Genomic DNA, 922,746 nt, shown 5'->3' on the forward strand with positions numbered 1-922,746 from the left:
TTCGACAGCAGCGGATCGATGGCCGGGTACAAACCCTCACTGGCCCGCTTGCGAGACAGCACGATGGAGGCGGAGAGGTGGGAAAAGGTATGCACGGCGGCGGGATCGGTAAAGTCATCAGCCGGCACATAGACCGCCTGAATCGAGGTGATGGCGCCGGTATCGGTGTTGGCGATGCGCTCTTCCAGTTGCGACAGTTCGGTGCCCATGGTCGGCTGATACCCCAGGCGCGAGGGCATCTGGCCCATCAGCCCGGAAATCTCCATGCCCGCCTGGATAAAACGAAAAATGTTATCGACCAGCAGCAACACGTCACGGTGCTCGTCGTCGCGGAAATACTCGGCCATGGTCAAGGCCGCGTGGCCGACCCGAAAACGCGCGCCCGGAGGTTCGTTCATCTGTCCGAAGATCATCACCATGTTCTCCAGGACGCCTGCTGCCTTCATGTCGCGGTAGAGTTCCTCGCCTTCGCGGCAGCGCTCTCCGATGCCGCAAAAGATACTGACGCCTTCGGTCTGCCCCACCATGTTGTGAATCATCTCGGTCAACAGCACAGTCTTGCCGACGCCAGCCCCACCGAACAGCCCGGCCTTGCCACCACGCTCCAGCGGCATCAACACATCAATGACCTTGATCCCCGTTGCGAATACTTCGGTTTTGGTCGAGCGATTGGCCAGTGAAGGTGGCGCGCGATGGACGCTGCGCCAGCCAACCTGAGGCGCGGGCAGACGGTCGATGGCATTGCCAAAGACGTCGAACATGCGTGACAGAATTTCCTTGCCTACGGGGGCAAGCAAGGGCCCGCCGCTGTCCTCGACCCGCATGCCGCGAGCGAGACCTTGTGTCGGCGTCAGGGCGATGCCGCGTACACGATGAGCATCCAGTTGCTCCATCACTTCGATGATGATTTTGCCTTCGGCCCCAGTGTGCAGCAGGGAATGGATCGGAGGCAGATGGGCTTCGAAGCGTATATCAACGACGCTGCCACGCACCGAAGCAACCACGCCTGTATTCGATAAGCAGGCATTGCTTGTCATGCGAGCCCCTTATTTCCGTTGTCAGCCGAGTAGGGCACCGGGAAATCTCATTCTGAAAGGCTGCGCTGGGCATTTCTTGCCGCGTGCGCAATTCCCCAGATAACCCAGTAAGGGTCTATATTGGCCCCAATAAATCCAGGGTGCATAGACCCTGATCAAGGATCGGGCGAAAAATATCCACCGGGCACCCGGTGGATGTCGCTCAACGTTCGACCGGCTGGCGTTCGGTCAGGCTTGAATTCGGCCTCCCGACAGGCGGTAAAAAAACAAGAGTATTTTCGTTCAGGCTGCGATAAATGCGTGAATAAAGTATTGTTGTTCGCATCAGCACGATGTCAGAAGCCTGGGGTGTTCAGGCGTTGTTAAATGATCGAGGGTGTCATGGGTTACGAAAGCATAAAGTGGGACAAGCTGGGATTCGATTACATCAAGACAGATCTGCGCTATTTGTCTTACTGGCGCAACGGTGCCTGGCAGGAAGGCACCCTGACAGAAGACAACGTGTTGCACATCAGCGAAGGCTCGACAGCCCTTCACTACGGTCAGCAGTGCTTCGAAGGGCTCAAGGCGTATCGCTGCAAGGACGGGTCGATCAATCTGTTCCGCCCCGACCAGAACGCGCTACGCATGCAGCGCAGCTGTGCCAGGTTGCTGATGCCTCCTGTTCCTTCTGATGTCTTCATTGAAGCCTGCAAGCAAGTCGTGCGCGCCAACGAGCGCTTCATCCCCCCCTATGGCACAGGCGGAGCGCTATACCTGCGCCCCTTCATCATCGGGGTTGGCGATAACATTGGCGTGCGTACGGCACCGGAGTTCATTTTCTCGATCTTCTGCATGCCGGTGGGCGCCTACTTCAAAGGCGGCTTGAAACCGAACAACTTCGTGATTTCCAGCTATGACCGGGCTGCACCCAATGGTACCGGGGCCGCCAAAGTGGGCGGTAACTACGCCGCGAGCCTGATGCCCAATTCAGAAGCCAAGAAGCATAACTTCGCCGACTGCATTTACTTGGACCCCCTAACCCATTCGAAAATTGAAGAAGTGGGGTCTGCCAACTTCTTCGCTATTACGCGCAATGATGAGTTCGTGACACCGAAGTCACCTTCGGTACTCCCTGGTATTACTCGCTTGTCGTTGATCGAGCTGGCGCAAACTCGCCTGGGCCTGAAAGTCATCGAGGGCGATGTGTTTATCGACCGCCTTGATGAGTTCAAGGAAGCCGGCGCCTGCGGTACGGCTGCGGTGATTACACCGATTGGCGGCATTGAGTACCAAGGTAAGTTGCACGTGTTCTACAGTGAAGAAGAAGTAGGGCCCGTGACTCAGCGGCTCTATAACGAACTCACGGGCGTGCAAACAGGCGATATCGAAGCGCCTGAAGGCTGGATCGTGAAAGTCTGATAACAGCCCCCTGCATACACTGTATGGGCTCATCCACCCGCATGAAGGTGGATGAGCACCGGTATCTATCGCCGGACAGTGAGGTCTGCACAGGGTGACGTCATGTTATGGAACTCTCCCAAACACAGTGTTCCTGCAACGGGTCACCGGTTAAACCGTTCAACCAGCGCGCGCAAACCACGAGATGTACTTTCCAGTTCGTTGCCACGCATCACCGCTGCATGTGCATTGTTTGCTGTTGTCTCAACGGTCCCTGCAACATTATTGATTTGCCGGGCTATATCTTCAGCGACATGGGCCTGCTCTTCTGAAGCCGCTGCCATCTGGTGACTCATGCTGCTGATGCGCTCAACGGCTTCCCGGATTCCCTGAAGTGCCTGTTGTGCCTCAATGACTTGCAGGACACCGTGATCGGCCTCGTTGATGCCCATCCGGGCAATGCTGACAGCCTCATCGGCACCCTTTTTCAGGGTTTCAATGACGTGTTGAATTTGCTGGGTTGATTCGCGAGTTTTGCCGGCCAGTGCGCGGACCTCATCGGCCACTACTGCAAAGCCCCGACCTTGTTCACCGGCTCTGGCTGCTTCAATGGCGGCGTTGAGGGCAAGCAGGTTGGTTTGGTCGGCAATGGATTGAATCATCCCTGCAGCACTCATGATCTGCTGAGTTTCGTTGGCCAGGTTATCCACGGCGTTGCTGATGTTGGTTACAGTGCTTGCCAGCAGTTGAATGGCTTCTCTAGACGTCCCGGCCACTTCGCCAGCCCGTTGAGCCAGTTCATGTGCTGTTTGTGCTTCATGTGCAGTGTGTTGCACATGACCGGACACCTCGTTGATCGACGCGGCCATTTGAGTCATGGCAGCGGCCGTCATGTCAGTTTCGGCTCTTTGCTCAAGCAAAGCCTGTTCAGTCTGGCTGGAAAGCAGTGAGGAGTGTGCCGCCGCCTCAGACACCTGGGAAGCGAGATCGCTCAGGCGCGTGAGGGCGGTCTTGAGCCGGGCGTCTTCACTGATCAGTATCATCGCCAGCTGCGCCGACGGGCCATAGGCGTCGCTATAGGTGAGCGCACTCACCGGGTCTGTAAACGCGTCGGGTGCACTTTCAATGATGTGCTTTAGTTGGCGCCCGATCCGTTTATATGACCACACACCTACGATTAAAAATAACCCGGCGGTCGCGGCCTGGGCGACCGGATTGGGCAGGTAGTTAGTAGCGCCAATAGCGAGAACAGCCGCTATTGCGGGGAAAAGCATTTGCCCGGCAAAAGCAGCTAGGTGATGTTTTGTGGACACGGCATTTTTACCGGCACGCAAACGCTCGTACAGCCGATGTGCTCGGTCTATCTGCTGTCGGGTCGGCTTGACCCTGACGGACTCGTAGCCGACTAACTTGCCCTCTTCAAGAATGGGGGTTACGTACGCGCTGACCCAATAAAAATCTCCGTTCTTACAGCGATTTTTTACAACACCCATCCAGCTTTTTCCCGCTTTCAAATAACGCCACATCAGCGCAAAAACAGCAGGTGGCATGTCGGGGTGACGCACCAGGTTGTGAGGGCTGCCGATCAGCTCTTGTTGAGAGTAACCGCTTATCTGGGCGAACTCGCTGTTGCAATAGGTGATTTTTCCGCTGGTATCAGTCGCTGAAATCAGGCGTTGTTGAGCCGGAAATATTTGCTCGACAGCAGTGGTAGTACGGGCAGTTCGCAAGGTAAATATGTCCAGAAGAGTTAATGTTTAATGATGTAAAGCCATACGAGTTATGGGTTACTCCCTAACGATGGCTCATGCTAAATCAAGGGCGTAATGATAGTGCGGAGGCCTATTGATTTCAGGTGTGGGTGATAGCAGTTAGCCTCTACGCTTATCAACTATAAAACATGCGCGTGCAGTGAAGTGGTGTGGCTGCTATTCAGGGATAGCTTTATATGCCAAGGGCGGCAATTGCCGCTCCCTACACAGGGCGAAGTCAGGCCGCTAATCTGCTCCCGCGCTTCGAGCGAGCGCTTGGAGTCCTCCATCAAGGCGGCAGGGCTCGTTGGGGGAAGGCACAATCTGCCTTGATAAAAAGGTATACGCGGATTCTAGCCTGCTTTTTTGTGCCAGAGCGGTTATTTGTCAAATTGTCATACTTTTTGCTCTCACTGAGGCGCGGTGCGTTGAGCAGGCTTTCGAACCAAAGCGCCTATCACGCTTGGCCGCTCTGTTAGAATCGGTGCACTTGATATTCAGAGGTGCACAGATGAGCTCGCCGATTCGCCTTACCCAGTACAGTCACGGTGCAGGTTGCGGCTGCAAAATCTCTCCACAGGTGCTGGAGGTGATTCTGGCTGGCAGTGGTGCGCAGAACCTTGATCCAAAACTCTGGGTTGGCAATGCATCGCGCGACGACGCGGCGGTGTACGCCATCGATGAGGAGCGCGGTGTGGTGTCGACCACCGATTTCTTCATGCCTATCGTCGATGATCCATACGATTTCGGACGGATTGCCGCCACCAATGCCATCAGCGATATCTACGCCATGGGCGGTGATCCGTTGATGGCGATTGCAATTCTGGGTTGGCCGGTCAATGTGCTGGCGCCGGAAGTTGCCCGTGAAGTGATTCGCGGCGGGCGTGCAGCCTGTGATGCTGCCGGCATCCCGCTGGCGGGTGGGCATTCGATTGATACGCCGGAGCCTATTTTTGGTCTGGCAGTGACGGGATTGGTCGAGAAGCGATTCATGAAGCGCAATGACACCGCGACCGAAGGTTGCAAGCTCTATCTGACTAAGCCTTTGGGCATCGGTATTCTCACAACGGCCGAGAAAAAGGGTGTTTTGCGCGCAGAGGATCAAGGGGTGGCGCGCGACATGATGTGCGCATTGAACAAGCCCGGCAGCCGTTTCGGCAAGCTGGAGGGGGTCAAGGCGATGACCGATGTCACCGGTTTTGGCTTGCTTGGCCACCTGGTGGAGATGGCGGACGGTAGCCAACTGACAGCGCGCCTCGACTTTGCAGCCGTACCTCGATTGGCCAGTGTCGACTTCTATCTTGAGCAGGGCTGCGTCCCGGGTGGGACCCACCGTAATTTCGACAGTTACGGCGAGCGCATCACCGCGTTGACGCAAATGCAGAAGTTGCTGTTGTGCGATCCGCAAACCAGTGGCGGTCTTCTGGTTGCCGTCGAAGAGGGTGAGCAAGCGAACTTCCTTGCGCTGGCCTCTGAACTGGGGCTGGAGTTGTCTGTAATTGGCGAATTCGTGGGCCGACAGCGTCACGCGGTTGAGGTGTTCTGATGCGTCAAAACAGCACCGACTACCGCGACATTTTTCTCAACGACCGCCCCTTGATGGACGTTCGTGCGCCGGTCGAATTCGACAAAGGTGCTTTTCCCCTGGCGTGCAATCGGCCACTGATGAACGATCTGGAACGGGAGAAAGTGGGCACCTGCTATAAGCAGCAAGGGCAGCAGGCGGCCATTGAACTGGGCCATCAACTGGTGTCCGGCCAGACCAAACAAGCGCGCATCGAGGCCTGGGTGGACTTTGCCCATTCCCAACCTCAGGGCTACCTGTATTGCTTTCGGGGAGGATTACGCTCGCAACTGACCCAGCAATGGCTCAAGAGCGAGGCCGGGATCGAGTATCCACGGGTTATCGGTGGTTACAAGGCTCTGCGAACGTACCTGATCGACGTTACTGATAGCGCGGTGGCCGAGTGCGATTTTGTGCTGGTGGCCGGGCTGACAGGCTCCGGCAAGACCGAAGTATTGACGCAGTTGGCCAATGCCCTGGATTTAGAGGGGCTCGCGAATCACCGCGGCTCCAGTTTCGGCAAGCATGCGACGCCGCAACCGGTGCAGATCAGTTTCGAGAATGCCTTGGCGATCGACATTCTCAAAAAGCGTGCTGGAGGTATCAGTCAGTTCGTTCTCGAGGACGAGGGGCGTGTTGTCGGTAGCCGTGCGATCCCGCTGACATTGTTCCAGGGCATGCAGAAGTACCCGCTGGTCTGGCTTGAGGAGCGCTTCGAGGATCGGGTCGAGCGAATTCTTAAAGATTATGTGATCGATTTGTGCGCCGAGTTCATAGGTGTTCATGGCATCGAGCAGGGCTTTGGCGTCTTTGCTGCGCACCTGCGCCAGAGCTTGTCAGGCATCGTCAAACGTCTGGGCGGAGAGCGCTACCAGCGCCTGGCCTTGATCATGGACAGTGCACTGATCGAGCAGGAAAAGTCCGGTGCGGTCGATCTGCACCGGGACTGGATCATCGGGATGCTGAGTGAGTATTACGACCCCATGTATGCCTATCAGAGAGACAGCAAAGGGCCGCGTATCGAGTTTTCCGGCGATCATGCGGCGGTGCTTGAGTACCTGAGAGAGCGTGGCCGCCGACTCGACTGAGTACCGGGTTCGGCTGTGCGTCATCCGTTGATGACGTACAGACAGATCGACAGGGTCACCAGCGAGCCAAGGGTCGAGATCAGAATCGTGCTTGAAACCACGGATGCCTCGCGCCGGTAGTATTCGGCCAGCATGAACGGCCCGGTACCTGTGGGAAGCGCGCTGAGTAATAGCGCCGAATTGGCCCACAACGGCGGCAGGTGGAATACGCGGAACACCAGAAACCAAGTCAGCAGTGGATGCGCGATCAGCTTTATCAGTACCAGCATCGTTGCGCCTTGCCGTGGGCCTTGCTGTTTCTGGGCGAGGAACAGCCCGAGTGAGATCAGTGCACACGGTGTGGTTGCTGCGCCGAGCAGGCTCAAGAATTTTTCAAGTGCCCCGGGCAGCGGCACGCCGGTATAGGCCCAGCAGGCGCCCAGAATCGGCGAGACCACCAAGGGGTTTTTCGCCAGCGCGAGTAGCACCTTGAGCACGATGCGATGCACCCGACGCTCGCTCTGTAAACCGATCTCGATGCACACCAGCGCCAGCCCGAACAACACACAGACCACCAGCAAGGACGCAATCAGAGCCGGTTCAAGACCCTCTGGCCCCAGCACCATGATGCACAGCGGTATGCCGATATAGCCGGTATTGGCATAGGACGCGCTGAGTGCATCAATACTGGCATCGGCGAAGTGGCCACTCTTTTTCCAGCGAAGTAACAGGGTCAGCACGAACATCGCAAGCGTGCTGCCTGTAAACGCGAGCACAAAGCCTGGGTGCCAGATTTTCTCCCAGGTTGCGGTGGCAGTCGCCGTGAATAACAGCGCGGGCAGACACAGCCACACCACCATGCGGTTGATTTCCGAGGCCGCGTTCGGGCCCAGACGATGGGTGCGTCGGCATACAAAACCGATGAGGATCAGGGCGAAGATCGGCAGCAATACATTCAATACAGAAGACATCGACCCCGACCCCTTGAACCGCTAACAAGCCGGCAAGGTTAAAGTCGGAAATCGTTAGCGTCCAATCTTTATTGATGCGCTCGGGATCTGCAATCTCTCTGTATCAACGGTTTCAGGGCAGCAGAGCGGACCCTTGCCCGGCCACAAAGTCGCTATTCAACGAGAAGATCAACGCCTTCAACCCGCCTTCAGGGTGGATGTCGGCAAACTCGGGCGGGTTTTCCAGGCGCTGCTGAAAAATCAAGTCAGGCGCCTCGACAGCGGCGCTGTCGATTAAAAAGTCCGGGCCGATGGCGGGGTCATTGATACACGCCAGTACAAGACCTTGCGGGTTGAGCAAATCAGGCAGGCGGCGGAGGATTTTCTGGTAGTCCTTGGTCAGCACAAAGCTGCCTTTCTGAAACGAAGGCGGGTCGACGATGATCAGGTCGTAGGGGCCGTCTCTTTTTACTCTCGCCCAGGATTTGAAAAGGTCATGCCCTAAAAAACTCACGCGGCTCAAATCATGCTGGTTAAGGCGGTGATTATCTCGCCCTCGGCTCAAGGCGGCCTTGGCCATGTCGAGATTCACTACGTGCTCGGCGCCCCCGGCAATGGCGGCGACAGAAAAGCCACAGGTATACGCGAACAGATTCAGCACCCGTTTGCCGTGTGCCTGAGCTTGAACCCAGCGGCGACCATAGCGCATATCCAGGAACAGCCCGGTGTTCTGGTTTCTGCCAAAGTCCAGTTTGAAATGCAGACCGTTCTCGGTGACAACCCCATTATCAACGGTCTCCCCCAGCAACCATTCGGTTGTACTGTCTTGAAGGTAGCGGTGTTGCAATAACAGGGTATGCGCCTGGCTGTGCAGCCAGGCGGGAGACTGACTCAGGGCCAGAAGCATGTGCTTCATGGCAGCCAACTCGGCTTCATCCGGTTGCTTGTACAGCGACACCAATAGCACGCCCTGCAACCAGTCAACGGTCACTTCTTCAAGCCCCGGCCAGCGTAGCCCTCTGCCGTGAAACAGGCGGCGAGCTTCGTCAGGTACTGCACTTAAAGCGGAGATTAAATGCTGTTGCAAGATAGAGAGGGCTTCGGAATTCATTGCGGGCTATCAGTCATTCGAAAGCGCGCAGTTTAAGCGTAATCGCCGGGGGGTTGGTGGCGTTTATTTTGTTAGCCTAGGCAAAAGCCGCTCGAGTTTACTGAGCGGCACCACGCGAAATAATCGGGGGAAAGGATGAAAAGCGAAACAAACGACGTGGTAACGGTTCCGTATGAAACTGCTGCTTTCTATACCAGGACAGCTGTCGAGTGATCTTGATCAAAGCGTCAGGGCTGGTCCGAAACGACGCCAAAACCCAGAAGTGTCTGCTTAATCCTACGGATTTCACCTTGGCAGGTGGAGATCGCATCGCCCTCACGGGACCGTCGGGGTCGGGGAAAAGTGTATTTCTTCGTGCCCTGGCGCTGCTTGATCCGCTGGAGGAGGGCCGCGTTTTTTGGCGCGATAAACCGGTGTCGAGCTCCGGGATTCCGGCGTATCGCCGCCATGTCAGTTACATCGCTCAGCGCCCCGCAATGCTTGAGGGCACAGTTGAAGACAATCTGCGTTACCCCTTCAGCTTGAAGGTCTATCACGACCTTACCTTCGACCGCGCCGCCGCCTTGCGGTTGGCCGAGCAGGCGGGTAGGGGGGAGCGCTTTCTCGACCAGCAGGCCAGCGAACTGTCGGGGGGTGAAGCGCAAATTGCAGCGTTGATCAGGGTTCTGCAATTGCAGCCTGATGTGCTTCTGCTTGATGAACCCACCGCGTCACTGGATCCCGAATCATCTCGAGAAATCGAGTCACTGGTGGCGGCCTGGTTCAGTGGCGCCGCGCAAGATGATCGCGCCTACATCTGGATCTCCCACGATCAAGAGCAGGCTCAGCGCATGAGTGAGCGAAGGCTGACGATGCAGGCAGGCACATTGAGCGAGCACACGACCTGATGGACTATCAGAACTTATCGCTACTGGATATTGGAATTGCTTCCTCGTTGATCCTGATTAACGGCGTACTGTCCCTTGTCCTGAAGCTTGATCTGGAACGCAAACTGGTGTGGGCGGCGATCCGCACCGTTGTGCAGCTACTCGCCATTGGTTATGTCTTGGGTTGGGTGTTCAACTTCGCCCAATGGTATGTCGTGCTGCCGTTGATGGCCGGGATGACCTTGATTGCGGGGCTGTCGGCCTCAGGACGAGGCAAGCGGACGTATGCGGGGCAGCGTATCGACAGCATTGCGTCGATCTGGCTGAGTTCATGGCTGGTCACTGCCGTGGGGCTGTTCGCCGTTATTCGGATTCATCCCTGGTATGAGCCGCAGTATGCAATCCCCATTCTCGGGATGATTCTCGGCAACACCCTGACCGGGGTGTCGTTGGGTATTGAGCGGATGACTCAGGAATTGACGACCGGGCGCAACGTCGTGGAAATGAGTCTTGCCCTCGGCGCTACCCGCTGGGAGGCCGCACAAGGCCCGGCCCGCCAGGCGGTGCGTGCCGGGATGATCCCTACGCTTAATCAAATGACTGTGGTCGGGCTGGTCAGCCTGCCCGGGATGATGACGGGGCAGGTGCTGGCGGGGCAGTCGCCAATTCAGGCGGTGCGTTATCAAATCATCATAATGTTCCTGATCGCGGCGGCATCGGCGCTGGGAACGGTGTGTGCAGTACTGCTCACCTACCGGCGGCTGTTTTCAGCGGATCACCGGTTTTTGGCGTCGAGGCTGATGGTGCGCAAATAGTTGGCAATGACATTCCCTTGCGCACTCTGATTTGTCGGCGAGGCATCGCCGCCGTTGATCAGAGGTGCAATATCCGGGGCTACTTCTTGGTATTGTGCGTCACAATTTGTCACGTTTTCCCCTTTTTTAACGAGAAGCTGTAGCAATGCCTGAACCAATTCCCTTGAAGGACCACGAGAAAGAAACGCAACTGGTCAATAAGCGTTTGCTTGCGTGTGGTCTGCTCGTGGCCGTGTTGAGCTGCATTCTGGTGGGTAGAATGTATTTTCTGCAGGTAACCGAGTTTGCTTATCATTCGACGATTTCAGAGAACAATCGTGTGCATGTCCTTCCGATCCCGCCGGAAAGAGGCATGATTTACGACCGTAATGGTGTGGTGCTGGCGGACAATCGGCCCAGTTTCAACCTGATCATGACCCGCGAGCGGTCCGGGGACTGGAGCCAGGTGCTGGACTCCCTGATCAGTATTCTTCAGTTGCCTGAAGAAGACCGGATTTTGTTCGACAAGGATCTGAAGCAAGCCCGTCATCGCTTCGACCCTGTGACGTTGCTGTATGAGTTGACCGAAGAACAAATTGCCCTGGTCGCCGTCAATCAGTTTCGCCTGCCGGGGATCGACGTCGAGCCGCAGTTCGTTCGGCATTATCCGTTGGGCGCGCATTTTGCCCATTCCATTGGTTATGTGGGCAGGATCAACGAAAAAGAGTCCAAGCAACTGTCAGTGGATTATCGCGGCACTCAATCGATCGGCAAGACCGGTATCGAGCGCTTCTACGAGTCTGAACTGCATGGCCGGGTCGGTTATGAAGAGGTCGAAACCAATGCGCAAGGGCGGGTGTTGCGCGTGCTCAAGCACACGGACCCTATCCCCGGTAAAAGTATTGTCCTGAGCCTGGATATCGGTCTTCAGGAGGCGGCGGAAGATGCCCTGGGAGATCGGCGTGGTTCGGTGGTGGCGCTGGACCCGGAAACCGGCGAAGTACTGGCCATGGTCAGCAAACCCAGTTTCGATCCCAACCTGTTCGTCACCGGGATTAGCTTCAAGGAATACGCAGCGCTGCGTGACTCTGTCGACCGGCCCTTGTTCAACAGGGTGCTGCGCGGGTTGTATGCGCCCGGTTCGACGATCAAACCTGAGGTCGCGATTGCAGGGCTGGACAGCAGTGTTGTTACCGCGCAGACCCGGGTGTTCGACCCTGGCTACTTCCAACTGCCGGATTACGATCACAAATACCGAAACTGGAACCACAGCGGTGATGGTTGGGTGGACATGGATGCCGCCATCATGCGTTCCAACGACACCTATTTCTATACGCTGGCGCACAAGCTCGGCATTGATCGCATGCATGACTACATGACCATGTTTGGCCTGGGACAAAAAGTGTCGCTGGACATGTTTGAGGAGTCGGCGGGGCTAATGCCTTCCCGTGAGTGGAAGCGGGCCACGCGACGTCAGGTCTGGTTCCCGGGTGAAACCGTCATCTTGGGTATCGGGCAGGGGTATATGCAGGTGACACCGCTGCAACTGGCCCAGGCCACCGCGTTGATTGCCAACAAAGGCGTGTGGAATCGGCCTCATCTGGCGAAAACTATCGATGGTGTGTCACCGGTCGATGAACACCCGATGCCTAACATCGTGTTGCATGACTCCAGTGAGTGGGATCAGGTCAATCACGGTATGCAGATGGTGATGCATGACCCGCGTGGCATTGCTCGGGCTTCTGCCCTCGGCGCGCAATACCGGATTGCCGGTAAAAGCGGCACGGCCCAGGTGGTTGCGATCAAGCAGGGTGAGCGCTACAACCGTTTGAAAACCCTGGAGCGCAACCGCGACAACGCCTTGTTCGTTGGTTTCGCCCCGGCGGCACATCCGAAAATCGCGGTCTCGGTCATGATCGAGAACGGTGAAGCGGGCGGTCGCGTGGCGGGTCCTGTCGTGCGCCAGGTGATGGACGCCTGGTTGCTCGACAAAGAAGGCCACTTGAAGCCGCAATATGCGACGCCGGTCAAAGCGCCGGGTGAGCCGCACGTCTGATACGCCGCATCAAGCTCACGTTATGCGCGAACAAATGCGCTCCAACAGGACGCGCATTTGCCCGCGAAGCAGGCTGGTCAGATCCCGGTTTATGCCCGTAAACCGGGCGTTCAAGCTTCATCGTGCACCACTGTGAATCAATAAAAATCTTCCTGAAAATTTCTGCAAAAAAGTCGTTGTATCCGTCTGAATTTGAATGTTATGTTGATAACATATTGAAGATTAATGACCGTCTTCTAACATTTATGGCTGCGCCAAGGCGTTGAATCCGGCATGAACTCCACTGAAAAAAGCAGTTTTCTGGTGACGCTGGAACAGCGCTTCACTGGCCTGACGCCTACAGGGAAGCGTATCGCCGGTTACCTGTTGGCCAACCCTCAGAAGTTGCCCTTCGAAACAGCGGACAGCATCGCGCAGCAAACCGGAACCACGGGCATTTCGGTCGGACGCTTCTTGCGTTCGCTGGGCTACCGTAATCTGGACGACGTCAAACAAAGCTTGCGCGGTGACTCGGGTAATACCTGGCTGATCACCGACCGGCTTGGCGCCTTCCGTGAAGAAGCCACTCACGGCGATGCGCTGGATCGCTCGTTGAGCCGAGAACTGGACGCTATTCAGCACGTGTACGGCCTGGCCCGGAGCGAACAGTTTGCCCACATCGTCGAGCGTCTGTACGCCGCCGATGCGGTATTCATTGTCGGTATTCAGACCACTCGCGGCATTCTCAACGCGTTTCATAGCCACCTCGAATACATCCGGCCAAAGGTCTACTACGTCGATGGCCTGTCCGGGACTTATGCGGAGTCCCTGAACTCAAGTTTCGAGAATCCCTACGCGATCATTTCCGATTTCCGTACCTATTCCAGCGTGGCCCGCACATTCTGCGAGGTTGCCAGCAGCAACAATCTGCCCTTGGCATTGGTCACCGATTTCCACTGTGCGTGGGCCAGGGATTACCCCATGGACCTGTTGCAACTGAAGACCGACGTGGGTCAGTTTTGGGATTCCCTGGCACCGCTGACATGCCTTTTCAATCTGATGGTGTCGGCCGTGGCGGAAAAATACGGTGACCGTCTGGACGAGCGTCTGGCGAAAAATCGGCACCTGCAAGAGCTTTTTGGCCAGTTTGAATAGCGCTGCTCAGGGCTATCAAACCGGCAACATGATGACCAGCGTCTTACTTTTGATTGGAGTGTTTACGTGAACAGCAGCCTACTTGTCGAAGTCGATGCCCACGCGCTGCAGGTCGAAATCGATCTGATCTACGCTGGCGCCGATAACCTGGCTGGCACGCCGATTTATCAAGATCCACGCTGCTTGTTGCACCGCGACGCCGAACGCTGCCTGCGCATGGCCAGCCGTCTGGCGCGCCAGGCAGGGTTGAGCCTGCGCATCCTCGATGCCTACCGCCCGCCGTATGCCCAACTGTTGTTGTGGCAGGCGCTGCCTAACCCGGAATACGTGCGTGATCCAACACTCGGTTCGCACCATAGCCGTGGCGTGGCTGTCGATTTAACGTTGATCGACGCCGACGGCCAGCCGCTGGACATGGGCACCGGTTTCGATGACATGCGTGAGCAGTCTCACCAGTTTTTCGCCGACCTGCCTACCGCCGTGCAGCGCAACCGTTTGTTGCTGCTGGGGATCATGCTGAGCGCCGGGTTCCAGCCGATTGCCAGCGAATGGTGGCATTACGAATTGCCCGACGCCGAGAGCTATCCGTTGATTGACGACGGTTCGATCCGTCCGGCCAACCACTGACGGATAACCACTGAATAGATGACACCTGCTTGACTGTGACACAGCCTGACATGACCGGGACGACAATGAATCCCGGCGTAAATTCGGTGCAATCCTTTTCCAGAACAGGCAAGGATTGGCCGTTTTCGAACACTCATTGCGAGTGGTCGAGCTTTAACTGCCCGGTATAGCTTTAATAAAAAACCTGACGAACTTCCACATATCGAATGATCAAGGAACCGGCATGAATCTAATCTTCACCCCGCGCAAATTGGCCATGGCCTTGCTGTGTTCGGCTCTGGGTCTCGGTGCCTGGCAGTCGGCCAGCGCCGCCGTGCCGCAAGACACGCTGATGATCGGCAAACCCGCCGACCCGCAGACCCTCGACCCGGCCGTGACCATTGATAACAACGACTGGACCGTGACCTATCCGGCGTACCAGAAACTGGTGGCCTACAAGGTCGAGAACGGCAAGGGCAGCACCGAGGTGCAAGGTGATCTGGCCGCCAGCTGGACCACATCAGCCGACAGCTTGATCTGGGAATTCAAGATCAAAACCGGAAACCTGTTTGATGATGGCGCCGAAGTGGACGCCAACGCGGTAAAGTTTTCTTTCGACCGGTTGATGAAACTCAAGCAAGGCCCGTCCGGTGCGTTCCCCGACGACATGGTGGTGGCGGTGGTCGACCCGATGACCGTGCGCTTTACCCTGAAAGCACCGTATGCGCCGTTCCTCTATACCCTTGCGCATAACGGCGGGGCGATCATCAACCCGGATGTCGCCAAGAAGACCGACGACGTCAACGCATACCTGTCGACCCATACCGCGGGTTCTGGTGCCTTCCGACTGACCTCATGGCAGAAAGGCCAGTCCTTGACCATGGAGCAGAACACCTACTTTTCTGGCCCCAAGCCAACGCTGAAAAAAGTCGTGATCAAAATCATTGGTGAGGCGTCGGTACGCCGATTGCAACTGGAGCGTGGTGACCTCGACATCATTGAAGACATGCCCGAAGACCAGCTTGATGCGCTGGGCAAAAAAGCCGGCGTAGTGGTTCGCGACTATCCGTCGCTGCGGGTCACGTACCTGTACCTTAACAACAAAAAAGCACCGATGAGCAACCCGGATGCACGCCGGGCTATCGTCGATGCGCTGGATTATGACGGCATCATTAACGGCATTCTCAAGGGCAAAGCCAAACCCATGAACGGGCCGATCCCACAGGGCATGTGGGCGTACGATCCGGCGTTGCCGCCGATGAAGCAGGACGTAGCCAAGGCCAAGGCCGACCTGGCGAAAGTCCCGGAGAAAATCAGCAGCCTAAACTTCATGTATTCGGACAAGGACCCTAACTGGGAGCCTATCGGTTTGACCTTGCAGGCTGGCCTGGCACCGCTGGGGGTCAATCTCAAGTTGGAGAAGCTGGCCAACGCGACCCTGCGTGAGCGCCTGGGCACGGGTGATTTCGATATTGCCATCGGCTCCTGGAGCCCGGACTTCGCTGATCCCTACATGTTCATGAACTTTTGGTTCGACTCCAAGCTGCAAGGCCTGGCGGGCAATCGCTCGTTCTATGACAACCCGGTCGTCGATAAACTGATCCGAGAGGCCGCGTCGAACAACGACACCGCCAAGCGCACCGAGTTGTATCAGCAAGCGCAGAAAATTGTCCTTAACGACAGTGTCTACGCCTACCTGTACCAGAAGAGCTACACGCTGCCGATGCGTGACGCAGTCAAAGGTTACGTGTTCAACCCGATGCTTGAGCAAGTATTCAACATCGACACCATCACCAAGTAAGTCGTCGTTATCGCTCCAGCGACCCACCTGTAAAAGGTGGGTCGTTGCAGCGTTGTGCCCACGGCAGACGTTTATCGCTGCCGATCCGAAGCGTTACCGAGGTGCCTGATGGCCTTCCTGAATATGTTGCGCAAACGCCTGTTCGGCCTGTTGCTGGTCGTTGTGGGCGTTTCGTTGATCACCTTTGCGATTTCCCATCTGATCCCCGGCGATCCGGCCCGACTGATTGCTGGCGACCGTGCCAGCGATGCCATCGTCGCCAACATCCGTCATCAATTGGGGCTGGACCTGCCGCTGTATCAGCAATATGGCCGCTACATGCTTGACCTGTTGCAGGGCGACCTCGGCACTTCGATCCGCACCAGTCGACCGGTGCTCGAAGATTTGCAGGCGTATTTTCCGGCGACTCTGGAGCTGGCGTTGGCGGCCCTGACCCTGTCGATACTGATCGGAGTGCCATTGGGCGTGTTGTCTGCGGTATACCACAACCGGGCCATTGATCAGATTGCACGGACCCTGGCCGTCACCGGTATTTCAACGCCCGCGTTCTGGCTTGGACTGGGCTTGATCGTGCTGTTTTACGGACATTTGGGCTGGCTGCCCGGCAGCGGTCGTCTCGATGAAGGGCTTGAGCCGCCACCGACCTTTACCGGTTTCTACTTGATCGATTCACTACTGGCAGGCGATGGAGCGCTGTTCTCCAATGCTCTGCAGCATTTGATCCTGCCAGCTGTAACCCTGGGGTTTGTCAACCTGGGGGTGGTGGCGCGGCAGATACGCTCGGCGATGCTCGACCAGCTTGGTGAGGACTACATCCGCACTGCGCGCGCCTACGGCTTGTCGCGTTGGGCGGTAATTCTGCGCCATGCGCTGCCGAATGCGTTGATCCCGTCGGTGACGGTATTGGGTCTGACGCTGGGCGACCTGCTCTATGGTGCGGTGCTCACCGAAACGGTCTTCGCCTGGCCAGGCATGGGCGCTTATGTGGTCAAGTCGATTCAGTCCCTGGATTTTCCGGCAGTGATGGGCTTCGCGATTTGGGTGTCCTTCATTTATGTACTGCTCAACATGGCCATCGATCTGCTCTACCGCGTGATCGACCCCCGCATTGGCGAGGTCAACTGACATGTCTATTCCCGTTAACCCGCTGACCGTCGCGCCGCTTGCCCACCCCCCGCGCTGGAGGGAAAGGTTCGCCTACCTGGCCTACCAGATTCGTCGCAGCCCGCTGACCATGGCGGGCCTGGCGATCTCCCTGGTCGTCCTGCTGTGCATGGCGTTCGCGCCGTGGCTGGCGCCCCATGACCCCAACGCACTGGACCTGGTGCATCGCCTGGCACCGCCTTCCGCCGCGCACTGGTTCGGCACCGATGAAGTCGGCCGTGACCTGTTCAGTCGAGTGTTATACGGCAGTCAGCAATCGGTCGGTGTCGGCCTGTTCGTGGCCTTTTCCTCGTGTCTGATCGGCGGGTTGCTGGGCTGCATGTCCGGGGTCATTGGTGGGCGTTTTGACAGCCTGACCATGCGCCTGATGGACATCATGCTTTCGGTGCCGTCGCTGGTGTTGATCATGGCCCTGGCCGCCGCGTTGGGCCCGAGCCTGTTCAACGCCATGTTGGCGATCACTCTGGTGCGGATTCCGTTCTATGTGCGACTGGCCCGAGGGCAAGCGTTGAGCATCCGTCAGATGGGTTACGTCAAGGCCGCGCAGACCTTCGGTGCCGGGCGCTGGCACATCGTGCTCTGGCACGTGGCGCGCAATGCGATGCCGCCGTTGTTGGTGCAACTGAGCCTGGATATTGGCAGCGCGATCCTCATGGCTTCGGCCCTGGGTTTCATCGGACTCGGCGCGCAACAACCGACGGCGGAGTGGGGGGCAATGGTTGCCACGGGGCGTAACTACATCCTCGACCAATGGTGGTATTCGACGTTCCCCGGCCTGGCGATTTTGGTCACGGCGACCGGATTCAATCTGCTGGGCGACGGCGTACGGGACTTGCTCGATCCGCGTCAACAGGGGAAATGACCATGCAGACCTCTCCAGAAGTGAGCGCACACGTGCCGAACGCGAATACTCCGGTCCTGACCATCGACAATCTGAGCGTGGAGTTTCCCGCTTACCGCAGTACGGTCAAGGCCCTCAACGGCGTTTCGCTGCACGTCAATCCTGGCGAAATCGTCGGAGTGATCGGCGAGTCCGGTTCAGGTAAATCCGTCACCGCCATGCTCAGTCTGCGCCTGTTGCCCGAACGCAGTTACCACGTCAGTGGCGGCAGCCTGCACATTCTGGGTCGCGACATGCTCGCGGCCAAAGAAAAAGACCTGCTTAAAGTCCGTGGCCGTGACGTCGCGATGATTTTCCAGGAGCCGATGACTGCGCTTAACCCGACCCGCCGTATCGGTCGACAGATGCTTGATGTGATCATTCATCACCAGCACTTGAGCAAGGCCGATGCACGGGCCAAGGCCATTGCTCTATTGCGTGACATGCACATTGCCGACCCTGAGCAGGTGTTGGAAAGCTACCCCTTCGAGCTGTCGGGCGGCATGCGTCAGCGGGTGATGATCGCGTTGGCTTTTTCCTGCGATCCACAGCTGCTGATTGCCGACGAACCGACCACTGCGCTGGACGTCACTGTGCAGCGTCAGGTGCTGCTGCTGTTGCGGGAAAAAGCCCGAGAGCGTGGCACTGCAATCCTGTTGATCACCCATGATATGGCGCTGGTGTCGCAGTTCTGCGATCGGGTCTACGTGATGTATACCGGCGCCGTGGTGGAGCAGGGGGCGACTGGCGAGGTCATGGTCGATCCGCGCCATCCCTATACTCGCGGTTTGCTCAGCGGCCTGCCGGAGCAAGTGCAGCCGGGTGAAGACCTGATGACTATTCCTGGCCAGGTTCCGAATCTTGCCGCGTTGCCCGCAGGTTGTACGTTCCGCGACCGCTGTCAGTACGCGATGCCGGTCTGCAGCAAACGCCCGCCCTTGCAAGCCATTGACGCCGAAGGTCTGCGCAAGAGCGCTTGCTGGCTGACTGTACAGGAGCAAACATCATGATCAGCACTGCACGTAAACGACTGCCCAGCGACAATGCGGCGATTCTCGGCCTGAGCGATGTGCGGGTGCATTTCCCGGTGGGCAGCGATTGGCTGGGGCGTCCCAAGGGCATGGCTCATGCCTTGAACGGTATTGATCTGGACGTTCGTGCTGGTGAAACTCTCGGCGTGGTCGGTGAGTCCGGTTGTGGCAAAAGTACGTTGGCGCAACTGTTGATGGGGCTGATCAAACCCACCAGCGGGACGCTGGACTGGATCTATAACGACGCCCGCGAGCGCAGCAGTAATGTGCAGATCGTGTTCCAGGACCCGCAGTCGTCTCTCGATCCGCGTCTGCCGATCTGGAAAATCATCACCGAGCCGCTGTCCGTCCAGCGCGCCGTCCCGCGTCGAGAGATGCGCGATATCGCAGCCAAAGTTGCAGCTCAAGTGGGCATTCGCACCGAGTACATGGACCGCTTTGCCCACCAATTTTCCGGTGGGCAGCGGCAACGCATTGCCATCGCCCGAGCACTGTCGTCCAACCCGGACATCATCGTCCTCGACGAGCCGACCTCGGCACTGGACATTTCGGTGCAAGCGCAGATCCTCAACTTGCTGAGTGAACTGCAACGCAGTCGCGACCTGACCTACATCCTGATCTCGCACAACGTTTCCGTCGTCCGGCACATGGCCGACCGTGTGGCCGTGATGTACCTGGGGCAGATAGTCGAACTGGGCAGCGCCGCCGAAGTGCTTGATCACCCGAGGCACCCTTACACGCAATTGTTGCTGGACGCGGTGCCACGTCTTGGCGCGCCGATTGATAATGCCCAGGTCGCCGCCCCCACTGAACTGCCCGGCAACCGCAACCTGCCCACCGGCTGTTTCTTCCGCGACCGCTGCCCGCGTGCCACTGCTGGCTGTGACAAACCGCAGGCGTTGGTGGCGACGAAGGGTGAGGCAAGGGACCGCCTGGTGCGCTGTCACTTGGAGTCTGTGATGTTGTGATGTTGTGATCAGGAGGGAGGTTGGGTACGCGGCGGGTCGAAAAAACGGGTCTTCTTCAAGCAACGGCTTCCTTTTCAAGGCGTAAGTCCGTACAACGCTGCATCGCCATTCCCCTGTTCGCACTTGCGTTGCGAATATGCGGTTGTCATTCCTTGTAGTGGATTTGCTCGCATGATCAAAAGTCTGGGTTTCAGTAGGAAGATTCTGCTCGCCGCCACGTTAATTATTGTTGTCGCATTTACGAGTTTTATTGCCGTGAATGACTATCGGCAACGTCAAACCGTGCGTGCCAATGTTTTTCTTGAACTGCAACAGTTAGCCAGTCTCACTACGCATAACATCCAGACTTGGCTGGAAAGCCGCACTCAGTTGCTGCAATCGATGGCCCAGCAAATTGCCGTTGACGGCACATCCCCGGGTACGCTGCAACGGGTGGTCGGGCTGCCAGCTTACGTCGATAATTTTCAGCTGAGCTATTTTGGCGGTAATGATGGCGTGATGTTTTCCGTCCCGGCGGGCAACCGCGCTGCGGATTACGACCCACGCCTTCGCGGCTGGTACAAGGCGGCTGAAAGCGCCCGGACGACCATCGTGACGGAACCGTATATTGCTGCGTCTTCGGGCAAACTGGTGGTCACCCTGGCCACTCCCGTCAAACATGACAATCAGTTTGTCGGGGTGGCGGGCGCCGATATCGCGCTGGACAGCATCAGCAATACCATCAACGCTCTGAATTTTGGTGGTCACGGCTATGCATTCATCGTCAGCGGTGACGGCAAAATTCTGGTTCACCCGGACAGCAAGCTGGTCCTGAAAAACCTGAGCGATGCCTACCCGACCGGTACGCCAAAAATTGCTCCCGGGGTTACTGAAGTCGACTTGCCCGGCAAGTCGGAATTCATCTCCTTCACCCATGTCGACGGCCTTGCTTCGGCGAATTGGTACGTGGCGCTGGTACTTGATCAAGACGCGGCCTATTCGATGCTCAGTGAGTTCCGCACTTCGGCGCTGACCGCCATGGTGGTGGTCGTGGTCTTTATCATCGTGCTGTTGGGCCTGCTGATTCGTGTGCTCATGCAGCCGTTGCACCTGATGAGCCGAGCGATGCAGGACATCGCCGACGGTGAGGGTGATTTGACCAAGCGTCTGTCCATCCATTCTCAGGATGAGTTCGGCGCGTTGGCGCAGTCATTCAACCGTTTCGTTGAACGTATCCATGCGTCGATTCGAGAAGTGGCCAACACCGCCGCTCATCTCAGCGAGGTGGCTGCGCGGGTCGTGTGTGCTTCAAACTCGTCCATGCTCAACTCCGACGAGCAAGCCAACCGGACCAGCAGTGTTGCTGCGGCTATCAACGAACTGGGTGCGGCGGCCCAGGAAATCGCGCAAAACGCATCCTTGGCCTCGCAGCATTCCAGCGCTGCCAGCCACCTTGCCAGCGATGGTCAGAAGGTCGTGCAGCAGACTATCCAGGCGATGAATCTATTGTCGGAAAAAATCAGCTCGTCTTGCGTCAACATTGAGAGCCTCAACAGCAAGACCGTCAACATTGGCCAGATTCTTGAGGTGATCACCAGCATTTCGCAGCAGACCAATTTGCTCGCGCTCAATGCCGCCATTGAAGCGGCAAGGGCGGGCGAGGCAGGCCGAGGCTTCGCCGTGGTGGCCGATGAAGTGCGCAACCTTGCGCATCGCACCCAGGATTCGGCTCAGCAAGTGCAGAAAATGATCGAAGAGTTGCAGGTTGGCGCACGGGAAGCGGTAGTGACCATGACCGAAAGCCAGCGCCAGAGCGAAACCAGCGTCACCATCGCCAATCAGGCCGGAGATCGACTGAGTAGCGTGACTGGCCGCATAGGCGAAATCGACGGTATGAACCAGTCGGTTGCTACCGCGACCGAGGAGCAAACGGCCGTCGTCGAGTCGATCAATGTTGATATCACTCAAATCAACACCTTGAATCAGGATGGTGTAGGCAACCTGAAATCGACCCTTGAAGCCTGTGCCGACCTGGAGCACCAAGCCGCTACGTTGCAGCATCTGGTGGGGACGTTCCGCATCTGAGTCTGCGTTAGACGTCCCCGGCCTTCGCAGAGAGGGCCGAGGCGTCTACAAACCGTCAACCAATCGTTACCTTACTGTCATCCCCGGTTCATGGGCCTGAAACACCTTCTCTTTACTGTCAGTTGCACACAAACGCAGCCGTGCAAAGGCTGTTCAACCAGACAGAGAAGCCCATGAACGCAGCTATCCATGTCGACCGTCTGAACAAGACTTTTGCTCGCAAGGCTGCTTTGATTGATCTTGCGTTGTCTATACAACCCGGTGAAATGGTCGCGCTGATCGGCGCTTCAGGTTCGGGAAAATCCACGCTGTTGCGCCATATGGCGGGGCTCGCGCGTTGTGATCGCACCAACGGCGGCCGGGTGCAGGTGCTGGGCCGCGAAGTGCAGGCCTCAGGCCGCCTCAATGGCAACGTCCGCCAGCTGCGGGCCGATATCGGCTACATCTTCCAACAGTTCAATCTGGTCAATCGCCTCAGTGTGCTGGACAACGTGTTACTCGGTTGTCTGGGGCGCATGCCCGGCTGGCGCGGCAATCTGGGCCTGTTCAATACTCAGGAAAAACAGTGGGCGATGGAGTCCCTGGACCGCGTGGGTCTGGCCGATCTCGCCACTCAGCGCGCCTCGACCCTTTCAGGCGGTCAACAACAGCGCGTGGCGATTGCTCGTGCGTTGACCCAGCGGGCCGACGTTATTCTGGCCGATGAACCTATTGCGTCACTGGACCCTGAGTCCGCACGCAAGGTCATGGAAATCCTCGCCGATATCAATCGCCGTGACGGCAAGACCGTTGTCGTCACCCTGCATCAAGTGGATTACGCCGTGCGTTATTGCCAACGCGCCGTGGCCCTTAAAGCCGGGCGCATTCATTTTGATGGCGCCGCTGAAGCACTCAGCACTCAACTTCTCAACGACCTGTACGGTGCGGATCTGGACAGCAGTCTTCTGTTCTCCGACAAAACGCGTAGCGCCGAAAGACCGTTAAAACTGGCGCTTGCGCAGGCCTGATTTCGTTGCAGTTGCTCTAAAAAACAAACAACCAACGCCACCTTCAGGAATCCTTCCATGTTGAATCGTATGGGTCGTGTTTTCGCGTCTGCCGCCTTACTGGCCACCTGTTTCCTGAGCACCGCTCAGGCTGAAGAAAAAGTCATCAACTTCGGCCTTATGTCCACCGAGTCTTCGACCAATCTGCGAAGCGTCTGGCAGCCGTTCCTCGACGATATGTCGAAAAAAACCGGTCTTAAAGTCAACGCGACCTTCGCCTCCGACTATGCCGGATTGATTCAGGGTATGCGCTTCAATAAGGTCGATATCGCCTGGTTGGGCAACAAGGGCGCGATGGAAGCCGTGGACCGTTCCAACGGTGAAATCTTTGCCCAGACTGCCGCCGCCAATGGGGCCGCCGGTTACTGGAGCCTGTTGATCGTGCGCAAGGACAGTCCGATCAACTCGGTCGAAGACATGCTCAAAAACGCCAAGGACCTGACCTTCGGCAACGGTGATCCAAACTCCACCTCCGGTTACCTGGTGCCGGGCTACTACGTCTTCGCCAAGAACAATGTGAATGCCGCCACCGCCTTCAAACGTACGCTCAACTCCAGCCATGAAGTGAACGCCTTGAGCGTGGCCAAAGGTCAACTCGACGTTGCCACTTTTAACACTGAAAGCTGGGACCGTCTGGTCGTTACCCAACCGGACCAGGCCGCCATGCTCAAGGTCATCTGGAAGTCGCCATTGATCCCTGCCGATCCGATGGTCTGGAACAAAGGTCTGTCGGATGTCGACAAGGGAAAAATTCGCGAGTTCTTCGCCACCTACGGCGATACCGATCACGAGAAGGCTGTACTCAAAGAGATGCAGTTGGGCAAGTTCCTGCCGTCCTCCGACGATCAATTACTGCCGATCCGCCAGCTTGATCTGTTCAAGCAGCGCACCGAAGTCAATGCCAGCACCACCCTCGACGCCAAAGAAAAAGCCGAGCGACTGAAAGAGCTCGATGCGGGTCTGGCCAAGCTGCAAGAACGAATCACCAAGCTGGAAAAGAAGAGCACCTCCAGCGCCAGCGCCGGTTGACGCCTGCCGACGCGACGCCCCCGCGCGTCGCGTCATCGCAGCCTTTTATGGCTGCCCTATTTGAGAGCCGTTTATGACTTCCAATGCTGCACATGCTGAAGCCGTCGGCAAACGTACCTGGCCGCAATATGTGGGCTGGGGCCTGTTCCTCGCCATGCTGGCCTGGGCCTGGCATGGCGCTGAGATGAACCCGCTGGCGCTGTACCGCGATGCAGGGAACATGGCGACCTTCGCAGGTGACTTCTTCCCGCCAGATTTCCGCGAATGGCGCTCGTACCTCAAAGAAATGATTGTCACGGTGCAGATCGCACTGTGGGGCACGGTGCTGGCGATTGTCTGCTCGGTGCCGTTGGGGATTCTGTGCGCCGAGAACATCACCCCGTGGTGGATTCATCAGCCATTGCGCCGAGTCATGGACTCGTTCCGTTCGATCAACGAAATGGTGTTCGCGATGCTGTTTGTGGTCGCGGTCGGTCTGGGCCCGTTCGCTGGCGTTCTGGCGTTGTGGATCAGCACCACGGGGGTCCTCGCCAAGCTGTTTGCTGAAGCGGTCGAGGCCATTGATCCAGGCCCCGTCGAAGGCGTGCGCGCTACCGGCGCCAGTGCTCTGCAAGAAGTCATCTACGGGGTCATCCCGCAAGTCATGCCGCTATGGATTTCCTACGCCCTGTATCGCTTCGAGTCCAACGTACGCTCGGCCACGGTGGTCGGAATGGTCGGTGCCGGGGGGATTGGCGTGATCCTTTGGGAGAACATCCGGTCTTTCCAGTTCGTCCAGACCTGCGCCGTATTGCTGGTGATTATCGTCGTGGTGAGCGTGATCGACATCCTGTCGCAACGCCTGCGTAAACAGTTCATTTAACGGAGAGGGTGCCAAACGGCGCTTTTTTTAAACCATGCAGTTGTCTAGACAAATTGAACCCGTTTACCGCGAACTGGCGGACACTTTGCGCCGGGAGCTCGGCGATTATCGGGCCGGGGATTACCTGCCAGCGGAGATCCGCCTGGCCGCGCGATTTTCCGTCAACCGGCATACCGTGCGCCGCGCCATTGATGAGTTGGTGCTCGATGGCAGCGTGTTGCGTCGCCAGGGCCGTGGCACCCAGGTCCTGGAGCGTCCGCTGATCTATCCGCTGGTTGCAGAAAGCGCGTATAGCCAGTCGTTATCGGCGCTCGGGCATGGGGTTGAAGCCCGGCTGCTGCAGCGGCGTAGTTGCCTGGCCAACCGCGATGAGGCGAGGCACCTGGGACTGGCCGATCAGGCACCGCTGATTGAGCTGCAAACATTGCGCATGGTCGACGGTCAGCCCGTGAGCTTGATCCGCCACCGTTACTGCGCCAGCCGAACCGAGCTGCTGGCGCCTTATACCGGGGGCTCGCTGCGCCAGTTTTTCGCTGAGCGCGACCTGCCGTTGACCCGCACATTCAGCCTGATTGGCGCGCGCCTGCCGAGTCGTGAGGAGGCGGGTCTGTTGCTCATGCCCCGTCATTTGCCCGCGCTCAGCGTTTTTACCCTTTCCCGTGATTCGTCCGGCCAGCCGGTGGAGCTTGCGCAGTCCACCAGCCGCTCGGACCGTTTCCAATATCAGGTCATCACATGATGGAGATGCCGACGATGAGTTCCGCTCCTGTAGCCCCGCACGCAGCCCGACAACAGTGGATCGGCGTACTCGCCCGTGCCCACCGTGGCGAATTGAGTGGCCATGAAGCGGCCCTGCGTGACACCGAATATCAACTGATTCGCGCTCCGGAAATCGGCATGACCCTGGTCCGTGGGCGCATGGGCGGCACCGGTGCGCCGTTCAACGTCGGTGAGATGAGCGTGACCCGCTGTGTAGTGCGCCTGGCGGATGGGCGCACCGGTTACAGCTATCTGGCCGGGCGCGACAAGGCTCATGCCGAACTGGCCGCGTTGGCCGACGCGCATCTGCAAGGCCCGCAACAGGCGCGCTGGTTGAGTGAGTTGATCGAACCCCTGGCCTGCGCCCACGCCGCACGCCGCGCCGAAAAAGACGCTGAAACCGCAGCGACCAAGGTCGAGTTCTTTACCTTGGTCCGAGGAGAAGACTGATGAGTACAACCCTTTTGCAACCGGCATTTGCCGACCCGGTGCTGGACGCTCAGCGCAGCTTCCGTGCGGCGCTCAAGGCCCTGGCCGGGCCGGGTGTGGCCCAACCGCTGGAACAAGCTCCGCCGCTGGAAGGGCTGGCGCCAGCGAGCTACGCGCTGTGTCTGGCGCTGCTCGATGTCGACACGCCGCTGTGGCTGGCGCCAGCATTCGATACGCCGATGATTCGCGCCAATCTGGCCTTTCACTGTGGCTGCACGATGGTCAGCCGTCGTGAACAGGCACGTTTTGCGTTGCTTGATGGCAGCGAGCTTGGTGATTTACAGGGCTTCGATCCGGGCAATGACCGTTACCCCGATCAGTCCTGCACCTTGTTGATCCAGTTGGCTCAGCTCGATGGCGGGCATCCTCTGGCGTGGCGCGGCCCCGGCATCCAGCACGAAAATCGGGTCGCCTTGCCACTGTCTGACGGGTTCTGGAGCGAGCGCGACGCACACAACAATTTCCCCCGAGGGCTGGATGCGTTTTTTCTCGCCGGGCACAGCGTCATCGGTCTGCCGCGCAATACCCGCATCAGCCACGTGAATCCAACAACCCTGGCTGAGGAGTTTGCCTGATGTACGTAGCCGTAAAAGGTGGCGAGCAGGCCATCGACAATGCCCACCGTTTGTTGGCGAAAAAGCGCCGCGGTGACACCACGATTGCGGAGTTGGCAGTCGAGCAGATTCGTCAGCAACTGCCATTGGCCGTGGCCCGAGTGATGAGCGAGGGATCGCTGTACGACGAGCAGTTGGCCGCCCTAGCGATCAAGCAAGCCGCCGGGGATTTGATCGAGGCGATCTTCCTGCTGCGCGCCTATCGCACCACGCTCCCACGTTTCAGCGCCAGCCTGCCGATTGATACCTCGGTCATGCAACTGAGCCGACGCTTATCCGCAACCTTCAAGGATGTGCCGGGTGGGCAGCTGTTGGGCCCGACCTTCGACTACACCCATCGCTTGCTGGACTTCACATTGCTGGCTGAAGGCGAACATCCGGGACCGCACGTAGAGGAGGGCGCGACACTCGAACCTTGCCCGCGCGTCCTCGGTTTGTTGGCCAAGGAAGGCTTGATCAAAACTGAGAGTGACAGTGGCGAAGCCGTTGCCGACATCACACGTGATCCTCTGGAGTTCCCTTCCAGCCGTGCCCAGCGCTTGCAGGCCCTGGCCCGTGGCGATGAAGGATTTCTGCTGGCGCTGGGCTATTCCACCCAGCGCGGTTATGGACGCAATCACCCGTTCGCCGGGGAAATCCGCATCGGTGAAGTGGAGGTCTGGATCGAACCGGAAGAGCTCGGCTTTCCTATCGCCATCGGCACCCTCGAAGTGACCGAGTGCGAAATGGTTAATCAGTTCGTTGGCTCTGGCGCGGAACTCGCTCAGTTCACCCGAGGCTACGGTCTGGCGTTTGGGCATGCCGAGCGTAAAGCCATGGGCATGGCTTTGGTGGACCGCTCACTGCGGGCTGAGGAGTTCAACGAAGAAATCCAGTCGCCGGCGCAGCAGGAGGAGTTTGTCCTCAGCCATTGCGACAACGTCGAGGCGGCCGGTTTCGTATCGCACCTCAAGCTGCCGCACTACGTCGACTTCCAGTCCGAGCTGGAACTGATCCGCAAGCTGCGCAAGCCCGCAGCCGTGCAGGCCACTGTGCAGGAGAGTCAGCAATGAACAGCGTGACGCATGACCGTCCAGTGCGCGACGAGGCCTACAACTTCGCTTATCTCGATGAGCAAACTAAACGCATGATTCGGCGCGGCCTGCTCAAGGCCGTGGCGATTCCCGGTTATCAGGTGCCCTTTGGCGGTCGCGAAATGCCGCTGCCGTATGGTTGGGGCACGGGTGGCATGCAAATGACCGCAGCCATTCTTGGGGCTGATGACGTGCTCAAGGTCATCGATCAGGGCGCGGATGACACCACGAATGCGGTCTCGATTAGGCGATTTTTTGCCCGCACCGCTGGCATTGCGACCACCGAACGCACGCCGGAAGCAACGGTGATCCAGACCCGTCACCGGATCCCGGAAACCCCGCTGCACGCGGATCAGATCATGGTCTATCAGGTGCCAATCCCGGAGCCGCTGCGCTTTATCGAACCGTCGGAAACCGAGACCCGGACCATGCACGCGCTGAACGACTATGGGGTGATGCACGTGAAACTCTACGAGGACATCGCCACCTTCGGCCACATCGCCACCAGCTACGCCTACCCGGTGATGGTCGATGATCGCTATGTGATGGACCCGTCGCCGATTCCAAAATTCGACAACCCGAAGCTCGACATGAGCCCAGCGTTGATGCTGTTCGGCGCCGGTCGTGAAAAGCGCCTGTACGCCGTGCCGCCTTACACCCGGGTGGTGAGTCTGGATTTTGAAGATCACCCGTTTGCAATCCAGACGTGGGAAGAGTGCTGCGCGATCTGCGGCAGCCGCGACTCTTATCTGGATGAACTGATCCTCGACGACGCCGGCACCCAGAGCTTCGTCTGCTCGGACACCGACTATTGCGCCCAGCGCAGCAGCGAACAGGAGGCCGGTCAATGAACAACCCAGTGCAACACTCCCAGCGGTTGCGGGACCGGCAAGCCGACCGTGCGCAGCCGCTGCTCGAAGTACGGGGTCTGTCGCGTTTATACGGGCCGGAGAAAGGCTGTCAGGACGTGAGCTTCGACCTGTACCCCGGCGAAGTGTTGGGCATCGTCGGCGAGTCCGGCTCGGGCAAATCGACCTTGTTGTCCTTGCTCAGCGGCCGTTGCCCGCCCGACAGCGGTGCCGTCGCGTATCGACGTAAAGAGGGCGACTGGCTCGACCTCTACAGCGCCAGCGAAGCCGAACGCCGCACTTTGCTGCGCACCGAATGGGGGTTTGTGGAACAGAGTCCGCGCGATGGCCTGCGCATGGGCGTGTCGGCTGGCGCCAACATCGGTGAGCGACTGATGGCTCAAGGCGTACGTCACTATGGGCAATTGCGGGCCGCCGGAATCGACTGGCTGACCCAGGTGGAAATTGACCCGCTGCGCATTGACGACCTGCCGCGTACGTTTTCTGGCGGCATGCAACAACGCTTGCAGATCGCCCGCAACCTGGTTTCCGGTCCGCGCCTGGTATTCATGGACGAGCCGACAGGGGGGCTCGACGTCTCGGTCCAGGCGCGCTTGCTTGACCTGTTGCGTGGTCTGGTACGGGAGCTGGACCTGGCGGTGGTGATTGTCACCCATGACCTTGCCGTGGCGCGGTTGTTGGCCGACCGGCTGATGGTCATGCGGCGCTCCAACGTAGTGGAAGCCGGGCTGACCGATCAGATCCTTGATGACCCGCAGCATCCGTATTCGCAGCTGCTGGTGTCTTCGGTACTGCAACCGTGATCCGTCCATCCGCCGGGCGATCCCCGGCCGCCGTCGTCTTTTTGGGGTGTGCTTGATGAACAGGCTGATCGAGGTCCGCGACCTCTCGAAAACCTTTACGCTACATCAGCAGAACGGTGTGGTGCTCAACGTACTGGACGGCCTGAGCTTTACCGTCAATGCAGGCGAATGCCTGGTGCTGCATGGACAGTCCGGTGCGGGTAAAAGCACCTTACTGCGCACGCTGTACGGCAACTATCTACCGGCGGGTGGCAGCATTCGGGTGCAACATGAAGGTGGCTGGCTGGAACTGGTCGGGGCCCAACCGCGTGATGTGTTGGCCGTACGCCAGCAAACCCTCGGCTATGTCAGCCAGTTTCTGCGGGTGATCCCGCGTGTCGCCAGTCTGGACGTGGTCATGGAGCCGGCACTGGCGCGAGGCTGGTCGAAGACGTTGGCCAAGGCCCGCGCAGAAAACCTGCTGGCACGACTGAATATTCCGCAGCGCCTGTGGCAGCTGGCGCCCGGCACCTTCTCTGGCGGAGAGCAGCAGCGGGTGAACATCGCTCGCGGCTTCATGGTCGCCTGGCCCGTGATGCTGCTGGACGAACCCACGGCGTCACTGGATGACACCAATCGTCAGGTTGTACTCGAACTGATGAACGAAGCCAAAGCGGGAGGGGCTGCCTTGATCGGTATTTTTCACGACCGTGCTGCCCGTGAAGCGGTCGCCGACCGCCATCTCGACATGACCCCGAATGCTCCGACGGCAAAGGAATCACTGCCATGCTGACCGAACAGATCCTTAGCAACGCGCAACTGGTCACCGCCGACCGGGTTTTCAACGGTACGGTGGTGCTGCGTAACGGCCTGATCGTCGAGGTGGACGAGGGCAGCAGCAGGCTGCCTCAAGCACATGACCTGCAAGGCGATTACCTGCTGCCGGGTTTGATCGAACTGCACACCGATAACCTGGAAAAACACATGACGCCGCGCCCCGGTGTTGACTGGCCATCGACCTCGGCTGTACTCAGTCATGACGCGCAGATCGTGGCTGCGGGCATCACAACGGTGTTCGATGCGCTGTCCATCGGTGACGTAAACCCCAAGGGCAATCGCATGCAGAAATTGCCAGCGATGCTCGACGCCATCGCTACGGCCAATGCCGCTGGCCTGACCCGCGCCGAACACCGTCTGCACCTGCGTTGTGAACTGTGCCACCCGGACACCCTGAGCGTGTTCCGCGATCTGGTGGAGAATCCGCTGGTGCAACTGGTGTCGGTTATGGACCATTCGCCAGGTCAGCGTCAGTTCGCCCTGGAGTCCAAGTACCGCGAGTACTACATGGGTAAGTACCACCTGACGACGGTCGAGATGGACGCGTTCATCGTCACCCAGATGGCTAACTCCCGTGAGTTCAGTAGCCGTTACCGGCGCGCCATTGTCGAGGATTGCCTGGCACGCGGTCTGTCGGTGGCCAGCCACGATGATGCGACCCTGGCGCACGTCGAAGAATCGGCCAGCTACGGGATGACCATCGCTGAGTTCCCGACCACCCTGGAAGCAGCACGGGGCTCCCATCGTCTGGGCATGGGGGTGTTGATGGGCGCACCGAACATCGTGCGTGGCGGTTCGCACTCGGGCAATGTGGCGGCGGCCGACCTTGCTAAAGAAGGACTACTGGATATCCTCTCCAGCGATTATTATCCGGCCAGTCTGTTGCAGGCGGCATTTATGTTGGCTGCCCGGCACGAAGACCAGCGGCATAACGATTGTGATCTGCCTCAAGCCGTCGGCATGGTCAGTCGCGCCCCGGCCCAGGCCGCCGGGCTCAATGACCGGGGTGAGATCCGGGTCGGGCTGCGTGCCGACCTGATTCACGCTAGACGTCAGGACGGATTACCGGTGATTCAACAGGTTTGGCGACAAGCGAAGAGGGTGTTTTGATGGCGGGCAGGTTGATCTATCTCATCGGACCTTCAGGTTCGGGCAAGGACAGCCTGCTCGACGCTGCACGTGAGCCGTTAGCCGATCAGGGCTGCCGGATCGTGCGGCGGGTCATCACCCGTTCGGCTGAAGCGGTCGGTGAGGCGGCGCAAGCGGTCAGCATCGAGCAGTTCATGGCGATGCAAGACGAGGGAGCGTTCGCCTTGAGCTGGCAAGCCAATGGCTTGCACTACGGGATCCCAAAGGAAATCGACGAATGGCTGGAGGCCGGGCTGGATGTTTTGGTCAACGGCTCGCGTGCTTATCTGCCTCAAGTGCATCAACGCTATCCGAGGTTGCTCGCGCTGCTGTTAACGGTGGATCAGGCCGTGTTGCGTCAGCGTTTGCAGGCCCGTGGTCGTGAATCACTGCCGGAGATCGAAGCACGATTGGCGCGCAATGCCGATTTCGCTGCGGCCTTGATGGCAGCTGAGGATAAGGCGTTGTGGCTGCTGGATAACTCCGGCCCCATCGAACAGACCCTTGAGCGGCTGCTGCAACTGATAGGTAAAGAGCCCGCATGCACCTGACTTTGCTGGGCACCGGCGATGCGCGTCAGGTACCGGTCTACGGTTGCGACTGCCCGGCGTGCGCCGCTGCACGCTCGGACCAGCGTTTGCGCCGTCTACCGTGTAGCGCTCTGATTGAATGCGCCGGCCAACGCTGGCTGATCGACACGGGCCTGACCGACATTACCGAGCGTTTCCCGCCGCGCAGCTTTGACGGCATCCTGCAAACCCATTACCACGCGGACCACGCACAAGGCCTGCTGCATTTGCGTTGGGGCCAGGGATGGGTCATTCCGGTACATGGGCCGGTCGATCCAGAAGGCTTTTCCGACCTGTACAAACACCCGGGTATTCTCGACTTCAGTCGGCCCTTTGCTGCCTTTGAAACGCGGCAGTTCGGTGCCCTGAGCGTGACCGCGGTGCCGTTGATGCATTCAAAGCCCACGCTGGGCTACCTGCTTGAAGGTGAGGGGCGACGCATCGCTTACCTCACCGACACCGTCGGCCTGCCAGAGTCGACTCGCGATTTTCTGCAATGCCAGCCCCTCGATGTATTGGTGCTGGACTGCTCCATGCCCCCCCAAGCCCAGACACCCCGCAACCACAACGATCTCAACCTGGCGCTGGCTTGCATCGCCGACCTGCAGCCGCATCAAGCGGTGTTGACCCATATTGGCCACACGCTGGATGCCTGGTTGCTGGATGAGGCGCATCAACTGCCGGCAAGGGTGATCGTTGCGCATGATGGTATGGTGCTGTGACAAGGCAGTGGATTTCACCCGGCGCTGTGTTGCTGAGCGTTGTGATTCAGCGTGCGGCTGAAATTGATGATATTAGCCGCCTGTTCAATTGAGCCTTTCCCAATCCATCGAATCCTGCTTGGAGAAATACCGTGGCTAAAGCGTCTGCAACGATCGAAATTCCAGCGACTGCCGATCAAGTCTGGCAGCTGATAGGGGGGTTCAACTCATTGCCCGACTGGTTGCCGTTCATTGCCAAAAGCGAAGCGAGCGAGGGTGGGCGCGTGCGTCACCTGGAGACTGACGACGGCGCGGTGATTGTCGAACGACTCCAGACTTTCGATAACAAGGCGCGCACCTACACTTACTCCATTGATCAGGGGCCATTTCCGGTTACAGATTATCTGGCGAAGGTGCAGGTCCGGGAAGTGGCGGGCAAACAGGTGACTCAGGTCGAATGGTCGGGCAGCTTCACCCCGGCCGGCGTGACCGATGCAGAAGCCGTCGGGCTGTTCAGCGGTGTCTATAACGGTGGTCTTGAGGCACTCAAGGCTAACTTTCCAGGCTGAAGTTCATCGTGTCGTCATGTGTAAGATGGGCCGCTGACAAGTGTTCCTTCTTATACTCCAGGCTCTTTTCGATAAACCCTGGAGGCACCATGAAGTTGTATGGCTGGTTGGTATTGATGGGGGCAGTGTCGTGCGGCGTTGCCCAAGCCGCGTCGAAAGAAGTCTCGATGAATCTGGTGAGCGCTGACGGTCTGCCTCAGGCCATTGGCTCGGTTACGCTTAGCGAAACAGAATATGGGGTACTGTTCACGCCCAACCTGAAATCCTTGCCTGTTGGGGTACATGGTTTTCATGTGCATCAGAACAGCAGCTGTGAGGCCGCATTGAAAGACGGTAAAAAGTCTGCGGCAGAGGCGGCCGGAGGTCATTTCGATCCGCAGGGCACCAACAAACACCTTGGGCCATACGGTAAAGGTCACTTGGGTGATCTGCCTGCGATCTACGTAAATACCGATGGCACCGCGACCTATCCGGTGCTCGCGCCGCGGATCAAAAAGATTTCCGACATTGATGGCCATGCGTTGATGGTCCATGCCGGGGGCGACAACCATGCCGACACGCCAAAACCGCTGGGTGGTGGCGGTGGTCGCATGGCCTGTGGGGTCATCTGATTTTGGCCAGACAGGGCAAGGAAATTTTTACCGAAGGCTTGACTTGCCCTTTTCAATCAGTAACATAGACCACATTCCGCGATAGCTCAGTTGGTAGAGCAAATGACTGTTAATCATTGGGTCCCTGGTTCGAGTCCAGGTCGTGGAGCCACTTCCTTCAAGGTGCAAGTTTCAGGCCGTTGAGCGCTGGCTTGCACGCTTCTGATTAATCAAGGCACGCAGCTTGCATTGTCGCTGCTCCGGTGCCGCGATCATCATGCGGTTCGCTAGATTTTCAGCTCATTGCCCAAAAGCGCTACGTGGGCAAAGCTGGTCCTCCCAGTACCTTACCCAATCTTTTTCATCCCCTCCAGCTATCCCTCCAGCACCCTTTGCAACCTGTTTCTGCACGTTGTTTGTGTGCGTTTTCGTCTGAAAAAAGCCAAGTGTCAGCACGCGCGATGGCTGTGCATTATTTTTTACATTTCTGGTTAATCTTTAGTTCGTTGCTGTCGATACAGAAGCGATAGCCCAGAAAAGACTGAAGAACGCGGATGCTCCTCAAGGGAACGGAGGAATAACCGGTTTGCCCTCCAAAAAATAATGGCCATTTCGCGCTCTTTCGGAGAAAGGGAGCCCTTGGTCATGAAGACCCGAGCGGACACTAGACGCCATGAATAACAATTTGCGCTTCAGCCATAAAATTCTGCTGGCCGCTTCGCTGATCGTGATTACAACCTTCGCACTCTTTACCCTGTACAACGATTACTTGCAGCGCAATGCGATTCGCACCGATCTGAAGAACTACCTGCAAGAAATGGGTAGCGCCACTGCAGGCAACATTCAGACCTGGCTGAACGGGCGGACCCTGCTCATTGAAAACCTCTCGCAATCTGTTGCGCTTAATCCCGACGCAACGAACGTGGGCAATGTGCTCAACCAGAAAGCCCTCACTTCCAGCTTTATGAGCGTTTACCTCGGCGGTTCGGATGGCAGTTTTACTATACGGCCAGACAGCAAGATGCCGGACGGCTACGACCCACGCATACGGCCTTGGTATAAAGGTGCGCAAGGCAGCAACGTTTCGGCACTGACTGAACCCTATATTGATCTGGCAACTGGCGAGTTGGTGATTTCCATTGTTGATGCCGTGCAAAAGGCCGGTCAAAACCTTGGAGTAGTGGGTGGTGATTTGAGTCTGAAAACCATTGCCGACAGTATTAACGCGCTGGACTTCGACGGCATGGGTTATGCCTTTCTGGTCAGCTCCGACGGCAAAGTTCTGGTTCATCCAGACAAAGCCTTTGTGATGAAAACCCTCAAAGACATTTACCCGAAAGACACGCCACCGATCAGCGGCAATATCAGTGAAGTCCAGGTCGACGGTAAAACCCGTATCGTCACCTTCAGTCCTATCAAAGGCCTGTCCTCGGTTAGCTGGTACATCGGCCTGTCCGTGGATAAGGATAAAGCCTACGCAATGTTGAGCGAGTTCCGGGCCTCTGCGATTGTCGCGACCATCATCGCGGTCGTCATCATCATTGCGTTGCTTGGCATGCTGATCCGTTTTCTGATGCAGCCCCTGTATGTCATGACCCGCACCCTACAGGACATCGCCGATGGTGAGGGTGACCTGACCAAGCGCCTGACCATCCAGACTCAGGATGAGTTTGGCATTCTGGGTACCGCATTTAACCGTTTCGTTGAGCGAATTCACGGCTCTATCCGCGAAGTGTCCTCGGCCACTGAACACCTCAACGAGGTGGCAACGCGGGTGGTCTGCGCCTCCAACTCATCAATGCTCAACTCGGACGAACAAGCCAATCGTACCCACAGCGTCGCAGCTGCGATCAACGAATTGGGCGCGGCGGCGCAGGAGATCGCGCGCAATGCGGCGCAAGCTTCCCGTCAGGCCAGCGATGCGCGGCAATTGGCCGGGGAAGGTCAGCAGGTGGTCGATAAAAGCATTCAGTCGATGAATCAGTTGTCCGAGATGCTCAGCGCCTCCAGCAGTAATATCGAGTCGCTCAACAGCAAAACCGTGAACATCGGGCAGATTCTCGAAGTGATCACCAGCATTTCTCAACAAACCAACCTGCTGGCGCTCAATGCGGCCATTGAAGCAGCGCGGGCAGGGGAAGCCGGACGTGGATTTGCGGTGGTGGCTGACGAGGTCCGCAACCTGGCTCATCGCACTCAGGAATCGGCCCAACAGGTGCAGAAAATGATCGACGAGCTGCAAGTCGGTGCCCGTGAATCGGTCAGCACGATGGCTGAAAGCCAGCGCCATAGTCAGGACAGCGTCGTCGTTGCCAACCTTGCGGGGGAGCGTTTGAGCAGCGTGAACCAACGCATCGGCGAAATCGACGGTATGAACCAGTCGGTCGCTACCGCTACCGAAGAACAGACCGCCGTTGTCGAGGCGATCAACATGGATATCACCGAGATCAACACGCTCAATCAGGAGGGGGTGGAAAACCTTCAGACAACGTTGCGCGCCTGCTCTGATCTGGAGCAACAGGCGGGTCGCCTTAAACAGTTGGTGGGCAGTTTCCGGATATAGGCTTTAGTCCTGATGCTGATTGTCATCAGAGTGACCGCTGGCAGCGGGCCTCTGATGACCCATTTAACCACCTACCCGGGTTGGATCAGCTCCGTATACTCACGAAGGGATTCTCAATGGGCTGGGTGTAAGCCAGGTTGGCCATCGCTGGAGCGTCCGGCTCTGGAAAATCCACGGTTGCCCAATGGCGGGCTACCGAGCATCGTTGACTTTGTGCTGCCGTGAGCGACATTGAAACCAAAGCATCTTCAGGGCGTGGTTGCGTGATGGGCACTCTGGCCTAAGCTTCAGGTCAGTGCAGCCGGATGCGCCTTGAGCTTGAGGCCGCACGGATGCAATTCTCAACGAACGATGCGTGGTATCGAAAAAGGAGATGCGTATGCTCATCCGGTCACTGATCCTTGCCATGCTATTCGCTAGCGTCGGTCCGGTGCTGGCTGCCGACAGCGATGCCCCCTTGACTCAGGATCGCGGACGATCCCGTCCGTTGATCATCATCGCCCCCAGTGCCGTGGACCCAACGCTGGTTAACCTGAAAAAAGCCCTGGAAGAGCCTGCCAACCGCGCGGCCTTCGCCGAACGCAACATGGTGCTCTACACCGTGGTCAACACCATCGGCCAGCGCAACGGCAAGGACCTGGACGCGCAAACTACCATGGCGCTGATCCGCGAACTGAAGCTGGGCGCCAGCGCCCAGGCCAAGGTCATTCTGGTGGGCAAGGACGGCGAGAAGAAGATCGAACACTCCGGCCCCATCGATCCAAAGGAGATTTTCAGCACTATCGACCAGCTGCCCGCGCAAGAAAAAGAGACCTCGGCACCGCCACCGCCACCTGCGCCCGAGGCCACGTCAACTCGTACGGGCAAGACGGGCAAGCCTGATAAGCCGGGTAAACCCGGCGTGCCACCCAAGGCGCTGGATGATTGAAAGGGCGAGAGGGTGGACGTTTATCCAGGTAGTTCAACCTCCACCCTGATCGAAACGGTCAGATCGCTTCAATGTAGTGGGCAAAGCGGGAGGTCCCCAGGATGTGAGGCAGCAGCGAGCCAAGGCGGGTGTTGAAGGCATAAACCGGCAGACCGCTCACCCTCCTCTCTCAATGCCCTGAATGGCGGCACACTCGTGGTGCTGGGCGAACGCTTCAGTGATGCGCTGGGCCAGGAGCCAGGCGGCATTTCCCCAGAGAAACTTGTCCAGGTCTGTGCAGGGGTCTGCTTTTGGATCATCGGCTTGACTGACGTCGTTCAAATGCACGTCTTCAGTGAAGGTCGGCATCTCCGGCACCGGACAGTTCTGCGCATCGTAAGGCGAGCGGGCCAGATAGCGCGGCACCACCATGGCGACGTAGCGCGAATTCTCGCTGTCACGGAACGCCAGCCAGTCCATGCACTCGATGCTCTCGAATATCGTTGATAACTCGCGTGGCCGGTCCAGGTCGTCAAAACACCGAACGGACCGCCACCCAAGGAGCTATCTCGATGCTTGGGCACCCGCGGGAACAACAGGCTTTGGTCGAAATCGACGGCGCTTTCCAGGTCAAGGCGCAGCTCTTCCTTGGTCACGTCAAGCAGGCGCAACGTCAGCAAAGGCCCCGACTCTGTATTCATGATCCGTTGGTGCAGTCCGCGCCATGATGCTTCAAGGGCTTACAGCGGTTTACTGTGAAGAATCAGATTGATCTGGGCATGGACCTGGTCACTGGAAAGATCCTGCAACTCAGGGACCTGGCTCAGGATTTTCTCCGGGCTGAAATCGCTGAAATCGCTGAACGTGCTGAAGGTCAGCTCGATATTCAGGGGTTCTACACGTCCGGATAGCGCGCTTTGGACGGTGAACGTGATTCGTTTCTGGAGGCTGGAGGCTGCCGAGCAAGACACTTGTGTGGTTCCTCTTGCCTGTGCCGTTGTGGAAAGCGGGGCGGGCGAGTCAAAACTGACCTACAGTCTCTTGGCTGTTGGCATCTTGCCATTTGATCGAACGTGGCGCTGCAAGGTCTCTTGGCATTGGCACTGGATGAGAGCTGTAGAGTCGGGACTTTGGCAACTGCCCACGCAGCCTTCCCTTACCTTAAAACAAGAGAATTGGCCCATGAAGTTCCAACCCTTTGCCAGATCGCTCATTGCGACGGCATTCGTTATTGGTTCCATCGGTGTACACGCGGCTTCGCAAGCCCCTGTTGCCGCAGAGAACGGCATGGTAGTCACGGCCCAGCATCTGGCCAGCCACGTCGGTGTCGATGTCCTCAAGGACGGCGGCAACGCGGTCGATGCGGCGGTGGCGGTCGGTTATGCGCTGGCGGTGGTCTATCCTGCGGCAGGCAACCTTGGCGGCGGCGGTTTCATGACCATCCAGTTGGCCGATGGCCGCAAGACCTTCCTCGATTTTCGCGAGAAGGCACCCATGGCGGCCACTGCGAACATGTACCTCGATAAGGATGGCAACGTCATCCCGAACCTGAGCACAAAGGGATACCTGGCAGTCGGCATCCCGGGCACCGTGTCAGGCATGGAGCTGGCGTTAAAGAAATACGGCACGATGAAGCGTGCCACGGTCATCGCGCCGGCAATCAAGTACGCCGAGGACGGCTTCGTGCTTGAGCAGGGTGACGTCGACCTGCTTGAAACCGCCACCGACGAGTTCAAGAAAGATATGCACGACTCAGGTTCGATCTTCCTGAGCAAAGGCGAGCCGATGCAGGTTGGCCAGAAATTGGTGCAAAAGGATTTGGCCAAGACGCTACGGGAAATTGCCGCCAAGGGTACCGACGGCTTCTACAAGGGCTGGGTTGCCGAGTCCATCGTGGCTTCAAGCCAGGCGGGCAAGGGCATCATCACCCAGGCCGACCTTGATAAGTATAAGACCCGCGAACTAGCGCCTATCGAGTGCGACTACCGTGGGTATCACGTCGTCTCGGCTCCGCCGCCGAGTTCGGGCGGTGTCGTTATTTGCGAGATCATGAATATCCTTGATGGCTACCCAATGCAAAGCCTTGGTTTCCATTCGGCTCAGGGGCTGCACTACCAGATTGAGGCCATGCGGCACGCCTATGTCGACCGCAACAGCTATCTGGGCGATCCCGACTTTGTCAAAAATCCGCTGACTCACCTGCTGGATAAAAATTATGCGGCGAAGCTCCGTGCTTCTATCAATCCGCAAAAAGCCGGTATTTCTCGCGATATCAAGCCGGGGGTGGCTCCTCACGAGGGCAACAACACCACGCACTATTCGATCGTAGACAAGTGGGGCAACGCAGTCTCGGTGACGTACACACTGAACGATTGGTTTGGTGCGGGGGTCATGGCCAGCAAGACCGGGGTCATCCTCAACGACGAGATGGACGACTTCACCTCCAAGGTGGGCGTTCCCAATATGTATGGTCTTGTACAAGGTGAGGCGAATGCTATCGCTCCAGGGAAAACACCCCTGTCTTCAATGAGTCCGACGATCGTCACCAAGGACGGAAAAACCGTGATGGTCGTCGGCACCCCAGGTGGTAGCCGCATTATCACGGCGACATTGCTGACAATGCTCAATGTGATCGACTACGGCATGAACATTCGGGAAGCGGTCGATGCCCCACGATTCCATCAGCAGTGGTTGCCGGAAGAGACCAATCTTGAAGCGTTCGCTGTCAGCCCTGATACCCAGAAAATTCTCGAAGGTTGGGGGCAGCAGTTCACCGGTCCACAGCCGTTCAACCATGTTGCGGCGATTTTAGTCGGAGCGCCTTCGCTCGGCGGAAAACCCGTCGGCAAGAACCGTTTCTATGGCGCGAATGATCCGCGGCAGGGCTCGGGACTTTCACTGGGCTATTAATGAGTGATGCGAAGCCCTGTTTCAGGGTTTCGCTGACCGGTGCAAGTACATGCCCGCATCCGACGCCGCGAATCAATCACGATGCGCGGTTTCCGGCATAGGAGTCCGAACATGACCCCCTCACTGCGGTTCTTCCTGAGGTTTTTTTGAAACCTTGAGCGTCCGCATGTTGTCGTAATACTCAATGAGTCCATACAGTTTCCAATGGTTCACATCAGGAGGTTTAGTCATGAATGCCCTGACGATCGAAGGCTGGTGCAAAATCAGCGGCGAGCAAAAGTCCACCCCTGTGGGGGAGATCCATTTTTACGTCAGTGGACCCGTCCATTTGCTTCTAGAGCAAGCCGAAGAGCACTTACAGAAGACCCACGAGCCTGAAGTCATGGTCGATGTCGATATGAGCTCGATCGACTTGATCCTCCCGGAGGGATACGGCCCTCTCTCCGATTGCCAATTGCGCGTCTATTTGAGTGACCAACGCGGTCAGTTCCATTTGGTCGGGCATCGGGCGAGTGATGGCAGCTTAATCTATACCAACGCGGTGATGGTTGATCAGCTGGGTTAGCCGTTCACGGGTCAGCTAAGCAGGCATTCCCCTGCCATCAATGAACTGGAGCGTGACCGACCTCCTGAGACTGCGAGTTCGGTGTGCAGATAAAGGTTGAGGCGACGTAGTACCGCCGTTCCACGGGGCTCATGTTCTCGCGGAGCTTGTCGTTGGCGTAAGATTCCACCCGCAGAATCGTACCGTCAGGCTTGAGTGACTGAAACCTGTTCGGCGGTGGTCGCGATCAATAAGTGTCATCCGCCTCTAAGCAATACGCAGTTGCTCTTCGTCGCTGCCTCGGCAGATCTGGCGCTTGCGCTGGGTGAGGTAGATTCAAGGAAAGAGGATCAGCGGTCATACGCAAGGCTCGGGAGGCTGCTATTCCTTCCCATGGGAGCAGTCGTTTCAGGCCTGCCAGGGTGTGGCCCGGGAACAGACGCGTGGCCGTGGTCGCGGCGCCAGCCAGGTGCGTGAAGAGAAGAACAGGTGCCAATCCCTATCAGGAGGTGGCAGATGCTATTCATTGTCAGTTGGTCAATCAGTCCCGAACGTCGTAATAGCGCGATTGAGCGTTTTCTCAAAACAGGAGCCGTTCCACCCGCAGGCGTGACCATGCTGGGACGCTGGCATGCCATAGGTCGCATGACGGGCGTTGGCGTCGCAGAAACCAGTGATCTTGCGCTGATGCAGAAATGGGTGCTTGAGTGGAGTGACCTCATGAGTATGGAGATTCACCCGGCACTGACCGATGAACAGGCTGCTCCGCTACTGGCAGCAGCGGTCAGCAAGCACTAGTTTCCGTCGAGAAAGCGTTGATAAAAAAGGGACACCCATTAGCCTTGAGTTGAGACCGGCTAATGGGTGTCCCTGTTTCAGGGCACCAGGCGCTTACGCGATAACAGGGCTGATTAGTGCCTCAGGTCCGGCCGTTATTGCGCGTTAGGCAACGCAACCCCTTTTGGCCACAGCAGCCAGATCTCGCCCTGCTGTTTCATGTTGCCTGCCAACTCACCGGCCTCGGTGCCGGTGCCCCAGAACAGATCGGCGCGAACTTCGCCGGCGATGGCGCCCCCCGTGTCCTGAGCGGCGACGGGCCGTACCACCGCGCTGCCATCAGGGCGTGTGGTGGAGAGCCAGAGCAGGCTGCCCAAGGGGATGACCTTGCGGTCGATCGCCACGCTGTAACCCGCCGTCAGCGGCACGTTCAATGAGCCGCGCGGGCCTTCATTGCTGTCAGGTCGTCGGCTGAAGAATACGTAGCTAGGGTTGCTCGCCAGTAACTCCGGAACCCGATCCGGGTTGGCACGGGCCCAGTCGTGGATCCGGCCCATGGTCACGTCTTCTTTTTTGAGTTGACCCTGCTCGACCAGCCAGCGGCCCACCGGCTTGTAGGGATGGCCGTTCTGGTCGGCGTAACCAATGCGCAATTGCTGACCGTTATCCAGTTGGATGCGGCCAGACCCCTGGATCTGCAGGAACTGCAGGTCCATTGGGTCGCTCAGCCACGCTAGCACAGGGGCGTTCACACCTTGGCGTGCAATGGTGGCTGCATCGTCATAGGGCTTGAGTGTTCGGCCTTCGAGGCGACCGCGCAGGCGTTTGCCTTTGAGTTCGGGGTAGAGGCTGTCCAGCGCCACCACCACCAGATCGTCGGGAACGCCGTGGACCGGCACTGCAGTTTCCTCGGTACGTTCGAGGCTGCCCCGATAGATAGGCTCGTAATACCCGGTGATCAGTCCGTGCTTGCTGCGGTCGGCCGAACGCAGGGCGTACACCTGCAGCTGTGTCTTGAGAAAATCGCGAATCGCGGTGGTGGTGGGTGGCACCTGAGTGGCTGCGCTGCACGGGCCTTTCCAGACGGGATCACTGGCCAGTCGTGCGCACGCTGAATACCAGGCGTTGAAACCAGCCTGCAGGTCGCTATCGCTGACGGCGGGCAGATCGTCCCAGTTGCCGATGACATAGGTGGCTGCCGCAGGTGGTTCTGTCTTTTGGGCGCCGCCATCGCAACCCGCCAGCAGGGCGATGAGGGGAGCCGCGCAGAGTAAAAGCCTGCGCCAGTGAAAACGGTGGTTAATCACGCAATGTGTTCCAGATGGACGATTCGAGGGCCGTAGCTTGGTGAAACCTGCCACTGGCGTCAAATCCAGTAGCCGGGCCCAATGGTGATCCTCATGTTTACGAGCCGACCCCGGCTGACGCTCAGGCCTTGAAAAAGGCTGACGTGGCGTTCGTCAGTGGTTTTCATCTCGAAGAGTGGCTTGATCGCCTGATCAACGCCTCCGAGTATCAAGGCGAGTCAGTGGTCCTGTCCACGAGCTCAAGACCCGCAGCATGGAAGAGGATGGGAAGCACGTCACCGACCCTCATGCCTGGAACAGTGCGGCCGCAGTCGTTGGTTCCCGGTTGGAAGAGGACAATGTCTGTGCCGATCGGAATTGCGCGTTCCAGCCTATTGCGCTCATCTTCTGTTGTGTCGCCACTTGAACCCTGATTTACGACATTTACATTAAAACCTTCTGTTCTCAATCGCCGCTCCAGTTGCGATGAGTATGCTTGGTCCCGACTGACAATTTTCCCTGCGGTCTGGCTAGCTCCAAACGCGACGATTTGAATCGGCTTGGACGCCATCTCTTATCAAATGAATATTCGCCCTCGTAAGCGATTTGGCTTCAAATACCCGATTGAAGTGATTACTGAGGTGATGGGTATGTATCATGCTGCACCGTCTTCAATTCAATAACCGTGTTGCACTCAGCTCCTGCAACCGCCGTAATTGAATATTTCAAATTTTTGTGGTTTTAACCGAATAAGGTTTTTTTGATTTTCTTGTAATTGCCAAGGGGCTGACGTTCGGCGTTTGACGAACGGGTAGGGGCGGTAAACACCCCGCGGCTATTCAATCGCCCCTTTACACTTTTACGCGCCATCTATTACGGGCGTGGAGATAGGCCGTCAAATCGTTATAGCCCAACTGGTCAGCAATCTCTGCTCGAGATTCTCCCTGCAATTCAAGATGCAATTCCAGTTCTGCGCGAACCTGATCAAGCAACTGCCGGAACGTCGTGCCTTGCTCTTCCAAGCGTCTACGTAATGTGCGCGGTGTCTGGTGAAGGGTCTCTGCCAGGTTTTCCAGAGTCGGGGGTTCACCTCGCGACATTGCCCGTCGCGCCCCAGCCGCCACCTTGGCGGCCCAGCCGCTGAAATTTCGATACACTGCAATTCGCCGGTCCAGTTCCTGAGTCAGCAGTTCCAGCATACCGTTATGCCGAGTCAGCATCGGAAGACCCAGGCTACGCGAATCAAAGTAAAAACAGTTAGCCGGGCAGTCAAACTCAATACGCTCTCCGAACGATTGCGCGTATTGCTTGTAATACGACGGACGCGAATGGGTGAATTTTGCCAGCACGGGACAAACTTCCTGGCCAGTTCCGCGTTGCAGTAGGGTTATATACATGGCGCCGTAGTGCTCGGTGAGATAGCGCCTCAGTTCACCCGGTGCGTCGATGCCCAGCTCTAACCCGAAGCCGTTTTCGTCATTCACTAACCTGACACTGTCTGTGTCCGATGCCAGCGGTGCGTAACGAGCCCAGTACTGCATTGAAGAGGCAACGTCTGGACTGTACAGGCACAGATAAGCCAGTACGTGCCAGTCCTGAGGTGTGAACAGTGTGAACAGCTTCATGCCAATGGCGGGGTCAATACGCGCCGCCTCACGCCATAGCTGATCCAGCTCCACCAAGCTGTAATCTGCACCTTTATGCTGGGCGTGGCTGTCGAGAAAACGCTCCAACACCTGGCCGAGCCTGCCGCGATGAAAACGCTGGTTCGAGCGATTGGCCGGTTCTAGCTCAATTCTGTCCGTTTCACGCATTGGAGGCGCCGTACTCCTGGTTTCTAATTATTTGGCATTGCCCGCAAGGGCCTAAATCGAGAGTGCCATGAATACAACAATGCTCGCCAGCAACCCAACCTTTATCGTCGCCGGAATTTTCCTTGCCTTCGTGTTAATAGAGCTTGCCTGCGAATCGTTTCGCCAATCGTCAAGCAGCAAACGTGACGTGCTGATTGAGGTCATCGGGTCTAGCATAATGGTAGCCATCACGTTCCCTTTGGTGATGTGGCTAAGCGGTTTGATCTTAAATCAGCTTTTGCCAAATATGAAAGACGCGTTGGCCGGGATCCCGTGGATTGCCGGATTTGTGTTGTTTGTGCTGCTGGATGACATGACCCAGTATTGGTGGCACCGCCTGACTCACCGCGTCCCCGCGCTATATGCCCTGCATCGCGCTCACCACTCAGCACCTTACATGAGTATTCGCATCGTCTATCGTAATAACAGTTTTTACTATCTACTGATGCCGGGCATCTGGCTGTCCGGTATGCTAATTTATCTTGGTCTCGCACCGGTTTATTACGTTTATTTGATCTTGAAAATGACCGTGATTTTTGCGGCGCACAGCAGTGTCGCCTGGGACGATAAACTTTACCGCATTCCTGCTTTGCGGCCTCTTGTCTGGATAATGGAGCGCACCTTCTCTACGCCATCCACTCATTCTGCACATCACGGTTTGACGGCTGAGGATGGCGTCACGCATTACAAAGGTAATTTTGGCAATATGTTGTTTCTTTGGGATGTACTGTTCGGGACGGCAAAGATTACGCGCCGTCGTCCACCGGCTTATGGTATCGAGCACTTGTCGCCGATCAGTTGGAAAGAGGAATTATTCTGGCCAGTTGTTCGATCCCGCTGCGTGGCACCGACTGTGACTGCTGAGCAGAAGGTGGCACGATGAGTAGTCATATCGTTCTGCTGTCTGGATCGAATAGATCAGACAGTCAATCGGTCAAGGTCGCCAACTATCTGCGCGACCGATTAGAAAGACTCGAACTTTGCGAGTCAATAAACTTAATAGACTTAGCATCAAGCCGGCTACCACCCTGGCCGGAGAAAGACACTGATAACGTCTGGAGCAAACAGCAGTCAATTCTTAAAAAAGCAACAGCGCTGGTCGTCATCAGTCCGGAGTGGAACGGCATGGCTTGCCCAGCCTTAAAAAATTTCTTCCTTTACGCCGGTCTCGCCGAATTGGGACATAAGCCAGCGCTATTGGTGGGGGTTTCGGCCGGATTAGGGGGCGCCTATCCTATCGCTGAGTTACGTGGGTCCAGTTATAAAAATTGCCGGATCACCTACCTCCCGGAACAACTGATCGTCAGGCAAGTTGAAAGTATGCTGAACAATGGAGAACCTCAAGACGAAAATGACATTCGCCTTCGGGCGCGTGCCGATTGGGCTTTGCATATGCTGTGTTGCTACGATAAAACGTTGCAAACAGTGCGTAACGATATCGATATGTATCAGCCGGACTTCTCCAATGGTATGTAATTCATAAAAACCTCCACCCCAATACAATGCGCAGTCAATCAATTATATGGGGCGTAGCACTCAAACTATGCCCCTGAGGAGACACTGAATAATTCACCTGCTCGCACTTTTTACCGGCGTTCAGGTCACATACCCCCTCTTTGCGAAACAAAGAGGGGGGCGCTGGGTGGTCGCTTAAGGCGTAAACACTAACCCGCTCGATTGACCTGCATGGGTTGATTGATTAATCACTGATAGTCATATGCTGAATGGGTAGCTGGCTTCCAAGAAAATTCATTATCTCGCTAATGCGTTTTTCTCGATCTTTATTAAGTATGTCCCCGTCTTTTTGCTTGACGACTCTGTTGGTTGCGACACTTGCGATCTGCACTGACTCGAAAGCTTCCACGTTGACCATCGGCATGATTCCCTGAGGCCTTGGAATGCCCCAGCGCATTGCAACCTGAACAACCTGGATTCCACATACGCGAAAACCCAGGGCTTGGTAAATCGGAACCGTAGAGCTTGAAACCGAAGCTCCGCAGCCCCCAAGCAGCCTTCCAAGCTGTCTATGAAACCAGGGGCTATTCAGTAAGTTTTCGATTCTCGGGGAGATTGTTTATCAATACAACCCACTGACACCGATGCTAGAGCCTTGGAGTATCCCGTTCCGCAGCATGTCCTGATTGGCCATTCCCCACCCAACACGCTACCCTCGGCCCAATCACCATCCATCGACCGTCACAGTGAGTCACGGTCCGCATTGAATCAGGACGATGAACGACTATTCCTTCAAACTCGCGAACTACTGGCGCAATTCCTTGGCCGATGCCGAAAATGGCAACGGCGCCTTGTCCTCCAGCCAAGCCGAAAAACTCACCGCTTTACCCATTGAGGCCTTATTCGCAGGGTGTGTGCCGGCAGAGCAGGTGAGCCTGTTATTCGCCAACGAACCCGCCGAATTACCCTGCGTAGAAATCACCCTGCGGCCCTTGGTTTACAAGTCACGCCTGGAACACCGCAAAGCCCGCAACGGTCTGCCAGCGTTCATCACCCCGGTTATATGTCGAGTGTTAGTCGCCCACGATGGTCGTCTTTATCCGACATCGCAAACCCTGATGCCCCGCGACATTCTCGAACCGCTGGACCGCGACAATTTCGCCATCGGTGCCCAAGTCGATTTGGACGCGTTTTTGTCCGCCGAAGACGTGCCGCAGTTCGATTCATCCGCCGAGGGTGAAGAACTGACCGCAGACCAGCACCGCGACAAGTGGAATGCCTATCTGCAGTTCTGCATGAAAATGTTCCGCAAGGTCACCAGCGGCTGGGAGGGGGCAGAGGATGGCTTCGACCTGGTCAACTTCTGCTATTTGTTCAAGGAAGACAAAGCTGACGGCTTCAGCCGCAATATCGTCTGCCTCTACGACCACTTGCGCGACAGCAAGCCCGACGCACCCCTGTTCGACCGCTTCGCTCAGCGCGATTCTAGCCCTGACGAAGTTTGCTTGCCCGCCAATAGCCAGTTTGCCGCGCGACTTGGCCATGCCGGGAACGAATATGCCTTGGCGCCCGCCCAACGTGATGGCTTGGCTCATCTCCTCGTCGCTGATGCGGGGGATGTGCTGGCCGTCAACGGGCCGCCGGGTACTGGTAAAACCACCTTGCTGCTTTCGGTCGTCGCCTCGCTCTGGGCCAAGGCCGCAGTGGCCGGTGGCGAGCCGCCAGTGATCGTGGCCAGTTCCACCAACAACCAAGCCGTGACCAACATCATCAAAGCGTTCGGCAAGGACTTCTCAGAAGGGAGCGGCCCCTTTGCGGGGCGCTGGCTGCCCGATATCAAAAGCTTCGGCGCTTACTTTCCCAAGTCTTCGGCCGAAGCAGAAATGGCCCGCACCTACCAGACCAAAAGCTTTTTCACCGAGCTTGAGTCGCAGGCCTATCTGGACAAGGCGCAACAGGCCTACCTGGCCCGAGCCGTCATCGCCTTCCCCGATGATCTGAGCCCGAGCGTCCAAGGTGCGGTCAAGCAGCTCCAGGCCGCGATCCGCTCGCGACAGCAGCAACTCACTGATATTGAGCAGGCCTGGGCCAAACTGGTCGGCGCCCGCGAAGCCATCCAGGCACTGCTGAGCGATGATCCACAGGCAGGCATCGCGCGTATTGACGCGCAGCACCTCAATCAGGCCGAACAGCTTGCGAACGCGAAAGCACGTCTGAAGGATTTCAAACACTATCTGGCACACGAGCCGCTGATCTACACGCTGTTCGGCTGGTTTGGCCCGGTCGCTGGCAAACGTCTGCGCTTGGCGAAATTACACCTCGATGAGGCCAACACCGAACTGCAAAACGCCGCCAGTGTTTGCGAAATCGAAACCCGGTTGACGGCCGCCGTGGCTCAAGCCAGCAAGGCCCAGGAAGTACTCGAAGCCCAACTGCAGCAGGCCCGACAATTGCTGCAAGCCGAGCAACGTCAGGTATTGAATTGGCAAGCAGTGATTGCCGTTCTGCCGATTCCTACCGACAGGCCTGCTGCCCAGGTGACTCTCAACGACTGCGACAGCTGGGCGGACACTTCCCTGCGTTTCGAAATCTTCCTGCTGACTACCCATTATTGGGAAGGCCGTTGGCTGATGGAAGTCGCCGAAAGCCTGCCAGAAATTCTCATGAGCCGCGGCAAAAATGGTCGCAAGACCCTTGAGAAAAACTGGCGGCGGTGGATGAAGCTCACGCCCTGTGTGGTGGCCACCTTCTTCAGGCTGCCCAAGGAACTGCGCTGCAGGCGGCACGACGGTAACGGCTTCGTCGATGACTATGCGTTGAACTTCATTGATCTTCTGATCGTCGACGAAGCCGGCCAAGTTCTTCCTGAAGTCGCCGCGCCGTCGTTCGCGCTCGCCAAGCACGCGTTGGTGATAGGCGACACTCAGCAGATCGAACCCATCTGGTCGATTCCGGCTGCGGTCGATATCGGCAACCTGATAAGCGCCGGTCTGCTATCGCGCGACAAGGTCGATGACGACTATGCCGCCTTCTGCGATAGCGGCCGTAGCGCGGCCAATGGCAGCGTCATGGCCATCGCCCAGGCGACCAGTCGGTATCACTACGATCATGACCTCGCCCGAGGCATGTATCTGTATGAGCACCGTCGCTGCTACGACTCGATAATCGATTACTGCAATGCCCTTTGCTACAGGGGCAAGCTGCAACCGCGACGAGGGCGAAAACCGGAAGGTGGCTTGCCGGGGCTGGGCTACCTGCATATTGATGGAATGTGCCAGCAGAGCAATGGCGGTAGCCGTCATAACCTCTTGGAAGCGCAGACGATCGCTGCGTGGATTCAAGCAAATGGAGCCGAGCTGACAAAGCGCTACAAGAAGGATCTGTGGGAAATCCTCGGTGTGATCACGCCGTTCGGCGCACAGACGCAGGCGATCGTTCAGGCCTGCACAGCACGGGGCATCAAGACCGGTAAAGGCGATGGCGAGATGACTGTCGGCACGGTTCACTCATTCCAAGGCGCCGAGCGGCCGGTGGTGATCTTCTCGGCGGTCTATTCCAAACATGCCGATGGCGAATTTATCGACCGCAAGGACAGCATGCTGAACGTTGCCGTTTCTCGGGCCAAGGACAGTTTTCTGGTGTTTGGCGACATGGACCTGTTCAGCCAAGTGCCGAAAAGCAAGCCGCGTGGGCGTTTGACCCAGTTTCTGTTGGCGGATTCGGCGAACGAGCTGATTTTCGATTATCAACCCCGGGATGATTTACAAACGGCGCATACCGGATTGAGCCACCTGCATGAAGTTGAAGAGCATGATCGGTTTCTGATGCACACGCTGGAAACGGCTCGCCAGCAGGTTCAGATCGTAACGCCCTGGGTGAAATTGCGATGGATGCAGGAAAGCGGCGCGATGGACATCATGGGCAATACGGTGCAGCGCGGCGTCCAAGTGGTGGTGTATACCGACCTGCGATTCAACACGGGTATCAAACGCGCCAAGCCTGAGGGCGATCCCGAGAGAATTGCGGAATTCAAAGACGCGATTGCCGCGCTGAAAACGCGGGATGTTCAGGTGTGCGTGGTCAACAAGGTGCACAGCAAGATCGTTATGGCCGATGAGGAATTGCTGTGTATCGGCTCGTTCAATTGGCTGAGTGCGCAGCGCTATGGCGACTATGTGCACCATGAAACTTCCATGGTCTATCGCGGCCCTGATGTAAGCGACGAACTTGCAATCAACCGCACTAGCTTGGCGCAACGGGTGACGTCCGGCGGACTGTAAAAGCTGTACAGCCTTGGACTCAGAGGGTGTCGGGTCTTGCCGGTCGGCAGCATCGAGTGTCGTCAGGTAACGGTTGATGCTCGATTCAACTTCTTCCATTCTCGCTTCAATTTGGCGCTGGTGAAATTGCGGTCAGCGATTGCTGACTGCCGTTGGGCTTCTCGTTCCAGCCGCTGGCTCGACTGAATGCGGTTGAGATAACCGTAGATGTAGATCTTCAGCAGAATTGCAGGATGATAAGCAGGTCGGCCAGTGTCTGCCGGTATGTCGCCTTTAAATCCAAACCTGCCCAGGTCGAGTTCGTTGACAAAAACGTCGACTACGCGCACCGGATTGGTCTCGGTGACGTAATCGTCGAGACACTCCGGCAGCAGCGTCACCTGCGTCCGAGTCTCGCCCTCAATGAATCGCTTCATGATCGACCCCGATCAGATCTCGACGATCAAAAGGTTAGACAATCACTGGCGTTTTCACACAGCCTGGACCCGAAGCAGCCACCACTCTAGGGAAACTCTGAAAAAGGTTTCCAAATCTGGTGAAATACCCTCCATCACATGAGCTGAACGGTTGAGCCCCATGAAGCAGATTTCTTTCGCTGATGCTGAGTACGCAGGTAAACGTAAGCGGACCCGCCGTGAGATTTTCCTGAGCGAGATGGACAAGGTCGTGCCCTGGAAGGGGTTTATTGCGTTGATCGAACCGCATTATCCAAAGGGTGTTGGGGGACGTCCGGCGTATCCGTTGATGGCGATGTTGCGTGTGCACCTGATGCAGAACTGGTTCGGCTACAGCGATCCGGCCATGGAAGAATCGCTGTATGAGACAACGATTCTGCGCCAGTTTGCGGGTTTGAATCTGGAGCGCATTCCCGACGAAACCACGATCCTCAACTTCCGTCGCCTGCTGGAGAAAAACCATCTTGCCAGGGGCATCATGGAGGTCGTTAATGGCTATCTGGGCGACCGAGGCTTGATGCTTCGTCAAGGCACTATCGTTGACGCCACGATCATTCATGCGCCGACCTCGACCAAGAATAAAGAGGGTAAACGCGATCCCGAGATGCATCAGACCAAGAAAGGAAATCAATATTATTTCGGGATGAAAGCGCATATCGGGGTGGACGCTGATACGGGCCTGACCCATAGCGTGGTGGGCACGGCAGCCAACGTCGCGGACGTTACCCAAGTCGATCAGTTGTTGCACGGCGAAGAGAGCCATGTCTGCGGCGACGCGGGCTACACCGGGGTGGAAAAGCGGCCGGAACATGAGGGGCGCGAGATGATCTGGTCGATCTCCGCCAGGCCCAGCAGCCGTCGCAAACATGGTGAAAAAAGCGTCATTGGCCGTGCGTTGCGCAAGATCGAATATGCTAAATCGCAAACTCGCGCCAAGGTTGAGCACCCGTTTCGGGTCATCAAACGCCAATTTGGTTACACCAAAGTGCGGTTTCGCGGACTGGTAAAAAACACCGCGCAGTTGGTAACACTGTTTGCGTTGTCGAACCTGTGGATGGCGCGCCGACATTTGCTGGAGCCTGTAGGACAGGTGCGTCCGCAGTATGGAAATTAAGGGTTAATAAGCGCCTAAAACCGGCTTATTCATCGAAAAAAGTCGATATTTCAGAAATTTCAGCGAGGTATTCTCTTTTTGAGCGTCTGACGCCCGATTTTCTGTAAAAAGAAGGCCTTACTTCAGACCTTCCCTAGGAATATCCATGGAAGCAATCGGCATGTTCCCCGCATTGGGAGGGAAAAGGAGGTGGGAGAGCAGACTGCCACTTTACTCCATATGACATATTCCTAGATGGGCCAGGGCAGGCTGAGGCGCTAATGCTTAAGAAACCGCAAAAACTAATACCTGTGTCTCGGGACACCTTCACGCTCAGATCCGAAACTTAAGAAGATATGTCCATGGCTGTTTGATGGGAAAGAATACTTGAGAGGAAAAGTGCAGTGTAAAATGATAAGGCCTACCATCTAATAAAAACTAGAGTGATAGGCTCCTAACAGCTAGCAGTCTAATCCCATTTCAATAGATTGCCGGAGGGCTCGTTGCGTCGAGTATCTACTCGTATCAACTTGTCGTTGATAAAAAGCATATACTGATAGGCCCCACCGTTCGGACCGTAAACTAAAACATCTGTTTTCTGCGCCCCTTTTCGTGGCACTCCATTATTTCGCATAACAGGCCCATCACTATCCTGTGCGACAGGCTGGCCACACGTCTGTAGAACATTTTCAAGCGTGTCACCAGGATTAACCAGCCTCGTTCCGCAGCGAGTAGTCGCACTCGCTTCATTTAAGATAGAACATATCAGAAAAATTGCTGCTAATGGCTTGACTAACATACAGACCTTCTTGAAAAGCTGCGAGCATCATCCCGCCGCACTTAGAATCTTGAGATAATTATCAATAGAGTAGCTACCATCCCCGACAGATGTAACGGTGATTGTGGTGGTCGCAGCGGCGACCTCAATTCCACGCACCACAACGTTACCATTCGCTTCTGTATCAGAGAGCTGGCCGCCATTATATGAGACAACCAGATTAGTATTGCTTGAGTTCTGAATTATAGGTAGCAAGTAACTGAGCGGAGGGTACTGGGCTGTATTGACAGTGATTGTGGTTTGCATATCGGATGCTGCTACTGCCTGCTGAAGCTTGTCTCCGTTGACAGGATCGACTCCCAGTTGTCGGCCATTAAACTCTAGCGATAGCCTTTTTCCGGTTGTAAGTTGTCTAACCTGTGTAAGTTCGGCGGTAGTGAACGTATGGGCCGAAGCTATCGAGACGTCAGTGTTTACCCCAGCGACGCCAAGCGCTGCAAGGATGCCAGTGGGGTTAAGATCTAGTGCGTCAAGTGCCAGTGATGCTTTCCTGCTACCTACTGTGCTCAAAACTTGAGAAAGGGCTGAAACTGACAAAGAACCCCCGTTAGTAATCGATAATTCGAAATTGCTAGCCGTGAGTTTAGTCACGCAATCGATAATCGCTGCTGGGGTAGATAATTTTCCGTCAAGAGTAATGGTATATGGTTTACTGCCGATAGCCGCTATTACGTCGTTCACTCCTCCGGCCGTCAATGCATTAAGTCCAACAACTGTGCGTGACGTGCTAGGATCCGTAAACATATTAATTATAGCAACCGCACTAGCGGAGCTGGCTGTAGCGCAGTCTATTGAAATAGACCTTTCCTTGCCCGCCAACAAGGCGGCAACTTGTGGAAGCGTAGAAATAGGCAGGCTGTTAATGGAACTAATGTCAGCCTTGGTGGCAGGGCTGCAACCGCAGCACTTAGCAATGCGATTAGCTGAGCCGTGTTCGCGCTTAGACCAGAAATTTGAAGGGAAAGCTTTTTGGAACCGGCTGACATCAACAAGTTCTGGAGCTCAAGCTGAGGGAGCGCCTGGGGCATAGTCAAGGATATATTTGTATTGGTACCAGCTGCGGAAAAAATAGACAAGAAGTTATTGAATGAGATTGTATCTCCCACGCACATCATGTTTAGCTCTTTCATTTCTTACCTCCAGGTTGTCAGTTATCAGACTAGCCCCTCATCTGTGCCATTGCAAACGCTTTAGGTTCATTGGTCAGCCGCCAACCATAACGGCTTGTGTCCAATGCCTAATGCCTCTCGATTCTTATTGAATTTGTATTTGTCCTTCACTCCTGGAAGAGACGCTGCCAAGAGGTTAATCGCTAATGATTAATCCAGTTCACGCGGCAGGTAACTGACAAAAAGGTTATAACGCCTCAGAATTTATCGAAAAAAAAGTTCAAGCGCTTGCTTGGACTTTATTCACCGCGACTGGCTGTATTCGGCCGATTCTGTTGAAAAAGTCGGAATTTCAGGCTGGAAGAAGTCGAGGTTGGCCGTCACTTCAGAACCTATTCACCACGTTGAGTGGCTTTTCGGTTCTGCGTTGATCGTTGCAGCTTCGTTAGTGGGTTAATTTGAGGTTTTTTACTTACTCCGGGCGCACCTATCCCGTGGTTGGCGGCCCTTGAGAGGTCAGTTTGGCCAGTCTCCGCAGATTCTGTACCGCTGCTGCCAATGTAAATTCATCGTTCGCACCGCTCATGCCGCGTAGCCGCAATCGATCCAGTCTCAGGATTCGCTTGAGGTGAGCGAACAACATTTCGACTTTCTTGCGCTCATGGCGAGAACAAACGTATTGAGGCGTCGCGGCGATCCGCCGAGCAACATCACGCGCGGCTTCATGGATGCTACGGGCAATTTTCCGAACCGGAGTGTTCGGGCAGCAGCGCTCTTTCATCGAGCATTTCGCGCAGTCGGTTTGTCGTGATCGAAAGATGATGGTGTCGGCTTTCGTGACATGTGAGCGCTGGTTCTTGAAGGCTCGCCACTCGCTGCGCAGGGCGTGTCCGGTGGGGCAGCGATACTCCTGCGTTTCTTCATTCCATTGAAAATCGCTACTTGAGAGGCTGCCGTTCTTGCGCTCGGTTTTATCCCAAACCGGCACATGTGGCTCGATATCTTTTTCGTCCACCATCCAGGCCAACATCGGTGCGATTCCATAAGCGGTATCGCCGATGAGGCGATCCGGCTTGATATCGAACTGTTCCTCGACCCGCTCAATCATGATCTTGGTGCTTTCAACCTCAGCTGTTCGATGAGCCGGTGTTGGCTCCACATCCATGATCACACCATGCTCGACATCTATCAGGTAGTTCGTCGAGTACGCGAAGAACGCCGGGCCTCCTGGAGCGGCTGTCCAACGAGATAGTGGATCGGTCAGCGATAGGCGCTTGGGCAGTGTTTCTGCAAGGGCCTCTGCATCAAGCGCTTCAAGGTACTCACGTACGGCACGAGTGCTGAGCAACGGGTCACTCCAGTTGACCTCTTCATCGCCTGGTACGCCGCGCTGCCGACTGGCATCCGCCTTGATGACGCTGGCGTCCACGGCAAAGCCTTCACCCTTGACCAGACCTGCGTCCATGCAGCGACGCAGCACCTCGTTGAACAGCCTGCGAAACAGAGAGCTATCGCGGAAACGACCGTGCCTATTCTTGGAAAACGTAGAGTGATTTGGGACTTCGTCTTCGAGGCTCAAGCGGCAAAACCAGCGATATGCCAGGTTCAAATGAGCCTCTTCGCACAACCTGCGCTCGGAGCGAATACCGTAGCAGTAGCCCACGATCAGCAGGCGAATCATCAGTTCAGGATCAATCGAGGGACGCCCTATCGGGCTGTAAAAGTCGGCGAGGTAGTGGCGTAGATCGCTCAGATCGAGGCATCGATCAATATTGCGCAGGAGGTGATTTGATGGGATGTGATCTTCAATGTTGAACGAGTAAAACAGCCGCTCCTGTCCACTCGACAATTGTCCCATCATGCTGCGAATCCTCCCGCTGGCCGATGACCTTATTTTGCCGCAGGCCAGGCAGGAGATCTACTTTTTCAACAGAATCGGCCAAAAGCAGTCACTGAACAGCCTGTCAGCGAGTCCATAGCCCGCTACCCATGGACTGCTAACACTCGGCAATTTCGGCGGTTCGTCAGTTCATCCTGACGCGCTACAAAGGACAGATTGCCCCTGGGTTCTAGGCGCTAACGCCCGCTGGCTTGCCTGCAAGAGTCGTGTGTCAGGTGTTCGAGTGTTGCTGTCTGATCGGCAACGTAACTCGAAACGTAGTCCCCACGCCAAGCTCGCTGCTGACCGTAATGTCGCCACCGTGCTTTTTCACAATGCCGTAGGAGAGGGACAGGCCCAACCCTGTCCCTTGACCGACGGGTTTGGTGGTGAAGAAGGGGTCGAAAATTTTCTGCACGGTGTCGGGAGTCATTCCGGATCCAGTGTCGGCTACTTCGAGCCAGACGTGCTCTGCTTCCATCCCGCTGCGCAGGGTGATTTTCCCGCGCTGAGGGCCCATGGCCTGGGCAGCGTTGACCACCAGGTTCATGATCACCTGGTTGATCTGCGAGGGTAGGCATTCAATGTCGGGAAGGTCGGCGTATTCCTTGATGACGTCGGCCTTGTATTTGAGTTCGTTGGCGACAATGTTCAGGGTCGATTCGATGCCCTGCTGCAGGTTGGCCCATTGCCATTCCTGATTCGAGTCGACGCGGGAGAAGTCTTTGAGGTCTTTGACGATTTTTCCGACGCGGCTGATGCCTTCCTTGGACTCCTTGATCAGCAGCGGGATATCTTCCCTCAGGAAGTCCAGTTCCACGCGCTCGCGCATGGTTTTCAAGTGCTCAAGAATCTCGGTCGAGGCGATGCCCTCTTCTGAGCGCTGGTAGGCGTCGAGCATGTCCTGCAATTTGCTGAAGTAACCTTCAAGGGTGCCTAGGTTGGATGAGATAAAACCGATGGGGTTGTTGATTTCGTGAGCAACCCCTGCGGCCAGTTGCCCCAGGGACGCGAGTTTTTCGGATTGCACCAACTGGCTTTCCAGCTGTTCGCGTTCGTCGATTTCACGTTGCAGGGCTTCGCTCGCCTGTTTGAACTGGTGGGTCCGTTGCTCGACCAATTGCTCGAGCTTGCTCATCTGCACCGATGCGCGCTCGGTCATTTCCCATTTGGCGGTCAGGGTGTTGGCCAGTTGATGGACTTCGATGTTGTCGAAAGGTTTTTTCAGAATCAACAACCGGTCATAGCCATGCAGCCGTTCCAGTAATTCTTCCCAGGAGTAATCGGCGTAAGCCGTGCAGACCACCACCTGCAGGCGCGGGTCTTGCTCCCAGAGGTGTTCGATGGTTTCTACGCCGTCCCAGCCCTGGGCCATGCGCATGTCGACGAACGCCAAGGCATAGGGGCGATTGTCCTTGAGTGACTGGCACACCTTGGCCAGCCCCTCCTGGCCCTGGTAGGCCGAGTCGAGCTCAAACAGTGGAATCTCGATCTTGGCCGTTTGCCCGAACAGCGCCGCTTCCATCAGGTACAGGTCGGAGTTGTCGTCGACGGGAGGCAGGAGGATTTTGCGAAAGTCGTCATGAATGGTAGGGGTGTCGTCAATCAGCAGAATACGGCGGTTCGATAGACTGTTCATTGCTTATCCGTCGCGATTGTCAGGGGCATTTCAAGGGTGAACATCGCACCTTTACCGGGGCCATCACTGTAGGCACTCAAATGCCCATTCATCTCGATTGCGGCCAGCGCGCAACTGTGCAGGCCAAAGCCGTGGCCCTCTTTACGGGTGGTAAAGCCGTGGGCAAAGATTCGCGTCATGTTCTCTGGTGCGATGCCCTCACCTTCGTCTTTGACACTGATCTGCAAGATGGAATTATCGATGAATTTTACGCCCAGGGTCATTTTTCGAGCGCGGTCGTCCATGTTGGACATCGCGTATTTCGCGTTGCTGATCAGGTTGATCAGAATCAGCAGCAGCCGATGTTTATCGGCCATCACTGCAGGTACATCGATGAAGTCCTTGACCACCGTGACGTGGTGGCGGGTCAATGCGCCGGAGTTCATGCGCAGAGCATCTTCAAGCAAGTCGCTGATGTTCAGGGATTCAATCAGGTTGGACGCCCCAGCGTAGGACTGCTGGGTAGAGACGATATCCTTGATGTGATCAACACTTTTGGTCAGCTGCGCCAGCTCGTCGGTCATGCTTTCCTGCTCGGCGCCCAGCGCTTTGACCAGTTGGTTCAGGTAACCCGGTAACAGTTTTCCTTTCTCGTCGAGGGTGATGAAATCGCCCAGATCCTGCTCGTGCTCATTCATCATTTGCACTGCTTTACCGAGGCCGATTGACTTGCTGGAGCGCAGTTTTCGAGTAAGCAGATCGGCAGAGATGTTCACGCTGTTCAACACATTGCCGACGTTGTGCAGCACATTGGTCGCAATTTCCGCCATCCCGGCCAGGCGCGCGGTATCGAGCAATTCGCTCTGGGTGTCCTTCAGTTCATGGGTACGCTCTTCCACGCGTTGCTCAAGGCCTTCGTTGGCGGCATGCAGTGCTTTGTTGACACTGTTGATTTCGGCAAAGCTGCGCAGCAATCGGATGGCCAGATATAACAGCAGGAAGACCATCAATGCCGAGAAAATCAGCAGATACAGGTGGTACTGCTGACCAATTTTGACGGCCTGCTCCTGGTTGTTATTGAGAATGTTATTGATGTCCTCCAGTCGAGCGGCCACGGGAACGACGCCGATATGCTCCAGCAGATCGTTGACCACGGGTTGCTCGTGCAGAATCAGCTCCACATGTTTGAGCAGGATTTCCAGCGGAAGATGGAGTGGTTGCGGCAAACGACCTTTGTCCACACCCAACCGGTTCAGGCCGACCTGGATCTCGGCCGCTTTGTCGTCAGAGGTGATTTGAGAGAACTCCAGGCTGCCAAGTAGCAGGTCATAGATGTCCATTGAGGCGGCTTGCAGCACTGGGTCGCTTCTGTTGAGCGTGCCGAACTGCTTCTGGATATCGTCTTCGGCGATGGGCAGAAAGGCCAGTGAGTTACGCAATACGGCGTTATGCGATTTGAATTTTTCAACCAGCCGTGTTTTTTCGTCGACGGCAGCCAGATAGGCAGTACGACTGTCTTGCCAGAGGGCATCGGCATGTAGCACATGCCCGGACTGTATCGTATCGAACTGCCTCCAGAGGGTGTTGATTTTGGTCAGCGGCTCCACCAGCAAGTCGTAGTTTTGGCTGACGGAAACTCTTGCTTTGAGGATCTCTGTTTCCCAACGTGCATCCTGCTGTTTGATCTGACCAATCAGATCCCGTGACGCGATGTAGTTAGAGGTGTTATCGGCACTGGACCTGATATAGAGGAACACCAGAATAGATGCGAGTGCCAGCGTCATCGCGCCCAACAGCAGTGAGCTGAATCGATGAGACAGTTTCATAGGGGTTTGCCTCTGAGTTCACCGGTCAATGTCTTGAGAAACTCAATGATCAGAAGTTTGTCCTGTGCCGAAGGCGTGCGGCCCAGTTGATACGTGAACATCACGCTGACGGCCTCATCCAGCGTCTTGGCCGACCCATCATGAAAGTACGGGGCAGTGAGCGCTACGTTACGAAGGCTAGGAACTTTGAAGACGTTACGGTCGGCCTCATCCCTGGTTACCAGATAACGTCCCAGATCGCTCTCGGCCGGGTTGCCCCGCGCCTTGAAATAGTCGCTCATCACACCGAATTTCTGGTACATGTTGCCACCGATGTTGACGCCTTGATGGCAGGCGATACAGCCATATTGCTTGAAGCGCTGATACCCGTATTTTTCGTTAAGCGTCAGGATGTCGGTATTGCCCTTGAGGTAGAGGTCGAAGCGCGAGTCGGGCGTCAGCAGGGTGCGTTCATAGCTTGCTAACGCATTCTGCGCATTGGCTGCCGTGACCCCGTCCGGGTACGACCTGGTGAAGGCCGCGCGATAGTCAGGGTCTCTGGAGAGCGTGTCGATCAAGGCTTTCCAGGTGTTGCCCATCTCGACAGGACTTTGGACCACCTCCTCGATCTGTGCCTCCAGTGAGTCGGCCCGACCATTCCAGAACTGCTTGAAGTTAAGGCTCGCATTGAGCACGGTGGGTGTGTTGATGCCTAGCAGCGCGCCGTTAAAACCAGTGGAGAAAGGCTTGTCGTCGGCCCCACCTTTTTCCAGGTGATGACAACTGGCGCAGGACACGCTGTTATTGACTGACAGGCGTGCATCGTTGAATAACTGACGGCCTAGTTCGACCTGTACGGAATTGTTTATCACCACGTCAGGTAATGGCTTCAGCGGCTCGTCCAGTGGTGTAGCAGCTGCCAATTGGCATAGACCAAGCAGCAACGCGAAAGCAGTGGGCCATCCATGTAACTGCATCAATGATCCCCGGCTGCCGATAAATTTAATGGTGTCCCGGCCTGAAATACGCCAGCGGTCTCGTCCTGTCCGATTTATTCCAGTCGTGCCGCTTCCAATTGCTCACCACTCAATATTTTGGCGAATGCACGTGGCTCTACCGCTCGGCTGAAGAAATAGCCCTGGCCTTCTTCGCAGTGGTTGGTTTTCAGGAAATCAAGCTGATCCTGGGTTTCGATACCTTCGGCAATGATGTTCAGCTTGAGGCTTCTCCCCAGGCTGATAATGGCGCTGACCAACGCCGCGTCGTTGCTGTCGGTGCTCAGGTCGCGGACAAACGACTGATCGATTTTTAATACGTCGATGGGGAAACGACGCAGGTAACTCAAGCTGGAGTAGCCAGTTCCGAAGTCATCGATGGCCAAGCGGATGCCCATGTGCTTGATCGCTTGCAGTATCTGGATCGTCGACTCGGCATTTTGCATGAGCACGCTTTCGGTGATTTCCAGTTCCAGCAGCTCAGGGTTCATTCCGGTTTCTTCAAGTACGGTTCGAATCCCCTCGAGAAAACCCCTCTGGCGAAACTCAGTGGCAGAAATGTTCACCGACATACGAATCGGCGGTAATCCGGCCGCTTGCCACGCGCAGGTCTGGCGGCAGGCCTCGCGCAATACCCATTTGCTCAGCGGGACGATCAGGCCGCTGTCTTCGGCGACCGGGATGAACTCAGATGGGAAAAGCCAACCTTGCCCCGGTTTGAGCCAGCGGATCAGAGCCTCGGCGCCGACTACTTTTCCAGTTTTCAGGTTCAATTTTGGTTGGTAATGCAGGACAAACTCGTTGCGCTCCAACGCCAGTCGAATGCCTGACTCGATAGAGTGTTGCTCGCGGGCATGCTGGTTCATGGTGTTGGAAAAAAAGCAGAAGTTGTCCGGACCGCTGTCCTTGATGTTGCGCATGGCGGTTTCGGCTTTTTTGATCAGGGTGACGGCATCTTCACCGTCACCGGGGAAGATGCTGATGCCCAGGCTCGCGGTCACACTCAGGTCATGCCCGGCGACATAGCGAGGAACCTTGATGGTGGCCAACAACTTCTCCGCAATGCTTTTGGTTTGTTGGGGGTGATGGACATCGGACAGCACCAGGACAAATTCATCCGAGCCATAGCGAAACACCGAGTCGGACTCGCGTACGGTGTGGGCGAGGCATTGAGCGACAAGTTTAAGCACTTCATCGCCGATGGGATGCCCCAGCGCGTTATTGATCCGCTCAAAACGATCCAGGCCGATGAACATCACTGCCAATTGCGTATCATGGCGGCGGGACAGGGCAATCGCTTGAGTCAACCGATCACCCAGCAGCGTACTGTTGGGCAGCTCCGTCAACACATCGTACTGGAGCAGATGGGATACTTTCAGCAATTCCTGAACGCGCTCGGCGATGGTTTCCTCCAGGTTGCGCATTTTTGCCGCGGCATCCTGTGTCATTTGCCATTTGACCGTCAGCGCACTGGCCATCTGGCGGATTTCCAGGCTGTCGAACGGCTTTTTCAGAATCAGCAGTTGGTCGCTGAACGCAAGGCGCTCGGTCATCGCCTCCCACGAGTAATCGGAGTAGGCAGTGCACAGTGCGATTTGCAATTGCGGGTCGGCTTTCCACAGGTGCTCAATAGTCTCCAGACCATCCCAGCCGGGTGGCATGCGCATGTCGATGAAGGCCAGTGCGTAGGGCCGACCTTCTGCCAGTGCTTGCTTGACCCGTTCAAGGGCTTCTTGCCCCTGATAGGCGGAATCAAGCTCGAAATTTTTCCGAGTGACCTGTACTGTGCCGAAGAGCTCTTCCTCCGCTGCATCAAGGGACTCTTCGCTGTCCGGCTTCGGGCAGAGAATTTTACGAAAGTCCTGATGAATCGATGGCGTGTCATCAATGATAAGCACGCGGCGATTGGCGTGAGTGGTCGGGGTGCTCATTCAACGCTACCCGGCAGGTCTGCGATCAGATGAAAAATAAGCATACGGATTTCCCTTCCTGAAGGCGCGACAACGGTTACGTATACATTGGATCCCATTTTTCGGAGCATAGCCCTCGACGAGGCACTTCGCTGGGAAACCGTAGCTAATGTGCCATCAGTTTGTTAAAAATGCCTCAGCCCTTAGCCAAAAAAGCGAGGGAGCGAGGTTTTTATCATGAAAAACCCGAAAATGCCCTCAAATGAGTGATGTCAGGTAACGCTATGGATGAGCAATCCGCTTCTGTTTCGGCTTATAAACCCTGCGTGCTGGTGGTGGATGATGAAGAGTTCATTCTTAACAGTTTGCGCCGTCTGCTGCGCAGCCAGCCGTATGATTTGTTCTTTGCCGAAAGCGGTGAAAAAGCACTTGAGTTGATGGCCCACCAGCGTATCGATCTGGTGATGACCGATGCCCGCATGCCAAATATGGATGGCGCTACCTTGTTGGCGGAGATTCACCAGCGCTATCCAGGTACCACACGGATCCTGTTGACGGGATATGCCGACCTGGACACCATCGTCAAAGCGATCAATGAAGGAAAGATTCATCGCTACATCAGCAAACCCTGGAACGACGAGGAGTTGCAGCTGACCTTGCGGCAGGCCTTGGAACATCAGCATTCCGAGCGCGAGCGGCAACGCCTGGAGCGTCTGGCCCATGAGCAGAACGAGGCGTTGCAGGCGCTTAATGCCACCTTGGAAAAGCGGGTTGTCGCACGCATGTCCGAGCTGCAACAGACGGCGGACATGCTCGACCTGGCCTATGACGAGTTGAAGCACAGTTACGCGACCAGTACCGAGGTGTTCTCCCTGCTGGTCAATCAACGGTTGCCTAAAAGCAAGCAGACCAACCGGCAAATCATCGATTTGATTCGCACCTACTGCAAATCCCACCCCATGGACGAGGCGAGTAGCCGCGATCTGGCCATGGCGGCAGCGCTCTACAACATCGGCAAGTTGAGCTGGAGCGACAGCATGATGAGCGCGCCTGCCGACCTGTTGCACCATACGGATCGTGAGCGTTATCGCTGTTATCCGAAACAGAGCGAGTCGCTGTTGATGACGTTGGAGCCGATGCAGGACGCGGCCCAGTTGATTCTTCACCACCAAGAGCGTTGGGATGGCACGGGATTCCCCGACCACCTCAAAGGCGAGGCTATCCCGTTTGGTTCGCGCTTGCTGAAGCTGGCCGTGGACTTTATCGAGTTGCAGCGCGGGTTGATCCTCGAACGGCAAATGAACAGTGATGAAGCCCTGGTGTTTATCCGTAAGTACGCCGGCCGTCTGTATGACCCAGCGCTGGTGGAAGACTTCGTTCAGGTCTGTGCCGCCTACCTGAGCGATGTCACTCTGAACGATCCAACGGTCAAGGTGGTTGGCACCCGTGAACTGTTGAGGGGGATGGTGCTTGCACGCAACCTCAATGCCGACAATGGCATGCTCCTGCTCAATGCTGGCAAGGTAATCAGCATCGCGTTGGTCGACAAGTTGATCGCCTTTGAAGCTATGGAAGGCGCGAAGTACAGCATTTTCGTCAAAGTGCCGGACGAGCTGGCCGCCAACCGCGTCGTGAATGAGCCCGTGCCAGCCACTACGTGATGCGCAGGGGTGGCATGGCTGTGTGGTCAGGTTGCCCTGTTTATGTCGTCAGTTTTTTATGTCGTTAGAAACAGCATCTGCGGTGGTTCATGCATCAGAAAGTCCCGGTGCGAAATGTTCCAGGCATAGGCGCCTGCCAGGGTGAACACCAGCAGGTCATCAATCGCGAGGGCGGTGACTGTTTGCTGGCTTGCCAGCACATCTTTTGGCGTACACAGCTGGCCGACCAGGGTAACCTGCTGATTCTGCAACTGCGCGGGTTGCTGGCCCCGTATCACGACAAAAGGATGGTCATGCCCCTGGGCCGCCGGTGTCCGGAAGTGGTGGGTGCCACCCCGGCCAATGGCGAAGTACTGACCATGGCTGCGTTTGATGTCCAGGACTTGCATCACGTAGTAGCCGCAGGCCGCGCTGATAAAACGGCCGATCTCGAAGCGAATGCGCGTATCGCCCATGCCTTCTTCCGCGATCAATGCCTTGAGCCCTTGGCAGAATGTCGTCCAGTCGAACGAGTTCTGCGGGTCCTGGTAATTAATGCCCATGCCGCCTCCGACGTTGAGCAGGGGCAGCTGCAGACCGTGTTCGGCGCAGAGCTGGCTGAAGGTGCGACAGTAGCTGCGGATCAGTCTCAGGTGAGCGCCCACATCAAGCTGATGAGACAGCACATGAAAATGCAGGCCCTGCAGTTCCAGCCAGGGCTCATCACGCAACAGCTTCAGCGCTTCGTCCAATGCGTCTTCGTCCAGGCCGAAGGGGGTCGGTTTACCGCCCATCACCAGACGGCTATCGGGTGCTTCAGCCAGTTTCAGGTTCAGGCGCAGCAGGACCGGCGTCCGTTGGCGCCGTCTGGCAGCGATGCGCGCCAGGCTGCGTAACTCTGTCAGGCTCTCGACGTGAAAGGCCGAAATCCGGTAGTCCATGGCGATTTCCAGCTCACTGTCGAGTTTGCCGGGGCCGCCGAAAATCAGCAAATGCCCTGGGCATTGCTCATACAGCCAGCGCAACTCACCACCGGACGCGGCCTCGAAGCCGTCTACCAGCGGCGCCAGGGTTCGCAGGATCGGTGCTTCCGGGTTGGCCTTGGCGGCATAGAACAGCTCGCAGTTGGCGGGCAGCGTTTCACGCATGTTCCGAACGTGCTGCTCCAGCGCGACCAGATCATAGACGTAAGCACAGAGCGGTGTTTGCTGTTGCTCGCGCAATTGGCCGATGGCCTGGGTGACGCGTGTCGGCAAACTCATGAACGGGCCCTCGCGCGAGCAGTGAACAGCGGGCTGGGGAGGGCGGTGTAGCCTGCTTCGCGGTCGGCACGCATCATCAGCCGGGTCATGAAGTTTTCCTTGCTGGGCAGCGGTGCCCCTGCACATAACTCGCGCAGCTGCACGGGGTCATCCAGCACCGCTCGTTGTGCCTGCAACAGCGTGCCGATATGCATCCACAGTTGGTTTTCCAGCCCTGAATCGGCGTTGGCCAAATGGAAGATCGCTTCGCCCAGGTTGTTCACCAGCGCGCAGTAGGCGACGCGCTGCCAGGCCTTATCCTCGTTGTAGTACAGCGAGGCGCGGGTGCGCTCGTTGAGTTCGCTGAGTCGTTCCGGTGCCCAATGGCTGGCCACCAGCTTGGTGCCCTCCAGGTCGCGAATCCAGACCCGACAAGGCAAGCCGTCGGCGTCGAAACCCAGCAGGGTGTTCTGCAAGTGTGGCTCCAGCACCACGCCCTGACGGAACAGGCAATGCATTACCCCGCCGAGCAGTTGACGGGCATAGCCGTCGAGCCAGCGCAGGGTCGCCTCGGCCACGTCGATACGAAGACGCTCGGCACATTGCTGCACCAGGCTTTGACAAACGCTACGACCTTGCAGATCCCAGGTGAATAGCGCCATGGCCACTTGCGGTTGGTAGCGCTCGCGGGTGGCCTCATCCAGGTTCTGGCGGTAGAGGATGCCGAAGCATTCGGTGACTTCGCGGGCCTGCTCCTGGGTGCCAAGACTGCTCAGGTCCAGGGTGCTGGCGGCCGGTTCCGGCATCAGCAGAAAATCCGGAAGTGCGTGGGCCAGCTCGGCCATCACCGGTGCGAGCAAGCGGGTCAGGGCGACCGCGCTGTCCAGTTCGTACCAGGCGTTCTTGCGCACGCAATTGGTCAGCCGCACATGCATCGAAAATTTCAGGAAATAGGCAAGCTCGGGGTGATAGAGGGTGCGTACCGACGAGGTCGGGTACAGCGCCAGGCCTTGAGGGCCGAGGTACTCCAGCAGGCCACGCTGTTGTGCGCGACGGACCAGCGGGTCGGCCAGAATCCGCTCGACTTCCCACGGGTGGCAAGGGTACAGATCGTTTCGACCACACAGCTGATACAGGGTCTCTCGGGGATCGTCACCTTGATGCTGGATCAACGCCGGATCAACACGAAACCAGTGCAGCTCGAAGCACGCGCCGACTTCCGGCGAGCAGGCCAACAGGGCATTTTGCGAGATGCCTTCGCGGCTCTTGGGAGTTGGATGCAGGGCGTGCCCCCAAATCTGATGCTGTTCTGAAGCCAGCAGGCTGTCAGTCGGTTGATCGCGATCGGCGCGGGTATGCCGGAGAAAGGTCCGGGTGATCTGCAGGCTGTTATCGACCTGCTGCAACATCTCGCCCACACGGTCCGGCTGGCTCAGCGGCACGCACAGCAGACGCGCCAGTTCGGTCGCGTTCAACGGGTGCCAGCTGTGCCCATTGCCCTTGAAATAGGGGGCGCTGACAAAGCGGCAACGACCGAGCACACTCGCGCGGTCGACTCGCACCACCAGTCGCCCGCTGGGCAGCCGGATGCTGATGCACTGGCCATTGAGTTGACGCAGGCTCATGGGCAGATCCTGAGCACGATAGTCCAGGCTCGCCTCGTCGCGTGGCAGGGCGTATTCACGCAGATAACAATTGAGCAGGCATTCAATGGCGTGCCGTTGGGCTTCACCATCGAGAGCGCGTTCATGCAGGGAAGCGGTGGTCAGAGCAAGGGTCATGCTGGTATCTCCCGCGAGGTCATGAGTAGGGGGCGTGCCAAGGCCATCGCAGCAACGGCGGCCAGACAGGCAACGAGAAAAGGTGAGGTGATGCCGCAGGTCTGACTGACCAGCCCGGCGGTCACACCGGCAGCTGTGCCGGCCCATTTACCGCTGGCATCGAACCAGCCAAACATGCGCCCGGCACTGCCTTGGCGGCTGCGTTGGCTCAGGCAGCGATGCAAGCCGACAAAGCCCAGCAACATTCCTGCACCGCTGAGCAGGCGCAGGGCAAATAAAGGCTCGGCCTGGCTGCTCCAGAACTGCAGGGCATTGCTCACGGCCAGCAGCCCGAGGCCGGGCAGCAGCAAGTTGCTGGCATGCCGTTGGACCCAAGGCAGGGCGATGAGGTAAACCAGATGCGGCAGGCTGTAGAGGAGGCCGATCAGCGCGTCGTTGCCAATGCCCAGTGCTTCGCCGTAAGGGACGAAATAAGGGAAGGTGACGACCATGGCGAAGCTGAACAGGAATTGCACCAGCAGCAGACGTGGCATGTCCGTCGGCAGTTGGCTAAGTGGGCCGGCGGCTGTGGTCGCATTCGCCTGATGATGGGGTGTATCGGCGGGCAACGGCAGGATCATCACGAACGCCAGTAACGGTAACCAGGCCAGGTAGCGATACAGCTCCAGTCCCAACCCTTGCGCCGTCATAAGACCGAGCAGAATGGGGCCGCTGATCATGGCCAGGCGTGCCGAGTATTGAGTCCAGTTCAGGGCCCGAGACAGGTCGCCGTCCTTGAACTGGGTCGCCAGGTAGGCATTGGATGCGGCCATCGCCCCGCCAAAGGTGCCTTGAATGATCAAGGCCAGCACGAACATCGGCAGGTTGGTACTGAACCCGGCCAGGAGAAAGCCCGCAAACAGTCCGGCATGGGCACGCAGCAAGGACAGGCGACAGCCCCGTCTATCCGCCCAGCGACCCCAGAGTGGCGCCGTCAGAGCGGTACACAGGGTCGGCAGGACAAACAACACACCGATGCTCCAGCCCGGCGCATCCGGCGCCAGGTCGGCGAGGATGCGTGGCAGGTACAACGGAATGCCGAGGGCGGTGAAGGCCGATAGATAGTGGCCAAGCAATACACTGGCGATCAGTCTGCGTTGCACGGGTGCGCCTCCCGCAGGAAGTTTGCCGCGCTGTAGCCATAGAACTTGTTGATGTCCTGGGCGCCTGAGTATGCTTTGCTGAACAAGCTGCCGGCACTGAGCAGGTATTTCACCGGTAGTTTCGGGCTGTCCAGCAAAACGCGCTTGGCTTCAGTGCAGTCCAGGCCTTCGCCCTTTAGTTGCCCGATGCAATCGATCAGGCGCTGGCGCAAGGTGGCGTAGAGTGGCCCGCGGGGTGCCAGGTCGGCGGCAATGATCGCTTCCAGCACCGCGACGATGTTCAGTTGCAAGGTGATGGTGCAGAACATCTCGGCCAGTGGCTGGGCATCGTTGACGCGGATGCGCTCGTCACGCAAGTCTGCAGGACGCTGCGCAAGGTCGGGGCAGGCTGCGGCGAAGCGCTCGGGCCAGAGGCGTGCGGCGTCGTTGTCTTTCATCAGCAAACGCAGTGGGCGATCAGCCTCGAAGATCAGCACGGCGTTCTGCTGATTGGCTTCCAGCGCGATGCCATAACCCAGCCACAAGCGCAGGTGCACGTGCAGCAGCAGGTCCAGATAATCTTCGAGCCAGCGTTGCAGTGAGCCCTGGTAGAAGCGCTCGACCAGTTGCTCGACGAACAGTCGACCATCGGGCAACGGGCTGGCGAGGCCGGCGACCGGCACCAGTGTGGCGACGCCCAGTTCGCCGGGGTAGTGACGCGCAATATAGGCCAGGTGGCGGCTTTCATCGGCATGCCCGCCATGTTCCTCATCAACGTGCAGATAGCGCATGCCCAGCTGAGGATCGCGTTTAGCCAGTGCTTGCAGCGTGGTCTGAAACCAATGGCCGTCATACAGCGTGCTGGGTTTGATCAGGCGCAGGTTGCGGGCGCCCAGGGTGGTCACCAGCAACGGTAGTTTGATGTGCCAGTGCGGTCGCTCGACGCACATCACGGTACGCACCGACAGGGTCGGCTCAACGACCATAGCGCTGTGCGGTGCCTTGATCGTGCCTTCGGGTAACCCGTATTTTTCCAGCTCTAGCCACGTCAGCGGATGCACCGGTAGCAGGGTATGGCTGGTTTCGAGGCTCTGTTTCAGACCCAACTCGACAAAGCTCGGCCAATGTTTGGGCGGCGAACTGCTCAACGTCAGGGCCGCATTTGGCAGCGCCAGCCAATTGAGTTTGAAGCGCGGGGCGAACTCCGGGGCGTAGCGTTTGAGGGCTGTGCTGTCGAAGCCACTTTTGGCGCGGGCGGTAGGGTAATACGGATGGTCCAGGTAGCTGGCGAGTCGGTCGATACCGATCAGGCGTTGGTCCCAGGCGGGCTTGTCGAGGATGTCGCTCAGTTCGGTCGCGTGTTCTTGATAGGCTGCATGACACAGCGCGCGATGGTGCACGGCGCAGTCGGCTTCTTTGCGGTACGCGGCAAACAGCTCAAGGCTGGCGTCGTCCAGGCCGTTGCTCAACTGTTCGAGCCAGCGTGCGTAACCGTGCTCGATGCGGACGTGCCCGTCTTGCTGGCAGAGCCAGGCATGGCTGGACGTGCTCCAGGTCTGCAACGGGCCGCCTGGGTGAACCGGCAGCCAGAGTTCATCGGCGTCCAGGTGGGCGATGCGCAGCCAGTAAGGACTGACGGTTGCGGTCCAGTGTTCGTGCAGTTCGGTGGGCAGGTGCTGGACGATGCCTTGGCTGAGCAGCCCGCGAATATCTTCGCGCAGGCAGCAATCGATAATGCGTTGGCTGATGGCTGCGTGATCAGCATCCTGCGCCACAACGCTCATGCCATCACCCAGCGCAGATCGGCCAATGTGGCGGCGAAACGTGCGTCCAGACTGGCAGTATCCGGGGCGATCAGGCGCAGTACGCCCAGATAATCCTTATTCGAGTGACTCACGTGAATGTCGTCGCCAATCTCGCGCAGCGCACGGTAGTCGCTCCAGTGATTGTCCTGCTCGTAACGAAAACTGCTGGAAGCCTGCTGCAAGCGGCCAGGTGTGTCGGCGACCAGATAATGCACCAGCGCTTGCGCCAGGCCGGGCTGGGCATCTACCAGTGGTTCGCCAAGGTGCACGCCGAGGATGCGGTCGAACCAGCCTTGGGGCAGCAGGCGGTCGAGAAGGAACTCGCGGCCATCGCCGATACTGCGGTAGTTGATTTCCACCAGCACCGGTCCTTCGGCAGTGAGGATGAATTCGCTGTGGCACACGCCGAAGTTGATGCCAAAAGCAGCGACCTGAGCCAGCGCTCCCGCCCGATGGTTAACGCTCAATGAGCCGTTCCAGCGCGCAGCGAGTTCGACGAAGTGCGGGGGTGGCGACAGGCTGACATCAAAGCCGCCGATGGCTTGCAACCGCTGACCGTCGCCGAGAGTCTCGAGGGTAAACAGTGGGCCTTCCATGTAGGCCTCCAGCAACAACGCACGACCGGGTTGTTGCTGCCAGAACCGGGCGCAGTAATCGCTCAGCTCGTCGGCGTTGTGGCACAAGCGCACATCAAGGCTGTCCACGCCTTGGGTGGGTTTCACCACTAGCGGAAATACTGCATCGTCGGGCACCGCGCTGCCAGCGGTCAGCACATGAAACCAGGGGCCGGGCAAGCCCAGATCCTGCATGCGTTCACGCATGACCGCCTTGTTTTTTGCCCAGTGACACATCAGCCAGTCCTTGCCGGGCACGTTGAAGGTTTTCGCCACTAACGCAGTGGCGGTTTGCAGGTGATCGCTGTTGGAAAACACTGCTGCAGGGCGCAGGCCATGAGCGTTGATCAGTTCAATCACCGCAAGGGGATTGAACACGTCGCACTCGAGGATCAGTAAGTCCTGCGCGGGAAAGTCGGACGTGGCGAGCAGGCGCCGATGCTCCTGGGCATGGTCGCTGATCAGCACCACTGACAGTCCGCGCTTGCGGGCGGCGGGCAGAAAACCTTCGGTAACGGCGGCGTGGGTGACGTGGCTGAGGATGACGAGAGGACGGTGCATGACGAGTTTCCTGGGGGCAGCAGTCGCCCGTCCCAAGCAGGTGGGCGACTGGTTTTACAGGGGCGCGGGTGCGCAGTTAGAAGCGGTAATTTGCGCCGAGGGTGAGGGCGCGCTCCGGGGCCGGCTGGCGACCCCATGGGCTGGTGTCGATACCACGGAAGTAGTATTCGCGGTTGAGCAGGTTGCTGATGCCGACGGATGTGGTCAGCACACTTTTGTCGTCAAGCTTGAATTCGCGCTCAAGCGCCGTATTGAAGACCCAATAGGCCGGTAGCCTGCCAACCGATGCACTGGCGTTTTCCGCGCCGCTGTTGGCCGCATCGGTGTAGGCACTGCTGACGTAGAGGCCATCAAGGCTGTAGGTCCAGTGCTGGGCGAAGTGATAACGACCTTCGGCGTTGAACTGGTGTCTGGACGCGAAAGGCACTTCGTTGTCTTTGAAGTCACCGGCTCGCTGCTTGGCATCGAGGTAGGCGTAGCTGACATGCAGGTCCAGGTTCGGGGTCACCGACGGGGTCCAGAACAGTTCAGTCTCGATACCCTGATGGCGGGTGCTGCCCAGGTTCACGTAACGGTCGGTGGTGGCGTTGTACTCGATCTGATTATCGAAATCGATGCGGTACAGACCGACATCGACGCGCAAGCCTTGCCATGGCGTGTAGCGCACGCCGGTCTCGTAGTTCCAGGCGATTTCCGCGCCCACGTCGCCTTCCTTGACGATTTGGGTGATCTGCGGTGGACGCAATGAGCGCTGGGCGTTGGCGTACACGAACCAATCGTCGTTGGCCTGGAAACCCACGGTCAGGCCGGGCAACCATTCTTCGGCCAGGTTGCTGTGCTGAAAACCGGTGATCCCGTCGCTATAGTCCATTCGCGCGTTTTCGTAGCGAATGCCCGGGGTGATGGTCAGGCGCCGGTCGAACAGGCTGATGGCGTTGCTCAGGTAGGCGGCTTTGGCTTCGTCGTTGAAATGCCAGTCACGGAAGACGCTGGTCACGCCCGTGCCGAGGGCTTCGCGATCAACCCGGTAATCGATGTCTTCCTTGACGTAGCGGGCACCCAGCACCCAGGTTTGACCGACCTTGTCACCGTCGATGCTCATGCTCAGGCGCGGTTCGCTGCCCCAGACCTTGAAGTCACGCGGACCGTCCTGCTGGGTCACGGCGGTACCGTCCGGGGTGAACGGCAGGCCAACAACGAAGTTGCGGTAGCTTTTGTGGGCGAAGTTGGTCCAGCTGAACTCGACTGAATCGAAAGGGCCCATGGCGCCAAGCTGTTGCGTGTAAGTGCCCCAGACCCGGTCGGTATCGCCTTCGAAGCGGTCTAGGGGACGGGTCGACTGGCGCGGATCGTCCTTGTAGTCCTTGACACTCAGGGCGCCTGCCAGGTCCATATCGGCCGTGTAGTGCTGCACGCCAAAACTCAGTGAGCGGTCATCATCGATGTTCCATTGACCTCGCAGACGGTAGTTCTGGATGTCGGTATCGGAGTGCTCGCGGCCGTATTCGCCCTGAATGGTATTGACGTCCAGTTGCAGGCCGAAGTTGTCGGTCAGGTAGCCACCGGTCCCCAGGTAGGTGTCGAACAGTTGGCGCCCGCCGGCGGCGAAGGTGGTGCGCTCCTGAATAGTGGTCTGCATTTCATGGGGAATCGGCGCGCTGATGAAGTTGATCACGCCGCCGACATTGTTCGGGCCGTACTGCACTGCCGCGCCGCCGCGCACGATGTCGACGCGGTCGATTGTCGCCAGAGTCATCGGAAACAGCGACAACCCCGTCTGGCCATAGGGCGCCAAGGCCAGAGGAATACCATCGGACAAGGCCTGAATGCGCCCGCTTCGGCTCTCGTATAGACCGCGTACGGAAATCTGCGGCAAGGCGCCGGTGCCGGTCTCATCGAAAATCTTGACGCCGGGCACGCGCTGCAAGGCATCGTCAATCCCGCGGACACTGCCTTTCCTCAAGTCGGCGGCGTCGATCACGCTGCGGCTACCGGAGTAGGTCCGCACTTCCGGATCGCTGGCGGTACCGAGCACGTCACCCTTGATCACCATAGGGGCGAGCGAGTAATCGGCAGGCGGGTCGTTGGCCAGTACGGTTTGGCAGATGCTCAGAGAGAGCAGGCTGAAGGGAAATGCAAACAGATAGTTTGTTGTTTTCATCTGGACTTCGTTCAGGCTCAGTTGGGAAATTGAAGGCTGTTCAAGCGCGCTTTCAACGCGTTGTGCAGCAGGCCGCGGTCTTCGCCAGCGAGAAAGCTGCGAATCCCCCGGTCACGCCACCAGGCATGTTGTTCGGGCGAGCGTGGATTTGCGCAAAAGGGAACTTCAGCGGCGGCGCAGGCATCGGCCATGCCTTGTAGGGCTTGCCAGACACGCGGGTGCAATGGATCAGGACCCAGTTGCAAATCGAGGGCGAGATCGAGCGCGCCTTCGAGCACCATGCCAACGCCGGGCAGCGCGAGAATGTCGGGCAGGGCTCGAAGCCCTGCGGCGCTTTCGATCATCGGTACGATGGGGCGTTGGCGATTCGCCAGTTCGATATAGTCGGGCAATGACACATGGCCAAAACCAGTGATGCGACCGCCGCTGATTCCGCGCTTGCCCAGCGGTGGGAAATACACCGCTTCCAGGGCGCGGGCGACTTCGTCGGCGCTTTCGACACGCGGCAGAACGATGGCTTCGGCGCCTGCGTCCAGCGCACGGCCAATCAGTTTGACGTCGACTTCCGGGATACGCAGCCAGGCCGAAATCCCTGTTGCTTCGCAAGCGCGTATGCAATGCATCAGCTCATCGCCGGACCGCAGCAGGTGTTCCATATCGAGAATGACGAAGTGATAACCGGCGCTGGCAATCATTTCGCACAGCAGGGGGGAGGGGACTGAATTGAGTAAACCGTAGACGCTTTCGCCGCCATTGAGGCGAGAAAAAACGGGTGACTTCCTGATCACTGGGCATATTCCGTAATGTGAAACATATCGCCAATGATAATCGTTATCGTTTGTATGTAAAGCTCTTATTTATCTAGGCGGATGCCCAAGGCCTGATTCTAGATGGCTGAAATGCCCAGCCAGGCCCTCATAGCCCGTCTCGCAGCATTTGCAAATACTGAGGGCTGTCGGAGATAGAGTTGTGGTCTTTGCCGGGGATTACCTGCAGCGTGGCCACGCCGTTGGCGAAGTGTGTGCGGAGTTGCTCCGTGCTGGCGCGGGGTATGATTTCGTCTTGCCCGGCCGCGATCAGCAGTGTCGGCACGGTGATGAGTGGTGCGTAACGCCAGGATTCAAACGTGTCCCGCATAACCCATTTCACCGGGAACAAGGGCATCCTGCTTTGGGCCAGTTCCAAGAGGCTGTTATAGGGGGTAATCAGGATCAGTCGCGATGCCGGGCGTTCGCTGGCGAGGCGAATGGCGACGCCCGAACCCAGGCTGCGACCCACAATCGTAACGTGAGGGTGGACAGCGTGGACCTTGTCGAACAAAGCGAGGGCGTCACGGTTAATCGACTCCTCGGAGGGTGAACCGGTGCTGCCGCCGAAGCTGCGGTAGTGGAGCAGATAAAGGGCCTGGTCCGGGAACGCTTGCGAAAACTGCAACAGGTTCAGGGAAACATCCTCGGCATTGCCCCCGAAGTAAATCAGCGCATTGGGGCTGGCGCGTGGCCAGACCGATACCAACACCTTCGCATCCGGTTGCGAGAGCTCAAGAACAGTCGAGGGGCTACTCATGGCGCGAGGTTGCGGGAAATAGATAAGCGAGCGCTGGAACACGAACAGCAGCACACAGGCCAGTACGTACAAAACAGCGGCTAATGCCAGCAGTGAAATCAGGATTCGCGCGATGCGGCTAATCGTTGTCATGAGCGGCAATCACCCTATAGAGTCAACCGTTCTGCTGAGGTTAGTCGAGTGTCCGCACTTGGATGCCTGGAATGTTTTTTTCGTCGCTCTGTTCCTGCCGGAAACCCTTAACAAGGAGCTTGAAGTCTATGCCTGAACTCATCGAACCCCGCAGCGGCGGGAAAATCCTGGTCGATGCGCTGCTGCACAATGCTGTGGACACGGTCTATTGCGTGCCCGGCGAAAGCTATTTGCCGGTGCTCGACGCCCTGCACGATGCACACGCCATCCGCACCATCGTCACCCGCCATGAAGGCGCCGCCTCGAACATGGCCGACGCTTACGGCAAGCTGACGGGGCGGCCGGGCATCTGCTTTGTGACCCGTGGCCCTGGCGCCACCCATGCGAGCAATGGGGTGCACACGGCCAAACAGGACTCGACCCCGATGATTCTGTTCATTGGCCAGATCGAAAGTGGCTTCAAGGGCCGCGAGGCCTTTCAGGAAGTCGATTACACCCAGATGTTCGGCGGCCTGGCGAAATGGGTGACCGAGATCGATAGTCTGGAGCGTATTCCGGAAATCGTTGCGAAGGCGTTCAGCATTGCACTCTCCGGGCGCCCGGGGCCGGTGGTGATCAGCCTGCCGGAAGAAGTGCTGTTCGGCAGCGGTCTGTGTCTCGACGCGTCGCCGGTCCGCGTTGCCTGCGCAGCGCCGGACCCGGCCGCGATGATTGAGTTGCGCGAGCTGCTCCGTGCCGCTCGCAAGCCCTTGGTGGTGTTGGGTGGCACGGGTTGGGATGCCGAGGCTTCCCGGGCGATCAAGCATTTCGTTACGGTGAACAACCTGCCGGTGGCGGCGTCGTTCCGTCGCCAGGACCTGTTCGATAACCGTGATCCGCATTATGTCGGTCAGTTGGGCCTGGGCATTTCGCCCAAGCTTGCCGAGCGCCTGTGCACCACTGACCTGTTGTTGGTGATCGGTTCGCGCCTCAGCGAAACTGTGTCCAATGGCTACACGCTGATCAAAAGCCCGGTGCCGACGCAGCCATTGGTCCACGTGCACCCCGATCCGCAAGAGCTGGGGCGGGTGTATCAAGCCCGATTGCCGATTGTGTCTTCCCTGCGCGGTTTTGCTGCTGCACTGACGCAACTCGAGCCGCTTGCGGAGCAGCCGTGGACGTCCTGGACCGAAACTGCGCGGGCTGATTACGTGGAGCATTCAACGCCGCCCCAGGCTCACCCGCAACTGGTCGGCGTGGACATGGCGCGCGTGGTTGCACATTTGAACGATGTACTGCCCGATGACGCCGTGATCAGCAACGGCGCCGGTAACTACACCGTCTGGGTTCATCGTTTCTACCGCTATCGGCAACCGGGCACTCAGTTGGCGCCTACCAACGGCGCGATGGGGTACGGTTTTCCCGCCGCGATTGCCGCCAAGCTACGCAACCCCGAGCGCACCGTGGTCTGCTTTGCCGGCGACGGCTGCTTCATGATGTACCCGCAGGAGTTGGCGACCGCCATGCAGTTCGGTGCACCGCTGGTGGTCATCGTAGTCAACAACGCCATGCTGGGGACCATCCGTATGCACCAGGAACGCGAGTACCCCGGCCGGGTGTTGGCGACCGACCTGGTCAACCCTGACTTCGTGGCCTTCGCCAGATCCTTTGGTGCTTATGGTGAATTAGTCGAGCGCACCGAAGATTTTGCCGATGCGTTTCAGCGTGCCCGGCAGGCGGGCGTTCCTGCGTTGATTGAATTAAGTACGGACCCACGGCAGATATCGCCCCAGGTGCGCCTCTTTGACGGGCCACGAGAGCATTGAAATGATTAAGCTTTGGACCGTGTTGTTTATGTTGGCATCGACGGCTGCCCATGCCGACACAACACTGCACACCGACCTGCCGTTGAGTTACATCGAGCAGGCCGGTCCCGACTCACACAATAAACCGCTTATTATTTTTCTTCATGGCTCTGGGAGCAATGAAGAGGACCTGTTCGACATAAAAGATCAATTGCCCGCCGACTACACCTATCTGTCGGTGCGGGCACCGTTTGAGGTCGAGTCAGACAGCTATCAGTGGTTCAACAAAAAGGCGGGCGAGGGTGATTACGATGGCGAGACGGATGAGCTGAAGAGCAGCGCAGGGAAGATCGTTGATTTCATCGCCAAAGCCACCGGGAAATACCACACCCAGCCTGACAAGGTGTTTCTGGTTGGTTTTAGCCAAGGGGCGATCATGAGCTATGAAGTTGCCCTGCGCGATCCCGAGGTCGTGCGCGGGATCGCGGCATTGAGCGGGAAGATTCTGCCGGTGTTGAAGTCTGAATTGAAGCCTGCCGACAACCTCAAACAGGTGGCTATTTTTATCGGTCATGGCACCGCAGACCGAAAGCTTCCTTACGCGGGTGCAACCGACGCAGAGACGCTGCTGCAAAGCCTGTCCCTGACCCCGGAGTTTCATGCCTATCCAGGCATTGGCCACACGATCAGTCAGACCGAAATAGTGGACCTGAACAGTTGGTTGCAGCAGATCAATCAATGATGCCTGGAAGCGGAGCCTCACTCGCTTCACAGGCGCATCACCTTATTGACCACCGACGATTTGCTTGATCAGTTTATCGTGCCCAGCCTGGTCGTCCGCGCGGAATATGACCTGAACCACCGACATGTGAGTGCCCGACCCGGCCAGGAAAGTGGTGCTGAGGGTCCTGCCGCCGCCCATGGTGGCGGTGCTGTCGATCTGGCGCACGCCTAGACCTTTGAGGGTCAGTTTCTTCTCGCTGAGCTTCTTGAAATCAGGCAGTCCTGCACTCTGTTGTTTGAGAAAGCCGGCAACCGCGCCGTCGAGAAAATCAGCGTCATTGTCTTTCGCGTTCACCCCAGCCTGCAGAGGGTGTTCGACGGCGATGACCACGCTCTTCGTCGTTTTATTGACGTACATCGTTCCGGTCTCACCCGCAGTGCCGCTGGCTTCATCGCCTGCGGGCAATGGGTTGGCCACATAGCTGTCGGGAAGTTTGAATTCGAATTTTCCGCTGAGTGTCGATACTGTCTGCATCGCCGGTTTTTGTTTGGTCGGCGCAGTCGCCGCATAGCTGTTTATACCGCCCAGACTGGCCGCCATCGCCAGGATCAACACAGCGGCCTTTTTAACGAAAAAAGACATTTAATCTCTCCTGATTGATTGCGCGCAGCGCCTTGTGGGCGTCGAAATGAATGACGCCACCGCGCATTGATGGGCTGGTGAAGGTGCGAAAATACCCTGCGGAACTATTGCAGGGAAGTAAAAGCTGCCAGGAAGTAAAAGCACACGGCTATCCGAAGAACACACCGTTCAACGATCCCAATAGGGTGTCGGTCCAAACCGCTCGACAAAGAAATCGATCACTGTTCTGACTTTGACCGAGAGGCGTCGGCTGGTCGGCCACAGGGCCGCGATCTGTTGGGGTTCGAGACTGGTCGATACGTGAAACTCGCTCAGTACCGCTTGCAGCGTCCCTTTGTGCAGTGCCTCGCCAATCAGCCACGAGGGAAACATGACCAGGCCCATGCCGAGTTCGGCGGCCTGGGTCAGGGTTTCGGCGTGATTGCCGGTCAGTGGGCCTTTGACGGTGTAAGGCACCCAGTTGTCCTGGCCAAGGCGAAAGAACCAGCGCTGCTGGCCGGTCATGCCTTTGTAGGCCAGGCACTGATGCGCCGCCAGCTCATCCGGGTGCTGCGGTGTACCGTGGCGTGCCAGGTACGCCGGGCTGGCGGCAAGCCGATAGCGTTGCGGGGCGAGGATGCGCGCCTGCATGCTCGAGTCATTCAGGACGCCGATGCGGAACAGCAAGTCCGCGCCTTCCTGCAAAGGGTCAACGAATGTATCGGTCTGCTGCACGTCGAGTTGCAACTTCGGATAGCGGCGGCACAACTCGGCCAGCCCGGGCGCCAGATGCCGTTGGCCGAAGACCACCGGTGCATTGATCCGTACGAGACCGCTGGGTTCACTGTCCTGCTCCTGCAAGGCCCGCTCGGCTTCCTCCAGTTGCGCGAGTACCAGGCGGGCATGATGTTCGAGCAATCGCCCCGCCTCGGTCGGCGTAACGGCGCGCGTATGGCGATACAACAGTTGTTGTTGCAGCGCGTTTTCCATCACCTGGATTTGCCGCGAAATCGAGGAGGGCGCCACACCTTCACGGCGCGCAACTTCGGAAAAACTCCCTCGATCAAGCACGGCGACGAACAGGCGCAGCGCCTTGAATCCCAACTCGTTGAAGCCGTGCATGATTAATCCTGCTGTGCGGGTTGCGCAAAAGTACTTTGTGAATAGTCCCATTTTACGCAAAGGACGATCAACCCATACTTCGTGCCCTCGGCAAGGCCTTGGTCTTGCACCTCGATTTTTGTAGAAGGCGCACCTGATGCACGTCACACCGCTGGAAAACGCTGTACTTGAAGATCAGGACCGGCACGCCCGGCTGAAAAAGTTGCTGCTGCTGCCGCTGGTGATTCTCGCGGGCATGGGCCTGTCGGTCGAAGCCGGATTGCTCGGCCCATTGGGTGTGCAGGTCGGGCACTTGTGGGCAACCCTGAGTATCTTTGGTGTCGGTGCCGCCCTGCTGTTTTTGCTAACGCTGCTCAGTGGGCCGCAACAGGGGCCCGCGTTGTCTGAGTTGCCGCGCTGGCAATTGCTGGGTGGCTTCCTTGGGCCGATGTATGTGGTGGTGCTGACAGTGGCGACGCCCCACATCGGCATCGCGATGACCATGATTGCCATTCTGTCCGGCCAGGTGGGTAAAAGCGTGTTGATCGACCATTTCGGCTGGTTCGGTGCGGCCCGCAAGCGGGTCAATGTTGAACGCTGGGTGGCCCTGATACTGATTCTGGTGGCACTTATTCTGATTGCGCGAGGTTGATGATGAACGTGACTCTATTGTTGATTCTGGTGGTGGCTGCTGGCGCCGTTCTAAGCATTCAGGCCGCCATCAATGGTCGTCTTGGAGAGGCTGTGGGTGTATTGCGCAGCAGTTTGCTGACCTTCGTAGTGGGCGCGGTGATCACCGCACTGCTTATCCTGTTCTTCGAACCCGCGCATTCCATCAGCGTGCTGGATGTGCCGAAATGGCAGCTGGGCGGTGCCTTTTTCGGGGTGATCTACATGATGGTGATGGTCGGTGCCGTACCACGGGTGGGTACGGCTGTCGCGACCGTTGCGGTGATCGTCGGTCAACTGGGCATGGGCATGTTGATTGATAACTTTGGCTGGCTGGGCAATCCCGCCATCGAGTTGTCGGGCAGCCGTATCCTGGCAATGGTCTGCCTGGGACTTGCCTTGGTGTTCATGTACCGCAGCAGTGCGGCCGCGCCGGAATCCGCCGATAAAGCGCAATGAACTAAGTTGTTATTGGAGGGGGCCGTACAAAAACATATAAAACAATTGAAATACAGCGCGATAAGCTTTAAACAAAAGGATTGTTAGCACATCGATTACTACAAATAAGATGTGTACCGCCAGTTTCTGGCTCATGGAGCGCAGATGAGTTTCCGTCCTTTGACCGACACCTTGGGGCAATCAAATGATTGCGGCGATGTCGCCTCTCAAACTATCGGCAGCTCGGGCGGCGCCAGGGATGCGATTGAAACGCTGTTGGCGGCAGCTCAGAGCTGGAACCACACAACGTCATGGGTCGTGTACAGAGCCGGTGAGCAAATGCACCGGGTGGGGCAGGGCGATCCGCAGGTGCAATGGCCTGCCAGTATCGCCGATGACGCGTTCGATGCTTTTTGCGTCGCCTGGAAACTGCACCGTTGGCCAACGGGTAGTGGCGAAAGCGCACTGGGTTGGCTATTGGCGCCACTGGATGACGCCGCAAATCCTGCTTTGGCCGACTTTGCCCTGCGTCTGGGCCTTCAGGTGCAGACCGATACGCTGGCTCGGGCACAAATTACCCAACGTGTGCTGTATGAAATCACCTACCTGGCCAGCTCCACACGTGAGCGTTCGGTCTTTCTGGTCGGGGTTCACCGTTTACTCGCGACGCTGATCGACGCCGAGAATTTTTACCTCGCGCTCTACGATGCTCGCAGCGGCAAAATTACCTACCCCTATTACGTCGACATCATTGATGTTGATGCACTGGAAGCCGAGAACTACGAATTTCTCGATCCCACGCACGTGTCCTTGACCGGGCAGGTACTGACCAGCGGCCAGCCATTACTGATCGACGCCGCCGGTATCCGTACAGCCCAGGCGCAGGGTCGATTTTTTTGTGTAGGCCATCGGCCCGAGTTCTGGATGGGCGCGCCGCTTAAAAATGCATCGGATGATGTGTTCGGCATGTTGGCGATGCAGGTGTATGACGTTTCGCGCGTTTACAGTGCCGAGGACCGGGCGCTGTTCCTGGTCGTTGCGCGGCACGTGGCCATGGCGCTCGACCGGATTCTGCACCGTGCCGACCTAGAAGAAACGGTGTTGCGACGCACGCTGGAACTGTCGGAGCTCAACAATGCACTGCGTCAGGAAGTGGCGGACAGAGAGCGTGCTGAACACCTCCAAAGTGCGCTGTTTCAGATTGCCGAACTCTCGAGCCAATCCGGCGACATGGAGGAGCTTTTTCAGCGTCTGCACGGGATCGTGGGCGATCTGTTGTTTGCGAAAAACTTCTACATCGCGTTCTTCGACGACACGACCGCAGAGGTCACGTTTCCTTACTATGTCGATGAGCGACAGACGGCGCGACCATCGTCACGACGCGGTCAGCGTGGGTATACCGAATATGTGATATGCCAGCGCCGGCCGCGTCTGATTGATCGAGATGAAGCCTTGAGGCTGGAGAGACTCGGCGAAATCGAAATTATCAACGAGTCCACCCGATCTTATTCCTGGCTTGGCATCCCACTGTTCGATGGTGACGTGGTTCGTGGCGTGCTCGCGGTGCAGAGCTATACTCCTGAGGTGAGCTATTCACAGCGCGATCAAGAGTTGCTGTCCTTCGTGTCGCGTCATATCGACACTGCGTTGTCGCGTCGTAGCGCTGCCGAAGCGATCCACGCGGCCAACCTCAAGCTCGAAGCGAGGGTTCAGGATCGCACCCGCGCACTCGACCACGCCAATGCCAAGTTGCAACACGAGAACTCCCACGACGCCTTGACCGGTCTGCCAAACCGCGGCTATTTGCAGCAGCGCCTTGATGTGGCATGGATTCAGTTTGGCAACGACGGCCTGCCGCTCGCCGTGATGTTCATCGACCTTGACCGCTTCAAGATGGTCAACGACAGTCTCGGCCATCACTTTGGCGATCTGTTACTGATGCAGGCGGCTTATCGTTTGCGCAGCTGTCTGCGTGAGAGCGACCTGCTGGCGAGGCTCGGCGGCGACGAGTTTGCGGTGCTTGCGCCCGATGCACCACTCGATGCGGTGGTCGATATAGCCGAGCGGATTCTTGCTGCGTTCGACCTGCCGTTTTTTATCAATGGCCATGAAGTGTTTTCCTCCTGCAGCATCGGTATTGTCAGCGCTGACAGTCAATTTCACCATGAGCCGGCCGACCTGTTGCGCGATGCGGACATGGCGATGTATCGGGTCAAGAGTGGCGGTCGCGACAGCTATGCCGTGTTCAATCAAGAGGTGCGGCGCGAGGTGTCGGACCAGGTCGAGCAGGAAGGCGCACTGCGTAATGCACTTAAGCGCACTGACGAACTGGTGCCCTATTTCCAGCCTATCGTCTGCGTGAGAACTGGCGAGTTGGTCGCGTTAGAAGCGCTGATTCGCTGGCACCAGCCTGACGGCCGGGTAATTGCCCCAGGCCAGTTTCTACCCGCTGTAGAAGGCCTGCGCCTGATCGGACGACTCGACCTGTACATGCTGACCAGTATCGTCGTCATTCTGGCGCAGCCCGAACACGCCCACTGGCCGCCCGTACATGTGAACTGCTCCAGTTACAGCATGACCCGGCCGGAGCTCGCCAGTGAAGTGCTGACGCTGCTCGCCCGACACGGGGTCGCACCGTCGCGGATCTGCCTGGAACTGACCGAGGGCGCGCTGGTGGCCGAACCGGACATTGCGCGGCAGACCATGCAGCAACTGGCCGACAATGGTATGTCGGTGGTGCTTGATGACTTCGGCGCGGGGTTTTCGTCACTGAGCTATGTGCACCAGTACCGCTTCAGCGGCCTGAAAATCGACAAGTCATTCATTCTCGAACTCACCGCCAGCCCGCGCAGTCGCGCCATCGTCAGGGCCATCGTGCGTATGGCCGAATCACTCGGCCTCTCAGTGGTGGCCGAAGGCGTGGAAGACGTCGAGACCCTCGACCTCCTGCGCGAAATGGGGGCTGGTCAGGCTCAGGGTTATTACTTCGCCAAGCCCATGGCGCTGAACGAATTGATCCAGACCTCAAAGGCTCCAGGGACCTGGCGGCTGGGGTAAAGAGCAAAGCACTCGCGGGGATACCCCACGCGCGGGCCTGTTTGTCGGACAAAGTCCTCTGCCGAGAACGCCTTTAGCTTGATCGGTAACCTTGGCGTGCGCATGCGCTGGTGAGTCCCCCCTTAAACCCATCCGTCCGGGGCTGGCGTCAACTAAAATGACAGGTGACAGTCGGCGAGACATGTTTGGGAGGTTTCTGTGAGCAGTCGTTGGTGGCGCAATACAGTGCTGTTGATGTGGCTGCTCGGGGTGCCCGTGGGGGCGACTGCTGCAGACGGTTCGGTCAGGGTGTTGGCGGTGGATGATGTGATCGGCCCGGCCAGCGCCGAGTACGTGGTTAATGGTTTGGCCCGGGCTGCGGACGAGCAGGCTCAGTTAGTGGTGCTCACCATCGATACCCCTGGCGGGCTGCAAAGCTCGATGCGGGTGATTGTGCAAGCTATTCTCGCTAGTCCGGTGCCGGTGGCCAGTTATGTGTGGCCCAGCGGTGCCCGTGCGGCGAGTGCCGGCACGTATATCCTCTACGCCAGCCATATCGCGGCCATGGCACCGGGCACCCATCTGGGCGCCGCCACACCTATTCAGCTTGGCGTTCAGCCAGCGCCGTCAGAATCTCCCGCAACCGACACCGAGACGCGCAAGCAAATCAGCGATGCGTCAGCTTTTTTACGTGGGCTGGCTCAATTGCGCGGGCGTAACGCCGAATGGGCCGAGCAGGCGGTACGTGACGCTGTCAGCCTGACTGATTCTGAAGCCGCGAAACTTGATGTCATTGAGTACCGTGCCAAGGATTTGAGCGATCTGCTCGGGCAACTGGACGGCAAATTCCTGAACGTGGAAGGCCGGAATGTGCAGTTGCATACCGCGAATGCGACGGTGATTCACGACGATCCGGGCTGGCGCATCCGCGCCTTGGCGATCATCACCAATCCCAATGTAGCGCTGGTGCTGATGATGATCGGCGTGTTCGGTCTGATTTTCGAGTTTTTTAACCCTGGCTCGGCAGCTGGAGGTGTCATCGGTAGCATTTGTTTGCTGCTGGCGATGTATGCCTTGCAATTGTTGCCAGTGAGTTATGCCGGTGTCGGTCTGATCATGCTGGGGATGGCGCTGATGGTGGCCGAGGCGTTTCTGCCGAGTTTCGGGGTGATCGGTTTTGGCGGCATTGTTGCTTTCATCGGCGGCGCGACGATGTTGATGGACACCCAGGCCCCTGGATTCTCGGTGGCGTTGCCGTTGATCATCGCGATGGCAGCGGTCAGCGCCCTGTGCCTCATCGGTTTGGTCGGGGTGGCGCTCAAGTCCCGGCAGCGCCAGGTCGTCAGCGGTGACGCGGGCTTGGTCGGCAGTATGGTCACGATAACCGCATTGCAGGCGGATGACCCCTTGGGCGGTTGGGTGCAACTGCAAGGTGAAAACTGGCAGGTGTTGAGTCAAACACCGTTACGGCCCGGTCAACGGGTCCGGGTAGTGGCGCGTCGTGGCCTGCTGCTGGAGGTCACGGAGGTGCCGGATAAGCCTCAACAAGGAGACTGATCATGTTTGTGCAACTGGGTTTTGGCGCGCTGGTGTTGCTGTTGGTACTGCTGGCGCTTTCTACCTTTCGTATCCTGCGTGAGTATGAGCGAGGGGTGGTGTTTCAGCTGGGGCGATTCTGGCAGGTCAAGGGGCCGGGCTTGATCCTGCTGATTCCGATGGTTCAGCAGATGGTGCGGGTCGATCTGCGTACGGTGGTGCTGGATGTGCCGCCGCAGGACGTGATCACCCGGGACAACGTTTCGGTGAAGGTCAACGCAGTGCTGTATTTTCGGGTGCTTGATCCGCAACGGGCGATCATCCAGGTCGAAGACTTTCTCATGGCCACCAGCCAACTGGCGCAGACCACGCTACGGGCCGTGCTGGGCAAGCACGAGCTGGATGAGCTGCTGGCCGAGCGTGAGCGGCTCAATGTCGATGTTCAGAAGGTGCTCGACGCACAGACCGATTCCTGGGGGATCAAGGTGGCGAACGTCGAGATTAAACACGTCGACCTCAACGAGTCGATGATTCGTGCCATCGCCAAACAGGCAGAGGCTGAACGTGAGCGTCGGGCCAAGGTGATCCATGCCGAAGGCGAGTTGCAAGCCTCGGAGAAGTTGGCAGAAGCCGCTGAGGTGCTGGGCCGACAACCTGGCGCCATGCAACTGCGCTACATGCAGACCCTGAGTGTGATTGCCAACGACCGCACCTCGACGATTGTCTTCCCATTGCCCATTGAGTTGCTTAAGGGCATGGCCGACCTGTCGCCCAAGGTGTGAGGGCAAGATGTACACCTGATGCAACTTCCGACACGGCCTCAATGAGCATCAGGTGATGGCGAGGCGGGTGGCACGACCGTGTGTATCAGTGGCACCGTTGCGCCCTCCGCTTTGAACCCGCACAAGGGGGGGAAGGGCGATTGGGACGAAGATGTGTGGACGTGTTCGAGGGCTACGCCGTATTGCGTATTGTCTTTGTGGGCAGTCACTGAGTTTAACGGAGTGCGGGGTTATTGTTACCAAAACAGCACATAGTCTTTATCAGAATAGGCACTGTAAGTAAGCACCGTTGCCGCCTACCCTTCACCTCACTAACCATTGAAACCCGAACAGACACGTTGATCACTCACGCCTGCAAGATGAAATTGACGTGTCGTGAGTTCGGCTGCCTGTCGCACCTAAAGTGAGAGGGATGTAAAGATGAAAGCGTCACTGCTGTTTTTATTAGCCTGTGTGTCTGCAGTCAGCATGGCCGATGAAAAACATGAAGGGACTGCCCAGCAACAGCCTGCCGTTGAACACTACGACTATTCAATGAAACCGGACATTGCGAAGGTCCTGTCAATTTCCGATGCCCGAGGGGGCTGTGAAGCGGTTCCGGTGCAAATGAACTACCTGGACTCTGCTGGCAAGGCACATATCCTTGAATACTTGGTGATGGGTACCGGTTGCTCTAATGGTGGATAGGCCATCGTCGGGTGCGCTTTGATAAAAGCTATATGACCTGATTTATAAAAAAGGCTCTGTGATACAGAACCTTTTTTATCGGTATGTTTTTTGGTGTTCAGGTCGCTGATAGTTAGGCGGACAGTTCTGTCAGTCGTTGGCTGCACGCGTCATCAAACGCCACATAAAGACGCTCCGCGATCTGACTTTTAATGCACTTGCCGCTCTCCAGTCCCAGGACGAATCCTTCAGCTTTGCCCCCAGCGCGATTCAAATCATCGGCCGTACCTGCTTGGGTAATGGCGTCCAGCAGCTTCTCGGCGTCGGGTCCCACGCCTTTTGGTAACACGATCCCGTCGAGGCTCATTGTTCGACCCCTTGCTGTGGATGCCGGCCATCAAGTCGGCCTGAATGCATGCGGTGTTGGTCGGTCATGGTGATTCCTTAGCGTAATCGGGCCCTGCGTGAAACCACAGGCCGTGGCGATGGTAGGCCAGCGCCCGGCTAATGGCGAGCGATTGAGCGGGGTCAGCCGTCGCGGTACGCACCGTTGACGTGCAGACGGCTGCCGAGTCGATAGCGTGATGAGGGATGAACCAGGCGTACGTAAGTGACAACCTTGCCGCCGCACCAGGTTCGACGCATCAGCACCAGGCAGGGTTCGTTGGCGTCGATCTGCATGTATTTGCTTTCGTCGTTGCTGGGGTGACTGGCTTCTACGATGTGTTCCATTTCGTCAGGGTGGATCACCTGTAGCAGGTACCGGGACGCTTGCAGGTGTTCGCCGAATGTTTGCTGAATGAACTCGGGCGCCAGCTCGGGGTTGACGTACCGGTCCTCAAGTTGCACCGGCACGCCGTCTTCACAGTGCACGCACAACAGGTGAAACACCGAGGTGCCGGTGGACAACGCCAAGGCAGCGGCCACGGCCATTGAGGCGGCTTCGCGCCCCAGATGCAACACATGGCAGGAGTACCGGTGGCCACGGGCGGTGATTTCGTCAGCGATGTTGGTGATGCGCAGCAGGTTCGATTGCGGCTTGCTCTTGGCGACAAAGGTGCCGACCCCTGAGACCCTCACCAGATGGCCTTCCTCGGTCAGTTCGCGCAGTGCCCTATTGACGGTCATGCGCGACATGCTCAGTTCCTGCACCAGACGGTTTTCCGAAGGAATCAAATCGCCGGGCTTCCATTCGCCGGAGCGAAGTTTGCCTTGAACAAAGTCCTTCGCCCGCTGGTAAAGGGCCTGCGGTGCGGCTTTTATCATCAGGCGCTCCGCACGTGTTGTTGGGTGAGGACGCTTGCCAAGGCCTCAAGAAACAGGTCGTTATCCTCACGACTGCCGACGGATACTCGCAAATACCGGGTATGCCCGGCCTCACGCCAGGGTTTGATGATCACGCCCAGGTGTAACAGCGCCTGGTTGACGGTCTCGGCGGCAAGGGGTGTGGAGAAAAACAGGAAGTTGGCCATCGACGGCACACTGACGATGCCCAAACCCTGCAGCGCAGTGGCCATTCGTCTACGTTCGCCGGCGACATGTTCGAGGGCCGCGTGCAGGTGCTCATCATCGGCCAATGCCGCAACCGCCGCAGCCTGGGCCACGCGGTTGATATTGAAAGGCGTGCGCAGGCGATCAATCAGGTCTGCCAACACGGGATCACTGACGATACCGTACCTGATGCGCAGACCAGCCAGCGAGTAGGCTTTGGAAAAGGTGCGCAGCAAAATGAAAGGTTTAGCGCTGTCTTGGATCAGGCCCAGGCAGTCCGGGTACCCGGCTTCATGTTGCGCGTATTCGTAATAGGCTTCGTCGAGCACCAGCAAACAGTACGCAGGCAATGCCGCGAGCAATTGCTGCAGTTCATCGGCGTTTAGGGTGCTGCCGACCGGGTTGGACGGGCAGGAAAACATCAACAAGCGCGTACGCGGCGTCAGTGCAGCAATCATTGCCGCTACGTCGAAGGCGCCGTCGGCGGTCATCGGTACGCCCACAACCCGGGCGCCTGCGGCCATCGGATAGATGAAGTGCAGGCCGAAGGACGGCACCACAGTCACCACTTCATCGCCGCGGTCGAGAAACACTCGGCTGACGATACTCAGGAGATCCTCCGAGCCATTGCCGAACACCAATTGATTACCCGGCACCCCGAGCTTTTTCGAGAGGGCGGTGCGTAACGTCAGGGAGCTGGCGTCCGGGTATAGGGCAATTTCGCTGCACGCCTGGGCCATGGCGGCGGCCACGGCAGGTGCCGGGCCGAGCGGATTTTCATTGCTGCCGAGTTTGGCGACGCGGGTCAGGCCAAAGCGTTTGCGCACCGCCTCCGAGCTGAGGCCGGCGTTGTAGCTGGCAAGGTCGCGTACTTCGGCGCGAGCCAGCAGGTTCAAATCGGTCGTGTTCATGCCGGGTTCGCTTCTTTGCTGTCCTGCCAGAACGCATTGCGGTCCAGGTAGTTCTGCAAAAACTGCTGTAGGCGCGGGTGTTCGGCGTTATGAAATATCTCGTGCGGCGTGCCGCGCGCGACGACTTCCCCCTGATCGAGAAACACCACCGAATCGGCCACTTGCGCGGCGAAGCCCATTTCATGGGTGACCACGACCATGGTCATGCCTTCTTTGGCCAGGGTTTTCATGACGTGCAACACCTCGCCGACCAGCTCCGGGTCGAGGGCCGAGGTCGGCTCATCGAACAGCATGATGTGCGGCTCCATGGCCAGGGCTCGGGCAATCGCCACACGCTGTTGCTGACCACCGGAAAGTTGGGCTGGATAAGCATCCGCCTTGTGGGCGAGGCCAACTTTATCGAGCATCGCCATGGCCCGCTGCCGCGCATCGGCGGCAGACAGCTTACGCACGCGCAGCAACGCTTCACTGACGTTGCCCAGTGCGGTCATGTGCGGCCACAGGTTGAACTGCTGAAAGACCATGCCGACATTGCGCCGCACCAGATTGATCTGGGATTGCGCAGCGCGCTTGCGGCCTTTGCCGTTGTCTGGCACCCAGCCAAGCAGTTTTCCCTCAATATAAATCTCGCCTTCGTCGTACTCTTCGAGAAACGCCATGCTGCGCAGCAGGGTACTTTTACCCGAGCCTGAGGGGCCGATCAGACACACCACTTCAGAGTGCCGGACCTGCAAGTCGATACCCTTGAGTACGCGCAATGGACCGAAACTTTTACCGACGCAGTGCAGTTTCAGCATCGGCTCGCGGTTGTCGGAGAGTGCTTCGGGAGTTTTCATCGCTTCACCTGATTCTTGCAAGGCTGATAAGCGCGTGGGTGCCAGGCGCGGGTCTGTGGCGGGGCGGAGGGCATTGTTCATCGCGGTTGCTTCTGCATGAAACGCCCGACCCGCACTTCAAGCAGCATGCCCAACCGTGAGCACGCTTCCACCAGCAACAGGTAACCAATGCACAGCACCAGCAGGGTTTCGACAAAGGCGAAGGTTTCCGAGCCGATGCCGGTCAGGACCATGGTCAGTTCGGGGATGGTGATGATCGACAGCACGGCGGTTTCCTTGCACAGGATGGTCACCAGATTGACCAGTGCCGGGAGGATGATCACCAGCATTTGCGGAATCTGAATACGCGTGATGCATTGCAGGCGGCTGATGCCCAGGCAGTCGGCTGCTTCCAGTTGGCCGCGGGCCACGGATTCAAAGCCGGTACGGAAAATCTCGGCGAAATAGACACTGCCATAGATGCCCAGGCCGAGGATGCCGGCCGGGATGGGCTCCAGGCTGAGACCAAAAGACGGCCCGCCGTAATACACCAGAAACAGCTGGACCAGAAACGGCGTACTTCGAATCACCTCGATGAATACGCGCAGCGGCGTGCGAACCAGGGTGTTGCCGAACAGCTGCGCGACGGCGATCAGCATGCCCAGCATTAATCCAAGGACAACACCGGCAGACCAGGTGCCGAGGGTGACCATGAAACCCTGGCCGATGTCACCGAGGTGCTCGGTGATGATCCTGGGGTCGAAAATCATAGGGCTCGCTTCTTCAGATGGCGCTCCAGCAGGCCACCACAAAATGCCAGCGGAATGTTGATCAGGCAGTAGAAGCCAGCCAGCATCAGGTAATCCTGAACGAACATGTAGTCACTGGCCGCTATGTTCTGTGCGGTACGGGTCAGGTCGGCCAGACCCACTACGGATACCAGCGACGATGCCTTGATCAGCAGAATCATTTCATTGACCAGCGCCGGCAGGGTCAGGCGTACGGCTTGAGGCACGCGAATGCGCACCAGCATTTGTCCTGCGCTCATGCCCAGCAGGCCGGCGGCTTCCAGTTGCCCGCCGGGAATGGCGAGAAAACCACCGCGCATGATCTCGGCGATATAAGCCCCGGCCGCTAGCGACAGGCCGATCACTGCCGCCACCATGGGCGAGACGTTCGGCAGGCCGATGCGCGGCAGGAAGTAATAGATGAACAGCAATTGCACCAGCAGCGGAATGCCCCGGAACACGAATATATAGGCGCCACCCAGGCGTCTTAACAGCGGCACGGGTGACAGCCGCAAGCTGCCGACGATCACGCCGATGACAAAACCAAAAACCAGTGCCGCGACCGAAACCTCAAGGGTCACCAGCAAGCTGTTCAGCAGTAACGGCAGGTTTTGCAGCAGTAAAGGCCAATCGAACATCGTCGTGACTCCACCCTCGATGATCGCCGGCCCGGTTGAGCCGGCGATCCGTTGATTCAACCCGCTAAAGCTGTTTACCAGGTTGGGTCGAAGTCAGCTTTAGGCACGTCCATTTCGGCCCCCAGCCATTTTTTCTGCAGGCTGGCGAGGCGACCGTCTTCATGCATTTTCAGCATGGCGGCGTTGAGGGCGGCGATCAGGCTGTTGGCGTCGTCATCCTTGCGTCCCAGATAGGCGAAGTAAGATTTCTTGCCGAACGGTGGCATGACCACTTTGTACAAGTTTGATTTCTCGGCCGCGACGTAGGAAATGTTCGGCAGGGAGTTGGCGACTGCAACGATGCGCTTGGCAGCCAGGTCGGCATAGGCTTGGTTGTTATCGACGTACTCGCGGATCGTGACTTTCTCCGGCAGGGTCGCGGCGAAGGATTTGAGTTCTTCGAGCTGTGCCGATCCTTTGCCTGCGCCGACGGTTTTACCAGAGATGTCTTCAGGCTTTTTGATGGTCTCGTCTTTGGCGCCAATCATTAGCGCTACAGTCGCTTCGGCAATCGGCATCACGAAGTGGTAGCGCTCTTTGCGCGCCTTGGTGACGATAATGGGGCCAGCGACCACGTCGAATTTCTTCGCTTCCAGCCCTGGCAATACGCTCGGCCACGGCAGGTCGAGAAATTTGATTTTGACCCCCAGTTCTTTGCCCAGTTGTTCGAACAGTTCGGCGTTCAGGCCTTTCTGTTTACCGTTGTCGGTGAAGTCGAACGGTGCAAATTGCAGTTCGGTGCCCACCACCAGCTCACCGGCTTTTTTCACATCGGCCAGTTGATCGGCATGCGCCGCCAGGGGAGTAACGGCCAGGGCCATGGCGACGCACAGGCCGTTGAATGTCTTACTGAACAGAGAATCGAGTTGCATGGGGTAACTCCTTCATCAGATGCAGTGAACGCTGGTGGTTTGTGTCGGTTCTTGTATTGGCTGTGGTGTTGATTTTTATGATCGTTGCGTAAGGGTTATTGCCTATTGCCTATTGCCTATTGCTCAGTGCAGTTAGCGTGCCGTACCTGTATGTACAACCTGAGATGAGCTTCAGCCGAGTATTTTCCCCGGATTGAGAATGCCGTTGGGGTCATAGCAATCCTTGAGCTGCTGCATCGCCTGACGCGCTTCATGGCTGACCGAGTGATGAAGAAATTCACGCTTGAGCAGGCCGATGCCATGTTCAGCGGACACCGATCCGCCCAACTCTCCGACGGCGGTATAGACCAGTTCTTCAATCTCGAAAACAGGCGCTGGCTGTGGCAATGAATCGCAGTCCACGGTCAGGTGCAGGTTGCTATCGCCGATATGGCCGAAGTACACGCTACGGTTACCCGGCCAGCGTTGCTCAAGGCGCTGCCGACACAGCTCGGCGAAGTCGCCGATCTGGCCAATGGGTAAGCTTACGTCGAAATTCAACGGCGTCATGCGCAACGGAAATTCACCGGTCGCTTCGCGAATCTTCCACAGTGCGCGGGCTTGGGCCTGTGAGCTGGCCAGCACTGCATCCACCACTTCGCCAGCGTTGATGGCATCTTCCAGGGCCTGTTCCAACCGCTCGCGGGCGGCGGCGGATTCCAGCAGCACGTACAGTGGATAATCCCGCGACATCGGCGCTACCGGACTTTCCAGCCAGGAAACGCCCAAGCAGAAGAAGTCCTGCCACATCAGCTCATAGGCTTGCGGTGTGCCAACGCTGCGTTGCACTCGCCGCAGCAGGCTCACCGCGCTGGCGTAGTCGGGCAGGGCGCACAGCAGGGTCGTGGTTTCACCGGGTAATGGCGCGAGCTTCAAGATGGCGCGGGTGATTACCCCAAGGGTGCCTTCGCTGCCGATGAAGCACTGTTTCAGGTCATAACCGCAGTTGTTCTTGATCATCTTGTTCAGCAGATTGAGCACGCGGCCATCGGCCAAAACCACTTCCAGGCCGAGCACCAAGTCTCGGGTCATGCCATAGCGGATCACGGCATTGCCACCCGCGTTGGTCGCGATATTGCCGCCGATCTGGCATGAGCCTCGGGCACCCAGGTCCAGCGGAAATAGAAAGCCTGCGTCGAGCGCCGCGTGTTGAATTTCTTGCAGGGTGGTGCCTGCCCAGACACTGATGGTGGCGGCGGCGGGGTCGATTTCCTCGATGCCGTGCATCCGCTCCAGGGACAGGGCGATGTCGGTTTCCCGAGGCACCGCGCCGCCGGCCAGCCCGGTCATTCCCCCTTGAGGCACGATCGTTTGCCGCGCTGCGTTGCAAATACGCAAGGCGGCGGCGACGTCCTCAGTGCTCCTTGGCAGCAACACCGCCGCCGGACAGGCAGGTGCGTGGCCGGTCCAGTCGCTGTAGTGCCGTTGATTGATCGCGGCGCCCGTGACTACCGCCGCGTCACCCAATGCTGCGCGCAATTGCTCGAGGGTCTGTTGCAAATGAGGCATCGGCCTAGCTCACGGTAAGAGAAGAAAGAGGATTCAGGCGCAACCCGCGACTGTCGAGTTGGCTCAAGTCCGGTTGACCGAGCAACGACAGGGCCAGACGTAACTCTTGTGTCAGCAGATCAAGAGCATGCCCTGCACCGGCCTGGCCGCCGACGGCCACTCCATACAAGGTAGCGCGTCCCAGCAGAACCGCATCCGCAGCAATCGTTGGCAAGCCATATGCTCTTGTCTATACAGGTAAGGCAAGATGCAGGCCAATGCGTCGATTGCAAATCATGAGGGTCGTTCCTTCGCCTGTGTTTATAGAATCAAACAGGATTGCCGGGGTATTCCTGGCAGCTGCTGTCACCGAAAGTTGCACCCATTGAGGTCGTTCCGCCCACTGATGAGGCAAAGGGAAACCAGGTAATTGCTGATGACAAGGCGGCGTTGGTCGTTAGAAAAACAGGCGGTCAGCGTGAGCATGAGGGTTTGCGGAAAAGGACAATGTCGGCGGCACAGTAAATGCTTACACCTGTATATACCGCGCATTCCGCTGTTCGATTGATCCCTCCATTCCAGCCCGGTATAACCCCTGTAAACAGGAGCGAGCATGACCTCTAGCGCTAATCTGCCCTTGATCGATATGTCCGGTGTTCGTGAAGGTGACCAGGCGAGTATTCGCCGGGCCGGTGAGGCCATTCGCGTGGCCTGCAGCGAAACCGGCTTCTTCTACATCATCAATTACGGTGTGCCGCAGGAGGTGATTGATCGGGCGATGGCGGCGGCAGCGCAGTTCTTTGCCTACCCGGCCGAGGTCAAGCGGCAGGTGGCGGTGAATAAGCGGCACCGAGGCTGGCATGCGTTGGGCGGGGCGACCATGTATGAGGCGACCAAGCCTGATTTCAAGGAGTTCTTCAGCATCGGGCTGGAACTGCCTGAAGACGATCCGTGTGTGGTAGCTGGAGAGGCTTTACGCGGACCGAACCAATGGCCGGCATTTATGCCGGGGCTGCGCACTGCGCTGGCTGAGTATTACGTCGAAATCGGCAAGGCCGGGGCCGATCTGTTGAAAGCGGTGGCAGCGGGTCTGGGCATAGAACAGGATTTCTTCAACAGCAAGTACCACACACCGCTGCAACGGACTCAGATGGTGTATTACCCACCCCATCCGCCGATGGCCGAAGCCGATCAATTCGGGGTTGCACCGCACACGGATTACGGCTGCATTACGTTGCTGTATCAGGACAACAGCGGGGGCTTGCAGGTGCGTGAGCTGGGCTCTAACCGCTGGATCGATGCCACGCCGATCCCTGGCAGTCTGGTGGTCAACGTCGGCGACCTGCTGGCGCATTGGTCCAACAACCGTTTCCGCTCGACCTTGCATCGAGTGATCAATAAGTCAGGTCATGAACGCTATTCCATCGCGACCTTTTACGACCCGACCTACAGCGCGGTGGTCGATCCCTGTGATTTAGGTATCGATTCGGCATCGAGCCTGTACCCACCCGTCGCAGCGGGGGATTACATCCTCAAGCGGATTGATGATTCGATGGCGTATCGCAAAAAAGCGCAGTAAATCACGTGCCTTTGACGGGTGTCTGGCTTACATAAAAAAGGGGAGTCAGCTCACGCTGACTCCCCTTTGTCTACCGCCAACGACCGTCAGATCACCTGAACAATCGCCTTGGTCACGACGTCGATGTTGCTCTGGTTCAGTGCGGCAACGCAGATCCGGCCGGTGTCGAGGGCGTAGATGCCGAATTCATTGCGCAGGCGATGAACCTGTTCGGTGGTCAGTCCGGAGTAGGAGAACATGCCGCGTTGACGACCGACGAAGCTGAAGTCGTGATCGGTCTGGGCCGCCAGCTTCTCGACCATGGCCTTGCGCATGCCACGAATCCGCAGACGCATTTCGCCCAGTTCCTGCTCCCACATCTCGCGCAGCTCAGGGTTGTTGAGCACCGCAGCGACGATGGTTGCGCCGTGGGTTGGCGGGTTGGAGTAGTTGGTGCGGATTACGCGTTTGACCTGTGACAGAACCCGTGCGGTTTCGTCTTTCGATTCAGTGACGATCGACAACGCGCCAACGCGTTCGCCATACAGCGAGAACGATTTGGAGAACGAGCTGGAGGCGAAAAAGGTCAGGCCCGACTCGGCAAACAGGCGCACTGCGGCGGCGTCTTCTTCGATGCCGTCGCCGAAGCCTTGATACGCCATGTCCAGGAACGGCACGTGGCCTTTGGCTTTGAGCACGTCGAGGACATTTTTCCAGTCCTCAGGGCTCAGGTCGACACCTGTCGGGTTATGGCAGCAGGCGTGCAGGACCACGATCGAACCTGACGGCAGGTTCTGTAAATCTTCGAGCATGCCTGAACGGTTCACGTCATGGCTGGTCGCATCGTAATAACGGTAGTTCTGAACCGGGAAACCAGCGGTCTCGAACAGCGCACGGTGGTTTTCCCAGCTTGGATCGCTGATGGCCACGATCGCGTCGGGCTTGAGTTGCTTGAGGAAGTCGGCACCGATTTTCAATGCACCGGTACCGCCCACGGCCTGAACAGTCAGGGCGCGCCCGGAATCCAGCAACGGCGACTCGGCACCGAACAACAGTTTCTGCACGGCCAGGTCGTAAGCGGCGATGCCATCGATCGGCAAGTAACCGCGTGCGACGTGTTGAGCCACGCGAATGCTCTCAGCTTCGGCGACGGCACGCAGGAGTGGAATTCGCCCCTCTTCGTTGCAGTACACCCCGACCCCCAGGTTGACCTTAAAGGTACGGGTATCGGCATTGAATGCTTCGTTGAGGCCCAGGATTGGATCGCGTGGTGCCATTTCGACAGCGGAGAACAGGCTCATTTTTACGGCAGCTCTGAATGGAGGATTGAAGAGGTACAACGCTCCGGCCGAGTGCACTAGAGCGGTGCGCAAACGGGGACCTAGTATAGAGAGCATCGTTCAGCGCTGCGACAGGCTGAAGCGCGTTTTTCAGAGTTTTTTAGGGTTTTCCACGTTTATTTTTCGACCGTTAGTCAAATTGCAACCGCAATTGTTTTGGGCTTGTAGGATGGGTCGCTTGAAAGGTGATGTCTTTGACTCCATTTATAGTCTCTTCATGTCTTTTCCCGGCGGCATCGGTCGTTCGCGGTTTTCTCGTTTCAGCGCTGTTTTGCAGGCCGGAATGAACCCAGAGGTAGCGTATGTCTGAGTTTGAGCTCGTAACCCGTTTCCAGCCGGCCGGTGATCAGCCGGAAGCTATTCGCTTGATGGTCGAAGGGATCGAGGCCGGGCTGGCGCACCAGACATTGCTCGGCGTAACCGGTTCGGGCAAGACCTTCAGCATCGCCAACGTGATCGCGCAAGTGCAGCGTCCGACCCTGGTGCTGGCGCCGAACAAAACCTTGGCAGCGCAGTTGTATGGTGAGTTCAAGGCGTTCTTTCCGAACAACGCAGTCGAGTATTTCGTTTCTTACTACGATTACTACCAGCCAGAAGCATACGTGCCGTCGTCGGATACGTTTATCGAGAAGGATGCTTCGATCAATGACCACATCGAGCAGATGCGGTTGTCGGCGACCAAGGCGTTGCTGGAGCGCAAGGACGCGATCATCGTCACCACGGTGTCGTGCATCTACGGTTTGGGCAGCCCCGAGACGTATTTGAAGATGGTGCTGCACGTCGATCGTGGTGACAAACTCGATCAGCGCGAGCTGCTTCGGCGTCTGGCTGACTTGCAATACACTCGCAACGACGTGGACTTTGCTCGTGCGACGTTTCGCGTGCGCGGGGACGTGATCGACATCCACCCGGCTGAATCGGACTTCGAAGCGATCCGCATCGAGCTGTTCGACGACGAGGTCGAGAACATTTCGGCCTTCGACCCGCTGACGGGCGCAGTGATTCGCAAACTGCCACGCTTTACGTTCTATCCGAAGAGTCACTACGTAACGCCGCGCGAAACACTGCTGGATGCGATGGAAGGGATCAAGGTCGAGCTTCAGGAGCGGCTGGAGTACCTGCGCAGCAATAACAAGCTGGTGGAAGCGCAACGGCTGGAGCAGCGCACCCGCTTCGATCTGGAGATGATCCTGGAACTGGGCTACTGCAACGGTATCGAAAACTACTCACGCTACCTGTCTGGACGACCTTCCGGTGCGCCGCCGCCGACGTTGTATGACTACTTGCCGGCCGATGCATTGCTGGTGATCGACGAATCCCACGTCAGCGTGCCGCAGGTGGGCGCGATGTATAAGGGGGACCGCTCACGAAAGGAAACCCTGGTCGAGTATGGCTTCCGTCTGCCGTCGGCTCTGGATAACCGGCCGATGCGCTTCGATGAGTGGGAAAGCGTCAGTCCGCAGACGATTTTCGTCTCGGCCACCCCCGGCAACTATGAGGCGGAGCATGCCGGTCGAGTGATTGAGCAGTTGGTGCGACCTACTGGTCTGGTCGACCCGCAGATCGAGATTCGCCCGGCACTGACTCAGGTCGATGACCTGCTGTCAGAGATCGGCAAGCGTGTGGCCGTGGGGGAACGGGTATTGGTGACCACCTTGACCAAGCGCATGTCCGAAGACCTGACCGATTACCTGGCCGACCATGGTGTTCGGGTGCGTTACCTGCATTCGGATATCGAAACCGTGGAACGGGTCGAAATCATCCGCGATCTGCGTTTGGGTACGTTCGATGTACTCGTGGGCATCAACCTGCTGCGCGAAGGCCTGGACATGCCTGAGGTGTCGCTGGTGGCGATTCTCGACGCTGACAAGGAAGGCTTCCTGCGTTCAGAGCGCTCGCTGATTCAGACCATTGGCCGCGCCGCACGTAACCTCAATGGACGGGCGATTTTGTACGCCGACCGTATCACCGGCTCCATGGAGCGGGCGATTGGCGAAACCGACCGTCGGCGTGACAAGCAGATTGCCTACAACCTGGAACACGGCATCACCCCTAAAGGCGTGTTCAAGGACGTTGCCGACATCATGGAGGGCGCCGTCGTGCCGGGTTCGCGCAGCAAGAAGCGCAAAGGCATGGCCAAGGCCGCCGAAGAGAACGCCAAGTACGAAGCCGAATTGCGCACGCCGGGCGAGATCGGCAAGCGTATTCGTCAATTGGAAGAGAAGATGTACCAACTGGCCCGCGACCTCGAGTTCGAGGCCGCGGCACAGATGCGCGACGAGATCGGCAAGCTGCGTGAGCGGTTGTTGACGGTTTGATGTTGCCCCGGGTCAATGCAGGTGCTGGCACTCTTTAATGCGCCGCCCCGCCCTTGACGCCAACAGGCAGCGCTTTGGTCAGCAGCACGGCGATCATGCTTATCCCTAGTGCGATACCGACGAAATGGAAGGCGTCGTTGTAGGCCATGATGGATGCCTGCTGGTGCGTGATCTCACTGAGTCTGGCCAAGGCGGCTTGTTCGTTGCCCAGCTTGTCGGTGAGCAAGGCCATGCGCTCGGCGACTTGCGGGTTGCTCGGGACAATGGCTTCGCGCAAATAGTCGAAATAGGTCTTGGTCTTGGCATCAAGCAGGGTGGAGAGCAGGGCGATACCAACGGCGCCTCCCAGGTTTCGCAGGATGTTGAACAGGCTCGAGGCTGAGCCCGCGTCCTTCGGCTGGATATAGACGGTGGCGATCAACGAAATGGTAACCATGATCATCGGTTGGCCGAGGGCGCGCACGATCTGGATCTGATTGAGCTGCGGTCCTGCGAAGTCCAGGTTGAGTGCTCCGGACGCGAAGCTGGCAAACCCGAACAGCCCGAAACCGATGGCGCACAGGAGCTTCGGCGGTATCACTTTCATCAGTTGTGGCACCAGCGGGATCAAAAACAACTGCGGAATGCCCATCCACATGATCACTTCGCCGATCTGCTGCGCGTTGTAGCCTTGAATTTGCGCGAGGTACAGCGGCAACAGATAGATCGAACCGTACAAGCCCACACCCATCCCCACGCTGGAGATACTCGACAGGCCAAAATTGCGTTCTCCTAAAATACGCAGGTTGATCAGTGGCTCGGGTTTGGACAGTTGCAGAATCACGAAGGTGATCAGGCTGACCAGGGCGATGCTGCCCAGGCTGACAATCAGGTGGGATTCGAGCCAGTCCTTGCGATGACCTTCCTCCAGAAACACCTGCAGGCAGCCTAGGCCGACCCCCAGGGTAACGATGCCCGCGTAGTCGGTGCTTTTCAGCAGTTCCCAGTGCGAAGCTTTCTTTTCCAGGCCGTAGAGCAAGCCGGCGATCATCAGCAGGCCGGGCGGTATGTTGATGTAGAAAATGTACTGCCAGCCATAGTTCTCTGTCAGCCAGCCGCCCAGCGTCGGGCCGATCGAGGGCGCGAATGTCGCTGTCATCGCAAACAGGGCCATCCCTTTGGCACGATGATGCTCGGGCAGTTTGATCAGGGTCATGGTGAACGCCAGCGGGATCAGCGCGCCACCAGTGAAGCCCTGCAAGGCGCGGAACACGATCATGCTGTCCAGACTCCAGGCCATGGAGCAGAGCATGGAGGACAGCAGAAACCCGCCCGAAACCCAGACCGCCAGGCGTCGCGCTGAGAGCAACTGCACCAGCCAGGCGGTGAGCGGAATCATAATAATTTCCGCCACCAGGTACGAGGTGGAAATCCACGAGCCTTCTTCAAGGGTCGCCGACAGCGCGCCCTGAATGTCCTTGAGCGAAGAGTTGGTGATCTGGATGTCCAGCACCGCCATAAAAGCGCCCAGCATCACGCTCATGACCGCGATCCAGTCCCGTCGGCTTGGCTCGCCAGCGGGGCGGATCAGTTGATCACCGGCCACTGTCAGCGCCGTTTGCCTTGATGTTGACCTTGACTGTCACCGACATGCCGGGGCGGATTTTGCCGTGCAACGGGTTATCGGCGGCAAAGGTCAGCTTCACTGGAATACGCTGTACCACCTTGGTGAAGTTGCCGGTGGCGTTGTCCGGCGGCAGCAGGCTGAATTGCGCACCGGAGGCGGCGAACAGGCTTTCCACCCTGGCGTTGATGGGGGTGTCGGAATAGGCGTCGAAAATCAGTTCGGCTGCTTGTCCTGGCGCCATATGGCCGATCTGGGTTTCCTTGAAGTTGGCCTGAATCCAGATGTCTTCATCCGGCACGATAGACAGCAGGTACGCGCCGACCTGTACATATTGGCCGTTGCGCGCCCCGCGTTGGCCTATCATCCCGCTGAGTGGCGCACGAATCTCGCTGCGTTGCAGGTTGAGTTCAGCTTGGGCAAGGTCGGTGCGGGCATTGGCGATCTGCGCGTCGAGGCGTTTGATTTCCGCCGAAAGGGCGACCACCTGTTGCCGCTGGCCTTGTACTTCGGCCTGGGCCTTGGTGACCTGCGAACGTGCGATATGGCTGTCGGCAGACAGGGTGGTGACGCGCTCTTCGGAAATGTAGCCGGGTTTGCGCAAAGTCTCTGCGCGGTTTAAATCGATTTGTGTGCGTCCGAAGGTTGCTTGACTGGCTGCCACTTGGGCTTCGGCGGACGCAATCATGCTGGCTTGCTGGGTCAACTTGCTGTTTGCCTGAATCCGCTCGGCTTCACGGGTATCGAGCATGGCCTTCGCCCGGTCAACGGCCAGATGGAAGTCAGCGGCATCTAGCTTCACCAACAGTTGACCTTTTTCGACGTGCTGGTTGTCCTGGACCAGAACTTCGTCGACGCGCGCGGCGAGCTGGCTGGAAATTCGGGTGATTTCGCCCTGTACATAGGCGTTGTCGGTGGTTTCATAGAAGCGGCCCTTGAAGTACCACTGGGCAAAAAAGGCGAGGGCGATCAGTAGGGCAATCGTGAAGAAGATGTACAGGCGGCGTTTAAGTTGGGCGGGCATGGGCGTTCTAAATTATTTGAAATGTAAGCAAACTTATCAGTGTTTAATTCTGGCATATAGCCATACGCCAGAATAATGACTGCAGGTGATGTTTGGGTATTCATTTAGTCCGTTATGCCTTGTATCTACCTTCTATGGGGTATGCAGGCGCTCGGCCGTACGTTGATTACGCCCCTGCGCTGGAGCCATGGGGGGTGCGCCTGTTAAGATTCGACGCTTGTTCGACCTATTCGAGATCTTTCATGACCACCGTCCGCACCCGCATCGCGCCATCGCCCACTGGCGACCCCCACGTTGGCACTGCCTACATCGCATTGTTCAATTATTGCTTTGCCAAGCAACACGGTGGCGAGTTCATCCTGCGCATCGAAGACACTGACCAAGTGCGCTCGACACGTGAGTCTGAACAGCAGATTTTCGATGCGTTGCGCTGGTTGGGAATCGAGTGGAGCGAAGGCCCGGATGTCGGTGGTCCTCACGGCCCGTATCGGCAGAGCGAGCGGGGCGACATTTACCAGAAGTATTCCAAGCAGCTGGTCGAGATGGGCTACGCGTTCCCGTGCTTCTGCACTGCGGAAGAGCTCGATCAGATGCGTGCCGAACAGATGGCCCGGGGCGAAACCCCGCGCTACGACGGCCGTGCACTATTGCTGTCGAAGGAAGAGGTTCAGCGTCGACTGGACGCTGGCGAACCGCATGTAATCCGCATGAAAGTGCCAAGCGAAGGCGTTTGCGTGGTGCCGGACATGCTGCGTGGCGACGTCGAGATCCCGTGGGATCGCATGGACATGCAAGTGTTGATGAAGACCGATGGGTTGCCGACCTATTTTCTGGCCAACGTCGTCGACGACCATCTGATGGGTATCACCCATGTCCTGCGCGGCGAAGAGTGGCTGCCGTCGGCACCTAAACTGATCCTGCTGTACGAGTATTTCGGTTGGGATCAGCCAGAGCTGTGCTACATGCCGCTGCTGCGTAACCCGGACAAGAGCAAGCTGTCCAAGCGCAAGAACCCGACTTCGGTGACGTTCTACGAGCGTATGGGTTTCATGCCTGAAGCCATGCTCAACTACCTGGGTCGCATGGGCTGGTCGATGCCGGACGAGCGCGAGAAGTTCTCGCTGGAAGAAATGGTCGAGCATTTCGACCTGTCGCGGGTTTCCCTGGGCGGGCCGATTTTCGATATCGAGAAGCTGTCCTGGCTCAACGGCCAATGGCTGCGCGAGTTGCCGGTCGAAGAGTTTGCCCGTCGTGTGCAGAATTGGGCGCTGAACCCCGAGTACATGATGAAAATCGCTCCTCACGTTCAGGGGCGCGTAGAAACTTTCAGTCAGATTGCGCCGTTGGCCGGTTTCTTCTTCGCCGGTGGCTTGCAGCTGGATGCCAAACTGTTCGAACACAAAAAACTGTCGCCCGATCAGGTCCGGCAGTTGATGCAGTTGATTCTGTGGAAACTGGAGACTCTGCGCCAGTGGGAAAAAGATCCGATTACAGGCTGCATTCAGGCTGTGGTCGAGCACTTGGAGCTCAAACTGCGCGACGCCATGCCGCTGATGTTTGCTGCAATCACGGGGCAGGCCAGCTCGGTCTCGGTCCTCGATGCGATGGAAATCCTCGGTCCGGACCTGACACGCTTCCGTCTGCGTCAGGCCATCGACTTGCTTGGCGGCGTATCGAAGAAAGAAAACAAGGAATGGGAAAAGCTGTTGGGCGCCATTGCCTGACACGCTCACCAGGCGTTGTGGGTCATTGTGTCTGCCTGGAGTAGGGCGCACAGTGGCCGTTGCGCCCCCGGATTTACGGGGGTTGGACGGTAAGTGATTGTTATGCCGACGAAAAATATTGAAATTTGTTGAAAATATATTTGACAGGTTCCAAGGTCGCGCTTAATATGCGCCCCGTCCACAACGTGGGGCTATAGCTCAGCTGGGAGAGCGCTTGCATGGCATGCAAGAGGTCAACGGTTCGATCCCGTTTAGCTCCACCAAATTGTACAATTCAAGGCTTGGCCACGCAGGCCTTGAATCGATCAGGCTCAGTCTGATCACGTTGTATAGAAGGTTTTGCGTCCCCTTCGTCTAGTGGCCTAGGACACCGCCCTTTCACGGCGGTAACAGGGGTTCGAGTCCCCTAGGGGACGCCAGTATCAAGAAGCAGTGCCGCGAGGTATTGCTCCGCCGTGAGGCGAAAAATCCGGGGCTATAGCTCAGCTGGGAGAGCGCTTGCATGGCATGCAAGAGGTCAACGGTTCGATCCCGTTTAGCTCCACCAAATTGTACAGTTCAAGGCTTGGCCACGCAGGCCTTGAATCGATCAGGCTCAGTCTGATCACGTTGTATAGAAGGTTTTGCGTCCCCTTCGTCTAGTGGCCTAGGACACCGCCCTTTCACGGCGGTAACAGGGGTTCGAGTCCCCTAGGGGACGCCACGATTGCCCGTTCTACGGGACCAAGGGTCATTCAATTATTGAATGGCCCTTTTGTTTTTGTGCTGCGTTTTACCCCTCCTGCCGTATTTTCCGTCAACCCCTTCCTGCGCTGTATCGCATTCGTCCTGCCGACCGGCGGCATGACAATCTGCTTGCCAATAAATATTATGGATATAATATTATATACATAATATTTGGAGGCGAGCATGAACGATAAAAAGGCGCAAACCCGCGAGCGTATTCTTCAGGCCGCCAGCTCTGCTCTGATCCAGCAGGGTCCGGTTGAGCCGAGTGTCAGCAACGTGATGGGTGCTGCCGGCCTTACGGTGGGTGGTTTTTACGCGCACTTTGAAAGTAAGGATGCCTTGATGCTCGAGGCCTTCAGTCAATTGCTCGGCCAGCGCAGGGCGCTGATGGCGCAAATTGACGAGCACTTGGCTGGCGATGAGCGCCGAGCGCTGGTCGCTGCCTTCTATTTGTCGCGTAAGCATCGGGACGCTACGGAGCATGCCTGTCCGTTGCCATCAACCGTGGGTGAGCTGTCGCGTCTGCCTGACGGTTTTCGTGCGGTATTGGCCGAGCATGTGGAGTTGATGGTGGCGCAATTGGCGGACAGCCCTGAGGACGCCGACAAGGTCCTGGCGGACATGGCATTGATGACCGGTGGTCTGGCCTTGGCGCGCGCTTTAGGCCCTTGCGAATTATCTGACCGGGTGCTCCGGGCCGCAAAGTCGGCGGTACTGTGATCAACGCTGTTTGCAGTGCCAGAATTTAAAACACACAACGCAACGCAGTGGGTTTGCAGGAGAGAAGCGATGAGCAGGTTAGGCTGGATTCGCGGAGTCAATGGCACCTTGGGTCGGCTGGCACCCAGGTTGGTGGCAGCAAAAATGCATCTGGCGTTCACTACCCCGCAGCATCGATTGCCGTCTGACTGGGAGTTGCCAGTCCTGGCCCGTGCCGAGCGCGTGACCTTGCGCTTCGGTCTTTCCGCCTTGCGTTGGGGGGCGGGTCCTACGGTGTTGCTCATGCATGGCTGGGAAGGGCGCCCAACCCAATTCGCCAGTTTGATAGAGGCCTTGGTCACTGCGGGTTATACCGTCGTGGCGCTTGACGGTCCAGGCCATGGACAGTCCCCCGGTCATGAAGCTCATGTGGTGTTGTTTGCCAGGGCGCTGCTGGAAGCTTCGGCAGAGCTTCCGCCACTCAAAGCCGTAATTGGCCATTCCATGGGCGGCGCCAGCGTGCTGCTGGCGACTCAGATGGGCCTGCGCAGCGAAACCCTGGTGAGCATTGCCGCGCCGAGCCGTGTATTGGGGGTGCTGCGTGGTTTTGCGCATCGGGTTGGATTGCCACCTGTTGCGCGCTCTTCGTTCATCAGGCAGTTCGAACGCGAGGTGGGCATGGCGGCGTCTGCGCTGGATGTCAGCCGCTATGAGCTGAATGTGCCAGGCTTGATCGTGCATGCGGAGGATGACCTCATGGTTCCGGTGGACGAAGCGCAACGGATCCACGATGCCTGGTTTGACAGCCGCTTGTTGCGCCTCAAGCAGGGCGGACATCAGCGGGTGCTGGCCGATCCGAAGGTGATCGAGGGCGTGCTGGCGTTGCTGGCCGGCAGCGCACACCCGCAGCGCCAATCTGCCTGAGCTTCCGTTACACTGCTCGCGAGTTGCTCTCCACGTTGGGGCACACATCAAGGAGCGAGCATGAGCTGGGATCTGGCAACGCCATTCGTCATTGACCTGAGTGTGGTGGCTGAAGACATCGATGGGCTGGGTCATGCCAATAATGCGGTGTACGTGACTTGGCTGGAGCGTTGCGCATGGCGACATTCACAACGGCTTGGCCTGGATTTGAGCGAGTACCGTCGAATCGATCGGGCGATGGCGGTGGTCCGGCATGAAATCGACTACCTGGCCAGCGCCTACGAGGACGACGAGCTGCAATTGGCAACCTGGATCGTCGATTGGGATCAACGCCTGAAGATGACCCGCCGTTTTCAGCTCAAGCGGCCAAGTGACGGTCTGACGTTACTGCGCGCGCAAACCACCTTCGTCTGCATCGAACTGTCCAGCGGTAAACCCAAACGTATGCCTGCCGAGTTCATCGAAGGCTATGGTCCGGCGCTGGTCAACCCGCAAGCCTGACGCCAAACGGCGTATAAGCGTTTCCAATCCAGTGGACGCCCCGTAAACTGCCGGACTTTTTTTCGAGTGTGACCCATGCAAATTGCCTTGGCGCCCATGGAGGGGTTGGTCGACGACATCCTGCGCGATGTGCTGACTCAGGTTGGCGGCATCGATTGGTGTGTGACCGAATTCATTCGTGTGTCCGAGCGCCTGATGCCGGCCCACTACTTCTACAAATACGCCTCGGAGTTGCACCAGGGGGCGAAGACCGATGCGGGTGTGCCCTTACGCCTGCAATTGCTGGGTTCCGATCCTGTGTGCCTGGCCGAAAACGCAGCCTATGCCTGTGAGCTGGGTGCCCCCGTGCTGGACCTGAACTTCGGTTGTCCGGCCAAGACCGTCAATCGTTCCCGTGGCGGCGCGATCCTGCTCAAAGAGCCGGAGTTGCTGCACAGCATCGTCAACCATGTACGGCGCGCCGTGCCTGCGCATATCCCGGTGACGGCGAAAATGCGTCTGGGTTATGAAAGCCCGGAGGGCGCTCTCGATTGCGCCCGGGCACTGGCCGATGGTGGTGCGGAGCAGATTGTGGTCCATGCTCGGACCAAGGTCGATGGCTACAAACCGCCAGCGCACTGGGAATGGATCGCGCGTATCCAGGAAGTGGTCAAGGTCCCGGTCGTTGCCAACGGCGAAATCTGGACCGTTGACGACTGGCGACGCTGCCGGGAAATATGTGGCGCCCGAGACATCATGATCGGTCGCGGGTTGGTCGCGCGCCCTGATCTGGCCCGGCAAATTGCGGCTGCCGAGGCGGGCGAAGACGTGATCGAGATGACTTGGACGCAACTGCAGCCCTTCCTGCAAGATTTCTGGCAAAAGGCGTTGAACAAAATGACCCCGATTCAGGCCCCTGGCCGCTTGAAGCAATGGCTGGCGTTGCTGACCAAAAGCTACCCCGAGGCGACGGTGCTGTTTAATACCCTGCGGCGTGAGACCGATTGCGAGCGGATCGGACAGTTGATTGGATTTGTTCACAGCGAGGCGGCTTGAAATCATTCTGGCTCAAGAAAGGCGCCCTGATCGGCGCCTTTCTTGTTTATGGGCTTATGGCGGCCAAACTCATGGCTCTTGTTCCTGACTCAGCATCCCCATAAACCCCTCCAGCGGCAGCGCCTCGCTGAACAAATACCCTTGATATAAATGGCAGCCCAATTGTTCGAGAAACCTCAGTTGTTCCGGTTTTTCCACACCCTCGGCGATCACTGCCAGGTTCAGACTCTGGGCCATGGCCACGATGGCGCGGATGATTTCGGCGTCGTTGGGGTCAGTGGTTGCGTCGCGCACGAACGATTGATCGATTTTGAGCGCGTCCACCGGCAAGCGCTTGAGATAGGTGAGCGACGAGTAACCTGTGCCGAAATCATCCATCGCGAAGCTGACGCCCATTTTCTTCAAGCGACGCATTTTGGCGATGGTGTCGTCCAGGTTCTGGATCACGATGCCTTCGGTGATCTCCAGCTTGAGAAGCCGGCTGGGCAGGCGATGAACGCGCAGGCTACGTTCGACGCGCTCGACGAAGTCATTCTGGCGAAACTGCCGGGGACTGATGTTGACGCACATGCTGAAATCATCCGCGTCGATCAACGCTTCCCTTAATAGCTGCCCGCCGGCCTTGCACGCTTCATCAAGAATCCAGCTACCGACTTCCAGAATCATTCCGCTTTCTTCCAGCACCTGAATGAAGTGACTCGGTGCCATAGCGCCCAATTGCGGACGCTGCCAGCGCAGCAACGCTTCGGCACCGACGATGCGGTTGTCTCGTGCGTCCACCTGAGGCTGGTAGTGCAAGCTGAACTCGCCGCGGGGCAGGGCCAGGCGTAAATCGTTTTCCAGACTCAGGCGCTCACTGGCGGCTTTCTGCATGGTGCTGTGGAACAGTTGTGTGGTGTTACGCCCGGAATCCTTGGCCCGGTACAGGGCAATGTCCGCACGCTTGAGCAGGTCAGCCGGGGTTGAGCCATGATCGGGGATCAAGGCCACGCCAATGCTCGGTGTCACCTGCAGACGTTGACCGTCGAGGAACATCGGCTCTGCCAGTAACTCACGCAGGGTGTCAGCCAGGCCGCGTACCTGATGGGTGACTTCGGCCCGCGTGCCTTCCAGTCCGGTGATCAGGACCACGAATTCATCGCCGCCCAGACGCGCCACCGTATCCTCGGTGCGCACGCTGGCTTCCAGGCGTGCGGTGATGACCTTCAACACGCTGTCGCCGACCGGGTGACCGAGAGAGTCGTTGATGTGCTTGAAGTGGTCGAGGTCGAGAAACAATAGCGCGCCCCGCAGGTTATGACGTTTGAGCAGGGCAATCTGCTGGCTTAGACGATCCATCAGCAACGCGCGATTGGGCAGGTCGGTCAGCGGGTCGTGGTAGGCCAGGTGCTGAATCTGCGCCTGAGCGTTCTTCAATTGGCTGATGTCGCGGGCAGTCATCAGCAGGCACGGCGTTTCATTCAGGGTGATGGGCTCCACTGACACATCAACCGTCAGCATGTCTCCATTTTTATTGCGTGCCAGCATTTCCCGGTGATGGACGCGGCCTTGGTCCTGTAAATCACTGATTATCAGGCTGCGCTGCGCCGGTTCAGCCCAGATGCCCACGTCGTAGGCAGTGCGTCCTATCACCTCTTCGGAGCTGTAGCCGGTCAACCGGCAGAAACCGTCGTTGACCTCAAGGTAGCGACCCGAATCGCGCTCGGTGATGGTGATGGCGTCGGGGCTGGAGTGGAACGCTTTGGCAAACTTCTCTTCGCTGGCCTTGAGCGCCGCTTCGGCACGTTGCTGTTGGGTGATGTCGCGCAGGGTGGTAACAATGCACGGTTGTTCGTCGACCACGATCAAGCGGCTGGAGATGACGCAGGTCAGCAGTTCGCCTTCCTTGTTCTTCAGCAGCACCTCAAGATTGTCCAGGCCCTTGTCGCGGATGATTTGCTTGTTGCGTTGCTGGCGTTTTAACGGGTCCGCCCAAAAACTGATATCCGTAACGTTCAGGCCGATGATTTCATCGGCTTTCCAGCCAAATGTCTGGGTGAAACTGGGGTTGATCTCGACGAATTGGCCGGTCTCGAAATGGGTGACACATACCGGGTCAGGGCTGGCTTGAAACAGGCTGGCGAACTTCTCCTCTGAACTGCTCAGGCGTTGCTCGCGCTCGACCTGGTCGCTGATGTCCAGCAACGTACCGGCCATGCGCAGCGGTTCGCCGTTTGCATCACGGTAGAGCCGGGCGCGGCTTTCGAGAAAGCGCGAAGTGCCGTTCTCCAGCTGAATGCGGTAGGTGATCTGATAATTGCCCGCCGGGCCTTCGCGCAGGCTGCGATAGGCCTGACGCATGTGGTCTCGGTCTTTGCCGGGCACACCCTCGAAAAAGGCATCGAATGATTCGTGAAAAGGCTCCGGTGCCAGGCCGTGCAACTGCGCGGCTCGGGCTGACCCATACAACATGCCGGTGGGGATGTGCCAGTCCCACGTGCCCAGTTGCGCCGAATCCAGTGCCAGGTCCAGACGCTCCTGACTTTCTTTGAGGGCCAGTTCGGCACGCTTGTGTTCGGTGTTGTCCAGAAAAGTGCTGAGAAGATAGGCGCAGTTATCCAGCACGATCTTCTGTGCGCAGAGCGTGCCATCGTGAACCCGGCCATTGCTGGCGTGCAATTGCACCTCAAGGGTAACGGGTTTGGGTTCGCCCTTGACCATGTCGTGAACCTGTTGACGTTGTGCCGGAACAGCCCACAGCCCGATTTCCACGCTGGTACGGCCCAGAATATCTTTGATTGGCCAGCCCAGCAGGCTTTCGAAATGTCGATTGGCCTCACAGATAAGGCCGTCTTCCAGCCGGGTCAGAAGGACTACATTGGGACTGAGATTATACAGAGTCTCAAAGCGTTTTTCCGACTCGCTGGAGTCGGTGACCTGGTGAAACGCCGGGAGTAGGAGGCCGTCAGCTGTTTTGGGCATCGGTCAACAAGCCTTGAGAAAGTGGGCAAAGACGTTGATTGTTTTAAGCGCTTTTATGCTCGGAGATTACGTTATTTGCGCATCCAGTAATGCCATGAATGCTCGTGCGGCATTGGAGAGTGTCCTTTCAGTGTGCACAATGTAGCCTAGCTGGCGAGTGAGCTGAATGCCCGGCAAAGGGATGCGCGCTACTTGATCATCAAGCATGGTGCGTGGCAAGACGCTCCAGGCCAGGCCAATGGAGACCATCATTTTGATGGTCTCCATATAGTTGGTGCTCATGGCGATGTTCGGTTTCAGGCCTTGAGCTTCGCACAGGCGGCTGACGATGTGATGGGTGAATGTATTTTCTCCGGGAAACACCGCTGGATAGCGCGCTATATCCATCAGGCTTACAGCGCCGCTGTTGGCCAAGGGATGTTCTGGGGCTGCGACGAAATCCAGTGGGTCGTCCCAGACCACTACCGCCTTGACCAGCGTATGCGGTTGCGGAGCGAGGGTGATCACCGCCAGTTCGGCGCGCCCATGGAGGATTTCATCGTAGGCCACTTCCGAGTCGAGAAACTGGATGTCCAGCGCGACCTCGGGGTATCGCCGTGTGAACTCGCGCAATAAGGGAGGCAGGCGATGCAGGCCGATGTGGTGGCTGGTTGCCAGGGTCAGGCGTCCGCTGATCTCGCCGCTGAGGTTAGTCAATGCGCGGCGAGTGTCGTCCAGCACGCTAAGGATTTGATAGGCTCTGGGCAGCAGTGCCCGGCCAGCCTCGGTCAGGCTGACTTCACGACCCAGTCGGTCGAACAGCCGAACCTTGAGTTGCTGCTCCAGACCGGCAATTCGTTTACTGATCGCTGGCTGGGTCAGATGCAAGCGTTCCCCTGCCGCTGAGAAGCCTCCTGTCTCGGCAATGGCAATAAACGCGTTGAGATTGGCTAGATCCATTTTAGGATTCCAATTGGTTATCCAAAGCATAAAAAATATGAATTTGAGTTATTTAATCATACCCCATAGGATCTTCCTCACAAGCCAAAGGGTTATTGAGCCACGTCATCGATAACCGGCATAGAAACAAGCTGATGAGGAAACGTCTGATGGCCGGCAAAACGCTCTACGACAAGCTCTGGGATTCGCATTTGGTCAAACAGCGCGACGATGGTTCGGCGCTGATTTATATCGACCGTCACATCATTCACGAAGTGACCTCGCCGCAAGCCTTCGAGGGTCTGCGTCTGGCCGGGCGCAAGCCATGGCGGATCGATGCCAACATTGCCACTCCAGACCATAACGTGCCGACGACACCGGAGCGTAAAGGCGGGATTGAGGCCATCGTCGATCAAGTGTCTCGTCTGCAGGTGCAGACCCTTGACGACAACTGCGATGAATATGGCATTACCGAATTCAAGATGAATGACCCACGTCAGGGCATCGTTCACGTCATTGGCCCTGAGCAAGGCGCTACGTTGCCGGGTATGACCGTGGTCTGCGGCGATTCGCACACCTCGACTCACGGTGCGTTTGGCGCGTTGGCCCATGGCATCGGCACTTCCGAGGTCGAGCATGTGCTCGCTACGCAGTGCCTGGTCGCCCAGAAAATGAAAAACATGTTGGTGTCGGTCGAAGGCACATTGCCGTTTGGCGTCACGGCCAAAGACATCGTTCTTGCTGTTATCGGCAAGATCGGTACGGCGGGCGGCAATGGTCATGCTATCGAGTTCGCAGGCAGCGCGATTCGCGACCTGTCCGTCGAAGGGCGTATGACCATCTGCAACATGTCCATCGAAGCCGGCGCTCGCGTGGGCCTGGTGGCGACTGATGAAAAAACGGTCGCTTACGTGAAGGGTCGTCCGTTTGCCCCTAAAGGTGCGGAGTGGGACTTGGCTGTCGAAGCCTGGAAGGACCTGGTGTCCGATGCCGACGCCACCTTCGATACCGTGATCAAGCTCGATGCCGCTCAGATCAAGCCGCAAGTCAGTTGGGGCACTTCACCGGAAATGGTGTTGGCCGTCGATCAAAACGTGCCTGACCCGGCCAAAGAAACCGATCTGGTCAAGCGGGGTTCTATCGAGCGCGCGTTGAAGTACATGGGCTTGCATGCCAATCAGGCGATCACTGACATTCAGCTGGATCGTGTGTTTATCGGCTCCTGCACCAACTCGCGGATCGAAGACTTGCGTGCTGCGGCAGAGATCGCCAAAGGCCGCAAAGTTGCTTCCACCGTCAAACAGGCCATCGTGGTGCCAGGCTCGGGTCTGGTGAAGGCGCAGGCGGAAAAAGAAGGGCTGGACAAGATTTTCATCGAGGCCGGTTTTGAATGGCGTGAACCGGGCTGCTCGATGTGCCTGGCGATGAACCCGGACCGTTTGGAGTCCGGCGAGCATTGCGCGTCCACATCCAACCGTAACTTCGAAGGCCGTCAAGGCGCCGGTGGCCGTACTCACCTGGTCAGCCCTGCCATGGCGGCAGCGGCGGCGGTCAACGGTCGATTCGTCGACGTTCGTGACTTGATCCAACACTAAGGAGCCCAGCATGAAAGCATTTACTCAGCACACCGGCCTCGTCGCTCCTTTGGATCGTGCCAACGTCGACACTGATCAGATCATTCCCAAACAGTTTCTCAAATCGATCAAACGCACGGGCTTTGGTCCTAATCTGTTTGACGAGTGGCGCTATCTGGATGTGGGGCAACCTTATCAGGACAACTCCAAGCGTCCATTGAACAAGGATTTCGTGCTCAATAACGCGCGTTATCAAGGTGCCAGCGTGTTACTGGCTCGCGAGAATTTTGGCTGCGGTTCCAGCCGTGAACACGCGCCTTGGGCGCTGGAAGAATATGGCTTTCGCAGCATCATTGCGCCGAGCTATGCCGACATCTTCTTCAACAACAGCTTCAAGAACGGTCTGCTGCCGATCATCCTCAGCGATGCGGAGGTCGATGAGTTGTTCGAACAGGTCGAGGCCACGCCGGGTTATCAATTGAACGTTGATCTGGTGGCGCAGACCGTGACCCGTCCTGACGGCAAAGTCTTGAGCTTCGAGATCGATGCGTTCCGCAAGCACTGCCTGCTCAACGGCCTGGACGACATTGGTCTGACGCTGATGGATGGCGAGGCGATTGCCCGCTTCGAAAGCATGCATCGCGCCAGCCAGCCGTGGTTGTTTCGCGACTGATTGATAGACCGCGTCAAGCTGACCGCGGGCAAGCCCGCTTCTGCAGAATGCGTACTGTTCTTGTAGGAGCGGGCTTGCCCGCGATAGCGTCCCGACAGTCGAAGCCTATTAAGGAACTCCATGATGACCCACACCGCGCACACCCAAGTCGTCCAGCGTCAATTCGGTGAACAGGCAGCGGCCTATCTGAGCAGTGCTGTGCACGCTCAAGGCACCGAGTTCGCGTTGCTACAGGCCGAAGTGGCCGGGCGTGGCGATGCGCGAGTGCTGGATCTGGGCTGTGGCGCCGGTCATGTGAGTTTTAATGTGGCGTCGTCGGTGGGCGAGGTGGTGGCTTACGACCTGTCGCAGCAGATGCTCGATGTGGTCGCCAGCGCGGCGGTAGAGCGTGGACTGAGCAACGTGCAAACGGTCTGTGGGGCCGCCGAGCGCCTTCCGTTCGAGGACGGCGAGTTCGATTTTGTGTTCAGCCGTTACTCGGCGCATCACTGGAGCGATCTGGGCCTGGCCCTCCGTGAAGTGCGACGCGTGCTGAAACCGGGTGGCGTTGCGGCGTTTATCGACGTCATGTCGCCAGGCAGTCCGCTGTTCGATACGTATCTGCAAAGTGTTGAAGTGCTGCGCGACACCAGCCACGTCCGCGACTATTCTGCGGGTGAGTGGTTGCGCCATGTCAGCGAGGCCGGGTTATTCACCCGCAGTCACAGCCGTCAGCGCTTGCACTTGGAGTACAGTTCGTGGGTCGAGCGTATGCGCACGCCACAGGTGTTGCGTGTCGCGATTCGTGAGTTGCAGGAGGCAATGGGTGCAGAAGTGCGCGAGTATTTTGAGATCACTGACGACGGCTCCTTCAGCACCGATGTGCTGGTGTTGTGGGCAGAACGTTAGTCTTGTTGCTTCTATAAAAAGCAGTGATGGTTCTTTTTGCAGGCGCACGATCACGCGCCGTTTAAATGGATTGAGGAACGTATGAGCAAGCAGATTCTGATTCTCCCAGGTGATGGTATCGGTCCGGAAATCATGGCCGAAGCGGTCAAGGTGCTGGAGTTGGTCAATGACAAGTTTCAGTTGGGCTTCGTGCTCAGCCATGACCTGATCGGTGGCGCGGCCATCGACAAGTATGGCGTGCCTTTGGCCGATGAAACCCTGGCCCGCGCCCGCGCTGCCGATGCTGTGCTGCTCGGTGCCGTCGGTGGCCCGAAATGGGACACGCTGGACCGTGCAATTCGTCCGGAAAAAGGCCTGCTGAAGATTCGCTCCGAGCTGAAACTGTTCGGCAACCTGCGGCCAGCCATTCTGTATCCGCAATTGGCTGAAGCGTCCACCTTGAAACCGGAAGTGGTGTCGGGCCTGGACATCCTGATCGTTCGTGAGCTGACCGGCGGTATCTACTTCGGTACGCCACGGGGTATTCGTACCCTCGACAACGGCGAGCGCGAGGGTTACAACACTCTCCCGTACAGCGAGAGCGAAATCCGTCGTATCGCCCGTGTAGGCTTTGACATGGCCCGGCTTCGCAGCAAGAAACTGTGCTCGGTGGACAAAGCCAACGTCATGGAATCCAGCCAGCTCTGGCGTGAAGTGGTCGAACAGGTCGCCAAGGATTATCCTGATGTCGAGCTGAGCCACATGTACGTCGACAACGCGGCGATGCAACTGGTACGTGCACCCAAGCAGTTCGATGTGATCGTCACCGATAACCTGTTCGGCGATATTCTGTCAGACGAGGCTTCGATGCTCACCGGTTCTATCGGCATGCTGCCTTCGGCGTCGCTGGATGCCAACAGTAAGGGCATGTACGAACCCTGCCACGGCTCGGCTCCAGACATCGCAGGGCAGGGCATTGCCAACCCGCTGGCAACGATTCTGTCGGTCGCGATGATGCTGCGTTACAGCTTCAATCAGCTGGCTGCTGCTGAGGCGATCGAACGGGCTGTGAGCCTGGTACTGGATCAAGGTTTGCGTACCGGCGACATCTGGTCGATTGGTAACGCCAAAGTAGGTACCCAGGAAATGGGCGAGGCCGTAGTCGCCGCGCTGCTCAATCTGTAATATCTCGGGCCCGCTCTTATCGGAGCGGCCCACTTTTTCGTTAAAGGTGCAGTTGCGATGAAACGTGTAGGTCTGATCGGTTGGCGCGGTATGGTCGGTTCCGTGCTCATGCAGCGGATGCTGGAAGAGCAGGATTTTGATCTGATCGAGCCGGTGTTCTTCACCACGTCCAACGTCGGTGGCCAAGGCCCGGCCGTGGGCAAGGATATTGCGCCCCTGAAGGACGCTTACAGCATCGAAGAACTCAAAACCCTCGACGTGGTTCTGACCTGTCAGGGTGGCGACTACACCAATGAGGTCTTCCCGAAACTGCGCGAAGCCGGCTGGCAGGGGTACTGGATCGATGCCGCTTCCAGCCTGCGTATGCAGGATGACGCGGTAATCGTGCTGGACCCGGTAAACCGCAAGGTGATCGACCAGCAGCTCGATGCCGGGACCAAAAACTTCATTGGCGGCAACTGCACGGTCAGCCTGATGCTGATGGGCCTGGGCGGTTTGTTCGAAGCCGGTCTGGTGGAGTGGATGAACGTCATGACGTATCAGGCGGCCTCCGGTGCCGGCGCGCAGAACATGCGTGAACTGATCAAGCAGATGGGTGCTACTCACGCTGCCGTGGCCGACGACTTGGCCAACCCGGCCAGCGCGATCCTCGACATCGACCGCAAGGTTGCCGAAGCCATGCGCAGCGAAGCCTTCCCGACTGAGAACTTCGGCGTGCCATTGGCCGGCAGTTTGATTCCGTGGATCGACAAAGAGTTGCCGAACGGTCAGAGCCGTGAAGAGTGGAAAGGCCAGGCCGAGACCAACAAGATCCTGGGTCGCTTCAAGAACCCGATCCCGGTCGATGGTATCTGCGTGCGCATCGGCTCCATGCGTTGCCACAGCCAGGCGCTGACCATCAAGCTGAACAAGGATGTGCCAATCGCCGACATCGAAGGCATGATCAGCCAGCACAACCCATGGGTGAAGCTGGTACCGAACCACCGTGAAGCGAGCATTCAAGAGCTGAGCCCAACGGCGGTAACCGGGACAATGAGCATTCCGGTGGGACGTCTGCGCAAGCTGAACATGGGCTCGCAATACTTGGGCGCGTTCACTGTTGGCGACCAGTTGCTCTGGGGCGCCGCCGAACCGCTGCGTCGTATGTTGCGGATTCTGCTGGAACGTTAATGCGTTAGCTGTTTCAAAAAAAACCGCTTCTCGTTTGAGAAGCGGTTTTTTATTGCGCGTGTGAAAGCGTAGCGAGCGAATTCATTCGGGAAGGCGTGGTGCCAGGCTTGCCGCGGTCAAGCGGTCCTTGCTCCATCGCTTGCCAAGCGCGATGCCGCGCAGTTCGATGTGGCGATAGCTCAGCACCGAAACAGCCAGCACCGCCGCCACTTCAATGACCATCAGTAGATTGTCGAGTGCCATGCTGCCGGTATCGATATAGCGGATAACCACGCCAACGATTTCGCTGGGTAGGTCTATCAGCAGCGGCAGGTGGGTAAGCTTGGCGACAATCATCACCCCGATCGACATCGCGAAAATCACCGCTGCGTGGGTCATATAGATAGAAAACGACAGCATGCCAAGCCAGGTGAACAGAGATTTTCGCAGCAGCGTCGACACCCAGCCGGCTTCGAACGCAAACACCCAGATCGCCACGCAGAACAGCAGGCTCAGGAGAATATCCTGGGGCGTATCGCTGTAAATCATGATCAGGTAGATCACACCCAGAACCAGCACCTCAAGCGCGCTGCCAAGCAGTGGACTCAGGTGCAGGCTTTGCAGTTTTGCGTATACCCGGTAAGTAACGCCCCCCGCAAAAAAACAGCCCAGACCTTTCAGCGCATTGTCCGTTACCAGCGTGCTCTTGAAGTAGAGCGCGAGGAAAGCGAGTACCGCGATGGCTACGAAAACCTTGCGCGCCTGCGTCGGCAAGGCCAGGGCGATCAGGCCGAAGATCAGGTACAGGTAGTATTCGACGCTGATGCTCCACGACGGATAGTTGAACGACAGCGCGTTGAAACTCGGCCACCAGGACTGAATCAACAGCAGGTTCGGCACAATCTCGTCGGGCGCCCGGGCGCCGGTGAAGCTCGGGGCGTTGAAGGACATCCCGTAGCGCTCGACCACGACTTTCAATACTTCGAAGCCGATGAATACCGCCAGCATCACCACGTGCAGCGGGTACAGGCGGCAGGTGCGAGTGATCACGAAACGGCGCAACTGCTCGACCGAGCCCAACCGGTTCGCATAGGTGTGATAAAGCACAAAGCCGCTGAGGACGAAGAAGAACTCGACGAGGTAGTTAGCGTTCTTGAAAAACGTCAGTTCAGTAAAGCTGCGCAGCGCGTGGGAGTGATGCATCACCACCGCCAAGGCACACAGACCGCGAAAACTATCGAGCACCAGAAATCGCTTCATGGCAGTTGTCCTTGCAGATGAGAAGTGGGTCTGACGACTTTTTTGGCAACGCGGCAATGGCCGCACAAACGCAATGCGCACGGCATGACCACAACCCTGGAAACCTGTGCGCGACAAAGCGTCAACAGGCCAGAGACAGAGAACACACGGGGAGGGAACGGGCGAAGAATTTAAGGATAGTTACCACCCTCGGCGCAGGGGCCGATTGGAGGGTGGATCAACTTGGGGAATGCTTGGGCAGTATGCCGTATTTGGCAGAAATGATGCCAGTGCTGACGTGCTGCGTACAGGCGCGTTTGTCGGCACTTTATGTATGGCTTGTAATTCCCTATATATGGGATATGAATTTACATATTGAGACGATGCAGGCTTTGGGTCTATAGTCGTCGCGCACTCACTTATCTCGCAAAAAAATAAAACAGGTGAAGCGATGCACGCGCAATTGATCGCGCTCGATTGGGGGACAACCTCTCTGCGTGCCTATCGGCTCGGGGAACAGGGTCAGGTTCTGGAACAGCGCTCACTGAGCGCAGGCATCATGCAGTTGCCGACGGCCCCTCGGCTGATTGCCGGCGTGATGTGTGTCGATGGATTTGAGCTGGCGTTCGATCAGGCGTGTGGTGATTGGCTCGACGCCGAGCCCGGGACGCCTGTCATCGCCTGCGGCATGGTTGGCAGCGCCCAGGGATGGAGTGAAGCGGTGTACCGCGAAACCCCTGCGGATGTGGCGGGTCTCAGCGCAGCCCTGCAAACCGTACGCAGTGTCCGTGGGGTCGATGTACACATCGTTCCTGGCGTGCTGCAGCGTTCTGTGTTGCCCAATGTGATGCGCGGTGAAGAAACCCAGGTTATGGGTATTCTCGCCAGCTTGCCCGCCGAAAAAAATCACGACCCATTGTTGATCGGCCTGCCTGGCAGCCACTCGAAATGGGTGCAGGTCACCGATGGCTGCATCGTGCATTTCGACACGTTTATGACGGGCGAGGTCTATGCCGCCCTGAGTGCACACACCATCCTCGGTCGAACCCTGCAGCACAGCGAGGCGTTCGACGCCGAGGCATTTGATCGCGGTGTCGCTGTCGCAGGGTCTGCCGACGGTGCAGCCGGGCTGCTGTCGACGATATTCAGCTGTCGGACCCTTGGCTTGACCGGTGAACTCAGCGCCACCGCGCAGTCCGACTATCTGTCCGGTCTGTTGATCGGTCACGAATTGGTCGCGCTTGTCGCCTTGCAGCAGCGAGCCCGCGAACACCTCCCTCCCATCATCCTGATCGGCAATAGCCAGCTGTGCGCGCGTTATTCACGTGCGCTGGCCGCCTGCGGTTTCGCTCAGGTGACCGTGGCCGAACAGGCTACCGAACGCGGTTTATGGCAATTGGCGGTACAGGCCAACTTGCTCAAGCCCACTCTTGCAGAGGTCTGACATGCTCAAACAAACACTGGCTAAAAACGGCTTGATCGCGATCCTCCGTGGTCTGCGTCCTGAAGAGGCGGCGTCCATCGGTGAGGTGCTGTATCAAGCGGGTTTTCGCGTCATCGAAGTGCCGCTTAATTCACCTGAGCCTTACGACAGCATCCGTATTCTGCGCGCAACGTTGCCTGCCGATTGCCTGATCGGCGCCGGCACGGTGTTGACGCCTGAGCAAGTGGGGCGGGTCAAGGAGGCGGGCGGTCAAGTGATCGTCATGCCGCACAGCGACCCCAAGGTGCTGCGCGCAGCCAAAGCGGCGGGCTTGTACCTGTCGCCGGGTGTTGCCACGCCGACCGAGGCCTTCGCCGCACTGGCTGAGGGCGCGGACGTACTCAAGCTGTTTCCCGCCGAGCAAATGGGGCCCGCAGTGGTCAAGGCCTTCCTTGCTGTATTGCCAGCCGGTACCGCACTGATCCCGGTGGGCGGCATTACCCCGGACAACATGCAGGTCTTTATCGACGCCGGTGTGTGCGGTTTCGGACTTGGCTCCGGGTTGTTCAAACCGGGGATGAGCGCCGCTGAGGTTGCCGAGCGCGCCGATGCCTACGTATCTGCATGGAATCAATTGAGCTGAGCTGATCGGCGCCCTGAGCGTCGCCTCCAATAAGAGAGCGCACACATGAAAATCACCAAACTCACGACGTTTATTGTTCCGCCACGCTGGTTGTTCCTGAAAATCGAGACCGACCAAGGTGTGACCGGTTGGGGCGAGCCGGTGGTCGAAGGCCGTGCGCACACGGTCGCTGCGGCGGTGGATGAATTGTCCGATTACCTGATTGGCAAGGACCCGCGCAACATCGAGGACATCTGGACCGTGCTCTATCGCGGCGGTTTTTATCGGGGTGGGGCGGTGCACATGAGCGCCCTGGCCGGGATTGATCAGGCGTTGTGGGACATCAAGGGCAAGGCCCTGGGTGTGTCGGTCAGCGATTTGCTCGGCGGTCAGGTGCGCGACAAAATCCGAGTGTATTCCTGGATCGGCGGTGATCGCCCAGCCGACACCGCTCGCGCTGCCAAAGAGGCCGTGGACCGTGGTTTTACCGCCATCAAGATGAACGGCACCGAGGAGTTGCAGTTCCTCGACTCCTTCGAAAAAGTCGACCTGGCGCTGGCCAACGTCGCCGCCGTGCGGGATGCCGTCGGGCCTAACGTCGGCATTGGCGTCGACTTCCATGGCCGGGTGCACAAACCCATGGCCAAGGTGCTGATGAAGGAACTCGATCCGTACAAGTTGATGTTCATCGAAGAACCGGTGCTCAGCGAGAACTACGAAGCACTCAAGGAACTGGCGCCCCTGACCAGCACCCCGATTGCCTTGGGTGAGCGATTGTTTTCGCGCTGGGACTTCAAACGAGTCCTGAGCGAAGGCTATGTCGACATCATTCAGCCCGATGCCTCGCACGCAGGCGGGATCACCGAAACCCGCAAAATTGCCAACATGGCTGAAGCTTACGATGTCGCCCTCGCGCTGCATTGTCCGCTAGGGCCGATTGCCCTGGCTGCCTGTTTGCAACTGGATGCGGTTTGCTACAACGCGTTTATCCAGGAGCAGAGCCTGGGCATCCATTACAACGAAAGTAACGACCTGCTCGATTACATCAAAAACCCGGAAGTATTCGACTACGACAAAGGCTTCGTGAAGATCCCCAACGGCCCGGGCCTGGGCATCGAAATCAACGAAGAATACGTCAAGGAGCGCGCCGCCATCGGCCATCGCTGGCGTAACCCGATCTGGCGCCATGCCGATGGCAGTTTTGCCGAGTGGTGATTCAGTAATCCCCCGCTCCGTGTTGTCCTCAAATAATCATAATAAGAGGCACCCCATGCAACCTCAGACCTTCGCAGGAAAGGCGTCATTAGTGACGCCGAGCCGTAAGCGTTTTTTCATCATGGTGCTGTTGTTCATTACGGTAGTGATCAACTACCTGGATCGCGCCAACCTGTCGATTGCTGCACCGGCCCTGACCACGGAGCTGGGGATCGATCCGATTCATGTCGGTTTGATCTTTTCCGCTTTCGGCTGGACCTACGCCGCGATGCAGATCCCCGGCGGCTGGCTGGTGGACCGCGTACCGCCGCGGATTCTCTATGCCGTCGCGCTGTTGCTGTGGTCACTGGCGACCATCATGCTCGGCTTCGCGGCCAGTTTTATCGCGCTGTTTGTTCTGCGTATGGCAGTGGGCGCCCTGGAAGCGCCGGCTTATCCAATCAACAGCCGCGTGGTGACCACTTGGTTCCCGGAGCGTGAACGGGCGACAGCGATTGGGTTTTATACGTCCGGGCAATTTGTCGGGCTGGCGTTTCTGACGCCGGTTCTGGCTTGGTTGCAGGCGCAGTATGGCTGGCACATGGTCTTCGTCAGCACCGGTGCCGTGGGTGTCATCTGGGCACTGGTGTGGTTTTTTGTGTATCGCGAGCCGCGTGATTTCAACGGCGTCAATCAGGCGGAAATCGAGCTGATTCGCGACGGGGGCGGGCTGGTGGATATCCAGACCAGTACCGAGAAAAACAAACGCGGTTTCAGCTGGCCGGATCTGGGGATCGTCCTGAGCAAGCGCAAGCTCTGGGGCATCTATTTGGGCCAGTTCTGTCTGAACTCGACGCTGTGGTTCTTCCTGACCTGGTTCCCGACTTACCTGGTGAAGTACCGTGGCATGGACTTCATAAAGTCCGGTTTACTGGCTTCACTGCCGTTTCTTGCGGCATTCGTGGGTGTGCTCTGTTCGGGTTTCTTCTCCGATTGGCTGATCCGTCGCGGCAGCAGCGTGGGTTTTGCCCGCAAGTTGCCGATTATCGGCGGGCTGCTGATTTCGACCTCAATCATAGGCGCCAACTACGTCGAGTCGACACCGCTGGTGATCGCCTTTCTCGCGCTGGCGTTCTTCGGTAACGGGCTTGCATCGATCACCTGGTCGCTGGTGTCGACTCTGGCGCCAGCCCGATTGCTGGGATTGACCGGCGGCACCTTTAATTTCATCGGCAACCTGGCGGCGATCACCACACCCATCGTGATCGGTTTTCTGGCAACAGGGGATTCTTTTGCGCCCGCGATCACCTACGTAGCCGTGTTGGCGCTGGTAGGGGCGCTGTCGTACATTCTGTTGGTGGGGAAGGTCGAGCGCATCGAGTTGTAACCGAGGCAAGCTGGCGACAATAATGCCGTCAGCTTTCTGAATGAATAAGGCGTGATATGCAGCACGATTCACTCAACCCTGCGATAAGCAACGCCACCAAGGACGTCTCGCCAACCGGTACCCAAACCCTGTTGCGTGGGCTTGGTGTGGTTCAGGCCGTGGCCAGCGGTGCCCGTGACCTCAAGGAAATTGCCCGGGTTATCGGCACCACGCGCAGCACGACCCATCGCCTGGTCAGTTGTCTGGTGGAGGAGCGTTATCTGCGGGTTTTGCCACAGGTGGGTTACCTGCTCGGGCCCAAGCTGATCGAGCTGGGTTTTCAGGCCCGTGAGGAAGTGCCGCTGGCAATTTTGGCGCGTCCATACCTCGACGAGTTGTCAGCGCTGACCGGGGATACCGTGCACTTGGCGATTCGTGAGGGTGATGACGTGCTGTATCTGCACAAAAATCCAGGTCGCAATGGTCCCGAAATGCGCTCGCGGGTCGGTCATCGCATGCCGTTGGCGCGCACCGGGATTGGCAAGGCGTTGATGATTGATTGCACGCAGGACGAGTGGCAGCGTCTGTATCAGGTCAGTTTGCCAGTCGACGGAAAATCCATGGTGTGGCCGCAGCATCAGGAACAGTCCTGGGAACAGTTCCAGCAGCGAATGCAGGACTATGTCGCGGGGGGCTATGCGTTTGATCTGGAGGACAACGAACCGTCGATTCGCTGTGTCGCCGCGCCGGTACGTGATGCCAGCAACCGAATCGTTGCTGGCATCAGTATTGCCAGTACCGTGCCTTATATGCCCCTGGAGAAAATGGCCGAGCTGATCCCGCTGATCAAACAGACCGCAGCGCGACTCTCGGCCGAGTTAGGGGCCAAAGCCTGAATCAGGCTTTCAAGCTCGCCATATCGATGACGAAACGGTACTTCACGTCGCCCGCGACCACTCGAGTGAAGGCGTCGTTGATGTTGCGGATGTCGAGCATCTCGATGTCGCAGGTGATGCCATGCTCGGCGCAGAAGTCCAGGACTTCCTGGGTTTCCGCCATGCCACCGATCATCGAGCCTGCCAGCACGCGACGTTTCGTGACCAGGTTGGCCGAATGCACTGGAGGTTCCACCGGCTCGACCAGCCCCACCAGAATATGCACGCCATCGAAACGCAGGGTTTGCAGGTAGGGGTTGAGGTCGTGTTGCACCGGAATGGTGTCCAGCAGGAAGTCGAAATGGCCGGCTGCGGCTGCCATCTGTTTGGCATCGGTTGACACGATTACATGGTCGGCGCCCTGACGACGGCCTTCCTCTGCCTTGGCCTCGGAGCGGGTGAACAGGGTCACTTCGGCGCCCATGGCTTTGGCGAATTTGATACCCATGTGACCCAGACCGCCCATGCCGAGGATGCCGACCTTGTCGCCCGGTTTCACGTTGTAGTGCTTGAGTGGCGAGTACGTGGTGATCCCTGCGCAGAGAATTGGCGCCGCGCTGGCCAAGTCCAGTTTCTCTGGGATGCGCACGACGAAACGCTCGCTGACCACGATACTGTCAGAGTAACCACCCATGGTGATACTGCCGTCGACGCGGTCTTTCGACGCGTAAGTCTGGGTCGGTCCTTCCAGGCAATACTGCTCCAGGTCAGCGTTGCAGGCTTCGCATTGGCGGCAGGAATCGACCATGCAACCGACCCCGACCTTATCGCCGACTTTGTAGCGGCTGACGTCTGCGCCGACAGCGGTTACCTTGCCAACGATTTCGTGGCCTGGCATCAAGGGATAGACGGCGATCCCCCATTCGTTGCGCGCCTGGTGGATATCGGAGTGGCAGACGCCGCAGTAGAGAATCTCGATGGCCACGTCATCGGCCCGAGGGCTGCGGCGCTCGAAGTTCATGGGGGCGAGGGGAGCGGTGGCCGACTGGGCGGCGTAACCGATGGCTTTATACATAGTGAACCTCGCAAAACAATGGCTGGGTGATGCGAGCTATTGTCCTCGTGCACGGCATGGCCGGCCATGGTCATTCCTCCGGCTATCTTGCCTATTCCTCCGGCATCAGCGCTGATCGGCTATTTTTTTGGGCGGATCTGCGATGATGGCGCTATCTATTCCTCTTGCGAAGCTGGATTCCCATGTTGTTGACCCGCCACCTTGATGCCAATGCAACACTGGTCTCGTTGATCCAGCCGCTCGCCACTCGTCCGGGGTTTCTGCCGACGCTATTGCCTGAGGTGCAAATCGTTTCGGCTCGCAGCAATGTGGCGCGTTGCCCGCAGATTTACGAGCCAAGCCTGATGATCATTGCTCAAGGCAGCAAACTGGCCTACCTGGGGCCGCGCACTCTGGAATATGGCGCGGGGCGCTATCTGGTTCAGGCGTTGTCGATGCCCTTCGAGTGCGAAACCTTTGCCACACCCGAAGTGCCGTTGCTCGGCATCTCGATTGGCATTGACCGGATCATGCTGGGGGAGTTGGTGCTGGCCATGGGGCTAATGCCGGGGCGTGACACTCAACCCCAGACCCTGGAGTCCATGAGCTCCGCAGCGCTTGACGCGGGCATGCGCGAAAGTGTCGAGCGCTTGTTGCGCTGCCTGCATGATCCGATGGAGTGTCAGATCATGGGCCGCACGCGTTTGCGTGAGGTGCTGTATGCCGCGCTGCGTGGCCCTCAGGCGAGTGTGTTGCGGGCGCTGGTCGAGCAGCAAGGGCCGTTTGCCCGTGTTGCTGCATCGTTAAGCCATTTGCATGCGCATTATGCGGAACCGCTCAGCGTCGAGACCCTGGCTCGCTGCGCAAACATGAGTGCCTCGACCTTCCATGAGCACTTCAAGCGCGGCACCCTGTTGTCCCCGGTGCAGTATCTGAAGCGTCTACGACTGCTCAAGGCGCAGCGGATGTTGATCGCCGAAGGCATCGGTGTGGCGCAGGTTGCCCTGCGCGTGGGGTATCAAAGTACGTCGCAATTCAGTCGGGAATATAAGCGTTACTTCGAGCACAGCCCGGGGGATGAAGCGATGGGTGCTCATCCATAATGCTGATCGTTCAGGTGCAGGCAGGTGGTTTTTCGGACTCAACAAAAAGGCTCCCGAAGGAGCCTTGATGTTTGATCAGCCTTACATGTTCGGGTAAGTCGGACCGCCACTGCCTTCAGGCGCTACCCAGGTAATGTTCTGGGAAGGGTCTTTGATGTCGCAGGTTTTGCAGTGCACGCAGTTCTGCGCGTTGATCTGGAAGCGCTTCTCGCCGTCTTCCTTGGTCACCACTTCATACACGCCGGCAGGGCAGTAGCGCTGCGCCGGTTCGTCGTACAGCGGCAAGTTGGTGCCAATAGGGATGCTTGGATCGGCCAGTTTCAGGTGGCAGGGTTGTTCCTCTTCATGGTTGGTGTTGGAGAGAAATACCGAGCTGAGCTTGTCGAAGCTGAGCTTGCCATCGGGGCGTGGGTAATCGATCTTTTTCGAGTCGGCCGCGAGCTTCATGCACGCATAATCCGGCTTGGTGTCGTGCAGGGTGAACGGGATCTTGCCGCCGAAGAAGTTCTGATCGATGAAGTTGAACGCACCGCCGAGGATCGGACCGAACTTGTGCAGCGCCGGGCCGAAGTTACGGCTGGCGAACAGTTCATCGTAGAGCCAGCTGGCTTTGAAGGCCTCAACGTAGGTGTTCAGTTCGTCGCCGCCTTCCTTGCCAGCGAAGAGGGCATCAGCCACCGAATCAGCCGCGAGCATGCCGGATTTCATGGCGGTGTGGCTGCCCTTGATCTTGGCGAAGTTCAGGGTGCCGAGGTCGCAGCCGATCAGCGCGCCGCCCGGGAAGACCATTTTCGGCAGCGAATTCAAGCCGCCCTTGCAGATGGCGCGCGCGCCGTAGCTGATGCGCTTGCCGCCTTCGAGGTACTGTTTGATCACCGGGTGGTGCTTGAGGCGCTGGAATTCATCAAACGGTGACAGAAAGGCATTGGAGTAGGACAGATCAACGATCAGGCCGACCACCACCTGATTGTTTTCCAGGTGATAAAGGAAAGAGCCGCCAGTGTTCTCGGTGCCCATTACGTCCAATGGCCAGCCAGCGGTGTGGACCACCAGGCCTTGCTCGTGCTTGGCCGGGTCGACTTCCCAGATTTCTTTGAGGCCAATACCGTAATGCTGCGCATCGGCTTCGGTATCGAGGTTGAAGCGCTTGAGCAATTGTTTACCGATGTGGCCACGGCAACCTTCGGCGAACAGCGTGTACTTGCCGCGCAGTTCCATGCCAGGGGTGAAGTAACCCTCTTTAGGATGGCCTTCACGGTCAACGCCCAGATCGCCGGTAACGATCCCGCGTACCACGCCGTTCTCGTCGAACAGTGCTTCCTGGGCGGCAAAGCCCGGGTAGATTTCGACACCCAGGTTTTCAGCCTGCTGAGCCAGCCAGCGGCACAGATTGCCCAAGGAAATGATGTAGTTACCTTCGTTGTGCATGGTTTTAGGCACAAAGAGGTTGGGTACTTTAGTTGCGCTGTCGGCACTTTTGAGTACAAAGATATCGTCGCGCTTGACCGGGGTGTTCAGAGGCGCGCCGAGCTCTTTCCAGTTCGGAAACAATTCGTTCAGGGCGCGAGGTTCGAACACGGCACCGGATAAAATGTGCGCGCCCACTTCAGAGCCTTTTTCCACCACGCAGACGCTGATTTCCTTTCCGGCTTCGGCGGCCTTCTGCTTCAGTCGGCAAGCGGCGGAAAGACCCGCGGGGCCTGCGCCGACGATGACGACGTCGAATTCCATGTATTCGCGTTCCACAGGCTATCTCCTACTCAGGGCTCAACAGTTTTTTTTATATGAAGCAACTAGCGCGGGTCGCGAGTAACATTGACCGACCTGCGCGCCGCAAAGGCACGCATTATATCTGGACCATCGCTCAGGTCCAATACAAACGTTTGTTTGAATTTGCTGCAGGCCAGATAAATCAAAGACGCGCTACTCATATCTGACCGTTTTAGCGTATTGACCAGAAAAGACGTTCCGGTCAAGATACGGGCGGTTTTGCGCTCGCCGTAGGCTGACCGCTGGTTTCAAAGGGCACCTCTAAAAAGCGTTGTGAGCGCGGTGCAGTTGTTTTTAGAGGTGTCCTTTTTACCGACGCGTATCAATCGCCAGGTCCGCCCGGGCGATTTTCTTTTCACCGGAGAGTAACGAGGAATCCATGAAGGTTCTTGTAGCTGTCAAACGAGTGGTCGACTACAACGTCAAGGTTCGCGTCAAAGCGGACAACTCCGGCGTCGATCTCGCTAACGTCAAAATGTCGATGAACCCCTTCTGCGAAATCGCTGTAGAAGAAGCCGTCCGCCTGAAAGAAAAAGGCGTTGCGACCGAGATCGTCGTCGTTTCCATTGGTCCGACCACCGCTCAGGAGCAACTGCGTACTGCATTGGCTCTGGGTGCTGATCGCGCCATCCTCGTTGAGTGCGCCGACGAACTGAACTCCCTGGCCGTGGCCAAGTTGCTCAAGGCTGTGGTCGACAAAGAACAACCGCAGCTGGTGATCCTGGGTAAACAGGCCATCGACAGCGACAACAACCAGACCGGCCAGATGCTGGCTGCACTGAGCGGCTACGCTCAGGGCACCTTCGCCTCTAAAGTCGAAGTGTCTGGCGACAAAGTCAGCGTCACGCGTGAAGTCGACGCCGGCCTGCAGACGGTGTCCCTGAGCCTGCCCGCGATCGTGACCACAGACCTGCGTCTGAACGAGCCACGTTACGCCTCCTTGCCAAACATCATGAAAGCCAAGAAGAAGCCTCTTGAAGTGCTGACTCCGGACGCTTTGGGCGTTTCTACCGCCTCCACGACCAAAACCCTGAAAGTTGAAGCGCCGGCTACCCGCAGCGCAGGCATCAAGGTCAAGTCGGTGGCTGAACTGGTCGAGAAACTGAAAAACGAAGCGAAGGTAATCTAAATGACTATCTTGGTTATTGCTGAACATGAAAATGGTGTCGTTGCCCCGGCAACCCTGAACACCGTGGCTGCCGCTGTAAAAATCGGTGGTGATATTCACGTACTGGTGGCCGGTGCCAACGTCGGTGCAGTCGCCGAAGCAGCAGCGAAAATCGCCGGTGTTTCGAAGGTACTGGTCGCTGATAATGCGGCTTACGCTCATCAGTTGCCGGAAAACGTCGCGCCGCTGGTTGCCGAGCTGGGCAAGGCTTACAGCCACATCCTGGCTGCTGCTACGTCCAACGGCAAAAACATCCTGCCGCGTGTTGCTGCGCAGCTGGACGTTGACCAGATCTCCGAGATCATCGCCGTTGAAAGCGCTGACACCTTCAAGCGTCCGATCTATGCCGGTAACGCCATTGCGACAGTGCAGTCTTCGGCTGCGGTCAAAGTGATCACCGTGCGTGCCACCGGTTTTGATCCGGTGGCGGCTGAAGGCGGTTCGGCTTCTGTTGAAGCGGTCTCGGCTGCTCACGATGCTGGCAAGTCCACCTTCGTTAGCGAAGAACTGGCCAAGTCCGATCGTCCAGAACTGACGGCTGCCAAAATCGTCGTTTCCGGCGGTCGTGGCATGCAGAACGGCGAGAACTTCAAACACCTGTACGCCTTGGCCGACAAGCTGGGCGCTGCTGTGGGTGCTTCGCGCGCCGCAGTCGACGCAGGTTTCGTACCCAACGACATGCAGGTCGGTCAGACCGGCAAAATCGTTGCGCCACAACTGTACATTGCGGTCGGTATTTCCGGCGCGATCCAGCATTTGGCCGGTATGAAAGATTCCAAAGTGATCGTTGCGATCAACAAGGATGAAGAAGCGCCGATCTTCCAGGTGGCTGATTACGGCCTGGTGGCTGATTTGTTCGAAGCCGTTCCTGAGTTTGAGAAGCTGGTTTAATCCAGGCTCTTCACTTATAAAGAGAACCCGTTCATTTCGGGCTGTGTGAAATTGCGCTACGCCGCAGATTCCCACGGCCTTCGATGAGCGGGTTTTTTATTGGATTCGATTAAGGATTGACCTATGAGCAGGCCTCGGCTGCTATTGCCATCGCTTCTTTTAGGCGTGTTCATGTTGCCATCACTGAGTTTCGCCGCGGGCAAATGTGAGCGTCTGATCGTGACAGGCAGCCCTGATGCGCCGCCTTATTTATGGCGTGACCCCCAAGACCCGAAGCACCTGATGGGCGCCAATGCCGACCTGCTCAAACAAGCAGCTGAAGAGTTGGGCCTGAAAGTAGAGCTGCTGTATGCAGGTAAGCGCAGTCAGGCGTTGGAAGAAGTGCGCAGTGGGCGTATGGACCTGTTGGCCGACGCGCCGTTGAAGACGTCGGAACTTGAATCGCTTGATTACATTCATCCTTCGATCACCCAGAACGAAATCGTTGTCTGGACTCGACATGATCATGCGCAGCCCTTCAATGTGCTTGCCGATCTGCGCGATCACCCAGGCGCGGTATCGAACAAAATTCGCTTCACACAACCCTTTGAGGCGCTAGTCAGTGAGCATCTGAGACTTGAACGCACCGAGAATCTGACTCAGGCGTTTCAAAAATTGATTCTGGGGCAGGTTGAATATGTACTGGCGGGCCGTTACGCCGGTCTGGCGATGGCCCAGGCATTGGGGGTGTCTGCGGACCTGGTTGCGCAGCCTTTGCCACTGGATAAGCAGGGGCTGTACTTGGCGTTGTCATTCAATTCAGCCTGCAATGATCCTTGGTTACGCGGACAGCTGGCCAAAAAGATGACAGAATCGGCCGCCTCCGGCCTGTCAGGCGAGGCGGTGAAACGCAATCTGGAACTCTGGAAAGCGCAGTTGCTGCTGCCAGCCACCGCCCCAAACAAGTAGGAATGTTTTCGTGAGTATTCGAGCTTTATTCGCCGCCACAGCCTTTGCTGCTCTGGTCGGCTGTGCCAACGATCCGGCACCGATCGAACAGTTACGACTGACCGAGCAAGCAGTGGATCAAGCCAAGGCGGTGGGTGCCACCGAAGAAATCCCAGAGCTGACACTGGCCCAGTCGAAACTGATTCAGGCTCGCGCCGACATGGCCAACCAATCATTCAAAGAGGCTCGCATGCAGGCCGAGCAGTCGGAACTCGATGCGCGGCTCGCCGAAGCACGCGTCCTGACCCAGAAGAGTCAGGAGCAAATAATGCAGCTGAACACTCGCCTCAATCGTCTGCGTAAGCAAGTGGGAGACGTTCAGTGAGTCGCTCAGTGAATCGTATCCCTCGTATCATCAGTGCAGTCATGCTGCTGGGTTCGGCTGGCCTTTATGGTTGTGCAGGGCACCAGAACAGCGAGCGGGCAGTGCAGCAAGCCAGTGCCGACTTCCAGAAAGTCAGAGAAGATACCAACGTTCTGCGCGGCGCCCCCAAAGATGTTATTCGTGCCGGCGAATTGTTAGGGCGTGCCGAGCGTTTGTCCGGCTATTGGGGCAGTGGCGCAGACGTCAGCCATTACGCTTACCTTAGCGGCCGCTACAGCGAAATTGCTCGCGAGCATACTAACCTGATGCTCAATCAGGAACAGTTGGCCAAGTCGGAGCTAGACCGTCAGCGCCTGCAACTCGCGTTGCGTGAAGCCAAATTGTCCAGTGTGCAGCAGCAAGGCAAATGGCTGGAGGAGCAGATGGTTGCTCTGGCCACCATCCAGACTGATCGCGGTCTGGTCATGACCCTGGGCGACGTACTATTTGATACGGGGAACGCTGAGCTAAAAAGTTCGGCCAATCGCACGGTGCTCAAGTTGGTGCAATTTCTCCAGCTTAATCCCAAGCGCGTCGTGCGGATCGAAGGCTATACCGACAGCACAGGCGGCAAGCAGGAAAACCTTGAGCTTTCCAGGGATCGGGCGCAGTCGGTGGCTGATTTGCTGATGGATCTGGGTATTGACGAGAAGCGTCTTCAGGTCGAAGGCTATGGGGATGAATTCCCTGTCGAAGCGAACGCCTCGGAGCGTGGAAGGGCGCAGAATCGTCGGGTTGAAATCGTTTTCTCCGACGACAAAGGCCATTTGGGTGCAGCGCGCTAGGCGTTCTCGTTAAAGAAACCCGGTAACCGCAAGGTGCCGGGTTTTTTTTGAGAAAAATGGGGGCGAACAGGGGGTTTTTCGATGGAATTGTTTTATCACTGCTGAGGAGGGCTATCATTTCTAGAAACTGTCCCCGTACACTTCCCTACTGTTACGGTAGTCACCCGTCTTGAACACTCTATAAAAATAAGTTGTCAGCAGCATCGAGGGCCGTGTCATGACCAATCTTCTACTTTATCAACGCATTGCTCAGCAGCTGGCTGAGGATATTCGCCGGGGTGTCTATCAGCCCGGTGAGCGCGTGCCCTCTGTACGCAAAATGAGTTCGCAGCTCAATGTGAGTCATGCAACAGTGTTGCAGGCCTATGCAAACCTTGAAGATCAAGGTTTGATCCGGGCGCGGCCGCAGTCGGGTTATTACGTGCACCAGACACCGGCGTTGACTGCGCCCACCCCGGACATTGCTCGCGTAGAGCGTCCTGGTCTGGTCACCCGCAGTAGCATCATCCAGCAGGTTTTAGTCGAGTCACGCCGTGAAGGTGTATTTCCGTTAGGGGCTGCAGTGCCTCACGTAGACTATCTGCCAGTGCGGGCGTTGCATCAGCAACTGGCAAAAGTGACGCGTTTTCAGAGTCCGCGCGCTTTTAGCTATATGTTCAGTCCCGGTTTCGAGCCGTTGCGCCGTCAGGTTGCCATTCGCATGCGCGATGCCGGGGTGGTGGTCGATCCGTCCGAGGTGGTGATTACCCACGGTTGTGTCGATGCGTTGCAAATGTCCTTGCGGGTACTGACCAGGCCCGGTGATCTGATCGCGACTGAGTCGCCCACCTATTATGGTTTGTTGCAAATGGCCGACCTTCTGGGGCTCAAGGTCATCGAGATTCCGAGTGATCCTGCCACCGGCATCAGCCTTGAAGCGTTGCAGTTGGCGGCCAACCAGTGGTCGATCAAGGCGTTGGTGATGACGTCGCGTCTGAGTAATCCATTGGGAGGGACCGTGCCTGAAGAGCGACAGAAGCATCTGTTGCGACTCGCCTCGGATTTTGATATTCAGATTGTGGAAGACGACATTTATGGCGAGTTGATGTTTGAACTCGGGCGAACCAAAGCGTTGAAGGCCTTTGATCGGTTGGGTAGGGTGATTTATTGCTCGAGTTTTTCCAAGACCTTGGCGCCTGGTGTGCGTATCGGCTGGACGATTGCCGGAAAGTATCAAGCAGAAATCCAGCGATTACAGACATTCAGCACTCATTCGGCATGCAGCGTCACCCAAATGGGCGTTGCTGCTTATCTGGAAAATGGCGGTTATGACCGACATTTAAGGTTCATTCGCCTGGAGTACCGCAAAAATTTGAGCGCGTTCCAGTTGGCGGTGCAACAGTACTTCCCTGAAGGGACTCAAATGAGTCGGCCGACGGGAGGATTTATTCTGTGGGTGAGCTTGCCTGGGCGGGTTAACACTCAAGAGTTGCATGTGCGCGCCCTGGAGCAGGGAATCAGCATCGCGCCGGGGCTTATTTTTAGCAATACAGAACAGTTCAATCACTGTATTCGGCTCAACTGTGGTATCCCATGGAACCGCGAAGCGGAGCGCGCACTGATGACCTTGGGCATGCTCGCCAAGCAACTGTGTCAAGAAACGGCGCAAGCTTACTGAGGTATTACCCCGCAGGTGAGTACTGTGCTCGGCGCCTCTTTACTCGTCCGGTTTGAATCTGCTGGCTTGTCATGAACCCTTCAACAGGCCAGCATATGGCCCTCTGCCTTGCTGCCATTTATGTCTATGAATTTTCTTCGTTGTATCGGGTTGCTATTAATTGTACTGGCGAGTGCCTGTGGTCCTGAAAAACCTACTGCGCCGGTGCCCAAGGTCGTGTCTGGGGCGGCGTCAGGTATGCCAGTGGGCGCCGGGGGGGAGTCGGTCGTCGTGCCGCCTGCGCCAATCGCACCGCAGGTGCATATCCATGAGTTGAAACCTAACATTCCGGTGGTTCCGGTAGTGGTGACCTCCTCGGCCAGGGCGTCAGTACAAAAGACTGTCTCCAGCAAAGCCACATCCGAATCGCCCCCTGCCAAGCCTCGCGCACCAATGTCCAGCAAGACCAAGCCTGCGAGTGAAGTGGTGCGGCAAACTCGTCTCTCCCAGCCGAATCTGGACTTGAGTCTGCCGACAGATATGGTCAAGGAGATGGCACCCGTTGGTACGGTGGCGCCCATCGTTAACAAGTCTTTATTGCCACCCATGTTTGGCGAGAAAAAAACGGCTCCGGAAGGGCCTTTCCAGCTCAACGGCCGCTTACTGAATAACGCAATGAAGCTGCAAATGCGCGACGAAAATCGGCGGGAAGTCGAAGGTGCTGCCCTCGATTTCGAGTTCAAGCAGTAGCGCTAAAGAACAGTCTGCCGTCAGACTGATTTCAAACGGGCGTTTAAGCGGGTAATATCCTTCGACTTTAACCATTGCCGGTCGCGAGGATATTCGTTATGGACTGTCGTCCAGATTGCGGGGCCTGCTGCATTGCACCCTCCATCAGTTCGCCTATTCCTGGCATGCCCAATGGCAAGGCCGCAGGAGAACGTTGCCTGCATCTTTCTGTCGAATCGCTGTGTGCTTTGTTCGGCAGGCCTGATCGGCCTGCGGTGTGCAGTGCGTTTTCGGCGGATGAGGAGGTCTGCGGGTCGAACCAGGCGGAGGCTATTCGTCTGATTGGCTGGTGGGAGCAAGCGACCGCAGTGGCTTGATGGCCTTTACTTAAGCAGAACTGATTTCCCGCAAACCGGTTTACCAGAACTTCGACAACAAGGAATAAAACAATGGGTTCGCTGCATCGGATAGCTGTTGTGTGTGGTTTGACTGTATTGATGGCTGCTGCCGCTCAGGCTGAAGACTGGAAAGTTGCGAAGGATGAGGGGGGTATCAATATCTCCTTGAGCGAAGTGGCGGGCTCCAAGTACAAGGCTTATCGCGGTATCACTATAATCAAGGCAAGTGTGGCCAAGTTGCGCGGCCTGCAGGAAGATGTTGTGGGCGCTTGTACCTGGATTCATGAATGCAAGTCGCAGAAGTTGCTCAAGTCTGACGGCGTCAGGACGTGGACTTACGCTCAATTCAATACGCCTTGGCCTGTGACTCCGCGCGACTCAGTGTTGCTGGTGACTTCCGAGCAGGGCGCTGATGGCACCCTGACGCGCACGCTAAAGGGCGTGCCAACGTATATCCCCGAGGAAAAAGGCTTTGTGCGGGTTGCGCAAGTAGAAGGTCTCTGGAAGTTCGTTCCCAAAGGTGCCGATCAAACTGAAGTGACGTATCAGGTTCATACAGAGCCGGGTGGTAGCGTGCCGTCCTGGCTGGCCAACAAGTTTGTGGTGGACGCTCCTTTCAATACCTTGAAGGCGTTGAAAGAGAAGGCAGAGAAGTAATTGATTCTGATCGTCGGGGGGGGGGCAGCTTTCCCTGCGGTACAAAAAAGGGCTGCCAATGGCAGCCCTTTTTTATTCCCGATGGTTGAGGTCGAGAATGGTTTGCAGTCTTACTTACGATCTTCCAGCGGCACGATGTCGCGAGACACGTAGCCGGTGTACAGCTGGCGAGGACGGCCAATCTTGTACGGGCTTGAGAGCATTTCTTTCCAGTGCGAGATCCAGCCGACAGTCCGCGCCAAGGCGAAGATCACGGTGAACATGCTGGTCGGAATGCCGATAGCTTTCAGGATGATGCCCGAGTAGAAGTCTACGTTCGGGTACAGGGAGCGTTCGATGAAGTACGGGTCGGTCAGGGCGATCTCTTCGAGACGCATGGCCAGTTCCAGCTGCGGATCGTTGGTGATGCCCAGCTCTCTGAGTACTTCGTCGCAGGTCTGCTTCATCACGGTGGCGCGCGGATCGCGGTTTTTGTAAACCCGGTGACCGAAGCCCATCAACTTGAACGGATCGTTCTTGTCTTTGGCCTTGGCAATGAATTTGTCGATGTTCGAGACATCGCCAATTTCATCGAGCATAGCCAATACTGCTTCGTTGGCGCCGCCGTGTGCCGGACCCCAAAGGGCTGCGATGCCGGCAGCGATACAGGCGAACGGGTTGGCCCCTGAGGAGCCAGCCATGCGCACAGTAGAGGTCGACGCGTTCTGCTCGTGATCGGCGTGCAGGATAAAGATCTTATCCATTGCCTTGGCCAACACCGGGCTGATCGGTTTGATCTCGCAGGGGGTGTTGAACATCATGTGCAGGAAGTTTTCTGCGTAGTTCAGGTCGTTGCGCGGGTACATCATGGGTTGCCCCATGGAATATTTGTACACCATCGCTGCCAGAGTAGGCATTTTGGCAACCAGACGGATCGCGGAGATTTCACGATGCTGCGGGTTATTGATGTCCAGAGAGTCGTGATAGAACGCCGACAGGGCACCCACCACGCCGCACATAACGGCCATTGGGTGAGCGTCGCGACGGAAACCGTTGAAGAATGTCTTCAACTGTTCGTGCACCATCGTGTGGTTCTTCACGGTGATCACGAATTGGGCTTTCTGTTCAGTCGTTGGCAGTTCGCCGTTGAGCAACAGGTAGCAGGTTTCCAGGTAGTCCGATTGTGCAGCAAGCTGCTCGATCGGGTAACCGCGGTGCAACAGGATGCCTTTGTCACCGTCGATATAGGTAATCTTCGACTCGCAAGAGGCGGTCGACATGAAACCAGGGTCGAATGTGAAGTGGCCGGTGGCGGTTAGACCGCGAACGTCGATTACATCGGGACCCACGGTGCCGGTCAGAATTGGCAGCTCGACGGGGGCTGCGCCCTCGATGATCAACTGCGCTTTTTTGTCAGCCATGTGGCCTCCTATATATGCTTCAAATCATCAGACAGACCCCCCACGCAGGGCCCGCACCACTATAGTGAGATAAATCCTAAAGTCAATTTGCCTAAAGTCTTGCTGCTGGGGGCTTTGGGCGAGGTTTTTTCATGAAGATCCGAGCCGTTTACGCCTTTTATAAGTCGGGCGCAATTGCCTATTAGCGTGAAGTCTGCGCGTTGTCATTAGTGACCTAACTGTCTATACTCTGGCTCCGACCGCCGGGGGCTTTAGGGCCTGTTTCATAGGGGTCGTCACTCCCTGGGTGGTGGGTACCTGACCAGTGCACTTCCCAACAACTTTGCCCTGATTGTTAGGGGCTCTTCAAGTGTGAAAAAAAGCCGTGAATAGCCAACGACCTGTAAACCTCGACCTAAGGACCATCAAACTCCCAGTCACTGCTTACACGTCCATTCTTCACCGTATTTCCGGTGTCATCCTCTTTGTCGGCCTTGCCATCATGCTTTATGCATTGGGCAAATCGCTGGGCTCTGAGGAAGGTTTCGGGGAAGTGAAGGCGTGTTTGACCAGTGTGCTAGCCAAGCTAGTAATTTGGGGCCTGCTGTCCGCCTTGCTGTATCACTTGGTGGCAGGTATTCGCCACTTGATCATGGACATGGGCATCGGTGAAACGCTGGAAGGCGGCAAACTGGGCTCGAAAATCGTTCTCGCCGTCTCCGCGGTGCTGATCGTTCTGGCGGGAGTATGGATATGGTAACCAACGTCACTAACCTGTCGCGTTCGGGCCTCTATGACTGGATGGCGCAGCGCGTATCTGCGGTCGTGCTCGCGGCTTATTTCATATTCCTGATCGGGTACCTCGTCGCGAACCCTGGCCTGGGGTACGCCCAATGGCACGCGCTGTTCGCTAACAACGCGATGCGTATCTTCAGTCTGCTGGCCTTTGTTGCTCTGGGCGCTCACGCCTGGGTTGGCATGTGGACCATCGCAACCGATTACCTGACGCCGATGGCGCTGGGCAAGTCCGCGACTGCAGTACGTTTCCTCTTCCAGGCTGTCTGCGGCATCGCGATGTTCGCTTACTTCGTCTGGGGTGTGCAGATTCTTTGGGGTATCTGATTCATGGCTAACATTAATACGCTTTCTTTTGACGCTATCATCATTGGTGGCGGCGGCGCTGGCATGCGCGCAGCATTGCAGCTGGCCCAGGGCGGTCACAAGACCGCTGTAGTTACAAAGGTATTCCCGACTCGTTCCCATACCGTTTCTGCTCAGGGTGGCATTACCTGTGCCATCGCCTCCGCAGATCCAAACGATGACTGGCGCTGGCACATGTACGATACCGTCAAGGGCTCCGATTACATCGGTGACCAGGACGCTATCGAATACATGTGTTCCGTAGGCCCTGAAGCGGTCTTCGAACTTGAGCACATGGGTCTGCCGTTCTCCCGTACCGAGCAAGGCCGCATCTATCAGCGTCCATTTGGCGGTCAGTCAAAAGACTTTGGCAAGGGCGGTCAGGCTGCACGTACTTGCGCAGCTGCCGACCGTACCGGTCACGCGTTGTTGCACACTCTTTACCAAGCCAACCTGAAAGCCGGCACTGTATTCCTCAACGAATACTATGCAGTGGATCTGGTGAAAAACCAGGACGGCGTGTTCGTCGGTATCATCGCGATCTGCATCGAAACCGGTGAAACTTCGTACATCCGCGCAAACGCGACGGTACTGGCCACTGGCGGCGCTGGTCGCATCTACTCGTCGACCACCAACGCACTGATCAATACCGGTGACGGTATCGGCATGGCGCTGCGTGCAGGCGTGCCGGTTCAGGATATCGAGATGTGGCAGTTCCACCCAACCGGCATCGCCGGCGCAGGTGTACTGGTTACAGAAGGTTGCCGCGGTGAAGGTGGTTACCTGATCAACAAGCACGGCGAGCGTTTCATGGAGCGTTATGCTCCGAACGCCAAAGACCTTGCTGGTCGTGACGTGGTAGCACGCTCCATGGTTAAAGAGATCATCGCCGGTAACGGTTGTGGTCCGGATGGCGATCACGTAATGCTCAAGCTCGATCACCTGGGCGAAGAAGTGTTGCACAGCCGTCTGCCAGGTATCTGCGAATTGTCCAAGACATTCGCTCACGTCGATCCAGTGACCGATCCGGTTCCTGTGGTTCCGACGTGCCACTACATGATGGGTGGTGTTGCCACCAACATTCATGGTCAGGCAATCACCCAGAACGCTGCTGGCGTTGACACCATCATTCCAGGTCTGTTCGCTGTCGGCGAAGTGGCTTGTGTATCGGTGCACGGGGCTAACCGTCTGGGCGGTAACTCGTTGCTCGACCTGGTGGTCTTCGGCCGCGCAGCCGGTATCCATCTGGAACAAAGCCTGCGTGAAGGTGTTGAATACCGCCGCGCAACTGAAACCGATGTTGACTTCGCACTCGAGCGCCTTGCTGGCTTGAACGCGCGGACCACCGGTGAAGACGTCGCTTCGCTGCGTAAAGAACTGCAAAGCTGCATGCAGAACTACTTTGGTGTGTTCCGTACTGGCGAATACATGCAGAAGGGTATTGCTCAGTTGGCAGGCCTGCGCGAGCGCATCGCTAACGTCAAGATCAACGACAAGAGCCAAGCGTTCAACACGGCTCGGATCGAAGCTCTGGAACTGCAAAACCTGCTGGAAGTTGCCGAAGCTACCGCGATTGCCGCAGAAAATCGTAAAGAGTCCCGCGGCGCTCATGCCCGTGAAGACTTTGAAGATCGCGATGACGTGAACTGGCTGTGCCACACCCTGTATTTCCCGGGTGAAAAACGCGTAGCCAAGCGTGCCGTGAACTTCTCGCCGAAGACTGTTCCGACTTTCCAGCCCATGATCCGCACTTATTAAGGGTGGCCGATATGTTGCAAGTCAGTGTTTATCGCTACAACCCGGATCAGGACGCTGCACCGTTCATGCAGGAATTCAAGGTCAATACCAACGGTAAAGACTTGATGGTTCTGGACGTGCTGGCCCTGATCAAAGAGCAGGACGAGGGTTTCTCCTATCGTCGCTCTTGCCGTGAAGGCGTGTGTGGCTCAGACGGCATGAACATCAACGGTAAAAACGGCCTGGCATGTATCACGCCGCTGTCTGCCGTGGTCAAGGGCAACAAGCTGGTGGTCCGTCCACTGCCTGGTTTGCCGGTTATTCGTGACCTGGTCGTCGATATGAGCATCTTCTATAAGCAGTACGAGAAGGTGAAGCCTTACCTGCTGAACGACACGCCGGCTCCGGCCATCGAGCGTCTGCAGTCGCCAGAAGAACGCGAGAAGCTGGACGGTTTGTACGAGTGCATTCTGTGCGCTTGCTGCTCGACTTCCTGCCCGTCCTTCTGGTGGAACCCTGACAAGTTTCTCGGTCCAGCTGCACTGCTGCAAGCCTACCGTTTCCTGGCTGACAGCCGTGACACTCATACCCAGGAACGTCTGGCTTCGCTGGATGACCCGTTCAGCGTTTTCCGCTGCCGCGGGATCATGAACTGCGTGAACGTGTGTCCGAAGGGCCTGAACCCAACCAAGGCTATCGGTCACGTTCGCAGCATGCTGCTGCAAAGCGGCGTCTGATTTGACTGTTGTACTCGTAGCACCGCAACACCCGTAACTGATGTACCTGTACTAGCTGCGGCGCAGGCTTCAACCGGCGCCGTAGTTTTAACCTGAGCAGTAGCTCATAAAGCTGCGGCTCTTACTTTGAAGAAATGAGACCAGCAGGGGCATCCGGGCTGGTACCCGGACTATCTGCGTGAACCTTGGTGGCTTGTCTGAGTCGTTTCACATGGACTTTGTCAGGTTTACTGCGGTGTCTTCGCCGGTGGTGTCCCCTTACCGAGGGTGACCAAGCATGCAAGAAAGCGTGATGCAGCGCATGTGGAACAGTGCCCACCTTTCCGGTGGTAACGCTGCCTATGTGGAAGAGCTCTACGAGCTCTACCTGCACGACCCTAACGCTGTGCCAGAAGAATGGCGCACCTACTTTCAGAAGTTGCCAGCTGACGGCAGCACTGCCACCGATGTTTCGCACTCGACAATCCGCGATCACTTTGTGTTGCTGGCCAAAAACCAGCGCCGCGCCCAACCGGTTTCCGCCGGTAGCGTGAGCAGCGAACACGAGAAGAAGCAGGTTGAAGTTTTGCGACTGATCCAGGCTTATCGGATGCGGGGCCATCAGGGCGCCCAACTCGATCCGCTGGGATTGTGGCAACGTCCTGCGCCAGCCGACTTGTCGATCAATCATTACGGTCTGACGAACGCTGATCTTGATACAACCTTCCGCGCCGGGGATTTGTTCATCGGCAAAGAGGAAACTAGCCTACGCGAAATTCTCGAAGCGTTGCAGCAGACATATTGCCGCACCATTGGCTCTGAATTTACCCATATTGTCGATTCCGAGCAGCGTAACTGGTTTATGCAGCGCCTCGAAAGCGTGCGCGGGCGTCCAGCGTTCTCCGCTGACATCCAAAGCCACTTGCTCGAGCGCGTGACTGCCGCTGAAGGCCTGGAAAAATACCTGGGTACCAAATACCCCGGCACCAAGCGTTTCGGTCTGGAAGGCGGCGAAAGCCTGATCCCGATGCTGGATGAGTTGATCCAGCGTTCGGGCTCTTACGGCACCAAAGAAATCGTGATCGGCATGGCCCACCGGGGACGTCTGAACGTCCTGGTCAACACCTTCGGCAAGAACCCGCGCGATTTGTTCGACGAGTTCGAAGGCAAGAAAAAGGTCGAGCTCGGTTCCGGTGACGTTAAATATCACCAGGGCTTTTCGTCCAACGTGATGACAGCCGGTGGCGAAGTCCACTTGGCGATGGCATTCAACCCGTCTCACCTGGAGATCGTTTCTCCTGTGGTAGAAGGGTCGGTGCGTGCACGTCAGGATCGTCGTAACGATCCGACCGGTGACAAGGTTCTGCCAATTTCCATCCACGGTGACGCTGCGTTCGCAGGTCAAGGCGTGGTCCTGGAAACCTTCCAGATGTCGCAGACTCGCGGCTTCAAGACGGGCGGCACGGTCCATATCGTCATCAACAACCAGGTTGGCTTCACCATCAGCAACCCGGAAGACGCGCGCTCCACTGAGTACGCAACCGACGTTGCCAAGATGATTCAGGCGCCGATTCTCCATGTGAATGGTGATGACCCTGAAGCCGTCGTGTTTGTGACCCAGTTGGCCATCGACTACCGCATGCAGTTCAAGCGTGACGTGGTGATCGATCTGGTCTGCTACCGTCGTCGTGGCCACAACGAAGCTGACGAACCAAGCGGTACCCAGCCGTTGATGTACCAGCAGATTGCCAAACAGCGCACCACTCGCGAGCTGTATGCCGAGCGCCTGACCCTGGCTGGTATTCTCGACGACGCGCGCGTGCAGGCAAAAATCGACGACTATCGCAATGCGCTGGACGACGGTCTGCATGTAGTAAAAAGCCTTGTCAAAGAGCCGAACAAAGAACTGTTCGTCGATTGGCGTCCATATCTGGGCCATGCCTGGACTGCTCGTCACGACACCCGTTTCGACTTGAAGACCTTGCAAGAACTGTCCGCCAAACTGATGGAGCTGCCAGAAGGCTTCGTGGTTCAGCGCCAGGTGTCGAAGATCTACGAAGATCGTCAGAAAATGCAAGTTGGCGGCCTGCCGATCAACTGGGGTTACGCCGAAACCATGGCGTACGCGACCCTGGCATTCGAAGGTCATCCGATTCGCATGACCGGTCAGGACATCGGCCGCGGTACGTTCTCGCACCGCCATGCGACGCTGCATAACCAGAAAGATGGCGCTACCTACATTCCTCTGCAGAATCTGTACAAGGGTCAGCCACGTTTCGACCTGTACGACTCCCTGCTGTCGGAAGAAGCGGTATTGGCGTTCGAATACGGTTATTCGACCACCGAGCCTAATGCACTGGTTATCTGGGAAGCCCAGTTCGGCGACTTCGCCAACGGTGCCCAAGTGGTTATTGACCAGTTCATCACCAGTGGCGAGCACAAGTGGGGACGTCTGTGCGGTCTGACCATGCTGCTGCCGCACGGTTATGAAGGTCAGGGGCCAGAGCACTCGTCTGCGCGTCTGGAGCGTTACCTGCAATTGTGCGCCGAGCACAATATTCAGGTGTGCGTACCGACGACCCCGGCTCAGATCTACCACTTGTTGCGTCGTCAGGTCATTCGTCCGCTGCGTAAACCGCTGATTGTGCTGACGCCGAAGTCCCTGTTGCGCCACAAACTGGCAATTTCGACCCTGGAAGATCTGGCTGAAGGTTCGTTCCAGACTGTTATTCCAGAAGTCGACGTGCAGGATCCGGAAAAAGTAGGTCGCCTCGTGCTGTGTAGCGGCAAGGTCTACTACGACCTCCTGGAAAAACGCCGTGCCGAAGGTCGTGATGACATCGCCATCGTACGTATTGAGCAGCTGTACCCGTTCCCGGAAGACGACTTGATCGAAGTCCTGGGCCCGTACAAAAACCTCAAGCACATCGTCTGGTGTCAGGAAGAGCCAATGAACCAGGGCGCCTGGTACTGCAGCCAGCATCACATGCGTCGTATCATCAGCGGTCACAACAAGGCATTGGTCCTTGAGTACGCTGGTCGTGACGCCTCTGCGGCTCCTGCTTGTGGTTATGCATCAATGCACGCCGAGCAGCAGGCAAAACTGCTGCAAGATGCCTTCACTGTTTAACGCCTTCGTGCATTAGAAACCGAATTTAAGGAATTACAGATAATGGCTATCGAGATCAAAGCCCCCTCTTTCCCGGAATCAGTTGCCGATGGCACCATTTCCAAATGGCATAAACAGCCGGGCGAAGCGGTAAAGCGTGACGAGCTGCTGGTCGACATCGAGACTGACAAAGTTGTTCTCGAAGTGTTGGCTGAAGCTGACGGCGTGTTGGCATCGATCGTGAAGGGCGAGGGCGAGACTGTCCTGTCCAATGAACTGATCGCAACCCTGGATGCAGGCGCTACTGCCTCTGCTGCTCCAGTGGCTGCCGCTCCTGCTGCAACAGCCCAAGCAGCGGCGGCTCCAGCCGCTGCTGCTGGCGACGAAGATGCAATCGGTGCTCCAGCTGCGCGCAAGCTGGCTGAAGAAAACGGCATCAACCTGAACAACGTCAAAGGCACTGGTAAAGATGGTCGTGTGACCAAGGAAGACGTGGTCGCTGCGATTGAAGCGAAGAAATCCGCTCCGGCCGCTGCCCCTGCGCCTGCCAAAGTCGCTGCGGCTGCTCCAGTGTTCTCTGCCGGTGATCGGGTTGAGAAGCGCGTTCCTATGACCCGCCTGCGTGCCAAGGTTGCAGAACGTCTGGTTGATGCTCAGTCGAACATGGCGATGCTGACTACGTTCAACGAAGTCAACATGAAGCCGGTCATGGACCTGCGTTCGAAGTACAAGGACCTGTTCGAGAAGTCGCACAACGGCGTACGTCTGGGCTTCATGTCGTTCTTCGTGAAAGCGGCCACAGAAGCGCTGAAGCGCTACCCTGCGGTCAATGCCTCGATCGACGGCACTGACATCGTTTACCACGGCTACTCCGACGTCGGTGTTGCTGTGTCCAGCGACCGTGGTCTGGTTGTGCCGGTGCTGCGTAACGCCGAACTGATGAGCCTGGCTGAAATCGAAGGCGGCATTGCCAACTTCGGCAAGAAAGCCAAAGACGGCAAGCTGACCATGGACGACATGACTGGCGGTACCTTCACCATCTCCAACGGTGGTACCTTCGGTTCGTTGCTGTCGACCCCGATCGTCAACCCGCCACAAGCCGCTATTCTGGGTATGCACAAAATCCAGGAGCGTCCAATGGCGGTCAAGGGTGAGGTCGTGATCCTGCCGATGATGTATCTGGCACTCTCGTATGACCACCGTTTGATCGACGGTAAAGAAGCAGTTACCTTCCTGGTTACCATCAAGGACTTGCTGGAAGACCCGGCTCGTCTGCTGCTGGATATCTGATTTCGTCTGTCGGGCAGGGTCGCGGTTGATCGCGATGTCCTGCCTGATTGTTGAATGAACCAGCTTCGTCCCACGACGGTCCTCACAAGGGACCGTCCGGTTTGATTTGAAAAAGGAATGACTCATGACCCAGAAATTCGATTTGGTAGTGATTGGTGCTGGCCCTGGCGGCTATGTTGCCGCTATCAAGGCAGCGCAACTTGGTCTCAAGACTGCCTGCATCGAGAAATATCAGGACAAGGAGGGCAAACTGGCCCTTGGCGGTACTTGTCTGAACGTTGGCTGCATTCCTTCCAAGGCGCTGTTGGATAGCTCCTGGAAATTCTACGAAGCTAAAAACGGCTTCAAAGTCCACGGTATCTCGACGTCCGAAGTGACCATGGATGTACCCGCCATGGTTGGTCGTAAATCGGCCATCGTTAAAGGCCTGACTGGCGGCGTAGCCAGCCTGTTCAAAGCCAATGGCGTGATTTCCCTGCAGGGCCATGGCAAGCTGCTGGCCGGCAAGAAAGTCGAACTGACCCGCCCTGATGGCACGGTTGAAGTGATCGAAGCCGAAAACGTGATCCTCGCTTCTGGCTCGCGTCCAATCGACATTCCTCCTGCACCGGTCGATAACAACATTATCGTCGACTCCACCGGCGCCCTTGAATTCCAGCAAGTTCCGAAACGCCTGGGCGTGATCGGCGCTGGCGTGATCGGCCTTGAACTGGGTTCGGTCTGGGCTCGTCTGGGTGCACAAGTCACTGTCCTCGAAGCTCTGGAAAAATTCATTCCAGCGGCTGACGAGCAGGTTTCCAAAGAAGCCTTGAAGACCTTCACCAAACAAGGTCTGGACATCAAGCTTGGCGCACGCGTGACCGGTTCCAAGGTCAGCGGCGAAGAAGTTGTGGTGACCTACACTGACGCCACTGGCGAACAGACCATTACCTTCGACAAGCTGATTGTTGCTGTTGGCCGTCGTCCGGTGACTACTGAGTTGTTGGCTTCCGACAGCGGTGTGACCATCGACGAACGCGGCTTTATCTTCGTTGATGATCAGTGCGCTACCAGCGTTCCAGGCGTGTATGCCATTGGTGACGTGGTTCGTGGTCTGATGCTGGCGCACAAGGCCTCGGAAGAGGGCATCATGGTCGTTGAGCGTATCAAGGGCCACAAAGCCCAGATCAACTATGACCTGATTCCTTCGGTTATCTACACCCATCCGGAAATCGCATGGGTCGGTAAAACCGAGCAAACCTTGAAGGCTGAAGGCGTTGAAGTTAATGTTGGCACCTTTCCGTTTGCTGCCAGTGGCCGTGCCATGGCTGCAAACGATACCGGCGGCTTTGTAAAAGTTATCGCCGACGCCAGGACTGACCGCGTATTGGGCGTTCACGTTATTGGTCCAGGCGCAGCAGAGTTGGTACAGCAGGGCGCAATCGCTATGGAATTCGGCAGCAGTGCTGAAGATATCGGGATGATGGTTTTCTCTCACCCGACGTTGTCCGAAGCGTTGCATGAAGCAGCACTGGCAGTGAATGGTGGCGCCATCCACATCCAGAATAAAAAGAAACGTTAAGACAATAAGAAGCCACGACGGACTGCCCGTCGTGAGCCTTGCTAGCAAGTCTCACCGCGGAACGTCCGCCGGACTCAAGCTTATGGGCGCCTTCAGGAACGTACAGAGCATTGTTTCGGCACATTCCTGAGGTCATCCGAGGTAGCGGTCACAGGTGGTGCGGCACTTCTCGAAGTGCAGCACCGAATGCGCAGCACTAACGAAGACGGTAATAAGAATGAATCTTCACGAATATCAGGGTAAGCAGCTCTTCGCTGAATACGGCCTGCCAGTATCCAAAGGCTACGCAGCAGACACCCCGGAAGCAGCAGCAGAAGCTTGCGATAAAATTGGCGGGACCGAATGGGTCGTCAAAGCCCAGGTTCACGCGGGTGGTCGCGGTAAAGCGGGTGGCGTAAAGCTGGTTCGTAGCAAAGAAGAAGCCAAGGCTTTCGCTCAACAGTGGTTGGGCAAGCGTCTGGTGACTTATCAGACTGATGCCAATGGTCAGCCAGTCACCAAGATCCTGGTTGAAACCTGCACCGACATCGCCAAAGAGCTGTACCTGGGCGCTGTAGTGGATCGTTCGAGCCGTCGCATCGTGTTCATGGCTTCCACCGAAGGTGGTGTGGACATCGAGAAAATCGCTAACGACACCCCTGAGAAGATTCTTAAGGCCACTATCGATCCGCTGGTAGGCGCTCAGCCTTTCCAGGGCCGTGACCTGGCTTTCCAACTGGGCCTTAAAGGCGACCAGATCAAGCAGTTCACCAACATCTTCGTTGGCTTGGCCAAGCTGTTCCAGGACTACGACCTGGCTCTGCTGGAAGTGAACCCGCTGGTTATCAAGGCTGACGGCAACCTGCATTGCCTCGATGCCAAGATCAACATCGATCCTAACGCTGTTTACCGCCAGCCAAAGCTGAAAGCTTTCCACGATCCATCGCAAGATGATCCGCGCGAAGCTCACGCTGCCAAGTTCGAACTGAACTACGTGGCGCTGGAAGGTAACATCGGTTGCATGGTCAACGGTGCTGGCCTGGCCATGGGCACCATGGACATCGTCAATCTGCATGGCGGCAAACCAGCCAACTTCCTCGACGTTGGCGGTGGCGCTACCAAAGAACGCGTAACTGAAGCGTTCAAGATCATTCTGTCCGACAGCAATGTCGCTGCAGTGTTGGTCAACATCTTCGGCGGCATCGTTCGTTGCGACATGATTGCCGAAGGCATCATCGGCGCAGTGAAAGAAGTTGGCGTGAAAATCCCGGTTGTTGTTCGCCTTGAAGGTAACAACGCTGAACTGGGCGCTAAAGTACTGGCAGAAAGCGGTTTGAACATCATCGCGGCTACCAGCCTGACCGACGCTGCTCAACAAGTTGTCAAAGCTGCGGAGGGCAAGTAATGAGCGTCCTGATCAATAAAGACACCAAAGTCATCTGCCAGGGTTTCACTGGCGCACAAGGTACTTTCCACTCCGAGCAAGCCATTGCCTACGGCACCAAAATGGTTGGCGGCGTGACACCGGGCAAAGGCGGTACAGTTCACCTGGACCTGCCAGTGTTCAACACTGTGCGTGAAGCCGTAGAAGCCACTGGCGCTACCGCCAGCGTGATCTACGTTCCAGCACCGTTCTGCAAGGATTCCATCCTTGAAGCAGCATTCAGCGGTATCAAGCTGATCGTCTGCATCACTGAAGGCATCCCTACCCTGGACATGCTTGATGCCAAGGTCAAGTGCGACGAACTGGGTGTGGTCCTGATCGGGCCTAACTGCCCAGGCGTGATCACTCCAGGCGAATGCAAGATCGGCATCATGCCCGGTCACATTCACTTGCCAGGTAAAGTCGGTATCGTGTCGCGTTCCGGCACCCTGACTTACGAAGCTGTGAAGCAGACCACTGACGCCGGTTTCGGTCAGTCCACTTGCGTGGGCATCGGCGGTGACCCGATCCCGGGCGCAAGCTTCATCGACATCCTGAAGCTGTTCCAGGCAGACCCGAAGACTGAAGCGATCGTTATGATCGGTGAAATCGGCGGTTCGGCTGAAGAAGAAGCGGCTGCCTACATCAAGGCACACGTGACCAAACCGGTTGTTTCCTACATCGCTGGTGTGACTGCCCCTGCGGGCAAGCGCATGGGCCATGCTGGCGCAATCATCTCTGGCGGCAAAGGCACTGCAGACGAGAAATTCGCTGCGCTGCAAGACGCGGGTGTAAAAACCGTGCGTTCGCTGGCAGACATCGGTAAAGCCTTGGCTGAACTGACTGGTTGGGCTATCAAGTAAGCTTCTGCTGACCTGACAACGCAATCAACAAAGGCCACCTTCGGGTGGCCTTTGTGCTTTCTGGCATTTAACGACTGACAGGCGATCGCTGTCCTCACTGTCACAAATACGACATGGTAAGTCGTTAATGAGACAGTACGCCCTACAATAGTGCGTTCCATGGCCTGATTCGTTAGGCTACTTGCCATTTTGCGTACCCGGGTCCCATAAGGAGCCGTTTCGCTTTACGTGCCTGTCTTATAAGGACCAGCATCATTTCCCTAACCCTCCGGGAAATCCCCTCTAAATTCCGATTCAGTAGTGTGGTATTTCCGTAATGAAAGTGTTGAAAGGCCAGGACATTCTGGCACTTGGTTTTATGACGTTTGCCCTATTTGTCGGGGCTGGCAATATCATCTTCCCTCCCATCGTGGGTTTGCAGGCCGGGCCGCAGGTGTGGATGGCGGCGCTGGGCTTCCTGGTTACCGCAGTGGGTCTTCCGGTGGTCACGGTCATCGCTCTGGCCAAGGTCGGCGGCGCGATGGATGCGCTGAGCAGCCCGATTGGTAAAGTCGCTGGCGGTATTCTCGCGGCGGTCTGCTACCTCGCGGTGGGGCCGCTGTTCGCGACCCCACGCACGGCCACCGTGTCGTTCGAAGTGGGGCTGGCGCCATTGACAGGTAACAGCCCGCTGGCGCTGTTTTTGTATAGCCTGGTGTACTTCCTCGTCGTGTTCTGGGTGTCGCTGTACCCGGGTCGCTTACTCGACACCGTGGGTCGCTTCCTTGCCCCGCTAAAGATCTTCGCGCTGGCCGTACTGGGCATTGCTGCATTCGCTTTGCCCGCAGGTGACATAGGCGTTGCCGAGCCGGCCTATGTGGCTGCACCGTTCTCCCAAGGCTTTATCAATGGGTACCTGACTATGGATACCCTTGGGGCGCTGGTGTTTGGCATTGTGATCGTCAACGCTATCCGCTCGCGAGGCGTCGATTCGCCGCAGCTAATCACCCGGTACGCGATCATGGCCGGGCTGATCGCCGGCCTGGGTCTGGCGCTGGTCTATATCTGCCTGTTTCGCTTGGGGGCAGGCAGCCATGCGATAGCGGCAGGGGCGAGCAACGGTGCCTTCGTGCTGCACGCTTACGTGCAACACACCTTCGGTTCGCTGGGCAGTGGTTTTCTTGCGGTGCTGATCTCGTTGGCCTGCCTAGTGACGGCTGTCGGCCTGACCTGCGCCTGCGCCGAGTATTTCAGCAATATTTTGCCGCTGTCTTACAAAACGCTGGTGATCCTGCTGGCCGGTTTTTCGTTGCTGGTGTCCAATCTGGGGCTGACCAAGCTGATTCTATTCTCCATCCCGGTGCTGACAGCGATCTACCCGCCGTGCATCGTCTTGGTGGCGCTGAGCTTCTGCAAGGACTTCTGGCACTCACAAAGTCGCATCGTCGCACCAGTGATGTTGGTGTCGTTGTTGTTTGGCATCATCGACGCCTGCAAGGGTGCGGGTCTCGCCGATTGGCTGCCGACTCGACTGGCGCATTTGCCGTTGAGTGAGCAAGGCCTGGCGTGGCTGGTGCCAGCGGTGATCACGCTGGCCGGTGCAGTCATCTGCGACCGGCTGCTGGGCAAGCGCCGCGAAGCGCTGGCCTGAAGTCACTCGCTAACATTGCACGGGTGGATCGCGCTCTTCCTGTCGCATGCTGCAACACTCAAACAGCCCTGCATTTAATAGTGCGGGGCTTTTTTTGCACGCGTGATCAGTGTCTTTTTCCATGGGGTGTCGTCGAAGCACAGAGAATGCTCTTTACTGTTCTCAATCCTGCCCACGCGCTTCGGAATACTGCATGTCGTTCATTCAAGCCAATCTAATTCATCTCATGGCAGCACTCTGGTTCATCATCTGCTGGGGTGGTTATACCCGCTATGCCAGCCTGAAGGCCGCCGACACTGCTTGCCTGGCCAGCGTTTTGCACCTTTATCGGGAGGACTGGATGCGCCGAATGCTGCTGCGTGACAACCGTATCGCCGATGCCAGCGTGATCGGTAATCTGGAACGTAACGCCTCTTTTTTCGCGTCGAGCACCTTGATCATCCTTGCCGGCATTCTCACTGTGTTGGGCGCTTCCGAGCGGGCAGTATCGCTGTTGGCGGACATTCCCATGGTCCAGCAGGTTTCGCAGGGCATGTCAGAAATCAAACTGTTGTGCCTGGCATCCGTCTTCGTCTACGCCTTTTTTACATTCAGTTGGTGCATGCGTCAGTACAACTTCGCGGCGGTGCTGATCGGCTCTGCGCCCATGGTCGGTGAGCGTCATGTCAGCGAGTTGGAGCGCAAGTCGTTTGCCTTACGCGCTGCCCGGGTTATCTCCATGGCTGCCAACCAGTTCAACTTCGGGTTGCGCGCTTACTATTTCGGCATGACGATGCTCGCCTGGTTTGTCAGCCCCTGGTTATTCATGTTGATGAGCACAGGGGTGGTGCTGGTGTTGTACCGGCGGGAGTTTCATTCCGATGTGTTGCAAGTGATGGTCTACACCCAAACGGAGGCTCCGACTGCGGAGCCCATCAAGGAGACGACGGCGTTATGAGTATCCCTTTCTGGTGTTTGTTTATCAGCGCGGTGTTGATTTATGTGGCGCGGATTCCGGTCGGCAAAGCGATGAAAGAGCAGGGTGGTTACAACAACCATTTGCCGCGTGCCCAGCAGGCGCAATTGACCGGTTATGGCGCCCGCGCATTGGCGGCGCATCAGAACAGTTTCGAAGCGTTCGTGTTGTTTTCGGCGGGGGTGTTTGTCGCCCATACCACGCAGACCCAAGGCTTTTTAATTGATGGGATCGCCGTGGTTTTCGTGATTGCGCGTTTGATTTTTCTGGGAGCGTATCTGGCGGATATTCCAACCGTGCGCAGCCTGGCCTGGTTTGTCGGGCTGTTGTGTTCGTTGGGATTAATGCTCAGCCCGTTGCTGCGCTGAGACTAATGAAGCCCGCTACGAGCGGGCTTCATGGCCTGAAAACGTCTCAGCTTACTTGGTAGTGGTTGGTGCTGGGGCCTGGCCGTTGGCTTCTTTGGCGCGCTCTTGAGCGGCTTCAGCATTCTTCTGGGCAGCGTCCTGACTTTCTTTGGCGGCGTCGTTGACTTTGTCTTGGGCCTTGTTCATCGACTCTTGGGATTCTTGCGCTGCTTTGTTGGCATCTTGCTGTTTGTTCTCGCTGGCTTTATTGCACGCGGCGAGACCCAGAGTGGCAGAAAGCATCAGGACACAGGCTAAAGATTTACGCATGGGGTGTTTCTCCTTATCAAAGATATCTACTAGCCTTTCGAGCGCCGGCCCATAAATTTAGTTCCACCTGTCCTACAGATATATAAAGGTTGATGTTTTAGGCGCTTTACGCTGAGGCTATGCTGGCCTCCTATAAAAATAATCAGAGTCAGCGTTCAATGAGCGATAACCCCATTTTTGAGCGCGCGGTGCGCTTTATTTCGGTGCTCCGGCATTGCCAGGTTCTGGGCATGCGCGTGCACCGCGCAGATACCGAAGGCATGACCCTGATCCTCCCCTACAGTCCGCACATCGTTGGTGATCCGCAAACCGGCGTTATCCATGGCGGCGCGCTGACGTCGCTGATGGACACCGCCTGCGGGATTGCCACGCTTTGCGTGCTGCCGGAGTTTGAAGTGTGCCCGACTCTCGATCTGCGCATCGACTATATGCATCCCGCTGAACCACACAAAGACGTCTTTGGTTTTGCCCAGTGTTATCGGGTGACCACCGACGTTATGTTTATCCGGGGTTTTGCTTATCAGGCTGACCCGCAACAGCCGATTGCCCATGTGGTCGGGACGTTCATGCGCATGGGCAAGGGGGCTGCTGCAGGCAGTAAGGGGTTGGGCGGCTCGATCAATGGCGGTGCGTTATGACGATTGATTTCAAGGACCAGGTTCGCCAGGCTCGTGAACAGGGCAGCTATGAAAGATTGTTCGAGCTGATTCCCTACGCGAAACTGATCGGTATTGAATGTTCGCGTCAGGATGATGCGTTGCTGTTTCGCCTGCCTGCCAACAAGGACAATATCGGTAACCCCCTGTTACCGGCCCTTCACGGCGGCGTGATCGCAGGCTTCATGGAGTTGGCGGCAGCCATGCATTTGCTGGTTGCCACCGGATCGGGCTCAGTCCCCAAGATCATCGACTTCTCGGTCGACTACCTGCGTGCCGGTTATTTTCGGGACACCTATGCGCAGTGCCAGGTCTGGCGGCAGGGGCGACGGGTGGCCAATGTCGCTGTTACCGCCTGGCAGAGCACCTCGGCCGAGCCCGTTGCCACGGCGCGGGCGCATTTTAAAATCGAAGAATCATAGATCGACACGTATAAGCCCTTGAAAAATCGGACCCAGCCCCCATTTTGATGACATCCCGCCGCTGTGTATGCGGCTTGTGCCATCTGATTGGAGTTTGATAACCATGAGTGTGGAAACTCAAAAGGAAACCCTGGGCTTCCAGACCGAGGTAAAGCAACTGCTGCACCTCATGATCCATTCGCTGTATTCCAACAAGGAAATTTTCCTTCGCGAATTGATCTCGAACGCCTCTGACGCTGTCGACAAATTACGTTTCGAAGCGTTGTCCAAACCGGACTTGCTCGAAGGCGGCGCTGAGCTGAAAATCCGTGTGAGCTTCGACAAGGACGCGAAAACCGTCACGCTCGAAGACAACGGCATCGGCATGAGCCGTGAAGATGCGATTACCCACTTGGGCACTATCGCCAAGTCGGGCACTGCTGACTTCATGAAGAACCTGTCCGGCGATCAGAAGAAAGATTCGCACCTGATCGGCCAATTCGGTGTGGGCTTTTATTCAGCGTTCATCGTTGCCGACAAGGTTGAAGTGTTCAGCCGCCGTGCTGGCGTACCTGCCAGCGAAGGCGTGCATTGGGCGTCCAAGGGCGAAGGCGAGTTCGAAATCGCGACCCTTGAGAAAGCTGATCGTGGTACCCGTATCGTTCTGCACCTGAAAAGCGCTGAAGGTGAATTCGCCGACGGTTATCGTCTGCGCAACATCATCAAGAAGTACTCCGATCACATTGCTTTGCCGATCCAGTTGCCGAAAGAACAGGCCGCTGTCGAAGGTGAAGCTGCACCTGAGCTGGAATGGGAAACCGTCAACCGCGCCAGCGCACTCTGGACCCGTCCGCGCACTGAGGTGACGGACGAGGAATACCAGGAATTCTACAAACACGTCGCTCACGATTTCGAAAACCCACTGAGCTGGAGCCACAACAAGGTCGAAGGCAAGCTGGAATACAGCTCGTTGCTGTACGTTCCGGGCCGTGCGCCTTTCGACCTGTATCAGCGTGAAGCGCCGCGTGGGCTGAAGCTCTATGTCCAGCGCGTATTCGTCATGGACCAGGCTGAGTCGTTCTTGCCGTTGTACATGCGGTTCATCAAGGGCGTGGTCGATTCCAATGACCTGTCTTTGAACGTATCCCGTGAAATCCTGCAGAAAGACCCGATCATCGATTCGATGAAGTCGGCGCTGACCAAGCGCGTGCTGGACATGCTGGAAAAACTGGCGAAGAACGAGCCTGAGCAATACAAAGGCTTCTGGAAAAACTTCGGTCAGGTCATGAAAGAAGGCCCGGCAGAAGATTTCGCCAACAAAGAAAAAATTGCCGGCTTGCTGCGCTTTGCGTCGACCCATGAAGACGGCGGTGAGCAAGTTGTGGCGCTTGCTGAATATCTGGCGCGCGCCAAGGAAGGTCAGGACAAGATCTATTACCTGACTGGCGAAACTTACGCTCAGGTCAAGAACAGCCCGCACCTGGAAGTTTTCCGCAAGAAAGGCATCGAAGTGCTGCTGTTGACCGACCGTATCGATGAGTGGCTGATGAGCTACCTCAGCGACTTCGACGGCAAAGGTTTTGTCGACGTGGCCCGTGGTGACTTGGATCTGGGCAAGCTTGATTCCGAAGAGGACAAGAAAGCCCAGGAAGAAGTCGCCAAGGATAAAGAAGGCTTGATCGAACGGCTGAAAGTCGCTCTGGGCGACGCAGTCAGTGAAGTGCGGGTTTCCCACCGCCTGACCGACTCTCCTGCGATTCTGGCGATTGGCGAGCAGGACCTCGGTCTGCAGATGCGTCAGATTCTCGAGGCCAGTGGCCAGAAGGTTCCGGAGTCCAAGCCGATCTTCGAATTCAATCCGGCCCACCCATTGATTGCCAAACTTGATACTGAGCAGAGTGAAGAGCGATTCGGCGACCTGTCGCACATTCTCTTCGATCAGGCGGCCCTGGCCGCAGGTGATAGCTTGAAAGACCCAGCCGCTTATGTGCGCCGTCTGAACAAGCTCTTGGTAGAGTTGTCGGTTTAAACACCCGGTATGAAAATCCCGCCTCGGCGGGATTTTTTTTAGTCATTTTCTTTGGAGGTCAGCAATGAGCAACGTGACTGTTCGTTCAGTGGTTTATCAGATTGATGGCCAGCCCTACGAGAGCCGTTTGGTGTTTGATTCCGGTGACGCGTCCTCGCGTCCGGGTCTGGTGATGGCACCCAACTGGATGGGCGTTAGCCAAGGTGCGGAAAAAATCGCTCAGGCGGTGGCAGAGCAAGGTTATGTCGTGCTGGTGGCCGACCTGTATGGTCAGGGTACGCGCCCGAAAAATGGCGATGAGGCGGGCGCAGCGATGATGCCGCTTAAAAATGATCGGGCATTGCTGCGCAAGCGCATGCAGGCTGCGCTCGACGCGTTGAAGTCTCAGGTAGACGCGCCTGTAGACACCCTCAAGTTGGCGACTTTCGGGTTTTGTTTCGGCGGCTGCTGCTCGCTTGAGCTGGCCCGTACCGGTGCTGCATTGAAAGCGACGGTATCCTTCCACGGCACGCTGGATACACCCAGCCCGGCGGACGCAAAAAATATCCAGGGGGCGGTGTTGGTCATGCATGGCGCTTCCGATCCATTGGTGCCTAAAGAGCAACTGCCTGCGTTCGAAGCTGAAATGAACGCGGCGGGCGTGGACTGGCAATTGCTGAGCTACGGCGGTGCGGTGCACTCGTTCACCGATCCGGAAGCGAACACGCCGGGCATGATGATGTACGACGCCAAAACCGCGAAGCGAGCGTTTGCGTCGATGCACAATTTGTTGGATGAGGTGTTCAAAGGCTGATAACCGAGATCCTGTCGGGTCTATCGCGGCCTGCAAGCCCACTCATTCAATTTGTAGGAGCGGGCTTGTCCGCGATGGCGGAGTGTCAGGCACCCGGATTCAAACTAAGGCAACTCGATCCTCTCGCTTTCACCCGGCACCGTCGGCCAATCACCGACCGCCCAGCGCGCTCGTGCCTGATCGATCAGCGCCGGGTCGCTGGCCACAAAATTCCAGTTGATCCGTCGTGGTCCGTCCAGCGCGGCGCCGCCAATCAGCACGGCATGACATGCGCTGTCAGCGCATAACGTCACGCTTTCTCCGACCGGCAGCACGATCAAACTGCGCGCCTCTATCGGCTCGCCATCCAGTTGCGCGTCACCGCTGACCACATACAGCGCCCGCTCTTCGTGGTCAGCGGGGATCGTCAGCGCAGTGGCGGTTTGCAGGCTTACTTCGGCATATAACGTAGTCGACAGCACCGGTACCGGTGATGACAGGCAAAACCCGCTGCCAGCAATCATCCGAATACAGACGCCGAGGTTATCGCTAACCGGCAGTGTCTGTGCGGGATGATGGCTGTAATGCCCTGGGCCTTGTTCGTATGGTTTAGGTAACGCCAGCCAGACCTGCAGTCCATGCAAGCGTGAGCCGCTGCTGCGCAGCTTTTCCGGTGTGCGTTCGATGTGGGCAACGGCGCTACCGGCCGTCATCCAGCTTACATCACCGGGTAGGACCAACTGGTCGCTGCCAAGGCTGTCCTTGTGCAAGAGCTGGCCTTCGAACAGGTAAGTGAGGGTAGACAAGCCGATATGCGGATGTTGACGGATATTCATGCCGCTGCCAGCTGGGTAATCCGTTTCCAGCATGTGATCAAAAAAAACGAAAGGGCCGATACTGCGGCATTTGGCTGACGGCAGCGGGCGTAGAATCGGTTGGCCTTCGACATCTTCTGTGCGGGGCTTGATTACGATCATGAGCGTCATCTCGGCAAGCAGTGCGGGTCGATGCACAAAGCATAACCCGCGTTGATGTGTCCGGCGTTATTGGTCGAAGGCGCCTTCTGTCAGGTGAGTTTCGATGCTGACTTCAGTCGTGGTCATCAGCTTGTGTACCGGACAGCGATCTGCGATGCGATGCAGCAGGGTACGCTGCTCATCGCTCAGCATGCCCTCAAGGGTCAGTTCGACATGCAGATGATACTTGCCTTCCCGCTCCTGACTGCTGTCGCGTGTGACCTCGACAGTGACACCGGTCAGCGGGATTTCGTGTTTTTCGGCATACAGCTTGAGCGTCAATGCCTTGCACGCGCCCAGGGCTGCATCGAAATAATCATGAGGATCGGGCGCGGAGTCTTCGCCGCCGAGGCCTACAGGAAGATCGGTCAGCAGCTTATGTTTGTGATTGATTTCAATGCTGTGGCGATAGCCGTTGCCGGACAGCGTGTTGACAGTGATGGTCATGGAAAACCTCTCAGAGATGAAGCGGCACTTTGCGGTATGGAACTGGCGTATTACAGCAGAAGCAGCTGCTCTATCTCTTGTGCCGAGACAGGCTTGCTGAACAGATAGCCTTGCATTTCATCGCAGCCGTTTTCACGCAGGAAAACTTTCTGTTGTTCGGTTTCTACGCCCTCGGCGATCACCTTGAGGTTCAGTTTATGCCCCAATGAAATCACGGCCGTGGCGATGGCCCTGTCATTCTCGTTATCGGGAAGGTCACGCACGAAAGACTGGTCAATTTTCAGTCGGGCAATGGGGAAGCTTTTCAGTGCGGCGAGGCTTGAGTAGCCGGTGCCGAAGTCGTCGATCGAGAGGCTTATCCCCATCGCTTGCAGTTCCTTCATTTTGACAATGGCTTGCTTAAGGTCTTGCATGATCAAGCTTTCGGTCAGTTCCAGCTCTAGGTATCTGGGGTCCAGCCCGCTGTCCTGCAACGCGTGCTGCACCCGGCTGACCAAGTCCCTTTCGATGAATTGGCGTGCTGAAATATTGACTGACACGGTGATTGGGGGCATGCCTGCATCCTGCCAGGCTTTGTTCTGTTTGCAGGCTGTGTGGATCACCCAATCGCCAATGGGCACGATTAATCCGGTTTCTTCGGCTGGCGGAATAAACTTGATGGGGGAAACCATGCCGAGTGTGGGGTGCTGCCAGCGGATCAGTGCTTCCACGCCGATGACCTGACCTGAGTGTAAATCCACCTGGGGCTGATACAGCAACAGGAACTCCTCATGGTCAATTGCATTTCGAAGCCCGTCCTGCATGGCAAGCTTGCCCTTATGCTTGCTGTTCATCTCACTGGTGTAGAACTGGTAACTATTGCGGCCCAGCTCCTTAGCCCGATACATGGCGGCGTCTGCGTTTCTGAGCAGGGTCTCGGTGTCGGTTCCATCGGCAGGGTAGGTGGCCAGTCCCATACTGCAGGTGACATGGAGTGTGTGCCTGTTGAGCTGGATGGGTTGCAGGATGGCTTCCTGGATTTTCTGCAGGACCGGGGTGATACCGTCGGCGTCAGAGGGCTGATCGAACAGGATGATCACGAATTCGTCGCCGCCCAGTCGAACGACCGTGTCGGTGCGTCGCACGCATTGGACCATTCGGCTGGCGACGGTTTTCAGCAGCTCATCCCCGGCGCTGTGGCCCAGACTGTCATTGACCAGTTTGAATTTATCCAAGTCGATGAACACCACCGTTACCCGGCGAGCACAACGTTGAGCGTAAAGGATGGCCTGTTTGAGGCGGTCTTCCAGCAGCGTGCGATTCGGCAGTCCGGTCAATGCATCATGGTCTCCCATGTAGCGGATGCGGTTTTCCGTGTGTTTGCGCTCAATTGCGATTCCGGCGAGGTGTGTCGCTATGCCAATCAGCTGCATCTCGACCTTGACGGGGCTGCGGACCGTACGGGAATACAAGGCAAAGGTTCCCAGGACCTTTCGATCATGGGACAGGATGGGGGTCGACCAGCAGGCGCGTAGGCCGTAGGGCGCTGCGATTGATCGATAATCTTCCCACAACGGGTCGTCCTCAATGTCAGCAACAATCACCGGTTCCCGTCGATATACGGCAGTGCCACATGAACCGACCTTCGGGCCGATTGCAACCCCGTCGATGGCCTGGGTGTAGGTCTTCGGCAGGCTGGGTGCGGCCCCATGCAGGAGATGAGTTCCCTCTTCGTCCAGCAGGAGGATGGACACCATCATGTCGTTCATCTGCGATTCAACCAGATGGGCCAGACTGTCGAGGACCTCCTGGAGTTCGGTACTTTTCGCTATCAGCTCAAGGACGTGACCCTGGCCGGTGCGTACAACGGCCTCCTGCTGCAATTGTGAGTTTTGCAAGGCGAGCCGTTCTTTGACGGTGCTCAATTCGGCGGTTTTTCTTTCAAGCTGCTGGCGATCTTTCAGAAACTGATTCACGGCGCGTGCCATGTCGCCGATCTCGTCCTTCTCCTGCACCTCCATCACTAGCGACGTATCGTCGATACGCTCCTGCCGTAGCTGGCGGCTGATCTCATTCAGGCGCACGAGCACATGACGCCCCATGAATATGCGCGTCACAAACCATGCAAGTATCAGGCTGCCGCCCAGCATGATGAGGATCCATTGCTGGCTGCGATTAGAGGCCTCGACCAGATCCTGCACGGCTTCCCGGTAGTCTTGGGTGTACGCGGCGGATTGCTCGCGTGCGACCATCACCAAGGATTCTGCCTGGTTTTCCAGAGCGTCATGAAAGTGCTCTAGAACGTCGTGCTGGCTGATCAGTTTCAGGCGTAGGGAGAACGGATCTTGTGCATCAGGATCAATGGGGTCAGGTTGTTGTGATTGCAGGGTGGCGACATCGTTTCGCACTGCATCGGGTAATTCGCGTGTCGCGGCGGCTTTGCGCATGAACCGCGTACGCAGCAGCTCCACCGCATTGCGGTCACTCACGACGGGCAAGTTGTACAGCAGAACCGCCAGTTCCGGGCTGCCTTGAGTTTGGGTGCCGATCAAGCGACTGGTACGATCCTTCAGGGTGCGCTCGAAGTCGACTTCGGTTTGCAGCATGCCTTCGCGCAGTTGAGCCACGATATTGGCGGTATTGCGAAATAGTTGACTTGACTGATGCACGTCAAGTATCGCGACAGCATTGCTCGCGGTTGTCAGCTGAACCACCAGGCGATCAAGTGCCTCAAGCTGTTTAACCGTCTCTGCATAGCTTGAACGCAGGGTATCGAAAGAGGGGGTGGTCAGTAGTTGATCCGTCTGGCGTTCGATCAGCAGAGTGCTCTGCAGCATGTCCTGTCCAGCTTGCATGCGGACCAGTTGCTCTTTGGTCAGCTCTCGGGCGGCGTTGTTTGATGTACGCAGGGCGTAGACCGCCGTCGCGCCGCCCGCCAGGATCAACAGGGTCAGCGCTAGAAATGCAAGGATGAACTGAGCGCGTAGCGATTGCGGGAGTAGCTGGCGATACACGGCGGTGAGTCGGGACGTCACGTTCACGGTCAGCGGTTCCATAGGCGGCGGTACATAGTCCGGTAGCCATTGTCTGGGTCGTACTGGAACTTCTCCCCGCCATCGAAAGCGACGTTGTCGACATTGACCAGATGAACTGGCGCTACGAATCCGCTGACAGGGAGCCCTGCAAGGAGTCGGTTCAATTCATCCATCACCTGCCATCCGTGCAAATTCAGAGGCTCGGCCACTGTGACGGTCTGATAAGTTTTTGCCTGAATTCGCAAAAATGCGGAAGCGCTGCCATCTCCGGCAGACAGCAGATTGAGCCCATTGCTCGGTATCCCGGCGCTGGTCAACGTTGCAGTTGAGTAGTCGAAATATATATCGTTGATGGCCAGCATATACGTCCAGCGTTTGCCGTATCGCAGGAGCAGATCCCTTGTAATCGCGGGCATACGCTCGCCACTCTCGGAGATTGCGATGTCGCGCACTTCCAGCAGGGTGCACCCTTTGCAGGATTGGATGACGTCTTCCATGGCCTTGGCCTTGGCTGTGGCGATGCTGTACCTGGAGTCGGTCAGGATGACCACGCCAGCATGACCCATTGATTGCGCTACTGCCGCCAATGCAGTGAGGCGCGCGACCTCCACCGGGTCGGTGGTGACGTTCATGGCGACAGGCGTGCCGGCAATCGGCCCCGGTTGCGCGCCCGCGTGCCAGGCAACGACAGGCACGCCTTGGTTGGCAAAGGTTTTCAGTGCTGCATGGTTCTCGCGTGCATCGGAGCCGCACAGGATAAGGCCGTCGGGGTTTGCTGCCAGCGCATCGGCAAATGCTTTCGCGCGTCCGGCTGAAGATCCGCCGCCATCGAATATCTTGAGCGACCAGCCCATCACCGCTGCCGCCTCGCGTGCGCCTTGCGCAACACCGATAATTCCGCCATTGCGTAAATCTTCTGCCACAAAGGCAATGTTTTTTCCCCGAGGGGCGGGAGGGCCGGACTCGGGGCCGCTCCAGTGAGCTTTGAGGGTTGCCTTGGCAACGATCTGCTGTGCCTGGCTGACGAAGGCCGTGGCGTTTTTGACATCGTCTCTGGCCAGCGGACTTGGTGAATTTTGGGCATGCACGGGAACTGCAGCTAAAAAAAAGAAGGCTGTAATTGAAACTATACCGAGTAAGTAGGGCCTCTTCATTCGCTTGGGGTCGCTACCACGTGAGATGCCAGGCCTTGCGCCGACATTGCGATCATATTCGTCCATGGCATTCGGCTACGTAGGGAGGTGTCACAAGGTGCTGTGGGTGCGAAAAAAAGCGAAGAAAAACGGCACCCGAGGGTGCCGTTTTATATGCAGGTATTACTTACCCTGCCAGCGTTTCAGCACCAAGGTGGCATTGGTGCCACCGAAGCCGAAGCTGTTGCTCATGACCTGATCGACTTTTGCGTTTTCACGGGTCTTGAGCAGTATCGGCATGTCGGCGACAACCGGGTCCAGCTCTTCGATGTTGGCAGAGCCAGCAATGAAGTTGCCTTCCATCATCAGCATGCAATAGATCGCCTCGTGAACGCCGGCAGCGCCCAGAGAGTGACCCGACAAGCTTTTGGTCGAGCTGATAGCAGGCGCATTGGTGCCGAAGACTTCACGTACACCTTCCATCTCTTTCGCGTCGCCGACCGGAGTCGAAGTCCCGTGAGTGTTGATGTAGTCGATCGGGCCTTCAACAGTGGACAGCGCCATTTGCATGCAGCGAATAGCGCCTTCGCCGCTTGGGGCGACCATGTCGTAGCCATCTGACGTTGCACCGTAGCCGACGATTTCTGCGTAGATTTTCGCGCCACGAGCCAGAGCATGCTCCAGCTCTTCAACCACGACCATGCCACCGCCACCGGCAATGACGAAACCGTCACGTTTGGCATCGTAAGCGCGGGAGGCTTTCTCCGGCGTTTCGTTGTACTGGCTGGACAGAGCGCCCATCGCGTCGAACAGGAACGACTGGCTCCAGTGCTCCTCTTCACCGCCACCGGCGAAGACCACGTCCTGTTTACCCATCTGGATCTGTTCCATTGCGTTACCGATGCAGTGAGCACTGGTGGCGCAGGCAGACGCGATGGAGTAGTTCAGGCCCTTGATCTTGAACGGGGTGGCCAAACAGGCGGAGACGGTGCTGCTCATGGTCCGCGTGACGCGGTATGGGCCAACGCGCTTGACGCCTTTTTCGCGAAGGATGTCCAGCGCTTCCATCTGGTTAAGCGTCGACGCGCCGCCGCTGCCGGCAATCAGGCCTGTGCGCGGGTTGGACACCTGGTCTTCGGACAGCCCGGAGTCGACGATAGCGTCCTTCATGGCCAGGTAAGCGTAAGCCGCTGCATGGCCGACGAAGCGATAGATCTTGCGATCGATCAGCTCTTCGAGGTTGAGGTCAATGGAGCCGGAAACCTGGCTACGCAGACCCATTTCGGCATATTCCGGATTGAAACGGATGCCAGGGCGGCTTGCACGCAGATTAGCGGAAACGGTGTCTTTGTCATTGCCCAAGCAGGAAACAATGCCCAGACCAGTGATAACGACGCGGCGCATGCGGATACCCTTAGAAATTTTCAGTGGAAGTGAACAGGCCGACCCGAAGGCCTTCGGCACTGTAGATTTCGCGACCATCAACGCTCACGGTGCCGTCGGCAATTGCCAGGACCAGTTTGCCTTTCATGGTGCGTTTGATATGGATGTTGTAGGTGATTTTTTTTGCGGTCGGAAGAACCTGACCGTAAAACTTCACTTCGCCCGACCCCAAAGCTCGGCCGCGGCCAGGATTACCCTGCCAACCGAGATAGAAGCCGACGAGTTGCCACATGGCATCAAGGCCCAGGCAGCCTGGCATCACCGGGTCACCTTCGAAGTGACAGGCGAAGAACCACAGGTCCGGATTGATATCCAGCTCGGCGACCAATTCACCTTTACCGTACTTGCCACCCTCTGCGCTGATATGGGTAATGCGATCTACCATCAGCATGTTCGGGGCGGGCAGTTGCGCGTTACCTGGGCCGAACAGCTCACCGCGACTGCAGCGCAGCAGGTCTTCCCGGGTATAGGCGTTTTGTTGGGTCATGCGAGCTCCTCAATAATCCTGTGCGGCAGGGTAAGGCAAATTTTCCTGTCCGGCTGACGCGCCAGGTCTCTGCCGTCAGCCTACTCATAGACTATTGCGTTGTAGTGAAAGTCACAGCACAAGGGAAATGAAAGTACACTTGTGCACTGGAATTATTATCCAAGCAGCGTTTGCGAGCTGATCTGGTCACTAAGACTGCCGTAATTTAGCATTTATCGCCAGTCGCAGATGCTTGAAAGGGCAGCCAACGCTGAAGAACTTGCTGTAAATCAGTACGTTTGAAGGGTTTTGCGAGGTAATCGCTCATTCCCGCCTGTAAGCAGGCCTCCCGATCACCGTGCAATGCGTTGGCGGTCAGGGCGATGATGGGCACCTGAATGCAGTTTGTCAGTTGACGAATCTGCCGCGTCGCTTCGTAGCCGTCGATCACTGGCAGGCGACAATCCATGAGTATCGCCGCAAAATTTCCAGTCTGAGCCACGCTCACAGCCTGCGCCCCATCGCTGACCACGCTGACCTGGAAGCCCAGACTGCGCAGCATCGCCTCGACCACGGTCTGATTGACCGGGTTGTCCTCAACCAGCAGCACATGCTGATTTTTGCCGTTGCTGTTACCCGCGAGGAAGGTCGGTACCTGTTCAGGGGCTTTTTTCCTGTGCAGCGCCAGCGGAATCTCAAGGGTGAAGATTGATCCCATGCTTTCTTCGCTCCGTGCCCGCAGCGTTCCGCCCATCCGCTCGGCCAGGCTTCTGGCGATAGGCAAACCTAGCCCAGTACCGCCATACCGCCGGGAGATCGAGCTGTCCGCCTGTTCAAAGGCATTGAACATCAGTTCCAGGCGCTCGGCGGAGATGCCGATGCCGCTGTCGCATACCGTGCAGGTGAACCAGACCGACTCCTGATCCAGAGGCTGCCACCGGGTCTCGATCTGTACGCTACCCAGGTCAGTGAATTTCAATGCGTTGCCGATCAGATTGACCAGAATTTGCCGAATACGGGTCGGATCACCTTCGACCTCCAGGGTCTCCAGTCCCGGAGGGATATTCAGCTCCAGCGAGATGCCGCGTTGCTGGGCGTTATGGTGGAAAGCCTGGGCCGAGGTGCTGATTAGTTCAGCCAGATTGAACGGTATATGCTCCAGCGCCAGCGCTTCGCGCTCAATACGCGAGAAGTCGAGGATGTCGTTGATCACCCGCAGTAAATGCTCGGTTGATTCAGTCGCCAACGCAGCGTATTCAGTCTGCTCATCGGTCATTTGGGTGGTTTCCATCAACTGCAGCATCCCCAGTACACCGTTCATGGGCGTGCGCAGTTCGTGACTCATCATGGCCAAAAAGTTGGATTTGGCGCTGTTGGCGCGTTCGGCTTCTTCCCGGGTCTGAATCAGTTGGTCAATGGTCTGTTGCTGTTCGCGGCTGGCGCGTTCAAGTCCGTAGGCTAGGTTATTGATGTGTCGCGCCAAGTCACCCAGTTCGCTGTCGTCGGTCACCGGTAATGGCCTGTTGTAGTCACCTTGCTGGATTGCCTTGACCGCTTCACCCATGTCGCTGATCGGTTGCGACAGGCTCAGCGCCAGGCGACGGGCGAGGATATAGGTAAAAAGCAGAGTAAACAGTGCCAGAATCCCGGCCTTGAGCAGGATTTCTTGTTGGCGCTGACTGAATGCATCGTTGGACATGCCGACGATCACCCGGCCCAGGTAATCCTCATTCGACGAGCTGGCCGAGGGTGGCGGGGCTTGCAGGGCGTCATTCCCCAACGGGAGGCTCTGTAACCGGATAGGTGCCTGGAAGATCTCCACTTGAGTGGGTCGTGTGCCGTTTTCCTTCGGTTGCTCGACGTACATCAGCACGTGGTTGGCGTTGTCCTGCACTTCCAGAAAGCGCACGTGGGGCGTGGCCAGTGTAGCGCGCATCAGGCCTTCGAGAACGTCATCGTTGCCCACGATCACGCCATATTCCGACGCTGGAGCCAGCTGGTTGGCGATCAATTGACCGGTATGAGTCAATTCTTGACGCAAGTCCTGAATCCGCACGAAGGTGAAGAAGCTGATCAGCAGTAAGGTCAGTAGCAGCGCCGGTCCCAGACTGATGATTTGGGTGCGGGTGTTGATGCCCCAGTTCAGGCGGAAAGTCATCGGACGCTTTCTCCTGCCACCCGCGGTGGATCGCTCCCCGGCAGGCACGTGAGCTGCGCACACAGTTTTATGATCCATTGGTCATAAACACTGCTTATCCTTGACTGACAGGTCATCGCGAAACGCCATCAAAAGGGGGAGTCGGGCATGGTAACCGACGCTGCGGTAATTTCCATTGAACTTGTAGGGTGTTGATCGGCCTGAATTGAATCTCTTCAAGGCTGGTCGCGCAGGCTCTGCCCCGTATAATGCTGCCATCGCCAGATGTGATGGCTCTAAATGGATTGGTTATGACTCAACAGCAACCTATTGCGGTTCTTGGAGGCGGCAGCTTCGGTACTGCTGTGGCGAATCTGCTGGCAGAGAACGGTTATCCGGTCAGGCAGTGGATGCGCGACCCGGCTCAGGCCGAGGCGATCCGTGTCAACCGCGAGAACCCACGGTACCTCAAAGGCATCAAGGTTCACCCTGCGGTTGAGCCGGTCACGGACTTGTTGACCACACTGAACGGCAGCGAGTTGATTTTCGTCGCCTTGCCCTCCAGCGCCTTGCGTTCGGTGCTGGCGCCTCATGCTGACCTTTTGACCGGCAAGATGTTGGTGAGCCTGACCAAAGGCATTGAGGCGCACACCTTCAAGCTGATGAGCGAAATCCTCGAAGAAATCGCCCCGAATGCGCGCATCGGTGTGTTGTCCGGACCCAATCTGGCCCGAGAAATCGCCGAGCACGCGTTGACCGCCACGGTGGTGGCCAGTGCAGATGAAGACCTCTGCCAGCAGGTGCAGGCCGCGCTGCACGGTCGGACGTTTCGCGTGTATGCCAGCGCCGATCGGTTTGGTGTCGAGCTGGGCGGCGCGCTGAAGAATGTGTACGCAATTATCGCGGGCATGGCGGTTGCGTTGGGCATGGGCGAAAACACCAAGAGCATGCTGATCACCCGTGCCTTGGCGGAGATGACCCGGTTTGCCGTGAGTCAGGGCGCTAACCCGATGACGTTTCTCGGCTTGGCCGGGGTCGGCGATTTGATCGTGACCTGCTCATCGCCCAAGAGCCGTAACTATCAGGTGGGTTTCGCCCTTGGTCAGGGTTTGAGTCTTGAAGAGGCCGTCACCCGTTTGGGCGAAGTGGCGGAAGGGGTGAATACCCTGAAGGTGCTCAAGGCCAAATCGGATGAGTTGCAGGTGTATATGCCACTGGTCGCGGGCTTGCATGCGATTCTTTTCGAAGGCCGTACGCTCAATCAAGTCATCGAAGTGTTGATGCGTGCGGAGCCGAAAACCGATGTCGACTTTATTTCCACCAGTGGTTTTTAACCGCGCCACCCTTTAACTGAAGCCCTTAGAAATAGGTGAAGGTCTTGAACGAATCGAAACTCGAACAGAATGAGTCGGTCCTGCTGCGCATCCTGTGGATGCTGCTGTTCGTATTGATCTGGCAATTGGCACAAGTCGTGCTCGGCTGCGTGGTGTTGGTGCAGGTGGGCTACCGCCTGATCTACGGCGCTCCGAGTGGCAGCTTGATGAACTTTGGCGACAGCGTGAGTCAGTACCTGGCGCAGATCGGTCGTTTCGGCGCGTTCCACAGCGACCAGAAGCCCTGGCCTTTCGCCGATTGGCCTGCGCCGCGAGCGCCCGAAGGCGAGGCGCCGCATTGCGTTGCCCCTGCGCCGCATCCCGTCCGAGACGAGGAACCTAAACTGTGAAATTGTGGATTTTGCGCCACGGCGAAGCTCACTCCCATGCGCGCAGCGATGCCGAGCGCGAACTGACCGCTCACGGTCGCGAAGACGTGCTAAAAAGTGCAGCGCACCTGCTGGGCAAGCCGCTGAACCGGATCATCGCCAGCCCCTATGTGCGTGCACAGCAGACGGCTGAACTGGTCCATCAAGTCCTCGGGTTCAACGAGCCGATCGTGACCGTTCCCTGGTTGACTCCGGACAGCGACCCGCAAAAGGTTCTGAGCGAACTGGATCTGTATTCGACGGACGATGTGCTCCTGGTCGGCCATCAACCGCTGGTGGGAGCGCTGGTGGGATTGCTTGTCGACGGTCATTACCGGGAGGCCCAACCCATGAGCACCGCCAGCCTGGCTGAGCTCGAAGGGGATTTTCCGCTGGCGGGTCTGATGGAACTGTGCAGCATTCGGCATCCTTGATCCGGCCGCACAGACACCGATTGTTTGACCGAGCTGATCTCGGCACTCGACCGCACTGCACTTGATTTTGAAATTACTACCAAGCAAGTGCTTGGTCAGCTACGCTTCCCGGAAATAAAAAACCAGGAGCAAGTCGCATGTCTGGCGCTATTCGTTTGCCTCTCGACGTATTCTACGAACGCGAAGCCCGTCATCCGAACAAACGCTATATGGTCCAGCCATTGGCAGGCGGCCACGTGCAGACGTTGAGCTGGTCTGATGTCGGAGATCAGGCCCGGCGCGCGGCACACTGGCTGCGCCGACGTGAATTGCCCCAAGGCAGCCATATTGCGATCATTTCCAAGAACTGCGCCCACTGGATCATTGCCGACCTGGCGATCTGGATGGCTGGCCATGTATCGGTGCCGTTGTATCCCAATCTGACATCTGAATCCGTTGCTCAAGTGCTGGAGCATTCCGAAGCGGCACTGGTGTTTGTCGGCAAGCTCGATGATTGGGCGAGCATGGCTGGCGGCGTCAGGCCCGGCTTGCCTACTGTTGCCTTGCCTATTTGCCCGACGGCCGACTTCGACTTCAACTGGTCCGAGCTGCAGGCCTGTGCGCCGATTCAGGACAACCCGTCGCCCTCGTCAGAGCAATTGGCAACCATCATCTACACGTCCGGCACCACCGGGCTGCCCAAGGGCGTAATGCATACCTTCGGTGGTTTGGCGTTCGCCGCCAGCCACGGGGTCGGCCTATTCCAGTTAGGGGAGCAGGATCGGCTGCTGTCCTACTTGCCGTTATGCCACGTGGCAGAGCGGATGTTCGTCGAGATGGCGTCAATCTATACGGGGCAAACGGTGTTTTTCGCTGAGAGTCTGGACACCTTTCTGGTCGATCTCAAGCGCGCCCGGCCCACTGCAATGTTCGGTGTGCCCCGTATCTGGACCAAGTTCCAGATGGGGGTCTACGACAAGATGTCCGCCGCTCGCCTCGACGCGCTCCTGCGCTTGCCGATCATCGGCAAAATCGTGGGCCGCAGAGTGCTGGCCGGGTTGGGGCTGGATGCGCTGCGCATCGCATTGTCCGGCGCCGCACCTATCCCCGAGGCGTTGATGAACTGGTACCGGCGCTTGGGCCTGGAGGTGCTGGAGGTCTACGGCATGACTGAAAATTGCGGTTATTCGCACATCAGCCTGCCGGGTAAGCAGAAAATTGGCTGGATCGGCCAGCCCTGTCCTCAAGTCGAGGTCCGGATTGATCCGAGCGGCGAAGTACAGGTGCGCAGCGGAGCGACCATGCAGGGTTATTTCAAGGAACCGTTCAAGACTGCCGAAACCATCACCGAGGATGGCTTTTTGCGCACGGGGGACAAAGGCGAGCAGGACGCCGACGGTTATTTACGTCTGACAGGCCGCCTGAAAGAGATTTTCAAAACCAGTAAAGGCAAGTACGTCGCGCCGGCACCCATCGAAAACCGTCTGGCCGTGCACACTCGCATCGAACAAGTGTGTGTGGTCGGCGACGGTTTGAGTGCGCCGCTGGTGTTGTGCGTGTTATCCGCAACAGGTCTGCAAGATGCAGCCAGCGGCGCCCGTAGCGCATTGCATGAGAGCCTGGAAGTGCTGCTTGAAGAGGTCAATGCTGCTCTCGACAAACATGAGCGCTTGCGCAGGCTGATCGTCGTGAAAGATAGTTGGGCGGTCGAGAATGGTTTTCTTACGCCGACCTTGAAAATAAAACGTGCGGTCATCGAGTCGACCTATGGCGCCCGCTTCCAGGAATGGAGCGATCGGTCCGAGGTTGTGCTGTGGCAAGAGTGACCCATTTATGTCTGGCGTTCGTCATGCGAGCGCCACTTAAAAGGATTGAACATGAGCGTATGGCTTAAAACTCCCGATATAGACCAACTCAACGCGCTGCAGAAAAATACCATTGGTGAAGTGCTGGACATTCGTTTCGAGGCATTCGACGAGAGCTCTCTGACCGCGAGCATGGTCATCGACCACCGTACTCATCAACCCTACGGCCTGTTACACGGCGGGGCGTCGGTGGTACTGGCTGAAACCGTGGGCTCCATGGCCAGTTACTTGTGTATTGATCCCGGAAAATTCTTTTGCGTGGGGCTGGAGGTCAACGCAAACCACCTGCGTGGTTTGCGCAATGGTCGTGTCACCGCAGTCGCGCGGCCAGTGCATATCGGCCGCACCACTCACGTCTGGGACATCCGTCTGACCAGCGATGAAGGCAAGGTCAGCTGTGTTTCCCGTCTGACCATGGCTGTTGTACCGGTAGGTGAACAGCCGCCGGCGCGCTGATAGCAAACGGATCATCATTCTGGCTCAAGTGTCACCCTTCCTGGCAGTTACAGTCATTGCTGTGTCGACGATGGATGCGCACAATCGCCGTTGGTTTTTGTTTTTGGACGTATTGGCATGTCGCAACAGGTGTTTTTCGCTCACGCTAACGGGTTTCCGTCGGCTACGTATGGCAAATTGTTCGACGCACTGGCGCCGGATTATGCCGTCGCACATCTGGAGCAGCACGCTCACGATCCACGCTTCCCGGTGAACGACAACTGGCTGAATCTGGTCGACGAGCTGATTCATCACCTGCGCCAGCAACCTGAACCTGTATGGGGCGTAGGACACTCGTTGGGAGGTGTGCTGCACTTTCACGCAGCGTTGCGCTGTCCTGAGCTGTATCGCGGGGTGGTGATGCTCGATTCTCCGGTGCTGACGTGGGTTGACCAGTGGATGATTCGCGCCGCCAAACGCTTTGGTTTCATTGATCGCATCACCCCGGCCGGTCGCACCCTGGGCCGCCGGGAGGCCTTCGCTGACCTGAATGCTGCCCGCACGTATTTCGCCGGCAAGACCTTGTTTCGCGGCTTCGATCCCGAATGTTTAGAGGCCTACCTGCAGCATGGTTTGCAACAGGACGGCGATCAGTTGCGCCTGCGTTTCGACCCAGCGACTGAAATCAGCATTTACCGCAGCGTGCCTCACACGAGTCCCGGTCGGGCGCAGCAGTTGAAAGTGCCACTGGCGGTGGTGCGGGGGCTACGCAGTCGGGTGGTCATGCGTCACCACGCCCATTCGGTGAAACGTATGCCGCAAGGCGAATACCTGTCCATGCCCGGTGGGCATATGTTCCCGCTCGAACGTCCACAAGACACTGCAGCGCTGCTCAAGACCTTGTTCGCTCGCTGGGATGCGCGTTGCGCCGAGCAGGCGTGCGCATGAGCATGCCCGTCGAAGAAGTCCGCCTGAGCCTGCCGCATATTGAATTAGCCGCGCACCTGTTCGGGCCTGAAGACGGTCAGCCGGTGATCGCTTTGCATGGTTGGCTGGACAACGCCAACAGTTTTGCCCGCTTGGCACCGCAGCTCAAAGGCTTGCGTATCGTGGCTCTGGATCTGGCTGGGCATGGTCACTCCGATCATCGTCCGGTGGGTTCCGGTTATACCCTGTGGGACTATGTGCATGACGTGCTGCACGTCGCCGAGCAACTGGGCTGGAAGCGCTTTTCCCTGCTTGGGCATTCATTGGGTGCGATTATCTCGGTGGTGTTGGCGGGTGCGCTGCCTGAGCGTGTGACCCGTCTGGCACTGATCGATGGGGTTATCCCGCCAACCGGCGAAGCCAGTCATGCGGCCGAGCGGTTGGGCATGGCCCTGCAAGCACAACTGAACCTGTCGAATAAGCGCAAACCTGTCTACAGCGATCTGGAACGAGCCGTCGAGGCGCGGATGAAAGGGCTGGTTGCCGTCAGTCGTGAAGCGGCAGAACTGCTGGCTCAACGAGGGTTGATGCCAGTGCCGGGAGGGTACACCTGGCGCAGTGATAGCCGGCTGACGCTGGCCTCTCCTATGCGTTTGACTCGTGAGCAGGCCATGGCGTTCGTCAAACGTGTCAGTTGCCCAACCCATCTGGTGGTGGCTGGGCAGGGCATGTTGGTCCAGCACAGCGAACTGCTGTCACAGCTGACTTTCGAGACCACGACCTTGCCTGGCGGCCATCATTTGCATTTGAATGACGAGGAGGGCGCGCGCGCTGTTGCAGACTGTTTCAATCGCTTTTATGCCGTTCCTTGACTTGCAGCAGGCAACTGCCGAGGCTGGGCGGATTGAAATGGGAGATAACGTTGATGGACCTACCTATCGCTGGCACATGCAAGACGATTAACACTGCCCCAACTTTGGCGATCCGATGAGAACACGTATGCGCTTATCCCGTGTTCTTGGCGTGTCGATCTGCGGCTCGCTGCTCAGCGCGATAGCCTGCGCCGCCGACGTGCCTGGCAGCCACGATCTCGAGGGGGTGCCGCGTTTGGCAGATGCTGAAATCGTCGACTATCGGCCCGTCACGGAGCTGGAGCGAATCTACCCGTTGGGTTCGATCCGCAAGATCAGCGGCCAGTTACGCTTCGACGGCCAGATCGGCGCGCGGGGCAATGTCACCTCGGTGACCTACCAACTGCCTGCTGAACACACCTCTGATGAAGCCTTCACAGCCGCCCGTGAAGCCCTGCAGAAGCAGGGCGCCGAGCTGTTGTTCTGGTGCCAGGCCCGTGATTGTGGGGAAAGCAGTCTGTGGGCCAATGAAGTGTTTGGTAACTCTAAATTGTATGGTGCCGATGAGCAGCAAGCTTATTTGCTGTTGCGTCTGGCTGCGCCGAAAAACGATACGTTGGTGGCCTTGTACAGCATCACTCGCGGCAACCGTCGAGCGTACCTGCATGTCGAGCAGTTCAGCGCAGCAGCACCTTTGGGCGACGTGTTGCCGACCTCGGCAACCTTGTTGCGTCAACTCAAGAGTACCGGTGTGCTGAGTCTTCCCAAACTTACCGGTGAGCCGCAGGATGTTTGGGCGACCCTGCTCTCGCGTGGGCTCAACCTGGATGGCAACCTGCGCGTCACCGTGTCCGGGGCAGATGCCGAGGCCTGGCGTCAGGCATTGATTGCCAAGGGCGTACGTGCCGCGCGGATTGAGGCTGGCAGCGGCGAGAAGCCGGGGCTGTTCGTCGAACTTATTCGCTAGAATCACGCGCTCACCGGCCGAGTACTGGCGCTGCAGGGGTTCGCCGTTATGCTCTCATCATTCGTTTTTTCGAGATAACCCGATGCCCAATAATGATCGCCTGTTGGTGCAGCTCCTGCTCCTGGCGCTGTTCGGTGCCAGTTTCTGGGTGATGGCGCCATTCTGGTCGGCGCTGTTCTGGGGGGCGGTGCTGGCCTTCGCCAGTTGGCCGTTGATGCGCCTGGTAACGCGCTGGCTCAATGGCCGTGAAGCGTTGGCGGCGGGGCTGCTGACCTTGATCTGGATGCTGTTGGTGGCATTGCCGTTGGTGTGGCTAGGGTTCAACCTGGCGGACCACATCCGTGACGTGACGCTCTTCATCAAGGACGTGCAGGTCGACGGCCTGCCTGCGCCGCCTGCATGGCTGTCAGGCGTACCGCTCGTGGGCGAGCGGCTGGTGAGGTTCTGGAACACGATCGATGAGCAGGGCGCTGCGGCGATGGCCGCGATCAAGCCCTACTTGGGTCAAGTCGGCAACTGGCTGCTGGCTCGTAGCGCGCAGATCGGTGGCGGGATTCTCGACCTGACCTTGAGTCTGGTGTTCGTGTTCTTCTTCTATCGCGATGGTCCGAGACTGGCGGCATTCGTCTTGAGCCTGCTTGAACGCTTGATCGGCGAGCGTGCCAGTTACTATCTGGACCTGGTGGCGGGTACCGTGCAACGGGTGGTCAATGGCGTGATCGGCACCGCAGCGGCGCAGGCGGTTTTGGCGCTAATCGGCTTTCTGATAGCCGGCATTCCGGGTGCGCTGGTATTAAGCGTTGTCACGTTTCTGCTCAGTCTGGTGCCCATGGGCCCGCCGTTGGTATGGATTCCCGCCACTGCCTGGCTGGCCTGGAAGGGCGAATACGGCATGGCGATTTTTCTCGGCATCTGGGGCACGTTCATCATCAGTGGTGTTGATAACGTACTCAAACCCTACCTGATCAGTCGGGGTGGCAACCTGCCGTTGGTGATCGTTCTGCTTGGGGTGTTTGGCGGTCTGCTGGCATTTGGTTTCATCGGCCTGTTCATCGGCCCGACTTTGCTAGCGGTAGCGTACAGCCTGTTGATCGACTGGACTGCCTCGAAAGACAAAAGGCCTGATACGCCAAGTACCCCATAACCCGTGTTGCACAAGTCGTAACCAAACCCGCCGCGAAACACAGCCTTCGCGACGGGTTTGGTTATCAGGCTGCGACGTTCAGGTGTTTGCCAATGGGCTTGCTGCCGTCTGTTTCATAACGCTGGCTCAGCGCAGCGACCATCTTGCTCAACGCTTCGGCAGCGGCCGTTTTGGCGTTGGCGCTTTGCCCTGTGGTGTCAGTGCCCAGCGCAGAGGACAGTTCGTTGAGGCTGACACTGCCACTGCTGTCGGTATCGAGGTTACTGAACAGCGTGCTGGCATCAGACGTACTGGTACTGGCGGAAGAACCCGTTGTGCTGTTTGTGCTGCTATTGGTGCTGGCGGTGTCCAGCGCGCTGGTCAGTTCATCCTTACTGATACTGCCATCACCGTTAGTGTCCAGTTTGGCCAGCAATTCCTCCTGAAACTTCTTGCTGCTTGCGCTGGCCGTTGTGCTCGAGCTTGAGCTTGTATAGCTCGAATAACTGTTACTGACGCCACTGATCATCGGCTTGACTCCACAGGTTGTTTGGGCTGGTGGCAGTGCACCGGCTTATGAAGCCTCGGGGCGTCAAGTGTCAGGGGTATGTGGGCTTGGTGTCGAGGCTGACACGCACAGTCGCAGCGTCGGATTTTACAGGCGAGGCAGGTCAAGGACGACGGTCAGGCCGCCTCCCGGAGTTTCTTCCAGGTGCAGGTCGCCGCCCATGCGCCGGGCGGCTTCTCGGGCAATGGTCATGCCCATACCGATGCCGCCGGAGTTACGATTACGTGAGCCTTCGACGCGATAGAACGGTTCGAATACCGCCTCACGCAGGACTGCAGCGATCCCGGGCCCTTGATCGCTGATCCGCAGTTGCACCCGTTGTGGGTGATCCTGAATGTCGACATGCGCGTGCCCCGCATAGCGCAGGGCATTATCGATCAGGTTACCCAGGCATGAACCCAACGCCATTGGCTGCGCCATGAACGGTTTGCACTGACCGCTGCTGTGCACGTCATCGCCCTGATCCTGGGCGTTTTCGGTCAGGGATTCGACCAGTGCCTGCACATCGAAAAGCTGCAACGCCTCGCTATTACGCTGTTCGTGCAAGTAGGTCAGGGTGGCATCGAGCATGCCGATCATGTCGTCCAGGTCCTGGCTCATTTGCCCATGCAGCTTCGGTTCGTCGATCTGTTCGAGGCGCAGTTTCAGGCGCGACAGTGGCGTGCGCAGGTCATGAGACATGGCAGCGAGCATACGTCCGCGTTGCTGGACCTGTTCGCGGATGCGCTGCTGCATCAAGTTGAACGTCTGCGCCGCCTGACGCGCCTCACGTGGGCCGCTGACTTCCAACGGTTGGCTGTCGAGGTTCTCGCTCAAGCGTTCGGCCGCCTCACTCATGCGCTGGATCGGTCGGCTGAGGGCTTTTGCTCCGTACCAGGCGGCGGCGACCAAGGTGATTAATTGAAATATCAGCGGCACGACGGGGCCCCCGAACAAGGGCGGCCTTCCTGGTGGGCGCTGCATGGGGGGGTGTGAAGCGTCGAAGCCGGGAGGCGGCTGACCGAATGCGTCCGGCATAAGGGGAGGCGGCGGGGGTGGTCCGTAATGCATGAACCACATGAATGCCAGCACATGCGCCAACAGGATCGCGACCAACGCCCCGCCGAATAGACGGGCGAACAGTGTGTCGGCCGAGCGGATCAACCGATGTCCCTGGCGTCGAACAGATAACCTTCGCCGCGTACAGTTTTGATCAGTTGCGGTGCTCTCGGGTCATCTCCGAGCTTCTGTCGCAGGCGCGATACCAGTAAATCGATGCTGCGGTCGAAGGCTTCTATGGTCCGGCCGCGTGCTGCATCCAGCAATTGCTCACGATTGAGCACGCGCCGTGGGCGTTCAAGAAACACGCGCAGCAGGCGGAACTCGGCGTTGGACAGTGGCACCACCAAGCCATCGGGCGCGGTCAATTGGCGCATTACGCTGTTCAGGCGCCAGGCGTCGAAACGGATGGTGTTGCGCGGCTCGCTTCGGTCGTCGCGCACCCGGCGCAACACAGTCTGGATGCGTGCCACCAGCTCGCGGGGTTCGAAAGGCTTGGCCATGTAGTCGTCGGCACCCAGTTCCAGACCAATGATGCGGTCGGTGGGCTCGCAACGGGCGGTCAGCATCAAAATAGGAATGTCCGATGTACCGCGTAGCCAGCGGCACAGCGATAGGCCGTCTTCACCGGGCAGCATCAGATCCAGTACAACCACGTCGAAGGTCTCTTCGCCGAGCGCCTGGCGCATGGCGCTGCCATCGGTCACGCCGCGGCAGTGGATGTTGAAACGGGCCAGGTAATCGCAAAGAAGTTCGCGTATGGGCACATCGTCGTCAACGATCAGGGCGCGGGTATTCCAGCGGCGTTCATCGGTCGGAGCGTTGTCGATACTGATAGGGCTGACTGCTTGCATGGTACGACTGTCGCCTGAGGTGGCTGCCATCACTGGCCGCGATTGAAGAACAACGCTGCCCGCCATGCTACTTCGCTGGCGCGCGGGGCGGAAGGCTGTTGTGTCCGAGTGTCCGGCGGTTGTCTGGAATGTATCGGGTTGGATACAAAGCCTGACTGTTGTAGCGGTGATGGCATCTTCGCGAAGGATATCCCCCCGGTCCTCCTGAGGCCCCCCCTGTAAATCCCATTGTTTACGCTTTCTTTATGCCCATCCGGGTTCGTCGATCTCGTTCCTTTACACCCTCCCTGCGGACAATGGCTGACACGCGGCAGTTGCCGTACGACGGAGAATTTCCATGAGCGTTCTGGACGGGGTGTCACTGCTGTTGGCGGCAGGGCTGTTCATTTACTTACTGGTGGCGCTGTTACGCGCTAACCGGAATTAGGAGCAGCCATGCACAGTTATGACTATCTACTGATCCTGGCTTTTTTTGCGCTGGTGCTGCTGCCGGCGCCATGGCTAGGACGTTATTACTACCGGGTCATGGAAGGGGAACGAACTTTCTTGACCCCGGTATTGGGTCCGGTCGAGCGCGTCTGTTATCGCCTGTCCGGGGTTGATCCGCAGACCGAACAGAGTTGGAAAAACTACGCCTTGGCCTTGCTCGCCTTCAACCTGGCGGGTTTCGTCCTGTTGTTCGCGATTCTGCTGTTCCAGGGCGCTCTGCCGCTCAACCCGCAGCAACTACCGGGAATGGAGTGGTCGCTGGCGTTCAACACAGCAATGAGTTTTGTCACCAACACCAACTGGCAGAACTACAGCGGTGAAGCCTCGCTCAGCTACTTGAGTCAGATGGCTGGCCTGACTGTGCAGAACTTCGTCAGTGCCGCCACCGGCATCGCGGTGCTGATTGCATTTTGCCGTGGCATCAGCCGTCGTTCGACGCAAAATCTGGGTAACTTCTGGGCCGATATGACCCGCGCCACCCTTTACGGGCTGCTGCCGTTGTGTCTGGTGCTGGCCTTGTTTCTGGTCTGGCAGGGCGTTCCGCAAACCTTCGCTCATTACGTGGACGCGGTGACCCTGCAAGGCGCCAATCAGAGCATCCCGTTGGGGCCGGCGGCCAGCCAGATCGCGATCAAGCAACTGGGCACCAACGGTGGTGGTTTCTTCGGGGTCAACTCGGCGCATCCGTTCGAGAACCCGACAGCCTGGAGCAACCTGTTCGAGCTGGTATCAATCATTCTGATTCCGGTGGCGCTGGTGTTCACCTTCGGTAACTACGTCAAAGACATGCGTCAAAGCAAGGCCATCATGGCGTGCATGCTGACCCTGTTTCTGGTCGGTGGCGCGACGGCGATGTGGGCCGAGTATCAACCGAACCCGACCCTGAATATCGCGTCGGTCGAGCAAACCGCACCGATGGAAGGCAAGGAAAGCCGTTTCGGTACCACCGGCAGCGTGCTCTGGACCGCGACCACCACCGCTGCGTCCAATGGTTCGGTCAACGCGATGCACGATAGCCTCAACCCGCTGACCGGCATGGTGGCGCTGGTCAACATGATGGTCGGCGAAGTGATCTTCGGCGGGGTTGGCGCGGGTCTCTACGGCATGCTCCTCAATGTATTGATCGCGGTATTCCTTGCCGGTCTGATGATCGGACGCACCCCTGAGTACCTGGGCAAAAAGCTACAAGCCAGGGAAGTTCAGCTACTGGTCGCGACCTTGCTGGTGATGCCCGTTGGTGTGCTGGTATTCGGCGCTTTGGCCGCGAGCTTGCCGGGACCGATGGCGGCGGTCAGTAATCCGGGTCCACATGGTTTCAGTCAGTTGTTGTATGCCTACACCTCAGCCACCGCCAACAACGGTTCGGCGTTCGCCGGGTACAGCGCGAACACCTTGTTCCATAACTTGATGCTCAGCCTGTCGATGTTCCTCGGTCGCTTTGGTTACATTCTGCCGGTGCTGGCGCTGGCTGGCAGCCTGGCGGCGAAAAAGACCGCACCCTTGGGCCTGAATAGCTTCCCGACCCATGGCACGTTATTCGTCACCCTGTTGACGATGACCATTTTGTTGATTGGTGGCTTGAACTTCTTGCCGACATTGGCGCTGGGGCCGATTGCCGAACACCTGAGCATGGGCTTCTGAGGAACAGATCATGAATATGCCAACGCAAGTAACTAAAATCGCTGAAAAACAACCCGTGGCTGAACACACAGCGCATGCCAGCAAAAGTGTCACGCTATCGGCGTTATGGCGCCCGGCACTGGTGCAAGCGTTCGTCAAGCTTGATCCACGCCAGTTGCAGCGTGCGCCCGTCATGCTGGTGGTCGAACTGACTGCCATCTTGACGACCTTTCTGTGCCTGGTGCCTGATCCTCAGGTGCCGACCTCGGTAGCGGTGCAAATCGCTATCTGGTTGTGGTTCACCGTACTGTTCGCCAACTTTGCGGAAGCGCTGGCCGAAGGTCGTGGCAAGGCCCGCGCCGATAGCCTTAAGGCCGGTAGCGAAGGCCTCAAGGCACGGCTCAAGGATGATGGCGGAACCTTCCGCATGGTCGAAGCCAGCCGCCTGCGTAAAGGCGATGTGGTCCGCGTCGAAGTGGGCGAGATGATCCCCGGTGACGGGGAGGTCATCGAAGGTATAGCCGCCGTCAACGAGGCAGCGATTACGGGCGAATCCGCACCGGTGATTCGCGAGTCGGGCGGCGATCGTTCAGCGGTCACCGGCAATACCCGGCTGGTGTCCGACTGGTTGTTGGTGCGTATCACCGCCAACCCAGGCGAGTCCACTCTGGATCGAATGATTGCGCTGGTGGAAGGTGCCAAACGGCAGAAAACCCCCAACGAAATTGCGCTGGATATTCTGCTGATCGGCTTGACCCTGATCTTCTTGCTGGTGGTGGTGACGTTGCAGCCATTCGCCCACTTCGCAGGCGGTAGTTTACCGCTGGTGTTTTTGGTGGCGCTGCTGGTGACCTTGATTCCGACCACCATCGGTGGCTTGTTGTCGGCCATTGGTATTGCCGGGATGGACCGTCTGGTCAGGCTCAATGTCATCGCCAAATCCGGTCGTGCAGTGGAAGCCGCCGGAGACGTGCACGTGTTGCTGCTGGACAAGACCGGCACCATCACTTTCGGCAACCGCCGCTGCACCGCGATACACCCCGCGCCGGGTGTCAGCGCCAAGGAGCTGGGTGAGGGCGCGTTGTTGGCCTCGCTGGCGGATGATACGGCTGAAGGCAAGTCGATTGTCGAATACCTGCGTGAGCTGCACCCGATGGTCGAACCCAATGTCGCGACGCTGACACCGGTAGCGTTCAGCGCTGAAACCCGCTTGTCCGGGGTCGACTATCAAGGCCGGGTTTATCGTAAAGGCGCGGTGGATTCGCTGTTGGCGTTCATTGATGTCAAACGCACGGACCTGATGCCAGCGCTGGTCCGGGAAGTCGAAAAGATCGCCAAAACCGGGGGCACGCCGCTCCTGGTGTGCGTGGACGGCAAGTTGCTGGGCGTGATCCACCTCAAGGACGTTGTCAAACCAGGCATCCGTGAGCGGTTCGCCGAATTGCGCAAGCTGGGGATTCGCACGGTCATGGTGACAGGCGACAACCCATTGACCGCAGCCGCGATTGCCGCTGAAGCCGGGGTCGATGACGTTCTGGCCGAAGCGACCCCAGAGAAAAAGCTGGAGCGCATTCGTCTGGAGCAGAACGACGGTCGTTTGGTCGCAATGTGTGGCGACGGTGCCAACGATGCCCCTGCCTTGGCACAGGCTGACGTTGGCATGGCGATGAACGATGGCACTCAGGCGGCGCGTGAGGCGGCGAACATGGTCGACCTCGACAGCGACCCGACCAAACTGCTGGATGTGGTGCAGATCGGCAAAGAATTGCTGGTGACTCGCGGAGCCTTGACCACCTTTTCTATTGCCAACGACGTGGCCAAGTACTTCGCGATCCTGCCTGCGTTGTTCGCTTCGATCTACCCGCAGTTGGGGGTGCTCAATGTCATGCACCTGGCCAGTCCGCAGAGCGCCATTCTCTCGGCCATTGTCTTCAACGCGTTGATCATCGTGGTGCTGATCCCGCTGGCGCTGCGTGGCGTGCGTGTGCAGGCAGCCAGTGCGGCTCATCTGTTGCGCCGCAACTTGTTGATCTATGGCCTGGGCGGGATTGTTGTGCCGTTCGTGGGGATCAAGCTGATCGACATGTTGCTCACCGGGTTGCATCTGGTTTAAGCGAGTTACCTTCGCCGTGCTCGACAGGGGGCGGCGTTCACACTGAATGAGGATTCGATGATGTCGACTGTATTGCGTCCGGCCCTGAGCCTGATCGTTTTAATGACCTTGATCACCGGCGTGGCGTACCCGCTGGTGGTCACCGGGATTGCCCAAGTGGCGTTCCCTGTTCAAGCCAATGGCAGCCTGTTACGCGACACCCATGGTACCGTGCGTGGTTCTGAGCTGATCTCGCAGAATTTTACCGGTGATGGCTGGTTCCACTCACGTCCCTCTGCCGGGGCCTTTGCCACGGTATCGAGCAGTGCCAGCAACCTGTCGCCGAGCAACCCGGCGCTCGCCGCGCGGGTCGCGGCGGACGTCGCCAATGAGGTGGTTCCCGGGCAAGGCGCGGTACCTTTGGCCCTGCTGACGACCTCGGGCAGCGGCCTGGACCCACACTTGCCGCCCGAAGCCGTGGCCTATCAGGTAGCGCGCGTTGCCGCTGCGCGTAATCTGTCGACGACAACGGTGCAACGACTGGTGAATGAAAACACCTATCGGCCACTGATTGGCCCACCCGTGGTAAACGTGTTGACCTTGAATCAAACCTTGAATGAGTTACCTTCTGCGCAATTGTGATGCGAGAGCAACTATGAGTAACGCTGGTCGAGCCGATGCACTATTAGCCGATCTGCCCCGAGAAGGTCGCGGGCGGCTCAAGGTATTTCTCGGCGCCGCGCCGGGGGTGGGCAAAACTTACGCCATGCTCCAGGCGGCCCATGCGCAGTTGCACCAGGGCGTGCAGGTCGTGGCGGGCGTGGTGGAAACCCATGGCCGGGCCGAAACCGAAGCGTTGCTCAGCGGTTTGCCACAACAACCAATGGTGCGCTCGGAATACCGTGGCGTCACACTGGAAGAAATGGACCTGGATGGCCTGCTCAAGGCCGCACCGACACTGGTGCTGGTCGACGAACTGGCCCATAGCAATGCACCCGGCAGCCGCCACACCAAGCGTTGGCAAGACATTCAGGAATTGCTCGCGGCGGGGATCAATGTCTACACCACCGTTAACGTCCAGCATCTGGAAAGCCTCAATGATCAGGTGCGCGGTATCACCGGGGTGCAGGTCCGCGAAACCTTGCCCGACTGGGTGTTGCAGGAAGCCTATGAGCTGGTGCTGATCGACCTGCCTCCGCGTGAGCTGCTGGAGCGGTTGCGTGACGGCAAGGTTTATGTGCCGGAGCAGGCCAGGGCAGCCATTGATGCGTATTTCACCCAGACCAACCTGACGGCGTTGCGCGAGTTGGCGATGCAGACCGCAGCGGCTCAGGTCGATGATGATCTAGCCTTGGGTTACCGTCAGTTGGGTCAGGCCGCGCCCGCAGTACGCGGTCGATTGCTGGTGGGTATCGACGGTGATGCCCAGGCCGAGCGTCTGGTGCGACATGCCAGTCGGGTGGCGCAACGTCGGCATCTGCCCTGGAGTCTGGTGCATGTCGATAACGGCAAGGTCATCAATGAACAGGCCCGGATGCGCCTGCAAAACGCCCAACAGCTTGCAGAGCGCCTTGGCGGCGAAGTGGTGTTGCTGCGCGCGGGTGAAGTGGCAAAAACCCTGATCCAACATGCAGCCGAGCGGCGCGCAAGCCTGGTGCTGGTGGGTCAATCGCGTCTATGTTTGCGCAGACGGCTGTTTGGCGGTGGTCTGGCGGCACGCTTGCTGCGCGATGCCCATGGCCTTGAAATCAATGTGCTCGACAGTGAAGCTCAGCCAGATCAGCCGCGCTCGCATTCGACCCGCGCAGTCGTCTGGTTCGATTATGGTCTGGCATTGATTGCCACGGTTCTGGCCACTGCCTTGGCTTGGGGAGTGGCAAGTGTGCTGGCGCTGCCGAACATCTCTCTGGTATTCCTCGCGGCGGTGTTGCTGGTGGCGGTGCGCAGCAGTCTCGGTCCGGCACTGGCCTGTGCGGCGCTGTCGTTTCTGGCCTACGACTTTCTCTTCATTCCCCCTATATTCTCGTTCAGCATCCAGCGTGAAGAAGATGTGCTGACGCTGTTGTTTTTTCTGTTGATGGCAGCCTTGACCGGCAACCTGGCTGCTCGGCAGCGTCGGCAGTTGGAGGCCTTGCGCGACACTCAGGAGGAAACCAGCGAATTGCTCGACTTGTCGCGCAAACTCACGGCCGCCACTGATCGTCAGGCGGTATTGAGTGCTGCCGAGCAACATCTGAATGGCTGGAAAGAGCTACAGGTGTGCCTGCTCAATCGAGACGGGCATAACGGCTGGAAGGTCGAAGTCGGCAGCCCCTTACAGCTTTCTGAAACCGAACGTGCTGCAGCGGACTGGGCGTGGCAACACGATCAGCCCGCGGGGTTGGGTACGGGCACTTTACCGCTGGGTCGTTGGTGGTGGTGGCCGCTGTCGATGGAAGAGGGGCCCTTGGCATTGCTCGGTGTTTGCCCGCGTGAGGGGCAACCATTTACCGACCAGCGTCGGCGCCTGCTGACCGCGCTCAGCCAACCACTGGCGCAGGCGCTGGCTCGGGCGCAACTGGCTGAAGAGCTGGAGGCCGCACGTCTGCACGGTGAAACCGAACAGCTGCGCAGTGCTTTGCTAGCCTCGGTGTCCCACGACCTGCGCACCCCCTTGACCGCCATGCGCGGCGGTATCGACAGTTTGCTGGCCTTGGGCGAGGCGATTCCCCTGGAAGACCGCCGCGAGTTGCTTGAAGGCACTCGCGACGAGGCCGAGCGTCTGGATCGTTATATCCAGAACTTGCTGGACATGACGCGCCTGGGCCATGGCGCGTTGAAGCTGGCGCGGGACTGGGTGTCTCCCGGCGACATCGTCGGCAGCGCCCTCAATCGCTTGCGCACGGTGCTGGCGCCCTTGCAGGTCAGCACTCACGTGCCGGCGGATTTGCCGCTGCTTTTCGTGCACGCCGCGCTGATCGAGCAGGCGCTGGTCAACGTGCTGGAAAATGCCGCACGTTTTTCGCCGTCGCAGGGGCGTTTGCGGGTGGAGGCTGGCGCCAGTGACAACGAATTATTTTTCTCCGTGAGCGACGAAGGACCGGGGATTCCCGAAGCCGAACGGGCGAAGATTTTCGACATGTTCTACACCGCAGCGCGGGGTGACCGGGGCGGGCAGGGTACAGGTCTGGGCTTGGCGATCTGCCAAGGTATGGTGGGTGCCCATGGCGGAAGGATTACCGTCGCGGATGGCATCGACGGGCGAGGTACCTGTATCACCTTGCACCTACCCCTGCAGACTCAGCCTGAAGCAGAAATGGAGCACACGCGGTGATGGCGTCTTGGGTTACGCTTGTTGTCTATTGTGAAACGGCAAGGCAACCATGAGCCAGACCTCGACCATCCTGGTGATTGATGATGAGCCGCAGATCCGCAAGTTTCTGCGCATCAGCCTGGCCTCGCAAGGCTACAAAGTGCTTGAAGCCAGTACCGGTACCGAAGGCTTGAGCCAGGCTGCATTGAACAAGCCGGACCTGCTGGTGCTTGACCTCGGTCTGCCGGACATGGACGGCCAGGACGTGCTGCGGGCGTTTCGTGAATGGTCGACAGTGCCGGTACTGGTGCTGTCGGTACGCGCCAGTGAGGGACAGAAAGTCCAGGCGCTGGACAACGGCGCCAACGATTACGTGACTAAACCGTTCGGTATTCAAGAGTTTCTGGCGCGGGTCCGTGCGTTATTGCGTCAGGCGCCCAGCGGTGAGGCACAGGAAGCAGCGCTGATATTCGGGCCACTGACAGTGGATCTGGCCTATCGGCGGGTGTTGCTCGACGGTGTTGAAGTGGGGCTGACACGCAAGGAATACGCGGTGCTGGCGCAACTGGCCCGGTATCCAGGGCGAGTCATCACCCAGCAGCAGTTACTCAAGGATATCTGGGGTCCAACCCATACCGAAGACAGTCACTACCTGCGCATTGTCGTCGGCCATCTGCGCCAGAAACTGGTCGACGACCCGACCGATCCGCGCTTCATCGTGACTGAAGCCGGGGTGGGGTATCGGTTGCGGGAGCGTTAAATCTGCGGTGTCTGCAAGGACGCTTTCGCCAACACGGTCCATTTGATTCAACGATTGCGTTCTTGCTCATACCGATCCAGGGTGTCCCGAGCGATCTCGCGCCCTAACGCGATCAACTCCGGTGCTTTGTAGAACTCGAAGAACCGACACACGCGTTTGGGGACGTTGATCAGGATATCGGGCGGGTAACCGGCGATCTTGTACTGGGCCAGTGAGGTTTGCATGACCTCGAAACTCTGGTTGATCAGATCCAGCAAAGAAGCAGGGCCAACGTTGTCGATGATGAATGAGCCACTGGCGGACTTCGGTGCCGGTCCAGCAGCGGGCTCGGCCTCCGGGGCTGCGGCGGGTTGCTGAGCTTGAGGGTCGGCGGCTTCCAGCCAGGGGTTTGGAAGCGTCGCAGAACTGGATTTGAGGCTGTCCTGTTCGAGTCGCAATACATCAAGGTCCGTCGCCGGTTCGAGCTTGCGCCGGAACGGCAGGTGCGACCCCAACGAGTTGATCAGGTTGTCGAAGCGCTTCTTTACTGCCGGTGCCCGTTCGATCACGGGTAGCTGATAGTGCTTCTGGTTGGTCGAGTTGAGGTTGACCGCAACGATCAGGTCGCAGTGGCTCGAGACCACGGGCACGATGGGCAGCGGATTGAGCAGGCCGCCGTCGACCAGCATCCGATTGCCCTGCATGACTGGTGTGAACAGGCTAGGAATCGCTGCGGAAGCACGCATGGCCTGGTGCAGGCAGCCTTCCTGAAACCAGATTTCCTGCTGATTGGTCAGGTCGGTGGCGACGGCGGTATAAGGAATTCGCAGGTCTTCGATATTGATTTCACCAACGATGTCACGAATCTGGCCGAACACTTTTTCCCCGCGAATCGCCCCCAGGCGGAAGCTGACATCCACCAGGCGCAGTACGTCGAGGTAATCCAGGCTTTCGATCCATTCACGGTATTCCTTGAGTTTGCCGGCGGCGTAGATACCGCCGACCACCGCACCCATGGAGCAACCCGCTATGCAGGCGATGTCGTAACCGCGCCGTTCCAGCTCTTCAATCACCCCGATGTGCGCATAACCGCGTGCGCCACCAGACCCAAGCACCAGTGCTATTCGTTTGTTCATGTGTTTTTTCCTGCTAGCGGTAAGTCCACCATACGCCCGAAGCGATCAGTCTGGAACTGGGTTACCCTTGTCAGCGCTTGGCCTGCGGCACTTTTTACTGTCTGCACCGTCAAAGCCCGCACAATCGATTTTAATTTTTGAGGTAACACCGATGAAAGCCTGGATTTGCATACCATTGATTGCTTTGGTTCTCGCAGGTTGTGCCGGTAATAAAACCGCGTATCGCGACAGCTGCGCGACCCAGATCGACGCCGCCTGGCACGAGCTGGACTTGGCCAAGGCTGAAGGCTTTGCCGGTACCGTCAGCTACTCCAAGGCGCTTTCGCTGTTGACCGGGGCTAAAACTCAGCAGCAATTTGAAGCGTTCGAAGGCTGTGCCACTAAGGCCGAGAAAGCCCGTTTCTACATTCGTGAGTCTCGCGCCGGTCGCTAAACGACCTGCTAACCTGTCTACCAAAGCCATCGAGCGCTATCCGCACTCGGTGGCTTTTGTGTTTAGGGTCTGGTTAAACAGGCTGGGCTGACCGTAAAGTGGCCACACATCTGGCATTGATTGCAGCGTTACCGCCACGACAGTCGTCTGGAGAAGCTTTTCGATGGTCAGAAAACTCGATGCGTGCCTCAACGCCGTGAATGAAGTGGTGTTGGGCAAGGAAGCTCAGGTGCGTTTGGCCCTGACCTGTCTGTTGGGCGGTGGGCATTTGCTCATTGAGGATTTGCCGGGCATGGGCAAGACCACCCTTAGCCAAACCCTGGCCAAGGTTCTGGGGCTGAGCTTCCAGCGGATTCAGTTCACGTCCGACCTGTTGCCCGGTGACATCCTTGGAACGTCGGTCTTTGATCGGGAAACAGGGCAGTTTACCTTCCATCCAGGGCCAATTTTCGCCGAACTGGTGTTGGCAGATGAAATCAATCGGGCCACGCCCAAAAGCCAGAGTGCATTGCTCGAAGCCATGGAGGAGGGGCAGGTGACTATCGAGGGTGCGACGCGGCCGCTGCCCGACCCGTTTATCGTCATTGCCACCCAAAATCCTTTCAGCCAAGGGGGCACTTTCGCCTTGCCTGAGTCGCAACTGGATCGTTTTCTCATGCGTCTGTCTTTGGGGTATCCGGCCAAGGCCGCGGAGAAAGCCTTGTTGCAGGGCGAGCCCCGGCGTGATCTGTTGCCGCGCCTGCAAGCAATTCTCAACCATACTGAGTTGGCGGCCTTGCAAGCCGAAGCCCGGCAAGTGCGCGCCAGTGACGCGCTGGTCGACTATGTGCTGCGTCTGGTAGACGCCACCCGCAGCCAGCCACAGTTCGCTTGGGGCCTGTCGCCCCGGGCGAGTCTGGCGATTCTGGCGGCTGCGCGGGCCTGGGCCTTGTTGACAGGTCGTGACTATGTGATCCCTGAAGATGTTCAGGCGGTGCTGTCTTCAGTGATCAGTCACCGTTTACGCGAACGTTCCGACCCCACCGGGCATGGCGGCGGGGCGTTGGTTCAATGGTTATTGCGCGAGGTGCCGGTGCTTTGATCGAACAGCTCAAACCGTTTTGGCAGCGCTGGCTGGTGCGGCGGATTCCCCCAGCCTCGCGTATTGAACTGAACCACCGCCGAATCTTCATCATGCCCACCCGCGCCGGAGCGATTTTTGCGCTGGTGCTGATCCTGATGCTGTTGGTCGCGATCAACTACCAAAACAGCCTGGCCTACGGTTTGACCTTCCTCCTGCTGTCGGTGGCGGTGCTGGCCATTCTGCACACGTATCGTAACCTCAGCGGCCTGGTCCTCAGTTCAGGTGCCGCCCGCTCAGTGTTTGTTGGCGAGCCTCTCCTGCTGCGACTGCGCCTGGAAAGTGTCGGCCACCCGCATCAGGCGATTGCCGTGGGTTGGGATGTCAGTCAGTTGCAGGCATTCGATGTACCTGGCGCCGGGCGGGTCGATGTTGAGGTCGGCCTGCCTGCCGTCGCGCGCGGTTGGCTGCGCGCGCCCCGGCTGCGGGTGGAAAGCGGCTTCCCGTTGGGCATTTTTTGCGCCTGGAGCTGGCTGGATCTGCAACAGTCGGTATTGATCTATCCACGGCCCTTGCCCGGCGCCATGCCGTTGCTGGTAGGAGCGCAACCCCATGCCGACGATCTGGGCCAGATAACGCAAGGCCCCGGCGTCGATGATTATCAAGGCTTGAAAACGTATCAACCGGGCGATTCACGGCGGCGCCTCCACTGGAAAGCCTATTCCCGAGGACAAGGCCTGCTGATCAAGGATTTTACTGACGTCAGCGGTCATGACTTGTGTCTGGACTTCATGGCCTTGGGCGGAGATATCGAAGAGCGCTTGTCGCGCCTTTGCTATTGGGTGCTGGAGTTATCCCAGCGCCGTCAACCTTTTGCATTGCGCCTGCCCGGCTTCCTGCTGGCGCCAGGCAGTGGCGATGAGCACCGCGAGGCCTGCCTGCAAGCATTGGCTTTATTTGGTAGCCGTCCATGAGCCGGAACCTGCCGATTCCGCGCTCCAGCCTGATCTGGCTGTTGGTGGCGCAGGCATTGGTAATGGTTCCGTATTTGCCGCACCTGCCGATCTGGATGATTGGTTTGTGGGCTGGTTGCAGCCTTTGGCGGGTGCAGATCTTGCGCATGCGTGCCGAGTACCCAGGCACGCTGGTTAAATGCACGCTGTTGCTGGCGACCGCTGCCGGAGTGTTTTTCTCACGAGGCAGCCTGATCGGCCTGGATGCGGGTGCTGCGTTGCTGATGGCGGCCTTCATTCTAAAACTGCTCGAAATGCGCACTCGTCGCGATGCGCTGGTCCTGATTTTTCTTGGATTTTTTTGCGTGGTGGTGGGCTATCTGTTCGAGGACAGCCTGCTCTGGGCCGTCTTCACATTGCTCACGGTCAGCTCGCTGCTGGCGGCACTGATTGGCCTGCAACAGGCCGCGCTGGCGAGTAAACCGGTCAGCGCCCTGAAACTGGCGCTTAAGCTGTTGCTACAGGCCGTGCCGTTGATGGTGTTGCTGTTCCTGTTCTTCCCCCGCCTGGAACCGCTGTGGTCACTGCCGCAGCCCAGCAACAAAGGCATCACAGGCCTGTCCGACAGCATGGCGCCGGGTGATATCGCACAGCTGAGCAGGTCGGCGGCGTTGGTGTTTCGTGCCAGCTTCGAGGGGCCGATACCGGCGCATAATCAGCTGTACTGGCGCGGCCTGAGTCTGGAGCAGTTCGATGGTCGACGCTGGTCGCAGTCGGGCAGGGCGATGGTCAGTCAGGCGCCAGATTGGCAAAAGCGGGGGGACGAGATCACTTACAGCATCGTCATGGAGCCCAGCGGGCGCCCCTGGTTACTGGCGTTGGACATTGGCGAAACCCGCCTGGCGGACGTACGCCAGATGAACGATTTTCGCTTGCAGCGCCGGCACCCCATTGAGCAGACCTTGCTGTATGGCGTCAGCTCCTGGCCTAACGCGGTTCGCGAAACACAGCTGAGCGAAGGCGCCCGACGCCAAAATCTGCAACTGCCGCCTCGCGGCAATCCGCAGGCCCGGCAATGGGCTGCAGATTTGAGCCGCCGTCATCCGCATGCCGACACGTTGGTCGACGCGATGATGGCGCATTTCAGCGATGAGCCCTATCACTACACCCTGAAGCCGCCGGTGCTGGGTGCCGACAGCATCGATGACTTTCTCTTCAGCAGCCGCAGTGGTTTCTGCGGCCATTACGCGGGTGCAATGACCTTTGTCCTGCGCGCGGCAGGGATTCCGGCACGGGTAGTGGCCGGTTATCAAGGCGGTGAACTTAATCCGGACGGCCAATACCTGAGCGTGCGCCAGTTCGATGCCCACGCCTGGGTTGAATACTGGCAACCGGGAATAGGTTGGCGTAGCGTGGACCCCACTGCCGCCGTCGCCCCGCAACGGATCGAGCAGGGGCTGGAGCAGGCCTTGGCAGCGGATGAGCCGTTTCTCGAAAATTCGCCTTTTTCAACCCTACGTTACCGAAACTTGCCATGGCTCAATTCGCTGCGATTAAGTTGGGATAGTCTCAACTATGGCTGGCAGCGTTGGGTCCTGGGTTATCAGGGTCAGCAGCAAGTACTGGTGCTCAGTCGCTGGTTTTCAGGCTTCGACGGTGCGGCGTTTTTCGGCGGTGTTGCAGCGATCATAGGGCTACTGGCCTTGTGGTTGTTCAAACCCTGGCAGCGCGAAAGCGACCCGCAACTCCGATTGTTCAAGGCATTTGAGCGATTATTGGCGCGACACGGTGTGCATCGTCGGCAAGCAGAGGGTGCACATGATTTTTCCCGGAGGGCGGCCCTGCAGCTTCCGGCGCAAGCTGCGGCTATCCTGGCCTTCGTCATCGAATTCGAAGCCCAGCGTTATGCTGGCAAGACGCCGTCGTTGACACCATTGCGGCGACAATTGAAGCAATTGCGGCGAAGTCTGCCGTGGCGATTTTCAACAATAAAAGTCGAAGAGGAGCAATAGCATGTCTGAACGGGTGGATCGTCTTGTCGCTCAGGTGTTGGCCCTTGAGGTAAAACTCATGGCCTGTCATGCGCGGTTGACCGCCGAGACGGACAGTGAGGCGCTGCATGACCTGCGTATCACCGTACGGCGCTTACGCAGTCTGCTGCGACCATTGCGTGACCTGCCCGGCGTCGAGCAGCTTGAAGCTGCGGCCAAAGAGGTGGGGCAGCTGACCACGCCGCTGCGTGACAAGGAGGTGCTGGCTGCCTGGCTGCATCAACAGGGCATGATTCAGGCGGCGAAACAGCGTAGCGATTCATTGAGCGAAGCCTATGCCGCCGTCGCAACCTCTCCGGCACTGGCTCGACTGTTTAGCGTGCTGGAAGCATTCCCGCGTTTTGTTCGCGCGTCACAGCATCAGAAGTTATTGCGTGGCTTGCACACGCTTATCGAAAAGCGACTGAACAAGCAATGGAAGACGCTCAAGGCTGCGATGAATGATCCTGAACATGATCGCCATCGTCTGCGCCTGCTGATCAAGCGCGTACGCTACGGCGCCGAGGCATACCCGGACTTCAGCCATTCCAGCAAAAAAATCCAGGCCAGCCTGAAGGCTGCGCAAGGTGAATTGGGCACTTGGCACGACCATCTGCAATGGCTGACACGGGCCGAGCAAGAACACGATCTGGCACAGTGTGTGGTGGGTTGGCACTTGGGGATCGTGCGCGCCGAACGCAAAGCCGATGCGGCGCTGGAGCGTTTGGGTAAGGTATGTTTTGGTCGTTAGGTCGAATTCAGGCCGCAGTTTGGCGTAAATGTACCCTGCGCATTGGCACCGCGCTGGTTAAGATCCATGCAGCGTTTTTCTTCCGTTTACAGGCATGAGGTCTGCATGAGTTTTTCTGGCTTGGTTGACGCCGTACGTGATAATCCCTTGTCCGTGGTCATTCCCTCTGAATGGTCGCAAGGTCGCGCCTGTTTTGGCGGGTTGATGGCCGCGTTGCAGTTTGAGGCAATGCGCGCAAAGGTCCCGGCGGATCGGCCGATTCGCTCGTTGGCGATTACATTTGTCGGTCCTGCCGAGTCGGGTGTGCCAATCAGCTTCGACGTGGAAGTGTTGCGTGAAGGCAAGGCGGTCAGCCAAGTGCTGGGGCGTGCCTCTCAAAATGGTCAGGTCATGACCCTGGTTCAAGGCAGCTTCGGCGCGCCCCGTGAATCGACGATTGCAGTCCAGTCTTTGCCCGCACCCACCCTGAAACCGATGGAAGACTGTCAGGAGTTGCCCTTTATTAAGGGGGTAACGCCTGAGTACCTGCGCTTCATGGTCATGCGCTGGGGCCTGGGTGGTTTGCCTTTCAGCAATACACCGTCGATGGAAATCGGCGGGTATGTGCGTATGCGCGGTGAGGTCAAAGAGGAGCGCCTGACTGAAGCGCATCTATTGGCGTTGGTCGACACATGGCCGCCTGCGTTACTGCCGCATTTAAGCAAGCCTGCGCCCGGAAGCTCACTGACCTGGACCATCGAGTTCGTCCAGCCGCTGCCAGTGGTTAGCACGCTGGAGTGGTGTGTGTACCGGGCAGTGATCGAGCATGCCCGCGATGGCTACGGGCATACCGCTTCTGCATTGTGGTCGCCTCAGGGTGAGTTGATCGCGATCAGCCGGCAGACGGTCACTGTGTTTGGCTAGGTTTGTTTTAACCGCTGACATCAATGACGGTGGCGATGACGTTCTTTCCAGGCTCGCCACCAGCCGCCGCTGAGTACGAAGCGTGGAAAAGTCACGAACTGCTCGACCAGCAAACGCTGGAGCGCATCGTTGCGATCAGTGAACGGCTCTGGCGATTGCGCTTCAAGTGAATGGCCGTGGCGCTGAAAACCCAGCGCCGCGATCAGACCGATCACTCCGATGGCAATCGATGAGAAGCTTAGGCCGAGCAGCCCGTCAACGATCAGTAGCGCCGCAACAATGAACAGCGGCACGGCGATCAAATGCAACGCCAGATTGGTCGGGTGCCGATGGTTATCGGCATAACCGCGCCATTGCCACGTGCGGAGATTGGGAAGTCGCTTGCCCATGCTGCAGTCCTCTTCGAAACACTGTTCAGATGGTCGAAGAATAGGCTGCGCCCCGGTTGTTAGCGAATCAAACCTGACTATGAGGCTCATAGCGTGGGCGTGGGCTCTAAAGCTTGAGCTGGCCGATGGCGCGGTTCAGCTCGCCTGCCAGGGTGGCCAACTCGCCGCTGGTTGTGGCTGAGTCGACGGTCTGTTGCACGGTTTGTTCGGTCACATCGCGAATGCTTACCACCGCCCGGTTCATTTCTTCTGCCACTTGGCTTTGCTGCTGGGCTGCCACGGCGATCTGGGTATTGCTTTCGCGCATTTGTGCAACCGCGCCGGTGATAGCTTCTAGCGCTTCCCCGGCTTCCTTCGCCTGTTGCACGCAGTCATCAGCCTTGAACGAGCTTTCTTGCATAAAGTCCACCGCGTCACGGGTGCCAGCCTGTAAGGCGGAGACCATGCTGGTGATTTCATCCGTCGAGGTCTGCACCCGTTTGGCGAGGTTACGGACTTCGTCGGCGACTACCGCAAATCCACGGCCCATCTCGCCGGCACGCGCGGCTTCGATGGCTGCGTTGAGGGCCAGCAGGTTGGTTTGTTCGGCGATGCTGTGGATGACGTTAACCACACCGTTGATTTTCTGACTGTCCTGAGCCAGTTGCTGGATCATCTCTGCGGTCTGCTGCACCCCGTTGGAGAGCCCGGCGATTGACAGCTGTACACGATTGACCACTTCTCTACCGCTGCCAGCCAGTGTATCGGCGGCCTGCGACTGGTCCCGGGTAGCATTGGCGTGTTGAGAGATATGAAACACTGTGGCGGTCATTTCGTTGATCGCTGTTGCAACCTGGTCAGTCTCGCTCTGCTGACCGAGCATGCCGTGGCGTACCTCGCTCATGCCTGCCGCCAGACGTCCCGCACCTATGTCAAGCCGTGCCGCAGTCTGGGCAACGGTATTGACCACGCGTTGGTAGCCGGCTTGCATGGCATTGAATGCCTTGGCCATCTGGCCCACTTCATCTTCGCCGATCAGGGGCACGCGAGCAGACAGATCGCCGCTTTTTTCTACGTGCAGCATCACGTCCTTGAGGGTGTTGAGGTGGCTGAGCAGAAAGCGGATCAGCAACTGCGAGGCCCCCAGCATGGCCAGTGTCAGGATGAACACAGCGATGGCGTACTGGGCGAAGCGATCTGCCAGCACTTGCATCAGGCTTGGTGCGAAGGCCAGCACCGCGAGCTTCTGACCATCGGGTCGCGTGACCACCTGAGCACCGATCAGTGGATCGTCGCCTATCAGCGGCTGATGGCTTAACTCGACCCAGCCGTTGGCATTGCTCAACTCAGGCAATGGTTGCCCTTTCACGCTGGGGGCTTGACCCTGGGTATAGACCAGCAGATTGGCGCCGGAGGGCAGTGCTTGAGTGCCAGGCCAGGCACTGAGCAGGTGAGCCTGGGCCTGGGCTGAACCTTGCGCATCCTCCACCCGGGCTTGTTGCTCAAGCTGCAAGGCGTACTGCACCAACATCAGCGTGGTGATAAAAGCGACCGCGTTCACGGCCCAGAACTTGTACTTCAAAGAAATGTTGCTAAGCCAGGCGCCCATGAGAGGTCTTCTTTTTGATTCGCGGAAATGAATGTAGGCAAGGTGCCAGCATTGTGCCGCCAATCTTTAGACGAACATTTGATATGGGTCAAGCAAATACTAGGGCCCAGGAGGCCCGGGGCTATCGGTCAGCTTCGACGCTGTCCGGTTCTATCCATGTAGGCAAGGCAAAAAAGGTGCGGGCGCACGCGGTGGTATGGGCGGAAAGGTCTTCCAGGCTTTCGCCCCGATGCAACGCAACTTCACGCAGTACTTCAGGCAAGTAGGCGGGTTCGTTGCGTCCACTTTTCGGTTTGGGTCGCAGGCTGCGCGGGAGCAGGTAAGGGGCATCGCTTTCCAGCATCAACCGGCCACGGGGGATTTCCCGGACCAATGGGTGCAGATGAGTGCCGCGTCGTTCATCGCAAATCCAGCCGGTGATGCCTATGTGCAGGTCCAGGTCCAAATAGCTGAACAGTGCACGTTGCTCACCCGTGAAGCAGTGCACCACGGCAGCAGGCAGGCGGTCGCGATAATCGCGGAGGATCTCCAGCAGGCGCTGGTTGGCATCGCGTTCATGCAGGAATACCGGCAATTGCAGTTCTACGGCCAGGGCCAGATGTTCTTCGAGGACTTTTTCCTGCTGTGGACGCGGCGAGAAATCGCGGTTGAAATCCAGCCCGCATTCGCCGACGGCCCGTACTCGATCTTCTTTGAGCAACTCACGCAACTGGCGCTCGGTATCGGAGGTCCAATCGCTGGCTGCATGGGGATGAATCCCCGCCGTGGAGAACAACCGTTGCGCCGTTTCGTCCAATTGTTGACAGAGCTCAAGGGCCTGTTCGCTGCTCTCGACACTGGTCCCGGTCAACACCAGTTGGCATACGCCGGATTGGTAGGCGCGATCGAGTACGGCCTGCTGTTTATTGGCAAAGCTTGAGTTAGTCAGATTGACGCCGATGTCGATGAGTTGCATGGTACTACCTCAGGCCTAAGGCTGATGAGAATATCAGAGCTTTGCCGATATAAAAAAATCCAGTTAATACAGCTGGTTATAAAAAAATATTGAAGTGTTTTCACCACTGCGGTTCGCCGTCACTCCGCAGATATCACAGGCTTTGGACTTTTTGCGGCTTCTTTTTTGGCACGCATTCCCCTGGAGAACGGATGACGCGACCCTCATTGTTGATCGTGCTTTGTTTGTTGGCGTTGCTGCCATTTCCTGCGGCTGCGCGACTTGCCGGGCCGCCTGTGGTGGTGCACAAAAGCCAGGTACGCGATCTGGCGGCTATTCGTAGCAGTAAAGTGCTGCGGGTGCTGGTCAATCAGAGTCGTAACAGCTCCGGTGAAGTCCAGGGCGAGGCGATTGGGGGCGAATATCACCGGTTGCACGCCTTCGAGCAATACCTCAATGGCCATTCGCGTGACGGGCAACAACTCACGCTGCAAATCATCCCCAAATCCAAGGATCAATTGCTCGCGGCATTGCAACGCGGTGAAGGCGATCTGGTCGCGCCGGGAGAGCTGCTCAATACCAGCGCTGCACGGAATATCGATGCCAGTGACCCGATTGTCAGTCATGTGCCGCTGATCGTGGTCGGTATCAAGGGTGAGCGCGGTTTCAAGCACGTCGAGCAGCTGTCCGGACACACGCTGACACTGCCCACCGGCAGCGCGGCCGACGAGGCGGTCCATCAGCTCAACCAGAAGCTGGCATTGCGCAAACTGCCGCCGGTCAAGATCGAATGGGTTGATCCCAGCCTCGCCGTTGAAGATGTCCTGGAAATGGTCCAGGCCGGAATCTTTCACCTGACGGTTGTCGAACAGCCGATTGCCGAGCGCTGGGCCAAGGTCCTGCCCAAGCTGCGAGTGGATCGGACGTTGGTCTTGAGCACCCGTGGTGACATGAACTGGTACGTGCGCCGCGACGCATCAATGTTGCGTGCAAGTATTGACCGCTTTCTCAAGACCTACCGTGTTCCGGCGGATCAGGATGCGGCGTTTAAGCGGGCCTACCAACGTCTGTATCAGGTGCACAATCCTTTGGCTCGCGACGACCGTCAGCGGTTGGAAAAACTGCGGCCGATCCTGCAGCGCACGGCAGATGAGCAGGGCATGGATTGGCTGAACCTGGCCGCCCTGGCCTTCAAGGAGTCAGCGCTGGACCCCGCAGTGAAAGGGGGTAGCGGCGCAACGGGGTTGCTGCAAATCACCCCGTCGGCCGCGCAGCGAGTGGGCGTCGACAATATTCAAAGCCTGGACAGTAATGTCCAGGCCGGTGCCAAGTACCTGACCATGATCCGGCGCAAATTTTTTTCCAGCTCCCGCGTCAACGAACGTGAGCGTATGGCGTTCGTCCTGGCGGCTTACAACCTAGGGCCGGAGAGAGTGCAGAGCATGCGTACCGAGGCGCGGCGACGTGGGCTGAATCCGAATCAGTGGTTTTTTCAGGTCGAGCGAGTCGCCCTGGAGCAGGCGGGAGTGGGCGTCGTCAGCTATGTTAACAGCGTCAACAAGTATTACCTGGCGTTCGATCGAGAGCGGGAGGCTTTGGAGGCGCAGCCGCAGAAGGGCGAGACGAGAACGTTTACGTCACATAAATGATCTATGTTGTCGATGTTTATGCCGCTATTTTTAGGGTTTTAACATTTGCTGTTTTGATTATTATAGTGGCCAACACACTTCTCCTACAAAGGAATGAACGCGATGAGCACACTGATTAAAACCGTTTTCGCGACCCGTGCCGGTTACGGCTTGACTGTCCTGCGTATTTTTGTGGGCATCATTTTCATCGGCCACGGTGGACAGAAACTCTTCGGTCTGTTTGGCGGTTATGGCTTGGCGGGTACCGCGCAATACATGGAAAGCATTGGTCTGGCGCCAGGTTATCTGATGGCGATGCTGTCCGGCGGTTCCGAATTTTTCGGTGGTCTGGCGCTGGTCATTGGCCTGCTGGCGCGACCCGCTGCGGCTTTGTTGACGGTGCTGCTCGTGGTCGCGATTTTCTCGGTGCACATCGGTAATGGTTTGTTTATGGCCAACAATGGTTATGAGTTCGCTCTGGCACTGCTAGGAGGGGCGGTCGCCGTGTTGATCGAAGGTGCTGGCAAGTTGTCGGTGGACAAGGCCATCGCTGATTGAGCGATCACCGTGACGAACAAGGCTCGCAATGTGCGAGCCTTGTTTTTTTTGCGACCTATGCCGTCTTGACAGTTCACAGGCAGCTTCTCTAGGATGCTGCTCATGCGCCGATTTAAACAGCTACTTGCGGGGCGCCAGGTGAGGTTGAACCCTTACCGACTGAAGTCTTCACAGGCTTCGAAATACCGCTAAAGCGCTGGTTCGGTGTTGCCTCTCACCGCTGCCCAGCGGGATTTTTGAGGCTGAGATAAAACACGATGAGCTGTCCGCGTCCCCTGATACGACTGTCCCCCTTTACGTCCCCCCTGACTCGCCGCAATCCAAGGATTCTGCTGGGAGGTTCGCATCAGCCGACGCTGCTGCGTTATCTCGAAGGCTGGCCAAAACGCAACGGTAAGCCAGCGGCCTTTCTCATCGAGTTCATCGACCATTGTGAATCCCTGTCGCGCTTTGCCAACGACCGGTTTGACCTTGCGGTGGTCCAGTCGCCGAGTGCCGACGAGGCTGAAGACTTCATTAAACATCTGATCCGTGTTGCCCGGCAGGGGCTGATTACTCGCGGTTGAATGTTAGACGCTGCTGTTTGTCTTTTGACTTGAGGCATTCAAGTGATCAGAAGTATTCGATAGCAACAATGTAACTGATCTGCTCACCGACGGGCGTTTGAACTCGAACTTCGGTATCCAGCGCTCTACCAATCAGGGCGCGAGCCAGCGGTGAGTCGATACTGATCAGGTTTTGCTTCAGGTCCAATTCGTCGGGCCCCACAATTCGGTAACGGGCTTCTATGCCCTCTTCGTCTTCGACAGTGACCCATGCGCCAAAATAGACTTTGTTCTGATCGCTGGGGTGTTCGCTGACCACCTTCAAGCTTTCGAGACGCTTGGTCAAAAAACGTACCCGGCTATCGATCTCGCGCAGCATCTTTTTGCCGTAGGTGTATTCGGCATTTTCTGAACGATCACCTTGAGCCGCTGCTTCACTCACGGACTGCGTGACCTGAGGGCGGCGTACGTGCCAGAGTTCGTGCAGTTCGGCGCGCATCCGCGCTTCACCTTCGGGGGTGATCAGCGCGGTGCCAGCGGAGCGAGGAGGGCGGTAACGGCTCATGGTCTGTCGCCTGGCGATTAGGATGCGCCAAGTTTATCAGCCATCACGCAGCACCGTCAGTGGGCTGACATTCAAGGCTCTGCGGGTGCCGAACACTCCGGCGCCGCCGACCAGTAGGGCGCCGATGATGGGTAATAGCAGCAGCCAGACGTGGGGGTGCCATTGAAGGTCGAAAGCATAGCGGTACAGCGCAAAGCTCACCAGTTCGCAACCCAATGCAGCCAGCCCACCGCTGGCTGCGCCTAACAGGCCAAACTCGATGCGTCGCGCCTTGACCAGCAGTGCTCGCTCGGCACCGAGTGCGCGCAGCAGGGCGCCTTGGCGGATGCGTTCGTCGAGGGTTGCTTGCAGGCCGGAGAACAAAACCGCAAGCCCCGCCGCCAGCACGAACAGCAGCACGTACTCCACTGCGATCGTCACCTGAGCGAGAATGCTCCGAAGTTGCTCCAGCAGCGCTTCGACTTGAAGGATGGTCACCGCCGGGAAGGCGCGAGACAGCTCGACGATCTGTTGATCGTTCCCGGGTGCCAGGTAGAAGCTGGTCAGGTACGTGGTCGGCAAATCCTTGAGCGTACCGGGTTGGAAGATCATGAAGAAGTTGGGCTGGAAGTTGTCCCAATTCACTTCGCGCAGACTGGTGACCTCAGCTTCTCGGGTAGCCCCGCCGATGATGAAACTCATGCGGTCACCGAGTTTGAGCTTCAGGCTTGCTGCCAGTTTCGACTCTACAGACACCCCGGGAACTTGCTCGGCGGTGGTCGTTGCGCTGCTGTTCGTATTCGGCCACCAGTTTCCTGCGCTCAGGCGATTGCCCTGCGGCAGTTCGGCGGCCCACGTCAGACTGAGGTCTCGTTCAGTCGCGTTTTCGCCACGCGAGTCCTTGCTCACGATGTTGCGGACGGGCTCGCCATTAATGCTGATCAAACGTCCAGGCACGACGGGATAAAGCGGCGCAGCATGGGTGGAGAGGCTAGCCATCCGTTCGGTGAAGGTGTCTTTGTCAGCCGGGAGGATATTGAGCGCAAAATAATTCGGTGCATCTTTGGGTAGCTGATTCTGCCAGGTGTCGAGCAGTTCTCCGCGCAGCAGGGCGATCAGTCCCATGGACAACAGAATCAGTCCGAATGCCAGCGATTGCCCGGCGGCGGCCAAAGGATGGCGCAGCAGTTGGCCCAGACCCAGTCGCCACGGTAGCGACGCACCTGCCAGCAGACGGCGCAGGCTTTGCAGCGCGAGCAGCAGCAAGCCACCCAAAACGACAGCGGCAATGATCCCTCCGCCAAGCAGGGCAAAGGTCAACACCAGGTCGAGACTCAAGCGCCACATGATCAGGCCGAGCGCTAGCAGCGCGGTACCGTAGACCAGCCACGAACTGGGAGGAATGGGTAGCATGTCGCGGCGCAGTACACGCAGGGGTGGCACGCGACCCAGCGCGGCCAGGGGTGGCAACGCAAAGCCGGCGAGGGCGACGAGGCCGGTACCGATGCCCGCGATGGCCGGTAGCAGGCCTCCGGGCGGGACGGCGGCAGGCAGCAAATCGTGCAGCAGGGCGAACAGACCCAATTGTGCGAGCCAGCCCAGCAGCGCGCCGGTGACGCTGGCCAGCAGCCCAAGCATTGCGAGTTGCAGGCTGAATAAAACCAGTGCTTCTCTGCGTGACAGACCCAGGCAGCGCAGCAAGGCGCTGGCATCGAAGCGTCGTGTTGCAAAACGGGCGGCCGACAGGGCCACAGCCACACCGGACAGCAAGACTGCTACCAGGCTGGCCATGTTCAGGTAACGCTCGGCCTTGCCCAGCGCACCACCAATCTGCCGATTGCCGTCGCGAGCGTCCTGTATGCGTTGATTAGCGGCCAATCCCGGGGTGATTGCCTGACGGTAGGTTTCCAGAGACTCATGGTTGCCGCGCCAGAGCTCACGATAGCTGACCCGGCTGCCGGGCTGGACGACGCCTGTCGCGGCAAGGTCCGTCAGATTGATCATCACTCTGGGCGTCAGGCTGTAGAAGTTGCCGGCGCGGTCGGGTTCGTAGGTCAGTACCCGACTCAGTCGAAGGGTTTTCGAGCCGACGTCGATACTGTCGCCAACCTTTAGATTCAGTGCCGCAAACAATCGTGATTCGGCCCAGGCTTCACCCGGATTCGGTCGGCCACCGGATGCCTCTGCTTGATAGGGCGCCTCGGCGCTCTTTAGCTCGCCGCGCAAGGGGTAAGCAGTGTCCACCGCTTTGACGCTCGCGAGTTGAATGCCGTTGTCAGTAGCAATCACGCTGGAGAATTCGACCACCTGTGCGTGGTCCAGCTTTAACAGCTTGCCTGCTTCGATCTGCGTTGGTTGGGCGGGGCTGGTGCCTTCGAGAATCAGGTCCGCGCCGAGAAACTCGGTGGCGCGCAGCAGCATCGCCCCATTGAGGCGAGCGCCGAAGTAGCCGATGGCGGTGCTTGCTGCCACGGCAACCAGCAAGGCAAAAAACAACACCCGCAACTCTCCGGCGCGTGCGTCGCGCAGGAGTTGGCGAGTCGCAAGGCTCAGCAGACGAAGAAGCGGCAAGCGTGCCATCAAGGCTCCAGAGGGGTGACCAATCGGCCACCTTCAAGACGGATCATGCGCTGGCAGCGATGCGCCAGACGTTCGTCATGGGTGACTAGCACGAGTGTCGTGTGACGTTCTCTGTTCAGCTCGAACAGCAAATCGCTGATCCGTTCACCGGTGTTGCTGTCGAGGTTACCTGTGGGTTCATCGGCAAACAGCACGTCGGGATTGGCGGCAAAGGCCCGGGCAATGGCCACCCGTTGTTGCTCGCCACCGGAAAGCTGGCGTGGCGAATGCGTCAGGCGTTGGCCCAGCCCCACGCGTTCGAGCAAAATCCGGGCGCGCTCGCGGGCGTCCTTGCGGCCTTCGAGCTCCATGGGCAGCATGACGTTTTCCAGTGCATTGAGACTGTCGAGCAGTTGAAATGACTGGAAGACGAATCCGACATGCTCCGCACGGATACGCGCACGCTGATCTTCATCGAGATCGCTGAGGTTGCGTCCGGCCAGTGTGACTGCTCCGGCGCTGGGTAAGTCGAGTCCCGCCAGCAGGCCGAGGAGGGTGGATTTGCCCGATCCAGAGGCGCCGACGATGGCCAGACTGTCTCCTTTGTTCAGTTCCAGGGAGAGTTCGTGCAGGATAGTCAGGTCACCTTCGGTGCTGGGGACCACTTTGCTAAGGTTCCGAGCACTGAGAATACTTTCGCTCATGGAGAATCCGATGCGTGCGTGGTTTTTAAGTGCTGGCCTGGTTTTGCTGTTGCTGTCTCAAGGAGCTGCGGCGGGCACAGTGCTGATCGTTGGCGATAGTATCAGCGCTGCTTTCGGCCTGGATACCCGGCTGGGCTGGGTATCATTGCTGGAGCAGCGCCTGCAGAAGGAGGGTTTCACCGATAAGGTGGTCAATGCCTCGGTCAGTGGCGACACCAGTGCTGGAGGCCAGGCGCGGCTGCCAGCGCTGCTTGCAGAGCATAGACCGCAGTTGGTAATCCTGGAGTTGGGCGGTAATGACGGGCTGCGCGGACAGCAACCTGCGCAATTGCAACAAAATCTTGCGTCGATGATTCAGCAGTCGCAGAAGGCAGGGGCCAAGGTGCTGCTTTTGGGGATGCGTATTCCGCCCAATTATGGCGCCCGCTATACCCAGGCTTTCGAGGCGGTTTACAGCAATCTGGCAGAGCAGGAAAAAGTCCCGTTGGTGCCGTTTTTCCTTGAGGGTGTGGGCGGTATTCCCGAGTTGATGCAGGCCGATGGTCTACACCCGGCCGCCGCGGCACAGGGCAAGTTGCTGGAAAACGTCTGGCCGACGCTAAAACCGCTGCTTTGACGCTTTTCTAGCGGCGAACTTTGGGCTAAGGTGGCGCCCCGATTTGGAGCCCCCGATGCCGCGTCCCGCCTGGTCTTTATTTGCCTATCAACTGATCGAGCCTGATGAGCAACTCGACTTGTTCGCGTGCCAGGAAGTGCGGGTGCATTTGGTCGCGCGCCAGCTTGAGTTGGGTGGCTCGATCGACCGCACATTGTGTGGCACGTTGTTGCCAGCACAGCCTCGCTGGTCGGGTGTCAATTCGGCGAAGCTTCGTGATGAGCGTCTGTGTTCGCTGTGTCGGGCGATTCTCGAGGCGCAAAAGCGGGGTACGCGCCCTATTTGGCCAGAGCTTCGATTCAGTCAGTAAATCGTTAGCTGCCTCCCGATTTTATGGTCGGCGGTGTACAATTCCTTCACTTTACTTCCCGTCGCTTATCCCAAGGATTTTCCGGATGTTGTCGCGCATTCCTGCCGTCGCTCGCTGTCTGTCACTTGCTGCGCTCTGTGCGGCGGGCCCCGTCACTGCATTAGAGTTCCCTCTGCCCCCTCCGGGCGAAGATATTGTCGGTCAGGTTCAGACCGTAACCGCAAAATATGAAGATACCTTCGCCGACTTGGGGACCCGCTACGATTTGGGTTATCTGGAGATGATCGCAGCTAACCCCGGTGTCGATCCGTGGTTGCCGGGGGCGGGTACCCAAGTGGTATTACCAACGCGTTTCGTATTGCCGCCTGGTCCGCGTGAAGGCATCGTGATCAATCTGGCTGAGTACCGTCTTTACTATTACCCCAAAGGCTTGAACGTGGTTCACACCTATCCGTTGGGGATTGGTCGTGAAGGGTGGGGTTCACCTCTCGCGTTGACCAAAGTGACAGCAAAGACACCGAATCCGACCTGGACGCCGCCTGCTTCGATCAAGGCCGAACATGCGGCTGACAATGATCCGCTGCCTAGCGTCGTACCGGCCGGTCCCGACAATCCGTTGGGGCCGTTCAAATTCAGTCTCGGTTTGCCGGGTTACCTGATCCACGGTTCGAACAAGAAATTCGGCATTGGCATGCGTACCAGTCACGGCTGCTTCCGCATGTACAACAACAACGTGCTGGAGATGGCAGGTATGGTGCCGGTCGGTACGCCAGTGCGGATATTGAACGAACCCTACAAATTCGGCATCAGTGGCGGCAAGGTCTATCTGGAAGCGCATACGCCGTTGGACGACAAGGGCAATCCATCGGTCGTCGACAAGCACACTGCAGTGATCAATGCCTTGCTAAAGCGTGAGGATCTGGCCAACAACCTGCGCATGAACTGGGACGTGGTGCGGGATGTGGTGGCTGCAGAGGATGGCATGCCGATTGAGATCGCAGTGCCGAGCGGGTCGGTGGTGTCGAGCGAGCCGCTCAATATTCAGTAATCGCCTGCAAGCGAACCCGTCTGCCTTGCCTTGAATTCCAAGGCTGGGTAGGCGGGTTTTTTATTGTCTGGGGTAAAATGAAGGCAATAAAAAAGCCGATCCAGAACTGGATCGGCTTCTCAATAATCCCGAAAGATTATTACTTACGGCTTGCTTTATCCAACATACGCAGAGCGCGTTCGTTGGCTTCGTCAGCAGTTTGCTGAGCTTTTTGAGCAGCAGCCAGAGCTTCATCAGCCTTGCGATAGGCTTCATCAGCGCGTGCTTGGGAGCGAGCAGCTGCGTCTTCGGTAGCAGTCAGACGAGCTTCGGTTTCTTTGGAGACGCTGCTGCAACCAGTAGCCAGAATTGCGGCCAGAGCCAAAGCAGAGAATTTCAGAGCGTTGTTCATCGTGTTCACCTTCCAGGACTTTCTAATGAATAGTCATCTCTCGAAAGTGAGAAAATGACCGCGATACATACTACCCATTGTTTGTAGTAAGTAAACTGAGGAAGCGCAAGAAGCGGGCAAATTTCTTGTGTTTTAAACTGTTCCGAACAACTTCTCGGGGGTTTTGTATAAAAAATATCCAATCGCCGGCATCAACTTGGCGGCGCTCGCACTAAATCGGGCAGGGCTCAAGGACGCCCTTGACCGGGTAACGAAGAGAATAGACGATTCGTGGGCTAGTATATGGCACCTCCCCATCGGGCACATGTTCCGTGTTTGTCGTGAGTTTGCTTTTTTGCGCGGGTACAGGGGGGACTTTCTCATCGGAGATTCGTCTCAGTCGGCAGCCCACGGCAATGTTCACGTCAACGGTCAGAGCGACCGTCGGATTTTTCAGCGCCTCCTGTGCAACAGCTTGAGCAAATACCGAAATGACGCCTACTATTTGCAGGTGCTCGTGTGTAGGAGAATGGCAAAGCTGTTCTCGATGTCCAAAACAGGCACAGGGGTGGCGTAGAGGTTCCTTCGCCGGAAAAACATCGGTAAGGTAGGGGTCTAATTTCAAGACCCGCGAGGAGCAGTGATGAGCGAGGCGTTGTCCATCCACCATGACCATGTTGGCCATCAATTCGAGACCAATGTGGACGGCCATCGTGCCTATCTGACTTATATGGACCTAGGCAAGCAGACCCTGGATATCTATCGGACGTTTGTGCCCAATGCCCTGCGAGGCAGAGGTATCGCTGCTGCATTGACCGAACAGGCGCTCGCGTACGCCGATAGCATGGGCTACACGGTGATTCCGTCTTGCTCTTATGTTGAGCGGTACATGGAGCGTCACCAGCGACATGCGGTAAAAATCTGATCAGGATGCCGCCACGATAATAAAAAACGCCGAGCATTTGCTCGGCGTTTTTGTATCTGCAGTAATCAGTTGCGTTGGCGCTTGGGCAGCACATTCTTGAGTTTTGCGTGCATGCTGCGCAGGGTTTTCTCAGTGTTTTCCCAGTCGATGCAGGCATCGGTAACGGACACGCCGTATTGCAGCTCTTCAAGGTTTTTAGGGATCGACTGGCTGCCCCAGTTCAAGTTACTTTCAACCATCAGGCCAATGATTGACTGGTTGCCTTCGAGGATTTGGTTAGCAACGTTTTCCATCACCAGCGGTTGCAGGGCCGGGTCCTTGTTGGAGTTGGCGTGGCTGCAGTCGACCATGATGTTAGGGCGAATACCGGCCTTTTTCAGCGCCTGCTCGCATACGGCGACACTGACCGAATCGTAGTTAGGCTTGCCATTGCCGCCGCGCAATACCACATGACCGTAGGCGTTGCCTTTGGTGGTGACAATAGATACCCCGCCTTCCTGGTTGATGCCCAGGAAACGATGGGGGCTGGAGACCGACTGCAAGGCGTTGATGGCAACGGTCAGACCGCCGTCAGTGCCATTCTTGAAGCCAACGGCTGAAGACAGGCCAGAAGCCATCTCGCGGTGTGTTTGTGATTCAGTGGTGCGCGCGCCGATGGCCGACCAACTGATCAAGTCCTGCAAGTACTGTGGTGAGATCGGGTCAAGAGCTTCAGTGGCTGCTGGCAGGCCCATTTCAGCCAGATCAAGCAGCAGCTTGCGGCCAATGTGCAGGCCGTCCTGAATCTTGAACGAGTCATCCATATACGGGTCATTGATCAGGCCTTTCCAGCCCACGGTTGTGCGCGGTTTCTCGAAGTACACGCGCATCACCAGGTACATGCTGTCCGACACTTCAGCGGCAAGGGCCTTGAGGCGATTGGCGTATTCGTGAGCAGCTTTGATGTCATGGATCGAGCACGGCCCGATCACTATGAACAGGCGGTGATCCTTGCCATCGAGGATATTGCGTATCACTTCGCGGCCCTTGGTCACCGTGCGCAGAGCAGCTTCTGTGAGCGGGAGCTCGCGCTTGAGCTGATCCGGCGTGATCAGGGTTTCATTGGAAGCAACGTTGAGGTCGTCAATCGGTAAATCAGCCATCGTGTTACTCGTCAGGTCACGGGTGCTGGCCGCCAACGATCCCCGTGCGGCGGAGCCCAGCACGATTGAGCACAGCGGGGACCGGAACCTTAGCGCGTTATCCGGCTGTTCGACAATGGGCAAACGCGGCTTTAATCCCGGCGGCATGGCCTGATCGCTATCTTTGACGGACAGATGGGGTGTCTATAAAGGCCAGGCCGTACACGATTTAAAGAGGAATTTACAAGCAGGCCCGTCGAGACGGATAGTGTACGGCCATCTTCAGGAAGTCTTTTGTGAATGAATTGGAACTGACCGACTTCGATGTGGATCAGCGTTTGCTGACGTTGCCGGGCACCTCGCTGGTCATTTTTACCAGCATCGGATGTGCCAGCTGTCGTTGGGCCAGGCAAGTGTTGCCTAGCCTCGATCTGCCTGTCGAGCGTGTGTGCTGGATTGACGCTGCTGAAAATGGGGGCGTGGTTCAGCGTTATCAGGTGTTCCATCTGCCAGCGTTGTTTGTGGTGCGTGACGGTGAATTCTATGGGGCCTTGCATGCTCGGCTGACGTTGTCCGAGCTCAGCGCTGGCTTGAATCGGGTGTTGAGTGTTGATGCTGAAGAGTTGCCATGACGGGGAGTTGCGAGGGTGAGTAAAGCAAAACGGGTACGGATCGGAATTATAGGCACCGGTGCAATTGGCGGTTTTTACGGTTTGATGCTGGCACGTGCCGGCTTTGATGTGCATTTTCTGTTGCGCAGCGAGTTTGCCTCAGTTGCACACAATGGCCTGCATCTGGACAGTGCCGTTCATGGCGCTCTGACCTTGAATCCGGTGCAGGCTTATTCCTCGGCTGCGGATATGCCGCCTTGCGATTGGTTGCTGGTCGGTACTAAAACCACCAGTAATGCGGACCTTGCACCGATCATCACCCAGGCTGCAGCGCCTGGCGCTAAAGTGCTGTTGCTGCAAAATGGTCTGGGCGTCGAGGACGATCTGCAGCCATTGTTGCCAGCGTCGCTGCACCTGTTGGGTGGTTTGTGCTTTGTCTGTGTCCACCGAACTGCGCCGGGGGTTATCACGCATCAGGCGTTGGGTGCGGTAAATCTCGGGTACCACAGCGGTCCGGCAACTGACGCGGTGTCTCGGTTGAGCATCACCGAGGAGGGGGCTGAGCTGTTTCGCAAGGCCGGGCTGGAATCCCAGGCGACGCCCAGCTTGTCTCAGGCGCGCTGGCAGAAATTGGTGTGGAATGTTCCGTATAACGGTCTGTCCGTGCTGCTGAGGGCGAGCACCACACCATTAATGGGCGACGCGAATAGCCGCGAGTTGATTCAGGCAGTCATGAGCGAAGTGGTGCAGGGGGCTCGGGCATGTGGGCACGCCTTGCCCGAGGGGTATGCTGAACATCTGTTTGCCGTGACAGAAAAAATGCCGGATTACAGGCCGAGCATGTACCTTGATTTTCTGGAAAAGCGACCCTTGGAGTTGGATGCTATCTATGCCAAGCCATTGGCGGCAGCGCTGAAATCCGGGCATGACATGCCGAAAATTCGCGCGTTGTACCAAGCATTGGCCTTCATCGATACGCGTAACGGCTGATACAGCCAGGCAGGGTGATATATGGCTACGGGTCTAGGTAAAAAATTGGTCCTGGCGATTTCTTCGCGAGCTTTGTTCGATCTGCGCGAAAGCCATGCGGTGTACGAGGCTGATGGCGTGGCGGCGTATCGCCAATACCAGATCGAGCATGAGGAAGAGATCCTTGAGCAGGGCGATGCGTACCTGTTGGTGGAGAAACTCCTTAGCCTCAATGCCAGGCTTGAGGCGTCGCGGGTCGAAGTCATCCTGGTTTCGCGCAACAGCGCCGACACGGGGCTGCGGGTATTCAATTCGATTCAGCATTATGGCCTGGACATCACGCGTGCTGCCTTCGTCGGCGGACGCAGCCCTTATCCGTATCTGGCGGCGTTTGGCTGTCATTTGTTTCTCTCGACCCACGCCGAGGATGTACGCAGCGCGCTGGATGCCGGCTTTGCCGCGGCGACGATTCTGTCGGGCGGTGCACGCCGTGCAGCCAGCGCCGAATTGCGTATCGCGTTTGATGGCGACGCGGTGCTGTTTTCCGATGAGTCCGAGCGGGTCTATCAATCCGACGGGCTGGAGGCGTTTCAGGCCAGTGAGCGTGAGTCAGCGCGCGAGCCGTTACGTGGGGGGCCGTTCAAGCCCTTTCTTGCCGCGCTGAACCTGTTGCAGCGCGAGTTTCCCGAGGACGCTTGCCCAATCCGTACCGCACTGGTTACCGCGCGCTCTGCGCCCGCGCATGAGCGGGTGATTCGCACATTGCGAGAATGGAATATTCGTCTGGACGAGTCATTGTTTCTGGGTGGTCTGGAGAAATCGGCGTTTCTTGAAGCCTTCGCCGCCGATGTGTTTTTTGACGATCAGCCTGGGCATTGTGAAAAGGCGCGTGATGTCGTCGCAACGGGGCATGTGCCGCATGGCATCAGCAATGAAGTAAAGCCTTGAGCCTTTGTTTCCTCGTGAGATAGCGGCCGCCGCAGTCGTCAAGGCGCTGCTAAGCTGAGTCAATCTCCGCCACTATTGGCAATCGAGGAGGTCGTATGATTCGTTCAATGCTGTATGCCACTGACCTCGGTCTTTATGCGCCTTATGTCCTGCAACATGCCTTGGCGCTGGCGCGAACCTTCAATGCCGAGCTGAATGTGATTCATGCGGTTGAGCCGATAGGGTTGTTCGCCGAGTCTGTTTTGCAGAGCTATCTTGATGAGGATACGTTGAAAGAGTTGCACAACCAGGGCTTGAACACCGTCATGGAAACGATTGAACAGCGCGTTCTGAATGGCTTTCGAGATGAGTTAGGCGAAAGTCATCAGGATCTCGCGTTGATTCGCACGGTGCGGGTGATGCAGGGGGATCCTTCCAGTGTGATCCTCGAGCAAGCGCAAAAGCTGGCCGTCGATTTGTTGATCGTCGGCAGTCACAGCCATGGCACAGAAGGCGATACGCCGCTGGGCCGTACCGTCGCCAGGGTTCTGCAATTGTCGGAGGTTCCGGTCTACATGGTACCCATGCATCGAGGGCGCGAATAAGTCTATGTGTCGCTGAAATTGAGCGTGCCATTGCTCTGTAAAAGTGATAAAAAGTTCTAGATTTATCAGTCTAACCATTAATATAGTTATATACCGTCGCTGATGACCGTGGCGTCTACTGCTTTGAGGGATACATATGAAGCTTCAACAATTGCGCTACATCTGGGAAGTGGCGCACCACGACCTCAACGTTTCCGCTACGGCTCAGAGCCTGTATACCTCGCAGCCAGGGATCAGCAAGCAGATCCGCTTGCTTGAAGACGAGCTGGGCGTCGAAGTGTTTGCCCGTAGCGGCAAACACCTGACCCGGGTCACGCCGGCCGGTGAAAGAATCATTACTACCGCTGGCGAGATCCTGCGCAAAGTCGAGAGCATCAAGCAGATCGCCCAGGAGTTTTCCAACGAGAAGAAAGGCACGTTGTCGATTGCTACCACCCACACCCAGGCGCGTTATGCTCTGCCGCCAGTGATCAGCAGCTTCATCAAACAATACCCGGACGTCGCGCTGCACATGCATCAGGGCTCGCCGATGCAGATCGCCGAAATGGCGGCGGATGGTACTGTGGACTTCGCTATCGCGACTGAAGCGCTGGAGTTGTTCGGTGATCTGGTGATGATGCCGTGCTACCGCTGGAACCGTTGCGTCGTTGTGCCGCAAGGTCATCCGCTGACCAAGGTGCCAAAACTGACGTTGGAAGTACTGGCCGAATACCCCATCGTGACCTATGTCTTTGGTTTTACTGGCCGGTCAAAGCTGGACGAAGCGTTCAGCCACCGTGGCCTGACCCCGAAAGTGGTGTTTACTGCCGCCGATGCGGACGTGATAAAAACCTACGTCCGTCTGGGCCTGGGTGTCGGTATCGTGGCAAAAATGGCAGTAGACGCCAAGCTCGACAGCGATCTGGTGGTGCTTGATGCCAGCGAGCTGTTCGAAGCGAGCATCACCAAGATCGGTTTCCGTCGCGGTACCTTCCTGCGCGGTTTCATGTGCGACTTCATCGAGAAGTTCGCACCGCATCTGACCCGCGAAGTGATGGCAAAAGCCATCCAGTGTCACAACAAGCAAGAGCTCGAAGAATTGTTCGAGGGTGTCGAGTTGCCAGTTCACTGATTGCGATCAAGACGGTGTGCCTGGCACACCGCATCAAACCCTTCGCGAATAAATTGGCGAAGGCGGCGCAAGTCTTACACCTTGGCGATCAGATTTCCTGAGTGCAGTCCGCACTCTTTCTGCGTAGATTCTTCCCACCACCAACGGCCTTCGCGTTCGTGCTGGTTTGGCAGCACAGGACGCGTGCAAGGCTCGCAGCCGATGCTGATGAAGCCACGCTCATGCAAGGTGTTGTAAGGCAACTCCAGCATGCGGATATAACCCCAGATCTCTTCGCTGGTCATCTGCGCCAACGGGTTGAATTTGTACAGCGTGCGCTCAGGGGTGGAAAAGGCGTTGTCTATTTCCAGGGCGGCAACTTCGCTGCGGGTGCTAGGGCTCTGATCCCTGCGTTGACCGGTAGCCCAGGCTTTGACCTCTGCCAGTTTACGGCGCAACGGCTGGATTTTGCGGATACCGCAGCATTCGCCATGGCCATCCTTGTAGAAACTGAACAGTCCCTTTTCTTTGACGAAAGGTTCGAGCACGCGCTGATCCGGCGAAATCAGCTCGATATCAATTTTGTAATGCTCACGCGTCTGTTCGATGAACCGATAGGTTTCCGGGTGCAGACGACCGGTGTCGAGGCTGAACACTTTAACGTTTTTGTTCAGCTTCCAGGCCATGTCTACCAGCACTACATCTTCGGCACCGCTGAATGAGATCCATAACTCATCGCCGAAATGCTCGAAGGCCAGCTTCAGAATGTCCTGTGCAGATTTGTTTGCGTAAGTCGCTGCAAGTTCGGCGACGTTGAAGGGTTGGCTCATCAGGCGGCTTCCTAACAGGTATGGCGCTTCGCGCTCGTAATAGGTGTGATAGTAACAAAATCTTTTGGGTAATTGCCGGTTGGCGTCGGTGCTGCACTGCTGGAAATAATTGATCAGACGACCTAAAGTGCCGCTTCTTTTTTGAAGTCCCCTCTAGGAGTGTTCTGTGGAAATTGCCTGTCTCGACCTGGAAGGCGTGCTGGTCCCGGAGATCTGGATCGCCTTTGCTGAAAAAACCGGTATCGAATCGCTGAGGGCGACCACCCGGGATATTCCCGATTACGACGTACTGATGAAGCAGCGTCTGCGGATTCTCGATGAGCACGGCTTGAAGCTTTCCGATATTCAGGAGGTGATCGCGACCCTCAGCCCACTGGACGGCGCCATCGAATTCGTCAACTGGCTGCGCGAGCGTTTCCAGGTGGTGATTCTGTCGGACACCTTCTACGAGTTTTCACAGCCACTGATGCGGCAGCTGGGCTTCCCGACCTTGCTCTGCCATCGTCTGATCACCGACGAGACGGACCGTGTCGCCACCTATCAGCTGCGTCAGAAAGACCCGAAGCGTCAGTCGGTTTTGGCTTTCAAGAGTCTGTACTATCGCGTCATTGCAGCCGGTGATTCGTACAACGACACCACCATGCTCGGTGAAGCTGACGCGGGTATCCTCTTCCATGCGCCGGAAAACGTGATCCGCGAATTCCCGCAGTTTCCAGCGGTACACACCTTCGAGGACCTGAAGAAGGAATTCCTCAAGGCGTCGAGCCGTGAATTGAGTCTGTAAGGTTGAACCCGCAGCGCGTTGGCCGCAAAGGCCAGCGCGCTACGCTTAAAGAGCCTGCAACGTATCGAGCAGCACCCGCACCTTGGTGATTGACTCTTGGTATTCGGCTTCACACTCCGAGTCGGCGACAATGCCGCCACCGCCCCAGCATGAAACCCGTCCATCCTTGATCAGCAGGCTGCGAATGGCGATGGAGCTGTCCATCTCGCCGCGCACATCCAGATATATCAATGAGCCGCAGTACAGCGCCCGACGCGAGGGTTCCAGCTCGTCGATAATCTGCATCGCTCGAATTTTCGGCGCGCCAGTGATCGAGCCTCCGGGAAAGCTGCCAGCGATCAGGTCCAGCGAATCCTTATCCGCAGCCAGTTCCCCCGTCACGCTGCTCACCAGGTGATGCACGTTCGGGTAACTTTCCAGGCTGAACAGTTCCGGGACTGTCACCGAGCCAGTCTTGCAGCTACGGCCCAGATCATTTCGCAGCAAATCGACGATCATCAGGTTTTCTGCGCGGTCCTTGGGGCTGCTCAGTAACTCGGCGGCATAGGCGGCATCTTGCGTCGTGTCCTTGCTGCGAGGGCGGGTGCCTTTGATCGGGCGTGTTTCCACTTGGCGGTTACTGACCCGCACAAAACGCTCCGGGGACAGGCTCAGCACGGTGTTGTTATCAGGCAAGGTCATGTAGCCGGAAAAGGGCGTCGGGCACGCCCTGCGCAAGGCGCAGTAAGCCGCCCAAGGGTCACCTTGGCAATCGGCCTGGAAGCGCTGGGAAAAATTGACTTGATAACAGTCGCCGGACTGGATGTAGGCCTGAATGCGCATAAACGCGCGGCGGTAATCACGTTCAGTCAGGTCGGCTTTGAAGGCGCCGATCAGTTTGAAGGTCGCCGAATCGGCGGCAGACGCTTGTGAAAACAGCGTGAGCAGGCGCTGCCGTTCGCTGTCGGGTAATGTGGGATGGAATACCAATTGACTGGTGCCTTGCTGGTGATCACTGATCATCGCCCAGGCATAAACACCGAAGCGCGCATCAGGCAGTTGCAGATCATCGATGGCGTGGGCGGGCAGAGGCTCCAGACGCCGACCAAAATCGTAACTAAGGTAGCCGATCAGTCCTCCTGCAAATGGCAGCGGGTATTCTTCAGGCAGTTGCGCGGTGCCTAGTTGATCAAGACTCTGGCGCAGGCGTTGGAGGAAGTCGCTGCCGGTTTCGTCATGTTGGACCCATAACTGTTCAGTCGGCCAGGCGCTTAGTAGATCGAATCGCCCGCGTTCAGCGCTGGGTCTGCCGCTATCGAGCAGCACGGCCCCCGGTGCATGGCGAACCCTCGAGAAATACTCGGCGGGGTTGGGATGGTAGGGCAGAGGGTGTACAGAGCAGGTCGGCATTCGAAACAAATCAGTGTCGGCGTGAGGGCGAGGATTGTAATCCTCAGAGGGTTCGACTCCTAGCGGGAAGTCAGGAAACCACGGGGACATGCCCAAAAAGCTCTTGCACGAAACGCACCCTCTCTTCCGGGGTTTCCTGCTCGCCGTTAAGTGCCAACTGTTCAAGGCGAGCCTCGACGGCATGAGCCCGATGGGTCAAGCCGCAGTCATTGGCGATCTGGATATTCAGGCCGGGGCGGGCATTGAGTTCAAGAATCAGCGGGCCTTTCTCCTGGTCCAGGACCATGTCGACGCCGATGTAGCCCAGCCCGCACAACTCATAACAGCCAGCGGCGAGTTTCATGAAGCCGTCCCAGTTCGGCAATTGCACGCCGTCCACAGCGTTGGTGGTGTCCGGGTGTTTACTGATGATGGTGTTCAGCCAGGTGCCGCGTAAGGTCAGGCCAGTGGCGAGGTCGACCCCGACGCCGATAGCGCCCTGGTGCAGGTTGGCCTTGCCGCTGGATTGGCGTGTTGGCAAGCGCAGCATGGCCATGATCGGGTAGCCCATCAGCACGATGACGCGGATGTCGGGCACGCCTTCATAGCTGATGCTCTTGAAGATCTGGTCCGGCGTGACCCGGTATTCGATCAGCGCACGATCACGGTGCCCGCCCAGTGAATACAGACCGGTAAGGATGCTGGAGACTTGATGTTCGATTTCTTCGTGGCTGATGATTCTGCCCGAGACCGTGCGAAACCGGTCTTCGAAGCGGTCAGCGATCACCAGAATTCCGTCGCCACCCGCACCTTGCGCCGGCTTGATCACGAAGTCGTTGCGCCCGCCGATGATCTCGTCGAGCTTTTCGATTTCTTTTTCAGTGGAAATGACCCCGTACATCTCCGGCACATGGATACCGGCCAGGATCGCACGCTCTTTGGTGATGATTTTGTCATCGACGATCGGGTACAGGCTGCGCTTGTTGTACTTGAGTACGTAATCTGCGTTGCGCCGGTTGATACCCATGATGCCCTTGGCTTCCAGGGCCTTCCAGGTCTTCCAGAAGCCGATCATTTTGGCTCGTCCTTGAGGAACGCCTTGAAGCGCATCAGTTCGGTCAGGCGGTAGCCGCGATAACGTCCCATCGCCAGCATGAAGCCCACGAGAATCAGCAACACGGCGGGGAAGGTAAAGACGAAGTAAGTCAGTTCCGGCACGCTCATGATGAGGTGTGCCAGAGACGCTGCGAACAGGGTGCCAATGGCGACTTTCATCGCATGACCGCTGCCACGCTCTTCCCAGGTGATCGACAGCCGCTCGATGGTCATGGTCAGAATCACCATCGGGAACAGCGCCACTGACAAGCCACGTTCAAGGCCAAGCTTGTGGCTGAACAGGCTGATGGCCGCAATCAGTACCACGACGAAGGTCAGCACCACCGACAATCGCGGCAGCATTTGCAGCTTCAAATGCTCAAGATAGGAGCGTAATGACAGGCCGAGCGCGGTGATGATCGTGAACAGCACGATACCAAAGCCCAGCTGTGTCTCTCGGAACGCCAGGGCGATCAGCACCGGGGTAAAGGTGCCGAGGGTCTCCAGGCCAATCAGGTTACGCAGGATCAGGATCACCAGCACGCCAATCGGGATCATCACCATGATCATGAACGTCTGCTGGGTTTGTAGCGGCAGCCCGTAGAGCGAGTACCCAAGGAAGTGGTCGTCGGTGTTTGCGTCGGTCAGCTTGGCCAGGCGGATCGCGTTCATTTCACTGTTGTTGAGGGTGAAGTTCACCGTGGCTTTTTTTCCGCCTTCGACACTCACCAGGTTCTCATCGCCGATCCACCACGTCAGCCGATCTGTCGGCAGGCCTTGTTCGCCGTTGTCCGGGTTGAAGTACAACCAGTCTTTGCCGTTGAAACTGCGCAGCCACAACTCGGGGGTCTGAGGTTGATCGGTCGTCAGGCGTATGGTGTGCAGTTTTTCGACCGGTACGTGGGCAATGGACAGCAATAACTCAATGATTCTTGCCTTGTTCGAGGTCGACGTGTCACCCGCCAACAGCAGCTTTACGTTGTCGTCGCTGAGGTTGTTGACCCGCTTGATGGCTTCGGTAACAAAGGTTTCGATGTCCGCCGAGTGCTGGCGGATAGGTTCGAGCAGGGCTTCGGCGGCAATTTTTTCCGCGCCTTCAATGGCGATGCTGTCACGGAAAACCGAGCCTTTGATCTTGGGTTTATCGCCGCTGTAGCGTTTGGTCAGTACCAGGCGGTAGTAAAGTGTCTGGTTGCCGGTGGCGCGTCGGGCCGACCAGGTGACTTTGCGGTTGCCGTCGACGCGGTTGACGCTTACACCGTAATTGTTGGAGATGAAACTCTCGTTGAGGCTGACGTAGTCGTGGCTCAGGGGCGGTACGAACATCTGGATCTTGACTGGGTCTTTGGTGTTGGCGACGAACTCGACTTTGGCGTCGATGTTCCACAAGTCGTCCGTTTCATCCTCGGTCACTGGAATGCCGAGAACGAAAATCTGATACGCCGTGATCGCTATCCCCAGTGTCACCAGGACAGCAATCAGGATTTTCAGATGGAGGGTAATCGAGCGCATGGGTATTACTCTGCGGTATGAGCGTCGGTGGCACAGGCAGGTTTGCCCGCTGCGTATTTAAGACTCGGATCGACCAGCGCATCAAAGCGTTTGAGTGCTTCGGAACCTATCAAAAGCGGGTATTGGAATGCACTTCGGTCAGTCAAGTTCACTTCGATGCTGCGAATAGCAGTACCCATGCACACATCCAGGCTGATGACCGGGCGCGCGGTGTACTTTTTTTCATCGTCAGGGTCGTAATCGCCGGCGCGGCGCTTGATCTTGCTGACCCGTGCCAATGGTCGCTCGATCGGATGTGCGTGGGCATCGTCGATGGCCAGGTAGAAGCGCACCCAGGTTTCGCCATTGCGTTTGAAGCGCTTGATGTCGCGGGCGCTGAGGGAGGCGGTTTTGGCGCCGGTGTCGAGTTTTGCCGCGACTTGCAGATCGATGTCGGAGAGTGTGGCGTATTCGTTAAGGCCATACACAGTCTTGTCAGCCGCAGCACTTACACCGGGTAAAAGGAATAAACAGAATAATGTGGGGAAGGGCTTGAGTCTCATAAATCCTGGCGCGGTGAAAGGACTATCTTCGGGGCGAGGGCGGTTTTCACATAGCGCGCAAGCTTCCTCGTGCGCCTGACATACAGGTAGACGGGCATTGGTACCGGTTCCAGTCGACAGAGGCGCGCGGCATTCTAGCATGAAGGTTTTGCGCCGTGAGGATAGTAAGCAGCCTTCAAACGCTGTGGGAAACGTCCTTGTTGATGACGCGTCAAAAGCAGCGCTCATCAGGCAATTGTCGACAATGTTGTGTTTTTAATTGACTGATCTACCCTTTATGGCTAGCTTTTATCGGGCATATGTTGACAATGTGCTGCGTCTTATAGAAGTCACGAGTCTCATATGAGACGATTTTCAGGCCCTGCCCGAGAGCGTGTTACGACGTATTCAATGGACCATCGCGCAACGCCGTTTTGTACCCGTTGAGCTGCGTTAATCAATCCTCCTATTTATAGAGAGAGTCGAAAACACCATGAGTGCCAACGTTGATCTGAACAATCGTCCGGACTACGACAAGGTCTTGCAAGATATCGCTGACTACGTCCTGAACTTCGAGATCGAGTCCAGGGAAGTGCTGGACACTGCGCGCAACTGCCTGATGGATACCCTGGGCTGTGGCCTTTTGGCACTGAGATTCCCTGAGTGCACCAAGCATCTTGGCCCAATCGTCGAAGGGACTATTGTGCCGTTCGGTGCACGTGTTCCTGGTACCCGTTTCAGTCTTGACCCGGTAAAAGCGGCTTGGGACATTGGTTGCATTGTGCGCTGGCTTGATTACAACGACACATGGCTGGCCGCTGAGTGGGGTCACCCGTCCGATAACCTCGGCGGCATTCTCGCCGTGGCGGACCATCTGTCGCAAAAGCGCGTCGCCAACGGTGATGCTCCGTTGACCGTGCGTGCCGTGCTTGAATCGATGATCATGGCTCATGAAATCCAGGGTGTTATTGCGTTGGAGAACTCGTTCAATCGCGTCGGTCTTGACCACGTATTGTTGGTGAAAGTGGCATCGACGGCTGTCACCGCCAAGCTGATGGGTGCTAACCGCGAACAGCTGCTGGCTGCGCTGTCTCATGCGTTCGTTGATGGTCAGGCGTTGCGTACTTATCGTCATGCGCCGAATGCCGGCTCTCGTAAGTCCTGGGCTGCGGGCGACGCCTCAAGCCGTGGCGTGCGTCTGGCCGATATCGCCATGCGCGGCGAGATGGGTATTCCTGGCGTGCTGAGTGCGCCGCAGTGGGGCTTCTACGACGTATTGTTTAGCCACACCAACAAGGATCTGGCGCTCAAGCCAGAGGGCAAGCGTGAGTTCGCCCTCTCTCAGGCATACGGCACATATGTGATGGAGAATGTGCTGTTCAAAATAAGCTTTCCTGCTGAATTCCACGCGCAAACTGCGTGTGAAGCCGCTGTAACCCTGCATCCGCAGGTCAGGGATCGCCTGCACGAGATCGAGAAAATCGTCATCACGACCCACGAGTCGGCTATTCGGATCATTTCCAAGCAAGGCAAACTGGCCAACGCGGCAGATCGCGATCACTGCATTCAATACATGACGGCGGTGCCGCTGGCGTTTGGTAACCTGGTTGCCGAGCAGTACGAAGACGACTTCCACGCCGCTCATCCGATCATTGACGAGCTGCGCGAGAAGATGGTGATTGTGGAAGACGCGCGCTATACCCGTGAATACCTGGAGGCCGACAAGCGCTCCATCGCCAATGCGATTCAAGTGTTCTTCACGGATGGTTCCAGCACCGAACAGGTTGTGGTCGAGTACCCGATTGGTCACCGTCGTCGTCGCGTCGAAGGTATTCCGTTGCTCGAAGACAAGTTCAAGGCCAACCTGGCAACCAGATTCACCGCCCAGCGCACCAGCGAAATCTTCGCCCTGTGCAAGAATCAGGCGAAGCTGGAAGCTACGCCGGTCAACCGTTTTGTTGATTTGTTCGTGATTTGAAATGACGGCTGAAATCTGAAACTGTAGGGGCTGACTTGTCTGCGATAAGGGCCGAAGGTCCTTCGTGCGGTGGTTAATCCAGCCATTTGCGAGCGCTTCGGTCGGACGCGACCCGGACCGATTCGCAGACAAGGCAGCTCCTACAGGGTTCACGCATTACTTGAACCGTCGCTCGACGCCTTTTTCTACGAGGATTTTTGCTGAAATCTCTTCTACCGAAAAGTGCGTGGAGTTGATGTGCGGAATGTTTTCACGGCGGAGGAGGCTTTCTACTTCGCGGACTTCGAACTCGCACTGGGCATAGCTGGAGTAGCGGCTATTGGGTTTGCGTTCGTTGCGAATCGCCGTCAATCGATCCGGATCAATGGTCAGGCCGAACAGTTTGTTTCGATGCTGCTTGAGCGCAGCCGGTAATTGCAAATGCTCCATGTCGTCTTCGGTCAACGGGTAGTTGGCCGCACGAATGCCGAATTGCATGGCCATGTATAGACAAGTTGGCGTTTTGCCACAGCGCGAGACGCCCACCAGGATAAGGTCGGCTTTGTCGTAGTAGTGCGTACGGGCGCCGTCGTCATTGTCGAGCGCGAAGTTAACCGCCTCGATCCGCTCCATGTAGTTGGAGTTGTGCCCGATAGAGTGGGATTTACCGACTGAATACGAGGAGTGTGAACTAAGCTCCAGCTCCAGCGGGGCGAGAAAGGTTGAGAAGATATCGATCATGAAGCCGTTTGAGGTCGCCAGGATTTCGCGAATTTCCTGGTTGACGATGGTGTCGAAAATGATCGGTCGTAGTTCATCCTTATCGGCGGCGCTGTTGATTTGTTGTACCATAGCGCGCGCCTTTTCCACGTTATCGATGTACGGTCGCGTGAACTTATTGAACGTGATGTTTTCGAATTGCGCTAACAGGCTTTGGCCGAGTGTCTCGGCTGTGATGCCAGTGCCGTCGGAGATGAAGAAAGCAGATCGTTTCATTTGCGCCGTGGGCCTTAAGCTGGTGACGAATCTTGGATATGATAGGCCCGCTTGCGGACCTTGATGGCCAGCATTCTCACTTATTTTCCAGGTCCAGGCCACAAACGCTCGGAACCGCTCTTAATAGATGTTTCAGCGCCCTGAGCTTTTCCCAACACAGTTAGTGGAGAGATCACCTTGGTAGAGTACGTAGTTTCCCTCGATAAGCTCGGCGTCCATGATGTGGAGCACGTGGGGGGCAAGAACGCATCCCTCGGCGAGATGATCAGTAACCTCGCGGGCGCCGGTGTTTCGGTCCCCGGTGGCTTTGCCACTACGGCTCAAGCGTATCGTGATTTTCTTGAGTTGAGCGGTTTGAACGATCAGATCCATGCCGCCCTTGATGCGCTTGACGTCGATGATGTCAACGCTCTGGCCAAGACGGGTGCGCAAATCCGCGCCTGGATCATGGAGGCCGAGTTTCCCGAAAAACTCAACGCTGAAATTCGTACGGCGTTCGCCGAGCTGTCGGCCGGCAACCCGAACCTGGCTGTTGCCGTGCGTTCTTCGGCCACCGCTGAAGACTTGCCCGACGCATCGTTCGCCGGCCAGCAAGAAACCTTCCTTAATATTCGCGGTGTCGAAAACGTCATCCGCGCAGCAAAGGAAGTGTTCGCCTCGCTGTTCAATGACCGCGCTATTTCCTATCGTGTGCACCAAGGCTTCGATCACAAACTGGTCGCTCTGTCTGCAGGTGTGCAGCGCATGGTTCGCTCGGAAACCGGCACTGCCGGCGTGATGTTCACGCTGGATACCGAATCCGGTTTCCGTGACGTGGTGTTTATCACAGGCGCCTATGGCCTGGGTGAAACAGTGGTTCAGGGCGCGGTCAACCCTGACGAGTTCTACGTTCACAAAAATACCCTTGCAGCCGGTCGCCCAGCGATTCTGCGCCGCAACCTGGGCAGCAAAGCCATCAAAATGATTTACGGCGACGAAGCCAAGGCTGGTAGATCGGTCAAGGTTATCGACGTAGAGCCGGCTGATCGTGCGCGCTTCTGCCTGACCGACGCCGAAGTCAGCGAACTGGCCAAGCAGGCAATGATTATTGAGCAGCACTACAAGTGCCCGATGGACATCGAATGGGCCAAAGACGGTGATGATGGCAAGCTTTACATCGTTCAGGCCCGCCCTGAAACCGTGAAAAGCCGTACGTCGTCCAACGTCATGGAGCGCTACCTGCTCAAGGAAACCGGCACTGTGCTGGTGGAAGGTCGCGCTATCGGTCAGCGCATCGGCGCTGGCAAAGTACGGATCATCAAAGATGTATCCGAGATGGACAAAGTGCAGCCGGGCGATGTGTTGGTTTCCGACATGACCGACCCGGACTGGGAGCCGGTGATGAAGCGCGCCAGCGCCATCGTCACTAACCGTGGTGGACGTACCTGTCACGCGGCAATCATCGCTCGCGAGCTGGGTATCCCGGCCGTGGTCGGTTGCGGCAACGCCACCGAAGTGTTGCAAGAAGGGCAGGGCGTGACCGTTTCCTGTGCCGAAGGCGATACCGGCTACATTTTCGAGGGCGAACTGGGCTTCGACATCAAGAAGAACTCGGTCGATGCCATGCCTGATCTGCCGTTCAAGATCATGATGAACGTCGGTAACCCTGATCGCGCGTTCGATTTTGCCCAGTTGCCCAATGCCGGTGTCGGCCTGGCGCGTCTGGAGTTCATCATCAACCGGATGATCGGCGTGCACCCCAAGGCGCTGCTGAACTACGCCGGTCTGCCGCAAGACATCAAGGCCAGTGTCGACAAGCGTATCGCTGGCTACGACGATCCGGTCGGCTTCTACGTAGAGAAACTGGTTGAAGGTATCAGCACTTTGGCAGCGGCGTTCACGCCGAAAAAAGTCATCGTGCGCCTGTCAGACTTCAAGTCCAACGAATACGCCAACCTGATCGGCGGCAAGCTGTACGAGCCGGAAGAAGAAAACCCGATGCTGGGTTTCCGCGGTGCTTCGCGTTACATCAGCGAAAACTTCCGTGACTGTTTCGAGCTCGAATGCCGCGCCCTCAAGCGTGTGCGCAATGAGATGGGCCTGACCAACGTCGAAATCATGGTGCCGTTCGTGCGCACCCTGGGCGAAGCCAGTCAGGTCATCGATCTGCTCGCGGCCAACGGTCTGGTCCGTGGCGAGAACGGTTTGCGCATCATCATGATGTGCGAGTTGCCTTCCAACGCGATCCTGGCCGAGGAGTTCCTTGAATTCTTCGACGGCTTCTCGATTGGTTCCAACGACCTGACTCAGCTGACCCTGGGCCTGGATCGCGACTCAGGGATCATTGCTCACCTGTTCGACGAGCGTAACCCTGCTGTCAAAAAGCTCCTGTCGAACGCAATCCAGGCGTGCAACAAGGCTGGCAAGTACATCGGTATTTGCGGTCAGGGTCCTTCGGATCACCCTGATCTGGCCAAGTGGCTGATGGAGCAAGGCATCGAAAGTGTTTCATTGAACCCTGACTCCGTGCTGGAAACCTGGTTCTTCCTGGCGGAAGCTCAGGCGCCGGTCTGATGTGATGAGTGAGGCGTCGGCTTGCTTTGGCAGGTCGGCGCTTCGTCGCGTTTTCTTGGGCGGTTTTCTCAAAGAAACCGCCTTTTTTGTGCAAGAGCAATATGCAAAGCAGCAGCAATCTCTTTCCTGTGGCCTTGATCAGCGCCGAACGCCGTGGCGATCTGATTGAGGACGTGTACCGTTTGAAACCCGCCAACAGCCCGGACATCAGTGTCGAACTGGCCGTGACCCGTCTCGGACTAGCCGAACAGCCCGATACGCGGGGCATTCCAGTGGTCCTGCTACACGGTAGTTTCTCCAATCGACGCTTCTGGTATTCACCCAAAGGCATTGGCCTGGGCGCGTATCTGGCGCGCGCGGGTTTCGATGTGTGGATTCCGGAAATGCGCGGGCATGGTCTGTCTTCGCGCAATCAAGCTTACCGGCACAACCGTGTGGCCGATTACGCGCGCTATGACCTGCCGGCAATTGGCGCCTTTGTGCGAGAGCAAAGTGGGCAGCCCCCGCACTGGATTGGCCACTCGCTGGGCGGTATCACGCTCGCGGCGGCGCTTGGTGGGCATTACCTTGACTCGGAGGGCGTGGCCTCGGTTGCGCTGTTCGGCAGTCAGATCAGTCGTACGTATTGGCCGTTGAAGATCCCGCCAGTTGAGTGGGGCGGGCGCCTGTTGCTCAAGCGCTTCAGGCATATCTCCGGCTCGCGCTTGAAGCGAGGGCCCGAAGATGAGCCTATTGGGCTGGCATTGGAAAGCATGCGTTGGTATGGGCTTTTCCGTCGCTTTGGCGATGCCGAGCGAGATTGGTGGGCGGGGTTGAGCGAGGTCCGAGTGCCGGTGCTCGCGGTTGCCGCCACTGGGGATGATCAAGACCCCGTATGGGCTTGTCGTAAGCTGTACGAGCAGTTCGGTTCAGAGCGACGCCAGTTTGTCTGCCTCGGTCGTGATCAGGGCTTTGCCGAAGACTTTGGCCATGTCGAAATGCTCGTCAGCAGAGGCGCGCAAACGCAAGTATGGCCGTTAGTAGCGGGCTGGTTGCGGGATCCGTCTGTGCCTCTGACCGAGCAGTAACACCCACGGTTTGGCGATGAAGCGCTGATACAGAGCGGTCGGGCAGTTTCGCTAAAGTAGCGTTGCGGCTAAGCTATGACGCATTAAACTGTTTCAGCCATTTTCGCTTTCCGGGCCTGCATTTATGTTCGTGCCACTTGAGCGCCTGATCAATTTGAATGAAGGCTACCGGCGAACCTTCAAAGTCGCTGGGCGAGATATGTTGTTGATGGTCGTCGATAACCTGCCCCTGCTGCTCGAGGACAGCTGTCCGCATCAAGGCGCGCCCTTGCACAGCGGGACCCTTGTGGGTACGGTCTTGCGATGCAAGCGTCATGGTATTGAGTTCCAATTACCGAGCGGGCGTCCCTTGCAGGCGTCATGCCCGGGCCTGAAGTTTTTTACCCTGACCTATGAAGGTGATCGAATTGGTATCGATGTCTAGCTGCGCCAGCGTGCCCACGGCTTAACACAGGCATCTGCATGACGTTTTTCTAAAGAGCCATTGATTTGAAACGGTCAAATGTCTCGCAACACCTCAGATCCTCTTTTTTTAATGATAGGAGTTCACCCATGCATTACCTCACCCCCGATTTGTGCGATGCCTACCCGGAACTGGTGCAGGTCGTTGAGCCGATGTTCAGCAATTTTGGTGGCCGCGATTCCTTTGGTGGTGAAATCGTCACCATCAAGTGTTTCGAGGACAACTCGTTGGTCAAAGAGCAGGTCGATCTCGACGGTAAGGGTAAAGTGTTGGTAGTCGACGGCGGTGGCTCGCTGCGCAAGGCGTTGCTGGGTGACATGCTCGCCGAAAAAGCTTCAAGGAATGGCTGGGAAGGCCTGGTGATTTACGGTTGCATCCGCGACGTCGACGTCATCGCGCAAACCGATCTGGGCGTGCAGGCACTGGCCAGCCACCCAATGAAAACCGACAAGCGCGGTATCGGCGACCTTAACGTGGCGGTGACATTCGCGGGTGTGACCTTCCGTCCGGGCGAGTACGTATACGCTGACAATAATGGCGTGATCATCTCCCCAAGCCCTTTGAAGATGCCGGAATAAACAGGACACCCAATGTTCGACGAAGCAAACGCGCAATGGGGGCTGGTACATGCCTTGGTGCTGGATGGTAAAGGCGGGGCGCGTTTCATCGCTCGAACCGAACTGGATGACCTTCAAATGCAGCCAGACGAAAGTGTCTGGCTGCACTGGGATCGCGGTCATCCGCAAACCCAGACCTGGTTGCGCTCCTCTAGCGGGCTGAGCGAGTTCAGCTGTGACCTGCTGCTTGAAGAGAACACACGGCCGCGTTTGGTGCCATTGCCCAACGCCGAGTTGCTGCTGTTTCTGCGTGGGGTCAACCTCAATCCGGGTGCCGAGCCCGAGGATATGGTGTCGGTACGCATCTTTGCTGCGGCGCAACAGGTTATCTCTCTGCGTTTGCGTCCCTTGCGAGCCACCGATGAGCTGATCGAACACCTGAATCAAGGCAACGGTCCAAAAAACACCTCTGAATTGATCCTTTATCTCGCTCAATACCTCACGGATAAGGTCCAGACGCTGGTCAGTGAACTGTCGGAATTGGTCGACGAAGAGGAAGAAAAGATAGATGCCGACGAACGGTACGCTTCCGATCATGGTGACATGTTGCATATCCGTCGACGTGCTGCCGGTCTGCGCCGTTTTTTGGCGCCGCAACGCGAGATTTACGCGCAATTGACTCGCAACAAATTGCCTTGGTTTGCCCATGATGATGCGAGTTACTGGAATGAACTTAACAACAGTTTGATCCGCTACCTGGAAGAGCTGGAATTGACTCGTGAGCGTGTCGGCCTGGTCCTTGAGTCCGAGGACCGACGGATGCGCGAGGGCATGAACCGGGTGATGTATCGCTTCGGTATCATCACCGGTATTTTCCTGCCGATGAGCTTTCTGACCGGTTTGCTGGGCGTCAACGTGGGAGGCATGCCTGGTGCGAGCAATCCATACGGGTTTCTGATTGCTTGCTCGATAATGGCGGCAGTGGGGCTTGGCCAGTGGTGGTTGTTCCGTCGCTTGCGCTGGGTATAGAGATGAAGGCTTTTTGCTACTAAATGACCCATTTGTGACTCGGTCGATTCTTGTCGCGTCTTTCAGTGACATTGCGTGAGGTTACCTATGCACGATCCATTCGAACAATCACTGCGCGACATGCTCAACTCTTCATCCTCCAGTCGGGATGACGATGCTTGCTTGGGCCGTGTTTTGAAAACTGCCAACCGTCAGGTAGGTGCAGGGGATTTGTTCAGTTTGCTCGGCCGCTGGTCGCAAGCACTGATGATCGGCCTCAACAACGGTTCGGCGCATATAGCACCTGTTTCGCGTAGCACGCTTTCCTCTGCTCGCCCTGCTGATAAGGCTGATTGAACATGGAATTGAACCTCTGGACGCAGAGCCTTGTGACCGCCATGACTGTGTTGTGGACCAAAGTTGCAAACTTTATTCCGAACCTGTTCGGCGCCCTCATTGTGGTGCTGTTGGGCTTTGTTGTTGCCAAATTACTCGACACGCTGCTGTCTAAATTGCTCGCCAAGCTGGGTCTGGATCGCCTAATGGGCGGCACCGGGTTGACCAAGTTGATTGCGCGGGCGGGTGTTCAGGTACCGATTTCGACCCTGGTCGGCAAAATCGTCTATTGGTTCGTGTTACTGATTTTTCTTGTGTCAGCCGCTGAATCCCTTGGGTTGGAACGCGTATCTGCGACCCTGGACATGTTGGCCCTGTACCTGCCGAAGGTATTTGGCGCGGCATTGGTGCTGCTTGTGGGCGTACTGCTGGCGCAATTAGCCAATGGCCTGGTGCGTGGCGCGGCTGAAGGCGTAGGCCTCGACTATTCTGCTGGCCTTGGGCGCATCGCTCAAGGGCTGGTCATTATCATTAGTATTTCAGTCGCAATCAGCCAGTTAGAGGTCAAAACAGACCTGCTTAACCACGTGATTGTGATCGGTTTGATTACCGTTGGTCTGGCCGTTGCGTTGGCAATGGGGCTTGGAAGTCGTGAAATCGCCGGACAGATTCTGGCGGGAATTTATGTGCGGGAGTTGTATCAGGTTGGGCAACAAGTGCGTGTGGGCGAGGTCGAAGGGCAGATCGAAGAAATTGGCACGGTGAAAACAACCTTGCTGACCGATGAGGGAGAGTTGGTGTCATTGTCCAACCGAATCCTCCTCGAGCAGCGAGTGAGCAGCCGCTAACACGGCGAATCCTGCTAATGTATGCCGCCACCAAATTGCCGGAAACATCGGCAGTGGCGGACATTGACCTGACTGTCGGCACGACTTGTTTTGAATAAACCCCAATCGCTGTCCATGCGCTACGACCCCCGCGAACTCTCCGATGAGGAGTTGGTGGCGCGGGCGCACGTCGAGCTGTTTCATGTGACGCGCGCATACGAAGAGTTGATGCGGCGCTACCAAAGGACCCTTTTTAACGTGTGCGCGCGTTATTTAGGGAACGATCGCGATGCTGACGATGTCTGTCAGGAAGTGATGCTGAAAGTGTTGTACGGGCTGAAAAATTTCGAAGGTAAGTCGAAGTTCAAGACCTGGCTCTACAGCATCACTTACAACGAATGCATTACGCAGTACCGAAAGGAACGGCGGAAGCGTCGCTTGATGGACGCGTTGAGCCTGGACCCACTTGAGGAGGCGGCTGAAGAGAAGGCGCCTACTCCTGAAGAACGGGGCAGCCTTGATCGTTGGCTTGTGTATGTGAACCCGATTGATCGGGAGATTTTGGTGCTACGCTTTGTCGCAGAGCTGGAATTTCAGGAGATCGCGGATATTATGTACATGGGCTTGAGCGCCACAAAAATGCGCTATAAACGGGCTCTTGATAAACTACGTGAGAAATTTGCAGGCATGACTGAAACTTAAGTCGTGGCAAATATCTCTAACGTGCTGGTAAGTTCTGATAGACTTGCCGACGAGCTGTCCTTCAGTACGAAGGATCGCTTAACAATCACCAGATGGGGATTTAACGGATGAAACTGAAAAACACCTTGGGCATTGCCATTGGTTCTATTGTAGCCGTGACTTCGTTCGGCGTTCTGGCACAAGGCCAAGGCGCGGTCGAGGGTGAGCTGTTCTACCAGAAACACTTCAACCGTAGCGTCGACGACGTTGAGGATGGCTACAATCCTGGTGCTTCCATCGGCTACTTCCTGACCGATGACGTCGAAGTGATTTTGGGCTACGACAAAACCAATTACACGCGCTCGAACAACAACACCAACTGGCAGAAAATTCGCGGCGACGAAGCTTCTCTGACCGGTATGTACCACTTCGGTACTGTTGGTGACGCTATTCGTCCATACGTTTCCGGTGGTTTCGCTCACCAGAGCTTGACCAACGTGCAGGCTGATGGCCATTCGGGTCGTGACCAATCCACATTCGCTACAGTCGGTGGCGGTGCCAAGTGGTACATCACTGACAACTTGTACGCTCGTGCTGGCGTTGACGCTTCGTACAAACTGGACAACGGTAAGTGGGACTACGCTCCTACCATCGGTCTGGGTGTGAACTTCGGTGGTGGCTCCAAGCCAGCTCCGGCACCGGTTCCAGAGGCAGTTGCTGCAGAGCCAGCACCCGTTGCAGAACCAGCTGTTGCTGAGGTTGTACGTGTTGAGTTGGACGTGAAGTTCGACTTCAACAAAGCCGTTGTCAAGCCTAACAGCTACAGCGACATCAAGAACCTCGCTGACTTCATGAAGCAGTACCCACAGACCCGCACTACTGTTGAAGGTCACACTGACTCCGTCGGTCCTGACGCTTACAACCAAAAACTGTCTGAGAAGCGTGCAAGCGCTGTCAAACAGGTTCTGGTTAACCAGTACGGTGTTGGTGCTAACCGCGTGAATTCGGTTGGCTATGGCAAATCCCGCCCAGTTGCTGATAACGCAACTGACGCTGGCCGCGCTATCAACCGTCGCGTAGAAGCTCAAGTAGAAGCTCAAGCTAAGTAATTAGCCCCCGCTTCAAGAGAAGCCCGGCTTTGGCCGGGCTTTTCTTTGTCTGCGATTTGATGCTTTGATGCCTCGTTGTGTGCGGTAGGTCAGCCACAGTGCTTAAGGCTATTCGCCAACACATCGGCTCCCGCAGAGTTGTAGCCCCCCGCCACTTTTCCAATCACCAGAATCGCCGGGCTTTTCAGTTCGAAGGCGACGGCGTCCAGCTGCATGTCAGCCAGCGTGCTACGGCATTCGCGTTGATGGGGCAGTGAGGCGTTTTCGATCATGGCCACAGGCGTGTTCGCAGCCAAACCACCCGCGAGCAGGTTGTCGCGTATTTCTGACAGTTTGGCGACGCCCATGTAGACCACCAGTGTCGTGCCACTTTGTGCCAGCGCTGGCCAATTCAGGCTGCTGTCGTCCTGCGTGTGAGCGGTGACCAGGGTCACGCCACGACTGACGCCACGCAAAGTCAGAGATATACCGCACTGAGTTGCTCCGGCCAGTCCGGCAGTGATGCCGTTGACCAGTTCGACCTCAACCCCTTTCGCCCTCAGCCACTCGGCTTCTTCGCCACCGCGTCCGAAGATGCACGGGTCGCCACCTTTAAGTCGCACCACGCACTTGCCTTGTCGGACATAACGCAGCATGAGTCGATGGATGAAGGCCTGAGGTGTCGAGCGACAGCCGCCGCGCTTGCCGACGGCGATCATTCGAGCTGTAGGGCAGTGTTCCAGTATCGCAATATTGACCAGGTCGTCGATCAACACCACCTGGGCTTCGTGCAAGGCCCGCACGGCCTTGAGCGTAAGCAGTTCAGGGTCACCAGGGCCTGCGCCCACCAGCCAGACTTTTGCGCTCATGCTGCAGCCCTCATTAGCTAATTGCCATTGGCAGCGGGTTGGCCGCCAGCAGTCGTTTGATTTCCGGTACGCATGAGCCACATTGGCTACCGCAGCCCAGTTGTGTTTTCAGCTCAATCAGATCAAGTCCGCGACCAATCCCGGCTAGCACAGCGCTTTCGCTGACATTCATGCAGTTGCACAAGGTTTTGCTGTTGTGAGGCGTGGCCGCTGCGTTACCGGGTGGGGTGCTGATCGGCGCTAGAAGCCAGCGGCGCAGTTGTTCATCGGCGCGGCCTTCCAGCCACAGGTTCTGCAGCCAATGCTGGGCGATGGTTTCCCCAGCCAGGCGGATGGCGGTGATTCGGCCATTTTCGATGCGCACCCGCTTGCCAATAGAGCGGCGTGGGTCGTCATAGGACAGTACCGGGCCTTCATTCAGGCCAAGTAGCTGGTCGATCTGTGTGAGTAATTGATTGTCCGGCGCTTGGGTGCTGGCAGCGCGGATCAGCAGAGCAGGACGCTCGCGACCGGCCAGGCTGAGGCTGGCGTAGGCAAAGTTTTCGCACAGCGGGCGCAGGGCTTCAAGATGAGCTTGTACGTCGCCTTCGACCAGCGCAAACAGTTGCCACGGCAACGTCACTGCCTCAATGCGCACACCGGTGTGCTTGAGCTCCGGTTGCTTGGACAGTGGGTCGAACGCCGGTTGTGTGAGGACGTTAACGCCTCCCTTGAGAAAGCGATCACCCCAGTGCATCGGCAAAAACGCCTGGCCTGGTCGTACGCTGTCATCGCTGCTGACGGGCACGATCAAACTACCGCGACGACTTTTCAGACTTACCAGATCGCCCGCTTGCAGGCGATGGCGGCGCATCTCGTCAGGGTGCAAGCTCAATACGGCTTCGCTGACATGGCCGAACAACCGGGCAGCGGTGCCTGTACGGCTCATGCCGTGCCATTGATCGCGCAGGCGCCCTGTGTTCAGGGTCAGCGGGAAGCGCGCGTCACGCAGTTCCTTGGCGGCTCTGTAGGGTTCTGCAATGAAGTTGGCGCGGCCCGACTCGGTGGGGAAGATGCCGTCGCCATACAGGCGCGGTGTTCCTGTCCGGGCACCGGCTGGGAAGGGCCATTGTTGTGGGCCTTGTTGATCGAGCACGGCATAGCTGATGCCCGACAGATCCAGATCACGCTCGCGCGTCAGCTGTTTGTATTCATCGAACAGCGCTTGAGGTTGATCAAACGCGAACAGGCTGGGCGTGCCTGGACGTAGCCGTTGTTCCAGGCGTTGGGCGAAGTCCACGGTAATCGCCCAATCCGCGCGTGCCTGGCCGGGGGCCGGTATCGCCTGGCGCACGTGAGAGATGCGTCGTTCCGAGTTGGTGACCGTGCCTTCTTTTTCGCCCCAACTCGCCGCAGGCAACAGCAGGTCGGCAAAGCGGCAGGTTTCGGTGGTGCGAAAGGCTTCCTGCAGGACCACAAAGGGGCACCTGGTCAGCGCTTGCTGAATTTTCTGTTGATCGGGCAACGACTGCGCGGGGTTGGTGCAGGCAATCCAAAGGGCCTTGATCTTGCCCGCCTGCAATTGCTCGAACAACTCGATGGCGGTCAGGCCGGTAGAGTCGGGTAACGCATCGACCCCCCAATACGCGGCAACCTCTGCGCGATGCGTGGCGTTGGCCGCTTCGCGGTGGCCCGGCAGCAAATTGGACAAGCTGCCTGTTTCGCGGCCGCCCATGGCGTTGGGCTGACCGGTGAGAGAGAAGGGGCCTGCGCCGGTACGGCCGATTTGCCCGGTTGCCAAATGCAGGTTGATCAGTGCGCTGTTCTTGGCGCTACCCGAGGTGGACTGATTCAAACCCATGCACCACAGCGACAGAAAGCTCGGGGCGGTGCCAATCCATTGCGCGCAGGCGTGCAGTTGCTCCACGGGAATGCCGCAGATTTCGGCGACCATTTGCGGGGTGTAATCGCGCACCAGGGTTTTTAGCTCTGCATAGCCCTGGGTATGCTGATCGATAAAGCTGCGATCGATCCAGTCCTCCCAAAGCAGCAGGTGCAGGATGCCGTGAAACAGCGCGACATCGGTGCCGGGCTGGATCGCCAGGTGCAAGTCCGCCAGTTCGCAGGTGTCTGTGCGGCGCGGGTCGACCACGATTATTTTCATGTCCGGCCGCTGGCTTTTCGCTTCTTCCAGCCGACGGAAGAGCACCGGGTGGGCATAAGCCATGTTGCTGCCAACGATTAGCACGCAATCGCTGAGCTCAATGTCCTCGTAGCTACACGGTGGTGCGTCTGCACCCAGGCTGCGTTTGTAGCCGACCACTGCGGAAGACATGCACAGCCGCGAGTTGCTGTCGATATTGTTGGTGCCGACCAGTGCCCGGGCCAGTTTGTTGAACGCGTAATAGTCCTCGGTCAGCAGTTGCCCGGAGACGTAAAACGCAACGCTGTCCGGGCCGTGTTCGCGAATGGTGTCGGCGAACACGTTGGCCGCGTGGTCAAGCGCTGTGTCCCAATCGGTGACGCTGCGAGCCAAGGATTTACCCAGGCGCAGTTCCGGGTACAGCGCCCGAGCCGTCAAGTCGCCGGTCAGGTGCAGGCTTGAACCTTTGCTGCACAATTTGCCGAAGTTGGCCGGGTGCCGGGGATCGCCGCTGACGCCGAGAATGCGCTCGTTGTCATGTTCGATCAGCACGCCACAGCCGACTCCGCAATAACAGCAGGTCGACGCGGTGATCTGCGTTGTAGCGGCGGGTGGGCGCATTATGCTGCTTCCTTCAATGCCAGTTGCACGCGGCCGTTCTCTACCCGGGCCAAGTGTGTGTGTGCAGCCCACGTCAGGCGCTTGCGCTGCACCCGATTCCAGGTCGATCTGCCAGTTGTGCAGCGGGCACGCTACGCGCTTCCCATAGATCAACCCCTGAGACAATGGGCCGCCTTTGTGTGGGCAACGGTCGTCGAGGGCGAAGACTTCATCGTCGCTGGTGCGAAAGATGGCGATGTCCCCCTTGGGCCCTTCGATGATGCGCGAGCCCAGTGGGTTGATGTCTTCCAGAGCGCAGATATCGAGCCAGTTCATGCCAGCACCTCCACAGGGATGCGTTCGAATTCTTTCTTCAGCAGCGGTTGCTTGATGCGCTCTTTCCATGGGTCCTGCTCGAATGACAGTGAGAACTGCAATTTCGCGTTCAGGGCCCGGCGGTTATCGTGATCTTCCAGCACTGCTTTTTTGATGTGCTCCATGCCGACCCGCTGCAGGTAGTGCACGGTGCGCTCCAGGTAGAATGCTTCTTCGCGATACAGCTGCAGGAAGGCGCCGTTGTATTCGCGGACTTCTTCAGCGGTTTTCAGCTTGACGAAGAATTCGGCGACTTCGGTCTTGATCCCGCCGTTGCCACCGATGTACATCTCCCAGCCGGAGTCGACGCCGATGATGCCGACGTCCTTGATCCCGGCTTCCGAACAGTTGCGCGGGCATCCGGACACGGCCAGTTTGACCTTGTGCGGTGACCACATATTGAAAAGATCGTGCTCGAGTTCGATACCCAGTTGGGTCGAGTTCTGCGTGCCAAAGCGGCAGAACTCACTGCCGACACAGGTCTTCACCGTGCGGATCGATTTGCCGTAGGCATGCCCAGAAGGCATGTCGAGGTCTTTCCAGACACCCGGCAAATCCTGCTTCTTGATCCCCAACAGGTCGATACGCTGCCCGCCGGTGACCTTGACCATGGGCACGTTGTACTTGTCGGCGACATCGGCAATACGGCGCAGCTCGGACGGGTTGGTCACGCCGCCCCACATCCGCGGTACCACCGAATAAGTGCCGTCTTTCTGAATATTGGCGTGAGCGCGTTCGTTGATCAGGCGCGATTGCGGATCATCCCTTGCCTCGCCTGGCCAGGTGGAAATCAGGTAATAGTTCAGCGCTGGACGGCAGGTGGCGCAGCCGTTGGGGGTGCGCCAGTTCATGTAACTCATGGCGCCGGCGATGGTCAGCAGATGCTGATCGCGGATGGCCTTGCGGATTTGTCCATGGTTCAGGTCGCTGCAACCGCAGATGGCTTTTTCGCTCTTCGGTTTGACGTCCGCCGCGCCGCCCACGGTGTTGATCAGAATCTGCTCCACCAGACCGGCGCAAGAACCGCATGAGCTGGCTGCCTTGGTGTGCTTCTTCACGTCATCGACGCTGAACAGGCCATGTTCCTGAATCGCCTTGACGATGGTCCCTTTGCAGACCCCATTGCAGCCGCAGACTTCGGCACTGTCGGCCATGCTCATGGCTTTGTCCTGGCCCTGGTGGCCGACATCGCCCAAGGCGTTTTCGCCGAACATCAGGTGGTCGCGGATTTCATTGATCTGATGGTTTTCGCGGATTTGCCGGAAGTACCAGCCGCCGTCTGCGGTGTCGCCATACAGGCAGGCACCGACCAGGATGTCATCCTTGATCACCAGCTTTTTATAGACCCCGCCAATCGGGTCGGACAGGGTGATGGTTTCGGTGCCTTCGCCGCCCATGAAGTCGCCAGCGGAAAACAGGTCGACGCCGGTCACTTTCAACTTGGTCGAGGTCACCGAGCCTTGATAGCGCGCAAAGCCCAGTTGCGCCAGGTGGTTCGCGCAGACCTTGGCCTGTTCGAACAGCGGCGCCACCAGTCCGTAGGCAATACCTCGATGGCTGGCGCATTCGCCGATGGCATACACGCGCGGGTCGTAGGTTTGCAGGGTGTCGTTGACCAGAATCCCCCTGTTGCAGGGGATGCCAGCCTGTTCGGCCAATTCGGTGGCGGGGCGGATGCCGGCGGCCATGACCACCAGATCAGCAGGGATCACATCGCCGTTCTTGAATTGCACAGCTTTCACCCGGCCTTTGCCGTCATCGAGCAGTGCCTGGGTCTGTTCTTTCAGGCGGAACGTCAGGCCGCGTTTTTCCAATTCCATTTGCAGTAAATGCGCGGAAGTCTGGTCCAGTTGGCGTTCCAGCAGCCATTCGCCGATGTGCACCACGGTCACGTGCATGCCGCGCAGCTTGAGGCCATTGGCGGCCTCGAGGCCGAGCAGGCCGCCACCAATCACCACTGCGTGGGTGTGGGTCTTGGCGGTGTTGATCATGGTCTGGGTGTCGGCGATGTCGCGGTAGCCGATCACACCCTGCAGGTCATTGCCAGGGATTGGCAGGATAAAGGGGGTCGAGCCGGTCGCGATCAGCAAACGATCATAGTGGGCTTCGGTGCCGTCGTCGGCGATTACCAGGCGCTTGGCGCGATCTATTTTCACTACTTTACGGTTGAGCAGTAGCTGGATGTTGTTTTCCAGGTACCAGCTCAAATCGTTGAGCACGATTTCATCGAACGTTTGCTCGCCGGCCAATACTGGCGACAGCAGAATGCGGTTGTAATTGGGGTGTGGCTCTGCGCCGAACACGGTGATGTCGTACAGGTCGGCGCTCAGTTTGAGCAGCTCTTCGAGGGTGCGAACGCCGGCCATGCCGTTGCCAATCATCACCAGTTTGAGTTTTTTCATAGTGCCTCCGAGAGACCACGAGGGGCGTGCTCGACAAGTTCCGCGCAAACAAAAAAAGGCGTCCCGCTAGTCACCTAGCGAGGACGCCTTTGTCCAGTCCCGTTCTCTCGGGAAGTGCAGCTTTCGTCGTTGAAAGCGGCCACTTTATAAATTGCTTGATGAACCTAATGCAGTGGTTGTGCCAAGTCGGTGGGCGCCCATGATTACGGGGGTTTTCCAGGCGTTGTGCGGGGTTGATTGCACTCTTTTAACGCAGATTGCGCGCAAGTGGTGCGATCTTGGGTCGCCACCTCATCCACGCAAGATCCAGATAATCAGCAACAGATTCACCAGCAACGACGTCAGCGCCAGTGCTCGCCATACCTTCAGCGGCTCCCGTTCCAGCAGCGGTCTGGGCTTGACCTTGAGCGTGGTCAGTTCGGCCTGCTCCAGTTCCAATAACCACTCTTCGGCGGTCTCATAACGCTGGGTCGGGTCTGCGCTCAGCGCCCGGCTCAGGTTGCGCTCCAGCCAGTCCGGTACGTCCGGTCGATAGCGACTGGCTGGAACCGCCACGCCAAAGTGCGGGTGTTGAAACGCTTCGATTTCGCCATAGGGATAGTGCCCGGTGAGTAAGTAATACAGGGTCACTCCGGCGCTGTATAAGTCCTGTTGTCCACTGGGTGCTACGCCGTCAAAAGCTTCGGGGGCGATATAGCTGGGTGTGCCGGGTAAGTCATTGGCGGTATCGACTGACAAACCGGGGCAATACGCCAGGCCGAAATCCAGCACGCGCAGCTCGCCACCGTCATCGAGCAGCAGGTTCTCCGGCTTGATGTCGCGATGCACGATGTTGCGCCGATGCAGTAGACCCAGGGCGCGCAGCAAGCTTATGGCCATATCCTGCCATGGCGGCAACGGCAGTGGACCGTTTTCCTCGAACACCTGGGCCAGGGTCTGACCGGGGTATTCGCGCATCACGTAATACAAATGCTGACGTTCGGGGGCGGGATGTATTTCAGGGAAAAACCGTCCGGCCACGCGCCGCAAGAACCACTCTTCCAGTAGCAGGCTTTGTCCGGCATTACTTTCGGCATGACGACTTGCAGGCAGGGTTTTCAGTAGCCAGGGCTGTTGCTGCTGATCGCGGACCCGGTATAGCAGGGATTGCCGCGACTGCCCGAGTACCGTTTCCACCTGCCAGCCTTCGAACCGTTGGCCTGGCTTCAGCGCGGGAGGTATTGACCATTGCTGAAGCTGGATCAGGGTGTCGCCAAGGTTATCCTGCCCCAGCCCATCGACCTGAATCAGCAGGGCGCTGGCGTTGTCCTGACTGCCCGCCAGGTGCGCGGCGCTGACCAGGGTCTGCACCGCGTTATCGAGATTGTCCTGCTCACGCAGGATTGAGCTGATGCTGGCTTCGCTGAGCGTCGACCACACGCCATCACTGAGTATCAGCCAGCGTTCGCCCTCGCGCAGTTCGCCGTCGAGGTAGTCCATGACCACGTATTGATCGAGTCCCAGCGCGCGCTTGAGGACGTGTTGCATGTCCGGTTGTTCCCAGACGTGGTCCTCGCTGACGCGCAACAGTTGCCCCGCGTGCCAGCGGTAAACCCGGCAATCGCCGACGTGGGCCAGGGTGAAACGCCGGCCCCGTAAGACGATGGCACTCAAGGTAGTCAGCAGGCCATTGGCCTGCAGCCAGCGATTCTGTGCCAGCAACAGGCGGTCCAGCGACTGCGCGACACCCCAGGTTTCCGGGGTGGCGTAGTAATCCAGCGCCAGTGCCTGCAAGGTCGAGCGGGCCGCCAGCCCGCCGTCGGCACAATGGCTGACACCGTCGGCGAGGGCGAAGAGGTAGCCCTTGCTCGCCGCCAGTGCTGGCATCGGCGTCACCAAGCGACCCGCATCCTGATTTTCCGTGCGCGGACCGCTGGCGCTGAAATGGGCGAAGCTCAGTTGCAAGCTCATCGGAGAGGTTAAACCCGTGCCGCCGTCACCGCTGCCGAGCCCCATGTGGTTCTCCAGCGGCGTTTGACGTTATGCAGGCCGAACCAGGCCAACACACCGAGGCTGGCGAACAGCCACAAACCCATTTGGTAGTCGCCGGTGTTCTGCTTGATTGCACCCAGACCGGCTGCCAGGAGGAAGCCGCCCACGCCACCGGCCATGCCGATCAAGCCCGTCATGACACCGATTTCCTGACGAAAGCGCTGTGGCACCAGCTGAAACACTGCACCGTTGCCGGCACCCAGGCCAAGCATTGCCGAAACGAACAGGGCCAGGGCAGCCCAAGAGCTGGGCAGGTTAAACCCGACAGCCGCAATACCGATGGCCGCTACTGCGTACATCCCCGACAAGGTACGAATCCCGCCGAACCGGTCCGCCAGAGCACCGCCCAGTGGGCGCATCATGCTGCCACCGAACACACAGGCTGCGGTGTAGTAGCCTGCAGTCACCGGGCTCAGGCCGTATTGGTCGTTGAAATAGCCGGGCAGGGCGCTGGCCAGGCCAATGAAGCCACCGAAGGTCACTGCGTAGAAGAACATGAACCACCAGGTGTCACGGTCGCCCAAGGCTTTCATATAGTCAGCCATGGATTTGGTTTTGGCCCGTTGCGGCGAGTTGCGGGCCATCAATGTAAAAATGATCAGGACCAGGATCAGCGGAATCAGGGCGAAGCCGAACACGTTGGTCCAGCCAAAGGCCAGGGCCAGTGCGGGGGCGATCAGTGCAGCGAATACGGTGCCGGAGTTGCCTGCACCGGCAATGCCCATGGCCTTGCCCTGATGCTCTGCCGGGTACCATTGCGAGGCCAGCGGCAGGGCGACTGCAAACGCGGCGCCTGCCATACCGAGGAATACCCCGAGCAGCAAGGCTTGCTCATAGCTGTGGATGCCCAGCTGCCAGGCCGCCAACAATGCACCAATGACGATCACTTGGCCGATGATGCCTGCGGTCTTGGGCGACAGTTTGTCTGCGAGCAGACCCATGAGTACGCGTAGAAAAGCCCCGGCCAGAATCGGCGTCGCTACCATCAATCCGCGCTGCTGGGTGGTCAGGTGCAGGTCGCCGGCAATCTGTATGGCCATTGGGCCTAGCAGGTACCAGACCATGAAGCTCAGGTCGAAATACAGGAAGGCTGCGAACAGAGTCGGCTTATGGCCGGCTTTCCAGAAGCTTGTATTCATTGAACACCTCATCTGCAAAAAAGAGTGGTGGCCTGAGGCCCGAATGCAAAAAAAACGCCGCAACCCGATTCGCGTTTGCGAGAGGGGTATGCGACGTCTTTGTCGTAAGTGGGGCAACCGCCGTTGGCTACCTGTGTAATCTCTGAAGCAAAAGGCGGGCCATCATCAGGGGATTGCTCTCGCGCAGCGCGTGATAGCAGTCAATTCATCCCAGTAACTCACTCATGGCAATGATCTGCTCAGCCACCTGAATCAGCTTCTGCTGGCGGCTCATGGCTTGGCGGCGCATCAGGGTGTAGGCCTCTTCCTCTTTGCAGTCTTTCATTTTCATCAGCAGGCCTTTGGCCAATTCAATGCGTTTTCGCTCCACCAATTGCTGGTCGCGTGCCTGTAATTGGGCACGTAGCGCTTGATCGCTCTCAAAGCGGGCCATGGCCACGTCCAGAATCGGTTGCAGTCGTTGGGCATTGATACCTTCAACGATGTAGGCACTGACCCCGGATTTGATGGCTTGGCGCATGACGAGCGGGTCGTGCTCATCGGTGAACATCACGATAGGGCGCGGCAGATCGCGGCTGACCAGCACCACTTGCTCCATCACGTCTCGGCCGGGGGATTCGGTGTCGATCAAAATGACGTCGGGGCGCACGGCCTCTACCCGTGCAGGCAAGTCGATGGTCAGCCCGGACTCGTCGATCACCTCGAAACCGGCCTCGCTGAGTGCGGCCTTGAGACGTCCGACTTTTTTTGCCGTGTCATTTATCAGCAGGATACGCAGCATGTTCGCGACTTCCTTCAGCGACTGACACGGGTGGGGACGGCATCGGCCAGCGCGTGCAGCTTGAAGCTGTGTGCATAGGCCGTGGGGTCGCTACCGTCCCAGACTTTGCCATCAATCAGCTGGCTGCTGCGCATGGCAGACTCAGGGACTGCAACGCCGACAGTGGCCGCTGCCTCGCTATACAGCTTTAGTTGCTGCACTTGCGTGGCAATCCCAAGATAGTCAGGGTCTTCGCGCAGCAGGCCCCAGCGCCGGAACTGGGTCATGAACCACATGCCGTCGGACAGGTAAGGCATGTTGACTTCGCCTGCGCCATGAAAGCGCACAGCATGCAGGTCATGCCAGTGATTACCGAGACCGTCGGCATAATCCCCCATGAGGCGTGGTTCTATGCAGTCCACCGGCGTGTCGAGGTAATCGCTGCCGCTGAGCAATTGCGCGGTACTGCGTCGATTTTCATCGTTTTGTTCGATAAAACGGCTGGCTTCCAGCACTGCCATGACCAGCGCCCGTGCAGTGTTGGGGTACTGCTCGACAAACTCACGGGTGCAGCCGAGCACTTTTTCCGGGTGATCGGGCCAGATCGCCTGCGTCGTCGCCAAGGTAAAGCCAAGGCCCTGATTCACCGCGCTGGCGCACCAGGGTTCGCCGACACAGCAGCCGTCGATACGCCCGGCTTGCAGGTGCGCGACCATTTGTGGCGGCGGCACGACCACGCTGTTGACGTCGTTCAGCGGATGAATGCCCTGGCTCGCGAGCCAGTAATACAACCACATGGCATGTGTGCCTGTGGGGAAGGTCTGGGCAAACGTCAGTTTTGTACGGCTTTGGTGCACATACCGATCGAGTGCGTCAGGACTGGTCACGTTCGCGTCCTGCAACGCTTTGGATAAGTTGATGCTTTGCCCGTTCTGGTTCAGGCCCATCAGCACCGCCATGTCGGTGCTCACGGAGCCGCTGATTCCCAATTGCACCGCATAGATCAGCCCGTAAAGGCTATGAGCGGCGTCCAGTTCGCCACTCACCAGCTTGTCGCGCAGATTGGCCCAGGACGATTGGCGTTTCAGGTTCAGGGTCAAGCCATAGGGCTGAGCAAACCCTTGGGTGGCGGCAACCACCAGTGGTGCGCAGTCGGTCAGGGCCATGAAGCCCAGGTCGATGGTGTTTTTTTCCGGCGCGTCGCTGCCCGCGACCCAGGCTAGAGCGTTGTTCGGTAGTGTGTTCATGCCGATTTATTCATGGTCAAAGCGCCATCCATAAAAAAGCGTCGCGCAGTCGTTTGCAAATGCAAAGACGGTCGCGACGCCATTGTCCGATGCCTCGCTCCGCCGTTGGAACGAGTGTAGATAACGGTGGGATGTGCAAGGCATATGCCATCCTTGCGGCGACACATGACCTGTAGCATGCCTTCGGCATCATGGCGGAACTGAAAACGCACTGGTCTGGCTTGCCCTAGGGTGCTTATTGGCTGGCTAGGCTTCCACGCCGATGAATAGATCCAAGTCGTCAGGCAGGGGCTCATTGATCGCCGCCGCAATCTGGTGGGATTGGTCACCTGTTAGCAACCACTCGCCGTTTGGGCTTTTTGCAACGCTTTGCCACCCCATTACCTCTAGTACCGCCGGCTCAAACTGAGGCGGCACCTCTAGTTCATATTTCAGCGAAGTATCGTCGCTGTCGTCCGCCAAAAAACCTGTGATGCATAAGGGCAACCTATCAGCTCACATTACAGGTGAGTTGGAATATATGGTTTGCGTCGTAAAAGCGCTTACTAGCTAATAGTTCAATGCTCAATAGCTGCGTTTCGCTAAGGTTGTACCCCTCATCGCCTCGCTGTGGTGATGTCCAGCTCATTATTTCCGCCAATTGAGCTTCGCAACCATCCGGAAGCACAATTTCAAAATCTAGAAATTCGTTTTCTTTGTCAAATGCTTCGACGGTATATTTCATGGTTCTACCTCTCGTGTCCGGGATTGCTGGTAATGAATCGGGGGCGTCGTCATAGTCGTGGTCTTTGCTTTTGATTGGCTTTGCAAACACCACATACATCGACTTCAGGCCGGTGTTCGCTGGGAATACCAGAATACAGTCGTCGGTGGTGATGTCTTCGCCGGGAAGACCTTCAATCTGCGAGTCGGTGCCTTCCGGGATCGGGTGGACCAGGATAGTGCCCAGCCGTTCGCCGCTGTTGTCGAGACTAACCAGCGGCGGCATCTGCCCCAACTGTCCGCGTTGGGGCGTCCACAGAGTCGGGGACACACTTCAATGTTAACTTTTCGCTGCCCCGCGACGAGCGACCTCCCAACTGCAGCTTAGGCTTCAACCCCAATAAACAGCTTTAAATTAGTTGGGAGTGAATGTCCGATGATCGATGATATTTGCGCCACCTGCTCACTCGCGAGCAGCCATTCCCCTTCTGCCATCGCATTAATACTTCTATGAGCCAGGAGCTGTACGATTTGCTCATTAAATGAACCATCCAGATCAAGTTCAAATTTAAGCGAATCATCTTCGGCATTGTCAGGCAGGAATCCACTGATACATAGATACATAAAAGCTCCTATTTTTCTACTGTTTGACCGAGCTTTGATGTGGTTCGTCCGTAACCACCAGGCCGATACACCTTACCGAGCACCTTCAGGCTCAAACACTACAAGACAACTGAAAAATATAGTCCGGACTACTGAAGGTCTTGCCAGTCATGGTTTCAAGGCTGCTTATCTGCTCTGCCGATAGGTCGTATTCATATATCGCATCTTCTGGCTCACTCCAGGCCATTAGCTTCGCTAAGTTATCGAACTGGTCGGCAGGGATCTCAATACTGAAAGCCACTTCCTCGGTTTTCTTGTCGAATGCAAGAATCTCATGTTGCATTTTTCGAACTCCTCTCGAGATTATTTTGGTGTGGTCCGGCCTGGCTCGGCGTCCTTTGTGCGTTCTCCCGTGTCAGGGTTGAACTCTCCCAGATGCTTGCCTTGTTTGTCGTACAGCTCAACCCGGCCATTCTCATAATCCCACTCATAAATTCGCCCCTTGCGATCTTTCCAGCGTTTACGTTTATGTCCGCCACCTTTGACTGAGCTCTTCGAGGGACTGAGTACTGCATCCGGAAAAGCCGTCAGCCCTTTGGGTGCAGGGTGATAGCTGTGGTCGCCGCCGATAGGCCGAGCAAACACCACATATAGCGAGCTAAGACCCGTATCCGCCGGAAACACCAGAATACAGTCATCGGTGGTGATGTCTTCGCCGGGAAGGCCTTCAATCTGCGAGTCTGTGCCGTCCGGGATCGGGTGGACCAGGATAGTGCCCAACCGTCCGCCATTGTTGTCGGGATATACCAGCGGCGGCATTTGTTCCAGTCCGCTGCGCCGCGGGGTCCAGAGAATGGTGATGCCGTTGAGCTTGGTCTCCATGGCGGTTTTGTCGGCGTTCCACGTGGCCTGCACTGTGCGTACCGTGTCGTCACCGGCTGCGGTGGTGTGAATGCCGTAGACCTGTAGCGCGCCCTCGGCATCGCGGCGGAACTGGAAGCGCACACGCGTGGGCGCGTGAGTCATGTTGCGCAACTGATTGTCGGTGTAAAGTGTGCCGTCGCCCATTTTGGCCGGGAGCATCCCCAGTATGAAAATGCTGGCAGGGCCGCCCGCGCCGCGTATTGCCCAATTAAGCCCCCGCTGCATGATGCCGCCACCGGCCATTCGACCCAGCGCCAGATCGGCACCGAGGGCCGTTGCTATAGCGGTGTTGGCAGATGGAATAAGCATGGCACCCGCCACCATCACGTTGCCGAAGTTTGAGGTGGGCTCTGGGGCGGTACCGGCTGCAGTGCGGCACCATTTGCCAGAAATGCAGGACTTGGCAAAGACTAGGTCTGTACGTTTTTTGGGGGGCGGCCATCGATCTTCGGCGATGTAAATCCGCTCTGGCTCAGAGGGTTTATTCCAGGCTGCCCACGAGCCACCACCGTTGGGAAGATTCCGGCTGGGTGCCCAAGAACTGTCGAAAGGTTTTTTTGAGTTATCCTTGCTCATGACAAGTCCCTGTATCACTTTGTGTCGAGCCGGAGAGCTGTCGCTCAGCCTGGTTCCGGTCAATGTGACTTGGTAACCTGAAGTTTCAGACTCTCCAATGCGCTTGCCGTTTCAGAAAGGGCACAGGGCAAGCGCGCTGCAAGTTCGAACTCGCCTATGAGCCCTAGCCCGTCTATAATCGCTGCCCTGAATTCAGCCGCTCACGAGCCAATCCCGCCCATGTATAACCTGGCCCGCCAGTTATTGTTCAAACTCTCCCCCGAGACCTCCCATGACCTGTCGCTGGATCTGATCGGCGCGGGCGGGCGTTTGGGGCTCAATGGTTTGTTTACCAAGGCGCCTGCGCAGTTACCGGTAACGGTCATGGGCCTGAACTTCCCTAACCCGGTCGGGTTGGCCGCGGGGCTGGACAAAAATGGCACGGCGATCGATGGGTTTGCGCAGTTGGGCTTTGGTTTTGTCGAAGTCGGCACCGTGACCCCGCGCCCACAGCCGGGCAATCCGAAACCACGGATTTTCCGTCTGCCGCATGCCGAGGCAATCATCAACCGGATGGGTTTCAACAATCTGGGTGTCGATCACCTGATCAGCCGGGTACAGGCTGCCAAGTACCGCGGCATCCTCGGGATCAACATCGGCAAGAATTTCGATACCCCGGTAGAGCGCGCCGTGGACGACTACCTGATCTGTCTGGATAAGGTCTATGCCCATGCCAGCTACGTGACCGTGAATGTCAGTTCGCCGAACACTCCTGGCTTGCGCAGTCTGCAGTTCGGTGACTCGCTCAAGCAATTGCTCGAAGCCCTGCGCCTGCGTCAGGAGGACCTGGCGCAAAAACACGGCAGGCGCGTGCCGCTGGCCATCAAGATTGCGCCTGACATGACGGATGAAGAAATCGTGCAGGTCGCTGCTGCGCTGGTTGAATCAGGCATGGATGCGGTGATTGCGACCAACACCACGCTCAGTCGCAAAGGTGTTGAAGGGTTGCCCCATGCGGACGAAGCAGGTGGCCTGTCGGGCGCGCCGGTTCGTGAAAAGAGTACCCATACGGTCAGAGTACTGGCGGGTGAATTGGCCGGGCGGTTGCCGATCATTGCGGCGGGTGGGATCACAGAAGGCAAGCATGCGGCTGAGAAAATCGCTGCAGGTGCGAGTCTGGTGCAGATATATTCGGGCTTTATTTATAAAGGACCTGCGTTGATTCGCCAGTCGGTTGATGCAATAGCGGGGATGTCGTCCCGGCACAGCGCATAAAAAAGGGGTTCCTTGACGGAACCCCTTGGGCTTTAGCCCGCCGCCCGGGTGGGGCGTGCATGGTTTAGGTCATCTTTCAAAATTTTAAAAAAACTTGATCGGAATGTACCTGATTAGCCGACCGCGTGAAGTTCGTTGAGTCTGTGGATACCCGCAGTGCCGGTCATACCGTCCCAGTTGTCGCCGCGTCCTTCTCGCCAGCCATTGATCCAGGCTTGGCGTACCGACGGTAGAGTAAAGGGGCAAAGCTCACGGGATTTACCATGAACACCAAATTGATATCCGCGTAAAAATGCTCTTTCCAACGGATCACGCTTAAGTCTTCTCATAGGGTGTTGCCCTCGTTTGTTGACTGTAATGTCCCTGATGACCTCATGTTGAGGTCGGGCAGAATCTTCTGCCGTTGGTGCCCGCTGCCGGCGTCGCGGGCTTGGTGTTGTCACCGTTGCGGTGACAACCTGTGACGAGTTCTAACCAATGCGCTTAGCTCTGTGAATGATCGTTTTGTCATAAGAACGTAACTATTGGCGTGGTAATGCCATAAGCATGACACTCATTCGCAGGTTTTTTTTGCCACAGGCCCCCTGAGCCGAGGCTTTGAATGAAGGCCGATACGGTTTTTCAAACGCGAATGATGGCGGATTGCTTTCAGCCGTAAAACGACGAAGGGTCAGGATGTGACTTTTTATTACAGCGACCTTCAACCTAAATGGTCGATGATCGAACGATCAATTGTCTTTTGGCCACCAAGCTGATGGACTGACTGCTGCATCGACGCAACGCGCCGATGACGGTGGACCGGCACAATATGTGTGCCACGCAGGCGGTCTCCAAGAAAGGCGTCTGTTTAAAATCTGGTCGGGCAATGCGTTGCCCCGCCGCTTATCGCTTAAGGCCCTGGATTACCCATGTCGGACCGTTACGAACTCTTTCTTACCTGCCCCAAGGGCCTCGAAGGTTTGCTCGCTGAGGAAGCCACCGGGCTTGGCCTCGAGGAGACCCGCGAGCACACCTCGGCCATTCGTGGCATGGGCGACATGGAGACGGCCTATCGACTGTGCCTCTGGTCGCGCCTGGCCAACCGGGTGTTGCTGGTGCTCAAGCGGTTCCCGATGAAAGATGCCGAGGACCTGTATCACGGTGTACTCGATGTCGAATGGGAAGATCACCTGGACGCTGAAGGCAGTCTCGCGGTGGAGTTCAGCGGTAACGGTTCGGGGATCGACAACACCCACTTTGGTGCGCTGAAGGTCAAGGATGCGATCGTCGACAAGCTGCGTACCCCGTCGGGCCTGCGTCCTTCGGTCGATAAGCTCAACCCGGACTTGCGCGTTCACCTGCGCCTGGACCGCGGCGAGGCGATTCTGTCATTGGACCTGTCTGGACACAGTTTGCACCAACGTGGTTACCGCTTGCAGCAGGGTGCGGCGCCGTTGAAAGAAAACCTGGCGGCAGCGATTCTGGTGCGGGCCGGCTGGCCGCGCATCGCTGCTCAAGGCGGCGCGCTGACAGACCCGATGTGTGGCGTCGGCACCTTCCTGGTGGAAGGGGCGATGATGGCTGCGGATATCGCGCCAAACCTCAAGCGCGAACGCTGGGGTTTTTCGGCCTGGCTCGGGCACGTCCCTGCCTTGTGGAAGAAACTGCACGAAGAGGCGCAGGCGCGGGCCGATATCGGTCTGGCCAAGCCACCGCTGTGGATTCGCGGTTATGAAGCCGATCCACGCCTGATTCAGCCCGCTCGCAACAACATTGAACGCGCAGGCATGAGTGAGTGGGTCAAGGTCTATCAGGGCGAAGTCGCGACGTTTGAGCCACGTCCCGATCAGAACCAGAAAGGGTTGGTCATCTGTAACCCTCCTTACGGCGAACGTCTGGGTGATGAGGCGAGCTTGCTCTATCTCTACCAGAACCTCGGCGAACGTCTGCGTCAGGCATGCCTGAACTGGGAAGCGGCGGTGTTCACCGGCGCGCCGGATCTGGGCAAGCGCATGGGTATTCGCAGCCACAAGCAATATGCCTTCTGGAACGGCGCCTTGCCCTGCAAATTATTGCTGATCAAGGTTCAGCCGGATCAGTTCGTCACCGGCGAGCGCCGCACACCTGCGCAGCGTCAGATTGAGCGTGAGCAGGTCGAGGCGGATGTATCGGGTGAAGTCGAAGCGCCCGGCAAGTACGAAAAGTACAACAAGAACGGCAACCCTATTCGCAAACCTGAGCCGGTTATCGAGCAGGCGCGGTTGAGTGAAGGCGGGCAGATGTTTGCCAACCGCTTGCAGAAAAATCTCAAACTACTGGGCAAGTGGGTCCGTCGTGAAGGCATCGATTGCTATCGGGTCTACGATGCCGACATGCCCGAGTACGCATTGGCCATCGATCTGTACCACGATTGGGTTCATGTTCAGGAATACGCAGCGCCCAAGACTATCGATCCGGAAAAGGCGTCGGCCCGTCTGTTCGATGCGCTGGCAGCGATTCCCCAAGCATTGAATATCGACAAGAGCCGGGTGGTGATCAAGCGCCGTGAGCGCCAGAGCGGCACTAAGCAGTATGAACGCCAGAGCGCCCAAGGACAGTTCCTTGAGGTGAGCGAAGGCGGTGTCAAGCTGCTGGTGAACCTGACCGACTACCTGGATACCGGGCTTTTCCTCGATCACCGGCCGATGCGCATGCGCATTCAGCGTGAGGCCGCGGGCAAGCGCTTCCTGAACTTGTACGCCTACACGGGGACCGCGAGTGTGCATGCGGCAAAGGGTGGCGCACGCACAACCACCAGTGTGGATCTGTCCAAGACCTACCTGGATTGGGCTCGACGTAATCTGTCGCTCAACGGTTTCTCTGACAAGAACCGTCTGGAGCAGGGCGACGTCATGGCGTGGCTGGAAGCAAGTCGTGACGAGTACGACTTGATTTTCATCGACCCGCCGACGTTCTCCAATTCCAAACGTATGGAAGGGATCTTCGACGTGCAGCGCGATCAGGTGCAGTTGCTTGACTTGGCGATGGCGCGTCTGGCGCCGGGCGGTGTGTTGTACTTCTCCAACAATTTCCGCAAGTTCCAGCTCGATGAGAATCTTAGCGAGCGCTATGCGGTCGAAGAAATTACGGCGCAAACCGTTGACCCGGACTTTGCTCGCAACAGCAAGATTCACCGTGCATGGCGTATTACAGCCCGCTGAACCCGCGATACGCCCCCCCCCTGGCTTAATTAGTTAGGGGGGGAACTCAAGTGGGGCTAGGCAAGCTGGTGGCAAATGGCTATAACTGAGCCATGGCCACGGTTGCACCACAACGCTGGCGTATGAGTTCTGCTTATGTCGCCAAACAGCGTTCGGTCCAGAATTCTCGGCTTGATCCACGAAGACGCGCTTGCGCCGTCCGCAGCGATCCTGGCTTTTGCGGCAGGTGCTGTGCTGACCGCGATGCTCGTGTCGGCCAGCGCCGACATGCACCAACGCCGACTTGATCAGCGTTTCAATCTGTTGGCCAGCGAACGCTTCAGTCGTATTCAGGAACGTTTCGACGATCAAGTCCAGCGCCTGGATGGCCTTCGCCGTTTCTTCGTTTTCTCCGACCAGATCACTCAAGCTGAGTTCGATGGTTACGCGGCGCCTTTACTGGTGGTTACGCAGGCGTATTCCTGGGCGCCAAGGGTCCCTGGCGCAGAACGTTCGCAGTTTGAGACGCACGCGCGCGCACAGGGGCTGACCGATTTCACCGTTCGCGATCTGTCCCCGAGCGGTCAGCTAACGCCTGCTGTTGATCGCCCTGAGTACTTCCCAGTCCTGTATACCCAATCCAGAAGCACAGAGCCGCTGCCGCTGGGCTTTGATGTGATGTCTGAAAGTATTCGCCGAGCCACGCTTGAGCGTGCCGCGCAACGAGGCAGCATGGCCGTGTCGCCACGAATGGATCTGGTGGGGCTTGAGCCCGCGAATACCAGTGGTCTATTGCTGGTGGCACCCGTGCTGTTATCGGTAGTCGATGGCGGCGCGAAGAAACAGGCATTGTCTGGGTACGTGATGGCGGTGATCGGTCTGCGCATATTGATGTCCGAAGGGTTGCCCGCCCAGGATCGCGACAATCTGGCGTTGCAGCTGTTCGACCTTTCTTCGCCAGAGCAGCCCGAGCTGCTGTATCAGTCGGCAAACCAGGCGGTGGAAAGCAATCTGCGCATCAGTACGCTGTTGAGCATGGCAGACCGACGTTATCTGCTGGAACTTCGTCCATCCGCTGTTTTTATTGCTGCCAACCGGTCGTCGTCGACCAGCGTGATTGTGTTGGGGGGATTGCTGAGTCTGATCCTCAGCGTTTTGCTGTATAGCCTGGTCAATCAGCGTCAACGCGCCTTACTGCTGGTTGAGCGGCGTACGGCCGAATTGCGCAGCGTGCTAAACGCTGCGACTCAGGTGGCGATCATTGCGACTGATCTGCGCGGCGTCATCAGTACCTTCAACGTGGGTGCACAGCAGATGCTCGGCTACAGTGGCGATCAAGTGCTGGGGCAGTTCACGTTGGGGGATTTACACCTTGGCACCGAGCTTTCAGCTCATGGCGAGGCATTGAGCCAGCGTTATGGTTGCGAGGTGCCGACTGCCGAGGCGATGTTAGTCGAGGCGATGGAGGAGGGTGCCTATCCTGCACGGGAATGGACGCTGGTGCGTCGTGACGGCAGCTCGCTGGTGGTCAATATGCTGGTCACGGCGGTGCGCGATGAGCGTCAGCAATGGGTGGGTTATCTCGCAATCTGCGTTGATATCACTGAAGGCAAACGCGCCCATCAAGCGTTGGCTGCGCGCGATCAATTGCTGGAAAAGCTTAGCGCACAGGTGCCTGGAGGAATTTATCAATACCAATTGAACAGCGATGGCAGTTCCTTCTTTACCTACACCAACAGCGGTATGTGGCGGATCTACGAACTGCCTCATGATGTAAAGCAGCAAAGTGTAGAGGCCGTACTCGATCGGATCCATCCCATGGATTTGCAGCGAATCAAGAAGTCGATTTGCTATTCCGCCGAGCACCTGACGCCGTGGCGTGAGGAGTATCGCGTCGAGCTGCCACGCCAGGGCCAGCGCTGGTTGCATGGCGAGGCGATGCCTGAGCGATTACCCGACGGCGGGGTGCTGTGGCATGGCTTTATCTCCGATATTTCTGACTTGAAGCGTGTTGAGGATGAACTGCGCGCGCTATCAGTGACGGACGTGCTGACGGGCGTGTACAACCGTCGTTATTTTCAGGAGCGGCTCAAGGCCGAACTCTCTCGGGTTCATCGGCATGGCGGGGAGTTGTCGGTGATCATGCTCGACATCGATCACTTCAAGCGCATCAACGATCAATTCGGTCATGCGATGGGCGACCATGTGCTGCAAGGGCTTTGTCAGCGGATCAATCAGCGCTTAAGGCAAGATGATGTGTTCTGTCGGCTAGGTGGCGAGGAGTTCATGGTGTTGTGTCCCAACGCGACTGGGGAAAACGCACATGCGCTCGCACTCGAGTTATGGCAGGTACTGCGGGGGGAACCCATTGAGGGTGTGGGCGTGGTGACGGCGAGTTTCGGTGTTGCCAGCTGGCGTCCTGTTGAAGGCGGTGATTCGCTATTGCTACGGGCGGACTCGGGCGTTTATGCCGCCAAACAGGCTGGGCGTGATCGCGTCGAGCCAGAGTTGTCATGAGGTAAAACAGTTCTGTCGTGTGATACGCCACCTTCACGCAGGCAAGCCTGCGTGAAGGTGCGGGGGACGTCCGAGCGACGTGGTATCAGGATTACTGTTGCAGTGAAATGGCGGTGTTGACCAGCTTCGGTTGGCGATACAGATCGAGCAGGACTTCATCGAGCACCGAAGATGTGCCGCCTACGCGTGAGTCATTGAGGATCGCGACCACCGCCCAGGTATTGCCATTGATGTCGCGGCTGAAACCGGCAATTGCGCGGACGGTATTCAGGGTGCCGGTCTTGATGTGCGCTTCGCCCCTCATCTGCGTAGTTTTGAGGCGCTTGCGCATGGTGCCGTCCATGCCCGCCAGCGGCAGAGAACTCATGAATTCCGCTGCGTAGGGGCTGCGCCAGGCAGCCTGTAGCAAAGTCGCCATTTCACGCGCACTGACCCGCTCGGCGCGCGACAGCCCCGAGCCATTCTCCATCACCAGGTGCGGCGCAGTGATGCCCTTCTTCGCCAGCCATTGACGAACCACGCGTTGCGCGGCTTTGGCATCATCGCCGTCTGCTTCATTGCGGAACTTCGCGCCAAGGCTCAGGAACAATTGCTGAGCCATTGTGTTGTTGCTGAATTTATTGATGTCACGAATGATTTCTGCCAAATCCGGGGAAAACGCTTTGGCCAGCAGCTTGGCGTTGCCGGGCACGACATCGACCCGATCCTTGCCCAGAATGGTGCCGCCCAGTTCCTGCCAGATTGCGCGTACTGCGCCCGCCGCGTAAGTCGGATGGTCCAGTAGCGACAAATAGGTCTGCGAACTGCAGCCTTCGCCCAACTGACCGTTGACCACGACGGTAATGCTGCCATCAGCCTGGGTTACCGGGTTATAGCGCATGTCTCCGGTGCATTTGTTCGAGGCCAGCGCCTTGACCTGATTGTCGACATGAATGCTGGCAATCGGTGGCTCTACAGACACCAGCACTTTGCCGGAGTCGTTGCGCGCGACAAAGCGCAAGGCCTTGAGGTTAATCATCAGTGAGTCGGGCTTGACCAGAAACGGCTTGTTCTCATCATTGCCGTCGTCGTTGAACACCGGCAATTGCGGCTGGATGAAATGGCTGCGATCCAGGACCAGATCGCCAGTCACCTGTTGCACACCGTTGGCACGCAAGTCACGCATCAGAAGCCAGAGTTTTTCCATGTTGAGCTTGGGATCACCACCACCCTTGAGGTAGAGGTTGCCACGCAACACGCCATTGTTCAGGGTGCCGTCAGTGAAAAATTCGGTTTTCCATTGATGCGTAGGGCCGAGCATTTCCAGCGCCGCATAGGTGGTGACGAGCTTCATGGTCGACGCCGGGTTGACTGAGACATCGGCATTGAACACGGTCGGGGTGCCGGGACCGTTGAGCGGCAGCATCACCAGGGACAAGGCATTATTCTGCAGCTTGGCGGCTTTGAGGGCCTGTTGAACCTTGGGCGGTAGCGAGGTATTGACGGGGGCCGCAGTGACTGGCATCGCCAAGGGCAAAAAAAGGCCGGCGAAAAATAAGTGACGTAAAGATTTGATCATGTGAAATAAAACCCTGCTACTGAGGAGGGGGTAAATGGAGGGCATGGATGGATTCCCTCAATCATCGCAACGTCAACCGGAATGAAAACGGCGATTCAATACCCTGTTTCACCGACAGATGAATGGTCGGTACTTAAAAAGCTCGATATTGAGCGGCATTATGCCCCAAGCGCGGGTGACTTGCGCCGTGGCGTAGCCGTCCAATCGGCTATTTTTTACCATTGATGGGTTATTTTGCTGTGTCGGGCCCGACGGCACGCAAACATTGGCACGGAGGCGGGCATTTAATGGCCCAAACTGGTAAAGTGCCGCCCGTTATTACTTATGAGGATTGTTCCATGGCCACTAACCGTTCCCGCCGTCTGCGCAAAAAACTCTGCGTGGATGAATTCCAGGAGCTGGGTTTTGAGCTGAACCTGGACTTCAAACAAGACCTGGACGATCAGGCTATTGATGCCTTCCTCGACGCTTTCCTGACAGATGCCATGGAAGCCAACGGTTTGAACTATGTTGGCGGCGATGACTTCGGTCTGGTTTGCTTGAGCAAACGTGGTTCGGTCAACGAAGAGCAGCGTGTCAAGGTCGAAGCCTGGCTGAAAAGCCGCAGCGAACTGACAGAATTGACCGTCAGCCCTTTGATCGACGTGTGGTACCCGGAAAAGTCGATCAATCCGGTAGTGTGATGGTGTAAGAAGAAGCAGGCTCCAGAGCCTGCTTTTTTCGCCGAGTGCAACGCTCTGGCTGATGTCCTGTTTATCCCCGTGTACTCAATCCGGCTTTCTCCAAAATACTGCTTTTGTCGACGGCATCGATTTGTTGCGGCTGCAGAAAATCAGAGGCGTAGTGCTGATAGATATCCGTTTGGACAAACAACTGAAACAGCTCCGGGTCGATATGCGCATCGCGACACATTTGAGCCATGATCGTGAGTGCTTCGCTCAGGCTTTTGCCTTTTTTATACGGTCGATCAGCCGCTGTCAGGGCTTCGAAAATGTCGGCGATGGCCATCATTCGCGCTGCCAGACTCATTTCGTCGCGTTTCAATCGTTTCGGGTAACCCGTGCCGTCCATTTTTTCGTGATGGCCGCCAGCGATTTCGGCGACCCCCTGCAGATGGCTGGGGAAGGGTAGGCGGCTCAGCATCAGAATGGTCTGCACCATATGATGGTTGATGACGTAGCGCTCCTCACGAGTCAAGGTGCCTCGGGTGATGCTCAAGTTGTACAGTTCGCCTCGGTTGAATTTGTACTGCGGAACCTCAAGCTTGAAGCCCCAGCGGTTGTCGGCGGGGATATCTTCGGCTGCCGCCCGCTCGAACAAATGCTCAGGCCGATCCGCCAGCAGAGATTCGCTGACAGGCAAGTCCGGTGCCGGGTTTCGAGCCTGACGTTTGTTTTCTTCCCAGGACACGCCGATCCGGTCGTCCAGCGTACGCATCCAGGTCCGTGCAGCAATCGTTTGCAAATGTTCTAAATCTGAATCAGCCATGGCTTCGCTGCCCAGATTGCAGAGGGCGACAAACTTGAAGTCAGCATCCAGTTCGTTGAGTTGAACATTGCGGGCAGCGGCCAATGACACTTCGTCGCCGTCCTGCGCCTTGGCTTTCCAGTAGTCGACCCAGGCATCGCGTTTCAGCACTTCGAAGCGGGTGCGGACTTCATGGATGCGGTCGTACAAGGTTTCCAGCTTAGTGGCCTTGTCCACGACATACTCGGGCGTGGTGACCTTGCCGCAGTCGTGTAACCAGGCAGCAATATGCAAGGTCTCCCATTCGTCCTCGGTCGGCTGGTAATTGCGAAAAGCCGGTTGTTGGCTGGCCGCCGCCGCGCGAGCAAGCATGAACGTAAGTACTGGCACGCGCTGGCAGTGGCCGCCGGTGTAAGGGCTTTTGGCGTCGATGGCACCCGCGATAATCTGGATGAAAGCGTCCAGCAGCATTTTTTGTCTGGCTTGCAGGCGCTGGCTTTCGATGCATAGGGCCGCTGCGCCGGAGACTGCCTGGATAAATGCAATACGATCAGGGCTGAGCTTTTCAAGATCGGTCTCGGTGCCAGTATCCGCGTGTATGAGGGTGAGGACGCCGATGGTTTCCCCTCGCTGATTGCTCAAACGAATGCCCAACAGGTGTATCCGCGGCGCCTCCAGCGCGCTCATCAGGCTTTGTAAATCGAGTGCCTGATCAAAGCCAAGAGCGACCAGGCAGTGATCTTTTTTCATGGCGAGGTCCTGCAGCCATAAGGGCGTCTCACTTGCTTGCGGGTCGTGAGTGGCGATGCTGTATTGCTGCGGGTCGTGTTTGACGCCCTTGACGATCAGGCCCTTGGGTTCAAGGTGCCCGCTGTCACCGTCGAGCAAATAAATCAGCCCGGCCTGTGCCTGATTGATATTGACGGTTTCGAACAGAACACGCTCCAGCAGCGTCTCGAAGCGGGTTTCGGCCGACAGGCTGGCCGTGATCTCGAGAAAGCTGGCCAGTGTTTCCTTCATGCGGGCCATGGACAGTGAAAGTTGATCGACCTCCAGCACCCATGATCGGTGGCTGGTAGGATGTTTGAAATCGAAGCTGCGAATCGCATCCGCTTCGCTGACCAGTGCCCGCAAGGGTTTGACCATGATTCGTGACATCAGCCAGCCCAGTGGAAGGCACAGCAACAGCGTGGTCAATGTCACCAGAGCCCCTTCCCAGCGCAGGCGCAGGGCGTCGGCCAGCAATTCGTCTTCCGGCACTAACAGCGCCAACTTCAGCCCCTGCGGGCCTCCTTCCTGCAGGGTGCTTTGGGCCACGACCCAGGAGCGCTTTCCCACGCTCAAGTGGTTGTTGGCGTCAACACCGTTGTCGAACAGGCGAGCGAGGGCCGGGCTCAGGTCACGAGCTTTTGCCAGGTGAGCAGTGCCGCTTTCTACTATCAGTTTTGAGCTGTCGGGATAGGCCACGGCATTTCCGCTGGCATCGAAGAGCACAACTTCGGTGCTGGCGGTGACCTGATGCTTGGCCAGTGTCGAGGACAGGGACGCGAGTGTCAGGTCGGCAGCTATCACTGTGCCGTCGCTGCTGCGCCGGGCAAGTGTGGTGCCCACGTTGCGACTGGAGAAAAATACGTAGGGCGCCGTGGTGATCTGATCGGTGTCGCTGAGCGCACTCTTGAACCACACGCGTTGACGCGGATCGTAATGTTCGTTGAGGTTGTCGCGGTGGCTGATCAGGTGCAGTGAATCGTCGAAAAAAAGTGATTGAGAGCGCAGGCTGTCGTTGACGTGTTCAATGCTCCAAACCTGATAAGCCGCCTTGGCAGGCGCTTCGAAATAGCGTTTCAGGGTGTCGCTGCGCAAGGGCCGGACCATGAAGAAATCGCCGTTCGCATACCCGATATACAGCGACGCCAAATTTGGGTTGTCCCGCAACGATTGAGAAAACGGTTTGAGTAGCGGCAGCCGCTGCTCCAGCGCGCTGGACTGATTTGCATCGTAGACCGCCAGCAGGCTGAGCAGGCTGTGGATAGGCTGATAGGTGCGCTGTAAATCGACTTGCACATCCTGCGCAATGTTGCTGAAAAGCTTCTCACTGCTCGACAGGATTATCTGTGACGTTTGCAGGTAGTTGAAAATGCCCAGCACGACGCCTGTGAGCAGGAGCAATACGGTGAACATGACGCTGATATGCACATGCAGAGGGTAGCTGCGTTGATTGGGCCACGGATGACTGGGCATCGCAAATCTCTCCATAGTCGTGCGGTGCATTGCTTGTGACTCCAGCATAGCCAAGGCTTACTGGAGTTGCTGAGTGAGGAGGTGTTCTCTTTGCGACGTGATAAAGGAAAGATATCGAAGGCAGTGGACTCTGCAATCAGATGACTTCGCTCGATTAGTGGCTATTTGGCACCTTTCCCGCCGTTCAGTCCACACGTTTGCCCAAGGTCATTTCGTGCGGATCAAGTCCGCACATGCGGTAGAGCGCGAGCCCTGCTTTGTTGTGCGCAAATACATTCAACTCGATACGTTTGATCCCACGGGCGCGTGCCCAGCGCTCGACCTGTTCCAGTGTTTTTTTTCCGTGACCACACCGCCGTGCTTGAGGGTGGATCTCGAGGTCATAAATGAAGAGCTTCTTGATCCCGTAGGCTGAATCAATTCCGAACCAAAGCACACCAATGTCTTCACCTGATGAGGCTCTTAAGCTGAACAGGTGATGGTCGGAGGTGTTTAGCCCGTCTGGAAGCAACTCGTTAAAGCCCTCGGTAGCGTGCTCCAGCGCGAGGCTGGGCGTTAGCCCGTAAGTCTGCTCAATATCTTGTGCATAACCCGCAATCGAGTGAGCAGCGAAGGTCTTGAGTTGCGCCTCGCTCATTGTGATCAAATGCACCATTTGGTTTAAGCCTGCGTGATTGAGTGGGCTGCTGATGACTCATTTGCCGTCAACCTGTTGTGCGCGCAACGCGTGTTCAAGCTCGATCATGGCGGCGTCGATCGCCTGATGACGGGCTGTGATGACCTCGGCCGACGTTGCTTCGTTACAGGCATCTTCCAGTGCTTCGCAATGTTCGATCACTTCGCTGGCCTGGATGATTCGGGCTGCGCCTTTGATTTTGTGGGCCATGTCACTAAGGTGCTGCCGATTGCCATTTGCCATGGTCGCCGCGAGTTCCTTGCGGTCTTCCTGGCTGCTGAGAAGCAACTGAGCGAGCAAGCGTTGAATCATTTCCGGACGCCCACCGGTCAACATGTCCAAGCCGTCGACACTGAAGGCTGCAAAAATATTTTGTCGCGGACGCCGGGGCAGGGGATTTATTTTTGCCAGCTCCTCATGGAGTGCCGTCAGGCTAATGGGTTTGAACAGGCAGGCGTCCATCCCGGCATTTCGGCAGCGCAGGAACTCTTCGGGTTGCGCGTTGGCCGTGAACCCGAGAATGGTGCAGCGAGGGCGTGATTTTTCCTGCTCATGGGCGCGGATCGCGCGGGTCAAGTCATAGCCATTCATGACGGGCATGTTGCAGTCGGCAATGATTAGATCGAAATGGCCGTCCAACCAGATTTGCAAGCCAGCAGCGCCTTGTTCGGCGGCTTCATAGCGATAACCCAGAAACCCGAGTTGTTGGCACAGCAAGAGCCGGTTGGCGGGGTGATCGTCGACCACCAGGATATTCAATGGGGTACTGACATTGGGCCGGAGTTCAATAGGTTGCTCGATGATCTGGGTCTGATCCAACGTTGTCAGGGTCAACTCAACCTGGACGTGTGTGCCTTTCCCTGGCTGGCTGCTCAGGGTCAAGCGGCCCCCCATCATTTCACACAGACTGCGGCATATGACCAGACCCAGGCCCGCACCGCTTCGTGCCAGTTGGCCGGAGTTATCGGCTTGGGCAAAAGGCTCGAACAGCCGCAGCTGATCGTCATCGCTGATGCCGATGCCGCTGTCCTGGATCCCCATAGTCAAATGCAGTTGTTGCGAGTCAGAGGTGTCATCGATGCGCAGGCTGATCTTGATTTGGCCCTGCTCAGTGAACTTGATCGCATTGCTGATCAGGTTGGAAATAATCTGTTTGAAGCGCAGCGGGTCGAGCAGCACGTCGGCGTTGATGCGACTGTCGAAGTCCAGTAGCAAGGTCAGGCTCTTTTGGCGGGCCAGACCGTCGAAAACGCGCACCACCGACTCCACTAGCTCCCGCAGATTGGCCCGTTCGGGGCTCAGGCTGAGGCGACCGGATTCTATCCTGGCGATATCGAGAATATCCCCGATCAGCTCCAGCAGGTCTCTGGCCGAGTTGTAAGCGACCTCAATGGCTGGACGATCAAGATGTCCTTGGTCTGCACGCTTGAGAGCCAGTTCGAGCATCCCGATCACGGCGTTCATCGGTGTACGGATTTCGTGACTCATGGTCGCCAGAAACGTACTTTTGGCGCGGTTGGCATCATCGGCCAGGTCCTTGGCGGCATGTAGATCTTCGATCAGTTGGCGTCGCTCGCTGATGTCAATCCAGCCACCAATGATGCCTTGCACCTCCCCCAGCGAGTCCCGGAAGGGCAGGGTCCAGTGGTAAATGGTCAGGTAGCGATCGCCAATCTGCAGCGCGCGATCAAGAATCAGTGGTGTGCCGTCGGCCATTACCCGTTGGTAGTCGGCGGCATACTCCTGGGCCTCGAGCGTACTGCTCAATACGCCGTCCATGACACTTTTGCCGATGACGTCTTCGCGTCGGGTCGAGAAGGCCTCCAGGTAGCTGTCATTGCAGGTTTGCAGCAGGCCGTTACGGTCGCGAACATAAATGGGGTGAGGCGTGCCATTGAGCAGGACACGCATGAACTCGAACTGGTCATTCAAGGCGCGTTCTGCCGTTTCACGCTGTTTTATCTGGCGGCGCATGTAGGCGTTCCAGGCCAGCGAGCCTAGCAACAACAGTCCAGTGCCGAACACAATCTGATAAATCAGCTGATGGTAATTGCGCCAGTAACCCGTCCCTGGCGGGGCATAGGTTCGCCAACGATTGTTAATTACGGCCATGTCTTCCGGGGCGATGCTCAATAATGCTTTATCGAGGATCGAACTCAGCTCTGTGGCATTGCGAGCGGTTGCCATGGAGATACGCGCCTGATCGTCGCCGACAGTGTCACTCATCTGTAATTTGTCATCGAACAGCTGCGAGGACAGGAAATAGTTGGCGCTGGGTAGGGAGGTAATTGCGCTTTGAACCTGTCCCTGGGCCAGCATGTCCAGCGCCCGGAAGGGGTTGTCCGTCTCCACCAGGCTTATGTGTGGGTACTCGCGCTGAAGGTAGGGCATGGTCGGACTGCCACGGCTAACGGCCAAGCGCTTGCCCGCAAGCTGATCCAGGTGGGCCGGACTGGAAGGTTTTGTGCTGGTCACCAGAACAAAAGAGGTGTCCAGGTAAGGGCGGCTGAAGCTGAGTTGGCTTTCTCGCTCGTTACTGGGAATCATTGCGCCAATCAAATCGGCCTGTCCCTCAATGACCTGTTTCATCATTTCGGCCATGCCCTGAACGCGTTTGATCTCGAAATTCAGACCTGTGCGCAGTCGGACCAGCTCAAGCAGATCGGCTGTAATCCCGCGGAAGTTGCCGTTAGCGTCCAGAAACGTCAACGGCGCATACGCCTCGTTGATGACGACGCGCACCACCGGATGCCGGGTAATCCAGCGCTCTTCGCGCTGGGTCAATTGCAGCTTTTGATCGGTGAGCAGCACGTCGCTGCCAGCGCTCCAGCGTTTGGAAATGCTGACCCGTTCATCAATCGGGATTGCTTTCAGTGTCTTATTGACCACGTCGAGCAGTTGGGTGTCATCGCTGCGCATGGCGAAGCTGAAACCGTCAGCCTCATGTTTCCCGAAGTTGGCCATCTGCACGTTGCTCAGATAACGCTTGTTGATCAGGTAGTGGGTCGAAATGGTATCACCGAGGAATACGTCTGCCTGGTTGAATGCCACCGCGTTTATTGCACTTTGAAAGGAGGGGTACGTCTGCAAGATCGCGTTCGGGTAGAGCGCTTTGACCTCCTTCAGCGGCAGATAGTGGTAAACCATGCTCAAGCGCAAGCCGGCCAAGCCCTCGGTGAGTGGACGGTTTTCTCCCACGCGGGTTACAAGCACGGGCTGATCCACGGCATAGGGCACCGACAGGGTGATGTTCTTGCCCTCGGCCTCGAAACCATTGGCGCTGCCGAGAAGGTCGATCTGCCCCTCAGTCAGGGCTTGAATGGCCGCGTCCCGGGATTCGAAGCGCTGGACCTTGATCGGAGTGTCCAGCGCGTGAGCAAGAATGCCTGCGTAGTCGGCGGTAAATCCCTCGTAATCGTGCCCCGTGCCGGTCATGTCAAAAGGCGGGTAATCCGGGGCTGAAGTGCCCAGCCTCAATTCACGTTTGTTCTGCAGCCACTGCCATTGAGCCCGGTCCAGCCGGGTCTCCATATGGCTGGGGCTGGAACGACTGAGCAACGTGTAGTTTTGGGACGCAAGCTCAGCCGCCTGCACATTAATGCTCAAGCAAACACCTGCGCCTAGCCTTAAATAATCCATTAAACGCTTCGACATCCGATATCTCACACTAGCGCATTGCGTTTTGCCATCTCGATAAGTTCTACCAAGGTTTTTGCCCTAAGCTTCTGCATGAGCCGAGTCTTGTAGGTGCTGACAGTCTTATTGCTGAGAAACATGCCTTTGGCAATTTCTTTGTTGGTTCTGCCTTGAGCGAATAGTTGCAGCACCATCAGTTCGCGGTCATTGACCAGCTTGAATAGCTCGATTTCAGAAGGAGGCCCGTCTGCGCGAGAAGCAGGATTCAGGGCCTGGCTTGGAAAGTAATTGTAGCCGGATAATACGGCCCTCACCGAACTTAGTAGTTCACTCAGGTCTTCTTGTTTGCACACATAGCCTGCGGCCCCCGATTGCATGCAGCGGATGGCGAATAAATTGGGGGTCTGTGCAGTGAGTACCAGGATTTTGGACGGTAAGTTCATCGCGTTGAAGCGGGCCAGCACTTCCAGGCCGTCCAGCTTGGGAATGCTGATGTCGAGAATGATCAGGTCGGGCATGCATTCGCGGACCATTTGCATGGCATCCACACCGTTGTCCGTTTCGCCAACGACATCGTAATTTTCATTTTCCAACAGCATGCGTACCGCGAGGCGAATAACAGGGTGGTCGTCGACAATAAAAACCGAGTTCATAATTCAATTCCATACAAGCAGTGAAGAAAGCGCGCACCTTAGCTCAGATGTTCAGGCAGGCACATGAACCGATAGGGCTACCAAGTGGATATAGGAAAGTTCCTACAGGAATTAACGTATTGGCGTACGTAAATATCCAAATATCATCAGATGACGTTTAAAATAATGAATAATTCAACTGTGTAAATTTGCTATTAATGTACATGCTGTTTATAGCGTTTCGGAATTACCCTACAGTGAATGCAGGGTTTGCTTACACGGTAGAACTTGTTTTTTTGCTGGCTTCAAATGGATGTTTATTCGGTGTTTAAGCTTCTTCGCAAAAGCCGTTCGCGGCGAGCAATACAGTCAGGGCCTGGACATCCAATGGCTTGCTCAAACATCCCAGGAGCGGCAGTTGGCGCCTATCTGCAGTGCGTTCCAGCGCGTCCAATTGCTCTTGGCTCAAGCCACTGAGCACGACCGCCCGGCGAATCAGGCCTCGCTGGCTTGCCAGATCTATCAGCTCAAGGCCCAGGAGATCAGGCAGGCATTGATCGCATAGCAGTACGTCGAAGGGCTCTGTTGCTGTTTCCATAGCCGCCAGCGCTTCAGCAGCGGTCAGCACCGGGGTCAAACGGTAATAGCCTTGATTGTTCAGCAGTATCTGGGTGGCAATCAATTGGAAAGGATGATCTTCCACCAATAAAATGCGCAGATTATTTTTTGACATCAGGATCTTCCGGGCAAAAGCGACGGCGCCACATGCGCAAATCAAACCTGCGGGGCAGGTTCACGCTCACTCAAGAGAGCGCCCGACAGGGAACAGCCTGGATTTGAGCCGAAGGTGCCAAGTGGCCTCAGGTGGGTAGGTGTTCTCGCCGGCAATGGCCAAGAACCAGAGCCGAATTATTCGGTAGCCCGGTATCTCAAGCGATAGGGCTTTTCTGTTCTGAGCGTAGGCTCTCTCTTTAATTGCAACGTGGGCGGGCATACCGCAGATCTGCAGCCAGATGAGTGACCGGGCGTTCACTCATCTGGTCATTGGATTGCTGGTGTTAAACCGGGCTGGAGAGACCGGTCATTTCTCGGGCCATCTCGCTGGCATAGCTGTCGGTCATGCCAGCGATGAAATCGATCATGCGCAGGAACGAGGTGTGCAGAGGCCAGTGGGGATCGGGCGCGTTATTGCCGAGCAGGTCGAGAATGCGCCGGTGCTTGAACGAAGGGGTTCGCCCTCCGAATTGCTCCAGTGCCGCACCGCAGAACGCATTGAGCAGTACTTCCAGGGTGGTGTAAGCGCCGATCTCGTGCAGTGTCTTGCGTTTATCCTGAAAGATTTTCTTGCGAGCCATGTCCTTGGCATCGAGTACACAGCGCTTGGCGGGGCCATGCATGTGCTCCACCAGGTCGCCACTGAGGGTACCAGCCAGCAACGCATCTTGCTGTTCGACAAAAGCACGCGCGGCGGCGTTGGTCAGATGCTCGATGGCCTTCCCCCGCAAAATGGCCAGTTTGCGGCGGCGAGAATCGTTGGGCCCCAGCTGCCTATAGGTTTCCGGGAGGTCATCGCCCACCAGGCCCAAGAGCAGGGATTCCACCTCGGCGTATTCGAGCAGGTCCATTTCCAGACCGTCCTCAAGGTCGATCAGGGCATAGCAGATGTCATCGGCGGCCTCCATCAGGTACACCAGCGGATGGCGCGCCCAGCGCTGCTCTTCAAGCTGCGGCAAGCCGAGCTTGTGTGCGATCTGTTCAAGGATCGGCAGTTCGCTCTGGTAGCAGCCGAATTTGTGTTTCTTGTAGCCTAGCGAGTCGGCGTGGCGCGCGGTCCAGGGGTATTTCAGGTAGGTGCCGAGGGTTGCATAGGTCAGCCGGGTACCGCCTTCAAACTGGTGGTATTCAAGCTGCGTGAGCACCCGGAACCCTTGGGCATTGCCTTCGAAATTGAGAAAGTCGTTGCGCTCGACGTCGCTCATTGCATCCAGCCAGCCACGTCCGGCGGCCTGTAGAAACCAGTGGCGAATCGCATCTTCACCTGAATGCCCGAATGGTGGGTTGCCGATGTCATGAGCAAGGCACGCTGATTGGACGACCATTCCAAGATCGCTTGGCTCGCACCAGTCAGGCAGGGCGCTGCGAATGATTTCGCCGACCCGCATACCGAGCGAGCGGCCAACGCAGCTGACTTCCAATGAATGGGTCAGGCGAGTGTGGATGTGATCGTTGCTTGTGACCGGATGAACCTGGGTCTTGCGGCCCAGTCGACGGAACGCGCCGGAAAAAATAATGCGGTCATGATCTTTGTGGAAAGGACTGCGCCCCAGCTCTTCAGGGCTATAAATGGGTTTGCCAAGTCGTTCGCGGTTAAGCAGGGTTTGCCAATCCAAGGCGTTCACTCCGTCTATTGATTGCGTCTAGCTTCCCGGTTCAGTCGATAGGCTGCAAGGGCCTTGGTCGCAACGCCGTGATTACAAACCGGCGGCGTCGATATCGATCAACAGCAGGCACTGGCCGTTCTCGAAGAACTGTCCGGCAGTCAGGCAATATTGGTTACTGGTCACGTCGCGGTAAGTATTGGACAGGGTCAGGCGCCGTTCACCCCACCCCTCTGCCAGCAAGTGGTAGAAGTACGGGCGCCAGGACCAGTTGTGGCCCAGATAACTGGTATCAGCCTGCCAGACTCCATTGCGCCATTCAAAATTCGGTGTGAGCTGCGTGCCATGGCGATCGCATTGATAGATGCGCAATAGCCACGGATAGTCGTGCAGTTGAGGTATCTGGCTCAGGGGGGCTTGCCCTTCGGCCCAACTCTGTAGCAGGTTCATTAACGTGCTGAGTTGTAGGCGCAGGGTCATCAGGCGGGCGCGCTCGGCCACTTTTTGCAGCACGTAGCGGTCACGCAATTGAGCAAAATGCTGAACGAAAGCATCGCCGGCAAAGAACTCCAGTTCACCTTTGGCGAACAAAAAACCCTGAACATAGCGTGAGCCACACTCCAGGGCGAAATGCAGTTCGGCTTCGGTCTCCACCCCTTCGGCGATAATCGAGCAGCCGGTCTTCTCGGCCATTTGCGCCAGTGCCTTGACCACATCACTGCTGTGGCCGCCCCGGGCGGCGGCCTGAAACAAGCGCATGTCCAGTTTCAAAATGTCTGGTTGCAGCGCCAGTACCCGGTCCAGTTGTGAATAGCCGGCCCCAAAGTCATCGATAGCAATGCGCGCACCCGCTTCCCGATAGCGCGCCACAACATCGGCCAAACGTTGGCTGTTGCCGCCCAGCTCAGTGATTTCGAAGACGATGCGCTGTGGTGCCACGCCATGGCTCTGCAGCTGCTTGAGGCTGGGCAATGGTTGACCCGGTCGCAGGCGATTGATCCAGCGTGGGGAAATATTCAGACTTAGAAACCAGTCGTTGGGCACTTCATGCAGGCGGCTCAAGGCATTGTCGCGGATCGCCCGGTCTAGACGGCGCAGGATGGCAGGAGACATCTTGGGATCAGCAAACAGGGGGCCAACGGATAAAAGGCGACCATCGCTCTGGCGTAGGCGACCTAAGGCTTCAACGCCGGCAATGCGACCAGTAGCGGTGTCGATGAACGGCTGAAAGCAGGCAAGCGGTTGCCCGTCGATCACGGAGCCTCCTTAGTAGATCTTGGAATTGTTTGCCGTGCAGGCAGAGCCTGTCACCCCACGGAGGACCATGAGGTGGCAGGCGCTGGAGTGCTTAGCAAGAATGCAGCCAGATGGGGCAACTCAGCGTTTAGGCGGGGAACCTTGTAACGCGAGCTTTATCAGCGGGAGTAGGCTTGCGCCCAGCTTTGCGAGGCGCGTAACACCACCGACGCCGCCACCTTTGGCTCCTTTGCCACTGAGGAAGCCCAGCAGGGTGACGATGCCAATGCCCCACAGAGGCGCGTGTTTAATGCCCAGCGTGCCTTGCCAATCCTGCGTCATATTGCGTACGCGGCGTATCGGCTCCAGCAGTTGACTCGATTCGTGACGAATCTCCTGGCGATGCATTTCCATGCGCAAGCGAATCAACGCCTTGCGCAGTTCTCGCCGGGAGGCTGTGTGCGACAGTTCAGGCAGGTTCATGGCATCAGTCGCTCGCGATCATTGGCCAACTCTTGGAGCGTGGCATTGAACGGTGACGATTCGTCGAAGATCGCCGCTTTCAAACGCAAACCGCAGAACACCGCAGCCAGGGCATAGAAAACACAGAGACCAATGATGCCGGCCAAGCGATAACTATCCCATACGACGATCAGCAATAAAGCGGATAACCCGATCAGCAGCAGCAGTGTAAAAACCAGCGCCAGCCCGGCGAATAGCAGCAGGCTCAATGTGCGTGATTTTTGCTCCTGCAGTTCGATGCCGAACAATTCCACGTGACTGTGTAGCAGGCCCAGAAAAGCGGCACCCAAGCGCCGCGGTGACGAGTGTTGGTCCGCCGATGACGAACCTGATTCCGTGCCCATAGCCGTCAGCGCCTTGTAGCCAGAAGACCCAGGAGGAAACCGACGCCAGCGGCGATACCCACTGACTGCCATGGATTGCTCTGAACATAATCTTCGGTGGCCGTTACCGCCGCTTTACCACGTACGCGCAGGGACTCTTCTGTCAGGCGCAGTGTTTCCCTTGCCTTTAACAGGCTGTCGTTAATCTGCCCCCGTAATTCATCGGCCTGATCGCCAGCCAACGTGGCGGTGTGCGCGAGAAGCTTTTCCGTGTCGCTGACCAAAGTTTGAAAATCAGCCATTAATATTTCCTGAGCGCTCTGCGCGGTTTTGCTAGCCATGGTTATCTCCGTCTAGTGGCTTAATGGTATTTCGAGTCTAAGGGATTACGGAAGGTTCATTCCAATTCACACCCGTATTAAATCGATCAGCTGGTACAGGTTTTGCATCCAGATGGTGCGCCATGGAGGGCGATGCGCTGAATAAGAGCGAAGACAATGGCAAATGTGCCCAGATCTTACGCTTACATCATAAAACTTGAGAAAAAGCTCAAGCGACAATTTTTCCTCAAAAGTAGGCTGCTCCAAATCGGGTCACGCATTGCGCCTATCTGCCAATGCATGGCGCCAGTTCGGTGCACGACGAGGATCATTTGACCCGCTTTGGTGCTTTTTGACGAATTGCAGGCCTGCCCTCCATGGAAAATTTACAAAGCGCTGTGGACTCTTTGGTCCAAAGCTCAAATACCTTGTTTATCTTGACCGGTGCGGTGATGGTGCTGGCCATGCACGCCGGTTTTGCCTTTCTTGAAGTCGGCACGGTCCGGCACAAGAATCAGGTCAATGCGTTGTCGAAGATTCTCAGCGATTTTGCTGTATCGACACTGGCGTACTTCTTTATAGGCTATTGGATTTCTTACGGGGTAAACTTTTTACAACCCGCGTCCGTGATCAGTGCAAATCATGGGTATCAGCTGGTGAAGTTTTTCTTCCTGCTGACCTTTGCCGCAGCGATTCCGGCGATTATTTCTGGCGGTATTGCCGAGCGTGCCCGGTTCGCGCCTCAGTTGTGTGCAACCGTATTAATTGTCGCCTTTGTCTACCCGTTCTTCGAGGGCATCGTCTGGAATGGCAACTTTGGCCTGCAGTCCTGGTTGTTGGAGCGTTTTGGTGCCAGCTTTCATGACTTCGCCGGCTCCGTCGTGGTTCATGCCATGGGCGGCTGGCTGGCGTTAGCGGCCGTGTTGTTGCTAGGGGCGCGCAATGGACGATACCGGGAAGGGCGGTTGGTTGCCTATCCACCCTCGAGCATTCCGTTCCTGGCGCTGGGTTCGTGGATCCTGATCGTTGGCTGGTTCGGCTTTAACGTCATGAGTGCCCAGACCTTGCAAGGTGTTAGCGGGTTGGTGGCGGTCAACTCATTGATGGCAATGGTCGGTGGCACGGTTGCCGCGTTGATTGTGGGACGTAACGACCCCGGCTTTCTGCACAACGGTCCGTTGGCTGGCCTGGTGGCGATCTGTGCCGGGTCGGACCTGATGCATCCGGTAGGGGCCTTGATCACGGGCGTTATCGCCGGAGCGCTGTTTGTCTGGTGCTTTACTGCGGCCCAGGTGCGCTGGAAAATCGATGATGTGTTAGGCGTCTGGCCTCTGCATGGGTTGTGCGGCCTCTGGGGTGGGATCGCGTGTGGTGTCTTTGGTCAAACAGCGCTGGGTGGGCTGGGCGGGGTCAGCCTCATCAGCCAATTGATCGGCTCCGGGCTGGGTGTGGTTGTGGCCCTGCTTGGCGGGTTCCTGGTATACGGCACACTCAAAATGATCATTGGCTTGCGATTGACTCAGGAGCAGGAGTACTACGGCGCCGACCTGTCGATCCACAAAATCGGTTCAGTCAGTCAGGACTGAGGCTGCGGATTCGGGCTCGACGCGGTTATCCGCGTCGGCCTAAAATGCTACCACTCTCAATTCTCTACACGCCATGCTGAAGGTGTCTTCATGCCTCCTGAATGCCAATTGCTAGGCACCCTTGGGTGTCATCTGTGTGAAGTCGCCGAAGCCGAACTGCTGCCATTGGTCGAGCATGGTTTGCTGGTCGAACTGGTCGATATTGGAGAGAGCGCTGCGCTGGTGGACGATTACGGTCTGCGCATTCCCGTGCTGCGGCGCGTGGACACTGGCGCCGAGCTGGACTGGCCGTTCGATGCAGAGCAAGTGGTGGTGTTCCTTCAGTGATGCGCACGACAAAAATACCCGATCAAAAATATTTCGCTCAAGACATCACCAACTGGCTATGTAACTGAGTTCCATGGGTCAAGTTGTCAGCCAGCGGGCAGCGACGTTCAACCTCGTGCAAAAACGCCAGTTTTTCCTCAGTGCTTAGATCCGCGTCAATGTCTACCAGTATTCGCAATGCCTGAAATCCCGGTCGAACAGAAAGATCCCGTCCGAGTAATCCCGCAGGGTCATAATCAGCTTGAATTTCAAAGCGCATACCGCGCAGTTCAATTTTGCGCTGATGCGCGAGAAAGCGGCCAATCGTGCCAAAGCATCCGGCAACCGCGGCGAGAATCAATTCAAGTGGCGTAGGCCCGGTATCTTGTCCGGCCGCGTGCTTGGGCTGATCCATGATGACGCGGTGTTCACCGCACGTCACGTCGATTGCAAAGCCTGAGCCGAGGGTGCCGTGGGCGCTAATAGTTTTCAGGGTCATGTCCGTGTTGCTCCTTTGCTCAATTCGTTCGGCGGTTTTCTAGCGCTGAGAACAATAAGATACCGGCCAGCATGGCCCCCATGAATACGATGATTTGCCAGTGCCCAGTGAGCAAAATCGCCACTGCGGGCCCGGGGCAAATACCAGCGATGCCCCAGCCGACCCCGAACAATAGGCTACCTCCGATCAGTCGGGAATCCAGTTCACGTTTGACCGGTATCTGCATGGGTGCACCCAGCAGGGACTGCTTCTGTTTGCGGGCCCAGTTCAGTGGCAGGATCGCAACTGCGATAGCGCCGGTCATGACAAGCCCTAGAGAGGGATCCCAGGCACCGGCCAAGTCGAGAAAACCTAACACCTTGGCGGGGTTTGCCATGCCTGCCAGCAGCACGCCAAGTCCGAAGATCAGTCCAGAGAAAAAAGCAGTCAACTTGATCATATTCAAGCCCCCAACACATGACGAGCTACGTACACCGTGGTAAAGCCTGCCGCCATAAAACACAACGTTGCCATGATGGAGCGAGGGGATAGGCGCGAGATGCCGCACACGCCGTGACCACTGGTGCAGCCGGAGCCGTAACGTGTGCCGACGCCTACTAGCAGGCCGGCTAACACCAGCCCGAACCAGCCTGTCTGAAACTGGATTACCGGCAAGGCGGCAAACAGCCCCCACAGCAGGGGTGCCAGCAGCAAGCCCAGAAGAAACATCGCCTTCTCGCCCCAGCCATCACTGCCCCACTGGAGTACGCTACCGAGCAATCCGCTTATTCCGGCAATACGGCCATTGGCGAGAACAAAGAAGCTGGCCGCCAGCCCAATCAGTGCTCCTCCTGCCAGTGCCGACCAGGGAGTGAAGTTAAACCAGTCAATGCTCATGTCGCGTTTCCTGCACGGAATAGTGGGTAAAAAGTCTGGGTGGCGGCAGGCGCTGCCGGACTGCTGATGTTTAATCGGTCTGCTTGCCATGGCAAAGCGTCTAGACCTGTCGTTCCACGGGTGTTAGGGGGCTTCAAAGGCGATCATGATAAAAGCGCTCAATTAAGACAAAAACAATATATTTTTTTATATAGTACTTGGCAAGTGCTGTTATTGCTTTGGAGAGGATCAGCGGACGAAGCAGGAGCGATAAGCGCATAAAGCAGAGTTGGCAGGCCTCGCCGGGACATAATCAACCAACGGGCAATGTTCCGTCCGACGAAGGGAGACCAGCGCTTTGCTCACATAATGGCCAGATAGGCTATGAGTAACGCTCCCAGAATCGCGGTGGTGATATTGATCCCCGGACCAGCGTTGACGCTGTAACCGTTCGGGATCTCAACAGGTTTGAGCGTCTTAACCACCTTTCGATGCTGTCAGGGTGTCCGCGCGGCGCACGGGATGACCGCGGAGTGAAGGTGAGCCATCAGGAGGCTTTTTCGGCACAAAATTGTTGATACAGAGTATTGATGACTGCCAGTGCAGCGGGACTACTGATGCGATAGAACACCTGCTTTCCGTCACGACGGGTCTCCACCAGTCCTTCGCGGCGAAGCACCGCCAGCTGTTGTGAAAGAGTCGGTTGCTGTATCCCTAGCAGTGACTCCAGATCGCTGACATTGCGCTCACCTTGGGATAATTGGCATAGCAGCATCAAGCGATCCTGATTGGCCAAGGCCTTTAGAAGCTGGCTGGCAGCATCGGCATTGGCGCGCAGTTGCTGGATGTCTAGTTCAGGTATATGAGCGTTCATTGTGCCTTCTCAGTTAATGCGTATACACTATATATTGTTGTATATTGTCGTGCAATTTGTTAATCATCAGGCACTGTGGGGACGGCCGCTCCTGCACCTGAATCAGAGAGCAATACTCCGAGCCGAAGGTGCAAATGCTCAATAGTTGCCTGAGCGGATAAGTTAGGCTATGGCGGTTCGTCTATATATTTTTAAATGGGTTGAGAGGCTGCAATCCTTCATGTTCATACGCTAGCAGTTAGTTAAACTTCGGCAATCCGATAGCAAATCAAAAAAGGACAATCGATGACTATCCACGTTCTTCCATTGCAAGATCAAGCGGCCCCGGAAGGCATCTGTTTCGGGTGCGGAAGCGCACACCCAAGCGGTCTCCACATAAAAAGCCACTGGGATGCCGACGGAGTTCATGTTGTGTGCAAACACACTCCGGCCCCTGAATTTACTGGCTGGCCAGAGTTGGTTTACGGTGGTTTCATTGCAATGTTAGTAGACTGCCACTCGAACTGGACTGCGATGGCCTATCACTATCGTGCGGAAGGGCGGGAGCCTGGAACATTACCTCGCATTGATTGCGTGACTGGGCAGTTGAACCTCACCTACCGTAAGCCTACACCGATGGGTGTCGAGCTCACCTTGAAGGCATGGGTTGAAGGAGAGGTAGGGCGCAAGTCACGGATTATTTGCGAGGTTTGGGCAGGTGATGTTTTGACGGTAATCGGCGACTCTGTCTTTGTCAGGGTCAGCACTGAGAAACTAAGGGCCGAAGCACAAGCGGTAATCTGAGTCGCCGTACGAGAAGCCGTAGGTGCGGTGTGAGTAGGTGGCGGATTTGCAATCCGTCACCTACTCGATCAGCTAAATAGCTTTTACAAACAAGGCGACTGCAACCACGCCGGACACAATGGCAAACCCTCTTTGTAAATGAGGCCCCGACAGCTTGGCGGCGACCAGACGTCCGCTGATCATGCCTACTAATGCGCCAATGGAAAACGGAAAAGCAATTGCCCATTGCAAGTGTCCAGCCGCCGCGCTTGCGGCAACTCCGGAGATTGAAACCAGTGCAATAACGGCTAGAGACGTTGCCAGGACTGACTGTGCTGTCAAATCGGTATATCGCTGGAGCGCCGGCACCATGACAAAGCCGCCGCCGACACCCAGCAAGCCAGAAAGTCCACCCGCGACAATGCCAGAAACTGTGAGCGCCCAGGCACAAGGAGCCGTCCAGTTTAGCTTGCCTCGGCTCGCGTCCAATAGGCAGGGCGGTGGCTTGTTCTTGACGTCTGTCTTTGACTCGACGGAAGCAGGCAATGATCGTTGAAACACTCGAAATGCAACGTACATCAGCACAAAAGCAAAGACGATCGTCAGCGGGCGGTTAGGTGTGCGTTGTGCCAGCCAAAGGCCAAATGGGGAGCACACGATCCCCGCTCCAGCGATCAAGAGCGCCGCTTTATAACGTACGGTGCCGTTTTTTAGCCCCATCACAGCACCCAAGGTTGCCGCCAATCCAACAGCGAGCAAACCGATAGGCCCGGCTTCGGCCATGCTCAATCCAACGCCAAAAACGAGTAATGGAACGGCAAGTATTCCACCGCCTGCGCCAGTGAGAGCAAGAATGACACCAACAGTAAATCCGAGCAGCAAGACTATAAGCATTTCAGTCTCCTTGCTTTCAGTTCTGCCAACTGATGGGGCACAATCTGCTCCGATACCGACAGTCCTTGTACGAGGTGGCGAATGTACATAGGTGTCTCCGTTAAAAATATTGTTGTTATGGGTATTTTTGCGGGCGACGTCAGGCGACATTGAGCGGTATTTTCAGATAGCGTGTGCCGTTTGCTTCGGGCTCAGGAAAATGTCCAGCCCGCATGTTTACCTGAACCGATGGCAGGATTAGCGTCGGCATTTCCATTGATGCATCACGCTTGGTGCGCATCGCTACAAACGCCTCCTCACTGATGCCGTTACGGACATGAACGTTGTGCGCGCGCTGGTCAGCAACGGTGCTGATGAATTGCACTTCACGACCACCAGGTTGATAGTCGTGACACATGTACAGCAAGGTATTGGCCGGCAGACTCAGCACCTTGTTAATTGACTGAAATAGCGTGCGCGCATCACCGCCGGGGAAGTCACAACGTGCGGTACCGTAGTCGGGCATGAACAGGGTATCGCCGACGAATGCTGCCGTTTCCTCACCATCGCTGACCACATACGTCATGCAAGCCGGCGTGTGGCCTGGCGTATGCAGTGTTCGGCATTGCAGCGTGCCAATGGCGAACGACTCGTCATTCGTGAACAGGTGATCGAACTGACTACCGTCACGGGCCATGTCGCTACCTGTGTTGAACAAAGCTCCGAAGACCTCCTGCACAGTCGCTATCTGGCTGCCGATACCTATCTTGCCGCCGAGTTTTTCCTTCAGGTACGGCGCTGCCGTCAGGTGGTCCGCATGAACATGGGTCTCGAGGATCCAGTCGACCTTCGCATTGAGTTCGGCCACTCTCGCAATTAACTTGTCGGCAGACATCGTGGCGGTGTGGCCTGATTTAGGATCGTAATCAAGCACGCTGTCTACCAAGGCGCAGTGGCGGGTGGTTAGATCCAGCACAAGATAGCTGACGGTGCTGGTAGCAGGATCGAAGAATCCTTCAACCTGAAGTTTTGCGGTCATGATCTGTCTCCTTAGGGGCTCTTATTCGAGTCGCTCGCACCAAGGGCTGACAGCTGCAATAAAGCTGCCAACTAAAATTACTGCTTAAAATAAATTTATCTAATTGATTTTATTAGGTTATATATTTTTTTTGATGGGCTGGTTTCGTATTCAAAAGCAAGAAGGAACTGCCATTGGCAGTGTTTGTTGACATAGGTGGCAGTGCCACAACAGTATGGGCGAATTCTCAGGAGCCATGATGACCAGCAGCCTGCCCCCTCCAAACGGCCCACACCGGGACCAAGTGCAATCACTTGTCTCGTTTCTTGAGCACGAAGCAGACCCTATGATCGTGCTCGATCCCGAATACAACATCCTGGCTGCCAACACCGCGTACCAGCGTCAGTTCGGCAGTGTCGACAAGCCTTTTATCGGCCACAAGTGCTATCAGATTTCACACCATTACGATGTCCCTTGTGATCAGGCTGGCGAGCATTGCCCGATGAAAAAAGCCCAGGAGCTGCGCGCTCCAGACCGGGTTTTGCATATCCACCACACACCGCGCGGTCCTGAGCATGTCGAAGTCGAATTACGCCCGATTCTAGACGCAAAGGGTGTCATCACCGCTTATGTGGAACGCCTCAAGCTGGTTCGCAGCGCATCAGCGCGGCCCAGTAACGAGGGGCTGGTCGGCTCATCGCCTGCCTTCAACCTTGCCCTGTCGGAGTTGCAGCGGGTGGCCCCCTCAATGTTGCCGGTACTGTTGCTGGGAGAGTCCGGCACAGGTAAGGAACTGTTCGCCCGCGCGGTACATGAAACCAGCGAGCGGGCCGCTGGGCCATTTGTGGTAGTCGATTGCTCGGGGCTGACCGAAACGCTATTCGAGAGTGAGCTGTTCGGGCATGAAAAGGGAGCGTTCACTGGTGCCACCACGCGCAAGCCGGGCTTAGTCGAGACGGCGCAGGGCGGCTCGTTGTTTCTCGATGAGATAGGCGACGTTCCGCTGGCGATGCAGGTGAAACTGCTGCGCCTGATCGAGTCAGGCACTTATCGCCGTGTCGGCAGCGTCGAGACCTTGCACGCGAATTTCAGGTTGATTGCGGCGACCCACAAGCCACTCGAAAAAATGATGGAAAAGGGTGAGTTCCGGCAGGACCTGTACTACCGCATCAGTGCTTTTCCGATTCAGTTGCCGCCATTGCGCCACCGGATCGAAGACATTGGCTTGCTTGCCAATTCAATTCTGCAACGGGTAGTCCCCGGCAAGCGCAGGCTGACTATAGAGGTCGATGCCTTGACGCAATTGCAGCGGTTTGCCTGGCCGGGCAATGTCCGCGAGTTACGCAATGTTCTGGAGAGAGCCAGTCTGTTCGCCGACGACGGTGTAATCCGCTGCGTACATTTGCCTGCAGCGCCAGCGTCGATATCTCCTCAGGTCTCTATCCAGTCTCCTTTCGAGGGCGGCGCGCTGGTACACGTACTGGCCACGTTCAAAGGTACCCGCAGCGAACTGGCCAAGCACATGGGCATTAGCGAACGTACTTTGTATAGACGACTGAAAGAACAAGGACTCGCCTGACCACATGTCAGCCTATGACTGCCAATCACTGCCGCCATGGCAGATTGGCAGCATATTTACCAGTCAAGGCATCTGCCGTCTTCGTGCTTAAATATTTAAGTGCTTGTTATTAAACAATAAAAATCACATTTCCCCTCTTGGCATGGCGTGTGCTAACTGCATAGTCATGACCAATTCCGACAAACGATTGCGGCGCCATCTGCTAATAGCAGTGCTAATCAAGCTGATGGTGCTGACAGTGCTTTGGTGGCTGTTCATCCGAGATTCGCGCGTTAGCGTCGACTCGAACACCATCGGCGACAGGTTCGGCGTACCTACCTCGACTCAAGGGGCAAGCAAGTGATTTCAGAACATCTGGTGGATTTGTCACGGCTGCAGTTTGCAGCCACCGCGCTGTACCACTTTCTCTTTGTACCTCTCACCGTTGGCATGGTGTGGCTGCTGGTCATTATGGAAAGCGTCTATGTGATGACGGGTAATGTCATCTGGAAAGATATGACGCGTTTCTGGGGCAAGCTGTTCGGTATCAACTTCGCCCTGGGCGTGACCACGGGTATCACACTCGAGTTTCAGTTCGGTACCAACTGGGCGTATTACTCGCATTACGTCGGCGACATCTTCGGTGCCCCACTGGCGATCGAGGGCATGATGGCGTTCTTCCTCGAATCAACAATGATTGGCCTGTTCTTCTTCGGTTGGGACCGATTAAAAAAGGAGCACCATTTTCTGGTCACGCTGCTGATGGCCATTGGTACCAACCTTTCAGCGCTGTGGATCCTGATTGCCAATGGCTGGATGCAAAATCCGGTGGGTTCTGAATTCAGCTATCTCACCATGCGCATGGAAATGGTCGACTTCTGGGCTGTGGTTTTCAATCCAGTAGCACAGGCCAAGTTTGTGCACACCGTCTCGGCCGGTTACGTCACCGGTTCGATGTTTGTGCTGTCGATTTCGAGTTGGTATTTGCTCAAGAATCGAGATGTCGAGTTTGCAAAGCGAAGCTTTCGGGTTGCGGCAGCCTTTGGCTTGGCGTCAGTGCTGAGTGTCATCGTCTTGGGTGACGAGTCTGGCTACACGGTGGGCGAGGCCCAGCAGACCAAAATGGCAGCCATGGAGGCCATGTGGGAAACGAAACCTGCACCCGCCGGCCTGACATTGGTGGCCAGCATCAACGAAGCCGAATCGAAGAATAACTGGGAAGTTGAAGTGCCGTGGCTGATGGGCCTGATCGGCACCCGGTCAGTCAGCAAGCAAATTCCTGGTATCCATGAGATCAAGGAGAAAAACCGGGCCCGTATCCTGCGCGGCATTACCGCAGTCAATGCGCTGGAAACGTTGCGCAAGCATCGCGGTGATCCCGCTGCGCTACAGGTGTTCGAAGAATATAAGGCAGACCTCGGTTTCGGCCTGCTGCTTAAAAAGTATGTCGAGGATGTCAATCAGGCCACACCGGCCATCATAGATAAAGCCGTCAACGATACCGTGCCACGTGTGACACCTATGTTTTGGGCATTTCGGATCATGGTAAGTCTCGGCTTTGCGATGCTGCTGCTCTTTGGGCTGGCGTTCTGGAGCACATTGAAGTCGACTTGCACACGACGCCGCTGGTTATTGCGTTTGGCTCTCTGCATGCTGCCTGCGCCTTGGATCTCCTGCGAACTTGGCTGGTTCGTGGCCGAATACGGCCGTCAGCCCTGGACTATCTATGGTGTGCTGCCAACCCACATGAGCGTATCCACGCTCGGCGTCAACAACCTGTACGGCTCGCTAGCAGGATTCATCGTCTTCTACACCGCGCTGTTGGTGGTTGAGATGTTCTTGATGGTCAAGTTCGCACGTCAAGGTCCAGGCAGTCTCGGAACTGGCCGTTATGCCTACGACGCTAATTTGAAGGAAAGCCACCATGCTTGATTATTTCACCCTGAAAATTATCTGGTGGGCGCTGGTCGGCGTACTGCTAATCGGTTTCGCAATCATGGACGGCCACGATATGGGGGTCGGCACCTTGCTGCCTTTCGTTGGCCGCAATGATATGGAGCGGCGCGTCGTTATAAACACCGTCGGTCCTCATTGGGATGGGAATCAGGTCTGGTTCATCACCGCTGGCGGCGCATTGTTCGCAGCATGGCCTGTGGTCTATGCGACGGCGTTCAGCGGATTCTACTGGGCGATGATCCTGGTTCTCTGGGCGTTGTTCTTCCGCCCGGTGGGCTTCGATTATCGCAGCAAGATCCACAATCCAACCTGGCGCAGCACTTGGGATTGGGGACTTTTTGTGGGGGGGACAGTTCCTCCACTGGTGTTCGGGATCGCGTTCGGCAACTTGCTGCAAGGCGTACCGTTCCAGTTCAATGACTATCTGGTGTCAACCTACACAGGCAGCTTCTGGCAGTTGCTAAATCCCTTCGCACTACTGACGGGCGTCGTCAGCAGCGCAATGATAACTCTGCAGGGCGGAAGCTATCTGGCACACCGCACTGAAGGTGTCATCCAGTCCAGAGCCATCAAGGGCTCGGTTGGGGCGGCAATCGTGTTGGTGTGCTCGTTCGTAATCGCCGGGATCTGGCTGCAATCGATTGATGGCTATCGCATTACGTCGGTGATTGACACCGCTGGACTACCCGACATCCTCGGCAAGTCTGTAGTGCGCGAAGCAGGTGCCTGGATGGCAAATTACAGCCGTTACCCTTTGCTGTGGCTGTTGCCTGCGATGGGATTGGCTGGCGCGGCGGGCGCGGCCATGTTGCTGATGGCGCGCCGTACACTCTCAGCATTTGTGGCGTCATCGCTTGCTGTTGTCAGTGTCATCGGCACTGCGGGTGTATCGATGTTTCCGTTCATTATGCCGTCGTCGTCAATGCCGGCTGCGAGCCTGACAGTTTGGGACAGCGTTTCAAGCCATCTTAGCCTTGCCATCATGTTCTGGGCCGCGCTGATCTTCATGCCGCTGATTGTTCTTTATACCTCATGGGCGTACCGCGTCATGCGGGGCAAGGTGACCATCGCGCATATCAAAGCCAACGACCATTCAGCCTACTAGTGCCAGCAAAGGAGTAAAAATTATGTGGTATTTCGCCTGGATGCTGGGGGTCGGCTTTGCATTGTTGCTGGCTATATTGAATGCGATGTGGGGCGAGAACGAAGCTGGCCGAGCCATGATCGACAGTGACGAGGCAGAGTCATGATGGCCCGCGTCGCTAACGCCTCGCCGACCTCACGCATACATTTGCTGAGTTTGGTTATCGCTGTGGCGATCATGCTCGCTTGCACGCTATATCCCCCACTGATAGCAGCCCCCGATGGGAAAGCTGACCATGCTCTCGCTACCGCGCTGTTCGCAGCCATGAGCGTTGCCTTTGTGAAAGGTGTGGGTTTTGTTCCGCGCATGCCCGTCTGGCGTTGGCTGTTTTCAGGCTGGACCTGTCTTGCGGCGCTTGCGCTCGCCAGTTGGATGAAGTTCCTACATTGAGTGCTGATGACATGACTGAACTATTGAGCGCCCAGCACAAGAACAATGCCAGTGCTTATCTCCAGTTAGGGGGTGAGGCGGGTATCCATGCACTGGTCGACCGGTTTTACGAACTGATGGAGGTGCTATCCGAGGCACGAAGAGTGCGCGGGATGCACCCGCCGAGTCTCACCGGCAGCGCGGACAGTCTATTTAAGTTCCTGAGTGGCTGGCTTGGCGGCCCGCCACTATTTCAACAGGAGCGTGGTCACCCGCGTTTGCGTATGCGACACGCGCCCTTTGCGGTCAGTATTGTCGAGCGCGACGAATGGATGCTGTGCATGCGCCAGGCGATCAACGAGCAGGTGGATGACTCAGCCCTGAATGCGAAGCTGCAACGTATGTTTTCAGAAATGGCCGACCACATGATTAACACCGATGTGAGCAGTACAGGTGTTGCGGCGTCGGGCTGAACGTCCGGCGTGCCGAAATCCGCGCCTCCGAAGGTTTCGATACAATGGATGGGTACCACTCGACCAAGTCGTTGTAATTCTTTAGGCGTCTTGCTTGTAACAGATTGAATAACCCTCCCGTGCAGTCCCGTGCGTAGAGGGTTATCCAATATGGTTATGCTAAGCAAGAAAACATTGACTTCTCCCAACTGGAATCTTCCAAAACATCATGATTAAAACTGCCCATGATCTGGTAGCCGACGCTAAAGCACGTATCGAAGAAGTGGCCATCGAAGACGTTGATCAGGCTATCCAGGATGCGGATGTACTTATCGATGTGCGTGAAGCTGACGAGTATGCTGCCGGCCATCTCGCTGGCGCGATACACGCGTCGCGCGGCATGCTGGAGTTCAAACTGACCAACGATTCCAAGCTCAGTTCGCGGGACCTTAAGATTGTGCTGTACTGCAAAACGAGCGGTCGTGCAGCGCTCGCCGCCGCATCGCTGCATGACATGGGCTACCTGCATGTCAAATCAATCACAGGTGGATTCGACGCCTGGGTTAGTGCAGAAAAGCCGATCGTGGGTCCACATTTACCCATCTTCGAGTAGCACCTTGGGTTCTATGGACGATCCAGTAAGATTCTGTGTGCAGCACGTCTGGCTCGAAGGTGGATCGTCCATTGATGGGGAAGGGCGCAATGCCCTCAGCGGGTAGGCGTGGCGACAAAACGCTGTATTTATCGCGGTGCTGCCAGACATTGGTCCATCGAACTGGCTGGGTAGCAGGACCTGCCCAGTACTAACGGGTAGACGTTAAAAAAGCGGCAGCGGTAAGTAACGTTATGCCCGAATATAGAACCAACCTTCTGATTGCATTTTGACAAGCTCAGAAACGGCACCTTGCGCCAACACTCTCAGTGGCGCCGACACGCAACGATCAAGATTTTTCAGCGTGTTTGGACATACCCAGGTTATCGCGTCCGTTTCACTATTTGGATCATCAAGGGTCGCCGCAACAGCCTTTGAATTGACTATGATCCTGACGTTTGCCTGAGGAGCATCTTTCAATAGGTTCACTGCATTGTTGCGGGCGCGTGCCAAAGCATCGGGAGTCGGAGCATGCAGCACAACATGAAGGTTATCGATTTCGCTGAGATCCATTATTCAAGGCCTTCAAGGTCGATTAATGTGGTGGATAACGCCTCTTTTCAGAGGCGTCAACGGGATATAGTGAGTGCTGCATGACATTTTTCAATAGAAAGCTGTATGGGGCCATGCGCCCAAAGCAGGGGTGAGCATCGAAATCTAAATGGCGATCGGGTTGGAAACTACTTTGTCCCCTGACCTATCAAGACGCCATCTACTTTCTGGCCATAAAGATTAACCCCATCATTGGCATGAAATTTCACCCTCGTTTGCTCGATCGAACCGTCGATGATCCTTGGGTCTTGGGGGCGCTCGTGACTATTCATATAGGCTGCAACATGCCAAGCCTCCTCTGTGGAAAGTGTTCCACCCTTGCCCAGAGGCATATTCGCTTTGATGAAGCCGGCAGCAGTATTGATTCGATGCATCCCAGCTCCCCAGTTGAACGAGTCCTTGCCCCATAATGGCGGGAGTACGTAGTCCGAGCTAGCCTTCTGTCCTTGGCCTTCATCGCCGTGACATAGGGCGCATTGCTCAACATAAATTGTTTTGCCCTTAGCTAAATCGAAACCTCCAGCGGGCTGGGGAATCTCGGGATAGGAGCGTCCCGGTAGCTCTTTGCCGGTGGGCGCTCCAGTCGCCAGCCAGTATGAGTATGCCGTCAACGCTGCTATCACCGCGTTGTCAGCTGGAGGCGGTTTACCATTCATGCTGAACTGAAAGCACCCTTGTAGACGCTCAGCATACGTATTGACCTTGTCGTTCTTTTTTCGATAAGCCGGGTACATCGTGTAAGCAGCCCAAAGGGGCGCCGAGTTGGCTTTTCGACCCTGCTCAAGATGGCAATTTGTACAGTTCAATCCGTTACCGACGAACTCAGGCGCATTCGCTTTAGTGTCGACAAATATCGCATGGCCTTGCAGCACCAAGCGACCGTAAGCATTATCGGGCAGAGTATCCTCGGCTGGGGGCACAAAGGACGGTGCTGATTTTTGAGTGCCGTCGAGGATGTTGGCCTCAGAAGTCGAGACCACCGTTTCTGCTGCGTAAGTTGACGACATTATGCTGAGGCTGATGAATGCTGTAATTGTTAACTTCATGATCCGGCCTCTATTTACTGAGTTCAGCAAAATATTTTGACACTGCTTCAACCTCGTCATCGGTCAATGAGCGAGCGATATGGCCCATGAGGTCATTCGGATCATTGTTTCGGGTACCCTGTCGCCAGGCATTGAGTTGTGAGGTCAGGTACTGCGTTGACTGGCCTGATAGCGGAGGGACGAGGCCTCCTACCCCGACGCCACTGGGACCATGACAAGCCACGCACTCAGGGATATTTCTGTCCCAAGCGCCTCTCAAGGCAAGGACCTCGCCAGATCCTTGTGCTGTGTGCGCGCGATTTACGTGTGTAACTTCCGGGCTTGGCATTTTGGCTAGCATGGCGGCGATGACTTTTGATTCGTCATGGCTCAATGCTTTGGCAATTGGATACATGATGGCATTTGCCCTGGATCCAGAGCTGAAATCCGAAATCTGCTTTGCCAAATATTCAGCAGGTAGGCCCGCTAGCCTTGGGAAACCTGGCGCAGGCATCCCAAGGCCGTCTGCGCCATGGCAGGCTGAACAGGCGATGACTCCAGGGTGAGAGCCACCTCGGGTAAATATTTCTTGCGCGTCCGCAGCAAACCCTGGGCTAACGAGCATGCTGCCCAGACCAACTAATGCCCATCGAGAAATTTCCATCAGTAGCCTCATTATTATTGGCTTTTCATCAGGTGCCTCTTTTCCATGCCCATCCATCGTAGCGAGTAGAGCAGAAATAATCCCTTGGTCCCTGTATCAACAGCGAATTGTTCGCAGCCCCGGCATTCACCCAATATTCCAAGGGCCGGTGCGCATTTTTGAGTTCGTAGACAGTCAGAGAGCCTAGAAAGCATCGCGGTTTAGGCGTTCTCGATGGCCCCTCACCGCGGTGGCAGGCATGCATCACCTACGGTTAGCCAGGGTGTCCGTCACGCCTAAATGGGGGCATGGGCAGCGAAGTGCGCAGCCGCTGTTACACCACGCGCCGGGATGAGCGGGTGCCATTAGGTTCTGCCCAGCCTTTGCGCGATAATGCGCAGCCAGCCAGTCAAGGCGTTCCGAGATTTGAGCCTACCCATGTCCGAGCCCGTTTTTTCTCCCGCGCAGAGCCAAGCAAGCACCCTGTACCTGCCAGCAGGGCCATGGGCAACGGTTCTCGATTGTCTGTGCGCGCATTTTTCCGCCATTAGCCGGGAGCAATGGCTGGACCGAATAGCCAGGGGACGGGTTCTGGATGCGGAGGGTGTGGCCATAGCTGTCGAGTTGCCTTACCGGGAAGGCTTGCGTGTCCACTACTTTCGCGAGGTTCCGAACGAAACGCCGATACCGGTGCTAGAGACGATCCTGTATGCGGACGAGCATCTGGTGGTGGCGGACAAACCGCATTTTTTACCGGTCACTCCTGCCGGTGAGTACGTCGAGCAGACCTTGCTCCGACGCTTGATCCGTCGTCTGGATAATCCGGACCTGGTACCACTGCACCGAATTGACCGGCACACGGCAGGCTTGGTGTTGTTCTCGGCAAACAAGGAGAGTCGTTCGGCGTATCAGTCGCTGTTTCCTACGCGTCAGATCGACAAGCGCTATGAGGCCATTGCCCGTGCGTTGCCCGAAGTGCAATTCCCTCGTGTGCATAAAAGCCGGCTGGTCGCGGGCGAACCCTTCTTTCGGATGCAGGAAGGGCCAGGTATCAGCAACACAGAAACGCGCATCGAAGTCAGTGAACGCAATGGCGAATATTGGCGGTACGGCTTGTACCCCGTGACGGGCAAAAAACACCAGTTAAGGGTGCACATGGCGGCTCTGGGCGCGGCGATCTGCAATGATCCGTTTTATCCTGACGTGCTCAAAGATGCGGTGGATGACTATACTCAGCCGCTGAAGCTGTTAGCTCAGGGTCTGCGTTTCATTGACCCGCTGTCCGGGGAAGACAGGCAATTCGAGACGCAACTGGCGCTCGACTGGTAGGTTGTTTCTCGCGATGGATGAATGTGCTCCGCATACAAAAAACCCGCGCAGGGCGGGCTTTTGAACAAAATCGCAAGCGATGTTGTGAAGGATCAGAGATCCTTAACCGTACTCACCTGGTCTTTGTTGACGCGAGTTTCTTTGCCATCAAGCTGTTTGAATTCGTAGAAACCCGATTCTTCATCATACTTGGGCGTATCAACAGCCTGGATTTCGCGCCCGTCGTTGAGAGTGATGACTGTGGGCGAAGCACAGCCGGCGAGACTTGCGAGGCTCAGAGCCAGCAGGAAGGCGGCGGGTAAGGTCCGTTGAGTCATGGTGTGTCTCCGTCAGGGAATGCTTTGATTATTGAGGTTGAGACGTATACATCATCCGCAAGTTCCATGGACAGTAGTGGCTTGTCGCAATCGCTGACTCAGATCAACGAAGGGTGAGTGAAAAGGGGGCTGTGATATAACAACAGGCTGTTCCCCCTCTCTTTGGATTGAGCCTATGAAAGCGAAGGCTGAAACACCTTTCGTGCCATTGAATATTGCCGTATTGACCGTCAGCGACACCCGTACCTTTGAAACCGATACGTCTGGGCAAGTCTTCGTTGACCGCTTGACCGCCGCAGGTCATAGCCTGATCGAGCGCGTGCTGCTCAAGGACGATCTGTACAAAATCCGTGCTCAGGTTGCCACCTGGATTGCCGACGATGACGTGCAGGTTGTACTGATCACTGGCGGCACAGGTTTTACCGGTCGCGACAGTACACCTGAAGCGGTGATCTGCTTGCTGGACAAGCAGGTCGATGGGTTTGGTGAGCTGTTCCGGCAGATTTCCGTGGCGGATATTGGTACCTCTACCGTGCAGTCCCGCGCGCTGGCGGGTATGGCCAACGGCACATTGGTCTGCTGCCTGCCGGGTTCGACCAATGCCTGTCGTACCGGTTGGGACGGTATTCTTGCCGAACAGCTGGATTCACGTCACCGTCCGTGTAACTTCGTCGCCCACCTCAAGCAGGCCGAGCCCTGCGAAACCCGCGGATAAACTGATATGAGCCGCACTAAAGCGCGATCGTTGATGCCTGTAGAAGTGGCGCTGGCGCGCTTGTTGGAGATGGCCGAGGCGACGCCGATCCTTGAGCGTGAGCGGGTCGTACTGGCCGATGCGCAAGGTCGGGTTCTGGCCGAGGAGTTGATTGCAACCCTGGATCTGCCGCCTTGGCCCAATAGCGCCATGGACGGTTACGCCTTGTGTCTGGCGGACTGGAAGGGTGAGCCAATGGAGGTCAGTCAGCGCATATTTGCCGGGCAAGCGCCCGAACCATTGACGCCTGGAACCTGTGCCCGGATCTTCACCGGCGCGCCCGTGCCGGCGGGCGCCGATTGCGTAGAAATGCAGGAAAACGCCGAGGTACTCGTCGATCAGCGGGTGCGCTTCATTGAGCCGATGAGAGTCGGGCAAAACATTCGTCCCCAGGGCCAGGAAACAACGATTGGCGAGCAAGTATTGGCCGTCGGTACGCGTATGGGGCCCATTGAACTGGGCCTGACAGCATCGTTGGGCCTGGCCGGGCTTAATGTCGTGCGGCGCGTGCGTGTTGCTGTGTTGTCCACCGGCGATGAGTTGATCGAGCCGGGCCAACCGCTGGGCCCTGGGCAGATTTACAACAGCAATCGGGTGTTGCTGTGCAGTTGGTTACAGCGGTTGGGCTGCGAGGTGTACGACGCCGGGATTTTGCCAGACGATCTGGAAAAAACCCGTAACGCGTTGGGCGCTCTGGGGCACGTCGATTTAATTCTTTCCACCGGTGGTGTATCGGTGGGCGAGGCAGATTTTCTCGGACATGCCCTGCGCGAGGACGGCGAGTTGTCATTGTGGAAGCTGGCGATCAAGCCTGGGAAGCCGCTGACGTTTGGCCATTTTCGTGGTGTGCCGGTGATTGGTTTGCCGGGCAATCCAGCCTCTACTCTGGTGACCTTCGCATTACTCGCCCGGCCCTATCTGTTGCGCCGTCAGGGCGTCGCCGATGTCGCGCCGCTGCAGTTTCCGGTGCCTGCCGGTTTCACCTGGAACAAGGCCGGAGACCGCCGCGAATATCTGCGCGGGCGATTCGAACAAGGCCGCGCCGTGCTCTACAGCAACCAGAGCTCGGGCGTCCTGCGCAGCGCAGCGTGGGCCGAAGGCCTGATTGAAGTGCGCGAAGGGACCACGGTCGCCGAAGGTGACTGGCTGAACTTCATTCCTTTAAGTGAGGTGCTGGGCTAACGACCGGACTCATGTGGTGGGTGCGGTTATAAACCTGGCGCTTACATCTCAACGTCGATCCAATCGTTTTGGTCGCCGTGGCTTATGGCCGCCCGGTGATCGAGCCGGGGCCGTTATTTGGACGGCGTTGATTCAGGCGTTCGTTATCGTAATAGGCGGTCTTGCGCCGCGTGATTAAATACGCTGTCCTGAATGCGGGTGCGCAAGGCTGGAATATTGCCCAATGGTCCTTTCAGAACAATCAGCGCGTCCCGCAGGGCCATGAGGTTTTCCAGGCCAAAAGCCTTGGTTGTGTGGGGGGCAGCGACAGGTAGCGACAGGTCGATAGCAGTCGCAGTGTTCGGGTTCATATAGATCAGCTCTTATAGTTATTCAGTGGAGGTGGTATTTGTTAGTTGCCAGGCGCAATGCTGCAAACGAATTTTTACAGTTTCGGGTGTCGGGGTAAATAGCTTGGCGGGGTGAATGTTGCGGAAAATCGTGTAGGGTATTTCTACAGTTTTAAATTTTATGTAGGAAGTTTATATATGGCCGCTGAAACTATCCTGAATATAGATGGGTTTGTCTAACAATCGAGCAAGTCCGAAGAGAAGGCTCCTTCAGGCTTGTTCGATGGGGTGTGTTCCAGGTTTGATTAGCTGAGTTGAGCGCCTGAATATTGTCAGTCTTTGGCGGACTCTTCCTCCAGACGGTCGGCTTCAAACAATTGCTCCAGTTCCGTTCTCGCTTCTCGGGCGGTTTGCAGGACTTTGGCGTCATCGTCATACACCAAATGTTGGGCATTCAGCACTTGTTCATCGTGACGCTTGAAACGACTGACCCGGGCATCGGCCTGAGCCTGGCTCAGACCCAGCCCCACCAACGTACGCCTGCTCATCTCCAGGCTGGAGTAGAACGTTTCACGTACCGCCTGAGCACCTACGTCCATCAGCCGGTGCACATGTTGACGGTTGCGTGCCCGGGCGATGATTTTTATGTGCGGATAAAGCTTGCGCACCAACTCGGCAGTCTTGATGTTGGTGTCCGGGTCATCAGTGGCGATGATGAAAAACTCTGCCTGATCAACCTTGGCCGCACGCAAAATTTCCGGGCGTAGTGGATTGCCGTAGAACACCGGCAGATGGCCGGAGCTGCGGGAAAACTCAATGGACTCCACGGCGTTATCCAATGCCACGAAGGAGATTTTTTGTGCCCGCAGAATCCGCGCAACGATTTGCCCCATACGGCCCATACCCGCGATGACCACCCTGGGCGAATCGCTGGCGATATCGCGGTACTCGTCCGGCACGATCTGCGGCGTGACTTTGGGTTTGAGCAGTCGCGAAATCAGGAGTAACAGCAGCGGCGTCATGGCCATGGACAGGGTGATGGTCAGCACCAGAATGTCGTACAGCCGCGCTTCGAACAGCCCTTGGTCGCGGCCGATCTTGAACACCACGAAGGCAAATTCACCACCCGCTGCCAGCACGACGCCCAAGCGCAAGGCGCTGTGCTGGTCCAGGCCGCCGACCAGACGGCCGATGCCAAACAGCAAGGGCAGTTTGATTAGAATCAGCAGCACTGTCAGCCCCAGCACGGTCAGCGGTGCGCTGGCCAGCAGGCCAATATTGGTACCCATGCCGACGCTGATAAAAAACAGCCCGAGCAGCAATCCTTTGAAGGGCTCGATTTGTGATTCCAGTTCGTGGCGATATTCGGAGTCAGCCAATAGCAGGCCTGCCAGAAACGCCCCCATGGCCATCGATAGCCCCGCCAGGTCCATCAGCCAGGCTGTGCCGATCACCACCAACAATGCAGTCGCGGTCGAGACTTCCTGTAGACCGGTCTTGGCTACGATCCGAAATACCGGGCGCAGCAGATAGCGCCCGCCGATCACCACAATAGCGATGCTGCCCACCACCCGTAGACCATGAGTCAGGTGGTCTGAGGTGCTGGCGTTATGATCCACCCCCGCTAGAAACGGCACCATGGCAATCAATGGGATCGCGGCGATGTCCTGGAACAACAATACGGCGAAGGCCAGCCGTCCGTGTGGACTGTTAAGCTCCTTGCGCTCGGCCAGACTTTGCAGGCCGAAGGCGGTGGACGACAGTGCTAAACCCAGCCCCAACACAACCGCACTGTTAAACGACTGATCGAAGGCGAGCAGGGCGACGCTGCCGATAGCCACCCCGGTGAGCAGTACTTGGGCAAGCCCAACACCAAACACGGCCTTGCGCATCACCCACAAACGTCGCGGCGACAACTCGAGGCCGATGATGAACAACAGCAGCACCACGCCCAATTCGGAAATATGGCTGACACTTTGCGGGTTGCCGATCAGGCCCAGCACTGAAGGGCCGATGATCACCCCGGCAAACAGATACCCGAGCACTGCGCCTAGTTGCAGGCGCTTGGCCAAGGGTACGGTCAATACTGCGGCCAGCAGAAATACGACTGCGGCCTGCAGTAGATTGCCTTCGTTGGGCATAGTGAACTCCTTGATGTATCGCTGTTCGATCACTGCTAAAGCGCGAGAGCGGAAGCTTGGCGGCAACCGTCTTGAATAGGGCGGCATTAAAACATGTGATGTTTATCTCATTGGCGTTCATTTTGTTCTGATCAGGGTCACAGGATCAGTGTCGAAGCCTCTATCGGGTAACCCGGCGGCCAGTACCGGGGATTTGTATGCCAGGCTGCCGTCTGCGAGTCATCAGCGGTACCATGGGCCCGGAGTTGCGCAGAGCAAATGATTTCTACAGGTATTCAGGAAGCCGTAATGACTAACAAACAGCGTTTGACGTATTCGATTCTGATCGCCCTGGTGGTGCTTGGGATCATGTTGGGCTTGTCACACTTGCAGAACATCGGCGTGATCACCGAGAAGACCTTTCAGTACATTGCCATCTCGGTCGCGGTGTTGGTGGTGATCATCAACGGGTTCATGCGGCGCAAGGTCAAGCCCTGATGACAAGGTGACGCTCAGGCTTGCTCAATCCCTGCTTGAGCAAGCGTGCGGGATCAATGAAGAACGCCATTACCTCCCTCAAAAAAAATATACCGGAGCTTAAAATGTCTGCATCCAGCGATACCGCGGCCCACGTCGAGACGCAAAACATTTCTTTTCCTGAGTTGGTCGAGTTGCTGCGTCAGGTCTTCCTGCGCAACGGCACCTCGCCGGAAGTGGCAAGTGTGTTGGCTGAAAACTGTGCCAGCGCTGAGCGTGACGGTTCCCATAGTCACGGAATTTTCAGAATTCCCGGTTACCTTTCGTCCCTGGCCAGCGGCTGGGTCGACGGCAAAGCGGTGCCAAAAGTCGAGGATGTCGGCGCGGCATTTATTAGGGTCGATGCGGCTAACGGCTTCGCTCAACCGGCATTGGCGGCTGCCAGACCGTTGCTGGTAGAGAAAGCCAAGAGCGCGGGGATTGCCATTCTGGCGATTCGCAGCTCGCACCATTTCGCGGCGCTGTGGCCCGATGTCGAGCCGTTCGCTCGTGAGGGGCTGGTGGCGTTGAGCGTGGTCAACAGCATGACGTGCGTGGTGCCCCATGGTGCACAGCGACCGCTTTTCGGCACCAATCCAATTGCATTTGCCGCACCCAGGGCGGGTGGTGACCCGATTGTGTTCGATCTGGCCACCAGTGCTATTGCCAACGGTGACGTGCAGATCGCTGCTCGCAAGGGCGCGATGTTGCCGCCGGGCATGGGTGTGGACCGCGCCGGGCTGCCGACCGAGGATCCCAAGGCGATCCTTGATGGTGGTGCGTTGCTGCCCTTTGGTGGCTATAAGGGCTCAGCCTTGTCGATGATGGTCGAATTGCTCGCCGCAGGGCTCACGGGCGGTAATTTTTCGTTCGAGTTCGACTGGTCAAAGCATCCCGGTGCACAGACCCCCTGGACGGGTCAGTTGTTTATCGTCATTGATCCGAACAAGGGTTCCGGGCAGAACTTTGCCGAGCGCAGTGAGGAACTGGTCCGGCGGATGCATGACGTCGGTCAGGAGCGCATGCCCGGTGACCGCCGCTACCTGCAGCGCGCCAAGGCGCTGGTCCATGGCATCGATATTCCCGTGGCTGAACTGGCGCGATTGCGAGAGTTGGCCGGGGTATAGGGTTAAACCCTAAACCTGCAGCAGGCTTGCTTGTAGAGGCTCGCGTCAGATACACCGCGCGAGTCCATTATCAGGCGAGTCTGTTATGGGCACCGAATAAAGTCCGGCTCTAGTTGCAGGCCTGCAGGATGATGGTTACCGCAGAGGAAGGGGTATCAGCGACCGTTGGTGTCATCTTGAATGGCTGTAACTTTTGTAGTCTTGACACGTAGATATGAAGAGCAACTCTTTTTTTCTAAAGTCTGTAATGCCCTCATTTAGAGCCAGTATCTAGCGGGCCACTTCACGACAAATACGCCCCGTTAACGCGTAGCGATCAGCGTTGTTCAATCCCCGATCTGACCCCTCGAAACCCCGGTTATAAAGGGGCGCAGCCCCAATGGGCGTGACGATTACCCTTGTTGTCAGGAACCATGGTGTGGCGCTGCCAAGCGTCCGCGAGGAATGAGTTCGTGCAGACATCCTCATGGAAAGGTTAACGATTTAGGGATTTATATATTCCAAAAGAAGATAAAAAAATAATAATTCATTCTTATAAAGAATAAATAAAATCCTTTAAATTGCCGCCACTCAACGCCGCAACTGCTCTAGGACGGCCGTTAGCCCTGAATTAGCACTGCCGATCGGAGACAACGATGCGCAATAAAACTTACCTCACGCTGGTCATGGCCCTTGGTGTCGCACAGCAAGCGCATGCCGCTGGTTTCATTGAGGACAGCAAAGCCTCACTTGACCTGCGTAACTTTTACTTCAACCAAGACACGCGTAATGCAAAGGCACCTTCTGACCGTGAGTGGGGCCAGGGCTTCATTCTTAATTACCAGTCAGGTTTCACTCAGGGACCGATAGGGGTTGGTTTGGATGTGCTGGGCTTGTATGGCCTGCGGTTAGACGCCGCAGGGCGCGTGGGTAAGAAGGAAGAGGATCACACCCCGGGAAGTGTATTTCCTTTGGACAGCAACGGAGAAGCGGTTAATGATTATGGCCGGCTGGGGGCCACCGCTAAGTTTCGTGTTTCCCAGACTCAGCTAAAGGTCGGCACGTTGCTCCCGAAACTGCCTGTTTTGACGTACAACGACGGCCGCTTATTGCCGGAAACCTTTGAGGGGTGGCAAGTAGAATCAAAAGAGTTTGAGCATTTAAACTTTATCGTGGGTGATATAAAACAGGTGGCTGATCGTAACTCCTCAAATACCCAGGGGATGTCGATTGCGGGCGCAAACAACCCGGACACCGGGAAATTCAGTAATCAGTTCTATTACGGTGGGGTTGATTATCAAGCCACTCCGCAATTGCAACTGCAATACTACTATGGCGGCTTGAAAGATTTTTATCAGCAGCACTTTCTTGGGTTGGTTCACCAGTGGCAACTGCCCGTCGGTCAGCTGAAAACAGACTTGCGTTATTTCTATAGCACCTCAGACGGTGAAAATGCCAGCGCTTCGGGCCGTGATCAAGGTTATGTCAGTGCGGGCTATTATGGTCAAGGTATTGGCAAGGGCGAAGTAGATAACCGTCTATGGAGCAGCCTGTTCACGTATAGCCTGCAAGGCCACTCTATCAGTGTTGGCTATCAGCAAACGAGCGGGCGTAGTGACTTCCCTCATATTAACCAGGACCAGGGTCGCTCTCCTTACTTGATCACCAATTCGCAGGTTCTGCGCTTCGTCAATGCAGGCGAAGACACGACAATGGCCGCGTATGCCTACGACTTTTCAACCCTCGGCTTACCGGGTTATACCTACTGGAATGGTCAGCATATTCAAGCGCTCAACAAGCAGAATAGCGAATGGGAGCATGACTTCCGTATCGACTATGTGATCCCTCAAGGTAGCCTCAAGGGACTGGGTTTTACGTGGCGCAGTGCGGTGCTTCGAGGCAACGATGTGGCCGACAAAGACGAAAACCGCTTTATCGTCAGCTACAGCATTCCTTTTATATAAGGCATTGTCTTCGGCTTCGACGCCGCCTTGTCCAGCCACTTCGACAGGACAAGGCGGGCTCGTGCTAAATTCGCAGGACTGTTCAAAAAACGTCAACAATTGACGAGGGCCATGATGGATCAGGTCAAGGCGATGAAAATCTTCGTGCGTATCTATGAGCGCAGCAGCTTCACGTTGGCTGCTGAAGACTTGACCCTGCCGCGTGCGACGCTGACCCACAGCCTCAACCAACTGGAAGCCTGGCTCGGCACGCGCTTGCTGGAGCGCAGCACGCGCAGGGTCAAACCTACCCTTGACGGTGAGGCCTACTACGCGCGATGCATCCATTTACTGGCGGAACTGGAAGATGCCGAACATGCGTTCCGCAGCGTCGCGCCCAAAGGCATGCTGCGGATCAACCTGCACGGCACGTTGGCCAGGTACTTCGTGGTGCCAGCCTTGCCGGACTTCATGGCGCGTTATCCTGATATTCAACTGACCCTGAGCGAAGCTGATCGATTGGTGGACCTGGTTCAGGAGGGCGTGGATTGCGTGGTGCGGGCCGGCAACCTCAGCGATTCATCGTTGGTCGGCCGTCGTATCGCGATGCTGGAGCAGGTGACCTGTGCAAGCCCGGCGTACCTGCGCAAATACGGGGTGCCGAAACAGGTGAGGGACCTTGCGACTCACACGGGCGTGAACTATGTCTCCAGAACCACCGGCAAACCTTACCCCTTCGAGTTTATGGTTGATGGGCAATGCCAGGAGGTCCTGCTCGAGGGTCGCGTCGCGGTGTTTGGCGCTGAAATCTACGCCGCGTCGGCGGTTGCCGGCATTGGCATCATTCAGGTGCCGCGCTATCGGGTTGCTCAGCAACTGTCCGAAGATGTGTTGCGTGAAGTGTTGCCTCAATGCCCGCCGCCACCGATGCCCGTGTCGGTCCTGTATCCGCACAACCGCCACATGTCCCCGCGAGTTAGGGTGTTCGTCGATTGGGTGAGCGAGTGTTTTGCCGAGGCGGCGCGGGGGCTCGCCCGGCATGGGTATGACCAGTAGCTCCAGGGGTGAATGCACTGCATCGTGTCACAGGCGCCGTAACTCGCCATGAACCTGTGCAAACGACGGCCTTGCCAGTACGTCGGGATGCGTGCATCGGCTTTTCAGGTTAAGTAGCCACTCGGCAGGTGCTGGATCGCAACGCGTCAGCAATTCACCCAGCAGGATCCCGAAAGCCCTGACTTCAACGCGTTCCAGTGCCTGTGCTTGAGCGGTGTTGGCTGTCGGATAAAACGACGCTGCGCCAAAATCGCCGAGCAGGCAATCGCCGTCCTCGTCCCACAAGATATTGTGCCCGTACAGGTCGCCATGGCAGATACCGCCTGCATGCAGATGCTCGGCAACCGAGGCGATGCCGCAGGCCAGGCGCAGGGCGACGTCCAGCGAAAACCGGGTGCCTGAGGCATAGATGTCTCGGGTGCAGGAGTCCAGGCTGGGCGGGCCAGCGAGGTTGCTGAAGCTGGGGGCGATCAATTGCATCACCAGACCAACCTGTGCCTGTGGGTGTTCAGCGATCTGCCCCTGGACTTCGATCAGCTGTGGGTGAGCCCCCGCAGCAATGCAGGCAGACATTTCGTTGAGCGGGGAGCCGTCACTGGTGATGCTGCCCTTGTAGAGCTTGATCGCCACAGGCGTGGATTGGTTCTCCTGACGTTGCCACAGGGCTTGTTGGATCACCCCGGAAGCGCCTTCGCCCAGTTGCTGTTGTACCTGCAGATGCTCCCACGGGATCTGGCGGATGGGCGTTTCAGCGGGACTTACGGTCAGCGGGTTTCCGGCGTAGGCCAGCCAGGCAAGCGTGGGCAGTTTCAACAACCAGTCGGGCAATTCAGTCAGGCGGTTGGCCGCAATACGCACCAGTTCAAGTTGCGTGCAGGTCGCCAGACTCTCAGGCAACTTCTGCAAGCGATTACCCGCCAGCATCAATTTTTGCAAGGCACTGCAGGCGCCAAGTGCGTCGGGCAGGGCCTCAATGCAGTTGTCCGTCAGGATTAGCCAGCGCAACAAGGGCGGCAGTGCCTGAGCAGGAACGTAGCGGATCTGATTGGCCTTGAACCCGACGATTTGCAACTGCAGGCACTGACCTATACTGGCTGGCAGCTCGGTGAACCTGTTTTCCGAGCAGAACAACACGCGCAGGTGTTTCAGACGGTGCAGATCTTCCGGCAGGCGGCTCAACGCATTGCCGGTCAGATTGAGCACCTCCAGCGAGTCCGCGAGGTCGAAAATTTCCGCAGGAAACTCGGTCAGCCCGCAGGACAGATCAAGCCGTGTGATGCCCGCAAGCTTGCCAGCGCGCAGACGCTCAAGGGTATGAGTTTGATTGTCGATCGTCATCATTAATCCTGCCGCGCGAGGCAGATGTCGATTAATCGATGCATGCGTTCCAGGCTCGGTGGTGCTTCCGCGTAGAGGATGCGATACACCATTGGCGCAACGATGGCGTCCATCAATTCTTCGGCCGGTGGAGCAGTCTCACCTCGGGCGAGCGCGCGCCCGATGATGATTTGTAATTGGTCACGAACGATGGCAGAGCATTTTCCAGAGCAGGTTGCCGCGCTACTGGCCACGACGTCACGCATCAGTTCCCGCCCCGGGGCTGAACTCATTTCGTCCAGGTATTGCTCGGTCCACGTTTGCAGGTCTTCGCGCAGGTTGCCGCAATTGACCGGGATGTCCGGACGCAAACGTTCCACCGCTGCGTCTGCAAGCAGCGTGGTCAGGTCACCCCAGCGTCGGTAAATGGTTGAGGGCGTGACACCAGCACGGGCAGCAATCAGTGGGACGCTGAGGGCTGCACGATCGTGCTCGAGCAACAGGTCACGGATAGCCGCGTGGATCGATTCTTGAACACGGGCGCTGCGGCCTCCCGTGCGAATACCTTCTTTAATAGCCATGCGGCAGACCTTAACACAAAGAATTTGCTTTAAGCGGGATCGCGTTGCACACTCGAAAAAGCTAAATTATTGCTTTAACGGTTTGCTTTATCGGAGAGTGTACTCATGTCTCATCCTTTGCAGAACCCGGACCCGACCGTTCGTAGTCGTGGAGCACTGGGGTTTCTTGCCGTCACGGTGTTGTGCTTTTTTGCTGCGTCCAGCGCGCCCACCCCTCTTTATCACCTGTATCAGCAAAGCTTGGGCTTCTCGTCGGCGATACTGACCCTGATTTTTGCAGTGTATGCCCTGAGTTTACTGGGGGCCTTGTTGTTGGTCGGCTCATTGTCCGACTACTTGGGCAGACGCCCGGTCATTTTTGCCGCGCTGGTGCTTGAGATTTTGTCGATGGTATTGTTTATCGCCGCCACCGATGTGACCTGGCTAATCATTGCACGGGTGCTGCAAGGTTTCGCCACGGGCATGGCTGCCAGCGCATTGGGCGCTGCCTTGCTTGATTGTGATCAGACACAGGGGCCGTTGATCAACAGTGTCGCACCGATGCTGGGCATGGCCGCGGGCGCGCTGGGCACCAGTGTTCTGGTGACGTTCGCGCCCTTGCCGCTGTTGATGGCGTTTGTCGTGCTATTGATCGCTTTTGTGTTGCAGGCTCTGTACCTGTGGCGTCTGCCGGAAACGGTCAGCCCACAACCGGGTGTCTGGGCGTCGCTAAAGCTTTCGTTGCACGTACCACCTCAGGCGAGACGCACGCTGTGGCTGGTGCTGCCAGTGGATATAGCGGCTTGGGCGTTGGGCGGATTCTATCTGTCGCTGAGCCCATCATTATTAACCGCAGCAACCGGCTCGACGTCGGTTCTCAATGGCGGGCTGGCCGTGGCGGCATTAACCCTAAGTGGCGCGGTGGCGATTCTGAACCTGCGCAAACGTACACCCCGCCTGGCCTTGTTCGTGGGTGCCAGCTTTATGGGCGTAGGCGTCGCGGTGATTCTGGCGGCCGTCAACAGCGGTTGGCTATGGCTGTTTTTCGTAGGGACGGTGGTTGCCGGGTGCGGGTTCGGCGCCGGGTTCCTTGGGGCCATGCGCTTATTATTGCCACTGGCTCACGCCCATGAACGCGCCGGGCTGATGTCGACATTTTATGTGCTCAGTTACCTGGCATTTTGTGTACCTGCATTGGTTGCCGGGCTCTCGGCACACAGCTTCGGGCTGATCGCGACCACCAACGTCTATGGCCTGGTGGTCATCGCCTTGGCATTGCTGGCTCTCCTGGGTGTGCTGACCCAGCGTTCTGCCAATGCCCGTGCGATGGCTCAGGGCTAAAGCGGCCGACAAAAGTCGTAGCTGTTTTTCTCTGTGCATCTGCTACGTTCATGGGTGTAAGTCTTTCTCGCCAAGCCCTCAATAAGAACAAGCACAGGGACACCGATGAGCCAGCAACAGAAGCATTATCAGCAGCATTACGACCATTCCATCGCCGATCCCGAGGCCTTCTGGGCGCTACAGGCGCGCAACGTGGCGTGGTATCAGGCACCTCGACAGACTCTGCAAACCCTGGCTGACGGCACGCATCGCTGGTTCGCCGACGGTCAGCTCAATAGCAGCTATCTGGCACTCGATTATCAGATCGAGCAGGGCCGTGGCGAGCAGACGGCACTGATCTACGACTCGCCCGTCAGCCACAGCAAGGTGCGCTACAGCTACAACGAACTGCGTGACGAAGTGGCGCGGTTGGCGGGTTTGCTCCGCCAATTGGGCGTGGAGAAGGGCGACGGCGTAATCATCTATATGCCGATGGTCCCGCAGGCGGCCATGGCGATGCTGGCCTGCGCCCGACTCGGCGCAATCCACTCCGTGGTGTTCGGCGGTTTTGCAGCCCATGAACTGGCACTGCGCATCGACGATTCCAAACCCAAGCTGCTGCTGACGGCTTCGTGCGGGTTGGAGTTCGACCGGGTTATTGAATACAAACCCTTGGTGGACAAAGCCCTGGAACTGGCTCGCCATCAGCCGAGCCATGTTCTGGTGCTGCAACGCCCACAGGTTCAGGCGCAGTTGCAGAAGGGCCGCGACCTGGACTGGAACGCAGCCTTGGTCGGTGTGCAACCGGTCGATCCGGTGCCCGTCGCCAGCACCGACCCGCTATACATCATGTACACCTCGGGCACCACCGGCCGGCCCAAAGGTATCGTTCGCGAAAACGGCGGCAACGCAGTCGCGCTGACCTTCACCATGAGCCATATCTACGGGATGCAGCCGGGCGATGTCTGGTGGGGCATCTCCGATGTTGGCTGGGTGGTAGGCCACACCCTGATTGTCTACGGACCGCTGATGTGCGGTTGCACCACTATCCTGTATGAGGGCAAGCCGATCCGTACGCCAGATGCCGGCGCGTATTGGCGGGTGATCGAAGAATATAAGGTCAACGCGTTGTTCTGTGCTCCCACTGCCATGCGCGCGATTCGCAAGGAAGATCCTGACGGCGAGTTGATCAAGAACCGCGACCTGAGTTCGTTGCGACAGTTGTTTTTGGCGGGGGAAAAACTTGACTCCAGCACGCATCACTGGCTGGAACAGCTGACTGGCAAGCCAGTACTCGATCATTGGTGGCAGACCGAAACCGGTTGGCCGGTGACTGCACCGTGCGTAGGTCTTGAAGGTCACAGCCCGGCCCCTGGTTCAAGCAACCGTGCGGTGCCGGGTTACAACGTGAAGGTGGTGGATGAGGAGGGCCGGTTGCTCGCGCCTGGTCAGCAAGGTTCTATCGTCATCGCCTTGCCATTGCCGCCTGGGTGCAGCCAGACGCTATGGAATGACCATACACGCTACTTGGAAGCTTATCTGCAGACGTTTCCCGGCTATTACCACACGGGTGATGGGGGGTATGTGGACGAAAATGGTTTCGTGTACATCATGGGCCGCACGGATGATGTGATTAACGTCGCGGGTCATAGGCTGTCCACCGGGGAGATGGAAGACCTGGTCAGCCAACATCCCGCCGTGGCCGAGTGTGCGGTGATCGGCGTGCATGACGAGATCAAGGGGCAGGTGCCGCTGGGCATGATCGTGCTCAAGGACGGCGTCAGCGAAAGTGCCGAGCAGTTGCGTAGCGAAATGGTGGCGTTGGTGCGCGAGAGAATCGGTGCGCTGGCGTGCTTGCAGCGTGTGGTCGTGGTCAAGCGCCTGCCCAAAACCCGCTCCGGCAAAATACTGCGCGGTGTTCTACGAAAAATCGCCGACGGCGAGGACTTCACTCCGCCGTCGACGATTGATGATCCAGCGATTCTCGGGGAGATTGCTGCTGCGTTGAAAGCAACATAAACCCCAAGAGCGGATTTGCCTGAAGGGGCCGTTGACTCAGCGCGGGACCGAGACCATTTCCGACACGGTGGTCAGGACATCCTTGGCCAGTTGTTTCGAGCGTTTGCCGGACCAGCCGGTGACGACGTCAGGCGCGTCATCGTTGTCCTTGAACGGCATTTCCAGGGTCAATGCCAGGCATTGGAAACGCTCGCCGACGCTGTTGCAGGCCAGGTTCATGTTGGCTTGGCCGGGGTTGCTGCGCGGGTAACCGTAGCGGGTCTGGAAATCCTGGGTGATTTCGCTCAAGCGGCGGCGGAAGTGTTCTTCCAGTTGCTGCTGGTGCGGGGTGTAGCCGGGATTGCCTTCACACGCGGCGGCAAACACGTAGGGGATTTCTTCATCGCCGTGGATATCGAGGAACAGATCTACGCCGTATTTCTCCATCTGCTGCTGGACGAAAAACACTTCCGGGCTCAACTCCCGGCTGGAATCCTGCCAGGCCCGATTCAGGTCTTTACCCTTGGCGTTGGTGCGCAGATGACCGTGGAATGAGCCGTCAGGGTTCATGTGCGGCACCAGGTACAGATCGGCGGCAGCCAGCAGTTGCGCCATGACCGGGTCGTGTTTTTCCTGCAAGCGTTCGATCAGGCCTTCCATGAACCATTCGGCCATGTGTTCGCCCGGGTGTTGCTGGGCGATGATCCAGACCTTGCGCTTGCCGACAGCACCGTCGCCTTTGCGCAACAGTTGGATGTCGCGACCTTCGACGCTTTTGCCGATGGCAATCAGCTCGGTGCCGGCTTTGTTGATAGCCTGTTCGATCAGCCAGTCATGACGTGCGCGGCTATAGGGTTCAAAGTAGGCGAAATACACCTGCGACTCGGTTGGCGCAAGGCTGAAATTCAGGGCCGTGCCGTCGAATGTTGTCGGTACACGAAACCAGTGTTCATGATCGTAAGAGGCCACGGCCTGGTAACCGTTCCAGGCGCGGTTGTAGCTGGACTGGCTGGCGTTGGTCAGGCTGAAGGCGTGTTTTTGGCCCACGTCCAAGTGTTCGACCTTGAAGTGAAACCACTGAAGATGGGGGCTGTTCGTGTCGGGACGGATCGCCAGTCTTACGTTAGAAGGGTTGCTGGCGTCGAGTACTTCAATATTGCCGCTGTCGAAATCAGCGCTGATTTTGAGAGGGGTCTGAGTCACGGTTATTTCCTGTACGGCGGTACCAATTCGTGCCGGTACTGTACACCCATCGGAAAGAAACAAAAAAAAGACCCGGCAAAAAGCCGGGTCAAAACCGTGATTAGCCTGATGAGGAGATAACCCGGAAGCCGACCTGAGGCTTCTGGGTTATCGGGTTGATCTTGCGATCAACGGCGCTAATAATAACAATTATCATTCGCATGTCAAAGTTTATTTTGCTTCATCCAGTTCCACCAGTGCCGTGCCTTCGCTGACCATCTCGCCTTCGACGCAATACAGCGCCTTGACTACTCCAGCATGGGGTGCGCGGATGCTGTGCTCCATCTTCATGGCCTCCAGCACCACCAACTGCGCACCCGCGTCGACGCTTTGACCGACCTCGACCAGCACCCGCACGATGCTGCCGTTCATTGGAGCGGTCAGGCCGCCCTGATGGCTGTGGCTGGCTTCAATCTCGGCAATCGGATCGAGGCGTTTGATGGTGTGCAGCTCGCCTTGCCAATGCAGATATAAGGTATCGCCCCGGCGGATCGCCAGATGCTGACGGCGCACGCCATCGTGTTCAATCAGCAGTTGCTCGCCCCTCAGCTCGGCCAGCGAGGCGTTGCTGTTGCGCAGCTGGATCACCTGCTTCTGGCCATTGCAGATCAAGTGCAGGTCGATTTCTGTCGGCAGCCCGGCACGCAGACCGTTGTGGCTGGCCCACGGTGAATAAAGGTCGTCCTGACGAACCGTGGCTGGCTGGCTTTGGCTGAAGGCCTCGCCAGCGGCTTGCCAGAACTCTGCCGATAATTCTCCGGCGGGTGGCAGCAACTGTTCCTGATAGCGTGGAATAAATCCGGTATCAAGTTCCGCCGCTGCGAACGCAGGATGAGCGACGATGCGGCGCAGGAACGCCAGGTTGGTTTTCAGCCCGCCGATGGCGAACTCATCAAGCATGGCCAGCAAACGCAGACGTGCCTGCTCACGGTTCTCGCCCCAGGCGATCAGTTTGCCGAGCATCGGGTCGTAGAACGGCGACACGCTGTCACCCTCGGCTACGCCGCTGTCCACGCGTCGACCGGGGCCGGCAGCAGGTTCGCGGTAGATGTCCAGCGTGCCGGTGGCCGGCAAGAAATCGTTGGCGGGGTCTTCGGCGTACAGCCGCACTTCGATGGCATGGCCAATCAGCGGTACCTGCGCTTGAGTAATTGGCAACGCCTCGCCTTGGGCCACGCGAATTTGCCAGGCCACCAGGTCCAGCCCGGTGATCGCTTCGGTGACCGGGTGTTCGACTTGCAGGCGAGTATTCATCTCCATAAAGAAGAATTCGCCGCGAGAGTCCAGCAGAAACTCCACCGTGCCTGCGCCGACATAACCAATGGCTTGAGCAGCACGCACCGCCGATTCACCCATGGCACGGCGCAGCTCTGGGCTGAGACCGGGGGCAGGGGCTTCTTCGACGACTTTTTGATGGCGGCGCTGAATCGAGCAGTCGCGCTCATTAAGGTACAGGCAGTTGCCGTGCTGATCGGCAAACACTTGGATTTCGACGTGACGCGGCTTGAGCAGGTATTTCTCCACCAGCATCCGCGAGTCACCGAACGATGACTGTGCTTCACGCTGAGCCGAGGCCAGCGCTTCGGCCATTTCACTGACCTGTTCCACCACCTTCATGCCTTTGCCGCCACCGCCTGCCGTGGCTTTGAGCAACACCGGGTAACCGATGCGTTCAGCGGCTGCGCTGAAGGTTGCGACGTCTTGTGCTTCGCCGTGATAACCCGGTACCAGAGGTACGCCCGCGTCTTCCATCAGGGCCTTGGCGGCGGATTTGCTGCCCATGGCGTCGATGGCAGAGGCGGGTGGACCGAGGAAAACCAATCCAGCGTTTTCGATGGCGCGGGCAAACCCTGCGTTTTCAGATAAAAAGCCATAACCAGGATGAATCGCCTGGGCGCCGCTGGCCTTGGCCGCAGCGATCAATTTGTCGATCAGCAAGTAGCTGTCGGCCGCCTTGCTCCCACCCAGATCCACTCGGATGTCAGCCTCGCGGCTGTGTCGAGCATCGCGATCGGTGGCGCTGTGCACGGCAACTGTGGTCAGCCCAAGCGCCTTGGCGGTGCGCATGATGCGGCACGCAATTTCGCCCCGGTTGGCGACCAGAATTCGGGTCAGCAGTGGTGTAGGGGTCTGCGAGGCGCTCATGGGCGCGGCTCCTTTTTATTGGATTGAGCGGCGTCAGCCTGCTCGGACTGCCAGGCCGGTGCGCGTTTTTCCAGAAAGGCGCGCAAGCCTTCCTGGCCTTCAGGACTGACGCGGATACGGGCAATGGCGTTTTCGCAATAACGACGCAGGGCAGGGGTCAGTGCACCGTTACCTACTTCACGCAGCAGGTCTTTACTCGCACGCATTGCTTGTGGGCTGTTGAGCAGCAAGGTGTTGATCCACTGATCGATCTGCTGCTCGAACTCGGCGGCTGGGTAACACTCGGCAAGCAAACCGATTTCCCGTGCGCGCAGGCCACTGAAGCGCTCGGCCGTCAGGGCGTAACGACGCGCCGCACGCTCACCGATGGCTTGCACCACGAAGGGGCTGATCACCGCCGGGGCCAGGCCGATGCGCACTTCCGACAGGCAAAACTGCGCATCTTCGGTACCGATGGCCATGTCACAGCAACTGATCAGACCCAATGCGCCGCCATAGGCCGCGCCTTGCACGACCGCCAAAGTGGGGATCTTCAATTTGGCCAGGTTGTACATCAACTCGGCCAGTTCGCGGGCATCGTCGAGGTTGGTGTTGTAATCCAGGTTCGCCGATTGCTGCATCCAGGCCAGGTCGGCTCCAGCGCTAAAGTGCTTGCCCCGGCCACGGATCACCATGAAGCGCAGACGGGTGTCGGCTTGCACATCATCCAGGGCGATGATCAGCTCGCGAATCATTTGGGCGTTGAAAGCGTTGTTCTTGTCCGCGCGGTTCAGCCAGAGCGTGGCGAACCCCCGGGGATCTGTGTGCAATTCAACTGTGTGTAAATCGGTCATGTTCACTCCGTGGGTGCGGCCCGGTTACATCCGGAACACACCGAATGTGCTTGGCTCGATAGGCGCATTCAGCGATGCGGACAAGGCCAGGGCAAGGATGTCCCGGGTTTGCGCGGGGTCGATTACACCGTCGTCCCACAAACGGGCGCTGGAGTAATAAGGATGACCCTGGTGCTCATACTGATCGAGAATCGGTTGCTTGATCTCGGCTTCCTGCTCAGCGCTGAACGTGTGACCGCTGCGTTCGGCTTGCTCGCGCTTGACCTGCACCAGCACGCCAGCAGCTTGTTCGCCACCCATTACGCCGATCCGGGCGTTGGGCCACATCCAGAGAAAACGCGGGTCGTAGGCGCGGCCGCACATGCCGTAGTTACCGGCGCCGAAACTGCCGCCAATGATGACCGTGAACTTCGGCACCTTGGCGCAGGCTACGGCGGTGACCAGCTTGGCGCCGTGCTTGGCGATGCCGCCAGCTTCGTACTTCTGGCCGACCATGAACCCGGTGATGTTCTGCAGAAACAACAACGGGATGCCGCGCTGACAGGCCAGCTCGATGAAGTGCGCGCCTTTTTGCGCCGATTCAGCGAACAGGATGCCGTTATTGGCCAGGATCGCGATGGGATAGCCGTGCAGATGGGCAAAGCCGCAGACCAGCGTGGTCCCGAACAAGGCCTTGAATTCATCGAACACGGAGCCGTCCACCAGGCGCGCAACCACTTCGCGCACATCGAAGGGTTGCTTCGCGTCAGCCGGGATCACCCCGTACAACTCGTCGGCGCCATACAGCGGGGCAATGGGGGTCAGGGCGTTGAGTTCACCCTGTTTACGCCAGTTGAGGTTGGCGATGCTGCGTCGGGCCAAGGCCAGGGCATGTTCATCACTTTCGGCGTAATGGTCGGCAACCCCAGAGATCTTGCAGTGCACATCGGCACCGCCCAGGTCCTCGGCGCTCACCACTTCACCGGTCGCGGCTTTCACCAACGGTGGGCCAGCGAGGAAAATCGTCGCCTGTTGGCGAACCATGATTGCTTCATCGGCCATGGCCGGCACGTAAGCACCGCCCGCGGTGCACGAGCCCATGACCACGGCGATCTGCGGGATGCCCACGGCGCTCATGTTCGCTTGGTTGAAGAAAATCCGCCCGAAGTGCTCGCGGTCCGGGAACACTTCATCCTGACGCGGCAGGTTGGCGCCACCGGAATCGACCAGATAGATGCACGGCAAGCGATTTTGCTGAGCGATTGTTTGCGCTCGCAGGTGTTTTTTCACCGTCAGCGGATAGTAAGAGCCGCCTTTTACTGTGGCGTCGTTGGCGACGATCATGCATTCGACGCCCTCGACCCGGCCAATGCCGACGATCAAACCTGCCGCGGGTACGTCTTCGCCATACACCTCGTAAGCCGTCAACTGGCCGATTTCAAGGAAAGGCGAACCGGCATCGAGCAAACGGTTGATCCGTTCGCGGGGCAGCAGTTTGCCGCGCGACGTGTGGCGCTCTTGGGCTTTAGGCCCGCCGCCCTGATGAACCTGGGCGAGCAACTTTCGCAAGCCTTTGACGTGTTCCAGCATCGCTGCGCCGTTGAGTGCGAATTCGGGCGAGCGCGTGTTGATTTGGGTGTGCAGGATGGCCATGAGGCACTCCAAAAGATCAAATAGGCTCAGCGCGTTTCGTTGAACAGCTCGCGACCGATCAGCATGCGGCGGATTTCACTGGTGCCCGCGCCGATCTCATACAGCTTGGCGTCACGCAACAGGCGTCCGGCCGGAAACTCATTGATATAGCCGTTGCCGCCGAGGATCTGGATGGTGTCCAGAGCCATTTGTGTGGCGCGTTCTGCGCTGTACAAGATCACCCCGGCAGCATCCTTGCGCGTGGTTTCGCCGCGCTCACAGGCTTGAGCCACGGCATACAGGTACGCGCGGCTGGCATTGAGTTGGGTGTACATGTCGGCGACCTTGCCTTGAATCAGCTGGAATTCGCCGATGCTCTGGCCGAACTGTTTACGGTCGTGAATGTAGGGCACCACCACGTCCATACAGGCCTGCATGATCCCGGTAGGGCCACCCGAAAGCACGACGCGCTCGTAGTCGAGGCCGCTCATCAAGACTTTGACGCCGCTGTTCAGCACACCGAGCAGGTTCTCTTCCGGCACTTCGACGTCATCGAAAAACAGCTCGCAGGTGTTAGAGCCACGCATGCCGAGCTTGTCGAATTTGTTGCTGCGGGAAAATCCTTTCCAGTCGCGCTCGACGATGAAAGCGCTGATGCCATGAGCGCCTTTTTCCAGGTCAGTCTTGGCGTAGATCACATACGTGTTGGCATCCGGGCCGTTGGTGATCCAGGTTTTACTGCCATTGAGAACGTAATGATCGCCGCGCTTGTCGGCGCGCAGTTTCATCGACACCACATCGGAACCGGCATTGGGTTCGCTCATGGCTAAGGCACCCACATGCTCGCCACTGATCAGCTTGGGCAGGTATTTGGCTTTCTGCTCGGGGTTGCCGTTGCGGTTGATCTGGTTCACGCACAGATTGGAGTGAGCGCCGTAGGAGAGGGCGACTGAAGCCGAGCCACGGCTGATTTCTTCCATCGCCACAACGTGAGCCAGGTAGCCCATGCCCGCGCCGCCGTATTCCTCAGAGACCGTGATGCCGAGCAAACCCATGTCACCGAACTTGCGCCACATGTCAGCAGGGAACAGATTGTCTTTATCGATTTGCGCCGCACGGGGCGAAATTTCTGCCGCGACAAAGGCCTGAACCTGGTCGCGCAGCATGTCGATGGTTTCGCCGAGGGCGAAGTTCAGGCTCGGGTAGCTCATGCTTTTTACCTTTCCTATTATTGTTGGGTGCAAACCCTGGGTTGGGGTCTTGAAAATAATGAGTGCTATGGTGAATGCTGTATTCACCTTTACGTTAACGTAAACCTGTCGGGCTTTGCCTGTCAACATCCGTTCATAGGCATGACCTTTACGTTAACGTCAATTTGCGCCAAAGTAGACGTGTTCGAAGAGTAAGGCCTCTATGATGGCTGTGTCTGGCGAAACGACGATACGGCTGTGATCCCAAAACAAACATAAAAAGGGACGGTCCATGATTCAACCTAGCTATTCTCGCGGTCGGCAGGACAAAGCGCTGTTGGCGCAGACCATCGGTCAGGCATTTGACGAGACTGTCGCCAAATTCCCTCTTAGCGAGGCATTGGTCGTGCGCCATCAGCAACTGCGCTATAGCTGGGCGCAGTTGGGCGAAGCGGTAGACCTGCATGCGCGGGCGCTGATGGCGCTGGGCTTGCGGACGGGCGACCGCCTGGGGGTTTGGGCCCCGAACTGCGCGCAGTGGTGCATTACCCAGTTCGCCAGCGCGAAACTGGGCGTGATTCTGGTCAATGTCAATCCCGCCTATCGCACCAGTGAGCTGGAGTACGTGCTCAAGCAGTCTGGCTGTCAGTGGTTGATTTGCGCCGGAGCGTTCAAGACCTCGAACTACCACGCCATGTGTGCCACGCTGGTTCCTGAATTGTGCGACTACCCGGCAGGACAGCTGCGCAGTGAGTCCCTGCCGGAGTTGCGTGGGGTGATTAGCCTCGACGAGCAGCCGCCAGCAGGCTTTCTTCCATGGAGCGCGTTGGCGTCTTTGGCAGTCGAGGTCAGTGTCGAGCAACTGAACGAGCGACAGCGCTGTCTGCAATTCGATCACCCCGTGAATATCCAGTACACCTCTGGCACCACCGGTTTCCCCAAAGGTGCGACCCTCAGCCACTACAACATCCTCAATAACGGTTACATGGTCGGTGAAAGCCTTGGCTTGAGCGCGACTGACCGCGTCGTGATCCCGGTGCCGCTGTATCACTGCTTCGGTATGGTCATGGGCAACCTGGGTTGTATGACCCATGGCGCAACGATGATCTACCCAAATGACGGTTTCGACCCTTTGCTCACCCTCCGCGTTGTGGCTGAGGAGCGAGCCACTGCGCTGTATGGCGTGCCAACCATGTTCATCGCCATGCTCGATCATCCGCAACTCAAGGCATTTGACCTGTCCAGCCTGCGCACCGGGATTATGGCTGGCGCGACCTGCCCGATAGAAGTCATGCGCAAAGTGATCAGCGAGATGCACATGAAGGAGGTGCAGATCGCCTATGGCATGACTGAAACCAGTCCGGTGTCGCTGCAGACCGGGCCTGAGGATGGCATTGAGCTGCGGGTAACGACCGTGGGCCGCACTCAGCCGCAACTCGAGAACAAAATCATCGACGAAACCGGTTGTGTCGTCCCGCGCGGCCAGATAGGCGAGTTATGCACCCGTGGTTACAGTGTGATGCTCGGCTATTGGAATAACCCGCAAGGCACCGCCGAGGCGCTGGATCAAGCGGGCTGGATGCACACCGGCGACCTGGCGTCGATGGACGACAATGGTTACGTGTGCATCGCCGGGCGCAACAAGGACATGATCATCCGTGGCGGCGAGAACGTGTATCCCCGCGAGCTGGAGGAGTTCTTTTTCACCCATCCCGCAGTGGCGGACGTCCAGGTGATCGGCATCCCGGATACCAGGTATGGCGAAGAGATCGTCGCCTGGATAAAGCTGCACCCGGGGCACGTCGTCAGTGCGCTCGAATTGCAAGGCTGGTGCAAAGACCGGATCGCCCATTACAAAACCCCGCGCCATTTCAAATTCGTCGACGAATTCCCCATGACCGTAACGGGCAAGGTTCAGAAATTTCGCATGCGGGAAATCAGTGTCGAGGAATTGCTGAAGGCGGTTGAGTAGGGGCTTGATGGGGTTTGGCAAACGCCAGATAGCACGAAGGGGAGCCTGGGCTCCCCTTCAAGGTTTTATGCATGCTCTTTTTTTATTGTTTTAGGGTGGCCTGTTGTTGTTTTTGGCGACCGTTCCCTTTTACCGCTGTTTTAGTCGATCCCATTCAGGATCAAGAGCAAACGTATTTTTTTGAGCGCTGACTCGCTTTCATCACCTGCGTGATCCAACCAGTTCGGGAGCTACCTGAGGTAGTTTTATTGTTCTCTGCCCGGTCGCGGGGTCGAAACCCCTGAAAAGCTATCCACTCCAAAAAAATCTATTAGCTGCGTCTCTGTCCGTGTTGTTCTTGTTATGTCAGAGCCGATACGTATTGTTTTTATTGGGTACTGCATTATTTTTTATTTTTGTTGTACGGAACCTATAGCAGAAGCCGTGCCAACTTAATCAAGTCCTTTAAAATCAATGGCTTGAAAAAATACCTGCCAAAGTCGCCGAGAAAAATTATCAGTAATTGTTTCCGTGTTACCCGTTTCCTCCCCACCTTTTATTGGCGCGGTAACACTCCGGTCGCCAAACGCGCCTTCGCGACCCGTGAACCGGTAGGGCGCCCCAGCACGTCACAGATCCGCTGACCGGCTGCAATCAAGCGATCCATATCGATGCCGGTATCAATCCCCAGACCGTTGAGCATGTACAGCACATCTTCGGTCGCGACGTTACCGCTGGCGCCTTTGGCATAGGGGCAACCGCCGAGCCCAGCGATAGAACTGTCGAACACCTGAATCCCCTCAAGCAGGCTGGCGTAGATATTGGCCAGCGCTTGCCCATAGGTGTCATGGAAATGGCCCGCCAGTTTGCCCCGCGGGATCTGCCCGGCGACAACGTCGAACAAGGTGCGAGTCGCGCCCGGTGTACCGGTGCCGATAGTGTCGCCCAAGGACACCTCATAACAGCCCATGGCGAACAGTTCGTTGGCGACCGAGGCCACCTGCTGTGGTGCGACCTGGCCTTCGTATGGACAGCCGAGCACACAGGAGACATACCCGCGCACACGGATGCCGTGCAGGCGGGCGGCCTCCATGATCGGGACGAAACGCTCCAGGCTTTCGCTGATCGAACAATTGATGTTGCGCTGGGAGAACGCTTCGGACGCGGCGGCGAATACCGCGACTTCTGTCACGCCAGCGGCGAGGGCGTCTTCAAACCCCCTGAAGTTGGGCGCCAGCGCCGCATAGGTCACGTCGGGCTTGCGCTGGATCTGAGCGAAGACTTCAGCGGATCCGGCCATTTGTGGGACCCATTTGGGCGAGACAAAACTGCCGACTTCGATATAACTCAGGCCTGCGGCGGTCAGTCCATCGACCAACCGCACCTTGTCCGCGACGCTAATGGGCTGGGCTTCATTTTGCAGACCGTCGCGAGGGCCGACTTCCACCAGGCGAACATGTTGAGGCAGGGGCATGGCATCACCTTATATTTATTTGAGGTTTACTCAGTAACATCATGATCTGTAACTGTTCTTTCAAGTGCAGCCAGGCAACGCTCTTCAGCAGTGTCCAGCTCCAGCTGCATTTGCTGGATGTCCAGCAGTTGCTGTTCAAGCTGAGTACGACGGTCACTGATTTTACCGAGCATGGTATTCAACTGTTTTCGATTGTCGCCGCGAGGGTCGTACAGCTCGATCAGTTCCCGGCATTCTGCCAGGGAGAAGCCGATGCGCTTGCCACGCAGAATGAGTTTCAGACTCACCTTGTCGCGGCCTGAGTAGACACGCTCAAGGCCCCGCCGCTCGGGAGCGAGCAGGCCTTGTTCCTCGTAGAAGCGAATAGCGCGGGTGGTAATGTCGAGCTCGCGGGCGAGGTCGGAAATGCTGTAGGTCTGACTGCTCATGAAGGGACTCACGGTTAAACGTGTGGCTAACCTACGGCGTGCTTGACGTATACGTCAAGCTGCCTGCCGCGCCTTCATTCACTTTTGCTGCCTCATCCATGCGCAAATCACGACCATTTAACCTAGAAATGACTTTAAGTTATTAAAATTAACACTTGATAATCAATTACTTGGGATTGATATCTAAAGCTTTATCTAGCTTCTTTTCTTGCGCTGTCACCAGTTGGCAGAGTTCGATTATCTGCTCCCGCATCCAGCGGTTAGCCGGGTCCTGATCAGTGCTTTCGTGCCAGTAAAGGTGGGTTTCCACCGGTGGCACATCGTTGACCGGCAAATTGACATAGTGCAGATCATGGCGTCTGGCGAAGCGCTCCGGCACGGTCATGACCATATCGGTCTGTTGTAGCACTTGCGAAGCCATCAAGTAGTGCTGCGAGCGCAGGGCGATTTTGCGCTGAATGCCCATCTTGCCCAGTGCCAGGTCAACATGTCCCAGGCCGCTGCGGCGGCTGGAAATGTGGATGTGCGTCAGGGACAGGTAGTCTTCCAGGCTGAATTTTTCTTTGGTCGCCAAGGGATGCCCCTTGCGCATGGCACACACGTATTTGTCTTCCATGAGCTTGACGTGACGCACTTGCGGGTCGGTATTGAGGGGCGCATCGACGGCGAAGTCCAGCCGCCCGGCTGCCAGCTCCTTGGTGGTCTCGCGACGCTTGGACAAAAAGCTCTCGATAATCACCGCCGGGGCCAGTCGACGCAGACGTTGAAACAACGCAGGGAGGATCACCGCTTCGGTCAAGTCGGTCATGCTGATGCGGTAGGTCTTGTTTGCCTGCAACGGATTGAAAATCCGGCTTTCCTGCACCGAGACGCGCAGCAATGTCAGGGCGTTGCGCACCGGCCCGATGATGTTCTGGGCCATGGGCGTGGGCACCATGCCTTGCGCGGTCCGTACGAAAAGTGGGTCGTTGAAGGTCTCCCGCAGGCGGGCCAGAGCGTTCGAGACCGCAGGCTGGGTGATGCCGACAATCTGTCCGGCACGGGTCAGATTGGCTTCGGTATAGATGGCATCAAAGACAATAAAGAGGTTGAGGTCGACCTTGCTCAGATTCATTCCATTGCGCTCTCATGTTGTTTTTATTGAGACGTTACGAAGGCCGATCATATATCGGTTATGAATGTTTATACACGTTGAGAATAGGTTAGATAAATTTTCATCGCTGATCTAGCATCCAATTCATGCACTCACCCACCTCCTTCAGAAGGTAGCTGCTCATGGATTTCGCGTACTCCCCAAAGGTTCAGGAACTGCGTGAGCGCGTCACTGCGTTCATGGATGCTTATGTCTACCCGGCAGAGCCTGTGTTCGAACGTCAGGTCGCCGAGGGCGATCGCTGGCAGCCCACTGCGATCATGGAAGAGCTCAAACTCAAGGCCAAGGCTGAGGGGTTGTGGAACCTGTTCCTGCCAGAGTCGAAGCTCGGTGCGGGCCTGACCAACCTCGAGTACGCTCCGTTGGCTGAAATCATGGGCCGTTCGTTGCTAGGGCCAGAGCCGTTCAACTGTTCGGCGCCAGACACCGGCAACATGGAAGTGCTGGTGCGCTATGCCAACGAAGCCCAGAAGCAGCAGTGGCTTGAACCGATGTTGCGCGGCGAAATTCGTTCAGCGTTCGCCATGACCGAGCCGGACGTCGCGTCCTCCGATGCCACCAACATGGCCGCCCGCGCTGAACGTGACGGTGACGAATGGGTGATCAACGGCCGTAAGTGGTGGACCTCTGGCGCCTGCGACCCGCGTTGCAAAATCATGATTTTCATGGGCCTGAGCAATCCCGAAGGTCCGCGCCATCAGCAACACTCAATGATTCTGGTGCCGACCGATGCCCCTGGGGTGAAAATCGTCCGCTCGCTGCCAGTATTTGGCTACGACGATGCCCCCCACGGTCATGCTGAAGTGCTGTTTGAGAACGTTCGCGTGCCTTACGAGAACGTCCTGTTGGGTGAGGGGCGCGGCTTTGAAATCGCTCAAGGTCGACTCGGGCCTGGACGGATTCACCACTGCATGCGCTCTATCGGCATGGCTGAACGGGCATTGGAACTGATGTGCAAGCGTTCGATCAGCCGCACTGCATTCGGTCGTCCGTTGGCGCGACTGGGCGGTAACATCGACAAAATTGCTGATTCGCGGATGGAAATCGACATGGCGCGCCTGCTGACACTAAAGGCTGCGTACATGATGGACACCGTCGGCAACAAAGTCGCGAAAAGCGAAATCGCCCAGATCAAGGTCGTGGCGCCGAACGTGGCATTGCGCGTGATTGACCGGGCGATCCAGATGCACGGCGGCGCTGGGGTTTCCAACGATTTCCCGTTGGCCTACATGTACGCAATGCAGCGCACGTTGCGCCTGGCCGACGGCCCGGATGAAGTGCACCGCGCGGCGATAGGCAAGTTCGAGATCGGTAAGTATATGCCGAAGGAAATGCTGCGCAGCGAGCATCACTGACCGCGAGTAGCGGTGGGGGGCGGATTTATTCGCCTCCCACCCAGATACTCAATACACCCAAACCTCTACCCGCCGATTTTTGATCCGGCCTTCATCGGCGTTGTTGGCCGCCACCGGCATCTCATCACCCAAACCGCGAATGTCGCGCAAGACCACGCCCGCCTTGACCAGCTCTCGCCGCACCGCCATGGCCCGGAGTTTGGACAATAACGCTGCCCGCGCTGGATCGCTCTTGGCATCGCCAAACCCTACCAGCGTGACGTGGCCGTTCAATTTGTCGTGTGTCTTGAGGTAGTCAACGACCCGCTGCAGGTCGAGTTGCGCCTTGTTATCCAGGGTCGCACTGCCTTGGGCAAAGCGAAAATTCACCGACAGACGCTGTGCTTGCTTGACGATGGCTTGATAGTCCGCAGGCAGCCCTGCTGAGGCCTGGACCTTGATCGCCTGTACCGTCTGGGCGATGAAGCCGCTGTTGGCAACGATGGCCTGGCCTTTGCTGCTTTGTGCGAACTGCACCAGTGCTTCGGCCCATGGTTGGAGGCCCTGAGGTGGCAGGTAGAAATACAGGCGCCGCGACAGAGGGTAATCCTCGGTGGCAATCAGGCTGACGGTCGGCAGCATCGGTTTCGAATCGCCATCGGCAATCGCGACAGCGTGGGCCCTGCGCACGTAAGGCAAACCGATAAAGCCAATGCCTCCACGGTCCTGGCTGACTTCATCAGACAGCTGCTCACTGGATTCGAATCGCTTGGTGTTGTGCGCCAGGGTTTTGCCGTACTTGAGCAGTACCAGCTCATTGAACGTGTCGAAGGTGCCGGAGTGATCATCGCGGGCATACAGGTGAATCGCGCCACCGGTACCGCCGAGATCTTCCCAGTCGTGGACTTCACCCGAGAATATTTGCGCGAGTTGTTCAGTGTTCAACTGATGCAAGGGATTGGCCGGATGGAGGATCACCGCCACGCCGTCGATGGCAATGACTTGTTCGGCCTTGCGGCTTTTCAGGTCGCCCAGCGAGGCCAGGTTCGCCAGTTCGCTGTCCTTGATCGGCCGTGAGGAGGCTGCCAGGTCGGCCTTGTCGGCCTTCAATGCAGTGAACCCCGTCCCAGAACCGTGGGCCGCCACCTCGATTAGTACCGTGCGTCCGGCAGGCGTCTGGCCGAGCACACGTTGTTCGTTCTCATGGGCGCCCGCTTCGATACGCACATTTTGCAGACCTTGGGCGTGCAGCAAGCCTTCGACCAGCGCTGGGCCCAACGCGGCGCCAATGGTATTGGAGCCTTGGATGCGTAACGCCGGGATGCCTTCGGCAGGGATCGGCAGTGCCGCGAAAACCACACCGGGCAGGGTGCTGCAGATAAAACCGAATAGCCAGGCTGCGCGGTGTCGGGCAGTACCAGTGAACAGAGCGCGCAGCATGTGCGGCACCTTATAGAGACAGAAAGTGCCGGGAGATTAAGTCAGAATGATTGCTGAAATATGACAGTCATGCCTAAAAGGGCGTCTGCGGGGCCGGTTCTAGCTCAACTCCAGCCAGATCGGCGCATGGTCAGACGGTTTCTCCATGGCGCGCAGGTCGTAGTCCACGCCAGCGGCCTTGATGCGTGACTGCAATCCATGGGAGGCCATAATCACGTCGATCCGCAAACCGCGCTTGGGCTCATCTTCGAAGCCCCGGCTGCGGTAGTCGAACCAGCTGAAGCGGTCTATCACCTCGGGATGAAGATGACGGAAGCTGTCTATCAGGCCCCAGTTTTTCAGGCGCGCCATCCACTCGCGCTCTTCAGGCAAGAAACTGCATTTGCCAGTCCTGAGCCAGCGTTTGGCGTTATCCAGGCCGATGCCGATGTCGCAGTCTTCCGGGGAAATATTCACGTCGCCCATCACCACCAATGGCTGATCGTTTTTGAACTGGCTTTCCAGCAACAGCTGGAGGTCGTTGTAGAAACGCTCCTTGGCCGGGAATTTGGTCGGATGGTCGCGGCTTTCACCCTGCGGGAAGTAGCCGTTCATGATGGTCACAGGCTCGCCCTTTGTGTCGGCGAACGTGCCCCAGATAAAGCGCTTTTGGGATTCTTCGTCATCGGTGTCGAAACCCTTGTGCAGGGTGAGTGGCGCCTGGCGCGAGAGCAGAGCGACACCGTAGTGGCCTTTTTGCCCGTGGAAGTGCACGTGATACCCCAAGGCTTCGATTTCAGCGTGGGGGAATTGCTCGTCCGAGACTTTGGTTTCCTGCAGGCCGATCACGTCCGGCTGATGTTTCTCAATCAGCGCCGCCAACTGATGAGGTCTGGCGCGCAGGCCGTTAATGTTGAACGAGACGATTTTCATGGGCGGCAATCCTGGCAAACAAAAAAGCGATGCTAGCTGACCTGTCGACTCACGGCCAGCGTGGCGGATTGTCTGATCCAATGCTAGGGTCGGGTAGCAGAGTCGAAAATGTCGGAACTGTAATGCGTACCTGTTACTCGAAGCTTTCGCATCACAAACGCTGTCGTTCGAGCAGCGCTGTACCTATGAGGTCAACCGAATGCCTGAAACTTCAACAGCCGTGGCTGAAGTCCGCCAGCTGGACAGTGGTTACTCCCGCGAGGCGCGCTCGCTGCTGTATCACGCCTATCGCCACGAACCGAGCTTCGCTTACTTGTTTGAGTCGGACAGGCCGGGCTATGAGCATCGGGTCAGGGCCACCGTGCGTGAACTGGTCAAACAGCACTTCTTGCAGGACCTGCCAGCGCTGGGGTTGTTCGTCGAGGATCGGCTGGTGGGCATCGCTCTGATTGCCCCACCGCAACGCCGTCTCGATATTACCGAAAGCTGGGCATGGCGTTTGCGCATGGTCCTCAGTGCAGGGTTGCGCTGTACCCAGCGCTATCTGGAGTATCACCAGGCGGTGCTGGCCTGCCTGCCTTCTGACGCTGTGCACGTTTTGCCATTGCTGGGGGTCCACCCACAATTTCAGGGTCGTCACTTTGGTGAGCAGTTGCTCACGGCGCTGCATCAATGGTGCGCCGTCGATGAAACTTCACAGGGCGTGGTGCTCGACACGGGCAATCCGCGATATCTGGAGTTTTATAAGCGACAGGGCTATGAGGAAATCGGTGAGATTGCTGTAGGACCAATCCGGGAACATGTGTTTTTCCACCCCAATCCTCAGGTATTGCTCAAAGCCCAGGCATAAAGTCCCAGGCTTTCGCTGTCAGACGCGCTCCAGTACGACTCGCCGCGCGTGATAGCATCCGCCGCTATGAAGTTTTCCGGTAGATTCACCAGCGGTTTGGTTCTGCTGTTTATTGTCCAGTTCAGCACTTTTTCGGTGTTCGCGGCGGCGCAACTGGATATCAGGATCGAACCCTCCAACGACGCACTTAAAGCCAATATCGAAGGGTATGTGGGCAGCCTTGGCGAGCGCGATGAAGAGGCCCTGCAACGTTTCAGTCTGGGGGCTGAAGAGCAGGCGCAAAAAGCGGCGCAAGCCTTGGGCTATTACCAGGCGCAGATCGACAGCACAGTAAAAACCGGCAAGGACCTGCGACTGGTGATCAACGTGGTGCCTGGCGAGCCGGTGCATCTGCGCAGTGTCACCGTACGGATTGACGGCCCAGCCGCCTCGCTCAAGGCGTTTCGAGTGCCGAAAAGCGACAGGTTGAAAACGGGCGCTGTACTCAATCATGGCTACTACGAAGACGCCAAGCGCCTGATCCAGAATCAGGCATCGCGCTATGGCTTTTTTAGTGGGCACTTCAGCAGCCAGCGCCTGAGTATCGACCCAAAGGCCGGTGTTGCCGATATAGAGCTGATTTATGAGAGTGGCCCGCGCTACGTGCTAGGTAAAGTCAGCTTCAGCGGCGATGCGCCATTTGATGACGACTTGATGCAACGCATGGTGCCATTCAAAGCCTACACCCCTTATGACTCGGAACTGATCGCTGAACTCAATCAGGCCTTGCAGTCGAGCGGCTATTTCGAGGGCGTGCGGGTGGACGCGGCGCCCACGGCAGCAGTGGATCAGGTGATTCCGGTGGCGGTCCAGCTACAAACCCGCAAGCCCCGCACGATGGGGCTCGGCCTTGGCTTTTCCACCGACGTCGGTGTGCGCGGCAAGGCTAACTGGACGCGCCACTGGGTCAATCCTCAGGGGCACAGCTATGGTGCCGAGATGGAGCTGTCCGCACCGCGCCAAAACGTGGGCCTGTGGTACGACATACCTCTGACCCCGCCACTGACCGACAAACTGCGGTTCGCTGGCGGTTACCAGTACGAAGAGATCGCGGGCACCGACACCGTGAGCAAGCTGTTGACCGTCGGCCCTGAGTGGCACAGTCGGCTGTCCAGCGGTTGGGATCGGGTGATTTCATTGAAGTGGCAGCGCGAGGAATATCGTCTGGGCGATGATTCCGGGCTAAGTACGTTGCTGATGCCGGGTATCAGCTATTCACTTTTGCGCAGTGACAACCGTATCGACCCGCATAACGGTTATCGCCTGCAGTTCGATGGGCAAGTCGCCAAGGAGGGGCTGGCGTCAGACACCAATGTGTTGCGCGGCACTGTACTGCTTAAAGGCTTGACGACCGTGTGGCAAAACCACCGTTTTCTTGGGCGCGTGCAGTTTGGTGGCAGCGCGACCAACGGCTATCAATCGATCCCTCCCTCCTTGCGTTTTTTTGCTGGCGGCGATCAAAGCGTGCGCGGCTATGACTACCAGACCCTATCACCGACGAACTCCGACGGTGATCGTATTGGCGGACGGTACATGGTCGCTGGCAGCGCCGAATATCAATATTCAATCGCTGAAAAGTGGCGTGTAGCGACGTTTGTGGATCAAGGCAACTCCTTCAATACATTGCAACTGCCAAGCTTGAAAACCGGTGTTGGTATCGGCGTGCGCTGGGTCTCGCCGGTCGGGCCGTTGCGCCTGGATCTGGCTCATGCGCTGGATGGCGATGGCGGGTTTCGTGTGCACTTTTCCATGGGCCCTGAATTATGAGGAGTGCCTGAACGGTGCGTCGCGCAATAAAAATTACCGGCCTGAGCCTGATCGCGTTACCCGTGCTGCTGATCCTGAGTCTGTACCTGATCCTAGGCACGCAAGCGGGCAGCCGTTGGGCGCTGGGGCTGGTGCCGGGGCTGAAAATCGAAAACTTCAGCGGTCATCTGGCCGGTCAATGGCGGGCCGATCATCTGCTGTGGGTACAGGGCGATAGCCGCGTCGAGGTCGATGCGCCAGTCTTTGCCTGGTCGCCTTCGTGTCTGGCGAAGATGACGCTCTGTGTCGATCAATTGCAGGCCGAGCGCGTCGGTTTACAGTTCCCTTCCGGTGCCGACCAAAGCAGTGGCCCCATGAGTCTGCCGGATCTGAAGCTGCCGCTGGCGATCCGCTTGGGTGACGTGCGCATCGGCAGCCTGATGCTTAATGGCAGCGAACAAATACGCGCTCTGCAACTGGCAGCGGAGTGGACGGCCAGCGGCCTGCAGATCAATGCTGCGCATCTGCAACGGGATGGTCTGGTGCTTGATCTGTCCGGGTTATTGCAGCCAAACGGCGACTGGCCGCTGACAGCCCAAGGTCAGCTGAAGCTGCCGGCACCGGGTGATCAGCCTTGGACGCTGGCCTTGAACATTCAGGGCAATCTGCTCAAGACTTTGCAGCTCAAGGCGGATAGCAGTGGTTATCTGCAAGGTCAATTGAGCGGGCAACTGCAACCGCTGGTGGAGAATCTGCCCGCACAGGTGAAAGTCACGGCGGATGGCTTCAAGGCCAGCGCCGATCTGCCGGACACCCTGCAACTCAATCGGATTGAGCTGGCAGCTCAGGGCGATTTGAAGCACGGTTATCGGGTCTCTGGCAACGCCAGCCTGCCTGCCGAGCAAGGTCCGGTCGCGCTGGCGCTGCAAGGCAGGGTCGATGCTCAAGGTGCGGACATCGCGGCGCTTGATCTGACGGCCAGTGCAGAACAATCACTGAAGCTCAGCGGTCGGCTGGACTGGCGCCAGGGCTTCAGCGCCGACGCAAAAATCGATTGGCTGAACTTTCCGTGGCATCGGCTTTATCCGGCGATTGATGAACCGCAGGTGGCTTTGCGCACCTTCAGCGGCGAAGTCTCCTACACCGATGGCAAATACCTGGGCAATTTCAGCGGTGCTTTCGATGGACCCGCCGGGGCGTTCAGCCTGAGCAGTCCGTTCAGCGGTGATCTCAAGCAGATCTTTCTGCCTCAGTTAGAGCTGGCTGCGGGCAAGGGCAAGGCTGATGGGCACCTGAAACTGCAATTCGCCGATGGCATAGGCTGGGATACGGCGCTGGATCTGAGTGCGATCAACCCGGCGTATTGGCTGGGAGAATTGCCGGGTACCTTGGCTGGACCGTTGCGCAGCACCGGGGAATACAAAAACGAGCGACTGAGCCTGAACGCCGACCTCGACCTCAAAGGTCGGTTGCGGGGGCAGCCGGCCGTGCTGCAGGCCAAGGTCGATGGCGCCGGTGATAAGTGGACGCTCGGCTCGCTGGATGTTCGCCTGGGCGATAACCGCATTCAAGGCAAAGGCAGCTTGCAGCAACGTCTGCTTGGCCAAATGGACATCAATTTGCCGCGTCTGGGCCAGCTGTGGCCGCGTTTGCAGGGTCAAGTCAAAGGGCGCCTGGACCTGGCGGGCACACTGCAAGCGCCGCAAGGTCAACTGGCATTGCAAGGCGGGCAACTGGCGATGGCAGACAACCGCCTGCAAAGCCTGGCCCTGGCAGCAAAACTGGACACGGCTCAGCGTGCATCCATTGACCTCAAGGGTGGTGGTATTCAACTGGGCGACACGCAACTGGGCACGCTGAAGGTCAACGGTCAGGGGGATATCAAACATCAACAATTGGCGCTCGACCTGCAAGGCCCATTATTGAAGCTGGGGTTGGCACTCGACGGCGACCTGAGCAAAGGTGACTGGCGGGGCAGGCTGGTCAGTGGCGATGTGCAAACAGGGGGCCAGGATTGGCGCTTGCAGCAGCCGACCAGGCTCGAACGACTGGCTGATGGCAAAGTCAATTTTGCCGCTCACTGCTGGATTTCGGGGCAGGCAAGTTTGTGCGGTGAGGATCAGCGGCTGATGCCCGAGCCGCGCTTGCGTTATCACCTTAAGCAATTCCCCCTCGACAGCCTGGCTCAGTGGTTGCCCAAGGACTTTGCCTGGAAAGGCCTGCTCAACGGCAACGTGCAACTCGATCTCCCGACTTCCGGCCCTAATGGCCAGGTTTCGGTGGAGACCAGCGGTGGTACTTTGAGCATTCGCGAGAAGGACCAATGGCTGGATTTCCCTTATGAAAGCCTCAAGATCAGCAGCATCCTGAACCCGAAACGCATTGACTCCCAGCTGGACTTTCGCGGTGGAAAACTGGGCACGCTGTCAGTGACAGTGCAGATTGATCCGCTGGCGAAAAACAAACCGCTGTCCGGAGCGTTCAACCTCAGTGGGGTGGATATATCCATTGCCCGGCCTTTCGTGCCGATGGTCGAAAAACTCACCGGCAGGCTCAATGGCAGTGGGCGTTTGTCTGGGGGGCTGCTGGCACCGCAGGTTAATGGCAGCGTCACCCTCAGCGACGGCGAAGTGACTGGGCCGGAACTGCCCGTCAGCCTGCATGACCTGACGGTTCAGGCCCTGATCGCTGGCGAAAGCTTGCGCCTGGACGGCGGCTGGAACAGTGGCGAGTCTGGAAAAGGTACGTTGAATGGGCAGATATCCTGGGGCGAAGCGCTTGCGGTGGACCTCAATCTGAAAGGCGCGCACCTGCCGCTCACGGTGGAACCTTATGCCCTGCTGGAAGTGGCACCGAATCTAAACATCACCATGAAGGGCGGTAAGCTGGCGATTTCCGGCAAGGTGCTGATCCCCAAAGGCGCGATTACGATTCGTGAACTGCCGCCCTCGACAGTCAAACTGTCGGGTGACACCGTGATCGTCGGCCATCAGACCGAACAGGGCGCGCCGCCGTTGGTCATGGCCATGGATATCGACGTTGAAGTAGGTCAGGAAACACTCAGCTTCAGCGGTTTTGGGCTGACCGCAAATCTGGCCGGGCATGTGCATATCGGTGACAACCTCGACGCTCGGGGCGAGCTGACCCTCAACGATGGGCGTTATCGGGCTTATGGTCAGCGTTTGACCATTCGTCGAGCACGGCTTTTATTCGCTGGCCCCATCGACCAGCCGTACCTTGATATCGAAGCAATTCGCAAAACCGACGACGTGGTTGCCGGTATTCGCCTGACCGGCAGCGCCGAACAGCCGACCACTGTCGTGTTCTCAGAGCCGGCCATGAGCCAGGAGCAGGCGTTGTCCTATCTGATCATGGGGCGCCCGTTGAGCACCACCGGCGAAGACAGCAACATGATGGCCCAGGCAGCGTTGGCATTGGGCCTGGCCGGGAGCTCTTCAGTCACGGGTACGCTCGCCAAGGATCTTGGTATCAAGGATTTCGAGCTGGACACGTCAGGCAGCGGCAATACGACCAGTGTCGTCGCCAGTGGCAAGATTACTGACAAGTTGAGCCTGCGCTATGGCGTCGGCGTGTTCGAACCGGCCAACACCATCGCCTTGCGTTATATGTTGAGCAAAAAGCTCTATCTGGAAGCCGCCAGCGGAATCGCCAGCTCACTGGATCTGTTCTATAAACGGGACTTTTGAGCAGTGCACTCATGAATGTTGTGGGAGCGAATTCATGTGCTCCCACAATCGGGCCGCTGTTACTGGTTAACCAGTTTTAACGAGCTGTCGCTGTAACGCTTTCCGGCGATGGCCTCAATGGGAAACAGGTCTTTGAGGGTCTGCAGTTCGTTCGGGGTTAGTTTTATCGCTAATGCGGCGACGTTTTCTTCCAGGTATTTGCGTCGCTTGGTCCCCGGAATCGGCACGATGTCATTGCCTTGGGCAAGCACCCAAGCCAAGGCCAACTGGCCGGCACTGACGCCTTTTTCAGCGGCAAGTTTTTGTACCTTCTCCACGAGCAGCAGGTTTTTCGCGAAGTTTTCGCCCTGAAAACGCGGGCTCGATCGACGGTAATCGTCAGCTGCAAAGTCGTCAGGGCTTTTCAGCGTGCCGGTCAGGAATCCGCGCCCCAGAGGGCTGTAGGGTACAAAAGCAATACCCAGACGGCGACAGGTTTCGAGGCTGCCATTCTCTTCCGGCTCTCGGCTCCACAGCGAGTATTCGGTTTGCAGCGCGCTGATCGGATGCACTTTATGCGCCCGCTCCAGCGTACTGGCAGAAGCTTCGCTCAAACCGAGGTAACGAACCTTGCCGGCCTTGACCAGCTCGGCCATGGCGCCCACGGATTCTTCGACCGGGATTTGTGGGTCGATCCTGTGCTGGTAATACAGGTCCAGGGTTTCGATGCCCAAGCGTTTGAGCGTGCCGTCGATGGCGCTGCGAATATATTCCGGGCTGCCGTTAACCCCCCGGGCAGTGGGGTCGCTAGCATCGCGGACAAAGCCGAACTTGCTGGCGATAAAGACTTGATCACGCTTGCCGCGAATGGCCTGGCCGATCAGTTCTTCGTTGGTGTGCGGGCCATACATATCGGCAGTGTCCAACAGCGTGATACCCAGCTCCAGGGCGCGATGGAGGGTCGCTATGGCTTCTTTGGTGTCAGTGCCAGTGGTATAGAAGTCGGTCATGCCCATGCAGCCGAGACCGATGGCGGAAACCTGCGGGCCGTTTTTACCAAGTTGACGGGTTTGCATGGATAAACTCCTGCCGATTTAAAGGTGACTTCCATTGTTACGCTCGACAGAACAGAGATAAACCGGCTTAAAATGCTTTCACTGTTTAGAAAATCTAAACAGTGGCGCCTAAAATTGCCTCCCTGACCTCACTTCACCTACAAGGTCGTCGCCCCATGGATCGATTCAACGCCATGCGCGTGTTCACCCGTATCGTCGAACTGGGCGGGTTTGCCAAAGCCGCTGACAGCCTGCATATGCCGCGGGCTTCGGCGACAATTCTGATCAAACAACTTGAAGCGCATTTGGGGGTGCAGTTGCTGCAACGCACCACCCGCCACGTCAGTCCGACCCTGGACGGCCAGGCGTATTACCAGCGTTGTGTCAGTCTGCTGACCGATCTGGAAGACACCGAAGCGGCGTTTTCATCGGCGAGCAAGGCGCCACAAGGCGTATTGCGCATTGATATTCCGGTGGGTTTCGGTCGCTTGATCGTTATCCCCGCATTGCCGCAGTTCACCGACCGTTACCCGATGATCGAACTGGAAATCGGCATGAGTGATCGTCCTGTGCAGTTGATTCGTGAGGGCGTGGATTGCGTGGTGCGGGCAGGGCCGTCGCTGGATGAGTCGCTAGTGGCAAGGCCGCTGGCGAATATGACGCAAGTGACCTGCGCGAGTCGCGAGTACCTACAGCGTCATGGCGCGCCGTTGACACTGGAAGATTTGTCGCAGCACAAAGTGATCGAGTATTTCTCGGCCAGCTCCAACAAACGGTACGGCCTGGAGTTCTTGATTGACGGTCAGGTGCGTGATTTCAGTCTGCCCAAGGCGATGTCAATAAACAGCGCAGACGGCTACCTGGCTGCATGCGAAGCCGGGTACGGATTGGTGCAGACGCCGTACTACCATATCGTCGAACAGCTGCGCAGTGGGTCGCTGGTAGAGGTGCTAAATACGTTTCGCCCGCCGCCGATGGCCTTGACGGCTTTGTACCCGCCGCATCGGCAGATGTCGCGGCGGGTGCGGGTGTTCGTCGACTGGTTGGTGGAATTGTGCGCCCGGAACAATCGGTTAGACAAAATCCAGTCAGGCCCATAGGTCCCTACGCACTTTCGTGTTTAACTTCCGGCTCTTCCAGAAACCCTTTAAAAAGGACTCAGCTCATGGCTCAAGTGACCCAGAAAGGCAACCCTATTCAAGTCAACGGCGAACTGCCAAAGGTTGGCAGCTCCGCACCTGCGTTCACGCTGGTGGCTGGCGACTTGTCTGACGCTACCCTGGCCACCTTCGCTGGGAAACGTAAAGTGCTGAACATTTTTCCAAGCGTAGACACCCCGACCTGCGCGACCTCCGTACGCAAGTTCAATGCCCAGGCCAATGACCTGAGCAACACCGTAGTGCTGTGCATTTCCGCCGACTTGCCGTTCGCCCAAGCCCGATTCTGCGGTGCCGAAGGCCTGACAAACGTCAAGAACCTGTCCACCATGCGCGGCCGCGAGTTCCTGGAAAACTACGGCGTGGCAATTGCCGAAGGCCCGCTGGTAGGTCTGACCGCGCGTGCCGTGGTTGTACTCGACGAACACGATAAAGTACTGCACAGCGAGCTGGTCTCTGAAATCGGCCACGAACCGAATTACGACGCTGTTCTGGCTGTTCTGAAGTAACACGTTGTAAAACATTAACGGCCTGGCCTCGTCCAGGCCGTTTTTATTTGTGCTTCAGGGTCTTATCGAAAGTAAGCGCTAAGTAAATTGCCGGTAAAGGCGCTTTGCTTGGGCCCCAACTGTGCTTATTGTTCAGCCTCCCGTAGAAGCCCACGCGCACAATGGTTGATTTATTCATGCAATCCTCTGGCCCCCGTAGTTCCCGTCGCTGGCTGATCAGCCTGGCAGTCCTGTTGATTATCATCGGCCTGTGCTGGTGGTGGTGGCCGTCTTCAGCCACACACAAAAGCGCGGCAGCCACCCATCCAAAGTCTACGAGCGGTACGCCTCGTCCGGGCTTTGGCGGCGCAATCGGGCCGGTACCTGTACGTGTGGCGCCTGCCACCGTGGGTGACTTCCCGATTTACTACAAAGCGCTGGGTACCGTGACGGCGATGAACACGATCAACGTTCGCAGCCAGGTAGCGGGGCAGTTGGTCAAACTTAACTTCCAGGAAGGGCAGATGGTCAAGGCGGGTGACCTGCTGGCCGAGATTGATCCGCGCAGTTACCAGATTGCGCTGGAGCAGGCCGAAGGTACATTGCTGACCAATCAGGCGTTGCTCAAAAACGCGCAGATTGATCTGGAGCGCTATCGCGGCCTGTATGCCGAAGACAGCATTGCCAAGCAAACACTGGACACCGCTGCGTCTCTGGTGGGTCAGTATCAGGGCACGATCAAGACCAATCAGGCTGCGGTGGGAAACGCTAAACTCAATCTGGAGTTCACCAAAATTCGTGCGCCTATCGCAGGGCGTACCGGGCTGCGCCAACTGGATGTAGGCAACTTGGTGGCGGCCAATGACACCACAGCGCTGGTGGTCATCACCCAGACCAAACCCATCACCGTCAATTTCACCCTGCCCGAGAAAGACTTATCAGTGGTCATTGCGCGTTTTCGCAGTGGCGACAAGCTGCTGGCGGAAGCCTGGGACCGGGGTGACGAAAAACTGCAAGCCACCGGCGTGCTGTACAGCCTGGACAACCAGATCGACATCACCACGGGCACATTGAAGTTCAAGGCCCGTTTCGATAACCAGGACGAACTGCTGTTTCCCAATCAGTTCGTCAACCTGCGCCTGCGTGCCGACACCCTTAAACACGCAGTGCTGGTGCCTTCTGCAGCGATCCAGTTCGGTACCAACGGGACATTCGCCTACGTGATGGATGGCGACAAGAAGGTCAAGATTCGCCAATTGCAGACCGGAGCGAGCGACGAAAAAGCCACCGTTATCACCAGCGGCCTGGCCGAAGGCGAGCGCGTCGTGCTCGAGGGTACCGATCGCTTGCGCGATGGCAGTGAGGTGGAAGTGGTCAACGATAGCAAGGACGTCCCCGCCGCGCCGGTGCAAAAGTTGCAGGGTCAACCTTCAAAGGGTACTGATGAATCGGCTGTAGCCAATAAGGCGGAAAAAAGCCGCGTATGAACATCTCCCGGCTGTTCATCCTGCGTCCGGTAGCGACCACCCTGAGCATGCTGGCCATCGTTCTGGCCGGCCTGATTGCTTATACCTTGCTGCCGGTCTCGGCCTTGCCTCAGGTGGATTACCCGACGATTCGCGTGCTGACGCTTTACCCCGGCGCCAGTCCGCAAGTGATGACCAGCGCAGTGACCGCGCCTTTGGAGAGGCAGTTCGGGCAGATGCCAGGGCTCACGCAAATGGCCTCGACCAGTTCCGGTGGTGCCTCGGTGATCACCCTGCGTTTCAGCCTCGACCTCAATATGGACGTCGCTGAGCAGGAAGTGCAGGCCGCGATCAACGGTGCGACCAACCTTTTACCCACGGATCTGCCAGCACCGCCGGTGTACAACAAGGTCAACCCGGCCGACACCCCGGTACTGACCCTGGCAATTACCTCCAAAACCATGCTGCTGCCCAAGCTTAACGACCTGGTCGATACGCGTATGGCGCAGAAAATCGCCCAGATCAGCGGTGTGGGCATGGTCAGTATTGCTGGCGGACAACGTCAGGCGGTACGGATCAAGGTCAACCCTGAAGCGCTGGCCGCCAATGGCCTGAACCTCGCGGATGTGCGCACGCTGATCGGTGCGTCCAACGTCAACCAGCCTAAGGGTAACTTCGATGGCCCGACGCGGGTATCGATGCTGGATGCCAACGACCAGTTGAAGTCGCCGGAGGAATACGCGGAACTCATTCTCGCCTACAAAAATGGCGCGCCTTTGCGTCTGAAGGACGTGGCTCAGGTCATCGACGGGGCGGAGAATGAACGGCTGGCAGCCTGGGCCAACGAGAACCAGGCTGTGCTGCTCAATATTCAGCGCCAACCCGGTGCCAACGTCATCGAGGTGGTCGACCGGATCAAGGCGCTGCTGCCCAGTATCACTGATAACCTGCCCGCAGGGCTTGATGTCACTGTCCTGACTGACCGCACGCAAACCATTCGTGCGTCGGTCACTGACGTGCAGCACGAGTTGCTGATAGCCATCGCGCTGGTGGTCCTGGTTACGTTTCTGTTCTTGCGTCGGGTCAGTGCCACGATCATTCCGTCGATTGCCGTACCGCTGTCGCTGGTCGGCACGTTTGGTGTGATGTACCTGGCCGGGTTCTCGGTCAACAACCTGACGTTGATGGCGATGACCATCGCCGCTGGCTTTGTGGTGGATGACGCCATCGTGATGCTGGAGAACATCTCGCGACACCTGGAGGAGGGCGACACGCCACTGCAAGCCGCACTCAAAGGCGCGCGGCAGATCGGTTTTACCCTGATCTCACTGACGATTTCGCTGATCGCCGTGTTGATTCCATTGTTGTTCATGGCTGATGTAGTCGGTCGGCTGTTCCGTGAGTTTGCGATCACCCTGGCGGTGGCGATCCTGATTTCCCTCGTGGTGTCCCTGACTCTCACGCCGATGATGTGCGCCAGGTTGCTCAAGCGTGAGCCCAAGGCAGAGGAACAGGGCCGTTTTTATCGCGCCAGTGGGGCCTGGATCGATTGGATGATTGCGGCCTACGGACGTAAGTTGCGCTGGGTGCTCAAGCATCAACCGCTGACCTTGCTGGTGGCCATTGCCACCCTGGGCCTGACGGTGTTCCTGTACATGATCGTGCCTAAAGGCTTTTTCCCGGTGCAGGACACGGGGGTGATTCAGGGCATTTCCGAAGCGCCGCAATCGGTGTCCTTCGCCGCCATGAGCGAGCGGCAACAGTCGTTGGCGAAAATCATCCTGCAAGATCCGGCGGTGGCGAGCCTGTCTTCCTATATCGGCGTGGACGGTGATAACGCGACACTCAACAGCGGACGCTTGTTGATCAACCTCAAGCCTCACAGCGAACGCGACCTGAGCGCCACGCAAATCATTCAACGTTTGCAACCGCAACTCGACACGCTGTCGGGCATCCGTTTGTTCATGCAGCCGGTGCAGGACCTGACCGTCGAAGATCGGGTCAGCCGTACCCAGTATCAATTCAGTCTGTCGTCGCCGGACTCCGATCTGTTGGCCGAGTGGAGCGGCAAGCTGTCTCAGGCCTTGAGTAAACGAGCAGAATTGACCGATGTCGCCAGCGATTTGCAAGACAAGGGTTTGCAGGTCTATTTGTTGATCGACCGTGACGCTGCCAGCCGCCTCGGTGTCAGCGTGGCGAACATCACCGATGCGCTCTACGACGCCTTCGGTCAGCGCCAGATTTCCACCATTTACACCCAGGCCAGCCAATACCGTGTGGTGTTGCAGGCGGTTTCCGGCAGCGATCTCGGGCCGCAGGCTCTGGATCAGATTCACGTCAAGACCACTTCCGGTACTCAGGTCAAACTGTCGAGTCTGGCACGGGTCGAACAGCGCCAGGCGCAGTTGGCCATCGCCCACATCGGTCAATTCCCGTCGGTCATGATGTCGTTCAACCTGGCCCCGGGCGTGGCATTGGGCAGCGCGGTGGAAGTGATCAATCAGGTGCAGAAAGACATTGGCATGCCGATCGGCGTGCAGACTCAATTCCAGGGTGCAGCCCAGGCGTTCGAGGCGTCATTGTCGAGCACCTTGCTGCTGATTCTGGCCGCAGTGGTGACGATGTATATCGTGCTTGGCGTGCTGTACGAGAGCTACATTCATCCCATCACCATTCTCTCGACATTGCCGTCTGCTGCAGTCGGCGCGCTGCTGGCGCTGCTGATCAGTGGCAATGACCTGGGAATGATCGCGATCATCGGCATCATTTTGTTGATCGGTATCGTCAAGAAGAACGCGATCATGATGATCGACTTCGCGCTGGACGCGGAGCGCAATCGGGGCGTCGATCCGGAAACGGCGATTTACGAAGCGGCGCTGCTGCGCTTTCGGCCGATCCTGATGACCACCATGGCCGCACTGTTCGGTGCCGTGCCGTTAATGCTCGCCAGTGGTTCCGGCGCTGAATTGCGTCAGCCGCTGGGCTTGGTGATGGTCGGCGGTCTTATGCTCAGTCAGGTACTGACGCTGTTTACCACGCCGGTGATCTATCTGTATTTCGACCGTCTGGCTCGGCGATGGGGGCACACACCGAGTGCGCCCGCGAGCCTGGAGCAGGCCGACGTATGAACCTGTCAGGGCCCTTCATCCGTCGGCCGGTTGCAACCATGCTCCTGAGCCTGGCGATCATCTTGCTGGGCGGTGTCAGCTTCGGTCTGCTGCCGGTGTCGCCCCTGCCGAACATGGACTTCCCGGTGATTGTGGTCTCGGCCAGCTTGCCGGGCGCCAGCCCCGAGGTCATGGCCTCCACCGTGGCGACGCCACTGGAGCGCTCCCTGGGCACGATTGCCGGGATCAGCACCATGAGCAGCCGTTCGAGCCAGGGTTCGACCCGGGTGATTCTGCAGTTCGACCTGGATCGAGACATCAACGGTGCAGCGCGGGAAGTGCAGGCGGCGATCAATGCCTCGCGCAATCTGCTGCCCAGTGGTATGCGCAGCATGCCCACCTACAAAAAGGTCAACCCGTCCCAGGCACCGATCATGGTCCTGTCGCTGACGTCCGACGTGCTGGAGAAGGGCCAGCTGTACGACCTGGCGTCGACGATCCTCTCGCAAAGCCTGTCTCAGGTGAACGGCGTCGGCGAAGTGCAGATCGGCGGCAGCTCGCTGCCTGCCGTACGGGTCGAACTCGAGCCGCAACTACTCAATCAGTATGGTGTGTCGCTGGATGAAGTCCGCACTACGATTGCCAATGCCAACGTGCGCAAACCTAAAGGGTCGGTGGAGGACGCCGACCACAACTGGCAGGTGCAGGCGAACGACCAGCTGGAAAAAGCCAAGGATTACGAACCGCTGATCATCCGCTATCAGGACGGTGCGGCCCTGCGCCTGAGTCACGTGGCGAAAGTCAGTGACGCAGTGGAGGACCGCTATAACGCCGGTTTTTTCAACGACAAGCAGGCGGTGTTGTTGGTCATCAACCGTCAGGCCGGTGCCAACATCATCGAGACCGTGGCGCAGATCAAGGCGCAATTACCGGCCTTGCAGGCAGTGCTGCCAGCCAGCGTCAATCTGGACCTGGCCATGGACCGCTCACCAGTGATCAAGGCGACCTTGCACGAAGCAGAAATGACGCTGTTAATCGCCGTGACTCTGGTGATCCTGGTGGTGTTCTTTTTCCTTGGCAACTTCCGCGCTTCGTTGATCCCGACGCTGGCGGTCCCGGTGTCGCTGGTGGGTACGTTTGCCGTCATGTACTTGTCCGGTTTTTCCCTGAACAACTTGTCGCTGATGGCGTTGATCCTCGCCACTGGCCTGGTGGTGGACGATGCTATCGTAGTGCTGGAGAACATATCCCGGCACATCGACAAAGGCGTGCCGCCGATGCAGGCCGCGTACCTGGGCGCCAAGGAAGTAGGCTTCACCTTGCTGTCGATGAACGTATCGCTGGTGGCGGTCTTCCTGTCGATCCTGTTTATGGGCGGTATTATTGCCAGCCTGTTCCGCGAGTTTTCCATCACGTTGGCGGTATCGATTGTCGTCTCGCTCGTGGTGTCCCTGACCCTGACCCCGATGTTGTGCGCCCGCTGGCTCAAACCCCATGATCCGGATCGGGAAAATTCGTTGCAACGCTGGAGTCGTCGACTCAACGAGCGGATGGTCGCGGGCTACGACCGCAGCCTTGGCTGGGCGTTGCGTCATCGAAGATTGACCCTGTTGAGCCTGCTGCTGACCATCGGCGTCAACATCGCGCTGTATGTGGTAGTGCCCAAGACGTTCATGCCGCAACAGGACACCGGTCAACTGATCGGCTTTATCCGGGGCGACAACGGCCTTTCGTTTTCAGTGATGCAGCCCAAGATGGAAATTTACCGCAAGGCTGTGCTGGCTGATCCCGCCGTCGACAGCGTAGCCGGCTTTATTGGCGGCAACGGTGGCTCCAACAATGCCACGATGATTGTGCGGCTCAAGCCCATCAAGGAACGCAATATTGCCGCCGATAAAGTCATTGAGCGTTTGCGTAAAAATATGCCGCAAGTTCCCGGTGGCCGTTTGTTTCTGATGGCCGATCAAGACCTGCAATTCGGCGGTGGACGCGAGCAGACCACCTCGCAATACCAATACATCCTGCAAAGCGGCGATTTGACCAGTCTGCGTCTCTGGTACCCGAAAGTGCTGGCGGCGCTCAAGTCATTGCCGGAACTGACCGCTATCGATGGGCGTGAAGGTCGTGGCGCGCAACAAGTTACCCTGCAAGTGGACCGTGATACCGCCAAACGACTGGGCGTTGACATGAACATGGTCACGGCAGTGCTGAACAACGCTTACAGTCAGCGGCAGGTTTCCACCATCTATGACAGCCTCAACCAGTATCAGGTGGTGATGGAGGTCAACCCGAAATACGCTCAGGACCCGGTCACACTTGAGCAGGTTCAGGTGATCACGGCCGCAGGTGAGCGCATTCCGTTGTCGAGTTTCACCCATTACGAACGCAGCCTGGAAAATGACCGGGTGACCCATGACGGTCAGTTCGCTTCCGAAGATATTTCCTTCGACCTGGCGGAGGGCGTGACGCTTGAACAAGCCTCTACTGCCATTGAGCACGCCGTGGCCAAAGTGGGTTTGCCCACCGATGTCATCGCCAAAATGGCGGGGACAGCCGACACGTTCGCCGCCGCCCAGAAAAGCCAGCCGTGGATGATTCTGGGAGCGCTGGTGGTGGTGTATCTGGTGCTTGGGATCCTCTATGAAAGCTACATTCACCCGCTGACCATTCTCTCGACCTTGCCATCGGCGGGGGTCGGCGCGTTGCTGTCGATCTATCTGCTGGGTGGCCAGTTCAGCCTGATCTCGTTGCTCGGGCTGTTTCTGTTGATCGGGGTGGTGAAGAAAAACGCCATTCTGATGATCGACCTCGCGCTGCAATTGGAACGTGAGTCCGGGATGACGCCACTGGAGTCAATCCGCAGCGCGTGCCTGCAACGTCTACGACCGATATTGATGACGACGCTGGCCGCTATTCTTGGCGCCTTGCCCTTGCTGCTGAGCAGTGCCGAAGGGGCGGAGATGCGTCACCCGCTGGGGTTGACGATTATCGGCGGCCTGATTTTTAGCCAGATCCTGACCCTGTACACCACCCCCGTTGTTTACCTCTATCTCGACCGTTTGCGCCGTCGCGTCAACCAATGGCGTGGCGTGCGCACCGATGCTGCTTTGGAAACTCCGCTATGACCGACCGCCTGCAAATCAAACCCGTTTTACAGCGGCCTGTGCGTTGGCTCGGTCTGGGGCTTTGTGCCGTGTTCCTGAGTGCCTGCGCGGTCGGTCCTGACTATAAAAAGCCGGAAATGACCACGCCCGCGCAGTTCAAACAAGCCGAAGGCTGGCGTCAGGCTGCGCCCAGCGATGCGCTGGCCCGGGGCGCTTGGTGGGAGTTGTATGGCGATGCACAACTCAACGGACTGGTGGAAAAACTCAACAGCTCAAACCAGACCGTCGCTCAGTTTGAAGCGCAGTACCGGCAGGCCAAGGCCTTGGTGCGCAGTGCTCGCGGTGCGTTCTTTCCGACGCTTGATCTCAGTGCGAGTAAGAATCGCTCCAGTCAGGGGACCGGAAGCAGCAGTTCGAGCCTGACCAGTTCCAGCAGTGGTATCCGCGACACTTACAGCACTCAGCTGGGTGTCAGTTGGGAGGCCGATGTCTGGGGCAAGCTGCGTCGTGGTCTGGAGGCCGACAAGGCCAGCGCTCAGGCCAGCCTTGCCGATCTGGCGTCGATGCAGCTGAGTTTGCAGTCGGAATTGGTGCAGAACTACCTGCAACTGCGGGTGATCGACGAACAAAAACGCCTTCTCGAATCGACGGTCGACGCTTACCAGCGCTCGCTGACCATGACGCAGAACCAGTACCGTGCCGGTATCTCCGGCAAAGATGCGGTGGCGCAGGCGCAGACCCAGCTAAAAACCACCCAGGCTGATTTGATCGATTTGATCTGGCAGCGTGCTCAGTTCGAGAACGCAATCGCCGTGCTGATGGGCCAAGCCCCGGCGGACTTCAATCTGGCGGCCACGACCGTCATTCCTGCGTTGCCGCAGATCCCGCTGGAGTTGCCTTCGCAGTTGCTCGAACGTCGCCCGGACATCGCTGCGGCCGAACGCTCAGTAATGGCGGCCAACGCCAATATCGGTGTCGCCAAAGCCGCGTACTACCCCGACCTCACGTTGAGTATGAAGGGCGGTTATAGCAGCTCCACGTTCACTAACTGGATCAGCTTGCCGAACCGTTTCTGGTCTGTCGGACCGCAACTGGCGATGACCCTGTTCGATGGCGGCCAACGCTCGGCGGAAGTCGATCGCACTGAAGCGGTTTACGACCAGACCGTAGCCCAATACCGTCAAACCGTGTTGAACGGTTTTCAGGAAGTGGAAAATTATCTGGTGCAGCTCAAGGTCTACGAAGATGAGGCTGGCGTGCGCACCGAGGCCTTGATGTCGGCGCGTGAGTCCTTGCGCTTGACCAACAACCAATATAAAGCCGGCCTTATTGCTTATCTGGATGTGGTCAACGTGCAAACCACTGCCCTAAGTAACGAACGAAGCGTGCTGACCCTGCTGCAAAGTCGGCTGATCGCCAGTGTGCAACTGATCGCGGCGTTGGGTGGTGGCTGGAATGCCGAGAGCGGATTGAATATTCAAGAGTGATCGACATAATGCACCAGAGCTGGCGCTATTGCAGGCAGCTCGCTCCTACACTGGATCCAGGCTGTAACGGGCACGAAAAAAACAATTAAACAAACTGCGATTTTTTGTACAAGTTGAGTACAATTCTCGGCCTTTCAGCAGCATGAATGCTCATCATCTGCCACGGTCACGAGAACGCTCATGCTTATTGGCAGTTACACACCCTCGCTGGTTCTGATCTCGATTTTCGTCGCAATCCTGGCGTCTTATACGGCGCTGGACCTTGCAGGGCGTATTGTCACGGCCAAGGGCCGCGCGGTTTATCTATGGATGGGTGGCGGGGCGTTGGCGATGGGCATTGGCGTCTGGTCCATGCATTTCATCGGGATGCTTGCGTTCCATCTGCCAGTCGAACTCGGCTACGACTTGCCGATTACCTTGCTGTCGCTGGCACTCGCTATTTTGTCCTGCGGTTTTGCCCTGTGGCTGGTCAGCCAACCGCAACTGCCAGCCCTGCAACTGAGCTTTGGCGCGCTGGTCATGGGCGCCGGAATCAGCGCCATGCACTATTGCGGCATGGCGGCGTTGCGGATGCAGCCGGGCATTGAATACGCCCCCTCGTTGTTTGTGGGTTCCCTGGTGATCGCGGTCAGTGCTTCAGCGGCAGCATTATGGATTACCTTTCGGCTGCGTCGGCAAACGCCCTATGTGCGCTTGGCTAGAGGCGGGGCCGCAGTATTCATGGGCATGGCCATTGTCGGCATGCATTACACCGGTATGGCGGCGGCAGGTTTTGCCGATGGCAGTTTCTGTGGTGCGGTCGGCAGTGGGTTGCGGGTTGATGGCCTGGACACGCTCGTGCTGGTCACCAGCCTTGCGGTTCTGACGATTGCCTTGCTGACGTCGATCCTTGATGCTCGCATGGAGGATCGCACTGCCGAGCTGTCCAACTCGCTGAGCGTGGCCAATCGAGAATTGACCCAACTGGCTCTGCACGACACGCTGACCGGCCTGCCCAATCGGGTGTTGCTGGCGGACCGTATCGAACACGCCATGGGCAAGGTCGACGAGCATGGCGGCTGTTTTGCACTGATGTTCATGGACCTGGATGGATTCAAACCCGTCAACGATGCGTTTGGTCACCATATGGGCGACTTGTTGTTGCGCCAGGTCGCGCTGCGGCTGCGGGAAGACCTGCACGGCAAAAATACCCTGGCACGTATCGGTGGTGATGAGTTTGTCCTGCTGGTCGAACTGAGCGAGACAGAAGACGCGTCGAGCGTCGCAGCTCGTCAGGTGGCTTTGATCGCCCAGCCCTTTATGGTCACCGATCATAGTTTGCAAGTCTCCGCCAGCATTGGCATAGCCCTGTACCCCGGCAATGGCCAGACCCAGCATGAGCTGCTGATGAACGCCGACGCCGCGATGTACCACGCCAAAGGTGCGGGGAAAAACGGCTACTGTTTTTTCGATGCGTCGATGAACACCAATGCGCGCAACCAGTTGCAACTGTTGCAGGACTTGCGTCGGGCGCTCAAACAAGAGCAGTTTTGCTTGCATTACCAACCAAAATTCGATGCCGGTAGTGGCCTGCCATTAGGCGCGGAGGCCTTGCTGCGCTGGCACCATCCACAGCTGGGTTTGCTGCTGCCGGACACGTTCATTGGGCTTGCGGAAAAGACCGGGTTGATTATTCCGATTGGTGAATGGGTGCTCAACGAAGCCTGCCGGCAAATGCGCGTCTGGCATGAGCAGGGCTACAGTCACTGGCGGATTGCGGTGAACCTCTCGGCGTTGCAGTTCTGCCACAACGATTTGGTCACCAGTGTCGCCAGGGCCTTGGCGCTGCACCGTCTGCCAGCGAACAGCCTGACCCTGGAAATTACCGAAACCACCGCCATGAGTGACGCTGACGTCAGCATGACCGTGTTGCAGCAACTGTCAGATATGGGCGTGGACCTGTCCATCGACGACTTCGGTACCGGCTATTCCAGCCTGATGTACCTCAAACGCCTGCCCGCTAACGAGCTGAAGATCGACCGGGGCTTTGTTCGCGACCTGGAGCACGACAGCGACGACGCGGCGATCGTCTCGGCAATCGTCGCCCTGGGCCAGGCGCTTGGATTACGCATCGTCGCCGAGGGCGTTGAAACCGATAAGCAGCAAAACTTCCTGACCGAACTCGGCTGCAACTCCCTGCAGGGTTTTCTTTTAGGTCATCCGTTGCCGGCGGAACGCTTTATGGCGGATATCAGTCGTGCGAAGCGGAAAGAGGAGGTTAAGCGCGTGCTTGATGAAGCGTGATCTGTGTCGGATCATGGCTTTCTCTCGCCCCAAGCCTGCGCTAGGCTGACCACCATTAGCGATTGATCGGAAGCTCACCCATGGAAAAAGTTCTTCTCATCACCGGCAGCTCTCGTGGCATCGGGGCTGCAACTGCTTTGCTTGCCGCAGAGCAGGGGTATCGTATTTGCATCAATTATCTGTCCGACCATCAAGCGGCCGAGCGGGTGTGCGCACACATTCGCAAACTCGGGGCGCAGGTGATGGCAGTGCAGGCAGATGTCAGCGATGAAGATGAAATTATCGGATTGTTCGCCCGGATCGACGCGGAGTTGGGGCCTGTGACGGCGCTGGTCAACAATGCGGGCACCGTCGCGGAGGCCTCCCGGGTCGAAGAGATGTCCGAGTTCCGCATGCTCCGAATGATGAAAACCAACGTGGTCGGACCGATGCTGTGCGCCAAGCACGCCTTGCTGCGTATGTCGCCACGTCATGGTGGCAAAGGTGGCAGCATCGTCAACGTTTCTTCGGTCGCGGCCCGGCTTGGGGCTTCCGGGGAATACGTCGACTATGCCGCCTCCAAAGGCGCGCTGGATACGTTTACCCTAGGCCTGGCGCGGGAAGTGGCGGGTGAAGGGATTCGGGTCAACGCGGTGCGACCGGGCTATATCTTTACCGATTTCCATGCCTTGAGCGGCGATCCACATAGGGTCAGCAAACTCGAACCCGGCATTCCCATGGGGCGCGGTGGCTGTGCGGAGGAAGTGGCCGAGGCGATCATCTGGCTGCTATCGGCAAAAGCCAGTTACGCCACCGGGACGTTTATTGATCTGGGGGGCGGTCGGTAGCGTCGCGTGGTGCTTGGCGGGCGTTGTCAGAACGAGCGAATAATCCCGCCCAGGGTCTCCATGGCCTGTTCCGACGCATCATCCCACGGGCTACCGTAGTTGAGGCGGATGCAGTTACGAAAGCGCTGGGTTGGGGAAAATATCGGCCCGGGCGCGATGCTGATGCCTTGGGCCAGGGCCATCTGGAACAGCTTCAGGGAGTCCATGTGTTCGGGTAGCTCCAGCCACAGGAAATACCCGCCTGCGGGCTGGCTGACCCGCGTCTGCGCGGGGAAGTGGCGGGCGATGGCACTGAGCATGGCGCTTTGTTGTTCTTCCAGGGCGTAGCGCAGTTTGCGCAGATGCCGGTCATAGCCACCATGCTGCAGATAATCGGCGATAGCCGCCTGAGCGGGCATCGACGCGCACAGCGATGTCATCAGTTTCAGTCGCTCGATTTTCTGCGCATAACGTCCCGCGGCAACCCACCCGATTCGGTAACCCGGCGCCAGGCTTTTAGCAAACGAGCCGCAATGCATTACCAGCCCTTCAGTGTCGAAGGCTTTCGCCGGCTTCGGCGCTTGCGGGCTGTAATACAGTTCGGCGTAGACGTCATCTTCAATCAACGGAACCTGGTGCTGGCGCAGCAATTCCACTAACTCGCGTTTCTTGGCTTCGGGCATGGAGGCGCCCATCGGGTTCTGAAAGTTGGTCATGCACCAGCACGCTTTGATCGGGTGGCGCTCGAGGGTTTGTGCGAGCACGCCCAGATCGATGCCATCGCGTGGGTGCACCGGAATTTCCACGGCTTTGAGCTTCAGGCGTTCCAGCACTTGCAGGCAGGCATAGAACGCCGGGGCTTCTATCGCGACCAGATCCCCCGGCTCAGTGACCGCTTGCAGGCACAGATTCAGGGCTTCCAGCGCGCCGTTGGTGATCAGCAGTTCCTCTATGGGCAGCATCAGGCCGCCGACCATGTACCGTAACGCTATCTGCCTGCGCAGTTGCGGGTTGCCCGGTGACATGTCGGTGACCACCATGCGCGGGTCCATCTGCCGGCTCGCGCTGGCCAGCGAGCGTGCCAGCCGTTGCAGTGGAAACAGCGTAGGGCTTGGGAATGCCGAGCCAAACGGCACGGTCTGCGGATCTTTGATCGAGTCGAGTACCGAGAACACCAACTCGCTGACATCCACCTCAGTGGACTCACTGGCCTGTGTGCTGATCACCGGCTCGGAAAACTGCCGTAGCGCATTATTGTTGACGAAGTAACCGGAGCGCGGCCGCGCCCGGATCAGTCCGCGTCGCTCCAGCAGGTAATAGGCCTGGAACACCGTCGAGGGGCTGACCCCATACGTCTGGCTGGCATAACGTACCGAGGGCACGCGCTGGCCGGGGCCGAGCACCCCGGAGCGAATCAGTTCAGCGATATCGTCTGCAAACTTTTCATAACGTTTCATCGGTTCTCGCTGACTGGCGGTCTGACGGGGAAGTGAGGCAGGCACCACTTTAAAGGGATCAGCGATTGAGCGGGGCGACAAACCGGCTTTTTGCCAGGCTGCGTACGTTCGCATCATCGCTGTCCACCACTTCAAAACTGATGCTTTGCGAACTGCTGCTTGGGTGTTCGGCGATCATTGTCACGGACACTGGAAAATCGAAGATTTCCCCCGCAGCGAGGCTGACCTCGGTTTTACCCTGCAGCTGGAAGTCGTCCCCATCGACAAGCGCCAGATGATACTGCTGACGCTGCTGGGTTTTGTTGATGATTTTCAGGCTGTAGATGTTTTCGATCTGGCCTTGGCTGTTTTCCCGGAACAGGCCCCGGTCCTTGCTGACATCCAGCGACACCATCGGCCGCTCGACCAGCGCCAGCACCAGCGCGCCGATCATCACCAGCAATACGGCGCAGTAGCCGATCAAGCGTGGCCGCAGCAGACGGGTTTGACCGCCTTGCAATACGGCTTCCGAGGTGTAACTCACCAGACCACGGGCATAGCCCATTTTGTCCATGATCGAGTCACACGCATCGATACACGCGGCGCAGCCAATGCATTCCATCTGCAAGCCGTCACGGATGTCGATACCGGTCGGGCACACCTGCACACACATCTGGCAATCGATACAGTCACCCAGACCCACTGACGCTGGATCGACCTCACGTTTACGCGGGCCACGGTTTTCACCGCGAGCGGCGTCGTAGGAAACGGTGAGGGTGTCTTTGTCGAACATCACGCTTTGAAAGCGCGCATAGGGGCACATGTGCATGCAGACTGCTTCACGCAGCCAGCCAGCATTGATATAGGTCGCACCCGCGAAAAACAGGACCCAGAACAGACTGACACCACTCAACTGCAAGGTCAGCAGCTCATTGGCCAGTGGTCGAATCGGGGTGAAATAGCCGACGAAGGTCAGACCGGTCAATACGCTGATCGCCAGCCACAGACTGTGCTTGGCCGAGCGCCGCAGCAGTTTTTTCATGCCCCAGGGCGCGGCCTGAAGTTTGATCCGCTGATTACGCTCACCCTCGGTGAGCTTCTCGCACCACATGAAAATCCAGGTCCAGGAACTCTGCGGGCAGGTGTATCCGCACCAGACTCTTCCTGCGAACACCGTGATGGCGAACAAGCCAAAGGCACAAATGATCAGCAATGCCGACAGCAGAATGAAGTCTTGCGGCCAGAACGTCGCGCCGAAGATATGAAATTTACTGTCGGCCAAATCCCAAAGGACAGCCTGGCGTCCGCCCCAATCGAGCCAGACGGTGCCGAAGAACAGCAGGAATAGAAACCCCGCGCCACTGACACGTAAATTACGGAACAGCCCGGTAAAACTGCGGGTATGAATCAAATGATCACTGGACTTGACCTTCACGTTTGCTCTGGAAGGTTCGACGCGTTCAATGATCTGGACAGGAATTCTTTCGCTCATGGTCGGATGCTCATCAGCCCGTATCAGGCGGCTGAACTATGGCCGAGCATCTGGTTGCATAACAGACTCAGGTATTTGAATAAAAAGCGGATCAGATTGGAGGCTTGCCCAGGCTTTGGCACGGGCAATGCAGTGTCGTATTTCGTGGAGTCAGGTGTTTCCGCAGGGAAGGGGCTACTGATCCTCGTCCCGAATGCCAATTACTCCCGGACTGTTCCAGCGTTTGACAGGTTGTACCTTGGGGCTGTGCAAATCACTCGGGCTATTGCCAAAGCCCGGTCTAAGCTGTCACTCGCGGCTAAACCGTTTTGAACTTTTCCCACCTGGATGGGCTCGGAAACTAGGCGGGCCGATCCGGTGTGCCGTCGCTGGCAGTCGGCTGCTGAACACCTGTTTTGTTCAATGCTGGGTGTAAACATACAGTTCCTAAATGCACGGATTCTGCTGAAGAGCGTCTTTAAATGGGCGTGAGGAGTGATGCTCGATGAATGTGACCGCTGATCAGCCCTACGGCCCGGATTCTTTGGCCAGTGACGTTCCACACCCGACCCGACCTCTGTCTTTGACCCAGGCCCTGCAATTACCGCGGATCGTGATCGAAAACACGATGCCAGTGATTGAGGGCGGGTTATTTGCGGTAAAGGCAATCATCGGGCAACCGGTGAGTGTGACCAGCAAAGTATTCGCCGATGGGCACGACAAGCTGTCGGTGTTGATTCGTTGGCGTGCAGCCGATGAAGAGCATTGGCACAGTACTCACATGCAAGAGCTGGTCAATGACAGCTGGGAAGGCGAATTCACCCCGACGTCAGTCGCCCTTTACGTCTTCAGGCTCGAGGCCTGGATCGATCAGTTCGCCAGCTATCGCTATGAGTTGCGAAAAAAGCATGGCGCTGGGGTGCCGATCCATCTGGAGTTGGAGGAGGGTCGCGTTCATTTAGTCCAGGCCGCTGAACGCAGCCAGGCCGAACTGCGACAGCAAATCAGTGCAGTGATCGAGCGGTTTGGGCAGAGCGAGCCCGCGGCCCAGGTCGCGTTGCTGCTGCACAGTGAAACGGCGGCGCTGATGGCCCAGGCCGAGAATCATGCCTACCTGAGCCGTAGCGTCGAATTCCCGCTGGATGTGGAGCGTGAACGGGCGCAGTTCGCCAGTTGGTATGAGTTGTTTCCGCGTTCGGTGACTGAAGATCCGACGCGCCACGGCACCTTCAATGACGTGCTGTTTCGTCTACCGATGATTCGAGACATGGGTTTCGATGTGCTGTATTTTCCGCCGATCCATCCTATCGGCCGCGCCCATCGCAAGGGGCCGAATAACTCGCTGCAAGCGGGGCCTGATGACCCGGGTAGCCCTTACGCCATCGGCAGCGCCGACGGTGGGCATGACGCGATTCACTCGGAACTGGGTAGCCGCGAGGACTTTCGCAATCTGGTGAAGACCGCTGCTGAGTATGGGCTTGAGGTTGCTCTGGATTTTGCCATCCAGTGCTCGCAGGATCATCCGTGGCTCAAGGAGCATCCGGGCTGGTTCTCCTGGCGCCCGGACGGCAGCATCCGTTACGCGGAAAACCCGCCGAAGAAATACCAGGACATCGTCAACGTCGACTTCTATGCCCCCGACGCGATCCCCAGTTTGTGGCTGGAGTTGCGTGACATCGTCCTGGGCTGGGTCGAGGAGGGCGTAAAAATCTTCCGCGTCGATAATCCGCACACCAAACCGCTGCCTTTCTGGCAGTGGATGATTGCGGATATTCGCAGCCAGTACCCTGAGGTGATGTTCCTCGCAGAAGCGTTCACCAAGCCAGCGATGATGGCGCGGCTGGGCAAGGTCGGGTATTCCCAGAGCTATACGTATTTCACCTGGCGCAACACCAAGTCCGAGTTGGCGGAGTATTTCACCCAGCTGAATCAGTTGCCGTGGCGAGATTGCTACCGGCCGAACTTCTTCGTGAACACGCCCGATATCAACCCGTTCTTCCTGCATGAGTCCGGCCGCGCAGGCTTCTTGATTCGTGCGGTGCTGGCAGCCATGGGCTCGGGCCTGTGGGGCATGTATTCCGGGTTTGAGTTATGCGAGGCAGCGCCGGTGCCTGGCAAGGAAGAGTACTTGGACTCGGAGAAATATCAGCTGCGGCCACGGGATTACAACGCGCCGGGCAACATCATTGCCGAAATTGCTCAACTCAATCGTATTCGTCGACAGAACCCTGCGCTGCAAACGCACTTGGGCCTGAAAATCTACAACGCCTGGAATGACAATATTTTGTATTTCGGCAAACGCAGCGCCGATGGCAGCAACTTTGTTCTGGTGGCTGTCAGCCTCGACCCGGTCAACGCCCAGGAAGCGCATTTTGAATTGCCGTTGTGGGAAATGGGTCTGCCTGACGACGTGGCAACTGCGGGTGAAGACCTGATGACGGGCCATCGCTGGACCTGGTATGGCAAAACGCAGTGGATGCGTATCGAGCCTTGGCATCAACCTTTCGGCATCTGGCGTATTCAGACCACGGATTAAAAGGAATCAACGATGGCAAAGAAACCCAGGCATGCAGCCTTCATCAATGACCCGCTGTGGTACAAGGACGCGGTCATTTATCAGGTTCATGTAAAGTCATTTTTTGATTCAAATAACGATGGGATCGGCGATTTCCCCGGCCTGATCGCCAAACTCGACTACATCGCCGAGCTTGGGGTCAATACTGTCTGGCTGCTGCCATTCTACCCCTCGCCACGCCGTGATGATGGCTATGACATTGCCGATTATCGAGGCGTACATGCCGATTACGGCACAATGTCCGATGCCAAGAAGTTTATCGCTGAGGCCCATGACCGTGGTCTGCGGGTGATCACTGAATTGGTCATTAATCACACCTCGGACCAGCACCCATGGTTCCAGAAAGCCCGTGCGGCCAAGCGTGGCTCCAAGGCACGGGATTTTTACGTGTGGTCGGACAGTGATCAGAAGTACGACGGCACCCGAATCATTTTTCTCGACACCGAAAAGTCCAACTGGACCTGGGACCCGGTTGCCGGCCAATACTTCTGGCACCGTTTTTATGCCCACCAGCCAGACCTCAACTTCGACAATCCGCATGTGATGGATGCGGTACTGCAAGTGATGCGCTACTGGCTGGACATGGGCATCGACGGCCTGCGTCTGGATGCGATCCCGTATCTGATCGAGCGAGACGGGACTAATAACGAAAACCTGCCCGAGACCCATAAGCTACTCAAGCGGATCCGTGCTGAAATCGACGCCAACTACCCTGACCGCATGCTGCTGGCCGAAGCCAATCAATGGCCGGAAGACACGCAGCTGTACTTCGGTGATACAAAAGGCAATGACGGCGATGAGTGCCACATGGCATTCCACTTCCCGCTGATGCCGCGTATGTACATGGCCGTGGCACAGGAAGACCGCTTTCCGATTACCGACATTCTGCGCCAGACGCCCGAAATTCCTGCGAACTGTCAGTGGGCAATTTTCCTGCGCAATCACGATGAGCTGACCCTGGAAATGGTCACTGATCGCGAGCGTGATTACTTGTGGAATTACTACGCCGCCGACCGCCGGGCCCGGATCAATCTGGGCATCCGTCGGCGTCTGGCGCCGTTGGTACAGCGTGATCGACGTCGCGTCGAGTTACTCAACAGCATGTTGCTGTCGATGCCCGGCACGCCGACGTTGTATTACGGTGACGAAATCGGCATGGGCGATAACATTTATCTGGGCGACCGCGATGGCGTGCGCACGCCGATGCAATGGTCCATTGACCGCAACGGCGGCTTTTCCCGTGCTGACCCGGCAAGCCTGGTGCTGCCGCCGATCATGGACCCGCTGTACGGGTATCAATCGGTCAATGTCGAGACCCAGAACAACGACCCGCATTCGCTGCTGAATTGGAATCGACGGATGTTGACGGTGCGTAAGCAGCAGAAAGCATTCGGCCGGGGCACCTTGAAAATGCTGTCGCCCACCAATCGGCGAATTCTGGCCTACACCCGTGAGTACACAGGGCCGGACGGCAAGACCGAAATCATTCTGTGTGTGGCTAACGTCTCCAGCGCGGCTCAGGCGGCGGAACTTGAGCTGTCGCCGTTTGCTGGCATGGTTCCGGTTGAGATGCTCGGTGGCAGCGCATTCCCACCTGTCGGCCAGCTTCCGTACCTGCTGACGTTGCCACCCTATGGCTTTTATTGGTTCCTGCTGGCGGCGGAAAACCAAATGCCGAGCTGGCATGTTGAACCAGTGAAAAGCATGCCGGACTTCCCGACCCTGGTGTTGAAAAAACGCCTCGAAGAACTACTGGACGAGCCGTTGCGCAGCACCATGGAGAAGACGTCGTTGACGCTTTATCTGCCTAAGCGCCGTTGGTTTGCGGGTAAGGACAAAGCCATCGATCAGGTGAGCATTATTTACGCAGTGCGCTTTGGCGACGCACAGCATCCGGTGTTATTGAGTGAAATTGAAGTCACTGCGGGCGATCATCAAGGTCGCTACCAACTGCCTTTCGGTCTATTGGCCGAAGATGACATCAGCAGCGCATTGCCTCAGCAGTTAGCGCTGGCTCGCGTACGGCGCGGCCGTCAAGTCGGCCTGATTACGGACGCTTTTACGCTGGAGACGTTCATTCGCGCGGTCATCCAGGGCATGCAGGCCAGGACGGTTCTGCCGTGCAGCGAAGGCGAGTTGCGCTTTGAGCACACCACAGCAATGGACAGCTTGGGGTTGCACAACGAATCCGAAGTACGTTACCTCTCGGCTGAGCAGTCGAATAGCTCCGTGGTGGTCGGTGGCAGCCTTGTCCTGAAAATGATCCGTCGTGTCAGTGCGGGCACTCACCCGGAACTGGAAATGGGCGCGTACCTGACTGCAGCCGGCTTTGGGTATATATCACCGCTGCTGGGTTCGGTCGTGCGTATCGATAAACAAGGGCAAAGCAATTTACTGATGATTGCTCAGGGTTATCTGAGCAATCAGGGTGATGCCTGGGAGTGGACCCAGAACAACCTTGAGCGGGCGGTGCGTGATGAGTTGTCCTACGGCCGTTCTGAGCAGGAACAGCATTACAACGCCTTGTTGGAACTCTCGGATTTCGCTGCCTTGTTGGGGCAACGTCTTGGCGAGATGCACCAAATACTGGCAGCGCCGACCGATAATCCGGATTTCGCCGCCGAACCCACCGGTGTCAAAGACAGTCAGCAATTGGGTAGCAGCGTGGTGGCTCAACTGGAGCGTGCCTTGCAGTTGCTCGAACAACACGCAGTCAGTCTTGAACCGGTCGACCAAGCCCTGGTCACTGAGCTGCTGAGCAAGCGCAAGCAGGTGATGGCTTACATTCAGACGCTGGCAAAACGTTCTGTGGGCGGCCTGCGTCTGCGCGTGCACGGTGATTTACACTTGGGGCAGGTACTGGTGGTAAAAGGTGATGCCTATTTGATTGACTTTGAGGGCGAACCCGCGCGTTCATTGACTGAGCGCCGAGCCAAATACAGTCCGTTCAAGGATGTCAGTGGTGTGTTGCGGTCATTCGATTACGCGGCGGCCATGGCGGTGCGCAATGCGCGAAGCGTGGACACCTCGGCTGAAGCCGCGACCGCTCGAGAACGCGTGGCGCAAACCTATTTGACCCAGGCTCGTCAGGCCTTTCTCGACGGTTATCGCCGGGCGACCACTGACCTGGCCCACGGCTGGAAAGATGCGAAGGGCGAAAGCGCCACGCTGGAATTATTTACCCTGGAAAAAACTGCCTATGAAGTTGTCTACGAAGCCGAGCACCGCCCCAGCTGGTTGGCCGTACCTTTGCAAGGCTTACGTGGGCTGCTGACCTTGTCTGATGGAGAATTATAATGAATGCACCTAAGGAAAACGGCAGGGGCATATCGGGATTGCTGCCCGGGGCCGCCGATATGGATGCGTTGATCCGCGCCGAACATCATGACCCATTCTCCATGCTTGGCCCCCGTGACGATGGTGCGGGCGGGCAGTTTATCCGTGCGTACCTGCCCGACGCGTTAAGTGTGAAAGTGCTGTCGCGTGAGGGTGAGCAGGAGCTGGGGACCCTTGAAATGAGCGAGGTGCCGGGTTTTTTCGCTGGACACTTTCCTCGCGCGCAGCCTTACTTATTGAAAATTAACTGGGCTGGCGGTGAGCAAATCACCGAAGACCCTTACAGCTTCGGCCCTTTGTTGGGCGAGATGGACCTGTATTTGTTCGCCGAAGGCAATCACCGGGACCTGAGCAGTTGCTTGGGAGCGCAGGTCAAGAATGTCGACGGCATCGACGGTGTGCGCTTTTCTGTATGGGCACCCAATGCGCGGCGCGTGTCGGTGGTCGGCGGTTTCAATAATTGGGACGGTCGTCGTCATCCAATGCGCTTGCGTCACCCCGCAGGGGTTTGGGAAATATTCATTCCCCGGCTCAAGCCCGGCGAAGCGTACAAATATGAAATTCTGGGCGCCAATGGAATTCTGCCACTCAAGGCCGACCCTATGGCTTTGGCCACCCAATTGCCGCCAGACACGGCGTCGGTGGTGGCAGCACCGTTGCAATTCGACTGGCAAGACAATGGCTGGATGCAATCGCGGGGCGAGCGTCACGTGGCGAGCGCGCCATTGTCGATCTATGAGTTGCATGCGGGGTCCTGGCAGCTCGATCACAGCGATGAATTTGTTGTTCGTCAATACAACTGGCACGAACTGGGCGAGCGCCTTATTCCCTATATCAAGGAACTGGGCTTTACCCATATCGAACTGATGCCAATCATGGAGCATCCGTTTGGCGGCTCATGGGGTTATCAACCGCTTTCGCAGTTTGCCCCGACGGCTCGTTTCGGCTCGCCAGATGACTTTGCTGCTTTCGTCAACGCTTGCCACCAGGCCGATATCGGCGTGATTCTCGATTGGGTGCCCGCGCATTTCCCCACCGATGCTCACGGTTTGGCGCAATTCGATGGCACTGCGCTTTATGAGTACGGCAATCCGCAGGAAGGTTTCCACCAAGATTGGGACACGCTGATTTACAACCTGGGCCGCACAGAAGTGCATGGTTTTATGCTCGCGTCGGCATTGCATTGGCTCAAGCATTTCCATGTTGATGGCCTGCGTGTGGATGCGGTGGCCTCAATGCTTTACCGCGACTATTCACGCAAAGCGGGGGAATGGGTGCCCAATCGCCATGGCGGTCGAGAAAATCTCGAAGCCATTGATTTCTTGCGCCATCTCAACGACGTGGTAGTACTGGAGGTGCCCGGCGCGATGGTCATCGCCGAAGAATCCACTGCCTGGCCTGGCGTCAGCCAGAGCACGCAGCAAGGCGGTTTGGGCTTTTCCTATAAATGGAACATGGGCTGGATGCACGACACCCTGCATTACATGCAGCAGGACCCTATCCACCGCGCCCATCACCATGGGGAGCTGAGTTTCGGCCTGATCTATGCCTGGTCCGAGAAGTTCATCCTGCCGATTTCCCACGATGAAGTGGTGCACGGCAAGCATTCGCTCATTGATAAAATGCCTGGTGACCGTTGGCAGAAGTTCGCCAATTTGCGTGCTTATCTGGCGTTCATGTGGACGCATCCAGGCAAAAAGCTGTTGTTCATGGGCTGTGAGTTTGGCCAATGGCGCGAGTGGAACCACGACGAGCAACTGGATTGGTATTTGTTGCAGTACGCTGAACACATCGGCGTGAAGAAACTGGTGAGCGATCTCAACCGAATTTATCGTGAAGTACCGGCACTTCACGAACAGGATTGCGTGCCTCAGGGGTTTCAATGGGTCATCGGTGATGACGCGGCCAATAGCGTTTTTGCCTGGTTGCGCTGGAGCAAGGAGGGCGATCCGGTGTTGGTCGTCGCTAACCTGACGCCTGTGCCCCGTGAGAGGTATCGCATCGGTGTTCCGTTCGCCGGGTTGTGGACCGAGCTGCTAAACAGCGATGCGAGCACCTATGCGGGTTCTAACGTCGGCAATGGTGGCGGCGTGCAGACCGACGACAGTAAAAGCCATGGAATGCCGGCGTCATTGGCGCTGAACCTGCCGCCTTTGGGTGTGTTGATCCTGCGGCCAAAGCTGGATTGATGTTGCCGGGTGCTGCGGCTTGACGCGCCGCAGCGCTCATCCTCACTCTCCGTTCTCCACCATGCCATTGCGGCGAGACAGCAGTAGGGTCAGTGACAGGCCTGCCAACGACAGCACTGCTGCAACGAAGAAAATCCACGCATAACCCAGTCCCAGGGCAACGCCGCCCATGACCGGCCCGGCAATGGCCAGCGCCAGGTCGAAGAACACTGCATATGCACTCAAACCCGCGCCCCGACTGGCGGTCGGTACCTGTTTGATTGCCTCGACACCCAGCGCCGGGTAGACCAGCGACAGGCCGAAACCAGTCAGCCCTGCACCGATCAGAGCGACTGCGGTCGTGGGTGAGATCCACAGCAATGTCAGGCCGAGGGTTTCGATGGACATACAGGCCATGGCGGCATTGAAACCGCCAAATCGGTTGATCGCGTTGATGAAAACCAGTCGCGAGAGGATAAAACAAACGCCGAAGACCGTCAGACAATACGCCGCGCCGTGCCAGCCTCGGCTTAGGTAGAACAGCGTGATAAACGTGGTTAGGGTGCCGTAGCCAATGGAGGCCAGGGTCAGGCTCAGGCCGAATGGAGCCACCCGGCCAAACACCGACCAGAAGGGTAGGCGTTCACCATGGATCACGGGTACTGACGGTTTGTTGCGAATCAACACCAAGGCCAGCAACGAGACAATAGACAAGGCAACTCCCAGGCTGGCAAAGCCCAGGCTGTCGACCATCACCACACCGACCGGCGCGCCGATGGCGATAGCGCCGTACGACGCAATACCGTTCCAGGAAATCGCCCGCGCAGTGTGCCCCATACCGACTTGGCCGATGCACCAACTGATTGTGCCCACGCCGATCAGTCCTTGTGCCACGCCAAGAAACACACGGCCGATGATCAGTATCGTCAGGCTCACTATGGGCATGCTGTCGAGCAGTGTCGCTAGCAAGGTCAGCAGACCACTGACGGCAATGCCCGACAGACCATACACAATCGCGCGTTTGGTGCCGATGCTGTCTGCAACACGCCCAGCCAAGGGCCGACTGAGCAGCGTTGCCAGGTACTGTGAGCCGATGGTCCCCCCGGCGATGACCGTGCTGAAACCCAATTGATCGTGGACGTAACCTGGTATCACTGCGATTGGCAGGCCGATGCATAGGAAGGCAATGAAGGTATAGAACACGATGGAGACGATCTGCAGAGTGATCGACATGGAGCTGGATGATTGAGTCTGGAGGTGCGGAGGTTGTACGGCAGACATGGGGCTCGTTCGCTGGTAGGCGGGTGGAGAACGCCATCATCGCCTGAGCAGGGGATAAAAGGAAGCAGGCTAACGATTGTCTGATGCTCATGCTCACCAGAACGAAAAAGCCCCGTCACAGGGACAGGGCTTCTCTCACAGCGTTGACGCTAAATCAGAACACGACGCCTTGACTACGCAGGTAGTCATCGTAGGTGCCGCTGAAGTCGACAACACCGCTTGGGCTCAGCTCGATGATGCGAGTGGCTAGCGACGATACGAATTCACGGTCATGGCTGACGAAGATCAGCGTGCCAGGGTAGTTTTCCAGGGCCAGGTTCAGCGCCTCGATGGATTCCATGTCCAAGTGGTTGGTCGGTTCGTCCATGATCAGTACGTTCGGCTTTTGCAGGATCAGCTTGCCGAACAACATACGACCTTGTTCACCACCGGAAATCACTTTCACCGACTTGAGGATATCGTCGGCGGAGAACAGCATGCGGCCCAGTGTGCCGCGAACTACTTGCTCGCCACCTTGGGTCCAGCGGCCCATCCATTCAAACAGATTGGCCTCATCTTCGAAGTCAGACGCGTGATCCTGAGCGTAGTAGCCCAGCTCGGCAGCGTCGGTCCACTTGACCGTACCGGCATCGGGCGACAGCTCATTGACCAGCGTGCGCAGCAGGGTGGTTTTACCGATACCGTTCGGGCCGATGATTGCTACGCGCTCGCCGGCTTCAACGGTGAAGCTGAAGTCCTTGAACAGAGGCTTGCCATCGAAACCTTTAGCCATGCGCTCAACAATGACCGCCTGACGGTGCAGTTTTTTGTTCTGTTCGAAACGAATGAACGGGCTGACCCGGCTTGAAGGTTTGACCTCGGCCAGATGGATCTTGTCGATCTGCTTGGCGCGGGAGCTGGCCTGCTTGGATTTCGAGGCGTTGGCCGAGAAGCGGCTGACGAACGATTGCAGTTCGTTGATCTGCGCTTTCTTCTTGGCGTTGTCCGACAGCAATTGCTCGCGGGACTGGGTCGCCACGGTCATGTATTCGTCATAGTTACCCGGGAACAGACGCAGTTCGCCGTAATCGAGGTCGGCCATGTGCGTGCAGACACTGTTCAGGAAGTGCCTATCGTGGGAAATGATGATCATGAGGCTGTTGCGCTGGGTCAGAATGTTTTCCAGCCAGCGGATGGTGTTGATGTCCAAGTGGTTGGTCGGTTCGTCGAGCAACAGCACTTCTGGATTGGAGAACAATGCCTGCGCCAGCAATACGCGCAGTTTCCAGCCCGGCGACACTTCGCTCATCGGACCGTTGTGTTGTTCGATACCGATACCCAGGCCCAGCAGCAGCTCGCCAGCGCGGGATTCGGCGGTGTAGCCGTCCATTTCAGCGAACTCGGTTTCCAGCTCAGCCACGGCCATGCCGTCAGCTTCGGTCATTTCCGGCAGCGAGTAGATGCGGTCGCGCTCGGCCTTGACCTTCCACAGCTCTTCGTGACCCATGATCACGGTATCGATCACGGTGAATTCTTCGTAGGCGAACTGGTCTTGGCGCAACTTGCCCAGACGTACGTTCGGCTCCAGCATCACCTGCCCACCCGAAGGCTCCAGATCATCGCCGAGGATCTTCATAAAGGTAGACTTGCCGCAACCGTTGGCACCGATAAGGCCATAACGGTTACCGCCGCTAAACTTGACCGAGACATTCTCGAACAAGGGTTTTGCGCCGAATTGCATGGTGATGTTAGCTGTGGAGATCAATTACCTTACCTTTCAATAGCTTAGGATTGACTGGTTTGCGCTGATACCAATTTGATACCAATGTTGAGCTTTTCGAGCTCACTCCAGTCAGAGCTTGAGTTGATCCAGCGCGCATAGGTTGACAGCAACATTTGGACGCTGTGGCCAAGCTGCTGAGAGATGAATGCGGGATTCATGCCGGACATTGAGCATATTGTCGCATATGTGTGACGGCAGTTGTACGGAGGCCGGTAGCGGATTTTCAGCTCAGCCAACGTTGGCCTCCATTGTTTGTGGACGTCAGAGGTCTGTTTTACGTACTCGCTGTTCTTCGAAGGCGGGAAGAAATACGGCGTCTCCTTGATTTCCCCCTTGCCGTTTTTTCGACGGTCGGCGTATTGCACTGACGAAATCAATGTTCTTCAGGCTACGCTAAGCAACGATCCAGATAAGGGGCTCACCTCTGTTCTCTGGGGAATTGAATTTATTGGAGAGCATGTATTTCTCATTGATTACTGCCTAGGCATTGCGGATTTTTGCACCTGTCGTAGTGGGGCTGACGAGATATTTCCACTGTAAGGTTGCAAGCGATCAGCGATCAGGCATGAGCGTACTCGCACGGGGCTCTTAACCTCTCGTTGTACCTGATGATGCCCCATAGTCTTCGTATGCGGGGGGGCTGATCGTTAGCGTATGCGGTGTGATAGCTGCAAGTGGTGGCCATGACGTCTGCCATTTGAAACATTGAATGAGGCCTAGCATGGCTTTGTGACAAACAGGCTATGGCCTCTGCGACTTAAGTCTGAAGTAGTGGAAAGTCGTCGTCAGGGTGTTTTAATCTTGCGCATCCGCTGCGCCTGATGTGACACGCCCCGACCTTTTTTTGTTAATCGGGCTGGTAACTTGAGTGCACGCAGGACAGCGTATTCCCTGGATCTGTGACCACACCTGTGAAACCTATCATTATTGCTGTTTATGTTTTTTCGATTGCCTATGTACACTTGCGCGGCAACGTTCGGCACAAGCTGGGCCGTCAACTGAGCGACCATTCCAGCTTCCTGGCGCCGGTGAACTGCTTCCTTTACTTGTTTTCCAAGGTGCCCAGCAAACCCTACCTGCAAACGAGCGATTTCCCGGAGTTGCAGCCATTGCAGGACCATTGGGAAGAGATCAGAGAGGAAGCGCTTAACCTGTTGCGCGCTGGAGAAATCAAACGCTCCGAACAACCCAACGATGTGGGTTTCAACTCATTTTTTAAAACAGGCTGGAAGCGTTTTTACCTTAAGTGGTACGGCGATAATCATCCGTCGGCTATCGAATTGTGCCCTCGCACCATTGAGTTGCTCAACCGCATCGGCACGGTCAAGGCCGCGATGTTTGCAGAGCTTCCGCCCGGCTCGAAGCTGGTTCGCCATCGTGATCCCTATGCAGGCTCGGTGCGCTACCACTTGGGGCTGCAAACACCTAATGACCCCAAGTGCTACATCAGTGTTGATGGCCAGAACTATCATTGGTGTGACGGCGAGGGCGTAATGTTTGATGAAACCTTTATTCATTACGCCGAAAACGCCACTCAGCAAAACCGTATCATTCTGTTCTGTGATGTGGAACGGCCCATGAAGTATCGCTGGGCTGCAGCTTTTAACCGGTGGTTCAGCCGTACGGTTTTGGCTGCTGCCAGTTCGCCCAACGGCGCAGACGATAGAGTGGGTGGGCTGAACCGTGCATTTACCAAAATTTACAGCCTTCGTCAGCGTGGTAAAGCACTTAAAAGGCGCAATCGTACGCGCTACTACTTGGAAAAATGGGCGATCTTTGGTGGGTTGCTGACCTTGTTTTTATTGATTTAAGTCTTTGGCGGTAGACGTGGACCTTGAGCGCGGTGATTGATGCCGTGCTCAATCCCAATACCTTGGGCGCTTGTAGTGGTCAACTAATCCCGGACACGACGTTAAGTTTTTCTTCGGCCCGAGCTGGACCGCCACTGTAATATAGCTGCTGCCATCTGCCGATGGCGACAGCTTCTCACGCCACATGGGCTGAAGAACCGATAGCTTGAACTGCTTTGAATATTTGCCCATGAAAAAACACCCCAGAGATTGGATGGATGTCCAACTTTTGGGGCGCAGTTCATCTTGAGAGAACGAAGGCGTCAGCTCTGGCGCAGCCCTTCTCAATCCCGATAAAATACTTGGACCAAGTGATAACCAAACTTACTCTTGACCGGCCCATGCACGACGCGCAGCGGCTTTTTGAAGATGATCTGATCGATGATGCCGACCATTTGTCCTGGGCGAACTTCACCCAGGTCTCCGCCGCGCTTGCCAGAAGGGCAGGTTGAGTATTTTTTGGCCAACACGTCGAACGCTTCGCCTTTGGCAATACGCTGCTTGAGTTGTTCGGCATCTTCGGCGGTTTTCACCAGAATATGGCGGGCGAGAGCTTTCATGTCGCGGGGCAGTCCTGGAAAAATCGGTGGCTATTATGCCTGTCCTTGGCGCCAATTGATCATTTCCTCAGACTTGTCCGTCAGAACACTCATATCGATTTGCGCCGGAAGCGTTATCAATTCAAGCTAGGGGCCATCAGACAGGTACCCAAGCTGCCTTAACTCCTGGCAAGCGTTCATTTACCCTATTTCGTGCGGATGCTGCTCATGGATTTCCCGGCGCTGTTGAAAATTCTGGCCAGCCAGGACGGATCGGACCTCTACCTGTCGACCGGCGCACCTCCCTGCGCCAAATTCAATGGCGTGCTCAGGCCCCTGAGCACCGAAGCCCTGAAGGGCGGAGAGGTAGCGACAGTCGCCGCCAGCATCATGGACTCGGAGCAAAAGCTTGAGTTCGAGCGTGAGCTGGAAATGAACCTGGCGGTGTCGCTGGCCGGCATCGGTCGTTTTCGGATCAACATTTTCAAGCAACGCAACGAAGTCTCGATCGTGGCGCGCAACATCAAGCTGGACATTCCTCGCTTCGAAGACTTGCACCTGCCGCCGATCCTCCTCGATGTCGTGATGGAAAAACACGGCCTGGTCCTGTTCGTCGGTGCCACGGGTTCGGGTAAGTCCACGTCGTTGGCGGCCTTGATCGACTACCGTAATCGCAATAGCAGCGGCCATATCATCACCATCGAAGACCCGGTGGAATATATCCATCGGCACAAAAAATCGATCATCAATCAACGCGAAGTGGGTGTGGACACCCGGAGCTTTCACGCCGCCTTGAAGAACACTTTGCGCCAAGCGCCGGATGTGATTCTGATCGGTGAAATTCGTGACCGGGAGACCATGGAGCATGCCCTGGCCTTTGCCGATACCGGTCACTTGGCGATTTCGACTTTGCACGCCAACAACGCCAACCAGGCGCTGGACCGGATCATCAACTTCTTCCCGGAAGAGCGGCGCCAGCAGCTGTTGCATGATTTGGGTAACAACCTCAAAGCATTCGTTTCTCAGCGGCTGGTCAAGACCCTGGATGGCAAACGACGGGCCGCTGTCGAAGTGATGCTGGGCACGCCGACCATTCGCGACCTCATTCAACGCAATGAGCTGGGCGAGCTCAAAGGCATCATGGAGAAGTCGGTCAACCTCGGCATGCAAACGTTCGACAGCGCGTTGTTCGATCTGGTGATCGAGGGCGTCATCAGTGAAGAGGAAGCCCTGACGAATGCCGACTCCATGAATAACGTGCGTCTGCGCCTCAAACTGCACCGCGAAAATGGCCCTGCGACACAAATAACATCAGCCCCGGCGGCGCCCGAACCGGCCGCCGAAGTGGATGTTGCAAACTGGGGGCTGGTGGATGAAAGGGACGACGGTGGCCCGCGTCGCGGCTGATCGACTGGCGAGTTAGCTGTTCAGCTCGTCTCGATTCCGAAACTGCTCCAGCGCGTGTGGATTGGCCAGCGCATCGGTATTCTTCACCGGCTGGCCATGTACCACATTACGTACCGCCAACTCGACGATCTTGCCGCTGATGGTACGGGGGATGTCAGTGACAGCGACAATTTTGGTGGGTACATGGCGTGGGGTAGTGTTGGCGCGGATCACCTGACGGATCACCTGCTCCAGCTCTGGCGTCAAGTGCAGCCCGTCCTGCAGGCGGACGAACAGCACCACACGCACATCGTCTTTCCAGCGCTGGCCAATAGCGATGCTCTCCAGCACCTGCTCGACTTTTTCTACCTGGCGGTAAATTTCTGCGGTGCCTATGCGCACGCCGCCGGGGTTGAGCACGGCGTCCGAGCGCCCGTGAATGATCATGCTTCCGCGCTCGGTTTCTTCGGCATAGTCGCCATGCGCCCAGACGCCGGGGAACTGGGTGAAATAGGTCGCCAGGAGTTTTTCTTGCTGTGGGTCGTTCCAGAAGCCGATGGGGATCGCTGGAAAGTGCCGGGTGCAGACCAGTTCACCTTTCTCGCCGATCACTCGCTGCCCATCGTCATTCCAGACCTCTACCGCCATGCCCAGGCTTTTGCACTGCATTTCGCCACGATACACGGGCAATACCGGGTTACCGATGACGAAGCAGGACACGATGTCGGTGCCGCCGGAAATCGACGACAGGCACAGGCCTTCCTTTATTTCGCGGTAAACGTAATCGTAACTGCTCGCCGCCAACGGTGAGCCCGTGGACAGCAGGGTCTTTAGTCGCGTCAGGCGATGGGTTAAACGCGGCTGGATCGCGTGCCTTTCCAGTTCCGCGAGGTATTTGGCACTGGTGCCGAATACGCTGATGTTTTCATCGTCGATCAAGTCCATCAGCCGTTGCGGTCCAGGGTAAAACGGTGAACCGTCGTAAAGGACGACCGTCGCCCCCAACGCCAGGCCCGAGACCAGCCAGTTCCACATCATCCAGCCGCAAGTGGTGTAGTAGAACAGGCAATCGTCACGTCCCATGTCGGCGTGCAGGCCCTGTTCTTTGACGTGCTGCAACAGCACGCCGCCCGCGCTGTGGATGATGCATTTGGGCACGCCGGTGGTGCCGCTCGAATAAAGGATATACAGCGGGTGGGCAAAAGGCACCGCAACGAAGTAGGGTTCGCCTTCGACGGAGTAGAAGTCATCCCATAGCGCCACGTTGGCCGGTGTCTGGAAATCCTCCACTCGGGCTTCCGGGCGAGCGTAGGGCACGATGATCAGCTGCTGCAGAGAGGGCAGTCGTTCGAGGATTTCATTGATCTTGGCAGTCTGGTCAATGGATTTGCCAGCATAGTGATAGCCCGCACAAGTGAGCAGGACTTTCGGTTCAATCTGACCAAAGCGATCGATTACGCCCTGGGTGCCGAAGTCCGTGGATGAGCAGGACCAGATCGCCCCCAGGCTGGTGGTGGCAAGCATGGCGACCAATGTCTGCCAGGTGTTGGGCAGACAGGCCGCCACGCGGTCGCCCACGCCAACACCCACAGCCCGCAAGCTTTGTTGCAAGCCAGCGACATGCGCGGCGAGTTCGGCGTAGGTCAACTGCATCCGCTGGCCATCTTCACTCACGGAAATCACCGCCGGGTAATCATCGCGACGGCGCAGCAGGTGTTCGGCGAAATTCAGCGTTGCGCCTGGGAACCACTGGGCGCTAGGCATCTGCGCACCTTCGATAAGTACGGCGCTGGGCCGCGTGTGGAATTCGATGCCGAAGACATCGACAATCGCCTGCCAAAAGTGTTCTCGCTGGTCGATACTCCACTGATGGAGTGCCGGGTAATCACGCAACTCAAGGCCGTGGCGCTGATTGATGAAACGCCGAAAGGCGTCCATGCGCGTGGCACCAATTCGCTGCGCGCTTGGGGTCCAGAGTGCTTCAGTCATGGTCCGCTCCGTTTACTGCGCCAACCAGCCGCCATCGATGTTCCACGCAGCACCACGCACCTGGTTCCCGGCTTCACTGCAGAGGAACAGCACCAGCTCGCCCAGTTGCGGCGGCGTGACGAACTCCAGCGAAGGTTGCTTCTCCGCCAGCAAATCATGCTTGGCTTTTTCCAGGTCGCCATCAACGGCGCCGCGGGCGTCGATTTGTTGCTGCACCAACGGCGTCAGCACCCAGCCGGGGCAAATCGCGTTGCAAGTAACATTGCTGGCAGCGGTTTCCAGCCCGACCACTTTGGTCAAGCCGATCACCCCATGCTTGGCGGCGACATAGGCGGCCTTGCCGGTTGAGCCCACCAGACCATGCACTGACGCGATGTTGACGATGCGCCCCCATCCCTTGGTGCGCATTCCCGGCAGGCACAGGCGGGTGCTGTGGAATACGGATGACAGGTTGATCGCGATGATCGAGTCCCAGCGCTCCACCGGGAACTCTTCCACCGGGGCCACATACTGGATACCCGCGTTGTTGATCAGAATATCGACGCCACCGAACTCGCGCTCGGCGTAGGCGATCATGTCGGCGATCTGTGCGGGGTCGCTGACATCCGCCGGATGGTGGCCGACCTTGCCGCCAAACTGTCTGACCTCGGCCAGTACGGTAGAGGCATCGCCGAAGCCGTTGAGTATCAGGTTGGCGCCCGCTTTGGCCAGGCTCAGAGCAATGCCCAGGCCGATGCCGCTGGTGGAGCCGGTGACCAGTGCGGTTTTTCCTTGAAGACTCATGTGCAATTCCTCAAACGATGCCGGTGGCGTAGAAAGTGCCGATCACAACGAAGACCGCCAATGTTTTGATAATCGTGATGCTGAATATGTCCCGGTAGGCCTCGCGGTGAGTCAAGCCGGTAACCGCCAGCAAGGTAATCACTGCGCCGTTGTGTGGCAGGGTGTCCATGCCGCCGCTGGCCATGGAGGCCACGCGGTGCAGCACTTCCAGAGGGATGTTTGCCGCGTGGGCCGCCGCGATAAAGCTGTCGGACATGGCCGCCAGTGCGATGCTCATGCCGCCCGAGGCCGAACCGGTGATGCCTGCCAGTAGCGTCACGGTGATGGCTTCATTGACCAGCGGGTTGGGAATGCTTTTCAGCCAATCGGCGAGTACCAGGAACCCCGGCAGGGACGCAATCACCGCACCAAAGCCGTATTCCGACGCCGTGTTCATCGCCGCGAGCAGTGCGCCGCCGACTGCGCTTCTGCTGCCTTCGGCCAGCTTGCCGCGAATGGCGTTAAAGCCGAACGCCAACACCGCCAGAATGCCGATCAGCAGGGCCGCTTCAACCGCCCAGATCGCGGTCAGTTTGGCGATTTCGGTTTGCACCGGTGTCGCCATGCCTGGCAGGCTGAGGGTGTGGGTCTTGCCATACCACTGTGGAATCCAACGGGTGAATAGCAGGTTCATGATGCCCACCAGCAATAGCGGCGACAGCGCGATCCATGGGTTGGGCAGCTTGATGTTCTCGGCGGTTTCCGGCTCGTTGCGCAATTCGGTGCCGTAGCCTTCGCCAGCGCGCTGAACCTTGTTGCGTTGGCGCTGCAAATACAGCATGCCGGTGCAGAACACGAACAGCGTGCCGACCAACCCCAGCCACGGTGCAGCCCAGGCGGTGGTGTTGAAGAAGGTCGTGGGGATGATGTTCTGGATCTGCGGGGTGCCGGGCAGGGCGTCCATGGTGAAGGAAAACGCACCCAGGGCGATGGTGGCTGGAATCAAGCGTTTGGGAATATCGCTCTGGCGGAACATCTCGGCAGCAAACGGATACACCGCGAACACCACCACGAACAGGGAAACACCGCCGTAGGTGAGCAGGGCGCAGACCAGTACGATCACCAACATGGCCTGTCGTGTGCCCAGCAACCGAATGGCAGCGGCGACAATAGAGCGGGAGAATCCCGACAGCTCGATCAATTTGCCGAACACGGCACCGAGCAGAAAGACGGGGAAGTAGAGTTTGACGAAGCCGACCATTTTTTCCATGAACACCCCGCTAAACGCAGGGGCTACGGCCGAAGGATCGGTCAACAACACCGCGCCGAGGGCGGCAATGGGGGCGAAGAGGATAACGCTATAGCCACGGTATGCAGCGAGCATCAACAGCCCGAGGGCCGCTAAGGCGATGATTACACTCATTGAGTGTCTCCTGTTGTTATTGTTTTTTTTGAGCTGCGGGCAAGCCCGCGCTGGCAATAGGTGTAGCGAGTTTCGTGCCATGTTTCTAAGTGCATGAATTTATTGGATTTTTATCTAGCATGAAAATGAAGGCGATCTTTTGTATCTCAAAACAGAGACATCGCGGGCAAGCCCACTCCTACAATTGATCGTTTTTTTATGTAAGAGCGCACTTACGCGCGATGAAGACCATTCATGCAACGTGCATCTCACTAAAGAGACTAAAGTCTCTTTAGTGAGACTCTGCAATCCCCAACGCTGTCATTTTTTTGTATAGCGTAGAACGTCCCAGTCCAAGCTGCTTGGCCGCTTCAATGACATTTCCCTTACAGCGCGACAGTGTCGATTCAATCAATTGCCGATCAAATCGCTCACGGGCAGCACTGAACGTTTCTAATTCAGCAGGGCCTGGTTGAGGTATCGCAGGTGTGCTCACTGGAACAAGGGTGCCAATGGCAGCCCGGATCTCGTTGGCATCGAGGATCAGGTCGTCGCTTAGTAAGGCGGCGCGCTCCAGGACGTTTTGCAGCTCGCGAATATTGCCTGGCCAGGCATGCTGGCTGAGCAGGGCGAGGGCCTCATGGTCCAGCTCGTGCTGGCTGCGCAGTTCCTCCAGAATGGCTTCGCTGAGCGCAGGCAGATCGTCCAGGCGATCTCGCAACGGTGGAACCTTGATGGGCAGGACGCTCAGGCGGTAATACAGGTCGGCGCGAAACTCGCCACGCTTGATTGCCGCTTCAAGGTCGGTAGAGGTCGCCGCGATCAGTCGGATATCGCTCTGAATCACCTCATTGGAACCCACCGGTTCGTATTCCTTTTCTTGCAGTACCCGTAGCAGTTTGCTTTGCAGGGGCAATGGCATGTCACCGATTTCATCGAGAAACAGCGTGCCACCTTGGGCGATCTTCAGCTTGCCGGGCCGACCTTTGCGGTCAGCACCCGTAAACGCGCCGGGAGCGGTGCCGAAGAACTCGGCTTCCAGCAGGGTTTCCGGAATGGCTGCGCTGTTGATGCTGACGAAGGCTTTGTGTGCCCTGGGTGAAGCACTGTGGATGGCGTGTGCGAGCAGCTCTTTGCCGGTGCCGGTTTCGCCCAGCAACAAAACCGGTGACTCGGCACTCGCGCTACGTCGGGCCCGGCGTTTGACTTCCAGGCTGGCTGTGCTGGTGCCGATAAAGTGCGCGAAGCTGTATTTGGCTTGACGTGCCTGCAGCAAGGAGCGGGTGGAGGCTAGCTCTTCTTGCATGCTCAGGTAGCGTTTGAGCAGGGGCGATAGGGCGTGCAGTTCGTCAAACAGGGCAAAACCAATGGCGCCAATCACCGCACCGGCATCGTCATGGATCGGTAGGCGCATAACCACTAATGGGTCCTTGGCCGTGTCCATCATATCCAACAGAACGGGTCGGCCGGTGTTGACTACCTCGCGCAGCAGGCTACCGGGGATGACGCTTTCACAGGGTTGGCCGACCGCCAGACCTGCATCTTGCAGCCCAAAGCGTCGGGCATAACGCTCGTTGATCCAGACGATGCGTGCGTCTTTATCGACGATCACCGTACCTTCACTGGACTGCTCGATAATCTCGAACAATGAACGAATCGCCAACCGTCGCACACGTTGGTAATCCTTGAGGCTGTCACTGTCTTTCATGATCAGGCGAACTCCGGATGCGCCGCCGCCAGTAATTCCTTGGTGTAAGGATGCTGGGGTGAGTCGAATACATCATGGCTGGCACCGCGCTCAACCACTTTGCCGTCCTTGATCACGATCAGGTCGTGGGCAAGGGCCTTGACCACCGCCAGGTCGTGGCTGATGAACAGGTAGGTCAGGCCGTGCTTTTCCTGGAGCTGGCGCAGCAGGGCGACGACCTGTTTCTGCACGGTGCGATCAAGGGCCGAGGTCGGCTCGTCGAGCAGAATCAGAGCGGGCTTGAGCACCAGCGCGCGGGCGATGGCGATGCGCTGGCGCTGCCCGCCGGAAAATTCATGCGGGTAACGATGACGGCTTTGCGGGTCAAGGCCGACCTCCTCAAGTACCCGAATCACTTCAGCTTCGCACTGCGCTGGACTGAGCTCGCTGTGAACCTCGAGGCCTTCGCTGATGATCTGCTCAACTGACATTCGTGGGCTCAGGCTGCCGTAGGGGTCCTGGAATACCACTTGCATCTGCTTGCGCCATGGCCGCATCTGCTTGTGGTTCAAGCCGTCCAGCGCGTGCCCCTGAAAGCGAATGCTGCCGCGCGACTCGACCAGCCGCAGGATCGCCTGGCCCAACGTGGACTTGCCCGAGCCCGACTCCCCGACGATACCCAGGGTCTTGCCGCGCTGGATGCTGAGGCTGATGTCGTCGACGGCCTTGAGGTATTCCTTATGGCGACCAAAAATGCCGCCGGCCATGGAAAACCACACGCTCAAGTTGTCGACCTGCAGGACTTTCTCACGGCTATCCCGTGGCAGAGGTTCGCCGGCAGGTTCAGCATCGAGCAGCAGTCGGCTGTAAGGGTGCTGTGGATGTTTGAACAGCAGATGGCAGTTGGACTGCTCGACGATCTCACCCGCGCGCATCACGCACACGCGCTGGGCGATGCTGTGCACCAGATTGAGGTCATGGCTGATCAGCAACAGCGACATGTTCAGACGTTGTTGCAGCTCCTTGAGCAGCAGCAGAATCTTGCGCTGCACCGTCACATCAAGGGCCGTGGTTGGCTCGTCGGCAATCAGCAGTTCAGGCTCGCAGGCCAGCGCCATGGCGATCATCACCCGCTGCCGTTGGCCGCCGGACAGTTGATGCGGGTAGGCCTTGAGGCGTTTCTGCGGATGCTGGATGCCCACCAGTTCGAGCAGTTCGAGAATTCGCCATTGGGCTGCCTTGCCGCTCAGGCCCTTGTGCAGCAACAACGTTTCGCCGATCTGTTTGGACACCGTGTGCAAGGGGTTGAGCGAGGTCATCGGCTCTTGGAAAATCATGGCAATGCGGTTACCGCGGAGTTCGCGCAGGGCTTTGTCATCGGCACCGAGCAACTGCTGGCCGCGATAACAAATACTCCCCGTGGTCTGCGTGCCGCTTTTGGGCAGCAGTTGCAGGATCGAGTGGGCGGTCACCGACTTGCCCGAGCCTGATTCACCCACCAGCGCCAGGCACTCACCGACTGGGATATCCAGGCTCAGTTTGTTGACCACTGTCTGCCCGTTGAAGGCGACAGTCAGGTCGCGAATTTCAATCAGGTTGTCGGACGTTGCAGACAGAGTGTCTGACATTTCAAGACCTCGGGTCGAAGGCATCGCGCAGCGCTTCGCCAATAAAAACCAGTAGGGACAGGATGAGCGCCAGGGTGAAGAACGCCGTCAGGCCGAGCCAGGGTGCTTGCAGGTTCTGTTTGCCCTGGCCGATCAGTTCGCCCAAAGAGGCACTGCCCGCCGGCATGCCGAACCCGAGAAAATCCAGCGCGGTCAGGGTCGAGATTGCCCCGGTCAAAATAAACGGCAGGTAGCTCAAGGTGGCGTTCATGGCGTTGGGCAGGATATGGCGCATGATCACCTTGCTGTCATCCAGGCCCAGCGCTCGGGCTGCCTTGACGTATTCCAGGTTGCGCCCGCGCAGAAATTCGGCGCGCACCACGTCCACCAGAGTCAGCCAGGAGAAGAGCGCCATGATCCCCAAGAGCCACCAGAAATTCGGTTCGACAAACCCCGACAGAATGATCAGCAGATAAAGCACCGGCAGGCCGGACCAGACTTCCAGCAAGCGCTGGCCGATCAAATCAACCCAGCCCCCGTAATAGCCTTGCAGGGCGCCAGCCGCAATGCCGATCAGCGTGCTGATCAAGGTCAGGGCCAAGGCAAACAGGATCGACACTCGCGCCCCGAAAATCACCCGTGCCAGCACGTCGCGCGACTGGTCGTCGGTGCCCAGCCAGTTGGTGGTGGTCGGTGGGCTGGGCGCTGGCCGGGTCAGTTCATAGTTGGGTGTGTCGTCGCTAAAAGGAATGGGCGGGAACAGCATCCAGCCACCGTCCTTGGCGATTAACGTGCGCACGTAGTCGCTTCGGTAATCCGGCTGGAAGGGCAGTTGTCCGCCGAATTCCTGCTCGGTGTAGCGTTTGAACGCCGGGAAATACAACGAATGCTGGTAACTGAGTACCAGCGGTTTGTCGTTGGCGATCAATTCGCCGCCCAGGGTCAGCAGGAACAGCCCGACGAATAGCCATAGCGCCCACCAGCCTCGACGGTTATGGCGAAAGCGATCGAAGCGGCGACGGCCTAGCGGGGAAAGTCTGAACATCAGGCGTTCCTCGCACTGAAATCAATTCGAGGGTCGACCAGCGTGTAGCAGACATCGCCGATCAGTTTTATCACGAGGCCGAACAGGGTAAAGATGAACAGCGAGCCGAATACCACCGGATAGTCCCGCGACACAGCAGCTTCGTAGCTCATGCGGCCCAGGCCATCGAGGGAGAAGATCACTTCGATTAACAGCGAACCGGCGAAAAACACGCTGATGAATGCCTGAGGGATGCCCGCTACCACCAGCAACATGGCGTTGCGGAACACATGGCCGTACAGCACGCGACGCTCGCTTAACCCCTTGGCTCGCGCCGTGACCACGTATTGGCGCGTGACTTCATTGAGAAACGAGTTTTTGGTCAGGATGGTCAGCGTGGCAAAACCGCCAATCACCAGGGAGGCCACCGGCAGTACCAAGTGCCAGAAGTAATCGGCGATCTTGCCCACGGTCGACAACTGCTGAAAGTTTTCTGACACCAGACCGCGCACCGGGAACCAGTTCAATGAGGTTCCTCCGGCGAATACGACCACCAGCAACATGGCAAACAGAAAGGCCGGCATGGCATAGCCGATGATGATGGCGGTGCTGCTCCAGATATCGAAGTGGCTGCCATGTTTGACGGCTTTGCGGATGCCCAGCGGAATCGAGATCAGGTAGGTGATCAGCGTCGCCCACAGCCCGAGCGATATCGAGACGGGCATCTTCTGCAGGATTAGGTCTGTCACTTTGGCGCCGCGAAAGAAGCTGTTGCCAAAATCCAGTTGAGCGTAATTCTTGAGCATCAGCCACAGACGTTCGTGGAGTGGTTTGTCAAAGCCATACTGGCGTTCGATTTCCTTGATCAGCTTGGGATCAAGGCCGCGACTGGCGCGTGAAGGATTGCTGCCGCCGACCGACTCTGCCGCCGCGCCACCGACTGCAGTGCTGGCGCCGCCGATGCCTTGCAGTCGGGCAATCGCCTGTTCTACCGGACCGCCTGGCGCAGCCTGAACGATGAAAAAATTGACCAGCAGGATGCACAACAGTGTGGGGATGATCAGTAGCAACCGTCGCAGCAGATAACCGAGCATTCAATTCACCTCCGCAGGGTTGGCCGAAGCACCGCGTTTGGCCGCGAATTGCTCGTTTGTCAGCGAAGTCGGACTGATTTCCCACCAGGTCTCAATGGCTTCGCCGTTGCTTGCTTGCACGGCCGGAATGCCAAAGCGGTTCCACCAGACGGTGGCCGAGCCGGGCGGGTAATAGTTGGGGATCCAGTAGTAACCCCATTGCAACACCCGATCCAGGGCGTGGGCGTAGTTGACCATGGTCGATTTTTTATCGGCCTTGACCAGATTATTGATCAGGCTGTCAACAGCAGGGTCCTGTAACACCATGTAGTTGCTAGAGCCTGGGTCCTTGGCGCCCTTGGAGCCGAAGCAGTTATATAACTCCGCTCCGGGCGAGGACGACACTGGATAGCCACTGACGATCATGTCGTAATCCCGGGCCATGACTCGATTGAGGTACTGCGCAGCGTCGATGCGGCGGATGTCGAACGTGACACCAATTTGCGCCAGATTGCGCTTGTAAGGCAGCAGCAGTCGCTCGAACCCGGCCTGGCCATTGAGGAAAGTGAAACTCAGTGGTTCGCCAGCAGCGTTGACCAACTTGTCGCCCTTGGGCATCCAGCCCGCTTCTTCCAGCAGACCGAGAGCCTTTAACTGTTTGTCGCGGATGAACCCTGTGCCATCGGTTTTCGACGCCTGGAATACCTGGGTGAACACCTCGTCGGGAACCTGGCCGCGCAATGGCTCGAGAATCTTCAACTCTTCAGCACTGGCGGCATGATCAGCAGCCAGCGGTCCATTGGAGAAGTAACTGCTCTGACGCACATACACGTTGTGCATCATCTGCCGGTTGCTCCACTCGAAATCCCAGAGCATGGACAACGCTTCGCGTACCCGGCGGTCTTGAAACATGGGCCGTTGCAGGTTGAAAACAAACCCCTGCGAGCTCTGTATGGCGCCTTTGGCCAACTGCGCCTTTTGCAGGCGACCATCGCTCAGGGCTGGGCTGTCATAACCGATGGAGTAGCTGGTTGCCGAGTACTCTCGGTTGTAGTCGTAGGCGCCGCCGCGCAGCACTTGGCGGGCAACGTCGATGTCGCCAAAGTATTCGACGCTGAACTGATCGAAGTTATAGAAGCCGCGATTGACCGGCAGGTCCTTGCCCCACCAGTTCGGGTCGCGTTCGAAAGTGATGCTACGTCCGGCATCGACTTTGCTGACCTTATAGGGGCCGCTGCCCAACGGAATTTCAAAACCGCCACCGTTCGCGAAGTCGCGGGTTTTCCACCAATGCTCGGGGAAAACCGGCAGTGAGGCCAGATCCAAAGGCAGGGTGCGGTTCTCATTGTTTTTGAAGTCGAAGCGGATCTGTGTCGGCGACTCGACCTCGACATTCTTCACTTCTTCGAATTGGGTGCGGTATTGCAGGCTGCCCTGGGTCATCAGCAGATTGAAGGTGTAACGCACATCTTCAGCGGTTATCGGCGTGTCATCAGCGAAGCGCGCATTGGGATTGAGGAAGAAACGCAGGGACAAGCCATCTTCACTGCGCTCCATCTGCTGCGCGACCAAACCGTAAACCGTGTAGGGCTCGTCCAGCGAGCGCACCGCGAGGGGAGAGTAGAGCAGGCCGCTGAGTTGCGAGACACCGGTGCCCTTGTCGATATAAGGCAGCAAGTGGTCGAACTGGCCAATTTCCTGCGCCGAACGACGCATGCTGCCACCTTTGGGGGCATCAGGGTTGACGTAGTCGAAGTGGGTGAATGTGGCCGGGTATTTGGGCTGCTCGCCATAGACGGTCAGGGCATGCTGGGGGGTTGCGGACACGTATTGAAAGCCTGAAATCAAGGCTAGCGTTGCGAAAATCAGTGATGAAAAAACAAAACGCATTGCTCGATCCTGACTGACGTCCGCAAGGGAATGTCAGGGTTAAGGGTAAAAAAACAAGGCCTTGAAGAGACCTGCTGGATCATAGGCTGCATTGTGCCTGGATGCCGAGAGTGAGTAGTCGCGCGGTAACGATGTCACTGACATATGAAGTTGCACAATCTGTTTTTTTGCCCGGTGGCATGAATGGCTTGAATGACCCATGCCATTGGGGAGTGCTGGAGAGGAAGGGAGCACACATAAAAACGGCCCGTCAGGTAGACGGGCCGTTTGAGGCGATCAGCGGCGGACTATCAGTCCTGGCGGCTGGTCACTTCCAGCAAGTGATAACCGAACTGGGTTTTCACTGGGCCTTGTACGACGTTGACTGGCGCGCTGAACACGACAGTGTCGAATTCCTTGACCATCTGGCCTGGACCGAACGAGCCCAGATCGCCGCCTTGACGGCTGGACGGGCAGCTCGAGTTGGCTTTGGCGACTTCGGCGAAATCAGCGCCGCCTTCGATTTGGGTTTTCAGCTCGTTGCACTTTTCTTCGCTGGCAACAAGGATGTGGCGGGCAGTGGCTTTAGCCATGGGAACGTACTCCTGTCAAAAAAAGGAAGAGCCTACCGGATTAAGGAAGGCATTTCTCGCGAAAGTTCCTTCCAGCGTCCCAGCGGTCAGCTTCGCCTTTGGATGTTTTATAAACCTTTGCTTTTAAGCAGCGCGGCGTGTTCCACATAGAGTTTGATCGGGTCGGCACCTTTTCGCACCGCGCCTGCAGTTTGATTCACCGTGTCCAGGTGATCCATCGCATAGTCCGAGCGGATTACCTTGCCCAGGTGCGAGCTGTAACGGCCAACAAAGCCGTCATTTTGCTCTTTCTCGTTCTGGAATAGTTGTGCATAGCTGCGACACGCCAAGTGCAGCGGGTCCACTATGTTATGCCCTTCTTCGAATAGCGTTCCTTTGATGATGCCGCTCCAGGAGTAATAAAACACACCGTCCACCTGCTCCGCGCCTTCACCGCCCCAGGCTGCGGGCAGGCCTTGCGGGTATTTTCGGTTGAACGATGCAACGCCTTCCGTTGTTAGTGCATCAAGCGCTTGCAGGGTGTCTTGCGGCAGTTGGGGATTGCCGCTGAGCAAGGCCAAAAAGTGCGCAAACCCAGCGATCAGGGTATCAGCAACTTTTTCCGGTAGTGTCCCGGGCGTAAATGCCTTACGCAGCTGGTCCGCCAGCTCCGAGCCATGATTGGCGCCGCTGACAGATGTTACGGATGCGATGTGTTCTGGATGGGTCGCGGCGGCATAACGCGCCGCCAGCGGGCCTTGGCTGTGGGCGATCAGATTGACTTTCTGTGAGCCGGTTTGTTCTAGGATGTGGGCGATCTGTACGAGCAGTTGCTCACCACGGACTTCGTTGCTGTGGGCACCGGACAGGGAGGGTACGTACACCCGGGCGCCGGCATTTTCCAGCGCTTCCTTGATACCATGAAAAATGGTGATGTTGCCGATCCGTTCGAAGCCGAACAGGCCGTGGACCAGCAATATGGGGAATTTTGTTGCCGCGTGAGTGTTCATCGTTGACCTGTGTGTTTGCCTGGAATGTGCAAACCACATTAGCTGCAGATGAGCCGTTGCAATGGCCCTGGATTTTGCCCCGGTAGCGGCGGAGACATGGACGCTTGATTCGGTGGTTGATGGCCGGGGCCGGCAGGCTGCGTGGCGTGCAGCGCCATACAGCTCCACCGGCTCTTGTTTCGGAGAACGTCCGGGAGGATTCCCCACAACCTGTGCGGGATGGTCGCGCGACCCAGATGCTTTTTATGACTGAAAAAAGCGGGTCGGCTACAGGCTGTCAGCCGATTTCCCGCGCAGGTCAGCGTGTGCCCGCTGCTTGACGCCGCAACGCAGTCGCCGCCCCGCGCAATAGCTGCTCGGTACTCTCCCAACCCAGGCACCCGTCGGTGACCGAAACACCGTAACGCAAGGCTGTGCTCAATGGTTGGCACCCTTCAAACAGATGGCTTTCCAGCATCATGCCGATCAACGACCGATCGCCATGCAACCGCTGCTCAAGCACATCGTTGAATACTTCAGGCTGACGCAGCGGGTCTTTGCCACTGTTGGCGTGGCTGCAATCGACCATGATTCGCGTCGGGATGCCGACCTTTTCCAGACTGGTGCGTACGCTCGCAATGCTTTGACTGTCGTAGTTAGTCCCGCGATGACCGCCGCGCAAGACCATGTGCGTGTCCGGGTTGCCCTGAGTGTCAATGACCGCTGGATGACCGTGTCGATCAATGCCGAAATGCCGATGTGCATGCGCCGCTGAGCGCATGGCGTCCGTGGCAATCGCGACCCCGCCATCAGTGCCGTTCTTGAAGCCGACAGGCATCGCCAAACCACTGGCCATTTCCCGATGGATCTGCGATTCGGTGGTCCTTGCGCCGATGGCCACCCAACTGAGCATATCGTCGAAGTAGCCGGCCGCCATGGGCTGCAGAATTTCGGTGGCGATGGGCAGGCCCATACGCAGCATGTCGCGCATCAGTTCTCGGGACAGTGCCAAGCCGCCAGCCATGTCGTCACTGCCATCAAGTTGCGGATCGTAGGCCAATCCTTTCCAGCCGACCGTGGTGCGTGGTTTTTCGACGTAGGCACGCATTACCAGCATCAGTTGATCGCTCACCTCAGCGGACAGCTTCGCCAGCCGTTCGGCATATTCGAGGGCAGAGTGTGGATCGTGGATCGAGCACGGGCCGACGATGACTAGCAGCCGGGAGTCTTCACCGTCGAGAATCGCACGGGCCGCTTGGCGATGGGTTGCAACCTGATGGCTAAGGGCAACGTCGAGGGGCAACTGGTGTTTGAGTTGCAGGGTGCTGGGTAGACGCTGCGGGGCAGGGACGCTGTCGATCAGGGTCACGCTTTGGGGCAGCAGGTCAGAGAGGGGGTTTACGGCGACGGATGAGTTCATGCTCTGGCTTCCTGGGCGGGCGCGGGGTATTTCCGCGCTCGACGCCCTATTGGGGTGTTCGACAATTGGCCGTATTGGCCTTTAGTGCTGTTTTGCCACCTGAAAGTGACCGGTCGGAGGCGGCAGGCTGTCCCGAGCGGAGGTTGCTAAATCGCCAGGTGAAGCTGATGTCGTTGCGGTAATAAGTGGTGTAGTTCATGTCGTGTTCCTCAATTCAATTCGGTTGCAATTCAGTACAAGCAGATGTTTCTGGTGGCCCGAAAAAACAAAACCCCCGGTCGGGTAGCCGGCCGGGGGTAGAGGATTCTCTGGTTGGCGGCCCTTTTAGTGTGGGCGCCGTATGGGTATCAGGCGCGCCAGTGGCTAAACCAATACCCAAAATAAGAGTTGAGCTGCTGGGAAACTGCGCTTTGTACATTCCACGCAGCCACTGCCGTTACCTGGCGTTGGACGCTGGTAAAATTGCAATTCGGCGATTGGATGTGCGACATGGCGGCTCTCCAGTAGGTACAGTGAGCTTACTGTAGATAAGGCTTTGGGTTCAATGGGACATTTCCATCGGATCTCAAAACACTACGCTTTTGCGTGCTGCCAGTGCTGGTGGAGACTTGCCCCGGATAGCCAATCGGGATTTGCAAGGCTGATCAGCCAGGGCTGTGCCTGTGGTTGCTTGAAGCACTAGGGGGTATGGATTGACTGTGAAGCTTCGCAAGGCCACCGCTGCCGACCTGAGTTTTGCTCGTGAGCTGACGAGGGTGAATATGCGTGAGTATTACGCCGAATACGCTCGGGTTTGGCAGGGGCAGTCGTTTGATGATGAGTGGGAGGCACGCCAGAGCTTCATCATCAACAAGGCAGACAAGCCTGTCGGCTTTCTCAGTTTCAGCATGGAGCCGCACTATTTGTATCTGCGCGATGTGCAGTTGTGCGAACCCTACCGAGGCGAGGGCATAGGGGGGTGGGTGATGGGGCAGATAGCGTCGATGGCGTGCGAGCTAGGGGCCAGGAGCGTCCGGCTGAAAGTGTTTAAAAGTAATCCAGCGATGCAATTGTATCGACGACAGGGCTACGAGGTTGTCGGGCAAGAGAAGGCTTTGTTCTGGATGGAGCGTATATTGGAGAGCTCAGCCGTTTGCCGAGAGTAATCGACCGCGCTTGGTCTAGACTGTTTTCAACAGGTACATCAACCAAGGTACTGTGAGGCGATGCATCGTTTGCGGGCGTTAGTCGACCCCCAGCGCGGTACCCAGCACTTTGTCGGTGGGTATGCTGCCGATTTTCATGCCCAGCAAAACCGCCACTTTGTGAGCTTCTCCGCGCCGACCTTTTTTGCGGCCTGCAAGTACTTGATAGGTAGTGGCCGGGTCAATGCTGTTTTCCCGAGCGAACTCCTGAACAGATTTACCTTGTTGTTCAAGCCAGGCCTTGGCTTGTGCAGCGGTGCGTATTCCGGGCATAGTTCAAAACCGTTCAAATTAGTTTAACTTAGCTCGATTCTACCATTCGTAAGGATGGGGTCAACAGGATTATGCATTCAAATGAGTGGAATAGGTTCCAGGCTACGAAAAGAAAGAGAGCGCCTTGGGCTGTCTCAACGAGCTTTTGGTGAAATAGGTGGTGTAGAAGCAAATGCTCAGGGAAAGTATGAAAGTGGCGACCGCGCCCCAAAGGCTGATTATCTGGCAGCTGTTGCTGCCAGAGGTGTGGACGTTTTGTTCGTACTCACCGGCACCTATACCCCGACGCCTGTCGACAACCTGAGCCAGACGGAAGAAAAAATACTGGGAAGTTTTAGAACCTTGCATAAAGAAGACCAGGACGCCATCAGGCGACTGACCACGACCATGGCTGAGCTGTCGACGTCATACGCAACCAACAATAAGTCAACGTCAGAGGAGGGATAGACCGGGTTGTCTTTTTAGGTCTTCAGAAATATATCAAATATATGAATACGTTATTGGTAGCGTGTGTAACGCGCTGCCATGTGTCGACCTTGCACCAATATCGAGCTTTGAGCTAGGTCTTGCTCGCCGTTTTTGCTAAGGTCACTAGCCTTTGTTATGACCGTTTTGTGAGGTGTCTGCTTGATTAGGGTGCTAGTAGTCGATGACCATGATCTCGTTCGAACAGGCATTACACGGATGTTGGCCGATATCGAGGGCTTACAGGTAGTCGGGGAGGCCGATTCAGGTGAAGAGTCCCTGAAGCAAGCGCGCGAGTTAAAGCCCGATGTGGTGTTGATGGACGTCAAGATGCCTGGCATAGGCGGTCTGGAAGCAACCCGGAAGTTACTGCGTAGTCATCCCGACATTAAAGTTGTGGCTGTGACTGTGTGTGAAGATGACCCGTTCCCGACCCGGCTGTTGCAAGCGGGCGCTGCGGGTTACATGACCAAGGGTGCAGGCCTTGCTGAAATGGTTCAGGCCATCCGGCTTGTGTTTGCCGGGCAGCGCTACATCAGCCCGCAGATCGCTCAGCAACTCGCGCTCAAGTCTTTTCAGCCGCAAAGTAGTAATTCGCCGTTCGATCTGTTGTCGGAGCGCGAAATTCAGATTGCCCTGATGATCGTTGGTTGTCAGAAAGTCCAGGCCATCTCCGATAAACTGTGTCTGTCACCCAAAACCGTGAACACCTACCGTTACCGTATCTTTGAAAAGCTCTCGATCAGCAGCGATGTCGAGCTGGCCTTGTTGGCAGTCCGTCACGGCATGGTCGATGCCAGTCTCTGAAATGACCCAACCGTTCGATCCAAGCGCATTTCTTTCAACCTGCAGTGGCCGTCCCGGCGTGTATCGCATGTTCGATGCCGAGGCGCGTCTGCTGTATGTCGGCAAAGCCAAAAATCTCAAAAAGCGGCTTGCCAGCTATTTCCGCAAGACAGGGCACGCGCCCAAAACCGGTGCGCTGGTCGCCCGAATCGCACAGATTGAAACCACCATCACTGCCAATGAGACCGAAGCCCTGCTGTTGGAGCAGACACTCATTAAAGAGTGGCGGCCGCCTTACAACATCCTGCTGCGCGACGATAAGTCTTATCCTTACGTCTATCTATCGGACAGTGATTACCCTCGGCTGAGTATCCATCGCGGCGCGAAGAAGCCCAAAGGTCGATACTTCGGTCCGTATCCAAGCGCCGGTGCCATTCGGGAAAGTCTGAGTCTGCTGCAAAAAACTTTTTTGGTTCGCCAATGCGAAGACAGCTATTTCAAGAATCGCACCCGTCCGTGTTTGCAGTACCAGATCAAGCGTTGCAAGGGGCCCTGTGTCGGCCTGGTCGAGCCTGAGGTATATGCCCAGGACGTGCGGCACTCGATCATGTTCCTTGAGGGACGCAGCAACGCGCTGACTGACGAGCTTAATGCCGCCATGGAAAAAGCCGCCATGACCCTGGATTTTGAACGTGCCGCCGAACTGCGTGATCAGATATCACTTTTGCGCCGTGTCCAGGATCAACAAAGTATGGACGGAGGAACCGGCGATGTGGATGTGGTCGCTGCGTTCGTCAACCCGGGTGGCGCCTGTGTTCACTTGATCAGCGTGCGCGGCGGACGCGTGTTGGGCAGCAAGAGCTTTTTTCCTCAGGTCGGTATCGAGGAGGAGGTGGGTGAAGTCATGGCGGCATTCCTCGCTCAGTATTTCCTGGGGGGGCATGACCGAGAGCTGCCGAGCGAAGTTATTGTCAATGTGGTCCATGAAGACTTCCCGACCTTGATCGACGCGATTGAAGCGTTGCGAGGGCATGAAATGACCATCAGTCATCGGGTCCGGGGTACGCGGGCGCGCTGGCAGCAATTGGCGGTGACCAATGCCGAGCAGGCATTGTCGGCACGCCTGGCCAACCGTCAGCATGTGACGGCTCGTTTTGATGCGCTGGCCAAGGTATTGAATCTCGAGGAATCGCCACAACGCCTTGAGTGTTACGACATCAGTCACTCCAGCGGTGAGGCGACGGTCGCCTCCTGTGTGGTCTTCGGTCCAGAAGGGCCAATAAAGTCGGATTACCGGCGTTACAACATCGAAGGTGTGACGGCTGGCGACGATTATGCAGCCATGCACCAGGCCCTGACTCGTCGCTTCAGCAAGCTCAAAGAGGGGGAGGGCAAGTTGCCCGATATCCTGTTGGTGGATGGCGGCAAGGGGCAGTTATCCATGGCCCGCGATGTACTGAACGAACTGGCGGTGCCAGACTTGATTCTGTTGGGCGTTGCCAAAGGTGCCACACGCAAGGCCGGATTCGAGACGCTTTACCTCAACGATGCTGCGCATGAGTTCACCTTGCCTGGCGATTCTCCGGCATTGCACCTGATCCAGCAGATCCGCGACGAAGCTCACCGCTTCGCCATCACCGGACATCGCGCGCGACGCGGGAAGACACGGCGCACCTCGACTCTTGAAGGCGTGGCTGGTGTCGGCCCGACACGGCGCCGTGATCTGCTCAAACACTTCGGTGGATTGCAAGAATTGTCCCGCGCCAGTGTCGAAGAAATTGCTAAAGCGCCCGGAATCAGTAAAAAGCTCGCAGAGTCGATTTATGCAAACCTGCACAGCGAGTAGAATGCTCGCTCACCTCGTAGCCAGTTGTGCCGATGAATATCCCTAATCTGATCACCGTATTACGTGTCCTGCTGATTCCGATCTTCATTCTGCTGTTTTATCTGCCTTATTCATGGAGCTACATGGCAGCCAGTACGGTCTTCGCGATCGCGGCGGCTACGGATTGGCTAGATGGCTATCTGGCGCGTCGCCTTGAGCAAAGCACGCCCTTTGGTGCCTTTCTCGATCCGGTGGCCGACAAGCTGATGGTGGCCGTGGCGTTGGTGTTGCTGGTTCAAGCGCACGCCAACCTGTGGCTGACATTGCCAGCAGCGGTCATCATTGGCCGCGAGATCGTGATTTCCGCATTGCGTGAGTGGATGGCCGAGATAGGTGCTCGGGCACATGTCGCCGTTTCCAGCCTGGGTAAATGGAAGACTGCCGCACAGATGCTTGCATTGGTCATCCTGTTGGCCAACCCGCCGGCTTTCACTTTTTGGGTGGTCGTCGGTTACGCGTTACTACTGATAGCTGCCGGGCTGACGTTGTGGTCGATGTTGCAATACTTGCGTGCGGCCTGGCCGCACCTCAAAACCTCGGCAGAAAAAAAATAAGTTTTTGAATCAAGGGGTTGACGGGACAATTTGAATCTATAGAATAGCGGCCTTCACCAAGATGCGGGAATAGCTCAGTTGGTAGAGCACGACCTTGCCAAGGTCGGGGTCGCGAGTTCGAGTCTCGTTTCCCGCTCCAAAATTTGGCTTGTGAACTTCATTGAGGTTCATGAGTTGTAGAAAAAAGCGACCTTAGGGTCGCTTTTTTCGTTGTGCCGAAAAACACTTCAGTCCAGTGCGCTCCAGTATTCAGAGACGCACCGTAAACAGCAGGCATAACGTCGAAGTGGTATCCAATCAGTGGGTCGAGTTCCGCAGGCTGTGTGTAAAGGAAGGCCGTCAGAACACCCTCTCGCCTATCTTGAGAATCTTCAATAGAGTCTCCGTACATCGCTTGCCGGGCGGTCCAGGCGCAGGGTGTGCATGAGGGGAGGGCACCGACTTCAGCCTCACTGAACGCCGGCTGCTGGAATGACTTGATGTCGCGGATAAAGCCGATGCCCTAGGTGACGTTGTCCGGCAGCTCAGTTTTGAAGGTACTGCCGACGACGCATCGCAAAGAGAAAAAGCCGGAACAGTGGTCAGGTTAAATACGTAACTGGGAGCCGATCGGCACCGTGCTGGAGAACCCGGATCGAGAGCAACAGGTCGAGAAAATAGCGGCATAGTCAGACGGTTGACGCGACAACTACCTTGAAAAACGCTGATCCGAAAACAAGTAATCGACTCAGAACTGGCCAGCCGAAACCAAGTTTGCTGTCATCCTTGAAGCTGCCGGGTTGTCCGAGATCGACCTAAGGCCATTATTGCCGCCGCAAAGGCCTTTACCCCGAGCAAATCACTGTTTGGCGATCCGCACTTGGGTGGAGATCGAGCCGTTGACCACTGCCAGACTGGTGGCCATGGCCTGTAATCTTAGCCATGCCTGGGACGCGGCTGCGGGAGGTCGTCAGTTGGTGAGGGCTGATGACCAAGCTGCCAACCGGACTGACTAGATGAAAGCTTGGCAAGCAGGGCGTCCATGTAAGCCTGGGCAACACGTCTTCCAGATCCCTATGCGTCAAACAATAATGATCAAAGACGCCAACGCGGTGTATCTGTCAATGCGCTTGAGTCTCCGATTTTTCATCGCCCTGGAAAGTCGATCACTACTGATCGGGATCGGTTTTTTTGCATCCGTGTTTGGGGCTACAACATCAGGCGCCGGTTGAATTTCGTTTCCATGACGATGTAGGACGACGTATGGGCCACGCCCTTGATCAAGTTGATCTGCGTGAGCTCGCCGTTGAGTTCGCCCAACGTATGGGTGGCGACGTGAATGATGAAATCCGATTCGCCGGAGACGGCATAGACTGCCTGGACCGAATCCATCTTGCGCAGTGCGGTCATGACATCGGTATAACTTTTGTTGGTGCAGGACGTCATGGTGAAGCAGTTGACTGTTTGTTGCAGCTTGTCCTGGTCGATTCGCACGCTGTAGCCGGTGATAACCCCAGCCTTTTCCAGGCGATTGATCCGCTCCTGTACCGCGGAGCGCGAGACCCCAAGCTTGCGTGCCAGAGAGGCCGTTGGCTCGCGGGCGTTAAGCTGCAAAAGCGCAAGCAGTTGCTTGTCTTTCTCGGTCAAACGAAACAACGAAGTGGGGCGCTGCTCATCCATGGATAGGTTCGTACTCTTGATAGGGTTCAGTGTCTAGCTGCCCGGCGTGTCGAGCGCGCTTCCTGGAACATATCCATCAGCTTTAATCCGGCATAGACCGTCTGCGCTGCTGCAGGCCCGAAAGGCCCACCATTCCATTCCAGGCCATAGGCATCGAATAGACGGTAACGATCAGACTCGCCACAAATCGCCTCGGCAACAACCCGTGCACCGATAGGCGCGGTGTTCATACCATGGCCACCAAATGATGTACAAGCCCAAAGGCCCGGACCCAGCGTACCGATGTGCGGCATTTTGTGGCGAGCGTAGCCCATCAGGCCGGACCAGGCTTTTTCGATTTGCAGGCCGCGCAATTGTGGGAAGACATTGAGAATATCGTCGGTCAGCATGTGCGCCAAACGCTTTTCATCCTGTACATTTCGAGTGGTGATGTGCCCACCCCAGAGCAGGCGATCACCGTCGACCACCCGGTAGTAGTCCGAGGCGCGGCGATTGTCACCAACGGCATCGGTGGTGCGTATCGTATCCCGCAGACGGTCGCCCAAGTGTTCGGTGAGCACCACATACGTCGCGATCGGCAAAAAAGCGCGCCGCAGTCGGCCGAACTCAGGGCCGCCATAGCCGCCACAGCAGTGCACCACGTTGCCACAGTCAATCACCCCTTGCTGCGTCACCACGTGATGGCGGTCGCCTTGGCTTTCTACCCGAATCATGGGCGAGTTTTCATAGAGAATGCCACCCTTGGCCTCAATCAACTCGGCCACGCCCAGGCAATAGTTCAGTGGATGGAAGTGAAACCCATGGCTATCGCGCAACCCGTGAAAATAGCGCTCAGTGTTCAACCGTGCCCGGATCGCGTGGGTATCCAGGTACTCCATTTCGAAATTGAACTCCTTGGCCATCCGATCACGTAGGCGTTGGAGATTATCGCCATCGTCGTAGCGCAACACGCTCAACTTGCCGCTGGTGGGCGCGCAGCCCTCCAACTGATGCTGATCGATCGTCTCGCGAACGATGTCCACGCCCTCTAGAGAAAGCTTGAACAGCGCGCGTGCCGTCTCGGTGCCACACCGGCGCTCAATTGATGACAGCCCTTCGGACCAGCCCTGCAGTACGAAGCCACCGTTGCGTCCGGAAGCCCCCCATGCAACCCGCGCGGCCTCCAGCAATACTACCGAGCGTCCCCGGGAAACCAGCTCCAACGCCGTGCTCAAACCTGCCAGACCGCCACCGATCACACAGACATCGGCCTGAACATTGCCAATGAGTGTCGGGCGCGGCGATGCGTACCGCATCGTAGCGGTGTAATAACTGTTACTGTAATGGGACATGAATCGGTCATCCTTTGGCAGGAGCAAAGACATGCCGCACGCCCGCCGTCATGACGGGCGTACAGTCGTGTCGGTCATTGCACGGTGGTGAGGTCGTTGCCGTACCACTTCTCGGAAAATTTCTTCAGCGTGCCGTCGGACTTCATGTCTTCGACGATCTTCTTCAGCTCGGCCGAAAACGCCTCGTCACCCTTGTCGACAGCTAACGCCAGAGGCTCGTAATACGCGGGTTTGCCCTCCACCTGAACGATGGGGTAGCCATGTTCCACTGCGCCCTTGATCGTCGGCAGTGCGGACAGCGTGGCGTTGAGGCGAGTGCCATTGCCCAGACGCAAGTCATCCAGAGGCCCCATGCTGTCACCGTAGGTCCGCACTTCGCCTGGCTCGACCTCATAGCTGAAAGGTGGCACACCCACCGCGTCGATCTTTAGTCGGCGATTGATATAGTCCTCGGAAGTGGTGCCTGCCTCGACGCCGATCACCTTGCCGTTAAGATCAGCGACCTTGGTCCCGGCGGCATCCTTGTGCACCGCAAACACATAAGGGGTGTAGTAATAGATGGCGGGGAAATCGAGGACGCGTGCGCGCTCGGTGGTGGGGGTCATGGAGCCGACCGATATGTCCCAACGGCCTGACCAGCGCCCTGCGGTGATGATGCCCCACTCCGGCGTGACGAACGTCACCTTGGCGCCCAGTCGATGGCCGATCTCGGTGGCCACATCAATATCAAAGCCTTTTAGCGCATTGTCGTCACCCAGGAACGACTGAGGTGGCCAGTTAGCGGCAGTCGCTACTTTCATGACCTTGCTTTCATGGATGCGGTCGAGCGTTGCGCCAGCCCAGGCAGCGCCTGTGGTGACGAATACGGCGCTGGCGACAGCTGCGGCAGCGAAGAAGCGAGTGACTGAGGTCATCGGTAAGTCTCCAGATGTTGCAGGTTGACGCGGATGGTCAGGCTTATCCGCTGATGAGTGCACGGCGATAGTGCCGACTGCGTCCTGCCGCCCCTCCGGCCGTCAATGGCTGAGGATTTGCGAAAGGAATTCTTTGGCCCGTTCGTGTTGCGGGTTATCGAAGAAAGCCTGTGGTTCGCCCTGCTCAATGATTCGCCCTTGGTCCATGAAGATGATCCGGTCAGCCACCCGCCGAGCGAAGCCCATCTCGTGGGTCACACACAGCATGGTGATGCCGTCCTGTGCCAGTTCGCCCATCACGTCGAGCACCTCCTTGACCATCTCAGGGTCAAGCGCCGAAGTCGGCTCGTCGAACAGCATGATCCGTGGTCGCATACAGAGGGCGCGGGCGATGGCGACCCGTTGCTGCTGCCCGCCCGAGAGCTGGCCGGGGTACTTGTCGGCCTGGTTATCAATCCGCACACGCGTGAGGTATTCGTGCGCTAGTTGGCGGGCCTCCGCTTCGCTGAGCTTGCTCACCAGGCGCGGCCCCAGCATCAGGTTTTCCAGCACGGTCAAATGCGGGAATAAATTGAATTGCTGGAAGACCATGCCGACGTGCCGCCGAACCGCCGCCACACTCTCCGCGCTACGGGTCAGTGCTGTCCCGCTGATGAGTACTTCGCCTTTCTGAAAGTCCTCCAGCAGATTGAGGCAGCGGATCAGCGTCGATTTTCCGGACCCGGAAGGCCCGCAAATCACGAGGATTTCCCCGGAAGCAATGTCCAGGTCGATGTCTTTGAGAACGTGAAAATCGCCATACCATTTTTGCAGTTTGCGAACTGACACTGCCGGCTGAAGGGTAGGGCTGAGGGGATCGAGGGCGCGATTCATCGTGGTGATCCTTGTTCAGCGGTGAGCGCGGTCAAAGCGCTTCTCGAGGCGAGACTGGACGGTCTCCAGAACGATCGACAGCAGCCAATAGAGCACGGCGGCGGTGATCAGCATCTCCAGATGCCGGAACTCGGCACGCCCTTGTGTACGCGCCAGGAACATCAACTCCCAGACTCCAATGACTGACACCAACGAGCTGTCCTTGAGCATTGAAATGAACTGGTTGCCTGTAGGCGGAATGATCAGCCGCATGGACTGCGGCATGATCACTCGGGTCATGACCTGGAAAGGGGTCAAGCCAATAGCTCTGGAGGCCTCCCACTGGCCGCGCGGGATGCTGCGGATGCCCGCACGGAAGATCTCTGTCATGTAGGCGCCGTAGCAGAGCGACAGCGCCAGGACTCCGGCTGGAACCGCACCTACTACATAGCCAAGTTGGGGAATGCCCAGGTAGATGAGATAGATCTGGATCAGCAGCGGCACACCGCGAAAGAATGAGGTGTAAAAGTTGGCAATCGCAATAGCAAAGCCGTTGGACGATAACTTTGCCGTCGCTCCCAGCAGCGCCAGGACGAAGGCGATGCTGATAGAAATAGCGGACACGTAGACAGTGGTGAACACCCCTTGGGTGATCATGAATCCGACTTTGCTGAGGATGAAGCTGTAAGACAAATTGAAGCTGTCGAAAAATAGCAGGAACAATAGAAGCAGCTCGACCCATACGGTGATGATCTGCGCCCGCAAAGGGAATCGTCCCAGGATGAACAGGTTGGCGACCAGCGTGACGGTCAAGGTGAACGCCACCGCGAGATCACGTAGCAGGGGTGACTTGAGGTCGGCAACGACGGGCCCCATCAGCTTTGCTAAGCCCCCCTCACCAGCGCCAGCAAAGAGCGTGATGGCAAATATAGCAACAGCGACCACCCCCATGAACGCGATGTTGTCGGTCGCCCGACTTCTAATGATGTTGTCTTTGTACATCGTCTTTCGTCCCCCCCATGGAGTAGAAATGCCAACTTGTCTCATTTCCATTATGAGTGTGCGAACTGCTGGGGAATACCTTTCGATCTGTACTTATTTTGCTATTTTATTGAGCATATACAGGGTAGGTAGCTTTAGATATGGCGGTATTAGTACGGCAACACGCGGGTGATAAGTCTGACATGGCAGGTCGGCGTTCACCTGCCTGAAGCCCCAATTGCGACGATCAGTGCTTGATTTTCAGGTATTGATCGAGCATTTAAAAAACTGGACCAGATAAAACCCAGTATCCAATGGTGCGCCAGGGATGCCGCGTTGCGCGAAAGCACAACCAGCTGACAGTGGTGTCCTCTGTGTATGCTCGCCGAAGCTCAATGGGCAGTCGTGCTGATGGGTACGAGATCCCCCGCTGTGTCCTCTTTCCTGAACATCGCACGATATCGGCGTTCGAACGCGGCAGTGATTCAAACCGTCGGTATCGCTGCAACCACCATGATTTCAACTAAAATGTCGGACGAGGCCAGCGTGGCTTGAGTTGTCGCTCTGGCCGGCGCACATCCGGTTGGCAGCCATTCGCTCCAGATACGGTTCATCACTGCGAAGTCGCGATCGATATCCTTCAACCAGATATGCGCGCTCACTAGATGTTCGCGGCTGCTGGATGCACGTTCCAGAAGTCGATCAATTTTTTCCAATACATTAAGGGTCTGGCCCTCGCAGTCCAGGCGTCGGTCGTTGGGGACCTGTCCAGACAGGTAAACCAGAGAACCATGGACGACAACACCACTGAGGCGCCCGTTTGGGTCGATTCGTTTAATAGTCATGGTGTCAACTCCTTGGGGGGCAATCCAGGCCTTTTAACGTCAGGCCTTCCAGATGGATCGGTGCCGGTCTACCGGCGATAAGGTCGCTCACTATCTGACCGCAGGCGCTCGCGAGTGTAAAACCGAGGCTTCCGTGGCCAGTGTTGAGCCAGAAATTCTTGAAGGGACTGGGTCCCAGAATGGGCGGCCCCTGCGGTGTAGAAGGGCGTAGCCCAGCCCAGCCGCGTGCCTGGTGATAATCGCCTGCGTCAGGGAAGGCTTCTTCGCACAGGCGACACAGAGCCGTAATGCGCTCTGGGTCGGGATGGGTGTTTTTGATGCCAATGTCGACCATGGCGGCGACGCGAAACTGTTGGCCGAGTCGAGCGTACACCACCTTGTTGTCGAAGTCGGTCACGCTGGTTTCCGGGACGCCGACGTTGCTGGTAAGCGGTAAAGTTAAGCTATAGCCCTTGAGTGGGTAGAGCGGCAGGCGGATACCCAATTGGGCCGCGAGTCGATCGCTGGCGTTGCCGGTAGCGAGCACGTAATCGTCAGCAGTGAAGTCTTCGGCATTCGCAAATTGCAGTGCTGAGATTCGATCTCCTTTGCGCTGAAAACCATTCACGCGTCGTTGCAAACGTCGGTAGAGGCCGCTGGCAATCAATCGTTGCTCAAGCGCCAGACAGAACAAATAGCAATCGGCAGCTTCATCGGTGTCGCTGAAGATACCGCCTGCCAACTTACCCGCCACCGTTGCTAATGCCGGCTCAAGGGCCACGCACCCATCTACATTCAGTATGCGAAGCCCCTCCGAGCCGGTTTTGGCGGCTGCGGCTGCGAAATTTTTGGCGTCGCGATAGACCACTAGCTTACCGTTACGCCGCCAGGCAAAACCTTCAAGCCCGTATTCTTCACGCCATTGGGTCAATACGTTCTGGCTGAACAGTGATAGGCGTAGCAGATGTATGCCATTGCGTCGGTTGACGCTGCTGCGACAGGCCATCAAAAATTCACAGCACCAGCGCCATTGAGTAGGGTCCAGACGTGGGTGAAATCTTAGCGGGGCAGACGAGCCTTGCAGCATCCAGCTTAGGGCTTTCAACGGGATACCGGCGTCTGCCAGGGGCGATACATAGCGATAGCTCAGTTGGCCGCCATTGGCGTAGCTGGTTTCTTCGGCAATGCCGGGGGCGTCTTCGATCAGCGTGACTTGCTGTCCGCTGCATACCAACGCCCAGGCCGTTGCAAGGCCGACAACCCCCCCTCCCATAACCGCGATGTGTTTGCTCATCTCACCCGTACCTTGGTTTTGATGATGGTGACAATAATGATTGAAGGCTGTTGGAGCCAATGAACAATCAGCGCTAAGGTATTGCCAAAGGTTATGGGCCGAGGGCACTCATGCGACTGCGACACATCGAAATATTTCAAGCCATTCTGCAGACTGGCTCGGTGACGGGTGCAGCCAGCCTCCTTAATATTTCCCAGCCTGCCGCTTCCAAAGCTCTCCAGCATGCAGAGGCGCAGTTGGGCTTCAGCCTGTTCACTCGCGTTCGAGGCAAACTCGAATCGACGGCCGAAGCGCGCATCTTGGAAAGTGCCACCGTCAGGGTGTTCGAGGACTTGCAGGCGGTGCGCCGTATGGCCTCGAACCTGCGCACTCAGAAAGACAAACCGTTGCGCATCATGACCACGCCAACCTTGGCGGATATTTTATTGCCGAAAATCATTCCTTCCTGGCGGCAGAAATATCCATCCAGTCCGTGCGAGCTGTCCACCCATCACACTCGAGAGTTGGTCGAGAGCTTATTGCTGCACGAGGCCGATATCGGCTTCTCCCTTCAGGACCCGAAGCACCCGGGCTTACGTGTAAAAGCCCTTGCGCAGGGCTGTATGGTGGTAATCGCGAAGAATGGCTACTGGAGTAGCCAAGCGTTGCAGCAGCCAATGTCCATCGAAGGCCTCAGCAATTTGCCCTTGATCGGGCTGGATAGTCGAGATGCCCTGGGCGGATTGCTGACTCATCATTTTTCCGAAGCGAGTGCGGCGCCGCGAATCGAGATCAGTGTGCAGACGTATCACTTGGCAAGGTCACTGGTCGAAGCGGGCATGGGCCTTGCTATTGTCGACCCCTTTACTGCCTATTCGGGCATCAGAGGGGTGTTGCAGGTGCGTGAGTTGCACCCTCAAGTATCGGTCACATTATTCGCCTTATCGCGCATGGACGACCAGCCCTCTAAATCGGAGGCTTGGTTGTTACGCCAGGCGGCTGACTGCGCTGAAGGCTTTGTTCAACAGCATCGAAAACGCCTGATCGGTGTAGGGGAAGAGCCGTCACCCCGATAAATGCATAACCTCAGGTTATTGAGCATGTTCGTATAACTATTTGCGGCGACCCAAGGCCTGATTCAAGAATGTAATACCTCTACAGCCGAGGCGTTGATTTTTTCCCAATAAAAAGCCGCCAGGCTTCTGGCTCCGCCGGATGAACTGGACGATAAGAAAACCATTGTTAGAACACATCTGCCGCTTTGATTATCTGGAGAGCCGTATGATATTTCATAGTCGTTGCCGCTCAGGCATGCCACATCTGTTTCGCCTTTCGCTGATGGCGGGCGCTTTAACCTTGGCTCTAACTCCCGGTCTGGTTCAGGCCGCTACGCTACATTTGGGAATAGCAGAGGACGCGTTGACGCTTGATCCCATAGCGTCGAGCGACAACCCATCTATCTGGACCGAACTGCTGATCTTTGACCAGTTGGTACGTCCCAGCAGCGACGGACTCAAGCTGGAGCCAGGGTTGGCTGAGAAGTGGGATGTCGCCGAAGACGGCAAGTCTTATACGTTCCACCTTCGAGCCAATGCGCAGTTTTCTAATGGTGATCCGGTCACGGCCGGTGACGTGGTGTTCTCGCTCAAGAGGGCTTCTGGGGAGAAGTCCGAATGGGCGCGTTTTTTCAAACCGATCACTGGCTACGAAATCATCGACAGCCATACTGTTCGTCTGACGCTGGACACTCCGTTCACGCCCCTGCTGAACAATCTGGCGCTGTTCAGCGCCTCAATTCTTCCGCAAAAAGCGGTGACTAACGATGGCGAGGCTTTTTTCAGCAAGCCTGTCGGTAGCGGACCGTTCGTGGTCGAGCAGTGGAACCGTGGCGAGAAAATGCTGTTGAGCAAGAACGCTCATTATTGGCAGCTCGGTAAGCCTATGGTCGATCATGCCGAGATCCAAATCATCGGTGAGGATAATTCCCGTGTACTCAAATTGAAGGCCGGTGAGCTGGATGCGGTTATCGGTCTGCCGTTCAATCAGATATCCGCACTCAAGGCAGATTCCCGATTCAATGTAGGGGTGGCAGAGGTTTTTCGTAGTGAGTTGGTACAACTGAACACCCGGGTCAAACCGCTGGATGATGTCCGGGTACGTCAGGCTCTGAATTATGCGATCGACAAGGAAGGCATCGTCAAAAGCATCTTGCGCGGCAACGGCAAGATCGCGGCGTCTTCGCTGCCGATCATGGCTTATCACGACGACAACATTAAGCCTTACGATCAGTATCTGGACAAAGCCAAGAAGCTGCTCAGTGAAGCTGGTGTGGCAGAGGGGTTCAAGGTCAAGCTGTTGGTGCCTTCAGGTGACATGACCCATCGCCAGGTGGCCAGCGTGATTCAGAGCAACCTGGCTCGAATCGGTGTGCAGGTCGAACTGCAGACCATCGAAGGCAGCTCGCAATACAGCACCACCAAAGCGGGTAACTATGAGATGTCGTTGACCTTTACCACCAGCGATACCATCGATCCCGATCAGTTGGTGGGTTTCACTGCTGTTAATCCGGAACGCGCCAACGCCTTGCACACCGAATGGAAAGACCTGCGCGTCAACGAGCTCTATGAGCTGGAGCGAAGGACCCTTGATGGGCCTGAGCGCGGTAAACAATTCAAGGAAATAGAAAATCTGATCCACGATGGTGCACCGTTCATTTTCCTTTATCACCAGGGGGCGCCTTACGCCTCAAGCAAAAAAGTCGAAGGCTTCAGCGTGTTGCCGACTTCCAACTATCGTCTGGAAAACGTCAAGCTGAATTGATCGAATGCCACGCATCCAAATACACCACGCCGCTTTATTCGCGGGCAAGGCTAGGCACGGAGTCGTGGTAGCTGGCTTGCCCGCGAAGGTGGTGTGTCGGGAGCCGAAAGGAACTTTACGGGTGTCGGTTTTTTTGCGGAGTGCACATGCAGATTTTGCGTTTTTGTTTGATGCGGCTGATTCAGTTGATTCCGGTTTTGCTGGGAATCACCCTGATAGCCTTTCTCCTTCTACGGGTGATGCCAGGTGATCCAGCCACCCTGATTCTCGGGAACCGTGGCAGCGCTGAAGATATAGCGCTTCTTACCCGGCAATTGGGACTGGACCTGCCGCTCTGGCAGCAATACCTGACATTTCTGGGTGATAGCCTCACTGGCAGCTTCGGCCATTCGATCGCCTACAAAACTGATGTCGGACCGCTGATCTGGGATCGTATGTGGGCCACGCTGAGTCTGGTGGCCTACAGTACGGTGCTAGCGATTTTTTTGACGGTGCCGTTGGCAATGCTCTCGGCATTACGACGTGGCAAGGTTATAGATCAGTCGATCAAATTATTTTTCGTGATTGCCATGTCGATGCCGGCGTTTTGGTTGGGGGTGTTGCTGGTTCTGTTGTTGAGCATCCGGTGGCCGATTTTTCCCGTGTCGGGTTATGGCGCAGGGGCACTGGATCGTGTCTACCATCTGTTCTTGCCTGCGTTGGTCATTGCATTGGGCACAGCAGCGCTCACGATCCGCTCGATGCGCAGCTCAGTGATCTCCGTGCTGGGCTCCGAGTACGTCGATACCGCTGTAGCCAAGGGCCTTACTCGGGGAATGGTGTTGCGTCGCCATGTACTGCGTAATTCCCTGCTCTCTACCATCTCGGTGCTGGGTGTCCATACCAGTTGGGTGATCGGCAGTACTGTGGTCATCGAATCTGTGTTCGCCGTTCCGGGGTTGGGCAATCTGTTGGTCTCTTCGATCAGAGCCCGCGACTACCCGATGGTTCAGGGTTTGACCGTGACCTTCGCTGTGCTCGTGGTGTTCATCAATCTGCTCACTGACCTTGCCTATCAGCTTGCCGACCCACGGATGAAGTTCTCATGAGTCACTTTTTTAATCAGGAAACCAGGCAACGGCTTGCGAGGAATCGAGCCTTGCAGAGTGGCCTCGCCTTACTGGTATTGCTGCTGCTGATCGCTTACGCAGGACCTTTGTTGATCGTTCAAGATCCGCTGATGGTGGATTTCGATCAGACGTTGCTTTCCCCTGGAATGGGTCACTGGTTCGGTACCGATGACTTGGGTCGCGACGTACTGGCCCGGGTTGTCAGTGCCGCCGCCGTAGACCTGCAAATCGCCATGATCTGTGTGTTGTTGCCCTTCGTGATTGGCACCAGCGTTGGTTTGCTGTCGGGTTATATCGGCGGGTGGGTGGACGCGGTGCTGATGCGTCTGGTGGATATTCTCTGGGCGTTTCCGTTCTATGTGCTGGTAATCGCCATCGTCGGCTCCATGGGGCCGAGCATTGGCAATATGTACTTGGCGTTCACCTTGGTGATCTGGATTTCCTTCGCCCGCATCGTGCGTGGCGAGGTGTTACTGGTGAAAAATGCCGAGTACATCCAGGCCGCTCGTGTGTTGGGCTACAGCCATGCGCGCATTGTTTTGCGGCATGTCCTGCCGAACGTAATTACGCCCGCTATCGTGTTCATGATGGCCGATGTGGTGTTGACGATCCTCGCCGTAACCTCGCTGGGTTTTCTCGGCCTCGGTATTCAACCGCCGACGCCGGAGTGGGGGGTGATGATTTCAGAAGGGCGTAATTACATTGTTGACGGTTGGTGGATATCCTTGTTTCCCGGCTTGGCAATTGTCTATGTAGGCATAACTTTTGCTCTGCTTGGCGATGGGCTGGATGACTTTCTAAGGCCTAAATCATGATCGCAGAAGTTTCTCGGGCCTTGCTCCAGGTCAACGACTTAACGACGCGTTTTCAGACATCGCAGCAACCGGTTACGGCGGTCGATGGCGTGAGCTTTGAAATACGTCAGGGCGAGGTGTTTGGTCTGGTGGGGGAGTCGGGATGCGGCAAAAGCGCGACCTGCCGTTCGCTATTGCGTCTTTTCGGCGGTGCCGATGCCAAGGTGACGGCTACGAGCTTGCTGTTCGACGGGCTTGACCTGGCCTGCCTGGACGAAGCGCAGCTGAGCGATGTCCGCGGTCGCCAGATATCGATGGTATTTCAGGACCCTATGACGGCGCTTAATCCTACTATGCGTATCGGCGAGCAAATCGCGGAGGGTCTGCGTCGGCATGACGGGTTGTCTGGTGCAGCGCTACGCGAAGCGACTCTGGCCCTGCTCAAGGCAGTCGGCGTGACGTCGCCAGAACAACGTTTGCGCGCCTGGCCCCATGAGTTTAGCGGCGGTATGCGTCAGCGCGTGCTGATTGCAATCGCTCTGGCGTGTAGGCCTCGGCTGCTCATCGCGGACGAGCCCACTACTGCGCTGGATGTGACCGTTCAGGATCAGATTCTCAAACTGTTGCTGCGTCTGCGTCAGGACACCGGTCTGAGCGTGCTGTTGGTCACACATGATCTGGGCGTGGTAGCGCAGACTTGCGATCGTGTAGCGGTGATGTATGCCGGACGGATTGTCGAAAGTGGCAACGTCCGGCAGTTGTTCCACCGTCCGTCACATCCTTATACGCGAGCGCTGCTTGATGCTTTACCGGTGCTCACCGGGCCGCGTCACAAGCTCAGGCCCATCGGCGGGGAGCCGCCAAATCTGGCCGCACTGCCCAGTGGTTGTCGGTTTCATACGCGTTGTTCCTATGCGACTGACCGTTGCAGCCTCGTGGACCCGCAACTAGTCGAAGTCGAACCCGGACACCTCAGCGCTTGCATCCGACTGCAGGAGTTAGCATGGTAATCGAGCCTCCGCTACTTGAAGTGCGCAACCTGTCGATGAGTTTTGCCGCGCCTCGTGGGGTCTATGAATGGGTGACACGGGCGCCTCGCCGCGAACTGCAGGCGGTGCGTGATGTATCGTTCAGTCTGGCCTCCGGGGAAACCCTTGGCCTGGTGGGTGAGTCTGGTTGTGGCAAAAGCACCTTGGGCCGTTGTCTGGTCGGTCTCTATGAGCCTGCGGCCGGGGAGATCCTCTGGCGTGGACGACCGTTGCGTGAGCTCGGTGACCGTCAAGCCGTCAGTCGCAAGATCCAGATGATTTTCCAGGATCCCTATTCATCGCTGAACCCACGCATGAGTCTGGCCCAGACACTGGACGAGACGCTACGTGTGCATGGTATTGGCAGCACTCGCAACGAGCGGGCTGAACGTATTGATGAACTGCTGCTTACTGTGGGCCTTGCGCCGCGCCTGAAGGATCGCCTGCCACATGCGTTCAGCGGCGGTCAACGTCAGCGTATTTCGATTGCCAGGGCACTTGCGGTAGGCCCTGAGCTGATCGTGGCCGATGAACCGGTATCGGCGCTGGACGCTTCGGTGCAGGCGCAGATCATCAATTTGTTCGAAGACATTCGCGACAAGCTGGGCGTGGCCTTCCTGTTCATTGCTCATGACTTGAGCGTTGTGCGCCATATCAGCCAGCGCATCGCAGTGATGTATCTGGGGCAGAACATGGAACTGGCCGATGCGGACAGGCTGTTTGAGTCGCCTCGGCATCCCTATACGCGAGCGTTGTTGTCCGCGATCCCGCTACCGGATCCAGATCAGCGCCATCAGATGGTTAGTCTTGAGGGCGAACTGCCCAATCCATTCGACCCGCCCAAGGGCTGCGCCTTCTCAACCCGCTGCCCTTTTGTTATCGATGCCTGCAAGAAAGAAGTTCCTGCGCTATGTGAACTAGACCCCACACATCAGGCACGCTGCCTGCCAGTGATTCTCGACAGTAGAGGGCTTTAACCCATGTTTTATCGGACCAGTGAGCCTGCGAACCAGATAGGTTCGCAGCTTCTCGAGGATGTTCAACAGCAACTGGCCTTATCAGGTGTGGACCGTCAGGATATGGCGTTGACGCTGTTGCTCCATCCTTCGCCGTTGACGGCTGATCTGGCTGTCACCCCTCCGTTGGGTTTTAGCTATAACGGCAATAAACCTTTCTATCCCGCCAGTGTGGTCAAGAGCTTTTACCTTGTTGCCATCGAAGCCGCACTTCAAGAGGGTCGGGTACAGATGCATGATGAATTGGAGCGGGCCATGCGGGACATGATCCTGTGGTCGAGCAATAACGCGACCAATTACATCATCGACCTGATCAGTGGGACAACGGGCGATACCTTGCTTGAAGATAAGGCGTTCAACGATTGGCAGAGTCAGCGAAACGTCGCCAATCGTTATTTCAAAAGTTTGGATTGGCCCGAGCTCGAAGGCATCAATGTCTGTCAGAAGCTCATGGATGACGACCGTTACGGCCGGGAAAGACAGTTCGCTACGCTTGGGGGTAACAACCACAATAGATTGACCACCGATGCTACGGCGCGTCTATTTTTCCAGTTATTCAGTTGCACTCTAGGCAATTTGCAGCGCTGTGACCGCATGCGGCAGCGCTTTTTGCGACCTCTGGACGAGGCGTTCGTTACTCAGGAAGCGGCTCAGGTCCGGGGCTTTCTGGGAGGAGGGCTTCCAACCACAGCCACGCTGTATTCAAAAGCTGGATGGAATGGTTCGACGGGTGACCCACTCTCTAGCTACAACCGGCACGATGCAGCTTATATCGAACTGGGGGACAATCCAGACGCTCTTTTCAAAGCGTTCACTTTGATTCTGTTCAGCCACGGTCGAACGGTATCGACGGACGAAAAGGTCTTCCCGTCGATCGGTCGGAAGGCGTATGCATTAATTGAGTCGGCGCGTTAAGCAATACATGATTGCTTGGCGGGCGGCCCATCCATGACATTAATCTGCTGGGTAGCTGTAACACTTCACCGACAGAGTACCCGCGCTCAAAGAACGCTGGTTGAACGAACAACGGCGGACCCTGATTGGGTCCGTGGCCATTCGGTCATTGCCGACAGTGCTACTGAGGTCGCGGCTGTACGTGTCTCTACGCCCAACTTCACATACACATGCTCCAGGTGTTTGTTCACGGTGCGCGGGCTCAGGCCAAGGATGTCACCTATGTCTCGATTGGTCTTGCCGCAAGCTACCCAGCGCAGCACTTCGACTTCGCGTTCAGTGAGCTGAAAACGGGCCGAGAGCATTTCATGGGCCGGTTCATCGTTGAGCGTCAGGATTGGCAGCTGTGAAGCTGCGCGAGCCGACCTCAGGATGCGCGAAGTGCGCAGGTGTGCCGCGACGCGCGCGAGCACTTCGTCAGTCTGGATAGGCTTGGTCACGTAGTCGCTGCCACCCACCTCGAAGCCCTGGACGACATGTTCGCTGTCCGTCAAAGCGGTCATAAACAGCACCGGTATATCGGCGCTGGCCGGTTGCGCCTTGATCCGGCGGCAGGTCTCAAAACCGTCAAGTCCAGGCATCACCGCATCAAGCAGAATCAGATCCGGGCGGCGCCGTTGTATGCGGTTCAGGGCGCTTAGACCATCGAGTGCAACCAGTACCATATAGCCGGCGTCATCGAGCGCATCGGAAAGTACGGCGAGATTTTCTGGCGTGTCGTCCACGATAAGTATCACGCCAGGTTCAACGATTTTCGTCAGCACATCCATCTTCTGCCTCCTTGAGGGCACGGTTGATTTCATCCAGGCGGAAGTTCTTTAGCAGCGTTCGTATCTCCGCCACAAAAGGGGCTGTGGCTGGGGTATCGGTTTCGATGGCGTCCAGTTTTTCGTGAAGACCACGCACATAGCCGATGTCGCAGAGCTCACCGAGGGCGGCGAGGTCGCTGGGCCACGGCAGGATGCTCGGGGTTGGCGCGATGGGGGCGATAGTCTGAGTGCGCCGCAGCCACTGCAGATCCAGCTGTTTCTGAATGCGTTCGAGCAGCTCCGGGGTACGCACGGGCTTGGCCAGATAATCGTTGCAGGCGGCAGCCACGCTGCGTTCTCGGTCGTCGGCGAAGGCATTGGCCGAGATCACAATGATCGGTGCGGTAGACAATGCGTTGCGGCGGATCAGCCGACTGGTTTCCCAGCCATCCATGGTTGGCATGGACAGATCCATGAGAATCAAGTCCGGCCCCAGCAGGGCGACTTGACGGATCGCATCCTGACCGTTACTCGCCTGTGCCACGTTGAAACCCAACGGTGTGAGCATGCCGTTGAGCACCTTGCGGTGATCAACATGATCATCTACCACCAGAATCAGTCGTCGCGGCCCGTGGTAACCAATAATGTCGTGCTCAACGTGGACTACAGCCTGTGGAACCCGCACTTGCGAAAGAAAAAGACGCACCTGGAAGCACGTACCTTGATCCAGTTCGCTTTTCACCAACAATTCGCCGCCCATGAGCGCGGTGAGCATGCGTGTGATGGTCAGCCCCAAACCTACGCCCTTGTCCTGGCGCATCAAATCGCCGCGCTCGAAGGGTTGAAATATCCGTTCGATTTGTGCCGGGTCAATGCCGATCCCTGTGTCGGTGATTTCGAACGTGGCGGTCTCGCGCATATAACTCACGCGCAGACAGACCTCACCGCTGTCGGTGAAGTTGACCGCGTTGCCCAGCAGATTGATGAGGATCTGTCGGACCCGCTTTTCATCCCCGCGTACTACCGCTGGTATTCTTCCGATACGCTCCAGGCGAAAGCGCAGACCTTTTTCCTCGGCCTGTGGTGTAAACATGCGCTCCAGATCGTGGATGAGCTCAGGAAAAGGAATCTCGGTGAGTTCCAGGCGCAGCTTGCCGGCTTCGATCTTGGCCACATCGAGTAGCCCGTCAATGAGCGATAGCAGGTGCGAGCCACTGCGCAGGATGGTCGCCAGCGCATCCTTGTGCTGCTCGGGCATGGCTGCGTCGCGCTGCAGTATCTGGGTAAAACCAAGAATGCTGTTGAGGGGGGTGCGCAACTCATGGGACAGCCCTGTCACGTAGCGGCTCTTTGCGGCGTTGGCCGCTTCGGACGCCTCTTTGGCATGTTGCAGTGCCCGGTCGGTCAAGCGGTGGGCCTCTATTTCCTGCATCAGCAAGAGCGTTTGACGATCAGACTCTTCTTGAGCAACTCGCCGGCTTTCCCGGGTCAGTACCACCCACCATGCGAGGACTGCGGTGAACACCGAAAGGGTCAGGAATGCCTTGAAAAATGCCTGATACAGCGTCTGTTGAGCCAGAGGCGAATGGGGCAAGCCTTGAGATACCTGACCATAGATCAACGCCAGGGCGCCACTCAGCATCAAGACCAACGCTGTTAGCAGTCCCAAGTAGTGCACTAATCGTGTATGCAGGCGCGGCACGGTGACATTGGGCAGCAGCCAGCGCACCAGCGCCTCGAACTGTGCAACCAACCGGGCGTGGGGTTTGCAGACGTCACCGCAGCGGGCATCCAGCGAGCAACATAGCGAGCAGATGGGCGTGCTGTAAGCCGGACAGAACGCCATGTCGGCCGTTTCGAACGAGTTGCTGCACAGACCGCAAGCCAGCACCGCTGTCGGCCCGGTGGGGTAAAGCAGTTCCGGTGCGCTGCTGCGGGCAATGTAGTAGCGGCCTTGGGTGGCCCAGGCCAGTAGCGGGGCCATGATCAGCGCAGTGCCCAGTGCTATGAAGGGGGACGCAGCCTGCGCCAGGCTCCCAAACAGGCCAAAGTGCGCCAGCACCGACAACAGCGAGGCGATCAGCATGGCGCCGACACCCACCGGGTTGATGTCATAGAGGTGCGCGCGTTTGAATTCGATATGTTTGGGTGACAGGCCCAGTGGCTTATTGATGATCAGGTCCGCGACCACCGAACCTATCCAGGCAATGGCGATATTGGCGTAAAGGCCGAGTACCTGTTCGATGGCGTCAAACACCCCCAACTCCATCAACATCAGCGCAATGGCTACGTTGAATACCAGCCAGACGACGCGTCCCGGATGACTGTGGGTGACTCGCGCGAAAAAATTTGACCAGGCCAGGGAGCCTGCATAGGCATTGGTCAGGTTGATCTTTATCTGGGAGATGATGACGAACAGCACCATGGCGCCCAAGGCCCATTCTGGTGAGGTGAACACGTAATTGAAGGCCACCAGATACATCTGCGTCGGCTCGGCGGCGCGTTCTATCGGAATTTCATGTTGCAGGGCCAGAAAGGCCAAAAAGGCGCCGGCTAGCATTTTCAGTGCGCCTGGAATTATCCATCCTGGGCCCGCGCAAAGTAGGGCGGCCCACCAGCGCTTGCGGTTGCGCTCGGTTTTCTCTGGAAGGAAACGCAAGTAATCGACCTGTTCGCCGATCTGCGTGACCAGCGACAGCGCAACGGTGCAGGCCGCACAGAAGAACACCAGGTTGAACTCGCCGCCTTCGCCATCCCTGCCACCAAAGCTGACCCAGTTGGTGAACGCATCAGGATCTTTCAGCAGCACGAAGAGGTAGGGTAATACCAGCAGCACCAGCCACAGCGGTTGGGTCCAGAGTTGCAGGCGACTGATCAAGGTCACGCCATAGGCCACCAGCGGAATGACCAGCAACGAGCAAATCACATAGGCGAAAGCTAACGGAATATGTAAATAAAGTTCCAGGGCCAACGCCATGATCGCGGCTTCGAGCGCGAAAAACAGGAAGGTGAAGCTGGCATAGATCAGCGATGTAATCGTCGAACCGATATAGCCGAAACCGGCCCCCCGGGTCAGCAGATCCATGTCCACGCCGTAACGGGCTGCGTAGTAGCTGATCGGTAGGCCGGTCAGAAAAATCACCAGGCTGACCGCGAGAATTGCCCATAGCGTGTTGGTGAAACCGTAACTCAGTGCCAGTGCGCCTCCGATGGCCTCCAGTGCCAGGAATGAAACGGCACCCAGCGCGGTATTGGCAATTCGCAGCTCCGACCATTTTCGAAACGACTTTGGCGTGAAGCGCAGCGCGTAGTCCTCCATCGTCTCGTCGGCGACCCAACTGTTGTAGTCGCGACGGATTTTGACGATGCGCTGGGTGCCGGCTGGTAGCACGGTGGAAGGCTCCTGTGGGCCAAGGCTTCCTGACGATGTCGGGTGGAAGGCTTTTGTGCCGCTGTTCAGTGAGTCTGCAACTTTCATGCCCCGGCCTCGACGCTCAACAGTTACCCACTCTCCGGCGCAAGGCGGGCTTCCTGGCGAGAGTAGGCTGCGCCGAGTTGGTGCGATTTACGCTACGTCAAATGACGTATGCGGTTACGTCAAGCTGCGTATACCCGGCTCCATGGCATGCGGCCATGCTGTTGCCATAACCGATGTAGGCACCCGCAAGGCGAGCCGGCAGCGCAACCGCAGAGGAGTAAAAAGCATGGAATCACGATTGATACGGACTAAACGCCTGTTACCGCGCCGTCTGGCGCTGGGCGCAGCAGCGCTTTCATTGCTGGCCGCGAGTGTTTTCAGCCAAGGCGTGATGGCCGATGCAGCCAATACCACCGGGCTGGCTGTGACCGATACCGAAGTAACCGTAGGGCAGTTGCACTCGGCGACCGGCACCATGGCAATCTCCGAAACCGGTTCTATCCAGGCTGAACGGCTGGCCATCGATCAGATCAACGCGTCGGGCGGGATTCTTGGCCGGCAGATCAAGGTCGTCCAGGAAGATGGCGCATCGGACTGGCCAACATTCGCCGAGAAGGCCAAGAAGTTGCTGGTCAATGACAAAGTAGCCACGGTATTCGGTTGCTGGACATCGGCGTCGCGCAAAGCGGTGTTGCCGATCTTCGAGAAGGAAAACGGGCTGCTTTACTACCCGACTTTTTATGAAGGCCTCGAGCAATCGAAGAACGTGATCTATACCGGCCAGGAGGCCACCCAGCAAATCCTCGCCAGCCTCGACTGGATCGCCAAGACCAAAGGCGCCAAGTCTTTTTATCTGGTTGGCTCTGACTACATCTGGCCACGCACCTCGATGAAAATCGCCCGTAAGCATATCGAGAACGTGCTGCATGGCACGGTGGCCGGTGAAGACTATTACCCGCTGGGTAACACACAATTCGGCTCGCTGATCAACAAGATCAAGTTGAAGAAGCCTGATGTGGTATTCGCCGCCGTCGTTGGTGGTTCCAACGTGGCTTTTTACAAGCAGCTCAACGCTGCCGGTGTCACCGCCGCCAAGCAGACACTGCTGACCTTGTCGGTGACCGAGGATGAGTTACTCGGCATCGGCGGTGAGAACATGGCGGGCTTTTACGCCTCGATGAAGTACTTCCAGAGCCTCGATAACCCAGCCAACAAAGCCTTCGTCGCCGCCTTCAAAGCCAAATATGGCAAAGACTCGGTGATCGGCGACGTGACTCAGGCCGCCTACCTCGGCCCATGGCTGTGGAAAGCTGCCGTAGAGAAAGCGGGCAGCTTCGATGTCGACAAAGTTGTCGCTGCGTCTCCTGGCATTGAACTGACCAACGCACCTGAAGGCTACGTGAAAATCCACGAAAACCATCACCTATGGAGCAGGGCGAGAATCGGTGAAGTGCAGGCTGACGGCCAGTTCAAAGTGGTCCACGAGTCTGACTTGATCGAACCAAACCCGTTCCCGAAAGGCTATCAGTAAGTGCTGCCCGCCCGCCGTGCTCCATGAGTAAGGCGGGCTTTCGGATGAACGATCAGAAAATATCCCTGGTACCAGGAGACCATCATCATGGAATGGCTATCGGAATTTGGTGCCATCGCGGCGATGCAAGGGTTCAACGGGCTTTCCGTGTTCTGCGTGCTGCTGCTGATGGCGTTGGGGCTGGCGATCATTTTTGGTCAGATGGGCGTGATCAATATGGCCCATGGCGAGTTTCTCACCATTGGCGCGTATACGACCTACGTGTGTTCAAGCCTGACTACACACTACGCACCGAGCTTTCAGCCGTATTATTTTTTCTTCGCCATCGCGTTGTCTTTTTTGATCGCCGGGGCGGTTGGCTGGCTGGTCGAGTGGGCAATGATCAGTCGGCTCTACAAGCGCCCGCTGGACACACTGTTGGCGACGTGGGGTTTATCACTGGTGATGCAGCAGACCTTTCGCTCCGTGTTCGGCGCACGTGAAGTCAGTGCAACGCCGCCGGAATGGTTGATGGGTTCGTTCAACCCCACCGAGTCCATCGAAATTCCCCGCAACGGGCTGTTCATGATGGCCCTGACGTTAATGCTCACGGCCGCCATCTTCCTCATGCTTTACCGTTCACGCTGGGGCCTGCATGTGCGCGCCACGGTACAGAACCGGCTGATGAGCCGAGCGGTCGGCATCAATACCCGGAAAGTCGACCGCATGACCTTTGCCCTTGGCTGCGGCGTAGCCGGGGTGGCCGGTGCCGCATTTACTACCATTGGCTCGACCGGTCCGACGGCGGGCTCACAGTACATCGTCGACACCTTCCTGGTGGTGGTATTCGGTGGGGCGCAGAGCCTGTTTGGCACCATCGCTTCAGCCTTTTTAATTGCCCAGACGCAGTCGATTTCCGAATTCTTCCTGAGTGGTTCGATGGCCAAGGTACTGACTCTCTCCGGCGTCATTCTGATCCTGATGTTGCGCCCGCAAGGGTTGTTCTCCATCAAAGTGCGCAAGTAGAGGCGATCCTATGACTGCTTTAGATAAATTCCTGGGTGGCAAACAGAACCTGATCGGTATTTTGCTGTTGGCGATACTGATCCTGGTGGTGTTTCCACTCACGCTGGATGCGTTCCGCTTGAATATGGTCGGTAAATACCTGACCTATGCATTCGTTGCCGTTGGGTTGGTGCTGTGCTGGGGCTACGGTGGGATTCTTAGCCTGGGGCAGGGCGTGTTCTTTGGTGTCGGCGGCTATTGCATGTCGATGTTCCTCAAGCTCGAAGCCTCTGATCCCGCAAGCACCAAAATCCAGTCTACGCCGGGCATCCCGGATTTCATGGACTGGAACCAGATCACCGAACTGCCATGGCTATGGGTCCCGTTCCACAGTTTCACGTTTACGTTGTTCGCGGTGGTGGCGGTGCCTGTGTTGCTTGCCTTCATCATCGGCGTGGCATTGTTCAAACGACGGGTCGGGGATGTCTATTTTTCGATCGTCACCCAAGCCATCGCGCTGATTCTCACGGTGCTGATTGTGGGCCAGCAAGGGTTGACTGGCGGGGTTAACGGTATCACTGACCTCAAGACCTTGCTGGGCTGGGATCTGCGGGATGACAGCGCAAAGATGATTCTCTATTTCATCAATGCTGGGTTGCTTTTTGGCTGTATTTTCCTGGGCCGTTTCATCCTTGCGTCAAAGCTTGGTCGGTTGTTGATGGCCATGCGCGACAAGGAGGAACGCGTGCGGTTTTCCGGTTATGACGTGGCCAGTTTCAAAATTTTCGTGTTCTGTGTAGCGGCCGCATTCTCGGCCACTGGCGGCGCGATGTTCGCCTTGCAGGTCGGCTTTATGTCTCCTTCGTTCGTGGGGATCGTGCCGTCCATCGAGATGGTGATATTCGCTGCGGTAGGAGGGCGCATGTCGCTGCTTGGCGCTGTGTACGGCGCGTTGCTGGTCAACTACGGCAAGACCTACTTTTCCGAGTCCTTCCCGGAATTATGGTTGTACCTGATGGGCGGCCTGTTCATCGTGGTGGTCATGTATTTCCCGAATGGCCTTGCTGGTCTTTGGGATACTCATGGTCGGCAGGCCCTGGCAAAACTGCTTCGTCGCTCGCAACGGCCCCTTGCCAAGCCCGCGTCGATGTCTGTGGTGAGCAAATTAGCCAGCGTAGCTCCACAGTCGATTCAGCCTGCTAGCAGCACCTCCCTGGAGACCCGACCATGAGTGCCAGTGGTTTTGAAATGAACAAGCCAGTGCTGACCATCGAGGGACTGACCGTGTCTTTTGACGGCTTCAAGGCCGTTGATAACCTCAATCTGTATATCGACCGCAACGAAGTGCGCGTGGTGATTGGTCCCAATGGCGCAGGCAAGACCACGGTGCTTGATCTGATCTGCGGTAAGACCCGCGCTACCAGCGGCAGTATTCAGTTCGATGGAAAGGAACTGACCAAGATGCATGAGTACAACATCGTCCGCGCTGGAGTGGGGCGAAAATTCCAGAACCCGTCGATCTACGAGAACCTGACGGTGTTTGAAAATCTGGAAATGTCTTATCCCGCAGGCCGCAAGGTGTTCGGTGCATTGTTCTTCAAGCGCAGTGCCGAAGTGATTGCCCGGGTAGAGGAGGTAGCCAATGAGATTTTCCTCGGAGACCTGTTGCAACAGCAAGCCGACCTGTTGTCCCACGGCCAGAAGCAGTGGTTGGAAATCGGCATGCTACTGATGCAGAACCCGGACCTGTTGATGCTCGACGAGCCGGTCGCCGGCATGAGCGTCAACGAGCGGGCACAAACCGCCGAGCTGTTAAAGCGAATCAGCAAGGGCCGCTCCGTGCTGGTGATCGAGCACGACATGGAATTCGTCAAGAGCATCGCGCACAAGGTCACGGTGCTGCACCAAGGCAAGGTGCTGGCCGAGGGCAGCATGGAATCCATACAGAAAAATCCCAAAGTCATTGAAGTCTATCTGGGCCATTGAGGAGTCGGACATGTTCAACATCGACAAACTGTCCTGCGGCTATGGTCAGAGCCAAATCCTGCATGACCTGGACCTGAACGTCGCCAAGCGTGAGATTGTTGCCGTGATGGGGCGCAATGGCATGGGCAAGACAACGTTATTCAAGAGTCTGATGGGCATCTTGCCGCAGTGGCACGGACGCATCAGCGTCGATGGCCATGATGTCTCGCCACTGGAAACCCATGAACGAGTCGAGCGAGGTATCGCCTACGTGCCTCAGGGGCGGATGATATTTCCCAGCATGAGTGTGCTGGAAAACATCCAGACCGGATTGCCGGCATCGGCCAAGGGTAAGGTGCCCGATGACCTTTATGCATTGTTTCCGGTGCTTTACGAAATGCGCTCGCGAAAGGGCGGCAACTTGTCGGGCGGCCAGCAGCAACAACTGGCGATCGCCCGCGCTTTGGCGACTAATCCAAAAGTGTTGTTGCTGGATGAGCCGACCGAGGGCATTCAGCCGTCAATCATCAAGGACATCGCCCGCACGCTCAAAGAAATCCGCAACCTGCGCGACCTGACTATCGTCGTTTCGGAGCAAGTGCTGTCGTTCACTCTGGAAATCGCCGACCGTTTCCTGGTGATTGAAAAAGGTCGTTTCGTGGTCGAAGAAACCCGCGACAAGGTCGACGAAGCTACCATCAGCCGCTACCTGTCGGTGTGATCCTTATGCGTTATGCCCGCCCGCTTTCATACGCGGCGCGGGCTTTTTCGCGTGCGCTGGAAAAGGACTGAAGACCCCGTTCCTGCTGGCTATGGGCATACGTCATCCAACGTATTTTCTGATTGGCTCAAGCATTCGAAACTGGCTCCAACGCCTCACGCCCTATTCAGTCCAGGAGCTTCGTCATGACCGACACGTTGATCAAGGTTGACCTCAATCAGGCCGCTACCGAGAACGAACAGATCCACAACCGTTGGCACCCGGATATTCCGATGGCGTGCTGGGTCAAGCCCGGAGAGGACTTCATCCTCGAAACCTATGATTGGACTGCCGGTGCAATCAAGAACAATGACGATGCCTCCGATGTTCGTGATGTCGATCTCTCGACGGTGCATTACTTGTCTGGGCCGGTAGGGGTGCACGGTGCGGAGCCGGGTGATCTGCTGGTGGTCGATTTGCTGGATATCGGTGCCAAAGCCGAATCGATGTGGGGTTTCAACGGTTTCTTTTCACGGCAAAACGGTGGTGGATTCCTGACCGATCATTTCCCCAGCGCACAGAAAGCCATTTGGGATTTCAAGGGCATGTTCACCAGCTCGCGGCACATCCCGGGTGTGAATTTTGCGGGCTTGATCCATCCCGGTCTGATCGGATGCCTGCCGGATCACGTGATGCTCGCGGACTGGAACCGGCGTGAGCAGGAACTGATCGATACCAATCCGACCCGGGTGCCACCGCTTGCCAACGCACCCATGGCCCCAACTGCACACATGGGCAAACTCAAGGGCCAGGCCCGCGACGAAGCCGCTGCCACGGGCGCGCGAACCGTTCCGCCCCGCGAGCATGGCGGTAACTGCGACATCAAGGACCTTTCACGGGGTTCGAAGATTTTCTTTCCGGTCTACGTCAAGGGAGCTGGCTTGTCGGTTGGCGATCTGCACTTCAGTCAGGGCGACGGCGAAATTACCTTTTGTGGTGCCATCGAAATGGCCGGCTGGGTCCATATGAAAGTCGAGCTGATCAAGGGCGGCATGGCCAAATACGGGATCAAAAACCCGGTATTCAAACCGAGCCCGATCATTCCGACCTACCAGAACTACCTGATCTTCGAAGGTATCTCTGTGGATGAAGAGGGCAAGCAGCACTACCTGGACGTCAATATCGCGTACCGCCAGGCCTGCCTGAATGCCATCAATTACCTGACCAAGTTCGGTTACTCGCCCGCTCAAGGGTATGCGCTGCTGGGCTCGGCTCCGGTGCAAGGGCATATCAGCGGTGTGGTCGATATTCCCAACGCGTGCGCGACGTTGTGGTTGCCGACCGAGATCTTCGATTTCGACATCAACCCCAACGCCAACGGTCCGACGAAACACCTCGACGGCAGCATTGATCTGCCGATTGCCCCAGACCTGTAAGCCACCTCGGCGCCCGATTCATTGTCAGGAGAGCTGCATGCCGACCTATGAGTACGAATGTCAGACCTGCGGCTCGTTCACGATGCTGCGGCCCATGGACCAGCGTCATCAACCGTGTCAGTGCCCGATCTGCGCGGGTGACGGAGGGCGGTTGATTCTCTCGGCACCGTCGCTACCGACATTGTCGAGCAATCAGCGTATGGCGATCACGACCAATGAGCGCAGTGCAAACGCGCCGCAGACCGTCGGCGAATACCAGCAGAACCGGCGTCACCCCAGTGGTTGTAGTTGTTGCGCACCGAGCAAGCCGGTGACGCCGAGCAAGGCCAATCCACTGGGCCTCAAGAGTAAAACCGGTCCAAGACCGTGGATGATCAGCCATTAACAGAGGTCAACTTCATGCGCCATGGTGATATTTCCAGCAGCCCGGACACCGTTGGTGTCGCTGTCGTCAATTACAGAATGCCGCGTCTGCACACAAAGGCCGAGGTCATCGAAAACGCCCACAAAATTGCCGAGATCATCACGGGCATAAAGCGCGGTCTTCCTGGCATGGATCTGGTGGTATTCCCCGAATACAGCACCATGGGCATCATGTATGACCACGACGAGATGATGGCAACTGCCGCCAGCATTCCGGGGGAGGAGACTGCGATCTTCTCTGCCGCGTGCCGTGCGGCCAACACGTGGGGGGTCTTTTCACTTACGGGTGAACGTCATGAGGAACATCCGCACAAAGCGCCCTACAACACGTTGGTATTAATTGATAATCAGGGCGAAATCGTCCAGAAATACCGCAAATGTATTCCTTGGTGCCCCATAGAGGGCTGGTATCCAGGAGACCGTACTTATGTTTGCGATGGTCCAAAGGGCATGAAGATCAGCCTGATCATCTGCGATGACGGCAACTACCCGGAGATCTGGCGTGACTGCGCAATGAAAGGGGCCGAGTTGATTGTTCGGTGCCAGGGCTATATGTACCCGGCCAAAGAGCAGCAGGTGATGATGTCCAAGAGTATGGCCTGGGCCAATAACTGCTACGTAGCGGTCGCCAATGCTGCCGGCTTCGACGGTGTGTACTCTTACTTTGGACACTCGGCGATTATTGGCTTCGACGGCCGTACCTTGGGCGAATGCGGCGAAGAAGAAATGGGTATTCAGTATGCCCAGTTATCTATCTCGCAAATTCGCGATGCCCGTGCCAACGACCAGTCGCAGAATCATCTGTTCAAGCTACTGCATCGCGGTTACACCGGGGTTTATAACTCCGGCGACGGCGACAAGGGCGTGGCCGACTGTCCGTTTGATTTTTACCGGACCTGGGTTCTGGACGCGCAAAAAGCTCAGGAGAATGTGGAAAAACTCACCCGCGGCACTATCGGCGTGGCTGATTGCCCTGTGGGTGAACTTCCCCACGGTGGCAAAGAAAAAACCGCAGGCTAGAACATGCCTCTCGCCAATGATCGTATTGAGCATAATCACCAGCAGCCGAACCAGCCTGCCACACCGCCTTCGACCGGCCTGCTGACGTCGCGCTTTGTCTTCGATCCTGCTCAGGTGATGGCGCTGCTGCGAAGCCGTATCGTCGGCCAGGATGCAGCCTTAGCTACAATCGAAGCAGTGCTTAAGGTCGTCAAAGCCGATATTGGTGAGCGCGAGAGGCCCTTGACGGTAAACCTGTTCATGGGCCCGACCGGTGTCGGTAAAACGGAGATCGTGCGCCTGCTGGCCATGGCTATACACGGTCGTGCCGATGCTTTTTGTCGCATCGACATGCATACCCTGGCCCAGGAGCACTACTCGGCGGCGCTCACCGGCGCGCCACCCGGTTATGTCGGTAGCAAAGAAGGCGTCAGTCTGTTCAATAGCGAGCTGATTCAGGGCACGTTCAGCCGCCCTGGGATCGTGTTGTTCGACGAACTGGAAAAAGCCAGCAAGGAAGTCGTGCGCAGCTTGCTCAGTATCCTGGAAAATGGCCAGCTGACGCTAGCGGGCGGTAGTCGAACGCTGGACTTTCGAAACAGCCTGATCTTTATGACCAGTAATATAGGCGCGCAGCAAGCCAGCAGGCACCGAGAGCGTTTCACGCGCGGTTGGAGGCGTTGGTTCGGTGTAGCCCCAAAAGGCGAGGAGGGTGTATTGGAACGGGCGCTGCATGCCTGTTTTGAACCGGAGTTTCTGAACCGTATCGACCGTATACTGGTCTTCGAGCGTATTGAAGACCAATGGCTGAAAGCGCTGTTGCAGATCGAAATGGCCAAACTGAATCAGCGCCTTGATCAGCATCGCCGTAATCTGGTTCTTGACGATGCGGCAAGTGCATGGCTGTGTCGTAACCATGACTCACGCTTCGGTGCACGTGCGCTGACAAGAAGAGTGAGGGTCGAACTGGAGCCAGCGATTGCGGAGTGTGTGCTGTCTTGGCCGCAAACCACGGGAATGACTGCTACGGTCGAATCACACACGTTAGTGGTTCTTCCCAAGGGTTTTTCACGGACTCCATAATCCATAATAGGGTGTTGCGCAGTGGTCAACTAATCCCGGACACGACGTTAAGTTTTTCTTCTGCCCCTTGCAGGGGCCAACCCATCATTGATCGGAGTCAGCCCCCACCTCATGGAGCTATTCCTCCTGCACTCGCGAGTTACCGTCACAGCGGCTGGCGGGTGCTGTTGCCGTCGACCAGGCGGGCAATGCCCAGTGAATTGGCGTCTTTAAGCGGTTCGGGCAGTAGCGCATCCGGGCAGTTCTGGTAGCACACCGGACGCAGAAAGCGCTCAATGGCCACGCTGCCAACCGAAGTGCCGCGGGCATCGGAGGTGGCCGGGTAGGGCCCGCCATGCACCATCGCGTCGCAGACTTCGACACCGGTAGGGTAGCCATTGAACAGCACCCGACCGACCTTCTGTTCGAGCAGCGAGAGCAGTTCTCCATGGGTTTGGAGATCACCGGCTTCGGCAATCAGTGTGGCGGTGAGTTGACCGTACAAGCACTGCAGTGCCCGTTGCAGTTCGGCCTTGTCGGCCACTTCAATCAACACCGTGGCCGGACCGAAGACCTCTTCCTGCAGCAGCGGGTCGCCGTTGAGCAGCAGGCTCACGTCGGCCTTGAACAACTGGGGCAGGGCCTGCTTGCCCTGTTGTTCACAGCCGGCCAGGTGAGTGATTAGCGGATGCGCGTGCAATGCCTGTAGGCCCTTGCTGTAGCTGTCGAGCGTGCCGGTGTTGAGCATGGTTTGTCCCGGCTGTTCGACCATCAGAGCGCTGAGATGCTCAATGAATACGTTCAGTTGAGGGGAGCAAATACCTATCACCAATCCGGGTTTAGTGCAGAACTGACCACAGCCGAGGACCACTGAGGCGGCGAGTTCACGGGCGATTTTCTCACCACGTAGCTGCAGGGCTTCGGGTAACACCAGCACCGGGTTGATGCTGCTCATTTCCGCGAACACAGGAATGGGGTGCGGCCGTGCGGCAGCCATGTCGCACAGGGCGCGGCCACCCTTGAGCGAACCGGTAAAGCCGATCGCCTGAATGGCCGGGTGCTTGACCAGGGTCTCGCCGACACCCGCACCGTAAATCATGTTGAACACGCCTTTGGGCATGTTGGTTTGTTCGGCGGCGCGGATGATCGCGTTGGCCACTCGCTCGGCAGTCGCCATGTGCCCGCTGTGGGCCTTGAACACCACCGGGCAACCGGCTGCCAGCGCGGCAGCGGTATCGCCACCGGCGGTGGAGAATGCCAGGGGGAAGTTGCTGGCGCCGAACACTGCGACCGGGCCAACACCTATTCGGTATTGGCGCAGGTCTACCCGTGGCAGCGGTTGGCGTTCAGGCAGGGCACGATCGATACGCGCATCGTAGAATTCGCCTCGGCGCAGGACGTGGGCAAACAGGCGCATCTGGCCGCTGGTGCGCCCGCGTTCACCTTGGATGCGCCCGGTAGGCAGTGCGGTTTCGCGGGTGACCAGGGCGACGAACTCATCACCCAGGGCATCCAGTTGCGTAGCGATGGCCTCGAGAAACTCCGCGCGGCGGCTGGCCGGCAAGGTACGAAAGGCCGGGTAGGCTGCGGAGGCAGCTTGGGCGGCGGCGTCCACTTCTTCAGGGGTCGCTTGCACGAAGTGATAGGGCAAAGCTTGACCGCTGCTGGCGTCATAGCTTTGCAGAGTGATAGTGCCCATAGCGCTGCGGGCGCCACCGATGTAGTTGTGGCCGATGATCTCGGGCATGAAAAACTCCTGTGTGGAAGGGTGACTCAGACCCGTGAATCACCCTGGCGAGCGGGGCCACGACCCACTTCAGTCCCGAGGGTGATTGCGCGCGAGGCTTGAGTGGACATGCTGGCGTTTCTAGTAAACACGCAGAGAGAAGCAGCCGGGCTGGGCCGCAAGGCTCAGCCCGGCAATCACTCAGAGACCGACGTCCGGCAGGTCCGGACGGTTTGCCAGCGCTTTGGCCATGATCTGCTCGACGTATTCACGTTCAGCTTGTGGCAGTGCCAGGCGTGGCGGACGGGTCAACGCGCTACCACGACCAGCGATGGCTTCGCACAGCTTAATGCACTGCACCAGGTCGGCACGGGCGTCCAGATGCAGGATCGGCATCAGCCATTCGTAGATCGGCATGGCTTCGGCAAAGCGGCCGGCCTTAGCCAGGCGGAAGATGGTTTCGCCTTCTTTAGGGAACACGTTGGACATGCCCGAGACCCAGCCTTCTGCGCCCACGGCGATGCTTTCCAGCACCACGTCATCGAGACCGGCGAACAACACAAATCGATCGCCCACTTCATTGCGCACGTCGATGAAGCGACGGGTGTCGCCAGAGGAGTCCTTGAAACACACCACGTTATCGCAGTCGGCCAGTGAAATCAGGATGTCCGGGGTCACGTCGTTTTTGTAGATCGGCGGGTTGTTGTAAACCATTAGCGGCACATCGGCGTTCTTGGCTACGTAGCGGTAGTGTTCGGCGGTTTCGAACGGCTTGGAGCCGTACACCAGAGCCGGCATAAGCATCACGCCATCGACACCGGCCTTGCGCACGGCGTTGGCGACTTTGGCGGCTTGCACGCTGGTGAACTCTGCGACGCCACAGATCACTGGCACCCGGCCGCGTGAGGCGTCAACCGCCACTTCAGTCACGGCGATTTTTTCTTCGGCAGTCAGGGACGTGTTCTCACCCACCGAACCACACACCACCAGACCCGACACACCATCACGAATTACGTTCGAGATTACCTGGTGAGTTTTCTCCAGGTTGATGGAGAAATCGTCGTTGAATTGAGTGGTCACTGCTGGGAAGACGCCACTCCAGCCTATGCGCTTGCTCATAATTACCTCCGGTTGCTTATTTAGTATTTCGTATACGATATTTTAAAATCTGAGATCAGACCAATACTTTTTTGGTTTGTTTTTCGGGTGTTATTTGTGTTTGAAAATCAGCGAGTCAGCTATCAGGCGCCAGGCCAGGTGTCCGACAGTCTGTAGCCTTGGGGCCATGGATCGCTCGGGTCCAGCAGCAATTGGTGGGTGCCCGTAATCCACGCCCGGCCAGAAATGCAGGGGTAAATAGCGGGTCTTCCGGCCACTTGCGTCAGCGAATCGATGCGGCAGTGGAACTCCGAACCTATGATCGAGCGACCGACAAAGTGATTGCCCACGCGCATCAAGCCTTTGGCCTGCATCACCGCCATGCGCGCTGAGCAACCGGTGCCAGTGGGGGAGCGGTCGATCTTTCCGGGCCGAATCACCACCGCGTTGGCGCCGGTGGCAATCCCGTTTTCATAAACGATGGGGGCCGCGATCTGGCAGAAGGAAATGTGTGACCACTCAGGGTTCAGTGGATGGACAAAGCCCAATTGTTCGTTGGCTGCGCGGGTGATTTTCAGTCCGACCTCCACCAGCTCTGCCGCTTCGTCAGGGCAAATCGAGAAGCCGAGGCGCAGGGCATCGGCGATCACGAAACTGTCGCCGCCATAGGCCGTGTCGACTTGCAGCGCGCCTATTCCTTCAACTTCGATCCAGGCGTCGAGACGGTCAGCGAAGGAGGGTACGTTCTTGATTTCCACCCGTTCGACTTTGCCGTCGCGGCAATCGGCCACGGCTTCGATCAAGCCTCCCGGGGCTTCGAGCACCAAGTGGGTTTGCGGTTCGGTCATGGCCAGGATGCCGCTGTCGAGCAGCACTGTGGCCACGCACAGCGAGTTGGAGCCAGACATTGGCGGCGTATCTGCCGGTTCCATGATGATCCAGGCCATTTGCGCTCGCGTGTCTTTGGCCGGGACCAGCAAATTGACGTGACGGAACACACCGCCGCGCGGTTCGTTGAGTACGAAGTTGCGCAGGGCTTCATCCTTGGCGATCCAGCGCGACTGTTCCCAGATCGTGGCGCCGGGTGGCGGTGCAACACCGCCGACGATCACATCGCCGACTTCCCCTTCGGCATGACAGCTGACCACATGAATGATTTTTGATGAGCGCATTACCTGCTCCTATTTGACCGACTTGAGGAAGGCGGCCGTTTCCGGCTGTATAGGGTTACCGATGACTTGGTCGGGCGAGCCGATCTCGTGCACCAGGCCGTTACGAAAGAACGCCACGCGGTCGGACACGTCCCGCGCAAATCGGATTTCGTGGGTCACCAACACCATGGTCATGCCGTCTTCGGCGAGCATGCGCATGGTGTCCAGCACTTCGCCCACCAGTTGCGGGTCCAGCGCCGAGGTGGCTTCGTCGAACAGCATGTAGTCCGGTGACATTGCCAGGGCGCGGGCGATGGCCATGCGTTGTTGTTGACCGCCGGACAGCTTGCCGGGGAAGGTCTTGAGCTTGTCGCCCAAGCCCACATGCGTTAGTTGCCGGACCGCCAGGGCCTCGGCTTCTTCGCGGCTTTTTCCGAGCACTTTGCGCGGCGCGAGCATCACGTTTTCCAGTACGGTCAAATGGGGAAAGGCGTTCCACTGTTGGAACACGATGCCGATCTTCTGGCGCAAGCGGTTGAGGTTGGTGGCTATGCTGTGAACCTCGATCCCGTCGACGCGAATGCTGCCTTTCTGGATTGGCTCCAGGCCGTTGATGCACATCAGCAGGGTCGATTTTCCGGAGCCGGAGCCGCCTATGATCGACACCACTTCACCCTTGTTCACCGTCAGGCTGACACCCTTGACCACGTCAAGGTCGCCGAAGGATTTGTACACGTTATCGATCTCAATCATTTTCTTGCCACCTTCTTTCCAGACGGGCGCCCAGGCGTGCGACCACCAGGCTCATGACGTAATAGATGAGGCCTGCGACGCACAGCACCAGCAGGGGCTCTTGGATGCGGGTCACGATGGTTTGCGAGGCCCGCAGCAGTTCGACGATGCCGATCCACATCACCAGCGCGGTGTCTTTCATCACGCTGAGCACCAGATTCAGCCAGCCGGGGAAGGCCACGCGCGAGGCTATTGGCAGTACGATCCAGCGCAGGTCCTGCAGGTAACTCAGGCCCAGGGACCGGCTGGCGCGCCGGACGGAAAGCGGCACGGCGAGCACGCCACTGCGCACTATTTCGGTGAAGTACGCCGCGGCGTAAACCCCCAGCACGATGCAGCCGACGCTGAAGGCGCTGATGTTCAAGCCGACGATGCTCTTGAGCGAGTTGAACAGCACGAACTGGATCAGCAACGGCACACTGCGAAACACGTCCAGTATCCAGGCCAGCGGTAGGCTTGCCCTTGGCAGCAAGGCGCGCAGCAGGCCGAACAGTAGTCCGGCGAAGGAGCCGAGCATGATTGCCCAGAAGGTCAGTTGCAGGGTGACCCATGCACCGTCGAGCAGAAACAGCAGGTCATTCCAGGAGAAACTGGTGGAAAACATAGGTTCGTCCTCAGTAACGGAACAGCCGCCAGGCCATCAGCCGGGCTACCGCTACGATCAACTTGGCAATCAGGTAATACAGCGCCGCGGCAAGGGCGAAGTATTCAAAGGTACGGAATGTTTTGACGTTGTAGTCTTGAGTCACGCCAGTGAGGTCGTTGTTAAGCCCGACGATCACCCCCAGCGACGTCATCAGCACAGCCCAGACCATCTGGTTGCTCAACGGATAGAACACGATGCGCAGCAATTGCGGAACGATGATCATCCGGTAGGCCTGGAACGCACTCATGCCCAAGGACCGCGCGGCGCGCATCTGCGTGCCGGGTACAGCCTTGAGGCCTCCACGGAAGTTTTCCGCCAGGTAGCCGGCGTTGTTAAAGGTGATCCCGGCCAGCAAGGCGAACCATGAGCTGACATGCAGTCCGAGGGAGCCCAGACCGAAGTACAGGACGTATATCTGGAACAGCGACGGGGTGTTGCGCGCAATCGAAACCCAGCCGTTGCCGATGCCGCGCAACAGCGGGTGACGTGCTTCACGTATCACGGTCAGGGCCAGCGCGATCAGCACTCCGAAAATCATCGACAGCGCGGCGGTTTCGAAGGTTACCCAGGCACCTGCGAGCATGTCCGGCAGGGCGCGCAGTACTGAGCGCCATTGGAAGGTGTAGTCAAACATGCGCGGGGCTCTCCAGAGTGGCAGCGGGTTGCAACCATGTGGGTAAACGACCACTGGCCTTAGCGCTACAGGCGGACTCGACACACTCACTAAGACTTGCTAAATGCACTGGCCGGCCGACCAAACCTGGCGCGTAGTGGGCGTATTTGCCCGAGTTGGTCATCAAGGTCCGGGCTGCGGGCGGGATCACCGGTTCACCGAGCATGCACCAGCAAGTGTCGGTGACCAGAGTCACACCAAAGGCTTCGAGAACGGCGATGTGTCCGGCGTTGCGCGCTTGTTCCAGTACGGCGCGGCCGCAGGTGATCGCCACAACCACGTCCGGGTGCTTGTGCCTGCCCCCACACAAACGTGCCAAATGAGCGAACTCGCTGAGGGAGAAGTGCGGGTTACCCAGCGACACCACATCCACCTGGTTGTCGCGGGCACTGTTGAGCTCGCGCCAACTGAGCAACAGGTCTTTGAGCCTGATGTTTATCCCCGGTAGCGGATTGCCCGGCTCCAGCACCAGGGCTGGGTCGAGGGCTTCTGGTGTGACGCCTGCGATATGGAACAGGGGCGCCGCAGAGGTGGTGGCAAAGGCCGCGCCGAAGGCTTTCAGATCATCCAGCGTCGGCTTGGCCTGAGCCAACCCCAACACCAGAGGGATCCGACGGCCGGCCAGCGCGCCGATGTGGTAACCGAGCAAGGGATAAAAAGCATCGTCCAACTCGTCCAGATCGGGCAGTTTGATGAGCAGTTGCGCCTTGCGTTGGGCGTCCAGGTGACAGCCGATCAAGGGCGCACGACCGGTTAGGGCAATGCAGATGTCCAAGTAGTCCGGGTATTTAAGGGTGCGTGCGCCGAGCACGCTGTTGGCGTAGACCACCGCGTTGGATTCTGCCCAGACGATTTGCTCGCCGACCTTGGGGGCGCTGTCGAGCAGGTAAGGGGCACAGGTGAAACTCATTTGAGCGCCCATTGCCATGTAGGCATCGCCCAAAGCACTGGCGGGTTCGCCCAGTGCCGGGTCGATGCCCAGTTCGCGCCAGCGGCGCTGGTCAACGGAGATGGAATTGAGGGTTGTTGGCACCCGTACTTTCGCGCCCCACTGCACCAACTGTTGGGCAAAGCGCAGGCTCGCGGGTCCCGTATAAATGCAGCCGTCGATGTGGGCCTGGGTGACATCCACCAGGCTTTTCGCGCCTTGCAACTGGGCCATGCGCAGAACGATTTGCATCGCCACCCGGGCCGCTTTGCCATGTTCGCCTGCCAGTAGTTGCTGGTCGTGGGTGGTGAGTTCGACAGAGGTTGCATCTGCTGGCTCAGGCTCAAGTACAGCCGTGCCGTGCCCTTGCGAGGCATCGGTAGGGGGCTGGTCGAACAGCGTCAGACGGGTGTCGTCGACTCGCGCAAAGGCCTTGCCCCGCAAGGCGGAAAAGGCCTCCCTGCCGATGCAGAGCACCGGCAGGGAGCGTTCGAAGAGGGTCTGTGCCACGAGCACGCCCAGGGTCAGGATTTCATCGGCTTCGGCCAACACCAGTGCCGCCGGCGCGTGGCCATTACTGATCAGCTCCATCATCACGCTGCTGCCGGTGCAGGAGCCACGGCCGCTAGGAATGGCCAGCACGCAGTTGGCCAGGTGTTCACCGCTGAGGGGATGGTGACGGTCGATCACCTCGCCGCTGAGAGCGTCGACTCCGCCCCAAAAACTCAAGCCGACGTCGGTGAACAACAGAGCACCTTCGGCGGCACCCGCGACCAGGCTACGCCCGGTCAGGGAAGTGGGCTTGCCAGGCATACCGGACACCTCAGTAGTAAACTTTTGGCACGGTCAAGTCGGTCGGAGGGATCTCGGTGCCGACCCATTTGACGAACAGTTCTTTGTAACGACCGCTACGCACTTGCTGGTTGACGAACAGATTGAGGTAGTTGATCAGGCCGTACTCGCTGCGCTTGGCGCCCAAGGATACGTAGTCGATCACATAGGGTGCGTTACCGGCGATTTTCAGGCCCTTGTACTTGCCCGATTTAATGGTCGCGGCCGCAACAGTATTGGTGACGACGGTGGCGTCGATGTGGCCTTGTGCAACGGCCAACAGGGTATCGTTTTGCGACTGATAGGCGCGGAAGCTGCCAGTGCCCCAGCTCTTCACGTCTTTTTCCAGAGCGATGGCTTCAAAGGTGCCGCTGGTATTGCCCAGGGCCTTACCCTTGATGTCGTCGAAACTGTTGATGCCGGTGTTGTCGCGGGTCAATACGACCATTTGGAAGGCGAAGTAAGGCACCGTCAGGCCCACCGTCTTGGCGCGTTCGAGGGTGTCGGAGGTCGAGGCAACGATCACGTCGACACGCCCGGAAACCAGCGCCGGAATACGGTCCGGGAACGGCGTTTCAACCACTTCGGCATCGACCCCTAGGATCTTCGCCAGATCGTTGCAATAGTCCACGTCGAAACCGACAGGTTTGTTGGCTTCGTCACGGAAACCCATGGGGGGGAAGTCCAGGGTCACGGCGCAGCGCAGCTTGCCTGAACCGATGATGTCATCAAGCTTGTCGGCCTGAGCTGTGGCGATGAAAGAGGTACTGAGAACAGCGCTGAGGGCTACGGCAAATGCAGGGTTTTTCATAGAGGCCTCGTTATCGGAAAAGTGCTGCTGCTTATCGTCTATGTTATTTCGTATACGATATCTAATTAGCAATCGGCGTGCCTGTTTCTGATGTTGGCTGGGAATTATTTACGAGGCCTTGCGGTATCTGTCTCACACGATGCGTATGTAGAAGAGGCGGAGATAAATCGCAACGGCGTGGATCAGACGGGTGTTACATAAGGGAGCGAATCGCCCCGTGTGCGCCTCTTATGGGAGCACTCATGGTGAGTCTTTCAGCGATGGGTTTCGCGGTACTGGCTGGGCGACAGGCTAGTCAAAGCGCGGAACTGGCGACTGAACGCGCTGTGGTCGGTGTAACCGCAGCGCAGGGCGATGTCGGTGATGGGCAGGTCTTTGTCCAGCAACAAGCGCGAGGCTTCTTCCAGACGTACCTTGTGAATCATCTGCCGCGGGGTGAGGTGGAAGATGCGCTTGCAGTGACGTTCCAGTTGCGCCACCGAGAGCCCGGCGATCGCAGTCAGCTCGGCGAGGCTGATAGGGTGGGCGAAGTGGTTACGGATATGGGCATCCACTGCCGCCAGTTTCTGGAAAGCAGGGTGAGTGGACTGGGGTAATTGCAGATCGCGGGAGATACCGGCCAGGCCGACGACATGGCCTTGGGCATCGAGCAGGGCGAGTTTTTGGGTCAGACACCACACGGGCTGGTTACCGTAATAAAGGTGCAACTCGAGCTGGTCTACCAGTTCTCGGCCGCTGGCTAGAACCCGGCGATCCTGCTCGGCGTAGAGCGGGCCGAACCGTTCGGGGAACACGTTGTCGGCGGTGAGTCCCAGGAGCTCGTGGCTGTGCTTGAAGCCGCAGCGCCTGGCCAGGGTCTGGTTGACGAAGGCGTAGCGGGCTTCACCGTCCTTGATGAAAAACACCACGTCCGAGAGGGTGTCGAGCAGCGGCGCGATCGGCTGCAGGCTGCTCAGCAAAGAGGGCAAATCGCAGGGCTTAAGGCTGTTAAGCGAGACATACATGGCGTTGAAGGCCTGGTGGCGATCTTTGGGATCATAGAGACTCGGCGCCGTGCCCGAAAGTCCCGGCGCATGATTCACGCGGGCGGGTTGTCGTCCAGGCACAAGAAGGTCTCGATACGCGCCGGGCTGAACGGCGGACGCAGTGCCGGAGCCTGCCAGCCAAACAGGTGGTGCAACGCGCCACCGCAAATCCGTCCCTGGCAAGCGCCCATGCCACAGCGGGTCGCCAGTTTGGCTTCGCGCCAGTGGCGGTGTTCGGTCAGCGCCGAGTAGGGCACATCTTCGCAACGGCAGACCAGGGTATCGGGTTCGGCCAGGGTTTTGAGCGTTGGGTCTAGGGCGAACGTGTGGTTCAGTGCCTTGGCAAAACCTTGCCAGCGAGTCCGGCGTGACCAAAGTCGTTGTGCGGCTTTTTGCTCGCCAACGGCGGCCAGCCCCGCGATATGCCCTTCGACCAACGCCAATTCACTGCCGCCGAAACCGGTGCATTCGCCTGCCGCGTAGTGGTCGGCGAGACTGCTTGCCTGCCATTGATCGACGGCGATCGTCTGGCCATTGAGGGCGCAGCCCAAGGCTTGGCCGAGTTGGGTATTGGGGATCAGGCCAAAACCGCAGGCCAGTCGATCGCAGGCCATTTCGACGACCTTGCCCTGCTGTCGAAGGCGTACGCCTTCGACGCGGCTGTGACCTAAAACGGCGAGAACGTGGGTCTGGGGGCGGTACTGCGCATCGAACAAGGCGAAGGACTGCAGCAGTTTGTGTGGCCAACGCGGTAGCTGGGCGGCAAAACCGGCGACGGCGGCGCGGGAGGCTTGTTCGGCGATACGCAGTACCTGAGCGCCTTTGTTTTTGGCGGTAGCGGCACTGGCCAGCAACAACGGACCGCTGCCAGCGATGACCAGACGTTCACCCTGCACCGGCAGGCCGCCCTTGATCAGCGCCTGCAAGCCCCCGGCACCCGTAACGCCGGGCAGCGTCCAGCCGGGGAAGGGCAGGAGCAATTCGCGGGCACCTGTGCACAAGATCAGTTTGTCGTACCCGATGCACCAGCCGTGTTCGTTGTTTTCCACTAACAGAGTCTTGACGCCGACATTGGCGATAACCCGCGTCGCAGGGTAGTGGCGAATGTTGGCGCAGGCCGCCAGTCGTTCACGCAGGCGCCGAGCCTGGGATGGCAGGCTGGCGCGCGGGCCATCGCGCCAGATTTGTCCACCGGTCCAAGGGTTGTCGTCGAGCAGCACAATGCGCGCGCCGCTGGGCGCGGCGGAGAGAGCGGCAGCCATGCCAGCGGGGCCGGCGCCGATAATCAGCAGGTCGGTGTATTCGCTCATCCTCGAGTCTCCACGCGCATGCCATCACGGCACAGGGTCTGGCAGGCTAGGCGGCGACGCCCATCAATGATCACTCGGCATTCCTGACAAACACCCATGCCACACAGTGGCGCGCGGCGCTGACCGTTGACCGAAGTGCGGCTGCTGCCGTCCCCGCCCAAGGCCAGTGCGGCGGCGACACTGGTGCCCTCGGCTACCCATAGGGCGCGGCCGTCCAGGGTCAATTCAGGCATAGACGGGCTCTCCGAGAAAACGTTGTGGCAGATAAGGTTGCGGGGCCAAAGGCGGCGGTTCATCGAACAGCTGCGCAACCAACAGGTCCGCAGTGCCGGGCGCAGTGGTGACGCCCAGCCCCTCGTGACCGACCGCCAGCCACAAGCCTTTGTGTTGTGGGTGTTGGCCCACCAACGGCATGCCATCGGGGCTGGCAGCGCGGAATCCGGTCCAGGCGCGGATGGCGTTGAGCTGGGCCAGCCCCGGCATGTATTCGGTGGCACGTTTGAGCATTTTGGCCAGCATCCAGCCTTCGACCTGTGGGTCAGTGGTGCCAAATTGCCTTGAGGCGCCAATGAATAATTGCCCGGTGGGGCGCGGTTGGATATTGCAAGCGGTCGACGGCCCGCTGGCATTGTGGGCGCTGGTGACGTATCCGAGTTCGACCAAGGTGTGGGTGACCGTGCCAGGGTAGCGGTCGGTGATCAGCAAGTGACCTTTCTTCGGTTCGATGGGCAGCTCAGGGCACAGCTCGTTTGCCTGAATGCCGTTGGCCAGCACCACCGCTTCGGCGCTTAGCCAGTGACCATCGTCGAGGCGTACACGGCTGCCGTCCACTTCCACAACCCGCGCCTGACGCTGACGGATACTCGGGTTTTCAAGCATCCAGCGGGCGGTGGCGGGGGCATAGAGAATGCCGTCGCCATTGATCAACAATCCACCCTCCAGACCTTCGCGCAACGCCGGTTCACGCGTGCGCAGTTCGGCTCTGCCGATCAATTCGCAAGGCACGCCCTGTGCTTGCAGATTGAGGTATTTGCTGTGGGCGATGGCCATTTCTTCGGCATTGGCGGCCAGCCATAGGGTCCCGTTGCGGCGATAGGCGCAGTCTTCAGGCATGGCCGGTGCCGTTTCACGCCAGCGTTGCAGGGAGTATTGGCTCAAGGCCAGTTCGGCCGGGTTATCGTCCAGCACCAGCAAATGGCCCATGCCAGCGGCTGTGGCGCCGGGCAGGCCCGCGTCGAGCACTAGCACCCGCAAACCGCGACGGGCTAGCGCCTGAGCACAGGCAGCACCGATGATCCCGGCGCTGATCACGATCACATCGGCCACTGGGTCCTCGCTCACGGGCGTATGCCCCAGGCGAATGGGTCGTCCTGATCAATCAGCAGGGTGGCTTCGGCGCTGATATAGGCACGGCCACGAATGGTCGGCACGATGCACTCACCCAGGGTTTCGTAAGAGCCTTCGAATTCGCTGCCGATCACGCTGGCCTGGCGCCATATCTGGCCCGGTTGTAGCTTGCCGTCGGCGGCCAGGCACGCCAGTTTTGCGCTGGTGCCGGTGCCGCACGGTGAGCGGTCGTAGGCCTTGCCGGGGCACAGCACGAAGTTGCGGCTGTCGGCTTGCGGGTCGTCGGCAAACAGTTCGATGTGGTCGATCAGACCACCATCTTCACCGCGAACGCCTTGGGCTTCCAGAGCTTGTTGCACGGCATAGGTGTAGGCGGTCAAGGCATCGAGATTGCTCCCCGTGACTTCCAGGCCATGGTCAGAAATCAGAAAAAACCAGTTGCCGCCCCAAGCGACGTCACCCACCACTTCACCGATGCCGGGCACGTGCAGCGCCAGGGCTTTGCGATAACGGTAGGCCGGGACGTTACGCACGCTCACCGAGCGGTCGAGGTGCAGCGTTGCTTCAACCGTGCCCACCGGGGTTTCGATACGGTGTACGCCAGCGCCGATCTTGCCCGCATGTGCCAGTGAGGCCACCAGGCCAATGGTGCCGTGGCCGCACATGCCCAGATAGCCGGCGTTGTTGAAGAAAATCACCCCGGCACAGGCCGTAGGGTCGACCGGCTCGCACAACAACGCCCCCACCAGTACGTCGCTGCCCCGTGGCTCGAGCATACAGGCGGCGCGCCACTGGTCATGCTCCTCGGCCAGCCGTTGCCGGCGCTCGGCCATGCTGCCGTTGCCCAGGTCAGGAAAGCCGTCGGTCACCAGGCGGGTCGGTTCGCCGCCGGTGTGGGAGTCGATCACAGTGATGCGCTTCATGGGGGCCACGTCCGTTCAGATGAGTGAGCGAAAGAGTGGCCCATGCGGGGGCTGGGCGGCTTGATGGATTTACCAAGACTCGATGACGAAATCAGCACAGTGGGGCTGGCGGCTATTTAGCGCAGGGTAGATGTTCCAGCAAGGTTTTGCAGACACCGGCAATGTGCTCGTCAAGCAGCACCACGGCGCGATCCACATCACCGGCGCGGCAGGCTTCAAGGATTTCCCGGTGCTCATGGTCGGCCCGCTCCTTGCCCGCCGAGAGGCTCATCTGCATGCGCAAGTAACGCTCCAGTTTGTCGTTGACCGAACGGATCATGCTTACCAGGAACGGGCGTTGCGCCGGTTCATACAGGCAGGCGTGCAACTCCCAGTTGAGCTCGGCCCAGCGGCCCACATCGTTTTCGCCGATGAACTCCTGGCAGATACGTTCAGCCCGGGTGAAGGTTTCCTCGGTCATATTCGGAATAGCCAGGCGCAGCACCTTGTCTTCGAGCAGCATGCGCACTTCAAACATTTGCGCCAGCTCCGGCTCGGAGATACGCGTGACCATGGCCCCGCGATTGCGCTGAAATATCACCAGCCCTTCTGCTTCCAGGCGTTTAAGGGCTTCGCGCACCGGAATCTTGCTGACGTTGAACTGGCGGGCGATGTCGTCCTGGCGAATCGGCTCGTCCTCGGCGAAATGTCCGGCGACGATGGCGTCACGTAAATGACGGGTGATGATCTCTGAAGTCGACGGCGTATTGCCAAGGTCTGGAGCATTGAGCATTGGTAGGGTCACGGTGGCGATCGTTTGGAATGAATTTTAGATAGGGTATACGAATTTACCTTGGTATTCCCCACCGCCCTGTTGCCTTTTCGCCGCTTGCTGGAAACCCATTAGTTGGTGCAGGTACTGTGCAAGGTGACAAGGGCATGCCTCTGGTCCCGGAACTGTTGAACCGCAGGCGGCATGCGTCGTGCCGGAGTTCCCCGTGCAGATCTGCCGCATACCGCGAGGGTATATGCGGTGATTGATACGATTGTCGAGGTGTTTTCAGGCGTCGGCGAGTGAAGCCTGGGGCTCTAAGGCCCCAAGGCAACTTATGCTCACGGCATTTCCGGCAGCTCTTACTGTCGCAGGTCTAACATCAGCACTTCTGCGACCTAAATCTTGGCCGAATTACGGCGGTAAGTGCATCTGAAGACGCCGTCCTCCCAAGGCTGGATCGAGACGTAGATTGGCACAGGATAGTTGCAGTGCGTCTGGTGCCACACAGGGATCTGTCGGCCGAGCAGGCCCGTATGGTCCGTGAGGAATACATGGGGGGTACTGCAGCAACGGTTTTTAACGTCCGCGCCCCCATCGCCAAGTATTTAATCCAATCCTTCCGAGCGGCCATCGATCCTGAGCGGGAGAGGGCTCCAGAACATCTGCTCATGGTCTACCAGCCCGAAGAGTTGCCTGCGGTGGTCGATATTCGTCGGTTGTGAGTTGCCTGGTGAGCGGGGGAGGTTGGGACGTCTTTTCGGGGGGGACTCATACCTGTTGATCCTGTGAAAATGACACTGCCAGCTTGATGATCGTTCGTCCATTGGCTTTGGGTAGAACCCAATAGCCTTGCTTAGAATCACCCCTTTTTTCGCTCTTGAAACACCCCAAAAACAAGTCCAGAATTGAGTCTTTTCCTGCTTCGGCAAGAAAAGAAACCCCTTAGATTTCAAAGGGTCGGACGCCAGATGCGAGTCTCATTTCCCGCTCCAAATATAGCGCTGCAGAATTCCATTGGATTCTGTGACGATTGAAATAAGGACCTTCGGGTCCTTTTTTCGTTCCGGCGGGAACCACTGGAATCCAGCACCATCCGGTGCGTTTAAGTCCAGGATTTTGATGCGTACTAAATCGGTTTGTTGCTGGAGCAGCTTGCGTACCGAGATGAGCATCTGGCCCTGACTCTGTTCAGGAGCTTGCGATCGACCAATGACGCGCGTCTGCAGTGCGGGGTGCAACTGGTGAATCCAGGCACGCTATGAATCCCGTGCCGGGTAGCCCAACTGACGAATAGTTGCCCCGGTTCGCTTGCCCAGTTTGATGTAGAGTTTGACCGCTCGGATACGGTCTTCATATGAATACATGAACTACCTCCAGGTAGTCCAAGATTTCCGCCGCATCCCCCCTAGGTCAAAATCGCATCAGCGCCAACAGTGCCGAGAAACTGGCTCGGAGCCACCCCATGCCAACGCTTGAACGCTTGGGAAAAACTCGACAGATCACTGAAGCCCAGTCGCTCGGCGATCTCGGTCAGGCTCAGGCGGGAGTCGTTAAGCATTTCGATGGCGCTGCGGCTGCGGGCTTCGGCTAAGAGTGTCCGGAAGGTGGTGCCCTCGTTGTGCAATCGGCGCTTGAGGGTGCGTGCGCTGATGTGTGTCAGACGGGCCATGGAGGTGAGGTCCGGTGGCGCATTGTCGATACTGGTCAGGTAGTGCTGCACCAAAGCAGTCATGCCCGAGCGGGCGATTCGGCGTTGCATCAACTGCGTGCACATCTGCTCGCACATTGTCACCGTGACGGCGTTGGCCTGGGGTAATGGGCGAGACAGGAACGCGCGATTGAACGCCAAGCTATTGCAGTTGGCCGAGTAGGCGGGAGGGATGCCCAGCACGTGATCGTTGCCAGGCTGCGTTGGCGCAGTGGCTTTGAGGGTGAAACGGGATAGCGAGAAGTGTTCGCCCCCCAACTCGTTGAGCAGCACCGCCGCCGCAGCCATGTCCCGAGCCAGTAGAAAATCTTGTAAGTCCGGCGGCAGCCCAGACACAGCAAAGGTCAACACACCATCACTGCCTTGCTCTTCATAGGAAATAACCGTGAACGCGTAGGTGAGCGGCAGAAACCGCAGAGCCAGGGCCAGTGCATCACCGGTGGTAGCACTGCTGATCAGACCGTAGCCGAACAGGCCATAGATGGAGAAGTGGTAGCGCGATCCCACTTCATAACCTAACCCCGGCGGCTGCCCGAGCAATTGCAGTAGATTGCCGGTCACGCCTAGCTCCTGGTCGGCGGTCAGCTCTACGTTAGGATCGGCCAGTTGCGCCTGCGTCAGCCCCGAGCCGGCCAGCACTGCGGTGGCCGACAGGCCCTTTTCGCGGCCGAACTCCACCAGTAGCAAAGCGCTGGCCGGGCCGCGCCTAAAATCCCGAAAGCTCATGCCTGTGTGCCTGTCGCGAAAGATTGGCCCGAATAATAAAACAGTTGTCCCTTTCCAGCATGGGTCTCTTTACTGATGGGCCTCACCATCATCCATGCACGGTTCGCCGTTTTAATAACAATAAAAGGCCGTCGTGGCACTTGGGTGAGTCAGAAGGCCCGATTGAATGTTCCTGAGCAGATGCTTGGGCATTTTGTACTGCCTTGCGCATGGAAAAATAACAATGAAAATGACCTTCGATTACATCGTCGTGGGCGGTGGTTCTGCTGGGTGTGTGGTCGCCGGGCGGCTGGCCGAAAATCCGGATGTCAGCGTTTGTATTTTGGAGGCGGGCGGTGGCGGCCAATCCAGTCTGATCAATATCCCGGCCGCCATGGTGACCATGGTGGCGACCTCGGTGAACAATTGGGCTCAAAGAGGTCTGTCGTTTCCGCCGGGAGCGCCGGGGCATGCTGACCTCGAATTTTGCCGAGGGCGGGGCGTTTCTCAAAACCCGCGAGGATCTGGATAAACCGGATATTCAATTGCATTTCGTCGTCGCCCCAGTCGAGGACCATGCCCGCAAATCTCGCCTTGGTCATGGGCTTTCCTGCCAAGTCTGTCTGCTGCGTCCACGCAGTCGCGGCGCGGTGTCGCTGGCGAGTAAAGACCCGCAGGATGCACCCTGGATTGATCCGGCTTTTCTTCAGGACCCACAAGATCTGGAGGACAGGGTCGCGGCATTCAAATTTGAAGACTCGACCACTGCCAATAACAAGAACGAGGCACCTTATGTCGTTGCATGATTTTGATGTCCACCTTGAGTCGGCAACGCCGCTGACTGCGATCATCATCGGTACCGGCTTCGCTGGCATCGGCATGGCCGTTGCGCTGCAAAAGGCCGGTGTGAAAGACTTCGTGATTCTGGAGAAAAAGCACGACGTCGGCGGTGTCTGGCGGGATAACAGCTACCCCGGCGCAGCGTGTGACGTGCCTTCGCACTTGTATTCGTTTTCGTTTGAACTGAATCCGGACTGGAGCCGAGTCTTTGCACCCCAGGGTGAGATTCATGCCTACCTGCGGCGTTGTGCTGACAAGTATGGACTGGGTAAATACATTCGTTTTGGCGCCGAAGTCGCGTCCGCTGAATTCGACGAAGTCACTTCACTGTGGCAGGTCACCCAGAAAAACGGGAGCGTACTGAGCGCGTCCTTGTTGATCAGTGGCACCGGACAGCTCAGCCGCCCGGCGTTTCCTAAACTGGCGGGCATGGATACTTTCAAAGGTCATGTCTTTCACTCGGCCACTTGGGATCACAGTTACTCGCTGGCGGGTAAACGGGTGGCGGTGGTGGGTACCGGCGCTTCAGCGATCCAGTTCGTGCCGGCCATTGCCGAACAGGTCGAGCACCTGAAGGTGTTCCAGCGCTCGCCCGCGCACATGATACCGCGTCCAGACCGCGCCTACTCCGAGCGGGAAAAATCACTGCTACGCAATATCCCCTGGACGATGACGGCGTACCGAGCTTCGATCTACATGCGGTATGAATCAAGGGCGCTGGCGTTTACCCGGTTCAAGGGGTTGATGAAGTGGGCGGTGGGTATTCCGTTTCGCAAGCTGCTGACCGAGCAAGTGACTGACCCCGTGCTGCGGGAGAAGCTGACCCCGGATTATCCTTTCGGCTGCAAGCGCATCCTGCTGTCCAGCGAATACCTCAAGATCATGAACCGGTCCAACGTGGAATTGATCACCGACGGTATTGTGCGGGTCACCGAGAACGGGATTGAAACCGCTGATGGTGAGCAGCATGAGGTTGATGCGATCATCTACGGCACCGGGTTCGCGGCCACCGAGTTTCTGTCACCGATGCGCATTGTCGGGCGCGGCGGTGTGGACCTTAACCACGTCTGGCGCGACGGCACCCGTGCTTATCTGGGGCTGACGGTTCCAAACTTCCCCAATTTCTTCATGCTCTACGGCCCGAATACCAACTTGGGCCACAATTCCATCGTGTACATGCTGGAAAGCCAGATCGCTCATGTCATGCGCTGCTGGCGCACGCTGAACGCAACGGGGGCGAACACGGTTGAAGTCGATCAAGGCGTTTATGAGCGTTTCCACGGGCAGACCCAGAAACGCCTGGCTAACACCGTGTGGAACGGCTGCAAGAGCTGGTACGTCGATGACGCTGGCAACAACAGTACCAATTGGCCGGGTTTCACTTTGAGCTATCGCTGGTTGACGCGATTCTCGGGCTTGCATGCGTATCGTTTTTCCCGTCAGTTCGAAGGCGGCACCACGATTGCCGAATCTCGGGATTGGCCGGAAGTGCTGAATGCCTTATTTTTGCGGGGCTTTTTGCGTGCAACGTTTCGGTCGTTGATCGGGCCGGGATTGGGCGTCGTCGCACAGAGAAGGGTGGTCAGCGTGCTTTCCGGGCTGATGCCCGGCATCACGGGTGTTAACCATTATCGCCAGCAGGTCAATGGCGTCCCCGTGCAGGTGGTTGCCCCCAAACAAGGCGAAAATGACGGCGTCATTTTGTACCTGCACGGTGGGGCGTTTTGCCTGGGCTCGCCGGACACACATTGGAGCGTCACCAGTCGTCTGGCCAGGGCGTCCGGGATGTCGGTGTGGGTAGCGGATTACCGATTGGCGCCGGAACATCCTTACCCTGCGGCGCTGGACGATGCGTTGGCCTGTTATGAGGCGTTGCGTGCCCAAGGCTATGCGGCCAACCGGATTTTTCTGGCAGGCGATTCGGCGGGGGCTGCGTTGGTGTTGGCCTTGGCCCTCAAGCTCCGGGACCGTTACGAGCGTTTTGCCGCAGGGCTGCTGCTAATGTCGCCGGTCACCGACGAACACTTTGCTGGCGCCTCAATGACCTCGCGACTCAAGGATGACCCGATGATTCGTCGCGGTTGGCTTGAGCAGGGATTGGGTTGGTATGCCTCCAACGAGGTGATGCACAGTCCGTTGCAGGTGGATCTGTATGGGCTACCTCCAATGCTGGTTCAGGTTGGCGACCATGAGCTGCTGTTATCCGATTCCACACGTTTGGCCGAACACGCAGTCAACAGCGGGGTGGATTGCCGTCTGGAGGTGTACGCCGGACGTTGGCACGTCTTTCAACTGCAAGCCTTTTACCTGCGTTCGGCGGCCAAGGCTCTGAACGCTTTGGGCGCGTTTGCCCGTGAACAGCTGGCGAGCGCGAAGCCCGAAGCATCGTAAAGCCAGAAACAGAAAAGCTCGCTATCCCCTTGAAGGATTGCGGGCTTTTTATTGCTCGGCGTTCTAGTGGGTGCACCTGTTGAACATCAGTATCGACACCCGTGCCAGCATCAACTGCAATGCGCCAACCATGCTCCAGAAGAGCAGCACCATTACTGTTAGCAGGCTCATGTTGACCTAGGACTTCAAGGCTGACATCGATCAGGTCGCCGCGCCCATCGCCAGGCTGACACTCCTGCATCATGGTCGCGCCTGTAAAGCGTCGATATTGTTCGCTGCCGTGGTCGAAACTCACCTCTGCCACTCTGGCACAGAGTTGGCGCACATTAAGCAAGACGATGTTTAGGGCTATCGAGGAAGTGCCGCCACAACTCCTGGGCTTCTGCGTGGGTCACCGGGTAATCGAAACGATCCAGGCTCCATAATGATCCTTGAAGCGGGTCGCCAACCACTGCGAGTACTTCGCAGGTAATGTCATCCGCGGCGAAACTCGCATGAAAAGGCCCGCTCAATCCCCTCGGCAGTTTTTTACGATTTTCCGTGTCAAGGTGTCCAAACACCACTCACTGGGCTGCCATCCGGTTCGAGAAGCAGTCGAGTGCGCTTGCGCATCTCGCGGTAGAACACTTCCATTCGTAAATGAGCGCGCCCTCCTGCCCAGTGTACGAAATCCTCGCTAGAGCAAAGAAAACGCCGATCGTCATGCCAGACTATCGGCAGATCGTACTCACGCAGCTTCTGTTCTAAACGCCATTCCCCATATTCGGTTATGTGTACATGCTCTGCCGTCAATTTACCGGCCCTACGACGCAACTCACAGGCCGAAGTGCAGCTATTGCCGACCTCATCGATTTGAGCGTAAATAAAATTCCATCCACGCTCGCGCAAGGCAAGCGCAAAGTGACGCGTGGCACTAAAGATGAGCGCGATATTCTAGGGTGGTGTGGTATCTAGTTAGCCTCGGCGATGACCTCCGTCATCAGTATGGCGTCATGATCGGTATCCAATGCATCGCACAGTCTCAGATCGAAAGACAGCTGATCGCCCAGCAAAAGCCCCATATTTCGAACAGGCGGTCTCACCAAGGCGCAGCCAGCGAAAAAGGAATTCGCAACGACTCAATGGGGCCTTCTCGCCCGCCGCACATTTCATCATGGACGCACTGCTGCACAAGCACACAAGGAAATGGCGGAACCAGTTGCAACAGATCGCGCAAGTGAGTGACGGAACGAAGGTGCATAGGCTTCGCCAAATCGTTCAGCAGCGTAAGCTGGCCGTGATCTAGCCTAATGCGCGCTATATAGATACCGCGCTCCAGAGATAGCAGTTCCAGCTCCCGTATCTCGCCATTCGCGGCCAGCTCAGTCAATTTTTTCAGATTCAAGTTCCACTCCTTGCCTACCAGGGTAGGCGCTCTCCGTCATAAGCAAAGAAATTTCCGCTGTCGGCAGGGCCCAGGCGGTCAATCAGCGATAGCAGCTCATGCGCGGCAAGACTTGCCGGTCTTGCTGCAGCGGCGCCACGAAAGGGTTGGGAAAGACCCGAAATAACGGTGCCTGGATGAAGACTCAGTAAACGGGATTTAGGGCAGGTTCGTGCCAGTTCGATTGATGCTGTTTTAATCAGCATGTTCAACGCCGCTTTGGAGGCACGGTAGGCATACCAGCCGCCTAAGCGGTTATCGCCAATACTCCCGACCTTGGCAGAGAGCAGCGCCATCGCTCCACGAGAGTCAAGCAATGGCAAAAAGTGACGCAACACCAGAGCGGGTCCCAAGGTATTCACTTGAAATACAGTCCTGAACGCATCGTCTTCAATCTCGGAGTAACTTTTCTCAGGCTTGATTTCGCCACGATGGAGCAGACCTGCGGCATGCAGGATCAACTGATACGGTGCTTCTTCGGCCAATTCGGCAGCAGCCTTGGCGATACTCGCAGGCTCTTCCAGATCCAACCGTGGAAAACTATGGCGTCCCAGTTCGCGAACCCCCACACAACGTGGATCCTCATTGAGCAATTCGCAAAAGGCCGACCCGAGTGCGCCGCTGGCGCCTATCACCAAGGCTCGGTAGCCGTCGCCAAGGGAATTCATCCGCAAGGGATCGTTCATTGAGTCTCCTCCGCAAACTGGCGGTGGAAAAATAACGTCACGTGCCCCATCTCTATGCCGAACCTGGGCATGCTGGAGCAGTTGATTACGCCGACGAGGGTTTTACGGTGATGCTCGACTAATGATGGGTTCATTTTGATGCCTCTCAGCCATGCTGCACTTCAGGTGACGTCCACTCTTATCATTAGGCACGTGCCTGTCACGCAAGGTTTGAAGCAGATAACTCAGGCTTCGGTAGAGCAGCACATGTGGCCCAGGTCTTTCGTCGGGCGAATGACAGAGTGAAGCTTTCTAGGTCTGCTTTGTTTTCAATGTCGGCTGGTTGCTTGGCGCGGTTTTCTGCTCCGGCACCGTGCATCGGTTGTCGGGACAGCGACGGCTGCCATCAGGATGAGGTAGCCATGCCAAATAAGGGCGTAAGCGGCAGAACAGGCTATAGCCGGCTGCAAGCAGCGGCCGAATTGCGCGCCATGTCAGTGGAGTGGCCCACATACCCAGACCGGCTGCTCGCCAGCTCCATAGGGTAGCGTCTAGACCCGTAACCCAGCGGCCATCGGCGAAGCTGGCATGAAGTGACGACTGCATTTGCTCGAGAGTGAACCCCAGTGCCTTGACGTCAAAGTCATCGTGACTGATGTCAAAAAACAGCAGTCGCGCCTGTATGGCGCGTCGGCTCAGGATCTTGATTTCTCGAGCGCAGAGCGGGCATTCACCATCAAAGTAAAGCGTCAGTGGCCATTGCTCTACATTGTACATGCGCATACACTTTGTATAGGTTTTGCATAAGGTATGCCGAAAAAAACAGACTTACAATAGCCGCCATCCTTTTACCGTGATATGAGCAGTCATGCCCACCCAGGAGGAAGGTTCATATGGGTTTTCTATTGGGCTCACCGCCGGAATGAAAAATGACCGAAGCGGTGCATCGAGCATTTGAATATGAGGAGTAGCGGGTTTTCTCCCCGTCGACGCATGTCATGAAATTCAGGCATTCAAGCACTGGTTCTGACATTCGCAAGGGCAGAACAAAATGACTTCATAGCGTTAACCTATTGCCTCGCCCGTCAATATCAATTACGCGGCCGCAGCCCTCGAACGTACCCTGCCCTCAGGGTGATCGCTCATTTATATCGCTCAATCCAGCCCTTACCGGGTCTATCTCCGAGCTCTCCCCATGAAAAATTCAGTCTCCCTAGCCACGCGCATAGGCCTTGGCTTCGCCGCCATCGTGTCGCTGCTTATATTGATCACCGCTGTTGGTATTCAACGGGTGGGTTTTATCGACTCCACCCTGGAAGACGTCAGCCAGAATGCGGCGAAGGTTCAGCGCTACGCTATAAACTTCCGCGGAAGTGTGCACAACCGCGCCATAGCTATTCGGGACGCTGTGTTGGTGGATACTGATCAAGACTTGGAAATCCACCTGACTGAAGTCATCAATCTGGAAAAGGCCTACGCTGATTCGGCCATACCGTTGGATCAGCTATTCGCAAGCCCGAGAGTGACGTCGCAGGAGCAACAACTGCTACTGACCATTAAAGACATTGAAAAGCAAACTCTGGCGTCTACTAAATCGGTGATTGTCCTACGTCGCGCCGGTGATATTTCTGGAGCACGAGCTTTGTTGCTGCGGCAAACCTCCGGGGACTACAGCGAATGGTTGAAACGCGTCAACGCACTGATTGACTATGAAGAAGTGTCGATCAAGACCCAGCTCAGTGCGGTACAAGCTACCGCTAGTCATTTTCGCGGTCTGATGCTTTTGGCCACCGGTATAGCGCTGCTGCTGAGCATTATCCTGGCGGCCTTTATTGTTCGCTTCATCAAATCAACGCTGGGCGCCGAGCCGACGGAGGTTGCACAGGCTATCCAACGGTTGGCAGCAGGCGATTTGCAACAAACGATCGTTACCGACTATCCGAACAGTGTTATGGGCGTGTTGAAAACCGCCCTCAGCCGCTTGGCCGACACCATCAGTGAAGTACGCATTGCTGCCCAAGAGGTCAACCATTCGTCCATGCAGCTGTTGGCGACATCGTCCGCCAATAATGACCAAATCAGCCTGCAGACTCATGAGGCCAGGCAGGTAGCGACCGCAATTACGCAAATGGCGGCCACGGTCAATGAGGTGTCGGGCTTCGCGTCCCAAGCAGCGGATGCGACGCGTCTCGCAGATGCTGAAGTTGAAAGCGGTAACCGTCTGGTTTCAGACACCACGCTAGCTATCGAGCAACTGGCTACCACATTGGTTGAAACCACCAACACGGTAGAGCAGGTGTCCGCGCATAGCGAACAGATTGAAACGGTTATCGACGTGATCAATTCAATCGCCTCGCAAACAAACCTGTTGGCTTTGAACGCAGCCATCGAAGCCGCCCGGGCCGGTGAACACGGTCGAGGGTTTGCGGTTGTGGCCGACGAGGTGCGCTCACTAGCTAACCGCACGCAGCAGTCGACGGAGGAAATTCGCGCAATGATAAGCACTTTGCAGAGTGGTACCGAAACTGCCGCACAAACCATGCGTAACAGCTGTGAACTGGTAAATCGGACAGTGGCGCAAACCCGCAACGCTCAGAGAGCGCTGTCCAAAATTAGCCAAGAAGTGGGCGCCATAAACCATATGAATACCCAAATCGCCAGCGCCTCTCTCCAGCAAAGTGCTGTGGCCGAGGACGTAGCACAGAATATCACCCGCATCCACAGCTCAACCGTGCAGTCAGCAACTGGATCACGGGAAGTGGCAACGGCCAGCCAGGAGCTGGCGCAGCTAGCTGATCGCCTTACCCAGAAGGTGGCATTTTTCAGGGTGGCTTAGAGGCTATCAAATATCGATGAGCTTAGGCTGTGCCCACGACTATTCCAACAACCCTCTACTTTCGCTTTAATACTGAATTATGCGACGGCTCACTCGGGCTTGACGGCAAAAGCTGACCGATGTTGTGTGAGTCTGTCGCAGGAGCTCAATTATCGGTGACACGAAATGCTATGGATGTGACAGTTCTTTCAGGTTGTGACCAAGTAGCAACTGAACTGCCCCTCATACCTTCGTTCTATGAGAGACAAGAGGTGCCTTTGTGCGTCATAGCGTGTGAGTGCCGTACATGGATGGGTGAAGACCAATGGTTGTCACCCAAGCTTTGACTATTCGGGCGTATTGCCTGGTGGAGAGATGGTCTGAGCCGTGCAGTCGGCTCGGGAACAAGAAATCCTCACTTCTGAAGTGGGTCTGATACATCGAGACCTCCAGAGCGGTGAATCGCCCCGGATTCTCTAGACACCTTGCAAGCTCATTACGTAACGCTTTTCAAACTCTACCGGTGACAGCTGATTGTTGAAACCATGTCGGCGTTTTGAGTTGTAGAACATCTCGATGTAATCACTGCTGAGTGAAGCGGAATCAGGTCACATCCACCAGAATAATTTCACTGTCCTCAATGGCCGTAACGCGCAGCAAGTGCTCATCCTCTACCGCAACGCCATCACGTGCCGCTGCACGCAAACCGTTGACCTCGATGATCCCTGTAGCCGGAACCAGATAGGCTCGGCGACCTGCGTCCAGGGGGTACTCAGCGGTTTCACCGGCCTTCAGGTTGGCGGCTACCAAACGTGCGTTGGCACGAATGCGCAGGCTTTGGTCATCGCCGTCCTTTCCGCTGGCCAGCGTGACGAAACCTTCACGCTGACCTTCAGGGAATGGTTTGGCACCCCATGAAGGCGCTGAGCCGGTCTCATCAGGCACAATCCATATCTGGAAGATCTTGGTCGCAGTCGATTCCATGTTGTATTCGCTGTGGGCTATACCGGTTCCGGCGCTCATGACCTGAACATCACCCGCCTCCGTGCGGCCCTTGTTGCCCAGATTGTCTTCGTGGGTGATCGCACCTTCACGGACGTACGTAATGATTTCCATGTCGCGGTGCGGGTGTTTCGGGAAGCCGGTCTGCGGGGCGATGACATCATCGTTCCATACCCGCAGCTGGCCCCAATTCATGCGCTTAGGGTCGTAATACTCCGCGAAAGAGAAGTGATGATGTGCGTTCAGCCAGCCATGGTTTGCGCCGCCCAACGTGTTAAAGGGTCTTAATTCGAGCATGATTGAGGCCTCCAAAGCAGAGCCAGGCTGTTCGCGCCAGTACTGCTGAACGATAAATCAATGGGTGATGGCGAGCATCATCTATCAATTATTCATCGAAAATAAGCGGAAAAATCGCGCCAAAACAATCTACTTATTCGATTTGTCGGGTCTGCGTATCATTGGTCTCTCTGTCGACTGCACCTGCAGTTGATCGGCTAACGCGCTGATGGCAAAGCATTTCGCTAGAACTGGTCGACAATTCCAGCCACCATAGACCCTTCTTCGCTCACAAGCTGACATCTGGAGCCTGCGTGCCGCATCAATTGCCTGCCGATCTGTCCCCGCCTGAACAATTGCCCTTTTTCAAACGCCTGCTGGCACGGCTCGTCGGCCATAGCCTGACGGGCTTGCGCTCGCAGCATGTGCCGTCCTGGTTGCAAGGGCATGCCGATGGCTACCTCAACGGCCACGCTGAAGGCATGAACGAAGGTTACGCAGAAGGTCGGCTCGACGCGGTAGAGGACAGCCAGCACGTGTTGCTGATCCGCGACACCCGCCCCGCCGAACACCGTGGCCCGCGCATCGACGATCATCTGTTCGATGACTGGCGCCTGGCGCTCACTGCAGACCTTAAAAAACGCATCAAAGCCGATGTAGCGCTAAAGCTGCCCAGTCATGCCCAGCCCAGTGCCGCACAATGGAAGATGATTTTCAGCGACACACCGTCTACCTATGTCATTGCCGGTGCCGGTGCGGGTAAGTCCACATCGCTGGTGCTGCGTATTCTCCTGTTGAGCCATTACCTCGGTTTTGAACTCGGTTCCATGACCGTGGTGACGTTCACGCGCGAGTCGCGTAAGGACTTCATCAATAAGCTCATCCAGATTATGGCGCTGTGGGGGCATAGCTTGAGTCTCAAAGAAGGTCGTGACCTGGTGCGCACCTTTCATTCGCGGATCCTGCCATGGGTACGCAGCCTGCCGGGTTTCAGCCAGTTACGCGCCTTCGAGAACCTCAGCAATCAGGCGGCAATCAGCGGGGAAGAGGGCGCCGACAGCAATCCGTTCGATTTGCGGATAAACGACGCGCAACGTCAGCAACTGAATCTCTGCTATCGGGATCTGTACGCAAGCAACGAGCGGTTTCGCGAGGTCATGGCTCCCTTGTATCGCCATGCGTTGCAGCTCAAGGAGCTGGACCGCGATCATCCGGACGTACAGAAACGTATCACGGTGACCGAGTTGTCGGCCAAGCGTGATGAGGAGCTGTGCGACACTATTGAGGACCTGTGGTTTCGTGCCAAGGCGTGGCCGATAAAAGGCATTGAGCCTATGCGGCAAACCGTTGAAATCAATGGGTTTTCATTTCATTTTCATGGCTACATTGCCGAGTTGGATGCTTGGGTGGTGCTGGGTTTCGATCCCTCCGAAAACCAGCAGATGAAACGATCAACAGCCAAGTTGCCGATCTGGGCCGAGTGGGTAATAAAGCGCACCCTGTTTCAAGCTTTCTGCCGCAAGCCTGTGATTTGGCTAGAAAACTATGATGCCGCCAAACGAGTTTTACAGTCGCTGGCAGGATCAGCCGTCGCGGGTCCGGGCTTCGATTACAAGGTGAAGGGCGAGCTGAGCGCCGCGCCTGTGCTGGATGCCTTTGTCACGGCTGCGAGCTTCATCGAGAACCTGGGGCTGGACGTTCCTGCCGCTGTCGCTCAGATGAGCTTCGCCGAAAATGACCCTGATCGGTTTTTCTTCGAAGCCCTGAGTTTGTTCTGGAAAGCGTTCGAAGCGCATCTACTCACCCAGACCCCGCCGGTGATGACTTACAACAGAATGTTTGCGCTGTTTGGGGAGACTTCGCCCGAGAACTTGAAACGGATCAATGATGAGCTGCTAAGGCCACTGTCGCACCTGATGATCGATGAATTTCAGGACGTTTCTCCGCAAATTGTTTCCTGGATTCGCGCCAGCCTGCGGGAGATTCGCAGCCGCGGCCCCTCAATGCACATTGGGCGTGCTGCGCAGCGCTCTTCCTTGATGTGTGTCGGTGATGATTGGCAGTCCATCTATGGGTGGCGCGGCAGTTCACCAAAATACTTCATGGAGTTCGCCAAAGAGTTCTCATCGCCTGCCACCACCAAAGTGATGCTCAGCGACAACTTCCGCAGCCATCAGCACATTATTGACGCGGCCGAGCATATCGTCCGCGCCGCACCGTCGATTGCTGGCAAGAAGGCCAAAGCGGCCGGCGGTGTTCAAGAGCTGCTGCCGGTGACCGTGCAGGATCGCGACGACGATGAACTGACCGAGCGTTTGATTCAGCATTACAACGATGGCGATTCGATCCTGTTGCTGTACCGCAAGAGCAGTGAAAAAGCCCGGTTTTCCGAGCAATTACAGGCACTGGTTAATGAAGACTCTGGATTGCCACCCGAATCGAGACGCTTCAAGCAACTGACCTATCACAGCTCAAAGGGCTTGCAGGCCGACGCGGTGTTTCTGCTCGGGGATTGCCAACATTTGACCCTGTCGCCCTACAAAAACCAGGTCTATCGAATGGCTGGATTAGGCAAGGACGGTGATGCGGACCCGTTCGACACCGCACAAAAAGACGAAGTCCTGCGCCTGGCGTATGTTGCCATTACCCGGGCGGTGCGTCATTGCTACTGGTACATCGACAGCAGTGGCAGCGAAAACGCGGCTGTCCCCAAAGCTTCCGACAGGATCGCAGGAGACAAGCCGTTTTTCGACGATAGACGCGGGCAGGGTGTTACAAAAAACCCGACACTTGCGGTGGAATGAACGACTCCAGCTCAGCCTCGATGGCCTCAATGATTCGCTCGACGTCTGTCGCATTCATCACTGTCGAGCAAGGGATACCGGCGATAGCGATGACCGTTTCGCCACTGGCGCGATCAAACAGACGGGCGATCATGCTGCTGGGCGCGTCCATAGTAGCCTCGAAACCGACCGGATGAAAATGCCAGCGCATCAGCTGGCATGCATTGGGAAACGTGACTTGATTCATGCGGCCCACCTTATTCAATCGAGCACTTCCATTGGCTCCAATGCGCAGGGGACGGGTCAGTTGCATTGACCCTTCGAGAAATAAAGTAGCACCCGTAGCGATCAGCAGGAACGATTTTCTACTTACCTGACAAAACGTTTACGTTTTCTTGATGCAGGTCACGTCTCTTGTTGTGTGGTTTGCCCACCGGATAGCCGTATTTTGGAAAGCACCCATAGGGTGGCATTCGGCTATATTTTTTTTGCCGCAGACTCTAGTGAATAGCTGGCAAGTTACGGTGTGGACGCGTGAGAGACTTGTCTACCTCACTTCCTTCAAGGGCCTATTAAACGGATACTTTATTAAGTGCGGAGCGCTCAAATTTATGCACTTTAAATAGCAAGCTAAGTGTTACTTGTTGGATCCAATATGTACGCATATTGTCATCCCTAAAATATATTTTTCTTCAGAGCGAATAAAAACTAAAGTCTGGCCGATATACATATTGAGTGCGCTGACCTGGCAGTGGGTCACACTCCAGTTTTGAACGAACCTGTACACTTTTATTCAAAATACCCGATGGCATGGATGCTTTTAGTCATACTTTTAAGAGAGGCACTCCATGTCGCTACGAAACATGAATATCGCGCCGCGCGCTTTTCTTGGCTTCGCGTTTATTGCCTTGTTGGTGATTGCACTGGGCTTTTTCGCGCTGAATCGCATGAGCGTGATTCGGCAGGCCACGGTCGAGATGGAAACCAACATGCTCCCCAGCATAGGGTTTCTGGGGGAGACGGCTGAATGCGTTCTGCGCCTGCGTATCACGTCTTTCCGGATACTGGTCAATCGCGAACCCGCACTGTTGCAGGAAACCGAAGTCCGAATCCGTGATCTGGTCAGCAAGTTACAGTTAGCCAAGGCCAGCTACGCTGCGTTGCCCGCCGAAGCTGAAGAGCGTGCGGTATATAAAGAGTTTGATGCCACCCTTGATAAATACTTGAACGCGCAAGGCGAAGCGCTGGATCTGTCGCGACAAAACAAGGTCGACGACATGCGGAACGTGATCAACTCCCGTATGAAAGACGCCTCTGACTTGATGGGTGAACAAATCAGGAAGTTGGTTGACATCAATAAAAATGGCGCAAAGGAATCATCCAGCATTGCCGCTCAACAATACGATGGGGCGAAAGTCGCCATCCTGGGTGTCGCGGTATTTGCCGCTTTACTTACTGTGTTGCTGGCCTTGTTGTTGACACGCAGCATTGTCAACCCGCTGACGAGAGCCGTCCGTGCCGCAGAAGATATTGCGGGTGGCAATCTGACTAAACACATTGAAGTCGACGGCAAAGACGAACCGGCGCGCCTGCTCGAAGCACTGGTGGCCATGCAGCAGAACCTGCGCAAGACAATCGAACAGATTTCCGGGTCGGCTACACAGCTCGCGTCTGCCGCCGAAGAGCTGAGCGCGGTCACCGAGGAAGCGTCTCGTGGCGTGCAACAACAGAATAATGAGATCGAACAAGCGGCTACTGCGGTTAATGAAATGACCGCTGCCGTAGAAGAGGTCGCGCGTAACGCGGTGTCCACGTCCCAAGCGTCGCAACAGTCCACCCAAGCCGCGCGTGAAGGGCGTGATCGGGTGGTCGAGACCGTTTCAGCGATTCAGGCCATGACTCAGGATGTGCAGACCACATCGGATCTGGTAGAAGGCCTGGCGGAGCAGGGACGTGATATCGGTAAGGTATTGGATGTTATTCGCTCCATCGCCGAACAGACCAACTTGCTGGCTTTGAACGCGGCCATCGAGGCCGCACGTGCCGGCGAGGCGGGCAGGGGCTTTGCTGTGGTTGCCGATGAAGTACGCGCGCTGGCTCATCGCACCGCGCAGTCGACCCGGGAGATCGAACAAATGGTCGCGGGCATTCAAAACGGTACAGGTGAAGCCGTGCAGTCGATGCAACTGAGCACCAACCGCACGCAAACCACCTTGGAACTCGCCCGCTCAGCCGGTGTGGCGCTGGAGCAGATCACCGCAGCCATTTCGCAAATCAACGAGCGCAACCTGGTCATTGCCAGTGCCTCTGAAGAGCAGGCCCAGGTGTCTCGCGAAGTGGATCGTAATCTGGTCAATATTCGCGATCTGGCGACCCAATCCGCTGCTGGCGCTAATCAGACCAGCGTTGCCAGCCATGAACTGTCACGCCTGGCCATAGACCTTAACGGCATGGTGGCGCGGTTTGTGATTTAAGAGCCAGGTGGTGTGTCAGGCCCCGTCACACAGCTTGTGTGTTAAGGGGCCAACGCGGTCAACCTGACACCCGCATTTCCCACGCACTTGGATTAACCAGATTCAGCGGTCGCTCTCCCGCCAAGGCACTGAGTAGATTGTCTACCGCGCATTGCGCCATGGCTTCACGGGTTTCGTGGGTCGCCGAGCCTATGTGGGGCGTGGCGACCACGTTGTTCATTTGCAGCAATGGCGAGTCATGGGGCAGCGGCTCGCGCTCAAACACGTCAAGACCCGCTGCTCGAATCTGGCCCTGTTGCAAGGCGGCAATCAGGGCCGACTCATCGACCACCTTGCCTCGCGAGATGTTGATGAAGATGCTCTGCGGACGCATCAGTGCGAATTGCCTGGCACCGATCAAACCCTGGGTTTCAGCCGTCAACGGTAACGTCAGGCAGATGAAGTCAGCTTCCTGCAGCAGCGCCTCCAGATTTCGGTAACCCGCATTGAAGCGCGCTTCCACGGCGGGCTTGGGTGAGTGACTGTGATACAGCACGGGCATGCCGAAACCAAAATGCCCGCGTTGTGCCAATGCTTCACCAATCCGGCCCATGCCGATGATACCCAGGGTTTTACCATGCACATCGTTGCCGAAATACGGCGAGCCGATGTTGCTCTTCCACTGCCCGGCGCGAACCAGATTGGCCAGCTCGACCACACGTCTCGCCGTAGCAAGGATCAACGCAAAACCGGTGTCGGCCGTGGTTTCGGTCAGTACGTCGGGGGTGTTGCTCAAGAGAATGCCGCGCCGGTCAAGGTAGTCCAGATCATAGTTGTCGACGCCAACCGAGACGCTTGACACCGCCTCAAGGTGCGGCGCCAGATCCAGCAAAGGCGCATCCAGTTTGAGACTGGCGCCGAGCAAACCATGGGCGTGGGGCAGGGCAGCACGCAGTCGGGCCAGGCCATCGCGGGTTGGTTCGTCGATCAACGTGACATCCGCATGCTGTTGCAGGCGGCTCATCAACGTTGGCGATAGCTTTTTATACAGAACGACTTGTTTTTTCATCGTATTCATCCCGGGTGATCAATGGTGCACCGCGACTCTGCGCTGGGGGCGTGGAGTGTGGGCTGGCGTTGAGTCGGTGCGTGGGTTGAGAAGGAGCGTCAGCACCACTGAAACCAACAGCGCGCCGCTCATCAGCAGATAAGACGCGCCGGGATTGCCCGTAGCGCTATTGAGGTAGCCAACCAGGTACGACCCGGCAAAAGAACCCAGCGCCCCCATGCTATTGATCAACGCCATGGCGCCACCGGCTACGTTGGACGGCAGGATTTCCGGAACGATCGCGAAAAACGGCCCATAAGGCGCATACATGCAGGCGCCGGCCAGCACCAGCAGGGAGTAGGACCACCAGAAATGCTCGCTGCCCAACGCATAGGAACCGTAGAACGCTAGGGCGGCGATCAGCAGGGGCGGCCAGACAAAACGCTTGCGGCGCTGGATTCGGTCAGACCCCCAGGACACTGCCAGCATGGCGATCACGGCGGCCAGATAGGGCAGCGCAGACAGCCAGCCGGCTTCGACCATGTCCAGATGGGCACCCTGTTTAAGGATCGATGGCAGCCACAGGACAAAACCGTAGACACCGATGCTCCAGCAGAAGAATTGCAGCGCCAGGATGATCACCTTGGGTGAACGGAAGGCTTCGGCGTAGTTCTTCACCGGTTTGATCCCGACCTGCTCGGCATCCAGTGTCCTTTGCAGAACGATTTTGTCTTCTTCGCTCATCCACGTGGCCTGTGCCGGTTTTTCATCGGCCAGCCTCCACCAGATAAACGCCCAGATGATCGCGGGCAGGCCTTCGATGATGAACATCCAGCGCCAGCTGAAGTGCGACACCAGATAGCCCGACACCACCGACATCCAGAGCATGGTCACCGGGTTGCCGAGGATCAGGAAGGTATTGGCCCGGGAGCGTTCTGCCCGGGTAAACCAATGACACAGATAGACCAGCATCGCCGGCATGACCGCCGCTTCGACCACGCCCAGCATGAAGCGGATGCCAATCAGCATGTAGGCGTTGGAAACTATTCCGGTCAGCGTCGCCAACCCACCCCACAGGATCAGGCTGACGAAAATCAGTTTTTTGACACTGTTCTTTTGCGCATAGATCGCGCCTGGCACCTGAAAGAAGAAGTAACCGAGGAAAAACAGCGCGCCCAGCAGTGAGGAGAGGCCCGGCGTGATGTGCAAGTCCTCCGCCATCCCCGCTGCGGCAGCGAACCCGTAATTGGCGCGGTCCAGGTAGGCCAGGCTGTAGGTGATGAAAACGATGGGCATGATGTACAACCAGCGACGGTTGATGAGTCGCTTTGTCATGTCGAGTGCCTTTTCCATATCGATGCTCCTGATCTTGTTGTTTTTGTCGCAGCAGGTAACGGATGTGTGGTTCGAATGAGGGGTCAGGCGGGTCGTCGTCGTGGCTCATCGGCAGGCTCGGCTGCAAGCAGCTGCGCCCGCAATGGCAAGCCCTCCATGTCCCCCCGGTTTTGTACGGCGCGGCTGCCGATCCAGTTGCCGCGCGCCACTGCTTGGGTAAAGCCCTGATTTTCCAGGAGGGCGCTGATCACGCCGACGGCAAAACCATCTCCGGCGCCGACGGTGTCGACTACGTTGATTACCGGCACGCCCGCGACAAATCCTTGATCCATCTGTGTGCGGTAATAAGCGCCCTTGGCACCGAGCTTGATCACCACCGCTTCAACACCTTGATCCAGATAGAACGCCGCCATGTCTTCCGGGTCCTCGTAGCCGGTGAGCAGTGCGCCTTCCGTCAGCCCCGGCATGACCCAGTGCGCAAGAACGGCAAGTCGGTTGATTTCGCTGATCATCTGCGCCTGGTTTGGCCATAGCGACGGGCGCAAGTTGGGATCGAACGATACGCTGCGCCCAGCCTCGCGCATGGCCGTCATCAGATGCCAGGACAGCTCTCGGGCACTGAGCGACAACGCCGCCGGAATACCTGTGGCGTGCAGATGACGAGCGCTCAGCAGTATCGGGCTGACGTCAGCAACCGACAGGTGACTGGCCGCCGAACCACGGCGGAAATACTCGACACAGGGGTCACGGCCGTCGAGCTCGCGGGACTTGAGCTGAAAACCGGTGGGATACGCAGGATCGACGGCTACATGACGGCAGTCCACGCCTTCGCGTTGCAGGCTGTCGATCACGAAACGCCCGAGCGAGTCATCGCCGACCCGACTCAGCCACGCGACGTTGAAGCCCAGCCGGGCCAAGCCAATAGCGACGTTACTGTCGGCGCCGGCAATGCGTTTTTCGAAGTGACTGACCTGTGCCAGTTCGCCAGATTGCTCGGCGACAAACATGGCCATGGTTTCACCGAACGAGAGGATGTCGATCTCACGCATGGCTGAATGCCTCCTGTGGTTGGCCGAGGCGGGCGAGGGTGCTGATGTGTTGTTGACTGAGCGCGATTAGATCCTCGGCTTGCAGTGGGTATTCAATGGCGCGAGGCACCCCAGGCACGATCTGGCGCAATAGCTGTTCCCACTGATGAAGGTCACTCGGTTCGGGAGGTGTTGCGATCAGCTTGCCCAGGGCATTGCGCGCAACTGCCTTGCAATGCACGTACTCGACATAACGGCCCAGTTGCTTGGCTGCGCTGATTGCCGATTGATCCTGCCATTGCCAATTGCCGATATCGAAGGTCATGCCCACCGGCACATCCAACGCCTGGACGCGGGCGAAGAAGCGACTCAGCGGCTCAATCCGGCCACCCTGAACGGTCTGGTCATTCTCGACCAACACGCGCACCGCATGCCGTACCAGACAACTGGCCAGGGCGTTCATGTCACAGTTTTGGTTGAAATGCCCAAGGGACACTTTAAGCCACGTCGCGCCGCAGGCCGTGGCCCGCAGCAGCGTAGCCTCAAGGTTGGCGTTCGGTTGAGTCTGGCCTTCATTCCACAGCTCCAGTGGTGACGAGTACAGGCACTCAAGCCCCTGTTCTTTGATGGCCAGCGACAATGCCTCGTGGTTTTCTACGGTAAACAATTCTTCACGCAACTCAATGCGCGAGGCGCCAGCACGGGCCAGCAACGGAATAAAACTGGCCTGACCACGTTCACGGACCACGTCGGCACCGTAGCTGGAAAGGCTGATGGAGACAGGGTAAAGGTTCATTGTTATCGTCCTCTGAAACCGGTTTCATTTTGATTCAAAAAAAGCGGCCATCAAGGCCGCCGTACTCGCCATTCAAGGGGAAGTGGCAGAGTCAGGGCCTGGGCCGGGTCGAGCCACGCACGATCAACTGCGCGGTGAAATCGAACGACCGTACCGGCTCCTGCTCGCCACGCAAGCGGTTGAGCAAACACTCGAACGCAGTGACGCCGATTTCATGGGTCGGCTGGGCGAGTGAGGTAATACCGCTGCCCACCAAGGGGTACCAGTCCAGCTCATCGAGGGCGATCAGGCCGATGTCATCGAACAGCGGGCAACCCAACTCTCGCAGCAGTCGCGTGCAGGTCAAGGTCGCGACACCGTTACCGGTGAACAGCGCTTTGGGCCCCGGGCCGGGCGCGGCGAGGAAGGCCTGTAACTGTGGACCCAGTTGATCGCTGGCTTCCAGAACCTGTCCTCGCAGATGCGTGCGCTCGGCGATCAGGCTATTGAACGCGGTCACACGTTCGAGACGAGAGCTGGTGCCGTCCTGTTGCTCACTGACCAACACAATGTCGCGATAACCGCGCTCATCGAGGTGATTGATGGCTTGCAGCACCGCGTCGGCATTGTTCAGCCCGACCAGATCGCTGTGCAGTTGCTCGACCTTGCGATCGACCAGCACCATGGGCAGTTCCTGATGCAATTGGCGCAGCTCATCAAGGTGATGACCTAGCGTATTCACGATCAGGCCTTCGATGTTGTAGGAGCGCAACGCAGCCAGATGCACACGTTCTTGCTCGTCGTTGCGATCGGTATTGCACACCACCAGGCTATAACCGTGTAGGCGGCAGGCGGTTTCGACGCCATGCATGACGGCCACGGAATAGGGATTGCGAATATCGGCGACCAGCATGCCGATCAGTCGGGTGCGACCACGCTTGAGCCCGCGCGCCATTTGATTGGGGCGATAACCGAGGGTGTCGATGGCGTGTTCGATACGCAGTGCGATGGCGTCGGAAAGCAGTTGTCGATCCTCGCCAATAAAGCGCGACACGCTGGCTTTGGACACGCCAGCCAGTGTGGCCACGTCATTCATCGTTACGCGGGACCGCATAGGAGTAGGAAAACTATTCACGACCTGGACCCTGATTATAGTTATAGGGGTTATCAGCAGGTGCTGAGGCAAAGGCTCTGAAAACGGTTTCAGAAAACACCAAAGCGTTGCATCCGTCAACCTTTGATGGCATGAGCGGTGGGGATTTGTGTCGGTGAAGGTCGTAGCGAACGCTAATCAGCTAGATAACGTGAGCCAAATGGAGCTCGGTCAATGCCTGGGCTTTCAGCAACGCCAAGGCCGGGTCGCGTCGATCTCGAGGACGCTCAAGATCGACGCATAGCTCCTGACGAATGCTGCTCGGCCGATTGTCCATCACCATCACGCGATCACTCAAATAAAGCGCCTCGTCGACATCGTGAGTGACCAGGAGCAAGGCAATCGCATGATGTTCTGCCAACTGCAGCAGCAGGTCTTGCAGCTTCATGCGGGTGAAGGCATCCACCGCGCTGAACGGTTCGTCGAGCAACATGGTTAAAGCTCATCTCATGTACGAGATTTCGCCCCATCTTCGCCGCTGCGCCGCCGGTTGGGGCCTCCAGTAATGCTGCGATAAGAGCGTCTATCGGTGATTGGGTCTGCCTGTCACGCAACACTCTGCTGAATCAGTGTCGCTCTAGAAACACCATGCCGCAGCGTTGCGCACTGCCGCTCCAGGCGTGCGTCGGGTGTACGCCTTGCGGTATTTGCCATCGCGCTGTGTGCAATTTTCTGTTTATGGTGAAAGTAATGTCTGATTTTCTTGTCAGACAAATCCTCTTACACACTCGTGATCGATTAAATGAATAAATCAAGGTCAACTGCGCAGCCTTCACACTGAAACCGAATCAGATTGGCACCGTCATGCCGACACGAAACCTACGGCCATCAGGCTCTGATTGAGAATAATGAATAACTACAACCGTATCGCTGCCTTCAAATACGTCCGGCCCTTCGTACTTTTTTTATTGCCCGCGTTATTGATCATTTCTGCTGTTTTCTGGGTTTCCATGGGTGCGCAAGCGCAAGCGCAAGCAGAAGACAGAATGCAAACCCTGGTATTCCTTCGTCACGCTGAAAAGCCTGCCATGGGTCTCGGGCAACTCAATTGCCAAGGGTTGAACCGGGCCATTGCCCTGTCCACGTTGTTGCCCCGGGAGTTCGGCAACGCCAACTTCATCTTCGCTGCAGACCCCAGCCGTCATGTCGAGGAAGGTGATAACGATGAGTCCTACGGTTACCTGCGTCCGCTGCTGACTGTCGGTCCTACTGCAATCAAGTTGGGGCTGCCGATCAATATCGACTTTGGCGCTAATGATATTCATGAGCTGGCAGATGAGTTGTTGCGCGACAAGTACCACGGCGCAACGGTCTACACCGCCTGGTCCAATGGCTATCTGCCAGAACTGATCAATCAGGTCGCCGAGGAGGCAACCGGGCAAAAGCAGACCATTGCGGATGACTGGGACAAGGAAGACTTCGATTCTATCTACGTGCTGACCGTGCTCTGGCATGACGGCAGGGCCACCCTCCATTACAAAAAATCCAGGCAGGGCCTGGATGGCGGCTCGTCAACGTGCCCGTCTTGAGCTAATACCGCATCGGCGATAGCCAGGCCCGACAAGAGGCGCTGGTCAGAAAAGCCTGAAAGGAGTACAAATGTACTCCATGAGCCTATTAAGCCCCCGACGTGCTGCCATCCTGACCTTCATCCGCGACCGTATCGCGCAGCAAGGCCAACCGCCGAGCCTGGCTGAAATCGCCGAGGCCTTTGGTTTTGCTTCGCGCAGTGTGGCGCGCAAACACATTTTGGCCTTGACCGAGGCCGGGCTGATTGAGGTCACGCCTAATCAGGCTCGCGGTATTCGTCTGATGGACGCCGTACGAAAACCCGAACTGCTAGAAATTCCCGTGCTGGGGCGTGTCGCCGCCGGTGCGCCGATTGGTCCTGATGTCGGTACGCATGACACTTTGCTGCTGGATCGCGCAACGTTCTCCCGGGTGCCGGATTACCTGCTGCGTGTGCAGGGCGATTCAATGATCGAAGACGGTATTCTCGACGGCGATCTGGTCGGCGTGCACCGCAGTGCCGAGGCCCAGGACGGGCAAATCGTCGTCGCGCGTCTCGACGGCGAGGTCACCATCAAGCGTCTGGAAACCAGGCCGGGCGAATTCCGTCTGCTGCCGCGAAATCCGGCTTATGCGCCGATCATCGTTCATTCTGATCAGGACTTTGCCATCGAAGGTGTCTTCTGTGGTTTGGTCAGGCGCGGATGATGGGCGCGGTCGTCAGCCTGGACGCGCTGCTTGATGAGCGCCGGGTCTGGAAAGGCCGACCAGCGGCGCAGCCCGTCAGCGCGCACCCTACCGGGCACGCGGCGCTGGATGCAGCATTGCCTACGGGCGGTTGGCCAGCGGCGGCATTGAGTGAAATTCTGGTGGCTGCCGACGGCAGTGGCGAGTTGCAGTTGCTCTGGCCGGCCTTGGTCCGACTGGCTGACAGCGGCGAACGCATCGTGTTGGTCGCGCCGCCTTATGTTCCCTACCCGCAAGCCTGGCAGGCCGCAGGCATCGATCTGCGTTGGCTGGTGATGGTCGATGCGAGCGCTCGGGATGCCTTGTGGGCGACCGAGCAATGTTTGCGCTCTGGCAATTGTGGCGCGGTATTGTGCTGGCCGAAGCACGTGGATGACCGGGCGTTGCGTCGCCTGCAAGTCGCTGCCGAAACCGGCCAGACCCTGGCTTTCGCCTGCCGCCCCGCGCAAGCGGCGATCAATCCTTCGCCAGCTGCGCTGCGTATCGCCATTGATGTGCGTCCCCGGCAGTTACGCGTGCTCAAATGCCGGGGTGGTCTGGTACCGCCGGCACCGATCCCGTTTCCCTTCGGGTCTTGAGGTTCGTATGCTCTGGGCCTGTGTAGTGCTGCCGCAATTGGCGCTTGATGGCGTCATGCGTCGTCGTCCTGATCCCGATGAACCCTTGGCGTTGCTGACGGGCACCGCACACCGCCGTGTAGTGCAGACGGTCAACCCGGCTGCACGCGCCCTCGGTCTGCGTCCCGGTCAATCGCTCACGGCAGCACAAGCCCTGGTACGCCAGTTTGCAACGGTCGAATACGATCCGGCCGAGGTCGAACGCTGGCATCGTTTATTGGCGGCCTGGGCTTATCGATTCAGCTCCCAGGTCAGCTTGAAATACCCCCGGGTACTGATGATGGAAGTCGGATCCAGCCTCAGCCTGTTCGGGCCTTGGCCCGTATTTGAAGCCCGCCTGCGCGAAGAATTGACCGCCTTGGGATTTAGTCATCGGATCGTGGTCGCGCCTAATCCTGCGGCGGCGCGAGTGTTGGCGAACGTGCACGACGGTCTCGCGGTGACGTGCCGCGAAACTTTACGCGAGGCACTGCAACAGATGCCCATTGATCGTGTGGGGCTGAGCCGCGAGGTGGCCACTGCTTTTTCGCGCATGGGCCTGCATACCCTGCACTCCGTGTTGGCGTTGCCGCGCAACACCTTGGCCCGGCGGTTCCCTGCACAAGTGTTGCAGCATCTGGACTCTCTGCTCGGCGAGCGTGCCTTGGCGCTGGATTGTTATCTGCCGCCTGATTATTTCGATCTGCGCATTGAGCTGAATTTCGACGTCGAATCTCATCAGGCATTGCTGTTCCCACTCAAGCGCTTGATCTCGGACCTGGCAGCATTTCTGGCCGGGCGCGACAGTGGTGTCCAGCGCTTTACTATTCATCTGGAACACATGGAAGGCAAGGACACGCTGCTGCCGGTCGGACTGCTCAGCGCCGAGCGCGATGCTGCCATGTTGTTTGAGTTGGCGCGTGGACGGCTGGAGCAGATTCAGGTTCCTTCTCCAGTGCGAGCGGTGCGCTTGTTAGCCCGCGATCTGCCCCGGTTCGTCCCGACCCACCGCGAATTGTTCGAGGAGCGTCCGCACCAGGCGCTGCCTTGGGAGCAACTGCGTGAACGCCTGCGTGCCCGTCTTGGCGATGAGGCGGTCAATGGCGTATACGCCCATGCGGACCACCGTCCCGAATGCGCCTGGCAAACGGGCAATGGACAAACGTCTGGTAGCCCGTTGTCTCTGTCTCCGCGCCCCGGCTGGTTGTTGCGCGAGCCTGTCCCTATGCACGAATCAGGCATGCGCATCCTCGCCGGGCCTGAACGCATTGAATCAGGCTGGTGGGACGGCGGCGACGTGCGACGTGACTATTACTTGATCGAAACCCGCTCAGGTCAGCGGGCCTGGGCTTATCAAACGGTTGGAGAGGGCGACAGTCTACTGCTACAGGGGTGGTTTGCATGACCCCTTGCGCGTCTGCCAACGATGCTGGCTATGCAGAATTGCATTGCCTGTCCAACTTCAGCTTCCAACGCGGGGCATCCAGCGCGCGGGAGCTGTTCGAGCGCGCCAAACGCCAGGGTTATCACGCGCTGGCGATCACTGACGAGTGCACCCTGGCCGGTATCGTACGTGCTTGGCAGGCGTCCCGCGAGGTGGGATTGCCCATGATCGTCGGCAGTGAAATGAGGATTGAAGACGGCCCGAATATCGTACTGCTGGCAGAAAATCTCTGCGGTTATCAGGCGTTGTGTCGACTGATAACTCTGGGCCGACGCCGAGCGAAGAAAGGCGAATACCGCCTGCTGCGTGAGGATTTTTGCGAGCCGCTGGCCGGGTTGCTGGCGCTGTGGCTGCCAGAGCCATCAAGCGAGTCCGTTACCCATCATGAGCAGGGGTTATGGTTACGCGGCCTGTTCCCGGAGCGTCTGTGGCTTGCCGTCGAGCTGCATCGTGGTCCCGATGATAGCCAACGGCTGATAAGTCTTCAGGCATTGGCCCACTCATTGAGCATCCCGACCGTGGCCTGCGGCGATGTGCACATGCATGCCCGTGGCCGTCGCGCGTTGCAAGACACCATGACTGCGATCCGTCATCACACCACGGTGGCGGAGGCAGGGCATCGATTGTTCGCCAACGGTGAGCGCCATCTTCGGCCTGTAGCGACGCTGACTGAGCTTTACCCGCCAGCGCTGTTGGCGGAATCCGTGCACATAGCCCAGCGATGTACTTTCGATCTGGGCCAGTTGCGCTACGAGTACCCTCACGAACTGGTGCCCAAGGGGCAAACCGCTACGTCCTGGTTACGCCACATGACCGAACAGGGCCTGGGCCGACGCTGGCCCAAAGGTGCCCCCGACAAGGCACGAGAGCTGATCGAACGCGAACTGGGGTTGATTGCCGAACTGGGTTACGAAAGCTATTTCCTGACGGTTCATGACATCGTCCAATTTGCCCGTAGCCGCCATATTCTTTGCCAGGGTCGCGGTTCGGCGGCCAACTCGGCGGTGTGTTATGCCTTGGGTATTACTGAGCTCGATCCGGCACGCATGAACATGTTGTTCGAGCGTTTTATTTCCAGGGAGCGCAACGAACCGCCGGATATCGACGTGGATTTCGAGCATGAACGCAGGGAAGAGGTGTTGCAGTACGTGTTTCAGCGTTATGGCCGGGGCAGGGCAGCGATTACTGCGGTGGCCAGCACCTATCACGGTGCAGGCGCGGTACGGGATGTGGCCAAAGTACTGGGTTTGCCAACGGATCAGATCAACGCGTTGGCCGATTGTTTTGGCCGCTGGAGCGATAAACTGCCACCGCAAGAGCGCCTGCGTGAGTGCGGTTTTGAGCCGGACAGCCCGATACTGCATAGGGTCTTGACCTTGACTGGCGAACTGATCGGCTTTCCTCGGCACCTGTCACAGCATCCGGGGGGCTTCGTCATCTCCGAACAGCCGCTGGACACGTTGGTCCCGGTAGAAAACGCCGCCATGGCTGATCGCACCATCATCCAGTGGGACAAGGACGATCTGGACATGGTCGGGCTGCTCAAGGTCGATATCCTTGCGCTGGGCATGCTCAGCGCACTGCGCAGGACTTTCGATCTGGTGCGCCGCTATCGGGGTTACGACCTGACTCTGGCTACGGTGCCCTCCGAGGATAAACAGACCTATGAAATGATCAGCCGCGCCGACACCGTAGGCGTCTTCCAGATCGAATCACGGGCGCAAATGGCGATGCTGCCACGCCTGAAACCCACGAACTTCTATGACCTGGTGATCGAGGTCGCTATCGTCCGTCCCGGCCCCATTCAGGGAGATATGGTGCATCCCTACCTGCGTCGGCGTAACAAAGAAGAACCGGTGACGTATCCCTCCGAAGCACTAAAGGCGGTCTTCGAGCGCACATTGGGCGTGCCGTTGTTTCAGGAGCAAGTGATGCACCTGGCGGTGGTGGCTGCCGATTACACGCCGGGGGAGGCTGATCAGTTGCGCCGTTCGATGGCCGCCTGGAAACGTCACGGCGGCCTGGAACCTCACCAAGTGCGCCTGACCCAAGGCATGCTCAAAAACGGCTACACCGCTGAATTCGCCCAGCAGATTTTTGAGCAGATCAAAGGGTTTGGCAGCTATGGTTTCCCTGAGTCCCACGCTGCCAGCTTCGCCCTGTTGACTTATGCCAGTTGCTGGCTCAAATGCCATGAGCCCGCAGCTTTTGCCTGCGCCCTGATCAATAGCTGGCCGATGGGTTTCTACAGCCCCGACCAACTTTTGCAGGACGCTCGTCGTCATCACATCGAGATTCGTCCGGTGGATGTGCGCTACAGCGAGTGGGACTGCTCGCTAGAACCGTGTGGCATCGATGCTTTTGCGATCCGTTTGGGCTTGCGCATGGTGCGTGGGTTTCGCGAGGAAGACGCGCTGCACATCGAAAAAGCCAGAGCGCTCAGCGCGTTTGTCGATGCCAGCGACCTCAGCCTGCGCGGACAACTGGATGCACGGGCCCGAGGGTTACTTGCCGATTCCGGTGCTTTGCGCGGCCTGCTCGGGCATCGACACCGCGCACGTTGGGAAGTGGCCGGCGTCGAGGCACAACGGCCATTGTTCGCGGATCAGTCCGCAACCGAGGAACCTTACGTGGCATTGCCACTGCCCACCGTAGGCGAAGACCTGTATGCCGATTACGCAACCGTCGGCACGACCCTGGGTCCGCATCCGCTGGCATTGTTGCGTCGTCAGCTCAATGCCCGGCGCTGCCGAAGTTCAAAGGAGCTGGTCGGTATCGAACACGGGCGCAACGTAAGCGTTGCTGGTCTGGTCACCGGCAGACAACGTCCGCAGACAGCCAGCGGCGTGACCTTCGTTACGCTGGAGGACGAACACGGGATGATCAACGTGGTGGTTTGGCGTGATCTGGCCGAGCGCCAACGCCGGGTGCTGGTGGGAGCGCAACTGCTGCAGGTCTATGGACGTCTGGAATCCAAAGACGGAGTGCGTCATTTGATCGCCGGTCGCCTGCAAGACTTGACGCCCTTACTGACCGGACTCGATGTGCGCAGTCGGGACTTCCATTAAATAAAAGAAGAGGGCGCCGATGTCACCCGCGAACGAGTTATTTCAATAACCTGAGTTATCTGACCTAAATCAAAAAAAACCGCGTTTTTATTGTTATTAGTTGAAGTCGGCGACCGGCTGCACTCCTTGCTGCGCGCCCCTTATCAAGGGCGTTAATTAGCGCTTATAACCCGTTTCACGACTTGAAATGGAGTGTGCAATGAGTACGGTTCGAAACCCTCTACCTGCCTATCTCGCCCACCGCTATCCCGTCATGATTGTGGTCAACCCTCAGCTGTCGGACCACAGCGTCGTTGTTCGCAGCGCCTTGGAAGTTTCTGACGCACTAAGGGCGCTGGACCTTGAAATAGAAACAGTAATGTCGCTTGAAGATGCCGAAATCGCGTTTACTGCAGACCCTGCTTATTGTTGCGTGATCTTGGGTTGGGGATTGTGTATCGCGAATATTGAGCAGGCTGAAAAAGTGATTCGCCTGATCCGTCGCCGAACCAGCAAGTTGCCGATCATGCTGGGAATGACCAGTGAGAACAGCAGTCATGTTCCGCTGGCGTTCGTAGAGGAAATCGATGGTTTCATCTGGCAACCTGAAGACAGTCCGGCATTCATTGCCGGCAGGATTGAGGCCGCAGCACGTCGTTACCTCGACACGATCCTGCCGCCATTCTTCGGTGCGATGGTGAACTTCGCCGAGACCTATGAATATTCATGGCACACCCCAGGCCATACCGGCGGCACCGCCTTCATGAAAACTGCCGTGGGCCGTACCTTTCTCGATTTTTACGGTGAACAAATGCTCCGGTCCGACCTGAGCGTTTCAGTCGGTCAGCTAGGTTCGCTAAACGATCATTCCGGACCTGTAGCGGCGGCAGAAAAAAATGCGGCGCGGGTGTTTGGGGCGGACTACACATTCTTCTCCGTCGGAGGCAGCTCGGCGAGTAACGAAATCATTCTGCATTCAGCAGTGACCGATGGCGATGCCGTGTTAGTTGACCGCAATTGCCATAAATCACTGAATTACGCGCTGAACATGTCTGGCGCTATTCCGTTGTACCTGCTGCCTCGCCGTAATACGCGGGGTTTGATTGGTCCTGTGCCGCTCAGTGAGCTGACGCCGGAAGCCATCGCGGGGAAGATATCCGCCAGCCCGCTGATTACGGATAAACAGATCCGGCCCGTGCTTGCAGTGTTGACCAACTCCACCTATGACGGTCTTTGCTACCACGTACAGACCACCACGCGCGAACTGAGCCAAAGCGTGGATCGCATCCATTACGACGAGGCGTGGTATGCCTATGCCCGCTTCAACTCGCTTTACGAAAACCGTTACGGCATGCACCGGGGTGAGCGGCACGCCGACGATGCCACCGTGACCGTGACCCATTCCACCCACAAGTTGCTGGCGGCCCTGTCACAAGCATCGATGATTCATATTCGTTCAGGAAAAGTGCCGGTCAAGCCGGCGCTGTTCAATGAAGCATTCATGATGCACACCTCGACGTCGCCGCAATACAGCATCATCGCCTCCACGGATGTGTCAGCAAAAATGATGGATGACGCTGGCGAATACCTCACCGATGAATCGATCGACGAGGCGATCACCTTTCGCCAGGCCATGGTTCGCTTGACTCAGCAAGTGGTGCAGCGCAACGCGACCGATTGGTGGTTTGGCGTCTGGCAACCGGACGACGTAGACGGCACGCCCTTTGCCGAGGTCGATCGGCAACGCCTGCATCAAAGTGATGCCTGGGTGCTCAAACCCGGTGCTCAATGGCACGGTTTCGGTGATTTGGGCAATGACTACTGCATGCTCGATCCGATCAAAGTCACCCTTTTGACGCCCGGTCTGGATTCGCAAGGTCAGCTACAGGCCTGGGGGATTCCTGCACCGTTGGTGTCTTCCTTCTTGTCCAGCTGCGGCACTGTCGTGGAAAAGACCGAGCCCTATTCCATCCTGGTGCTGTTCAGCATCGGCGTGACCAAAGGCAAATGGGGTTCATTAGTCGCCGCAATGATGGAATTCAAGAAGCACTACGACGCCAACACCGCACTGGAAGAGGTAATGCCCGATCTGGTCGCAGCGTATCCCGACAGTTATGAGGGGTTGGGGCTGCAGGATCTTGCGCAGCGCATGCACGACGAAATCGTTAGAAGTGGCCTGCTGCGCAACATGGACAAGGCCTTCACCTTGTTGCCGGACCCGGTGAGTACGCCACGCGCCACCTACGCCAAACTGGTCAAAGGCGACGTAGAGCAAATTGCCGTGCGCGATTTGCAAGACCGAACCGTGGCCGTACAGGTCGTGCCCTATCCACCCGGCATTCCGTTGATGATGCCGGGTGAAGCCGTCGGCGCCGACAAGAGGGCGATCATCGACTACCTGTTGGCGATGGAGCAGTTCGACGTCTGCTTTCCGGGCTTCGAGCATGACAACCATGGCATCGAGATCGAGCGCGACGCTCATCACGGGCTGACCTACAAGGTTTATGTTGTCAAACAATGATGCTTCATTCTCCCGCGTTCGGAGAATGCTCCGTGCGCAGATCGGGCACGAGGAGTCTGCAATGGCTGAGTCAAACAAAAAAATGAGTCTCATGGGCCTCACCACCCTAGTAGCGGTGAACATGATGGGCTCGGGAATCATCATGCTTCCTTCCAGCATGGCGCGCCTGGGTGCTGTCTCCTTGCTGTCCTGGATCATCACGGCCATTGGGTCCATGGCCATCGCGTATTGTTTTGCTCAGTGCGGCGTCTACTGTCCGCGTTCGGGAGGCATGTCAGCCTATACCGAGGAGGCGCATGGCAAATCGGCGTTCTTCCTCTGTTCATTCCTTTATTTTCTCTCCTTGGCCATCGGTAACGTTGCCATTGGCATCTCGGCGGTAGGTTACCTGACGCCATTTTTCCCCTGGCTCGGTTCTGGCGCTATCCCGCTATTCATCGGTTGTGTGGGTTTGATCTGGTTGACCACTGCGGCCAACTTCGGTGGCGCGAGCATCACGGGACGGTTGGGGGCTATTACGGTTTGGGGCGTGATTATTCCGGTCGCGGGACTGAGCGTTATTGGTTGGTTCTGGTTCGAGCCGAAGGTGTTCTCGGACGCCTGGAATCCGAATGCTATCCCGGTAAAAGACGCAATCACACAGAGTATTCCGCTGACGCTGTGGGCGTTTCTGGGGATGGAGTCTGCCGCGCAAAACTCGGATGCCGTGGATGACCCTAAACGCAACGTGCCTCTGGCCTGCCTTTTTGGCACGCTGGGTGCCGCCGTTGTGTATGTGCTGTCGACCACGGTTATCCAGGGGATCATTCCGAATGCGGAGTTGGCTAACTCAAGTGCACCCTTCGCCTTTGTCTATGCACATATGTTCAACCCGTTAATCGGCAAGATCATCATGGCGTTGGCGGTGATGGCGTGTATAGGTTCACTGCTGGGGTGGCAGTTCACACTGGCGCAAACTGCCAAGGTCACTGCTGATCAGGGCATGTTTCCGAAGCTGTTCTGCAGGGTGACGGCCTCGGACGCGCCGGTGGTTGGCATGATCGCCTGTGGGGTATTGCAGACGTTACTGGCGTTATCGACGATCTCACCCAATGCCAGCGAGCAGTTTGGCAAGCTGGTTAACCTGGCGGCGGTGACCAACTTATTGCCCTACGTGACGGCCCTGTCCGGCCTGCTGGTGATCATGTTCAAGGCTCAAGTCAGCCACAGCATCTATGTCCGAAATATCGCGGTGTTGATGGTTGCGATGGCTTATTCGTTCTACGCCATTTACGCCTCCGGTAAAGACGCGGTATTCGGCGCGTTCATCGTTTTGGCCATCGGCTATCTGGTCTACGGCTTCATTGCCAAGGGCTTCGTCAAAGCGCAACCGGTCAGCTCACCGGGTTCCGGCCAGGCGTGAGCCATTGCAGATGAAACATGGGTCTCGGAATTCGGAATAATGCGGGGAGCAGAATATGAAGCAGCGACTGTTGAATGGCGTCACCATCACCCTCCTGTGTCTGGCAGGAATGACACCCCTACAGAGCAGTGCCGACACGCTGTCGCGGATTCGCGGCAGCTCGGCCATCAACTTGGGGTACCTGCCAAACGCGTCCCCCTTCACGTCCAACGTGGACGGGAAAGCCAGTGGCTATGCGATTGAGTTGTGCAACCTGATTGCCGAGCGTGTCAAAGCCCAGACCCAACTGAGCAGTCTGGCCATTCACTATGTCGAAGTCGCTGAGGGCAACGGGCTTGACGACGTGCGCCAGGGCAAGATCGATCTGCTGTGTACACCTGGCGTTGAAACCCTGGCAGCACGCAAGTCCGTCAGTTTTTCGGTGCCTGTATTTACTGCAGGCCTGACGGCGGTGGTTAGCAAGGACGCCCCGAATGATTTAATACGCGTACTCAATGGTGAAGTCGCCCATTCGGGTCCCACTTGGCGCGGAACGATCAATCAGGGACTGTCTCATCACACCTACGTGGTCATGGTAGGAGGTGTTACCGAACAGTGGATACATGAGCGGATCAAAACCCTCGGCGTGATTGCCGACGTGATTACAGTGAAGAACTTTGCCGAAGGTATTGATTTGATTGCGCGGAAAAAAGCCAGTGCGTTTTTTGCGGACCGAAGGGTGTTGCTCAGCTACGCGGCGAAAAGTAACGCCGCCAATGAGTTGCAAGTGCTCGATACCCTGTACGACTTCGCGCCAATCGCCATGGCTGTAGATCGGCAAGATGAAGACTTTCGCCTCATGGTAGACAGTGCCTTGAGCAGTGTGTATCGATCAGGGGAGATATTGAATATCTACGCCAAGTACTTTGGAGGGACGAACGAAGTCAATGCCATGCTCTTCAAACTCTATGCACTCCCATGAAACATATCGGGGCAGCCCGCGCTGAGCGCTCGCTGCCCCATGGGGACTCATCGAGATGGCTTACGATTGATGAGCACGTGGGCAATGTCGCGGCTCAGTGTTGCCAGGAGGCGATCATGGGCCGCAAGCAAGGCAGTCAGGTCCTGACCACGGGTGGGTTCGCTGATGATCGTTCGACCCGATTTCAGCACCTGTTCATCGGCGGTACGGATTGTCCACCGGGCATCCAGACTCGCCGCTGTACCCAGGACAGACTCGAAACGCAGAACGTCCACGGCCACGTGATAATCGGCATCGACCGTTGTGTCTGGGGAATAGACCGCCATCCGTGGGTTGCCAGTCAACTGTGTCAGATTGCTCGCGATAACATGGCCGATGATGCTTTGCAGCGAGGCCGCCCAGCGCGTCTGCTCCAGAATCTCAACCTGATTGTCGTTACGCGTCAACACTAACTGCTGCCGCTCTACCAGCTCGGGTACGGTCACCGGGCCAACGTTGACTGAATACGCCGTATTGGATGCCGCCGGGTCGCGCTCGGCAACCGCCCGTAGCGTATAGAAATGCTCTTTTGGTGCGCTGCCACAGCCGCTGAGGGCCGCAGCTATCAAGCTGGCCAGAAGCGCTATCGAGCTCAGTTTCATCGTTGATCCTCCTGCTTGCCCCGAATCAGCGCTTCGGGATGGCGCTCAAGATAATCGGCCAGGCTGCGTAACGACTTTGCCGTGCGCCCTAATTCCCGAATGGCTTCGTGAGTGTCCTGTAACAAGGGTTTATTGGCCGATATAAGTCCTTGGGCTGAACCCACCGCTTGACGCGCTTCGGTCAGGGCCGCCACGATTTGCGGCGTTACCTGCGTATTCAGTCGATTCAACAAACCGCTGGCCGCCTGCAATGTCTGGCGCAGGTCAGTGCCAATCTGTTCGATAGGTAGTTTCTCCAGCCTGCTGGCGATGCTTTTCAGGGAAGCTTGTATTTCTTCCATTCGCCCGGGCACGGTGGGCAGCTCGGGCAGGTCGCTACCCCAGTTGATGGTGGCCTTGTCCACGTCCGGGAAGAAATCCAGAGCGATATAGAGCTGCCCTGTGAGCAGATTTCCGGTGCGCATCTGAGCACGCATACCGTTTGCCACCATCCCCTCCAAGAACTGTTTGCGCGCCTCATCTGAAAGCTTGGCCCTGTTCTTGTCTCGGGAGCGCAACCTCAGGCGTTCCGGATACAGGCTCACTTCGACGGGCATGACAATACTGTGGCTGCTCGGGTCCATCTCCACCCGGATATCCGAGACTTCACCCAGCGTAACGCCTTGAAAGTCGATCGGCGATCCTGGCGTCAGGCCTCTAAGGGACTCGTTGAACAGCATGACCATCTTCAAGACGTCACGTTCAGGATTGTGCATCGCCGTCGTGCGCCCGTTGAACAATTCAAAAAGGCTGTCTGCAGCGGCAGCGGGGCGTTCGACTGAATCCGCAGGCGTCTCGAAGGCAATGCCGCCCAGGAGGATTGAGGCGAGCGATTGCGTGTTCACCTCAATGCCGCTGGCGCCGAGCTTGATATCTATGCCACTGGCATTCCAGAAGCGCGTGTTGTCGGTGACAAACTGGTCGTAGGGGGCATTTACGAAGATTCGCATACTCAATCCCTGACCATCCTTGTCGAGATCAAACGCTACCACCTGACCTACCTGTACCCGACGAAAGAAAATAGGTGACCCTGCGCTCAGTGAACCCAAGTCGTTGCTGCGCAGAACGAACTCACGACCGGGGGTATCGACCTGAATGACCGGCGGCACATCCAATGCATTGAAAGACCGCTGCGCCTGATCGGACTTGCCCACACCGACCCCGATGAACGCGCCAGATAGAACCGTGCTCAGCCCTGAAACGTTGCCGCCGGAAATTCGTGGCGTCACCAGCCAAAATGCAGTGTCCTTAACCAGATAGGGTTTGAAATCCTTGGTCAGTTCGGCAGTGGCGACCACTTGCTTGAGATCACGCGACAAGGTCACCTCAGTGACCTTTCCAATCTCCACATCCTTGTACCTGAGCTTGGTTTTGCCGGCCTCAAGACCCTCAGCGTTCTTGAAGACAATGCTGATGACAGGGCCTTGATTGAGAATCGACGAGACCATCAGCCAGCCCCCGATCAGCGCCGCGATCAAGGGCACGAGCCACACTAACTGCAGCGACCATCGCGATTTTCGGGCTGTTTCGGCTTCAGGCACGGTGGATAGATCGGAGGGCAGGGACGTTTCAGTCATGGTCTTGCTCCAAGGAATCCCAGATCAGGCGTGGATCGAAACTCATTGCCGCAAACAGGGTCAAGACGACCACCGCACCAAAGGCCAGCGCCCCGGGGCCTGGTCTGATAGTCGCCAGTGCATCGAGCTGCACCAGGGCCACCAACAGGGTCACCACATACACATCGAGCATCGACCAGCGGCCCACCAGTTCAACCATTCGGTAGAGTTTTGCGCGTTGCAGGGGCTGCCAGCGGGAATGCAGTTGCACCGACACCAGAAGGAGGATCAATGCGATCAGTTTGGCCATCGGTACGAGGATGCTGGCAATGAACACCACCAACGCCAGGTACCATGAACCGGACCGCCACAAATACACCACGCCACTCATGATGGTGTCGGCCTGGGAGCCGAACAGAGAGCTGGTTTCCATGATAGGCAGCAGGTTGGCGGGTATATAAAGGATCACCGCGGCGATCACAAAGGCCCAGGAGGACGCCAGGCTGTTGGGTTTTCGATCATGCAGCGTACAGCCGCAACGCGAGCAGCGAGCCCCTCCACCGTGGTCCGACTTCAGCAACAGCCCGCAGCCATGGCAGGTCACCAGACCGAAGCGAACTGCGGTCTTCGGGCCCTTCACCGCAGCGACCCCAGCCGTGCCCATAGGTCATGAGTGTCGAATGACGAAGCCGCTGCCGCCATCAGCAGCATCACGCCGCCAAAGCACCACAACGCTACTCCTGGAATCACGGTAGCGAGGTGGGCAAGCTTGACCAGGGACACCAGCACGCCGAGGACAAAAACCTCCACCATGCCCCAGGGCTGGACCATGACCATGCTGCGAAATGCCAGCTGCGCGTGGGGCGGACAACGCCTGAAGTACGCCGGTAGCAGAAGATAGATCATGGTCAGCATCTGGATCAGCGGGGCAATGAAGGTGGTCACCAGCACGAGCCCGGCAACCATGGCCATGTCGTCGCGATACATGACTCGCGCAGACCCCACGAGGGTGGTCTGAATAAACTCGCCATTGATCGTGAGACCGACGATGGGGAACACATTGGCAATCACAAACAAGATCAGCGCGCCCAGGCAAAAGGCCAGGGCACGCTCCGAGCCTTGTGGATGACGGCGGAACAGTGTTGCACCGCAGCGACAACAGCGAGCAACCCCACCATTGGGCAGGCGGGGTTCTCGTTGCAGAAGATCGCACTCATGGCACGCGATCAGGCCACTTTGTGCCTGGCTCATGGCGCGCCCTTGTCTTTATCGGCTAACGGGGTGGGCTCAAGCCTGGTCAGCTTATCCGCCTCATCCACCCAGCCGCCTCCGGTGGCCTTGTACAGATCGATCATTGCGGTGAGTACCGCGCCCTGAGTATTGGCGTAGCTTAATTCGACATCGAACAAGGTGCGCTCGGCATCCAGTACCTCGATATAACTGGTGTAGCCATTGTCGTAGCGCAGATTCGCCAGCCTTGCATAGGTACGCAGCGCGTCTATCTGGCGTGCCTGTGTGGCCAACTGCTCACGAGACTTTTGCGAGGCGATCAAGGCATTTTCAACATCCTTGAACGCCGACTGAATCGCCTGCTGGTAGGTCAGCAGATATTGTTGCTGGATGGCTCTTGCTTGTTGCACCTGCCCGGCGATGCCCCCAGCGGTAAAGATCGGAAGGGAGGCCGCTGCAGCGTAAGACCAGGTTTCAGCTGGCCCGGTAAACAGGTCGGAGAGTTGATTGCTGACTGAACCCACCAGCCCCGTGAGGGAAATCGTCGGAAAGTAGAGGGCTTTGGCTGCACCGATACGCGCATTCGCTGCAATCAGGTTCAATTCGGCCTGGCGCAGGTCCGGCCGCTGTTCCAGTACGGCTGAGGGTAATCCGCTGGGGACCGACGGCAGGGTTAATTGCCCTAACGCACGCCCGCGCACCAGCGGCCCCGGATTACGTCCCAGGAGTACGGCCAGCGCATTTTCCTGTTGAGCAGCCAGCGATTCGAGTCTCGGTACGGTAGACAGAGCACGTTCGTATTCGGATTGACTCTGTGCCAGCTCCATTTCGGAAACGACACTGGCGGTGTAGCGTAGCTTGAATATTTCGTAGGAATCGCTGCGCAGTTTGACAGTTGCCCGGGCAATCTCCAGCTCCCGGTCCAGATCCCGCAAGTTCACGTAGCTTGTGGCCACTGCCGATACCAAGCTCAAGATGACTGCGCGCCGGCCTTCTTCCGTTGCCAGAAGCTCGGCGCGGGCAGCTTCGTCGAGGCGACGTAGACGTCCCCATATATCAAGCTCCCAGCTCACCCCAAGAACGGCCTGATAGTTCTCATAGATGGGGTTGGTACCGGATGTCAGAGGTACCGGTCCACTGTTCAACGGGGCCTTGGCCCGCTGTCCCTGGAGCCCGCTCCCTATCTGAGGAAACCGACGTGAATGCGTTTCGCCGTAGCGCCCCTGATACTCCTCGACCCGTGCGGCGGCGATCTTGACATCCTTGTTTTCGTTAAGCGCCGTGCGAATCAAGTCGTTTAGCACCGAATCCTGAAACTGTTCCCACCACAGTGTGTTGGATACCTGTCTGGCCTCTTGGTCCGCGTACCTGAAAGTCGCGGGTATCTCGACCTTGGGGCGCTCATAGTCGGGGCCCACGGTGCAGCTACCGAGGGCGAGGCCGAGCAGCAGAAATAGCGGGGGTCTGAGCACCTTAATCCCCCTCATGTCGTTGTTGCGGGGCATGAACGGGGCCGCCGCCCACAGGTGCCCCGTCATCAGGCTGCGCAGCCTCTTTGGATTTTCCGCTTTTCTCGGAAATACGCTCCACCAGGTAATAGAAAAGCGGGATGAAAAAAACTGCGATCACCGTCGCCGCGAGCATCCCGCCGATCACACCGGTACCAATGGAGTGGCGACTGTTCTCGGAGGCGCCGACGGCAATCGCCAGCGGTACGCAGCCGAGGATGAACGCCAAAGAGGTCATCACGATGGGCCGCAGACGCTCCTTGGCGGCGGTCATCGCGGCGTCGAAGACGGACATGCCGGACTCACGGTTCAGTACGGCAAACTCGAAGATCAAAATGGCATTCTTGGCCGCCAGCGCGACAAGCATGGTCAGGCCGATCTGGAAGTAGACGTCGTTCGCCAAACCACGCATCAGGACCGCCAGCAAAGCACCGAACAATGCGAACGGGACCGCCAGCAGTACACCCACAGGCAGCGACCATTTTTCATACTGGGCCGCGAGAATCAGGAACACCATAATCAGACCGAAGGCGAAAACCTTGGAAGACGTACCTCCGCTCTTTTTCTCCTCGAAAGCCTCGCCGCTCCAGGCCACGCCATAGTCCCCGGTCATGCTTTGCGCGGCGACTTCCTCAAGCGCTTTGAGTGCCTGGCCGGAGCTGAATCCCGGTGCGGCATTGGCCGTCATCTTGACCGCCGGAAAGTTGTTGAAGCGCGTCAGCAGGTCGGGGCCCGTCACGTAGCGGGTGGTCAGCAGGGCCTTGAGGGGAACCATCTGACCGTTGGTGCTACGCACATAGATCTGCTGCAAGTCCTCGACCCTGAGGCGGTAAGTGGGCTCGGCCTGGAGAATCACCTGCCACAGACGACTGAACTTGTTGAACTGGGAAACGTACAGCGAGCCGAACATGGTTTGCATGGTGCTGTACACATCTTCCACCGGCACGCCCAACGTCTCGGCCTTTTCGCGGTCAACGTCAGCGAGCAACTGCCGAGAAAACGCATTGAACGTGCTGGTCATGCTGCCGATTTCCGGGCGCTGTTCAGCCTTGGCTTTGAAGCTACTCACTACCTCGGCCAATTGGCTGATGGTGGCGTCCCCCTTGCTTTGAATCCACAGTTCCATACCGCCGGTAGTCCCCAGACCAGGAATGGAGGGCGGATTGACTGGCAGGATGATGCCTTCCTGCACTTGGGAGAATGCTTTGGTCGCAGCCTTGATCACGGCAGGGGCGCTCTGGGCTTCGATGGTTTTTGAATTCTTGTAACGTTCTTCAAAATCCTTGAAGCCGACGAAGAAAACGCCCGCATTGTTCTTGTTCTGACTGTCCAGCAAGCTGTAGCCGTTTACGATGGCCACGCCCTCGACAGCCTCGTTGTTCATGAAGTAGTCACTGGCAACCTTACCGACCTCACCCGTGCGATCCAGGCTGGCAGCGTCAGGCATGATCACCGCGCCGAGCAAGTAACCTTGATCTTCCGGGGGCAGGAAGGCGCCTGGTACCCTTTGCATGATCAATACGATCAGTACAATCATGCCGGCAAAGAGCAGTAGCGCGAGTATGAAGCGCTTGATCATGAAGGCGACTGCGCGGGAGTAACCTTCGGTCACTCGCTCGAAGCTACGATCGAACCAACGGAAGAATCCGCGCTTTTCTCCCACGTGGGGTTTGAGCAGGAGGGCCGCCAGGGCGGGTGACAAGGTGAGGGCCACCAGACCGGAGATCACGACGGAGATAGCAATCGTGATTGCAAACTGTTTGTAGAGTTGGCCCGTGATGCCGCCCATGAACGCTACGGGAACGAACACCGCACACAGCACCAACACAATTGCCACCACGGGTCCGGCCACCTCGTCCATGGCTCGCTTGGCGGCATCTTTGGGGTTCATTTTGTGGACGTGCATGTTGCGCTCGACGTTTTCGATCACCACGATCGCATCGTCCACCACGATACCGATAGCCAGGACCATGCCGAACAGGGTCAGCATGTTGACCGAGAAGCCCAGCGCGGTCATGCCGATGAATGTACCCACGATGGAAACAGGCACAGCCAGCACCGGGATCAGGGTGGCGCGCAGACTTTGCAGGAAGGCGTAAACCACAATCACGACCAGTACCAGCGCCTCGAAGAAGGTGCGCACCACCTCCGTAATGGAGGCTCGGGTGAAGGCGGTTGTGTCCATCACAACCTTGTATTCGATGCCCTCCGGAAAGGTTTTCTTCATCTGCGCCAAGGTCGCCGTGACCGCATTGGAGACATCCAGCGCATTGGCGCCGGGCTGCTGATAAACAGCCATCAAAGTCGCGGGCCTTCCCTGGTACGTGCTGCGCAATGAGTAATCTTTTTGTCCAAGCTCAGCCCGCCCGATGTCCTTGAGGTGAACAATCGCGGCGCCTTCGCCACTGGCCCGCAGGATGATGTTCTCGAACTCCGCGGGTTCGGTCAGTCTGCCCTTGGTCGTGACTGCAAAGGACTGCTCCACCGATTTGCCCGTGGGGGATTGGCCTATGCGGCCAACCGCGAACTGTTGGTTCTGGTTGGCCACCGCTTTCTGTACATCGGCAGCCGTGATCCCCAGCTGGGCCATCCGGTCGGGTTTCAGCCAGATCCGCATGGCATAGTCGGGTGTCCCGAAAATACTGGCCTGGTTGGCGCCGGGAATGCGCTTGATCGCATCCAGCACATAGAGGTTGGCGTAGTTGGCTATGTAGGTGGCGTCGTAGCGGTTATCGGGGGAATACACCGCGATGACCATCATGAAGGCCGATGATTTTTTCTGAACCTGTATGCCCTGCGACTGGACCGCAGAGGGCAGTTGGGGGAGGGCGAGGTTGACCCTGTTTTGCACGTCGACCTGTGCCAGGGAAGGATCAGTACCGATTTCGAAGAACACGTTCAGGGTCATGTTGCCCGTCGCAGAACTCGACGAGTTCATGTAGATCATGTTGTCGGCGCCGTTCACCTGCTGCTCGATGGGCGCAGCCACATTGTTGGCAACGACCAGAGCATCAGCCCCCGGGTAAGTAGCCGACACGGTGATCTGTGGTGGCGTGATCTCCGGATACTGGGCCACCGGCAGGTTCAACATCGCGACAGCCCCCGCCAGGGTGATGACGATGGAAATCACCGAAGCGAAGATCGGCCGGTCGATGCAGTAATGAGAAATGCTCATGGTTGCCGCCGACTTTCATTGCCTGGCAGGTCAGCTTTCTGCGGGTCTTTTTGAACCGGTAAAGATGCAGCCTTGGGACGCTCGGCCGCCACGGCGGTGTTGGGTGGTGCCGTATTAGTGTTGTCGACGATATTCAACGGCGCGCCAGGGGCTACCCGGAGCGCGCCGTCGACCACGATTCGTTCGCCCACCCGCAAGCCTTGGGTAATAAACCAGTCGGCATCATGCCAGTCGCCGACTTCGACAATGCGCTGCTCGGGCTTTCCTTCTCCATTGAGGACCCACACGTAGTGACTTCGTGCGCCTTCCAGAACTGCACGCTGCGGGACCAGAATGGCGTTTGGTCGAGACGCGCCTATCGCCAGCGCGCGAACGAACTGGCCGGGGCGCAGCATGCCTTTTGGATTAGCCACCACCGCACGGACTAAAAATGTACCGGTTTCCGGGCTGAAGGAGGGGGCAGCAAAGTCAAGGCGACCTCTATCGGGCACGATCGAACCGTCCGCCAGTACCACTTCGACTTCAAAGTTACTGTTGGGTGGGAACTTGAGCTGACCCGCGGCAATTTCGCTACGGTGTTTCAGCGTTTCGTTTTCCGAAAGGCTGAAATTGACATAGATCGGGTCCATCTGTGATACCGAGGTCAAGAGCCCGGATTCCCCAGGCGTCACATAACTGCCCTCCTGTTTCTTGGCAAAGCTCGACAGGCCGGTAAGGGGCGACGCAATTGTGGTGTAACCCAGATTCAGTTGCTCGGTGCGCACCTGCCCTTGCGCGGCAAGTACGGCGGCCTGGGTCTGTCGCTCGTTGCCGACGGCATTGTCCAGGTCCATCTTGCTGACTGCATTTTGTTGTGCCAGTGGACGGACACGCGCCAACGTGGCTTTGGCGACTTCCCAACGCGCTTGCTGCTGAGCCAATTGTCCCTGGGCCGACAGCAATGCTGCTTCGAAAGGCCGACGGTCCATCTGGAACAACACTTGCCCGGCCTTTACCAGCTGACCTTCGGTATACAGCCTTTTTTCCAGAAAGCCGGCGACTCGCGCACGAATTTCGACTTCGCGAGAACTCTGTGTTTGAGCAACGAATTCGAATACCACGGGCGTGTCGCGAGCAGTAACCGTCATGACGGTTACATCCGTGGGGGGGCGAGAGGATGAAACAGGTTCTTTACCACAGCCGAAGAGCAGACTGAGAACACCGGCCACCAAGGCCATGGTTAAAGCCGCTAGTGTCCGGCGCGAATGTCTGGCTGAGCGAATACTCATGAGCAACCCCATGGGTTGATTGCGTTGTCAGTCCCTGAGCTTGAATGCCGATACTCAACCGCCGTCATTCTTTATGCGTGCCCGTTGTCTGTAGAACGGGCACGGTATCCGTTGTGCTGACCACTCACTTCAGAAGTTACAGGTCATAAAGGATAGCCATTACGACGATCACTTGATAAAGGCCTTCATATCATCAGTGACAATCTTGATCGCGGCTTTGAAGTCATCTGCACTCACAGCCTGGCGATTATTTTCGAGGGTTTTACCAAACACCTTTCGCACCGCCTTCACCAAGGGAGCACCTGTCGTTGCATCGATAAGCTCGGACTCGACGTACAGTTCCGTATCTTGATCACGACTCCCAGAGGCTGCAGTGACACCGCCTACCACAGCAGCCACAGGTACCACTTCGTACCAATGCATGCCTTCGTTGGACGCTGTTACTCCGGTGATGGCCGAGCGCAAGATCATTGCGCGAGAACCTGCAGGCGCTTCTTTCAGGGTCGTGACGACGCGGTACTTTTGAGCCAAAGCGGTTTTTACGCTAGAGCTGGCGAACGACTGCAATGACTGCAACGTCTGCATGCTCACGCGTTCATTCGGTTTGGGAGCTGGGTACAATTCGAGTTGGCGAAAAACAACAACAGAGTAAGCCGAAGGTTTAAAACTGGGCGCTACCCAACGCAACACCGTTTGACCGCTGGGCAAGGTTGTTTCCTGCAACCCGTCGTAATTCGAAATAAAACCGGAATATTGTTCCTTTTCTGTAATCTTGGAGGTGCAGCCAGCCACTAACCAGCAGCTCATGGCAACACCAACGGTCAATGTGCGGAATAGGCTCATGAGTCATCGCTCTTCAAGGGCGCTATTAAGCGCGAGTTGTAGCTATAGAACCCGGGATTTTATGCTTGTCCCGAGGTCTTTTTTCTTGCAATAAAGAGAGGCTAGTTGAGACTGTCCCCGTTTGCTCGAATGGCTAAAACATAGGTCATGAGACATGGATTTTCTTGATAAATGTCAAATTGTTTGGTCGGGTTCAGTCAATAAGCAGGCTCGCCAATGAGAGGGCCATTCAACCGGTAGAACCTGCTGGCATCGAACGTATACTGGCGGCCTTACGCGAATCCGTTTCCCCTGAAGGCTATTGCTCACGCTCGCCGAGCGTGTGAAAAAGGAACATCCCCATGAGTGACGTCACCCCCTCAGCCGTTGAACAGGAGCTGCCACGGCCTGACGCCATCAGTTTCCGTGAGGCGTTCTGGTTCTGGTTGAAATTAGGTTTCATCAGCTTCGGTGGGCCTGCGGGGCAGATATCGATCATGCACCAGGAGCTGGTAGAGCGTCGGCGCTGGATTTCAGAAAGGCGATTTCTACATGCCCTTAACTACTGCATGTTGCTTCCAGGACCCGAGGCGCAGCAGTTGGCGATCTACATTGGTTGGCTGATGCATCGAACCTGGGGAGGCGTGATCGCAGGTGTGCTGTTTGTGTTGCCCTCGCTGTTCATCCTGATCGCATTATCCTGGCTGTATATCGCCTTTGGCGAAGTATCCGTGGTGGCTGGGCTTTTCTATGGCATCAAGCCCGCCGTGACGGCCATCGTGGTACAGGCTGCTCATCGAATCGGCTCGCGAGCGCTAAACAACAATTGGCTGTGGGCCATAGCGGCAGCTTCATTCATCGCCATATTTGCGTTCAATGTCCCGTTCCCGTTGATCGTGCTGGGTGCTGCGTTGCTCGGCTATATCGGTGGACGCCTGGCTCCCGAGACCTTCAGGACCGGAGGCCATAGCGCAGCTCAAAAGTCCTTCGGCCCGGCATTGATTGATGACAACACCCCATCCCCTGACCATGCCCGATTTCGCTGGTCTAAACTGGCAATGCTGATGCTCGTAGGGGCTGTACTGTGGTCGTTGCCGATGGGGGTATTGACTGTGCTCTTTGGCTGGGAAGGCACCTTGACCCAGATGGGCTGGTTCTTTACCAAGGCCGCGTTGCTGACGTTTGGCGGCGCCTATGCAGTGCTTCCCTATGTCTACCAGGGTGCGGTCGGTCACTTTGGGTGGCTGACCCCGACACAGATGATCGATGGTCTGGCGCTGGGGGAAACCACGCCTGGGCCGCTGATCATGGTGGTGGCCTTTGTCGGTTTCATCGGTGCTTATGTCCTGCAGGTTTTCGGTGCCGATCATGTGTTTCTTGCGGGCGCCGTCGCGGCCACACTGGTGACGTGGTTTACCTTCCTGCCTTCGTTTCTGTTCATCCTCGCTGGCGGCCCGCTAGTGGAGTCGACTCACAACGAACTCAAGTTCACCGCGCCGCTCACCGGGATTACAGCAGCGGTGGTTGGGGTGATTCTCAATCTGGCATGTTTCTTCGGTTACCACGTGCTTTGGCCCAAAGGGTTCAATGGCAATCTCGATTGGCCCTCTGCGCTGATCGCGATTGCAGCGGCTATTGCCTTGTTTCGCTTCAAACGTGGGGTCATTCAGGTACTGATGGCCTGTGCGCTTATTGGTATGGTCGTGCATCTACTGCGCTAGAGGGCGCGGGACGATCTGGCGGCCATGAGTCTTGAACGAATCATGGCCTGGCGCAAGGACGTGTAGGTGTAGTCCATTCAGTAGAGAAAAGCATAAAGATAGACCATATCGATATAACTGGTTATTAAGAAAGGTCGCTATGCTGCGGGCCATATTTTTCATGCAGTCGCGCTTGATTTGTGGGATGTGGTAATGGATTTTGGCAGTGCTGGATTGGTCGTTGCAGGCTTGGTTGTCGGGTTTGTTGTAGGGATGACAGGCGTGGGTGGCGGCTCTTTAATGACGCCGATTTTACTTTGGTTTGGAATTAACCCGGCCACCGCAGTGGGCACGGACTTACTGTATGCGGCCATCACGAAGTCGGGCGGCGTACTGGTTCACCGAAAGAACAAAAATATTGACTGGGCCATCACCGGCTGGCTGACACTTGGTAGTGTGCCGGCGGTGGCGCTGACGCTGTGGTTTTTGAGCAGTCTGCATGCCCCTGAAGCAATGAATGCGGTGATTAAGCAAACATTGGGCTTTGTTTTGCTGGTGACAGCACTCGCCGTTTTCTTCAAGAAAAGGCTGCTTGAATTTGCCCACAAACGTGCTGGCGGCAGCTATAACCTCAGCGGCTCGCGCTTGAATCTGCTGACGGTACTCACGGGGTTGATACTGGGCACCATGGTGGCATTGACCTCCATTGGCGCTGGCGCATTAGGCACCGTAGCACTCTTTATCCTGTACCCTTTTCTGGCCACCAAGCGCTTAGTCGGTACCGAAATCGCACACGCGGTCCCGCTGACGCTGGTTGCGGGTTTGGGGCATGCGAGTATGGGTAATATGGATTGGCACGTATTAGGTTTCCTGTTGATAGGTTCACTTCCAGGGATTTACATGGGGAGCCATTTAACGGGTCGAGTGTCTGACGAGACACTGCGTCCTTGCCTGGCAATAATGCTGGTTTTCATTGGTTACAAGCTGGCGTTTTAATCTGGCTTGAATCATCGCCCCTCTGTTGTTTTACTCCTCAGGTCGACATCCACCTCAAAAAAAAGGCACCCGAAGGCGCCTATGGTTGTATTCAAGGTGGCGTTCTATTTACTTACCGGGTTTTACGCGTGTCCAGCGGCGGTTCATAGAACTGCGGCTGCCTAGGCAACCGCTTCTGCCATTTTCTGTTCCGGTTGTTTCCACGATTCGCTCGCGGTCTGCTCCATGGCTTCCTGAATCGCGACTTTGCGGTTGGCTTCGGCCCTGCGACCGAAATACCAGACCAGGAACGTGGCGAAAGAGACCGTCAGCAGAATCAGACTCGCAATGGCGTTGATCTCGGGCTTGACCCCAAGGCGTACCGCAGAGAAAACCTCCATTGGCAACGTTGTCGAGCCTGGGCCGGAAACGAAACTGGCGAGTACCAGGTCGTCCAGCGATAAGGCGAAGGACATCATGCCGCCTGCTGCCAGTGACGGCGCGATCATGGGGATGGTGATCAGCGCAAACACCTTCCAGGGACGCGCGCCCAGGTCCATGGCCGCTTCCTCGATCGACAGGTCCAACTCACGCAGACGTGACGAAACCACCACCGCTACATAAGCGGAGCAGAAGGTGGTGTGGGCGATCCAGATTGTCATCAGGCCGCGCTCCTGCGGCCACCCCAGTATCTGGGCCATCGCGATGAACAGCAGCAGCAACGACAGGCCGGTGATCACCTCCGGCATGACCAGTGGCGCCGTTACCAGACCACCAAACAGCGTGCGGCCCTTGAAGCGAGTCACTCGCGTCAGGACAAAGGCGGCCAGGGTTCCGAGGATCACGGCGGCGACTGCGGTGTAGCAGGCAATTTCAAGGGACCGGGCGACGGACCCCATCAATTGCTTGTTGTCGAGCAGGCCCGCGTACCAATGAATGGACCATCCACCCCAGACAGTGACGAGCTTGGAGGCGTTGAACGAGAAGATCACCAGAATCAGCATTGGCAGATAAATGAACATCAGGCCAAGCACCAGCATCAGTCTTGAAAATCCGAAACGGTTCATGCCCGTCCCTCCATCTCTTTGGCTTGGCTACGGTTGAAGAGCACGATGGGCACGATCAGGATGGCGAGCATGATCACTGCGAGTGCAGAGGCGACAGGCCAGTCACGGTTGTTGAAAAACTCCTGCCACAACACACGGCCGATCATCAGGGTTTCCGGCCCGCCCAGTAGTTCGGGAATGACGAACTCACCGACCACAGGAATGAACACCAACATACAGCCGGCGATGATGCCGTTCCTGGCCAAGGGCAGGGTGATTTTCCAGAAGCTGTTGAGCGTGCTTGAGCCCAGGTCCGAGGCGGCTTCGAGCAGGCTCTGGTCATGCTTGACCAGGTTGGCAAACAGCGGCAGGACCATGAAGGGCAGGTAGGCGTACACCACGCCTATGTACACAGCGATATTGGTGTTCAATATTTCTATCGGCTCTTGAATCAGACCGGTCCAAAGCAAAAACGCATTCAACAGACCGTTATTGCTCAGGATGCCCATCCAGGCGTAAACCCTGATCAGGATCGCCGTCCAGGTAGGCATCATGATCAGCAGCAACAATACGGTCTGTGCTTCCTTTCGGGCTTTGGAGATGGCATAGGCCATTGGGAAGCCGATCAACAGGCACATCAGCGTACTGAAAAAGGCCACTTTCAATGAGCCCAGGTACGCCGAGAGGTACAACTCATCATTGGTCAACAGGGCATAGTTGCCCATGTTCAGGAGCAGTTGAAACTTCTGCTCGGCGAAGGTGTAAATATCTGTGTAGGGTGGAATGGCCAACGCTGCTTCGGAAAAGCTGATCTTCATCACGATGAAGAACGGCAGCGCAAAAAACAGGCATAGCCATATGAAGGGGACGCCGATAACCATTTGGCGTCCGCTGGGTATTAGCCGCTTGATAGTGCTCATGAGCGCAATACCACGCCGCTGTCATCCTCCCACCAGACATAGACCGAATCATCCCAGGTCGGACGCGCGCCTCTGCGTTCAGCATTGGCCATGAATGCCTGAACGATCTTGCCACTGGGCAGTTCTACGTAAAACACCGAGTGCCCGCCCAAATAGGCGATGTCGTGAACCTTGCCTTCGGACCAGTTATACCGGGCGTCGGGTTTTATCGTCGTCACCAGCAGCTTCTCCGGGCGAAGGGCATAGGTGATGGTCTTGTCTTCGACCGATGTACTGATCCCATGGCCGACGTATATGTTCTGCGCAAGATCCGGGCACTGGATGACCGCGTAGCCTTCCTGGTCTTCAATTACGACGCCGTCGAACGCATTCACGTTGCCAATGAATTCGCACACCAGGCGGCTGGCGGGTGCTTCGTAGATGTCGATCGGGCTACCGGTCTGAGCGATCCAGCCCAGGTGCATGATGGAGATACGTTGGGCCATGGTCATGGCCTCTTCCTGATCGTGGGTCACCATGATGCAGGTCACGCCGACCCGCTCAATGATTTCAACCAGCTCCAGTTGCATGTGCGAGCGCAGCTTCTTGTCCAACGCGCCCATTGGCTCGTCGAGCAACAGCAGTTTGGGCCTTTTAGCCAGTGAGCGAGCCAAGGCAACACGCTGACGTTGTCCCCCCGAGAGCTGGTGGGGCTTGCGTTTGGCGTATTGGCTCATATGAACCAGTTTGAGCATTTCTTCTACGCGGGCTTCGATTTCAACTGCGGGAAGTCGGTCCTGCTTAAGCCCAAAGGCAATGTTCTGCGCCACCGTCATGTGCGGGAACAGCGCGTAAGACTGAAACATCATGTTGATTGGCCGCTCGTAGGGCGGCATGTCAGTGATGTCCACACCATCAAGGTAGATTCGCCCTTCAGTCGGTCGCTCAAAGCCTGCCAGCATGCGCAAGAGCGTTGATTTGCCTGAACCTGAACCGCCTAGCAAGGCGAAAATTTCACCCTGATGGATTTCCAGGGACACATCGTCCACCGCAATCGTTTCGTCAAACTTCTTGGTTACGCGATCAATTTTAACCAGCACCTTTTTAGGGCGCGGATTGCCTTCAAGAGCCTTCCTGTAAATGCTGGAGGCGTTAGCCATGTGAAACTCCCAACAGGTGTTAGTAGCCTGGCCAATACGGCCGGACTTAATGGGTTGATGACAAACCCGCTTGAGGCGGGTTTATCCGGCGCAGCTGTCCCTGCCGCCCAATGCTGCATCTTGTTTTGTCGTTAATACCGGGGTGGCCGCTGTGAGGGACGTGCAGATGCACAGTCCACTTCACAGTGACGTCTGGATCATTGGACATTGTCGTGTGCGCTTGAAATCGAGCCGTCAGCGCACGCTTCGACGCGCAGCACGCTGCCGACACGCGTCGCCAAACGCCTGGAAAATACTCAAGTAAGGAGGGTTCGATAGCACCTGCCATTCAGGGTGCCATTGCACGCCGACGGCAAAGGTCTTGCTGCCCTCGATTGAGATCGCCTCGATCAGTCCATCGCTGGTGGTGGCTTCGACCCGTAAGCCGGGTGCCAGCCGTTCAATGCCTTGGGAATGAATTGAATTGACCTGGATAACAGGAGGCAGATCGAGTGCTTCGAATACGCCGCCAGGCTGCACATGCACGGTATGGGCGGCACCATATTGGATTTCCAGGCTTGAATCGTCGGCTTCGCGATGATCCATGAACGTGCCGGTCTCATGCACTTTCTGGTGAAGGCTGCCGCCGAACGCCACGTTCATTTCCTGGAAACCCCGACAAATGCCGAGCACTGGAACGCCAGCAGCCACCGCTGCGCGTAACAGGGGAAGGGTGGTGCTATCACGCTGGGGGTCGTGGGCGGTGCCCGCTTCGCTTGCCGCGCCCTGATAGTGGAACGGCTCAACATTTGAGGGCGAACCGGTAAACAACAGGCCGTCCAAATGTTCCAGCAACCCGTCTATATCAGTCAGTTCCGCCAGGGACGGAATAACGACGGGAATCCCTTGCGCGGCGACGCACACAGCACGCAAGTACTTGTCCCCGCTCACATGGTAGGTATGCAACCCAATGTCTTTGACGCACGCAGTCGCACCAACCAATGGCTTGATTGCCATTTTTATCACCTCGAAAAATGCACTTGAACGAGCTTTTCCGGAGCTTAGCCATGTTGATTTTAATTAACAACCGTTCTGTAAAAGATTTCGCACAAAAGATCCTTACTGTTCGATATTGCGCAAATAATACCCGTTGACTTCCTAAATCCTTTCGGATTGACTGGGGGTGTGAAAGGGCGGTGAATATTATTATTAACAATAAAGGTCTTCCAACATGTCGGTACCCCTGCGTGCCGTTCAGCTCAATGAAGCGAACGCATTCCTTAAGAAACATCCTGAGGTTTTGTACGTTGACCTGCTGATTGCGGACATGAACGGCGTGGTGCGTGGTAAACGCATCGAGCGCACCAGTCTCCACAAGGTCTACGAGAAAGGTATCAACCTGCCTGCCTCCCTGTTTGCCCTGGACATCAACGGCTCTACAGTGGAAAGCACAGGCTTGGGTCTGGATATCGGTGATTCCGACCGAATCTGTTATCCGATCCCTGACACCCTCTGCGACGAACCTTGGCAAAAACGTCCGACTGCTCAACTGCTCATGACCATGCACGAACTCGAAGGGCAGCCGTTTTTCGCCGACCCTCGCGAAGTATTGCGTCAGGTCGTCAGCAAATTCGATGAGATGGGGCTGACCATCTGCGCCGCCTTCGAGCTGGAGTTCTACCTGATTGACCAGGAGAACGTGAACGGTCGTCCGCAGTCTCCACGCTCGCCAATCTCCGGCAAACGTCCGCATTCGACTCAGGTGTACCTGATCGATGATCTGGACGAATACGTCGATTGCCTGCAAGACATTCTTGAAGGTGCCAAGGAGCAAGGTATCCCCGCGGATGCCATCGTCAAGGAAAGTGCGCCCGCGCAATTCGAGGTGAACCTGCATCACGTCGCTGATCCGATCAAGGCGTGCGATTACGCGGTCTTGCTCAAGCGCCTGATCAAGAACATCGCTTATGACCATGAAATGGACACCACCTTCATGGCCAAACCGTATCCCGGACAAGCGGGTAACGGGCTGCACGTGCATATTTCTATTTTGGACAAAGACGGCAAAAACATTTTTACCTGCGACGACCCGGAAAAAAGCGAGATCCTGCGCCATGCCATTGGTGGTGTGCTGGAAACCTTACCGGCCTCGATGGCTTTCCTCTGCCCGAACGTAAACTCGTACCGTCGCTTCGGCGCGCAGTTCTATGTACCGAACTCTCCTAGCTGGGGGATCGATAACCGGACGGTGGCGATTCGAGTACCGACCGGGTCCCCGGATGCGGTGCGTATCGAACACCGGGTGGCGGGCGCGGACGCCAACCCGTATCTGTTGATGGCGGCGGTCCTCGCCGGTGTGCATCACGGCCTGACCAACAAGATCGAGCCGGGGGAGCCTGTTGCAGGCAACTCCTACGAACAGAACGAGCAAAGCCTGCCCAACAACCTGCGCGATGCGTTGCGCGAGCTGGATGACAGCGAGATTTTGGCGCGCTACATCGACCCCAAGTACATCGACGTTTTTGTTGCGTGCAAGGAGAGCGAGCTTGCCGAGTTTGAGAACTCCATTTCAGACCTTGAGTACAACTGGTACTTGCACACGGTCTGACGCTCGCCAACATTCTCTGCGTTGAGTTTTAAATATGGTCAAAAATCGTAGCGACTGGGAGCAGTACTTCCAGTCACTCACCCTTGAAGGTCGGGCATTCATTGACGGCCAATACTGCTGGGCCGCCAGCGGCCAAACGTTCGCCAGTAACAGCCCGGTCGACGGGCGCTTTCTGGCGAACGTCGCCAGCACCGACGTGGCCGATGCCGACATCGCGGTACAGGCCGCTCGTCGGGCGTTCGAATCGGGCGTGTGGTCACGGCTCGCGCCGGTAGAGCGCAAGCGGATTCTTATCCGTTTCGCCGACCTGATCCTCGCCCATCGAGAGGAACTGGCGCTGCTGGAAACCCTTGATATGGGTAAACCCATCAGCGACGCCCTGGCGATCGATGTGCCCGCGACTGCTAACGCGATCCGATGGAACGCAGAGGCAATCGACAAGATTTACGACGAGGTCGCACCTACCTCGGCGGACCAACTTGGGCTTATCACCCGTGAGCCGACGGGAGTCGTCGCGGCCATCGTGCCATGGAACTTTCCGTTGATCATGGCCAGCTGGAAGTTTGCGCCGGCGCTGGCTGCAGGTAACTCCTTTATTCTCAAACCGTCTGAGAAGTCGCCACTGTCGGCGATCAGGATTGCCCAGTTGGCGCTGGAAGCGGGGATACCCAAGGGTGTCTTCAACGTATTGCCGGGGTTCGGTCATACGGTTGGCAAGGCGCTGGCGTTGCATGCGGATGTTGATGTACTGGCGTTTACCGGCTCCACCGCTGTCGCCAAGCAGCTGCTGATCTATGCCGGGCAAAGCAACCTGAAACGGGTGTGGCTCGAGGCGGGTGGCAAAAGCCCTAACATCGTCTTTGCCGATGCTCCCGATTTGCACGCTGCAGCGCAGGCGGCGGCCAGTGCTATTGCCTTCAACCAGGGCGAAGTCTGTACGGCGGGTTCACGGTTGCTGGTTGAGCGGTCGATCAAGGATCAGTTCGTTCCCATGGTGGTCGACGCACTAAAAGCCTGGATGCCAGGGCATGCTCTGGACCCAGCGACGACCGTAGGCGCAGTGGTCGATGAGCGTCAGCTTGAGTCCGTACTCAGGTACATCGAAGTCGGCAAGAAGGAAGGCGCCCGGTTACTCGCGGGCGGCAATAGAATTCTTGAGGACACCGGCGGCCTGTATATCGAACCGACGATCTTCGAGGGTGTGACCAATGCGATGACCATTGCCCAGGAAGAGATCTTCGGTCCGGTGCTATCGGTCATCACCTTCGACACGGTCGAAGAAGCGTTGAGCATCGCCAACGACAGCATCTTTGGCTTGGCGGCGGGCGTCTGGACGCGGGACTTGAGCAAGGCTCACCGCGTTGCCAGAGGCCTTCGGGCCGGCAGTGTCTGGGTCAACCAGTACGACGGCGGCGATATGACCGCGCCCTTTGGCGGATTCAAGCAATCGGGCAACGGTCGAGACAAGTCATTGCATGCGTTCGATAAGTACACCGAGCTCAAGGCAACCTGGATCAAGCTTTAAACCTCTTGAAAAAGGCGGACACATGCGCAGATGTGTGTCCCGCCGAGGAATTCAATCATGCAACCTTACGTAAATAGCTACTACGCCGCGACCCGGAACAACGTCGGCGATTTCCCGATTCTTGACCAGGTTATCGAATGCGATGTCTGTGTGATCGGCGCGGGATACACCGGCTTGTCATCGGCGCTGTTTCTCACCGAAGCAGGCTACAGCGTGACCGTCCTGGAAAGCGCCAAAGTGGGCTTCGGGGCGAGCGGTCGCAACGGCGGTCAACTGGTCAACTCGTACAGCCGTGACGTCGATGTCATCGAACAGCGTTACGGCGATAAAACCGCGCAAGTGCTGGGAAGCATGATTTTCGAGGGGGGAGACATCATCCGCCAGCGAATCAAGCAATACGACATCCAATGCGATTACCGCCAAGGCGGCATTTTCGCTGCGCTCAACAAGAAGCAACTCAAAGGTCTTGCAGGGCAAAAAAGTCATTGGGAGCGCTACGGAAACCAGCAACTGCAGATGCTCAGTGCCGCCGACATTGCTAAAGAAGTCGGTACTGATAATTATGTCGGTGGCCTTCTGGACATGTCGGGTGGGCACGTTCATCCGTTGAACCTGGCGCTGGGTGAAGCGGCGGCCATCATTCGGCTGGGCGGTAAAATCTTCGAGCAGTCGGCCGCGATCAACATCGCTTACGGCGAGCCTATCGTTGTGAGCACGGCCAAAGGCCAGGTCAGAGCAAAGTACCTGCTGATTGCGGGCAACGCTTACCTGAACGAAGACCTGGACCCGCGCGTGACGCGCAAGAGCATGCCGTGCGGTTCACAAATCGTCGTGACCGAGCCGTTGTCGGAGAAAGTTGCCAAGAGCCTGATCACTCATAATTACTGTGTCGAAGACTGTAACTACCTGCTCGATTACTTCCGGCTCACGGCGGACAACCGCCTGCTTTACGGGGGTGGGGTGGTTTACGGTGCCCGCGAGCCAAAAGACATTGAGCAACTGATCCTGCCCAAAATTCTCAAGACGTTTCCGCAGTTGAAAGGGGTCAAAATTGATTACCGCTGGACAGGCAACTTCTTGCTGACCATGTCCCGCATGCCCCAGTTCGGTCGTGTTGAAAAAAATGCCTACTACATGCAAGGCTACAGCGGGCATGGCGTGACCTGCTCGCACCTGGCCGGGAAACTGATCTCGGAGATGATCCGTGGTGACGCGGAACGCTTCGACGCGTTTGCATCGCTCCCGCACATGCCGATGATGGGTGGCAGGGCATTCCAGGTTCCACTTACGGCCCTGGGTGCCACGTATTACGCCATGCGTGACCGGTTCGGCATCTAGCACACATTGATTGCGGCGGCCCGTTCAACGCAGGCCGCCGTTCTTTTTGTCGGCCACTTATGCAATCGGCTGAGCTCTATGAACAAACGTGATTTAATACTCGACGCTCTACCCTTTGAGTATTTTTCACATAAGGCTGCCATGGACACGGGGACACGACTCAAATTAGTACGTGAAAGCTACAAACTGTCTCAGCGCGAGCTGGCCAGGCGTAGCGGCGTCACGAATGCCACGGTCTCCCTGATTGAGCAGAATCGTGTAAGCCCTTCAGTCAGCTCTCTGAAGAAATTGCTCGGCGGCATACCCATGTCGCTGGCGGATTTCTTTACCTTTGATCAACCCCCTCGGGAGGACCGCTACGTCTTCCGCGCCAATGAACAACCCGATCTGGGCCGTAATGGCCTGCGTCTGTTGCTCATAGGTGCGACCGTGGCGAGTCGGCAGATGCGTTTTTTGCGCGAGCAATACGCACCAGGCGCGAGTTCTGGCGAGGAACCCATCGTGCATGCCGAAGGCGAGGAGTGCGGACTGGTGACACGCGGCACGGTCGAGTTGACGGTTGATGGCCAGGTCAGCGTGCTCAATGCCGGTGACGGTTACTATTTCTCCACCACCTTGCCTCACCGGTTCCAGAATATCGGGCAGGACGAGGCTGAGATCATCAGCGCGAACACCCCCGCGAACTTCTGATATCCAGCACCTTGATCAGGGATGGCTGGCAGTTGGCGATCACCGGCGATCCGGTTTCATTACAGCGCTTGCAATCTTTACTAAAGTATCAAGTGTCGGCGGCCGCGCCGTCGACGCAAGCGTGATCGTCCAAGACACCCCGGCCACGTCCAGAGTGTCCTCCACCTGATCAGGAGTACACGATGGATCTCAACCGTCGTCAGTTCTTCAAGGTCGCCGCTGTTGGACTTGGCGGCTCAAGCCTGGCCGCGCTAGGCATGGCCCCGGAGCCAGCCTTCGCCGAGCACGTGCGTCACTTCAAGCTGGCCCACACCCATGAAACCCGTAACACCTGCCCCTATTGTTCGGTGGGCTGCGGCTTGATCATGTACAGCCAGGGCGATACGGCCAAGAACGTCGCCCAAAGCATCATCCACATCGAAGGCGATGCTGACCATCCGGTCAACCGCGGCACTTTGTGTCCTAAAGGCGCTGGCTTGCTGGACTTCATCCACAGTCCAGACCGTTTGCAATACCCGCAGGTGCGCAAGGCGGGTAGCGATGAGTGGATGCGGGTGTCCTGGGATGAAGCGCTCGACCGTGTCGCCGACCTGATGAAGGCGGACCGTGATGCCAACTTCATCGAGAAGAACGCCCAGGGCCAGACGGTTAACCGCTGGCTGTCGGTGGGTTTTCTCGCCGCCTCTGCGGCGTCCAACGAGGCAGGGTACCTGACCCATAAGGTCATTCGAAGTCTTGGCATGCTGGGGTTCGATAACCAGGCGCGTGTCTGACACGGTCCGACGGTGGCAAGTCTTGCCCCGACGTACGGCCGTGGAGCCATGACCAATACGTGGACCGATATCGCCAACGCGAACTTGATCCTGGTCATGGGTGGTAATGCTGCCGAAGCTCACCCGTGTGGCTTCAAATGGGTGACTGAAGCCAAAGCGCACAATCAGGCGCGGCTGATCGTGGTCGACCCACGGTTTACCCGTACCGCCTCAGTGGCCGACTATTACGCGCCAATTCGTACCGGCAGCGACATAGCGTTCATGGGTGGTCTGATCAACTACTTGCTCGCTGAAGATAAAATTCAGCATGAGTACGTGCGCGCTTATACCGACGTGTCATTCATTGTGAAGGCGGGCTTCGGCTTCGAGGACGGATTATTCACCGGCTACGACGCGGCCAAACGGACCTATACCGATAAATCAAGCTGGGGTTACGAACTCGGTGAGGATGGCTTTGCTAAAGTCGATCCGACCCTGCAAGACCCGCGCTGTGTCTATCAGTTGATGAAGCACCACTACAGCCGCTATACCCCGGAGCTGGCCAGTCAGATCTGCGGCATGCCGCAAGACGCCATGGTTAAGATATGGACCGAGATCGCCACCTGCGCGCAACCGGGCAAAACCATGACGATTCTCTATGCCCTGGGCTGGACGCAGCATTCGGTCGGCTCACAAATGATCCGCAGCGCGGCCATGGTGCAACTGTTGCTGGGCAACGTCGGCATGCCAGGCGGCGGGGTCAATGCCTTGCGCGGGCACTCCAACATCCAGGGCCTGACGGACCTCGGACTCTTGTCAAACTCGCTGCCCGGCTACCTGACACTGCCGAGCGATGGCGAACAGGACTACGACGCCTATGTTGCCAAGCGTGCGCTAAAGCCGTTGCGTCCAGGGCAGTTGTCCTACTGGCAGAACTACGGCAAGTTCCACGTCAGCCTGATGAAATCCTGGTACGGCGCCAACGCCACGGTGGAAAACCACTGGGGCTACGATTGGCTGCCCAAACTCGACATCCCCAGCTACGACATCCTGAAAATGTTCGACATGATGGGCCAGGGCAAGGTCAACGGCTACATGTGCCAGGGCTTCAACCCCATCGCGGCGTTGCCTGACAAAAATCGGGTAACCGCAGCGTTGGCCAAGCTCAAATGGCTGGTGGTAATGGACCCGCTGGCAACCGAAACCTCAGAGTTCTGGCGCAATGTCGGGCCCTACAATGACGTCAATACCGCCAGTATCCAGACCGAAGTCATACGTCTGCCCACCACCTGTTTCGCCGAAGAAGACGGCTCGCTGGTGAACAGCAGTCGCTGGTTGCAATGGCACTGGAAAGGCGCCGACGGCCCTGGAGAAGCCCGCACCGACGTGCAGATCATGACCGAGCTGTTCCTGCGTCTGCGCCAGCGCTATCAGGCCCACGGCGGTGCATTTCCCGACCCGATCCTCAAGCTCAGTTGGCCCTACAAGATTCCGGACGAGCCATCACCCGAGGAGTTGGCCCGGGAAATCAATGGCAGCGCTACCGCCGACTTTACCGATGCCAGCGGCGCGGTGGTCAAGAGCGGCCAGCAGCTGCCCGGCTTCGCCCAGCTCAAGGACGACGGCAGCACCGCATCAGGCTGCTGGATTTTCTGCGGCAGCTGGACCGAACAGGGCAACCAGATGGCCCGCCGCGACAACAGCGACCCTTATGGCATGAAGCAGCACCTAGGGTGGGCGTGGGCCTGGCCGATGAACCGACGCATTCTCTACAACCGCGCCTCGGCCGATCCGCAGGGCAAACCCTGGGCCGAGAACAAGCGTCTACTGTGGTGGAACGGCAAGGTCTGGACCGGCACTGACGTTCCCGACTACAAGGCCGATGTGGCGCCAGAAGCGGGCATGAATCCCTTCATCATGAACCCCGAAGGGGTGGCGCGTTTCTTTGCCGTCGACAAAATGGCCGAAGGGCCGTTCCCGGAACATTACGAGCCGTTCGAGACGCCTATCGGCATCAACCCGCTGCACCCCAACAACAAAAAGGTCACGAGCAATCCGGCTGCCCGTATTTTCGATTCAGTCTGGGACTCGCTCGGGACGGCCAAGGACTTCCCCTATGCCGCTACCAGTTACCGGCTGACAGAGCACTTTCACTTTTGGACCAAGCATTGCCGGCTCAACGCAATTGCCCAACCCGAGCAATTTGTCGAGATTGGAGAAGTCCTGGCCAAGGAAAAGGGCATCGTCGCGGGCGACCGGGTACGGGTCAGCTCCAAGCGCGGGCATATCGAGGCGGTGGCGGTGGTGACTAAACGGATTCGACCGCTGCAAGTCAACAACCAGACGGTGCACCATATCGGCATCCCGCTGCACTGGGGCTTTACCGGGCTCACCCGCCATGGCTACCTGACCAATACCCTGGTGCCATTCCTCGGTGACGGCAATTCCCAGACTCCGGAATCCAAGTCATTCCTGGTCAACGTGGAGAAAATCTAGATGGCCAGCCAAGACATTATCGCCCGCTCGGCCACCACCACCGTACCGCCCTCGGTGCGTCAACAAGAGGAAGTGGCCAAGCTGATCGACACCACCAAGTGCATCGGTTGCAAGGCGTGTCAGGTTGCCTGTTCGGAATGGAATGAACTGCGCGACGAGGTCGGCCACAACCACGGGACTTACGACAACCCCCAGGACCTCAGCGCCGAGACCTGGACGCTGATGCGCTTCACTGAGCATGAAAACACGGCCGGCAACCTGGAATGGCTAATCCGCAAGGATGGTTGCATGCATTGCGCTGACCCTGGCTGCCTGAAGGCATGCCCGAGTCCGGGGGCAATCGTCAAACTCGCCAACGGCATCGTCGACTTCAATCAGGACCATTGCATCGGCTGCGGCTATTGCATCACCGGCTGCCCCTTCGATGTCCCGCGCATCTCGCGGAAGGATCACAAGGCCTACAAGTGCACGCTGTGCTCGGACCGGGTGGCAGTAGGTCTGGAGCCCGCTTGCGTCAAGACCTGCCCGACCGGAGCAATCGTGTTCGGCAGCAAAGAGGACATGAAAGAGCACGCCGCCGAACGCATCGTGGACCTTAAGTCCCGGGGCTTCGAGCACGCGGGTCTGTACGATCCTTCCGGGGTCGGTGGTACCCATGTGATGTACGTGCTGCACCACGCCGACGATCCTTCGCTCTACGCGGGCTTGCCGAAGGACCCGGTGATCAGCCCGTTCGTGGACCTCTGGAAAGGCGTGAGCAAACCCCTGGCGTTGCTGGCCATGGGGGCGGCGGTGCTGGCGGGCTTTTTCCATTACGTGCGCATTGGTCCGCAGCGGGTCGAGGAAGACGAACATCAGGCAGGCAAGGACCCCAGCGTGCACGAAGTCGACCCGGCCGTGCATGTCTATGATCCGCATAACCCAGGCTCTCGCGGGGAGGACAGACCATGAACCACAAACCGATCCTGCGTTACACCGCCAATCAACGCACCCACCATTGGCTGGTAGCGATTCTGTTTTTCATGGCGGCCCTGTCAGGATTGGCATTGTTTCACCCGGCGCTGTTCTGGCTCAGCCACGTGTTTGGCGGCGGACCCTGGACACGCATCCTGCACCCCTTCATGGGCGTCCTGATGTTCCTGCTGTTTCTGGGGCTGGTTATCCGTTTCTGGCGGGCTAACTTCTTTATCGCCAACGACCGCCTGTGGCTCAAGCGGATTAACCGTGTAATGCGTAACGAAGAGGAGGGCGTACCGCCAATCGGTAAGTACAACCCTGGGCAGAAACTGCTGTTCTGGACTTTACTGATCTGCATGTGGGTGCTGTTGTTCAGCGGTCTGGTGATCTGGCGCGTCTATTTCAGCAACTACTTCAGTATCACGGCCATTCGCCTGGCGATGCTGTTGCATGCGGTGGCGGCCTTTGTGCTGATACTGAGCATTATCGTGCATATCTATGCGGGCATCTGGATCAAGGGTTCTGTGAACGCCATGCTGCATGGCTGGGTCAGCAGTGCCTGGGCAAAGAAACACCATGAGCTCTGGTACCGCGAGGTAACTCGCGATGACAACCGTGTTGAGCGTCCCGACCGTCCGATAACCAAAAAGGGATGAGTTCTTGAGCACGATACTAGAGCCCGGACAGATCGAAGCGTCAGCCAGTGCGCCGCCGTTTCTGTACCTGCCACCGCACACTCTGTTCACGTTACGTGCCCAACGTCTGGAACAGGTGGGCCATGGGCATCCGCTGGCCGACTATCTGATGCTGATAGCCTCTCTTTGCCGCGTCCAGCAGAGCCTGATGGATCAACCGCCGTCAGCCATAATCCCAGACCCCGAGCACGTGCTTTTATGTCAGCAACACGGCTTGCCGCCGCTGGCCGCCGACAGTCTGGTGCGCGAGGACGGTTGGCAGCCGTATCTGGACGCCTTGCTACTGCGTTATCAGGCACCGCCCCAGCCGCCAGTGCAAAATGCCCTCGCGACCTTGCGCAACGCCAGTGCCGGGCAGCGCAGGGCGTGGGCCATCGCATTGCTCAGCGGTCAGTTTGAGGGGGTGCCCGCAGCGCTGGTGCCGTTTCTCGGTGCAGCCTTGCAGGCCGCCTGGAGTCACTGGTTGCTGCACATGCCAACCGTGGACCTGAAGCCCTGCGACAGTCTCGGCCAATGCCCGGCCTGCGGTTCGCCAGCCATGGCGGGGGTGATTCGCCACCGTGGCAAGTACAACGGATTGCGCTACCTGGTGTGTTCGTTATGTGCCTGCGAATGGCATGTGGTGCGGGTCAAATGCATCTACTGCGAACAGAGCAAGGGGCTGAAATATGTCAGCTTCGAAGATGACCGCTATGCAGCCAATCAGGCGCCCCTGCGGGCTGAAATCTGTCCCGGCTGCAACAGCTACCTGAAACTGCTTTACCTGGAAAATGATGCAGAAGCCGAGGCGCTTTCGGCGGACCTGACCAGCCTGACGCTGGACATGCGTCTGGACCTGGATGGCTACCAACGCCAAGCGCCAAACCTGATGCTCACACCGGGAGGAGGTTGAGCACAGCGGCTACACTCAGGCTTTCTGTATACACGGACCCACTTCCGCGTCATTCCCGGAGCCCTGAATGCCCTCCAATCCTGCCTCCAGCGTCTTGCGCCTGCCCTCGATAGACAGTCTGCTGCGCAGCCCCGCCTGCCGGCCACTGGCAGAACGGTATGGCCGCGATGCATTGCTCGCCACCCTGCGACAATTGCTTGATGACCTGCGCGAATCGGTTCAGCGGGGTCAGCTTGATGCGGTTGAACTCACGGCGCAGGTATTGGCAGGGAGGGTAGGCGAACGCCTGGCAAACCAGCACGCCAGCCGGGTGCGACGGGTGTTCAATCTCACCGGTACGGTGCTGCACACCAACCTCGGGCGGGCGCTGTTGCCGGAGGAAGCCATTGAGGCCATGCAACAGGCTGCGCGCTATCCGCTCAATCTGGAATTCGACTTGCAAACCGGCAAACGCGGTGACCGCGACGACTTGATTGAAGGCCTGATTCGCGAACTGACCGGCGCGGAAGCGGTGACGGTGGTCAACAACAACGCTGCCGCCGTCTTGCTTGCGCTCAACAGTCTGGGCGCGCGCAAAGAAGGCATTATCTCCCGTGGCGAGTTGATCGAAATCGGCGGCGCATTTCGCATTCCCGACATCATGGCCCGGGCCGGGGTCAAGCTACATGAAGTGGGCACCACCAACCGCACCCATGCCCGTGACTACGAAGCCGCCATTGGACCTCGTAGTGGTCTGTTGATGCGCGTGCACACCAGCAATTACAGCATTCAGGGGTTCACCGCTCAGGTGCCCACCGCCGAACTGGCGCAACTCGCCCACCGTCACGGCCTGCCATTGCTCGAAGATCTGGGCAGCGGCAGTCTGTTGGACTTGACCCGCTGGGGACTGCCCGCGGAACCCACGGTGCTTCAGGCGCTGATCGACGGTGCCGATATAGTGACCTTCAGCGGCGACAAGTTGCTGGGAGGCCCCCAGGCCGGATTGATCGTAGGCCGCAAGGACCTGATCGCACGAATCAAGAAGAACCCGCTCAAGCGTGCGTTGCGGGTAGACAAACTGACCCTGGCGGCCCTCGAAGCGGTACTGGGTTTGTACCGCGACCCCGACCGACTGGCTGAACGCCTGCCTACCTTGCGCCTGCTCACCCGTCCCCAGACCGATATTTTCGCTCAGGCTGAACGCTTGCGCCCTTTACTGGCGCACGTGTTGGGCGACGACTGGGGCGTCGCGGCGTTGCCAGCGCTGAGCATGATCGGCAGCGGTAGCCAGCCCGTGGCCCGACTGCCCAGCGCCGCATTGTGCCTGACACCGCACGCGCCTAAACGGCTGCGCGGGCGTTGGTTGCAGGGGCTGGAGGCGACATTGCGGGGCTTGCCCATTCCAGTGCTCGGGCGCATCGACGACGACGCCCTATGGTTAGATCTGCGCCAGCTTGACGATGAGACGGCCTGGTTGGCTCAGCTTGATCAACTGCAAGGGCAGGGCCGGGCAGGGTGATCGTTGGCACTGCAGGGCACATCGATCACGGCAAGACCGCCTTGCTCAAGGCCTTGACCGGTCAGTCAGGTGACCGCCGCCGGGAAGAGCGCGAGCGTGGCATCACCATCGACCTGGGTTTCATTTACGCGGTGCTGGAGCCCGGAGCGGCGCTTACCGGTTTTATTGACGTGCCCGGTCATGAGCGCTTCATCCACAACATGCTCGCCGGTATTCAGGGCATTGACTTGGTGTTGCTGGTGGTGGCTGCGGATGATGGGGTGATGCCTCAGACCCGCGAGCATTTGGCGATCATCGAGCTGCTGGGGATCCCTCGGGCGCTGGTGGCGATCAGCAAGTGCGACCGGGTGAACGCGGCACGGGTGCGGGCGGTTCAGGTCGAGGTCGAAACGTTGCTCGCGCCCGGGCCCTATGCTGGGGCGCAGCAGATCGTGTTGTCGAGCGTGACCGGGGAGGGTATCGAGACCCTGCGTCAGGCATTGCTGGATGCACAGCGCGAAATTCAGCAACGCATTGCCTGTGGCGGTTTCCGCTTGGCCATCGATCGTGCCTTTAGCGTTGCCGGTACCGGCATCGTGGTGACCGGGACGGCCTTGGCCGGACAGGTAACAGTGGGCGACACGTTGCTGCTGGGCGCATCCGGCAAGCCCGTGCGGGTGCGCGGTCTGCATGCGCAGAACCAGGCCGCCGTCGAAGGATCGGCCGGGCAACGGTTGGCGTTAAACCTGAGCGCTGAGCGCCTGGCCCTGGAGCAGATCCATCGTGGCGACTGGTTGCTGGCCGAGTGGCTGTATGCGCCCACCCAGCGTCTGGACATCGACATGCAACTGCTCGCCAGCGAGACGCGTACCTTTACACATTTCAGCCCGGTGCACGTACACCTGGGCACTCAAGATGTCACCGCTCGGGTCGCATTACTGGAGGGTGAAAGCCTGGCGCCGGGGCACCGAATGTTCGCGCAATTGTTGGTGAATGCGCCACTGCAGGCGGTGCAGGGTGATCACCTGGTCCTGCGTGACCAGAGCGCCCAACGCACCCTTGGCGGGGGGCGGGTGCTCGACCCGTTTGCACCGGCACGCCAGCGGCGCAGTCCGGCCCGGCTGGCACAGCTACAGGCCTTGGCCGACACCAACACCCTGGAACAGGTCTTGCCGACGCTGTTCGGCAATAGCGACGCAGGACTCGACCCACAACGCCTTGAGCGCCAGTTCAATCGCCTGCGCGCCACGTGGCAGCTACCGGCCGATATCCTCGTGATTGCCACGCGCCAAGGGCCGCGATTGTTCAGCGATGCCCATTGGCAGGCCCTGAAAGCCCGGGTGCTGGAGCAACTCGCGCGCTTTCATCAACTGGAACCCGACCAATTGGGACCGGACCGTGATCGTTTGCGTCGATTCGCAGGCATGTCGCTGGACCGACCGACCTTCATCAGCCTGCTCGACGAATTGCTGGCCGGCGGCGCCATTGCCGCCAGTGGCCCTTGGTTGCATTTACCCGAACACCAGGTGCGTCTGAGCGAAGAAGACGAGGTGCTGTGGCTGCAGCTGAAGCCGCTGTTCGAACAGGCGGGTTTCGACTCGCCCTGGGTCCGCGATCTGGCCAATGCGACTCATCATGATGAAGCGGCCGTGCGCTTGCTGCTGCGCAAATTGGCGCGGTTGGGGCAGGTCCATCAAGTGGTACGCGACCTGTTTTACACTGACGCCACGGTACGCCAGTTGGCAGCTATGCTGTTGCAACTGTCCGCGGATAATCCAGTGATACCGGCAGCCGCATTTCGCGATGCAGTGGGCATCGGCCGCAAGCGCAGTATCCAGATTCTCGAGTTCTTCGACCGTATTGGCTTGACCCGACGGCTCGGCGACCAGCGCCGTATCCGTCCGGATAATGCACTCGCACAGAGTTCGTGAGACTGATTTCAAGGAAGGCAATCGCGCCCGGTGGCGCGGCCGGGCTTCAAACCCGGTTGGGGACGGCATCCGTTCCCGGGCAGGTTCGACTCCCGCTGCCTTCCGCCATTTCACCCCGCACAGACGGAGTCCTCAGATCAAGGCGTTCTTCGTGTGCGAAAATCCCGAACTATTTCTAGAAATGAACTGAGAATCGGAGAACGGTCATCGGTCCGGTAAATGCAACTCAAGTCGACTTGAGCGTTATCGGGCTCCTCGCTCAGGGCCCGGTAAACCACGCCCGGCAGAGCAAGCACTGAGGCCGACTCCGGCACCAAGCAGACGCCAAAGTTACTTGCCACCAAGGCCACTCCGGTCACGGTATCGCCCACCTCCTGCGCAACCTGTGGGATGAACCCCGCTTTTTCACACATGCTCATGACTTTATCGACAAAGTTTGGACGCGAGCCCGTGGGAAACAGGATCAATGGATGATTGGCCAGGCAGTGAAACGGGACGATAGTTTCGCGTGCCAGAGGATGATTTTCGTTGACTGCCAGTAACAGCTTTTCCGTGATAACGAGCTCATTGGAAATGTCGGACGACGGCGTGATAAATCGGTTGAAGCCCGCGTCGATTCGACGTTGACGCAAGGCTTCAATTTGTTCGTCCTTATTCATGTTGTGCAAAACAATTTTTACGTCTGGATGGGTGTTGCGGAATGCCAATAGCAACTTAGGGATGGTATCAAGAATGCCCGAGCCAAAGATGCCGATATCGAGCTTGCCCAGCTTCCCCTGACCGGCTCTTTGCGTACGTTCGGTTGCCTGCTCGACCACTGAGTGAATATTGCGAGCTTCAGCGAGGAACAACTCACCGGCCTGAGTCAGTTCCATACCGCGTGGTGTGCGAATGAATAACTGTACGCCCAACTCATCTTCAAGCTGCTGGATCTGTCGAGTCAACGGAGGCTGGGAGATGTGTAAACGGATGGATGCCCGGCGCATATTCAGTTCCTCCGCAACAGCGATGAAGTAGCGAATATGGCGTAGATCCATGTGCGGTAAACCTTTCGGGTGATTGCTCAGTACGCGAGAGGCACTGAGGGGAGGCGATCATGGTATTGGAGTTCCACGCATTCAACCAATACATTTTGCCACCATCGCGTTGGCCGGTTGAACGCGCTGGAAGAACCATCAAGCATGCTCCGTCAATGCTTGATTCATTGATCCTCCTGATGCCCGTGTGTCACCGCAGCCCGCACCTGAACGGGAGACCCTCCACGACGGCTAGCCATAACGTGCATAGCGATACCTGATAGGTATCAGGTTGGCAGGTTTTTGGTATTGGACGGTAACCCTCAAGACCCATAGTTTCGTGTACATCGGCTGTCGGTAAGCGCGAAGCAAATGTTCGCGGCGTCAGCACGAAATTACAAAAACAAAAAAAATCGAGGAGACGATATGGGTAACAATACCTATCAACCAAATGCTTCCTTTCGCTATCGATCAGCACTGGCACTTGGCGTACTCGCTGGATTGTCGATGAGCAGTGCAACCTATGCATTTCAGATCGATTCCGGTAATCCTGACATTCAGATGTCATTGGATAACACAATCAAATACAGCGCTGCATGGCGGGTTCGCGGTGCAGACTCCAAGGTCGCGAATAACTCAACCGGTGTTCAGGCCAACACCAACGATGGTGATCTAAACTTTGACCGTGGGTTGATTTCCGACCGCCTTGATCTGTTGTCTGAATTCGATCTGCGATTCAAGCGTAACTTCGGTCTGCGCCTCAGCGGTGCCGCCTGGTATGACGATGTCTATAACCATTCCAACGACAACCCAGGCGCGTTGAATGGCGCGCTGGTGAATTCCCGCTCTGCCAGTTATGACCATTTCACTCACGCGACCCAGAAACTACAGGGGCGTGACGCTGAGATGTTGGACTCGTTCGTTTACGGTAGTTTTACCCCAGCGGATATGCAGCTCAACGTTAAAGCGGGCCGTTTTACCCAGCTCTACGGTGAAAGCCTGTTCTTCGGCAGTAACGGTATTGCGGCAGCACAAACGTCGCTCGACTTGATCAAGGCGCTTTCAGTTCCCAACTCTCAGTTCAAGGAGATTCTTCGGCCCATTGATCAGCTCTCTGGGCAATTGCAGATCAATTCAAACGTGTCCATTGGCGCCTATTACCAGTTGGAATGGCGCAAAAGCCGTTTGCCCGCCGCAGGCAGTTACTTCAGTTTTGCCGACTTCATTGATAACGGCGGCGAGTCGCTGATCATGGGGCCGGGGGTCTCGTTCTCCCGGGGTCGTGATATTGATGCCAAGAATTCGGGGCAGGGCGGCGTCCAGCTAAAATTTAGTACAGGCGATGTGGAATACGGTATTTACGCGGCGCAGTTCCACGACAAGATGCCTCAGTTTTATGTTCACCCCGATACCGGCTCTTACGAGGAGGTCTTCGGCGAGAATATCCGTACGATAGGCGCTAGCTTCAGTACCCTGGTCGGTGAAGCCAACGTCGCTGGAGAGGTTTCTTTCCGTAGCAACATGCCGTTGGTAGCCTCCGGGAATACGGTGATCGTGCCCTCTAGCCTGGGGGCAAATGGCGACAGCAAAGCGGCCTTCCCTGTGGGCCGCACTCTGCATGCCAATTTGTCAGCGATTGATGTTTTGGCGGCTACGCCGTTTTGGGATGGCGCATCCGTTATCGGTGAACTTGCCTTTAACCGACTCTTGAGCGTCACTGAAAATCGAGATCAGTTGGACCCATCGGCAACGCGTGACGCGAGCGCGCTGCAATTCATCTTTACGCCCGAGTACTTTCAGGTTGCCCCTGGGCTGGACCTGCAGGCTCCGATCGGTGTGAGCTATGGGATTTCTGGCCGTTCTGCAGTCAATGGTGTGCTAATGCCCTCAGAACATGGTGGCAACGTCACCGTTGGGTTGAAAGGTGATTACATGAAAACCTGGCAGACCAGCCTCAACTACACGCATTACTACGGGCCTGCCGGTTCAGTTATCAAGTACGACACCAACGTTCCCGAACTTTCCTACCAGAACTTCCACGGCGACCGTGATTTCATTTCGTTGTCGGTTCAACGCACTTTTTAAGTTTGAATTTTTTCCCGCCTGAGGGGTACCACAATGTATAAGAAAACCGTTTTATGGGCGGCGTTGGTTGCCAGTTTTATAACCACGCAGATGGCACACGCTGCCGTGAGCGCAGACGAAGCTGCGAAGCTTAAAAGCAGCCTGACACCGCTCGGCGGAGAGATGTCGGCAAATAAGGACGGCAGTATCCCGGCCTGGAGCGGGGTCAAGGGATTGTCGGCGTCCAGTGAAAAAGTCGGTGATATCCCCGTCAAGTTGTTTGCGGATGAGAAGCCGCAGACAAAGATCACTGCACAGAATATGGGGCCGTACGCGGATAAATTGTCCGAAGGCACTCAAGCGTTGCTGAAGAAGTACCCTGATACTTTTCGCCTGGATGTTTACCCCACTCATCGTACGGCGGCAGCGCCGCAGTATGTCTATGACAACACGATGAAAAATGCCACCCAGTGCAAGGTTCAAGACAATGGCATGTCTTTGCAGGGTTGCTATGGCGGCGTGCCGTTCCCGATTCCAAAATCAGGGGTTGAGGCTATTTGGAACCACTTGTTGCGCGTCGAAAGTGAAGCCACTGAAGTCTCCAACTTCAAAAACATCATTTTGACTTCCGATGGCTCGCGGGCCATGGCGACAATGAATGACCAGTCCAATCAATACCCGTACTACTACAAAGATGGTTCGGCAGACAAATGGAGCGGCGAATACTTCCTGCAGCGTTTCAGCACCATTGCACCGCCCTTCAAGGCCGGGGAATCTCTGGTGTTTCGTGACAGCATCAACGTCAGTCAGGCACGTCAGGCATGGCAGTACCTGGTCGGCCAGCGGCGTGTGCGCCGAGCACCGACAGTGGCGTATGACACGCCTGACTTCGTGGCATCAGGTGCGAACTACTTCGATGAAGTTATGGGCTTGATGGGGCATGTCGACCGCTATGACTGGAAGTTGGTGGGCAAGCGGGAGATGTACGTACCTTACAACACCAATGAAGTGGTCACCGCTTCGCTGGATCAGGCCTACGGCAAGCACCATTTGAATCCTGACAAGGTGCGTTGGGAGTTGCACCGCGTGTGGGAAGTGGAGGCGACCGTTGCCGCTGGCAAGCGTCATGCGGTGCCCAAGCGTCGTTACTACCTCGACGAAGACTCCTGGATGGTGTTGCTGATGGATGGCTATGACAGTGAAGGCAAGCTGTGGCGTACCACTCAGATTACGCCGTTCGTGTTGCCATCAGTGCCAATGCTGGAACTCAAGCCCGCGCATGTATTCAACTTGCAGGCCAATACCATGAGTTCATCGCAATCACTTAGCGAGGCCACTTTTCATGTGGTCGGACGCAAGCCCGAGACCTACTTCACCGGCGACTCGGTAGGTGCCGAAGGCGTACGTTAAATCACGCGCTTGCAGTGTCGCCACTGAGCCCCGCAGGCACAGTGGCGACAGTCTCTTCTCATCATTTTTTTGCCTCATCCATGCAGTGCTTGACGCTGAGATCCGGGCAGAAGGATGTATTCGAGTACGTCAGATGCACATGTTAAATGCGCTCAAAAGGTCGACGGCCTTTGCCGTCGCCACACTTTGTCTTTCCTGCCTGGCCAGCCTTTGCGTTGCAGCAGGACAATCGGTCGTGCCCGATGTGCTCGACCTTCCTGCACAACAGAACACACGGGCACGGCAGGGTTTGTTACTGGCCGTGGCCCAGGCAGGCCAGCGCCTGGTCGCTGTCGGCGAGCGCGGCAGCGTTCTGCTTTCCGACGACGCAGGGCATTCATGGCGTCAAGCCAAGAGCGTGCCGGTAAGTGTGCTGCTGACCGACGTGGACTTCCCGACACCAACCCAGGGTTGGGCGGTGGGGCACAGCGGTGTGGTCTTGCACAGCACCGATGCCGGCGAAACCTGGCAGCGTCAGCTTGACGGCCAGGAAGTCGCGCAGGTGATTCTCGACGATGCCCGCCAGCGCGCCGATGCTGGCCAAGAGGGCGCTGCCGCAGAGGTGCGTAGTGCCGGGTTCCTGATAAGCGATGGTCCGGACAAGCCTTTTTTGAGCGTGCGGTTTAGTGATGAGCAGCATGGCTATGTGGTGGGTGCTTACGGCATAGCACTCACCACTGCAGACGGCGGCCAGAGCTGGCAATCGCTGGTTGGACGAATCCCTAACCCACGTGGCAAGCACCTTTATCAGGTACAGATCAATCATCAAGAATTGCTGATAGCCGGTGAACAAGGCGTGTTATTTCGCTCAATAGATGGAGGCAGCCATTTCAGTGAGATCTCCACACCCTACAAGGGCACCTTCTTCGGTGTGCTGAATCTTGAGGGCGATACGCTGCTGGCCTACGGTCTACGCGGCAATGCCTGGCGCAGTCCGGATCACGGGGCCAACTGGCAACGGGTGGCGCCGGAACAATCGGTGACACTTACCGCCGCGAGACGACTGCACGACGGTTCTTTGCTGCTCGCTGACGAAAGTGGACGCCTGTTACGCAGTACTGACGACGGCCGCAGTTTTGTGGCTCTCAAAACCCAAGCGCAAGCCGGGCTCAGCGGTGTAGTCGAGTCGGCGGAGGGCGCTCTGATCATTTTCGGCGCGCGCGGGCTGTCCCGGATTGAGCCGGGTACATTAGTTTCGGGAGTTCAATAATGAATCATGCGCAGCTTATTCCCTCGGAAGCTGTCATAAGCGACCTGCAGGCGTTCGATAAACAATCAGGAACACTTTGTGAACGGTTGTTGTTCAACAACCGCATAGTGATCGTTGCACTGTGTTTGTTCATCACGCTGTTGCTGGGTTATCAGGCGCGTGGGCTCTCGCTCAATGCGGCATTCGAGAAGATGATCCCTACGGGTCATCCTTACATTGTCAACTTCCTGGAAAACCGCAAGCAGCTGTCTGGCATGGGCAACACGCTACGCATTGCGGTGGAGGCCAAAGACGGTAATATTTTCAGTGCTGAGTATCTGGAAACGGTACGCAAGCTTAGTGATGAAGTCTTCCTGCTGCCGGGTGTCGACCGCCCTTATATGAAGTCGCTGTGGGCACCAGCCGTACGCTGGACAGGCGTGACCGAAGAAGGTTTGGACGGCGGGCCGGTTATTCCCGATAACTATGATGGGTCTGTGCCAAGCCTTGAGCAGGTCCGAATAAACGTCGAGCGCTCAGGTGAAGTTGGCCAGTTGGTGGCGGCGAACTATAAGTCGAGCATCGTGCTGGTTCCCCTTCAGGAAAAAGTCTCTGAAACCGGCGAGCGGATTGACTATCACGCACTCTCCCTGCGTGTTGAGCAATTGCGCACCAAATACGAGTCGGACAAAATTGCAATCCACATTACCGGCTTCGCCAAGGTAGTGGGTGACCTGATTGATGGCCTGAGACAGGTCCTGGTGTTCTTTGCCGCAGCCATCGTCATCTGCACTGCGGTACTTTTTTGGTACACCCGCTGCCTGCGTAGCACCTTGCTGGTGGTGTTCTGTTCAATGGTCGCGGTGGTATGGCTACTGGGTCTTTTACCTACGCTTGGTTACGAGCTTGATCCTTACTCGATCCTGGTGCCTTTTCTGGTGTTCGCTATTGGCATGAGCCACGGTGCGCAGAAGATGAACGGCATCATGCAGGACGTCGGTCGTGGGACGCACCGATGGGTGGCTGCGCGCTATACCTTTCGACGCTTGTTCCTGGCGGGCATGACCGCGTTGCTGGCCGATGCGGTCGGTTTCGCTGTGTTGATGGTGATAGACATCCAGGTCATACGGGATCTTGCTATCACGGCGAGTATCGGCGTCGCTGTGCTGATTTTCACCAACCTTGTGCTGCTGCCAATCCTGCTTTCTTACACGGGAGTCAGCCCTGCGGCAGCGAAGCGCAGCCTCAAGGCAGAACTGTCGGAAAACAACGACACGCAGCACAGGAAGCATCCGTTCTGGGCGTTCCTCGACCTGTTTACCCGACGCTTCTGGGCGACCGTGGCCGTGGCAGTGGGCCTGGTTTTGGGCATCATCGGTCTGATGGTGAGCACCCATCTGAAAATTGGCGATACCGATCCTGGCGCACCGGAGCTGCGTGCGGATTCGCGTTACAACCGTGATAACGCCTTTATGGTGGACAACTACGCGGCGAGCAGTGATGTGTTCATCATCATGGTCAAGACACCGCAATACGCGTGTGCTCACTACAGCACGCTGATGGCTGTCGATGCGCTGTCGCATGAATTGCAGAAACTGCCTGGGGTCGAGGCCATCAGTTCGCTGGCAGGTATCGCCAAGGTGGCTAACGCAGGGATGAACGAAGGCAGTCTCAAATGGTTCGAAGTGCCACGTTCGCAAGACATGCTCAATGCCATTATTACTCGCGCCCCGCGTGAGATGTTCAACCAGAATTGCGACTTGCTCACGGTGTATGCCTACCTCAAGGACCATAAAGCCGATACGTTGACAAGCGTGGTCGGCGTGGTCGAAGGCTTCGCGGCTAAATACAACAGCGATGACATCCGCTTTCTCAATGCCGCGGGCAACGCCGGCATTGAGGCCGCCACCAATATCGTGGTGAAAAAGGCCAACGTTCAAATGCTGTTCCTGGTCTACGCGGCGGTGATCGTGCTGGCGTTCATTACCTTTCGCTCATGGCGTGCGGTTGTCTGTGCGGTGGTGCCGCTGATGATTACTTCCGTACTGTGTGAGGCGTTGATGGTGTGGCTGAATATCGGCGTCAAGGTTGCCACTCTGCCAGTGATCGCCCTCGGTGTGGGTATAGGCGTGGATTACGCGCTGTACGTGATGACCGTGACGCTGGCGCGGATGAAGGAGGGCATGTCGCTCTCGGAGGCTTACTACAAGGCGTTGATCTTTACCGGCAAGGTGGTGGTGTTAACCGGTATCACCTTGGGGATTGCGGTCGCGACGTGGGTCTGGTCGCCGATCAAGTTCCAGGCTGACATGGGTATTTTGCTGGCGTTCATGTTTGTCTGGAACATGCTCGGAGCGCTGATCTTGTTACCCGCGCTGGCCCACTTTTTGTTGAAGCCCAAACAGGGCGTTGCGATCTGACCGGCGAGAAGGGTGCATTGACTATGAGCACTATATGGAGCGGTCATGGCCGTGATCTGATCAACACCATTTTTCTGGCAACTGGCGCAATGCTTGGAGGGTTTGACGTAGGCGGACTGCATTGGCTTTGGGCCATTTTGACGGCGCTGCTTGCATGGGGGCTGCTAAGTGGCAGTTCGCGACGTGAACGAGCGATCGCGGCTGCGCTGAACAACACCCTTGTGATGCTGGCAGATCCTCAGCCCGCACCGACAAGCATGCAGGATTCGATGGCGCGCTTGCTGGTGGTATTACAAGACAAGGTCGAGTCGGTTCAGCGCATGAATGTACTGGCCTCGGAGTTGACGATTTCCGCAGGCACCTTGGTCTCGGGTTTCACCGAGGCCATTGGCACGGCGGATCGGCAGTCAGAGTTGGCGGTGAACTCAATGGTCGAAGTCCAAGGTATGGCTGAGCGCGCGCGGACCACGTCGGGCGAGGCCATTGCACTGGCCTCGTCCACTACCGATGCTCGCAATCAGGTGTCTGGTGGTGGCGAGCAGGTGCAGCAGGTGGCCGCCGCGATGGTCGATCTGGCCAATGTGGTGGCAGGAGTGGGTGAGGAGTTTGATGGTGTTCGTCATCAAATTGCACGCATCAGCGAGATCGTTGCCATTATCAGGAGCATCGCCGGGCAAACTAATTTGTTGGCGCTCAATGCCGCTATTGAGGCTGCCCGAGCGGGTGAACAAGGCCGGGGTTTCAGTGTGGTCGCTGATGAAGTCCGCAAGCTGGCTGAGAGCACAGGCGAGGCCACACTGGGCGTCGGAGAAATCATCGCTCTGATCGGCGACGGTATTGACCGTCTTGAACAGCGCCTGGCTCAGGCTCGCCAGGAAGCCACCGAGGGTGTGAAACAAGCCGACGATGCTTGCGGTGTGCTGAAGGGTATTGCAGGTACTGCGCAAAATACCGTTAGCGCGGTGGAGGAGATTGCCCAGCGTGCCAGTGTCGAAGTGCAGAAGACCGGGCAATTGCTGGAAGACTCTGGTGGTGTGGCCCGCTTGGCGAGCGAGCTGGATAACCGGGTCAACGACTGCAATGCGGGCTTACGCCAATTGATGTTGGGTCTGGTGGATCTGAAAGTATTGGCGAACAAAATAGATGTCAGTCGTAATGCGCTGGCCTCCATGATTGACGCAATCGAAGAAGTTCGTGCTCACAACATAATGGTTTTGAATGCCCGCGCTACCTCGCAGATGCTGCCGCATATAGAGCGGATACGCTCTCTGGACACAGAAATCGATCATCTGCTGGGGCGTGCGCAATTGGATGGAGGGGCAGGGGGTGAAGCACGTAAAGCTCATTTCTCCCGTTTGCGGGAAGCTTTGGACGGCTATCGCGTGCTTCGTGATGAACTGCTCAATGCTGCCCAAGGCGGGAAGCTGAAACAGATACGTGAGCGCACGACTCCTTTGATCAGAAACGCTTACCTAAAAGTCAAAGAGGCGTGTGTCGCGTTATCCGCATAAACTAAGACCCATGCAGCGAACGCTTCAGATCGCACGCACAATAAAAAACGCAATCGATTTTGGTGAGTTTTACCGTCCTCAAGATCGAAAGGCTCGTGCTTCGTTACGTTTTAGGAATGTTCATGATCGAGCAACCCCTTGCCGAACGCTTCAATTTGCGTTCACGGCTGCGCTTTAATATCGAGAGCGGGCAGATCTGGCTCGACGAAAACCGCATGCTGCTGCTTCACGCCAAGGCCTTCGGGGCCTTGCGCCAAGAGTTGTTTGAGTCGCTTGGGTCCAAGCGCGCCAAAGGACTTTTGTTTCGCATGGGTTTTGCAGCTGGCCAGCATGATGCCGACCTTGCGCAAAAGCTCTATGGCGAGGGTGACGACTTTGACGTTTTCAAGATCGGCCCTGAGCTGCACGCGTTTGAAGGTCTGGTTCGATCAACCATCACCGAAGCAAAAATAGACTGGGAAAAAGGGACATTTTTCGGCGAAGTGAAATGTGAAAACTCATGGGAAGCTGAATCGCATCTGCAATTATTCGGTGCTGGCGATGAGGCTGCTTGCTGGCACCTGTCGGGCTATGCATCGGGTTATACCTCTCGATTCTTCAAGCGCTTCATTGTTTTTCGTGAAACCAAATGCGTGTGTTGTGGTGACCCTAACTGCGTGCTGGTTGGCAAACCGTTGGAAGACTGGGGAGATGACGCTTTCCTCGAACACTGTCTGGAGCCAAAGGATAAGGAGACTTCTTTTGAACAGTTGCAAGAGGAGCTGTGGCAAGTGCGTGGTCGTCAGCGCGAACAGCGTCCGCCTGGCAAGCTGGTGGGCAGCTCCCCAGCGTTTAGTGCTGCTTTCAGTTTGCTCAGTAAGGCAGCCAGCAGTCCTATAACGGTTTTACTCTTGGGTGAAACCGGGGTCGGCAAAGAGGTATTTGCCCAGTGGCTGCACGAAAACAGTGATCGTGCAGATAAACCGTTTGTAGCCATCAACTGTGCAGCGATTCCCAATGACCTGATCGAATCAGAGCTTTTTGGTGTGCAGAAAGGAGCCTATACCGGCGCGCAGAATTCACGACCAGGCAAGTTCGAGCGAGCCGATGGTGGCACGTTATTCCTTGATGAACTGGGTGAGCTTTCCCCTTCGGCCCAGGTGAAACTCTTGCGGGTACTGCAAACCGGAGAAGTCGAGCGACTGGGCGACGATAAGCCCCGCAAGGTCAGTGTGCGGCTGGTTGCCGCCACCAACGTCAATCTGCAACAAGCCATTGCCGATGGTCGTTTTCGCGCCGACCTCTACTACCGCCTGGCGACCTATCCATTAGAAATCCCCCCCCTGCGCAAGCGCAAGTCGGATATTCCGGTGTTAGTCTCGGTGCTTATCGAAAAATACTCACCGCTCTATCACAAGACTATTCACGGTATCAGCGATCTGGCGATGCAAGAGCTGATGGCCTATGACTGGCCGGGCAATGTCCGTGAGCTTGAAAACCTGGTTGAGCGTTCTGTTTTGCTTGCTCCTTCAGGGGGACAAATTGAGGTGGAACATCTGTTCCCTGGTATGGCTCCCGTGACTGCGCTCGGTGCTGTAATTGACAGGCAGGGGAAGGTGGGGAATGCGGATGAAGCCAGGAAAGATAAACTTTACGATAGTTTACTGGATGAGGGCTTCGATCTTCAGGCACATGAAGCTCGTCTTTTGCAGCTCGCTGTTTTGCGGGCCAATGGCAACCTCACCCACGCGGCACGTCTACTCGGCATAACCCGTCGTCAGTTGGCGTATCGGGTAAAACAGGTATTGGGTGATATCGAATAGGCCCCGGATAGCGCCTGACAAAAGCGTACACCTATCAATTCATAGGTGCTCTTTAATCCAGGCATTCCTGTGACATGACCGTGAAGGCGGAAGGAATGCCTGTTTTTTAAGAAGCCTTATGCCAAACACGTCGCCCGACGTGTTTTTTTTGCCCATCTAACGGTCACTCCAGGCTCATTTGCCAGTGGGTGGACATCGTTTTGCTCGGGATATCGCGTTTTGCTGATGTGCGGCCTTACGTTTTTGTAAGGCGTGGGTGGCGAATGGACAGAAACGTCATCCTGTGAGGGGGGCTTATTCTTTTGTTTATCTATTAAAAACCATATAAATCAATTAGTTAAAGTTATTGGCATCCTCTATGCAAAGTTAGATCGAGACTGTAAGTCCGGCTTGTCGCTAGCCCGAAAGGGCACGCGTAGAGCCAACCTCATCTAGCCAATAATGGAGACAACAAATGGCGATGACAGGTGTATTGCGTCCAGGGCATGCCCAGGTGCGCGTGTTGAACCTTGAAGAAGGCATCCACTTTTACCGCAACGTGCTGGGCCTGGTGGAAACCGGGCGTGATGACCAGGGGCGCGTGTACTTTAAATGCTGGGACGAGCGTGATCACAACTGCTATGTGATTCGTGAGGCGGACACCGCTGGCATCGATTTCTTTGGCTTCAAGGTGTTGGACAAGGCCACTCTGGAAAAACTTGATGCCGACCTGCAAGCATACGGTTTGGTCACTACACGCATCCCGGCCGGTGAAATGCTGGAAACCGGCGAGCGCGTGCGCTTCGAGTTGCCATCCGGCCATCTGATCGAGTTGTATGCGGAGAAAACCCGTATAGGTAACGGCATTCCCCAAGTCAACCCGGCTCCGTGGAACGCTCAGCGCGAACATGGCATCGCCCCTATCCAGCTGGACCATTGCTTGCTGTATGGCCCGAATATCGCCGAAGTGAAGAAGATCTTCACCGACGTCTTGGGCTTCTTTCTGGTTGAGCGCGTACTCAGCCCGGATGGCGACAGCGACATGGGCATCTGGTTGTCCTGCTCGCACAAAGTCCATGACATCGCCTTCGTCGAGTATCCGGAGAAGGGCAAGCTGCACCACTGTTCATTCCTCCTCGAGTCGTGGGAGCAAGTGTTGCGTGCCGGCGACATCATGTCGATGAACGAAGTGAACGTTGATATTGGCCCTACCCGTCATGGCGTAACCCGCGGCTGCACCATCTATGCGTGGGATCCCTCAGGCAATCGTTTTGAAACCTTCATGGGCGGCTACCACCCTTATCCAGATTACGAGCCGCTGTCTTGGACCTACGACAACTTCGCCCAAGGCCTCGACTACCCGCAGCGCAAACTGCACGAGACCTTTCTGACTGTAGTGACTTGAGGGCACATCTATGGCTTTGCCCGATGAGTCACTGGAAATGCAGCCGGCCGACCTGGATACGCAAAAGCGTTTTGTACGGGTTACCGGCAATCGCGGGAGCCGCTTTGTCGAGTTCGACTTCGCCATTGGCGAGCCAGGGTTATTCGTTGAAATGATCCTGACTCATGAAGCATTCGCCGAGTTCTGCGCCACGAACAAGGTTGCGTTGATGCCCGCGCCGACTGCGGCTATGGACGAGGAAGATGCTTCGGCTGATTGGGATTGGCGACTCGCTGACGCCACACAGGTTCGTTTCAAAAACTAATCGAATTGGGCGTTTCACCTCAGGTGAAACGCTTGTGGGAGATACACATGCATATAGATCTTCGCACGGTCAGCATCCAGCCATTGCGACAGACGTTTGATCACTTGGCCCGTCGTTTTGGCGACAAGCCCTCTTCGCGCTATCAGGAAGGCAGCTACGACATCCAGCCTGAGGAAAATCTGCACTACCTGCCGACCTGGGACCCGGAGCAGGCGCTTTACGACGCCAGCATCACCAAGATCGTGATGCGCGACTGGTACGCCTTGAAAGACCCGCGCCAGTTTTACTACAGCACCTACACGCTGGCGCGCGCGCGTCAGCAAGAGAACACCGAAGCGAACTTCAACTTCGTTGAAACCCGCGGCCTGGCCGACATGCTTTCAGACGATCTGCGCAGCTCCGCGCTCAATCTGTTGGTGCCGCTGCGTCACGCTGCCTGGGGCGCCAATCTCAACAACACCTTTATCTGCGGTTACGGCTACAGCACGGTGTTTACCCAGCCGTGTATGTACCACGCGATGGATAACCTGGGTTCGGCTCAATACCTGTCGCGGATTGGTCTGCTGCTGGGTGGCACCGAAGCCCTGGAAGAGGGCAAGGCCGCCTGGATGGAAGGAGACGGCTGGCAAGCACTGCGTCGTTATACCGAGGACTGCATGGCGGTACGCGATCCGTTCGAGCTGTTTGTTGCGCAAAACGTGGCCCTGGATGGCTTGCTCTATCCGCTGGTGTACGGGCGCATCGTGGATGACCGGTTTGCGGCCAATGGCGGCTCGGCGGTGGCCATGCTGACTCAATTCATGAGCGACTGGTTTGAGGAGACCCGCAAATGGGTCGATGCGGTCATGAAGGTAGCGGCCGCTGAGTCCGAGCAAAACCGCGAGCAATTACAGGCCTGGACAGCCGTTTGGCGTGATCGCGCTGCAGCCGCCTTGCTGCCGGTGATCGGGCAGGTTTTTGCGGGCCAGGCCGATGAGGTCATGGCTGAGCAATTGATCGTCTTCAAGGCTCGCCTTGAAAAAACCGGCGTCGTGGTCTGAGAGGTTTCTATGTCGACTGTGTTTATTGCATTGCAAACCAATGAAGAGACTCGCCCCATTATCGAGGCGATTGAAATAGATAACCCCGAGGCCGTGGTCAATCGCGAACCGGCGATGGTCAAAATCAATGCGCCTGGCCGCTTGGTCATTCGCCGAGAAACCATTGAAGAACAGATGGGTCGCAGCTTTGATATGCAAGAGCTGAATATCAACCTGATCACGCTCTCCGGCAACGTCGTTGAAGACGAAGACTCCTTGACCCTGACCTGGGGCAACTAAGCGAGAATATTTAGCATGGACATGAAAGCAAATAATAAAAAAATGAATGCGAAAGAAAAGTACCGGTTGTTGACGCGCGACCTGGCGTGGGAACCGTCTTATCGCACCGAGGAAGAACTCTTTCCCTACATTGCCTATGAAGGGCTGAAGATCCATGACTGGAACAAGTGGGAAGATCCGTTCCGCTTGACCATGGATGCGTACTGGAAGTATCAGGCGGAAAAAGAGCGTAAGTTTTACGCGATTATCGACGCCCATGCGCAGAATAACGGCCATCTGAATATTACCGATGCACGCTACCTGTCGGCCTTGAAAATATTTCTGCAGGCCATCAGTCCGGGTGAGTACGCCGCGCATAAAGGGTTTGCCCGTGTGGGCCGTGAGTTTCGCGGTGTGGGGACGCAAGTGGCCTGCCAGATGCAGGCCATTGATGAAATTCGCCACGCCCAGACGCAAGTCCACGCACTGTCCAATTACAACAAGTTCTACAACGGCTTCCATGCGTTTGCTGATCAGCGTGACCGCATCTGGTACACGTCTGTGGCGCGCTCGTTCTTTGACGATGCGATGTCGGCCGGTCCGTTTGAGTTCATGATTGCCATCGGCTTCTCGTTCGAATACGTGCTGACCAACCTGCTGTTCGTACCGTTCATGTCCGGCGCAGCTTACAACGGTGACATGGCCACGGTGACCTTCGGCTTCTCGGCCCAGTCGGATGAAGCGCGGCACATGACCTTGGGGCTTGAATGCATCAAGTTCATGCTCGAGCAGGATCCGGACAACCTGCCCATCGTTCAGGGCTGGATCGACAAGTGGTTCTGGCGTGGCTTCCGGGTTCTCGGCCTGGTCAGCACCATGATGGATTACATGCTGCCCAAGCGCGTCATGTCGTGGCGCGAGGCGTGGGATATTTACGGTGCAGAGAACGGCGGTGCGCTGTTCAAGGACCTGGCGCGCTACGGTATTCGTCCACCGAAGAGCTGGGATGACGCCGAAGCAGGCATCGACCACATGTCTCACCAGTTCATGTTGGGTCTTTACCAGTGGAGCTTTGGTACTGCCTTTCATGCATGGATCCCCTCGGATGAGGACCTGCAATGGTTATCTGCCAAGTACCCCACCACGTTCGACAAGTATTACCGGCCACGCTGGGAACACATCAAAAAGCTGGCGGCGGCAGGTACGCCGTTCAAGAACTATGGCCTGGCTAAACTGTGCCAGTGCTGCCAGTTGCCGACGGTATTTACCGAGCCAAATGATCCGACGCTTACTTGCCACCGTGAAGTTGAATACAAAGGCGATAAGTATCACTTCTGCTCTGATCATTGCCTGGAAATTTTCAATAATGAGCCGGAGAAATATATCCAGGCATGGCTGCCCATGCCTGCACTCTTCCAAGCGCCGCTCAATGGTGATCTGGCTGCCTGGATGGAGTGGGTTTCGCTGAAAGACGGTCAGGACAATGGTGATTTTGCCGATTCCCAGGACCGCCACAACTTCGAACTGTGGCGTGGTCTGGCGACGTCGAACCAGTAAGCCTCTAAAGGGGGTGGTCGTTAGTTGAAGCGGCCACGCCCAACACAATAATAAGGAGAACAAAATGCCTGTAGTCGCCCTTAAAGAGTACGTAGGCGTTGCCCGTGATCGCGTTGAGAATTTCAACGGCAAACAGCTGGTGTACGTCAGCTGGGATCACCATCTGCTTTTTGCTGCCCCGTTCCTGCTTTGTCTGCCGCCGCAGACTACTTTCGCCGAGTTGATTCAGGTCGCTCTCGAGCCGCTGCTGCAAGCGGACCCGGATACCGCAGCGATTAACTGGCGCACTGTCGAGTGGCTCAAGGGCAACCGGCCTTGGGTGCCCGACTTCAATCTCAGCCTGGCCGACAATGCTATCGGCCACAAAGATCAGCTGCGTTTCAGTACGCCGGGCCTCAACACTATTTGCGCAGTTAGCTGAGAAGGGGGACGGGCTATGAGTTACGAACTGACGATTGAACCACTGGGTCAGACCATCGAGATCGAAGAAGGTCAGACCATTCTCGATGCGGCTCTGCGGGCCGGCATCTACCTGCCACACGCCTGCTGCCACGGCTTGTGTGCGACTTGCAAGATTCAGGTGGTGGATGGCGAGATTGAACACGGCGAGGCCTCCAGCTTTGCCCTGATGGATTTTGAGCGCGAAGAGAAGAAGTGCCTGGCCTGCTGCGCTACCGCTGAGAGCGACCTGGTGATTGAGGCGGAAATCGATGAAGACCCGGATGCCGAGAATCTGCCGGTCCGCGACTTCGCCGGTACGGTCAGCCGCATCGAAACCCTCACGCCTACCATCAAGGGCGTGTGGATCAAGCTCGAGGATCCGGCTGGAATGCACTTCCAGGCCGGTCAATACATCAATCTGCAGTTGCCTGACGGTATCGGCAGCCGGGCATTTTCGATTGCCAGTGCACCTACGGATGGCGGTGAAATTGAGCTGAATATTCGTATCGTGCCAGGCGGTCGTGGTACGGGTTATGTGCACGAGCAGGTGAAGGTCGGCGAGCGCATGAGCATTACCGGCCCCTACGGTCGCTTCTTTGTGAAGAAGTCGGCGCATATGCCGGTAATTTTCATGGGCGGCGGTTCCGGGCTTTCCAGCCCGCGCTCAATGATTCTGGATCTGCTGGCGGAAGGTTTTGAACTGCCGATCACCCTCATTTATGGCCAACGCCATCGTAGCGAGCTGTATTACCACGACGATTTCCTCGCCATGGCTCAGCAATACGCGAACTTCAACTACGTGCCTGCGCTCTCCCATGAGCCGGAGGACTCTGGCTGGGAAGGCTCCCGTGGCTTCGTCCATGACGCGGCCAAGGCGCACTTCAATAACGACTTCAGGGGGCACAAGGCTTACCTGTGTGGCCCGCCTTTAATGATTGACTCCTGCATCAGTACGCTGATGCAGGGACGCCTGTTTGAGCGCGACATCTATACCGAGAAGTTTATATCGGCGGCGGATGCTCAGCAGGTCCGCAGTCCCTTGTTCAAGGCTATCTGATCGCGCCGACTAGCGCCCCCAACAGGTTAGTCAAGGGAGCTTGTGTGGGCTGATTTTGTTACCTCAGTGTCAATACCCTGTAGGTATCAGAGTTGGTAAAACAAAGTATTAGCCGGTATTGCCTGGCTTTTCTAGACTCGTTTCAGGGACTAATACCCGCTGACCTGGGGAAGGTGCAGCGGGTAGTCATACAGAACAACACCCCGGAGCTTCCATGCGCCAGATTGAAAATTTCATCGCCGGTGAGTTCGTCGGCGCTGCCAGTGGCAAACGTTTCGACAAGCGTTCACCGGTCGATAACAGTGTTATTTGCTCGATCAGTGAAGCCGGACGCGGCGAGGTAGATGCCGCCGTCAGCGCTGCACGTAATGCGCTACAGGGCGAGTGGGGTGGTCTTACCACGGATCAACGCATTGAGTTGCTCTACGGTGTCGCTAACGAAATCACCCGCCGCTTCGACGACTTCGTTGAGGCCGAGATGTCCGACACCGGTCAGCCTGAGCACGTCATGAAGCACGTGTTCATCCCGCGCGGGGCGGCCAACTTCAAAGTGTTCGCCGACGTGATCAAGAACGTCGCCAGCGAATCCTTCCAGATGGATACGCCTGATGGTCGCGGCGCCTTCAATTACTCGATTCGCCGCCCCAAGGGGGTGATCGGGGTGGTCTGTCCGTGGAATGCCCCGTTCATGCTGATGACCTGGAAAGTAGGTCCGGCGCTGGCCTGCGGTAATACCGTGGTGGTCAAGCCGTCCGAAGAGTCGCCACAAACGGCGGCACTGCTGGGTGAAGTGATGAACGCAGTGGGTATCCCCAAGGGTGTCTACAACGTAGTGAACGGATTCGGGCCCAACTCCGCTGGCGAGTTCGTCACCCAACACCCGCACGTCGATGCCATCACCTTTACCGGCGAGACCCGGACTGGCACGGCCATCATGAAAGCCGCTTCCGAAGGCATGCGCGATGTGTCGTTCGAACTGGGTGGCAAGAATGCCGGCATCGTGTTTGCCGATGCCGACTTTGATGCGGCGGTTGAGAGCTTCTCACGCTCGGTATTCCTCAACTCGGGCCAAGTCTGCCTGGGCACCGAGCGGGTGTATGTCGAGCGGCCGATTTTCGAGCGTTTTGTCCAGGCCCTTAAGGTCAAGGCGGAGGCGGTCAAATATGGTCGTCCAGATGATCATCATGCCAACTACGGCCCGCTGATCAGCCAGGAGCACAAGCAGAAAGTGCTGTCTTACTACCGTAAGGCTGTGGAGGAGGGCGCCACTCTGGTGACCGGCGGCGGTGTGCCTGATATGCCGGCGGATCTGGCCGAAGGTGCCTGGGTGCAACCCACTATCTGGACCGGCCTGCCTGAAACAGCTTCCGTTGTGCAGGAAGAAATTTTCGGGCCGTGCTGCCACATTTCGCCGTTCGACAGCGAGGACGAAGTCGTGCAGAAAGCCAACGCGACCGATTACGGCCTGTCGACCACCATCTGGACCTCTAATTTATCTCGTGCCCACCGCATGGCGGCGCGTATCGACGTTGGCATCACCTGGATCAACAGCTGGTTCCTGCGCGATTTGCGCACCCCGTTTGGCGGCTCCAAACAGTCGGGCATCGGTCGTGAAGGCGGCGTGCATTCGCTGGAGTTCTACACCGAAACCCGAAATATCTGCGTGAAACTCTGAGGCCCTTATGGACAAGCAAAAGATCGAGCATTACGGCGATGAGCTTTACCAAGCTTTCGTCTCCCGTCGCGCCGTTGCGCCACTGCTCACCCGTGAGCCGGAGATCACCATTGAGGATGCTTACCGTATCCAGGAGCGCTTCGTCGCTCGGCGGCTGGCAGCGGGTGAAACCATCGTCGGCAAGAAAATCGGTGCGACCAGCAAGCCTGTACAGGACTTTCTCGGCGTCTATCAGCCGGACTTCGGGATGCTCACTTCGGCCATGGTTTTTCAAGAGGGCGACACCATTGACCTCGGCCAGTTGATTCAGCCGAAAGCCGAAGCCGAGTTGGCCTTTGTGTTGAAGCATGACCTCAAGGGGCCAGGCATCACCGCGATGGACGTGATCCGTGCGACTGACTACGTGGTGCCTTGTTTCGAGATCGTCGATTCACGCATTACCGACTGGCAGATCAAGATCCAGGACACCGTTGCGGACAATGCCTCTTGCGGCGTATTCGTCCTGGGTAAAACCAAGGGCGATCCGCGCAAGCTCGATATCACCCTGGCAGGCATGGTGCTGGAGAAGAACGGCGAGTTGTTCTCTACCGGCGTCGGTGCTGCGGTGCAAGGTTCACCAGCGAATGCTGTGGCCTGGCTGGCCAATACCCTGGGTGCATTGGGCATTCCATTCAAGGCAGGCGAGGTGATTCTCTCGGGTTCCCAGTCTTCGTTGGTACCGGTGACAGATGGGGATGAGTTGGTGTGTACCGTCGGCGGCCTTGGTAGCTGTCGCGTCAAGTTTTCCGGGAGGAGCGCAGTATGAGCAGCAACCTGACACTGTTGCGTGAGGACATCGTTCGCCTGTGCGAGCGGGTTGAAGGTGCGCAGACCCGCGCCTACGCCATTCCCAAGCTGACCGACGAATACCCGAACATGACCATCGCCGATGGTTATGCCGTGCAGAGCGAGCTTCGTCGTCGCTTCATCGAAAAAGGCCACAAGCTGGTCGGCTGGAAAGCCGGGCTGACGTCAAAAGCCAAGATGCAGCAGATGGGTGTCAACGTGCCCTCGATCGGCTTTTTGACCGATCGCATGGCCCGCCCCGAGAGTTCGGCCATCTCCACTTCAGACCTGGTGCATCCACGGGTTGAATGCGAAGTGGCTTTTGTTATGAAGAGTGACTTGCAGGGGCCTGGTTGCACCGCCCAGGACGTTTTGGCGGCGACCGACTATGTCCTCCCTGCGGTCGAAATCATTGATTCGCGATTTTCCGGATTCAAGTTCGACCTGGCCAGTGTGATCGCCGACAACGGTTCTTCCGCGCGCTTTGTCGGGGGTGGACGGGCACGTTATGTCGATGATCTGGACCTCAAGACCCTTGGCGTAGTGATGGAGAAAAATGGCGAGATCGTCGCTATGGGTGCTTCTGCGGCAGTCATGGGCCATCCGGCCGAAGCCATTGCCATGCTGGTGAATATCCTGGCGGAGATGGGCGAGATACTGCCGGCCGGCAGCTTCGTGATGAGTGGTGGCATCACCGAGGCCCTTGCGGTGAAACCAGGCGACAGCATTGTGGCTCGCTTTCAGGAGCTGGGTACCGTGTCGATGCGTTTCGTTGAATAACGACAAAAACGAAGAGAATCAAGCATGCCAATTATCGAAATGCACATGGTCGAAGGCCGCACCGCAGAGCAGAAAAGCCGCGTTGCAGCCGCAGTCACCACGGCGGTTTGCAACAGTCTGGAGTGTGCTCCGGAAACAGTGCGCATCCTAATTACCGAGCACGGTAGCGACGAGTTTTACGTGGCCGGTATGAACATGGCACAGCGCGCTGCGAAGAATAAGGAACAATCTCAATGAAGAAGATCAAGTGTGCACTCATAGGCTCAGGCAACATCGGCACTGACCTGATCTACAAAATCTTGCGCAGCCCAGTGCTTGAGCCCGTCTGGATGGTCGGTATCGATCCCGAATCCGAGGGTTTGGTGCGCGCTCGTGCCATGGGTTTGAAAACCACCCATGAAGGCGTGGACGGTCTTCTGCCGCACGTGCTTGAAGATGGCATTCAGATCGCCTTTGACGCTACCAGCGCCTATGTACATGCCGAAAACAGCCGCAAGCTAAACGCTCTCGGTGTGCTGATGATTGACCTTACCCCAGCGGCTATCGGCCCGCTGTGCGTGCCACCGGTGAACCTGCGAGAGCACGCGGAGAAGCTGGAGATGAACGTCAACATGATCTCCTGCGCTGGCCAGGCCACTATCCCAATCGTCAATGCCGTCTCGCGTATTCAGAGCGTCGAGTATGCCGAGATCGTCGCCAGCCTGGCGTCCAAGTCGATTGGCCCGGGCACCCGTGCCAACCTGGATGAATTTACCAACACCACCTCAAGCGCCATTGTGAAAGTCGGTGGCGCTCGCAAGGGCAAGGCGTTGGCCATTATCAACCCGGCCGACCCACCGATGATGATGCGCAACACCATCTACTGCCTGACGGATGACGAGCCGGATAGAGCCCGAATCACTGAGTCGATTCTGCAAATGATCGTCGAGGTGCAGAAGTACGTGCCGGGCTACCGCCTGGTCAACGGGCCTGTTTTTGAAGGCAAGAAAGTCTCCGTGTTCCTGGAAGTGGCAGGCCTCGGCGACTACCTGCCGACCTATGCCGGCAATCTGGACATCATGACGGCAGCCGCTACCCGCACTGCAGAGATGTTTGCCGAGGAAATGCTCGCCGGCAAGATTCAGCTTAAAGCTTCGGAGGTCGCGTAATGAGTCAGTCCCCCCGTTCCAGCCTCAAGGGCCGCAAGGTAATCCTGCACGACATGTGCCTGCGCGACGGCATGCATGCCAAGCGTGAACAGATCAGTGTCGAGCAGATGGTCAAGGTCGCTACCGCGCTGGATGACGCTGGCGTGCCTTACATTCAGGTCACCCATGGCGGTGGTTTGGGCGGCAATTCGCTGCAGCATGGTTTTGCCCCTCATACGAATGAGGAGTACATCAGCGCAGTGGCACCCAAGATGAAACAGGCCAAAGTATCGGTCCTGCTCATTCCAGGGCTCGGCACTATGAAGGAGCTGCACTCGGCGTTCGACTGCGGTGCGCGGAGCGTGCATGTGGCCACCCACTGCACCGAGGCAGACACCTCGCCCCAGCACATCGCCTATGCCCGCAAGTTGGGGATGGACACCTCCGGCTTTTTGATGATGGCGCACCTCAATGATGCTGCAGGTATCGCCAGACAGGGCAAGCTGATGGAGTCCTACGGCGCGCAGACTGTGTATGTCACCGACTCTGCCGGCTACATGCTGCCTGACGATGTAAAAGCACGTATTGGTGCCCTGCGTGAGGTACTCAATCCAGAGACCGAGATCGGTTTCCACGGCCATCACAACCTGGGCATGGGCGTGGCCAACTCCATCGCCGCCATCGAAGCGGGCGCTAGCCGCATTGATGGTTCCGTGGCTGGCTTGGGCGCCGGTGCCGGCAACACGCCGCTGGAAGTGTTTGCCGCAGTGTGCGAACGCATGGGCATCGAAACCGGCACGGACCTGTTCAAGCTGATGGACGTAGCAGAAGACATCATCGTACCCATGATGGAGCACATCGTGCGGGTTGACCGCGAGTCACTGACTCTCGGCTATGCAGGCGTCTACTCGACATTCCTCCTGCATGCCAAGCGTGCAAGCCTGCAATTTGGCGTCCCGGCCCGCGACATTCTGGTCGAGTTGGGCCGCAAGAAAATGATCGGTGGCCAAGAGGACATGATCTTCGACACGGCAATGACCATGGCCAGGGACCGTGGAGTAGTTCTTCCCACCTGAATAAGCTTCGGGGCATGTGGTGCATGCTCCGAACCCGAAACTTAACGGCGGGTGGACGATGAACTCACGTAATGAATTAGCGGTGGTGGTGGGGGCAACTGGTGCCTTTGGTAAACAGATCGTTGCGCGACTGTGCGCCAACGGATTGGACGTCGTCGCAGTGGCCCGCAGCTCGGCGGCTATTGATGAGCTAAGCCGGATTCATCCTGGGGTCATCCCTTGTGTTGCCGACATTTCTGCCGACGAGTCCATTGCGCATATCCGAAACGTACTGGATCGGCCGGTGCGGATGATTGTCCATGGCCCCGGCGTGGCGGTCGTAGGCGGCGTTCTTGACGCCCCTACGTCTGCGCTGACAGATGCGGTCAATATTAAAGTCGGCGGTCTGTTGCGCCTGACCCGTGCTGTGGATGCGAGTCTCGTCAAAGGATCTCGTCTCGTCGCTATCGGTGGACACTACGGTTTTGAACCCACGGCATACGCGGCCTCAGCGGGAGTAGCAAACGCAGCCTTGGCGAACGCGATACGTCAGCTCAGTCTGGCTTATGGCTCGCGAGGTGTGACGGCGCATCTTATTGCGCCGGGACCTGCGGATACGGAGCGTTTGCACAAAGTGGCAGCCGACCGGGGAAGGCAGCGTGGTGTCAGCACTGAAACCGTTCTGCAGGAGATGTGTCTTGAATCCTCCATCGGTGCCTTCACGACGCCGGAGCAAGTGGCCTGGGCCGTTAGTTTGTTGCTAGCCCCCGAGGCTGACGCGATGACCGGATCCACGTTGATGCTGGATTCTGGACGACGTCGCGGCTTGCCCTGATGTGCGTTGGGTCGTGTGATTAAACAATAAATATAAGAATATGCATGAGGCCTCAAAAATGCCGGTAGTAAATTTTCATCTCGTTGAAGGGTCTTGTTCGGCTGAGCAAAAAGTGCGTTTGCTCCAGGATGCCTCACATCTTTACAGCAAGGTTTTGCTGTCACCGATGGACCGGGTGCGGGCGATAATCACCTTGCATGCAGCAGATGAGTTTGCTGTTGCCGGGCACTGTGTCAGTACCCATCGACTGCATGCGCCGTACTTCGAGTTCATCGTGCTCGAAGGACGCCCATTGGACGAACGTCAGAAGCTAATGACCGGATTTACTTCCTTGCTGGTCGAAATATTAGCAGTTGATCGGAGCGTTGTGCGGGGCAGGTGCATCCGGGTTGAACCACAGGACTGGTCGATTGGCGGCATTGGCGCAGATGTCTTACGCGAACAGGAAATCTGTGCACGGGCTGCAAAGCTTGAAGTTCTCGGATGAGTACTGAAGAACAAGACGAGGTGTGTGCCACTGCGGCTTTAGAGGCTCTTGGACTTTTGCCGATAGTCACTTCCACTGCGTGAGAACGGGCCATGGAATATCAAGTATTGATCGAAGACACCGGAGAGCATTACGCCTGTGATGAGCGTGAGTCGGTTCTGCATGGTATGGCTCGTCTTGGCCGTCGTGGCATTCCATTGGGATGCCGTGGCGGTGGATGCGGTATCTGTAAGGTTCAGATCCTCAAGGGTGCCTTTGAGGTAAAGACCATGAGTCGCGCACATGTCAGCGTAGAAGAACTGGCGGCCGGCACGGTGTTGGCTTGCCGTGTAATGCCTCAGAGCGACTTGTGTGTGCACGTTGTCGGAAAGATGAAAAAACAGTTTTAACGCATGGCGGTGGCTTGGCGAAAGATCACCATTCCTTGAGTGGAAAAGGTGGTCGCGCCTTTTCGTATTACGTCAGTCAGCCATTTGATCTCGCCAAACTCAGCGAAGACGAAGCTTTCTATGGCGGGAAACTGGCCACTGCAGAATTTTTCTTCGCACGTCTGTTGCTGCGCACCTTGAAGCTAGTGTCCTGAGTGGGTAGTTCGTTAATTTAAGCCTGCCAGAAACAGGTATTCGAATAATTAAAATAGATAAACGAATTAACCACGCAGGACACTGGCTTTTGATCTAAACAGCGCCTCAGAAGGCATCGGCACGAGTTGTTTAGCCGGTATGATCTTGATGCTCTTCAATTCCCCAGGTGATTTTTGCCCACAGACGCTCATGAAAAATATAAGCAAACGTGGTGTATAAATTACTGACGACCATGAAACCGATAGCCACCCGCAGCGTCCCCGTAAATATAAAAATTGTCATGAAGTCCAGGCACATAATTATTACGCGATAGGTGACTGCTTTTACCATTGACCTACGTAGAAGGACGCTTCGAGGCATGGTGAGCCCTGCCATGTTGAGATTTTGAGTAGAAACAGTTTCAACTTAGCACACATGCGTCAGCTACAAGCGGTTGCGGGTATGTCTGCCTCGCTGCTCGAGAGGCAGACATAAATTTAATTCAGTGTCCCTCCCACCCCCGGCGTTTTGCAAGGTGGTTGTCGCTTCAGCCGTATTTTTAGTGCCGTGGGAAGTTGAAGGTCACAAGATCCGCTTTCAGCAACTTGTCCAACTGCTCGCTGGTACGGGGTTGCTCGATAACAAAATGGCGACAACCACTTGGTGGCTGGAGGGGCATTTCCGCGAGAGATTTCCGCAGGTCAATCTGCAAATGCGTCCGATGGTGACTGAGTCGGAGTGTCTGGTATGCGATAAGCGCACATGCCACGTTTCTATTTCAAGCTGTTCACGTGCTCAACAAATTTGCGGGAAAGGCCATCGCCATGCAATGCGCACAGAAGTGGCTTCAGGATCACCTGGCGGAACAGGTACGTATGACAGATCTGGCACAGAGGTTGGCAGTTAGCGAGCGAACCTTGATACGCCGCTTCAATAGGGTGCTTGAGCAGTCGCCGCTAACCTATTTGCAGAACTTGCGCATCGACACGGCGCGCGCGTTGCTGGAGGCCGGTGACCTGAGCACCGAGCAAATCGCCCCCATCATCAAGTCTTCCATCAGTTCGTCGCGGTCCTGATCGTCAAGGGTGCGCTGTACCAACCAGGAGGGTGCGCTGCTGAGCAATGAGGCAATGGCGTGCCCGGCGGCCTGAAGCCGATGCGGGGTCAACAGTGTTCTATACCCCAGTGCCACGAGCAGTTGGCGCTCATATTGTTCGCGTAAATGGCTGACACGCAGTTGTTGTTCTTCGTTCAGACAACAACTGTCGCGTTCAGCCAGGCGAAAGTGCAACGGCATTTCCCGGTACAGATTCAGGTGTGCCCGGATAATGACTTGCAAGGTGTTCACCCCGTCATCAGGGCTTTGCTCTATCAGACGTACAGTGGTCAGCAGTTCTTCGTAAAGCTCCTCGATCAAGTCGAGGAGCAAATGCTGTTTGCTTGGATAATGATGGTAAAGCGAGCCAGGTGTGAGCCCGAGATAGGTTGCCAGCTCGCGCATGCCAACCTGGCCGAATCCCTTTCTGGCGAACAGATCCAGTGCCTTGTCACGGCTCTGAGCGAAGCGTGAACAGCGCTCAGGTATAGACATGGAAACCGCGCCCGCTTTTGCGGCCCAGATAACCTGCCGCGACCATTTCCTTGAGCAGTTGCGCTGGACGATATTTCGGGTCATTGAAGCCATCATGGAAACTCTCCATGATCGCCAGCATGGTATCCAGGCCGATCAGATCAGCCAGCGCAAGCGGGCCGATAGGGTGATTGCAGCCCAATTGCATGCCGGTATCGATGTCCTTGGCGTTGGCCAGGCCTTCCTGCAAAACGAAGATCGCTTCGTTGATCATCGGACACAGAATGCGATTGACCACGAAGCCCGGGCTGTTGCGAGCCGTGACTGCACTCTTGCCAATCTGTTCGGCGAGTTTCAGCGCCAAGGCGTGGGTGATGTCCGACGTTTGCAAACCGCGGATGACCTCCAGCAATGCCATCATCGGTACAGGGTTGAAGAAGTGCAGACCAATGAAGCGAGCCGGGTGTTTGACCACTGCCGCCAATTCGGTAATCGACAGCGATGACGTGTTAGTTGCGATGACGCAGTCATCACTCACGGTGTCATCGATTCGTTTGAGAATGCGTTTTTTGAGCTCCAGATTCTCGGTTGCCGCTTCAATGACCAACTCGGCTCCATTCAACGCCACGTAGTCGGTGCTGAGAGAGATCCGGTTGAGAGCACCTTGCATCTCCGCTGCTGTAATCGTTTCTTTGCGCAGCTGGCGATCGAGATTCGTAGTCAGCGCCGACAGACCTTTTGCGAGCGCCTCATCGGAAATATCAATCAATGTCACGTCTATTCCGGCAAGTGCACACACTTGGGCAATCCCGTTGCCCATGGTGCCTGCGCCAATGACTGCTAGTTTTTGAATACTCACTTACAACCCCTCAAACGCGTTCGAAAATGGCGGCGATGCCTTGGCCGCCACCAATGCACATGGTCACCAGCGCATAGCGCCCGCCGATGCGGTGCAGTTCGTGGATAGCTTTGGTCGCAATGATCGCGCCGGTAGCCCCGACCGGATGGCCAAGGGCAATGCCCGAACCGTTCGGGTTGACCTTGGCCGGATCCAGATTCAATTCCTGAGTCACAGCGCACGCCTGCGCGGCGAACGCGATATTGGCTTCGATAACGTCCAGATCAGCCACAGTCAGACCCGCACGCTTGAGCGCAAGACGCGTGGCGGGGATCGGACCGAGGCCCATCAATTCTGGCTCGACACCCGCATGGGCATAAGCGACCAGGCGGGCGAGGGGACGCAGGTTATTGGCTTTGACTGCGGCACCGGTGGCCATCACCAACGCGGCGGCACCGTCATTCAGACCGGATGCATTGCCAGCAGTGACCGAGCCATCCTTCTTAAAGGCCGGCTTCATTTGCGCCAGTTGCTCCAGAGAGGTAGCACGAGGGTGCTCGTCGATATTGAACAGTTGGGTGCCTTTGCGGCTTCGAATTTCAACGGCAGCGATTTGCTCGATAAAGCGACCCTCCTCGATGGCACGAAACGCCCGAGTCTGGTCCTCCATGGCCAGGGCATCCTGCATCTCGCGGCTGATGCCATTGCGTTCGGCAATATTCTCGGCGGTGATGCCCATGTGAAAACCCTGGAAGGGGTCGTGCAGAATGCCGAGCATGTAGTCAATGGCCTGGGTGTTGCCCATGCGAGCGCCCCATCGAGCGGCGGGCAGAATGTACAGGCCACGGCTCATGGCCTCGACTCCTGCGCCAATGGCGATTTCAGCGTCGCCCAGCAGCAAGGTTTGTGCGGCCGAGATGATCGCTTGCAAACCGGAACCGCACAGGCGGTTGACGTTGTAGGCGGGCGTTTCCTTCGGGATGCCGGCGTTCATCGCCGCGACTCTGGAGATGTAGGCATCCTGGGGCTCGGTCGGAATGACATTGCCCATCACGACATGTTCGACGTGCGCCGGATCGACGCCACTGCGTTGCAAGGCAGCCTTGACGGCCGTGGTTGCCAGATCGGCCATCGGCACATCTTTGAGCGATCCGCCAAAGGTGCCGATTGCAGTGCGTGCGGCACCGACAACGTAAATATCAGGGGTGTTCATGGAGTTATTCCTTGTAGGGATGACGGGTTTTCAAGCGGTCTTACCGAAATCAGGTAATGGCGCCGCAGCCGACATCTGGGATACTGCTAATCAGGTGGACAGTCTAAGGGGCGAGCAGGCGCCGGGCCTATGCCAAAACCGCTCAGCAAAACTGCTATTTTTTGCCATAGGCAACCCAGTATCCATGAACGAAAAACACTCCGTTTCTTCCTACTTCGCCAAGGCGCTGCTCTATCAATTTAGTGGCCGGCCAGTGGAAACCGCTCGTCTTTTAGAGCAGGCAGGGTTCGCGGAGCGCTCGCTGGATGAACTGCCTGAACGGGTAGCCGCGACAAACTTCGCCGCGCTTTGGCTAGCCGTGGTGAAGGAGCTTGACGACGAGTTTTTTGGTTTGGACTCCCATGGCATGCCCTTGGGCAGTTTCGCCCTGATCTGCCGAGGATTGATCCAGGTTCCTACAGTAGAGAAGGCGCTAAAGCAGTCGCTGGACTACTTCAAACTGTTCCTGCGTGACATTGAATGCGAAGTACAGGCCCGCGGTAAACGCAGGGTGGTGGTCATGCGTTGTACCAGCAAGGATGAACATTTGCGGGCCATCGTGATTGAGACCTTCATGGTTCTGATCGTTGGGTTGATGTGCTGGCTGGCAGGCAGGCGCATGCCCATCAGTCGCGTGCAATTCGAACATTCGTTGCCTGGACACGGTGATGAGCACTTGCTGTGGGGTGCTTACGTGGAGTTTGACGCGAATATCACGGAAATCGAACTGGATCCTGAATGCTTGAAGCTTCCGGTCATTCAGGATCGACAATCGCTGTACACCTTTTTACGTAACGCTCCGCAGTCGGTGTTTATCCGTTTTCGTAACAGAGAGGGATACAGCGCCCGAATTCATCAACGCTTGAAATCCTGCGGCTACGATCACTGGCCGACGCTCGAACAGCTTGCCGCAGAGTTTGCGATTAACCTCAGCAGCCTGCGGCGTGCGTTAGAGCGTGAAGGGTTTACCTACCAACAGATCAAGGATGAAATGCGTCGATCCATTGCCTTCGAACGATTGCGTACGACGTCCATGAGCATCGCCGAAATCGCTCAGGAGGCGGGGTTCCGGGAACCCAGCGCGTTCCATCGAGCGTTCAAGCAATGGACCGGGGAGAGCCCTGGAGCCTTTCGTCGTCGCCGGTGAGGTCTAAAAGCCATTACGTCAACCTTCTGCTGAAAACGTTTGCCTGACCCTTGCGCCGGGTCAGTTTCCGCGCTCCTTGGGCGCCATGACGCCACCTCTGCACAAAACGGATAGATATCTGCACAGGTCGGATATTGCGTTTTGTTTCGCCTCCATAGCCTCGCATGGCCTCAACAAAAGCGATGGACTTCTCGTCCGCCGTTCTAAAAACAACAACGAGAGACGGATGCCATGCGCAATATCGACGTACATGAGGTTATCGAAAAACCTGCTGATCTTCAGTTACACCTGAACGCCGCTGTGATCAGCATGGCTGCTCATAGGGCACGTAAAATATGGGCCGGTTTGCTGTTGATGGTTGCAGGCGTGGGCGCAGTGGTGTTGGCCTGGGGTGATAATGAGCGCCTGCTGCTGGCCGGCGGAATCAACCTCGCGTTGCTGCTCGCATCCGCGCTCTATCATCGGCAACTTGCGGTTGTGCGACAGGAACCGCCAAAGCGCGAGTTGGAGGTTCCGGTACTCAGTGCTCCGGTGGCCGTTGTGCAAACGCAGGCCCAGATACCCAACCCTGTGTGGCCGGGGGCACACGTTCAGGCCACCCTGGAGCAGTTGACCCAAGCAGTACTGCAAACCGAGGAGGACATGCGCTTCGCCGATCAGTTGGCGCGGACTGCTGGCGAACGGGTGAAGTCGAGTGCGCAAAGCATGCAGTCATCGGCGAGTGTGCTCGGCGATCTGAATCTCTATATGCAGGGTCTCGATCAGGTGTTCAACGAGCTGAGCAGTCAGTCGGTACGAATTGGCGCCATTGTCGGGAGCATTCAGGACATTGCCCGACAGACCAATTTGCTGGCATTAAATGCGGCCATCGAGGCCGCACGGGCGGGTAGTCATGGTCGAGGTTTCGCCGTGGTAGCAGACGAGGTGCGCAATCTGTCTCGCCAGGCCGCCGATTCCAGTGCGCAGATCCGACACATCGCCACGGGCCTGGAACAGTCTGCCGAGAATGCGCGCCAGGGTATCGAGCACTTGGCGGGGTCGACGCGGTTGGGCCTGGAAAAGGCCGAGGTCGCGTTGCACTCAATGGGTGAACTTCAAAATGGTGCAATAGCGCGGGTAGTAGTGGTCGAGCGCATCATGCAGCGATTGGCCAGCCTGCATGAATTGTCATTGGAGGCGAAACGGATAGTCGCATGAAACCGTGCTGCTCCCTGAAGACACACGGTTCGGGGCACTTGAATGAAGTGACGACGCGTCTGAGCGCGTAGGGCAAAGGACTGTGTACCCGTTTGTTTACCAAACAAGTACACAGTCGATCTCAAGTCCATCTAAACGATGTCGATGATGGATTTAACCTAAACCCAAACAAGATAAGTCTCATGGTTAGCATCACCTCTGTTTCGATCAACCAGACCCTTTCGACGCCTTCGAGTAAAACCGCGACCACCTCAGGGTCGTTGCAGACCGCCACGGCGGCGTTGTTGCAGGCATTGCAGGATGAAGGCAGCACCACCACGGGTTCGATGGTCAGTACTTCGGCTTAATTGGCTGCCGACAACCTGAACGTAAACAGCAATCATCGAAATTTAGCGCTTGCCAATGACGGATATAAATACTCAGCTTCACTGAGTATTTATATCGAAAGAGCGAGGAGGGTGGCGGCTGGTCTCTGGCAGGATTCCTGCTGACATCTACCTGGTTGAATACTTAAGGTTGAAAGACTTTGATGTCGATAATCCTGTTTTTTTTGCTAGTGATCAACGCTAAGTAATCCTTGGGTGGCAACCATTAGCTCAGGTAACTGCCACCTCTGCCGCGATCGATCAGAAGAAATTGTAGGTGTAGTTGAAGAACAGACGGGTCTGATCCAGGTCAGCAGTCCCAGTGTTCCCAGCGTGGTAGGTGCCGTGGCGCAGGGTAGTGCCGAAGCCTTTCAATGGGCCGGTTTGCACCACATAGTCGACGCGCGTGTCGATTTCCGACTCGTGCTGATCGGGCCCATGGCCGTCGGCCGCTTTGATACCGTCGCCCCGCAGGTAGCTGATTGACGCCTTCAGGCCGGAAACGCCAAGACTGGCAAAGTTATAGCTGTACTGGCCGAAGTTGGTGTTCTCACCCGCTCGGGCGAAACTTCCGACGGTAGCGTCGTTGAAAAGGTAAAAACTATAACCGCCTTCGCCTTCGTTTCTACCGTACTTGTTAACCACGCTGGCGTCGTTGTTCCAGACGAAACCACCGTTGTCAGAGACCTGAGTTCGGCCCAGCATCAGCGATTGGTTACCCAAGGAGTAGGTGAACATCGAGCTCCAGGTGTTGTTGTCCACCTTGCCGGTGTTCTTCGCGTAACCACCGTTGTTGTTGAACGCGTAGCCAACCTCACCGTTGCGTCCGTCCGAGGTGCTGTTGAAATAGCGCAGATCGGTCTTGAACGAAGAGTCGTTGGTGATCGGTAGCACATGCACCAGTCCCAAGAAGTTCTGCGAGTAGAAGTTCTCCAGGTTGGCGTAGTAGTACTGCAAGGTTAGGTCTTTGTTGACCTTCCAGTCACCACCGGCAAAGCGGAATTTATTGCTGCCGTGCGTGGCGCCGGACACCGACAAGCCGGTGCTGTTGGTCGAGGCGCGGCCTTTGACGCTTTCGATCTGGCCACCCGTCAGCGTCAGGTTATCGATTTCCTTGGAGGTGATCATGCCGCCCTCGAAGGTCTGCAGCTGCAGGCGCCCATCGTTGGCCACCAGGATGGGCAGATTTGGGGTCAGTGTGTTGCCATAGCGAATTTCAGACTTGGAGAAGCGTGCCTTGACCGTAGCACCAGCACTGGCCCAAGTGGATTCCGCCGAACCGTCGCTTTTGCTCGGAGTAAAGGTATTGATCGCCGGGTGCATGCCTTTGCCGCCGTCGAGGTGCAGCCCGAGCATGCCTTCAAGGTCTACGCCAAAACCGACAGTGCCTTCGGTAAACCCCGAGATATAATCGAGCTTAAACCCCTGCGCCCATTCTTTTTGATCTGCACCACCGGAGTGGTTATCCGCGTTGAAAAAGAAGTTACGCATGCCCAGTGATAACTTACTGTCTTCGATAAAGTCTGCCCGCGCGGTGGAGGTTAATCCAAGACCCACGGTTAGGCTCGTCAGCGCCAACGTGGCCGACAGTGATTTGCTGTGCATAGTTGCCCCAAAGTGTATTTATTATGAATTATTAACAAGCGTGACGCGCCAGTGCTATCTGTCAGTAAGTAATGGACTGGCGCGGTGTTATTTTTCATCCGGTGGTTAAACGGTGTGACCAGGTAGATAAGTGCCCGAATAGAAATAATGTCTACCTGCGTGGTCTGATCGCTCTTGGCAATGGCAGCATCATAGACTGGCAAGTACCATTGCGATCAACGCGACTTTTACGCTAATTTCTAACCCCGGTATAACTAATTGCAGCCGTCTTGTATGGACTGGTTTTCCGCTAGGAATGGCCTGAAAAAGCTTTGGCAAAAAAATTAGACCCAGAAATACGCGGCTTTCAACTCGATGGCTTTCCAGAAAGGAGAATTTTTCAGCGTTTCCCTGGGTGCTGTCGAAAGCAGGTCTTGGAATAGCTTCTGTGAAGCCGGCGGATTCTAAGGCAGTGTTGAAACAGTGAGTAGGCCGGTTTGTGATAAACACTGTTTCCTAAATGCGGGGTAATTCATTTCGTTAAGGCGCCGATGTATCGATAGCCTGCCGATTAGCCGTTGTCGCGGTGACTCTTAGACATGTGCTCGGTTTTGCGCGAGCGAGCAATACGGCGACCCCGTAATGCTCGGCCAGATCACGGTAGCTGGGGTTGATGTCCTGCTCGTAGCGATGCGCTTTGCTGACGCTGCTGCGCAGGTTGTCCGGCACCAGTCTCTAGGATGTCCCTCCGAGAAAAGCGAAGCAGCGCACGTGCGAGCCCAGCCAGTTTCGCTATTTAACATATGGGCGATGACCGATGTTCATAAGCGGCTGTATCCCAGGATTTTGAGATCCGTTAGCCAGAAACTAAGTTAGAGTGATCATCAATGTCTGTTCATAAGGTCCCTCCGTTCGATTCGCGCAGTCGCGCCAAGCGGTTCCAGCGAACGAACAGGGCAAAAATAACCGTATATCAATCGTTATGTGAAGAATGAATCGTCCGCTGTTTGTTTCTCTAGATGGGCCCAAGGGAGCCGGCAAAACCACGCTTTTGGAGGCCGTTACGAAAGTACTGAGGGCCGACAACAAAAAGGTGATCCGACTTTGCGAGAAAAAAAGCGATCCCTATAGGGCTGAAACAATGGCCCTCGTTAACAAACTCGTCAGAAATCCCACCCGGGATTTGGAGTTGGGGGTTTGTGAGCGCTTTGCTGATAGCCGTGCTTGGATTTCCCAGCACGTACTGCCTAAACAGCCACCAGGCAGCATCATCTTGATCGATCGCTGGTACCCGTCTGATGCCGCGTTTCGCCGGATAGTCCCGTTTGCAGAGATTCTACAGTTGAACGTTGATCGGAACGTGCGAGTGCCAGACCTCCATGTTGGGGTTGTCACTGCCCCTGATATTTCATGGGCGAGGGCAGCGGCACGACGGCGTGGGCTGAGCAGTACTGTGATTCATAAGCTGGAAGAACATGTCGCTTGCACCAAGGCGTTCGAGCGAGCGATTGCAGATCACGGCTGGGTTTTATGCCGTAATGAAGGAACGATCGAAGGCGCAACGATGCAGGTGATTTCTGAGATCTATAGAGTCCTTCGATGCCCCGTAGGCGAAGTTCGCTGCGCCGGCCTTGATTCGGTTGAGATAGCCGTAGATATAGATCGTTAGCAGGATCGAAGGGCTGATTTGTCGCCGCAGCAGTAGCCGGCTGGCGCTTTGATCTGGATGGCTGTCAACGAAATCTGAGCCGAAGCAGCCCGGGGTGGGGTAATCCCCCCTGAAAAAAGTACTCGTCGGAAGTAGAATTTTCTCCTAATCGGAACAAGGAAATTTTGCGTGAAGACATCGCGTTTTTCGGACAGTCAAATCATGGCCATCCTCAAGCAAGCCGAGGCTGGAAGCCCGGTGCCAGAGCTGTGTCGCGAGCACGGTATCAGTTCGGCCACCTTCTACAAGTGGCGCACCAAGTTCGGTGGTATGGATGCGTCGCTGATGGCTCGGTTGCGCGAACTGGAGGAGGAGAACCGGCGCCTCAAAAAAATGTATGCCGAAGAGCGTCTCAAAGCCGAAATTATCCAGGAGGTCATGGCAAAAAAGTGGTGAAGCCATCGCGGCGACGAGAGATGGCGCAGGAAGCGGTTTGTTCAGGTCGGTGCAGTATCAAGCTGGCGTGCCTGGCCTTCTCGGTCAGCATCACGTGCTATCGCTATCAGCCACGATTGTCGTCTGAAAACGCCGAGATCGCCGATCAACTAATCCGGCTCACGCATAACCAGCGTAACTGGGGGTTTGGCTTGTGCTTTCTGTACCTGCGCAACGTGAAGGGCTATCGGTGGAACCATAAGCGGGTGTACCGGATTTACCGCGAACTGGAGCTGAATCTGCGGATCAAGCCGCGTAAGCGCGTCGTGCGCGAGAAGCCCAAACCGCTAGCTGTTCCTGAGGCCACCAACCAGTGCTGGTCGATGGATTTTATGCACGATCAGTTAGCCGATGGGCGTAGTTTTCGGATTTTTAATCTGATTGACGACTTCAACCGCGAAGCCCTGGGTATGGAGATTGATTTGTCGCTACCGGCTGAACGTGTGGTGCGTGCACTGGATCAGGTCATTGAATGGCGTGGAAAGCCGCAGGCGATCCGCAGCGATAGCGGTCCAGAATTCGTCAGCACCAAGCTCGCTGAGTGGGCCGAGAAACGGGGCATCCGACTTGACTTTATTCAGCCGGGCAATCCGCAGCAGAATGCCTATGTTGAGCGCTATAACCGTACTGTGCGCTATGACTGGCTGGGACATTACCTGTTTGAGTCGATAGCTGAAGTTCAGGACTACGGTCCGAACTGGATCTGGACATACAATCACGAGCGCCCGAATATGGCCCTCGGCGGCATTACTCCAAAACAGAAGTTGGCCCTGGTGGCCTGACCTCTATTTCTGGTGAGTATTAGAAATGGGGGGATTACCCCGAGTTTTCAGGCCCGGTTTCAAATACAGCAAGGCCGAGGTGCTCCTGCTTAACCTTTGCCAAAAAGGCGAATACACGGATGACCTTTTTTCGATCTCCCAGCCCGAAGCGACCGAGAAAGTGATGGGCGTATTGGACGCTATAAATGGCAGGTGGGGTAGGGGGACGATGCGCTTGGCGAGCGTGCCTGTGGATCCGGACTGGGGTATGCGGCGGGAGATGATGAGTCAGAGTTTCACTACGCGGGTTGATCAGCTTTGGACTGTTTTCTCTAAATAAGTCCTGTAAGGCGCTATCAGCGTTTGAGCTTGATCAATATGTCCGGTGCTGACGTCACCAACCCACACAACCGAACAGCCTTGGAAGCCGCTACGCCCGACACCCGCCGTGGTATTGTCTAGCTTCACCTCTAACCGCCACGGGTCTCCATGAAATTTATACACCAGCGCGAGCAACTCAACGAAGATGACGTGGTGATCATCGAATGCTCGAATACATGCAACATACGTTTAATGAACGACGCCAATTTTCGCAGCTTCAAGAGTGGAGGGCGCCACACCTACCATGGTGGCGCATTCGACAAGTTCCCAGCGAAGATCGTCGTGCCCAGCAGTGGATTTTGGAACATCACAATAGACACCGTAACCAGCAGGGCAATTAGCGTGACCCGTAAGCCAAACGTCAAGCACTTGATCAAGATCGTCCGGCGATCTAGCCCTCGGCTGCAATGATCGCAACGCACAGAAGTTTGTCGCTAGGGACGTGCTTCTGCTTACTGATGATCAACGGTAAGCGTATCGACAACACAGCTTGACAGCCTTGTGAATGGTGCAACCGGCGCTCGCCGGTTGCTGCCTTATTCGAGCACTGCATGGTCTGTAACGAGGCTCATGAAGACGGTGGCTGGTTGAAGTTGTTTAGTGCCAAGGGTGGGGGCGATTGATTATTTATGCTGCGTGCCCCCTAAGCCACCCTGAAAAATGCCACCTTCTGGGTAAGGCGATCAGCTAGCTGCGCCAGCTCCTGGCTGGCCGTTGCCACTTCCCGTGATCCAGGTGCTGACTGCACGGTTGAGCTGTGGATGCGGGTGATATTCTGTGCTACGTCCTCGGCCACAGCATTTTGCTGGAGAGAGGCGCTGGCGATTTGGGTATTCATATGGTTTATGGCGCCCACTTCTTGGCTAATTTTGGACAGCGCTCTCTGAGCGTTGCGGGTTTGCGCCACTGTCCGATTTACCAGTTCGCAGCTGTTGCGCATGGTTTGTGCTGCCGTTTCGGTACCGCTCTGCAAAGTGCTTATCATTGCGCGAATTTCCTCCGTCGACTGCTGCGTGCGGTTAGCCAGTGAGCGCACCTCGTCGGCCACAACCGCAAACCCTCGACCGTGCTCACCGGCCCGGGCTGCTTCGATGGCTGCGTTCAAAGCCAACAGGTTAGTTTGCGAGGCGATTGAATTGATCACGTCGATAACCGTTTCAATCTGTTCGCTATGCTTGGACACCTGTTCCACGGTGTTGGTGGTTTCAACCAGTGAGGTAGCCAGCTGCTCGATAGCTAGCGTGGTGTCTGCAACCAGACGGTTACCGCTTTCAACTTCAGCATCTGCGAGACGCGTCGCATCCGCTGCTTGGGATGCGTACTATGAGCAATCCAGTTCAGATAACGATCGGCGTACCAGGCGCTCATGAATGGAAGGCACGACTCGTCAACCTCGCTCAGACGGGCTGAGACGTGAGCATTGACCGGGAATCGTTTTACTCGGTTGGGTTGCCAATGGTCATACGGAGGGAAGATCGGAAATGCGATGAACGGCCGCGTCATAGGGGGAACCGGCAAGCTAGAATCTTTGGGTGGTACCTATATGTGTAGCAGAGAGATCGGGGTCCGGCCAGTCTGATCGTGGGATGCAAGGCGAACCGGCGATTAGTGACACGGCAACAAGAGGCGAAGGTGAGACAGGGGATGAGGATGAGCTTTCAAATTGCTGATTTTTCAAGGAACGGGGTTTTGTGCAAACGTGACCGGAGGTTAGTGATATTGGACACCTATGCGCAACTTTAGAGTAATACGTGATTTAACATAATATACATTATGCGAACCCTCCTATACAGGCTGGGGGCTCGGCAGAGCCACCAAGATCACACGGCCTCTACAGGCCATAGCATTCCTTCAGAAACGACAAAATGCTTTTGGATGAAATCCGCCAATCCCAGGCCACTGCTCTGAACCTCTTGGACATACACAACAAAACCGCCGTTGGTAGCCGCATCATGGATTGGTCCTTTCTTACCTAGACGTGCATCTTTCTTTTCATCAACTGTGATCAGAATCGAATTCAAGGACGCAACCGCCAGAGAAACATCAGCCTCGTCTTTTCTCAGGACTGTTTTTTTTCGCTGTTTGGCGGCGCAGCCCGCTTGTACAAATTGCTGTGTTTTTTCACGCTGCCGCCAGTCTTGCTCGTCTTCCGATTCAAAGGTGCCTTGGCCAAAACCGCCATAACGAGAAGGCTCCTCAGGATTGTCTAAATCAGAGAAACCGAACACATAAGTGGTCGTAACCTTGCGGCAATCGATGCTGTTGCGGATGTACTCCTTCAAGGGCCGCTTATCAATACCATGGGAGTCGTCCGGTATCTGAAGTAGCTCTAACTCGACCTCCCTTGTAATGAACAAGGAGAATTTTTCAGGAGGTAACCCAACACAAAGATCATACTGATTGTCGAAAAAGTAGTTCCATGTGCAGCTATCAATGGTTACAGGAATGGTCATAGCGTCCTCAGTATGGTTCGATCTCGAAAAGCACTGTAGCCTCGTTCGTCTCACGGGGGCTATAACCAAAAAGAATAACTAAACTAAATTACCATTTAGATGAGCTATTATTCAGACGGCATAAAACTATCACCCCACGGTTGTCCACGCGCTCAATTGTGAGCGCCCTCCTCTAATGAAATATGCTGCACTCAGCATGCGCATGAGCTGAAAAGGTTCCTACATTGTTTGAGCGTTCCTTTCGCATTTAATGTAGTGCTCTAGCCTTGGTAGTCCAAATCAAGTGCTGCCAAAGGGTCCTCGTGTTTAGAACCCGCCACCGCCAAATGCTGCCCGACTCGCTGAGCGCCAAGCTCAAAGAGCAGCGGCAGCCTTGCCCAGACCGCCGCGCTGCATAACCTCGACGATGATTGGCACTGGAGTCATCAGGTGGTTGCGCATCATTGCTGTTGCACGAACGGTATCGCGGGCGAGGATGGCTTCGACCAGCGCGGCATGTTCCTCGCGCTTGAGCTTCAGGGCTTCGTCAGAAAAAACCGTTTGTGTCAGCCACAGGTGGCGGTAGCGCTCGGCTTGGTCAAACAGGTAGGTACGCGCCTGGAGTAAATGCTTGGAGCCGCAGCCAGCCGCAATGGCACTGTGGAAAGTCTTGTGCCGCTCATCCCAGACGTCGAGCACCTGCTCGCGGGTTTTCACGTCCATTACCTTAGATAGCGTATGGGACTGCGCGAGTATCTGAGCCTCCCAGGCGTCGTCGCCGCGTTCGATGGCCAGGCCGACAATCATGGCTTCCAGGTTGGCGCGGGCATCATAGATGTCCTGCATTTCCTGCAGCGACATGGGCGCTACGCGGTAACCTTTCTGGCTGATTACCACCACTAGGTGTTCAGCCACCAGTTGTGACAAAGCTTCTCGCAGTGGGCCTACACCAAGGTCATAACGTTCCTTCAGCCCGCTCATAAGGAGCTTCTCTCCAGGCTTGAAGACTCCACGGATGATGTCCCGCTTAAGCCGCTCATACCCGCTGAATACAGAGTTCTGCCTGGGGGTGAGGCTATCCAAGGTACTGCTCCTCAACTCGTTAAAGTCTCCATCATACCTAAACATCTACTGACCGAAAAATATTAGACAATGAAGTATTTTGTCTCTTCTTTTTAAAAACGTAGACATTTTATGTTAATGGCGATATTTTCATTCCTGCTTGACCCAGATCAACACGGGAAAGCGATTTTCACCCCACTTTGCCAGGAGCCGCCATGAACGCCTTTACTCAGATTCAGGACCTTGTGATGCCGCTGCCGTCGGAAAGCAAGGGCTTCACCCTCGCCCCTTCCAAGCAGTCACCTCGCCTTCTTGAGCTGACCTTCGCCAAGGAAACCGTCGACGCGTTCGTTAGTGCTGTTGCCGAGTGGCCGGTACAGGCACTGGAGTACAAGTCGTTCCTGCGCTTTCGTGTCGGTCAGATCCTTGACGATCTGTGCGAAGGTACTCTGCGCCCGGTTCTGATCAACACCATCCTGGATCGCGCCACCGGCGGCATGCTGATCACCCCTGAAGGCCTGTGCGACGTGACCCAGGCCGATGACATGGTCAAGTTCTCTTCGGCAGTGGCGCATCTGATTGGTCGCTCCAACTTTGATGCCATGAGCGGCCAGTTCTACGCGCGCTTCGCAGTGGTCAACACCGACAATTCCGACAGCTATCTGCGCCAGCCACACCGTGTGATGGAGTTGCATAACGACGGCACATTTGTCCAAGAGCGCACCGACTACGTGCTTATGATGAAGATCGACGAGCAGAACATGGAAGGCGGCAATACCCTGCTGCTGCACCTGGACGACTGGGAAGACCTGAGCCACTACTGCACGCACCCGCTGGCCCGCCGTGAAATGCGCTTCACCGCGCCACCGAGCAAGAACGTGCGTGAAGACGTGTTCCATGCGGTGTTCGACAACGACGCTGAAGGCCGCCCGACCATGCGTTACATCGACCAGTTCGTGCAGCCCAAGGACTTCGAGGAAGGCATCTGGCTGACCGCCATGAGCGAGTCCCTGGAAGGCAGCCAGAAGAAGGTATCGGTACCGGTGCCGGTCGGTAGCTTCGTCTTGGTCAACAACATGTTCTGGCTGCACGGCCGTGACCGCTTCACCGCCCACCCGGGCCTGCGTCGTGAGCTGATGCGCCAGCGTGGCTACATCAGCTACCAAAAAACCATGTACCAGCGCGGCCAGTAAGGTTTGCCAACAGCTGAAATGACGAGGGCCACCACGTGCGGCCCTCGTCATGCCTCAAATCAAAACGTAATTCAGGTGGGTGCAAGCTAATGGCTGCGTACGACTTCATTATCATCGGTGGCGGCATTGTGGGCATGTCCACGGCCATGCAACTGACCCAGGTTTACCCGGATGCAAAGATCCTCCTGCTGGAAAAAGAGTCCGGCCCGGCCAAGCACCAGACTGGCCATAACAGTGGCGTGATCCATGCCGGTGTTTACTACACACCCGGCAGCCTGAAGGCACGTTTCTGCCTGGAAGGTAACAAGGCGACCAAGGCCTTCTGCGACAAGCACAGTATCCGTTACGACGAGTGCGGCAAGCTGCTGGTGGCCACCAACGAGCTAGAAATGCAGCGTATGAGCGCGTTGTGGGACCGTACCGAAGCCAATGGCCTCAAGCGTGAGTGGTTATCGGCCTCCGAACTGCGTGAGCGCGAGCCGAACATCGTCGGTCTGGGCGGTATCTTCGTGCCGTCCAGCGGCATCGTGAACTACGCACAAGTCACCGTGGCCATGGGCCGTGAATTCGAAGCCGCCGGTGGCGAAATCCGCTACAACAGCGAAGTGGTTGCCATCGACGAGCGTCCCGATGAAGTGGTGGTGCGCACCGGCGATCAGGAGCACCACGGGCGTTTCCTGATCACCTGCTCGGGCCTGATGGCCGACCGCGTCGTGCGCATGCTGGGGATCAAGCCGAACTTCATCATCTGCCCGTTCCGTGGCGAGTACTACTTGCTGCCCAAGCAACACAACCAGATCGTCAACCATTTGATCTACCCGATCCCGGATCCGTCCATGCCATTCCTCGGCGTGCACCTGACCCGCATGATCGACGGCACCGTCACTGTCGGCCCCAACGCCGTGTTGGCGATGAAGCGTGAAGGCTATCGCAAAACCGATATCTCGCTGTCCGATATGTTCGAAACCCTGACCACTCCGGGCATTCTCAAAGTGCTGATGAAGAACCTGCGCCCCGGCCTGATCGAGATGAAAAACTCGCTGTTCAAGGGTGGTTACCTGAAAGAGGTTCAGAAGTATTGCCCCACCATAGCCAAGAGCGACCTCACCGCCTACCCGGCCGGTGTGCGCGCCCAGGCTGTCTCGCTGGACGGAAAGCTGATCGACGACTTCCTGTTCATCAACACCGCCCGTAGCGTTAGCGTTTGCAACGCCCCATCGCCCGCAGCGACGTCGGCCATCCCGATCGGTGCGTACATTGTCGACAAGGTCCGCGAGCAGTTAGCAAGCACCGGCGTCAGTTTCGTCAAACCGTACAACTCCGTTCGGGCTGCATCCACTGCAACCTGAGGCTGGGTGCCAAAGATGGGCGCCGCCGAGACACCATCGTGTCATCGAAACTTTTTCCTGTACCCATGAGTGCTAATCAATGAACAATAATAAATTGTCACTTGCCGAAAAAGACGTACAACACCAACTTCACCCCTACACCGATGCTCGTGTGCACGAGGAAGTCGGCCCGCTCATCATCGAGCGTGGCGAGGGCATCTATGTCTATGACGACCAGGGAAAACCCTACATTGAGGCCATGTCCGGCCTGTGGAGCGCAGCCCTGGGTTTCAGTAACGAACGCTTGATCAAGGCCGCAGAGAGTCAACTACGCAAGCTGCCCTTCTACCACCTGTTCGGCCACAAGGCGCACGCCCCCAGCATCGAACTGGCAGACAAACTGATCGAGCTGGCGCCGGTGCCGATGAGCAAGGTGTTTTTTACCAACTCAGGCTCCGAAGCCAACGACACCGTGGTCAAAATGATCTGGTATCGCAATAACGCCTTGGGCAAACCGGCCAAAAAGAAATTCATCAGTCGCATCAATGGTTACCACGGCATCACCATCGTCAGCGCCAGCCTTACTGGTCTGCCAGCCAACCAGCGCGGCTTCGATGTGCCGCTGCCAGGGTTCTACCATGTAGGCAACCCGCATCACTATCGCCATGCGCTGGCCGGCGAGAGCCAGGAGCAGTTCGCCGATCGCCTCGCCGCAGAGCTGGAAAATCTGATTCTTCGCGAAGGGCCGGAAACTATCGCCGCTTTTTACGGCGAACCGCTGATGGGCGCGGGGGGAGTGATTGTTCCGCCGCGCACCTACTGGGATAAAATTCAGGCGGTCTGCCGCAAGTACGACGTACTGGTTGTTGCGGACGAAGTGATTTGTGGCTTCGGCCGTACCGGCAACATGTTCGGCAGCGAGACCTTCGGTATTCGCCCGGACGTTATGGTGCTGTCAAAGCAGCTTTCCTCGTCCTATCAGCCGATCTCGGCGATTCTGATCAATGACGAGTTGTATCAAGGCATCGCAGACCAGAGCCATGCCCTGGGCACCCTGGGCCACGGTTTTACCGCCGGAGGCCATCCGGTCGCTGCCGCCGTAGCACTGGAAAACATCAAGATCATTGAAGAAGACAATCTGGTGCAGCATGCCGCCGCCATGGGCAAGATCCTCCAGGACGGGCTGAACCAATTAGCCGATCACCCGTTGGTGGGCGAAGTGCGTGGGCAAGGTCTGATCGCCGCTGTGGAGCTGGTCGCCGACCGTGCAAGCAAAGCCCCATTCGAGGTAACAGGCAAGCTCGGTCGCTACCTGGCCGGTCGCGCTCAGGAACACGGCATGATAACTCGCAATATGGGCGATGCTATTGCCTTCTGCCCTCCGCTGATTTCCAGCGAATCCGAGATCCGTTTGATCCTCGAGCGTTTTGCCCGCTCGCTTGAGGATACCCAACGCTGGTTCAACGCTAGCCGCTAGGTCGCCAGCGATCCCTGAGGGAGTTCTTCGCATGTAAAAAAGCCGCTCGCTTATAGTAAGTAAGCGGCTTTGCGGACCGGGCAATAGCACCGACTACTCAGTCGTTGCCGTTCCTGACTTTCGCAGGGCTTGGCTCTCACCACTCACTGCGAGTTGGAAATGCTTTTTTTACGTTGCTACGTGAAATCTGCAGTTCTCGGAACTAGCCCAGCCATGCCTCAGGGCTATCGAAAAACGCTCTAGCGTTGCTCTCCAGTGTTTCTAAGTGATAACCGCCTTCCTGCACAATCACGCATGGCACACCGAGGTCACGCACGCACTCGCCTAAACGGGCAAAGCCTTCACGAGTGACCGCCACTTTGCTTTGTGGGTCCAGCTCATAAATGTCGAAACCCAATGACAACACCAGTGCGTCGGCGGAAAACGCTTTTACCGCGGCCAGTGCCAGCTCCAACTTACCGAAGAAATCCGCTTCGCTGGCCCCATGGGCCATCGGAAGATTGAGGTTGTAACCCTCACCAGCCGCAACCCCACGCTCATCTGAAAAGCCTGCTACGCCGGGATAGAAATTGGTCGGGTCGCCATGAATCGACACATACAAAACGTCGTCACGATCATAGAAGATTTCCTGTATGCCCTGACCGTGATGCATGTCGGTATCCATCACAGCCACACGCTGGAAACCGTCACGCAACGCCTGGGCAGCAATCGCCGCGTTGTTCAGATAACAAAAACCGCCGGCGGCCTCAGCTCGGGCGTGATGTCCCGGCGGGCGGCATAGCGCATAGGCGGCAGGTGCACCTTCGAGCAAGGTCTTCGCCGCAGCTACCGCGCTTTGCGCTGACCAGTACGCCGAACGCCAGGTTAACTCACCGATCGGGCAACTCCCATCGGCCAGGTAACGCGCAGCCTGGGCGAGAATCCCCCGCAACGCATTGGGTTCGCGAACGAAGATATTAGACATCACCTCTTCGCCCCAATCTTCCGGCACTTCTTTCCAGCGTTGATGAGCCTCTTGCAAGAAAGCCAGGTAATGGCCTCCGTGGACGGCCAATAATGGATCAAGGCCGTAATCTTGCGGCTGTTGAATATCGAAACCCAGCGCCTGTGCCGCTTTTAGCAGATTGCAAGCACGCTCAGGTACTTCCTGAGGCGTACGCATCTGACCACGGGAGTAATAGCTGCGCGGATAATGGAGAAGTTGTTCGGGGTGAAAAAAACTACGCATCGGACTCTTTCCTTATTCAACCTGACCAGCACGGGTCAGTACTGCGTTGAGCAATACGTCAGTACCCCGACGCACATCTTCGGGCAACACATCTTCTGCTTCGTTGTGACTCAAACCGCCGACGCAAGGAATAAAGATCATTGCCGTCGGGCAGAACCGCGCAAGGTGAATGGCATCATGGCCGGCACCACTGACGATAGGCTGCTGGGCATAGCCCAAAGCGTCCACGGCTTGTTGCACGGCGGCCACGCAATCGGCATCGAATGGCGTGGCTGGGCTGATCCAGTGCGGATTGACACTAAGAGACAAGCCGCGCTTGGCGGCAATGTCTTGCAGGCGCGAACAGACCTGTTGCTCCATCACCTCAATGGCGGCATCGCGATGATGACGAAGGTCGACCGTGAAGTTCACCATCCCGGGGATGGTATTGCGCGACGACTTTGCAATGTTCAACTGGCCGACCGTGGTCAGCCCCTCGGGCGCGAAATCACCGGCCAACGCTTCCAGCGCCTGAATCATCTGCGCCGCGCCGTACAAGGCATCCTTGCGCAATGGCATCGGCGTGGTGCCCGCATGAGCCGCCATGCCCTCAACGCATACGTCTAGCCAGCGTATGGCCTGGCCGCCGCTCACAACGCCAATACTTTTTGCGTTGTCTTCAAGGATTGGCCCCTGCTCGATGTGAGCTTCAAAATACGCGTCCACCGCCCCGCCTAGCGCACGCTCACCGTCATAGCCAGTACGCTTGAGCGCCTGCGCTACCGTCACACCGTCGTTGTCCTCGACGCTCAGCGCTTTTTCCAGCGCCAGCGTTCCGGTGAACACCGCAGAACCGAGCATGGCGGGAGTAAACCGTGCGCCCTCTTCATTGGTCCAGACCGCGATTTCAAGCGGTTTTCGGGTCTTAATCCCTAAATCATCCAGGCGCCGCACCACTTCCAACCCAGCCAACACGCCATAGACACCATCGAAGCGCCCACCTTCGGGCTGAGTATCCAGATGGCTACCCATCATTACCGGAGCCGCCTGCGGGTCAGTACCGGCACGTCGGGCAAACAGGTTGCCAATACCGTCAATACTCAGGGTCAGCCCTGCATCCAGGCACCAACCGCTGAATAGTTCACGACCGACCTTGTCTTCGCCACTCAGGGCCAGACGGCAACTCCCGCCCCGCGCCGTTGCGCCAATTTCGGCCATGGCCATAAGGCTGGCCCATAGGCGCTCGCCATTGATTTTCAACATACAGATTCTCCAACGGTGTCAGGCGCTATGAGCCATTTCAAGGCGATGTGCATGGGCATGACGGCGGGAAAGTGCCAGCACGCAGAACAGAGATACGCCTGCGATCGAACTGTAGAACACTGCCATAGGCCACCACTGGCCGAGGTACTCATGGGCAAGCCAGGTGCCTATCAATGGCGTCAACCCGCCAGCCAGAGCGCCACACACTTGATAGGCCATGGAGATAGCCGTGTAACGCACTCGAGTTTCGAACAGACCACTGACGTAACCAGCGATCACTGCGTAGAACGAAGCCATGCATACTACCGCCAGGGCAATACCGAAGATGATCAGCGGCGCCTGGCCGCTGCTCACCAACATGAACATCGGATACGGCGAAGCCATCGCCAACAGGCACATGGCACACAGGAAACGGGTCGCGCCCACCTTCTCGGCCACCCACGCGGCTAAAGGCTGAATGCAGAACTGGATGATCGCTACCACGAACAGGCATTCGAGAATCAACGAACGCGGCAAGTTGAGCTGTTGGGTGGTGTAGGCAATCATGAAGGTATTGGTGAAGTACACGCCTGCAATGCCCAGCGTGTTAGCGCCAATGCACAGTAACAGTGGTCTCCAAGAGGTTTTAAGCACCTCTAGAACCGGCGCCTGCTCCTTGCGGTTAGAGACGGCACGAGCCCTGTCTGCGCGCGCTCTATCCTCGAGGAATTCAGGAGACTCACTGACACCGAGACGTATCACCAACCCCACCACGAGCAGCAGTGCGCTGGCGAGGAACGGCAAGCGCCAGCCCCAGCTCATCAAGTCTTCCTCAGACAACCGGGTGACCGCGCCGAACGCCAGCAGCGACAGAATCAGGCCCGCTGGGCTGCCTAGCTGAGCGAACGACGCGAAAAAATTGCGACGACCTTTGGGCGCATGCTCGCCAGCCATCAACACTGCGCCGCCCCACTCACCTCCGACTGCGATGCCCTGGACCACACGCAGCAGGATAAGCAGGACCGGTGCTGCAACGCCAACCTGCGTATAAGTCGGCAGCAGACCGATGCACACCGTCACCACGCCCATCATGACCAAGGTGATGATCAGAGACTTCTTGCGACCGATGCGATCACCGATATGACCGAAGACCACCCCACCCAGTGGACGGGCGAAGAAACCCACGGCGAAGGTGCCGAACGCGGCCATGGTACTGAAAAGCTTGTCTTCGGAAGGAAAGAACAGTTGGCCGAATACCAGAGCTGCCGCGGTGGCGTAAATGTAAAAGTCGTACCACTCAATCATGGTGCCGATGAATGCGGCTGCCGCAGCACGGCGCGGCTGTGGCGAAGCGGAAGGCTTCATGGGTCAGGCTCCTTTTGGTTTGTTTTTTTGGCAGGAGAAAGCGTGTCGCACATGCGCTCTTATGGCGCTTGATTGAAGTGATTTATCGTCTTGGGGCTATGATTAGTCAATTTTCTATTTATTATTTCAATTATAAATTCTGTTTATTATTGAGCGCCGTCATGCCAGATACCGATAACCCCAAGCTCCGCCGGAATGTGCATCCACTGCTCAATGATCGTCTGGACTGGAACCTGCTGCGCACCTTTCGAGTCATTGGTCAGGAGCTGAGCATCAGCCGCGCCGCAGCCCGTCTGCATTTGACCCAGCCTGCCATCAGCCAGGCGCTCAAACGGCTGGAGGAACAACTTGATTGCCAGCTCATCGCCCGACGCGGTCCACGCTTTGTTCTCACCGAAGCCGGTGAAGAGATCTTCGCCATTGCAGGTGAGATGTACGGCCAGGTCTCGCAGATGAGCAATGCCCTGCAAAAGCCGGGTGACGAGGTAATAGGCAAGGTGCGGCTGCTGATGATCAGCCGGATTTTCTCGGAACGTTTCGATGACTTCTTGGCCGCATTCCATCGACAGCACCCGAGGGTAGATCTAGACATAGAAGTCATGCGCAGCTCCGACATCGTCAGCGCGCTGCTGGAGAAAACCGCAACTCTGGGCTTGAGTCTCAATCGCCGGCCGCAGCCTCGCCTCGAACAACATTTGTTCCTGCGCCAGCGCTATGCGTTTTTTTGTGGTCGACACCACGCCCTGTTTGGCCGTGCAGGTTTGGCAGAAGGCGACCTGCAATCGGAAAATTTTGTCAGTTTCACGAGCGACCAGATTGGCGGGATGCTTTCGCCGCTGACCATCTTTCGCGACCAGCAAGGTTTCAGCGGACGCATCGTTGCATCATCGCCAAGCCTGGAAGAAGTGCGACGTCTTGTGATCGCCGGCTTCGGCCTTGGCTGCCTGCCGGTCCATGTTGTCGCTGACGATGAGAAGAACGGTCTGCTGTGGCGTTTGCCGCCTCACGACGGCATCGCAGATGTAGATATCCACCTGTTATGGAATCGAGACCAGAAAATGAGTCGCGCCGAGATGATTTTTATCGACAGTCTGACGGCACGACTGGCAGTCGATTGATTAAAAACCTTAGAGGTGATTTACAAGCCTGCCCACTCAACGACTCAGCATGCTGAGCCGTTGAGTGGGCAGGCTTTATATCTGTCATGGCTTGTCGAGAAACTTTGCCCCACTGCGTGGCTTGTGGTTCGTTGTCCTGAGCAACTGCATCGTTGTTTGAATTATCGAACCAGCGGCGCCTCAACCAGAGTGCAATACCGACCAGAGTAACCAGCCCCGGCACATCATCACAGGTGCCGCAAAGGCCGTTATTTTTTTGCCCCGAGTGTTGCAATGTAATGAGCGACAGATTCAGCATCTGCATCAGACAGTGAGTGCGTGACCTGCTTCATCAGGGCACCACGGGGGCGCTGGTCGGTCTGTTGGAAAACCTTGATCTGGCGAATCATATAGTAGGCGTGTTGACCCGCCAGGCGCGGAAACTGACCATTGCCCTGCCCGTCAGCACCGTGGCAGGAACTGCACTGAGCGACGCCAGACTCAGGCAAGCCCTTGCGAAAGATTAATTCGCCGCGTGCATCAGCCGTATCAGCATCAGCCTTCATAGGACTCTGACTTGAAAAATAGTCTGCCAGTTCGCTGATCTGAGTCTCTGTCAAATGGGTAAATCCCCACATGTACTGAGTCCCGGTTTCATCGCTGCGTGCATGGCCCTTGAAGTCAGTCAGCTGCAACTTCAGGTACTCCTTTTGCTGACCGGCCAACTTGGGAAACATCGGCGAGATGGATTCCCCCGTCAGCCCATGGCACATGGAGCACACCTTGTCCGCCATGGCGATGCCGGACATGGGCGACGTTTGTTGCGCTGTCTCCCCGTTCGTACCTGTGCAGCCCGTGAGCGTAACCACGCAGAGGGCAAGAAAAGAAAGTGGTCGTTTGAAAGTACCCTTCATGCCCGTTGCCTCCATGGTCTACGCCCCTGCGCCCAACAGATCAAAGTGCGTACCACATATAAAGATAAGTGGTGTTGTTTTCGCTGGCATCACGACCATTGCCATCATAGTTATTCGTTGCGCCCAAATAACGGGTGAAATAGTTATATTGAAGTCCGACCCTCAGGTTCTGCATCGGTAACCAGAAAACCTCTGGCGTCCACATCTGTGTATCGGGTGAAAAATTGGCACTGTTCGGGTACGCCGTCGCATCCGAACTGCCATTGACATTGCTATAAGACAGGCTCGCACCATATTTGGCACGGTACACATAACTGCCCTTCAACTTGAATGATCGAAGGGAAGCCGGTCCATCGTAGAGCGTCTGGGTGTCATCTCTTATTTCTTCCTTTACATACCGTATCTGTGCAGTAAAAGCGTGGGGATCAAGGAGGTACTGGTACTGGGCATCAAAGCCTACATCCCGGTATTCGGTGCTGCCCTGGCCGTAGATCGGATTATTGGAGTCATCCATGGGAAGAATTTTGGCATTCATTGCAAAGGCGCCCACCATCACGTTTTGGGGCCCCCACTCGTAGGTATAGGCCAGCCTCGCATAAGGGCTTGAGCCATCCATGTACGTCAACGGATGGTAGGTGTCGCCCTTCTTGTTACCCAAACTTAGAAAGGCCCACGTATTTTTGGCTGTCTGGTAGGAGGTCAGCTCCAGATACAACGACTTGTTCAAATAAACGTAGGCACCGATACCGGCCACCTGTTGAGCCAAACCCCCTTCAATCAGCGTCGAGGCTGGGGCCCCGCCAAAGGCGCCCAAGGTTGAACTGACATACGGATAGCCCCAGGCAGGCGTGCTGTTCCAGACATCCTGAACTGTGGGGTTGTTATTCAATGTGACACCCCAGATGACATCCCGTGAGGTGTCCACCCGGCGGTCCGCATAACGCAGGTCAAAGTTGTCCGAGCCCAGGTGACTTACCCAATTACCCGCGGCATCCTGATGGTCATATGAGCTGTAGGTGAATTGGGCAAAGCCGCCAATGACGTCAGTGATCTTTCCGCCCAGGAACACGCTTCCGTAATCAATGATGAATTGTTTGTCTTTGGCGGAAATCGAGCTGCCCGCACCGTCGCTGTTGTTGCGCGTTGAAGTGAAGTCGCCGACGATCATGGCGGCCAAGGGGTTGGTTTGTACGCCGTTGGTGTAACCCGTCAGCTTGAACAGGCGCCCATAAGGTGTCAGTTCAGGAAATTGCCCTCCCGCATGGCAGGCAACGCAGCTTTGCCCTGTTTGGCGTGCAAAGGAAGGCAGGGCCTGGACCGACTGACAGAGCACCAACAACAATAGTGCCCCTAACAGTGTTCCCGGTCGTCTAAGGTGTCTGAAAAAAAACGGTGACCCGAAAAAAAACGACCATACCACCGCCTTCTTCCCGCCTGCTTCGCCGTCCTTCAGATACATTTCAATTCCCTCTGGAAAGAGACTGTCAAGTGACATAACCCTGGCTGAAGCCTAGCCAGATGCTGGCCATTTACAAGCTCCGTCGGAAATTGCGCCGTTTAAGTCTGCAACGCGAAGCACACCCATCGCTGAAATCATATTCAGCAGCCTCCGGACGCTTGATCCAGACACTTTCTCTTGTGGCGTTGCGCCTTTTATTGACGAAACTCAATGCAGTGAGGCCAAACGTCCTCGCTGTCGTTTCCCCATAAGGCATTTATCTTATTTCGCAGCCCCAGGGGTGGGCCGTTGCGGCCGCGACAGGCCGAGCGGTTACTGATGAGTTGGAGCTTGTATCCGTGGCAGTGCCGCCAATGCCCGTTCCCAGATTTGTCGGGTGCGTAGCCAGACAACCTCTTGCCAGTCACTGTCAGCGGGGTAGAACTGCTCGAGCAACTCCAGCTTGATTTTCCTGGCGACCTGATCAGTGAGGTCTCCGTGCAGGTGCAACCACTGATCGTTACGCAAAACAGTGTGGACCTGCTCTCCCGGATAAGTGCCACATTCGATAACGAACGGCATTAAGTGCACCTGCGGCAATGCATCAATCATGGCCTGCGAGGTGTAACCGGTTGCTGTGGCTGCCACCCCTGTATCACTTTTGCTTTCAGCTCCAGTGAGCAGGGTATACAGCCATGGGCCGTATACCGCCTGGGCATCGTGCAGCGCCGGGTAGGAAGACTGAGCAATCGTCATCAGCATGGGATGGCCGTAGTCTCCAGCGCCGGTATGCAGGTCAAAGCACATGGCCACTTGGGCGTGAGTGAGGTGCTCTTGTATGATCTTGCGCAGGGTTTTGTTCGACCAGGCAGGTGCCTTGCCACCATAGAAAAGACCGTCGTGATGTACGTACTGACCGGCCTCGACAATCGACATTACCGCTGACCAGCCCTCTTCACTAATTCGCTCGTTGAGCAGGGCGTCGGCCCTCTCCCGCTTCGGCCCCTGCAGTTGGGTGCAGGTATAGATCTCATGCAGCGCCTCGTACCGTTGATTATCCGGCAGCGCTTGTGTGAAATTCAGATAGTTGCGGTTGAGGTCGATATTGTCTTCGTTGACACGGCGCATCCAGGCCGTGCCCCAGGGATTGATCAAGTGGATCATCACTACTGCCACATCGTCGGGCAAGGTTCTATCGGTGAGCGCTTGCAGCCATTTGATCTGGCAGTCCGAGCCATAGAAACCTTCAATACCGTGCGTGCCGCAGAGCGCAATCAGCAGCCGTTTCGCATGTGGATCTCCAAGCACGGCAACGTCGGTACTCAGCGGTTCGCCGGAGGGCCCGGTCAATGGATGGCGGTATTCGGTCAGGCTTGCACCCGCCGCCTTGGCCGCAGCCAGAAACTGTTCACGTTGGCTGACGAAACTGGGGGCCGATGGAAAACCTGTGCTCATGGTTGCCTCATGTCAATCAACAAGTACCGGACTTTCACGAGTCGCCCGATGCGTAGTGGTGGTGGCCGTCTTCTTTAACGAGACACCGATGTAAAAACATGACGTGATTGGATACATTACGCGCAAAGCTTATACGAGCGATATGGCTGTCAGCCACGTCGATATCCTGAATCAAAAAAAAGTTCGAGATCAAGGTTAGTGCTTACCCTCCTCCCATCACTCAGATAGTCGGGAACTTTCCTGAAATGGTCGGCATCCACGTACGATCGCCAACAATCGAAAATTGCTTCGTGCCAGGGGTTGCATGGCGCGGGAGAAAGTATGAAATTTCAAAAAAATCATTTTATAGACAGGGTTCTCGACCCTGGCGCTGCACAGAAAATTGAACGCACTGCCTTCTGGGCTCGCGAGCTTTGGTTGTTACCTATTCTGATACTGGCGGCGCTGGTGCGCGTCTATGGTTCAACCGCATCAGCCATCTGGTGCGATGAAGGCTCCAGTTTGCTCATGAGCCAGTACTCACCAGCGCTGATCTGGTTTCACAGCGCTCACGATGTACATCCACCTCTTTATTACTTCCTCCTGCACCTATGGATAGAGGTATTCGGGAACGGTATCTTCTCGGTCAGGTCCATGAGCGTCGTACCGGGCATTCTGACGGTAGCCCTTGGTGTCTGGCTGGTTCAATTGATCGCAACACGGCGAGCGGCGATCCTGGCCGGCGTTTTATTAGCCTTACTGCCCATTGCAGTGCGTTATAGCCAGGAAGTCCGGATGTACTCCCTCATGGGGTTCTGGCTGATGGGCGCAACCATAGCACTCGTCTATTGGGTGAAAAATCCAGACCGTCATCGATACCTCGTCATTTATTCTCTGTTAATGGCAGCCAGTTTTTACACCCATTACTTCACGGGCCTTTGTGTACTTTCACACTGGGCCTACCTGTTTTTTATGCGCGGTGAAAAGCCCCGCCTCATCACTCGCCCTGCATGGTGGATCGCCAACGGTCTCATTGCCTTGCTATATGCCCCCTGGATTCCTGGCCTGATTGACCAGTTGCAGCACCTTGAACAACTCAAGGTGGGTGGCGACGTCGGCTGGATACTGCCGGTTACACGTTATTCTCTGCCCTCAACTATCTGGCAGTATTTGATCCTTACGGATGGTTTAAGCCTGAAATGGCCCCTCTATTTTTCACTTCCACTCGCGGTGGCGTTGGTCGCCGGTGCTGTTGCCCTGCGTGATCGAGGCCCCTATAAATTTCATGTTTTATTGGTGACCTATACCTTTCTACCTTTGGTGGTTGTGTTTCTGATCTCGTGGATAACACCACTGTTGGTCGAGCGTTATCTGATGTTCTCTGCCCTGGGTTTACCCATGATTCTGGCAATCGCCATCGATCAAATTGAGCGTCATTTCCGTTACGTAGCAATCGCTATGCTCATGGGTATCTTGGGGGTAGAACTGGTCGGGTTGAGTAACGACTACCAAGTGGATGATGAACAGTTCGACAAGCTGGTTAGCTATGTAAATGAGCACTATGCTGCCAATGACCGCATCGTTGTCAGCGATTTATTCTGGTATTTCAGTTATGTCTACTACAACAAGACGGGGTCTGAGCCACTGCTCTACACACCGAAACTAGCCAATGGTACTTCGGGGCGACCAAACAGCTACGGGTTCGGTACGCTGGTCGATCAGGATTCCGATAAAATTTACCTGGACAGTCTTGAAGCGTTACCCGGCGACTCGACACGTGTGTGGTTGATCAGCAACAGCGAGCCACCGGATGATTTTTCTTCCATACCTAGCGACTGGACGAAGGTGACAGAGTTGAAAGTCGGAGACACTGAAGTACGCCTGTACTCCATTCCTCCGCATTGAGAGTGCTGTCATGACTAACAGATGATCATCGACGGCGACGGTTTTGTCTTGCCATAACTTGATAATGGTCAAGATGGCCACAGAGGGGGCACTACACGCTATGAGGAGCGATGTCCCCCTGGAAGATCAAGATGAAAATACATTCAAAAGACTTTCACGTACGGGAAGGTGAATTGGTCAGCCTTCGCAAATGGCCTACGAACGTGAAGCCTGTGTATAAAACGACGGAGCAATATCGCCAACTTTTGGGTCAGCACGTTGCGCAATTGAGTGCGTTGCAACAGCTGCTCTATGCGTCTAATCGCTATGCCGTGCTACTGATCTTTCAGGCGATGGATACCGCAGGAAAAGATGGTGCCATCAAACACGTGATGTCAGGTGTCAACCCGCAAGGCTGTCAGGTATTCAGTTTCAAACATCCCAGCGCGGCTGAGTTGCAACATGACTTCCTTTGGCGCACCACCCGCGATCTGCCAGAGCGCGGGCGGATCGGCATTTTCAACCGATCCTACTATGAAGAGGTGCTGATAACGCGTGTACATCCAGAAATCCTCAGCAGCGAAGGCCTTTCGGAAACCAATCTCGATGAAACGACGATTTGGCACGACCGGTATCGCTCGATCACAGAGTTGGAGCGGCACCTTTTCAGTAACGGAACTCGCATCATCAAGTTTTTTCTCCATCTATCGAAAGAAGAACAGCGTAAACGCTTCCTTGAACGCATCGATGAGCCGGAAAAAAACTGGAAATTCAGCCTCGCTGATATTGAGGAGCGGGAATTCTGGAAGGATTACATGAGTGCCTATGAAAAATGCATCAGTGCCACGAGCACAACCAATGCCCCTTGGTATGTCGTTCCTGCGGATGACAAGAAAAACGCCAGGCTATTTGTCTCGCAAATTATTCTCGATACCCTCGTGGGGCTCAATATGACTTACCCCAATACGGATGCTAACCGTCAGAAGGAATTGCAGGCAATCCGTCAGCGGCTCGCGAAGTGAGATCCTCGGTGCGTTCACTGCCTCTTGGGGCTGGATGAACTCAATCCTGTTGAGTCAGGATTGCCGTCATCAGCCCGGGAAACCGACTGTTCAAGTCAGCACTGCGCAATGAGTTCATGTGCAGGGTACCGACGTTCTGAGTGTGAACAAGACCGGCATCGCGCAGCACCCGAAAATGATGAGACATGCTCGACTTTGGCCTGCCGCCATCCAGCTCGCCGCAACTCGCTTCGGCGACACGGCCAAGATGACGGACGATTTCCAGGCGAACCGGATCGCTCAAGGCATAGAGCACTCGTTCGAGGACAAAGTCGCTGGCAGGTGGATGTTTGAATGCGCGCATGGGTGAATCATACACAGGGGTTTACCCATGAGCTATTGTTCGAATACTATCGAACTACGGAATATTCCTTCGCTAAGAGGTATGACCATGTCTGCGCTGTTCCAACCGTTCAAACTAAAGGATGTCACGCTGCGCAACCGGATTGCGGTCCCGCCCATGTGCCAGTACTCGGCAATTGATGGTTTGATCAACGAATGGCATCAAGTTCACTTGGCCTCTATCGCGCGCGGCGGCGCCGGTTTGGTGATTGTAGAAGCAACCGCTGTTGCTCCCGAAGGACGCATTACTCCAGGCTGCACGGGGATCTGGAGCGACGAGCTGGCACAGGCGTTTGTACCGGTGGTTCAGGCCATCAAGGCCGCAGGTTCGGTGCCGGGCATCCAGATCGCCCACGCCGGGCGCAAAGCCAGCGCCAACCGTCCATGGGAAGGCGATGATCATATTGCTGACGATGATACCCGTGGCTGGCAGACCATCGCGCCGTCCGCCATCGCGTTCGGCGCCAACCTGCCGAAAAAGCCCAAGGCCATGACCCTGGACGATATTGCTCGTGTGCGTGACGATTTTGTCGCTGCCGCCCGTCGCGCTCGTGAAGCCGGCTTCGAATGGCTGGAACTTCACTTCGCTCACGGTTATCTGGCGCAGACTTTCTTTTCCGAGCATTCAAATCATCGTCAAGACGCCTACGGTGGCAGTTTTGACAACCGTAGCCGTTTCCTTCTGGAAACACTGGCAGCCGTGCGCGAAGTCTGGCCGGAAAACCTGCCGTTGACCGCGCGTTTCGGCGTGCTCGAATACGACGGTCGGGACGAGCAAACCCTGGTGGAGTCCATCGAGCTGACCCGACGCTTCAAAGCCGCCGGCCTGGATATGCTTAGCGTCAGCATTGGTTTCACCATTCCTGAAACCAACATTCCCTGGGCGCCATCGTTCATGGGCCCGATTGCCGAGCGCGTGCGTCGCGAAGCCGACATTCCGGTCTCTTCGGCTTGGGGCTTCGGCACCCCGGCGATTGCAGAGAAAGTGCTCAAGGACGGTCAACTGGACCTGGTGATGGTCGGTCGCGCACATCTGGCCAACCCACACTGGACCTATTTTGCCGCCCGTGAACTGGGCATTGACCGTGCGTCCTGGACGCTCCCGGCACCTTATGCCCACTGGCTGGAACGCTACTGACAGATTCGTTGGCTAGCGGGCAGAAGCGCCCACTAAACCTTCGATACAGCCCGTGCCCATGTCGTCACGGGCTACCGCTGGATTCCGTTACTCGCCTTGCAGTCTGTCCAGCGCCCGCTAGTCTTGCTTGAGAACATCCAGAGATGTGTACGTGCTGGAGCAGCAGGTCTATATCCACGGTAAGCTCCTCCCGTGTAGCCCACATGAAACATGTCGTCTGATTCAGCGGGCATGAGCAGGACTCACAGTGTCAGACTAAACAGGGTCATCGTATGTTCACGCCAGGCCATCTCAATCGCGCCAGTATTCCTGGAATGCCAGGCATACCAAAATTCAACATCGACGTTTTCTACGAGGTTCGTCATGACCCAAAGGAAGGCACGTTGATGCACTTCAAAATGGTCGGACAGGTGTCGGGCCGAGAGTTCGTTGATGAGTTCGACATGCACCGCGATACCGCCTCCAACTTTGCCAGTCTGCTGGCCAAGGTCGCGGTCAAGCACGGTCTGCCCCCTAACGAAAGTCCTATCATGCGCAGCCACGCCGAATACGATGCGATGTTCGAAGATATTCGCGACAAACTGGGCATCAAACCCGGCGAACCGATTAACTTGGATAACCTGGCGAAAGACGGGCTTTAAGAGTCGTCCTGGCCGAGCAGTTTATGTGTGAGTCCAAGATCAGTCCGGCTATACGCCCTCCGTACTGGCGCTGATGGAATCACCCTCCCAGCGCCATGATCGCCAACATCAGTAATGTACCGGTGATCGCCATTACCGTACCTCCGCGCCAGCGGCTTCCGCCCGCGTATCGCGCAAGAGCCCAGCCGGCTAGAAACAGCATCCCGAGTGCGACCATGTTGGACACGCGTATCGCAACCGCCACTTGATGAAGCAGCATGAACGGCACTACCACAGGAAATGTTGCCAGGGTCACCAGAAGGAAAATGCCGAATGCACCCTTGAAGTCGTCCAGGCGAAGACGTGGAGGTATGGGTGCGTCCGAAAACTCGAGCATCCGACGACGAATCATTTCAAGGCCCTCGTTGCCCGCCGCCGCCGCGATACGAGGAGGCAGTGCTCCAGCAATGAGTGCCTGCCCTGATGCTGCATTCGTTTCTTTGCACAGGCGTAAGAAAAGCGTCCGATTGCGCGTGCGATCGGTGACCGTGCGTACGAGGTACATGACGGCATCCGCGAGGCCCCAGGCAAGATTGCAACCGAGTGCCGTGACCATCATCGTGCGCACCGTCTCCTGGCCAGCCGTTGCCACGCTAAGCGAGCCGATAAAAGTCATCGCCATCAGCAGGCCGAAGATCACCTCCGAGACACGATCGATCGGATCGAGCACGCGCGCCCGCTTCTCTTCTTTGATGTCGTGCATGAGGCTCACCTCCGGGCCAGGCGTTAACGATGTTCGAAACCTTCGAATCCCTGTTAACGCCGGCTATACCTGAAAATGCGCAACAGCCTGCTCCAGATTGAAGAACATTCGCGTGGGGCCCAGCGAGCGCCCCAGCGGCGAATTTCTTACCATGGCAAACACGCCTGGGTTCATGCCCACCAGCCACAGCATTACACCCTGTTCACGCATTCGGTTTTCGGCCTCGGTCAGCATTTTCAGGGCGGTGTATTCCAAATCGAACACGCCGCTAAGGTCGAGAGCAATGACCCGCGGTTTGGACTCAGCAATCAACGCCAGCAACTTATGGCCAACCCGCTGGGCATTCACGAAGAAAATCCGGCCTTCTGAGCGCACCAGCAGCAATCCGGCGAAGCTTTCATCCTCGGGATGCTCATCGGATTTCGGGCGGAAAACGTTGGTGCCTGGTTTTCGGACCAAGGCATAAACTGGGGGGTCTGAAACCTGATAGGCCAAGGCGACGAGCGACACGATGATCGCAACGACAATGCCCTTCAATGTTCCTAGCAGCATGACCCCCAACATGGCGGCGAGCGCCCAGATAAACTCTGTTCGGCGCACCGCCAGAATGTCGCGAAACTCTGAGGCTTCGATAAGGCCCACCGAATAGACAATCACCACGGCCGCCAGCGTGGCATTCGGCATCAGGCTAATGAAAGGCGCCAGCAGCAGGCACGTTCCCAGTGCCAGCGCCGCTGTAATCAGCCCTGCCAGTTGCGTATGAGCCCCCGCCAGCCGGTTTACCGCGGTCTGCGTGGTTCCTCCTCCCGCCGTCATGCCCCCCAGGAAGGCTCCGCCTATGTTCGCTATGCCCGTCGCGATTAGTTCCCGATTGGGCTGAGGCGTGGGCTCGTCACTTCGGGCGAAGGCACGTCCGGCAGCGATGGTCTCGGTAAAGCTCATCAGCGCGATCCCTATGGCTGCTGGCCAGAGAGGAGTCACCCACTCCCATCCTGGCAACGTCAAGGCAGGTAATCCGGTTGGAACATTGCCGACTAACGAAATGCCGAAGCGGTCCAGGCCAAGCAGGCTCACCCCTGCAATCCCGATGGCCACCGCGACCAGTGGCGCGGGCGCGCTTGGGGTGAAACGCTTCATCGCGACCAGGATCAGCACCATCAAGATACCCACCGCAACGGTGGGCAGCGAAGCGTGCGGTATACCCCAAAACGTGGCGATCAGGTTATGGAGGAAGTTGCCCTTTTCAATGTGGATGCCTAACAACTTGGGCGCTTGGTCAAGCACGATGACGATGCCAATGCCGGCCTTGAATCCAACCAGCACGGGCTCGGAGATGAAGTTGGCTACAAATCCAAGGCGCAATACCCCCGCAAGGACAAGGAAAGCGCCTACCAGCACTGCCAACGTGGCGGATCCCACTATCAATACAACAGGGTCGCCCGTCGGGCTGATCTGACCCAGTGCAGAACCTGCGAGGATGGCGATTGTCGTGGTTGTACTCACGCTGAGCGGGCGCGAAGAGCCGAGTAAGGCATAAATCGCCATCGGCACCAACACCGTATAGAGCCCGACTTGTACCGGGAGTCCGGCAATAGTGGCGTAAGCCAGTGCTTTTGGTATGACCACCGCCGCCGTCGTCATGCCGGCAATGGCATCGCCTTTGAACCAGCCCTGCCGGTAGTTGCGAATCCACTCCGGTACCCACTGACGAAAACTGCCCCTCGAATGCCGAGAGACCATTTGGGTCTTGGAGTCTTGTTGCGGGTCGTTCGGTTCAAGGTCTTGTCGATTCATCAGACACTCCAGGCCAAGACTCACCACATTCGGTGGTTTGATCTCCATGGAGTCACAATGGTACGCAGCTGGTTTCGCTGTTTGCCCTACAACAAGTGCTCATACCGCCTGCCGGTACCGGTATGAGCATTTACGACCCGCAAGAGGAGCGCGAAACACTCACTCCCCCGCCCCCTGCAACTTCGTCAGCAGCGATGACGTGGCTATCTGTCAGCCCAGATAGTCGAGCACCCTTTCACGTGTTCGCGCAGCCACCACATATTTGCAATTATAAATGTAGCCTGTTTGAGAGCCTGTCACCGGCACCGGCAGGAAGTTCTGCAACCGATTTGCGGATAGTCAGGTGCCGACCATAATGGAACTACCGTCCTTCAGACAGGCAGGCCCCATGTACCAGAACCTCGCTCTGCTCACGGCCTTCCTCTTGATCTACAGCATTTTCGCTGGGCGGTTCGAGTCGAGCCTGCTCAATGGTCCACTGATGTTTATGCTCGCAGGTCTCATTCTCGGGCCTGCTGTGCTAGACATTCTGCAACTCCGGATTGGTCGGGAAGGCCTCAAAGCCTTGGCCGAGTTGACCCTGGCGATTGTTCTGTTCAGTGATGCAGCCAACGCTAACCTCAAAGTCCTGCGGGCCCATGAAGGGCTTCCGTTACGGTTGCTGCTGATAGGCCTTCCCCTGACCATCTTGTGTGGGTGGCTGGTGGGTATCTGGCTATTCCCTCAGGTGCCGCTGATAGAGTTGGCCATTCTGGCAACCCTGTTGGCGCCTACCGACGCAGCGCTGGGCAAGGCGGTTGTGAGCAACCCAAAGGTTGCCGCTCCCGTGCGTGAAGGGTTGAACGTAGAGAGCGGCTTGAATGACGGGATCTGCGTGCCGGTGCTATTGATGTTCCTGGCGTTATTGGTCGAAGAACAGACTCAGGCCCCTCTCTCTCTGGCGGCGAAGCTGCTTGTCGAGGAACTGGGCATTGGCGCGCTGTCCGGGATCGCCCTGACCATGGTCGCCTGGCAGTTGCAGCGGCTCTCCTGGAAGCACCAGTGGCAGATGCCCGTGTGGTCACAACTTACCCTCCCCGGCCTCGCCGTTCTGTGCTTTGCCACTGCGCAAACATTGGGCGGCAGTGGCTTTATTGCCGCCTTCGTCGGGGGGCTGCTCGCGGGTTACCTGTTTAAGGAGCAAAAGCATCAGCTGCTTCAAGCCAGCGAAGAATTTGCCAGCCTGCTATCGGTCATCACTTGGGCCGTGTTTGGCGCATTGGTCATCCCCAAAGCCTGGAGCAGCCTAACCCTGGATATCTGGCTTTACGCGCTGCTCAGTTTGACCGTGGTGCGCATGCTACCCGTGCTCATCAGCCTCCTGGGGACCTGCTTCGACATCGAAACCCGCCTATTCATGGCCTGGTTCGGCCCACGTGGACTGGCCACCATCGTCTTTGCCGTCATGATAATGGACTACCCTCTATTGGCGAGTAATACGCTGATCGCTACCGCCATTTGCACGGTGTTACTCAGTGTTCTTCTGCACGGGTTGAGCGCCAACCCGTGGGTTGCGCGGCTGGTCCACCGTGAGCATTGATTCGACTGCGGGAAAGCATTTTCCGAGCAATACCTTCTGATCTGAGAGGGGCAAGGCCCTCTTCAAGCTAACTGGAGGCTAGGTAACTCCGATGAAAAAACATGACCAGACATTGTTTGATCCAGACACACACCCGGTAAAAAAGCTCAGTCGCAAGGGCTACGAAACACAACTGAGGACCCTGCACATCGAGCTGGTCAAGTTGCAACAATGGGTGGTGGCGAACGGCGCCAAGGTAGTGGTGGTGTTCGAAGGTCGCGACGGTGCTGGTAAGGGCGGCACCATCAAGGCGCTGACCGAGCGTGTCAGCCCGCGAATTTTTCGCGTGGTGGCATTGCCGGCGCCGACCGAGCGGGAAAAAAGCCAGATGTACTTGCAGCGCTACATGCCGCACTTTCCCGCAGCCGGAGAAGTGGTGATCTTCGACCGCAGCTGGTACAACCGCGCGGGTGTCGAACGGGTCATGGGTTTCTGCGATGAAAGCCAGGTGCTTAATTTTTTAGAGCTGGCACCCATGTTCGAGAATCAACTGATCCACTCGGGAATCATCCTGCTCAAGTACTGGCTGGAAGTCAGTCCGCAAGAGCAGGAGCGTCGCCTCAAAGACCGTATTACAGATGGCCGCAAGGTATGGAAACTGTCCCCCATGGACGTCCTCTCTTATAACCGCTGGGACGACTACACACGAGCACGCGACGAGATGTTCGTCGCCACCGACACCCCATGGGCGCCCTGGTTCGTCGCCCGCTCGGAAGACAAGAAAAGTGTTCGTCTAAACGTGCTCACTCACGTGCTGACACAAATCCCCTATAAGGAGGTCAAGCAGCCAAAGGTCAAACTACCCAAGCGCAAAATTGGCGACTACCAGACGATCGATTACCCGTTCAAATATGTCGCTGAGCTGTTCTGAACGTGAGTTGCCCCGCCATCAGCACATAGTTGAGTTGATGGCGGGCAAGCTCACGGGTGTTTATCCAGTGTGACGTTGCAGCAGCTATCAGCAGCGGCAACGTCACATTCTTGACCTGCGGCTATCATGCCCTGAGCGCACTCAGATCAAGGCAATCATCCTTCAGCGGCGGACACCAGTAGTAGCCGCCGGTAAGGGGGCGGCTAAAGCGATAGAGGGCGTCAACAATGCCATCATCGAGTCCGCTCATGCGTCGCAATTGGGCTTCGAAAGCGTCTAGGGAGTGACCAAAGGCAAGGAATACCAAACCGGCCTGCAGGCCGTCTGACCAAGGCATAGAGCGACGCACAACGAAGGCTTCAGGGGTGAAACTTTCTTGGGCGGTGCGCTTTACATGTGCTGATTTCGGAGCCTCTTCCAGCTCTTCGTTATCGCTTTTTCGGCGGCCCATGATGTGGTCTTGCTCCCCCTGCGGCATGGCGGCGAAACCATCCAGGTCGTGCTGCCACTGCTGGATGGCGGCGAAGCTACCCCCTTGCAGCCCCGGGATGTCATTGTTTACTACCGCCGCCCCTATGGCCGCTTCGTCTACCGGGTTTTCGGTGCCATCTTCATAGCCGGTCAGGTCATGACCGGTCTTGTAGCGGAACGCTTCGGTCATCTGCACCAGGCGCAGGGCCGGTGCCAATGCGGCCTCTAATGCGCGGCTGCGATGCAGCAATTCACCCCGGTCCTCACCGTGCAGCCAGCACCAAAGTGCGTGCTGGGTCGAGGGGTTGTCCACCCCGACGCCACTCAATGCCGGGAACACACGCAAGCCCTCAACTTGACCCCCTATCGCATGCACAAGCGACTCACCAAAGCCGACAACCATTTTTTTGCCGTCTGCCAGCTGCGCCAGTTCTTTGAGCGCAGCTGGCAGGGCGTCTACGGACTCAAGGGCAAAAAACAAATGGCGCGCCTGTAATGGCACGGGCTTGGCAAGAATGCCAGGCTGGTAGTTACTCATGTAAACCTCTCCAGAAAATTACTCGGGTGATAATGGCACCTTCAACCGCGTTCTGGAACGTTTGCACCTCAGATCAATCAGGACAGCCTGATTGATCTGAACACCTGCCAAGCTCGATCTGACCTTCCCGAGAGAGAAGCTCGGCGCCCTTCACCTCAGTCCTGTAATGCGCGCGGGCGGTGGCTGCGTTGTTCAGCATCGGTGCTGGCTGCCTTTTGCAGCTGGAAGTCGAAGTCCAGCTCGGCGAATGACCCCGTCACCCCTCGGTCGTTCGCCGCAGCGCGATCCTCGACGAAACGGATTTCACCCACCAGACCATCACGGGTGGCGTAAGCGAAGTCGTCCCACAGGTACTTATCGCCAGACAGGTTGATCTGCGTGGTCAAGTGACGATGGCCCGGTGCCGAGATGAAAAAATGAATATGCGCCGGACGTTGACCGTGACGGCCAAGCTGGTCGAGGCATTCCTGGGTCGGACCCTGGGGGTTGCAACCATAGCCTGACGGCACAATGCTGCGCGCGCGGTAGCGGCCTTCGGCATCGGTGACGATACGTCGACGCAGGTTGTACTCGCTCTGGCTCTGATCGAAGTACGAGTAGTTACCCTGAGTGTTGGCGTGCCAGAGGTCGACAACGGCGCCGGCGACTGGCTGACCATTGGCGTCGCGCACCACACCCTGAAGGAACATCGGCGTGGCGACCTCGTCCTCACTGCCGTCGTCCATCCGCGTCTCGCTGTCATACAGCGGTGCGCCGGCGACATAGAGCGGGCCTTCAATGGTGCGCGGCGTACCGCCCACGAGGCCTTCCTGCGCGTCTTTCGCGTCTTGCAGCAGGTCAAGAAAATGCTCAATGCCCAAACCGGCCACCAGCAGCCCGGCTTCGTTGCGACCGCCCAGGCGGTTGAGGTAATCCACCAGGGTCCAGAACTCGTCTTCGCCCACCTCCATATCCTCGACAATCTTCGCTACCTCATTGAGGACGCGGAACATCAGTTGCTTCAAGCGAGGGCTGCCCTGGTCGTTGCCGAGCCCGCTGACGTCCTTAAAGAATGCCTGGACCTCAGGGGTCTGGGAAATTTTCACGGTCATGGAGATGTACCTCTTAATGTTGTTGTCAGGTTACTTGTTGGTGGTGCATTAGCGCTGTGAGACAGGGGTTCAGCCGAGGTCACCGCCGCCTACGGGCAGGGTCATGCCGGTGATGTAGGAGGCTTCATCGGAGGCCAGGAACAGGATTGCACCGACCTGTTCTTCGAGACTGCCGTAGCGCTTCATCAGGCTGCTATCGACAGTCTGGTCGACGATTTGCTGATACCAGACCTTCTCCTGCTCGCTCTGCTCGGCGGTGTTGCGCGGAATACGCCGCGGAGGTGCTTCGGTACCACCAGGCGCCGTGGCGTTGACCCGGATGCCGCGCTCGGCGTTCTCAAACGCCAGGCAGGCGGTGAGTGCATTGACACCACCCTTGGCTGCACCGTAAGGCGCGCGATTGATCCCGCGAGTGGCGATCGATGAGACGTTGACGATGGCGCCGCAGCCCTGCTCCACCATGTATGGCAACGCGGCGTGACAGCACCACAGCGTGGGAAACAGCGAGCGGCGTACTTCGGCCTCGATCTCGCTTTCTTTGTAATGTTCGAATGGCTTGGCCCAAATGGTGCCTCCGACGTTATTGACCAGCACGTCCAGCCGTCCAAAACGCTCCACAGCAGCAGCCATCACTCGCTGGCAGTCGGCGTACTGTTCAAGGTCAGCGGTCAGCGCCAGCAGCGCCTCGCCTTGCAGTTCCCTGACCAGTTCGGAACGGTCAACCGCCACCACCTGCGCGCCTTCCTCGAGCAAACGCTCGGCGACGCGGCGTCCAATGCCCTGCGCTGCCCCGGTGACCAGGGCGACTTTATTTTTAAATCTCATGCTCATGGCAACCTCGAAAATACACGTCAGTCAGTGGCAGTTAAGCGGCGCTGGCGGCGAACTTCTCGTAGTAGAAGTTCGCTGGCTCGATACCCTGTTCGCGAATGTATTGGCTGACCGCCTCGACCATCGGTGGCGGACCACACAGGTAGATATCGACGTCGCCGCCGTTGAGGTGCGTGGGCGCGATGTGCTGGGTCACGTAGCCTTTGTGCGGATGACTGCTGGCGGGGTTGGCCACACAGGCGCTGAAGGTGAAGTTCGGGATCCGCGCAGCGAAGTCGTTCAGGCGATCCATTTCCACCAGATCGAAATCGTTGGTAACGCCGTAGATCAGGTGCAATGGATGCTCGCTCCCCTTCTGCGCAATCGTATCCAGCATCGCAGTGAATGGCGCCAGCCCGGTGCCGCCCGCCAGCAACAGCAGTGGGCGTTTGATGGTGCGCAGATAGAAACTGCCCAGAGGACCGGCCAGGTTCATGCTGTCACCGACCTTGGCCAGCTCCGTAAGGAAGCTGCTCATCAAGCCGCCTGGCACGTTTCGGATCAAAAAGCTGACGCGACCGTCTTTCTGCAGCGAGCTGAATGAATAGGCTCGGGTCTGCTCACTGCCCGGCACTTGCAGGTTGACGTACTGGCCCGGCAGAAAGGTCAGGTGGTTCAGGGCTTCGCCCTGAATAGACAGCGAAATCGTGCTGTCAGAGAGCTGACGGACTTCGCTGATTGCCGCCTGGTAAGTCGCCTGCTGTGTTTTGCAAACATCTGAAGATGCCGGCACACGCACCACACAGTCGCTTTGAGCGCGCATCTGACAGGTCAGCACATACCCCTGATCCGCTTCCTCTTCGCTGAGCGCATCTTCGATGTATTCCTGGCCGAGGTCGTACTCGCCGGATTCAGCGAAGCACTTGCAGGTACCGCAAGCACCGTCGCGGCAGTCCAGAGGAATATTGATCCCCTGCCGGTACGCAGCGTCGGCGACGGTTTCACTGGGGTTGGCGTCAATGAAACGGGTAACGCCGTCTTCGAAATTGAGTGCAATTTTGTGGCTCATGGTGTTCCTCGCTGGACCAGGGGCTGAAGCGTCGGGTGCAAGCCCAATGGCGACAGACCGCTCGTTCACAGGTGATAGATGTCGATGACCTGACGGACGTAGTCGTTTTTCAGGACGACTTTTTTAGCCTTGATCAGAGGCTGGTCGCCGCGCACATCGAGGGTGTAGAAGCTGGTACCGAAATAGCTGTCCACGGTCTTGTAGCGAAAGCTCAGGGTGTGCCAGTTGAAGCGCACCTTGCACAGGCCATCGCCTTGTTCGAGGATCTCGAGATTGCTCAGGTTGTGAGAGGTGCGGGTATCCGGGATGCTGGCGCTGGAGCGCTCGGTCTTGATCCGGAAAACACGGTCCTCCAACCCTTCGCGGCTGCCGTACCAGATCAGCGAGATTTCCTTTTGCGGGTCTTCGGTCAGTTCGTCGTCATCGTCCCAGGATGGCATCCAGAACGTCGCATTCGCGGCATACAGTTCCAGCCAGTTATCCCAATCCTTGTCATCCAGATAGCGCGCTTCGCGGTAGAGGAAGTCGCGTACTGCGTCGTAAGAAAGGCTCATTGCCCGCCCTCCACGCAGATCAATTGCGACTGCTCGGCTGCCAATGCCTTGAGCATGGTTTCCTGCCAGTACTTGTGTTGCAGCACGAACAGCCCCTCGTCCTCGGTGCGCACGCCGCTAAGCAATGGGTGCAGATCAATTTCTTTGGCCGCTTCATCCGCGCCTTCGACCCAGTGTTCGGCACCACGGGACATGTCGTTCCAGGCTGTGGTACTGCCCTGATAGCCCATCTGGCAGGAGCGAAACTCTTCCAGATCATCCGGGGTGGCCATGCCACTGACGTTGAAGAAGTCCTCGTACTGACGAATCCGGCGCGCACGCGCTTCGTCGCTCTCGCCTTTGGGCGCGATGCAATAAATGGTGATTTCAGTGCGATCCACCGAGATCGGCCGGGCGATGCGAATCTGCGAGCTGAACTGGTCCATCAGGTACACGTTGGGGTACAGGCACAGGTTGCGCGAGTTACCGATCATCCAGTCTGCGCGGGCCTGGCCGAAGTCCTGGGCCAGCTCATCGCGGCGCTCGTACAGAGGCCGATCCTCGGGATTAGCCCAACGGGTCCATAGCAACATGTGGCCCTTGTCGAAGGAATAGAAACCACCGCCACGCTTAGCCCAGCCACCGGCGCTCATGGTCGGATTGCTGTCGCCAGCCTGGCGTTCCTTGCGCTGATTCTGAGTGGCCGCGTAGTTCCAGTGCACGGAGCTGACGTGATAACCGTCGGCGCCGTTCTCGGCGGTGAGCTTCCAGTTGCCTTCATAGATATAGCTTGAGGAGCCGCGCAGCACTTCCAGGCCGTCCGGAGACTGATCGACGATCATGTCGATGATCTTCGCCGACTCACCCAGATGCTCCACCAGCGGGACCACATCAGGGTTCAGGCTACCGAACAGGAATCCGCGATAGGACTCGAAACGCGCCACTTTGGTCAGGTCGTGAGAGCCTTCGCAGTTAAAGCTCGACGGGTAGCCGGCATCGGTCGGATCTTTGACTTTGAGCAACTTGCCGGAGTTGTTGAAAGTCCAGCCGTGGAACGGACAGGTATAGGACGCCTTGTTGCCACGTTTGTGTCGGCAGAGCATAGCGCCGCGATGGCTGCATGCATTGAGAAATGCATTGAGCGCGCCGTCTTTGTTGCGGGCAATGAAAACAGGCTGGCGACCCATTTCCAGGGTGATGTAGTCGTTTTTGTTCGGAATCTGGCTCTCATGAGCGAGGTACAACCAGTTGCCCTCGAAAATGTGCTTCATCTCGAGATCGAACAAGCGAGTATCGGTGAACATTTCCCGCTTGCAGCGGTAAACACCCTTTTCTCGGTTTTCTTCAAGCAAGGAATTGAGATACTCGACGCTTATGGACATGGCCAGAGCCTCCGTTGTTTTTATTTGACGGAGTGAGTCTATGGCCGGGAAAAAACTGGAGATATCCGATTCATGCAGATCGCTATCCGTTTCCTGTCAAACGGCTAAACGATTGCAAAGAGCGCGGTCCTGATGGAAGTCACGCGCGTGAACGATTGTTATCAGTTGAAAGGCACGCGACTCAACCCCGGCATCAGCTGGCTTGCTTACGGAAAAATAACGTCACCTGACCCAGTTCAAAGCCGAACTTGGTCATTGAGGAACGATTGGCCATCGTGTCGTCATCAAGCAAGTACATCCAGTCATCGAAGTTGACCTGATAGACCTTACCGTCCACGGGCAAGCTCAGCACGTACCGCCAATGCAGTGCATTGCCAGCCACCTCTCCGATTGCCTCGCCGACAACATCGCCTGCGGTACCGCGCCACCGTCCAGGACCGTCCGGGTGCAGTGTCCACACCCGGGTCTGCTTGGTCCCGTCGCTGTAGGTGAAGTCTTCATGCATGATGAACCGGTCGCCCTCGGAGTGGCTGTTGATAACGGCGTGAAACCGTTTTATCACCTCTCCCGAACGCTTCTGGAACATGCCCCACGCGTCTACCCGCCCCGAGAAAAAATCGCGCAGTTCAAGTTTTGGGGTTTCCTGGCTATAGCGGTTCACATCGATATCGCTGCAGCTTCCCAGGCAGATGCAGAACAGCAGCAGTACGAGTTTGTTCAACATGGTCTATCTCCACAGACACAACATCAGGGTCATAAGGACCTGACAGTGGTCGGTGTCGACACATGGGCAGTCAAATCCTATACAAAACCTATACGTTAATATGATTTTGTACAAGAGTTAGCGCGTATTTGAACAATAGCCTACGTTACCGGTAACCACGCGCTTGCAGGTCGAACAAGTGTGCATAGCGCCCGCCAGCGGCGATCAGGCTGGCGTGATCGCCACGCTCAAGCACCCTGCCCTGATCCAATACAACGATGTGATCCGCATTGCGCACGCTGGAAAAACGGTGAGAAATCAGCAGCGTCATACGGCCCTTGGCGTACTCACGGAAGTGTTCAAACACGGCGGCTTCTGCAGCCGCGTCCAGGGCTGACGTAGGCTCGTCGAGGATAAGAATATCGGCGTTGCGGCGCATGTAGGCTCGGGACAACGCGATCTTTTGCCATTGCCCTCCCGACAGTTCCTGCCCTCCCGCGAACCACCGACCTAGCTGGGTGGCATAGCCATGATCGAGACGCTCAATGAATTCTGCTGCCATGCCCTGGGCTGCCGCTTCGCGCCATCGGGTTTCATCACTGAACGCCTCAATATCACCCACCCCAAGGTTATCGCCCACAGGAAACTGGTAGCGGATGTAGTCCTGAAAAATGACACCGATACGCCTGCGCAGCGCATCCTCGTTCCAGTCCTGAAGATCACTGCCATCCAGCAGAATGCGTCCCTCATCAGGCCGGTACAGACGGGTCAGCAGCTTGATCAACGTGGTCTTGCCCGAGCCGTTTTCACCCACCAGCGCCACGCTACGTCCCGGTGCAAGGTGGAGATTGATATTCTCAAGCGTGACACGACTGGAATCTGGATAACGAAAGCTGACGCCCTCGCAACGCAAGCCATCCCCCGGGAGGATGCCTTGAGTGAGGGTACCGGTTTCGACAACAACCGGCTGAGCCAGATACTCATACAGATTGGTCAGGTACAGGCCATCTTCATAAAGACCACTGATGGCACTGAGGCTGCTGCTGACCGCCGTCTGCCCCTGTTTGAACAACACCAGATACATCGTCATTTGTCCGAGGCTGATGCGGCCATTGACCGTATCGACCACCACCCAGGCGTAAGCCAGGTAAAACGCACTGGTACCAAGCAGTCCGAGGAGGAAACCCCAGCCATCGCGCCGCAGGGTCAGCCGACGGTCTTCGGCGTAGAGCCGGTCAAACGTGTCTCTGTAACGTTGCAGCAGAAGAGGCGCAAAGCCGAACAACTTGACCTCTTTTATATGCGCTTCCTGAGACAGCAGTGCTTCGATGTAGCCTTGTTGTCGGCTCTCGGGGGCACGGCGGGTGAACAAGCGAAACGCGTCACCGGAGAAATGTGCTTCGGCGAAGAACACCGGCAACGCGCCGAGCACCAGGATCACCAGCGCCCAAGGCGAAAAATGCACCAGCAACACCGCAAAACTGATGAGCGAGATCAGGTTCTGAATCAGCCCAAGGGACTTGGTTACCAATGCCAGGGGGCGCGTGGAGGCCTCGCGGCGTACGCGAACGAGCTTGTCGTAAAACTCCGAATTCTCGAACTGGATAAGCGACAGCGTCTGTGCTTTTTCCAGGATCAACGTGTTGACCTTCTGCCCCAGCTGTACTCTCAACAGCGACTGCTGAACCGAGAGTGCACGTTGAGCGCCAGCGAGTAACGCGAGCACTCCGGCTTCGAGTAGCACGTAACGCAATACCGGCCACAACGGAGCGCTGCCGAGGTCCGCATGCAACTGCATGGCAGCGACCACCGCATCGACAATCCGCTGCCCCAGCCATGCGGCCAGAGCAGGAAGAACACCGGCCACCAGCGTTGCCACTACAAGGCCCAGGAACAAGCCTCTCGACGTGCTCCATACCAGCTCCAGGGCGCGTCGGGCCTGGTCGAAAAAAGAGGTGAACCGACTGACGACAGGCATGTGGAGCTGGGTTCCAGGAGGGAGATAGAGAGGTGTCTGGCATGGAAACAGACCGCTCCAGACAAGTCACGCTCCACATATCACTTTCATGGCGCGTTCATCACTGAGCTTTGCTAAACAGCGCACAGGCGCCATGCGGGAGTTGCCGTTGCTAGTCAACCATTACCGACAGCCGTGCCAACACCAAAGCGTCCCCGATAATCCCTCGGCGAAAACCCGGTAATTTTCTTGAAGGTCTGGCGAAAGGCGCCTGGATCCTGATATCCCACGGTCCAGGCGATGTGGTCGACGGTGCGGTTGGTGAATTCGAGCATTTCGCGAGCTTTTCCAACCCGCAGGTGCTGGCAGTATTGCGTGGGCTTGAGCCCCGTCGCCGCGCGAAAACGCCGTAAGAATGTTCGCGCCTCCAGGCCTGCCTCGGCGGCCATCGTGCTCAGTGAAACCTCCACTGCGCCGCTGGCTTGTAACCAGTGCTGGACCTTGAGTACTGCTGCATCACCGTGACCAAGAATAGGTGCAAAATTGCCACCGCACTTCGCGCTGTCGCTGTGCTCGACCATTAGAAAGCGCGCCGTAGCTGAGGCAATGCTCGGCCCCAACAATCGCTCTACCACCCTCAACCCCAGTTCGGCCCACGCCATCAGACCCGCCGTGGTAATGAGGTCGCCATCATCGATCATCGGCTTCTCGACATCCACCTTGAGCAGAGGAAACCGTTCGCCCAGGGTTTTGGCTTGAGTCCAGTGGGTGGTGACTGTACGGCCTGTAAGCAGACCGGTTTCGGCCAGTACAAATACACCCAGGCACACTGAACCAATAACCGCCCCGGCGCTGTGCTGCCGGGTGATCCAGGCCGCCAGCGTCTGCAACCACTCAGCCGAAGGCAGTGTGTCCAGAGACGGCGGGATCAGCACTGCAACGGGTCGGCTGGTAAGTTCCGGCTGGCTGTCGAAGATCCTCTCGAGGGGAGCCCCGGGCACTGTAGCGCTCCAATGAGAAATTCGCAGCAGCGGCACATTGGCCATGGGCTGCTCACGGACGATGCGATTGGCCACGGAGAACAGGTCGGTCAGGCCATGCACCGCAGCCATCTGCGCACCTGGATAGACCAGCAAGCCGATCTCGGCCACATTGATTTGCCCCGCCATTGTCAGTTTACCCCTCGATATTGTCGTTCCGGCCAATCCTCAGCCAGCGCTGCAGAGCCAATACTTCACCCCACGGAACACAGGCCACACTATTGAGGAACATCCCATGTCCAAACAAGCGCTTATCGTAGTCGATATTCAAAATGACTACTTCCCTGGAGGAAAGTGGCCACTGAGTGGCGTTGACGCCGCCGCCGACAATGCAGCGAGGATTATTGCCGCTGCCCGTTCTGCGGGCGATTTGGTGGTGTATATCCGTCACGAATTCACCAGTGACGATGCACCGTTCTTTGCCCCTGGTTCTGAAGGCGCGCACCTGCATCCCAAGGTGCAAAATCTGCCTGATGAGCAGGTGATACTCAAGCACCACGTCAATTCGTTTCTCGAAACCAATCTTGCGACAGTGCTTGAACGCCATGCCATCGAGGACCTGGTCATTGTCGGCAGCATGAGCCACCTGTGTATCGACGCTATCACCCGCGCCGCCGCCGACCTTGGCTATAAAGCCACGGTAATCCATGATGCCTGCGCTTCCTGCGACGTGGAGTTCAACGGCCTGACGGTGCCCGCGGCCCATGTGCATGCAGCGTTCATGTCCGCATTGGGCTTTGGTTACGCGAGAGTGGTGTCGACCGAGCAGTTTCTGGCTTAAAACCGCTAAGTAGCTCACCGATGAATGAAGGACAGAAGATCAGGCTTTGCCCCTGAAAGATCAGGTGCAAAGCTTTGTAGCCTTAAACCTGATTCAGGATAAACCGAGCCTGGATTTTTCCTGATCGAGGGACTGGGTCATATTCAATAGCGCGGCGTTCACCAGCGACTGTCCCTGATTTCCAGCGCTGGCGCTTGAACCCGAACTGAAGTCTGTGCCGGTGCTTGCGCTGGCCTGCATTTCAGTCTGTTTCTTGAGCACTTCCGCTATTTTGGCCTCAACCTTGGCCTGCTCTGCAGGAGGCATGGCCTTAAGATCAGCCTCGGTGAGTCCCATGCCTTTCAAGGTGCTGTAACGCATCTTCTGTGCCGGCGTCAGGGCCATGTAATCCTTGAATTCATCCAGCGCGCTTTTAGTCGCGGACGACCCTGCTGTTGCGTCGACTGAAGCGTTCAGCGAACTGGCACCCACCTGTCCAACACCGGAGCTACTGTTGTCAGATGCCGTGTGCGTTGCCACCAGCGAGTTAGCGTTTTGCAGACTGACCATCATTTTCGCGAAGGCTTCTTGGCGGTCTTCATCTTGCTGCTGGCTAGAGGCACTGGAACTGGACGAGGCGCTGCTGCCGACCTTTTCCGTTTGAACCGTAGAATCTAAAAGACTCAGAAAGCTGTCTGAGTTGGACGTGGTCGATACAGCGCTTGGTATTGGGATCGAAAGGTCGTACCTGCCCAAACCAGTGATAGTGCTCATTTCAACGACTCCCGTGAAGTGGCGCATTTTTTGGAATGCATTTTTGGATCAGATACAGCAAGGCACGTGCCAGATAGAAAATTCCTCCTGAATACCGCTGTTTAGTGCTCGGAACCCTGGCAGTACTGAACATCTAAAGGCAAAAAAGGCAGCGCGTTGCCGTCACCGGCAAACGGCTGCCTCTCTCTATGAGCCCCGTCGAGCAAAACTCGGCTCGCCTATTGTAGCGTCGAGCCTCGCTGTCGTGATTGACGGTTTAGAAGATCGAGATCGGGTAATCGGCGATCAAACGAAACTCGTTAACGTTACCCTCGGCTTGATCGGCATTACCACGATGCCACGCCTGACGCATCCGTAGGGACAGGTTTTTAGCCGGACCGGTCTGAACAACGTATTTGGCTTCAAGGTTGGTTTCATGGTGTTTACCGTCTGCGCCATAACCGGTGCCATTGTAAGTACGATAAGGGCTATCAGCCGCCATGTGTGTGCCGTCGATGTTGTCACCGTGAGCATAACGAACCATGAAACTCAGGCCCGGAACCCCATAGGTCAGCATGTTCAGGTCATAGCGCGCCTGCCAGGATTTTTCCCCCGGACCGTTGAAGTCTGAATACTGAATCGAGTTGGCCAGGCTAATCGAGTCCGACGTGTCGCCAGGTCCGTTTTGACCGAACGAGACGTAGTCGAACGGAGTATCGCCACGTACTTTTTGATAGGAAAGTGAGACGGTATGCGCGCTCAGGAACGAGTAAGCCGCGCCCAGCGACCAGGTGGTGTTGTCAATGCTACCGGCGTTGGCCTGTCCTTCGTCATTGGTACGGTAGATGTTGAAATCAAAGTTCACTGACTGTAGCTCCGAGATCGGCAACGTATAGTTGGCGTTCCCGTAGTACTGACGCCAGATATCCTTGAGTTCCGAGCCGTACAGGCTAAAGGTCAGGCTGTCCGAAACCGCGTATTTGCCACCGACATAATCAATGCTGTCGGCAGCGACGTTAGCGTAGGCGGCAAACAGTTCGTGGCTGCCATTGGTGGTGACCGGACCGTTCCCGCCGGTGAAGTGCCCGGCATCCAGATCAAGGCCAGCAATTTCGCTGCTCAGCACATTGAAGCCGGTGCCCGTCTGCGGAAACAAGCGTGAGCCACCCGCGGCGAAAACAGGTGCTGTCGGCTGCAGGGTGCCCCAAAGAAGTTCGGTCTTGGAAATCCGGACTTTCAGTGCGCCCCCCACCGTGCCGTATTCATCTTCCAGGGATCCATCATGGCGCACCGGTAAGTTGCCCGTGCCGTTAGTGTCCGCCGAACCATCAAGTTTGATGGCCCAATTACCAAACACCTCTACCCCAAACCCAACCGTCCCCTGAGTGAACCCCGAACTGTAGTTAGCCAGTACACCTTGGGTCCAGTCCTTATTGGTTGCACCGCCATCCTTACCATCGTGGTCGAAGTAGTAGTTTTTGAGGTGGACATTGAGACTGCTGTCTTCAATAAATCCCTTGGCATCGGCCTGATCCGTCACCGGCGCGGCCGATACTAACTGACTGACCCCGAGCGAGACCGCAAGGGTCACGAGATTCCACTTCACACACATCATTCATTTTCCCCTGATTCAAAATAAAGTCCGCCGTCATCCAATACCTGAGCAATAGAGTTTCCCCTGGGTTCAGGCGAAGGATGAAACAGTGGATTGAGCGATGGCAGGTCAGCTAACACAGTGAGACCGGAGTTGCACGTCCGGTAATAACAGGCTTTTTAGCCCTATTTTTATCTTCTCGGTTCAGGGGGTTGCCCCTTCCCTCAAACTTTTAACATTTTTGCGGGCCGCTATTTAACCCCGATCATGTGATAGTCATTATCCGTTGACGTAATAATTGAACAATACGGCCGTATCCCCCCTCACCGTGGGTTGCCTTTAAATGCGAGTGGACATCGTAGACGCCAACATTAGTGAAGCTGAACAGTCGCTCATACAGCGATGTTCAGTGCCTGACATAAAGCTTTCGCAGATGCGTAATTGCGGGGCACTTGGCCGGATCGGGGTCGTACGTTACCGACCCCACCGACCGTTTCTCACGCCCACGTTTTCCCGAGCGCCTCCAGACCAGACTTTTGCAAGTCCTGCGGGCTCATCGCGATGCGGAACTTGCAGTCAGCCTGGAAGTTGAGAAAAAAGGGTTCCGCAAACCCGGGGACGTCGGACGGGTCTTTTACGTTGACCAGAAAAATCCCGCCACGCATTCCATCTTGCTCAGTAAAATAAGCGACCTCCGGATGGATGCTTTCCAGGATACGTCCAATAATCTCGCCCACCTTCCCCGCTCTGACGAGGGAATTGAAGGGTTCATGAGGAAATTCGACCGTCAGTAGCATCTTCATCATTCATTCCTCTTTTCAACGTGCGTCCTCGTCGCCAGACTTTTGCTTCTGGCGCTCATGCCGCCTGACGTGCATTCAGCAGTTCCAGCGGTCCATATTTTAAGAGTAGCGAAGCCTGAGCAGACGCTCATGCGGGGTTACGGACGGTCATGAAACAGAGTGACTCACAATACACGCCGCCATCAAAGGCACGTTCATCCGATGTGGTCCCAATACCCCTGGGCCTGCAAAGCACCTGATACGCTGCCGAGGTTAAAGATCAAACCGATCAATCGCCCGACGTCGCTCATTTTCGCCGCGCATGTCATAGCTGGCGGTGGTCGAGATGTTGGTGTGATGCGCCAGTTTTTGCGCAATCGACAGATCGTGCTCTTCGATCACTCGCGTGATGAATGAGCGCCGAAAGTCATGGGGCATGATGTCCATGCCAATCTGCCGACCGCGCTGCTTGGCAATGAAGTAGATCGCATGTTTGGTGATCCTGTCACGGGTGATGTGGCTGCCACGGCGGATGCGGTTGAACAGGAAGGCATCGTCGCTCTGACCTTCGGGTAAGCATGAGCGGCGCAGTTCCAGCCAATCATTGAGAACTGTGAATGCCCAGGTCGGCGCGTATTTGATCAGTTGTTTGTTGCCCTTGCCCGTGACCTGCAGGCTGCGTTCGGCAAAGTCGATCTGCGCCAGGTCCAGGTTCACCGACTCGGACTTTCGCATCCCTGATCCGTACAGAATGGCAATGATCGCTGCATCGCGTCGTCCTTGCGGACGAGGGTCGGCGGCACACACGTCCATAAGTTCCCGAATCAGCGTTCGTCGAATATTTTTGCCCTTGCTCAGACGCGTCCCCGCCATGGGTTTGACCGAGCGCATCTTGAGCAAGTGCTCATGGCTGATCAGGCTTTGTCGCCAGGCTTCGTTGGTCACGCCGCGAATGGCATTGACGTATAACGACGAGGTATTGGGCGCATAGCCGTCTTCGCGAAGCGCAGCGACCAGGGCGATGACATGGCCTGGCTGCAATTGATGCCACGGCACCTCGTGGATGTCCATCTCGACGAAACCCAGACGATCCGCTGCATCCTGCAGCACATATTTCATCGTCAATTGGCTCGATGGTGCCAGACGCGCCAAGTAAAGCGCCAACGGATTCTGAACCTCGGGCAGCGACATGGACAACCTGTCTTGAGTGACTGGAAAATACCACTCTACACCACAACGTCTGTTGCTAACCAATTGAAGAAAAAGGAAATTCTTTCGTTACTTAATGCCTGAAAACCGGAGCCTGGCACGCACTTCCATTATCGGTCGCGGGCTTTTAATAACTCGACTCCGTTGAATATTCCACCCAGTTGCATCAATCGGCCGCCACTGGCGAGTGCACCAAGGTCCATGGGCGCCAACCCTATGGACTCGATCAGCCCGTTGACCAACGCCTTGGCCTGGGCATCGTCACCTGCCAGAAACGCCACGCGCCTGTAACCAGCCGGCGCATCAAGGAAAAAGCCCGCTATGGGTAACGTATTGAACGCCTTGATCACTTTAGCGTCCGGCGCGAGACGGGCGACAATTTCGCTGCCACTGTCTTCGCCCAGGTCCGCAACCCTGAAATCCGGAAAGTAGTGGAGAAAGGTATTGGTCGCATCGATCAGCACGCGCCCTTCCCACTTCGGCAGCGCCGGCAAGGCACTTGCCACGTTGAACCAGGGAATCGCCAGCACGACGATTGGGCAAGCAGCGGCCTGCTCCAGAGTGCCCGCCTTTGCCTTGGATCCCAGCTTATGAATCAATGACGCCAGACTCCCAGGACCTCGGCGATTACTGAGCACCACGTCATGCCCTGCTTGAATGAACGCTGCCGCGAGCGTTTCCCCCACGGTCGCAGCGCCAATCATCCCGATGTTCATAGGTTTACCTCACGACTGGGCAATGGGCTCATGGACAACGCCGGCCCACGCCAAAAATTATAGTCCTAGAATAACCATTCGTGGGCCTGCGGATGCGATTCGGGTTGATCACAAATTACCTATATAGTCTTCAAATAAATCTTCACCCTCGGACGTTAAGTACGTATCACTACAGAGAGCTGACCATGCATACCACTCCAAATGCTGAACGCTATGACCGACTGACCCGTTCTTTCCACTGGCTAACGGTAGCCTTGGTGATTTTTTTGTTCGCCAGCGCACAGGTATGGGACATCCTTGAGAAAGGCACGCCCCTGCGCAAAGGCCTGCAATCGGTGCATATCTCACTAGGGATTGCGCTGGCGGTGCTGATCGTCGCGCGGATTGCCTGGCGCTTGTTCGGCGGCAATCGTCTACCCGTGATCACGTCCAGAACAACTCACCTGCTGGCGACGCTCGCGCACCTTGGCCTTTATGCGTTGTTGCTGGCACAAGTCGTACTGGGCTTTGGGTTCCGTTGGGCGCAAGACGAACCCTTCAGCTTTTTCGGCCTGTTCTCGGTGCCCGCTCCATTCATCATCGATCATGCGCTGAGCAGCACGCTGGGTGACCTGCATGGGACGGTGGCCTGGGCCATCATTATCCTTTCCGGCCTGCATGCCTGCATCGCCCTTGGGCATCACTATCTGCTGAAAGATTCGACGTTGCGCCGCATGCTGCCGGCCGGGCGAAAAAACCTGTAAGACTGATGAATAAATTCATCCGCACGCGTGTGCTCGGCTAGCGGTCTAGCGCCATCGCCTGATGGCCGCGACGAGGTCTGCATGGATTTCTTGTCTGGAGTCGTTCGCCCGTTTCTGTTTTATTAGCACGCATTGCTTAACGATCCAGCCCTCTGAAAAAGGTATTTTTAATGTTTGCCCCGCTTTTCAAGAAAGTCCTGACATCGTTCGCCCTGCTTATCTCCGTCGCTAGCGCCACCTTCGTCTTTGCCCACGCCAACCTGAAAAGTGAAGAGCCGGCTGCCGACAGCACCACCACAGCACCCAAGGACCTGCGCCTGAATTTCTCCGAGGGTGTCGAGGACAAGTTCACCAAAGTCAGCCTCACCACGAACGGCGGTAAAACGGTAATCGTTAATACCGTTGCGACTGACCCCGACAATAAGAAAGTTTTGATTATCACCCCTGCCACGCCCATCGCTGCCGGCGAATACAAGGTGGAATGGCACGCTGTGTCGGTCGACACTCATAAAAGCGAGGGCGAATACTCCTTCAAAGTAAGCCCGTAACCCAATGTCGAGTGCACTGATCCTGTGCCGATTCGCGCACTTTGCCGTGGTGTTGTTGCTGTTCGGTATCTGCCTGTTTCGGACATGGCTATTCAAACCGTTGCTGATTGAAGCAGCAACAGCCACGCTGGACGCGAAGCTCACATGGGTGCTTCGCTCGCTGACGTCAGTGGCATTGGCCAGCAGCCTGCTGTGGCTTGTGCTCATTGCCGGCAGCATGGCAGGTAGCTGGCAGGACGGACTTGATCCGCCAACCCTGATGCTGGTGCTCCGCAATACATTTTTCGGTCAGGTCTGGAGCGGGCATCTGCTCTTCAGCGCGCTGCTATTGATAAGCCTTGCCTCGCGACGGTTTTCTTCACCCAACCTGCGGCTGGCACTGAGTACGTTGCTATTGGCGACACTGGCACCGGTCGGGCACGGTGCGATGTTCGACGGCCTGAGCGGTGGACTGATGATTCTCAATCAGATGATTCACCTATGCTGCGTCGGCGCCTGGCTAGGAGGGATATTGTTGCTGTCATTGCTGCTGGCGCAACCGTCTGCCGGAAACGCTCAGCACTTGCTTCGGCGCTTCAGCGGCATCGGTTATGGTCTCGTGGCTGCAATCATTACCACTGGGCTAATCAATGTCAGGGTAATGAGCGGCGCCGTTTGGCCCGAGCCAGCATTTTCCGGGTTTGGGCTGATCCTGATGATCAAGGTGTGTCTCGTGCTGTGCATGCTGCTATTAGCACTGACCAATAGATTACTGCTCAATAGCAACAGTGATCGGCTCAACCTGTTGCGCACCAGTGTGGCCCTCGAATGCCTGTTCGGCATAGCAGCCGTTGCAGCTGTTTCCTTATTGGGCACATTGCCGCCAATGCTGAATGTTTGACGGCTGTCAGCAGGGAGTTCAAGCGCAAGCTTCGGAGTGCCGCCTGCCTGCCTGCGCGATAACCTTGTCAGTAATCGCCTTCACGATGAGTACACACGCATGAGTACGGTCAATCCACGCACATCACAGCAGGATAAGCAGATCACGGAAAACGATCCCCGCTGGGCTGCGGTGTTGGCAAGGGATGCGACGGCGGACAACCAATTCGTTTACGCGGTGAAAACCACCGGCGTGTACTGTCGGGCAAGCAGTTCGTCGCGCCTGCCACGGCCAGAGAACGTCGAGTTTTTCGCCAATGCCACAGACGCAGAAGCCGCAGGTTATCGCCCGAGCAAACGGGCCGCAGCGGATCAGACCAGCGTCTTCGCGCAGCATGTAATCCTGGTAGCAGAGGCCTGCCGACAAATCGAACAGGCCGATCGCCTGCCCAGCCTGAATCAACTGGCAGACAACGTCGGTTTGAGTCCCTATCACTTCCATCGGGTCTTCAAGGCCATCACCGGCCTGACGCCCAACGGGTATGCACGGGCCCATCGCGCACGAAAAATGCGCGAGCACTTGAGCCGCCCGGGATCGATCACCAACGCTCTTTACGAGGCAGGCTTCAATTCAAACAGCCGCTTTTACGAGGCCTCGGACACGATGCTTGGCATGAAACCCAGCGACTATCGCGCAGGCGGCGTGAATAACGACATTCGCTTCGCGGTTGGGGAATGCTCGCTGGGCTCGATTCTGGTAGCGCAAAGCGAACGCGGGGTATGCGCCATTCTGCTGGGTGATGACCCGAACACCTTGGTGCGTAATCTGCAGGACAAATTTAGCAACGCCAACCTGATGGGTGGCGATGCCGATTTCGAGCAACTGATTGCAAAGGTCGTTGGATTTATTGAAATGCCTGCCATCGGCCTTGATTTGCCACTGGACCTGCGCGGTACGGCGTTTCAAGAACGGGTGTGGAAGGCACTCAGGGAAATCCCGGTGGGTAGCACAGCCAGTTACGCCGAGATTGCTCAACGGATTGGCGCACCCACCTCTTTTCGCGCCGTTGCACAGGCCTGCGGGGCTAACTGGCTGGCCGTCGCTATCCCCTGTCATAGGGTGGTGCGCAGCGACGGCAATCTTTCAGGTTATCGCTGGGGAGTGGAACGTAAACGACAACTGCTGGAACGCGAGGCAAAGCCATAAAGCAATTAGAGCCTTCCTTTTGGCTGATCTCCAACGAGCTACGCGGACAGTCCGAAGGCGAGCGACTCAAGCACATACAGGCCGGTTTCCCTTCCAGCTGGCGAGGTCGTTTGATCCTGGTGTGGAGGATCGCCAAGGCGCGGTTCGCCACCGATCTGTCGGGCCCGGGTGCAGCACCTCACGGCCAAAAGTAGCTCATTCCAAACACCTCAGTTGCAAAGGGTGCCCCCTGCCCGTTCAATAGCGGCCTGCCTGTCGTTCTATTTCGGAGGAAACCACCATGAGCACTTGGCCTGATAGCCGTATTCTTGATCTCTTCGGGGTGACACTCCCCATCCTTCAAGCGCCTATGGCCGGGGCAAGTGGCTCAGCCATGGCGATTGCCGTCGCCAACGCCGGGGGGCTGGCATCCCTGCCCTGCGCCGCGCTGACTCTGGATCAGATACGCGAAGAAGTGGCATTGATCCGCCAAAATACCAACGGTCCATTGAACCTCAATTTCTTTTGCCACCAACCACCCGCTGTCGACCCAACCCGAGAGGCTCGCTGGAAAAACACGCTCAAAGACTATTACACCGAGCTGGGCGCTGACTTCGAAGCGCCCACACCAGTGTCCGCACGTGCGCCCTTCGATGACGCCAGTTGCGCGCTGATTGAAGCGTTGAAACCCGAGATCATCAGTTTTCATTTCGGTCTGCCAGAGCAAGCGTTGCTGGATCGGGTCAAGGCGACCGGAGCCAAGATCATTTCTTCTGCCACCACCGTCGAGGAGGCTGTCTGGCTGGAGCAAAACGGCTGTGACGCTATCATCGCCATGGGCTACGAAGCCGGAGGTCATCGAGGGATGTTTCTCAGTAAGGACCTCGACACCCAGGTCGGCACCCTGGCGTTGGTGCCGCAGGTAGTAGACGCCGTCGGCGTGCCGGTGATTGCTGCAGGAGGTATTGGCGATGCGCGCGGCATTGTCGCGGCATTCGCGCTGGGGGCATCGGCTGTCCAACTGGGCACCGCCTATCTCTTCTGCCCGGAAGCCAAGGTGACGAAACCGCACTACCAGGCCCTGCGTAGCGCCAAAGGAAGCCAGACGGCACTGACCAACATTTTCACCGGCAGGCCAGCACGGGGCATCGTCAACCGGATCATGCGCGAACTGGGCCCGATCAGTGATGTCGCACCCGCTTTCCCCCTGGCCGGCGGCGCGCTGATGCCCCTGCGCGCCAAATCCGAACCGCAAGGCAGTGGCGACTTCATGAATCTCTGGGCCGGTCAGGCGGTCGGGCTGAAACATGAATTGTCGGCAGACGTATTGACCCGTCTACTGGCCACTCAAGCGCTGGAACAATTGACCAGGCGCTAAGATGATCAGCCGCTATATACTCTGCTATATAGCGGCAGGTGTCAGGCAGTCACCCGCCCCACCCACAAAGACTATGGAAGCCTTTATGCGCACTGGACACCTTGGCGTCATCCTCAAATCCCTGACGGCTGTCAGTACCCTGCTGACCATGAGCGCAGCGTTCGCCGACGAAGTACACGTGGCCGTTGCTGCCAACTTCACCGCACCGATCCAGGCCATCGCCAAGGATTTCGAGAAAGACACGGGGCATAAACTGATTGCTGCCTACGGTGCGACAGGCCAGTTCTATAGCCAGATAAAAAATGGCGCGCCGTTCGAAGTGCTCCTCTCTGCCGATGATGCCACCCCGGCCAAGCTGGAAAAAGAAGGCGATACTGTCCCAGGCTCTCGCTTCACCTACGCTGTCGGCACCTTGGCCTTATGGTCTGCCAAAGAAGACTATGTCGACGATAAAGGCGCCGTTCTCAAGGCCAACCAGTATCAGCATTTATCCATTGCCGATGCTAAAACAGCACCTTACGGCCTTGCCGCGACCCAAGTGCTCAGCAAGCTCAACCTCACCGACGCAACCAAAGACAAAATCGTAACTGGCCAGAACATTACTCAGGCGTATCAGTTTGTCTCTACCGGCAATGCTGAACTGGGTTTCGTTGCTTTGTCGCAGATCTACAAGGACGGTCAGATCACCCGTGGTTCGGCGTGGATCGTACCGGCCAATCTGCATGACCCAATCAAACAAGACGCCGTCATCCTTAACAAAGGCAAGGACAACGCTGCAGCCAAGGCGCTGTTTGAATACCTGAAAGGGCCAAAAGCGGCCGTAGTGATCAAGTCGTTCGGTTATCAGTTTTAATGCCACTGAACAGCGACGATATCGCGGCCATCTGGCTGACGCTGAAACTGGCGTCATTGACCACGGTCATCCTGCTCCTTATCGGTACGCCCATCGCTTTATGGCTGGCGCACACCCGTTCGTGGCTCAAGGGCCCGGTGGCTGCAGTGGTCGCTCTGCCGCTGGTGCTGCCGCCAACGGTCATTGGCTTTTACCTGCTGCTGGCGATGGGGCCTAACGGCATGGTCGGTCACTTCACCCAGAGTATCGGCCTTGGAACGCTGACCTTCAGCTTCCCCGGTCTGGTGATCGGCTCCGTCATCTACTCGATGCCCTTTGTCGTACAGCCACTGCAAAATGCCTTCGCCGCCATTGGCAAGCGACCGCTGGAGGTCGCAGCCACCCTGCGCGCCGGCCCATGGGACACCTTCTTCAGTGTGATGTTGCCACTGGCCCGCCCCGGCTTTATAACGGGCGCCATTCTCGGTTTTGCCCATACCGTGGGCGAGTTTGGCGTGGTACTGATGATCGGTGGCAATATCCCGGAAAAAACCCGCGTGGTTTCCGTGCAGATCTACGACCACGTCGAGTCAATGGAATACCTGCAAGCGCATTGGCTGGCCGGGGTGATGTTGGTATTTTCTTTCCTGGTTCTACTGGCGCTGTACTCAAGCGGCAAAACCAAAGCAAGCTGGAGTTGAGCCGATGACCTCGCAGATACAGGTGCGCCTGCAAGTGGCCTATCCCGGTTTTGATCTGGATGTCGACCTCGCATTGCCGGGCCATGGTGTGACGGCGCTGTATGGCCACTCCGGCTCAGGAAAAACCACCTGCTTGCGCTGTATCGCCGGGCTGGAGAAAGCGCGACAGGGCTTCATTCAGATTAATGGTGAAGTCTGGCAGGACAACGCCCGAGGCATTTTCCTCCCGCCACATAAACGTGCGCTGGGGTATGTGTTTCAGGAGGCCAGTCTCTTCCCGCATCTGTCGGTGAGGGGCAACCTGGAATTCGGACTGCGGCGTGTTGCGAGCAGTCAGCGCAAGGTACAACTGGATCAAGCCAGCACATTGCTGGGTATCGATCATCTGCTCGAGCGCCACACCGACAACCTGTCCGGCGGCGAGCGACAACGTGTCGGTATCGCTCGCGCCCTGCTGACCAGCCCACGCTTGTTATTACTCGACGAACCTCTGGCGGCGCTGGACACCCAACGCAAGAGCGAAATCCTGCCGTACCTGGAGCGCCTTCACGATGAGCTGGAAATCCCCATGCTCTATGTCAGCCACTCTCAGGACGAAGTTGCACGGCTGTCCGATCACATAGTCGTGTTAAGCGAGGGCAAAGCCTTGGCCAGCGGTCCCATCGGTGAAACCTTGGCGCGCCTCGACCTGCCGATGGCGACAGGCGACGATGCCGGCGTAGTGGTCGAAGGCATCGTCAGCGCTTATGACCCCAACTATCAGTTGCTGACGTTGCACCTGCCTGGCAGCGACCTGATAGTTCGTGTCGCGCATTCACCCCTGTCGGTCGGCAAGACCCTGCGTTTTAAGGTGCAAGCCAGGGACGTGAGCCTGAACCTGCAACCCGATGAGCAAAGCAGCATTCTCAACCGATTGCCTGTGACCGTGATCAGCGAAATTGCTGCCGACAACAGGGCGCACGTGCTGGTTCGGCTCGACGCGGCCGGCACACCATTGCTCGCGCGGATTACCCGTTACTCCCGCGATCAAATGCGCCTGTACCCGGGCCAACATCTATGGGCACAGATCAAGTCGGTAGCGGTGTTGGCGTAGCGCACAAGTAGGGTTGAGTGGCGTTGCCGTTGACCTGGTAGGTGGTCGACAACTCTTCAATTTTTAATAGGAAATGACGAACCGCGTGCTGAACCTCGACGAACAATGCGTCAGGCGGCGCGGCGTACGCTACTGTGTTCAAGGTGTTATCGACAATGACACCTGTGTTGCGCTTGTTAGTCAGAACATACAAGACATCGACACCCACGTTCGCCAAGGCGACCAGATAATCGGCCTTAGGCACACGCTCGCCGCTTTCATACTTGCCTTGCGCGTTTACAGCAACGCCGCCCAGAAGCCCCATTTCCCGTTGCGAATACCCTAACCGTTTGCGTTCTTGCCTGATCCTGAAGCCTATCTCATTCATTGGCCTGGCCACCATTGTGTTATTGACCCATAAAGTTTCTCAAAAAAAATCGGAGATTAGAATGCTTGAGATTAACCAGAAACGACGACTGGTCAGCACGCTGGCCCGGGGGCGACCAAGTCGGCATGCTGGTGTCTCATGACACACCAGAGACCGTTGCCCATGTTAAACCGAGCAAGACAGCGCCATTTTTGGCGAAAACATTGGCAGGGCGATGATTTAGTAGGGGCTGCCATCCTTATGATTAAACAGCCACTGGCCGTCCGCTTGCAGCGCCACCTCAAGATCATCATCGGGATAACTCACTGTGTCGCCTGATGCGCGATCCCCCACCTCCAGAATCACACAGTCGGACTCAGTGCGATTCTCAAGATGGTGCGGCGTCACGCCTGCCGCAAACCCGGCCACCATACCGGGTCGCAGCCTGGTTTCACCCTCATGGGTGAATAGCGTGGGTTCGCCCTCAAGGACGTAGATGAACTCGTCCTGCCGGGAATGGCAATGATGCAGCGCGGATACCGCGCCCGGTGACAGTCGAGTCAGGTTTACACCAAAGTTCTTGATGCCGAAAATATCGCCCAGCGGATGTTTGATCCTGCCCGACATAAGCGAGGCGAACGGTTCAGGGTAGCTGCTCGGCTTGGCCCGTTTCGAAGCGTCAGCCGCCATAATGGCAGTTGGACTTTTTATGGATGACATCAACCTCTCCCCCGGTTTCACGTTCTGATTGCCTGAGCCAATAAATCCAGCGGCTCAATATGGCTCAAGAAGCTCCTCACTTGAAGCGTGATCGGATATCTAGGTGAATTGCGGACCAGAAACAAACAAGGGCCTACATGCGATATCGCGTGTAAGCCCTTGATTTTAAATGGTGCCCGAAGCCGGGGTCGAACCGGCACGTCCTTACGAACGAGGGATTTTAAGTCCCTTGCGTCTACCAATTTCGCCATTCGGGCGGTAGCGCGATGTGCAGGGAATATATACATCCCTACCCAGTGAAGCAAGTTTACTGGTCCCGTCAATGCGACAAAATATTGCGCGCGAAACCAATAAAAAAGCTCCGTAAATCATGGATCTACGGAGCTTGTTTATGATGGAGGCCGAGGTCGGAATCGAACCGGCGTAGGCGGATTTGCAATCCGCAGCATAACCATTTTGCTACTCGGCCCCAAACGTACAACGTCGATACAGCTGACATTGAACGCATACACACATGAGCTGAAAACTTGAATCTAATCTAGCTTCCAACCCTTTGAAATCTATAGGTTTTTTTACATTCCCACATCAGGAATGGACGCAATTCTGGACTTGTTCGAATAGCATGTCAATCGCTGGCAGAAAATAATTCCATACCCTGCTCTCTCGGGCTCTCGACAATCAGTTGATAAAGCAGCCATTTCGCGCGCTAGGCGCCGATCACATGTGCGAGGTTTTTCAACCGTCATAAACCCCTGAAACTAATGCGAATTACTGTCCCAGAACCAGCTCCAGAACCCAGGCAACTGAACAGGCTCAGAACTGTCCCTGACGGTGCGCGCCATGACGGCATGCTGCAACGCTGATCGATCATCGTAAAAAGGCTTGGCTGCGGTTGTCAGACCCGTCTCGCGCGCACTGTCGATCAGTATCTGCAGGTATTCCTGCGCGTGCCGAGCGGTGTAGCGATTGAGGTCGTGAAACGTCACTACCACCGGAATAGCGCCATCGACCGCTGGCAACTCACCTGCTGCAATCCGCTCGCGTACTTCGGACAACTGCCTCAGCATGCTGGACCGTCTGCGCAGGCTGAAATTGTAGCCCCATATCTTGCCGTCATTCGCGCTCAGATCGGTCAGCAACACATGCATGCCATGCTGCTGGTAAGCGGCGAAGGTGCGCTTATCGTAGTTCCAGAATGGCGGGCGCACCAACACGGGTGGTGCACCGGTGATCGCAGCGATGTCTGCACTGCCTTCCGTTAGCGACTGTTCCAGCTCTTCCGGGCTGAGAGAACGATGATTGGTATGCCCCGGCGTAGCGGTATGGAAGCCCAGCACGTGACCTTCGTCATATTCACGGTGCATGATTTTTCGGCCCAATTCACTGCCGCCCGCCCGTGCCGCACGGGTCTGCACAAAAAATACTGCCTTGATGCCCGGCTGCACTGGATTGTGGGCAAGATCGTCGAGAACGGAGAGCGTCGGATTAAAAAAACTGGACGCACTTGGCCCGTCATCAAAGGTCAGCAAAAAACGGACAGGGGCTTGTGCGTGCAAACGCTGCTCAGTCTGTGGCGTCATTGCGATCGGGGCGCTGATACAACCAAGGAGGCCGACAGCGATAGCAAGCGCTGATAAAACGGTGACGATGTGCTTCATGCTTCTACCTTAGAGCGTCCCACGCCAGTGAAGACTGTCGGGCGAAGACAGATGGCGGTAAGTTATTCAAAGCCCATTAAATGACTGGCATCCCGGCGCATTCGCTCGGAAAGTCAAACGTGTCGTTCCTTGCCTGTAGATTCGCTACTATATTTGCTCCGCGCTTCTTTTCTGCGGTTTTCTTCATTCTGGAGCTCGAATGTCTAGTCAAAAGGACATCGCCGCCGAAAGCGGCGCACCGATGATCCCTGAGCAGCGCCGTGAGCTCATGCTACGGCAGTTACGCAAGCATCAGGTGCTGAGTGTTCATCAATTGATGGAAATGTTCGACTGTTCGCACATGACCATACGCCGCGATATCGCGCTGCTCGAACAGGAAGGACGTGCTTACTCGGTCACGGGTGGCGTGCGGATCGCCAGCCAGTTGCACAGCGAGCCTAGCCATCAACTCAAAGCGGTCGTCGAATTGCCGCAGAAGCAGGCGATGGCAAAACTGGCCGCCCGGTTACTGCACCCCGACATGACGATTTACTTGGATGCCGGAACCAGCACTCTGGAAATCGTACCTTTTATCAAGGTGCTGTCCGGCATGACCGTGGTGACCAACGACTTCGGGATTGTCCTGGCGTTGATGGATGCGCTCCATGTCACCGTCATTCATACCGGCGGACAGCTGGATCATTCCAACCATTCATGCGTAGGCGGTTTGGCGGTGGCCACGTTGCGCCAGATCGTCACCGATATCGCCTTCATATCGACCAGTTCGTGGGATTTTCGTCGCGGCCTCACAACGCCTTCGGCGCTGAAGGTCGAGGTCAAGCAAGTCGCGATGCAATCGGCCTCGCAAGTGGTGCTGGTGGCCAGCAGCTCGAAGTACGGCACGTTCAGCATGTACAAAATTGCCGGGATCGAGCAGTTCGACATTGTCATCAGTGACGACGCGCTGACCCCTGCCGCAGCCGACAGCATCCGCAAACAGGGGGTTGAACTGCTGCTGCCTTCTGATGACAGCGTGTAAGGCTTTGCGCGTTAGCGAGCGTTCCAGTCCCGCAGCCACTGCAAACCGACTGACGTGTTGCCGCGCGGCCTGTATTCGCACCCTACCCAACCGTCATAGCCCAACTTATCGATCAACTCGAACAGATAGGGATAGTTAACCTCTCCCAGATCCGGCTCGTGCCGGTCCGGCACGCCCGCGATCTGGATATGGCCAATACCGTTAAAATCCCGTCGCAATTTGCTGGCCAAATCGCCTTCGACAATCTGGCAGTGGTAACAGTCGAACTGAACCTTCAGGTTACTGGCGCCCACTTCCTTGCAGATGGCTTGCGCCTGATCCTGTCGGTTAAGGAAAAAGCGTGGCATGTCTCGGGTGTTAATGGGCTCCAGCAACACCGTGACCCCGACTTTGACCGCCTGGGCGGTCGCGTAGGCCAGGTTTTCCAGGTAAATGGCGTGATGCCGAGCCCGGTCATTCTCGGAGGGCAGCAGGCCAGCCATGACATGAATTTGTGAGTTACCCAGCACCGCGGCGTATTCCAGCGCCCGATCAAAACCACTGCGAAATTCGCTTTCACGGCCCGGCAACGACACCGTGCCCCGCTCGCCGGCCCCCCAATCGCCGGGCGGCGCATTAAACAGCGCCTGCACCAGGCCGTTGTCGCTCAAGCGCTGCTTGAGTTCCTGAGCGCTGTAATCGTAGGGAAACAGATACTCCACCGCTTCGAAACCATCGGCGGCTGCAGCGGCGAAGCGATCCAGAAACTCATGTTCCGGGTAGAGCATACTGAGGTTGGCAGCAAAACGAGGCATGGTAGCTCCTTGGATAGAGGGTTAGACAAAAGGCCAGATCAGCAAGGTAATGCAGAAACCCAGCGTACCGAGCAATGTGGTCAATACGGTCCAGGTACGCAGGCCGTCGGCCACACTCAACCCAGCCAGTTTGGTGAAAATCCAGTAGCCGGCATCATTGATATGGGACATTGCCAACCCGCCACCGCCCATGGCCAGGCACAGCAGAGCCATGTGGTTCGGGGTCAGATTGAGGGTCGCAATCAGTGGGCTGATGATACCAGCAGTGGTCACCAGGGCCACCGTGGTCGACCCCTGGACCGCGCGCAACAGCATGGTCAGTAGAAAGCCCAGAGCGAGCACCGGCAGACCGGTGGTGCGTAACATATCGGAGACCACTGCGCCGATGCCGGTATCCACCAGCACCTTGCCGAATACACCGCCAGCACCGGCAATCAAGATCACCATCGCTACACCGGGCAACGCCGAGCCGATCACGTCGGACACCTGAGTGCGGCTCCAGCCACGACGCGATCCTAGCAGCCAGGCACACAACAAAGTGTCCAGCAGCAGCGCCACCAGCGGCGCGCCAAGCACAGTCATGATCCCGCGCAGGGTCGACTCGGGCGGGAGCAACGAAGTCGATAGCGTACCCAGCAAAATCAAAATAATCGGCAGCAAGATCAGACTGACGATCAAACCGAAACCCGGTGGTGGAGCTGGTGGCAGTTTGGAAACAATGCTGTTGGTGGATTCTTCAAGGCCCATGTGGGACGCGGCCACAGCGGCGCGTTCAATGCTCTTGCCGTTGCCATTGGACCAAGCAGCCAGATCCTCGTTGGTGACATGCGGACCATACACTTCGGCACGAATATCATCGGTCATTGGGTACACCCGACGGGTCATGCGCCCCGCTACGCGATAACCGATGTAGCACAGCAGCGCAGTCATTGGCAGGCCGAACATCAGCACCCGACCCAAATCGGCGCCCAACTGGCTGGCAGCGGCAACTGCGCCTGGATGTGGCGGCAGGAAGGCATGGATGGTCAGCAAGGCCGCACACATCGGCAGCGCAAACACCAGCAGCGGTTTACGCGCAGTGCGGGCAACGCCATAGGCCAGTGGCATCAAGATGATTACGCCGACTTCAAAGAACACCGGCACCCCGACCATAAACCCGGCAACCGTCAGCGCCAGGGGCGTACGTCGATTACCGAAGCGCGTGATCAGGGTCTTGGCCAACGCCTCGGCACCGCCGGAAAGCTCAATGATCCGCCCAATCATCGCGCCCAAGGCAATGATGATCGCGATATGGCCCAGGGTCTTGCCCATGCCGCCTTCGATGGTAGCGACCAGATCGGCCGGCTTCACTCCGGCCACCAACGCCACCAGAATGCTCACCAGCATCAACGCCACGAAGGGTTGGAACTTGTACTTGAGCACAAGGAATAACAACAGCGCTATCCCTAGTCCGGCGGTCATCATCAGGAATAGCGGGCTCATTTCAGAAGCCCCCCACGCCGGGTGAACGAAACGGTTCTGCCACTGAATCTGAAAATGCCGCAGTGAAGGTTAGTCATGCTTGGATTTCCTATTGTTATTGTTTTGTCAGGCCAGCCGGAGCCCTCGAGGCTCGTTGCGAGTCCCCGGGACAGGGCCTGCTTTATCGATCTACCGTGTTAAATCTGCGTTCTACCAGTGCACACCAAAAATCTCTCGCAGCTCATCCAGCGCAGCCCGGTCCAGCGGATCAGGCTTGGGATTGCTCATCAACCAGAGCCGGGCAGTTTCCTCAAGCTCTTCCAGGGCATAGCTTGCGCGGGATACCGAACTCTCCCAGAGCACAGGACCCAGCCTTTCGAGCATTACGCCACGAACGCTATTGGCCAACTGCGCGACCTGCTCGGCGACTTTCGGCGAGCCCGGTCGCTGGTAGCCAATCAAGGGGATGTGCCCGACTTTCATGACCTGATATGGCGTCAAGGGCGGCAAAATGTCGTCTGGATGCCAGACACCCGCCAGCGTCAACGCCACCAAATGGGTGGAGTGGGTATGCACCACGCCACCGACGCCCGGGTTGCGGTCGTAGACCTGGCGATGCAGCGCGAGAGTCTTTGAAGGTTTGTCTCCGGACACCCATTCGCCAGCCAGATTGACCTTGGCGATGGTCGCTGGATCGAGGCGCCCAAGACAGGCATCCGTCGGCGTTATCAACCAGCCATCCTCCAGGCGGGCGCTGATATTGCCTGCGCTGCCGACGGTGTAACCGCGCTGATAAAGGCTACGGCCAACCTCGCAGATTTCTTCGCGCAATGCGTTTTCCTTGCTCATTGCGCGCCTCCCGCCAGTTGCGTCAAGGCTTTGCTGAAGAAATCCCGGCTGCCGAAGTTGCCCGATTTGAGTGCCAGGGCCAGTGGTTCATCCGTGTTGCTGACAGTCGCCGGCACACCCGGATCAATCTGCGCGCCTATCTGCAGCAACTGCACACCCAGCGCCTGAACCACGGCACCCGAGGTTTCTCCCCCAGCGATCACAAAGCGGCGCACGCCACTCTGGCGCAAACCCTGCGCAATTTCACCGAAACTGTTCTCAACCAGACTGCCAGACTGCTCGACACCCAGTTGGTGCTGCACCACTTTGACCTCTTCCGGCGAACTGGTGGCGTAGATCAATACCGTCTGTTCGTTGTTCCGGGCGAAGGCCAATGCCTGGGACACTACGGGTTCGCCAGCTGCCAAAGCCAATGGGTCAATCCGCAGGGCTGGCCGACCGGCTTCGAGCCAGGCTGCCACTTGACCATTGGTGGCCACGGAGGCGCTACCGGCCAACACCACTTCACCGCCCAACACCGCCGGCAGCTTCGAGACGTCAAAGTCACGCAGTTTGCCGGCGCGGCGGAAGTTCTCGGGCAAGCCCAACGCCAATCCCGAACCGCCAGTCAACAACGGCAGATCGGCGCAGGCGGCACCCAGGGTGTACAAATCCTTATCCGACAAGGCATCGGCGATTGCCATGCCGATACCTTGGGCCCGCAATTCGGCGATGCGCGCACGCACCTGGTCGACCCCTTGAGAGACAGTGTCGTAGCGCAACAGGCCGACATTCAGGCCGGTCTGCGATTGCAGAACCCGAACCAGATTGGCATCGGTCATCGGCGTCAACGGGTGATGCTGCATGCCGGACTCGCTGAGCAACTGATCCTGTACAAACAAATGACCGCGAAAAACGGTCCGACCATTTTCCGGGAACGCCGGACAGGCCAGGGTAAAGTCACTGTCCAGCGCGGCCAGCAGCGCTTCGCTGACTTGGCCGATATTGCCGGCTGCGGTGGAGTCGAACGTCGAGCAGTACTTGAAGAAAATCTGCTCGCAGCCTTGCTCACGTAACCACGCCAGCGCCGCAAGGGATTGCTCGACCGCTTCGGAGACGGGAATGGTGCGTGATTTCAGGGCAATGACGATCGCATCGGCGTCTAGCCCGGTAGTGACGTCAGCACTCGGAATACCGATGCTTTGTACGGTGCGCATACCGCCGCGTACCAGCATGTTGGCAAGGTCCGTGGCACCCGTGAAGTCGTCGGCGATACAGCCCAGCAATGGCCGTGCAGTGAATGTGTTCATGGTGCATTCCTCAAACAGGCTCAGGCTTGGCTGTCGGCAGCTCGATACCCGGGAATATCTTGATCACCGCCGAGTCGTCCTCACGACCAAAGCCCGCACTGGAAGCCTGCATGAACATCTGGTGAGCGGTGGCCGACAGCGGCAGCGGGAATTTGCTGGCCCGCGCGGTATCCAGCACCAGGCCCAGGTCCTTGACGAAAATATCCACCGCCGACAACGGCGTGTAGTCGGCCTTGAGAATGTGCGGCACGCGGTTTTCGAACATCCAGGAGTTGCCAGCGCTGTGGGTGATCACTTCGTAAAGTGCGTCGGCATCGACCCCTTCACGCAAGCCCAACGCCATGGCTTCGGCAGAGGCCGCGATATGCACCCCGGCAAGGAGCTGGTTGATGATCTTGACCTTCGAGCCCAAACCATGAACGTCACCCAGGCGATAGACTTTGCCGGCCATGCCCTGAAGAATCGCTTCGGCCTTGGCATAGGCATCCGCCGGGCCCGAGGTCATCATGGTCATCTCACCCGCAGCAGCCTTGGCCGCCCCACCGGAGATCGGTGCATCCAGATATAGCAGGCCCTTCTCAGTCAGGCGCTGTCCCAAATCCACGGCATAGGTCGGCGCCACGGTGGCACAGCCGATCACCAGACTGCCAGGACGCAGCGCGGCCACGGCCCCTCCTTCTCCAAACAATACTGCCTCGGTCTGGTCAGCGTTCACCACAACGGTAATGATCACGTCACACTCAGCGGCCATGTGAGATGGCGAAGAGCAGGCTACGCCGCCCTCGCTGGCAAACTGCTCCGTCACTGAAGCGCGCACATCACAGGCATGCACATTGAAACCGCTACGCAACAACGAACGAGCAATGCCCAGGCCCATCGCGCCCAAACCAACCACACCGACATTTTTGTTATTCATGGGGTACTCCAAAGGGAAACAGCGGCTTATTCCGCGCCAGTAAGGCGCAGACGGCAGGCCACGTTGTAGAGATTATTCAGGGCATTGAGGGCGTAAGCGTTGCCCGCGATGCTGTCGCTCAACGCGTGAATAGGGTCCTTGTCGAACATCGAGGCAATCCTGTTTTGTCTTGTTTTCAGGTTGTCGTAAAGGCTGGTCAGATAATCTATCAATGATCTGATTATGTGAAGTTATTTTTTAAAATAACATTTTTTAACACTCTGGCCTGAAATGCAGATGCGTGAGTATTGGTTCCGCACTGCACTCAACGCATCTGGAGTGAGGCATCCCTGCCAAAGAGTTGATTGATGTGTGGAAGCGCGCCCAGACGTATCCTCAGACTCAACACCTTGAAATCGCGCTGGCACAAGAGGCCTGTGGACAGCTACCGGCGTCCGATTGTGCTGGCCCGGTCCACCTGCCGCCGGCGCTGCGCTAGCTCGGAAGTTGATTGCGGAATAGCCATGGACTGGGGCGTTTGGCGCTGACCCAGTATGCGAGCCAGTGTGGCCCGGACGGTGGCCTCATCATTGTCGAAGTCGCCATGATGCCGCGCCTGGGAGGCACTTTGATTACCCTTTGGCAGGTCATTGGGCGCACGCACCCAATCAGCGTTTGCTCCCGACTGGAACAGCCCGCTGAGTGCCGGATCGCTTCGAATGAAACTCTCCATGCCCAAAATCGGCTCACCATCGGGACGAATGAGTGGGATGCGGACCTGATCCTCGAAGGCATCGGACACCAGGTAGAGGAGAGACTTGTTGTAGACATGCGCGCAATTGTCATCGCGTTCGGCCTGGTCCGTCAGGGTAAACAGGCCGAACTGCCCAATGCGCTTATCACGGATGGGTTCCAGGTACGTCTCTTGGAACAGCTTCACAGTGCAGGCTGGCGCCCACAGGTGACAACTGGCAACCGTTGCTCCAAGTCCGTCCACCTTGCTACCTGCCATCGGACCACTATTCATGGCACCCTTTGACACTAGGTATTGCACCAGCGGCGCGAGGAAAATGCTCCCGGCACTGTGTCCCACCAGATGGATGTCTACGCCCTGTTTCGCAAGCACCGCGAGCCCCTCGGCTACCACCCGTGCACCACCCTCGGCACTAACGGTGGCAAGCAGCGCGTTTTTCTTCATTTCATCCCACTCGGATTTGCCAGTCAGCAGGCGCGCAATGGGTTCCAGAGCATCGTCCAAACGATCGAGCATGAAGTCCTTTGTTGCGTCCAGGACGCCTTCGGGGCGCCGGCGCCGGGCTGCGTCAGCCAGCATGTTGCTCAGGGTGGTCCAATAGTCGGTTTTCCAGATAAATGCCAGTGGATAGCACTCTGCATCAAGCAGGGTCTGTCGATAGCCCGCGACCGTTTCAATCGCGCTGGCCTGGCTGACGAGCCCGCCGTGGGCATAGACGACGATGCGCTTTTTGTTCCACTTCTCGGTGATTCGTGGAAAGTCCACGTCGAGAATTTCGCGCACACTGCCGAGCGTGGTGCCAATGTCGCCGCGAGGGTCGAGCGCGCCATCATTGCCGATGCTGATGACATGCGGCCGAATTTCCCTGAGCGTCTCACTGGAAGACACCGCCGCAGTACCGATTGTCGGGCTGGCAATACGCGCCACCGCTGTCACGTTGATGGGGGCGCCAAGCCGCGCTACCCAGACATCCAACCCGTTAGTGAGCCAGTCGTCATAACGCACGCGACCGAACCCTCCGAGGCCCCAAGCCTCCCCCCAGGAGTTCTGAACCCAGAAGCCGTCCTGGTCATACGCCACGATCGCGAAGGCATGGCCACCGAGGATATCCGATGACGGCTGGATATAGCCGTCAGCACTGACCTCGCTCCATCCGGCATGTACAGTGGCGCTGGCATACAACACGCCGACCTCGGCGATTGCAGCGTGCATGGCCACGATATCCGTATGATTGACACGGAAATATGCGCCCAACGGACGTAATGCCGCCTCTTGCGCAAGTTTTTCGGTCAGCGCCGGCACCTTGCTTTTGGACTGCCATTGCGCTGCCGTACAAACGCCGTGCTTGTACCAACCCTTCATTGCGCCACGGCAACTTGAACCTTCGTAGTCCACACCGGCCCACTCATCGTAGCGACGGGCCAGGTCGTAGAACATCTGTGGGCTCACCTGAGTCTGGTCAGATTGGTACTTACGGGTACGAAAGAGATAGTGCGCAACTGTCGCAAGACCGTATCCGGTACAGGCGCCCTCACGCCCTTGGTCCAGAATCGGTACACCTGCCTTCTGGTAGTCGCTGAGTTCCCTTCGTATCGGAACCTCCACCAAGGTGGGGACATACATGCTGTCTCGGAAGTCCAGCCCGTCAGGCCTGACATTCAACACGCGCACCTGAGCCGCTCCGGAAGTGCGAGCAGATGAGGTTTTCTTTGGAGTGGCTTTACCGACGTCGCTTTTCTGTACCTTGTTTGTCGCCTTTTTTTGTGCAGCGTCAGTGGCTGGTGCTTCAGCGGCACTGCTGACCTCTTTGCCTTTGGATCGACCTGTTCTAGATGCCATTTCGAGTGCTCCTTTGCCGCATTTGCGACTGGCACTACTGACGCTTTTGCGCCCCCCAGCCATGTGGGAAATCGTCGAGGTGTGATATCTCGACGAAGCATAGCCAATGCGGTGGCGGGCCGCCTTTAGCGGACAGCTTGAACTCAATTGATGGTCTGATTCCTGCCCCTTTAAACCACTCAAAAAGCAACAAGTCAGAGGCTCTACTTAACCGTTCGGGCAACACACTTTTCTGATTTCAACGCTTAATGTTATGCGTCCATCGCGAGCGTCGCGCTGATCGAAAACAACTCGATTCAACGCTTGACCTCCATTGCCCGCGCAAGATGTTCACCGAAGCCTTGGAAGCGTACGCTGCGCGAGCAGCTATGCTTTTTTCAGCAACTCAAAGCGCGATTGCCCTTACTTCAACGCATCAGTGCTGCTCACCTGGGGGGCCACGGCTTTATGAGCGATTCTAATTCTTCGCCCCCCCCGGAACCGGGGCGGATTGCACTGCGAGTGAAGGCGGGCGATCAGGCCGGTTGGGGTCGCTGGATCCCTGGGCTCAACACGCTGCGCGGATACCAAATAGCCTGGTTGCGGCACGACATCATGGCCGGACTGGTGCTGACCACAATGCTGGTGCCTGTCGGCATCGCCTACGCGCAAGCTTCAGGCCTCCCCGGCATCTATGGCCTGTACGCGACCATCGTCCCGCTACTCGCTTACGCGTTGTTCGGGCCTAGTCGGATACTCGTGCTGGGCCCAGACTCCTCATTGGTTGCAGTCATCCTCGCCGTCATCCTGCCACTCTCCGGCGGCGACCCACAGCGTGCGGTCGTCCTTGCGGGGATGATGGCAATCGTGTCGGGAACGGTATGCATCCTGGCCGGGGTAGCGCGTCTTGGCTTCGTCACCGAGCTTCTTTCTAAACCAATCCGCTACGGGTATATGAACGGAATAGCCCTGACCGTATTGATCAGCCAACTGCCCAAACTCTTTGGCTTTTCGATCGAAACCGACGGCCCGCTGAGAAACCTGTGGGCCATCGCCACAGAGGTGGTGGAGGGAAAGACCAACTGGACCACGTTCATGGTCGGTGCGGTCACACTGGCAGTAATCCTGCTGCTCAAGGGCAACCAGCGCCTGCCTGGCATTTTGATCGCCGTGGCAGGGGCGACCGTTGTCGTTGGCGTGCTGGGCCTTGACGCCCGCGCTGGCGTGCTGACCCTTGGCTCCCTTCCGCAAGGCCTGCCTGCGTTCGCCATCCCCTGGATCAAAACCACCGATATCGTCCCCGTCCTGATCGGCGGTTGCGCCGTCGCCCTCATTTCGTTCGCCGACACCAGCGTACTCTCGCGTGTCTATGCGGCGCGGACCCGCACCTATGTCGACCCGAACCAGGAAATGGTGGGGCTTGGCATCGCGAACCTGGCCGCAGGACTCTTTCAGGGCCTTCCCATCTCCAGCAGTTCGTCACGTACGCCTGTGGCCGAGGCGGCAGGCGCGAGATCCCAGCTGACCGGCGTCGTCGGCGCGCTTGCCGTGGCCTTGCTGCTGGTGATGGCGCCAGACATGCTGCAGCATCTACCCACCAGCGCATTGGCTGCTGTGGTAATTGCATCGGCCATTGGCTTGATCGAGATCAGCGACCTGCAGCGAATTTATCGCATCCAGCGCTGGGAGTTCTGGCTGTCAATTGTCTGTACGGTTGGCGTGGCCGTGTTCGGCGCGATTCAGGGCATTGGCCTTGCGATCGTGATTGCCGTCATCGAATTCCTGTGGGATGGCTGGCGTCCGTATTCAGCGGTTCTTGGACGCGTCAAGGGCGTTCAGGGCTACCATGACCTCAAGCGCTATCCAGGCGCACGCCTGATCCCAGGGCTGGTTCTGTTTCGCTGGGACGCCCCCTTATTTTTCGCCAATGCCGAGCTGTTCCAGGATCGAGTGCTGGATGCGGTGGCTGCCTCCCCTACTCCCGTGTATTGGTTGGTCGTTGCGGCGGAGCCGGTCACCAGTGTGGACGTGACGTCTGCCGACATGCTGGCTGAATTGATCGAAACCCTGCACGCTGCTGAAATCGAGTTGTGCGTTGCTGAAATGAAAGACCCGGTCAAGGACAAACTCAAGCGTTTTGGGCTGTTCGCACGGCTTGGCGAGCACGCGTTTTTTCCGACTGTAGGTGCCGCCGTGAGCAGCTATCTGTTGACTCATTCTGTGGACTGGGACGATGAGAATCGCTGAGCGACGAGGCAATCCTGAAGCGTAGCCTTCCGGTGATCACCTCTGGCGAATGTGATCTGCGTCGGAACCGGTGCATGGATGGTTTAGTGACCTCAACTGCACTCAATTTATTGGTTTTACCAACGTTGCCCCTGCATTTTGTACGCTTTAAAAACTCGCCGTGGAGTTTCGCTGCCGTGGTACCGGCTTCATAATGGTTGCGCAGCCAATCGGGAAGATATGCACCTTGGTTGCTTCATCACCGGCACTCTACAGGCAGCCTACGAATGATGACGTCCTTGGTCTCATCGGTCATCGAGTTCCTGACGGCGCATCCGCATGTCGCCTACTTGGCGGTGTTTCTTCTGGCGCTTTCCGAATCAGTCCCTATTATCGGTGCCGTCGTTCCAGGCACAGCCGTGATCCTTGCGCTCAGTGCCTTGGTGCCGAGTGGCGTGTTATTGCTCTGGCCATTGCTGGTCGCCGCCAGTTTAGGCGCCATAGCAGGCGATGGTCTTTCCTTCTGGCTCGGGCATCGATACCAGCGCGAGATTCTTGGTTTCTGGCCGTTGAACCGGCATCCTGAACTGATTGAACGCAGCGAGGCATTTTTTACGCGTCACGGCGCCAAAAGTGTGTTTCTAGCGCGCTTCGTTCCGGGCGTCCGCGCCTTCATTCCACTCCTCGCAGGCATGATGGGAATGGCGGTCAGTCGGTTCTATGCCGTCAATGTTGCCTCGGCGCTCGCTTGGGCTCCGTCGCATATTCTGTCCGGTGTGCTCCTCGGTGCAACGTTCAGTATTCTCGGTGCAGCCGCAAAGCCGCTCTCGATCCTGCTGGTCGTTCTACTCGCAATGGGCTGGGCGCTCCTGCATATCGTACGTTTTACGGTGCGTCGCGGCGTCCCTTTCTTCATCGACGCACTAGGGCGGCTGCAGCGCTGGGCTGGCACTCACGACACCCGACTGAGCCGCAGTCTCACCCATTTACTTGATCCTTCACGACCCGAAGCACGGACTCTCGCGTTGTCGGCTGTATTTCTCGTCGGAGCAGCCTGGCTCTTCCTTGGCATCCTTGAGGATGTCGTCACCGGTGACCCCTTGCTGCTCGCAGACAGCGCGATATACCACGCTCTTCAGGATCTTCGTACAGTGCCAGGCGATGCGGTGATGATCGCTGTTACAGAGCTCGGAGACACCAAGGTTGTGATAGCGGTCACGATTGTTGTGTTGCTGTGGCTGATGTGGCAACGCGCCTGGCGTACAGCAGCCTATTGGCTGGTTGCGATTGCCGGCGCTTCGGTTCTTAACACTGTCATAAAAGTTGCGCTGCATCGAACTCGACCCGGTGAGCTTCTCTACTCTGGATGGAGCACATTTTCCTTCCCCAGTGGCCATAGCACGGTCAATGTCGTGCTCTACGGTTTCCTCGCATTTCTCATCGCGCGCGAGGTCCGCCCAGCATGGGGTCTCGTGGTTGCTCTCGGCGCGGCAACCCTGGTGTTTCTGATTGCATTCTCACGCCTCTACCTTGGTGCGCATTGGCTTTCCGACGTGCTCGGGGGACTGGCATTCGGATCCGCGTGGCTCGCGCTGCTCGGACTGTCCTACCTGCGACGCCAAGCCAGGCGCCTTGAGCCAAGAAGCCTACTCGCGGCCGGATGTTCAGCTCTGATTCTTACCGGAGGACTCAATATCTATAGCCGTCATGCGACCGACAGCGACCGCTACGCCGTCAAGGTGGGAACTCCGTATATGGCTGCCACCGATTGGTGGGCGTCGGGTTGGCAGCAACTGCCGGCACGGCGTATCGATCTCACTGGCGAGACGAATGAGCCGCTGACGTTCCAGTGGGCCGGAGGCCTGAAGGATTTGCAAGATGCCCTGCAGCGCAACGGATGGCTTAATTCGGCGGACTGGACACCGGTGGATGCCCTGAACTGGCTTACCGCCCCAGCCGACCCAACAGGCCTTCCGGTTATTCCACTTTTCGCGAGTGGCCGCCTCCCCAGCCTGACGCTCGTTCGACCAAATAGTGATGGAGCACTTACCCGTTCACGCCTCGTACTTCGAATGTGGGTCGTCGATTTCGAACTCACGAACGGGCGTACCGTACCGCTCTGGATGGGTTCAGTTGTGGAGGAGCGTTTCTATCATCCACTATCCCTCATCACGTTGACGTCGACACAGTCCGATGTGAACGCACCGCGCAACACGCTAGCCGCCGCTCTTGGCGGAGGGCGACTTATCCCCCGGAGCGAAGGAGCCGCAGATTCAGATTGGGATGGGCAGGTCCTGTTAGCGCGCCACGGTGAGAAACAGAAAACGATGTCCGACTGAGCGTGACTGTCAGGGTATATCTGCACCCGGCCGCCTCCCGAGCGACATGCACGGTTGTGAGTGATTTATAGCAGGATAGCTGTACTCGCAGGGGCGTTAAATCGTACTACTGGAGCATGGTCCGTGCTCGGGCGCTGGTCATGCACTATGGTCAGCCACTCTCCAGCCTGCGGGGAGTCACTGACAGTGACGCCAACGGTATTACAAGCGGACGACAAGGGAACTATCCATAAGGAGATAGCTCTTTTGGGATATGGCACCAGTACCACGTTGGAAAATGACACGTGGAAAGGTCTTAAAGCTCCAATCCGATCATCTGGCATCTCTGCGCCCAACGGACGATGAAGTCGTTGAGATGCTCCTTGAGGGTGATCTGGCTAACTGACTCAATCCAGTCGCCCGCCAATAGTTCACGCATGCGTACACATGGCTTGTTTATTTTCGTATGCGTAATACACTGGGATTAGTAATTTATCTCTCAGGAGAGTCCTCATGGTCACGGCAAGCCACGCCCATAGCGCTACACATGACATTGACAGCCCAGAGGCCGGGCGGGTCGCGCTGAAGTTTTTTTTCGGTCTCATGGAACACTGGAACTGCTCAGTCGATCAGCAGCGTGCATTGCTGGGGTCGATCAGCACCACGACCTTTTACAAATACCGACGCATTCCAAGCGTGCGGCTGCCGCACGATACGCTGGAGCGCATCTCTTACCTGATGGGCATTCACAAGGCGCTCAGCATCATATTCAGCAATAACCGCGACCGCGTGTATGCCTGGGTCAACAGTCCGAACACGGCTGCCCCCTTCAACGGTCAGACGGCGCTGAAATACATGCTGGCCGGTCGTGTGGTCGATATTGCAGATGTTCGCCGTTATCTGGATGGGGTCCGCGGATAATGGCTGAGAAGTTGGAGATACCCGTGTGGGACAGTGCTTACCGTGTGATCAGCAGTTCGTTCCCGCCGATCACCCTCTTCGAAGACATCCTGGATCCTGCTGAGCTGCAAATGTCGTATGCACTGGAGTCTCTGACCAATGACCGACTGGCCGAGGAAGTGGGCCTTATCAGCCGGGTAGCCCCTGAAGACCGAGTATCCGGACACGGTTCAACGCCTGTTATGGCCGCGTTCACGCATATTGGAAAGATCAGTCGGTTCACCGATGGAACGTTCGGTATCTACTACGCGGCCAGCAGCCAAAGAGCAGCCATCGCCGAGACCAGCTTCCACCAGGAACGATTCCTCGCTGCGACCAATGAACCGGATGTCGAGCTGACCATGCGCACCTACGTGAACAAGGTCGTCAAGCCGATGCACGATATTCGCGCAGGCTTTGCTCACCTGCATGACCCTGATCCTGCCAACTATAGCCCCGCACAAGCATTTGCCAAAAAGCTCCGTGAGGAGAAATCATGGGGGCTCCTGTACAACAGCGTTCGCGCCAATGGGCATGAGTGCATAGCCGCTTTCCGCCCTCCAGCGGTATCCATACCGGTGCAGGGCAAACACATCCGCTACGTTTGGGAAGCCAGAAGTCAAAAAATCGGGTACTTCTTCGAAATTACTCAGTTGTGATAGCCGCTTTGAGACCGGGGTGTCTATACCGCGCTTCGAACATCGACCTTTGATTCGTATGTTGAGAACGCCGCGCGGCAGCCTTGATCTACCCTCCTCTCGCCCTCTCCTCCTTTATAAATTGCCAATCATCTCGGTGCGATGGCCGCATCTACCAACACCTGCGCTTCTGCCACCAGACGCTTGAGGTGGTCTTCACCGATAAAGCTCTCAGCGTAGATCTTGTAAATGTCTTCCGTGCCCGAAGGACGTGCTGCGAACCAGCCGTTCTCGGTCATGACCTTCAAGCCGCCAATGGCCTGATCGTTGCCTGGTGCATGGCTGAGAATGCTCTGGATCGTTTCACCGGCCAACTCTGTGGATTTAACCTGATCGGGCGACAACTTGCTCAGCAGCGCTTTTTGCTCAGGGTTAGCCTTGGCTTCCACGCGAGTGGAGAACGGTTCGCCCAGTTCCCGGGTCAGGTCCTGATAGATTTCGCTAGGGTCGCGGCCTTTACGGGCGGTGATCTCGGCGGCGAGCAATGCCGGGATCAGGCCGTCCTTGTCGGTGGTCCAGACACTGCCGTCCCGACGCAGGAATGAGGCGCCAGCACTTTCTTCGCCCCCAAAACCCAGGGAGCCATCGAACAGGCCATCGGCGAACCATTTGAAGCCCACTGGCACTTCATACAGGCGTCGGCCCAGGCGTTTGGCCACGCGATCAATCATGCCGCTGCTGACCACGGTTTTACCAATGGCGGCATCGGCACGCCAATGGGGACGGTTCTGAAACAGGTAATCGATGGACACCGCCAGATAATTGTTCGGTGCCAGCAGCCCACCCGTTGGGGTGACGATGCCGTGACGGTCGTGATCCGGGTCGCAAGCGAATGCGACTTGAAAGCGATCCTTAAGGCCGATCAACCCCTGCATGGCGAAGTTTGAAGACGGGTCCATCCGAATGCGACCGTCCCAATCCACGCACATGAAGCGGAACGTCGGGTCGACGTGCTGATTGACCACTTCCAGGTTCAGACCGTAATGCTCGCCGATCGCCGACCAGTAATGCACCCCGGCTCCGCCCAGCGGGTCAACGCCCAGACGTAGATTTGCGTCGCGAATAGCATCCATGTCGATGACGTTTTTCAAGTCAGCGACATACGTATTGAGGTAGTCATGGCGGTGGGTGGTGTCTGCACGCAAGGCCCTTTCATAGGTCATACGAGTGACGCCCAGCACCTTCTCAGCCAACAGCTCGTTAGCTTTTGCCTCGATCCATTTGGTGATGTGGGTATCTGCCGGGCCACCATTGGGCGGGTTATATTTAAAGCCACCACTTTCCGGCGGGTTGTGCGACGGGGTGATAACGATACCGTCGGCCAGGCCGGAAGTGCGGCCTCGGTTGTAGCAAATAATGGCGTGGGAAATCGCCGGCGTGGGTGTGTATTCGTCATTTTCGGCGATCATGACCTGCACGCCGTTAGCCGCCAGTACTTCCAGCGCGGTGACACTGGCCGGTGTCGACAAGGCATGGGTATCTGCGCCGAGGAACAACGGACCGTCAATGCCATTGACCTGACGGTACAGGCAGATAGCCTGACTGATGGCCAGAACATGCCATTCGTTGAAGCTCAGCTCAAAAGAACTGCCACGGTGACCCGACGTGCCAAACGAAACGCGCTGGGTGGAAACCGATGCGTCAGGTTGGCCGGTGTAATAGGCCGTTACCAGTCGCGGAAGATCAACCAAGAGTTCTGCTGGCGCTGGTTTGCCAGCAAATGGACTGAGACTCATACGAAACCTCCATGGAGGGAAGAAGACAAAAAAGAACAAGTTCTGTGTGCAACACCCCGACAGATGCAGGGGAGCTATGAGGCGGCAGTTTACTGGCAGTTTGACCGCTACGCTAAGCTATCTATCCGTCAGGCCTTGAACGTTTTACAGCTGCCACCAGGCAGGTAGCAAATTTTGCACCTTGCGCTCGGCGAAACGGTCGTCGATCAGCATCACTACCCCACGATCATCCTGACCTCGAATGACCCGGCCCGCAGCTTGTACGACTTTTTGTACGCCGGGATATAGATAGGTGTAGTCGTATCCGGCGCCGAACAGCGCAGCCATTCGTTGTTTGAGCTGCTCATTCACTGGATTCAATTGAGCCAGGCCCAGGGTGGCGATAAACGCACCGATCAATCGAGCGCCCGGCAAGTCGATGCCTTCGCCAAAAGCCCCACCCAACACGGCAAATCCGATGCCCTGGCTGCTCAAGGTGAACTGATCGAGAAACGCCTGCCGCTCGCTTTCAGTCATGCCGCGTGATTGCTGCCACAACGGAACCTGTGGATGCAGCTGATGCAGCAGCTCAGCGACCTGTTGTAGATAGTCGAAACTGCTGAAGAAGGCCAAGTAATTGCCGGGTTGCGCCTGAAATTGCGAGGCCATCAATTCGACGATAGGTGCCAGTGATGCCTGTCGATGGGTGAATCGGGTAGATATCTGACTGATGATGCGCACGTCCAGCTGTTCCCGGGAGAACGGCGACTCGATATCGACCCACGCGGTATTACCTGGCAGACCGAGCAGATCAGCGTAGTAACGGCGGGGATTCAAGGTCGCGGAAAACAGTACGGTGCTGCACGCTGCCGTCAGACGTGGGCGGACGAAGCCGGCTGGCACCACGTTGCGCAGGCTCAACCGCGACAGGCTGCGCTTTCCACCCCGTTCGCGCTTGTTGATATCGAACACAAAATGTTCATCAAACAACTCGGCGATCCGCGCGAACTGGATCGCTTCAAAGTAGAAGCTCTGCAATGCGCCATCGACGGCGTGGGGATGCTCATTGAAATAGTCGCCAATCGCGGTCACACACACATTCAAGCTTTGCAAAAACCGCGCAGGTGTCACGGGATAGGCTTGATAATCGAGCACCTGATCCTTGTGCAACGCATTCCATTCGCGGTTGAGCCGTTGCAGGGACTTCTTCAGCGCCTCAGGTGCACCGTCGCGAAGGGTGTTCAGGTTCTGCTGGTCTAGGCTGGCGCTATACATCTGCCGCGTGCGCTCGACCATGTTGTGCGCCTCGTCCACCAACACCGCCACGCGCCACTGGTTGAACTGGCTGAGGCCGAACAGCAAGGCGCTGAGATCGAAGTAATAGTTGTAATCAGCGATCACCACGTCGGCCCAGCGCGCCAGTTCCTGGCTCAAGTAATACGGGCAAACCTGATGTTGACGGGCGACTTCACGCACGCCGGCTTGATCGAGCCATGGTTTGTCCATTGCGGCGTTGCGTGCTGCCGGTAGACGATCATAGAAGCCCTTGGCCAGAGGGCAGGAGTCGCCGTTGCACGCTTTGTCAGGGTGTTCGCAGGCTTTTTCCCGGGCCACCATTTCCAGCACGCGCAGGGCCAGATCCGGTGCGCTGCGGCGAATGACACTCAAGGCGTCCAGTGCCAGCTTGCGCCCTGGGGTCTTGGCCGTGAGGAAGAACACTTTGTCGAGTTTTTGCCCAGGGACGGCCTTGAGCATTGGAAACAGTGTGCCCACCGTTTTGCCGATACCCGTCGGCGCTTGAGCCATCAGACAACAGCCGGTGCTGACCGCTTTATAAACCGACTCTGCCAGCGTTCGCTGGCCTGTGCGAAAACTCGGATGAGGGAACGCCAGCGCGCCCAAGGCCTGATTGCGGGCATGGGTGTGAGCCAGTTCCTGCTGGGCCCAGCGCAGAAAAATCGCACATTGCTCGTTGAAAAAAACGTGAAGCGCGTTTGCCGTATAGCGTTCGCGAAACAACGTTTCCTGCTCGCTGACGATATTGAAATAGACCAACGCCAGCGTGACTTCGTCCAGCTTCATCTGCTGACAGAGCAGCCTGCCATAGATTTTTGCTTGCGCCCAGTGCAATTGCCGGTGGTTCGCCGGCATCGCACTCAAGTCGCCTCGGTAGGTTTTTACTTCTTCAAGTTGGTTAAGTACCGGATCGTAACCGTCCGCCCTGCCCCGAACCTTGAGTTGCAGGTAGTCACCGCTGAGTGGGACTTCGGCTTGATAGGCCTCGCCGCGTCGGGCAACCACCGTGCGGTGTCCGGCCATGCCTTCCAGTGCCGTAGGCGTCGGGGTGAAACGCAAATCGAGGTCGCCCGCCTTGGCCGTGAATTCGCACAAGGCACGCACGGCCACCCCATAGCTGGAGTCATCAACGTTGACGTCATGGATAGGATCGAGGGTCACTGGAGAGGAAAAGCCGTTTTAGCACCGGTACTGGATGGGCATACAGATACCAGCTATGGCCCGGCGCTGGCAAATACAATTGGATCAGTGGCCGGGCACGGACGGCTATGGGACTACAGCCTCTCCTGACGCAACAGGTCGTCCAGCGTGTTGAGCGCCGTGCCAATGTCCTGATTCCAATCGAAGGCGAAACTGATCCGCAGGTTTTGCTGATGCAAGCCCTGCAGGCTGAATATTTCACCGGGCGCGATAAAAATCCGCCGCTTGAGCAGGCGGTCAAACACGCGGCGCATGTTCACCGGCCGAACGCATTCGGCCCAAATGGCAGCACCGCCTCCGGGCAGGTTAAAACGCAAGCTGGCCCCCGCACGCTCATGCAGCAGGCTGGCCAGGGTCAGCATGCGATCCTCCAACAGGCGCCGCAGTCCGGTGATGTGTTGATCGATGCGTCCAGAGCTGTAAAGCCGCGCAATGGCTTTTTGGCGAATGGGTGGCAGGCAGAAGGAGCGCACCAGAAAGTGCCGTTGCAACTCAGCACTGAAATGCTTGCACAGCAAATACCCATAAGGTGCTTCAGGTCCGATGATCTTGTCGAAGGCGGAAAACACTAACAAACGCTCGGGGTTGATCCAGTCACGCAATCGGCCCACCGGCGGCTCGAAGCAGAGTTCGCCGAGGCTGTCGTTTTCCAGAACCCAAATGCCATTCAGGTTCAGTCGACGGGCGAGCTGTTGACGGTTTTCCAATTGCATCAAGCTGCCTTGTGTCGAACAAGGCACTGACGGCAGGACCGCCAGACCAATGTCCTCCTGAAGCATTGTTTGGTCGAACCAAGGCAGGTCCACGCAACCGCTATTGTCTAGTGGCATCTCGATCACGCGGATATCGAACGATTGCAGCAAGCGCAAGATAGTCCAGGAGCAAGGCGACTCCACCAGCACCGTACCGCCCCGAAGCCCCAGTGCATCAAGGACTATTTTCAGCACCCCACGCAAATCCGCCCCGACATAGACATTGTCTGGGTGCCAGCAATGCTGCGCACAGGAGGTGTAACGTGCGGCCAGCGCCGTGCGTAACTCCAGTACCCCAAAGGGCTGGAACTGCAGGTTGAGCTGACGCGGGTAATGACGAATCAGTTCGCGTTCGAGCATCAGCAATGGATTTTCGAGCGATGACAGCATCGTCGGCTCATCATCGCTGAGCACGAACATACCCGGACGACGAGCATTGGCGTAAAGCTTTTCCAGGAGGTCTTCGTCATGTTGTCCATTGGGACATGGCATCAGACAGGGCAACGCAAAATAGCCAGATTTGGGTACGGAGCGGATCCGGCCCTCTTTTTCCAGCAAGCAATAGGCGTACTGAACGGTCGATATGGACACCTTCAAACGCTTGGCCAGGTCGCGCAATGACGGTAATTTGGTCGTGGAACCGCTGTTAACCTCACCAATCAGCTGGTTGAGGTAGCAATACACGGCCTGATAAGCAAAGTTGGAAGCGCTGTTTTTCATAAGCTGTACCCCGTCTATGCGTAATCGCCGCCCCAGAGAACATGCGCGGGCCCGCAGCAACTTCCGCCTGTCAATCTCCGGGAGTCGCTGCCGGCATGAGGATCACGCTTAGCGCCCAGATACTATTTCGGCCGTGGCCTCGCCCGTTTTCGGGTCGACCGTCACAATGCTGCGCTTATCGGGGTCACTGGCGCGGACCCTGGCGATCAGCGATGTCTGATCGCCGAAATCCACCCTTTTTTTACGGTAAAGGCTTTGCAAGCCGACTTTGCTCAACCCACTGATATCGATCAGCCATTGCAGGACTTGCTCTGGGACTTGCAGGCCCATTAACGCTTTGTGCAAGTCAGGCAACGCGACCAGCATTCCCGGATGACAACGGCGCAGGAATGCTTCCAGGGCGCGACCTGAATCCACGAACGGGGCGAACAACAGGCACACCAACTGCGCGTCATTCAGGCCGAATGCCTCCTGTGCGTGCGCCGATGCAAGTGCACGGCGTCCTTCGATGTTTTGATTGCCGTCATAGGCCGCCATGGCCTGTTCAATCAAGCGCTCGGGCATTTGCTTCTTGCACATCAACCCCTTTGCAACCTCCAGGTATTCGGCAATCCCTTCTTGGTAGCTACGACCGCGTACATAGTGAGCCTGCAAGCCACGCATATGCGCCATCAGCATTGGATTGGCGCAATCGGATTCGCTGAAGCTGAACGCAAGGTCATCGAACTGGAACCCCAGGAAATCGGTCAGCAAAGGCCAATGATCATCCGCTTTGCAACTGACCAGATCGAAGATAGTAATGAATGCAGGGACAACGGATTTATTAGGGTACGCCACGAGGCGACCCGCAGGCTCGGCGCCTTCTTCATACAGCTCGCGATAGTAAGCATGACCGACACTGTTCAGCGTCTTGAGCACACCATTGAAACTCTGATTTCTCCAGTCCGAGGCAGGGACCTCCAAGCCTTCGGCAAGGCGCATGACCCATGCCGCGTATTGCTTTTGCTCTTTGCGTGAGTCTCCGCTGACTAACGCATCGATACCCGTACCCCAACACGCCGCGCGCGCAAAAAAATCGCCCAGCCCCAAGTAACAGCTATTGCAGAACGTCGCACGAGCGTCACCCGCGGTCATATGCCCCGTCAATAACATGTCCGAGCGGTTGCACTCACGCCCCGCCGTGGAAAACGGCAAGTCCACGCGAAAGGGTCGAATCTGTTGTTGATCGACCATCAACACTTCTACGCGCGGGTCGTCATAGAGAAACAACGCCGAATAACTGCGATGGATATTACCCATCACGGCCGACGTTATACCTGCGTGGCGCAGGGTGGCGACTCGCAAGTTGAAGGTAGCTGGCGACCTGCCCGCGATACTCAATTGCGCAGCCCGCATAAAAGCAACGGTGTAGGCGCTGTCTTTACCGCCGCCGAACGCGATCATTACTTTGAAACTTCCGATGCGTTCAATTCCCCCGGCCGCCACGATCAAACGCTGGATCAGTAACTGAAGCGCTGTTCGCTCGGCGCGGGTGAAGTAACTGAGTACGCGCTGCAATACTTGTTGGTAAACATAATTCATTGCCTGCTCATGGATAGAACTCATAGCGCGGCACCTGACAGACGAATAACCACATCGGCAGCCCCTCGGAGTGGACTGATAAGCACGCCCGCCCAGCTGTCGGCCTGAGGCCGTTGATTCGATGAAGGGCTGGAAAAATATTGTTGTTCGACCATGACTCATTCCCTGAGCAATAATTACCGACGTATTATCAATGTCTCCAAGGTGTTTGCAAGGTACAGATACGCAGTAAAAAGCAGCGCAGTTCAGAGGCTGACAAACGCGACTAAATAACAAACACACGTGTTTAATACTTCAGTGATGTACCGGCAATTACCGAGCCCACTGAGTACGCGTGCATTGTAGGTCGAATCTACAGTTGCAGGATTGACGCGCGTTATTTAAACGACACTAAACGGCGTGTATATATTTTATAACGATGGGTTGTAGCGCATTAAACGTACGGCACAGTGATACAAGAAGTTACTTCGTTACCGGGTGTGCAGCAGGTACAACAAAAAAAACCCTCTTGCGTCACGGGAAGACTTCAATTTTTACCCAGTGACGCGTTCGAACGCTTAAGGGCAACCACTCTCTGAGAGGCGCCCGCACAGTGGCGTTGATAAACGTCCGTATTTAAACCTGTTCGATGTGCAGCACGGCACGACCGCCGATGGGACAACCGTCCATGTAACGATGAGCTTGAACAACCTCGGCAAAGGGAAATACCCGCGTAGGCTGCGGCAGCAAAACCCGATCAGCCGTGAGCTGGTTGATGTCACGCAACGCCCGCTGCACGGCGGCTTCGTCCTGAGTGATGCCCAGCTCCGGCTTGCCGGTGAAGTTGCCCAGGCAATGTACAAAGAACTGAATGTTTTTCTGGAACGCTGCACACGCCGGGAATGGCGTCTGATTCCCGCCCTGTAAACCGTAAAGTACCAAGCTGCCACGCGGAGCCAGAACATCGCCGAGGATCGACATCTGCGGCCCCCCCAAACCATCGAGCACCACATCGGCACCCCGGTTGTCGGTGTACTTGTTGACGGACATCAACAGGTCCTGTTCCTCCGTGACGATGACTTTGTCTGCGCCCAGCGACAGCAGGTAATCACGCTGTTCAGCAGATTTGGTCGCAGCAATGACCTTTGCACCCAGGGCTTTACCCAATTGCACGAATGCCGGACCGGCACAGTGACTGGCGTCGGTTACCAGCGCGGTCTGCCCTGGCTTGATGTGTGCCAGGTCGACGTACGCAAAGTAAGCCATCAGCAGTGGCGTGTAATGAACGCATGCTTCAATCGGGCTCAGCACATCCGGATAACGGGTCAAGGCCAGGCGTGGCAGCACAATCAATTCGCCATACACCGGGTATTCATTGGGACTGACCGCAGGAAAACTGGCGACCTTGTCACCCACGGCCAAATCATCAACCCCTTCGCCTACTGCCGACACCACACCGGCCATTTCATGACCCATGCCGGCGGGCAGCCGAGCGTGCGATGGCGCCAGATTTTGCCGCCAGAGCACGTCATACCAGCTGATACCAATCGCTTCTACGCGCACTTGCACCTCACCGGGTGCTGGCAGCGCAGCAGGGTGCTCCTCAAGCTTGAGGACCTCGGCTGGACCAAACTGATGAAAACGGATCGTGCGGGACATTTCGAACCTCGCCTTATGAACCTTTAATGCCATGAACTTTATCCGGGCTTTACCGGGAACACTATCAGTGGCTATTAATAGTCGACATGCATGTCATTGATTCTGCTGCGCCGGTGTGGCGCAAATCTGGCTGCAGAAAACAAAAAAATCAGCTTTTATGGGCGGCATTGTTCGCACCTAATCGCGACATTGCAACCCACCCGTACACGTCGACCGAACAAGTGCTTTCGCGGGGCACCCGATAATGCCCGGTGTAACGCCTTCTTGCGTCTTGCAGCCGCTTTATATCGCGATCCACTATGATTTTGATGATTAATGTACCGGCGTTGAATTTATCACTGCAGAACGCTACTGATTCCTCGTACTATTCACGTCGCGTTTGCCTATCCGAGCCACTGTGTTTGAGCGGATAGGCCGCACACCTGAGTGCTGGCATGGCCTCTCGCATCGACAAATGGCCCGAGATCATCTTTCATGAATCGCAATGACCTGCGTCGCGTTGACCTCAATCTCCTTATTGTCTTCGAGACATTGATGCATGAGCGGAGCGTTACTCGTGCGGCAGAAAAACTGTTTCTGGGCCAACCCGCGATCAGTGCGGCGCTCTCACGTCTGCGCGGGCTGTTCGATGATCCTTTGTTCGTGCGCACCGGACGCAGCATGGAACCAACTGCCCGCGCGGTGGACATTTTCGCGCTGCTCTCCCCCGCGCTCGACTCGATCTCCACGGCCGTCAGTCGTGCGGCAGAATTCGACCCTGCAACCAGCACAGCCGTATTCCGCATCGGCTTGTCCGACGACGCGGAGTTCGCACTCTTGCCTTCGTTGCTCAAGCGTCTGCGCTCCGAGGCCCCAGGCATTGTGCTGGTGGTACGACGGGTCAACTACATCCTGATGCCCGCGATGCTCGCTTCTGGCGAAATCTCCATTGGCGTCAGCTACACCATGGATCTGCCCGCCAATGCCAAACGAAAAGTGCTGCGCCTTAGCCGGGCCAAGTTGTTGCGCGCGGACACGGTACCAGGCCCACTCAGCCTGGATGACTTCTGCACACGGCCTCATGCCCTGGTCTCGTTCTCGGGTGATTTAAGCGGATTTATCGACGAGTACCTGGAAAAAATCGGGCGCAAGCGTCATGTTGTGCTGGCCGTGCCACAGTTCAATGGCTTGGCCTCGCTGCTGGCCGGTACCGATATCGTGGCGACCGTTCCGGACTATGCCGCTGATGTACTGGCCGCCGCCGGAGGCGTACGCGCTGAAGAGGTACCGATTGAAACGCGTAGCTTTGAGCTGCACATGGCGTGGCGTGGCTCCCAGGACAATGACCCAGGGGAACGATGGCTGCGTTCGCGTATTCAGATGTTCTTTGGTGACCCTGATAGCCTGAACTAGAGCCTCATCGACGGATCTATATCATTCTGAATGATACTGACCTTCAACCCATTCGATTCGTGCAATACAACCCGCCAGAACAAAATCCGCCAACTTAACAATTTGACGGATTATTCCCATGGCACAGTCATTCAAATACGTGCGCTACCCTCTTGCGGCCCTGGCCTTGGTCGTGATCAGCGCCTGTGGTCGCGATCCCGCTGCGACTGTGGCTCCGGCAGCTGCAAAAGTCACCGTGGCCAAGGTACTGGAACAGCCCGTCAATGAATGGGATGAATTCACCGGGCGCCTTGAGGCGCCGGAAACCGTTGAAATCCGCCCACGGGTTTCTGGCCAGATTGATCAAGTTGCTTTCACTGAAGGTGCGTTGGTCAAGAAAGGCGACCTGCTATTCCAGATCGATCCTCGTCCTTTCCAGGCTGAAGTTCGTCGCCTCGAAGCCCAACTGCAACAAGCTCGCGCCAATTTGACACGCAGTGGCAATGAAGCCCAGCGTGGCCAACGCCTGCTGACCAGCAATGCTATTTCCGCCGAACTCGCCGACTCGCGCAACAGCGCCGCCCAAGAAGCGAAAGCCGGCGCCGATGCCATCCAGGCGCAACTCGATCTGGCTCGGTTGAACCTGAGCTTTACCCGCGTAACTTCGCCGATCAGTGGCCGCGTCAGCCGCGCCGAAATCACCGCTGGCAACATTGTGACTGCGGATGTCACGCCGCTGACCAGCGTGGTGTCCACCGATAAGGTTTACGCGTATTTCGATGCCGATGAGCGGGTTTATCTGAAATACACCGAGCTTGCTCGCAAAGGCCAGCGCGGCCAAAGCACGCCGGTATTCCTCGGTCTGTCGAACGAAAGCGACAACCCGCATCAGGGCCAGATGAATTTCGTCGACAATCAGGTCAACCCGAAAACCGGGACCATCCGAGGCCGTGCGGTTTTCGATAACACCGACGGCCAATTCACTCCGGGCTTGTACGCCCGTCTCAAGCTGGTAGGCAGCGGCACTTACTCTGCCGTGCTAATCAATGACGAAGCAGTCGGCACTGATCTTGGCAAGAAATTCGTGCTGGTCATGGGCGCCGACAATAAACCGGCCTACCGCAGCGTGGAACTCGGTCCGAAACTCGAAGGTTTACGCATTGTGCGCAGCGGCCTGAGCAAAGACGACACCATCGTGGTCAAGGGCCTGCAACGGGTTCGCCCGGGGCAAGCGGTAGACCCTGAAACAGCCATGATGGCCAGCGCCGAAACCCTAGCCGCCCTGCACAAGCAACGTCAAGCACTCGAAGCCAGCAACCTGAAGCCCGTCGAGCCCAAGCTTGCGGCCAAACTTGCCAGCACTGCTTCGCCGCGCGGTTAAGGGATAACCATAATGAACTTCTCTCAATTCTTTATTACGCGGCCGATCTTTGCAGCGGTGTTATCACTGCTGATCCTGATCGCAGGCGCGATTTCACTGTTCCAGCTGCCGATCAGTGAATACCCGGAAGTCGTGCCCCCCACCGTCGTGGTGCGTGCAAACTTCCCGGGTGCCAACCCTAAGGTCATCGGTGAAACCGTGGCTGCACCGCTGGAACAGGCGATCACCGGCGTCGAGAACATGCTTTACATGTCCTCGCAGTCCACCGCTGACGGCAAAATCACCCTGACCATCACCTTCGCCCTGGGTACTGACCTGGACAACGCTCAGGTGCAGGTGCAAAACCGTGTGACCCGGACCACCCCCAAACTGCCCGAAGAAGTGACGCGCATTGGTATCACCGTGGACAAGGCATCCCCCGACCTGACCATGGTCGTGCACTTGACCTCGCCGGACAAACGCTACGACATGCTCTACCTGTCCAACTATGCCTTGCTCAATATCAAGGATGAATTGGCGCGTCTGGGCGGTGTCGGTGATGTCCAACTGTTTGGTATGGGCGACTATTCGCTACGTGTCTGGCTTGATCCGAACAAGGTCGCTTCACGCAACCTGACCGCGACCGACGTCGTGGCTGCGATACGTGAACAGAACCGTCAGGTCGCTGCCGGGTCCCTTGGTTCGCCACCTGCGCCGGGTGCCACCAGCTTCCAGATGTCGGTGAATACTCAGGGTCGCCTGGTCAGTGAGGAAGAGTTCGAAAACATCATTATCCGCTCCGGCGCCGGAGGGGAAATCACTCGCCTCAAGGACATTGCGCGGATCGAGCTTGGCTCCAGCCAGTATGCATTACGTTCTCTGCTGAATAACCAGCCTGCGGTGGCTATCCCGATCTTCCAGCGCCCCGGCTCCAATGCCATCGATATCTCCAACGAAGTTCGCGCCAAAATGGCCGAACTGAAGAATAACTTCCCGGAAGGCATGGACTTCTCGATTGTCTATGACCCGACGATCTTCGTCCGCGGCTCCATCGAAGCAGTGGTCCACACGCTGTTCGAAGCACTGATCCTGGTCGTGCTCGTGGTGATCCTGTTCCTGCAGACCTGGCGCGCCTCGATCATTCCATTGGTGGCTGTTCCGGTCTCACTGATCGGCACCTTTGCCGTGATGCACATGTTCGGTTTCTCGCTCAATGCGCTGTCGCTGTTCGGATTGGTACTGGCCATTGGTATCGTGGTGGACGATGCCATCGTCGTGGTGGAGAACGTCGAACGTAATATCGAGCTGGGACTGACGCCGGTCGAAGCGACCAAACGCGCCATGCGTGAAGTCACCGGACCGATCATCGCCACCGCGCTGGTGTTGTGCGCAGTGTTCATCCCGGCGGGATTCATCTCCGGGTTGACCGGGCAGTTCTATAAACAGTTCGCCCTGACGATTGCGATCTCTACAGTGATCTCCGCGTTCAACTCCTTGACCTTGTCGCCAGCCCTGGCCGCCGTGTTACTTAGAAGCCACGATGCGCCGAAGGATGCCTTTTCCAGATTTCTCGATAAATTGTTCGGTGTCTGGTTGTTCCGGCCGTTCAACCGATTCTTCGACAAAGCCAGCCGTGGCTATGTAGGAACCGTAGGCCGGGTTATCCGTGGCAGCGGCATCGCCTTGTTTGTCTACGCGGGTTTGATCGTGATGACCTGGTTCGGCTTCGCCAACACGCCGACCGGTTTCGTGCCTGCACAAGACAAACAGTATCTGGTGGCCTTTGCTCAACTGCCGGATGCGTCAAGCCTGGACCGTACCGAAGATGTGATCAAACGCATGTCTGACATCGCGCTCAAACAGCCTGGTGTAGAAAGTGCGGTCGCCTTCCCTGGCCTGTCGATCAACGGCTTCACCAACAGCCCTAACGCGGGCATCGTCTTCGTGACCTTGAAGCCATTCGACGAGCGCAAGGACAAGAGCGAATCGGCGGGCGCGATTGCCGGTGCCTTGAACGGTAAGTTCGGAGTGATCCAGGAAGCCTACATGGCGATTTTCCCGCCACCACCGGTACAGGGTCTCGGCACTATTGGCGGCTTCCGCCTGCAAATCGAAGACCGTGGCAACCTGGGTTACGAAGAGCTGTACAAAGAAACCCAGAACGTCATCAACAAGAGCCATGGCGTGCCTGAACTGGCCGGGTTATTCACCAGCTACACGGTCAACGTGCCACAGGTCGATGCCGCTATCGACCGTGAAAAGGCTAAAACCCACGGTGTAGCTATCTCGGACATCTTCGACACCCTGCAAGTCTATCTGGGTTCGTTGTATGCCAACGACTTCAACCGTTTTGGCCGTACCTATCAAGTCAACGTTCAGGCTGAACAACAATTCCGTCTGGAGGCTGAGCAGATCGGTCAACTGAAAGTGCGCAACAACGTGGGCGAAATGATCCCCCTGGCGACGTTCATCAAGGTCAGCGATACCTCAGGGCCTGATCGCGTCATGCACTATAACGGCTTCATCACGGCTGAAATCAACGGTGCAGCCGCGCCCGGCTACAGCTCCGGGCAAGCGCAGAGCGCCGTTGAAAAACTGCTCAAGGAAGAACTGCCCAACGGCATGACCTACGAGTGGACTGACCTGACGTATCAGCAGATTTTGTCCGGCAACACTGCACTGCTGGTGTTTCCGCTCTGTGTGCTGCTGGCGTTCCTGGTGTTGGCCGCGCTGTATGAAAGCTGGAGCCTGCCTCTGGCGGTGATTCTGATCGTACCGATGACGCTGCTGTCAGCCATCGTCGGGGTGATCATTGCCGGTAGCGACAACAACATTTTCACCCAGATTGGCTTGATCGTATTGGTGGGCCTGGCGTGTAAGAACGCGATCCTGATCGTCGAGTTTGCCAAAGACAAACAAGATGAAGGTATGACCCCGCTGGCTGCGGTACTCGAAGCGTGCCGTCTGCGTCTGCGTCCAATCCTGATGACCTCCTTCGCGTTCATCATGGGTGTTGTGCCTCTGGTCTTGTCCAGCGGTGCCGGTGCAGAGATGCGTCATGCCATGGGCGTGGCGGTGTTCTCCGGGATGCTCGGGGTGACCTTCTTCGGCCTGCTGCTGACACCGGTGTTCTACGTATTGATCCGTAACTATGTGGGACGCAAGCAGGCTCGCAACGCTGACAAGGCCCTGACGCTGGAGGCGCAACAATGAGCGTAAAACTCTTTCTCCCGAGCCTTCTGGTCCTTGCCCTCGCGGCCTGCGCCGTCGGCCCGGACTATAAAACCCCGGACACCGCACCGGCCAAGGTCGAATCAGCGGCAAAAGGTCACTACGACCGCAGTCACCTTGAAACCGTCTGGTGGCAGCAGTTCGATGACCCGATTCTCAACCAGCTAGTGGCTCAGTCATTGACCGGCAACCGTGAATTGCGCGTCGCCTTTGCCCGTTTGCGCGCAGCCCGTGCGATTCGCGACGACATCAGCAACGATGCCATGCCGGTGATCACCAGCCGCGTCAGCAGCGATCTGGGCAAAGGTCAGCAACCGGGGACCACGACCCAACGAGTCAACACCGAGCGCTATGACCTGGGACTGGACATGGCCTGGGAGCTCGACCTGTTCGGACGGATCCAGCGTGAACTGGAAGCCAGCACCGCCGATCAGGAGGTGGCCGAAGCCAATCTTTACCAACTTCAGGTCACCATGACTGCCGAGTTGGTCGATGCTTACGGGCAACTGCGCGGCGCACAACTGCGCGAAGGCATTGCTCGGGCCAACCTGAAGAACCAAGAGGACTCGCGCACCATTACCGTGAACCTGCGTGAAGCCGGTGTGGGCAATGAGCTCGACGTAGTGCGGTCCGATGCACGACTGGCGGCCGTCGAGGCCACTGTGCCGCAACTGCAAGCAGAACAAGTGCGCCAGCGCAATCGCATCGCCACGCTGTTGGGCGAGCGTCCAGAGGCCCTGACCATCGACCTGAGCCCGGCTAAATTGCCGGCCATCGCCAAAGCCTTGCCCATCGGCGATCCGACTGAGCTGCTGCGCCATCGTCCCGACGTGCGCAGTGCCGAGCGCCAACTGGCGGCTGCGACGGCGCGCATCGGTGTCGCGACTGCAGACCTGTTCCCACGCGTCAGCCTCAGTGGGTTCCTGGGCTTCACCGCCGCACGCGGTTCGCAACTCGGCTCATCAGCCGCGCAAGCCTGGGCGCTTGGCCCAAGCATTACCTGGGCCGCGTTTAACCTCGGCAGCGTGCGTGCACGGATTCGTGGCGCCGATGCTCAAGCCGACGGCGCGTTGGCCACCTATGAACAGCAGGTGCTGCTGGCCCTGGAAGAGTCGGAAAATGCCTTCAGTGACTATGGTAAGCGGCAACAACGGCTGATCTCGCTGTTGCGTCAAAGCGAAGCGAGTCGTTCCGCTGCTGACTTGGCGTCTATTCAGTACCGCGAAGGCACAGTGGACTTCCTTGTGCTACTCGACGCCGAGCGTGAGCGATTGGCCGCCGAAGATTCTCAGGCTCAGGCCGAGGTCGAGATGTATCGGGGAATTGTTGCCATTTACAAGGCGTTGGGTGGTGGCTGGCAGCCACAGGCCTGATGCCCGTAACTCCTCTAGTGATGGACTTCATCGGTTAACCTTTCAGCCTCGCCTCCTTACGGTCGCGGGGCTTTTTGTGCTCCCTCCGAACACGCTGTCGGGGATGTCGGGATGATTGTCATTTGACAGCTGACAGTCACTCCGTGAAGCTGCAAGCCGTCATGGTCTGGATACAGGTATGCCAAAACCGCCTTTTAAAGGTTCCTCCACTGAGCCAAAAACCGGCCGTCAGTGGCGCCTCGGTTACACGATCACGCTATCAATCATAGTTTTTGGCGCGGGTTTCCTGTTGTTTCGCAGCCCTCCTTCCACTCCGCCGACCTTTGCTACCCCGCACGGTTACTCCCAAGCCCTGGAACAAGCGCACAACGGTAAGCCGGGAGCCGCTCGGGTACTTTATCAACAGTTGTCACGTACCGACCTGTCTGACATCCGCCGCGTCAACTTGCTGGTAGAGTTGCCTAACTACCCGAGCCCACAGGCATTGAAACTGGCAAATGGTGATTTACACCACAGCGCGCTAACGGTCCGACAGGCGGCGATTGATGCCATCGTCAAGCTGGTTTCCGGCAGTCAGCGCAGTGTGTTGCTGGGGCCTCTGCTCGATGAAACCGACCAGGCCACACGCTTCAGTGCGGCGAAAGCCCTGCTGGGACTGACACCCGACGAGTTGGGACTGTACTTTGGCCCGTTGGAGCAGGTCGTTGAAGAGTATGAGCACATCCTCGCTGACCAGCCGCCGACCAGTCAGAGCCAACTGCAACTGGCCACCCTTTATCTGCACAGCGGTGATCAGATTCCGGCCATGAAGGCGCTGGAACAGTCGATCGTGCTGGACCCGAATAACCTGCAAGCCGGACTGGCCCAGATTGCCGCATTCGATAAGCAGGGCCAGGTTGACAAGGCTCGGCAGCTGCTGGGTCAACAGCTAGAGCGCAACCCCAAATCCGCGACGCTGCAACACGTATTGGGTATATGGCTGCTGCACCACGGGCAAAGCGAATACGCCCTGCTTGCGTTGGCAAAAGCGCTGGAGCTTGAGCCGGAAAATAATGGCTACCGCTATGACCTGGCCGTTGCCTTGCACGACCTCGATCAACTGGAGGCGGCACAGAAGCAGCTCGAAGAAATCGTCCAGCGTCACCCCGCCAATCGTGCCGCACGGGTCCTGCTGATTCGTTACTGGCAAGAAAGTGGGCAACTACAAAAGGTTCAGGTATTGCTTGCAGAACTGGAGCAGCAGAACCCGGATGACCCTGCGCTTCAACAGGGCCTCTAGTGCTCTGATATACGCGCCGGAAGCCAATGTTCCTGGTTTTCCGACGCGCGGCTAATATCGGAAATTACTTACACGGTCCTTCATCTGATACCACAAAGAATTAGGGCGTCGGCAAAGTGAAATTCCGCGCTCACTATAATCATTTGCATAAAGACTATTTTCTAACTCGAAAAAAAAGTGCATTATTTACCCGCAACGGGTTATCAACTACCCTTTTTCACTTGGGCGCGACTGACCGCAAGCCGTTAGTTTCTTCACAGAAGGAACTCGCTCAGGGGTTGTGGTAGAGAATTGAACGAAAGCGTCGGCCAGAAGCTCTTGCTTATAGCTTTGTCGGGCTGGGAACAGCCAACTACACTGTCGGAGTAACATATTTGTCTAGACTCGCCGAGTTTCGCGCAGCAGAAAAAGCCCTTCAAGAACAGCTGGCACAGCTGGAGTCCTTGAAGAATGACGCTGGACTAAAGAAGGAGATCGAATTCGAACAGAAGCTTCAGGGCTTGATGAGCAGCTACGGCAAGAGCCTGCGCGACATCGTCGCCATCCTCGACCCCAACAGCTCGTCGTCTCAGGTCGCGCCTACAGGTCCAAAACGCCGCAGGGCACGTGTCGTGAAGGTTTATCAGAACCCGCACACAGGTGAGTTGATTGAAACAAAAGGTGGTAATCACCGTGGTCTGAAAGCCTGGAAAGAGCAATACGGTGTCGATACCGTAGATTCATGGCTTCGCACTTGATCCAAATCATCGAACTTAAAAAGCCCTGCCGTGCAGGGCTTTTTATTGCCTGTCAACTTCACCGCTATGGCAATGAGTCACTGGTTCAGCTTTCCGACAGGAAAATAGTCACGAAGAGTGTCGCTAGTAGTTCAATCAGGTACATATTCATACAGATGCCTATTCATACAGGTATTTCAGACTTTTCCTTCAGGTCTCGACTTGACTGTTCTCTTTCGTCGCAGAAGTCGGCAATGTAACAAAATAATAACAGACAGTTTACTTGAAGAGAGTTCATGTAGTGGCCATTCGATACTGCATCTGCGCGCATCTAATAATGGTCAGCCCTGCGATGCACCGAGAAGCTCAACCCCGATTGTGGGAGTCGCACCCGCCCGGCACCATCGCGCTCACTAGTCGGGCTGACTTTTCACTTCACACATTTTTCACATCGATTCTTACAGGATGAGCACTGCTAAAGGATTAGCGCCCCAATACCCGCTTCGGCGGGTTTCTTTTTGTCTGTTATTTGGCGCCAGCGATGGCTCGCGCCTTTACGTTTACGGCGCAACCACCAAGTGCAGGCTGTCCCTAATGCGTTGCACCTCCTCCTTGCTCGCGACGTAGCCATCGGCAGAGCCCGCGTAGGAAAGTGACCAGGCCATGTCGTGGCTTGCGGCCGCGACCAGGGTCTGAGTCATGACGTGCCCGCCGTTCTGAGTGATGGTGCAGGTGGTTTCCAGCGCCGGAAGATCACTCAGGGTGCTTTTATGGATCTTGCTGCAAACGCTCTGAAATCCACCACGGGCAAAGTCGATCTGGACTGATTTGCGCATTTCCAGCAATACGCTCTGCACGTTGACATCATGCCCCGGCTGAAGCCGCGATTGAGTCAACTCCATGACCATGATCGGGTCGCCATTCTGATCATTCTTCACTGCGCGTTGTCTCATCTGCACTGACGGCTGAGCTGCCGCATCAGCGACTGGGGGCAAAGGCTCTACTTCCCAACCGCTCGGCCAGGTGATCATCACATCGGCCGCATGCACACCGCTCAGACCGAGCAGCAGGCACAGGCTTATCAAGGATGATCTGCGTTGCAGGTAAATCATGATCGGTACTACCAGGACAATGAGCCGGAAAGTTTGAGCCTGTCACCGCCAACGGACAAGGCTTTGCCGTCTTTTTATCACCGCCCGGGTTTGGCACCGACTGCCCTGCCCCGTATCATTTGGCGATTACAGATTTTTTAACGGGAGATACCCATGAGCTTGCACGAACTGAACACCTTTACCGGCGTCACCGCCACCCCGGATGTCGCGACACTGGGCTTTGTGTTCAACCACACCATGCTGCGGGTCAAGGACATTACGGCTTCCCTGGATTTCTACACCCGCGTATTAGGCTTCAGCCTGGTTGAAAAACGTGATTTCCCTGAAGCCGAATTCAGCCTGTATTTCCTTGCGCTGGTGGATAAAGCCCAGATCCCTGCAGGTGAAGCCGCTCGCAACCAGTGGATGAAATCCATTCCCGGGATTCTGGAGCTGACTCACAACCACGGTACCGAGAACGACACGGCCTTCACCTACCACAACGGCAACACCGACCCGCGCGGTTTCGGCCATATCTGCCTCTCCGTCCCGGATGTTCACGTGGCGTGCGTACGCTTCGAAAGCCTGGGCGTCCCGTTTCAGAAGCGCCTGGCCGATGGCCGCATGAACAGCCTGGCCTTCATCGAAGACCCGGATGGCTATTGGGTCGAAATCATTCAGCCGACGCCGCTCTGACCTCTAAGTACGATTGTTATCAAAAAGCCCCCTGCATGCAGGAGGCTCCTTAATCGCAAGCGCCTGAATCACTCCGGTGCAGAAGTACGGATCAAGTGATCGAACGCACTCAACGATGCTTTGGCACCTTCGCCCAGCGCGATGATGATCTGCTTGTAGGGCGCGGTGGTGACGTCACCGGCGGCGAAAATCCCGGGAATAGAGGTTTCGCCACGTGAATCAACAACGATCTCGCCGCGCGGTGACAACTCGAGGGTGCCTTTGAGCCAGTCAGTGTTAGGCAGCAAGCCGATCTGGACGAAGATCCCTTCTAGCTCGATGGTCAATGTTTCGCCGGATTGGCGATTTTTGTAGAGCAAGCCGTTGACCTTTTGGCCGTCGCCCGTCACTTCCGTGGTCTGCGCGCTGGTGATCACCGTGACGTTCGGCAGGCTGTTGAGCTTGCGCTGCAACACTGCGTCGGCGCGCAGCTGGACATCAAACTCCAGCAAGGTGACATGACTGACGACACCCGCCAGGTCGATAGCTGCTTCTACACCCGAGTTGCCACCACCAATCACGGCGACACGTTTACCCTTGAACAGCGGGCCATCGCAGTGTGGGCAGTACGCCACGCCACGGTTGCGGTATTGCTGCTCGCCGGGGACGTTCATTTCGCGCCACCTTGCGCCAGTCGCGAGAATAACGGTCCTGGATTTGAGCGAGGCGCCGCTGGCGAACTTCACTTCGTGCAACGCTCCGGCCTTGCCCGGAATCAGCTGATCCGCGCGCTGCAGGTTCATAATGTCGACGTCGTATTGCTTGACGTGCTCTTCCAGCGCAACGGCCAGTTTAGGGCCCTCGGTGTGCTGAACAGAGATGAAGTTCTCGATGGCCATGGTATCAAGCACCTGACCGCCAAAACGCTCAGCCGCAACACCGGTCCGAATACCTTTGCGTGCCGCGTAGACCGCAGCCGCCGCACCGGCAGGGCCACCACCGACTATCAGCACATCAAAGGCGTCTTTGGCATTGAGCTTTTCAGCTTGCCTATCACCTGCGCTTGTGTCGATCTTGGCCAGAATTTCCTCCAGCCCCATGCGACCCTGACCAAACAATTCACCGTTCAGGTAAACGCTCGGCACGGACATGATCTGCCGGTCAGTGACTTCAGTCTGGAACAATGCACCGTCGATGGCGACATGACGGATGCCAGGGTTGAGTACGGCCATCAAGTTCAAGGCTTGAACGACGTCCGGGCAGTTCTGGCAAGACTGGGAAAAATAGGTTTCAAAATTGAATTCGCCCTTGAGCGAGCGAATCTGTTCGATAACGTCTGCGCTGGCTTTGGACGGATGGCCGCCAACTTGCAACAGCGCCAACACCAGCGAGGTGAATTCGTGGCCCATTGGGATGCCGGCAAAGCGCAGGCTGATATCGGCTCCCGGGCGGTTCAACGAGAACGACGGCGTGCGCGCATCAGTCCCGCTGTCGAGCAAGGTGATGTGCGGCGTCAGACTGACGACGTCTTTGAGCAGCGCGAGCATTTCTTCGGATTTCGCGCCGTCATCAAGGGATGCAACGATCTCGAACGGCAGGGTAACCCGCTCCAGGTATGACTTCAGCTGGGCTTTAAGAGTGGCGTCCAACATGAGGGCGATTTCCTTTTTTTGTACGCTAGAAAAAACAACGCCCAGGCGATGGTCGCCCGGGCGTTTTTGGGGGCGATGCGGATTACGTGCTTAAGAGCTCATGGCCCCCAGCCGATGCATGTCGACTTAGATCTTGCCGACCAGATCAAGAGACGGGGCCAGAGTGGCTTCGCCTTCTTTCCATTTGGCAGGGCAAACTTCGCCTGGGTGAGCAGCAACGTACTGAGCAGCTTTGACCTTGCGCAGCAGCTCGGAAGCATCACGGCCTACGCCACCATCGTTGAGTTCAACGATTTTGATCTGACCTTCAGGGTTGATCACGAAGGTGCCACGGTCAGCCAGACCTGCTTCTTCGATCAGCACATCAAAGTTACGCGAGATCACGTGAGTCGGGTCGCCGATCAATGGGAACTGGACTTTGCTGATCACCTCGGACGTGTCGTGCCAAGCTTTGTGAGCGAAATGGGTGTCAGTCGACACGCCGTAGATTTCAACGCCCAGTTTCTTGAACTCAGCATAGTTATCAGCCAGATCGCCCAGTTCGGTAGGGCAAACGAAGGTGAAGTCAGCTGGGTAGAAGAATACGACAGACCATTTGCCTTTCAGGTCGGCTTCAGAGACGTCGACGAATGCGTTGTTGGCGAACGCAGTGGCTTTGAATGGCTTGACTTGGCTGTTGATGATAGGCATCGATGAATCTCCTGGTGGTTGGAAAAATCTATGAGACGGATCTTACGCACAACCGGCTGCATGGGCTCATTGGCAAACCTCATGCCGCTGATTGGTTTTCACTATAAGAGATGTTTATTAATAGAAGAAATCACTGGAGCCTCTGCGCCGCCACTCATTGACATGAATGGCGTGGCTTCGATGTAGCGCAAAGCCGACTTCATGTCTTTCCAGCCGACATAGCTCATCAGCGACTTCAGGTCCCAACCGCTGCGGTGCGCCCACGTGGCAAAACCCCGGCGTAATGAGTGACTGGTGTACTGCTCGGCGGGAATGCCCGCACGCTCCAACGCCTGACGCAGCAACGGAATGATGCTGTTGGCGTGCAAGCCCTCTTCGCCCAGATTGCCCCAGCGATCAATGGCTCTGAATACCGGGCCGCGCACCAGAGCTGCGCAATTGATCCACTCGATGTAGGCCTGTACCGGGCATAAACGCTGAAGTGCCGGAGTCTGGTAGGTTTTGCCCAGATTGTCCCGATCACTTTTGCTGCGTGGCAGGTACAGACTGATCCCCGAGCCCGCGACGGCTTGAACATGTTCGATGTCCAGGCGACACAGTTCGTCGCTGCGAAAACCTCGCCAGAATCCCAGCAGGATCAGCGCCGCATCGCGACGACAACGCAAAAGCTCAGGCTGATTGTTATCGGCCAGCGCCTGAACGGCTTCTTGATCGAGCCACGCCACCACGTGTTCCAGCTGTTGCAGTTGCAGTGGCTCAGCCTGTTTCTCCTGAGCGGGATGCAGGGCGCGAATACCCTTGAACACCTTTCGTACGACGGGCGCTTTGGTCGGGTCTACAAATCCTTGGCTGTTGTGCCATTGCGCCAATGCAGACAAGCGCAACTTCAGCGTGTTGATCGACAGCACGCCGGCATACGCCACCAGGTAGCGCGCCACGCTGTCGCTGGTCGCGGGCAGAAACCCGCCCCACGTCACTTCGAAATGCTCGATGGCCGCCCGGTAGCTGCGCCGCGTGTTGTCACGGATCGCAGCTGATAAGTAGCGATCGAGATCATTCATGGTTGGAGATTCCGTTTGTGTACTGAAAAGCGCGGTTGAAACGCGTTTTTTGCGGATCGGATTGGATAATACCTTAATATCCCATGTGTATTTTTAGAAATACAGCAGCATAATTAACATTCATGTAGTATGTAATTACAGTGTACATACCACAGTACGAAATCGTAGGAGTTCGACATGGCACGCGGCGGTGTAAACAAGGCAGTCGTTCAAATGGCACGCACCGCGCTGCTTGCCCGCGGCGAGCACCCGAGCATCGACGCTGTACGTATCGAAATGGGTAACACCGGCTCGAAGACGACCATTCACCGTTATTTGAAGGAATTGGACGAAACTGATGCCCGCAGCAATGCGCCACAGGCCGAGATCGGGGACGAGTTGACTGAGCTGGTGAGTCGACTGGCGCAGCGATTACAGGAACAGGCGCAAGCGCTTGTCGACCAGGCGCAAAACGCCTTTACAGCTAAACAGGATGAACTGCGACAGGAATTGATGGCAGCACAGCACCAGCTGAGCGAGCTACAAATCCAGTTCACCGCCCAAAGCGATGATCTTCGCGTACAAAACGCAGCGCTGGACGCCACTCGCCAGTTGCTGCATACCGAGCAAACAACTACCGCCCGCCTCTTTCAAGCCCATCAGGATATTGAGCTTCGCGTGCAGGACAAGGAGGGACAAATACGGTCGCTGGAGGAAAAACACCTGCATGCGCGTGACGCTCTTGAGCACTATCGCAACTCAGTCAAGGAACAGCGTGAGCAGGAACAGCGTCGTCACGAGGGGCAGTTGCAACAGGTGCAGATGGAGCTGCGTCAGGCACAACAAAGCGCGATGATTCGCCAGGATGAGATCACCCAACTGAACCGTGACAATGAGCGCTTGCTGGCCGAAACCCGCAGCACCCTGCGCGAGCTGAGCGCGCGGCAAGAGCAATTGAATAAGGCGACGAACCAATCGGCACGTCTGAGCGAGCAGTACCAACACACGCACACCCAATGCGCATTACTGCAAGAACGCCTGAGTGCAGCACAGAGCGAAAGTGATCTGCTAAAACAGGTTCTGACCGAGCAACAACAGTCAAACCAAACACTTCAGCTCGAGTTGATCAAGGCTGAGTTAGCCCTGGAAAACCTGCGCACATCTCATTCAGCTATCAACGAAGTGTCCGAAACACCAACACCGCAACTGTAATCAACACTCAGGCCCTCGCGCTCAAGGTCGTGCGCGCTCGATCATTTTGCGCACTTTGAGTGCCAGCTCATCGATGCTGAATGGTTTGATCAACATATCCATGCCTTGATCAAGAAACCCCGCGCACATTTCAGCACTACTCGCATAACCCGTCATGAACAACACACTCAGATCAGGACGATGCTGTCGGGCAGTGTCTGCCAGTTGTTGCCCGTCAAGCCCTGGCAGCACGACATCACTGACCAGCAGATCAATACGCTCCTGGCCTTGCAACACAATGAGTGCGGCTTCACCGTCGCCAGCCTCAAGCGTCGCGTAACCTAGCTCACGCAATTCATCGATCACCAGCGTGCGCACTGCCACCTCGCCCTCGACCACCAGCACTCGCTCGCCCTTTAGCGCCCGCGGCGGGCTCGGGTTTTCGTGTTCGGCGATATGCCGCTCACCCCGCTCCAGATGGCAAGGCAAATACAAATGAATGCGCGCACCCTGCCCCTCGGCGCTGTCGATGTGCACATGACCACCGGTTTGCTTGATGAACCCGTAAACCATGGACAACCCTAGCCCGGTGCCCTGCCCGATCGGCTTGGTGGTAAAAAAGGGATCGAAGGCACGACCGAGCACCTCGGCCGACATTCCGCTACCGCTGTCCTCAACGCTCAGCAGCACGTACTCACCGGGCGCCAGCGTGTCCTGCTGGATATCGATGCGCGCGACGGCTGTTCTGATCGTCAGCTGTCCACCGCCAGGCATCGCGTCGCGGGCATTGATCACCAGGTTCAACAAGGCGTTTTCCAACTGATGTTCGTCGGTGTTGGCTTGCCACAAGCGAGCCTGAAGGTCAGTGCGCAATACGATACTTTCGCCAAGCGTGCGCCGCAGCAACTCCTCCATGGAGATCACCATCCGATTCACGTCCACCGCCTTCGGGTTCAGCGACTGACGCCGGGCAAACGCCAGTAGTCGGTGCGTCAACGAGGCCGCACGGTTGGCCGAGGTCATCGCCGCATCAATATAGCGACCGATTTCCCCTACGCGCCCGGCGGCGACGCGTCGCTGAATCAACTCAAGCGCGCCAAGTACGCCCGTCAGCATGTTGTTGAAGTCGTGGGCAATACCGCCAGTCAGTTGCCCGATAGCGTCCATTTTTTGTGCATGGCGCAACGCCTCTTCAGCGTTTTCACGCTCTCTCATTTCGACTTGAAGCAATTCGTTGATCCGAAGCATTTCCAGGGTGCGCTCTGCCACCCGCCGCTCCAGCCCCTCATTGAGATCACGCAGCGCTTCTTGCTGATCGTACAAAGCCCGACGCAACTCCAACTGGCTGACCACCTGTCGTGCCAAGGCGACCAGAGTGGCAAGCTTCGACTCGGAAAGATGTCGAGGCTCTACATCGTAGACACAGAGCGTACCCAGCGGCAGCCCTTCAGCGGTGAGTAGCGCGGTCCCGGCATAAAAACGCAGGTTTGGGGCATTGGCGACCAGAGGGTTATCGGCGAAACGTGGATCCACTCGCAGATCGGCGACCATCATCACGCCGGGCTGACGAATCGTCTGAACGCAAATGGAATCTGCGAAGAGCACTTCCGGCAACGCCAGCCCGGCCTGAGCCTTTGGCCACTGGCGCCCGGCATCGATCAGATTGATCTGCGCCATCGGCACCTCGCACAGTTGGGCCGCGAGACAGGCAATATCGTCGAATGCCTGCTCTGGTAACGTGTCGAGGATGTTGAAGTGAGCAAGCGCAGCTAACCGCGCCTCCTCGCTCCAGGGCACAGCGCCCCAAAGGTTGTGGCTACTCAAGAAACTGACCCACGTCCTGAAAATTTCTTCTGCATGGCTCAATCCTCATCCTGCAGCTCGAGTGATGACTGGCGATATTTAACCAGCTTAGCTGGCGACGGGCGTACGCAACGTGACAAATTCCTCGGCTGCCGTCGGGTGTACACCAATGGTTTCATCGAATATCTGTTTGGTGGCGCCGGCTTTCAACGCGATGGCCAAGCCCTGGATGATTTCGCCGGCATCTGGCCCGACCATGTGGCAACCGAGCACCTTATCCGTTTTGACGTCGACCACCAGCTTCATCAGCGTGCGCTCCTGATTGTCGGTGAGCGACAGCTTCATTGGGCGGAAACGGCTTTCAAAAATCTGAACCTCGTGACCCGCTTTCCTGGCATCTTCCTCGGTCAGGCCCACGGTACCAATGTTCGGCAGGCTGAAAACCGCCGTTGGAATATGAGTGTAGTCAACCGGACGATACTGCTCAGGCTTGAACAGGCGTCGAGCAACCGCCATGCCTTCGGCCAGCGCGACTGGCGTAAGTTGCACCCCGCCGATGACGTCGCCAATCGCCAGAATCGACGGTTCGCTGCTTTGATAGCGCTCGTCGACTTCGATATAGCCGGCCTTGTCGAGTTTGATCCGGGTATTTTCCAGCCCGAGATTATCCAGCATCGGCCGCCGCCCGGTGGCGTAAAACACGCAGTCGGCGGTCAATTGACGACCGTCCTTGAGCGACAACTGCAAACTACCGTCGTCTTGTTTGTCGATTCGCGCGATATCGGAATTGAATTGCAGATCAATGCCGCGCTTGGTCAGTTCTTGCTGCAGATGCGTCCGAACGGCACCATCGAAACCGCGCAGGAATAATTCGCCGCGATACAGCTGAGTGACCTCAGCGCCAAGACCGTTGAAGATCGACGCAAACTCCACGGCGATATAGCCACCGCCAACCACTACGATACGTTTTGGCAGCTGTTTGAGGAAAAAAGCCTCCTGAGAGGTAATCGCGAGTTCGCTTCCAGGGAATTCCGGGACCTGTGGCCAGCCGCCGGTCGCGATCAAAATGTGTTCGGCGCTGTAAATCTGACCGCCGATTTCAACCTGATGCGGATCGCGCAGCTTGGCGTGCCCCTCAAGCAGAGTCACGCCACTGTTAACCAGCAGGTTGCGATAGATGTCATTAAGGCGGTGGATTTCACGGTCTTTGTTGGCAATCAAGGTCGGCCAATCGAACCTGGCCTCACCGACCGACCAGCCAAAGCCTTTGGCTTGCTCAAAATCTTCAGAATAGTGAGCGCCGTAGACCAGCAATTTTTTCGGCACACAACCCACGTTGACACAGGTACCACCCAGGTATCGGCTTTCCGCAACCGCTACGCGCGCACCAAAACCGGCGGCAAAACGTGCCGCTCGTACACCGCCGGAACCGGCACCAATCACAAAAAGGTCGAAGTCGTAGGCCATTGCTGTCTCCTTAGCAGGCCAACAGCATAACCGCTTCGGCATTGTCGGTCAGCGCTGTTGGCCAGAAACGACAAAGCCACCCGAAGGTGGCTTTGTCCTATAAGCAAGCCTGAAAGAAACTCAGATGCTTAGCTGCCCTTCTTGTAGAAGTGCTCGAAGCAGAAGTTGGTCGCTTCGATGTAGCCTTCAGCGCCACCGCAGTCAAAACGCTTGCCCTTGAACTTGTAGGCCAGCACGTTGCCTTGCTCGGCCTGTTTCATCAGGGCGTCGGTGATCTGGATTTCACCGCCTTTGCCCGGCGGAGTCTCTTCGATCAATTTGAAGATGTCAGGGGTCAGGATATAGCGGCCGATAATCGCGAGATTGGACGGTGCGTCCTCAGGAGCCGGCTTTTCTACCATGTTAGTGACGCGGTAGAGACCGTCCTTGATTTCATCACCAGCGATCACACCATACTTGTTGGTTTCCTGTGGATCGACTTCCTGAATCGCAATGATCGAGCAGCCATAGTGCTTATGCAGCTTGACCATCTGAGCCAGAACGCCCTCACCTTCAAGGTTCACACACAGGTCATCGGCCAGTACGACAGCAAACGCTTCGTTGCCGATCAAAGGGCGACCACTGAGGATTGCGTGGCCCAGGCCTTTCATTTCGGTCTGGCGCGTGTAGGAGAAGCTGCATTCGTCGATCAGGCGACGAATACCGACCAGGTATTTTTCCTTGTCGGTACCCTTGATCTGGTTTTCCAGCTCATAGCTGATGTCAAAGTGGTCTTCCAGAGCTCGTTTGCCACGACCCGTGACGATGGAGATTTCATTCAGACCTGCATCAAGTGCTTCTTCCACGCCGTATTGGATCAGTGGCTTGTTGACCACCGGCAGCATTTCCTTGGGCATGGCTTTTGTCGCTGGCAGAAAGCGAGTGCCGTAACCGGCTGCTGGGAACAAGCATTTCTTGATCATATAAGTCCCTAATAAAAAAGGCTGTGGCTGTTTGCGGCGCAGTCTAATCAGGCGGCGGCAACCTTACAATGCCCCGTCACTGGCCGTCCGCTGCTTTGGTAGAGGAATTTCAGCACATATAGTTCCGCAACATCGTAGATATTGCACGCTTCAAAGACTGTTGGTCCACGCTTCAAATCACATATATGATCGAAATCTGTCTGCCGGACGGCGCACATTCAATCACTTGAGCCAAGGCCCCTACACCTTGAACACGGTGCGCCGTGACTCGCTCAAGCGTAGTTGACCTCGCTTGGTTGTGCGGGAATAAAGTGCAGCGTGTGGACATGCGCTTTATCATGCACGGCCTGGAACATCCAAAGAGATTGATGATGTCGGAAGTGAAAAGCGTTAATGGATACCTGATCAACAAATTGCAGGACGGCCAATGGTGGGTGTCTGATGCCCTTGGCGAAGCTATTGCGGGTCCGTTCGCCTCGGAAAGCGCAGCCATCGAAGTCGCCGCAGTCCTGCAAGACCAACCCAAAGCCCCGCGCCGCCGCTCCAACCCTAAACCCTGATCGTCGATGGTCGCGATGCCGATGTGTGCGGGACGTAAATCTCGCATGATTCGCGTGCAACTATTACGCCATCAGTCGGTCGAAAAAATGGCAGACACTCCCCGATAGCGCTCATCACGAAGCATGAAACCATGAACAAACTTTTAGCAGTTATCGCTGTACTGGGGCTCACCGGCTGTGCGACCGCGTCTAATACCTACTTGAACAACGGCCAGCAGGGCCTGAGCATCGACTGTTCAGGAGAAGCCATGTCTTGGAGCAGTTGCTACGAGAAAGCGGACGCCTCCTGCGCAGGCACGGGCTACAACATTGTTGCGACTAATGGGACGGCGCAACCTAAAGAAAGCGACAAAACGCTAGGCGTCGACGTAGGCAACTACAAAAGCCGCAACGTAATCGTGACCTGTAAGTAGCACTGACTTCACGTCCACCAGAAAATGCCCCGTCGACTGTTTTTTTGAACTGACAGGGCTTTTACAGGTGAATTTCCGCAAACTTGATACCCAGCCCGCGGATGGTTACCACCAACTCGTCCAACTGGTAGAAAGACTCGACTTCGTCGTCATCATCTACCAGAAAAAAGCTTGTGCCCGCGCTTGTCTTGAAAAATACGATCCACTCCCCCGCAGTGGCCGGATTCTGAATGATGTGAGTGGTCGAAATATTCCCTTCTGCATGCCGCAGCGTCACCAACTCTCGCTTCATACATCCCTCAAACAATCGAAACTCTCCACCCCGTCAGACCTGCTTCCGGCTTCAGCCGGAGATGCAATCTGTGGCGGCTTTCTGGACATCCATGGGCCGCAGCGGCATGTTCGCGATACGTTCGTAGACCTTGATTGAGCTGCCACTGGAACGGTTTTCGATCATCACCACTGCTGCGGGGTCCGAGCTGAATTTTTGCGCAATGATGACGCGCAAGCCATCATTGTTTGCCTCGATCAACGGCGGCTTGCGGCTATTGGCTAGCTTACCCACCAAGCAATCGGCATAGGCTTTCGGGCTCTTGCCGGAAATTACGCTCATGGTAGGTGGGGTATGCTCAATCTCTTCAAGAGTCGCGCAGCCGGTCATCGCGAGAGCCAAAAAAACTACTGCCAATTTCATACAATCCCTCCAGTTAGAATCCTACGACAAGCCTGAGAACGATTAGATCCGGGTTTAGGCACTTTTTATCGAGTATTAACGTAATAAAATGGGTATCGGCGATTAAATGCCTGCGCGCTCATGCTATCGTTTTGATTTTGCAGAAAAAGCCTTTTTCGGAGACACCATGAAATTTGTACACCAGCGCGAGCATCTCAACGAAGACGACATCGTCGTCATTGAGTGTTCCCAGCTCTGCAATATCCGCTTAATGAATGACGCGAATTTCCGCAGTTTCAAGAACGGCGGCCGCCACACTTACCACGGCGGTGCTTTCGACAGATTCCCGGCGAAGATTGTGGCACCCAGCACCGGTTTCTGGAACATCACCATTGATACCGCGGGGCGAAAAGTCGATACGGGCGGTGGCCGCAAGCCGTCGTTCACTCACACCATCAAGATTGTTCGTCGTTCGGCAACCCGGCTGAGCTGATAACGCTTGAATCGTGTCAGAAAAGGAATCCCTTGTGAGCACTCCCACCGCTACCACCAAATACGCTATCAGCTACAAACTCAACGGCGAACGCCGGTTTGAGTTTGCTCAGCTGCAATCAGCCTCCTCCGAGGAAGCTAAGGCGACTCTCGAAAAAATGCACAACGGCAGCGACGATAAAGTGACCGACGTCAAAGTCAGTAAGGCGCTCTGAGTCGCGCTTGAGCGACGGGCACACAGACGAATCAGCAGAGACTTCCCATGATTCGACGTGAGCGTTCGGTGCCTGCCACCCTTGACTTGTTCGCCGATGACACTCTGCTGGCGCCCTGCATTGAACACATCGGCCCGCGCTCGTTTGTCCTCAGGGGATTCGCTCTGTCGCGGGGCGAACACCTATTGCCTGCGCTGGAGCGTGTTCTCAGCGAGGCCCCTTTCAGGCATATGGTCACCCCTGGTGGTTTCACTATGTCGGCGGCCTTGAGCAATTGCGGCAGTCTCGGCTGGGTCACTGACCGCAGCGGCTACCGCTATACCCCAATCGATCCAGGCTCCGGCAACCCATGGCCAGGCTTGCCTGATGTGTTCATGCAACTGGCCCAGGCGGCGGCGAGCAAGACCGGATTTGCAGGCTTCGTGCCCGATGTCTGCCTGATCAACCGCTATGCACCTGGGGCAAAAATGTCCTTGCATCAGGACAAAAACGAACTCGACTATGAGTGGCCGGTCGTCTCGGTGTCCTTGGGCATCCCGGCCATGTTCTTGTTTGGCGGCATGGCGCGTAGCGACAAAGCCCAACGCGTCCCGCTGTTTCATGGCGACGTGGTGGTGTGGGGCGGAGAAGACCGACTGCGCTACCATGGCGTCTTGCCACTCAAACACGCTGAGCATCCGCTGCTGGGTGAACAGCGTATCAACTTTACCTTTCGCAAGGCCGGGTAAAGCGCGCCGCCCCCGAAAGACTGTAACTAAACCCCGCGCTTGATCTTGACCATCGCATACGGCACTTTGCCGGCACGTCTTACCTCAAGGACTTTCCATGCTCCGCTCTTTGGCCAGCGCCTTCGCGCACAATTTTCTCGGACATTCACCGCGCTGGTACAAGCTTTGTCTGCTGCTGTTTTTGGTCGTCAACCCACTGTTACTGTGGGTGGCTGGCCCGGTTGCAGCAGGATGGCTGCTGGTGGGTGAGTTTATTTTCACCTTGGCGATGGCGCTCAAGTGTTACCCGCTGCTGCCCGGCGGGTTATTGATGATCGAAGCCTTGCTGATGAAGATGACCAGCCCGCAGGCACTGTATGACGAACTGCTGCACAATTTCCCGGTGATCCTGCTGTTGATGTTCATGGTCGCAGGCATCTACTTCATGAAAGACCTGTTGTTGTTCCTATTTTCCCGTCTCTTGCTCGGTGTGCGCTCGAAAAGCATCCTCGCGTTGATGTTTTGCTTCTTGTCAGCGTTTCTCTCGGCATTTCTGGATGCGCTGACCGTGACGGCAGTCATCATCAGCGCTGGGGTTGGCTTCTATTCGGTCTATCACCGGGTCGCCTCGGGCAACAATCCACGCGAACCGATTGCATTCAACGATGATCAGAGCCTGCACACCGATCACCATGCCGACTTGGACCAATTCCGCTCGTTCCTGCGCAGTTTGTTAATGCACGGCGCAGTCGGTACGGCACTCGGCGGTGTCTGCACCCTGGTTGGCGAGCCACAGAATCTATTGATCGGGCATGAAATGGGCTGGAATTTCAGCCAGTTTTTCCTGTATGTCGCACCTGTTTCACTGCCAGTGTTGGTGGCCGGACTCGTGACCTGTGTGTTGCTGGAAAAACTGGGCTGGTTCGGCTACGGCGCCTTGTTGCCCGTCAGCGTGCGCAAGGTGCTGGCTGACTACGCAGCTCAAGATAATGCCGAACGAACCAACGACCAACGCGCAGCCTTGATCGTGCAGGGGCTGTCAGCGCTGATTCTGATTGGCGGGCTGGCGTTCCATATCGCCGAAGTGGGACTGATCGGCCTGCTGGTAATTGTGCTGATCACGGCGTTTACCGGGATCACCGAAGACAGCCGCATCGGCGAGGCATTCAAGGATGCAATGCCCTTCACGGCCCTGCTCGTCACGTTCTTTGCTGTCGTCGCGGTGATTCACGATCAGCAACTGTTCACGCCGCTGATCCACTGGGTGCTGAGCCTGCCGCCCGAGCAACAGCCAGGCATGCTATTCATTGCCAATGGCCTGCTGTCGGCTATCAGCGATAACGTGTTCGTTGCCACCATTTACATCACCGAAGTGAAGCAGGCGTTTATTTCCGGGCACATGAGCCGTGAACACTTCGAGGCACTGGCTATTGCAATCAACACCGGGACCAACCTGCCCAGCGTTGCCACACCGAATGGTCAGGCAGCGTTTTTGTTTCTGCTGACTTCGGCGATTGCCCCCCTGATACGCCTGTCCTACGGGCGCATGGTCTGGATGGCCCTGCCCTACACCGTGGTCATGGGCCTTTTGGGTTGGTACGCGGTCAGCTATTGGTTGTAGCAGCACAACCGCTGGCTCGTGCCTTGGCCGGGCACGCCGTGCGGTGCAGGTTCAGCGCCGTGTTGATAATGCCGATGTGACTGAACGCCTGAGGGAAGTTGCCGAGCATGCGCTTCCCCAAGACGTCATATTGCTCAGCCAGCAACCCAACGTCATTGCACAAGCCGCACAATCGATCAAACAACGCGCGGGCCTCAGCATGACGGCCCAGCAGCACATATACATCGGCAAGCCAGAACGAACACACCAGGAAGGTCCCCTCGCTACCGGAGACCCCATCCTGCGTCCGATCACTGTCGTAGCGCAGCAGCAGACCCTCTTGCATCAGGGCCTTTTCTATCGCGGCAACGGTGCCGATTACCCGAGGGTCATTTGCCGGCAAAAATCCGGTCAAGGCGATCTGCAACAGGCTGGCATCCAGCGCTGTCGAACCATAGGTCTGTACAAAACTGCCCAGTTGCGGATCGAAGCCATTGAGGCACACGTCCGCATGAATTTCATCGGCAACCGCACGGCAATGGCGCGCCAATGCGTGGTCCTCTTCGGTTTCAGCCACTTGGGCAGCGAAGTGCGCGTTGCGGTCGAAGGCAACCCAGGCCATGACCTTGGAATGGGTGAAGTGCCTTGGCTCAGAACGAATTTCCCATATGCCCTTGTCAGGCAGGTGCCAGACATTTTCCAGAAACGGCATGATCACCTTGATGATGGCCGTGCTGCGTGGCGGCCTTGGCAAACCACCTTTACTGGCCTGAGTCATGGCATCGGCGACCTCGCCATACACATCCAGTTGCATTTGCGTCGCCGCAGCGTTGCCGATTCGCACCGGACGTGAGTTTTCGTAGCCTCCGAGCCAAGGCAGCTCGTATTCCGGCAGACGCCGTTCGCCGCCCAGGCCGTACATAATCTGTATCTGTTCCGGATTGCCGGCCACGGAGCGCAACAGCCATTCCCGCCATGCGCTGGCCTCTTCGTAATAACCCAGGTTCATGAATGCCAGGAGGGTCATTGTTGCGTCTCGCAGCCAGCAATAACGGTAATCCCAATTCCGTTCTCCGCCCAACTGCTCTGGCAGTGACGTTGTCACCGCCGCGACGATGCCGCCGGTAGGCTCATACGTGAGTGCTTTGAGGGTGATCAGCGAACGCTTGACCTGAGCTGACCACTGGCCGACCTCCGGGCATCGATCAGAAAACTTCCGCCAGAATTGCTCAGTTGTTTTCAGCGCTTTTTCGCCGTCGATAACGGTATGGACTGGATGATTCGACGCTTGATGACTGAGGACGAACACCTTGCGCTGTCCAGCCTCGACCAGAAAGTCGCTGCCAGTGCGGTGATCCAGCGCATGCAATGCTGTCGGCGTGCGCAGCACCAACATTTCAGGCCCGGCAACAGCCGTCAGGGTATGCGGATCGCGCATTTCAACCCACGGCACACTGCTGCCGTAATCAAAACGTATGGACAGGTCCAGCTCGAACCCCACGCACCCTTCCAGTCCCACCACGATGCGTACCACGTTGCTGGCGGTTTCCGTGGGCATGAAGTCGATCAGCATGGCGCGCCCGGTGTCGGTCTCGAACAAGGTTTCGAGAATCAACGTGCCCTCGCGGTAGTGCCTTTCGGTGTGCTTGATCGGATCTTTCGGGCTGATTTTCCAGCGGCCGTTATCGCTATCACCCAGCAAAGCGGCGAAACAGGCTGGCGCATCGAATCGAGGGAAGCACAGCCAGTCCAGCGAACCGTCCTTTGTGACTAGCGCAGCAGTCCTGCAATTGCCGAGCAATGCATAGTCTTCAATCAGTGCGGCCATAGTAGGTATCCAAAAATTCAGGCTGGCAGAATGTAGCGTTTGATTGCCGTCGCCACGCCGTCCTCCAAGTTGCTGCCGGTGACGTAGTCAGCTTGGCTGCGCACGCTTTCCTCGCCCTGGCCCATGGCAATCGACAGTCCCGCCTTATGAAACATCGCGACATCGTTGCCCCCGTCTCCGATGGCGGCCGTGTGTGCCAGCGATACACCCACATACTCAGCCAATGTCACCAGCGCCGCGCCTTTGTTCGCCGCCACGGCGTTGACATCCAGGTAATACACTTGTGAGCGCGAGGCCAGCGCGAGCCCGGCGATGTGTGGATTCACTTGTGCTTCGAGACGTTTGAGTAACGCGTGATCGGCACTGGCGGCGACGATTTTGTCTATCCGGTCCAGGTAGGGTTCGAAACTGGGCACGAGGATTGGGTCGTAGCCCAGCGTACGACGTTCGTGATCAACGTAAGCGCCATTCGGATCGAGCAATAACCACTCATCGTCGGCGAATACCCAAACGGCACACGCGTGATCGGCAAACATTGCCAGGCTGGCGATAGCTGCCGCCTGCGGAATGCGGTGGGCCGACATCACACGGCCATCGGGGTGGGTAATCAAACCTCCGTTGAACGCCACGGTCGGCAGATCGATACCCAATGCTTCAACCTGCTGACGCATCGCCCTGGGCGGACGGCTGCTGGCCAGGGTGAACTGGATACCAGCCGCTCGTAATTGCCCGATGGCCTCGATATTTGCCGGGCTCAAACTGTGGTCGGGGCGCAACAAGGTGCCGTCGATATCGCACAACACAAACTGGATGAGGGGCCGTCGTTGACTGTTCATCCGATGCTGTGCCATTCACGTCCGTCGCGGGTCAACAAGTCATCGGCACCAGAGGGCCCATCCTCACCGGCCTTGTACAGCTCGACGTTGCTGTTTTTGCTCCATGCATCCAGAAACGGCTGCACCGCACGCCAGCCATTTTCAATGTTGTCGGCGCGCTGGAACAAGGTTTGATCCCCCGCAAGGCAATCAAAGATCAGCGTTTCATAACCTGTGGAGGGCAGCATTTCGAAGAAATCCTTGTAGGCAAAGCCAAGCCGGATGCTTTCCAGTTCTAGCGTCGGACCCGGGCGTTTCGCCAGTAAATCGAAACCCATGCCTTCGTTAGGCTGAATCTGGATTTTCAGGTAATTGGGTTTGAGCCTTTCGATGTCGGTGTCGCGAAATTGTGCGTAAGGCGCCGGCTTGAAGCAGATGGCTATTTCGGTGTCGCGGACGCTCATGCGTTTGCCTGTACGCAGATAGAATGGCACGCCAACCCAGCGCCAATTGTCGATCATGACTTTTAAGGCAACAAAGGTTTCCGTAGTGCTGTCAGCTGCCACGTTGGGCTCTTCCCGGTAGCCAGCAATGCTTTTGTCGCCGATCGTGCTTTCGGTGTACTGACCGCGCACCGAGTTAGCCAATGCCTCCTCCTCGGACCATGGGCGAATCGCACCGATGACCTTGGCCTTTTCCCCACGCACCGCGTCAGCACCAAAGGCGGCCGGTGGCTCCATGGCGATCATCGCCAACAGTTGGAACAAGTGATTGGGCACCATGTCCCGCAGCGCCCCGGTATGTTCGTAAAAAATGCCCCGGGTTTCCACGCCTACGGTTTCCGCAGCGGTGATCTGTACGTGGTCGATGTAGTGGTTATTCCAGAAGGCTTCGAATAAGCCGTTGGAGAAACGGCTGACCAGAATGTTCTGCACCGTTTCCTTGCCAAGGTAGTGATCGATTCGATAAATCTGTTTTTCCGTCATGACCTTGAGCAGGCAGGCGTTCAGGGCTTCAGCGCTACGCAGATCGGAGCCAAATGGCTTTTCAATCACCACACGCCTGAAATAACCATCGGGCTCCTCCAGCAACCCGGACGAGCCCAGGCGCTTGGCGACTTCGCTGAAAAAACGGGGTGCCGTGGCCAGGTAGAACACCGCATTCCCTGTGTTAGTGTCTTTGATCTTCTCGGCCATATCGCTATAGGTGGAGTCGTCGAGGAAGTCTCCCTGCACGTAGCTGATCCGCGAGGCGAGTTGACGCCACAGTTCCGGGTCCAGTGGCTCAGCCCCACCCTCGGCGACCTTGCCCGATGCTTCCTGGCGGATAAAGTCTTCGAGTTTTTTGGCGAAGTCGATGTCACTGATTGCGTTGTGGTCCACGCCGACGATGTGAATGCCACTGCCCAGCAACCCGTCCCGGCTCAAATTGTAGAGCGCGGGCATCAATAAACGCTTGACCAGATCACCGTGAGCGCCCAACAGAAACAAGGTCGTAGGTGGTGCAACCTCAGGCTTTTGTTTTGACTTGGAGTGCAGCAGCCCCATTATTTTGGTCCTTCTTTATGTCCGCCAAAACCAAAGCGCATGGCAGAAAGCAGTTTGTCACCATAGGTACTCTGCTGGCGTGAGCGGAAACGTGCAAACAGCGCGCCGGACAATACGGGCACAGGCACCGACTGCTCCATGGCCGCATCAATGGTCCAGCGTCCTTCGCCGCTATCAGCCACTGAACCGGAATAGGCCTCGAGTTGCGGATCGCTAACCAGCGCATCGGCGGTCAGGTCCAGCAACCAGGAGGATACAACGCTGCCGCGGCGCCAGACTTCGGCGATATCAGCCACATTCAGATCAAAGCGCTGTTCAGGCGCAAGGTTGTCGGAGCCTTTCGTTTTGAGAATGTCAAAACCTTCGGCAAACGCCTGCATCATCCCGTACTCGATGCCATTGTGAATCATCTTCACAAAATGCCCGGAGCCTGCGGGGCCGGCGTGAATGTAGCCACGTTCAGCCCGATCATCGGGAGCGTCGCGGCCTTTGGTCCGCGCCACCGAGCCATAGCCAGGGGCGAGGCTGTCGAATAATGGATCGAGACGTTGGACCACCGCACTGTCGCCGCCGATCATCATGCAGTAACCACGATCGAGGCCCCAGACGCCGCCGGACGTACCCACGTCGATATAGTGCAAATGCTTTTGCGTGAGGGCCTGGGCCCGGCGAATATCGTCTTTATAGAACGTGTTACCGCCATCAATAATCACATCACCCGCTTCGAGCAGTTGGCTGAGGACGTCGATGGTCTCTTCCGTCGGCTCGCCGGCTGGCAGCATGACCCACACTGCGCGCGGTTTCTCCAGAGCGGCCACCAGCGCGGCAATATCTGCAACAGCGGTAGCGCCTTCTTTGGCAAGGGTGGTGCGGGAGGCTTCATCCCAGTCGTAAACCACGGTTGAATGGCCCTTGAGCATCAACCGTCTAGCAATATTGCCGCCCATGCGGCCCAGTCCAATAATTCCAAGTTGCATGTGGTGGTGCTCCTTAATGCAAAGAAAAGGGAATGCCTCACCTGATAACCCGGCAGTACATAAAAGGTTAGTCCAGAGGGCTCGGACATAGTTCGCAACAGGCTGGGGTGTCGGGATGAGCCTGCCTGATAACGCGCGCTTCCGCGATCAGGAAACACTCATGACAATAAAAAATAAAAAAGTTCCATTCTTGCGAAAAAGAAATCAGAATCGGCAGCGAGAGTGGTTGGCAAAGGTGGCTAAGGCTTGGATGATTACCGCCCCCCTCCCGCTAACGTTGTTGAAACACACCATTTGCGAGGTGAGCAATGGGTACATTACTAGCAGCACGTCCACCCCAGACCCTGTATGTCAGCATCCGTCGTGATGAGCTCAAGCAGCTGAAAGATGAACGCGATCAACTGCAGAATAAAGTCGCCCATTTGATCTTGCTGCTGCAAGAGTCTCAGCCTCTGCTGGCTGGACCCACTCACGGTCTGCAAGCCTGCAAATGACATCACTTTGCAGGCTCGCCGTAAGCCACGCACCACCCGATTGAAGCGCTGGTTTGATACTCACCTGGCAGGTCAGAGCTTCGATGAGTTGGACGGCACTAAAAGCCTGGTCAGTTTCGATTTCAAAGAGCGCCCTCAGCTCATCGGCGCCCCCTAAAAGGCTTGAACGATTTCAGCCTGATGCGGGGCAATCCCCCTGCGTCGATCGTACCTAAAGTGGTCCAGCAGTAATACTGTCCAAAGGCCTGCCAATCCGGCAGGCCATTCTATATTCCCCATACACGCTCATTTCCTTGCCGGCTCGACCTGAGTCACGAGCGAAATAATCTTCCGCGCTCAAAAAACAAACCATATCAGCCCCAACAAGCACCCACGGCGCACCGAGAAATGGCGCAGGACTTCTGTTTTTCTGGGTTAAATGTCCTTGAAATCGAGTGGTTTTGTCTGGAAGCCGAACCACGCGGACAGATTGTCGAACAATCAGACGGACGGTATGGCGTCGATTTTGTACGTTTTCGTGCCCCATAAAAGCGCGATTCGACGGTTAAATGCGTTGTTATCTGCCACTTTGAGTGGTTAATCAAATGCCGCTGATCCGCAATCCAGACACCTGCGTAAAAAAAAGTCGAAACTTTGCCCTCTGCCATGGGGTCATCATTAAAGAGAGCCTAAGCTATTGGCGTAACCCGAGTTTGGGCATTACCACCCGTCCTACTACCACGCAACCGGTAAATAGGTACCGATCTTGCGTAGTGCTTGTGTGCCCGGCCATAGGACATGGCCCATAACAACTCAAGTGCTGCACCAACACTGAATTGAATGGGAGAAAAAGATGATTAGCGCCGCTGCCAAAACCCAGAAGGGAGAGAGTTTTAACCAGCCGGCCAGCGAGCTGACCCATCTGCCGGTCTTCGCTTCGACTAGCGTTCCACTGCTGCAACTGCCGACTTCACAGCCAAGTATTACCCTGACCCACAGAAGAAAAGTTCTGTTCGTGACCTCAGAGTTGGCTGATCTGGTGAAAACCGGAGGTTTGGGCGATGTGTCTGCCGCACTGCCGCGAGCCATGCGCCACCTGCACGATGTACGCGTGCTGATTCCCGGCTACCCGCAAGTGCTCAACAGTGGTAACCCGATCCATGTCATCAGCGAGCTGGGCGGTCATGCAGCCCTGCCACCGTGCAAGATCGGGCGCATGGACATGAAAGACGGTCTGGTCATTTATGTGCTGATCTGCCCCGAACTGTACGAACGTGAAGGCACGCCATACGGTGATAACAACGGCCGTGACTGGCCTGACAACCATATCCGCTTTGCCCGCCTCGGCCTGGCCGCAGCCGACTTCGCCGCCGGCGCGGTAAAAACCCAGTGGTGCCCGGAACTGGTGCATGCCCACGATTGGCCTGCCGGATTGGCGCCGGCGTATATGCGCTGGCGGGGTCAGGCCACACCGAGCATCTTCACCATCCACAACCTGGCGTATCAAGGCACGGTCAGCACCGGCTCCAGCCGCGAACTGGGTATTCCTGACCAGGCGTTGGGCGCCGACGGCATGGAGTTCTACGGCAAGCTCTCATTCATTAAGGCAGGCATGGCTTATGCCAGCCACATCACCACCGTGAGTGCGACTTACGCCAAGGAAATCACCACGCCGGCCTTTGGCTGTGGTCTGGAAGGCTTTCTGCAAAGCAAGGCCAGGCAAGGACTGCTCAGCGGGATTCCGAATGGCATCGACGCCAGTTGGGATTCGGAAACCGATGAACACTTGATTTGCCGGTTTGCCCCAAACGAATGGCAGCGCAAGGAAATCAACGCCGACCATGTACGCGAGTTGTTCGAGCTTGAGCCTTCCACAGGTCCTTTGTTCGCTGTGGTATCGCGCCTGGTCTTCCAGAAAGGCCTGGACCTGACCATCGGTGTTGCCGAGCATATCGTCAATCAAGGCGGGCAAATTGCGATCATCGGTCGCGGCGAACCGGAGGAAGAGGACGCCATGCGCGCACTGGCCCTGCGTTTCCCGGGCCAGATCGGGGTGCGCATCGGGTTCAACGAAACGGATGCTCGACGCATGTTTGCCGGCAGCGATTTCTTGCTGATGCCTTCGCGTTATGAGCCTTGTGGCTTGAGCCAGATGTATGCCCAGCGTTTTGGCTCCTTGCCGGTGGCCCGTAAAACAGGGGGGTTGGCCGACACCATTGAAGATGGCGTGACTGGTTTTCTGTTCGAAGAATCGACCGTGGAAAGCTACGCTGAAGCGCTGACACGGGCGATCAAGGTCTTCGCCAATCCTGAGCTGCTCAATGCCATGCGTTGCCGCGCCATGGCCGCTCCGTTCAATTGGCATAAGGCCGTGGAGCCTTACGCCGATCTGTACCAAGACCTGCTGAAAAAAAATGTAGGTGCTTCTGTTCACTATTAAAGGGGTTAACGGATGCCTCTGCGCACGGATAAAAACTGGCGCCACGGCGCCGTATTACTGGACCCTGAACACACCCGGTTTGCCCTCTGGGCACCGGATGCCTATTACGTCAGTGTCGAGTTCGAAAGCGGGCAGTCGCTGACCATGTTGCCGCAGGACAATGGCTGGTTTGTGTTGGAGACTCGCTGCTCTGCGGGCAGTCGCTATTACTACAACATCGATGGAGAAATGAAAGTCCCTGATCCAGCTTCCCGTGCCCAGGTGTCCGATGTGCATTCCGCCAGCGTTGTCGTCGATCCTTTGGCCTATTGCTGGTTGCACACTGATTGGCTAGGACGGCCGTGGCGGGAAGCTGTTATTTATGAACTGCACGTGGGGGTACTGGGTGGCTACGCCGAAGTCGAAAAACATTTACCCCGTTTGGCGGCACTGGGTGTTACCGCGATTGAGTTGATGCCCCTGGCACAGTTTCCTGGCGGGCGTAACTGGGGCTACGACGGTGTGTTGCCTTATGCACCGCAATCGACCTACGGCAAACCCGACCAGCTCAAACACTTGATCGACGCCGCGCACGGTTATGGCCTGATGGTGATACTCGACGTGGTCTACAACCACTTCGGGCCGGATGGCAATTACCTGGGCCAGTATGCCAAAGGCTTTTTCCGCGATGATGTGAAAACCCCTTGGGGCCCAGCCATCGACTTCCTCCGCGAGGAAGTGCGCGACTTTTTCATTGATAACGCCTTGATGTGGTTACTCGACTATCGCTTCGATGGTCTGCGTCTGGACGCGGCACACGCAATCAATGATCCCACCTTCCTCCAGGACTTCGCCCGACGAGTTCGCGAGCAGATTGCCCCGTCCCGACAGGTCTGGTTGACACTGGAAAATGAATTCAACGAAGCCAGCTTGCTGGAACAAGCCTTCGATGCGCAGTGGAACGATGACGGTCATAACGCCTTACACGTTCTGCTGACAGGAGAAAGCGATGCCTACTACGCCGACTTCGCCCATGAACCTACCCAAAAGCTGGCCCGCTGCTTGAGCCAGGGCTTCGTTTACCAGGGCGAGAGTAATCGCCACGGCAATAGCAGAGGGCACTCCAGTGGGCATTTACCCCCTAGCGCCTTCGTGCTGTTCCTGCAGAATCACGATCAGGTTGGCAACCGTGCCTTCGGCGAGCGTCTGCCGCAACTGAGCGCCGGTCCCGCATTGCGGGCCGCCACGGTATTGCTCCTGCTCTCGCCCATGATTCCGTTGATGTTCATGGGCGATGAATGGGCCGCAAGTGAACCCTTCCTTTTTTTCACCAGCCACCATGACGAGTTGGCCGATGCCGTGCGTGAGGGCCGTCGCGCCGAGTTTGCCGACTTCCCGGCATTTGCCGATGAAGAGCAGCGTGAGTGCATCCCCGACCCAAATGCCCACAGCACGTTCGAGGCATCGCGCCCCGCCTACGAGACAATGCACCTGAACACGGACAAAGGCATTGATCATCAACGCTGGCTAGCGCTATACCAACAATTGTTGAGCATTCGCCATCGCGAAATCATTCCACGCCTGTCAGGTGCGCAGGCGTTGGACACTCACGTGCTGGACGAAGGAGCCCTTACGGCTCGCTGGCGTATGGGTGACGGCAGTGTCTTGCGCATCGACCTAAACCTCGGCGAGCGCCCGGTCAAGCTGGCCGCAGTTCATCGGGACACTCTTTTGTATGAAACCCTGCCTGGGGCGGCCGAACTTTCCCGGCGGGGAACCCTCAACCCCTACACGGCCATTGTCAGCCTGATAACGACTGATGTTTTGGAGGAACAGGATGAGTAATGAGCAACTGCATATTTTGGCTGCCCGGGCCGGGCTGTCTGTGGATTGGATCGATGCCAACGGGCGGCTGCAAACTGTCAGCCCTGAGGCGCTACGCAAGGTACTCGACGGCCTGGGCTACCCCGCCGAAAGTGCCGAGGATATTTGCATCAGCCTGCAACGCCTGCACAAGTCCAGTACGCCAAGCGCGGTCCCGCCGCTGCTGACGCTGGATCATGGCAGCCTGCTGGATTTGTCGACATGGTTCGCGCCAAAAACACCTTTCGTGTTAAACCTCGAAGACGGCACCACCGTCACTGCAACGCTGACGGATACAGCCCATCTGCCCGCCGTGGCACCTGTGGGGTATCAGCAACTGCGCATTGCCGGTCAACATGTGACCTTGGCCGTCGCGCCTGCAACCTGCTACAGCATGGCCATGGCGACCAACACTGACGTCCCTCGCGCCTGGGGACTGACCGTACAGCTGTATGGGCTACGTCGTCGGGGCGATGGTGGTTTTGGCGACATCCAGGCACTGGAAGCCCTGGCCCGCGCGGCCGGTGAACGCGGTGCCGATGCATTGGCTATCAGCCCGGTTCACGCCATGTTTGCCTGCGACACCCTGCGCTACAGCCCTTACTCACCTTCCAGCCGGTTGTTTCTCAATGCGTTATATGCATCACCCGAGACCATTCTTGGCGAACAAGCACTGCGCATGGCCATCAACGAGACCGGACTGGGCGCAGAGCTTGAGCGTCTCGAGGCATTGCCACTAATTGACTGGCCAAGGGCAGCTCAAGCCAAGTGGACGTTACTGCATGCATTGTATAAAAGCTTTTGCAGCGGAGCGCACCCGCTGTATGACGACTTCACCCACTTCCGCCATTGCGGTGGCGAAGCACTGGAGAACCATTGCCGCTTCGAAGCCTTGCAGTCCGAATGCCCCAAGCTTGGCATGAGTCAGGATTGGCGCGAATGGCCGGACGAATTCAAAAATCCCCAGAGCGGCGCCATTACGGAGTTCGCCGCATGTCATGGGGAGCAAATCAGCTTCCATGCATTTGCCCAATGGCTCATCGCGCGCAGTCTGGAGCGCGCGCAGGTGGCGGCCCGCAGCAGTGGAATGCGCGTCGGCCTGATCGCCGATCTGGCGGTAGGCGCAGACGGTGGCGGCAGTCAAGCCTGGAGCCGGCAGGATGAGCTGCTTTCGGCGCTTAGCGTTGGCGCTCCGCCCGACATTCTCAATCGCTCCGGGCAAAGTTGGGGCATTTCAGCGTTCTCGCCGGATGGCTTGAAACGCAACGGCTTTCGCGCATTTATCGAGATGCTCCAAGCCAACCTGGCCCACGCCGGAGGCTTGCGCATCGACCATGTCCTGGGCCTGCAACGGCTCTGGGTGGTACCTGTAGGTTCGCCACCCAGCGAAGGGGCGTACCTCAACTACCCGTTCGACGACCTGCTGCGCTTGTTGACCCTGGAATCCTGGCGGCACAAGGTCATTGTGCTGGGCGAAGACCTCGGCACCGTTCCGGACGGCTTGCACGACAGATTGTCGGCGCGGGCAATTCTTGGCATGCGCGTGCTGCTGTTTGAACAAGACAACGCCCACTTCAAACCCATTCTGCAATGGTCCGATCAGGCGCTTGCGATTACCAGCACCCACGATTTGCCCACCCTTGCGGGCTGGTGGCGCGAGCGTGATATCGACTGGAACAGCAAGCTTGGTCATATTGACGAACAGACCGAACGCAACTGGCGCGAAAGCCGGCAACGCGAACGCCGAGGCCTGCGGCAGGCCTTGAGTCAGGATGCAGCCAATTTCCGCGATGACTTCAGCGAAAGCGATCAAATCATTGATGCCAGCGTTCGCTACCTTGGTCACACCCGTGCCCCGCTTGTATTGCTGCCCATGGAGGATCTGCTGGGCGTCGAGGAGCAGTTCAATCTGCCAGGCACCATCGATAGCCATCCCAACTGGCGTCGGCGTCTACCCGGTGACTGCGCCACGCTGCTTGAGGGCGACAGTGCCATCCGACGCCTGGCATTGCTGGCACAAGCACGCCAGGAAGCGGCGGAGCGGGACCGATGAACGCTCCACTCAAACCACTGAGAGCCACACAGCGCCTGCAATTTCACAAGGGCTTCACCCTTGATGACGCCGTGCCGCTGGTGCCCTACTTCGCCAGACTGGGCATTAGTCACCTCTATGCTTCGCCGCTGCTCAAAGCGCGCGCCGGTTCGATGCACGGCTACGACGTGGTCGATCCGCGCGTCATCAACCCGGAGCTGGGCGGCGAACCGGCGTTGCGGCGCCTGGTCAGTGCCCTGCGTGCGCAGGGCATGGGTCTGATCCTCGATATCGTGTCCAATCACATGGCGGTCGGCGGTGCGGACAACCCCTGGTGGCTCGACCTTCTGGAATGGGGACGTCGCAGCCCGTATGCCGACTTTTTCGACATCCAGTGGCACTCCCCGGACCCATTGCTGGAAGGTCAATTATTGCTGCCCTTTCTCAGCAGCGATTACGGCACCGTACTTAAGGCGGGCGAAATACCCCTGCGTTTCGATGCCGGGCAGGGTGCGTTTTACGTCGAGCATTATCAGCATTACTTTCCCATCAACCCGGCGACCTATGCGCCGTTGCTCAACGCGGCCAATGACCCTGAACTGAGCGAACTGGCGCAGCGCTTTGCGGTACTCGATCACTACCCGCAAGCGTACGAACGAGCCCGACAGGCGCGCGCAGAATTGGCGACGCTGGCGCAACAGACGGGTATCCAGCGGGCCATCGACCGCGGGCTGAAACAGTTCGATTCGCGCACGCCAGAGGGCTTTGAACGCCTGCATGAGCTGCTGGAACGCCAGCACTACCGGCTGGCCAGTTGGCGCACTGCGGGAGACGACATCAATTGGCGGCGTTTTTTCGATATCAACGAACTTGGCGGACTGCGCGTCGAGCGCCCTACCGTGTTCGAAGCCACCCACGGCAAAATTTTCGAACTGATCAGCGAGGGTCTGGTGGATGGGCTGCGGATTGATCACATTGATGGGCTGGCCGACCCGCGCGGTTACTGCCGCAAGTTGCGGCGCCGGGTAGAAGGCTTGCTGGCTCAGCGTCCGCCTGCTGCGCCGTTGAGTCACCTGCCCATCTTCGTCGAGAAGATTCTCGGTCCCGATGAACAACTGCCCGAGGATTGGACCGTTGACGGCACCACCGGTTACGAGTTCATGAATCAGGTGTCGTTATTGCAGCACGACGCCAAAGGTGAAGCCCCTCTAGGCGAGTTGTGGAGTCGTCTCAGTGGACGTAGCGCCGACTTCAACCTGGAAGTGCTGGAAGCGCGCAACCTGGTGTTACAGGGCAGTCTGGCAGGGGACTTCGAAAGCGTTGCTCAAGCCATGCTGCAAGTGGCCCGTAGCGACCTGATGAGCCGTGATTTGACCTACGGTGCTATTCGTCGAGCGTTATTGGCATTGGTGGTCAACTTCCCGATTTACCGCACCTATATCAGCGCATGCGGACGCTCGGCCGAAGACGATCGATTCTTCCAGCAAGCCCTTGAAGGTGCCCGACTCAACCTCAGCGAAGCCGACTGGCCTGTACTTGATTACCTGCAATGCTGGCTCGGGGGTCAATCATGGCGTGCACTGCCACTGGGCCGCTTACGCAAGATTCATCGCCATGCCTGCGTGCGCTTCCAGCAACTGACGTCGCCCGTGGCAGCCAAGTCAGTGGAAGACACCGCCTTCTACCGCTCGGCGGTACTGCTCTCACGTAATGACGTAGGTTTCCACCCGCAGCACTTCAGTGCCCCGGCCACCCGTTTTCATGAAGCCTGTACCCGCCGCGCCGAGACGTTCCCGGACAATCTTCTGGCGACCGCCACCCATGACCACAAGCGCGGCGAAGACAGCCGCGCCCGCTTGGCAGTGTTGAGCGAATGCGCGGGCTGGTATGCCGAACAGGTTGAGCGTTGGCGACAATTGGCGATCCCCCTCAAGGATGAAGATATCAGCATCAGCGCCGGTGATGAGTTGATGCTTTATCAGACGCTGCTCGGCAGTTGGCCGCTGAATATGGAAGCCGAGCACGCATTCGAAGACTACGCCGAACGGTTGGTGACATGGCAGGAAAAAGCCCTGCGTGAAGCCAAATTACAGAGCAGTTGGAGCGCGCCGAACGAGCCTTATGAAAACGCATGCCGGAGCTTTCTCAATCGCGTGCTGTTGGCACCGGAGGGTCTGGCCTTACGCCAGTCGGTCGGCGCCACTGCGAACCGTATCGCAACCGCTGGCGCGCTTAACAGCCTGACGCAAACGCTGTTGCGCATGACGGTCCCCGGCGTACCTGATCTGTACCAGGGCACTGAGTTCTGGGACTTCAGCCTGGTCGACCCTGACAACCGTCGCCCCGTGGATTACGCAGCTCGGGTAAACGCTCTCGAACACACCCTGAACGCCGATGCACTGTTGGCAAACTGGCAGGATGGGCGAATCAAACAAGCCCTGATCACCAAGGTACTGAATGTGCGCGCTGAACACTCAGCGCTTTTCAGCCGGGGGAGCTATATTCCTTTGCGCGTGGTCGGTCTGTGTGCCGATCAGGTCTTGGCGTTTGCTCGAGTTATCGACGGACACCGTGCCATCGTTGTAGTCCCCAGAGTGAGCAGTGAACTATTAGGCACTGCCCAAACTCCATTGATCAATGCGAGCAGTTGGGGCGACACGCAGGTCATGTTGCCGTTCAAGGGCTCAGATCATTGCTGGAAAGGACTTTTTTCAGGGACAGTAGTTACAACTAACAACGCGCTGATGCTCAGCGCAGCGCTCAAGAGTTTTTCTGTAAACCTGTTTATTCAAACTGCGTAATACCTAGGAGTGTCGAGATGAGTGCCGACGAAAAACGAATCCGCGATTTTGCCTATCAAATCTGGGAGTCCGAGGGTAAACCTCACGGTCAGGAAGCACGGCATTGGGAAATGGCCCGCAAACTGGCCGAGGCCGAGGCGTTGTCGCCGAACAAAAAAGACGTGAGCAAGACGGTTAAGCCCAAGCTGCCAAAAGTTGACGGTCCGGGCGATGCCAAGCCTGCTGCGCCCAAAGCCGCCTCTAAATCAGCGGCCAAGCCTACCTCACCCCCGACACCGAAAACCACGCCCGCGAAGAAACCAAAATCGCCGGGCAAGCCCGCTGGGGCCTGATATTCCTGGGTGCCGCAACGTGTACTACCGCAGCAGTCGCTTTAAACCCGGCCATTGACTGCGGTAGTTCTAACAGGTGACCTACATACATCGGAGCGCCCTAAGCTGCGGTGGCGGCTTTGACCGCTTTCAAGAAATCATCCGACGTCAGGAATGAATATGAGTACACCGCACGCCAAGACCCCGAAAGAGAACGTTCAACACGCCCCTAATCAAAAAGCCCATGAAAGTGACGTAAAGCCAGAAGACGTAAAGCCAGAAACTGTTGTGTCGCGAATCCGTGAAGGGCTGCCCTTCCCGCTCGGCGCCAACTGGGATGGTCTGGGCGTAAACTTTGCGCTGTTCTCGGCCAACGCCACCAAGGTTGAGCTGTGCCTGTTCGATGCCGCTGGCGAAGTCGAACTGGAACGCATCGAGCTTCCCGAGTATACCGACGAAATTTTTCACGGTTATCTGCCCGACGCCCACCCAGGGCTGATCTACGGCTACCGCGTGTATGGCCCGTATGACCCGCAGAACGGTCATCGTTTCAACCACAACAAACTGCTGATCGACCCCTATGCCAAACAACTGGTTGGCAAACTGAAATGGTCTGAGTCGCTGTTTGGTTACACCATCGGCCACCCGGATGGCGACCTGAGCTTTGACGAGCGTGACAGTGCGCCTTTCGTGCCGAAAAGTAAGGTAATCGACCCTGCCTATACTTGGGGTCGCGACCAGAGGGTCAGTGTGCCGTGGGACCGAACCATCATTTACGAAACCCACGTGCGTGGCTTCACCATGCGCCATCCTGCGGTGCCTGAGGAGTTGCGCGGCACCTTCTCCGGGCTCATGGTCAATGAAGTCATCGAGCACATTCGCAAGCTTGGCGTCTCATCGGTGGAATTGCTGCCGATTCACGCGTTCGTCAATGACCAGCATCTGCTACAGAAAGGCATGACCAACTATTGGGGCTATAACAGCATCGCCTTCTTTGCCCCTGACCCACGCTACCTGGCCCACGATAAGATCGCCGAGTTTAAGGAAATGGTCGCTCACATGCACCATGCCGGCCTTGAAGTGATCCTCGACGTGGTCTACAACCACACTGCGGAAGGCAACGAGCTAGGCCCGACTCTGTCGATGCGCGGTATCGACAACGCCTCCTACTACCGTTTGATGCCCGACGACAAACGCCTCTATATCAATGATTCCGGCACCGGTAACACCCTCGACCTCAGCCACCCCTGCGTATTGCAGATGGTGACCGACTCGTTGCGTTATTGGGCGACAGAGATGCACGTCGATGGCTTTCGTTTTGACCTGGCGACGATTCTTGGCCGTTATCACAACGGATTTGATGAACGCCACAGCTTCCTGGTGGCCTGCCGCCAAGACCCCGTGCTGCGTCAGGTGAAGATGATCGCCGAGCCGTGGGACTGTGGTCCCGGTGGTTATCAGGTCGGTGGTTTTCCTCCTGGTTGGGTGGAATGGAACGACAAGTTCCGTGACACCGTACGTGCGTTCTGGAAAGGCGACGACGGCCAGTTGGCCGACTTCGCTGGCCGCATGACTGCCTCGGGCGAGATGTTCAACCAACGCGGGCGTCGACCTTATGTGTCCGTCAACTTCATCACCGCCCACGACGGTTTTACCCTGCACGATCTGGTGTCTTACAACGAAAAGCACAATGAAGACAACGACGAGGACAATCAGGACGGCAGCAACAACAACCTGTCCTGGAACCATGGCGTCGAAGGCCCCACCGATAATGCGGAAATCAACGAGCTACGCTTGCGGCAGATGCGTAATTTCTTCTCTACACTCCTGTTCGCTCAGGGCACTCCAATGGTGGTTGCCGGGGACGAATTCGCCCGCACCCAGCACGGTAATAACAACGCCTATTGCCAGGACAGCGAAATTGGCTGGGTCAACTGGGAACTGGATGACGACGGCAAGTCGCTGCTGAAATTCGTACGGCGCCTGATCAAGCTGCGTCAAGCTTATCCGATCCTGCGCCGTGGTCGTTTTCTGGTCGGCAATTACAATGAAGAAATCGGCGTGAAGGATGTCACTTGGCTGTCTCCAAACGGCTCTGAGATGTCCGTTGAACAATGGGAAGACGGTAACGGTCGCTGCCTTGGCATGTTGATGGACGGCCGCGCACAAGTCTCAGGCATCCGTCGCCCCGGCCAGGACGCCACGCTGCTGTTAGTGGTCAATGCCCACCACGACGGAGTCAATTTCACACTACCCAAAGTGCCCGAGGGCATCTCCTGGACATGCCTGATAGACACCAATCAGCCCGACGACCATAGCCATGGGGAGTTGCCATTCGGCACGGAATACACAATCACGGGGCGCTCCCTGCTGCTGTTCGAACTGCAACGCGAAGAGCAACCATGAGCCAGGCGTTGGGCAAGGACGTACAGACGCGCTGACAATCATAGACGAACGCTGTACCCGGGCGGCCTCTACTGGCCGCGCTCGGGCAACCAGCATGCAGTCAAGGCGTTGGCCATCCGCCGACAAGGATGTGAAACCTGTGAGCGAAAATCTGATCGTGGGCAGTGGTGCCTCTCGCCATGCCTGGAAACATTCTAAACACTTGGCCGAACTGCCCGTCATCAGCACCCACATGCTGGTGCCGCCCGGTTCTCGCGCCGTGATCATTGCGCCTCATCCCATAGACGAAGTGCTGGGCTTTGGCGGCCTGATGCAACAACTGGCGCAGTTGGGAAGGCCACTTCAGTTGATTTCGGTGACCGACGGCAGCGCCAGTCACCCTGGGTCAAGCAGTTGGCCAGTGGCGCGTTTACGTGTGATCCGCCCGCAAGAAAGCGCCGAAGCCCTGCATCGCCTGGACCTGCCACTGCACAGTTTGCAATGGATTCGTGGCGGTTTTACCGATAACGCTGTCGCTAAACAGGAGGACGCACTCACCGATTTCATTCGACGCTATCTGCGCACAACTGACGTGGTGTTCACCCCATGGGATCACGACGGCCATTGCGACCATGATGCGGTGGGCCGCGCGACTGCTAAAGCGGTTGAGTCCGCAGGAGCACGATGCCACGAAGTACCGATCTGGGCCTGGCACTGGGCGCAACCGGAGGACGACCTTATCCCTTGGCAACGTGCGCGCAAGATTTTGCTGGACCCTGCGACGGTGGCCCGTAAACGGCATGCCGCGCACGCATTCGCCAGCCAACTGCAAGATGATCCCGAGACGGGCCTGGTACCAGAGTTAGCTACCCCGGTGCTGGAGCGCCTGCTGCGACCTTTCGAAGTAGTGTTTCTATGAGTTGCGACGAGCGCTATCACCCTCGCCGCTTACGCGTCACTCCTGATGCGCCGTTTGCAGCCCTGCAGGACTCGGCTGACTCAGTGTGTCACTGAAAAAGCGCACGGCGTCGGCGCTCAGGCTGCGGTGAATATCGACTCGATCGACACCTTCGGCATCGGTACACAGGCCTGGAGTAGTCACTTGTTGCTCATCCGTACACGGTGCCAGGAACACGAAATGCCCTGCCCCGGGCAACAGCTTGAAACTCGGTGCCTGAGGCAGTTTGCGCGCCAGGGCTTCGGCATTTTTGTCCAGGGCCAGCAATTGATCCCCGTCACCGCTGTAGAGCAGCACGGGTACATGGACGTCAGCCAAGGTATGGCGGCCAAACATCAAGCTCAATGGCGCCATTAGCATCAGCGCCCCTACACGTGGGTCCGCTTCCGCACGTAAATCGTCCCGATCAGCAATCAGCTCGCCCTGCCTCGTACAAGCATCGCGGTCCATTGGACGTTCAGCACAATATTTACGCAGGCGTTGCAGATCAGGTTGAGCACCCGCCAGGATCAACGCGGTTTCACCACCGGCGGAGTAACCAATCACGCCAACGTGCCGCCCATCTACATAAGCAGAAAGCATGGGGTCCATGAGCGCAGCACTGATGGCTTCGGATATTTGCAATGGCCGTCCATATAAATTGCTAAGACTACCGAGACGGCTGTGGTCCTTATAGTTGTCACCAGGGTGAATCACTGCAACCACAACAAAGCCTTTACGCGCCAGAGAAGTTGCCAGGTCATGCAGCGCCAACGGGGTACCGGTGTTGCCGTGGGATAGCATTAGCAGGGGAAAACGCCCCATGGCGATCGTCGCATCTTCACCGGCAGCAATCTGATAGCCATCGACTTTGCTGATTTTTTTTGAGTCAGTCGATGGATAGAACGCAATCGCGCTCATCGGCTGCAAATCCAGCGGATCAAGAAACGTCAGGCGATGAAATCCCGCGCTCCAGTGAGTACCTGCTTCGACTTGCACCGAAATCAGGCTCCCAAGCAGACATACCAACATAACCGCACAAAGACGCACCATCGCAAGGCCCCACCTTTGTAGATCCGAGTAAGCGAACGGTGAAGTCCGCTGCGGGTTGCAGCGCTCTACACCGATCCGCGCTCCCGGCGCCGATAGCTATAAGAGTAGCTGCTCGACAAACTAGTGCATAAGCCGAGCCACATACTAAAAAACATGAAACGAGATCTAAAATGACCTTTTGCCTGTTCAATAACTAATAAGTGCAATCTTACTTTGATTGCAGTCCGCTTACCCGTAAGGAAATCGTCAAAGATGAAGGTTTGTCGCAATGACGCTCGTGATTGGCGCCAAACGCAAAAAAACCTGCAGCCCTTACGTCATGACGCAGGGCTGCAGAGTTTCTGGTGTGCGGTGTTGCCCCGTTCAGGGCAACGATCAAGCGGTGGCGAACAACGCTTCGCTGATGTGCATACGGGCTGAAGCCATTGCGTTGGCGCGTGGTTCGTCACCGTACGCCAGGCCATGGGCGAACACGAATTGCAGATCCGTCACACCGATGAAGCCAAACAGTACCTTGAGCAGGTCCTCGTGACCAACGCTGGTCGGCTGGCCAACGTGCAAGCCACCGGCAGTGGAGACGATGATAACTTTTTTGCCGCCGCACAGGCCTTCAGGCCCGGTTTCACTGTAGCGGAAGGTACGGCCAGCGACAGTCACCCGGTCGATCCAGGCCTTGAGTTGGCTTGGAATGGTGAAGTTGTACATCGGCGCGCCGATCACTACCACGTCAGCGGCCAGGAACTCCTGCAGAGTGGCTTCGTTCAGGTCGACGTCAGCCTGCTGCGCAGCATTGCGAGCTTCACTTGGCGTGCCGGCAGCGGCAAGACTGGCAGCGGAAAAATGGCCCAACGCATCACTGGCCAGATCGTGGTAAGTCACTTGGCCGTCAGTTTCGACTGCCTGCCAGGCCTGAACGACGCTTTGGCTGAGTTGGCGAGAAGCAGAGTGGTCACCAAGGATGCTGGAATCGAGGTGCAGAAGTTTCATAGGGCTCTCCAAGTAGGGATCGCCGCCGGGCGATCAAGTGCGGATAATCCTACAGGGCAAACCAATTCCTGATTAGTCAGCGTAAATGCGATAGCTTGTCCTATGTATAGAACAATCGAGGCATCTGTATGCAAGACCTTAACGATCTTTATTACTTCGCAAAAGTCGTTGAGGCTGGAGGTTTCGCGGCTGCGGGGCGTTTGCTTGGCATTCCCAAGTCCCGCCTGTCTCGACGTATCGCCGAGCTGGAAACCCGCCTCAACGCGAGCCTGCTGCAACGCACAACACGCAAGCTGTCGCTGACGGCGGTTGGCGAGCGTTATCTGCAGCATTGCCAAGCTATGTTGCTGGAAGCGGAAATGGCCGATGAAGCGGTCGCGTCACTGTCGGCCGAACCTCGCGGGCGGCTGCGGGTGTCCTGCCCGGTCGGTTTGACCCATTGGAATCTGGCCAACGTGATCAGCTCGTTTCTGGCAAGTCACCCACAGGTCCAGCTGGAAATGTTGCTGGTCAATCGACGTGTCGATCTGGTGAATGAGGGCATTGATGTCGCGCTACGGGTGCGCGACATCGGCGATGAAGACCCCAGCCTGATCGTACGCCAGCTGGCACCGGCTCTCGCCGCTCTGGTAGCGTCACCCATGTTGCTGGCCGGCCGTGTCATCAGTACACCTCGGGACCTGGCAAGCCTGCCGGTACTGGGCGCTATCGAGGCTGATCGGATGGTTCACTACGATCTGGTCCACAGCAGCGGCGAGCGATGTGAAGTCGCGATTGAGGCGCGCCTGGCCATCGATGATTTCCCTATCCGCAAAAGCGCCGCCTTGAGTGGCCTGGGTCTAACCATGTTGCCGATGATGAACTGCCGTGAAGAATTGGCTGACGGTCGTCTGATTCAGTTGCTGCCCGATTGGTCACTGCCGGGAGGACACCTGCAAGCGGCTTATACTCAGCGGCGCGGCATGCTTCCGGCGGTGAGGGCGTGGATTGATCACATCAGCAGCGCGTTCACTGATGACTTGCACGGTCATGATTGACTGCCACCGATAGAGAGGAAGGCGAGGATGAATCCTGAACAAGTTGCACAGTTTTGCCTGCAACTGCCCGGTGCTCGCGAGGATTACAAATGGGGGGGCACCCGAGTGTTTTCAGTGGCCACAAACAAGATGTTCGCCGTGCTTGATCTGGCAGGCGCCGGGCTGTCGTTCAAGATAGGTGCCGAGCTGTTTCTGGGTTATGTCGATCGGCCGGGTATCCGCCCCGCGCCCTATCTGGCGCGTGCATACTGGATCAGCGTGGCACCACCCTACCCCCTGAGCGACAACGAGTTGCGCGATCTGCTGACACGCTCGCATCAGTCAGTGGTGAGCAAATTGGCCAAAATCCGACAGGTTGGTTTGAAGGTGTCATGAGAAATGGCGGGCCAGGAAGTTGCCTTGCAGAAACAAGAGGTCGATCCAGAATACCTGATGCAGCATGACGATCAGCCAGAACACGGCTTGATAAGAGAGTTTGCGGGTTTTGTGCCGAAAGCGTTGCTGTGCCAGCAGGGCTCCCGGCCAGCCGCCCAGCAACTCGACGCCATGCAGGACTTTCTCCGGCGTGCGCCAGCCGTCATTGCGGGCCCTGTTTTTATCGTGCCAATAGAGAAAGAACGCCAGCAAGCTCATCACTGCGTAACCGCTGGCAGGGATCGCCGAAACGCCCCTGATTGCCATCGACAGTGCGCCGAAGCCTGGCAACGCGCACAACCCCAAGAGGATGAAGAGCTTGAGCCGAACATGCTGCACCGACTGCTTAGGCCGGCGTGCATCGGCGCCCGGCTTGCCCTGTCCAGACGTTCCTTGAGACTGCGTGCGTTGCTCCATAGGTCTGATCCTTAAGCGGCCGCGGAGGACCAGTCGATCCAGCCAAACTGCCAGGTCGCCAGAATCACCAGACCGAAAGCGATCCGATACCAGGCAAATACCGCATAGGTATGGGTGGAGATGAACTTGAGCAGCGCGCGAACCGCGATCATGGCGAAAATAAACGAGGTCACAAAACCAATGGCAATCACCGGCAAATCATCGTGCTGAAACAACGTGCGATATTTATAGGCCGAATAGACCGCCGCACCGACCATGGTTGGCATGGCGAGGAAGAACGAGAACTCGGTAGCCGCCTTGCGTGACAGGCCGAACAGCAGCCCACCGATGATGGTTGCGCCAGAACGCGAGGTGCCGGGAATCATCGCCAGACACTGAGCACAACCCACTTTCAGGGCATCGACCCAGGTCATTTCATCGACGGTTTCAGCGCGCACGACATGTTGGCGGCGCTCGGCCCACAACATAATCACCCCGCCCACCACCAAAGCTGTCGCGACGGTGATCGGATTGAACAGGTATTTGTGAATCAAATCGGCAAACAACACCCCAAGTACAATGGCCGGGAGGACACCAATAATCAGGTTGACCGTGAAACGTTGCGCTTCCGACTGTTTAGGCAGCCCGATAACCACATCGATAATCTTGCGTCGGAACTCCCAGACCACCGCCAGAATCGCCCCCAACTGGATAATGATGTTGAAGGCCATCGCCCTCTCACCACCAAAATTGATCAAGTCCGCAACAATAATCTGGTGGCCAGTGCTGGAGACCGGCAAAAACTCGGTCAACCCTTCTACAACCCCAAGAATCAACGCCTGTGCGGCAGTCCAAATATCCATCATTCCCCCATGAAGCAGTGCTCTTGGCATGCCCCTTTAGTATTTTCAATACGATTGCAGACAAGACATGCTATGTGCGCAGGACCAACATGATGATTGCCATAACGTGAAAAACACGTGAGCCACTCATGTTTAGTCGAACAATGCCGAAAGCCTATCAGACATGATGAATTAACGCTCTAGCGTGCCCCGTGTGGTGCATACTTTGATCCGGCTGCACGGCAAAAAAAGAACAATATTTGAAGGAGTGGAGTTTCATGAATAGCTTGCGCAGTTTGTCGATCAGCCGTCGGTTGTGGCTGATCCTAGTGGTCTCTGTGCTGATGCTGTTGACGCTTGGGGCTTTGATGCTCAAGCAGATCCACACTGACCTGTATGCCGCCAAAGCGGAAAAAACCCAGCAGATTGTAGAGGCCGCCGGTGGCATCCTCTCGTACTTCCACGACCAGGAAACCTCCGGCAAGCTCACTCGTGAACAAGCCCAGCAACAAGCCCAGGCTGCGGTACGCGGGTTGCGTTACAACCAGAACGAATATTTTTGGATCAACGATCTGCGACCGGTGATGATCATGCACCCGGTCAATCAGAAGCTTGAGGGCCAGGACCTGTCTGGCATCAAAGATCCGGATGGCATTGCTCTATTTAACGAGATGGTGACTGTCGCCAAAACCAAAGGTGCAGGTCACATCGGCTATCGCTGGCCGAAACCTGGCTCCAGCGAACCCGTGGAGAAAACCTCTTACGTGAAATTGTTCGAGCCTTGGGGCTGGATACTCGGTTCCGGCGTATACATCGACGATATGCAGGCCGAGTTCTACGGCCAAGTATGGAAAGCATCCATAGCTGGCCTGAGCATTGCACTGGTCATGGCGCTGCTGGTGGTCATGATTTCCCGAAGCATTGTCCGGCCATTACAGGATGCCGTCGACGCCATGGCCAACATCGCCAGTGGTGAAAGTGATCTGACGCGGAGTCTGGATACTCACGGTCATGACGAAGTCACGCAGCTCGCGACCCACTTCAACGCCTTCACCACAAAAATGCATACGGTCGTTCGCCAATTGCTGGAAGCTGCTGCGGCATTGGGCCAGGCAGCTACTGAACTGGGCAGCAATGCAAGCCAGGCTCAATCTCACAGTCAGCAACAGTCGCAACAAATGGAATTGGTGGCCACGGCCATCAATGAAGTGACCTATGGCGTACAGGATGTCGCGAAAAACGCCGAACAGGCCGCCAGCGAAATGCGCGACGCCGAAGCCCAGGCCAAACAAGGGCAGATCAATATCGACAGCAGCCTGCGCCAGATCGATCAATTGTCTAGCACCATCACCCAGGCGGTGACCGTTATTCAAACCCTCGCGGCAGAAAGCACACAGATCGGCAGTGTCCTGGAGGTGATTCGTTCTATCGCCGACCAGACCAACCTGCTGGCGTTGAATGCTGCCATTGAAGCCGCCCGCGCCGGCGAACAAGGGCGCGGCTTTGCTGTGGTAGCCGATGAGGTGCGCCTGTTGGCACAACGCACGCAAAAATCGACGGCTGAAATTCAGTCGATGATTGAGCGCCTCCAACACCATTCCGATGCGGCAGTCAAAGTCATCGGCGACAGCAGTCACGCTTCGCAGTTAACCATCGAGCAAGCCAGCCAGGCTGGTGAAAGCCTGAACTCGATCGCTCAGGCATTGCGCAACCTCAATGGCCTGAACGCCTCGATCGCCAGCGCGACCCTACAACAGGCGCACGTGGTCGAGGACATCAATCAAAACGTCACTCAGGCGGCTGGTCTGTCACAGAACACCACCTACGCTGCGGAACGTTCCAGCGAAGCCAGTGTGCACCTGCGGGACCTGAGCAATCAGTTGAATCGATTGCTGGGGCAGTTCCGGGTATAGACCTTATCTCACAGGATGTATGAGGGCACTTGTTATAAGTGCCCTGCCTCACACCCCCTCACACCCGTTGTTGTACAACCATCCCCCTTGCCTTGCGCTTATCCGCTTACAATCGCCCTCCGATTCCCACTCGTTGCCCCCTAAGGAGTAGTCATGTCCGGGCTTGAACTGTTCGCGGCTGCACTAGGCGTGATCGCCGTCTGGCTGACAGTGAAACAGAATGCCTGGGGCTGGCCCATCGGCCTGGTCATGGTGCTGCTTTATTCTTGGGTTTTCTTCGAGGTGAAGCTGTACTCGGACATGCTTTTGCAAATGATCTATGCCGTGTTGCAGCTTTACGGTTGGTGGCAATGGACCCGGCGAAGCGAAGTGCAACAGGGTCGCGTCATCACGTATCTGGGAACCGGTCCGCTGTTGTTCAGTCTGGCACTGGGCGCGTTGCTCAGCCTGGCGTTAGGCGCTGCAATGGCCCACTTTACCGACGCAGCACAACCCTGGCTGGACGCCGCGCTGACCGGTTTCAGTTTGGTGGCCCAGGTATGGATGGCGCAAAAACGCATCCAGTGCTGGCCTCTGTGGATGGTGCTGGATGTGATTTTCGTTGGCCTGTTCCTTTATAAGAGCCTGTACCTCACTGCGGCACTGTATGCGCTATTTATGCTGATCGCCTTACTGGGCTGGCGCGAATGGCGCAATCATCAGGCTGTGGCAGCCCGATGAAAGTGCTGGTGCTGACGGGACCTGAGTCCAGTGGCAAAAGCTGGTTCGCGGCCCAGATACAAGCCAGCTTCGGCGGTGAATGGGTGGGTGAATATGTTCGCTACTTCATCGAGCAACAGGCCCGGGATACTTGCTACGCCGATATCCAGCGCATTGCAGAAGGTCAGTTGGCTTGGGAAGACGCTGCTCGAGCGAGGCAGCCTGAGTTGCTTATTCTCGACACCCATCTGCTGAGCAATATGCTCTGGAGCAAAACTTTATTCGGCGATTGCCCTGGCTGGCTCGAACAACAGCTATTAGCCCGCCATTACGATTTACACGTGCTATTGGCGCCAGAAGGAGTCGACTGGATCAGCGACGGTCAGCGCTGCCAGCCGACCTTGAGTGAACGCCAGGCGTTTTTTGCAGCCAGCCAGCATTGGCTGAATCTCAATCAACAACCGTACTGCGTAATCAATGGCGAGCAGAACAGTCGGCGCGAACAGGTATTTGCCGCCGTTAGTGCCTTATTGAGGGTGCAATAAGCTACGCCAGGATCAATACGCCGTATTGATTGTCCATTTATGAAACACCCCGCTCACGTTAAAAGCCCGAGCCAGAGCGGTTCAGCGATTTAACGATAAATCTGTTAAGCCGCTGATACAACAGGCAACGAGAGTAATCGCCTTCAAGCCCTCATGCACAGCTTCTTCTATCCAATTGAATCTGTTTCACAATCATTACACTGACATTGAAAGTCTTTGAGCTATCACGCTCAACCCTTTGATTTATCTAACACTATTAAAAGCGGCACAGCTCCTGCTCTCTTTCTTGCATCGCTGATTAGGGCCAGCGCATCAACTAAGGAAGAACAGTCATGGGGCGTTTAGAAAAGGGCATGTTTGGCCTCGTATTCATCGGGTGCGTCAGCGGCGCGTCCCTTATTCCTTCAGCACATGCAGGCGATGGCGTTATTGTTCTGGAGCGCACAGTTCAGCCCCACGTCGCCACCCGCTCACTGATGCGTCCAGACCCGAATCCCACCACGGTTAACACTAACGTTTCCAGCCGGGTCACGGGGGCACTGAACAATGGTGAGTTGTCAGACGGTGACTTCGCCACTGTCACCAGCGGCGCAACTATCAATCACATGCTTATGCCCAACGGCACCCTCCGCGGCTTGAATACTGTCGATCGAGGGGTAACCGCAGGCTTGGGTGCCGGTCATTCAGGCGGTGCCACCAGCGGTATAGGCGGTCAGGTCACCGGTGCCGTCCAGCAAGGTCTTGCTCCATTGCGCATGATGACGGGAGACCACTGAGATGACCCGCTCATTCCTCATAGTAGCCATGTTCTGCTCTTGTGCGGTTTTGGCCGACTCGAACGCCCCGGTGGTTGATCAGGCGGTCATCGGCAGTGTTGGGCAGAATTATCAAGGCAACTTTTCCGTAAACCAGGCCGCTGGCGATCAACAGCAACAAATCAACGGTCGGGCCATCGCCATTGGCACTGAAGCACAGGCCACTGGCCAATATCATCAACAACTCAATACCCGGATCGATCCGCTACGAAACCCGCGATCAGCCATCGAAGGCAACGCCTTCAGCAATGGCAGCGGGATCCTGGGGGTCAACCAGTCTTCCGGCGCCAATAACCAACAAATTAACGCAGTGCGCCTGAGCATCAGTGCCCAGGCGCAAAGCATCGACGACAGCGTCCTGTCACAGCAAAACGTGGCGCTGTTGCAAGGCTCCGGCACAACCGAGCACTCCCCTGGCAACCGCCAGGTCGCTACCAGCGATCAGGCCTTCACCGGTAGTCGAGGGGTTGTTCAGTTGAACCAGAGCGCTGGGGTGGGGAACCAATCGGTCAACACCCTGAGCGTAAGGGTCTCCAACTGACCCAAAGCAATACAGCAATACAGCAATACAACGTTCCAACACTTAGCAATCCCATAAGAATGGAGAAACACCATGAAACCTACAATGGCAATCAAGCCTCTGGTCTTCGCACTGGCAGCAATCATGGCTGTAGCAGCACAAGCCGACGGGCGCGGTGGCAACAACAACGGCCATGACAACAATGATCCTAGCCCCCTGCTCGGGCTTCTGATCAATGCAGGCTCTGCCGCAACGGTGATGGATTCACAAAGCAGCCATGACAACACGACCCTCAACCAAGGCACTCGTAACAGTGCCACGGTCGATAGCTCGGGTTCCAACGCCAATGGCAATTTGGGGATTAACGTTGCGGGCGGCGACGCTAACCAACAGGATAACGCTGCCGCCATCGCCACGGCCGATCAAACTTTCATTTTCGGTAGCGCGATCTCTGCATCCAGTGCCACCCAGACCAACAGCGGTAACACTGCTGCCAACTATTCCACCCAGACCACCACCACCCTCTCGAACTCGGCCAATGGCAGCTCCGGCAACATTGGTATCAACGTGACGTCTGGCGACTACAACCAACAGAAAAACAATCTGGCGATTGCAGTGTCCGGTGGTCGGGTGGCAACAGCTTCGGCGTCGGCCAACCAAACTTCTAGCGGCACCTCGGTTAATAACTATGCTGATCGTAGTTATGAAAAAACCACCCTCAAATCCACTGTCGATGTGAAAGGCAGCTATAAAGGTACAGGGGAAGGCTACGTGTACGACAACGACAGCCATGGTGGTGGTTGGGGCCACAATGACAGCCGCAGTAACAATGACAAAAACAAATTGGCCTTCACTGAAAGTGGCACTGTGGAGTTGAGCGGCGTAGCGACTTATCAGGTGTTGACCCCTACCGGTTGGGCAAACCCTGTGACCAACAGCGCGACCCTGAGCAACTCGCTGAACAATGTGTCGGGTAACGCCGGCGCCAACGTTTCCTCGGGCATCGGCAACCAACAAAGCAACTCGCTGTCCATCGCCGCAGGCTGCAAAGCCTGCATGTAAGCGCGACGGTAATCAGGGGTTCTCGCAAGAGAACCCCTTTTCCCAAGCGTTGTTGGAAGTCTTACTTTGCTAAAGAGACTCAAACGTCCAAGGCGTAATGATCATGCGCAGTATCGCCCTCTTCTGCCTGTTATTGATTGCCGGCCTGTCACAAGCAGGTCAAATGGCGGTTCCCGGTTTGCCGGGTGCCAATCTAGTCTACAAGCACGTTCAGAGCATGCGCGAACGGCGTTTTAGCGATCTGGTGGAACAAAAAACTGACTTCAGCTGTGGCGCTGCCGCGCTGGCGACAGTGTTGCGTCAGGCCTACTGGCTGGACGTGACCGAGAACCAGCTTATCGAAGGCATGCTGCTCACTGCGGACCAGGACCTTGTGCGTACACAGGGTTTCTCCATGCTCGATATGAAACGCTACGTCGAAAGCATCGGCATGCGTGCCCGTGGCTACCGAATTCCTTCGGAAAGCCTGGACCGCCTGACCATTCCGGTCGTGGTGCTGATGGACATTCGCGGCTATAAGCATTTCGTCGTGCTGCAAAAGACTGAGAAGAATTGGGTGTACATCGGTGATCCCGTGCTCGGCCACAAACGCTATTCCCGTGAAGACTTCACCAAAGGCTGGAACGGCATCATTTTCGCGATCATCGGGCCTGGGTATGACAAACATAATGCCCTGCTGGATCCGCCGTTGCCATTAACTGCCAGAGGTCGCGTGGATACCTTTAACCCGGTCAAGGATGCGGAGTTAATGGAGTTTGGCTTTTTGCAAAGTGATTTCTTCTAATAATAAAAGGGCAAAAGGGAGCCGCACATGAAAATCCACCACTGGCTGGCTGCTGCCTGCATGGTTGCTAGCCTGCCGACGTATGCCACGTCGGTCTTAAAGCCCATAGAACTCAAGGATCAAGAATTGGCCCAGTTACGCGGTCGTTATGTGATGCCGGACCGCATTGTTTATTTCGGCATGACCATGACCAGTACTTGGCAAAATGCCGCGGGCGATGTACTCGGCGCACAAACCACACTGCACATGCAACAAAACACGATAAAGCCGCAATTTTATGTGTCACTCATCAACCAAAAGGGGAATGGGTCAACGTCTACTGACGGTACCGGCTCAATCACTGGGGGTGGAGGACTCACCGCTAATCAGGGCGTGACGCAAAGTACACGCACTGCTGGCGACGGTAACAGTGCCAGTAACAACGTTGCTATCAACGTCCAGCAGAACGGCCTGGCGCCAGCTCTAACCGCAAACCAGGGTCAGGTATTGACCAGCGGCGCAACGATCACGGAGGCCAACCGCGCTGGCAACCTGACGATTTCGTCCAGCAATGGTGGCGTGCAATTGGCCATTCAGGCCGGCAATAACCAGGGCGACTCGATGCAACGTATTGCCGCAGGCGGTGTTCTGCAGGCGACCAATCTAATAGGGACGAGTAATCAAGTTCAAAACTTGACGCAATTGAATATTGTGCTACGCAACGACTTACCCTCCACTGGTACGCTGAATTGTAATCTGGATCAATTAAAGAACCTCCGGTCTGCGGGTTATTGATCTACGCTCTGATTCATAAAACAGCTCACAGGGATGGCTACTCTTATGTATCGTTCGTTCTCGTTTCGCGCGGTTGTTTGTTTGAGTGCGCTGTTGCCCGCGACATTTACCCAGGCAGCAGACACTGATGTCGAGACATTGAAGCAAGAACTTCTTGAGTTGAAACAACGCTACGATGTGCAACAAAAGGCACTGATGGTGCTTGAACAGCGGGTCCGCCAAGTTGAAGATCAGCCAGCGACGCCTCAGCCCAAACGACTGGTGCGCTCGCCGGCGACCCCTGCAAATCCTGCAAATAAGGGCAGCGGTGTTGCCGTTGCCAGCAGCGATGGCCGTGCGACGGGGACAGGCAGCTCTTACGGTCAGGCACTTAAAGATGACTCGCAACCGGCACAAAGCGTGAGCAACCTGTACGACGAAGCCAGCGGTTTTTTTGGTGGGGGTAAGTTCAGCCTGGAAACCGGCATAACCTATGCCCACTACGACACTAATCAACTGATCCTTAATGGTTTTCTGGCACTGGATTCGATTTTTCTGGGCAATATCGGTATCGACAAGATCAAGGCCGACAACTGGACCCTGGACTTGACCGGACGCTACAACTTCGACCAGCGTTGGCAAGTCGATCTCAACGTACCCGTTATTTACCGGGATACCACCTACTCTTCATCCGGTGCTGGCAACTCGACAAGTCAGATATCCGAAGTCAGCGAAAAACGTGATCCGACCTTGGGTGATATCAACGCCGGGATCGCCTATAAGTTTCTTGATGAAACCGCCAACACGCCGGATGCGATCTTTACCCTGCGTCTAAAGGCGCCTACCGGCAAAGAGCCCTATGGCATCAAGTTGCATACGTCCAGTCAGAACGACAACCTCTCGACACCTGAAAGTCTACCAACCGGCAATGGCGTATGGTCATTGACACCGGGCCTCTCTCTGATCAAAACCATCGACCCTGCGGTCCTGTTCGGCAGCATCGCTTATACCTACAACATGGAAGAGTCATTCGGCGATATCAGCCCCACTCAAGGCACTAAGGTCCCAGGCAACGTCAAACTGGGCGATACGTTCCAAGTGGGGGCCGGTATTGCCTTCGCCCTGAACGAGAAAATGAGCATGTCGTTTTCGGTGTCTGATCTCATCGCGATGAAAAGCAAGATCCAGCAGCAAGGCCAGGGATGGCAAACAGTCAGCAACAGTGATGCCAATGCGGGGTACTTCAACATTGGCATGACCATGGCTGTATCAGACAAACTGACCATCGTGCCCAATCTTTCCATTGGCCTGACCAACGATGCGCCGAACTTTACCTTCAGCCTGAAATTCCCGTACTACTTCTGATCCCTTTGTCCGCCGCCTCAACTAAAAAACCCGCGATGATCGCGGGTTTTTTAGGAGGGAGTTGAACACATCAGCGAATCTGATGTTTGTGCAGCAATCTGTAAAAAGTCGGCCGCGACACACCCAATACTTTGGCGGCAACACTCAGGTTATCGCTGTGACGAGTCAACACATCACACAATGCCTGACGCTCCGCACGGGACTTATAATCATCAAGGGTGCCCATGGCGGCAGTGACCTCCTGGTTGCCGACCAGCCCCAGGTCGGCGGCCTCGATTTGTCGCCCCTCGGCCAATACCAAGCCACGCCGTACCCGATTAGCCAACTCGCGAACGTTACCGGGCCAGTCATGCTTGCCCATCGCGACCAGCGCATCCTGACTGAAACTACGTGGGCGACGGCCGGTTTCCTGACTGTAGACGTGGGCGAAATGATTGGCCAACATCGCCAGATCTCCGTACCGCTCACGCAAAGGTGCGGTGACCACTTGCAAGACATTCAGGCGGTAATACAGATCTTCACGAAACCGCCCTTGGCGAATAGCCGCTTCAAGGTCGACGTGGGTGGCGGCCAACACACGAACGTCAACGGCGATCGGATCACGCCCGCCGACTCTCTCGATATGTTTTTCCTGGAGAAACCGCAGCAGATTGGCCTGTAATTCCAGTGGCAGGTCGCCGATCTCATCAAGGAACAGAGTCCCGCCATTGGCGGCTTCGATTCGTCCGATCTTGCGCTGATGGGCGCCCGTAAAAGCGCCTTTCTCATGACCGAACAGCTCGGACTGAATCAAATGTTCAGGAATGGCGCCGCAGTTGATCGCCACGAACGGCTTGCCTTTGCGTTGGGACTGCTGGTGCAAGGTCCGGGCTACCAGTTCTTTGCCGGTGCCACTCTCCCCCCGAATCAGAACTGGAGACTCGGTCGGCGCCAGCTTGCTCAATAACTTGCGTAATTCACGAATCGGGCGGCTTTCGCCCAACAGCTCATGTTCAGGCTCATGGACATGGGCCGCTCCCTGCCCGCGAAGTCTCGCCATGCCATACGCGCGGCCGAGGGTTACTTGCACCCTTGAAACATCGAACGGCAGGGTATGGAAGTCGAAAAACCACTCACAAACAAAATCACCCACCTTTTGCAGACGTAACTCATCGGGACTGAGCACCGCAATCCATTCAGTATTACTGCGGCTGATCAACTCCTTGACTGCTTCAGGGTGTTCAACGTGGTAAGGCATCAGACGGATCAAACCAACGTCGCAGGTTTGCTCTGCGGCTAACTCAAGGGTACTGCTGTGCACGTCCCAGCCAGCCTCACGGAGTGCGGGAATCAAACGATGGCAATCATCGCAAGGGTCGACGACCAATAGGCGACGTAGTGGAGCCGATTCATGCATAGAGGTTCCTTGGCGCCAATATTTAGAAATCGTTTTATAAACAGTAAGTTGGCAAAGCTGGCTGTTACATTAGCAAAAATTTGACACACGCTTGTACCGTTTAACTATAAGCGTCATTCCAAAAAGAACTAAAAAAATCAGGTGGTTCATTCAATTATTCAGTCTACTAATTATGCGCACTGACTTTGCTCCACACAGTCGTCGGCGATGCGCGGCAGGCCGCAAGCGGCAAGGGGTACCGTTGGTAGGGAATTATTAAATTATCGACAGACTATTGTGACTTATCTGACCTCTTGCATCATCAGTACAAGTAACCAGCCGAACGGTAAGCCCACCCCTCGGCGGCGATTGAATTTATTTGGGCACGGAGAGAAACGCTCATGAACACCCCACTGCGCTTTAACGAAGCTCTTTTGATCGCGGGTCATGCCTTCGAACCCTTTCAATGCGTCGCTTGGGCACCGCAAGACGGTAACGGCGAGCTGAGCCTGACCGTCATCGACCGCACCAATACCCGAATCGGGCGCAAACAGATCCCAAGCAGCACCTATAGTGACCCTGTTCAACTGGAAAGTCTGCTGGAGCAAGCCCGGGCAGAAATCAGTCAGGAAGGCTACCGCCTGATGCCCTGGACCATGCCAGAGTGAATTGAAGTAACTCGTCTCTGAAAGCACTGCAGAGCAGTGCTTTCAGAGCTTTCAGCGAACCCGAGTTAACGATTCAATATGACAATACTCAGCCCCTAATGCTGAGGCCAGTTGCACCGCGCGCCCCAGGCGAATCGGCCCCTGCTCTATGTCTATCAGCAGGCTCGGGCAACTCAGCTCAGGCACAACCGGCAGAGCCTTGATGCGGCCATCTGTCAACAGCAACAGGCGTTGCTGTTCGGTCGGGTGCTGTTTTTGACGCAAAGTGAGCCAGTGTGCAGCTTGTTCCAGTGCGTCGAGCAGCGGCGTGCCACCCCCCGCGCCCAGTGCGTTAAGCCAGGGCAGTAGTGCGGCGGATGCTTTGAGGCCTTGATGTTGCCAGTGCGGGGCATTGCCGCTGGCGGTGAGCAATGCCAAGCGGACGCGGCGACGGTAAGCATCATCGAACAGCTGACTCAACAGACCTTTGGCCTGACTCAAGGCCTGATAGCGCCGGGTCGAGGCGGATGCATCGACAATGACCAGCCATAGCGCCTGAGGACGACTGCTACGCGGCTTTCGAATCAGGTCTTTGCGCCGTTTAGGGCGTCCGCGCAACAGGGTCGGCAACCAATCGATGGCGCCACCGGACCCGTCGCGGGCCGCACCGGTTCTGCCGCCACTGAGTCTTCCTGGCTGAGGCGTGGCATCCGCCCCCGGTGTCGAATGAGGGCGGATGCCTACGGCTTTTTTGGCCAGCTCGGCACTTCTCGGCGCATACCGACAGGCATCGCCTGCGCGGGCATCTCGCCCCAACTGCCCTGCCCGCCTTCCAGACTCTCACTCTGCTCGTCAGGCGGGGTATTGCCAGGCGTTGCTTGCGGCGGGGTCGGCGGAGCCTCGGCAGGCGGTGGAGCTTTTGCAGATGGCGAGCCGGTGCTACGGCGATGACGCAGGGCAAACTCAGCGACCGCATCGATATCCTCAACCATGATCTGCCGGGCACCGCGCCAGGCTGCATGAGCGCGTGCCGCACGTAGCCAGACCAAATCCGCACGCAACCCGTCCACACCCGCGGCAAAACAGCGCTCGGTAATCTGCCCAAGCGCCTGATCGTCCAGAGGGACTGTCGGCAGTAGCGCGCGCGCCTGTTCGCAACGCTGTTTCAAGGCGTTCTGTTGATCCGCCCACTGCTCACAGAACGCAACAGGATCGGCATCGAAATCCAGTCGTCGGCGAATGATTTTTCCACGCTCGGCCGGGACCGTAGGGCCACTCAACACCACGTTCAAACCGAAGCGATCCAGCAATTGGGGGCGCAGCTCGCCCTCTTCCGGGTTCATCGTCCCAATCAGGACAAACCGCGCCGGATGACGATGGGAGATGCCATCGCGCTCGACAATGTTGGTCCCGCTGGCCGCGACATCCAGCAGCAAATCGACCAGATGGTCGGCCAGCAGATTGACCTCGTCGACATACAGCACCCCGCCATTCGCTTTAGCCAACACACCTGGCGAGAACTGCGCCCGGCCTTCTCCGAGGACCGCATCCAGGTCCAGCGTGCCCACCAGGCGCTCCTCTGTCGCGCCCAGCGGCAACGTGACAAATTGCCCGCTGGCCAGCAAATCGGCCAAACCTCGCGCAAGCGTTGACTTGGCCATGCCGCGCGGGCCTTCGATCAGGATGCCACCAATCCTGGGGTCGATAGCTGTCAAACACAGCGCCAGTTTCAGCTCTTCGGCACCGACCACCGCAGCCAATGGGAAATGCGGGATATCGTTCATGCTCGTCTCTCGAAAATCATCAGTGTTCTTCTATATCCAGCAGCAGGTTTTCCAGCGCCTGGCGGTACTCACCCGGCGCCTCCCATAACCCACGCTGCTGAGCTTCCAGCATGCGCTCGGTGATATCGCGTAACGCATCAGGGTTGTGCTGCTCAATGAATGCACGGGTCGAAGGGTCCAACAAATAGGCATCGGCCAGCAATGCGTACTGGTGATCATCAATCAAATGCGTGGTGGCGTCGAAAGCAAACAGAAAGTCCACCGTCGCGGCCATCTCGAACGCGCCTTTATAGCCGTGGCGCTTGACCCCTTCAATCCACTTTGGATTGGCCGCGCGCGCACGCACGACTCGGTTCAACTCCTCTTTCAGGGTGCGGATTTTTGGTAAGTCCGGCTGACTGTGGTCGCCATGGTAGCTGGCGGCTTTATGTCCGCTGAGGCTTTCCACGGCGGCGAGCATGCCACCTTGAAACTGGTAATAGTCGTTGGAGTCGAGCAGGTCATGCTCGCGATTGTCCTGGTTCTGCAGCACGGCTTGTACGTGGGACAATCGCTGAGCAAAACGCTCGCGCGCTGGCGTGCCTTCATCAGCGCCCCCATACGCGTAACCGCCCCAGTTCAGGTAGACCTCGGCCAGATCTTCGCGACTTTGCCATAAGCGCCCGTCGATAGCGCCTTGCACGCCGGCACCATAAGCACCCGGCTTGGCGCCGAAAATGCGCCAACCAGCCTGTCGTGCGGCATCGTCGGCACTCAAACCGTTGCTCTCAAACGCCTGGCGTTCTTCGCGCACCTTGGCCGCCAGTGGATTGAGTTCATCCGGCTCATCAAGGGCGGCGACCGCTTGAACCGCAGCATCGAACAGGTGGATCAGGTTGGCGAATGCGTCGCGAAAAAAGCCGGAGACGCGCAATGTCACGTCCACCCGAGGCCGGTCGAGCAGGCTCAGAGGCAGGATTTCAAAGTCGTCGACCCGCTGGCTGCCCGTGGCCCAGACTGGACGGACCCCCATCAGGGCCATGGCCTGGGCAATATCGTCACCGCCGGTGCGCATGGTCGCTGTACCCCAGACGGACAGACCCAGCTGACGCAGGTGATCGCCGTGATCCTGCAAGTGCCGCTCCAGCAGCAGGTTCGCCGATTGAAAACCGATACGCCACGCGGTCGTGGTTGGCAGATTACGCACGTCCACGGAAAAGAAATTACGCCCGGTAGGCAGCACATCCAGGCGCCCACGGCTGGGGGAACCGCTGGGCCCTGCCGGAACGAATAGACCGCTCAACGCGTCCAGTAGACCCTGCATTTCCGCAGGACCGCAGGCATCCAGCCGTGGCGCAACAACTTCGCTTAAATTATAAAGAATAAGTGCCAAGTCATTGTTTTCAGTCAACTCACTGATAGGATTTAGCATCAACACCTGCTCGATCAGCCACGCTGCATACAACTCCAGCCGCTCACGCGTATCACCCGCCGTGCGCCAGGGTTCGGCGCTGATATCCAACAGTGACGCAGGGCGAGGCCCACTCCAGGGCTCTGACAGCACGCAGTCCAGAGGGTCGAAGTTCAGTTCGAAAGCTTTGCTCAGGGCGCGCAACAGGCTCGATTGCGCGCCACGGCCATCACCGCGAGGAATCCGGAGCAACGCGAGCAAGGTGTCGATGCGCAGACGCCCGCTGGGCGATTCGCCGAAGATATGCAGGCCATCGCGAATCTGCGATTCCTTCAGATCACACAGGTAAGTGTCCAGACGTGGCAACCAGAGGGCAGCATCCGCATCGGCGTTGAGCGCCTCGTCCAGTTGCAGTTCACGATCGATCCGGGTTTCACGCACCAGCTTGAGGATGTCTCGTTGCAGTTCGCCTGCACGGCGTGGATCGAGCAGTTGAGCTTCGTAATATTCATCGGCGAGCACTTCCAGATCACGCAGCGGACCGTAGGTTTCGGCCCGGGTCAGTGGCGGCATCAAGTGATCAATGATCACTGCCTGGGTCCGGCGCTTGGCCTGAGCGCCCTCACCAGGGTCGTTGACGATGAACGGATAGATGTTCGGCATCGCACCCAACACGGCGTCCGGCCAGCAATTTTGCGACAGGCCGACACCTTTGCCCGGCAGCCATTCGAGATTGCCGTGTTTGCCCACGTGCACCACGGCATGCGCGCCGTAGACTTTGCGCAACCAGAAGTAGAACGCCAAATAACCATGGGGCGGCACCAGGTCGGGGTCGTGATAGACCGCGCTGGCGTCTACTTGGTAACCCCGCGCGGGCTGAATACCCACAAACGTCAGGCCAAAACGCAGCCCCGCGACCATCATTCGGCCTGCGCGAAACATCGGGTCGCCCTGCGGCGCGCCCCAGCGGGCGGTCACTGCCTCGCGATTGGCAACAGGCAAGTCATTGAACGCGGCCTGATACTCGTCCAGCCCCATGCTTTGCTGACACGGGCGCAGATCAATGCTGTCCAGATCATTGGTCACTCCACCGAGCAACGCATGGATCAAGGCCGTGCCACTTTCAGGCAACGGCGCCAGCGGATAACCCTCGGTTTGCAACGCGCGCAAAATATTCAGCGCGGCTGCTGGCGTGTCCAAACCAACGCCATTACCGATCCGACCGTCGCGGGTGGGGTAATTGGCCAGAATCAACGCGACGCGCTTGTGTTGATTGGGCAGACGCGCCAAATCAATCCAGCGTCGCGCCAGTTCGGCAACAAAATCCATGCGCTCGGGCTGGGCGCGATAACACACCACATCGGATTGGCTGCGCTCGCTGTGCCAGGCCAGATCCTTGAAACTGATCGGCCGGCTGATGATCCGCCCATCCAGCTCGGGCAACGCGATATGCATCGCCAGGTCCCGTGGACCCAGTCCTTGCTCGCTGGCGGACCACGCGGGTTCATTGTCCTGGGCGCAGATGGCCTGGATCACCGGAACATTGCGCCGAAACGGTCGCACATGGGGGGCTTCAGGGCTGGATTGAGCGAAGCCGGTGGTATTCAGGATGAGCGCGGCACCGACCTCATCAAGCAGGTCTTCCACCACCGTCAGGCAGCCCGGTTCTTTCAGGCTGGCGACCGCGATGGGTAAAGGATTCAAACCCTGTGCCTGCAAACGGGCGCAGAACACGTCGACAAAGCCGGTGTTGGCCGCTTGCAGATGGGACCGATAGAACAACAACGCCACGACGGGCTGAGCAGTATGCCAATCGGCCTGCCAGTCACTCAGCTTGGCATTGGCCTTGTGCGGATGGTAGATCGCGGTACGTGGCAAAGCTTGAGGTTCTGCCCAAGGATAATCGCGGCCCAGCCAACAGTTTGCCAAACAACGATACAGCTCAAGCGCGTTGTGCATACCGCCCTGGCGAAGGAAATGCCAGAGCCGCTCGCCTTCTTCCGCGGCAACAGTGCTCAAGCCGCTCAGCTCCGGGTCCGGACGATCATCGCCCGGCACCAGAATAAGCTGCACCCCCTGTCCCGCAAGCTCCACCAGACGCTCGACGCCATAACGCCAATACCCAATGCCGCCATGCAGGGAAATCAGGATGACCTTGGCATGCCGTAGAACTTGATCGACGTACATGTCCACTGACGCGTGATTTTGCACTTGCATCGGGTTGGCCAGACGCAGACTGGGGTAATCCTCAGGCAACTGTTGCGCCGCCTCGGCGAGCAACGCCAAATGTGAATCGCCGCTGCAGAGAATCACCAGCTCGGCCGGGGTTTGCCCCAGATCAGCGATGCTGTCGTCAGGTACAAAGCCGCCAGGTTGGGTTCTCAGTAAATGCATAAGTCAGCCGGCAACCGCTGCGTGCAGTTGGGCTTCGAGAACGCCGGCGTCGAGTTCCTGACCAATCAACACCAGATGGGTCGCACGTTCTTCCTCGGTACGCCAGGCACGGTCGAAATGCTTGTCGAAGCGCGTCCCGACGCCTTGAATCAGCAAGCGCATCGGTTTGCCCGGAATCGCCGCGAAACCCTTGACCCGCAAAATACCGTGCTGCACCACCAGTTGCGTCAAGGCGTCCAGCAACAGGCTTTCGTCGGCCTGCGGCAATTTGATCGAGATCGAATCGAACGCATCATGATCATGGTCGTCATGGTCATCGCCTTCGTGATGATCATGGTGGGTGCGGCGGCTATCGATATGCACCTCCGACTCGGCGCCCAGCCCCAGCAACACGCTGATGGGCAAACGACCGCTGCTGGCTTCGATCACTTTGACCGCGGGTGGCAGTTCTTCGGAGACTTCAGCGCGGACGGTCGCCAAGCCTGCCGCATCAAGCATGTCGGCTTTGTTGAGGATGACCAGGTCCGCGCTCGCCAGTTGATCGGCGAACAACTCGTGCAGTGGCGACTCATGGTCAAGGTTCGGGTCGAGTTTGCGCTGTGCGTCGACTTGATCCGGGAATGCAGCGAAAGTGCCTGCCAACACCGCAGGGCTGTCGACCACGGTAATCACCGCATCGACCGTGCAGGCGTTACGAATTTCTGGCCACTGAAACGCTTGAACCAAAGGTTTTGGCAATGCCAGGCCAGAGGTTTCAATCAGGATGTGATCCAGGTCGCCGCGACGGGCAACCAATTCGCGCATGACCGGGAAGAACTCTTCCTGAACCGTGCAGCACAGGCAACCGTTGGCCAACTCATACACACGACCGCTGGCTTCTTCTTCGGTGCAGCCAATGGTGCATTGCTTGAGAATGTCGCCATCGATGCCCAGTTCGCCGAATTCGTTGACGATCACCGCGATGCGCCGACCTTCCGCGTTGTCGAGGATGTGCCGCAGCAACGTGGTTTTGCCCGACCCGAGGAAACCGGTAACGATAGTAACGGGAAGTTTGGCCAGTGATTTCATCGGATGCCCTTTGGCAAAGCGGCGGGCAAACAGGACGATAACCACGTAGCACATGCACGCAGATCAATTCGCCACCGGATCACCCCGCCCGGTTGTAGTGAGAATCTTGTTCCGAGGCAGGTCTCCTGGCTGACGGTGGCGTGTTGACGGCCTATAAAAAGCGTCCGACACGCGTTCATTGCGCCTTCCCACACGCGTGCAGTGGCAGTGCAATGAACATGACCGTTTACAGTTGCGGGGGCAGCCGCGGCTTGAACCGCGTTCCCTTTTAGCTCCGCGCATACCGGAGCACCTCGAACGAGCAAGGCTACGCAGTGGCTGCGGACAGGTCAATCACCGACTAAGCCGCAGATGCTCTGGATTGACTCCTGTGCGTGCTCATGTTTTCCTACGGCCTTGTTTCGGGTGCCCTTCACAGGGTGAAACGGGAAACCGGTGCGCTTCATGCCAACAGGCATAAGCAAGTCCGGCGCTGCCCCCGCAACGGTAAGCGAGTGAAGAATCAGATCCACTGTGCCAGCAGTCCGGCATGGGAAGGTGATTCTTGATGGTCAGGCTGCACGGACCCCTCGCAAGCCCGGAGACCGGCCCGACAAATCATCTGACAAACCCGCGGTGGGCGGGCGCTGTTGAACCTCTACTGACGCCTGTCAGTGGGGTTTTCATGCGCTTGCCTACTTGCCGACACTTGAGGGAAGCGCCATGTCGATCAGCACTATCAGCCACTCAGCTACAACCACCTCCACTCAGACCCGACGCCTGACGGCTGCCGTCAGCGCCCTCCTGCTGGGTGCCTTTCTGGTCTACTTCGCCGGCTTCTCGCATATCAATGCCGTCCACAACGCGGCGCACGACACCCGCCACAGCTCTGCCTTCCCTTGCCATTGAGACCTGCCGCCATGTTCAAGCGTATCGCTCAAACGGCCGGGTTCACGGGTCTGTTCGCCGCACTGTTGTTGACGCTGCTGCAAAGCGTCTGGGTTGCGCCGCTGATTCTGCAAGCGGAGTCCTATGAGAAAGCACCGACAGAGCAGGCCCATGAACACGCTGAAGGCGTTGGCGCAGGCCATGTTCACGACGCCGAGGCATGGGAACCTCAAGACGGCTGGCAACGTGTCTTGTCCACCACCGGAGGCAACCTGGTGGTCGCAGTCGGTTTTGCATTGATGCTGGCGGGGCTTTACACCCTACGTGCGCCGGGCCGTACGTCTCAGGGGATACTGTGGGGGCTGGCCGGGTTTGCCGTGTTCGTTCTCGCGCCGACCCTGGGCCTGCCACCTGAGCTGCCGGGGACTGCGGCGGCTGATCTGGTTCAGCGACAAATCTGGTGGGTGAGCACAGCGGCATCTACTGCCGTCGCCTTGGCACTGATCGTGTTCAGCAAACATTGGTTGCTGAAGGTGCTGGGTGTAGCGATCCTGCTGGTGCCACACGTGATGGGTGCACCGCAACCAGACGTGCATGAGAGCCTGGCCCCTGAAGCTCTGGAAGCTCAGTTCAAGATCGCCTCGCTGCTGACCAATGCGCTGTTCTGGATCGCCTTGGGTCTGATCAGTGCTTGGCTGTTCCGCCGCAATAATCATGAAGTGAACGCCCAACACGTCAATCACGGCGCATGACCCGGCAGCACTCGGTGCCGACCCTGGCGGTCGGCCTCGGCTGCCAGCGCGGTTGCCCTGCAAGCCGACTGCTGGAACTGATTGAACAGGCTTTGCAGGGTCATGGGCTGAAAATTGAAGCCATCACTGCCCTCGCCTCCATTGACCTGAAACGTTCTGAGCCGGGTTTGCTGGCGTTGGCAGAGCGTCTGGGTCTGCCACTGGTGTTTTTCAGTGCAGCAGAGTTGAGCTGTTTCGACGCGCGACTCAGTCATCGTTCTGCCATCGCGTTCGCCCACACCGGTTGCTACGGCGTGGCCGAAAGCAGTGCATTGGCGCTGTTACAGCGCCTTGGTGGACGTCATGGCGAATTACTGATCACCCGGCAGAAAAACCAGCAAGCGACATTTGCCTTGGCCGGTGACGTACTCAATCGTCGATAATCTGTCCGTTTTCACTCCCACTCAAAAGCCTAAGGCTGGATTCTGGAGCACCCATGACCGTTTTTTTTATCGGCGCAGGCCCCGGCGACCCGGAACTGATCACGGTCAAAGGCCAGCGCCTGATCCGCAGTTGCCCGGTGATTATCTACGCCGGCTCACTGGTACCGACCGCTGTCCTTGAAGGGCATCAGGCGGTACAGGTGATCAATAGCGCCGAGTTACACCTGGAGCAGATCATCGCCGCGATGAAATCCGCTCATGAACAAGGCTTCGATGTCGCTCGGGTGCACTCCGGCGATCCCAGTCTGTATGGCGCGATTGGCGAGCAGATTCGTTACCTGCGCGAACTGGATATCCCCTTCGAAATCATCCCCGGCGTTACCGCCACCGCTGCCTGCGCCGCACTGTTGGGCACCGAACTGACGCTGCCGGATATCTCTCAGAGTGTGATCCTGACCCGCTATGCCGATAAAACCTCCATGCCTGCGGGCGAGGAGCTGGCAAGCCTGGCGCAGCATCGGGCGACCATGGCGATTCATCTAGGGGTCAAGAACCTGGCAAAAATTGTCGCCGAACTGACCCCGCAATACGGCGCTGATTGCCCGATTGCCGTGGTCCATCGCGCCAGTTGGCCGGATCAGGATTGGGTACTCGGAACGCTCGCCGACATCCAGGAGAAAGTTCGCGCCAAAGGGTTTCGCCGCACGGCATTGATTCTGGTAGGCAGGGTATTGGCCAATGACCAGTTCGCCGAATCGTCGCTCTATCGGGCCGGACATGCGCATCTATACCGGCCCTGATTGCCAAGAGCCCGCAGTGTTTGGCATTGTTGCCGAAGCTTTCCTTCCCCCGAACACCTGCGAACGAGGTCACCTCTATGCTTGAACTTCGCCCGAGCTGTGAATGCTGCGACCGCAACCTGCCTGGCGACAGTCTGGACGCGTTGATTTGCTCGTTTGAATGCACCTTCTGCAGCGATTGCGCGCACGACCGTCTGGGCGGTCGCTGTCCCAATTGCTCCGGGCAACTTCTGCCACGTCCGGCACGCACCGGGGCTGCACTGCTGAAAAATCCGGCTTCAAGCCAGCGCGTGTTCAACCCTGCTGGTTGCGCCAAGGCTGGCTAAACCAGGCACTGGCAGAACCAAAAAAAATGCCTCGAACCAGTCGAGGCATTTTTTGCAGCTGTTTTATCGCGTAGAGGCGCCCGACTTAGTAGTAGGCGTTTTCTTTTTGCGTATGGTCAGTGACGTCCCGCACACCGTTAAGCTCAGGAATACGCTCAAGCAGAGTGCGCTCGATCCCTTCTCTCAAGGTCACGTCAGCCTGACCGCAGCCCTGGCAACCGCCACCGAACTTCAGCACCGCGATATTTTCGTTGTTCTCTTCAATCACATCAATCAGCGAAACCTGGCCGCCATGGCTGGCCAGCCCCGGATTGATCTCGGTTTGCAGGTAATAATTGATGCGTTCGTTGATCGGGCTGTCGGCATTGACCATCGGTACTTTGGCGTTTGGCGCCTTGATGGTCAGTTGGCCGCCCATTCGGTCGGTGGCGTAATCGACAACCGCATCATCCAGAAACGCTTCGCTGAAGGAGTCGATCCAGGCAGTGAAGCTTTTCAGGCCAATGGCCTTGTCTTCCGGTTTCTCTTCGCCCGGCTTGCAATAAGCAATGCAGGTCTCAGCGTATTGGGTGCCAGGCTGGGTAATAAACACGCGGATGCCGATGCCCTGAGTGTTCTGCTTTTCAAGCAAATCGGCCAGATAGTCGTGGGCGGCATCGGTAATAGTAATAGCGGTCATGAAAATTCCTCGCAGACGTGGGCGCAGTTTACGCCAATCATTCGCGCCGCACAAAGTCCTAGTAATTATGTCGGGAAAGAGCGACCGCCTCGCCCACCGCTCTTCGCTTGTCCAGCCAGCCTTTGAGGCGCAGATAAAGTCCTTTTTCGATAAATTCGTAACTGCCCCAGGCTCCGACGGCAATCAACGGTACACACACGGCAAACACCGCATACGGATTGAGCCCATAGCGTTCAGACGCCAGCCATCCGCCATAGAGAACCAATACGTGGAGTAAGTACACCGAGTAGGAACAGTCGCCCAGTACCTTGAATAATCGATTGCCCTGGAAGTACGGTTCCAGTGAGATACAGGCGACGACAATCAACGCGCTGGGCAGCCCCCAGTTCATAAACCGTTGTGAGGGTGGCAGGTGGTAAATAGTGACGAAGGCCCCGGCAATCGCCAGCAGCGGCAGCCATAGCCGTGGAGTGATCCAGCCCCGGCTGTAGATAATACCGATGCCGATGCCGAGCAGAAACTCGTACACAATGTCGTTGCGGTAGAAATGGCTGATCCAGCCGTAACGGGTCAACACCTCACTCACCGCGAACAATGCGGCCGCGACAACCAGTGGCCGATGACGTTGATGGACCAGGAACACCAGTGAGAATAATAGATAGAAGAACATTTCATAATTCAGCGTCCAACCCACGTTCAACGTAGGGTACATGCCATAACCGCCGGGGTTTTCAGAAGGGATGAATAACAGGGAAAGAATAAAGTTCTGCCAACTGATCACTTGATGCGGCAATAGCGGACTGGCGACTACCAACAGCAGCCCCATGGCGGCCGTGTAGACCCAATATGCCGGGACGATACGGATGATCCGATTGACCATGAAGCGTCCAGCTGGCATGTCTTTGTTTTGCGTGGACAGATAGATCACCAGCCCACTGATCACGAAGAAAATATCGACCCCTACCGCCCCCCTGTCGACGAAGAACTGCCCTACGGGGCCTTTGGCATGAAAATCAAAGAAAATCTGCATAAAGTGGTGACACACAACTGCCCACGCGGCGAGTGCCCGCAAGGCTTGAACCGAAATCAACATCCGCAACTCACCTGTTTTCAAATCAACATCAAGGACCCCGAATAGACTGCTACTTCAGGTCGTCTCGATACGTCGGACCGCGACAAGGGCCAAAAGGTTGCGCGGGATTGATGACTGGTAGATGGCTGCGGGCCATGTTTGTCAAGGCGTTCAGCTCAATACGAGCGTGTCAACGGCTTCGCAGGCTTACCTGCGAAGCCGTTTAAAGAACGGCTACAGATTCTCGTAACGGTTCATGTCCAGCATGCCCGCCTCAACCGGCTCGGTCTCCTGGATATAGCGTGTCAGGTCATGAAAATAGAACCAGAACTGAGGATTGCTCCGGCGAATGCCCCATCGCTGAACGATTTTTTCGAACGCATCAGCGTCCCGCGCCTGCTCCATGGCGCGGACAAACGCGGGCACCTGCACAGCAGGAATATTGAACATAAAGTTCGGGTAGCTGCTCAGCACGCCGGGATAGATAGTCAAGGTGTCCAGCCCCGGTTGATAGCGGGATTCCTCACCCAGCATAAAGGCGACGTTACTGTGTGCACGGTTGCGCAGCAGGCTGTAGAGCTCGCGCTTACCATCGCTGGCCTGGATTCGGAGCATGCTTGCTTCCGGTAACTGGGCGATCACCTGCAAACCCGCCGCCGGGCGAGACGTCAGGCGACTCAGAGCCTGTTCGGCGTAGCGCAATTCGGGCACCAGGGTTTGCCGGGCACAGTACGCGCCACTGCAGCGGTTGATCGGGTCCGGCCGGCCATTCAAGTCGCCGTAGCGCACCAGCAACTGAAGGGCGAAATCACGTTTGGGGTCTTTTTCATTGAGCTTAAGACCGCTTGGCGCGTCGTCGTCGATGCCCTGATAGTCCAGCCACATTTTCACTTTGCCGCCTTCCTGGTACCAGTCGCTCAAGATCTCATCGCGCGAGTCAGCGGGCATCAGCCGCAGAAAGTTCTGCTCGGCACCGTTGCGGATCAGGTCGAAATACAACCGAGTCTGCGCTTGATGCGCAACGTTGCCGAATACGTCGAAATTGACCGCAAGCTGGTAATAGGTTCGCTCAAGGATGGGGAAGTCGAACAGCCACATCGTCTGCGGGATTTCGCCGATCAACCCTTTATTGACGGAGGCGCTGTCGTAGTGACGAAAAATCGACAACAAGGCGTTGTCGTTACCGGCCCACAACGTCGACCAACTGGGGGCTGGCGCCTGAGCATAGGTTTTGCTGCGTAGTGCTTCGTACTCATTGCGCTTGTCGCGATAGGAGTGCCACAGAGTCAAAACGCTGCCAACGTCGTCGATCTGGCCGGGCATCGACAACAGGGGCGTAGCCTTGTCACGATAAGCCGCATCCGTGAGGTACAGATCATGTGCCGGGTCCTGAAAAAGAGCCCAGAAATTATCGCGAATGACATCACTGGCGATATTCCCACGGCAGACCGGACCACGGATAAAGGTGCGCACGAAGTACTCGGCGTTGTCGAGCATGAACTGATAACGCGCTTGGGCAGGAATCGCCTGAAACGTGTCGAACGGATTGGCGCGGTGCCGTGGGCCGTAGCCAGGCGAAGCGCTGACAGTCCAGTCACCGCTGTAGAACAGCTCTTTGACCCGCGCCATTTTGCCTGGGCTCATCGGGTATGTGATGTGGGTCTTGTGCACGATCACCCCTTGTACTGGCCACAAGCGGTAATACACGTCGGAGCCCGGATCATCGTTGGGTCGTCGTGTATTGATCAGGTCGATGGGCTGACCGCTGGGCGTGCGCGAACGAACCCACTGAAAGAAATGCCCAGGCTCGCCGCCTTCAAAATAAATGTGTGCCAGAAACAGATGCTCGTATAACCACCGCGCCACTAACCCTTCCTTGGCGCCGCGGGCATTGAGCATGTCTTCCCACTGAGTGATTTGCAGCGTCTCGCTGGCGCTCGGGGCCAGCGCCTGTTGATCAATCGGCGCACCCGCCGCCAACCAGCGCCGCAAGGTTTGATACTGCGGTTCGGTCAGGCCGGTCACTGCCAGCGGCATGCCTTCCTTGGGATGGTTGCCGGCATAGGTATCGAACTCAGCCGGCATTGGGCATTGATTATCTCGGTCCATCCCCAGAACGATCTCGGCCGGAACTTTGGCATTGGGCGTCAGTGGCGTTTTATGGCCGAGCTCGAGCATCCGCGCCATCAGTGCAGCCTGACTGCCTTGCGCATCAAACACCGAATAGAAGCCTTTATGCTGCCAGGCCGTGACGCTATGGGCATCGTAATACAGTCGGGTAGGCGCCTCGGCTTCGCTGCGCCTGCCGTTATACACCTGAACTTTCGACGCGCCCCGCAGAGCTCCTTCGGCACTGCCCAGGTTGAGCTGGCATGCGGCGTCATAACAGGCATGGCAGGCGACACACTTCTCGGTAAAGATCGGCTGCACGTCTCGGGTGTAGGAAATAGACGAGGAAGGGTTCGACCCTGAATCTTGCGCACGTACCCCACTGCACAGGAGCAGCAAAAAGAGGCTTGCGAGTACCCGATATGGCATGTCCAGTGTCCCGACCATTAAAACGCGGTGATTCTACAGTGGCTTACTCCCTACAACATGAGCGATATTCATGAGAATGCCCTCCTCTCACTAAAAGCGCGCAGGTTTGCTATTATCTCGGACCTTCTGTATTGGCCTTTCCAGGTAGTCCTATGTCCGACCGCAGCGCTCGCCTCCACGCTCTCCAGCAAGCCCTCAAAGAGCGCATTCTGATTCTCGATGGTGGCATGGGCACAATGATCCAGAGCTACCGACTGGAGGAAGAGGACTACCGTGGCAAACGCTTCGCCGACTGGCCAAGTGATGTCAAAGGCAATAACGACCTGCTGATTCTCAGTCGTCCGGACGTGATTGGGGCCATCGAAAAGGCCTATCTGGATGCTGGCGCTGACATTCTCGAAACCAACACCTTCAACGCCACCCAGGTTTCCCAGGCCGATTACGGTATGGAAGCGTTGGTCTATGAGTTGAACGTAGAAGGTGCTCGCCTCGCCCGCAAGGTCGCTGACGCTAAAACCCTGGAAACGCCCAACAAGCCGCGCTTCGTTGCTGGCGTTCTAGGCCCGACCAGCCGCACCTGCTCGTTGTCGCCAGACGTGAACAACCCCGGTTACCGCAACGTGACCTTCGATCAGTTGGTGGAAAACTACACCGAAGCCACCCACGGCTTGATCGAAGGCGGCGCCGATCTGATCCTGATCGAGACGATCTTCGACACCCTCAATGCCAAGGCCGCGATTTTCGCCGTGCAGGGCGTGTTCGAAGAAGTCGGCTTTGAATTGCCGATCATGATCTCCGGGACCATCACCGATGCCTCGGGCCGCACCTTGTCCGGACAAACCACTGAAGCGTTCTGGAACTCGGTCAGCCACGCCAAACCTATTTCGGTGGGTTTGAACTGCGCGCTGGGCGCCAGCGATTTGCGTCCCTACCTGGAAGAACTGTCGAACAAAGCCGGCACTTACATTTCGGCGCACCCGAACGCCGGTTTACCGAACGCCTTCGGTGAATACGACGAAGAGCCAGCACAGACAGCGGCAATCATCGAAGAGTTCGCCCAGAGCGGCTTTCTCAATATCGTCGGTGGCTGCTGTGGGACCACACCTGCGCACATCAAGGCCATCGCCAATGCGGTAAGCAAGTACCCGCCGCGGGCTATTCCGGACATCCCTAAAGCCTGTCGCCTATCCGGCCTGGAACCGTTCACCATTGATCGCAGTTCGTTGTTCATCAACGTCGGCGAGCGCACCAACATCACCGGTTCTGCGCGTTTTGCCCGGCTGATCCGTGAGGACAACTACACCGAAGCGCTTGAAGTCGCCTTGCAGCAGGTCGAAGCCGGCGCTCAGGTGATCGACATCAACATGGACGAGGGCATGCTCGATTCGAAGAAGGCCATGGTGACCTTCCTCAATCTGATTGCCGGCGAACCGGACATTTCCCGCGTTCCGATCATGATCGACTCCTCCAAATGGGAGGTGATCGAAGCCGGCCTCAAGTGCATTCAGGGCAAGGGCATCGTCAACTCCATCAGCATGAAGGAAGGCGTGGAGCAGTTCATCCATCACGCCAAACTGTGCAAACGCTATGGCGCCGCCGTGGTGGTGATGGCGTTTGATGAAGACGGCCAGGCCGACACCGAGAAGCGCAAGAGAGAAATCTGCAAGCGCTCCTACGACATCCTGGTCAACGATGTCGGCTTCCCGCCTGAAGACATCATTTTTGACCCGAACATTTTCGCCATTGCCACGGGCATCGAAGAGCACAACAACTACGCCGTCGATTTCATCAACGCCTGTGCCTATATTCGCGACAACCTGCCCCATGCCCTGACCTCTGGTGGCGTGTCCAACGTATCCTTCTCGTTCCGTGGCAACAATCCGGTACGCGAGGCGATTCACTCGGTGTTCTTGCTGTATGCGATCCGCAACGGTTTGAGCATGGGGATCGTCAACGCCGGGCAATTGGAGATCTACGACCAAATACCGACCGAATTGCGCGATTGTGTGGAAGACGTCGTCCTCAACCGCACGCCAAACGGTACCGACGCCCTGCTGGCCATCGCCGACAAGTACAAGGGTGACGGCAGCGTCAAAGAAGCCGAAACCGAAGAGTGGCGTGGCTGGGAAGTCAACAAGCGCCTGGAACACGCGCTGGTCAAAGGCATCACCACCCATATCGTCGAAGACACCGAAGAGTCTCGGCAGTCGTTCAAGCGCCCGATCGAAGTGATCGAAGGGCCGTTGATGTCCGGCATGAACATCGTCGGCGACCTGTTCGGCTCAGGAAAAATGTTCCTGCCACAGGTGGTTAAATCCGCGCGAGTGATGAAACAGGCCGTGGCCCACTTGATCCCGTTCATCGAACTGGAAAAAGGCGACAAACCCGAAGCCAAGGGCAAAATTCTCATGGCCACGGTCAAGGGCGACGTGCATGACATCGGCAAGAACATTGTCGGCGTGGTTCTGGGCTGCAACGGCTATGACATCGTCGACTTGGGCGTGATGGTGCCGGCAGAGAAGATCCTGCAGGTGGCCAAGGAACAGAAGTGCGACATCATCGGCCTGTCTGGACTGATTACACCGTCACTCGATGAAATGGTGCATGTCGCCCGGGAAATGCAGCGTCAGGGCTTTACACTGCCGCTGATGATCGGCGGCGCGACCACGTCCAAAGCCCATACCGCGGTGAAGATCGAACCCAAGTACAGCAACGACGCGGTGATCTACGTCACCGATGCATCCCGCGCCGTTGGCGTGGCCACGCAATTGCTGTCGAAGGAATTGAAGCCGGCGTTTATCGAGAAAACCCGGCTCGAATACATCGAGGTACGTGAGCGCACCGCTGCCCGCAGTTCCCGCACCGAGCGCCTGAGTTACGCCGCTGCCGTGGCCAAGAAGCCGAAGTTCGACTGGCCCGATTACCAACCGGTCAAACCTACGTTCACCGGCGTGAAGGTCCTGGAAAATATCGACCTTAATGTGCTGGCCGAGTACATCGACTGGACCCCATTCTTCATCTCCTGGGACCTGGCCGGCAAATACCCGCGCATTCTCACCGATGAAGTGGTTGGCGAAGCCGCGACCTCGCTGTTTGCCGATGCTCAGGACATCCTGCGCAAACTGATCGACGAAAAACTGATCAGCGCTCGCGCAGTGTTTGGCTTCTGGCCTGCCAATCAGGTCGACAACGATGACCTGGAGCTTTACGGCAACGACGGCAAACCGCTGGCCAAGCTGCATCACCTGCGTCAACAGATCATCAAGACCGACGGCAAACCGAATTTCTCCCTGGCTGACTTTGTCGCACCCAAGGACAGCGGCGTCACCGATTACGTCGGCGGTTTCATCACCACTGCGGGCATCGGTGCCGAAGAAGTGTCCAAGGCTTATCAAGACAAAGGCGACGACTACAACGCAATCATGGTCAAAGCCCTGGCCGACCGTCTTGCCGAAGCCTGCGCCGAGTGGCTGCACCAACAGGTGCGGAAAAACTACTGGGGTTATGCCAAGGACGAACAACTGGCCAACGAAGACCTGATCAAGGAGCAGTACATCGGTATCCGCCCTGCACCGGGTTATCCGGCCTGCCCGGATCACACCGAAAAAGGCACCTTGTTCGACCTGCTGGACCGCACCGAGGAGGGTCAGTCAGGCCTGAGCGGTGTCACCTTGACCGAAAGCTATGCAATGTTTCCTGCGGCGTCGGTGAGTGGCTGGTACTTCGCTCATCCACAGGCGCAATATTTTGCCGTGGGTAAAGTCGACAAGGATCAGGTAGAAAGCTACACGGCGCGCAAAGGTCAGGAGCTGAGCGTTTCTGAGCGCTGGCTGGCGCCAAACCTGGGATACGACGACTAAGACAGCGCGTTCAGGAGGCAGCCCGACCATGGGTTGCTTCCTTTTTCAGTAGGCGCTGCCACCCATCAAAGTGACCCGCGCAGGGCATATCCCTCTGACTTGACTATGCTTAGTGAGTTTTCTTTACGTTGATGTGAATTCACGAGGGTGTATGGACGACTCTTCAAACAATAAGCCGCCTACTTTCTGGCAGATGGTGCAGAGCGTTGTAGCGGCGGCATTTGGTGTACAGAGCGGGAAAAACCGGGCTCGGGATTTTACCCACGGCAAACCCAGTCACTTCGTCATACTGGGCGTGCTGTTCACGGCGATCTTCGCCCTGACCTTGTTTGGCATTGTCCAGTTGGTATTGCACTTCGCCGTGGGTTGACCCTTCAGTACAGTATGCTTTTCAGGGAAAAACGGTACGCACCCGGCTTAGGGTTCCCCGTCATGCTGAATGTGCGGAAATCGACGCCATAGTCGTCTTGGCGGCCAGCCTGCAGCAGGCGCCTGGCATCCTGCTGGCCAAGAAGCTGCAACACGCTTAATTGACGCGCCCCCAGGTACTGGCGATCCTGTTCCCTGGTTGCGTCATAGTCGTGCAGCAACACCATGGCCCACCCACCCAACGTGAAGTGCCCACCCGCCAGAACGCTCAAACTTCCGTCCAGACGCGCCTGCAAGGCCGCTGTCGAAGAGTTCAAGGCACTAAACAGCACATCCTTGCCCGGCTCTCCGCCCCGTTCACGCAATGCAGCCATGGCGCCAAACGCCATTTCATCATTGGCAGACCATACCAGGCTTGTTTTCGGGTAGCGCTGAAACAACTGTCGGGCCTGTTCCTGCGCTCGCTCTCGTTCCCAACCGCTGTACACGAGTTGACGCAAATGCACTTCCGGGTGCTCACCCAGAGCGCGTCGCAGACCCTGCTCGCGAAGCTGAGCGACGGGTGTTGTTGCTGCTCCAGAGAACGCCAGCATGTCGATGCTATGACCAGCGGCAACCTTCGGGTGCAGGCGAATCAGCTCCTTGGCCATCAAGTAACCGCCCTCCTCATCATTCCCTACCAAACTACCGATCAAATTCGGAAAGCGAGTGCGGACGTCGCCGAGCATGTTGATCTGATCAGGGGTGAGGGTATTGTTGACGGCAAACAGCTTGACGCCGCTGCCTTGGGATAGACGAAGAATTTCCGGGGCGGCATACAATTCATTGACGAACACCAGGTAATCGGGCCGGTCAGGGCCCAACAATGCTTCGCGCGCCTGGATCAGCGTTTTATGAGGGTCCCGTTCCGAGTAACGCACCTGCAGCGTCATGCCCAAGTCGTTGGCCGCCGCCGCCATGAACTTTGAATAACTGACCCAAAACGTTTCCGTCGACAGGCCCGGATTCAGAAAAACCACCGTCGCTGCTTCGGTCGCAGTCATCCACACGCTGCTCAATACCAGCAACGCGCTACAAAAAAGTTTAAACATTCTCATGCTGGCCTGAAAAATAGGCACGCAGTATAACTGCCTAAGTGCAGACCTCTGGATACCGTTTAACGCATTGTCCGACCGTCACGTCGGACAGGCGCAGGTTGCTTGCGTTATTGGTGGCTCACCCAGAATACGGCCGTCGTTACGACCAGGATGACAATGAAGAAAATGGCCCAGGCATCTACGCTGCTATCGGCTTTCACTGCTTTGACAGGGTTGCTCATTGCATCGCCTCTTTTCGGTTTTATCGGTGATTGCATATGAAGCGTGACCGCCTCTGCGACAGCAGATTGCCGCGATCACGCCCTTAGTAAAGTCGAGCATTGCCCATTCCTCAAGAAGGGTTATGCGATCAACCCGACCTGGATAGTTCTTTTAGTTCTTTGCATATACTCAAACTTCACTTTTGCGCATAACTGCAAACTGGTATCTTCCCTCGGCTCCGTTGGGAGTGCGCGGCCGTGCGCGCAGATTTGCTGTAAGCAGCCTGAGAACAGGACCTATATGTACGTATACGACGAGTACGATCAGCGGATCATCGAGGACCGCGTCAAGCAGTTCCGGGATCAGACCCGACGCTACCTGGCCGGAGAGCTGAGCGAAGAAGAGTTTCGCCCGCTGCGCCTGCAGAATGGCCTTTATATTCAACGCTTTGCGCCGATGTTGCGGGTGGCTGTGCCTTATGGCCAGTTGACCTCGCGGCAGTTGCGCATGATTGCCAAAATCGCTCGTGATTACGACAAGGGCTATGCCCATGTCAGCACCCGCCAAAATATTCAGTTCAACTGGCCCGCGCTGGAAGACGTGCCGGATATTCTGGCTGAACTCGCAACCGTGCAGATGCACGCGATTCAGACCAGCGGTAACTGCTTGCGTAACGTCACCACCGATCAATTTGCCGGTGTTGCGGCGGATGAAGTGGTTGATCCGCGTCCGTGGTGCGAGATCATTCGGCAGTGGACTACCTTCCACCCCGAATTCGCCTACCTGCCGCGTAAATTCAAGATCGCCATCAATGGTTCCACCAGTGACCGTGTCGCCATTGAGGTACACGACATCGGCCTGGAGCCAGTGCGTAACGCTGCGGGCGAACTGGGTTTCCGCGTCCTGGTCGGTGGTGGCCTTGGCCGTACGCCAGTGGTCGGTGCCTTCATCAATGAGTTTCTGCCTTGGCAGGACCTGTTGAGCTATCTAGACGCGATCCTGCGGGTCTATAACCGCTATGGCCGTCGTGACAACAAGTACAAGGCCCGGATCAAGATTCTGGTCAAGGCACTGACGCCTGAAGTGTTCGCCGAGCGAGTCGACGCGGAAATGGTCCACCTGCGGGGCGGCCAGACCACGTTGACCGAAGCCGAAGTGCATCGCGTCGCCAAGCACTTCGTCGACCCCGAGTACAAAGCCCTCAGCGATCAAAGCGCTGAACTGGCTCACCTCGATAAAGAACACCCAGGTTTTGCCCGCTGGCGCTCGCGCAACGTTCTTGCGCACAAAAAGCCAGGCTACGCAGCGGTGACCCTGTCGCTCAAACCGACCGGTGTTGCCCCAGGCGATATCACCGACAAACAACTCGATGGCGTTGCCGATCTGGCTGATCGTTACAGCTTCAGCCAGATGCGCACGTCCCACGAGCAAAACATCATTCTTGCCGACGTTGAGCAAAGCCAGTTGTTCACCTTGTGGGGCGAGCTCCGCGAACAGGGTTTCGCCACCCCGAACATCGGTTTGCTGACCGACATCATTTGCTGCCCAGGGGGCGATTTCTGCTCCTTGGCCAACGCCAAATCGATCCCGATCGCCGAAGCCATCCAGCGTCGCTTTGACGACCTGGATTACCTGTTCGACATCGGCGAGCTGGACCTGAATATTTCCGGTTGCATGAACGCCTGCGGTCACCACCACGTGGGGCATATCGGCATTCTTGGCGTGGACAAGAAAGGCGAAGAGTTCTATCAAGTCTCCCTTGGCGGCAGCAGCAACCGTGATGCAAGCCTGGGTAAAATTCTGGGCCCGTCTTTCGCCCAGGATGTGATGCCCGACGTGATCGAGAAGCTGATCAACGTCTACATAGAGAAGCGGCACGAAGATGAGCGTTTTATCGACACCTTCCAGCGTATCGGCATTGACCCTTTCAAGGAGCGCGTCTATGCAGCGAATCATTAAGAACAACGAAGTCATCGACGAAACCTGGCACTTGCTGCCCAAGGACACGACGCTTGACGGCCTGTCCAACTGTGATGACCTGATTGTGCCGCTGGCTTTATGGCTCGACCATAGTCACGCCCTCAAAGCGCGTGACGGCGGCTTGGGTGTATGGCTGGACGCCGACGAAGAAGCTGAGCAAATTGGTGATGACGTGGATAACTTCCAGGTTATCGCCCTGAATTTTCCGGCGTTCACCGATGGCCGCAGTTACTCCAATGCGCGTCTGCTTCGTGATCGATACGGTTTCAAAGGCGAACTACGGGCCATTGGCGATGTGTTGCGTGACCAATTGTTCTATATGCACCGCTGTGGTTTCGACGCCTTTGCGATTCGCCCAGACAAAGACCCGTATGAAGCACTTGAAGGTCTTAAAGACTTCTCGGTGACCTACCAGGCCGCTACTGATGAACCGTTGCCGCTGTTCCGGCGTCGCTGATTCGGCCTGAAAAAAAGCCCGGGGTTCAATTTGAACCCCGGGCTTTTTGCTATCTGATGAACCATCCTTGTCACTGAAAACCTGACAAAGGCGCTTACGATTACCAGAAGCGCTGCTGTGTCAGCCGACTCCACCAACTCAACAAGACACGATCTACCGACCCACTGGCCGCCAAGCCGATCCATTCCTGCAAGCTTTTGCGCTCGGAATAATGCAAATGGAAAACTTCAGCGACCTTGGCGCGCTCAGAAAGGTATTCGTCACTGGTCTTGAGTTCGTCCACCAACTGTTTGTCCAGCGCCGCCATGCCAAGCCAGACTTCCCCGGTAGCAACTTCGTTGATCGCCAATTGCGGACGGTAGCGCGCGACAAAGTTTTTGAACAGCTCATGAGTAATGTCCAGCTCTTCCTGGAACTTCTCCCGGCCCTTCTCGGTATTTTCGCCAAATACGGTCAAGGTACGTTTGTACTCGCCAGCGGTCAGCACTTCAAAATCAATATCATGCTTCTTCAGCAGACGATTGACGTTGGGCAACTGCGCTACCACGCCGATGGAACCCAAAATAGCGAAAGGTGCGCTGATAATCTTGTTACCAATGCAAGCCATCATGTAGCCACCGCTGGCCGCCACTTTGTCGATGCAGATGGTCAGTGGAATACCCGCCTGACGAATCCGTGCCAACTGCGATGAGGCCAAGCCATAACTGTGGACCATGCCGCCGCCACTCTCCAGGCGCAGGACCACTTCATCCTTGACCGTGGCCAAGGTTAACAGCGCCGTGATTTCATGGCGCATGCTCTCGGTTGCGGACGCTTTTATATCACCGTCGAAATCCAGCACATACACCCGAGGCTTGGCGTCGGCCAGTTTCTTTTCCTTCTTCAGGCTTTTGCCTTGCTCTTTGCGCAACGCCTTGAGCCGGTCCTTATCCAACAGCGATTGTTCAAGACGTTCGCGCAGACCTTTGTAGAAGTCATTCAGCTTGCTGACCTGCAACTGCCCGGCAGATTTGCGTCGGCCTTTGCTGCGTAGCGAAGCGAAAGCCGCCAGCACAATCAGAATGGCAACCACCAGGGTGACCGTCTTGGCCAGAAAAATTGCGTATTCAGCCATAAACTCCACAAATACTCCTCACACACTTTGCGCCCCTCCAATCAAGGAGCCGCGGATGACTCAAGCATACCGGCGTGCCTTGCAGACGGCCAGTCGATCGCTTGCCAGGGATGTCCCGGAAACAACCATTCAAACAAGCGTATGTTTTTTCATTGACACGCTTCAAGCATCCTCATAACCTCGCAAAACCTTCAACGTCCCGGGATAACGCCGACGTGGGCAGCATCTATTTGATTCGACATGGCCAGGCCTCCTTTGGTGCAGACGACTACGACGTTCTGTCTCCGATGGGTATTCGCCAGGCCGAGATCCTCGGCACCCACCTGGCACAGCTGGGCTTGAGCTTCGATCGCTGCCTGTCTGGCAACCTGCGTCGTCAGCAGCATACGGCCGAGGCGGTAATGGACCAGTTCAAGGCGGCAGGGCAATCCATGGCCCCGCTTGAAGTCGATCCCGCGTTTAATGAATTCGACGCCGATGCGGTGATCCGTGCCCTGCTCCCGGCCCTGCTCCCCGATGAACCGGAAGCCCTGCATGTGCTGCGTAATGCCGCGCAAAACCGCGGTGAGTTTCAGCGACTATTTGCGTTGATCATGGACCGTTGGCTCAAGGGTGATTATGACACTCCGGGGCTGCAAAGCTGGCTCGGCTTTGTCGAGCAGGTTCAATCGGGCTTGCACCGGGTTCTCGATCAGGCGGGCAACAAAGACCGGATCGCGATTTTCACCTCAGGCGGTACAATCACCGCGCTGCTCCACTTAATCACTCAGATGCCCGCGAAGCAGGCGTTCGAACTCAACTGGCAAATCGTCAATACCTCGCTCAACCAGCTTAAATTCCGTGGTCGCGAGGTAGCCTTGGCTTCCTTCAACAGTCATGCGCACCTGCAACTGTTGCAGGCGCCGGAGCTCATCACTTATCGCTGAGACCGGCCCACGGCGACCTGAATGGTCGCTGGAACCTATCCACCAGAACCCTAGAAAAAGGATCGCACCATGACTTCTGTAGCTGACTCCATTCAATCCATGAAAGCCAAGTTCAACCCAAGTGCAGCTGCAGGCCTGGACCTGGTGTTTGGCTTTAAGATCGATGACAACACACACTACTCCTTGATCGTAAAAGACGGTACTTGCGACGTTAAAGAAGGCGAGAACCCTGACGCTCAAGTGACACTGGTCATGGACAGCGAGACCCTTAAAGGCATCGTCAGCGGCGAAACCGACGGCATGCAGGCGTTCATGGGCGGCAAGCTGCGCGCTGAAGGCGACATGATGCTGGCCATGAAGCTGAGCGAGCTGTTCCCGGCTTAAACCTGGCTGCAATGCACGCAGAACCGAGGTCTCAGGGCCTCGGTTTTTTTTCGCCTGCAACTCACGGACACCCAGCGATCAAAGCCAATGATTGGCCAGCAACACGCTCACCTATAAGGCCGTTTCCAGCTTGTGAGCGAAGAGTGGTCGCATTAGATTAGTCAATAATGTCTGCACTCCATAATAAGCAGAAGGGATAAGCATGGCGCTTACTGACCAGTCCACCAAGATCCGCTCTGGCGAAGAACTCGACGCCAGCCTCATCGACCCCTACCTCAAGGCGCATATTCCCGGCCTGAGGGGCTCGCCTGAGATCAGCCAGTTTCCGGGCGGTGCTTCGAACCTGACGTACCTGATCCAATACCCGGACCAGGAGTTCGTCCTGAGGCGTCCGCCTTTTGGCCACAAAGCCAAGTCTGCGCACGACATGGGCCGCGAATACCGCATTCTCAATCAGTTGAATGTCGGCTTTCCGTATTGCCCAAAGGCTTACGTGCATTGCACTGACGAGTCACTGATCGGCTCTGAGTTCTATGTCATGGAGCGGGTCAACGGCATCATTCTGCGCTCTGATCTACCGTCTGAACTGAACTTCGACGCCCAACAGACCGAAGCCCTGTGTAAAAACTTTATCGACACGCTGGTCGAGTTGCATCAGGTCGACTATACCGCGTGCGGCCTGGCGGACCTTGGCAGGCCCGAAGGTTATGTGAAACGCCAGATTGGTGGTTGGGGCGACCGTTACGAAAAAGCGCTGACCCCGGATGCGCCGAGTTGGGAGACGGTCAGGGCCTGGCTCACGGAAAAGATGCCGGCCGATCACCCCGTGTCCAGCATCGTGCACAACGACTATCGCTTCGACAATGTGATTCTCGACCCGAACAACCCGATGAAAATCATCGGCGTTCTGGATTGGGAGCTCACCACGATTGGCGACCCGTTGATGGACCTGGGCAACACCTTGGCCTATTGGATCGAAGCCAGCGACCCGGCACCGGTACAACTGATGCGCCGCCAGCCTAGCCATGCGCCCGGCATGCTGACCCGCCGTCAGTTCGTCGATTACTACGCTGAACGCTCCGGCATCCAGATCGACAATTTTGACTTCTACTACACCTATGGCTTGTTCCGCCTGGCCGGTATCGTGCAACAAATCTACTACCGTTTTTTTCATGGTCAGACCCAGGACAAACGCTTCGCGCAGTTCATTCAGATGAACAAGCTGCTGGAGCAGATGAGCCTGCAAGTGATCGATAAATCCAGCCTTTGATTGCGACACAATAAGGAAGAAAACATGTCCAAGACCCAACTGTTCGACCTCGACGGCAAAATCGCTTTCGTTTCCGGTGCCAGCCGCGGCATTGGTGAAGCCATCGCCAAGCTACTGGCTCAACAAGGCGCGCACGTCATTGTCTCCAGCCGCAAGATCGATGGCTGCCAACACGTCGCGGACGCGATCATCGCTGACGGCGGCAAGGCTACTGCAATTGCCTGCCACATCGGCGAGATGGAACAGATCCATAACGCGTTCGCGCAGATTCGCGAACAGTTCGGTCGTCTGGACATTCTGGTCAATAACGCTGCAACCAATCCACAATTCTGCAATGTACTGGACACGGACCTGAGCGCATTCCAGAAAACCGTCGACGTTAACATTCGCGGTTACTTCTTCATGTCCATTGAAGCCGGCAAACTGATGCGCGAAAACGGCGGCGGCAGCATCATCAACGTCGCTTCGATCAATGGCATTTCGCCAGGCGTGTTCCAAGGCATCTATTCGGTGACCAAGGCGGCCGTGATCAACATGACTAAAGTGTTCGCAAAGGAATGCGCGCCGTTCGGTATTCGTTGCAACGCCCTGCTGCCAGGTCTGACAGACACCAAATTCGCCTCGGCCCTGGTCAAAAACGATGCGATCCTGAACATGGCGCTGGAGCAGATCCCGCTCAAGCGTGTGGCCGCACCCAGCGAAATGGCTGGCGCCGTTCTGTACCTGGCCAGTGATGCATCCAGCTACACCACCGGTGTTTCGTTGAATGTGGACGGTGGTTACCTGTCCTGATTCTCCTGTACGGGTGAAAAAAACAGCCTTCGGGCTGTTTTTTTACGACTCACTAAAAGAATATATATTCCATAAAAAATTATTTAAGAATATATTTTCCGCACAACAACTCTAACCGGACTTTGTCATGCGCGAATCTTATGTACCCTCATCTGCTCTGCCCACACTGGGCATTGGCCTGATCGGCACTGGCTTCATGGGGCGTGCCCATGCCTTGGCCTTTCGCAATGTGAGCGCCGCGTTTCAACTGCCCGTGCAGGTGCATCTCGCTGCACTGGCCGATGCTGATGCCGCACGTGCCGAGCGATGCGCCAACGACTGGGGCTTCGCTCATGCTCACGGTGACTGGCAATCATTGATCAACGATCCCGGCGTGCACCTGGTGGCGATCACCACACCGAATCACTTGCACTACCCCATGGCCATGGCGGCACTGGCAGCCGGCAAAGCGGTGTATTGCGAAAAACCCCTGGCGATCAGCCTCGGTCAAGCGAGTGAAATGCGTCGAGCCGCCCAAGCTGCGGGTGTGGTCACGCGGGTGGGTTACAACTACCAGCACAACCCCATCATCGGTCTGGCGCGACAGATGATCGCAGACGGCGAGCTGGGCGAAATCATCGGCTTTCAGGGAGAGTTCAGCGAAGATTTCATGGGGGATCCAGCAACGCCTTGGTCATGGCGCTGTGAAGCTGCCCACGCAGGGGGCGCGCTGGCAGACCTGGGCAGCCATTTGCTGGCGCTGGCCCGTCACCTGCTCGGCGACATCGACGCGGTATGTGCCGACTCTCATACTGTGCACGCCCAACGTCCGGTTGCCGTGGGCAGCAGCGAACAGCGCACCATCGCCGTCGACGATCAGACCCATGCCTTGTTGCGCTTCGCCAACGGCGCTCGCGGCACGTTCAGCAGCAGCTGGCTCAAGCACGGCTACAAAAACCACCTGAGTTTCGAGATCAGCGGCACACGGGGCACCCTTGCGTTTGATCAGGAGCGACTCAATGAGCTGCAGGTTTACCGCCCAGGGCAAGACGGGTTTCAGCGGATACTCGCAGGACCAACACTGCCCGGTTATGCAGTCTTCTGTCCCGCACCTGGGCATCAGTTGGGGTACAACGAACTCAAGACGCTGGAAGTGCATGTATTGATTCAGGCGGTCTGCGGTCATGGCAATGAAGGGCCTGATTTCGAAGAGGCTTGGCAAGTAGAACGTTTAGCCGCAGCTATTCGCCTGGCGGCGGCAGAGCAGCGTTGGGTCAGGATTGATGAGCTGTAAGCGCTTTTCCTGCACGTTGTGTGTGAACGAATTTATTCGCGAATGGCTTGGCGCGGTCGAACCGATACATCGATTTATCACCCGTTATGCGTAAAATGGTCGCCTTCTGGAGCAGCCATTCTGCCCAAGCCGTATAAGTCGATCCCTCGCATGCCTTTTGAACTCAGTGTTGACCTGACCACCCTCGCCATTCTTGCAGTCGTTGCTTTTGTCGCAGGGTTCATTGATGCGATCGCCGGTGGTGGTGGCTTGTTGACCACCCCTGCCCTGATGACTGCCGGTCTCCCACCGCATCTGGTCCTTGGCACCAACAAACTCAGTTCGACCTTCGGTTCGGCGATGGCCAGCTACACCTTTTTCCGACGCAAGCTGTTCGACCCCAAGCAATGGATTCACGCGTTGATTGGCACGGCAGTCGGGGCATCGATTGGTGCGGTGGTTGCGCATTACCTGCCCGCTGAGTGGATCAACCAGATGCTCCCGGTGATTGTGTTCGGTTGCGGCCTTTACCTATTGTTCGGTGGCACACCCAAGGCACCGCTGGACAGCGACGCGCCCATCAAGAAGAAGTGGCAACTGCCGCAAGGCCTGGGATTAGGATTTTATGACGGTGTCGCCGGGCCGGGCACGGGTGCATTCTGGACCGTCAGCAGTCTGCTGCTCTACCCTCTGGATCTGGTGAAGGCCAGCGGTGTGGCGCGCAGCATGAACTTCGTCAGCAATGCTGCGGCGCTGTCAGTGTTCATCTTCTCTGGCCAGGTAGACTGGCTGATCGGCCTGAGCATGGGTTCGTCGCTGATGATCGGGGCCTTCTTTGGCGCTCGTACCGCGATTCAGGGCGGCGCAAAATTTATCCGCCCGGTGTTCATTATCGTGGTGCTGGGACTGACTGTGCGCCTAGCCTGGCAACACTGGTTCAGCGGCGCCTGAACGCCTGGCCAGATACAGATCGATCAAGTAGCGCGCGATGGAGCGGTGGGCCGGTAACGGCGGCAGATCATTGATGTCGAACCAGCGCGCATCTTCGATCTCATCCAGTTGGGGAACGATTTCGCCTCCTGCGTACTCGGCATGGAAGCCCAGCATCATCGAATGCGGGAACGGCCAACACTGACTGCCCATGTACTGGATGTTCTTGACCTCCAACTGCACCTCTTCCATCACTTCGCGGCGTACGCAATCCTCCGCAGACTCCCCAGGCTCAGCGAACCCCGCCAGGGTGCTATAGACGCCCGGCACAAAACGCGGCGAGCGTGCCAACAGGATTTCATCGCCACGAGTGATCAGCACGATCATGCTCGGCGAAATACGCGGGTAATGGCGCAAATCACAGTGTTCGCAGTACATGGCACGCTCACCCGGCACTTGCTGCATCGCTTGGCCACAGCTGCCACAGAACCGATGCTCCCGCGCCCATGTGCCTATCTGTGCGGCATAGCCGAGTTTTCTGTAAACGTCGAAGTCTCCTTCCAGCATGAACTGACGCAGGCCTTGCCAGGTACAACCCTCGACGTCCACCGGATGTTTGAGCACCAGCAGGTAGACCGGCTCACCATCGAAATGGCCGATGCCGTGTTCGCTGAGCAACGGCAAGTCCTGACGCTTGAGCCATTCCCTTGGGAACATCACGCCGTTGCCGTCGAGCAGAAATCCCTGGGTACTGTGAACCACAGCCCAACCGCCGCTGACCTGGATATCCAGTACGGCCGTTGTCCAGCGCCTTGGGCGTGTCATGAATAATCTCCTCTGCTTGCGCACGTCTGGGTGATCGCTTGCAGCTCAGTGTTCCAGTCGGCCTTCATGATTGAATGCTTTAGTTATCGAAGACAGCTTTTTGTTTGCTCATATGCGCGGCCATGGCCAACCGAAGGTCCGCTGATTGCAGCATTGCCGCGTTCCACGTGGCGACGTATTCAAGGCCGTCATCAATCCGATGGTCACGCATGTAGCTGATCATTTCCTTGGTCCCGGCAATAGCGATCGGCGACTTACTGGCAATTTCACCAGCAATGGCCATCACGCCGTCAAGCAGGCTCTGCGTGTCGACGAACGTGCGATTGACCAGGCCGATGCTGCGCGCTTCTTCTGCACCCATGGTACGCCCGGTGTAGGCCAGTTCGCGCAGCATACCGTCGCCGATGATACGCGGCAGGCGCTGCAAAGTACCCACATCCGCCGCCATGCCCATGTCGATTTCCTTGATCGAGAATTGTGCATCTTCAGCGGCGTAACGCATATCACACGCTGCAATCAAATCGATGGCACCGCCCAGGCAGTATCCCTGAACTGCCGCCAATACCGGTTTGCGACAGCTGTCCACGGCATTGAACGAGGCCTGAAGCTGCAGAATTTTGCGCCGTAGCAAGCGTGCATTTCGCCCCGCATCTTTGCCCAGTTCAGTGGCAACCGATGCCAACATCATCAAGTCGATACCCGAGGAGAAGTGTTTGCCAGCGCCACTCAGGACCACGACGCGCACTTCATCCGTTTCATCGATCCACTGGAAAATATCAATGATTTCGCTCCAGAACGCGGCGTTCATTGAATTGACCTTTTCCGGCCGATTAATCTGCACGTGAGCGATGTTATCGGTCAGTTCGACGTGGAAAGCCTGGTAATCGGACACGGTTGTCATCTTCGAAAATACTCACATTTTTTGGTTGTAATGGTGCTCAGACTATAACAAGCACGCGTTACCAGCCGTAAGGCTGCGGTTATGCCATTTGCAGGACAAAAACCCATTCGGCGGCGCGAAGTCAGACCGTTCGAATCACCAGGATCAAGGCGTACTGCGCGGAGCGCCATATCGTTCAGGAGAAAGCAATCCGATGCTGCAGGATGAAGACACTAGAGTATTTCGGGATGGGTGTCCGAGCGCGCAAAGAGGCCGTTGAGGCGTAATGAAATTGGGTATACCAGCATCACAACCACTCAATCACGCCAGCAGTTTTTTAATCTGCGTATGCAGGTTGTCCATCGTGAACGGCTTGGCCAGGATTGGCGCCTTGAGAGCGATGGGGCTGCCGGACTCCAGGATTTCGGCGGGGTAGCCGCTGATGAAAATCACCTTTAATTCAGGTCGCAGCTTCACCGCGGGGTCAGCAATCATCACCCCCGATACACCACCCGGCAGGCGGTAATCAGTGATCATCAAATCCAGGTGAGGTTTGGTCGCCAGTATCTCAAACGCCTGTTCGCCATTTTCGGCTTTCAATACCCGGTAGCCCTCACCCGATAGATAATCGGCGAGCAACATCAGGATCAGCGGTTCGTCTTCGACGATGAGTACGACATCTTCTGCATCAGAGCTCATGGGGTGCCTTATATCTCTAAATAGCTGCCACTACGACCATGGCGCGCGGCGTAGGTTGCGCTGTACGTCGGATAATTGCCAACAGCTTTTAAAGCGGCAGGCTCACCCTGAACAACGATCCCTTACCCTCCTCGCTATCTACGCTGATCGACCCACCATGGGCGGCGACGATCTGCTCGGAAATAAACAAACCCAGGCCCAATCCGGCGATGACATGATTGGCCGATACCCGCTCAAACTGCTGAAAAATTCGTTTTTGGTTTTCTTCGCTGACACCAATACCGTGATCAAGCACATCCACCCGCGCCTGCCCGCCTTCGCAATACACCCGCACGTCGATCGGGTTATGAGAGCCATAGCGCAGTGCGTTGGTCAGCAGGTTCACAACCACCTGCTCGATACGAAACTCATCCCAGGTCCCTATGACCGGCCCTTCGCCCGTAAAAGACAACGTCGACTCAGCGTTCGATATCTGCGCGGAGAAGCTCTCCAGAAGGTTGCTGACCAGTTGCACCAGATCGAAACGACTGGGACGAATCGACAGCTTACCGGTACGAATGCGTGAGACATCCAGCATATCCTCGATCAAACGAATCAAACTCTTGATTTGCCGCTCATCGCGATCGACCATGGTGCTCAGTTTGTCCAGGGTAAACGCAGCAACGTTGCCCTTGGTCAAGTGCAGTTTGCGCAGCTGGGTTTCCAGAATAAGCCCGTTAAGCGGGGTGCGCACTTCGTGAGAAACAACCGACATGAAGTCATCGCGCATGCGCACTGCATGCTCAAGCTCGTTCTGGGTGGACTGAAGCTGCTTAAGCAAAGCTTCCTGCTCGTGGCGGCTCTGTTCAAGGGCTTCGACCTGCTGCTTCATCGCCTTGCGTTGACGATAAAGGTCGACAAATACATTGACCTTGCTCTTCACCGCATGGATATCCAGCGGTTTGTGCAGAAAGTCCACCGCGCCACTTTCGTAGCCCTTGAATGCGTAATTCAACTCACGACCGGCGGCACTGACAAACACGATAGGAATATTTTTGGTTCTCTCGGTACTGCGCATCAGCTCAGCCAGTTCGAAGCCGTTCATTCCTGGCATTTGCACATCGAGAATGGCCAGAGCGAACTCATGCTGCAGCAACAGCGAAAGTGCCTCATCAGCAGACAGGGCTTTAAAGACCGTGCGGCCTTCACGCTTGATCAATGCCTCAAGCGCTAGCAGGTTTTCCGGTAGATCATCGACGATCAGTAGGTTGGCTTGGATTTCACTTAGCATGCGGTTCTTTCCAGCTCGATTAGCAATTGGCCAATGTCGTGCAACGGCAGGATATGATTCGGCATATGTAACGCCAACGCTGCTTCGGGCATGGTGGGTGCATGAGCCAGCCGGGGATCTTGAACCACAGTGAATCCGCCGTGATGCTTGATCATAGCCAATCCTCGAGCACCGTCCTGATTGGCCCCGGTCAGCAACACCCCGGCCAGCCGAGGTCCATAGGCATCAGCGGCCGACTCAAAAAGGATGTCGATGCTGGGACGTGAATGGTAGATGCGCTCTTCCCGGCTCAGTGACAGGCTGAAATCTTCTTCCACAGACACGTGATAGCCGGGAGCGGCGAAATACAACGTGCCAGGAACAATTATCTCTTTGTCATCGACTTCTTTGACCGTGATAGGCAGGCGCCGCTGAAAAATTTCAGCCAAATGACTGCGGCGCTCATCAAGTAAATGCAAGACCGTGATAATTGGCAAAGCAAAGCCTGGCGTCAACGCAGAGAAAATCTTCATCAAGGCATCCACGCCGCCAGCCGACGCCCCGATGACAATGGCATCGACAACAGGCAGCGCGCGAATGGGCAAGTGGCGGTATTGTTCAGTCGTATTCATGACTTACGGTAGATCCGCTCCTGTTTGACGAATGTTTCAAAATTTTTGCTATAGGCGGAAAAATCGAGTGTTTCCTTGCTGCCCAGTACCAGAAAGCCCCGATGGCAGAGCGAATCGTGAAACAGCCCAAATGCCCGATCTTGAAGTTTCTTATTAAAATAAATCAGTACGTTACGGCATGAAATTAACTGGGTTTCTGAAAACACACTATCAGTTGCCAGGCTGTGATCGGCGAACGTGACGTTCTCGCGCAGGGTCTTATCGAAAATAGCGTGGTCATACGCCGCCGTGTAATAGTCGGAAAACGCCCGCTGCCCGCCCGCCCGTTGATAGTTCTCGGTGTACGCACGAATATTCTCCAGGGAGAATATGCCCATCTTCGCCTTCTCCAGCGAACTGGGGTTAATGTCAGTCGCGTAGATGATGGTTCGATCAAGCAGACCCTCCTCGCGCAACAGGATCGCCATGGAGTAGACCTCCTCCCCTGTACTGCAACCGGCGATCCAGATCTTGATCGAAGGGTATGTTTTGAGCAGCGGCACTACCTCCTGACGAATCGCCAGGAAATGCCCAGGATCGCGAAACATTTCGCTGACCGGGATAGTCAGGAACTGCAAGAGCTGCATGAACGCTAATGGGTCATGTAGCACGCGCTCCTGCAACGCCGAGATGGTCTTGCAATCGAACTGGCGCAACGCATGATTGACCCGACGCTTGACCGAGGCTCCAGAGTAATCACGAAAGTCGTAACTGTATTTGAGGTAAATCGCCTCCATTAACAGACGCAATTCAATTTCGGTGTTTCGCTCAAGCGACATGGCACAAATCCAGATACTCGGTTCCAGGAGTCAACTTAGTGGCTTCAATGCCTGATACGTTCAATGAATCAGAACCGTTCCATTTTTGGCAGCCATACGCGAATCAACGAAAACAAACGGTCAAGGTCAATGGGCTTGGCCAGGTAATCATTGGAGCCCGCCTGCAGGCAGCGCTCCTGATCGTCTCTCATGGCTTTGGCCGTCACCGCGATAATCGGCAGCTTGCGCCAGCGTGGATCCTTGCGAATTTCCACGGTCGCTTCGTAGCCGTCCATCTCGGGCATCATCACATCCATCAACACCAGGTCGATGTCGTCGACATCATTAAGCTTGTTGATGGCCTCTCGACCATTACGAGCGATTTCAACGACCGCGCCTTTGTGCTCCAGGGCACTGGTCAGCGCGAAGATGTTACGCACGTCATCATCGACCACCAGGATTTTACGGCCCTCAAACACCTTGTCTCGACTGCGGGCGGTCCTGAGCATTTTCTGGCGTTCGCTGGACAGTTTCGATTCGACTTTGTGCAGGAACAGCGTCACCTCATCCAGCAAACGCTCGGGCGAACGCGCACCTTTGATGATGATCGAGCGGGAATACTTGAGCAGCTCGGCTTCTTCATCCCGGGTCAGATTGCGCCCGGTGTAGACGATCACGGGCGGAAACGAGCAGATGTCGTCGGTGGACATGCGCTTGAGCAGGTCGTTGCCAAGCATGTCAGGCAGTTTCAGGTCGATGATCATGCAGTCGTAGACGTTATCCCGCAGCAGATCCAACGCATCCTGAGCGAACCCGACGGCGGTTATCTCGATGTCATCGTCGCCAATCAATCGCGCGATACTGTCGCGTTGCAGGGCGTCGTCTTCCACCAGCAGGATGCGCTTGACCTTCTGGGTCAGCTTGGCCTCGAGCTTGGCGAAAACATCCTTCAATTCTTCACGGGTGGTCGGCTTGACTGCATAACCGATGGCCCCCATGTGCATCGCGGCTTCCTGGCGATCCTCTACAGAGATCACGTGGACCGGAATATGTCGGGTCGGCGCCAGTTCTTTCAAGCGCTGTAGCACGGTCAGACCCGAGTGATCCGGTAGACGCATGTCCAGCAGGATCGCGTCAGGTATGAACTGTGCAGCCAGGTTGAACCCTTCGTCAGCGGCATGGGCCACCAGGCATTGATAACCCAATTCGTGAGCCAGATCGTAAAGAATCTGCGCGAAACTGACCTCATCCTCGATCACCAGCATGCAGCGGGTACTGAACGGTGCCTTGTCGCGATCATCGGCAAAGTCTGGAATAGCTGGCAGTGTCGGAACCTTCACTACAACGGGGATGACCGGTGGCATCACCATGACAGGTGCTGCGACCGCGACCGGCTGTTCGCCATATTCGAGTTGGACCTGCTCAACGTATTGCTCAGGCACCACCAAGGTGAAAATGCTGCCCTGCTCTGGCGCACTGGTGACGGAGATCGAGCCACCCAGCAATTTGGCCAGATCGCGGGAAATCGACAGCCCAAGGCCGGTGCCACCGTAACGCCGATTGGTGGTGCCGTCGGCTTGGCGGAATGCCTCGAAAATGCTTTCCTGATGCTCTTCGGCGATGCCGATGCCAGTGTCGCGCACGGTGAAGGTAATGCCCTCGCCCGGCTGCCGCGATACGGTCAAACTGACACTGCCGCGCTCAGTGAACTTGATCGCGTTGGACAACAGGTTTTTCAGTACTTGCTCCAGGCGCTGGCGATCAGTAAACAGCAGCGTTGGCGCGCCCGCCTGTAATTCGACTTGAAAGTCGAGTTTCTTGTCTGCGGCCATGGGTTGAAACATACCCCGCAGGCCTTCGACCAACCGCGCCACACTGGTAGTTTCCGGGCGCATGTCGAGCTTGCCGGCTTCGACCTTGGAGATGTCGAGAATGTCGTTGATCAAGTTCAGCAGATCGTTGCCTGCCGAATAGATAGACTCGGCGAATTTGACCTGCTCGGCCGTCAGGTTCTCTGTCGGGTTTTCCGCCAGCAGTTTCGCCAGAATCAGTGAGCTGTTAAGCGGCGTTCGCAACTCATGAGACATATTGGCAAGGAATTCAGACTTGTATTTGCTGGAGCGTTGCAGCTCTTCAGCTCTTGCTTCAAGTTCAACCTGCGCAATATTCAACTCTTCGTTGTTGCGGTCCAACGCATCACGCTGATCGGCCAGGGCTTGGCCCTGTTCGGCTAACTGCTCATTGGTTTGCTCAAGAGCTGCCTGCTGGGTTTCCAGATGGAACTGAGACTCCTTGAGGATGTGTGACTGTTGTTCAAGCTCTTCGTTAGCGGCTTTAAGCTCTTCCTGCTGCACCTGCAGTTCTTCATTGAGCTGCTGGGTTCCGGCGAGTACGTCCTGCAAGCGCTGGCGGTAACGTGCCGCTTCAATCGAGGTGCCGATGTTGTCGGAAATCACCTCGAGGAACTCGACATCGCGTTCGGTCAAGGCCCGCAAAAAACCCAACTCGATCACGCCATTGACCTGGTCGTCATTGCTGGTTGGCACGATCAGGACACTACGCGGCGAACCATCGCCCAGACCCGAGCTGACTTTGAAGTAATCACCCGGCACATCGTCCAGGGTGATGATCTTGTCTTGCAGCGCAGCCTGACCGATAACGCCCTCGCCGCCGTAGATCGACTGCTCGTGCTGTTCCTGCTCGCGGGAAAACCCGTAAGATGCCACACGCGTGAAGCCACCATGTTCCTGACGGACATACATCGCGGCCACGACAGAGCCCAGGTATTGGGCAAAAAACTGCAACACATTGCGGCCCAGCACGTTCAATGTCAGCTGCCCCAACACTTGTTCTGCCAGCTCGCTTTGCCCGTTGCGCAGCCACGCCACGTGTTGCAAGCGCTGAGCGTTATTCTCTTGCAGCTTCAGGTTCTCAAGGTAACTTTTTGATAACGCAAACATATCGCGCCGGCCTATGTAGGCCAGGAAGCCGCTGATCAGCACCACAAAAATCAAATACAAGGTCACTGTGAGAATCGTGGTGTGCGTGACGTCTTCGTTGCGAGTGATGCGCAGTTGCTGCTCGATCGCCACGATCTGATCATATTCGCTGCGAATTTCGTCGGTCAGACGCTTGCCTCGACCGGCGGCAATAGCCGATTGATAATCACCATTTTTTCGGCGCAACGTGATCATTTCCTGGGCAAAATCGTTCCATTCATCCTGCAGGGCAGACAGACGCCTCAAGCGATCCAGTTGCTGAGGGTTATCGGCAACCAGTTGGTCCAGACTTTTGAGTTCAGCCACCACCCCAGGTTTGGCGACTTCATAGGGATCGAGAAAGTGCTCATCACCCGTGAGCAGAAAGCCGCGCATGCCCGTTTCCATATCGATGGACAGCCGGAGCGAATGATTGGCGTTGTTGATCACGCGGTCGGTGTGTTCGACCCACTGGATCACCGTCAATAAATAGGTAATCAGAGAGATAAAAAAAACAGCGCTCAGCACACCGACACCCAACGGCAGACTGATGTTGCGGCCCAACATTTTACGGAAGCGTTGCTCGTCAATCGAAGACGGAGGGTTCATCAAAAGGTCCGGGCGAATTCATCGAAACGACAGAGTCTGCAGGAAACATCTGCAAAAGACTGTTTTTCTAGCGCATGAAGCGGAAAATTCAGGCACAGCACCATGAAACGGCCTACAAAAAATCTCATCAGGGTGAAAAAAGAGCAGAAAGGAACCCAAATGGATAGTTTTTCCTGCTAGAGGGAACTTGTCGCTATCATTTACATACTCATTAACATGCTGTCAGAAACAATCAGCTGCGAATTATTGTCTTTTTTCAGGGAACATTTTATGTCCGCACCCACCAGCACCATCCTCGTGGTCGAAGACGACAACATCGTACGCATGTTGATCGTCGACGTACTTGAAGAGCTGGATTACAGCGTGCTCGAAGCCGCTGACGGTAAAGACGCGCTCGCCCACCTGGGCGACGGTCAGAAAGTCATAGATCTGCTGATGACTGATCAGGGACTACCCGATATGAATGGCCGCGATCTGGCGACCGAGGCCCGGAAATTACGCCCCAGCCTGCCCGTGCTGTTCGCCAGTGGGTATGCAGAAAGTATCGAGGTGCAGGAAGGTATGGACGTCATCGGCAAACCGTTCTCCATCGATCAGTTGCGAAGCAAGGTGAAGGGGATTTTGGGCCAAAAGGCCTGATACGCAATTTCCTGCACAACCCAAACCCGCCACTACCCCGAAAACTTGTCTGATCCGGTTTCCAAGGGCTCTTATCCAATGCGCAGGATGCTCCGTCGGCATGAGCAAGAACTTGCTCAACCGGAGTTAAATGCCCACCATAAATCTCTAAATAGCTTTAACTAATAAAGCTATCCATATGATTTATATCAATTTATATTTTACGGCATGGCTTTTGATAGATGAAACAGCGTCCGCAACGCATTAGTTTTTACGGACACCCTCTGTTTATCCTGAAAGGAGCGTTTCATGCCAACACCCGCGTATTTAAAGATCGAAGGCACCAAACAGGGCCTGATCACCGCAGGCACTTTTACCCAGGACTCGGTCGGCAACATCTATCAGGAAGGTCATGAAGACCAAATCCTGGTTCAAGCCTTCGACCATCAAATCATCATTCCACGCGACCCTCAATCCGGCCAACCGACCGGCCAACGCGTACACAAACCTCTGATGATCACCAAGGTGTTCGACAAGTCCTCGCCTTTGATTTTCGCGGCTTTGACCTCCGGCGAACTCCTGAGCAAATGCCGCCTGGAGTGGTTCCGCACCTCGGCGGAGGGCACTCAACAGCACTACTTCACCATCGAACTGGACGATGCACTGATCGTTGAAGTGCATTCGCACATGCCAAACTGCCAGGACCCGAAACAGTCGCACTTCACTCACCTTGAAGACGTCTACTTCACCTATCGCAAAATCTCCTGGACCCATGAAGTCAGCGGCACTTCGGGCTCCGACGACTGGCGCAAACTCAAGACTGAGTAATCACAAACAGCATCGCCCCCTCAAGGGGTCGATGCTTTTTTTGTCGCGCTTTCGGCGTATCGGTGATGCCTCCCAAAACCTGTGGTTTAATTACGCCCCTCGATCACCCAGAACCCCCTCCCATGAGCCTGCCCCACTCAAGCACTCCCACCCACGTGCTCATCATTGGTTATGTCTGGCCAGAACCGCGCTCGTCGGCAGCGGGTGGTCACATGATGCAGTTGATCGAGTGCTTCCTGAGTCAAGGCTGGCAAATCACCTTCAGCAGCCCTGCGAGCGAAGGCGAACACAAAGCTGATCTCGCCGCTCTCGGCATTGCCGAAGTCAGCATCGAACTCAATAACAGCAGCTTCGATGTGTTCATCACTGAACTCAAGCCAGACATCGTGCTGTTCGACCGTTTCATGATGGAAGAACAATTTGCCTGGCGCGTGGAGAAGCATTGCCCCGACGCGCTGCGCATTCTCGAAACCTCAGACCTGCAAAGCCTGCGCGACGCTCGGCATCAACTGCTCAAGGATCACCTGAAGAAAGACTCTGATCTTGATGATTTTTATGAATTTTTCAGTGCCTCACCTCAAGCTATTTTCCCGTACATGGCGGCCAGTGACCTGGCTCAGCGCGAAATTGCCGCGATCTATCGCTCCGACATCAGCCTGATGATCTCCGATGTAGAAATCGATCTGCTCGTCGATCAGTTCAAGCTCCCCATGGCATTACTGCATTGGTGCCCACTGATGCTCAATGGCACACCGACCACTGCGCGACCTTTCGAAGACCGCGCGCATTTCCTCAGCATCGGTAACTTTCGCCACGCGCCGAACTGGGATGCGGTGTTATGGATGAAAAATGCGATCTGGCCACTGATTCGCCAACAGCTACCGTCTGCGCAACTGCACATCTACGGGGCCTACACCCCCCCCAAAGCCACTGCCCTGCACAACGCAGCACAGGGATTTCATGTCATGAACTGGGCGGAAGATGCACTGGAGGTGATGTCCGGCGCGCGAGTCTGTCTGGCACCCTTGCGGTTTGGTGCTGGCATCAAAGGCAAGATCGTCGACGCCATGCTCTGCGGCACCCCGAATGTCACCACGCCTATTGGCGCTGAAGCCATGGCCGGCGACCTGCCATGGCCGGGCGCGATAGCCAGTAGCGCCAGCGCCATCGCTGCTGCAGCCGTCGAGCTCTATCGGGACAAAACCCTGTGGGCACAGGCGCAAACCAATGGCTGGGCGATAGTGAGTGCGCGCTATCAGTACGAGCAGCACTGCGCGAGCCTGATTGCGCGGATTGAGGCCTGCCGCCAAACCCTGCAGCAGCATCGAACCGACAACTTCACCGGTGCCATGCTACGTCACCACCACCACAAAAGTACCCAATACATGGCGCAATGGATCGAAGCCAAGAATCGAACTTCAGTTTGATATCCGGGTATTTTCTTCGCCAGCTTGCGGGCGAAGGCCTCAGCGTGGTCTACGCAACAAATATGTATCCATGATCCACCCTTTCTCGCGCCTGGCAGCTTCGCGGACGCGGCGAATTTCAGCACTGACGTCCTTGAGTTTTCCTGTGATCAGGATTTCATCCGGGGTGCCCAGATACGCACCCCAGTAGATGTGCAAATCGGTGTCGGTCAGGGTGTCAAACGTGCAATGGGCATCGAGCATCACCACGACGTTATCGATATCCCCCTCCGGGCTCTGCGCCAGTCGCCGGCCGGTGGTGATCTGGATTGGCTCGCCAATACGGTTCAACGGTATCCGGTGCTGGGCGACCAACGCCTGAACGCTGGTAATGCCCGGAATGACCTGATACTCAAACGACTGCGCGCCGCGCTCCAGTACCCGGTCGAGTATCCGCAGAGTGCTGTCATACAGCGACGGATCGCCCCAGATCAGAAACGCGCCAACCTCCCCCTCAGCCACTTCATCGCCAATCAGTTGCTCGAACAACACCGCACGCTGCTCATGCCAATACTCGATGCCCGCCTGATAGGACTGAGGATCGTCTTCGCGCTGCGGATCCTGCACCTGCACCACGCGGTAGTCGTCGCGCGTCATGTAGCGCTGGCAAATCTCCTTCCTCAAACGCAATAGATCGTCGTTGGCATAACCTTTGTCCAGGATGAAAAACACGTTCGTCCGGTTCAGCGCGTAAATGGCCTGAACCGTGATGTGTTCTGGATTACCCGCACCAATGCCGATCAGCAGAATGCTCTTCATGAGCCCACATCCAAAACCACGGTCATCCTCATTTCGTACCCTTTCATACCACCCTTTGTTAAGTCCATGTTACCGCTCAGCCAAATAGTGCACATTAGGACCTGAGCGAATCACCATCGACGACCAGTCCATGACCAAAACAACAAGAATAACCGACCCCTCCTACGAACTGATGGACGACCATAACGGGCTGTCGATCATTTATCGCGAGCATGGTTTTCCCTGTCCTTTGGTGCGCTGGCATTTTCACAAGGAATACGAGCTGCATCTGATCGTCGCCAGTTCGGGCAAGGTGTTCATCGGCGATTACATCGGTAACTTCTACCCTGAAAGCCTGTTTTTGACCGGGCCGAACCTGCCACATAACTGGATCAGTCAGGTCGGCGAAGACGAAGTGGTGGTCAAACGCGACATGCTGGTGAATTTCACCGACGAGTTGTTCGAGAGCGGCAACCAGGTGTTTTCCGAACTCAAGACCCTGACCCCACTGCTGGAGCGCGCACAATACGGAATCGAGTTTCGCTGCAAACGCACGATCCGTCAGGCGATGAAGCTGATGCAAAAAATCGCCGACAGCAGGGGTATCAGCCGGCTGGGGCATTTTTTCATATTGCTGGAGCTTCTGGCCGCGAGTGATGACGTCCAACTGCTCTCTGGCACGACCTCGCCGCAATTGGCCGATGAACACAGCATCGACCGCACCAACCGCGCCGTGGATTACATCTTCGCTCATTACGCGCGCGAGCTGCCTCTTGAAGAGGTCGCCGAGTATCTGGGCATGAAACCGACGTATTTTTCCAGGGTGTTCAAGCAGGCGACTGGCCGTTGCTTCGTCGAGTTCGTCAATCGCCTGCGCGTCAGTAAATCCTGCGAGCTGCTGGCGGATGGCAATAAACCGGTGACCGATGTGTGTTTCGAGTCCGGTTTCAATAATATTTCCAATTTTAATCGGCGTTTTCAGCAGCTCAAAGGCATGACGCCCTCGCACTATCGTCGTTTGGCCGTCCAGCGACTGACCGAACAAAACCTGTACTGATTCACCCCACCTTCGCCCCCTTCAACTACGCTGAAACCGCCCGACGCTATGCCGGAGCGATATTTCAATGCATTTCCGTTTGCGCCATGAGTGCAAAAAAGTATCAGTTTGAGTGCAGTGCAGGATTTGTCATCTCTCCCTCAGACCGTTGTAATCAGTTCACAGTCTTCCTTGCCTCCGGAAGATACAAAAACAATAACTGACCTTCTGCAGCTCTCAGAGCGCAGGAGAGGAGAGATCGATGAAGGCTTCAGTAAAAGCGCTACTCGCCAGCACCTGCCTGGTACTTGGCAGCACGGCCGTCGCCGGTACAGTCACCATTGCCACGGTCAACAACAGCGACATGATTCGCATGCAACGCCTGTCTAAAACCTTCGAACAACAGCACCCTGATATCAAACTCAACTGGGTGGTGCTGGAAGAAAACGTTCTGCGCCAACGCCTGACCACCGACATCGCCACAAAAGGGGGCCAGTTCGATGTGCTGACCATCGGCATGTACGAAGCGTCGTTGTGGGGTCAGAAAGGCTGGCTGGAAGAGATGAAAGACCTGCCTGCCAGCTACGCGCTGGATGACGTTTTTCCATCGGTACGCGATGGCCTGTCGGTTGACGGCAAGCTGTATGCCCTGCCGTTCTATGCCGAAAGTTCGATGACCTACTACCGCACCGATCTGTTCAAGGACGCAGGCCTGACGATGCCTGAACGCCCAACCTGGAGCGAGATCGCCGGCTTCGCCGAAAAACTCACCCACCGAGACAAAGAACAATACGGTATCTGCTTGCGCGGCAAGGCCGGCTGGGGCGAGAACATGGCGCTGATCAGCACCGTTGCCAATGCGTACGGCGCACGCTGGTTCGATGAGCAATGGAAACCTCAGTTCGATCAACCCGAGTGGAAAAACGCACTGAATTTCTACGTCGAAACCATGAAAAAATCCGGGCCGCCTGGCGCATCGAGCAATGGTTTCAACGAAAACCTGGCCCTGTTCAACAGCGGCAACTGTGCGATCTGGGTGGATGCCAGCGTTGCGGGCTCTTTTGTGACCGATAAAACTCAAAGCAAGGTCGTCGACCATGTCGGCTTCACTTACGCGCCGCATGAGGTCACAGACAAAGGCTCTGCCTGGTTGTACTCCTGGGCGCTGGCCATTCCGACCAGCGCAAAAAACCAGACTGACGCCAAAACCTTCAGTACCTGGGCTACTTCCAAGGAGTACGCCGCACTGGTTGCCGAGAAAGATGGCGTGGCCAACGTGCCACCAGGCACTCGCGCCTCGACCTACAACGAGGCGTACATGACGGCTGCACCGTTCGCCAAGATCACCCTCGAATCGTTGAAGGCAGTGACACCCAAGACCCCTACGCTAAAACCGGTGCCTTATGTCGGTATCCAGTTGGTGACCATCCCTGAGTTCCAGGCCATCGGCACGTCGGTCGGCCAGCAATTCTCCGCAGCCCTGGTTGGTACGATGACAGTCGATGCCGCCCTGGTCGCCGCGCAAAACTCCACTGAGCGGGACATGAAACGAGCGGGTTACCCGAAAAAGTAGTCCTCTGACTATCGCTGGTGTCGAGAGGCCCTCTGCCCCTCGACACCGTGTTCACGCTTGCGTCCAGGCTCGGAGTCATCATGAATACCTCAGCCGTTAACCCCCGTCTGGCTACGTCCAGCCAACAACCCAAGGCCAAACGCCGGAGGGTCAAACCCGGCTGGTTTCTGGTCAGCCCTTCCATACTGCTGTTGCTGGTGTGGATGATTGTGCCGCTGGGCATGACGATCTACTTCTCGCTGATTCGCTACAGTCTGCTGAATCCCGGCGAGAACGAATTCGTCGGTCTGGAAAACTTCACCTACTTCATCACTGACAGTGGCTTCATCCCCGGCGCCACCAACACCTTATTGCTGGTGGGCAGTGTGCTGGCGATCAGCGTGATTCTCGGCGTCCTGATTTCAGCCCTGCTGGAAGCCAGCGAATTTTTCGGTCGAGGCATCGTCCGGGTGTTGTTGATTTCGCCGTTCTTCATCATGCCAACGGTCAGCGCGCTGATCTGGAAGAACCTGATTTTCCATCCGGTTTCCGGAATTCTGGCCGCTGTATGGAAATTTTTCGGCGCGCAGCCGGTGGACTGGCTCGCCCACTTCCCGCTGCTGTCGATCATCATCATCGTGTCGTGGCAATGGCTGCCCTTCGCCATCCTGATCCTGATGACGGCCATGCAATCGCTTGATCAGGAGCAGAAAGAGGCTGCGCGCCTGGACGGCGCCGGTCCCTTGGCGATTTTCTGGTACCTGACGCTGCCGCATCTGGCCCGGCCCATTGCCGTGGTCATCATGATCGAAACGATTTTCCTGTTGTCGGTGTTCGCCGAGATTTTCACCACCACCAACGGCGGTCCGGGCTATGCCTCGACCAACCTGGCGTACCTGATCTATAACCAGGCCTTGCTGCAGTTCGATGTCGGCATGGCGTCGGCTGGCGGCTTGATTGCCGTGGTGATCGCCAACATTGCCGCAATCATCCTGATTCGGATGATTGGCAAAAACCTCACCGATAAGTCATGAGGGCCTTATCATGATGACGCTCAAACAATCCCGTCGCGTGCAGAGCCTGGTGCTCGGCACCTTGTCATGGGCCATAGCGGCGCTGGTGTTCTTCCCTATCTTCTGGATGGTGCTGACCAGCTTCAAGACCGAAATCGACGCTTTCGCCACGCCACCTCAGTTCATCTTCAGCCCGACGCTGGAGAACTACCTGCACATCGAGGAACGCAGCGGCTATTTCCATTTTGCCTGGAACTCGGTGCTCATCTCCTTCAGCGCCACGGCCCTGTGCCTGCTGATCGCCATACCGGCGGCCTATTCCATGGCTTTCTTCGAGACCAAACGCACAAAAGGCACCTTATTGTGGATGCTCTCGACCAAGATGTTGCCACCGGTGGGCGTGCTGATGCCGATCTACTTGCTGGCCAAAACCTTCGGTCTGCTGGACACCCGATTCGCCCTGATCATTATCTATACCCTGATCAACCTACCCATTGTTGTATGGATGATCTACACCTACTTCAAGGATATCCCGCCGGACATTCTCGAAGCCGCGCGACTGGACGGAGCCACGACCTTGCAAGAGATCTTCCGGGTGCTAGTACCCATCTGCAAAGGTGGCCTGGCGTCCACAGCCCTGCTGTCACTGATCCTGTGCTGGAACGAGGCGTTCTGGTCGCTGAACCTGACTTCGTCCAATGCCGCGCCATTGACAGCCCTGATCGCCTCCTACTCAAGCCCAGAAGGCTTGTTCTGGGCCAAGCTCTCGGCAGTCTCGACCCTGGCCTGCGCGCCGATTCTGATCTTCGGCTGGATCAGCCAAAAACAACTGGTACGCGGCCTGTCTTTTGGCGCCGTCAAATAGTCTTTCTACCTTTCTAGAATAAAAACAGAACAGAACGGAGGTCACCATGGCTAACCTGAGTATCAGAAACCTGCAAAAAGGCTTCGACGGCCACGCCATCATCAAGGGCATCGATCTGGACGTTCGCGACCGTGAATTCGTGGTTTTCGTCGGTCCCTCCGGCTGCGGCAAATCCACCCTATTGCGGCTGATCGCCGGGCTTGAAGAAGTCACTGCCGGTACCATCGAGCTTGATGGGCGAGACATCACCCAGGTCAGCCCGGCCAAGCGCGACCTGGCCATGGTATTTCAGACCTACGCCCTGTATCCGCATATGACCGTGCGCAAGAACATGTCGTTCGCCCTCGATCTGGCCGGTGGCAACAAAGCCAATATCGAGCGCAAAGTCAGCGAAGCGGCGCGCATCCTGCAACTGGAACCGCTGCTGGAGCGTAAACCCAAACAGCTTTCCGGCGGTCAGCGCCAGCGCGTGGCCATCGGCCGGGCAATTGTGCGCAACCCAAAAATATTCCTGTTCGATGAGCCCCTCTCCAACCTCGACGCAGCGTTGCGCGTTCAAACACGCCTGGAGCTGTCACGCCTGCATAAAGAGCTGAAGGCGACAATGATCTACGTGACCCACGATCAGGTCGAGGCCATGACCCTGGCCGACAAGGTCGTGGTCCTCAACGGTGGTAAGGTTGAACAAATCGGCTCGCCGCTGGAGCTGTACCACCATCCAGCCAACCTGTTCGTTGCAGGTTTTCTGGGCACACCGAAAATGGGCTTTCTCAAGGGCACCGTCAGCCGTGCCGACAGCCGTGGCTGCGAAGTCACCCTGGACGCTGGCACCACAATCAACCTGCCATTGGCCGGCGCCAGCGTGAGTGTCGGCAGCGCGGTAACCCTTGGCATACGCCCGGAACACTTGAACATCGCGAGGGAAGGAGACTGCCAGATGCAGGTAATCGCCGACGTCAGCGAGCGCTTGGGCAGCGACACGTATTGTCATGTGCGCACTTCATCAGGTGAAGCCTTGACCCTGCGTATCCGCGGAGATCTGGCCAGCCAGCATGGCGAGAGTCTGAACCTGCACCTGGACAGCACCCACTGCCATTTGTTCGACGCTCAGGGCCTGGTGATCACCAGCGCTTTACAGGCCGCCGCTTAAACATTCGAGACCGCCCTCATGAAACTGAACAAGCAGAACCTTTCACAGCTCCCCGCCACCGTCGCTCGCCCGCTCTACAGCCCGGCCGACACTCGCCAGGGGATCGCCCACATCGGTGTTGGTGGTTTTCACCGCGCACATCAGGCGTTCTACACCGACGCGCTGATGAACCTCGGCGAAGACCTCGACTGGAGTATCTGCGGGATTGGCCTGCGCCCGGAAGATCGCGCAGTACGTGACGCCCTAGCCGAGCAAGACTACCTCTACACGCTCTGTGAACTCGGCGATACCGACGACACTGAAACCCGCATTATCGGTTCCATCAGCAACATGTTACTGGCTGAAGATGGCGTGCAGGCGTTGATCGACAAGTTGGCCAGCCCTGAGATTCGGATCGTTTCACTGACGATCACCGAAGGTGGCTACTGCATCGACGACAGCAACGGCCAATTCATGGCGCACTTGCCGCAGATTCAACATGATCTTGCGTACCCGACTTCGCCGAAGACCGTGTTCGGCCTGCTCTGCGCGGCCCTGGCAACACGCCGCGCGAACGCCCTTCCAGCCTTCACCGTAATGTCTTGCGATAACCTGCCACATAACGGCAGCGTCGCACGCAAGGCGTTGCTGGCTTTCGCTGCCCTGCGCGATGCCGATCTGCACGACTGGATTGCCGCCAACGTCAGCTTCCCCAACGCAATGGTCGACCGCATCACCCCCATGACCACCACCGCTCAGCGACTCCAGTTGCACGATGAATACGGTGTCGATGATGCCTGGCCGGTGGTCTGCGAACCGTTTGTGCAATGGGTGCTGGAGGATAACTTCGTCAGCGGCCGCCCAGCCTGGGAAAAGGTCGGTGTGCAGTTCACCAACGACGTGACGCCCTACGAAGAGATGAAAATCAAGTTGCTCAACGGCAGTCATCTGGCACTGACCTATCTGGGCTTTTTGCAGGGCTATCGCTTCGTCCACGAGACCATGAACGATCCGCTGTACGTGCAATTCGTACGCGCCTACATGGACCTGGATGTCACGCCACAATTGGCTTCGGTGCCCGGGATCGACCTGGAAGGCTACAAGGACACCTTGATCGAGCGCTTCTCCAATCAGGCGATTGCCGATCAGTTGGCACGGGTTTGCTCCGACGGCTCATCGAAGTTTCCCAAGTTCACCGTGCCGACCATCAACCGCCTGATTCTTGATAAAGGCAACCTCGACCGTGCGTCTCTGGTGGTGGCGGCCTGGGCCATATACCTCAAGGGAGTGGATGAAGCCGGCAACACGTATCCCATCGTCGACCCCAGGACAGAATTCTGTCAGGCCTTGGTCGTCGACGATGTCTTGATCACTCAGCGTTTGCTCGAGGTTGTAGAAATCTTTGGCACAGCAATTCCACGGTCCGCCGAGTTCGTCGCCGCGTTCGAACATAACCTCAACAGCTTGCGTGAACTGGGCGTCCGCAAGACCCTGGAAAATCTGCTGGCCAAATCCGTCTGAGGTGAGCATGTTTCTCGGTATTGATTGCGGAACCCAAGGCACCAAGGCCATTGTGCTTGATGCAGTAAGCGGCAACGTGCTTGGCCAAGGCGCCGCGCCGCACCGTCTGATCAGTGCGGCCAATGGTCGGCGCGAGCAGGATGTGCAGCAATGGCTCGCGGCGTTCGAACAGGCCACCCGTGATGCGCTCGCGGAGGCCGGCATCAGCGGCTCACAGATCCAGGCAATCAGTGTTTCCGGGCAGCAACACGGCCTGGTTCTACTGGATCAACAGGGCGAAGTGTTACGCCCGGCCAAACTGTGGTGCGACACCGAATCCACCCCGGAAAACAATCGGCTACTGGACTATCTCGGCGGAGAAGCCGGCTCTCTCGCGCGCCTCGGTGTTGCCATTGCACCGGGTTACACGGTCTCAAAGCTGCTGTGGACCCTGGAGCACTATCCTGAGCTTTCCGTACGCATCGACAAGATATTGCTGCCCCACGACTACCTCAACTACTGGCTGACCGGACATTGTTGCAGCGAATTCGGCGACGCCTCCGGCACTGGTTATTTCAACGTGCGCACCCGTAGTTGGGACGTGGCGCTACTCGAACATATCGACCCCAGTGGCCGCTTGAGCCGTGCCTTGCCTCAGCTGATCGACGCGCAGCAAGCCGTGGGCACGATTCGTCCGCAAATCGCCCAACTACTCGGGCTAAACCCAGACGCTATTGTCGCCAGTGGTGGTGGCGATAACATGATGGGCGCCATCGGCACCGGCAATATCCAACCCGGCTCGATCACCATGAGTCTGGGCTCCTCGGGCACTGTCTACGCCTATGCGGACCAGCCACAGGTCAGCGACCAAGCCTCGGTGGCGACCTTCTGTTCTTCCTCCGGTGGTTGGTTGCCATTGATTTGCACCATGAACCTGACCAATGCCACCAGCGCCATTCGCGAACTGTTTTCCTTGGACATCGACAGCTTCAACCGCGCGATAGCCCAGGCGCCGATCGGTGCCGAAGGGGTGCTGATGCTGCCCTTCCTCAATGGCGAACGTGTACCCGCCCTGCCCCATGCCACCGGCAGTATTCTGGGGCTCAACAGCACCAACCTGAGCCAGGCCAACCTGTGCCGTGCAGTGGTCGAAGGCACCACCTTTGGTTTGCGCTACGGCCTGGACCTGCTGCGCGCCAATGGCATCAAGAGTGAGACGGTCCGCTTGATCGGCGGCGGCGCTAAAAGCGCGATCTGGAGGCAAATCGTCGCGGATGTCATGGACACCCCGGTTATCTGCACCGAACACAGTGAAGCCGCAGCACTCGGCGCGGCCATTCAGGCAGCATGGTGCTGGTCCGCAGAAAACGGACAAAGTCAGAGCTTGCAGGCATTGTGTCAGCGCTGCGTGGGCCTCGACGCGAGCAGCGAAACCCGACCAATCCCCGAGAATGTCATTGCTTATCAGCAGGTCTACGACCGCTATCGTCATTATTTACGGGCACTTTAAGGCCGTGGAGCATCTATGTTTTTAGTCTGTGGCGAAGCGCTGTTCGATTTTTTCAGCCAGCCAGACAACAACGGGCAAAGCAACAAAGTGGGCTTTCAGGCCATTGCCGGTGGCTCGCCATTCAACGTCGCGGTGGGCCTGCGCCGCCTGGGCGTTGATACGGCTTTTTTTGCAGGGATTTCCACCGATTATCTGGGCCGTCGGCTACGCACAGTACTCGACGAGGAAGGTGTGCAACCCGACTATCTGATCGACTTCGACGCCCCCACCACCTTGGCGATGGTTGCCGTGGGCGCCGACGGCTCGCCGCACTACAGCTTTCGCGGTGAAGGGTGCGCGGACCGGCAATTGCAAGTTCAGCACCTACCAGCGCTGGATGAGCGCGTGCGCGGTATTCACATCGGTTCGTTCTCGCTGGTGGTGCAACCCATTGCCGACACGCTGTTGGCGCTGATCGAACGTGAAAGCAACCAGCGTCTGATCACACTTGACCCCAACGTGCGCCTCAATCCTGAACCCGATATCGAGCGCTGGCGAGAACAGATCAGCGCCTTTGCCGAGCATGCCCACATCATCAAGGTCAGCGATGAAGACCTGAACCTGCTTTACCCGGATCGCGACCCACACAGCATTGCCCAGAGCTGGTTGATCAAACGTTGCCAACTGGTCTTCCTCACCCGAGGCAGCAAAGGCGCCAGCGTCTTCACTCGCCAGCATGGAAACTGGTCGGTACCCGCCCATGAAGTCGTCACTGCCGATACCGTGGGCGCAGGCGACACGTTCCAGGCCGCACTGATCACCTTTCTCAGCGAACGGCAACTTGATAGCCCAAGCGGACTGGAACAGCTGTCCAGAGCGCTTATCGACGCAATGCTCAACTTCGCCGTCGCTGCGGCGGCGCTGACCTGCACCAAGGTCGGCCCGGATTTACCTTATCGAGATCAATTAACATGAATGAGCAAGCCCCCAGCGGGATTGTCGACTGCGAAAGCATCGATCAGGTACGCGAAAACATTGATCAGATTGATCGCGACATCGTCGCGCTTTTGGCCAAGCGCGGGACCTATGTAGAACAGGCGGCCCATTTCAAGAAAACCACCGATGACGTAAAAGCCCCGCAAAGGGTCGAGCAGGTCATCGCCAAGGTGGTTTCGCTATCCGTGGAGCTGGGCGCCAACCCGGCAGTGACCGAGCAAGTTTACAGGGCGATGATTAGCGCGTTTATCCATCAGGAACTGATAGCACACGCGGTGATTCAGGAGCCGACCTCGCGCTAAGCTCGGGCGGAGGACACAGACAAGCTTGCTCACCGCTGTGCCGGGAGCAGGCTTGCCTGAAGAGAGTGTCTCAGGCAAACCGATTCAACGGGTTAGCCTGCCAACCCTACATACACATTCTGCACATCGTCATGGCCATCGATGGCTTCAAGAAACGCTTCGACTTCCGCCATTTGCTCGTCGCTCAGGCCATCAACGGTGCTTTTTGGGCGATAACCCAACTGTGCGGACTGCACGACAAAGCCGAACTCAGGCAGCGCCTTGCAAACGGCATCCAGATCGGTCAGCTCGGTGAGGAACAGGGTGGCGCCGTCTTCTCCGGGTTCGAAATCCTGAGCACCTGCCTCGATGGCCGCTAACTCGGCATCCGCATCCGGCGTGGCAGGAACAGCCTCGATCAGGCCCTGATGATTGAAGTCCCAGGAAACAGAACCGGCGGCCCCCAGTTGCCCTTTACGGAACAACACACGGATTTCCGAGACCGTACGGTTGATGTTGTCCGTCAGGCACTCGATGATCACCGGGACATGGTGCGGCGCAAAACCTTCGTAGGTCAGACGCTCGAACGTCACGCCTTCACCCAGCAAGCCAGCACCTTTTTTGATAGCGCGCTCGAGGGTTTCGCGAGGCATCGAGGCCTTTTTCGCCTGCTCGACAACCAGTCGCAGGCGCGGGTTCATGTCAGGATCAGCGCCAGCACGCGCAGCGATCATGATTTCCTTGGACAGCTTGCCAAAAATCCGCCCTTTAGCGTTGGATGCTGCTTCTTTATGCTTGACCTTCCACTGTGCGCCCATGCTTGTTCTCTTGATCCGTGACTGTTTACTGCCCCTCTCTGTCAGCAGGCAGCTGACAGCTGAGGCGGCATAACGCTGAAAAATGAAGGGTATTTTATACGCGATAACGCCAGATGAAACCCCCGCAATCGAGTCATTGATCGAACGAGCTTGATCCTGGACAGGAAAACACGGGCTTGCACCTGTAAGACCGATACTTGAGTTGTAGTCCTTTTCCGAAAAGTGGCTTAACGATGACTTTCGTTGCCGGCATTCCGTACCCTCTGCACCCTTGATGCTTTAAGACCGAGGATGCGCGGATGAGCCGAGACAATAGAACCCTGACGACCCTAACCATCGCCCATTGCGAGCTGGCGCTACAGGTCATCAGTTTCAAGGGCCACGAAGCCTTGAATGAACCCTATCGCTTCGACATTGACCTGATCAGCCCAAACCCGCACCTGGACTTCGGCCCACTGCTCTCACGCAGCGCCTATCTGTCCTTCGACGCACTGAACAATAGCGTCGACAACAAAGGTATTCATGGGCTGATCGCTGGCGCCAGCCTACTCTATGCGGGTACCAGTTTGAGCCATTACCGCGTTCATCTGGCGCCCAGGATGCACGTGCTGCTGCAGCGCAGTCATCGGCGAATTTTTCAGGCATTGAGCGCGCCGCAGATCATCGTTCAACTCCTTGAAGAACATGGCATAGACAGTGACAGCTATCGCTTCGAGCACATGATAGGCCTGTATCCGCCACGGTCGATATGTGTTCAATACGACGAAAACGACCTGCATCTGCTGCAACGCTTGTGCGAAGAGGAAGGCATCCACTACCGCTTCGAACACCGCCATAGCGACCACGTGCTGATTTTTTCCGATGATCCGGGCAGCTTTCCCGAACAGCCAACGCCGATCCGGTTCCATATGAACGACGGCCGCGCTGCGTGCCCGGCGACGATAAGCCATATGGCCAAACGTTTTTCCATTCCACCCAGCTACAGCAGCCAGGGCCCTGCCCCCATCGATCAACCCTTAATAATGCCGGGAGACAACATCAGTTTTGCGCCAGCCAGTGACCCTGCCGTCAATCAGCCTTGCGAGTCCTTTCGCCGTGTCGATCAATCGACCCCTGAAGACGCCCGAATAAGGCAACTGAGCGAGCGCACACTGGAGCGCTTGCGTTGCGAAAGACGCCTGGTACACGGTCAAAGTAATCAACCCACGCTGGTCAGTGGCCAGATTCAGCAGGTGTTTGCTCACCCCGACAACCTGTTCAATGATCAGTGGCTACTGACTGAAGTCCACCATGCGGGCAAACAACTGCAGCTGCTGAACGGCTTCGACCCGCTCGATATCGCTGCGATATTCGATCATGACCCGGCCTCTGACAGGAAATGGTGGGAAGCCACGGATCATCCTCCCGGGGTTATGCCGGGTGCCGGGATCGCGCCCTTCAGTCAAGGCTATCGCAACCACTTTCGGGCTATCCCCTGGACCCAGACTTTTCGGCCGCAGCTCAAACACTGCAAACCGCATGTTCCTGGTGGGCAGACGGTCACGTTGGTCGGCGTTGATGAGCACCCTGTTCAGCGCGATGAACACGGCCAGATTCAGGTCAGGTTTCACTGGCATGCCGACATCAGATGTTGGGTGCCACTGGCCAGTCACGGCAAACCGAATGACAGCAACTTGTCTGAATTAACCGGGGGTTCGCACATGCAGGTGCGTTATTTCGACAACGACCCGGATCGGCCAGTAATCTGCGGCCACCCGGCAGAAGCCACCGATACGCAGGTGCAACCAACGCGGATCCGAGTTGACGGTCACCCTCTGGAACCGGTGTCAGAACGCATTCATTTAAGTGCTGGCCAGACACTGCACGCTGATGCCGGCCATACGCTGATGCTTGACACCCATCAAACCCGAATTGTGCTGCAACGTGAGAGTATCCAGGTGACAGGCCCACAAAGCCTCTCCAGGGGTTCGGATCAAGCCCTTGAACGGTTTCAGGACGCGCCGATCCCGGGCACCGCTGTGTGTCGCGAAGACCGGTCGCCCTACGGACAACCTTCACTGCCTGGCCTCGACCTGCGCCTGACCGAGGAGCCAGGCCTGCTTGGGCAACCCTTGGCACATCGAATCTGGTACATCGTGCGCATGGACGCTCCCAGCCTGAAGAATCTGGCGCGCCTGGCGCCGCAGCATTTTCTATTCGACGGCAAGACCGATCACCGAGGGTTTCTAGGCCTGGACCAGGAACAACTTCAGCAGTTGGCTGTGGAGTACAGAAAAACCCCACAACGGCTGTGCCTGGTGCACCCCGGCTCCTGCCAGTTGCTGTCGCAGTACTTCCAGCAGAACTGGACATCGCAGCAGCTTCTAGCTTTCAGCAGCCCAAAAGCCACCGCGGAGCCTGCGCCACCCTCGCCAGCATCTGCAGCCGCCGACTTGAGTGCCCTGTTCCAATGGTTGAGCCGGCCTTAGCCGCACAGAGGACGATTAACGCCCCTCGAACAGAGGCTCACGTTTTTCGATGAATGCCGCCATGCCTTCTTTCTGATCCTGTGTAGCGAAGGCCGCATGGAATACCCGGCGCTCGAAACGGATGCCTTCAGACAGACTGACTTCAAAGGCACGGTTGACGCTTTCCTTGACCATCATCGCAACAGGCAAGGATTTGGCGGCGATTTCAGCGGCCACTTTCAGCGCTTCGTCCAGCAGGTCATCGACCGGCAATACTCGCGCTACCAGCCCCGAGCGCTCGGCTTCCACGGCATCGATCAGACGCCCGCTGAGGCACATTTCCATTGCCTTGGCCTTGCCCACGGCGCGCGTCAGACGTTGAGTACCGCCCATGCCCGGCAGAACGCCCAGCTTAATCTCCGGCTGGCCGAATTTCGCATTATCGCCCGCCAAAATGAAATCGCACATCAGCGCCAGCTCACAGCCGCCGCCTAACGCAAAACCAGCTACGGCCGCGATCATCGGTTTACGTCGACTGGCGACACGGTCGCTGTCCGAAAACAGGTCATCCAGGTAAATCTGCGGGTAGGTCAGCTCAACCATTTCCTTGATATCAGCGCCAGCGGCGAAGGCTTTTTTCGAGCCTGTCAGCACAATACAGCCGATATCGCGATTGGCGTCCAACACGTCCAGCGCCTGGTTCAATTCACTGACCAACTGCGCATTAAGGGCGTTCAACGCCTGCGGACGGTTCAGGGTGATCAATCCGACGCGACCTCGGATTTCCATTAAAATAGTTTCATAACCCATTGATATCTATCCTTAATTTTATAAATGAAAGGAAATGTCACATTACACAAAACACATCAACATTCGAATGCAACTACCTGAAAAATAACACTAAAGACTTCTAGAGATAACCATTCTCTGAATGTCACTGGTGCCTTCATAAATCTGACAGACACGGACGTCGCGGTAAATACGTTCTAGCGGGAAATCACTGAGGTAACCATAGCCACCCAGTGTTTGCAGCGCGCTGGAGCACACTTTTTCGGCCATTTCCGAGGCGAACAACTTGGCCATGGAGGCTTCAACCAGCGCCGGTTTGCCACTGTCACGCAGGGCTGCTGCGTAATGCACCATTTGCCGTGCAACGGCGATTGAAGTCGCCATGTCAGCCAGCCGGAACGCCACGGCCTGGTGTTCGATCAGTGACTTGCCAAAACTTTCACGCTCCTTGGCGTAATCACGCGCGACTTCAAATGCGGCACGAGCCATGCCAACCGATTGCGATGCGATGCCGACGCGCCCGCCCTCAAGGTTCGCCAGCGCGATTTTGTAGCCTTCACCTTCTTCGCCCAGACGCTGTTCGACCGGGACCTTAACGTCTTCAAACAGAATCTGGCAGGTGTCAGAGGCGTGCTGACCGAGCTTGTCCTCGACCCTCGCGACCTTATAACCGGGCGAGTCGGTCGGCACGATAAAGGCGCTGATCCCACGTTTCCCCGCACTGGGGTCGGTCACGGCGAACACGATCACCACCCCCGCGTTTTGCCCGGAGGTGATGAACTGCTTGCAGCCGTTGAGCACGTAATGATCGCCTTCACGCCGGGCGCGGGTGCGCAGGCTGCTGGCGTCGGAACCGGCCTGAGGCTCAGTCAGGGCAAAGGCTCCGAGCATGGCACCGCTGGCCAAAGGCCGAAGAAAGCGCTCTTTCTGCTGATCGTTACCGAATTTGAGAATCGGCACGCAGCCCACCGAATTGTGCACGCTCATGATGGTCGAGCAGGCGCCATCGCCGGCCGCGATCTCTTCCAGAGCCATGGCATAAGCCAGATAGCCCGTATCGCAGCCACCCCATTGTTCGGGCACCAGCATGCCGAAGAAACCCAGCTCAGCCATCTCGCCGATGGCCTGGCGCGGAAACGAATGCTCGCGATCCCATTGCGCGGCGAACGGCCTGAGGCGCTCCTGGGCGAACTGACGGGCCGCGTCGCTGATCTGCTGTTGTTCTTCTGTGGGTAGCATGACTTTTCCTCGTTAACCGTCTCAGTACAGGCATTCGACCGCAATGGCTGTCGCTTCACCGCCGCCGATACACACGGCGGCTACGCCACGGTGCAGGCCTTTTTGGCGCAGGGCCGACAGCAGCGTCACCAGAATCCGCGCCCCCGAGGCGCCAATTGGATGACCCAGGGCGCAGGCGCCACCATGGACGTTCACTTTGCTGTGGGGCAGTTCCAGCGTGCTCATGGTCACCAGCGCGACCACCGCGAACGCTTCATTGACTTCGAACAGGTCCACTTCGTCCAGCGACCAACCGGTCTTGCCCATCAGTTTTTTGATCGCGCCCACTGGCGCAGTCGGGAACAACCCAGGCTCGTCAGCGAAAGCTGCATGGCCACGGATCACCGCCAGCGGCTTGAGCCCACGTGCCAGTGCTTCTGATTGACGCATCAGCATCAGCGCCGCAGCACCGTCGGAGATCGAGCTGGAGTTGGCCGCCGTCACCGTGCCGCCTTCGCGGAATGCCGGTTTCAAGGTAGGGATCTTGTCCAGACGGGCCTTGGGCGGTTGCTCATCGTCGCTGATCAGCCGTTGCTCCTTACCCACCGTGACCTGCACCGGGACGATTTCGGCTGCAAAACTGCCGCTGCTGATCGCGTGTTGCGCCCGTTTCAGGGAATTAATGGCAAAGTCGTCCTGCGCTTCGCGGCTAAAACCATTGGTTTCGGCGCAGTCCTCGGCGAAGGTGCCCATTAGCCGGCCCTTGTCGTAGGCATCTTCGAGGCCATCAAGGAACATATGGTCGATCACCCGGCCATGACCCATGCGATAACCGCTACGCGCCCGGTCCAGCAGATACGGTGAGTTGGACATGCTTTCCATACCGCCAGCGACCACGACTTTCGCGCTGCCGGCGAGCAGCAGGTCATGGGCCAGAATCGTCGCCTGCATGCCCGAACCGCACATTTTGTTCAGCGTGGTGCACACCGTCGACGTGCTCAGCCCGGCGCCCAATGCCGCTTGCCGGGCAGGCGCCTGCCCCAGCCCTGCCGAGAGCACACAGCCGAACAGCACTTCTTCCACATCCTGCGGCGCAACAGCGGCGCGTTCGACAGCGGCACGAATGGCTGCAGCGCCCAATTGTGGCGCGGTCAGGCTTTTAAATTCGCCCTGGAAGGCACCCATTGGGGTGCGCACGGCACTGACGATTACAATCGGATCTTGAATGGTCATTACTAACTCCTCAGCTACTTGGCTGCCATACGCAAGGCACCGTCGAGACGGATCACCTCGCCATTGAGCATGCTGTTTTCAATAATATGCCGAACCAGCGCAGCGAACTCTTCGGGCTTGCCCAGACGCGGTGGAAACGGCACACCCGCCGCCAGCGAATCACGCACTTGCGGAGTCATGCCAGCCATCATCGGTGTTTCGAAAATACCGGGGGCGATGGTCATCACGCGGATACCGAAACGCGCCAGTTCGCGGGCGGCAGGCAAGGTCAGGCTGACGATGGCGCCTTTGGACGCCGCATAAGCGGCCTGGCCGATCTGCCCGTCGTAGGCGGCCGCCGACGCAGTATTGATGATGACCCCGCGTTCGCCACCCTCGCCCGCCTCAGTCTCAGCGATGGCCGCCGCCGCCAAGCGCAGCAGATTAAAGCTGCCGATCAAGTTGACGCCGATCACCCGACTGAAACTGTCCAGCCCATGCGGGCCATTCTTGCCGAGGATTTTTTCAGCGCCGACCACGCCGGCGCAATTGACCAGCCCGTGCAGCCCACCAAAGGCTTCCACCGCCGCATGAACGGCCGCTTGTGCAGGGGCTTCCTGGCTGACATCGGCGACTGACCAACGCGCCTGTGCGCCAAGCTTTTCAGCCTGAGCAGCAACGGCCTCTGCATTCATGTCCACCAACATAACCTTCGCACCCGCCGCGACCAGCATCTGCGCGGTGGCTGCACCGAGGCCAGAGGCGCCGCCACTGACCAGAAACACCTTGTCTTGGATCTGCATAAAATTCCTTGAATCACGCGGTATGAGGGGCGGCTTGATCAGCCTGGGCTTTGGCGATTTCCTGATTGCGCAAAATAAAGCGCTGGAGCTTGCCACTCGGGGTTTTAGGCAGCTCGCTGACGAACTCGATTTCCCGTGGATAGGCATGCGCGGCCAGACGCTGGCGTACATACAGGCGAAGCTCTTCGGCCAATTGCGGATCGGCGCGGTAGTGCTGAGTCAGCACAACAAAGGCTTTCACCAGTTCGGTACGCTCCGGATCCGGCTTGCCGATGACCGCCGCCTCCATCACGGCTGGATGCTCAATCAGCGCGCTTTCAACATCGAAAGGTCCCACCCGGTAGCCGGAAGTCGTGATCACATCATCACTGCGGCCGACGAAGCTGATGCTGCCATCATCGTTCAACTCTACGGTGTCGCCGCTCAAGTAGTACTTGCCAACAAAAGCGCTGGTTTTCATGCCCTTGTAACCGTCGAACCAGCACAGCGGCGATTGCTCGCGATCCACAGCGAGAATCCCCGGTTGCCCGGCGGGCAGCTCTTCAGCGTCTTCGCCCAACACCACAATCCGATGCCCCGGCACCGCAAAGCCTGCCGAGCCCATTCTTACCGGGTGTTCCAGGCCGTGATGGTTGCACAGCACCATGCCCAGCTCGGTCTGCCCGTAATGGTCATGAATGGTGACGTCGAGGTTTTCGGCAAACCAGCGGATCACTTCAGGATTGAGCGGTTCCCCGGCGCTGCTCACCACGCGCAATTGGCCCTTGATCGGTTTAGCGAACTCGGCACCGGCGCTGATCAACAGACGAAACGCAGTGGGTGAACCCGCGAGGTTGGTAATCCCGTATTTACGGATGATCTGGCAGGTGCTTTGGACCGTGAACGGACCATCATAGAAGGTCGTCGGATGACCCAACGCCAACGGACCGATGACTGCGTAATAGAGGCCATAAGCCCAGCCTGGGTCGGCCACGTTCCAGAATGCATCTTCCGGGCGCAGGTCGATGGCATCGCGCATGTACCCCTGAAACGCAACAATTGCCCGCAAGGGTACCGCCAGCGGTTTCGCCGGGCCGGTAGTGCCAGAGGTGCACATCAGCAGGAATGGTGCATCCGCGGGCAGAATCACCGGCTCGCACGCCGCAGGATGGCACTCCACTTCGGCCCAGAAACTGAAATCACCCCGTACGATGCCCTCCCCCTTGGCGCCACCCACGGTGACGATCAACGGGCAATTCGGCACGTCCGTCAGTTTGTGACGGTTATCGCCGTCAGTGACCACCAGCGCCGCGCCCGAGCAGTGCAGGCGATGTTCGATGGCTTTGGGACCAAAGGCCGTGAACATCGGCTGATACACGGCACCGACCCGCCAGGTGCCCAACACCACGATCAGCAACTCGACCGTGCGCGGCAATAAGCCGGCGACGGTATCGCCAGGCTTTACGCCCTGGCCCTTGAGGAAGTTGGCGAAACGCCCGGCTTTTTCCTGTAATTCCATGAAGGTATACATCGCGCTGGCACCCTGGCGACCTTCCCAGAACAACGCGATGCGCCCAGGCAAGGCATGACGATCACAGCACTCAACGCAGGCATTGAGCCCCGTCAACTCGCCCTGGAGCGTGGCATTGCAGGTAGTTTGATAATCAAATGTGTTGGCAGCGTGTGTGTATTCGCGCATTTCATCCTCGGTCTTTTATTCTTGGAACCGTAAGAAAAGTCGCAAGAATAATCACCCCGAGGACGAACGCGGGCAATGGTCAAAGCTATCAAGTTGAGTGACTGGTTTGGCCAATGTGAATCGCTTGACTCAGACGCCTGACACCCGCGCTCACAGCCCCTGCTCACACGCCCAGGATCAAACTCCGATAATGCCCTGGGTTCGAACCTGACCATTTGCGGAACGCCTTGTAGAACGAACTGGTGTCCGCGAAGCCCAGACGCTCGGCGATGTCGGCGAAGCTGACCTCGGCGTCGGCCAGCCAGACAATCGCCAGCTCCTTGCGCACACTGTCTTTAATCGCTTGATAGGTCTGACCCTCTTCAGCCAAGCGCCGACGCAGGGTCGATGCCGACATGCACAATGTCTGGGCCAAGGTCTCGGTTTCCGGCCAGTGCTCGGCGGGCAGCAGGCGCAAGTCGTTTTTGATCCGACTGGCGAAACTTTCCGGGTCGCGGTATTTCACTAGGATATTGGCCGGGGCGCGGGCCAAAAATCGCTTGAGCTCCTCGGCACTGCGTTTAATCGGCAGGTCCAGGCAGTCAGCTGCGAAAATCATCCGAGTCCTGGGCCGGTCAAAGCGCAGGTTTTCGGAAAACATCACGTTGTAATCTTCACAGAAGTCCGGCTCCGCGCATCGCAGTTCGATGGCCAGTATCGGAATCCGTCGCCCCGCCAGCCAGCAGGCGACGCCGTGGACGATCATCCAGTAAGTGAAATACGTAAACGCCCGCTTCGGTGGCCCGTCGAGCTCATCCAGGACAATTTCCGCAAGGCTCTGCTGACGCACCAATCCCGCCTGCAAGTCCTCCAGCATCAAGGATAGAAAGCTCAAGCCCGATTCAAGCCCCGCTGCCACCGTCAACTGAGCCATGGACGAACGGCACAGGAACTCAAGACTGCCCGACCTCAGACGCCGTGGGTCCATGCCAAAAAACTCATCGTCCAGACGCCGCGCCAGCAAGCGCCACAACCGTGCATACGCCGTCGCCGGTACCCGTGCATTGGCTTGTCCAAGCAACGCGGGTGCAATCCCCACCTTGCTCAACACCTCGGCAGTGGCTGCCCCTGGCGCACAACTCTGCAACAGTGCTTCGCGCACCAGTTGCATAGAGATGGTGTCTTTTTCCGACATGAATGATTGCCTGTCCTTGCGAGCCGTCCCTGGACACTCTGGGGTGTTTACGGCTTTATTGCCGGCCATCTTAGGGGCCGACGCACAAAAAGCCAGCTCAAGGTGTTTCAGGGCTCGGAACCACCAGCGTAAAACGAACCTCTGGCCCCTTACGCGGTCGCACAGTTGAACCCTCAAGCTGCAAAGAACGAGTTCAACGACTTGCTATTGTGCCTTGCTAACTGGAGCGTCACTGATGCCGTCACGCCTGATCCGCGCCCTGCTCACTTCGCTGTTGATTCTGACTATGAGCGCCTGCGCGCTATTCCCTCACCGCGACCCGCTAAACATAAACGTAGTCGGCATTGAACCGCTGCAAGGTCAGGATTTGGAACTGCGCTTTGCGGTCAAACTTCGTCTGCAAAACCCTAACGAAGAGGTGATCAATTACAGCGGTGTCGCCCTGGAGCTAGACATCAACGGCAGACAGCTGGCCTCAGGCGTCAGCGATCAGCAAGGCTCCCTACCCGGCTTCTCCGAGACCGTGCTGGTGGTGCCCGTCAGTGTGTCGGCCTTCGCTGCACTGCGCCAGGCACTGGGGCTGACACAAACCCAGAGCCTGGACAACCTGCCTTACGTGCTCCACGGCAAGCTGGCAGGTGGCCTGTTCGGGACCATGCGCTTCAGCGACAGTGGCACCCTGAGCCTGCCTCAATCGGTCTACGGCAACTGGTGATTACTCATTAATGAAGCGCACGCCAGCCTTGATGCGCGCGAAAGAGCTCGGCTGGTGCGCCAGCGCCTTGCTTGACCCCGCAGCCATCAAGGTCAGGGACGCAATCGCCGAGCTATTTTGAGGCTGCCTCAGCCGATCTCTACTTGGCGGCCGCCATCAAACGGTTTATTTCGCTACGCACCATGTTGGCGTATTCAGGCGGGGACATGCCGTCGAGTTCCGAACGAACCCATTCGGCCCATTTACCCTTGCGCTTGGATTTTTCACCCACCAGTCGGCCAGCATCGCCTTTGGCCTTGCCCAAGTTGTTTTGCCAGAGATCGAACAGTCTGGATTTTTCATCTTCAAGCGCTGCGCGCTCAGCGACGGGCCGGTTGGCCAAGTTGAAGCTCATACAGATCACCTGTGGCTAAAAATCGACTGTATCTTACACTGCTGTGGGAAGTTTCTGACCCGGTAATGTTTGTCCACTTAGCCGATGAACGCGAAAAAGACTGCAACTTTTCCACCCGCCGGAGACTCCATTGCTCACTGTTGTCATCAATTGAAAGGAAGAAACCATGGCCCGTAAAACCGCCGAGCAAAACACCGCCGAGCAAATCAAGGATCAGGCATTCAGTGAGCTGCAGGCGCTGATAGAAGAATCAGACAAATTGCTCAAGGACAGCGCAACGCTGGTAGGCGACGACGCTGAAACACTGCGTGCACAGCTGAGCCTGAAGCTTAAACAAGCCCTGCATTCAGTCTCCAACGTGCGTGAACGCACCAAACCCGTGGTCGACGCCACCGAACACTACATCGGTGGTCACCCATGGCAGACCGTCGCCCTCTCTGCCGGGCTGGGCCTGGTAGTGGGCTTACTGCTTGGGCGTCGCTCTTGATCTGAAACCAGGTACAAAGCCCGCTTGATGGGAGACTCTGCCCCATCGTCCTACGCAGCGCGATCGCGTTGCGTAGAGGGCAGCACCCATTTGCATTAAGCCGGGTGCTGAGGGACCAGCGTCTGCAGCTGTCTGGCAAAGCCATCCGCTGTGAACGGAAGGGTTTCCGATTCCTTCACGCCGATGCGTTTGTTCATCATCCACTGTTCCGCAGGCGGGGTGAGGGTCAGGGAAATCTGTTCCTGAGCATGCACACTGAGGCCGCTCGCGGCAATCGAGACCTGGCCTTTGTGGCCCATGGCATCGGGTACAAATACCACCTGACGGGACGCAAATGACAGCGTCATACGTTGCGTGCGGAATGGCGAATTCTCATCCGGATAACCCTTGCTTTGCGCAAGGTGCGGCTCGTATTCGAACACCATCTGCCCGCTGTTTTTGAGGGGAGCCATCCAGCCTTCAATCTGTTCGTACAGCTTGAGAATGCTCGATTCCCAATGTGCCAGATCAGCGTGGAACTGCTGATGCTTGTGTTCTTCATTGCGTTGATTGGCGCTCAACAACTCGCCTAACCGCTGTACTTCGTCCATAAAACCCCTCCATTATTTATCAGTACATCGAACCGAGGGTGATAACACACCCCCGTGCAGGGTGTCGCGCTGCACCTGCTGCCGTCCACAGGCTCACTGCGGATGGTCAACCACTGAAGCCGCGTAGCTCATCTTCATTGCCAGTTGGGCGCGTTTTCCTTCGGCTTCCGCTCTTGAGTTAAACGGCCCCAGCAGTACTCGCTCCTTGCCGTCCCGGACCGCGACAAAAGAAGGAAACCCGTGCTCGATGAGCCTGTCTGTCAGGTCGCTGACCGCTTTGGGTTCTGCCACCAGAACATCCCACTGTGGCACGGCGACCTGCGCGACGGCAGGTGCCTGCACCTTGGCTGGCTTATCCGGCTCGCCTGCACCGCATCCCGCCAACATCAAAACCGCAACCATTATGGACAATCTGCGCACAGCCATTCCCCCGCGTGTGAAGTACCGGGAAGTTTAACACTGCCGGGCGCGGAGCTGCCGAAGGCTTAACACCGTCAAACCAGGAGCTTCAACAACGCCTTTGCCGCAGCACTTGAAGACGCCGGGTTTTGGCCGGTCACCAACAAGCCGTCGGTGATCGCCAGAACTTGCCAGTCCGGGACTTTTTCATAATGACCACCGAGGCGCTTGAGTTCATCTTCTACCAGGAACGGCACGACGTGGGTAAGACCGACAGCCGCCTCCTCGCTGTTGCTGAACCCTGCTACGCGCTTGCCTTTGACAATCGACTCGCCATTGACCTTCGCGTGGCGAAGTACACCCGGCGCGTGACAGACCGAACCGACTGGCTTACCGGCACTGTAGAACGCCTCGATCAAGGCGATGGACTTCGGATCTTCGGCAAGGTCCCACAAGGGGCCATGACCACCCGGATAGAAGATTGCGTCAAAACCACTGGCCTGCACATCGGCCAGCTTGACTGTGCTGGCCAGTACCTGCTGCGCAGCCGAATCTTTTTTGAAGCGCTCAGTCGTTTCGGTCTGACCGTCCGGGGCGTCACTTTTCGGGTCCAGAGGGGGCCGACCGCCTTTGGGGGACGCCACTGTGACCGTTGTACCTGCATCTAAAAAAACGTAGTACGGCGCAACAAACTCCTCAAGCCAGAAACCGGTTTTTTCGCCCGTATCGCCGAGTTTGTCATGGGACGTAAGCACCATCAGAATCTTCATATCGAGTGTCTCCTGCCAGTTTTCAATCAGTGTAGGTGGGAGTGCAGGCATGCCCCTTAGGTTCCGGGGCATTTCACAGTGCACACTTTAATCCGATTAGAGACGAAAAAACCGCAGCCTTTTCCGGACTGCGGTTTTTTGAGTGGCGCTTGATCAGAGAGCGTTTAGCGAATGAATATCTGCGCAGTGGTAATTGCCATGTCTCCCCCGGGCAATTTGATTTTCCCCAAGGGTTTCAGGCTGTCGGCATCGAAGATCGCCACATCATTGAAGGTGCCGGCCAGGTAGATCTTGCTGCCCGCCTTATTGAAGGAAATGCAGTAGTAGGAGTGATCCAGACTGGCTGCTGTGACCAGCTTTTTCTGCTTGATGTCGTACTTGGCCAACCGGTTGAGCACGCCGTACATCAGGTTCGGATCTTTGGGCGAGCGCATGCCGCTGAAGTAGATCTCGGTCAAAGGGCCAAAGTCCGTGGTTTCAGTCTTGCCGGTTTTCAGGTCAACGCTGAACAAGCCATAAAGCAGGTCGGCCGTGGCCGGGTCCTCTTTTTTGTCCTTGAACCTGGCAGTGGTGTAGAGCAGCGCAAAATCATGCCTGTAGGTCTGCTGGTTCCACACATACAACACGTCTGGCGGGCTGTACAACGGACGCGTCCAGTGCCGACTGGGGATCAACACGTCGAACTTGCCGGTTTTCACGTTGACCTTGTAGACATCCGCACCGGCCACATACAAAGTGCCGTCATCGCCACTCTGCATGATGGTCAGCTGGCGCGGGGCTGGAAAACTGCGTACCGGCTTAGCGTCCATGCCGGCATCGGTGGCGTAGGTGTCCAGGCGCGGCTGCTGCACTTCATAGCGGTCTTTGAGCATCAATGTCGGATTGGCAACGGTGTAAAGCTCCCTGCCATCGTGACTGACCGTGAACGCGAACATCGACCGCGCTTTCTCACCCGATTTCTGGGTGATGCTGGCATGAAAGACTTGCTTGCAGCTGTCCAGTTCAACGCCATAGACATCGGCATAGTGGTTATTCAGCACGTAGGCAATCTTGTGGTCCGGCGATAACTGAACGGTGCCCGGACCAAAGGCATCCGGCAACGTGCAGGTCTTGTACAGGGTGTCGGTCTGCAGGTCGATGACGTGCAGGTTGTTCGGGTAATTGGTCGTGACCATGTACTCATGGCCGGGATCGAGTGTCGGGTTCGTATCGGCAAGGGCCGATAATGAACAGGTGCCAAGGATGGCGAAAGCGGCAAGGCCGCAGGTGCCTGAGCGAAGCATGCTGATATCCCTCATGTTCATCTGTCCGATTTTTTATTTGTCGTCCGGGAACACTGTTCCAAGATTGCGCCAGCTGTCGTTGGAGGCTTGCGCATCCTTGTTCCAGTCGGGATAGGTACTCATCATGTCGGGCACCTGGGCAGGCCACCAACATGGATCGGAACAGCCATAGAGGTCTGCTTCCATGGGTTGGCAGAGCGACGACACCCCCCCAAATGCGTCGATTTCCCAGCCTGGGTCAGTGGTCGAGGCACAACCGGCGACCGAACTCATGGCCACCACTTCTTCGATGCGGTTCTCTGCCGCAGCCTGTTCAAGCTTCAGGGCTTTATTGTTGATTGCTTTGAGATGTTTCATATCAATGCGCCTTCCGCGGAGTGATATAGCTGGTAATGAACGCAGGATTGACCGCCATGATCCGGGTATAGACTTCGATACCGAAGTCGACCCAATCGCGCATCAGTTCGCAGTAGTGATACGTCGGATGAGCCGGGTCGCCATAACGGGCATAGCTTTCGTGGTAGCAGCCGCCCGAGCACAAGTTACGAATGCGGCAGTCTTCACACCCCGTATTGGTGCGGTCCAGGCGCTGGGACAGGAAGTCGTTCAACTCCACCTGTTTGACCCCGGTGTGAACGTTGCCGAATGTCGGCAGCGTTGAGCCGGTAAACCGGTGGCACAGGTTCAACTCGCCCTTATGGTCTACGGCCAGCATCTTCAAGCCCGCGCCACATGGCAGGGCTTTCTTGTGCCCCTCATGGATGTCGGTGATCAACTGATGCAGGTTGGAGAATCCAATATTGCGATGGATCAGCGCAGCTTCCAGATAGCGTCTACCCAGAGCCTTCATGCTGGCGAAAACTTCAATCAGTTCCTCGCTGGACAGGTTGTAAGTGCTGATGTCGCCGGAGGTCACCGGGGCGAAGCCGACTTCGGCGAAACCCATCTCGTTGAACAAGTGATCCCAAATCGTCTCGACGTCGGTGACGCCCTTGGTCAGGGTTACCCGTGCACCGACCGGACGGCTGTTGTAACGCGACAGGAGCATTTGCGCCTTGCGTCGAACCACGTCGTAAGTACCCTGCCCGCCAACGGTGATGCGGTTGCGGTCATGGACAGTCTTGGGGCCGTCGATGCTGACCGACAGACCGAAGCGATGGGCGTTCAGGTAATCGACAATTTCTTCAGTGAGCAGCGTGGCGTTAGTGGTCATCACAAACTCGACCATTTTGCCGGCTTCAGAGAAGCGTTTCTCACAGTAATCAACCATGTATTCGAGCAGTTTTCGATTGCTCAGTGGCTCACCGCCAAAGAACACCACCGTGTAGCGCTCTTCGTCAGGGGATTCCTTGAGCAACATCTCAACCGATGCCACTGCCGTTGCGACGTCCATCTTTTTGCCTTCAGACGGCTTGTCGAGGTCTTCTTTATAGCAATAGGTACAACTCAGGTTACAGCCGGTGTTGACGTTCAAGACCACGGTATTGATCGCCGTGCGTTCAACCCGTTTGACCCCGATGTCCGGGGTCAGTGGCGAACCATCGCTGACCAGTTCCAGGGCCATCAACTCACGCAGGGTCTCGGTAACTTCTTCGCCACCGTAGCGGTTGGCCAACTGCGATATCAGATCGTCTGATGAGCAGCCTTCGCCACGCAAGGTATCAATGATACTGCCGGTCAGCTCATCGCTGGCAAACAGGGAACTGCTGGGAATATGGAACAGCATGCGGTCGGAATCGACATGCACTTCATGCAGATTTCGTTCGACCAGATTCAAAATAACGCCCATTGCAACCTCCTCTGGAACCCTCCGTTGCGGGGAGAATCCCGGTCATTCCTGAACAATGCCTCAACCTTTGGTTTTGCCCGACCTGAGCAGCCAGACGCGACACCGGATCAGGGAATGGGTGGATTGTTCCAACGCTGCACGGTGACGATCATGTGGCCTTCACCGGTCAACGATTTACCGGCATCATCCACTGCCGCGATGACCTTGAGGTTGCCAGCGTTATTGGTCGACATTTTGCGCTCGGGGTTAGGTCCCGCACCGCCCGGCGTGAACACACCGGTGTCGGCTTGCATGCTGCCGGCGAACTTGACGTCTTCGTCCTCTTTGGCACGGTCGTCGAACGGCTCGACCTTCCACTGCGCCGGGAACACACCAATCCGGTAAGGCTTGCCGTCAGCACCCTTGCCCCAGGCCTCGGCATCGAAGCGGCCCTGAACCTTCGGCGTAGAGCCGCCGTTCTCGCCGATGCGCGCCACTGAGAATTCGGGCACAACCTTGACCTGGTCAATGCGTTGATAAACCGCCAGGGGCACGCCCTTGAGTACGCCCAGCGTGACTTGCCGAACGCCGGGTTTAGCACTGTCTGCCGCCTTGAGCTTGAACCGCAGGCGTTCCGGAGTTTGCTCCAGGACCTCGACAATCTGAACCCCGGGTCCAAAGTCTGGCGTGCCTTTAAGGCCGCTGCCGATCAAGCTGATCTCGGTTTCACTGCCTGCTTTCAGATACCCCGGTTGCACCGCGAGCAAACGAGAGGAACCCTGTCTGGCCGCAATGAAGTCAAGCCCACGCTCATCATGCGCGGTCTCGAACATCCGCCCTTGCAGTTCGCCATCTTTGGCCGCAAACACCTGACGCATGGCCACGCCATCGATTTTCAGGTTGCCGCGCCATTCGTAACCGTTATAGAGAATCGCGCTGCCGTCACCATTGAACGGGCTACCGTCCGCGTACTGACCTTTGACCGCAACCTTGAACTGGTCATTGCCATCGGCGCTGACGCTCATGGTTCCCGACAATTCACCCTTGCCGGGCAATTGACCACTAAAACTCCACTCGCCGACCAGCGCATCTGCGTGCGGCCGGGCTTTTAGCCAGTCCGTCCAGGCCTTGTTTTCCAGCGGATACTTCTTGGCTAGCAGTGGCACCATGTCTTTGCGCGCAATATCGAACCAGTCACGGTCACGTGCCAGGGCCTGGTATTCCAGTGAAGGCCATTGCCCCAGGTGGAAGTTCACCAGACGCTCCCACTCCTCCGCCGGACGCCGTTGCAACGCAACGCGGGCACCGGAGTGACAGCGGCCACACATCTGGCTGAACTGATCATCAAAGTGCTCGACGGTATTGAGTCGGCGTTCGAGCGCATAACGCACGCCATCCGTTTCGCTGGGCGCCAAGCCCTGAGTGTCCGCGAGGTACTTCACCAGCGTGCGACGGTCTTCGTCGCTGATCTGCAGCTTATGCATGGTCTGCATGCGCGCAATGCTCATCAGCCAACCTTCCGGCGTTTTACGCTGGTGGCTGATGCGGCTCAGGCCTTTATCGGCCTCAGGCGTGTGACAGCCCTGACACGTTTCCCTGAGGATGCCTTGGGCATCACGTGCCGCCATGCTTGGAGGCGAATGCAGAGCGACGCAAGCGGCCATCGCCAGCAAACCGCTCGTCATGCCTGCTCGGAGTTTTCTCTTCATCAACGTCGAACCTCCCACGGTGCTTTTTGTTTTTTAGTTGGAGATGTCCAATACACGTAGCGTGCCAGATTAGTAATACTCATTTAAATCAAACAGTTAAACCTTATCGTTAACTTCGTTAATGTCTGGCCCAACCCTGGCTGCGTTTAATTTCGCGACAACTGTTCCACTCTGAGACGAGCATAGTTCGCATGGCACGTCTGACCACCGAGTCGCGCCTGATGCTTACCCGCGCTGGCGCCTCAAGTATGTCGCAGTTTTGGACAGCGGGTGAACGATGACTAAAACCTTATTAATCAAGGCCTTGAGCTCACAAATAGGCGGAAAAAGCAGCGTCCTTTGCGAGCCTTTAGATCCCAATAAACACTGGTCCAAACGGTTGCGTTTTGGGGAAGACTTTCCAGCAGTAAATCCCATCCCTGGCGTCCTGCCGACCGAACACAATCTCAATCACGCGGCTTGCAATACCACGACGGCGAATAAAGACAGCCGCCGATCTCTTCCACGCCACTCAGTGCGAAATCGCACTCCACTTGACCAATCGGCATGAACATATGGGAACTGCCCGGTATCTCGAACTCCGGCAGCAATCGGCCAATTGCCGTTACTCGGAGTCGACATTCCACCTGGATAGAGAGTTGACCACGAACCTGAAGATCCCCACTCCTACGCGGCTTTCGTGCTGCTACCTCGTCGGTGATAAAGTCTCGCCAAATCTTAACGAGGGAACGATATGAAATTGTTCGTAGGAGCTTTGGCGGTGGTGATGTTGGCGGGATGTGCTGACTCTGGCCCCATAAAAGTTGGCCCAGACACCTACACGATTTCAACGCGTGTTCCTTTCGGTGGTCCTGCCTCCGCAAAAGGGCAAGCTTTGAAGGAGGCAAACGCGTTTTGTGTGTCCCTGGGAAGGGAAATCCTCCTCGACCATATGCAAGCGAGCGAATGCGCGCTACATGGAGGCTGTGGGGAAGCAGAGATATTTTTCTTTTGCCTAGCCTCGGGTGATCCGCAGCTGAAACGTCAAAAATACAGCCCCGACCCGACTCAGAAGATCGAAATTGATCAGCGGTAGACAGCTCCTGTAGTAGGCTCGGTTGAGAGCCGCGGCAACCTAGTGTCTCGGAAATCCTGACACGAAAAAGCCCAGACTAGTGCTGGGGCTTCGTTGTTTCTGGGGTTATGCGGCCAGGGTCGTCATCTCTTGCGCGATGCTTCCAGGTAGCGTGACGAATGACATCTTTCGATTACTGCCTGTCGCCACCCGCAGTAATGGGTCGTTTGCAGCCCCTTGCGGATTCCACGCCATCCGGCCACTCATTCCACCAGCATCCAGCCACCTGTTCCACGCTTATCCGGCCGGGCAGTCGGAGCGCAGCGACGCAGGTTTGCATTGTTAGTCTGAAGTACCCGCTGTCGTCAATTTCGTCGAGCGCCTGCGCATCGATTCGCCCTTCAGTTCGAGGCGGTAAGCGTTGTGCACCAACCGGTCGAGGTTCGCATCAGCCAAGGTCGGATCGCCGATCAGCTCGTGCCATTTGTCCACCGGCATCTGGCTGGTCACCAGTGTCGAGCGGTGCCCGTAACGGTCGTCGAGCAGTTCCAGCATGTCGCGCCGTTGCGCGGCGGTAAACGGAGCCAAGCCCCAGTCATCGAGGATCAGCAGGTCGGTCTTGGCGTAACTGGCCATTAGTTTGGCGAAACGACCGTCGCCGTGAGCCATGCCCAACTCCTCCATCAGCCGTGGCAAACGCAGGTAACGCACGCTATAGCCGTCCCGGCAGGCCTTGTGTGCCAGCGCGCAAGCGAGCCAGGTTTTGCCTACGCCGGTGGGGCCGCCGATGATCAAGTTCAGGCCGTCTCGTAACCACTGGCCGCTGCCCAGTTGCAGGATCAGTGACTTGTCCAGACCACGGGGGCTGCGGTAATCAATGTCTTCCAGGCAAGCGTTATGACGCAGTCGGGCCGCTTTTAGGCGGCTGCTCAGGCGCGTATTTTCACGCTCGGTCAGCTCGCGATCAACCATCAGGCCCAGGCGTTCCTCGAAGCTAAGGCTGGCGATATCTGGTGTTCTGTGTTGCTCGCTCAACGCTTTGATCATGCCGTGCAGTCGCAGGGTTTGCAGTTTGTCGAGGGTTGGATTGGGTAGCATCTTGGTGCTCCTTCAGGTCAGTGGTAGTAGCCGGGGCCGCGCAGGTTGATGTGCTCTTCGGGTAACAGCGGCAGGTTTTGTTGGGCCAGTGGCAGCCGCTCAAGACCTTGGCGCAGGATCGATTCGAGGCTTTTGTAGCTGCACGCACCCAGCGCCAGGGCGCGCTGGCAAGCGGCTTCCAGCCGATCTTCGCCATGGTGTTTGCCCAGGCGCAGGATGCCCAAGCAGGCGCGGAAGCCGTGCTGCGGATGGATCCGGCGTTCGAGGATGTAGGCGATGACGCCAGCAGTGTTCGGCCCGGTTTGCTCCGCCCAGCCGATCAGCCGTTGCGGTGTCCATTCGGCGTGTTCGCGGTGGCTCTTGGGCATGTGCTCGGTTTGGGTAGTGTGGCGGCCTTTGTGCAGCGAGCGCAGATGGCTGGCCACTCGTTGGTTGGCGTGGAAGCACTCCACCGTTTGCGCCGTCAGGCGCACTTCGAGTTGGTGCTTCACCAACTGGTACGGCACCGAGTAGTAATGACCGTCGACTTCGACGTGGTAGTCGATGTGCACCCGTGCCTTTTTCCATTCGGCGTAAACGTACGGGTGTTCCGGCAGCGGCTGGAGCGCGGGCTGGTCGAGCGTTTCGAAGGCTGAGCGGCGCGAGCCGGGCAGCTTCTTGAAGGGCCTTTGGTTGAGGCGTTCAAGCAGCATGCCAATAGCCGTATTGAGTTCGCCGAGCGAGAAGAACTGGCGGTTGCGCAAGACCGCCAAAATCCAGCGCTCGACCACCTGCACGCCGACTTCAACCTTGGCTTTATCCTTGGGTTTGCGCGAGCGAGCGGGCAATACGGCGACCCCGTAATGCTCGGCCAGATCACGGTAGCTGGGATTGATGTCCGGCTCGTAGCGATGTGCTTTGCTGACACCGCTGCGCAGATTATCCGGCACCAGGATCTCGGATGTCCCACCGAGAAAAGCGAAGCAGCGCACGTGCGAGCCCAGCCAATCCGGCAGTTTCTGCGACCAGGTGGCTTCCGCAAATGTATAGCTGGAGGCTCCTAATACGGCGACGAATATCTGGGTCTGGCGGATCTCGCCTGTGTGCCGGTCGATGACCGACACGGTCTGGCCGGCGTAGTCGACGAACAGCTTTTCGCCTGCGCGGTGCTCCTGACGCATGACCACGTCGACCTTGGCAGCCCACAGGCGGTAGTGCTCGCAGAACCAGCTGTACTGGAAACCTTGGGGTTGACTGAGGCGGTACTCCTGCCAGAGCAAAGCCAGAGTGACACCGGGGCGGCGCAGCTCGGTGTGAGCCTTTGCCCAATCAGGTATCGGACGTTGATCACTGGAGACAGCGGGCGGTGGCGGGAAAAGACTTCGTTGCAGCTCGGCATCGGTCAGGGCAGAGGGCCAAATCAGGCCGCTGGCAGCAAAGCGATTGAGGTAATCCCCGACGCTGGCTCGCCCAACTTGCAAGCTGATAGCGATCTGGCGGGCAGATAGGCCGACCTCAAATTTGAGGCGTAGTACTTCTCGAATCTTACGCATGGATAACCTTTCCACGACGACCTCTTTGCTTCGATAAAAGAGGTCGATGGTAGTTAATTAATCCTGCGTCGCTGCCTGCCTTAAGGGTGGCCGGATGTGCGTGGAATGGGTGGCCGGATCACCGTGGAATCAGTGGCCGGATGCTCATGGAATAGGTGGCCGGATGGCCGTGGAATCCGCAGCCCCTCCCAACAGACCGCAGACGGCCGATTCTGTTGAAAAAGTCGGCCTTAGTTACCATGGCAAAAAAGTAAGCGCCTGAGATTGAAATCCAGAGTTTTCGCAGAAGCATTCGGACTGAGGTTTCACGTAGCGGCGTGCTAGAAGGCGCTTTCACCGATCAATTTTTCGGAGGTTTGAAAAAACCGACTTTTTCAACACAATCGGCCAAAAGCAGTCATTGGCACACCTGGTCAAAGTGAAACAAGACTCGTGCGTGTACTCCGCGAAAAAAGAAGTCAGCATTCACTTCCCCTCTTACCCAACTCTTGAGCAATGGAGCTTCGCGTCAGTATGGAAATTCAAGAGATCAGACAACGCTTGGCCAGGCCGGCCACAAAATTCGTCGCTGGCGGATTTCGACCTACCAAAGAGACTGAGGAAAGCTGGCTTGGAAAAGTAATCCTTTTCCGGCCTGATGAAGTCATACCAAGAAACAAAGTCGGAGATGAGCTGCATCCGTATGCACAGTTTCACTTACCAAGCCTGCCATTTAACAGCCCGGTTCTTAAAGGGATTCGTACACTTACACTGTTCGTTTCTGATCCCTTTCCAGAGCAGTTCGAGCCGATGGGTAACAACTGGCTTATCAGAGAGTATGGGGCTGACGATGTGCTTATCCGTAAGGAGCTGTCGGTAGCGGGCTCGTACATTAAGCCCTTTCCCTTGAAGGCTGAATTGGTGGCAGAGGACTTTCCTCTATGGGATGGCGGCGGAATACCGGCGGACATTGAAGCCGAAATACTCAGGCTTGAGCGGACAGGTGAGATACAGAGCTATTACGATCTTATGACTCACACATACGAACACAAGATCGGTGGATACCCCTCATTCTGCCAGTCTAGCGTTGACCCGGGTGATGATTTTGAGTTCGTGTTCCAGATATCGTCAGACCCAAAAATAAACTTGAATGTGGTGGACGGCGGAAGCCTGATGTTCTGGAAAAATAACACCACTGGCGCATGGGCTATTTACTATGATTTTTACTAATCGTCAGGATTAAGCGCCCAATATTAATTGAGAACCATCCACTTCGTAGTCGGCTCACACGCCGGCTTCGAAAGCAGATATCCAAGAGGTCTGCTCTGCCCCCAAATGCGACCGTACCCTTTGCTCCATCTTCTCCGACTGACTGCAATGGGTCGATTCTGTTGAAAAAGTCGGCCATGGTTTCCGCAGCTGAAAAGTACCCGTCCGACATTGAAATCTTTACTTTCAGCTGAGGTGTCCAGAGGCAGATTTCACGTAGCAGCGTGTAAAAAAGGCATTTTCACCGGTCGATGATCAGGCAGTTTTTGATGACCGACTTTTTCAACAGAATCGGTCGATAGTAGCCCTTGCTGTCAGGCAACAATCGGCCATGAACCGCCGTTCGCAGATAAGCGTCGATTTCAGCCGGTCGCCACTGGCCGAAATCGGCCAGTTCCGTCGTTTAGAGGAAAGACACCACCCTGCCACCTGAAAGCAGGCGCGCCGTGATAGCCGCCTGCTCATGCACAGATACAGCTACCCCGGATTACCCGCCCGAAGATGCGCCGCATCGATCTTACACACCGAATCGCGCAACCTCCCGATCAGCGACTGCCGCTCCAACGGTCCCCATTGCGGAATATCGCTCTTGCGTGTCACTTCATGCCCCAGGGCAAAGGGCTCGGAGAAATAAACCCGGCCGAACTGCGCCATTTCGTCCCGCTCGCAGTTGATCACCCGGATCGCCCGCGAACTGCGAATCTCTGGAAGTTTACCGCTGGGGGCGGCGAGTCCGAGGTAATTGTTGATTAGGTAGAACTGGCGCAAATGCGGATTGCCCTGGTACAGGGCGACGGAATGGGCGTCGAAGTAGGTTGCCAGTTCGGCGTCCTCCAGCAGTTTGAACATGCCAGCAGGCGTCGTGGCCGGCGCTTCGGCCACGGCTTTCTGCGGCACAGTGCCGTGGGCACAACCACCCAGCAGCAATACCGCGGCTAGGCATGGCAGGCGCCTCATCGTGTGGTTCCCTGCGCCACGTCCGGGCGTTCCTGCTGCAACAGACGCTCATCGACGCTGCCCTGCAACGAACAGAGCAGGCGGGTCTTCCCGTCCTCGACGCTGAGCATCAGGAGCTTTTCCGCGGAACCCGCCGCCGGAGCGATGCCCGAGGCCGCCGCAGGGTTGTTCTGCCAGGCGGAATTGGCGTCCGCCTTGATCCGTGGTTTGGAAATGAAGTACTCGCCGGCCTCCTGCCATTCCGCATGCGGCAACTTGGCCATGACTTGCTCGCGGCTGGCATCGATTTCGAAACCCCAGAAGTAGTAAATGCCTTGCTCGCCCAGGTCCATGACCCGGTCGTAGTAGCTGGTCAGGCGCAGGCCCTGGTCGTCGACACCGGGGGTGAAGTGCTGGAAAGCGGTGTCGAAGTTGCGGCGGTCCGGCACTGGCGGCCAGGCCAGGCCAGGCCGCGCTGATCGTTGCGGGCCAGCTTGACGGTCTTCCCCAGATCGGCGCGCTGGGAATACAGGTGTTTGAAAAATGACGGCTCACACGAGACCAGGCTTTCGCTGAGGCCGCTGGCCAGTGCATTGCCGGAACACAGTCCGAGGAAAAGAGGTAGTATAGCTTTGCTGCAGGAGAAGGATAAAAGGCGACGCATGTCCATTGCTTGGAGAGTCCTGGTGGGGTGAAAAGACGCGATCTTAATTGCGTCAGGACGTTGTTACAAATTGAAAGGACCGGAAAAGGAGGCTGGCGCCAATCAATGCAGAGCAGGTGAGATAGCTTTCCTCCCAAGGCACAGCGGGAGTCCATACCGGGGCAATCATTGTACGCGGTCCAAAAAGTCAGTTGCTCAGTGGAGAGCTGATCAAAGTCGCTTCTGTCGAACATAGAAGAACCTAATGTTGGCATCGTGCCAAAGGTAAGGGCGCCCGATAGTAGCAAAATGCGGCGGAGTTCTTTTCTCGGTGACCGGCTGCTTCTGGCCGATTCTGTTGAAAAAGTCGGTTCTCTCGAATTGCCCGGAAGCTGAGCGGTGAAGGAGCCTATTTTTCGCGCGGCTACGTGAAATCTGTGTCCGAATGCCTGTGCGGCCATTTAAGATTTCAATCTCATGCGCTTACTTTTCTGCTCTGAGAACCGCGTCCGACTTTTTCAACAGAATCGGCCAGAAGCAGACGCTTGCACGCAGCCTTTGGAGAGGAACCTACGCGGGTCTGCGGTACGTACAAAGATAAGCCGTCAAAAGTAGCGTCAGCTGCTGTTCGAGAGATGCTTCAAAGAGCGGTGGTGCGCAACCTTCGAGCAGGGTTCGTACTGGCCCGACAAGGGCACTGAGCGCGACAGTGGCGATCAACACCGGGGCTTCAAACTGTGCGTCCGAGGACGTCGCCAGCATGGCGGCAATTGCTGCCACAATTCGGGTATTTATTCGAACGACCAATTCGGCCCCGCCCCGCTCGGCTGCAATCGCATAAAGTGCCTTGGACATGGCTGGGTTGCGCAGTTTCACTGCAAGAAAAGCAGAAACCAGTTCCGCTGCCATGTCGGAGACCGGCTTGCCCCGGCATTGCTCGCAAGTGCGCTCGACTGCTTCGGCGACTTCCAGCAAGTGCTTTTCAAGCACCGCAGCAAGCAGCGCATCCCGATTTGGATAGTACTGATAAAGGCTGCCCACGGATATTCCAGCACGTTCAGCGACGCGAGTGGTCGTGCAGCGCACAAGGCCGTGCCGAGTCAAAACCTGAAGGGTGGCGGTGTGAAGAGCATCAACGGTTGCGGCAGATCGAGCCTGAACTGCTGATTTTCTTGGTTTTAATGACGCTTTGAGAGTGCTCATGGAATGCGAATTCAAAAACCTGAAGGTTCCTTCATATCATAGTTCTCCTCAAATGAAGCGAGAACAATCGATATGCCTAGCTTAGATAAAAGCGGCACTTTCATTCTTGGCAACAGCAAAATCAAGCGCCTGGGCTACGGCGCAATGCAACTGGCAGGACCAGGCGTGTTTGGCCCCCCAAAGGATCGTAAAGAAGCGGTGGCCGTCCTGCACGAGGCGGTGGCATCTGGCGTGAACCATATAGACACCAGCGATTTCTACGGACCGCACATCACCAATCAGATTATCCGCGAGGCCCTGCATCCCTATCAGAACGATCTTACGATAGTGACCAAGGTCGGCGCTCGGCGCGGCGACGATGGCGCCTGGCTTGCGGCTGCCTCGAAAGAAGAGCTTACGCAGGCAGTGCACGATAATCTGCGCAATCTGGACCTGGACGTTTTGGATGTTGTCAATTTCCGGGCGATGCACAACGTAATGGGGCCGGGCGAAGGCTCAATCGAGGCGTCACTGACCGCTGTGGCGGAGTTGCAACAGCAAGGCCTGGTACGCCATATCGGGATTAGCAACGTCACACCGACCCAAGTGGCCGAGGCGAGAAAGATCGTTGATGTCGTCTGCGTGCAGAACTTGTACAACATCGCTCATCAGCACGATAACGCCATGATCGACGAACTGGCTCTGGATGGAATTGCCTATGTGCCCTTTTTTCCTCTGGGCGGACTCACCCCGATTCAGTCCTCCGCACTGTCCAGCGTTGCGCAGCGACTTGGAGTTACGGCGATGCAGTTGGCGCTCGCGTGGCTGCTGCGTCGTTCATCCAATATTCTCTTGATCCCGGGGACCTCGTCAGTAGCCCACTTGCGGGAAAACCTCGCTGCGGCCGATCTGCATTTGCCAGATGAGGCTCTGGCAGAACTGAATGCTATCGCGGACTAGCCCTGATACCAGCGATGGAAACGGCCAGCACAACTGTTTGCGGGGTTAGTGATGCCTGAAAGGGAGCGACGGTCATGCCCCGTCGTCGCCCTCATGCGCCTGAACACTTGACTTGATTAATAGTGCCGGGCCAAGTCGCTCACAGGGCTGGCGATCGCATATAGATCCACATGGCGACCGGCTTTTAACGGCCGATTGTGTTGAAAAAGTCGGTTTTTTCAAACTGCCGAAAAATTGATCGGTGAAAGCTCCTTCTAGCACGCTGCTACGTGAAATCTCAGTCCGAATGCTTCCGCGAAAATTCTGGATTTCAATCTCAGGCGCTTACTTTTTTCAATGGAAACTAAGGCCGACTTTTTCAACAGAATCGGCCAATATCTGCCGGTCAGGAATGGCAACTCCTGCCTTTCACGACTGAACTCTTTCGGTCAGGTAATGGGTTAGGGCTTCCCCTAGGGAAGGTCTGAAGTAAGGCCTTCTTTTTACAGAAAATCGGGCGTCAGACGCTCAAAAAGAGAATACCTCGCTGAAATTTCTGAAATATCGACTTTTTTCGATGAATAAGCCGGTTTTAGGCGCTTATTAACCCTTAATTTCCATACTGCGGACGCACCTGTCCTACAGGCTCCAGCAAATGTCGGCGCGCCATCCACAGGTTCGACAACGCAAACAGTGTTACCAACTGCGCGGTGTTTTTTACCAGTCCGCGAAACCGCACTTTGGTGTAACCAAATTGGCGTTTGATGACCCGAAACGGGTGCTCAACCTTGGCCCGAGTTTGCGATTTAGCATATTCGATCTTGCGCAACGCACGGCCAATGACGCTTTTTTCACCATGTTTGCGACGGCTGCTGGGCCTGGCGGAGATCGACCAGATCATCTCGCGCCCCTCATGTTCCGGCCGCTTTTCCACCCCGGTGTAGCCCGCGTCGCCGCAGACATGGCTCTCTTCGCCGTGCAACAACTGATCGACTTGGGTAACGTCCGCGACGTTGGCTGCCGTGCCCACCACGCTATGGGTCAGGCCCGTATCAGCGTCCACCCCGATATGCGCTTTCATCCCGAAATAATATTGATTTCCTTTCTTGGTCTGATGCATCTCGGGATCGCGTTTACCCTCTTTATTCTTGGTCGAGGTCGGCGCATGAATGATCGTGGCGTCAACGATAGTGCCTTGACGAAGCATCAAGCCTCGGTCGCCCAGATAGCCATTAACGACCTCCATGATGCCCCTGGCAAGATGGTTTTTCTCCAGCAGGCGACGGAAGTTGAGGATCGTGGTTTCGTCGGGAATGCGCTCCAGATTCAAACCCGCAAACTGGCGCAGAATCGTTGTCTCATACAGCGATTCTTCCATGGCCGGATCGCTGTAGCCGAACCAGTTCTGCATCAGGTGCACACGCAACATCGCCATCAACGGATACGCCGGACGTCCCCCAACACCCTTTGGATAATGCGGTTCGATCAACGCAATAAACCCCTTCCAGGGCACGACCTTGTCCATCTCGCTCAGGAAAATCTCACGGCGGGTCCGCTTACGTTTACCTGCGTACTCAGCATCAGCGAAAGAAATCTGCTTCATGGGGCTCAACCGTTCAGCTCATGTGATGGAGGGTATTTCACCAGATTTGGAAACCTTTTTCAGAGTTTCCCTAGAGCTTCGAACGTTCTGGCGATGCGTTCGACTTTACGTAGGTCATTGTGCATGGCAATCCAAACATCAACGTCAAAGCCGAAGCTGTCAGGCAGAATCTGGATCAGACCATAGGTCGCCGCGACGGGCGATGGGCATAAGCCAAATCCAAGGCCACTTCTTAGCGCCGCGAGTTGAGCAAGGTGATTATCGGTGGCGATAGAGAATGGCTGGTCTGTCTCACACAGGCCTGTTTCGACCAGCCGACGCAAGTCGGCTGAGCGTCGGTCAGGGCCAATCAGCGGCGCGCGGCGCAACGCCTCCAGACTTGCAGGCTCGCCATAGCGTTCAAGGCATTGGGCGCTCGCATACAGGCCCACTCGCAAAGCACCTGTGCGTCGCGCAACCACCTCCACTTCATGCGGTCGCACGAGGCGTACAGCGATGTCTGACTCCTGTCGGGCGATGTCTTCCAGCGAATCGTTGATACTAATTTCAAGCTTCAATGCTGGGTGCTTGTAATGAAAATCGCGCAGCAACCCAGGGAGCACCTCAACGCCCAAAAAGGCGCTGCTGGTGAGTCTGACGGTGCCGCACGATGCGTCCGTTTCAGCGCTGGCCATTCGATTGAACGCCTCAGCAGCCATCGCCATCGATTCGACATGGTGAACAAGTCCCCGTGCCGACGCGGTAGGCACGAGACCTGCGGAGGTTCGGGTGAACAGCTTCACGCCCAGACCAGCTTCAAGGGCTTCCAGACGTCGGCGAGCCGTTGCCTGTGCAATTCCCAGTAATCGGGAGGCGCCTGACAGGCTACCACTGCGCAATACTGCCAGAAATACCCGCTGGCTTTCCCATTCAAGGCTGCTCATCTATTTCGTGCCAACGGTTGCTCCGTTTATTGCCTTCTGGCGGGTGCGAGGAACATGGATGATGCACCTCTCATTTATAGTGCAGCAGTATAAGGAGCAATACCATGGCTTTCACCGGACAATGCCGATGCGGACAAGTCCATCTTCAATTGCAGACTGAAACACTTGCACCGTTGTACGCATGCCATTGCCTGAACTGCCAGCGCTGGAGCGGCAGTGCCTTCGCATTACATATGCTCTGTGCCGCTCAAGCGATTGATGTGTCGGGAAGCACTGTCACGTACATCCATACATCAGAAGGACATACGTCAACGCAGTACGCTTGCGGTACGTGTTTCACCCGGCTCTTCAATGAAACCGACGCTGCCCCTGATATGCGTGTACTGCTAGCAGGCGTACTCCAGGACGCGGACTGTTTGGCACCCTTGGCTCATATCTGGGTCAAGCGTAAACAACCCTGGATTACGCTGCCAGAGGGTATAGCGCAATGGCCGGAAAGCCCGACACCCGAAGACTTTGCAGCAGCCATCAGTGAGCAGACACGAAAAGCTGCGCTGTCAGCCCGGTGATACGGTGGTAAATCTCTATGTGGTGATCAATGCAGCGGTACGTCTGGCCGTGGCTGCCAACAGCGAAGTAGGGACTTGATGTTGAACACGGTCCTTGATAACCGGCGGCTATGGGTCGAATGCAGCATGTCGTCACCACGGAGCTTGCTGCTCAAGTAGCATGCGAGGTGGTTAATACGCATGCAAACGCCTGTTCAGATGACCGCAATTAAAAAGAAAACGGGATTCGGTCCGAATGACCTCCTTTACACCAGGTGTGAAGACGTAAAGATCGACCGGCAGCGCACCTGCACGGGCAGCATGCTAATTTTTACGACCTGCAGTGTAGGTACGAAACATTAGCAATCAGCTGCAGGAGTCTATCCCTACTGACAAACGCCTATCGCCGCCAACTCTTTTTCATAGCTAATATACTGTCGACGCTCGGTCAGTATCGCCCTCACCTTGAGCGAATCTGCCTTCTTTAATCCTGCCGACCGAACACAATCCCTATTACCATGAAGCATCACCTAACCTAGAGGAAGCCCAGTATCTTTTCGAGGTGTGCGCCAATGGGCGGAAAGAACTCAAGGCCAAGGCGTTCGTTTCAAGGTCGAGCAAGCAGCTGAATAGGCCTACTTCGGCACACCCATCCATTTGAGATTCGGGGTTTGGGAAGTCCTTCAACTACAGGATTTCCCGAACACCCCCAAATCCAGTAATGAGCTCCATCACTGACCTTGAAGTAAGTTCTGAGGGTTTCTAAAGGAAATTAGCCATAGCCCACAGTAAAGCCAGGAACGACACAGCCAATAACACCAAAAACATATGAAACTTAAAATTAGTCATGGCGCTTATTTCGCAAGGTCTTGGCTAATATATTTATAATATGTTCTAGGGCGTGTTTATCGGAAAAGTCCGCAGCCCGTAAAAATTTAATAAGTGCAGATTCATCAGCGGGAAGTTTAGCAACAGCATATGGCGTTCGTTTGCCCGTGACGATGAACAGTACATCGATAGCCGTGGCAGACAATCGGCTCAGGTAGTCAGCCCTCGGACACCTCGTTCCGCTCTCATAGAGCAATTGCGTATTGGGTTGTATGCCACCAATGACAGCAATGGCGCTCTGGGTCAGGCCACACGCTTCACGCTCGAGCTTTAATCGCATGCTCAGGTTCATCAACGCCATTCCATTGGATAAAATGATGACGCCATTATAGTGGCGCTATGATATCACCAATCAACACTCACTTGGGTATTATTACTGAGCCGTAGATATTCATTCGAGTTTAAAAATAACTATACATATCAGATTAGTGGATCAGCCAAGAAATGAAGCGCTTATAACGGCATAGGGTTCGTCGTGAGATGCTTCATGGGTATCTAAGCCTTTCCCTGAGCGCCGGGCCTAATCCACAAAATAAACATCAGCTCAATCCTCTCATCACGCCAGGTGTGAAGCCGCTCATCGACACACATTCATCACATACAACTGCAATGCCTTCAAGGCTACTTGGTCGGCCATGATCCCGGCCTGATGGAAACTTGGTCTATGGTTACTTTTGCAACCAAACCCAGTACTACCCAGGAGCAGGTCATGGCAAAGTCTGGCAGTAGCAAAAGCGGTTCTGGACCTACCAGTAAAGGTGGGGCCGGCTCTAAAGCACCCGCTGTAGCAAACCTCCCCAGCAAGACCGGAGGAGCCTCCGGCGGAGGTAGAGGGAATGCCCCACCGAAGGGTAAGTAGTTGCTGAGGCTGGCCTTTTCCGGAGAACTGGCCAGCCTCTGCCGTCAGCGACAAGCCGTAACCGCTGCGACCAACTCCTTTTCGTAACCGATATGCTGCCGACGCTCAGCCAGCAGCGCCCTCACCTTCACCTCGAGCGAATCCGCTTTCTTCAAGCCAGCCGCAGCGAACACCGGCGCCGCAATGATTGGTGCCTTGCACGGAACCTGCACTGGAACCTCCACTCGCACAGTGCGTATTTCGGGTTCCTGCCCAGCGCATCCCGCCAGCAAAAACACCACCCCCATCAGCAGCAGTCTCATAACCCTAGTTCCTGATCAATGATCGACGCCGCAGCCATGGCCGGGTCACCGCCTGTATGTCCCTGCTGAATCGTGTTTGCCGCAGCATAGTCAGGCTTCGCCTCTTCCTTCGCCGTAGCCACTGCTATTTTGGCGGCCTCCTGTCGTTTCTCGCCCGCCTGCACCAACCCACCAAGCGCCAGCCCCTGCTCAGTGGTAAGCGCCAGCAGGTTGCCATTGACGGTCTTGGCCGAGGCTAGATCTGTCTCAGCGGTGTCGAGCAGCGGTCGATAATGTCCTGATGCCAGCCATGCTCCGCAACCGGCACCCAGCGCCAGCAGCAGTGCGATGGCCAAGCCCAGTCCGATCAACTTCCACGCGGAATCCGTCATAGCCCCTCCTCGTCCCAATCAGGAATATCCACGGTCTGGCCAGCCAGGCCGTGCGTGCGTGCAATCGCCAAGAAACTGGATGCGGCCGTCAGTCACGAACGAATGACATATCCGGGCGGTGCGCCACTCCTTGAACTCTTCCCCCGCATCCGGGTTGGCTGGATAGCTCACCAGAATCGACGGCGTGAAGGTTGGTTTCTCAGCGTTTCCATTCCAACCCCAGCGCGGGCCAGATCCGGCACCATGCTGGATGCGATGCGCGCCATCGCAGCCTGGGCACCAGAACATCAGGCCATAATCGGCGCTGGATCGCAGCACTCTGGATAGGCAGCTCATGGCACATCCTTAAAGAAAATATGATGCCCCAGCCTCAGAGTCTTCGTGGCCTTCGCCGTCCACGCTGGAGCCTTGGGCATGGTCGTGGCGTAGTAGTGAGTCGCACCGCCAGCGGTGCCGGCGATCACCGCCGCTGCTGCACGCTGGCAAGTCGCGAACTCTCCGGCCGGGATCGGCTTCGCCCCAATTAGGGATGGATAGTTCGGATCGTTCTTATTCCAGCAGCTGAACTGCCACGGGGCCTGGCAGACTCCGGCATAGCCTTCGCCTCACCATGATTTATCCTTGCCATCGTTCACTCGGTTGCGGATAGACCAGGCCACGGCGATCATTCCGGCGAAGCCCTCCCCGCGCGCTTCACCCCAAAGTGTTCGGGCCACCACGTCTCTGTCGCGATCTGTTGCAGTCATCACTTTTCTCCAGGCGAAAAAAACCTGCTCAGTGGCGGGGGCGGTGTTCGACTTAACCTGTGCTGCTGTCAGCGTTGTTACTGGTCTCTGACGTTACCAATCCAGGTACTACTTACGTTGCCATACACTTCTGTTCGAGGTTGTTGAGTGGTGTTGCTTGCACGTCACGTTGCCCACCAGGCTGGTGTAGCGCCTGTAGATGTGGGCACGACTGCCCCGCCAACCTCGCGTATTTCCCAGCAATCATGCGACCACCGTCTGGCCGAGTACGTCCCAAACGTTGATCGCTACACGCTTGAGCGTGACGGTCATAGCCGCTGCCATGGTCAGCGTGCCGCCATTAGGGGTATTGAGCGTTACACCCGATGCGGGCACCAACGTCAGCGTGCCCGTACCTGCGTGACGTATCGTTATCTCGGTGTTGTCGACCCACGCAATAGTTGCCTGCAGAGGCACCGTGATCGCAGGGGCTGCGCCAGTCATTCGCAGGTATGTTCCAGCATCCGCAAGGATCAAGGTTCGCGCCGTGGCTGCCTCGATCACAACTGTTCCGTACGTTGAAGGTGCTGCCCACTCCAGGCCGTTAGCGGTATGCGTCAGGACTTGACCGGCTGCACCCGCAGGAAGTCGCATAGGTGCGCCAGCAACGCCGCCGATAATCAGGTCGGCCTTTGCAGTCATTGGGTTGCTCAAGCCCGCAGCGGCTGCCGGAGCCCATACGTTACCGTTCCGCACATACAGGGTTGAGTCTGCCAAGTTGTAGCCGTACCGGGCCGCCTGAAAAGTCCAAAATCCAGGGGCCCCTGACCAGCTTGCGATCATGCCCGCCTTACCCGCCCACAGACCCGTCGGCGCCGTACCGACTGCATAGCGTGCACCGTCAGCAGGTGACGCTGCAGGCGCGTTCAAGCCGACCGCCATTCTTCCGGAAGGCGCCAAGATCTTTGACTTGGAGCGCTTCGCCGCTGGCCGCAGCCGCTTCCGCGGCACCTTCTCCACCAACTCCCTGCTGGACTTCGGTAAGTACGTCACCGACCGCGCAGTGGTAAATGCTCAAGGCTTCATTGATCAGGACGAAATGTCCTGCCTGGTGATGTTCAACATCGGCGACGCCGCGAACCCTGGTCACGCAGATGATCGCGCTGCGCTGAAGCTGAAACCCACTGCCGGTTACAAGGCCGTGCGGGAGATTGGCGGGCGCACCCTGTCGCAGAAGGAGTTGAGCGACTGGATCGAGGACTGGAACGCATCGCTGAAAGCTGTTGGTGAAGACCTGCAGGACATCAGCATCGTCAAAGCGATCGCGGCGGTGCGCACCATCACCATCAAGGCGTCGTCGGAAAGCGATCACACCGTTCGTGAGACCGGCGCAAGCCGTAGCGCGATGGACGCTATCGAGGCCAGCAGCAAAGAAACGCTGCCGACTTCCCTGATGTTCTCTGTTGTGCCTTTCGAAGGCCTAAGCGTCCGCGAGATCGTACTGCGTATCTCGGTCATCACCAGCGGCGCGCAACCGGCGCTGAAGCTGCGCTGGATCGGCGAAGAGGTTCAGCGCGAGGAAATCGCGCAGGAGTTCAAGTCGGTGCTCGAGGCTCAGGTGGGTGAAGCAGCCATACTGGCCTTGGGTACCTTCAATCCAAACTAATAACCATCCTGCCCATCCGTGCCACGATTACGTGATACCTGAAAACGTGGCGCGGGACTTCCGAAACGAAAGCCTGCGCGAACTCAAGCGTGACCCTAGGGATGAAATCGGTAGTCCAGGTCAAACCTTGGTTGACTGAGTGAAAGCCCAGCCAAATGCAACAGTTGCGATGATAGGCCGTATTAGATCTGTCGCTGGAGCCGACCCGGTAAACACACGCAGGCCAGAAGTTATAAATACTACTACTGCGGCAAGAATACCCAGCACAAAAATCCAGCGGAAATATCGCGGTAACATCGAATCACTCCATTGTTAAGGGCGAAATCATAATTGCAATTAGCCATCACATCAACTATCGCGGCATCCGGTCACGGAGGGCGGCGGCTGACTGGGGATAGCCATGTATATCAAGACATTCACCGAGATCGGAACTTTCGAGGCGCTGTATGCCGCCCATAAGTGGCTCACACAGAACGGCTATAGCTACGGTTCAAGCTGCGTCATGCATCCAATTCCGATACTGAAAGGCAACTTTCTGATCGCCAAATGGAAGAACCTGATCCGCAAGGAAATCGCGCAGCTTGACGGCAAGATCGACGGAAATTTCCGCGAAGGCCCGGTCATTGTGACGCTGAAGGTCGAGCCTCAGGCGAGGCCGCTCTCATCGACAAGCCTAGCGCCAAGCTCACGGCCAGCCATCTGCGCCAGCCCGCGATCAACGTAGGTGCGGTCACCATCCACAGCAGGAATGACAATCTCATCGATGCGCTTCACCTCGACACGGATGCGCCACGTCTCGCGCGACCCTGCATCCTTCTCGCAGGTCAGGTAGTTCCAGATCCGTAACCCTTTGTACTCATCGTAAATATCGTGCTGGGTCATGTGGCGGTCCTTCTTGAGGGAATCGCCATCCTATCACCACGCCACTTCAACGAATCACGCCACTACCTAGCCTCTACCCAGCCAAGCACATCAGAAAGACCGGCATAGAGACTAATCAACTTGGATGCCAGCTCAATACCGTGCAGCTTTGCATCTCTGAAGGTCTGCCACTCGCCAGTCGTTTCGCCGAGCTTTGCGTAACCCTCTCCATCCTTGACCCAAATAATAATTCCGATAGGCGCCACTTTTTGTGGTGCTCCCCAAGTGAAGTCAATCCTTGCTTGCTCTCCAGTTGGGTGGATGTAATCCACTGGATAAGGCCTTGCTGCATCTGAATGCATATCGATCTCCCTGATCTGGATCCAAGTTGAATTACAGCAATAGACCACACCTTCAAATCACGCCAGTCCGGGCATGACCCGGCATAGGACGCCCCATGCCCACAGAAAACAAAACCATCGGCCAGCAGCGCCTGACCCGAATCATCGCTGCCAATGAGTTCATGCAGGTGATCGCCAAATGCGGTCGGTTTTTCTTCCGCAACAAAGGCGCAGGTCACGATGCGTATCTGACCCTGAATGCTCGCGGCAATATCGTCTGGCTCTTCGATGACTACACCGGCGCCCGCATCAACACCGCAAAAGAAGGCCGGTGGGATAGCTTCTCGCATGGAGGCACGATGAAGGGTTTAGTTGAGTCTATCGGCGCGTACGTCCTCAAGGGACAGATGATGCGCTATGGGTACTTCCAGCCAACGATGGATAACGGCTTTGACAACCCATGGGGGTATGGCGACGACATCCTGATTGTTCGTGATGAAGGCGTCCGCCTGGGGTTGATCAAGCCGTCGGCCGCCACTGCGGAGGCCGCATGAAACGCATCTACCTCAGCGGGCCAATGACCAGCCTGCCGGAGATCGAATTACAGCTTGCGTAGACATTATTTACCTTGCACCACTTGAACACGTGCATGGCTTATGGACTTGTAGACGCGAATCAATCGTAAAAGTGGCCACCAGTCATATAGAAAAATCTGCAGCGGCCGCCACATTGCTACCCAGCCAACAATCAACAGGCTTTCGCGCGCTATGTTGATGACAGGGCCAGTACCAAGTTTACCAATGACATCGGCCATGATCAGGCACAGGATCACAAAGGAGACGCCGATCAATAGGCTAATGCGACCGTCCCGAAGGAGATGCTTCAACTCACCGCGTACGAGACCTGCCTTATGACCAAAATAATTGTGGATTGCCTCGACCATGATCGCACTTGGCTCACCCTCTGCAGGCAGGTGCTCAAGGTGGATTGTAATCTTGAGCCGGCTGTCCGACGTAAATTCCGCCGCCCAGGTCTCAATGAACGCTTCCGCTTCGCGATCGAGATCCTTGTTAAGAAAAGGTGTCGGATCCATCGAGTTGAACAACTGCCCAAGTTCGCGTACCCGGAGTTGAAGATGATGCTCTGGTGATGACTTTTTTTTCATCGTGCTACCCGACTGTCATGCGTTGGCAGTTTCAAGTCTCGCAACTCGCTTTCGTTGCGCATCAGTCTTGTGATCGACCTTTCTCCAACTCTACCGTATCTCGCCGCTCGGGAACCGGACAAGTGGCTGGCTATACCTTGGGCGAATATGTATTCGCATTCCAGAATGGCAGCTCCCAAAACATGCTATTCCCGGGCTAGCGGACCGGAGAGAAGCGAAACGCCTGAACAACTCTCCGCAGTAACGCCCCCCAACTCAAAGTCAGCCGCTATAGCGGCAAGGACGAAGTCATGCCTGATAAAAAAGCCACCACTATCTGTATTTACCACGGCAACTGTGCCGATGGCTTCGGCGCCGCCTGGGTTGTTCGCAAAGCCCTGGGCGCCGACATCGAGTTTCATGCGGCGGCGTACGGCCAGCCGGCGCCGGATGTTGCAGGCAAGCACGTTGTCATCGTCGACTTCTCGTTCCCGTACAACGCGCTGATCGCTATGAGCAAAACCGCCGCATCTGTATTGGTCCTGGATCACCACAAGACAGCGCATGCCGACCTGCAGGACCTACCCTCTGCTGGCATCACCTATGGGCAGTTCCAAACCGACTGCTTAGGTGAATGCATCTGCTCAGGCGCACCTCACATCGGCGCTCTCTTCGACATGAACCGTTCCGGTGCCGGCATTGCCTGGGACTTCTTCTTTCCAGATACGCCGCGCCCCGCCCTGATCAATCACATTGAGGACCGTGACTTGTGGCTGTTCAAGCTGGAAGGCACTCGCGAGATACAGGCCAGCCTGTTCAGCTACCCGTATGACTTCGAAGTTTGGGATGACCTATTCGCCGCCGACGTCAGCGCCTTGCGCTCGGATGGCAGTGCGATCGAGCGCAAGCACCACAAGGATGTCGCGGAATTGGTCGGTGTGACCAAGCGGCGGATGGTGATCGGTGGCCATGACGTACCAGTGGCAAACCTGCCGTACACGCTGACCAGTGATGCTGGAGCCCTGATGTCCGCCAGCGAGTCCTTCGCCGCCTGCTACTGGGACACGCCAGAGGGCCGATCCTTCAGCCTTCGCAGCTCTGACGCCGGCGAGGACGTTTCAGCAATCGCTCTGCAGTACGGTGGTGGAGGTCATCGCAACGCCGCAGGTTTCCGCGTTCCGTTCGGCCACATCCTGGCCATCTAACACCCCCTCCCAGAACCACACAGCCTACCGGTGAATGGCAACTAGTCACTGGCACCACTGCGATTCACAAGGCACCCCGTCGTTATCGCCGTCCATTTCCACTCCCGGGCAATTCTGCAGAAAACCTTTGGCCTCTGTGCACGAGGTCATCTGCGAGCAGTATTTTCGGCCATCGCATTTGAATGGCGGAGCAGAAGAAGGTGAAACAGCGGTAGTAGTAGACGTCCCTTGCAGTCCCGAAAGGTGATTTCCACTCCATCCCAGAAAAACCGGCCAAGTTGAAATTTTCCACACGGCCAAGCTGATAACCATCACGACCAAAATCCGTTTCATTCAATTCATCCGTGATTAGCGCAATAAGGGAGAGACCGTATTCTCTCTTTGCCCGCCTGCCGATGCAAATCCCCCTCTACCACCTTCTGCCGCCATAGGGCGGCATGGAGAAAGACATGAGTAAAGTAACACTTGATGAGTGGGCGGCTGCCGAATTCAAGACGCCTCCAAGCGCTAATACACTTCGTAAGTGGGCGCGTGAAGGCCGTATCGCCCCAGCGCCTATCAAGCATGGCCGGAGCTATTATGTAGAATCCGATGCGCACTACAGTGAACCGAAAAAACAGCCCGAACGGATTACCGGCGGGGGCCTAATCAGCAAAATAGCGAGTGCACGATATGGCGCCCAGGCCGCGTAATACCGGGTCAAAGGATCTTCCACCAAACCTATACCGCAAAACCGACGCCCGAAACGGCGTCACTTACTACACCTACCGCGATCCAGTGAGTGGTCATGTGTTTGGACTTGGCAAGGACAAGGAGGCAGCTATTCGCGAAGCGGTAGCGGCCAACTATTCCGACCAAGCCCGCCCCGCACTTATCGACCGGATAAATGCACCACTACCTGTATCAGCACCCACAAAGTCTTTTTCTGACTGGATAAAAGAGTACAGAAGCCTGTATGCAAAACGCGGGCTTGCCCCTGCAACACTGAAGAACACGGGCATGCGATTGAACAGGCTTGATGTTCAGTTTGGCGCGAGGTCTATCAATCAGATGGTGACGATGGAAATTGCCACGTATCTGTCCTCGCTTTCTTCGGAAGGCAAAGGGCAGATGGCCAGGGCCATGCGGTCGCTTCTTCGTGACGTGTTCATGGAGGCGATTGCATCGGGGTGGTGTGACAAGAATCCTGTCAATGTAACTCGCACGGCCAAGATCAAGATCAAGCGCGAGCGACTTACCCTGGAGCTTTGGAAGGCAACCTACCAAGAGGCAAACAAACCATGGCTGAAACGCGCAATGGAGCTGGCAGTGCTGACCGGGCAGCGGCGGGATGATATCGGGTCAATGCTATTCAAGGATGTGTCTGACGGTTTTTTGCATGTAGTCCAAGCGAAAACCGGTGCACGACTGCGCATCAGTACGGAGTTGCGACTTAATGCGGTTTCTTTGGATCTTTCATTGGTCATCAAAAAATGTCGCGATAACGTCATATCAAAACACCTGGTGCACCATGTAAAAAACTTCAGCACAACGGGGGCTGGATCAAAGGTAAGCCTGGCCTCCTTGACTTCGGCCTTCGCGGAGGCGCGAGACAAGGCCGCACTGAGGCTTGGCATCCAGCTTGGCAAGCAACCACCGAGCTTCCATGAAATGCGATCCCTGTCGGCCAGGCTGCATGCTGCTGAAGGAAGGGATCCGCAGAAACTGCTCGGGCACCGATCATCAACCATGACTGATTTGTACCGAGACAGTCGCGGATCTGAGTGGATCGAAGTTGCATAGATGGGATTTAGTTTTGGGGAGATATTGGGGAGGTTTTGGGGAGAAACCTAAAGCCCAGCAAAATCAGGGTCTTAAATTTAATCACCTGTCGCAGTTTGCGACACTCAAACTGCCCACCGTTTTCAACCGATCAAATAATAATTATTTAAATCAATCAGTTAACCCGTCAAGTCGACTTGGCACAGCCGTTGCGAAAGACCTCGCATCCACTCGAATAACAAGAGGTCACTCCTATGCTGAACCATTCATCCCTGCTACCCGCCACTGTTGCCTTTATAAAACGTGTACCCCGCATGCTGATCAATGGCGAGTGGGTCGAGGCCGCCGACGGCAACGTCATGACGTTGCATAACCCCGCCAGCGGTGAAGTGCTCTGCACTGTGCCCTGCGCGACGCCGGACGATGTCGATCGCGCGGTACTCGCAGCTCGCCACGCGTTTGATGACTCGGCCTGGAGCCGGACCCGGCCCCGTGAGCGGCAGAACCTGCTGTGGAAGCTCGCCGACCTGCTGGAGCGCGATGCCGAGCTACTGGCCCAGCTTGAATGTCTGAACAATGGCAAGAGCGCGGCGGTAGCGCGGGTCATGGATGTACAGCTGTCCATCGACTTCTTGCGCTACATGGCCGGCTGGGCGACCAAAATCGAAGGTTCCAGCGTCGAAGTTTCGATGCCCTTGATGCCCAACGATCAGTTTCACAGCTTTATCCGCCGTGAGGCCGTGGGTGTGGTGGGCGCTATCGTTGCCTGGAACTTCCCGCTGCTGCTGGCCTGCTGGAAGCTCGGCCCAGCCCTCGCGACGGGCTGCACCGTGGTACTCAAGCCCGCTGACGAAACGCCAATGAGCGCCCTGAAGCTCGCGGAATTGGCACTCGAAGCCGGTTACCCGGCCGGGGTCTTCAACGTGGTGACCGGCACCGGCATCACTGCCGGCTCCGCCCTGACGCACAATCCACTGGTCGACAAACTGACCTTCACCGGCTCCACCGCCGTCGGCAAGCAGATCGGCAAGATCGCGATGGATTCGATGACCCGTGTCACCCTGGAACTGGGCGGTAAGTCACCGACCATCGTCATGGGTGATGCGGACCTCGCGGCCGCTGCCGCCGGGGCTGCCAGCGCCATCTTCTTCAATCAGGGCCAAGTGTGCTGTGCCGGTTCGCGGCTGTATGTGCAGCGCAAGCACTTCGATAACGTGGTCGCCGACATCTCGGATATCGCCAATGCGATGAAGCTGGGTAACGGCCTGGACCCTAGCGTGGACATGGGCCCCTTGATCTCGGCCCGGCAACAAGAGCGGGTGTCGCGCTACATCGAGATGGGCCGTGAGGGCGGTGCGACCATCGCCTGTGGCGGCGAACAGTTCGGGCCGGGATTCTTCGTCAAGCCCACCGTGATCGTCGGTGTCGATCAGAAAAACCCGCTGGTCCAGGAAGAAATTTTCGGACCGGTACTGGTGGCGATTCCCTTCGACGATGAAGCCGATGCCCTGCGTCTGGCCAACGACAGTCCCTACGGGCTGGGCGCCAGCGTCTGGTCAAACGATTTGGCAGCCGTGCACCGGATGATCCCTCGGATCAAGTCCGGCTCGGTGTGGGTCAATTGCCACAGCGCACTCGATCCGGCGCTGCCTTTCGGTGGCTACAAAATGTCCGGGGTCGGCCGGGAGATGGGCTACGCCGCCATCGAGCACTACACCGAATTGAAATCCGTGCTGATCAAGCTGTAAGCCAGAAACACCCTCCGACAGGCTGACTGCCGGAGGGTGTTTAAGGACGGTAGCCCTGGCTGAGCAGCCAACTGCGCACCAAATGCTCCTGCTCTTTCGACAAATCCGCCAGCACCTGCTGCGCGGGCTCTGTTTGCAGGCGAAGGACCAACGGTGCTAGCTCGATGCCTTGCAAGTGCCAGACCCCCAGCGGTTGATCCGCCGTCACCACCACTTCAGCCTCATCCACCAGACCGTCGCGCAATACCGGGGCCCGCTGCACGCTGACGGCCGCGAAATCAGCCGGTTTGTGCGCCAGATCAGCGTCCGGCCATTGGCGACGCGCCTTCCAGAAAGGTTGATCCTGCCAACGCTGCTCATCGGCATAAAAATCACGCCCGATCCTGGCGAACCGTAAAAACAACTGCTCGACCCGTTGCCGGTGAAACTGCTGGGCCAACGCCGCACGTTCAGGCGCTCGCAATAAGGTGTTGATCACCACCGGGGCCTGGAGCGCCGAGGACAGTGACTGGAAGATACCGTTGCCCGACAGCGGGTCCACCGCCATGGCGGCATCACCGACCCGAATCCAGTTGTCACCGCACACCTGCGGGCAAAGAATGGCCGTGCTGCTACGGGCGTGCAGGTGCACATCTGTCTCTGGACCGTCGGCGAAAAATGCCGTTGCCAGCGCCGATGCCTGGCGTCTCTCCCGACAGTAGTCGAGTAGCTGGGCTTTACCCGGCAATTCGGCGCTGGTCACGTCCACCGTCAGTTGCCAATAGCAACACCCATCGGCCTGGCGCGCCATCCAGACCCAACCCTGCTCGATGCTTTCGACCGCACTCGCGGTCGCACCCGGCGCGCCCTGCCAGCGGTTGAGCAGACTGACGGTTTCCGGCCCGCGCAGACCTTTACCCAGCGCAGGTGCCTGACGACCGCGTGACTCGACCAAAAAGTCCGCCTGAAGATCGGCGAGGCCTTCAATCTGCACCCGATGCCCCGAGGCAGACGACTGTACCGCCAGCACACGCCCCTCGATCAGCTCGACACCGGCACGCTGCAGATCCTCGCGCAGGCCGCGATCAAACCGTGGGCGATCCAGCAGCCATTCAATATTTTGTGCGTGCTGCTGACCATTCCAGGACACCTGACGCTGGGACGGCAGCGTAGCATCTGCCAGCGCATGCTCCAGCCCCGCCGCACGCAACGCCTCCAGCACCCTCAGCGAGACACCTTCCAGTGCGGGGAAGCGTCGCCATTCGCTGATGATAGAGACCGGGTAACCGAGCCGGCGCAGGCCCAATGCCACCGCCGCGCCCGCAGGCCCGGCGCCTAAAATCAGAATCGTACTCATGGCCCGACCCGCCGCTCAGGACCACGGTAACGGGCATAGGCCCTTAGCCAATCGATGATCTTCGAGTTAGAGGCGTGCGGTTGTTCAGCCAGATACGCGGCGATGTGCCCGCTCAAGGCCGCGCAACCCAGACTGGCACCGGACTGCCCGGCCAATGTGCCACGCACGCACGCGGCGAAATCCGCCTGGGCGCTGTTAAGCCACGACCAATCCTGCTCACCACAGCGTGCATCACCGGTAACCCGCACGACACCCGGGTAACTCGCCGGAAATACTGCCTCGCCCTGAGCCGGACTTGAGGCGCACAGCAATACCCCACGTTTCAGCGCCGCCGCACAGGCTTCACGCAACAGACTTCGGTCCTGACGCATCCCCAGGCTCAAGTTGATCAGGCGAACTTCGTGTTCAGCCAGCCAATCGATCGCGCTTGAGATTTGCATCGCACTGGTGACCCCACGTTTATCGAAGACCTGGGCCACACAAAATTCAGCCTCGGGTGCGCGTCGGCAAATAGCGTCGATGATCGCACTGCCATGCCCAAGTTGATCCCCCTCCACTTCGTCCTCAAGCAGCCCCTCCTCCACCAGCAAGAAGCGGCGGCTGACAACAACTCTAGGCTGTTGCGCGGGTGAATGGCCGCTGTCAACGATGCCGATGCGCACAGGCCGCATAAGAGACTCAGACCTCATGGACGACTGTCGACGACGTGAGCACGCCGTCTACCATATGGAAGCGCAGGTCTGCATCCGCCAGCGTCGACGGACGATGACTGATCAGAATCCGTGTTCTTCCGGCAAACAGCTGGTCAATGGCGCAAATGACTTCACGCTCGGTGGCTTCGTCTACCGCCGAGGTAGCTTCATCGAGGACCAGAATCAAAGGGTCTTGCAACAGTGCGCGGGCGATGGCGATTCGTTGTTTCTGCCCACCGGAAAGCTGCTGTCCTCGCTCGCCGAGCGGACTGTCGAGGCCTTCGGGCAGGGACTCGATCAGGCTGTCCAATTGAGCCATATGAGCGACTTCGGCAATCGCCGCACGGCTGGCGTTTGGCGAGCTGTAGGACAGGTTGTCCGCCAGGCTCCCGCGAAACAGCACAATGTCCTGACTGACCACCGCGATGCGCCGACGTAACTCGAACAGGTCTAGATCACGCAGATCACAGCCGTCGAGCAAGACACGACCGGCTTGCGGGTCCTGGAAGCGTTGCAGCAGATCGATCAGCGTCGACTTGCCCACCCCGGAGCCGCCGCTCAAGGCGACTTTCAGGCCATAAGGGATACGCGCATCAATGCCCTTGAGGATCGCCGGACGCCCCGGATGGCTGAAGTGCACCGACTGAAACCACACCTCGCCCGTGGTGGGCATCGGCAGCGGGTGCTCCGGCGTGCTGACTCCCGGCTTTTCACCGCGCAACTCCATGACCCGGCCGAGGCTCACGGTCATGCGCTGCAGGGCGACATACAGCCCGAGCAGGCTCTGCACCGGGCCGACGGCCATGCCCAGGTACGTAGAGAAAGCGATCAACGCGCCGAGCTGCCAAGTGCCCTGCACCACCCAATAACCACCGATCAGGAACGCGCAGGCCCGAGACAATGAGGTCAAGGTGCCGGGCACCGCCTGGGTGAAGAATTCGGTGACTTGCAGGCGCAGCAGTTGAGTCATGTAGCCCTGCCCCAAGGACTCCAGCCTGCGTGCTTCGCGCTGCTGCTGACCGGACGCCTGGATGAACTTCATCACCGGTAGGGTTTCGACCATGAAGGACGACACGTCCGCCGAACGCTCGCGCAACTGTTTGACCTCATGCGCAACTTTGCGCCGCATCCAGCGCAGCCAGAGGATGTCCAAAGGAATCAACACCACGGCCAGCAGTGACAGTTTCCAGGACAGGGCCAATAACATCGCCACGGCGAAGACCAGACCAATGATGCTGGAGACCGCCGAGAACAGTGAATCGACGGCAAAGCGCTGGACCTCCGCGACATCGCCATCAAGCCGGGACATCAAGTCGCCAATGCGTCGTTGTCCATAGAACGTCGGCGACAGTGTCTGTAAATGCCGATAAATTTCGTCACGCAAGGCGAACAGGATCCGCCCGGACAGTCGCGTGTACAGATAACGGTTGATCCCGGATAACACCGTGCCCAGCAGCCCGGCACCGATCATCAATCCGGCGATCAGCGTCAGCATCGAAAAGTTACGCGCCAGCAAGCCATCGTCAATCAGCAACTTGGTCAGCCAGGGTTGCACCAGCACCAGCAAGGAAGCGCACAGCGACAGGCCCAACAAACCGCCAATGGCCAGGCGATGTGGACGGACGAAGCCGTACAGCCATGTCAACGCGTCGTGGAGTGCCTGCGGGTCCTTGCTGTCGACCAGCCTGACAATCAACCGCTGCATCAGCTGCGCAACTGTTTAAGCTTGCGGTACAGCGTCGCCCGACTGATGCCTAGCGCGTCAGCGGCGGCCGAAACGTTGCCCTGATGACTGTCCAGAGAGTTGCGGATCAACTCGAGTTCATTCTCGCGGATACGGCCGGTTTGAGGACGGTCACAGGCGCTCAGGTCATCAAGCATGCTGTCGGGCAGGTGCTCCAGCCCCAGCTCGCTTTCGCCCTCGTCGCGCATGGCCAACACTGTGCGCAGCACCATCTCCAACTGACGTATGTTGCCCGGCCAGTGGTAGCCCGCCAGTAATGATTGCAAGTCGCTGGAGAGTTTGACCGTCACATTGCCCAATTTGCCCAGCAAGCTGCTCACCAGCGCATCAAAATCGTCACGCTCACGCAAGGCGGGCAACATCACGCTGATGCCATTCACCCGGTAAAAAAGATCCTCGCGGAACTGCTTTTCCTCAACCTGACGCTTGAGATCTCGGTGGGTGGCACAGATCAGTGCGACATCGATATCCTGTTCCTCGCCTGCGCCCAATGGCGCGACCTTACGGTCCTGCAGCACCCGCAGCAGGCGGGCCTGAAGTGCCAAAGGCATATCACCGATCTCGTCGAGGAACAGCGTGCCGCCGTGGGCCTGTTGCAGGCGACCGATCATGCCGCCACGCCGTGAGCCGGTGAAAGCGCCCTCGCGATAACCAAACAATTCGGACTCGATCAACCCTTCAGGGATGGCTGCACAGTTCACCGCGATAAACGGTTTATCACCGCGCACACCCGCCCGGTGAAGGGCCCGGGCGATAACCTCCTTGCCGGTCCCCGTTTCGCCCAGCAGCAAAACGGGCAGCTCGTTCGCCAGCCCTTGGCGTGCCATGCGCAGCGCGCGGGCATACCGACTGTTACCTCCCGCCAGCGCCTCGAGATTGGGTTGCGCGGGGGCCGCTTTAGGCGCGCCCCGAGCCACACTGGCCACGTTAGGCGAGCGTTGTGGCGCGCGCAGGGCTTTATAGAAAAACTCGCCCTTGGCGGTTTGCAGGCTGCCTATGCTGCCTTGCCGCAGACGCGCGAGCAGTTGCAGACCATCGATGCCCAGAAACTCTTCACAGCGCCGCCCCACCAACCCTGCCCGAGGCACACCGAGCAACTGACAGGCATGCGCGCTGACCGCCAGAATCTTTCCGGTCAAATCCAATGCCAGCAGACCCTGCCACGCGGATTCAAGGTATTGGCGACGACTGTGGAAGGCCAGGACGATTTGATCCGGATAGGTCGCGTTGAACACCCGGCTTTCAATCTGGGTGACAGCCATGCACAACAGCGCAGTGCTGTCCTGAACGCGCCCTAAAGGGCCTTCGCGGGTCAGGTCAAGCACACCGAGCAGCTCTCCATGGGGGCTGTGAATCGGCACAGACGTACACGAGAAAGGGCTCAAGCGATCCAGAAAGTGTTCACCACAATCGATCAACGTCGGACGAGCATTGACCAGCGCAGTGCCCAAGGCATTGGTGCCGCGAGCCGCCTCACTCCAACAGGCACCCAGGGCGATGTCTTGCAAGCCGCTGCCTTTAAGGTCATCGGCGCGACCCTCAAGGGCGAGAATGGTGGCGTCGGCATTGGCCAGAATAATCAGCCCTTCCTTGCCTTGCTGAGCCGCCAGATAGTCGATCTCCGGCGTCGCAGCGTCGATAAGCAAGCGATTGCTCGCCAACAGCAACTCAAGACTGGCCGTCGACTCCAGCGCGAGCTCGTGCTTGCTATTGAAATGCACACCGTGGCTGAGACTGCGCCGCCATGAGGCATCAATTTCGGCCCGCAGCACCCCATCGGGCACTTCACCTTCGCCGTGCAGTGTCTCCCGGGCCAGCCGGGCTTCGCTTTGTAACTCAGCGTTTATTGTTTTTATTAGCGACATTCAGCGCTCCGAATCGGTCCGCCCAGTGCATCCCCGAGCCACTCCCGGAGCTGGCGGCGAGACACGCAAGCTGTTGAGAATGTCTACACCCGGTTCAGGTGGCAGTAAAGAAAAGTTTGCCCGGTCAGGCAGGTGTTCTCTGCAAAGAGCAAAACCTGGGCCACTGGCAAAAGCACGTAGCTCATTATTTACGTTAACGTAAAGGTAATAGCAAGTACCGGCTAACAGCCCTTCACGTCGGGTCTGCCTATGGAGTGACAATTTCAAAAATCGCACCCTCGATACCCAACACCTCGCGACTGTCCGAATAGATGCCAACGCCTTTTCCCCAGACGTTCTTGATCGAGTTGTCTGCGCAGCGAATCCGGTACCTGAGTTCGTATTGAGCCGTGAATTGCTCAAACAAATGGTCTGGACCCCCGCCAGTCAGCCGACCGTGGAAGCACTGGGCTGGTTCCGTTTCCTGGTTGGTCGGCTGGACGACTACGACGGTTGCCCGTTGATGATTTCCCGCACCGGCTACACCGGCGAGCTGGGCTATGAAGTCCGGTGTCAGCCGCAAGACGCCGAGCGTATCTGGGATCGCATCTGGCAACTGGGCGAACCACTGGGCATCGTCCCACGGGGCCTGGAAGCGCTGGACATGCTGCGCATCGAAGCCGGGCTGATATTTGCCGGGTACGAATTCAGCGACCAGACCGATCCTTTTGAAGCCGGGATCGGCTTCAGCGTGCCACTTAAGAGCAAAACCGACGACTTCATCGGCCGCGACGCCCTGCTGCGGCGCAGTACCAATCCGATGCACAAGCTGGTAGGCCTGCAACTGAGTGGCAACGAAGGCGCGCATCACGGCGACGGCGTGTACAGCGGGCGCGCTAAGGTCGGCGTGGTCACCAGCGCCTGCCGCTCACCGTTGCTGGCCAGCAATATCGCGTTGTGCCGGGTGGATGTCGCCTGTGCCGACGTGGGCACAACGCTGCAAGTGGGGCAAGGTCGATGGTTTGCAGAAGCCTATCGACGCTCAGGTCATGGCACCGATTTTCTACGACCCGGACAAAGCCGGGTGCGCAGTTAAGCGATAGAAGCACCGACCACTGTTAATCGAACACTGTTACTGCGTTGCCAACCAGCGAGACCAAGAGTCTTTAAACAAGACCCAAGCACTCGCTGACCGACACCCCTTACGTCCGCCGAATCCGCTGTTCCGGCTCGACGAAGGGGGTGCTGGCTCAACTTCCGACTGCCCCCGACAACTCTACTTACATATGGGATAACAGAGATGGAAGCGACTACATTCGAGACCGTACCGCAGGAAGGCCAGACGGCCGGTAGCCTGCATCGCAAAATTGACTGGAAAGGTGCGTTCTGGGTCGCCAGCGGCGTACCGGCGTACCGGCGCTGGTCCTGTTCTCCATTGGTGCGATTACCGCAACGGTGGGTAAACCGGCATGGATCGTTTGGATCGTTTCGATCCTGTTCGGCTTTATCCAGGCCTTCACCTACGCCGAAATCGCCGGGTTGTTTCCACATAAATCCGGTGGTGCATCGGTCTATGGTGCCGTGGCCTGGGTGCGTTACAGCAAGCTGATCGCCCCGGTGTCCGTGTGGTGCAACTGGCTGGCGTGGTCGCCGGTGCTATCCATTGGTTCGGGGCTGGCGGCCGGCTATATCCTCACTGCGTTGTTTGCACCCGATGCACTGATCAATACGTGGCAGTTAACGCTGCTGGACCTTGGCTGGATCAAAAGCGGGTTGTCCCTGCGCCTGAACGCAACCTTCGTCGTGGGCGTGGTGATTCTGCTCGGGATGTTGGCGGTGCAACACGGCGGCATCCTGCGCTCGGCGCGCCTGACCTTGATCCTCGGCGTCACCTCACTGATCCCGCTGCTGTTATGTTAGTCGGCGTAGTGCCGTTGCTGACCGGCGATGCCACCCACGCTAACTTCCTGCCGCTGTATCCCTTGGCTCACGATGCTGGTGGGCTGGTCATCGAGGCACCTGGGACATTTCCGGTTGGTCATTGATGGCCGCGTGGTCGACCTACGGTTTCGAGACCGCCGTGTGCTACACCCGCGAGTTCAAAGACCCTAAGCGTGACACCTTCAAGGCAATTTTCTATGCCGGTCTGCTGTGCACTCTGGTGTTCACCCTGGTGCCCATGGCATTTACAGCCATGTGGACCGACCTGTATATCCAGGCAGATGACGGCGCCAGGCGTGCAGGCATATTGCCGCATGTGACGTTGGCTGCGGGTGTGCTGGTGGTGTACTTCTGCCATCGGTTGTTGGCGTGAAGGACTGAGCCGCTGAACCTTGAGTGACGGGCGAAGAGACAGGCCTGGAGGTGCAATCTACGTACTGTAGATGAGCCTTCCGGGCCTGTTTATTTATACAAAACCCTGCTTGTTTTGTGAGTCGTCGCGAACGGTGGAACCTTGCTGTATATTCGCCAAAAATAAACAACAACAGTGACGTTATGAACCCATCAAAGAAGCGTGCGACTGCCCTGGCACTCTATCCAGAGGATACCCGCGAGGCAGCGGCCCTGCTGAAGCAAGCTGTACCTTTGATGGTGCGTCATAACATTGCGCCCAACCCGGTGCACTACGCCCTCTGGTACACCTACAGCAAAGGCCAGGCACCAGAACTCAATCGCCACCTGGATCGGGTTGTCCGAGACTTCGACTATTTCCCCCCGGAGTCCGCTGCCAAGCTTTTTCGCGAATACATCATCCACGACGAACTGGAAGATGCCCGCATCGGTCAGCAACAAGCGATCAATCTGGTAGACGGCATGGAGCGCGACGTTTCGCATAACGTGAAGGGCAATATCAACTTTCAGGCGAGCCTTGGGTATTGCCTAGAAATGCTTGATGAGCCGATCGATGATCGATTACCCAGCATACTCAGCGAGCTGCAACAGAGCACCCAGCTCATGCAGGATCAGCAAGAGCTTTTCCTGTCCCAGCTGCATGCTGCTCAAAGTGAAATCAAGAACCTGCGAGGCAAGCTTGAACGTGCCCAGCTGGCCGCGACGCTGGACGGTCTGACCCAGGTGTTCAACCGGGATACCTTCACCCGGCTGCTGGAGCAAGCGCTAAGCAACGCGCCCCAGACTGTGGCCTTGGTCATGCTGGATATCGATCACTTCAAGCAATTCAATGACCAGTACGGTCACCCTTTAGGTGACCGCGTGCTCCAACACGTCGGCCAGGTGCTACGGGACTCACTTCCCCCTCACGCTGCGGCGGCCCGCTACGGCGGTGAAGAGTTCTGCGTCATCCTGAACCAGTGCACCGATCTCGGCAGCGCCCATGCCTTCGCCGAGCAACTGCGCCTGAAAATCCAGTCATTACGGATCAAGGCTCGTAAAGCTGACAAAGTACTCGACACGATAACGGCCTCCTTTGGTGTCGCACTCTTCGAAGCCGATGACACCCTGGAAAGCCTTGTCACTCGTGCCGATGACGCGCTTTACCAAGCCAAACGCAATGGGCGTAACCGAGTGCACCGGTAATCAACCCTCGGCGAGCGGTTGCCTTAGCCGCGACGCTCATATCGAGCGACGGGGTTAGTTTGTTTGGCAGGCTCACGTCTGCTAAAGCCAGGGCGTAGCATCCAGTGGTTCATTTCGGCAAAGCCGGCTTTGCCGGGAAGTGACCAGAGAGGGTCAGATTTCGAGCCTTTGCAGGCAGTCACTACAGGCAACAATCGGCCAACATCGTTGAAAAACATTTATCTAGTGTACTGTTTTCAAAATAGCTTACCCATTCATCTGCGCTTCCATCACATCGCGTGCTCGCCGAATCTTGCTCAAAATCTCCTCTCCCTTTGCGTTCCAAACGTACCGGGTCGGTTGCGCGTTTCGTAATGCCAGGAAGGTGGTAATCGAGCTTTCCAGCTCGCGTACGCAGCCGAAACTGCCGTCGCGTAAGAACACGGTAATGTCCCTGAAAAATCGCTCGACCATGTTCATCCAGGAGCTGGAGATCGGTGTGAAATACACATGGACGCGCGGATGTTTCGCGAGCAAGGCCTTCACCTTTGCATGCTTGTCAAGTCATTGGCAGCCCATAGCTTGTGGACGGTGGTCGCCGAGATGCCAGCGGCACGGGCCATGCTTCGAATGTTGCGCCGCTAGTGACTAGCCTGATGCTCGAACAACACACAATTTACAGCCATGTCCTGGCCTCGGCTACGTCCAACGGCAAGAACATCCAGCCGCGCGTTGCTGCGCAGCTGGACGTCGACCAGATATCCGAGATCATCTCGGTTGAAAGCACTGACACCTTCAAGCGCCCGATCTACGCTGGTAACGCCATTGCCACCGTACAGTCCAACGCAGCGGTCAAGGTCATCACCGTGCGTGCCACCGGTTTTGACCCGGTGGCTGGTGAAGGTGGTTCGGCGGCTGTTGAAGCGGTGACGGCTGCTCACGACGCGGAAATTTCCAGCTTCGTCGGGGAAGAACTGGCCAAGTCCGATCGGCCGGAACTGACCGCTGCCAAAATCGTCGTTTCCGGCGGTCGCGATATGCAGAACGGTCAGGCCGGCAAAATCGTTGCGCCCCAGCTGTACATCGCCGTCGGTATTTCCGGTGCGATCCAGCACCTGGCCGGTATGAAAGACTCCACAGTGATCGTGGCGATCAACAGGGATGAAGAAATCTATAACGCGTCCAACATTTTGGGGTCAGATCAAATTAAGTGGACACCATTTCTAGCTCTATTTAAGCCGATTCCTCATGCAGCCAAAACGCCTCTCCTATCTCAAATCATTCAAGGCCCAAGTCATCCAGGAGTGCCTCGAACCCGACGCCACTATCGAAGTTCCACATGCTCGTGGCACCGTAGATGTAAGTTGGCCAGTCGAGAGGCCAGGTGCCTGCGCAGGTTTCCTTCGAGACCTGCTGCGATGATTCGCATCGACGCGATCTGGCTTGCCGTCGAACCCATGGACGCGCGCGATGGCACTGAAACCGCACAGTGCTTATCTTTTCGCCAACCGCCGCGCCAATCGGTTGAAAGTCTTGGTTCACGATGGCTTTTGGATTTGGCTGGCTGCTCGTCGCTTGAACCAGGGCCGTTTCGTCTGGTCTGGTCACTCCCTCATTGCCCTAGCCACCGCCAACCAAGCCCCCGCCGCAGGCGACAAATGCGCGTCCTTGCGCCACGCCAACGCGATATACCAATCCGTATCCGGCTCATCCAGCGCCACCAACCGAATCCCGCCGTGATAGTGCTTCTGCGCCAGCATCCTCGGCAAAAACGCCACACCCAGCCCCGCTGAAACCAGATCCACAATAAAGTCGACCTGACCGCTGCGTGCTGTCACCTTGGGCGTAACGCCCTTGCGGTCGCACGCCACCTGAATCATGGTATTCAGTGCAAACCCTTCCTCGAAAAGGATAAACGGCGTATCGGCCAAGTCTGCGATGTCGACGCTGTTGCGTTCGGCCATTGGGTGGTTCTCTGCCATAACGACCACCAGTGGCTCGATGCGCACATCCTGGTAATCGAACTCTTCGTTAAACGATTTCATCTTTAACAGCGCAGCCAGGTCTACCTCTCCCGACTTCAGGCATTCATTCAGTTTCCTTGCGCCGTGTTCAATGAGTTGAATTTCGATATTCGGATAGCGGGCGCGGTATTCGGTGAACATTGCGGCGAAGAGTACGCCGCTGGCCACGGGTGGCAGGCCGATGCGCAGTACGCCACCTTTGAGACCGCGCAGGTCGTTGACTTCGGCGATGAGATCGTTGTGTTCGGCCAGTAGGACGAGGGCGCGGCGATATACGATTGCGCCGGCGGCGGTTAGTTCGCTTCGGTGGCCGATGCGGTTCAACAGCGGCGTGCCTAGGTCATCTTCCAGGGTCTTGACGGCCTTGCTGACGGTGGATTGGGTAAGAGAGACCACTTCGGCAGCCTGGGAGAAGCCACCTTGGCGCACAACTTCGACAAAGGCGCGTAATGTTCGAAGGTTCATGAGCATTCCATTTCCGACTTAATTGTAGTTGTAAAAGTTGTTATTATCATAGTCGATATTTCCTTACTCTGAACCTACAGCGAATGCCTTGCGGCCTCGTTTAGTAGACTTCTTCCCCAAGGAAAAACCGTCATGATTATTTCGTCGGCGTCTGATTACCGCGAAGCGGCCAAACGCAAACTTCCGCGTTTTCTGTTTGATTACATCGATGGCGGTGCCTATGCAGAGCACACGCTACGAGCCAATTGTTCGGACTTGGCCGATATCAGTTTGCGTCAGCGCATCCTCAAGAATGTCGACAACTTGAGCCTGGAAACCACGCTCTTTGGTGAACCACTTGATATGCCGATTATCCTCAGCCCCGTAGGCCTGACCGGCATGTATGCGCGCAGGGGTGAGGTGCAGGCGGCCAAGGCAGCGGCGAAAAAGGGGATTCCGTTCTGCCTGTCGACGGTGTCGGTGTGCTCCATTGAGGAAGTAGCGTCGCAGAGCGCGCAGTCGATCTGGTTTCAGCTGTATGTGCTCAAAGACCGTGGCTTTATGAAGAACGCTCTGGAGCGTGCTAAGGCTGCCGGGGTCAAAACGCTGGTGTTCACGGTCGATATGCCGACGCCCGGCGCCCGTTATCGCGATGCTCACTCCGGTATGTCCGGGCCGTACGCCGCACCTCGGCGCATTTTGCAGGCCATGACCAAACCGGACTGGGCGTTGAATGTTGGCCTCCTCGGTCGCCCTCATGATCTGGGCAATATCTCCAAATACCTGGGCAAGGCCACCACGCTGGAGGACTACGTGGGCTGGCTGGCGAACAACTTCGACCCGTCCATCAGCTGGAAAGATCTGGAGTGGATACGCGAGTTCTGGAAAGGCCCGATGATCATCAAAGGCATTCTCGACCCGCAGGATGCCAAGGATGCGGTGAGCTTCGGGGCGGACGGCATTGTGGTATCCAACCACGGTGGCCGTCAGCTGGATGGCGTGCTGTCCACGGTCAAGGCGTTGCCGCCGATTGCCCAGGCTGTCGGCAGTGATCTGACGGTGTTAGTCGACTCCGGTATTCGCTCGGGTCTTGATGTGGTGCGCATGCTCGCCTTGGGCGCCAAAAGCGTGTTGCTCGGGCGCTCGACGGTCTATGCGCTGGCCGCCGATGGGCAGCGTGGTGTAGAGAATATGCTGGAGATTTTTGCCAAGGAAATGCGTGTGGCCATGACGTTGACCGGGGTGACGTCGATTGAGCAGATCGACGCAAGTACCCTGGTTCAAGCAGCCGTTTGAAGGCCGCCATGCAGCATTCATTGCCCGCCAAAGCGCTCCAATCACTGCGTAGGCTGTACGATATCCCTGTGGGCGAGGTCGTGTGCGGAGGTATTGTCTGTACCGCTCCCGCGTTGCTGGCGGCTTATCTGCATAACCCTTTGTTCAGCTGGTCAGCGATTGCCGCCTTCTGGACCTACCTGTCGCTGGTGACTGGAGGCTTTTGGACGCGACTGTCACTCGCCCTATCATTCGGTGTCGCGGGCGCCCTGGCTTCGGGGCTCGGCGCCTGGACGGTCGCCTATCCGCCCGTCGTGATCGTGCTCGCCGCGATCACAGGTTTTGGCGGCGCCGTGGCCCAAGGCGGCGGAACGCGAATCGGGTTGCCTGCCCTGTTGGCGGCGACGGCCTTCGCGGTTTCAACCGCTTTCCCCGGTAAAGACTTTGCCCACGGCATGACCTACGCCACTTACTTTCTCTACGGCAATCTGTGGGCCACGGGCTTTGCCCTGCTGCTGTGGCGCATTGAAAAGCCCCATGCAACTTCAATAAAAGAGGCTGCCCAGACGAGCTTCACGCTTAAGTCTGACCTCACCCTTCACGGGCTGCGTGTCGGCTTGGCGGCGGCGATCTCGGTGGGGCTCGTCCAATACTGGAGGCTGGACCATGGCTACTGGATGACCTTGACGGTATTTTTCATCATGCAGCCCAAGTTTTCCGGCACCTTGAAAACCTCGCTTGAACGGGTCGCAGGCACCTTGCTCGGCAGCCTGTTGGCCGCCGCCCTGGGGTCGTTCATTCACTCGCCCCTGTTATTGGCAGCGCTGATCCTGCCGCTCTCGATTGGCACGCTGGCAGGGCGATCCATCAGTTACAGAGCCTACATACTGTTTCTGACACCGCACTTTATTCTCGTTGCAGAGCTGGGCCAGCCGTCTGCGTCGGAACTGGGGCTGAGCATTCTTCGGGTCTGTAACAGCCTTGGTGGGGCATTGCTGGCTGTCGGGATTTCACTGTTGGTTTATCCGTGGTGTGGGCGGCGCTGAGCAGCCTTCCTCTTGCGACCACTACCCTACCTCTGTTGGCGGAAAATACGCGCTACAAGAAGCACACCGCAGCACAACAAGGTAATGCCGTTCATCACTGCAGCGCTAGGCAAGGCGCCGGCTGGCTTGGATGGTGGAGGAAAAAGATATCGAGCCACATGTGCCGGTTTGGGACAAAACCGAGCGTAAAAACGGCAGTCTCTCGAGTACCGACTTTCAATGGAATGAAGAGGCGCGCGATGTTGCTCGGCGAATAGCCGCGACGCCGCAATATGTGTGCTCCCGCCACGAACGGAAGAAAGTCGAAATGTTGTTCGCTCACCTCGAGCGAATCTTGAAAGTGGATCGCTTGCGATTGCGAGGTATGAGCGGTGCGAGCGATGAGTTCACGTTAGCGGCAGCGATACAAAACTTGAGAAGGCTGGCCAAACTGAAATCCCACTGGCCGCCAACTACGGGATAGGTGTGCCTGAATTTACCAAAAAACCTCCAATCAACCCACTGACAAAGCTGCACCGTCAACGCAGAACCGAATAACCACTCAACGTGGTAAATAAGCTCTGAAGTGACTGCTAACCTCGAAGTCTCGCAGCCTGAAAAAGTCGGCCCCGGTTTCCACCTGCGGATTCCACGCCACATGGGCACTCGTTCCACATTCACGTGGACAGGCAGTCGCAGCGACGCAGGTTCGCATTGTTAACCTGAAGTACCCGCTGTCGTCAATTTCGTCGAGCGCCTGCGCATCGATTCGCCTTTGAGTTCAATGCGGTAAGCAATGACACCCCTACTCAGAATTGCTGTTTAGAACCCTGAAATATTGCCCGCAATGGCCCACGAATGGTTTTGCAAATGTGGACGCCGCTCGCCGCTTGGTTTATCCGCTGGTACAAATCAGCACCGCCACAACCGCATCCAGACGGCTGAACTGAATCCGATTGAGATAGTCGTAGATATAGATCTTCAGCAAGACCGCTGGGTGGTTAGCCCGACGACCAGTTGCAGCAGGATCGACACCCTCAAACCCGAGTGCCCCAAGGTGAGTTCATCGACAAAAACATCGACCATACGCACCGAATTTTCTTCCGCCACGTAATCGTCCAAACAGTCCGGCACCCAGGTGACTTGGCGATGGCCTCAGTGGGCATTGGACAGGGTTGTGGTCGATTCCAAGTGACCGCCTCTTTACTGATACTTTACCAATCGCTGACATTAATGTTCACCGCTTGCTTGATACTCCCTATCAACGGAGTTAGGCGCTGTATCGGAAATCTGCCTTGAGTCGACTGTTTGATTCGCGTTTGGCGGTGACGCTTAATGCACTCACGGAGACAAACACGTTGGCCAGAGGTGTATTGAAAACGGCCAAGCCATCGGTAACAAAAAATAAAGTGATAGAGGTTTGACGAACAATGTCCCATTCCACTCCAACCAAGACAAACTACAGTGTTGTGTTGGTTAATTACAAATCACTTGAGCTTACCAAGGCGTGTTTGGACCTGTTGCGCCAGGGGTTGCAAGATTCTGGAACACCCGTCTGGGTCGTGGATAACTACTCGGACGACGCGAGCAGTGAGTACCTGCGCACGTTGAACTGGATCAACCTGATTGAGCGCAAAAAAACCACGCCTGAGGCCGGAAGCGTTGCCCACGGTCGGGCGCTGGATACTGCGTTGGATAAGATCGATACTGAATACGTATTTTTGTTGCATACCGATACGCTCATTTATGATCTGAATGTTTTTTCCATGATGATCGGCCAGTGTACGGGTCCACGTGAGGTTGCGGCTGTTGGATGTGTAGAACAGTTGAATCGAGGCATGGGTCGATCGGCCTGGCGCTTGGCTACCCGTTTTATCAAACACTACGTTCGGCGTAGCTTGCGAGCGTTGGGCCTGAACGCAAAAGAACCGAAACCGTTCAGAGAAAAACATTTAAAGAGCTTTTGTACCCTGTGGAATGTGCGATTGATTAAAAAGCACGGGCTGCACTTCCTAACGGACGACCGCAACCCCGGCTATGAACTACAAGATAGAATGGCCGCGTGGGGATATCAGATTGTTTTTTTGTCCCCACGAAAAATATTCAGCTACCTTGATCATATCCAGGGCGGGACAATTTCAGCCATGGGCGGTTATGCGGGCAGTCACCGAAGAGCAAAGATGTATAATCAACTGACTAAATAGAAGCCTATTTTTTAAAGACTTACAACTCAGATAACGATACTAATCCGACGATTCACCCCGAATAGTGCAAAACTCCAATGTTGAAAATCAACACCCGTCTTGAGCAATGTTGCTCTGATCGTGCTCACCCAAGGGACATGCCATGCCGAGCGTTATCCACATTGCAGCCGCTCTCTTACTCAACCCACAAGGGAAAGCCCTGCTGGTGCGAAAACGCGGTACCACAGCCTTCATGCAACCCGGTGGCAAGATTGAAACCAACGAACGTCCGGAGCAGGCCCTGGTGCGTGAACTGAATGAAGAACTGGGAATAACCATCGATTCTGCAAGCGCCCGATATCTCGGGCGCTTCAGCGCGCCCGCCGCCAACGAACCTGGCTTCGAAGTACGCTGCGAACTGTTCGAGGTCAGGATTGAGGGCGATGTCATACCCGCTGCCGAAATCGAGGAAGCGGTGTGGGTTGATGCACACCAACCCCTGATCCTGGAGCTGGCGCCATTGACACGAGATCACGTTCTGCCCCTCATCAAATGACCGGGTTACCCCCAATCACCAAGCTGTACGCTTTCACACAGCCCGTGCGATTCATTCAGAAGGCTAGAAAAATACAGGCCGTGTCAGGCCAGTCGTTTCAAAAAGTGATGGCAGGAAATCTGATAGTGGCGCTGCATGTAGAGTCGATGAGCTGCACTCCTGTCCGCGCCAACCCCAGAGTCAAGATGCACGGCCGAGCATCCCAAGCGCATGGCTTCAGCTTCAGCCCAGTCGAGTAATTTCGAGGCATGGCCTTTTCCGCGCCACTGAGGCAGGGTCGCAATGTCCACTATGTAGAAAGACTTTCCTAACCAGAGAGAAAACTGAATCCTATAGCTCAATACACTTACAGCTGAGGTCGAACCATCTTCCCAAAGCCCGACAAGGTTGTAGCCATTGGGGCGAAGTAACTCGTCGATTGTCGAAGTAATCTCAGCCGGTGAGTATCGCGGCCACAACTCACATAAGGCCGCCGCTGCCTGGTCTGTGTCGGCGGCACTTATTGAATTAATGGTGAACGACATAAAACTCTCCTTGGGTAATTCACGCCGGGCGACTCAGTTGTCGTCAACCCTAATGGTTATTGATGCATGAGCGCAACCTGCGGGAAAGTTGCAGGGTGAATATCAGTTGCGAGGGGGATTAGTCGTGTCGGCCGATCAATCCATTGGAGATCGCGGCGTTTTGCAAGCGAGTCGTCGCGCAAGCAGCATCGCCATCCAGCGTTTACAATCATGCCGCGTATTGATTTCTGCCGACAACGCCACACAGGAGAGCTTATGACCGATACCCCTTACTGTTTCAGCTTAGGCGCTGATGCCGAGGCCATGGCTGTGGTGCGCCAAGGTCTGGAACGCTTCAATGTGGAGCAGATAGGCCCCTACGCCTACGAGGATTTCCAGCTCTATGCCCGCGATAGCGGCGGCCAGGTAATAGGAGGCATGTTCGGCCATTTCGGGATGGGCTGGCTCTACATTGACTATCTTTGGTTGAACGATACCCTGCGCAGCCATGGTCTAGGCGGTAAGTTGCTGAAGAGAGCAGAGGATGAAGCGCAACGTCGGGGTTGTAAGGGCTTGTTCCTCTACACCTACAGCTTCCAGGCGCCCGACTTCTATCAGAAGCAGGGCTTCCAGATAATGGGCGTGCTGGAAGATTGCCCGCCCGGACACCAGCGCTACTACCTGAAAAAAACACTCAAGGAGTAAGGCTATTGTCCGGTTTATCGATCCCGGGAAAACGGGGTAGATTTACTTTCCATAGCCTGGGCGTCAGCTTTGGGTGGATCTCTACCCGTAACGCGCGCCCTCAGCCAATACCGTGATCGTCGGGATGTCGCGATGGCACCAGGGTCGGGCTACGGTCGCAGAGGCTAATCACCAGCCGCGCCACCAGGTCATGCAAGATAATGGTGTGGCGGTTGCCCGCAGTTTCGTAGTGCTGCTTGATCTTTGCCTTTAGGTCCCGATCACCACTGACCTCAACCAGGATATCCACCTCGCCAACGGCCTCGACCATCGCTATCGGGTCCGAGAAGCAGGGGATCTGCTGCTCGCGGGCCAAGGTCATCCCGGTGGAGTTGGGATCAAGGTCCGCGACACCGAGAACCTGAATGTAGTCATACTGCAGCAGTTCACGCAGCAGCGGTGAGCCGGTACGGCCTGCGCCGATCACGGCGATGCTGATGTTTTGCGACATGGGGGCAAACTCCTTTTCCGAATGACACGCCATGATGGCTTGAAGCCAGCATGCTAACAGCTTTGCCCTGGATACCAACATGCAGCACAGCGCCGCAGGCGTACGACCCTCCCCACTGAGCCGAATCAGGCAAGCTTCACCGGCTGTAAGCTGACCGAAGCCAACTTCACCCAAGTGTCGGCGCTTGGCATGACGTTCAGCGATACGCTTCTTATTGGCGCGTATTTGCCGGGGTTCTCGTTCTACAAGACGGAAATCGACAACCTTGATCTGTCCGATGCGGAGCTGACTGATGCCGACTTTCGCCATGCGGTGTTCGTCGGTGGCAGCCTGGCCAATGCCCGAGTGAACGGTGCGCGGTTCGACAATGCGGATCTGCGCGATACCAGTCTTCAAGGGCTGAAGTTGACTGACGCCAAGCTGTTCAAGGGATCGATCATCTCGAGAGCCCAGGCCGGGATGTTGCTGTCCGGCCTGGGCCTTACGGTAGCGTGAGCCTGACCGGATGCTTTGCGCTATCGTGAGTGATCAAATGGCACTCATTTCAACCAAGTCAAACTGCGACCTGGAGGGGCAAGGCATGGGTCGTGAAGCTCGTGAGCAAGGCGAACCGCTCAAGCGTCTGTTTTTCGCCCTGCCCTGCGCAGATGCACAACGCCGGGCCATCGCCCAATGGCGAAGCGCTCTTGAGCTAAGCGGCGGACGCCCAGTGCCTGCGGAAAATTTTCATTTGACGCTGATGTTTCTGGGCTCTGTTGCTGTGAGCCAAATCCCGGACATCTGCGCCGCTGCCGCACGGATTAGAACGCCAGGCAGGCCGTGGACTGTACCTCTCGACCGCCTGGATGTATGGCCTCAATCCAACGTTTTATTACTCGCTCCAGCACAGTCGCCACGGGTTTTACGCCAGCTGGTCTATGCCTTGCAACAGGCGCTGTTACCCCTTGGGTTTGTGGACGCCGCCCGTGAGTTTCGCCCTCACCTGACCTTGATGCGGGACTATCGAGCACCTGTCCCTGAGTCCAACACTCCACCAGACTTTCACCTAAGCGCCAGACACCTCATCCTATTCGAGTCGCACAAAGGCCGCTATCGACCGCTGGCCGAATGGCCTCTGGTTTCGTAGACGCCCGCCCCGCCCATTCGGATAGGTATTGTCTGCTCAGCCAAGGCCTATCGTGCTGTGCCATCGTGAGGCTTATAGAAGAGAAACTTCCCGGTCTCGGCTGTTTTGATATAGTCCTTGGCCCAGTCGGGCGACACGTTCTTGCCGTGGAAATACATAGCGCCGTGGGTTCGGTCTGTGAGTTCTTGGTTGAGCGCTTTTCGCGCTATTTCCTTGGCAATCGCATAAGGAGCGTCCTCTTCTACCTGATCCGAACGCCCATCACACCACCACGAAAACTGACAGGCATGCTTTTCAGAGCCTTGCTTGACCACCGCGCACACCGTATCTGGAAAACCCTCATGGCCAAGTCGGTTCATGACAACGCTGGCGACGGCTTCCATGTCGGCAGAGGCCCCGCCTTTGGCTTCCCAGTAGACGGAGCGTGCAAGACAGGTAATTGCATCGTCCAAAGGTGCTTTCCCTACTGGATCGACCGCCTGCGCTTCAGGTTGCGTGATGGCCTCGGCCTTGGGCGCAGGTGTCGCGCTCCCCTTCTCTGCAGCTTTCTGCTCCAGGACCTGGGCTTTGTCCACCGCCGCTTCTTTATTTTGCTCTTGGTCAGCCGCAATCGCCGGCTTCCCGAGAAGGGCTATTGCGAAGCAGATTGCTATCCCTATAAGGCGCATAGTCGAACCTTCTTGACTCATGCAGTGGTCAAATCATTCCAACAGACTACATGCTACGCTTTTGCTGTCAGCTGACCACTCGGCCACTGGTGAAAAGCCCTCAGTGCCAGTATGAGTTGGCGCTATCTGCGTTTTCCGGGGGCGCGACATGACCGCCACAGAGATATTGTCATCAATGACCGCCAGCCGTCTTGAGGCGTTGCACCGAGACGGCTTCGTACTGCTGCCCGGAGTGCTGGAGGGTTCGCAAATAACCACGCTGCGCAAGGCTATCGACTGCCTTGACCCGCAGCATTGGGACTACAGCGGCCTGCTCGATCATTACAAGTGCGTGTTCAACCGCGACCCGTTGTGGCTGCCGTTTCTCGACCTGAGCGGGATCATCGAGCTGGCCGAGGCTGCTCTAGGAACCGATTGCCACATCATCGGCCAGACCGCCTGGCGCTGCCATCCCGGCTTCGTCGGTACCGAACTGCATCTGGACTACCTGGTGATGGAGCTGCCGCAAAGCCTGCTGGGCGACCCCTCGTTCGAGTTGCCGATGCAGATCTGCACCGCGCACCTCTACCTCGACGATATTGATGCAGACCTCAGCCCCACTCGGGTTATCCCGGGTAGCCACCGGGCCGGGCGTCCGCCGACTGACGGTGAAAACCAGTGGCAAGGCTGTACTGCACAGCCGGTGCTGTGCCGGGCCGGGGACGTACTGATGTTTCGCAGCGAACTGTGGCACGCAGGTAGCAACAACCAAACCCTCGACCGCACGCGCTACCTGTTGCAGGTGCACTACGGCCGGCGCATGGTGGCGCAGAAATTCGCGCCCTATCTGCACTGGCGCTTCAACCCCATAGTGTTGGCGGCGGCCTCGCCACGTCAGCGGCGTCTGTTGGGAGAGCATCAGGAAGCGGAATACGATTGACCCTTTGACTTGATGTCACCTGACGCGAAATATGTCGCATCTGCCAAACATTTTCGGTTCGACGTGAAAAGGCGTTGCGCTAGGTGGGGCGAAATCGCGCATCATGGGCGCAGTCAGTTAAAGAGAGACTTCCATGCGCGTCCTATCATCCGTTATGCGTATTGCCGCATTGTCCCTGGGCCTGGTGTGCGCCGCCACTGCCGTGGCGACCGAGGACACCCAACTGGTCGAGTCGATCAACGCTTACCGCAGCCAAGTGCAGCGCTGCGCGGGCCAGGCATCCCAGGAGTTGCCACCGCTAGCGTCCGATCCGCGCCTGGTCCTGCCCGCCAATAGTGTCGGAGACCTGCAGCAGGCGCTGGCGCGGGCGACCTATCCGATGGTCAACGTGCAGGCGATCAGCCTGTCCGGGCCGCGTGATGCGCAGTCGGCCATGACGGCTGTGCGAGAGAGCTTTTGCCAAGTCGTGCTGGACCCGCAATTCGTCGATATCGGCGTGAGCCAGGAGGGCCGTGAGTGGCGCATCGTGCTGGCGCGTCCGATGTTGGCTGGGCGCTTGGGCGACTGGCAAGCGGAAGGACAGAAGCTCCTCGAAATGATCAACACCGCACGCACGCGGCCGCGCCAGTGCGGCGCCCAATCCTTTGCGGCCACGACACCGCTGACCTGGAACGCGATGCTCGCGACGGCAGCCGAGAACCATGCCCGAGCAATGGCTAACAACAACTTCTTTGATCATAAAGGCCGCGATGGCCACACACCGGGCGACCGGGCTGAACTGGCAGGCTACGTCGGTCAGCAAATCGGCGAAAACATTGCCGCCGGGCAGGACATCGCGCGCAAGGTGGTCGATGGCTGGCTCGCCAGCTCCGGTCACTGCGCCAACCTGATGAACCCACAATTCCGCGAGCTGGGCGCAGCCTATGCGGTTGATCCGAAGAGTGATGCGGGGATTTACTGGACGGCTATGTTCGGCTCGCAGTGAGTGCCTGAACGCATCATCCTAGAGCACGCGTGGCCCACGCCCGCTGTTTTGCGCCGCAGCCTCTCCAAGACGCTCCAGCACAAAGGCCTTCGCGTGACGTGTCATTTGGTCGAGATGTCGGTCGCGCTGCTTCTCGGCATCCACCATCGCTTTTTTCCCATGTTGCTGAAGCAGATAAGTATGAATCTGCCGCACCTCCACAGTTTTATAGATAGGCGCTACGTCCAGCACCGCCAACAGGCTGTCCGTACCGTGGTCACGGGTATTCATGAGCACCTGAGGACCGCGCACGCCCACAACCTGAAACCTCATTGACTCGAAATACGGCACCTTGGCAACGAAGCAGGCCAGCTCGGCATGAGGGTATCGACCGACCATTTCCTGCAGCATCGCGCGCGCAACACCCCGACGTCGGTGACTTGCCTGCACAGCCATATAGGCCACTGCACAGGCTTCTGGATCGTTCTTCACTGGCAGATACAGCAAGAAGCCGACGACTGCGCAAGGGTCCTGAGCATCCAACGCTACGATCAACTCGACCGGAATACCTTTGGAGCCGTCCATAGCGTCCAGATAGAGATGAACCTCGTATCCGATACCGTATTGATACAGGTTGTAGAGGGGATTGCTCGGTGCGATCGCCACCATACTAATGTCGGTTACGTAATCGACGACCATCTGCAAAATCTGGCTTTTGATGGACTCGGGCGGCGGGGTTTCAAAGAGGGTGATGGTGGACATTACGTATCTGACTCCGGGACTAAGGCGTGCCCGTGACTTGAAGGATCAGCGCCGGGCGGGCTCATCATAACGTGTCTTCACGCTAACAAAGTGTTGCGCGGTTTGCCCTCTGCCCTCCCCCAGCCGCCAGAACGTCGTTGCGGCGCTACCGCGTTGATAAACCGCTATACCTTCTTCGCGCCTGCGTATCGCATTCAGCGGCTTTTTCCCCATTGATCATTACTCATCGCCAAGCGAAACCCGAGGTGCGACATGGCATTCATCGGATCCGCCCCCTGCCTGGCGCTGGTTCGAAAGCTCGTGCAGTAGCTGTCACTGCAAAGAAAAGATCCACCGCGAATCACACGCTGCGGTGCATTGGCTGTTACCCCGAGTGCCGGGTCATAACTCTGGAGCGGACCCATCGGGTTAAACGATACTTCGCCAGCCGGCTGAAGCTTGAGCCCTACTCTGAACGCATCAGCGCGATACCAATCGGCGATCCACTGCCAAACGTTCCCTGACATGTCGTACAGCCCATAAGCGTTGGGCCTGTAACTGCCTACAGGCTGGGTGCCAATCTTGAATTTATTGCGGGACCCTGTAACAGGGAACGGTTGTACCTCATTCCAGGTATTGGCCATCTTTTCGCCGCCCGGCGTGAAATCACTCCCCCATGCATAGTCCGCTTGTTCCAGCCCGCCTCTTGCGGCGTATTCCCATTCAGCCTCGGTCAACAGCCGCTTGTGTGCCCACTTTGCGTACGCCTCTGCATCCTCATGTGAAACCTGAACGACCGGATGGGTTTCCTTGCCTTCGATTGTACTGTCGGGGCCAGACGGGTGGCGCCAGTCAGCCCCCTGGACAAACGCCCACCACTGGCTGAAATCATTCAGGGGGATTGGCCTGTCTGCGCCCACAAAAACCAATGCCCCGGGCACCATGACGCTGTCATCCGGTTCTGGCGTACCAGGTGATAGCTGTACTTTCAGATCATCCCATTTGGGTTTGCGTTCGGCAGTGGTCACGTAATGTGTTTCAGAAATAAAACGGGCGTAATCTGCGTTGGTAACGTCGTTGCGGTCAATCCAATAACCATCGAGTCGAACCTTATGGGCAGGCCCCTCATTGGGTCGCGCCTTCTTATGATCGCTCCCCATCAAGAATTCACCGGGAGGAATCCAGACCATATCCAAAGGGCCATTTTTCCCATCACCCAGCGTCAAAGGCGATGGACCACGAATGTACTGATTCACAGCAAAAGCCAGGCAGGCAGACACTACCCCGACTGCGACTATGGCAATGCCCCAGCGCCGTTTCCTGACAAGCATTTGTGCGCCCCTTGGTTTTCTTCAGGCTGAGGTCATTGCTCAGCCTTTCTGACGTCAGGATCAGTTATAGACACCGTACCTCTCTTGTCAAAGGGCATACGGGTTACAGACAGCGCCAGAACTTCAGCGCCAGCGAGCCGCACGGCGAGATTGATCAGGCTTACGGCTGTCGGTTAAAACAGGACAACCCGAGCCAAATTTGAACCAAAAGCTATCATCAGCCTGAGCAGTAACCGACACGTAGCGGCGCATGCCCGCACCGGAGCACATGATGAGTGTCCCTCGTTCAACCTCAGCTCGGCGAACTGTCCACCCCTTACTACGATGCCTCGCCCTTGGCCTCGGTGTATTCATCGGCTGCGCACACGCCGATCAACTCAATGGCCCCCCCGGCGCAACCAGCACCACCCGAGTGATTTCCGGGCAGCAGCTACCCCCGCCCGACCTGCCGTTCGAGGGCTCGATCACGGACATCGCGCAAAGCTCAAAACCCTACTGGCCGGCGACGATAGTCCCGCCCAAGGGCGCGCCGAATGTGTTGCTGATAATCACCGACGACGCCGGCTATGGTGTGTCCAGTACCTTTGGCGGGGTGATCCCGACGCCGAGCATGGATCGCATCGCGGCCAACGGCCTGCGCTTCAACGACTTCAACTCCACCGCACTGTGCTCGCCTACCCGCGCAGCGCTCATTACCGGACGCAACCATCACTCGGTCGGCTTCGGGACTGTTTCAGAAGCCGCCACCGGCTATCCCGGCTATGACAGCGTCATTGAAAAGGACACGGCGACTGTCGGCCGCATACTGCAGGAGAATGGGTACCACACCTCCTGGTTCGGCAAGGATCACAACACTCCCGCCTTCCAGGCCAGCCAGGCCGGCCCCTTCGATCAGTGGCCAACCGGCATGGGTTTTGAGTACTTCTACGGTTTTGTCGGTGGTGACACCAATCAGTGGCAACCCAACCTGTTCCGCAACACCACACCGATCTATCCGTTCGAGGGCAAGCCCGGCTGGAACCTGACCACGGGGATGGCCGACGATGCGATCGACTACATGCAACGCATGAACGCGCTGACGCCGGACCGACCGTTCTTTGTCTACTACGCGCCCGGAGGCACCCACGCGCCGCACCACCCGACGCAGGAGTGGATCAAGAAAATCAGCGACATGCACCTCTTCGACGGCGGCTGGAACCAGCTGCGCGAGACCATTTTCGCCAACCAGAAGAAGCTCGGCGTGGTCCCGCCGAATACCCTGCTGACGCCTTGGCCAAAAGATCTGCTACCCGAATGGGACAGCCTGAGCGCCGACCAGAAGAAGCTGTATATCCGCCAGGCTGAGGTGTTCGCCGCTTATGAGGCCTACACCGACCACGAGATTGGCCGGGTGATCCAGACTGTCGAGGATATGGGCAAGCAGGACAACACCCTGATCATCTATATCACTGGCGACAATGGCACCAGCTCTGAAGGGCAGATGTTCGGTACACCCAACGAAGTCGCCATGTTCAACGGCGTGCAAATACCGGTCGAGTTGCAGCTGAAGAAATTCTATGACGCCTGGGGCACCGACCAGACCTATAACCACATGGCCGCTGGCTGGGCCTGGGCCTTCGATGTGCCCTTCACGTGGGTCAAGCAGGTAGCTTCGCACATGGGCGGCGTGCGCCAGGGCATGGCGATTTCCTGGCCTGCGCGGATCACTGACAAGGGCGGCATCCGCTCCCAGTTCCACCACGTCATCGACATCGTACCGACCATCCTGGAGGCCGCCGGCATCAGTGCGCCAAAGCTGGTGAATGGCATTGTCCAGAAACCGATCGAGGGCACCAGCCTGCTCTACACCTTCGACAAGGCCAACGCCGAAGCGCCCTCTACCCACAAGACCCAGTACTTCGAGATGATGGGCGACCATGCTCTCTATCACGACGGCTGGATCGCCAGTACCAAGGTCGTGCGGGCACCGTGGGACATGACCGCCAAAGCAACCGATCCGATGAAGATGGAATGGGAGCTGTACAACCTGAACGAGGACTACTCGCAGTCCACCGATCTGGCGACGCAACATCCCGAAAAGCTCAAGCAGATGCAGGCCATGTTTATGGACGAGGCGCGCAAGTATCAGGTACTGCCGCTGGATACCTCGGTACTGCCACGGATGATCGCCCCGAGACCGAGCATTACAGCCGGGCGCAATATGTTTACCTGGACCCATCCGCTGATTGGTACGCCCAATGGTGACGCGCCGAGCGTGCTGAATACCTCCTACACCTTCACTGCCGAGGTGGAGGTTGCGCAAAACGGCGCCGAAGGCATGCTGATCACCCAAGGCGGACGCTTCGCCGGCTACGGTTTCTATGTCCTGAAGAGTAAACCGGTGTTCCTGTGGAACCTGATCGATCTGGAGCGAGTGCGCTGGGAAGGTGCCGACGCACTCACGCCGGGTAAGCATGTGCTGGAGTTCGACTTCAAGTACGACGGCCTGGGCGCTGAAACTCTGGGGTTCAACAATTTCTCCGGTGTCGGTCGCGGCGGTATGGGCACCCTCAAGGTGGATGGCAAGGTGGCGGATCAACACAAAATGGACCACAGTTTGCCCTTCACCCTGGCATGGGACGAAAGTCTGGATATCGGCTCTGACACCCTCACCGGGGTCAACGACGCCGATTATCTGCCGCCGTTCACCTTCACCGGCAAGCTGAACAAGATCACCCTGAAGATCGACCGGCCTCAGCTAAGCAAAGCCGATATCGAGAAACTGGAGCAAGCCCAGCGCGCCATCGAAAGCGGCAAAGAGTAAGGCCCGAGGTCGAAAGCGAACCGCGGGAGACCTTTCGACCGGCTTCCCTTGAAGCCACGCCATAGTTGTAGAGTTTTTTGTTTGCCGCTCGCAGCCACTGCGAGCAACACAGCTTAGAAGTACTGTCCTGCCAAGCCACAAAGTGAGTCGCAGCCCCAAATACGTCTTGCCGGTGAACCTTATCACCGGATACCCGGTCGATAGTTGCAACCTAGCTTGCTTTTCCGGTGACCCCGTCGAGGGTGGTCACCGGACTGCTTTACTTCCTGGAGAACGTCCCCGTGATATCGACTCTACGCATAGCCAGACTCAAAGCATGGGGCGCCCATGGTTTTACCGCCACCGGCGTGGTCACTGCTTTTTTGGCGACCATCGCATTATTCGAGAATCAACCTAAAGCCTGCCTGCTGTGGTTAGGCGTCGCTCTGATAGTGGATGGACTGGACGGTGCGCTGGCCCGCAAGGTCAATGTTCAATCCGTACTGCCGGGTTTCGACGGGTCCGTCCTGGATCTTGTCATCGACTACCTGACGTATGTATTTATCCCGGCCCTGTTCATCTATCGCTATATCCCGCTGCCGGACTACACGCTGCTGCTGACCATATCGCTAATCCTGGTGTCGTCGCTCTTTTGCTTCTGCAACGTGAACATGAAGAGCAAGGACAACTACTTTCAAGGCTTCCCTGCAGCGTGGAACGTCGTCACCCTGTGTATTTACATCATCTCCCCAACGCCCTGGCTAACGCTGATCACCATTATCGGGTTGGCACTATTGACCCTGACCCGGATCAAATTCCTTCACCCCTTCCGCGTCCGTCGGTTCATGCCAATCAACATTGCAGTGACGTCCATTTGGCTACTGTGCAGCCTGTCGCTGGTTGTAAACCATCCCTCCAGCAACCCGATGGTGATAGGGCTGTGGCTCGCGATGTCAGCGTATTTTTTGGGCATCTGCGCCTGGCGCACGTCAGTGGAGTGGCTCGACAGTTCGCGTGCATGAAGATAACGGGGTCAGCGGCAGCAGGCGAACGCTCCACTCGGATTTTTCACACAGTGAATCGCCCCTGATTTTGCAGGCACATCCGAAGAGCTGCTTCCGGCTGATTTGAGCAAATGTCCAAGGCCCGCATTGCGGGCCTTGAATTATTGTGGATTAGAAGGGAAACGGCAGTGGGGAAACCACTGCATTCAGGTGGCTCAGGAAGAGAAAACCGGAAACCAGTACCGCATTGATCGACCAGGCCACCGTTAGAAAGCGAGCGATCTGACCGTACATGGGCTCACCGACATTATCCGCATTGCGCCATACAGCATTGAGCACGCAAGCGGTATAAACCACAAAACTTAGCAACATGAGGCCAAACAGAGACGTGACAACCTGATTAAAGGCCATCAGGATCAGGCCAAACAGTACATTGCTGAGCACTACGCCATAGAGCCAGAAGACCACCCACAGCGGGGTGCTACCCTGCGAGTTCAACCACTGCTGAAGCTTGCTCATCACGTCTCCCAGGGCCACCAATGACCCGCTTGAACCTGGAAGCCCATACGCCTAGACCCAGGTACTGGTTGATGCGGACTTGCCGGGCGCCGCACATGATTTTTAGTCTAGCGTGCTTTTTCCGCCTTGCCCGTGACGGAGTACGGGCAGATCGACACGTCGGCCCGGGCATCGCTGCCTTGCGTCGAGGGTTCGCTGGAGCGGACGCGGAACAGCATGTCGCAGGCTACTTGCCGGACGATGGCCAGAACGCCAACGATGAACACCACGCCGCCAACGGAGATTACCCGACGGCCGCTTCTTTATCGGTCACCGGCGTGCTTTGGGCGATTGCGAAAACCACCTCCAGGAAAGTAGACCCAAGAATCAGGAAGCTTGCGCCATTGGCAACAGCGTAGAGCTGCCACGAAGCAAACAAGCCTCTAGCCAGCGCATCATAAAGTCCAACAGCGCGGCTAGGATGTCTGAGGCGCCACAGCGACCAGACGACCACCACGCTGCCCAGCAAGTTGGCGAAAAGCATTTGGGTTACGTCCAGCGCAGGGACCGGGCGGGCTAGCCCCAAGGCCTCCGATAAAACTGCAAATCCACTCAGACAAAGCGACGCAGTCCAAGGCGTCATGAAGCCCGCCGTCGCCACTAGGTCGTACCAGGCGCTGGTGCAAACGATTTTCAGGTTTTGATTTGCGTTGATCATGTTCATCCCTCACAGTTTGGGCCCTGAGGCTAAAGCCTGGTGTTAGGTCCAGAGTCAATGCGAGAAACCATGAGTATGAGAATCGGAGATGTCGCAAAGCGCACGGGCGTTTCCGTAGACGCTTTGCGGTTTTATGAAGAGAGAGGCCTGATCAAGCCTCAGCGGACCGCCAATGGCTACCGGCTCTACCCGCAGGAAACATTGCAACTGCTGGGGTACATCAAACTGGCGCAACAGTTAGGGTTTTCCTTAACAGAAATCGGTGAGAACCTGCCATTGCTGTGGAGTACCGAAGGTGAGTCCAGCGATCATCTGGCAGAGTTGTTCGCACAAAAGATCGCTTTGCTGGACGAGCGTATGGCTCAGATGCAGGCACTGCGAAATGTGCTTGCTGAGCGAGCACAGCAAGTGTGTCCGCTGTTGGATCGCGCCATCAGTACGGCGTCGTGATCGGCAGCCAACGCCCCATTGCCGCCCCTCGGTGCGATGAGTTTGATGCCAGCACATGGACATTCATATCCGATGCGCGAATGCACAATCGGGTCTTGGCGCTACGAGACAGTCGCCTCACTGCGAATTCAGATCAAGCCGCCACCTTCGGCCTTCCACAGCCCGATACCATTCACCGGTTTTCTGGAGGCCGCAACGCCTCCACGACCAACATCAATGCCGGCGAGGCACGTCGACTGGCGTAGTAGGCGTGGTAGCCGGTAAACGTTGTCGCCCACTCGTCGAGCACCGACAACAGCCTACCCTCCGCAACGTGTTGCTCGACAGCGCCGAGGGGCAGCCAGGCCAGGCCGTTCCCGGACAGTGCTGCAGCGACGATCAGTTCGTTTGAGTTGAAGATGAGCCGACCTGTTACGTGGGCGTTGAGGGTTTTCTGGAGGCGAGAGAACTCCCATTTCAGAAGACCTCCGTGAGATGCCAGGCGCAATCCAATGCAGTCGTGCTGGGTGAGGTCCTGCGGGGAAAGCGGTCGAGGATGACGTAAGAAGTAGTCGGGGCTGCCCACCACGGCCATGCGCATGTCAGGCGCGATGCGCACGGCGATCATATCCTTGGCCACGTCGCCACCCAAACGCACGCCGATGTCAAAGCGCTCGGCCACGATATCAGTGAAACGGTTATCGCCGCAGATCTCCACATTGATATCGGGGTACATGGGGAGCCATGGCTGAAGCCTGGGCCAAATCAGGGTTCGCATCGAGTGTTCGGTCGCCGTGATACGCACTGTGCCGGCCGGCTTGCCGCGCATCTCGCCCAGAACAGCGAGCTCTGCTTCGATGTCCGCGAAGCGGGGCATTACGGTTTGGTACAAGCGTTCGCCCGCTTCGGTGGGAGCAACGCTGCGCGTGGTCCGGTTGAGAAGCTTCAGGTCCAGTCTCCGTTCCAAAGTGCGGATGGTCTGGCTGAGCGCGGATTGCGTCACCCCTAGCTGTGCGGCCGCGCGGGTGAAACTGCCCGCGCGTACCACGGCCGCAAAACTGGCCAAGTCATCGAAGCGCGCCATTGATAAGCCTACCTACTAAGTGCATGTCGATTCAGCAGTCTAGTCATTCCGAGGCAGGCTGCCTAAAGTAATTGTCATCGGTTAACGACAAGGACACGCACATGAAAACACGTCAACTGGGCCACAATGGTCTCACCGTTTCGGCGCTCGGTCTGGGCTGCATGGGCATGAGCGCCAACTACGGCCCTCCGGCCGACAAGCAAGAGATGTCGCGCTGATCCGTATGGCGGTAGAGAGAGGCGTCACATTCTTCGACACGGCCGAGGTCTATGGCCCATTCGTCAATGAAGAGCTTGTTGGCGAGGCGCTCGCGCCGTTCAAGGGCCAGGTTTCCATTGCCACCAAGTTCGGCTTCGACCTCGACACGGAGACGGCACAGCGCCGAGGCGGACTGGACAGCCGGCCCGAGCACATAAAGGCGGTCGCGGAAGCCTCGCTACGGCGCCTCAAGATTGACGCAATTGATCTGTTCTACCAGCACCGCGTCGACCCGGCCGTGCCTATCGAAGATGTGGCCGGAGCGGTCAAGGACCTGATCGCGCAAGGCAAGGTTCACCACTTCGGCCTCTCGGAGCCAGCAGCGGCCACGGTTCGCCGAGCGCATGCCGTGCAGCCGGTGACAGCGGTCCAGAGCGAATACTCCCTGTTCTTCCGGGGACCGGAAGCCGAAATGCTGCCGACGCTCGAAGAACTCGGCATCGGTTTCGTACCCTTCAGCCCATTGGGTGCGGGCTTCCTGACCGGCAAAATGGACGAGAACACACGGTTCGACAGTTCCGACTTCCGCTCGCGTGTTCCGCGCCTCGCTCCAGAAGCGCTCAAGGCGAATCTGGCGCTGGTCGATCTGCTGCGCGACGTCGCGCTGCGCAAGGATGCGACGCCTGCACAAATAGCACTCGCGTGGCTATTGGCGCAAAAGCCATGGATTGTGCCCATTACCGGAACGACCAAATTGCATCGGCTCGACGAGAACCTCGGCGCGATGGCAGTGGAGCTCACCGGCGATGACCTGCGAATGATTGATTCGGCCGCGTCAAAGATCGTGGTGCAGGGTGCCCGGTTGCCCGAAGCCGTACTACGAATGACAGGCGGTTAATAACCGCCTACTGCACATCAGCGAGCGGCGATACCGTCGAAATCATGACTCCCGGTATTTTTTCTAAGCAAAAAGAGAATTGACCGTGCCCCATGTAATCGTCATCTCTACCCCACTCGCGAGAGATGATTGATCGATCCTCGGGGTGAGGGATACCGGCACATGATTGAGGTATCGGCGGGTAAAAACGCCGCGACACCCCGGACGAAGTTGGCACTGTCGGCGCGCTGCTTATGGCCCCGAGCGTGTAAAAGGGCTGTCCTTCGCGAAATTTTATTATGCTTTGATGTATTGTCGGTCGCTCGGGCTCGATCGACTCCAAAGGGATAAAAATGACATTGACTGTCGAAAGGTTGGTCAGGATAGCAATGGCCAATCCAATAATCGCTGAAATTACCTTACGTTTACCCTCACTCGGTTTGAGTCAATGCATGCTCACTGCGGGCTGTCTGTTCCAAGCCGTCTGGAATCATCAGTCGCACCTGCCGTCAGCGTGGGGAGTGAAGGATTACGACGTTTTTTACTTCGACAATGATCTGTCTTGGGAGGCCGAGAATGAGGTCATCAACTCGGCTCAGCGTCTCTTCCAAGACCTTGACGTTAACGTTGATATCAAGAATCAGGCTCGCGTCCACCTTTGGTACAGTCAGCGGTTTGGCAGGTCTTATCCTCAACTTCTGTCGGTTAAAGACGGTATTGATCGTTACCTGATTGCGGGTACGTGTATTGGGCTGGATGCTGAAACGGGTGAGATCTATGCGCCCTACGGCTTGGCCGACGTCGAGCAGGAGGTTCTTCGTATCAATCCCAAAAATCACCAGCCAGACTTGTTCGAGCAGAAGGCGAACAGTTATCAAGCTCGCTGGCCTTGGCTCAGGATCATAGAAACCGACATTACATAAAGACCGTACATCATCACGGTACCGTTGAATCGAGACACGTCGGCAGATACTGGCCGACCGGTTCATCATCCCGCGAGCCTGCTGAATATCTACATATACAACTATCTCAACCGTTTTCAGTCGAGCTGGCGCCTGGAGCGAGAAACCCGGGGAAGCCACCATCGCACAATTGGGCAAGCGTCTCAAAGCGCAGGCATCGCCAATGCCGGCGGGACGTTCAGTACCGATCTACACATCACGCCATTCGAACTCGATGGGTTTATTCAGGATCGATTTCTGTCAATTGTGACAAGCAGGAGCCGGCCAAGAGCAGTCACTTTGTACCCGTCAAATTTTCAGAGCCGTAGAGAATACGAGCATCACGAAAGTTTTCAGCGTTTTCGGCGACCCACATCCATAACGGAATCATCCGCGCAAGAAGTCCATACCCCAGTTCCGACAATTCATAGTCGACACGCGGTGGTATTTCGCCGTAATCCCGACGTAAAACCAAACCGTCCCTTTCCAGCTGTCGCAAGCTGCGAGTCAGCATTCGTTGCGTCACCCCATTCATACGCCTACCTATTTCCGCATGCCGCAACGGCCCTTCCACACCTAATGTGTGGACGATTCCCAAAGACCAGCGATTACCTGCGTGAGTGAGCACTTCTCGCTTCAATCCGTCGTCTTCTGCACTCAATGCTTCGCACGCGGTTTGAGATTGCCTGATGATTTCTTCGTTATCCATTCGCCCCCCAGGATCACTCGTGTGCCTACTTATGAGCAGGCCCCAATGATGACAGGATAACAACCACTCACCATTGAACAGCAAACTGGAGGAAGTTTATGCACGCGGTAATTCCTGGAGAAACGGTCAATATTCTGGTGCTGGGGGCTGGGGAGCTCGGCATGTCTGTACTGCGCGAGCTTGCTATGGTCGCGTCAAGCAAAGGTGGCGCTCGCATTACTGTACTGCTGCGTCCATCGGCGGTCACCACTCAAGACGCTTCAAAGATGCACGCGATTGCAGAATTGCGTGGGCTAGGCATAGACACTTTGCAGGCTGATGTCATTCACGATTCAGTTGAAGAACTTGCAGAGCATTTCGGCCGATTCGACACGGTTGTCAGTTGCGTAGGTTTTATCGCAGGAGCCGGCACTCAGCTGAAGCTTGCGCGCGCCGCGCTTGTGTCAGGCGTAAAGCGCTATGTGCCTTGGCAATTTGGGGTGGACTACGACGTCATCGGCAAAGGCAGTCCGCAGGATCTGTTTGATGAGCAACTTGAGGTCCGCGAGCTACTGCGTGCGCAACGCACTACCGAATGGATCATCATTTCGACCGGGATGTTCACAAGCTTCCTGTTCGAGCCAGCGTTTGGCGTGGTTGATCTTGCACAGAATACGGTTCATGCGCTAGGCAGCTGGGACACCCAGGTCACCGTAACAACGCCGAAGGACATAGGAATGCTGACGGCGAAGATTATATTCGCCGACCCACGCCTCGCTAACGAGGTGATTTTCATCGCTGGAGACACCCTGACCTATACACAATTGGCGGACACAGTTGATGCAACACTCAATCGCACAGTATCTCGCGTCGAATGGAGCGTTCCCAAACTGAACAACGATCTCGCTGCTGCTCCAGACGAACAGATGCGAAAGTATCGAGCCGTGTTCGCTGAAGGCAAAGGAGTCGCTTGGGATAAGCACAACACTTTCAATGCTGCAAACGGTATTGATCTGATGACGGCGGCGGATTGGATCGAGCAGAATCTGAAGTGAATAAGGCAAGCTTCTGTCTTGGTCATTCCGCCAGGGGCGGTCATTCGGAGGCTTTCAGGATGCCAGGGGCGATTCATCGCCTATTTTCAAGGTTATGCACTAATTGCGCACCACAGGGATCTGGCCCAATATTTCAAGCTGATATCATGCAAGAACTTACAAACCGAGCAAAAGAAATATGAATCGTCGTAAAAAAATAAAACAGTTATTAAAGGCTCACGCCAAAAAGGCCAGTGACAAATTGGCACCGCCAAGCAAGTCTAAATACATTAATAAAGCTGACCGATTGAAGCTAGCGGCTGAATCCAGTCACGACTCAATCATTTCTTCTGAGAGCTGATCTATGTAGCTTATGCACCACCGGAATTTACAAATTTGATTGGGCTATTCATTCCGATGGCACGTACCGCAAGGACGCGGCCTAACAACCCATTCAAGCCGAAGCCGCTTCGCAGCTCTGAATCGAACCAGATATGCACCATTTGATGTCTATTTACAGCTAGGCATTTTTATCCGACCTCTGCAGGATCCATGTGAAAAAAGCACGAGCAATTACCAGTAAAAAATCCTCCGGCCGTGGCGTTGAGATGTCCTCGTTTTGTGGGTGGGATGGAGAGGTTCTAGTTCTGAACATACTTGGAACTCCGAGTGCAAAAAAGGATGCCATCGGCAAGGCGAAAGGAAGTCAACTCAAGGTTAGCGTCACTGCCGCACCCGTAGCAGGCAGGGCGACTGACCACATGGTCAAGTTTCTCGCCCGAGAGTTTGACGTCTCGGTTTCTGACATCACGGTTGTGTTCGGTCGTTTTAATTTGAACAAGCAGATGCGTATAAGGGCGCCCGGAAGCTTACCTGCCGTAGTGGCCAAGGCCCTGGCGGAAGAAAAAAATACCTGACCATTCGCTAAAAGCCCGACGCGCCCTAATGAATCGCCCTGCTGTCATGGACTGTTCCAGTGTCCGCTTGCCGACAAGACAGCAACTGCCAGGGATCGCTGGTTCTGCCGGTCGAGCCTTGAAGATAAAGTACCCAATCACTCCTGCGTTGCAAGGCAACTTTGGCCATGAGCGGCTACTTGGAAAATCTTCTCGCTCCAGCAACGCAGAGGATCACGGCAACGGTTACCCCCAGCATGCCAATGCTGACCTGCTCGTGAAGTAATGTGGCCGCCAGCGCCAATCCAAAGAAAGGCTGTAGAAGCTGAAGCTGTCCAACGGCAGCAATACCCCCTTGGGCAAGCCCGCGATACCAAAATACGAAACCGATCAGCATGCTGAAGAGCGAGACGTAAGCCAGGCTTCACCATACAGGCGTAGTGATCCCCGAGAACGAATTGGGTCTCAGGAACCAAGTCAGCGGTGCCACAACAGGTGTCGAAATAACCAATGCCCAGGAAATTACCTGCCAACCTCCCAGTGTTCTGGAAAGCTTCGCCCCTTCGGCATAACCAAGACCACATGCAAGGACTGCCAACAGCATCAGAATGTCTCCTTCGGCAGACGCTGTCAGACCCTGGAAAAAGGCGAACCCCATAACCAGCACGCTTCCCAGAACCGAAAAAAACCAGAACGCAGGCCGAAGGCGCTCGCCACCACGCAAAACACCGAAAACGGCTGTGGCGAGCGGCAACAGACCAAGAAAGATGATGGAATGCGCGGACGTCACAGACTGTAGAGCCAGCGCAGTCAACAAGAGCCAGCTCGCCGAACAGGCCTTGCGCTACATCCAGCAGCTGTACGAAATCGAGCTTGAAGTCTACGATCTGGAGCCGGATTTACGCCGTCGAATACGGAAAGAAAAAGCCATACCGGTGATGGACGCTTTGCATGCCTGGATGATCGCCCAGCGCCTACTTGTGCACGACGGCTCGGCGATCAGCAAGGCTTTGGATTACAGCCTCAAACGCTGGACGGCGTTGTCTCGCTATCTCGAAGACGGGGCCGTACCCATTGACAATAATTGGGCCGAAAACCAGATTCGGCCGTGGGCGCTAGGTCGCAAGAATTGGCTGTTTGCGGGCTCGCTGCGCAGCGGCAAACGGGCAGCGGCGATCATGAGTTTGATCCAATCGGCGCGACTCAACGGGCATGATCCGTATGCTTATTTGAAGGTCGTCCTCACGCGCCTGCCAACGCAGCGGGCGAGTGAAATCGATCAGTTGCTGCCGCATAAGTGGATGCCCGTTTAACCACGCGAAGTCGATAGAGCAGAATCGTATGGGCTAGGAGAAATGCTGTCTAAACCAGCGACTTTTGAATTTGATGATCAAATGTATCTAGAAAATCGTGCATGCTGATTTCTCCGAGATCTACAGCTTTAGCGCCGCCGGCCGCAATAAAGGTGACGTCAGTGATACCCAGGACATTCAGGATCAGTTTCAAATATTGGGTCGCAATGTCACGGTCTCTAATCGGAGAGTCGTGGGTGTAGACACCGCCCGAGGCGAGCAGCACCGTTGCCTTTTTACCGGTCACCAGCCCTTTACCATCAAAGCCCAAGGTCAGGCCTTTACGTACCACGTGATCCACCCACGCCTTCAGCGCCGCAGGGACGTTATAGTTGTAGACCGGCGTTGAAATAACCAGGTGATCGGTTTCCAGCAACTCGGCCACAAGCTCATCGGATAGCTGCAACACAGCTTTCATTTCAGGCGAATGTTGGGTTTGCGGGGTGAAGTAAGCCTGTAACCAGGGAGCGGTCACAAACGTAAGTTGAGTGTCCGTTAGATCCCGTATTTTGACCACGCCGCCTGGGTGTGCAGTTTCCCACGCGGCCACAAATTGGCGCGTGAGCTGCCGGGAGATTGAAGCCTCTCCACGTGGACTGGTTTCAATGGAGAGAAGCCTGGACATGAAAGTAACTCCTGCGCGGTGACGCGGCGGTATGTTTTGCGTTGTCGCTTTAGGCGATGTGCTACACACTCTACCCAATGCGATCTCTACGCAGGAGTGATGTAAATATGATTGAATCCATCTGTTTAAGTGATGGGTCATGATCGGAAATCTCAGCTTGGATCAGTTGCGGATCCTTGTAACCATTGCTGATACAGGCAGTTTCTCGGCAACGGGACGTCACCTGCGGCGTGCTCAATCTGCCATTAGCCAGTCGATTGCCACACTTGAGTCAGTTCAAGGTGTGAGGCTGTTTGATCGGAGCGGCCATCGTCCAACTATCACTGAGGTAGGTCGAGTGCTAGTGGTTCAAGCGCGCGCTGTGCTGGCAAGCGCTGCCCAGTTTGAAGCAATGGCCGCCAGTACCGCAGCAGGGGTTGAGCCGGAGTTAGCTCTCGCCATAGACCCTTTAGTCCCTAGCGCACCGCTCATCGAAAGCCTCCGCGCTCTCCGTGAGGCTTTCCCGCATCTGGCCGTGAGTTTTTCTACTGAAGGCTTGGGCGGCGCAGAGCGACGATTGCGCAACGGCAATGCCGCGCTGGCGCTTTGCACATTGATTCCGACAGTGCCCGACGATGTCATCGCACTGCCGCTGCTGAGTGTCGACTTGAGGCCAGTAGTCGCCAGCGGGCATCCGCTGGCCATGTTAGGCCGTCGGGTAACAAGTGCAGACATCAAGCCTTTTGTGCAACTGGTACTTTCCGATCCGGTCGCTCCCGACGGCCCTAGCTATGGGGTGACGGGCAGCCACCAGTGGCGGTTTGTAGATCTGGCACGACGGCTGGATTTTTTGCTCGCCGGGTTCGGCTGGTGCCGAATGCCGGAGCATCTCATCGCGGATCATCTGACTTCAGGACGCCTCGTGCCGCTTGAGTTAACCGCCGAACTTCAGCGCACACCAGACACACTGACGATCTACGCAGCGCACATGCAAGATCGCGCTTTAGGCAAAGCGGGCCGATGGCTTCTGAATGATCTGACCCGTCGTCTGTGCATGTGATGATACAAAGACGACTAACGTCAGCGGTTTGGTTACCCCGTTAGCCAAAGGGCTGATGCGGTTGATCGAACCGGTTGTGCAGGGACTGCCCGAGCCGTGATCGTCTGTGCGTATTTCGCAAGCCAAGGTGTGAGCCTGCCCGCTTACCGTGGACTCTCGAAGATCAAGAACGAACCACCGAACCAGAGACCGGTAGGTTCTCCAACAGGTTGAGTCCAGTGGTTTTCACGAATGTCTCATAGTCCATGGGTCTCTCGATGCGGGTTTCCGCGTTGGGTAACACATAGGCCCAGGCCCGCTTGGACGAAGCGTCGTAGACCAGCTTGAACAGGCGAGTAGGTACCCAGACCTTGTTGTCGCCAATAGTGGTATGGCCAGCGTCAAAGAGCGGTCCGGTAAAGACGAAGACATTGCCATCGGCTCGCTTCGCGAACTTTCTGACATCAGACTCGACCTTGCTCCAGATCTTTCGGTTATTGGTGGGGTCTTGCGGCACCATGTTCGAAAGCGCAAAGGACTGGGCCATTGCATTCGGATTCGGTGCATCTGCTGCCGGAGACTGATGACCACGATCCACTGCCGGATGTTGGCCACGGTAGTCACTCAACTCTGCCCGCCCGCTCTTGGGAATACGTGGGTCCGGATAGAACTGATTGGTTCGTTCCTCTCCCTTGGCATCATTTAGCTGGGCTGAATTAAGGCGCTCAACTACAACCATCGGCGTCTTGCTGGTTTGCGAGTACAGCACCGCAAAGTTGTCGGAACACAGGGCCAAAGGCTTCATCGCTGCTGGCACAGTAGCCATGCTTATCGGCTTGGCTGCCGGGAACAGGTCGGCACACCCATCAAACGATGCCTGTTTCTCTTTGCTTGAATAGAGGTCAATCGCCACGCTCTGGCTGATTGAGCCAGAGCGATGCCCTTGCTCTTGATGCTGGCTGGGCGGGTTGATGAAGTCCAGCAGGCTGCGAGCTTCTGCCGCACCCGTCGTGAACAAAATAAGGGCCGACAGCCCCACTGCAATTTTGCGTAGGTTCATGCTTAACATCTTCGAATTGGATTGAGGAGGATACTTACGACAAAGCCCCGAGTCACGGGGCTTGAGGGGAAGCGGTTCTGATTATGCTGCGGCGAGCATGTTTTCAATATCCTTTATCACACGACTGATTCTGGTTCGGTCTACTCGATCATGCGTTCTCATTATTTGATCGGGTAAACGAATACCGATCGATATCAGACCTAAGCTGCCAACCTTGGCTGTGCCAATAGTCAGCAGCTGTCGTATTTGTCTTGAACACGTCGAGATGACATTTAAGTATTCCGTGTTTCTCAAGAGTTGAAAGACAGCGCTCCACCAACGCGTTTGCTATGCCTTGACGCCGATACTGGGGAAGGACAATCAAATGCTGCAAATATCCTCTGCGGCCGTCGTGTCCAGACATGATGCAACCGCAAAGAGCGGTTCCGGCTTCAGCAACGAAGCTCATCCCGGGATTTCGTTCTAAATAACTCGAGGTCGATTCACGAGAGTCCGCTGCACGAAAGGAGATGCCTGGAGTACGCTTCATGAGGTCGATGACGGCATCGTAATCGTCCATAGTCATGACACGGATATTGATCATAGGGTTGAGCCTGGCTTTGCTAATTTCCGGGCTTGGCAGACTAGCAGAAACAACTCAGACGTTTTCCAAACGACCACTCTCCCAACATGCATCTGAAGGCACAGCGCTGAAATCGCAGCTCCCGAGAGCCAGTCCAGGCTCGCGGCATGGACTGACTCAAACCGAGTGAAGGCAAGCGTGAGGTAATTTGAGCGTTTATTGGATTGGCCATTGCTATCCTGACCAACCTTTCATCAGTCAACGTCATTTTCATCCCTTCGGATAGTCTTCCACGGCCCCGTCATAGGCCGAGATATCGCCGCAGTCTCGCGGGATAGTAGCTTTCCATCTTGCCCCCCTTCCCCCGGATCAAAATCGTTCTAAAAAATCCGGCTAACGCTTAGGACTTTTTGCTATTCTGAAGTTGTAGGTGAAGACGCAGACTGATGCGCAAGAGGATAGCAAGGAAACGTGGGGCGCGTTCCGAAGGGTACACGGTTAGAAAGATCTCCGCGCTGAGATCCAGCCCTTACGCCGTGTGAAGCAGAAAGGCACAAAACTTTTCTGTGAGAGGCCTGATAAACCTTGTAAGCCGGAGACCAGCGCCGGCCACCTACTTGATTTTCAAAGCCCGCCATGTGCGGGCTTTTTCGTAGTGCGCCAAGCGATTCTCAGGAAGATTGTTTATGCCCATTGAGACCTTGCGCAGAGGGTGGACTGTCCACCCACGGCCGCGCCGCGCCGCGCCCAAGGCTTACACGTAGCGGCTTTCGTTTTTTTAAACCTTATTTCCGTCCTCGAATAGCCAACTCAAATGTTGGGTGAACGCCTCCTGTCTCTTCAAGAAACCCAAACTTGGCACCCGCTCTATACTTTAAAAATGATTACGCTTGATGCCACGCGCAGTCGTGTTCAATGTATTCCGCGCAATGTGTCGAGCGGTCGTTCACGCAGGCTTCTTGGCCTGCCTTCTTATGAGGAGAACATCATGGCCCGCAAATACATCGATTGCCGCGAATTCCCGAGCGAAATCAACTGCTCGATCGCGCTATCCGCAGACTCTGAAAAAGAATTGCTTGAGGCGGCTGCACAGCATGCGGTCACTGTTCATAAGCATACCGATTCACCGGAGTTACGCGCACAACTGAAGACTCTATTTCACGACGGCACACCGCCTGTTGAATCACCACGTCACGCGTAGCCTTTGGCACCTTGTCAAAACGCCCCACTCCGTGAGGCGTTTCGACTCCCTCTATCAATTAAACGTTATACGCCCGCTCATCATGCTCCGCGAGGTCAAGCCCCATCGTTTCGTTCTCTTCGCTGGCACGCAGGCCTATGGTCCACTCCAGCACTTTGAGGAGGGTCATGCTCACGACAAAGCAGTAAACGAAGGTGAAGCTGACGCCCTTCAATTGGGTCAGTAGCTGAGCACCGATGTCCAGGTTCTCGACATAACCGCCCAACGAAGGAGACGCGAATACTGCGGTCAGTAGTGCGCCGACGATTCCGCCGATGCCGTGCAGACTGAACACGTCCAGCGTGTCGTCATAACCCAGTTTCTGCTTGAGCTGGCTGACGCCGAAGAAACACACCGCGCCGGTGATCAAGCCTATTGCAATGGCGCCCGCCGGACCAACATAGGCACAGGCTGGGGTGATGCCGACAAGACCGGCCAAAGCACCGGATGCCGCGCCCAAGGCACTGGGACGGCCATGAATCAGGGTTTCGGTGAGCATCCAGCCGACAACACCTGCGCAGGCTGCGACTTGGGTCGTGAGCATGATGATACCCGCGCCAGTATTCACCGCAGCGCCCGAACCAATGTTGAAGCCGAACCAGCCAACCCACAGCAAACCGGCCCCCATCAGGGTGAAGCCCAGGTTATGCGGGGGCATGGCAAGGTTCGGGTAACCTTTGCGCTTGCCCAGTACCAGGCACGCCGCCAGCGCCGCAACGCCCGCATTGATATGCACCGCAGTGCCGCCGGCGAAATCCAGAACGCCCCAGTTGACCATCAACCCCCCAGGTCCGCCCCAGATCATGTGTGCGATAGGCGCATAGACGAAGGTGAACCACAGCGCCATAAACGCCACGGCCGCGCTGAACTTCATGCGTTCGGCGAAACCACCGGCAATCAGCGCCGGCGTGATGATCGCAAAGGACATCTGAAACACGCTGTAGACGCCTTCGGGAATGTTGCCCACCAGACTGTCATGGGTCATGTCGAGCATGAATACCTTGCTCAAGCCGCCGATGAAGCTGTGCAGATTGACTTCACCAGCGACCATCCCCGTCGCATCAACGACGATGCTGTAGCCGTAGACCACCCACAGCACGCCGATCACGCCAGCGACCGCGAACAACTGGGTGAACACCGAAAGAAAGTTCTTGGCCCGGACCATGCCGCCATAAAACAACGCCAGGCCCGGAATACACATCAACAACACGAACATCGTCGCGGTCATCATCCAGGCGGTGGTGCCGGTGTCCAGAGTAACGTCGGCTGCCGAGGCCAATGGCGACAAGCTCAATGCGAGCAGCGCCAGGGTCGTCCTTGAAAGAGGTCGTATAAACGAGTCAGAAATCATAGTCAGCAAGCTCCATAAACAGGGAAGTCGACACAAGGGACTGGCAGAAAGAGGGATCGCGAGGCCCTGCAGGCTCGCGGTGCATACGGATCTGTGCCCGTTGGCAGCTAGAGAAAACGCCGCCCATCACGGCGGCGTCGAAAAGTCAGTATTTTTGACCCGGTATCCACGAGGTCCCGGCCAATGGCACGCGGGCCATGGCGGCGGCTTCGACGGTCAAGGCCACCAGGTCCTCGGGGTCGAGGTTGTGCAGGTGTGACTTGCCGCAGGCACGGGCCATGGTCTGTGCTTCGAGGACCAATACTCGCAGGTAGTTAGCCAAGTGACGCCCCCCTTCCACAGGATCCAGACGCTTCGACAGCTCCGGGTCCTGAGTGGTGATGCCCGCCGGGTCACGACCGTTCTGCCAGTCGTCATAGAACCCCGCCGCCGAGCCGAGCTTGCGCAATTCCTCGTCCAGACGCGGATGGTTGTCACCCAGTGCGATCAACGCCGCCGTACCGATGGCCACCGCATCAGCGCCGAGGGCCATGGCTTTTGCCACGTCGGCACCGTTACGGATACCGCCAGAGACGATCAGTTGCACCTTGCGGTGCATGCCCATTTCCTGCAACGCCTGAACCGCTTGCGGGATAGCCGGCAGAATCGGGATGCCAACGTGCTCAATGAACACTTCCTGAGTCGCTGCGGTACCGCCTTGCATGCCGTCGAGCACGATCACGTCGGCACCGGCTTTAACCGCGAGTTTGACGTCGTAGTACGGACGGCTGGCGCCGATTTTGACGTAGATCGGTTTCTCCCAATCGGTGATTTCACGGATCTCTGCAATTTTGATCGCCAGGTCGTCCGGGCCAGTCCAGTCCGGGTGACGGCAGGCGCTGCGCTGGTCGACACCGATGGGCAATGTGCGCATGCCGGCGACACGTTCGGTGACTTTCATCCCCAGCAACATACCGCCACCACCTGGCTTGGCGCCCTGCCCCAGGACGATTTCGATGGCATCCGCCTTGCGCAGGTCATCGGGGTTCATGCCGTAACGCGATGGCAGGTACTGATAGACCAGATGCTCGGACTGACCGCGCTCTTCCGGGGTCATACCGCCATCACCCGTGGTGGTGCTGGTCCCGGCGATGGTCGCGCCCCGGCCCAATGCTTCTTTGGCGTTGGCCGACAGTGCACCGAAGCTCATGCCCGCGATGGTTATCGGGATTTTCAAGTGCAGGGGTTTCTTGGCGAAGCGATTGCCGAGGATTACGTCAGTGCCGCACTTTTCGCGATAGCCTTCCAGCGGGTAACGGGAAACACTGGCTCCCAGCAGCAGCAAGTCATCGAAATGCGGCAGCTTGCGCTTGGTGCCGCCCCCGCGAATGTCGTAGATGCCGGTTTCGGCGGCACGCTGGATTTCCTGAATGGTCAGACGGTCGAAGGTCGCGGATTCGCGCAGGACCGGAGTGGGTTTGTCGCTCATGGTGTACTCCTTGATACGCGAATTAATACGCGGATGCGTTATCGACTTTGAAGTTGTAAAGCTGACGGGCTGAGCCGTAGCGCTTGAAATCGGCTGCCTTGTGGTCGAAACCGGCACGATTGAGCAGTTCCTGCAGTTCTTCCAGGTGCTCAGCGCGCATCTCTTTCTCGATGCAGTCCGAGCCCAGGGATTCCACTTTCCCCTTCACGTAGATGTGGGTTTCGTACAGCGAATCACCCAAGGCATCGCCTGCATCGCCGCACACCACCAAGCGTCCGGCCTGGCCCATGAAGCAGCTCATGTGGCCAATGCTGCCGCCGACCACGATGTCGATGCCTTTCATGGAGATGCCACAACGGGCACCCGCGTCGCCTTCGATCACCAGCAAGCCGCCATGAGCGGTGGCGCCAGCAGCCTGGGAGGCACTGCCCTTGACCCGCACCGAACCGGACATCATGTTTTCCGCCACGCCGGTGCCGACGTTGCCGTGCACGGTGATGTGGGCCTTCTTGTTCATGCCTGCGCAGTAGTAACCGGCGTGACCCTGAATATCGATGGACAGCTCTTGATCGACGCCCACCGCGAGGTTGTGTTTGCCATTGGAATGGGTCACGACCCACTCCGCATCAGTCAATTGTTTGGCCTGATCGTGCAGCCCCTGATTGAGCTCGCGTACTTCACTGACAGATAGATCGATAGCTTTCATACGGTGCTCCTCAGGCGCTTTGGCGTTCCCAGATGTACATGGTTGAAGGTGCTGGTTCCCAGACCTTGGCGTTCTCGATGCCAGGCAGGCTGGACAGCGCCTGGTATTCCGAGGCCATGGCGACGTAGTCATCGGTCTCAGCCAAAATCGCGGGCTTGCACGCGATCGGATCACGAATCACCGCGAAACCGTTGCGGGTGCCAATGGCAAAGGTGAAAAAGCCGTCGAGGTTTTCCAGGGAGTTGTCCAAGGCTTGCTTGAGCGAGTCGCCCTGTTGCAGGCGCCAGGCCAAGTAACCCGCCGCCACTTCAGTGTCGTTTTCGGTCTGGAACACGATCCCTTCGCGCTTGAGCTCTTGGCGCAGACGGAAGTGGTTGGACAACGAGCCGTTGTGCACCAGGCATAGGTCGGCGCCGGTCGAAAACGGGTGACTGCCTTCCATGGTCACAGCACTTTCGGTGGCCATGCGGGTGTGACCAATGATGTGGCTGCCTTTCATGCCTTTAAGGTTGAAGCGCTCGGAGATCTCTTTCGGCAAGCCCATGCCCTTTAGGATCTCGATGCTCTGCCCGGCGCTCATGATGCGCACGGTCGGCGCCAGCTCGGCCAACGCGTTGCGGACCAACGCCTCTTCTGTCTTGATTTTCAATACCACGGCGGTCGCGTTCTGGAACCACTCCAGGGAGCAACCCAGGCGCCCTTCCAGTTCGCCCATCAGGGTCTTCCAGTCCTGGTCCTCTGTGGTCGCCTGCAATGTCAGCTTGATCCAGCCATCCGCGACTTCATCGCCATAGATGGCAAAGCCGGCGCTGTCCGGGCCACGGTCGGTCATCGACAGCAGCATGGGTTCGAAGAGCTTGCCGAGCTGGGACTCCAGCGCCGGGTTCTTCAAGTACAGACCTACGATTCCGCACATACACTTTCTCCTGCTTGGCAGCCGGTTCCTGATTCAAAAGACCCGGATTGATTCAAATCGAGTGGTTGAAAACGTGTCTTTACAGAAAACCGCTTAGAAAAATTCGGTGTAGCGCTTGATCTCCCAATCGGAGACGTGACGGCTGTACTCGACCCATTCCATGCGCTTGAGCTCGATGAACTCGTTGATGATTTCCGAGCCCATCGTTTCGCGGAACAGGGGATCAGCCTCCAGCGCGTCACAGGCTTCCTTGAGGCTTTGCGGCAAAGTGGCGATGCCCCGACCGGCAATTTCTTCCAGGCTCAGCGAGTACAGGTTTTCGTTGCACGGCTCACCTGCGTCCAGCTTGCGGTCAATGCCGTCCAGGCCGGCGGCGATGATCGCTGCGCTGACCAGATAGGGGTTGCAGCCCGCGTCCGGCAGGCGGAATTCAAGGCGACCGTAAGGCACCCGAACCATGGCCGAGCGGTTGTTCGAGCCGTAGGCAACGAACGCTGGAGCCCAGGTCGAGCCTGACAGCGAGCGGCCGACCACAAGGCGTTTGTATGAATTGACGGTGGGTGCGGCGAAGGCACACAACGCAGGGCCGTGAGCCAGAAGACCCGCCGCAAAGTGGTAGGCCATTTTCGACAGGCCCATGCCGCGCGAGTCGCTGGCGTCATGGAACAGGTTCTTGTTCACTGCGTCGGCGATTGACAAGTGGAAGTGCATGCCGTTGCCCGCACGTTTCGGATCAGGCTTGGGCATGAACGAGCAGATCATTCCCAAATCGTTGGCCACTTCGCCGGCGGCCATACGGAAGAAGGTGAAACGATCCGCGGAGGTCAGCGCGTCGCTGTAGGTGTAGTTGATTTCAAACTGACCATTGGCGTCTTCGTGATCGATTTGATAGATGTCGAAATCGACTTTTTGCAGCGCCTCGGTGAGGTTTTCCAGAAACTGCCGCGAACGCGACAAGCCCTTATAGTCGTAGCAGGGTTTGTCCAGGTTATCGCTGGCATCCACGCTGCATAGCTTGCCCTCGGCATCGCGACGGAACAGGCTGAACTCAGGTTCCAGGCCAGTATTGAGGGTCCAGCCGCGTGCATTAAGGCGTTCTACCTGGCGCATTAACACGTAACGCGAATCGTAAGGGTGCGGTTCGTTATTGACGTGGCCGACGCAGACGATGCGTCCGTAACCAGGCTGCCATGGCACGGCAGTCAAGGTGCTCAGGTCGCCCTTGGCCATGAAGTCCGGGCCATGGGGTTGCATGCCCATACCACAAATGGCAAAGCCTGCGAAGCCGGCGCCGCTGTCGATGACGGTTTGCAGCCCGGAGACCGGTACCGATTTGGTTTTGGCCGAACCGTGGATATCCACGAACTGAGCCAGCACATATTTGATTTTGTGCTCATCGATAATTCGTTGTGTTTCTGGTGGCAACATCACTTGGACTCCTCGAGCAAGGCAAAACAGCGGGATCTGCATCTAGGGTCGGCGCCAGTCGTTAATGATTGCCCAGTGCTAGAATTCGTCTGGACATGACCTGAAGCCGACCCGAGTATTCTCAAAAAGAAAGTTACTTTCCTAATGAGAATGCAATTGCCTTGCCAAAATGATTAGCTACGAGGAAATTCTGGGCGTCCTTAATCTTGCAATGCAGGCTTTTCAAGGCTTCGCCAGGGAAATGAGTGTCGCGTGAAGAAAACTTCAGACATGCTGCAGCCGCTCGCGCTGTAAATCGGGCGGACAGCAACAAGGGTGCATCGCACATTCATAGTGCGAAATTTATATTCATGACCGGAAATGAAGCATGAGCAAAGTGATTTCCACCGAGGCCGAGCCACGCTTGAGGCTCGAGCAGTACCTGGGCATGCAAATCAAGCGACAGCGTCAATTGCAGGAACTGAAGATTGCTGATGTCGCACAATTGGCAGGCATCAGCCAAGGCATGCTGAGCAAGATCGAAAATGCCCAGGTTTCCACCAGCCTCGATACCTTGAGCCGCCTGTGCGATGCCCTCGGCATGCCGATGTCGAAGCTGTTCAGCCAGTACGACCAACAAGGCAGTGGCGCCCTGCTTGTGCGCAAAGGCGAAGGGATGCAGGTGGTGCGCCGTGGTACCGAGAAAGGCCACACCTATCACCTGCTCAATCACACCCGTGGCCCGAAGAAGACGTTCGAGGCCTACATGGTCACCATGGACGATGCCAGCGAAGAGTTTCCGACCTTCTCCCATCCCGGCACCGAGTTTCTGCACCTGTTGAAAGGTGAGATCGTCTACCGTCATGGCGATCAGCTCTACCACATGAAACCCGGCGACAGCCTGACCTTCGATGGTGAAGTTCCGCATGGCCCGGAGCAGCTGGTAAAGGTTCCGATTCATCTGCTGTCGATCATGAACTACGGCGACGACTGACCGCTTAGCTTTCGGACATCCAGCAAGCTTCCCCGCCCTCTTTCGCAATGCTTTAGGCGTGCTATAGTGCTGCTTATCTATTTTTAGCACTGCTAAAAGGCGGCTTATGAAAAGCTTTTTTCCACTGGAATGCGCCGACAACCTATATAGAATAGGGCTTCTGGTAAAAAGCAGGCGTCTGCAGTCCAGGCTTCGACAAAAAGACCTGGCCCTGTCCCTTTCAATTTCCGAGCAGACGGTACGTAAAATCGAGGGCGGCGACCCCCTTGTGGAATTACGCTCGTTCATGATGGTGCTTTGGCACCTGGGGCTCACCCAGGAAGTATTTCGCAGCCTCGACGGCATCGAGTCCTCCTCACAGCTGCAAGCCAATGATCCCCATGCATCGCATCGAGTTCGCCTGGCCAAACCACAAAGTGAGGACTTCTGATGTCCAGGGCCTACGTCTACATGGAGCATCCTGAAACCGCCGAGGTGGTTTCTCTGGGTCGACTGGTCATCGTCAACGGGGTCGGCGAGTTCACTTACGATCCAGAGTACGTTACTACCCGTGGCTGGGTGCCCGACCCGGTTCGCTATCCGCTGCGCAGCGAAACGTTCGGCCCGATAACCAAAAACAAGGGAATACCCGGCTTCATCAACGACGCGATGCCCGATGGCTGGGGTGAGCGGGTCTTGAAAGACATCCATCGACACGCACTGGGGCCTATCGATTACCTGCTGAAATCCCCGAACAATGATCGCGCGGGCAACCTTCTGGCAGGCCAGACGCGCCATCCGCCAACCGGTATCGGACAGGATCCGTTACCGTCGCTCAAGGGCCTCACGCCCTTCATCCAGGCCACCGAAGCCATATTCGATAACCAACTGGATGAAGAGGCGATTCAGACCCTCAAGCTACGCAGGCAACGGTCTTCTCTAGGAGGCGCCCGCCCCAAGCGTACCCTGCAGAACCACGGCGTGCTGATTCTGGTCAAACCCCGTGACCGCTATGATCAGTGCGATATTCCGGCACTGGAACATGCCTGCATGACATTCGCGGCCGGGAAAGGTTTGAATGTCGCCCGTACCGCGCTGTATGCCGAAAAGCCTTCGACCTTGCTGGTGGAGCGTTTCGACCGCATGCCGCCTGCTGACATGAGCGTTCGGATACCGATGCTCAGCGCACTCACCTTGCTCGACGCCGAATGGCACACCACCGACCGCAGCGCTTGGGTCTATGCCTCCGTCGCTAACGAGATGAGTCGCCGTGGTGTGCCGGCGCAAGACCTCCAGGAGTTGTTTAAGCGAATGTGCTTCAACGCCTTGGTGGGCAACGACGACGATCACCCGAAGAATCACGCTATCCTCTGGCTAAAGAGCGGCTGGCGGCTGGCGCCCATGTACGACGTGGTGCCGTGCCTCGAAGGGTATTCTCCGCCCAACCTCGCAATGGCCGTGGGCCGTGAGGGCCGGGTGATCAGTCGCGCCAACCTGTTGAGCCATTGCGCACACTTTGCGCTTACCGCCGATCAAGCGGCCGCGACCCTGGCTGAAGTGATCGCTTGGGAGTCCGATCTACGGACGCACTACAAGCACACCCTCAAAGGGACTGAGTTGATGCTTGCCCTCGCGGCAATTGGCTCGGCACGCATGAAAGCGTAGGTCGTTGCCTTACCTCCTCGCAGGTGAGCAACCAGACGTCGCCCCTGCATATCCCCTGATGCGGTGTACCTGACACGCTGCATTCGCAAACACGCCTGCGCGTCACCGCGATTCGCCACCCTCCCCCGTAAAAAAAAAACCAAACAATGCTGGACGCGGATTTTTATTTCACCTATAAAAAGCTCCACAGGAATATTTTATTCATATGGGGAATTTTTATTCATCCCTGAATTAAATCCCCCCCCATGAACATTCAGCGCGCATGTCTCCCTGCGAGGACCCGTAATGAGCACCGATCCGGACCACTTCATTTTCAAGATCAGCTGTCCAGCGACGTCGGGTATCGTCGCCGCCGTGACGTCTTTCCTGGCCGACAACCGCTGCTACATCAGCGAGCTGGCCCAGTTCGACGACGAAGAAACCAGCCAGTTCTTCATGCGCGCCGTGTTTCGCTTCAACAGCGGCGTCAAGGGCGACATCGATACGCTGCGTCTGGACTTCAATGAAGTGGCCACGGCGCTGAATATGGACTGGCAACTGCACACGGTCGCCAATCCGATGCGCGTGCTGATCATGGTCAGCAAATTCGACCACTGCCTCACCGATCTGCTGTACCGCCACCACAAAGGCGAGATGGACATGCAGATCACCGCCATCGTCTCCAACCACCTGGACCTACGGCCCATGGCCGAGCGCGAGGGCATCCGTTTCATCTACTTGCCAGTGACCAAAGACACCAAGTCCCAGCAGGAAGCCGCGTTGCTGAAAATCGTTGAAGAGACGCAGACCGATCTGGTGGTGCTGGCGCGCTACATGCAAATCCTCTCCGATGACCTGTGCAAGCAATTGTCGGGCCGGGCGATCAACATCCATCACTCGTTCCTTCCGGGTTTCAAGGGTGCCAAGCCGTACCATCAAGCCCACCAGCGCGGGGTCAAGCTGATCGGTGCAACGGCCCACTACGTCACCTCGGACCTAGACGAAGGCCCGATCATCGAGCAGGAAGTGCAACGCGTCGATCATGCGCACAAAGCCGACGATCTGGTGAGTATCGGACGCGATACGGAAACCGTCGCGCTGTCCAAGGCCGTCAAATATCACCTGCAACACCGGGTGTTTATCAATCGCGAAAAAACGGTGATCTTCCGATGAACAGCCCCATTCCACTCGCCCGCGATATCGACGGGAAAGCCATCGCAGCCCAAGTACTCAGTGAAGTTGCTGCCGACGTCCGCGAACTCGCACTGCAACAGGTCACGCCCACGCTGGCCGTGGTGTTGGTGGGCGAAGACCCGGCCAGTCAGGTCTACGTGCGCAACAAGATCCTGCGCGCCAAAGAAGCCGGCATTCGCTCGTTGGAGCAGTGTCTGCCCGCGACCACCAGCCAGGCGCAATTGCTGGCAGTCATCGCCGAATTGAATGCCAACCCTGAGGTCAATGGCATTCTGGTGCAACTGCCGGTACCTGCCCACATTGACGAAGGTGTGGTCATTCAAGCCATCGACCCGGCTAAAGATGTCGACGGTTTCCATCGGCAAAACGTCGGCGGGCTGGTCCAGGGCCAGGACGTGTTGACGCCCTGCACACCTAGCGGCTGCATGCGCCTGTTGCACGACACGTGCGGCGACCTGAGTGGTAAGCATGCAGTGGTCATCGGCCGCTCGAACATCGTCGGTAAACCCATGGCCACCCTGCTGCTGCAAGCCAATTGCTCGGTCACCGTGGTGCACTCGCGCAGCGTCGATGCTGCCGCGCTGTGCCGTCTGGCAGACATCGTAGTGGCTGCCGTCGGCCGCCCGCAGATGATCGACGCCAGCTGGCTCAAGCCCGGCGCGGTGGTGATCGATGTCGGGATCAATCGCATCGACACCGAACAGGGCAGCCGACTGGTGGGTGACGTCGATTACGCCAGCGCCCGCACCGTTGCCAGCGCCATTACCCCGGTTCCCGGTGGTGTCGGCCCGATGACCATCGCCTTTCTGCTGAAAAACACCGTGACCGCCACGCGCAGACAGTTGCTGCGCGCCGCTGAACTCGCGACCACTCACACTTCGCCTCAGGAGGCGTGATGCCATTCAATCTCTTGAAATATGGCCTTTCTGCCGAGTACACGGCAGAAATGGACCTGCCGCCGCCCAAGGAACTCAAGTCCTCCTACGATGTAGTCATCATCGGCGGCGGTGGTCACGGCGTGGCAATTGCCTATTACCTGGCCAAGTACCACGGCATCACTAACGTCGCTGTGCTGGAAAAGTCCTATCTGGGCGGCGGCAATACCGCACGTAACACAGCGGTGATCCGTTCCAACTACCTGACCAGCGAGGGTGTGAAGTTCTACAGCGAGTCGGTGAAGCTGTTCAAGGACCTGTCCAACGAGTTCGACTTCAACATCATGTATTCCGAGCGAGGCCAACTGACCCTGGCCCACACCGACGCCACCGTACGCGCCTTCCGCCAACGCGCGGAAGTGAACAAGCACTTCGGCGGCCGTACGGAAATGGTCGACCGCCAGCAGATTCGCGAACTGGTGCCGAGCCTCAATTTAGACCCCGGGCACCTGCCGGTACTGGCCGGGCTGTGGCATATCGACGGCGGCACTGCGCGTCATGACGCCGTGGCCTGGGGTTATGCCAAGGGCGCAGCGAAACGCGGAGTCGAAATCCATCAGCTGACCGAAGTTCAGGACCTGATCATCGAAAACGGCAGGATCACCGCCGTAAAAACCAACCGCGGCACGATCCAGTGCGGTTGCGCGGTACAGGCCGTGGCCGGGCACAGTTCATTGATGGCCAAAAAAGCCAAGATCGAAATGCCCATCGTCTGCTATCCCCTGCAAGCGATGGTCACCCAACCGTTCAAGCCATTTCTCGACCCATTGGTGAGTTCGTCGGCCCTGCACTGCTATGTGCAGCAGACCGGCCGTGGCGAAGTGGTGTTCGGCGGCGGTTCCGACCCCTACCCGCTGTACAACACCCGCTCGACCCTGGACCTGAAGGAAAGCCTGATTTCCGCTGCTATCGAAATGTTCCCCTTCCTGGCCAACGCCAAACTGATGCGCCAGTGGGCCGGCATCACCGATATGACCCCCGACTACAGCCCGATCATGGGCCTGTCGCCGGTCGAAAACTATTACCTCGACGCGGGCTGGGGCACGTGGGGATTCAAGGCCACGCCGATCTGCGGCAAGACCATGGCCGAACTGGTCGCCTCCGGCGGCAAGGTGCCGGACCTGATCAAACCCTTCGGTCTGGAGCGGTTTTCGACCTTCCAGCAAGTCAACGAGATGGGCGCTACGGCGGCCAGCCACTAAGGGGCAAACCGTATGAAAGTCATGAATTGCCCGCTGAACGGGCCGCGAAACATCACCGAATTCACCTACGGCGGCGAGTTCAAGGACATGCCTGACCCGACCACCTGCAGCGATGCGCAATGGGCACATTACGTGTTCAACAGCGAAAACGCCGCAGGCGTGGTCCGTGAGTGGTGGATGCACAACGCGTCCAGCTACTGGTTCCTGGCCGAACGACACACCGTCACCGATGAAATCCTGCGTACCTTCGATGCCCGGGAAGTCTATAACCAGCGCGTCGAGTTCAGCCCTGCGGAGCACAGCAATGAGCCAGCCTGATTCCACTTTTGAAAGCCGCTTGCCGTTGCCCATGGGCTTGCTGATTGATCGTCAGCGTCCACTGGCGTTCAACTTCGATGGCAAGGCCTATACCGGTTTTGCCGGCGACAGCATCGCCAGCGCCCTGCTCGGCAATGGCCGTTATTTGCTCTCGCGCTCATTCAAATATCACCGCCCTCGCGGACCGTTGACCATGGCAGGGCAAGATGCGAACACCCTGGTGCAACTGCCAGATGAACCCAACGTGCTGGCCGATACCCATTGGCTGCAAGCCGGTGCCGAAGTCAGTGGGCAGAACTACAGCGGCACATTGGACAACGACCGCGATGCGCTGCTGGGCAAGTTCTCACGGTTCATGCCCGTGGGGTTTTATTACCGTTCGTTCTACAAGCCCAAGGGCATGTGGAAAATATGGGAGCCGCTGATCCGCAAGAAAGCCGGGCTGGGCATCCTCAACCTGGACTTCAAACCCGAGTATTACGACAAGGCTTACCTGTTCGTCGACCTGGCCGTGGTGGGTGCCGGTCCCGCCGGTTTGCAGGCGGCACTGACCGCCGCCAATGCCGGGGCCAAGGTATTGCTGATCGAACAACAGCGTCTGCTGGGTGGTGCGCTCACCTATGCACGCTTCGACGTACAGGGCACGCAAGCCGATAAAGTGCGCCAGGCACTGGTAGATGCAGTCAGCCAGCATGCCAACATCCAGGTTCTCACCGAAGCCACGTGTAATGGCTGGTTCACCGACAATTACCTGCCGGTGATCAAAGACAAGCGCATGTACAAAGTGCGCGCCAGCCAATGCATCATCGCCTCCGGCGCTTTCGACCAGCCGGTGATTTTCCGCAACAACGACCTGCCCGGCGTGATGCTGTGCAGCGCAGCCCAGCGCCTGATGAAGCTTTACGCGGTCAAACCCGGCAAGCGTGCGGTGGTCCTTACCGGCAATGACGACGGCTATCGCACCGCCCTGGACCTGATAGAACAGGGTGTCGACGTCGCCGCCGTGGTCGACATGCGCAACAGCGCAGACGATGCGCGCCTGGCTGCAGAGCTCAAACGCCTGGGCATCACCGTGCACCTGCAACACACGGTTTATGAAGCCTTGCACAGTAAGGGCATGCGCCATATCAGCGGCGTCGATGTCCGGCGGATCACACGCCGTGGCGAAGTCGACCAAGGCAGCCTGCAACTCGATTGCGACCTGCTGTGCATGACTGCCGGTTACATGCCGGTCTATCAACTGGCGTGTCAGGCAGGCGGTAAGTTGGCCTACGCCGACCCTTCGGCCGAGTTCGCCATCACTGGCCTGCCGAAAAACCTGGCCATCGCCGGCTCCGTGAACGGTCGTCATCTGCTGGAAAACGTACTCAAGGATGGCGCCAAAGTCGGTGCACAAGCGGCGGCGGCACTGGGACTGTCAGCGGACTATCAGGAGCAGACCTTAAGCCCGGAACAGCGGGTTAACTTCGACTGGCCGATTTTCCCCCACCCAAGTGGCAAGGAATTCGTCGATTTCGATGAAGACCTGCAAATCCGCGACATCATCAACGCTACACGCCACGGGTACCGCGACGTGCAGTTGGTCAAACGCTTTTCCACGGTGGGCATGGGGCCGTCCCAAGGCCGTCATTCCGCCTTGCCAACGGCGCGACTGGTTGCCGCCAGTACCCAGCGCACCGTCAGCGAAACCGGGGTTACCACGGCGCGTCCGCCCTTCGAAGCGGAAAAACTGGCGCATATCGCCGGACGCAGCTTTGACCCGATTCGTCGTACCGCGATTCATAACCGCCACCTGCAAGCGGGCGCGAAAATGATGCCGGCAGGCAACTGGCAACGTCCGGCCTATTACACGTTCAAGGATGAAAAAGGTCAGCCAGCGACACGTGAACGCTGCATGCAGGAAGAAGCTCTTCACGTACGCCAGGGCGTAGGGCTGATCGACGTCTCGACCCTTGGCGGCTTGGATATTCGTGGCCCGGACGCCGCCGAGCTGCTGGAGCGGATGTACACCTTCGCCTTTGCCAAACAACCCATCGGCCGCACTCGGTATGCGCTGATGACCAACGAACACGGGGTAGTGATCGACGACGGTGTCTGTGCGCGACTGGCCGATCAGCATTTTTATGTCACGGCCACCACCAGCGGCGTCGACCGGATCTACCAGGCGATGCTCAAGTGGAACGTGCAATGGCGTCTGAACGTCGATATCGCCAACGTCACTGCCGCCATCGCAGCAGTCAACCTGGCCGGACCTCACTCGCGCGAAGTACTGGAAAAGCTCTGCGTCGATATCGACCTGTCGCCTGACGCCTTCCCCTATTTGGGCGTGCGTCAGGGCACCGTTGCAGGGATCGCGGCGCGGGTCATGCGCGTCGGTTTCGTCGGCGAGCTGGGTTATGAAATCCATGTGCAGGCACGTTATGCCGAATACCTGTGGGACACACTGATGGATGCGGGCCAGGCACACGGCATTCGCCCGTTCGGCGTCGAAGCCCAACGTTTGCTGCGCCTGGAAAAGGGCCACGTGATCATCAGCCAGGACACCGATGGCATGACCCATCCGGCAGAGATCGACATGGGCTGGGCCATCTCCCGCAAGAAACCGTTTTTTGTCGGGCGCCGCTCCGTGGACATCCTCGAAGCCCAGCCGCTCAAGCGCAAACTGGTCGGTTTCAGCCTGCCCAAAGGCAGCAGTCAGCCACTGGAAGGTCATCTGGTGCTCAAAGGACCGGACATCAGCGGCAACGTCACCTCCTGCGAGTACTCGCCGACGCTGGGCATGATCATCGGTCTAGCGTATGCCGCCGTCGATCAAAGCGTCCCCGGCCAGCAGATTCCGATTCGGGTGGAAGGCGGTGAAGTGGTACAGGCCACGGTGGTCAAACTGCCGTTCTTCGATGTCGACAGCAAACGCCAGGAGTTGTAAGCATGGTCACTCTTAACGCCAAAGATTTTCGCCAGCGCAGCCCTCTGTATACGCTGCAGGCCACCGCCCGACTGGCACGCCTGGGTGACAGCCTGATCGTCAGCCGCTATGCCGAGCAGGACGAAACAGCACAACTGGCCCGCTGCGCCCTGCTTGACCTGAGTAATCTGGCGCGGGTCGGCTTTCGTGGGGTCGATGCCGCTGCGCATCTGCACGCGGAGCAATTCGATCTGCCGACCGCACCCAATCGCTGTGTAACGCAAGGCGATGGCAGCCATGTCGCCCGCCTTTCGCAGACCGAGTATTTCCTGCTGGGCAGTTTTCAGGATGCCGGTGCACGCTTGCAGAAGCTCGAAGACCAGTGGCAGTTATCCGAAAAGGGCTGCTATTTGCTGCCACGTCAGGACAGTCACGCATGGCTGGTGCTGACCGGCGAACACATCAGTTCAGTAATGGCCAAGGTCTGCGGCGTCGATCTGCGCCAACAGGCATTCGCCCCGGGTGCCGTGGCGCAAACCTCAGTGGCACGGATGAGCGCAATCATCATCAACGGCTCGCAACCGGACTTGCCACTGTTCCACATCCTGTGTGATCGGGCTTCGGCCCAATATTTGTGGGACGCGTTACTGGATGCCATGCAGGAGTTTGGTGGCAAGCCTGTTGGGGTCGATGCGTTGTTGGCATAGCCCATGAACGCGAAATAATTCGCCCACAGGAGATCGCAATCCTCTGCAGGAGCAGCCTTCGGCAGCTCCTGCAATGGATTTATGATCGCCGCTGACACCCAGGAGACGCTGTGAATAGCATTGAAGAGCCCTCGCAAGACAGCGATTACCGTGTTCCGGCCCTGCAACGCGGGCTGTGGATTTTGCAGCTGTTCAGCAGCGCCGAACGGGTGCTGAGCATGAACGACATCGCCGAACGCCTGGGGGTCAGCGTGTCGTCGATCTACCGCATCGTGCAGACGCTCAATGGCATGGGCTACCTGAAGAAAGTCGCGAAGAACACCTATGAACTCGGCCCGCAGGTCATCGCCGATGGCTTCACCTACCTGGCCAGCCGCGACTTGGTGGACGTCGCGATCCCCTACCTCAACATCCTGCGTGATCGCAGCTCGCTGTCGTGCCACCTGGCTGTGCGCGAGCAGACCGACAGCGTCTATATCTACCGCGCCTTCGCCTCTCAACGATTGTCGGTCAACGTGCCCATTGGCACCCGGATCGCCTGTCACTGCACGGCGCTGGGCCGGGTGCTGCTCAGCGACGTGAGCGAAGCCACCCTGATCAGCCTGTATCAGCACGTACGCTTGGACGATTACCCGGCACCCGCGCCCAAAACCTTGCCCGAGCTGCAACAAATCGCCGAGCAGGACCGGCAACTGGGCTGGGTACTGCACCGCTCTGACTACTCCACCGCTATCGCCACCGGCATTCGTGATCATCGGGGCGCCGTGGTCGCGGCCATCAACCTGTCCGGGCCAGACGCGATCATGGACAATCCTGAAAATCGCGAACGCTTCAAGAACATGCTGCTGGACAGCGCCCGCCTGATCTCTGCCGAGATGGGTTTCAACGCCTGACACTCAGAGCAGGCTCTTTGCACCCGGCTCTATACCAACAGCAATTTGTAGTGCCATGCGTTTGTTCACCAAGCATAGATCCAGATCAATAAACCCCACGGGCAAGCCGATTACCCTCAGCGGTTTTTGCGACCGACGCTGCCATGACCCTCTCAACCCCGGAACTGCTCGCCCCCGCTGGTACCCTGAAAAACATGCGTTATGCCTTCGCCTACGGCGCAGATGCGGTGTACGCCGGCCAGCCGCGCTACAGCTTACGAGTGCGCAACAACGAATTCGATCACGCCAACCTGGCCCTCGGCATTCAAGAAGCCCAGGCCCAGGGTAAGCGCTTCTACGTGGTGGTGAACATCGCGCCGCACAACGCCAAGCTCAAGACCTTCCTGAAAGACCTGGAGCCGGTGATTGCCATGGCCCCGGACGCGCTGATCATGTCCGACCCTGGCCTGATCATGCTGGTACGCCGACACTTCCCGCAGATGCCGATCCACCTGTCAGTGCAGGCCAACACGGTGAACTGGGCCAGTGTCGAGTTCTGGCAGCAACAGGGCGTGAGCCGGATCATTCTGTCCCGGGAACTGTCCCTGGAAGAAATCGCTGAAATTCGTCAGCAAGTGCCAGCCATGGAACTGGAAGTGTTTGTCCACGGCGCGCTGTGCATGGCCTACTCCGGCCGCTGCTTGCTGTCGGGCTACATGAACAAGCGCGATGCTAACCAAGGTAGCTGCACCAATGCCTGCCGCTGGAAATACTCGGCCCAGGAAGCCACGGAAAATCAGCTCGGCGAGATCGTTCAGACCTTCCAGCCCGAACCGACTCTGGGTACCGGCGCGCCGACCGATCAGGTGTTCCTGTTGCAGGAAGCCAATCGACCGGATGAACTGATGCCGGCCTTCGAGGACGAGCACGGCACCTACATCATGAATTCCAAAGACTTGCGCGCCGTACAGCATGTCGAGCGGCTGACGCAGATGGGCGTGCACTCACTGAAGATCGAAGGCCGGACCAAATCTCACTTCTATTGCGCGCGGACCACTCAGGTCTATCGCCAGGCAATCGACGATGCGGTGGCTGGCCGCGAGTTCGACCGTAGCCTGATGACCGATCTGGAATCCCTGGCTCAGCGCGGCTACACCGAGGGTTTCCTGCGTCGGCATGTGCATGATGAATACCAGAACTACCAGAACGGCAGCTCGGTTTCGGAGCGACAGCAGTTTGTCGGCGAACTGACCGGCGAGCGGCGTGATGGATTGGCCGAAGTAAAGGTCAAGAATCGCTTTGGCCTGGGCGACCACATGGAGCTGATGACGCCCAAGGGCAACTTCCACTTCGATCTGCATCAGTTGCAGAACGTCAAAGGTGAGCCGACCGAGGTTGCACCAGGGGATGGTCATACGGTGTATTTACCAATACCGGATGCGGTGGACTTGCATTTCGGGTTGTTGATGCGGGATGTAAGTGTGAGCTGAAGGCACCCTAATCCCCCCATTGCTGGTGCACCCAAGATCCGGGCATCCATACCGCGAAACCAGCGGTGCCCGGCGTCCGTGTAGTAAGTGCGCATGCCCGAACTGCCGAACGGTGATGCCCACCGCGTCATCCTGTCAGGCGGCGACTCCCTCCTGTTTAAGCGCAAACACCGCCGCCTGCCCCCCCGCAATACCCATCCTTAACCGGCCAACGCTTCACGTCCCTACCTTCCGTCGTCTTCCCCTTTCATGAACATGCAGCTGGGGCTTGCATACGCAATATTATGGTATACCATCATACAGCGACGCATTCCCCCTCCCTCTTTTCTGGAGCCGCTCATGAGTTTTGAAATTCGCAAAATCGTCAGCTACATCGAAGAAACCTTCATCGAGGGCGGCAAAGCCACAGATACCCCAGTGACCATGGTTGGCTTGGCTGTTGTCATCAAAAACCCATGGTTGGGTCGTGGTTTTGTTGAAGATTTGAAGCCAGAAATTCGGGCCAACTGCTCCGATCTGGGCGCACTGATGGTCGAGCGTCTGATTGCCACCATCGGCGGTGCGGACAAGATCGAAGCCTATGGCAAAGCGGCCGTGGTCGGCGCCGATGGAGAAATCGAGCACGCCTCTGCGGTGATCCACACCCTGCGTTTCGGCAACCATTACCGCGAAGCAGTCAAAGCCAAAAGCTACTTGAGCTTCACTAACAAGCGCGGTGGTCCAGGCACGTCGATCCAGATTCCGATGATGCATAAAGACGATGAAGGTCTGCGTTCGCACTACATCACCCTGGAAATGCAGATTGAAGACGCCCCGCGCGCGGATGAGATCGTTGTTGTCCTCGGTTGTGCCAACGGGGGTCGTCTGCACCCACGCATCGGCAATCGTTACATCGATCTGGAAGAACTGGCCGCAGAGAAAGCCCAGTAACCCATAAGATTTGCAGGAGCGATCCATGATTCGGCTCACCGCTGAACGTACCCCGGCCGGCACCAGCTATCTGGCGACCGGCCAAGGCCAACCCGTGGTACTGATCCATGGCGTGGGCCTGAATAAAGAGATGTGGGGCGGCCAGATCGTTGGTCTCGCTCCGCACTACCGCGTGATTGCCTATGACATGCTGGGGCATGGCGCCAGCCCGCGCCCGGAACCAGGCACCGGGCTGCTTGGCTACGCCGATCAGTTACTGGAATTGCTCGACCATTTGCAGCTGCCGCAAGCCACGGTGATTGGTTTCTCCATGGGTGGATTGGTCGCTCGCGCGTTCGCCTTGCACTATCCAGAGCACATGCTCGGGCTGGTGGTGCTCAACAGCGTGTTCAACCGTAGCGCCGAACAGCGCGCCGGGGTCAACGAGCGGACGACTCAAGCCGCCGAACATGGCCCTGATGCGAATGCCGAGGCGGCGCTGTCACGCTGGTTCAGTCGTGAATACCAGGCTGCTAATCCTGGGCAGATTGCCGCGATCCGCCAGACGCTGGCCGGTAATGACCCACAGGGCTATCTGACCACGTATGAGCTGTTCGCCACCCAAGACATGTACCGCGCCGAGGACCTGGGCAGCATTCAGGTGCCGACCCTGATTGCCACCGGCGCGCTGGACCCCGGTTCGACACCGGAGATGGCCCGACAATTGGCTGAACGGATCCCTGGCGCGCAAGTTGCTGTCCTCGACGAGCAACGGCATATGATGCTGGTGGAGTCGCCGCGACTGGTCAACCAGGTGCTGCTGGACTTTCTCGCCTCCGCACAAACCCGACAACACCCAACAAAGGGGAACGTTGCATGACGCTCGCACGCTTCCAAATGTGCATCGACGGCCAATGGGTCGATGCCCTCTCCGGCAAGACCTTCGAAAGCTTCAACCCGGCACTGGCCCAAGCCTGGGCCGAACTGCCCGATGCAGACGAAGCCGATGTCGAGCGCGCCGTCCAGGCTGCGCAAAAGGCATTCGAGAGTCCGGCGTGGCGCGGTCTCACCGCCACCGCTCGCGGCAAACTGCTGCGACGTCTTGGCGATCTGATCGCCGAAAACAAAGAGCAACTGGCGCAGTTGGAAAGCCGCGATAACGGCAAGCTGATCCGCGAGACGCGGGGTCAGGTCAATTACTTGCCCGAGTTTTTTCACTACACCGCAGGCCTGGCCGACAAGCTCGAAGGCGGCACCCTGCCGTTGGACAAGCCCGACCTGTTTGCCTACACCGTGCATGAACCCATGGGCGTGGTAGCCGGAATCATCCCCTGGAACAGCCCGCTGTACCTGACCGCGATCAAGCTGGCGCCAGCCCTCGCGGCCGGCAACACCATCGTCCTCAAGCCCTCGGAACATGCGTCCGCAACGGTTCTCGAGCTGGCCCGTCTGGCTCTGGAAGCGGGTATCCCACCAGGCGTAGTCAACGTTGTTACTGGCTATGGCCCCAGCACCGGTGCAGCCCTGACCCGCCACCCTCTGGTGCGCAAAATCGCCTTTACCGGCGGCGCGGCAACGGCCCGTCATGTGGTACGCAGCAGTGCCGAGAACTTTGCCAAATTGTCGCTGGAACTGGGCGGCAAATCACCGAACATAATCTTCGCCGACGCCGACCTCGACAGCGCGATCAACGGTGCCATCGCCGGTATTTATGCCGCATCCGGACAGAGCTGTGTATCCGGTTCACGCCTGTTGGTCCAAGACGAAATCTACGACGAATTCGTCGAGCGTTTGGTTGAACGGGCCAAGCGGATTCGTATCGGCAATCCGCAGGACGACGCCAGCGAGATGGGCCCGATGGCCACCGCACAGCAATTGGCCGTCGTCGAAGGCCTGGTGGCCGACGCCATCGCCGAAGGTGCTCATCTGCGCCTGGGTGGCAAGCGCCCGCAGATGGACAATGACGGCTGGTATTACGAGCCAACCCTGTTCGAATGTGACCGCAATTCGATGAAGATCATGCAAGAAGAAGTCTTCGGCCCGGTCGCGTCAGTGATCCGTTTCAAGGACGAAGCAGAGGCGCTGACCATCGCCAACGATTCGCAGTTTGGTCTCGCCGCAGGCATCTGGACCCGTGATCTGGGCCGCGCTCACCGCATGGCGCGGGATGTGCGCTCCGGGATCATCTGGGTCAACACCTACCGTGCTGTTTCGGCCATGGCGCCCATTGGCGGATTCAAGAACAGCGGCTACGGTCGCGAAAGCGGCATCGATTCGGTGCTGGCCTATACCGAACTGAAAACCGTGTGGATCAACCTGTCGTCGGCGCCGATGCCCGACCCCTTTGTCATGCGTTGAGAGGTGACCTGAGATGATCGAACCTGGCATTTACAAGGAGGTCATGGCCTCCTTCCCCTCCGGGGTCACAGTGGTCACCACCCTGGACCCCGAAGGCGGCATCGTCGGCATCACTGCCAGCGCCTTCAGCGCGCTGTCGATTGACCCGGCACTGGTGCTGTTTTGCCCCAACTACGCCTCCGATACGTACCCGATCCTGCGCAACAGCAAACGATTCGCCATTCATTTGCTGTCGGCGGATCAGCAGGCGGAGGCCTACGCCTTCGCCGGTAAAGGTAAGGACAAAGCCAAAGGCATCGAGTGGCACCTGAGCGAACTCGGCAACCCGCTGCTGGCCAAGGCCACTGCGATCATCGAGTGTGAACTGTGGCGCGAATACGATGGCGGCGACCACGCGATCATCGTTGGGGCAGTGAAGAACCTGATTCTGCCTGATCAGCCGGTGACACCGATGATCTATCACCGTGGCAAGCTGGGCCCCTTGCCCACCCTCGCCTGAGCAAATGTTTCAGGGCCGCACGCCACCCTATTCGGTCGCGGCCCCTTTTTATTTCCGGGAGCCGGCATGACCCCAGCAGCCTCGCAACTGTTTCGCCAGCAGGCCTTTATCAATGGCCAATGGTGTGACGCCCAAAACGGTACTCGCCACGCCATCTACAACCCGGCCACGGGTGAAGTCATCGGTCACGTGCCGAACCTCGGTGCAGAACAAGCCCGAGAAGCCATCGCCGCAGCCCATGCCGCCTGGCCGGCCTGGCGCGCACGCACGGCCAAAGACCGCAGCACGGTGCTCAAGCGCTGGCACGCGTTGATGCTGGAAAACGCCGACGCCCTGGCCGAGATCCTTACTCTGGAGCAAGGCAAGCCACTGGCCGAAGCCAGGGGTGAGGTCCTCTATGCCGCCAGTTTCATCGAGTGGTTCGCCGAAGAAGCCAAACGCATCTATGGCGACACCATTCCCAGCCACAAGGGCGATGCGCGGATCGTCGTCAGCAAGGAGCCAATTGGCGTCGTCGCGGCGATCACTCCGTGGAATTTCCCGGCGGCGATGATCACCCGCAAAGCCGGTCCGGCACTGGCTGCCGGTTGCCCGTGCATCGTCAAACCGGCCCCGGAAACACCGTTCTCGGCATTGGCCATGGCCGTGCTGGCGGAACAGGCGGAACAGGCGGGCATTCCCGCAGGGATTTTCAACGTAATTACGGGCGATGCTATTGCCATCGGCGCCGAGCTGACCAGCAGTCCCGAGGTGCGCAAACTGTCCTTCACCGGCTCCACGACCATTGGCAAGTTACTGATGGCCCAATGTGCCTCGACGTTGAAAAAGGTCTCTCTGGAACTCGGCGGTAATGCCCCCTTCATTGTGTTCGACGATGCCGACCTGGAGCGCGCGATCGAAGGCGCCTTAATCGCCAAATTTCGAAACGCCGGACAAACCTGCGTCTGCGTCAACCGCTTCCTCGTGCAGAGCGGCATCCATGATGCTTTCGTCGCCCGGCTTGAGGAGCGTGTCCGCGAACTGAAGGTCGGCGACGGTTTCGACGAGGGCGTCAGCCAAGGCCCATTGATCAACGATCGGGCAGTGGCCAAGGTCGAGGACCATGTGCAGGATGCCCTGGCTAAAGGCGCTCGCCTGGTCTGCGGCGGCGAACGGCATGCGCTGGGCCATGGTTTCTTCCAGCCAACGGTGCTCGCGGAGGTGACACACGAGATGAAAGTCGCCCGCGAGGAGACCTTCGGTCCGTTGGCCGCCGTATTCCGCTTTGACAGCGAAAGCGAGGCCTTGCGCCTGGCCAACGACACTGAGTTTGGTCTCGCAGCCTATTGCTACACCCGCGATCTGGGCCGTTCATGGCGCATGAGCGAAGGCCTGGAGTACGGCATGGTCGGGATCAACGAGGGGCTGATTTCCACAGAAGTCGCGCCCTTCGGTGGAATCAAGTCCTCGGGCCTCGGCCGCGAAGGGTCGAAATACGGCATTGAAGATTACCTGGAACTCAAATACACCTTGATGGGGGGGCTTTGAGGGCTTGTCGCTTAAAGAACCCGACATGATAAACTCCGCCATTGTTTTGAATAATGACTGGAGCGCCGCAGATCCTCGATCAAGGTGCTCCTTTTGCATGGACAGCCCCACTCAGAGCGGCCCCAATGAAACGCCTGCCACTTGACGACAGCTTCAAAGTCAATCGCAACCCCATTACCCTGCGCGAAATCGTGCTGGATAAACTGCGAAGCGCCATCATGAACTTCCAGCTTTTGCCGGGAGACCGTCTGGTCGAGCGAGATCTTTGCGAGCGTCTGGGCGTCAGCCGTACGTCGGTTCGTGAAGCCCTGCGCCATCTGGAATCCGAAGGGTTGGTTGAATTCGCCGACGCCAAGGGTCCGAGTGTCGCGATCATCACCCTGGAAGACGCCTGCGATATCTATGAGCTGCGCTGCGTGCTCGAAGGCCTGATCGTCCAGTTATTCACCCTCAGAGCTAAAGCCAAGGACATTCGCGCCCTGGAGAAAGCTCTCGAGGAGAACCGCAAGGCGCTCAAAGACGGCGAACTGCAGCAAGTACTCGACTCGGTGCAAGGCTTCTACGACGTTCTGCTGGAAGGCTCGGGCAATCACGTCGCGGCGACCCAGTTGCGCCAGTTGCAGGCCCGCATCAGCTACCTGCGGGCCACCTCCGTGTCCCAGGAAAACCGTCGCGGCGTCAGCAATCTGGAAATGGAACGCATGGTCGAGGCGATCAAGAGTGGCGATCCGTTGGCCGCGCATCAGGCCTCGGTCGACCATGTGCGGGCAGCCGCCAAAGTGGCGCTGGACTATCTTAAGTTAAAGCAGAACGAAACCGGCAAGGTGCGTGAAATCGTCTCGCCCATCGCCCTCAAAGAACCGCGCATAGGTCGCTGAACATGCCCAGCCCGCGCTTTTGCCCGCAATGCGGTAGCAGTGATCTCGGTCATCAGCTCCCGCCTGGCGACACCCATGAGCGCTTGATGTGCAGCGGCTGCGGTTACATTCATTACATCAACCCGAAGATCATTGCCGGCTGCATCATCGAGCAGGACGGCAAGTACCTGCTGTGCCAACGTGCGATCCCGCCACGTCCCGGCACCTGGACCCTCCCCGCAGGCTTTATGGAAAGTGGCGAAACCACCGAGCAAGGAGCCCTGCGCGAGGTTTGGGAAGAAACGGGCGTGCGTGCAGAAATCATCTCGCCCTACTCTATCTTCAGCGTGCCGCAGATCAGCGAGGTCTACATTATCTTCCGCGCCATCGCCGTGGAGAACACGGGGCAATATGGCCCGGAAACCCTCGACTGCCGCTTTTTCGCACCCGAAGACATTCCCTGGGACAGCATCTACTACCCGGCCATCCGGCAGATCCTCGAACGCTACATAGAAGAACGCCAAGCCGGGGTCTACGGTATCTATATCGGCAATGACGACAGCGGAAAAATCCATTTCATCCGCTGAACCCTCCGGCTAGCGCTCAAGACTCATACCCCTCGACGATAATCACCTCCGCCTTGGCCGCACCTTGGCGGTACTCGCACGCCTGCTGATACTGCTCCGAGTGGTAACACGCCAGCGCCTGCTCGTAGGATTCGAACTCGATCACCACGCTGCGTTGCGGCGTCGCCCTGCCCTCCATCGCTTCGGAACGCCCGCCACGGGCCAGCAGTTTGCCGCCAAAAAGCGCGAACGCTGCTGGCGCACGCTGGGTGTATTGCGCGTATTGATCCAAGTCGGTGACATCGACGTGAGCGATCCAGTAAGCCTTCATGGCGACCTCGTTATTTCGGTTTAATTTGTATTATGGTATACCAGAAAAACAAACCCTCTACCATTCGCCATACAGAGAGCCCAAGCATGGCCTTCAATAGCATCGAAGAAATCATCGAAGATTACCGCCAAGGCAAAATGGTCCTGTTGGTCGACGATGAGGATAGAGAAAACGAAGGTGACCTGCTGCTCGCCGCCGACCGCTGCACGGCTCAGGCGATCAGCTTCATGGCCCGGGAAGCACGCGGCCTGATCTGCCTTACGCTGACCGACGAACATTGCCAGCGCCTGGGCCTGGAACAGATGGTGCCGAGCAATGGCAGTGCGTTCAGCACGGCGTTCACGGTCTCCATCGAAGCCGCCAGCGGTGTCACCACCGGGATCTCCGCTGCTGACCGCGCACGCACTGTCGAAGCCGCTGTCGCAGCCAACGCCCGAGCAGAAGACCTGGTGCAGCCGGGGCATATCTTTCCATTACGGGCCAAGGAAGGCGGCGTGCTGACCCGTGCTGGGCACACCGAGGCTGGCTGTGACCTCGCGCGCCTGGCGGGTTTTACCCCGGCGTCGGTGATCGTTGAGGTGATGAACGATGACGGCACCATGGCCCGCCGTCCCGACCTCGAAGTGTTCGCGGCCAGACACGGTATCAAGATCGGCACCATCGCCGACCTGATCCATTACCGGCTTAGCACCGAACGCACTGTAACCCGCATCGGCGAGCGCGAACTCCCTACCGTTCACGGTACTTTTCGGCTTATCACCTACGAAGACCGGATCGAAGGTGGCGTCCATATGGCCATGGTCATGGGCAATATTCGTCGCGAAGCCCCGACCCTGGTGCGCGTGCATGTGATCGACCCACTGCGCGATCTGGTGGGTGCCGAATACACTGGACCGTCGAACTGGACGCTGTGGGCAGCGTTGCAAAAAGTAGCCGAAGAAGGCTGCGGCGTGGTGGTGGTACTCGCCAACCATGAATCTTCGCAGGCGCTGCTTGAGCGGATTCCGCAACTGACCCAGCCACCACGGCAATACACCCGCTCGCAATCGCGCATCTATTCAGAAGTCGGTACGGGGGCACAGATTCTGCAAGACATCGGCGTGGGAAAACTACGCCACCTCGGGCCGCCACTGAAATATGCAGGGTTGACGGGGTACAACTTGGAGGTGGTGGAAAGCATTCCGTTTACGGGCTGATGGCGTCAAACACGCTCAGGCAGGTGACGAACCAAACAGAACAAAAAAACAAGACAAAGACAGACAATCGGTGAGGCGAAACCCTTGCAGAAAGTTTGGAATACCATAATATGATATTCCATAGACCGGATAGTTTTCCAGGTGCGCCTGAAAGGGACAGCACACAACAACAGCGCCTGGCACGGTCAATGTTCAAGGCTCCAATGGACCTACTGCTCCCGATAGGCGGGCGTCAACAGCCCGCTCAAAACACAACAAATGAGGGCGTGAAAATGGTGTTGAATAAACGTGCAGCTGCGGTACTCGCGGCAAGCTTACTGGCAGTAACTTGTAACGCGGCCATCGCCGCCGACAGCATGAGTTTCGTCAGCTGGGGCGGCTCCACCCAGGACGCGCAAAAGCAGGCCTGGGCCGATCCCTTCAGCAAAGCCAGTGGGGTCAAGGTGGTTCAGGACGGCCCAACCGACTACGGCAAACTCAAGGCGATGGTCGAAAGTGGCAACGTGCAATGGGACGTGGTCGATGTAGAGGCTGATTTTGCCCTGCGCGCAGCGGCTGAAGGTCTGCTTGAACCGTTGGACTTCAAGGTTATCCAGCGCGACAAGATCGACCCGCGCTTCGTCTCCGATTATGGCGTTGGTTCGTTCTTCTTTTCCTTCGTCCTCGGCTACAACGAAGGCAAGCTGGGCGGCAAAGCCCCACAGGACTGGACAGCACTATTCGACACCAAGACCTACCCCGGCAAACGCGCCCTGTACAAATGGCCGAGCCCTGGCGTGCTTGAACTGGCGCTGCTGGCCGACGGTGTGCCCGCTGACAAGCTCTATCCGCTGGACCTGGATCGCGCGTTCAAGAAACTCGACACTATCAAGAAAGACATCATCTGGTGGGGCGGCGGCGCGCAATCCCAACAACTGCTGGCCTCCGGTGAAGCCAGCCTCGGTCAATTCTGGAATGGCCGTATCCATGCACTGCAAGAAGATGGCGCACCGGTCGGTGTGAGCTGGAAACAGAACCTGGTCATGGCCGACTTCCTGGTCATCCCTAAAGGATCAAAGAACAAGGATGCGGCCATGCGATTCCTGGCCAACTCCAGCTCTGCCAAAGGCCAAGCCGACTTCTCTAACCTGACCGCCTATGCACCGGTCAACACCGACAGCGTGCAACGTCTGGACTCAGTACTGGCACCTAACCTGCCGACTGCCTACGCTAAGGATCAGATCACTCTCGACTTCGCGTACTGGGCCAAGAATGGTCAGACCATCGCGACACGGTGGAACGAATGGCTTCTCAAATGAAAATGACGGCCACCGCGCTCCGTCAATCCAACCCGGTCGGGAGCGCCTCTGGCGCTGCCGTCCCGGCTCCAGACAAGGCTGCGGTCATGAAGCATTCCACTCCACTGATGCAGCGTTGGCGCGGTGCCAGCAACCTGATCCCGGCGCTGTTGTTCCTCGGCTTGTTTTTCTTCGCGCCGCTGGTCAGCCTGTTACTGCGCGGCGTGCTTGAGCCCACGCCGGGGCTGGGAAACTATGCCGAGTTGTTCGCCAATTCCGCATACGCCCGTGTGCTGTTCAACACCTTCGCCGTGGCGGGTCTGGTAACGGTATTCAGTCTACTGCTGGGCTTTCCCCTGGCATGGGCGATCACCCTGGTCCCTCGTGGCTGGGGGCGCTGGATACTCAATATCGTCTTGCTGTCGATGTGGACCAGTCTGTTGGCGCGGACCTATTCCTGGCTCGTGCTGCTCCAGGCTTCCGGGGTAATCAATAAGGCCTTGATGGCCATGGGCATTATCGATCAACCCCTGGAAATGGTGCACAACTTGACCGGGGTGGTGATTGGCATGAGCTACATCATGATCCCGTTCATCGTTCTGCCGCTGCAGGCCACCATGCAAGCGATTGACCCCATGGTCCTCCAGGCCGGTTCCATTTGTGGCGCCAGCCCATGGAGCAATTTTTTCCGGGTGTTCCTGCCATTGTGCCGTCCGGGGTTGTTCTCCGGCGGCTTGATGGTGTTCGTCATGTCTCTGGGCTACTACGTCACCCCGGCCCTGCTGGGTGGCGCGCAGAACATGATGCTGCCGGAATTTATCATCCAGCAGGTGCAGTCCTTCCTCAACTGGGGTCTGGCCAGTGCAGGTGCAGCATTGCTGATCCTGATCACTCTGGTGCTGTTCTACTTCTACCTGAAGCTGCAACCGGAATCCCCGGTCGGCTCCAGCAACTCGAGGTAAACCATCATGTTATTGACCGCCAATGCGATGAGCCGGCGCATGCGTCTGGGCCTTTACCTCACAACCGGAGCTATTGCGCTGTTTCTGCTGCTGCCCATCGTGTTCATCGTGCTGCTGTCGTTCGGTTCATCTCAGTGGCTGGTGTTCCCGCCACCAGGGTGGACGTTGAAGTGGTACAGCCAGTTTTTCTCCAATGCCGACTGGATGGACGCCGCCTTCGCCAGCCTCAAGGTCGCGGTCCTGACCACGATCTTTGCTGTAGCTCTGGGCTTGCCGACCGCCTTTGCCCTGGTGCGCGGGCGCTTCCGGGGCCGGGAAATGCTCTACGGCCTGTTCACCCTGCCAATGATCGTGCCGCTAGTGATCATCGCCGTGGCCGTGTACGCGTTGTTCCTCAAACTGGGTTACACCGGGACGATGTTTGCGTTTGTGGTCAGCCATGTGATCGTCGCGTTGCCGTTCACCATTATCTCGATCATCAACTCACTGAAACTGTTCGACCAGTCCATCGAAGACGCCGCTGTGATCTGTGGGGCTTCGCGCCTGCAGGCGGTGTTCCGGGTGACATTCCCGGCGATTCGCCCCGGCATGGTGGCGGGCGCCCTGTTCGCCTTCCTGGTGTCGTGGGACGAGGTGGTGCTGAGCGTGATGATGGCCAGCCCGACCCTGCAAACCTTGCCGGTAAAAATGTGGACCACCCTGCGTCAGGACCTGACACCTGTGATCGCCGTCGCCTCGACGCTGCTGATCGCGCTGTCGGTGCTGGTCATGGTGATCGCCGCCGCTGTGCGCCGGCGCAACGAAGTCAGCGCCTGAGCGCCTAGGAGTACGACATGAGTGCTGTGATCAAAGACCCTGCGCAGCAGGCCAACAAGACCCTGGTCAGCTTGCGCAACCTGAACAAGCACTACGGCGACTTTGCCGCCGTAGACAACATCTCGCTGGATATCCAGGACGGTGAATTCCTAACCTTCCTCGGCTCCAGCGGCTCCGGCAAAAGTACCACCCTGTCGATGCTGGCCGGTTTCGAGACACCCAGTTCCGGGGAGATCCTGGTCAATGGTCAGTCTCTGGTCAACGTACCGCCGCACAAGCGCGATATTGGCATGGTGTTCCAGCGCTACTCATTGTTCCCGCACCTGTCGGTACGCGACAACATCGGTTTCCCGCTGGTCATCCGCAAACTCGCCAGCGCCGAGCGCGAACGCCGGGTCGACGCCATGCTCAAGCTGGTTCAGCTCGAGCAGTTCGCCCATCGCCGCCCTTCACAACTGTCAGGTGGCCAGCAGCAACGCGTGGCGATTGCCCGGGCCCTAGTCTACGAACCGCGCATCCTGTTGATGGACGAACCCCTCGGCGCGCTGGATAAAAAGCTGCGGGAGGATTTGCAGGATGAACTGCGTCAGTTGCATCGTCGGCTGGGCATCACCATCGTTTACGTAACCCACGATCAAGAGGAAGCCATGCGCCTGTCGCAACGCATAGCGATCTTCAGCCATGGCAAGATCGTTGGTCTGGGCAGCGGTTATGACCTGTACCAGAACCCGCCAAATGCGTTCGTTGCGTCATTCCTCGGCAACTCGAACTTCCTCAAGCTCAAGGCTCAGGGCAATGCCGTGGGCGTCTTTGAAGGCCAACCCTTGTCGATCCGCCTGACCTCCGGGCTCCAGACCGAGCAGGACCTGCTGCTGATGGTACGTCCGGAAAAAGCCCAGGCCCTGAGCGTAGAACAGGCCCGGAACGAGCCTCTCGCAGCAGGCTGGAACGAAGTGGCTGCCAAGGTGACTGAAGTCCTGTTCCTCGGAGAGAGTCAGACCTGCAGCGTTGTCACCGCAGGCGGCACCGTAATGACCGTCAAGGCGCTGTCGGCCTCTGGAATGCCGCTCCACGATGGGGACCCGGTGCGCGTGCGCTGGGCCGCCGCCGATGCATGTATCTATACCCAATGGACCGAAAGCGACCTGAACAAGGCGGCTGGCGCACACTGATCCACTCCCCACCAAGCCGACGCTTCTACCCAGGCGTCGGCTTTTTTATGCCTGAAATATCGTCTTCGTCGCACGGGAAAAATACCACTTGCAAAGAAGGTATTACGGTATACCATCAGACACACAATCCATACAATTAGGCCTGGTGCCACCGTCACCTGAGGAAAATCCAATGATCGATGCAAATGTCTACAAATTAGTCATGGGTTCCTTCCCCTCCGGGGTGACGGTGATAACCACGCTGGATGACAATGGCGAAATCGTCGGTTTGACGGCCAGCGCCTTCAGTTCGCTGTCGATGGAGCCGGCCTTGGTGCTGTTCTGCCCCAACTACAGTTCAGACTCTTACCCGGTACTGATCAAGAACAAACGCTTCGCTATCCACTTTCTCTCCGGCGAACAGCAAACTGAAGCCTTTGCCTTTGCCCGCAAAGGCAAAGACAAGGCGCAAGGTATCGAGTGGACGCTCAGCGAGCTGGGTAATCCGCTGCTGAACAATGCCACCGCGATCATTGAGTGTGAACTGTGGCGTGAGTACGAAGGCGGCGATCACGCCATCATGGTCGGTGCGGTGAAAAACCTTATCGTCCCTCAGCAACAGACCAGCCCGTTGGTGTACTGCCGCGGCAAGATGGGCGCACTGCCAGCCTTTGCTTGATCCGAAACCGTCGCACGCCTGCACCTGACAGGCCCACTAAAAAGACTTGAGGAATGTGTCATGAAATTTTCTTTGTTCGTGCATATGGAGCGCTGGAATGAGGAAGTCAGCCATCGCCAATTGTTCGAAGACCTGACCGAATTGACCCTGATGGCCGAGGCCGGTGGCTTCCGTACGGTCTGGATCGGCGAACATCACGCCATGGAATACACCATCTCCCCGAGTCCGATGCCGCTGCTGGCTTACCTCGCAGCCCGTACGACCACCATCCACTTGGGCGCCGGTACGATCATCGCGCCGTTCTGGCATCCGTTACGCGTCGCGGGTGAATGCGCCCTGCTTGACGTGATCAGCAATGGACGGATGGAAGTCGGACTGGCTCGTGGCGCTTATCAGATCGAGTTCGACCGTATGGCCGGTGGCATGCCCGCTGCTTCAGGGGGTAATCACCTGCGTGAAATGGTCCCGGTGGTGCGCAAGCTGTGGGAAGGCGACTATGCCCATGACGGTGATATCTGGAAATTCCCCACCTCCACCAGCGTGCCAAAGCCAATCCAGAAACCGCATCCTCCCATGTGGATTGCCGCCCGCGATCCTGACTCACATAACTTCGCAGTGAAAAACGGCTGCAACGTCATGGTCACGCCGCTGATGAAAGGCGACGAAGAAGTGCTCGACTTGAAGAACAAGTTCGAAACCGCGCTGGCCAATAATCCAGAGGTTCCGCGCCCTCAACTGATGGTACTGCGCCACACCCACGTCCACAGTGTCGACGACCCCGAAGGCTGGAAAGTCGGCGCCAAGGCCATCTCGCGTTTCTACCGCACGTTCGACGCCTGGTTCGGCAACAAGCAAGTGCCCGTCAATGGCTTCCTTGCGCCGAGCCCGGAAGAGAAATTTGCGGATCGCCCGGAGTTCGAACTTGAAAACATCCACAAGAACACCATGATTGGCACCCCGGAAGAGGTCATTGCCCGGATCAAGTACTACCAGGAACTGGGCGTTGATGAGTTCAGCTTCTGGTGTGACAACAGCTTGCCCCACGCCGAGAAAAAGAAATCGCTGGAACTGTTCATCAAGCAGGTCATGCCGGCGTTCGAATAAGCTGGCAGTTCTGTGCACCGTCGTACCTGTAGGGGGCCGACTGTGCACGATCAGCGACTCAGCCCTTACTCATGCACCGACACCAGGTTACGGCCATTGGTCTTGGAAACGTACAGCGCCTGGTCGGCCGATTCGATCAGGTGTTTGTAGTCGGACGTAGGCTGGCTCATGTCTGCAACGCCAAGGCTGACGGTGCAACGGATTGAATGGCCGTCGTGGATGACCTCTTGTGCTTCGATCGCCTTGCGCAAACGTTCGGCAAACACCGCGCCCCCTGCTTTATTGGTGTCGGGCAACAAGACTGCGAACTCTTCACCGCCATAACGACCTGCAATATCAACATCGCGGATGTGCTGACGTACGGTTTCGGCAACGAGCTGAATCACCTTGTCGCCCGCTTGGTGGCCGTAGGTGTCATTGACACGTTTGAAGTGATCGATATCGAACATGACCAACGTTGTGGCCGTGTCGTACCGAAGATAGCGGGCGTATTCGAGTTTAAGGGCCTCCTCCCAGTGTCCACGATTGTACAAGCCGGTCAGTCGGTCGGTGTTGGACAGCGTCTGCAACTGACTATTGGCCGCTTGCAACTGATGTGAGTGGGTGGCCACGTCTGTCACGTCATAGATCACCAGGCAAATGTGACCAATCTCGTTGTTGATCGAGCGCAGCGGAAACAGAGTGGTGTTCTGGTACATGAAGTCCTCCTGGCCGGTGATCGGCTGGTAGTTCTTGAAATGCACCAGATATGGTCGTTGCTCCCAGATGGTGAACGCAGGCGTACCGAGGGTGATCACGTTATCGACCTTTTTGCGAAACCAGGCCTCATTGATTTCGGGAAACAGGGTGAAAAACGATTGGCCGCTGGCCTCGTTCGGCACAACGCCGGAACGGTTCTCCATAAAAGTATTCCAGACCTGGACCCGGAAATCCCGGTCGAAGACTACGACACCCACGTCGATGCACTGCACGATGGTTAGCAACCAGTGAAGCTCTTTGATATCGATGTGATCGTTCATGGCTCAGCTCATCACGTAGGCGAGTTTTTTTGAAAGCCGCTCTACCGAGTCTTCGGTGAACAACATCAACAAATCGAAATGAATATTGTGGCCCTCAAGGCTGTAGCTGATTTCCACTGCCAGGGTTTTCTTCCAGCGCTGCTTATTAACCCGGATCAACTCTTCGATGCCTCCCTGCTCACCGAGTACTTGCGGGTGGCCCTGGGAAAATACCACGTCAATTTGTTCGGCTATCCCGCTCAAACAGGCTCCAATCAGAATCGTCGACAAGTCCAGGAGCATTTCCATGTCCGAATACTCGACCGAGTCCCGCTGCATCAATTTCGCCATATCAGCAATTTCAGAGCCGTGAAAAATCAGCAACGCTTCGCCGGCGATACCACAGCCGATATACCCCTGACAGACTGCTGTCAACCGGTCACCGTTCTGTGCGTCGGCTAACGCCATGTGTAATTCCCCCACCTCCAGCATGCTCACATTCGGCACCGGCAACTGGACGAACACACCCAGCACTCGGGCCAGCAACGCCCCGGCACGCCCCGTGGCGACGTTGATGGTTTCACGAAACGCATCCTGAAAGCTGGTCTGCGTCTCAGGAACTTCCCGCGCGATGGCGACAGCCGTTTGAGGCTCGCCAAGCAGACCAAGGCTTGCGAGCGTTCTTTTGAGCTCGTCTGGATCGGCAGGCTTTTTCAGGAAGGCCAAGGCGCCCAGTTCGAGCACACGCCGTATCGCTTCCGTCTGCACATCGCCGGAAACCACGATAATCTTCGCTTGCAGGTTTTCCTCCCGGACAGCGGCCAGGACCTGATACCCGTCCATTTCCGGCATCGTCAGATCGAGCAACACCACCTGCCCCAACCCCTGACGAATGGCTTCGAGTCCCTCTTGGCCATTGGCCGCCATGGTGACCGATACGCCCCAGTCGGTGGGTAAAGCCCTCAATAGCTGCTTGCGCGCCATACTGGAGTCGTCGCATATCAGCAAAGGGATCATGGGCATTGTGTTCTTTCTCACTGCAAAAGAGTTTCAGGGTTTAGACCCAAGTACGGATGCTATTTGTTACACAAGAAAACCAATCAGATCGCCGCCGCCAAAATGCCTGAAGCATTCTTAGAGCCAATGGGTATAAAGACCCCCTTATTAACCCGCGCTCCGTGCTTATGCAATCTTTGTGCTTATGCTGTATTCAGGAGCCTAACCCAGCAATTGACTTAACACCGCCCGCAGTTTTCCGGGTTTTACCGGTTTATTCAGCAGCGGTGCCCCCAGCTTTTGCAGTGAACGACGACATTGATCACTGCGGTCAGCGGTGATCATTACGGCAGGAATGATCACCGCGAAATGCTCGCGCAGATGCGTTACCACGTCGCAACCTATCACCCCATGATCCAGGTGGAAGTCCACCAGAATCAACTCCGGAGGTTGCCCTTGCAGTACCTCCAGCGCGCTGTCCTGATCGGTGGCCGTCAGGACCTCACAGCCCCACTGTCCCAACAACGCAGCCATGCTTTCGAGAATGCTCAGTTCGTTGTCCACCACCAACAGGCGGCACCCCGGCAGAGGATTGCCCGCAACAGGATGCTGCTGCACCACGACATTGGCCGGTAGCGGAACGTCGTGCGACAGAGGCACTTCAATGGCGAACATCGAACCCCGTCCCGGTCGTGAGTGCACCAGAACCCGATAACCCAGAATCTTCGCGATGCGTTCGACGATTGCCAGGCCCAGGCCCACCCCCTTGCGGTCGGCTGCACGGCCAACATCCAGTTGATTGAACTCCAGGAAAATCGAATCGAGGCGGTCTTCGGCAATGCCACGCCCGGTGTCCCAGACTTCAAGGCGCAAATAATCGCCCCGCCGCCGTGCGCCCAGCAAAATGTTGCCCTGCGCGGTATAACGGCAGGCATTGCTGAGAAAATTACGCATAATCCGCGTCAGCAAGCGCAGATCGGTACGTACTGCGAAGTCCCCTATGCGCACGCGCAGGTTCAATCCTGCCGCTTCGGCCACCAACTGGAACTCCGAGGCCAGCGGCGCCAGCAGCTCGTCGAGTCGATACAATTCGATGTCGGGCTTGATCGCGGCCTGATCCAGCCTGGAAATATCCAGCAAATCCGTCAGCAAGTCTTCCGCGCCTTCCAGCGCCTGATGGGTCCGCTCCACCAATACCTGCTCAGCCGTAGGCAATTGCCGCTCGCGCAAGGTCGAGATCAGCAACCGAGCAGCATTAAGTGGCTGCAACAGATCATGGCTGGCGGCCGCGAGGTATTTGTCTTTACTGCGATTGGCAGCCTGAGCGGCGTCACGAGCTTCGCGCAATGCCCGCTCGATTTCCGCCCGCTGGACGATCTGTTGCTGCAAGTTGCGGTTCACGTCCAGCAACTCATTGGTGCGCGCAATCACGCGCTGCTCCAGCTCATCGTTGAGCTGCTGCAGGTGCTGCTGGGCCAACTTGCGTTCAGTGATGTCAGCAACAAAGCCTTCGACCAGGCCATCCTGATCAGGTTTGAGCAGCAGGTTCATCAGCACATCGACATGGCTACCGTCTTTGCGTTGCAACTGGGTTTCATAGCCCAACAGGCTACGCTCGCGCAGCAGTATGTCGCCGATGGTCTCCAACTCCGCTGCACCGCCCGCAAACAAGTTGCCGGCAAGGTCGGCCAGGGAAAACAACACCTCTTGCGGATCGTCGTAGCCCAGCATTCGCGCTAAAGCGGGGTTGGCCGCGCGCAGGCCTTCTTTCAGGCTTGCCTGAAAAATCCCGTGCACCGCATGCTCGAACAGCCATTTATAGCGATTGCGCTCTTTTTCGAGTTCATCCAGACGTACCGCCAGCTCCGGGTAGTGGCTCTTGCGCGTCGAATGATTACCCAGCCCCAGCAACCCCGCGAGGGCGCGCTGCTGGTCCTCAGAGGGCTTCGCCATAGACCACCTCAACATCGCGCTGGCTGGACGCCCGCGGGTTGGTGAGAATGCAGGGATCATCCATCGCGTGCTGCGAAAGAAACGGAATGTCCGCCATGCTGACGCCATGCAGGCCAAGGGTTTCATGGAAGCCGATAGAACGTTTGAGAGCGATCAGATGCTCCACCAGGCGCTGGCAGATCTGCCGGTGATTGAGGCCCCGGCAATCAATGCCAAAGGTCTCGGCAATCACCTTGAAACGATCCGGCGCTGAATTGTAGTTGAACGCCACCACGTGCTCGACCAGCACGGCGTTACACAGGCCATGGGGCAGATCGAGGAAACCGCCCAGGCTGTGCGACATCGCATGCACCGCACCAAGGATCGCATTAGAGAACGCCAGCCCGGCTTGCATGCTGCCGAGCATGATTTTTTCGCGCAATGCAATGTCGCCAGGATTGGCAATCATCTGCACCAGATTGCCATTGATCAGACGCATGGCTTCCAACGCATGAGGATCGGTCAGCGGCCCGTGACCGGTAGAAACGAAGGCTTCAATGGCGTGCACCAACGCATCGATGCCGGTACAGGCCGAGAGGAACGGATCCATGCTCAGTGTTGTTTCCGGATCAATAAGCGAGACGTCCGGCACCACAGCCTTACTGACGATGGAGAACTTCATCCGTTCCTGCTGGTTGGAGATGATCACGAATTGCGAAACGTCAGCGGAGGTCCCTGCGGTGGTCGGGATCAGGATCAGCGGCGGACTTGGCACCCGAATCATGTCCACACCTTCGAACTCGAGGATGCTCCGCCCATGGGCGACAACGATGCCAATGGCCTTGCCGCAGTCCATAGGGCTACCGCCGCCTACAGCAATAATCACATCGCAATGATTCTCACGGTAAAGCTCGGCACCACGCATCACTTCCTCAACCCGCGGGTTAGGAGATACATCGCTGTACAGGCAGTATTCGATGTCCAGCGCTCGCAGGCTGGCCTCAATGTCAGCGACCCAACCCGCAGCGATTACGCCGGGATCGGTCACCACTAACACTTTACGGGCACCGAAGGTTTTGGCGTAGTTGCCCGCATTGTGCCGACTGCCGGCACCGAAAATTATTTCTGGAGAAACGAATTTACGCAATTGGCTGATGCTAGGGCTCATACAAAGCCTGTTTTTGTTGTTATTGGAGATGGGCGCCAGCCTAAACCATCTCTGGGCGAATGCAATCAGACCATTGCTCATGCCTTGAAGATCAGTCGAGAAGCCTTTCATTTGCGAGCACAGACGGGCAGCGGTAGGTCAATCCACCCACAGCCAGAGCAGCGGGCCAGACCGGTTAATGGAACTCAATCCAGTGCTGGGCATAGGCAATTTCTAAAAAGACCAGGATGTCGTCATCGACCCCCGGCGTAGCGGGAAATCCTTCGCACAGCTGCTCGATAATCACGTTCGTGCTTCGCAGCCCATCGACCTTGCGAAGAATGACCCCGGCGCTGTCGCTGAGTTTGACCACGCCGTCAGGGTAAAGCAGAACCCAACAGCGCTGGTGCGGCTCCCATTGCAGACGAAAACCGTGTCTGAGGGCCGGGATGCGCTCACGTTTGCTGGCACTCATCGTGCTGTCGAGCAGGACGCTCGCGCCATTGAGGGGGGACTGTGTCATTGGAGGGCATCCGCCACCGGCGGCAGACCCGAAATTCTGGGTGAGCATACTGAGTGCTCCAGCGAACAAGAAACGCCCCGGCCAACGCAACGATAGGCCGGGACTTGATTGATCAACGGCTGGCGAAATACATGGTCACTTCAAAGCCAATGCGCAGATCGGTAAACGCGGGTTTGGTCCACATAGGTCAATCCTCTTCTTGGGCCGGTCAATTCCGGTAAGTCAATTAATACACGTGAGGGGTATAGGTTCGAATGCTACTTTGGGGGGTGTTTGTGGGGTGCGTTGGTAGGGGGTCATGACGCTGCCAGAGACACCGTCATGGCTTTTCCCAGGCAAACCTGCTGCCACGGATCCTTGCGAATCCCGTGGCAGCAGGCATGCAACTGCGCGTCCCGCTTTGAAGCTTTAGATTAGAAAAAGCCCATCGGATTGATGTCGTAGCTGACCAGCAGGTTCTTCGTCTGCTGGTAGTGATCAAGCATCATCTTGTGGTTTTCACGGCCGACACCGGACTTTTTGTAGCCACCGAACGCGGCGTGCGCCGGGTACAGGTGATAGCAGTTGGTCCAGACGCGACCGGCCTTGATCGCCCGGCCCATGCGGTACGCACGGTTGATGTCGCGGGTCCAGAGACCGGCACCCAGGCCAAACTCGCTGTCGTTGGCAATCGCCAGGGCTTCGGCTTCGTCCTTGAAGGTGGTGATACCGACCACTGGGCCGAAGATCTCCTCCTGGAACACGCGCATTTTATTGTTGCCTTTAAGCAGCGTCGGCTGAATGTAGTAGCCAGTAGACAGATCGCCTTCCAGACGTTCCGCCGCGCCGCCAGTCAACAGCTCAGCACCCTCTTCCTGGGCAATTTTCAGGTACGAAAGGATCTTGTCATATTGCTGCTCGGACGCCTGAGCGCCGACCATGGTCTCGGTGTCCAGTGGGTCGCCGCGTTTGATCTTGACGACTTTCTTCATCACTTCGACCATGAACGCGTCGTAGATCGATTCCTGGACCAGGGCACGCGATGGACAGGTGCAGACTTCGCCCTGGTTGAAAAACGCCAACACCAGGCCTTCAGCGGCCTTCTCGATAAACTGCGGTTCGGCCTGCATGATGTCTTCGAAGAAGATATTCGGCGACTTGCCACCCAGTTCCACGGTGCTCGGAATGATGTTCTCGGCCGCACATTTCATGATGTGCGCGCCTACCGGAGTGGAGCCGGTGAAAGCGATCTTGGCGATACGCTTGCTGGTTGCCAGGGCTTCACCGGCTTCACGGCCAAAGCCTTGAACGATGTTCAAAACGCCCGGCGGTAGCAAGTCGTTGATCAGTTCGGCAAACACCATGATAGACAGCGGCGTTTGCTCAGCAGGTTTGAGCACCACGCAGTTGCCTGCCGCCAACGCCGGCGCCAGTTTCCAGGCGGCCATCAGCAGCGGGAAGTTCCAGGGAATGATTTGCCCGACCACGCCCAGAGGCTCGTGGAAGTGGTAAGCAGTTGTCAGTTCGTTGATTTCTGCAGCGCCGCCTTCCTGAGCCCGGATGCACCCAGCGAAATAACGGAAATGATCAGCAGCCAGCGGGACGTCGGCGTTCAGTGTTTCGCGTACAGCCTTGCCATTGTCCCAGGTTTCGGTAACGGCGAGCATTTCAAGGTTCTGCTCGATACGATCAGCAATTTTCAGCAGCACCAGCGAACGATCCTGAGCCGAGGTCTTGCCCCAGGCATCGGCAGCGGCGTGAGCGGCGTCCAGCGCGCGTTCGACATCAGCGGCGGTGGAACGCGGGAATTCGGCGATGACTTCACCGTTGACAGGCGATGTGTTGGTGAAGTATTCGCCGTTAATCGGTGCCACGAACTCACCGCCAATGTAATTGCCATAGCGCGGTTTGAACGTAACAACAGCGCCTGGGGTTCCGGGTTGTGCGTAGATCATTATTGTGGCCTCTGTACGGGTCGTTGCCTGTCGGTCGAACAAGCGATGATCCGATGGTAGACAGCCGCAGGCGCCAAACGAATGCGCCGTTGGCAGGGGGAGTCTCGTTCTTTGGTCGTAATTAGAGGGTGCTGGAACCCTGCGTAGGCGCGTGATCAGACACACCGCATCACGCGCACTCGCAGAGTAACCAGCTGCCTCTGATTAAAGTCAGTGCTTGGCCACTAACTCCTTCGGCAACTTGAAGGTCCAAAGCATGCCGCCCTGGTTGAAATCCTTGATTCGCTTGGCCACTTCGCCGCCCCACAATGGAACCGCGCCGCCCCAACCGGACAATACGGAGACGTACTGCTCGCCATCCATTTCCCATGTAATTGGAGAGCCCAATACGCCCGAGCCGGTCTGGAATTCCCAGACTTTTTCACCCGTCTTGGCATTGAACGCCTGAAGGAAGCCTTCAGGGTTGCCGGTGAACACCAGATTACCCTTGGTGGCCATTACGCCACCCCACAGCGGCGCGAAGTTCTTATGACGCCAGACCTCTTTACCGGTGACCGGATCGATCGCACGCAGTACGCCGATGTAGTCCTCGTTAAGCGGTTTGATGGTAAAGCCTGCACCGATGTACGCCGCGCCTTTCTTGTAGGTGATGTCTTCGTTCCAGATTTCCATGCCCCACTCGTTGGACGGCACATAGAACAGCTTGGTGTCTTGGCTGTAGGCCATAGGCATCCAGTTTTTAGCACCGAGGAAGGCTGGCGCTACGAATACTGAAGTACCTTTGGTTGCGCCACCTGGCGCGCCGGGACGGCTGGCTTCGTTATAGAGCGGACGGCCGTTTGCGTCCAGGCCGGTTGCCCAGGTGATTTTGTCGACAAACGGGAAGCCACGGATGAACTTGCCGTTGGTACGGTTAAGCACGTAGAAAAAGCCGTTACGGTCAGCGGTGGCCGCGGCCTGAACGGTTTTGCCATTTTCCTGATAGTTGAACGAGACCAGCTCGTTAACACCGTCATAGTCCCAACCATCATGCGGCGTGCTCTGGAAATGCCATTTGATGGTGCCGTCGTCCGGATTGAGCGACAGACGCGAGGAAGAGAACAGGTTGTCGCCAGGGCGCAGGTGCGAGTTCCAAGGCGACGGGTTGCCGGTACCGAAGAACAATTGATTGGTTTCCGGGTCGTAGTAGCCGCCCAGCCAAGGCGCCGCGCCACCGGTTTTCCAAAGATCGCCGGGCCAGGTCTTGCCCGCCTCGCCGCCGGAAATGCCGGTTTCAATGGCCTTGCCGTCTTTGTAGATATAACCCATATGACCTTCCACGGTAGGTCGGGTCCAGAGCAGGTCACCGTTCTTCGGATCGTAAGCCTCGATTTTGCCGACCACGCCGAACTCGCCGCCGGCGACCCCGGTAATCAATTTGCCATTGACCACCAGCGGTGCGGCACTGATTGAATAACCGGCCTTGTGATCGGCGACTTCCTTGCTCCAGACCACCTTGCCGGTGGTCTTGTTCAAGGCCACCAGCTTGGCGTCGAGTGTGCCAAAAAACACCAAGTCGCCATACAGCGCGACACCACGGTTGATCACGTCGCAGCAAGGACGGATGTCATCGGGCAGACGTGCATCGTATTGCCACAGCTTCTTGCCAGTGCGAGCATCTACCGCGAACACCCGCGAGTAGGAGCCGGTCATGTACATCACGCCGTCTTTGATCAGCGGCTGCGCTTCCTGGCCGCGTTGTTTTTCACCACCGAAGGAGAAGGCCCAGACAGGGCGCAAATCCTTGACGTTGTCGCTATTGATGATGTCCAGCGGGCTGTAGCGCTGGCCCTGAACGCCAAGACCGTTGGTAACGACCTGCTCAGGGTTCTTGGGATCGTTGAGAATATCCTGATCGGTCACGGCTGCCAGGGCGCTACCTGACAACAGCATGGCGCTCAAGAGCAGGCTCAGAGCGAAGGGTTGGCGACGTGCGGGTTGGGTCATGACGGCTACCTTTGCGGTTTTTTTGTTTGTTCGGGAGAGCCTCCCGGTCTGTTGCAGATTCTTCGCGGCAGGCGCCTCGACAACAATTGCCCGCAATATGGAGTTTTCTAATCCCTTAGTAGGTAGAGCGGTTTATTGACGGACGTCGAGCCGCTTCATGTCGTGCTTTTCATAACGCGGATACAGGTGGCTGACGCTACGAATCAATTCGTAGCGACTCAGGTTGATACTGGCAAAGCGCTCAGGTATCGGAGTGCGGATCAACTCGGACATGTCTGCGCCAGTGGCAGCACCTTCCGTCATCAGTGTGTCCAGCCAAACAAGGTAGTCTCGCATCTGGACGAAGGGTCGATGGTCCTCGGCCAATGGGCCATGACCGGGCACGATGACCGTCCACGGCAAAGCCTCCAGTTGGTCGATATCTGCCAGCCATACGCCAAGGCCCGGTGTATTGGGCGTGGTCAGGGCCCGCTGATAAAAAATCAGATCCCCGGCAAACAAAACGCCGGTTTTCTCATCGAGAATCGCCAAGTCCGAACCGGTGTGCCCACTCAGGGCCAGCAACCGCAAAGGATGACCACCAATCGTCAGCGTACCGCTCTCCAGGGTCTGGGTCGGCAGCCGCAGCTCGGTGCCGCGCATCCAGTCACCAACCATGCGGTACATGTTTTCAGCCAAGCCATCGCCCTGCTGGCGCATCAACTCGATGGTCCCTGGCAACGCGCCGATGGGCACATCGGCAAACGCCTGATTACCCAGCATATGGTCAGGGTGATGATGGGTCAGCAGCACCTGAATCACCGGTTTGTCGGTGGTGGCGGCAATCGCCTTGCGCAGGGCTTCGCCATAGCGTCGCGACGGCCCCGTGTCGATCACCACCACCCCGCTGTCAGTGACAATGAAGCCTGTATTGACGATATTGCCGCCATTGGCCTTGGTAAAATTATCGGTGCTGCCCTCCAGCAACCAGGTACCTTCGGCAATTTGTCGAGGCTGCAGAGCATAGTCCAGATCGGCCAGTGCCGGCTGACTCAGGCTCAGGCACAGGCATAACAAGATCAACACACGCATGGCGCTCTCCGCACGGCAGCCCGCAGCCGTTAATTGACGACCGCATTAAATTCGTTGCCGCTGTTGTCGCGCAGCAACAGCCGGGTTTGCCCGGCACCTTGCACGTCAAACCCCAGGGTCGGGTTTTCACTGACCGCTGGAAACAGCTCAAGTGTCGCCAGGGTCTTGTTGTTGGCGTCACGTAATTCAGCGTGATTGATGTAGAACTCGGGAATGCCACTGACCATTCCGTTATCCATCGGATGGGCAATCTGCAGCCTTAAACGACTGAAATCACTGCGGGGATAGCGTCCTCCCAAGACCTCGCCGATATGCTCTTCCCAGCCTGCCTGGGTACGCACCACACTGGGTGCCGTACACCCGCCTCCGGCAGCGGATATCTCGGTGGAGCCGACGTGCCATACGCCATCGCGGGTCAGCACCGCCGCGCGCAGGGGTGTGGACTGCTCGATGCGAATACGAATCGCCAGCCACGGCAAAATCTGATCCCCCGGCTGGAAGTCAACGATCTGTGGCAGCGGATTGAGTTCGGCCCAAGCCAGGATGCGCACCACTTGGCCTTTGAAGGCCCTGGCATCGATTTCGATAGGCACCTGACGCGAATCCTCAGCGAACGGTGGCGCCCGCAGGATCACCTGCTGGTCGAAAACGTAGGGCGCGCCCTTGAGCATTTTCTGGTGATAGAAATCCCACATCACCGAGGTGACTGGATCCTTGCCCTGCGCCCTCTCCAGCGATGTGTCCGGGTCGGCACCCGCCGCCAGCACCCACATCGGCAGGCAGGCCGCCAGCAAACAGGTCACTCGCCAGTTCATCGCGCATCGCTCCTGATGACTTGTTTTTGTAGAGTCACGCTTATTGATACATCTCCGGAATGTCATAACGCAGACCGTAACTGGCATAGATTTTTTGCACACTGCCGTCACGAATAAGGGCCTCCAGCGCTTCCTCTATGGCATAGGCCATCTGGTGATTGCTCTCGTGCACCGCCATGCCGATTTCCCAGCGTTGCCGGCCCATATTTGGGTAAGCGTTTTCCCCCAGAGCCAGGTTCTTATCATTGGCCTGGTGCACTTGCCAGTCGATTTCCCCGCGCATGCCCATCACCGCATCGACCTCGGCGCCCTTCATGGCGACAAAAGCCTGCTGCACACTTGGGTAGTGATGCGTCTTGGCGCTGAGCATGCCGTTGAACACGGACGTCAGGTAGAACGAAGGGATGCTGTCCACTTCAACACCGATAGGGTGTTCCTGAAACACAGCAACACTGGGCACGGCGTCCATTCGCCGACGGTCATAAGCGACCTGCCAACATTCAGTCTGGTAGGGTCCAAACATCACCACATGACCGTTTGCCAGTTCACCCTGATCGTCGCGCTTGAGCGAGTAGTCCCGGTCATAGGGCACTCGCATCATCAAATCGGCCAGTTGTTGATGACGCAATTCGCTACCGCGCCAAATGGAGTCACGCAAATCGTCGTCAAGCTTTTCCCCCGGTGGCGCCCAGAGCAATTCCAGACGTACACCCAAGGCCTTGGCCAATGCAGCGGCGAGGTCAACATCGACACCGCGTGGCTTTTTATTGTCCTGGAAACTGTAAGGCGCGAAGTCTTCGTAGACCGCCACCTTGAGCACTCCGGATTCGATCATGGTGTCGTAGCTACGAACTTGCGCCTGCACTGCCTGGCAACACAACAGCAAGCCGCTCAACAACAGCGCATAAAAACGCATAGCCGTCACTCCTCGACGTGCACACTGTCCAGATAGGTACGGACGGCCCAGAGTGCTTCCTGGCTCAGGTAGTCGGCCATTTTCGGCATATAGACCCGACCATCGCGCACGGCGCCGTTTCTCACCCGCTCTACGAACCATTCGTCGCCAGCAGCGCCAGGCTCCAGCATGCGAAGGTCTGGGGCGATACCGCCGGAGATGACTTCCAGGCCATGGCAGGCAGCGCAGTTCTGGTTATAGGCAGACGAACCGATTTCCAGCGCCCGGTCATGATCCTTGGAAGTGCGATAGGGGTTTTCGGTGCGCCATTCAGGACCTAGCGGGGTCAAACCATCGGTAGCCACCGGTTGTGGTACGACGTCGCCATGCGCCGAAGCAAGGCCGCTGCCGACCAAGCCAGCCAGCAAACCCACTATCAGTAAGGCGTTGCGTTTTGTTGTCATTGTTATGCCCTCGAGATTGCACGCAAAAAAAGCTATGCCGCCATCTTATGAACCCAGTCAGCGCAACCGAATGCTGCTTTGGTGGCCGCCATCTCCTCCCTTGGTAGTAGGGCATGTGGCGATTGCCTTGATGAGCGGGCCAAGAGAACCATTCCCGCAACACAGAAGATTTCCTGCACCAGACGGGGTAGTGCCCGACCAAGCCAATGCGACCCCGCAAACCTACTACCTTGGTACTGGCTGACTGGTACTTTCTACATATTCCCCTCCCTCCGATCGGTTTCTATGCTGGCACTACCTGTATGGAGTGCCTTATGCGTCAGCGTGTCCGTTACGGATTGATCTATCTGCTAACCCTCGCCGCAGCGACCTTGCTGGCGCCCCAAAGCCATGCCGCCAATGAGGAGATGAAGGTTCAAATCGGCTACCTGGCTTTCATCCCAGACCTAGGCCCGGTGCTGTCGAACATTATCCCCGAACCCCGTGACGCCGGACTGCGCGGCGCTGAACTGGCGATCATCGACAGCAATAGCACCGGGCGCTTTCTCAATCACAGCTACACCCTGCAAACCGCCAACGCCGACAGCCCGCAAGCCTTGCTCGATGCCGCGCAAGCGCTTCACCAGCAAGGCCTGCGGCTGTTTGTCGTCAACGCCCCCGCCGACACCCTGCGCCAGCTCAGTGCCGCCCTGCCCGACAGCCTTCTGTTTAATGCCGGTAGCGCCGATGACAGCCTGCGCAGCACTGCGTGCCTGAACAACGTGCTGCACACCCTGCCGAGCCGGGCCATGCTGACCGACGCCTTGGCCCAGTTTCTGACCGTGAGGCGCTGGAACCGCTGGCTGTTGATCGTCGGCCAGACCCCGGACGACCAAGCCTATGCAGCCGCCCTGCGCCGCGCAGCCAAACGGTTCGGCCACACCATCGTCGCCGAGAAAGCCTGGAGCTTTGACAACGACCAGCGCCGCAGCGCACAGGCCGATATGCCGCTGTTCACCCAGACCACCGAATACGATGTGGTTCTGGTCGCCGATGAGCGTGGCGACTTTGGTGAGTACGTGCCTTATCAAACCTGGTATCCACGCCCGGTGGCTGGCACCCAAGGGCTGACGCCCGTAGGCTGGCACAAGTCTGTGGAAACCTACGGTGCAGCGCAGCTGCAAAAACGCTTCGAAGCCCTCGCCGGGCGCTGGATGAATGATCGGGATTTTGCCGCATGGATGGCCGTGCGCAGTATCGCCAGCGCAGTGAACAAACTGCACCAGACCGACCCCATGGTCATTCGCCAGGCAGAACTGAGCGACCAGTTGCCGCTGGACGGCTTCAAGGGCCGCAAACTCAGCTATCGCGCCTGGAACGGTCAGCTGCGGCAGCCAATCCCTATTGTTCAACCCCGGGCGCTGGTCAGCACTTCACCCCAGGACGGCTTTCTGCACCCCGTCACCGAACTCGACACCTTGGGCTACGACAAGCCCGAAGTAACCTGCCATTTCCAGTGACTTGCCTCTAATAATTCCAAAAAAAGGACCTCGCCATGCGTCGCACCCTGATTGCCTCCGCCCTGCTCCTTGTCATGGGACAAAGCCTGGCGGCCACAGCCTTTATCTCCAACGAAAAGGACAACACCCTGAGCCTGATCGATATGGAGACCCTGCAGGTCACCCAAACCCTGCCCGTGGGGCTGCGGCCCAGAGGGTTACTGCTTTCCCATGACAATAAGCTGCTGTATATCTGCGCCAGCGACTCGGACCGCGTGCAAGTCATGGACGTCGCCACGCACAAGATCATCAAAGAATTGCCCTCCGGCAAAGACCCTGAGCAATTCGCCCTGCACCCCAATGATCGCTGGCTGTATGTCTCCAACGAAGACGATGCTTTAGTCACGGTCATCGACACCGAAACCTCCAAGGTCCTGGCGCAAGTCGATGTCGGCGTCGAACCTGAAGGCATGGCTGTCAGCCCTGACGGCAAGTGGGCGGTCAACACCAGTGAAACCACGAACATGCTGCATTGGATCGACACCAGCACCCAAACCCTGAAGGACAGCACCCTGGTGGATCAGCGACCACGGTTCGTCGAATTCAACAAGGACGGCTCCCGCCTGTGGGCCTCGGCGGAGGTCGGCGGCACGGTCAGTGTGGTTGATGTGTCCACCCGCAAGATCCTCAAGACGCTGACCTTCCAGATCAAGGGCGTGCATCCGGATAAGGTTCAACCTGTGGGCATCAAGCTCAGTGCCGATGGCCGCTATGCCTTCGTCGCACTGGGCCCGGCCAATCACATAGCCGTGGTCGACGCCAAGACGCTTGAGATTCTCGATTACTTGCTGGTGGGCCGCAGGGTCTGGCAGCTGGCCTTTACGCCAGACCAGAGTCAGTTACTCGCCACCAATGGCGTGAGCGGCGATGTATCCGTCATTGATGTGAACAGCCTCAAGGTGACCAAGTCGATCAAAGTCGGCCGTTATCCGTGGGGCGTAGTTGTCGCCCCATGAATGCCCTTGAAGTGGATGATGTCAGCTTCGCCTATGGCGCCAGAGAAGCACTGCGGCATGTGGCGTTCAGTGTCGCGCCCGGACATTTCGCGGCGCTGCTTGGCCCCAACGGGGCTGGCAAGTCGACCTTGATCGCGTTACTGACCCGGCTCTACGACCTGCAACGCGGCGAAATCCGTGTGGGCGGCTGCTCGCTTCGTCAGGCCCCGCGCCCGGCCTTGCGCCAGTTGGGTGTGGTGTTTCAGCAAAGCACCCTGGATCTGGACTTGAGTGTCGAACAGAACCTGCGGTACCACGCCGCACTACACGGGATGTCCCGGCGTCAGGCGAACGGTCGGATCGAAGAGGAATTGGCCCGCCAACAGCTGACTGAACGGCGTGGTGAGCGGGTCCGTGAACTCAATGGCGGTCACCGCCGCAGGATAGAAATCGCTCGCGCGCTGTTGCATGAACCGCGCCTGCTATTACTCGATGAAGCCAGCGTCGGCCTCGATCCGGCCAGTCGCCTGGCGCTCAATCGCCATGTGCGTAGCCTGTGTCGCGAACACGGAATCAGCGTGCTCTGGACCACTCATTTACTCGATGAGGTCCAGGAAGAGGATGACTTGTTGATTTTGCACCAAGGGCGTCTGGTAGCGTCGGGACAGGCTGCGGCGGTAAGCGCGGAGCATGGCGGCGACCTTGGCGACGCGTTTCACCGGCTGACTACGGCACCTTCGTTACACGCCGCGCCCGCGACAGGAGCAAATCGATGAGCGTTTACTGGCACTGTTTCAGCGGCATCGTTCTGCGCGAATGGCTGCGGTTCATTCTGCAACGCACGCGCTTTCTCAGTGCGCTGGTACGCCCCCTGCTCTGGTTGCTGGTATTCGCTGCGGGCTTTCGCGCCGCGCTGGGCATCGCGATCATCGAGCCCTATGACACCTACATCCCGTATGAGGTGTACATCGTTCCGGGGCTGTCCTGCATGATCCTGCTGTTCAATGGTATGCAAGGTTCGCTGTCGATGGTCTATGACAGGGAAATGGGGAGCATGCGCGTATTGTTGACCAGCCCTCTGCCGCGCGCCTTTCTGCTGGCCAGCAAGCTGCTCGCCACATCGTTGATTTCCTTGCTCCAGGTCTATGCCTTTCTCGCCATCGCCTGGGTCTATGGCGTGCCCCCCCCCGCCTGGGGCTTGCTGGCGGCCTTGCCGGCGATGTTGCTGGTAGCGCTGATGCTAAGCGCGCTGGGACTGCTGCTGTCCAACGCGATCCGCCAATTGGAGAACTTCGCCGGGGTCATGAATTTCGTGATATTCCCGCTGTTTTTCCTGTCCTCGGCCCTTTACCCACTGTGGAAAATGCGCGAAGCCAGCGAGTGGCTGTATTGGCTGTGTGCGCTCAACCCGTTCACCCATGCGGTAGAGCTGGTGCGCTTTGCCTTGTATGAGCGCTTCAACCCGCTAGCGTTTGGGGTATGCGTGGGTCTGTGCCTGCTGTTTTCGCTGCTGGCAGTGCTGACCTTCAATCCTCAGCACGCGGCGTTGCGTCGGGCAACCTGAGCCGACAGCGTTCAAATACAGGTAAACCAGTACTTTAGTACTGGTTTACCTGTCTATCGTCGCATTCACAAAGCACCGTCGGTGACATGTAATGCCACGATAACAAGAAAGGAAACACCCTATGCCGTGCGTTCTACGCCCTGTACTCCACCCTTCCCTGGCGGCGCTTATTTTGACGTTAAGCCTGGGTCTAAGTGTCGCCCAGGCACAGACCCCGTTGTTTTCAGCCGACGGGTATCGCCTCACGTTGTATCGCAGCCCTACTCCCGATCACGTAGAGGGTGCTCATATCATCGACACTGAACACTTGCAGACACTACTGCAGCAAGCTTCCAGACCGGTGCTGATCGACGTCTATCGCAGACAATGGCTGGAAGGTCGGTTTATCGACGACGAACCCCACGCCAACCTCCCCGGCAGCCATTGGCTGGCCAACAGCGGCGACGGCGAACTCACCCCGCGATGGCAGGACTATTTTTCGCGAAACTTGCAAAAAGCAACGGCTGGACGCAAGGATCAGCCTTTGGTGTTCTATTGCCGCGCCGATTGCTGGCTGAGCTGGAACGCGGTAAAACGAGCTTCTGCATTGGGCTACAGCGATCTCTATTGGTACCGCGATGGTCTCGATGCCTGGCAGGCGGCCAATTTACCCGTACAGCCGGCCCAACCCGAACCCTTTCCCTGAGCAACAGGCCCGCCCCCGCGCCACACCATAATCAAAATAACGAGGTGAAAGGCTATGTATAAAATTCTGATTGCAGACGATCACCCTCTGTTTCGCGAAGCCATCGCCAATGTCATCAGCGACGGGTTTCCGGGCAGCGAAGTGATGGAAACGGCCGATCTGGACAGCGCGCTGGCACTGACCCAGACCCATGACGACCTCGACCTGATTCTGCTCGATTTGAATATGCCTGGCATGCACGGTCTCAATGGCCTGATCAATCTACGCAACGAGGCGCCCACAATTCCGGTGGTGATCGTGTCCGCCGAACAAGACAAACAAATTGTGCTGCAAGCCATTACCTACGGTGCGGTGGGCTTTATCACCAAGTCTTCGCCACGGGCGCAAATGACCGAAGCGATAGAGCAGATTCTTAACGGCAATGTCTACCTGCCCTCGGACATCATTCGAGCACAGAGGCCCGGCACCCGGCGCAGCATGAACAACACACCCAGCTTCCCACCTGAGTTGCTACAAGCCCTGACCCGCAAGCAATTGCTGGTACTGGAACGCATGACCAAAGGCGAATCGAACAAACAGATCGCCTATACCCTGGAAATTGCCGAAACCACGGTCAAGGCCCATGTCTCGGCGATCCTGCGCAAACTCAACGTGCATAACCGCGTCCAGGCGATTCTCAGCGCCGGGGATATCGATTTCGCGGCCTATCTACGACGCTGATCAAACTGTCGATCGGCCCAGTAGATGGCTGATCGCGGTTTTGAGCTTCATCGGCCGCACCGGTTTGTGCATCAGGGTGTGGCCCAGCTCACGCATTTGCAGCTTAAGTTCATTACTGTAGTTGGCAGTGATCATCAGCGCTGGCAAGGGTGAGCCGCGTCGAGCGTTGATCGTTGCCACCGCATCGACGCCATTCTTGTCATCGTCCAGGTGGTAATCGGCAATCAGCAAGTCCGCGTCGGCATGGTAATTCTCTACCTGCCGAGCCAGGTCCTGCTCAGAGAGTGCGGTCACCACCTGGCAGCCCCAGCTTTCGAGCAACGTGCGCATGCCGGCGCAAATTGCCGCATCGTTGTCCAATACCCAGATACGCGCACCTCGCAGGCGCTCCATCATCGGTTCGGTAATGCACGCCTGCTCGAGCGCCTTGGGTGCACTTAGGGTCACTGGCACCTCGATGGAGAACATCGAGCCCTTGCCAGGCCAGGAACGCACGCTGACCTTGTGCCCCAGTATGCCCGCGATTTTTTCGACAATCGCCAACCCGAGCCCGAGCCCGCGATCCTGATTCGGCCGTTGCACATCGCCGCGTTTGAACTCCTGGAAAATCTCCTCCAGCTTGTTCTCGGCAATACCGATGCCCGTGTCCCATACCTCGATAGACAGGCGCTGGCGATGCCGACGGCACCCCAGCACCACGCGGCCGGTGGTGGTGTATCGGATGGCGTTGCTCAGCAGGTTGCGCAGAATCCGCGCCAGCAATTGAATATCGCTGCGTACAAGCACCGAGCAGGGCACGAACTCTAAAACCAGGCCCTCGCTGCTGGCAATTTGCGCGTACTCGACGGCCAGGTTGTCCAGCAGTTCGCTCAGAGCAAACGGTGCGATATCGGCCTTGATTACACCGGCATCGAGCTTTGAGATGTCTACCAGTGTGCAGAGCAAATTTTCCACGTCTTCCAGCGAATTGCTGACATTACGCACCAGAATCGCATTGGCCACCGGCTCGCGTCGCTCCAGCAAGGCACTGGTAAACAGGCGTGCGGCGTTGAGTGGCTGAAGCAGATCATGGCTGACGGCGGCCAGAAACTTGGTTTTCGACAGGTTGGCCTGTTCGGCTTCGAGCTTGGCTTCACGCAGGCGTAACTCTACGCGACTGCGTTCGTCGATCTCGCGCAGGAGCTGACTGTTGAGGGTGGTCAGCTCGGCCGTGCGTTCGCGAACGCGTAGTTCAAGGTTCTGGTAGGCCTGGTGCAGGGCTTCGGCGGTACGGCGGCGCTCGGTGATATCCCGGATCAACACAAAAATACCGACCACTTCGCCACTGGCCAAACGGTTGGGCACGTAGGAGCGCAGCATGTATCGCTCCTGATTGTTGATGTTGATCTCTGGGCATTCAAAGGTCACGCTCTCCCCCGCAAGGGCGCGTTCAACATAGGTTTCCAGGCGCTGATAATGCTCTTCGCTGTGAACCTCGCGCAGGCTCTGTCCGAGCATCACGCCGCGCGGCCAGCAGTACCACTCCTCATATACCTTGTTGGTGAACTCATAGACCAGGTCGGCGTTCAGGTAAGCAATGAGCGCGGGAACGTGGTCAGTGATCAGGCGAATCCAGCGCTCGCTTTCGCTGAGGGCTTCAGCATGCTGATAGCGTTCGGTGATGTCGGTGAAGGTGTTGACGAAACCGCCAGTCGGCAATGGATGCGTGCGGATTTCAAGGACCCGCCCGTCGAACAACCGCTGTTCCCGCTCATGGATCACTCGACCGTTGGCGTCACGGCTGGCCGGTGTCAGCAGATCCAGCTCGCTGTCAGCGATCACCTCGGCAAAAGGCCGATGCGCGGCGACCGGAGCCAGCCCGCTCAATTCCAGAAAGCGACGATTCCACAGTTCCAGAACCCCATCGGCGTTGACCATCGCCACCCCCTGAGACAGGTTATCGACAGCCCTCTGCAGCAGGTGCGACTTCTGCGCGACGGCCTGTTCGCGGCGCACGGTTTCGTTGACTTTGACTTCGGTGATGTCGGTAAACAGGATCACCCGGCCGCCCTCTCGGGTAGGTCGCTCACTGACCTGCAACCAGCGGCCGTCGTTCAGACGATACAACAGATGCTCGTCAGCGCTGTGCCGAGGTTCTTCGATAAACAGCCCGGTACTGGCCATCAGACGCTTGACCTCGGCCAAACGCATACCACCGATGATCCGCACCCGACTGTTGACCCAGAACGCTTTGAATCGGCTGTTGAACAGGACGATGCGCTGGTCCTCATCAAACAGCACGAACGCATCGGAAATACTTTCGATCGCATCCACCAAGTGCTGGTGGGCCGTTTCAGCACGCAGGCGGGCCTCGCTCAGCAGGTAATTACTGGCCTTGAGTTCGGCCATCGCGTGGTTCAATGCATCGGTGCGTTCCCTGACCTGTTCGGCCAGGACCACCGAATGCTGAAAGGCCGCATAGGAATCATTGCCACGCGCGGTGCCGGACTCGACCCGTTCAATCAGGGCCGTGTTGATCCGCCGCAGCTTTTGATTATCCCGTTGCAGTTGTGCGATGTGCTCGAGCAATTCAGCGGGGGAAGGAGGCTGCACGGTTCCGTCCGATGGCAACGCCGGTGAAGGTCTGGTTGATGTGCATGCCATTGAACTGTTCTCCGTAGGTGTTGAAACCTATCACCCGATGCTCGCGCAGGAAGTCGCCAATCTGCTGGACGCTGCCATCGGCCTCCAGCTCCATGCGCCGCAGAAAACAGTCGCAGCCAATAGTCAGCAACAACGAACCCAAGCGATCCTGCAAGCCATCGAACAGGCCCTGCAGATTGGGCAACAACGGACCTGGGGTCATGGCAGTGAGCACAATGCCGTTCTCCACCGCGCAGTAAAAACTCAGGCTCAGGTCATGGTTGACCTGTTGAATCGCCCTGACGTAGTACTGATCGTTGATCCGAACGGCCAGTGGGTGCGCAGCAAATATCCGGTGATTGAGCTCGGCCACCGGTACCCCGATGATCTGCGCATACTCCTCAGCCGCAGGCTCGGCATTAAGCTCGTAAACCCGGCGCATGGTGCTGTCGGCACGGGTGACCACGAGCTTTTCCGCACGCGGCAAAATGTGGTGCGTGGTGAAAACTTCGAAGTCCAGCCAGGTATTGACCAACAGCACCACGGCGGCGCCGCTGTGGAATTCGCCGCCGAAATATACGTGAGTGTGGGTCAGGTAATTATCGTCTCCGGCAGAACCACCGAAGTGCGGGATATCGCCCAAGGCTGCACTCAGCGCGGCGAGGACCATCTCCTCGCGGCTGGACAGGCCGTCGAGCAACGTCAGGGCGAAACTGTTGCCTTTGATCGGCGCCAGGGTATTGCTGCGACAGTCGCCAACCAGTCGCTCGACCATTTGCTGAGCGTCGATCAGGCTGAAGCGTTCCATTTCATCAATCAATTCGGCGGCAATAGAGAAATGCCGATGATCAAAGCCTATCGCCGTCACACAACCACGGCCGTAGCCCTCGGGAGTGATTTCGCCGGCGCTGGTACAGCCGACCACGCGAATACCTCCAAAGCTTTGCTGCAAGGCGGCACCCAAGGCCTGTAAATCGTATTCAGCCGAGCAGAAGAACAACACGAAGCCCAAGTGCGGATGCAACAGCTGTCGCGCCAGTTCCTGCGCGACCTCTTGCGCCCCGGTTGCCATCGACATCGCGCTCACTACGCCGTCGGTTTGGGCTTGCTGCATATAGTCGCCTCCCGAAAGTGCGTTGTCTGATAGGCCAGTCTACGAATACTGGACCCGGCCCCGTATCCTACTTGGGTAGTGGGTAGCCACTCCGATAGGATGAGACCGCGACATTCAGGCACTCACTCCCACAGTAGAGTGGACGTACACTGTGGGAGTTGGCACACCGTAACCACTACCAGGTCAAGACAGCGCCCACGGCAAAGGTGTTGGTGGTTTCGTTCAGGGCGGTGGTTTCATGCCCTCTGATTTCAAACTGGTTGTACTCGACGACCAGTTGGAGGCTGCTATTGACGTCGTGAAACAGCGCGATACCACGCGTGTCGTAATTGGCGCCGGAGCCTACTACGCCGTTGCCATCGTCATTGGTCTTGCCGTATGACAGTGCCAGTCGGTTTTTGCCAAGTTTGTAGGAGCCCTGCATCAGGTAGCCAACGCTGTCTACTTCACGCAAAGTCGCCTCGCCAGCGTTATTGGTGAAGAACGGGTTGATACCCTTGGCCCGAAACCCAGAACCGGTGAGCGTCACGCCACCCATCTTCGCCTGAACCCCATAACCCAACCCTTTTGACGTCACCGAAGCAACGGTCGAATCGGTATTGTCAGAGGTTTGATAGCTACCGTTGACCCAGCTGTACACCTTTGCCCCGGCCGCATCGAACTGGTAAGTGACCTCGCTCTCGGTCCGCGGATTATTCTGGTAAGCCTTACCCAGTGCGCTGCTGTTATTGGTATCCACCGGATCCATGATGCCTACAGCTACTCGCAGCCCGTCCATGATCGGCGAACGGTAGGTGATCTGCGAAGTGGGAAACGGATAGGGGTAGCCGGTGCCGATGTTGCCGAAAGACACCCCGCCACCGTCTACCAGACCCAGGGTATCGCTGACCTGACCATAGCCGGAAAGCATTTCGTCCAGGAGGATATTGGAACGCGCAAACAGGCCAAAATCCTTACCAATCAGGACCTCCCCCCACTCTGGTTTGGCGACGGTGCCGTAGAATTGACGAACGTCGATAGCCGTAGCCGTGCCATTGGTCTGGCTGTCGTTAATGGTGACCCAAAGCGACGCCCGTGCGCCCAACTTCAGATCATCCACTTGCTTGCCCATGTTGAAACCAATGTAGTTGGGCAGGAAGCCCATCTTCACTCGGGCCTGACTGCGATCGTATTGATCGCCAGGCCGGTCAACTTTGCTGTTCACGTAGAAGGTGTTGACGTAACCGTCAGTGGAAAATGTCGTCTGGTCCTTGTCATATAACATGATCTCGGCGTTGGCCAGTTGGCTCAAACTGAGGGTGGACAGGCCGGCAATAAGCACAGGCAGGAATCGACGTTGAGAATTCTTATTGTTGTGCATGGCGCGCTCCGCAACAGGGACGAGATGTCGGAGGCGATTATCAAAAGGTCTGGCCCACAGCCATACGCTGCCTTGGCCGCAATGTGTCAGTGCTTTAGATTGGCGGGTAGAGCCCGCCCATCACGGTGTAAGACTACCGTTACAACCGGGATCTAAACTTAAGTACTGCACCTCGCGCCCCACCCGGTCGGTTCTCGGCTATAAGTGCGGCTCGATGAAACCAAACCGGGGCACGACGGGTCATTGATAGTCGTCAGTTGCGTCATTGAGTCTGAGTTTTCACAACGCCAGCCTGGCAGGGCTGGTGATACAGCAATCGGGTTACAGCGCTGCTTTCCTGATACTCACCGCTATTGCCGCAGTGGCATTTCTTTTACTATGGCTGCCATGCCCGAAACGTTGAATTGGGCTCGGAACAGCCCCTCCAGCCTGCCGATAAAGTCATCCCGATTACCTCGCGATGCTCAATTTCCGTTATCTCGCCTTTAGCCTCACGCTTGAGTAAAAACAATGCCTGCATTCGATCCAACTGCGGTCATCTGGACAGTGGCCGCCCTGGCAACCTGCGGGATCATCCTGCGCCCATGGCGAGTACCTGAGTATGTCTGGGCGGTGTGTGCCTCCGTATTACTGACGGGTCTGGGGTTCATTCCGCTCCACTCGGCCCTGGCGGCGATGGCTAAAGGCAGCGATGTTTATCTGTTTCTGATTGGCATGATGGTGCTGGCTGAACTGGCGCGTCAGGAGGGACTCTTCGACTGGCTGGCCATGTATGCAGCGCAACACGCCCGGGGGTCGGGACAACGACTGTTCGACTTGGTGTTCCTGGTCGGCACGCTGGTGACGATATTTCTATCTAACGACGCCACTGCCGTGGTGCTGACCCCTGCCGTTTACGCAGCGGCCAAAGCGGCCAAGGCAGAGCCTCTGCCTTATCTGTTCGTTTGCGCCTTCATCGCTAACGCAGCAAGCTTTGTATTGCCCATCTCCAACCCTGCCAACCTGGTGGTTTTTGGCAGCCACATGCCACCACTGATGACCTGGCTGTGGCAGTTCACCCTGCCCTCCATCGCGGCGATCGGCCTGACCTATATTGTGCTGCGCTTCACCCAGCGCAATCATCTTCGCAAGCCGTTGGAAACCGTCATCACCCTACAACCCCTGTCGAGTGGCGCACGCCTGACCGCATTCGGCATCGTGCTGACTGCGGTGCTGTTGCTGTTGGCATCGGCGCTTGACCTGCAATTGGGTCTGCCGACCTTCTGTGCCGGGCTCGCGACGGCGAGCCTCATCCACTTACGCCAGCGTCTGAACCCGCTACCGGTGCTCAAGGGCGTTTCCTGGGGCGTACTGCCGCTGGTGGCAGGCTTGTTTGTATTGGTCGAGGGGCTGGCGCAGACAGGCGTGATCAATACCCTGGCGCATGCATTGGCGTCCCTGGCCGAAAACTCCACCCTCCAGGCGACCTGGGGTGCCGGGATCATCGTGGCTATCGCCAGCAACGTGGTCAACAACCTTCCAGCAGGCCTGATCGCCGGGTCGGTGGGTCAGATCGATCATCTGCCCACGGCCATCACGAGTGCACTATTGATCGGTGTCGACCTAGGGCCAAACGTGTCGATTACCGGCTCGCTGGCTACGCTGCTGTGGCTTATTGCCGTGCGCCGCGAAGGCGAACACGTCAGTGCTATCGACTTCCTGCGTCTGGGCATTCTGGTGATGCCGCCCGCGTTGATCGGCGCATTGGCGGCGTTGTCACTCAGTGGCGTCTGAGGCCCGGCAAGGCCTCAGCCGACAGGACGATTCCGTCACCTATCCAGGACACGGCAACTACTCAGATCGCTGCCCGGGCAAAATCCGCTTCAGGGTGTTGTCGCCCACCCAGTAATGGTGAAAAAGCCCTGCCGCTGCATGCAACCCGATCAGCCAGTAACCGGCACTGCCGAGCAACTCATGCCAGTCCTTGAACTGACGCGCCAATGCTGGATCGACGCTGACCGGAGCAGGCAGCACGAAATCGAAATAAGGGATCGGTTTATCCCCGGCACCTAACATCAACCAGGCGAATATCGGCGTAGCGATCATCAACCCGTAAAGCGCCAGATGCGTCAGGTGCGACAGGCCGATCTGCCAGCCTGGTGGACGCGGCAAAATGGGCGGACTGGGTTTCAAACGGGCCAGCAACCGGACCCACACCAGCGCGAAGATCGCCAGCCCGAACAGTGAATGCAGCCCAAGAAACATCCCCTTCAGCGCATGCCCTCGCGGCAAGAGCCCCTTGATTTCAATACAACTGTAGACACCGACGAATAGCGCCAGCATCAGCCAGTGCAGAGTGATCGATAGTTTTCCATAACGTTGCGGCACTGCGCTGTTGTTCATGAGCGGACCTCTCAAGTGTCGTGATGTGCTGCCCGAGTCATTTGGGCTATCAGCACCTTGGCTGACGAGTCTTAAGCCAGTCTGAAGACTGACCCAATACGACCTTAGACGTACTTGGACGAACCTTCAGACTTCGCTAAGAATTGGCGCTGATACTCTGAACCTGACTACCCACGGGAGGAGTCCTCTCAATGCCCGGTTTCGACTGGAACATCCGGTTACCCCTGCATTTCGGCAACACCGACGCACCTGACATGAGCTTGGTCAGGGCCCTGCCAGGTGAACCAAAACGCTCAGAGTTCGAAGCTTATATTCAACAACGCTTCCACCTGGCTCACGGGGCCGAGATACGCCAATTCATGCCTGAACTGTTCGGGTTGAGTCATTCCGCAGGAGGTCTGAGCGCCGTTGCCGGAGTGCGGCTGGGAGCTTCAGGGCCGCTGTTTCTCGAGCATTATCTGGATGAACCCATCGAACCATTGATCTGTGCGGCCGCTGGCCGCCCGGTTGACCGAATCGGTATTGTCGAGGTCGGCAATCTCGCCGCAAGCGATACCGGCAGTGCACGCCTGAGCATCATCACCCTCACCTGGCTACTGGCGATGGGCGGGCTGGAGTGGGTGGCGTTTACCGGTAACGCTGGGCTGGTCAACAGCTTCCATCGCTTGGGATTGCGCCCCGTGACCCTCTGTGCCGCCGACCCGCAGCGACTGGGTGAAGACCAACATGCCTGGGGCAGTTATTACCAAAGTCAGCCGTCCGTGCATGTCGGCAATATCCGTGCTGGCTTCATTCATTTACGCAACGTGGGGCTATTCAATCGCCTCGGTTTGCCATCGACGTCCGAGATGATCAACCATGTCGCCTGAACTGGAAGGGTTCAAACAGATTCTTCGTCAACATGCCGAAGAAAAACCTGACGTCCTGGCATTATGGGGAGATGCGCAGCGGCTGGATTACGCCACCCTGTACGCAGAAGTCGTCTATCGGCAACAGCGCTTGCGCGAAGAACGCATCAGTGTGGTCGCCTTGGCCCTGGAGAACGGTCCGAACGCACTGCTTTGGGACCTTGCGGCACTGTTCGAAGGTCTTACCTGCCTGACGTTACCGCCTTTTTTCAGCCCCGCGCAACGTAACCATTGCCTGGAGCAAAGCCAGGCCGAGCTGGTCATCGCCGACACCGATCAGGCCCCTGAACTGACAACGGCTGGCTATACACAGGTCGGAGAGTTCTGGCGCCGGTCATTTTCCGGCACAACGCGCATGCCTCAAGGCACAGCCAAGCTGACGTTCACCTCAGGCACCACTGGAACCCCCAAAGGCGTATGCCTGAGTGCCGACAGCCTGCTAAGGGTGGCCAGGGAACTGGACCTGGCCACACGTGCTACCGAGTCTCACCATCATCTCGCCCTGCTTCCTCTGGCCATTCTCCTGGAAAACCTGGGGTGCTATGCCGCGCTTTATGCGGGTGCGACGCTAAGCCTGCCGAGTCAGAAAAAACTCGGGATCCAGGGCGCCAGTGGCGTGGATATCCCCCGGCTGCTCGGCACACTTGCCGAACGACGTCCCGAAAGTCTGATCCTAGTGCCGCAACTGCTTCTGCTGTTAGTCAACGCGGCCGAGCTCGGCGCATTCAACGCCTCGACACTGCGCTTCGCCGCCGTGGGCGGGGCCAGGGTGTCGGTTGAGTTGTTGCTACGCGCACAACGGATCGGCCTGCCGGTCTTTGAGGGCTATGGCTTGTCAGAATGCGCGTCGGTGGTGTGCCTGAACCATCCCGGCGCCAACCGCCTGGGCAGTGTCGGCAAGCCCTTGCCCCATGTGAAGGTCCGCTTGGCTGAGGACGGTGAAGTGTTGATTGGCGGCGCTCCAATGCTCGGTTATCTGGGCGAATCGCCCGAGGCCACGGGTTGGTGGCACAGCGGTGACCTGGGCGAATTTGACGCAGAGGGTTATCTCTACCTCAACGGCCGCAAGAAACATCAATTCGTGACCAGTTTTGGGCGCAACGTCAATCCCGAATGGGTCGAGGCCGAGCTGACACAACGCAGCCATATCGCCCAGGCTTTTGTGTATGGCGAAGCAATGCCGCGTAACCACGCGCTGCTGTGGCCCCACAAGCCGGACTGCACCGACGAGGAAATCACCGCCGCAGTCGCCCTCGCAAACGAAAACTTGCCCGACTACGCCCAAGTTCATCAATGGACACGTCTGGAGCAACCTTTTACTCCGACCAATGGCCTGCTCACCGCCAATGGTCGACCACGGCGCGAAGCCATCCTCGAACGCTACCGGCATCAACTCATCTCATCGGTTTACCCTGAGGTATCAGCATCATGAGTTTCTTCGACACACTGCAAGAAGCCACCCAGCACGAACGCCAGGAATTATTTAACTTACCGATCATTCGCCAAGCCCTTGCCGGTCGGGTCAGCCTGGAAAGCTATCGCGCTTTTCTGACCCAGGCCTATTACCACGTTCGACACACGGTCCCATTGATGATGGCGTGCGGCGCCCGTCTGCCCATCGGCCTGGAATGGCTGCGAGGGGCCGTCTGTGAGTACATCGACGAAGAGTACGGCCATGAACAGTGGATCCTGAATGACATTTCGGCCTGCGGTGGCGACGTCGATACTGTTCGTGAAGGACGCCCAGAACTGCCGATCGAGTTGATGGTCGGTTTCCTCTATGACTTGATCGCGCGGGACAATCCCGTCGGCCTGTTCGGGATGGTCAACGTACTCGAGGGCACCAGCATTGCGCTGGCCACACATGCCGCCGACAGTATTCGCGAGCACCTTGAACTCCCCACCACTGCCTTCAGCTATTTGAGCTCTCACGGGGAGTTGGACGTGGCGCACATGCAGACCTATCGCCGGTTGATGGATCGCCTGGAAGACCCGACCGACCAAGCCGCCGTCATCCACGCCTCGAAAGTCGTCTACAAACTGTACGCCGACATGTTCCGTGCCCTCCCGGGCGCTACGGCCGAGGAGACCTTGCATGCAGCTCTCTGAAGCAAGAGTCGTCCTGACCGGTGCTAGCGGCGGGATCGGCCTGGCCATTGCCGATGCCCTGTGCGCGAAGGGCGCCCTGGTGTTGGCGGTGGCCCGACATAAAGCGCCACTTGAGCGGCTACTCGCGCTTTATCCGCACAATCTGCGCTGGATATCAGCTGACCTGACGACCGCCACTGACCGCAGAAAGGTCTTCACCACGGCCGAGGAAATGGGTGGTGTGAACCTGCTGATCAATGCCGCCGGGGTCAACCACTTCGCCATGCTCGAACAGCTGGACGATGCAGAAATCAACGCCATGCTGACGTTGAACATCAGCGTCCCTATCTGCCTGACGCGCACGTTTCTGCCTCTATTGAAAGACGCTGAAAATGCCATGGTCGTTAATGTGGGGTCCACCTACGGCTCCATTGGTTTTCCGGGTTACGCCAGCTATTGTGCGAGCAAATTCGCGCTACGCGGTTTCTCCGAAGCCCTGCGTCGCGAGCTGGCCGATACCCGGGTTGGCGTGCTGTACGTGGCGCCCCGTGCGACGCGCACCTCTATGAACAGCCCCGCCGCACAGGCCTTGACCGACGCACTGAAATCAAACGTCGACGACCCACACATCGTCGCTCAGGCGGTTATCCATGCGATTGCGGGTGATCGTCGCGAGCTCTACCTGGGCTGGCCTGAACGCTTCTTCGTCCGTTTGAACAGCCTGCTGCCTAACCTTGTGGACCGCAGCCTGCGTAAACAACTGCCCTTGATCCGGCGACTCAGTGTCCGGCAAGAAAAAGAGAAATAAAAACCATGAAAAAGCTCTGCATCTACCTGCTTCTCGGCGTTTTGAGCAGCCCTGCCTGGGCCTTGGAAAGCGCGGATCAGGAACGCCTGATTGCCATTCAGCAAAGCTGGGCCCATATCCAATACGAATTGCCAGCTGAGCAACGTGTGGCTGCGTTTGAAAAGCTTGCAGCACAAGCGTCAGCGTTCACTCAGTCCCGGGGAACCGTTGCCGAGGCCTGGGTCTGGTCCGGTATCGTTACCAGCAGTTGGGCCGGAGCTCAAGGCGGACTGGGGGCATTGAGCAAGGTCAAGTCGGCGCGTATCGATCTCGAAAAAGCGATAGCGCTGGACCCGAATGCGCTGCAAGGCTCCGCTTATACCAGCCTCGCCGCACTCTATGATCGGGTTCCCGGCTGGCCCATCGGCTTCGGCGACGCGAAAAAAGCCGAACAGCTCTTGAAACAAGGCTTGCAACTCAACCCGACTGGCATAGACAGCCTGTACTTTTGGGGGGACCACCTTTATCGTCAAGGTCGTTATGTCGAAGCCAAGGCAGCCTTGCTCAAAGCCTTGCAAGCGCCACCGCGTCCTGGCCGGGAAACCGCCGATACAGGTCGCCGCCAGGAGATCCAGGCGTTGCTTGGCGAGGTAAACAAGAAAATTAACTGACAGGAGTCAGCTGTGCGTCTACTGCTTATCGAAGATGACATCGCTCTGGGCGAAGGTGTTCATCAGGCCTTGAGCCGAGAGGGTTACACCGTTGACTGGCTTAAAGACGGTAGCAGCGCTCTGCATTCGCTGCTCACCGAAACCTTTGATCTGGCCGTGCTCGACCTGGGGCTGCCACGCATGGACGGTCTCGAAGTGCTGCGCCAGTTACGCCAGAGCGGCTCCACGCTGCCCGTGCTGATCCTCACCGCGCGCGATGCCACCGAAGACCGGATTGCCGGTCTGGATGCAGGCGCCGATGACTATCTGGTCAAACCTTTCGACCTTGCCGAATTGAAAGCCCGCCTGCGCGCGCTGCTGCGTCGAAGTGCGGGACGCGCCCGGGTGCTGATCGAGCATGCCGATATCAGCCTGGACCCGAGTACCCAACAGGTGACTTACCATGGCGCACCGATTGCGCTGACACCCAAGGAGTACCAGTTGCTCTATGAACTGCTTTCTCCCCCAGGACGGGTGATGACCCGCGAGCGATTGATCCAGCTGCTTTATGGCTGGAACGAAGAAGCGGAAAGCAACACCCTCGAGGTGCACATCCACAATCTGCGGAAAAAATTCAGTTCTGAGTTAATCCGGACCATTCGCGGTGTCGGTTACCTGGTTGAAGAGCGCCGATGACGTCAATCAGAAAGCGCACCATGACCCTGATTCTCGGCCTGTTGCTTGTGGGCCTGCTGATCATGAGTTTCTTCAACCTGCATGACAGTAATCATGAAATTGCCGAAGTCTATGACGCGCAACTGGCCCAAAACGCTCGCCTGCTGCAAGGCGTCATGCGCATGCCAATGGCCAGCAAGGACCATTCAGCACTGTACCAGGCCTTCAATCAGGCCCTCAGCCAAGCCTCGCCCAAGCTCGATGGCCATCCCTATGAGAGCAAAATTGCTTTTCAGGTATGGAATCATCAAGGCGAACTGCTGGTACACACTGCCAGCGCCCCCACCTTTACCCTGCCCCCCTCCCAGACAGGTTTCAGCGATGTCGTTGACCTGAAAAATCATCAGTGGCGGACATTCATTCTCGACGACGTGCAGTACGGCCTGCATATCTGGGTCGGCGAGCGTAACGATGTGCGAACGGATCTGGTTGACCGTATCGTTCAGCATACCCTTTGGCCAAATCTGTTGGGCAGCCTGATCCTGGTCACAGTGATGTGGCTGGCGATTGGTTGGGGGCTCAAGCCTCTGGCCGACTTGGCCGCGACCCTGCGCGCTCGACACTCCGGCTCCCTGGAGCCCCTGCAAATCGAGCCGCTGCCCAGCGAACTCGAACCCATGCAGGCCGCGCTGAATCGAATGCTTTCGCAAATCCAGGAGGTGCTGGGGCGAGAGCGACGCTTCATTGCCGATGCGGCCCATGAAATGCGGACACCGTTGGCGGTACTTCGGGTGCATGCGCAGAATTTACTGGAAGCGGGCACCGAGGCAGAAAAACGAGAGTCACTCGAATACCTGATCGTCGGTGTAGACCGCACCAGCCGTTTGGTTAACCAGTTGCTGACCATGGCCAGGCTCGAACCCCAGTCGATAGCACCGCCCCTGCAAACCGTTGACCTGACGGCGACTGTTCGAGAGGGTCTCGTTCAGCTTACGCCCTGGTTGCTGAGCAAGGGCCTTGAGCTGACTTTCGACGTCAGTGATGTCCCTTACATCACCCATACCGACCCAGTAGCGATTAACATCGCGCTTAATAACCTGGTGACCAACGCCGCGAACTTTTCTCCAGAACATGGCCTGATCACTGTCCGCCTGACAAAAATCAATGGACACTTCCAGCTGGCTGTCGAAGATCAGGGGCCGGGTATCAACGAGGCAGAGCGTGAGCGGCTCTTTGAGCGTTTTTACAGTCGAGGTAACGACCAGGGCGCAGGGCTTGGACTGACGATTGTACAAACGATTGCGGTTCGCCTGAAAGGTCGGATACATCTGGATAACCTTCCAGACGGCGGTCTCTGCGCAACACTGGAACTCCCGGTCAACTAAGGGGCTTGTCGGCTTTTTTGCCGACAGTCCCCAGCTCGATCGGCGCTTTTATGTAGAACAAGGAGATGTCTTCGGCCTCCAGGCGCTCGAACAGGCGCGCGCACTCGTCTTCGCTAATCGCCATACGAATTTCGGTAGGTTGATCGGCAAGTTCAAAGACGTGCGTGGAATGCAGCTGGCCTGTATGGCCAAATCCCTCTATGCCCGTCGATAGCGTGGCGCCGCGTAGCCCCAGTTCTTTGGCCAGGTCGACGACCCAGTCACCGAGCATTTTTCCGCGATAGCGACGATTCTGCTGAGTGAAGAAAATCACCAGAAAACCTTTCATGATCCAACTCCTTTAGCGTGCGCTAATCAGCTGAAACGAAGCCGGCACCGAGCAACGCGCCGATAGCGATGAGCAGCCATGATTTCAGCATAGCCGCCGTCCTCCCCGTCGCCCGGACCGTCCTGGGGTTTATTTAATGCATCGGACTAAATAACGCCCATCCTCCACCTCGACGCCATGGGTGTCATGGGTGAAGCCCGGGAAGCGCCGGTCGTACTCTTGCAGCGCCTTGAGGTAGCCGAGAATTGGACCATCCGCCGCCCCTGCGCTCTCGCCGGGCATCAGTAGCGGGATGCCTGGCGGATATGGCACCACCCCGGTCGCCACGGTGCGGCCCGCCATTTGTTCGAGGGTAAGGACTTCGATATTGCCGCGCACCAGTTGCTCGTATGCCGCGACCGGACTGAGTTGGGGCACCGGCAAGGTAGAGAACGCCCGAGACATGGATTCAGTGGTGCGCAGTTCGGACATGGCCTGGAACATGGTGTCGCACAGTGTGCGCAACCCCATGCCACGGTAGCGTTGCGGGTGCGCGGCGATCAGGGGCGGCAACACGCTGTCCAGTGGCGCGTTGGCGTCGTAGTCACGTTTGAAGTCCAGCAAGGTGCTGACCAATGTACCCCACTTGCCTTTGGTCACACCGATAGAGAACAGGAACAGAATCGTAAAGTCGGTGGTTTTCTCCACCACGATGCCCTGCCGGTCCAGGTAGGCACTGAGCACCACCGCAGGAATGCCCTGCTGGCTCATGCCGCCACCGGGCAAAATCCCGGGCGTGGTGATCGACACCTTGATCGGGTCAAGCATGCAGTAGCCGTCTTCGATGTCACCGAAGCCATGCCAGGCAGCATTGGGTTTTAGCCCCCAACACTCAGGCTCACTCGCCAGCAGAGCCTCATCGGCAGTATGGAACGGCACCACTTCGCCACTCTCGGGATCGATGACAGTGTCAGGCTGCCAGACATTGAAAAACCATTCGCCCCGGGCCTGGAACTCTTCGTTGAGTCGCGGCACCATGCGTCGAAAAGCAATCGCCTCGCGAATTGCATCGCCCGTCAGGGCTTTGCCACCAGGGCCGTCCATCATTGCCGCACTGACATCGTTGGAGGCGATGATTGCGTAGTTCGGCGAAGTCGAAGCATGCATCATGAACGCTTCATTGAACCGCGCATGTTCGATAGGCCGGCGACCATCGCGCACATGGATCATCGAAGCCTGGGACAGCGCCGCCAGCAACTTGTGTGTGGATTGGGTCGCAAACACAGTCGGCCTGTCCGCGCTGTAGTCTGCTGGCTCGCCATGCATGGCGAAACGCTCTCGGTAGATCGGGTTGAAGCGCGCATAACCGAACCAGGCTTCGTCGAAATGCAGGCGGTCGACGCTTTGACCGAGCAGCTTCTCGACCTGGGTGACGTTGTAACAAAGTCCGTCGTAGGTGGAGTTGGTGACGATCGCGTGCATCGGCGTCGGGTCGAACCCGTCACGCACCAATGGATTGCTCGCCACGGCGTCGCGCACGGCCTCGGGGCTCAGGCGCTGGGGAGGTATCGGCCCGATCAGACCGTAGTGATTTCGCGAGGGAATCAGGTAGGTCGGAATCGCCCCGGACATGGTCATCGCGTGCTCGACCGACTTATGGCAGTTGCGATCACACAATGCCACTTGGTCACGTGTGACGCTGGCCATCAGGATCACCCGATTGGAGGTCGATGAACCATTGGTGACGTGATACGTGCGATGAGCCCCGAAGACCTTCGCTGCGTACACTTCGCTGGCACCGATGGGCCCAGAATGATCGAGTAACGAACCCAGCTCGCCCACTGAAATCGACAAGTCCGAGCGGAACAGGTTTTCACCGAAAAAATCGAAAAAAGCCCGTCCTACCGTCGACCTCAGAAACGCTGTACCGCCGGTATGTCCGGGCGTGTGCCAAGAGTATTCGTACACTTGCGAGAAGCGTACCAGCGCACCAAACATCGGTGGCAGCACGGCCTCACGGTAACGCTGAATGGCAGCGACGATGCGCCCGCTGATAAACGCGGTGGTGTCTTCCAGCAACCAGATGAAGTCGTCTGATTTCTGCATGGCGTCAAGCGGGATGGTTGCTGCACTGTTGCGATCAGCCAGCAGAAAAATCGGCAGCGTCTCGCTGCGCTCACGCACAGCATCCAATACGCTGTTGGCTATTGCATGACTGTCGTCGAGGGCCAACTCCCAATCGAGTAACACGCATTGCACCATAGGGTCTGAGTGAATCAGAACAGTGGCATCCAGCGCCGACTGTGCCAGCAGGACCTCAACCTGGCGTTTTTCCAGCTCTTGCGCCAGTTGCCTGACGGCGCGGCCCGCCGCCGTATTGGCAGCAAGATCTTCATGGATAAGCAGTGCTTTCATGCCAAGACGATTTTGCTGATCAAAGGACATAGTGTCTTCCAGACAGATAGAAAGGGTAACTCGAGGCCCGCAACCGCAGGCCTCGGCATGAGATGTTCAGCGTCTATAGCCTAGCGCTGTGAAAAGGCACGTTAACGCTGCCAGGCAATGAGACCGACCTCCAGCGGGACCTCCAGCCCAGTGGCGCCATTGACGATCACGCGCGCGGTATAAGCCTGGGCAGGACGATCATCAGGTACCTCGGCGCGATAGATCAAAACACCTCCGGACAGTGCCATCGGGTCGATCACCATGTCCTGAATATCAGCGGGCGCGCCCTCCAGACCTTCGGCATACAGCTGCACGCGTAGTTGGCCCGGGGACAGTCCATCAAGGTCCATGTGTAACGTTGCAGCGTAGTGGCCCATCTGCTGGTGCATGTCCAGATGCAGAAAGCGGATATGAGCCCAACGAACATTCAGATCCTCGCGTTCACGAGTGAGTTGCACGGCCAGTCGGCTTTCATCAGCCGCGCGCGCCCGGTAGCCCGTGGCGGCGGGCAGATAATAATGTTGGGTGTAGTCGCGCACGGCCCGGTCGGCGGAAAACTGTGTCACCAGCGCTCCCATGCTGCAGCGCATGCGCCGGATCCATTGCCTGGGAATGCCCTCTGCATCGCGCTCATAAAAAGCAGGCACCACCTCATCCTCAAGCAACGAATAAAGCTGGGTAGCGTCGACACTGTCGTAATCGTCAGCATGCTCGGCACCATCGCCAATCCCCCAGCCCACCTCCTCTGAGCATGCTTCGGCCCACCAGCCATCGAGCTGGGACAGGTTCAGCCCGCCGTTGGCCAGGACTTTCATCCCACTGGTGCCGCTGGCTTCCCACGGACGGCGTGGGGTATTGACCCAAACATCGACCCCTTGCACCAAATGGCGTGCTACACGCATATCGTAGTCTTCGAGGAACGCCACACGCCCGTTGACCTCCGGACGGCGAATAAACGCATGCCAGTCACGAATCATCTGCTGCCCGACGATGTCGGCCGGATGCGCCTTGCCGGCGATCAGTAACTGCACCGGCCGGGTTGGATGATTGAGAATACGCAGCAGCCTGTCGGGGTCCTGTAACAACAGGTTAGGCCGTTTATACGAGGCAAAGCGCCTGGCAAAGCCCAGCGTCAAAACCTGCGGGTTGAACAGGGCACCCGCCGACTCAATGGCCTCCAGCGAGGCTCCGTGAATGGCCTCGCTGCGCGCCAGACTCGTGCGGACGAACTCGAACAACAGCGTCCTGGCCTGCTGGCGCAAACGCCAGATCTGCCCGTCGTCGACCTGCTCCAGTAACTCGCTGACCCGCGACTCACTGGTGCCGCGCCAAGGCAGATCGCCCCCGTGCAAGGCTTGCCAATGCGACTCGGCCTCGAGTGATACCCATGTCGGCAGATGAACGCCATTGGTCACGTACCCGACCGGCACGGCATCGCGGGGCCAGCGTGGAAACAGACTCTGGAAAATGTGGCGGCAGGTTGCCCCATGCAGACGGCTCACTGCATTGACCGCACCTGCACAACGCATCGCCAGGAACGCCATATTGAAGGGTTCTTGCGCATCATCAGCGTTCTGCCGTCCCAGCGCCAGAATGGCCGACAAAGGCTGACCCAGCTCAGTTTCGACATAGCGCCCCATGTATTTGCTGATCAGCTCCGAGGGGAAACGGTCGAAACCGGCCTCGACCGGTGTATGGGTGGTGAACACATTACCGGCACGGGTGGCGGTCATCGCGACATCGAACCCGACCTTGTTCGCCTGCATGTAGCTGCGGGCCCGTTCAAGCACCGCGAAAGCGGCGTGGCCGTCGTTTAGATGACAGACATCCGGCGTGTAACCTGCGGCCTCCAGTAAACGCCATCCACCAATACCCAACACCACCTCCTGGCGAAGACGCATCTCCACATCGCCGCCATACAGCTCACCGGTGATCAGCCGGAACGGGGGTGGATTGGCCGGGTCGTTACTGTCGAGCAGCAACAATTTATTACGGCCCACCGTTGCCTGCCAACCCCGCACCCAGACCGTCAGACCTGGCAGTTGCACGGACAGACGTAACAAACTGCCATCGGGGCGCAACAAGGGCTCCACCGGCAATTGGCGCGTGTCATTGACCGGGTACAACGCTTGCTGGTCACCCTGAAAACCGATTTCCTGACGAAAATACCCTTGCTGCCAAAGCATGCCAACAGCCACCACCGGAACACCCAGGTCGCTGGCGGCTTTCAACTGATCGCCCGCGACATTGCCCAACCCTCCCGAGTAAATCGGCAGTGCCTCGCTGAGCATGTACTCCATGGAGAAGTAGGCCACTTGCTGCAAATCAGCGTCAGGCTGTTCGCGCTCGAACCATGAGGGCTGAGCGAGGATATCCCGATGGATCTCGGCGATGCGGGTAACCCGCGCATGAAAATGACTGTTGCCCAGCAGGAGGTTGATCTTCTGGTCGGAAACCGCGTTGAGCACCACACAGGGATTATGGGTCAGTTCCCATAATTCATGGTCGAGACTGCGCCAGATATCATCATTCAGACACGACCAACGGATGGACTGATCAAACGCCAGTTGGCGCAGGGTTTGAAAGCTCGGATCAAGATCGTTGCAAGGAGACTGCATGGACTGGCCCTTATACGAACTGGGGACAAACTGGGGTCCGGCCACACCTCAAGCGTAACCGGATGTCGAAACCGCTCAGGCATCGGTAAAGAGCTGGCCTCTTACATGCCCCTTGGCTAATGGCGGCGGGCTGTCAGGCTGGCTGAAGTCAGCGGTCCAGTGCCAATTGCGTATCTCTGGAAGGTCCTCGAAGTGCTCGCGAATGTACGTGTGATGCTTGCGCAACTGGCTTTCGAAATAACTCACCACATTCTGGCTATGAGCACACAGGCGCGGCACATGGCTCAATGCGTCGATAGCGAGTTGGTAGCGACTCATCTGATTAAGCACCACCATGTCAAACGGTGTGGTCGTGGTGCCCCGATCAGAGAAACCACGAACATGGAAGCGGGCTTCGTTGGCCCGGCCATGCACCATGGAGTGGATGACCCAGGTAGAACCATGGAAGGCGAACATCACCGGTGCATCACGGGTGAACAAGGCCTCAAACGACCCATGATCCATACCGTGGGGGCGCGTTTCCGGGTTGCTGAGAATGCACAGGTCCACGACATTGACCAGCCGTACGCGGATGCCGGGGACATATTTCTGCAGCAGCCATGCCGCCGCCACCGCCTCGGTGGTCGGTACATCGCCAGCGCACGCTAACACCACATCGGGATCGTCACCCTCATCGCTGCTGGCGAAATTCCAGATCGATGCGCCTTGAGAGCAGTGTTTCAGCGCAGCGTCGAAATCCAGCCACTGGAAATCCGGCTGCTTGCCGCAGGTCACCACGTTCACGTAATTGCGGCTGCGCAAGCAGTGATCGAACACGTTGACCAGGCAGTTGGAGTCCGGCGGGTAGTACACCCGCACCACGTCGGAACGACGTTGCAACACATTGTCGACAAAGCCCGTGGACTGATGACTGAAACCATTATGGTCGTTGCGCCAGGCATGGCTGGTGAGCAGCACATTGAGCGAGGCCAATGGGCGGCGCCACTGAAACTCGCGACTCTGCTGCAACCATTTGGCATGTTGCGTCACCATGGAGTCGACGACTTGGGCGAAAGCCTCATAGGTCGACCACATGCCGTGGCGCCCCGTAAGCAAATAACCCTCCAGCCAGCCCTCGCACAAATGCTCGCTGAGCACCTCCATCACCCGGCCATTGGGCGCGAGGTGATCGTCGATCTCGAGTACCGGTCCCGTAGCCGTTCGGTTGGTGGCTTCAAACACCGCATTGAGTCGGTTGGAATTGGTTTCATCCGGCCCGAACACGCGGAAGTTGGTAGGGTTGAAGCGAATCACGTCACGCAAGTATTCGCCCAGCTTGCGCGGCGCCTCAGCGATCACTTCGCCTGGCCCAGGCACTTCCAGGCCATAGTCGGCAAAGTCTGGCAGGTCTAGCGCGGTCAGCACTCGCCCGCCGTTGACGTGAGGAACAGCGCCCATACGCAACGCGGCCGGAGGGGTCAGTGCCTGCAGTTCAGGCACCAGCGCACCGTTGTCATCAAACAACGTCTGTGGCGAATAGCTGCGCATCCAGGCCTCGAGCTGGGCCAAGTGTTGTGGATTCTGGATCACATTGGCCAGTGGCACCTGATGCGCGCGGAATGTGCCTTCGACCGGCAGACCGTCGACCACCTTCGGCCCGGTCCAGCCTTTAGGGCTGCGCAAAATAATCATCGGCCAACGCAAACGCTCGACCAGCCCCTCGTTCCGCGCACGACGCTGGATGTCACGTATGCTGGCGTAGGACGCATCCAGGGCCGCCGCAAAACGTTGATGCATGCCTGGCAAATCGTCGCCCGCGACAATAATCGGTTCATAACCGCGTCCACGGTACAGCTCGACAAGGTCGGCATCGTCTGTGCGCGCTTCCACGGTGGGGCCGGAGATTTTGTAACCATTGAGGTGCAAAATCGGCAACACCGCACCATCGTCGCGGGGATTGAGAAAACGGATGCTCTTCCAGCTGCCCTCCAGTGGACATGTCTCGGCCTCGCCATCACCAATCACGCAGGTCACCAGCAACTCGGGATTGTCAAACGCAGCGCCGAAGGCATGCACCAGCGAATAACCCAGTTCTCCGCCCTCATGCAGGGAATTGGGCGTGTGCGGACCACAGTGGCTGGGCACGCCGCCTGGCGTGGAGAAACTGCGGAAAAACCGCAACATGCCCGCCTCGTCCGGCGTTATCTCAGCGTGCACCTCGCTGTAAGTGCCCTCCAGCCAGGCGCAGGCATTGAGCGTAGGGCCGCCATGCCCGGGTCCAGAGATATAGACCATCTCGACATGCTGCTCGCTGATGAGCCTGTTCAAGTGCACGTAGATGAAGTTTTGCCCCGCCGATGTTCCCCAATGTCCCAGCAGGCGCGGCTTGATGTGCTCGGCAGTCAGGGGCTCGCGCAACAGCGCGTTGGCCTTGAGGTAGATCTGCCCGACACACAGGTAATTGGCGGCGAGCCAGTAACGATGCATGCGATCAAGCAGGTCGGCGGAGAGTGGACCGACGTCGTTAAGTTCAGGCGACGCGATCGGTACGGCTGACGGGTTATCAGCGCTGGACAGCAGCGGGTTGAAAATATACATAACGACTCCATAGGACGGCGTTGTAGACGTTTCCGCAACAGCAGGTCGATTGCAAACAGACTGCCCGGGAGCCGTCTGACTGTAGAAGACAGTTGCACATTGTCTACTACCCTTCAGTGTTCCTTGATTATCAAACCGATAGCTTTTCGCCGACTGGCTGAGGGCTTCCGTCCTTCATAAAACGTCGGGAAACAGTACCGTACAATGTCCAACCCAACATCGTCACAATGCCACCCAGCATCATCGCGTCTGCACCGGCGCTGAAGAGTGCGTAGTAACTGTAGGCTGCGGCAATGTAAGCGACAATATTAGCCAGTAACGCCTGGCGCGGGGTTACGTTTGCGGCTTGTTGAATCGTCATCAAGGCCGCCATGGACATCAGATAGGGGACCAGATTGGTCACCACCGCCAGATTAACGAGTCGGTCGAACTGCCCACTCAGGTCCGGGCTGATGGTCATCAACGACAACGCTGTCTGGCATGCCAACAAGACGAGCATACCGGCGACAGGCGTATCGGTCTTGGTCACCTTGCCGAAGATTTTCATGAAGTACCCGACATCCGCCGAGCTCTTGAACACTTGGCCAATGGTGAACTGCCACCCCAATAATGAACCAATACAGGCCACAATCATCAGGCCCATGACAATGTTGCCCACCAGGGGCGTAAACATCGTGGCAAACGCCAGACCAAAGGGTGCCGTCGAGCTGACCAGCTCAGCATTGGGAATCATCCCCGCAATCACGTTGGTCGAGACGATGTAGATCACTGCTGAAGCCAAGGTTCCCCCCAGCACGGCGATCGGCACATTACGCTCCGGGTTCTCGACGGCATCGGTGTTGGCGCATGCGGACTCGAGCCCCAGGAAAGCCCACAAGGTGATCGAGATCGAGGCCCCTACTGCTTGCATAAACGGCATGTTATGGGGGTTCCAGGCCGCTCGATAGGTTGAGAAGTCGAACCAGAACCAGCCGATTATCGAAAGGACGACAACCGGCAGGATGACCCCCCAAATGGTGACGTTACCAATCCGACCAGTGATCCTTGCCCCCCCGAAGTTGGCAAACATCGTGACCCAGAGCAGCGCGATAGCGGCCATCGCAGTGGCAACTGGTGATAGCGATGTTTTGAACAGGACGACCGAATAGCCCACCGCCGTAATAGCGATTGCAATGTTGGCGATCAGCAGCGACACGCCATACGTGTAGTTGGACATGAAGTTGCCCGAACGCCCGAACGCGTACTCGGCATACCCCCCCATACCGCCAGCCTTACGGCTGAAGCGCCCACACTTGGCAAACGCATAAGCCAGTGCCAATGAGCCCAGCGCGGTCACGATCCAAGAAAAAATTGATATCGTCCCGACCTGCGCCAGTTTGCTCGGCAGCATGACAATGCCCGACCCGAGCATGTTGACAGCCGTCAGCACGGTCAGCTGCACCACACTCATTTTTTTAACTGCAGTTCCCATGTTCCACCCCTTTTACAGCCCGAAACGACGACATGTTTAATCGATACGCCTCACCGGTTGGTGGGCGTCCACGGTGATGAGTCGTTACTGCTTGAGCACGTAGCCATAAGCCCGCAGGCGGCCATCGTCTTCTTGTTTCAGGTACACGCCCTGCAATTCCGGGGTGAACCCCGGGAACTGATTGATAGCGTCTTGGAGTGCGAGGAAGTACTTCAGCGCCGCACCGTCCCAGACCTCACCGGGCACCACGCACAGCACACCTGGCGGATACGGCAACGCGCCCTCCGTGGCGATACGCCCTTGCGCACTTTCCAGAGGAATGAGCTCAACGTTGCCACGGATGAACTCCAGGTTGGCGTCGCGCGGGCCCATTGCGATTGCGGGCATGTGCGACTGCCGGAACATCTCTTTCTGCAACTGTTTGACGTCATGCTGCGCATACAGGTTGTGCATTTCCTGACACAACTGAACGATGGTGTAGTCTTTATAACGGGCTTCGTGCGCGGCATAAATACCGGGCAATACGCTGCTCAACGGCGCGTCGTCTTTGATAAACCGCTCGAACCGGGCTATCTGAGCCACCAAGTGGTGCATCTTGGCCTTGTCTTCGGCGGGCGTAAGCAGAAACAGAATCGAGTTCAGGTCGCTTTTTTCCGGCACGATCCCGTTCTGACGCAGGAAGGTCGCCAGGATACCGGCATGGATCCCGAAGCTTGTGTATTGGCCGGTGACTGCATCAATGCCCGGCGTGGTGAACAACAACTTGCACGGGTCAATGAAGTATTGCTGCTCGTTATACCCTTCGAACGCATGCCAGCGTTCATCGGGGTGAAACATGAAAAACTTGAGGTTGCTGGCAATCTCGTCGGTGGAATAATCCTGCCAGTATTTGCCATCGATAGTCGGCGGCACGAACGGCCTGATCAATGTGCAGTTGTCCATCACCATTTTGCGCGCCTCAATACCGGCGCGTACGCACTCGCTCCACAAACGCAGGCCGCTGCGGCCGCTGTGCATGCGGGCATTGACATCGAGCGAGGCAAACAGTGGATAGAACGGACTGGTCGACGCCTGCGCCATGAACGAGTTATTCAGGCGATGGTGATTGCAGTAGCGATCCTGCCCTTTAATGTGACGGTCTTTTTTGTGGATTTGCGATGCTTGAGAGAAACCGGCCTGTTGTTTGTGAATCGATTGCGTCACAAAAATGCCGGGGTCATCAGGACCCAGCTCCAGCAACATTGGCGAACAGTCGCGCATCATGGGAATGAATTGCTCATAGCCCACCCATGCCGAGTCGAACAGAATGTAGTCGCAGAGATGGCCTATCTTGTCGACTACCTGACGGGCGTTATAAATCGTACCGTCGTAGGTCCCCAACTGAATCACCGCCAGCCGGAACGGCCTTGGTGCAGCGGCTTTTTCGGGCGTGATTTCCTGCAGACGCTCACGCAGGTACGTTTCGTCAAAACAGTGCGCGTCGATACCGCCGATAAAGCCGTAGGGGTTGCGTGCTGTTTCCAGATAAAGCGGCGTGGCGCCCGCCTGGAATAAAGCGCCTTGATGCACCGACTTGTGGTTATTTCGATCGAACAGCACCACATCCCCAGGCGTCAGCAGCGCATTGGTCACGACCTTGTTCGACGCCGAGGTGCCATTGAGGACAAAGTAAGTTTTATCCGCGTTGTAAATCTGAGCCGCACGTTGTTGGGCGGCCAGCGCCACGCCTTCGTGGATCAACAGATCCCCCATCTCCACATCGGCGTTACAGCGGTCGGAGCGAAACAGCGTCTCCCCAAAAAACTCAAAGAACTGACGCCCGGCAGGGTGCTTGCGAAAGAACTGTCCGCCTTGGTGCCCTGGGCAAGCAAACGTTGAGTTGCCACGCTCCTCATAGCGTTTGAGTGCACCGAAAAAGGGGGGAAGCAGATTGTCCTCATACCGCCGGGCAGCGGTTTCCAGCTTGTCGCCATAGAACTCGGCCTTGTCACTGCCCAAATCGAATACGCCACTGATCTGTAATAACACATCTTCAATGCCGGGGAGCGTGTTACGAGAGAACTTGTCCTGCGCGGTAACTGCAAAAAAAACAGGAATATCGAACCCGGAATTACTAATCACCTCGATCATTCCATTGCGCACGTCTTCCGTCGTGAGAACGGCGGCGGCAATGTCGGTCAAATCGGTTTGATCAAAACCCACAACCTGTCGCGAGGTCAGAAAACAGGCCTGTGCAGCAACGCTGGAAGCCACTTTCAACTGCTTCATCGCTTTCTCCTTATACCGTTGTGTTGTCAATCCATTCGTATCCGCGGGCTGACAGACAACCGCTCGGCAACTCAGGAATGGAACGTACAGGGAGTGGTTAATTCAATAACTTTCAGTTTTCTTATTTGCCGCCCGGAATTCGGCGCTGGCGTGCAGCAATTGCAAGGTATGACGTGCAATTACGTTGTCTTCATCGGTGGGAATTACCCAAGCTGCCACCCGGCTGTCAGGGTGCGACAGGCGAGGGCCGTGCTTTTGGTTTGCAGGTTCATCCATGTCCAGCCCAAGCCAGGCGCAGCCCTTTAGAATGGCGGCTCGCACGGCGACCGCGTGTTCGCCAATGCCGCCGGTAAATACCAGCGCGTCAAGCCCGCCCAATACGGCAGAAAACGCCCCTATTTCGCGCACGATGGTACGCACATAGACATCAATGGCCTCTTTGGCTTCAGGGGCTTGGCTGGCAGACAGTTCACGCATGTCGCTGGAAATTCCGCCAGAGACGCCTAACACACCACACTCGTGATAAAGCAAATGCTCAAGCGCCTGGACCGTCATGCCTCGCTCGCGCAAGAGGTACAGCAGGATGCCGGGATCCAGATGGCCTGGGCGAGTGCCCATAAGGATGCCGTCCAGCGTGGTAAAACCCATGCTGGTGGCGCGGCTGAGTCCCCCGTGCAAGGCACACAAACTTGCGCCATTACCGAGGTGGGCGACGATGGTCCGACCCGCCGCCGCACGCGAATCGTAGCCCGGCAAGACACTAGCAATGTATTCGTAGGAAAGACCGTGGAACCCATAACGACGTATGCCCTCCTCGCTCAAGGCACGAGGCAGTCCATACAGTGTTTCCAGGCGATCCAGAGAGTGGTGAAACGCAGTATCGAAACACGCCACTTGCGGCAGTCGAGGGTGTTCGCGCGCCAAGTACCGCACCGGGGCCAGACACAGAGGCTGATGCAAGGGTGCGATCGGTATCAGCGCTTCCATTTCGCTCAATACCGTCGCATCGATCAAGGCGGCGACCTGCTTTCGTTCGCCTCCGTGAACGATTCGGTGGCCCGCGGCAGCCAGCGTGTCACCGGTGTAGCGTTCGATCCATTCAACCAAACGACCCAACGTCTCGTCGGTGACCGACTCATCCGTCTGCGGCCACTGCTCCTCGACATTCACGTCACTGGCGACCTCGCGAAAGCGTAACCAGTATACGTTGCCCTGCCTCTCCAGGCTGCCATGACCGCGGGCCACGGGCTGCCCTTGATCATCCAGCCTGGATGGGTAGATGGAAAACTTGATGCTTGAAGAACCTGCGTTCATCACAAGCAACAAGCCCTCGGTGGACGGGCCCAATGAGACGCGTGCCTGATCATCCATACGATTTCCTTAGTATCGGGCAGTGATCGAAGACGCTTTATTGAGACAGAATCACTTTTATAGCCTTTTCTTTGGCCGCGTTGGCAAACACCTCATATGCCTCAAGAATGTTGTCTAGTTTGAAGCGATGAGTGATGAGCTGGCCCGGCTCGATTTTTCCGGATTGCACCGTTTTCAATAACATCGGCGTGGTATTGGTGTTGACTAGGCCGGTGGAGATATTGATGTTTTGAATCCACAGTTTTTCCAGGTGCAGCTCGACACTTTTGCCATGCACACCCACGTTGGCAATATGCCCGCCCGGAGCAATCACTTGCTGACAGGTATCGAAGGAGGCAGGAATGCCCACGGCTTCGATGGCAACATCCACACCCACCCCATCGGTCAATGCGAAGATTCGATCGACAGCATTCTCCACGTTGATGTCAATGGTGTGAGTGGCGCCGAATCGCTTGGCAACTTCGAGCCGATTTGGATCGGCATCCACCACAATCAGGGTGGCAGGAGAATAAAACTGGGCAGTGAGCAATGCCGCCAATCCGACCGGACCCGCGCCCACGATGACGACTGAATCGCCCGGTTTGACCTTGCCCGACAGCACACCGATCTCAAAACCGGTGGGCAAAATATCGCTCAACATCACCAACGCTTCTTCATCGGCGCCAGCAGGAATCGGGTACAGGCTGTTGTCTGCGTGCGGAATGCGTACCTGTTGTGCCTGGGTACCGTCAATCAAGTGGCCGAGAATCCAGCCGCCATCAGCACAGTGCGAATACAGCTGACGCTTACAGTTGGCGCAACTGCCGCATGAGGTGACACACGAAATCAGTACGTGATCGCCCTTCTTGAAGTTACGGACAGCCGAACCAACCGCCTCCACGACGCCCACGCCCTCATGGCCCAGCGTCCGTCCTTTTGTGACGGCAGGAACATCACCTTTAAGGATGTGCAGATCAGTACCGCAGATGGTGGTGTGCAGGATTCGCACAACAGCATCAGTAGGCTTTTCGATGATAGGGTTTGCTTTGTCCTCCCAGGATTTCTGGCCAGGACCTTGATAAACGAGAGCTTTCACTTAATGTCACTCCTCAGCTAAGGCGTAAACCATCACATTGGGCTCCCTGTCGGCACGTCAACCGGGGCTGGCACTTTCTAAACGTCAACGCCATTAACGGGGCAAACCTCACCCCTTTTGTCGACCCGAAACCCGAATTTCATGTGCAGCATAGGCTGATATTTATAACAGGCTGAATTTTGCGTCGGTTGATCTGGGTCAGTGAACCGCCCGCCTCCAAAAACCGGACTGCTCGCGGCGTTGCACCGGGTCCACTATCGTCTGCGGGATGTTTGTAGCGTTGGCCAAGACTAAACGCAGGCCTCGGTTTGTGCCCAAACGCAACGCGCCACGACAAGGCGTGGCGCGTTGCTCTATCAAGACAGACGATCAACAGCAGCGGGGAGACTGCCCGTTGCCGCCGCCGTAACGCGCCTCCTGACGTTCACGAAAGAACGCTTCGTAGGTCATCACCGGCTTATCGGGGTGGGTGATCTGCATATGCTCGACGTAATTATCGTAGTCAGGCATGCCCACCATCAGGCGGGCGGCCTGGCCGAGGTATTTCCCGAGTCGACTCAGGTCATTGAACATAGGCAGCTCCTCCGTTGAAACCCAGGCTCATCGTGCGTCTGGCAGCGCCTGGAATGGCGCTTCTTTATCCGTACGCTCTTTGGTGCCCCACGCCGCCACACCGACCTTGATCGCATAGAACAGGATGCTGAACACCACGAACAGGAACAGCGCAGTCAGGGTAGCGTTGGTGTACGCGTTGAAAATCACGTGCTGCATCTGATCGATAGTCTTGGCCGGGGCCAATACCTGACCCGCATCCAGCGCCGTGCGGTACTTGGTCGCCAAAGCCAGAAAGCCAACCGCCGGGCTCGGATCGAACAGCTTGATGTAGCCGGCCATGGTGGTGCAGATCAGCAGCCACACCGCTGGCAGCAGGGTGACCCATATGTAGCGTTGGCGCTTCATTTTGATCAGCACGACGGTCGCGAGCATCAGCGCGATACCGGCCAGCATCTGGTTGGAGATGCCGAACAGCGGCCACAAGGTGTTGATCCCGCCCAACGGGTCGATCACGCCTTGATAAAGCAAGTAGCCCCACATCGCGACGCAACCGCCAGTCGCGATCAGGTTGGCAGTCCAGGATTCAGTACGTTTAAGCGCCGGTACAAAGGTACCCAGCAAATCCTGGAGCATGAAACGACCGGCTCGGGTCCCCGCATCCACGGCGGTGAGGATGAACAGCGCCTCGAACAGAATCGCGAAGTGGTACCAGAACGCCATGGTGTCTTTGCCCGGCAGTACCTGGTGCAGTATCTGCGCGATACCGACCGCCAGGGTCGGCGCACCGCCAGCACGGGCCAGCACAGTGGTTTCACCGATGTCTTTAGCCACCGCAATCAGCGCGTCTGGAGTGATGGCAAAGCCCCAACTGCTGACGGTTTGCGCAACCGTGACCGCGTCGCTGCCGACAATCGCTGCAGGGCTGTTCATCGCGAAATACACGCCCGGATCAATCACCGAAGCCGCCACCATGGCCATGATCGCCACGAAGGACTCCATGAGCATCGCGCCGTAGCCGATGTAACGGGAGTTGGCTTCACTGTCGAGCAGCTTCGGCGTGGTACCCGACGCGATCAACGAGTGGAACCCGGACACCGCACCGCAGGCAATGGTGATGAATAGGAAGGGGAACAGCGCGCCTTTCCAAACCGGACCGGTGCCGTCGGTGAACTGAGTCAGCGCGGGCATTTTCAGCTCAGGCGCAATGATCAGGATGCCAATTGCCAACGCAACGATGGTGCCGATTTTCAGGAACGTCGACAGGTAATCCCGGGGTGCCAACAACAGCCAGACCGGCAATACCGCCGCGACGAAGCCGTAACCGACCAGCATCCAGGTGATTTGTATGCCGGTGAAGGTGAAGGCCTTGGACCAGACCGGGTCCGCAGCAATCTGCCCGCCGGTCCAGATCGACGCCAGCAGCAAAATCACACCGATCAGCGAGATTTCGCCAATGCGACCCGGACGGATGTAGCGCATGTAGACGCCCATGAACATCGCAAGCGGGATCGTCGCCAGCACCGTGAACATGCCCCATGGGCTGTCCGCCAACGCTTTAACCACGATCAGCGCCAACACCGCAAGGATGATGATCATGATCAGGAAGCAACCGAACAAGGCAATGGTGCCGGGCACACGGCCCATTTCTTCACGCACCATCTCGCCCAGGGAGCGACCGTTGCGCCGGGTGGACAGGAACAGAATCATGAAATCCTGCACCGCACCGGCGAACACCACCCCGGCAATCAGCCAGAGCGTACCGGGCAGATACCCCATCTGCGCCGCAAGCACCGGGCCGACCAGAGGGCCGGCGCCAGCGATGGCGGCAAAGTGGTGACCAAAAAGGATATGTTTGTTGGTCGGCACATAGTCCAGACCATCGTTATTGACGACCGCAGGGGTGGCGCGATTAGGGTCCAGCTGCATCACTTTGGTGGCGATGAACAGGCTGTAATAACGGTAGGCAACCAGATAAATCGCCACGGCGGCGACCACGATCCAGAGTGCGTTGATGGCTTCACCGCGGCGCAGCGCGACGACACCCAATGCAATTGCCCCCAAGCAGGCAACGGCGAACCAAGCAAGATGTTTGGTCAGTCGAGTCATTGTGGGTCTCCTGCCGAGGAACGTAGCCCTGCGGCGATAGTTGTTATTGTTATGCCCCGTAAAAAAGGGCTTAACTACTATCCGCGCACTACGCGGGTATAAACATCCGCAGTACTACTAAGACTTCTACGTAGAACTACGCGGGTCAATTGCCGCCTTACGCGGCTACCATGTGCCATCAAGTCGTTCGACAATCGGTGTCTAGCCCTCTTTAGGCAAACCCGTCAGCCTGGATTTCACTCGTCATGCAACTCAAATACAAAATCGTCGCCCTCGGCATCCTGCCCCTGATATTGGCCGTTGGGGTCATCAGCGCGCTGGTCATATTCCAAAACCAGCGTCTGGGTGAACAGCAGGCGCAGCTGATTGAAGACAGTATTCTGGCCAGTAAACGTGCGGAGCTGAAAAACTACGTAGAAATGGCGATGAGCGCGCTTGCCCCGGTGTATGAGAGCGGTCGGGACGATGAGCAAACCAAGCAAAAAGTCCTTGATGAGCTGGCAAAGCTAAGTTTTGGCATCAACGGCTATTTCTTCGTCTATGACCATAACGGCCGCAGTCTGATGCACCCCCGTCAGGCCGCGCTGGTGGGCCAAGACTTGTGGAGCATGACCGACCCCCATGGGTTACCGGTGATTCAGGCGTTACTAAAAAGCGCGCAGTCCGGCGACGGGTTTCAACATTACGCATGGGAAAAGCCCTCGACCGGACAGGTCACCGACAAACTGGCGTACGTCGTGATGCTCGACCGCTGGGGCTGGATGCTCGGCACCGGGATTTATCTTGAGGACGTCGAGCGCGCCACCCATCAGGCTCGCGAAGAAGTCGCCCGAGGCATCTATACCACCATGCTCGCTATTGGTGTCGTAGCCCTCGTCGCCGTGTTGCTGGTCTTTGCGTGCGGGCTGACCTTGAACGCCAGCGAACATCGTCTAGCCGATAAAAAGCTGCAAGGTTTGACTCAACGCATTGTGAGTCTTCAAGAAGAAGAGCGATCACGGCTCTCGCGTGAACTGCACGACGGCATCAGCCAGGTGTTGGTTTCAATCAAATTTCAGTTTGAACTGGCCGCCCTTGAACTCGAGGCCGGACGCGAAAAAGGCCAGGACATCCTTCGTCAAGGAATAGGTCGGCTTGCGGATGCAATCGGCGAAGTTCGGAGCATTTCTCATGATCTTCGCCCTTCGTTGCTTGACACGCTGGGGCTGGCCGCCGCCGTCGCCCAGTTGGTGACAGAGTTCGAACTGCGAAGCGGTTTGACCCTTCACTATGAAAACAACCTCGGCGACGTCCAACTGGTCGATGGCGCCCCCGTGGCACTTTTCAGGATCCTGCAGGAGGCGCTGACCAACATCGAACGTCACGCCAAAGCCAATAACGTATACATTGATCTGGAGGGTGATCCGGCCCAGGTCAGGCTATCGGTATGCGATGATGGCGTCGGGTTCAATATCAATCGGCTTGAAGAGATCCACGGTGGGATCGGCTTGCGCAACATTCGCGAGCGCGTCGATCACTTCAACGGCCACTTCAGTCTGTCGTCGATCCCTGGCAGAAGTGAATTGATCATTACCCTCCCCACCCGCCTTCGCTCACTCGCGTAGTGCTCATAACAACAAGCCAAAAACAACCCTGAAAACAACCAGAGCGCGATCATGAACACCTCATACCCCATCCGTATTGCGTTGGTGGACGATCACTCTTTAGTGCGTGATGGCATACGCGCATTGCTGGGTGTCCGGCCTTCCTTCGACGTGGTCGGCGAGGCCGAGAATGGGGCCCAGGCACTCGATCTTTGCGGCCGTGTTTCACCCGACATTCTGCTGGTCGACATCGGTTTGAAAGACATGAATGGCCTGGAACTGACACGACTGCTGCGCATTCAGTACCCGGACATCAAAATCCTCATTCTGAGCATGTATGACAACCATGAGTACATCGCGACCTCCATTCGAGCAGGCGCCAGTGGTTATGTACTGAAAAACGCCCCCTCAAAGGAAATCATTGCGGCCATCGAGGCGATCGCCACAGGCGGGACGTTTTACAGCGCCGAAGTGGCCCTCAAACTGGCCACCAGGAAACCAGATGAAACCGAACTCACTCCGAGGGAAAGCCAAGTGCTCATCGGTCTGGCGCAGGGTTTGAACAACAAGACTATTGCCCGGGAACTTGCTATCAGCGTGCGCACGGTCGAAACCCATCGTTTGAGCATCAGGCGCAAGCTCAAGGTCGACAAACCGGCAGGTCTGGTTAAATACGCGATGGAGCACGGCCTGCTGTCCCGCTGAACCTGTGCGTCAGTCCATCGTAACCGTGCGCAAGACGATCAGCCCTGCCAATAGAACATTGCCTTGGCCAGGATCACGATCCCGACCATGTGGCAGAACAGACTGATATGAATAACGCGCGAGTAACGTGCATTCATACGCCCGCTTCTCAGCAAAAACATGGCCGTGAGAAAGTGCCCCAATACGCTGATGGCAAGCAGAATTTTCAGCGCAAGCAAGGTACCGAAAGAAGACGCCAGCGGCGTGGCCAGAAGTGGCAAATAGCGCTGCCAGACCATGCCCAGCCCGGCGCCGAACAGCGTCAGCAAGACCCATGGCATCAGCTTTCGAGCGCGCAGAGCAATGCCTCGCTCGACCAGAATCATCGCCTTGGCCGGTATCTTCTTGAGGACGCTCTCGAGGATCAACACTTCGAAAAACACCGTGCCAATGAAGATCAGAGCAGCGAACAGGTGCAGGGTCAGCAGGATGGGATAGCTCATGGTCTTCTCGGGTTCAGGTCGGCAGAATTTCACGTGGCCCACGACGGGTGGTGCCGCCCGCAAAAACAAATACAGGATCTCTCCCCAGGCACGATAGCGTCCTGTCCTGAGTCAAGAGTTCTGCGCTCAACGCAGCTTCAGCGGGTCCACGATCCCGGCCACTATGGCCATGCCCACCAGATCTGGCAGGTGGTCGGCCTGCATGCGCTTCATGACCCGAGACCGGTACAGATCCACAGTTTTTGCGCTCACACCCAGTTGCTCGGCGATTTCGCGGGTGGTGTAACCCTGCACCAACGGCAGCAACACATCGCGCTCGCGGGGCGTCAGCGTGAGCAAGCGCGCCTGCAATTGTGCATGACCCTGGCTGCCGGAGCGGCTTGCATCGAAGCTGCCCAAGGCCTGCTGCACACTGTCCAGCAACAACTGTTCGTTGTATGGTTTTTCGATAAAGTCATGAGCGCCGGCTTTGAATGCGCGCACCACAATCGGCACGTCTGCATGGCCACTGACGAAAATGACCGGCAGGTTCAGTTCACGCGCGCGCATTTCTTCCTGCACATTCAACCCGCCCATGCCGGGCATGCGCACATCCAGCAGCACGCAGGCGTTGAGTTGGGCGTCACACGCGTCCAGGAAAGCGAGGCCACTGGTAAACGGCAGTGCTTTGAGGCCCACCGACTCCAGCAACCAGACGGTCGAGTCGAGCATGCCCTGATCGTCATCGACCACATAGACCACCTGCTCCGCGACACTCGTCATTCATTCACTCCTGATATTATTTTTAGGGGACCAACAAGCGGCAAGTAGCAGCGCATCAGTAGTCCGACCGATACGCGCCGGGCCTGCAATTCACCGCCGAAACCTTCAATAATGCTGCGACTCATGGACAGCCCCAGCCCCAGCCCATCGACTTTGCTGGTGTAAAAAGGGGTGAATATCTTCTCCAGCTCGGCCTCGCTCACGCCTGGGCCCTGGTCGTGCACACTGATCTCCACCCGCCCGTCACTGGCCAGGTCCGCAGCGAGCACAATCATCGAAGGCTGCCCCCGATGAGACTCACGATTGGCGTCGATGGCATTGCGCAGCAGATTGAGCAGCACTTGCTCCAGCAGTACCCGGTCGGCATAAACGGGCGGCAGATTATCCGGCAGTTGCTCCTCGATAGTCACTTGGCAATTGCTCGCCTCCCACGCACACATGCGCACCGCCTCCCGAGCGACCTCGGCGACATCAAGGGCCTGCATACGCCGCTGGCCCTTGCGCAGGAAGGCGCGCAGACGCTTGATCACTTCCGACGCGTGATTGGCGTGCAGGGTAATCCGTTCCAGACCCTGGGCTACCCGTTCGGCAGCCTGAGGGTTGGTACCCAGTGCCTGTAAATAACGCTGGCTGGCATTGGCATAGTTGACCACCGCCGCCAACGGCTGGTTGATTTCGTGGGCAATGCCCGAGGCCAGCTCACCCAGTGTCACCAAACGCGCGGTGTGCGCGAGTTCGTCTTGGTGGTGACGCTGTTGCACGTCGCGCAGCTCACGCTCGGTCATGTCCCGCGCTACCAGTGAGTAATAACGCTCGCCCCCGGCCGGCCGGTGAGCCAGGAGCACCAGCGATACTGGCACCGAAGGGCCGCCGCTGGGTGGCTGAAGCCGTGTTTCCAGGTTCCAGGAACCGTCGCGCTCGGCGGTGCTCCAGCCCTCCCGTTGCAGACGCTCCAGGTCATCGCTGGCAAAGAACTCGCTCAGGGCCGGCATCGGCTGCTGCTCGCCCAGACGCAAAATACGTCGTGCAGCAGGGTTGAGGTAAGTGACCTGACCACTCGGATCGATAAACAGGACCGGGTCAGTATTGGCCTCTACCACTTCAGCCAGTCTTCGCTTGTTCTCTTCAGCCTCGACCCGAGAGGTGATGTCACGCGAAACGCTGACTACCTCGACCACCGTACCGGTGTAAGTCTCTCGAATCGCACGGCAGGCGGTCTCGAACCAAAGGTAATGCCCGGCACGGTGGCGGATGCGGTACGTCATGGTGTGATAACCATCCTGCTCCAGGGCGTCCCGCGCGCGCTGCACCAGACTGGCCAGATTCTGGGCATGGAATAGACCGTGGGCAGGCAGCCCACGCAACTCTTCAGGCCAATACCCGAGCAAGGTCCAGGAAGCCGGCGAGGCGTCGAGAAAGTATCCCTCCGGTGTGTGCCGGGAAATAAGATCAGTGGTGTTCTCGATAATCAACCTGTACAACCGCCGCGCCTTGGCTGCCTCACGTTCCGCCAACACTTGCGCGGTAGCTTCCCGACAGCGTGCCAACACGCGGTTTTCCTGTAAGTCGGGAATAAATGTCCAGATCAATATTCGCTCTTCAAACTGTGCCTCGACCCCTTCAATGGCACGCTGCTGTTCGAGACAGGCGCGGACCAGCACCTGTTGGTTTACCGGCAAAAAACCCGACACGTCGGTCAAAGGCCGCTCGGCGAGCAATGCCAACAGAGCCGCATTCAACTCCAGCGGCCGACCCTGCGCATCCAGCAGCAGACTCGGTTGCGGGTCATGGCCCAGTAGCGGCGAGCCACGCAGCACCCCGTTGACGGTACTCAGCAGTGTCGTCAGCAGATCCTGCACCCAGCCCAGCCAGTCCAGGCTCACCCCTTCGCACACTTCCACCAACAGCAGCCCCGCCTGCCCCGGCTCCAGCGCCAGATCAAATACCTGGCCATAGCTGATAGCCGCACGGCGCAGACGGCCAGACAGCCAGCAATCGAGTTGACGGACCTGATCCAGATCGAGCCGCCCTTCGTCGGCCAGACGCTCGAATAATAACTGGTCACTGGCCAACAATGGGTCTCCCAGACCCGGTGGCAAATGCTGAGCGGCGCCTTCATGGCTATAAATTCGCGCCTGTGGCTGCCAACTCAAATACACCGCCTGACGCACTTCGGGACAGTCCTGAAACGCGCGGCACAATGAGTCGGCACGGGCAGCCAGAGGCACGCCCTCACATTGCAGGCGCAACCAACTGTGTAATCGAACGGGGGTTGAGGTCATCGCAGCTCCTTGTAGCGGACGCCAAGCATATACGCGCCTTACTAGCAGGGCTGTATCCATTTAGTGCAAGATGAAAAACGTATAGTATTTTTACTATACTACTCAGGTAGTACTTCCATATCAGATGGCAATTAGCATATAAGGTGCGTCGGATAATTAACTGACCCTACGAGCAATCTGAACGGTCAGATATAGAGCTAATAATCAGCCACCGAGTACCCGCCACATGTCGATCTTCGAGCAGGGGTTAGCCCCTTCGGCTGTCAATCATATTGCTTTGTCGCCGCTCAGCTTCATTGAGCGCACTGCCAGCGTCTACCCTGACTACCCCGCCGTGATCCACGGTTCGATTCGTCGTACCTGGGCGCAAACCTATGCGCGATGCCGTCGTCTGGCCTCGGCGCTGGCCGGTCGCGGCATTGGCAAGAACGATACCGTGGCCGTGATGTTGCCTAACATCCCAGCCATGCTTGAGGTTCACTTTGCAGTGCCAATGATCGGCGCGGTGCTCAACCCGCTCAATGTGCGCCTGGATGCCGAAGCGATTGCCTTCATGCTCCAGCACGGCGAGGCCAAGGTGCTGATCACTGACCGCGAGTTCCATGACGTGATCCGCGCCGCCATCGGCATGCTGGACCACCCGCCGCTGGTGATTGACGTCGATGACCCGGAGTATGGCGAAGGCCAGGCCGTCAGCGACCTCGATTACGAAGCGCTGCTGGCCGAAGGTGATCCCGCGTTCGCCTGGCAATGGCCGGACGACGAGTGGCAGGCGATTGCACTGAACTACACTTCCGGCACCACCGGTAACCCGAAAGGCGTGGTCTACCACCATCGGGGCGCTTACCTGAACTCGCTGGGCAACCAGATGATCTGGAACATCGGGCACCACCCGGTTTTTCTGTGGACCTTGCCGATGTTTCACTGCAACGGCTGGTGCTACCCGTGGATCGTCACTGCGATGGCTGGCGTGCATGTGTTCTTGCGCCGCGTCGACCCGCAGAAGATTCTGACCCTGATCCGCGAGCATCAGGTCACCCACTTCTGTGGTGCACCGATCGTGCTCAACGCTCTGGTCAACATGCCTGAGTCGGCGAAGGCTGCCATTGATCACCCTATCAATGCCATGGTCGCAGGCGCCGCGCCACCGGCCAAAGTGATCGGCGCCGTGGAAGAGATGGGCATCAAGGTCACCCACGTCTACGGCCTGACCGAGACCTACGGCCCGGTCACGATTTGTGCCTGGCATGCCGAGTGGGATGAACTGCCGCTCGATGAGCGTGCCCAGGTCAAATCCCGCCAGGGTGTGCGCTACCCGACGCTGGAAGGCGTGATGGTGGCCGACCCGAAAACCCTGGAACCTACACCACGCGACGGCCAGACCATCGGCGAGATCTTCATGCGCGGCAACACGGTGATGAAGGGCTATCTGAAGAACCCGACCGCCACCGCAGAAGCTTTCGAAGGCGGCTGGTTCCATACCGGCGACCTGGCGGTCTGTCATCCCGATGGTTATGTAGAGATCAAGGACCGGCTCAAAGACATCATCATCTCGGGTGGCGAGAACATCTCCACCATCGAGCTTGAAGGCGTGCTCTACCGCCACTCGGGTGTGCTGGAAGCGGCCGTGGTTGCACGCCCCGATGAGAAGTGGGGAGAAACGCCTTGCGCGTTCATCACCCTCAAGGCCGACCACCAGAACGTTCGCGAAGCCGACATTATCAGCTTTTGCCGCGAGCATCTGGCAGGGTTCAAGGTGCCGCGCACCGTGGTGTTCACACTGCTGCCGAAGACTTCTACCGGGAAGATTCAGAAGTTCCTCCTGCGGGACATGGCCAAGAACCTTTAGTCCTTGCCCCTTTAACCCTCGACAAAGCCCCAAACAAGCGACAGGCCTGACCTGTCGCTTCGGGATTGTGCACGCCGAAATCGACCTGATAGCCATACCGCAACTTCAAGCACCGACAGCACCGACAGCACCGACAGCACCGACAAAAAAAATAATACAGGGAGCAAAAAATGAGCAATATCCATGCAACCGACACCCAGCGCTGCGAACGCATTCGGGCCAATCCGAAATTCATCAAATTAGTGCAGAGCCGTTCGCGCCTGGCGTGGTCGCTGAGCGCTGCCGTACTGGGCACTTACTACTCGTTCATGCTGGTGGTGGCTTTTGCCCCTCAGTGGCTGCATGCACCACTGGCCGAGAATCGCATGATGACCGTGGGCATGCCCGTGGGCGCAGCGATCATCATCTTCTCCTGGCTGCTCACCGGCTGGTATGTCTACAAAGCCAACACCCGCTTTGACACCTTGGGCGCTGAAGTTCTCGAGGAGAGCAAGTGATGACTACTCTGCGTAATGTGATCCTTGCCGGCCTCGGCCTTCTGCCTGCTTCACTTGTACTCGCAGGGCCCTCGCTGGCCGGCGCAGTGGAAAAACAGCCACTCAATCTGCATGCCATCGGCATGTTTTTCGTTTTCGTCCTGGGCACTCTCCTCATTACCTGGTGGGCAGCGCGACAAACTCACTCCACCTCCGATTTCTACACCGCTGGCGGTGGCATCACAGGGTTCCAGAACGGTCTGGCAATTGCCGGCGACTACATGTCTGCGGCAACCCTGCTGGGCCTTTCGAGCCTGGTGTTCGCCAAAGGCTACGATGGCTTCATCTATACCATTGGCTTCTTCGTGGGCTGGCCGATCATCACCTTCCTGATGGCCGAGCGCCTACGCAACCTGGGGCGCTATACCTTCGCCGACATCGTTTCGTATCGCCTTGACCAAAACAAGGTACGCATCTTCGCCGCCTTTGGTTCGTTGACGGTGGTGTGCTGCTACCTGATCGTGCAAATGGTCGGCGCGGGTCAGTTAATCAAGCTGTTATTCGGCCTCGACTACCCGGTGGCGGTAGTGATCGTCGGCGCACTAATGTTGGTCTACGTCATCTTTGGCGGCATGATCGCGACCACTTGGGTGCAGATCATCAAAGCCGTGCTATTGCTCGCGGGTGGCACCACGCTCGCGGTGATGGCTATGTCCCAGTTTGATTTCAGCTATGAGATGTTGGCGACCAAAGCCATCGAAGCTCATGCCAGCGGCTGGAACATCATGGGCCCCGGCGCCATGCTCGCCGATCCGATCAATACGGCCTCCATGTCTCTCGGCCTGGTATTCGGCATCGCCGGTCTGCCACACATCCTGATGCGTTTCTTCACCGTGCCGAACGCTAAGGAAGCACGCAAATCGGTGTTCTACGCTACCGGCTTCATCGGTTTCTTCTTCCTTGTGGTCTGTACCTTGGGCTTTGCCGCGATGGTGATCATTGGCACCGACCCGCAGTACTACGTCAATGGCCAGGTAGGCGGTACGTTGATCGGCGGCGGCAACATGGTCGCAATGCATTTGGCTAAAGCAGTGGGCGGCAACCTGTTCTTCGGCTTCCTCTCGGCCGTGGCCTTCGCCACCATCCTCGCAGTGGTTTCCGGTCTGGCCCTGGCCGGTGCTTCAGCCATTTCCCACGACCTCTATGCCACCGTACTGAAGAAAGGCAAGGCCACCGAGAAGCAAGAAATGCGCGTGACCCGCATGGCCACTGTCGGCCTCGGCATCATCGCCATTCTGCTGGGCATTCTGTTCGAGAAGATGAACGTCGCTTTCCTGGTCGGTCTGACCTTCGGCATTGCCGCTTCGACCAACTTCCCTGTCCTGATCATGGCCATGTACTGGAAAGGCCTGACAACTAAAGGCGCAATCCTCGGTGGCTTTGCCGGTCTGATCTGCGCGCTGGTGCTGGTGATCCTGTCGCCAGCAGTATGGGTAACCGTACTCGGCCACGCCAAGGCGATCTTCCCCTACGACCACCCGGCACTGTTCTCCATGCCGCTGGCCTTCCTGGTGATCGTCGTGGTATCCAAACTCGACCGCAGTGTCCGGGCAGACAATGAACGGGACGCCTACGCCGACCAGTTTGTGCGTGCACAGACCGGCCTCGGAGCCGCCAGCGCTTCCAGCCATTGATAGACGGGGCACGGCGCGCTCAAGCGTGGCCGTGCCAACCGTTCCGTGAACCTGAAGCACGTGTTGTCGGTAGCACCTGGGTAGCCACTGAAAAGCGAATGCGCGCCTGGCGCACTTCGTAAAGATTGGCGACTTCGCCAGCAAAACCGAGAAGTCCTGGCACGCAAAAAAATGCCGGAGTTATTCTCCGGCATCACATGAATCTTAATCCCCACCCTAATTGCTGGGCCGCCTTGGCAATACAGCCCAGCCATCTCCTCATTTCCTCAATCTCTCAATTATTTTCCGCACATCCAACCTCTCGTCGAACGGCGCGAAAAGGACGCGCGGAGAAGACAAAACCTGCCGTCGTAAAACCGGCTAAAAATGTTCAACTTTGTTCATATCTGTGTAATATCTTGAATCATATGATGCTAACGTTAAACAAGTTCCCATTCCTCATACGGAATGATTCAAGGAGAAAAATTTCGTCGTACGGCTGGCCCGCTGGAGCTAACGGGCCCTCCAAGCTCACCACAAAGGATGTTCAATTCCACGGATAGACGAGGCCGTCATGTATAGAGTGAGTACGGGCTATGCCAGTGTGTTGGTGAATACACTTTCGGCCCAAGGTTTGGATGTCGCCAACCTGTGCCAGGAAGCCGGGCTGGACATGGAAATCATGGGGCAGCCGGCTACCTTTTGTCGGCGAAGCATTATGTACCGTCTATGGGACCTGGCGACGCAGGTCTCGGGCAATCCAGATATAGGTCTGAAAGCCTACGGACACGTACACCCGGGCAGTTTCCAGATCGTGGGTTACACGATGATGTCCAGCCTGAACCTGAAACGCGCCCTGGAGCGTTTAGTTCGTTTCAGCGCGTTGATTGGTACTGGATTCAGCCTGTTCTTTGTTCAGGAAGGGCAGAATTATCGCCTGTCCGGGCTTGACCTCCAGCAACCCGACTCGGTTAAACCCCGGCAGTACACCGATGCAGGACTTGCTTCGCTGCTCGGTTTTTGCCGCTGGCTTACGGGTGGACATCTTCCGCAACCCCTGAGTATAGAGTTCTCCTATCCAGAGCCCGAGAGCATCCTGGAACATCAGCAACTCTTTGCTTGTCCGTTAATTTTCGGGGCGGCTTACTGACAGCATCGTGTTCGATGGGCAGGAACTGCTGCGTCCCTTGAGTATGGCGAATGAGGCATTAGCCACTCTCCATGACAGTTTTGCCGAGGCTCAGCTGGACCTGTTGTTCGGTTTCTCTATTCTTGGCCGGGTTCGCGCGATGATCACTCAGCGCTTGAGCCAAGGGCTGGGACCTGGATTCTTCGACATGGAGTCAATGGCTGCAGCGCTCCACATCAGCAAACGAACACTTCAACGAGCGCTTGAGAAGGATGGCGTGCAATACAAGGATGTCTTGAGCGATCTGCGCAGGCAAATGGCTGACTTCTATCTGCGCCACTCTCATTACAATATGAAGCATGTGGCCTATCTCCTTGGCTTCCACGACCACAGCAGCTTCCATAAAGCGTGCTGTCGCTGGTTCGACATGCCGCCTGGCCAGTACCGGACCGATGGATCGCCGCTCAAGGTCGAGGAAGAAAAGCGCCCCTCTGGCAGGACATTAGAGAAAGCACGAGAACCCGACAGGCAAGAGAGTGCGTACGCGTGGCCAGGGTTCCTGATGGGGGGTGATTATGCAGTGCAGCGCTCTACCTTCACCGGGCTTCTCGATAAGTAAACACTGCGTTTAATCCGTACTGAATGGATCAAGCTCATCAAGGCAGGTGAACCCGCTCCGTACGCAGGCCTCAGTACCTTAGGGTTTAACCCTTGGCACCACTCCGATCCGCGGCAGTAGCCATAGTAGGATAAGATGCTTGCGAACTAGGCTCGCAATGAGAAGCCCCGCATGACAGATAACAGTCGGAGCAACACCCGCCTGATCAAGAAATACCCCAATCGCCGCCTGTATGACACGTACACCAGCAGTCATTTGACGCTTGCGGATATACGCCAACTGGTCGTCGATAAAATCCCGTTCCAGGTGGTCGACGCCAAGACTGGCGAGGATCTGACTCGAAGCATCTTGCTTCAGGTGATTCTAGAAGCCGAAAGTGGCGGTGAACCGATCTTCTCCAGCGAGATGCTCATGGGGATTATCCAGTTCTACGGCCCCTTCCAGGGCGTCCTCGGCAGCTACCTGGATAAAAGCATCCAGACAGTTATCGACATCCAGTCGCAAACGGGTGCGCAGTCCTCTGAGGCGTGGAGCGAGTTCATGCACCAGCAGGCACCGGTCATGCAGGATTTGATGCGCCAATATGTCGACCAATCGAAGGCGCTCTACCTAAACACTCAAAACCTCTTCGGTTTGTTCGGCGGCACACCGCCAGGCCAGACTGGACCAAGCGCCGGACGAAAAAAAAATGGCGACGGGGAGTGAACCCGTCGCCATCCGCAAAGCTGTTCCAGCTTTGATTTGACTTACTTGCTACCGCCCGCTGCCTTGCCCGGTGCGGCTTTGCCAGCTGCGGTGGTCGCTGCGGCGAAGCCGCTCTGGGCAATGTCAGCAGCCTGCTTGGCAGCTTTCTGTGCGTTTTCATAAACGCTACCGGCATTCGCCAGCGTCGATTTGAACGCGGCCACGACAGGCTCAGAGCCAGCCGGCGCATTTTTGCTCATCACTTCAATGAATTCTTGCACTTGTTGAGTGCCCGCCTCGACTTGACCCTCAGTCAACTTGGCGATTTCCGACTGTGTGCCGACAATCAATTCTTGCATTTGACGATTGAACTCAGCAAGGCGTTCGGCCTGTACATGCGGCTGGATAAAGGATGCTTGCAGCTCCGCAAAGCCTTGAGGATCACGTACCGCCAGCAGCTTGCGAAAACCATCGAAGTATTCCTCGGTGGAAGCACGCAGAGTCTTGAACTGCAGTTGGCTAAGCTGCTCAACACTCGCGAAAACTTTGCCGCTGATTTGCTGCAGGAGGTCGAGGTTAGCTTTCTGAGCGTTTTGCAATTTTTCAGTATTAAACAAAGACATGCTTGAATCTCCTAGTACTGGAAGGCCGACATGGGCCTGAGGACGCGATAGCGATCCTGCTGAGTCATCGCGTTAGGCTTAATATTGCAGTGCACAATTTTATTTGGCAACCTTTTTTTGTGCACCGCAAAAAAGCTTTGCCCCTTCTGCAGCTATTCGTTATAACTCCTCCATAAACAGAATAGATCGGCCAAACCAAATCCCTTCCTGAGCAATGAAGGCTGAGGCAAGCCGCTTCTCATGCATACGGCCAGGAGAGCATCATGGATAATGACTATATTGTTGCGTCGCAGGATAAAGGGCTTTTCGTAAAACATGATGTACTCGAAAATCTAAGTCGACTGCAACACATGAATACCTCGAACGTCCTCGACGCCTCGCGCCAGCGTCAGGAAAAAACGTTTACACCACTCATCCAGGGCCAGCTAACGCAACCCACCCTTGATGACTGGCAGGAGTACTTCGCCGACCTCAGTCAACGCAGCCTGCTGTTCTGGGACACCCTGCGCCAGCGCGGCGACAACACACTGGTCCACCAGCGCGCCGGGTATCCGTTGCTGCTCAAGTTCAATCATGAAACGCTGATCGCTGGCTCGGATCTCCCCCGCCCCGTCAACTACTCGCTATTACGAATCCTCCCTGGAGCAGAGCAAAACATCGACAGCAGCAGCCAGCCAGTAATCATCATTGATCCGCGCGGTGGTCATGGCTCGGGCATTGGCGGCTTCAAACAAGATTCGGTAATAGGCGAGAGCCTCAGAGCGGGCCATCCCACCTACTTCATCGCCTTCAGTCACGCGCCCATGCCAGGGCAAACGCTGATGGATATCGTCGAAGCCGAAGCCCATTTCATCGAAGCCGTCAGCGCCCTCCATCCTGACGGCAGCAAACCTGTTGTGGTCGGCAACTGCCAAGCCGGCTGGGCGTTAATGGGGTTGGCTGCAACACACCCGGAGCTGCCGGGATTGATCATCATCAACGGTGCTCCTTTGTCGTACTGGGCCGGTGTCAATGGACGCAATCCAATGCGTTATACCGGCGGCCTGCTGGGCGGGGGCTGGACGACTCGCCTGGCCAGCGATTTGGGCAACGACCGTTTCGACGGCACCTGGCTGGTCAGCAACTTCGAGAACCTGGACCCCGCCAATACCTATTGGAACAAGTACTACCAGCTGTTCAGTCAAGTCGACAGCGAGGCTCCGCGCTTTCTCGATTTCGAACGCTGGTGGGGCAGCCCGAGCCTGCTGAATAGCGAAGAAATCGAAATGATTGTCGACAACCTTTTCATCGGCAACCATCTGTCTGGAGGGCTCGGACGCAAGACCCTCGGGCTTGACCTGAAACAGATCGAAGCACCGGTGGTGGTGTTCTGCTCGTACGGAGACAACATCACATCCCCACAACAAGCACTGAACTGGATAACCGATGTCTATCCCAGCGATCTCGCTTTGCAGTGTGCTGGACGCACCATCGTCTACCTGCAGCACGCCAGTATCGGCCATCTGGGCATCTTCGTATCCGGCAAGGTCGCCCGGCGCGAACACCGTGAACTGCTCGGGGCTGTCGACGCAATCAATGCGCTGCCCTCGGGGCTGTATGAAATGCTGATCGAGGATATCCCTGACCCATCGGGCAGCGATGATGCACGCTATCGCGTACGTTTCGAACCCAGGCGAATCGCCGATATCCATGATGAAGGCGAGCCGGCGCGTGATGACGATCGCGAATTCGCGCTGGTAGAGCGCGCCTCCGAAATCAATAGCTCGCTTTACGACGGGTTCGTACGCCCCTGGATGCGCCAGATGATCAATGAGCCCATCGCAGAACTGTTGCGCAAGACGCACCCGTTCCATCAACAACAGGTGGTATGGAGCAGTCTGAATCCGGCACTGTGGTGGCTCGCTGGCACCGCCGCTCAAGTGCACAGCGATCGCCGCCCCGCCCGCAAAGACAACCCACTGCTGGCGTGGCAGGACCTGTTCTCCAACCAGATGCAGGACGTCCTGAATGCTTATCGTGATGTGCGTGACGCATCCCTTGAACTGTGTTTCTACAGTGTGTATGGAGGGTTAAGCGCCCTTGTTGACAAGCAGCCTGCGCGGAATCTTCAGGAGCATGCCGAGCAGCAAGACAAGGTCCTGATCGAGCGTCTGCATGAGGCTCTAGCCCTCGGCGGTAGACTGGAAGCGCTGGTACGAATACTTTTCCTGATCGGCCGTGACAGCAAGAAAATCGACAAGCGCCGCGTCGAGCAACTGATCCAGCAGGGCCCTGTTCCAGTCGAGCACTACATCGACCCCATTGTTCTGCGCGAAACCATACGACTGCAGAACCTGCTGGTCTTTGTTCACCCGGAAGAAAGCTTGCGCAGCCTGCCCTTGCTGCTCCCGGAAACCGAAGCACGCCAGCAGATCCTGGCGGCCGTGGCGCTATTAGTACCTGAGTTGCTAACGACTATCGGTGCTGAAGGAAAACTCTGGTGTGAACTGCACTCGCTACTCGACATCCCCCTGCCAGGCCCTAGTCTGGCCCCGCAGCCAAGTGAAGCAGATGCAGTCAAGCTGGTAGCCCCTCCTGTAGCGACACAGCCGGCGCCGACACTCGCTACCACGGATGCAAGTCCAGCGCGCAAACCAGGAAGGGGAGTAACAAAACGGACCAAGCCGGAATAACGCGGGGTTATTGACAGAGGCAACTCATGCGCCGCGTCGGTCTTGCATCAGACCGACCCTGCGGAGTGAAACAAGCCCAACGTGAGAGCGCCTTCTCCAGCTTAAAGCCGGACATTATCGTGTAGCACAAGAACAAACTTATCAGCGCTCGGCACAGCCGGAACTTGCACCATCTATAGCGCCATGAATGATCTTTGGATCCAAAACAAGCACGGAATAATTACCAGTTATTATTGAAAATGATAGTCATTATTCATCAAACTTCAAACACAGATACCACGCAATCTCAACCAAATGACCCAAACGCCAGTTTGGCACCGTTGGACACTAAGCAGTCACCGCCAAACACTTCCTCATGCCCTGTCAATACAGAACAATTCACGTATTGCAGCGCAAAAATAGAGAAGGAAGTTCTTGTATGGAATCACGTAGCCGTATTGCAGTAGTAACAGGTGGGATGGGCGGTATTGGTACAGCTATCAGTCAGCGTCTGTACCAGGATGGATTTAGGGTCATTGTTGGCTGCAGCCCTAATTCCAGCCGAAAAAATGATTGGATAGCAAGTCAACTCGAAGGCGGTTATCACTTCGACTGCGTTGACACAGACATCACCGACTGGGAATCAACCCGCAAAACGTTCGAACTGGTGCGCGAGATGTGCGGCCCGATCGACGTACTGGTCAATAATGCGGGCATTACGCGCGACGCATCCTTTCGCAAGCTCACTCCCGAAGACTGGAACGCCGTTATCGGGACGAACCTGAGCGGACTATTCAATACCACCAAACAGGTTATTGAAGGGATGTTGGCGAAGGGCTGGGGCCGGGTCATCAACATCTCCTCCATCAACGGCCAGCGCGGCCAATTCGGCCAGACCAACTACTCCGCAGCCAAGGCCGGAACCCATGGTTTCACCATGGCGTTGGCCCGTGAAGTCTCAGGCAAGGGTGTGACGGTCAACACCGTATCCCCAGGCTACATCCAGACCAATATGACGGCGGCGATACGCCCGGACATTCTCGACGCCATGATCGCGGCAACCCCAGTCGGCCGCCTTGGCCTGCCCGCAGAAATCGCATCAATCGTTGCCTGGCTGGCCTCCGAAGAGTCCGCTTACAGCACCGGTGCCGACTTCTCGGTAAACGGCGGCATGAATATGCAGTAGTCCCGTCAGCGCATGGATGCGCTGATCCTGCTCGACGAATTTTGCCTTACCAATGAGGTCATGCATGAACGAAGTCGTAATTGTTGCTGCCACTCGTACCGCTATAGGCAGCTTCCAGGGTGCTCTTGCCGGAATTCCCGCCACCGAACTGGGTGCCGCCGTGATTCGCCACCTGCTAGAACAGACCGGTGTTAATGCGGCCCAGATAGATGAGGTAATCCTCGGACAGGTGCTCAGTGCTGGCGCCGGACAAAACCCGGCACGCCAGACGGCAATCAAGGCAGGCTTGCCACACACCACGCCCGCCCTGACCTTGAACAAGGTCTGCGGCTCCGGCCTCAAGGCTGTCCAACTCGCCGTCCAGGCGATCCGTTGCGGTGACGCGGAACTGGTGATCGCTGGCGGTCAGGAAAATATGAGTCTGGCTCCTTACGTCCTGCCCAAGGCACGCACAGGCCTGCGCATGGGTCATGCGCAACTACTCGACAGCATGATCCAGGATGGCCTATGGGATGCCTTCAACGACTATCACATGGGTATTACCGCCGAAAACCTGGCGCTAAAGTACAGCATTGGACGTGAGAAACAGGATGCCTTCGCCGCAGCCTCACAACAGAAGGCGGCAGCGGCCATTGAGTCCGGGCGCTTCAAGAGCGAAATCACCCCGATTCTGATTCCCCAGCGCAAGGGCAACCCGCTCATCTTCGATACCGACGAACAGCCGCGCGTCGATAGCACCGCACAAGCCCTGGCAACACTCAAACCCGCCTTCCTGAAAGAAGGCTCTGTGACCGCTGGCAACTCCTCGACCCTCAACGATGGCGCTGCCGTTTTGTTACTGGCCAGTGCCGCTAAAGCGCAGGCCCTGGGTCTACCGATCCTGGCACGGATCAAAGCCTATGCCAGCGCGGGCGTGGATCCGGCAATCATGGGTATCGGTCCCGTGCCGGCCACACGTCGCACACTGGAAAAAGCCGGCTGGAGCGTGGACGACCTTGATCTGATCGAGGCCAATGAAGCCTTTGCAGCCCAGTCGCTGGCAGTGGGTCAAGAGTTGGGTTGGGACACCAGCAAAGTCAACGTCAACGGCGGGGCCATTGCGCTCGGCCACCCGATTGGCGCGTCTGGAGCTCGGATACTGGTATCGCTGGTACACGAACTGATCCGCCGCGACGGCAAGAAAGGCCTGGCCACCTTATGCATCGGCGGAGGTCAAGGCGTCGGCCTGGCCATCGAGCGCTAGCCCGCACTCCCACTCCTGTTGCTGCACCGGACTCAGGCAGAGTCCGGTTTACTTTCTGCCCGATTCACCGCCCTGGGCAAGGAGCTCTATGAACAATAATTCGCATGCGTTCAACACCTATTGGTCTGGACAAGTTCCCTTTATCGCCTCTTTTGCTATGCAACAATTACGCCAGTGGGTCAGCAGCAATGACTGGTTTTCCGGGCACGACCACACTCCCTGGTTCGAGGTGCCTCGTGAAACACTGGACAACCTTCAGATGGACTACCAGCGTCAATGGGGGCAACTAGGCCAACAACTGCTGACCGGCCAACCCTTCAACTTTGATGATCGCCGCTTCTCCAGCGGAAACTGGAACGAGCCACTGTTCGGTTCCCTTGCCGCCTTTTATTTACTCAATTCCAACTTTCTCTTGAGGCTGCTCGACAGGCTTCCGATCGAAGAAGAAAAACCGCGCCAACGCCTACGCTACCTGGTAGAACAAGCCATTGCCGCCAATGCGCCCAGCAATTTCCTGACCAGCAACCCTGATGCTCTCCAGCGTGTAGTTGAAACCCAGGGTGCCAGCCTGTTCACAGGCATGATGCACTTGGCCAGCGATCTGCAGGAAGGCAAGATGCGCCAGTGTGACAGTGGTGCCTTCACGGTCGGTGTCGACCTCGCCACCACCCCAGGCGAAGTTATCTTCGAGAATGAGATTTTCCAGCTCATTCAGTACTACCCGCAGAGTGAAACGCAGTACTCGCGTCCTGTTTTCATCGTGCCGCCATCCATTAACAAGTACTACATCCTCGACCTGCGCCCAGACAACTCTGTCGTTAAGCATCTATTGGAACAAGGGCATCCAGTGTTCATGATGTCCTGGCGCAACTTCGGTCTGGAACACGCGGAAATAACCTGGGACGACCTGATCGAGCATGGCGTGCTCAAAGCCTTGCAGTTGACGCGAGAGATCAGCGGAGAGCAGCGGCCCAACTGCGTGGGCTTCTGCATAGGCGGCACATTGCTGAGTACCGCCCTGGCAGTACTCGCGGCGCGTGGTGATCACGACATCGGCAGCGTGAGCCTCTTGACGACGTTCCTCGACTACCTCGATACCGGACCGATCAGTGTGTTCGTCGACGAAAAGCTGGTGGCCTACCGCGAGCGCACTATCGGCGGCATGGACGGTCCATTCGGAGTGTTTCATGGCAAGGACATGGGCAACACTTTCTCCATGCTTCGCCCCAACGACCTGTGGTGGAACTACAACGTCGACAAATACCTCAAAGGCAACAAGCCTGTCCCACTGGATTTGCTGTTCTGGAATAACGACAGCACCAACCTCCCCGGCCCAATGTACTGTTGGTACCTGCGCCACACCTATCTGCAGAATGACCTGAAGTCAGGCGAACTGGAGTGTTGCGGAGTCAAACTCGACTTGCAGGCCGTCGATGCACCCGCCTACATTCTTGCAACCCATGATGATCATATCGTGCCATGGAGGAGCGCCTACGCCAGTACCGCCGTGCTTTCCGGAACCAAACGCTTTGTACTGGGCGCCTCCGGGCACATCGCTGGCGTCATCAATCCACCCGCAAAACAGAAACGCCATTATTGGACAAACAGCCGAGTCACTAAAAACCCCGACACCTGGTTCAAAGGCGCCGAACAGCAATCGGGAAGTTGGTGGAATGACTGGTTCGTCTGGCTGGCCAAACACGCCGGCGAACGCCAGACTGCAGTGGCAGACATGGGCAATGCGCAACACCCGCCACTGGAACCGGCACCAGGCCGTTATGTAATGCAATAACAGATTGCTCTGGCAACCGGGACCACGCTGCCTGAATCGATATAGCGCAACAAGAGGTGGAGCCCGGTTCCGCCTCTATCAGGGCGCATCAAGCCACAACCTCACGCCTCGACAAGACCCTGACCCAACAGCGAACTCTTCAAAACAGGGGGCTCGGATTGCACCCGCATTCCTGATATCCAAACCGCGCCCGACAATTGAATTGTCCGCACGACTGGAGAACCGCTGTCTAAACGCCCGACAACTTCAGGCCTGCCGTATGGCAATTTAACAGCAGCCCTGTTCAAATAGGCGTTTTAAATGCAGAGATGACGATGATAGCCCTTACAGCGCTGAACACCTTTATCGTCATGGTGTCCGTCTTCATCCACTATGAACTGCTGCTTCGCCTCAACTCTCTCATGCCGAGGCTGAAGGTCTGGCACCGTTTCAGGATAGTCTTTGGCGTACTGGGCGCACTCACAGCGCACGCCGTCGAAGTGTGGATTTTCGCCCTGGCCTATTACTTTATGATCGAGTCAGGTCATTGGGGTACGTTAAGGGGAGATTTTGATGGTAGCCTGATGGACTGTGTTTATTTCTCGTTCACCACCTTCACCACGCTCGGCTTTGGTGACATTGAACCCCAAGGGGTTCTTAAGTTTCTGACGGGACTTGAAGCGCTGACCGGCTTGGTGCTGATTACATGGACGGCCTCTTTTCTTTTTATCGAGATGCAGAAGTACTGGAAGACCGCGTAGTCCGAACATACGTTCGGTGTCGTTATTTTCCACACGGCAGGGCAAACTCCTTAATGAAATCCGGCACATCATGATCTCTTCAGTCGTCATTCCTTCATGCACCGCCACCCCGAAGGACGCAACATGCAAGTGATGATTCTGGAAGATGACCCCTGGGTCGCTGACATGCTTAAGCAGATTGTCTTGAGTCTTTGCCCGGACGCGGCAATAGACATCTTTCACGAGGTACTGGCTGCCGACGAAGCGTGCAAGCGAACGTCTTATCAATTAGTACTCGCAGACTGGAACCTCTCCGATTCGACCGGTGTCCGCCTGCTTCACACCCTTCTAAAAAATAATCGCCCCGCCCCCCTGGTTGTGGTTACCGGCCGCGCCGATCGTGAGAATGTGCTGTCTGCGCGCTCGCTGGGGATCAGTACCTTTATTAGTAAGCCCTTCCAGGTACCGAGTGTGGTGGCTCGCCTGAAAAAGCTGTTACCCGACAGTGCAGAACGCTCACTCGAACCGCTAACGGAGCAAGACTTCATTGCCTTCCTTGGTCGCCTGTCCGCCGCGGAACTGGATATACCACTGCTGAGCAACGTCAAAGACACACTTCAGCTGATCCTCAAAGGTGAAGAACTGGATCTGCGCGAACTTGTAGAGAGCTGGCAGTATGACCCGGCCTTGAGCGCCCATCTGGTCGCCGCATCCAATAGCAGCGCCTATATCGGCGTTGGCCACCCCTATATGAGCCTGCCCGAGGCTTTGCAGCGGCTAGGCGGACCGACCAGCCTCAACATGGCCTTGTGTCTGGCATTGCGTCAAGCTAACGAGCAGAGCAGTCCTTTGGTGCAGACGCTGGCCCAAGCTCATCTGAACGACGCAGAAGCTCTCAGTAATCGAGTCACGCGCTTGGCGCGGGAATGCGGGGTTGATCCCGCGCCGCTTCAGTGCGCAGCCTTGTTGCACCGCATAGGAGAACTCTGCGTGATCTATCAGGCTCAAGCCTGGGAGCACAAAGGGCACAGCCTCAGCGAGAGCGCACTGACGCAAGCCATGCGCGAATTCAGCAACCCCTTTGCTATCAGCCTTAAAGCTCACTGGGGGCTGCCCATGGCTCTGCGGGACCTTATTGGCGCAGTCTACGTTCTGCCGCCAGCGCAATTTCGTCGAGAGAAAGTGCTTATGCGTTTGGCCGCAGCAGAAATCAATGGCGAGGAGCCGCGCAGCCTGGAGCGCCTGCGCCGCCTTGCCGGTCTTGCCTGAAACAACTCACGGGCTCGTCTTCGACCCTCACTGATCGGCAGATAACGCGTTTGATAGCGCAGCGGGGACCTGTTCCGGCGGATGCAGCGCACCGGCTAAAACGACCCGATTACGACCCGTTTGTTTTGCCGTGTAAAGCATGTTGTCTGCCATCTTCAAAACGTCGTCGACGCTGCCAGAGCTTAGCGGCCAGTGCGCAACACCCAGAGAGATAGTGATAGGCCCAACCGGGTCCATCCGCGCATCTTCTACTTGCTGTCGCAGACGCTCTGACACTCGGTGAGCTACCTCAGGTGAAGTAGCCGGCAAGAGAATAAGAAATTCCTCACCACCGACTCGGCAGAGCACATCACCCTCTCGAGTATTGACACGCATCAACGCCCCCAACCGCCTGAGTACTTCATCACCTGCATCATGGCCATAACTATCATTGACTCGCTTGAAGTGATCGATATCGAGTGCCACGACCGCGAAAGGACGACGTTCGCGCTCCAATCGCTCTAATGCAATATCAAGCACGCGACGGTTATGCAGCCCGGTGAGCGAGTCTGTTTGTGCATCGCTAGTAAGTTTGCCGATCTTTGCATGTAATAGCCGAATTCCGACGAGCATCACGTGCTTGAGTTGTGTCGATTCGTAGTACCACGACTTCACGCGCGCAATGCGCTCTGCCGCACCGGGCGTTTCCATCTCTTGGGCACTGTCGGCCAGTTGCAACAGGGGGCGGGAAATCAGGCGCGCGAGCCACCAAATGACGAGAAAGCCCAGCACGCTGAGCGGCAGCGTATTGAGAAGCACATCCAACATTAGATTATTAAGTGCGGTCAGTGTTGTATCCGTCTGCTGTTGCGCCACAATGCCCCAATGCGCTGAGGGTACGTTCGCATAACCGGCGAGTACGTCAATGCCCTGACTATTAATAAGGCGTTGCTTCCCGCTTTCTCCACGGATCACGGCCTCAATAGCCGGGTTGTCACGCACCACTTGACCCACCCGCATCTGATCAGGGTGATACAGCAGTCGCTGGTTCTGATCTACCACGTAAATATAAGAGCCATCGTGATAATACTGCTCGCCCAGCAAATCGTCCAAAATGCTCTTGTGTTTGAGATAAATTGTACCGCCGATGTAACCCAGGTAATGACCTTCACGATCAATGATCGGATGAGAAATGAACACCACCAGATTACCCGCAACGGAGATGTAAGGTTGGCTGATGAGTGGACGGCGCTTACTCAACGCCTCGACAGCACCGGGTGTGTTCAGCCTTCGCCCTTTGATTGGCAATGTTTCGGGCGAGACCGCACGTAACCAACCCTCTGCATCCGTAATCGCTATCGAGTTGAAACTATTGGTTTGTAGCCGTAACCGGGTGGCCTCGCTTTGCAACGCTTGCGGATTATCAAGCTGCTCACTCAATAACCCGGCGCTGTAGGCCAACTGCTGCGTCACGGTAGTAAGAAACACTTCGGTGCTATTGGCCAGCTTGGCTGCATACACACGGTTGGATTCCAGCGTGCTATCAATGAGCAACTGGCGCTGTACACAATAGCTTGCATACAGACTGTTGGTGAGCGTGAGAATGGCACTGAAAAACGCCAGAAAGAGAATCAGTCGTCTTAAGTTAATGCGAAAAAGGTGCTTGATTGACATACGCCAGCGCTCGAGCGGGCACCCCGTTTAAACGTTGCACCCTCAAATTATTTACGACAGAAAACACTCATCTTCCACTGTGTATTGGTCCCGACTGAGCACATCAGAGCTGTTGATACTCGCCGCCGCCGAAGCGGTTCTTGAATAGCACTTTAGTCGTAACTTTTTACGCGTGTAGCACGTGGTTAGCGCGTATAAATAATTGTAGCCAGCGTTCCTTGGGATGGCTTTACGATATCACTATACTGCGCCGGGTTATACCTATTTCATACTTCACATATCATCATTACACATGCCCCGCCGACTGCATTTTGACGCCAATGATTAAGACGCAATAATCGGATCCAATTCCGTCTCGCCGCCGCAATCAATATGCATTCAGCGAACCAAGTGCTATTCACGGAAGTTATACGAGTGTGGCAACTTGTCACCCGACTAAGTATCAAACCCGCCTCCAATGAAACGTTTAAGCCCCCTCTTTATTTTATTAACGTTATCAGAGAACGCCCGGTAAGGTCAGACTTCTTCATGGCCGCGCAAGCACAAACTGCACCCTAACTTCAAAGCCATCCTGTTTGTCTGTTGCGGGGGATGCGAGGCTCATTGTCGCCTCAACGCCTCGAACAATCGTTTGTGCGATTGCCAGCCCAAGACCGGAGCCGTTGGCCTCGCTGTTACCTCGCACGAAGCGCTCGGTGAGCCGCTCCAGAACCTGCGCAGGCACTGTCGAGCCCGCATTCACGACTGTTAGAAGCGCCTGACTCGACAAGCTCACCTCTACCGGCTGATCCGGCGCGCCATGCTTCAACGCGTTCTCGATCAGATTGCGTAAAAGGATGGCAAAGGCATCCGGGTCAATCGTTGATAACACGTCCCCCTCCGCAGGCAGGGTTAAATGAATCCGCTGTCCGGCAGTAGCACTCAACTCTTCCACCACGTGGGCCAGCAGCGGGATGAGGTCTTGCGGGGCTTCCGATAGAAGCCCACCCCCTTCGGCCTTGGCCAGTTGCATGAGCTTTTCCGAGAGCCGTGCCAACTCATGAAGCGACGCCTCAATCTTTGCCGCACGCACTTGCAACGGTCCTTCAGGTGCCTCGCGGCGTAACCGCTGCATCTGCGCCAATGCCGCCGCCAACGGGGTGCGTAGCTCATGGGCGCTATTGGCAGTAAAGCTGCGCTCAGCCTCCAGCGCCCGACGAAGCCGCTCCATCAGATGATTGACCGCTTCGGCCAGCGGATCAATTTCTGCGGGCAATTGAGACACCTTAATGGGGGATAGATCGCCTACCCCGCGGGTCTCGATTGCGCGACGGTAAGCCAGGACGCTGCGCAGACTGAAGTGAACCAATAGCCAGGTTCCCAACAGGCTGATCGGGATGAGTATCAGCAATGGCAAAAGCAAGGCGAGTAACGCTTCCTGTGCAGCTTCGCGGCGATGCGCCAATGGCTCCGCGACTTCGATAAACACTGCTTCGCGCAGGGCGCTGACGGCATACAGGCGGTACTTGCCGGTAGTGGTAAAGCCCTCCATCGGCTGGGCATTGAATACACTCGGATCGGCATCGTGAGACTGCAACAACGTATTGCCCCTGGCATCCCGCACCAGATAGGTGAGGTATTCCTTATGCTCTCTCAGCCCCTCGATATGTTTCGACTCGCGAGACTCGCCACGATTACTGATTTCGAGTACGGCCAAGGGCAAAATCCGTTGAGCCGTTTCTTCCAGAGCACTGTCGAAGGCCTCATTCAGCTCATGTTGTACGACCAGCCAAGCGCCCGCCGTGCCCCCGAGCCAAAGCAATGTCATCCCCAGCGTCAGCCCAAGCCCCAGACGTTTTTGCAAACTGAAAGTAGTCTTCATAGGGGCATCAACCGGTAACCCATACCACGGACGGTTTCAATCAAATCGCGCCCCAATTTCTTGCGCAAACGACTGATGTACACCTCGATAGTGTTGCTTTCGATCTCGGCACCGAACGCATACAGACGCTCTTCGAGCTGCGATTTCGACAGCAGCGCACTCGGGCGCTGAACGAATGCTTCCAGCAGAGCCCATTCGCGAGCAGTCAAATCCACAATAGTACCGACACGCTGAACGGTGCGAGCAGTCATGTCGATGACCAGCTCTCCCACTTTCAGCTGTGGATTGGGATTACCACTGTACCGCCGTGCGACGGCGGCGACTCGGGCAGACAATTCAAACAGATCGAAGGGTTTTACCAGGTAGTCGTCGGCCCCCGCATTCAAACCGGCGATGCGCTCGGATATCTGGTCTTGAGCCGTGAGGATGATCACGGGCGTTACATCGCCAGCCGACCGCCGCTTGCGCAGAAAGTCCAGCCCGCGCCCGTCCGGGAGCATCAGATCCAGCAAAATCAGGTCATAGGCTGTCGTGCGTACGCTCGCCTCGGCGTGGTCAAGCCGTTGCACCCAGTCCACCGCATGGCCGTCATCGGCAATTTGCTCACGCACTGCGTCCCCAAGCCCCACCGCATCCTCAACCAACAAAACCCGCATATCAACCCCTTCTGTGTTCGTTCCCAGCGCTGCACGTTAGCGGCTGCACCTGAATAAAACCTGAAGTACCGCTTCGAGCACGATTCAGGTTGCTGTCAGGGACTCCCGCTAGGGTATGCCACAGAGACTCAAGCGGGAGAGAAATCATGTTCAGTCACTCAAGCGTCCTTGCCCCGCAGCTGAAAACTACCTGATCAACTTTTTTCACGCCTTCAGGTTGCATTCAGCTAGCAAGGCCAGTATTCCGCCACAACGCTCTAACAGGAAACCCCACCATGAAAAAGATTGCTGCTGCAATGTGTCTCGCCGGTGCCGTCGCCCTGCCAGGGTTAGCCCAGGCGCGCGAAGTGACCTTGACCACCCAGTTAAAAAACTACAACGGCAACGATGCTTATCTGGCGTTTTATGTCACCGATGCCAATGGCAACTATCAGAAAACCCTCTGGGTCGCCGGAAGGAAAGCCAAGTATTACAAACACCTTCCTGACTGGGCTCGCGGCAGCGGGTTGAAGTCCAGTGAGTTTGACGGGGTCAGTGGTGCCAGCGTCGGTAGCGGGCGCACCCTGAAAGTCAGTGTAGAACTGGCTGACACCCTGATTGATGCGGGCTATCAGATCCGCATCGACAGCGCTGTCGAGAACAAACGCGAGGTTCGCGCTGACGTTGTCGTACCGCTGACGACTAAAGGTGCGGGCAAGCCTGCAACCGGCAACGGTTATGTAGAAACCTTTACCTACGACATGTGACTTCGGCACCTATTGGAGGCTGAACATGCTTCGCCAGTTTCATTCACTGCCCGGCCTTATCGCTGCCCTGCTGGTTATGGTGTTGGCCATCAGCGGCGCGATCCTGTCAATTGATCCAGCCATAGAACGAATGAACGCAACTGTGCCCGCAGTCGGCCAATTGAACGTTGCCGAGTTGGCGGGCCGGGTGGCGCATACCTATCCAGCGGTTGAACAAATTCGGCGCAGCGCTTCTGGCTCGATCATCGTTTACTACAACCAGGACGGTCAGGCGGGTGCCGAGCTTGTCGACCCCATGACCGGACAAGGCATTGCGCCCTATGCACCGTCAGCCTTCTCACGCTGGGTGAAAGACTTGCACAGGTCATTGCTGCTGGGCACGCCCGGCCATGCGATGTCAGGTATTGGAGCCTTGGTGATACTGATCCTGTCAGCCTCCGGCGCTGCATTGCTGGCAAGACGACTGGGCGGCTGGAGACAGATCCTGCGCCCGCTGCAGGGCAGTTTCAGCCAACGCTGGCACGCTGAAGTCGGGCGTTTCGCGATCCTCGGTCTGCTGCTATCCGCGTTGACGGGTATGTATATGTCAGCGGTGATGTTCGAGTTCATCCCTGACGGAACCCAGCAGGAGCCGGCTTTCCCGAGCACCATGAGTGGCGGTCGGGCAGCACCTGTCGAGACGTTGCCTGCGCTGCTGGCGACCGACCTTAATGATCTGCGCGAGCTAAACTACCCCAGTCCCGGCAACCCGACTGATGTGTTCTCGCTGCACACTGCCCAGGGCGACGGTTTTGTTGATCAAGCCAGTGGCGCGCTGCTGTCTTACCAGGCTCATGACAACGCCCGTGATGCCTATGAATTCATCTACCAGTTGCATACCGGCGAAGGCTTCTGGTGGCTTGGCCTGTTACTTGGCATTTGCGCGTTGAGCGTGCCGTTGATGAGCGTCACAGGCGCCCTGCTCTGGTGGCGCCGCCGTCAGTCGATGCCACACATCAGTCACAACAGTGGCGCACAGTCCGCTGACACGGTGATTTTGGTGGGCAGTGAAAACAACAGCACCTGGGGATTTGCGAAAACGTTACATGAGGCCTTGAGCCAAGCGGGTCACCGTGTACATACCGCTACCATGAACCAACTGGCGACTGAGTACCGCAGTGCCGAGCGCCTGTTTATTCTGACAGCGACTACCGGTGACGGCGACGCACCAGCCTCCGCCAGACAGTTTTTCAAACGACTGGCGAACGCACCTGTAAAACCGGGCCTTGGCTTTGCCGTACTAGGCTTTGGCGACAAGCAGTTTCCGAGCTTTTGTCAGTTCGCCAAGGATACGCAAGCCGCCATGCTTTCACACGGCTGGCAGCAACTGCTTGAACTTGAAACCATCAATCGACAATCAAGCCAGGAGTTCACACGTTGGGGGCATGCCGTCGGCCAATTGATCGGCCATGATCTGACGCTGGTGCACACGCCCGTTCAGCCGAAAACCCGCACCTTGCACCTGGTGGAACGCGTGGAGTACGGCGAACAGGTCAAGGCACCCACGCACATCCTGCGTTTCAAAGCCGTAGCGCCCTTGCTCGCACCGGGTTGGCTGGCGCGCCTGCGCAAGGGGGATGGGCTGCCTCATTTCGAAGCAGGTGATCTGGTCGGGATTCTGCCGCCTGGAAGCGTGCTGCCGCGGTTCTACTCACTGGCCAGTGGGTCAACCGATGGCATTCTGGAAATCTGCGTGCGCAAGCATCCTGACGGCGTGTGTTCCAGCCTCCTCCATGACTTACCAATTGGCTCGCAAATTGAAGCATTCATACAGCCCAACCCAGACTTCCGCCCTGCCTCCGGGAGCGCTCCGGTGATTCTCATTGGTGCCGGCACCGGTATCGGTCCTTTAGCAGGCTTCATCCGTAACAACACCGCCAGACACCCGATGCACCTATATTGGGGTGGCCGCCACCCGGCATCGGACTTCCTCTATGAGCCACAGCTCAATGGCTACCTGGCGGACCAGCGACTCACCAAGTTGCAAGCGGCTTTTTCACAGGTACACGACCGCAGCTATGTACAAGACCGGATCATCGGCGACGCCCTGCAGATGCGCCGTTTGATTGAAAAAGGCGCTCAGGTGTTGGTATGCGGCAGTCGGGAAATGGCGAAAAGCGTGATGCGCGCGCTCGATGAAGTCCTGGCACCGCTTAACCTGACCGTGCTGACACTCAAGGCACAAGGACGCTACCGTGAAGATGTCTACTGACTATCAGCCCTCCCCTGCCGACCGACACAGTCTCAGCGGAGAGACCATGGGCACGCGCTACACAGCGCTGTTCTATGCCAAGCCAGAGGTGGACGAGACTGCCATTGGCAAAGGTCTGTTCGAGGCTGTCGACAACGTGGACAGGCAGATGTCGACGTGGAAGCCGGAGTCTGACCTCAACCTGCTAAACGCTGCACCCGAGAATGAATGGTGTGCCCTGCCCAAAGAGCTGACCACCGTACTGACAACAGCTTTACGTATCAGCCAACAATCCAACGGTGCATTTGATATCGCAGTGGGCGATCTGGTGAATGCCTGGGGCTTTGGTCCCGGCGAGCATCAACCCACTGCACAACAGATCAGCGCGCTAAAACACCGGGTGCGACTGCCTGCAACGCAAGCACTCGAAATAGATGCGCTTCGTGGCCAGGCCCGTAAACGTGCAGCGACGACGCTTGATCTCTCAGGCATTGCCAAAGGCTTTGCCGTGGATGAACTGGCACGCTGCCTCGACAGCTGGGGAATAACAAACTATCTGGTGGGTATTGACGGCGAAATGCGCTCACGCGGGCTCAAACCTGATGGACAGCCCTGGGTGGTTGCGATTGAACGCCCCCGCCGGGGAACTCGTGAAGTCATGGGCATCATGGAACTCAGCGATGCGGCCATTGCTACCTCCGGGGACTATCGGCATTGGGTCGAAGTTGATGGACAGCTGTACTCGCATACCATGCACCCTTCGCGTGGAACACCACTGACCAATAAACTAGCTGCAGTGACCGTGGTTGCATCAAGTTGCATGCTCGCCGATGCATGGGCCACTGCTCTGATGGTACTCGGCGAAGAGGCAGGTCCTGAACTGGCCCAAGCACGGGGCATGGACGCATTATTTGTATTGCGCGAAGGGGAAGCATTCAGGGAAATATCCATTGTTGCCGGGCGTATTCAGACGATCCTTGAAACTCGCTAATAAAACATAGCCCCTTCACGCTCTTTATGCGCTACGTTATCTCCAGCATTGACGCCTTCTCTGCGAGCGTAATTCATAAATGAAGTTCATGCGCAAACATTCCGAGGCCCATAGAAGTGACCGAATTGGTTGGCTTCGCGCGGCCGTATTGGGTGCCAACGACGGTATTGTGTCGACCGCCAGTCTTTTAATCGGGGTGGCCGCGGCCCACGCCACACACAGTACTTTACTGGTGACCGGTATTGCAGGACTGGTCGCAGGCGCCATGTCCATGGCCGCTGGAGAATATGTTTCTGTGCACTCTCAGGCCGATACCGAGCGAGCGGATCTAGTGCGCGAGCAAACCGAGCTTGAAAAGGATCCGCTTGCTGAACATTCTGAGTTGGCGTCCATTTACATGGCTCGTGGTATTGAACCTGATCTCGCCAGGACAGTGGCGACGCAATTAATGGCACACGACGCCCTGGGTTCACACGCGCGCGACGAGCTCGGGATTTCTGACGCGCTCAGCGCAAAACCACTGCAGGCAGCATTGGCATCGGCGGCCAGTTTTTTTGTCGGCGCAGCCTTGCCACTGATCGTTACGTTTATTGCACCCGCTCAAAGCGTTATCCCGTGGATATCAGGGATGTCACTTCTATTTCTGGCAACGCTCGGCGGTATAGCGGCGAAAGCCGGAGGCGCCAGCGTTCCAATAGGCGCGTGGCGAGTGACCTTTTGGGGGGCACTTGCCATGGCTATTACCGCGCTGGTGGGCACCTCATTCGGTGCAGTTGTCTAATAATTCATGCGCCAAAAAAGGGAGCCTAGGCTCCCTTTCTTAAACGACTGATATGCCAGATAGTCGTAATCTGTCAATCAGGTATCAGGCCGTGGTATTGATTCTCGTGCCCACACTGCCAGAGGTTGCTTTAGGCATCTCTACTTCGCCTGCTTTGCTACCGTCGTGATCGCCGTCACTGTCCATGGCAACAGTTTTGACCTGTTGAGCGGACACAGGAGCAGTTCTAATGATTGGTGTACTCGTCGAACTTCCAATTGCAGATGTCATATACATCTCCGATAACTATCGAGTGAGTGCAATAATTTAATTGCCACTAAATGTAACTCAGATTGAGTGAAATTTATGTCAATTGGCCACAACTTTTTTTCAAATCGACCATTCATGCACCGCAATTGTGAGCTTTGGCCCGCAGTTCGATGTTGTCTAGATGACTCTATCAATCCTTGCGTAGAACGTAGACCCTCCACATGTCATACAAGGGAATAAAGTCGAGACGTTTCTGAATACCAAACCCCGCCTCTTTGAACTCGCGCTCGGCAGTTTCCCTTGGGATGACGAACCGCTTTTGATAATCGCCCTTATCCCCCCCTGCGCGCCGACATGCCTCTTGACGTTTACGTTTCCAGGATTTGAAGTTGCCGTCCACCCACAAAGAAATGATTAGCGTTTCCCGAGTGGCCCGATGGAACTCCTTGAGCATCGTCAACCGGAGTTGCGGTTCGCCTATATGGTGCAGCAAACGCATGCAGAAAATGCTGTCTACCGAATTGTCGGGCAAGTCGATCTCAAACGCTGACGTTTGCAAGGCGCGTACTCGCTTGACCACCTCAGTCGACTGCGACTTGCAGGCGGTCTCGATCATGTCCGCAGAGTGATCCGCGCCGATAATGACTCGATTAGGCTTTTCCGCCAACAGAGGCCAGAACCGCCCTGCTCCGCACGGAAGATCAAGAACCAGTCCCGGCTCACCGGCCAGGGAAAGTGCCTTGCGCGCGAGGTGCTCATTGCGCAGGTGAAACAGCCTGCGAGCAAGCCCATCCTGATGTTTCAAAAAATACTGCGACACCTGCTCCTGATCGTACTTTTCAGAAAACTTCAGTTTGATGGGGTCGCTCATGATGCTCTCCAATTGCTCATGATTCGTACGCTACTTAAGCATTAGTCGCAGCGAGGTCAAACACGTGTGAAAGATTTGTGAGACCCCTGTGATATCAACGCTTTATCCACGACCAAAAGCCGTCATGTTGCGTGCGTGCCGCGCACGCGCAGCGCTGTCAAGATTGATTGTCCAGACTGGGGACTGATCAAGATCAAAACGAGATTTTTCACTCCCTATATATTTGTAAAAATTTCATGACCCCAGGCCTGTATCAACATGTCCAACCATTCCAATTCGGTAGATGTTTTGATCATCGGCGGCGGTCAGTCAGCACTGGCAGTCGGCTATTTTCTTCGCCGCACCAAGCGTTCATTTCTGATCCTCGACGCTGAAAAAACACCTGGCGGCGCTTGGAATCATGGGTGGAATTCGCTTCATCTTTTCTCGCCGTCGACCTGGAGTTCCATTGCCGGCTGGATGATGCCTCCCGTGGAGGATGGTTATCCGACGCGAGACCACGTGATCAGTTATCTGACTCAGTACGAGCAGCGCTACCAATTTCCAGTGGAACGCCCAATCCGAGTCACGGCAGTAGAGCGCAGCGAAACTGGGCTGCGCGTGCACGCAGGTGACCAGTATTGGGATGCGAAAGTCGTCGTGAGTGCCACTGGCACATTGAGCAACCCTTTCATACCGAGCTATCCAGGTGCGTCCCGGTTTTCGGGTCAGCAACGGCATTCGGCGCAGTATGTCGAGGCGCAACCTTTTGCGGGCAAGACCGTACTGGTCGTAGGCGGCGGAAACTCCGGAGCGCAAATTCTGGCCGAGGTTTCTAAAGTGGCTGACACCGTTTGGGTGACACCACAGGAGCCTGTTTTCCTTGCCGACGAGGTTGATGGCCGGGTGCTTTTCGAACGTGCAACTGAACGCTGGAAGGCTCAGCAGGAAGGTCGAGTGATCGAACAGCCGGTCGGTGGATTGGGAGATATTGTCATGGTGCCCCCCGTGGTCGAGGCCCGCGAGCGTGGCGTCCTCGGGACAGTAAGGCCCTTCAAACGATTTACCCATAAAGGTGTTATCTGGGCAGATGGTTCAGAATCAGAGGTAGACGCAGTGATCTGGTGTACAGGGTTCAAGCCTGCTCTGGATCATCTGGACCGGCTGGGTGTCCTCAACGATGAAGGCCGCGTTGATGTCGATGGCACTCACTCAATCAGAGAGCCCAGGTTGTGGCTGGTGGGTTACGGCGAGTGGACAGGCGCCGCTTCAGCTACCTTGATTGGGGTGACACGGACAGCGCGCAGCACGGTCAGCGAAATTGATACGTTCCTGAACGGTCCATTGCCTGGAGCAGGCGATGGACTTTGATAGTGTGTCAGATCAAGTCGAGATTTTTACACATGAATGAAATGATTGTGCGCTGGCCGCAGCGTAACCCCCGCCTTTTTCTGGTAGTGGCAGTGCTTGTTTGGTTCGGTTTGTATGAGGCCCTGATTCCAGTGTCGGAGGCTTTGGTCGCAGCGCTGCCCGTTGATCGTGACAGCCACTTGGGGGGCGCATTACAGTTTTTTCTCTATGACACGCCCAAGGTGCTGATGCTGCTGACCGGCATCGTGTTTTTGATGGGCATGATCAACTCCCACTTCACACCTGAACGCACCCGCGCAATGTTGGCGGGTCGAAGCGAGGGCATGGCCAATGTCATGGCGGCGTCTCTGGGTGTGTTTACCCCGTTTTGTTCCTGCTCTGCTGTGCCTCTGTTTATAGGTTTTGTTCAGGCAGGCGTGCCATTAGGGGTGACCTTCTCATTTTTGATTTCCGCCCCCATGGTGAATGAGGTCGCGTTGACCTTGCTGCTTGGCTTGTTCGGCTGGAAAGTTGCACTGCTGTACCTGAGTCTGGGTTTGTTTATTGCGATTGTTGCGGGCTGGGTCATTGGGCGCTTGAAAATGGAGGCCTATCTAGAGGACTGGGTTCGTGACATGCCCAAGGTCCACGCAACCGCTGGGGACACGAGCATGCCGCTGCATGAGCGGATAAATGCCGGGTTTGGCAGCGTGCGCGAAATCGTCGGGAAAGTATGGCCTTACATCCTTGCCGGTATCGCTATTGGCGCAGGTATTCATGGGTATGTGCCGGAAGACTTCATGGCCAGCTTCATGGGCAAAGAAGCGTGGTGGTCTGTCCCGCTCGCGGTGCTGATAGGCATACCAATGTATACAAATGCGGCGGGGATCATTCCTATTGTGCAGGCGCTACTCGCGAAAGGTGCGGCGCTGGGCACCGTCCTGGCCTTCATGATGAGTGTCATTGCGCTCTCCCTCCCAGAGATGGTGATTTTGCGCAAGGTGTTGAAGGTTCGCTTGATAGCCACATTTATTGGTGTCGTGGCCGTTGGCATTCTCATCGTTGGCTATGTCTTCAACTTAACTCTGTAAATCCACCTGTTGAGGTTTTTATGAAAGACATCAAAGTACTAGGTACCGGCTGTTCCAACTGTAAGTCGACGATAGCCATCATCGAGCAAGTCGCTCACGCTAAAGGCGTACCTGTGAAGCTGGAAAAAGTGGAAGAGCTGCGTGACATCATGAGCTATGGGGTTATGTCGACACCCAGCGTCGTCATTGATGGCAAGGTCGTTCATTCCGGTGGCATCCCGAGCCGAGATAAGGTCGAGCTGTGGCTTAGCGCCTAGACCGGGACGACATCATCGATATACACCGCCAATCTCAGCGACGAGCCGCCTGACTCTCGACCTCTCAGGCGCTGTCGACTCAGGGTAAGAGACCCGGTTCGATTGGCGCATGGGCCCATGCGGAGACGAAGATGCCTAAGCCAGTCATGCCAGTTATGCCCTTGTTCGATCACGATACGTCCTTCCTGTCGACGGCCGCCGCCGCTGCGTCCCTGGCCGGAATCTCGATAGAGACCCTCAACAGTCAGTGCTTCTGCATCAGCCTGGACACCAAGGCACTGCGTGAAGCGTTGGAGTCGACGCTCGGTCAACCCGGCCTGTTCGAGCTGGTACAGCAACGTTGCCCTTATCTGTTCGCCGGGCATCCAGTCTTTATCAACCCGGCCCATTTGGAGCGCATGGCGCAGGTCGTGCGGGCTGTCGAGTCGGTCATCGCGCTCCCGGCTTACCGCGAGGAAGTGCTGGCTCGTTCGCCCACTATTGCGCGACATGATCCTGGTGGGGCCAAGGGAGTGTTCTTCGGTTATGACTTCCATGTCACTGAGGGTGGTTTCGGCCTGATCGAGATCAACACCAATGCAGGTGGGGCCATGCTCAATGCAGCGCTGGCGCGAGCGCAACACGCGTGTTGCCCGGCCATAGAGCAATTGCTGCCACCCTCGGGCAGGGCCGAGACGCTTGAGGCAGGAATAATCGAGATGTTTCGCCATGAGTGGGCGCTGCACGGGCTGGATAGGCCGCTGCGCAGCATTGCGATTGTCGACGATGCTCCCGAGCAGCAGTATCTATACCCCGAATTTTTGCTGTTCCAGCAACTGTTCCAGCGCCATGGATTGGAAGCGGTGATAGTCGATCCCTCCGAGCTAAGTCTGAGAGGTGGTGCACTTCGGCATAACGAGTTGGTCATCGATATTGTCTATAACCGCCTGACCGACTTTGCTCTCGATGCGCCCGCCAATGCGACGTTGCGTCAAGCTTACCTTGAACGTGCCACGCTGCTCACGCCTCACCCACAAGCCCATGCCTTGTACGCGGACAAACGTAACCTGGCTTTGCTCTGCGATGCCCAATGGTTGCAGGCGTCGGGCCTGCCGCAAGCCACCCAAAACCTGCTACTCGCCAGCATTCCACATACTGAGGTGGTGACCCCGGAAAGTGCCGAACGCCTGTGGCGCGAGCGTCGACGGCTGTTCTTCAAGCCTTGTGCAGGATTCGGGAGTCGCGCCGCCTATCGCGGCGACAAGCTAACCCAGCGGGTGTGGCAGGAAATTCTTGCTGCCGATTACGTGGCCCAAGCCCTGGTTCTCCCTGGACTGCGGACCCTGTCGGCCACGATTCCGGCTCACGTGCTGAAATTTGACGCGCGCGACTATGCCTACAACGGCGTGGTGCAGTGGGTGGCGGCGCGCCTGTATCAAGGCCAGACCACCAACTTCCGGACGTTGGGCGGCGGTTTCGCCCCCGTATATCCAGGGCCCGCGCCAGAGGCCTAAGCATCGCAGACGCTTGATTGGGTCGTCAAAAATTGACGCACCTCCGGTAAATCGATGTGGTCGAGAACGCCGTCGAACAGCACATGCAGCGACTTGTACCCTCTGGCTGTGGCCGATTTGAATGAATCGGGGCGCATCGGTTGACATAGGAGCGTCAATTGGCTGCTTTTACGGGCAGCGCAACAATCGTTTTTTTATCCTATGCTGACTGGGTCAAAAATAAAAATCCGCTTACGACACAGACGAAGTCAACTGCATCGCAAGCGTCATGCGGAGGCAGAGATGATATCGATTTCCAGAAGAGTCTTCTTGAAGGTTGGAGGCGGGATTGCTGCGGGCGCAGTCATCGGAGTACCCCATTTTACCCAAGCGGCGGCAACCACGCCTGAGCCGCAGGTGATAGGGCGGGTCAACCTTCCCTACCCAATGAAAGCGATCATCAACGCGCAGAAATTACAGGTCAACACCCCTGTCTCGTTTTTCTATCCCGATGCCTCCTCACCTTGCGCATTGATCAAGATGGGCGCTCCCGTTCCGGGTGGCATTGGCCCGGAGCGCGACATCGTTGCCTACAGCACGCTATGCACGCACATGGGGTGCCCGGTCACCTATGACGCAGGGCCGCGGGTGTTTAAATGCCCGTGCCATTTCAGCATTTTCGATCCTGAAAATACGGGTCAAATGGTTTCCGGCCAGGCGACCGAGAATCTGCCCAGCATAGTGCTCGAATACAACTCCAATGACGATTCGGTACGTGCAGTGGCCGTCGAAGGGTTGATCTACGGGCGTCAGTCCAACCTCCTTTGATAAGAGGCTTAAAATGGCAACCAATAAAGATCGGATGGCGCTCCCCCCTCCAGAGGCCCAGAAAACCAACCTTGCCTGTCACTTCTGCATCGTGGGTTGTGGCTACCACGTCTACAAATGGCCAGAGAACCTGGAAGGTGGACGGGCACCCGATGAAAATGCGTTAGGGCTCGACTTTCGTAAACAGCTACCTCCTCTGGCTGTGATCATGACCCCTGCGATGCAGAACACGATCACTGACAAAGACGGCAAGCGTTACAACCTCATGATTGTGCCCGACAAGCAGTGCGACGTTAATAAAGGGCTCTCGTCCACGCGAGGCGGTCAACTGGCCAAGGTCATGTATAACTCCGACGGTGTGGGCAAGGAGCGTCTGCGCAGCCCACGGATTTATGTGGCTGACCAGTGGCTAGACACCAGCTGGGATGATGCGCTGGCACTTTATGCGGGCGTTACCAAGAAGATTCTTGATAATGACGGGCCAGCCGCCCTCGCCTTTGACTGCTTCGACCACGGAGGCGCCGGAGGAGGATTTGAGAATACCTGGGGCACCGGCAAGTTGATGTTCACGGCGCTGAAGACACCGCTGGTACGTATCCACAACCGCCCTGCTTATAACTCCGAGTGCCACGCCACACGCGAGATGGGCATTGGTGAACTCAATAACAGCTATGAAGACGCCGAGCTGGCTGACGTTATTATGGCCATCGGCTGCAATTCATACGAGACCCAAACCAACTACTTCCTGGCCCACTGGCTCCCCAATTTACAGGGGCAGACCGTCATCAAACGCAAACAGCGTTTTCCTGGGGAAACCGTTGCCCCGGCGAAAGTGATTTTTGTTGACCCGCGCAGGACGCCTACTATCGCTGTGGCCGAGCAAGCGGCAGGCAAGGACAACGTCCTTCACCTGGATATCGAACCGGGAACGGATATCGCTTTGTTCAACGGTCTGTTGACCTACGTGGTTGAACAAAAATGGCATGACCAGGAGTTTATCTCGGCCCATACCAAAGGGTTTGACCAGACGCTTCAAGCCAATAGGTTATCGATTGAGGAAACCAGCCGTATCACCGGTGTTTCGGCGGACAAGCTCAAGCTTGCAGCCGAATGGGCCTACAAGCCCAAAGCTTCTGGCCACCGGCCACACACCATGCACGCCTACGAAAAAGGAATCATCTGGGGCAATGACAACTACCTGATCCAGTCTGCCTTGGTCGACTTGGTACTTGCGACTCATAACGTAGGACGTCGGGGTACCGGGGTGGTGCGCATGGGCGGCCACCAGGAAGGTTACACGCGCCCCCCTTATCCAGGCACCACCAAGATCTATGTGGATCAGGAGATCATCAATGGCAAGGGCATGATGTACACGGCATGGGGGGCCAATCCATTCCAGACCACCCTCAATGCAGAGCAACACCGTACCGTCATTCTGAAGCGCGCCAATATTGTTAGGGAGGCCATGGCGACGGTGCGCGGCGGCTCAACCGCGCAGAGGGTGGACGCGATCTACGATGCGGTGAAAAATAAAGGCGGTCTCTTTTTAGCCAATATCAACCTCTATCCCACCAAGCTGGCAGAAGCCGCGCATGTGATGCTGCCAGCAGCTCATCCGGGCGAGATAAATCTCACCTCGATGAATGGAGAGCGGAGGATGCGTCTGTCGCAAAAGTTCATGGATCCCCCCGGTTCAGCGAAAGCCGATTGCCTGATTGCGGCCGCTATCGCCAACACCCTTCGGCAGATGTATAGCGCCGAAGGAAAGCAGGACATGGCGGCGCGATTTGCGGGCTTCGACTGGAAAACAGAGGAAGATGCTTTCAATGACGGCTTTCGTATGGCCGGTCAGCCGGGCGTCGGCCCTATCGATAGTCAGGGCGGTAACACAGGCAATCTTGTCACCTACGAGCGACTGATTGCGATGGGTAACAATGGAGTCCAGCTACCCGTCAAGGAGTACCGGGATGGCAAACTGATCGGCACCGAAATGCTCTACACCGACTACACGTTCGACACGCCGGACGGTAAAGCCGAGTTCAAGCCAGCAACGTGGCCTGGGCTGCCAAAACCGGTCGCGGAGCAGAAGGAGAAATATAAGTTCTGGATCAACAATGGACGTATCAATGAGGTGTGGCAAACGCTCTATCACGACCAATACAACGAGTTCGTGAAGGCGCGCGTACCCATGGCGTATCTGGAAATCAACCCCGACGATGCAAAATCCTTGGCGATTGCATCCGGGGACGTGGTTGAAGTATTTAACGACTACGGCTCGTCTTACGCGCTGGCCTACCTGGAGCCTGATATAAAGCGGAATCAGACCTTTATGCAGTTCGGCCACTTCAACGGTGTTATGGGCGATTTAACCACGGCATGGACCGACCGAAACGTAGTGCCCTATTACAAAGGGACATGGGCAAATATCCGTCGTATCGGGAAAGTGGAGGCGTTTAAAGAGACGATCAGCTTCAAGTCGCGCAGATTCATGACGTAATGACGATTGTCCAGGCAGTGCTTCATATCGCCGTGGCATGCCTGGGCAAAGCAATGGAAATCAGCGCGGCGAGCAACACAAAAGCGCTCGATATCCACAAGCACGCACTCAACCCGTACATCTGGTAAATCCATCCGGAGAGCACGGTGCCGGTCAACCGGCCCATCGCGTTGGACATGTAGTAAAAACCTACATCCAGTGAGACGCCGTCTTCCTTGGCGTAGGAGACGATCAGGTAACTGTGCAGCGATGAGTTCACGGCGAACAGGACGCCAAAGACCATCAGCCCACCCAAGAGAACGACGTGCTCGGACAACCCAGTGTTCAACCCCAAGGCAATAGCCCCTGGCAGAAACGCCAGCGGAAGTGCCCAGAGAAAAGCCGCTCGACCATCAGGCACACGCCCGTTTTTCTTGCCCGTAATGCTGGGCGCGAACGACTGCACTATGCCGTAGCCGATCACCCACGCAGCAAGAAAACCACCGACTTTCCAGACGTCCCAGCCAAAGGCTGTACTGAGATAGACCGGCAATGCGACGACAAACCAGACATCCCGAGCGCCAAACAAAAACATCCGTGCTGCCGACAGGATGTTGATCGCACGGCTCTTGGAAAGGATCTCCCGGAACTTGGGTTTGGCTTTGGCTTTGCCCAGGTCCTTCTTGAGCAAGATCAGACTGCTGATCCAGATCAGCCCCAATACGATGGCCATGGCCAGCACGGCGCCCTTGAATCCGATGGCAGCCAGCAGTGCACCGCCCAGAAAGAAACCGACGCCCTTGAGCGCATTTTTCGAGCCGGTTAGGATCGCGATCCACTGGTACAGTTTGCCTTGTTGTCCATCGGGCACCAGCAGCTTGATCGAGCTTTTGGCACTCATCTTGTTCAGATCTTTGGCGATCCCCGACAACGCCTGGGCGCCCATTACCCAAGGAATCGTCAGCCAGACCGAGGGCACTGTCAGCATCAGCAGTGCCACGACCTGAATGGCCAAACCAATATTCATGGTCCGGTTCAGGCCCAAGCGGGCCCCAAGGTAGCCACCCACGAGGTTGGTGACCACGCCAAAGAACTCATAAAACAAAAACAGCGCCGCAATCTGAAGCGGGCTGTAGCCCAATGCGTGAAAGTGCAGTACCACCAACATGCGCAACGCACCATCGGTGAGGGTGAAGGCCCAGTAATTACCCGTGACGAGCAGATACTGCCGCACTTCTGGAGCAAGGGCTGACAACGCGTTCATGATGATTCCCTGTCAGACGGCCAGACCGACCATTTTTGCCAGTTCGACCGTACGGTTGGCATAGCCCCATTCGTTGTCGTACCACGCGTAGATTTTTACCTGAGTGCCATTGATGACCATGGTCGACAACGCATCGATAATTGAAGAGCGCGGATCGGTACGGTAGTCGATGGACACCAGCGGACGCTCCTCATAGCCGAGAATGTCTTTCAATTCATTCTCGGAAGCGTCTTTCAGCAGTTGATTAACTTCCTCTGCAGTCGTGGCGCGTTCAACTTCAAACACACAGTCAGTCAGCGAGGCGTTGGCCAACGGAACACGCACGGCGTGACCATTCAGACGCCCGCGCAATTCCGGGAAAATTTCGGCGATGGCCGTGGCCGAGCCGGTGCTGGTCGGAATCAAGCTCATACCGGAAGCACGCGCACGGCGTAGATCCTTGTGCGGCTGATCGAGGATGCTCTGGGTGTTGGTCAGGTCATGAATGGTGGTGATCGAACCATGACGAATCCTCAGCTTTTCGTGGATCACTTTGACCACCGGAGCCAGGCAGTTAGTGGTGCACGAAGCGGCAGTCACAATGCGATGTTGCGCAGAGTTGAACAGGTGGTGATTGACCCCCATCACAATGTTCAACGCCCCGCTCTCCTTCACCGGAGCGCTGACCACAACGCGCTTCACGCCTTGGTCAAGATAGCCCTGGAGAACCGCAACCGTCTTCATTTTGCCGCTGGCTTCGATCACCAGATCGCAGCCCGACCAGTCGGTATCGGCGATTGCCCTATTGGCACTGACCTTGATCCGCTTGCCGTCGATGACAATGCACTCGCCTTCGGAGTCGGCCTGATACTGCCAGCGGCCATGCACGGAGTCGAAGTTGAGCAGGTGCGCATGGGTCGCTGCATCACCGGCCGGGTCATTGATCTGCACGAATTCAAACTCTGGCCAGCGCCAGGCTGCTCGCAGCGCGAGGCGACCGATCCGACCGAAACCATTGATGCCAACTTTGATAGCCATGTCTTTGTTCCTCGTCTCTGCTGTCAGTGGGAGTCCGACCTACGCGCGCCGGACAGGCCAAACATCGGTTATTACACGGTGAAACTGTCCTCAGATAGAACGCTGATTAACCCGGTCCATGAGTGCTTCCGCCGATTCTTTGCGCTCGGAATAACGATCGACCAGATAGTCCTGGCGGTCGCGCAGCAGCAATGTGAACTTCACCAATTCTTCCATCACGTCGACGACCCGGTCATAGAAAGGAGAGGGTTTCATCCGACCGTGCTCGTCGAACTCCAGATAGGCCTTCGGTACGGACGATTGATTGGGGATGGTGAACATCCGCATCCAGCGCCCGAGTACCCGCAGTTGATTGACCACGTTGAACGACTGCGACCCGCCACACACCTGCATGACCGCCAGGGTTTTACCCTGGGTCGGGCGGACTGCGCCCATGGCCAACGGCACCCAGTCGATCTGTGCCTTGAACACGGCGCTCATCGAGCCGTGACGCTCGGGTGAGCACCACACTTGCCCTTCCGACCACAGCATCAGCTCGCGCAGCTGTTGAACCTGCGGATGGTCATCGGCGACGTCATCGGGCAATGGCAAGCCTGATGGATTGAAAATCCGTGTTTCGGCGCCCATGCGTTGCAGCAGGCGAGCCGCTTCCTCTACCAGCAAGCGGCTGAAGGAGCGCTCACGCGTCGATCCATACAGCAGCAGGATGCGTGGTTTATGGGTGGACTTCAGTTCGATCCCCAGTTTGTCTGCCGAAGGTAATTCAACCAGGTCGGCGTCGAGTTGGGGGATGTGGTCGTCATACATAGTCGTTGTCCTGCGCAACTGCGCTCTTGGATTCATCGAACCAGCGGCGTTTAAGCCACAGCGCTACACCCACTAAAGAAATCAGCACCGGCACTTCCACCAGCGGACCAATCACCGTGGCGAAAGCAACCGGGGACGCCAGGCCGAAGGTAGCGATGGCCACCGCAATCGCGAGTTCGAAGTTGTTGCTCGCAGCAGTAAAAGCCAGAGCCGTGGTACGCGGATAATCCGCCTTGAGCAGCTTGCCCATGCAGAAACTAAGGAAGAACATCACGACGAAGTAGATCGTCAGCGGGATCGCGATGCGCAATACATCCAATGGCAGTTGCAGCACCTTGTCGCCCTTGAGGCTGAACATGGCGACGATGGTCAATAGCAATGCCACCAGGGTCAGCGGGCTGATCTTAGGAATGAAGCGCTCTTGATACCAGTCGTTTCCTTTACGGGCGATCAGGATCTTTCGGGTCAGAAAACCGGCCATGAATGGCACACCCAGGTAGATCAGAACTGACCCGGCGATGCTGATGAAGCTGGTCTCGATAACGCTGCCTTCCAGTCCAAACAGTGGCGGCAATAGCCCCAGGAAAATCCAGGCGTACAGGCTGAAAAACAATATCTGGAAGATGCTGTTGAACGCTACCAACCCGGCGACATATTGATTATTGCCTCCCGCGATCTGATTCCAGACCAGCACCATGGCAATGCAACGGGCGAGGCCGATGAGGATCAATCCGGTCATGTATTCCGGCTTGTCGCTCAGGAAGACAATCGCCAAAACGAACATCAATATCGGCCCGATGACCCAGTTCTGGATCAGAGACAACGCAAGGATGCGCTTGTCTTTGAAGACCTCTGGCAGCTCCTCATAACGAACCTTGGCCAGGGGCGGATACATCATCACGATCAAACCGATGGCGATCGGGATGTTGGTGCTACCCACAGAGAGACTGTTGAGCCACTGCGGCCAGCCTTCGAACAGGCTTCCCAGCCCGATGCCGAACGCCATGGCCAAGAAAATCCACAAGGTCAGGTAGCGGTCCAGAAAGGAAAGGCGGCTTTTGCTCATGTTCATATCTCCTGTTGTCAGAGCGTACCGACCAGGGCTAGCTCGGCCTTGAGCTGCTCGGCGCTCAACGTGGCTGGATCAGCAGCAGGCTGCGGCGCGCGCCGGGCGGTCGCCCATTTCATCAAGACGTTTCGCGTCAGGGCTCAACCAGTGTTTGTTGGCCTCCAATACGGTGGTCAGAACGCCATGCACCCAATCAGGCAGGTTCGGGTGCAGGCGGTAATACACCCATTGACCTTGCCGACGATCTGCCAGAAGTCCGCAATTGCGCAGTTGCGCCAAGTGCCGGGATACCTTGGGCTGACTCTCGTTGAGCGCGCAGGTCAGCTCGCAGACACAGAGTTCACCCTCATGGGCAACCAGCAGCATCATGCGCACTCGATTGTCGTCAGCCAGGCATTTAAAAACGGCGGTGGGTGTCAGAGGATCGGTCATGACGGGGTTTCAGCTCATATACGGTTTTTCGAATATATGTTTTTCCATATGTGAAGTAAAGGAAAAACAGCGTGATCCCCTTCCGTTAAACACGCACCGCGTTCAGTTTGGTTTAAGCTTTGAGCCCCAGAATAATCGTCACTTACCAAGTACCACGGCACAACAAGGACATCGTTATGGGCTGGAAAAACACAAAACAACGTTATGGCATTCTCTCCATCGGGCTGCATTGGCTGATGCTGGCCTTGATCATCGGCGTCTACGCCTGTATTGAACTAAAAGGGAACTTCCCCAAAGGCAGCGACTTTCGTGAGTTGCTCAAGCAATGGCACTTCATGCTGGGTCTGGCAATCTTCGCACTGGTGTGGCTACGTCTTCTGGCCCGCTTGATTGCGCCGACACCTACCGTCGTACCCGCCCTCCCGCAGTGGCAGGCAATCCCCGCCAAGCTGATGCATCTCGCCCTGTATGCGCTAATGATAGGCGCGCCGCTCGCCGGTTGGCTGGTACTGAGTGCGGCCGGCAAACCTGTTCCCTTCTTCGGAATTGAACTGCCGCCCCTGATCGGCACGAATGAGGCGCTGGCTAAATCAATTAAAGAATGGCATGAACTGGCCGGAACAACCGGCTATTGGCTGATAGGCCTGCACGCAGCGGCCGGCCTGTTTCACCATTACATAAGTCGCGACAATACCCTGACCCGCATGTTGCCTGGGCGGTAAGCTCTACCCGGTACCCGCAGGCTGTCGAGCGACATGCACGATCAGCACTGCGGGAAATCGGCTGACCCTCCTGGAATCTGACCTATGCCCGAGACGGTAACCACCCGCAACATCCCACGTACGGTCTGGGCACTGGGGTTCGTCAGTCTGTTCATGGACTTGTCGTCAGAAATGGTTCATGCGCTGCTGCCGGTATTTTTGGTCGGCACGCTCGGCGTCAGCATGATCACGCTAGGTTTTATCGAGGGCGTTGCGGAAGCTACGGCCCTGATCGTGAAAGTTTTTTCCGGCGCGATCAGTGACTACTTCGGTAAACGCAAGAGCCTCTTGCTGGTGGGCTATGGGCTTGCAGCACTCACCAAGCCACTCTTCCCCCTGGCTCATTCCGCAGAAATGGTATTTACCGCACGCTTTCTGGACCGGATTGGCAAAGGGATCCGCGGAGCGCCACGCGATGCTCTGGTCGCCGATATATCACCACCAGAGATCCGTGGCGCGTGCTTCGGCTTACGTCAGTCCATGGACACCGTAGGGGCCTTTTTTGGACCTGCAGTGGCCATCGGCCTGATGTTTATATTCAGTGGAGATATTCCTCTCGTCTTATGGATCGCCGTGATACCCGCGCTGGTAGCCGTCAGCCTGATTTTTGTTGGCGTCAATGAACCTGCACACGAGCAGCGAACTCAGCACTTTCGGTCGCCGATACGCCTACAGCTGCTCTACAGCTTTTCGCCAGCGTATTGGCGGGTGGTGATTGTGGGAGCACTGTTCACCCTGGCGCGCTTTAGCGAGGCATTTCTGGTATTGCGCGGCCAGCAAGCAGGACTCTCCGCGACCTGGGTACCCATCGTGATGGTGGTGATGGCTTTGTTCTACACACTTTCTGCCTACCCCGCGGGGAAACTCTCTGACCGAGTCAGCCGCAAAGCGCTTCTCGGCGTGGGTCTGATATTGCTTATCCTGTCCGATCTCGTGCTAGCCAACGCAGAATCCATCACAATGCTGATGCTCGGCGTTACATTGTGGGGGCTTCATATGGGATTCAGTGAGGGGCTGCTGGCCGCTCTTGTGGCCGACACGACACCGGAAGGGCTCAAAGGAACCGCCTTTGGGGTTTTCAATCTGGTGAGTGGTTTCTCCATGCTCCTGGCAAGTGCTCTTGCAGGTCTGCTGTGGCAAACCTATGGATCAGCAATGACCTTCTATGCCGGTGCTGCTATTTCTGCAGTCGCGTTCATACTTCTGTTGATGCAGCGTCAGGGTAACGATCACATGAAGTAAGCACCGCGTATTGCGACACAGGACATCGCAACGAAACGTGTCGGCTCTGGGCGGAGCGTATCCCCCACTTTCGAGCCGACTCAGGCAAACAATCAACGCTAATCCCAGCGTATTTATTTGCTATTTGCGCGTGGCTTTTTGGAGCATACGGCTGGCACTCTCATTGGCCTTGTCGGCAGTTTGTTGAGCCTGGTTAGCGGCTGAAAGCGCTTGCTCCGCCTTGGAGTAAGCATCATCAGCTCTGACCCGGGCTGCGGCAGCCGAGTTTTCAGCCCCCGTCAATCTCGCGTCAAACTCCTTGGCTTTTTGATTGCTGCAACCCGCCGCCATGGCCAGGACCAATATCAGTGGAACAGTCAGAGTCAGGTTTCTCATTTTTAACCTCTCACATTACGGCATCGTTAATAAAAATTGACTACCTGTTTAGCGACACGAAGAAGTACGGATCACCCCCCCGCTTCGCACCCGCCTGCACAGTGTGAATTGTATATCCATGCCCAGTTTGATCTGCGTCAAACTCGCAACAAACGACTTGATCCTGAGCCTTTAAATTCACCCAGATACTCAGTCTATGTCGCTACTCAAGCGGTGACGGCTTGATCGCCAACAGACTGCTGTGCATGTGATAAACCACTTGTTCGGCGGTGCTACCCAAGAGTTTGCTCAACCCTCTACGGTGCACCGTGCCCAGCACGACAACATCAATATTTTCTTCTTCAGCATAAGCAGTAATGACTTTCGCCGGGACACCCATGATGAAGTGGCGGCACTCTGGCGGCACCCGATATCGATCTGTAGTGGTCTAATGAAACCGGACACCCATTTAGGCGAGAATGCTCGCCAGATCGAGGTGTCAAATGACCAAACAACGCCGTACCTTTTCTGCTGAATTCAAACGCGAGGCTGCCGACCTCGTGCTCAAACAAGACTACAGCTACATCGAAGCCAGCCGTTCACTCGGCGTCGGCGAGTCGGCACTACGCCGCTGGGTCACGCAGGTTCAGCAGGAGCGCCAAGGCGTTACCCCGCAGAGCAAAGCGCTGACACCGGAACAGCAAAAAATCCAGGAGCTTGAAGCCCGGATCGCCCGCCTTGAACGGGAAAAATCGATATTAAAAAAGGCTACCGCGCTCTTGATGTCGGAAGATCACGAGCGTACGCGCTGATCACTCAGCTGAGCGTCCATGAGCCGGTTGATTGGCTGTGTAAAGTGTTTGAAATCAACCGCTCAAGCTACTACGCCCACCGTCTCAAGCGCCGAACGCCTGATGTCGAACGGCTTCGATTGCGCAGCCGAGTGAGCGAGTTGTTTTCACAAAGTCGCAGTGCTGCGGGCAGCCGTAGCATCCTCACCTTGATGCGTGACGATGGTGAGCAACTCGGCCGGTTCAAAGTGCGCAGCTTGATGCGTGAGCTTGACCTCGTGAGCAAACAGCCAGGTTCACATGCCTACAAACGAGCGACGGTTGAACGGTTAGATATTCCGAACATCTTGAATCGGGAGTTCGATGTCCCGGCACCCAACCAGGTGTGGTGCGGCGACATCACCTACATTTGGGCCCAGGGGAAATGGCACTATCTGGCTGTCGTGCTGGATCTTTGCGCACGCCGAGTGGTGGGCTGGGCGTTGTCAGAAAAGCCGGACGCCGATCTGGTTATCAAGGCGCTGGATATGGCTTACGAGCAACGAGGAAGGCCTCAGGGCCTGCTGTTTCACTCGGATCAAGGGTCGCAGTATGCGAGTCGTTTATTTCGCCAGCGTCTGTGGCGTTATCGAATACGCCAGAGCATGAGTCGCCGGGGAAATTGCTGGGACAACGCGCCAATGGAGCGCGTGTTCCGCAGCTTGAAAACTGAATGGATACCGACTCTGGGTTACAGAACCGCCCAAGAAGCCCAGCGTGATATCAGCCTTTTCTTGATGCATCGGTACAACTGGATTCGACCCCATCAATTCAACGGTGGGATGGCGCCAGCTCGGGCCGAAGAAAAACTTAACGTCGTGTCCGGGATTAGTTGACCACTACAATCAGCCAATTCAGTAAACGCTTTTCCTTCAGCCTCATACACCTCTTCGCCCATGCCCGCTGAAAACAATGTCGAACCCATGCCCTCCGACGCATACATATATGAAAGGTCATACGCGTAAAGCAGATGCAGTTCAGCATTGCACTGTGCCGCCAACTTCTCTGCCGCCAGGATAATCTGATCATTAAACTGTTCGAACTGCTCTTCCGGCTTAAACGGATCTACCGCGGCCAGAATTTTTCTCGGCGTGGCGTGCTGGACGTTCGCAACAAGGTGCACGGAGGATGAACAGTCCCTCAATAAACGCAGGTCCAGAGGTGTAAACAAGGTACGCATCAGCAGAGATTCATGCTCGAGGTCTTTGATAAGCATGGAAGGGTTTAACTCTTTGACGTGGCGCAATATCTCCTCCAGCGGACGCTGAACCCACACCACTTCCGTTGTTACCACTATTTTGAGATTGCGCAGGGAAACAGCTTGCTCTTCAAGCCACTGACGATGCCGCAGTAAGTAACCCTCGCGCATTTCAGAGAGCGCTTGTTCATTGACCAGGCCAGCCGTTGCCAAGCCTTCAACATAGTCAAAGGCCACGATATGCAAGGGAACCCCTTTAGCTTTAGCCAGTGCTGCCGCTCGGTCAAAAGCCGGAGTTCGGTGCATCAAGGGTGAAGCCACTAACAATAAACGCTCAGAGTCCGACATGTAACACCTCCACTTACGGAAAGGGTCAACGGCTGGGGAGAATAGGTGACCTCCTCCCGACAGGGTCTATGTGTTTCACATTCTTGACGATCAAGCGGCCCACACATTGATCTACATCAGAGCCACTCTGCCAGAACCCAAATGCGTTAGATCAACGCGCGATAAAAAACCTGCCCATCACAATCTTTATTGAATAACCACATCTAAGGAAACTCTGAAAAAGGTTTCCAAATCTGGTGAAATACCCTCCATCACATGAGCTGAACGGTTGAGCCCCATGAAGCAGATTTCTTTCGCTGATGCTGAGTACGCAGGTAAACGTAAGCGGACCCGCCGTGAGATTTTCCTGAGCGAGATGGACAAGGTCGTGCCCTGGAAGGGGTTTATTGCGTTGATCGAACCGCATTATCCAAAGGGTGTTGGGGGACGTCCGGCGTATCCGTTGATGGCGATGTTGCGTGTGCACCTGATGCAGAACTGGTTCGGCTACAGCGATCCGGCCATGGAAGAATCGCTGTATGAGACAACGATTCTGCGCCAGTTTGCGGGTTTGAATCTGGAGCGCATTCCCGACGAAACCACGATCCTCAACTTCCGTCGCCTGCTGGAGAAAAACCATCTTGCCAGGGGCATCATGGAGGTCGTTAATGGCTATCTGGGCGACCGAGGCTTGATGCTTCGTCAAGGCACTATCGTTGACGCCACGATCATTCATGCGCCGACCTCGACCAAGAATAAAGAGGGTAAACGCGATCCCGAGATGCATCAGACCAAGAAAGGAAATCAATATTATTTCGGGATGAAAGCGCATATCGGGGTGGACGCTGATACGGGCCTGACCCATAGCGTGGTGGGCACGGCAGCCAACGTCGCGGACGTTACCCAAGTCGATCAGTTGTTGCACGGCGAAGAGAGCCATGTCTGCGGCGACGCGGGCTACACCGGGGTGGAAAAGCGGCCGGAACATGAGGGGCGCGAGATGATCTGGTCGATCTCCGCCAGGCCCAGCAGCCGTCGCAAACATGGTGAAAAAAGCGTCATTGGCCGTGCGTTGCGCAAGATCGAATATGCTAAATCGCAAACTCGGGCCAAGGTTGAGCACCCGTTTCGGGTCATCAAACGCCAATTTGGTTACACCAAAGTGCGGTTTCGCGGACTGGTAAAAAACACCGCGCAGTTGGTAACACTGTTTGCGTTGTCGAACCTGTGGATGGCGCGCCGACATTTGCTGGAGCCTGTAGGACAGGTGCGTCCGCAGTATGGAAATTAAGGGTTAATAAGCGCCTAAAACCGGCTTATTCATCGAAAAAAGTCGATATTTCAGAAATTTCAGCGAGGTATTCTCTTTTTGAGCGTCTGACGCCCGATTTTCTGTAAAAAGAAGGCCTTACTTCAGACCTTCCCTAACCAAAAAAAAATGATGGTGCGAAAAAATGGCGTTATGCTTGCGCACATGCGCAAGGAAATCCCCATCAAGATGTAACTTCTACTTAACAATTTTACGCACGCTTTCCATAAGCCGTTAGTTGGCAACCCGCAAAACAATCCACCTTGATTTAAAATATAAAATAGGCCACTCATTTGAGTGTGAGTGCGCGATAGTTATTCCCTGACAGGGAATTCCATACAACAAAAAATGCTAATAAAGTCCTCCCTGCTTCGCCCGCCATTCATCTATAACTGATCACTCGCTCTGTCATGAAGCGGGTCCATTGGCTACGCTGAAAAAACAACAGGAGATCTCTCATGACGCTTCCGGTAATGCTTAGCCCTGTGCAACAAATAAAGGCTGCCTGTTCAGGGTGCGGTGTGCGAGGGCTGTGTTTATCTGCTGGCCTGAACAGTTCAGAAGTCGATCTTCTGTCCACCCTCATTCAGCAACGGGTCAAAATCAAAAAAGGCGAGACGCTGTATCATGCGGGGGATCCTTTGCGTTCGCTGTATGCCGTCCGGTATGGATTTTTCAAGACGACCGTCATTTCGGAGGATGGCCGCGAACAGCTGACAGGCTTTCAAATGGCGGGAGAAATGCTGGGCATAGACGCCATCAGCAATGACCGACATGTGTGTAATGCAATCGCACTGGAAGACAGCGAAGCGTGCCCGATTCATTTCATGCAACTGGAACGACTGTCTCATGAGTTGCCTTCGCTTCAACACAACCTGCACAGGCTGCTGAGTCGAGAAATAGTCCGTGATCATGAAATGCTTTTGTTATTGGGAAACCTCAATGCTGATGAGCGTCTAGCCGCTTTTTTGCTGAATTTGTCGCATCGAATGGTCACGCGCGGCTATTCATCCAAAGCGTTCGTCCTGAGAATGACCCGGGAAGATATCGGGTCTTATCTTGGTTTGCGCCTGGAAACAGTCTGCCGGGCTATTGCGCGCCTTCGTGAACTTGAGATTGTGCGCATTTCGGGCAGAGCCGTAGAGATCCTTGATTTAGCAGCCTTACATTCGCTGGTGTCAGGGTGCCGCCGAGCTGATTGAGAGTAGACCCCGCCCTTATCTATGCCTTGACCACAAGAACACTGCAGGGGGCGTGTTGGAGAATATTCTCCGCGGTGTCGCCCAACACCAAGTCCAGATTGTGATGAGGACGTGTGCCCATCACCAGTACATCAACCGCGTTATCGGCCGCGAACTTTTTGATGGCCGGGAGCGGAGTCCCTTTCAGGTAATAAGCGTTCTCCTTCGCGATACCATAGTATTCCGCCAGCGCAACAAACGCTTCAAGGTGCGCATCACCAAGCGCATCGACAAAGTCTGCTTCGATGGGCATCGCCCCCATGATCGTAAAGCCTGAAGCATAGACAGCGGCCCCATCGAAGACATACAGCATCTGTAGAACGCCATCGCACTGTGTTGCCAATCGGGAAGCCGTTTCGATAATGATATCGTTGAGCTGAAGGTCTGCATCAGCAGAACGAAAAAGATTAACCGCCGCCACTATTTTGTGCGGTAACGGGTTTGCCGAATCGATCACCACGTGGACTGGCACAGGGCAATCACGCAGTAGCTGCCAGTCCAGCGGTGTAAAAAAAATGCGTTTGAGCGTTGATTCCTGGTGAACATCCTTTATCACCATCTCCGCTTGTTGGGTGTCGACATATTGCCGAATTTCGTCAACGACATGCTGCGTCCAGAACAGTTGGGTGGTGACCTCAAGCCCGTTTTTTCTCTCATATTCGGCCTCTTGCTCTAACCAGTGGCGATGCATCTGCAAGTAGCCCTCACGCAGTTCCGCCATGGCCCCTTGGTTGAAAACCCCAACGATTGCGAGCGTTTCCATATAATCAAACGCAACGATATGGAGTGCGGCGTTACTGACCTTTGCCAATGCCACCGCGCGCTCAAATGCAGAAGTACGATGCATTTGCGGGGAAGCGATCAACAGTAGATGCTGGAAATTTGCCATAGCGTTCTCCGCAATTCGGGCAGGGTTCAATGTTGAACGTCATGACATGAGCGGCATTGACTTAAATCAGAAGTCGTCATCAGGACCCAAAACATTGAACCATGCCACCTGCGCTGACCGGCCGAAAATAGCCTCTGCCCGCGCCACAAACGGACAACTTCAAGGGTCGCCACGGCGACGAAGTGGCCTCGGTTTGATAGGTCGCTTTCGATAGAACCCCCGCTTTACCCATTCGGCGGCTGCCACGTAAAGCAGGCTGATGGACAGCACCACGGCGAGCAGGCCAAGCGGTAAAGGGACAAGTCCAAACCACGCGGCAGCGGGGCTGTAGGGCAGTAAAACGGTCAGAGCCCCGATCACGGATGCGCTGACCAGAAGCATTCGACCCGGATGACTTTTATGGAAAGGTTTGTACGTGCGAACGATGAAAATGGTCAACAACTGAGTCAGTAATGATTCGACAAACCAGCCGCTGCGAAACAGATCTGGCGCAATACCTACCAGCCAATACAACGCACCAAAGGTGAAGACATCGAAGAGTGAGCTGACGAGTCCGAATACCACCATGAAGTTGCGGACTTCAGCGAGGTTCCAGCGATGAGGCGTCTGTTCCCACTCTCGATCGACGTTATCGCTGGCGATGCCCAACGCTGGAATGTCAGACAGAAAATTGTTCAGCAAAATTTGCTTCGCGAGCAGAGGTAGAAAGGGCAGGAACAATGAAGCCAGCGCCATGCTGATCATGTTTCCGAAGTTCGCACTGGACACGATGGAAATGTACTTCAGTGTATTGGCAAACGTGTGGCGACCTTCATCAATGCCTTCGCGCAACACATTCAGGTCATGCTCAAGCAAGACAAAATCAGCGGCCTGCTTTGCAACATCAGCAGCGTTCTGCACAGAAATCCCAATGTCGGCCGCCTGCAGTGCAGGTGCGTCGTTTATTCCATCACCGAGAAAACCTACCACATGACCGGTCTTCTGCAGGGCGCGAATAATTCGCTCTTTTTGATTGGGATCGACCTCGGCAAATAGCGTAACTGTCGGCGCCAGGTGCATCAGCACCTCGTCTTTCAACAGCGCCAACTCAGAACCGGTGATGATCCGTTGCACATTAAGCCCTACGGCAGAGGCGACATAGCGGGCAACCAGATGACTGTCACCACTGATGATCTTGACCTGAACACCCAGCTTTGCCAGCGCGGCCATCGTGGCCTTTACTCCCGGTTCGGGAGGATCGAAAAACAACAGAAAGCCGCGGAAGGTCAGGTCCACTTCCTCGTTACGGCTGTATCGAGCCTGTGCAGGCAGCGAACGAGTGGCTATTCCAAGCACGCGAAATCCTTGCTCACTCCACGCAGCAAACCGTTTACGGATCGCCGCCAACGCCGTTTCATCCAGAACCTGCGTACCGTTACCGCAACAAAGATGAGTACAGACCTCCAGGACGTTTTCGACCGCTCCTTTGGTCACTAGCAGGATGGGGGCTTCCACGCTGCCGGCAACCACCACACTCAGACGTTTGCGCCCGAAATCGTATGGAATTTCATCGAGCTTGCTGACGTGGCCGACGTCAACAGCACTGGCCTGCGCCTTGGTTGTGATGGCATCGTCCATCGCGTTACTCATCCCTGTCTGGAAATGCGCGTTGAACAGGGCTAATTGCAGAACATTGACCTCCTCCTCACCCTCGACATCCACTGCGGCATTCAGCGCAACCACACCGCGCGTCAAGGTTCCGGTCTTGTCAGTACACAAGATGTCCATCGCCCCCAGATTTTCGATAGCGCTGAGATGGCGCACGATGACGCCACGGGCGGCCATACGCTGCGCACCTTTGGCCAAGGTGAGGCTCAGGATGGCAGGTAGCAGCTCTGGCGATAAACCGACGGACAAGGCGATGGCAAATAGCAGTGTGTCGAGAGTCGGTCGATGCAACAGAATATTGATACCGAAAACAAGGAACGTGATGACCAGCATGACGCGCAGCAGCAGTCCGCCAAAATGCCGCAGACCACGTTCGAATTCGGTTTCCGGTGGCCGCAACGACAGCGATTTGGCAATCTGACCGAACTCGCTCTCATCGCCATAACGGGTGGCAAGTACCTCGGCAGTTCCACTGCGAACGGAGGTGCCCATGAATACGCAGTTGCTGCGTTGAATCAGAGACGCCTCCGCAGGAACGTCTCCCGGCAGTTTTTCTACAGGGTACGTCTCGCCGGTGAGCAGACTCTGACTGATGAAGCAATCGCGCGCACTCAACACTCGACCATCAGCGGCAATCAGACTGCCCGCGCTGAGCAAAAAAATATCACCGGGGACGACGTCAGACGCAGGAACTTGCAGAATCTTGCCTGCACGACGAACGACGGCGAGCGTAGCGATTTTCCGACGTAACTGCTCGACTGCCGTGCTCGCGCGATTTTCATACCAGGCACTCAGCAAGGCGCTGATCAGCACGATCAACAACACAATGGCCGCGTTGATCCAGTCCCCGACTAACAGCGCCACCAAAGCACCCACGATCAGAATGATGACCAGCGGGCTACGCATCTGCTCTATCGTCAGCCTGAGCAGACCATGCGGTCGACTCCGCCCCACCGGCGCGGCAGGTCGCAGACGCGCTTTTGCCTGCTCACTGCTCAGTCCTTCAACAGAACTTCCAAATGAGCGGATCAGCTCTTCAGCAGGCGTCTGCCACCAGACCTCGCTTATGGGCACATCCCCCTTGATGGAGGGGGTTCCCAGCCCACTGCGCGCCAGCCACATGCCCGGCAGCATGGGCAACCAGAAGGTCAGCCCGCGGAACAACAAGGTGGCAGACAGCGCAACCGGAATCTCGATGCCAATCCAATGCAACGTGACCACCGCGGCCGCTTCGAACGCCCCTAGCCCGCCCGGCACAATTCCAACACTGCGAAGTACGCTGGCCAGCATGAACCCGGCGAACAACCCAGGCAGCTGTGCGGACACCCCCAACGAACGCACCAGCACCCACAGCGTCAAACAGTCGAGCAGGATGATGACCAACTCTAAAAACGTGGTGCGCCACAACAAAGAACGGTTGCGCACCAGTTGGGTGTCGGCCCCCGTCAACAAGGCCAGTCCTTTACCTACCAGTGCATGGTGCTTCACAGAGAAGCGCCGCTGCAGCTCTGAATGGGCAGAAAGGCGCGGTACAATAATCGCGGCTGCCAGACTCACCGCAGCGAATACCAGGCAGGTCGCAATGAGGGACGTCGTGGCATGTCCTTGCAGCATGACGATAAACAGTGCGACCCCGACGGTCAGCACATACGCAAAAAAATAGGCGGAAAGGTCAAGGACCAGACAAGCCAGTGCCAGTGGCCGGGCGACCCCTTTTTTAATGAGGAAAGCAATGACCGCAAAAGCTCCGCTGATACCCGAAGAGGGTAGCGCCTGATCGACAAACAACTTCATCAGACTGAGCTTGCTTGAATCCCACAAAGACAGCTGTGCGTGCCCTGCTTTTAACACGCCCCGGAAGACCTGCCCTTGAGCCAGGTACGTCAGCGCTTGCAACACGATGGCCACAATCAACCATAGAGGTTCTGCCCGCTCCAACAACGTGCCAAATGCCTCGACATCGCTCAGGTGCAAGGCGACAGCGATCACAGCGGCGAGCATCGCAGTGCCCACCAGCCAGGACACCCACAGCAGGGATGAGGTCACTCGCGGGTCGATGTCGAGCGAAGATTGAAGCGGGTCGTTCGGGATAGGCGATTCGAACGACATAAGGAACTCCCGGCCAGTTTGGGAAAACTGGCTGAATTCTCAGTGAATGCCATCGCTGTCGCTTGATTTAAATCAAGTCAGGCCAACGCCTGCGAGGCCTCATTTAGCAGCCCTTATTTTTTCATCGACAACGTATTGGGCGTTGTTGCCGACACGTCCTGGTCGTTCGGTCGCCCCACGGCAAAAGGCTTTAATACAAGAACGTTACAAGGCGGATGATCGAGAACTATGTCAGCCGTACGCCCTAATAACATGTCCAGGGGGCGATGGTTCGCCGTTCCCATGACCAGGATGTCGTAGTTGCACCGAGCGACATAAGTGTTGATCACATTGGCAGCCGCCCCTGCGATGAAATGCCGATGTTCCTCGTCGATTGCGTATTTATCGGCAAGCGCGTTGAACAGCGCTTCCTCTTCCTCGTAACTGGGGGGCGTCGCTACATGTGGCTCATCAATGTCCGCTAAAGGCTGGACCGACCGGTCATACACGGATAACAGGTGCAAACATGCGTGGCATGCTTGCGCTAGACGTCCCGCAGTTTCAATGATCGAGTCGTTCAACTGTTGAACATGAGGATCTTCATGAAGAATATCGACAGCTGCCAGAATTTTCCGAGGATGGGGGTGCCTGGCATCCGTCACAAGAAGAACCGGCGCTGGACTTCCGCGCAACAACTGCCAATCCAGGTCTGAAAGACTCAAGGGCCTGACCGCTGACTCGGCATACAAATCCTTGAGTACGAAATCGACGTTGGAAACGCTGATGTATCGGCATATATCAAGCGCCGAGCGCGGAGCCCAGACAACCTCGAAAGACGTCTCCAGCCCTTGGTGCCTTAGCTGCGCCGTTTCGCTGTCCAACCAGTTATGGAATAGTTTGAGACGGCTCTCGCGGGCTGCTTCACGTCCCTGCGTGTCTAACAAATTAACCGTTTCCATCGTCTCGAAATAGGCAAAAGCGACGATGGAGAGTGATGCATCCATTGCCTCGGCCAAGGCCGCAGCCCTTTCAAACGCCGGGCTGTGAGTCATTTTACAAGGCGCAATCAACAGTAGACGTTGACGCTGTGCCATTTCACACCTCAATGGGCGGAGCCCTGTTAACGTCGAGGATCACCGGCTGGACGATACTCAATGCCGCAAAAGCACAGGTATCGCCCGCCGGCTAGATCATGGACAAGCGCCAAAAACGTCAGTCCAGCTCAATGTTGATGTTTTTCTCAGGCTTCATCGCTTCGGGTTTCTTCGGCAGATTGACGGTCAACACGCCCTTACTGAAACGTGCCTGAATTTTATCTGCGTCCACCCCTTTGGGCAGGCTGAAGGTCCGTTCAAAATAACCGTAACGGCGCTCGGTCAGGTGGTAGCTCCCGGATTTGTCTTCCTTGTTCTCTCTTTTTTCGCCTTTGATCTGCAAATTGCCGTTGACGACTTTCACGGTCAGATTTTTTTCGTCCACGCCAGGTACCTCTGCGGTGATTTCAAAATCTTTTTCGTTTTCAACAATGTCGACAGCGGGCGATTGCAGCCCGACGAAATCGCCCGAGAAGAGCGGATCAAGGTCAAATCCACTGCGCCTCGAAGACAGCAACGAAGGCAGATTATTGAAGTCCTGGAACAGGTGGTCGAATTGACGACGAAGCTGTTCAAACGGATGCGATGCATTCGTACTGATCGCAACGTCCCGGTTCGGTTCATTGGCCTGGGCAGGCATTTTTTTTAGGGAATGAGCCATGACAAAATCCTCTTCTGACGGTTGTTACGCTGATAGGAAAAGACATTTTTCGACACTGAACAACGGCGCTCAATCGCGCCACAGTCAGTACTGTTGCCCTTACTCGCCAACGGCGCTTGATCGAAGTCAAAGATGGCGCTCAGGGACAATTTGGATGACCTCCACACGGGGACAAAATCTTGACCCCGCATCAGAGACGGCGCACCTACATGCCCCGATTCACGGGTCTCAATATTCAAAGGGCGCTAATTGATCTAGATCAACACCCGCAGAACAGGCCCATGCAAATCTGCCAACAATTGGGTACTCCTTTCATGACAGTGGTAGGCGGGAGTAGTGCACAGCGCGAGTGCGCGAGAGAGGGATTTATCATGATCAATAAGCCATGGTGCATAGCGTCGATTATCATTTTCGCCCAGGTCGGTACCGCCTATGCTACTGAAGGGGCGGCGCTGGCAGACGCCAAGGGATGCACTGCTTGCCATAGCGTGAAGACTGAAGCGATAGGGCCATCTTTTCGCGATATTTCCCGCCGTTTTCATGGGCTTAAAAATGCCAAGCCCATGCTTGTTCGTGTCGTCCAAACCGGCACGGACACCGCCTCTGCTCCCTACCATTGGGGATCTATAAAAATGCCCTCTGCCAATGCGCGCACACCTGTTAGTCAGGAAGAAGCCGAACAGTTGATCGATTACGTATTGAGCATTCGTTGAGGTGTTAGGGATGAGATTATTTGTTAATTATCTATAGGAATAACGGTGCGTTTCTCCGACCACCGATATAACCAATGCACGCTCTTTTATCCTGCTTGATTGAAAAAACACACGGTTACGGTTTTCGAACACAGAGACCCTTTGATCGCCCTGTTTACCATCAAGCGTTTGCATCATTAACAAAAGTGCATCAATGCTCCCTCGACTTGATAGTGAAAGGAAAAGATTATGGGCGTTGCCGTCATCCCCCAGAAGGGAGCGCGTTTTAACCCGCCAGCCAGCGAGCAGGTCGCTCCACAGGCCTTCGCTTCGACCAGCGTTCCACTGCTGCAACTGCCGACTTCACAGCCAAGTATTACCCTGACCCACAGAAGAAAAATTCTGTTCGTGACCTCAGAGTTGGCTGATCTGGTGAAAACCGGAGGTTTGGGCGATGTGTCTGCCGCACTGCCGCGAGCCATGCGCCACCTGCACGATGTACGCGTGCTGATTCCCGGCTACCCGCAAGTGCTCAACAGTGGTAACCCGATCCATGTCATCAGCGAGCTGGGCGGTCATGCAGCCCTGCCACCGTGCAAGATCGGGCGCATGGACATGAAAGACGGTCTGGTCATTTATGTGCTGATCTGCCCCGAACTGTACGAACGTGAAGGCACGCCATACGGTGATAACAACGGCCGTGACTGGCCTGACAACCATATCCGCTTTGCCCGCCTCGGCCTGGCCGCAGCCGACTTCGCCGCCGGCGCGGTAAAAACCCAGTGGTGCCCGGAACTGGTGCATGCCCACGATTGGCCTGCCGGATTGGCGCCGGCGTATATGCGCTGGCGGGGTCAGGCCACACCGAGCATCTTCACCATCCACAACCTGGCGTATCAAGGCACGGTCAGCACCGGCTCCAGCCGCGAACTGGGTATTCCTGACCAGGCGTTGGGCGCCGACGGCATGGAGTTCTACGGCAAGCTCTCATTCATTAAGGCAGGCATGGCTTATGCCAGCCACATCACCACCGTGAGTGCGACTTACGCCAAGGAAATCACCACGCCGGCCTTTGGCTGTGGTCTGGAAGGCTTTCTGCAAAGCAAGGCCAGGCAAGGACTGCTCAGCGGGATTCCGAATGGCATCGACGCCAGTTGGGATTCGGAAACCGATGAACACTTGATTTGCCGGTTTGCCCCAAACGAATGGCAGCGCAAGGAAATCAACGCCGACCATGTACGCGAGTTGTTCGAGCTTGAGCCTTCCACGGGTCCTTTGTTCGCTGTGGTATCGCGCCTGGTCTTCCAGAAAGGCCTGGACCTGACCATCGGTGTTGCCGAGCATATCGTCAATCAAGGCGGGCAAATTGCGATCATCGGTCGCGGCGAACCGGAGGAAGAGGATGCCATGCGCGCACTGGCCCTGCGTTTCCCGGGCCAGATCGGGGTGCGCATCGGGTTCAACGAAACGGATGCCCGACGCATGTTTGCCGGCAGCGATTTCTTGCTGATGCCTTCGCGTTATGAGCCTTGTGGCTTGAGCCAGATGTACGCCCAGCGTTTTGGCTCCTTGCCGGTGGCCCGTAAAACAGGGGGGTTGGCCGACACCATTGAAGATGGCGTGACTGGTTTTCTGTTCGAAGAATCGACCGTGGAAAGCTACGCCGAAGCGCTGACGCGGGCGATCAAGGTCTTCGCCAATCCTGAGCTGCTCAATGCCATGCGTTGCCGCGCCATGGCCGCTCCGTTCAATTGGCATAAGGCGATAGAACCCTATGCCGAACTCTATGTGGAACTGCTGGCGGCTGAGCGTGCAGCGCGTCGGAGCTAAACGGGGCGGACCGCCATGACCCTCCTGGACCCTGGCGGTCGGCACGTGACTACGTTATAGCCGCTCCCAATTTACCGTGAGGTGGGTTTCATCATCACTGTAGTGGTAGTGAGAGTTGCCTTTATAAGCTGCATTAAGTGCATGACCTATACGGCTGGCAAGGTGGATGCCTGTGGTAGTCACTTCGAGCGTATCATCCACTTCAACCACTTTAATGATTCTTTCCTGAGCGTGTTCGGCTTTCTCCACCTCCTCCGTGTGGTGGATCAGGTTCAAAATCTCCTCTTGGTGGTCGTGCAAAAATTTTCCAGAGAGCTTCAACGTGCCAGCGGGCCTGTCGTCTGCAATGCGCCGACACGCAGGGCAAACAGTCTCTTCTGCATCCCCGACGATAGTGCTTTCCGGGATATGCCACGTCCAGTTGCCTTCCTGATAGAGTGCGCCGCACTGTGGGCAGAGCGCCGTGCCGCTGACATGTTCCATCCGGTAGGGATCATGGGTGCCTTCTTTGAAAATTTTGTTCTTCTGACTCTGCTGATACTTGTCCATCGTCTTGCCCCCCGAGAGTGAGCTATTGCTGCATACGAGCTTCAATGTGCCTCCGTTCTACCCTTGGGCATCTTGATATTTGTCAAACCTGACGCGGACAGGCTGCACCCTCCTCCACTTCAATCTTTTCCGCACTTTTTTCAAGGCTGTTATCCCCTGAAAATATCGAAAGGCTCGATTCTGAGTACCTTGCGTATCCCCACATAACTGGAAACTCCGGCGATCAATAGCACCATGCCGAACGCAAGCCCCAGGTTCCAGAAGGTGATGATGGCCG

The 922,746-nt window shown here is 57.1% G+C and carries 807 protein-coding genes, 9 tRNA genes, 35 pseudogenes and 2 riboswitches (2 of these 853 running past the window's edge); of the genes and pseudogenes, 462 read left to right on the forward strand and 389 right to left on the reverse strand.

Features of this window, described 5'->3' with window-relative positions; genetic code table 11:
• Positions 1-1,037: the 5' portion of a F0F1 ATP synthase subunit beta gene (atpD, locus tag ACVBEG_RS08600; protein WP_322215742.1), read on the reverse strand. Its footprint begins 403 nt before the window's first position; 1,037 of the gene's 1,440 nt are visible here — the first part of the coding sequence; it begins with the start codon at positions 1,035-1,037; its stop codon lies off the left edge, out of view.
• 381 nt (positions 1,038-1,418) lie between these two features.
• Here atpD and ACVBEG_RS08605 point away from each other — a divergent pair, with 381 nt between their 5' ends.
• Entirely contained in the window at positions 1,419-2,438 is a 1,020-nt protein-coding gene (locus ACVBEG_RS08605) for a branched-chain amino acid aminotransferase (protein WP_322182730.1), read from the forward strand.
• Between the two features lie 143 nt (positions 2,439-2,581).
• Here ACVBEG_RS08605 and ACVBEG_RS08610 read toward each other — a convergent pair whose 3' ends face one another.
• Both ACVBEG_RS08610 and ACVBEG_RS08615 read right to left on the reverse strand, forming a co-directional pair.
• Entirely contained in the window at positions 2,582-3,691 is a 1,110-nt protein-coding gene (locus tag ACVBEG_RS08610) for a methyl-accepting chemotaxis protein (protein WP_407074631.1), read from the reverse strand.
• 174 nt (positions 3,692-3,865) lie between these two features.
• Positions 3,866-4,147 (reverse strand): annotated as a pseudogene (locus ACVBEG_RS08615) (PAS domain-containing protein); the annotation flags it as partial.
• 532 nt (positions 4,148-4,679) lie between these two features.
• Between ACVBEG_RS08615 and selD the strand changes: the two are divergent.
• Entirely contained in the window at positions 4,680-5,714 is a 1,035-nt protein-coding gene (selD, locus tag ACVBEG_RS08620; RefSeq protein ID WP_322179650.1) for a selenide, water dikinase SelD, read from the forward strand.
• Complete coding sequence (gene mnmH, locus ACVBEG_RS08625) at positions 5,714-6,820, forward strand: tRNA 2-selenouridine(34) synthase MnmH (RefSeq protein ID WP_322215744.1); 1,107 nt, start codon at positions 5,714-5,716, stop codon at positions 6,818-6,820. The genes selD and mnmH overlap by 1 nt, the downstream gene beginning before the upstream one ends.
• Before the next feature lie 20 nt (positions 6,821-6,840).
• Here the strand turns inward: mnmH and ACVBEG_RS08630 are convergent, their stop codons facing one another.
• Positions 6,841-7,770 carry an AEC family transporter gene (locus ACVBEG_RS08630; RefSeq protein WP_322179648.1) on the reverse strand — a complete coding sequence of 310 codons (930 nt, stop codon included), beginning with the start codon at positions 7,768-7,770 and terminating at the stop codon, positions 6,841-6,843.
• A 112-nt stretch (positions 7,771-7,882) separates the two neighbouring features.
• On the reverse strand, positions 7,883-8,860 hold the full coding sequence (locus tag ACVBEG_RS08635) for a class I SAM-dependent methyltransferase (protein ID WP_322215748.1): 978 nt from the start codon (positions 8,858-8,860) through the stop codon (positions 7,883-7,885).
• 209 nt (positions 8,861-9,069) lie between these two features.
• Between ACVBEG_RS08635 and ACVBEG_RS08640 the strand changes: the two genes are divergently transcribed.
• The 31 genes and pseudogenes from ACVBEG_RS08640 (at position 9,070) to ACVBEG_RS08790 (ending at position 37,632) form a co-directional block, all read left to right on the forward strand.
• Complete coding sequence (locus ACVBEG_RS08640; protein WP_322179646.1) at positions 9,070-9,747, forward strand: ABC transporter ATP-binding protein; 678 nt, start codon at positions 9,070-9,072, stop codon at positions 9,745-9,747.
• On the forward strand, positions 9,747-10,541 hold the full coding sequence (locus ACVBEG_RS08645; RefSeq protein WP_322179645.1) for an ABC transporter permease: 795 nt from the start codon (positions 9,747-9,749) through the stop codon (positions 10,539-10,541). The genes ACVBEG_RS08640 and ACVBEG_RS08645 overlap by 1 nt, the downstream gene beginning before the upstream one ends.
• Before the next feature lie 145 nt (positions 10,542-10,686).
• A complete protein-coding gene (gene mrdA, locus ACVBEG_RS08650; protein WP_322179644.1) occupies positions 10,687-12,576 on the forward strand; it encodes a penicillin-binding protein 2 in 1,890 nt (629 codons plus the stop codon).
• Positions 12,577-12,849: 273 nt separating this feature from the next.
• A complete protein-coding gene (locus ACVBEG_RS08655; RefSeq protein ID WP_447107577.1) occupies positions 12,850-13,710 on the forward strand; it encodes a MurR/RpiR family transcriptional regulator in 861 nt (286 codons plus the stop codon).
• A gap of 66 nt (positions 13,711-13,776) precedes the next feature.
• Positions 13,777-14,337 carry a D-alanyl-D-alanine dipeptidase gene (ddpX, locus tag ACVBEG_RS08660; RefSeq protein ID WP_322179642.1) on the forward strand — a complete coding sequence of 187 codons (561 nt, stop codon included), beginning with the start codon at positions 13,777-13,779 and terminating at the stop codon, positions 14,335-14,337.
• Positions 14,338-14,560: 223 nt separating this feature from the next.
• Positions 14,561-16,117 (forward strand): ABC transporter substrate-binding protein, encoded by a 1,557-nt coding sequence (locus ACVBEG_RS08665; RefSeq protein WP_322179641.1) that lies wholly within the window; start codon positions 14,561-14,563, stop codon positions 16,115-16,117.
• 108 nt (positions 16,118-16,225) lie between these two features.
• Positions 16,226-17,242: an ABC transporter permease gene (locus ACVBEG_RS08670; RefSeq protein WP_322179640.1), complete on the forward strand. Its 1,017-nt coding sequence runs from the start codon at positions 16,226-16,228 to the stop codon at positions 17,240-17,242.
• A gap of 1 nt (position 17,243) precedes the next feature.
• Positions 17,244-18,143: a D,D-dipeptide ABC transporter permease gene (gene ddpC / locus ACVBEG_RS08675; RefSeq protein ID WP_322179639.1), complete on the forward strand. Its 900-nt coding sequence runs from the start codon at positions 17,244-17,246 to the stop codon at positions 18,141-18,143.
• Between the two features lie 2 nt (positions 18,144-18,145).
• Complete coding sequence (locus ACVBEG_RS08680; RefSeq protein ID WP_322179638.1) at positions 18,146-19,171, forward strand: ABC transporter ATP-binding protein; 1,026 nt, start codon at positions 18,146-18,148, stop codon at positions 19,169-19,171.
• The gene (locus ACVBEG_RS08685; RefSeq protein WP_447107578.1) at positions 19,168-20,160 is read left to right on the forward strand and encodes an oligopeptide/dipeptide ABC transporter ATP-binding protein; all 993 of its coding nucleotides are present in this window, start codon (positions 19,168-19,170) and stop codon (positions 20,158-20,160) included. The genes ACVBEG_RS08680 and ACVBEG_RS08685 overlap by 4 nt, the downstream gene beginning before the upstream one ends.
• Positions 20,161-20,331: 171 nt before the next feature.
• A pseudogene (locus ACVBEG_RS08690) lies at positions 20,332-21,369 on the forward strand (HAMP domain-containing protein); the annotation flags it as partial.
• 90 nt (positions 21,370-21,459) lie between these two features.
• Positions 21,460-22,224 (forward strand): methyl-accepting chemotaxis protein, encoded by a 765-nt coding sequence (locus ACVBEG_RS08695; protein ID WP_407074630.1) that lies wholly within the window; start codon positions 21,460-21,462, stop codon positions 22,222-22,224.
• A 173-nt stretch (positions 22,225-22,397) separates the two neighbouring features.
• The gene (gene phnC, locus ACVBEG_RS08700; protein ID WP_322215758.1) at positions 22,398-23,231 is read left to right on the forward strand and encodes a phosphonate ABC transporter ATP-binding protein; all 834 of its coding nucleotides are present in this window, start codon (positions 22,398-22,400) and stop codon (positions 23,229-23,231) included.
• A 57-nt stretch (positions 23,232-23,288) separates the two neighbouring features.
• Positions 23,289-24,299 (forward strand): phosphonate ABC transporter substrate-binding protein, encoded by a 1,011-nt coding sequence (phnD, locus tag ACVBEG_RS08705; RefSeq protein WP_322179634.1) that lies wholly within the window; start codon positions 23,289-23,291, stop codon positions 24,297-24,299.
• A gap of 73 nt (positions 24,300-24,372) precedes the next feature.
• Positions 24,373-25,161 carry a phosphonate ABC transporter, permease protein PhnE gene (gene phnE / locus ACVBEG_RS08710; protein WP_322179633.1) on the forward strand — a complete coding sequence of 263 codons (789 nt, stop codon included), beginning with the start codon at positions 24,373-24,375 and terminating at the stop codon, positions 25,159-25,161.
• A 34-nt stretch (positions 25,162-25,195) separates the two neighbouring features.
• Positions 25,196-25,900, forward strand: coding sequence for a phosphonate metabolism transcriptional regulator PhnF (phnF, locus tag ACVBEG_RS08715; protein ID WP_219060709.1), 705 nt, complete (start codon positions 25,196-25,198; stop codon positions 25,898-25,900).
• A gap of 14 nt (positions 25,901-25,914) precedes the next feature.
• Entirely contained in the window at positions 25,915-26,370 is a 456-nt protein-coding gene (gene phnG / locus ACVBEG_RS08720) for a phosphonate C-P lyase system protein PhnG (RefSeq protein WP_322179632.1), read from the forward strand.
• Positions 26,370-26,984 carry a phosphonate C-P lyase system protein PhnH gene (gene phnH, locus ACVBEG_RS08725; RefSeq protein WP_447107579.1) on the forward strand — a complete coding sequence of 205 codons (615 nt, stop codon included), beginning with the start codon at positions 26,370-26,372 and terminating at the stop codon, positions 26,982-26,984. The genes phnG and phnH overlap by 1 nt, the downstream gene beginning before the upstream one ends.
• The gene (locus ACVBEG_RS08730) at positions 26,984-28,075 is read left to right on the forward strand and encodes a carbon-phosphorus lyase complex subunit PhnI (protein WP_322179629.1); all 1,092 of its coding nucleotides are present in this window, start codon (positions 26,984-26,986) and stop codon (positions 28,073-28,075) included. Before phnH ends, ACVBEG_RS08730 begins: the two co-directional genes overlap by 1 nt.
• The gene (locus ACVBEG_RS08735) at positions 28,072-28,947 is read left to right on the forward strand and encodes an alpha-D-ribose 1-methylphosphonate 5-phosphate C-P-lyase PhnJ (protein ID WP_447107580.1); all 876 of its coding nucleotides are present in this window, start codon (positions 28,072-28,074) and stop codon (positions 28,945-28,947) included. Before ACVBEG_RS08730 ends, ACVBEG_RS08735 begins: the two co-directional genes overlap by 4 nt.
• Positions 28,944-29,768 carry a phosphonate C-P lyase system protein PhnK gene (gene phnK, locus ACVBEG_RS08740; RefSeq protein ID WP_447107581.1) on the forward strand — a complete coding sequence of 275 codons (825 nt, stop codon included), beginning with the start codon at positions 28,944-28,946 and terminating at the stop codon, positions 29,766-29,768. The genes ACVBEG_RS08735 and phnK overlap by 4 nt, the downstream gene beginning before the upstream one ends.
• A 55-nt stretch (positions 29,769-29,823) precedes the next feature.
• Positions 29,824-30,540 (forward strand): phosphonate C-P lyase system protein PhnL, encoded by a 717-nt coding sequence (gene phnL / locus ACVBEG_RS08745; protein WP_322179626.1) that lies wholly within the window; start codon positions 29,824-29,826, stop codon positions 30,538-30,540.
• Positions 30,534-31,694 (forward strand): alpha-D-ribose 1-methylphosphonate 5-triphosphate diphosphatase, encoded by a 1,161-nt coding sequence (locus ACVBEG_RS08750; protein WP_447107582.1) that lies wholly within the window; start codon positions 30,534-30,536, stop codon positions 31,692-31,694. Before phnL ends, ACVBEG_RS08750 begins: the two co-directional genes overlap by 7 nt.
• Positions 31,694-32,263 carry a phosphonate metabolism protein/1,5-bisphosphokinase (PRPP-forming) PhnN gene (phnN, locus tag ACVBEG_RS08755; RefSeq protein ID WP_322179624.1) on the forward strand — a complete coding sequence of 190 codons (570 nt, stop codon included), beginning with the start codon at positions 31,694-31,696 and terminating at the stop codon, positions 32,261-32,263. Before ACVBEG_RS08750 ends, phnN begins: the two co-directional genes overlap by 1 nt.
• On the forward strand, positions 32,254-33,003 hold the full coding sequence (gene phnP, locus ACVBEG_RS08760) for a phosphonate metabolism protein PhnP (protein ID WP_322179623.1): 750 nt from the start codon (positions 32,254-32,256) through the stop codon (positions 33,001-33,003). Before phnN ends, phnP begins: the two co-directional genes overlap by 10 nt.
• A gap of 131 nt (positions 33,004-33,134) precedes the next feature.
• On the forward strand, positions 33,135-33,551 hold the full coding sequence (locus ACVBEG_RS08765; RefSeq protein ID WP_322215769.1) for an SRPBCC family protein: 417 nt from the start codon (positions 33,135-33,137) through the stop codon (positions 33,549-33,551).
• An 89-nt stretch (positions 33,552-33,640) separates the two neighbouring features.
• Positions 33,641-34,162: a superoxide dismutase [Cu-Zn] SodC gene (sodC, locus tag ACVBEG_RS08770; RefSeq protein ID WP_447107583.1), complete on the forward strand. Its 522-nt coding sequence runs from the start codon at positions 33,641-33,643 to the stop codon at positions 34,160-34,162.
• A gap of 75 nt (positions 34,163-34,237) precedes the next feature.
• Positions 34,238-34,313 (forward strand) — tRNA-Asn (locus ACVBEG_RS08775).
• Positions 34,314-34,814: 501 nt separating this feature from the next.
• Positions 34,815-35,846: pseudogene (locus tag ACVBEG_RS08780) on the forward strand (cache domain-containing protein); the annotation flags it as partial.
• Positions 35,847-35,939: 93 nt separating this feature from the next.
• Entirely contained in the window at positions 35,940-36,704 is a 765-nt protein-coding gene (locus tag ACVBEG_RS08785) for a methyl-accepting chemotaxis protein (protein WP_407074629.1), read from the forward strand.
• 379 nt (positions 36,705-37,083) lie between these two features.
• The gene (locus ACVBEG_RS08790) at positions 37,084-37,632 is read left to right on the forward strand and encodes a DUF4174 domain-containing protein (RefSeq protein ID WP_323569190.1); all 549 of its coding nucleotides are present in this window, start codon (positions 37,084-37,086) and stop codon (positions 37,630-37,632) included.
• A gap of 156 nt (positions 37,633-37,788) precedes the next feature.
• Here the strand turns inward: ACVBEG_RS08790 and ACVBEG_RS08795 are convergent.
• Together ACVBEG_RS08795 and ACVBEG_RS08800 are read right to left on the reverse strand one after the other, a co-directional pair.
• Positions 37,789-38,312: pseudogene (locus tag ACVBEG_RS08795) on the reverse strand (type VI secretion system contractile sheath domain-containing protein).
• 39 nt (positions 38,313-38,351) lie between these two features.
• On the reverse strand, positions 38,352-38,582 hold the full coding sequence (locus tag ACVBEG_RS08800; RefSeq protein ID WP_447107584.1) for a type VI secretion system contractile sheath small subunit: 231 nt from the start codon (positions 38,580-38,582) through the stop codon (positions 38,352-38,354).
• Between the two features lie 211 nt (positions 38,583-38,793).
• On the opposite strand from ACVBEG_RS08800, the gene ggt reads away from it, so the two are divergent.
• Together ggt and ACVBEG_RS08810 are read left to right on the forward strand one after the other, a co-directional pair.
• Entirely contained in the window at positions 38,794-40,521 is a 1,728-nt protein-coding gene (gene ggt / locus ACVBEG_RS08805) for a gamma-glutamyltransferase (protein WP_447107585.1), read from the forward strand.
• A 229-nt stretch (positions 40,522-40,750) separates the two neighbouring features.
• Positions 40,751-41,086, forward strand: a complete 336-nt coding sequence (locus ACVBEG_RS08810) for a hypothetical protein (RefSeq protein WP_322179617.1) — start codon at positions 40,751-40,753, stop codon at positions 41,084-41,086.
• Between the two features lie 55 nt (positions 41,087-41,141).
• Here ACVBEG_RS08810 and ACVBEG_RS08815 read toward each other — a convergent pair.
• A pseudogene (locus ACVBEG_RS08815) lies at positions 41,142-41,291 on the reverse strand (SAM-dependent methyltransferase); the annotation flags it as partial.
• Between the two features lie 290 nt (positions 41,292-41,581).
• Between ACVBEG_RS08815 and ACVBEG_RS08820 the strand changes: the two are divergent.
• Entirely contained in the window at positions 41,582-41,863 is a 282-nt protein-coding gene (locus tag ACVBEG_RS08820; protein WP_322179616.1) for a DUF3303 domain-containing protein, read from the forward strand.
• Positions 41,864-41,997: 134 nt separating this feature from the next.
• On the opposite strand, the gene mltA is transcribed toward ACVBEG_RS08820, so the two are convergent.
• A complete protein-coding gene (mltA, locus tag ACVBEG_RS08825; RefSeq protein WP_322182728.1) occupies positions 41,998-43,146 on the reverse strand; it encodes a murein transglycosylase A in 1,149 nt (382 codons plus the stop codon).
• A gap of 77 nt (positions 43,147-43,223) precedes the next feature.
• Here mltA and ACVBEG_RS08830 point away from each other — a divergent pair.
• Positions 43,224-43,456: pseudogene (locus ACVBEG_RS08830) on the forward strand (metal ABC transporter solute-binding protein, Zn/Mn family); the annotation flags it as partial.
• Between the two features lie 39 nt (positions 43,457-43,495).
• Here ACVBEG_RS08830 and ACVBEG_RS08835 read toward each other — a convergent pair.
• Positions 43,496-43,699 (reverse strand): annotated as a pseudogene (locus ACVBEG_RS08835) (SGNH/GDSL hydrolase family protein); the annotation flags it as partial.
• Between ACVBEG_RS08835 and ACVBEG_RS08840 the strand changes: the two are divergent.
• A pseudogene (locus tag ACVBEG_RS08840) lies at positions 43,689-43,811 on the forward strand (IS30 family transposase); the annotation flags it as partial. The pseudogenes ACVBEG_RS08835 and ACVBEG_RS08840 sit on opposite strands and share 11 nt — an antisense overlap.
• A gap of 168 nt (positions 43,812-43,979) precedes the next feature.
• On the opposite strand, the gene ACVBEG_RS08845 reads toward ACVBEG_RS08840, so the two are convergent.
• Positions 43,980-44,942: an AraC family transcriptional regulator ligand-binding domain-containing protein gene (locus tag ACVBEG_RS08845; protein ID WP_322179615.1), complete on the reverse strand. Its 963-nt coding sequence runs from the start codon at positions 44,940-44,942 to the stop codon at positions 43,980-43,982.
• 67 nt (positions 44,943-45,009) lie between these two features.
• Here ACVBEG_RS08845 and ACVBEG_RS08850 point away from each other — a divergent pair, with 67 nt between their 5' ends.
• The 3 genes from ACVBEG_RS08850 to ACVBEG_RS08860 all read left to right on the forward strand — a co-directional run bounded on the left by ACVBEG_RS08850 (position 45,010) and on the right by ACVBEG_RS08860 (position 50,716).
• Positions 45,010-45,864, forward strand: coding sequence for a sterol desaturase family protein (locus ACVBEG_RS08850; protein ID WP_322179614.1), 855 nt, complete (start codon positions 45,010-45,012; stop codon positions 45,862-45,864).
• Entirely contained in the window at positions 45,861-46,457 is a 597-nt protein-coding gene (locus tag ACVBEG_RS08855; RefSeq protein ID WP_322179613.1) for an NADPH-dependent FMN reductase, read from the forward strand. Before ACVBEG_RS08850 ends, ACVBEG_RS08855 begins: the two co-directional genes overlap by 4 nt.
• A gap of 755 nt (positions 46,458-47,212) precedes the next feature.
• On the forward strand, positions 47,213-50,716 hold the full coding sequence (locus ACVBEG_RS08860; protein WP_447107586.1) for an AAA domain-containing protein: 3,504 nt from the start codon (positions 47,213-47,215) through the stop codon (positions 50,714-50,716).
• Here ACVBEG_RS08860 and ACVBEG_RS08865 read toward each other — a convergent pair.
• Positions 50,717-51,132 (reverse strand): annotated as a pseudogene (locus ACVBEG_RS08865) (transposase); the annotation flags it as partial. It abuts the gene before it with no gap.
• A 160-nt stretch (positions 51,133-51,292) separates the two neighbouring features.
• Here ACVBEG_RS08865 and ACVBEG_RS08870 point away from each other — a divergent pair.
• On the forward strand, positions 51,293-52,285 hold the full coding sequence (locus ACVBEG_RS08870; RefSeq protein ID WP_447107587.1) for an IS5 family transposase: 993 nt from the start codon (positions 51,293-51,295) through the stop codon (positions 52,283-52,285).
• A gap of 448 nt (positions 52,286-52,733) precedes the next feature.
• Here ACVBEG_RS08870 and ACVBEG_RS08875 read toward each other — a convergent pair whose 3' ends face one another.
• The 7 genes from ACVBEG_RS08875 to ACVBEG_RS08905 all read right to left on the reverse strand — a co-directional run bounded on the left by ACVBEG_RS08875 (position 52,734) and on the right by ACVBEG_RS08905 (position 62,439).
• Positions 52,734-53,063, reverse strand: coding sequence for a DUF2845 domain-containing protein (locus ACVBEG_RS08875; RefSeq protein ID WP_369124884.1), 330 nt, complete (start codon positions 53,061-53,063; stop codon positions 52,734-52,736).
• Between the two features lie 27 nt (positions 53,064-53,090).
• Positions 53,091-53,783: a hypothetical protein gene (locus ACVBEG_RS08880; RefSeq protein WP_447107588.1), complete on the reverse strand. Its 693-nt coding sequence runs from the start codon at positions 53,781-53,783 to the stop codon at positions 53,091-53,093.
• Positions 53,784-54,698: 915 nt separating this feature from the next.
• Positions 54,699-56,072, reverse strand: coding sequence for a transposase (locus tag ACVBEG_RS08885; protein ID WP_447107589.1), 1,374 nt, complete (start codon positions 56,070-56,072; stop codon positions 54,699-54,701).
• Positions 56,073-56,322: 250 nt separating this feature from the next.
• Positions 56,323-57,729, reverse strand: a complete 1,407-nt coding sequence (locus ACVBEG_RS08890; protein WP_447107590.1) for an ATP-binding protein — start codon at positions 57,727-57,729, stop codon at positions 56,323-56,325.
• Entirely contained in the window at positions 57,726-59,534 is a 1,809-nt protein-coding gene (locus ACVBEG_RS08895) for a DAHL domain-containing protein (RefSeq protein WP_447107591.1), read from the reverse strand. Before ACVBEG_RS08895 ends, ACVBEG_RS08890 begins: the two co-directional genes overlap by 4 nt.
• A complete protein-coding gene (locus tag ACVBEG_RS08900; protein WP_322179607.1) occupies positions 59,531-60,490 on the reverse strand; it encodes a cytochrome-c peroxidase in 960 nt (319 codons plus the stop codon). Before ACVBEG_RS08900 ends, ACVBEG_RS08895 begins: the two co-directional genes overlap by 4 nt.
• A gap of 74 nt (positions 60,491-60,564) precedes the next feature.
• On the reverse strand, positions 60,565-62,439 hold the full coding sequence (locus ACVBEG_RS08905; RefSeq protein WP_447107592.1) for a putative bifunctional diguanylate cyclase/phosphodiesterase: 1,875 nt from the start codon (positions 62,437-62,439) through the stop codon (positions 60,565-60,567).
• 263 nt (positions 62,440-62,702) lie between these two features.
• On the opposite strand from ACVBEG_RS08905, the gene ACVBEG_RS08910 reads away from it, so the two are divergent.
• A complete protein-coding gene (locus ACVBEG_RS08910; RefSeq protein WP_447107593.1) occupies positions 62,703-64,079 on the forward strand; it encodes an HD domain-containing phosphohydrolase in 1,377 nt (458 codons plus the stop codon).
• A 56-nt stretch (positions 64,080-64,135) separates the two neighbouring features.
• On the opposite strand, the gene ACVBEG_RS08915 is transcribed toward ACVBEG_RS08910, so the two are convergent.
• From ACVBEG_RS08915 to ACVBEG_RS08950, 8 genes are all read right to left on the reverse strand, one after another.
• Complete coding sequence (locus tag ACVBEG_RS08915) at positions 64,136-65,320, reverse strand: type III PLP-dependent enzyme (RefSeq protein ID WP_322215812.1); 1,185 nt, start codon at positions 65,318-65,320, stop codon at positions 64,136-64,138.
• Positions 65,317-67,080: an IucA/IucC family protein gene (locus ACVBEG_RS08920; RefSeq protein WP_322179603.1), complete on the reverse strand. Its 1,764-nt coding sequence runs from the start codon at positions 67,078-67,080 to the stop codon at positions 65,317-65,319. The genes ACVBEG_RS08915 and ACVBEG_RS08920 overlap by 4 nt, the downstream gene beginning before the upstream one ends.
• Positions 67,077-68,222: an MFS transporter gene (locus ACVBEG_RS08925; protein WP_447107594.1), complete on the reverse strand. Its 1,146-nt coding sequence runs from the start codon at positions 68,220-68,222 to the stop codon at positions 67,077-67,079. Before ACVBEG_RS08925 ends, ACVBEG_RS08920 begins: the two co-directional genes overlap by 4 nt.
• On the reverse strand, positions 68,207-69,985 hold the full coding sequence (locus ACVBEG_RS08930; RefSeq protein WP_447107595.1) for an IucA/IucC family protein: 1,779 nt from the start codon (positions 69,983-69,985) through the stop codon (positions 68,207-68,209). The genes ACVBEG_RS08925 and ACVBEG_RS08930 overlap by 16 nt, the downstream gene beginning before the upstream one ends.
• On the reverse strand, positions 69,982-71,181 hold the full coding sequence (locus ACVBEG_RS08935) for an ATP-grasp domain-containing protein (RefSeq protein ID WP_447107596.1): 1,200 nt from the start codon (positions 71,179-71,181) through the stop codon (positions 69,982-69,984). The genes ACVBEG_RS08930 and ACVBEG_RS08935 overlap by 4 nt, the downstream gene beginning before the upstream one ends.
• Positions 71,182-71,257: 76 nt before the next feature.
• Entirely contained in the window at positions 71,258-73,342 is a 2,085-nt protein-coding gene (locus ACVBEG_RS08940; RefSeq protein WP_447107597.1) for a TonB-dependent receptor family protein, read from the reverse strand.
• 17 nt (positions 73,343-73,359) lie between these two features.
• A complete protein-coding gene (locus ACVBEG_RS08945) occupies positions 73,360-74,130 on the reverse strand; it encodes an HpcH/HpaI aldolase family protein (protein WP_447107598.1) in 771 nt (256 codons plus the stop codon).
• Between the two features lie 127 nt (positions 74,131-74,257).
• Complete coding sequence (locus tag ACVBEG_RS08950) at positions 74,258-75,040, reverse strand: alpha/beta hydrolase (protein ID WP_407074627.1); 783 nt, start codon at positions 75,038-75,040, stop codon at positions 74,258-74,260.
• A gap of 128 nt (positions 75,041-75,168) precedes the next feature.
• Here ACVBEG_RS08950 and ACVBEG_RS08955 point away from each other — a divergent pair, with 128 nt between their 5' ends.
• Together ACVBEG_RS08955 and ACVBEG_RS08960 are read left to right on the forward strand one after the other, a co-directional pair.
• Positions 75,169-76,845: a thiamine pyrophosphate-binding protein gene (locus ACVBEG_RS08955; protein WP_447107599.1), complete on the forward strand. Its 1,677-nt coding sequence runs from the start codon at positions 75,169-75,171 to the stop codon at positions 76,843-76,845.
• 1 nt (position 76,846) lies between these two features.
• The gene (locus ACVBEG_RS08960) at positions 76,847-77,566 is read left to right on the forward strand and encodes an alpha/beta hydrolase (RefSeq protein ID WP_322179595.1); all 720 of its coding nucleotides are present in this window, start codon (positions 76,847-76,849) and stop codon (positions 77,564-77,566) included.
• A gap of 42 nt (positions 77,567-77,608) precedes the next feature.
• Here ACVBEG_RS08960 and ACVBEG_RS08965 read toward each other — a convergent pair whose 3' ends face one another.
• Both ACVBEG_RS08965 and ACVBEG_RS08970 read right to left on the reverse strand, forming a co-directional pair.
• Entirely contained in the window at positions 77,609-78,190 is a 582-nt protein-coding gene (locus ACVBEG_RS08965) for a hypothetical protein (RefSeq protein WP_322179594.1), read from the reverse strand.
• Positions 78,191-78,358: 168 nt separating this feature from the next.
• The gene (locus ACVBEG_RS08970; protein WP_322179593.1) at positions 78,359-79,291 is read right to left on the reverse strand and encodes a LysR family transcriptional regulator; all 933 of its coding nucleotides are present in this window, start codon (positions 79,289-79,291) and stop codon (positions 78,359-78,361) included.
• 136 nt (positions 79,292-79,427) lie between these two features.
• Here ACVBEG_RS08970 and ACVBEG_RS08975 point away from each other — a divergent pair, with 136 nt between their 5' ends.
• The 6 genes from ACVBEG_RS08975 to ACVBEG_RS09000 all read left to right on the forward strand — a co-directional run bounded on the left by ACVBEG_RS08975 (position 79,428) and on the right by ACVBEG_RS09000 (position 86,418).
• Positions 79,428-79,922 (forward strand): DMT family transporter, encoded by a 495-nt coding sequence (locus ACVBEG_RS08975; RefSeq protein WP_322215830.1) that lies wholly within the window; start codon positions 79,428-79,430, stop codon positions 79,920-79,922.
• Between the two features lie 2 nt (positions 79,923-79,924).
• Positions 79,925-80,398, forward strand: coding sequence for a DMT family transporter (locus ACVBEG_RS08980; protein WP_322179592.1), 474 nt, complete (start codon positions 79,925-79,927; stop codon positions 80,396-80,398).
• A 144-nt stretch (positions 80,399-80,542) separates the two neighbouring features.
• Positions 80,543-83,434, forward strand: a complete 2,892-nt coding sequence (locus ACVBEG_RS08985) for a sensor domain-containing phosphodiesterase (protein WP_447107600.1) — start codon at positions 80,543-80,545, stop codon at positions 83,432-83,434.
• Between the two features lie 198 nt (positions 83,435-83,632).
• Positions 83,633-84,970, forward strand: a complete 1,338-nt coding sequence (locus tag ACVBEG_RS08990) for an NfeD family protein (RefSeq protein WP_447107601.1) — start codon at positions 83,633-83,635, stop codon at positions 84,968-84,970.
• Positions 84,971-84,972: 2 nt separating this feature from the next.
• Complete coding sequence (locus ACVBEG_RS08995; protein WP_322179589.1) at positions 84,973-85,731, forward strand: slipin family protein; 759 nt, start codon at positions 84,973-84,975, stop codon at positions 85,729-85,731.
• Between the two features lie 420 nt (positions 85,732-86,151).
• Positions 86,152-86,418, forward strand: a complete 267-nt coding sequence (locus ACVBEG_RS09000; RefSeq protein WP_322179588.1) for a DUF2790 domain-containing protein — start codon at positions 86,152-86,154, stop codon at positions 86,416-86,418.
• Positions 86,419-86,530: 112 nt separating this feature from the next.
• Here the strand turns inward: ACVBEG_RS09000 and ACVBEG_RS09005 are convergent, their stop codons facing one another.
• The 9 genes from ACVBEG_RS09005 to ACVBEG_RS09045 form a co-directional block, all read right to left on the reverse strand.
• Positions 86,531-86,764 carry a hypothetical protein gene (locus ACVBEG_RS09005; protein WP_322179587.1) on the reverse strand — a complete coding sequence of 78 codons (234 nt, stop codon included), beginning with the start codon at positions 86,762-86,764 and terminating at the stop codon, positions 86,531-86,533.
• A gap of 161 nt (positions 86,765-86,925) precedes the next feature.
• Positions 86,926-87,663, reverse strand: coding sequence for a histidine utilization repressor (hutC, locus tag ACVBEG_RS09010; RefSeq protein WP_322179586.1), 738 nt, complete (start codon positions 87,661-87,663; stop codon positions 86,926-86,928).
• Positions 87,663-88,799 carry a histidinol-phosphate transaminase gene (gene hisC, locus ACVBEG_RS09015; protein ID WP_447107602.1) on the reverse strand — a complete coding sequence of 379 codons (1,137 nt, stop codon included), beginning with the start codon at positions 88,797-88,799 and terminating at the stop codon, positions 87,663-87,665. Before hisC ends, hutC begins: the two co-directional genes overlap by 1 nt.
• The gene (locus ACVBEG_RS09020) at positions 88,796-89,596 is read right to left on the reverse strand and encodes an amino acid ABC transporter ATP-binding protein (protein ID WP_323566109.1); all 801 of its coding nucleotides are present in this window, start codon (positions 89,594-89,596) and stop codon (positions 88,796-88,798) included. The genes hisC and ACVBEG_RS09020 overlap by 4 nt, the downstream gene beginning before the upstream one ends.
• 116 nt (positions 89,597-89,712) lie before the next feature.
• Positions 89,713-90,384 carry an amino acid ABC transporter permease gene (locus ACVBEG_RS09025; RefSeq protein ID WP_322179584.1) on the reverse strand — a complete coding sequence of 224 codons (672 nt, stop codon included), beginning with the start codon at positions 90,382-90,384 and terminating at the stop codon, positions 89,713-89,715.
• Positions 90,381-91,040, reverse strand: a complete 660-nt coding sequence (locus ACVBEG_RS09030; RefSeq protein WP_322179583.1) for an amino acid ABC transporter permease — start codon at positions 91,038-91,040, stop codon at positions 90,381-90,383. Before ACVBEG_RS09030 ends, ACVBEG_RS09025 begins: the two co-directional genes overlap by 4 nt.
• Positions 91,041-91,114: 74 nt before the next feature.
• Complete coding sequence (locus tag ACVBEG_RS09035) at positions 91,115-91,951, reverse strand: transporter substrate-binding domain-containing protein (protein WP_322215842.1); 837 nt, start codon at positions 91,949-91,951, stop codon at positions 91,115-91,117.
• A 171-nt stretch (positions 91,952-92,122) separates the two neighbouring features.
• Positions 92,123-93,499, reverse strand: a complete 1,377-nt coding sequence (locus ACVBEG_RS09040) for an FAD-binding oxidoreductase (protein WP_323566098.1) — start codon at positions 93,497-93,499, stop codon at positions 92,123-92,125.
• 4 nt (positions 93,500-93,503) lie between these two features.
• On the reverse strand, positions 93,504-93,713 hold the full coding sequence (locus ACVBEG_RS09045) for an alpha-hydroxy-acid oxidizing protein (protein ID WP_322179580.1): 210 nt from the start codon (positions 93,711-93,713) through the stop codon (positions 93,504-93,506).
• Between the two features lie 378 nt (positions 93,714-94,091).
• Here ACVBEG_RS09045 and ACVBEG_RS09050 point away from each other — a divergent pair, with 378 nt between their 5' ends.
• Positions 94,092-95,057, forward strand: coding sequence for an isopenicillin N synthase family dioxygenase (locus ACVBEG_RS09050; RefSeq protein WP_447107603.1), 966 nt, complete (start codon positions 94,092-94,094; stop codon positions 95,055-95,057).
• A gap of 86 nt (positions 95,058-95,143) precedes the next feature.
• Here the strand turns inward: ACVBEG_RS09050 and ACVBEG_RS09055 are convergent, their stop codons facing one another.
• Positions 95,144-96,337, reverse strand: a complete 1,194-nt coding sequence (locus ACVBEG_RS09055; RefSeq protein WP_322179578.1) for an amino acid aminotransferase — start codon at positions 96,335-96,337, stop codon at positions 95,144-95,146.
• Between the two features lie 341 nt (positions 96,338-96,678).
• Between ACVBEG_RS09055 and uvrB the strand changes: the two genes are divergently transcribed.
• Positions 96,679-98,694 (forward strand): excinuclease ABC subunit UvrB, encoded by a 2,016-nt coding sequence (gene uvrB / locus ACVBEG_RS09060; RefSeq protein WP_322179577.1) that lies wholly within the window; start codon positions 96,679-96,681, stop codon positions 98,692-98,694.
• Between the two features lie 34 nt (positions 98,695-98,728).
• On the opposite strand, the gene ACVBEG_RS09065 is transcribed toward uvrB, so the two are convergent.
• Complete coding sequence (locus tag ACVBEG_RS09065; protein ID WP_322215848.1) at positions 98,729-100,216, reverse strand: MDR family MFS transporter; 1,488 nt, start codon at positions 100,214-100,216, stop codon at positions 98,729-98,731.
• Positions 100,217-100,268: 52 nt separating this feature from the next.
• Complete coding sequence (locus ACVBEG_RS09070) at positions 100,269-101,321, reverse strand: HlyD family secretion protein (protein WP_322215850.1); 1,053 nt, start codon at positions 101,319-101,321, stop codon at positions 100,269-100,271.
• A gap of 242 nt (positions 101,322-101,563) precedes the next feature.
• Between ACVBEG_RS09070 and gltX the strand changes: the two genes are divergently transcribed.
• The 9 genes from gltX (at position 101,564) to ACVBEG_RS09115 (ending at position 106,933) form a co-directional block, all read left to right on the forward strand.
• The gene (gene gltX / locus ACVBEG_RS09075; protein ID WP_322179574.1) at positions 101,564-103,045 is read left to right on the forward strand and encodes a glutamate--tRNA ligase; all 1,482 of its coding nucleotides are present in this window, start codon (positions 101,564-101,566) and stop codon (positions 103,043-103,045) included.
• Between the two features lie 187 nt (positions 103,046-103,232).
• Positions 103,233-103,308: transfer RNA gene (locus ACVBEG_RS09080), tRNA-Ala, on the forward strand.
• Between the two features lie 80 nt (positions 103,309-103,388).
• Positions 103,389-103,464: transfer RNA gene (locus ACVBEG_RS09085), tRNA-Glu, on the forward strand.
• Between the two features lie 52 nt (positions 103,465-103,516).
• Positions 103,517-103,592: transfer RNA gene (locus tag ACVBEG_RS09090), tRNA-Ala, on the forward strand.
• Positions 103,593-103,672: 80 nt separating this feature from the next.
• Positions 103,673-103,748 (forward strand) — tRNA-Glu (locus tag ACVBEG_RS09095).
• A gap of 206 nt (positions 103,749-103,954) precedes the next feature.
• The gene (locus ACVBEG_RS09100; RefSeq protein WP_322179573.1) at positions 103,955-104,494 is read left to right on the forward strand and encodes a TetR/AcrR family transcriptional regulator; all 540 of its coding nucleotides are present in this window, start codon (positions 103,955-103,957) and stop codon (positions 104,492-104,494) included.
• A 69-nt stretch (positions 104,495-104,563) separates the two neighbouring features.
• Entirely contained in the window at positions 104,564-105,397 is an 834-nt protein-coding gene (locus ACVBEG_RS09105) for an alpha/beta fold hydrolase (protein WP_323566511.1), read from the forward strand.
• Positions 105,398-105,457: 60 nt separating this feature from the next.
• The gene (locus ACVBEG_RS09110; protein ID WP_322179571.1) at positions 105,458-105,898 is read left to right on the forward strand and encodes an acyl-CoA thioesterase; all 441 of its coding nucleotides are present in this window, start codon (positions 105,458-105,460) and stop codon (positions 105,896-105,898) included.
• 75 nt (positions 105,899-105,973) lie between these two features.
• Positions 105,974-106,933 carry a tRNA dihydrouridine synthase gene (locus ACVBEG_RS09115; RefSeq protein ID WP_447107604.1) on the forward strand — a complete coding sequence of 320 codons (960 nt, stop codon included), beginning with the start codon at positions 105,974-105,976 and terminating at the stop codon, positions 106,931-106,933.
• Between the two features lie 69 nt (positions 106,934-107,002).
• Here the strand turns inward: ACVBEG_RS09115 and ACVBEG_RS09120 are convergent.
• Both ACVBEG_RS09120 and ACVBEG_RS09125 read right to left on the reverse strand, forming a co-directional pair.
• A pseudogene (locus ACVBEG_RS09120) lies at positions 107,003-109,831 on the reverse strand (EAL domain-containing protein); the annotation flags it as partial.
• Between the two features lie 129 nt (positions 109,832-109,960).
• Positions 109,961-110,833 (reverse strand): LysR family transcriptional regulator, encoded by an 873-nt coding sequence (locus tag ACVBEG_RS09125; protein WP_322179569.1) that lies wholly within the window; start codon positions 110,831-110,833, stop codon positions 109,961-109,963.
• Positions 110,834-110,982: 149 nt separating this feature from the next.
• Between ACVBEG_RS09125 and leuC the strand changes: the two genes are divergently transcribed.
• From leuC to asd, 5 genes are all read left to right on the forward strand, one after another.
• Positions 110,983-112,407 carry a 3-isopropylmalate dehydratase large subunit gene (gene leuC / locus ACVBEG_RS09130; protein ID WP_322179568.1) on the forward strand — a complete coding sequence of 475 codons (1,425 nt, stop codon included), beginning with the start codon at positions 110,983-110,985 and terminating at the stop codon, positions 112,405-112,407.
• A gap of 10 nt (positions 112,408-112,417) precedes the next feature.
• Entirely contained in the window at positions 112,418-113,059 is a 642-nt protein-coding gene (leuD, locus tag ACVBEG_RS09135; protein ID WP_322179567.1) for a 3-isopropylmalate dehydratase small subunit, read from the forward strand.
• Between the two features lie 123 nt (positions 113,060-113,182).
• Positions 113,183-113,947: a class I SAM-dependent methyltransferase gene (locus ACVBEG_RS09140; protein ID WP_322179566.1), complete on the forward strand. Its 765-nt coding sequence runs from the start codon at positions 113,183-113,185 to the stop codon at positions 113,945-113,947.
• 81 nt (positions 113,948-114,028) lie between these two features.
• Positions 114,029-115,111: a 3-isopropylmalate dehydrogenase gene (leuB, locus tag ACVBEG_RS09145; RefSeq protein WP_322179565.1), complete on the forward strand. Its 1,083-nt coding sequence runs from the start codon at positions 114,029-114,031 to the stop codon at positions 115,109-115,111.
• A 57-nt stretch (positions 115,112-115,168) separates the two neighbouring features.
• Positions 115,169-116,281, forward strand: a complete 1,113-nt coding sequence (gene asd / locus ACVBEG_RS09150; protein ID WP_219060782.1) for an aspartate-semialdehyde dehydrogenase — start codon at positions 115,169-115,171, stop codon at positions 116,279-116,281.
• An 81-nt stretch (positions 116,282-116,362) separates the two neighbouring features.
• On the opposite strand, the gene ACVBEG_RS09155 is transcribed toward asd, so the two are convergent.
• Positions 116,363-117,520 carry an acyltransferase family protein gene (locus ACVBEG_RS09155; protein ID WP_447107605.1) on the reverse strand — a complete coding sequence of 386 codons (1,158 nt, stop codon included), beginning with the start codon at positions 117,518-117,520 and terminating at the stop codon, positions 116,363-116,365.
• A gap of 430 nt (positions 117,521-117,950) precedes the next feature.
• Here ACVBEG_RS09155 and ACVBEG_RS09160 point away from each other — a divergent pair, with 430 nt between their 5' ends.
• From ACVBEG_RS09160 to ACVBEG_RS09180, 5 genes are read left to right on the forward strand one after another with little or no spacing between them, the layout of a single operon-like run.
• Complete coding sequence (locus ACVBEG_RS09160) at positions 117,951-118,943, forward strand: 2-dehydro-3-deoxygalactonokinase (RefSeq protein ID WP_447107606.1); 993 nt, start codon at positions 117,951-117,953, stop codon at positions 118,941-118,943.
• Position 118,944: 1 nt separating this feature from the next.
• A complete protein-coding gene (locus ACVBEG_RS09165) occupies positions 118,945-119,565 on the forward strand; it encodes a 2-dehydro-3-deoxy-6-phosphogalactonate aldolase (RefSeq protein ID WP_322179562.1) in 621 nt (206 codons plus the stop codon).
• Positions 119,566-119,610: 45 nt separating this feature from the next.
• Positions 119,611-120,759, forward strand: coding sequence for a galactonate dehydratase (dgoD, locus tag ACVBEG_RS09170; RefSeq protein WP_219060786.1), 1,149 nt, complete (start codon positions 119,611-119,613; stop codon positions 120,757-120,759).
• Between the two features lie 55 nt (positions 120,760-120,814).
• Positions 120,815-122,125: an MFS transporter gene (locus ACVBEG_RS09175; RefSeq protein ID WP_447107607.1), complete on the forward strand. Its 1,311-nt coding sequence runs from the start codon at positions 120,815-120,817 to the stop codon at positions 122,123-122,125.
• Between the two features lie 56 nt (positions 122,126-122,181).
• Positions 122,182-123,000, forward strand: coding sequence for an IclR family transcriptional regulator (locus ACVBEG_RS09180; protein WP_322179560.1), 819 nt, complete (start codon positions 122,182-122,184; stop codon positions 122,998-123,000).
• A gap of 1 nt (position 123,001) precedes the next feature.
• Here the strand turns inward: ACVBEG_RS09180 and ACVBEG_RS09185 are convergent, their stop codons facing one another.
• Positions 123,002-124,054, reverse strand: coding sequence for an NAD(P)-dependent alcohol dehydrogenase (locus ACVBEG_RS09185; RefSeq protein ID WP_322179559.1), 1,053 nt, complete (start codon positions 124,052-124,054; stop codon positions 123,002-123,004).
• A 182-nt stretch (positions 124,055-124,236) separates the two neighbouring features.
• On the opposite strand from ACVBEG_RS09185, the gene ACVBEG_RS09190 reads away from it, so the two are divergent.
• The gene (locus tag ACVBEG_RS09190) at positions 124,237-125,136 is read left to right on the forward strand and encodes an AraC family transcriptional regulator (RefSeq protein WP_322179558.1); all 900 of its coding nucleotides are present in this window, start codon (positions 124,237-124,239) and stop codon (positions 125,134-125,136) included.
• An 81-nt stretch (positions 125,137-125,217) separates the two neighbouring features.
• Here the strand turns inward: ACVBEG_RS09190 and ACVBEG_RS09195 are convergent, their stop codons facing one another.
• Positions 125,218-126,882 (reverse strand): electron transfer flavoprotein-ubiquinone oxidoreductase, encoded by a 1,665-nt coding sequence (locus tag ACVBEG_RS09195; RefSeq protein WP_322179557.1) that lies wholly within the window; start codon positions 126,880-126,882, stop codon positions 125,218-125,220.
• Positions 126,883-127,285: 403 nt separating this feature from the next.
• Between ACVBEG_RS09195 and ACVBEG_RS09200 the strand changes: the two genes are divergently transcribed.
• From ACVBEG_RS09200 to ACVBEG_RS09240, 9 genes are all read left to right on the forward strand, one after another.
• The gene (locus ACVBEG_RS09200; protein WP_219060792.1) at positions 127,286-128,035 is read left to right on the forward strand and encodes an electron transfer flavoprotein subunit beta/FixA family protein; all 750 of its coding nucleotides are present in this window, start codon (positions 127,286-127,288) and stop codon (positions 128,033-128,035) included.
• Entirely contained in the window at positions 128,036-128,965 is a 930-nt protein-coding gene (locus ACVBEG_RS09205; protein WP_322179556.1) for an electron transfer flavoprotein subunit alpha/FixB family protein, read from the forward strand. It abuts the gene before it with no gap.
• Between the two features lie 123 nt (positions 128,966-129,088).
• The gene (locus ACVBEG_RS09210; protein ID WP_322179555.1) at positions 129,089-129,913 is read left to right on the forward strand and encodes a substrate-binding periplasmic protein; all 825 of its coding nucleotides are present in this window, start codon (positions 129,089-129,091) and stop codon (positions 129,911-129,913) included.
• Positions 129,914-129,923: 10 nt separating this feature from the next.
• A complete protein-coding gene (locus tag ACVBEG_RS09215) occupies positions 129,924-130,277 on the forward strand; it encodes a DUF4398 domain-containing protein (protein ID WP_322215865.1) in 354 nt (117 codons plus the stop codon).
• Positions 130,278-130,318: 41 nt separating this feature from the next.
• Positions 130,319-131,101 carry an OmpA family protein gene (locus ACVBEG_RS09220; RefSeq protein ID WP_407074636.1) on the forward strand — a complete coding sequence of 261 codons (783 nt, stop codon included), beginning with the start codon at positions 130,319-130,321 and terminating at the stop codon, positions 131,099-131,101.
• A gap of 217 nt (positions 131,102-131,318) precedes the next feature.
• Complete coding sequence (locus tag ACVBEG_RS09225; RefSeq protein WP_219060797.1) at positions 131,319-132,758, forward strand: aminotransferase-like domain-containing protein; 1,440 nt, start codon at positions 131,319-131,321, stop codon at positions 132,756-132,758.
• Positions 132,759-132,995: 237 nt separating this feature from the next.
• Positions 132,996-133,487, forward strand: a complete 492-nt coding sequence (locus tag ACVBEG_RS09230) for a translation initiation factor 2 (RefSeq protein ID WP_447107608.1) — start codon at positions 132,996-132,998, stop codon at positions 133,485-133,487.
• Positions 133,488-133,585: 98 nt separating this feature from the next.
• A complete protein-coding gene (locus ACVBEG_RS09235; protein WP_322179550.1) occupies positions 133,586-133,843 on the forward strand; it encodes a YkgJ family cysteine cluster protein in 258 nt (85 codons plus the stop codon).
• 72 nt (positions 133,844-133,915) lie between these two features.
• Positions 133,916-134,521 carry an START domain-containing protein gene (locus ACVBEG_RS09240; RefSeq protein WP_322215870.1) on the forward strand — a complete coding sequence of 202 codons (606 nt, stop codon included), beginning with the start codon at positions 133,916-133,918 and terminating at the stop codon, positions 134,519-134,521.
• A gap of 110 nt (positions 134,522-134,631) precedes the next feature.
• Here ACVBEG_RS09240 and gltA read toward each other — a convergent pair whose 3' ends face one another.
• On the reverse strand, positions 134,632-135,921 hold the full coding sequence (gltA, locus tag ACVBEG_RS09245; protein WP_322179548.1) for a citrate synthase: 1,290 nt from the start codon (positions 135,919-135,921) through the stop codon (positions 134,632-134,634).
• 364 nt (positions 135,922-136,285) lie between these two features.
• Between gltA and sdhC the strand changes: the two genes are divergently transcribed.
• From sdhC to ACVBEG_RS09305, 12 genes are all read left to right on the forward strand, one after another.
• Positions 136,286-136,660, forward strand: a complete 375-nt coding sequence (gene sdhC, locus ACVBEG_RS09250; protein WP_322179547.1) for a succinate dehydrogenase, cytochrome b556 subunit — start codon at positions 136,286-136,288, stop codon at positions 136,658-136,660.
• Positions 136,654-137,022, forward strand: a complete 369-nt coding sequence (sdhD, locus tag ACVBEG_RS09255) for a succinate dehydrogenase, hydrophobic membrane anchor protein (protein WP_447107609.1) — start codon at positions 136,654-136,656, stop codon at positions 137,020-137,022. Before sdhC ends, sdhD begins: the two co-directional genes overlap by 7 nt.
• Positions 137,023-137,025: 3 nt before the next feature.
• Positions 137,026-138,798, forward strand: a complete 1,773-nt coding sequence (gene sdhA / locus ACVBEG_RS09260; protein WP_219060804.1) for a succinate dehydrogenase flavoprotein subunit — start codon at positions 137,026-137,028, stop codon at positions 138,796-138,798.
• Positions 138,799-138,809: 11 nt separating this feature from the next.
• The gene (locus ACVBEG_RS09265) at positions 138,810-139,514 is read left to right on the forward strand and encodes a succinate dehydrogenase iron-sulfur subunit (protein ID WP_219060805.1); all 705 of its coding nucleotides are present in this window, start codon (positions 138,810-138,812) and stop codon (positions 139,512-139,514) included.
• Positions 139,515-139,791: 277 nt separating this feature from the next.
• Positions 139,792-142,623 carry a 2-oxoglutarate dehydrogenase E1 component gene (locus ACVBEG_RS09270; protein WP_322179546.1) on the forward strand — a complete coding sequence of 944 codons (2,832 nt, stop codon included), beginning with the start codon at positions 139,792-139,794 and terminating at the stop codon, positions 142,621-142,623.
• Between the two features lie 42 nt (positions 142,624-142,665).
• Positions 142,666-143,892: a 2-oxoglutarate dehydrogenase complex dihydrolipoyllysine-residue succinyltransferase gene (odhB, locus tag ACVBEG_RS09275; protein ID WP_322179545.1), complete on the forward strand. Its 1,227-nt coding sequence runs from the start codon at positions 142,666-142,668 to the stop codon at positions 143,890-143,892.
• Between the two features lie 124 nt (positions 143,893-144,016).
• Complete coding sequence (gene lpdA, locus ACVBEG_RS09280; protein WP_322179544.1) at positions 144,017-145,453, forward strand: dihydrolipoyl dehydrogenase; 1,437 nt, start codon at positions 144,017-144,019, stop codon at positions 145,451-145,453.
• A gap of 217 nt (positions 145,454-145,670) precedes the next feature.
• The gene (gene sucC / locus ACVBEG_RS09285) at positions 145,671-146,837 is read left to right on the forward strand and encodes an ADP-forming succinate--CoA ligase subunit beta (protein ID WP_447107610.1); all 1,167 of its coding nucleotides are present in this window, start codon (positions 145,671-145,673) and stop codon (positions 146,835-146,837) included.
• A complete protein-coding gene (gene sucD, locus ACVBEG_RS09290; RefSeq protein WP_322179542.1) occupies positions 146,837-147,718 on the forward strand; it encodes a succinate--CoA ligase subunit alpha in 882 nt (293 codons plus the stop codon). The genes sucC and sucD overlap by 1 nt, the downstream gene beginning before the upstream one ends.
• A gap of 316 nt (positions 147,719-148,034) precedes the next feature.
• Positions 148,035-149,348, forward strand: a complete 1,314-nt coding sequence (gene brnQ, locus ACVBEG_RS09295; RefSeq protein ID WP_447107611.1) for a branched-chain amino acid transport system II carrier protein — start codon at positions 148,035-148,037, stop codon at positions 149,346-149,348.
• 193 nt (positions 149,349-149,541) lie between these two features.
• The gene (locus ACVBEG_RS09300) at positions 149,542-150,285 is read left to right on the forward strand and encodes a DUF599 domain-containing protein (protein WP_322179540.1); all 744 of its coding nucleotides are present in this window, start codon (positions 149,542-149,544) and stop codon (positions 150,283-150,285) included.
• Positions 150,282-150,671: an MAPEG family protein gene (locus ACVBEG_RS09305; RefSeq protein WP_322179539.1), complete on the forward strand. Its 390-nt coding sequence runs from the start codon at positions 150,282-150,284 to the stop codon at positions 150,669-150,671. Before ACVBEG_RS09300 ends, ACVBEG_RS09305 begins: the two co-directional genes overlap by 4 nt.
• 51 nt (positions 150,672-150,722) lie before the next feature.
• Here ACVBEG_RS09305 and ACVBEG_RS09310 read toward each other — a convergent pair whose 3' ends face one another.
• Entirely contained in the window at positions 150,723-150,980 is a 258-nt protein-coding gene (locus ACVBEG_RS09310; RefSeq protein WP_322179538.1) for a hypothetical protein, read from the reverse strand.
• Positions 150,981-151,138: 158 nt separating this feature from the next.
• Here ACVBEG_RS09310 and ACVBEG_RS09315 point away from each other — a divergent pair, with 158 nt between their 5' ends.
• The 4 genes from ACVBEG_RS09315 to ACVBEG_RS09330 all read left to right on the forward strand — a co-directional run bounded on the left by ACVBEG_RS09315 (position 151,139) and on the right by ACVBEG_RS09330 (position 154,859).
• Positions 151,139-151,618 (forward strand): PaaI family thioesterase, encoded by a 480-nt coding sequence (locus ACVBEG_RS09315; protein ID WP_322215874.1) that lies wholly within the window; start codon positions 151,139-151,141, stop codon positions 151,616-151,618.
• Positions 151,615-152,058, forward strand: coding sequence for a PaaI family thioesterase (locus ACVBEG_RS09320; protein ID WP_322179536.1), 444 nt, complete (start codon positions 151,615-151,617; stop codon positions 152,056-152,058). Before ACVBEG_RS09315 ends, ACVBEG_RS09320 begins: the two co-directional genes overlap by 4 nt.
• A gap of 103 nt (positions 152,059-152,161) precedes the next feature.
• A complete protein-coding gene (gene htpG / locus ACVBEG_RS09325) occupies positions 152,162-154,066 on the forward strand; it encodes a molecular chaperone HtpG (RefSeq protein WP_322179535.1) in 1,905 nt (634 codons plus the stop codon).
• Between the two features lie 64 nt (positions 154,067-154,130).
• Positions 154,131-154,859 (forward strand): dienelactone hydrolase family protein, encoded by a 729-nt coding sequence (locus tag ACVBEG_RS09330; RefSeq protein WP_322179533.1) that lies wholly within the window; start codon positions 154,131-154,133, stop codon positions 154,857-154,859.
• A gap of 104 nt (positions 154,860-154,963) precedes the next feature.
• Here ACVBEG_RS09330 and ACVBEG_RS09335 read toward each other — a convergent pair whose 3' ends face one another.
• The 7 genes from ACVBEG_RS09335 to ACVBEG_RS09365 all read right to left on the reverse strand — a co-directional run bounded on the left by ACVBEG_RS09335 (position 154,964) and on the right by ACVBEG_RS09365 (position 164,515).
• Positions 154,964-155,824 (reverse strand): pirin family protein, encoded by an 861-nt coding sequence (locus tag ACVBEG_RS09335; protein WP_447108451.1) that lies wholly within the window; start codon positions 155,822-155,824, stop codon positions 154,964-154,966.
• Positions 155,825-155,881: 57 nt separating this feature from the next.
• Positions 155,882-156,301, reverse strand: a complete 420-nt coding sequence (locus ACVBEG_RS09340) for an OsmC family protein (RefSeq protein ID WP_322179532.1) — start codon at positions 156,299-156,301, stop codon at positions 155,882-155,884.
• A gap of 50 nt (positions 156,302-156,351) precedes the next feature.
• The gene (locus ACVBEG_RS09345) at positions 156,352-159,336 is read right to left on the reverse strand and encodes an EAL domain-containing protein (RefSeq protein WP_447107612.1); all 2,985 of its coding nucleotides are present in this window, start codon (positions 159,334-159,336) and stop codon (positions 156,352-156,354) included.
• Positions 159,324-160,535, reverse strand: coding sequence for a substrate-binding domain-containing protein (locus ACVBEG_RS09350; protein ID WP_447107613.1), 1,212 nt, complete (start codon positions 160,533-160,535; stop codon positions 159,324-159,326). The genes ACVBEG_RS09345 and ACVBEG_RS09350 overlap by 13 nt, the downstream gene beginning before the upstream one ends.
• Before the next feature lie 96 nt (positions 160,536-160,631).
• The gene (fabB, locus tag ACVBEG_RS09355; RefSeq protein WP_322179529.1) at positions 160,632-161,852 is read right to left on the reverse strand and encodes a beta-ketoacyl-ACP synthase I; all 1,221 of its coding nucleotides are present in this window, start codon (positions 161,850-161,852) and stop codon (positions 160,632-160,634) included.
• A 10-nt stretch (positions 161,853-161,862) separates the two neighbouring features.
• Positions 161,863-162,378 carry a 3-hydroxyacyl-[acyl-carrier-protein] dehydratase FabA gene (gene fabA, locus ACVBEG_RS09360; RefSeq protein ID WP_219060823.1) on the reverse strand — a complete coding sequence of 172 codons (516 nt, stop codon included), beginning with the start codon at positions 162,376-162,378 and terminating at the stop codon, positions 161,863-161,865.
• Between the two features lie 205 nt (positions 162,379-162,583).
• Positions 162,584-164,515 carry a response regulator gene (locus ACVBEG_RS09365; RefSeq protein WP_447107614.1) on the reverse strand — a complete coding sequence of 644 codons (1,932 nt, stop codon included), beginning with the start codon at positions 164,513-164,515 and terminating at the stop codon, positions 162,584-162,586.
• Between the two features lie 290 nt (positions 164,516-164,805).
• Here ACVBEG_RS09365 and ACVBEG_RS09370 point away from each other — a divergent pair, with 290 nt between their 5' ends.
• The 9 genes from ACVBEG_RS09370 to ACVBEG_RS09410 all read left to right on the forward strand — a co-directional run bounded on the left by ACVBEG_RS09370 (position 164,806) and on the right by ACVBEG_RS09410 (position 172,837).
• The gene (locus tag ACVBEG_RS09370) at positions 164,806-165,828 is read left to right on the forward strand and encodes an NAD(P)H-dependent glycerol-3-phosphate dehydrogenase (protein ID WP_219060825.1); all 1,023 of its coding nucleotides are present in this window, start codon (positions 164,806-164,808) and stop codon (positions 165,826-165,828) included.
• Positions 165,829-165,872: 44 nt separating this feature from the next.
• Positions 165,873-166,217: a DUF4389 domain-containing protein gene (locus ACVBEG_RS09375; RefSeq protein ID WP_322179527.1), complete on the forward strand. Its 345-nt coding sequence runs from the start codon at positions 165,873-165,875 to the stop codon at positions 166,215-166,217.
• The gene (gene sixA / locus ACVBEG_RS09380) at positions 166,214-166,669 is read left to right on the forward strand and encodes a phosphohistidine phosphatase SixA (RefSeq protein ID WP_322179526.1); all 456 of its coding nucleotides are present in this window, start codon (positions 166,214-166,216) and stop codon (positions 166,667-166,669) included. The genes ACVBEG_RS09375 and sixA overlap by 4 nt, the downstream gene beginning before the upstream one ends.
• Positions 166,670-166,806: 137 nt before the next feature.
• Complete coding sequence (locus ACVBEG_RS09385) at positions 166,807-168,474, forward strand: AMP-binding protein (protein ID WP_322215882.1); 1,668 nt, start codon at positions 166,807-166,809, stop codon at positions 168,472-168,474.
• Between the two features lie 51 nt (positions 168,475-168,525).
• Complete coding sequence (locus ACVBEG_RS09390) at positions 168,526-168,969, forward strand: hotdog fold thioesterase (RefSeq protein ID WP_322215884.1); 444 nt, start codon at positions 168,526-168,528, stop codon at positions 168,967-168,969.
• A 117-nt stretch (positions 168,970-169,086) separates the two neighbouring features.
• Positions 169,087-169,896: an alpha/beta fold hydrolase gene (locus tag ACVBEG_RS09395; protein WP_322215886.1), complete on the forward strand. Its 810-nt coding sequence runs from the start codon at positions 169,087-169,089 to the stop codon at positions 169,894-169,896.
• Positions 169,893-170,747 (forward strand): alpha/beta fold hydrolase, encoded by an 855-nt coding sequence (locus ACVBEG_RS09400; protein ID WP_322215888.1) that lies wholly within the window; start codon positions 169,893-169,895, stop codon positions 170,745-170,747. The genes ACVBEG_RS09395 and ACVBEG_RS09400 overlap by 4 nt, the downstream gene beginning before the upstream one ends.
• Positions 170,748-170,874: 127 nt before the next feature.
• Complete coding sequence (locus ACVBEG_RS09405; protein ID WP_322215890.1) at positions 170,875-171,693, forward strand: DUF4892 domain-containing protein; 819 nt, start codon at positions 170,875-170,877, stop codon at positions 171,691-171,693.
• An 82-nt stretch (positions 171,694-171,775) separates the two neighbouring features.
• Positions 171,776-172,837, forward strand: a complete 1,062-nt coding sequence (locus ACVBEG_RS09410; RefSeq protein ID WP_447107615.1) for an AI-2E family transporter — start codon at positions 171,776-171,778, stop codon at positions 172,835-172,837.
• Positions 172,838-172,901: 64 nt separating this feature from the next.
• Here ACVBEG_RS09410 and ACVBEG_RS09415 read toward each other — a convergent pair whose 3' ends face one another.
• From ACVBEG_RS09415 to ACVBEG_RS09425, 3 genes are all read right to left on the reverse strand, one after another.
• A complete protein-coding gene (locus ACVBEG_RS09415) occupies positions 172,902-173,345 on the reverse strand; it encodes an EF-hand domain-containing protein (RefSeq protein ID WP_322215895.1) in 444 nt (147 codons plus the stop codon).
• 126 nt (positions 173,346-173,471) lie between these two features.
• On the reverse strand, positions 173,472-174,527 hold the full coding sequence (locus ACVBEG_RS09420) for a sensor histidine kinase (protein ID WP_447107616.1): 1,056 nt from the start codon (positions 174,525-174,527) through the stop codon (positions 173,472-173,474).
• Positions 174,524-175,276 carry a response regulator gene (locus tag ACVBEG_RS09425; RefSeq protein WP_322217746.1) on the reverse strand — a complete coding sequence of 251 codons (753 nt, stop codon included), beginning with the start codon at positions 175,274-175,276 and terminating at the stop codon, positions 174,524-174,526. Before ACVBEG_RS09425 ends, ACVBEG_RS09420 begins: the two co-directional genes overlap by 4 nt.
• 337 nt (positions 175,277-175,613) lie before the next feature.
• Between ACVBEG_RS09425 and kdpF the strand changes: the two genes are divergently transcribed.
• Genes kdpF through ACVBEG_RS09455 form a run of 6 tightly spaced genes read left to right on the forward strand, consistent with a single transcriptional unit; the run spans position 175,614 to position 183,529 of the window.
• The gene (kdpF, locus tag ACVBEG_RS09430) at positions 175,614-175,703 is read left to right on the forward strand and encodes a K(+)-transporting ATPase subunit F (protein ID WP_322179516.1); all 90 of its coding nucleotides are present in this window, start codon (positions 175,614-175,616) and stop codon (positions 175,701-175,703) included.
• Positions 175,704-175,711: 8 nt separating this feature from the next.
• Positions 175,712-177,406, forward strand: coding sequence for a potassium-transporting ATPase subunit KdpA (gene kdpA, locus ACVBEG_RS09435; protein ID WP_322179515.1), 1,695 nt, complete (start codon positions 175,712-175,714; stop codon positions 177,404-177,406).
• Between the two features lie 10 nt (positions 177,407-177,416).
• Complete coding sequence (gene kdpB / locus ACVBEG_RS09440) at positions 177,417-179,498, forward strand: potassium-transporting ATPase subunit KdpB (protein WP_322179514.1); 2,082 nt, start codon at positions 177,417-177,419, stop codon at positions 179,496-179,498.
• Between the two features lie 60 nt (positions 179,499-179,558).
• Entirely contained in the window at positions 179,559-180,119 is a 561-nt protein-coding gene (gene kdpC / locus ACVBEG_RS09445) for a potassium-transporting ATPase subunit KdpC (RefSeq protein ID WP_322179513.1), read from the forward strand.
• Between the two features lie 13 nt (positions 180,120-180,132).
• On the forward strand, positions 180,133-182,790 hold the full coding sequence (locus ACVBEG_RS09450; protein ID WP_322215901.1) for a sensor histidine kinase KdpD: 2,658 nt from the start codon (positions 180,133-180,135) through the stop codon (positions 182,788-182,790).
• Positions 182,791-182,839: 49 nt separating this feature from the next.
• The gene (locus ACVBEG_RS09455; RefSeq protein WP_322179511.1) at positions 182,840-183,529 is read left to right on the forward strand and encodes a response regulator; all 690 of its coding nucleotides are present in this window, start codon (positions 182,840-182,842) and stop codon (positions 183,527-183,529) included.
• Between the two features lie 47 nt (positions 183,530-183,576).
• On the opposite strand, the gene ACVBEG_RS09460 is transcribed toward ACVBEG_RS09455, so the two are convergent.
• A complete protein-coding gene (locus ACVBEG_RS09460) occupies positions 183,577-184,644 on the reverse strand; it encodes a patatin-like phospholipase family protein (protein WP_322179510.1) in 1,068 nt (355 codons plus the stop codon).
• A 151-nt stretch (positions 184,645-184,795) separates the two neighbouring features.
• Here ACVBEG_RS09460 and ACVBEG_RS09465 point away from each other — a divergent pair, with 151 nt between their 5' ends.
• The 6 genes from ACVBEG_RS09465 to ACVBEG_RS09490 all read left to right on the forward strand — a co-directional run bounded on the left by ACVBEG_RS09465 (position 184,796) and on the right by ACVBEG_RS09490 (position 190,774).
• Entirely contained in the window at positions 184,796-185,077 is a 282-nt protein-coding gene (locus ACVBEG_RS09465) for a hypothetical protein (RefSeq protein ID WP_322179509.1), read from the forward strand.
• A 163-nt stretch (positions 185,078-185,240) separates the two neighbouring features.
• Entirely contained in the window at positions 185,241-186,158 is a 918-nt protein-coding gene (locus ACVBEG_RS09470) for an AAA family ATPase (protein ID WP_322179508.1), read from the forward strand.
• The gene (locus ACVBEG_RS09475) at positions 186,128-187,111 is read left to right on the forward strand and encodes a DUF58 domain-containing protein (RefSeq protein ID WP_447107617.1); all 984 of its coding nucleotides are present in this window, start codon (positions 186,128-186,130) and stop codon (positions 187,109-187,111) included. Before ACVBEG_RS09470 ends, ACVBEG_RS09475 begins: the two co-directional genes overlap by 31 nt.
• Complete coding sequence (locus ACVBEG_RS09480; protein WP_447107618.1) at positions 187,108-189,102, forward strand: transglutaminase TgpA family protein; 1,995 nt, start codon at positions 187,108-187,110, stop codon at positions 189,100-189,102. The genes ACVBEG_RS09475 and ACVBEG_RS09480 overlap by 4 nt, the downstream gene beginning before the upstream one ends.
• A gap of 1 nt (position 189,103) precedes the next feature.
• Positions 189,104-189,871 carry a CHAD domain-containing protein gene (locus ACVBEG_RS09485; protein WP_322179505.1) on the forward strand — a complete coding sequence of 256 codons (768 nt, stop codon included), beginning with the start codon at positions 189,104-189,106 and terminating at the stop codon, positions 189,869-189,871.
• A gap of 105 nt (positions 189,872-189,976) precedes the next feature.
• The gene (locus ACVBEG_RS09490) at positions 189,977-190,774 is read left to right on the forward strand and encodes an acyl-CoA thioesterase (protein WP_322179504.1); all 798 of its coding nucleotides are present in this window, start codon (positions 189,977-189,979) and stop codon (positions 190,772-190,774) included.
• Between the two features lie 20 nt (positions 190,775-190,794).
• On the opposite strand, the gene ACVBEG_RS09495 is transcribed toward ACVBEG_RS09490, so the two are convergent.
• The 3 genes from ACVBEG_RS09495 to ACVBEG_RS09505 form a co-directional block, all read right to left on the reverse strand.
• Positions 190,795-191,163, reverse strand: a complete 369-nt coding sequence (locus ACVBEG_RS09495; RefSeq protein WP_322179503.1) for an Mpo1-like protein — start codon at positions 191,161-191,163, stop codon at positions 190,795-190,797.
• A gap of 106 nt (positions 191,164-191,269) precedes the next feature.
• A complete protein-coding gene (locus tag ACVBEG_RS09500) occupies positions 191,270-192,751 on the reverse strand; it encodes a methyl-accepting chemotaxis protein (protein WP_323565935.1) in 1,482 nt (493 codons plus the stop codon).
• A 121-nt stretch (positions 192,752-192,872) separates the two neighbouring features.
• The gene (locus ACVBEG_RS09505) at positions 192,873-193,706 is read right to left on the reverse strand and encodes a TatD family hydrolase (protein ID WP_322215912.1); all 834 of its coding nucleotides are present in this window, start codon (positions 193,704-193,706) and stop codon (positions 192,873-192,875) included.
• A 191-nt stretch (positions 193,707-193,897) separates the two neighbouring features.
• On the opposite strand from ACVBEG_RS09505, the gene ACVBEG_RS09510 reads away from it, so the two are divergent.
• The 3 genes from ACVBEG_RS09510 to ACVBEG_RS09520 all read left to right on the forward strand — a co-directional run bounded on the left by ACVBEG_RS09510 (position 193,898) and on the right by ACVBEG_RS09520 (position 196,437).
• The gene (locus tag ACVBEG_RS09510) at positions 193,898-195,334 is read left to right on the forward strand and encodes an MltF family protein (protein ID WP_322215914.1); all 1,437 of its coding nucleotides are present in this window, start codon (positions 193,898-193,900) and stop codon (positions 195,332-195,334) included.
• Between the two features lie 102 nt (positions 195,335-195,436).
• Positions 195,437-195,871, forward strand: a complete 435-nt coding sequence (locus tag ACVBEG_RS09515) for a DoxX family protein (protein ID WP_322215916.1) — start codon at positions 195,437-195,439, stop codon at positions 195,869-195,871.
• A gap of 257 nt (positions 195,872-196,128) precedes the next feature.
• Complete coding sequence (locus ACVBEG_RS09520) at positions 196,129-196,437, forward strand: class I SAM-dependent methyltransferase (RefSeq protein ID WP_322179498.1); 309 nt, start codon at positions 196,129-196,131, stop codon at positions 196,435-196,437.
• Between the two features lie 46 nt (positions 196,438-196,483).
• On the opposite strand, the gene greB is transcribed toward ACVBEG_RS09520, so the two are convergent.
• From greB to ACVBEG_RS09535, 3 genes are read right to left on the reverse strand one after another with little or no spacing between them, the layout of a single operon-like run.
• On the reverse strand, positions 196,484-196,981 hold the full coding sequence (gene greB, locus ACVBEG_RS09525) for a transcription elongation factor GreB (protein WP_447107619.1): 498 nt from the start codon (positions 196,979-196,981) through the stop codon (positions 196,484-196,486).
• A 36-nt stretch (positions 196,982-197,017) separates the two neighbouring features.
• Positions 197,018-199,540 (reverse strand): ABC transporter permease, encoded by a 2,523-nt coding sequence (locus tag ACVBEG_RS09530; protein ID WP_447107620.1) that lies wholly within the window; start codon positions 199,538-199,540, stop codon positions 197,018-197,020.
• Positions 199,540-200,223, reverse strand: a complete 684-nt coding sequence (locus tag ACVBEG_RS09535) for an ABC transporter ATP-binding protein (protein WP_322179495.1) — start codon at positions 200,221-200,223, stop codon at positions 199,540-199,542. The genes ACVBEG_RS09530 and ACVBEG_RS09535 overlap by 1 nt, the downstream gene beginning before the upstream one ends.
• Before the next feature lie 10 nt (positions 200,224-200,233).
• Here ACVBEG_RS09535 and ACVBEG_RS09540 point away from each other — a divergent pair, with 10 nt between their 5' ends.
• The 3 genes from ACVBEG_RS09540 (at position 200,234) to ACVBEG_RS09550 (ending at position 202,236) form a co-directional block, all read left to right on the forward strand.
• Positions 200,234-200,839: an arylesterase gene (locus tag ACVBEG_RS09540; RefSeq protein WP_322179494.1), complete on the forward strand. Its 606-nt coding sequence runs from the start codon at positions 200,234-200,236 to the stop codon at positions 200,837-200,839.
• Positions 200,840-200,894: 55 nt separating this feature from the next.
• Positions 200,895-201,188, forward strand: a complete 294-nt coding sequence (locus ACVBEG_RS09545) for a hypothetical protein (protein WP_219060268.1) — start codon at positions 200,895-200,897, stop codon at positions 201,186-201,188.
• A gap of 85 nt (positions 201,189-201,273) precedes the next feature.
• A complete protein-coding gene (locus ACVBEG_RS09550) occupies positions 201,274-202,236 on the forward strand; it encodes a L,D-transpeptidase family protein (RefSeq protein ID WP_447107621.1) in 963 nt (320 codons plus the stop codon).
• Between the two features lie 139 nt (positions 202,237-202,375).
• On the opposite strand, the gene ACVBEG_RS09555 is transcribed toward ACVBEG_RS09550, so the two are convergent.
• Positions 202,376-202,627: an Lpp/OprI family alanine-zipper lipoprotein gene (locus tag ACVBEG_RS09555; RefSeq protein ID WP_219060265.1), complete on the reverse strand. Its 252-nt coding sequence runs from the start codon at positions 202,625-202,627 to the stop codon at positions 202,376-202,378.
• Positions 202,628-203,249: 622 nt separating this feature from the next.
• Here ACVBEG_RS09555 and ACVBEG_RS09560 point away from each other — a divergent pair.
• Entirely contained in the window at positions 203,250-203,531 is a 282-nt protein-coding gene (locus ACVBEG_RS09560; RefSeq protein ID WP_322179492.1) for a GNAT family N-acetyltransferase, read from the forward strand.
• A gap of 65 nt (positions 203,532-203,596) precedes the next feature.
• Here ACVBEG_RS09560 and ACVBEG_RS09565 read toward each other — a convergent pair whose 3' ends face one another.
• Positions 203,597-204,673 carry a 3-deoxy-7-phosphoheptulonate synthase gene (locus tag ACVBEG_RS09565; RefSeq protein WP_322182719.1) on the reverse strand — a complete coding sequence of 359 codons (1,077 nt, stop codon included), beginning with the start codon at positions 204,671-204,673 and terminating at the stop codon, positions 203,597-203,599.
• Between the two features lie 275 nt (positions 204,674-204,948).
• On the opposite strand from ACVBEG_RS09565, the gene ACVBEG_RS09570 reads away from it, so the two are divergent.
• The 5 genes from ACVBEG_RS09570 to cysB all read left to right on the forward strand — a co-directional run bounded on the left by ACVBEG_RS09570 (position 204,949) and on the right by cysB (position 208,875).
• The gene (locus ACVBEG_RS09570) at positions 204,949-205,284 is read left to right on the forward strand and encodes a thioredoxin family protein (RefSeq protein WP_322179491.1); all 336 of its coding nucleotides are present in this window, start codon (positions 204,949-204,951) and stop codon (positions 205,282-205,284) included.
• A 15-nt stretch (positions 205,285-205,299) separates the two neighbouring features.
• A complete protein-coding gene (locus ACVBEG_RS09575) occupies positions 205,300-206,253 on the forward strand; it encodes a putative 2-dehydropantoate 2-reductase (RefSeq protein ID WP_330201329.1) in 954 nt (317 codons plus the stop codon).
• Positions 206,254-206,274: 21 nt separating this feature from the next.
• Complete coding sequence (locus ACVBEG_RS09580) at positions 206,275-207,180, forward strand: 5'-nucleotidase (protein WP_322179489.1); 906 nt, start codon at positions 206,275-206,277, stop codon at positions 207,178-207,180.
• A gap of 95 nt (positions 207,181-207,275) precedes the next feature.
• Positions 207,276-207,764 (forward strand): universal stress protein, encoded by a 489-nt coding sequence (locus ACVBEG_RS09585; protein ID WP_322179488.1) that lies wholly within the window; start codon positions 207,276-207,278, stop codon positions 207,762-207,764.
• A 136-nt stretch (positions 207,765-207,900) separates the two neighbouring features.
• The gene (gene cysB / locus ACVBEG_RS09590) at positions 207,901-208,875 is read left to right on the forward strand and encodes an HTH-type transcriptional regulator CysB (protein WP_219060251.1); all 975 of its coding nucleotides are present in this window, start codon (positions 207,901-207,903) and stop codon (positions 208,873-208,875) included.
• Between the two features lie 74 nt (positions 208,876-208,949).
• Here the strand turns inward: cysB and ACVBEG_RS09595 are convergent, their stop codons facing one another.
• Positions 208,950-209,684, reverse strand: coding sequence for a phosphoadenylyl-sulfate reductase (locus tag ACVBEG_RS09595; RefSeq protein ID WP_322179487.1), 735 nt, complete (start codon positions 209,682-209,684; stop codon positions 208,950-208,952).
• 166 nt (positions 209,685-209,850) lie between these two features.
• On the opposite strand from ACVBEG_RS09595, the gene thrH reads away from it, so the two are divergent.
• Positions 209,851-210,468 (forward strand): bifunctional phosphoserine phosphatase/homoserine phosphotransferase ThrH, encoded by a 618-nt coding sequence (gene thrH, locus ACVBEG_RS09600; RefSeq protein WP_322179486.1) that lies wholly within the window; start codon positions 209,851-209,853, stop codon positions 210,466-210,468.
• Between the two features lie 45 nt (positions 210,469-210,513).
• Here thrH and pabB read toward each other — a convergent pair whose 3' ends face one another.
• The 4 genes from pabB to rloA form a co-directional block, all read right to left on the reverse strand.
• Complete coding sequence (pabB, locus tag ACVBEG_RS09605) at positions 210,514-211,857, reverse strand: aminodeoxychorismate synthase component I (protein WP_447107622.1); 1,344 nt, start codon at positions 211,855-211,857, stop codon at positions 210,514-210,516.
• A gap of 70 nt (positions 211,858-211,927) precedes the next feature.
• Positions 211,928-212,908, reverse strand: coding sequence for an alpha-L-glutamate ligase-like protein (locus tag ACVBEG_RS09610; protein WP_322182714.1), 981 nt, complete (start codon positions 212,906-212,908; stop codon positions 211,928-211,930).
• Entirely contained in the window at positions 212,908-214,443 is a 1,536-nt protein-coding gene (gene rloB / locus ACVBEG_RS09615) for an osmotic stress tolerance membrane protein RloB (RefSeq protein WP_322179485.1), read from the reverse strand. The genes ACVBEG_RS09610 and rloB overlap by 1 nt, the downstream gene beginning before the upstream one ends.
• Positions 214,444-214,448: 5 nt before the next feature.
• Entirely contained in the window at positions 214,449-214,985 is a 537-nt protein-coding gene (gene rloA, locus ACVBEG_RS09620; protein ID WP_322179484.1) for a retropepsin-like aspartic peptidase RloA, read from the reverse strand.
• 472 nt (positions 214,986-215,457) lie between these two features.
• Here rloA and prpD point away from each other — a divergent pair, with 472 nt between their 5' ends.
• On the forward strand, positions 215,458-216,942 hold the full coding sequence (gene prpD, locus ACVBEG_RS09625; RefSeq protein ID WP_330201330.1) for a 2-methylcitrate dehydratase: 1,485 nt from the start codon (positions 215,458-215,460) through the stop codon (positions 216,940-216,942).
• A gap of 156 nt (positions 216,943-217,098) precedes the next feature.
• Here the strand turns inward: prpD and ppsR are convergent, their stop codons facing one another.
• A complete protein-coding gene (ppsR, locus tag ACVBEG_RS09630) occupies positions 217,099-217,917 on the reverse strand; it encodes a posphoenolpyruvate synthetase regulatory kinase/phosphorylase PpsR (protein ID WP_322179482.1) in 819 nt (272 codons plus the stop codon).
• 177 nt (positions 217,918-218,094) lie between these two features.
• Here ppsR and ppsA point away from each other — a divergent pair, with 177 nt between their 5' ends.
• From ppsA to ACVBEG_RS09675, 9 genes are all read left to right on the forward strand, one after another.
• Positions 218,095-220,470 (forward strand): phosphoenolpyruvate synthase, encoded by a 2,376-nt coding sequence (gene ppsA / locus ACVBEG_RS09635; protein WP_322179481.1) that lies wholly within the window; start codon positions 218,095-218,097, stop codon positions 220,468-220,470.
• A gap of 101 nt (positions 220,471-220,571) precedes the next feature.
• Positions 220,572-221,537, forward strand: a complete 966-nt coding sequence (locus tag ACVBEG_RS09640) for an alpha/beta fold hydrolase (protein WP_322179480.1) — start codon at positions 220,572-220,574, stop codon at positions 221,535-221,537.
• 124 nt (positions 221,538-221,661) lie between these two features.
• The gene (locus tag ACVBEG_RS09645; RefSeq protein ID WP_322179479.1) at positions 221,662-221,961 is read left to right on the forward strand and encodes a Rieske (2Fe-2S) protein; all 300 of its coding nucleotides are present in this window, start codon (positions 221,662-221,664) and stop codon (positions 221,959-221,961) included.
• Between the two features lie 128 nt (positions 221,962-222,089).
• On the forward strand, positions 222,090-222,578 hold the full coding sequence (rraA, locus tag ACVBEG_RS09650; RefSeq protein WP_219060230.1) for a ribonuclease E activity regulator RraA: 489 nt from the start codon (positions 222,090-222,092) through the stop codon (positions 222,576-222,578).
• Positions 222,579-222,590: 12 nt separating this feature from the next.
• Entirely contained in the window at positions 222,591-223,586 is a 996-nt protein-coding gene (locus ACVBEG_RS09655; protein WP_322179478.1) for a zinc transporter ZntB, read from the forward strand.
• A gap of 87 nt (positions 223,587-223,673) precedes the next feature.
• Complete coding sequence (locus tag ACVBEG_RS09660) at positions 223,674-223,922, forward strand: CrfX protein (RefSeq protein WP_322179477.1); 249 nt, start codon at positions 223,674-223,676, stop codon at positions 223,920-223,922.
• Between the two features lie 2 nt (positions 223,923-223,924).
• Positions 223,925-224,749, forward strand: a complete 825-nt coding sequence (locus ACVBEG_RS09665) for a mechanosensitive ion channel family protein (protein ID WP_219060226.1) — start codon at positions 223,925-223,927, stop codon at positions 224,747-224,749.
• Between the two features lie 90 nt (positions 224,750-224,839).
• The gene (gene sigX / locus ACVBEG_RS09670) at positions 224,840-225,430 is read left to right on the forward strand and encodes an RNA polymerase sigma factor SigX (protein WP_322179476.1); all 591 of its coding nucleotides are present in this window, start codon (positions 224,840-224,842) and stop codon (positions 225,428-225,430) included.
• Positions 225,431-225,537: 107 nt separating this feature from the next.
• Positions 225,538-226,518, forward strand: coding sequence for an OmpA family protein (locus ACVBEG_RS09675; protein WP_322179475.1), 981 nt, complete (start codon positions 225,538-225,540; stop codon positions 226,516-226,518).
• Between the two features lie 89 nt (positions 226,519-226,607).
• On the opposite strand, the gene cobA is transcribed toward ACVBEG_RS09675, so the two are convergent.
• The 12 genes from cobA to ACVBEG_RS09735 form a co-directional block, all read right to left on the reverse strand.
• The gene (cobA, locus tag ACVBEG_RS09680; RefSeq protein WP_447107623.1) at positions 226,608-227,366 is read right to left on the reverse strand and encodes a uroporphyrinogen-III C-methyltransferase; all 759 of its coding nucleotides are present in this window, start codon (positions 227,364-227,366) and stop codon (positions 226,608-226,610) included.
• 13 nt (positions 227,367-227,379) lie between these two features.
• Entirely contained in the window at positions 227,380-230,424 is a 3,045-nt protein-coding gene (nirD, locus tag ACVBEG_RS09685) for a nitrite reductase small subunit NirD (RefSeq protein ID WP_447107624.1), read from the reverse strand.
• Positions 230,421-232,865, reverse strand: coding sequence for a nitrite reductase large subunit NirB (gene nirB, locus ACVBEG_RS09690; protein ID WP_447107625.1), 2,445 nt, complete (start codon positions 232,863-232,865; stop codon positions 230,421-230,423). The genes nirD and nirB overlap by 4 nt, the downstream gene beginning before the upstream one ends.
• A gap of 291 nt (positions 232,866-233,156) precedes the next feature.
• Positions 233,157-234,815 carry a protein kinase domain-containing protein gene (locus ACVBEG_RS09695; RefSeq protein ID WP_447108452.1) on the reverse strand — a complete coding sequence of 553 codons (1,659 nt, stop codon included), beginning with the start codon at positions 234,813-234,815 and terminating at the stop codon, positions 233,157-233,159.
• An 8-nt stretch (positions 234,816-234,823) separates the two neighbouring features.
• Positions 234,824-236,035 carry a nitrate/nitrite transporter gene (locus tag ACVBEG_RS09700; RefSeq protein WP_447107626.1) on the reverse strand — a complete coding sequence of 404 codons (1,212 nt, stop codon included), beginning with the start codon at positions 236,033-236,035 and terminating at the stop codon, positions 234,824-234,826.
• A 205-nt stretch (positions 236,036-236,240) separates the two neighbouring features.
• Positions 236,241-236,816: an ANTAR domain-containing response regulator gene (locus tag ACVBEG_RS09705; RefSeq protein ID WP_322179469.1), complete on the reverse strand. Its 576-nt coding sequence runs from the start codon at positions 236,814-236,816 to the stop codon at positions 236,241-236,243.
• Between the two features lie 14 nt (positions 236,817-236,830).
• Complete coding sequence (locus ACVBEG_RS09710; RefSeq protein ID WP_447107627.1) at positions 236,831-238,042, reverse strand: CmpA/NrtA family ABC transporter substrate-binding protein; 1,212 nt, start codon at positions 238,040-238,042, stop codon at positions 236,831-236,833.
• A gap of 246 nt (positions 238,043-238,288) precedes the next feature.
• The gene (locus ACVBEG_RS09715; RefSeq protein ID WP_447107628.1) at positions 238,289-238,528 is read right to left on the reverse strand and encodes a pyocin S6 family toxin immunity protein; all 240 of its coding nucleotides are present in this window, start codon (positions 238,526-238,528) and stop codon (positions 238,289-238,291) included.
• A 4-nt stretch (positions 238,529-238,532) separates the two neighbouring features.
• Entirely contained in the window at positions 238,533-239,075 is a 543-nt protein-coding gene (locus tag ACVBEG_RS09720; protein ID WP_447107629.1) for a DUF7683 domain-containing protein, read from the reverse strand.
• A 53-nt stretch (positions 239,076-239,128) separates the two neighbouring features.
• Entirely contained in the window at positions 239,129-239,368 is a 240-nt protein-coding gene (locus ACVBEG_RS09725) for a pyocin S6 family toxin immunity protein (protein ID WP_447107630.1), read from the reverse strand.
• 91 nt (positions 239,369-239,459) lie between these two features.
• Positions 239,460-239,690: a DUF7683 domain-containing protein gene (locus ACVBEG_RS09730; RefSeq protein ID WP_447107631.1), complete on the reverse strand. Its 231-nt coding sequence runs from the start codon at positions 239,688-239,690 to the stop codon at positions 239,460-239,462.
• 20 nt (positions 239,691-239,710) lie between these two features.
• Positions 239,711-240,580 carry an S-type pyocin domain-containing protein gene (locus ACVBEG_RS09735; RefSeq protein WP_447107632.1) on the reverse strand — a complete coding sequence of 290 codons (870 nt, stop codon included), beginning with the start codon at positions 240,578-240,580 and terminating at the stop codon, positions 239,711-239,713.
• 486 nt (positions 240,581-241,066) lie between these two features.
• Here ACVBEG_RS09735 and ACVBEG_RS09740 point away from each other — a divergent pair, with 486 nt between their 5' ends.
• Entirely contained in the window at positions 241,067-242,101 is a 1,035-nt protein-coding gene (locus ACVBEG_RS09740) for a quinone-dependent dihydroorotate dehydrogenase (RefSeq protein WP_322215937.1), read from the forward strand.
• 113 nt (positions 242,102-242,214) lie between these two features.
• Here the strand turns inward: ACVBEG_RS09740 and rmf are convergent, their stop codons facing one another.
• The gene (gene rmf, locus ACVBEG_RS09745; protein WP_080290409.1) at positions 242,215-242,430 is read right to left on the reverse strand and encodes a ribosome modulation factor; all 216 of its coding nucleotides are present in this window, start codon (positions 242,428-242,430) and stop codon (positions 242,215-242,217) included.
• Positions 242,431-243,009: 579 nt separating this feature from the next.
• On the opposite strand from rmf, the gene rlmKL reads away from it, so the two are divergent.
• On the forward strand, positions 243,010-245,280 hold the full coding sequence (gene rlmKL, locus ACVBEG_RS09750; RefSeq protein WP_447107633.1) for a bifunctional 23S rRNA (guanine(2069)-N(7))-methyltransferase RlmK/23S rRNA (guanine(2445)-N(2))-methyltransferase RlmL: 2,271 nt from the start codon (positions 243,010-243,012) through the stop codon (positions 245,278-245,280).
• 135 nt (positions 245,281-245,415) lie between these two features.
• Positions 245,416-247,776: a sensor domain-containing diguanylate cyclase gene (locus ACVBEG_RS09755; RefSeq protein ID WP_322179463.1), complete on the forward strand. Its 2,361-nt coding sequence runs from the start codon at positions 245,416-245,418 to the stop codon at positions 247,774-247,776.
• Between the two features lie 91 nt (positions 247,777-247,867).
• On the opposite strand, the gene dacB is transcribed toward ACVBEG_RS09755, so the two are convergent.
• A complete protein-coding gene (dacB, locus tag ACVBEG_RS09760; protein ID WP_322179462.1) occupies positions 247,868-249,334 on the reverse strand; it encodes a D-alanyl-D-alanine carboxypeptidase/D-alanyl-D-alanine endopeptidase in 1,467 nt (488 codons plus the stop codon).
• A 338-nt stretch (positions 249,335-249,672) separates the two neighbouring features.
• Here dacB and ACVBEG_RS09765 point away from each other — a divergent pair, with 338 nt between their 5' ends.
• Positions 249,673-250,017 (forward strand): YggL family protein, encoded by a 345-nt coding sequence (locus ACVBEG_RS09765; RefSeq protein ID WP_219060210.1) that lies wholly within the window; start codon positions 249,673-249,675, stop codon positions 250,015-250,017.
• A 70-nt stretch (positions 250,018-250,087) separates the two neighbouring features.
• Here ACVBEG_RS09765 and ACVBEG_RS09770 read toward each other — a convergent pair whose 3' ends face one another.
• The 10 genes from ACVBEG_RS09770 to ACVBEG_RS09815 form a co-directional block, all read right to left on the reverse strand.
• Positions 250,088-253,042, reverse strand: coding sequence for an HD domain-containing phosphohydrolase (locus ACVBEG_RS09770; RefSeq protein WP_447107634.1), 2,955 nt, complete (start codon positions 253,040-253,042; stop codon positions 250,088-250,090).
• 184 nt (positions 253,043-253,226) lie between these two features.
• Entirely contained in the window at positions 253,227-253,697 is a 471-nt protein-coding gene (locus ACVBEG_RS09775; RefSeq protein ID WP_330201339.1) for a GNAT family N-acetyltransferase, read from the reverse strand.
• 39 nt (positions 253,698-253,736) lie between these two features.
• Complete coding sequence (locus ACVBEG_RS09780) at positions 253,737-257,372, reverse strand: transporter substrate-binding domain-containing protein (protein WP_447107635.1); 3,636 nt, start codon at positions 257,370-257,372, stop codon at positions 253,737-253,739.
• 8 nt (positions 257,373-257,380) lie between these two features.
• Positions 257,381-258,007 (reverse strand): response regulator transcription factor, encoded by a 627-nt coding sequence (locus tag ACVBEG_RS09785; RefSeq protein WP_322179459.1) that lies wholly within the window; start codon positions 258,005-258,007, stop codon positions 257,381-257,383.
• 307 nt (positions 258,008-258,314) lie between these two features.
• Entirely contained in the window at positions 258,315-258,719 is a 405-nt protein-coding gene (locus ACVBEG_RS09790; protein ID WP_322179458.1) for a response regulator, read from the reverse strand.
• Positions 258,720-259,044: 325 nt separating this feature from the next.
• A complete protein-coding gene (locus tag ACVBEG_RS09795; RefSeq protein WP_322179457.1) occupies positions 259,045-260,376 on the reverse strand; it encodes a deoxyguanosinetriphosphate triphosphohydrolase in 1,332 nt (443 codons plus the stop codon).
• A gap of 81 nt (positions 260,377-260,457) precedes the next feature.
• The gene (locus ACVBEG_RS09800; protein WP_447107636.1) at positions 260,458-261,621 is read right to left on the reverse strand and encodes an EAL domain-containing protein; all 1,164 of its coding nucleotides are present in this window, start codon (positions 261,619-261,621) and stop codon (positions 260,458-260,460) included.
• A gap of 120 nt (positions 261,622-261,741) precedes the next feature.
• Positions 261,742-262,083 (reverse strand): hypothetical protein, encoded by a 342-nt coding sequence (locus tag ACVBEG_RS09805; RefSeq protein ID WP_447107637.1) that lies wholly within the window; start codon positions 262,081-262,083, stop codon positions 261,742-261,744.
• Positions 262,080-262,466 carry a phage holin family protein gene (locus ACVBEG_RS09810; protein WP_322179454.1) on the reverse strand — a complete coding sequence of 129 codons (387 nt, stop codon included), beginning with the start codon at positions 262,464-262,466 and terminating at the stop codon, positions 262,080-262,082. Before ACVBEG_RS09810 ends, ACVBEG_RS09805 begins: the two co-directional genes overlap by 4 nt.
• 5 nt (positions 262,467-262,471) lie before the next feature.
• Entirely contained in the window at positions 262,472-262,786 is a 315-nt protein-coding gene (locus ACVBEG_RS09815; RefSeq protein WP_322179453.1) for a DUF883 family protein, read from the reverse strand.
• A 356-nt stretch (positions 262,787-263,142) separates the two neighbouring features.
• On the opposite strand from ACVBEG_RS09815, the gene ACVBEG_RS09820 reads away from it, so the two are divergent.
• Both ACVBEG_RS09820 and ACVBEG_RS09825 read left to right on the forward strand, forming a co-directional pair.
• A complete protein-coding gene (locus ACVBEG_RS09820) occupies positions 263,143-264,351 on the forward strand; it encodes an ammonium transporter (RefSeq protein WP_219060200.1) in 1,209 nt (402 codons plus the stop codon).
• 90 nt (positions 264,352-264,441) lie between these two features.
• Positions 264,442-264,678, forward strand: a complete 237-nt coding sequence (locus ACVBEG_RS09825; RefSeq protein ID WP_322179452.1) for a glutaredoxin family protein — start codon at positions 264,442-264,444, stop codon at positions 264,676-264,678.
• 37 nt (positions 264,679-264,715) lie between these two features.
• On the opposite strand, the gene ACVBEG_RS09830 is transcribed toward ACVBEG_RS09825, so the two are convergent.
• The 4 genes from ACVBEG_RS09830 to ACVBEG_RS09845 all read right to left on the reverse strand — a co-directional run bounded on the left by ACVBEG_RS09830 (position 264,716) and on the right by ACVBEG_RS09845 (position 266,885).
• A complete protein-coding gene (locus tag ACVBEG_RS09830) occupies positions 264,716-265,156 on the reverse strand; it encodes an OsmC family protein (protein WP_322179451.1) in 441 nt (146 codons plus the stop codon).
• Positions 265,157-265,175: 19 nt separating this feature from the next.
• Positions 265,176-265,595: a DUF6691 family protein gene (locus ACVBEG_RS09835; protein WP_322179450.1), complete on the reverse strand. Its 420-nt coding sequence runs from the start codon at positions 265,593-265,595 to the stop codon at positions 265,176-265,178.
• 2 nt (positions 265,596-265,597) lie between these two features.
• Positions 265,598-266,032, reverse strand: coding sequence for a YeeE/YedE family protein (locus ACVBEG_RS09840; RefSeq protein WP_322179449.1), 435 nt, complete (start codon positions 266,030-266,032; stop codon positions 265,598-265,600).
• A 526-nt stretch (positions 266,033-266,558) separates the two neighbouring features.
• A complete protein-coding gene (locus tag ACVBEG_RS09845) occupies positions 266,559-266,885 on the reverse strand; it encodes a metalloregulator ArsR/SmtB family transcription factor (RefSeq protein ID WP_322179448.1) in 327 nt (108 codons plus the stop codon).
• 285 nt (positions 266,886-267,170) lie between these two features.
• Between ACVBEG_RS09845 and ACVBEG_RS09850 the strand changes: the two genes are divergently transcribed.
• Positions 267,171-267,668 carry a PaaI family thioesterase gene (locus ACVBEG_RS09850; protein ID WP_322179447.1) on the forward strand — a complete coding sequence of 166 codons (498 nt, stop codon included), beginning with the start codon at positions 267,171-267,173 and terminating at the stop codon, positions 267,666-267,668.
• A gap of 72 nt (positions 267,669-267,740) precedes the next feature.
• Here the strand turns inward: ACVBEG_RS09850 and ACVBEG_RS09855 are convergent, their stop codons facing one another.
• The gene (locus ACVBEG_RS09855; protein WP_322179446.1) at positions 267,741-268,541 is read right to left on the reverse strand and encodes a sulfite exporter TauE/SafE family protein; all 801 of its coding nucleotides are present in this window, start codon (positions 268,539-268,541) and stop codon (positions 267,741-267,743) included.
• Between the two features lie 139 nt (positions 268,542-268,680).
• Positions 268,681-269,559, reverse strand: a complete 879-nt coding sequence (locus tag ACVBEG_RS09860) for an MBL fold metallo-hydrolase (protein WP_322215964.1) — start codon at positions 269,557-269,559, stop codon at positions 268,681-268,683.
• A gap of 238 nt (positions 269,560-269,797) precedes the next feature.
• Here ACVBEG_RS09860 and ACVBEG_RS09865 point away from each other — a divergent pair, with 238 nt between their 5' ends.
• The 8 genes from ACVBEG_RS09865 (at position 269,798) to ACVBEG_RS09900 (ending at position 275,630) form a co-directional block, all read left to right on the forward strand.
• A complete protein-coding gene (locus ACVBEG_RS09865; RefSeq protein WP_322215967.1) occupies positions 269,798-271,117 on the forward strand; it encodes a sigma-54 interaction domain-containing protein in 1,320 nt (439 codons plus the stop codon).
• A gap of 166 nt (positions 271,118-271,283) precedes the next feature.
• On the forward strand, positions 271,284-271,460 hold the full coding sequence (gene cydP / locus ACVBEG_RS09870) for a cytochrome oxidase putative small subunit CydP (protein WP_322165175.1): 177 nt from the start codon (positions 271,284-271,286) through the stop codon (positions 271,458-271,460).
• The gene (locus tag ACVBEG_RS09875) at positions 271,457-273,028 is read left to right on the forward strand and encodes a cytochrome ubiquinol oxidase subunit I (protein WP_322179443.1); all 1,572 of its coding nucleotides are present in this window, start codon (positions 271,457-271,459) and stop codon (positions 273,026-273,028) included. Before cydP ends, ACVBEG_RS09875 begins: the two co-directional genes overlap by 4 nt.
• The gene (gene cydB / locus ACVBEG_RS09880) at positions 273,021-274,157 is read left to right on the forward strand and encodes a cytochrome d ubiquinol oxidase subunit II (RefSeq protein ID WP_322179442.1); all 1,137 of its coding nucleotides are present in this window, start codon (positions 273,021-273,023) and stop codon (positions 274,155-274,157) included. The genes ACVBEG_RS09875 and cydB overlap by 8 nt, the downstream gene beginning before the upstream one ends.
• A gap of 22 nt (positions 274,158-274,179) precedes the next feature.
• The gene (gene cydX / locus ACVBEG_RS09885; RefSeq protein WP_322179441.1) at positions 274,180-274,302 is read left to right on the forward strand and encodes a cytochrome bd-I oxidase subunit CydX; all 123 of its coding nucleotides are present in this window, start codon (positions 274,180-274,182) and stop codon (positions 274,300-274,302) included.
• A complete protein-coding gene (locus tag ACVBEG_RS09890) occupies positions 274,299-274,586 on the forward strand; it encodes a cyd operon YbgE family protein (RefSeq protein WP_322179440.1) in 288 nt (95 codons plus the stop codon). The genes cydX and ACVBEG_RS09890 overlap by 4 nt, the downstream gene beginning before the upstream one ends.
• Positions 274,587-274,597: 11 nt before the next feature.
• The gene (locus ACVBEG_RS09895; RefSeq protein WP_322179439.1) at positions 274,598-275,038 is read left to right on the forward strand and encodes a group II truncated hemoglobin; all 441 of its coding nucleotides are present in this window, start codon (positions 274,598-274,600) and stop codon (positions 275,036-275,038) included.
• 211 nt (positions 275,039-275,249) lie between these two features.
• Positions 275,250-275,630 carry a rhodanese-like domain-containing protein gene (locus ACVBEG_RS09900; protein WP_322182706.1) on the forward strand — a complete coding sequence of 127 codons (381 nt, stop codon included), beginning with the start codon at positions 275,250-275,252 and terminating at the stop codon, positions 275,628-275,630.
• Between the two features lie 231 nt (positions 275,631-275,861).
• Here the strand turns inward: ACVBEG_RS09900 and ACVBEG_RS09905 are convergent, their stop codons facing one another.
• The 3 genes from ACVBEG_RS09905 to ACVBEG_RS09915 form a co-directional block, all read right to left on the reverse strand.
• Positions 275,862-276,182, reverse strand: a complete 321-nt coding sequence (locus ACVBEG_RS09905; protein ID WP_322179438.1) for a DsrE family protein — start codon at positions 276,180-276,182, stop codon at positions 275,862-275,864.
• A gap of 167 nt (positions 276,183-276,349) precedes the next feature.
• Positions 276,350-277,267 carry a c-type cytochrome gene (locus ACVBEG_RS09910; RefSeq protein WP_447107638.1) on the reverse strand — a complete coding sequence of 306 codons (918 nt, stop codon included), beginning with the start codon at positions 277,265-277,267 and terminating at the stop codon, positions 276,350-276,352.
• 10 nt (positions 277,268-277,277) lie between these two features.
• Positions 277,278-277,910 carry a c-type cytochrome gene (locus ACVBEG_RS09915; RefSeq protein WP_322215979.1) on the reverse strand — a complete coding sequence of 211 codons (633 nt, stop codon included), beginning with the start codon at positions 277,908-277,910 and terminating at the stop codon, positions 277,278-277,280.
• A gap of 417 nt (positions 277,911-278,327) precedes the next feature.
• On the opposite strand from ACVBEG_RS09915, the gene ACVBEG_RS09920 reads away from it, so the two are divergent.
• Positions 278,328-279,218, forward strand: a complete 891-nt coding sequence (locus ACVBEG_RS09920; protein ID WP_447107639.1) for a pseudouridine synthase — start codon at positions 278,328-278,330, stop codon at positions 279,216-279,218.
• Between the two features lie 92 nt (positions 279,219-279,310).
• Here ACVBEG_RS09920 and ACVBEG_RS09925 read toward each other — a convergent pair whose 3' ends face one another.
• On the reverse strand, positions 279,311-279,535 hold the full coding sequence (locus tag ACVBEG_RS09925; protein WP_322179434.1) for a YgdI/YgdR family lipoprotein: 225 nt from the start codon (positions 279,533-279,535) through the stop codon (positions 279,311-279,313).
• Between the two features lie 175 nt (positions 279,536-279,710).
• On the opposite strand from ACVBEG_RS09925, the gene moaB reads away from it, so the two are divergent.
• Positions 279,711-280,250 carry a molybdenum cofactor biosynthesis protein B gene (moaB, locus tag ACVBEG_RS09930; RefSeq protein ID WP_322179433.1) on the forward strand — a complete coding sequence of 180 codons (540 nt, stop codon included), beginning with the start codon at positions 279,711-279,713 and terminating at the stop codon, positions 280,248-280,250.
• A 6-nt stretch (positions 280,251-280,256) separates the two neighbouring features.
• Positions 280,257-281,471, forward strand: coding sequence for a molybdopterin molybdotransferase MoeA (locus tag ACVBEG_RS09935; RefSeq protein ID WP_322179432.1), 1,215 nt, complete (start codon positions 280,257-280,259; stop codon positions 281,469-281,471).
• A gap of 143 nt (positions 281,472-281,614) precedes the next feature.
• On the opposite strand, the gene ACVBEG_RS09940 is transcribed toward ACVBEG_RS09935, so the two are convergent.
• Positions 281,615-281,821: a hypothetical protein gene (locus tag ACVBEG_RS09940; protein ID WP_322179431.1), complete on the reverse strand. Its 207-nt coding sequence runs from the start codon at positions 281,819-281,821 to the stop codon at positions 281,615-281,617.
• Positions 281,822-282,132: 311 nt separating this feature from the next.
• On the reverse strand, positions 282,133-283,941 hold the full coding sequence (locus ACVBEG_RS09945) for a monovalent cation:proton antiporter-2 (CPA2) family protein (RefSeq protein ID WP_322179430.1): 1,809 nt from the start codon (positions 283,939-283,941) through the stop codon (positions 282,133-282,135).
• A gap of 288 nt (positions 283,942-284,229) precedes the next feature.
• Between ACVBEG_RS09945 and ACVBEG_RS09950 the strand changes: the two genes are divergently transcribed.
• From ACVBEG_RS09950 to ACVBEG_RS09965, 4 genes are all read left to right on the forward strand, one after another.
• Positions 284,230-284,418 carry a hypothetical protein gene (locus ACVBEG_RS09950; RefSeq protein WP_219060186.1) on the forward strand — a complete coding sequence of 63 codons (189 nt, stop codon included), beginning with the start codon at positions 284,230-284,232 and terminating at the stop codon, positions 284,416-284,418.
• A 104-nt stretch (positions 284,419-284,522) separates the two neighbouring features.
• Complete coding sequence (locus ACVBEG_RS09955) at positions 284,523-285,563, forward strand: Ldh family oxidoreductase (protein WP_447107640.1); 1,041 nt, start codon at positions 284,523-284,525, stop codon at positions 285,561-285,563.
• A 635-nt stretch (positions 285,564-286,198) separates the two neighbouring features.
• On the forward strand, positions 286,199-287,506 hold the full coding sequence (locus ACVBEG_RS09960) for an OprD family porin (protein ID WP_447107641.1): 1,308 nt from the start codon (positions 286,199-286,201) through the stop codon (positions 287,504-287,506).
• Positions 287,507-287,620: 114 nt separating this feature from the next.
• Positions 287,621-288,541, forward strand: coding sequence for a LysR family transcriptional regulator (locus tag ACVBEG_RS09965; RefSeq protein WP_322179427.1), 921 nt, complete (start codon positions 287,621-287,623; stop codon positions 288,539-288,541).
• 27 nt (positions 288,542-288,568) lie between these two features.
• Here ACVBEG_RS09965 and ACVBEG_RS09970 read toward each other — a convergent pair whose 3' ends face one another.
• Both ACVBEG_RS09970 and ACVBEG_RS09975 read right to left on the reverse strand, forming a co-directional pair.
• Positions 288,569-289,879 carry a leucine-rich repeat-containing protein kinase family protein gene (locus ACVBEG_RS09970; protein WP_322179426.1) on the reverse strand — a complete coding sequence of 437 codons (1,311 nt, stop codon included), beginning with the start codon at positions 289,877-289,879 and terminating at the stop codon, positions 288,569-288,571.
• Positions 289,880-289,881: 2 nt separating this feature from the next.
• Complete coding sequence (locus ACVBEG_RS09975; protein ID WP_322179425.1) at positions 289,882-290,439, reverse strand: TetR/AcrR family transcriptional regulator; 558 nt, start codon at positions 290,437-290,439, stop codon at positions 289,882-289,884.
• 105 nt (positions 290,440-290,544) lie between these two features.
• Here ACVBEG_RS09975 and ACVBEG_RS09980 point away from each other — a divergent pair, with 105 nt between their 5' ends.
• On the forward strand, positions 290,545-291,759 hold the full coding sequence (locus ACVBEG_RS09980) for an MFS transporter (RefSeq protein ID WP_322179424.1): 1,215 nt from the start codon (positions 290,545-290,547) through the stop codon (positions 291,757-291,759).
• Positions 291,760-291,864: 105 nt separating this feature from the next.
• On the forward strand, positions 291,865-293,757 hold the full coding sequence (locus ACVBEG_RS09985) for a propionyl-CoA synthetase (protein WP_322215997.1): 1,893 nt from the start codon (positions 291,865-291,867) through the stop codon (positions 293,755-293,757).
• A 36-nt stretch (positions 293,758-293,793) separates the two neighbouring features.
• On the opposite strand, the gene ACVBEG_RS09990 is transcribed toward ACVBEG_RS09985, so the two are convergent.
• From ACVBEG_RS09990 to ACVBEG_RS10010, 5 genes are all read right to left on the reverse strand, one after another.
• Positions 293,794-294,939 carry a M14 family metallopeptidase gene (locus tag ACVBEG_RS09990; protein WP_447107642.1) on the reverse strand — a complete coding sequence of 382 codons (1,146 nt, stop codon included), beginning with the start codon at positions 294,937-294,939 and terminating at the stop codon, positions 293,794-293,796.
• Positions 294,940-295,149: 210 nt separating this feature from the next.
• Positions 295,150-297,123, reverse strand: a complete 1,974-nt coding sequence (locus ACVBEG_RS09995) for an acetyl/propionyl/methylcrotonyl-CoA carboxylase subunit alpha (RefSeq protein ID WP_322179422.1) — start codon at positions 297,121-297,123, stop codon at positions 295,150-295,152.
• A complete protein-coding gene (locus tag ACVBEG_RS10000) occupies positions 297,120-297,956 on the reverse strand; it encodes a gamma-carboxygeranoyl-CoA hydratase (RefSeq protein ID WP_447107643.1) in 837 nt (278 codons plus the stop codon). The genes ACVBEG_RS09995 and ACVBEG_RS10000 overlap by 4 nt, the downstream gene beginning before the upstream one ends.
• A gap of 24 nt (positions 297,957-297,980) precedes the next feature.
• Positions 297,981-299,588: a carboxyl transferase domain-containing protein gene (locus ACVBEG_RS10005; RefSeq protein WP_322179420.1), complete on the reverse strand. Its 1,608-nt coding sequence runs from the start codon at positions 299,586-299,588 to the stop codon at positions 297,981-297,983.
• 26 nt (positions 299,589-299,614) lie between these two features.
• Positions 299,615-300,778, reverse strand: a complete 1,164-nt coding sequence (locus ACVBEG_RS10010; protein ID WP_322179419.1) for an isovaleryl-CoA dehydrogenase — start codon at positions 300,776-300,778, stop codon at positions 299,615-299,617.
• A 271-nt stretch (positions 300,779-301,049) separates the two neighbouring features.
• Between ACVBEG_RS10010 and ACVBEG_RS10015 the strand changes: the two genes are divergently transcribed.
• Entirely contained in the window at positions 301,050-302,729 is a 1,680-nt protein-coding gene (locus ACVBEG_RS10015; RefSeq protein WP_447107644.1) for an AMP-binding protein, read from the forward strand.
• Positions 302,730-303,264: 535 nt separating this feature from the next.
• Here the strand turns inward: ACVBEG_RS10015 and ACVBEG_RS10020 are convergent.
• From ACVBEG_RS10020 to ACVBEG_RS10030, 3 genes are all read right to left on the reverse strand, one after another.
• On the reverse strand, positions 303,265-304,182 hold the full coding sequence (locus ACVBEG_RS10020) for a hydroxymethylglutaryl-CoA lyase (RefSeq protein ID WP_447107645.1): 918 nt from the start codon (positions 304,180-304,182) through the stop codon (positions 303,265-303,267).
• A gap of 26 nt (positions 304,183-304,208) precedes the next feature.
• Entirely contained in the window at positions 304,209-304,610 is a 402-nt protein-coding gene (locus ACVBEG_RS10025) for a MerR family transcriptional regulator (RefSeq protein WP_219060173.1), read from the reverse strand.
• A gap of 166 nt (positions 304,611-304,776) precedes the next feature.
• Entirely contained in the window at positions 304,777-305,724 is a 948-nt protein-coding gene (locus tag ACVBEG_RS10030; protein ID WP_322216010.1) for a LysR family transcriptional regulator, read from the reverse strand.
• 161 nt (positions 305,725-305,885) lie between these two features.
• Here ACVBEG_RS10030 and ACVBEG_RS10035 point away from each other — a divergent pair, with 161 nt between their 5' ends.
• On the forward strand, positions 305,886-307,118 hold the full coding sequence (locus ACVBEG_RS10035) for an acyl-CoA dehydrogenase (RefSeq protein WP_322179415.1): 1,233 nt from the start codon (positions 305,886-305,888) through the stop codon (positions 307,116-307,118).
• 48 nt (positions 307,119-307,166) lie between these two features.
• On the opposite strand, the gene ACVBEG_RS10040 is transcribed toward ACVBEG_RS10035, so the two are convergent.
• Together ACVBEG_RS10040 and xthA are read right to left on the reverse strand one after the other, a co-directional pair.
• Positions 307,167-308,537: a phosphate ABC transporter substrate-binding/OmpA family protein gene (locus tag ACVBEG_RS10040; RefSeq protein WP_322179414.1), complete on the reverse strand. Its 1,371-nt coding sequence runs from the start codon at positions 308,535-308,537 to the stop codon at positions 307,167-307,169.
• A gap of 99 nt (positions 308,538-308,636) precedes the next feature.
• The gene (xthA, locus tag ACVBEG_RS10045; RefSeq protein ID WP_447107646.1) at positions 308,637-309,449 is read right to left on the reverse strand and encodes an exodeoxyribonuclease III; all 813 of its coding nucleotides are present in this window, start codon (positions 309,447-309,449) and stop codon (positions 308,637-308,639) included.
• A gap of 199 nt (positions 309,450-309,648) precedes the next feature.
• Here xthA and ACVBEG_RS10050 point away from each other — a divergent pair, with 199 nt between their 5' ends.
• The 3 genes from ACVBEG_RS10050 to ACVBEG_RS10060 all read left to right on the forward strand — a co-directional run bounded on the left by ACVBEG_RS10050 (position 309,649) and on the right by ACVBEG_RS10060 (position 315,791).
• Positions 309,649-310,299: a GNAT family N-acetyltransferase gene (locus ACVBEG_RS10050; RefSeq protein WP_219060168.1), complete on the forward strand. Its 651-nt coding sequence runs from the start codon at positions 309,649-309,651 to the stop codon at positions 310,297-310,299.
• A 66-nt stretch (positions 310,300-310,365) separates the two neighbouring features.
• Positions 310,366-312,105, forward strand: coding sequence for an autotransporter assembly complex protein TamA (locus ACVBEG_RS10055; protein WP_447107647.1), 1,740 nt, complete (start codon positions 310,366-310,368; stop codon positions 312,103-312,105).
• A 14-nt stretch (positions 312,106-312,119) separates the two neighbouring features.
• Positions 312,120-315,791, forward strand: coding sequence for a translocation/assembly module TamB domain-containing protein (locus ACVBEG_RS10060; protein ID WP_447107648.1), 3,672 nt, complete (start codon positions 312,120-312,122; stop codon positions 315,789-315,791).
• A gap of 59 nt (positions 315,792-315,850) precedes the next feature.
• Here the strand turns inward: ACVBEG_RS10060 and ACVBEG_RS10065 are convergent, their stop codons facing one another.
• The gene (locus ACVBEG_RS10065) at positions 315,851-316,846 is read right to left on the reverse strand and encodes an aldo/keto reductase (protein WP_322179410.1); all 996 of its coding nucleotides are present in this window, start codon (positions 316,844-316,846) and stop codon (positions 315,851-315,853) included.
• 155 nt (positions 316,847-317,001) lie between these two features.
• On the opposite strand from ACVBEG_RS10065, the gene ACVBEG_RS10070 reads away from it, so the two are divergent.
• The 8 genes from ACVBEG_RS10070 to ACVBEG_RS10105 all read left to right on the forward strand — a co-directional run bounded on the left by ACVBEG_RS10070 (position 317,002) and on the right by ACVBEG_RS10105 (position 330,744).
• On the forward strand, positions 317,002-317,925 hold the full coding sequence (locus ACVBEG_RS10070; RefSeq protein ID WP_322179409.1) for a LysR family transcriptional regulator: 924 nt from the start codon (positions 317,002-317,004) through the stop codon (positions 317,923-317,925).
• Between the two features lie 65 nt (positions 317,926-317,990).
• Positions 317,991-318,491 (forward strand): thiol peroxidase, encoded by a 501-nt coding sequence (gene tpx, locus ACVBEG_RS10075; RefSeq protein WP_447107649.1) that lies wholly within the window; start codon positions 317,991-317,993, stop codon positions 318,489-318,491.
• A 161-nt stretch (positions 318,492-318,652) separates the two neighbouring features.
• A complete protein-coding gene (locus ACVBEG_RS10080; protein WP_447107650.1) occupies positions 318,653-319,957 on the forward strand; it encodes an MdtA/MuxA family multidrug efflux RND transporter periplasmic adaptor subunit in 1,305 nt (434 codons plus the stop codon).
• Positions 319,954-323,064 (forward strand): MdtB/MuxB family multidrug efflux RND transporter permease subunit, encoded by a 3,111-nt coding sequence (locus tag ACVBEG_RS10085; RefSeq protein WP_322179406.1) that lies wholly within the window; start codon positions 319,954-319,956, stop codon positions 323,062-323,064. Before ACVBEG_RS10080 ends, ACVBEG_RS10085 begins: the two co-directional genes overlap by 4 nt.
• Positions 323,061-326,168, forward strand: coding sequence for an efflux RND transporter permease subunit (locus ACVBEG_RS10090; protein WP_322179405.1), 3,108 nt, complete (start codon positions 323,061-323,063; stop codon positions 326,166-326,168). Before ACVBEG_RS10085 ends, ACVBEG_RS10090 begins: the two co-directional genes overlap by 4 nt.
• Positions 326,165-327,634, forward strand: coding sequence for an efflux transporter outer membrane subunit (locus tag ACVBEG_RS10095; RefSeq protein ID WP_323568949.1), 1,470 nt, complete (start codon positions 326,165-326,167; stop codon positions 327,632-327,634). Before ACVBEG_RS10090 ends, ACVBEG_RS10095 begins: the two co-directional genes overlap by 4 nt.
• A 180-nt stretch (positions 327,635-327,814) precedes the next feature.
• Positions 327,815-329,917 carry a putative bifunctional diguanylate cyclase/phosphodiesterase gene (locus ACVBEG_RS10100; RefSeq protein ID WP_322216028.1) on the forward strand — a complete coding sequence of 701 codons (2,103 nt, stop codon included), beginning with the start codon at positions 327,815-327,817 and terminating at the stop codon, positions 329,915-329,917.
• Between the two features lie 80 nt (positions 329,918-329,997).
• On the forward strand, positions 329,998-330,744 hold the full coding sequence (locus ACVBEG_RS10105) for an SDR family oxidoreductase (protein WP_219060158.1): 747 nt from the start codon (positions 329,998-330,000) through the stop codon (positions 330,742-330,744).
• Positions 330,745-330,770: 26 nt separating this feature from the next.
• On the opposite strand, the gene mapR is transcribed toward ACVBEG_RS10105, so the two are convergent.
• Complete coding sequence (mapR, locus tag ACVBEG_RS10110; protein ID WP_447107651.1) at positions 330,771-332,180, reverse strand: GntR family transcriptional regulator MpaR; 1,410 nt, start codon at positions 332,178-332,180, stop codon at positions 330,771-330,773.
• Between the two features lie 58 nt (positions 332,181-332,238).
• Positions 332,239-333,651, reverse strand: a complete 1,413-nt coding sequence (gene ccoG, locus ACVBEG_RS10115; protein ID WP_322179401.1) for a cytochrome c oxidase accessory protein CcoG — start codon at positions 333,649-333,651, stop codon at positions 332,239-332,241.
• A 484-nt stretch (positions 333,652-334,135) separates the two neighbouring features.
• Here ccoG and ACVBEG_RS10120 point away from each other — a divergent pair, with 484 nt between their 5' ends.
• From ACVBEG_RS10120 to glgB, 3 genes are read left to right on the forward strand one after another with little or no spacing between them, the layout of a single operon-like run.
• Entirely contained in the window at positions 334,136-336,166 is a 2,031-nt protein-coding gene (locus ACVBEG_RS10120) for an alpha-1,4-glucan--maltose-1-phosphate maltosyltransferase (RefSeq protein ID WP_447107652.1), read from the forward strand.
• A gap of 12 nt (positions 336,167-336,178) precedes the next feature.
• The gene (gene treS / locus ACVBEG_RS10125; protein ID WP_322216034.1) at positions 336,179-339,502 is read left to right on the forward strand and encodes a maltose alpha-D-glucosyltransferase; all 3,324 of its coding nucleotides are present in this window, start codon (positions 336,179-336,181) and stop codon (positions 339,500-339,502) included.
• Positions 339,502-341,730 (forward strand): 1,4-alpha-glucan branching protein GlgB, encoded by a 2,229-nt coding sequence (glgB, locus tag ACVBEG_RS10130; protein WP_447107653.1) that lies wholly within the window; start codon positions 339,502-339,504, stop codon positions 341,728-341,730. The genes treS and glgB overlap by 1 nt, the downstream gene beginning before the upstream one ends.
• Positions 341,731-341,772: 42 nt before the next feature.
• On the opposite strand, the gene ACVBEG_RS10135 is transcribed toward glgB, so the two are convergent.
• From ACVBEG_RS10135 to ACVBEG_RS10145, 3 genes and pseudogenes are all read right to left on the reverse strand, one after another.
• Complete coding sequence (locus ACVBEG_RS10135) at positions 341,773-342,990, reverse strand: MFS transporter (protein WP_322216038.1); 1,218 nt, start codon at positions 342,988-342,990, stop codon at positions 341,773-341,775.
• Positions 342,991-343,144: 154 nt separating this feature from the next.
• Complete coding sequence (locus ACVBEG_RS10140; RefSeq protein ID WP_322179396.1) at positions 343,145-344,734, reverse strand: ABC-F family ATPase; 1,590 nt, start codon at positions 344,732-344,734, stop codon at positions 343,145-343,147.
• 20 nt (positions 344,735-344,754) lie between these two features.
• Positions 344,755-345,114, reverse strand: a pseudogene (locus ACVBEG_RS10145) (site-specific integrase); the annotation flags it as partial.
• A 549-nt stretch (positions 345,115-345,663) separates the two neighbouring features.
• On the opposite strand from ACVBEG_RS10145, the gene lpxO reads away from it, so the two are divergent.
• The gene (gene lpxO / locus ACVBEG_RS10150; protein WP_322179395.1) at positions 345,664-346,563 is read left to right on the forward strand and encodes a lipid A hydroxylase LpxO; all 900 of its coding nucleotides are present in this window, start codon (positions 345,664-345,666) and stop codon (positions 346,561-346,563) included.
• Between the two features lie 323 nt (positions 346,564-346,886).
• Here the strand turns inward: lpxO and ACVBEG_RS10155 are convergent, their stop codons facing one another.
• Positions 346,887-347,162 (reverse strand): peptidylprolyl isomerase, encoded by a 276-nt coding sequence (locus tag ACVBEG_RS10155; protein WP_322179394.1) that lies wholly within the window; start codon positions 347,160-347,162, stop codon positions 346,887-346,889.
• Positions 347,163-347,369: 207 nt separating this feature from the next.
• Between ACVBEG_RS10155 and ACVBEG_RS10160 the strand changes: the two genes are divergently transcribed.
• Positions 347,370-348,548, forward strand: a complete 1,179-nt coding sequence (locus ACVBEG_RS10160) for a PilT/PilU family type 4a pilus ATPase (protein WP_322179393.1) — start codon at positions 347,370-347,372, stop codon at positions 348,546-348,548.
• 12 nt (positions 348,549-348,560) lie between these two features.
• Here ACVBEG_RS10160 and ACVBEG_RS10165 read toward each other — a convergent pair whose 3' ends face one another.
• The 11 genes from ACVBEG_RS10165 to ACVBEG_RS10215 form a co-directional block, all read right to left on the reverse strand.
• A complete protein-coding gene (locus tag ACVBEG_RS10165) occupies positions 348,561-350,516 on the reverse strand; it encodes an acetoacetate--CoA ligase (RefSeq protein ID WP_447107654.1) in 1,956 nt (651 codons plus the stop codon).
• Positions 350,517-350,528: 12 nt separating this feature from the next.
• Positions 350,529-351,299, reverse strand: coding sequence for a 3-hydroxybutyrate dehydrogenase (locus tag ACVBEG_RS10170; RefSeq protein WP_322179391.1), 771 nt, complete (start codon positions 351,297-351,299; stop codon positions 350,529-350,531).
• A 10-nt stretch (positions 351,300-351,309) separates the two neighbouring features.
• The gene (locus ACVBEG_RS10175) at positions 351,310-352,701 is read right to left on the reverse strand and encodes a GntP family permease (protein ID WP_447107655.1); all 1,392 of its coding nucleotides are present in this window, start codon (positions 352,699-352,701) and stop codon (positions 351,310-351,312) included.
• Positions 352,702-352,972: 271 nt separating this feature from the next.
• The gene (locus tag ACVBEG_RS10180) at positions 352,973-354,388 is read right to left on the reverse strand and encodes a sigma-54 interaction domain-containing protein (RefSeq protein WP_330200731.1); all 1,416 of its coding nucleotides are present in this window, start codon (positions 354,386-354,388) and stop codon (positions 352,973-352,975) included.
• A gap of 2 nt (positions 354,389-354,390) precedes the next feature.
• A complete protein-coding gene (locus ACVBEG_RS10185) occupies positions 354,391-356,019 on the reverse strand; it encodes an ABC transporter ATP-binding protein (RefSeq protein WP_447107656.1) in 1,629 nt (542 codons plus the stop codon).
• Complete coding sequence (locus ACVBEG_RS10190; protein WP_219060133.1) at positions 355,997-357,019, reverse strand: ABC transporter permease; 1,023 nt, start codon at positions 357,017-357,019, stop codon at positions 355,997-355,999. The genes ACVBEG_RS10185 and ACVBEG_RS10190 overlap by 23 nt, the downstream gene beginning before the upstream one ends.
• Positions 357,019-358,092 (reverse strand): microcin C ABC transporter permease YejB, encoded by a 1,074-nt coding sequence (locus ACVBEG_RS10195; protein ID WP_322179386.1) that lies wholly within the window; start codon positions 358,090-358,092, stop codon positions 357,019-357,021. Before ACVBEG_RS10195 ends, ACVBEG_RS10190 begins: the two co-directional genes overlap by 1 nt.
• Positions 358,093-359,961 carry an extracellular solute-binding protein gene (locus ACVBEG_RS10200; RefSeq protein WP_330200729.1) on the reverse strand — a complete coding sequence of 623 codons (1,869 nt, stop codon included), beginning with the start codon at positions 359,959-359,961 and terminating at the stop codon, positions 358,093-358,095.
• A gap of 290 nt (positions 359,962-360,251) precedes the next feature.
• Positions 360,252-360,533 (reverse strand): peptidylprolyl isomerase, encoded by a 282-nt coding sequence (locus ACVBEG_RS10205; protein WP_322179384.1) that lies wholly within the window; start codon positions 360,531-360,533, stop codon positions 360,252-360,254.
• A 107-nt stretch (positions 360,534-360,640) separates the two neighbouring features.
• A complete protein-coding gene (locus ACVBEG_RS10210) occupies positions 360,641-361,522 on the reverse strand; it encodes a lipase family alpha/beta hydrolase (RefSeq protein WP_322216050.1) in 882 nt (293 codons plus the stop codon).
• A 298-nt stretch (positions 361,523-361,820) separates the two neighbouring features.
• A complete protein-coding gene (locus ACVBEG_RS10215) occupies positions 361,821-362,921 on the reverse strand; it encodes a 3-deoxy-7-phosphoheptulonate synthase (RefSeq protein WP_447107657.1) in 1,101 nt (366 codons plus the stop codon).
• A gap of 698 nt (positions 362,922-363,619) precedes the next feature.
• Between ACVBEG_RS10215 and ACVBEG_RS10220 the strand changes: the two genes are divergently transcribed.
• Positions 363,620-364,066, forward strand: a complete 447-nt coding sequence (locus ACVBEG_RS10220; RefSeq protein ID WP_322179381.1) for a GNAT family N-acetyltransferase — start codon at positions 363,620-363,622, stop codon at positions 364,064-364,066.
• Between the two features lie 78 nt (positions 364,067-364,144).
• Here ACVBEG_RS10220 and ACVBEG_RS10225 read toward each other — a convergent pair whose 3' ends face one another.
• Positions 364,145-364,378 (reverse strand): DNA-binding protein, encoded by a 234-nt coding sequence (locus tag ACVBEG_RS10225; RefSeq protein WP_322179380.1) that lies wholly within the window; start codon positions 364,376-364,378, stop codon positions 364,145-364,147.
• 81 nt (positions 364,379-364,459) lie between these two features.
• Between ACVBEG_RS10225 and ACVBEG_RS10230 the strand changes: the two genes are divergently transcribed.
• From ACVBEG_RS10230 to ACVBEG_RS10250, 5 genes are all read left to right on the forward strand, one after another.
• Positions 364,460-364,825, forward strand: coding sequence for a helix-turn-helix domain-containing protein (locus tag ACVBEG_RS10230; RefSeq protein ID WP_322179379.1), 366 nt, complete (start codon positions 364,460-364,462; stop codon positions 364,823-364,825).
• A 180-nt stretch (positions 364,826-365,005) separates the two neighbouring features.
• The gene (gene gacA, locus ACVBEG_RS10235) at positions 365,006-365,650 is read left to right on the forward strand and encodes a response regulator transcription factor GacA (RefSeq protein ID WP_322179378.1); all 645 of its coding nucleotides are present in this window, start codon (positions 365,006-365,008) and stop codon (positions 365,648-365,650) included.
• Between the two features lies 1 nt (position 365,651).
• Entirely contained in the window at positions 365,652-367,475 is a 1,824-nt protein-coding gene (gene uvrC, locus ACVBEG_RS10240) for an excinuclease ABC subunit UvrC (RefSeq protein WP_322182702.1), read from the forward strand.
• 32 nt (positions 367,476-367,507) lie between these two features.
• Complete coding sequence (gene pgsA, locus ACVBEG_RS10245; RefSeq protein WP_322179377.1) at positions 367,508-368,068, forward strand: CDP-diacylglycerol--glycerol-3-phosphate 3-phosphatidyltransferase; 561 nt, start codon at positions 367,508-367,510, stop codon at positions 368,066-368,068.
• A gap of 63 nt (positions 368,069-368,131) precedes the next feature.
• A tRNA-Gly gene (locus tag ACVBEG_RS10250) sits at positions 368,132-368,207 on the forward strand.
• Between the two features lie 291 nt (positions 368,208-368,498).
• Here the strand turns inward: ACVBEG_RS10250 and ACVBEG_RS10255 are convergent.
• From ACVBEG_RS10255 to ACVBEG_RS10290, 8 genes and pseudogenes are all read right to left on the reverse strand, one after another.
• Positions 368,499-368,618: pseudogene (locus ACVBEG_RS10255) on the reverse strand (nuclease); the annotation flags it as partial.
• Positions 368,619-369,256: 638 nt separating this feature from the next.
• Positions 369,257-369,727 (reverse strand): Lrp/AsnC family transcriptional regulator, encoded by a 471-nt coding sequence (locus tag ACVBEG_RS10260; protein ID WP_322179376.1) that lies wholly within the window; start codon positions 369,725-369,727, stop codon positions 369,257-369,259.
• Between the two features lie 26 nt (positions 369,728-369,753).
• Complete coding sequence (locus tag ACVBEG_RS10265) at positions 369,754-371,058, reverse strand: NAD(P)/FAD-dependent oxidoreductase (RefSeq protein ID WP_322216054.1); 1,305 nt, start codon at positions 371,056-371,058, stop codon at positions 369,754-369,756.
• Between the two features lie 74 nt (positions 371,059-371,132).
• Positions 371,133-371,972: a transporter substrate-binding domain-containing protein gene (locus ACVBEG_RS10270; RefSeq protein WP_322179374.1), complete on the reverse strand. Its 840-nt coding sequence runs from the start codon at positions 371,970-371,972 to the stop codon at positions 371,133-371,135.
• 102 nt (positions 371,973-372,074) lie between these two features.
• Entirely contained in the window at positions 372,075-372,845 is a 771-nt protein-coding gene (locus ACVBEG_RS10275; protein ID WP_322179373.1) for an amino acid ABC transporter ATP-binding protein, read from the reverse strand.
• A 15-nt stretch (positions 372,846-372,860) separates the two neighbouring features.
• Positions 372,861-373,826, reverse strand: a complete 966-nt coding sequence (locus ACVBEG_RS10280; RefSeq protein WP_322179372.1) for an amino acid ABC transporter permease — start codon at positions 373,824-373,826, stop codon at positions 372,861-372,863.
• A gap of 464 nt (positions 373,827-374,290) precedes the next feature.
• The gene (locus ACVBEG_RS10285) at positions 374,291-374,650 is read right to left on the reverse strand and encodes a RidA family protein (RefSeq protein WP_322216057.1); all 360 of its coding nucleotides are present in this window, start codon (positions 374,648-374,650) and stop codon (positions 374,291-374,293) included.
• 4 nt (positions 374,651-374,654) lie between these two features.
• Positions 374,655-375,983 (reverse strand): D-amino acid dehydrogenase, encoded by a 1,329-nt coding sequence (locus ACVBEG_RS10290; protein ID WP_447107658.1) that lies wholly within the window; start codon positions 375,981-375,983, stop codon positions 374,655-374,657.
• A gap of 50 nt (positions 375,984-376,033) precedes the next feature.
• On the opposite strand from ACVBEG_RS10290, the gene ACVBEG_RS10295 reads away from it, so the two are divergent.
• The 7 genes from ACVBEG_RS10295 (at position 376,034) to ACVBEG_RS10325 (ending at position 383,584) form a co-directional block, all read left to right on the forward strand.
• Positions 376,034-376,978 carry a LysR family transcriptional regulator gene (locus ACVBEG_RS10295; protein ID WP_447107659.1) on the forward strand — a complete coding sequence of 315 codons (945 nt, stop codon included), beginning with the start codon at positions 376,034-376,036 and terminating at the stop codon, positions 376,976-376,978.
• Between the two features lie 205 nt (positions 376,979-377,183).
• Positions 377,184-378,722, forward strand: a complete 1,539-nt coding sequence (locus tag ACVBEG_RS10300; protein ID WP_447107660.1) for an ABC transporter substrate-binding protein — start codon at positions 377,184-377,186, stop codon at positions 378,720-378,722.
• Positions 378,723-378,868: 146 nt separating this feature from the next.
• Positions 378,869-379,810: an ABC transporter permease gene (locus tag ACVBEG_RS10305; protein ID WP_447107661.1), complete on the forward strand. Its 942-nt coding sequence runs from the start codon at positions 378,869-378,871 to the stop codon at positions 379,808-379,810.
• On the forward strand, positions 379,807-380,646 hold the full coding sequence (locus ACVBEG_RS10310; RefSeq protein WP_447107662.1) for an ABC transporter permease: 840 nt from the start codon (positions 379,807-379,809) through the stop codon (positions 380,644-380,646). Before ACVBEG_RS10305 ends, ACVBEG_RS10310 begins: the two co-directional genes overlap by 4 nt.
• Positions 380,643-381,635: an ABC transporter ATP-binding protein gene (locus ACVBEG_RS10315; protein WP_447107663.1), complete on the forward strand. Its 993-nt coding sequence runs from the start codon at positions 380,643-380,645 to the stop codon at positions 381,633-381,635. Before ACVBEG_RS10310 ends, ACVBEG_RS10315 begins: the two co-directional genes overlap by 4 nt.
• The gene (locus ACVBEG_RS10320; RefSeq protein WP_447107664.1) at positions 381,629-382,630 is read left to right on the forward strand and encodes an ABC transporter ATP-binding protein; all 1,002 of its coding nucleotides are present in this window, start codon (positions 381,629-381,631) and stop codon (positions 382,628-382,630) included. The genes ACVBEG_RS10315 and ACVBEG_RS10320 overlap by 7 nt, the downstream gene beginning before the upstream one ends.
• A 3-nt stretch (positions 382,631-382,633) precedes the next feature.
• Positions 382,634-383,584 carry a serine hydrolase gene (locus ACVBEG_RS10325; protein WP_447107665.1) on the forward strand — a complete coding sequence of 317 codons (951 nt, stop codon included), beginning with the start codon at positions 382,634-382,636 and terminating at the stop codon, positions 383,582-383,584.
• Positions 383,585-383,670: 86 nt separating this feature from the next.
• On the opposite strand, the gene ACVBEG_RS10330 is transcribed toward ACVBEG_RS10325, so the two are convergent.
• Together ACVBEG_RS10330 and ACVBEG_RS10335 are read right to left on the reverse strand one after the other, a co-directional pair.
• The gene (locus ACVBEG_RS10330; protein ID WP_447107666.1) at positions 383,671-384,393 is read right to left on the reverse strand and encodes a response regulator; all 723 of its coding nucleotides are present in this window, start codon (positions 384,391-384,393) and stop codon (positions 383,671-383,673) included.
• Positions 384,368-387,763, reverse strand: a complete 3,396-nt coding sequence (locus ACVBEG_RS10335) for an ATP-binding protein (RefSeq protein ID WP_447108453.1) — start codon at positions 387,761-387,763, stop codon at positions 384,368-384,370. The genes ACVBEG_RS10330 and ACVBEG_RS10335 overlap by 26 nt, the downstream gene beginning before the upstream one ends.
• Before the next feature lie 313 nt (positions 387,764-388,076).
• On the opposite strand from ACVBEG_RS10335, the gene urtA reads away from it, so the two are divergent.
• The 9 genes from urtA (at position 388,077) to ACVBEG_RS10380 (ending at position 396,911) form a co-directional block, all read left to right on the forward strand.
• Entirely contained in the window at positions 388,077-389,321 is a 1,245-nt protein-coding gene (gene urtA / locus ACVBEG_RS10340) for an urea ABC transporter substrate-binding protein (RefSeq protein ID WP_447107667.1), read from the forward strand.
• Between the two features lie 87 nt (positions 389,322-389,408).
• A complete protein-coding gene (gene urtB / locus ACVBEG_RS10345) occupies positions 389,409-390,326 on the forward strand; it encodes an urea ABC transporter permease subunit UrtB (protein WP_447107668.1) in 918 nt (305 codons plus the stop codon).
• 10 nt (positions 390,327-390,336) lie between these two features.
• Positions 390,337-391,536 carry an urea ABC transporter permease subunit UrtC gene (gene urtC / locus ACVBEG_RS10350; protein WP_447107669.1) on the forward strand — a complete coding sequence of 400 codons (1,200 nt, stop codon included), beginning with the start codon at positions 390,337-390,339 and terminating at the stop codon, positions 391,534-391,536.
• Positions 391,533-392,291 (forward strand): urea ABC transporter ATP-binding protein UrtD, encoded by a 759-nt coding sequence (gene urtD, locus ACVBEG_RS10355; RefSeq protein WP_322216062.1) that lies wholly within the window; start codon positions 391,533-391,535, stop codon positions 392,289-392,291. Before urtC ends, urtD begins: the two co-directional genes overlap by 4 nt.
• Positions 392,292-392,301: 10 nt before the next feature.
• Entirely contained in the window at positions 392,302-392,991 is a 690-nt protein-coding gene (gene urtE, locus ACVBEG_RS10360; RefSeq protein ID WP_322179368.1) for an urea ABC transporter ATP-binding subunit UrtE, read from the forward strand.
• Between the two features lie 185 nt (positions 392,992-393,176).
• On the forward strand, positions 393,177-394,406 hold the full coding sequence (gene fmdA, locus ACVBEG_RS10365) for a formamidase (protein ID WP_322179367.1): 1,230 nt from the start codon (positions 393,177-393,179) through the stop codon (positions 394,404-394,406).
• 37 nt (positions 394,407-394,443) lie between these two features.
• Positions 394,444-394,791, forward strand: coding sequence for an FmdB family zinc ribbon protein (locus tag ACVBEG_RS10370; protein ID WP_447107670.1), 348 nt, complete (start codon positions 394,444-394,446; stop codon positions 394,789-394,791).
• A 14-nt stretch (positions 394,792-394,805) separates the two neighbouring features.
• Positions 394,806-395,849 carry an aliphatic amidase gene (locus tag ACVBEG_RS10375; protein ID WP_447107671.1) on the forward strand — a complete coding sequence of 348 codons (1,044 nt, stop codon included), beginning with the start codon at positions 394,806-394,808 and terminating at the stop codon, positions 395,847-395,849.
• A 3-nt stretch (positions 395,850-395,852) separates the two neighbouring features.
• Positions 395,853-396,911: an AAA family ATPase gene (locus tag ACVBEG_RS10380; RefSeq protein WP_447107672.1), complete on the forward strand. Its 1,059-nt coding sequence runs from the start codon at positions 395,853-395,855 to the stop codon at positions 396,909-396,911.
• 145 nt (positions 396,912-397,056) lie between these two features.
• Here the strand turns inward: ACVBEG_RS10380 and ACVBEG_RS10385 are convergent, their stop codons facing one another.
• From ACVBEG_RS10385 to ACVBEG_RS10450, 14 genes are all read right to left on the reverse strand, one after another.
• Entirely contained in the window at positions 397,057-398,637 is a 1,581-nt protein-coding gene (locus ACVBEG_RS10385) for an aldehyde dehydrogenase (NADP(+)) (RefSeq protein WP_447107673.1), read from the reverse strand.
• A 180-nt stretch (positions 398,638-398,817) separates the two neighbouring features.
• Positions 398,818-399,735 (reverse strand): dihydrodipicolinate synthase family protein, encoded by a 918-nt coding sequence (locus tag ACVBEG_RS10390; RefSeq protein WP_322216072.1) that lies wholly within the window; start codon positions 399,733-399,735, stop codon positions 398,818-398,820.
• Between the two features lie 122 nt (positions 399,736-399,857).
• Positions 399,858-400,886, reverse strand: coding sequence for a trans-3-hydroxy-L-proline dehydratase (locus tag ACVBEG_RS10395; RefSeq protein ID WP_447107674.1), 1,029 nt, complete (start codon positions 400,884-400,886; stop codon positions 399,858-399,860).
• Between the two features lie 9 nt (positions 400,887-400,895).
• Positions 400,896-401,618, reverse strand: a complete 723-nt coding sequence (locus ACVBEG_RS10400; RefSeq protein ID WP_447107675.1) for an amino acid ABC transporter ATP-binding protein — start codon at positions 401,616-401,618, stop codon at positions 400,896-400,898.
• Complete coding sequence (locus ACVBEG_RS10405; RefSeq protein WP_447107676.1) at positions 401,611-402,261, reverse strand: amino acid ABC transporter permease; 651 nt, start codon at positions 402,259-402,261, stop codon at positions 401,611-401,613. Before ACVBEG_RS10405 ends, ACVBEG_RS10400 begins: the two co-directional genes overlap by 8 nt.
• Before the next feature lie 10 nt (positions 402,262-402,271).
• Complete coding sequence (locus ACVBEG_RS10410; RefSeq protein WP_447107677.1) at positions 402,272-402,937, reverse strand: amino acid ABC transporter permease; 666 nt, start codon at positions 402,935-402,937, stop codon at positions 402,272-402,274.
• Positions 402,930-404,717, reverse strand: coding sequence for a cis-3-hydroxy-L-proline dehydratase (lhpI, locus tag ACVBEG_RS10415; RefSeq protein ID WP_447107678.1), 1,788 nt, complete (start codon positions 404,715-404,717; stop codon positions 402,930-402,932). The genes ACVBEG_RS10410 and lhpI overlap by 8 nt, the downstream gene beginning before the upstream one ends.
• 10 nt (positions 404,718-404,727) lie before the next feature.
• Entirely contained in the window at positions 404,728-405,546 is an 819-nt protein-coding gene (locus tag ACVBEG_RS10420) for an ABC transporter substrate-binding protein (protein WP_322216083.1), read from the reverse strand.
• A 254-nt stretch (positions 405,547-405,800) separates the two neighbouring features.
• The gene (locus tag ACVBEG_RS10425) at positions 405,801-406,550 is read right to left on the reverse strand and encodes an AraC family transcriptional regulator (protein ID WP_330200751.1); all 750 of its coding nucleotides are present in this window, start codon (positions 406,548-406,550) and stop codon (positions 405,801-405,803) included.
• 74 nt (positions 406,551-406,624) lie between these two features.
• Positions 406,625-407,881 (reverse strand): FAD-dependent oxidoreductase, encoded by a 1,257-nt coding sequence (locus ACVBEG_RS10430; protein ID WP_447107679.1) that lies wholly within the window; start codon positions 407,879-407,881, stop codon positions 406,625-406,627.
• Positions 407,878-408,114 (reverse strand): (2Fe-2S)-binding protein, encoded by a 237-nt coding sequence (locus tag ACVBEG_RS10435; protein WP_322216086.1) that lies wholly within the window; start codon positions 408,112-408,114, stop codon positions 407,878-407,880. Before ACVBEG_RS10435 ends, ACVBEG_RS10430 begins: the two co-directional genes overlap by 4 nt.
• Positions 408,107-409,222 (reverse strand): NAD(P)/FAD-dependent oxidoreductase, encoded by a 1,116-nt coding sequence (locus tag ACVBEG_RS10440; protein ID WP_447107680.1) that lies wholly within the window; start codon positions 409,220-409,222, stop codon positions 408,107-408,109. The genes ACVBEG_RS10435 and ACVBEG_RS10440 overlap by 8 nt, the downstream gene beginning before the upstream one ends.
• Positions 409,219-410,151, reverse strand: a complete 933-nt coding sequence (locus ACVBEG_RS10445) for a 4-hydroxyproline epimerase (protein WP_322216089.1) — start codon at positions 410,149-410,151, stop codon at positions 409,219-409,221. The genes ACVBEG_RS10440 and ACVBEG_RS10445 overlap by 4 nt, the downstream gene beginning before the upstream one ends.
• Positions 410,152-410,263: 112 nt before the next feature.
• Entirely contained in the window at positions 410,264-410,923 is a 660-nt protein-coding gene (locus ACVBEG_RS10450; RefSeq protein WP_322217761.1) for a GntR family transcriptional regulator, read from the reverse strand.
• Between the two features lie 470 nt (positions 410,924-411,393).
• On the opposite strand from ACVBEG_RS10450, the gene ACVBEG_RS10455 reads away from it, so the two are divergent.
• Entirely contained in the window at positions 411,394-411,627 is a 234-nt protein-coding gene (locus ACVBEG_RS10455) for a hypothetical protein (RefSeq protein ID WP_323568958.1), read from the forward strand.
• 255 nt (positions 411,628-411,882) lie between these two features.
• On the opposite strand, the gene ACVBEG_RS10460 is transcribed toward ACVBEG_RS10455, so the two are convergent.
• Together ACVBEG_RS10460 and ACVBEG_RS10465 are read right to left on the reverse strand one after the other, a co-directional pair.
• On the reverse strand, positions 411,883-412,143 hold the full coding sequence (locus tag ACVBEG_RS10460; protein WP_447107681.1) for a hypothetical protein: 261 nt from the start codon (positions 412,141-412,143) through the stop codon (positions 411,883-411,885).
• A 167-nt stretch (positions 412,144-412,310) separates the two neighbouring features.
• Positions 412,311-413,339 carry an AraC family transcriptional regulator gene (locus tag ACVBEG_RS10465; RefSeq protein ID WP_323566433.1) on the reverse strand — a complete coding sequence of 343 codons (1,029 nt, stop codon included), beginning with the start codon at positions 413,337-413,339 and terminating at the stop codon, positions 412,311-412,313.
• 223 nt (positions 413,340-413,562) lie between these two features.
• Here ACVBEG_RS10465 and ACVBEG_RS10470 point away from each other — a divergent pair, with 223 nt between their 5' ends.
• The 3 genes from ACVBEG_RS10470 to ACVBEG_RS10480 are packed head-to-tail and all read left to right on the forward strand — an operon-like array spanning position 413,563 to position 416,549.
• Complete coding sequence (locus tag ACVBEG_RS10470; protein WP_322216098.1) at positions 413,563-413,850, forward strand: lycopene cyclase family protein; 288 nt, start codon at positions 413,563-413,565, stop codon at positions 413,848-413,850.
• A complete protein-coding gene (locus ACVBEG_RS10475; protein ID WP_322216100.1) occupies positions 413,789-414,124 on the forward strand; it encodes a GMC oxidoreductase in 336 nt (111 codons plus the stop codon). Before ACVBEG_RS10470 ends, ACVBEG_RS10475 begins: the two co-directional genes overlap by 62 nt.
• Entirely contained in the window at positions 414,111-416,549 is a 2,439-nt protein-coding gene (locus ACVBEG_RS10480) for a flavin-containing monooxygenase (protein WP_323566432.1), read from the forward strand. The genes ACVBEG_RS10475 and ACVBEG_RS10480 overlap by 14 nt, the downstream gene beginning before the upstream one ends.
• A 326-nt stretch (positions 416,550-416,875) precedes the next feature.
• On the opposite strand, the gene ACVBEG_RS10485 is transcribed toward ACVBEG_RS10480, so the two are convergent.
• The 5 genes from ACVBEG_RS10485 to ACVBEG_RS10505 all read right to left on the reverse strand — a co-directional run bounded on the left by ACVBEG_RS10485 (position 416,876) and on the right by ACVBEG_RS10505 (position 419,414).
• Entirely contained in the window at positions 416,876-417,112 is a 237-nt protein-coding gene (locus tag ACVBEG_RS10485) for a cryptochrome/photolyase family protein (protein WP_443698848.1), read from the reverse strand.
• The gene (locus ACVBEG_RS10490; RefSeq protein ID WP_323566431.1) at positions 417,093-417,437 is read right to left on the reverse strand and encodes a cryptochrome/photolyase family protein; all 345 of its coding nucleotides are present in this window, start codon (positions 417,435-417,437) and stop codon (positions 417,093-417,095) included. Before ACVBEG_RS10490 ends, ACVBEG_RS10485 begins: the two co-directional genes overlap by 20 nt.
• Positions 417,438-417,627: 190 nt before the next feature.
• Positions 417,628-417,933, reverse strand: coding sequence for a DUF6482 family protein (locus tag ACVBEG_RS10495; RefSeq protein WP_322216108.1), 306 nt, complete (start codon positions 417,931-417,933; stop codon positions 417,628-417,630).
• 14 nt (positions 417,934-417,947) lie between these two features.
• Positions 417,948-418,658 (reverse strand): SDR family NAD(P)-dependent oxidoreductase, encoded by a 711-nt coding sequence (locus ACVBEG_RS10500; RefSeq protein ID WP_322216110.1) that lies wholly within the window; start codon positions 418,656-418,658, stop codon positions 417,948-417,950.
• 291 nt (positions 418,659-418,949) lie between these two features.
• A complete protein-coding gene (locus tag ACVBEG_RS10505) occupies positions 418,950-419,414 on the reverse strand; it encodes a thiol-disulfide oxidoreductase DCC family protein (RefSeq protein WP_323565827.1) in 465 nt (154 codons plus the stop codon).
• Between the two features lie 1,351 nt (positions 419,415-420,765).
• Here ACVBEG_RS10505 and ACVBEG_RS10510 point away from each other — a divergent pair.
• Complete coding sequence (locus ACVBEG_RS10510; protein WP_416194628.1) at positions 420,766-421,473, forward strand: methyl-accepting chemotaxis protein; 708 nt, start codon at positions 420,766-420,768, stop codon at positions 421,471-421,473.
• A 222-nt stretch (positions 421,474-421,695) separates the two neighbouring features.
• On the opposite strand, the pseudogene ACVBEG_RS10515 reads toward ACVBEG_RS10510, so the two are convergent.
• From ACVBEG_RS10515 to ACVBEG_RS10525, 3 genes and pseudogenes are all read right to left on the reverse strand, one after another.
• Positions 421,696-421,911 (reverse strand): annotated as a pseudogene (locus tag ACVBEG_RS10515) (tyrosine-type recombinase/integrase); the annotation flags it as partial.
• 17 nt (positions 421,912-421,928) lie between these two features.
• Positions 421,929-422,036 (reverse strand): annotated as a pseudogene (locus tag ACVBEG_RS10520) (IS3 family transposase); the annotation flags it as partial.
• A gap of 19 nt (positions 422,037-422,055) precedes the next feature.
• On the reverse strand, positions 422,056-422,751 hold the full coding sequence (locus ACVBEG_RS10525) for a pirin family protein (RefSeq protein WP_323565826.1): 696 nt from the start codon (positions 422,749-422,751) through the stop codon (positions 422,056-422,058).
• A 461-nt stretch (positions 422,752-423,212) separates the two neighbouring features.
• Here ACVBEG_RS10525 and ACVBEG_RS10530 point away from each other — a divergent pair, with 461 nt between their 5' ends.
• Positions 423,213-425,534: a UvrD-helicase domain-containing protein gene (locus tag ACVBEG_RS10530; protein ID WP_447108454.1), complete on the forward strand. Its 2,322-nt coding sequence runs from the start codon at positions 423,213-423,215 to the stop codon at positions 425,532-425,534.
• Here the strand turns inward: ACVBEG_RS10530 and ACVBEG_RS10535 are convergent.
• Positions 425,503-425,778 (reverse strand): DUF1652 domain-containing protein, encoded by a 276-nt coding sequence (locus ACVBEG_RS10535; RefSeq protein ID WP_322182698.1) that lies wholly within the window; start codon positions 425,776-425,778, stop codon positions 425,503-425,505. The genes ACVBEG_RS10530 and ACVBEG_RS10535 overlap by 32 nt on opposite strands.
• Before the next feature lie 583 nt (positions 425,779-426,361).
• On the opposite strand from ACVBEG_RS10535, the gene ACVBEG_RS10540 reads away from it, so the two are divergent.
• Positions 426,362-427,987, forward strand: a complete 1,626-nt coding sequence (locus ACVBEG_RS10540; protein ID WP_323565825.1) for a methyl-accepting chemotaxis protein — start codon at positions 426,362-426,364, stop codon at positions 427,985-427,987.
• 58 nt (positions 427,988-428,045) lie between these two features.
• Here the strand turns inward: ACVBEG_RS10540 and ACVBEG_RS10545 are convergent, their stop codons facing one another.
• From ACVBEG_RS10545 to ACVBEG_RS10570, 6 genes and pseudogenes are all read right to left on the reverse strand, one after another.
• Positions 428,046-429,035 carry an NAD(P)-dependent oxidoreductase gene (locus ACVBEG_RS10545; RefSeq protein ID WP_323565824.1) on the reverse strand — a complete coding sequence of 330 codons (990 nt, stop codon included), beginning with the start codon at positions 429,033-429,035 and terminating at the stop codon, positions 428,046-428,048.
• Positions 429,036-429,040: 5 nt separating this feature from the next.
• Positions 429,041-430,349, reverse strand: a pseudogene (locus ACVBEG_RS10550) (MFS transporter).
• An 83-nt stretch (positions 430,350-430,432) separates the two neighbouring features.
• Positions 430,433-431,398 (reverse strand): sugar kinase, encoded by a 966-nt coding sequence (locus ACVBEG_RS10555; RefSeq protein ID WP_322179361.1) that lies wholly within the window; start codon positions 431,396-431,398, stop codon positions 430,433-430,435.
• Positions 431,391-432,173 (reverse strand): sugar phosphate isomerase/epimerase family protein, encoded by a 783-nt coding sequence (locus tag ACVBEG_RS10560; protein ID WP_323565822.1) that lies wholly within the window; start codon positions 432,171-432,173, stop codon positions 431,391-431,393. The genes ACVBEG_RS10555 and ACVBEG_RS10560 overlap by 8 nt, the downstream gene beginning before the upstream one ends.
• 91 nt (positions 432,174-432,264) lie before the next feature.
• On the reverse strand, positions 432,265-433,248 hold the full coding sequence (locus tag ACVBEG_RS10565) for a LacI family DNA-binding transcriptional regulator (protein ID WP_323565821.1): 984 nt from the start codon (positions 433,246-433,248) through the stop codon (positions 432,265-432,267).
• Positions 433,249-433,447: 199 nt separating this feature from the next.
• Positions 433,448-433,738, reverse strand: a pseudogene (locus tag ACVBEG_RS10570) (ABC transporter ATP-binding protein); the annotation flags it as partial.
• A 415-nt stretch (positions 433,739-434,153) separates the two neighbouring features.
• On the opposite strand from ACVBEG_RS10570, the gene ACVBEG_RS10575 reads away from it, so the two are divergent.
• The 8 genes from ACVBEG_RS10575 (at position 434,154) to ACVBEG_RS10610 (ending at position 445,532) form a co-directional block, all read left to right on the forward strand.
• Positions 434,154-434,834 (forward strand): hypothetical protein, encoded by a 681-nt coding sequence (locus ACVBEG_RS10575; RefSeq protein ID WP_323565820.1) that lies wholly within the window; start codon positions 434,154-434,156, stop codon positions 434,832-434,834.
• Positions 434,835-434,904: 70 nt separating this feature from the next.
• Positions 434,905-435,522: a transcriptional repressor LexA gene (gene lexA / locus ACVBEG_RS10580; protein ID WP_323565819.1), complete on the forward strand. Its 618-nt coding sequence runs from the start codon at positions 434,905-434,907 to the stop codon at positions 435,520-435,522.
• Positions 435,522-436,139, forward strand: a complete 618-nt coding sequence (imuA, locus tag ACVBEG_RS10585; RefSeq protein ID WP_322216127.1) for a translesion DNA synthesis-associated protein ImuA — start codon at positions 435,522-435,524, stop codon at positions 436,137-436,139. The genes lexA and imuA overlap by 1 nt, the downstream gene beginning before the upstream one ends.
• A 7-nt stretch (positions 436,140-436,146) precedes the next feature.
• Complete coding sequence (locus ACVBEG_RS10590; protein WP_443690855.1) at positions 436,147-437,562, forward strand: Y-family DNA polymerase; 1,416 nt, start codon at positions 436,147-436,149, stop codon at positions 437,560-437,562.
• Positions 437,559-440,669: an error-prone DNA polymerase gene (locus ACVBEG_RS10595; RefSeq protein ID WP_323565817.1), complete on the forward strand. Its 3,111-nt coding sequence runs from the start codon at positions 437,559-437,561 to the stop codon at positions 440,667-440,669. The genes ACVBEG_RS10590 and ACVBEG_RS10595 overlap by 4 nt, the downstream gene beginning before the upstream one ends.
• Before the next feature lie 199 nt (positions 440,670-440,868).
• Complete coding sequence (locus ACVBEG_RS10600) at positions 440,869-443,169, forward strand: Orn/Lys/Arg family decarboxylase (RefSeq protein WP_323565816.1); 2,301 nt, start codon at positions 440,869-440,871, stop codon at positions 443,167-443,169.
• A 61-nt stretch (positions 443,170-443,230) separates the two neighbouring features.
• Positions 443,231-444,571 (forward strand): putrescine-ornithine antiporter, encoded by a 1,341-nt coding sequence (gene potE, locus ACVBEG_RS10605; RefSeq protein WP_323565815.1) that lies wholly within the window; start codon positions 443,231-443,233, stop codon positions 444,569-444,571.
• A 55-nt stretch (positions 444,572-444,626) separates the two neighbouring features.
• A complete protein-coding gene (locus ACVBEG_RS10610; RefSeq protein WP_323565814.1) occupies positions 444,627-445,532 on the forward strand; it encodes an amino acid ABC transporter substrate-binding protein in 906 nt (301 codons plus the stop codon).
• 47 nt (positions 445,533-445,579) lie between these two features.
• On the opposite strand, the gene ACVBEG_RS10615 is transcribed toward ACVBEG_RS10610, so the two are convergent.
• The 8 genes from ACVBEG_RS10615 to ACVBEG_RS10650 form a co-directional block, all read right to left on the reverse strand.
• Positions 445,580-446,173: a PqiC family protein gene (locus ACVBEG_RS10615; protein WP_322179350.1), complete on the reverse strand. Its 594-nt coding sequence runs from the start codon at positions 446,171-446,173 to the stop codon at positions 445,580-445,582.
• Complete coding sequence (locus tag ACVBEG_RS10620; RefSeq protein WP_322179349.1) at positions 446,170-447,789, reverse strand: PqiB family protein; 1,620 nt, start codon at positions 447,787-447,789, stop codon at positions 446,170-446,172. Before ACVBEG_RS10620 ends, ACVBEG_RS10615 begins: the two co-directional genes overlap by 4 nt.
• Positions 447,782-448,408 carry a paraquat-inducible protein A gene (locus ACVBEG_RS10625; protein WP_322179348.1) on the reverse strand — a complete coding sequence of 209 codons (627 nt, stop codon included), beginning with the start codon at positions 448,406-448,408 and terminating at the stop codon, positions 447,782-447,784. Before ACVBEG_RS10625 ends, ACVBEG_RS10620 begins: the two co-directional genes overlap by 8 nt.
• On the reverse strand, positions 448,405-449,019 hold the full coding sequence (locus ACVBEG_RS10630) for a paraquat-inducible protein A (protein ID WP_322179347.1): 615 nt from the start codon (positions 449,017-449,019) through the stop codon (positions 448,405-448,407). The genes ACVBEG_RS10625 and ACVBEG_RS10630 overlap by 4 nt, the downstream gene beginning before the upstream one ends.
• A complete protein-coding gene (locus ACVBEG_RS10635; RefSeq protein ID WP_322179346.1) occupies positions 449,016-450,470 on the reverse strand; it encodes an efflux transporter outer membrane subunit in 1,455 nt (484 codons plus the stop codon). The genes ACVBEG_RS10630 and ACVBEG_RS10635 overlap by 4 nt, the downstream gene beginning before the upstream one ends.
• Position 450,471: 1 nt before the next feature.
• Positions 450,472-453,681 carry an efflux RND transporter permease subunit gene (locus ACVBEG_RS10640; protein ID WP_322179345.1) on the reverse strand — a complete coding sequence of 1,070 codons (3,210 nt, stop codon included), beginning with the start codon at positions 453,679-453,681 and terminating at the stop codon, positions 450,472-450,474.
• Positions 453,678-454,808 (reverse strand): efflux RND transporter periplasmic adaptor subunit, encoded by a 1,131-nt coding sequence (locus ACVBEG_RS10645; RefSeq protein ID WP_330200709.1) that lies wholly within the window; start codon positions 454,806-454,808, stop codon positions 453,678-453,680. The genes ACVBEG_RS10640 and ACVBEG_RS10645 overlap by 4 nt, the downstream gene beginning before the upstream one ends.
• 309 nt (positions 454,809-455,117) lie before the next feature.
• Complete coding sequence (locus ACVBEG_RS10650; RefSeq protein WP_322179343.1) at positions 455,118-455,792, reverse strand: DUF3313 domain-containing protein; 675 nt, start codon at positions 455,790-455,792, stop codon at positions 455,118-455,120.
• Positions 455,793-456,133: 341 nt separating this feature from the next.
• Here ACVBEG_RS10650 and chrA point away from each other — a divergent pair, with 341 nt between their 5' ends.
• A complete protein-coding gene (gene chrA, locus ACVBEG_RS10655; RefSeq protein WP_322216137.1) occupies positions 456,134-457,492 on the forward strand; it encodes a chromate efflux transporter in 1,359 nt (452 codons plus the stop codon).
• Positions 457,493-457,684: 192 nt separating this feature from the next.
• Entirely contained in the window at positions 457,685-458,467 is a 783-nt protein-coding gene (locus ACVBEG_RS10660) for a sulfite exporter TauE/SafE family protein (RefSeq protein ID WP_322179341.1), read from the forward strand.
• A 161-nt stretch (positions 458,468-458,628) separates the two neighbouring features.
• On the opposite strand, the gene ACVBEG_RS10665 is transcribed toward ACVBEG_RS10660, so the two are convergent.
• The 4 genes from ACVBEG_RS10665 to ACVBEG_RS10680 all read right to left on the reverse strand — a co-directional run bounded on the left by ACVBEG_RS10665 (position 458,629) and on the right by ACVBEG_RS10680 (position 462,547).
• Entirely contained in the window at positions 458,629-459,513 is an 885-nt protein-coding gene (locus ACVBEG_RS10665; RefSeq protein ID WP_322179340.1) for an ABC transporter permease subunit, read from the reverse strand.
• Entirely contained in the window at positions 459,510-460,391 is an 882-nt protein-coding gene (locus ACVBEG_RS10670; protein ID WP_322182696.1) for an ABC transporter permease subunit, read from the reverse strand. Before ACVBEG_RS10670 ends, ACVBEG_RS10665 begins: the two co-directional genes overlap by 4 nt.
• 17 nt (positions 460,392-460,408) lie before the next feature.
• Positions 460,409-461,551 (reverse strand): polyamine ABC transporter ATP-binding protein, encoded by a 1,143-nt coding sequence (gene potA, locus ACVBEG_RS10675; protein WP_323565813.1) that lies wholly within the window; start codon positions 461,549-461,551, stop codon positions 460,409-460,411.
• A gap of 234 nt (positions 461,552-461,785) precedes the next feature.
• Positions 461,786-462,547, reverse strand: coding sequence for a gamma-glutamyl-gamma-aminobutyrate hydrolase family protein (locus tag ACVBEG_RS10680; RefSeq protein WP_447107682.1), 762 nt, complete (start codon positions 462,545-462,547; stop codon positions 461,786-461,788).
• A gap of 214 nt (positions 462,548-462,761) precedes the next feature.
• Between ACVBEG_RS10680 and ACVBEG_RS10685 the strand changes: the two genes are divergently transcribed.
• The 11 genes from ACVBEG_RS10685 (at position 462,762) to ACVBEG_RS10735 (ending at position 476,999) form a co-directional block, all read left to right on the forward strand.
• The gene (locus ACVBEG_RS10685; RefSeq protein WP_322179337.1) at positions 462,762-464,138 is read left to right on the forward strand and encodes a glutamine synthetase family protein; all 1,377 of its coding nucleotides are present in this window, start codon (positions 462,762-462,764) and stop codon (positions 464,136-464,138) included.
• Between the two features lie 34 nt (positions 464,139-464,172).
• The gene (locus tag ACVBEG_RS10690; RefSeq protein WP_322179336.1) at positions 464,173-465,663 is read left to right on the forward strand and encodes an aldehyde dehydrogenase; all 1,491 of its coding nucleotides are present in this window, start codon (positions 464,173-464,175) and stop codon (positions 465,661-465,663) included.
• A 57-nt stretch (positions 465,664-465,720) separates the two neighbouring features.
• On the forward strand, positions 465,721-467,001 hold the full coding sequence (locus ACVBEG_RS10695) for an NAD(P)/FAD-dependent oxidoreductase (RefSeq protein WP_443690319.1): 1,281 nt from the start codon (positions 465,721-465,723) through the stop codon (positions 466,999-467,001).
• Between the two features lie 141 nt (positions 467,002-467,142).
• Entirely contained in the window at positions 467,143-467,691 is a 549-nt protein-coding gene (locus tag ACVBEG_RS10700; RefSeq protein ID WP_322179335.1) for a cupin domain-containing protein, read from the forward strand.
• Between the two features lie 182 nt (positions 467,692-467,873).
• A complete protein-coding gene (gene fdnG, locus ACVBEG_RS10705) occupies positions 467,874-470,939 on the forward strand; it encodes a formate dehydrogenase-N subunit alpha (protein ID WP_447107683.1) in 3,066 nt (1,021 codons plus the stop codon).
• On the forward strand, positions 470,940-471,890 hold the full coding sequence (gene fdxH / locus ACVBEG_RS10710; RefSeq protein ID WP_322179333.1) for a formate dehydrogenase subunit beta: 951 nt from the start codon (positions 470,940-470,942) through the stop codon (positions 471,888-471,890).
• A complete protein-coding gene (locus ACVBEG_RS10715; RefSeq protein ID WP_322179332.1) occupies positions 471,887-472,552 on the forward strand; it encodes a formate dehydrogenase subunit gamma in 666 nt (221 codons plus the stop codon). Before fdxH ends, ACVBEG_RS10715 begins: the two co-directional genes overlap by 4 nt.
• A gap of 4 nt (positions 472,553-472,556) precedes the next feature.
• Positions 472,557-473,483 (forward strand): formate dehydrogenase accessory protein FdhE, encoded by a 927-nt coding sequence (gene fdhE, locus ACVBEG_RS10720; RefSeq protein WP_322179331.1) that lies wholly within the window; start codon positions 472,557-472,559, stop codon positions 473,481-473,483.
• A 67-nt stretch (positions 473,484-473,550) separates the two neighbouring features.
• Positions 473,551-474,981, forward strand: coding sequence for an L-seryl-tRNA(Sec) selenium transferase (gene selA / locus ACVBEG_RS10725; RefSeq protein ID WP_447107684.1), 1,431 nt, complete (start codon positions 473,551-473,553; stop codon positions 474,979-474,981).
• Positions 474,978-476,891, forward strand: a complete 1,914-nt coding sequence (gene selB / locus ACVBEG_RS10730) for a selenocysteine-specific translation elongation factor (RefSeq protein WP_447107685.1) — start codon at positions 474,978-474,980, stop codon at positions 476,889-476,891. The genes selA and selB overlap by 4 nt, the downstream gene beginning before the upstream one ends.
• Before the next feature lie 12 nt (positions 476,892-476,903).
• Positions 476,904-476,999, forward strand: a tRNA-Sec gene (locus tag ACVBEG_RS10735).
• A gap of 29 nt (positions 477,000-477,028) precedes the next feature.
• Here the strand turns inward: ACVBEG_RS10735 and ACVBEG_RS10740 are convergent.
• Positions 477,029-477,928: a LysR substrate-binding domain-containing protein gene (locus ACVBEG_RS10740; protein ID WP_322179328.1), complete on the reverse strand. Its 900-nt coding sequence runs from the start codon at positions 477,926-477,928 to the stop codon at positions 477,029-477,031.
• A 405-nt stretch (positions 477,929-478,333) separates the two neighbouring features.
• On the opposite strand from ACVBEG_RS10740, the gene ACVBEG_RS10745 reads away from it, so the two are divergent.
• The 23 genes from ACVBEG_RS10745 (at position 478,334) to ACVBEG_RS10855 (ending at position 501,750) form a co-directional block, all read left to right on the forward strand.
• Positions 478,334-479,992 (forward strand): DUF1302 domain-containing protein, encoded by a 1,659-nt coding sequence (locus ACVBEG_RS10745; protein WP_322216153.1) that lies wholly within the window; start codon positions 478,334-478,336, stop codon positions 479,990-479,992.
• 33 nt (positions 479,993-480,025) lie between these two features.
• On the forward strand, positions 480,026-481,381 hold the full coding sequence (locus ACVBEG_RS10750) for a DUF1329 domain-containing protein (protein WP_323565811.1): 1,356 nt from the start codon (positions 480,026-480,028) through the stop codon (positions 481,379-481,381).
• A gap of 235 nt (positions 481,382-481,616) precedes the next feature.
• Positions 481,617-482,630, forward strand: a complete 1,014-nt coding sequence (locus tag ACVBEG_RS10755) for a WD40/YVTN/BNR-like repeat-containing protein (RefSeq protein ID WP_323565810.1) — start codon at positions 481,617-481,619, stop codon at positions 482,628-482,630.
• The gene (locus tag ACVBEG_RS10760; protein WP_322179325.1) at positions 482,630-485,029 is read left to right on the forward strand and encodes an efflux RND transporter permease subunit; all 2,400 of its coding nucleotides are present in this window, start codon (positions 482,630-482,632) and stop codon (positions 485,027-485,029) included. The genes ACVBEG_RS10755 and ACVBEG_RS10760 overlap by 1 nt, the downstream gene beginning before the upstream one ends.
• Before the next feature lie 446 nt (positions 485,030-485,475).
• Positions 485,476-486,540 carry a methyl-accepting chemotaxis protein gene (locus ACVBEG_RS10765; protein WP_447108455.1) on the forward strand — a complete coding sequence of 355 codons (1,065 nt, stop codon included), beginning with the start codon at positions 485,476-485,478 and terminating at the stop codon, positions 486,538-486,540.
• A gap of 122 nt (positions 486,541-486,662) precedes the next feature.
• A complete protein-coding gene (locus tag ACVBEG_RS10770) occupies positions 486,663-488,342 on the forward strand; it encodes a sigma 54-interacting transcriptional regulator (protein WP_447107686.1) in 1,680 nt (559 codons plus the stop codon).
• 454 nt (positions 488,343-488,796) lie between these two features.
• Positions 488,797-489,726, forward strand: coding sequence for a catechol 2,3-dioxygenase (locus ACVBEG_RS10775; protein ID WP_219061755.1), 930 nt, complete (start codon positions 488,797-488,799; stop codon positions 489,724-489,726).
• A gap of 10 nt (positions 489,727-489,736) precedes the next feature.
• On the forward strand, positions 489,737-490,030 hold the full coding sequence (locus ACVBEG_RS10780) for a phenol hydroxylase subunit (RefSeq protein ID WP_322179322.1): 294 nt from the start codon (positions 489,737-489,739) through the stop codon (positions 490,028-490,030).
• Positions 490,031-490,077: 47 nt separating this feature from the next.
• The gene (locus tag ACVBEG_RS10785; RefSeq protein ID WP_447107687.1) at positions 490,078-491,070 is read left to right on the forward strand and encodes an aromatic/alkene monooxygenase hydroxylase subunit beta; all 993 of its coding nucleotides are present in this window, start codon (positions 490,078-490,080) and stop codon (positions 491,068-491,070) included.
• A gap of 9 nt (positions 491,071-491,079) precedes the next feature.
• Entirely contained in the window at positions 491,080-491,349 is a 270-nt protein-coding gene (locus ACVBEG_RS10790; protein WP_322179320.1) for an MmoB/DmpM family protein, read from the forward strand.
• A 15-nt stretch (positions 491,350-491,364) separates the two neighbouring features.
• The gene (locus ACVBEG_RS10795) at positions 491,365-492,885 is read left to right on the forward strand and encodes a YHS domain-containing protein (RefSeq protein ID WP_322179319.1); all 1,521 of its coding nucleotides are present in this window, start codon (positions 491,365-491,367) and stop codon (positions 492,883-492,885) included.
• A gap of 64 nt (positions 492,886-492,949) precedes the next feature.
• Positions 492,950-493,306, forward strand: coding sequence for a phenol hydroxylase subunit P4 (locus ACVBEG_RS10800; RefSeq protein ID WP_322179318.1), 357 nt, complete (start codon positions 492,950-492,952; stop codon positions 493,304-493,306).
• A gap of 15 nt (positions 493,307-493,321) precedes the next feature.
• Complete coding sequence (locus ACVBEG_RS10805) at positions 493,322-494,383, forward strand: 2Fe-2S iron-sulfur cluster-binding protein (protein ID WP_447107688.1); 1,062 nt, start codon at positions 493,322-493,324, stop codon at positions 494,381-494,383.
• Positions 494,384-494,597: 214 nt separating this feature from the next.
• Positions 494,598-496,058, forward strand: coding sequence for a 2-hydroxymuconic semialdehyde dehydrogenase (locus ACVBEG_RS10810; protein WP_330200697.1), 1,461 nt, complete (start codon positions 494,598-494,600; stop codon positions 496,056-496,058).
• Positions 496,059-496,065: 7 nt separating this feature from the next.
• Positions 496,066-496,863 (forward strand): 2-oxopent-4-enoate hydratase, encoded by a 798-nt coding sequence (gene dmpE / locus ACVBEG_RS10815; RefSeq protein WP_322179316.1) that lies wholly within the window; start codon positions 496,066-496,068, stop codon positions 496,861-496,863.
• A complete protein-coding gene (gene dmpH, locus ACVBEG_RS10820; RefSeq protein WP_322179315.1) occupies positions 496,860-497,663 on the forward strand; it encodes a 2-oxo-3-hexenedioate decarboxylase in 804 nt (267 codons plus the stop codon). Before dmpE ends, dmpH begins: the two co-directional genes overlap by 4 nt.
• Before the next feature lie 24 nt (positions 497,664-497,687).
• On the forward strand, positions 497,688-497,900 hold the full coding sequence (locus ACVBEG_RS10825) for a tautomerase family protein (RefSeq protein ID WP_322179314.1): 213 nt from the start codon (positions 497,688-497,690) through the stop codon (positions 497,898-497,900).
• On the forward strand, positions 497,897-498,811 hold the full coding sequence (locus tag ACVBEG_RS10830) for an acetaldehyde dehydrogenase (acetylating) (protein ID WP_322179313.1): 915 nt from the start codon (positions 497,897-497,899) through the stop codon (positions 498,809-498,811). Before ACVBEG_RS10825 ends, ACVBEG_RS10830 begins: the two co-directional genes overlap by 4 nt.
• Positions 498,811-499,866, forward strand: coding sequence for a 4-hydroxy-2-oxovalerate aldolase (gene dmpG, locus ACVBEG_RS10835; RefSeq protein WP_322179312.1), 1,056 nt, complete (start codon positions 498,811-498,813; stop codon positions 499,864-499,866). Before ACVBEG_RS10830 ends, dmpG begins: the two co-directional genes overlap by 1 nt.
• Positions 499,867-499,924: 58 nt before the next feature.
• Positions 499,925-500,680 (forward strand): SDR family oxidoreductase, encoded by a 756-nt coding sequence (locus ACVBEG_RS10840; RefSeq protein WP_322216172.1) that lies wholly within the window; start codon positions 499,925-499,927, stop codon positions 500,678-500,680.
• Between the two features lie 58 nt (positions 500,681-500,738).
• On the forward strand, positions 500,739-501,167 hold the full coding sequence (locus ACVBEG_RS10845; protein WP_322216176.1) for a tautomerase family protein: 429 nt from the start codon (positions 500,739-500,741) through the stop codon (positions 501,165-501,167).
• Between the two features lie 92 nt (positions 501,168-501,259).
• Positions 501,260-501,556 carry a 2Fe-2S iron-sulfur cluster-binding protein gene (locus ACVBEG_RS10850; protein ID WP_322179309.1) on the forward strand — a complete coding sequence of 99 codons (297 nt, stop codon included), beginning with the start codon at positions 501,260-501,262 and terminating at the stop codon, positions 501,554-501,556.
• 35 nt (positions 501,557-501,591) lie between these two features.
• Positions 501,592-501,750, forward strand: coding sequence for a hypothetical protein (locus ACVBEG_RS10855; protein WP_322179308.1), 159 nt, complete (start codon positions 501,592-501,594; stop codon positions 501,748-501,750).
• 130 nt (positions 501,751-501,880) lie between these two features.
• Here the strand turns inward: ACVBEG_RS10855 and ACVBEG_RS10860 are convergent, their stop codons facing one another.
• The gene (locus tag ACVBEG_RS10860; protein WP_369125012.1) at positions 501,881-502,126 is read right to left on the reverse strand and encodes a DUF2061 domain-containing protein; all 246 of its coding nucleotides are present in this window, start codon (positions 502,124-502,126) and stop codon (positions 501,881-501,883) included.
• A gap of 428 nt (positions 502,127-502,554) precedes the next feature.
• Between ACVBEG_RS10860 and ACVBEG_RS10865 the strand changes: the two genes are divergently transcribed.
• Positions 502,555-502,806, forward strand: a complete 252-nt coding sequence (locus ACVBEG_RS10865; protein ID WP_369125130.1) for a helix-turn-helix domain-containing protein — start codon at positions 502,555-502,557, stop codon at positions 502,804-502,806.
• Here the strand turns inward: ACVBEG_RS10865 and ACVBEG_RS10870 are convergent.
• The 3 genes from ACVBEG_RS10870 to ACVBEG_RS10880 are packed head-to-tail and all read right to left on the reverse strand — an operon-like array spanning position 502,692 to position 505,351.
• Positions 502,692-503,321: a TetR/AcrR family transcriptional regulator gene (locus tag ACVBEG_RS10870; protein WP_322179307.1), complete on the reverse strand. Its 630-nt coding sequence runs from the start codon at positions 503,319-503,321 to the stop codon at positions 502,692-502,694. The genes ACVBEG_RS10865 and ACVBEG_RS10870 overlap by 115 nt on opposite strands.
• On the reverse strand, positions 503,308-504,159 hold the full coding sequence (locus tag ACVBEG_RS10875) for a 3-hydroxybutyryl-CoA dehydrogenase (RefSeq protein WP_322179306.1): 852 nt from the start codon (positions 504,157-504,159) through the stop codon (positions 503,308-503,310). Before ACVBEG_RS10875 ends, ACVBEG_RS10870 begins: the two co-directional genes overlap by 14 nt.
• A gap of 10 nt (positions 504,160-504,169) precedes the next feature.
• Positions 504,170-505,351 (reverse strand): acetyl-CoA C-acyltransferase family protein, encoded by a 1,182-nt coding sequence (locus ACVBEG_RS10880; RefSeq protein WP_443692465.1) that lies wholly within the window; start codon positions 505,349-505,351, stop codon positions 504,170-504,172.
• A 184-nt stretch (positions 505,352-505,535) separates the two neighbouring features.
• On the opposite strand from ACVBEG_RS10880, the gene ACVBEG_RS10885 reads away from it, so the two are divergent.
• The 3 genes from ACVBEG_RS10885 (at position 505,536) to ACVBEG_RS10895 (ending at position 508,081) form a co-directional block, all read left to right on the forward strand.
• Complete coding sequence (locus tag ACVBEG_RS10885; RefSeq protein ID WP_322217768.1) at positions 505,536-506,537, forward strand: AraC family transcriptional regulator; 1,002 nt, start codon at positions 505,536-505,538, stop codon at positions 506,535-506,537.
• Between the two features lie 747 nt (positions 506,538-507,284).
• Complete coding sequence (locus ACVBEG_RS10890) at positions 507,285-507,734, forward strand: methyl-accepting chemotaxis protein (protein WP_416194631.1); 450 nt, start codon at positions 507,285-507,287, stop codon at positions 507,732-507,734.
• A gap of 182 nt (positions 507,735-507,916) precedes the next feature.
• On the forward strand, positions 507,917-508,081 hold the full coding sequence (locus tag ACVBEG_RS10895) for a hypothetical protein (RefSeq protein ID WP_322183154.1): 165 nt from the start codon (positions 507,917-507,919) through the stop codon (positions 508,079-508,081).
• Positions 508,082-508,360: 279 nt separating this feature from the next.
• Here ACVBEG_RS10895 and ACVBEG_RS10900 read toward each other — a convergent pair whose 3' ends face one another.
• Complete coding sequence (locus tag ACVBEG_RS10900; protein WP_322179302.1) at positions 508,361-509,704, reverse strand: OprD family outer membrane porin; 1,344 nt, start codon at positions 509,702-509,704, stop codon at positions 508,361-508,363.
• Positions 509,705-510,292: 588 nt separating this feature from the next.
• Positions 510,293-510,472, reverse strand: a pseudogene (locus ACVBEG_RS10905) (IS21 family transposase); the annotation flags it as partial.
• Between the two features lie 202 nt (positions 510,473-510,674).
• Between ACVBEG_RS10905 and ACVBEG_RS10910 the strand changes: the two are divergent.
• The 4 genes and pseudogenes from ACVBEG_RS10910 to ACVBEG_RS10925 all read left to right on the forward strand — a co-directional run bounded on the left by ACVBEG_RS10910 (position 510,675) and on the right by ACVBEG_RS10925 (position 513,379).
• Positions 510,675-511,352, forward strand: coding sequence for a dTMP kinase (locus tag ACVBEG_RS10910; protein WP_447107689.1), 678 nt, complete (start codon positions 510,675-510,677; stop codon positions 511,350-511,352).
• 168 nt (positions 511,353-511,520) lie between these two features.
• Positions 511,521-512,608 (forward strand): IS3 family transposase gene (locus tag ACVBEG_RS10915; RefSeq protein WP_322179288.1). Its coding sequence is split into 2 segments (ribosomal slippage): positions 511,521-511,773 and positions 511,773-512,608, totalling 1,089 coding nucleotides; the frame shifts between segments, so codons are not numbered across the junction.
• 34 nt (positions 512,609-512,642) lie between these two features.
• Positions 512,643-512,927 (forward strand): annotated as a pseudogene (locus tag ACVBEG_RS10920) (DUF4113 domain-containing protein); the annotation flags it as partial.
• A gap of 149 nt (positions 512,928-513,076) precedes the next feature.
• Positions 513,077-513,379, forward strand: a complete 303-nt coding sequence (locus ACVBEG_RS10925) for a DUF1883 domain-containing protein (RefSeq protein WP_322179287.1) — start codon at positions 513,077-513,079, stop codon at positions 513,377-513,379.
• 232 nt (positions 513,380-513,611) lie between these two features.
• Here the strand turns inward: ACVBEG_RS10925 and ACVBEG_RS10930 are convergent.
• The 3 genes and pseudogenes from ACVBEG_RS10930 to csiR all read right to left on the reverse strand — a co-directional run.
• A pseudogene (locus ACVBEG_RS10930) lies at positions 513,612-514,289 on the reverse strand (methyl-accepting chemotaxis protein); the annotation flags it as partial.
• Positions 514,290-514,788: 499 nt separating this feature from the next.
• The gene (locus tag ACVBEG_RS10935; protein ID WP_322179286.1) at positions 514,789-515,421 is read right to left on the reverse strand and encodes a hypothetical protein; all 633 of its coding nucleotides are present in this window, start codon (positions 515,419-515,421) and stop codon (positions 514,789-514,791) included.
• Between the two features lie 354 nt (positions 515,422-515,775).
• Positions 515,776-516,483, reverse strand: a complete 708-nt coding sequence (gene csiR / locus ACVBEG_RS10940; protein WP_322179285.1) for a DNA-binding transcriptional regulator CsiR — start codon at positions 516,481-516,483, stop codon at positions 515,776-515,778.
• A 194-nt stretch (positions 516,484-516,677) separates the two neighbouring features.
• On the opposite strand from csiR, the gene glaH reads away from it, so the two are divergent.
• The 3 genes from glaH (at position 516,678) to ACVBEG_RS10955 (ending at position 520,460) form a co-directional block, all read left to right on the forward strand.
• Positions 516,678-517,655, forward strand: a complete 978-nt coding sequence (gene glaH / locus ACVBEG_RS10945; protein ID WP_322179284.1) for a glutarate dioxygenase GlaH — start codon at positions 516,678-516,680, stop codon at positions 517,653-517,655.
• A gap of 89 nt (positions 517,656-517,744) precedes the next feature.
• The gene (gene lhgO, locus ACVBEG_RS10950; protein ID WP_322216384.1) at positions 517,745-519,004 is read left to right on the forward strand and encodes an L-2-hydroxyglutarate oxidase; all 1,260 of its coding nucleotides are present in this window, start codon (positions 517,745-517,747) and stop codon (positions 519,002-519,004) included.
• Positions 519,005-519,083: 79 nt separating this feature from the next.
• On the forward strand, positions 519,084-520,460 hold the full coding sequence (locus tag ACVBEG_RS10955; protein WP_322179282.1) for an aspartate aminotransferase family protein: 1,377 nt from the start codon (positions 519,084-519,086) through the stop codon (positions 520,458-520,460).
• Positions 520,461-520,662: 202 nt separating this feature from the next.
• Here the strand turns inward: ACVBEG_RS10955 and ACVBEG_RS10960 are convergent, their stop codons facing one another.
• Genes ACVBEG_RS10960 through ACVBEG_RS10970 form a run of 3 tightly spaced genes read right to left on the reverse strand, consistent with a single transcriptional unit; the run spans position 520,663 to position 524,274 of the window.
• A complete protein-coding gene (locus ACVBEG_RS10960; RefSeq protein WP_322179281.1) occupies positions 520,663-521,688 on the reverse strand; it encodes a histone deacetylase family protein in 1,026 nt (341 codons plus the stop codon).
• 12 nt (positions 521,689-521,700) lie between these two features.
• Entirely contained in the window at positions 521,701-522,930 is a 1,230-nt protein-coding gene (locus ACVBEG_RS10965; protein ID WP_447107690.1) for a Zn-dependent hydrolase, read from the reverse strand.
• 18 nt (positions 522,931-522,948) lie between these two features.
• Complete coding sequence (locus ACVBEG_RS10970; RefSeq protein WP_330201183.1) at positions 522,949-524,274, reverse strand: MFS transporter; 1,326 nt, start codon at positions 524,272-524,274, stop codon at positions 522,949-522,951.
• 161 nt (positions 524,275-524,435) lie between these two features.
• On the opposite strand from ACVBEG_RS10970, the gene ACVBEG_RS10975 reads away from it, so the two are divergent.
• A complete protein-coding gene (locus tag ACVBEG_RS10975; protein ID WP_322182685.1) occupies positions 524,436-525,392 on the forward strand; it encodes a LysR family transcriptional regulator in 957 nt (318 codons plus the stop codon).
• A 248-nt stretch (positions 525,393-525,640) separates the two neighbouring features.
• On the opposite strand, the gene ACVBEG_RS10980 is transcribed toward ACVBEG_RS10975, so the two are convergent.
• The 3 genes from ACVBEG_RS10980 to ACVBEG_RS10990 all read right to left on the reverse strand — a co-directional run bounded on the left by ACVBEG_RS10980 (position 525,641) and on the right by ACVBEG_RS10990 (position 529,178).
• A complete protein-coding gene (locus tag ACVBEG_RS10980; protein ID WP_330201184.1) occupies positions 525,641-526,285 on the reverse strand; it encodes a c-type cytochrome in 645 nt (214 codons plus the stop codon).
• Between the two features lie 40 nt (positions 526,286-526,325).
• A complete protein-coding gene (locus ACVBEG_RS10985; protein WP_447107691.1) occupies positions 526,326-527,744 on the reverse strand; it encodes a cytochrome C in 1,419 nt (472 codons plus the stop codon).
• A gap of 312 nt (positions 527,745-528,056) precedes the next feature.
• Positions 528,057-529,178, reverse strand: coding sequence for a DUF2817 domain-containing protein (locus tag ACVBEG_RS10990; RefSeq protein WP_330201186.1), 1,122 nt, complete (start codon positions 529,176-529,178; stop codon positions 528,057-528,059).
• Between the two features lie 321 nt (positions 529,179-529,499).
• Between ACVBEG_RS10990 and ACVBEG_RS10995 the strand changes: the two genes are divergently transcribed.
• Positions 529,500-531,062: a glycosyltransferase family 39 protein gene (locus ACVBEG_RS10995; RefSeq protein ID WP_322216394.1), complete on the forward strand. Its 1,563-nt coding sequence runs from the start codon at positions 529,500-529,502 to the stop codon at positions 531,060-531,062.
• Between the two features lie 110 nt (positions 531,063-531,172).
• A complete protein-coding gene (locus tag ACVBEG_RS11000; RefSeq protein WP_322179274.1) occupies positions 531,173-532,063 on the forward strand; it encodes an ADP-polyphosphate phosphotransferase in 891 nt (296 codons plus the stop codon).
• Positions 532,064-532,103: 40 nt separating this feature from the next.
• On the opposite strand, the gene ACVBEG_RS11005 is transcribed toward ACVBEG_RS11000, so the two are convergent.
• Positions 532,104-532,406 (reverse strand): ArsR/SmtB family transcription factor, encoded by a 303-nt coding sequence (locus tag ACVBEG_RS11005; protein ID WP_322179273.1) that lies wholly within the window; start codon positions 532,404-532,406, stop codon positions 532,104-532,106.
• An 87-nt stretch (positions 532,407-532,493) separates the two neighbouring features.
• On the opposite strand from ACVBEG_RS11005, the gene ACVBEG_RS11010 reads away from it, so the two are divergent.
• Positions 532,494-533,582 carry an NADH:flavin oxidoreductase/NADH oxidase gene (locus ACVBEG_RS11010; protein WP_322179272.1) on the forward strand — a complete coding sequence of 363 codons (1,089 nt, stop codon included), beginning with the start codon at positions 532,494-532,496 and terminating at the stop codon, positions 533,580-533,582.
• A gap of 272 nt (positions 533,583-533,854) precedes the next feature.
• Complete coding sequence (locus ACVBEG_RS11015; protein ID WP_322179271.1) at positions 533,855-534,223, forward strand: DUF5064 family protein; 369 nt, start codon at positions 533,855-533,857, stop codon at positions 534,221-534,223.
• Positions 534,224-534,302: 79 nt separating this feature from the next.
• Here ACVBEG_RS11015 and ACVBEG_RS11020 read toward each other — a convergent pair whose 3' ends face one another.
• Both ACVBEG_RS11020 and ACVBEG_RS11025 read right to left on the reverse strand, forming a co-directional pair.
• Complete coding sequence (locus ACVBEG_RS11020; protein ID WP_322216399.1) at positions 534,303-534,965, reverse strand: VIT1/CCC1 transporter family protein; 663 nt, start codon at positions 534,963-534,965, stop codon at positions 534,303-534,305.
• A 63-nt stretch (positions 534,966-535,028) separates the two neighbouring features.
• Positions 535,029-536,705 carry a SulP family inorganic anion transporter gene (locus ACVBEG_RS11025; protein WP_323565693.1) on the reverse strand — a complete coding sequence of 559 codons (1,677 nt, stop codon included), beginning with the start codon at positions 536,703-536,705 and terminating at the stop codon, positions 535,029-535,031.
• A 442-nt stretch (positions 536,706-537,147) separates the two neighbouring features.
• Here ACVBEG_RS11025 and ACVBEG_RS11030 point away from each other — a divergent pair, with 442 nt between their 5' ends.
• Both ACVBEG_RS11030 and ppk2 read left to right on the forward strand, forming a co-directional pair.
• Positions 537,148-538,338 (forward strand): cation:proton antiporter, encoded by a 1,191-nt coding sequence (locus tag ACVBEG_RS11030; RefSeq protein ID WP_323565682.1) that lies wholly within the window; start codon positions 537,148-537,150, stop codon positions 538,336-538,338.
• Positions 538,339-538,429: 91 nt separating this feature from the next.
• The gene (gene ppk2 / locus ACVBEG_RS11035) at positions 538,430-539,248 is read left to right on the forward strand and encodes a polyphosphate kinase 2 (RefSeq protein ID WP_322179268.1); all 819 of its coding nucleotides are present in this window, start codon (positions 538,430-538,432) and stop codon (positions 539,246-539,248) included.
• A gap of 124 nt (positions 539,249-539,372) precedes the next feature.
• Here ppk2 and ACVBEG_RS11040 read toward each other — a convergent pair whose 3' ends face one another.
• From ACVBEG_RS11040 to ACVBEG_RS11080, 9 genes are all read right to left on the reverse strand, one after another.
• Complete coding sequence (locus ACVBEG_RS11040; RefSeq protein WP_322179267.1) at positions 539,373-540,257, reverse strand: Dyp-type peroxidase; 885 nt, start codon at positions 540,255-540,257, stop codon at positions 539,373-539,375.
• 155 nt (positions 540,258-540,412) lie between these two features.
• A complete protein-coding gene (catA, locus tag ACVBEG_RS11045) occupies positions 540,413-541,348 on the reverse strand; it encodes a catechol 1,2-dioxygenase (protein ID WP_322179266.1) in 936 nt (311 codons plus the stop codon).
• A 69-nt stretch (positions 541,349-541,417) separates the two neighbouring features.
• Complete coding sequence (locus ACVBEG_RS11050) at positions 541,418-542,179, reverse strand: 1,6-dihydroxycyclohexa-2,4-diene-1-carboxylate dehydrogenase (RefSeq protein ID WP_322179265.1); 762 nt, start codon at positions 542,177-542,179, stop codon at positions 541,418-541,420.
• 34 nt (positions 542,180-542,213) lie between these two features.
• Positions 542,214-543,227: a benzoate 1,2-dioxygenase electron transfer component BenC gene (benC, locus tag ACVBEG_RS11055; RefSeq protein ID WP_322179264.1), complete on the reverse strand. Its 1,014-nt coding sequence runs from the start codon at positions 543,225-543,227 to the stop codon at positions 542,214-542,216.
• Between the two features lie 65 nt (positions 543,228-543,292).
• Positions 543,293-543,781 (reverse strand): benzoate 1,2-dioxygenase small subunit, encoded by a 489-nt coding sequence (benB, locus tag ACVBEG_RS11060; RefSeq protein WP_322179263.1) that lies wholly within the window; start codon positions 543,779-543,781, stop codon positions 543,293-543,295.
• Entirely contained in the window at positions 543,778-545,142 is a 1,365-nt protein-coding gene (benA, locus tag ACVBEG_RS11065) for a benzoate 1,2-dioxygenase large subunit (RefSeq protein ID WP_322179262.1), read from the reverse strand. The genes benB and benA overlap by 4 nt, the downstream gene beginning before the upstream one ends.
• Positions 545,143-545,335: 193 nt before the next feature.
• Positions 545,336-545,866 (reverse strand): DUF3833 domain-containing protein, encoded by a 531-nt coding sequence (locus ACVBEG_RS11070; RefSeq protein ID WP_322179261.1) that lies wholly within the window; start codon positions 545,864-545,866, stop codon positions 545,336-545,338.
• A 145-nt stretch (positions 545,867-546,011) separates the two neighbouring features.
• Entirely contained in the window at positions 546,012-547,823 is a 1,812-nt protein-coding gene (locus ACVBEG_RS11075) for an ABC transporter ATP-binding protein (protein ID WP_322179260.1), read from the reverse strand.
• Positions 547,824-547,978: 155 nt separating this feature from the next.
• Positions 547,979-548,971, reverse strand: a complete 993-nt coding sequence (locus tag ACVBEG_RS11080; protein WP_322179259.1) for a GlxA family transcriptional regulator — start codon at positions 548,969-548,971, stop codon at positions 547,979-547,981.
• Positions 548,972-549,077: 106 nt separating this feature from the next.
• On the opposite strand from ACVBEG_RS11080, the gene ACVBEG_RS11085 reads away from it, so the two are divergent.
• On the forward strand, positions 549,078-549,623 hold the full coding sequence (locus tag ACVBEG_RS11085) for a cysteine hydrolase family protein (protein ID WP_322179258.1): 546 nt from the start codon (positions 549,078-549,080) through the stop codon (positions 549,621-549,623).
• Between the two features lie 93 nt (positions 549,624-549,716).
• Here ACVBEG_RS11085 and ACVBEG_RS11090 read toward each other — a convergent pair whose 3' ends face one another.
• From ACVBEG_RS11090 to ACVBEG_RS11110, 5 genes are all read right to left on the reverse strand, one after another.
• Entirely contained in the window at positions 549,717-550,376 is a 660-nt protein-coding gene (locus ACVBEG_RS11090) for a hypothetical protein (RefSeq protein ID WP_447107692.1), read from the reverse strand.
• A 256-nt stretch (positions 550,377-550,632) separates the two neighbouring features.
• Positions 550,633-551,970: an OprD family porin gene (locus tag ACVBEG_RS11095; protein WP_322179256.1), complete on the reverse strand. Its 1,338-nt coding sequence runs from the start codon at positions 551,968-551,970 to the stop codon at positions 550,633-550,635.
• Between the two features lie 476 nt (positions 551,971-552,446).
• Positions 552,447-552,752, reverse strand: coding sequence for a panthothenate synthetase (locus ACVBEG_RS11100; protein ID WP_322182681.1), 306 nt, complete (start codon positions 552,750-552,752; stop codon positions 552,447-552,449).
• A gap of 252 nt (positions 552,753-553,004) precedes the next feature.
• Complete coding sequence (locus ACVBEG_RS11105; protein ID WP_219061829.1) at positions 553,005-553,922, reverse strand: site-specific integrase; 918 nt, start codon at positions 553,920-553,922, stop codon at positions 553,005-553,007.
• A 128-nt stretch (positions 553,923-554,050) separates the two neighbouring features.
• Positions 554,051-554,656 (reverse strand): NADPH-dependent F420 reductase, encoded by a 606-nt coding sequence (locus tag ACVBEG_RS11110; RefSeq protein ID WP_322179255.1) that lies wholly within the window; start codon positions 554,654-554,656, stop codon positions 554,051-554,053.
• 185 nt (positions 554,657-554,841) lie between these two features.
• Here ACVBEG_RS11110 and ACVBEG_RS11115 point away from each other — a divergent pair, with 185 nt between their 5' ends.
• From ACVBEG_RS11115 to modC, 8 genes are all read left to right on the forward strand, one after another.
• Positions 554,842-555,399, forward strand: coding sequence for a cytochrome b (locus tag ACVBEG_RS11115; RefSeq protein WP_322179254.1), 558 nt, complete (start codon positions 554,842-554,844; stop codon positions 555,397-555,399).
• Between the two features lie 170 nt (positions 555,400-555,569).
• A complete protein-coding gene (gene copC, locus ACVBEG_RS11120) occupies positions 555,570-555,947 on the forward strand; it encodes a copper homeostasis periplasmic binding protein CopC (protein ID WP_322216418.1) in 378 nt (125 codons plus the stop codon).
• Positions 555,948-555,951: 4 nt separating this feature from the next.
• On the forward strand, positions 555,952-556,827 hold the full coding sequence (gene copD, locus ACVBEG_RS11125) for a copper homeostasis membrane protein CopD (protein ID WP_322179252.1): 876 nt from the start codon (positions 555,952-555,954) through the stop codon (positions 556,825-556,827).
• Between the two features lie 99 nt (positions 556,828-556,926).
• Positions 556,927-558,012 carry a bifunctional DNA-binding transcriptional regulator/O6-methylguanine-DNA methyltransferase Ada gene (gene ada / locus ACVBEG_RS11130; protein WP_322179251.1) on the forward strand — a complete coding sequence of 362 codons (1,086 nt, stop codon included), beginning with the start codon at positions 556,927-556,929 and terminating at the stop codon, positions 558,010-558,012.
• 280 nt (positions 558,013-558,292) lie between these two features.
• Positions 558,293-559,369 carry an NAD(P)H-dependent flavin oxidoreductase gene (locus ACVBEG_RS11135; protein ID WP_322179250.1) on the forward strand — a complete coding sequence of 359 codons (1,077 nt, stop codon included), beginning with the start codon at positions 558,293-558,295 and terminating at the stop codon, positions 559,367-559,369.
• Positions 559,370-559,517: 148 nt separating this feature from the next.
• Entirely contained in the window at positions 559,518-560,222 is a 705-nt protein-coding gene (gene modA, locus ACVBEG_RS11140; RefSeq protein ID WP_407074622.1) for a molybdate ABC transporter substrate-binding protein, read from the forward strand.
• Positions 560,222-560,902 (forward strand): molybdate ABC transporter permease subunit, encoded by a 681-nt coding sequence (gene modB / locus ACVBEG_RS11145; protein ID WP_322179248.1) that lies wholly within the window; start codon positions 560,222-560,224, stop codon positions 560,900-560,902. Before modA ends, modB begins: the two co-directional genes overlap by 1 nt.
• A 4-nt stretch (positions 560,903-560,906) precedes the next feature.
• Complete coding sequence (modC, locus tag ACVBEG_RS11150) at positions 560,907-561,995, forward strand: molybdenum ABC transporter ATP-binding protein (RefSeq protein WP_322179247.1); 1,089 nt, start codon at positions 560,907-560,909, stop codon at positions 561,993-561,995.
• On the opposite strand, the gene ACVBEG_RS11155 is transcribed toward modC, so the two are convergent.
• From ACVBEG_RS11155 to ACVBEG_RS11175, 5 genes are all read right to left on the reverse strand, one after another.
• Complete coding sequence (locus ACVBEG_RS11155) at positions 561,970-562,362, reverse strand: helix-turn-helix domain-containing protein (RefSeq protein ID WP_322179246.1); 393 nt, start codon at positions 562,360-562,362, stop codon at positions 561,970-561,972. The genes modC and ACVBEG_RS11155 overlap by 26 nt on opposite strands.
• 219 nt (positions 562,363-562,581) lie before the next feature.
• Positions 562,582-563,061: a cupin domain-containing protein gene (locus tag ACVBEG_RS11160; protein WP_322179245.1), complete on the reverse strand. Its 480-nt coding sequence runs from the start codon at positions 563,059-563,061 to the stop codon at positions 562,582-562,584.
• A 170-nt stretch (positions 563,062-563,231) separates the two neighbouring features.
• Positions 563,232-563,318, reverse strand: a tRNA-Leu gene (locus ACVBEG_RS11165).
• A 138-nt stretch (positions 563,319-563,456) separates the two neighbouring features.
• Positions 563,457-563,530: transfer RNA gene (locus ACVBEG_RS11170), tRNA-Cys, on the reverse strand.
• 289 nt (positions 563,531-563,819) lie between these two features.
• The gene (locus tag ACVBEG_RS11175) at positions 563,820-564,719 is read right to left on the reverse strand and encodes a polysaccharide deacetylase family protein (protein ID WP_322179244.1); all 900 of its coding nucleotides are present in this window, start codon (positions 564,717-564,719) and stop codon (positions 563,820-563,822) included.
• Positions 564,720-564,918: 199 nt separating this feature from the next.
• On the opposite strand from ACVBEG_RS11175, the gene ACVBEG_RS11180 reads away from it, so the two are divergent.
• Positions 564,919-565,737, forward strand: a complete 819-nt coding sequence (locus ACVBEG_RS11180) for a DeoR/GlpR family DNA-binding transcription regulator (RefSeq protein WP_447107693.1) — start codon at positions 564,919-564,921, stop codon at positions 565,735-565,737.
• A gap of 11 nt (positions 565,738-565,748) precedes the next feature.
• Here the strand turns inward: ACVBEG_RS11180 and otnI are convergent, their stop codons facing one another.
• The 7 genes from otnI to ACVBEG_RS11215 form a co-directional block, all read right to left on the reverse strand.
• A complete protein-coding gene (gene otnI, locus ACVBEG_RS11185; protein ID WP_322179242.1) occupies positions 565,749-566,531 on the reverse strand; it encodes a 2-oxo-tetronate isomerase in 783 nt (260 codons plus the stop codon).
• 21 nt (positions 566,532-566,552) lie between these two features.
• Positions 566,553-568,013, reverse strand: a complete 1,461-nt coding sequence (locus ACVBEG_RS11190; protein ID WP_447107694.1) for a GntT/GntP/DsdX family permease — start codon at positions 568,011-568,013, stop codon at positions 566,553-566,555.
• A gap of 189 nt (positions 568,014-568,202) precedes the next feature.
• The gene (gene otnC, locus ACVBEG_RS11195; RefSeq protein ID WP_322179240.1) at positions 568,203-568,841 is read right to left on the reverse strand and encodes a 3-oxo-tetronate 4-phosphate decarboxylase; all 639 of its coding nucleotides are present in this window, start codon (positions 568,839-568,841) and stop codon (positions 568,203-568,205) included.
• On the reverse strand, positions 568,838-570,130 hold the full coding sequence (otnK, locus tag ACVBEG_RS11200; RefSeq protein ID WP_447107695.1) for a 3-oxo-tetronate kinase: 1,293 nt from the start codon (positions 570,128-570,130) through the stop codon (positions 568,838-568,840). Before otnK ends, otnC begins: the two co-directional genes overlap by 4 nt.
• A gap of 10 nt (positions 570,131-570,140) precedes the next feature.
• Positions 570,141-571,046 (reverse strand): L-threonate dehydrogenase, encoded by a 906-nt coding sequence (gene ltnD, locus ACVBEG_RS11205; RefSeq protein WP_322179238.1) that lies wholly within the window; start codon positions 571,044-571,046, stop codon positions 570,141-570,143.
• 26 nt (positions 571,047-571,072) lie between these two features.
• Positions 571,073-571,195 carry a hypothetical protein gene (locus ACVBEG_RS11210; RefSeq protein ID WP_322179237.1) on the reverse strand — a complete coding sequence of 41 codons (123 nt, stop codon included), beginning with the start codon at positions 571,193-571,195 and terminating at the stop codon, positions 571,073-571,075.
• Between the two features lie 275 nt (positions 571,196-571,470).
• Positions 571,471-573,618: a C1 family peptidase gene (locus ACVBEG_RS11215; protein ID WP_447107696.1), complete on the reverse strand. Its 2,148-nt coding sequence runs from the start codon at positions 573,616-573,618 to the stop codon at positions 571,471-571,473.
• Positions 573,619-574,065: 447 nt separating this feature from the next.
• Here ACVBEG_RS11215 and ACVBEG_RS11220 point away from each other — a divergent pair, with 447 nt between their 5' ends.
• Positions 574,066-575,844: a SulP family inorganic anion transporter gene (locus tag ACVBEG_RS11220; protein ID WP_447107697.1), complete on the forward strand. Its 1,779-nt coding sequence runs from the start codon at positions 574,066-574,068 to the stop codon at positions 575,842-575,844.
• A gap of 266 nt (positions 575,845-576,110) precedes the next feature.
• Positions 576,111-578,162 carry a VTT domain-containing protein gene (locus ACVBEG_RS11225; RefSeq protein ID WP_447107698.1) on the forward strand — a complete coding sequence of 684 codons (2,052 nt, stop codon included), beginning with the start codon at positions 576,111-576,113 and terminating at the stop codon, positions 578,160-578,162.
• A 295-nt stretch (positions 578,163-578,457) separates the two neighbouring features.
• Here the strand turns inward: ACVBEG_RS11225 and ACVBEG_RS11230 are convergent, their stop codons facing one another.
• Positions 578,458-578,580, reverse strand: a complete 123-nt coding sequence (locus tag ACVBEG_RS11230) for a hypothetical protein (protein ID WP_447107699.1) — start codon at positions 578,578-578,580, stop codon at positions 578,458-578,460.
• A gap of 74 nt (positions 578,581-578,654) precedes the next feature.
• Here ACVBEG_RS11230 and ACVBEG_RS11235 point away from each other — a divergent pair, with 74 nt between their 5' ends.
• Positions 578,655-579,062 carry an MbcA/ParS/Xre antitoxin family protein gene (locus tag ACVBEG_RS11235; protein ID WP_322179233.1) on the forward strand — a complete coding sequence of 136 codons (408 nt, stop codon included), beginning with the start codon at positions 578,655-578,657 and terminating at the stop codon, positions 579,060-579,062.
• Positions 579,062-579,739 carry an RES family NAD+ phosphorylase gene (locus ACVBEG_RS11240; RefSeq protein ID WP_322179232.1) on the forward strand — a complete coding sequence of 226 codons (678 nt, stop codon included), beginning with the start codon at positions 579,062-579,064 and terminating at the stop codon, positions 579,737-579,739. The genes ACVBEG_RS11235 and ACVBEG_RS11240 overlap by 1 nt, the downstream gene beginning before the upstream one ends.
• A 128-nt stretch (positions 579,740-579,867) precedes the next feature.
• On the opposite strand, the gene pgm is transcribed toward ACVBEG_RS11240, so the two are convergent.
• The 5 genes from pgm to ACVBEG_RS11265 all read right to left on the reverse strand — a co-directional run bounded on the left by pgm (position 579,868) and on the right by ACVBEG_RS11265 (position 588,680).
• Complete coding sequence (pgm, locus tag ACVBEG_RS11245; protein WP_322179231.1) at positions 579,868-581,514, reverse strand: phosphoglucomutase (alpha-D-glucose-1,6-bisphosphate-dependent); 1,647 nt, start codon at positions 581,512-581,514, stop codon at positions 579,868-579,870.
• Positions 581,515-581,658: 144 nt separating this feature from the next.
• The gene (locus ACVBEG_RS11250; protein ID WP_447107700.1) at positions 581,659-583,950 is read right to left on the reverse strand and encodes an ATP-dependent DNA helicase; all 2,292 of its coding nucleotides are present in this window, start codon (positions 583,948-583,950) and stop codon (positions 581,659-581,661) included.
• A 113-nt stretch (positions 583,951-584,063) separates the two neighbouring features.
• The gene (locus ACVBEG_RS11255) at positions 584,064-585,461 is read right to left on the reverse strand and encodes an aminotransferase-like domain-containing protein (RefSeq protein ID WP_322216444.1); all 1,398 of its coding nucleotides are present in this window, start codon (positions 585,459-585,461) and stop codon (positions 584,064-584,066) included.
• A gap of 108 nt (positions 585,462-585,569) precedes the next feature.
• Positions 585,570-587,066, reverse strand: a complete 1,497-nt coding sequence (locus ACVBEG_RS11260; RefSeq protein WP_322179228.1) for a hypothetical protein — start codon at positions 587,064-587,066, stop codon at positions 585,570-585,572.
• A 591-nt stretch (positions 587,067-587,657) separates the two neighbouring features.
• The gene (locus tag ACVBEG_RS11265; RefSeq protein WP_322216446.1) at positions 587,658-588,680 is read right to left on the reverse strand and encodes a zinc-dependent alcohol dehydrogenase family protein; all 1,023 of its coding nucleotides are present in this window, start codon (positions 588,678-588,680) and stop codon (positions 587,658-587,660) included.
• Positions 588,681-589,154: 474 nt separating this feature from the next.
• Here ACVBEG_RS11265 and ACVBEG_RS11270 point away from each other — a divergent pair, with 474 nt between their 5' ends.
• The 6 genes from ACVBEG_RS11270 to ACVBEG_RS11295 all read left to right on the forward strand — a co-directional run bounded on the left by ACVBEG_RS11270 (position 589,155) and on the right by ACVBEG_RS11295 (position 598,031).
• Positions 589,155-590,072 (forward strand): LysR family transcriptional regulator, encoded by a 918-nt coding sequence (locus tag ACVBEG_RS11270; RefSeq protein ID WP_322179226.1) that lies wholly within the window; start codon positions 589,155-589,157, stop codon positions 590,070-590,072.
• A 118-nt stretch (positions 590,073-590,190) separates the two neighbouring features.
• Entirely contained in the window at positions 590,191-591,432 is a 1,242-nt protein-coding gene (gene mexE, locus ACVBEG_RS11275) for a multidrug efflux RND transporter periplasmic adaptor subunit MexE (protein ID WP_322179225.1), read from the forward strand.
• Between the two features lie 12 nt (positions 591,433-591,444).
• Positions 591,445-594,624: an efflux RND transporter permease subunit gene (locus ACVBEG_RS11280; protein ID WP_447107701.1), complete on the forward strand. Its 3,180-nt coding sequence runs from the start codon at positions 591,445-591,447 to the stop codon at positions 594,622-594,624.
• Positions 594,621-596,015, forward strand: coding sequence for an efflux transporter outer membrane subunit (locus ACVBEG_RS11285; protein ID WP_447107702.1), 1,395 nt, complete (start codon positions 594,621-594,623; stop codon positions 596,013-596,015). Before ACVBEG_RS11280 ends, ACVBEG_RS11285 begins: the two co-directional genes overlap by 4 nt.
• 178 nt (positions 596,016-596,193) lie before the next feature.
• Entirely contained in the window at positions 596,194-597,294 is a 1,101-nt protein-coding gene (locus tag ACVBEG_RS11290; RefSeq protein ID WP_322179222.1) for a tetratricopeptide repeat protein, read from the forward strand.
• A gap of 374 nt (positions 597,295-597,668) precedes the next feature.
• Positions 597,669-598,031: a histone-like nucleoid-structuring protein, MvaT/MvaU family gene (locus tag ACVBEG_RS11295; protein WP_322179221.1), complete on the forward strand. Its 363-nt coding sequence runs from the start codon at positions 597,669-597,671 to the stop codon at positions 598,029-598,031.
• Between the two features lie 539 nt (positions 598,032-598,570).
• On the opposite strand, the gene ACVBEG_RS11300 is transcribed toward ACVBEG_RS11295, so the two are convergent.
• The gene (locus ACVBEG_RS11300; protein WP_322179220.1) at positions 598,571-599,122 is read right to left on the reverse strand and encodes a DUF4946 domain-containing protein; all 552 of its coding nucleotides are present in this window, start codon (positions 599,120-599,122) and stop codon (positions 598,571-598,573) included.
• A gap of 153 nt (positions 599,123-599,275) precedes the next feature.
• Between ACVBEG_RS11300 and gloA the strand changes: the two genes are divergently transcribed.
• Positions 599,276-599,797 (forward strand): lactoylglutathione lyase, encoded by a 522-nt coding sequence (gene gloA / locus ACVBEG_RS11305; protein ID WP_447107703.1) that lies wholly within the window; start codon positions 599,276-599,278, stop codon positions 599,795-599,797.
• A 68-nt stretch (positions 599,798-599,865) separates the two neighbouring features.
• Here gloA and ahpF read toward each other — a convergent pair whose 3' ends face one another.
• The 3 genes from ahpF to ACVBEG_RS11320 form a co-directional block, all read right to left on the reverse strand.
• Positions 599,866-601,428, reverse strand: a complete 1,563-nt coding sequence (ahpF, locus tag ACVBEG_RS11310; protein WP_447107704.1) for an alkyl hydroperoxide reductase subunit F — start codon at positions 601,426-601,428, stop codon at positions 599,866-599,868.
• A gap of 126 nt (positions 601,429-601,554) precedes the next feature.
• A complete protein-coding gene (ahpC, locus tag ACVBEG_RS11315) occupies positions 601,555-602,118 on the reverse strand; it encodes an alkyl hydroperoxide reductase subunit C (protein ID WP_219059729.1) in 564 nt (187 codons plus the stop codon).
• Between the two features lie 101 nt (positions 602,119-602,219).
• The gene (locus tag ACVBEG_RS11320; protein WP_322216449.1) at positions 602,220-603,179 is read right to left on the reverse strand and encodes a site-specific integrase; all 960 of its coding nucleotides are present in this window, start codon (positions 603,177-603,179) and stop codon (positions 602,220-602,222) included.
• 177 nt (positions 603,180-603,356) lie between these two features.
• On the opposite strand from ACVBEG_RS11320, the gene ACVBEG_RS11325 reads away from it, so the two are divergent.
• Positions 603,357-604,370 carry a DNA-binding protein gene (locus ACVBEG_RS11325; protein ID WP_447107705.1) on the forward strand — a complete coding sequence of 338 codons (1,014 nt, stop codon included), beginning with the start codon at positions 603,357-603,359 and terminating at the stop codon, positions 604,368-604,370.
• A gap of 21 nt (positions 604,371-604,391) precedes the next feature.
• On the opposite strand, the pseudogene ACVBEG_RS11330 reads toward ACVBEG_RS11325, so the two are convergent.
• The 3 genes and pseudogenes from ACVBEG_RS11330 to galU form a co-directional block, all read right to left on the reverse strand.
• A pseudogene (locus tag ACVBEG_RS11330) lies at positions 604,392-605,660 on the reverse strand (ATP-binding protein); the annotation flags it as partial.
• A gap of 600 nt (positions 605,661-606,260) precedes the next feature.
• Positions 606,261-607,619 (reverse strand): glutathione-disulfide reductase, encoded by a 1,359-nt coding sequence (gorA, locus tag ACVBEG_RS11335; RefSeq protein ID WP_447107706.1) that lies wholly within the window; start codon positions 607,617-607,619, stop codon positions 606,261-606,263.
• Between the two features lie 128 nt (positions 607,620-607,747).
• A complete protein-coding gene (gene galU / locus ACVBEG_RS11340) occupies positions 607,748-608,581 on the reverse strand; it encodes a UTP--glucose-1-phosphate uridylyltransferase GalU (protein WP_219059733.1) in 834 nt (277 codons plus the stop codon).
• 371 nt (positions 608,582-608,952) lie between these two features.
• Between galU and ACVBEG_RS11345 the strand changes: the two genes are divergently transcribed.
• Positions 608,953-609,141: a hypothetical protein gene (locus ACVBEG_RS11345; protein WP_322179213.1), complete on the forward strand. Its 189-nt coding sequence runs from the start codon at positions 608,953-608,955 to the stop codon at positions 609,139-609,141.
• A gap of 131 nt (positions 609,142-609,272) precedes the next feature.
• Positions 609,273-609,554, forward strand: a complete 282-nt coding sequence (locus ACVBEG_RS11350; RefSeq protein ID WP_447107707.1) for a hypothetical protein — start codon at positions 609,273-609,275, stop codon at positions 609,552-609,554.
• Positions 609,555-609,615: 61 nt separating this feature from the next.
• On the opposite strand, the gene ACVBEG_RS11355 is transcribed toward ACVBEG_RS11350, so the two are convergent.
• Both ACVBEG_RS11355 and ACVBEG_RS11360 read right to left on the reverse strand, forming a co-directional pair.
• On the reverse strand, positions 609,616-609,846 hold the full coding sequence (locus ACVBEG_RS11355; RefSeq protein ID WP_322179211.1) for a hypothetical protein: 231 nt from the start codon (positions 609,844-609,846) through the stop codon (positions 609,616-609,618).
• Positions 609,847-609,897: 51 nt separating this feature from the next.
• On the reverse strand, positions 609,898-610,248 hold the full coding sequence (locus ACVBEG_RS11360; RefSeq protein ID WP_322179210.1) for a hypothetical protein: 351 nt from the start codon (positions 610,246-610,248) through the stop codon (positions 609,898-609,900).
• 166 nt (positions 610,249-610,414) lie between these two features.
• Here ACVBEG_RS11360 and ACVBEG_RS11365 point away from each other — a divergent pair, with 166 nt between their 5' ends.
• From ACVBEG_RS11365 to nhaB, 4 genes are all read left to right on the forward strand, one after another.
• A complete protein-coding gene (locus ACVBEG_RS11365) occupies positions 610,415-610,720 on the forward strand; it encodes a DUF1883 domain-containing protein (protein WP_322179209.1) in 306 nt (101 codons plus the stop codon).
• Between the two features lie 34 nt (positions 610,721-610,754).
• Positions 610,755-610,934 carry a hypothetical protein gene (locus tag ACVBEG_RS11370; RefSeq protein ID WP_322179208.1) on the forward strand — a complete coding sequence of 60 codons (180 nt, stop codon included), beginning with the start codon at positions 610,755-610,757 and terminating at the stop codon, positions 610,932-610,934.
• Between the two features lie 47 nt (positions 610,935-610,981).
• Complete coding sequence (alkB, locus tag ACVBEG_RS11375; RefSeq protein ID WP_447107708.1) at positions 610,982-611,662, forward strand: DNA oxidative demethylase AlkB; 681 nt, start codon at positions 610,982-610,984, stop codon at positions 611,660-611,662.
• 97 nt (positions 611,663-611,759) lie between these two features.
• The gene (gene nhaB / locus ACVBEG_RS11380) at positions 611,760-613,262 is read left to right on the forward strand and encodes a sodium/proton antiporter NhaB (protein WP_322179206.1); all 1,503 of its coding nucleotides are present in this window, start codon (positions 611,760-611,762) and stop codon (positions 613,260-613,262) included.
• Here the strand turns inward: nhaB and ACVBEG_RS11385 are convergent.
• The 4 genes from ACVBEG_RS11385 to gnd are packed head-to-tail and all read right to left on the reverse strand — an operon-like array spanning position 613,246 to position 618,426.
• Complete coding sequence (locus ACVBEG_RS11385) at positions 613,246-615,069, reverse strand: glycoside hydrolase family 15 protein (RefSeq protein ID WP_322179205.1); 1,824 nt, start codon at positions 615,067-615,069, stop codon at positions 613,246-613,248. The genes nhaB and ACVBEG_RS11385 overlap by 17 nt on opposite strands.
• A 17-nt stretch (positions 615,070-615,086) precedes the next feature.
• Entirely contained in the window at positions 615,087-615,905 is an 819-nt protein-coding gene (locus ACVBEG_RS11390; RefSeq protein WP_322179204.1) for an HAD family hydrolase, read from the reverse strand.
• Positions 615,902-617,431 (reverse strand): glucose-6-phosphate dehydrogenase, encoded by a 1,530-nt coding sequence (gene zwf / locus ACVBEG_RS11395; RefSeq protein WP_447107709.1) that lies wholly within the window; start codon positions 617,429-617,431, stop codon positions 615,902-615,904. Before zwf ends, ACVBEG_RS11390 begins: the two co-directional genes overlap by 4 nt.
• On the reverse strand, positions 617,431-618,426 hold the full coding sequence (gnd, locus tag ACVBEG_RS11400) for a phosphogluconate dehydrogenase (NAD(+)-dependent, decarboxylating) (RefSeq protein WP_322217786.1): 996 nt from the start codon (positions 618,424-618,426) through the stop codon (positions 617,431-617,433). The genes zwf and gnd overlap by 1 nt, the downstream gene beginning before the upstream one ends.
• Positions 618,427-618,716: 290 nt before the next feature.
• Between gnd and ACVBEG_RS11405 the strand changes: the two genes are divergently transcribed.
• From ACVBEG_RS11405 to ACVBEG_RS11440, 8 genes are all read left to right on the forward strand, one after another.
• Entirely contained in the window at positions 618,717-618,902 is a 186-nt protein-coding gene (locus tag ACVBEG_RS11405) for a DUF6026 family protein (protein ID WP_322179201.1), read from the forward strand.
• Between the two features lie 832 nt (positions 618,903-619,734).
• Positions 619,735-621,321 carry a glycogen synthase GlgA gene (gene glgA / locus ACVBEG_RS11410; RefSeq protein WP_322179200.1) on the forward strand — a complete coding sequence of 529 codons (1,587 nt, stop codon included), beginning with the start codon at positions 619,735-619,737 and terminating at the stop codon, positions 621,319-621,321.
• Between the two features lie 12 nt (positions 621,322-621,333).
• Complete coding sequence (gene treZ / locus ACVBEG_RS11415) at positions 621,334-623,145, forward strand: malto-oligosyltrehalose trehalohydrolase (protein WP_322216461.1); 1,812 nt, start codon at positions 621,334-621,336, stop codon at positions 623,143-623,145.
• Entirely contained in the window at positions 623,138-625,216 is a 2,079-nt protein-coding gene (gene malQ / locus ACVBEG_RS11420) for a 4-alpha-glucanotransferase (protein ID WP_447107710.1), read from the forward strand. The genes treZ and malQ overlap by 8 nt, the downstream gene beginning before the upstream one ends.
• Positions 625,213-627,996 (forward strand): malto-oligosyltrehalose synthase, encoded by a 2,784-nt coding sequence (locus ACVBEG_RS11425; protein WP_447107711.1) that lies wholly within the window; start codon positions 625,213-625,215, stop codon positions 627,994-627,996. The genes malQ and ACVBEG_RS11425 overlap by 4 nt, the downstream gene beginning before the upstream one ends.
• A 17-nt stretch (positions 627,997-628,013) precedes the next feature.
• Entirely contained in the window at positions 628,014-628,328 is a 315-nt protein-coding gene (locus ACVBEG_RS11430; RefSeq protein WP_322179196.1) for a DUF2934 domain-containing protein, read from the forward strand.
• A 159-nt stretch (positions 628,329-628,487) separates the two neighbouring features.
• On the forward strand, positions 628,488-630,713 hold the full coding sequence (glgX, locus tag ACVBEG_RS11435) for a glycogen debranching protein GlgX (protein ID WP_322216468.1): 2,226 nt from the start codon (positions 628,488-628,490) through the stop codon (positions 630,711-630,713).
• A gap of 139 nt (positions 630,714-630,852) precedes the next feature.
• Positions 630,853-631,611 (forward strand): PIG-L deacetylase family protein, encoded by a 759-nt coding sequence (locus tag ACVBEG_RS11440; protein ID WP_322179194.1) that lies wholly within the window; start codon positions 630,853-630,855, stop codon positions 631,609-631,611.
• A gap of 36 nt (positions 631,612-631,647) precedes the next feature.
• Here the strand turns inward: ACVBEG_RS11440 and ACVBEG_RS11445 are convergent, their stop codons facing one another.
• Both ACVBEG_RS11445 and ACVBEG_RS11450 read right to left on the reverse strand, forming a co-directional pair.
• The gene (locus ACVBEG_RS11445; protein ID WP_322179193.1) at positions 631,648-632,682 is read right to left on the reverse strand and encodes an alpha/beta hydrolase family protein; all 1,035 of its coding nucleotides are present in this window, start codon (positions 632,680-632,682) and stop codon (positions 631,648-631,650) included.
• 375 nt (positions 632,683-633,057) lie between these two features.
• On the reverse strand, positions 633,058-633,669 hold the full coding sequence (locus ACVBEG_RS11450) for an FMN-dependent NADH-azoreductase (protein WP_322179192.1): 612 nt from the start codon (positions 633,667-633,669) through the stop codon (positions 633,058-633,060).
• 128 nt (positions 633,670-633,797) lie between these two features.
• Between ACVBEG_RS11450 and ACVBEG_RS11455 the strand changes: the two genes are divergently transcribed.
• The gene (locus ACVBEG_RS11455) at positions 633,798-634,706 is read left to right on the forward strand and encodes a LysR substrate-binding domain-containing protein (RefSeq protein WP_447107712.1); all 909 of its coding nucleotides are present in this window, start codon (positions 633,798-633,800) and stop codon (positions 634,704-634,706) included.
• Positions 634,707-634,733: 27 nt separating this feature from the next.
• Complete coding sequence (locus ACVBEG_RS11460; RefSeq protein ID WP_322179190.1) at positions 634,734-635,081, forward strand: MmcQ/YjbR family DNA-binding protein; 348 nt, start codon at positions 634,734-634,736, stop codon at positions 635,079-635,081.
• Here the strand turns inward: ACVBEG_RS11460 and ACVBEG_RS11465 are convergent.
• Both ACVBEG_RS11465 and ACVBEG_RS11470 read right to left on the reverse strand, forming a co-directional pair.
• Positions 635,076-635,537 carry a DUF1294 domain-containing protein gene (locus ACVBEG_RS11465; RefSeq protein WP_322179189.1) on the reverse strand — a complete coding sequence of 154 codons (462 nt, stop codon included), beginning with the start codon at positions 635,535-635,537 and terminating at the stop codon, positions 635,076-635,078. The two genes, ACVBEG_RS11460 and ACVBEG_RS11465, sit on opposite strands and share 6 nt — an antisense overlap.
• Before the next feature lie 11 nt (positions 635,538-635,548).
• Positions 635,549-636,379 carry an undecaprenyl-diphosphate phosphatase gene (locus tag ACVBEG_RS11470; RefSeq protein WP_322216478.1) on the reverse strand — a complete coding sequence of 277 codons (831 nt, stop codon included), beginning with the start codon at positions 636,377-636,379 and terminating at the stop codon, positions 635,549-635,551.
• A gap of 347 nt (positions 636,380-636,726) precedes the next feature.
• Between ACVBEG_RS11470 and ACVBEG_RS11475 the strand changes: the two are divergent.
• The 10 genes and pseudogenes from ACVBEG_RS11475 to ACVBEG_RS11520 all read left to right on the forward strand — a co-directional run.
• A pseudogene (locus ACVBEG_RS11475) lies at positions 636,727-637,410 on the forward strand (cache domain-containing protein); the annotation flags it as partial.
• Between the two features lie 126 nt (positions 637,411-637,536).
• Positions 637,537-638,271, forward strand: a complete 735-nt coding sequence (locus ACVBEG_RS11480) for a methyl-accepting chemotaxis protein (protein WP_416194634.1) — start codon at positions 637,537-637,539, stop codon at positions 638,269-638,271.
• Between the two features lie 153 nt (positions 638,272-638,424).
• Positions 638,425-638,991, forward strand: a complete 567-nt coding sequence (gene pnuC, locus ACVBEG_RS11485) for a nicotinamide riboside transporter PnuC (protein ID WP_322179186.1) — start codon at positions 638,425-638,427, stop codon at positions 638,989-638,991.
• Positions 638,988-639,515 (forward strand): AAA family ATPase, encoded by a 528-nt coding sequence (locus ACVBEG_RS11490; protein ID WP_322216480.1) that lies wholly within the window; start codon positions 638,988-638,990, stop codon positions 639,513-639,515. Before pnuC ends, ACVBEG_RS11490 begins: the two co-directional genes overlap by 4 nt.
• 332 nt (positions 639,516-639,847) lie before the next feature.
• On the forward strand, positions 639,848-640,291 hold the full coding sequence (locus ACVBEG_RS11495; protein WP_322179184.1) for a hypothetical protein: 444 nt from the start codon (positions 639,848-639,850) through the stop codon (positions 640,289-640,291).
• 1 nt (position 640,292) lies between these two features.
• Positions 640,293-640,871: an adhesin gene (locus ACVBEG_RS11500; RefSeq protein ID WP_322179183.1), complete on the forward strand. Its 579-nt coding sequence runs from the start codon at positions 640,293-640,295 to the stop codon at positions 640,869-640,871.
• A gap of 72 nt (positions 640,872-640,943) precedes the next feature.
• Positions 640,944-641,912 (forward strand): heme utilization protein, encoded by a 969-nt coding sequence (locus ACVBEG_RS11505; RefSeq protein WP_447107713.1) that lies wholly within the window; start codon positions 640,944-640,946, stop codon positions 641,910-641,912.
• Positions 641,913-642,015: 103 nt separating this feature from the next.
• Positions 642,016-642,696: a C39 family peptidase gene (locus tag ACVBEG_RS11510; protein WP_322179181.1), complete on the forward strand. Its 681-nt coding sequence runs from the start codon at positions 642,016-642,018 to the stop codon at positions 642,694-642,696.
• A gap of 27 nt (positions 642,697-642,723) precedes the next feature.
• On the forward strand, positions 642,724-643,470 hold the full coding sequence (locus ACVBEG_RS11515) for a hypothetical protein (protein ID WP_322179180.1): 747 nt from the start codon (positions 642,724-642,726) through the stop codon (positions 643,468-643,470).
• A gap of 45 nt (positions 643,471-643,515) precedes the next feature.
• The gene (locus ACVBEG_RS11520) at positions 643,516-644,814 is read left to right on the forward strand and encodes a hypothetical protein (RefSeq protein ID WP_330200788.1); all 1,299 of its coding nucleotides are present in this window, start codon (positions 643,516-643,518) and stop codon (positions 644,812-644,814) included.
• 70 nt (positions 644,815-644,884) lie between these two features.
• Here ACVBEG_RS11520 and ACVBEG_RS11525 read toward each other — a convergent pair whose 3' ends face one another.
• On the reverse strand, positions 644,885-646,210 hold the full coding sequence (locus ACVBEG_RS11525; protein WP_322179178.1) for a sigma-54 dependent transcriptional regulator: 1,326 nt from the start codon (positions 646,208-646,210) through the stop codon (positions 644,885-644,887).
• Between the two features lie 380 nt (positions 646,211-646,590).
• Here ACVBEG_RS11525 and ACVBEG_RS11530 point away from each other — a divergent pair, with 380 nt between their 5' ends.
• Complete coding sequence (locus ACVBEG_RS11530) at positions 646,591-646,857, forward strand: hypothetical protein (protein ID WP_322179177.1); 267 nt, start codon at positions 646,591-646,593, stop codon at positions 646,855-646,857.
• 51 nt (positions 646,858-646,908) lie between these two features.
• Here ACVBEG_RS11530 and ACVBEG_RS11535 read toward each other — a convergent pair whose 3' ends face one another.
• The 4 genes from ACVBEG_RS11535 to cobW form a co-directional block, all read right to left on the reverse strand.
• Positions 646,909-647,475, reverse strand: coding sequence for a vWA domain-containing protein (locus tag ACVBEG_RS11535; RefSeq protein ID WP_322217787.1), 567 nt, complete (start codon positions 647,473-647,475; stop codon positions 646,909-646,911).
• Between the two features lie 101 nt (positions 647,476-647,576).
• Positions 647,577-648,620: an ATP-binding protein gene (locus ACVBEG_RS11540; protein WP_322179165.1), complete on the reverse strand. Its 1,044-nt coding sequence runs from the start codon at positions 648,618-648,620 to the stop codon at positions 647,577-647,579.
• A 19-nt stretch (positions 648,621-648,639) separates the two neighbouring features.
• Positions 648,640-652,404 (reverse strand): cobaltochelatase subunit CobN, encoded by a 3,765-nt coding sequence (gene cobN / locus ACVBEG_RS11545; protein ID WP_323565789.1) that lies wholly within the window; start codon positions 652,402-652,404, stop codon positions 648,640-648,642.
• Between the two features lie 3 nt (positions 652,405-652,407).
• A complete protein-coding gene (gene cobW, locus ACVBEG_RS11550) occupies positions 652,408-653,472 on the reverse strand; it encodes a cobalamin biosynthesis protein CobW (protein WP_322217788.1) in 1,065 nt (354 codons plus the stop codon).
• Positions 653,473-653,570: 98 nt separating this feature from the next.
• Positions 653,571-653,783, reverse strand: a riboswitch (cobalamin riboswitch).
• 75 nt (positions 653,784-653,858) lie between these two features.
• Positions 653,859-654,079: riboswitch (cobalamin riboswitch) on the forward strand.
• Positions 654,080-654,174: 95 nt separating this feature from the next.
• On the opposite strand from cobW, the gene ACVBEG_RS11555 reads away from it, so the two are divergent.
• From ACVBEG_RS11555 to ACVBEG_RS11575, 5 genes are all read left to right on the forward strand, one after another.
• A complete protein-coding gene (locus tag ACVBEG_RS11555) occupies positions 654,175-654,360 on the forward strand; it encodes a CbtB domain-containing protein (RefSeq protein WP_219059772.1) in 186 nt (61 codons plus the stop codon).
• A gap of 11 nt (positions 654,361-654,371) precedes the next feature.
• Complete coding sequence (locus ACVBEG_RS11560; protein ID WP_322179163.1) at positions 654,372-655,091, forward strand: CbtA family protein; 720 nt, start codon at positions 654,372-654,374, stop codon at positions 655,089-655,091.
• The gene (locus ACVBEG_RS11565) at positions 655,088-655,513 is read left to right on the forward strand and encodes a cobalamin biosynthesis protein (protein WP_322179162.1); all 426 of its coding nucleotides are present in this window, start codon (positions 655,088-655,090) and stop codon (positions 655,511-655,513) included. Before ACVBEG_RS11560 ends, ACVBEG_RS11565 begins: the two co-directional genes overlap by 4 nt.
• 53 nt (positions 655,514-655,566) lie before the next feature.
• Entirely contained in the window at positions 655,567-656,313 is a 747-nt protein-coding gene (gene cobM / locus ACVBEG_RS11570) for a precorrin-4 C(11)-methyltransferase (RefSeq protein ID WP_322179161.1), read from the forward strand.
• Between the two features lie 77 nt (positions 656,314-656,390).
• Positions 656,391-656,639, forward strand: a complete 249-nt coding sequence (locus tag ACVBEG_RS11575; protein ID WP_322179160.1) for a DUF1272 domain-containing protein — start codon at positions 656,391-656,393, stop codon at positions 656,637-656,639.
• 85 nt (positions 656,640-656,724) lie between these two features.
• Here ACVBEG_RS11575 and nfuA read toward each other — a convergent pair whose 3' ends face one another.
• From nfuA to ACVBEG_RS11590, 3 genes are all read right to left on the reverse strand, one after another.
• Positions 656,725-657,318, reverse strand: a complete 594-nt coding sequence (nfuA, locus tag ACVBEG_RS11580) for a Fe-S biogenesis protein NfuA (protein ID WP_322179159.1) — start codon at positions 657,316-657,318, stop codon at positions 656,725-656,727.
• 58 nt (positions 657,319-657,376) lie between these two features.
• Entirely contained in the window at positions 657,377-658,411 is a 1,035-nt protein-coding gene (locus ACVBEG_RS11585) for an acyltransferase family protein (RefSeq protein ID WP_322179158.1), read from the reverse strand.
• Positions 658,412-658,624: 213 nt separating this feature from the next.
• Positions 658,625-660,928, reverse strand: a complete 2,304-nt coding sequence (locus ACVBEG_RS11590; protein ID WP_322179157.1) for a fatty acid cis/trans isomerase — start codon at positions 660,926-660,928, stop codon at positions 658,625-658,627.
• Positions 660,929-661,080: 152 nt separating this feature from the next.
• Between ACVBEG_RS11590 and metH the strand changes: the two genes are divergently transcribed.
• A complete protein-coding gene (gene metH, locus ACVBEG_RS11595; protein WP_447107714.1) occupies positions 661,081-664,788 on the forward strand; it encodes a methionine synthase in 3,708 nt (1,235 codons plus the stop codon).
• Positions 664,789-664,939: 151 nt separating this feature from the next.
• Positions 664,940-665,158 carry a DUF2970 domain-containing protein gene (locus ACVBEG_RS11600; protein ID WP_219059781.1) on the forward strand — a complete coding sequence of 73 codons (219 nt, stop codon included), beginning with the start codon at positions 664,940-664,942 and terminating at the stop codon, positions 665,156-665,158.
• 4 nt (positions 665,159-665,162) lie between these two features.
• Here the strand turns inward: ACVBEG_RS11600 and ACVBEG_RS11605 are convergent, their stop codons facing one another.
• Positions 665,163-666,248 (reverse strand): ABC transporter substrate-binding protein, encoded by a 1,086-nt coding sequence (locus tag ACVBEG_RS11605; RefSeq protein ID WP_322216493.1) that lies wholly within the window; start codon positions 666,246-666,248, stop codon positions 665,163-665,165.
• Between the two features lie 507 nt (positions 666,249-666,755).
• Here ACVBEG_RS11605 and ACVBEG_RS11610 point away from each other — a divergent pair.
• On the forward strand, positions 666,756-668,414 hold the full coding sequence (locus ACVBEG_RS11610; protein WP_322179153.1) for a nitrite/sulfite reductase: 1,659 nt from the start codon (positions 666,756-666,758) through the stop codon (positions 668,412-668,414).
• The gene (locus ACVBEG_RS11615; protein ID WP_322179152.1) at positions 668,398-668,892 is read left to right on the forward strand and encodes a DUF934 domain-containing protein; all 495 of its coding nucleotides are present in this window, start codon (positions 668,398-668,400) and stop codon (positions 668,890-668,892) included. The genes ACVBEG_RS11610 and ACVBEG_RS11615 overlap by 17 nt, the downstream gene beginning before the upstream one ends.
• A gap of 100 nt (positions 668,893-668,992) precedes the next feature.
• On the opposite strand, the gene sohB is transcribed toward ACVBEG_RS11615, so the two are convergent.
• Entirely contained in the window at positions 668,993-670,015 is a 1,023-nt protein-coding gene (gene sohB, locus ACVBEG_RS11620) for a protease SohB (RefSeq protein ID WP_447107715.1), read from the reverse strand.
• Between the two features lie 206 nt (positions 670,016-670,221).
• Between sohB and ACVBEG_RS11625 the strand changes: the two genes are divergently transcribed.
• From ACVBEG_RS11625 to ACVBEG_RS11650, 6 genes are all read left to right on the forward strand, one after another.
• Complete coding sequence (locus ACVBEG_RS11625; protein WP_322179150.1) at positions 670,222-670,932, forward strand: histidine phosphatase family protein; 711 nt, start codon at positions 670,222-670,224, stop codon at positions 670,930-670,932.
• Between the two features lie 69 nt (positions 670,933-671,001).
• Positions 671,002-671,316, forward strand: coding sequence for an SCP2 sterol-binding domain-containing protein (locus tag ACVBEG_RS11630; protein ID WP_322179149.1), 315 nt, complete (start codon positions 671,002-671,004; stop codon positions 671,314-671,316).
• 202 nt (positions 671,317-671,518) lie between these two features.
• Positions 671,519-672,586, forward strand: a complete 1,068-nt coding sequence (locus tag ACVBEG_RS11635) for a phosphotransferase family protein (protein ID WP_322216501.1) — start codon at positions 671,519-671,521, stop codon at positions 672,584-672,586.
• A gap of 24 nt (positions 672,587-672,610) precedes the next feature.
• Complete coding sequence (locus ACVBEG_RS11640; RefSeq protein ID WP_219059789.1) at positions 672,611-673,378, forward strand: SDR family oxidoreductase; 768 nt, start codon at positions 672,611-672,613, stop codon at positions 673,376-673,378.
• 127 nt (positions 673,379-673,505) lie between these two features.
• The gene (locus tag ACVBEG_RS11645; RefSeq protein WP_323565786.1) at positions 673,506-674,651 is read left to right on the forward strand and encodes a Gfo/Idh/MocA family protein; all 1,146 of its coding nucleotides are present in this window, start codon (positions 673,506-673,508) and stop codon (positions 674,649-674,651) included.
• Positions 674,652-674,801: 150 nt separating this feature from the next.
• The gene (locus ACVBEG_RS11650) at positions 674,802-675,581 is read left to right on the forward strand and encodes a TSUP family transporter (protein ID WP_322179145.1); all 780 of its coding nucleotides are present in this window, start codon (positions 674,802-674,804) and stop codon (positions 675,579-675,581) included.
• Here the strand turns inward: ACVBEG_RS11650 and nudC are convergent.
• The 7 genes from nudC to ACVBEG_RS11685 form a co-directional block, all read right to left on the reverse strand.
• Entirely contained in the window at positions 675,549-676,385 is an 837-nt protein-coding gene (gene nudC / locus ACVBEG_RS11655; protein WP_322179144.1) for an NAD(+) diphosphatase, read from the reverse strand. The genes ACVBEG_RS11650 and nudC overlap by 33 nt on opposite strands.
• 79 nt (positions 676,386-676,464) lie before the next feature.
• On the reverse strand, positions 676,465-677,277 hold the full coding sequence (locus ACVBEG_RS11660; protein WP_322179143.1) for a crotonase/enoyl-CoA hydratase family protein: 813 nt from the start codon (positions 677,275-677,277) through the stop codon (positions 676,465-676,467).
• A 309-nt stretch (positions 677,278-677,586) separates the two neighbouring features.
• Positions 677,587-677,964 carry a response regulator gene (locus ACVBEG_RS11665; protein WP_322179142.1) on the reverse strand — a complete coding sequence of 126 codons (378 nt, stop codon included), beginning with the start codon at positions 677,962-677,964 and terminating at the stop codon, positions 677,587-677,589.
• A gap of 88 nt (positions 677,965-678,052) precedes the next feature.
• On the reverse strand, positions 678,053-679,234 hold the full coding sequence (locus tag ACVBEG_RS11670; RefSeq protein ID WP_447107716.1) for a hybrid sensor histidine kinase/response regulator: 1,182 nt from the start codon (positions 679,232-679,234) through the stop codon (positions 678,053-678,055).
• Entirely contained in the window at positions 679,228-679,845 is a 618-nt protein-coding gene (locus ACVBEG_RS11675) for a chemotaxis protein CheB (protein WP_447107717.1), read from the reverse strand. The genes ACVBEG_RS11670 and ACVBEG_RS11675 overlap by 7 nt, the downstream gene beginning before the upstream one ends.
• Positions 679,842-680,663 (reverse strand): CheR family methyltransferase, encoded by an 822-nt coding sequence (locus tag ACVBEG_RS11680; protein WP_322179140.1) that lies wholly within the window; start codon positions 680,661-680,663, stop codon positions 679,842-679,844. The genes ACVBEG_RS11675 and ACVBEG_RS11680 overlap by 4 nt, the downstream gene beginning before the upstream one ends.
• A gap of 68 nt (positions 680,664-680,731) precedes the next feature.
• Positions 680,732-684,229, reverse strand: a complete 3,498-nt coding sequence (locus ACVBEG_RS11685) for a response regulator (protein WP_447107718.1) — start codon at positions 684,227-684,229, stop codon at positions 680,732-680,734.
• A 270-nt stretch (positions 684,230-684,499) separates the two neighbouring features.
• Between ACVBEG_RS11685 and ACVBEG_RS11690 the strand changes: the two genes are divergently transcribed.
• The 3 genes from ACVBEG_RS11690 to ACVBEG_RS11700 all read left to right on the forward strand — a co-directional run bounded on the left by ACVBEG_RS11690 (position 684,500) and on the right by ACVBEG_RS11700 (position 687,102).
• Positions 684,500-684,868: a response regulator gene (locus ACVBEG_RS11690; RefSeq protein WP_322179138.1), complete on the forward strand. Its 369-nt coding sequence runs from the start codon at positions 684,500-684,502 to the stop codon at positions 684,866-684,868.
• Between the two features lie 288 nt (positions 684,869-685,156).
• Positions 685,157-685,675 (forward strand): Hcp family type VI secretion system effector, encoded by a 519-nt coding sequence (locus tag ACVBEG_RS11695; RefSeq protein WP_322179137.1) that lies wholly within the window; start codon positions 685,157-685,159, stop codon positions 685,673-685,675.
• Between the two features lie 122 nt (positions 685,676-685,797).
• Positions 685,798-687,102 (forward strand): glycosyltransferase, encoded by a 1,305-nt coding sequence (locus tag ACVBEG_RS11700; protein WP_447107719.1) that lies wholly within the window; start codon positions 685,798-685,800, stop codon positions 687,100-687,102.
• Positions 687,103-687,141: 39 nt separating this feature from the next.
• On the opposite strand, the gene cobF is transcribed toward ACVBEG_RS11700, so the two are convergent.
• Positions 687,142-687,900 (reverse strand): precorrin-6A synthase (deacetylating), encoded by a 759-nt coding sequence (gene cobF, locus ACVBEG_RS11705; protein WP_447107720.1) that lies wholly within the window; start codon positions 687,898-687,900, stop codon positions 687,142-687,144.
• Between the two features lie 130 nt (positions 687,901-688,030).
• On the opposite strand from cobF, the gene ACVBEG_RS11710 reads away from it, so the two are divergent.
• From ACVBEG_RS11710 to ACVBEG_RS11750, 9 genes are all read left to right on the forward strand, one after another.
• A complete protein-coding gene (locus tag ACVBEG_RS11710) occupies positions 688,031-688,936 on the forward strand; it encodes an AraC family transcriptional regulator (protein WP_322179134.1) in 906 nt (301 codons plus the stop codon).
• A gap of 241 nt (positions 688,937-689,177) precedes the next feature.
• The gene (locus ACVBEG_RS11715; protein WP_322179133.1) at positions 689,178-690,488 is read left to right on the forward strand and encodes an ABC transporter substrate-binding protein; all 1,311 of its coding nucleotides are present in this window, start codon (positions 689,178-689,180) and stop codon (positions 690,486-690,488) included.
• Between the two features lie 80 nt (positions 690,489-690,568).
• A complete protein-coding gene (locus ACVBEG_RS11720) occupies positions 690,569-691,501 on the forward strand; it encodes a carbohydrate ABC transporter permease (protein ID WP_322179132.1) in 933 nt (310 codons plus the stop codon).
• Positions 691,502-691,511: 10 nt separating this feature from the next.
• Positions 691,512-692,345 carry a carbohydrate ABC transporter permease gene (locus ACVBEG_RS11725; protein WP_322179131.1) on the forward strand — a complete coding sequence of 278 codons (834 nt, stop codon included), beginning with the start codon at positions 691,512-691,514 and terminating at the stop codon, positions 692,343-692,345.
• A 46-nt stretch (positions 692,346-692,391) separates the two neighbouring features.
• Complete coding sequence (locus tag ACVBEG_RS11730; protein WP_330200782.1) at positions 692,392-693,495, forward strand: ABC transporter ATP-binding protein; 1,104 nt, start codon at positions 692,392-692,394, stop codon at positions 693,493-693,495.
• Between the two features lie 18 nt (positions 693,496-693,513).
• Positions 693,514-694,995 (forward strand): mannitol dehydrogenase family protein, encoded by a 1,482-nt coding sequence (locus ACVBEG_RS11735; RefSeq protein WP_330200781.1) that lies wholly within the window; start codon positions 693,514-693,516, stop codon positions 694,993-694,995.
• A gap of 7 nt (positions 694,996-695,002) precedes the next feature.
• Positions 695,003-696,484 carry a xylulokinase gene (gene xylB / locus ACVBEG_RS11740; RefSeq protein WP_447107721.1) on the forward strand — a complete coding sequence of 494 codons (1,482 nt, stop codon included), beginning with the start codon at positions 695,003-695,005 and terminating at the stop codon, positions 696,482-696,484.
• A 15-nt stretch (positions 696,485-696,499) separates the two neighbouring features.
• Positions 696,500-697,438 (forward strand): carbohydrate kinase family protein, encoded by a 939-nt coding sequence (locus tag ACVBEG_RS11745; RefSeq protein WP_322179127.1) that lies wholly within the window; start codon positions 696,500-696,502, stop codon positions 697,436-697,438.
• Positions 697,435-697,761, forward strand: coding sequence for a chorismate mutase (locus tag ACVBEG_RS11750; protein WP_322179126.1), 327 nt, complete (start codon positions 697,435-697,437; stop codon positions 697,759-697,761). The genes ACVBEG_RS11745 and ACVBEG_RS11750 overlap by 4 nt, the downstream gene beginning before the upstream one ends.
• A gap of 92 nt (positions 697,762-697,853) precedes the next feature.
• Here the strand turns inward: ACVBEG_RS11750 and ACVBEG_RS11755 are convergent, their stop codons facing one another.
• The gene (locus ACVBEG_RS11755) at positions 697,854-698,558 is read right to left on the reverse strand and encodes a YebC/PmpR family DNA-binding transcriptional regulator (protein WP_322179125.1); all 705 of its coding nucleotides are present in this window, start codon (positions 698,556-698,558) and stop codon (positions 697,854-697,856) included.
• A gap of 299 nt (positions 698,559-698,857) precedes the next feature.
• Here ACVBEG_RS11755 and ACVBEG_RS11760 point away from each other — a divergent pair, with 299 nt between their 5' ends.
• Entirely contained in the window at positions 698,858-701,026 is a 2,169-nt protein-coding gene (locus tag ACVBEG_RS11760) for a type VI secretion system Vgr family protein (protein ID WP_447107722.1), read from the forward strand.
• Positions 701,027-701,041: 15 nt separating this feature from the next.
• Here ACVBEG_RS11760 and ACVBEG_RS11765 read toward each other — a convergent pair whose 3' ends face one another.
• The 6 genes from ACVBEG_RS11765 to ACVBEG_RS11790 form a co-directional block, all read right to left on the reverse strand.
• Positions 701,042-701,815 (reverse strand): enoyl-CoA hydratase, encoded by a 774-nt coding sequence (locus ACVBEG_RS11765; protein ID WP_322179123.1) that lies wholly within the window; start codon positions 701,813-701,815, stop codon positions 701,042-701,044.
• A gap of 90 nt (positions 701,816-701,905) precedes the next feature.
• Positions 701,906-703,033: an acyl-CoA dehydrogenase gene (locus ACVBEG_RS11770; RefSeq protein WP_322179122.1), complete on the reverse strand. Its 1,128-nt coding sequence runs from the start codon at positions 703,031-703,033 to the stop codon at positions 701,906-701,908.
• Between the two features lie 21 nt (positions 703,034-703,054).
• Complete coding sequence (locus tag ACVBEG_RS11775) at positions 703,055-704,245, reverse strand: acetyl-CoA C-acyltransferase (RefSeq protein ID WP_322179121.1); 1,191 nt, start codon at positions 704,243-704,245, stop codon at positions 703,055-703,057.
• 14 nt (positions 704,246-704,259) lie between these two features.
• The gene (locus ACVBEG_RS11780) at positions 704,260-705,027 is read right to left on the reverse strand and encodes an SDR family NAD(P)-dependent oxidoreductase (RefSeq protein WP_322179120.1); all 768 of its coding nucleotides are present in this window, start codon (positions 705,025-705,027) and stop codon (positions 704,260-704,262) included.
• A gap of 13 nt (positions 705,028-705,040) precedes the next feature.
• A complete protein-coding gene (locus ACVBEG_RS11785; RefSeq protein ID WP_447107723.1) occupies positions 705,041-706,705 on the reverse strand; it encodes an AMP-binding protein in 1,665 nt (554 codons plus the stop codon).
• Between the two features lie 163 nt (positions 706,706-706,868).
• A complete protein-coding gene (locus tag ACVBEG_RS11790; RefSeq protein WP_447107724.1) occupies positions 706,869-707,879 on the reverse strand; it encodes an AraC family transcriptional regulator in 1,011 nt (336 codons plus the stop codon).
• 235 nt (positions 707,880-708,114) lie between these two features.
• On the opposite strand from ACVBEG_RS11790, the gene ACVBEG_RS11795 reads away from it, so the two are divergent.
• A complete protein-coding gene (locus tag ACVBEG_RS11795; protein ID WP_322179117.1) occupies positions 708,115-708,594 on the forward strand; it encodes an LEA type 2 family protein in 480 nt (159 codons plus the stop codon).
• A gap of 139 nt (positions 708,595-708,733) precedes the next feature.
• On the opposite strand, the gene ACVBEG_RS11800 is transcribed toward ACVBEG_RS11795, so the two are convergent.
• Positions 708,734-708,988 (reverse strand): hypothetical protein, encoded by a 255-nt coding sequence (locus ACVBEG_RS11800; RefSeq protein ID WP_219059824.1) that lies wholly within the window; start codon positions 708,986-708,988, stop codon positions 708,734-708,736.
• A 166-nt stretch (positions 708,989-709,154) separates the two neighbouring features.
• Between ACVBEG_RS11800 and ACVBEG_RS11805 the strand changes: the two genes are divergently transcribed.
• Positions 709,155-709,475 (forward strand): DUF883 family protein, encoded by a 321-nt coding sequence (locus ACVBEG_RS11805; RefSeq protein ID WP_322179116.1) that lies wholly within the window; start codon positions 709,155-709,157, stop codon positions 709,473-709,475.
• Between the two features lie 95 nt (positions 709,476-709,570).
• Here ACVBEG_RS11805 and ACVBEG_RS11810 read toward each other — a convergent pair whose 3' ends face one another.
• The 7 genes from ACVBEG_RS11810 to peaA all read right to left on the reverse strand — a co-directional run bounded on the left by ACVBEG_RS11810 (position 709,571) and on the right by peaA (position 715,994).
• On the reverse strand, positions 709,571-710,065 hold the full coding sequence (locus ACVBEG_RS11810; protein WP_447107725.1) for a hypothetical protein: 495 nt from the start codon (positions 710,063-710,065) through the stop codon (positions 709,571-709,573).
• A gap of 93 nt (positions 710,066-710,158) precedes the next feature.
• Positions 710,159-710,485, reverse strand: a complete 327-nt coding sequence (locus tag ACVBEG_RS11815; RefSeq protein ID WP_447108457.1) for an SPOR domain-containing protein — start codon at positions 710,483-710,485, stop codon at positions 710,159-710,161.
• 74 nt (positions 710,486-710,559) lie between these two features.
• Positions 710,560-711,234, reverse strand: coding sequence for a type 1 glutamine amidotransferase domain-containing protein (locus ACVBEG_RS11820; RefSeq protein WP_447107726.1), 675 nt, complete (start codon positions 711,232-711,234; stop codon positions 710,560-710,562).
• A 164-nt stretch (positions 711,235-711,398) separates the two neighbouring features.
• A complete protein-coding gene (gene peaD, locus ACVBEG_RS11825) occupies positions 711,399-712,517 on the reverse strand; it encodes a quinohemoprotein amine dehydrogenase subunit beta (protein WP_447107727.1) in 1,119 nt (372 codons plus the stop codon).
• Positions 712,518-712,550: 33 nt separating this feature from the next.
• On the reverse strand, positions 712,551-712,874 hold the full coding sequence (gene qhpC / locus ACVBEG_RS11830) for a quinohemoprotein amine dehydrogenase subunit gamma (protein ID WP_219059831.1): 324 nt from the start codon (positions 712,872-712,874) through the stop codon (positions 712,551-712,553).
• Between the two features lies 1 nt (position 712,875).
• Complete coding sequence (gene peaB, locus ACVBEG_RS11835; RefSeq protein ID WP_322179111.1) at positions 712,876-714,306, reverse strand: quinohemoprotein amine dehydrogenase maturation protein; 1,431 nt, start codon at positions 714,304-714,306, stop codon at positions 712,876-712,878.
• A 107-nt stretch (positions 714,307-714,413) separates the two neighbouring features.
• Entirely contained in the window at positions 714,414-715,994 is a 1,581-nt protein-coding gene (gene peaA / locus ACVBEG_RS11840; RefSeq protein ID WP_447107728.1) for a quinohemoprotein amine dehydrogenase subunit alpha, read from the reverse strand.
• A gap of 733 nt (positions 715,995-716,727) precedes the next feature.
• Here peaA and ACVBEG_RS11845 point away from each other — a divergent pair.
• Entirely contained in the window at positions 716,728-717,069 is a 342-nt protein-coding gene (locus ACVBEG_RS11845; protein ID WP_447107729.1) for a hypothetical protein, read from the forward strand.
• Positions 717,070-717,390: 321 nt separating this feature from the next.
• Here the strand turns inward: ACVBEG_RS11845 and istB are convergent, their stop codons facing one another.
• Together istB and istA are read right to left on the reverse strand one after the other, a co-directional pair.
• Positions 717,391-718,146, reverse strand: a complete 756-nt coding sequence (gene istB, locus ACVBEG_RS11850; protein ID WP_447107730.1) for an IS21-like element helper ATPase IstB — start codon at positions 718,144-718,146, stop codon at positions 717,391-717,393.
• 17 nt (positions 718,147-718,163) lie between these two features.
• Positions 718,164-719,678: an IS21 family transposase gene (istA, locus tag ACVBEG_RS11855; protein WP_447107731.1), complete on the reverse strand. Its 1,515-nt coding sequence runs from the start codon at positions 719,676-719,678 to the stop codon at positions 718,164-718,166.
• Between the two features lie 513 nt (positions 719,679-720,191).
• Between istA and ACVBEG_RS11860 the strand changes: the two genes are divergently transcribed.
• A complete protein-coding gene (locus ACVBEG_RS11860) occupies positions 720,192-720,887 on the forward strand; it encodes a DUF1963 domain-containing protein (protein ID WP_447107732.1) in 696 nt (231 codons plus the stop codon).
• 516 nt (positions 720,888-721,403) lie between these two features.
• On the opposite strand, the gene ACVBEG_RS11865 is transcribed toward ACVBEG_RS11860, so the two are convergent.
• The 3 genes from ACVBEG_RS11865 to ACVBEG_RS11875 all read right to left on the reverse strand — a co-directional run bounded on the left by ACVBEG_RS11865 (position 721,404) and on the right by ACVBEG_RS11875 (position 723,708).
• Positions 721,404-721,883 (reverse strand): surface-adhesin E family protein, encoded by a 480-nt coding sequence (locus ACVBEG_RS11865; protein WP_447107733.1) that lies wholly within the window; start codon positions 721,881-721,883, stop codon positions 721,404-721,406.
• Positions 721,880-722,311 (reverse strand): hypothetical protein, encoded by a 432-nt coding sequence (locus ACVBEG_RS11870; protein ID WP_447107734.1) that lies wholly within the window; start codon positions 722,309-722,311, stop codon positions 721,880-721,882. Before ACVBEG_RS11870 ends, ACVBEG_RS11865 begins: the two co-directional genes overlap by 4 nt.
• A 764-nt stretch (positions 722,312-723,075) precedes the next feature.
• The gene (locus ACVBEG_RS11875; protein ID WP_447107735.1) at positions 723,076-723,708 is read right to left on the reverse strand and encodes a TetR/AcrR family transcriptional regulator; all 633 of its coding nucleotides are present in this window, start codon (positions 723,706-723,708) and stop codon (positions 723,076-723,078) included.
• Between the two features lie 72 nt (positions 723,709-723,780).
• Here ACVBEG_RS11875 and ACVBEG_RS11880 point away from each other — a divergent pair, with 72 nt between their 5' ends.
• Positions 723,781-724,647 (forward strand): aldo/keto reductase family oxidoreductase, encoded by an 867-nt coding sequence (locus ACVBEG_RS11880; protein ID WP_447107736.1) that lies wholly within the window; start codon positions 723,781-723,783, stop codon positions 724,645-724,647.
• Positions 724,648-725,236: 589 nt separating this feature from the next.
• On the opposite strand, the gene ACVBEG_RS11885 is transcribed toward ACVBEG_RS11880, so the two are convergent.
• Together ACVBEG_RS11885 and ACVBEG_RS11890 are read right to left on the reverse strand one after the other, a co-directional pair.
• Positions 725,237-726,229, reverse strand: a complete 993-nt coding sequence (locus ACVBEG_RS11885; RefSeq protein WP_447107587.1) for an IS5 family transposase — start codon at positions 726,227-726,229, stop codon at positions 725,237-725,239.
• A gap of 59 nt (positions 726,230-726,288) precedes the next feature.
• Positions 726,289-727,152, reverse strand: coding sequence for a LysR family transcriptional regulator (locus ACVBEG_RS11890; RefSeq protein ID WP_447107737.1), 864 nt, complete (start codon positions 727,150-727,152; stop codon positions 726,289-726,291).
• A gap of 104 nt (positions 727,153-727,256) precedes the next feature.
• Between ACVBEG_RS11890 and ACVBEG_RS11895 the strand changes: the two genes are divergently transcribed.
• A complete protein-coding gene (locus tag ACVBEG_RS11895) occupies positions 727,257-727,721 on the forward strand; it encodes a GFA family protein (protein WP_447107738.1) in 465 nt (154 codons plus the stop codon).
• An 820-nt stretch (positions 727,722-728,541) separates the two neighbouring features.
• Here the strand turns inward: ACVBEG_RS11895 and ACVBEG_RS11900 are convergent.
• From ACVBEG_RS11900 to ACVBEG_RS11925, 6 genes and pseudogenes are all read right to left on the reverse strand, one after another.
• Positions 728,542-728,880 (reverse strand): helix-turn-helix domain-containing protein, encoded by a 339-nt coding sequence (locus tag ACVBEG_RS11900; protein WP_447107739.1) that lies wholly within the window; start codon positions 728,878-728,880, stop codon positions 728,542-728,544.
• Positions 728,881-729,491: 611 nt separating this feature from the next.
• Positions 729,492-729,749: a hypothetical protein gene (locus ACVBEG_RS11905; protein ID WP_447107740.1), complete on the reverse strand. Its 258-nt coding sequence runs from the start codon at positions 729,747-729,749 to the stop codon at positions 729,492-729,494.
• Entirely contained in the window at positions 729,746-730,120 is a 375-nt protein-coding gene (locus ACVBEG_RS11910; protein ID WP_322180569.1) for a hypothetical protein, read from the reverse strand. The genes ACVBEG_RS11905 and ACVBEG_RS11910 overlap by 4 nt, the downstream gene beginning before the upstream one ends.
• A gap of 18 nt (positions 730,121-730,138) precedes the next feature.
• The gene (locus ACVBEG_RS11915) at positions 730,139-730,456 is read right to left on the reverse strand and encodes a DUF6527 family protein (RefSeq protein WP_447107741.1); all 318 of its coding nucleotides are present in this window, start codon (positions 730,454-730,456) and stop codon (positions 730,139-730,141) included.
• Positions 730,453-730,866 (reverse strand): annotated as a pseudogene (locus ACVBEG_RS11920) (cell wall hydrolase). The gene ACVBEG_RS11915 and the pseudogene ACVBEG_RS11920 overlap by 4 nt, the downstream one beginning before the upstream one ends.
• 243 nt (positions 730,867-731,109) lie before the next feature.
• Complete coding sequence (locus ACVBEG_RS11925; protein ID WP_447107742.1) at positions 731,110-731,775, reverse strand: DUF2793 domain-containing protein; 666 nt, start codon at positions 731,773-731,775, stop codon at positions 731,110-731,112.
• 1 nt (position 731,776) lies between these two features.
• Here ACVBEG_RS11925 and ACVBEG_RS11930 point away from each other — a divergent pair.
• A pseudogene (locus ACVBEG_RS11930) lies at positions 731,777-732,511 on the forward strand (DUF2303 family protein); the annotation flags it as partial.
• A 645-nt stretch (positions 732,512-733,156) separates the two neighbouring features.
• Here ACVBEG_RS11930 and ACVBEG_RS11935 read toward each other — a convergent pair.
• Both ACVBEG_RS11935 and ACVBEG_RS11940 read right to left on the reverse strand, forming a co-directional pair.
• A complete protein-coding gene (locus ACVBEG_RS11935; protein WP_447107743.1) occupies positions 733,157-733,393 on the reverse strand; it encodes a hypothetical protein in 237 nt (78 codons plus the stop codon).
• A gap of 62 nt (positions 733,394-733,455) precedes the next feature.
• Positions 733,456-733,734: a hypothetical protein gene (locus ACVBEG_RS11940; RefSeq protein WP_447107744.1), complete on the reverse strand. Its 279-nt coding sequence runs from the start codon at positions 733,732-733,734 to the stop codon at positions 733,456-733,458.
• A 95-nt stretch (positions 733,735-733,829) separates the two neighbouring features.
• Between ACVBEG_RS11940 and ACVBEG_RS11945 the strand changes: the two genes are divergently transcribed.
• A complete protein-coding gene (locus ACVBEG_RS11945; RefSeq protein ID WP_447107745.1) occupies positions 733,830-734,267 on the forward strand; it encodes a hypothetical protein in 438 nt (145 codons plus the stop codon).
• A 65-nt stretch (positions 734,268-734,332) separates the two neighbouring features.
• Here ACVBEG_RS11945 and ACVBEG_RS11950 read toward each other — a convergent pair whose 3' ends face one another.
• Positions 734,333-734,878, reverse strand: a complete 546-nt coding sequence (locus ACVBEG_RS11950) for a hypothetical protein (RefSeq protein WP_447107746.1) — start codon at positions 734,876-734,878, stop codon at positions 734,333-734,335.
• Positions 734,879-735,168: 290 nt separating this feature from the next.
• Here ACVBEG_RS11950 and ACVBEG_RS11955 point away from each other — a divergent pair, with 290 nt between their 5' ends.
• Positions 735,169-736,062: a phosphohydrolase gene (locus tag ACVBEG_RS11955; RefSeq protein WP_447107747.1), complete on the forward strand. Its 894-nt coding sequence runs from the start codon at positions 735,169-735,171 to the stop codon at positions 736,060-736,062.
• Between the two features lie 45 nt (positions 736,063-736,107).
• Here the strand turns inward: ACVBEG_RS11955 and ACVBEG_RS11960 are convergent, their stop codons facing one another.
• Complete coding sequence (locus ACVBEG_RS11960; protein WP_447107748.1) at positions 736,108-736,395, reverse strand: excalibur calcium-binding domain-containing protein; 288 nt, start codon at positions 736,393-736,395, stop codon at positions 736,108-736,110.
• 116 nt (positions 736,396-736,511) lie between these two features.
• Between ACVBEG_RS11960 and ACVBEG_RS11965 the strand changes: the two genes are divergently transcribed.
• From ACVBEG_RS11965 to ACVBEG_RS11975, 3 genes are all read left to right on the forward strand, one after another.
• On the forward strand, positions 736,512-736,754 hold the full coding sequence (locus ACVBEG_RS11965; RefSeq protein ID WP_322179088.1) for an excisionase: 243 nt from the start codon (positions 736,512-736,514) through the stop codon (positions 736,752-736,754).
• Positions 736,735-737,844, forward strand: a complete 1,110-nt coding sequence (locus tag ACVBEG_RS11970) for a phage integrase Arm DNA-binding domain-containing protein (protein ID WP_447107749.1) — start codon at positions 736,735-736,737, stop codon at positions 737,842-737,844. The genes ACVBEG_RS11965 and ACVBEG_RS11970 overlap by 20 nt, the downstream gene beginning before the upstream one ends.
• 233 nt (positions 737,845-738,077) lie before the next feature.
• The gene (locus ACVBEG_RS11975) at positions 738,078-739,571 is read left to right on the forward strand and encodes an aldehyde dehydrogenase family protein (RefSeq protein WP_447107750.1); all 1,494 of its coding nucleotides are present in this window, start codon (positions 738,078-738,080) and stop codon (positions 739,569-739,571) included.
• Between the two features lie 40 nt (positions 739,572-739,611).
• Here ACVBEG_RS11975 and qhpG read toward each other — a convergent pair whose 3' ends face one another.
• The 5 genes and pseudogenes from qhpG to ACVBEG_RS12000 all read right to left on the reverse strand — a co-directional run.
• On the reverse strand, positions 739,612-740,907 hold the full coding sequence (gene qhpG, locus ACVBEG_RS11980; RefSeq protein WP_447107751.1) for a flavin-dependent monooxygenase QhpG: 1,296 nt from the start codon (positions 740,905-740,907) through the stop codon (positions 739,612-739,614).
• Entirely contained in the window at positions 740,904-741,578 is a 675-nt protein-coding gene (qhpE, locus tag ACVBEG_RS11985; RefSeq protein WP_447107752.1) for a subtilisin-like serine protease QhpE, read from the reverse strand. The genes qhpG and qhpE overlap by 4 nt, the downstream gene beginning before the upstream one ends.
• A gap of 7 nt (positions 741,579-741,585) precedes the next feature.
• Positions 741,586-743,304: an ABC transporter ATP-binding protein gene (locus ACVBEG_RS11990; protein WP_447107753.1), complete on the reverse strand. Its 1,719-nt coding sequence runs from the start codon at positions 743,302-743,304 to the stop codon at positions 741,586-741,588.
• Positions 743,304-745,208 (reverse strand): sigma-54-dependent Fis family transcriptional regulator, encoded by a 1,905-nt coding sequence (locus ACVBEG_RS11995; protein WP_322216526.1) that lies wholly within the window; start codon positions 745,206-745,208, stop codon positions 743,304-743,306. Before ACVBEG_RS11995 ends, ACVBEG_RS11990 begins: the two co-directional genes overlap by 1 nt.
• 247 nt (positions 745,209-745,455) lie before the next feature.
• Positions 745,456-745,590: pseudogene (locus ACVBEG_RS12000) on the reverse strand (PAS domain-containing protein); the annotation flags it as partial.
• On the opposite strand from ACVBEG_RS12000, the pseudogene ACVBEG_RS12005 reads away from it, so the two are divergent.
• From ACVBEG_RS12005 to ACVBEG_RS12020, 4 genes and pseudogenes are all read left to right on the forward strand, one after another.
• Positions 745,591-746,290: pseudogene (locus ACVBEG_RS12005) on the forward strand (glycine cleavage T C-terminal barrel domain-containing protein); the annotation flags it as partial.
• Positions 746,291-746,642: 352 nt separating this feature from the next.
• Entirely contained in the window at positions 746,643-747,107 is a 465-nt protein-coding gene (locus tag ACVBEG_RS12010; RefSeq protein WP_447107754.1) for an amino acid permease, read from the forward strand.
• Positions 747,108-747,213: 106 nt separating this feature from the next.
• A complete protein-coding gene (locus ACVBEG_RS12015; RefSeq protein ID WP_447108458.1) occupies positions 747,214-747,501 on the forward strand; it encodes an amino acid permease in 288 nt (95 codons plus the stop codon).
• 182 nt (positions 747,502-747,683) lie between these two features.
• A complete protein-coding gene (locus ACVBEG_RS12020; protein ID WP_447107755.1) occupies positions 747,684-748,724 on the forward strand; it encodes a GGDEF domain-containing protein in 1,041 nt (346 codons plus the stop codon).
• 246 nt (positions 748,725-748,970) lie between these two features.
• Here ACVBEG_RS12020 and ACVBEG_RS12025 read toward each other — a convergent pair.
• Positions 748,971-749,261: pseudogene (locus ACVBEG_RS12025) on the reverse strand (IS630 family transposase); the annotation flags it as partial.
• Between the two features lie 71 nt (positions 749,262-749,332).
• Here ACVBEG_RS12025 and ACVBEG_RS12030 point away from each other — a divergent pair.
• Together ACVBEG_RS12030 and tnpB are read left to right on the forward strand one after the other, a co-directional pair.
• Positions 749,333-749,872, forward strand: a pseudogene (locus ACVBEG_RS12030) (electron transfer flavoprotein subunit alpha/FixB family protein); the annotation flags it as partial.
• 301 nt (positions 749,873-750,173) lie between these two features.
• Positions 750,174-750,296 (forward strand): annotated as a pseudogene (gene tnpB / locus ACVBEG_RS12035) (IS66 family insertion sequence element accessory protein TnpB); the annotation flags it as partial.
• Between the two features lie 11 nt (positions 750,297-750,307).
• Here the strand turns inward: tnpB and ACVBEG_RS12040 are convergent.
• Positions 750,308-751,192, reverse strand: a complete 885-nt coding sequence (locus ACVBEG_RS12040; protein ID WP_322179071.1) for a LysR family transcriptional regulator — start codon at positions 751,190-751,192, stop codon at positions 750,308-750,310.
• Between the two features lie 132 nt (positions 751,193-751,324).
• On the opposite strand from ACVBEG_RS12040, the gene lldD reads away from it, so the two are divergent.
• The 3 genes and pseudogenes from lldD to ACVBEG_RS12055 all read left to right on the forward strand — a co-directional run.
• On the forward strand, positions 751,325-752,467 hold the full coding sequence (gene lldD / locus ACVBEG_RS12045) for an FMN-dependent L-lactate dehydrogenase LldD (protein ID WP_322179070.1): 1,143 nt from the start codon (positions 751,325-751,327) through the stop codon (positions 752,465-752,467).
• 8 nt (positions 752,468-752,475) lie between these two features.
• A complete protein-coding gene (locus tag ACVBEG_RS12050) occupies positions 752,476-753,492 on the forward strand; it encodes an FUSC family protein (protein ID WP_447107756.1) in 1,017 nt (338 codons plus the stop codon).
• A 121-nt stretch (positions 753,493-753,613) separates the two neighbouring features.
• Positions 753,614-753,955 (forward strand): annotated as a pseudogene (locus tag ACVBEG_RS12055) (transposase); the annotation flags it as partial.
• A gap of 233 nt (positions 753,956-754,188) precedes the next feature.
• Here ACVBEG_RS12055 and ACVBEG_RS12060 read toward each other — a convergent pair.
• A pseudogene (locus ACVBEG_RS12060) lies at positions 754,189-754,290 on the reverse strand (AAA family ATPase); the annotation flags it as partial.
• A 118-nt stretch (positions 754,291-754,408) separates the two neighbouring features.
• Positions 754,409-754,605 (reverse strand): annotated as a pseudogene (locus tag ACVBEG_RS12065) (IS5/IS1182 family transposase); the annotation flags it as partial.
• 296 nt (positions 754,606-754,901) lie between these two features.
• On the opposite strand from ACVBEG_RS12065, the gene ACVBEG_RS12070 reads away from it, so the two are divergent.
• Entirely contained in the window at positions 754,902-755,675 is a 774-nt protein-coding gene (locus ACVBEG_RS12070) for a glycosyltransferase family 2 protein (RefSeq protein WP_447107757.1), read from the forward strand.
• Positions 755,676-755,817: 142 nt separating this feature from the next.
• The gene (locus ACVBEG_RS12075; RefSeq protein WP_447107758.1) at positions 755,818-756,210 is read left to right on the forward strand and encodes an NUDIX hydrolase; all 393 of its coding nucleotides are present in this window, start codon (positions 755,818-755,820) and stop codon (positions 756,208-756,210) included.
• A gap of 83 nt (positions 756,211-756,293) precedes the next feature.
• Here ACVBEG_RS12075 and ACVBEG_RS12080 read toward each other — a convergent pair whose 3' ends face one another.
• Positions 756,294-756,734 (reverse strand): GNAT family N-acetyltransferase, encoded by a 441-nt coding sequence (locus tag ACVBEG_RS12080; RefSeq protein ID WP_447107759.1) that lies wholly within the window; start codon positions 756,732-756,734, stop codon positions 756,294-756,296.
• Positions 756,735-756,989: 255 nt separating this feature from the next.
• Between ACVBEG_RS12080 and ACVBEG_RS12085 the strand changes: the two genes are divergently transcribed.
• Positions 756,990-757,418, forward strand: coding sequence for a GNAT family N-acetyltransferase (locus tag ACVBEG_RS12085; protein WP_322179065.1), 429 nt, complete (start codon positions 756,990-756,992; stop codon positions 757,416-757,418).
• Between the two features lie 100 nt (positions 757,419-757,518).
• Here the strand turns inward: ACVBEG_RS12085 and ACVBEG_RS12090 are convergent, their stop codons facing one another.
• Positions 757,519-757,908 carry a hypothetical protein gene (locus tag ACVBEG_RS12090; protein ID WP_322179064.1) on the reverse strand — a complete coding sequence of 130 codons (390 nt, stop codon included), beginning with the start codon at positions 757,906-757,908 and terminating at the stop codon, positions 757,519-757,521.
• Positions 757,909-758,097: 189 nt separating this feature from the next.
• Here ACVBEG_RS12090 and ACVBEG_RS12095 point away from each other — a divergent pair, with 189 nt between their 5' ends.
• Together ACVBEG_RS12095 and thpR are read left to right on the forward strand one after the other, a co-directional pair.
• Positions 758,098-758,403, forward strand: coding sequence for a pentapeptide repeat-containing protein (locus ACVBEG_RS12095; RefSeq protein WP_322179063.1), 306 nt, complete (start codon positions 758,098-758,100; stop codon positions 758,401-758,403).
• Positions 758,404-758,488: 85 nt separating this feature from the next.
• Positions 758,489-759,034: an RNA 2',3'-cyclic phosphodiesterase gene (gene thpR / locus ACVBEG_RS12100; protein WP_322217789.1), complete on the forward strand. Its 546-nt coding sequence runs from the start codon at positions 758,489-758,491 to the stop codon at positions 759,032-759,034.
• Positions 759,035-759,081: 47 nt separating this feature from the next.
• On the opposite strand, the gene ACVBEG_RS12105 is transcribed toward thpR, so the two are convergent.
• Complete coding sequence (locus ACVBEG_RS12105) at positions 759,082-759,702, reverse strand: cell wall hydrolase (RefSeq protein ID WP_322183137.1); 621 nt, start codon at positions 759,700-759,702, stop codon at positions 759,082-759,084.
• A 148-nt stretch (positions 759,703-759,850) separates the two neighbouring features.
• On the opposite strand from ACVBEG_RS12105, the gene ACVBEG_RS12110 reads away from it, so the two are divergent.
• A complete protein-coding gene (locus ACVBEG_RS12110) occupies positions 759,851-760,621 on the forward strand; it encodes a phytanoyl-CoA dioxygenase family protein (RefSeq protein ID WP_330200770.1) in 771 nt (256 codons plus the stop codon).
• 133 nt (positions 760,622-760,754) lie between these two features.
• The gene (locus ACVBEG_RS12115; protein ID WP_322216547.1) at positions 760,755-761,606 is read left to right on the forward strand and encodes a CAP domain-containing protein; all 852 of its coding nucleotides are present in this window, start codon (positions 760,755-760,757) and stop codon (positions 761,604-761,606) included.
• A gap of 18 nt (positions 761,607-761,624) precedes the next feature.
• Here ACVBEG_RS12115 and ACVBEG_RS12120 read toward each other — a convergent pair whose 3' ends face one another.
• Together ACVBEG_RS12120 and ACVBEG_RS12125 are read right to left on the reverse strand one after the other, a co-directional pair.
• Positions 761,625-762,347 carry a GNAT family N-acetyltransferase gene (locus ACVBEG_RS12120; protein WP_322179060.1) on the reverse strand — a complete coding sequence of 241 codons (723 nt, stop codon included), beginning with the start codon at positions 762,345-762,347 and terminating at the stop codon, positions 761,625-761,627.
• Between the two features lie 194 nt (positions 762,348-762,541).
• Complete coding sequence (locus ACVBEG_RS12125; RefSeq protein WP_322179059.1) at positions 762,542-763,582, reverse strand: formylglycine-generating enzyme family protein; 1,041 nt, start codon at positions 763,580-763,582, stop codon at positions 762,542-762,544.
• A 346-nt stretch (positions 763,583-763,928) separates the two neighbouring features.
• On the opposite strand from ACVBEG_RS12125, the gene ACVBEG_RS12130 reads away from it, so the two are divergent.
• Entirely contained in the window at positions 763,929-766,460 is a 2,532-nt protein-coding gene (locus ACVBEG_RS12130; RefSeq protein ID WP_322216550.1) for an arylsulfatase, read from the forward strand.
• A 281-nt stretch (positions 766,461-766,741) separates the two neighbouring features.
• Positions 766,742-767,461 carry a phosphatidylcholine synthase gene (gene pcsA, locus ACVBEG_RS12135; RefSeq protein WP_322179057.1) on the forward strand — a complete coding sequence of 240 codons (720 nt, stop codon included), beginning with the start codon at positions 766,742-766,744 and terminating at the stop codon, positions 767,459-767,461.
• Between the two features lie 153 nt (positions 767,462-767,614).
• Here the strand turns inward: pcsA and ACVBEG_RS12140 are convergent, their stop codons facing one another.
• From ACVBEG_RS12140 to ACVBEG_RS12150, 3 genes are all read right to left on the reverse strand, one after another.
• On the reverse strand, positions 767,615-767,962 hold the full coding sequence (locus ACVBEG_RS12140) for a hypothetical protein (protein ID WP_322179056.1): 348 nt from the start codon (positions 767,960-767,962) through the stop codon (positions 767,615-767,617).
• Between the two features lie 107 nt (positions 767,963-768,069).
• Positions 768,070-768,228, reverse strand: coding sequence for a hypothetical protein (locus ACVBEG_RS12145; RefSeq protein ID WP_447107760.1), 159 nt, complete (start codon positions 768,226-768,228; stop codon positions 768,070-768,072).
• 17 nt (positions 768,229-768,245) lie between these two features.
• Positions 768,246-768,665: a hypothetical protein gene (locus ACVBEG_RS12150; protein WP_447107761.1), complete on the reverse strand. Its 420-nt coding sequence runs from the start codon at positions 768,663-768,665 to the stop codon at positions 768,246-768,248.
• 63 nt (positions 768,666-768,728) lie between these two features.
• Between ACVBEG_RS12150 and ACVBEG_RS12155 the strand changes: the two genes are divergently transcribed.
• A complete protein-coding gene (locus tag ACVBEG_RS12155; protein WP_257604215.1) occupies positions 768,729-769,109 on the forward strand; it encodes a MerR family transcriptional regulator in 381 nt (126 codons plus the stop codon).
• 172 nt (positions 769,110-769,281) lie between these two features.
• Here the strand turns inward: ACVBEG_RS12155 and ACVBEG_RS12160 are convergent, their stop codons facing one another.
• On the reverse strand, positions 769,282-770,172 hold the full coding sequence (locus tag ACVBEG_RS12160) for a LysR family transcriptional regulator (protein WP_447107762.1): 891 nt from the start codon (positions 770,170-770,172) through the stop codon (positions 769,282-769,284).
• Positions 770,173-770,273: 101 nt separating this feature from the next.
• Here ACVBEG_RS12160 and ACVBEG_RS12165 point away from each other — a divergent pair.
• Together ACVBEG_RS12165 and ACVBEG_RS12170 are read left to right on the forward strand one after the other, a co-directional pair.
• A pseudogene (locus tag ACVBEG_RS12165) lies at positions 770,274-771,268 on the forward strand (aldo/keto reductase).
• A gap of 332 nt (positions 771,269-771,600) precedes the next feature.
• Positions 771,601-772,170, forward strand: a complete 570-nt coding sequence (locus tag ACVBEG_RS12170) for a nucleotidyltransferase family protein (RefSeq protein WP_447107763.1) — start codon at positions 771,601-771,603, stop codon at positions 772,168-772,170.
• 313 nt (positions 772,171-772,483) lie between these two features.
• On the opposite strand, the gene ACVBEG_RS12175 is transcribed toward ACVBEG_RS12170, so the two are convergent.
• The gene (locus tag ACVBEG_RS12175) at positions 772,484-772,897 is read right to left on the reverse strand and encodes a winged helix-turn-helix transcriptional regulator (protein ID WP_447107764.1); all 414 of its coding nucleotides are present in this window, start codon (positions 772,895-772,897) and stop codon (positions 772,484-772,486) included.
• A gap of 98 nt (positions 772,898-772,995) precedes the next feature.
• Here ACVBEG_RS12175 and ACVBEG_RS12180 point away from each other — a divergent pair, with 98 nt between their 5' ends.
• The 3 genes from ACVBEG_RS12180 to ACVBEG_RS12190 all read left to right on the forward strand — a co-directional run bounded on the left by ACVBEG_RS12180 (position 772,996) and on the right by ACVBEG_RS12190 (position 774,827).
• The gene (locus ACVBEG_RS12180) at positions 772,996-773,931 is read left to right on the forward strand and encodes an aromatic alcohol reductase (RefSeq protein WP_330200767.1); all 936 of its coding nucleotides are present in this window, start codon (positions 772,996-772,998) and stop codon (positions 773,929-773,931) included.
• A 178-nt stretch (positions 773,932-774,109) separates the two neighbouring features.
• Positions 774,110-774,271, forward strand: a complete 162-nt coding sequence (locus ACVBEG_RS12185) for a DUF2986 domain-containing protein (protein WP_322179052.1) — start codon at positions 774,110-774,112, stop codon at positions 774,269-774,271.
• Between the two features lie 193 nt (positions 774,272-774,464).
• A complete protein-coding gene (locus tag ACVBEG_RS12190) occupies positions 774,465-774,827 on the forward strand; it encodes a DUF167 domain-containing protein (RefSeq protein WP_322179051.1) in 363 nt (120 codons plus the stop codon).
• Positions 774,828-775,002: 175 nt separating this feature from the next.
• Here ACVBEG_RS12190 and ACVBEG_RS12195 read toward each other — a convergent pair.
• Positions 775,003-775,623: pseudogene (locus ACVBEG_RS12195) on the reverse strand (DMT family transporter); the annotation flags it as partial.
• Between ACVBEG_RS12195 and ACVBEG_RS12200 the strand changes: the two are divergent.
• Positions 775,613-776,119: pseudogene (locus ACVBEG_RS12200) on the forward strand (IS66 family transposase); the annotation flags it as partial. The pseudogenes ACVBEG_RS12195 and ACVBEG_RS12200 overlap by 11 nt on opposite strands.
• A gap of 49 nt (positions 776,120-776,168) precedes the next feature.
• Here ACVBEG_RS12200 and ACVBEG_RS12205 read toward each other — a convergent pair.
• Entirely contained in the window at positions 776,169-776,783 is a 615-nt protein-coding gene (locus ACVBEG_RS12205; protein WP_322179050.1) for an FMN-dependent NADH-azoreductase, read from the reverse strand.
• A gap of 139 nt (positions 776,784-776,922) precedes the next feature.
• On the opposite strand from ACVBEG_RS12205, the gene ACVBEG_RS12210 reads away from it, so the two are divergent.
• On the forward strand, positions 776,923-777,822 hold the full coding sequence (locus ACVBEG_RS12210; RefSeq protein WP_447107765.1) for a LysR family transcriptional regulator: 900 nt from the start codon (positions 776,923-776,925) through the stop codon (positions 777,820-777,822).
• A 163-nt stretch (positions 777,823-777,985) separates the two neighbouring features.
• On the opposite strand, the gene ACVBEG_RS12215 is transcribed toward ACVBEG_RS12210, so the two are convergent.
• The 3 genes and pseudogenes from ACVBEG_RS12215 to ACVBEG_RS12225 form a co-directional block, all read right to left on the reverse strand.
• Positions 777,986-778,861: a DNA/RNA non-specific endonuclease gene (locus tag ACVBEG_RS12215; protein ID WP_323565716.1), complete on the reverse strand. Its 876-nt coding sequence runs from the start codon at positions 778,859-778,861 to the stop codon at positions 777,986-777,988.
• A gap of 148 nt (positions 778,862-779,009) precedes the next feature.
• The gene (locus tag ACVBEG_RS12220) at positions 779,010-779,444 is read right to left on the reverse strand and encodes a GNAT family N-acetyltransferase (protein ID WP_322179014.1); all 435 of its coding nucleotides are present in this window, start codon (positions 779,442-779,444) and stop codon (positions 779,010-779,012) included.
• 145 nt (positions 779,445-779,589) lie between these two features.
• Positions 779,590-779,691, reverse strand: a pseudogene (locus tag ACVBEG_RS12225) (nucleotidyltransferase family protein); the annotation flags it as partial.
• Positions 779,692-780,411: 720 nt separating this feature from the next.
• Between ACVBEG_RS12225 and ACVBEG_RS12230 the strand changes: the two are divergent.
• Positions 780,412-780,624 (forward strand): DUF1059 domain-containing protein, encoded by a 213-nt coding sequence (locus ACVBEG_RS12230; protein WP_322183135.1) that lies wholly within the window; start codon positions 780,412-780,414, stop codon positions 780,622-780,624.
• A gap of 58 nt (positions 780,625-780,682) precedes the next feature.
• Here the strand turns inward: ACVBEG_RS12230 and ACVBEG_RS12235 are convergent, their stop codons facing one another.
• From ACVBEG_RS12235 to glnT, 5 genes are all read right to left on the reverse strand, one after another.
• On the reverse strand, positions 780,683-782,014 hold the full coding sequence (locus ACVBEG_RS12235; RefSeq protein ID WP_322179013.1) for an ammonium transporter: 1,332 nt from the start codon (positions 782,012-782,014) through the stop codon (positions 780,683-780,685).
• A gap of 145 nt (positions 782,015-782,159) precedes the next feature.
• Positions 782,160-783,482 (reverse strand): FMN-binding glutamate synthase family protein, encoded by a 1,323-nt coding sequence (locus tag ACVBEG_RS12240; protein ID WP_322216575.1) that lies wholly within the window; start codon positions 783,480-783,482, stop codon positions 782,160-782,162.
• A 22-nt stretch (positions 783,483-783,504) separates the two neighbouring features.
• Positions 783,505-784,188, reverse strand: a complete 684-nt coding sequence (locus ACVBEG_RS12245; RefSeq protein ID WP_322179011.1) for a GltB/FmdC/FwdC-like GXGXG domain-containing protein — start codon at positions 784,186-784,188, stop codon at positions 783,505-783,507.
• Between the two features lie 10 nt (positions 784,189-784,198).
• Entirely contained in the window at positions 784,199-785,104 is a 906-nt protein-coding gene (locus ACVBEG_RS12250; protein WP_447107766.1) for a class II glutamine amidotransferase, read from the reverse strand.
• 93 nt (positions 785,105-785,197) lie between these two features.
• Entirely contained in the window at positions 785,198-786,532 is a 1,335-nt protein-coding gene (glnT, locus tag ACVBEG_RS12255) for a type III glutamate--ammonia ligase (protein WP_447107767.1), read from the reverse strand.
• Positions 786,533-786,911: 379 nt separating this feature from the next.
• Between glnT and ACVBEG_RS12260 the strand changes: the two genes are divergently transcribed.
• From ACVBEG_RS12260 to ACVBEG_RS12345, 18 genes are all read left to right on the forward strand, one after another.
• Positions 786,912-787,505: a helix-turn-helix domain-containing protein gene (locus ACVBEG_RS12260; protein WP_322183133.1), complete on the forward strand. Its 594-nt coding sequence runs from the start codon at positions 786,912-786,914 to the stop codon at positions 787,503-787,505.
• 106 nt (positions 787,506-787,611) lie between these two features.
• On the forward strand, positions 787,612-787,935 hold the full coding sequence (locus tag ACVBEG_RS12265) for a transcriptional regulator (RefSeq protein WP_322179009.1): 324 nt from the start codon (positions 787,612-787,614) through the stop codon (positions 787,933-787,935).
• Positions 787,935-789,149, forward strand: coding sequence for a type II toxin-antitoxin system HipA family toxin (locus ACVBEG_RS12270; protein WP_322179008.1), 1,215 nt, complete (start codon positions 787,935-787,937; stop codon positions 789,147-789,149). The genes ACVBEG_RS12265 and ACVBEG_RS12270 overlap by 1 nt, the downstream gene beginning before the upstream one ends.
• A 285-nt stretch (positions 789,150-789,434) precedes the next feature.
• Positions 789,435-790,301: a formyltetrahydrofolate deformylase gene (purU, locus tag ACVBEG_RS12275; RefSeq protein ID WP_447107768.1), complete on the forward strand. Its 867-nt coding sequence runs from the start codon at positions 789,435-789,437 to the stop codon at positions 790,299-790,301.
• Positions 790,298-791,218 (forward strand): bifunctional methylenetetrahydrofolate dehydrogenase/methenyltetrahydrofolate cyclohydrolase FolD, encoded by a 921-nt coding sequence (gene folD / locus ACVBEG_RS12280; RefSeq protein ID WP_447107769.1) that lies wholly within the window; start codon positions 790,298-790,300, stop codon positions 791,216-791,218. Before purU ends, folD begins: the two co-directional genes overlap by 4 nt.
• The gene (locus ACVBEG_RS12285; protein WP_322179005.1) at positions 791,218-792,459 is read left to right on the forward strand and encodes an FAD-dependent oxidoreductase; all 1,242 of its coding nucleotides are present in this window, start codon (positions 791,218-791,220) and stop codon (positions 792,457-792,459) included. The genes folD and ACVBEG_RS12285 overlap by 1 nt, the downstream gene beginning before the upstream one ends.
• Before the next feature lie 12 nt (positions 792,460-792,471).
• A complete protein-coding gene (locus ACVBEG_RS12290) occupies positions 792,472-792,777 on the forward strand; it encodes a sarcosine oxidase subunit delta (protein ID WP_322179004.1) in 306 nt (101 codons plus the stop codon).
• Positions 792,764-795,703 (forward strand): 2Fe-2S iron-sulfur cluster-binding protein, encoded by a 2,940-nt coding sequence (locus ACVBEG_RS12295; protein ID WP_447107770.1) that lies wholly within the window; start codon positions 792,764-792,766, stop codon positions 795,701-795,703. The genes ACVBEG_RS12290 and ACVBEG_RS12295 overlap by 14 nt, the downstream gene beginning before the upstream one ends.
• 2 nt (positions 795,704-795,705) lie before the next feature.
• Positions 795,706-796,389, forward strand: a complete 684-nt coding sequence (locus tag ACVBEG_RS12300) for a sarcosine oxidase subunit gamma (protein ID WP_322179002.1) — start codon at positions 795,706-795,708, stop codon at positions 796,387-796,389.
• 110 nt (positions 796,390-796,499) lie between these two features.
• Positions 796,500-797,282 carry an IclR family transcriptional regulator gene (locus ACVBEG_RS12305; protein ID WP_322179001.1) on the forward strand — a complete coding sequence of 261 codons (783 nt, stop codon included), beginning with the start codon at positions 796,500-796,502 and terminating at the stop codon, positions 797,280-797,282.
• A 143-nt stretch (positions 797,283-797,425) separates the two neighbouring features.
• Positions 797,426-798,751 (forward strand): prephenate-dependent tRNA uridine(34) hydroxylase TrhP, encoded by a 1,326-nt coding sequence (gene trhP / locus ACVBEG_RS12310; RefSeq protein WP_322179000.1) that lies wholly within the window; start codon positions 797,426-797,428, stop codon positions 798,749-798,751.
• A gap of 339 nt (positions 798,752-799,090) precedes the next feature.
• The gene (locus ACVBEG_RS12315; RefSeq protein ID WP_322216601.1) at positions 799,091-799,681 is read left to right on the forward strand and encodes an amino acid synthesis family protein; all 591 of its coding nucleotides are present in this window, start codon (positions 799,091-799,093) and stop codon (positions 799,679-799,681) included.
• Positions 799,682-799,706: 25 nt separating this feature from the next.
• Positions 799,707-800,540 (forward strand): alpha/beta fold hydrolase, encoded by an 834-nt coding sequence (locus ACVBEG_RS12320; protein WP_322178998.1) that lies wholly within the window; start codon positions 799,707-799,709, stop codon positions 800,538-800,540.
• Positions 800,537-802,018, forward strand: coding sequence for an aldehyde dehydrogenase (locus ACVBEG_RS12325; protein ID WP_322178997.1), 1,482 nt, complete (start codon positions 800,537-800,539; stop codon positions 802,016-802,018). Before ACVBEG_RS12320 ends, ACVBEG_RS12325 begins: the two co-directional genes overlap by 4 nt.
• Before the next feature lie 13 nt (positions 802,019-802,031).
• A complete protein-coding gene (locus ACVBEG_RS12330; RefSeq protein WP_322178996.1) occupies positions 802,032-802,517 on the forward strand; it encodes a flavin reductase family protein in 486 nt (161 codons plus the stop codon).
• Positions 802,518-802,583: 66 nt separating this feature from the next.
• The gene (locus ACVBEG_RS12335) at positions 802,584-804,044 is read left to right on the forward strand and encodes an NAD-dependent succinate-semialdehyde dehydrogenase (protein ID WP_447107771.1); all 1,461 of its coding nucleotides are present in this window, start codon (positions 802,584-802,586) and stop codon (positions 804,042-804,044) included.
• A 125-nt stretch (positions 804,045-804,169) separates the two neighbouring features.
• Positions 804,170-804,922 (forward strand): GntR family transcriptional regulator, encoded by a 753-nt coding sequence (locus ACVBEG_RS12340; RefSeq protein ID WP_322178994.1) that lies wholly within the window; start codon positions 804,170-804,172, stop codon positions 804,920-804,922.
• 2 nt (positions 804,923-804,924) lie between these two features.
• Positions 804,925-805,488, forward strand: a complete 564-nt coding sequence (locus ACVBEG_RS12345; RefSeq protein ID WP_322178993.1) for an NUDIX hydrolase — start codon at positions 804,925-804,927, stop codon at positions 805,486-805,488.
• 16 nt (positions 805,489-805,504) lie between these two features.
• Here the strand turns inward: ACVBEG_RS12345 and ACVBEG_RS12350 are convergent, their stop codons facing one another.
• Complete coding sequence (locus tag ACVBEG_RS12350) at positions 805,505-805,798, reverse strand: DUF1330 domain-containing protein (protein ID WP_322178992.1); 294 nt, start codon at positions 805,796-805,798, stop codon at positions 805,505-805,507.
• Positions 805,799-805,884: 86 nt separating this feature from the next.
• Here ACVBEG_RS12350 and ribBA point away from each other — a divergent pair, with 86 nt between their 5' ends.
• From ribBA to ACVBEG_RS12385, 7 genes are all read left to right on the forward strand, one after another.
• Positions 805,885-806,994, forward strand: coding sequence for a bifunctional 3,4-dihydroxy-2-butanone-4-phosphate synthase/GTP cyclohydrolase II (ribBA, locus tag ACVBEG_RS12355; RefSeq protein WP_322178991.1), 1,110 nt, complete (start codon positions 805,885-805,887; stop codon positions 806,992-806,994).
• A 272-nt stretch (positions 806,995-807,266) separates the two neighbouring features.
• On the forward strand, positions 807,267-808,292 hold the full coding sequence (locus ACVBEG_RS12360; RefSeq protein ID WP_447107772.1) for an ABC transporter substrate-binding protein: 1,026 nt from the start codon (positions 807,267-807,269) through the stop codon (positions 808,290-808,292).
• Entirely contained in the window at positions 808,289-809,233 is a 945-nt protein-coding gene (locus tag ACVBEG_RS12365) for an ABC transporter permease (RefSeq protein ID WP_322183131.1), read from the forward strand. The genes ACVBEG_RS12360 and ACVBEG_RS12365 overlap by 4 nt, the downstream gene beginning before the upstream one ends.
• Before the next feature lie 6 nt (positions 809,234-809,239).
• The gene (locus ACVBEG_RS12370; RefSeq protein ID WP_322178989.1) at positions 809,240-810,049 is read left to right on the forward strand and encodes an ABC transporter permease; all 810 of its coding nucleotides are present in this window, start codon (positions 809,240-809,242) and stop codon (positions 810,047-810,049) included.
• A 17-nt stretch (positions 810,050-810,066) separates the two neighbouring features.
• Positions 810,067-811,221, forward strand: coding sequence for an ABC transporter ATP-binding protein (locus ACVBEG_RS12375; protein ID WP_322178988.1), 1,155 nt, complete (start codon positions 810,067-810,069; stop codon positions 811,219-811,221).
• Positions 811,222-811,393: 172 nt separating this feature from the next.
• On the forward strand, positions 811,394-811,879 hold the full coding sequence (locus tag ACVBEG_RS12380) for a flavin reductase family protein (RefSeq protein WP_322178987.1): 486 nt from the start codon (positions 811,394-811,396) through the stop codon (positions 811,877-811,879).
• A gap of 60 nt (positions 811,880-811,939) precedes the next feature.
• Positions 811,940-812,983: an LLM class flavin-dependent oxidoreductase gene (locus ACVBEG_RS12385; protein WP_322178986.1), complete on the forward strand. Its 1,044-nt coding sequence runs from the start codon at positions 811,940-811,942 to the stop codon at positions 812,981-812,983.
• A 65-nt stretch (positions 812,984-813,048) separates the two neighbouring features.
• Here the strand turns inward: ACVBEG_RS12385 and ACVBEG_RS12390 are convergent, their stop codons facing one another.
• The 12 genes from ACVBEG_RS12390 to pedF form a co-directional block, all read right to left on the reverse strand.
• The gene (locus ACVBEG_RS12390) at positions 813,049-814,002 is read right to left on the reverse strand and encodes a sensor domain-containing diguanylate cyclase (protein ID WP_322178985.1); all 954 of its coding nucleotides are present in this window, start codon (positions 814,000-814,002) and stop codon (positions 813,049-813,051) included.
• A gap of 3 nt (positions 814,003-814,005) precedes the next feature.
• Positions 814,006-815,004, reverse strand: a complete 999-nt coding sequence (locus ACVBEG_RS12395; protein ID WP_447107773.1) for a response regulator — start codon at positions 815,002-815,004, stop codon at positions 814,006-814,008.
• A 195-nt stretch (positions 815,005-815,199) separates the two neighbouring features.
• Entirely contained in the window at positions 815,200-816,930 is a 1,731-nt protein-coding gene (locus tag ACVBEG_RS12400) for a PAS domain-containing hybrid sensor histidine kinase/response regulator (RefSeq protein ID WP_322216614.1), read from the reverse strand.
• Positions 816,914-818,077: an alcohol dehydrogenase-like regulatory protein ErcA gene (ercA, locus tag ACVBEG_RS12405; protein ID WP_322178982.1), complete on the reverse strand. Its 1,164-nt coding sequence runs from the start codon at positions 818,075-818,077 to the stop codon at positions 816,914-816,916. Before ercA ends, ACVBEG_RS12400 begins: the two co-directional genes overlap by 17 nt.
• Before the next feature lie 175 nt (positions 818,078-818,252).
• Positions 818,253-818,579 carry a pyrroloquinoline quinone biosynthesis peptide chaperone PqqD gene (gene pqqD / locus ACVBEG_RS12410; protein ID WP_407074671.1) on the reverse strand — a complete coding sequence of 109 codons (327 nt, stop codon included), beginning with the start codon at positions 818,577-818,579 and terminating at the stop codon, positions 818,253-818,255.
• A gap of 112 nt (positions 818,580-818,691) precedes the next feature.
• A complete protein-coding gene (pqqA, locus tag ACVBEG_RS12415; protein WP_010209364.1) occupies positions 818,692-818,763 on the reverse strand; it encodes a pyrroloquinoline quinone precursor peptide PqqA in 72 nt (23 codons plus the stop codon).
• A gap of 229 nt (positions 818,764-818,992) precedes the next feature.
• Entirely contained in the window at positions 818,993-820,513 is a 1,521-nt protein-coding gene (exaC, locus tag ACVBEG_RS12420) for an acetaldehyde dehydrogenase ExaC (protein ID WP_322178981.1), read from the reverse strand.
• Positions 820,514-820,723: 210 nt separating this feature from the next.
• Positions 820,724-822,499: a PQQ-dependent methanol/ethanol family dehydrogenase gene (locus tag ACVBEG_RS12425; protein WP_322178980.1), complete on the reverse strand. Its 1,776-nt coding sequence runs from the start codon at positions 822,497-822,499 to the stop codon at positions 820,724-820,726.
• A 132-nt stretch (positions 822,500-822,631) separates the two neighbouring features.
• Entirely contained in the window at positions 822,632-823,570 is a 939-nt protein-coding gene (locus ACVBEG_RS12430) for a quinoprotein relay system zinc metallohydrolase 1 (protein WP_447107774.1), read from the reverse strand.
• 29 nt (positions 823,571-823,599) lie between these two features.
• Complete coding sequence (locus ACVBEG_RS12435) at positions 823,600-824,385, reverse strand: quinoprotein dehydrogenase-associated SoxYZ-like carrier (protein ID WP_322178978.1); 786 nt, start codon at positions 824,383-824,385, stop codon at positions 823,600-823,602.
• A gap of 40 nt (positions 824,386-824,425) precedes the next feature.
• Positions 824,426-825,301, reverse strand: a complete 876-nt coding sequence (locus ACVBEG_RS12440; protein WP_323565713.1) for a substrate-binding periplasmic protein — start codon at positions 825,299-825,301, stop codon at positions 824,426-824,428.
• Between the two features lie 5 nt (positions 825,302-825,306).
• A complete protein-coding gene (gene pedF / locus ACVBEG_RS12445; RefSeq protein ID WP_322178976.1) occupies positions 825,307-825,744 on the reverse strand; it encodes a cytochrome c-550 PedF in 438 nt (145 codons plus the stop codon).
• A gap of 314 nt (positions 825,745-826,058) precedes the next feature.
• Between pedF and ACVBEG_RS12450 the strand changes: the two genes are divergently transcribed.
• The 6 genes from ACVBEG_RS12450 (at position 826,059) to ACVBEG_RS12475 (ending at position 831,186) form a co-directional block, all read left to right on the forward strand.
• Complete coding sequence (locus tag ACVBEG_RS12450; protein WP_322216621.1) at positions 826,059-827,243, forward strand: ABC transporter substrate-binding protein; 1,185 nt, start codon at positions 826,059-826,061, stop codon at positions 827,241-827,243.
• A gap of 35 nt (positions 827,244-827,278) precedes the next feature.
• A complete protein-coding gene (locus ACVBEG_RS12455) occupies positions 827,279-828,238 on the forward strand; it encodes a YVTN family beta-propeller repeat protein (protein ID WP_322178974.1) in 960 nt (319 codons plus the stop codon).
• Positions 828,235-828,993 carry an ABC transporter ATP-binding protein gene (locus ACVBEG_RS12460; protein WP_323565711.1) on the forward strand — a complete coding sequence of 253 codons (759 nt, stop codon included), beginning with the start codon at positions 828,235-828,237 and terminating at the stop codon, positions 828,991-828,993. The genes ACVBEG_RS12455 and ACVBEG_RS12460 overlap by 4 nt, the downstream gene beginning before the upstream one ends.
• Positions 828,990-829,781 (forward strand): ABC transporter permease, encoded by a 792-nt coding sequence (locus ACVBEG_RS12465; protein ID WP_447107775.1) that lies wholly within the window; start codon positions 828,990-828,992, stop codon positions 829,779-829,781. The genes ACVBEG_RS12460 and ACVBEG_RS12465 overlap by 4 nt, the downstream gene beginning before the upstream one ends.
• A gap of 121 nt (positions 829,782-829,902) precedes the next feature.
• A complete protein-coding gene (locus ACVBEG_RS12470; protein ID WP_447107776.1) occupies positions 829,903-830,466 on the forward strand; it encodes a PQQ-dependent catabolism-associated CXXCW motif protein in 564 nt (187 codons plus the stop codon).
• Positions 830,467-830,520: 54 nt separating this feature from the next.
• A complete protein-coding gene (locus tag ACVBEG_RS12475) occupies positions 830,521-831,186 on the forward strand; it encodes a response regulator transcription factor (protein WP_322178971.1) in 666 nt (221 codons plus the stop codon).
• Here ACVBEG_RS12475 and nahK read toward each other — a convergent pair whose 3' ends face one another.
• The 3 genes from nahK to ACVBEG_RS12490 all read right to left on the reverse strand — a co-directional run bounded on the left by nahK (position 831,187) and on the right by ACVBEG_RS12490 (position 836,282).
• The gene (gene nahK, locus ACVBEG_RS12480; RefSeq protein ID WP_323565710.1) at positions 831,187-833,829 is read right to left on the reverse strand and encodes a hybrid sensor histidine kinase/response regulator NahK/ErcS'; all 2,643 of its coding nucleotides are present in this window, start codon (positions 833,827-833,829) and stop codon (positions 831,187-831,189) included. It abuts the gene before it with no gap.
• A complete protein-coding gene (gene nosP / locus ACVBEG_RS12485) occupies positions 833,756-834,922 on the reverse strand; it encodes a nitric oxide-sensing protein NosP (RefSeq protein ID WP_322178969.1) in 1,167 nt (388 codons plus the stop codon). The genes nahK and nosP overlap by 74 nt, the downstream gene beginning before the upstream one ends.
• A 175-nt stretch (positions 834,923-835,097) precedes the next feature.
• A complete protein-coding gene (locus tag ACVBEG_RS12490; RefSeq protein WP_322178968.1) occupies positions 835,098-836,282 on the reverse strand; it encodes a porin in 1,185 nt (394 codons plus the stop codon).
• A 510-nt stretch (positions 836,283-836,792) separates the two neighbouring features.
• Here ACVBEG_RS12490 and ACVBEG_RS12495 point away from each other — a divergent pair.
• Positions 836,793-838,055 carry an arsenic transporter gene (locus ACVBEG_RS12495; protein ID WP_447107777.1) on the forward strand — a complete coding sequence of 421 codons (1,263 nt, stop codon included), beginning with the start codon at positions 836,793-836,795 and terminating at the stop codon, positions 838,053-838,055.
• Positions 838,056-838,112: 57 nt separating this feature from the next.
• Here ACVBEG_RS12495 and ACVBEG_RS12500 read toward each other — a convergent pair whose 3' ends face one another.
• Positions 838,113-838,664 carry a cytochrome b gene (locus ACVBEG_RS12500; RefSeq protein WP_322178966.1) on the reverse strand — a complete coding sequence of 184 codons (552 nt, stop codon included), beginning with the start codon at positions 838,662-838,664 and terminating at the stop codon, positions 838,113-838,115.
• Between the two features lie 191 nt (positions 838,665-838,855).
• On the opposite strand from ACVBEG_RS12500, the gene ACVBEG_RS12505 reads away from it, so the two are divergent.
• From ACVBEG_RS12505 to ACVBEG_RS12535, 7 genes are read left to right on the forward strand one after another with little or no spacing between them, the layout of a single operon-like run.
• A complete protein-coding gene (locus tag ACVBEG_RS12505; protein ID WP_322216634.1) occupies positions 838,856-839,533 on the forward strand; it encodes a thermostable hemolysin in 678 nt (225 codons plus the stop codon).
• The gene (locus ACVBEG_RS12510) at positions 839,523-841,004 is read left to right on the forward strand and encodes an AMP-binding protein (RefSeq protein WP_322178964.1); all 1,482 of its coding nucleotides are present in this window, start codon (positions 839,523-839,525) and stop codon (positions 841,002-841,004) included. Before ACVBEG_RS12505 ends, ACVBEG_RS12510 begins: the two co-directional genes overlap by 11 nt.
• Positions 841,001-841,681 (forward strand): TenA family transcriptional regulator, encoded by a 681-nt coding sequence (locus ACVBEG_RS12515; RefSeq protein ID WP_443690248.1) that lies wholly within the window; start codon positions 841,001-841,003, stop codon positions 841,679-841,681. The genes ACVBEG_RS12510 and ACVBEG_RS12515 overlap by 4 nt, the downstream gene beginning before the upstream one ends.
• Positions 841,668-842,468, forward strand: a complete 801-nt coding sequence (locus ACVBEG_RS12520; RefSeq protein ID WP_322178962.1) for an SDR family oxidoreductase — start codon at positions 841,668-841,670, stop codon at positions 842,466-842,468. Before ACVBEG_RS12515 ends, ACVBEG_RS12520 begins: the two co-directional genes overlap by 14 nt.
• Before the next feature lie 5 nt (positions 842,469-842,473).
• On the forward strand, positions 842,474-843,118 hold the full coding sequence (locus tag ACVBEG_RS12525; RefSeq protein WP_322178961.1) for a tetratricopeptide repeat protein: 645 nt from the start codon (positions 842,474-842,476) through the stop codon (positions 843,116-843,118).
• Between the two features lie 12 nt (positions 843,119-843,130).
• Positions 843,131-843,793 carry a response regulator gene (locus tag ACVBEG_RS12530; RefSeq protein ID WP_322178960.1) on the forward strand — a complete coding sequence of 221 codons (663 nt, stop codon included), beginning with the start codon at positions 843,131-843,133 and terminating at the stop codon, positions 843,791-843,793.
• Entirely contained in the window at positions 843,790-845,157 is a 1,368-nt protein-coding gene (locus ACVBEG_RS12535) for an ATP-binding protein (protein WP_322178959.1), read from the forward strand. Before ACVBEG_RS12530 ends, ACVBEG_RS12535 begins: the two co-directional genes overlap by 4 nt.
• Here ACVBEG_RS12535 and ACVBEG_RS12540 read toward each other — a convergent pair.
• From ACVBEG_RS12540 to ACVBEG_RS12585, 10 genes are all read right to left on the reverse strand, one after another.
• Positions 845,150-845,485 (reverse strand): DUF190 domain-containing protein, encoded by a 336-nt coding sequence (locus ACVBEG_RS12540; RefSeq protein ID WP_322178958.1) that lies wholly within the window; start codon positions 845,483-845,485, stop codon positions 845,150-845,152. The two genes, ACVBEG_RS12535 and ACVBEG_RS12540, sit on opposite strands and share 8 nt — an antisense overlap.
• A gap of 129 nt (positions 845,486-845,614) precedes the next feature.
• A complete protein-coding gene (locus tag ACVBEG_RS12545; protein WP_416151997.1) occupies positions 845,615-847,909 on the reverse strand; it encodes an Orn/Lys/Arg family decarboxylase in 2,295 nt (764 codons plus the stop codon).
• A gap of 101 nt (positions 847,910-848,010) precedes the next feature.
• On the reverse strand, positions 848,011-850,527 hold the full coding sequence (glgP, locus tag ACVBEG_RS12550) for an alpha-glucan family phosphorylase (protein ID WP_447107778.1): 2,517 nt from the start codon (positions 850,525-850,527) through the stop codon (positions 848,011-848,013).
• Positions 850,528-850,602: 75 nt separating this feature from the next.
• Positions 850,603-853,104: a phosphoketolase family protein gene (locus ACVBEG_RS12555; RefSeq protein WP_447107779.1), complete on the reverse strand. Its 2,502-nt coding sequence runs from the start codon at positions 853,102-853,104 to the stop codon at positions 850,603-850,605.
• A gap of 130 nt (positions 853,105-853,234) precedes the next feature.
• Positions 853,235-854,575 carry a putrescine-ornithine antiporter gene (gene potE, locus ACVBEG_RS12560; protein ID WP_323565708.1) on the reverse strand — a complete coding sequence of 447 codons (1,341 nt, stop codon included), beginning with the start codon at positions 854,573-854,575 and terminating at the stop codon, positions 853,235-853,237.
• Positions 854,576-854,659: 84 nt separating this feature from the next.
• Positions 854,660-856,843, reverse strand: coding sequence for an ornithine decarboxylase (locus tag ACVBEG_RS12565; protein WP_447107780.1), 2,184 nt, complete (start codon positions 856,841-856,843; stop codon positions 854,660-854,662).
• A gap of 102 nt (positions 856,844-856,945) precedes the next feature.
• Positions 856,946-858,214 carry an acetate/propionate family kinase gene (locus ACVBEG_RS12570; RefSeq protein ID WP_447107781.1) on the reverse strand — a complete coding sequence of 423 codons (1,269 nt, stop codon included), beginning with the start codon at positions 858,212-858,214 and terminating at the stop codon, positions 856,946-856,948.
• 37 nt (positions 858,215-858,251) lie between these two features.
• Complete coding sequence (locus ACVBEG_RS12575; protein WP_322178952.1) at positions 858,252-859,289, reverse strand: zinc-dependent alcohol dehydrogenase family protein; 1,038 nt, start codon at positions 859,287-859,289, stop codon at positions 858,252-858,254.
• A 369-nt stretch (positions 859,290-859,658) separates the two neighbouring features.
• Complete coding sequence (locus ACVBEG_RS12580; RefSeq protein WP_322178951.1) at positions 859,659-859,862, reverse strand: YbdD/YjiX family protein; 204 nt, start codon at positions 859,860-859,862, stop codon at positions 859,659-859,661.
• Between the two features lie 27 nt (positions 859,863-859,889).
• Positions 859,890-861,950 carry a carbon starvation CstA family protein gene (locus ACVBEG_RS12585; protein WP_322178950.1) on the reverse strand — a complete coding sequence of 687 codons (2,061 nt, stop codon included), beginning with the start codon at positions 861,948-861,950 and terminating at the stop codon, positions 859,890-859,892.
• A gap of 245 nt (positions 861,951-862,195) precedes the next feature.
• On the opposite strand from ACVBEG_RS12585, the gene ACVBEG_RS12590 reads away from it, so the two are divergent.
• Together ACVBEG_RS12590 and ACVBEG_RS12595 are read left to right on the forward strand one after the other, a co-directional pair.
• A complete protein-coding gene (locus ACVBEG_RS12590) occupies positions 862,196-863,554 on the forward strand; it encodes a cache domain-containing protein (protein WP_322178949.1) in 1,359 nt (452 codons plus the stop codon).
• 51 nt (positions 863,555-863,605) lie between these two features.
• Positions 863,606-864,238 carry a response regulator transcription factor gene (locus ACVBEG_RS12595; RefSeq protein ID WP_322178948.1) on the forward strand — a complete coding sequence of 211 codons (633 nt, stop codon included), beginning with the start codon at positions 863,606-863,608 and terminating at the stop codon, positions 864,236-864,238.
• A 38-nt stretch (positions 864,239-864,276) separates the two neighbouring features.
• Here ACVBEG_RS12595 and ACVBEG_RS12600 read toward each other — a convergent pair whose 3' ends face one another.
• The 3 genes from ACVBEG_RS12600 to ACVBEG_RS12610 form a co-directional block, all read right to left on the reverse strand.
• Positions 864,277-864,720, reverse strand: coding sequence for a CopD family copper resistance protein (locus ACVBEG_RS12600; RefSeq protein WP_322178947.1), 444 nt, complete (start codon positions 864,718-864,720; stop codon positions 864,277-864,279).
• Positions 864,721-864,846: 126 nt separating this feature from the next.
• The gene (locus ACVBEG_RS12605) at positions 864,847-865,482 is read right to left on the reverse strand and encodes a response regulator transcription factor (RefSeq protein WP_219059954.1); all 636 of its coding nucleotides are present in this window, start codon (positions 865,480-865,482) and stop codon (positions 864,847-864,849) included.
• Positions 865,479-867,764 carry a PAS domain-containing sensor histidine kinase gene (locus ACVBEG_RS12610; protein ID WP_322216639.1) on the reverse strand — a complete coding sequence of 762 codons (2,286 nt, stop codon included), beginning with the start codon at positions 867,762-867,764 and terminating at the stop codon, positions 865,479-865,481. Before ACVBEG_RS12610 ends, ACVBEG_RS12605 begins: the two co-directional genes overlap by 4 nt.
• Before the next feature lie 226 nt (positions 867,765-867,990).
• Between ACVBEG_RS12610 and ACVBEG_RS12615 the strand changes: the two genes are divergently transcribed.
• From ACVBEG_RS12615 to phaR, 6 genes are all read left to right on the forward strand, one after another.
• Entirely contained in the window at positions 867,991-869,613 is a 1,623-nt protein-coding gene (locus ACVBEG_RS12615) for an acyl-CoA synthetase (RefSeq protein ID WP_322178945.1), read from the forward strand.
• Positions 869,614-869,783: 170 nt separating this feature from the next.
• Positions 869,784-870,110, forward strand: coding sequence for a DUF485 domain-containing protein (locus ACVBEG_RS12620; RefSeq protein WP_322178944.1), 327 nt, complete (start codon positions 869,784-869,786; stop codon positions 870,108-870,110).
• Entirely contained in the window at positions 870,110-871,783 is a 1,674-nt protein-coding gene (locus tag ACVBEG_RS12625) for a cation acetate symporter (protein WP_322178943.1), read from the forward strand. The genes ACVBEG_RS12620 and ACVBEG_RS12625 overlap by 1 nt, the downstream gene beginning before the upstream one ends.
• 553 nt (positions 871,784-872,336) lie before the next feature.
• Complete coding sequence (locus ACVBEG_RS12630; protein WP_447107782.1) at positions 872,337-872,912, forward strand: AraC family transcriptional regulator; 576 nt, start codon at positions 872,337-872,339, stop codon at positions 872,910-872,912.
• Positions 872,913-872,919: 7 nt separating this feature from the next.
• The gene (locus ACVBEG_RS12635) at positions 872,920-873,510 is read left to right on the forward strand and encodes a helix-turn-helix transcriptional regulator (protein ID WP_447107783.1); all 591 of its coding nucleotides are present in this window, start codon (positions 872,920-872,922) and stop codon (positions 873,508-873,510) included.
• Positions 873,511-873,681: 171 nt separating this feature from the next.
• Entirely contained in the window at positions 873,682-874,215 is a 534-nt protein-coding gene (gene phaR / locus ACVBEG_RS12640) for a polyhydroxyalkanoate synthesis repressor PhaR (RefSeq protein WP_322178941.1), read from the forward strand.
• A gap of 41 nt (positions 874,216-874,256) precedes the next feature.
• On the opposite strand, the gene ACVBEG_RS12645 is transcribed toward phaR, so the two are convergent.
• Positions 874,257-874,817, reverse strand: coding sequence for a phasin family protein (locus tag ACVBEG_RS12645; RefSeq protein WP_322178940.1), 561 nt, complete (start codon positions 874,815-874,817; stop codon positions 874,257-874,259).
• Positions 874,818-875,080: 263 nt separating this feature from the next.
• Between ACVBEG_RS12645 and ACVBEG_RS12650 the strand changes: the two genes are divergently transcribed.
• From ACVBEG_RS12650 to ACVBEG_RS12675, 6 genes are all read left to right on the forward strand, one after another.
• On the forward strand, positions 875,081-877,489 hold the full coding sequence (locus ACVBEG_RS12650; protein WP_322178939.1) for a DUF3141 domain-containing protein: 2,409 nt from the start codon (positions 875,081-875,083) through the stop codon (positions 877,487-877,489).
• A 418-nt stretch (positions 877,490-877,907) separates the two neighbouring features.
• On the forward strand, positions 877,908-878,654 hold the full coding sequence (gene phbB, locus ACVBEG_RS12655; RefSeq protein ID WP_322178938.1) for an acetoacetyl-CoA reductase: 747 nt from the start codon (positions 877,908-877,910) through the stop codon (positions 878,652-878,654).
• Between the two features lie 64 nt (positions 878,655-878,718).
• Entirely contained in the window at positions 878,719-879,897 is a 1,179-nt protein-coding gene (locus ACVBEG_RS12660; RefSeq protein ID WP_322216644.1) for an acetyl-CoA C-acetyltransferase, read from the forward strand.
• A gap of 88 nt (positions 879,898-879,985) precedes the next feature.
• Positions 879,986-881,689, forward strand: a complete 1,704-nt coding sequence (gene phaC / locus ACVBEG_RS12665; protein WP_323566341.1) for a class I poly(R)-hydroxyalkanoic acid synthase — start codon at positions 879,986-879,988, stop codon at positions 881,687-881,689.
• 314 nt (positions 881,690-882,003) lie between these two features.
• The gene (locus ACVBEG_RS12670; protein WP_322178937.1) at positions 882,004-882,429 is read left to right on the forward strand and encodes a potassium channel family protein; all 426 of its coding nucleotides are present in this window, start codon (positions 882,004-882,006) and stop codon (positions 882,427-882,429) included.
• Between the two features lie 123 nt (positions 882,430-882,552).
• Positions 882,553-883,677, forward strand: a complete 1,125-nt coding sequence (locus tag ACVBEG_RS12675) for an HDOD domain-containing protein (protein ID WP_447107784.1) — start codon at positions 882,553-882,555, stop codon at positions 883,675-883,677.
• Between the two features lie 27 nt (positions 883,678-883,704).
• Here the strand turns inward: ACVBEG_RS12675 and ACVBEG_RS12680 are convergent, their stop codons facing one another.
• The 3 genes from ACVBEG_RS12680 to ACVBEG_RS12690 form a co-directional block, all read right to left on the reverse strand.
• The gene (locus ACVBEG_RS12680; protein ID WP_447107785.1) at positions 883,705-885,330 is read right to left on the reverse strand and encodes a sensor domain-containing diguanylate cyclase; all 1,626 of its coding nucleotides are present in this window, start codon (positions 885,328-885,330) and stop codon (positions 883,705-883,707) included.
• 526 nt (positions 885,331-885,856) lie between these two features.
• Positions 885,857-887,191 carry an ATP-binding protein gene (locus ACVBEG_RS12685; RefSeq protein WP_447107786.1) on the reverse strand — a complete coding sequence of 445 codons (1,335 nt, stop codon included), beginning with the start codon at positions 887,189-887,191 and terminating at the stop codon, positions 885,857-885,859.
• Complete coding sequence (locus ACVBEG_RS12690) at positions 887,188-887,847, reverse strand: response regulator transcription factor (protein ID WP_322178933.1); 660 nt, start codon at positions 887,845-887,847, stop codon at positions 887,188-887,190. Before ACVBEG_RS12690 ends, ACVBEG_RS12685 begins: the two co-directional genes overlap by 4 nt.
• A gap of 275 nt (positions 887,848-888,122) precedes the next feature.
• On the opposite strand from ACVBEG_RS12690, the gene ACVBEG_RS12695 reads away from it, so the two are divergent.
• The 4 genes from ACVBEG_RS12695 (at position 888,123) to ACVBEG_RS12710 (ending at position 892,595) form a co-directional block, all read left to right on the forward strand.
• Positions 888,123-888,593, forward strand: coding sequence for a DUF2271 domain-containing protein (locus tag ACVBEG_RS12695; RefSeq protein WP_322216654.1), 471 nt, complete (start codon positions 888,123-888,125; stop codon positions 888,591-888,593).
• Between the two features lie 25 nt (positions 888,594-888,618).
• Positions 888,619-890,844 carry a PepSY domain-containing protein gene (locus tag ACVBEG_RS12700; protein WP_322178931.1) on the forward strand — a complete coding sequence of 742 codons (2,226 nt, stop codon included), beginning with the start codon at positions 888,619-888,621 and terminating at the stop codon, positions 890,842-890,844.
• Positions 890,834-891,814, forward strand: a complete 981-nt coding sequence (locus tag ACVBEG_RS12705; RefSeq protein ID WP_330201793.1) for an FAD:protein FMN transferase — start codon at positions 890,834-890,836, stop codon at positions 891,812-891,814. Before ACVBEG_RS12700 ends, ACVBEG_RS12705 begins: the two co-directional genes overlap by 11 nt.
• Positions 891,815-891,893: 79 nt before the next feature.
• Positions 891,894-892,595: a VIT1/CCC1 transporter family protein gene (locus tag ACVBEG_RS12710; protein WP_330201786.1), complete on the forward strand. Its 702-nt coding sequence runs from the start codon at positions 891,894-891,896 to the stop codon at positions 892,593-892,595.
• Between the two features lie 439 nt (positions 892,596-893,034).
• Here the strand turns inward: ACVBEG_RS12710 and ACVBEG_RS12715 are convergent, their stop codons facing one another.
• Positions 893,035-893,715 (reverse strand): class I SAM-dependent methyltransferase, encoded by a 681-nt coding sequence (locus ACVBEG_RS12715; RefSeq protein WP_447107787.1) that lies wholly within the window; start codon positions 893,713-893,715, stop codon positions 893,035-893,037.
• Positions 893,716-893,973: 258 nt separating this feature from the next.
• Here ACVBEG_RS12715 and ACVBEG_RS12720 point away from each other — a divergent pair, with 258 nt between their 5' ends.
• From ACVBEG_RS12720 to ACVBEG_RS12745, 6 genes are all read left to right on the forward strand, one after another.
• Entirely contained in the window at positions 893,974-895,065 is a 1,092-nt protein-coding gene (locus ACVBEG_RS12720; protein WP_323566336.1) for an ArsO family NAD(P)H-dependent flavin-containing monooxygenase, read from the forward strand.
• A gap of 41 nt (positions 895,066-895,106) precedes the next feature.
• Positions 895,107-896,135: a permease gene (locus ACVBEG_RS12725; RefSeq protein WP_447108459.1), complete on the forward strand. Its 1,029-nt coding sequence runs from the start codon at positions 895,107-895,109 to the stop codon at positions 896,133-896,135.
• A 20-nt stretch (positions 896,136-896,155) separates the two neighbouring features.
• The gene (locus ACVBEG_RS12730) at positions 896,156-896,392 is read left to right on the forward strand and encodes a thioredoxin family protein (RefSeq protein WP_330201784.1); all 237 of its coding nucleotides are present in this window, start codon (positions 896,156-896,158) and stop codon (positions 896,390-896,392) included.
• Between the two features lie 131 nt (positions 896,393-896,523).
• A complete protein-coding gene (locus ACVBEG_RS12735; protein WP_447107788.1) occupies positions 896,524-897,885 on the forward strand; it encodes a hypothetical protein in 1,362 nt (453 codons plus the stop codon).
• 309 nt (positions 897,886-898,194) lie between these two features.
• A complete protein-coding gene (locus ACVBEG_RS12740) occupies positions 898,195-898,692 on the forward strand; it encodes an arsenate reductase (azurin) small subunit (RefSeq protein WP_322178923.1) in 498 nt (165 codons plus the stop codon).
• A 13-nt stretch (positions 898,693-898,705) separates the two neighbouring features.
• Positions 898,706-901,189 (forward strand): arsenate reductase (azurin) large subunit, encoded by a 2,484-nt coding sequence (locus tag ACVBEG_RS12745; protein ID WP_322178922.1) that lies wholly within the window; start codon positions 898,706-898,708, stop codon positions 901,187-901,189.
• A 22-nt stretch (positions 901,190-901,211) separates the two neighbouring features.
• Here ACVBEG_RS12745 and arsJ read toward each other — a convergent pair whose 3' ends face one another.
• The 5 genes from arsJ to ACVBEG_RS12770 all read right to left on the reverse strand — a co-directional run bounded on the left by arsJ (position 901,212) and on the right by ACVBEG_RS12770 (position 905,757).
• Positions 901,212-902,432, reverse strand: coding sequence for an organoarsenical effux MFS transporter ArsJ (arsJ, locus tag ACVBEG_RS12750; protein ID WP_447107789.1), 1,221 nt, complete (start codon positions 902,430-902,432; stop codon positions 901,212-901,214).
• Between the two features lie 12 nt (positions 902,433-902,444).
• A complete protein-coding gene (locus tag ACVBEG_RS12755; protein ID WP_322178920.1) occupies positions 902,445-903,449 on the reverse strand; it encodes an ArsJ-associated glyceraldehyde-3-phosphate dehydrogenase in 1,005 nt (334 codons plus the stop codon).
• 90 nt (positions 903,450-903,539) lie between these two features.
• Positions 903,540-904,256, reverse strand: a complete 717-nt coding sequence (arsH, locus tag ACVBEG_RS12760) for an arsenical resistance protein ArsH (RefSeq protein WP_447107790.1) — start codon at positions 904,254-904,256, stop codon at positions 903,540-903,542.
• Positions 904,249-905,322, reverse strand: a complete 1,074-nt coding sequence (gene arsB / locus ACVBEG_RS12765) for an ACR3 family arsenite efflux transporter (protein WP_322178918.1) — start codon at positions 905,320-905,322, stop codon at positions 904,249-904,251. Before arsB ends, arsH begins: the two co-directional genes overlap by 8 nt.
• A gap of 78 nt (positions 905,323-905,400) precedes the next feature.
• Entirely contained in the window at positions 905,401-905,757 is a 357-nt protein-coding gene (locus tag ACVBEG_RS12770; protein WP_322178917.1) for a metalloregulator ArsR/SmtB family transcription factor, read from the reverse strand.
• A 176-nt stretch (positions 905,758-905,933) separates the two neighbouring features.
• Here ACVBEG_RS12770 and ACVBEG_RS12775 point away from each other — a divergent pair, with 176 nt between their 5' ends.
• Both ACVBEG_RS12775 and ACVBEG_RS12780 read left to right on the forward strand, forming a co-directional pair.
• Complete coding sequence (locus tag ACVBEG_RS12775) at positions 905,934-906,479, forward strand: cytochrome b (RefSeq protein ID WP_322178916.1); 546 nt, start codon at positions 905,934-905,936, stop codon at positions 906,477-906,479.
• An 84-nt stretch (positions 906,480-906,563) separates the two neighbouring features.
• Positions 906,564-907,760, forward strand: coding sequence for an MFS transporter (locus tag ACVBEG_RS12780; RefSeq protein ID WP_322178915.1), 1,197 nt, complete (start codon positions 906,564-906,566; stop codon positions 907,758-907,760).
• Positions 907,761-907,880: 120 nt separating this feature from the next.
• Here ACVBEG_RS12780 and ACVBEG_RS12785 read toward each other — a convergent pair whose 3' ends face one another.
• A complete protein-coding gene (locus ACVBEG_RS12785) occupies positions 907,881-908,135 on the reverse strand; it encodes an Lpp/OprI family alanine-zipper lipoprotein (RefSeq protein WP_322178914.1) in 255 nt (84 codons plus the stop codon).
• A gap of 202 nt (positions 908,136-908,337) precedes the next feature.
• Complete coding sequence (locus ACVBEG_RS12790) at positions 908,338-908,541, reverse strand: universal stress protein (protein ID WP_447107791.1); 204 nt, start codon at positions 908,539-908,541, stop codon at positions 908,338-908,340.
• A 76-nt stretch (positions 908,542-908,617) separates the two neighbouring features.
• Between ACVBEG_RS12790 and ACVBEG_RS12795 the strand changes: the two genes are divergently transcribed.
• Positions 908,618-909,780, forward strand: a protein-coding gene (locus ACVBEG_RS12795; RefSeq protein WP_447107390.1) for an IS3 family transposase whose coding sequence is annotated in 2 segments (ribosomal slippage) — positions 908,618-908,873 and positions 908,873-909,780 — 1,164 coding nt in all. Because the reading frame shifts where the segments join, the coding sequence is not laid out codon by codon here.
• Here ACVBEG_RS12795 and ACVBEG_RS12800 read toward each other — a convergent pair.
• Positions 909,711-910,490 carry a universal stress protein gene (locus ACVBEG_RS12800; protein WP_447107792.1) on the reverse strand — a complete coding sequence of 260 codons (780 nt, stop codon included), beginning with the start codon at positions 910,488-910,490 and terminating at the stop codon, positions 909,711-909,713. The genes ACVBEG_RS12795 and ACVBEG_RS12800 overlap by 70 nt on opposite strands.
• A gap of 277 nt (positions 910,491-910,767) precedes the next feature.
• Here ACVBEG_RS12800 and ACVBEG_RS12805 point away from each other — a divergent pair, with 277 nt between their 5' ends.
• Together ACVBEG_RS12805 and fnr are read left to right on the forward strand one after the other, a co-directional pair.
• Entirely contained in the window at positions 910,768-911,760 is a 993-nt protein-coding gene (locus ACVBEG_RS12805) for an IS5 family transposase (RefSeq protein WP_447107587.1), read from the forward strand.
• A gap of 476 nt (positions 911,761-912,236) precedes the next feature.
• Entirely contained in the window at positions 912,237-912,980 is a 744-nt protein-coding gene (fnr, locus tag ACVBEG_RS12810; protein ID WP_322178912.1) for a fumarate/nitrate reduction transcriptional regulator Fnr, read from the forward strand.
• Between the two features lie 19 nt (positions 912,981-912,999).
• Here fnr and ACVBEG_RS12815 read toward each other — a convergent pair whose 3' ends face one another.
• The 4 genes from ACVBEG_RS12815 to ACVBEG_RS12830 form a co-directional block, all read right to left on the reverse strand.
• A complete protein-coding gene (locus tag ACVBEG_RS12815) occupies positions 913,000-913,908 on the reverse strand; it encodes a universal stress protein (RefSeq protein WP_322178911.1) in 909 nt (302 codons plus the stop codon).
• 159 nt (positions 913,909-914,067) lie between these two features.
• A complete protein-coding gene (mgtA, locus tag ACVBEG_RS12820) occupies positions 914,068-917,664 on the reverse strand; it encodes a magnesium-translocating P-type ATPase (protein ID WP_447107793.1) in 3,597 nt (1,198 codons plus the stop codon).
• A gap of 113 nt (positions 917,665-917,777) precedes the next feature.
• Complete coding sequence (locus ACVBEG_RS12825) at positions 917,778-918,737, reverse strand: universal stress protein (RefSeq protein WP_447107794.1); 960 nt, start codon at positions 918,735-918,737, stop codon at positions 917,778-917,780.
• A 118-nt stretch (positions 918,738-918,855) separates the two neighbouring features.
• Positions 918,856-919,398 carry an Hsp20/alpha crystallin family protein gene (locus ACVBEG_RS12830; protein WP_407074648.1) on the reverse strand — a complete coding sequence of 181 codons (543 nt, stop codon included), beginning with the start codon at positions 919,396-919,398 and terminating at the stop codon, positions 918,856-918,858.
• Between the two features lie 371 nt (positions 919,399-919,769).
• Between ACVBEG_RS12830 and ACVBEG_RS12835 the strand changes: the two genes are divergently transcribed.
• Both ACVBEG_RS12835 and glgA (ACVBEG_RS12840) read left to right on the forward strand, forming a co-directional pair.
• The gene (locus tag ACVBEG_RS12835; RefSeq protein ID WP_322178907.1) at positions 919,770-920,111 is read left to right on the forward strand and encodes a c-type cytochrome; all 342 of its coding nucleotides are present in this window, start codon (positions 919,770-919,772) and stop codon (positions 920,109-920,111) included.
• A gap of 228 nt (positions 920,112-920,339) precedes the next feature.
• Complete coding sequence (gene glgA / locus ACVBEG_RS12840; RefSeq protein WP_447107795.1) at positions 920,340-921,920, forward strand: glycogen synthase GlgA; 1,581 nt, start codon at positions 920,340-920,342, stop codon at positions 921,918-921,920.
• 54 nt (positions 921,921-921,974) lie between these two features.
• On the opposite strand, the gene ACVBEG_RS12845 is transcribed toward glgA (ACVBEG_RS12840), so the two are convergent.
• A complete protein-coding gene (locus ACVBEG_RS12845) occupies positions 921,975-922,469 on the reverse strand; it encodes a BCAM0308 family protein (protein WP_322178906.1) in 495 nt (164 codons plus the stop codon).
• A 149-nt stretch (positions 922,470-922,618) separates the two neighbouring features.
• Positions 922,619-922,746 carry the 3' portion of an ABC transporter permease gene (locus ACVBEG_RS12850; RefSeq protein ID WP_322178905.1) on the reverse strand. 1,015 nt of this gene lie beyond the right edge of the window, so 128 of the gene's 1,143 nt are visible here — the last part of the coding sequence; its start codon lies beyond the right edge, outside the window; the stop codon is at positions 922,619-922,621.

Source organism: Pseudomonas sp. GG8 (assembly GCF_052976945.1).

Coding starts and splice junctions, on each gene's coding strand:
- ACVBEG_RS08605 (WP_322182730.1), top strand. CDS start 1,419: ATGGGTTACGAAAGCATAAAGTGGGACAAGCTGGGATTCGATTACATC.
- ACVBEG_RS08610 (WP_407074631.1), bottom strand. CDS start 3,691: ATGCTTTTCCCCGCAATAGCGGCTGTTCTCGCTATTGGCGCTACTAAC.
- selD (WP_322179650.1), top strand. CDS start 4,680: ATGAGCTCGCCGATTCGCCTTACCCAGTACAGTCACGGTGCAGGTTGC.
- mnmH (WP_322215744.1), top strand. CDS start 5,714: ATGCGTCAAAACAGCACCGACTACCGCGACATTTTTCTCAACGACCGC.
- ACVBEG_RS08630 (WP_322179648.1), bottom strand. CDS start 7,770: ATGTCTTCTGTATTGAATGTATTGCTGCCGATCTTCGCCCTGATCCTC.
- ACVBEG_RS08635 (WP_322215748.1), bottom strand. CDS start 8,860: ATGAATTCCGAAGCCCTCTCTATCTTGCAACAGCATTTAATCTCCGCT.
- ACVBEG_RS08645 (WP_322179645.1), top strand. CDS start 9,747: ATGGACTATCAGAACTTATCGCTACTGGATATTGGAATTGCTTCCTCG.
- mrdA (WP_322179644.1), top strand. CDS start 10,687: ATGCCTGAACCAATTCCCTTGAAGGACCACGAGAAAGAAACGCAACTG.
- ACVBEG_RS08655 (WP_447107577.1), top strand. CDS start 12,850: ATGAACTCCACTGAAAAAAGCAGTTTTCTGGTGACGCTGGAACAGCGC.
- ACVBEG_RS08665 (WP_322179641.1), top strand. CDS start 14,561: ATGAATCTAATCTTCACCCCGCGCAAATTGGCCATGGCCTTGCTGTGT.
- ACVBEG_RS08670 (WP_322179640.1), top strand. CDS start 16,226: ATGGCCTTCCTGAATATGTTGCGCAAACGCCTGTTCGGCCTGTTGCTG.
- ddpC (WP_322179639.1), top strand. CDS start 17,244: ATGTCTATTCCCGTTAACCCGCTGACCGTCGCGCCGCTTGCCCACCCC.
- ACVBEG_RS08680 (WP_322179638.1), top strand. CDS start 18,146: ATGCAGACCTCTCCAGAAGTGAGCGCACACGTGCCGAACGCGAATACT.
- ACVBEG_RS08685 (WP_447107578.1), top strand. CDS start 19,168: ATGATCAGCACTGCACGTAAACGACTGCCCAGCGACAATGCGGCGATT.
- ACVBEG_RS08695 (WP_407074630.1), top strand. CDS start 21,460: ATGCTCAACTCCGACGAGCAAGCCAACCGGACCAGCAGTGTTGCTGCG.
- phnC (WP_322215758.1), top strand. CDS start 22,398: ATGAACGCAGCTATCCATGTCGACCGTCTGAACAAGACTTTTGCTCGC.
- phnD (WP_322179634.1), top strand. CDS start 23,289: ATGTTGAATCGTATGGGTCGTGTTTTCGCGTCTGCCGCCTTACTGGCC.
- phnE (WP_322179633.1), top strand. CDS start 24,373: ATGACTTCCAATGCTGCACATGCTGAAGCCGTCGGCAAACGTACCTGG.
- phnF (WP_219060709.1), top strand. CDS start 25,196: ATGCAGTTGTCTAGACAAATTGAACCCGTTTACCGCGAACTGGCGGAC.
- phnG (WP_322179632.1), top strand. CDS start 25,915: ATGAGTTCCGCTCCTGTAGCCCCGCACGCAGCCCGACAACAGTGGATC.
- phnH (WP_447107579.1), top strand. CDS start 26,370: ATGAGTACAACCCTTTTGCAACCGGCATTTGCCGACCCGGTGCTGGAC.
- ACVBEG_RS08730 (WP_322179629.1), top strand. CDS start 26,984: ATGTACGTAGCCGTAAAAGGTGGCGAGCAGGCCATCGACAATGCCCAC.
- ACVBEG_RS08735 (WP_447107580.1), top strand. CDS start 28,072: ATGAACAGCGTGACGCATGACCGTCCAGTGCGCGACGAGGCCTACAAC.
- phnK (WP_447107581.1), top strand. CDS start 28,944: ATGAACAACCCAGTGCAACACTCCCAGCGGTTGCGGGACCGGCAAGCC.
- phnL (WP_322179626.1), top strand. CDS start 29,824: ATGAACAGGCTGATCGAGGTCCGCGACCTCTCGAAAACCTTTACGCTA.
- ACVBEG_RS08750 (WP_447107582.1), top strand. CDS start 30,534: ATGCTGACCGAACAGATCCTTAGCAACGCGCAACTGGTCACCGCCGAC.
- phnN (WP_322179624.1), top strand. CDS start 31,694: ATGGCGGGCAGGTTGATCTATCTCATCGGACCTTCAGGTTCGGGCAAG.
- phnP (WP_322179623.1), top strand. CDS start 32,254: ATGCACCTGACTTTGCTGGGCACCGGCGATGCGCGTCAGGTACCGGTC.
- sodC (WP_447107583.1), top strand. CDS start 33,641: ATGAAGTTGTATGGCTGGTTGGTATTGATGGGGGCAGTGTCGTGCGGC.
- ACVBEG_RS08785 (WP_407074629.1), top strand. CDS start 35,940: ATGCTCAACTCGGACGAACAAGCCAATCGTACCCACAGCGTCGCAGCT.
- ACVBEG_RS08790 (WP_323569190.1), top strand. CDS start 37,084: ATGCTCATCCGGTCACTGATCCTTGCCATGCTATTCGCTAGCGTCGGT.
- ggt (WP_447107585.1), top strand. CDS start 38,794: ATGAAGTTCCAACCCTTTGCCAGATCGCTCATTGCGACGGCATTCGTT.
- ACVBEG_RS08810 (WP_322179617.1), top strand. CDS start 40,751: ATGAATGCCCTGACGATCGAAGGCTGGTGCAAAATCAGCGGCGAGCAA.
- ACVBEG_RS08820 (WP_322179616.1), top strand. CDS start 41,582: ATGCTATTCATTGTCAGTTGGTCAATCAGTCCCGAACGTCGTAATAGC.
- ACVBEG_RS08845 (WP_322179615.1), bottom strand. CDS start 44,942: ATGCGTGAAACGGACAGAATTGAGCTAGAACCGGCCAATCGCTCGAAC.
- ACVBEG_RS08850 (WP_322179614.1), top strand. CDS start 45,010: ATGAATACAACAATGCTCGCCAGCAACCCAACCTTTATCGTCGCCGGA.
- ACVBEG_RS08855 (WP_322179613.1), top strand. CDS start 45,861: ATGAGTAGTCATATCGTTCTGCTGTCTGGATCGAATAGATCAGACAGT.
- ACVBEG_RS08860 (WP_447107586.1), top strand. CDS start 47,213: ATGAACGACTATTCCTTCAAACTCGCGAACTACTGGCGCAATTCCTTG.
- ACVBEG_RS08870 (WP_447107587.1), top strand. CDS start 51,293: ATGAAGCAGATTTCTTTCGCTGATGCTGAGTACGCAGGTAAACGTAAG.
- ACVBEG_RS08875 (WP_369124884.1), bottom strand. CDS start 53,063: ATGTTAGTCAAGCCATTAGCAGCAATTTTTCTGATATGTTCTATCTTA.
- ACVBEG_RS08885 (WP_447107589.1), bottom strand. CDS start 56,072: ATGATGGGACAATTGTCGAGTGGACAGGAGCGGCTGTTTTACTCGTTC.
- ACVBEG_RS08890 (WP_447107590.1), bottom strand. CDS start 57,729: ATGAACAGTCTATCGAACCGCCGTATTCTGCTGATTGACGACACCCCT.
- ACVBEG_RS08895 (WP_447107591.1), bottom strand. CDS start 59,534: ATGAAACTGTCTCATCGATTCAGCTCACTGCTGTTGGGCGCGATGACG.
- ACVBEG_RS08900 (WP_322179607.1), bottom strand. CDS start 60,490: ATGCAGTTACATGGATGGCCCACTGCTTTCGCGTTGCTGCTTGGTCTA.
- ACVBEG_RS08905 (WP_447107592.1), bottom strand. CDS start 62,439: ATGAGCACCCCGACCACTCACGCCAATCGCCGCGTGCTTATCATTGAT.
- ACVBEG_RS08910 (WP_447107593.1), top strand. CDS start 62,703: ATGGATGAGCAATCCGCTTCTGTTTCGGCTTATAAACCCTGCGTGCTG.
- ACVBEG_RS08915 (WP_322215812.1), bottom strand. CDS start 65,320: ATGAGTTTGCCGACACGCGTCACCCAGGCCATCGGCCAATTGCGCGAG.
- ACVBEG_RS08920 (WP_322179603.1), bottom strand. CDS start 67,080: ATGACCCTTGCTCTGACCACCGCTTCCCTGCATGAACGCGCTCTCGAT.
- ACVBEG_RS08930 (WP_447107595.1), bottom strand. CDS start 69,985: ATGAGCGTTGTGGCGCAGGATGCTGATCACGCAGCCATCAGCCAACGC.
- ACVBEG_RS08935 (WP_447107596.1), bottom strand. CDS start 71,181: ATGCACCGTCCTCTCGTCATCCTCAGCCACGTCACCCACGCCGCCGTT.
- ACVBEG_RS08940 (WP_447107597.1), bottom strand. CDS start 73,342: ATGAAAACAACAAACTATCTGTTTGCATTTCCCTTCAGCCTGCTCTCT.
- ACVBEG_RS08950 (WP_407074627.1), bottom strand. CDS start 75,040: ATGACAACGATTAGCCGCATCGCGCGAATCCTGATTTCACTGCTGGCA.
- ACVBEG_RS08955 (WP_447107599.1), top strand. CDS start 75,169: ATGCCTGAACTCATCGAACCCCGCAGCGGCGGGAAAATCCTGGTCGAT.
- ACVBEG_RS08960 (WP_322179595.1), top strand. CDS start 76,847: ATGATTAAGCTTTGGACCGTGTTGTTTATGTTGGCATCGACGGCTGCC.
- ACVBEG_RS08965 (WP_322179594.1), bottom strand. CDS start 78,190: ATGTCTTTTTTCGTTAAAAAGGCCGCTGTGTTGATCCTGGCGATGGCG.
- ACVBEG_RS08970 (WP_322179593.1), bottom strand. CDS start 79,291: ATGCACGGCTTCAACGAGTTGGGATTCAAGGCGCTGCGCCTGTTCGTC.
- ACVBEG_RS08975 (WP_322215830.1), top strand. CDS start 79,428: ATGCACGTCACACCGCTGGAAAACGCTGTACTTGAAGATCAGGACCGG.
- ACVBEG_RS08980 (WP_322179592.1), top strand. CDS start 79,925: ATGAACGTGACTCTATTGTTGATTCTGGTGGTGGCTGCTGGCGCCGTT.
- ACVBEG_RS08985 (WP_447107600.1), top strand. CDS start 80,543: ATGAGTTTCCGTCCTTTGACCGACACCTTGGGGCAATCAAATGATTGC.
- ACVBEG_RS08995 (WP_322179589.1), top strand. CDS start 84,973: ATGTTTGTGCAACTGGGTTTTGGCGCGCTGGTGTTGCTGTTGGTACTG.
- ACVBEG_RS09000 (WP_322179588.1), top strand. CDS start 86,152: ATGAAAGCGTCACTGCTGTTTTTATTAGCCTGTGTGTCTGCAGTCAGC.
- ACVBEG_RS09005 (WP_322179587.1), bottom strand. CDS start 86,764: ATGAGCCTCGACGGGATCGTGTTACCAAAAGGCGTGGGACCCGACGCC.
- hutC (WP_322179586.1), bottom strand. CDS start 87,663: ATGATAAAAGCCGCACCGCAGGCCCTTTACCAGCGGGCGAAGGACTTT.
- hisC (WP_447107602.1), bottom strand. CDS start 88,799: ATGAACACGACCGATTTGAACCTGCTGGCTCGCGCCGAAGTACGCGAC.
- ACVBEG_RS09020 (WP_323566109.1), bottom strand. CDS start 89,596: ATGCTGAAACTGCACTGCGTCGGTAAAAGTTTCGGTCCATTGCGCGTA.
- ACVBEG_RS09025 (WP_322179584.1), bottom strand. CDS start 90,384: ATGATTTTCGACCCCAGGATCATCACCGAGCACCTCGGTGACATCGGC.
- ACVBEG_RS09030 (WP_322179583.1), bottom strand. CDS start 91,040: ATGTTCGATTGGCCTTTACTGCTGCAAAACCTGCCGTTACTGCTGAAC.
- ACVBEG_RS09035 (WP_322215842.1), bottom strand. CDS start 91,951: ATGCAACTCGATTCTCTGTTCAGTAAGACATTCAACGGCCTGTGCGTC.
- ACVBEG_RS09040 (WP_323566098.1), bottom strand. CDS start 93,499: ATGCCTCATTTGCAACAGACCCTCGAGCAATTGCGCGCAGCATTGGGT.
- ACVBEG_RS09050 (WP_447107603.1), top strand. CDS start 94,092: ATGACCTCTAGCGCTAATCTGCCCTTGATCGATATGTCCGGTGTTCGT.
- ACVBEG_RS09055 (WP_322179578.1), bottom strand. CDS start 96,337: ATGAGCCTGTTCTCCGCTGTCGAAATGGCACCACGCGATCCAATCCTG.
- uvrB (WP_322179577.1), top strand. CDS start 96,679: ATGTCTGAGTTTGAGCTCGTAACCCGTTTCCAGCCGGCCGGTGATCAG.
- ACVBEG_RS09065 (WP_322215848.1), bottom strand. CDS start 100,216: ATGAGCGTGATGCTGGGCGCTTTTATGGCGGTGCTGGACATCCAGATC.
- ACVBEG_RS09070 (WP_322215850.1), bottom strand. CDS start 101,321: ATGCCCGCCCAACTTAAACGCCGCCTGTACATCTTCTTCACGATTGCC.
- gltX (WP_322179574.1), top strand. CDS start 101,564: ATGACCACCGTCCGCACCCGCATCGCGCCATCGCCCACTGGCGACCCC.
- ACVBEG_RS09100 (WP_322179573.1), top strand. CDS start 103,955: ATGAACGATAAAAAGGCGCAAACCCGCGAGCGTATTCTTCAGGCCGCC.
- ACVBEG_RS09105 (WP_323566511.1), top strand. CDS start 104,564: ATGAGCAGGTTAGGCTGGATTCGCGGAGTCAATGGCACCTTGGGTCGG.
- ACVBEG_RS09110 (WP_322179571.1), top strand. CDS start 105,458: ATGAGCTGGGATCTGGCAACGCCATTCGTCATTGACCTGAGTGTGGTG.
- ACVBEG_RS09115 (WP_447107604.1), top strand. CDS start 105,974: ATGCAAATTGCCTTGGCGCCCATGGAGGGGTTGGTCGACGACATCCTG.
- ACVBEG_RS09125 (WP_322179569.1), bottom strand. CDS start 110,833: ATGGATCTAGCCAATCTCAACGCGTTTATTGCCATTGCCGAGACAGGA.
- leuC (WP_322179568.1), top strand. CDS start 110,983: ATGGCCGGCAAAACGCTCTACGACAAGCTCTGGGATTCGCATTTGGTC.
- leuD (WP_322179567.1), top strand. CDS start 112,418: ATGAAAGCATTTACTCAGCACACCGGCCTCGTCGCTCCTTTGGATCGT.
- ACVBEG_RS09140 (WP_322179566.1), top strand. CDS start 113,183: ATGACCCACACCGCGCACACCCAAGTCGTCCAGCGTCAATTCGGTGAA.
- leuB (WP_322179565.1), top strand. CDS start 114,029: ATGAGCAAGCAGATTCTGATTCTCCCAGGTGATGGTATCGGTCCGGAA.
- asd (WP_219060782.1), top strand. CDS start 115,169: ATGAAACGTGTAGGTCTGATCGGTTGGCGCGGTATGGTCGGTTCCGTG.
- ACVBEG_RS09155 (WP_447107605.1), bottom strand. CDS start 117,520: ATGAAGCGATTTCTGGTGCTCGATAGTTTTCGCGGTCTGTGTGCCTTG.
- ACVBEG_RS09160 (WP_447107606.1), top strand. CDS start 117,951: ATGCACGCGCAATTGATCGCGCTCGATTGGGGGACAACCTCTCTGCGT.
- ACVBEG_RS09165 (WP_322179562.1), top strand. CDS start 118,945: ATGCTCAAACAAACACTGGCTAAAAACGGCTTGATCGCGATCCTCCGT.
- dgoD (WP_219060786.1), top strand. CDS start 119,611: ATGAAAATCACCAAACTCACGACGTTTATTGTTCCGCCACGCTGGTTG.
- ACVBEG_RS09175 (WP_447107607.1), top strand. CDS start 120,815: ATGCAACCTCAGACCTTCGCAGGAAAGGCGTCATTAGTGACGCCGAGC.
- ACVBEG_RS09180 (WP_322179560.1), top strand. CDS start 122,182: ATGCAGCACGATTCACTCAACCCTGCGATAAGCAACGCCACCAAGGAC.
- ACVBEG_RS09185 (WP_322179559.1), bottom strand. CDS start 124,054: ATGTATAAAGCCATCGGTTACGCCGCCCAGTCGGCCACCGCTCCCCTC.
- ACVBEG_RS09190 (WP_322179558.1), top strand. CDS start 124,237: ATGTTGTTGACCCGCCACCTTGATGCCAATGCAACACTGGTCTCGTTG.
- ACVBEG_RS09200 (WP_219060792.1), top strand. CDS start 127,286: ATGAAGGTTCTTGTAGCTGTCAAACGAGTGGTCGACTACAACGTCAAG.
- ACVBEG_RS09205 (WP_322179556.1), top strand. CDS start 128,036: ATGACTATCTTGGTTATTGCTGAACATGAAAATGGTGTCGTTGCCCCG.
- ACVBEG_RS09210 (WP_322179555.1), top strand. CDS start 129,089: ATGAGCAGGCCTCGGCTGCTATTGCCATCGCTTCTTTTAGGCGTGTTC.
- ACVBEG_RS09220 (WP_407074636.1), top strand. CDS start 130,319: ATGCTGCTGGGTTCGGCTGGCCTTTATGGTTGTGCAGGGCACCAGAAC.
- ACVBEG_RS09225 (WP_219060797.1), top strand. CDS start 131,319: ATGACCAATCTTCTACTTTATCAACGCATTGCTCAGCAGCTGGCTGAG.
- ACVBEG_RS09230 (WP_447107608.1), top strand. CDS start 132,996: ATGCCAGTGGGCGCCGGGGGGGAGTCGGTCGTCGTGCCGCCTGCGCCA.
- ACVBEG_RS09235 (WP_322179550.1), top strand. CDS start 133,586: ATGGACTGTCGTCCAGATTGCGGGGCCTGCTGCATTGCACCCTCCATC.
- ACVBEG_RS09240 (WP_322215870.1), top strand. CDS start 133,916: ATGGGTTCGCTGCATCGGATAGCTGTTGTGTGTGGTTTGACTGTATTG.
- gltA (WP_322179548.1), bottom strand. CDS start 135,921: ATGGCTGACAAAAAAGCGCAGTTGATCATCGAGGGCGCAGCCCCCGTC.
- sdhD (WP_447107609.1), top strand. CDS start 136,654: ATGGTAACCAACGTCACTAACCTGTCGCGTTCGGGCCTCTATGACTGG.
- sdhA (WP_219060804.1), top strand. CDS start 137,026: ATGGCTAACATTAATACGCTTTCTTTTGACGCTATCATCATTGGTGGC.
- ACVBEG_RS09265 (WP_219060805.1), top strand. CDS start 138,810: ATGTTGCAAGTCAGTGTTTATCGCTACAACCCGGATCAGGACGCTGCA.
- ACVBEG_RS09270 (WP_322179546.1), top strand. CDS start 139,792: ATGCAAGAAAGCGTGATGCAGCGCATGTGGAACAGTGCCCACCTTTCC.
- odhB (WP_322179545.1), top strand. CDS start 142,666: ATGGCTATCGAGATCAAAGCCCCCTCTTTCCCGGAATCAGTTGCCGAT.
- lpdA (WP_322179544.1), top strand. CDS start 144,017: ATGACCCAGAAATTCGATTTGGTAGTGATTGGTGCTGGCCCTGGCGGC.
- sucC (WP_447107610.1), top strand. CDS start 145,671: ATGAATCTTCACGAATATCAGGGTAAGCAGCTCTTCGCTGAATACGGC.
- sucD (WP_322179542.1), top strand. CDS start 146,837: ATGAGCGTCCTGATCAATAAAGACACCAAAGTCATCTGCCAGGGTTTC.
- brnQ (WP_447107611.1), top strand. CDS start 148,035: ATGAAAGTGTTGAAAGGCCAGGACATTCTGGCACTTGGTTTTATGACG.
- ACVBEG_RS09300 (WP_322179540.1), top strand. CDS start 149,542: ATGTCGTTCATTCAAGCCAATCTAATTCATCTCATGGCAGCACTCTGG.
- ACVBEG_RS09305 (WP_322179539.1), top strand. CDS start 150,282: ATGAGTATCCCTTTCTGGTGTTTGTTTATCAGCGCGGTGTTGATTTAT.
- ACVBEG_RS09310 (WP_322179538.1), bottom strand. CDS start 150,980: ATGCGTAAATCTTTAGCCTGTGTCCTGATGCTTTCTGCCACTCTGGGT.
- ACVBEG_RS09315 (WP_322215874.1), top strand. CDS start 151,139: ATGAGCGATAACCCCATTTTTGAGCGCGCGGTGCGCTTTATTTCGGTG.
- ACVBEG_RS09320 (WP_322179536.1), top strand. CDS start 151,615: ATGACGATTGATTTCAAGGACCAGGTTCGCCAGGCTCGTGAACAGGGC.
- htpG (WP_322179535.1), top strand. CDS start 152,162: ATGAGTGTGGAAACTCAAAAGGAAACCCTGGGCTTCCAGACCGAGGTA.
- ACVBEG_RS09330 (WP_322179533.1), top strand. CDS start 154,131: ATGAGCAACGTGACTGTTCGTTCAGTGGTTTATCAGATTGATGGCCAG.
- ACVBEG_RS09335 (WP_447108451.1), bottom strand. CDS start 155,824: ATGACGCTCATGATCGTAATCAAGCCCCGCACAGAAGATGTCGAAGGC.
- ACVBEG_RS09340 (WP_322179532.1), bottom strand. CDS start 156,301: ATGACCATCACTGTCAACACGCTGTCCGGCAACGGCTATCGCCACAGC.
- ACVBEG_RS09345 (WP_447107612.1), bottom strand. CDS start 159,336: ATGGAACCGCTGACCGTGAACGTGACGTCCCGACTCACCGCCGTGTAT.
- ACVBEG_RS09350 (WP_447107613.1), bottom strand. CDS start 160,535: ATGGACGAATATGATCGCAATGTCGGCGCAAGGCCTGGCATCTCACGT.
- fabB (WP_322179529.1), bottom strand. CDS start 161,852: ATGCGCCGCGTCGTTATCACTGGTCTGGGCATTGTTTCCTGCTTGGGC.
- fabA (WP_219060823.1), bottom strand. CDS start 162,378: ATGACCCAACAAAACGCCTATACCCGGGAAGACCTGCTGCGCTGCAGT.
- ACVBEG_RS09365 (WP_447107614.1), bottom strand. CDS start 164,515: ATGACTTTCCGCCTGAACTGGGGCATCAACACCCGCACCCAAATCATC.
- ACVBEG_RS09370 (WP_219060825.1), top strand. CDS start 164,806: ATGACTCAACAGCAACCTATTGCGGTTCTTGGAGGCGGCAGCTTCGGT.
- ACVBEG_RS09385 (WP_322215882.1), top strand. CDS start 166,807: ATGTCTGGCGCTATTCGTTTGCCTCTCGACGTATTCTACGAACGCGAA.
- ACVBEG_RS09390 (WP_322215884.1), top strand. CDS start 168,526: ATGAGCGTATGGCTTAAAACTCCCGATATAGACCAACTCAACGCGCTG.
- ACVBEG_RS09395 (WP_322215886.1), top strand. CDS start 169,087: ATGTCGCAACAGGTGTTTTTCGCTCACGCTAACGGGTTTCCGTCGGCT.
- ACVBEG_RS09400 (WP_322215888.1), top strand. CDS start 169,893: ATGAGCATGCCCGTCGAAGAAGTCCGCCTGAGCCTGCCGCATATTGAA.
- ACVBEG_RS09405 (WP_322215890.1), top strand. CDS start 170,875: ATGCGCTTATCCCGTGTTCTTGGCGTGTCGATCTGCGGCTCGCTGCTC.
- ACVBEG_RS09410 (WP_447107615.1), top strand. CDS start 171,776: ATGCCCAATAATGATCGCCTGTTGGTGCAGCTCCTGCTCCTGGCGCTG.
- ACVBEG_RS09415 (WP_322215895.1), bottom strand. CDS start 173,345: ATGATCAGTGGCGTCAGTAACAGTTATTCGAGCTATACAAGCTCAAGC.
- ACVBEG_RS09425 (WP_322217746.1), bottom strand. CDS start 175,276: ATGCAAGCAGTCAGCCCTATCAGTATCGACAACGCTCCGACCGATGAA.
- kdpF (WP_322179516.1), top strand. CDS start 175,614: ATGAGCGTTCTGGACGGGGTGTCACTGCTGTTGGCGGCAGGGCTGTTC.
- kdpA (WP_322179515.1), top strand. CDS start 175,712: ATGCACAGTTATGACTATCTACTGATCCTGGCTTTTTTTGCGCTGGTG.
- kdpB (WP_322179514.1), top strand. CDS start 177,417: ATGAATATGCCAACGCAAGTAACTAAAATCGCTGAAAAACAACCCGTG.
- kdpC (WP_322179513.1), top strand. CDS start 179,559: ATGTCGACTGTATTGCGTCCGGCCCTGAGCCTGATCGTTTTAATGACC.
- ACVBEG_RS09450 (WP_322215901.1), top strand. CDS start 180,133: ATGAGTAACGCTGGTCGAGCCGATGCACTATTAGCCGATCTGCCCCGA.
- ACVBEG_RS09455 (WP_322179511.1), top strand. CDS start 182,840: ATGAGCCAGACCTCGACCATCCTGGTGATTGATGATGAGCCGCAGATC.
- ACVBEG_RS09460 (WP_322179510.1), bottom strand. CDS start 184,644: ATGAACAAACGAATAGCACTGGTGCTTGGGTCTGGTGGCGCACGCGGT.
- ACVBEG_RS09465 (WP_322179509.1), top strand. CDS start 184,796: ATGAAAGCCTGGATTTGCATACCATTGATTGCTTTGGTTCTCGCAGGT.
- ACVBEG_RS09470 (WP_322179508.1), top strand. CDS start 185,241: ATGGTCAGAAAACTCGATGCGTGCCTCAACGCCGTGAATGAAGTGGTG.
- ACVBEG_RS09475 (WP_447107617.1), top strand. CDS start 186,128: ATGGTTATTGCGCGAGGTGCCGGTGCTTTGATCGAACAGCTCAAACCG.
- ACVBEG_RS09480 (WP_447107618.1), top strand. CDS start 187,108: ATGAGCCGGAACCTGCCGATTCCGCGCTCCAGCCTGATCTGGCTGTTG.
- ACVBEG_RS09485 (WP_322179505.1), top strand. CDS start 189,104: ATGTCTGAACGGGTGGATCGTCTTGTCGCTCAGGTGTTGGCCCTTGAG.
- ACVBEG_RS09490 (WP_322179504.1), top strand. CDS start 189,977: ATGAGTTTTTCTGGCTTGGTTGACGCCGTACGTGATAATCCCTTGTCC.
- ACVBEG_RS09495 (WP_322179503.1), bottom strand. CDS start 191,163: ATGGGCAAGCGACTTCCCAATCTCCGCACGTGGCAATGGCGCGGTTAT.
- ACVBEG_RS09500 (WP_323565935.1), bottom strand. CDS start 192,751: ATGGGCGCCTGGCTTAGCAACATTTCTTTGAAGTACAAGTTCTGGGCC.
- ACVBEG_RS09505 (WP_322215912.1), bottom strand. CDS start 193,706: ATGCAACTCATCGACATCGGCGTCAATCTGACTAACTCAAGCTTTGCC.
- ACVBEG_RS09510 (WP_322215914.1), top strand. CDS start 193,898: ATGACGCGACCCTCATTGTTGATCGTGCTTTGTTTGTTGGCGTTGCTG.
- ACVBEG_RS09515 (WP_322215916.1), top strand. CDS start 195,437: ATGAGCACACTGATTAAAACCGTTTTCGCGACCCGTGCCGGTTACGGC.
- ACVBEG_RS09520 (WP_322179498.1), top strand. CDS start 196,129: ATGAGCTGTCCGCGTCCCCTGATACGACTGTCCCCCTTTACGTCCCCC.
- greB (WP_447107619.1), bottom strand. CDS start 196,981: ATGAGCCGTTACCGCCCTCCTCGCTCCGCTGGCACCGCGCTGATCACC.
- ACVBEG_RS09530 (WP_447107620.1), bottom strand. CDS start 199,540: ATGGCACGCTTGCCGCTTCTTCGTCTGCTGAGCCTTGCGACTCGCCAA.
- ACVBEG_RS09535 (WP_322179495.1), bottom strand. CDS start 200,223: ATGAGCGAAAGTATTCTCAGTGCTCGGAACCTTAGCAAAGTGGTCCCC.
- ACVBEG_RS09540 (WP_322179494.1), top strand. CDS start 200,234: ATGCGTGCGTGGTTTTTAAGTGCTGGCCTGGTTTTGCTGTTGCTGTCT.
- ACVBEG_RS09545 (WP_219060268.1), top strand. CDS start 200,895: ATGCCGCGTCCCGCCTGGTCTTTATTTGCCTATCAACTGATCGAGCCT.
- ACVBEG_RS09550 (WP_447107621.1), top strand. CDS start 201,274: ATGTTGTCGCGCATTCCTGCCGTCGCTCGCTGTCTGTCACTTGCTGCG.
- ACVBEG_RS09555 (WP_219060265.1), bottom strand. CDS start 202,627: ATGAACAACGCTCTGAAATTCTCTGCTTTGGCTCTGGCCGCAATTCTG.
- ACVBEG_RS09560 (WP_322179492.1), top strand. CDS start 203,250: ATGAGCGAGGCGTTGTCCATCCACCATGACCATGTTGGCCATCAATTC.
- ACVBEG_RS09565 (WP_322182719.1), bottom strand. CDS start 204,673: ATGGCTGATTTACCGATTGACGACCTCAACGTTGCTTCCAATGAAACC.
- ACVBEG_RS09580 (WP_322179489.1), top strand. CDS start 206,275: ATGGCTACGGGTCTAGGTAAAAAATTGGTCCTGGCGATTTCTTCGCGA.
- ACVBEG_RS09585 (WP_322179488.1), top strand. CDS start 207,276: ATGATTCGTTCAATGCTGTATGCCACTGACCTCGGTCTTTATGCGCCT.
- cysB (WP_219060251.1), top strand. CDS start 207,901: ATGAAGCTTCAACAATTGCGCTACATCTGGGAAGTGGCGCACCACGAC.
- ACVBEG_RS09595 (WP_322179487.1), bottom strand. CDS start 209,684: ATGAGCCAACCCTTCAACGTCGCCGAACTTGCAGCGACTTACGCAAAC.
- pabB (WP_447107622.1), bottom strand. CDS start 211,857: ATGCCGACCTGCTCTGTACACCCTCTGCCCTACCATCCCAACCCCGCC.
- rloB (WP_322179485.1), bottom strand. CDS start 214,443: ATGCGCTCGATTACCCTCCATCTGAAAATCCTGATTGCTGTCCTGGTG.
- rloA (WP_322179484.1), bottom strand. CDS start 214,985: ATGAGACTCAAGCCCTTCCCCACATTATTCTGTTTATTCCTTTTACCC.
- prpD (WP_330201330.1), top strand. CDS start 215,458: ATGAGTGCCAACGTTGATCTGAACAATCGTCCGGACTACGACAAGGTC.
- ppsR (WP_322179482.1), bottom strand. CDS start 217,917: ATGAAACGATCTGCTTTCTTCATCTCCGACGGCACTGGCATCACAGCC.
- ACVBEG_RS09640 (WP_322179480.1), top strand. CDS start 220,572: ATGCAAAGCAGCAGCAATCTCTTTCCTGTGGCCTTGATCAGCGCCGAA.
- ACVBEG_RS09645 (WP_322179479.1), top strand. CDS start 221,662: ATGTTCGTGCCACTTGAGCGCCTGATCAATTTGAATGAAGGCTACCGG.
- rraA (WP_219060230.1), top strand. CDS start 222,090: ATGCATTACCTCACCCCCGATTTGTGCGATGCCTACCCGGAACTGGTG.
- ACVBEG_RS09655 (WP_322179478.1), top strand. CDS start 222,591: ATGTTCGACGAAGCAAACGCGCAATGGGGGCTGGTACATGCCTTGGTG.
- ACVBEG_RS09660 (WP_322179477.1), top strand. CDS start 223,674: ATGCACGATCCATTCGAACAATCACTGCGCGACATGCTCAACTCTTCA.
- ACVBEG_RS09665 (WP_219060226.1), top strand. CDS start 223,925: ATGGAATTGAACCTCTGGACGCAGAGCCTTGTGACCGCCATGACTGTG.
- ACVBEG_RS09675 (WP_322179475.1), top strand. CDS start 225,538: ATGAAACTGAAAAACACCTTGGGCATTGCCATTGGTTCTATTGTAGCC.
- cobA (WP_447107623.1), bottom strand. CDS start 227,366: ATGAGCGCAAAAGTCTGGCTGGTGGGCGCAGGCCCTGGTGACCCTGAA.
- nirD (WP_447107624.1), bottom strand. CDS start 230,424: ATGAACTGGCTCGATATCTGCGCTCTGGAAGACATCAACCCACTGGGC.
- nirB (WP_447107625.1), bottom strand. CDS start 232,865: ATGAAAAAACTCAAACTGGTGATGATTGGCAACGGCATGGCCGGCGTT.
- ACVBEG_RS09695 (WP_447108452.1), bottom strand. CDS start 234,815: ATGAGCTTGCAACTGAGCTTCGCCCATTTCAGCGCCAGCGGTCCGCGC.
- ACVBEG_RS09700 (WP_447107626.1), bottom strand. CDS start 236,035: ATGAATACAAGCTTCTGGAAAGCCGGCCATAAGCCGACTCTGTTCGCA.
- ACVBEG_RS09705 (WP_322179469.1), bottom strand. CDS start 236,816: ATGCTGCGTATCCTGCTGATAAATGACACGGCAAAAAAAGTCGGACGT.
- ACVBEG_RS09710 (WP_447107627.1), bottom strand. CDS start 238,042: ATGAACACACTACCGAACAACGCTCTAGCCTGGGTCGCGGGCAGCGAC.
- ACVBEG_RS09725 (WP_447107630.1), bottom strand. CDS start 239,368: ATGTATCTATGTATCAGTGGATTCCTGCCTGACAATGCCGAAGATGAT.
- ACVBEG_RS09730 (WP_447107631.1), bottom strand. CDS start 239,690: ATGCAACATGAGATTCTTGCATTCGACAAGAAAACCGAGGAAGTGGCT.
- ACVBEG_RS09735 (WP_447107632.1), bottom strand. CDS start 240,580: ATGCTTATTCCATCTGCCAACACCGCTATAGCAACGGCCCTCGGTGCC.
- ACVBEG_RS09740 (WP_322215937.1), top strand. CDS start 241,067: ATGTATAACCTGGCCCGCCAGTTATTGTTCAAACTCTCCCCCGAGACC.
- rmf (WP_080290409.1), bottom strand. CDS start 242,430: ATGAGAAGACTTAAGCGTGATCCGTTGGAAAGAGCATTTTTACGCGGA.
- rlmKL (WP_447107633.1), top strand. CDS start 243,010: ATGTCGGACCGTTACGAACTCTTTCTTACCTGCCCCAAGGGCCTCGAA.
- ACVBEG_RS09755 (WP_322179463.1), top strand. CDS start 245,416: ATGTCGCCAAACAGCGTTCGGTCCAGAATTCTCGGCTTGATCCACGAA.
- dacB (WP_322179462.1), bottom strand. CDS start 249,334: ATGATCAAATCTTTACGTCACTTATTTTTCGCCGGCCTTTTTTTGCCC.
- ACVBEG_RS09765 (WP_219060210.1), top strand. CDS start 249,673: ATGGCCACTAACCGTTCCCGCCGTCTGCGCAAAAAACTCTGCGTGGAT.
- ACVBEG_RS09770 (WP_447107634.1), bottom strand. CDS start 253,042: ATGCCCAGTCATCCGTGGCCCAATCAACGCAGCTACCCTCTGCATGTG.
- ACVBEG_RS09775 (WP_330201339.1), bottom strand. CDS start 253,697: ATGGTGCATTTGATCACAATGAGCGAGGCGCAACTCAAGACCTTCGCT.
- ACVBEG_RS09780 (WP_447107635.1), bottom strand. CDS start 257,372: ATGTCGAAGCGTTTAATGGATTATTTAAGGCTAGGCGCAGGTGTTTGC.
- ACVBEG_RS09785 (WP_322179459.1), bottom strand. CDS start 258,007: ATGAACTCGGTTTTTATTGTCGACGACCACCCTGTTATTCGCCTCGCG.
- ACVBEG_RS09790 (WP_322179458.1), bottom strand. CDS start 258,719: ATGTCAAAAAATAATCTGCGCATTTTATTGGTGGAAGATCATCCTTTC.
- ACVBEG_RS09805 (WP_447107637.1), bottom strand. CDS start 262,083: ATGAACCTGCCTGAACTGTCGCACACAGCCTCCCGGCGAGAACTGCGC.
- ACVBEG_RS09810 (WP_322179454.1), bottom strand. CDS start 262,466: ATGGGCACGGAATCAGGTTCGTCATCGGCGGACCAACACTCGTCACCG.
- ACVBEG_RS09815 (WP_322179453.1), bottom strand. CDS start 262,786: ATGGCTAGCAAAACCGCGCAGAGCGCTCAGGAAATATTAATGGCTGAT.
- ACVBEG_RS09820 (WP_219060200.1), top strand. CDS start 263,143: ATGGAAAATTTACAAAGCGCTGTGGACTCTTTGGTCCAAAGCTCAAAT.
- ACVBEG_RS09825 (WP_322179452.1), top strand. CDS start 264,442: ATGCCTCCTGAATGCCAATTGCTAGGCACCCTTGGGTGTCATCTGTGT.
- ACVBEG_RS09830 (WP_322179451.1), bottom strand. CDS start 265,156: ATGACCCTGAAAACTATTAGCGCCCACGGCACCCTCGGCTCAGGCTTT.
- ACVBEG_RS09835 (WP_322179450.1), bottom strand. CDS start 265,595: ATGATCAAGTTGACTGCTTTTTTCTCTGGACTGATCTTCGGACTTGGC.
- ACVBEG_RS09840 (WP_322179449.1), bottom strand. CDS start 266,032: ATGAGCATTGACTGGTTTAACTTCACTCCCTGGTCGGCACTGGCAGGA.
- ACVBEG_RS09845 (WP_322179448.1), bottom strand. CDS start 266,885: ATGAACGCTCATATACCTGAACTAGACATCCAGCAACTGCGCGCCAAT.
- ACVBEG_RS09850 (WP_322179447.1), top strand. CDS start 267,171: ATGACTATCCACGTTCTTCCATTGCAAGATCAAGCGGCCCCGGAAGGC.
- ACVBEG_RS09855 (WP_322179446.1), bottom strand. CDS start 268,541: ATGCTTATAGTCTTGCTGCTCGGATTTACTGTTGGTGTCATTCTTGCT.
- ACVBEG_RS09860 (WP_322215964.1), bottom strand. CDS start 269,559: ATGACCGCAAAACTTCAGGTTGAAGGATTCTTCGATCCTGCTACCAGC.
- ACVBEG_RS09865 (WP_322215967.1), top strand. CDS start 269,798: ATGACCAGCAGCCTGCCCCCTCCAAACGGCCCACACCGGGACCAAGTG.
- cydP (WP_322165175.1), top strand. CDS start 271,284: ATGACCAATTCCGACAAACGATTGCGGCGCCATCTGCTAATAGCAGTG.
- cydB (WP_322179442.1), top strand. CDS start 273,021: ATGCTTGATTATTTCACCCTGAAAATTATCTGGTGGGCGCTGGTCGGC.
- cydX (WP_322179441.1), top strand. CDS start 274,180: ATGTGGTATTTCGCCTGGATGCTGGGGGTCGGCTTTGCATTGTTGCTG.
- ACVBEG_RS09890 (WP_322179440.1), top strand. CDS start 274,299: ATGATGGCCCGCGTCGCTAACGCCTCGCCGACCTCACGCATACATTTG.
- ACVBEG_RS09895 (WP_322179439.1), top strand. CDS start 274,598: ATGACTGAACTATTGAGCGCCCAGCACAAGAACAATGCCAGTGCTTAT.
- ACVBEG_RS09905 (WP_322179438.1), bottom strand. CDS start 276,182: ATGGATCTCAGCGAAATCGATAACCTTCATGTTGTGCTGCATGCTCCG.
- ACVBEG_RS09910 (WP_447107638.1), bottom strand. CDS start 277,267: ATGAAGTTAACAATTACAGCATTCATCAGCCTCAGCATAATGTCGTCA.
- ACVBEG_RS09915 (WP_322215979.1), bottom strand. CDS start 277,910: ATGGAAATTTCTCGATGGGCATTAGTTGGTCTGGGCAGCATGCTCGTT.
- ACVBEG_RS09920 (WP_447107639.1), top strand. CDS start 278,328: ATGTCCGAGCCCGTTTTTTCTCCCGCGCAGAGCCAAGCAAGCACCCTG.
- ACVBEG_RS09925 (WP_322179434.1), bottom strand. CDS start 279,535: ATGACTCAACGGACCTTACCCGCCGCCTTCCTGCTGGCTCTGAGCCTC.
- moaB (WP_322179433.1), top strand. CDS start 279,711: ATGAAAGCGAAGGCTGAAACACCTTTCGTGCCATTGAATATTGCCGTA.
- ACVBEG_RS09935 (WP_322179432.1), top strand. CDS start 280,257: ATGAGCCGCACTAAAGCGCGATCGTTGATGCCTGTAGAAGTGGCGCTG.
- ACVBEG_RS09940 (WP_322179431.1), bottom strand. CDS start 281,821: ATGAACCCGAACACTGCGACTGCTATCGACCTGTCGCTACCTGTCGCT.
- ACVBEG_RS09945 (WP_322179430.1), bottom strand. CDS start 283,941: ATGCCCAACGAAGGCAATCTACTGCAGGCCGCAGTCGTATTTCTGCTG.
- ACVBEG_RS09950 (WP_219060186.1), top strand. CDS start 284,230: ATGACTAACAAACAGCGTTTGACGTATTCGATTCTGATCGCCCTGGTG.
- ACVBEG_RS09955 (WP_447107640.1), top strand. CDS start 284,523: ATGTCTGCATCCAGCGATACCGCGGCCCACGTCGAGACGCAAAACATT.
- ACVBEG_RS09960 (WP_447107641.1), top strand. CDS start 286,199: ATGCGCAATAAAACTTACCTCACGCTGGTCATGGCCCTTGGTGTCGCA.
- ACVBEG_RS09965 (WP_322179427.1), top strand. CDS start 287,621: ATGGATCAGGTCAAGGCGATGAAAATCTTCGTGCGTATCTATGAGCGC.
- ACVBEG_RS09970 (WP_322179426.1), bottom strand. CDS start 289,879: ATGACGATCGACAATCAAACTCATACCCTTGAGCGTCTGCGCGCTGGC.
- ACVBEG_RS09975 (WP_322179425.1), bottom strand. CDS start 290,439: ATGGCTATTAAAGAAGGTATTCGCACGGGAGGCCGCAGCGCCCGTGTT.
- ACVBEG_RS09980 (WP_322179424.1), top strand. CDS start 290,545: ATGTCTCATCCTTTGCAGAACCCGGACCCGACCGTTCGTAGTCGTGGA.
- ACVBEG_RS09985 (WP_322215997.1), top strand. CDS start 291,865: ATGAGCCAGCAACAGAAGCATTATCAGCAGCATTACGACCATTCCATC.
- ACVBEG_RS09995 (WP_322179422.1), bottom strand. CDS start 297,123: ATGAGCGCCTCGCAGACCCCTACACCACTGCTGACCCGAATTCTGGTC.
- ACVBEG_RS10000 (WP_447107643.1), bottom strand. CDS start 297,956: ATGACCGATTTACACACAGTTGAATTGCACACAGATCCCCGGGGGTTC.
- ACVBEG_RS10005 (WP_322179420.1), bottom strand. CDS start 299,588: ATGGCCATCCTGCACACCCAAATCAACACGCGCTCGCCCGAATTCGCA.
- ACVBEG_RS10010 (WP_322179419.1), bottom strand. CDS start 300,778: ATGAGCTACCCGAGCCTGAACTTCGCCCTCGGCGAAACCATCGACATG.
- ACVBEG_RS10015 (WP_447107644.1), top strand. CDS start 301,050: ATGATTCAACCTAGCTATTCTCGCGGTCGGCAGGACAAAGCGCTGTTG.
- ACVBEG_RS10020 (WP_447107645.1), bottom strand. CDS start 304,182: ATGCCCCTGCCTCAACATGTTCGCCTGGTGGAAGTCGGCCCTCGCGAC.
- ACVBEG_RS10025 (WP_219060173.1), bottom strand. CDS start 304,610: ATGAGCAGTCAGACCTACAGCATTTCCGACCTCGCCCGCGAGCTCGAC.
- ACVBEG_RS10030 (WP_322216010.1), bottom strand. CDS start 305,724: ATGAATCTGAGCAAGGTCGACCTCAACCTCTTTATTGTCTTTGATGCC.
- ACVBEG_RS10035 (WP_322179415.1), top strand. CDS start 305,886: ATGGATTTCGCGTACTCCCCAAAGGTTCAGGAACTGCGTGAGCGCGTC.
- ACVBEG_RS10040 (WP_322179414.1), bottom strand. CDS start 308,537: ATGCTGCGCGCTCTGTTCACTGGTACTGCCCGACACCGCGCAGCCTGG.
- xthA (WP_447107646.1), bottom strand. CDS start 309,449: ATGAAAATCGTCTCGTTCAACATTAACGGCCTGCGCGCCAGACCTCAT.
- ACVBEG_RS10050 (WP_219060168.1), top strand. CDS start 309,649: ATGCCTGAAACTTCAACAGCCGTGGCTGAAGTCCGCCAGCTGGACAGT.
- ACVBEG_RS10055 (WP_447107647.1), top strand. CDS start 310,366: ATGAAGTTTTCCGGTAGATTCACCAGCGGTTTGGTTCTGCTGTTTATT.
- ACVBEG_RS10065 (WP_322179410.1), bottom strand. CDS start 316,846: ATGCAAACCCGTCAACTTGGTAAAAACGGCCCGCAGGTTTCCGCCATC.
- ACVBEG_RS10070 (WP_322179409.1), top strand. CDS start 317,002: ATGGATCGATTCAACGCCATGCGCGTGTTCACCCGTATCGTCGAACTG.
- tpx (WP_447107649.1), top strand. CDS start 317,991: ATGGCTCAAGTGACCCAGAAAGGCAACCCTATTCAAGTCAACGGCGAA.
- ACVBEG_RS10080 (WP_447107650.1), top strand. CDS start 318,653: ATGGTTGATTTATTCATGCAATCCTCTGGCCCCCGTAGTTCCCGTCGC.
- ACVBEG_RS10085 (WP_322179406.1), top strand. CDS start 319,954: ATGAACATCTCCCGGCTGTTCATCCTGCGTCCGGTAGCGACCACCCTG.
- ACVBEG_RS10090 (WP_322179405.1), top strand. CDS start 323,061: ATGAACCTGTCAGGGCCCTTCATCCGTCGGCCGGTTGCAACCATGCTC.
- ACVBEG_RS10095 (WP_323568949.1), top strand. CDS start 326,165: ATGACCGACCGCCTGCAAATCAAACCCGTTTTACAGCGGCCTGTGCGT.
- ACVBEG_RS10100 (WP_322216028.1), top strand. CDS start 327,815: ATGCTTATTGGCAGTTACACACCCTCGCTGGTTCTGATCTCGATTTTC.
- ACVBEG_RS10105 (WP_219060158.1), top strand. CDS start 329,998: ATGGAAAAAGTTCTTCTCATCACCGGCAGCTCTCGTGGCATCGGGGCT.
- mapR (WP_447107651.1), bottom strand. CDS start 332,180: ATGAAACGTTATGAAAAGTTTGCAGACGATATCGCTGAACTGATTCGC.
- ccoG (WP_322179401.1), bottom strand. CDS start 333,651: ATGAGCGAAAGAATTCCTGTCCAGATCATTGAACGCGTCGAACCTTCC.
- ACVBEG_RS10120 (WP_447107652.1), top strand. CDS start 334,136: ATGAATGTGACCGCTGATCAGCCCTACGGCCCGGATTCTTTGGCCAGT.
- treS (WP_322216034.1), top strand. CDS start 336,179: ATGGCAAAGAAACCCAGGCATGCAGCCTTCATCAATGACCCGCTGTGG.
- glgB (WP_447107653.1), top strand. CDS start 339,502: ATGAATGCACCTAAGGAAAACGGCAGGGGCATATCGGGATTGCTGCCC.
- ACVBEG_RS10135 (WP_322216038.1), bottom strand. CDS start 342,990: ATGTCTGCCGTACAACCTCCGCACCTCCAGACTCAATCATCCAGCTCC.
- ACVBEG_RS10155 (WP_322179394.1), bottom strand. CDS start 347,162: ATGAAAGCTCTCGCCCGCCATATTCTGGTGAAAACCGCCGAAGATGCC.
- ACVBEG_RS10160 (WP_322179393.1), top strand. CDS start 347,370: ATGGATTTCCCGGCGCTGTTGAAAATTCTGGCCAGCCAGGACGGATCG.
- ACVBEG_RS10165 (WP_447107654.1), bottom strand. CDS start 350,516: ATGACTGAAGCACTCTGGACCCCAAGCGCGCAGCGAATTGGTGCCACG.
- ACVBEG_RS10170 (WP_322179391.1), bottom strand. CDS start 351,299: ATGAGTCTTCAAGGAAAAACCGCACTGGTCACCGGCTCCACCAGCGGC.
- ACVBEG_RS10175 (WP_447107655.1), bottom strand. CDS start 352,701: ATGAGTGTAATCATCGCCTTAGCGGCCCTCGGGCTGTTGATGCTCGCT.
- ACVBEG_RS10180 (WP_330200731.1), bottom strand. CDS start 354,388: ATGAAAGACAGTGACAGCCTCAAGGATTACCAACGTGTGCGACGGTTG.
- ACVBEG_RS10185 (WP_447107656.1), bottom strand. CDS start 356,019: ATGCCTTCGACCCGAGGTCTTGAAATGTCAGACACTCTGTCTGCAACG.
- ACVBEG_RS10190 (WP_219060133.1), bottom strand. CDS start 357,019: ATGTTCAGACTTTCCCCGCTAGGCCGTCGCCGCTTCGATCGCTTTCGC.
- ACVBEG_RS10195 (WP_322179386.1), bottom strand. CDS start 358,092: ATGCTCGGTTATCTGCTGCGACGGTTGCTACTGATCATCCCCACACTG.
- ACVBEG_RS10200 (WP_330200729.1), bottom strand. CDS start 359,961: ATGCGTTTTGTTTTTTCATCACTGATTTTCGCAACGCTAGCCTTGATT.
- ACVBEG_RS10205 (WP_322179384.1), bottom strand. CDS start 360,533: ATGGCTAAAGCCACTGCCCGCCACATCCTTGTTGCCAGCGAAGAAAAG.
- ACVBEG_RS10210 (WP_322216050.1), bottom strand. CDS start 361,522: ATGAACACTCACGCGGCAACAAAATTCCCCATATTGCTGGTCCACGGC.
- ACVBEG_RS10215 (WP_447107657.1), bottom strand. CDS start 362,921: ATGAACTCATCCGTCGCCGTAAACCCCCTCTCTGACCTGCTGCCCCAA.
- ACVBEG_RS10225 (WP_322179380.1), bottom strand. CDS start 364,378: ATGCCCGGAATACGCACCGCTGCACAAGCCAAGGCCTGGCTTGAACAA.
- ACVBEG_RS10230 (WP_322179379.1), top strand. CDS start 364,460: ATGAGTGGAATAGGTTCCAGGCTACGAAAAGAAAGAGAGCGCCTTGGG.
- uvrC (WP_322182702.1), top strand. CDS start 365,652: ATGACCCAACCGTTCGATCCAAGCGCATTTCTTTCAACCTGCAGTGGC.
- pgsA (WP_322179377.1), top strand. CDS start 367,508: ATGAATATCCCTAATCTGATCACCGTATTACGTGTCCTGCTGATTCCG.
- ACVBEG_RS10260 (WP_322179376.1), bottom strand. CDS start 369,727: ATGGATGAGCAGCGCCCCACTTCGTTGTTTCGTTTGACCGAGAAAGAC.
- ACVBEG_RS10265 (WP_322216054.1), bottom strand. CDS start 371,058: ATGTCCCATTACAGTAACAGTTATTACACCGCTACGATGCGGTACGCA.
- ACVBEG_RS10270 (WP_322179374.1), bottom strand. CDS start 371,972: ATGACCTCAGTCACTCGCTTCTTCGCTGCCGCAGCTGTCGCCAGCGCC.
- ACVBEG_RS10275 (WP_322179373.1), bottom strand. CDS start 372,845: ATGAATCGCGCCCTCGATCCCCTCAGCCCTACCCTTCAGCCGGCAGTG.
- ACVBEG_RS10280 (WP_322179372.1), bottom strand. CDS start 373,826: ATGTACAAAGACAACATCATTAGAAGTCGGGCGACCGACAACATCGCG.
- ACVBEG_RS10285 (WP_322216057.1), bottom strand. CDS start 374,650: ATGACTATTAAACGAATCGACCCAAACGGGCGCCTCAGTGGTGTTGTC.
- ACVBEG_RS10295 (WP_447107659.1), top strand. CDS start 376,034: ATGCGACTGCGACACATCGAAATATTTCAAGCCATTCTGCAGACTGGC.
- ACVBEG_RS10300 (WP_447107660.1), top strand. CDS start 377,184: ATGATATTTCATAGTCGTTGCCGCTCAGGCATGCCACATCTGTTTCGC.
- ACVBEG_RS10305 (WP_447107661.1), top strand. CDS start 378,869: ATGCAGATTTTGCGTTTTTGTTTGATGCGGCTGATTCAGTTGATTCCG.
- ACVBEG_RS10310 (WP_447107662.1), top strand. CDS start 379,807: ATGAGTCACTTTTTTAATCAGGAAACCAGGCAACGGCTTGCGAGGAAT.
- ACVBEG_RS10315 (WP_447107663.1), top strand. CDS start 380,643: ATGATCGCAGAAGTTTCTCGGGCCTTGCTCCAGGTCAACGACTTAACG.
- ACVBEG_RS10320 (WP_447107664.1), top strand. CDS start 381,629: ATGGTAATCGAGCCTCCGCTACTTGAAGTGCGCAACCTGTCGATGAGT.
- ACVBEG_RS10325 (WP_447107665.1), top strand. CDS start 382,634: ATGTTTTATCGGACCAGTGAGCCTGCGAACCAGATAGGTTCGCAGCTT.
- ACVBEG_RS10330 (WP_447107666.1), bottom strand. CDS start 384,393: ATGGATGTGCTGACGAAAATCGTTGAACCTGGCGTGATACTTATCGTG.
- urtA (WP_447107667.1), top strand. CDS start 388,077: ATGGAATCACGATTGATACGGACTAAACGCCTGTTACCGCGCCGTCTG.
- urtB (WP_447107668.1), top strand. CDS start 389,409: ATGGAATGGCTATCGGAATTTGGTGCCATCGCGGCGATGCAAGGGTTC.
- urtC (WP_447107669.1), top strand. CDS start 390,337: ATGACTGCTTTAGATAAATTCCTGGGTGGCAAACAGAACCTGATCGGT.
- urtD (WP_322216062.1), top strand. CDS start 391,533: ATGAGTGCCAGTGGTTTTGAAATGAACAAGCCAGTGCTGACCATCGAG.
- urtE (WP_322179368.1), top strand. CDS start 392,302: ATGTTCAACATCGACAAACTGTCCTGCGGCTATGGTCAGAGCCAAATC.
- fmdA (WP_322179367.1), top strand. CDS start 393,177: ATGACCGACACGTTGATCAAGGTTGACCTCAATCAGGCCGCTACCGAG.
- ACVBEG_RS10370 (WP_447107670.1), top strand. CDS start 394,444: ATGCCGACCTATGAGTACGAATGTCAGACCTGCGGCTCGTTCACGATG.
- ACVBEG_RS10375 (WP_447107671.1), top strand. CDS start 394,806: ATGCGCCATGGTGATATTTCCAGCAGCCCGGACACCGTTGGTGTCGCT.
- ACVBEG_RS10380 (WP_447107672.1), top strand. CDS start 395,853: ATGCCTCTCGCCAATGATCGTATTGAGCATAATCACCAGCAGCCGAAC.
- ACVBEG_RS10385 (WP_447107673.1), bottom strand. CDS start 398,637: ATGCCCGAGATCATCGGCCACAACTACATCGGTGGCGCCCGCAGCGCT.
- ACVBEG_RS10390 (WP_322216072.1), bottom strand. CDS start 399,735: ATGAGCAAGCGCATAGGCTGGAGTGGCGTCTTCCCAGCAGTGACCACT.
- ACVBEG_RS10395 (WP_447107674.1), bottom strand. CDS start 400,886: ATGCGCTCATCAAAAATCATTCATGTGGTCAGCTGTCATGCCGAAGGG.
- ACVBEG_RS10400 (WP_447107675.1), bottom strand. CDS start 401,618: ATGATTGAGATCGATAACGTGTACAAATCCTTCGGCGACCTTGACGTG.
- ACVBEG_RS10405 (WP_447107676.1), bottom strand. CDS start 402,261: ATGTTTTCCACCAGTTTCTCCTGGAATGACCTGCTGTTTCTGCTCGAC.
- ACVBEG_RS10410 (WP_447107677.1), bottom strand. CDS start 402,937: ATGTTTGACTACACCTTCCAATGGCGCTCAGTACTGCGCGCCCTGCCG.
- lhpI (WP_447107678.1), bottom strand. CDS start 404,717: ATGCCTGGCAAGCCCACTTCCCTGACCGGGCGTAGCCTGGTCGCGGGT.
- ACVBEG_RS10420 (WP_322216083.1), bottom strand. CDS start 405,546: ATGAAAAACCCTGCATTTGCCGTAGCCCTCAGCGCTGTTCTCAGTACC.
- ACVBEG_RS10425 (WP_330200751.1), bottom strand. CDS start 406,550: ATGTATGTCTCGCTTAACAGCCTTAAGCCCTGCGATTTGCCCTCTTTG.
- ACVBEG_RS10430 (WP_447107679.1), bottom strand. CDS start 407,881: ATGAGCGAATACACCGACCTGCTGATTATCGGCGCCGGCCCCGCTGGC.
- ACVBEG_RS10435 (WP_322216086.1), bottom strand. CDS start 408,114: ATGCCTGAATTGACCCTGGACGGCCGCGCCCTATGGGTAGCCGAGGGC.
- ACVBEG_RS10445 (WP_322216089.1), bottom strand. CDS start 410,151: ATGAAGCGCATCACTGTGATCGACTCCCACACCGGCGGCGAACCGACC.
- ACVBEG_RS10450 (WP_322217761.1), bottom strand. CDS start 410,923: ATGCTCAATGCTCCAGACCTTGGCAATACGCCGTCGACTTCAGAGATC.
- ACVBEG_RS10465 (WP_323566433.1), bottom strand. CDS start 413,339: ATGAGCTTTCGGGATTTTAGGCGCGGCCCGGCCAGCGCTTTGCTACTG.
- ACVBEG_RS10470 (WP_322216098.1), top strand. CDS start 413,563: ATGAAAATGACCTTCGATTACATCGTCGTGGGCGGTGGTTCTGCTGGG.
- ACVBEG_RS10475 (WP_322216100.1), top strand. CDS start 413,789: ATGCTGACCTCGAATTTTGCCGAGGGCGGGGCGTTTCTCAAAACCCGC.
- ACVBEG_RS10480 (WP_323566432.1), top strand. CDS start 414,111: ATGTCGTTGCATGATTTTGATGTCCACCTTGAGTCGGCAACGCCGCTG.
- ACVBEG_RS10500 (WP_322216110.1), bottom strand. CDS start 418,658: ATGAACGATCCCTTGCGGATGAATTCCCTTGGCGACGGCTACCGAGCC.
- ACVBEG_RS10505 (WP_323565827.1), bottom strand. CDS start 419,414: ATGTACAATGTAGAGCAATGGCCACTGACGCTTTACTTTGATGGTGAA.
- ACVBEG_RS10510 (WP_416194628.1), top strand. CDS start 420,766: ATGGCGGCCACGGTCAATGAGGTGTCGGGCTTCGCGTCCCAAGCAGCG.
- ACVBEG_RS10525 (WP_323565826.1), bottom strand. CDS start 422,751: ATGCTCGAATTAAGACCCTTTAACACGTTGGGCGGCGCAAACCATGGC.
- ACVBEG_RS10530 (WP_447108454.1), top strand. CDS start 423,213: ATGAACGAAGGTTACGCAGAAGGTCGGCTCGACGCGGTAGAGGACAGC.
- ACVBEG_RS10540 (WP_323565825.1), top strand. CDS start 426,362: ATGTCGCTACGAAACATGAATATCGCGCCGCGCGCTTTTCTTGGCTTC.
- ACVBEG_RS10545 (WP_323565824.1), bottom strand. CDS start 429,035: ATGAAAAAACAAGTCGTTCTGTATAAAAAGCTATCGCCAACGTTGATG.
- ACVBEG_RS10555 (WP_322179361.1), bottom strand. CDS start 431,398: ATGCGTGAGATCGACATCCTCTCGTTCGGTGAAACCATGGCCATGTTT.
- ACVBEG_RS10560 (WP_323565822.1), bottom strand. CDS start 432,173: ATGAACCTTTACCCTGTCTCCATCAGCCTTTCCAGCTACGGTGCCGAC.
- ACVBEG_RS10565 (WP_323565821.1), bottom strand. CDS start 433,248: ATGAATGACGTGGCCACACTGGCTGGCGTGTCCAAAGCCAGCGTGTCG.
- ACVBEG_RS10575 (WP_323565820.1), top strand. CDS start 434,154: ATGAATAACTACAACCGTATCGCTGCCTTCAAATACGTCCGGCCCTTC.
- lexA (WP_323565819.1), top strand. CDS start 434,905: ATGTACTCCATGAGCCTATTAAGCCCCCGACGTGCTGCCATCCTGACC.
- imuA (WP_322216127.1), top strand. CDS start 435,522: ATGGGCGCGGTCGTCAGCCTGGACGCGCTGCTTGATGAGCGCCGGGTC.
- ACVBEG_RS10590 (WP_443690855.1), top strand. CDS start 436,147: ATGCTCTGGGCCTGTGTAGTGCTGCCGCAATTGGCGCTTGATGGCGTC.
- ACVBEG_RS10595 (WP_323565817.1), top strand. CDS start 437,559: ATGACCCCTTGCGCGTCTGCCAACGATGCTGGCTATGCAGAATTGCAT.
- ACVBEG_RS10600 (WP_323565816.1), top strand. CDS start 440,869: ATGAGTACGGTTCGAAACCCTCTACCTGCCTATCTCGCCCACCGCTAT.
- potE (WP_323565815.1), top strand. CDS start 443,231: ATGGCTGAGTCAAACAAAAAAATGAGTCTCATGGGCCTCACCACCCTA.
- ACVBEG_RS10610 (WP_323565814.1), top strand. CDS start 444,627: ATGAAGCAGCGACTGTTGAATGGCGTCACCATCACCCTCCTGTGTCTG.
- ACVBEG_RS10615 (WP_322179350.1), bottom strand. CDS start 446,173: ATGAAACTGAGCTCGATAGCGCTTCTGGCCAGCTTGATAGCTGCGGCC.
- ACVBEG_RS10620 (WP_322179349.1), bottom strand. CDS start 447,789: ATGACTGAAACGTCCCTGCCCTCCGATCTATCCACCGTGCCTGAAGCC.
- ACVBEG_RS10630 (WP_322179347.1), bottom strand. CDS start 449,019: ATGAGCCAGGCACAAAGTGGCCTGATCGCGTGCCATGAGTGCGATCTT.
- ACVBEG_RS10640 (WP_322179345.1), bottom strand. CDS start 453,681: ATGAGCATTTCTCATTACTGCATCGACCGGCCGATCTTCGCTTCGGTG.
- ACVBEG_RS10645 (WP_330200709.1), bottom strand. CDS start 454,808: ATGACGGTTACTGCTCGCGACACGCCCGTGGTATTCGAATTCGTTGCT.
- ACVBEG_RS10650 (WP_322179343.1), bottom strand. CDS start 455,792: ATGAGCCTATTCCGCACATTGACCGTTGGTGTTGCCATGAGCTGCTGG.
- chrA (WP_322216137.1), top strand. CDS start 456,134: ATGAGTGACGTCACCCCCTCAGCCGTTGAACAGGAGCTGCCACGGCCT.
- ACVBEG_RS10660 (WP_322179341.1), top strand. CDS start 457,685: ATGGATTTTGGCAGTGCTGGATTGGTCGTTGCAGGCTTGGTTGTCGGG.
- ACVBEG_RS10665 (WP_322179340.1), bottom strand. CDS start 459,513: ATGAACCGTTTCGGATTTTCAAGACTGATGCTGGTGCTTGGCCTGATG.
- potA (WP_323565813.1), bottom strand. CDS start 461,551: ATGGCTAACGCCTCCAGCATTTACAGGAAGGCTCTTGAAGGCAATCCG.
- ACVBEG_RS10680 (WP_447107682.1), bottom strand. CDS start 462,547: ATGGCAATCAAGCCATTGGTTGGTGCGACTGCGTGCGTCAAAGACATT.
- ACVBEG_RS10685 (WP_322179337.1), top strand. CDS start 462,762: ATGTCGGTACCCCTGCGTGCCGTTCAGCTCAATGAAGCGAACGCATTC.
- ACVBEG_RS10690 (WP_322179336.1), top strand. CDS start 464,173: ATGGTCAAAAATCGTAGCGACTGGGAGCAGTACTTCCAGTCACTCACC.
- ACVBEG_RS10695 (WP_443690319.1), top strand. CDS start 465,721: ATGCAACCTTACGTAAATAGCTACTACGCCGCGACCCGGAACAACGTC.
- ACVBEG_RS10700 (WP_322179335.1), top strand. CDS start 467,143: ATGGACACGGGGACACGACTCAAATTAGTACGTGAAAGCTACAAACTG.
- fdxH (WP_322179333.1), top strand. CDS start 470,940: ATGGCCAGCCAAGACATTATCGCCCGCTCGGCCACCACCACCGTACCG.
- ACVBEG_RS10715 (WP_322179332.1), top strand. CDS start 471,887: ATGAACCACAAACCGATCCTGCGTTACACCGCCAATCAACGCACCCAC.
- selA (WP_447107684.1), top strand. CDS start 473,551: ATGCCCTCCAATCCTGCCTCCAGCGTCTTGCGCCTGCCCTCGATAGAC.
- ACVBEG_RS10740 (WP_322179328.1), bottom strand. CDS start 477,928: ATGGATCTACGCCATATTCGCTACTTCATCGCTGTTGCGGAGGAACTG.
- ACVBEG_RS10745 (WP_322216153.1), top strand. CDS start 478,334: ATGGGTAACAATACCTATCAACCAAATGCTTCCTTTCGCTATCGATCA.
- ACVBEG_RS10750 (WP_323565811.1), top strand. CDS start 480,026: ATGTATAAGAAAACCGTTTTATGGGCGGCGTTGGTTGCCAGTTTTATA.
- ACVBEG_RS10760 (WP_322179325.1), top strand. CDS start 482,630: ATGAATCATGCGCAGCTTATTCCCTCGGAAGCTGTCATAAGCGACCTG.
- ACVBEG_RS10765 (WP_447108455.1), top strand. CDS start 485,476: ATGGCTGAGCGCGCGCGGACCACGTCGGGCGAGGCCATTGCACTGGCC.
- ACVBEG_RS10770 (WP_447107686.1), top strand. CDS start 486,663: ATGATCGAGCAACCCCTTGCCGAACGCTTCAATTTGCGTTCACGGCTG.
- ACVBEG_RS10775 (WP_219061755.1), top strand. CDS start 488,797: ATGGCGATGACAGGTGTATTGCGTCCAGGGCATGCCCAGGTGCGCGTG.
- ACVBEG_RS10780 (WP_322179322.1), top strand. CDS start 489,737: ATGGCTTTGCCCGATGAGTCACTGGAAATGCAGCCGGCCGACCTGGAT.
- ACVBEG_RS10785 (WP_447107687.1), top strand. CDS start 490,078: ATGCATATAGATCTTCGCACGGTCAGCATCCAGCCATTGCGACAGACG.
- ACVBEG_RS10790 (WP_322179320.1), top strand. CDS start 491,080: ATGTCGACTGTGTTTATTGCATTGCAAACCAATGAAGAGACTCGCCCC.
- ACVBEG_RS10795 (WP_322179319.1), top strand. CDS start 491,365: ATGGACATGAAAGCAAATAATAAAAAAATGAATGCGAAAGAAAAGTAC.
- ACVBEG_RS10800 (WP_322179318.1), top strand. CDS start 492,950: ATGCCTGTAGTCGCCCTTAAAGAGTACGTAGGCGTTGCCCGTGATCGC.
- ACVBEG_RS10805 (WP_447107688.1), top strand. CDS start 493,322: ATGAGTTACGAACTGACGATTGAACCACTGGGTCAGACCATCGAGATC.
- ACVBEG_RS10810 (WP_330200697.1), top strand. CDS start 494,598: ATGCGCCAGATTGAAAATTTCATCGCCGGTGAGTTCGTCGGCGCTGCC.
- dmpE (WP_322179316.1), top strand. CDS start 496,066: ATGGACAAGCAAAAGATCGAGCATTACGGCGATGAGCTTTACCAAGCT.
- dmpH (WP_322179315.1), top strand. CDS start 496,860: ATGAGCAGCAACCTGACACTGTTGCGTGAGGACATCGTTCGCCTGTGC.
- ACVBEG_RS10825 (WP_322179314.1), top strand. CDS start 497,688: ATGCCAATTATCGAAATGCACATGGTCGAAGGCCGCACCGCAGAGCAG.
- ACVBEG_RS10830 (WP_322179313.1), top strand. CDS start 497,897: ATGAAGAAGATCAAGTGTGCACTCATAGGCTCAGGCAACATCGGCACT.
- dmpG (WP_322179312.1), top strand. CDS start 498,811: ATGAGTCAGTCCCCCCGTTCCAGCCTCAAGGGCCGCAAGGTAATCCTG.
- ACVBEG_RS10840 (WP_322216172.1), top strand. CDS start 499,925: ATGAACTCACGTAATGAATTAGCGGTGGTGGTGGGGGCAACTGGTGCC.
- ACVBEG_RS10845 (WP_322216176.1), top strand. CDS start 500,739: ATGCCGGTAGTAAATTTTCATCTCGTTGAAGGGTCTTGTTCGGCTGAG.
- ACVBEG_RS10850 (WP_322179309.1), top strand. CDS start 501,260: ATGGAATATCAAGTATTGATCGAAGACACCGGAGAGCATTACGCCTGT.
- ACVBEG_RS10860 (WP_369125012.1), bottom strand. CDS start 502,126: ATGGCAGGGCTCACCATGCCTCGAAGCGTCCTTCTACGTAGGTCAATG.
- ACVBEG_RS10865 (WP_369125130.1), top strand. CDS start 502,555: ATGCAATGCGCACAGAAGTGGCTTCAGGATCACCTGGCGGAACAGGTA.
- ACVBEG_RS10870 (WP_322179307.1), bottom strand. CDS start 503,321: ATGTCTATACCTGAGCGCTGTTCACGCTTCGCTCAGAGCCGTGACAAG.
- ACVBEG_RS10880 (WP_443692465.1), bottom strand. CDS start 505,351: ATGAACACCCCTGATATTTACGTTGTCGGTGCCGCACGCACTGCAATC.
- ACVBEG_RS10885 (WP_322217768.1), top strand. CDS start 505,536: ATGAACGAAAAACACTCCGTTTCTTCCTACTTCGCCAAGGCGCTGCTC.
- ACVBEG_RS10890 (WP_416194631.1), top strand. CDS start 507,285: ATGCAGGGTCTCGATCAGGTGTTCAACGAGCTGAGCAGTCAGTCGGTA.
- ACVBEG_RS10895 (WP_322183154.1), top strand. CDS start 507,917: ATGGTTAGCATCACCTCTGTTTCGATCAACCAGACCCTTTCGACGCCT.
- ACVBEG_RS10900 (WP_322179302.1), bottom strand. CDS start 509,704: ATGCACAGCAAATCACTGTCGGCCACGTTGGCGCTGACGAGCCTAACC.
- ACVBEG_RS10910 (WP_447107689.1), top strand. CDS start 510,675: ATGAATCGTCCGCTGTTTGTTTCTCTAGATGGGCCCAAGGGAGCCGGC.
- ACVBEG_RS10925 (WP_322179287.1), top strand. CDS start 513,077: ATGAAATTTATACACCAGCGCGAGCAACTCAACGAAGATGACGTGGTG.
- ACVBEG_RS10935 (WP_322179286.1), bottom strand. CDS start 515,421: ATGACCATTCCTGTAACCATTGATAGCTGCACATGGAACTACTTTTTC.
- glaH (WP_322179284.1), top strand. CDS start 516,678: ATGAACGCCTTTACTCAGATTCAGGACCTTGTGATGCCGCTGCCGTCG.
- lhgO (WP_322216384.1), top strand. CDS start 517,745: ATGGCTGCGTACGACTTCATTATCATCGGTGGCGGCATTGTGGGCATG.
- ACVBEG_RS10955 (WP_322179282.1), top strand. CDS start 519,084: ATGAACAATAATAAATTGTCACTTGCCGAAAAAGACGTACAACACCAA.
- ACVBEG_RS10960 (WP_322179281.1), bottom strand. CDS start 521,688: ATGCGTAGTTTTTTTCACCCCGAACAACTTCTCCATTATCCGCGCAGC.
- ACVBEG_RS10965 (WP_447107690.1), bottom strand. CDS start 522,930: ATGTTGAAAATCAATGGCGAGCGCCTATGGGCCAGCCTTATGGCCATG.
- ACVBEG_RS10970 (WP_330201183.1), bottom strand. CDS start 524,274: ATGAAGCCTTCCGCTTCGCCACAGCCGCGCCGTGCTGCGGCAGCCGCA.
- ACVBEG_RS10975 (WP_322182685.1), top strand. CDS start 524,436: ATGCCAGATACCGATAACCCCAAGCTCCGCCGGAATGTGCATCCACTG.
- ACVBEG_RS10980 (WP_330201184.1), bottom strand. CDS start 526,285: ATGAAGGGTACTTTCAAACGACCACTTTCTTTTCTTGCCCTCTGCGTG.
- ACVBEG_RS10985 (WP_447107691.1), bottom strand. CDS start 527,744: ATGTATCTGAAGGACGGCGAAGCAGGCGGGAAGAAGGCGGTGGTATGG.
- ACVBEG_RS10990 (WP_330201186.1), bottom strand. CDS start 529,178: ATGAGCACAGGTTTTCCATCGGCCCCCAGTTTCGTCAGCCAACGTGAA.
- ACVBEG_RS10995 (WP_322216394.1), top strand. CDS start 529,500: ATGAAATTTCAAAAAAATCATTTTATAGACAGGGTTCTCGACCCTGGC.
- ACVBEG_RS11000 (WP_322179274.1), top strand. CDS start 531,173: ATGTCCCCCTGGAAGATCAAGATGAAAATACATTCAAAAGACTTTCAC.
- ACVBEG_RS11005 (WP_322179273.1), bottom strand. CDS start 532,406: ATGCGCGCATTCAAACATCCACCTGCCAGCGACTTTGTCCTCGAACGA.
- ACVBEG_RS11010 (WP_322179272.1), top strand. CDS start 532,494: ATGTCTGCGCTGTTCCAACCGTTCAAACTAAAGGATGTCACGCTGCGC.
- ACVBEG_RS11015 (WP_322179271.1), top strand. CDS start 533,855: ATGTTCACGCCAGGCCATCTCAATCGCGCCAGTATTCCTGGAATGCCA.
- ACVBEG_RS11020 (WP_322216399.1), bottom strand. CDS start 534,965: ATGCACGACATCAAAGAAGAGAAGCGGGCGCGCGTGCTCGATCCGATC.
- ACVBEG_RS11025 (WP_323565693.1), bottom strand. CDS start 536,705: ATGGTCTCTCGGCATTCGAGGGGCAGTTTTCGTCAGTGGGTACCGGAG.
- ACVBEG_RS11030 (WP_323565682.1), top strand. CDS start 537,148: ATGTACCAGAACCTCGCTCTGCTCACGGCCTTCCTCTTGATCTACAGC.
- ppk2 (WP_322179268.1), top strand. CDS start 538,430: ATGAAAAAACATGACCAGACATTGTTTGATCCAGACACACACCCGGTA.
- ACVBEG_RS11040 (WP_322179267.1), bottom strand. CDS start 540,257: ATGAGTAACTACCAGCCTGGCATTCTTGCCAAGCCCGTGCCATTACAG.
- catA (WP_322179266.1), bottom strand. CDS start 541,348: ATGACCGTGAAAATTTCCCAGACCCCTGAGGTCCAGGCATTCTTTAAG.
- ACVBEG_RS11050 (WP_322179265.1), bottom strand. CDS start 542,179: ATGAGCATGAGATTTAAAAATAAAGTCGCCCTGGTCACCGGGGCAGCG.
- benC (WP_322179264.1), bottom strand. CDS start 543,227: ATGAGCCACAAAATTGCACTCAATTTCGAAGACGGCGTTACCCGTTTC.
- benB (WP_322179263.1), bottom strand. CDS start 543,781: ATGAGCCTTTCTTACGACGCAGTACGCGACTTCCTCTACCGCGAAGCG.
- benA (WP_322179262.1), bottom strand. CDS start 545,142: ATGTCCATAAGCGTCGAGTATCTCAATTCCTTGCTTGAAGAAAACCGA.
- ACVBEG_RS11070 (WP_322179261.1), bottom strand. CDS start 545,866: ATGTTGAACAAACTCGTACTGCTGCTGTTCTGCATCTGCCTGGGAAGC.
- ACVBEG_RS11075 (WP_322179260.1), bottom strand. CDS start 547,823: ATGCCTGTCGTCAGTCGGTTCACCTCTTTTTTCGACCAGGCCCGACGC.
- ACVBEG_RS11080 (WP_322179259.1), bottom strand. CDS start 548,971: ATGGCGGGGCAAATCAATGTGGCCGAGATCGGCTTGCTGGTCTATCCA.
- ACVBEG_RS11085 (WP_322179258.1), top strand. CDS start 549,078: ATGTCCAAACAAGCGCTTATCGTAGTCGATATTCAAAATGACTACTTC.
- ACVBEG_RS11090 (WP_447107692.1), bottom strand. CDS start 550,376: ATGAGCACTATCACTGGTTTGGGCAGGTACGACCTTTCGATCCCAATA.
- ACVBEG_RS11095 (WP_322179256.1), bottom strand. CDS start 551,970: ATGATGTGTGTGAAGTGGAATCTCGTGACCCTTGCGGTCTCGCTCGGG.
- ACVBEG_RS11100 (WP_322182681.1), bottom strand. CDS start 552,752: ATGAAGATGCTACTGACGGTCGAATTTCCTCATGAACCCTTCAATTCC.
- ACVBEG_RS11105 (WP_219061829.1), bottom strand. CDS start 553,922: ATGTCGCTGCCCGAGGTTCAGAATCCGTTGGCGCTTTACTTGGCGCGT.
- ACVBEG_RS11110 (WP_322179255.1), bottom strand. CDS start 554,656: ATGAACATCGGGATGATTGGCGCTGCGACCGTGGGGGAAACGCTCGCG.
- ACVBEG_RS11115 (WP_322179254.1), top strand. CDS start 554,842: ATGCATACCACTCCAAATGCTGAACGCTATGACCGACTGACCCGTTCT.
- copC (WP_322216418.1), top strand. CDS start 555,570: ATGTTTGCCCCGCTTTTCAAGAAAGTCCTGACATCGTTCGCCCTGCTT.
- copD (WP_322179252.1), top strand. CDS start 555,952: ATGTCGAGTGCACTGATCCTGTGCCGATTCGCGCACTTTGCCGTGGTG.
- ada (WP_322179251.1), top strand. CDS start 556,927: ATGAGTACGGTCAATCCACGCACATCACAGCAGGATAAGCAGATCACG.
- ACVBEG_RS11135 (WP_322179250.1), top strand. CDS start 558,293: ATGAGCACTTGGCCTGATAGCCGTATTCTTGATCTCTTCGGGGTGACA.
- modA (WP_407074622.1), top strand. CDS start 559,518: ATGAGCGCAGCGTTCGCCGACGAAGTACACGTGGCCGTTGCTGCCAAC.
- modB (WP_322179248.1), top strand. CDS start 560,222: ATGCCACTGAACAGCGACGATATCGCGGCCATCTGGCTGACGCTGAAA.
- modC (WP_322179247.1), top strand. CDS start 560,907: ATGACCTCGCAGATACAGGTGCGCCTGCAAGTGGCCTATCCCGGTTTT.
- ACVBEG_RS11155 (WP_322179246.1), bottom strand. CDS start 562,362: ATGAATGAGATAGGCTTCAGGATCAGGCAAGAACGCAAACGGTTAGGG.
- ACVBEG_RS11160 (WP_322179245.1), bottom strand. CDS start 563,061: ATGTCATCCATAAAAAGTCCAACTGCCATTATGGCGGCTGACGCTTCG.
- ACVBEG_RS11175 (WP_322179244.1), bottom strand. CDS start 564,719: ATGAAGCACATCGTCACCGTTTTATCAGCGCTTGCTATCGCTGTCGGC.
- ACVBEG_RS11180 (WP_447107693.1), top strand. CDS start 564,919: ATGTCTAGTCAAAAGGACATCGCCGCCGAAAGCGGCGCACCGATGATC.
- otnI (WP_322179242.1), bottom strand. CDS start 566,531: ATGCCTCGTTTTGCTGCCAACCTCAGTATGCTCTACCCGGAACATGAG.
- ACVBEG_RS11190 (WP_447107694.1), bottom strand. CDS start 568,013: ATGAGCCCGCTATTCCTGATGATGACCGCCGGACTAGGGATAGCGCTG.
- otnC (WP_322179240.1), bottom strand. CDS start 568,841: ATGAGCAAGGAAAACGCATTGCGCGAAGAAATCTGCGAGGTTGGCCGT.
- otnK (WP_447107695.1), bottom strand. CDS start 570,130: ATGAACACATTCACTGCACGGCCATTGCTGGGCTGTATCGCCGACGAC.
- ltnD (WP_322179238.1), bottom strand. CDS start 571,046: ATGAATAACAAAAATGTCGGTGTGGTTGGTTTGGGCGCGATGGGCCTG.
- ACVBEG_RS11210 (WP_322179237.1), bottom strand. CDS start 571,195: ATGTTCGACAAGGACCCTATTCACGCGTTGAGCGACAGCATCGCGGGC.
- ACVBEG_RS11215 (WP_447107696.1), bottom strand. CDS start 573,618: ATGGCATCTAGAACAGGTCGATCCAAAGGCAAAGAGGTCAGCAGTGCC.
- ACVBEG_RS11220 (WP_447107697.1), top strand. CDS start 574,066: ATGAGCGATTCTAATTCTTCGCCCCCCCCGGAACCGGGGCGGATTGCA.
- ACVBEG_RS11225 (WP_447107698.1), top strand. CDS start 576,111: ATGATGACGTCCTTGGTCTCATCGGTCATCGAGTTCCTGACGGCGCAT.
- ACVBEG_RS11230 (WP_447107699.1), bottom strand. CDS start 578,580: ATGCGTGAACTATTGGCGGGCGACTGGATTGAGTCAGTTAGCCAGATC.
- ACVBEG_RS11235 (WP_322179233.1), top strand. CDS start 578,655: ATGGTCACGGCAAGCCACGCCCATAGCGCTACACATGACATTGACAGC.
- ACVBEG_RS11240 (WP_322179232.1), top strand. CDS start 579,062: ATGGCTGAGAAGTTGGAGATACCCGTGTGGGACAGTGCTTACCGTGTG.
- pgm (WP_322179231.1), bottom strand. CDS start 581,514: ATGAGTCTCAGTCCATTTGCTGGCAAACCAGCGCCAGCAGAACTCTTG.
- ACVBEG_RS11255 (WP_322216444.1), bottom strand. CDS start 585,461: ATGAAAAACAGCGCTTCCAACTTTGCTTATCAGGCCGTGTATTGCTAC.
- ACVBEG_RS11260 (WP_322179228.1), bottom strand. CDS start 587,066: ATGAGTTCTATCCATGAGCAGGCAATGAATTATGTTTACCAACAAGTA.
- ACVBEG_RS11265 (WP_322216446.1), bottom strand. CDS start 588,680: ATGTCCCGCACGATCCGTTTTCATCAGTTTGGTCCAGCCGAGGTCCTC.
- ACVBEG_RS11270 (WP_322179226.1), top strand. CDS start 589,155: ATGAATCGCAATGACCTGCGTCGCGTTGACCTCAATCTCCTTATTGTC.
- mexE (WP_322179225.1), top strand. CDS start 590,191: ATGGCACAGTCATTCAAATACGTGCGCTACCCTCTTGCGGCCCTGGCC.
- ACVBEG_RS11280 (WP_447107701.1), top strand. CDS start 591,445: ATGAACTTCTCTCAATTCTTTATTACGCGGCCGATCTTTGCAGCGGTG.
- ACVBEG_RS11285 (WP_447107702.1), top strand. CDS start 594,621: ATGAGCGTAAAACTCTTTCTCCCGAGCCTTCTGGTCCTTGCCCTCGCG.
- ACVBEG_RS11290 (WP_322179222.1), top strand. CDS start 596,194: ATGCCAAAACCGCCTTTTAAAGGTTCCTCCACTGAGCCAAAAACCGGC.
- ACVBEG_RS11300 (WP_322179220.1), bottom strand. CDS start 599,122: ATGATTTACCTGCAACGCAGATCATCCTTGATAAGCCTGTGCCTGCTG.
- gloA (WP_447107703.1), top strand. CDS start 599,276: ATGAGCTTGCACGAACTGAACACCTTTACCGGCGTCACCGCCACCCCG.
- ahpF (WP_447107704.1), bottom strand. CDS start 601,428: ATGTTGGACGCCACTCTTAAAGCCCAGCTGAAGTCATACCTGGAGCGG.
- ahpC (WP_219059729.1), bottom strand. CDS start 602,118: ATGCCTATCATCAACAGCCAAGTCAAGCCATTCAAAGCCACTGCGTTC.
- ACVBEG_RS11320 (WP_322216449.1), bottom strand. CDS start 603,179: ATGAATGATCTCGATCGCTACTTATCAGCTGCGATCCGTGACAACACG.
- ACVBEG_RS11325 (WP_447107705.1), top strand. CDS start 603,357: ATGGCACGCGGCGGTGTAAACAAGGCAGTCGTTCAAATGGCACGCACC.
- gorA (WP_447107706.1), bottom strand. CDS start 607,619: ATGGCCTACGACTTCGACCTTTTTGTGATTGGTGCCGGTTCCGGCGGT.
- galU (WP_219059733.1), bottom strand. CDS start 608,581: ATGATCAAGAAATGCTTGTTCCCAGCAGCCGGTTACGGCACTCGCTTT.
- ACVBEG_RS11345 (WP_322179213.1), top strand. CDS start 608,953: ATGTCGGAAGTGAAAAGCGTTAATGGATACCTGATCAACAAATTGCAG.
- ACVBEG_RS11350 (WP_447107707.1), top strand. CDS start 609,273: ATGAACAAACTTTTAGCAGTTATCGCTGTACTGGGGCTCACCGGCTGT.
- ACVBEG_RS11355 (WP_322179211.1), bottom strand. CDS start 609,846: ATGAAGCGAGAGTTGGTGACGCTGCGGCATGCAGAAGGGAATATTTCG.
- ACVBEG_RS11360 (WP_322179210.1), bottom strand. CDS start 610,248: ATGAAATTGGCAGTAGTTTTTTTGGCTCTCGCGATGACCGGCTGCGCG.
- ACVBEG_RS11365 (WP_322179209.1), top strand. CDS start 610,415: ATGAAATTTGTACACCAGCGCGAGCATCTCAACGAAGACGACATCGTC.
- alkB (WP_447107708.1), top strand. CDS start 610,982: ATGATTCGACGTGAGCGTTCGGTGCCTGCCACCCTTGACTTGTTCGCC.
- nhaB (WP_322179206.1), top strand. CDS start 611,760: ATGCTCCGCTCTTTGGCCAGCGCCTTCGCGCACAATTTTCTCGGACAT.
- ACVBEG_RS11385 (WP_322179205.1), bottom strand. CDS start 615,069: ATGGCCGCACTGATTGAAGACTATGCATTGCTCGGCAATTGCAGGACT.
- ACVBEG_RS11390 (WP_322179204.1), bottom strand. CDS start 615,905: ATGAACAGTCAACGACGGCCCCTCATCCAGTTTGTGTTGTGCGATATC.
- zwf (WP_447107709.1), bottom strand. CDS start 617,431: ATGGGGCTGCTGCACTCCAAGTCAAAACAAAAGCCTGAGGTTGCACCA.
- ACVBEG_RS11405 (WP_322179201.1), top strand. CDS start 618,717: ATGGGTACATTACTAGCAGCACGTCCACCCCAGACCCTGTATGTCAGC.
- glgA (WP_322179200.1), top strand. CDS start 619,735: ATGATTAGCGCCGCTGCCAAAACCCAGAAGGGAGAGAGTTTTAACCAG.
- treZ (WP_322216461.1), top strand. CDS start 621,334: ATGCCTCTGCGCACGGATAAAAACTGGCGCCACGGCGCCGTATTACTG.
- malQ (WP_447107710.1), top strand. CDS start 623,138: ATGAGTAATGAGCAACTGCATATTTTGGCTGCCCGGGCCGGGCTGTCT.
- ACVBEG_RS11425 (WP_447107711.1), top strand. CDS start 625,213: ATGAACGCTCCACTCAAACCACTGAGAGCCACACAGCGCCTGCAATTT.
- ACVBEG_RS11430 (WP_322179196.1), top strand. CDS start 628,014: ATGAGTGCCGACGAAAAACGAATCCGCGATTTTGCCTATCAAATCTGG.
- glgX (WP_322216468.1), top strand. CDS start 628,488: ATGAGTACACCGCACGCCAAGACCCCGAAAGAGAACGTTCAACACGCC.
- ACVBEG_RS11445 (WP_322179193.1), bottom strand. CDS start 632,682: ATGGTGCGTCTTTGTGCGGTTATGTTGGTATGTCTGCTTGGGAGCCTG.
- ACVBEG_RS11450 (WP_322179192.1), bottom strand. CDS start 633,669: ATGAAACTTCTGCACCTCGATTCCAGCATCCTTGGTGACCACTCTGCT.
- ACVBEG_RS11455 (WP_447107712.1), top strand. CDS start 633,798: ATGCAAGACCTTAACGATCTTTATTACTTCGCAAAAGTCGTTGAGGCT.
- ACVBEG_RS11460 (WP_322179190.1), top strand. CDS start 634,734: ATGAATCCTGAACAAGTTGCACAGTTTTGCCTGCAACTGCCCGGTGCT.
- ACVBEG_RS11465 (WP_322179189.1), bottom strand. CDS start 635,537: ATGGAGCAACGCACGCAGTCTCAAGGAACGTCTGGACAGGGCAAGCCG.
- ACVBEG_RS11470 (WP_322216478.1), bottom strand. CDS start 636,379: ATGGATATTTGGACTGCCGCACAGGCGTTGATTCTTGGGGTTGTAGAA.
- ACVBEG_RS11480 (WP_416194634.1), top strand. CDS start 637,537: ATGGAATTGGTGGCCACGGCCATCAATGAAGTGACCTATGGCGTACAG.
- pnuC (WP_322179186.1), top strand. CDS start 638,425: ATGTCCGGGCTTGAACTGTTCGCGGCTGCACTAGGCGTGATCGCCGTC.
- ACVBEG_RS11490 (WP_322216480.1), top strand. CDS start 638,988: ATGAAAGTGCTGGTGCTGACGGGACCTGAGTCCAGTGGCAAAAGCTGG.
- ACVBEG_RS11495 (WP_322179184.1), top strand. CDS start 639,848: ATGGGGCGTTTAGAAAAGGGCATGTTTGGCCTCGTATTCATCGGGTGC.
- ACVBEG_RS11500 (WP_322179183.1), top strand. CDS start 640,293: ATGACCCGCTCATTCCTCATAGTAGCCATGTTCTGCTCTTGTGCGGTT.
- ACVBEG_RS11505 (WP_447107713.1), top strand. CDS start 640,944: ATGAAACCTACAATGGCAATCAAGCCTCTGGTCTTCGCACTGGCAGCA.
- ACVBEG_RS11510 (WP_322179181.1), top strand. CDS start 642,016: ATGCGCAGTATCGCCCTCTTCTGCCTGTTATTGATTGCCGGCCTGTCA.
- ACVBEG_RS11515 (WP_322179180.1), top strand. CDS start 642,724: ATGAAAATCCACCACTGGCTGGCTGCTGCCTGCATGGTTGCTAGCCTG.
- ACVBEG_RS11520 (WP_330200788.1), top strand. CDS start 643,516: ATGTATCGTTCGTTCTCGTTTCGCGCGGTTGTTTGTTTGAGTGCGCTG.
- ACVBEG_RS11525 (WP_322179178.1), bottom strand. CDS start 646,210: ATGCATGAATCGGCTCCACTACGTCGCCTATTGGTCGTCGACCCTTGC.
- ACVBEG_RS11530 (WP_322179177.1), top strand. CDS start 646,591: ATGAACACCCCACTGCGCTTTAACGAAGCTCTTTTGATCGCGGGTCAT.
- ACVBEG_RS11540 (WP_322179165.1), bottom strand. CDS start 648,620: ATGAACGATATCCCGCATTTCCCATTGGCTGCGGTGGTCGGTGCCGAA.
- cobN (WP_323565789.1), bottom strand. CDS start 652,404: ATGCATTTACTGAGAACCCAACCTGGCGGCTTTGTACCTGACGACAGC.
- cobW (WP_322217788.1), bottom strand. CDS start 653,472: ATGAAATCACTGGCCAAACTTCCCGTTACTATCGTTACCGGTTTCCTC.
- ACVBEG_RS11555 (WP_219059772.1), top strand. CDS start 654,175: ATGTCGATCAGCACTATCAGCCACTCAGCTACAACCACCTCCACTCAG.
- ACVBEG_RS11560 (WP_322179163.1), top strand. CDS start 654,372: ATGTTCAAGCGTATCGCTCAAACGGCCGGGTTCACGGGTCTGTTCGCC.
- ACVBEG_RS11565 (WP_322179162.1), top strand. CDS start 655,088: ATGACCCGGCAGCACTCGGTGCCGACCCTGGCGGTCGGCCTCGGCTGC.
- cobM (WP_322179161.1), top strand. CDS start 655,567: ATGACCGTTTTTTTTATCGGCGCAGGCCCCGGCGACCCGGAACTGATC.
- ACVBEG_RS11575 (WP_322179160.1), top strand. CDS start 656,391: ATGCTTGAACTTCGCCCGAGCTGTGAATGCTGCGACCGCAACCTGCCT.
- nfuA (WP_322179159.1), bottom strand. CDS start 657,318: ATGACCGCTATTACTATTACCGATGCCGCCCACGACTATCTGGCCGAT.
- ACVBEG_RS11585 (WP_322179158.1), bottom strand. CDS start 658,411: ATGTTGATTTCGGTTCAAGCCTTGCGGGCACTCGCCGCGTGGGCAGTT.
- ACVBEG_RS11590 (WP_322179157.1), bottom strand. CDS start 660,928: ATGCCATATCGGGTACTCGCAAGCCTCTTTTTGCTGCTCCTGTGCAGT.
- metH (WP_447107714.1), top strand. CDS start 661,081: ATGTCCGACCGCAGCGCTCGCCTCCACGCTCTCCAGCAAGCCCTCAAA.
- ACVBEG_RS11600 (WP_219059781.1), top strand. CDS start 664,940: ATGGACGACTCTTCAAACAATAAGCCGCCTACTTTCTGGCAGATGGTG.
- ACVBEG_RS11605 (WP_322216493.1), bottom strand. CDS start 666,248: ATGTTTAAACTTTTTTGTAGCGCGTTGCTGGTATTGAGCAGCGTGTGG.
- ACVBEG_RS11610 (WP_322179153.1), top strand. CDS start 666,756: ATGTACGTATACGACGAGTACGATCAGCGGATCATCGAGGACCGCGTC.
- ACVBEG_RS11615 (WP_322179152.1), top strand. CDS start 668,398: ATGCAGCGAATCATTAAGAACAACGAAGTCATCGACGAAACCTGGCAC.
- ACVBEG_RS11630 (WP_322179149.1), top strand. CDS start 671,002: ATGACTTCTGTAGCTGACTCCATTCAATCCATGAAAGCCAAGTTCAAC.
- ACVBEG_RS11635 (WP_322216501.1), top strand. CDS start 671,519: ATGGCGCTTACTGACCAGTCCACCAAGATCCGCTCTGGCGAAGAACTC.
- ACVBEG_RS11640 (WP_219059789.1), top strand. CDS start 672,611: ATGTCCAAGACCCAACTGTTCGACCTCGACGGCAAAATCGCTTTCGTT.
- ACVBEG_RS11645 (WP_323565786.1), top strand. CDS start 673,506: ATGCGCGAATCTTATGTACCCTCATCTGCTCTGCCCACACTGGGCATT.
- ACVBEG_RS11650 (WP_322179145.1), top strand. CDS start 674,802: ATGCCTTTTGAACTCAGTGTTGACCTGACCACCCTCGCCATTCTTGCA.
- nudC (WP_322179144.1), bottom strand. CDS start 676,385: ATGACACGCCCAAGGCGCTGGACAACGGCCGTACTGGATATCCAGGTC.
- ACVBEG_RS11665 (WP_322179142.1), bottom strand. CDS start 677,964: ATGAGCTCTGATGCAGAAGATGTCGTACTCATCGTCGAAGACGAACCG.
- ACVBEG_RS11670 (WP_447107716.1), bottom strand. CDS start 679,234: ATGCTAAGTGAAATCCAAGCCAACCTACTGATCGTCGATGATCTACCG.
- ACVBEG_RS11675 (WP_447107717.1), bottom strand. CDS start 679,845: ATGAATACGACTGAACAATACCGCCACTTGCCCATTCGCGCGCTGCCT.
- ACVBEG_RS11680 (WP_322179140.1), bottom strand. CDS start 680,663: ATGTCGCTTGAGCGAAACACCGAAATTGAATTGCGTCTGTTAATGGAG.
- ACVBEG_RS11685 (WP_447107718.1), bottom strand. CDS start 684,229: ATGAACCCTCCGTCTTCGATTGACGAGCAACGCTTCCGTAAAATGTTG.
- ACVBEG_RS11690 (WP_322179138.1), top strand. CDS start 684,500: ATGTCCGCACCCACCAGCACCATCCTCGTGGTCGAAGACGACAACATC.
- ACVBEG_RS11695 (WP_322179137.1), top strand. CDS start 685,157: ATGCCAACACCCGCGTATTTAAAGATCGAAGGCACCAAACAGGGCCTG.
- ACVBEG_RS11700 (WP_447107719.1), top strand. CDS start 685,798: ATGAGCCTGCCCCACTCAAGCACTCCCACCCACGTGCTCATCATTGGT.
- cobF (WP_447107720.1), bottom strand. CDS start 687,900: ATGAAGAGCATTCTGCTGATCGGCATTGGTGCGGGTAATCCAGAACAC.
- ACVBEG_RS11710 (WP_322179134.1), top strand. CDS start 688,031: ATGACCAAAACAACAAGAATAACCGACCCCTCCTACGAACTGATGGAC.
- ACVBEG_RS11715 (WP_322179133.1), top strand. CDS start 689,178: ATGAAGGCTTCAGTAAAAGCGCTACTCGCCAGCACCTGCCTGGTACTT.
- ACVBEG_RS11720 (WP_322179132.1), top strand. CDS start 690,569: ATGAATACCTCAGCCGTTAACCCCCGTCTGGCTACGTCCAGCCAACAA.
- ACVBEG_RS11725 (WP_322179131.1), top strand. CDS start 691,512: ATGATGACGCTCAAACAATCCCGTCGCGTGCAGAGCCTGGTGCTCGGC.
- ACVBEG_RS11730 (WP_330200782.1), top strand. CDS start 692,392: ATGGCTAACCTGAGTATCAGAAACCTGCAAAAAGGCTTCGACGGCCAC.
- ACVBEG_RS11735 (WP_330200781.1), top strand. CDS start 693,514: ATGAAACTGAACAAGCAGAACCTTTCACAGCTCCCCGCCACCGTCGCT.
- xylB (WP_447107721.1), top strand. CDS start 695,003: ATGTTTCTCGGTATTGATTGCGGAACCCAAGGCACCAAGGCCATTGTG.
- ACVBEG_RS11745 (WP_322179127.1), top strand. CDS start 696,500: ATGTTTTTAGTCTGTGGCGAAGCGCTGTTCGATTTTTTCAGCCAGCCA.
- ACVBEG_RS11750 (WP_322179126.1), top strand. CDS start 697,435: ATGAATGAGCAAGCCCCCAGCGGGATTGTCGACTGCGAAAGCATCGAT.
- ACVBEG_RS11755 (WP_322179125.1), bottom strand. CDS start 698,558: ATGGGCGCACAGTGGAAGGTCAAGCATAAAGAAGCAGCATCCAACGCT.
- ACVBEG_RS11760 (WP_447107722.1), top strand. CDS start 698,858: ATGAGCCGAGACAATAGAACCCTGACGACCCTAACCATCGCCCATTGC.
- ACVBEG_RS11765 (WP_322179123.1), bottom strand. CDS start 701,815: ATGGGTTATGAAACTATTTTAATGGAAATCCGAGGTCGCGTCGGATTG.
- ACVBEG_RS11770 (WP_322179122.1), bottom strand. CDS start 703,033: ATGCTACCCACAGAAGAACAACAGCAGATCAGCGACGCGGCCCGTCAG.
- ACVBEG_RS11775 (WP_322179121.1), bottom strand. CDS start 704,245: ATGACCATTCAAGATCCGATTGTAATCGTCAGTGCCGTGCGCACCCCA.
- ACVBEG_RS11780 (WP_322179120.1), bottom strand. CDS start 705,027: ATGCAGATCCAAGACAAGGTGTTTCTGGTCAGTGGCGGCGCCTCTGGC.
- ACVBEG_RS11785 (WP_447107723.1), bottom strand. CDS start 706,705: ATGCGCGAATACACACACGCTGCCAACACATTTGATTATCAAACTACC.
- ACVBEG_RS11790 (WP_447107724.1), bottom strand. CDS start 707,879: ATGTCGGAAAAAGACACCATCTCTATGCAACTGGTGCGCGAAGCACTG.
- ACVBEG_RS11795 (WP_322179117.1), top strand. CDS start 708,115: ATGCCGTCACGCCTGATCCGCGCCCTGCTCACTTCGCTGTTGATTCTG.
- ACVBEG_RS11800 (WP_219059824.1), bottom strand. CDS start 708,988: ATGAGCTTCAACTTGGCCAACCGGCCCGTCGCTGAGCGCGCAGCGCTT.
- ACVBEG_RS11805 (WP_322179116.1), top strand. CDS start 709,155: ATGGCCCGTAAAACCGCCGAGCAAAACACCGCCGAGCAAATCAAGGAT.
- ACVBEG_RS11810 (WP_447107725.1), bottom strand. CDS start 710,065: ATGGACGAAGTACAGCGGTTAGGCGAGTTGTTGAGCGCCAATCAACGC.
- ACVBEG_RS11820 (WP_447107726.1), bottom strand. CDS start 711,234: ATGAAGATTCTGATGGTGCTTACGTCCCATGACAAACTCGGCGATACG.
- peaD (WP_447107727.1), bottom strand. CDS start 712,517: ATGCTTCGCTCAGGCACCTGCGGCCTTGCCGCTTTCGCCATCCTTGGC.
- qhpC (WP_219059831.1), bottom strand. CDS start 712,874: ATGAAACATCTCAAAGCAATCAACAATAAAGCCCTGAAGCTTGAACAG.
- peaB (WP_322179111.1), bottom strand. CDS start 714,306: ATGGGCGTTATTTTGAATCTGGTCGAACGAAATCTGCATGAAGTGCAT.
- peaA (WP_447107728.1), bottom strand. CDS start 715,994: ATGAAGAGAAAACTCCGAGCAGGCATGACGAGCGGTTTGCTGGCGATG.
- ACVBEG_RS11845 (WP_447107729.1), top strand. CDS start 716,728: ATGAAATTGTTCGTAGGAGCTTTGGCGGTGGTGATGTTGGCGGGATGT.
- istB (WP_447107730.1), bottom strand. CDS start 718,146: ATGCTACCCAATCCAACCCTCGACAAACTGCAAACCCTGCGACTGCAC.
- istA (WP_447107731.1), bottom strand. CDS start 719,678: ATGCGTAAGATTCGAGAAGTACTACGCCTCAAATTTGAGGTCGGCCTA.
- ACVBEG_RS11860 (WP_447107732.1), top strand. CDS start 720,192: ATGGAAATTCAAGAGATCAGACAACGCTTGGCCAGGCCGGCCACAAAA.
- ACVBEG_RS11865 (WP_447107733.1), bottom strand. CDS start 721,883: ATGAGGCGCCTGCCATGCCTAGCCGCGGTATTGCTGCTGGGTGGTTGT.
- ACVBEG_RS11875 (WP_447107735.1), bottom strand. CDS start 723,708: ATGAGCACTCTCAAAGCGTCATTAAAACCAAGAAAATCAGCAGTTCAG.
- ACVBEG_RS11880 (WP_447107736.1), top strand. CDS start 723,781: ATGCCTAGCTTAGATAAAAGCGGCACTTTCATTCTTGGCAACAGCAAA.
- ACVBEG_RS11885 (WP_447107587.1), bottom strand. CDS start 726,229: ATGAAGCAGATTTCTTTCGCTGATGCTGAGTACGCAGGTAAACGTAAG.
- ACVBEG_RS11890 (WP_447107737.1), bottom strand. CDS start 727,152: ATGAGCAGCCTTGAATGGGAAAGCCAGCGGGTATTTCTGGCAGTATTG.
- ACVBEG_RS11895 (WP_447107738.1), top strand. CDS start 727,257: ATGGCTTTCACCGGACAATGCCGATGCGGACAAGTCCATCTTCAATTG.
- ACVBEG_RS11900 (WP_447107739.1), bottom strand. CDS start 728,880: ATGAACCTGAGCATGCGATTAAAGCTCGAGCGTGAAGCGTGTGGCCTG.
- ACVBEG_RS11905 (WP_447107740.1), bottom strand. CDS start 729,749: ATGAGACTGCTGCTGATGGGGGTGGTGTTTTTGCTGGCGGGATGCGCT.
- ACVBEG_RS11910 (WP_322180569.1), bottom strand. CDS start 730,120: ATGACGGATTCCGCGTGGAAGTTGATCGGACTGGGCTTGGCCATCGCA.
- ACVBEG_RS11915 (WP_447107741.1), bottom strand. CDS start 730,456: ATGAGCTGCCTATCCAGAGTGCTGCGATCCAGCGCCGATTATGGCCTG.
- ACVBEG_RS11935 (WP_447107743.1), bottom strand. CDS start 733,393: ATGACCCAGCACGATATTTACGATGAGTACAAAGGGTTACGGATCTGG.
- ACVBEG_RS11940 (WP_447107744.1), bottom strand. CDS start 733,734: ATGCATTCAGATGCAGCAAGGCCTTATCCAGTGGATTACATCCACCCA.
- ACVBEG_RS11945 (WP_447107745.1), top strand. CDS start 733,830: ATGCCCACAGAAAACAAAACCATCGGCCAGCAGCGCCTGACCCGAATC.
- ACVBEG_RS11950 (WP_447107746.1), bottom strand. CDS start 734,878: ATGAAAAAAAAGTCATCACCAGAGCATCATCTTCAACTCCGGGTACGC.
- ACVBEG_RS11955 (WP_447107747.1), top strand. CDS start 735,169: ATGCCTGATAAAAAAGCCACCACTATCTGTATTTACCACGGCAACTGT.
- ACVBEG_RS11960 (WP_447107748.1), bottom strand. CDS start 736,395: ATGAAACGGATTTTGGTCGTGATGGTTATCAGCTTGGCCGTGTGGAAA.
- ACVBEG_RS11965 (WP_322179088.1), top strand. CDS start 736,512: ATGAGTAAAGTAACACTTGATGAGTGGGCGGCTGCCGAATTCAAGACG.
- ACVBEG_RS11970 (WP_447107749.1), top strand. CDS start 736,735: ATGGCGCCCAGGCCGCGTAATACCGGGTCAAAGGATCTTCCACCAAAC.
- ACVBEG_RS11975 (WP_447107750.1), top strand. CDS start 738,078: ATGCTGAACCATTCATCCCTGCTACCCGCCACTGTTGCCTTTATAAAA.
- qhpG (WP_447107751.1), bottom strand. CDS start 740,907: ATGAGTACGATTCTGATTTTAGGCGCCGGGCCTGCGGGCGCGGCGGTG.
- qhpE (WP_447107752.1), bottom strand. CDS start 741,578: ATGCGGCCTGTGCGCATCGGCATCGTTGACAGCGGCCATTCACCCGCG.
- ACVBEG_RS11990 (WP_447107753.1), bottom strand. CDS start 743,304: ATGCAGCGGTTGATTGTCAGGCTGGTCGACAGCAAGGACCCGCAGGCA.
- ACVBEG_RS11995 (WP_322216526.1), bottom strand. CDS start 745,208: ATGTCGCTAATAAAAACAATAAACGCTGAGTTACAAAGCGAAGCCCGG.
- ACVBEG_RS12020 (WP_447107755.1), top strand. CDS start 747,684: ATGAACCCATCAAAGAAGCGTGCGACTGCCCTGGCACTCTATCCAGAG.
- ACVBEG_RS12040 (WP_322179071.1), bottom strand. CDS start 751,192: ATGAACCTTCGAACATTACGCGCCTTTGTCGAAGTTGTGCGCCAAGGT.
- lldD (WP_322179070.1), top strand. CDS start 751,325: ATGATTATTTCGTCGGCGTCTGATTACCGCGAAGCGGCCAAACGCAAA.
- ACVBEG_RS12050 (WP_447107756.1), top strand. CDS start 752,476: ATGCAGCATTCATTGCCCGCCAAAGCGCTCCAATCACTGCGTAGGCTG.
- ACVBEG_RS12070 (WP_447107757.1), top strand. CDS start 754,902: ATGTCCCATTCCACTCCAACCAAGACAAACTACAGTGTTGTGTTGGTT.
- ACVBEG_RS12075 (WP_447107758.1), top strand. CDS start 755,818: ATGCCGAGCGTTATCCACATTGCAGCCGCTCTCTTACTCAACCCACAA.
- ACVBEG_RS12080 (WP_447107759.1), bottom strand. CDS start 756,734: ATGTCGTTCACCATTAATTCAATAAGTGCCGCCGACACAGACCAGGCA.
- ACVBEG_RS12085 (WP_322179065.1), top strand. CDS start 756,990: ATGACCGATACCCCTTACTGTTTCAGCTTAGGCGCTGATGCCGAGGCC.
- ACVBEG_RS12090 (WP_322179064.1), bottom strand. CDS start 757,908: ATGTCGCAAAACATCAGCATCGCCGTGATCGGCGCAGGCCGTACCGGC.
- ACVBEG_RS12095 (WP_322179063.1), top strand. CDS start 758,098: ATGACGTTCAGCGATACGCTTCTTATTGGCGCGTATTTGCCGGGGTTC.
- thpR (WP_322217789.1), top strand. CDS start 758,489: ATGGGTCGTGAAGCTCGTGAGCAAGGCGAACCGCTCAAGCGTCTGTTT.
- ACVBEG_RS12105 (WP_322183137.1), bottom strand. CDS start 759,702: ATGCGCCTTATAGGGATAGCAATCTGCTTCGCAATAGCCCTTCTCGGG.
- ACVBEG_RS12110 (WP_330200770.1), top strand. CDS start 759,851: ATGACCGCCACAGAGATATTGTCATCAATGACCGCCAGCCGTCTTGAG.
- ACVBEG_RS12115 (WP_322216547.1), top strand. CDS start 760,755: ATGCGCGTCCTATCATCCGTTATGCGTATTGCCGCATTGTCCCTGGGC.
- ACVBEG_RS12120 (WP_322179060.1), bottom strand. CDS start 762,347: ATGTCCACCATCACCCTCTTTGAAACCCCGCCGCCCGAGTCCATCAAA.
- ACVBEG_RS12130 (WP_322216550.1), top strand. CDS start 763,929: ATGAGTGTCCCTCGTTCAACCTCAGCTCGGCGAACTGTCCACCCCTTA.
- ACVBEG_RS12140 (WP_322179056.1), bottom strand. CDS start 767,962: ATGAGCAAGCTTCAGCAGTGGTTGAACTCGCAGGGTAGCACCCCGCTG.
- ACVBEG_RS12150 (WP_447107761.1), bottom strand. CDS start 768,665: ATGAACATGATCAACGCAAATCAAAACCTGAAAATCGTTTGCACCAGC.
- ACVBEG_RS12155 (WP_257604215.1), top strand. CDS start 768,729: ATGAGTATGAGAATCGGAGATGTCGCAAAGCGCACGGGCGTTTCCGTA.
- ACVBEG_RS12160 (WP_447107762.1), bottom strand. CDS start 770,172: ATGGCGCGCTTCGATGACTTGGCCAGTTTTGCGGCCGTGGTACGCGCG.
- ACVBEG_RS12170 (WP_447107763.1), top strand. CDS start 771,601: ATGACATTGACTGTCGAAAGGTTGGTCAGGATAGCAATGGCCAATCCA.
- ACVBEG_RS12175 (WP_447107764.1), bottom strand. CDS start 772,897: ATGGATAACGAAGAAATCATCAGGCAATCTCAAACCGCGTGCGAAGCA.
- ACVBEG_RS12180 (WP_330200767.1), top strand. CDS start 772,996: ATGCACGCGGTAATTCCTGGAGAAACGGTCAATATTCTGGTGCTGGGG.
- ACVBEG_RS12185 (WP_322179052.1), top strand. CDS start 774,110: ATGAATCGTCGTAAAAAAATAAAACAGTTATTAAAGGCTCACGCCAAA.
- ACVBEG_RS12205 (WP_322179050.1), bottom strand. CDS start 776,783: ATGTCCAGGCTTCTCTCCATTGAAACCAGTCCACGTGGAGAGGCTTCA.
- ACVBEG_RS12210 (WP_447107765.1), top strand. CDS start 776,923: ATGATCGGAAATCTCAGCTTGGATCAGTTGCGGATCCTTGTAACCATT.
- ACVBEG_RS12215 (WP_323565716.1), bottom strand. CDS start 778,861: ATGAACCTACGCAAAATTGCAGTGGGGCTGTCGGCCCTTATTTTGTTC.
- ACVBEG_RS12220 (WP_322179014.1), bottom strand. CDS start 779,444: ATGATCAATATCCGTGTCATGACTATGGACGATTACGATGCCGTCATC.
- ACVBEG_RS12230 (WP_322183135.1), top strand. CDS start 780,412: ATGGCCCGCAAATACATCGATTGCCGCGAATTCCCGAGCGAAATCAAC.
- ACVBEG_RS12235 (WP_322179013.1), bottom strand. CDS start 782,014: ATGATTTCTGACTCGTTTATACGACCTCTTTCAAGGACGACCCTGGCG.
- ACVBEG_RS12240 (WP_322216575.1), bottom strand. CDS start 783,482: ATGAGCGACAAACCCACTCCGGTCCTGCGCGAATCCGCGACCTTCGAC.
- ACVBEG_RS12245 (WP_322179011.1), bottom strand. CDS start 784,188: ATGAAAGCTATCGATCTATCTGTCAGTGAAGTACGCGAGCTCAATCAG.
- ACVBEG_RS12250 (WP_447107766.1), bottom strand. CDS start 785,104: ATGTGCGGAATCGTAGGTCTGTACTTGAAGAACCCGGCGCTGGAGTCC.
- glnT (WP_447107767.1), bottom strand. CDS start 786,532: ATGTTGCCACCAGAAACACAACGAATTATCGATGAGCACAAAATCAAA.
- ACVBEG_RS12265 (WP_322179009.1), top strand. CDS start 787,612: ATGAAAAGCTTTTTTCCACTGGAATGCGCCGACAACCTATATAGAATA.
- ACVBEG_RS12270 (WP_322179008.1), top strand. CDS start 787,935: ATGTCCAGGGCCTACGTCTACATGGAGCATCCTGAAACCGCCGAGGTG.
- purU (WP_447107768.1), top strand. CDS start 789,435: ATGAGCACCGATCCGGACCACTTCATTTTCAAGATCAGCTGTCCAGCG.
- folD (WP_447107769.1), top strand. CDS start 790,298: ATGAACAGCCCCATTCCACTCGCCCGCGATATCGACGGGAAAGCCATC.
- ACVBEG_RS12285 (WP_322179005.1), top strand. CDS start 791,218: ATGCCATTCAATCTCTTGAAATATGGCCTTTCTGCCGAGTACACGGCA.
- ACVBEG_RS12290 (WP_322179004.1), top strand. CDS start 792,472: ATGAAAGTCATGAATTGCCCGCTGAACGGGCCGCGAAACATCACCGAA.
- ACVBEG_RS12295 (WP_447107770.1), top strand. CDS start 792,764: ATGAGCCAGCCTGATTCCACTTTTGAAAGCCGCTTGCCGTTGCCCATG.
- ACVBEG_RS12300 (WP_322179002.1), top strand. CDS start 795,706: ATGGTCACTCTTAACGCCAAAGATTTTCGCCAGCGCAGCCCTCTGTAT.
- trhP (WP_322179000.1), top strand. CDS start 797,426: ATGACCCTCTCAACCCCGGAACTGCTCGCCCCCGCTGGTACCCTGAAA.
- ACVBEG_RS12315 (WP_322216601.1), top strand. CDS start 799,091: ATGAGTTTTGAAATTCGCAAAATCGTCAGCTACATCGAAGAAACCTTC.
- ACVBEG_RS12320 (WP_322178998.1), top strand. CDS start 799,707: ATGATTCGGCTCACCGCTGAACGTACCCCGGCCGGCACCAGCTATCTG.
- ACVBEG_RS12325 (WP_322178997.1), top strand. CDS start 800,537: ATGACGCTCGCACGCTTCCAAATGTGCATCGACGGCCAATGGGTCGAT.
- ACVBEG_RS12330 (WP_322178996.1), top strand. CDS start 802,032: ATGATCGAACCTGGCATTTACAAGGAGGTCATGGCCTCCTTCCCCTCC.
- ACVBEG_RS12335 (WP_447107771.1), top strand. CDS start 802,584: ATGACCCCAGCAGCCTCGCAACTGTTTCGCCAGCAGGCCTTTATCAAT.
- ACVBEG_RS12340 (WP_322178994.1), top strand. CDS start 804,170: ATGAAACGCCTGCCACTTGACGACAGCTTCAAAGTCAATCGCAACCCC.
- ACVBEG_RS12345 (WP_322178993.1), top strand. CDS start 804,925: ATGCCCAGCCCGCGCTTTTGCCCGCAATGCGGTAGCAGTGATCTCGGT.
- ACVBEG_RS12350 (WP_322178992.1), bottom strand. CDS start 805,798: ATGAAGGCTTACTGGATCGCTCACGTCGATGTCACCGACTTGGATCAA.
- ribBA (WP_322178991.1), top strand. CDS start 805,885: ATGGCCTTCAATAGCATCGAAGAAATCATCGAAGATTACCGCCAAGGC.
- ACVBEG_RS12360 (WP_447107772.1), top strand. CDS start 807,267: ATGGTGTTGAATAAACGTGCAGCTGCGGTACTCGCGGCAAGCTTACTG.
- ACVBEG_RS12365 (WP_322183131.1), top strand. CDS start 808,289: ATGAAAATGACGGCCACCGCGCTCCGTCAATCCAACCCGGTCGGGAGC.
- ACVBEG_RS12370 (WP_322178989.1), top strand. CDS start 809,240: ATGTTATTGACCGCCAATGCGATGAGCCGGCGCATGCGTCTGGGCCTT.
- ACVBEG_RS12375 (WP_322178988.1), top strand. CDS start 810,067: ATGAGTGCTGTGATCAAAGACCCTGCGCAGCAGGCCAACAAGACCCTG.
- ACVBEG_RS12380 (WP_322178987.1), top strand. CDS start 811,394: ATGATCGATGCAAATGTCTACAAATTAGTCATGGGTTCCTTCCCCTCC.
- ACVBEG_RS12385 (WP_322178986.1), top strand. CDS start 811,940: ATGAAATTTTCTTTGTTCGTGCATATGGAGCGCTGGAATGAGGAAGTC.
- ACVBEG_RS12390 (WP_322178985.1), bottom strand. CDS start 814,002: ATGAACGATCACATCGATATCAAAGAGCTTCACTGGTTGCTAACCATC.
- ACVBEG_RS12395 (WP_447107773.1), bottom strand. CDS start 815,004: ATGCCCATGATCCCTTTGCTGATATGCGACGACTCCAGTATGGCGCGC.
- ACVBEG_RS12400 (WP_322216614.1), bottom strand. CDS start 816,930: ATGGCGAAGCCCTCTGAGGACCAGCAGCGCGCCCTCGCGGGGTTGCTG.
- ercA (WP_322178982.1), bottom strand. CDS start 818,077: ATGAGCCCTAGCATCAGCCAATTGCGTAAATTCGTTTCTCCAGAAATA.
- pqqD (WP_407074671.1), bottom strand. CDS start 818,579: ATGACACAGTCCCCCCTCAATGGCGCGAGCGTCCTGCTCGACAGCACG.
- exaC (WP_322178981.1), bottom strand. CDS start 820,513: ATGATCTACGCACAACCCGGAACCCCAGGCGCTGTTGTTACGTTCAAA.
- ACVBEG_RS12425 (WP_322178980.1), bottom strand. CDS start 822,499: ATGACCCAACCCGCACGTCGCCAACCCTTCGCTCTGAGCCTGCTCTTG.
- ACVBEG_RS12430 (WP_447107774.1), bottom strand. CDS start 823,570: ATGCGTGTGTTGATCTTGTTATGCCTGTGCCTGAGCCTGAGTCAGCCG.
- ACVBEG_RS12435 (WP_322178978.1), bottom strand. CDS start 824,385: ATGAACTGGCGAGTGACCTGTTTGCTGGCGGCCTGCCTGCCGATGTGG.
- ACVBEG_RS12440 (WP_323565713.1), bottom strand. CDS start 825,301: ATGCGTTTTTATGCGCTGTTGTTGAGCGGCTTGCTGTTGTGTTGCCAG.
- pedF (WP_322178976.1), bottom strand. CDS start 825,744: ATGACAACAAAACGCAACGCCTTACTGATAGTGGGTTTGCTGGCTGGC.
- ACVBEG_RS12450 (WP_322216621.1), top strand. CDS start 826,059: ATGCGTCAGCGTGTCCGTTACGGATTGATCTATCTGCTAACCCTCGCC.
- ACVBEG_RS12455 (WP_322178974.1), top strand. CDS start 827,279: ATGCGTCGCACCCTGATTGCCTCCGCCCTGCTCCTTGTCATGGGACAA.
- ACVBEG_RS12460 (WP_323565711.1), top strand. CDS start 828,235: ATGAATGCCCTTGAAGTGGATGATGTCAGCTTCGCCTATGGCGCCAGA.
- ACVBEG_RS12465 (WP_447107775.1), top strand. CDS start 828,990: ATGAGCGTTTACTGGCACTGTTTCAGCGGCATCGTTCTGCGCGAATGG.
- ACVBEG_RS12470 (WP_447107776.1), top strand. CDS start 829,903: ATGCCGTGCGTTCTACGCCCTGTACTCCACCCTTCCCTGGCGGCGCTT.
- ACVBEG_RS12475 (WP_322178971.1), top strand. CDS start 830,521: ATGTATAAAATTCTGATTGCAGACGATCACCCTCTGTTTCGCGAAGCC.
- nahK (WP_323565710.1), bottom strand. CDS start 833,829: ATGGCATGCACATCAACCAGACCTTCACCGGCGTTGCCATCGGACGGA.
- nosP (WP_322178969.1), bottom strand. CDS start 834,922: ATGCAGCAAGCCCAAACCGACGGCGTAGTGAGCGCGATGTCGATGGCA.
- ACVBEG_RS12490 (WP_322178968.1), bottom strand. CDS start 836,282: ATGCACAACAATAAGAATTCTCAACGTCGATTCCTGCCTGTGCTTATT.
- ACVBEG_RS12495 (WP_447107777.1), top strand. CDS start 836,793: ATGCCTGCATTCGATCCAACTGCGGTCATCTGGACAGTGGCCGCCCTG.
- ACVBEG_RS12500 (WP_322178966.1), bottom strand. CDS start 838,664: ATGAACAACAGCGCAGTGCCGCAACGTTATGGAAAACTATCGATCACT.
- ACVBEG_RS12505 (WP_322216634.1), top strand. CDS start 838,856: ATGCCCGGTTTCGACTGGAACATCCGGTTACCCCTGCATTTCGGCAAC.
- ACVBEG_RS12510 (WP_322178964.1), top strand. CDS start 839,523: ATGTCGCCTGAACTGGAAGGGTTCAAACAGATTCTTCGTCAACATGCC.
- ACVBEG_RS12515 (WP_443690248.1), top strand. CDS start 841,001: ATGAGTTTCTTCGACACACTGCAAGAAGCCACCCAGCACGAACGCCAG.
- ACVBEG_RS12520 (WP_322178962.1), top strand. CDS start 841,668: ATGCAGCTCTCTGAAGCAAGAGTCGTCCTGACCGGTGCTAGCGGCGGG.
- ACVBEG_RS12525 (WP_322178961.1), top strand. CDS start 842,474: ATGAAAAAGCTCTGCATCTACCTGCTTCTCGGCGTTTTGAGCAGCCCT.
- ACVBEG_RS12535 (WP_322178959.1), top strand. CDS start 843,790: ATGACGTCAATCAGAAAGCGCACCATGACCCTGATTCTCGGCCTGTTG.
- ACVBEG_RS12540 (WP_322178958.1), bottom strand. CDS start 845,485: ATGAAAGGTTTTCTGGTGATTTTCTTCACTCAGCAGAATCGTCGCTAT.
- ACVBEG_RS12545 (WP_416151997.1), bottom strand. CDS start 847,909: ATGTCCTTTGATCAGCAAAATCGTCTTGGCATGAAAGCACTGCTTATC.
- glgP (WP_447107778.1), bottom strand. CDS start 850,527: ATGCAGTCTCCTTGCAACGATCTTGATCCGAGCTTTCAAACCCTGCGC.
- ACVBEG_RS12555 (WP_447107779.1), bottom strand. CDS start 853,104: ATGTATATTTTCAACCCGCTGCTGTCCAGCGCTGATAACCCGTCAGCC.
- potE (WP_323565708.1), bottom strand. CDS start 854,575: ATGGGAACTGCAGTTAAAAAAATGAGTGTGGTGCAGCTGACCGTGCTG.
- ACVBEG_RS12565 (WP_447107780.1), bottom strand. CDS start 856,843: ATGAAGCAGTTGAAAGTGGCTTCCAGCGTTGCTGCACAGGCCTGTTTT.
- ACVBEG_RS12570 (WP_447107781.1), bottom strand. CDS start 858,214: ATGGATGATCAGGCACGCGTCTCATTGGGCCCGTCCACCGAGGGCTTG.
- ACVBEG_RS12580 (WP_322178951.1), bottom strand. CDS start 859,862: ATGTTCAATGACCTGAGTCGACTCGGGAAATACCTCGGCCAGGCCGCC.
- ACVBEG_RS12585 (WP_322178950.1), bottom strand. CDS start 861,950: ATGACTCGACTGACCAAACATCTTGCTTGGTTCGCCGTTGCCTGCTTG.
- ACVBEG_RS12590 (WP_322178949.1), top strand. CDS start 862,196: ATGCAACTCAAATACAAAATCGTCGCCCTCGGCATCCTGCCCCTGATA.
- ACVBEG_RS12595 (WP_322178948.1), top strand. CDS start 863,606: ATGAACACCTCATACCCCATCCGTATTGCGTTGGTGGACGATCACTCT.
- ACVBEG_RS12600 (WP_322178947.1), bottom strand. CDS start 864,720: ATGAGCTATCCCATCCTGCTGACCCTGCACCTGTTCGCTGCTCTGATC.
- ACVBEG_RS12605 (WP_219059954.1), bottom strand. CDS start 865,482: ATGACGAGTGTCGCGGAGCAGGTGGTCTATGTGGTCGATGACGATCAG.
- ACVBEG_RS12610 (WP_322216639.1), bottom strand. CDS start 867,764: ATGACCTCAACCCCCGTTCGATTACACAGTTGGTTGCGCCTGCAATGT.
- ACVBEG_RS12615 (WP_322178945.1), top strand. CDS start 867,991: ATGTCGATCTTCGAGCAGGGGTTAGCCCCTTCGGCTGTCAATCATATT.
- ACVBEG_RS12620 (WP_322178944.1), top strand. CDS start 869,784: ATGAGCAATATCCATGCAACCGACACCCAGCGCTGCGAACGCATTCGG.
- ACVBEG_RS12625 (WP_322178943.1), top strand. CDS start 870,110: ATGACTACTCTGCGTAATGTGATCCTTGCCGGCCTCGGCCTTCTGCCT.
- ACVBEG_RS12630 (WP_447107782.1), top strand. CDS start 872,337: ATGTATAGAGTGAGTACGGGCTATGCCAGTGTGTTGGTGAATACACTT.
- phaR (WP_322178941.1), top strand. CDS start 873,682: ATGACAGATAACAGTCGGAGCAACACCCGCCTGATCAAGAAATACCCC.
- ACVBEG_RS12645 (WP_322178940.1), bottom strand. CDS start 874,817: ATGTCTTTGTTTAATACTGAAAAATTGCAAAACGCTCAGAAAGCTAAC.
- ACVBEG_RS12650 (WP_322178939.1), top strand. CDS start 875,081: ATGGATAATGACTATATTGTTGCGTCGCAGGATAAAGGGCTTTTCGTA.
- phbB (WP_322178938.1), top strand. CDS start 877,908: ATGGAATCACGTAGCCGTATTGCAGTAGTAACAGGTGGGATGGGCGGT.
- ACVBEG_RS12660 (WP_322216644.1), top strand. CDS start 878,719: ATGAACGAAGTCGTAATTGTTGCTGCCACTCGTACCGCTATAGGCAGC.
- phaC (WP_323566341.1), top strand. CDS start 879,986: ATGAACAATAATTCGCATGCGTTCAACACCTATTGGTCTGGACAAGTT.
- ACVBEG_RS12670 (WP_322178937.1), top strand. CDS start 882,004: ATGATAGCCCTTACAGCGCTGAACACCTTTATCGTCATGGTGTCCGTC.
- ACVBEG_RS12675 (WP_447107784.1), top strand. CDS start 882,553: ATGCAAGTGATGATTCTGGAAGATGACCCCTGGGTCGCTGACATGCTT.
- ACVBEG_RS12680 (WP_447107785.1), bottom strand. CDS start 885,330: ATGTCAATCAAGCACCTTTTTCGCATTAACTTAAGACGACTGATTCTC.
- ACVBEG_RS12685 (WP_447107786.1), bottom strand. CDS start 887,191: ATGAAGACTACTTTCAGTTTGCAAAAACGTCTGGGGCTTGGGCTGACG.
- ACVBEG_RS12690 (WP_322178933.1), bottom strand. CDS start 887,847: ATGCGGGTTTTGTTGGTTGAGGATGCGGTGGGGCTTGGGGACGCAGTG.
- ACVBEG_RS12695 (WP_322216654.1), top strand. CDS start 888,123: ATGAAAAAGATTGCTGCTGCAATGTGTCTCGCCGGTGCCGTCGCCCTG.
- ACVBEG_RS12700 (WP_322178931.1), top strand. CDS start 888,619: ATGCTTCGCCAGTTTCATTCACTGCCCGGCCTTATCGCTGCCCTGCTG.
- ACVBEG_RS12705 (WP_330201793.1), top strand. CDS start 890,834: ATGTCTACTGACTATCAGCCCTCCCCTGCCGACCGACACAGTCTCAGC.
- ACVBEG_RS12710 (WP_330201786.1), top strand. CDS start 891,894: ATGAAGTTCATGCGCAAACATTCCGAGGCCCATAGAAGTGACCGAATT.
- ACVBEG_RS12715 (WP_447107787.1), bottom strand. CDS start 893,715: ATGAGCGACCCCATCAAACTGAAGTTTTCTGAAAAGTACGATCAGGAG.
- ACVBEG_RS12720 (WP_323566336.1), top strand. CDS start 893,974: ATGTCCAACCATTCCAATTCGGTAGATGTTTTGATCATCGGCGGCGGT.
- ACVBEG_RS12725 (WP_447108459.1), top strand. CDS start 895,107: ATGATTGTGCGCTGGCCGCAGCGTAACCCCCGCCTTTTTCTGGTAGTG.
- ACVBEG_RS12730 (WP_330201784.1), top strand. CDS start 896,156: ATGAAAGACATCAAAGTACTAGGTACCGGCTGTTCCAACTGTAAGTCG.
- ACVBEG_RS12735 (WP_447107788.1), top strand. CDS start 896,524: ATGCCTAAGCCAGTCATGCCAGTTATGCCCTTGTTCGATCACGATACG.
- ACVBEG_RS12745 (WP_322178922.1), top strand. CDS start 898,706: ATGGCAACCAATAAAGATCGGATGGCGCTCCCCCCTCCAGAGGCCCAG.
- arsJ (WP_447107789.1), bottom strand. CDS start 902,432: ATGAACGCGTTGTCAGCCCTTGCTCCAGAAGTGCGGCAGTATCTGCTC.
- ACVBEG_RS12755 (WP_322178920.1), bottom strand. CDS start 903,449: ATGGCTATCAAAGTTGGCATCAATGGTTTCGGTCGGATCGGTCGCCTC.
- arsH (WP_447107790.1), bottom strand. CDS start 904,256: ATGTATGACGACCACATCCCCCAACTCGACGCCGACCTGGTTGAATTA.
- arsB (WP_322178918.1), bottom strand. CDS start 905,322: ATGAGCAAAAGCCGCCTTTCCTTTCTGGACCGCTACCTGACCTTGTGG.
- ACVBEG_RS12770 (WP_322178917.1), bottom strand. CDS start 905,757: ATGACCGATCCTCTGACACCCACCGCCGTTTTTAAATGCCTGGCTGAC.
- ACVBEG_RS12775 (WP_322178916.1), top strand. CDS start 905,934: ATGGGCTGGAAAAACACAAAACAACGTTATGGCATTCTCTCCATCGGG.
- ACVBEG_RS12780 (WP_322178915.1), top strand. CDS start 906,564: ATGCCCGAGACGGTAACCACCCGCAACATCCCACGTACGGTCTGGGCA.
- ACVBEG_RS12785 (WP_322178914.1), bottom strand. CDS start 908,135: ATGAGAAACCTGACTCTGACTGTTCCACTGATATTGGTCCTGGCCATG.
- ACVBEG_RS12800 (WP_447107792.1), bottom strand. CDS start 910,490: ATGTCGGACTCTGAGCGTTTATTGTTAGTGGCTTCACCCTTGATGCAC.
- ACVBEG_RS12805 (WP_447107587.1), top strand. CDS start 910,768: ATGAAGCAGATTTCTTTCGCTGATGCTGAGTACGCAGGTAAACGTAAG.
- fnr (WP_322178912.1), top strand. CDS start 912,237: ATGACGCTTCCGGTAATGCTTAGCCCTGTGCAACAAATAAAGGCTGCC.
- ACVBEG_RS12815 (WP_322178911.1), bottom strand. CDS start 913,908: ATGGCAAATTTCCAGCATCTACTGTTGATCGCTTCCCCGCAAATGCAT.
- mgtA (WP_447107793.1), bottom strand. CDS start 917,664: ATGTCGTTCGAATCGCCTATCCCGAACGACCCGCTTCAATCTTCGCTC.
- ACVBEG_RS12825 (WP_447107794.1), bottom strand. CDS start 918,737: ATGGCACAGCGTCAACGTCTACTGTTGATTGCGCCTTGTAAAATGACT.
- ACVBEG_RS12830 (WP_407074648.1), bottom strand. CDS start 919,398: ATGGCTCATTCCCTAAAAAAAATGCCTGCCCAGGCCAATGAACCGAAC.
- ACVBEG_RS12835 (WP_322178907.1), top strand. CDS start 919,770: ATGATCAATAAGCCATGGTGCATAGCGTCGATTATCATTTTCGCCCAG.
- glgA (WP_447107795.1), top strand. CDS start 920,340: ATGGGCGTTGCCGTCATCCCCCAGAAGGGAGCGCGTTTTAACCCGCCA.
- ACVBEG_RS12845 (WP_322178906.1), bottom strand. CDS start 922,469: ATGGACAAGTATCAGCAGAGTCAGAAGAACAAAATTTTCAAAGAAGGC.